The following is a 922,746-nucleotide window of genomic DNA, read 5'->3' on the forward strand; positions in this document are numbered from 1 at the left end:
CGAGGGCCTGGGAGCGGGCGACGCGTTCCTGGTCGAGGGCGCTCGCGCGCTGCTGGTAGGCGAGGCCGCCGGCGGTGACGGCGAGGCCGAGGAGGACGGCGAGGGTTGCGAACAGGGCCTGCCGGAACCGGATCTGACGCCTCGCCAGCTGCGCCCGGGTGTCCTCCTCGGCCTGGCTGGCGCGCAGGAAGGCCTCTTCGCGGGGGCCGAGGCGGCTGCGGCCGTCGAGTTCGTCGGCCCAGGCGCGGACGGTGTCGAGACGGGTGCCCCGGTAGAGGGCGGACGGGTCGCGGTGCTCGCGCTCCCATTCGGCGGCGGCGTGGGCGAGTTGCTGGTGCAGGAGGAGTCCGGCCCGGTCGGCGTGGATCCAGTCCCGCAGCCGGGGCCAGGCGTGCAGCAGGGCTTCGTGGGTGATCTCGACGGTGTCGCGGTCCACGGTGATGAGGCGGGCCCGCACGAACACGTCGAGGGCGGCCGACGCGGCGTCCGCGTCGGCGAGTTGTTCCATCAGGGCGCTGCGGCTGGCCCGGCGCCGGGTCGCCGCGGTCCCCTCGTCGGAGACGTGGACGAGTCGGGACAGGATCCGCCGGATGGTTTTCTGCTCGGCCGGGTAGAGCTGGGCGAACACAGTCTCGGCGGTGCGGGCGATGGCGCCCTGGATGCCTCCGGTGCGTTCGTATCCGGCGACGGTGAGGGTGGTGTCCTCGCGTTGCTGCCAGGTGGCGAGGAGCGCGTGGGAGACGAGGGGCAGGGCCCCGGACGGGGTGGTGTCCGGGGTGGTCGGGTGGGTTGCGGTGCCGGTCTCGTCGCGCAGGCCGGCGTCGCGCAACAGGAGGGGGACGAGGCCGGGTTCGAGGGTGATGCCGGCGAGTTCGGCGGGGCGGGTGATGGATTCGCGCAGTTCCGCGACGGACATGGGGAGCAGGACGAACAGGCCGTCGGTGAACACCGGGGCGAGTTCCGGGAGTTCGAGACAGCGTCCGGAGAAGTCGGCGCGGACGCCGAGGACGACGACGGCGGGGTCCGGGCCGGTGGACAGCGTGCGCAGGACCCGTACGAAGGTCCGTCTCTCGTGCTCGTCGGAGCAGAGGGTGAACAGTTCCTCGAACTGGTCGACCAGCAGCACCGGCCGGACCGGTGGCGGACGGCGGCCGTCGGGGCCGGGCGGCGGCCTGTCCGAGCGGGCGCGGACCGCCTCCAGGAGTACGTCGGGGCTCTCCGCCAACTGCCGTGCGGTGAGGTCGAGATCGCCGCCGAGGGCCTTCGCCGTCCGTTCGAGGAGTTCGTCCAGCGGACGGGCGGTGGGGGTGAGGGCGATCACGGGCCAGCGGTCGGCGCCCGGCATCGGGAAGCCGCCGGGGCGGCGGAGTGCCGGTACGAGGCCGGCGTTGAGCAGGGAGGACTTGCCGGCGCCGGACGGGGCGACCAGCAACAGCGGTCCGCCGCCCAGGCGTTGGAAGACCCGCTCGACCAGCGCAGCCGTGGCCCGCTCCCGGCCGAAGAACCAGCCCGCGTCCTCGGAGGTGAACGCCGCGAGGCCGCGGTAGGGGCAGCTGGGCGCGGTGACATCGTTGCCCCGCTCCCGGCCCGGTTGTTCCACCAGGCGCAGCAACTCGCCCTCGGCGCGCAGGATGTGGTCGCACTGGCGGGCGACGTCGAGGGTCGCGCGCTTGACGCCGGTCTCGATCTTGCTGAGATAGCCCTTGCTGTAGTGCGTCCGGTGCGCGAGGTCGGCAAGGGACAGTCCGCGTTCCCGGCGCAGTCGTCTGAGCTGCGCGGGAAAGGACAGTGTGGCCTGCGCGGGGCTTTCCGGGTGGTCGGTCCGGTCGGCGCCCGCGTGTTCGTGGTGCTGATCCCCCAAGGCGTCCCCCTGGTACTGGCCCGTCCGGATCGTGAGACGGCGGATGCCCAGGTTACTGCGGGGGTCACACAGGGAGACAGGAAATTCACTCGGAGCGGCGAACGCGGAACCGCCGGGACCGGAGTGGACCGGTCCCGGCGGTCGTCCCCCGGAGGGGATCCGCTACGGCCGGTTGAGGGTGATGGAGTTGATGGGGGTGAGGTCGTAGTTGCTGTGGTAGTCCTGCGGAATGGTCAGGACGCAGTTGGTCCCGCCGTAGTTCTTGCAGAGGCTCGCGGAGGCGCCGCCGTACTGGTTGTTGACGACGTAGTGGTAGCCGACCTGGTTGCTCAGGCTGTGGGCGCCGTAGCTGTAGTAGACGTCGGTCGGGTGCGGGTTGGCGGCCGGGTCCACTCCCCGGCCGTAGATGCACACGGCGCCCGACGGGCATCCCCAGATCGGGCTGTTTCCGGCGGGTGCGGCCTGGGCGGCGCCGCCCATCGCCAGGACCGCGGTGGCGGCGGTCGCGAGTGCGGCGGCGGCGCTCATGATCTTGCGCATGTTTCCCCCTGATGGGTCTCCTGCGTGGTCGCAGGGCGTGCTTCGGGCTGACGGGATCAGCCTGTCCCGGGGGATCGCCGGGGTCGACGGGTTGCCCGTCGCCCGTCCGGGGGGAGGACCGGGAAACCCGGTGTGACCTGCGACGTCGTACGAGGTTGGTCAACGCGGCCGGGCCGGTCGCCGGGGGCTGAGCCCGAGCCGTTTCAGTGCGTAGGTGTCGAGCCGGGTCAGGAGGCCGTTCAGGATCAGGGTCATCACCACCAGGACGATGAGGCCGGCGAACTCGGTCGCGGCGTCCAGGTTCATGGCCGAGGTGAAGAGTTCGTGGCCGACGCCCTCGGAGGAGGCGATGAACTCGCCGCCGATGACGCCGAGGATGGCGAGGGGGCCGCCGGTCTTGAGTGCGGCGAAGAAGGGGGCGGCCAGGGTGGGGATGGTGACGTAGCCGAGGACGTGGTGGCGTCGGCCGCCCATCACCTGGACGATCTCGACGAGTTCGCGTTCCCGCAGGCGCAGGCCGAGGTAGACGTTGTAGAAGACGACGAAGGACACGCCCGTCACCGCGATGTTGATCTTCGACCAGGGACCGATGCCGAAGAACAGCAGGAAGAGCGGGGCGAGGGCGATCTTGGGGATGCCGTTGACGGCGGCGACCAGGGGTTCCAGGACCCGCCCGGCGAGCGGGAAGGAGCCGAGGACCAGGCCCATCACCGTGCCGAGGACCACGCCGATGGCGAATCCGGCGGCGATCTCGATCGACGTCACCCTGATGTCGGTCCACCCGGAGGAGGAGCCGAGCAGCTTCCACAGGGCCTGGGACACGTCGGTCGGTTTGCTGACGGCGTACTCCGGGACGACGGGTCCGCTCATCACCTGCCAGAGGACCAGGCAGAGCGCGATCACCGCGAGGCGCAGGGCCACCACGACGACGGTGTCGCGCCGGCGGCCGTCGGTCCTGCGGCGGCGGCCGGCCGCGACCGCGGTCTCGGTGGTGCTCTCGGGGGCTTCGGTGGCAGTCGTCATCGTCTGCTCCTTCCGGTTGCGCGCCGGCCGTGTCATGGCAGGTACTTGTTGGTCCAGTCGCTCGTGGTGACCTTCGCTCCGTCGGGGAGCGCCCCGATCGCGTCGATGAAGGCCGTGGTGGTGTTCCAGGTGGCCGCGTCCATGGCGGCCTTCGCCGGCCAGTCGACCTGTTCCAGGCTGCTTTCGAGAACATTGGCCGGTACGCCGGGCAGCGCCTCCTGCGCCACGGCCAGGACGGTCTTGTCCTGCTTGTCGGCGAGGTGGGTCCGCATGTAGGCGGTGCCCTGCCGGACGGCCGTGACGAACTTCTTCGCGATGTCCGCGTGTCCGGTGGCGTAGCTCTTCTGGGCCACGACGAACTGGCTGTATCCGGAGTGCGTGGCGTCCCATTCGGGCACGGTCAGCGGGGTCGCCACGACGACGCCGTCACCGGAGTCCGCGATCTGCAGGGGCAGCGGTTCGGAGGTGACGAACCAGTCGATCTCGTGGTTGTTGAGCGCGGCCTTGTCCGCGACCGGGCTCGGCAGTGACACCCACTTCAGCTTGGCGGGGTCGACGCCGTGCGACTTGAGGAAGATCCCGGCCTCGGCCTTGGTGTTGGCCGAACTGGCGCCCGCCGTCGAGTCGGCGAGGGCCTTCGCGACGTCGGCGGCCGGGGTCGAGGCGGTCAGACCGTGGTCCTGGGCGAACTTCTTGCTCACGACGAGTCCGAGCGGGTTGCCGAGGCCGTCCGCGCCGAGCGCGATCTCCGGGAGGCCCTTGGAGAGCGCGGTCACGAACCCGGTCGGGCTGTCGTGGAGGAACTGCACCGAGCCCGCCTGGAGGGCGGAGGGTCCGGTCGCGGCGGTCAGCGTCACGTACTTGATCTTGAGCCCCTGCTTGCGGAAGTACCCGTTGGCGTCGGCCACTTTGAGGGGCAGGTCGAAGATGTTGCCACCGGTGCCGACCGTGACGGTGGTGAGTCCGTCGGCGCTCGCCGAGGAGTCGCCGCCGCACGCGGTCAGCAGTGCCGTGCCGAGCGCCATGGTGGCCGCCAGGGCGGTGGCGGTACGGGTGTCCACGGTGCGTAGTCTCATGAGGTCTCCTGTCACCATGCCTGCTGCGTACGGAAGAAGCGCTTCCAGAAGTCGAGCCGCTCCGGCTCCGCGACGGGGACCGGTCCAAAGCCCTCGCCGACCTGCATGACCGTGGCCGAATCCGGGCTGTACGGCGGCCAGTTGGGGAGCCCGGGCCCGTTCGGGTCGCCGGTGGCGACGAAGTTGGCCCAGTAGCCGGACATGATCCCGGCGACGGCGCGGTCCTCGGCACTCCACTCGGCGTCGTCCTGGTCGAGGTTGTCGAGGACGAAGTCGATCTCGGAGCCGTGCGAGGCGCGCCGCGGGTCCTGCCCGCGGGCCGGGGAGCGGTGGGTCCAGAAGTACGTGTGGACCGGCCGGTCCGCGTGTCTCGTCCAGTCGGTGCCCCAGAGGAACGTGGAGACACGGGCGTTGTCGCGTACGGCCGCGTTGTGGGCGCGGCCCGCCTCGTCGTCGGTGGCAGCCGGGTACAGCCGCAGGAACTCGTCGGCCATCTCGCCGTACTTCCTGCGGGCGGCGGCCGTGTAGTCGTGGAGGGTGACGTGAACCGGTGGCATGCCCGGACGCCAGGCCTTCCGGCCGGCGGTGCGATAGCTCGCGAAGGTGCTCTCGGGGACGGCTCCGCTCTCGTCGCGGTTGTTGCCGGCGAGGTAACCGACGTTGTTCTGGAGCCCTTTGGCGTACGTCTCCTCATGACCGGCGGGCAGCACCCACCCGTCGACGACGGGCCGGAACAGCGGCGGCTTCGCCGAACTCCCGGTCTCCACCGGGGAGTCGACGGCCGCGTCCCCGTCGACCAGCTTCTGCCAGGGCAGCGAGCGCAGCCGTGCGAGCGAGGGGCCGCCGCGTTCCTCGGCATAGCGTGCGCCCGCGCTCTCGGCGTCGGCGAGGGTGCGGTACGACGTTGCCAGGTACCGGAGTTCGGGATCGCGGGAGTACCGGGCGTGGCTCTGCGCGACCGCGCGGTGGAACAGGCCCTGCGCCAGCGGGGACATGGCGAGGAAGTTGACCGCTCCGGCACCGGCCGACTGCCCGGCGATCGTGACCCGGTCGGGGTCGCCGCCGAAGTTGGTGATGTTGTCCCGCACCCAGCGCAGGACCGCGACACAGTCGAGGAGGCCGTAGTTGCCGGAGGCGCGGTGTCCGGACTCGGCGCTGAGTTCGGGGGTGGCGAGGAAACCGAAGGCGCCCAGGCGGTAGTTGAAGGTCACGACGACCAGGCCTTTGCGGGCGAGGGCCTCGCCGTCGTAACGGGGGCTCGCGCCGGTGCCGACGCGGAAGCCGCCGCCGTAGATCCAGACCAGGACCGGGCGGCGTTCCTCGGTGGAGGCGGCGCCGGTCCAGATGTTGAGGTGGAGGCAGTCCTCGCTCATCGGGAGGTCGATGCCGGCGACCTCGCTGTTGGGGGCCTGCGGGCACATCGGGCCGAAGGCGTCGGCCGTGCGCACACCCGGCCAGGTCGGCGGGGGCTGCGGCGCGCGCCAGCGCGACTCGCCGACCGGGGGCGCCGCGTACGGGATGCCCCGGTAGACGGTGATCGCGCGGTCGCGGCCCGGTATGCCCTCCACCAGCCCTGCCTCGGTTTCCACTGGGTGGCGCATGAAGACCCTTTCTCGTGTCCGGCGCGTGGCCGGTCAGTCGGGTGTGCGCACGGCGTCGTCGCCGGCCGAGCGCAGCAGGAGTGCCCGTCGGGCGGAGGCCACGTGGTGGCGCATCGCGGCGACGGCCGCCTCGGGGTTGCGGGTGACGACGGCGAGCAGGATCGCCTGGTGCTCCTCCAGCGAACCGGCCCTCGGGTGGGGCGCGGAGAGGTTGCGGTACTGGCGCATGACGAGCGGGTAGAGCAACGTGTCGTAGGCCTTGGCGAGGGTCACCTGGTGGGCGGCCTCTTTGACCTGCTGGTGGAAGAGGCGGTTGCCGCGCGAGTAGGCGGCCTGGTCGCCGCGTGCCTTGCACTCCTCCATCTCCCGGAGGGTGGCGCGCAGTTGGGCGATCTCCTCGTCGGTGGCGCGTTCGGCGGCCTTCCCGGCGAGGGCGGACTCCAGCGTCTCGCGGGCCTCCAGGATGTCCGCGGCCTCCTCGACCGTGAAACTGCGGGTGCGCACACCGCGGTTGACCTCGCTGGTGACGTATCCCTCCTGGGTCAGCCGGACCAGGACCGACCGCATGGTGCTGCGGGAGACGTTGAACATCCGGGTCAGGTCGGCCTCGGTGAGCCGGGTGCCCGGCTCGACGCTGCCCGACAGGAGCAGGGTGCGCAGTCCTTCGTAGGCCTGGCTGTGCCGGGTGGGCGACGTCCGGCCCGGATCCACGACGTCGTCGTAACCGCTGATGTCCACCTTGATCACCTGTATGTCTGGGAGGGGATGTCGACTGCTCCGGGAGTATCTCTGTTCAGCCGCGCGCTTCGGCCAGCCCCGGATACAGCCGCCGGGCCGTGTCCGCGAAGATCGCCCGCCGGGCGTCCTCCGGCAGTACGGCGAGGACGTCCTCGGCCAGGCGCAGCAGCTCGGGCAACGGCTGTTCGGCGGCGGGGCAGTTGGAGCCCCACGCGATCCGCTCGGCACCGAACGCCGCTACGACGGGTTCGAGGAAGTCGGCCGCCGCGTCCCCGGCGTCGGACAGCCGCTCCAGGTTGCGGTGCGTGAGTTTCAGGAACAGGCCCGGATGCTGGGCGAGTTCGGCGACGTCGGCACCGGCGCGGGCGGGCGAGGCCGCGATGTCGGGATAGCCGATGTGGTCGAGGAGGACCCGCACGTCCGGGAACCGCTCCAGGACCTGCCGGAGCTGCTTGGTCGCCGGGCCGAGCCGCATCTGAAGGCAGACGGTGATGTCCGACTCGCCCGCCCGGCGCCAGAATTCATACGTCTCCGGCGCGGCGAACCACTCCCCCTGTGTCGGCACCGTGCTGCCGCTCGTGAACAGCCGCACCCCGGCGAGACCGCCGTCGCCGACCGCGCCCGCCAGGATGCCGGCGGCGTTCTGGCGCAGCGGATCGAAGGTGCCGACGGCGACGAAGCGTCCGGGGCGGTCGCGGCAGCTGTCGACGACGTAGGAGTTGTCGTAGCCGTAGGCCGTGGTGGCCTGGACGAGGACGGCCTGGCCGATGCCCGCCTCGTCCATCCGGGTCACCATTCCGGCGGCGGTCACCGGCCGGGACTCGGCCCACACCGACTGCTTGCCGCCGATCGGCGCGCGCGGATAGCGCGACTCGTCCTGCGAGATGATGTGGCAGTGTGCGTCGACCACGTCCATGGTCCAACTCCCTTGTGCGGTACGTCGTTCCGGTCAGGCGTCCGGGTAGTCGCCGGCGGCGAACAGGGCCCGGAGGCCGGCCGGGAAGCCCGGGTCGACCAGGCCCTGGTCGCGGGAGAACCGCACCAGCGCGGCCAGGCTCGGCGCGTTGACGCCGGTGCCGTAGGGGACCGGGTCGCCGTCGATCTGCCGCGCCTGGCGGGCGAACCGGGGCTGTGCCGACCAGTCGGGATCGGCGGCGAGCTGGTTGCGCTTGCTGTCGGCGAAGGCCGTGTAGAGCCTGCCGGGGAGGGCGGGATCGCGGTCGACGAGTTCGGAGCGGAGCGCCATGAGGGAGTGGAGCGGATAGACACCGGTCCTCAAGTACCAGTCCACGGCGAGCACTTCGGCGTCCGGGAAGAGCGGATAGGGCCCCTCTCCCACCCCGTCGTCCGCCGCCGTCCAACCCGCCCGGGGTGCGCCCGCCCGGCCGGTCCCCGCGTTGCCGGTGAACGCGGCGTCGATGTCACCGGTGCGCAGCAGCTCGCCCAACGACCGTCCGTCACCGACCCGTTCGACGTTCGGCGGGGTGCGGCCCTCGATGTGGTCGTCGTCGTCCACCACCCAGGTGATCTTCCCGACGTCCACGCCGTACTGCTCGGCGAGGATGCCGCGCACCCACACCCCCGTGGTCACCGTGTACGCGCGGACCCCGACCCGGCGCCCCTCCAGGTCCCGTGGCACGCGGATGCCCGAGTCCTCGGCGCACCGCACGTCTCCGTGGTGGAAACGGCGGTTGAGGAAGACCGGGATCGCGGTGAGCGGGACCCCTTCCTGACGAGCCATCAGATAGGAGACGGGGGCGAGTTCGCACACGTCGAACTCCAGGTCGCGGATCATGCGCCGGTAGGCGCCGATGACCGGCCTGACCTCGACCGGCTCGATCCGGTACCCGTCCACCTCGACATCGCCGTCGAGGAGCGCCTGCCCGTGCGGGTACTCCCCGAGGGCCACCGAGAGCTTCTGCATGCCCTGCCTTCCGATCGTCGGGTCTGTTCACTACGGCCGTCCGCGCGGGCCTATCCGCCGAGCCGCGCGGGCTCCACACCGAGGGCCACGCAGGTCCCCTCCACCAGCTCGCCGAAGGCGACGGGTCGGGGCAACACACCCTGCTCCAGGGCGTATTGGGCGGCCTGCGTGACCGGTCCGCGCAGTGCCTCGAAGCCGACCGGGGCGAAGTCCACGGGGCTCGTCGGCGGGATCGCGGCGCGCATCGCGTCGTACGCGGCGCAGAGCGCGGTGGAGTGCTCCCGTGCGGCCGACTCGGTGACGCCGACGACATGGTTGACGGGGGCGAACCCCCGGGCGAGCGCCCACTGTTGAGCCGCGTCGGACGCGTCCGGGACGGCGCTGTGGACGAGGTCTGTGGCCGGGGTCTCGTTGCCCATGATCCCGAAGTCGAGGCGGCCTTCGAGGAAGTCGGCCTGGAGCCGGGCTCCTTCGGGGGCCCGCTTCACCCAGTCCGGGTCCTCATGGCCGTCGACATGGCCGTCCTCGTAGACGACCCAGTCGACGTTCCGCAGGTCGATCCCGTACTGCTCGCCGAGGAATCCGCGTACCCACACCCCGGTGGTCTGGCTCCAGGAGCGGACGCCGACGGTCCTGCCCTCGAGGTCGTCGACGGTCAACTCACCACAGGTGATCAGGGTTTGGTGCTGGTGGCGGCCGAGCGTGGTGACCGGGAGCAGCACGACCGGCTTCCCGTGGGCGACGGCCTGGAGGAGCGTGACGACCGCCACCTCGCAGACCTCGACGTCCGTTTCGTTGACGAAGCCGCGCGAGGCCTTGTGCACGGGGCGTACGTCGAGCCGTTCGAGGTCCGTGCCGGTGGCGCGGACTGCGGCCCGTGCGGCGGCCGCGAGGTCGTCGCGGCCCAGAACCATCTTCATCCCGTGCTCCCCTTCCGGTGGAACCGCTCGTGGTGCCGGCGCAGCAGGTCGGTGCCGTAGTCGTTGCCGTTCGGGGTGCGGACCACGGTGTGGATGTGCTTGCGCGAGGGCATGTCGTTGTCGAACATCACCCCGGCCTGGTGCTCGAACTCGATGAGGATCACCGGGCTGTGGACGCGGTAGTAGAAGACGCCGTTCAGGCCGCCGTCGCCGATCCAGGCGAAGTGGGTGTCGGCGAGGTGGGCGGTGACCTCGTCCATGCGGACCCGGGCGTGACCGGCACCGGCGCGGTTGACGTAGAGGCCGATGAGTTCCGCCGCGACCGCGCGCTGGCCGGACGTCAGCTCGCCCAACGGCACGCCTGCGATGTCGAGTTCGAGGTTGTCGCGGAAGGCGCCGGCGAACAGGTCGGGCGGCAGCTCGTCCGCGATCACCGCCAGCTTCCGCTGACGGCTCGTCAGAGTGGTGAACAGCTCCTGTCCTACGGCCTCTTCGCGCCGGAAGACGGATGTCCCCGCGTATTTCCCGGACGTGGCGGTCACCGGCTCGGCGCCCAGGAAGGTGGGCGTGAGGACCATCTGGTCGCCGACGAAGACGCAGTTGACGTTGACGTGGTGGCCGTCGAGCTGCCAGCCCCAGGGGCCGCCGTGCTCGGGTTCGCCGTACACGCTGAACCAGTACAGCCACTCGTTCAACAGGTCCTCCTCGCCCCGGAGTTCACCGATGGTGAGGTTGAGGTGCATCAGGTCGAGGACCTGGGTGTAGCCGTGGGCGCCGAGGCTGGCGCGGACGACGTCCAGGGCGCGGTGGCGTCTCTCGTCGTCGAGGTCCTCCAGGCAGAGGCCGTGGCGGAGGAAGTATCTTGCCCCGTTGGCCCAGTGACGCCACGTCAGGTCGTCGACGGGGAACCTGCCCGCGGCCCGTCGGGTCGGTGAGAGGGCGGCGAGGTAGTCCTCCGCGGCCCGGCGGACGCCGGTGACGTCCACGCCGGTCTCGTGCAACGGGAAGAGCCCGGGGCGCACGCCCTCGGACGTGGCCACCCCGCGGAAGGGTTCCGCCGCCGCGCGGCGCCGCCAGTCGACCTTGGCCAGAAGGTCCGGCGTCCACTGGTCGGGCCGTCGGGTGGGGGCGCTCGGTCGGTGTCGTAGTCCTGTCATCGCTGCCTCCTCTCAACTGCCCCGGACGAACGCTGTTTCCTTCTCGATCGCGCCCACGTCCACGGGTGCGCGCACGAGTTCCTGCTCCAGGGCGTAGCGCCCGGCGGTCTCAAGGCAGTTGGCGAGGGAGTCGCTCCAGCCGGCCGCCACCGCGCGTCCGGCCGGTGAGTCGTCGCGCTCGTGCGCGGTGGCGGCGATCGCGTCCTCCAGCGCGCGGTAGAGGGCGAGTACCGCGTCCGGTGCGCAGCGCAGGACGTCGTCGCGGACCACGACCACGTGGTTGGCGGGGACGGTGCCGTGCCGGTCGACCCAGGCGAGTCCGGCGGCCTCCGCGTCGGGGATCAGCGGGACCAGGCCCTCGCCCTGGCCGCCGGTCGCACGCGGGCCGAGCACGGCGGCCTCGACGTCCCCGGCCCGCAGCAGATCGGCGACCCGCCCGGCCTTCGAGCGCTCCACGTAGGCCGGTTCGCGGTACTGGGCGACGTGGGCTTCCTCGGTGGTGACCCAGGTGACGTCGGAGGCCTCGACGCCGTACTCCTCGCGCAGGATGCCGCGTACCCACAGGCCGGTGGTCTGGCTGTAGGAGCGCACGCCCACCCGGCGGCCGACGAGGTCGCCCGGGGTGAGAGGCGGTCCGTCCGGGAGCCGGGTCAGGGAGCGGTGGTGGGTGCCGCCTATCATCACGACCGGCAGCAGGGTGAGCGGCACGCCCGCCTCACGCGCCTGGAGGTAGGTGGCGAGGGCCAACTCGCAGACGTCGTACTCCAGTCGGCGGACCATGCGGGCGAAGGCCGGGTACAGCGGGGACGACTCGACGAAGCGGCAGTCGCCGCCCAGTACCGGGCTCTCCTTCAGGCGTCGGGTGTGCGGGTAGTCGCCCAGCAGGACGGTCAGCGGTGACACCGGTGGCCGCCTCATACGTCCTCGCCGTACATGAGCCGCCGGTAGGGGACGCTCAGCACCTCGCGGGTGATGCGGACGTCGATGACGGTGGGCCGGGGTGTGCGGACGAACTCCGCCACGGCGGCGGTGAGTTCGGCCGGGGTGCGGACCGTGGCGCCGGCCCCGCCCAACGCGACGGCGACCGGGCCCAGTTCGGGTGTCGGGATCAGGGCGAGGTTCGGATCGAGGCCCTTGGAGCGGGACTTGTGGTACTCGGCGCCGAGTCCCTCGTCGTTCATGACGACGACCAGGAGCGGGATCCCGTACCGGCAGGCGGTCTCGAACTCGGAGAGGTGCATCAGGAAGCTGGCGTCGCCCTCCACCACGAATCCGGGCCGCCTGCCCTCGGCCACCAGTCGGCCGATCGCGAGAAGGGGGGCCTGCCCGATGGCGCCGAACATGCCGTAGTTGGAGAGGACTTCGCGGGAGCGCTGGAACAGCATGGTGCCGAAGTCGACCTGGTGCCCGCTGCCGAGCACCAGGCCCATGTCACCGGGAAGTTCGTCGTCGAGGATGCGGATGGCCTGGCGGGGGTCGATGCGGCCCGGTTCGGTGACGTACGACTCCGGGGGCCGGAGCGGTTCGGCGAGGCGGCGCAGTACGTCGTCGGTGTGGAAGCCGTCGAGGTGGACGGAGTGTTCGTCCAGGGCGCGGCTCAACTCGGCGACGGCGGTGACCGCGTCGGCCTGGATGTAGCAGTCGGCGGCCCTGCCGTTGCCCATCACGAGGTGCGGGGAGACGTCGATCTGGACGTACTTGGCGTCGGGGAAGAGGTAGCCGTGCTCGATGGTGTAGCTGTTGAGGCTGGCGCCCACCGCGATCACGCAGTCGGCCTCCTGGAGGAGTTCGGTGGCCGCCCTGCTGCCGAAGAGGCCGGCCAGGCCGACGTGGTAACGGGTGCTGTCGCACAGCCAGTTCTTCGCCTGGAGGGTGGTGGCGAGGAGCGCGCCGGTCCGCCGCTGGAGGGCGAGCACCTCCCCGCCGGCGCCCGCGCGGCGCGCCCCGCGTCCCGCGACGATGACCACGCGCTTGCTGGCCCGGACGAGGTCGCGGGCCGCCGCGATCCGGGCCGGGTCGGGCAGCAGCCGGGGGCTGTCGAGGAGCGCGAGCGAGGGGACGTACTCCTCCTCGTCGTCCAACTCCCCCTGCTGGATGTCGATCGGGGCGCTCAGCATCACCGGGCGTGACTCGGTGCGGGCCTGGTAGAAGGCGCGTTGTACGGCGTCCTGGGCCTGGTCGGGGCGGGAGAGGTGGACGAAGCCGCACTCGATCGCGGCGGCGAAGCGGCGCTGGTCGAGATACTGCACGGCGCTCTGATCGCCCCAACTGGTCTCGCCGCAGAAGGCGACCAGCGGGGTGCGGGCGCGGTTCGCGACGATCATCGAGGTGGCCAGCTGTGAGGTGCCGGGGCCGCTGGTGGTCGTAACCACCCCCGGGCGTCCGGTCGTTCGGGCCCAGCCGTCGGCCATGCCGAGGCCGGAGCCCTCGTGCCGTACCTCGTAGAGGCGGACCCCGCGCCGGTCGAGCGCGTTCATCCAGTGCATGTTGGCGTCGCCCATCATGCCGAAGACGTCGCTGGTGCCCTCCTTGACGAACGCCTCGGCGAGGGCTTCGTAGGCCTTCAATTCCCGGCCTCCTTCGGGGTGTTGGATTCGACGTTCTCGAGCACGCCCGCCAGGCGGCCGAACACACGCAGCGCGTTGCCGCCGTACACCGCCCGCCGGTCGGTGTCGGTGAGCGTGTCGAGGGAGTCGAGGAGGTGTTTGGTGTCGTCGAAGCGGTGTCCGGTCTCGGGGTCCACGCCGCGGACGGCGCCGATCATCTCCGAAGCGAACAGGATGTTCTCGGCGGGGATCACATCGACCAGGAGTTGCATGCCGCGCCGGTGGTACACGCAGGTGTCGAAGTAGACGTTGCGCAGCACCGCCTCCTCCAGCGGTGGGCGGCCCTGGTCCTGCATGACGCCCCGGTAGCGGCCCCAGTGGTAGGGGACGGCGCCGCCGCCGTGCGGCAGGATCACCTTCAGGGTGGGGAAGTCGGTGAACAGGTCGGACATGCACAGCTGCATGAACACGGCTGTGTCGCCGTTGAGGTAGTGCGCGCAAGTGCCTTGCAGGGCTGGATTCCTGGACATCGCGACATGGACCATGGCGGGCACGTCGAGTTCGACGAGCTTCTCGTAGAGCGGGTAGTACACGCGGTCCGTGAGGGGTGGTGCCTGCCAGTAGCCGTCCGAGGGGTCGGGGTTGAGCAGACAGCCGACGAAGTCCAACTCCTCGACGCAGCGCTCCAGTTCGGCGACGGAGTTGCGCACCGAGGCGGGCAGGGCGTCCCCCGGCGACTGGGGCAGTTGGCACACGCCGACGAACCTGCCCGGGAAAAGTCCGCACACCCGGGCGATGAGGTCGTTGCTGACCCGGGACCAGTCGAGGCTGGTGTGTTCGTCGCCGTAGTGGTGGGCCATCTTCCCGGCGCCCGGGGAGAAGAGTCCCAGGTCGGTGCCGCGCTCCAGCTGGAGCTTCAACTGGCCTTGTTCCACCGCCGTCTTGATCTCGTCGTCGGTGATGTGCGGTTCGTCGGGCGATACGCGGGTGCCGGATTCCTCGAAGGCGCGGAGCTGCCGTGCCCGCCAACTGCCCAGCTCCGGCGGGGCGGTGGTGAAGTGTCCGTGGCTGTCGATGATCACTGGCGTCCTTCCCTTCCGGGGGTGCGGCCGGTCAGGGCGCGGCCCAGGCCGAGGCCCGGGTGGGTGCGGACGGGCGCCGACATCAGGAAGCGGTAGCCGTCGTCCAGTACTTGCTTGACGTTGTCGGCGGTGACATGGGGATGGCCCACGGCGATGCCGCGCTCGCCGCAGACGTCGAGGACGCGGCGCTTGGCGTCCAGGACGCGCGGATGCCCGTACTGGCGTGGCACGCCCAGTTCCTGGCTGAGGTCGCCCTCGCCGATCAGGATCAGGCCGATGCCTGGCACCTGGTCGAGGATGTCGGGGAGGTTCTCGATGCCGCGCTGGTCCTCGATCATGAGGGCGACGAGGAGTTCGCCGTCCGGGTCGAGCGGCCAGACGTCGCTTCTCGCGTAGTACTGGGCGTTGGTGAGGCCCCAGTAGCGGGCCGCCGCGCCGGGGCTGTCGCCGCGCAGGCCGGCGGGCTCGTGGCGGGGGCTGCCGGGCAGGCTCGGGTAGCGGCAGGCCGCGACCGCGTTGCGGGCCTCGTCCACGGTGGTGATGTGCGGCCAGACGACACCGTAGGCGCCCAGGTCGAGGACCTGTTTGGCGTGCCACTGTGCCTTCTCGCCGCCGTTGGCCGGGATGCGCACGAGCGGGGTGACGGCGGGCGCGAGGCCGTCGGCGGTGTGGATCAGGCGGCGGTTCAGGAGGTACTGGAGGCTGTCGCGCAGGGCGGTGACGTCCCAGGGTTTGTGTTCCGTCTCGAAGACCAGGGCGTCATAGTCGGTGGTGGCGAACTCGACGGCGGACACGGGGTCGGGGGCGGCGAAGGAGGCGAAGACGTGGCGTCCCGACTCCAGTGCGCCGATCACGTTGTTGAGCCTGGGCCGTGTCATCGGCGGCCTCCTGTCGTCGCCGAGTCACCGTCTGCGGAAGGTTTCTGATGCCTGGTCAGGAGCCGGGTCCACCAGGCCCGCAGGCGGCCGAGCGGGCCGAGGGGAGGTGCGACCGCCTCGGCTCCGGCGCACCGCTGGATGAGCTGCGCCGAGAACTCCCGGGTCATCCGCGAGACCAGCGCCCCGGCGCCGGACTCGACCAACGAGGCGAGCCTGCCCTTGAGTTGGACCTCGCCCAGCACACTGACGCGTGACTCGTCCGGTCCTTCGCCCTCGGTCACCCGGAAGTCGGCGCGGGCGGTGAAGCGGGTGCCGCCCTGGCCGTCCTTGCCACGGGCCGCGAGACGGCCCTCGTGTTCGGACTCGGAGAGTTCCAGGGCCACCCGGGCGGCGAACGCCACCTTCATCGCGCCGAACTTGACGACGAGGGTTCCGTCGAAGGAGCCGTCGTCGTGGGCCTCGCCGAGTCCGGCGCCGTTGATGCAGGCGACGACCTCGGAGGGGGACGAGACGATCTCCCAGACGCGTTTCGGTGGGCTCGGAACGGCGATCTCTTCGGCGATCGATATCAACGCTGGGCACCTCGCAGAGCGGCTTGGCGACGGCTGGGGACGGCGGGGGCGCGCTTACGCGCCGGCGTCCGACGTCTGCAGCTGGGACTTGAACAGGCTCCACAGGTCGTTGTAGAGCTCGGAGAACTCACGGGACTCGACGAGGGAGCCGATGCTGCGCGGCCGTTCGAAGGGGACGGGCAGCACCCGGCGGATCGTGCCGGGGCCGTCGGACATCACGACGACCTCGTCGGCGAGGTAGATCGCCTCGTTGAGGTCGTGCGTCACGAAGACGAGCGTGCCGCCCCGCTCTCCCTCCCAGAGGTTGAGCAGGTCCTGCTGGAGCTTGAGCCGGGTGATGGCGTCCAGCGGGCCGAAGGGTTCGTCCATCAGCACGATGGACGGGTTGTAGATCAGGGCCCGGGCGATCGCGCAGCGTTTCTGCATGCCGCCGGAGAGCTCGCGGGGGTAGTGGTCCTCGAATCCGGTGAGGCCGACGACCTTCACCCAGTGGGCGACGCGTTCCTCCCGCTCGGCCCGGGGGACCTTGCGGAACTTCAGGGCCAGTCCGATGTTGGCCCGGACGCTGAGCCAGGGCAGCAGGTTGGCCTGCTGAGTGACGTACGCCGCCTCGGAGTTGACGCCGGTCACCTGCTCGCCGTCGAAGTGGACGCGGCCGAGGGTCGGGGCGAGCAGTCCTGCGGCCAGGTTGAGGATCGTGCTCTTGCCGCAGCCGCTGGGGCCGATCACGGCGACGAACCGGCCCCGGTCGACCTGGAACGACACGTCCTCGATGGCGGGCCGGCGGCTCCCCGGGAACTCCAGGGTGACGTGGTCGAAGCGGAGGGCCTCGGTGTGGGGTGCGCGCTGATTGTTCGACAACTTGGTCTCCTTGCCCGGCCTACACGTAGGGGTTGGGGGGAGGGATGAACCCGCGCTCGCAGCAGATTGTCCGACAAGCGATGCAGTGAACGTAACAGCGCCGACCCATGACGGCAAGAAGTGTGCAGCAAGAACGCGTTTCCTCTTCGCGCTCAACTCCCTTGCCGCCCAGGATTGATGGACAATCCTGCGCGGCCGGATCTCAGCGGGCGAAGACGGCGATGGAGTCGGGGTTGGGCAGGGGCAGGGAGTTCCCGGTGCCGGTCAGCAGCCCGGAGCGGGGGTCGACGGCGAAGACGTCGACGGTGCCGCTCGCCTCGTTGGCGACCAGCAGCCAGCGCCCGCCCGGGTGCACGGTGAAACTCCAGGGCTTCAGGCCTCCGCTGGGGATGCGTTGGAGGAGGGAGAGCAGCCCGGTGCGCCGCTCGGCCTCGTACACGACAAGGGTGTTCTCACCGCGACTCGACGCGTAGACGAAGCGGCCGTCGCGGCTGAGGGCGAGTTCGGCGCCGCTCTTGGTGCCGGCGAAGTCCGGCGAGTCGATCGCGACGCTCTGACGGAGCGTCAGCTCGCCGGATCTCCCGTCCCAGTCGAGGAGTTGGAGTTCCGCGGTGAGTTCGGTCAGCAGGTACGCCTTCCGCCCGTCGGGGTGGAAGACGAGCCGTCTGGGCCCCGCTCCGGCATCGGTGGCGTAGGCGCCGGGACCCGTCCCGCCCGGGGACAGCGCACCCGTCGTACCGTCGAAGCCGTGGACGAAGACGCGGTCGGCGCCGAAGTCGGGGACCAGGGCGTGGCGGCGGCCGGGTGCCACGACCACCTGGTGCGGGTGCGGGCCCAACTGGCGTGGGCTGGGCCCCGATCCGGTGTCCACGACGACCGACACGGGTGCGCCGAGTGTGCCGTCCCGGTGGATCGGGAGTGAAGTGGCGAGGCCCGCCTCGAAGTTGGCGACCAGGAGGGTGTGCGAGGGCCGGTCCACGCCGAGGTACGACAGGCCGCCGCCTGCCGTGGCTCCGCCGTCCGTGCTCACCTGACCGAGCCGGGTCAGCGCGCCGGTCGGGCGGTCGACGGCGAGGACGGTGACGATTCCGCCGTTCAGCTGGCCGCCGACGTAGAGCAGCGGGCGGTCCGGATGCGCCGTCACCCAGCCCGAACTGACCTGCGCCACCGGCCCGTCGGACGTCAGGACTCCTTCAACGGGGTCGAACGTGACCCCGTGGACCTGCCCGCCGTTCCAGCTGCCGACGTAGAGCAGGTCGAGTCTCGCCTGTGGAGTGGCTTCGGCGCTCGGTGCTCCGACGGTCAGCGGCACGGTCGCCGCGGTCGCCGTCGCCGTCATGGCGCCCAATAACGTTCTGCGGGACACAGCCCCTTTGATCTCGACCATGGGAAGCAACAGTTGTCGCGATGCGCGGCAGCGTCCACAGCGCGTACGAAGCTTTGCGTGCGGGCCGCGCAAGCTGAGCTTTCGCGATCCGCACGCTCAACTCGCCTACTGATCGGAGGCGTTGGGGCGGGCGAGGCCGAGATCGTAGGCCAGGATCACGGCCTGGATGCGGTCGCGGGCGCCGACCTTCCCCAGGACGCGGCCGACATGGGTCTTCACCGTGGACTCGGAGACGAAGAGTCGCTCGGCGATCTCGCCGTTGGTCCAGCCCTGGCCGATGGCGAGCAGGATCTCGCGCTCGCGCTCGGTGAGGGAGCGGATACGGGGGTCGTCCGTCGCCGGAGCCGCCGTAGGACCTTCCGGTGAGTGTTTCGGCAGGTGCTGGGCGTAGGCGTCGAGCAGGCGGCGGGTGAGGGCGGGGGCGATGACGGCGTCGCCGGAGGCCACCGCGCGGATACCGGCGAGGAGTTCCTCGGGGTGGGCGTCCTTCAGGAGGAAGCCGCTGGCTCCCGCGCGCAGTGCCTCGTGGGCGTATTCGTCGAGGTCGAAGGTGGTGAGGATGAGGACGCGGGAGCGGTCGCCGGCCGCGACGACCCGGCGGGTGGCCTCGATGCCGTCCATGCCGGGCATCCGTACGTCCATGAGGATCACGTCGGGGCGCAGTTCGGCGGCCATCCGTACCGCCTCGCCGCCGTGCCCGGCCTCGCCGACCACCTCGGTGTCGGGGTTGGCCTCCAACAGCATGCGGAATCCGAGGCGTTGGAGGGGCTGGTCGTCCACGATGAGCACGGTCGTCATGCCGCTCCCCCGATCGCGTCGAGCGGGGTGAGGTCGAGGGTGGCCCGTACCGTCCAGCCGCCGCCGGGGGCGGGGCCGGCGGTGACGGTGCCGTGGTAGAGGGCGGCGCGTTCTCTCATACCGGCGAGTCCGTGTCCTTCGTCGTGGCTCGGTGCGGGTCCGGTGCCGGCCGTGCTGGGGCCGGTGTCGTGGCAGTCGATGTGCACGCGGGTGTCCTCGACGTTCACCGTCAGCTCGACGCGGGTGTCGTGGCCGGCGTGCTTGAGGGCGTTGGTGAGGGCCTCCTGCACGACGCGGTACACGGTGAGCTGGACCCCTCGGTCCAGGGCGGCCGGATCGCCGCCGGTGCGGTACACGACCTGTGGGCCGGCCGCGCGGATCCGGGCGCACAGGGCGTCGAGGTCGGCGACACCCGGCTGGGGGCTGAGTTCGGGGGCGTCCGGGGTGGGGCTCTGCACACGCAACACGCCCAGCATGCGCCGGAGTTCGCCGAGCGCCTGGCGGCCGGTGTCGCCGATGAGGAGCAGGGCCTGCTTGCCGCGTTCGGGGGCGAGGTCGGTGGCGTAGGCGCCGCCGTCGGCGAGGGTGATGATGACGGAGAGGTTGTGGCCGATGATGTCGTGCATCTCCCGTGCCACGCGGGTGCGTTCGGCGGCGGCGGCGAGCTTGCTGCGCTGGTCGCGCTCGATCTCCAGGCGCGCGGCGCGGTCGCGCAGTACGGCGAGCTGGGCGCGTCGGATGCGGACGACGAAGCCGAGCGCGACGGCCGCGGTTATCGTGCTGAACAGGACGAACAGGGCGTCCAGGAACGGGACTTGGGACGGCAGCCGGAGGGCGAACAGTCCCAGGGCGGCGAGGGTCACGGCGCAGGCGACGGGCAGCCGCCGCAGCTGCCCGTGCAGGACCAGACTGTAGAGGGAGATGAGCAGGGCGACGTCGGCGCGCAGCCAGACCCCCAGCCCGGCCTGGACGAAGAACACCGCGGCGATCAGCGCGAAGGCCAGGGTCGGCCTGCGACGCCGCCACAGCAGCGGCAGCACCAGACCAGCCTGCAGGGCGACGGTCGCCGGCCAGGGCAGATGGATGAAACTGTTGTCGAAGCCGCGCCGCCGGCCGTCGTGGTCGTCCACCAGGTCCGGCAGGCAGAACATCAGCGCGACCACGACGATCAGGGCCGTGTCCAGCACCCAGGGATGTCTGCGGTCGCCCTGCTTGATCCGCCGTCCGAACCGGGACAGGCCGCCGGCCACGGGGTGGCTCCACGGGAGGTCCGCCTCACCGAACGGCGCGTGGGCAGGGTCGTCGGGGCTCATCGGTGTCACTGGTCCGGGTTCATGGAGGTCACCTGTCCATTGTGCGGCTCTCCCGCCGGAGCGTCGGCGCGGCACCCGCCCCGTGAACAGGCCGGATGCCGCGCCGTGGCCGCGGGGGGAACCGGTCTCAGGCGTCGGTGCGGACCAGCCGGTACGCGGCGCCGCCCAGCGCGAGCGCCGTCCAGCCGAGGAAGACCAGGAGTCCGGCACCGGGCGAGAGGGTCGTCGAGTCGTGGGTCAGCGAGAACATCGCCTCGCCCGCGTTGCTCGGCAGATAGGGGCTGATGTTGTCCTGCCAGGAGCTGGGCAGCAGCGAGATCAGTCCGGGCACCAGCATCAGCGAGGCGACCAGCACCGAGATGCCACCGGCGACCGAGCGCAGCAGCGCGCCCAGCGCGGCGCCGATCACGCCGACCAGGCCGAGGTAGAGACCGGCGCCGAGCAGGCTGCGGACGACTCCGGAGTGGGAGAACGTGAGGGCCGCGGGGGTGCCGGAGACGATGCCGCTGACGATCGGGAACGCGACGAACACCCCGACGAGGGAGACACCGAGCGCGACGACGCCGAACACGGCGGCCTTGGACCACAGCACCGGCAGGCGGCGCGGTACGGCGGCCAGCGTGGAGCGGATCATGCCGGTCGAGTACTCGCCCGCGGTGACCAGGACGCCCAGCACGCCGAGGGCGAGCTGCGCGAAGTTCGTGCCGAAGAGGGAGATGCCGAGCGCGGTGGCGTTTGCGTCGTCCGGCCGCAGATTGCCCGAGCCGTACTCGGACTTGTAGTGCGCGGCGGAGATCAGGCCGAACGCGATCAGGAACAGCAGGCCGAGGCCCAGGGTGATCCAGGTGGAGCGCAGGGACCACAGCTTGGCCCACTCGGAGCGCAGTACCCGGCGCCCGGTGACCTTGTACGGCGGACGGGCCGGCCGTACGGCTGCGGGTGCGGCGCTGTCGGTCGCGGTGGCGGTGCTCACGCGGCCCTCCCGGGGGTCTCGACGCTGGTGGTGCCGTGGTACTCGACGGCGTCCCGGGTCAGGTCCATGAACGCCTGCTCCAGGGAGACGGTCCGCGCGCTGAGTTCGAAGAGCGGGATGCGGTGCTCGGCGGCCCTGATGCCGATGGCGCGCGCGGTCAGCCCCGTGACGTGCAGTTCCTCGGAGCCGACCTCGCCGGTGATCTCCACGCCGGGACCGGCGAGGACCTCGCGCAGCCGGGCGGGCTGCTCGGAGGCCACGGTGACGGTGTCGCCGCCGGCCGTGCGGACCAGGTCCCGCACGGTGGTGTCGGCCAGCAGCCGCCCCCGTCCGACGATGATCAGGTGGTCGGCGACCAGCGCCATCTCGGTCATCAGGTGCGAGGAGACGAAGACGGTACGGCCGTCCGCGGCGAGCCCGGTCAGCAGGTTGCGGATCCACAACACGCCTTCGGGGTCGAGACCGTTGACCGGTTCGTCGAGCATCACGGTCGCCGGGTCGCCGAGCAGCGCGGCGGCGATGCCGAGCCGCTGCCCCATGCCGAGGGAGAAGGCCCCGGCCCGCTTCTTGGCCACCGACTGGAGGCCGGTCAGTTCGATGACCTCGTCGACGCGGCGGCGCGGGATGCCGTGCGTGTAGGCCTGCGCCATCAGGTGGTCGAACGCGGAGCGGCCCGGGTGGACCGACTTGGCCTCCAGGAGCGCGCCGACCTCCTGGAGGGGCGCGGTGTGCTCGGCGTAGGGCCTGCCGTTGACCGTGACGGTGCCGGCGGTGGGCGCGTCCAGGCCGACGATCATGCGCATCGTGGTGGACTTCCCGGCACCGTTCGGGCCAAGGAACCCGGTGACCGTGCCCGGCTTGACGACGAAGTCCAGCCGGTCGACCGCCGTCTTCTCCCCGTACCGCTTCGTCAGCTGTTGCGCCTCGATCATCGCCATCCCTCACGCTCACGTGCCACTGCCCCGACTGGACACCGGCAACACTAGGAGGGCGGGGCCCAGAACCCGTCGTACCGAGGGGCCGTTGCGGGGGCGGGCGTAGTACCGCAGTACCACCGTGTGCTGCGTGTTGTGTACGTTCCCACTCCATTCGCACGGACGTCACGCCCACCAACTGCGGGAAATACAACCGTCACACATATTTACAGTGCCTGTTACCTCTCTTACTGTGAACGTTCTCAGAACCCAACCCGCATGCGCATGTCAGTCGACCCAAGGAGGTCGGGTACCCCGTGAAAATCCCGGGCCGCATAGTGAAGGCCGCCTTGCTGCTGGCCGCAGTCGCCCTGCCGGCGGCGATGCTCACCCCCACCGACGCCGCCGCCGCGAACTCGCTCACGATGCTCGGCGCCGACGTCTCGTCCGCACAGCGCGCGATCGATCTCGGCGCCAAGTACTACGACTCCAGCGGGACCGCCAAGGACCCCCTCGACATCCTCAAGGGCGCCGGCGTCAACTACGTACGCCTGCGGATCTGGAACAACCCCGCCAGCGGCTACAACAACAAGGCGAAGGTGCTGGCCTACGCGAAGCAGGTCAAGGCCAAGGGCCTCAAGCTGCTGATCGACTTCCACTACTCCGACACCTGGGCCGACCCGGGCAAGCAGTACAAACCGGCGGCCTGGTCGAGCCACGGCATCGGCGCGCTGCAGACCGACGTCTACAACTACACCTACGACGTCTGCAACAGCCTCAAGTCCCAGGGCACCACCCCGGACAGCGTGCAGATCGGCAACGAGATCAACGTCGGCATGCTGTGGGACGACGGCAAGGTCGTCAACAACAGCTTCACCAACCTCGGCCTGCTGCTGAAGTCGGGCTACAACGCGACCAAGGCGTGCAACAGCTCCACCCAGGTGATCATCCACACCGCCGACGCGGACAGCGACTCCAACGCCCGCTGGTTCTACGACGGCATCAAGGCGCAGGGCGTCAACTGGGACATCACCGGGCTGTCGTACTACTGCATGTGGCACGGCACGCTGGCCAACATGGGCAGCGTCGTCTCGGACATGAAGTCCCGCTACGGCAAGGACGTCGTCATCGCGGAGACGGCCTATCCGTTCACCTCGTCCGACGCGGACAGTACGGCGAACTCGGTCACCTCGGGCTGCTCGGGCTATCCGCTCACCTGGGCGGGGCAGGGCGCGGAGTTCACCGCCGTGCAGAACACGGCGCGCAGCGCGGGCGCGATCGGTGTCTTCTACTGGGAGCCGACCTGGTACGCGGTCACTGGCAACGGCTGGGACCCGGCCAACATCGCGACCAGCGGGGACGGTTGGGACAACATGGCGATCTTCAACTGGACCGGCCAGGTCAATCCGAACGTGAAGTGGACGCCGTAGCAGGGTAGTTCGATACGGCCCATGAACGGCATCGCCCGCTTCCCCGGGCGGTGCCGTTCTCCGCGTTCAGGACTGATGATCCGTCAGGGCACGGTATACGGACGCCGGCTTGGGGTTGGCGCGGCAGCGCCACACTCCGTGCGGGCAGTAGTCGCCGATGGTCCGGTGGAGCGGGTGCTGTCCTGCCATCCAGGTGAGCATGGAGCGCACGTAGGCGGGATTGTCGCCGTTGTCGAACAGGCCCCACTCGGGGTAGGCGAGGGGCTTGTGGTGGGTGCGGGCGAAGTCGGCCTGTGCCAACAGGCCGTACGGTTCGGTCAGTTGGCCGGTGAAGAGCAGGCCCCGGGGAGCGTCGTAGGCGTCCATGCCGATGACGTCGACGTAGGCGTCGCCGGGGTAGCGGTCGGTCCAGGGGATCGCGTCGTGGCCGCGGTTCGGGGTGAAGTCGAAGTGGAAACGCCGGCCGGGGACGGACCGCATCGCGGCGACGATGCGCGTCCAGTAGCGCTTCCAGGACGTGGGGTCGGGCGCGCAGCGATGGGTGTGGGTGGTGCCGTTCATCTCCCAGCCGAGGACGATCTCCGTGTCGGGGCGCCGAGTTGGACCAGTCGCCGGGCAAGCGTGCGGAAGTGGTCGTCGTAGCGTCCGCCCGCCCCCTCCCCCGGCTCGGTGCGGACCACGTCGTCGGGCAGGTGGGCCTCGTTGCGGTCCAGCATCGGGACGTTGAGGACCAGCAGGCGGTCCTGGCGGGCCCGGCGCCACTGGGCCCACTGGTCCAGGTCTCCGGCGGCGCCCTCGATGCCGGTCCAGGTGTCGCCGGGCAGATACGCGTGGCCGACGCGGGGTTCGGGCCGGCCGAGCCGGGCGCCGAACTCCGCGACCCGGCGGACGGCTTCGGGGCCGTAGCCGACGTAGGCGCCGTAGGCCGTCGGCGGACCGGACTCGTGCGCGGGGGCCGCCCGCACGGGCCGGGGCGGGGGCTCGCCGCCCGGCACGCAGGCCGGTCCGGCCGGCAGGACGAGTGCGAGGGCGGCGGTGAACAGGGCCGGCAGGCTGCGGCGCGTCCCGCGCGGGGCCACTGGACGCCTCTCCTTCTTCTCCTTCTTCCCGGGTGCGTTGGGCGGCGGACGGCTCCGACGCCCGAGCAACGTACCAGCGCGGGGCAGAGGATGACGTAGCACGCTATTCACGACATGACCGGTGCGCCCGGAGCGAGGTGGTGCGGCGCGACCGCACGCCCACGCGAAAGGACTGCGCGCCGGGGCGAAAGACCATGTCGGTGGGTGCTTGGCAGAGTCGGGTCCAAGCATGCGGAACCGGTGCGGAACGTGGTGGCGAGCGGTCACCGGCACCGGTGTCCGGACCGGCGACAAAGGATGAGCATGACCTCGAACCCCCAGGTGCAGACCGTCCGCGGCCCCGTGGCGGTGGGCGACCTCGGCACCGTCCTGATGCACGAGCACGTCTTCGTCGTCAGTGAGGAACTCCGGCAGAGCCTCCCGGAGACCTGGGACGAGCAGGAGCGCGTCGACGACGCGGTGACCCGGCTGAAGGCCCTCGCCGCGACCGGCGTCACCACACTCGTCGACCCCACCGTCATCGGACTCGGCCGCAACGTGGCGCGCGTCGCCCGGGTCAACGCGCAGGTCGACCTCAACATCGTTGCGGCGACCGGCATTTACACGCTGGCCGACATCCCCGACTTCTACCGCTACCACGGCCCGGGCACGGTCCTCGGCGGCCCCGAGGGCATGACCGAGCTGTTCGTCCGGGAACTCACCGAGGGCATCGCGGACACCGGCGTCCGGGCCGCGTTCCTCAAGTGCGCCATCGAGAACGAGCTCACGCCGGGCGTGGAGCGGGTGATGCGCGCGGTGGCGCAGGCGCAGCTGCGGACCGGTGCCCCGATCACGGTGCACACAAGTGCCGCCGCCCGTACGGGACTTGTCGCGCAGCGGGTACTGCGCGAGGAGGGCGTGGATCTCGGCGCGGTCGTCATCGGGCACAGCGGCGACACCGCCGACCTGGACTATCTGCACGAACTCGTCGACAACGGCTCGTACGTCGGAATGGACCGGTTCGGCCTCGACATCCTGCTGCCCGAGGACGAGCGGGTGGCGACCGTCGCCGCGCTCGCACGGGAGGGCCTCGCCGAGCGGATGGTGCTGTCGCACGACGCGTCCTGCCACATCGACTGGTTCCCGCCGGGCGTACGGGAGCAGATCGCGCCGAACTGGCACCACACCCACCTCCACGACCAGGTGCTCCCGGCGCTGCGCGCCGCCGGCGTCACCGAGGCCCAGCTCACCACCATGCTGGTCGACAATCCGCGCCGGTACTTCACACCGGCCGGCGCCTAGGGCCGCGGCCTACGGCTGTGCGGCGGGGCCCGCGTCCGCGCCGGACAACTCGTGGGCGCCGCGCCTGACTTCGCGCGGGGTGGTGCCGAACTCGGCGCGGAACGCGGTGGCGAAGGAGGCGTGGCTGCCGAAGCCGCTGGCGTGGGCGATCTCGGCGATCGAGTACGTGGTCCAACTCCCGCTCGCCAGCCGGGCGCGGGCGACGTTCAGCCGTTCGCGGCGGATCAGGTCGCGGGAGGTCGTGCCCGCGGCCTGCAGCACCTGCTGGACGTAGCGCGCCGACCAGCCGAGCGCCCGCGCGATGCCGGCGACGTCCAGGTCCCGGTCGCAGGCGTGCTCGCGGACGTGGCGCCGGATCGCGGCCTCCACCGTCGCCCGCTGTCCGGTGGGCGCCGAGTCGGTGCCGCCCTCGGCGGCCAGGCACACCAGGTCGAGGAGCCGGTCGCAGGCGAGGTCGAAACTCGTCTCGGAGAGGTGCTCGCGCTCCTCGTGCAGGGTGGTGGTCAACTCCCGGACGATCCGGCCGAGTCCGCGGGCACCGTCGAGCAGATGCGGTCCTCGGGCCGCGCCCGCGCTGCGGGCGGAGAGGTGCCGGCCGGACACGATCAGGGAAATGCTGCGGAGACCGGCGTCGTGCGCGAATGTCAGCGGCCGGTCGATGTCGCACAGCGCCATGGCGCCGGGGCCGATCTCACCGGACGCGGCGCCCTGCTCCAGCCAGGCCGATCCGGCCAGCGGGACGAGGAGTTCGTGGGTGTCGCGGGGATCGGTGCGGATGTGCCGGTTGTCCCGGTCGACCACTTCCTCTCCGCCGGAGCACAGGGCGAGACCGTAGGTCTTCGACCGCTGCCACTCCAGGTGCCCGGTCCACGGGGCGCGGCGGTCCGGCACTCTGATGCGGCTCGCGCCGTGCAGACCGGTGAAGACCTCGTCCCAGGCGCTCGCGGAGGAGACGGTCAGAGCTTGGCTCCAGGAAGACACACCTCATCCTATCCGGCCAAAAAATGACGATGCCCGAGACAGAGAAGCGCACCGCGCTCCCACCTCTGTGATCCAGTTCACCCGGTCCGGGTCGAACTTTTGGACCGGTCCCCCATCTTGTCCGTGTCACGCCCCGTGTTCCTGTTTCCGCCCTACCCCTACGGGAGGCGTCATGGCATCGGCATTCCCCGCACCTGTGGTCCTCGTCGGACGCTCGGCCGAACTGGCTTTGATCGACCGGCACTTCGACTCCGTCGGGGCGGGCGGCGCCGCGCTGATGCTGACCGGGGAGCCCGGGGTGGGCAAGAGCGCGCTGCTGGACGCCGCGGCGCCCCGCGCGGCCGGGGCCGGCTTCCGGGTGCTGCGGGTGACCGGCTGCTCCTTCCAGCAGGGGGTCGGCTTCTCGGCCCTGAACCAGCTGCTGCAAGCCCTCGCGGACGCGATTCCCGCGCTGCCCGCCCGGCAGGCGGAGACCCTCCAGGCGGTCCGCGGACTGTCCGAGGAACAGCCCACCGAACTCCTCGCCATCGCGAACGCAGTGCACGCCCTCGTGGCACACGTCGCCACCGGGGCCGCTCCGCTCGCACTGATCGTCGACGACGCGGCCTGGGTGGACCGGTCCAGCGCCACGGTCCTGGGCACCCTCGCCCACTCCCCGCACACCGGGCACCTCGCCGTACTGGGCGCCTCCCGGACCGGGGACGCGTCCTTCCTGAGCAACATCGGGATACCCGAGCACGAGGTCCGGCCGCTCGACAACACCTCGGCGGACGAACTGGTCGCCGAGCGGTTCCCCGCCATGGCGGCCCGGGTCCGCCGCCGGCTGATCGCGGAGGCCCGCGGCAACCCCCTGGCCCTGCTGGAACTGCCGGTCCCCCTCAACGACCTCCAGCACACGGCACGTTCCACCCTGCCGGCCGTGCTGCCGCTGACCGAGCGCCTCAAGGGCATCTTCTCCACCCGGGTCGCCGCGCTCCCGGCCCCGACCCGGAAACTGCTGCTGCTCGCCGTGCTCGACGGCTCGGGTGAACTGCACGTCCTGCAGCGGGCCCTGGGCGGTCCGGACCCGCTGGCCGCGCTGTCCCCCGCCGAGCGCGCCGGGCTCGTCCAGGTCGACGCGGTCACGGGCCTGCTGGGATTCCGGCACCCGCTCACCCGCTCCGCGGTCCTGGACCTGTCGACCAGCGGGGAACGCCGGTGGGCACATCAGGCGCTCGCCGCCGAACTCCCCGAAGGATCCGAGCACCGGGCCCGGCACCTCGCCGACGCGGCGATCGGCCCCGACGACCGGGTCGCCGCCCTGCTGCACGACGTGGCCTACGGCACGCTGCGCCGCGGTGACGCCGTCGGCGCCATCAACATCCTGCTGCGCGCCTCGGAGTTGAGCGCCGACGGAACGGCGAAGGCACGCCGGCTGGCGGAGGCGGCCTGTCTGGGCGCCAACATCACCGGTGACCTCCGCAATGTGCGCGCGCTGCTGGACAACGCCGACCACGCCGACCCGTCCGGCACCGACTCGCTGGCCGCCGCCACCGCCGCGGCCAGTCAACTCCTCAACGGCGAGGGCGACGTGGACACGGCCCACCGGCTGCTCGTCGGCGCCATCGACACCCACGTCCGGCCCGGGGACACGGACGAGGACATCCTCCGCGAAGCCCTCAACACCCTTCTGATGGTGTGCTTCTACGGCGGCCGGCCCGAACTGTGGAGCTCCTTCGACACCGTCGTGGCCCGCCGCCGCCCGCCCTCCTCGGGCCGGCTGCTGCCGGTGATCCTGGGCGCCTTCGGCGATCCGGCCCACGGCGCGCCGGCCGTCCTCGACCGCCTCGACGACCTCGTCGCCGGACTGCACCAACAGACCGACCCCGTACGGGTCTTCGGGATCGCGCTCGCCTCCTCCTACGTCGACCGGCTGCCGGGCTGCCGGGGCGCGCTGCGCCGGATCGCCGAGGACGGCCGGGACGGCGGGGCGGTGACGCTGGCGATCCAGGCGCAGTTCCTGCTGGCCAACGACGCCTGGACCGGCGGCCAGTGGGACGACCTGCTGGCGGTCACCGCGGAGAGCCTGCGCTGGTGCGAGACGTACGACTACCGCCTGACGGCCTCGACGGGCCACTTCCTCCAGGGAGTTGTGGCAGCGGCGCGCGGGGACGGCGACACCGCGCGCGGGATCGCGGACCGGCTGGTGTCCTGGGGCAATCCCCGGGGGCTCGGCGCGCTGCGCGTCTACGCCTCGCACATCCGGGCCCTGTCGGCGCTCGGTGACGCGGACTTCGACACTGCCTACCGGCTGCTGCGGGCGCTCGGCACCCCGGGCGAGGTGCCGCGGTTCATGCCGCACGCCCTGTGGCTGCTGCCGGACTTCACCGAGGCCGCGGTCCGCACCGACCGGTACGAGGAGGCGGCGGCGCACGTCGCAGCGGTCCGCAAGACGGACATCCCGTCGATCTCGCCCCGGCTGGCGATGCTGACGGACGCCGCCGAGGCGATGGCCGTCGCGGACTTCGTCGACCACGACCTGTTCGAGGCGGCGATCGCCGCGCCCGGCGCCGAACGCTGGCCGTTCGACTGGGCCCGGATCTGCCTGGCCTACGGCGAGCGGCTGCGCCGCGCCAAGGCGGGCGTCGCGGCCCGCACCCACCTGGAGGCCGCGCTCGCCACGTTCGACCGGCTGGGCGCCGTCCCGTGGAGTGCGCGCGCCGCCGACGAGCTGCGGGCGAGCGGGATCCCCGTCGGACCGGTCGTGTCCGACGGCCGGGACCCGCACGCGCTGCTGACCCCGCAGGAGCGCCGGACGGCCCGGCTGGCCGCCACGGGACTGACGAACAAGCAGATCGCCGCGCGGCTCTTCCTGTCCCCGCGCACGGTGGCCGCCCATCTCCGCAGCGTCTTCAGGAAGTTGAACGTCACCTCCCGGGGCGGCCTGCGCGACGCGCTGACCGGCCCGGTTCCGTGACGTCGTCGGCTCAGTGCCCGGCCGGGCTCTCGCCGGGGTTCAAGTGCCAGCGCCAGTTGGGGCGTTCGTAGGCGATCTCGAAGCCGAGGCGGAACATGTTGTGCAGGGAGGTGTTGTGGGTGCCGGGCTGTTCGGCGCCCGTCTCGGCGACGAGGATCCGGCAGCCGAGCTTCCGTGCCGCGCGGGCCCGGGCGGCGAGCAGGGCGGTCTGGCCGCCGCGACCGCGCGCGTGGGGCAGTACGGCGCCGGCGAACATCTGCGCCGTCTCGCCGCGGACGAGCAGGGTGCCGGTGCCGACCAACTCGCCGTCCAGCCAGGCACCGTAGGGATGCCAGCCCAGCCGGGTCACGGTAGAGGCGGCCATCTCGGCGTAGTGCTCGACCGGTGTGCCGAAGGCCCGCATCATCACCGTGCCCCATTCCAGGGCGTCTTCGGCGGCCGTCGGGGCGACCCGGATGCCGTCGGGCTTGTCCAGGGTGTCGGCGCGGGCGACGGCCTCGTCGGTCGGGCAGACGAGCTTGACCCAGGACGGGTCGCGGACGATGCCCTCCCGCGCGCAGATCTCCGGCCAGTCCTCGGGCAGGAAGGCGGGCGCGATCTGCAGGACGGCCTGCGGGGTGCGCTCGGCGCGGTAGAAGTCGCAGATCTCCGCGACCAGTTGGGCGGTCACGGGGGCGGTGACCCCGAAGCCGAGGGCCTTGCTCCAGAAGTGGGTGCTGTCGTTGCGCATCGACAGCACCACCCCGCCGCCGATCCGGGTGGCGCTCATGCCGAGCGCGGTGCGGACGGGCTCGGGGGTCTCCGTCTGGAATCGGTAGAGGGCTTCCGCCTCGGACTGCTCGGCGACGGACGGCTGGACGACGGTCGTCAAGGTGCTGCTTCTTTCTCGGGTGGTCCCCCGGGAGGGCACGCGGGCAGCCCGCCTGCGGGGAACAGGCGGGCTGTCGGGGGGAGTTGACAGGTGGTCAGCTGGTGTCGGAGGGAATGCCGTGCCAGGCCTCGGCCTCGGTGACCCGGCCCGGGAACGCGGTCAGCCCCGGTCGGCAGCGGCCTGCTTGATCAGTTCCGCGACCGCCTCCGCCTGGGAGACGTAGATGGCGTGGCTGCCGGCGGCCTCGGCCACGGTGGCGCCGGCGCGCTCGGCCATCTGGTGCTGGACCGGCGGCGGGATCATGTGGTCGTCGGTCGCCACGAGGTACCAGCTGGGCTTGGTCCGCCAGGCGGGCTCGGTGATCGTGCCGCCCAGCGCGTCCAGACCCCACGGCACCTGGGCGTCGGCCAGGAACGCGGCGTCCTCGGCCGGCAGGTCGCCCGCGAACGACGCGGCGAACTTGTCCCGGTCCAGGAACAGGAAGCCGTCCTGGGGCGGCAGGATCGGCGGCACGGGCGCGCCGGGCGCCGGGTCGGCGACCAGGGTGCCGACCGACTCGTCCTTGTCCGGCGCGAAGGCCGCGATGTAGGCGAGCGCGGCCACCTTGTCGTGACGGCCGGCCTCGGTGATCACGGCGCCGCCGTAGGAGTGGCCGACGAGCACCGCCGGACCGTCCAGGGCGTCGAGGGCGCGGTGGGTGACCGCGACGTCGCCCTCGAGGGACAGGGTCGGGTTCTGTACGACGCTGACGCGGTATCCGTCCTGGGTGAGCAGGCGGTGCACGGACTGCCATCCGGAACCGTCGACGAATCCGCCGTGCACGAGAACGATGTTCTTGACGGCACTCATGCCGTTGCTCCTTGTTTCTCGGGTAACCCTCCGGACAGCTCCACGCTAGGGCGGGCCGTCCGCCGGGGCTTCGACCAAATGACCTAGTTGCTGGCAGCGGCCTCGACGAACGCCGTCACCGCCTTCGCGAAGGCCTCCGGTTCCTCCAGGTGCCCGAAGTGCCCGCTGTTCTCCAGGACGACCAGCTCCGAACCCGGGATCAGTTCGTGGAGTTCCTCGGCCCAGCGCACCCCGCAGATGACATCGTGGCGGCCGACGAGGACGAGGGTCGGCACGGTGAGCGAGCCGAGCGCGGCACGGTCGTCGACGACGTCCGGAGTGAGGTCCTCGTCCAGGCCGGAGATGTAGGTGCCGGTCACCGCGGCCCGCGCGGGACCGAACTCCGCCTCCCGGCCCCAGAATTCGGCGAAGTACGCGGGGAAGATCCCGCGGGCGACGGCGGTCATCTGCGCGTCGTCGGAGATGGTGGGGATGTTCTGGAACGCCTCCACGACCTCGGGGAGCCCGGGGTTGTCGGAGTGCCGGGCGGCGAACTCCTGCACCAGGCGCACGGCCTCGGCGCCGTGCTCGGGACCGGTCACCGGCGCGCTCTCGTAGAGGATCACGCCGGCGATGCGGTCGGGGTGGTGGAGCGCGTGGTACTGGGCGACGAAACCGCCGTGCGAGTGCCCGAGCAGGTGCACCTCGGGGACGCCGAGGTGGTCGATCAGTCCGGTGAGGAAGCGGCTGTAGCGGGCCCGGGTGTAGCCGTGCGGGTGGGTGGGCAGCCGGCCGGAGGCGCCGGTACCGACGGGCTCCGGGTAGACGACCGTGAGGTGCTCCTCCAGCGCGGGCATGCGCAGGTACTCCCAGAAGATGCCGGGTCCGCCGGAGTGCGCGACGCACACGGGACCGGTCCCGTGGACGTGGTAGCGCTGTGTGACTCCGTCGATCTCGACGGTGTGCGTCCCGGTGGCGAGCGGGTCGGTCGAAGGGGTGGTGCTCATGGGATCTCCTTGTCCGGCATGTGTGGATGACACGGACAGGACGCGGGAGACAGGGCGAAGTTCGAAACGGATCGAGTGATGCCCGTCACACCAGCAGGGAGTGCGGAATCGCCACCGGCCGGGGGTGGACGAGGCGCAGCCGGTGCACCCGTCCGGCGCCGTCCAGGCTCATCAGCCAGGCCACGGCGGGCGGGCAGTGCTCGGGGTCGTCGTCGGGGTTGCTGATGTCCATCTCCCAGACGACGAGCGACCGGCCGGCCACGGCGTGCGCGAGGTGCTGCCGTACGCCGGCCTCCAGGTCGCACTCCATTCCGCGCACCAACAGGCTTCTGCCGCCCACCGGTTGATTCCCGCGGACCAGCGCGGCCTCCGGCGACCAGCGCTCGGTGACCAGCTTGCCGAAGTGTCCGCGCTCGGCGGCCTCCAGGGTCTCCCGCGCTTCGACGCGGCTGGCGCGGGTGCGGCGGCCGGCGTCGCCGTGCGGGGCGTCCGCCGTGGCGGCGAGGGCCAGCGCGAGCCTGGCCCGGCCCTGGCTGAGCCGGCTGCGGACGGTGCCGACGGGGACCCCGCAGGCCTCCGCTATGCGCTCGTACGACGTGACGCCGACGCTGAAGTGCCGCAGCACCAGCGGCAGTCGGAGCGCGGGCGACAGTTGCTCGATGGCCTCCCAGATCCAGTCACGCATCGTGTGGTGCGCCAGCCACCGTTCCGGGCCGGACTCGGTGGCGGGCACGTGGTGGTCGTCGAGCGGCCGGTGGTCGACGGTGCCCCGCAGCAGCGAGCGGGCGGTGTTGCGCACGATCATCCGCAGCCACGGCCCCACGGCCTCCGGGTCGCGCACGTCCCCGACCCGCCGCAGTGCGGTCAGCGCCGCGTCCTGCAGCACGTCGTCGACGTCGGGCCCCGGCCCGAGCACACTCACCGCGACCGCCCGCATCCCGGCCCGGTGCCGCTCCAGCAGCAGCCCCAGGGCGGCGACGTCACCGGCCTGCGCGGCCAGGGTGAGCGCCGCGTCCTCGACGCGCGTGATCTCGCCCGTGTTGCGGCTGCTCATGCTGTTCCTCTTCCGGCGTTCCCGTCGTCCCCACGAACGTAATGGGCGCGCCTCCTGACGTCACATCGCGGGTGGTCCGGCCGGGCCGGTCCGTGGTCAGGCCTCCGTCAGGTCCCGGACGGGCGCCGGGGCGGACGCGGCCACGACGCGGGCGCTGTGCCGCCGGAAGGAGACGAACTTGGTGCCGGCCTGGAGCAGGTTCGCGCAGGCCAGCGCGGTCCACAGGCCCCGCAGGCCGGTGGCGTCGGCGATCGGGACGGCCAGCGCCGCCAGCACGCCGAACCACACCGCCGTGGACACCAGGCTCGGCACGGTGCGCCGCAGCCCGACGACTCCGAAGCCCGCCACGGCCTGCAGGGCGTCGCCGACCACCACCGCCAGGACCAACGGGAGCAGATGTACGACCTGGCCGGCGAGGTCCGGGCTCCTCGTGAACCGGTCGATCACCGGGCCGCGCAGTACGACCAGGACGGCACCGAGGAAGACGACCGCGCTCAGGGCGACCGCGAACCCGGCGTCCACACTGCGCCGTATGCGGGCGAGGTCGCGCTCCTCGGCGTAGCCGGCGATCAGCGGCACCGTGGCTTGGCCGACCGCCACCGCGGCGGTGAAGACGACGTTCACCAGGGACTCGGCGACGCTGTGCACGGCGGCGCTGTCGGTGCCGATGCGGGCGGCGGCGAAGGTCAGCACGCCCAGCACGGAGAACTTCACCAGCACGGTGGCGCCGAGCGGCAGACCGACCCGGGCCAGCCGCAGCACCTGGCGCGGATCGGGCCGCCCGGGCCGGATCGGGCGGCCGGTGAGCACCGTACGGCGGCGCAGCGCGTACTGGTTGAGACCGGCCGCGACCAGGCTGGAGGCGAGCATGGCCAGCCCTGCCCCGGTCAGTCCGAAGCTGGGCAGCGGTCCCGGTCCGCCGACCAGCAGCACCGACAGCGTCACGGACACGGCGGTGCCCACGAGCCCGGACCGCATCACCTGCGCCGACCGCCCGAGCGCGACCAGGACGGACGAGGCCGAGGCGTTCACGGCGATCAGCAGCACGCTGCCCGCCAACATCCAGGGAAACAGGCCCAGTTGGCCGAGGATGCCGTCCGGGACACCGAACGCCCCGCCGAGCAGCGGCACCGCCGCGACCGCCGCCGCGCAGACCCCGCCCACGGCGAACGCCAGCCACATCCCGGCGCGCACCAGCGGCAGCAGTCCCTCCGGGTCGTCCCGGTGCGGTGCGACGAACGGCATCACCCCGCGCAACGCGCCCGCCACGGTGGCGGTGGCCGGGCCGAACACCGCGATCGTCACGGCGAACGCGGCCAGCGACACGGTGGCGTGCCGGCCCAGCAGCGCGGTGTCGACGAGCGAGCCGGCCGAGGAGGCGAGCATGGTCACATACAGCGGTGCGGCGGCCCGGGCGATGGTCATGAATGCGCTGCGCTCGCTCACGGGCCCCCATCCTGCCACCCAACCGCCTTGCTGTGCAGGTCAGTTGCCCGCTGCCACAGCGCGCATGCCGGAATGGCTGCAGACGACGGGGAGTTGGGACACTTCGCACAGGTCGAGGCCGTACGGGCACCGCAGTGCGAGCCGTCCGCCACCATGCCGGCGTCGTTCAACTCCCGTACCAGCGCCCGCCCGTAGCCGGTGAGTCCCTCGTCGACCGCGTCGAGGCAGCCGCCGACGGTCGCGACCAGTCGCAGCCGGTCGTCCGCGGCGATCCGCTCCCGCCGGCTCGCCACGAGGTTGGTGACGTCGTCGGTGCCGTGCGGCGCGTAGCCGACGTTCACCGAGACCAAACCGCCGCCCGCTCCGCGGTAGCGGTCCGGTTCGCCGACGTCGGCTTGGCGCTCCAGCGGCAGACAGCAGTGCCCCTCCCAGAGCATGGGCGGGCGGTCGGGCGGTGGGGTTCCGTTCGGCACCGTGCCGATCATGCCCGCGCCGGGGCTACGGCGTCGAGGGCGGTCCCGTGGTGCCGCGCACCTGGAGGGTCGGCGGGGAGAGCACGGTCTCGCCCGGGCGGGCGGGGTCGGCCATCCGGTCCAGGAGGTGCTGCGCGGCGCGGCGGCCGATGTCGTGACTGGCGTTGTCGACGGTGGTGAGCCACAGGTGTCGCAGCCGCGCCAGGTAGGTGTTGTCGTAGCCGACGAGGGAGAGGTCGCGCGGCACCCGCAGTCCCGACTCCTCGGCCGCCGACAGGGCGCCGACGCAGGCGATGTCGTTGAAGGCGAAGACCGCGGTCGGCGGTTCGGGGGCGTTGAGCAGCCGGACCATGGCGCGGTAGCCGCCCTCCTCGGTGAGGTCGCCCTGTTCGACCGTCGCGAGGTCGGTCAGGCCGTGTTCGCGCACGACCGTCTCGAAGGCGGTGCGGCGCAGTTCGCCGACGACACCCTGTCCGGCGATGTGGGCGATGCGGCGGTGGCCGAGATCGACGAGGTGCTCGGTGGCCAGGCGCGCGCCGTGCGCGTCGTCGCCCGCGACGACGTCGACGTGCGGCAGCACCGGCTCGCGGGCGCCGGCGACCACGGTGGGGATGTGGCCGGCGGCGGCGCGCAGCTCGTCCGTGGCGGGGAGGGTGCCGACCGCGACGAGTCCGTCGACGCGCAGTTCCGTGAAGGTGCGGGAGAGGTCGTCGTCGAGGCGCCGGTTGAGGCGGCCGTCGGCGAGGAGCATGTGCAGGCCGCGTTCGTGGAGGCGGGAGCCCAGGCCGTCGAGGAGTTCCACGAACCAGGGGTTGCGCAGGTCGTTGAGGAGGACGCCGACCGAGCGGGTGCGGCGCTCGCTGAGGCTGCGGGCGGCGGCGTTCGGGCGGTAGCCGAGTTCCTCGACGGCGGCCAGCACGGCCTGCCGTTTCTCGGGCCGGACCTGCTCGGAGCCGCGCAGCACCAGGGAGACCAGGGACTTCGACACACCGGCGTGTTCGGCGACATCACGAATGGTCGGTGCTCTCATGGTTGGACCGTTCCATGCGCTCCGGCCGGCTGTCAAAGGCATCTAAAGGTATTGACATAAGGACGTACGCGTTTCAGGGTGGCGGGAACAGCTTCTGGACCGGTCCAAAGAAGGGCAGTCATGGTGACCTCGCTCGGTGTAGCCGTCGTGGGCTTCGGATGGATGGGGCGGGTGCACACCCAGGCGTACGCCCGCGTCCCGCACCACTTTCCGCAGCTGACAGTGCGGCCGCAGCTCGTGTCGGTCGCCGAGGACGTGCCCGGGCGGGCCGAGCAGGCCGCCGAGCAGTTCGGCTTCGCCTCCACCACCCGCGACTGGCGCGAGGTGGTCGCCGACCCGCGCGTGCAGGCGGTGAGCATCACCGCGCCGAACTTCCTGCACCGCGAGATCGGCGTCGCGATGGCCGAGGCGGGCAAGCACATCTGGATCGAGAAGCCGGTGGGCCTGTCGACGGCGGACGCCTCCGCCGTCTCCGACGCCGTCACCAAGGCGGGCGTCCAGGGCGCGGTCGGCTTCAACTACCGCAACGCGCCCGCCGTGGAGGCCGCCCGCGACCTGATCGCCTCCGGCGAGCTGGGCACGGTCACCCACATCCGCGTCCGCCTCTTCAGCGACTACGCGGCCCACCCGGACGGCGCCCTGACCTGGCGCTACGAGCTGGAGCGCGGCGGCCACGGAGTCCTCGGCGACCTGGCCTCGCACGGCGCCGACCTGGCCCGCCACCTGCTCGGCGACATCACCTCCCTCGCCGCCGACACCGCGATCTTCCTCCCGCAGCGGGCCCGCCCCACCGGCGCGACGGCAGGCCACGCGCTGGCCACCGGCGGCGAGTTGGGGCCCGTGGAGAACGAGGACTACGTCAGCTGCCTGCTGCGCTTCGCCTCCGGCGCCCGGGGTGTCCTGGAGGCCTGCCGGGTCTCGGTCGGCGAGCAGAACAACTACGGCTTCGAGGTGCACGGCACCAAGGGCGCGGTGTTCTGGGACTTCCGCCGGATGAACGAACTGGCGGTCAGCCGCGGCACCACGTACCAGGACCAGCCCGTCACCACGGTGTATGTCGGCCCGGGCGACGGCGAGTTCGGCGCGTTCCAGCCCGGCGCGGCCAACGCCATGGGCTACGACGACCTCAAGGTCATCGAGGCGTACCGCTTCCTGCGCTCCGTCGCCGAGGGCAAGCCCTACGGCGCCACGCTGCCGGACGCGGTGCGCAGCGCGGCGGTACTGGACGCCATGGTGCGCTCCGTCGAGAGCGGCGGCTGGGCGAGCCCGGCATAGAGCGGCACCAGGGTGAGCCCGCGTGAGGGGCGCACACTCGTACGAGCGGTGGCGGGAGGCGGGAGCCCGCATGTCGGGCCGCGAACTCCTGGACGCCGTAAGGGCGGACGCCGACGAGCCGCCCGGTGTGCCCGCGGCCCGCCCCGGCACCGCGGACGGCCGACCGGCCGATCCCCTCACCCGCCGGGAACGCGAGGTCGCCGCGCTCGTGACCCGGGGCCTGTCCAACCGGGAGATCGCCGAACGGCTCGTCATCTCCAAACGCACCGTGGACGCCCACGTGGAGCACATCCTCGCCAAGCTGGGGATCACCTCCCGTACCGAGATCCTGGCCCCGGCACAGACGGAGGGCACCTCGACGGCGTAGGCCAGGGGAACGGGACGTCGCGGGCGCCGGCAGTGTTGGTCAACCCCACGGCTGTCATGGCAAGGCGCCCGTCACCGCACCTCCCCTGGCGGTACTCACCTGGGGCTGCCCCCTGTCGGCGGGGGCAGCCCTCGGACACCGGTGGTCAGCCGCGCCCGGCCCGCTCGTACATCGCCCTGGCGGTGGCGCCCAGGATCTCGCCGTACATCTTGGTCGGCCTGAAGCCGTCCAGCCCGCTGTTGACCGAGACGAGGGTGCCCTTCCCGGTGGCCTCGTCGAACCCGGCCAGCCAGGGTCCGCCGCTGGAGCCGCCGGTCATGTCGCAGGGGATCATCTGCTGGCCGTTCTCCTTCTTCTCCGTACCGACGCAGCGCAGGAGTTCCTCGCCGAGCTGCGGGTGGGTGGCGGGGTAGCCGAAGGACGAGATCTTCCCGCCGACCGCGCGGTTGAAGGCGATCGGCGTTCCACCCACGACGTCCGTGAGCCTACGACCGCTCCTGTCCGCGTCGACGACCATCGCGGCCACGTCGTTCGTGCCCTCCTCGGCGAAGGTCCGCGGCGTCAGGACGGTACGGACCGCGAAGGCGCCGTACGGCTGCCTGCCCTTGCTGTAGGCCGGGACGAACACCATCGACATGTTGGTGTTGACGGGCGAGGCGGCACGCCGGACGCAGTGCCCCGCGGTCATCACGACGGACCGGTTGGCGCTCGTCACGGCGGTGGCCGTGCACCAGGTGTCGGCCCCTGCGGCGTTGACCATGAAGAGCCGCCCCACGGTCTTCAGCTGTGGACCGGTCCATGTCTTGGTCTTGGGCCCGGTCGGCCCGAGGTCCACGGACTTCCCTACGGCCTTGATCCGGGCCGGTGTCCAGTAGGCGAGGGCGTCCTTGCGTTCCTGGGCGGTGAACCCGAAGGAGGACACCGGGTCGGGGGCGGCGGCGCGGGCCGCACCGGGCACGGCCGTCGCCGAGACCGGCACGGCGAGCGCGAGGGCCGCACCGGCGGCGGCGAGCGCCGTGGCCCGGCGGACGGGGCGCCGGTTCCCGGAAAGGGAGCTGTCGAACATGGGGGAATGTCTCCTCGGGTGGTTCAGATGGGTCGGTGGTTCAGATGGTCAGGTGGTTCAGATGGTTCGGGCGGTAGGAGCCGCAGCCGTCTCGCGGAGAAACGTCAGGAACTCGCCCACGGTGCTGTCCCAGAGCCGGCGTTCCACCAACGCGGTGTGCCGGCGCGCCAGTTCGCGGTCCTCGCCGTAGGCGAATCCCGCGACCGGCGGGCCCTGGTGCACGCGGATGTCGATGCCGATCGGCTGTACCTCGTCGGCGGAGTGCAGGCCGACCGCGATGCCGATGATCTCCCAGGCGAGCAGGCCCGCTCTCTTGAACGCGCCGTCGGACGAGGTGCGCCACACCACCTCGAAGTACTCGTGCGCGGGCGCCCCGGGATCGAGCCGCCGAACCACGTCGTTCGCTCTGCTGGACACACCTCGTCCTTTCTGTGCGGTGCGGAACTGTCCGGCGCGGGCTACCAGTTGATGGCGTCCTGGGGGTCGTCCAGCCAGTAGGTGGTGCGCAGCGAGCTGTCGATGTGGACGCCCTTGCGGGGCAGCGGGACGTCGACGCCGGAGCCCACGAAGTCGAGCGCGCGGTTCTGGAGGATCACCGCGAGCGTCTTCGCGGTGTAGCCGCCGGAGCCGCTGCCGTCGGCGCCGGAGAGGTTCACCCCCGCGTAGCCCGACTGTCCGGGGCGGAGCGTGGTGACCGCCTGCGGCTTCGAGTCGTCGACCACCGGGGGCAGGACCTGGGCGTCCTGGAAGCGCAGGGCCGGGTAGCCGTACAGGTAGCAGGACGTGGACCCGGTGTTGGTGATGGTCAGCAGCAGATGGTTCACCGGGCGCGTCACCGTCTGCGCGGTGGTCTTGGTGTTGGTGCCGGTGCAGGTGACGCCGGCCGAGGAATTGCCGCCGCGGCCGGACGTGGCGACCGTCACAGCCGTGTCCGTACCGGTGGCCGCGGCCCCGGTGTCCGTCCCGGACGTCCCGGGCGTCGCGGTGGCGGAGGCGCCGCTGTCGGCGGCGGCCGGGTTGGACCGGTCCTTCGCGGCCTGCTCGGTTCCGCAGGCGGTCAGTGCGAGCGAGGCGGTCGCGGCGAGGCCGGCGGCGAGGAGGGCCGTACGGCGGCGGAAGATCGTGGTGGACATGGTCAGGTTCCCCCTGGTGCGGCGCTGAAGGCGAGCCACCCGGTTCGTGGTGGTCGCGCTGTCGAACAACCGCAGCGTGCGCGGCGATCCGTCCCAGGGGCTACGGCAGCCGGGGGATACGGGAAGCTGGAACGCTCGCACAGGGGCCGACCTGCGGGGACGCTTCGTCCCTGGAACGCGTGGACGGGACGGGGCACCGGCCGGACGTGCGGTCCGGCCGGTGCCCTGCCGCACGTTCAGCAGTACAGGTTGCCGCCCGGGGTGGTCCCCAGGATCGAGGTGAAGCGGTTGTAGGCGTCCACGCGGCTCTGCACCTGGGCGGGGCTCTTGCCGTCGCACTCCACCGAGCCGTTGATGCTGCGGATGGTCTGGCCGAAACCGGCGCCGTTGACCATCGCGTTGTGCGGGGTCATGGAGCCGGGGCCGCTCTGGGTGTTCCAGTACCAGAGCGCGGTCTTCCAGGCCACGGCCGAGTCGTTCTGCACCAGCCAGGGGTTGCCCAGCAGGTCGATGCCCAACGCGTCACCGGCGGCCTTGTAGTTGAAGTTCCAGCTGAGCTGCAGCGGACCGCGCCCGTAGTAGGCGGACTGGCCGGCCGGGCAGCCGTAGGGCTCGTTCCAGTTGCAGTACGTCGGGTAGTTGGCGGTGTTCTGCTCGACGATGTACACCAACCCGCCCGTCTCGTGGCTGACGTTGGCGAGGAAGGCGGCGGCCTCCTGCTTCTTCGTGGTGTCGCTGCCAGTGTTGGCGAAGCCCGGGTAGGCGCTGAGGGCGGCGGTGAGACCGCTGTACGTGTAGAAGGAATTCCGGCTCGGGAACATCTGGTTGAACTGCGCCTCGCTGACGACGAAGGTGCCGACGGGCGTTCCCGAGCCGCCGTCGCAGGCGTACGGCTCCCAGAACCAGGTGCTGATGACCGGGTCGTAGCCCGGGTTGTCGTGCTCGGCGATGTACGCCTTGCCGTCGGTGTAGCGGACGATGTTGCCGGTGACGTACGACTGCCCGGCCACCCAGTTGGGATAGCTGGAACAGGACGCGGCGGACGCGCCGGCGGCGGGAAGGACCACGGGCGTAAGGCTACCGAGGACGAGTGCGGTCAGTACTGCGGCGATGCGGCGTCTCGACACAGGGTTCAACTCCTCTGTGGAGCACGGCCGTACCCCGCCAAGGGCAGGGCGAAGCGGAGCCTTGTGCGCACGGGCCGGTCGGACCGGTCACGACGTGGGGGGCGGCCGTGGTGGGGGATGACGGCACTCACTGAACCGCATTGGTATGTACCAGTCAAGGGTATAGACCAGTCAACCCCACATCCGGGCCGCCGAGTTGCGGCCGGCCCCGCGCAGCTCCGACCCGCTTCACCTGCGCAGAGTCGTCACCTCCAGCCCCGGGGCGGCGGCGATTTCCGCCCCGGTGAAGCGTTCGGTGACCCACTGCTTGCGCGAGAACAGCCGGGTCTGGTCCGAGAAATGGGGTGACGTCGGGTTCGCGGACTCCCCGTAGGTGAGGAGGGTGTGGGCGCGGGGCCCGTCGGGGGTCAGCTCGACGGTCATCAGGAAGCTGCTGCCGAAGGCGCCGGCGGCCGGGGTGCCGGTGCCGGAGTCGGGCCCCGCCTCCACGACGTCGAAACAGCCCACGTCGCAGCCGGGCAGCGGGATCCCGGCCCACTTCTGTACGGCGCCGAGTGCGACGTCGACCGGGAGGTCACGGGCGGCGAACTCCTGGACGGCGTCGGCCAGCGCGCGTCGGACATGGTTGTCGTCGCCGTTGATGCCGCGGGGCGTGGTGAGGGGCTGAGCGGGGTCGTAGGGGACGCGGTGCCAGGTGTCGATCGGACCGTCGTCGAGGAGCGCTTCGTAGAAGGCGCTCCAGAGCACGATGCCCCGGCTGGTGGTGTCGGCGCGGGTGTCCCAGTGCGCGAGGGTCGCGCACGCCTGCCGCACGTCGACCTCCTCGCCGTTGGTGGCCGTCAGGCTCGGGTGGGCGCGGCACATGGCGACCACGTCGTCGCGGCCCGTCTCGGCGGACAGGACACGGTTGCCGAGCATCGACGCGCCGAGGGTGTCCCCGGTGAAGCCCGGTGCGCCCAACCCGTCCGTGCCGTCCCGGCGTTGGGGGATCGTCTCCAGGCCGAGCCGGGCCCGCTCGCCGAGGTGGGTGCCGATGTCGTACACACCGGGGAGGCCGGTGATGGGTGCCTCCGGATTGGCGTACTGGGGGCCGTTGCTGGAGTTGGCGACATAGTCGGTGCGGACCGACTTCGGCTGGTGGGAGGGCCCGTAGAGGCCGGGCACGAGCGCGTCGCGGTCACTGCCCCGGGCGCAGGCCGACGTCGAACCGTCCAGGGCGGTGGGCCCTCCTCCGGCCGCGACGGTGCAGCGCTTCAACTGCTCGTCGGTGAGGTGCGGGACGGCCGAGGAGTCGGTGAAGTAGGTGGCGCCGCTGGTGTCGGCCGCGAGAGTGTAGGTCCAGGGGACGCCCTGGAAGGTGTCCTGGGCGGCGCGGAGTTGACCGAGGGTCCGTGCCTTCCCCATGGCCGGCCAGGTGTTCATGGAGCGCAGGTTGTCGGCGTTGGCGTCGCGGATCGCGTAGGCGGTGGTCGTGGTCCAGCCGGACGACAGGACGGGGCCGAAGCGCGAGGTCTACAGGGTCCGTTCGGCGGTCGACAGGCCACCGTCCGCGCCGCGTGCGGTGACCGGGACCGTACGGCGTTCCATCGGTACGGCCCTGCCGTCGAGCAGATAGCTGGCCGGATCGCCGGGCACCAGCTTGAGGGCGTAGAAGGAGCCGTGCTGGGCGTCGCTCGCGGTGTGCGTCCAGGCGAGGGTGCGGTTGTGGCCGATCTCCACCAGCGGGGTGCCGTAGAGGCCGGCGCCGGACACGTCCAGGGTGCCGGGGATCGTCAACTGCACTTGGTAGAAGCGGAAGTTGCCGTCGGCCCAGGGCAGGTGCGGGTTGGCGAGCACCATCGCGTTGCCGGTGCGGGTGGCGTCCCGGCCGTGCGCCCAGCCGTTGCTGCCGACGTCGGCGGAGGCGAGGCCGAGACCAACGAGGCCGTTCCGGGAGCCGGTTGTCGCGGCAGGGGTGGTCGAGGAGGTGGAGGTCGTGCGTCGCCGATGTCCGGAGCCAACGGCACTGTCCCGGTCACCCTGTTGACGTCGTGGACGACATTCCACAGGTCGAGCGCGGTGATCGGCCGTACCCAGGGTTTGCCCTTGCAGCGCGTGTCCGGCAGCCGGTCGACTCCGGTGTCCCGGAGATAGCGGTTGTATCCGGCGGCGTACCCCTCGACCATCCGCCGCAGCACCGCCGTCGGCCCCAACGGCGCCTTCTCGTCGAGCAGCCGGCGCGCTGTCCCGGCGCGCAGCTGTCCGCCGTAGTAGGTGTCGCTCGCGAGGTTGGCGCCCGTACCGGAGTTCCCGTCGGGCCCGAAGAACCGGGACCGCTCACCCCGCAACGTCACGACCTGGTCGGCGAGTTCGCACACGTTGTCCTGCGCGAACGCGTATCCGTAGCCGTAGCCGAGCCCGTCGAAGTCCTGGGCCAGGATGTGCGGTACGCCGTACTCGGTCCGGCTGATCCGGACCGTGTGCCCGCCGTCGGCCACCGTCGTGGCGGCGGACGCGGGGGCGGGCAGCAGGGCCATGGTGGCCGAGGTGAGACAGAGCGCAGCCCCGAGAGCCGCCAACCTGCCTGACAACAAACGTCTGTGACGCTTCGCCAGTTCTCCGGTTTCACGCATGGCCGCCACCCTTCAGGGCGGACGGCGAGGCGGCATCCCACCCCCGGCGGATCTCCGGGCCGGTCTGTCAGCCTCGGGATGTAGCCCCTGAGGCCCGGCCCGGCATACGACGGCGCCCTGGTCGGGCTGCTGCTCGACCAGGGCACCGGGACTTACCGCTTACGGCGTTCTAGTACTGCTCGGTCTCCACGAACCGCGTGTCCGCGTCGTTGGTGGCGAAGGTGTCGACCGCGGCGGTCGGGTCGAATCCGGGCGGGCTGTCCTTGAGACCCAGACCCAGACCGGCCAGCTTCGCCTTGACCTCGTCGATGGACTTCGCACCGAAGTTGCGGATGTCCATCAGGTCGGCCTCGGAACGAGCCAGCAGTTCGCCCACGGAGTGGACGCCCTCGCGCTTGAGGCAGTTGTAGGAGCGGACGGTGAGTTCCAGCTCCTCGATCGGCAGGGCGAGGTCGGCGGCCAGGGCGGCGTCCGTGGGGGACGGGCCCATGTCGATGCCCTCGGCGTCGATGTTCAGCTCGCGCGCGAGACCGAACAGCTCCACCAGGGTCTTGCCGGCCGACGCCATCGCGTCACGCGGACGCATGGCCTGCTTGGTCTCGACGTCGACGATCAGCTTGTCGAAGTCGGTGCGCTGCTCGACACGCGTCGCCTCGACCTTGTACGTGACCTTCAGCACGGGCGAGTAGATCGAGTCGACCGGGATGCGCCCGATCTCCTGACCGACCTGCTTGTTCTGCACGGCGGAGACGTAGCCGCGGCCGCGCTCGACGGTCAGCTCCATCTCCAGCTTGCCCTTGCCGTTGAGCGTGGCGAGGACGAGGTCGGGGTTGTGCACCTCGACACCGGCCGGGGGCGCGATGTCGGCGGCGGTGACCAGACCCGGGCCCTGCTTGCGCAGGTACATCACCACGGGCTCGTCCTGCTCGCTGCTGACGACGAGCTGCTTGATGTTGAGGATGAGGTCGGTGACGTCCTCCTTGACGCCCGGCACGGTGGTGAACTCGTGCAGGACACCATCGATACGGATGGACGTGACCGCCGCACCCGGGATCGAGGAGAGAAGCGTACGACGGAGGGAGTTGCCGAGGGTGTAGCCGAAGCCCGGCTCCAGCGGCTCGATCACGAACCGGGAACGGAACTCGTCGACGACCTCTTCGGTCAGGGACGGACGCTGAGCAATGAGCACGGGGTGTTGCCTCCATTTTCGGCGCCCACTATTTGACGCCGTAGACCTCAAGAAGGATACGTCGACATCGCTGCAAACCTCGCCGGGCCTGCCGGGTGGGTCAGATGTCATCTGCGGGCCGACCGCACGACGGCCCTGGCAAGCAGAAAACCCCACGTGAAGTGGGGTCTCAGCTGGTGTCCGAGGGGGGACTTGAACCCCCACGCCCGATAAAGGGCACTAGCACCTCAAGCTAGCGCGTCTGCCATTCCGCCACCCGGACGAGGTGTCTGCCGCCCGGCCGGGGGTGTTCCCCGCGGCGACATGGACAACAATACCAAGCTTTCGGAGTGCCTTTCACCTGCATATCCGCCCCTGCTGAACCAGCCGCGCGAGGCCTGCCACCTGCGGGTACTCCGCCACCACGGGTGAACGAACCGCTACGGACACGCGCCGGATTCCGGCTTCCGCCCGGCGAGCACCAGGGTCTGCAGCGCCCGTACGAGCGATGCCGCTCCCGCCTCGTCCAGCGGAGCCAGAAAACGCCGTTCCGCCGCTCGACGGGCCGTCTCCGCCCGACGCAGGCAGTCCTGCCCCTCGGGCGTCAGTTCGACGATGTTCTTGCGGCGGTCCTGCGGGCTGCGCCGCCGCACCACCAGGCCGTGGCCCTCCAGGCCGTCGATCAGCGACACCATCGTGGTGCGGTCGACACCGAGCCGCCCGGCGGCCTCGACCTGCGACAACGGCTCCCCCGCGGCGAGCACCACCAGTACGGCCAGCTCATGACTGTCGACGCCGTGCGGGGCGAGCGCCTCGGCCGACGCCCTGGCCAGCTCCGCCTGCGCGTGCTTGAGGAGATAGCCGAGCCGGGACTCCAGGGGGCTGGGTGACCGATCGTTGGACATTCCCCGACTGTATCCCGACATGAATCCCCCTTCTGATCGTCAGAGCTGCTGATGATTGAGTAGGCTGACGGTCATGGCAGACGAAACCACTGTGCGCTTCGGGATCAAGACCACACCCATGCATGTGCCGTACGAGGACATCCGTCGGGTCTGGCTGGAGGCGGACGCCGTGCCGGAGATCGCGGACGCCTGGCTGTGGGACCACCTGCTGCCTGTCGCCGGGCCTCAGGACGGGCAGATACACGAGGGGTGGACTCTGCTCAGCGCTCTCGCCGCCCAGACCGAGCGGCTGCGGCTCGGTCTCCTCGTGACCAGCAACCGTGTCCGGCCACCGGCCGTGCTCGGCAAGATGGCGTCCACCGTGGACGTGATCTCTGGCGGGCGCCTCGTGCTCGGGCTGGGAGTCGGCGGGACACGGCAGCCGCCCGGCGCCGGGGGAATCCCGGGTGCCAATCCGGCGATCGCGGAGTACGCGGCCTACGGCCTCTCGCTCGTCCCGCCGGGTGAGGGCATCGAGCGGCTCGCGGAGACCGTCGCGATCCTGAAGGGGATGTGGACCCGGGACGTCTTCGACTTCGAGGGCCGCCACTACCGGCTCCGGGGTACACGATGCGAACCCAAGCCCGTCCAGCGGCCGGGTCCCCCGCTGCTGATCGGCGGCTGGGGCACCCGGCTGCTGCGGCTGGTCGCCGAGCACGCCGACATGTGGAACGTTCCAGGGCCGCCGCACAACACCGTCGAGTACGTCACCGAGCGCGCCCGCGTCCTCGACGCGCACTGCGCCGAGCTGGGCCGCGACCCGGCCGGGATCACGCGTTCGGTGCAGATCCTGGTGTCGTACGACGAGCCGGCCACGACCCGGGAGACGGTCGGCCGGCTCGTCGACGCGGGGATGAACCACATCGTGCTGAGCCTGCCGCGCCCGTATCCGCGGGGCGTGGCCCGCCGGCTGGCCGACGAGATCATCGCCGGGCGGTACTAGACGGACGCGAGTGCCGCCCGGCCGCAGATCACCGCGTGAGCCGACGAGGGCCGGTCACGGCATGAGCTGGTATTCCGGGAAGTTGCCCGGCAGCCGCTCCCCCACCGGTCCGTGCGTCACGGCGCGGACGAGGAGTTCGCCGCCGACGAAGGCGCCGCGCCAGGAGGCGCCGAACCCGCCGAACAACTCGCCGCGATCGCCGCGGGAACGCGGTTTGCCGTGCCCGACCTTGAACGCCCTTATCTGCGGGGCCAGTCGGTCGTAGGTCGCCCGGTCGTCGGTGGACAGGGTGGCGACCAGCGCACCGTTGGACGCGTTCATCGCGGCCAGCAGTTCCGCCTCCGTGTCGACCAGGACGATGGTGTCGACCGGGCCGAACGGCTCCGCGTGGTGCAGCGGGGACGACGGTGGCGGGTTGAGCAGCGTGACGGGCCGGACGTACGCCGAAGTGTCCTGCCCGGGAAGGAAGTTGGCCTCGGACAGCTTGCCGCGGTGCAGCGGTACGGCGCCGCGGTCGATCGCCTCGGCCACCTGGTCGTGGAGTTCCTTGGCCTTGGCCGCGTTGATCACCGGGCCGAAGTCCAGCTCGGGGTAGGGGTCTTCGGCGTGCTGGACGGCAAGAGGGTGGCCGACGCGCAGAGTTCGGACCGCGGGGAGGTAGGCGGTGAGGAACTCGTCGAACAGCTCGCGCTGGACGACGAAGCGCGGATACGCGGTGCAGCGCTGCTTGCCGTAGTCGAAGAGCTTGGGAATGACGGCGGTGAGGGTGTCCCAGTCCGTGTGGTTCCAGATGCCCCAGGTGTTGAGTCCCTCCTGCTCCAGTACGTGCCGTTTGCCGAGGTCGGCGACGGCAGTGGCCACCGCGGCTCCGGTGTCGCGCCCGCCGACGAAGGAGACGCAGCCGATCTCGGGCGCCCGGACCAGCGCCTCCGACAGTTCGCCGCCGCTGCCGCTGACGAGAGTGACGGGGATGCCCTCGCGTGCGGCGAGCGCGCAGGCCAGGGTGAGGCAGGCGACGCCGCCGTCGGTCGGGGTCTTGGCGATGACCGCGTTGCCCGCCAGCGCCTGTACCAGCACGGCGTGGACGAGCACGCTCATCGGGTAGTTCCAGCTCGCGATGTTCGACACCGGGCCGTCGAGCGGGGTGCGGCCGGCGAGCATCGGTTCGATGCCGTCGACATACCAGCGCACACCGTCGATGGACCGGTCCACGTCGGCCTGCGCGAGCCGCCAGGGCTTGCCGATCTCCCAGACCAGCAGCAGCGCGAGGAGTTCGCGGTGCTCGGTGAGGGCGTCGAGTGTGGCGGCGACGCGGGCACGCCGTTCGTCGAGCGGGACGTGCCGCCAGGCCCGGTGCTGGTCGAGGGAGGCTCGAACGGCCTGCTGGGCGGTGGACCGGTCCAGTCGGGGCGGTCCGGCGATGGGGCTGCCGTCGACGGGGGTGGTCGCGGGCAGGGCCCGGCCGTCCCGCTGCCAGGCGGCGTTCCAGAGATTGAGGACACGGTCGTCCTGGAACGCCTCTGGCGCTACGGCGAGACAACGCCGTAGCGCGTCATTCCAGGACGTGCCTGTTTTGAGGGTTGATGCCATGCTTCTGCTCCGCTCTCGGTGCACAGTCGGGGCGGGGTGAGGCAGGAACGGTCCAACGCACGAACCGTCGCACAGGTGAAGCTAGTGGCACCCGAAGGAGCCCGACAGTCACGTCACATCAACCATGAGTGACGTCACCTGTCGCCTCCCACGCCGCCTCCAGGTGGTCCAGCACCAGCCGGGCGGTCTCCGTCGGCGTACTCCCGACCCTGACTCCCACGGCCTCCAGCGCCTCCTTCTTCGCCGCCGCCGTACCGGAGGAACCGGACACGATGGCACCGGCGTGGCCCATCGTCCTGCCCTCCGGCGCGGTGAAACCGGCGATGTAGCCGACGACCGGCTTGGTGACGTGGTCGCGGATGTATACGGCCGCCCGCTCCTCCGCGTCGCCGCCGATCTCCCCGATGAGCACGACGAGTTCGGTGTCGGGGTCGTCCTGGAACGCGGCGAGGCAGTCGATGTGGCTCGTGCCGACGACGGGGTCTCCGCCGATGCCGACGCAGGTCGAGAAGCCGATGTCCCGCAGCTCGTACATGAGTTGGTAGGTGAGCGTGCCGGACTTGGACACCAGGCCGATGCGGCCGGGCTTGGTGATGTCGGCGGGGATGATGCCGGCGTTGGCCTGTCCGGGGGTGATCAGGCCGGGGCAGTTGGGGCCGATGATCCGGGTGCCTTTCGCCCTGGCGTAGGCCGTGAAGGCGACCGAGTCGTGGACGGGGATGCCCTCGGTGATGACGACGGCGAGGCCGATGCCCGCGTCGGCGGCCTCGATCACCGCCGCTTTCGCGAAGGCGGGCGGCACGAACACGACGGTGACATCGGCTCCCGTCGACCGCATACCGTCGGCGACCGACCCGAAGACGGGGACGGCCATGGCGGCACCTCCCAGGCCGTTCGGGCACTGGGGGACGTCGAAGTCGACGGTGCGGCCCGCCTTGCGCGGGTTGACTCCGCCGACGATGTTCGTGCCGGCGGCGAGCATCCGGCGGGTGTGCTTCATGCCCTCGCCGCCGGTCATGCCCTGGACGAGGACCTTGCTCTCCTTGGTGAGGTAGATCGCCATGTCCCGGCTCCTTAACGCGCGTTGGCGAGGTCGGCGGCGCGGCGGGCGGCGCCGTCCATGGTGGTGGCCTGCTGGACCAGTGGATGGGCGTGGCCGTCGAGGATCGCCCGGCCGCGGGCCGCGTTGTTTCCGTCGAGCCGGACGACCAGCGGCTTGGTCAACTGGATGGTCCCCAGGGCCCGCACGATGCCGTCGGCCACCGCGTCGCATGCGGTGATCCCGCCGAAGACATTGACGAATACCGACTTCACGGCCGGGTCGGAGAGGATGACGGACAGTCCGTCGGCCATGATCTGGGCGGATGCCCCGCCGCCGATGTCGAGGAAGTCGGCGGGGCGGGCACCGCACCCGGCGACCACGTCGAGCGTCGACATGACCAGGCCGGCACCGTTCCCGATGACGCCGACCTCGCCGTCGAGTTTGACGTAGTTGAGTCCCTTCGCGGCTGCCGCGGCCTCCAGCGGATCGTCGTGCACCGCGGTCTCGGCTCCCCAACGGGTCTGCCGGAAGCGGGCGTTGTCGTCGAGGGTGACCTTGCCGTCGAGTGCGAGGATCTGCCCCTGCCGGGTGCGCACGAGCGGGTTGACCTCGACGAGGACGGCGTCCTCGCGGACCAGCACCTCCCAGAGCCGGACGAGGACGTCGACGGTCTGCGGCGGCAGTCCGGCCGCCTCGGCGATCTCGGCCGCCTTCGCCGAGGTGACGCCCTCGGCCGGGTCGATGCGTATACGGGCGACCGCATCCGGTCGACGGGCGGCGATCTCCTCGATCTCCGTACCGCCCTCCGCGGACGCGATCGCGAGGAAACGGCCGGCCGCCCGGTCGAGGACGTAGGAGACGTAGAACTCGCTCTCGATGTCGACGGGTTGGGCCAGCATCACCGTGCCGACCGTGTGCCCCTTGATGTCCATGCCGAGGATCTGCCGTGCGGTCAGCTCGGCGGCGGCCGGATCCGCGGCGAACTTCACTCCGCCCGCTTTACCCCGCCCACCAGTCTTCACCTGGGCTTTCACCACCACCTGGCCGCCCAGTCGGCGGGCGATCCCGCGTGCCTCCTTGGACGAGGAGGTGACCTCGGCCCGGGGCACCAAGATGCCGTGTTCCTCGAAGAGTTGCCTTGCCTGGTGCTCGTACAGGTCCATCTCGGCTCCCTCTCGGCTCCCACTTAAAAGTGCCGCACGCCCCCTGGACACCACCCACCGGATGCGGGATAACAAGCTTCATACAGTATTCGTCGACTGTATGCAATGTACCGCGAGAGCCTTCCAACCCCCTACGAAGGGACAGGACTTCGCCATGCCCGACGACACCCAGGACGTGATTTCCGGTGGTCATCTCGTCGCCAAAGCCCTGAAGGCCGAGGGGGTCGACCGCATCTACACCCTGTGCGGCGGCCACATCATCGACATCTACGACGGCTGTGTCGACGAGGGCATAGAAGTCGTCGACGTACGCCACGAGCAGGTGGCAGCCCACGCGGCGGACGGCTACGCACGCATCACCGGCAGGCCCGGGTGCGCGGTCGTCACCGCGGGTCCCGGTACGACCGACGCCGTGACCGGTGTCGCCAACGCCTTCCGCGCGGAGTCCCCGATGCTGCTGATCGGCGGCCAAGGGGCCCTCACCCAGCACAAGATGGGGTCTTTGCAGGACCTGCCGCACGTCGACATGATGACGCCGATCACCAAGTTCGCGGCGACCGTCCCGGACACGGCACGCGCCGCCGACATGGTGTCGATGGCGTTCCGCGAGTGCTACCACGGCGCGCCAGGACCCTCCTTCCTGGAGATCCCGCGCGATGTCCTCGACGCCAAGGTGCCGGTGAGCAAGGCGCGGGTGCCCAAGACCGGCGCCTACCGTGCCTCGACGCGCTCGGCCGGTGACCCCGAGGCGATCGAGAAGCTCGCCGACCTGCTGGTGCACGCCGAGAAGCCGGCGATCCTGTTGGGCAGTCAGGTGTGGACAACTCGCGGCACCAAGGCGGCCATTGACCTCGTCCGCACGCTCAACATCCCCGCGTACATGAACGGCGCGGGCCGCGGCACCCTCCCGCCCGGCGACCCGCACCACTTCCAGCTGTCGCGCCGGTACGCGTTCTCCCACGCCGACGTCATCGTCATCGTCGGCACGCCCTTCGACTTCCGCATGGGCTACGGCAAGCGCCTCTCCCCCGACGCGACCGTCGTGCAGATCGACCTCGACTACCGCACCGTCGGCAAGAACCGCGACATCGACCTCGGCATCGTCGGCGACGCGGGACTCGTACTGAAGTCGGTCGCGGACGCCGCCTCGGGACGGCTCAACGGCGGTGCGTCCAGGCGGAAGGAGTGGCTCGACGAGCTGCGCGCCGCCGAACAGGCCGCGATCGAGAAGCGGTTGCCCAGCCTGAAGTCGGACGCCTCACCGATCCACCCGTACCGTCTGGTCAGCGAGATCAACGACTTCCTCACCGAGGACTCGATCTACATAGGCGACGGCGGCGACATCGTCACCTTCTCCGGGCAGGTCGTCCAGCCCAAGTCGCCCGGCCACTGGATGGATCCGGGCCCGCTGGGCACGCTCGGCGTCGGTATCCCGTTCGTCCTCGCGGCGAAGCAGGCACGGCCGGACAAGGAGGTCGTCGCGCTGTTCGGCGACGGCGCGTTCTCCCTCACCGGCTGGGACTTCGAGACCCTCGTCCGCTACGGCCTGCCGTTCGTCGGCATCGTCGGCAACAACTCCTCGATGAACCAGATCCGTTACGGCCAGGCCCAGAAGTACGGCCTGGAGCGCGAGCGGGTCGGCAACACCCTCGGCGACGTGCACTACGACAAGTTCGCCCAGATGCTGGGCGGTTACGGCGAGGAGGTCCGCGACCCCGCCGACATCGCCCCGGCCCTGCGGCGCGCCCGCGAGTCGGGCAGGCCGTCGCTGATCAACGTCTGGGTCGACCCGGACGCGTACGCCCCCGGAACCATGAACCAGACGATGTACAAGTGAGGTGAACGGCCATGACCGCCAGGGCACTTGAGGGCATCCGCGTCCTCGACATGACGCACGTCCAGTCCGGCCCCTCCGCCACCCAGCTGCTCGCCTGGCTCGGCGCCGACGTCGTCAAGCTGGAGGCACCGACCGGTGACATCACGCGCAAGCAGCTGCGCGACCTCCCGGACGTCGACTCCCTCTACTTCACGATGCTCAACTGCAACAAGCGGAGCATCACCCTCAACACCAAGACCGAGCGCGGCAAGGAGATCCTGACCGAGCTGATCCGGCGCTCCGACGTCATGGTCGAGAACTTCGGGCCGGGCGCGGTCGACCGTATGGGGTTCACCTGGGATCGCATACAGGAGATCAATCCCCGCATTGTGTATGCGTCCATCAAGGGCTTCGGAGACGGCCCGTACACCAATTTCAAGGCGTACGAGGTCGTCGCGCAGGCGATGGGCGGGTCGATGTCGACCACCGGCTTCGAGGACGGGCCGCCGCTGGCCACGGGCGCTCAGATCGGCGACTCCGGCACAGGAGTGCATACAGTAGCCGGGATACTGGCGGCACTCTTCCAGCGGGAGAGCACCGGCCGCGGTCAGCGCGTCAACGTGGCCATGCAGCATGCCGTGCTGAACCTGTGCCGGGTGAAGCTGCGCGACCAGCAGCGCCTGGCGCACGGGCCGCTCGCCGAGTATCCGAACGAGGACTTCGGCGACGAGGTGCCCCGCTCGGGCAACGCGTCCGGCGGCGGACAGCCCGGCTGGGCGGTGAAGTGCGCGCCGGGAGGCCCGAACGACTATGTGTACGTCATCGTGCAGCCGGTCGGCTGGAAGCCGCTCACCGAGCTGATGGGCCGGCCCGAGCTGGCCGAGGACCCCGAGTGGGCGACGCCGGAGGCCCGGCTGCCGCAGCTGGCCAAGATGTTCCAGCTGATCGAGGAGTGGTCGTCCACGCTCCCCAAGTGGGAGGTGCTGGAGAAGCTCAACGCCCACAACATCCCGTGCGGGCCGATCCTGTCGACGAGGGAGATCATCGAGGACGCCTCGCTGGTCGCCAACGAGATGCTCGTGACGGTGCCGCACCCCGAGCGCGGTGAGTTCGTCACCGTCGGCAGCCCGCTGAAGCTCTCCGACTCCCCCGTGGACGTGACCAGCTCACCGCTGCTCGGCGAGCACAACGAAGAGGTCTACATCGGCGAACTCGGTCTCGGCGACGAAGAGTTGCGCCTCCTCAAGTCGAACGGGGTGATCTGACGTGATGGCAGAGGACCGGGTCCTGAAGGTGCGGGCCCTGCTCGACTCCGTGCGGGCGGAGGGGCGGTTCGCGCTGACCGCGCCCGAGGGCAAGGTGATCGCCGACGCCTACGGGATCGCCGTACCGGGTGAGGAGTTGGCGACGGACGTCGACGAGGCCGTGGCGTACGCGGCACGGTTCGGCGGGCCCGTGGTGATGAAGATCGTCTCGCCCGACATCCTGCACAAGACCGACGCGGGTGGCGTGATCGTCGGGGTGGAGGGCGCGGCGGACGTACGGGCCGCGTTCCACAGGATCGTCGACAACGCGCGGGCGTACGACGCGCAGGCCCGTATCGAGGGCGTCCAGGTGCAGGAGTTGCTGCCGCGGGGGCAGGAGGTCATCGTCGGCGCGGTGACCGATCCGACGTTCGGGAAGGTGGTCGCGTTCGGGCTCGGCGGGGTGCTGGTCGAGGTGCTCAAGGACGTGACGTTCCGGCTCGCGCCGGTGAGCGCGGACGAGGCGTTGTCGATGCTGGACTCGATCCGGGCTGCGGAGATCCTGCGCGGGGTGCGCGGCGCACCGGCCGTCGACCGGTGGGCGGTCGCGGAGCAGATCCGTCGGGTGTCCCAACTGGTCGCGGACTTCCCGGAGATCGCCGAGGTGGATCTCAATCCGGTGATCGCGACTCCGGAGGGCGCGGTCGCGGCGGACATCCGGGTGATCCTCGCCGAGTCGCAGCCGGTAGCCCGTCGACGGTATACACGCGACGAGATCCTGACGACCATGCGCCGCCTCATGGAGCCGACCTCGGTCGCCGTGATCGGTGCCTCGAACGAGCAGGGCAAGATCGGCAATTCGGTGATGCGCAATCTCGTCGACGGCGGTTTCGCCGGGGAGATCCATCCGGTGAACCCCCGGGCCGATGACATCCTCGGCCGCAAGGCGTACAAGAGTGTCACGGACGTTCCCGGTGAGGTGGATGTGGCTGTCTTCGCCATTCCCGCCAAGTTCGTGGCAGCAGCGCTGGAGGAGGTGGGTCGCAAGAACATCCCCAACGCCGTCCTGATCCCCTCCGGGTTCGCCGAGACCGGTGAGGTCCGACTCCAGGAAGAGATGGTCGAGATCGCCGAGCGCTACGGCGTCCGCCTCCTCGGGCCGAACATCTACGGCTACTACTCGACCTGGCACGATCTGTGCGCCACGTTCTGCACGCCGTACGACGTGAAGGGCGGGGTGGCGCTGACCTCGCAGTCCGGTGGCATCGGGATGGCCATCCTGGGGTTCGCGCGGACCACGAAGACGGGGGTGTCGGCGATCGTCGGGCTCGGCAACAAGTCGGACCTGGACGAGGACGACCTGCTGACCTGGTTCGGCGAGGATCCGCACACGGAGTGCATCGCGATGCACCTGGAGGATCTCAAGGACGGGCGCGCGTTCGTCGAGGCGGCCCGAAAGACCGTACCGCGCAAGCCGGTTGTGGTGCTGAAGGCGGGTCGTACGGCGGCGGGGGCGAAGGCCGCCGGGTCGCACACGGGCGCGCTGGCGGGCGACGACGCCGTGTACACGGATGTCCTGAAGCAGGCCGGTGTCATCCGTGCCCCGGGGCTCAACGACATGCTGGAGTACGCGCGCGGACTGCCGGTGCTGCCAACTCCCAAGGGCGACAACGTCGTTATCATCACGGGCGCGGGCGGCAGCGGTGTGCTGCTCTCGGACGCGGTGACCGACAACGGCCTTTCCCTGATGGAGATTCCACCGGATCTGGACGCGTCCTTCCGGGAGTTCATTCCGCCCTTCGGGGCCGCGGGCAACCCGGTCGACATCACCGGGGGCGAGCCGCCGTCGACGTACGAGGCGACGATCCGGCTGGGACTCGAGGATCCGCGCATCCACGCGCTGGTCCTCGGTTACTGGCACACCATCGTCACTCCCCCGATGGTCTTCGCGGAGCTCACCGCGCGCGTGGTGGCCGAGTTCAGGGAGCGTGGGATCGAGAAGCCGGTGGTGGCGTCGCTCGCGGGTGACGTGGAGGTCGAGGAGGCCTGCCAGTACCTGTACGAGCGCGGGGTGGTGGCGTACCCGTACACGACCGAGAAGCCGGTGGCCGTGCTCGGCGCGAAGTACCAATGGGCGCGTGCGGCAGGGCTGTTGGGCGGTGGTTCATGACGTGATCCGACGCGGGGCCGGCCGACAGTGCGGTCGGCCGGCCCCCGGACCCGTGCGCACACGAAAGGCAATGGACAGGGGGCGCTGGCCAGAACTTTCGACGCAAGGGGCACTGAGCGATGGCAACAACGGACTACTCGACGTCCGTCCCTTTCAGGGAGGTGACGGATCGTCACGGCCGCGTGTACCGCATCGGTGAATCCGATGTCGACATCATGGGCCGGGCGCGCAAGTGGATGGTCGTCCTGCCCTGGGTGGGCATGATGGGCATCAGTTCCGCCGAGTACGCGTTCACGTCGGCGCAGGACACGCTCCACGACGCGCATCTGTGGAGCAGTGGGCACATCTTCTGGCTGATGGGCGTCTGGGTGTTCTTCCAGGCGGCCGTGGCCTTCCCGGCCGGACAATTGCGGGAGAGCGGCCGGCTTCCGGCCCGTACGGCCATGTTGATCGGCGCGCTCGGCACGCTGCTGGGCTATCTGGCGCTGGCGTTCGCACCGAATGTGCTCGTCGCGTACCTGGGATTCGGTATGTGCAGTGGCATCGGCGCCGGTCTTGTGTATGCAACCTGCGTGAACATGGTCGGCAAGTGGTATCCGGAGCGCAAGGGCGGCAAGACGGGCTTCGTCAACGGCGGATTCGCGTACGGGTCCGTGCCGTTCGTGTTCCTGTTCACCTCGGTGCTGGACCTGGGCAACTACAAGGTGCTGCTCAGCCTGGTCGGCGTCGGACTGTGTCTGGTGGTGGCGTCGGCGGGCTGGTTCTTCCGTGATCCGCCGAAGAACTGGTGGCCCGCGCACGTCGATCCGCTGAAGGCGGCCCAAGACCCCAGGATCCGGCGGGCGTTGGAGAAGAACCCGCCGGCGGTCAAGCAGTACACCCCGAAGGAGGCCGCCCGTACCCCCGTGCTCTGGATGATGTGGTTCTGTCTGCTGTGCACGGCCGGCATCAACATCTTCGGCATCGCCTTCCAGGTGCCGTTCGGCAAGGACATGGGCTTCGCGGGCGGGATCGTGGCCACGGCGATGTCCCTGAAGGCGATCGTGAACGGCACCGGGCGCGGGGTTATCGGCTGGATCTCCGACCGTTTCGGCCGCCGCCACACGCTGATCATCGTGTGTCTCGTGCTCGGCACCGCGCAGTTCGGCGTGCTGGTCTCGGGCCAGATGGGCAGCATGCCGTTCTTCCTGTTCTGCTCCATGGTCTCGGGTTTCGGCGGCGGGGCGATCTTCCCGCTGTTCGCGGCCATGACGGCGGACTACTTCGGTGAGAACAACAACGCCAGCAACTACGGGATGGTCTACAGCTCGAAGCTGATCTCGGGGCTCGTCGGCTCCGGTCTGGGCGCGGTCGTCGTCGGTGAGTGGGACTACCACGGCGCGTTCGTCCTGGCCGGTTCCGTGGGCCTGGCCTCCGCGGTGCTGGCGCTCTTCCTCAAGGCTCCGGGCAGGCCCAGCGCCCGGCGCATCGTGCCCAACCCGCACCCGCTCGGCGAGGAGATGGCGTGACATGACCGCAGATCCCATCACCACGAACGAATCCGGCGCCGCGAACCGTCCCTACCGTGAAGTGACCGACGCCAACGGCCGCGTCTACCGCGTCGGCGAGACCGACCGGGACATCCTCGGCCACTCACGCAAGATCATGATCTACCTCCCCTGGATCGCCATGATGGCGATCAGTGTCTTCGAGTACGCGTACGGCTCCGCGGAGGACACGCTGTCCAGCGCGCACGGCTGGACGCAGAGCAACACCTTCTGGATCCTGAGCATTTGGGTCTTCTTCCAGGCCGGTATCGCCTTCCCCGCGGGCTGGCTGCGGGAGAAGGGCATCCTCACGGCCCGCAAGGCGATGTACACCGGCTCCGTCATGTGCGTGATCGGTTTCCTCGCGCTGTCCCACCTGGACAACGTGTGGCTGGCGATCACCGGCTTCGGCGTGATCGGCGGCATCGGCGCCGGTCTGGTCTACGCGACGTGCATCAACATGGTCGGCAAGTGGTTCCCCGAACGGCGGGGCGCCCGCACCGGGTTCGTCAACGGCGGCTTCGCGTACGGTTCGCTGCCGTTCATCTTCATCTTCAACTACGCCTTCGACACCGGGAATTACCACCGGGTCCTGGATCTGATCGGCTGTTACATCCTGATCGTGGTGTTCGGGTGCGCGTTCTTCTTCAAGGACCCGCCGAAGAACTGGTGGCCCGCCGACATCGATCCGCTGACCTGTGGCGGCAACGACAAGAGCGCGACGCGCCTCGCCAAGAATCCCCCTGCTGTACGGCAGTTCACGCCCAAGGAGGCCATCCGTACCGGGATGCTGCCGCTGATGTGGCTGTCGATCGTGCTGACCGCAGGGGTGTCGATCTTCGGGATCTCCTTCCAGGTCGACTTCGCCAAGGACGTCGGCTTCGGCCCGCTGGTGGCGGCCTCCTCGATGGGCGTGATGGCCGTCATCAACGGCATCGGCCGCGCGGTGGTCGGCTGGCTGTCCGACCTGTGGGGCCGCAAACTCACCCTGGTCTTCGTCATCTTGGTCCTGGGTCTCGCCCAGTTCGGCGTGATCTGGGCCGGCCATCTGCGCAGCGAGTGGCTGTTCCTGTTCTTCGCGTTCCTCTCCGGTTTCGGCGGGGGCGCCTTCTACCCGATGTTCGCGGCCCTGACCCCGGACTACTTCGGCGAGAACTTCAACGCCACCAACTACGGCCTGGTGTACAGCGGCAAGCTCATCAGCGGCCTGTTCGGCGGCGGCCTCGGCTCGATGGTGGTCGCGGCCTGGGGCTACAACGGGGCGTACGCGCTGGCCGGCGGCGTCTCGATGGTGGCGGCGGCGATCGCGCTGCTGCTGCGCCAACCCGGGCGCGGGGACCGGGAGTCGGCGCCCGTTCCCCAACCACAGCCCGCGGCCTGACAGTTCGCCCCACGGCACCGGCGCAGGCCTGCCCGGACCCACCCGATGGCCCTCCTCGATGCGGGAGGGCCATCGAGCTTCGAATCTGTTGGAGCGTCAGGAGCCTTGTGGGGCTCAGGACTTCTCGCGCTCGTGGTACGACCGCCGGGTGTGTTCGGTGTGTTCGCGCATCAGCAGACTCGCGCGCAGTTCGTCGCGGGCCGCGATCGCGTCGATCAGGTGACGGTGCTCGATCCAGGACGTCAGGCCGCGCTGCCGGGCCACCGGCGTGTAGTACCAGCGGACCCGGCGGTCGACCTGCGCGGCGAGTTCGGCGAGGACCGCGTTGCCGGCCAGCTCCATGACCTTCGCGTGGAAGCGGGCGTTCATGGCGACGGCGGCGTCCACGTCGTCGGCGTCGACGGCGCGCTCGCCCTCCGCGCACAGCTCCTGAAGGACGGCGATGCCGGCGCTGCCCGCGTCGGCGGCGGCGAGCCGGGCGGCCTCGGCCTCCAACAGGGTGCGTACGGTGAGGAGTTGGTCGGCCTCCTCCTCCGTCGGCTCGTGCACGAACGCGCCCTGGGCGGGCCGCAGATCGACCCAGCCCTCGGTGTTGAGCCGCTGCAGCGCCTCCCGCACGGGCTGCCGGGACACTCCGAGGTGCCCGGCGAGTTCGCTCTCGACGAGATGCTGGCCGGGCTGCAGGGCGCGCGTGGTGATGAGTTCGAGCAGCGCCTCGTAGACACGGTCGCGCAGCGGGCCCGGGCGTTCGAGCTTGGGCACCGCTCCCGGCGGCAGTCCTGCGGACAACATCACGGTCCCCCTCCTGGGCAGCACCAGCATTTTGTACAGAGCGGACAGTAGACAGCAGTCAGTGGCCGTACGACCAAGTATCGATTGTCTTTCGTCTACAGTCTACGGCGCACAGTAGCCAGGAGGTGTGGGAGTCGGCCTCGTCACATCCGACGCCGCGGCCGAGCGTGTGCGCAGGTCACGGGCACCGTACGACCTGACCGGCGTACGACAGATTCCCGCCGAAGCCGAACAGCAGGACGGGGTCGCCGGTGCGGACGGCGCCCTGTTCGACGAGCTTCGAGAACGCGAGGGGGATGCTGGCGGCGGAGGTGTTGCCCGATTGGATGACATCGCGGGCGACGACCGCGTTGACGGCGCCGATCTTCTCGGCGAGGGGCTCGATGATGCGCAGGTTCGCCTGGTGGAGGACGACGCCGGCGAGGTCGGCGGGGGTCAGGCCGGCCTTCTCGCAGGCCTTGCGGGCGATGGGCGGGAGCTGGGTGGTGGCCCAGCGGTAGACGCTCTGGCCCTCCTGCGCGAAGCGCGGGGGTGTGCCCTCGATCCGTACCGCGTGGCCCATCTCGGGCACGGATCCCCACAGGACCGGTCCGATGCCGGGTTCGTCGGCGGCCTCGACGACGGCTGCGCCCGCTCCGTCGCCGACGAGGACGCAGGTCGTGCGGTCGGTCCAGTCGGTGACCTCGGACATCTTGTCGGCGCCGATGACCAGGGCCCGTACGGCCGCTCCCGCGCGGACGGCGTGGTCGGCGGTGGCCAGGGCGTGGGTGAAGCCGGCGCACACGACGTTGACGTCCATGGCGGCGGGCGAGGGGATGCCGAGGCGGGCTGCGACGCGGGCGGCCATGTTCGGGGAGCGGTCGATGGCTGTGGAGGTGGCGACCAGGACGAGGTCGATGTCCCCGGGCGTCAGGCCGGCGGCGGCGAGTGCCTTGGCGGCGGCGTGCGCGGCGAGCTCGTCGACGGGTTCGTCGGGTCCGGCGATGTGCCGGGTCCGGATGCCGACCCGGGAGGTGATCCACTCGTCACTGGTGTCGACCATGCCCGCCAGGTCCTTGTTGGTGAGTACCTTGGCGGGCTGGTAGTGGCCGACGGCGGCGATCCGCGTGCCGTTCATGGGTGGTCCCCCTCGTTGCCTTGGGTAGCGGGATCCACCAGTCTTGCCAGTGACTCGCGGGTACGACGGCAGGTGATGCCACAGGAAACTGCCGTCCGGGTTGTCGGCTTCTGTCATCCGTCCTGCGGTCGACGGTATGCACCGAACATTCAGCCGGTGAACAGCTGCTTCGCCTTGAGGATCAGTTCGTAGAGGCCGTAGACGAGGGGTGCGCCGACCCAGAGCCAGGCGAAGGCGATCAGCGGTCGTCGGTCAGGCGGGCTCTGACTGCTGTCGTTCGACATCGGCGGCCTTCCTCGGGGCGGGGATGTGGTGGCGGGCGTTGACGGGGCGGACGAGTTCGTTGGCGACGAAGCCGATGACGAGCAGCCCGATCATGATGACGAAGGAGGTGTCGTAGAGGGAGGCGCCGTGTTTGCCGGCGTCCTTCTGGTGGTCGGCGATCCAGTTCACGATCAGCGGTCCGAGGACACCGGCCAGGGACCAGGCGGTGAGGAGCCGGCCGTGGATCGCGCCGACCTGGTAGGTCCCGAAGAGGTCCTTCAGGTACGCGGGTACGGTCGCGAAGCCGCCGCCGTAGAAGGAGAGGATCACCAGCGCGCACAGGATGAACAGGGGTTTCGAGGAGTCGCCGAACAGTGCGATGAGCGCGTACATGATCGCGCCGACGCCGAGGTAGACGCGGTAGATGTTCTTGCGGCCGATCAGGTCGGAGGTCGACGACCAGCCGATACGGCCCGCCATGTTGGCCGCGGAGAGCAGTGCGACGAAGCCTGCGGCGGCCGACACGGAGACCGGTGTGGAGGTGTCCGCGAAGAAGTCCGTGATCATCGGGGCGGCCTTCTCCAGGATGCCGATGCCCGCGGTCACGTTCATGCACAGGACGACCCACAGGCACCAGAACTGCGGGGTGCGCACGGCGCTGTTGGCGGAGACCTGTACGCCGGTGAGGGCGGGGGCGCCGGGCTCGTTCGCCGGGTCCTGGGAGTCCTCGGTGCGCGGCACCCTTACGAGCAGCACGCCGAGGGTCATGAAGACTGCATACGAAAGACCGAGTATGAGGAACGTCTGCGCGATGCCGGTGTTGTCGGAGCCGAACGACTTCAGCATCTGGGCGGACCAGGGGGAGGCGATGAGCGCGCCGCCGCCGAAGCCCATGATGGCGATGCCGGTGGCCATGCCGGGCCGGTCCGGGAACCACTTGATCAGGGTCGAGACCGGTGAGATGTAGCCGATGCCGAGGCCGATCCCGCCGACGAAGCCGTAGCCGAGGACGATCAGCCAGAACTGCTTCGTCTCCGCGCCCAGCGCGGAGATCAGGAAGCCGGAGGAGAAGCAGATCAGGGCGACGGTCATTGCCCAGCGCGGTCCGTTGCGTTCGACGAGGGTGCCGCCGAACGCGGCCGAGAGGCCGAGCATGACGATGGCGAGCTGGAAGGGCAGCGCGCTCTGCGTGCCGCTGAGGTTGAGTGAGGATTCGAGCGGCGGCTTGAAGACGCTCCAGGCGTAGGCCTGGCCGATGGAGAGGTGCACCGAGAGGGCGGCGGGGGGAACCAGCCAGCGGCTCCACGCCGGGGGTGCTACTGGGGGACTCATGATCCCGGACGGTAGGGAGTGACAAGGGAGTTGAGAAGGCGGCGCGTCGGCCGTGTGCGATGAGCGGTATGCAGGGTGCGCCGAACGGTCGCCGCCAGAACGGTCGTTGACGCAACGGTCGCTGTCCGAACCCTTGCCGAGCCTCGACTCCATACTGTAGACAATATTTCGTCGACATTGTTCGGCTGCCGTCCGCACTGGCCCGACGGCAGTCACGGCAGCCACCTCCGCGGTACTCCCTCGACCGAACGGAGAGTCCCAGTGAAAGTCGCAGTCCTCGGCGCCGGTGCGATCGGCGCCTATGTCGGCGCCGCGCTCCACCGTGCGGGCGCCGATGTGCATCTCGTCGCCCGTGGACCGCATCTCGCGGCCATGAGGCAGCACGGTGTCCAAGTCCTCAGCCCGCGCGGCGACTTCACCGCCCGTGCCCATGCCACCGACGACCCGGCGGAGATCGGTCCGGTCGACTTCGTCCTCCTCGGTCTGAAGGCCAACTCGTACGCGGCGTGCGGGCCGCTCATCGAGCCCCTGCTGCACGACACCACGGCGGTGGTGGCGGCCCAGAACGGCATCCCGTGGTGGTACTTCCACGCGCACGGCGGCCCCTACGACGGGCAGCGCATCGAGAGTGTGGACCCGGGCGGCGCGGTCAGTGCGGTGCTCGCGCCCGAGCGGGCCGTCGGCTGTGTCGTCTACGCGGCAACGGAGCTCGCGGGCCCGGGAGTCGTGCGCCATCTCGAGGGCACCCGGTTCTCGATCGGGGAGCCCGACCGGAGCGTCTCGGCGCGGTGTCTCGCGCTGAGCGAGGCCATGCGGGCCGGCGGGTTGAAGTGCCCGGTCGAGCCGGAGCTGCGCAACGACATCTGGCTCAAGCTGCTCGGCAACATCTCGTTCAACCCGATCAGCGCGCTGGCCCGCGCCACCATGCGGCAGATGTGTCTGCACGGCGGTACCCGCAGGGTCATCGAGATCATGATGACCGAGACGCTCTCGGTCGCCGAGGCCCTGGGCTGCGAGGTCGGCGTCTCCATCGAGCGGCGGCTCGCGGGCGCGGAGCGCGTCGGCGACCATCGCACCTCGACGCTCCAGGACCTGGAGCGCGGCAAGCCGCTCGAACTCGACGTACTGCTCGCGGCCGTCGTCGAGTTGGCGGAGATCACCGGCGTGGAGGTGCCCACCCTGCGCACCGTGCACGCCATCTCGGACCTGCTCGCGCTGAGGAGCGCGGCATGAGGAGCGCCGGGTGAGGAGTGCGAGCCGGACCGTGGCGGCCCCGGTGTGCGTGTACCGCGGAGCGGGCGCGACCTCGCTCGGCGCGTGCAGGACAATGGGACGGTGAAGGTCATCTCGTCGCACGGCGACCGGGTGGCCCACGGCATTCTCCGTATCAAGGGCCGTTTCGGCCACCAGCACGTACAGAACCGGGGCTGATCAGGACATGGGACGAGTCACGGAACGACGCAAGGTGATCCGGATCCGCGACGGCGCGGTCTCCAGCCGTCCGGACACGCTCGTCGCCGAGGAACCCCTGGAGATCCGCCTCAACGGCAAACCTCTCGCGATCACCATGCGGACACCGGGCGACGACTTCGCGCTCGCGGCCGGGTTCCTGGTCAGCGAAGGCGTACTGGCGACTGCATACGATCTGCGGAACATCGTGTACTGCGCGGGGGCGACGGTCGACGGGACGAACACCTACAACGTCGTCGACGTGCGGACCGCCCCGGACGTGGTGATTCCGGACATCACGCTGGAGCGGAACGTGTATACGACGTCGTCGTGCGGTCTGTGCGGCAAGGCGAGCCTGGACGCGGTCCGGACGACGACCCGCTGGCCGATCGCCGACACTCCCCCGGTCCGTGTCGAGCCCGCGCTGCTGGCGAGCCTCCCCGACCGGCTGCGCGCGGCCCAGCGGGTCTTCGACCGGACCGGGGGTCTGCACGCGGCGGCCCTGTTCAGCGAGGAGGGCGAGCTGCTGGACGTACGGGAGGACGTGGGCCGGCACAACGCGGTCGACAAGCTGGTCGGCCGTGCCCTGCAGAACGGGGACCTGCCGCTGTCCCGGGTGATTCTGCTCGTCTCCGGCCGGGCCTCCTTCGAGCTGGCGCAGAAGGCCGTGATGGCCGGGATCCCGGTGCTGGCGGCGGTGTCGGCGCCCTCGTCGCTGGCTGTGGACCTGGCGGCGGAGACGGGTCTGACCCTGGTGGGCTTTCTGCGGGGCAGCAACATGAACGTGTACGCGGGCGAGGACCGTATCGCCCTGCGGGCCGCGGCCGCCCAGGGCTGACGCCTTCGCCTCGCGGCACGGCGGCGGGGCCCCGGCCGGCGGGGAGCGCCCCCTGCGCCGCAGGGGCCCCGCCTCAGTCCCGACGCTCGACGCCTTGTGCGGCCCGTGCGAACGCCGTGACGAGGGGTGAGCGGCGGGTCGTCTCCCAGGCGAGGATCACCTCGTCGGGTTCGGCGTCGGTGACGGGGACGTAGGTGATGTCGGGGCGGGAGTACTGCTCGGCGACGGAGACGGGGACGAGGGTGATGCCCGCTCCGGAGGCGACGTTCTCGAACTTCTCCTCGATGCTGCGGATCGGTACGTCGTCGGGGTCGGGGTGGGGGTTGAGGTAGCGCAGCCAGGTCTCGCCGTCGAGGTCGGCCAGGACGAGGTCCGGTTTGCCGGCGAGCCGGTGGTCGGCGGGGAGCATGGCCACCCGGGGCTCGGTGAACAGCGGGAGCAGGGTGAGGCCCTGTTCGCGGATGGGGCGGCGCAGGTAGGCGAGGTCGACGGTGCCGTCGAGGATGAGCTGTTCCTGGTCGTCCCATTCGACGCGGCGGGCCTTGACCTCGGTGTCGGGGTGGGCGGCGGCGAAGGCGCGCAGCGTGGGGGTGATCACGACACCGGCGCGGAAGCCGACGACGAGGCGGTGCGGCCCGTGTGTGGCGCGCTGAACCCTGCGGCGGGTGGCGTTCGCTGAGGCGAGCAAGGTCTGTCCGTCGTCGAGGAGTTGGCGTCCGGCGGCCGTCAAGGTCACGCCGTGGCTGTCGCGTTCGAAGAGGGTGGTGTCCAAGTCCTTTTCCAGGGCCCGGATCTGACGGCTCAGCACGGGCTGCGCGATGTGGAGCTGTTCGGCCGCGCGCCCGAAGTGGAGCAGTTCGGCCACCGTCACGAAGTAGCGGACCTTCCGCAGGTCGAGGTCCATGAATGCCACCGCCTCCCTGCCGTTGCCGTTGCGGTTGCCGTCGGCGATGCCTTCAGGGTATCGCCGTCGCCGGAAGAGGTCTTGGACGGCGGGGTGGCGGCGACCGCAGGCTGGACGACGTCACAGCGACACGAGAGGGGCAGGACATGGGACTGCGAGGACAGCGGATCGTCGTCATCGGCGGTACGGCGGGTATCGGGTTCGCGGTCGCGGAGGCGGCCGGGCGGGAGGGTGCCCGGGTGGTGGTCGCCTCGCGCCGGCAGGAGAGTGTCGACGCGGCGCTGAAGCGGCTCCCTCAGGACGCGGAGGGCCGGGTGCTCGACGCGAGCGACGAGGACGCGGTGCGGGACTTCTTCGCGGGGCTCGGCGGCTACGACCACCTGGTGTACACGGCGGGTGAGGCGCTGCTGATGGAGAGCGTGGCGGAGTCCGACCTGGGGCGGGCCCGGGCGTTCCTTGACACCCGGTTGTGGGGTGCGTACACGGCGGTGAAGTACGGTGCCGACTCGATCCGGGAGGGGGGTTCTGTGGTGCTGACCACGGGTACCGCCGGGCGCAGGCCGATGTCCGGTACGTCCGTCGCCGCCGCGCTGTGCGGGGCGATGGAGTCGCTGACCCGGGCGCTGGCCCTGGAGCTGGCGCCGCTGCGGGTCAACGTGGTCGCGCCCGGTGTGGTCCGCACGGAGTTGTGGCGGGAGTTGGGCGAGGAGCACCGGGACGGCCTGTTCGAGTCCGTCGCCGGGTCGCTGCCGGTCGGCCGGATCGGCGAGCCGGCCGATGTCGCCGAGGCGTATCTGTATCTGATGCGCGGCGGCTACAGCACGGGTTCGACGGTGGTCGTGGACGGCGGCACCCTTCTCGTCTGATGGCCGGGCCGCACTTCTCGACCGCCTTGAGCGCGGGGCGTCTCAGCCGCTCGGCGTGAGACTCACCTCCGCCGCCGTCACGACCGACCCCAGCCGTGGGAAGTCGAGTTTGACCGACGCCTGGTGTTCGGCCTCGGTGAGCGCGCTCATGGCGTCCTCGGCGAAGACGAGTCGGTAGCCGAGGTCGCCGGCGGCGCGGGCGGTGGACTCGACGCCGAGGTTGGTGGCGATCCCGCCGAACACCAGGGTGTCGACGCCTCGTTGGCGCAGGCGTTCGTCAAGTCCCGTGCCCTGGAAGCCGCCGAGCGTCTGTTTCACGATCTTCAGGTCGCCGTCCTTGGCCAGTCCGGCGGCGAGTCCGCTGCCGGAGGGCTGTTCGGTGATGCCGGGGCGTTCGACGCGGATCAGTACGACGGGCGCTCCGGCGGAGCGGAAGGCGGCGGCCAACTCCTCGGCCACGGAGAGGACTTCGGTGCCCTTGTACGGTTCGAGCGGCAGCGCGACGATGCGGTCCATCAGGTCGACGAGGACCAGGGCGGTGCGCGCGGGGTCGAGGGCGAGCCGGGTTTCGGGAGTCTGCGGTGGGGTCATGACGGAACGTTAGCTCCCGTCAGCCGTCCGTACCGGAGATCCGGATCAACAGGTCCATGAACCGGTCGCGTTCGGCCGCCGTCAGCGGGGCGAGGAGCCGGTCGTTGGCCTCGCGGGCCGCCTTCTCGCACCGCTTCAGCAGCCGTGCGCCCTCGGCCGTGAGCGACACCGCGTTCTTGCGGCGGTCCTTCGGGTCCGGTTCGCGGACGACCAGGTGTGCGGCCTGGAGGTCGTTGAGGACGCCGACGAGGTCCTTGGGGTCGAGCCCGACACCGCGGCCGAGGTCGGCCTGGGCGACGGGGGCGAGGTCGCGGACGGCGGAGAGGACCACGTGGTGCCACATCTTCAGGCCTTCGGCGGCCAGGGCGTCGGCGACCAGGGCCCGGCCGCGGGCGGCGGCTCGGCCGAGGAGCCAGCTGGGGAGGGAGCGGATCGCGGGGAGGGGCGCTTCGGCCATGGGGGCAGCCTAGCGAAAAGTCGTTGGACTTCCCAATGAAATCGTGAATATCATTGGGCCACCCAACGATTCCCGACGATTCTGGAGGTGTGATGCGTCGCGTCCGGTACGAGTCCACCGGCGGCCCGCTGTTCCTGGAGGAGGCCCCCGTCCCCGAGCCGGGCCCCGGTGAGCTCCTCGTGCGCACCGAGGCGGTCGGGGTCACGCTGCCGGTCGTCCGCAAGGTCACCGAGGCGGCCGATCCGATCCCGCTCGGTGGTGAGATCGCGGGCGAGGTGGCCGCCGCAGGACAGGGCGTGACCCGCTTCGGGGTGGGCGAGCGCGTGACGGGGCTGTGCTTCGGGCACGGATACGCCGGCTTCGCCGTCCTCCACGAGGCCATGGCATCCCCCGTACCCGGCACCGCCTCCGCCGTCGACGCGGTCGCGCTCGTCCGCAGCGGACTGGTGGCCCTCGGCGTGCTGGACGCGGCCCGGCCCGAGCCCGGCGAGGCCGTGCTGATCACGGCCGCGGCGAGCGGAGTCGGCCATCTCGCCGTGCAGTTGGCGAGGGCCCGGGGCGCGGGGCGGGTGGTGGGCGCGGTCTCCGATCCGGCGAAGGGCGACTTCGTGCGCGCCCTGGGTGCCGACGAGGTGATCGCCTACGACGCGTTGGGCTCGGTCGAGCCGGTCGACTGCGTACTCGACGCGGTGGGCGGCGAGTTGCTCACCCCGGCGGTGGCGGCGCTCGTCCCGGGCGGGCGGCTCGTCGCGTACAGCTCGGGCGGCGGGACGATCCAGGCGTACGACCTTCTCGTGGGCGCGAAGTCCGTGATCGGGTTCCAGATGGCGCGGATCGCGCGCGGGAAGCCGGAGTTGTACGAGCGGTGGCGGCGAGAGCTGTGGCGGTTGTTCGCCGAGGGTGCTCTGAAGCCTTTCGTGCACGGGGAGTTCGGGCTGGCGGAGGCGGCCGAGGCGCACCGGGTGATCGAGTCGCGGAGCAACCTCGGCAAGGTCGTCCTGCGCCCCTGGGGCGCCGGGTCCGTCGGACGCCCACTCACTTTCCTTCCGTCACCGTCAACTTCCGTGACGCCGAACGCTGCACGCTTCTTGTGAGGCTTCGGATGCCCCAACTAACGTCTGCGGCGCGCCCGTTGGACATGGGATGTCCGGATGTCACGATGAATGAAGGGCAGGTTGCACCACCATGCCGTCAAGTCTTCGCGCACGTCTGAGATCCACCCTCACCGCCGCACTCACCCTGGCCGCGCTGCTCGTGCTCCCGAGCCCCGCGCACGCCGCCGCTCAAACCACCTCCCCCACACCCGAGTTCGACCAGCAGGTCCTCTTCAAGGCGTCCCGGGATCCGGGCTACGCCTGCTTCCGGATCCCGGCCGTCGTGCGGACGAACGACGGGACGCTGCTCGCGTTCGCCGAGGGCCGGGTCCTCAACTGCGGTGACGCCGCCGACATCGACATCGTCGTCAAACGCTCCACCGACGACGGCGCCACCTGGAGCCCGCTGCAGGTCGTCAACCACGGCGGCGGGGACACGCACGGCAACCCGGCGCCCGTCGTGGACCGCGGGACGGGCCGGATCCTGCTCGCCGAGACGTACAACCCGGGCCGTACGGACAGCGCCAGTTGCTCGGTCCCCTGCGACCGCACCCCGCACATGCAGTACAGCGACGACGACGGCCTGACCTGGTCGCAGCCGCGTGACCTGAGCGAGGAGATCCTGCCTCCGGACTGGAACTCCTGGTACGCCACCGGCCCCGTGCACGGCATCCAGCTCACCCGCGGCAGGCACCGGGGCCGGCTCGTGTTCGGCGTCAACACCGAGACCTGGGACGGGAGTCGGGTCACCGCGAACAACGCGGCGCTGATCGTGAGCGACGACGGCGGCGACCACTGGAGGATCGGCGCGACCGACTCGTACCCGATCGCGGCCGACGGGACCTGGCGGCAGAAACCGTCCGAGCTGACGATGACCGAGCGCACCGACGGTTCGATCCTGGTGAGCGGCCGTGAGCAGGACGGCACCGACCTCGGCCACCGTACCCAGGCGGTCAGCCGGGACGGCGGTGACAGCTTCACCGCGCCCTTCCGCGACCTGCCCGGCCTGTACGCCCCGCAGGTGCAGTGCGCGACGCTCGGCGTCGGCTCCCGGATCCTGCTGTCCTGCGACGCGGATCCCGACCGCCGCCGCACGATGATGATCCGCTCCTCCTACGACGGCGGGCGCACCTGGGACGGCGTGGACCGCGGCACGGTGGTGACGAAGGACTGGTCCGGTTACTCCGACATGGCGCGCATCGACGGTGACACGGTGGGGCTGCTCTTCGAGGGCGGTGCCGTGTCGGCGACCGACGAGATCCGCTTCGCCCGCTTCGACGAGGCCTGGCTGCAACCGCGTCGGGGCCCGGACCCGACGACCGCCGACCTCGCTCCGCACGCCGGGCGGGCGGCCGTGCTCGGCGGCGCGCGGGAGACGGACGGTGTGTCGGGCGGCGCGCTGTCCTTCGACGGTGTCGACGACGCCGTACGTCTGCCGTACAGCGACCGACTGCCCCTGGGGACGAAGGACTTCACGGCTTCCCTCTGGTTCCGCTACACCGCGACGACGGGCGATCAGCCGTTCCTGTGGATGGGCGGGGTCGGCACCAGCCAGCCGCAGGTGTGGCTGCGCGGTGAGCCCGCAGGCAACCACGTGCGGGCGCTGATCACCACCCGGGACGGTGCGACGGCCGTCCACACCACCTCCGTGGTGACCGCCGGCGCCTACGACGACGGGCAGTGGCATCACGCCGTGGTGCGGCGCGGCGGTGGGCAGTTGACGCTGTCCGTGGACGGAACGACGGTGAGCACGGCGGATGTCGTGGGGTCCGTCAGCCGCAACTCGCCGTTCGGCGTGCACCTGGGCCAACGGGTGGACAGCCTGCAGTACTTCACCGGGTCCCTCGACGAAGTCCACGTCTGGGACCGGCTGTTGACGGACGACGAGCTGGCCGCGCAGCGTCCGCCCGCCGCCGGGACCGTGCTGTGGCTGCCCATGGACCAGGTGAGCGGCAGCCACTAACGTCCCGGGCGTGCCCGAGGACCGACGAGCACGACAGCGGACGGGAACCGGGGTCGGCCTGCTGCTGACCCTGGCTCTCGCGGCCGTGCTGCTCACCGCCCTCCCTGAGGACCACGACCGGGAGGGCGGCGGCGCGTGCCCGGCCCGTGCGGTGCGCTCCTGGTCGGCGGACGCACCGCTCACCAACTCCTTTGCCGCGTACGGCGACGACGCGACCCGCACCGACGACTGGACCGGCGGCGACGGCACCCACTCGGTGCGGCTGCCGGACGGGCGGGTGCTGTGGCTGTTCTCCGACACCTATCTCGGCCAGGTGCACGGGCCGCCCAACCCGGTCGGCGAGTCGTACGTCTGGCGGGACACCACGGCGCCGCTGGTGCGCAACTCGGCGGTGGTGATGAGCGACGGGCACCCCCAACTCACGCTCCCGGCCCCGCTGTTCCCCGATCCGGGCCCCAGTGAGTGGCGTTGGCCGGTGGCGGCCCGCGTCGAGCCCCGCTCCCCCGGCTCGGCCGAGTCGGTCGTACGGGTGCTGCTGTGGACGCGGACGGCGGGGGCGTATCCGTGGATCTACGGGGTGCCGACCGCGACCGAGGTGGCCACGCTGTCGCTGCCGGATCTGCGGGTGGAGTCGATCGTGAAGGTCTTCGACCAGCAGCTTGTCCAGGACCCGTCCCGGCGTGTGCAGTTCGGGACGACGCTGGTCGCGGTGGGCGGGTGGACGTATGTCTTCGGGGGGAACGATGCGCAGGCGGCGGCCCGGCCGACGTCCTCGGCGTATGTGGCACGGGTGCCGGAGGGGCGGCTCGGGGAGCCGGGTGCCTGGGAGTACTGGGACGGTTCGGCGTGGACGGCCCGGGCCGGGCCGCGGGCGGTGCTCGGGGACGGTCGGCACATCGGTGTGGGGAGCGCGTTCTCGGTGGTGCGGGACGGGGGGACGTACGTCCTGTTCACGATGGCGGCGGGCAGCCGGGGGCTGACCACCGTGACCTCGTACTGGGCCTGTTCGCCCGTCGGGCCGTGGCACGGGCCGGCCCGGGGATTCAGTCCGCCGCTGCCCCCGGGGCAGGTCGCCGCGTACAACCCGCAGGTGCATCCGGCACTCGGCGGCGACGGGCGGATCGTGCTCAGCTATGACGTCAACTGGCTGGACGCGACGGCCACTTCGGCGGCCTGGAACCTCAGCCGGAACGTGTCGCTGTACCGACCGCGGTTCGTGACCCTGCGGTTGGGGCCGCCCGCCCGGTGACCTCGGGCTGCGGATCGCGGGCCCGGCGCTTGGCGATGACCGCGCACACCATCAGCTGCATCTGGTGGAACAGCATCAGCGGCAGCACGGCGAGGGAGGCGTGGGCGCCGAACAGGACGCTGGCCATGGGCAGTCCGGAGGCGAGGGACTTCTTCGAGCCGGCGAACTGGATGGCGATCCGGTCCTCCCGGTCGAAGCGCAGCGCCTTGCCGCCGTACCAGGTCAGGGTGAGCATCACGGCGAGGATGACCGCTTCGACGGCGAGCAGTCCGGCCAGGCGCAGCGCGCTGGCCTGGTGCCAGATGCCCTGGACCATGCCTTCGCTGAACGCGGTGTAGACGACGAGGAGGATCGAGCCGCGGTCGACGTAGCCGAGGATCTTCTTGTGCCGGGTGATGAAGCCGCCGACCCAGCGCCGCAGCAGCTGCCCGGCGAGGAAGGGCACGAGGAGCTGCAGCACGATCTTGACGACGGAGTCGGCGGAGAAGCCGCCCGCGTTGCCGCCGAGCAGGGCGGCGGCGAGCAGCGGGGTGATGACGATGCCGGCGAGTGAGGAGAAGGAGCCGGCGCAGATCGCGGCGGGCACGTTGCCGCGCGCGATCGAGGTGAACGCGATCGAGGACTGGACGGTCGACGGGACGAGGGTGAGGAACAGCAGCCCCTGGTAGAGGGGGTGGGTCAGGAGCACCGGCACGAGGCCGCGGGCGGCCAGCCCGAGCAGCGGGAAGACGACGAACGTGCAGGCCAGGACGGTGGTGTGCAGTCGCCAGTGCTTGAGGCCGTCGAGTGCTTCACGCGTCGAGAGGCGGGCGCCGTAGAGGAAGAAGAGGAAGGCGATGGCGGCCGTGGAGGCGCCCGAGGCGACGTCGGCGCCGGTGCCCCGGGCGGGGAGGAGTGCGGCGATGCCGACCGTCCCGAGGAGCAGCAGGATGTAGGGGTCGATCGGCATCCGACTGGGCCATCGCAGGCGTTTCACTGTGCTCCACTGTCTCGCTGTGCGTCCGCTGTCCGGCGCGGACTCGTGCGCTCCCCATCGTCCTCCTCCGCCCCTTGATCGGGAATCCGTCATACCGCTCTGACTGCCATCACGTTTCGCGATGACCGGATACCGTGTATGCCATGGTGTATGCCATGTACGACCTCTCTCACCTGCGGACTTTCCTCGCGGTGTCCCAGACGCTGAGTTTCACGCAGGCCGCGCGGCGGCTCGGGCTGCGCCAGTCGACGGTGAGCCAGCATGTGCGGCGGCTGGAGGACGCGACGGGGCGGCAGCTGTTCACGCGGGACACGCACTCCGTGGAGCTGACGGAGGACGGCGAGGCGATGCTCGGTTTCGCGCGCCGGATCCTGGAGGTGCAGGAGCAGGCGTCGGCGTTCTTCACCGGCACCCGGCTGCGCGGCAGGCTGCGCTTCGGCGCGTCCGAGGACTTCGTCCTCACCCGGCTGCCGGAGATCCTGGAGGGCTTCCGGTACGACCATCCCGAGGTCGATCTCAAGCTGACGGTGGAGCTGTCGGGGACGCTGCATGAGCAACTGGCGGCCGGGAAGCTGGACCTGGTGCTGGCGAAGCGGCGGGCCGAGGATCCGCGGGGTGAACTGGTGTGGCACGACAAGCTGGTGTGGATCGGTGCGGAGCGGCTGCGGCTGGACGCGGACCGTCCGGTGCCGCTGATCGTCTATCCGCCGCCGGGGATCACTCGGGCCCTCGCCATGGAGGCACTTGAGCGGCAGGGGCGGGCGTGGCGGATCGCCTGTACGAGCGGCAGTCTGAACGGGCTGATCGCCGCCGCCCGGGCGGGACTCGGGGTGATGGCGCACTCGAAGGGGCTGGTGCCGCCGGGACTTGTGCGGGTGCCGGAGCGGGCGGGACTGCCGGAATTGGGCGAGGTCGATTTCGTGCTGGTGCACGGGCGGCGCCGGGTTTCCGCACAGGGGGCGGCGGACGCGCTGGCGGCGGCGATTCTGGCGGGCGGGGATCGGCTGCATCGGCGCGGTCCGTAATACCGGCAGTATCGGCGTTCCATTGCGGGGCGATGTCGATATCGAATTCCGCGGGGTGGGAAAGAGAGCCGTGCAAGAAATACCGACTGCGGGAATGCGCGGCAGCGGGCGGCGCTGTCGGTCAGGAGCAGCGCCGCCCGTTATGCGGTTCAGGAGAACGAGAACTCTCCTCCGTAGTCGGTGTCGTGGTCGCGGTAGACGCTGCTGTAGCCGAGTTGGCTGGTGTCGACCACGCCGTCCTCGACCGAGAACTCGATCCAGACACCGGGTCCGTCGATGCGTACGTAGTCGCCCGCGGTGTCCAGTGCGGTGGTGCCGGAGTAGGAGATGTAGGTGTCGTCGAGCTCCGACGTGTAGGTGCTCAGGGTGGACTCGGCGGTCGTGTCGTCCGCGGCCTCGACCCAGGGTGTGATGGCGTCGAGGATCAACTGCTGCTGCTCGTCGGTGAGTTCGCCGGCCGCGATGCCTTCCTTGGTGGTGGGGAAGTCGCCGTCGTCGTCCGGGCCGAGCACCACGTCGGTGGTGGTGTCGGAGAGCTTCGCCTCGGTCAGCTCGTCGTCGGTCAGGCCTTCGAGCATCGACACCAGCCCGTCGTGCATCCCGGACAGGGGTGCGTAGGTGGTGCCGTCGTCGGTCCAGCTGACGGGTTCGACGCCGGCGAAGTACGGGGTGGCGCCGGCGACCTCTCCGTCCTTGTAGGTGAGGTTGACGGCCAACTGGTCGCCGCCGAAGTGCAGTTGCCAGGTGCCGGTGGTGCTCGGGGTGCCGAGGAAGGCGAGGTAGTAGTTGCCGCTGCCGTAGCTGCTGTCGGTCTCGCCGAGGACGTCGTCGGCCGCGAGGATCTGGGAGATCTGGTCGTAGCCGGAGTCGCTGCCGGTGCCCGTGGCGGCCTCGACCACCGCCTTGGCCGCGGCGAGCTGGGTGTCGCCGAGCGAGCTGAGTTCGATGCCGACCCGGCAGGTCGCGCCGCACGAGAGGTTCGACCAGGCGACGGCGTTGGCCTGGGTGAAGTCGAGGAGTACGTCGGCCTGTTGGTCGTCGTCCAGGGTGTCGAGGAAGGTGTTGGCGGCGTCGACCACGTCCGAGACGGACGTGCCGGTCCCGGCGGAGTTCGAGGGCACGACGGCGGACGGGCGGGCGGATCCGGGAGTGGACGGGGAGGTGGATCCCGGGGTGGACTGGGACGGGGATCCGGGGTCCGAGGCGGAGGCGCTGCTGGACGGGTCGGACTGGACGGAGGCGGCGTTCGCGTTGGCGTAGAGCCCGCCGCCGAGGAGGGCCGTCGCCGCCGCTAAGGCCCCCACCACCTTCCTGTGCCGTCCCAGGGACCTGCGGTGAGCGTTTTTGGTCTTCAATTGGATATTCCTTTCAGGGGTCTCGCCCTGAGGACTTACGAAGATTTTTTCCGGCGCCGGGAAAGATCTTTGCGGAAATCCCTGCGGCATCGTTTTGGACGAGCCACATTCGATCGCCGAACACTGTGATTCACGCCTCCGAGTGCTTGGTGTTGCGCATGATTTATCTTGAACTTACTTTGAGGGGGCGCGAGTTGAGGGCGAGTTGAGCGGAAGCGTCCGGTACGTCAGCTGTTTCACCCGGCGCAGGAACGGGCTCGCCTCCACGTGCCGCACCCCGTCGAGCTGTCCGAGGGGTCCGCTGAGGTAGTCGTAGAGCCCCGCCGTGTCCTTCACTACGGCCGTCACGACGATGTTGGACGTGCCGGCCGTAGCGGACGCGTAGGCGATCTGGTCGTGGGTGGCCAGTGCCTCGCCGACCGAGTGCAGTGCCGCGGGGGTCGCCGTGATCCACAGCACGGCCGCACGCGCGTATCCGAAGACCTCCGAGTCGTACTCGATGTCGATGTACACCGCTCCGGAGCCGATCAGCGCGGCGAGGCGGCGTTTGACGGCGGACTCGGAGCGGCCGGTGGCGCGCTGGAGTTCGGGGTGGGTGGCGCGTCCGTCGCGTTCGAGGACGGCGATCAGGGCCTCGTCGTCCGGGTCGATGCGGGCGGGGCCCGGTGTCGGCGCCGGTTCGGGGAGCAGGGCGGCGATCTGGTCGTCCGCCAGCACTTTGAAGCGGCGGAGCCAGCCCGTGGGGCCGCCGTAGAAGCGGTGCAGCATCTGGTGGGCGCGGATGTCCAGGACGCTGGGGGTGCGCGGGAGTTTGCCGAGCAGGAGGTCGTCGTAGTCGCCGGGGGTGCGCGGGCGGGTCAGGCAGACGATCTCGGTGCCGCCGGAGGCGAGGCCGATCCAGGCGGTGTCGGGGCGTCTGGCGAGGGCGTCGGCGATGTTGAGGGCGTTGTCGGGGGCGCAGCGCAGGCGCAGCATCCACTGGTCCTGGCCGAGGCGTTCGGCGTCGCGGATGGCGACGACGCGGAGGCCGGCCTCGGCGGTGAGTCTGCGGTAGCGGCGGGCGATGGTCTGGTCGGAGGCGCCGAGGACCGCGCCGAGGCGGCTGAAGGAGGCGCGGCCGTTGATCTCCAGTGCGGTGAGCAGTTGCATGTCGAGCCGGTCGAGGGTGTCGGATTCCATCTCCAGCACGGCTGCTCCTGTCGGATTCCGGCGATGAGGTGCCCTGTTCGGCGGTGATCGTCCGGGAGGGGCTCATCGTACGGAGAACTGCGTATCCGGGACAGGGGAGTTGAGGGCATGCGTACATGGGGGCCGCTGACGGCGGTGTGCCTGGGCACGTTCATGTTGTTGCTGGATGTGACGATCGTGGTGGTCGCGCTGCCGGACATGGCGCGGTCGTTGCAGGCGTCGTTGACTGATCTGCAGTGGGTGGTCGACGGGTATGCGCTGGCGTTGGCGGCGCTGCTGCTGGGGTTCGGGGCCGCCGCCGACATTCTGGGGCGCCGGCGGGTGCATGTGGCGGGTCTGGTGCTGTTCGCGGTGGCGTCGCTGCTGTGCGGGCTCGCGGGCGGGCCGGGCGCGCTGGCGGCGGCCCGGGCCGTGCAGGGTGTGGGGGCGGCGGCGATGCTCGCGACCACGTTGCCGTTGCTCGGCTCGGTGTATCAGGGGCGGCGGCGGTCGGTGGCGCTCGGGGTGTGGGGCGCGGTCAGCGGCGGGGCCGCGGCGGTCGGGCCGGTGCTGGGCGGGGTGCTCACGGAGGGGCCGGGCTGGCGGTGGATCTTCTTCGTGAACCTGCCGGTGAGCGTGGCCGCGGTGTGGCTGACGCTGCGGGTGGTACCGGAGTCGAAGGGGCCTCGCGGGATGCGGATCGACTGGGCGGGGACGGTCGCGTTCGCGGGGTTCGCGGGCGGGGTGACGTACGCGGTGGTGCGGGCCGGGGAGGACGGCTGGGGGGCGACGCCGACGCTCGTGTCCTTCGCGCTCGCGGCCCTGGCGCTGGTCTGCTTCGTGCTGGTGGAGCGGCGGGTGGCGCATCCGCTGCTCGATCTGGCGCTGCTGCGCAAGCCCGCGTTCGTGGGGGTGATGGCGGGCGGGCTGGCCTTCAACGGGGTGGCGTTCGGCGGGATGCCGTATCTGTCGATCTGGCTGCAGACGGTGCTGGGGATGAGCCCGGTGCGCGGCGGGCTGACGCTGTTGCCGCTGACGGGGGCGGCGGTCGTGGTGTCGGTGCTGGCCGGGAAGCTGCTGCACGGGGTGCCGGCCCGGCTGACGATCGGTGGCGGGCTGCTGCTGATCGGCACGGGCTGCTTCTGCCAGGCCGTCCTGGGCGCCGGTTCGGACTGGACGGCGCTGGTGCCGGGGCTCGTCCTGGTGGGTGTCGGTACGGGGCTGGTGGCGCCGGGGATCGCCGGGGCGGCGCTCGCTGCGGTGCCCGCCGAACGGGCGGGCATGGCGGGCGGCGCGGTGAACACCGTACGGCAGCTGGGGTACGCGCTCGGTGTCGCCGTGTCCGGGACCGTACTCACGTCCCGGATGCGGGACACGCTCCCGCACGACGCGGCGCACACGCTCGCGGGCGGCGGGGCGGGGGCGCTGCGCGGGGCGTTCTCCGAGCACGCGCTGCGGGCCGCGTTCGCGTCGGGGCTCGACTCGGCGTTCGTGACGGCCGGGTTCGTCGGGACGGCGGCGGGCGCGCTGGTCCTCGTACTGGTCGGGGCCGGGCGCGCGGAGCGGGGCGGAGTGACGGAATCGGGCGCGCGGACGCTGAGTGAGGAGGAGACGGCGTCGTCCGGGTGACGTCGCACGGGCGGGACAGCGGGCGTAATCGGGGCGTACAGATTCAGTGGAGATTACGGGGCCGAAACCTACGGAACCGTAAGGATTTCTGTCCGACCCTTCCCCTTGTGAGCGCATTTTCCGCCGCTGACCTGTGCGGACATGAGGACTGCTCTGATTCCGACCCCCTCCCGCCCTTCAGCCGGGTGGGGTAGCTTTCACCGCGCTGTGGGGAGCGTCGACGAGAGCGGGGAGCGGGGTTTGCGCGAGTTCACCAACCCTCCGTTGGCGTTGGCGCCGCCGGTGGGCGGTCTGGCCGACGTCGTGTTCGAGCGTGCCCAGGAAGACCCCCTCCACGTGTCCCTCGGCCGCAAGGACGAGCAGGACCGGTGGCGGGACGTGACCGCCGCCGAGTTCCGCGACGAGGTCCTCGCCCTCGCCAAGGGGCTGCTGGCCCGGGGCGTCCGCTTCGGCGACCGGGTCGCGATCATGTCCCGCACCCGCTACGAGTGGACACTCTTCGACTTCGCCCTGTGGACGATCGGCGCCCAGGTGGTGCCGATCTATCCCACCTCGTCGGCCGAGCAGTGCTTCTGGATGCTGCACGACGCACAGGTCTCGGCGGCCATGGTCGAGCACGAGGACCACGCGATGACCATCGCCACCGTCATCGACCGCCTCCCCGCACTGCACCAGCTGTGGCAGCTGGACACGGGCGCCGTGCAGGAGCTGTACGACGCCGGCGCGCACATCGAGGACGAGGTGGTGCACCGGCACCGCCAGGCCGTCACCCCGGACTCGACCGCGACGATCATCTACACCTCGGGCACCACGGGCAGACCCAAGGGCTGTGTCATCTCGCACGGCAACTTCATGTACGAGGCGGACACGGTCATCGACCGCTGGGAGTCCGTCTTCCACTCGAAGAAGGGCGACGAGGCGGCGACCCTGCTGTTCCTGCCGCTGGCGCACGTCTTCGGGCGGATGGTGCAGGTCGCGGCGATCCGCGGCGGGGTGCGTTTCGGCCACCAGCCGCAGCTGAACGCCGCCGCCCTGCTGCCGGACCTGGTCGCGTTCAGACCGACGTTCATCCTGGCCGTGCCGTACATCTTCGAGAAGGTCTTCAACGCGGCCCGCCGCAAGGCCGAGAAGGACGGCAAGGCCGGGCCGTTCGAGAAGGCCGTGGAGATCGCGGTGAAGTACGCGGACGCGGTCGAGGAGAAGGCCTGGGGCATCGGCCCGGGCCCGTCCGCCGGGCTGCGGATGCAGCACCAGCTCTTCGACAAACTCGTCTACTCCAAGGTGCGGGCGGCCATGGGCGGCCGGATCCGCAACGCCATGTCCGGCGGGTCGGCCATGGACCGGCGGCTCGGACTGTTCTTCGCCGGGGCGGGCGTGCAGATCTACGAGGGCTACGGCCTCACCGAGTCGACGGCCGCCGCGACCGCCAACCCGCCCGAACGCACCCGCTACGGCACCGTAGGCCAGGCCGTCCCGGGTGTGACCGTGCACATCGCGGACGACGGCGAGATCTGGCTCAACGGCCCCAACGTCTTCCAGGGCTACCTCAACAACCAGAAGGCGACCGACGAGACCCTGCACGACGGCTGGCTCGCCACGGGCGACCTCGGTTCTCTCGACGAGGACGGCTATCTCACCATCACCGGGCGCAAGAAGGAGATCCTGGTGACCTCGGGTGGCAAGAGCGTCGCGCCCGGGCTTCTGGAGGAGCGGGTGCGGGACCATCCGCTGGTCTCGCAGTGCATCGTCGTCGGCAACGACCGCCCCTACATCGCCGCCCTCGTCACCCTCGACCACGAGGCCGTCGAGCACTGGCTCACCATGCGCGGAAAACACCGGATGACACCGGCGGAGCTGGTGCGGGACGCCGACCTGGAGACCGAGGTGCGGCGCGCGGTGGTCGCCGCCAACACCCTCGTCTCCCAGGCCGAGTCGATCCGCACCTTCCGCATACTGGCCCAGCCCTTCACCGAGGAGCACGGTCTGCTGACCCCGTCCCTGAAGCTGAAGCGCAAGGCCATCGAGAACGCCTACGCCAATGAGGTCGAGGCGCTGTACCGCGCCTGACCGAAGCTCACCCCGCCACGGATTTCGCGGTCAGGAATGCACCACGGCCCGTGATCGTTGACGATGGGTAGTACCCACCCGACGACTGAAGGATCGAGAGCTCGTGAGCAGCAAGGTCCCCCCGATCATCCTCAACAACGGTGTCGAGATGCCCCAGCTGGGCTTCGGCGTCTGGCAGGTGCCGGACGACGAGGCGGAGCGGGCGGTGGCCACGGCACTGGAGACCGGGTACCGCAGCATCGACACGGCTGCGATCTACGGCAACGAAGAGGGCACCGGAAAGGCCATCGCCTCCTCCGGCGTCCCGCGCGAGGAGCTCTTCGTCACCACCAAGCTCTGGAACGCCGACCAGGGGTACGAGGCCACCCTGCGCGCCTTCGACGTGTCGCTGGAGAAGCTCGGCCTGGAGTACCTGGATCTGTATCTGATCCACTGGCCCACCCCGGCCCGGGACAAGTACGTCGACAGCTACAAGGCGTTCGAGAAGCTGCACGCGGACGGCCGGGTGCGCGCCATCGGCGTCTCCAACTTCGAACCCGACCACCTGGAGCGGCTGATCGCGGAGACCTCGGTCATCCCGGCGGTCGACCAGATCGAGCTGCACCCGCAGCTCCAGCAGCGGGCAGCGCGCGAGTACCAGGCGGAGCAGGGCATCGCGACCGAGGCCTGGTCGCCGCTCGGCTCGGGCCGGGGTCTGCTGGAGGTCCCGGCGATCGTCGCCATCGCGCAGAAGCACGGCCGCACCCCGGCCCAGATCGTGCTGCGCTGGCACATCCAGCTCGGCAACGTGGTGATTCCCAAGTCCGTGACCCCGTCGCGGGTCAAGGAGAACATCGAGGTCTTCGACTTCAGCCTGGACACCGAGGACCTCGCGGCGATCAGCGCGCTGAACGAGGACCGGCGACTGGGTCCCGACCCGTCGACGTTCAACATGGGCTGAACCCAGCGGTACGAAGCGCCCCGGAGTTCAACTCCGGGGCGCTTCGCGTTGCTTGGTTCGTACCAGGGTCTTGACGCGAGCACGCCTATGGGGCCACCTTGTTGCGCACCCGGTAAGGAAACTTTCCTAACAGAAGGGTCCCCCACAGTGCGCATCCGAACACTGACCCTCGCCGCGGCCTCAGGCGCCGCCCTGCTCGCCGCCGGAGTGCTCCCCGCGAGCGCCTCCTCCGGCGCCACGCCGAAGTCGGCACAGGAGGGCACGGTCAGCGCGGCCGACCTGCTCTCCAAGGTGACGTCCTGCTCGCAGATATCGAACGGCAAGTACCGCACCGACGACGAGACTTCGGCCACCATTCCGGTCTGCGGCAAGAACGGCGCCGTGTTCTGGAAGGCCGACATGGACATCGACTGCGACGGCCAGCGCACCACGAACTGCAACGAGAACGCCGACCCCTGGTACCAGGACGACACGGCGTTCCACCAGTCCAACGGCCAGCCCCTGAAGGCGGATTCACTGCCCTACATCGTGGTGCCCAGCTCCAGCAGCATCTGGAATTACTCCAGCTACGGCATCAAGGGCGGCGGCGTGGTCGCCGTGATCTACAACAACAAGGTCGAGTACGCCGTCGTCGGCGACACCGGCCCCACCAACATCATCGGCGAGGCCTCCTACGCCACCGCCAAGGCCCTCGGCATCGACCCCGACCCGGCAACCGGCGGCGCCGACTCCGGCGTGACGTACATCCTGTTCAAGAACTCGACGGTCTCCCCCATCGAGAGCCACAGCGCGGCGGTCTCGCTGGGCGACCAGCTGGCGAAACAGTTCCTGCAGAACAACTAGCCTGCGGGAGAGGGCCGTTGTCACGAGGCCCGTTGTCGCGATCGGTCGGTCGCGGCAACGGGCCTCGGTCACAGGCGAGTTGATCCTTGTACGTCAGTTGGGCTGCCCGATCGGCCGTACGACGACGGTGTTGATGTCGACGCCTGCGGGCTGGCGGATCGCCCACAGGATCGTGTCGGCGATGTGGTCGGCGGTGAGCAGACGGCCGGGCGGCGGGCTGCCGTTGCCGTCCCAGAACGGGGTTTCCACCCGGCCCGGCGCGACCAGCGTCACCCCGATGCCGAACTCCGTGACCTCTCGCCGGGTGTTCTCGGCGAGACCCGTCATCGCCCACTTGGTGGCGCCGTAGATGTTGCCGGGCGTGTGCACGAACCCGGCGACACTGCCGATCAGCACGATCCGTCCGTGCGTCTGCTTCAGCGCGTCGACGGACGCCCGGATCAGGAGGGCGGGCCCGAGGACGTTGGTCAGCACCATCTCGGTCCACCCGGCCGGGTCGCCCTCCGCGACCGAATCGTGCGTGGCGACACCGGCGTTGGCGACGACCGCGTCGAGCCGCCCGAACTGTTTCAGCGTCGTCTCGACGGCGGCCTGCACCTGGTCGTACTCGGAGGCGCTGCCGGGAATCGTCAACAGGCCTTCAGGATTTCCCAGTTGACCGGCGAAGGCGTGCAGCCGCTGCTCGCTGCGGCCGGTGACGGCCACCCGGCCGCCGGCACTGAGGAGTTGTCTCGCGACGGCCGCGCCGATCCCGCTGCCGCCGCCGGTTATGAGCGCGACGTGAGAGTTGTCGTTCATGGTGATGTGGTCCCCCCGTGGGTCGGTGAACTCCGCATTTCCGGAAGGGCAGTTCATCACCTTGAGCGCTCTTGAAGTCAAGCCGTCGAGATCACGGGCCGTTCACACCGGCCGCACCGCCGTGTGCACGGTGTGCGCGGCGAGCACGAACACATCGGCCCGCCGGTGCACACCGGCCGGGTCCTGCGGGTCGACCAGCCGGTCGAGGGTGGCCCGGTCCTCGGCGCCCAGGGCGTCGCCGTAGACGTCACGGACCCGGGTCAGCCAGGTCGCGACATAGGCGCGGACGCGGTCCGGGGCCGGGGCGGCCAGGTCGAGGAGGAAGCTGCGGCTGCCGGTGTACTTCAGGCCCGCCGAGGTCAGGAGGGCGGACCAGTCCTCGGTCTCGGTGACGGCGCCGGGGAGGTCGGCGCGCATCTGCGCGAACCACTCGGCCTCGATCGCGTCGATCCGCGCCTCCAGGCCCGGGCGGCCGATGCCGAAGTCGCGCGGCAGGAACCGGGTGGGCAGACCGCCCTCCATGATGGCGAGCGTGCCGCCGGGGGCGAGCCGCTGCGCGAACGCGGCGAGACCGGCGCGCTGGTCGCCGAGGTGATGCAGGCTGCGGCTGGCCCACAGCAGATCGGCCGGGTACTCCAACTCGCCCAGGACATCCGGCAGTTCACCGGTCAGCGTGCCGAAGCGGTCGCCGAAGCCCAGCCGCTCGGCGCGGGCACGGGCCCGCTCCAGGAGCGGTGCGGAACCGTCCACCGCCACGACCCGGGCGCCCGGGAACGTCTCCGCGAACAGACATGCGAGCACACCCGGCCCGCTGCCCGCGTCGACGATCAGCCCCGGGTCGGTCCGCTCCTTCGCCAGCCACGCCATGGCCCGCTCGTACAGCGGCGCGAACAACTCCGCCTGGGTCTCCAGCAGGGGGCCCATGACGGCCCAGTCCATGTCGGTGTGGTCGTGGTGGTGAGCGTGCTTCTCGTTGTGCTCGTGCGCCATGGTGGTCAGCCTCTCGTCCGGGTGCCGTCAGCCTGCGCCGACGCACCGTCCGGCGGCCACTTCCGTTGCCGAAGCGGCAAAAAAGGGCAGTAAAAATGGGGTGCGGCGGGGGCCGTCGGTCGCCGAGCATGCGCGTATGGACGACGTGTTGCTGGAACGCTTCATCGAAGACGGGTTCGTGAAGATCGAGGGCGCCTTCCCGCCGCGCGCCGCCGCCGACTGCGCGCGGCTGCTGTGGCGGGAGACGGGCTACGACCCCGACGACCCCGGCACCTGGAAGGACCCCGTGGTCTGGGTACCGGGCATGGGGCAGGGCCCGTTCGCCGCGGCCGCCAACTCCCCCGCGCTGCACGAGGCGTTCGACCTCCTGGTGGGCGAGGGGCGCTGGGCGACGCGCTACGGCCTGGGCGCCTTCCCGCTGCGCTTCCCGCACGAGGACGAACCCGACGACGCCGGCTGGCACATCGACGGGAGCTACACCCCCGAGGGCGAGACCTGGCCGTACACCAATCTGCGCTCGCGGGACCGCGCGCTGCTGATGCTGTTCCTGTTCACCGAGGTGACCGAGGACAACGCCCCGACCCGCATCCGCGTCGGCTCGCACCTCGACGTGCCGCCGCTCCTGGAACCGTACGGCGAGGCGGGGGTGTCCGGTCTGGAGATCGCCCCGCGACTGGTCGAGGCCACCGCCCACCGCCCGCTCGCGTACGCCACCGGCAGCCCCGGTGACGTGTACCTGTGCCACCCCTTCCTGGTCCACGCGGCCCAGCCGAACCACGGCACCCGGCCGCGTCTCCTGGCGCAGCCACCGCTGGCTCCGGCGGTCCCCTTCGAGCTGGACCGTCCGGACGGCGACTACTCGGCGGTGGAGTTCGCGATCCGCCGGGGGCTGGGTCGGGAGGGATGACCCCCCGCGCCCTTTGGTGAGGGCGCGGGGGGTCGGCGTATGCCATGTGCGATGCGATACACGATTACTGTGTGCGATTCCTGTAGGCGTTCTCTGTGTGCGATCTACAGCGGCGGGTACGCGTTCGCCATCAGCTGCTGGAACTGCGCCGAGAACCAGTGTCCGGACAGCGGGGCGTTCGGCAGTGCGCCCGACATGTTGTTGCCGTTGCGGGCGTTGCCCGTGTACGTCGGGTCGCACATGCGGTCGAAGCCCTTGCCCTCGTCGTTGGCGATGGCGGTACTGGAACCGTCCGACTCACCCGGCGGCTTCATCCACACATAGGCGTCGATCCCGGTCGCGGGGGCGGCCTGCGGACGCTCGCCGAGCCCGGCTCCGGACTGGTTGCACCAGTTCCCGACCTGGATCCGGCGGTCGTAGCGGCCACCGTCGACGTACGTGTCCACACTGGTCGTTGCGCCTGGACCGGTCGGCCTGGCGGAACCGCCCCAGCCGTTCCTGGAGGTGTCGATCAGCATGCCGATACCGGAGTTGAAGCCGACCGACACCAACTGGTTGCGGAACGCCTGGGCGTACGACAGCTCGTCCACGTAGCGGTTCCAGTCGACCCACTTGGACTGGCGCACGGAGACACCGTTCACGCTGTCGTTGATCGTGAAGTTGTTCTCCTTCAGGGCGCTGTAGTTGGCCGTGTTGGTGATGAAGCCGGCCACGTCGTTCACGGTCGCGCCCTCGGCGTTGGCGGCCTGGTAGAAGAGGTTCGCGGAGGGGGCGAAGTTGTCGTCCCAGCCGAGCCAGCCGTGGTGTCCGGCGTCGATGTAGTTGTAGACGTTGGGGATCGCGCCGAGCTTGTTCAGCGCGTAGCCGACGCCCTTCACGTAGTTGCCGTTGGCGAGCATGGTGTCGCACTGCGGGGTGGCGGTGGCCTTGCTGCCGGTGTTGGTCACGAGGTTGGGCAGCGAGTCGATCTCGATCGTGGTGACGATCCGCAGCGAGGCGTACTTGCTGTCGGCGAGGATCGCGGCGATCGGGTCGATGAACTCGCTTTCGTAGCGGCCGATTTCGGTCGGGCCGAGTTCTCCGTTGGAGGCGAGGGCCGCGCAGTCGCGTCCGGGCAGGTCGTAGACGACGAGCTGGACGACCTCTTCGCCGCTGCCCTTCTGGGCGAGCGCCGCGTCGAGGTGGGCGCGCAGGCCCATGCCGCCGTTGACTCCATTGATGGCGGCGATGCGGTCGAGCCAGACGCCGGTGGGCTGGTTGGAGATCCGGCTGCCGCCGGTCTCGGCGGCGGCCTTCGCCGACCACTCAGGGTTCACGTAGACCTTGGCGCCCGCGTACGGGTTGTCGACCCGCGTGCCGGGATCGGTGCCGCCACCGCCACCTCCCCCGCCGCTGCCGTCGTCGACGTTGCAGGTCACGCCGTCGAGGGTGAAGGCGGTCGGGAGCGCGTTGGTGCCGCTGTAGGAGGCGTTGAAGCCGAAGCTGACCGAACTCCCGGTCTGCAGGCTGCCGTTGTAGGTCTCGTTGGCTGCCGTGACGGCGGTCCCGCTCTGGCTGATCTTCGCGTTCCAGCCGCTGGTGACCTTCTGGTTGCCGGCGTACGACCACTTCACGGCCCAACTCGACTTGGCGGCCGAGTTGTTGGTGACCGTGACGGCGGCGGTGAAGCCGGTGTCCCACTGGTTCTGCACCTTGTAGTCGACGCTGCACGGGATCGCGGCGATGCCGACGTCCGAGGAGGGGTTGGCGGCGACCGCCGTCCCCGAGGCCCCGGCGACGAGCACCAAGGCAGCGAGCAACGCTGTTCTGGTACGGCTCATGAGTACGGGTTTCCTTGTCTGGTAAGGAAGTTGGTTGCGGGTGCTGCGGTGTGCGCTGTTCCGTGTGCGGGGGGGCGCCTATCCGTTGAGGGCGCGCAGATGGTCGCGCAGCCCGATGCCGTACGCGGTGGGCGTACCGGCGTAGTCGGAGATCAGCGACGGACCGGCCGAACAGTCCCAGGTGTTCCAGGTCCAGCCGAGATACGAGAGCCCGCGGTCGTCGAACCACTTCATGACCTGGTCGACGAAGGCGTGCGAGCAGGTGTTCTCGCCGATCTCCCCTGCCACCAGCGGCACTTGGGCGGCGGCGGGGGCGAGGGTGGAGTTCCAGCAGCTCTCGCTCGCGCAGGTGTTGAAGTTGTACACGTGGTACGCGGCGACGAGATTGCCCGTCGGATCGGTGGGCTTGTAGGCCAGCCACTGGCTGAGGTCGTTCGAGTACGCGAGCCCGCCGGCCAAGATCACGTTCTTGGCGCCGGTCGACCGTACGGCGTCGACGAGATCCTGCATACCGGCGACTTCGTACCCGATGCCGGGGCAGGTGCCCCCATCCCGCCAGCACTGCCACGCCTGGGTGGTCGTGGAGGTCGCGCGGTCCGGATAGGGCTCGTTGAACAGGTCGAACGCGACGGCCTGGTCGCCCTTGAAGGTGCTGGCGACCGAGGACCAGAACGACGGGGTGTACTGCGCGTCCGGCATCGGCTTCTGGCAGGTGGCGTGCACGTCGGAGCAGCCCGCCGAGTTGCCGGTGTACTGGCCGTAGGTCCAGTGCAGTTCGACGATCGGTGTCATGCCGTGCGCCTCGACCTTCGCCACCAGGTCCTTGACGGCGGCGATGTAGTTGGCGCCCGCGTACTCGGGTTTGATGTTCGAAAGGCCCAGCCAGCACTCCTCGTTGAGGGGAATGCGGACCACGTTCGCCTTCCAGTCGGCGATCGCCGCCACGGCCGCGTCGTCCACCGGGCCGTCCCAGATTCCGTAGCCCTGCACGCACATGAACTCGCCGCCGGACCGGTTGACGCCCAGCAGACGGCGGTTGGTGCCGCCGGCGTCCACGAGCTTGTTCCCAGAGACGTGCAGTGCGGGTGCGGTGCCGCTGGGCGGCGGTGAGGTCGGAGGCGGCGAGGTCGGCGGTGTCGGCTCCGAATCGACGTTGCAGGTAGTGCCGTTGAGCTTGAACGCGGACGGTACGGCGTTGCTCCCCGACCAGTTGGCGAGGAAGCCGGCGCCCACGCTCGCGCCGGTGCCGAGCGAGCCGTTCCAGCTCTCGTTGGTCGCGGTGACCGTCGTGGCGGACTGGGTCCACTTGGCGTTCCAGCCCTGGGTGACCTTCTGGCCGCCGGCGAAGTCGAAGCTCAGGCTCCAACTGCTCACCGGTGCCATGTTGTTGGTGATCTGCACTGCGCCCTGGAATCCGGTGTCCCACTGGCTGGTGACCGAGTACTCCACCGTGCACGCGGGGGTGGCGCCGGACGCCGTGACCACCGGAACGACCATGGCCCCGACAAGGGCGGTCGCGCCGGCGACGGCTAAAAGGATTGAACGCGGGGGGTGTCGCATGAGCGACTCCTTGCAGCTCGGGCGCGTCGCACGGACGCGTCGACTGACGGAATCGCTCCCACTGGTGTCCAGGAAGGTAGCGCCAAGTGACGGTAAAGAACAGGGGAGTCACAGACTTTCGCTGACTTTCCCTCAACCCACGCCCGTCGAATCTTTTCGACTCCGTAAGCACCTTGACGACCCTCACCCCTGTCCCCACGATGGGAGCGCTCCCACTGGTTCAAGGCTTGTTGCTGCTCCGCCCCCACCCCTCCGAGCCGCAAGGAGGAACCAGCACATGCACCCCAGAAGGAGACGCCGCGTGACGCGGCGACTGTGGACCGCTGTCGTGGCGGCCCTCGCGCTTCCCGTCTCGATGCTCGCGACGGGCACAACTCCCGCCCAGGCGGCGACAGTTCAGTGCAGCGTGGACTACAAGACCAATGACTGGGGCTCCGGCTTCACCGCGGATCTGACCCTCACCAACCGGGGTACGGACGCGATCAACGGCTGGACCCTGGCCTACGCCTACACGGGCAACCAGAAGCTCAGCAACGGCTGGAACGGCACCTGGTCCCAGTCCGGCAGCGCGGTCACGGTGACGAACGCGTCGTACAACGGGACGATCGCCGCGGGCGCCGCCGTCTCGACCGGCGCGCAGTTCGGCTACAGCGGCACCAACACCGCGCCCACCTCGTTCGCGATCAACGGCACCACCTGCGTCGGCGCCCATCAGCCGCCGATCACCGTGCTGACCAGCCCGAGCGCAGGTGCGATCTACACGCAGGGGGCCGCGATCCCGCTCGCGGCGACCGCGGCGGCGGCCGACAACGCGACGATCAGCAAGGTCGAGTTCTACGACGACACCACGCTGCTCGGCACGGACACGACCTCGCCGTACTCGCTCTCGGCTTCTGGTTTGACCGTGGGCAGTCATTCGCTGGTGGCGAAGGCGTACGACAGCCTGGGCGCGTCCGGTGCGTCCACGCCGGTCGGCATCACGGTCGCCTCGGGACCCGCGATCGTCGCCTCGCCGACCCAACTGGGCGTCCAGCAGGGCAAGTCGGGCACGTACGCGGTGTCGCTGTCCACGCAGCCGTCGTCGAACGTGAGCGTCACGACGGCCCGCGCGAGCGGCAACACGGGGCTGTCGGTCACCGGCGGCGGGACACTCACCTTCACGCCGTCGAACTGGAACACCGCGCAGACGGTGACCCTCACGGCCGACGCGTCCGGCACCGGTTCGGCGTCCTTCGACTCGACGGCCACGGGCTTCACCAAGGCGACGGTCACCGTGACGGAGCTGGCGGCGGCGAACGCGTACGACGCCCGCTTCCTGGACCTCTACGGGAAGATCACCAACCCGGCGAACGGCTACTTCTCGCCCCAGGGCATCCCCTACCACTCGGTGGAGACCCTGATCGTCGAGGCGCCGGACCAGGGGCACGAGACGACGTCGGAGGCGTACAGCTATCTGCTGTGGCTGCAGGCGATGTACGGCAAGGTGACGGGCGACTGGTCGAAGTTCAACGGCGCCTGGGATCTCATGGAGAAGTACATGATCCCGACCCACGCAGACCAGCCGACGAACTCCTTCTACAACGCCTCGAAACCGGCGACGTACGCGCCCGAGCTGGACACCCCGAACGAGTATCCGGCGAAGCTGGACACCTCGGTGTCGGTGGGATCGGATCCGATCGCCGGTGAACTGAAGACCGCATACGGTACGGACGATGTCTACGGTATGCACTGGCTGGAGGATGTCGACAACACCTACGGCTACGGCGACACGCCGGGCGGTGGGTGCGAGGCGGGGCCGACGGCGAGCGGGCCTTCGTACATCAACACCTTCCAGCGCGGACCGCAGGAGTCCGTGTGGGAGACGGTGTCGCAGCCGACCTGCGACGCCTTCAAGTACGGCGGTACGAACGGCTACTTGGACCTCTTCACCGGTGACTCCTCGTACGCCAAGCAGTGGAAGTACACGGACGCTCCGGATGCTGACGCGCGGGCTGTGCAGGCCGCGTACTGGGCCGACACCTGGGCCAAGGAGCAGGGCAAGGGCGGCGACGTCTCGGCGACCGTCGGCAAGGCGGCCAAGATGGGCGACTATCTGCGGTATGCCATGTACGACAAGTACTTCAAGAAAATCGGCAACTGTGTCGGGCCGTCCACCTGCCCGGCCGGGACCGGCAAGGACGCCTCGGACTATCTGCTGTCCTGGTATTACGCGTGGGGAGGCGCGAACGACAGCAGCGCGGGCTGGGCATGGCGCATCGGGTCCAGCCATGTGCACGGGGGCTATCAAAACCCCCTGGCTGCCTACGCGTTGAGCTCGTACGCGGATCTGAAGCCCAAGTCCGCGACAGGCGCGGCGGATTGGGGTACCTCGCTGACCCGGCAGCTGGAGTTCTACCGCTGGCTGCAGTCGAGCGAGGGCGCCATCGCCGGCGGGGCGACCAACAGTTGGCAGGGGCGGTACGCGAGCCCGCCGGCCGGGACGTCGACGTTCTACGGCATGTACTACGACCAGCAGCCCGTCTACCACGATCCGCCGTCCAACCAGTGGTTCGGCTTCCAGGCGTGGTCGATGGAGCGGGTCGCCGAGTACTACCAGCAGACGGGGAACGCGAGCGCGAAGGCGGTTCTCGACAAGTGGGTGGCGTGGGCGCTGTCCAAGACCACGGTCAACCCGGACGGCACGTATCTGATCCCCTCCACGCTGCAGTGGTCGGGGCAGCCCGACACCTGGAATGCGTCAAGTCCCGGTGCCAATACGGGACTTCATGTCACCGTCGCCGACTACACGAACGACGTGGGTGTCGCGGCCGCGTATGCCAAGACGTTGACGTACTACGCCGCGAAGTCCGGTTCCGCTGCGGCGAAGACGACGGCGAAGGCCCTTCTCGACGGCATGTGGAACAACTACCAGGACAGTCTGGGCATCGCCGTTCCGGAGACCCGCGCGGACTACAACCGGTTCGACGACAGTGTGTACGTGCCGAGCGGGTGGAGCGGGACGATGCCGAACGGGGACGCGGTCAACTCCGCTTCTACGTTCGCCTCGTTGCGGTCCTTCTACAAGAACGATCCGGCGTGGTCGAAGATCCAGAGCTACTTGGCGGGCGGGGCCGCGCCTGTGTTCACGTATCACCGGTTCTGGGCGCAGGCGGATGTCGCGCTGGCCATGGGGGCGTATGCGGAGCTTCTTGAATAGCTCCGCTTGTCAGGTGGTTCTTTGACTGCGGGTCCGTTGTGGCTGGTCGCGCAGTTCCCCGCGCCCCTATAGGGGCGCTACACCGAACGCCCTCTTTCACGGAACCGCCGGGCGGCCCCTACCCGCACTGGGGGTCGCCCGGCACTCGTGCCTTTCCCCCTCCTCAGGAGAGGACCTCACTGTGCGAAGAACCAGAATCCTGATGGCCGTACTGGCGCTCGCGGCAGGCTTGTTGGCGGGCGGGCCGTCCGCACTCGCCGCCGACGCCCCCGGCACGGCGCTCGCGGCCGACACCTACACCTGGCACAACGCCCGCATCGACGGTGGCGGGTTCGTGCCCGGTGAGCTGGAACGGGACGGTGGCCGCGGGTGCGTCGGTGGGGTTCGGGTTCACGGGGAGTTGGTCGGGGGTGAATACGAAGCCGGCGTCGTTCAAGGTAGGTGACCAGTCCTGCACGGTCACCTGAGCGGGCGGAGAGGGCGGCTGCGCGCACGCGGCGCGCAGCCGCCTGTCTCACGGTGTGTAGACAGTCGGCCGGGGTGCCGTCGGCATCCCGTCGCCGATGTAGAAGCTCGGGTGGGGCGGTTGGTTGTATGCGGTGTTCTGCCAGGCCAGGGCGGTGCGGTACTGGGTGTCGTGGAGCAGGGTCGTGATCCTGGTGGTCGTCTCGTACGGCGTGGAGTAGATCCGTAGCGCCGTGTTGTCCGTGGTGGGCCAGACGACCTCTTCCCGCCAGTCGCCGAGGATGTCCCCGGAGAGGGTCGGGGTCGCCTTGGTGCTGTTGTTGGAGTGGACGTCGGAGCCGGTCAGGAGGCGGGTGTCGGCGGTGGTGCCGTACTTGTCGATGTGGGTGGAGTCGAGGAGTTCGCGTACCGGGTCGGCGTCCCACCAGGACAGGAAGTTGGTGCTGGAGGGTTTGCGGGTGGACACGACTGTGCCCTGGGGGTTGCGGATGCCGCTCTCCGATGCCGACCAGGACTCGGCGCCGGGGCTGCCCGCCCAGATGTCCCCGGAGACGCCCCGGCCGTTGTCGCCGTTGGCCGGTGTGGACCAGATGATCGCGCCGGTCTTCGCGTCCGCCATCCAGGAGGACGGTTTCGAGGAGTCCTCGTCGACCTTGAACTCCTCCAGGCCCGGGCGGGCGGGGTCGAGATCGCCGACGTGCAGGGCGTCGCCGTGGCCGTTCTTGGTGGTCCACAGGCCGGAGCCGTTGTCGTCGACGGCCATCGAGCCGTACACGATCTCGTCCTTGCCGTCCCCGTCGACGTCGGCGATCGCCAACTGGTGGTTGCCCTGGGCGTCGTAGCCCTTACCGGTGTTGGTCGAGGAGTTGGTGTCGAAGGTCCAGCGGCGGGTGAAGGCGCCGTTCCGCCAGTCCCAGGCGGCGATCACCGTGCGGGTGTAGTAGCCGCGCGCCATGATCAGGGAGGGGCGGCTGCCGTCCAAGTAGGCGGTACCGGCAAGGAATCGGTCGACGCGGTTGCCGTACGAGTCGCCCCACGAGGAGACCGTGCCGCGGGCCGGGACGTAGTCGACGGTGCCCATCGCCTTGCCGGTCTGGCCGTTGAACATGGTCAGGTACTCGGGTCCGGACAGGACGTAACCGCTCGCATTGCGGTAGTCCGCCGCCGAGTTGCCGATGACGGTTCCCGTTCCGTCGACGGTCGCGTCGGCCGTCTTCATGGCGATCTCGGCCTTGCCGTCGCCGTCGTAGTCGTACACCTGGAACTGCGTGTAGTGCGCGCCGGAGCGGATGTTGCGGCCCAGGTCGATGCGCCACAGGCGGGTGCCGTCGAGTTTCACGCCGTCGAGGATCGTGTTTCCGGTGTAGCCGGACTGGGAGTTGTCCTTGGCGTTCGTGGGCTGCCACTTGAGGACGAAGTCGAGCTGTCCGTCGCCGTCGAGGTCTCCCACGGAGGCGTCGTTGGCCTCGTAGGTGTAGGCGACGCCGTCGGGGGTCGTGCCGCCGGCGGGCGGGGTGATCGGGACGTCCTTGTAGCCGGTGCGGAACTGGATCGCATGGACCGAGTCGGCCTGTTCCACGCCGCCGACGATCGCGCGGACCGTGTAGTCGGCCTGGGCGGGCGCGCCGGCGTGGAAGTAGTTCGTGGAGCCGGTGATCGGGGCGGAGTTGACCTTCGTACCGGCGCGGTAGACGTTGAAGGAGACGGTGTCGGGGTCGGTGCCGAGCCAGCGCCAGCTGACCAGGTTGCCGCTGTCGGTGTGGACGCTGACGACACCGCGGTCGAGGGCCTCGACCTGGCGGGCGGTGGCGGCCTGGGCGGTTGTGCCGGTGGTGAGTCCGGCGAGGACCAGGGCCGCGGCGGCGGTGAGTGCGGAGAGTACGGCCCTTCGTCTGCGGGACCGGTGCGGCGAGCGCGGATGCGGGTGCGGGTAGCTCACGTGACGTACCTCCTGGGAGGACGGACGGGTTCCGTACCGTCAGTCGCCGCTGCCGGTGAGCAAGTTGCCGTATCTTTCGGCCAGTTCGGCGACCGTGCGGGCGATCCGGTCGCGGAGTTCGGGTGGTGAGAGGACTTCGATGTCCGTGCCGAGGCGCAGGAACTCGCCGTGTGCGTTGTCGATGGACTCGATGGGGACCGACATCAGGGTCCAACCGTCCGGTTCCGGCCGTCCGTTGAGGGGGACCGCCCTGGCGAGGGTCGCTTCGGGTGCGAGTCGGACCACTGCCTCGCTGCGGTGGAGGCGGTCGTGGAAGTCGCGTTGGTGGGCGGTCCAGTACGCGGCGAGGTCGAAGTCGTCGGGGCGGGTGAACTCCTCGTCGGGGTCGGAGGTGGTGAGTGCGAGGATCTGGTCGACGCGGAAGGTGCGCGGGCCGGGACCGGCCACGACATACCAGCGGCCCGCCTTCAGTACGAGTCCGTACGGCTCCAGTCGGCGTTCCACGTCGGTCGGCTCGCGCCAGCGACGGTAGATCGCATACAGAACACGGTTGTTCCATACGCCGTCGGCGACTGTATGCAGAAACGGTGTCTTGTCGGCGTCCGCGTACCAGCCCGGCGCGTCCAGATGGAACCGGCCGCTGATCCGGTCGGCGTGCTCGCGTAGTTCGGCCGGCAGGGCCGCGCGCACCTTCAGCTGGGCGGCGGCCAGGACCGGGCCGAGGCCCAGCTCGGCGGCCGGTCCCGGCACCCCGGCGAGGAACAGGGCCTCGGCCTCGTCCGTGGTGAGGCCGGTCAGGCGGGTGCGGTAGCCGTCGAGGAGGCGGTAGCCGCCGGCGTGGCCCGCGTCGCCGTACAGCGGGACACCCGCCGCGCTCAGTGCCTCGACGTCCCGGTAGACCGTGCGGACCGAGACCTCCAAGGCCTCGGCGAGCTGGGCGGCGGTCATCCTCCCGCGGGTCTGGAGCAGGAGCAGGATCGAGAGGAGTCTGCTGGACTTCACTGACATAGGATGTCAGTGAAACGGTCCTAGCGTCCTGTCATGTCTTTCACGGAGAAACTGCTGACCGTGCCACCGCCGATCGAGGTGGCCGGGCGGCACGTCAAGCGCTACCACGTCACCGCCGACCCGGCCGGGATCGCGCCCGAGGTGGAGGAGGCGGCGTACGCGATCCTGCCGGAGCTGCTGCCCGAGCCGGACGGCACTCCCCCGGCCACTTTCGTGGTGCTGCACCGGGGCGGTGACGGCGGCGCCTATCTGAACGCGTACAGCTGGGTGTGGAACAACGTCCTGCACTTCCGGGGCGCGTCGGCGGGCCAGCCGGTGCTCGGCTGCCCCGACCTCGACCCCACCCACTTCGTCACACCCGATCTGCCGTGGATCGGCTGTGCCTGGGAGCTGCCGCCGATCCTGCATGAACGGGACGCCTGGGTACGGCATCTGCTCGCGCCCGAAGTCCCGGACCTCGACGCCTACTTGGCTGACTCCCTGCCCGCCGGAACCACTGGAGACCGTTCATGAGCAGCCCGCGCGACTTCGACTTCCTGCACGGCGAGTGGGAGGTCGTGAACCGTCGTCTCACCGACTTCCTCCGACCCGCCAGCGGCTGGGAGGAGTTCACCGGGGTCAGCCGCTGCTGGCCGCTGTTCGACGGCGCGGCGAACGTCGACGAGATCGACATGCCGTATCTGGGGTCGAAGGGGCTGACCCTGCGGCTCTTCGACCGGGAGACCGAGCAGTGGTCCCTGAACTGGTCGTCGAGCCGCAGCGGAAAGCTGTTCCCGCCGGTGACGGGGCGGTTCGAGAGCGGCCGGGGCGAGTTCTACGGCGACGACACTCACGACGGGAAGGACGTGCGGGTGCGGTTCGTGTGGTCGGGGGTCTCCGCGAGCGGCGCGGGCTGGGAGCAGGCGTTCTCGGTGGACGACGGGGCGAGTTGGGTGACGAACTGGACGATGGACTTCACCCGGCCGGAGGCTTCCTGAACGCCAGGATCGTGAACTCGGGGTCCGCACGCGGCCGTTCCTGGTCCGGCAGCGACTGGAGTCGTTCGGCGAACCGTTCGGTGAGCGGCTGGCCGGGCGGCAGCATGGTGAACCAGCCGCGTCGCAGGTCCGCGGTGGTGCTGCGGGGGCTGCGGCCCTGGCCGTGGCCACGGAAGCGGGCCGTGCCGGCCGGGTGCAGGCCCTGTTCGGCGGCATAGACGCGGACGTGGTCGGGTCGGTCCTGGGCGGGGCGGCGTGGGCGCGGGGCGAGGACGGCGTCGATGTCGCTGCCGACGTCGTGGGCGGCGGCCTTGTCGACCGTGGTGATGTACACCCCGCCCGGTCGCAGTACCCGTGCGCACTCCGCGGTGATCGCCCTGGCGTCTTCGGGGCCGGCCACGAGATGCAGCAGCCAGACGGTGGTGACTGCGTCGAACACCCCGTCGGGGAAGGGGAGTCGGCGGCTGTCGGCGAGGAGTACGGCGCCGGGGAGCCGGGTCGCCGCCGTACGGGCCATGGCGGGTGCGGCGTCCAGGCCGGTGACCCGCAGGCCGGGGCGGGCGGCGGCCAGGCGGCGGGTGACGATGCCGGTGCCGCAGGCGACGTCGAGCAGGGCGCCGGCGCCCTGGGGGACGAGGCCGAGTACGGCTTCGGCAGCGGCGGCGGCACGGGGCTCGCCGCCGCGTGTCGCGTCGTAGGCGTCGGCTTCCTTGTCGTAGTCGAGCACGCGCTGTTGCCCCTCCCTGTCCCGTGCGGTCAGCCCGCGCCGTGGCCCGGGGCCAAGTCCTCGACTCTGCGGGCGAGTTGGAAGTCGAGGTCGGTGATCGCGCCGCCGACGCTGTGGGTGTTCACGGTGAGGGAGACGGTGTTGTAGCCGAGGGTGAGGTCGGAGTGGTGGTCGAGTTCCTCCTGGACCTGGGCGATGTGGACGACCATCGCGGTGGCCGCGAAGTGGGTGCCCAGCCGGTAGGTGCGGGTGAGCCGGTCGGCGTCGGCGGACCAGCCCGGGAGTTCCGCGAGGCGGTCCTCGATCTCCTTCTGCGACAGCGGTGCGACGGGCATGGCCTCGGTCCTTCCTCGGGGTCGGGTTCCTCTTGGGCCACTTCAGCGTGCCACAGGTGGCCTGCTGCGTGCCTGGTCAGACGAGTGCCTCCGGGTGAGTCCGGTGGGCGGCTCCCCCGGACGGGTTCCTCGGTCCGTTCACGGGCGGGCCGCTTCGGCTACGGTCGTGCGTATGACCATCGTCGCGCCCGGTACCGGCACCTCCGCGGGCAAGGGTGTCGGCCCGTTGCTGCGTGCCTGGCGGGAGCGGCGGCGGGTCAGTCAGCTGGAGCTGGCGTTGCGGGCCGATTCCTCGGCCCGGCACATCAGCTTCGTCGAGACGGGGCGGTCGCGGCCGAGCGAGGAGATGGTGCTGCGGCTGGCCGAGCATCTGGAGGTGCCGGTGCGGGAGCGCAACTCCCTGCTGCTGGCGGCCGGTTATGCCCCTCGCTATCCGGAAACCCCGTTGGACGACCCGGCGTTGGGCGCGTTGCGCGAGGGTCTGGAGCGGCTGATCCACGGCTACGAGCCGTATCCGGCGCTGGTGGTCGACGCCGTCTACACCGTGGTCGCGGCGAACCGGGGCATCGCCATGCTGCTGGACGGCGTACCGGAGTCCCTGCTCCAACCGCCGCTGAACGCCATGCGGTTGACGCTGCATCCCGAGGGCCTGGCGCCGCGCATCCGCAATCTGGGTGAGTGGCGCGGGCATCTCCTCGCGCAGATGGAGCGGCAGATCGCCCTGCACCGGTCCGAGCCGCTGCGGGCGCTGTACGAGGAGGTCGCCGCCTATCCGGTGCCCAAGGCGGCCGGCGACGAGGCCGAACCGGCCTCTGCCGTACCGTACTTCGCGCTGCCGATGCGGATCGAGCACGAGGGCCGGGTGCTGTCGTTCGTCTCCTCGATCTCCACGTTCAACACTCCGATGGACGTGACGGTCTCGGAGCTGGCGATCGAGACGTTCCTTCCGGCCGATCCGGCGACGGCCAAGTACCTGCGTGCGCGGGGAGACTGACGGATGATCAACCCCGAACGGCTGAGACAATGGCCGGAACATGGCACACTGCCCCCAGACTTCGGCGCGTATGGGGAGGCGTGGCGTGAGTGAGCGGCGGCCCGCGCCCACCGTGGGCCAAGTAGTGCTGGGCAGAAGGCTCCAGGAGTTGCGCGAGGCGGCCGGCATCAAACGCGAGGAGGCCGCGCAGGTCCTGCGGGTGGCTCCGGCGACCGTACGGCGGATGGAGATGGCCGAGGTCGCGCTGAAAGTGCCGTATGTGCAGGTGCTGTTGAGCACGTACGGGGTGTCCGACGAGGAGGCGGACTCGTTCGTCGCGCTCACCGAGGAGGCGAACCAGCCGGGTTGGTGGCAGCGGTTCCACGATGTGCTGCCGGAGTGGTTCAGCCTGTATGTGAGCCTGGAGGGCGCGGCCGGGCTGATCCGTTCGTACGAACCGCACTTCGTGCCCGGCCTGTTGCAGACCGAGGACTACGCGCGTGCCGTGATGGAGGCCGGGACGATCGGGCAGACCGGTCCGGAGACCATCGAGCGGCATGTGTCCCTGCGGATGGCGCGCCAGGGGCTGTTGGAGCGGGACAATCCGCCGCACCTGTGGGTGATCATGGACGAGACGGTGTTGCGGCGTCCGGTGAGCATGCGCGGCGAGGTGATGCGCGAACAGCTGGACAAACTCCTGGAGTTCGGCGAGCGCGACCGGGTCACGCTCCAGGTCGCGGAGTTCGAGAACGGCCCGCACCCGGGGACGTACGCCCCGTTCTCGCTGTTCCGTTTCGACGAACCGGAGCTGCCCGACATGGTGTTCACCGAGTACCTGACCGGCGCCCTGTATCTGGACTCCCGTACCGAGGTCTCCGCGCATCTGGAGGTCCTCGACCACATGACGGCGCACGCCGCGTCCGCCCAGCGCACCAAGAAGATCCTGCGGGACTACCGCGAGACCTTCTGAGCACGGCCCGTACCCAGCGCGGTTCCCGGCACAGCACACCGACCCGGACTCCAGAGGAGACGACACCGCATGACCGGATCCGAAGCCGCGCCCACCCGTATCGACACCAGCCGGCCGCATCCGGCGCGGGTGTACGACTGGTGGCTCGGCGGCAAGGACAACTACCCGGTGGACGAGGAGCTGGCGCGCCGGATCCTCGCCTCGGACGGTACGGCGGTGCGCGGGGCGCGGGCCAACCGCCGGTTCATGCACCGGGCGACGCGGACCGCCGCCGAGGCCGGGATACGCCAGTTCCTGGACATCGGCACGGGTATCCCCACCGAGCCGAACCTCCACCAGGTGGCGCAGAGTGTCGCCCCGGATGCGAAGGTCGTGTACGCGGACAACGACCCGATCGTGCTGCGGCACGCGGAGGCGCTGCTGCACGGAGCGCCCGAGGGCAGCACCGAGTACGTGCACGCCGACGTCCGCGACCCGGACACGATCCTGCGGCTGGCCGGCGAGACCCTCGACTTCACGCAGCCGGTCGCGCTGTCGCTGGTCGCGCTCACCCACTATCTGGGCGACGACCCCGACGGCGACGACGTGTACGGCCTGCTCAAGGGGTACGTCGACGTCCTCGTCCCGGGCAGCTATGTGGTGTTGTCGCAGGTCACCCCGGATCTCAGCCCCGAGGCCATCGGGAAGGCGGCCGAGCACTTCCGGCGCAGCGGTACCCCGTTCCACCCGCGCTCGCTGGCCGAGTTCTCGCGCTTCTTCGACGGCCTGGAGCTGCTCGGCCCGGGCGTGATCGCCGTCTACGGCTGGCGCCCGGAGCCGGAGGACGTGGCCGCCCAGGCGGAGGGCATCGTCCCGGTCTACGGTGGGGTCGCCGTCAAGCACTGACCCGTACGGCTGCTGTGAACGGGTGCGCTCCCCTGCCCCGCCCTAGGTTCGACACCATGGGCGAGCAAGGGAGCGCAGGTGACGGACACGTGGACACCGCCCGCCGGGCCGGCCAGGCACCGTGGGACACAGGCGAATATCGTATACAGGATCCTGTAGCCGCCTGGGACGAGGCCATCGAACTCGTCGCCGCCGCACACGTCCACGCGATGGAGGCCTGATGCCCTCGGACGCCGTGCTGTACCAGGCGGCCGCGCTCTGCCTGACCTTCCCCGACGACGACTTCCGCGCCCGGCTCCCGCTGCTGCGCGAAGCCGCCCCGCAGCTGCGGGGCTTCGCCGACCACGCGGCCCTCACGCCGCCGCGGGAACTGGCCGCGCACTATGTCGAGGTCTTCGGCCCCGAGAACCGGCACAGCCTGTACCTGAGCCGGTGGCACGGCGGCGACACCCGCGCGCACGGTATGTCCCTGGTCTGCTTCAAGGAGCTTTACCGCGCGCACGGGCTGGAGTTCACCGGCGAGGAGCTGCCCGACTTCCTGCCCGCGGTCCTGGAGTTCACGTCCCGCACCGGCAACCTCGGCCTGCTCACCGAGTACCGCACCGCGCTGGACCGACTCCGCGCCCGGCTGGCCGACTTCGGCACGCCGTACGCGTCCGTCCTGGACGCCGTCTGCGCCACCTTGCCGACCGCGTCCGGCGGGCGGACCGTGAGCTAGGCCGCGCCGCCCTTCGCCTCGCGTTCGTCGTCGACGATCTCCGCGTCGACGACGCCTTCCTCCTCCTGGGGTGAGGTGTGTTCCGTGGGGGTCTCCGTCTGTTCCGTCGGGGACTCTTGGGCGGCCTGGGCGTACATGGCCTGGCCCATGCGCTGGCTGACGGTGGCGAGGTTCTCGACGGCGGCGCGCAACTCGGCGGTGTCGGACTCGCCTTCCAGGAGGGTCTTGACCTGCGTGGCCGCCGCCGCGACCTCGGACCTGGTGTCGGCCGGGATGCGTTCCTCGTTCTCGCGGACGAACTTCTCGGTCTGGTAGACGAGTTGTTCGGCCTGGTTGCGGGTCTCGGCGGCCTCGCGGCGCCTGCGGTCCTCCTCCGCGTACTGTTCGGCCTCGCGCATCATGCGGTCGATGTCGTCCTTGGGGAGCGCGGAGCCGCCGGTGACGGTCATCTTCTGTTCGCGGCCGGTCGCCAGGTCCTTGGCCGAGACGTGCATGATGCCGTTGGCGTCGATGTCGAAGGCGACCTCGATCTGCGGGACGCCGCGCGGGGCGGGCGGCAGGCCGGTGAGGTCGAAGACGCCCAACTTCTTGTTGTACGCGGCGATTTCGCGCTCGCCTTGGTAGACCTGGATGCCGACCGAGGGCTGGTTGTCGGTGGCGGTGGTGAAGATCTCCGAACGCCGGGTCGGGATGGTCGTGTTGCGTTCGATGAGTTTGGTCATGATGCCGCCCTTGGTCTCGATGCCCAGGGACAGCGGGGTGACGTCGAGGAGGAGGACGTCCTTCACGTCGCCGCGGATGACTCCGGCCTGGAGTGCGGCGCCGACCGCCACGACCTCGTCGGGGTTGACGCCCTTGTGCGGGTCCTTGCCGGTGAGTTCCTTGACGAGGTCGGTGACGGCGGGCATCCGGGTCGAGCCGCCGACGAGGATGACGTGGTCGACGGCGGAGAGTTTGACGCCGGCGTCCTTGACGGCCTGGTGGAAGGGGGTCTTGCAGCGGTCGAGGAGATCGGCGGTGAGTTCCTGGAACTGGGCGCGGGTCAGCTTCTCGTCGAGGTGCAGCGGGCCGTCGGCGGAGGCGGTGATGTAGGGCAGGTTGATCGTCGTCTCGGCGGCCGAGGAGAGTTCGATCTTGGCCTTCTCGGCGCCCTCGCGCAGGCGTTGGAGCGCCATCTTGTCCTTGCCGAGGTCGATGCCGTACTGGCCCTGGAACTTCTTGACCAGGTACTCCATGACCCGCTGGTCCCAGTCGTCGCCGCCGAGGTGGGTGTCGCCGTTGGTGGCCTTGACCTCGATGACGCCGTCGCCGATCTCCAGGAGGGAGACGTCGAAGGTGCCGCCGCCGAGGTCGAAGACGAGGACGGTCTGTTCCTCGCCGCGGTCGAGGCCGTAGGCGAGGGCGGCGGCGGTCGGTTCGTTGATGATCCGCAGGACCTTGAGGCCCGCGATCTCGCCGGCCTCCTTGGTGGCCTGGCGCTGGGAGTCGTCGAAGTAGGCGGGGACGGTGATCACCGCGTCGGTGACGTCCTCGCCGAGGTAGGCCTCCGTGTCCCGTTTCAGTTTCTGCAGTACGCGTGCGGACAGCTCCTGGGCGCGGTACCGCGTTCCGTCGATGGCGCCCGTGTCCGGGAAGCGCCAGTCGGCGCTGCCCATGTGGCGTTTCACCGAGCGCGCGGTGCGCTCGATGTTCGTCACGGCCTGCCGTTTGGCGACCTCGCCGACCAATACCTCGCCGTTCTTGGCGAAGGCCACGACCGAGGGTGTGGTCCTCGCTCCCTCGGCGTTGGCGACGACCGTCGCCTCCCCGCCCTCCAGCACCGCGACCACCGAGTTCGTGGTCCCCAGATCGATTCCGACCGCGCGTCCCATAGCCGTCCCCTTCCGCCAGGTGCTGCCCGATCTCCAGCACAAAACTTGAGTGGCGGAAAGTCAATGCCGCACCCGTTTTCCGGGTGCGGCATCGAGGTGGGAGAGGGAGCCGGGGTCAGGCGGATTCCACCGTCAGCGTGATCGTCGTACCCGCGAGCGCCTGGCTGACCGGGCAGTTCTTCTTGGCGTCCTCGGCGGCGGCCGCGAAGCCCTCCGCGTCCAGGCCGGGGACCTCGCCGCGGACGGTGAGGTGGATGCCGGTGATGCCCTCGCCGGGCTGGAAGGTGACATCGGCCTTGGTCTCCAGGCGGGTGGGCGGGGTGCCCGCGCCGGTGAGGCCGTGCGACAGAGCCATGGAGAAGCAGCTGGAGTGGGCGGCTGCGATCAGCTCCTCGGGGCTGGTCCTGCCGTTGGCCTGCTCGGCGCGCGACGCCCACGTCACCGGCTGCACACCGATGCCTGACGAGTCGAACGTGACCTCGCCGCTGCCCTTGATGAGTTCGCCTTCCCAGACGGTGTGTGCGGTGCGCGTGGTTGCCACGATGATTCCTTTCGACGCGGATGTCGTACGGAGCCATCCGATCACATTCCGGTTCAGCGCACCCGGAAGACCGGCCCACGCGGGGTGAACGGCAGGCGAGCGCCTGGTGGAATCAGATAGGCGTGCTCGCGCCGCACCCGCAGCACATCGCACCCGCCGTCGGTGATGACGAGGACGGGCGCCCCCGGCGGGAAGTCGTCGGCGCGGTGCAACAGGTCGATCCCGGGCTGCAGTACGGTGCCGCCGCGCCCGTGCACGCGCACCCGGCCGGCGATGTCGGTGACCGGCACATAGCCCGCGTCGTGCGGGGCCGCGTCGCAGAACACGACCCGGGCCGCCGGTACGTCGCGGGCCTCGGCGTACGAGGCGATCGCGCCCAGTGCTTTGCCGAGGAGGGTGCGGTCCATGGAGCCGGAGGTGTCGAGGACGACGCCGAAGGTGCAGCGTGCGATCTCCTCGGGCGGGAAGTAGTGCCCGGCGCGCGGGATGTCGGGGGTGGAGGACTGGCGGCGCGAGGGGCGGGCGTACGACCGTACGGGCTCGGGGCGGGGCACGAACTCGTCGAACCAGCGGGCGAGTTGGGCGTCCCAGGGCAGGGGTGGATGGCTGAGCGCGCGGATCTCCTCGACCAACCCGCCGGGCAGGAAGCCGCGTTCGTGCTGCTGGTGCAGGTCCAGGCCGCGGGCGAGACCGCGCCGGTAGAACTCGTCGAGGTCGACGTAGTCGCGCGCGCTGCCGAGCGGCCCGCCGAGGATGTCGCCGGTGCCCTTGCCGCGCAGGGTGGCCAGGCGGCGGGTGCGGCGCAGGTCGGCGGTGATCCGGTCGTAGACCTCCTCGGCGGAGAGGTCCTTCAACTCCGGGTCGTACAGCAGGCCTTCGGGCATCGTGCCGATGTCCATCTCGCGCAGCCAGCCGTTGATGACGTAGTCGGCGGCGACGTTGAAGAGGAACGGGTCGCGGGTGCCGCAGCGGTCGCCGTGGCGCAGGGCGGCGTGCAGCATCTCGTGGGCGAGGACGAACCGCCATTCCTCGTCGTCGAATTGACGCAGCGGGTTGATGTAGATCTCGGCGGCCTCGGTGTCGACGGCGGCGACGGAGATGCCGTGGGCGCGGGCGAGTTCGGCGTCGGCGACCAGGGTGATGCCGGCCGCGATGCCGCCGAGCAGCGGGTAGTTGGAGACGAACCAGCTCAGGGCGCGCTCCCAGGGGTGCAGCCGGGTCGGGCCGCCGTACATCGAGTCGCGGCGACCGCCGGCGAGGTCCATGGCGACGGACATGGTCCGGGTGAGGGCGCTCGCGAAGGCGATCTGCCAGTCCACGGGGGTCCCGGGCCAGCCCTGCCACGGTACGAGCCGCTGGTCGGGGGCGCTGCCCGCCGTACCGCAGTGTTCGTAGGCGGCCGGGATGCCGTCGCGTCGCCAGCGGGCCGCGAGTTGTTCCTCGTCGCCCGCGGGGTAGGCGGCGGGCAGGTCTTCGGGGGTGCGGCCCACGGGGAAGGTGAGCAGGAAGCGGTTGACGACGATGCAGCGGGCGGCGAGGTCGAAGCGGTCGGGCTGTTCGCGCTCGCCGTTGGCGCCGGGGACGTGGCCGAAGCCGAGGTGGATGAGCGCGTGCGCGATCGCCCAGGCCCATTCGGCGGGTTCGGCGAGCCGGGTGGGGTGTGCGTGGAGGTACCCGTTGGAGTTGACGAGCACGAGCCCGTCGCGGGGCGCGGCCCGGCAGTCCTCCTCCCGGCACAGCTCGAAGTCGATCGCGGCGAGCGCGGGGTTGGCCCACACGAGCCTCAGCCCCGCCGTGAACGCCTCGGTCGCCGGGTCGGGCTTCTTCTTCTCGGGATCCTTCTTGCGGGTACGGCTCACCGGGGCGCCTCCGTGGAACTCACCGGCGCGCCTCCACCAGCCGGGGCATGTCCCGGGCGGCCTCGACCAGGAACCAGGCCGGGAGGACCGGGTTGCCGTCGTCGTCCGAGGCGATGACGCTCTGCGCCACCTCCACGGAGATCTCGGCGAGTTGGACGAGCAGGGACTTTGCGCGGTAGGCGGTCTGGCGGCCGTTCGCCGACAAGTGGTCCTTGCTGGCCGGGAGTTCCTTGATGAGGCGGCCCCGGAAGGACTCCGCGAGGTAGTAGAGGAGGTCGCGGTCCTCGGTGCGGTTGGGCCAGCGGGCGTCGCCCTTGAGGACGGCCTCGATGCCGAAGCGGCTGCGCACGATCTTGACGTAGCCGCAGAACGCGACCGCGTGGGCGGGCGTCAGCGTGCCGTGCGCGACGACCTTGAGGGTGTCCTCGTCGAGGTCGGGCCCGAAGGAGCCCAGCGCGTCGGAGAGCATGTGCCAGGAGCGGGGCGTGGAGAAGGGCTCCTCCGTCTTCGGCGGCTTGGACCACAGGTGGTCGGGGCGGTCGGTGAGGTGGTCGAGGATCCACGGATGGATGCCGTTGGCGGCGGCCCACTTGAGCCAGTCCTTCGGGGAGGCCTCCAGGTGGACGTGGGTGAGCCGGTTGATCAGCGCGGACGCGATCGGGCGGGCCAGCGCGTTGTCGGTCGCGCGGTTGCCGGCGCCGATCACGATGGAGCCCTTGGGGAGTTCGTAGCTGCCGATGCGCCGGTCCAGGATCAGCGAGTAGAACGCCTTCTGCACATCCGGTGTGGCCGCGTTGAGTTCGTCCAGGAACAGGCAGTACGGCTCGTCGCGCGCGATGGCCTCCGGCGGGCAGAACACCGACCGTCCGTCACGGATCTGCGGTACGCCGATCAGGTCCTCGGGTGCGAGCTGCGTACCGAGCAGGCTGACGCACTCCAGCCCCAGCGACTGGGCGAACTCCCTTACCAGGGACGACTTTCCGATGCCGGGCGCGCCCCAGAGGAAGACGGGGCGGACGGTCGCGAGACCCAGCAGCAGTTCGGGGATCCGGGCGGGCGTGACGGTGACGGCAGCCTGCAAAGCAGCGGCTCCTGAAGGAGGTTCGAGGTGGGGAGACTCGAACAGTGTGTGCGCACGCTCCTCCCACCGCAGCCCATTTTTCAGGCGGCCCGCTCCTCCGGCTCCGCCGTCAGCGGCACCTGCGGGCCGTTCAACTCCCGCAGCCAGCGCCGCAGTACGCGGTGGACGTGCTCGGCGCCGACGAGGTCCTCGCCGTCCTCGACCGGTGTGGAGAGGGCGCGCGGCGACAGCAGGAACGGCTTGCCCTGGCAGCCGCCGAGGCCGCCGTGGGAGCCGATCTGCTCCTCGAAGGCGAGGACTTCGCCCTCGGCGGGGTCGTACCAGGAGTTGACCATGATGTCGGCGGTGCGCGGGAAGGAGTGGGTGCGCCGGACGGCGTCCGCGACGCCGGGGCCGAAGTCCGCCAACGGGCCCTGTTTGTCGTCGAGTTCGGCCACCGGCAGCTCCGCGCCGTGCGCGCCGAGGACGACTCCGCCGTACTCCTCGCTGCGCACCAGGACGAAGCCGACGCCGGGGTGGTTGGCGAGCGTGGTGAGGAGTGCCGGGTGGCGGGCGTCGATCTCCTCCTTGGTCATGCGGTGCGGCACGTCCGGGAAGGAGACCAGGCCGAGGTTGCCGGAGGCCAGCACGATCGGCTCCGAGTGCCGGCCGGCGTGAACCTGCCGCTCGTCGCCGTCCTTGGCGGGCCTGCGCAGCGCCGCGCGGACGGCGGCGCGGGCCTCGGCACCGCTGTGGGTGCGGCGGGCCCGGCGCGGTACGGGCAGACCGCAGCCCGCCCGTACGAGGTCGCCGAGGGTGAGGCCGTAGCGGCCCTGGAAGGTCTCGCCGGGGCTCTGGCCGTGGTCGGAGAGGACGACGATGCGGTACGGCCGCGGGGCGTGCTCGGCGACGTTCTCGATCAGCGCGAGGGAGCGGTCGAGGCGCCCGAGGACCTTGGCGGCGTCGCGGCTGCGCGGTCCCGAGTGGTGGGCGACCTCGTCGTAGGCCACGAGATCGGCGTAGACGGCGGTGCGGCCGGCCAGCATGTCGCCCATGACGGCGGCGACGACGACGTCCCGTTCCACGACGGTCGCGAAGGCGCGGACGAGGGGGTAGAGGCCGCCGCGTTTGACGCGGGGGCGCTGCCTGGTGAGGCGGGAGCGGATCGACTGGCCGATCTCGCGGCCGACCTCGGCGACGAAGGACATCGCGGTGCGGACGGCGTTGGCGGGGTCGGAGAAGTAGGCGAAGTAGCCCGCGCGGGAACGGTTCTCCCGGCCTCGGCGGCGGATGGCGATGGACAGCACGAGGGCCTGTTCGTCGGCGCCGCCGCTGAACAGGTTGCCGCGGCTGGCGCCGTCGAGCGTGAGGAGGCCGCCGTCGCCGGTGAACTCGACGGCGCGGCGCTGGAGTTCGGCGGCACTGGTCGGGCGGTTGCAGACCATCACCTCGCCGGTGTCCTTCTCGTACCAGCGGAACGCGGGGATGTCGTGGTTGGAGCCGTGCAGGATGCCGAGCTGGCTGGCGCCGGTCTGGCTGGACCAGTCGGTGCGCCAGGGGGTGAGGCGGTGGGTGGGGCGGTCGCCGCCGAGGAGTCGCGCGACAGTGGGCATCAGCCCCTTCGCCAGCGCGTCGAGCAGGACGTCGTGGCCGACGCCGTCGAGCTGGAGGAAGACGGTGCCGGGCGAGGACGGGCCGGGCGGGAGGGCCCTGCGGCGGCGGTCGGCGAGGCGGTACAGACGGCGGCGGTAGGCGTCGTCGTCGCGGACGGCGAGGGCACCGCCGGTGGCGGAGGCGACGGCGGACATCACGGCGGCGACGACCACGGCGGTCTCGGGGGCGACCTGGCCGCGCAGCCCGCCGTCCGGATTGATGCGCAGGGCGATCAGCAGCAGCGACCCGTTGAGCACGAAGACGAGAAGACCGAGGACGAGTGCGGGCACCAGCAGCAACAGCCGTACCAGCAGCGGCCAGACCAGGGCCGACAGCACACCGAAGGCACCGGCGCCGAGCGCGGCCGTGACCGCGATCCGGGTGGCGCTGTCGCCGTCCGCCGACTGGAGCTGGAAGTCCGGCAGGATCCCGGCGAGCACCAGCATGGTGACCGTGGAGACGGCCCACACCGCGATGCTGCGCCCGACCTGACTGGCGAGCCGCCGCCAACGCCCTCCGCCCACGCCCCGTACACCTCACGTCCCGGGCCCGTCGACCTGGCGGGCCTGTCCCCAGCCTGTCATACGGGACGCGGGGACCCTGCTGCTAGCGGCCGTCGTAGCCGGCCGTGGGCATCGACAGCCGCCGGTGCACGCGGGCCTTGGCCTGGGCGTCGTACGACGGTTCCGCGCGGCCCACCGTCTCGATCCGCACCCCGCGTCGCGCGCACTCGTCGGTGAACTCCTCCACGGAGGACAGCGCGCTCTCCAGGACCCGGCGGCTGGGGGCGACGAACAGGTCGAGGCCGGGGCGGACGCCGTCCCACAGGGCGCTGTGGTCGGGGCGCAGCCCGCGCACCAGGAGTTCGCGGGCGATCACATAGCCGTGGTCGGCGGCCCACCGGGCGCACATGGCGTGCTGGCTGCGCGAGTCGACCAGGAAGGGGTCCTCGTCCAGCTCCTCCAGCGGTGTCAGGCTGGCGATCGCCGTGACCCTGACCCGCGAGGGCATACCGGAGGCACCGCGTACCTGTCCCATGGCGTCCCCCTCACCTCCGGGTTTCGCCGCCGACCCTACTCCTGCCCGTAGGCTTCGGGGGAGTCGCGCGAAGGAGGCAAAGAAGGTGCCGGTGGAGATCACCTGGTGGGGTCACGCCACCTGCACGATCGAGGACTCGGACATACGTGTCCTCACCGACCCCCTGTTCGCCCGCCGGCTCGCGCATCTCCGACGCCGCCGGGGCGCGGTGCCGCCGCCCGAGGCCCGGCGCGCGGACCTGGCGCTCGTCTCCCATCTGCACGCCGACCACCTGCACCTTCCCTCGCTCGGCACTCTCGCCCCGGGCACGCGCCTGCTCGTGCCCCGGGGCGCACTCCGCGCGGTGCCGGGGTTGCGCCGGCTCCGGCACCTGCGGATCGACGAGGTGTCCCCCGGCGACCAGACGATGGTCGGTGACCTGGTCGTACGGGCCGTGCCCGCGCGGCACGACGGGCGGCGGCTGCCGGTCGGACCGCACCGCTCCCCCGCGCTGGGCTACGTCGTCGAGGGCGAGGCACGCACCTACTTCGCCGGGGACACCGGGCTCTTCGACGACATGGCCAAGGAGGTCGGGCCGGTCGACGTGGCGCTGCTGCCGGTCGGCGGCTGGGGGCCCTATCTCGGCGAGGAGCACCTGGACGCGGGACGCGCGGCCAAGGCGCTGGCCCGGCTCGCGCCGCGCAGCGCGGTGCCGGTGCACTACGGCACGTACTGGCCGATCGGGATGGACGCGGTGCGCCCGCACGAATTCCACACGCCCGGCGACGAGTTCGTGCGCATCGCGGCCCAACTGACGCCCTCGGTGGCGGTGCACCGGCTCGGGCACGGCGAGAGCGTACATCCGGAGGTCGCCCGGTGAGCTGGATCGCGGACGCGCTGTCCGCGACGGCGACGACCTCGCCCGAATCGACTCAACAGGCCATCGGCTACCCGTCGTTGTTCCTGCTGGTGCTGTTCGGGGCGCTGGTGCCGGTGATTCCGACGGGGGCGCTGGTGAGTTCGGCGGCCGTGGTCGCGTTTCACCAGACGGCGCCGTTCGCGCTGGCGCTGGTGTTCGTGACGGCGTCGCTGGCCGCGTTCCTCGGGGACATCGCGCTGTACTGGCTGGGGCGGCGCGGGATGGGGTCGAAGAACGGCTCGCGCTGGCTGGAGGCGATCCGCGCGCGGGCTCCGGAGGACCGGCTGGAGCAGGCCCAGAAGAAGCTGGCCGACCACGGGGTGACGGTGCTGGTGCTGTCCCGGATGGTGCCGGCCGGCCGTATCCCGGTGATGCTGGCCTGTCTGCTGGCCGAGTGGCCGATCCGCCGGTTCGCCCGCGGCAACGCGCCGGCCTGTCTGGCCTGGGCGGTGACGTACCAGCTGATCGGCATCCTCGGCGGTTCGCTGTTCCCCGAGCCGTGGGAGGGCGTGGTGGCGGCGGTCGCGCTGACCGTGGTGATCAGCGCGGCGCCGACCGTGTGGCGCAGGGTGAGGAAGACAACTCCCGCCTGAACTCCCGCCTAGGCAAGCACTCTTGAACCTCCCACCGGTAGGTCCCACAGGTCCTGCCTCGCCAGGCCCGCTTGCTCCCAGGCCGTCCGCACCCGCGTGAGTGGTTCAAGGACCGGCTCCGCCGACAGGACGAACGTGCCCCAGTGCATGGGGGCCATTCGCCGCGCGCCCAAGTCCTGGGCGGCCCGCACCGCTTCCTCCGGGTCGCAGTGGACGTCGCTGAGCCACCAGCGCGGGTCGTAGGCGCCGATGGGGAGCAGGGCGAGGTCGATACCGGGGTAGCGGGCGCCGATGCGGGAGAACCAGTGGCCGTATCCCGTGTCGCCCGCGAAGTAGACGCGCTGTCCGTCCGGTGCCGTCATCACCCAGCCGCCCCACAGGGAGTGGCAGGTGTCGGTGAGGCTGCGCTTGGACCAGTGGTGCGCGGGTACGAAGTCGAGCCGTACGCCGTCGAGTTGGGCCGCCTCCCACCAGTCCAGTTCGGTGACGCGGGTGAATCTGCGGCGCCGGAACCAGCCGCCGAGGCCGGCCGGCGCGAACACCGGGGTGTGGCGCGGGAGTCGGCGCAGGGTGGGGGCGTCGAGGTGGTCGTAGTGGTTGTGGCTGATGACGACGGCGTCGATCGGCGGGAGTGCCTCCCAGGCGACGCCCACGGGGGTGATCCGGGCCGGGGTGCCGAGGATGCGGCGGGACCAGACCGGGTCGGTGAGGATCGTCAGCCCGCCGATGCGCACCACCCAACTGGCGTGCCCCGCCCAGGTGACGGCGACGGTCAGGGAGTCGACCCGGGGCAACGGCTCGGGGGCGAACGGGAGTCGGGGGATGTCGGCGAGCCCCTCGGGGCGGGGCCGTACGGAGCCCTCGCGGGCGAAGCGGGCGATCGCCTTGAGGCCGGGCAGCGGGGCGGTGAGCCGGTCGTGGAAGGTCCGGGGCCATACGCGCCGCTCGCCGAGGGGGCGGGGCTCGGCGAGCGGCGGGGACGAGGGGGTGAAGGGGGACAGGGACGCCGTGCGGCCGGCGTCCGGGGTCGTCGTACTCGTCGTGGTCGACTCGGACTGCTGCGTCATCGAGGAGGCTCCCATCGCTGAGCGTCGTCGCGGAGATCGTCGAAGATCGACCTCAAGGACATCAACGCGCGTTGCACGTGTGGCAGTTCCAACGGCACGGGTGACATGAGGCATTCCGCGCGTTCCTCGTCGGTTCGGCCCAGCAGCGGTCCGGTGGACAGCCGTACCCGCAGCGCGCCCAGGTCGTCGCCGAAGCGGTGGCCGCCCGGCGCGGGCATGCCGAGCCGGGCGGTGAGGAACTCCTCCAGGTCCTGCGCGTCGCCCACCCTCTGCGGGGTGAGCGCGTGGCGCAACGGCCCGAGATCGACGTACAGATGACGTCCCGCCTGCGGCGGCCGGGCGAACGCGCCCGCCCCGGTGACGGCCGCGTGCGCGGCGGCGGCCACGCGCGCGTGCAGGCCTACGGCTCTGTCGCGGCGGGCGACGACGGGCGGGGGTTCGCCGAGGGCGTGGCCGGCCGCGGCGGCGACGGGTGCGGCGACACGGGCGCCGAGCGCGGTGAGGACGTCGAGCACGCGCGCGTGGAGCGCGTTCCCGGCGCGGCCGGCGGGGAAGCGGGCCACTGCGGCGGGCCAGCCGGAGGGGAGGAGCGCGCCGGCGAGGTCGGTGACGACGGTGACCCGGTCGGGCAGCATCTCGGCGGGACTGAGCAGCACGGTGCGCCGGGGCGCGTGCAGGGTGTCGCGCCAGGTCTCGTCGCTGACCAGGTGCAGGCCCTCGCCCGCGGCGGCCTCGACGGTCTCGTGCATGACCTCGGGCGGCGCCACGGTGGCGGTGGGGTCGTCGGCGACCGACAGCACCAGCAGCCGCGGGTCACCGCCCTCGTCCCGGACCCTGCGCACGGTCTCCAGCAGGGCGTACGGGTCGGGCACCCCGCCGCACTCGGCCGGAGTGCCCACATGGAACACGGGTCTGCCCAGCAGCCGGGCGTACGGCGCCCACCAGGCGGCGCAGGGTCTGGGCACCAGGACGTCACCGCCGAGCGCGGCGGTCAGCGCGACCAGCAGCGCGGGGGCGCCCGGGGCGGCGGCCACGCGGGCGGGGCCGCCGGGCAGGCCCCGGCGTTCGAAGTAGCCGCTCGCGGCGTCGAGCAGTGCGGGGGCGCCGCCGACCGGCTGTTCCTCGGTGCGGCTCGCGGCGGCGGCGAGGACGGCGGCCAGTTCCGGCAGTACGGGCAGTCCGTCGTCGGGGAGCACCGGCCCGTAACGGACGGGTCCCTGGCCTATCGCGTCCGCCTGCCGCATGGTGCCTCCGCGCAGTCCCTGGTGCAGTGCCGTGCCGTGTCCTGGTCGTGCCCTCAGTGTCCCGGAGTCCGCCTGCGCAGCCGGTACACGGCACCGCCGAACGCGCCCGCGATCAGCACACCGCCGGCGACCAGCGCCGGCACGGAGTCGGTGAAGGTACCGCCTTCCCCGGCCCGCACCCCGCGCTCGATCACGGCGGCACCGGCACAGGAATCACCCCGGGGTTCCTGACACGGCCGCTGCCCGCCCCCGCCCCCACTCCCGCGTTCCACGCTGAAGGTCGCACTCCACGGCCTGCCCTGACCGCCGGGCGGCGCCGGACAGGTCCCGTCGACGGTCCACGCGGCGTCCCGCCCGACCTGCTCGTCCTGCTCGTCCTCGGAGATCCGCGCGGTTCCGCGATACGCGGCTCCGGCCGCCCGGTCGTCGTTTCCGGGCACCCGCCGTAGTTGGACGGAGCCGTCGTCGAAGGCCTGGGAGGTGGCGTCCAGGGTCTCGGGCGCGGTCCCCCCGATGGCCTCGCAGGAGACGGACACGGTCACGCTCCCGCCGGCCTGGGCGGTACTCGGACTGACCTCCGCGGCGGAATCGACGGCCACAGCCGGGGCGGCGGCACCCCCGACGACGCCGACCAGGGCGACGACGGACAGAGCAAGGGCGGTGCGACGCATGAGCGGGTCTCCTTAGACCGAGGACGGCGGCAACACCATCGAAGCCCGGTCAGGAGAGAGGCGCGCGCGGCGAGGCCCGAGCGAGTGAACACCGGCCGTGTTCCTTTAGGGGCGCGGGGCTGTGTCTATTTGCGGCTCCGCCGCGTGGGCGCGCCCAGCCCTCACCGGCCCGCACTCGACGTGCAACCCCTATGCGACGTCCTCAAGAACTTGCTCCCGAATCCGCCGGCAACACCGACTGATCAACCGGGACACATGCATCTGCGAAATCCCGAACTCCTCCGCGATCCGACTCTGCGTCATGTCCCCGAAGAACCGCAGATACAGAATCTCCCGCTCCCGCTCGGGCAGCGCAGCCAACCGCGGCTTCACAGCCTCCCGGTCCACCACGACGTCCAACGCCGGATCAGCAGACCCGAGTACGTCACCCAACGCCCACCCGTCCGCACCGCCGGAGGCCTCCGCGTCCAACGACAACGCGCTGAAACTCTCCAGCGCCTCCAGCCCGGCCCGCACCTCCTCCTCGGAGAGGCACGCGTGCGCGGCGAGCTCCGCCACGGTCGGCCGCCGCCCCGGCACCGTCTGCGCCAGCTCCTGCCCGGCGACCCGCACCCGGTTGCGCAGATCCTGCACCCGGCGCGGCACGTGCAGCGTCCACATGTGGTCGCGGAAGTGCCGTTTGATCTCGCCGGTGATGGTCGGCACGGCGTAGCTCTCGAACGCGTTGCCGCGCCCGGGGTCGTACCGGTCGACGGCCTTGACCAGGCCGAGGGCGGCGACCTGTCGTAAGTCCTCGGTGCTCTCGCCCCGGTTGCGGAACCGTCCGGCGAGCCGGTCGGCCATGGGCAGCCAGGCCTCCACGATGCGTTCGCGGACGGTGTCGTGCTGCGGGCCGGGCGGCAGCGTGACCAGGGCGCGGAACGCCTCCGCGGTGTCGGGGGTGTCGGGGTGGGAACGTCGCTTCGTGTTCGTGCGGGTGGATCGAGTGGACGTGGTGCTGGGCATGGTGCGTCACAACTCCCTTGAGCATGCTCCGGGTTGGACGGTCACCGGTGGGAACGCGTTTGCGATCCAGCGCTGAAGGTTCGCCTGCCCCCGACCTCGGGGGGCAAACACGCGTCACTCCCGCTCGCGTGCTCCCTGACGGGTGCGGCCTGGGGCCACGAGGCGGCGCGGATGGCGGCGCAGGTACTCGCCCTCCAGCCGGGCCATGCGGTCGTTGTGGGCGCGCAGCGCGTCGTTCGAGCCGTACAGCAGGGTGTCGTGGCGCGTGCGGTGGATGGTCTCCAGCTCCTTCATGAGCTGGGAGTCGTCCAGGCGCGCAGGGTCGACTCCGGTCATGGTGTGCCCCGCTCGTCGAGTCTCACGGTCCTGAGACCACTCTACGAACATTCGGGCCTCGCGGCCTCCGCACTGCACGGACCTACCGCGCGCGCTCCACCCGCCGCTCGTCCCACACGGGCTCGGTGCTCTCGCGGACCCTGCCGTCGCTGCCGAAGACCAGGTAGCGGTCGAAGGAGCGCGCGAACCAGCGGTCGTGCGTGACGGAGAGCACAGTCCCGTCGAACGCCTCAAGGCCCTCCTGGAGGGCTTCCGCGGACTCCAGGTCGAGGTTGTCTGTGGGCTCGTCGAGGAGCAGGGCGGTGACGCCCTGGAGTTCCAGCAGCAGGATCTGGAAGCGGGCCTGCTGGCCGCCGGAGAGGCGGTCGAAGCTCTGCTCGGCCTGGCCGGTCAGCTCGTAGCGGCGCAGCCGGGACATGGCGGGTCCCTGGGCCTGGGCGTGCTCCTTCCACAGAATGTCGAGGAGGGTGCGGCCCTGGAGTTCGGGATGCGCGTGGGTCTGCGCGAAGTGCCCTGCCACGACACGCGCGCCGAGCTTCCACTCCCCCGTGTGCTTGACGTCGTCGCCGGCGAGGAGGCGCAGGAAGTGCGACTTGCCCGAGCCGTTCGAGCCGAGGACGGCGACGCGTTCGCCGTAGAAGACCTCCAGGTCGAAGGGCTTCATCAGGCCGGTGAGTTCAAGTCCCTTGCAGGTGACGGCCCTTACGCCGGTCCGGCCGCCCTTGATGCGCATGGTGATGTCCTGCTCGCGGGGCGGCTCGGGGGGCGGGCCCGCCTCCTCGAACTTGCGCAGGCGGGTCTGGGCGGCCTGGTAGCGGGAGGCCAACTCGTGGGAGATGGAGGCGGCCTGACGGAGGTTCAGGACGAGCTTCTTCAGCTGGGCGTGCTTCTCGTCCCAGCGGCGGCGCAACTCCTCGAAGCGGGCGAAGCGTTCGCGCCGGGCCTCGTGGTAGGTGGCGAAGCCGGCGCCGTGCACCCAGGCGTCGGCGCCGGTCGGCGAGGGCTCGACGGAGACGATCTTCTCGGCGGCGCGGGCGAGGAGTTCGCGGTCGTGCGAGACGAAGAGGATCGTCTTGCGGGTCTCCTTGAGCCGCTCCTCCAGCCAGCGCTTGCCGGGCACGTCGAGGTAGTTGTCGGGCTCGTCGAGGAGCAGCACCTCGTCGCTCCCGCGCAGCAGCGCCTCCAGCACGAGCCGCTTCTGCTCACCGCCGGAGAGGGTGCTGACCTGCCGGAACTGCGCCTTGTCGTACGGCACGCCGAGCGCGGCCATGGTGCACATGTCCCAGAGGGTCTCGAACTCGTAGCCGTGCACCTCGGCCCAGTCGGACAGGGCCTGGGCGTAAGCGAGTTGGGCCGCCTCGTCGTCGACGGTCATGATGCCGTGCTCGGCCTTGTCGACCTCCGCCGCGACCGCGCGGATGCGGGGCGGGGCGACCGACACGAGCAGGTCCCGTACGGTGCTCTCGTCGCGTACGGAGCCCACGAACTGGCGCATCACGCCCAGGCCGCCACTCACGGTGACCGTGCCGCCGTGCGGTTTCAGCTCGCCGGAGATCAGCCGGAGCAGGGTCGTCTTGCCGGCGCCGTTGGGTCCGACGAGGGCGACCACGGCGCCTTCGCCGACCCGGAAGGACACATCGCCGAGGAGCGGCCTCCCGTCGGGGAGGTAGTACTCGAGGTGTGCGGCTTCCAGATGTCCCATGACCACGCATTCTGTGGGGCGGCCTCGCGGCCGGGCAAACCCTTATTGTGCCCGCCAGGGCCTCGCTACGGCTTCTGGTCCTCGTCGAGCGGCTGTCCGGTCGGGCCCGCGTCCGTGTCCGGTCCGGCCGTCTCCACCGCCGCGCCCGCCCAGGACAGCACCTTCCAGCCGTCGGCCGGGAAGCCCTCCAGGACGACGATGCCGGTGTTGTCGAGGGGACGGGCGGCGGCGAAGGACACGTCGACGTTGTCGGCGCGGGCGGCCGTCCACATCCGGATCGCGGCGCCGTGGCTGACCACGGCGGCGGTGCGGGCGCCGCTGTCGGCGGCCTCGGCGACGACGCCGTCGTAGCGGGCGAGGGCCTCCACGCCGTTCTCGCCGCCGGGCATCCGCAACTCCGTGTCACCGGCGGCCCACGCGAACACGATCCGCATGTACTCGTGGCCGGGCTCCCGGTCGCCAGGGAGCATCTCCAGGTCACCGGCGGTCAGCTCGCGGATGCCGTCCCGGACGCGGACGTCGAGACCGCGGGCGGCGGCCAGCGGGGCCGCGGTGTGCTGGGTGCGGATCAGGGTGGAGGCGTAGAGGGCCTCGATGTCCTCGCCGGCCACGGCATCGGGGAGGGCCGCTGCCTGGCGGCGGCCGAGGTCGGTCAGCCCTGCGCCGGGGATCGCCGTATCGAGGAGGAAGTCCACGTTGGCCGTGGTCTGGCCGTGGCGGATGAGGAGCAGGCGCATGCGGGGGTTCCTCCGATGAAACGGTCCGCCGAGGGTCCGCCGGGCAACAAACGGCCATTTCAGGGTACCCGGCACCGCATGAGCCCCGACGTCGACCTCACGGTCCCCCTTCCCGGCCGCCACGCCCTGCGCGCATGGCTGCTCTCCCTGGACTCCCGTCTCTTCGAGGCGGCGGCCGAACGGAACTGGCCCGCCGGTGAGCCCGTGCTGCCCCGGCTGAGCCGGAGTGCCAATCACGGTGTGCTGTGGTTCGCGACGGCCGCCGCGGTGGCCGCGAGCCGTACTCCGCGCGCCCGCCGGGCCGCCGCCCGGGGCATCGCCTCGCTGAGCGTGGCCTCCCTCGCCATCAACACCCTGGGGAAGCGGACCGTGCGCCGCCCCCGGCCCGTCCTGGACCCGGTCCCGCTGGTGCGGCAGCTGAACCGGCAGCCGATCACCACGTCGTTCCCGTCCGGTCACGCGGCGTCGGCGGCGGCCTTCGCGACCGGTGTGGCGCTGGAGTCGCCGGCCTGGGGCGCGGTGGTGGCCCCGATCGCGTTCTCGGTCGCCGTGTCCCGTGTCTACACCGGTGTCCACTTCCCGAGCGACGTGCTCGCCGGGGCCGCGCTGGGCGCGTGCGCGGCGTTCGCGGTGCGCGGGATGGTGCCGACCCGCGGGCAGATCGTACCGCCGGCCCGGCCGCGCGCCGAGGTGCCGGCGCTGGAGGACGGCGCGGGTCTGGTCATGGTGGTCAACTCGGCGTCGGGCACCGCGGACAAGGCGGACGCGCTGAGCGACGTACTGCCCGGCGCGGAGATCGTGGCCTGCCAACCGGCCGACATACGGGCCGAGTTGGAGAAGGCGGCGGCCCGTGCCCGGGTCCTGGGGGTGTGCGGCGGCGACGGCACGGTGAACGCGGCGGCCGAGGTCGCCCTGCGCCACGGCCTGCCCCTCGCGGTCCTCCCCGGCGGCACCCTCAACCACTTCGCGTACGACCTCGGTGTGGAGGGCCCCCGGGCCCTGGGCCGGGCGATCAAGCAGGGCGACGCCGTCCGCGTGGACGTCGGCCGCTTCACCTCCGGTGCCACCCGGGGCATCTTCCTCAACACCCTGAGTCTGGGCGTCTATCCGGAGCTGGTGCGCGAGCGGGAGCGCTGGGCGCCCCGGATCGGCGGCTGGCCGGCGGGCGTGCTGGCGGCGCTGTGGGTGCTGCGCGCGGACCGGCATCCGCTGGAGGCCGAACTCGGCGGCCGTACCCGCCCGTTGTGGCTGTTGTTCGCCGGCAACGGCACCTACCACCGGATGGGCATCGCCTCGGGCCGCCGGGTCGACCTCGCGGACGGACGGCTCGACATCCGCGTAGTGCACGGCGGCCGCAGGCCCGCGCTGCGCCTCCTCGCGGCGGCCCTCGCCGGCCCGTTCACCCCCTCCCCCGCCCACGCGGCGGTCCAGGTCCACCGCCTGCGCCTGACCGGTCTCGCGCCCGGCACGCTCCTCGCCTACGACGGTGAAGTCACGGACGTGGGCGGCGAGTTGATGTTGGAGGAGCTGCCCGAGGGGCTGACGGTGTACCGGCCGCGACCGGAGTCCCTGATCACTCGTCAGTCCACATCGTAAAACGCAGGTCTCATCATTCGACATGCGCGCGTACCGTTCTGCCTACGCCGAAGAAGACGCGAAAGGGTAGGTAGAGCCATGCCGAAGCCACAGGAGACCGCTGTCTACACGCACGGGCACCACGAGTCCGCGCTGCGCTCGCACCGTCAGCGGACCGCCGTGAACTCCGCCGCCTACCTGCTCGGTTCGCTGAAGCCGCACATGAAGATCCTGGACATCGGCTGCGGCCCGGGTACCATCACCGCCGACCTGGCGGCGCTGGTTCCCGACGGCCATGTCACCGGTGTCGACCACGCCGCGGGCGTCCTGGAATCGGCCGAAAAGGTCGCCGCCGAACGTGGCCTGGCCAACGTCGACTTCGCGGTCGCCGATGTCCACGCGCTGGACTATCCGGACGACACGTTCTGTGTGGTCCACGCCCATCAGGTGCTCCAGCACGTGGGCGACCCGGTGCAGGCGCTGCGGGAGATGGTGCGGGTGACCAAGCCGGGCGGGTTCATCGCCGCCCGGGACGCGGACTACGCGGTGATGACCTGGTACCCGCAGGTACCGGGGCTGGACGACTGGCTGGAGCTGTACCGGCGGGTGGCCCGCGCCAACGGGGGCGAGCCGGACGCGGGGCGACGGCTGAAGTCGTGGGCGCTGCGGGCGGGGCTGACGGATGTCACGGCCACGTCGAGCACCTGGACGTTCCAGACTCCGGACGAGCGGGCCTGGTGGAGCGGTGTGTGGGCGGACCGCACCGTCCAGTCGTCGTACGCGCGGATCGCGACGGAGGGCGGACAGGCGACCGCCGGGCAGCTGACGGACATCGCCGACGCCTGGCGGGAGTGGGGGAAGCAGGACGACGGCTGGTTCGCCGTACTGCACGGGGAGATCCTCTGCCGCAAGGACGTCTGATCCACCGATTCGAGGGCACTCGGCGGTCAGGAGGTTACACACTATGGTTCCGATCCTGATCGTCCTTCTGCTGGCGCTGATCCTGTTCGGTGCCGGCTTCGCAGTGAAGATCCTCTGGTGGGTCGCGTTGATCGTGCTCGCCGTGTGGCTGCTCGGCTTCCTGGTGCGTGGCACCTCGGCCGGCGGCGGCAGGGGACGCTGGTACCGCTGGTAGCTGGTACCGCTGGTAGCGGGCCGTCCCCAGAACCACGCAGACGTCGAGCCCGTGTCACGCCGAGAGATCGGCGTGACACGGGCTCCTGGCGTTCGGCCGGCGTTCAGCGCACGACGGCCGTCTCCACCAGCAGCCGCCCGGCCGCCGCGATCGACTCCGCGTCGATGCCGGCGGCGTGCAGCTGCTCGGCGGGGCTCGCCGAGCCGGGCATGGTGCGTACGGCGAGACGCACCAGGCGCGGCACCGGCCGGCCGTCGAGGAAGGCGTCGAGGACCGCGTCGCCGAGGCCGCCCTCGGGGTGGTGGTCCTCGACGGTGAGCAGACAGCCGGTGTCCTCGGCGGCCTGGCGCAGGGTCTCCCGGTCGACGGGCTTGACCGAGTACAGGTCGATCACCCGCACCTGGATGTCCTCGCGGTCAAGGGCGTCGGCGGCGGCCAGCGCCTCATGCACGGTCACGCCCGCCGCCACGACCGTCAGGAGGTCCCGGCTGGAGAATCGCAGCACCTTGCTGCCGCCGACCGGGAACTCCTCGTCCGAGCCGTACACGACCGGGCCGGCGCCGCGCGAGGTCCGCAGATAGCGGACGCCGTCGAGGCCGGCCATGGCGGCGACGAGGCGGGCGGTCTGGTTGGCGTCGCACGGGTACAGCACGGTCGAACCGTGCACCGCGCGCATCATCGCCAGGTCCTCCAACCCCATCTGCGAGGGCCCGTCCTGCCCGATGGACACACCCGCGTGCGAGCCGACCAGGTTGATCCCCGAGCCGCTGACCGCCGCCATCCGCACGAAGTCGTACGCGCGCGTGAGGAACGCCGCGAACGTGGAGGCGTACGGCACCCAGCCGCGCGCCGCGAGCCCGACGGCCGTACCGACCAGTTGCTGCTCGGCGATGTAGCACTCGAAGTAGCGGTCGGGGTGCTCCTTGGCGAAGAACTCGGTGCGCGTGGAGTCCCCGACCTCGCCGTCGAGGGCGACGACGTCCCCGCGGGCGGCGCCGAGCGCTGCGAGGGCCTGGCCGAAGGCGTCGCGGGTGGGGACCTCGTCGCCGCGGTCGTAGCGCGGGAGTGCCAGGCGGTCGGCGCGTACGGAGTGCAGCGCGCGGGCGGCGACGGGTTCCCGCACCTGGACGCGGAGGTCGCGTGGGCCGCCGAGTTCGGTGATCGCCGCGTCCGCGTCGGGCAGCGGTTTGCCGTGCAGGCCCTCGCGGTCCTCGACGGACGCGACGCCCTTGCCCTTGAGGGTGCGGGCGAGGATCACGGTCGGCTGCCCCCGGGTGGACGTGGCCTCGCCGTACGCGCGGTCGATCGCGTCCACGTCGTGTCCGTCGATCTCCGCCGTGTGCCAGCCGAAGGCCCGGAACCGGCGGGCGTACGCGTCCAGGTCGTGGCCGTGGCGGGTCGGGCCGCGCTGCCCGAGCCGGTTGACGTCGACTGTCAGGGTCAGATTGTCGAGGTGTTCGTACGCCGCGTGCTCGGCGGCCTCCCACACCGAGCCCTCGGCCAGCTCGCTGTCCCCGCACAGCACCCACACGCGGTACCCGGTGCGCTCCAGCCGCTTGCCGGACAGGGCGATGCCGACGCCGACCGGCAGTCCCTGGCCGAGCGAGCCGGTGGCGGTCTCGACCCACGGGAGCCGCTGCGGGGTGGGATGCCCTTCGAGGCGGCTGCCGAGGGTACGGAAGGTCAGCAGTTCGGCGTCGTCGATGGCGCCCACGACCTTGTAGGCGGCGTAGAGGAGGGGTGAGGCGTGTCCCTTGGAGAGGACGAAGCGGTCGTTGCCGGGGTGGGCGGGGCGGTCGAAGTCGTAGTGGAGGTGGTGGGCGAGCAGCACGGCCATGAGGTCCGCGGCAGACATGGAGGACGTGGGGTGTCCGGAGCCCGCCGCGTCGGCGGCCCGCACACTGTCAACACGCAGTTGCTGTCCGAGTTCGACGAGTTCACCGGTGTTCATGATGCTCCTTCCAGGGGGTGATCGTGCGAGGTGTTCCGCGTCCCCCCGATCAAGCAGCCCAAACACCCGCCGAACGGTCACCGGGATCGTCCGAAAGGATCACCACGGCCCGGCCGTCCCAACTAGGCTCGTCCGTATGGACATTCTGGGAGCCACGCTGCGTATCTGCGTCGACGACCTGGAGACCGCCGTCCCCTTCTACGAACGCCTCACGGGCGCCTCGGCGCTCCGTTTCGAGCGCGGCGGGGTGTCGGTGGCCGCGGTCGGCTTCTTCCTGCTGATGAGCGGGCCCGAGGCGGAGTTGGAGGTGTTGCGCAAGGTCGCGGCGACGATCGCCGTCAAGGACGTCGACGAGGCGCACACGCTCCTCACCGAACTCGGTGCCCGGGTCGTCGCGGGCCCGCTGGCGACACCGGTGGGCCGCAACCTGATCGCGGTGCATCCGGACGGGACGGTCTACGAGTACGTGGACCGGCGGGGCTGACGGCCGACCGCCGGTCCACGCCTCACCTCACCTCACCTCGCTTCAAGGCGTTTCCGGCCGCATCCGGAAGTCGTAGCGCGTGGGCAGTGGTTCGTCGGTGAGGCGGGCCCAGAGCCGGCCGATCGCCTCGGCGCCCTCGCGCAGGTCGGCGACCTCGAAGCCGTCGGCGAAGACCGCCCACGCGTCGTCGCGCCGCCCTTCCGCGAGCAGCAACTCGCCCTGGAGCAGCAGGAATCGGCCGCGTTCGCGGGTGGTGGGATGAAGCATCTCCCAGACGGCGCGGGCGTCCGCCACCCGCCGCACCCGCAGCAGCGCCTCGACGGCCTCGCGGCCGAGCGCGGCCGTGGCGGCGGTCCAGCTCTCGCCGGCGTCGCGCCGCTCGTGGCACAGGTCGGCGAAGGCCTCGGTGTAGCGGTCGGCGGCCCGCTCGTGGTTGCCCGCCTCCTGGTCCGCCACGGCGAGACAGCGCAGCAACGGCCAGAGGGACGGGGCGAGTTCGAGGGCCCGCTCCCAGCTGCGCACCGCCTGCGCCCGATCTCCGGCGTGCCATTGGGCGACGCCGAGGTGGTACTCGGTGAGCGGGGTGGCGGGCGCCGTCTCCAGCATGTCCCGCCAGTGCGGGGCGACGAGAGTCTCGCCGGGCGGCCGGACCCGGCGCGGCTCGGGCAGCGCACCGCTGCGCAGCAGCGCCGCCCAGGGCGCCTGGGCCTCGCCGAGCGTGGACTCGTCGAAGGGGGTGCCGGGCAACTTCCAGTCGGTGCGCAGGACTTCGAGGGCGCCCCAGCCGGAGCCGGTGGCGAGGATCTCGCCGGGTTCGGTGTCGGCGTACGGCTTCCAGGCGGCGTAGGCGGCGTCCAGGTCGGCGCGGGGCAGGGCGGTTTCGAGCCGGGCCTCGGCACCGTCCACCACGGCGGGCCACTCCCCTTCGGCCTCGGCGTCGAGCGGACCGTAGGCCTCCAGCCAGGACACCTCGCTCTCCGGGTCGAGCCGTATGTGCTCCAACTGGGTGCGGGCCAGGCCCGCTTGGATCTCGCAGTAGCCGCCCGTGCCGGGTTCGGTGAGCCATTCCTGCCAGCGGCGGCCACCGCCGCCCGTGCCCCACACGAACAGCTTGCGGCCCCGCAGCGCGTCGGTGGACGTCTGCACCAGCCCGTGCCCGTCCGCGTCGAGCGCGGCGATCCAGCGGCGCCGCACGTCCGGGATCTCGTAGAAGCAGTCGGCGGCGTGAGGGCTGTTGAGGGGGTAGGTCCGGTCCACTCCGTCGTACGACGGCACCGGCACCCGGCGCAGTCGCCTGTCGTATCCGAAGTGCCAGGCCTCCGACGCGGGTGCGAGGACGCGGCGTTGCTCCGGTACCGCGATGTTGGACCACCAGTAGGTGGGCGCGGGTTTCTCGTGCGGGTTGCGGACGCGGACGCCGACGTGGAGGAAGTCGGAGCCGTCCGGGAGCCACAGGTCGACCTGGAACGGGAGGTCGCGGAGGCGTTCCCACTCCCACAGGCGGAGCATCTCGCCGCCGTCGGGAGCGGGGACGCGGGCGGCGTGCAGGGGTGCGCAGGAGAGGGTGGTGTGGCCGGTGGCGCCGATGTTCCATTCGATGCCGCCGGAGAACCAGGCGCCGTTGAGGGCGAAGTTGGCGGGCTGCAACACCGGGTTGCGGTACAGGAGTTCACGGTCGGCGGGCTTGTGGACGAGGGAGGCGATGCGGCCGCCGAGGGCGGGGAGCACGGTGGCGCGCAGCCGGTCGTTCTCGATCACGAGGGCGTCGAGTTCGCGGGGCGCACGGTCTCTGTCGTAGCCGTCGCGGACGCGGGTGGGGAGCAGGCTGCGCAGGGGTTCGTAGCCGATCTGGCGGGCCATGTCCCGGGGCAGGTCCTCGCGGTCCCGGTCGTCTGTCCGGTGTGCCTCGTCGAGCGGACGCAGTGGGGGCAGCGGGTTGTCCGGACCCAACTCCGCGGTGGGCAGGGTCAGTACCTCACGTCGGATCGTCGTCACGATCACCATGGAACCCGGCAACCGGTGCGGTGGCCAGGGGCGCCGCCGGTCAGGATTCCGCAAAGGCGGGGCGCCGGGAAATTCCGCGTGTGGTGCGGTCACGTCGACGTAGAGTCGGGCGATCGACGGCACGGACCCAGGAGTGGAACGGCGGATGGGCGAGCAGCACACGTACCGGGTGATCGTCCGGGGCACGTGGGACGCGCTGACGGACGAGGCGCGGCAGCGGCTGCTGGGCGAGGCGTCGGAGCACGGGATGCTCAGCATGCGGTTCACCGAGGACGGCTCGCTCAGTTACGAACCGTCGCCGCTCAAGCACTTCTCGTGGCGTACGCCCTTAAGGCAGTGGGGGAGGCTTCCGGGATCTGAGGTCGACGGTCACGGACCTGGACACGATGAAGGTCAACCGGAAGTCCGCATCTCGGCGGTGATCGCCCAGCGCTCGTGGTCGCGCCAGGCGCCGTCGATGTAGATCATCTTCGGCGAGAAGCCTTCGAGCCGGAATCCGCAGCTGCGGGCGAGACCGATCGACCCGGCGTTGCCGGGCTGCGCGTTGATCTCCAGCCGGTGCAGCCGCATCGGCCCGAAGGCGTGCCCCACCACGAGGTTCATCCCCTCGCGCATCAGCCCGCGCCCGGCCGCGTGCGCGAAGGCGCCGTAACCCAGCGCACCGCACTGGAAGCCGCCCTGCACGATGTTGTTGATGTTGATGAACCCGGCGATGCCCCCGCCGTCGAGCTCGCACACGAGAAACCCGGCCTTGGTCGGATCCTGGATCAGCCGTCCCGCATAGGCGCTGTACGCGTCCCCGCTCGCCGGCGGGAACAGCCACGGCTGGTGCAGATCCTTGCTCTCCCGGGCCCGCGCGGTGAACTCGGCGGCGTCCTCATAGGTGAAGTGACGTATCCCCACGCGGGGGCCCTGGGCGAGATAAGGGGAAGCTGAATGCGGCATCCCGTCACCCTAGTCAGGGTCGGCGGCGGCGTCGCATGAAATAGGCCCCGCAGAGGGCGCCGATGATCGCCGTGGCCAGCAGTGCCATCCACAGCGGCATGGTGACCTCGGGGATCAGCAGGCGGATCCTGGTGTCGCGGGTGTTCTCGAAGATGAAGACGAGGGCCAGGACGGCGAGCAGCAGAACAGTGATCCGGGCGGGTGTCAGCAGGCGTTCCCGCTGGCCCGTCCGCCCGCCGCTCTCGGTGGTCTTCGGGCTCATGTCTCCAGGGTGAGCCCGAATCGGCCATCACGCACGGTGAGACTCAGTCCGCGACGACCGTCAGCTCCAGCACCCCGGTGTCCCTCGGCGAGCTGAGGACGGTGACCGGCTTGATCCCCCGGTTCCCGGTGTACGCGTCGTCGCTCGCCGCGATCACGAACCGCAGCCGGTGGCCCTTCGCGAACCGGTGCACGATCCCCGGCAGGGTGACCGTGAAGCTCTTCGTGACGTCCGGGACCCGGACCGGGGCGACCAGCCGGTGGACCAGGGTCCCGGTGCCGTCGGGGGCGAGGTCGTAGAGCTTGGCGAAGAGGACGAGGTTGTCGGCGGCGTCGCCGGAGTTCTGGACGCGCCGCGCGGCCGGCGAGACGACCTTGAGGGTCGCCCTCGGGGCGCCCACGACGTCCGTCGTGCGGGTCAGGGGTGCGCCGGTCCAGCCGAGGCAGGTACCACGGGTGTCGTACGGTGCCGGGTCCGGCAGGCCGGTCATGCCGCTCAGCGAGTTCTCCGAATGGCTCGTGGGGACGGGCCGGTTGACGTAGTCGCGGCCGCCGCGCGCCACCTCCGCCCGGTCGTCCACCAGCTTGCCGTCGCCGGAGAGGTACAACTTCTCGTCCAGAGCGGGGAGTTGGTCGGCCGTGGCGTAGGCGTGGGCCTGGTCCGTGATCCAGTCTCGGTAGTAGGCGAAGGCCGGTCCGGTGTCCACGTTCTTCCGCCCGCGCAGATAGCGGTCGAACCAGGCCGCGATCCGCCGCCCGACATAGCTCGACCCCAAGTCGCCCTGGCCGAGGTCGAGTTCACCGGCGGCCGCCCCGCCACTGTGCCCCCACGACTGCCAGATCATCTTCGCCGTGGTCCCCTGCGCTTTCAGGGTCTTGTACGTCGCCGTCGCCTCGTTGAGGTTGAACAGGCTGTCGGCCTGCCCCTGGACGAGGAGCGTCGGCGCCTTGACCCGGTTGAGATACGACACCGGCGAGACGCTGTGGGCGTACCCGAGCACGTCCGCGGTCACCTTCGCCGGATAGCTCCCGGAGTTCAGCGTGCGGATCAGCGCGCAGGCCTTGCTGACGAAGTGCACGCAGGCGAGGGAGTTGATCCGGGTCGGGTCGAGGCCCGGTACGGTCAGGGGCTGGGTCTCGCCGATGAGGTAGAAGCCGTTGGTCCACTGCCACTTGAAGACTCCGGGCACGCTCCCGCCGCCCACCGCGTTCTCGGGGTCGAGGGAGTACGCCAGGTCGTGCCAGGTGACCATGGGGACGAGCGCGTCCACCCGGTGGTCCACGGCGGCCGTCGCCAACTGGACGGCACCGCCGTACGATCCGCCGATCATCCCGACCCGGGGGTCCCCCTTCGCGTCGAGTGTCACGAAGTCCGCCCTGGTCCCGTCGTCCGCGGCGCGCGTGCCCGCGAGGAAGTCGACCAGTCCCGACGCGGCCGCTGCGTCGATGTCCGGGTCGTCGAGCGAGATGAGGCACCCCGACTTCCCGAAGCCCAGTCCGGAGTAGACGAGTCCGACGTAGCCGCGTCGCGCGAAGGTCCTGCCGATGGCGTCCGTGGACCCGTCGGACTTGCTGCCGCCGAAGCCGTTGGTCGCCAGTACGGCGGGCGCGGGGTGGGCGCGGTCCACGCCCGCGGGCCGGTACAGGTCGGCGTCGACCGCGCAGTCCCGGCCGCCCGCGCGGACGGTGAACTTCAGTGCGGTGACGGTGTATTGGTCCGTCGCGGCGGCACGGCCGGCGAGCGCGAGGGGTGCGGTGAGGGTGAGCGGTGCGGTGAGCGCGAGAGCCAGCGCGGCGCGGATTCCGGGCACACGACGGGACAAAGGGGACCTCCACACTGAGGACAACCCGACGGAGAACAAAGGGAGTCGGCTGGCAGCGGTAGGACAGGCGGGCGGCTATCGCAGCGCGGGCTCGTCCAGCGTCAACGTGCCCGCGTCCGCGTCCAGTTCGGCCGCCACGCCGAGCGGTATCGTGAGCGCCCCTTCGCCGTGTCCGAACCCGAACTCCTCGACGACGGGCACCCCGAGCCCGCCCAGCCGGTCGACGAGGACGGGGCGCAGTTTCTCGTAGGGGCCGCAGCCGGACCAGGAGCCGAGCGCGATGCCCGTGACGCCGTCCAGCCAGCCGCTGCGCAGGAGTTGGGTGAGCATCCGGTCGATGCGGTACGCCTGTTCGCCGACGTCCTCGATGACGAGGAGTCCGCCGCGCGCGCCGGCCGGTGCGTGCGGGGTGCCGAGTTCGGTGGCGAGCAGGGCCAGGCAGCCGCCGAGCGTGACGCCCCGAGCCCGCCCGGGCACCAGCGCACCGCCGCCGCCCGGGACGGCCCGGATGGTCCGCACGGACTCCGGGTCGAACAGGGTCGCCCTCAACTGCTCCTGGGTACGGGCGTTCTTGACGAAGTCGGCACCTGCAGCGGCGGGCCCGTACAGGGTGACCAGGCCGAGCCGGGTGGCGAACGCCTGGTGCAGCACGGTGGGGTCGCTGAAGCCGACGAACACCTTCGGTCCGGCGGCGCGCATCGCCTGCCAGTCGAGGAGGTCGACGATGCGCTGCACGCCGTAGCCGCCTCGGGCGCACAGGACGGCGGCCACGGACGGATCGCACCAGGCGTTCTGCAGATCGGCGGCGCGGTCCGCGTCCGTACCGGCCAGGTAGCCCAACTCGCCGTGCCGGTCGCGGACATGGGGTGCCACCACCGGGTCGAGGTCCCAGCCGCGCAGGATGTCCAGGCCCGCCTCCAGTCGTTCCTCGGACACCGGCCCGCTGGGCGCGACCACGGCCACGCGGGCGCCGGGGGCGAGTCGGGACGGCCGTACGAGTGAGGTCACCGGGTGAGCTCCAGGGTGGGGATGCCGGGCGGGTCGATGCCGAAGACCTGTGCGTACAGGGAGAGTTCGGACTCGAGGGCGCGGATCATGGTGTCGGCGCGGCGGAATCCGTGGCCCTCGCCCTCGAACGCGAGGTAGGCGTGCGGCACTTGGCGTCCGCGCATCCGTTCCAGGAGGCGTTCGCACTGGACGGGCGGGCAGATCACGTCGGCCAGGCCCTGCATCAGCAGGAAGGGCGCGGTGATGCGGTCGGCGTGCTCGACGGGTGAGCGTTCGGTGTACCGGGCGGGCACTTCGGCGAGGGGCCCGACCAGGGTCTCCAGGTACCGGGACTCGAAGTCGTGGGTCTCCCCCGAGGCCCAGTTGGCCAGGTCGAGGACGGGATAGATGATGGTGCCGCAGGCGTAGACGTCGGTCGTCACCAGGGACGCGGCGCTGGTCCAGCCGCCTGCGCTGCCGCCCCGGACGGCGAGCCGGGCGCGGTCGGCGGTGCCTTCGTCGGCGAGGGCCAGCGCGACGGCGGCGCAGTCCTCGACGTCGACGACGCCCCACTGCTCACGCAGCCGGTTGCGGTACTCCCGGCCGTGCCCGGTGGAACCGCCGTAGTTGACCACGGCGACACCGATCCCGCGCGAGGTGAAGTAGGCGATCTCCAGGTCGAGGACGAGCGCCGCCCGGCTGGTGGGTCCGCCGTGCGCCCAGATGACGTACGGCGGCAGTTCGTCGCCCGGCGCTGCCCAGCTCGGGCTGTGGGGCGGGTAGATGTGGGCGTGGATCTCGCGTCCGGCGGGGCCGGTGAAGGTGCGGATCTGCGGTTCGGGGTAGTGGGCGGGGTCCACCGGGTCGTCGTGGGCCGCGCCGATGACCCGGGCCCGGCCGGTGCGGGTGTCCACTTCGACGACCTCGTGGGCGCTGCGCGGGCTGGCGCCGACGCCGACGATCCGGTCGCCGTGCACCGCGAGGGTGGACGTGAACTCGGTCCAGGGGCCGGCCGCGTCGACGACCTCGCCGGTCTCCGGGTCCAGTACGCCGAGCAGGGCGGCGCCCCTGCCGTGCACGACGGCGATCAGGCCGCTCTCCAGCGGTGCGAACCAGCGCTGGCCGAGCTTCCACAGCGGCCCGCCGAACTCCTCCTCGCGCGGGCACAGCGGCTCGTGGTCGCGATAGAGGTTCCACCAGCCGGTGCGGTCGCTCGCGTACAGCAGCGAGCCGTCGAATCCCCAGTCGACCTGCGCGACCGACTCCTCGGGCCCTCCGGCCACGACCCGCGGCTCGCCGAAGGCGCCGTCGTCCGCCACCTCGGCGAGCAGCAGTTCCGTGCCGTCCCACGGCATCCGGGGATGGTCCCAGGCGAGCCAGGCGGCCTTCCGCCCGTCGGGCGAGACACGCGGCCCGGACACGAACCGGTGCCGGTCCTCGGTGAGTTCGCGTACGGCGCCCCGGTCCTCGGCGGCGGAACCGTCCAGCGGTACGGCGGCCAGGACGCGCCGTACGTCACCGGGTCCGTCGCCGGTGAACTCCTCCAGCACACACCACACTTCACCCGACTCCGGGCGCAACTGCGGCTCCGCCCAACGGAGTCCGCCGCCCACCTGCGACACGGGGGTGAGGGGGCGCGGCTCACTCCCGGGGTCGTAGCGGTACAGCCGCTGGTCGGCGAAGTTCACGAAGACAACCAGTGGTTGGCCGTCCCGGACGGCTCCGGCCCAGGGCCGTCCGCCGTACTCGATGACCCTGCTGCGGACGTTCCACGGCGCGGGCAGCACCGACTCCTGGGAGCCGTCAGCGCGGCGGCGCACCAGGGTGCGGCGGCCGGCCTCGGTGGGCCGTGGTTCGGTCCACCAGGCCTCGTCGCCGACGAATCCGACGAACTCGGGATGTCCGTCGTGGGCGGCGGCGAGCGCCGCATCGATGGGCGAGGGCCACGAGCCGTACGCCAACGTCCGCATGTTCTCCCCCACTTGTCAGGCCGTCCGCAGGAAGCGGTCCAGGACACGGACGCCGAAGTGGAGTGCCTCGACGGGGACCCGTTCGTCGACTCCGTGGAACAGCGCCTGGTAGTCGAAGCCCTCGGGGAGCTTCAGTGGTGCGAAGCCGTAGCCGGTGATGCCGAGGCGCGAGAACTGTTTGGCGTCGGTGCCGCCGGACATGCAGTACGGCACCACATGTCCCTCGGGCGCGAACTCCTCGACGGCGGCCCGCATTTGTGCGTATGTCGGTGAGTCGACCGGGGCCTGGAGGGCGACCTCGCGGTGGTGGAACTCCCAGTCGACGTCGGGTCCGGTGAGGCGGTCAAGGGTGGTGCGGAACTCGTCCTCGCCGCCCGGCAGATAGCGGCCGTCGACGTAGGCCACGGCCTCGCCCGGGATCACGTTGACCTTGTAACCGGCGTTCAGCATGGTCGGGTTGGCGCTGTTGCGGACGACGGGCTCGACGAGTTTCGCCGCCGGCCCGAGCTTGGCGAGGAGCAGGTCGATGTCGTCGAGGTCGGGTTCGAGGCCGTACAGGGCGGCGAGTTCGGTGAGGGCCGCGCGGACGGTCGGGGTGAGCCGTAGCGGCCATTCGTGTTCGCCGATGCGGGTGATCGCGGCGGCGAGGCGGGTCACCGCGTTCTCGTGGTTGACCTTGGAGCCGTGGCCGGCCCGGCCGTGCGCGGTCAACTTGAGCCAGCCGGTGCCGCGTTCGCCGGCCGCGATGGGGTAGATCTCCCGGCCGCCGCCGTCGTGGAAGGTGAACGCCCCTGATTCGCTGATGCCTTCGGTGCAGCCCTCGAAGAGCCCGGGGTGCCGGTCGGCCAGGAAGCCGGAGCCGTCCTCGGCGCTCGCCTCCTCGTCGGCGGTGAACGCGATGACGAGATCGCGGCGCGGCCGTACACCCTCTCTGGCCCAGGCCCGGACGACGGCGAGGATCATCGCGTCCATGTTCTTCATGTCGACCGCGCCGCGCCCCCACACGACCCCGTCGCGGATCTCGCCGGAGAACGGGTGCACGGTCCAGTCCTCGGCCTGCGCCGGTACGACGTCCAGGTGACCGTGGACCAGCAGCGCGTCCGCCGACGGGTCGGTGCCCTCGATGCGGGCGACGACATTGGTGCGGCCCTTTGCGCGTTCCAGGAGGGTGGGTTCGAGGCCCGCGTCGGCCAGTCGTTCGGCGGCGTACTCGGCGGCGGGGCGCTCCCGGCAGTCGCCGCCGCCCCGGTTGGTCGTGTCGATGCGGATGAGGTCCGAGGTGAAGGTGACCACCTCGTCCAGGGCCCGCGCGTCGATGTCAGCCATACTGCTCCTCCACCGCGGCCGAGACGATCGTGGTGACCGTCTTGAAGGTTCGGATCCCCTCGTACATGGTGTCGCTGGTGTACGCCACCTTCCGCTCCCCGGCCCGCCCGACACCGGGCACGACGGTGGCCGCCATCGCGAGGTGCTCGGCGTCGAACTCGAGGGCGACGGTGAACGGCCCTCCCCGTACCGGTTCCTGACGGACCGCCAGCTTTGCCGCCTCCTTCGCCGCCGCGCGGATGTCGGCGGCCGTCCTCGCCGGTGTCCGGCACACGGCCGCGTACCGCGACACATGGTCCTTGACGGCGACCTTCAGCGCCCCGGGCGCGTACCCGAGGGCGTCCTCGCAGGCCACGTCGTCACCCGTGACCAGGATCACCGGTACCCCGTACTCGGCGACGACATGCGCGTTGAGCAGTCCCTCGCTCGCGCGGACGTCGTTCAGCCACACCCCGGTGATCGAGTTCGCGAGGTAGGTGTGGGCGAGGACGCCCTCCATGCCGGCGCCCGCGTGGTAGCCGACGAACGCGATGCCGTCGATGTCGCCGTGCTGCACGCCCTCCACCATGGAGAGGGACTTGTGGCGTCCGGTGAGCATCTGCGTCCGCTCGTCGAGCCGCTCAAGGAGCAGGTTGCGCATCGTCCAGTGCGCCTCGTTGACGAGGACCTCGTCGGCGCCGCCGTCGTAGAAGCCGAGGACGGCGGCGTTCACGTCCGAGGTGAACAGCGAACGGCACCGCTCCCACTGCGGTGTTCCCGGCAACACGTCGGCGGGCCAGGTGACGCCGGTGGCACCCTCCATGTCGGCGCTGATCAGGATCTTCATGGTGCGTCACGTTACGCGCCGAGGATGCGGCCCACCAGGAAGCGCCGCACCCCCTGGTGTCCCCACGCCAGGGTTATCCCCGACTCCGCCTCTGGGGCGCGGACCCCGCGCCGTTCCTAGAGTCCGCGTGCAGTGACGGTCGAAGCCGCTCCACCCACGAGCCGCTCGCCGTCCTCGGGGAACGCAAGGGAGATGACCATGGGACCGAACGATGTCGAGCTGGTGCGGGTGTTCACCCGACGGCCGAAGAGCAGCATCGCGGACGTGACGTTCGAGGCTTCCGGGGAGATCGAGATCGTGCTGGAGGCGGAGTGCGGATCGACGCTCCTGGGGGGCGGCGGCAAGTACCAGGCGGAGATCATCGTGCGTGACATCACCGCGAACAACAACATTCCCTTCAAGACGGCGGGCCCCACGAAGGGCTCCTTCATGGACGCCAACTGGCCGCAGGAGGACCAGAAGTTCGTGTACCACGTGGAGCCGTCCGCGCTGAAGGGCCGCGGTGGGCACCTGTGCCAGGTGTACGCCTACCTCCTCGTCGGCCTGCGGAACTTCGACGCCGACTTCGAGACCAGCGAACTGTTCCTGGTCGAGCCGTAGACACGGGGGAATCGTCCTGGGCCGGCCCGGGGACCACCCCGGGCCGGCGGGCCCTCAGGGTGAGGGTGCCAGGGCGACGACGAGGCCCACACGTGAGGTGAGGCCGAGCTTCGCGTAGATGTGCCCGAGGTGGTACTCGATGGTCTTGATGCTGAGGGCCAGCTCACGGGCGATCTGCCGGTTGCTCAGGCCCTGGGCGGCGAGGCTGCCCACGGTGAGTTCCTGCGGGGTGAGCACCGAGTGCGAGGCGGTGCGCGGGCGGGTCGAGGTGCGTCCGCAGGCGGCGAGTTCCGTCCGGCACTGTTCCAGGAAGGGCACGGCGTCCAGCCGGGTGAACGCGGCCCAGGCGACGTCGAGTTCGACGGCGGCGGCGCCGCGTTTGGAGCCGCGGCGCAGGAACGCGCCGTAGGCGAGGTGCAGCAGTGCCCGCTCCCAGCAGGTGGTGTCCTGTCCGCAGTGGCGCAGTCCGGCCCGGAAGGCCCGCTCGGCGGCGTCGGTGTCACCGCGTGCCCCTTCGATCATGCCGCGGCAGCGGGCGGCGGCGGCCATGTCGGGCCAGCGGCCACGGGCCTCGGCCAGCGTCTCGTACGGGACGAGCACCGCCTCGGCCTCGCGTGTGCGGCCGGTGCGGACCAGGCCCTCGACCAGGAGATGGCGCCAGGGGAAGACCCCGGGTTCGTCGATGGCGTCGCGGTAGGCGAGTTCCGGGCCGAGCAGCGGACTCAGCGCCTCGACCACGCCCGCGTGGTCGCTCTCGGCGGCCCGCAGCAGGGCCAGTGCGCTCATCGCGTACGCCAGGTCGTTGACGTCGGCGAGTCTGTTCGCGTACTCGATGGCACACCGGACGTGCTCCCGTGCGGCGGGGAAGTCGCCGCGGCCCGCGAGCGGGTACGCGGCGACCGCGTGGGCCAGGGCCAGCATCGACATGTGGTCGGTGTCCTCGGCCAGGGACACGGCCTGGGTGCTGTGGGCGATGGCCTCGTCCCAGCGTCCGGCGCGGTACTCGGCGTCGGCGAGATAGCCCAGCGAGGGCGCGACCACCGACGGCAGGCCGCCCCTGCGGTGCGCGGCGCAGGACTCGCTCAGGTTGCGGCAGGCGGCGTCGTACTCCCCGTTCCACATGCGCAGCGCGCCCCGGGCGAACAGCCCGTCGAGTTCCTTGGCACCCGAGTAGGGGCCGCGTTCGGGCAGGTCGGCGACGGCTTTGAGCCCTTCCTCGAACCGTCCGGTCAGCGCCAGCGCGAGAGTGAGTTCGTCCCGCAGGAGCGAGGCCCGGTCGCCGGGTCCGGTGTCGAGTCCCCGGCGGGCCCAGCTGACCGCGCCGTGCGCGTCGCTCTGGATGAGACACAGCCAGGCCATCTGTTCGGCGACGCAGCGGACGGTCTCCGGCTCGGTGTCGGCGCTCCGGCTGCGCCAGGCGGCGGTCAGCTCCCGGCGGGCCTCGTCCTGCCGGCCGGACTCCAGGGCGAGGCGTCCGAGCACGTACTGCTGCTGCGCGGTCCGCGGCAACCCCCGTACGGTGTCGGTGAGTTCGACGGCCTGGCCGACGTCTCCCGCGAGCAGCAGGTACTCCACCGCCTGGACCGTGCGTTCCTCGGCGCGGGTGCGGTCGGCGGTCAGCCGGGCGCCCGACATGAGGTAGGCGGCAGCGGCCGACCAGGCGCCTTCGTCGGCCTGCCGGGCGGCGTACGCGGCGAGTTCGTCGGCGAGGCCGGCGTCGGGCTGGACGGCGGCGCGGGCCCGGTGGCGGAGCGCCTCGGCGGGTTCGTCCGCGAGCCGGGCCGCCGCCTCGTGCAGATGCGAGCGTCGGCGGAGGCCCAACCCCTGGTAGACGGCGGCCCGTTGGAGTGGGTGGGCGAAGACGGCCCGGGGCAGGTCGACGGCCGGTTCCTCGGCCAGGAGTCCCGCGGCCACCGCCTCCTCCAGGGCGTCCAGCGGGGTGGCCACTTCCCCGACCCGCGCGGCCTTGTGGAGCGGGCTGGACATGCCGAGCACGCTGGCCGCGGCCACCAGTCGCCGGGTGGGAGCGGTGCATGCGGCGAGTCCGTCGTTGACGAGGCGTGCGTAGCTGCGCGGGGCCGGCAGTGCCGCGTCGCCGGCCGCGAGGACGTCATGGTGGACCTGGTCGAGGAGGGCTCGGGTGTGCAGCGGGTTGCCGTGGGTGTGCTCCTGCAGCCGGGTGGCGGCCCGCCGCGACAGCGGGGCGGTGCCCAACGCGCGGCCGAGTTCGGCCAGTTCGTCGACGCTGAGTCCGTCCAGGGTCAGCCTGAGTGTGCTGTCCTCAGCCAGGACACGGCGCAGTCCGGCGGGCAGTCGCGGGTCGACGGTGTCGCGGGCCGCCAGCAGGGTCAGCACCCGGTCCACGCGCAGCCTCCGCAGGGCGAAGGTGAGCGCGTGCAGCGAGGGTGTGTCGGCCCAGTTCATGTCGTCGATCACCAGGACGACCGGGGACCGGTCCTGGGCCCGGCCGAGGGCGTCGATCAGCGCGGAGCCGACGCCGATCGGATCCGGCAGTGCGGACCCGGCCCGCCCGCAGCCGTTCAAGTCCCGCAGTGGAGCGTCCGGTTCGTCGGCGAGGCCCGCCACCAGCTGGGCCAGCACGCCGTACGGCAGGTCCGCCTCGCCGTCCGAGCCGCTGGCCCACAGCACACGGCACACCGAGCCCGGATCCTTCACGAACCGGCGCACCAGCGAGGTCTTGCCGATCCCTGCGGGGCCGTCCACGACCACGACCTGGGGTTCGCTGTGCCCGGCGCGGCGCAGCCGGGCGGCCATCCTCGCGAGCTCGTCCTCACGGCCCAGAAACACCGTTTCAGGCATGCGGATCCCTCCCCCTTGAGCACCGCGTGAACGGATGAGTTCAGGCCTCGAATTCGCGCTGCCACCAAGGATTCGGACCGCGTCCCCCACTTCACGATGCCGGGGTGGCCGAGCTTCTTCAAGCCACTTCACGGACAGAACGGTGCACGGACGAGCACCTCCGTGCACACCCGAAGCCCCAGCCACCGCAGGCGAACCGGCCAACTACCGTGCGGTCCACCCGCCGTCCACCGTGAGCGTCGTCCCGGTGACGAACCGCGACGCGTCGGAGGCGAGGAAGACGGCGGCACCGCCGAGCTCCTCGACCTCGCCGACGCGGCCCAACGGCGTGCTGTCGACGATGCGTTCGCCCCAGCGGCTGGCCAGCAGGCCGGAGCTGAGGTCGGTGTGGAAGTAGCCGGGCGCGAGGGCGTTGACCCGCACCCCGCGACCGGCCCACTCGACGGCGAGGGCCTTGGTCAGCGCCTCGACCCCGCCCTTGCTGGCCGCGTAGGCGGCGATCCGCTCGAAGCCGGTGCGGGCGTGGACCGAGGAGACGTTGACGATCGAGCCCGAGCGCTGCTCCAGCATCACCTTGCCCGCCTCGCGGCAGCAGTAGAAGGTGCCCTGGAGATTGACGTCGAGGACCTGTTGCCAGTCCTCGTCGGTGACCCGCTCGCTGCGGGTGAAGTGCGGGCTCGTACCGGCGCAGTTGACGACCGCGTCGAGGCGGCCGGTGCCGTCGGTGATGCGCTCGACGATGGTCCGTACGGCGGTGGAGTCGGCGACCGAGCCGGGCAGCACCAGCACCTTGCCGCCGTGCGCGGCGAGTTCGGCCTCCAGACTCTCAAGGTCCGCTGCGGTACGGGCAGTTGCGGCCACGGTGGCACCCGTCTGGGACAGCGCGACGGCGATCGCCCGCCCGAGCCCCTTCCCCGCACCCGTCACCCACACCGTCCGCCCGTCGAGCCGGAGTTGGGCATTCACGTCCTTCACGTCATTCGATTCCGCCATGGCTCAGCCCTCCGCGGGGAGGTCGCGCAGGGTCCGCTTGAGGACCTTGCCGGACGGGGTACGGGGCAGCTCGTCGACGATGTCGAAGCGGGCCGGCACCTTGAACTTGGCGAGCCGGGCCCGGCAGAACTCCCGCAGCTCCTCCGAACCGGCGCCCTCGCCCGGCCTGAACACCACGAAGGCGCGCGGCACTTCACCCCACCGAGGATGGTCGATCCCGACCACGGCGGCCTCCAGCACCGCCGGGTGCTCGTACAGCACACGCTCCACCTCGGGCGTGGCGATGTTCTCGCCGCCCGAGACGATCATGTCCTTCTTCCGGTCGTCGATGTAGAGGAAGCCGTCCTCGTCGACGTGCCCGATGTCGCCCGTGTGGAACCAGCCGTCCCGGAGCGCAGCCGCGGTGGCCTTCTCGTCCCGCCAGTACCCGGCGAAGACCTTCGGTCCGCGCAGGGTGATCTCCCCGAGCTCACCGGCCGGAACCTCGGCGCCCGTGTCGTCGACGATCCGCACGCGCGTGTGCGGCACGGGACGCCCGACCGAGCCCAGCTTGGACAGCGCGTGCTCGCGGTCGAGGAAGGTGTCGCCGGAAACGGTCTCGGTCAGGCCGTAGGCATCGGCGAACCAGGCGTTGGGGAAGGCGGTCATGATGCGCCGCAGCACCGGTTCGGGGGTCTTCTCGCCACCGCCGAGGATGAAGCGCACCGAGCTGGTGTCGTACTCCTCACGATCCGGGACCTCAAGAACCGCGTTGACCATGGCGGGCGCCAGCCACACATTGGTGACCCGGTGCTTCTCGATCGCGTCCAGGGCGCCCTGCGGATCGAACTTCCGCTGAAGTACGACGCTCCCGCCCGCGTGGAGGACCCCGAGGGCCGGCATGTCCAGTCCACCCACGTGGTAGAGCGGCCCGCACACCAGCGTGGTGTCCGCCGCCGTCAGACCGAAGTGGACGATGTGCGCGAGGTTCTTCGCCTCAAGGTTTCCGTAGGTGATGCGGACGCCCTTGGGTCGCGACGTAGTCCCGGAGGTGTACATGAGCCGCTGGAGATCGTCGAGTTGGACGTCCACGGGCTCCACCCGCTCCCCCTTGTGCCGGGCCAGCAACTCCTCGTAGTCGGTCCACGGCTCCTCGGGCGGCTCGCCCCCGCCGATCAGAATCCGGTGCTCCAGATCGGTCAGACACCCGGCGCTGCGCTCCACCGCCCGGACGAACTCCGGCTCGGTGACGATCACCTTGGCCTGGGCGTGCCCCAGAATGTACTGCCACTCCTCTTCCGAGAGGCGGTAGTTGAGCGGCAGGAAGACCGCGCCGAGCCGGTTGGTCGCGTACACCAGCTCCAGGAATTCGGGCTGGTTGTAGAGCAGCAGACCTACGACATCGCCGCGCCCGACGCCCAGCTCGGCCAGGCCCGCCGTCAACTGGTTCACGCGCTCGTGCAGTTGACGGACGGTCAGAGAACGCTCGTCCTGGACGACGGCGACGGCCTCGGGCCGCTGCGCCAGGTGGTAATCGAGGATGCTCGCGAAATTGTGCACGGCTCACTCTCGCTCTGTGGTGTTCGGCGCTGAACACGGCTCGACCACGGCTCATGGGGCAAACCGGATCCCGACCGGTCGGTTGCCCACTCACATAATTTAGTGTACCCCTTGGTCTATAAAACCTATGAGCCGCACTTTACGACGGCGCGTGCGCATCGACAACCATTCGAGCGCACGTGCCGCCGCTTCCGCCGCTTCCGCCGACGAGGAGGGTTCTACGTGCCACGCATCCGACTGGACACCGACGGACCGGTCGTCACGCTCCGCCTCGACAACCCGCCGATGAACGCCTTCGACTCCCTGCAGAGAGAGGAGCTGTCCGCCCGCGTACGCGAGCTGGCGGACTCCCCCGCGGTACGGGCCGTCGTCGTCCACGGCGGCGAACGGCTCTTCGCCGCGGGCGCCGACATCAAGGCCCTGGCCGCGATGGGCCCGGAGGAGATACGCGGCTGGAACCGAGCCCTCCAACGCACCTTCGACGAGGTGTCCCGCCTCCCGATGCCGGTGATCGCGGCGGTCACCGGCTACGCCCTGGGCGGCGGCATGGAACTGGCCCTGGCCGCCGACTACCGGGTGGCAGCACAGGACGCGGTCTTCGCCCAGCCTGAGGTCCAGCTCGGCATCATGCCCGGCTCCGGCGGCACCCAGCGCCTGTCCCGCCTGATCGGCCCGTCCCGCGCGAAGAACCTCCTGATGACCGGTCGCAGGGTGAAGGCGGAGGAGGCGCTACGGCTGGGCCTCGTCGACGAGGTGGTCCCCACGGGCGAGGCCCTGAAGGCCGCCCTGACCTACGCCCGCCGACTGTCCGAGGGCCCACCGGCAGCTCTGGAGGCGATCAAGGAGGCGGTGGACCACGGCACGGACGCGAGCATGGCGGCGGGCCTGGCTCTCGAACGGTCCTTGTTCACAGGCGTGTTCGGCACGGAAGACGCGAGCACGGGCCTCCGCTCGTTTCTGAACAAGGGCAAGAAGAGCGCCCCTTAAGGGGCGCGGGGCTGTATCAAACAGCGGCTCCGCCGCGGGGCGCGACCAGCCCCCACCGGCCGGCAGCCAAAACACGACACGAAAGGGGCGGAAAACATGGAGGCACTCGTCTGGCACGGTGCACGTGACCTACGCCTCGAAGAGGTACCCGAACCACCGGACCCAGCCCCACACGAAGCCGTCGTAGAAGTGTCGTGGTGTGGAGTCTGCGGCACAGACCTGCACGAATACCTAGAAGGCCCCCACATGATCCGAGAGGGCCCCCACCCCCTCACCGGCACCAAGCCACCCCTCGCCCTCGGCCACGAACTCAGCGGCACAGTAGTCGCGTTGGGTACCCCAGTACCCGGCACCGAAATCGGCGACCGCGTCACCGCGGACCCCGTCTGGCGCTGCGGCACCTGCTTCTGGTGCACGCGCGGCGAGTACCACATCTGCCCCAAGAGCGGCTCCGTAGGCCTCGCCTCCCCCGGCGGCTTCGCGGAACGCGTCACCGTCCCGCTGGCCGGCCTGACCCGCCTCCCGGACAACGTCAGCGACGAACTCGCCGCCGTAGCAGAGCCGTTGGCGGTAGGTCTGCACGCCGTGACCCGCGCCGGGGTCAAACCGGGCGACAACGTTCTAGTGGTCGGCGGCGGCCCGATCGGCGTAGCCGTGGTCCTGGCCGCCCAGATCGCGGGCGCCGCAGGCCTGTTCGTGAGCGAACCCCTCGCGGGCCGCCGCGAGATGCTGCTCGGCATCGGCGTCACCGAGGCCTTCGACCCGCGCGAAACGGACGTACGGCGCGAGGTGTTCGTGCGGACCGGCCGGATCGGCCCGGACGTCGTCATCGACGCGACCGGTGTACCCGCGCTCGCAGGCCAGGCCGTGTCGATAGTGCGGCGCGGCGGACGGGTCGTGCTGGCCGGGGTCGGGCACGGCAGCGTCGAGTTCGACATGGGCCAACTCGTGTTCTACGAGCGGTCGGTGGTCGGCACGCTCGGCTACAACTTCGACATCCCGCGCGTGATCGATCTGATGAGCACCGGACGTCTGGATGCCTCCGCCCTGATCACCGGCCGTTTTCCGCTCTCGGGAGGAGCCGGTGTCTTCGAGGACCTGGCCGCCGACCGGGCCAAGCACCTGAAGGTGCTGCTGACCCCGAAGGGACTGTGACATGGACTTCGACCTGCCCGAGGAGACCCTCGCTCTCCAGGACATGGTCCGCGAGTTCGCGGCCAACGAGATCACGCCCCACGCGGCCGAGTGGTCCGAGAACGAGATCTTCCCCACCAAGATCTTCACCAAGCTCGGCGAACTCGGCCTGATGGGCATGCTCGTGCCGGAGGAGTACGGCGGGGCGGGCTCGGACACGGTCACCTATGTCGCGGTGATGGAGGAACTCGGCGCCGCCGACCAGTCGGTGGCCTCCTCGTGGAACGCGCACTCGACCATCGGCACGCTGCCGTTGCTCGCGTACGGCACCGAGGAGCAGAAGCGGCGCTGGCTGACCCCGCTGGCGAAGGGCGAGGCGATCGGCGCGTTCGGGCTGACCGAGCCGGACGCCGGCTCCGACGCGGCCGGGATCGCGACCACCGCCCGCCGGGCGGACGGGGGTTGGGTGATCAACGGCACGAAGATGTTCATCACCAACGCGGGCACCGACATCAGTCAGGGCGTCACCCTGCTGGCGACGACCGGCAAGGGCGCGGACGGGCGGAAGGGGTACGCAACCTTCTACGTGCCGACCGGAACGCCCGGTTACACGGTCGGCGCGAAGCTGAAGAAGCTCGGCTGGCACGCCATGGACACACGGGAGTTGGTGTTCACCGACTGCTGGGTCTCCGACGACCATCTGATCGGCGAGGAGGGCAACGGTCTGCGGCAGTTCCTGTCCGTGCTCGACGGCGGCCGGATCAGCGTGGCCGCGCTGGGCCTCTCGCTCGCGAAGGCGGCACTGGCCCTCGCGGTCAAACACGCCAAGGAACGGCACCAGTTCGGACGTCCGCTCTCCGACTTCCAGGCGATCGCGCACAAGATCGCCGACATGGGTACGGAGTACCAGGCTGCCCGCTGGATGGTGTACCGCGCCGCGTGGCTCGCCGACCAGGGCCGCCCGCACAGCACGGAGGCCGCGATGGCCAAGCTGTACGCCTCCGAGGTCGCCAACCGGGCCGCCTCGCAGGCAGTTCAGATCCACGGCGGCTACGGGTACGTACGCGAGTCGGAGATCTCCCGTTTCTACGCCGACGCCAAGATCCTGGAGATCGGCGAGGGCACCAACGAGATCCAGCGCAATGTCATCGCCAGGGCCCTGGTCAAGGGCGCGTGACGGGGCGGGATCCGCGGTGCGCCACAGCGCACCGCGGGTCCGGTCAGCTCGCCACGGAGACCGCTTCCCACAACGCCTCGGGATCGAGGGGCAGTTCGGGCCGGGCCCGCTTGAACTCGGCGGCCAGCGCCTCCACGTCCGGGAGTTCGCCGACGTTGGCGGCGAAACCCCGGAACAGGGTCGAGCAGTACTCGCCGGACAGGAACACGGCGTCCCAGCTGCCGTCCGGCCGCACCCACTGGTAGGTGTGGTTGTGCAGGTTGAGGAACTGGAGGGTGGCCAGGTGCGGTTCGACCGCGCGGAAGGTCCCCTCCTCGACGGCCTCGGTGAGCAGGCCGGTGATCAGGTGCTCGAAGTCGGAGCGCTGCCGCAGCACGATCTCCAGCTCCTTGCCGCTGAGGCTGCGGTAGTCGTGCTCGTAGACCCAGATGTGGTCGAGCCGGCGGAAGATGATCGTCAGCAGCGACTCCGACAGCAGGCGCAGCCGCAGCAGCGGCACCTCGTCGAGGGCCGCGATCTCCTTGGCGCGGGCCAGCAGCGGGCCGAGCACCCGCGACTGGATCTCGATGAGCAGGTTCTCCTTGGAGCCGATGTAGTAGTACAGGGCACCCTTGGCGAGCCCGACCGCGCGGCCCAGGTCGTTGATGGAGGTCGCCGCGTAGCCCTGTTGCGCGAACAGGGACGCCGCGGTGTCGATGATCTTCTGGCGTCTGACTTCGAAGCCCGGCCCATGACCCGGTGGTCGTGGCATGTCTTCTCTCCCCTGGCTGTGACGACGTGCGTGCTGTCCCGGGCCCGCACAGGCGCCGCGCTGCGGCACGCCTGGGGGAAGCGGCCCCGGGGACGTCGCTCTAGTTTGCTAGACCAAACGGTACATTAAAGCGAGGACCGTATGACTCAGGCATCGCACCACATCGGAACCGGCACCGGCACCGCACGGACGGACCAGCTCCTGGAGATGTACCGGCGGATGCGCCGCATCCGGCGCTTCGAGGAGCGGGCGTCCGACCTGTACAAGGCGACGGAGATCCCGGGCTTCCTGCATCTGTCGATCGGCCAGGAGGCGAGCGCCGTCGGCGCCTGCTGGCCGCTCGGCGCCCGCGACGGCATCACCTCCACCCACCGCGGCCACGGCCACGTCCTGGCCAAGGGCCTGGACTCGGCGTCGATGATGGCCGAACTGATGGGCAAGGACGCTGGCACCTGCCACGGCCGCGGCGGCTCGATGCACATCGCGGACCCCGGGCTCGGGATCTACGGCGCGAACGGCATCGTCGGCGCGGGCCTCCCGATCGCCGCCGGGGTCGCCACCGCCGCGAAACTCCGGGCGGCCGGTGACGTGGTGGTGGCGTTCTTCGGGGACGGGGCGGTGGCCCAGGGCATGTTCCACGAGGCCGTGAACCTCGCCGCCGTATGGGATCTGCCGGTCGTCTTCCTCTGTGAGAACAACCACTACTCCGAGTTCTCCCCCGCGTCCGAGCAGCATCGCGCCCCGCTCTCCGCGCGTGCCGCCGGATACGGCATCGCCTACGAACACGTCGACGGCAACGACGTGTTGGCGGTGGCGCAGACCATGACCGGGGTGGTCGCGCGGCTGCGCGCGGGCGGCGGCCCGGTCCTGGTCGAGGCCGAGACGTACCGCTGGCACGGCCACTACGAGGGCGACCCCGAGCGCTACCGCCCCGCCGAGGAGGTCGCCGCCGCCAAGGAGCGCGACCCGCTGCTGATCGCCCGCCGCCAGCTGGACGCGGCTGCGGCCGACGCCGTGGACGAGGAGATCGACAAGGAGATAGAGGCGGCGATCGACTGGGCCAGGAGCCTGCCGGAACCGGCCCCGGAGACCCTGCACGACTACGTCTCGGCCCCCCGCCTCCCCGTCCCCGAGCCCGCGCCGCTCCCTGCCGACGCCGAGATCTTCCGCTCCATGGACGCCGTACGACTGGCCCTGGAGCACGAACTGACCGCCGATCCAAGCGTGTTCGTCGCCGGCATCGACGTCGGCGCGGGCGGCAACGTCTTCGGGCTCACCCGCGGACTCGCCCAGGCCTTCCCCGGCCGGGTGCGGGACACGCCGATCAGCGAGAGCGCCATCGTCGGTACGGCGGTGGGGGCGGCCATGGCCGGGATGAAGCCCGTGGTCGAGATCATGTACATGGACTTCATCGGCGTCTGTCTCGACATGCTCCTCAACCAGGCCGCCAAACTCCGCTTCATGACCGGCGGCCGGGCCTCCATGCCGCTGGTCGTCCGCACCCAGTTCGGCGCGGGCCGCTCCTCGGGCAGCCAGCACTCGCAGAGCCTGGAGGCCCTGCTCGCGCACATCCCCGGCCTGACGGTCGTGATGCCGTCCAACCCCGCTGACACTTATGGTCTGTTGCGCGCCGCGATCCAAGACCCCAACCCCGTGGTCTTCGTCGAGAATCGCCTCCAGTACGGCCTCAAGGGCCCCAAGCCCCCGGCCGACCACCTGATCCCCCTCGGCAAGGCGAAGGTGATCCGGGAGGGCACCGACCTCACCCTGGTCTCCTGGTCGCGGATGATCCAGGACGCCCTGGCGGCAGCGGAGTTGCTCGCCGGTGAGGGCATCAGCGTCGAGGTGATCGACCTGCGCACGATCTCCCCGCTGGACCGCGAGACCGTCCTCGCCTCCCTCGCCAAGACCAACCGTCTGGTCATCGCGCACGAGGCCGTACGGGACTTCGGCGTCGGCGCCGAACTCTCCGCTATGGCCGTCGACGAGGGCTTCTGGCACCTGGACGCCCCGGTCACCCGCGTGGCACCGCCGTCCGTCCCGGCGCCGTACGCACCCTCGTTGGAGCACGTCTGGCTGCCCTCGCGGGACACGATCGCGGACACGGTGCGCAGGATCGCCGCGGTTTGATCACAGCTGCTGCGACGGGAAGGGCCCCCAGAATCTCTGGGGGCCCTTCCCGTCGCAGCGGCTGTCAGGCGGTCAGACGGTCGCGACCGGTGTCAGCGGACTGCCCTGTGTGCCCGGCAGGTTGAGCGGGGGCGCGGTGAGCAGGAAGCGGCTGCGGTTGTGCTCGCGGAGCCAGGCCGCCAGCTTCTCCAGGTACCACAACTCGCCCAGCGGGACGCCCAGTTTGAAGAGGCAGAGGTTGTGGATCGGGAGCAGCGAGTGCGGGGTGTTGTCCTCGGGGCCCACCCCCACGCCCTCGACCGCGTAGTTGTCCGACACCAGCGCCGAGATCTGCGAGTCGGCGATCCACTCCAGCAGCGCCGGGTCGAACGCGTCGAGGTAGGAGGCCGTGGTGTGGATGCCCACGGGGTCGGGGTCCTTGCCCCAGGCCATCACGGCGGTGTCGAAGCCGGTGTGCAGCAGGAGCATGTCGCCGGGTTCGACGACGATGTCGTCCGCCGCCATGATCTCCTGAAGGGTCTTCAGGTTGACCGGCTGCCAGGTGTTGCCCAGGTGGTGGGCGAGGTCGATCAGGACGCCCCGGCCCTGGACCCCGTGCTCCGCCATGTGCTCGAGGCCCAGGTGGCGGGCGAAGCCGAGGGTGCCGCTGCCGTCGCCCTTGGCGTCCTCCTGCGGTCCGACGATGTCGGTGTCGGCACGGTAGCCGTTGTAGTAGACCGCCTCCTCGACGCCGTCACCGTCGGCGTCGAACTCCTGGCCCTGGTGGGCGAGCGCGTCCCACTGCGTCGAGTACTGGAGCCAGAGGGTCACCACGTCGTCGGACCAGACGTCCCTGAGGTGCGGCGAGAAGTGCTCGCGCGCCTTGATGTTGTAGAAGACGTCCTGCTTGTGTTCCAGGTCCTCGGTGGGCCGCAGGATCGGAGGGTAGCGCCGCTGGTTCAGCTCGCTCCCGCCCGGATAGTCGAGCGGCAGGCTCAGGCTGAAGCTGATGCCGTGCTCGACCTCGCGGACCCCCTGGAGCACCTTCTCGGGAGTGAGCAGGTTGATACGACCCAGTTCGTCGTCCTCGCCCCAATCGCCCCACGTCGAGCCCGGCGGACGCTGCTTCCAACGCTTCGTCATGATCACGCCTCCTTCGGCGACAGTCCCCGTTGACCGGCCGCCCGCATGTTATTTGTGATTGTACCGATCGGTCAACGAATCCTGCGCAGCCCCTCCCTTTATCTTCGACTCATCAATAGACTGAGTGGTCGAAACTCCCTACCTTGGAGCGAAGAATGAGCGAATCCACACAGGCGTGGGTCGTGGCGGGCGTACGGGCCGTGCTCGGCGCGCACACCCAGGCCCAGGACGCCGGCCGCACCGACGACCTCGTCGCGCTGTACACGCCCGACGCCGTCCTGGAGATACCTGGCATGGACCCCGTCGAGGGGCGCGACGCCATCCACGCGGCCTTCAAGGGCTGGGAGCCGGTCCAGCCGCAGCTCCACCTGGTGACCAACACCGTCGTGACGCCCACGGGCGAGGACGAGGCCCGCGCGCTGAGCGACGTGGCCTTCCTCCAGCGCGGCGAGGCGGGCTGGGCGATCGGCGTGGTCGGGCACTACGACGACACCCTGCGCCGCCAGGACGGCACCTGGCTGCTGCACCGCAGGAAGACGACGTACCAGGCGTAACGGCCGCCACCGGCACGCCTGTTGACCTTCACGACTTCGACCTCGACCTCGACCTTGGAGTGAGATGACCACATCGATCGACGCGTCCGTCACGGCGGCCGTCCAGACCGCCATCGCGGCCTACGCCCAGGCCCTGGACGCCGGACGGGCCGACGACATCGCCGACCTGTACACCCCCGACGGCGTCGCCGAGATCGTCGGCATGGCCAAGTTCGAGGGCAGGGAGGCGATACGGCAGGGCTTCGGCGGCTTCGCGCCCCAGGCGCCGCAGTTGCACCTGATCGCCAACACCGTCGTCACCTCCGCCACCGAGGACGAGGCGACCGCCGTCAGCAATCTGGCGTTCTTCGCGCGCGGCGAGGCGGGCTGGAGCGTGCAGCTGGTCGGACGCTACGACGACGTCCTGCGCCGCGAGGACGGCCAGTGGCTGTTCCAGCACCGGGTCACGACCTTCGCGGAGTAGACCGCGGCGGAGGCCCGGACGCCCGTGCCGCCCACGTCCAGGGCGGCACGGGCGTCCGGGCGTTCAGGCGTCCGGGTGCTCGGCCTTGGTGAGGACGAAGGTCGGGAAGTCGTTCTGCTTGACGGTGTTGATCGCCTCCTGGAGCGCCCACCGGCCAGTCGGGTTGAGGAGCTGCTTGACCGGCTTGCCGGGGATGTTGCCGCCGTAGAAGTAACTGCTCTCCAGGAAGGAGGACATCTTGCTGTTGTTCATGGCGTCCGTCCACTCCTCCTCGGCCGCCTCGGTGACCTCGACGATGTCGTAGCCGTGGTCGCGCGCGTGGACGATGGCGTCGGTGATGATCTCCACCTGGTCGCCGGCGTAGCGCGGGTTGTTGCCGGTCGCGCCGTGCGGGCCGCCGGGGAAGAAGAAGTTGGGGAAGCCGGCCGTCGCGACACCGAGGTAGGTGCGCGGGCCGTCCGCCCAGTACTCCTTCAGCGGGAGGCCCTGACGGCCTTGTACGCCAAGCCTGTTGAGGGCGCCGGTGCCGAAGTCGTAGCCGGTGGCCCAGATGATGATGTCGAACTCCTCGACACCGTCGGCGGTTTCGATGCCGTCCTCGGTGATGCGGGTGATCGGCGTCGTGTTGATGTCGACGAGGGAGACGTTCGGCTTGTTGTACGTCTCGTAGTAGCCGGTGCCGAAGGGGGGCCGACGGCCGCCGTAGCCATGCCCCTTGGGGATCAACTTGTCAGCCGTCTCGGGGTCCTTGACGATGCTGCGGATCTTGTCGGCCATGAACGCGCACCACTCCGCGTTGACGGTCTCGTTCGAGAGCATGTCCATGTAGTGCTCGGTGAGTTTGGTGAAGCCCGGGCCGTTCCAGCGCTCCTCGTAGAACGCCTGGCGGTCCTCCGGGCTGTCGTCGAGGCCCGAGCGCATGACGATCTGGTGCAGGAAGCCGCTCGGCGAGGTGTTCAACGTGTCGCGGATGGACTCGTAGTTGGCCTTGAGCTCGGCCTGTTCCTCGGGTGTGATCGGCGCGTTGTTGAGCGGCGTGAGCCAGTCGGCGTCCTTCTGATACACCGTCAACTGTGCTACGTCGTCGGCGATCGCGGAGATGATCTGGACCCCGCTGGAGCCGGTGCCGATCTGGGCCACCCGCTTGCCGGTGAAGTCGACGGGCGTCTTCGGCCAGCGCGCGGTGTGGTGCTGCTCGCCGCGGAAGTCCTCGCGTCCGGGGATGCCGGGGATGAACGGCACCGAGAGGTTGCCGGTGGCCGCGACGACGTAGCGGGCCCTGACCTCGGTGCCGTCGCTGCCCCGGACGGTCCAGGTGCCGGAGGGCTCGTCGAAGACGGCCGAGGTCACCTTGACGCCGGTGCGGATGTCGCGCCGCAGGTCGAAGCGGTCGACGACGTGGTTGAAGTAGCGCTCGATCTCGGGCTGGCCCGCGAACCGCTCCGACCACTCCCACTCCTCCCACAGCTCCTTCGAGAAGAGGTAGCCGTAGGTGTAGCTCTCGGAGTCGAAGCGCGCCTCGGGGTAGCGGTTCCAGTACCAGGTGCCGCCCACGCCGGTGCCCGCTTCCAGGAGCCGCACCGAGAAGCCCGCCTCCCGGGCGGTGTACAGCTGGTAGATGCCGGTGACGCCGGCCCCGATGACGAGGACGTCGACCCGGTCCTGGACCGCAGGCTTAGAAGTTTCGCTCATTTGCGCTCCATGGTGACTGGGGCTGCGGCTCCCACATGAGCCCGGTTTGATAGTTCGACCAGTCGGTCGAATATTCAGACCGAGACTAGATGAGGGGCTTGGCCCGATCAATGGCGATGACGGAGAGAGCTTGGACCAGCCATATCCGCGACAGGCATTGATTGTACCGACCGTTTGATCTAACTTTCGTTTGGGACGAATGCAATCCGCATGCACCGGGAGTCGCGCATGAGCGCCGAAGACGTCAAGGAAACCGCCGATCTGCGCGTCGCGGGGCTGAAAGCCCTTCGTGCCGCGCTGCCCGGGGTGGTTCCCGCGGAGGGTGATCTCGACATGCGGGACGGCAAGCTCGGCGAGGATCTCGTCGAGATCGGCCTGTCCACCGTGTGGGGCGCGCTGTGGGGCCGCGAGGGTCTGGCCCCGCGCGACCGCAGCCTGGTCACCCTCGGCATCCTGATCGCGCTCGGCGCCGAGACCGAGCTGAAGACCCATGTCCGGGTCGCCCTGACCAACGGGGTGACCAGGGACGAGCTGGCCGAGGTCATCTACCACTCCGCCGGGTACACCGGCTTCCCCCGGGCCGTGGCAGCCCGCACCGCGGCCCGCGAGGCCCTGGGCGAATAGCCGTACGAACGACCGGTGTCCGTTCTCCGGCACCGCGCACGAGCGCAAGGGAGCGCACATGTCACTGCAGGGAAAGGTCGCGGTCGTCACCGGCGGCGGCCGGGGCATCGGCCAGGCGATCGCGAAGGTGCTCGCGGCCAGGGGAGCCGCGGTCGCGGTGTGGGACCTCAACACCGAGGGCGCCGAGAAGACCGCGGCGGCCATCCAGGAGGCGGGCGGCACGGCGATCGCCGTCTCCGGCGACGCGGCCGAGGCGGGTGCGGTGGCAGCGGCGGCGGCCCGCACCCGTGAGGACCTCGGCCCGGTCACGATCCTGGTCAACAACGCGGGCATCACCGCCTACGAGCCGTTCACCAGCATCTCCGAGGCGTCCTGGGACCGCATGATCGCGATCAACCTCAAGGGCCCGTTCCTGGTCACCAAGGAGATCGTGCCCGACATGGTCAAGGCGGGCTGGGGCCGGATCATCAACATCTCCTCGTCCTCCGCGCAGACCGGCGCGCCCGCGATGGCCCACTACGCGTCCTCCAAGGGCGGTGTCATCGGCCTCACCCGTGCCCTCGCGATCGAGTACATCGAGAAGGGCATCACGGTCAACCACGTGCCGCCCGGCTTCATCGACACCCCGCTGGTCCGCCAGGGCCCCGTCGACGTGGAGGCGGCAGCCGCCACCATGCCGATGAAGCGCGCCGGGCAGCCGGAGGACGTCGCCTACGCGGTGGCCTACCTCGCCTCCGAGGAAGCGTCCTACGTCACCGGCCAGACCCTCAGCGCCAACGGCGGACGCTACCTCGTGTGAGCACCCGCACAGAACATCGCGACGACGCTGCAACGGAGCAGAACATGAGCATCGAGGACGACACCGGGGCCGTGGCCCACGTGCTGGTGGTGGGCGCCTCCGCGTCCGGGCTGACCACGGTGGAGGCCCTCCGCCGCAAGGGGTACACCGGCCGGATCACGGTGCTCGGCGCCGAGCCGCACGCCCCGTACGACCGTCCGCCGCTGTCCAAGCAGATCCTCTCCGGCGCCTGGGAGCCCGGTCGGGCCGCGCTGCGCACCGAGGAGATGCTGACCGGCCTGGACACCGAGTTCGTGCTCGGCGATCCGGCGGTCGGCCTCGACCCGGCGACCCGGACCGTACGCACCGAGTCCGGGCGCGAGCTGAGCGCCGACGGGGTCGTGATTGCCACCGGGGTACGGCCCCGAGTGCTGCCCGGGCAGGGCGAGTTGACCGGTGTGCATGTGCTGCGCACCCTCGACGACGCGCTCGCCCTGCGCACCGATCTGCTCGCCGGGTCACGTCTGGTGGTCGTGGGCGAAGGGGTCCTCGGCTCCGAAATCGCCGCCACGGCACGGACGTTGGGCCTGGATGTCACCTTGGCCGGCCCGCTGACCGGACCGCTGGCCCTTCAGGTGGGCCCGCTGGTGTCGGGACTGCTGGCGGAGCTGCACACCGAGCGGGGGGTGCGACTCCGCCTCGGGAACGGCGTCGTAGGGCTGACCGGTGCCCAAGGACGCGTCTCCGGCGTCGAGTTGAGGACCGGCGAGGTGCTGCCCGCCGATGTGGTCGTGGTCGCGATCGGGGCGAGTCCGGCGACGGAGTGGCTGGCCGGCAGCGGCCTCGACCTCGACAACGGCGTGGTGTGCGACTCGCGTTGCCGGGCCGCGCCCGGGATCTACGCCGTCGGTGACGTGGCCCGCTGGCACCACGAGCAGCTCGGCCGGCTGATCCGGCTGGAGAACCGGACGAACGCCACCGAGCAGGCCATGGCGGTCGCCGGAGCGATCCTCGGGGAGGACCGGCCCTACGAACCGGTGCCGTACTTCTGGACCGATCAGTTCGACGCCAAGCTCCAGGTGCACGGTCTTCTGCCGACCGATGCCGAAGTGGACGTAGTGGACGGCGGGTTGGCGGCCCGCCGGTTCGTCGCGCGGTACCGCAGCGGGGGCCGGGTCACCGGGATCCTCGGCTGGAACATGCCCAAGCAGGCCAGGCAGCGCCGTCAGGAGATCGTCGACTCGGTCCCCTCCCCCGCCCGTTGAACGATCCCGCCGAACGATCAGGAGAGTTGCCATGAAGGTTGTCGTCGACGAGGACAAGTGCGTCGCCGCCGGGCAGTGCGTCGCCGCCGCGATGGACGTGTTCGACCAGCGTGACGAGGACGGCATCGTCGTCCTGCTGGAAGAGAACCCGCCGGCCGAACTGGCCGACGACGTACGGAACGCGGCGGCCGTGTGCCCGGCGCTTGCGATCCGTATCGAGGAATGACCTGCCCCCCAGCCGCATTCCCCCCACCCCACCCTCATCTGGAGGAACCACCATGTCCGAGGCCGAGACGGAACTCGCCGCCCCTGACGCGGAGCTCTTCGACTACCCGGGCGCGCGGGACCGCAGCTGCCCGTTCGCCCCGCCGGCCGGGCTGCGCGCCCTGAACGAGACGGCGCCCGTGTCCCGGGGCCGGATCTGGGACGGCAGCACCCCGTGGCTGGTGACCGGGCATGCCGCGCAGCGCGTGATCCTGTCCGACCCGCGGGTGAGCTCGAACGACAAGCAGGCCGGGTTCCCGCACCCGAACCAGGCCATGGCGGAGAACTCCCCCCACCACCCGCTGACCATCTTCAACGCCGACGGCGCCGACCACACGCGGATCCGCCGCATGATGACGGCTCCGTTCACGCGCAACCGGATGGAGAAGCTGCGGCCGGAGATCCAGCGGTTCACCGACGAGCTGATCGACACGATGCTCGCGGGCCCGAAACCGGTCGACCTGGTGGAGGCCCTCGCGCTGCCGCTGCCCTCGCTGATGATCTGCGCGCTGCTCGGAGTGCCGTACGAGGACCACGAGTTCTTCCAGGAGCACGCCTCGCTGGCGACCCGCAGCGACAAGACCGCCGAGCAGGACCGGGCGGCCATGGAAGCGCTGGGCGGCTATCTGGCCGGGCTGCTGCAGAAGCGGATGGAGGAGCCGAGCGACGACGTCATCTCGGACTTCGCCGGGCGGATCAAGGCGGGCGAGGTCACCCTGCCCGAGGCCGTCATGCTCTGCATGATCCTGCTGATCGCCGGTCACGAGACCAGCGCCAGCATGATCGCCCTGGGCACCGCCCTGCTCCTGCAGAACCCCGAGCAACTCGCCCTGCTGCGCGAGACGGACGACCCGAAGGCCGTCGCCAACGCGGTCGAGGAGATCCTGCGCTATCTGACGATCCCGGCGCTCGGCCAGCGGCGGATCGCCGCCGAGGACATCGAGATCGAGGGCGTCACCATCAAGGCCGGCGAGGGCATCGTCGTCCCGCTGCCCGCGGGCAACTGGGACCCGGCGGCCTTCCCCGAGCCGGAGAAGTTCGACATCACCCGCGAGGCCCGGCACCACCACGCCTTCGCCTGGGGCATCCACCAGTGCCTCGGCCAGCAGCTCGCCCGCATCGAACTGCAGGTCGTCTACGGCACGTTGTACCGCCGCGTCCCGACGCTGCGCCTCGCGGTCGGCTTCGACGAGCTCAGGTTCCGCCGGGACGACGCGCTCGCCTACGGCATCCACGAGCTGCCGGTCACCTGGTAGCGACCACGCTTTCCCGCACACAACTGGAGTCACCCATGAGCGAGTTCGGCTTCGAAGGACGCGTCGCCGTCGTCACCGGCGCGGGCCGTGGCCTCGGCCGCGCCTACGCCCGTCTGCTGGCGGAGCGCGGGGCGAAGGTCGTCGCCAACGACCTGGGCGGGTCGATGGAGGGCGAGGGCTCCGACGCCGGACCCGCGCAGAAGGTCGTCGACGGGATCATCGCCGCCGGCGGTGAGGCCGTGGCCGACACCCACGACGTGTCCACGGAGGCCGGCGGCGAGGCCATCATCGACACCGCGATCCAGAGCTTCGGGCGGATCGACGTCCTCGTCAACAACGCCGGGATCATCCGGTACGCGAGCCTGCCGGAGATCGAACTCGACAACCTGGAACGGCACTTGGCCGTCCACCTCCTCGGTTCCTTCAACACGATGCGGGCCGCCTGGCCGCACTTCGTGGAGCAGGGCTACGGACGGGTCGTCCTGACCACCTCCAGCGGCATGTTCGGCATGGACAACAACCTGTCCTACGCCGCCGCGAAGGCGGGCACGGTCGGCATGGCGCGCAGCGCGAAGCTGGCGGGCGAGCCGCACAACATCAAGGTCAACCTGATCGCGCCGGCCGCGATGACCCGGATGGGCGGCGGCCCCGACGAAGAGCCCGCCGAGACCGCGGAGGGCATGCCGTACATGCCGTCGTCGGCGGTGGCGCCGATGGTGGCCTACCTCGCGCACGAGAGCGTCCCGGTGAGCGGCGAGATCTACACGGCCGGTGCGGGCCGCTTCGCGCGGGTCTTCCTGGCCTCGACGGAGGGGTACGCGCACGAAGGGGGCGCGGCCTCCGTCGAGGACGTCGCGAAGAACTGGGACGCGATCAACGACGAGAAGGGGTACTACGTGCCCGCGGACCTGATGGCGTGGTCCGGGTCGTTCCTCAAGCACCAGTTCGGCTAGGGCCTGGGGAGGCGGTGAGCCGCCCCGCCTCCCCCTGTCGCCTCAGGTCGCGCGGCCCGCGATGTGCCACTTCGACGGCAGCTCGATGCGGGCGCCATCGGCCCTGAACTCGGTGGTGATCAGGGGGAGTTCACCGCTCGCGAGGATGGTGAGGCCGGCCGCGCGGAGGAGTTCGGGCATCTCGTTGTCGGAGACTTCGCCGGGGGCGATGCCGTGGCGGAGGATCGGCGCGAGCTTCGCGGGCGGCCCCTCCGGGTCCTGGGCCAGGCCGCCGATGATCGGGCGGGCGGCCTCGGCGAGTTCGACGAGGAAGACATGGCCGCGCTCCCCGACGAGCGTGGCGATCCCGTCCACCAGCGGCTGCCGGTCGTCGGGGTCGACCTGGTGCAGCACGCCCCGCATGTAGACGTTTGCGTCGCCGAGTTCGGCGTGCAGCGTCTCGACCTCGGTCTTGTCGGTCGCGTCCAGCAGCCGGTAGGTCGCCTGCCCCGCCGGGTCGGCGCGCCGGGCGTGGTCGATGGCGGCCGCGGACAGGTCGGCTCCCACGACGTGGTTGAACCGGTCGGCGAGGAACCGGGTCTGAGTGCCGTTGCCGCAGCCGAGGTCGATCATCTGGAGGCCGGGGTCCCGCAACTTCGGTTCGAACAGGGCGAGATGGAGTCCGACGGTCTGGGTCGGCGACGCGTCCCAGAAGACGGCCCCCTGTTCCTCGGGCGCCTCGCGCCAGAAACCTTCCCAGGCGTCCCGGTACCGACTGGTCACGCTCATGCCCAACTCCCCAGGATGCAAGGCCGTTCCGCCGTAAGTGACGGGCCAGTACGGTTTATCGCGCCAGGGTCCCGCTCACAAGCACACGGCGCATTCCTTCACCGCTCATTCGACACGTGTACGCCGATATGCGCCTCGCGCGCCCCCTCGGTCACCTGCGCTTCAGCGGCGGGGCAGGGTGAGTTCGAACCAGACGGTCTTGCCTGCGGTGGTACGGCTGGCACCCCACTCGCGGGCGAGTACGCCGACCACGTGCAGTCCGCGGCCGAACTCGGCGTCGGGGCCCGCGCCGAGCAGGGTCGGGAGGGTGGGGTCGTCGTCGTCCACCTCGCACAGCAGGGTGTCGCCGCGCACCAGGCGCAGTTCGATCCGGCGGCCGTGGGAGTGCCGTACGGCGTTGGTGACCAGCTCGTCGGCCAACAGGGCCGCGGTGTCGGCGAGTTTGGCGAGGCCCCACTCGTGGAGTTGTTCGCGGACCACCGCGCGGGCCCGGCCGGCCTCGGCCGGATCGAGGGCGAGCCGCCATTCGGCCACGTCGTCCGGCTCGATGCCGTTCAGGCGGGCCATCAGGAGGGCGACGTCGTCCTTGCGGCCACCGCGGGTGTTGAGGGAGCGGATGATCGTGTCGCAGGCGTCGTCCATGGACGCGGCCGGATGCGCGGCCGACTCGCTCAGCGTCGCGAGTCCTACGCCGATGTCCTCGCCGCGCACCTCGACCAGACCGTCCGTGCACATCACCAGCCGGTCGCCGGGGTCCACGCGCACGCGTACCGCCTCGAAGGGCACCCCGCCGACGCCGATGGGCGCGCCCGTGGGCAGGTCGAGGAGCTCGCTGCGGCCGTCCCGGGCCCGCACGATCACCGGCGGGATGTGGCCCGCGTTGCCGATGTGGAGTTCGCCCGCGATCGGGTCGTAGACGACGTACAGGCAGGTCGCGAGGTAGGTGTCGCCGAGGCGCTGCGCCAAGTCGTCGAGGTTGCGCAGGAGTTGGGCGGGCGGGAGGTCCATGGCGGCCATGGTCTGCACGGCGGTGCGCAACTGGCCCATCATGGCTGCCGAGTTGAGGCCGTGGCCCATGACGTCGCCGACGACGAGCGCGGTGCGGGCGCCGGGCAGTTTCACGGAGTCGAACCAGTCGCCGCCGACCCGCCCGAGCAGGGTGCCCGGCAGATAGCGGGTGGCGATGTCGCAGCCCGCCATGCGTGCCGGGATGTGCGGCAGCATGCTGTCCTGGAGGGTCTCGGCGACACTCTCCTGGTAGGTGTACATGCGGGCGTTGTCGAGCACGAGGCCCGCGCGGGCGGCGAGTTCGGCGCCGGTGACGCGGTCCATGTCGTTGAACTCGACGCGCTCCGGGTGGCGCAGCAGGATCATGAAGCCGAGGACGACGTTACGGGCCTTCAGCGGGACGACCAGCATCGAGCGGCCGGTGATCAGCGGCCGGATGTCGCGCTTCTCGAACTGCGAGGCGATCATGTGCCCCATCTGCTCGCTGATGCGCGGCACGAGGACGGGGTCGCCGGTGGTCATGCACTGGAAGAACGGGGTGTGCGCGGGGAACGGCATGGCCTCGCCGACCGGTACGACGTCGTCCCAGCGGCCGGGTTCGTCGGTGTGCTCCAGGGCGACCCGATGCCACATCGTGGTGGTGTCCGGCACACCGTCCGGGAACCCCTCGCCGGCGACGACCTGTTCGCGCAGATAGGTGCCGGCGACATCCGTGAAGCGGGGCACCACGGCCCGGCTGACTTCGAGGATGGTGGTGGCGAGGTCGAGCGAGGTGCCGATGCGCCCGCTGACCTCGTTGAGGAACTCCAACCGCTCGCGTACGGCGACGTATTCGAGGTCCTCGCGCTCGTCCGCGACCTCCTCGGGCACGGGCAGGCCTTCGGCGACCGCGACGGCGGCCCGCTCACGGCGCGCCTTGCGCTCGGCGCGGCGGGCGACGCCCCAGTCGGGGGTCACGGGCACCCGCGCGTTCTGGCTGAACTCCAGGACGGGATAGCCCAGTTCGAGGACCTGGGCGACGATACGGGCGCTCTCGTCGACGCTCATGCTGGGCAGGATCTCGGGGAGCCTGCGGGCGAGCTCGTCGGCGCCGGGGAAGTCGGTGTGGTGGGCGAAGCCGGGTGCTATGCGCTCGAAGGCGCCGTCCGCCTCGGGGAGGTCCTGGCGCAGGCCGCCCGCGTCGGCGGCGAGCACGAGCAGCCGCTCCCGGCCGGGGCCGACCAGGGGGTACGCCCACCACAGGACGTCCACCCGGTCCCTCTCCCAGCCTTCGGCCGGGGGAACTCCCATCTCGCTTCGCTCGGGCACGGTGAGGCGGGCGCGTCCGGCGGCCGGGTAGGACAGCCGTCCGTCGAGGGAGGACTCCAGGTCCGGGCCGAGACCGTCGTAGGACGAGAACGCGCCGTAGGGACTGGTCTCCTCGTCGTCGGGCAGGGCGCCGGAGACGGGGAGCAGGTCGACCGCCGTCTGGCCGATCGCCTCTTCCTTGGTGGTGCCGAACAGCCGCCGGGCGCCGCGGCTCCAGTGCGAGACGAGTCCGTCGCGGTCGATGAGGATCACAGCCAGCGGGATACGGCCCGCCGCGGTGTGCTCGCTCACCACGTCGTCCCCGGCTCCGCGGCCGGGAGGCGCCTCCCGCTCGGTGCCACGGTCCATGGCCCAGGCCCTCTCTCCCCACGGCTCCGCAAGATCTGTGCCGCCACCCACCACGCTACGGGGACGGCCGGTGGCGATGTGCGGCATTCCTGGAATTGGTTCCATCCAATCCGCACCGGCGTGCGCCTGCGCGCCCCGTGGGGCAGGGGGTCAGTCCTCGTGAGCGAGTTGCAGATCGCGCTCGGTGCGTCCCCCGCCCGCCACCTGGAGCACGGTGGCCACGGGCGGATACCCGGCGGCGATCACCGTGTACTCGCCGGAGGACAGGTCGACGAACCGGAAGGTGCCGTCGGGTCCGGTGGTGAGGGTGTCGACGACGTTGCCCGCCGCGTCCAGGAGCGTCACGCGCGCGTCCTCGACGGGCCTCCCCCACCCTCCGGGCGGGGGGACCCCCATCTCGCTTCGCTCGCCGCTCGCCCTGACGGTGCCGCGCAGCACGGCGCCGCCGGCGAGCTCGACGTCCTGGCGGGTCTCGCGGGACGCCTGCACGCTGACGGGGAGCGCGGCCGGCCGGAACGCGGGCGCGCGGGCCGCGAGGGTGTACTCGCCGGCCACCAACTCGCTGATCACATAGCCGCCTTCGCGCCCACTGCGGGTAGTGGCCACTACCTCGCCGTGCACATTGGTCAGTGTCACGGCGGCCTCCCGCACCGGGATGCCGTCCGCGGTCAGCACACTCCCGGCGAGGCGTCCGGCGCCGCCGAGGACGACGTCGAGTTCGACGGGCCGCTCCCCCACGGTCACCGACACCGCCTGCGGCTGGTGCCCGCCGGCCGCCGCGATCAGGACGTACGACCCGGAACCGGGCGTCGACAGCGCGTACCGCCCGTCCGCGCCACTGGCGCCGCGCCCGACCTGCTGCCCGGAGACGTCGATGAGGGTGAGCGCGGCCCGGGGCACGACGGTCCCGTCGGGGTGCTGCACCGTGCCGCAGACGGGAATTCCGGGGGTGTACGACGAACGGGCCTGCGGGATCGGGGAGTTGAAGGGTGCGGCCTCGGACGTCTCGGCGGGGGCGTTGTGGGACACCAGTGGTTTCTCCTTGAGGAAGAAGGCGACGAGCAGGCCGAGGGCGAGCACCGGCACCAGGTAGAGGAAGATCCGCGGCATCGCGTCGGCGTAGGCCCGGATGTAGCTGTCGCGCAGCGCCGGGGGCAGCGCGTGGACGAGCTGCGGGGTGATGGACTCGGGGTCGGGGAGGCGGGCACCCGCGCGCGTGGGGAGGCGTTCGCGCAGTGCGTCGGTGAGCCTGTCGGCGAACAGGGTGCCGAAGATGGCGGCGCCGACGCTGCCGCCGATCTGCCGGAAGTAGTTGTTGGCGCTGGTGGCGGTGCCCAGGTCGGCGGGCCGTACGGAGTTCTGCACGGCGAGGACGAGGACGGGCATCACCAGGCCGATGCCTGCGCCCAGGACGGCCATCCAGACGCTGTACTGGAGCCGGGACGTGTCGACTTCGAGCCGGGACAGCAGCCACATGCCGAGCGCGGCGAGGGCGCTGCCGAGGATCGGGTAGATCTTGTACCGGCCGGTGTGGCTGATGAGTTGGCCTGAGATGATCGACGCGCCGACGATGCCGCCCATCATGGGCAGCATCAGCAGTCCGGACTCGGTGGCGCTCGCCCCGTCGACCATCTGGAGGAAGGTCGGCAGATAGCTGGCGGCGCCGAACAGCGCGACCCCGATCACCAGGCCCACCAGGGCGGTGACGTTGAAGACGGCGTCCCTGAACAGCCATAGCGGGATGAGGGGTTCGGGCGCGAAGCTCTCGGCGACGAGGAAGAGGACGGCGGCGGCCACGGCTCCCGCGCCGAGACCGAGGATGACGCGCGAGCCCCAGGCGTACTCGGTGCCGCCCCAACTGGTCAGCAGGACAAGGCACGTTGACGCGGCGGCGAGCAGCAGCGCGCCGAGGACGTCGAGGCGGGCCTTGACGGTGGGCTTCGGCAGTTTCAGTACGACGGTCACGACGGCCAGGGTCACCACGCCGAAGGGCACGTTGACGTAGAAGCACCACCTCCAGGAGAGGTGGTCCGTGAAGTAGCCGCCGAGCAACGGGCCCGCGACCGAGGCGAGTCCGAAGGTGGCGCCGATCAGGCCCATGAAACGGCCGCGCTGCCGTGGCGGCACGATGTCCGCGATGATCGCCTGCACGCCGATCATGAGCCCGCCGGCGCCGATGCCCTGGACAGCGCGGCACGCGATGAGCTGGTCCATGGACTGGGCGCGGCCCGCGAGCGCGGAGCCGATCACGAAGACCGCGATCGCGAACTGGAACACGCTCTTGCGGCCGAGGAGGTCGCCGAGTTTGCCGTAGACCGGGAGTCCGACCGTGGAGGTGAGGAGGTAGGCGGTGATCGCCCAGGACATCTTCTCCAGGCCGTGCAGTTCGCCGACGATCTTCGGGAGCGCGGTGGCGACGATCATCTGGTCGAGGGCCGCGAGGAGCAGCGCGAGCATCAGACCGAGGAAGACCAACCGCACGCGGCGCGGGCCGAGTTCGGCCTTCTCGACGGATGCGGGGACCGGGGTCTCCGGAGGCGTCGAGGGCCGTTCGTCCTGCACCAGAGTCGTCCCGCCCACGTACCGCTCCCCTCGTCGCGCCTGCCGCACAATTCCCGCTTTAGGCGACAACTGCGAGCAAGCGTGACGAGTTACGGCGTACGCCCGGCTCGAACCGAGATCCACTCGAACCGGTGAGGGAAGCCGTCAGGGCGTCAACGCGCCCTGGGGACTTGGCCCTTGGGGCCTACTTCTCGACCTCGGTGGCGAGCTTGTCGAGGACCAGGTCGTAGATACGGCCGAGGCCCTTGGGGGCGAAGGTGCGCTCGAAGAAGCCGCCGATGCCGGTGGCGCCGTTCCAGGTGCTGGTCACGACGACGCGGGACTTGCCCTCGCCGGCCGGGGTGACCCGCCAGGTGGTGACCATGGTGGAGTTGCGGTCCTTCTCGACCAGCTCGCCGTCGGTCGGCTCGCCGACCTCCAGGAGGCAGTCGCGGACGCGCTTGCTGGTGGCCTGGAGCTTCCAGTGGACGAGGGTGCCCTCGCCGTCGCCGCCCTCGCGCACCTCGTACTCGCTGAACTGCTCGGGCAGCAGCTTCGCACGCGTGCCGGTGTAGTCGGCGAGGGCGTCGAACACCTTCTCCGCGTCGGCTGCGACGACCCGCTCGGTGGTGGCCTCGACCTGCGCCATTTCGTTCCTCCAGGACTTGCGTTCTCGGGGTCGGGGCAAGCCAACCACCCCCGCACTCGGTCACCCAAATCGGGGTGCCCCAGGGCGTCGGAAGCGATCGGGAGTGTTGAGGAAGTTCACTTGCACAGTAATTCGAACAAGTGTTTCACTCTGGGGGCAGGACTACCGAGGAGGCGTCATGCGCTGGGAAAACCTCACAGTGGAGTCCGACGGCCACAGCCGGACGGCCGACGTCGCGCTGTTCGGCGCGGACGCGGTGACCACCCGAACCTTCGACACGCCCGAGTTCCGCGGGATCACCTTCCACGAGGTGCGGGCCCGCTCGATCATCAACCGGGTGCCCGGGGCGTCCCGTATGCCCTTCGAGTGGACGGTCAACCCGTACCGGGGCTGTTCACACGCGTGCGTGTACTGCTTCGCCCGCAAGACCCACAGCTATCTGGACCTCGACACCGGCCTCGGCTTCGACTCGCAGATCGTGGTCAAGGTGAACGCGCCGGACCTGCTGCGCCGCCAGCTCGGCTCACGGCGCTGGCTCGGCGAGCACATCGCGATGGGCACGAACGTCGACTGCTACCAGCGCGCGGAGGGCCGCTACCGGCTCATGCCGGGCATCCTGAGCGCCCTGCGCGACCACGCGAACCCCTTCTCGATCCTGACGAAGGGCACCCTGATCCTGCGCGACCTGGACCTCCTGGTGCAGGCCTCCGAGGTCACCGACGTCGGCATCTCCGTCTCGGTCGGCTTCACCGACCCCGCGCTGTGGCGCACGGTGGAGCCCGGCACGCCCTCGCCGGAGCGGCGCCTGGACGCCGTGCGGACACTGACCGAGCACGGCATCGACGTCGGCGTCCTGATGGCCCCGGTGATCCCCTTCCTGAGCGACCACCCGGCCCAACTGCGTGCCACCGTAAGGGCGATAGCCGCCTCCGGGGCCACCTCGGTGACTCCCCTGGTGCTGCACCTGCGGCCCGGTGCCCGGGAGTGGTTCATGGCCTGGCTCGGGCAGCACCACCCGCATCTGGTGCGCCGTTACGAGCGGCTGTACGCGGAGGGCGCGTACGCCCCGAAGTGGTACCAGCGCCGGATCACCCGTCAGGTCCACGACCTGGCACAGGAGTACGGCATCGGTCCCGCGCGCGCGGGCATGCCGCGCCGGATTCCCGAGCCGGTGGAGTCGGCCGACGAGCCGGTGAGCGGGCCGACGCAGCTCTCGTTGATCTGAAGGCGCTTCTCCATGAGCTGATCCGAGGGCGTTCGAGCGCATCCGGCGGCCCAATTGGGTCAAGTATCGGCTGAACAGGTTCTTCCACCCCGGCTTTTCGGGACTATGCGGCGAGGACCGGCCGCGAGAACCGCGGTCGGCTGCCTCTCCGTCCTGGGAGGACTCATGAGAAAACGCGCAGCCGTACTGTGCGGTGCCGCCGTCGTCGTGGCCGGGACGGTCACCGCTCTCCCCGCCGACGCGAGCACCACGCATTCCGCGACCACCGTCCAGGTGGCGAAGCTCAGCTGGAAGAGCTGCGCCACCACCAACTACCCGACGCTCCAGTGCGCGAGAATCAAGGTGCCGCTCGACCACGCGAACCCGCACGGCAAGCAGATCGCGCTCGCCCTGTCCCGGGTCCCCCACACCGCGAAGACGTACCAGGGGCCCCTGTTGGTCAACCCCGGCGGCCCCGGCGGCAGCGGACTGACCCTCGCGGGCTTTGTGGCCGCCTCGCTGCCCAAGGCGGTGGCGTCCCAGTACGACGTCATCGGCTTCGACCCGCGCGGCGTCGGCAAGAGCACCCCCGCCCTCGACTGCAAGCCCGGTTACTTCAACCCGGTCCGGCCCGACTCGGTGCCGAGCACCCCCGCGCTGGAGAAGGCCAACCTCACGCGCGCGAAGTCCTTCGCGGCGGCCTGCGGCAAGAAGTACGCGAGCGTGCTGCCGTACATCAACACCGTCAGCGCCGTGCGGGACATGGACTCGATCCGGGCGGCGCTCGGCGCGAAGAAGATCAACTACTTCGGCTACTCGTACGGCACCTACCTGGGCGCCGTGTACGCCAAGCTCTACCCGGAGCGCGTACGCCGCCTGGTCCTGGACTCCATCGTCGACCCCACCGGTGTCTGGTACGACGACAACCTCGGGCAGGACTACGCCTTCAACGACCGCCAGCAGGCGCTGATGGCGTGGATCGCGAAATACGACTCCACGTACAAGCTCGGCACCGACCCGGCCAAGATCGAGGCCAGGTGGTACGCGATGCGGAAGGCGCTGGCCAAGAAGCCGGCCGGCGGGAAGGTGGGCGCCTCCGAGTTGGAGGACACCTTCATTCCCGGCGGCTACTACAACGGCTACTGGCCCTACCTCGCCGAGGCGTTCGCGGCGTACGTGAACGACAAGAACGCCGATCCGCTGATCGAGGCCTACGGCAACTTCGCCGCGATCGACGCCTCCGGGGACAACGGGTACAGCGTCTACACCTCGGTGCAGTGCCGTGACGCGTCCTGGCCGCGCGACTGGAACCAGTGGCGCAAGGACAACTGGGCGGCCTACGACAAGGCTCCGTTCATGGCCTGGAACAACGCCTGGTACAACGCGCCGTGCGCGTTCTGGCCGACGGATTCCGAGCACCCGGTCAACATCGCCAACGGCAAGCTGCCGCCGGTGCTGCTCTTCCAGGCGACGAACGACGCGGCGACCCCGTACGAGGGCGGCGCGACGGTCCACCAGCTCCTGGCCGACTCCAGCTTCGTGGTCGAGCAGGGCGGCGGGAACCACGGCATCACGCTGAGCGGGAACGCCTGCCTGGACAAGTACCTGGCGACCTATCTGAGCAACGGCAAGGTGCCGCGCAGTGGCGGCGAGGTCGACGCGGTGTGCCAGAAGACGCCCGACCCGAAACCGCTGACCACGGCGAAGTCGGCGACGAGCACGGCACACGGTTCGACGCTGCACGGGTTGCTGGGCTTCCGCGGCTGAGCCCGGCCCGACCCGATGGATCGACGGCCGGTCGGGGGCGGGAATCCTCGTTGTCAGACCCATGGTCCACCATGGACGCATGAGTGATCTGACGAGGATTCCCGCCCCCGACGGTGTCGCCCCCGCCGCGGCCTACACGCACGTCGTCATGGGCACCGGCCGCTTCGTCGCGATCTCCGGTCAGCTCGCCCTGGACGAGGACGGCAAGCTCGTGGGCGAGGGCGACGCGGCGGCCCAGGCCCGCCAGGTCTTCGCGAACCTCCGCCACTGCCTCGCCGCCGCGGGCGCCACCTTCGACGACGTGGTCAAACTGACCTTCTTCGTGACGGACATGGCCCACATGCCGGCCATCCGCGCGGCCCGCGCCGCCCACATACCCGACGACCGTCTCCCCGCCGCATCGGCCGTACAGGTCGCCGCGCTGGTGCGACCGGAGTTCCTGATGGAGATCGAGGCGTTCGCGGTGATCGGCGAATAATCGGGGGCCGGCCCGTCAGCCGAGTCCTTAAGGTGCCCGCCATGGACGACGCCGAGCCCCTTCAGATCCGCCCCATGGTCCTCGCCGACTGCGACCGTGTCTCCGAAATCCGGGTCCTCGGGTGGCAGTTCGCGTACCGGGGCCTGATGCCGCAGTCGTTCCTCGACGCCCTCAGCGCGAAGGACGACGCCGAGCGGCGCCGGGCCCACTTCGCGCAGGGCGACGGCAGCGTGGTGAATCTGGTCGCCCAGCGGAGCGAGGAGACCGTCGGCTGGGCCGCGCTCGGCCCCTACCGGGACGGCGAAGTCCGCACCGGGGAAGCCGAGTTGTACGCCATCTACCTCGACCCGCGACACCTGAACACCGGCGCCGGCCGGGCCCTGATGCAGGAGGCGCTACGGCGGTGCGCGGCCCTCGGTCACGACCGCGTGTACCTCTGGGTGGTCCGGGGCAACGCCCGCGCCCGCCGCTTCTACGAGCGGGCGGGCTTCCGGGCGGACGGGGCGGAGGAGCCGTACGAGGTGGACGGGGTGCTGGTGCCCGAGATCCGGTACGTCAGGGAGCTGACGCGTTGAGGGGGTGGTGAGCAGCTCACCGCTGCCGTGGCCGCCACTGGCGAGCTACTCACCGCTGCCGTGGGATCCGCCCCAGCGCGCGCACCGCCGCCTCCGCCAGCGCGGGGTGCGCCAGGGCGTCGTTCAGCACCGGTCTGGCGCGGGGGTCGCCCAGTTCGCCCAGGCCCTGTACGCAGGCGAGGGCCACGCGGCGGTACGGGTCGTGGGGGCGCAGGCGGCGCTCCAGGGTGGTGATGAGGGCGGGGACGGACTCGGGGGCGTGGAGGTCGGCCAGGAGCCGGACGGGGTGCAGGGCGTAGGCGACGCGGAGTTCGTTGGTGGCGAGGGCCGCTGCCGCGCGGGCGGTACGGGGGTCGTCCAGACGGGCCAGGGCGTACGCGGCGGAGGCGCAGCGCGGTGGGTCGCGGTGGTTGAGGAACAGGACGAGGGACTCGAAGGCCCGCCGGTCGCCAGCGAGGCCGAGCCGGAACGCGGCCAACTCCCGGGCCCAGAGCGGATGGCCGGGGGCGGTGAGCACCTCCGCCAGTTCGTCGAGGTCGCCGGTCGAAGCGAGTTGCTCGTACGTCGCCGCCCCTCCCGACTCCTGCCGTAAGCGCTCCGTGAGTGATCGCAACTCTTCGTCCATGAAACCGAGCCTATGGGGGTCGCGGGACAGACGGGACCTACATCACAAACTCCGGGGGCTGGCGCGCTCGTTACCCACCGGTTAAGCTCAGACGAGCGAGTTACCCACTCGCACCCTCCTTACGGCGGCCTGGTGACGCAGCCGCCGTGAGTGCAGTCGGTTCGGCACCTCGTGTGCCGCAGTACGACACGGCCTGGGACAGGGCCGGTCGGAACTCTCTTCTCGCCGGGCGTGTGCGCTCGTTGCCCGGCACCACCCGCACTCCTTCTCGCACGCCGTGCGCCCCTCGGCGTACGGCGCGCGCTCCCAGTCGTCACCCTCATTCCAGGAGTCCCGCGATGGCAACTCCCCTGTCCGACGCTCCCCTGTCCCCGTTCAAGACCATTGCCGTCGTCGGTCTCGGCACGATGGGCACCGGTATCACCGAGGTCCTCGCCCGGGCCGGCCGCGAAGTCGTCGGCATCGACGTCAGCGAGGCCGCGACCGCCCATGCCGTCGCCGCCCTGGAGACCGCGACCGCCCACGCCGTGCGGCGCGGCCGGCTCACCGAGCAGGAGCGCACCGACGCTCTGGCGCGGGTCCGCACCTCCACCGACCTGAGCGCGGCGGCCGACGCCGACCTGGTCATCGAGGTGGCCCCGGAGTCGTACGAGATCAAGCACCAGATCTTCCGTGAGCTGGACGGGATCGTGCGCCCCGAGACGATTCTCGCGACCGGCACGAACGCCCTGTCCGTCACACGGCTCGCCGCCGACTCGGCGCGGCCGGAGCGGGTGCTCGGGCTGCACTTCTTCAACCCGGCGCCCGCGATGAAGCTCGTCGAGGTGGTCTCCTCGGTGCTGACCGCGCCCACCGCCGTCGCCGCCGTCACCGAGCTGGCGATCGAGCTGGGCAAGGAGCCCGTCGCGGTCGGCGACCGGCCCGGATTCGTCGCGGACGGGCTGCTGTTCGGCTACCTCAACCAGGCCGCCGCGATGTACGAGGCGAAGTACGCCTCCCGCGAGGACATCGACGCCGCGATGCGACTCGGCTGCGGTTTCCCCATGGGCCCCCTCGCGCTGCTCGACCTGATCGGCGTCGACACCGCGCGCACGGTCCTGGAGGCCATGTACGCCGAGTCCCACGACCGCCTGCACGCCCCCGCGCCGATCCTGAAGCAGCTCAGCGAGGCGGGCCTGACCGGCCGCAAGACGGGCCGCGGCTTCTACTCCTACGAGGCTCCCGGCAGCGCCACCGTGGTGCGGGACGCGCTGACCCCGCCGGAGGGCGCGCAGCTCGCCCCGGGCCGTACGGTCCGCTCGGTCGGTGTCGCCGGTTCCGGGACCATGGCGTCCGGTATCGCCGAGGTCTTCGCCAAGGCCGGATACGACGTGGTCCTCGCCGCCCGCAGCGAGGAGAAGGCGCAGTTCGCCAAGTCCCGTATCGGCAAGTCGCTTTCGCGCTCCGTCGACCGGGGGCGGATGACCGCCGAGGCCGCCGCGCAGACCCTGGAGCGGATCACTCCGGCGGGGTCGTACGACGCGTTCGCCGACGTCGATCTGGCCGTCGAGGCGGTCGCCGAGGACCTGGAGATCAAGCAGCAGCTCTTCGCGACGCTGGACAAGGTCTGCAAGCCGGGCGCGGTCCTGGCCACCACGACCTCGTCGCTGCCGGTCGTCGCGTGCGCCCGCGCCACCTCGCGTCCGCAGGACGTGATCGGTATGCACTTCTTCAACCCCGCACCGGCGATGAAGCTGGTCGAGGTCGTCCGTACCGTGTTGACGGATGGTGACGTCCACTCAACAGTTCACGAGGTCTGCGTCAAGATCAAGAAGCATGCCGTTGACTGTGGTGACCGAGCCGGATTCATCGTCAATGCACTGCTTTTCCCGTACCTCAACAACGCGATCAAGATGGTGCAGGAGCACTATGCGTCTCTTGACGACATTGATGCCGCGATGAAGCTGGGCGGCGGCTACCCGATGGGCCCCTTCGAGCTGCTGGACGTCGTCGGACTCGACGTCTCCCTGGCGATCGAGAAGGTCCTGCACCGCGAGTTCCGCGACCCGGGCCTCGCGCCGGCGCCGCTCCTGGAGCACCTGGTGGCCGCGGGCTGCCTCGGCCGCAAGACGGGCCGCGGCTTCCGCGAATATGCCCGCCGCTGAGCGTCCCGGCGACCGGTTCGGGGACGACGAGCACGGGGACGGGGACTGGGGCGGGCTGCTCGGTCCCACCGGAGGGCCCCTGCCCATGGCGGCTGGGGGAAACCCCCGACGTGCGCGGCAAGCTGCGCACATGCAGTACGTTCGGGTCATGCCCCAGCCCGCCAAGCCCTCACGTACCGCAGCCGCGCCCGACGCACCGGAGAGTGCCGCGGGCAGTCGCGCCGCCGCCCAGCGCCTCAAGATGCGGCGCGAACTGGCGGCGGCGGCGATGGAGCTGTTCGCGACCAAGGGGTACGAGGCGACCACCGTCGACGAGATCGCCGCCGCGGCCGGGGTCGCCCGCCGGACGTTCTTCCGCCACTTCCGCTCCAAGGAAGAGGCGATCTTCCCGGATCACGACGACACGTTGATCCGGGCCGAGGCGGTCCTCAATGCCGCCCCCGCGCACGAGCACCCGCTCGACACGGTGTGCCGGGGCATCAAGGAAGTCATGCGGATGTACGCGGCGCAGCCGGAGATCTCGGTCGCCCGCTACAAGCTGACGCGCGAGGTGCCCACCCTGCGCGAGGCGGAGATCGCGTCGGTGGCCCGCTACGAGCGGCTGTTCACGCGCTATCTGCTGGGCCACTTCGACGAGCACGCGCACGACGACGACGCCAACGACGACCCGCTGCTCGCCGAGGTCGCCGCCTCGGCCGTGGTCACCGCCCACAACCACGTGCTGCGGCGCTGGCTGCGGGCCGGCGGCCAGGGGGACGTGGAGGCACAGCTCGACCACGCCTTCGGGATCGTACGGAAGACGTTCGGCAGCGGCATCGGCGCCGGCCGCACCACGACCCCCAAGCCGGCCACGGCGATGGTGCACCAGCAGGGCGAGGTCCTGGTGACGGTCGCCCGCACCGACGCCCCGCTGGACGAGGTCATGCGGACCATCGAAGAGGCACTGAGGGACCGCTGAGCCCCATCAGCCCCTGCGATCCCTTGTGATGACGGCCACCCTCCGTGGTGGCCGTTTTGGCATGTCAGAGCCCCTTTTCACGCACCTTTCAGACCCCGTTCGATCGATCATCGCTCATTTGTTACGTAAAGATTTCACCTGAGAGCGGTTCATGGCACTCGGTGCCTTGCGGGGTGACACGCAGTGTCATACCTTGAAGGTGTCCGGGCGGCCGGCGTACAGAGATCTCCCGTACGTCGGCTGTCCCCGCAACCCACCACTGGGCTGCGCGCCCGGACGCCTGCGTCACAGGCACCCTCCCGCGCCACAAAGCGCTGCCGAAGCACCACCCGCCGAACCGACGGCACCTCTCCACCCACCCTCAGCAGCAGCACCGACGTAACCATCGGCGCCCCTCCCTCAGGGCGCACTTCGCCGGAGGCAACACCGTGACCGTGAAGGACATCCTCGCCGCGATCCAGTCGCCGGACTCGACTCCGGCCGATTTCGCCGCCCTGCCGCTCCCCGAGTCGTACCGCGCGATCACCGTGCACAAGGACGAGACGGACATGTTCGCGGGCCTCACCACCCGCGACAAGGACCCCCGCAAGTCGATCCACCTGGACGACGTCCCGGTGCCGGCACTCGGCCCGGGCGAGGCCCTGGTGGCCGTGATGGCCTCCTCGGTCAACTACAACTCCGTGTGGACCTCGATCTTCGAGCCGCTGTCGACGTTCGGTTTCCTGGAGCGCTACGGCAAGCTCAGCGAGCTGACCAAGCGGCACGACCTGCCGTACCACGTGATCGGTTCCGACCTCGCGGGCGTCGTCCTGCGCACCGGCCCCGGCGTCAACGCCTGGAAGCCCGGTGACGAGGTCGTCGCACACTGCCTCAGCGTGGAGCTGGAGTCGAGCGACGGGCACAACGACACGATGCTCGACCCCGAGCAGCGCATCTGGGGCTTCGAGACCAACTTCGGCGGGCTCGCCGAAATCGCCCTCGTCAAGTCCAACCAGCTGATGCCCAAGCCGGACCACCTGTCGTGGGAGGAGGCAGCCGCACCCGGGCTGGTCAACTCCACCGCCTACCGGCAGCTCGTCTCCCGCAACGGTGCCGGCATGAAGCAGGGCGACAACGTCCTGATCTGGGGCGCGAGCGGCGGGCTCGGCTCGTACGCCACGCAGTTCGCGCTCGCGGGCGGCGCCAACCCGATCTGTGTCGTCTCCTCGCCCCAGAAGGCCGACATCTGCCGCGCGATGGGCGCCGAGGCGATCATCGACCGCAACGCCGAGGACTACCGGTTCTGGAAGGACGAGCACAACCAGGACCCGCGTGAGTGGAAGCGGTTCGGCAAGCGGATCCGTGAGCTCACCGGCGGCGAGGACGTGGACATCGTCTTCGAGCACCCTGGGCGCGAGACCTTCGGCGCAAGCGTTTACGTCACCCGCAAGGGCGGCACGATCGTCACCTGCGCCTCGACCTCCGGGTTCAACCACGAGTACGACAACCGCTACCTGTGGATGTCCCTGAAGCGGATCATCGGCTCGCACTTCGCCAACTACCGCGAGGCCTGGGAGGCCAACCGGCTGGTCGCCAAGGGCAAGATCCACCCGACGCTCTCCAGGGTGTACTCCCTGGAGGAGACCGGACAGGCCGCCTACGACGTCCACCGCAACCTCCACCAGGGCAAGGTCGGCGTCCTGTGCCTCGCCCCCGAGGAAGGCCTCGGTGTGCGCAACAAGGAGAAGCGCGCCCAGCACATCGACGCCATCAACCGCTTCCGCAACATCTGAGGACACCTGAGGTCATTGATGACTGAGCGTCAGAAAGACCGGCCGTGGCTCATGCGCACGTACGCCGGTCACTCCACGGCCGAGGCGTCCAACGAGCTGTACCGGCGCAACCTCGCCAAGGGCCAGACCGGCCTGTCGGTCGCGTTCGACCTGCCGACGCAGACCGGCTACGACTCCGACCACATCCTCGCCCGCGGCGAGGTCGGCCGGGTCGGCGTGCCGGTGGCCCACGTCGGTGACATGCGCCGGCTGTTCCAGGACATCCCCCTGGACCAGATGAACACCTCGATGACGATCAACGCCACCGCCATGTGGCTGCTGGCGCTCTATCAGGTCGTCGCCGAGGAGCAGGGCGTCGACATCACCCAGCTCCAGGGGACGACCCAGAACGACATCGTCAAGGAGTACCTGTCGCGGGGCACGCACGTGTTCCCGCCGGTTCCCTCGCTCCGGCTGACGACCGACATGATCTGCTACACGGTCAACCACATCCCCAAGTGGAACCCGATCAACATCTGCAGCTACCACCTCCAGGAGGCCGGGGCCACGCCGGTCCAGGAGATCGCGTACGCGATGTCCACCGCGATCGCCGTCCTGGACGCGGTGTTCGCGTCCGGCCAGATCCCCGAGGACCGCAGGGGCGATGTCGTCGCCCGCATCTCCTTCTTCGTGAACGCGGGCGTCCGCTTCATCGAGGAGATGTGCAAGATGCGCGCCTTCGGCCGTATCTGGGACGAGATCACGCGCGAGCGCTACGGCATCGAGAACCCGAAGCAGCGCCGGTTCCGCTACGGCGTCCAGGTCAACTCGCTCGGCCTGACGGAGGCCCAGCCGGAGAACAACGTCCAGCGGATCGTCCTGGAGATGCTGGCCGTGACGCTGTCGAAGGACGCACGCGCGCGTGCCGTCCAACTCCCGGCCTGGAACGAGGCGTTGGGGCTCCCCCGCCCCTGGGACCAGCAGTGGTCGCTGCGCATCCAGCAGGTGCTGGCGCACGAGAGCGACCTGCTGGAGTACGCGGACATCTTCGACGGATCGCACGTCATCGAGGCGAAGGTGGCCTCCCTGGTCGAGGAGTCCCTCGCCGAGATCGACCGCATCGAGGAGATGGGCGGCGCGATGGCCGCGGTCGAGTCCGGCTACCTCAAGTCGCAGCTCGTGTCCTCGCACGCGGAGCGGCGGGGCCGTATCGAGTCCGGTCAAGAGAAGATCGTCGGCGTCAACATCTTCAATACGACCGAGCCGAATCCACTCACTGCCGACCTCGATACAGCGATCCAGACGGTCGACCCGGCCGTCGAGGCGCGGGTCATCGCGTCGTTGCAGCGCTGGCGCGACACGCGCTACCAGCCGCCGTTCAACCACCCGCGCCCGTGCAAGGCGCTGGAGCGGCTGAAGGAGGCCGCCAAGGGCACCGACAACCTCATGGACGCCACCCTGGAGTGCGCCCGCGCCGGTGTCACGACCGGCGAGTGGGCCGGCGCCCTGCGGGAGGTGTTCGGGGAGTTCCGGGCGCCCACGGGCGTCTCGTCGGCGCCGGTCGCGGTGCCCGCCGAGGAGGGCTCGGCGATGGCCGGGGTACGCCGCAAGGTGGACGTGACTGCGCGCGAGATGGGCGTCGGCAAGCTGCGCTTCCTGGTCGGCAAGCCGGGCCTGGACGGGCACTCCAACGGCGCCGAGCAGATCGCCGTACGCGCGCGTGACGCCGGCTTCGAGGTGGTGTACCAGGGCATCCGGCTGACCCCGGAGCAGATCGTGGACGCGGCCCTCGCGGAGGACGTGCACGCGGTCGGCCTGTCCATCCTGTCCGGCTCGCACGCCCAGCTGGTGCCGGACGTGCTCGAACGGCTCCGTGTGGCCGGTGCCACAGACATACCTGTCATCGCCGGTGGGATCATCCCCAATGGTGACGCCGAACAGCTGCGGGCCGCCGGAGTCGCGGCGGTCTTCACACCGAAGGACTTCGACATCACCGGAATCATCGGCCGCATCGTCGACGAGATCCGGAAAGCGAACAAGCTCGACCCCCTGCTCGACCCCATGGAGGTCCCCGCATGACCACGCCCGCCCCCGTCAACCGGCTTCGCCCGCGACGCTCCTGTCTCGCGGTCCCCGGGAGCAACCCGCGCTTCCTGGAGAAGGCGCAGGGCCTCCCGGCCGACCAGGTCTTCCTGGACCTGGAGGACGCGTGCGCGCCGCTGGCCAAGCCCGACGCGCGGCACACCATCGTCAAGTTCCTCAACGAGGGCGACTGGACGGGCAAGACGCGGGTCGTGCGCGTCAACGACTGGACGACCGAGTGGACGTACCGCGATGTCGTCACGGTCGTCGAGGGCGCGGGCCAGAACCTCGACTGCATCATGCTGCCGAAGGTGCAGGACGCCCAGCAGGTCGTCGCCCTGGACCTGCTGCTGACGCAGATCGAGAAGACGATGGGCTTCGAGGTCGGCAAGATCGGTATTGAGGCCCAGATCGAGAACGCGCAGGGACTCAACAACGTCAATGCGATCGCTCAAGCCAGTCAACGTGTCGAGACGATCATCTTCGGCCCGGCCGACTTCATGGCGTCGATCAACATGAAGTCCCTCGTCGTGGGCGAGCAGCCGCCCGGCTACCCGGCGGACGCCTACCACTACATCCTGATGAAGATCCTGATGGCCGCCCGCGCCAACAACCTCCAGGCGATCGACGGCCCTTACCTCCAGATCCGGAACATCGACGGCTACCGCGCGGTCGCCCAGCGGGCCGCCGCGCTCGGCTTCGACGGCAAGTGGGTGCTGCACCCGGGCCAGGTCGAGGCGTCCAACGAGATCTTCTCGCCGTCCCAGGAGGACTTCGACCACGCCGAGCTGATCCTGGACGCGTACGACTACTACACGTCCGAGGCCGGCGGCAAGAAGGGCTCCGCGATGCTCGGCGACGAGATGATCGACGAGGCCAGCCGCAAGATGGCGCTGGTCATCTCGGGCAAGGGCCGGGCCGCCGGCATGGAGCGCACCAGCAAGTTCGAAGCCTCGGAGGCCTGAGCACCATGCAGTTCGGACGCACCTACGAGGAGTTCGAGGTCGGCGCGGTCTACAAGCACTGGCCCGGGAAGACGGTCACGGAGTACGACGACCACCTCTTCTGTCTCCTGACGATGAACCACCACCCGCTCCACCTGGACGCCAACTACGCCGAGAACACGACGGACTTCGGCAAGAACGTCGTGGTCGGCAACTACATCTACTCGCTGCTGCTGGGCATGTCGGTGCCGGACGTGTCGGGCAAGGCGATCGCGAACCTGGAGGTCGAGTCGCTGAAGCACGTGGCGCCGACGTTCCACGGGGACACGATCTACGGCGAGACGACGGTCCTCGACAAGACGCCCTCGAAGTCGAAGAACGACCGCGGAATCGTGTATGTCGAGACCAAGGGCTACAAGCAGGACGGCACGCTGGTCTGTGTGTTCCGCCGCAAGGTGATGGTGCCGACCGAGACGTACATCAAGGAGCGCGGCGGCGAGCAGCCCGGCCGCCCGGAGCTGAAGCAGACGGAGAAGTAGCCATGGCGCGACTCGCCCAGACCGCCGGTCTCACCGACATCCAGCGGGAAATCCTGTCCACCGTCCGCGACTTCGTGGACAAGGAGATCCTCCCGGTCGCCACCGAGCTGGAACACCGCGACGAGTATCCGCAGCAGATCGTCGACGGGCTCAAGGAGCTGGGCCTGTTCGGCCTGATGATCCCGGAGGAGTACGGCGGTCTGGGCGAGTCGTTGCTGACGTACGCCCTGTGCGTGGAGGAGATCGCGCGCGGGTGGATGTCGGTCTCCGGGATCATCAACACGCACTTCATCGTGGCGTACATGCTCAAGCAGCACGGCACGCAGGAACAGAAGGACCACTTCCTGCCGCGCATGGCGGCGGGTGACATCCGGGGCGCGTTCTCGATGTCGGAGCCGGCGCTCGGCTCGGACGTCTCGGCGATCACGTCGAAGGCGGTCAGGGACGGCGACGAGTACGTCCTGAACGGCCAGAAGATGTGGCTGACGAACGGCGGCACGTCGTCGCTCGTGGCCGTACTCGTGCGCAGTGACGAAGGGCACCCCGAGGGCACCGCGCCCCACAAGTCGATGACGACCTTCCTGATCGAGAAGGAGCCCGGCTTCGGAGAGGTCCGCCCCGGCCTCACCATCCCCGGGAAGATCGACAAGATGGGCTACAAGGGCGTCGACACCACCGAGATGATCATGGATGGCCTGCGCCTTCCGGCCGACCGAGTGCTGGGCGGGGAGACCGGCCGAGGTTTTTACCAAATGATGGACGGAGTCGAGGTCGGCCGCGTGAATGTGGCGGCGCGTGGCTGTGGCGTCGCTCAGCGTGCCTTCGAACTGGGCGTCTCCTACGCGCAGCAGCGTCACACGTTCGGGAAGCCGATCGCCCAGCACCAGGCGATCCAGTTCAAGCTGGCGGAGATGGCCACCAAGGTCGAGGCCGCCCATGCGATGATGGTGAATGCTGCACGCAAAAAGGACTCCGGCGAACGAAACGACCTTGAGGCAGGGATGGCGAAGTACCTCGCCTCCGAGTACTGCAAGGAGGTCGTGGAGGACGCCTTTCGGATCCACGGCGGGTACGGCTTCTCCAAGGAGTACGAGATCGAACGCCTCTACCGCGAGGCGCCGATGCTGTTGATCGGCGAAGGTACCGCCGAAATCCAGAAAATGATCATCGGGCGCAGGTTGCTCGAAGAGTATCGATTCCAGGGCTGATTGTTCGTTTCGGGGTGTTTTATTCGAGAAGAAGATCACACCCCGTCAACGCTCTTCGGCCGCCGACTCGACTTACCGGCTTAGCCAGTTGTGGCCCACGACCGGTACGATCCCGGGAAAGCCGCCGTCCCCCGTTACAGTGCGGCATCATCCGCTACGAAGGTCATCCATGCCCCACAGCCAAACCTCTGCACCACGCGACAGCCTGGCAGGCGTACGCCTCGCGCGCGGAGCATCGCCGTGGCTCCTGCCGACCGTCGCCACCGCAGCCCTCAGCCTGGTACGTGCGCGCAAGTCCGGCGCCGCCAAGGCCGTGGCCGTACCCGCCACCGCGCTCGCGGCGGGCATGCTGTGGTTCTTCCGCGACCCCGAGCGCGAGATCACCCAGGGCCGGGTCATCTCGCCCGCCGACGGTGTGGTGCAGAGCATCATGCCGTGGAAGGACGGTCGCACCCGCGTCGCCATCTTCATGAGCCCGCTGAACGTCCACGTCAACCGCGCGCCGCTCTCCGGCACGGTGACTTCGGTCGAGCACATCCCGGGCGGTTTCGTTCCCGCGTTCAACAAGGAGAGCGAGAACAACGAGCGGGTCGTCTGGCACTTCGACACCGAGCTCGGTGACATCGAGATGATCCAGATCGCCGGCGCCGTCGCCCGCCGCATCGTCCCCTACGTTCCGCAGGGCACGAAGGTCGAGCAGGGCGAGCGCATCGGACTGATCCGCTTCGGTTCGCGCGTCGACATCTACCTCCCCGAGGGTGTCGAGGTGGACCTGGAGGTCGGTCAGAAGACGATGGCTGGGGTGACTCGCATTGACCGTGGTTGATCCGGAGACCCAGGCGGGCTGGGTGCCCGAGGCCGACGAGGTGGACGACGAGGAGGAGATGCCTCTTTCTCTCCGCCTCTCAATAGCGGACACCCTCACTCTCGGCAACGCCACCTGCGGCTTCATGGCGGTGTACTTCACCACCACCGGCATCCTGATCCCGCACCTGACGGGCAACGACGAGTCGACCGGCATGGCCCGCCACAGCGCGGCCACCGCGGTCATCCTGATGCTGTGCGCGGCGGTCTTCGACCTCTTCGACGGCCTCGTCGCCCGCAAGCTGCGCTCCTCCCCCATGGGCGCGGAGCTGGACAACCTGTCGGACCTGATCAGCTTCGGCCTCGCACCGGCGTACTTCGTCCTCGTCTACGGCATGGTCGCGGACGACGCGCACCAGAGAGTGGCCGCGGTCGGCGCGATCGTGGTGCTGCTTGCGGTGGTGCTGAGACTCGCCCGCTTCTCGTGTGTGACCCCGCCGAACGGCATGTTCCAGGGCATGCCCTCCCCGTTCGGTGCACTGACGGTGGTCTCGATCGTGCTCCTCGAGCTGCCCTTCGTGGCGACGCTCATGGCGATCCTGGGCACCGCCTGGCTGATGGTGAGCCGGGTCGAGTACCCGAAGCCGCGCGGTCGCCTCGCGGTGGCGATGCTCGCCTGGATCGTCCTGTCGATGGGCCTGCTGGCGGCCTGGGCGTTCGACGCCCCGAGCGGCCAGCTGCTCCTGCAGACGGGCTGCGCGCTCCAGCTGGTCATGGGCGCGGTGATCCCGCTGTTCGCGACGGCCCGCCGGGTGAACACCTTCCGCGGCAACCGGCGTGAGGCGCGAGCCGCACAGCTGCCGTAGCGGTCGTAGCAGACGAAACGAAGGGCCCGAGCCACTTGGCTCGGGCCCTTCGGCGTTCCTTGAGGGAATCGGGCTCAGACCAGGAAGTCCCGCGCGATGTTCTCCGCCACCCGCTCCAGGATCGGTCCGGCGTCGGCGATGCACTTCACGACGTCCGGTTCGACGGACGTCAGCGGGTAGGCGCGGCGGATGCCCGCATGGCCCAGGGCCTGCGGGGGCAGGGCAAGGCGACCGCAGACGGCGACGACCTCCTTGCCCTCCGCGCGGGCCGCCGCTGCGACACCGGCCGGGGCCTTGCCGTGCAGGGTCTGTTCGTCGAGGGAGCCCTCGCCGGTGATGACGAGGGTGGCGCCCTCCAGGGCGGAGGCGAAGCCGAGGACGTCGAGCATGACCTCGATGCCGGGGCGGAAGCGGGCGCCGAGGAGGAGCGCGCCGTAGCCGATGCCGCCGGCGGCGCCTGCGCCGGGTGCGACGGCGTACTCGGCGGCCCTGGCGCCGGTCGTCTCCTCCAGGATCTTCGCGTAGTGGCCGAGGGCCGCGTCGAGGGCGTCCACGTCGTCCGGTGCGGCGCCCTTCTGGGGGCCGTAGACCGCGGCGGCGCCCGTGGGGCCGGTGAGCGGGTTGTCGACGTCGCTGGCGAGGACGAGGGCGACGGAGGCGAGGCGCGGGTCGAGGCCGGAGAGGTCGGCCGAGGCCAGCTCGCTCAGGCCGCCGCCGCCCGGGGGCACCGGTTCGCCGTCCGCGTCCAGGAAGCGTGCGCCGAGCGCCGAGAGCATGCCCGCGCCACCGTCCGTGGTGGCGCTGCCGCCGACGCCGAACACGATCGTCCGGGCGCCCGCGTCGAGGGCGGCGCGCAGCAGTTCGCCGGAGCCGTACGTCGAGGAGGTGAGCGGGGCGAAGACGCCCTTGGGCAGGCGTTGCAGCCCGCTGGCCTCGGCCATCTCCACGACGGCCGTGTCGCCGCGTACCGCGAAGGCCGCGGTGACCTCGTCGCCGAGGGGTCCGGCGACCCGGATCTCCCGCCGTTCGAACCCGGCCGCGACGGCCGCGTCCACCGTGCCGTCGCCGCCGTCGGCGACCGGCATGGCCGCGACCTCCAGATCGGGTACGACCCGGCGCAGCCCGGCCGTCACCCGCTCGGCGACCTGCACGGCCGTCAGCGACCCCTTGAACTTGTCCGCGGCGATGAGCACCCTGTGGGTGCCCCTCTGTGCAGCGTCCGCCACCTTGCGATCCCCTTGCTCTACGGGCCCCTCAGGGCCAGTCGCGCCGTTGCGACCTTAACCGGAGGACGCCCCCGCCGTCATGCCGGGCCGGACGCTGGAACCGGGCTGAGCGCCCCCTGTGCCACTGCCGGGCCCGGATATCGGGTACACCGGAGGTATGACCCCTGTGGGCACTGAGCCAGCGCTCGCGGACCGCATCCTCGGGGGCTGGCTGGGCCGGATCGCGGGCAACATGCTCGGCAAGCCGGTCGAGCAGGGCGACCTGTGGACGCGCGACCGCATCGACCGCTACCTCCGGCGGGCCGCCGCCCTGCCGCTGACCGACTACCTGCCCGAGCCGGCCGGCGAGCACGACGGCTTCGAGCTGCGCCCCGAGTGGCAGCGGTGCGTGCGCGGCCGCATCCACGGCAGCTGCCGTGACGACGACGTCGACTACGCCATCCTCGGCCTCGACCTACTGGAGACCCACGGCTTCGGCTTCAGCACCGAGCAGGTCGGCGAACTGTGGCTGCTGCGGCTCCCGTACCTCCAGACCTACACGGCCGAGCGCGCCGCCTACCGCAACCTCGCGAACGGATTCAAACCGCCGCTGACGGCCACGCACGACAACCCGTACCAGGAGTGGATCGGCGCCCTGATCCGCGCCGACATCTACGGCTGGACCAGCCCGGGCGCCCCGCGCCGCGCGGCCCAACTGGCGCGCAGGGACGCCGTGTTGTCCCATACAGGGAACGGTGTCTACGGCTCGATGTGGGCCGCCGCGCTGATCTCGGCGGCGTTCGCCGCGCCGACCGTGCGGCACGCGCTGGACACGGCGCTGACCGTGATCCCGCCGGGCTGCCGCCTTGCACGCACCGTGCGCCGGGTGCTCACGCTGCACGAGACCCGGATGACCTGGGAGGACACGCTCACCACCCTGTCCGAGGAGACGGCGGGGCTCGGCTGGATCCACACGATCCCGAACGCGGCGGTCCTGACGGCCGGACTCCTGTACGGCGACGGCGACTTCACCCGCACCATCACGCTCACCGTGCGCGGCGGCCTGGACACCGACTCGAACGGCGCGACCGCCGGTTCGGTCGCCGGGGTACTGACCGGCGCGGACGCGATCCCGGGCCAGTGGAAGGACCCGCTGGAGGACACCGTACGCAGTGCGGTGTTCGGCTTCGACGGGGTGCGGATCAGTGAACTGGCGGAGCGGACGGTGCAGTTGGCGGGGGCCGACGCCTAGACGGCGCCCTGCGCGATCAGGCTCCGGGCGCAGTCGAGGACGGCTTCCCCGGCCAGGCGTGGTTCGTCGACGGGCTCAGGACAGCTCCGTAAGGGCCATGTCGTCGGACGTCTCCGCCGTCACGCCGAACGCCCGCAGCACCAGCCGGTCCCGCATTCCGTCCGGCAGGAACCGCAGCAGGGCGAGGACGCGACCGTCGCGGCCGGTGGTGATGAGGGTGGCGGGGCGGCGAGCGGTCAGGGCGCGTACGACGGCGTCGACGGCCGGGGTGACCGGGCCGAGCGGCTGGCGGGCGGCTGTCGCTCGTACGGCGTCCAGGGCGCGGGCGTAGTGCTGCCGCGTCGCCGGTGAACCGGCCCAGCCCAGCTCCGCGCTCGCCTTGTCCGCCGTCGCGAAGATCGGGGTGTCCATGGCGCCGGGTTCGACGAGGGTGACCTTGACGCCCTGGTGGCGGAGTTCCGCGCGCAGGGAGTGGGTGAGCGCGGCGAGCGCGGCCTTGGAGGCGGCGATCGGGCCGAAGAACGGCGGTGGAACGCGGGCCGAGACGGCGCCGACGTTGACGATCCGGCCGCCGGACGCCCGTAGCGCGGGCAGGAAGGCGCGGATCACGGTCGTCTGACCGATCACGTTGATCTCGAACTGGCGGCGCCACGCCTCGACGGGCGTCAGTTCGACGGGGCCCTGGCCCATGATCGCGGCGCTGTTCACGAGTCCGTCGAGTCGCGGCCCGACCTGCTCGGCCGCGGCGAACACGGAGTCCTCGTCGGTCAGTTCGAGCCGGACGGGGGTGAAGCAGGCGTCCCGCAGCGCGTCCGCGTCCTCGGGGCGGCGGTGGGCGGCGTACACGGTCCAGCCGGCGGTGTGCAGGGCGCGCGCCACGGCGGAGCCGACGCCGCCGGTGGCGCCGGTGACCAGGACGGTGCGAGGAGTGGACAGGGGAAGCTCAGCCACAAGGGCCGCCTTTCACAAGGGAGTTCAGAACACCGTGGAGTCCGGTGTCCCTCTCACCCTGCGCCGGGCCGCCGCCCACTTGAAGAGTGCAGAATTAACTGGTGCCAGCGACACCACCACCAGAATCCGCGGATCACGGCCGCAAGGCCCTCGCAGCCTTCCTGCGGTCCCGCCGTGAGCGTGCCGATCCGGCGGAGACGGGGCTGCCCGCGGGTGGCCGACGCCGCACCCCGGGCCTGCGCCGCGAGGTGGTCTCGCTGCTCTCCGGCGTGAGCCTCACCTGGTACACCTGGCTGGAGCAGGGCCGCGACATCAACGTCTCCCCGCAGATCCTGCTGGCCCTGACCCGCGCGTTGCAGTTGGACGACGTGGAACGCGCGCACCTGTTCCGGCTCGCGGGCCGACCCGCCCCCGAACCCGCCGAGCGGTCTCTCCAAGTACCGGACGCCGTCCGCGCGTTCATGGACACGCTGATGCCGAACCCCGCCTTCGTCATCGACCGCTGCTTCGACGTCCTCGCCTGGAACCGGGCGCAGGAAGCCATCCTCGGTCCCGCCCTCCGCGACCGGCCGCGCCGCGAACTCAACAGCGCCTGGCTGCTGTTCAGGGAACCGGGTATCCGTGCCCTGATGCCCGAGTGGGAGGCGGAGACGGAGTGGATGGCGGGTCTGCTGCGTCAACAGGCTGCGTACGAGCTGGACAATCCGCGGTTCGCCGAGCTGATCGACGAACTGACCACCACCAGCCCGCACTTCGCGCGTCTGTGGGAGGCGCACGACGTGGTGGAGTTCCGCTCGTCCGTGCGCCGCTACCGCCACCCCGTCGCGGGTGACATCGAGGTGTCGTTCGTGCGGCTCGCGGTGCAGGAGGCGCCCTGGCTGAGCCTGATCTGTCACTTCCCGGAGCCGGGCAGCGAGTCGGAGAGACGGCTGCGCGGGCTGGTTACCCTTCCTGAATGACCACCACGCCAGACTTCGCCACGTACCTTGCCGGCCTCCCCCGCATCCTCGCCGGGGCCGCCGCGCTCTTCCGCGACACCGAGGGCAACGTCCTGCTCGTCGAGCCCAACTACCGTGAGGGCTGGGCCCTTCCGGGCGGCACCATCGAGTCGGACGACGGCGAGACACCGCGCCAGGGCGCGCGCCGCGAGACGCTGGAGGAGATCGGCCTCGACGTCGAACTCGGGCAACTGCTCGCCGTCGACTGGATCTACCACGGACCGGAGTACCCGCCGCTGGTGGCCTACCTCTACGACGGCGGAGTCCTCACCGCGAACGACCTCAAGTCGATCCGGCTCCAGGAGGAGGAACTGCTGTCCTGGCGCCTCGTCCCTCGCGCCGAACTCACCGAGTACCTGCCGGGGTCACTGGGGCTCCGGGTCCTGGTCGGGCTCGACGTACTGGCGGAGGGGTCGGGGACGGCGGAGCTGGAGAACGGGCGGCGGGCCGGCTGACTCCGGTCACCCGGGTCAGGGCTCAGCCCTCGACGTCGCGGGGTTTCGCGTCCACCTCGCGCAGCGCGTCGTCGCGTGCCTCGGCCCTGGCCTCCGTACGGTGGCCGCGCTCGATGTAGTCGCGGACGACGAGTTCGACGGCGTCCTGCGGGTTGCCCACGCCCGCAAGCACCATGACTTCCACGACGAGCGCTGCGTCGAGCGAGACGGTCACCTTGGCCATGCGCGGACGGTAGCACCCGGTGTCGGGCCTCGATATCCGCTCGCCGCCCGGACCCCGTCGACCTACCCTCGGCTGCATGAGCAAGCCTCTTGTCGCCATTCTCAGTGGGGCGGGTATCTCCACCGACTCCGGAATTCCTGACTATCGCGGCCCAAACGGGCTGTGGCGGAAGGATCCCGAGGCCGAGAAGCTCGTGACCTACGAGTACTACATGGGCGACCCGGAGATCCGGCGGCGGTCGTGGCAGATGCGGCGCGAGAACCGCACGTTGCGGGCCGAGCCGAACGCCGCGCATCGGGCCGTGGCCGAGCTGGAGCGGTCCGGGGTTCCGGTCAGGGTCATCACGCAGAACGTGGACGGGCTGCACCAGCTCGCCCGGATGCCCGCTCGCAAGGTGCTCGAACTGCACGGCACCGCACGGGAGTTCGTGTGCACCGGCTGCCTTGTGCGAGGGCCGATGGAGGACGCCCTCGCCCGGGTCGAGGCCGGGGAGGACGATCCGCCCTGCCTGGAGTGCGGAGGGATCCTCAAGTCGGCGACCGTGATGTTCGGCGAGCGGCTCGATCCGGTGGTGCTCGGTGAGGCCGTCGCGATCACCAAGGCGTGTCAGGTGTTCGTCGCCGTGGGGAGCAGTCTCCAGGTGCAGCCCGCCGCCGGGCTCGCCGGTGTCGCCGCCGATCATGGCGCGCGGCTCGTCATCGTCAACGCCGAGGCGACGCCGTACGACGAACTGGCCGACGAAGTCATCCGGGAACCCATCGGCACCGCGCTGCCGACGCTGCTGCGCCGACTCGGCATGACGCACCCCTAAGGGCGGATGCCCTCGCACGAGATGGGCAGATGCCTCGGACCGCGCAGCACGGCGTTCTGCCGGTACGGGGGCGGGTCCTCCAGCAGGCGTGGGTTTTCCAGCCTCCGGGCCAGTTCCGACAGGGCGAGCTGGGCCTCCAGCCGGGCGAGTGGTGCGCCGAAGCAGCTGTGGATGCCGCTGCCCAGGCCGAGGTGCTGGATGTCCCGACGGTCCGGGTCGAAGCGGTCCGGGTCCTCGAAGCGCTGGGGGTCGCGGTTGCCGGACGCCAGAACCAGCCAGAGGGAGGCGCCCTTGGGGATGGTGACGCCGTGGACCTCGATGTCGGCGAGGGTGGTGCGCTGTGGCACCAGTTGCACCGGCGGCTCGAAGCGCAGCAGCTCCTCGACGATGGGCACGGCCAGCTGCGGATCCGAGCGCAGCCGTTGCAGGACGTCGGGATGGCGCAGCAGGGTCAGCATTCCGTTGGTGATGAGGTTGACGGTGGTCTCGTGGCCCGCGATCAAGAGCAGTGCCGCGGTGCTGAGCAGCTCCATCGTCGTCATCGCGCCGTCCTCACCCTTGGCCGTCGCCAGCTGGGAGAGCATGTCCTCGCCGGGCTTCTTGCGGCGCTCCTCGATCAGGTCGGCCAGGTACATGCCCAACTGCATACGGGCGTCGTGGGCGCCCTTGCCCCGCTCGGTGGGATCCGCGCCCGGGGAGGGGTCCAGGCTCGCTGCGAGCGTGTCCGCCCAGGTGTGGAAGCGCGCCTCGTCCTCGCGCGGCACCCCGAGCAGCCGGCAGATCACGGTCACCGGGAAGGGGTACGAGAACTGCTCCACCAGGTCGATCCGGCCGCCCGGGTCGCCGATGCCGTCGATGAGGCCGGAGACGATGTCGTGGAGCTCTCCGCGCATACCGTCGACACGGTACGGGGAGTGCGGCGGGCCGAAGGGCCGGTTCGTCATGCGTCGCAACCGGTCGTGTTCCGGCGGGTCGAGCTTCAGGAAACCGGGCGGCAGGGCGCTCTCCTCCTGGGCCGGGTCGGCCAGCGGGTCACGGGCGGTCGAGGCCAGATTGCGGGCGTCGGAGCTGATCCGGGGATCGTGCAGAAGGCTGCGGATCTCGTGGTAGGTGCCGATGACGTACGGCCCGCCGGCTTCGTGGTGTACCGGCGTCTTCCGCAGCTGTTCGTAGAGCGGGTAAGGGTTGGCGCGGTTGGCGTAGTCCAGGATCTGGTGCAGCAAGGATTGCGTCATGGCGAGTCCTCGTGGCCGTACGGGTCAGTGCGCGGGGGTGAACGTCATACGGCGGTCGGTCGGCGAGTATCCGCCGAGGGTCACGGTGGGGCCGTGGGTGGGGACCGAAGGGTCGGGGAAGTCGGCGTCGAGCGGCCGCTGTCCGTCCGAGCGCCGGTCGACCGTGGGGAACGGCGGCGGGAACGGCGCGGTGGTCTCGATCAGCTCCTGGTAGAACGGCAGCCACCGGCCGTGGTCGAAGGTCACCGCGCCGATGACGCGGCCCTGGTACCCGTAGACACCGACGAACCGGTGATCCCTGAGCGATCCCTGCGAGATGAGGATCTCCGTCCCCAGTGACGGCACCCCGACCGACTTGATGTTCACTCCGAACTGCGAGGACCAGAAGGCCGGCACCTCCATGTGGGGGGTGCGGTCGGCGCTCTCGCTGAGCATGTTGTGCGCCGCGATCCGGGCCTGGGTGACGGCGTTGCCCCAGTGCTCCAGGGACAGGAACTGGTAGCCGAACAGGGGGTGCGGGCAGCGTGCGACGTCGCCCGCCGCATAGATGTCGTCGGTGACGATTCCGCGGATGTCGAAGGCACGGCAGCCGGCGTCGCAGGCGATGCCGCGGGGGCCTGCCCCGAGTCCGGATCCGGCGAGCCATTCGGTGTTGCGGGTGGCGCCGAGCGAGACGATCACCACGTCGGTCTCCACGGTGGAGCCGTCGGACAGATGCGCGGCGCGCACCCGTCCCGAGGCATCGCCCTCCAGAGCGGTCACCATGACCCCGCACCGCAGGTCCACACCGTGCTCGCGCTGCATCTCGGCGGCGACCGCGCCGACCACCCCGCCGAGAGCGCCGACCAGGGGCGCCGCGCCGCGCTCGACGACGGTGACGGCAAGGCCGCCTTCGCGGCAGGCGGAGGCGATCTCCGAGCCGGTGAACCCGGCCCCGATGACGAGGACCCGCTCGGGTCCCGCCTCGAGCCGCCGCGCGAGCGCGGCGCTGTCGTCGCGGGTCCGCAGGACGAAGACTCCGTCGAGTTCCGCCTCGGCCTCGCGCGGCCAGGGTCGCGCCCGGACCCCGGTGGCGATCAGCAGCCGGTCGTACGGCACCTCGTCGCCGTCGGCCAGCCGCACCCGCCTTGCGGCCATGTCCAGGCCGGTGGCCGGGACACCCAGCCGCCAGGTCGCATCGACCGATCGGAGCCTGGGCAGCGCGGTGCGGTCCGCGGCCGCCCTGCCCAGCAGCACCTGTTTGGAGAGCGGGGGCCGGTCGTACGGCTCGTGAGGCTCGTCGCCGATCATGGTCAGGGAGCCCGCGAAGCCCTCGGCCCGCAGGGTTTCGGCAGCGCGCAGGCCGGCCAGCGAGGCGCCTACGACGACGATGCGGCCCTCGCGTTTGAGCCGTTCCAGGGATCCGTCACCGAGCACCGGACACCGCCTCGGCCGGTACGTCCACCGCATCGACCAGGATGGCCTGGACCGGGCAGGCCGCGGTGGCCTGGGCCAGCTTCGCGCGCTGTGTCTCGTCGGCCTCCGGGTCGTACAACAGCGCCTCCTCACCGTGCATGGCGAAGATCTCGGGCGCGAGGAACGCGCACTGCGCATACCCCTGGCAGCGGTTCAGGTCGACGGCAATCCTCACCACGGGATCGGTCCTCTCCAACGGCCCGGTCGGCCCCCTGCGACCACCCTCGGTGGCCGGACGGGATACGGCGACCAGAAGGAGGCCGTTCGGGTGAGCGGTGCGGTCGGCTCAGGTCGATGTGGCCGGCCGTGGCCGGGCGGGACGCCGACCCCGCAGGATGTTCAGGCTGAGGAGCAACGCCCAGGCCGGGAAGACCAGTTCGGACCAGGGCACGTTCGCTCCCACCACGAGCAGCGTAAGACCCGCCAGGTAGCCGAGGGCGACGAGCGGGCGCGGGAGGGCTCCGTGTCGGCGGCCGATGGTCGAGGTCGTGATGATGAACACCGCCGCCATCCGCATCGCGTACGTGGTCAGCAGGGCGTAGGCGAAGTGCCGGCCGAAAGGAGGGTGCTGCTGACTCTCGTCGAGCACGGTTCCGGCCGCCGCGGCAGCGCCGAACAGGGTGGCGACGAAGACCAGGCCGCTGCCCAGAAACACGGTGGAGAAGAACTGGTCCTCGCCCTCGCCGGCCTGCTCGCGCAGGGCGCCCATGAACCACAGGAAGGCGATCCCGGCGAACGGGATCAGCGCCAGCGCCGTCCGCACGGCACTCCGCTCTCCGGCCTCGACGGTTGCGTCGTCTCCGCCGGCGCCGTCGGGCAGAGCGATGCGCATCAGGACGATCGCTGCGGCCATCAGTACCGCGAACACCACCCCGGCCACCCCGGCGGCCCCGGGTGTCGCGAGGCGCTCTTGCTTTCGCTCCATGGTCTCCCGCTTTCCGGCTGGTCCTCCTCAGTACAGACACCAGCGATCCAGGGACACGCGCCACCGGGGTCACTCGGGATAATGACGGCGATGCGCCATACGGGCCATTGGCCACTGGTTGGATTCGGACCGCCGCTGACGATGAGCCGGCTGTACCTGTCCGTGCCTCTCGTTCCGCTCCGGTGCTCGAGCGACGTGAGCCGGTGTCACATCCGCCGGTGCCTTGCGACTCCGGAATTCCTGACTGTCGCGGCCCAAACGGGCTGTGGCGGAAGGATCCCGAGGCCGGGGAGGACGGCTCAGCGGGTGACGCGGAGTTTGGACTGGCCGTGCGGGAGTTGTTCCCAGTCCTCCATGAAGTGGGCCTTCAGGCCGTGTCGGGCGGCCAGCGCGACGAGGGTCTCGGTGCGGTAGTAGAAGTCCTCGCGCAGCACGTGGTGTTCCTCGCCCTCCGTACGGTCGAAGGTGAAGTCGAACCAGCCGCCCGGTGCCAGGATGCGGCCGACGTTGGCGAGGCATTCCTCGATGACCGGGAGGGGGGAGTGCGAGAACACGCTGTGCGCGTGGACGACGTCGAAGTGCGCGTCGGGCAGGAAGCGCAGGGTCAGGTCGTGCACGGGGGTGAGGACGGGGAGCCGTTTCTGCAGGCCCATCTCGACGATCGTGTCCTGCGCGGCGGCCAGGATGTCGGGCGAGATGTCGATGCCGTAGTAGTGCCCGGCGTCGAGGTGGCGGATGAAGCGCCAGCCGCCGCGCAGGTTTCCGCAGCCGATCTCCAGCATGCGGTGCTCGGGGCGCAGTCCGTGGCCGAGGAGGTAGTCGAACTGCATCGCGCCCAGGGCCAGCCAGCGTTCGCGGCTGGCGCTGCCGACCGCCGCGTCCGGGTCGGCTTGGGTGTCGGAGCGCATCACGGCGCGGTAGTAGGAGACGTGGTCCGGGTGGCGGTGGCGCAGCCAGGCGTCCCGGGTGGCACGGGCGAGGTGGCGGGGGACGCGGTCGGGGTGGCGCAGGGCGTAGGCGATGCGGTGGCCGAGGGCGGCACGGTTGGCGGTGAGGTTCTTGGTGGGCACGAGGTCGTCGCCGTCCGATCTCCGAGGTGGGTGGCGGGTGTTGATGCCAGCCTCGGTGCGGCGGCGGGGTGTCCGGCTCGGTCAAGGGGCGCTGATCCGGGGGCGGTTCGGGTGATCCGGATGTCAGCCGATCGGTTGATGCGCCGTCCCGTCCGTCGCGTTAGACACGGAGGATGGGACACACGGAACAACGGAGACGAAGGACGGGACACGTCGGTCCGCACGAGCGGCTGTTGCCCGCGGTGGTGCACGCCGCGTTCTTCCTGCTGCTCGGCTCCTCGTTCGTACGCTTCCTGACCCGCGACCAGGGCGGAGCGCGCACCGGCTGGGTCCTGGCGCTCTACGCGGTCTTCTGTCTGCTGTACGTCCTCGGGCAGTTCCTGGCCCCTGCGCCCCGCCCGGGTTCCGGGCCCACCGCGCGTCATCTCGCCTGGCTGGCCTCGGTGTCCGCGGTCTGGACCGTGCTGCTCGCCCTCGCGCCGAGTGCCACCTGGTGCGCGATGCCCCTGCTGTTCGGCGGCCTGTACGCGCTGCCGGCGCGGTTCGCGGTACCGCTGGCGACCGTACTCACCGCGCTCGTCGTCGCCTCCGAGATACGGGTGGCCGACGGCACGCTCAACCCCAACATGGTCGTCGCCCCGCCGGCTCTCGCGGCGGTCGCCACCGCCGTGCTGGTGCAGTTGCAGCGGCAGGCGGCCCGGCAGCGCGTCCTGATCGACGACCTGGTCCGCACCCGCCGCGACCTCGCGGCCACCGAACGGCGGGCCGGCGTCCTGGCGGAACGGCAGCGGCTGGCCACGGAGATCCACGACACCGTCGCGCAGGGCCTCTCCAGCCAGCAGATGCTGCTGCAGGCCGCCGAGCGGATGTGGCGGACGGACCCGGAAGCGGCCCACGGGCACGTGCTCAAGGCCGCCGAGATCACCTCCCGCGCCCTCGCCGAGGCGCGCCGGTTCGTCCACGACCTGGCACCGGCCGACCTCGTCGAGCACTCCCTGCCCGCGGCGCTCGGCGCGCTCGCCGAGCGGGAGAGCGGTCCGGGCCTGACGGTGGAGTTCCGGCTCGACGGCGATCCGGGCCCGCTGCCCGAGCGGACCGCGGCGGTGCTGTTGCGCATCGCCCAGGGCGCGTTGGCCAACGTGCGCGAGCACGCTGCCGCGACCCGGGCCGCATTGACCCTGACCTGCCTCGACGACCAGATCTCCCTTGACGTCGCCGACAACGGCCGCGGTTTCGACGTCGCCTCTCCCCCGGCCTCCGCGCCCGACCGGGCGCGCGGCCACGGACTGCCCGCGATGCGGATCCGGGCCCGGCAGTCGGGCGGCACGCTGAACGTGGAATCAACCCCCGGTGAGGGCACGGTCGTCTCGGTCGCCGTGCCCGTCGTCCGTGATCCCCACGAGGAGCTCGTCCCGTGAACACACCCCTACCCGTACGTCTGCTGCTGTGCGACGACCACGCCGTCGTACGCGCCGGGCTGCGGGCGCTGTTGTCCAGCGCCGACGGCATCGAGGTGGTCGGTGAGGCTGGCAGCGGCGAGGAGGCCCTCGCCCTGGCCGCCCGGGTCCGTCCCGACGTGGTGCTGATGGACCTCCAACTCGGCGACGGCATGGACGGAGTGACGGCCATCGGAAAACTGACCGCCGGTGAGGGCCCTCGTGTTCTCGTCCTCACCATGTTCGACACGGACGCCGACATCACCCGCGCCGTCGAGGCCGGCGCCACGGGGTATCTCCTCAAGGCCGAACGCCCCGAGGAACTGTTCACGGCGATCCACAGCGCCGCATCCGGTCGTACGGCACTCTCGGCGCCGGTGGCCGACCGCCTCATGGCCCGGATGCGCAACCCGCACCCCGCCCTGTCCGAGCGCGAGCGCGAGATCCTCGGCCAGCTGGCCCGCGGCCTGGGCAACCGGGACATCGCCCGGGCCCTCTTCATCAGCGAGGCGACGGTCAAGACCCATCTCGGGCGGATCTACGGCAAGTTGGGCGTGGAGACGCGGGCCGGGGCGGTGGCCGTCGCCAAGGAGCGACGGCTCCTGTCATGACACCGCGGCACTGGAGGCACTAGAAGAGCGCCGCCCCGCTCTCGAAGTCCAGCAGCCGCTGCTTGCGGTCAAGGCCGCCGCCGTAGCCTGTGAGGCTGCCGTTCGCGCCGACGACGCGGTGGCAGGGGACGATGATTCCGATGGGGTTCTTGCCGTTGGCGAGGCCGACCGCGCGGGAGGCGCCCGGGCTGCCGAGGGCGTCGGCGAGGTCGCCGTAGGAGCGGGTCTCGCCGTAGGGGATGCGGCGGAGCTGGTCCCAGACCGTGCGTTGGAACGGGGTTCCGTGCAGGCGCAGTTCGAGGGTGAACTCCTTCAGCTCGCCCGCGAAATAGGCCTGTAGTTGGGCGATCGCCTCGGTGAAGGGTGTGTCGTCCGGGGTGCCGAAGTTCTCCTCCGGGGGACGGTGGCGTTGGTCGGTCATGTAGAGGCCGCACAGGACGCCGTCTTCGTCGGCGACGAGGGTCAGCGGGCCGTAGGGGCTGTCGGTCACGGTGTGCTGTTTCATTCTCTCGGCTTCCTTGAACGGCTTACACGGGAAGGAAGTTGATCGGGTGGCTGTCCGTCGCCCACAGGTACTGGACCGCGTACGCCCGCCACGGCCGCCAGGCCGCAGCGCGGGCGGTGAGCGCGGCCGGGGTCGACGGGAGGCCCAACTCCTGGGCGGCGCGCCGGATTCCGAGGTCGGTGGGGAGGAAGGCGTCGGGGTCACCGAGGGCGCGCATGGCGATGACGTCGACCGTCCAGGGGCCGAAGCCGGGGAGAGCCAGGAGGCGGGCTCGTGTCTCCGTCCAGTCGCTCTCCACGCCCAAGTGGAGTGTTCCGTCGGCCAGTTGGGTGATCAGGGTGGTGAAGGTGGTGCGGCGGGTGTGCGGCATGGCCAAGGACTCCGGGTTCACCGCCGCCAGTGCCTCGGGGGACGGGAAGAGGTGGGTCAGGCCGCCCTCGGGGTCGTCGACCGGTTCGCCGTGGGCGGTGACCAGGCGGGCCGCGTGGGTGCGGGCCGCCGCCGTCGAGACCTGCTGGCCGAGTACGGCCCGTACGGCGAACTCGGCCTCGTCGACCGTGCGCGGGACGCGTCGGCCCGGTGCCTTGTCCACCAGCGGTGCCAGTACCGGGTCGGTTCGCAGCTGGTCGTCCACCGCGACCGGATCGGCGTCCAGGTCGAGCATGCGGCGGCAGCGGCTGATGGCCACGGGCAGGTCACGCAGGTCGCTGAGGGTGAGGCGGCAGGCGATGTGGTCGGACCGGGGAGTGAGGGACGCGATGCCGTGGCCGTAGGGGAGGCGGAGGGTGCGGCGGTACGCGCCGGCCCGCCACTCCTCCACGCCCGGTACGGCGGTCGCCGCCAGGTGGCCGAAGAGGTTGTCGGGGTTGAGCGGGGCGCGGAACGGCAGGCGGAGGGTGAGCGTGCCGGGGGTGAGGACGGTCGTCCTCGGGCGCCTGTTGCGCAACTCGCTCGGGGAGAGGGCGAAGACCTCGCGCACGGTGTCGTTGAAGGTGCGGATCGAGGAGAAGCCGGCGGCGAAGGCGATCTCCGCCATCGGGAGCGCGGTCGTCTCGATCAACAGCCTTGCCGTCTGGGCGCGTTGGGCCCGGGCCAGCGCGAGGGGCCCGGCGCCGAGTTCGGCGAGGAGCTGGCGTTCGATCTGCCGGGTGCTGTAGCCGAGGCGGGCGGCGAGGCCGGGGACGCCCTCGCGGTCCACCGTTCCGTCGGCGATCAGGCGCATCGCGCGGGCGACCAGGTCGGCCCGCTGGTTCCACTCCGGGGAGCCGGGGCTGGTGTCCGGGCGGCAGCGCTTGCAGGCGCGGAACCCCGCCTGCTGGCAGGCCGCGGCGCTCGGGTAGAACGTCATGTTCTCGGGCTTGGGCGGTACGACCGGGCAGCTGGGCCGGCAGTAGATGCGGGTGGTCAGGACGGCCGTGAAGAACCAGCCGTCGAAGCGCGCGTCCTTGGACTGGACCGCGCGCACACAGCGCTCCGTGTCGGTGTGCATCCCGTTCTGCATGTGTCCAGCATCCGATACGGGCTGGGCCGGGGCTGGCGGGAATCCGACATCGACGTCCCGTGGCCTGGCCCCCGCCCGGGTCCCTACCGGTGAAGGCCGCGCTTATCGGTTTGTGGTGTGCCACCCGGCTTTGTAGCGTCGACCTCCGTGACCCCTCCCTCACCCTCGCACAGCGCCGATTCCCTCCCGGCCCGCCTCGACGCGGCCCGGAGCGACTACGAAGCCCTCCTCACGAAGAAGCTGTCGCTCGACCTGACCCGCGGCAAGCCCTCCGCACGGCAGCTCGACCTGTCCGCCGAACTCCTCTCGCTGCCCGGCGGCCGATACACCGCCGCCGACGGCACGGACTGCCGCAACTACGGTGGTGCGGAAGGGCTGTTGGAGCTCCGGGAGATCTTCGCCGGGTTCCTCCAGGTGCCGGCCGGGCAACTGCTCGCCGTGGGCAACTCCAGCCTGGAGCTGATGCACGACTGCCTGGTGCACGCGCTGCTCGGCACGCTTCCCGGGGCGGCGCGCCGCTGGGCGGACGAGGAGCGGATCGCGTTCCTGTGCCCGGTCCCCGGCTACGACCGGCACTTCGCACTGTGCGAGCGTTTCGGCATCGAGATGATCCCGGTGCCGATGACCGCCGAGGGTCCCGACATGGATGTGGTGGAGCGCCTGGTCGCCGGGGACCCGGCGGTCAAGGGCATCTGGTGCGTGCCCAAGTACAGCAATCCGGACGGGACTTGCTACAGCGACGAGGTTGTACGACGCCTTGCCGTGATGCCGACGGCGGCGCCCGACTTCCGGATCTTCTGGGACAACGCCTACGCCGTGCACCACCTCACCGACGAAGAGGTGGAGATCGCCGACCTGTTGGCCGCCTGCGCCGAGCACGGCAGCCCCGACCGGGTCCTCGTCTTCGGGTCCACCTCGAAGATCACGCTGGGCGGTGCGGGCGTGGCGTTCTTCGGCTCGTCCCCGGCCAACGTGGCCTGGCTGCGCGGCTACAGCGCCAAGCGTTCCATCGGCCCCGACAAGGTCAACCAGCTGCGGCACGCGATGTTCCTGCGCGATCCGGCCGGGGTGCGCGCCCATATGCGCAAGCACCGTGAGCTGCTGCGACCGAAGTTCGACACCGTGCTGCGCATCCTCGCCGACCGGCTGGGAGACACCGGTCTCGCCACCTGGTCCACGCCCAGGGGCGGTTACTTCATCACCCTCGACGTCCCCGACGGCTGCGCCCGTGAGGTGGTGCGCCGTGCGGCGGACGCCGGTCTCGCCCTGACGCCGGCGGGTGCCACCCACCCGTACGGCGACGACCCCAGGGACCGTACGATCCGGATCGCCCCCTCCTTCCCGGACGCCTCGGAGATCGAGGAGATCATCGACGGGGTGGCCACCTGTGTACGGCTCGTGGGCTACGAAAAGCTTGTGGCGGACGCGAGTTGACCCGGCGCGGGGGCCGCACACCGGATGCTCCGCAGGTGTGCGGTACCTCACGCGCCGGTTACAAATCGCTCAACCTCTGGTTGCGAAGCGGTGAGCAGTACACGATGGGGCCATGACCCTGGCCGAGCGAGCCATGCAGCGACTGGAAGGCTGGCGCGACCTCAGCGCGGTCCCGGCCAGTTGCGGTACGGGGCGGGCGCTGCGGTCCGCCCACAGCGAGATCGTGCATTTCCACTCCGACCACGATGTGGACCTGCATCTCACCGTCGGGGCCATCCTGCGGTTCCATCACGATCTCAGCGAGTCGACGGCGATCCGGATCATCCCGGGCTCCCGCTGGGTGACCGTCCACCTGGACTGCGAGACGGACGTCGACCTGCTCCTGAGCCTGGTCAGCGTCGCCCTCAAGGCACACGCGGGCGGGCCCCCGACCGGGAACCCGCCCATGACCGGCTGCAACTTCCACCGGGTGACACTGGTGCCGCGCGACGGAGACTAGGACCCGGTCCCGAAGGACCCTGCCCCTAGAACACCGCCGCCGTGTCGTCCTCCCCCGCCTCCAGCAAGGTCGCCGCCGCGCCGACGATGCGTGGGTCGGGGGCGCCGACGACCTCCTCGTCCTTGTCGGCGTAGTCGAAGCGGGCCAGCACGCTGCGCATGGCCTCGACGCGGGCCCGCTTCTTGTCGTTGCTCTTCACCACGGTCCAGGGCGCCTGTTCGGTGTCGGTCTCCCGGAACATGGCGACCTTGGCGGCCGTGTAGTCGTCCCAGCGGTCCAGCGAGGCCAGATCCATCGGGCTGAGCTTCCACTGCCGTACGGGATCCACCTGGCGGATCGTGAAACGGGTGCGCTGTTCACCTTGTGAGACGGAGAACCAGAACTTGATCAGGTCGATGCCGTCGTCCGCGAGCATCCGCTCGAACAGCGGGGCCTGGCGCATGAAGCGGCGGTACTCGTCCTCCGAGCAGAACCCCATCACGCGCTCCACCCCTGCCCGGTTGTACCAGGATCGGTCGAACAGCACGATCTCGCCCGCCGTCGGCAGATGCTGGACGTAGCGCTGGAAGTACCACTGACCGCTCTCGCGCTCGCTCGGCTTCTCCAGGGCGACCACGCGGGCGCCGCGCGGGTTCAGGTGCTCGGTGAACCGTTTGATCGTGCCGCCCTTGCCGGCCGCGTCGCGCCCCTCGCAGACGATGACGAGCCGGCGTCCGGTCTCCTTGATCCAGCGTTGCAGCTTCAGCAGTTCGATCTGCTGGAGCCGCTTGTGCCAGTCGTACTCCTTGCGCTCCATGCGCTGTTCGTACGGGTAGTTCTCCCGCCAGGTGTCCACCGGGCTGCCGTCGGGCCGGATCAGCACCGGGTCGTCCTGGTCCGTGTAGTCGACGCGCAGCCCCGACAACAGCTCAGTCATCCAGGCCTCCTCTCGATGCGTTCAGTGATCGGCGGTATTCAGTGGAACTGCGGCACGATGAGATATATGCCGTAGGCCACGACAGCCGCGCAGGCGAGAAAGCACAACCCCGCCTGGGCGAGCCCGAGGGCGTGGGTGCCGCCGTCGCGTTCACGGGCGGTCTCGACCTGGGCGATGCCCAGCACCCCCAGCGCGAAGACGACGACCACACCGACGGTCACTCCGACACTCACCGCGAAGACCTCGCCGAGGGCGTTCCAGTCCAGGCTCATGGCTCAACTCCCTTGACTCAGGCGGCCGTACGGACGTCGGTGGACGCGCCGCTGCGGAGGGTGACCTCGTGGGTCTCGTTGACGTTGTCGGCGTGCACGGGGTTGCGGCGCGAGGCGATCACGATGAATCCGGCCACGGCGGCGGCGATCAGGGCGATCAGGGCCGTACCGAGGTTGCCGCCGTGCTTGACGACGGTCGCGGACAGGCCGCCGACCGCGGCGGCGGCCGGGAGGGTGACCAGCCAGGCGATGACCATGCGGCCCGCGGTGCCCCAACGCACTTCGGCGAGGCGTCGGCCGAGGCCCGCGCCGAGGATGCCGCCGGAGCAGACCTGGGTGGTGGAGAGCGCGAAGCCGAGGTGGGCGGAGGTGAGGATGACGGTCGTGGAGGCGGCCTCGGCCGCGAAGCCCTGCGGGGACTGGATGTCGGTGAGGCCCTTGCCCATCGTGCGGATGATGCGCCAGCCGCCGATGTAGGTGCCGAGGCCGATCGCGAGTCCCGCCGAGGCGATCACCCACACCGGCGGACCTGCGTCGTGGCCGAGCGCGCCCACGGAGATCAGGGTGAGGGTGATGACGCCCATCGTCTTCTGCGCGTCGTTCGTGCCGTGCGCGAGGGAGACCAGCGAGGCCGAGGCGATCTGGCCGAGCCGGAAGCCCTTGGTGACCGAGTCCTTGCGGGCCCGGGCGGTGATCCTGTAGGCGAGGTAGGTGGCGAGGAGAGCGGCGATTCCGGCCACGAGCGGCGAAGCCACCGCGGGGATCAGGATCTTCTCCACGACCTTGTCGAAGTGGACGCCATTCGAGCCCGCGCCGACCCAGACGGCACCGATCAGGCCACCGAAGAGGGCGTGCGAGGAGCTGGACGGGAGCCCGAGCAGCCAGGTCAGAAGATTCCAGAGGATCGCTCCGACGAGCCCCGCGAAGATCATCCCCGGCGTGACCAGGGTGTCGTCGACGATGCCGCCGGAGATCGTCTTGGCGACTTCCGTGGACAGGAAGGCGCCGACGATATTGAGAGCTCCACTGATCAGGACCGCCGTCCTGGGCTTCAGCGCCCCGGTGGCGATGGACGTCGCCATCGCGTTGGCGGTGTCGTGGAATCCGTTGGTGAAGTCGAAGGCCAAGGCCGTGACGATGACGACCGCCACGAGGAACGTGATGTGGTCCATCGCTCGATGGAAGCAACCGAAGGCGTACATTCGGCCAACCGGAGGCCAAAACCAGGCATGGCCCGGTCAACGTAGGCGTACAAACGGCACCCTCCGGCACCCGTCCGCACCTTCCTCCACTTCATGCGCACACTTCCTTCTTTTTGTGGCATGGCCCGGTCAAATCTGCGAAGCTTCCCCCGCGATCACGCAACAGCTACGCGCGTTCCCGAGGCCGCCCACCGGCACACCCAGTCCGGCCGGGCAGCCACCGAGCAGGCCGGGATCCCGGCCGCCGTATAAGGAGTTCCGTGTGAGACCGACCCCCCACAAGGCCCTCGCAGCCGGCGTCTTCGCCGTCGCCGCGGTGGCCGCCCTCTCGCTGCCCGTCACCCCGGCCGCCGCCGCACACTCCGCGGCCCCCGTGGCCGCCGCCTGCACCCCGGCGCAGGTGGTCACCAACGGCGACTTCGAGAGCGGTACCTCGTCCTGGACCCAGTCCTCGACGACCGTCATCACCAGCCGCACCGGGCAGAGCGCCCACGGCGGCACCAGCTTCGCCTGGCTGGACGGCACCGGCGGCACGCACACCGACACGCTCTCCCAGAGCGTGACGATCCCGTCCGGCTGCGCCGGCGCCACCCTCACCTTCTGGCTGCACATCGACACCGCCGAGACGACCTCGTCCACCGCGTACGACAAGCTCACGGCGAAGATCGGCAGCACGACGCTGGCGACGTACTCGAACCTCAACAAGGCCACGGGCTACGTCCAGAAGTCGTTCGACGTGTCGTCGTTCGCGGGCCAGACCGTGAGTCTCGCCTTCTCCGGCGTCGAGGACTCCAGCCTCCAGACGAGCTTCGTCCTGGACGACATCGCCCTCAACACCTCGGGCGACACGGCCCCGCCGGCCGACTCGACGCGCACGCCGGCCGCCCCGGCGTACACCGTGAGCCTGAGCAGCAACACCGCCGGCACCGTCTGGACCGGCCACGAGAGCACCACCTTCACCAACGCGTCGGCCACCCCGCTGACCGAGGTGTACCTGCGGCTGTGGGACAACTACCACGGCACCTGCTCCGCGCCGCCGATCACGGTCACGAATGTCACCGGCGGCACCGCGGGCGCCCTCTCGGTCGCCTGCACAGCCCTCCAGATCGCGCTGCCGACCCCGCTCGCGCAGGGTCAATCCACCACGATCGGCTTCGACTTGGGGATCACCGTCCCGAGCGGCGCCGACCGGTTCGGCTACGACGGCGCGTTCAGCATGATCGGCAACGCGCTGCCGGTCCTCGCGATCAAGGACGGCTCGGGCTGGCACCTGGACCCGTACACGAACAACGGCGAGTCCTTCTACTCCCTGGCCGCCGACTTCAAGGTGACCCTGGACCACCCGACCACCCTGCTGGTCCCGGCCACCGGCACCTCGGTCGACACCCCCGGCACCAGCGGCCGTACGGTGACCACGGCCACCGCGTCCAAGGTCCGCGACTTCGCCTGGGCGGCGGGTCCGTTCACCAAGATCTCGGGTACGTCGACGGCGGGCACCCCGATCAACATCTACTCGGTGACGGGCATCAGCTCCGCCAACGCCCAGTCGATGCTCACGACCGCCAAGTCCGCAGTTGACGCCCACGCGGGCCGCTTCGGGGCCTACCCGTACGGCGAGCTGGACGCCGTCATCGACAACAACTTCTGGTTCGGCGGCATGGAGTACCCCGGCTTCGTCCTCGACCTGGTCAGCACCACGGCCCTCACCCATGAGATCGGCCACCAGTGGTTCTACGGCATCGTCGGCGACGACGAGTACAACAGCCCCTGGCTGGACGAGGCGTTCACCGACTACGCCACCGACCTGGCCCAGGGCCTGACCGGCACCAACTGCTGGAACAACGTCTCCTGGGCGTCCTCCGCGGAGAACATCACCAACTCGATGGCCTACTGGGACGCCCACTCGTCCCGCTACTCCACCGTCGTCTACGGCTACGGCAAGTGCGCCCTGCACGACCTGCGCCGCACCCTGGGTGACACGGTGATGGCCAAACTCCTGAAGGACTACGCCACTTCACACTGGTACGGCGTCTCGACCACGGCCGAGTTCAAGGCGGCGGCACAGGCCGCGACGACCACGGACCTGACCTCGTTCTGGACGACGCACCGCATCATCGGCTGACGGAAGGGGGTGGCGGTGCGGTCGGCCGACCGCACCGCCACCCCCTTCGTGGTCGGACCAGAGGCTCGCGGCCGGTGCCTTCCCCTCGATTACCCTTCCGCCATGACCAGCAGCGGAAGCCGCCCACGTGATCACTCGGTGCAGTCCGTCGACCGGGCGGTGTCGATCCTCCAGGTGCTGGCCACGCGGGGTCCCAGTGGTGTGACCGAGATCGCCGAGGAACTCGGTATCCACAAGTCGACCGTGTTCCGGCTGCTGGCGACCCTGGAGTCACGGGGCCTGGTCGAGCAGGACACCGAGCGCGGGCGGTACCGCATCGGGTACACGATGGTCGAACTAGCCGCCGGGGCGAGCAAGGTGAACGACCTGTCCCTGCTGAGCCGTCCCGTCTGCCAGGAACTGGCCGCGGCCGTGGGCGACACGGTGAACGTGGCGATCCATGACGGACACGACGTGATCACCATCGACCAGGCGATCGGCGCGGCGGCGATCACGAGCATCGACTGGGTCGGCCGGCGCGCCCCGCTGCACGCCACCGCGGCGGGCAAGCTCTTCCTGGCGCACATGGCCCCCGACCAGGTCGCGGAGATCTTCGCCAGGGGGGCGGAGAAGTACACCCCGCACACGATCGTCGACCCGACGACCCTCGCGGCGGCCCTGGAGACGATCCGCGAGCGGGACTACGCCACCACCAGCGAGGAGCACGAGATCGGACTGGCCGCCATCGCCGCTCCGATCCGCGCCCTGGACGGCAAGGTCATCGCGGCCGTGACCCTGTCCGGACCGACCTTCCGTCTCAACGAGGACACCGTGCCCGGTCTCGCCGAACAACTGCTGGCAGCCGCCGCGAAGATCTCCTGGCGCCGGGGCCACGTGAAACGCGGATGAGCGCTGCGCGCACGGCGAGTTAACACGGCGGGCTATTGACGGCTGGGGATTCCCAGCTCCACCATTTGTCTCGTATGGCGATGCTGTTTTGCATCGCGAAACAGCGCCACAGCATCCTTCGAGGAGCAGCCGTGCCCTCAGCCATCCTGGATCCCCTGCTCCAGCCCTTCCGGCTCAAGCACCTCACCCTGCGCAACCGCGTGGTCAGCACCTCCCACGAACCGGCGTTCGGCGAGGACGGCATGCCCAAGAACCGCTACCGGGCCTACCACGTGGAGAAGGCGCGGGGCGGGGTCGGTCTGACGATGATCGGCGGCTCGGCGGTCGTCTCGCCCGACAGCCCGCCGGCGTTCGGCAACCTGCTCCTGTACCGCGACGACATCGTCCCGTGGCTGCGCCGGCTCGCCGACGACGTGCACGAGGCCGGGGCCGCCGTCATGTGCCAGGTCACCCATCTCGGCCGCCGTACCAGCAACTTCACCGGCGACTGGCTCCCGGTGGTGTCCGCCTCACCGCTGCGCGAACCCGCGCACCGCGCCTTCCCGAAGGCCGCCGAGTCCTGGGACCTGGACCGGATCGTCGCCGACTACGCTTCCGCGGCGGTCCGTTGCCGGGAGGGCGGTCTCGACGGCATCGAACTGGAGGCGTACGGCCATCTGCTGGACAGCTTCCTCTCGCCCGCGACCAACCACCGCGAGGACGAGTGGGGCGGTGGCCCGGAGAACCGCATGGCGTTTCCGCGCCGGGTGATCCGGGCCGTCCGCGAAGCCGTCGGTCCGGACTTCGTCGTCGGGATCCGGATGTCGCTGGACGAAGCACAACCAGGCGGCCTCACTTTTGACGAGGCACTCACCGCCGCCCGGCAATACACCGTCGACGGCATCGACTTCATCAGCACCATCCACGGCTCCATCGAGCGGGACGCGTCCCTGGCGAAGGCCATCCCGTCCATCGGCACCCCGCTCGGTCCGTACCTGGAGTTCACCGGCGAGATCAAGCGACGCCTCACCGTCCCCGTGATGCACGCGGCACGCATCGCCGACGTCGCCACCGCACGGCACGCCCTGCGCGAAGGACTGCTCGACCTGGTCGGCATGACCCGTGCGCAGATCGCCGATCCGCACCTGGTCGCCAAGGTGCAGGCCGGCCGGGAGGACCGCATCCGGCCCTGTGTCGGGGCGAGTTACTGCCTCGACGCGATCTACGACTCCGGCGACACCAAGTGCGTCCACAACCCGTCCGTCGGCCGGGAACTCCACCTGCCTCACATCGTCCCCCTCACAACTGGCCGCCGCAGGAAGGCAGTTGTCGTCGGAGCGGGACCGGCCGGCCTGGAGGCGGCGCGGGTGCTGGGCGAACGCGGGCACGACGTCGTCCTGTTCGAGGCGAGCGACCAGCCCGGCGGGCAGATCAGGCTGGCCGCGTCGAACCCGCGCCGGGCCGACCTGATCCAGATCGTCGACTGGCGCCTCGCCGAGTGCAAACACCTCGGCGTCGGCCTGCGTCTGGGCACGTACGCCGAGGCCGACGACGTCCTCGCCGAACACCCCGACCTCGTGATCGTCGCCACCGGGGGCATGCCCAACCGCGGCTTCCTCACCGCCGGCGAGGGCCTGGTGGCCGACACCTGGGACGTGATGACGGGCTCGGTGCGCCGCCCGCGCGGCGAGATCCTGGTCTACGACGACCACGGCGGCTACCCGGCCATGGACGCCGTGGAGGTCCTCACGGCCTCGCCCGACGTCCGGATCGAGTACGTCACCCCGGAGCGCGCCCTCGCCCCCGACGTCGGCAGCATGAACTCACCTGCCTACCTACGGGCGTTCACCGCGCACGATGTCACCATCACGCTCGCCCGGCGGCTGCGCTCCGTGCGCCGCACCGGGGACGGACGGCTGGCCGCGACCCTCTACAGCGAGTACACCGAGGCCGAGACCGAGCGGATCGTGGACCACGTGATCGTGGAGCACGGGACCCTGCCGGCGGACGAGCTGTACGTCGAACTCCTCCCCGGATCCACCAACTTCGGTGAGGTCGACCACCGCGCCCTGCTGGCGAACGAGCGGCAGTCCGTGGTCCGCAACGAGGCGGGCCGCTACCAGCTCTTCCGCGTCGGCGACGCCGTCGCCTCCCGCAACATCCACGCCGCGATCCACGACGCGCTGCGGTTGTGCCTGCCGGTCTGAGCGCCACCCCCGTCCGCACGTCAACTCCCCAGTCGTACCGGAGAGATGAGATGAAGCAAGCGACCTCCGACGTCGGCGACCTCGTTGCCCGCCGTCCCGCCGGTCAGAGCCTCGAAGCGCCGTTCTACGTCGGCGAGGAGTTCTTCGACCTCGACATCGAGGCCGTCTTCGCCCGGAGTTGGCTGTTCGTGGCCGCCGAGGCGGAGCTTCCCGAGCCCGGCGACTATGTGACGGTCGACCTCGGGTCGTACTCGGTCCTCGTCGTGCGCGACGACGACGAGGACGTCCGGGCCTTCCACAACGTCTGCCGCCACCGCGGGGCGCGCATCCTCAACGAGGAGCGCGGCTCGGTGGGCAACATCGTCTGCGGATACCACCGTTGGACGTACGGCGTGGACGGCAAGCTGCTGTACGCCGAGTCCCAGGCGCCCGGCTTCGACCCGTCCTGCTTCGGCCTGCGGTCCGTGCACGCGCGCACGGTGGCCGGACTGGTCTTCATCTGCCTCGCCCAGGAACCGCCGGAGGACTTCGACGAGGTCGCCGCCCGCATCGCGCCGTACCTCGCACCGCACCGCCTGGCCGAGGCAAAGGTCGCCACGCAGATCGACCTGGTCGAGAACGGCAACTGGAAGCTGGCCATGGAGAACAACCGGGAGTGCTACCACTGCGTGGGCCATCCCGAGCTCCAGGCCTGCTACTTCCCCATCTACGGCTACCAGGAGAAGGACATCCCGCCCGCGCTGCGCCCGGCCTACGGGCGCTTCCTCGTGGCCGACGCCGAGGCCCGCGAGACCTACGACTCCCTGGGCCTGCCCTACGCCGAGATCGAGGAACTGGACACCCGCCCCACCGGTTTCCGCATCCAGCGCGAACCACTCGACCTCGCCGGGGAGTCGTACACCCCGGACGGCACGGCCGCGTGCAAGCGCCTGCTGGCGGACTTCCCCACGGCCCGCCTGGGCCGGCTGTCCATGCACATCCAGCCCAACTCCTGGTTCCACTTCATGGCCGACCACGCGATCACGTTCTCCGTGACCCCGCTCGGCCCGGACCGCACCCTCGTCCGCACCACCTGGCTCGTGCACGCCGACGCCGTAGAGGGGATCGACTACGACCTCGACACCCTCACGAAGGTGTGGCAGGCCACGAACGACCAGGACGCGGTGCTGGTCGCCCGCGCCCACCAGGGCATCAGCAGCCCTGCCTATCTGCCGGGCCCGTACGGTCCGACGGAGGAGCAGGTCGAGGCGTTCGTCAACTGGTACGTGACCAGGCTCAAGGCACACCTGGAGCTCCAGCCATGAGCGAGACCGAAGAGCTGCTGGTCTGCCGTCAGGTGCACCCGCTCACGCACGACGTCTCCACGTTCGTGTTCGAGTACGCCGAACCCCGGCTGTTCCGGCACGACCCGGGCCAGTTCCTGACCCTGACCCTCGACATCGACGGCGGGCCGGTCCAGCGCTGCTACACCATCTCCTCACCACCCACCCGCCCCTTCCTGCTCTCGATCACGGTGAAGCGCGTACCGGGCGGGCTCGTGTCGAACTGGCTGCACGACCACCTCGGGCCGGGCGACACCGTACGGGCACACGGACCGCTCGGCGACTTCTCCACGGCCCGGCATCCGGCGCGGAAATACCTCTTCCTGTCCGGGGGCGTCGGCGTGACGCCGTCGATGTCGATGACCAGGACGCTGTACGACCTCGCGGACCCCGCCGACGTGGTGTTCGTGCACAGCGCGCGCACCCCGGCGGACATCGTCTTCCGCCACGAACTCGACCTCATCGCCGCGACCGCGCCCAACATCCGGATCGTCCACATCTGCGAGGAGGACCGCCCGTACGCCCCCTGGGGCGGACACCGCGGCCGGCTCACGATCGAGACGCTCCGGCAGATCGCGCCGGACTTCCTCGAACGGGAGGTCTTCACCTGCGGCCCCGCCCCCTACATGGCCGCCGTACGGCGCATGCTGTCGGACGCGGGCCTCGACACGGACCACTACCACGAGGAGAGCTTCACCTTCGAGACACCGACCGGGCAGGCCGACACCTCGTCCGCCACCGCTGCGGACGCCGGTTTCAAGATCGAGTTCACCCGCAGCGGACGCACCATCGAGTGCGACGCCGACACCTCGCTCCTCGCCGCCGCGTCCAGAGCCGGCCTGAGCCTCCCGGCCTCGTGCGCGCAGGGCATGTGCGGCACCTGCAGGACGACCCTGCTCTCCGGCTCCGTCGACATGCAGCACAACGGGGGCATCCGGCCACGCGAGATCGCCCAGAACAAGATCCTGCTCTGCTGCTCGAAGCCGCTGGAGGACGTCGTGATCGACGCGTGAGGACCATCCTCCACCAGGCAGAGGGGCTACGACCGTCGGTCAGCGGAGCTGCCGACCGAACGCCTCGTACGCCGCCTCGTCGAAGAGCACGAACGTGACCTCCTTGACCGATGTCTCCGCCGCCCGCACGGTTTCTACGGCGATGCGCGCCGCGTCGTCCATCGGCCAGCCGTAGATCCCGGCGGAGACGGCGGGGAACGCGACGGTACGGGCGCCGAGTTCGTCGGCGATGCGCAGCGACTCGCGGTAGCAGGAGGCGAGTTGGTCCGAGCGGTCCTCCTCGCGGGAGTAGACCGGGCCCACGGTGTGGATCACCCACTGGGCGCACAGTTCGCCCGCCGTCGTCGCGACCGCCTGACCGGTGCGCAGGCCCTTGCCGTAGTGCGAGGCGCGCAGCTTCCGGCAGGCCTCCAGGATCGCGGGGCCGCCCCTGCGGTGGATCGCGCCGTCGACGCCCCCGCCGCCCAGGAGTGAGGAGTTGGCCGCGTTGACGATCGCGTCGGCACTCTGGCGGGTGATGTCGCCCTGGACGAGCTTGATGGTGGTCATGACTGCCTCAGTCTGCGCCAGACGGCCTTCGCCGCGTTGTGTCCCGACATGCCGTGCACACCGGGTCCGGGCGGGGTCGCCGAGGAGCAGATGAAGACGGCCGGGTGCGGGGTGCCGTACGGGGAGAGGGAGAGTTTGGGGCGCAGCAGGATCTGGAGTCCGGAGACCGCGCCGGTGCCGATGTCGCCGCCGACGTAGTTGGCGTTGCGGGCGGCGAGTTGGGGCGGGCCCGCGGTCGCGCGGGCGAGGACGCGGTCGCGGAAACCCGGGGCGAAGCGCTCCAGTTGGCGTTCCAGGGCGTCCGTGAGGTCGCCGGTCCAGCCGCTCGGGACGTGGCCGTAGGCCCAGAAGACGTGCTTGCCGGCGGGGGCCCGGGTGGGGTCGACGACGCTGGGCTGCACGGTGATCATGAACGGCCGGTCGGGGGCGCGGTTCTCGCGGGACGCGGCGCGCAGGGCATTGCCGATCTCCGTGCTGTCGGCGCCGATCTGCACGGTGCCGGCGGTGCGCGCCTCCTTGGCGGTCCAGGGCACGGGGCCGTCCAGGGCGTAGTCGATCTTGAAGACGCCGGGGCCGTAGCGGAAATTCTCGTAGTAGTTGCCGAAGTCCGCGATCTTCGCCAAAGCCGTGGGCGAGGTGTCGAAGACGTAGGCGCGGGCCGGGGGGAGGTCGTCGAGGCGCTTGACCTCGTAGTCCGTGTGGATCTCGCCGCCGAGGTCCTTCAGGTAGGCGGCGAGGGCGTCCGAGACGGACTGGGAGCCGCCGCGCGCCACCGGCCAGCCACGCGCGTGTGCGGCGAGGGCGAAGACCAGGCCGATGGCTCCGGTGGCGAAGCCGTTGAGCGGGGCCATGACATGGCCGACCAGTCCGGCGAACAGGGTCTTGGCGCGCTCGTCCCGGAAGCGGCTGGTCAGCCAGGTCGACGGGGGCAGACCGGCCAGACCGAAGCGGGCGAGGGTGACCGGGTCGCGGGGCAGCGAGGTGAGCGGCAGGGACATGAAGTCGCGGACCAGGGTGTCCCACTTGGGGAGGAAGGGCTCGACCAGCCTGCGGTACGCCCCCGCGTCGCGCGGTCCGAAGGAGGCGGCCGTCTCCGCGACGGACCGGGAGAGCACGGCCGCGCTGCCGTCTGTGAACGGGTGCGCCATGGGCAGCCCGGCGTGCAGCCACTCCAGGCCGTAGCGCTCCAGGGGCAGGGCGCGGAACGCGGGCGAGTTGATCCCGAGCGGGTGCGCCGCCGCGCAGGGGTCGTGCCGGAAGCCGGGGAGGGTGAGCTCCTCGGTGCGGGCGCCGCCGCCGACGGTGTCCCTTGCCTCGAAGATGGCCACGGAGAAGCCGCGCCGGGCCAGCTCCACGGCAGCCGTCAGTCCGTTCGGCCCCGCACCCACTACGACCGCATCGAGCATCGACGGCACCTTCGGACCCCTTCGTCAGCCGATGGCAACTCAGGGTCAGGATATGCCGCGGGACCGACAACCCCGGGGCCAGCCCGTCCAGTGTGCGGAACCCGTGACCCTACGACGCCCTCAGCAGCTCGCGCACCCGCCGGGCCGTCGCCGCGTCCCGGGCCGCTGTGAACGGCAGTGCGTTGCCGCCCGTGATACGGAAGGGCTCTCCGGTGAGTGTGAGGTGGGCGCCGCCCGCCTCCTCGACGAGGAGCAGGCCCGCCGCATGATCCCACGCCGCCTCCCAACTGAAGCCAATGGCATCCAACTCGCCCCGGGCGATGGCGAGATACTCCAGTCCGGCCGAACCGCACGGGCGCGTGCGCACACCGTCCGCCCAGAGGCCGAGCAGGGCGCGCTTCTGGGCGTCGGTCGTGTAGTCGGGGTGGGAGGTGGCCACTTCCAGGTCCCGGGCGGGGTCTGGGGCACCGGGGCGCAGCCGGACGCCGTCGAGGAAGGCGCCGCCGCCCTTCACCGCCGTGGCCAGTTGGTCGCGGGCGGGGGCGTAGGTCCAGGACGCGAGGAGTTCGCCGTGCCGGGCGAGGGCGACCAGGGTGCAGAAGCCGGTCTCGCCGCGCACGAACTGACGGGTCCCGTCGACCGGGTCGACGATCCAGACCGGGGCGTCGCCCTGTATCGCCTCGTAGGTCTCCGGGTCGGCGTGCACCGCTTCCTCGCCGACCACGACCGAGCCGGGCAGGAGGGCGCCGAGCACCTGCGTGAGGTGCCGCTCGGCGTTGCGGTCGGCGTCCGTGACCAGGTCGTGCGGGCCGCTCTTCTGGTCTATCTCGTGCGCGGCGAGCTGCCGGAAGCGGGGCATGATCTCGGCCGCCGCCGCCTTGCGGATCGCGTCCTCGACGTCGGCCGTGTGCTGTACGAGAAACTCGTCGATGGTTTCGGTGTCTTCGATCATGTCTCCATGAGAGCACGGGCCACTGACAATCCTCACCCGCCCGGTGCACTCCGGGTGGAATCACCATGAACACCCGGATTCGCGATCACCGTCCGATGCACCCTCCGCGTCACCGCCCGACGGCATACCCCTGCATGCCCCGCGGGTTCGCCGCCGCCGAGAGGATCCCGGCCGCCGGGTCCCGGGCGACCGCGCACAGCCGTCCCTCCGACCAGGCGTCCCCGACGGTCACGTCGTGGCCGCGCCGGCGCAACTGCTCCACCACCGTCTCGTCCATGCGGGACTCGACGGTCACGCTGCCCGGCCGCATGCCGCGCGGGTAGAAGGAGCCGGGGAAGCTGTCGTTGTGCCAGTTCGGGGCGTCGATCGCGCCCTGGAGGTCGTGGCCGCCGCGTGCCTTCGCGCGCGTGGCGACCGCCAGGAAGAAGTGCAGCTGCCACTGGTCCTGCTGGTCCCCGCCGGGCGTGCCGAACGCCAGGACCGGCACTCCGTCGCGCAGGGCGATCGACGGGGTGAGCGTGGTGCGCGGACGGCGGCCCGGCGCAAGGGAGTTGGGCAGTCCCGGCTCCAGCCAGGCCATCTGCAGCCGGGTGCCGAGGGGGAAACCCAGCCCGGGCACCACCGGGTTGGACTGGAGCCAGCCGCCGCTGGGCGTGGCCGCGATCATGTTGCCCCAGCGGTCGACGACGTCGAGGTGGCAGGTGTCGCCCCGGGTGCCGCCGTCGGCCGTGAGCCGCGCGACGGTCGGCTCCCCCGCCCCCATCGGGTCGAAGCCGGAGTCCGCGGGCGCCACCACGCGCGCGTGCCCGCTCAGCCGCGGCACGCGCCCTCCGGGACTGCCTGGCCGTAGTTCGTGCGACGCCTTCTCACCGATCAGCTCCCGTCGCGCCGCGTTGTAGTCCGCCGACAGCAACTCCTCCAGTGGTACGGCCTCTTCGCCCGCGTCCCCGTACCAGGCCTCCCGGTCTGCCATCGCGAGCTTGCAGCCCTCGATCAGGAGGTGGACGTAGTCGGCGGATCCGTAGGCGGGCAACTCGGGCGGAAGCAGCGCCAGTTGCTGGAGGAAGGCCGGGCCCTGGCTCCAGGGGCCGGCCTTGCAGAGTGTCCAGCCGTTCCAGTCGTACGTCGCGGGGGCCTCGTAGGAGGCGGACCAGGAGGCCAGGTCGGCGGCCGTGAGGGTGCCGGTGTGGCGCTCTCCGCTGGTGTCCATGGTGGGCCGTCCCGACTGCCGGACGAGCGCCTCGGCGATGAACCCGGACCGCCACACCGCCCGTGCCGCCTCGATCTGCGCCTCCCGGTCCCCGGCCCCGTCGACCTCGGCGAGCAGCCGCTTCCAGGTGGCGGCGAGGGCGGGGTTGCGGAACAACTCGCCGGGGCGGGGCGCCTTCCCGCCGGGCAGGTACACCTCCGCCGACGAGGTCCACTCCGTCTCGAAGAGCTGCCGTACGGTCTCGACGGTCGCGCCGACGTTCTCCACGCACGCGTGCCCGTCCTCGGCGTATCCGATGGCGTACTTCAGGACGTCGGCGAGGGACTTCGTGCCGTGGTCGCGGAGCAGCAGCATCCAGGCGTCGAAGGCGCCGGGGACGGCCGCGGCGAGGGGGCCCGTGCCGGGTACGAGATCCAGACCGAGTCCCCTGTAGTGGTCGATCGTGGCTCCGGCGGGGGCGACGCCCTGTCCGCACAGCACCCGCACCTCGCCGCCCGCGGGGGCGAGCAGGATGGGCACCTCGCCGGCCGGGCCGTTGAGGTGCGGCTCGACGACGTGCAGGACGAAGGCCCCGGCGACGGCGGCGTCGTAGGCGTTGCCGCCGCTCTCCAGGACGGCCATCGCCGACTGCGAGGCCAGCCAGTGGGTGGAGGACACCATGCCGAAGGTGCCCTGGAGGGTGGGGCGGGTGGTGAAGGACATGTCTCACCTCGGTGGTCGCGCACGTGGTCGCCCTGATCGGGCAGCAGACTATCGACCGGGGGCGTGCACACGTCATCGCCCTACTTCGCCGGAGCGAACACGCGCTGTGCCGCGACCACCGCCCCGCCGCGCGCCCACTCCTCGAACGGCAGGGGGCGGACCACGAGATCGCAGTCCACCGCGGCACCGAAGGCGTGGTCCACGAAGGCCTGCCGGATGTGGTCGGCGAACAGGTCGTAGGAGGCGACGCCCTCGCCGGAGATGATGATCCGCTCCGGTCCGATGAGGTTGGCGACGCAGGCCAGGGCGAGGCCCACGGCGTGTCCGGCGCGGGCGAAGACGGCCCGGACGGCGGGGTCGCCGGTGTGCGCGAGGCGGATCGCGCCGTCCATGGTCAACTCCGCGTCGCCGGTGGCCTGTCGGGCCTGCTCGACGATCGCGTGGGTGGAGGCGACCGCCTCCACGCACCCGGTGTTGCCGCAGGTGCAGACCCGATCGGTGCCGCTCACGGGCAGATGCCCCACCTCGCCCGCCACGCCGTGCGCTCCGGAGACCACCCGGCCGGCGACACAGAGCCCGGCGCCGATGCCGGCGCCGACGGTGACCAGGGCGAAGATCGACAGCCCGACACCGGCGCCGAACCACTGCTCGGCCACGGTCAGCGCGCGTACGTCGTTCTCGATGACCGTGGGTGTCCCGGTGGCCGTCTCGACCAGTTGGGCGAGCGGGACCCGGCGCCAGTTGAGGAAGGGCGAGTACTGGACCGTGCCCAACTGGCTGTCCACGTCGCCGGAGATGGTGACACCGACACCGTGGAGGTCGGCGGTGCCCTCCAGGTTGGCCGCAGCGCGCAGTTCGTCGACCAGCCGGGCGATGGCCAGCACCACGGTGCCCACGTCGCGTGAGTCGAGGCGGACGCGCCGGGAGGCCAGCGGACGGGCCGTCAGATCGGCCAGTACGCCGATGAGTTCCTCGCCGGTGACCTTCACACCGGCGAACAGGGCGCGTTCGGCCCGTACTTCGACCGGGGTCGCCGGGCGGCCGCTCGTCCGCTCGGTGGCGGGCCTGCCGCCCTCGGTGATCCAGCCGTCGGCCATCAGCGAGGTGGCCACTTTGGTGACGGCTCCCGCGGTCAGTCCGGTCCGCCGGCCGATCTCGGCGCGACTCAGCGGACCGTGCTGGAGCAGGGTCTGCAGGACGAGTGCGGCCGCGGGTGGCTGGTCGGCGAGGGTCATGGGGCGACGTTACCTTTCCTTTGGAAAGTAAGACAAGGGATATACATCGGCCCTATGGGCCTGAAACCGCAGGTCATTCGACAGCAGGTGGCCGAAACCCCCCACCAGGACGCACAAAGGTCGGAGTTTTCTGGCCGTCGACTATGTTGACGCTGGAAGGAAACTAAGCCTAGATTCGCCGCACTCCTCGTCGGGGCGGACGGGACGGTCCTGCGCCGGTGAGGAGTGTGTGGCCCCCACCCACTCGCCCGTTGGTCCCAGCGAACCCCCTCGGTGATGTCCCGGGACGACCACCACCGAGAGGCTCCCCGCACCTCGACACCTCAGGCGGGAACCCGCCTGCAGCCGCGCCCTGACGGAGTACACACATGCCTCGTCCAGCTCGACCCACACGTCTGAGAACTCTCACCTGCCTCACCGCGCTGACGGCGGCGCTCGTCGTGCCCGCCTCCGCACGGGCCGCGACCGCCGCGGACGCCTCGGGGGCCCAGGCATCCGGTGCCACGACCACGCCCATCGTGGCCGCCAAGCCCTACATGGGTTACAGCACCTGGAGCGTCGAATCCACCAACTTCCCCGGCTACGGCGGGGACTGGCTCACCGAGGCGCACGTCCTGCAGCAGGCGGACGTACTGTCCTCGAAGTTGAAGTCGCACGGCTACAACTACGTGAACGTGGACGCCGGTTGGAACGACGCCAAGGGCGACGCCTATGCCCGGCCGACCCCGAACCTGACGAAGTTCCCGCACGGGATGAAGTACCTCGCGGACCAACTCCACCGCAAGGGACTGAAGTTCGGCCTCTATCTGGCCGTCGGCCTCTACCAGCAGGCGTACAACGACGGCAAGACGCCCATCTACAACGCCCCGGGCTGCACCACCAAGGACATCGTCTACCCGGACCTGCGCAAGACCAGCGGCTGGGACGACGTCTCCTACCAGCTGAACTTCTCCAGCCCATGCACCACGAAGTACATCCAGTCCGAGGCCGACCAACTGGCCTCCTTCGGCGTCGACTTCCTCAAGATCGACGGGGTGGGCCCCGGCTCCAACCAGGGCGACGACGCGCACAACAACGTCCCCGACATCCAGGCGTGGCACACCGCTCTGAAGAACACCGGGCGGCCCATCGAGTTCACCCTGTCCTGGTCGCTCAGCCACAACCAGGCCGACGTCTGGAAGGCCAACTCCAACGGCTGGCGCATCGACACGGACGTCGAGTGCTACTGCGACACCCTGGTGACGTGGAACAACTCCGTGAAGGCGCGCTGGAACGACGTCGTACCGTGGATCGACGACGCCGGGCCGGGACACTGGAACAACCTCGACTCGCTCGACGTGGGCTCGGACGTCATGGACGGCGTCAACCAGACCGAGCGGCAGAGCTACATGACGCTGTGGGCCATCGAGGCCGCGCCGCTGTACATCGGTGACGACCTCACCAAGCTCGACAAGTACGGTCTGAAGCTGCTCACCAACGACGAGGTCATCGCGGTCGACCAGGCGGGCAACCCGGCCAGGCCGGTCAGCCAGAAGACCCCGCAGCAGGTCTGGTACTCCCGTAACACGGACGGCAGTTACACCGTGGCCCTGTTCAACCTGGGCAAGGGCTACTCGGACGTGACCGCCGACTTCAGCGACCTCGGCATCAGCGGCAAGGCCAAGGTCCGTGACCTGTGGAGCCACAAGAACCTCGGCTCGGTGAGCGGCAAGTTCACCGACAACCTGGCCCCGCACGGCTCGCGTCTGCTGCGCATCACGCCTCCGAGCACCGGCAGCCACCCGGGTGTGCCGCTGAACGTGCACGGCACCGCGTCGACGGCCGGCAGCGTCTCGCTCGCCTGGAGCGCGGTGAACTCCGGTACGAAGACCACCGGTTACGACGTGTACGCCAACGGCACCAAGACGGCCACGGTCACCGGCACCTCCGCCACCGTCAGCGGTCTGAAGGCCGGCACCGCCTACTCCTTCACCGTGGTCGCCCACGACGCCAAGGGCGGAAAGTCCGCCCCCAGCAAGGCAGTTGACCTCACCACCCCGGCGGCCGGCGGACCGGTGTCCTACGAGGCCGAGGCCTCCGGGAACACCCTCACCGGCAACGCCTCCGCGGGCGACTGCTCCGCGTGCTCGGGCGGCAAGAAGGTCGGCAACCTCGGCGGCACCGGAACCCTGGCGGTCAACCACGTTACCGCTCCCCGCGACGGCACCTACCTGATGAAGCTCGACTACACCGACGGCTCCACCGGCCGCACGATGATCATCGGCACGGGTGACACCTCGTTCCAGCAGTTCCTGCCCGGCAGCAACGACAACAACTGGGGGCAGCCGAGCTCGATCACGGTGCCCGTCCAGCTGAAGGCCGGCGACAACACGATCACCTTCGGCAACGCCTCGGACTACGCCTCCGACGTGGACCGCATCACCCTCTGACCGTCGTCCGTCCGACCCCGGCCAGCCTCCACCCGACCGACATCCGAGGAGAGTTCCGTGGTGGTCACATCACAGGGCGAGCCCAAGACGCCGACCACACCGCCGTCCGCCGCGGTGACCACCACGGCCACCGCCCCCGGCTCAACCCCCCGCGTCCGCAAGACCCGTTCGGCCCGCAGGGCGAGCCGATACGCGCCGACCAGGTCCGCGGCGGCCCGCCGCCGCGACCTGCCGGTCGCACTCCTGCTGATCATCCCGTCCGTCGTCGGATTCGCGGTCTTCTACGCCTATCCGACCCTGCGCGGCATCTACCTCAGCTTCACCGACTTCCATGTCCTCACCCCGCCCAACTGGGTGGGACTGGCCAACTTCCACCAGATGTTCGGCGACGACGTCTTCTGGCACTCCCTGCTCGTCACCGTCTACTTCGTGATCCTGGCCGTCGTCTTCGGCACCCTGGCCTCCCTGGTGACGGCCGTGGTCCTGCACCGGGTGACCAAGTCGTCGGCGCTGCGCGGCGTGATCCTGCTGCCGTTCCTGATCTCCAACGTCATCGCCGCGCTGGTCTGGCAGTGGATGCTCGACCCGTCCCTCGGTGTCGTCAGCCTCGTCCTGCAGCATCTGACGGGCCACTCCATCCTCTTCTTCGGCAGCAGCGCCTGGGCCATCCCGTCCCTCGCCGCGATCAGCATCTGGAAGTGGATGGGCTACTACTCCCTGCTGATCTTCGCCGGACTGCAGACCATCCCGGCCACCATCTACGAGGCCGGCCGGGTCGACGGCGCCAGTGAGGTGCAGATGTTCCGGCGCCTCACGGTGCCCCTGCTGCGGCCGATCCTGGTCATGGTGGTCGTCCTGACGGTGATCAACTCCTTCCAGGTGTTCGACATCGTGCAGGTCACCACCCAGGGCGGCCCGGCCAACGCCTCGAACGTGCTGCAGATGTACATCTACAGCAAGGCGTTCAGGCAGTTCGACTTCGGCTACGCGGCCACCCTCTCGCTCGCCCTGTTCGCCCTGCTCATCACGGTCACCTTCACCCAGCTGCGGCTCGCCCGCGCAGGCGAATCCGACCTGAGCTGAAGGAGCCCGTCATGGCAGTCACCCTCGCCCCCGGCCGGGCGGCCACCGCGCAGCCCCGGCCCCGGAAGAACCGCAGACGCCTCTCCCCCGGCAGGATCGTCGCCTGGACCTATCTGGGCATCGTCGTCCTGATCACCCTCTTCCCCTTCTACTGGATCCTGCGCACCGCGCTGTCCAACAACTACAAGCTGTCGACGCACCCGTCCTCGCCGCTGCCGGTGGGCTTCACCTGGGGCGCCTTCGAACGCGTCCTCGGCATCGCCTCCACCGCCGAGGCACAGGCCCAGGGCGGCTCGGGCGCGGCCATCAACATCGCGCTCTACCTGCGCAATTCACTGATCTACGCGTCCGTGCAGACCGTGCTGATCGTCCTGTTCGCCTCGGCCGGCGCCTACGCGTTCTCCCGGCTGCACTGGCGGGGCCGCAACCTGGTCTTCAACATCCTCATCACCGCGCTGATGGTGCCCAGCGTCTTCACGCTGCTGCCCAACTTCGTCTTCGTCAAAGACCTCGGACTGACCAACACGTTCGCCGGACTGATCCTGCCCGGGGCGCTCTTCCAGGCGTTCACACTGTTCTTCCTGCGGCAGTTCATGCTCGGCCTGAGCACCGAGGTCGAGGAAGCCGCCATCATCGACGGCGCCGGCCCCCTGCGGATCTTCTTCCGGGTCATCCTGCCGATGTCGACCGCACCGATCGCCACCGTCTCGTTGCTGATGTTCGTCAACGCCTGGAACGACTACTTCTGGCCGCTGCTGATCACCAACAGCCAGGACGTGCAGCCGCTGACCCTCGCACTCGGCGTCTTCAAGCAGTCCTCACCCCAAGCCGCCCCCGACTGGGCCGGGTTGATGGCCGCCGCCCTGGTCGCGGCCCTGCCGATGCTGCTGCTGTTCGTCGCCTTCGGCAAGCGCATCGTCAACTCCATCGGCTTCTCCGGCCTCAAGTGACCGGCCCCACCCCGCGATTGGACGACACAGCCATGCACTCCAGCGACCTGGTGCTGAGCTGGCCCGCGCCCGCCGCCATCTGGACGGAGGCCGCCCCGGTCGGCAACGGCAGGATCGGCGCGATGGTCTTCGGCGGCACCGGCCGGGCCCGTATCCAGATCAACGACTCCACCGTCTGGTCCGGCACCCCCGACGGACCGGCCACCGCCCTCGCCGAACTCCGCGCGCAAGGGGCCGGCCCGGAGCGGCTCGAAGAGGTCCGCGCCGCGCTGCGCGCCGGTGACCAGGACCGCGCCGAGTCCCTCCTCATGACCTTCGAGGGGCCCTACACCCAGGAGTATCTGCCGTACGCCGACCTGCACTTGACCGTGCCGGGCGGCGAGCGCGCCGCGTACCGCGGCAGGACGCTCGACCTGGACACCGCGGTCGCCGAGGACGGCTTCGACCTCGACGGGACGACGATACGGCGCCGGGTCTGGGCCGATGCAGTCACCGGCGCGCTGTGCGTGACACTGGACGCGGACGGCGGCACGGTCGACCTGGCCGTCGAACTGTCCACCCCACTGCGGGAGATACTCCGCTCGGCCGCGCCCGACGGCATCACGCTGGGCATCGAGATTCCGGTGGACGGCGCCCCCGCCCACGAACCCGAGGTCGCGGAACCGCTGCGCTACGCGGACGGTCCCGTCGACGGCTACGACCCCTTCGGCGCCCTCGCGCTCGCCGTGCACACCGACGGCACGACGACCGTGGACGACGAGGGAGGTCTGCGCGTCACCGGCGCCTCGCAACTCCTGATCACCCTCGCCAGCTCCACCGCGGCGGACCGCGACTGGAGCGGGGCCCCGGCCGTGGACCGCGCCGCCCATCTGGCCGACGCCGGCGACCTCGCGGCGCGGGCCCTCGCGAAGGGCGCCGACCGTCTCCTCAAGGACCACGAGGCAGACGTACGGGCCCTGTTGGGCGGCACGTCGCTGCGCGTCGGGCCGCGCCGCTCCGGCACCTACGACGTCGCCCGCGACGTCCTCGGCGGCGACGACGAACTCCTCACCGCCACCGTGCTGTTCCAGCTCGGCCGCCACCTCCTGGCCACCGCCTCCCGCCCGCACACCGGCCCCCCGGCCAACCTCCAGGGCATCTGGAACGCCGAGCTGCGCCCCGCCTGGTCGTCCAACTACACGATCAACATCAACACCCAGATGAACTACTGGGGCGCGGAGACGGTCGGGCTCAGCGCCTGTCACGCGCCCCTTTTCGACCTGCTCGACCGCATGGCCGTCCAAGGCGCGCGGGTGGCACGGGAGTTGTACGGTGCGCGCGGCTGGGTGGCGCATCACAACACCGATCCGTGGGGATGGGCGCTGCCGGTCGGCATGGGGCACGGCAACACCTCGTGGGCGCTGTGGATGATGGGCGGCGCCTGGCTGTCCCAACACCTGTGGGACCACTACGAGTTCACCCGCGACCCCGGCTTCCTGCGGGAGCGGGCCTGGCCGTTGCTCAGTGGCTGCGCCGAGTTCCTGCTCGACTGGCTCGTCGACGACGGCACGGGGCATCTGGACACGCTGCCGTCGACCTCCCCGGAGAACCTGTTCCTGGCCGACGGCGTCCCGAGGTCCCTGACCCGCTCCGCAGCCATGGACCTGGCGCTGATCCGCGCCACCTTCCAACGGACCCTGGCGGCAGCCGAGTTGCTGGGCCTGGACACCCCGCTGACCGGCGAGATAAGCGCGGCGCTGCCCCGGCTGCGCCCGCTGCCCCTCTCGCCGGAGGGGCGGCTCCAGGAGTGGGCCGAGGACCTGACGGAGGCCGACCCGCACCACCGTCACCTCTCGCACCTGATCGCCGTACACCCGCTGGGTCTGATCGATCCCGACTCGACCCCCGAACTGGCCGACGCCGCAAGGAAGTCGATGGACCGGCGCGGGCCGGGGGCGATGGGCTGGTCGTGGTCATGGAAGATCGCTCTGCGGGCATGGCTGCGTGACGCCTCGACCGCGCGCTCGCTGTTCCTCGAAGCCGTACGGCCACTTGACGGCGACTCCGGAGTGGACGCCCCTGTGGACGGCTCGCGTTGGGGCGGGCTGCTGCCCAACTTGTTCTCCACGCATCCGCCGTTCCAGATCGACGGCAACTACGGACTGATGGCCGGCGTCGCCGAGATGGTGGTGCAGAGCCACACCGGCATCCTCGATCTGCTGCCCGCGCTGCCCGTTCAGTGGGCCGAAGGTGAGGCCCGGGACCTGCGCTGCCGCGGCGGTCTGGCCGTCGACTTCGCCTGGAACGAGGGCGAGTTGACCGCTGCGACCGTGCGTCGGCTCACCGGTGACTCCGCCGAGACCGTGCGGGTCCGGTGTCTCGGCCGCACGACCGAGCTGCTGCTTCCGGTCGGTCACCAGGTCGAGTTGGACGCTCTGCTGCGGCCCCGAGGGGAGCCGGTGCCGTGCTGAGCGAGCAGGACGTCCCCGAGCTGTTCGCCTACCGCAGCGCCTACCGCGAACCCGCCGACTTCGACACCTTCTGGAAGGGCACCCTCGCCGAGACACGCGCCGGACAGGAGGCCTCGCTCAGACTGACGGAGGTCGCCACCGGTCTGGAGACGGTCGACGTCTTCGACGCCGTACTGCCCGGCTTCGGCGGCCACCCCGTCCGCGCCTGGCTGCGGATGCCCCGGCAGCGGGGCGGCCCGCTGCCCGCCGTGGTCCAGTTCCACGGCTACGGCAGTGGGCGCGGCGCCCCGATCGACGACCTGCTGTGGGCCTCCGCCGGGTACGCGCATCTGCTGGTGGACGCGCGCGGCCAGGGCGGTGCCTGGGCGGGCGGGGGCGCGACCCCCGACCCGGTCGGCAGCGGCCCTGCCCATCCCGGTTTCCTCACCCGGGGCATCGAGGACAAGGACACCTACGTCTACCGGCGGGTGTTCACCGACGCCGTCCGTGCCGTGGACGCGCTGCGCGCCCGCACCGATCTCGTCGATCCGGACCGGGTCGCCGTGGTCGGCCCCAGCCAGGGCGGCGGTATCGCCCTCGCGGTCGCCGGACTGGTGCCCGGCCTGGCGGCGGCGCACTTCCAGTCGCCGTTCCTCTGCGACATCCGGCACGCCACCCGGCTCACCTCCGCCGAGCCCTACGCCGAGATCATCGGCTATCTGGCGGCCCGCCGGGACCGGGTGGAGCAGACCTTCGACACCCTCGACTACTTCGACGGACTCGCCTTCGCCCGCCGCGCGAACGCCCCGGCCTGGTTCTCCGCCGGGCTGCGCGACGAGGTGTGTCCGGCCGTCACCGCGATCGCCGCCTACCACGCCTACGCCGGCCAAAAGGAGCTGCGGCTGTGGGAGTTCAACGGCCACGACGCCGGCGGGCCCGAGGACCTGGCCGTCGCACTGGGCGCGTTCGGCGCCCTCCTCAAGACGTCGTCCCATCCGCTGGTGCAGCCGTCCCCCGCACCGACCGCGTCATCCCGAAAGAAGGAACAATGAGAAGAATCAAGGGAGTTCGAAAGACGGTCGCGCTGGGCGCCACGCTCACGCTGGCCGCGCTGCTCTCCGCGTGCTCCAACGGCTCCTCCTCCGCCGGCGGTTCCAAGACCGTCAACTGGTGGACCTGGGACGACAAGCAGGCCGCCGCGTACAAGGTGTGCGCCACGGACTTCGAGAAGGCCAACCCCGGCACCAAGGTGAAGATCACGCAGTACAACGTGAACGACTACTTCACCAAGCTGACCGCCGGATTCGTGGCCGGCAGCGCGCCCGACGCCTTCCAGAACAGCGTCCAGTTCTTCCAGGCGTACGCCTCCCAGCACCAACTGCTGGCGATGGACGACTACATCAAGAAGGACAACTTCGACCTGTCCCGGTTCTCGGTCGGTGTGGACGCCTGGAAGTACACCGACGGCAAGCAGTACGCCCTGCCGCTGGACTGGGCGGCGGCCGGCCTCTACTTCAACGACGACGCCATCAAGAAGGCCGGGTACACCGAGAAGGACGTCGACTCGCTCAACTGGAACCCCGACAACGGCGGCACGCTGGGCAAGATGATCGCCCACCTGACGATCGACGCCAAGGGGCGCCGCGGCGACGAGAAGGGCTTCGACAAGTCCCACGTCAAGACCTACGGCTACGGGGAGATCGCGGCCAAGGACTTCATCGGCCAGACCACCTGGAGCCCGCTGGTCAGCACCACCGGCTGGCGGCTGGGCGACAAGGCCAGCTGGCCGACGGTGTTCAACTACTCCGACCCGCGGTTCGTGAAGACGATGGACTGGATCCGCTCCCTGACCGACAAGGGGTACGCGCCCAAGATCGGGCAGTTCACCGACAGCGTCAGCGACGTCGACCTGCTCTCCTCCGGCAAGGTCGCCATGGAGACCGGCGGTTCGTGGGAGGCCTCGACCTTCGTGAAGATCCCCGGCCTCAAGGTCGGCATCGCCCCCACCCCCTACGGCCCCGACGGCAAGACCAGGTCCGTGCTGAGCAACTCCAACGGGAACAACATCTGGGCCGGCACCAAGAACCCCGAGCAGACCTGGAAGTGGGTCTCGTACATGGGCAGCGAGGCCTGCCAGTCCAAGGCCTCCCTGACCGGCACCTTCTTCCCGTCGATCCCGGCCTCCATGGACGCCTCGGCCGCGGCGCTGGCCAAGACGGGCGTGGACCTGTCCGTCTTCACGGACATGATCAAGGACAAGGTCCTCTACCCGTCCCCGGTCTACGGCAACGGGGCGGCCCTCCAGGACGCCCTGCAGCCGCTGTTCCAGGCCTACTTCGCCGGCCAGAAGAGCGACTCCGTCTTCACGGACATGCAGAAGCAGAGCAAGCAACTGCTCGCCAAGAAGTGACCCCACCACTCCTCCGCACTCCCTGTCCGGCCACCGGACGGGCCCACTGAGCCGGGCCCGTCCGGTGGAACCCGGCGATCGGAAAGGACTCTGCATGTCGGACACCACGGCGCGGATCCACATCCTGCGCGCGGCGGGCACGGCCCTCGTCGTGGAGCTCACCGAGCCGGTGCCCAGGGTGCTGCACTGGGGGGCCGACCTGGGCGACCTCCCGCAGGACACCCTCGCCGCGCTCGCCCTGACCGGCGAACCCGCCGTGCTCAACAACTCCGTCGACGTCCCACGCCGGTTCACCGTCTGGCCCACCGAGGCCGACGCCTGGTCCGGCACCCCGGCCCAGGAGGGCCATCTCGTCGGCGCGTTCGCCGCGCCCCGGCTGACACTGACCGACAGTTCCTACCAACCATGGTCTACGGGCGGGGAGTTGACCCTTCACCTCACCGACCCCGGCACCGGGCTCGACGTCACCCTCTCCTACCGCCTGGAGCCCTCCGGGGTACTGGGCGTACGGACCACGCTCACCCGCCGGCCGGACGCCGACCCGGCGCCGTACGACCTGTCGAGCGTCACGACGCTGCTGCCGCTGCCGCGCCGGGCGTCCGAGGTCCTCGACTTCACCGGCAAGTGGAGCCGGGAGCGCTCACCGCAGCGGCAGCCGCTGGGCTTCGGCACGCATGCCCGTGAGGTGCGGCGGGGCAAGCCGGGAGTGGACTCGCCGTACGTCATGGCGGTGGGCGTGCCCGGATTCGGCTTCCGCGACGGGGAGATCTGGGCGGTCCATGTGGCCTGGAGCGGCGACCAGCGGTATCTGGCCGAGCAGTTGCCGGAGGGAGCGGGCACCCATGCCGCGGTGCTCGGCGGCGGCGAACTCCTGCGGGCCGGGGAGATCCGGCTCGCGCCCGGCGAGTCGTACACCGCTCCGGTCTGTCACTTCGCCTGGTCCGACCGGGGCCTGGACGGGCTCGCCGACCGCTTCCACACCCTGCTCCGGGCCCGCCCCACGCATCCGCGCGGCCCTCGCCCGGTGATCCTCAACAGCTGGGAGGCGGTGTACTTCGACCACGATCTGGACCGGCTGCTGCGGCTGGCCGACCGGGCCGCCGAGGTCGGTGTCGAGCGGTTCGTGCTCGACGACGGCTGGTTCCGGGGCCGTCGTTCGGACGACGCCGGGCTGGGCGACTGGACCGTCGACCCGGTGGTGTGGCCCGAGGGGCTGACCCCGCTGGTGGACCATGTGCGGTCGCTCGGCATGGAGTTCGGGCTGTGGGTGGAGCCGGAGATGATCAATCTTGACTCCGACCTGGCCCGCGAGCACCCCGACTGGGTGCTGGGCCCCGCCCGTGGGGTCGGTCCCGCGGCCCGCCATCAGCATGTGCTGGACCTGGCCAACCCCGATGCCTGGCAGTACCTGTTGGACGCGCTGGACGCGCTGGTGGAGAAGTACGCCATCGCCTATCTCAAGTGGGATCACAACCGGGAACTCCACGAGGCAGTGCACGGCACCGCCGACCGTCCCGTGGCGCATGCCCAAGTCATGGCCCTCTACCGGCTCATCGACGCCCTCCGGGAACGCCATCCCGCGCTGGAGATCGAGAGCTGCGCCGCCGGTGGCGGACGCGTCGACCTGGGCATCCTGGAGCGGACCGACCGGGTCTGGGCCTCGGACTGCAACGACCCGGTGGAACGCCAGACCATCCAGCGCTGGACCGCGCAGCTACTACCCCCCGAACTGGTCGGCACCCACGTAGGGCCGCGCACCAGCCACACCACCGACCGGGTCAGCTCCGACCAACTCCGCCTGACCACCGCCCTGTTCGGCCACGCAGGCATCGAGCAGGACCTGACCCGCTGCTCCCCGGAGGAACTCGCCCGCCTCACCGCCTGGACCGCCCTCCACCGTGAACTGCGCCCGCTGCTCCACGGCGGCCGCACGGTCCGCGCCGACCTCACCGACGAGTCGACGCTGCTGCACGGAGTCGTGGCTTACGACGGCTCGGCGGCGCTGTACTGCTGGGCGCGGCTCGCCACCTCCCCCGAGGGCCAGTACGGGCGCGTGCCGTTGCCCGGCCTCGACCCGGAAGCCGCCTATCGGGTACGGGTACGGACCGAGTTGGGCCTGCCGTCGTTCCACGAGGTGGCGGAGCCCGCCTGGTTCTCCGCAGCCCTCGACGACGGGCTGTCCCTCCCCGGCTCCGTACTCACCCTTGCCGGCCTCCCCCTGCCGAACCTCAACCCCGAACAGGCCCTGCTCCTCGAACTCACGAGGACGGCCCGCTGACCGTACGCGGCGAGGCGTGCGGTCAGCGGGGCCGTCTGCCCGCGGTGAGCAGATGGCCGCTGGCGCCGAGCAGGGTGGGTTCGCACTCGATGTGGCGGCCGGCCGTCAGGACGGCCTCGCGGCGGCCCGGGTCGTCCAGCCAGTCCTCGATGCCGCCCATCAGCCAGGCGACGCCTTCGAGTCCGTACTGACCGTCGACGGTGAGTGCGGCCTCCTCGAACTCCTCGGGGGCCTCGTGGGGTTGGGCGAAATAGGCGGTCGTGAAGTGGCCGCCGTCCTCGGAGTCGTGGCGTCCCTCTTCCATCTCGCGGTCGATCCGCGCGCGGTGCGGGTCGACGAAGTACAGCTCCTGCCTGAGCATGTCGTGCAGTCCCGCGAACCGGTTGATGGTCGCCGCGACCACCAGGCCGCCCGGCCGCACCACCCGACGCGCCTCGCTCAACGCCCGTACGCGGTCGGCCCGTTCGGGCAGGTGGTAGAGCGGCCCGAGCAGCAGCACCACGTCGTACGCGGTGTCTTCGGCGGGCAGTGCTCTGGCGTCCCCGGGGCGGGCGGTGACCCCCGGCAGCCGGTCCGCCTGCTCCACGTGCAGCGGCACGGGGTCGACGAGTTCGACCTCGTACCCGTCCCGCGCGAGCCACTCGGCGTGGATGCCACTGCCCCCGCCGACGTCCAGCACCCTCGCAGGGGCCGTCTGCAGCAGGCGCCGCAGTACGTCCTGGGTGCGCCAGAACTCCAGCCGGTCGGAGCCCTGTCTGAGGCGGCCGTCCTCGTTGCCCTGGGCGTAGTAGGCGAGGATCTCCTCGCGAACACGGACGGCGGAGTCTTGCGCGCGTGTCGTCTCGGTCATCGCCCCAGGGTGTGATCCGACGTGTCCGGCCCGCAACGGGATTCCGGCGCTCGTGCCGTCACCAGCCCCGCCTCGTAGGCGAACACGACGAGTTGGGCCCGGTCGCGGGCGCCGAGCTTGGTCATGGCCCGGCTGATGTGGGTCTTCGCCGTGAACGGGCTGATGACCATGTGAGCGGCGATCTCCTCGTTGGTGAGGCCGCGCGCGGCCAGGGCGGTGACCTCGCGTTCGCGGCGGGTGAGGTGTTCCAGGCCGGTGGCGGTGGAGCGGTCGGGGGGCCGGGAGACGAACTCGCCGATGAGGGTGCGGGTGATCGACGGGGAGAGCAGGGCCTCGCCGCCGGCGACGATCCCGATCGCCTGGAGCAGGTCCGCCGGATCGGTGTCCTTCAGGAGGAAGCCGCTGGCGCCCGCCCGGAGCGCCTCGAAGACGTACTCGTCCAGGCCGTAGTTGGTGAGGATGACGACCCGGACCGCGGCGAGGGCGGGGTCGGCGGCGATGCGGCGGGTCGCCTCGATGCCCGTCATCACCGGCATCTGTACGTCTATCAGCGCGACGTCGGGCAGCTGCGCGCGGACGAGGGCCACGCCCTGTTCGCCGTTGGCCGCCTCGCCCACCACCTCGATGCCGTCCTCGGCGTCGAGCAGGGCGCGGAAGCCCGCGCGCATCAGCGCCTGGTCGTCCACGACCACGACCCGGATCATCCCGCCTCCCCCAGTGGCAGTTCGGCCCGTACCGCGAAGCCGCCCTCCGCGCGCGGGGCGGTGTGCAGGGTGCCGCCCAACGCCGTGACCCGCTCGCGCATGCCGGTGAGGCCGATGCCCGGCTTCGGCGGACAGCCGGGGTCGGCCGCCCCGTCGTCCTCCACCCGTATCGTCAAGTCCTCGTCGCCGTAGTCGAGTTGGACACTGACCTTGGCCGGGCCCGCGTGCCGGGCCGCGTTGGTCAGGGCCTCCTGGACGATGCGGTACACCGCGCGGTCGACCGTCGCCGCGAGGGGGCGCTCCTCGCCCGTCACCGCGAGTTCGACGGCGAGACCGGCCGCGCAGGCCCGCTCGACGAGCAGCTCGGGGGTGCCGGTGGGCTCCTCGGTGGTACGCAGGATCTCCAGGGTGGCCCGCAGTTCCCGCATCGCCTCGCCGCCCGCCTCCTGGATGGCGAGCAGCGCGGGCGGCACCTCCTCGCCGCGCTTGCGGGCGAGGTGGACCGCGACGCCCGCCTGGAGCTTGACGATCGAGATGCTGTGGGTGAGGGAGTCGTGCAACTCCCGCGCTATGCGCAGGCGTTCCTCACCCGCGCGGCGCAACGCGACCTCCTCGCGGGTGCGTTCGGCCTCCAGGGCGCGCTGTTCCGTCTGGCGCAGATACGCCCGCCAGTTGCGGTCGGCCAGACCGGTGACCACCGCGCACAGGAACCAGCCGGCGATGAGCGCGGTCCGCTCGACCACCTGCTGGGTCGTGGGCCCCGTCGCGAGGTACGCGGCCAGGAACAGCCCGCCCGCCCCGGCCGACCAGCCGCGGTGTCCCACCCGGGCCGCCGTGTGCATGGCGGCCAGGACGGGCAGACCCGCGACCGGCCCCGGGTGGACGTGCAGGACGTAGGCCGTCTCCCCCAGCGTGGCCACGGCGAGCACCGCGCGCGGAGCCGTCTGGTAGAACGCCAGGGCCGCCGAGGCCAGGGCGATCAGCGCGTAGTCGACGGCGGCCGTGTCCGCGTCGAAGGCGGCGACGGTCATGACGAGGGCGCCGATCACGACCGCGAGGGAAGCGTCGGCGAGGCGCCTGCGTGGGGTCACATCGACCGGGTACCCGCTCATGACCGCACAGTAGACCGCCGCGCCGACGCGGGCGTCAGTCCTGTGGACAACTCCTGGACTACTCCCCACGCAGTACTTTCCGGGCCGACGCCACCCGGCCGACGCAGCGTCAACTCCCTCCGGCCGTACGACGACCGGGGGCACCCGGGCGGCGCACGCTGCTGCCATGCCCACACCCTTCCGTCACACCCGGCCCCCGTCGCCGAAGTCCGCCACGGGCCGCACCGCCGAGGTCCTGGAGCAGATCGCCGTCGACTTCGGAATAGAGCGGCCCCCGACCTTCGTGGTCCTGTCCTCCGTGCCCGAACTCCTCGCGCCCGCCTGGGCGTTGATGCGGGAGTCGCTGATCGCGGGCGACGGCAGCCGCACCGGCAAGGAGCTGGCCGCCCTCGGGGTCTCGCTCGCCAACAAGTGCCCGTTCTGCGCGGACGCGCACACCGTCCTGCTGCACGCCACCGGCGACCACGCCCTCGCCGAGCACCTGGCGCGGGGTGGCACACCGGAGAACGAGGAGCACGCGCGCGTGCTCGGCTGGGGCCGCCGCACCCGGGTCCCCGGCGCGGCCCTGGCGCCGTACCCGTTCCCGCCCGAGCAGGCACCCGCCTACCTCGGCACCGCTCTCGCCTTCCACTTCATCAACCGCGTCGTGTCGGCCCTGCTGACCGAACAGCTCCTGCCGGGCAACGCGCAGCGGTTCCGGGCCGTACGGAGCCTCGCCGGCCGCAGCGTGGCCCGCACCGTGCGCCGCAGTGCCGTACCGGGAGCGGCACTCCCCCTGCTGGACGCGCCGGGCCCCGGGCCGGACTGGGCTGCCGGCACCCCGGTGGGCCCGGCCTACGACGCCCTGCGCACGGCGGCGCTCGCGGGCGCGGACCTGCTCGACACGGACGACCGGAAGCTCGTACGGGAGACGCTGTGGGCCTGGGACGGGGGACATCCGCCGGTTGTCCTGCGCGGCTTCCCGAACCGGCGGGAGCGGCCGGCCGCACGACTGGCGGTGCTGGCCGCGCTCGCGCCGTACCGGATAACGGAGGAGGACGTGGCCGCCTGGCGCGGGCCCGGGGGCACCGACGCGAGTCTGGTGCGGCTGATCGCGTACGGGGCGTTCGCCGCCGTCGAACGGATCGAGACGACGATGTGGGTGCCCGCCACTCGCGCCTGACCGGTGGACATAAGAGGACACACCAACGCGTCCACAGTCAGGCGCTGTCACCGCACAGGCACGGAGCGAGTTCATACTTCCGCCTCACAGGGAGTCATGTGACACTGGCGTCCCCGTCCGCAGTGCGGACCCGCTCCGCACCCTTCCCCCACGAGAAGTGCGACTTGCGTTCTCTTCCTCTGCCGCTCGCTCTCACCGCGCGTCTGTCGCCGGTCGTCGTGCTCGCCGCGATGGGCTGGGCCCTGACGTCCGGTCCGTTCGCCGCGACGACGACCGCCGATCACAAGTCGACGCCCGACTCCGGCACCCCGTCCGGGACCTCGGCCCCGTCGACGGCACCCGTGGCCAAGGCGTACTCCACGTCCCCCGCCCCGTGCGGGAGTGTGACGGCGGCGACGCTCAAGTCACTGGTTCCGGGCGCGAAGACGGCCGGCAAGGAGATCCCGTCGACGGACACGAAGGTGCGCCGCACCTGCTCGTGGAACGCGCTCAAGGGGTACGACTACCGCTGGCTGGACGTGTCGTACGAGATCACGGAATCGGACGAAGCGGCGAAAAAGTCGTACACCGAGACGACTACGGAGAAGAGCGGCGGCGGGGTCGTGCCGGGGCTCGGCGACTCTGCCTACTCCATCGTGAACCTCACCACAGAGGACAAGCAGCAGACGCGTGAGGGCACGGTCGTCGTCCGCGCGGGCAACGCGCTGGTGACCATCACGTACAACGGCAGCGACTTCGAGAACAAGAAGGCGCCGAGCACGGACGTCATCAACAAGGGTGCGATCAAGGCCGCGAAGGAAGCGGTGACCGCGCTGGAGGGCGCCAAGGCCAGTTAGCCCCGGCGCCCTCCGACACGACGAGTCCTACGCCTCGACGGGCGTCGGTTCCGTCGACGCCGGCTCCTTTCGGGTCAGCAGTGTCAGCACCACGTAGAGGACCATCGACGTGCCGAGGCCCACCGCCCAGCCGTAGTCGGCGAGCGAGGACAGGGCCGGGATGGGCCGGCCGTCGATCAGCGGGTGGAAGTCGGCGCCGCCGACGGCGAGTACGCCACCCACCAGGAAGGCGACGACGGCCCGCCAGTTCCAGCCGCCGTCGTACCAGTAGCGGCCGCCCGCCTTGTACAGGTCGGTGAGGTCGAGCTTGCCGCGGCGCAGGATCCAGTAGTCGGCGATGAGGATGCCCGCGACCGTGCCGAGCAGACCGCCGACCAGACCGAGCCAGGTGAAGATGTAGCCCTGCGGGTCGGAGTACAGCTTCCACGGGAAGATCAGCACGCCGAGGACGCTGGTGATCAGGGCGCCGGTACGGAAACTGATCTTCCGGGGCGCGATGTTGGAGAAGTCGAAGGCGGGCGAGACCAGGTTGGCCGCGATGTTCACGGACAGGGTCGCCACCAGGACGGTCACCAGCGCGTAGAGCAGACCGACCACGTTGTCCGTCTTGGCGGCCAGCTGCACCGGGTCCCAGATCGCCTTGCCGTAGACGGCCTGCGAACCGGAGGTGACCAGCACCGACAGGAACGCGAACAGGGTCATGGTGGTCGGCAGGCCGAGCGCCTGGCCCCATGTCTGGGCCTTCTGGCTCTTGCCGTAGCGGGTGAAGTCGGGGATGTTCAGCGACAGCGTGGACCAGAAGCCGATCATGCCCATCAGCGAGGGCCAGAACAGCTTCCAGAAGCTGCCGCCCCAGCCCAGCTTGGACGGCTGGTCGAAGAGCGGGCCGAGGCCGCCGGCCTTGCTGCTCATCCACCACAGCATCACGAACGCGCCGACGAGCACGAAGGGCGCCGCCCAGTTCTCGAAGCGGCGGATGGTCTCCATGCCCCGGTAGATGATGGCGACTTGGAGCACCCAGAACAGCGCGAACGACAGCCACATCGTCCAGGCGTACCCGCCGATGTGCGAGGCGTTGGCCCAGCTGTCCCCGATCAGCTTGCCGGCGAGGAAGAAGATCGCCTCACCGCCGATCCAGGTCTGGATGCCGAACCAGCCGCAGGCCACCAACGCTCGCACCACGGCGGGAAGGTTGGCGCCGCGCACACCGAATGAGGCACGCGCGAAGACCGGGAAGGGGATGCCGTACTTCGGTCCCGCGTGCCCGGTGAGCAGCATCGGCACGAGCACGATCAGGTTGGCCAGGGCGATGGTGAACACCGCCTGCTTCCAGTCCATGCCGACGGCGATGAGCCCGGAAGCGAGGGTCCAGGAGGCCGTGTTGTGGGCCATGCCGACCCACAGCGCGGAGAAGTTGTACGTGGTCCAGGTGCGCTTCTCGACGGGAACCGGCAGCAGATCGTCGTTGGCGTACGGCCCGCTGGGCTGCGGGGACCCGGGGGCGATCTCCACCCGCCCGTCGGCGAGGGTGACTTGAGCGGTCGGCGCTATGGCCGTGGGAGCGGTGTCGGTCATGGGCAGGCCAATCAATGAGGTGGGTCCGGAAAGGCCGTGCGGGGCTCCGGCCCCCCTCCCCAGGACGGTGGGGAGGGGGAGAACTGGAGTGGGGGGACGGGGAGTTGAGCGGTGGTGCGTGGGTGCGTCAGGCGTTGACGGCCGGGATGATCGTCGCGCCGTACGCGTCGATCGTGGCCTCCTGCGCGTCGTGCATGTCGTAGACGGCGAACTGGTCGACGCCCAACTCGCGCAGGGCGTTGAGCTTTTCGATCTGCTTCTCGGCCGATCCGATGATGCAGAACCGGTCGACGATCTCGTCGGGCACGAAGGCGGTGTCGGGGTTGTCGGCACGGCCGTGGTGCGAATAGTCGTACCCCTCACGGGCCTTGATGTAGTCCGTGAGTTCGTCGGGTACGGCGGCGGAGTGTTCGCCGTACTTGGAGACGAGGTCGGCGACGTGGTTGCCGACCATGCCGCCGAACCAGCGGCACTGGTCGCGCGCGTGGGCGAGCGCCTCGGGCGAGTCGTCCTCGGTGACGTAGGCGGGCGCGGCGACGCAGATCTTGACCTCGGACGGGTCGCGTCCGGCGGCGACGGCCGCGTCCTTGACCGCCTTCACCATGTATTCGGTGAGGTAGAGGTCCGAGAGCTGGAGGATGAAGCCGTCGGCCTCCTCGCCGGTCATCTTCAGGGCCTTGGGGCCGTACGCGGCCATCCAGACCGGGAGTTGGGCGTCTTCCTTTGCCCAGGGGAACTTGATGACCGTGCCGCCGAGGTCCGCCTCCTGGCCGGAGCCGAGCGCCCTGATGACCTTCATGGCCTCGCTGATCCGGGCCAGGGTGTTCGGGGCGCGGCCCGCGACGCGCATCGCGGAGTCGCCGCGGCCGATGCCGCAGACCGTGCGGTTGCCGAACATGTCGTTGAGGGTGGCGAAGGTGGAGGCGGTGACCTCCCAGGTGCGGGTGCCCGGGTTGGTGACCATCGGGCCGACCGTCAACTTCGTGGTGTTGGCCAGGATCTGACTGTAGATCACGAACGGCTCCTGCCACAGCACGGCGGAGTCGAAGGTCCAGCCGTGGGTGAAGCCGTTGCGCTCGGCGCGCTTCATCAGGCTGATGACCCGCGAGGCCGGCGGGTCGGTCTGCAGGACGAGTCCGAAGTCCATGTGCGCCACTCCTAGTTGAGGTACTGACTGGTGGAGCGCGGGGTGTAGACGCCGTGGCCCGCGTGCCCGGTGTACTCCCGCTCGGTGATGACGAGTTCGCCGCGCGAGAGGACGGTCTCGACGCGGCCGGTGAGGCGCTTGCCCTCGTACGCCGAGTAGTCGACGTTCATGTGGTGGGTCTCGGCGGAGACGGTCTGCTCGGCGTGCGGGTCGTAGATGACGACGTCGGCGTCGGCGCCCGGGGCGATGGTGCCCTTCTTCGGGTAGAGGCCGAACATCCGCGCCGGGGAGGCGCAGGCGATCTCGATCCAGCGGCGGCGGCTGATGTGCCCGTCGACGACACCCTGGTGGAGCAGGTCCATGCGGTTCTCGACGCCCGGCATGCCATTGGGGATCTTCGAGAAGTCGCCCCTGCCGAGCTCCTTCTGGCCCACGAAGCAGAAGGGGCAGTGGTCGGTGGAGACCACCTGGAGGTCGTTGGTGCGCAGGCCCTGCCACAGCTTGGCCTGGTGTTCCTTGGGGCGGAGGGGCGTGCTGCACACGTACTTCGCGCCCTCGAAGTCGGGCTCGGCGAGGTTGTCGGTGGAGAGGAACAGGTACTGCGGACAGGTCTCGCCGAAGACGGGGAGCCCTTCGTCGCGCGCCCTGGCCAGCTCGGCGACCGCCTCCATCGCGGAGACGTGCACGACGTAGAGGGGTGCTCCGGCGACCTGCGCGAGCTTGATCGCGCGGTGGGTGGCCTCGGCTTCGAGGAGGGCCTTGCGGACCTCGCCGTGGTAGCGGGGGTCCCTCTCGCCGCGGGCCAGCGCCTGCTCCACGAGGACGTCGATCGCGATGCCGTTCTCGGCGTGCATCATGATCAACCCGCCGTTGTCGGCGGCGCGTTGCATGGCGCGCAGGATCTGGCCGTCGTCGCTGTAGAAGACGCCCGGGTAGGCCATGAACTGCTTGAAGGAGGTGACGCCCTCCTGTACCAGCAGGTCCATCTCCTTGAGGGTGTCCTCGTTGACGTCGGACACGATCATGTGGAAGCCGTAGTCGATGGCGCAGTTGCCCTCGGCCTTGGCGTGCCAGGCGTCGAGGCCCTCGCGGAGAGCTCCGCCGACGCTCTGGATCGCGAAGTCGACGATGGTCGTCGTACCGCCCCAGGCGGCGGCCCGGGTGCCGGTCTCGAAGGTGTCGGCGGCCTTGGTGCCGCCGAACGGCATCTCCATGTGGGTGTGGGCGTCGACCCCGCCCGGGATGACGTACTTCCCGGTGGCGTCGATGACCCGCTCGGCGGTCCAGCCTTCGGCGACGGTGGTGCCGGAGGTGGCCAGGGCGGCGATTCGGCCGTCCTCGATCAGGACGTCGGCGTGGAGTTCGTCGGACGCGGTGATGACTAGGCCGCCGCGGATGACGGTACGGGTGCTCATTGTTTTGACTCCGCTGGATTGTGATCTGGTGCGGGTCTGTGGGGGCTGGGCGCGCCCCGCGGCGAAGCCGCTAATGGACGCTGCCCCGCGCCCCTAAGAGGGCTTCGCCCTCCGAGGAGCGCGGAAACTGTCCGAGTTACGGTGCGGTCAACGGGCCGTACGCGTCCGGGCGGCGGTCGCGGTAGAACTGCCAGCGGTCGCGGACCTCCCGCAGCTTGGCCAGGTCGAGGTCCCGGACGACCAGTTCGGGCTCCTTGTCGCTGGCCACCTCGCCGACGAACTGGGCCTCCGGGTCGACGAAGTAGGTCGTGCCGTAGAAGTCGTTGTCGCCGAGCTCCTCGACACCGACCCGGTTGATGGCGCCGACGAAGTACTCGTTGGCGGCGGCAGCGGCCGGCTGCTCCAGCTGCCACAGGTAGGCCGACAGACCGCGCGAGGTGGCCGACGGGTTGAAGACGATCTCGGCGCCCGCGAGGCCCAGCGCACGCCAGCCCTCCGGGAAGTGCCGGTCGTAGCAGATGTAGACACCGATCTTGCCGACCTTGGTGTCGAAGATCGGCCAGCCGCTGTTGCCCGGGCGGAAGTAGAACTTCTCCCAGAATCCGGGTACTTGGGGAATGTGGTGCTTGCGGTACTTGCCGAGGTAGGAGCCGTCCGCGTCGATCACGGCGGCCGTGTTGTAGAGGACGCCGGGCTGCTCCTCCTCGTACATCGGCAGGACCAGGACGATGCCGTGTTCCTTGGCGAGCGCCTGGAAGCGCTTGACGATCGGGCCGTCCGGGATCGCCTCGGCGTACTCGTAGAACGCCTTGTCCTGGACCTGGCAGAAGTACGGGCCGTAGAACAGCTCCTGGAAGCACAGGACTTGAGCACCCTGCGCGGCGGCGTCGCGGACCGCCTGCTCGTGGACCTGGATCATGGACTCCTTGTCGCCCGTCCAGGCTGTCTGGAACAGGGCGGCACGAATCACGGTGCTCATCGGGACCTCCGGTCGCTAGGTGTGCGAGGAGCCTAGGAAGTCCTGAAGTCCGGTTTGAGTTGCACGGTGTCACGTCTGCGGACGCTCGGCGTTCCACGGTGTCACCCTGTCGTGGCCGCATGTTTCACCGCCGTTTTCGCAGGTAGTCCCATGTTTCACCCCTGTTGCGCGTCGTGCGCGAGGAGCGCGATGTGCACCGACGCGGCCTGCTCGAAGTCGTCGAGGTCCACCCCGAGCCGGCCCTCTATCGCCTCCAGCCGGCGGTACAGCGCGGGCCGCGACACATGGTGGAGCTGCGCGGTGCGCGACTTGTTGCGGCCGGTGGCCAGATACGTCCGCAGTACGGCGAGCAGGTCCTCGTCGGCCGCGCACAGCAGCCCGTCCAACTCCCGCTCGGCGAAGGACTGCACCTGCGGGTCGTCCCGCAACAGCCGGATCAGGCCGCGCAGATGGACGTCCTTGAGGCGTACGACGGTGGGGAGTTCGAGGGCGTCGCTGGAGTCGGCCACGGCGTCGGCCACGTGCTGTGCCTCGCGCAGCCCGGCGGGCACGTCGTCCCAGACGGTGCGCTGCCCGGCGGCGGCCACGACCGCCTTCAACGCCCCGGACTCGGTGCGCAGCCGGCTCGCGAAGTGCGCGGCGAGGGCGTCCGCGTCCTGGTCGCGGGGCAGGCTGAGCAGCACGGCGGTGACGCCGTCGGCCAGCTCCGCGACGAGTCCGGGCAGCCCCAACAGCCGTAGGACTCGGTCGAGTTGGGCCGTGTCGCCGTCGCGTACGACCATCGGTACGAAGGTGCGCCGGTTGACGGGGAGTCCGGCCGCGCGGGCGCGGGGCAGGAGTTGGCGGGCCGGTACGACGCCGCTCGCCAGGTCGGTCAGCAGGCTCTGCGCGGACTGTTCCTCCCAGGTGTGGGCGGAGCCGCCGAGCATGCGGTGCAGGACGAGCGCCTCGGCGGCGCGGTCGGCGAGGAGTCGTCCGGTGGCGGTGTCGCCGCGGTGGCCGCACAGCATGATCTGACCCCAGCGTTCACCGCGTCCGCCCAGCTCGGCGCGGATCCAGCCGTCGCCCTCGCTGCCGCCGGCCTGCCGGGAGATGCGCTCCCAGTCGCGCAGCACGTCGTCGACGGCGGACCGCTCCCCCGCCGTGGCGAGGACGCGGTGGGCGAGGTTCGTGACGACCACGGGGCAGGCGCTGTGCGCGGCGACCTCGTCGAGCAGGCTCTGCAGCGGGGCGCCGCCGGTGATGAGTGCGGTGAGCGCGGTCCGTACGGCCTCGGAGAGGCTGACGGCGGCGAACTTCCGCCGTACCAGCCGGGATTGAACCTCCTCCGTCAACTCCGCGAAGGGGAAGGGGCGGTGGAGCACCACCATGGGCAGCCCGCACCGCTCGGCCGCGCGGCGCATCACGTCCGGCGGGGCGGGGAAGGCGCGGCCGAGACCGAGTACGACGGCGGAGGCCTCCGCGCGGTGCAGGGACTGGACGTACTCGGTCTGGGCACCCTCGTCACCGGCGAGGAGCACTCCGGTGGTGAGGATCATCTCGCCGCCGCTGAGCATCACGCCGACATCGGCGGCCTCGGCGACATGCACCCACCGCACGGCACGGTCGAGTTGGCTCGCGCCGGCCACCACCTCGGGTTCCCCGGCCAGAACCCGTTCCAGGGCGAGGACCTGACGGACCGACAGGGCGGGTTCCAGGGGGTCGAGGGTGGTGGCCATAGCGCGTTTCCCTTGCTCGTACTGCTACTACTGCGTGCTCGCCAGCGCCCGTTCGAGGATGGCGGCGCCCTCTTCGGCCTCCGCGACGGTGAGGGACAGCGGCGGGGCGATGCGCAGGGCGCTGGTGTCGTGTCCGCCGCCCTTGCCGATCAACAGCCCGCCCTCGCGGGCCGCTTCGAGCACGGCGGAGGCGGCCTGCGGATCGGCCTCGTCGGTGCCCGGTTTCACCAGCTCGACGCCTATCATCAGTCCGCGCCCACGCACTTCCCGTACACCGGGATGCTTCGCCGCGGCGGCCCGCAGCCGCTCGATGAGGAGACCGCCGACGCGGCGGGCGTTGCCCTGGAGGTCGTGCTCCAGCAGATAGGTGAGGTTGGCGAGGCCCGCCGCCATGGTGATCTGGGTGCCGCCGAAGGTCGAAATGCTGTTGGAGTCGAGGCAGTTCATGATGTCGGCGCGGGCGACGACACCACCGATCGAGCTGCCGTTGCCGATGCCCTTGGCGAAGGTGAGGATGTCCGGCGGACCGTTCTGGCCGTGCGCCTGCCAGCCCCAGAAGTGGTCACCGGTGCGGCCCCAGCCGGTCTGCACCTCGTCGGCGATCCACAACACGCCCCGCTCGGCGAGGACTTCGCGGAAGGCGGCGTACAGGCCGTCGGGCGGGGAGGTGAACCCGCCGACGCCCTGGACGGGTTCGGCGATGAGGGCGGCGGGCGGCCGGACGTGCCCGAGCAGGTCCTTCAGGTCGGCCACGCAGGCCGCGATGAACTCGGCGTCGGACAAGTGGGCGTAGGGTCCGCGCGTGCGCACACCCCCGTGGACGTACAGCGTCTGGAGCGGGGACAGCGAGGTCGGGGACCAGCCGCGGTTGCCGGTGATGCCGACCGCGCTGAAGGAGCGGCCGTGGTAACTGTTGCGCATGGCCAGGATCTGGTTGCTGCGCCGGTACGACGTGGCGAGCAGCAGGGCGGTGTCGTTGGCCTCGGTGCCCGAGGTGGTGAAGAAGACACGGGCGTCGGGGATGCCGGACAACTGGGCGACGCGCTCGGCGAGTTCGACCATCGGCCGGTTGAGGTAGAGCGTCGACGAGTGGAGGATCCGCCCGGCCTGCTCACTGACCGCCTTGGTGACCTCGGGGAGCGCGTGCACGGTCATGGTGGTGAGGATGCCGCCGAAGAAGTCGAGGTACTTGTTGCCCTCGGCGTCCCAGACGTGCCGGCCCTCGCCGTGCGTGATTTCGAGCGGGTTGTCGTAGTAGAGGGCGAGCCAGTCCGGGAGCACCGCCTTGTGGCGTCCCAGCAGGTCCTTGGTCACGGCTGCACCAGCCCTTCGTAGGCGTCGGGGCGGCGGTCGCGGTAGAACGCCCACTGTTGCCGCACTTCTTCGATGAGACCGAAGTCGAGGTCGCGGACGAGAAGTTCCTCGGCCTTGTCGCCGGCGACCTCGCCGACGAACTGGCCGCGCGGGTTGACGAAGTACGAGGTGCCGTAGAAGTCGTTGTCCCCGTACTCCTCCTGTCCCACACGGTTGATCGCGGCGATGAAGTACTCGTTGGCCACGGCCGCGGCGGGCTGCTCCAGCTGCCAGAGGTAGGCGGAGAGGCCGCGCGAGGTCGCGGACGGGTTGTAGACCAACTGGGCTCCGTTGAGGCCGAGTTGGCGCCAGCCCTCGGGGAAGTGACGGTCGTAGCAGATGTAGACGCCGACCTTGCCGACGGCGGTGTCGAAGACGGGCCAGCCGGCGTTGCCCGGCTTGAAGTAGTACTTCTCCCAGAAGCCCTTGACCTGGGGGATGTGGTGCTTGCGGTACTTGCCGAGGAAGGTGCCGTCGGCGTCGATCACGGCCGCGGTGTTGTAGTAGAAGCCCTCCTGCTCGACCTCGAAGACCGGGACGACGATCACCATGCCGGTCTCGCGCGCGAGCTGTTGCATACGACGCACGGTCGGCCCGTCGGGCACCGGCTCGGCCCAGCTGTAGTGCTCCGGTTCCTGGACCTGACAGAAGTAGGGGGCGTTGAACACTTCCTGGAACCCGATGATCCTGGCGCCCTGGCGGGCCGCCTCGCGGGCGTGTTCCTCGTGTTTCGCCACCATGGACTCGGTGTCGCCGGTCCAGGTGGCCTGGACCAGAGCGGCGCGTACGACGTTGGCCATGAGCTGCTCCTTCGACGGGACCTCAGAGCCTCTACGCCCGTAGACAAAGGCCGTAGAGGGATGAACGTAAGCCTCCGGAGCAGCCTTGCCAAGACCATCGCCGTTAACCCGCGGAGTCGATCGCGTTTCACACTCCGGTGGGCGAGCCGATGGGCCACTCAGGCAGTGAAGCCCGCCACCCGGAGGGCGTGGACGAGGTCCCAGTGGCGTTCGTCCGAGACGCCCCGGGCCGCCTCCACCAGCAGCGGGACGAGCTGCTGCGGGTCGGCCGCGACGCTGCGGGCCGCCTCCTCGGGGGTGCGGACCCGGACGTAGGCATCGAGCAGGGCGCTGATCTCGCGGCGGCGGCCCTCGGCGGCCAGCGCGAGCACGGCGTCGCCTATCTCCTCGGCCGGGCGGGCCACGCCCTGCCGCAGGATCTGCTCGCCGTCCGCCGTACGGCCCGCAGCGACCAGCGCGTCCGCCGCGCCGACCAGCCGGTCGGCGGGCAGCGAGGCGGCCTCCCACAGCAGCGTCGCCCAGTCCGCGCCGAGCCCGGCGCGCTGCAGCTCGGCCGCGAGCAGCGGGAAGCGGGCGGCGGGCCAGCACGCGGCCTCGGCGAGCAGCGCGTGCGCCTCGCCGCTACGCCCCTCCCGCCGCAGCCCCACGAGCCGCTGCACGGCCTCCACGGTGGCCTGCCGCGCCTCGGCGTCCAACGCCTCCCGCTTCGGCTGCGCCCGCTCGACCGGCCGCGCGGCCCCGGCGAAGCGGGCCCCGCGCGGGGTGCGGGGTGCGGTGGGCACGGGGGTCGGCAGCTCCGGTACGGCGGCCGCGGGGTCCGGGGCCGGGGCGGCGGCAGCGGCGTCGTCCTCGGTCATGCCGGCGAAGCGGGCGCTGCCTCGGCGGCGCTTGCGTTGCTTGGGGGTGGGGGCCGGGTCGGGGTCGGGGTCGGTGGACTGCGTGGGCTCGGGGGCCGTGGGCTGTACGGGGTCGAAGGCGGCGGAGCGCGTGGCCTCGGGCGCGGGCCAGTCGGAGGTGTCCGTCGCGGGCCAGTCGGAGGGCGATGGCGCGGGAGTGGCGGCGGGGCTCGGGAAGTCGTCCCGCAGAGGGGCCGGACTGCCGTAGCCGGGGTTGGCGCGTTCGAAGTCCTCGTAGCCGCGGCGCGCCTCCCGGACGCCCTCGTCGTGGCGCAGGGGATCGGGGCCGCCGTAGCCGCCCTGCGGCCCGGTTCCTGGTGTCTGTTCGGTGTCGCGCTGGCGGGGCAGGCGGTGCGGAGCCGGGCCGTTGCCGTACGAACCGTACGGGTCCTCCCCGCCGGACCGGCCGTCCTGGTCCTGGAAGGTGTCGTCGACCCGGAACACGTTGCCGTGCCGGTCGCGGTGGACCGCCCCGCCGCCCCGGAGGTGGGCTCGGTTGTCCAACTCATCGATGCGGGCGCGGAGTTCGGTGCAGCGGGCGGTGGCGCGCTCGTGGTCGTCGTGGGCCCAGGCCAGGTCGAGGCGGAGGGCGTCGGCGTCCTCCTGCGTGGTGGCGGAGCCGAGCAACCGCCCCAGTTCCGCCTGCCGTTCGGCGGCGTACTTCTGCTCGCGGAGCATCACGTCGAGCCGGTCGCTGAGGGCGTCCCGGCTGCCGGGCCGGGCGTCGAACGCGGCGAGCGCCGCCGCGTGCAGGGCGCGGGCCCGTTCCTTCTCCTGGGCGGCGACACCGGGGCCGTACTCGGCAGCGAGGTCCTGGAGCAGCGCCTCCACCACGTCCCACGGCGGTATCTCACGCCCGCCCAGGCAGGCCTGCATACCATCGGGATCGCGCTGCCAGAACACCCCGCACCAGCCGCCGCCCTGGTCGAGGCGCGCCAGAAGTCGGTCGAGGTAGTTCGCGAACTCCCGCACCTGTCCGGGGAGTTGATCCACAGCCATGCTCCAACTCCCGCCAGACCGGAATGCTCCGGTCCGTAGAAAACACCATTTGTGTTACGACGCGGCTACGGAAGCTTTTCGAGCCGGGCGCAGAGAGTTCGGAGCCTACGCCTCCCCCCTGTGCGCCCGCCGGATTCCGCTGCATCCGCCGTGTCCGCCACCCCGATTCAGGCCGCCAACGGCGCACACCTGACCACGAGTTGATCCATGGACAGCCCGAGCGCGTCGGCGAGGGCGGCGACAGTGAAGAAGGCGGGTGTCGGTGCCCGGCCGGTCTCGATCTTGCGGAGGGTCTCCGCCGAGATGCCCGCGTTCGCCGCCACGTCCGTCATGCTCCGGCCACCACGGGCCTCGCGGAGCAGCCGGCCGAGCCGTTCGCCGCGTTCACGCTCTTCGGGGGTGAGAGGGGTGCGTACCATGCCGTCATTCTAATACCGGTATAGTAATTGGCATGGTGGAACTCAAGACGGACACGTCTATCGATGCGATGTACGAGGCGGGCCAGGTCGTGGCCCGCGCCCTCACGGCCGTGCGGGAGGCCGCCGACGTGGGCGTTTCCCTGCTGGAACTGGACGAGTTGGCGCACGACGTGCTGCGCGCGGCGGGCGCGACCTCGCCCTTCCTCGGCTATCGCCCCTCCTTCGCGCCCACCCCGTTCCCGGCGGTCGTCTGCGCCTCGGTGAACGACGCGATCGTGCACGGCATCCCGGACGGCTACCGCCTGCGCGACGGCGACCTGGTCTCGATCGACTTCGGCGCGAAGCTGGGCGGCTGGGCCGGCGACTCGGCGATCAGCTTCACCGTCGGCACGCCGCGCCCCGCCGACGTACGCCTGATCGACACCGCCGAGCGCGCCCTCGCGGCGGGCATCGCGGCGGCCGTCGTGGGCAACCGCGTCGGCGACATCGCCCACGCGATCGGCACGGTGTGCCGTACGGCGGGCTACGGCATCCCTCAGGGCTTCGGCGGCCACGGCATCGGCCGCCAGATGCACGAGGACCCCGGCGTCCCGAACGAGGGCCGTCCCGGCCGCGGCCTCCCCCTCCGCCACGGCATGGCCCTCGCGATCGAGCCCATGCTGATCGCGAGCGGCAAGGACGGCTACCACGAGGCCCCGGACGGCTGGACCCTACGCACGAACGACGGATCGAGGGCGGCCCACGTGGAACACACGGTGGCGATCACGGAGGACGGCCCCAGGATCCTTACGGCACGCTGAGCGCCCCTATAGGGGCGCGGGGCTGTGTCGATTTGCGGCTCCGCCGCGCGGGCGCGACCAGCCACAACGCACCCGCGCACATAAACGGACCCAAACCCGCACATGCCCCACGCAGTGCCCCGTGCCATGGTGGATTGATGACCAGCGGCTACACATCCCCCGAAAACGACCCCTTCGGAGACTTCCTCGCCAGGCTCTTCGGAGGAGCCGCCCGCCCCGGTCCACGCCACGTGGACATAGGCCGCCTCCTCAGCCAACCGGCCAGGGACCTCGTCCGCGGCGCCGCCCAGTACGCCGCAGAACACGGCAGCCACGACCTCGACACCCAGCACCTGCTACGCGCCGCCCTGTCCGCGGAGCCGACCCGTGGCCTCCTCACCCGCGCCGGCGCGGACCCCGACTCCCTGGCGGCAGAGATCGACGAGCGCTCGGGCCCGGTCCAACCCCCGGAGGGCACGTCCCTCAACCTCACCCCGGCCGTCAAACGCGCCCTCCTGGACGCGCACGACCTGGCGAGGGCGGGCGGCGCCGGCTACATCGGCCCCGAGCACGTCCTGGGCGCGCTCGCCGCGAACCCGGACTCTGCCGCCGGGCACATCCTGAACGCGGCCCGCTACGCCCCCACGGGCCTGCCGCCCGAGGCACCCGACGGCACACTGCCGCGCAGCGACCAGCCCCGCCCCACCGGCACCCCGACCCTCGACAAGTACGGCCGTGATCTCACCGCCCTCGCCCAGCAGGGCCGTGTCGACCCGGTGATCGGACGCGACGAGGAGATCGAGCAGACCATCGAGGTGCTGTCCCGGCGCGGCAAGAACAACCCGGTGCTGATCGGCGACGCGGGTGTCGGCAAGACCGCGATCGTGGAGGGGATCGCCCAGCGCATCACGGACGGCGACGTCCCGGACGTGCTGACCGGGCGGCGGGTGGTCGCCCTGGATCTGACCGGCGTGGTCGCGGGCACCCGTTTCCGGGGCGACTTCGAGGAGCGGCTGACGAACATCGTCGGCGAGATCCGCGCCCACTCGGACGAACTGATCGTGTTCATCGACGAGTTGCACACCGTGGTCGGCGCGGGCGGTGGCGGCGAGAGCGGTTCGATGGACGCCGGGAACATCCTCAAACCGGCACTGGCGCGGGGCGAGTTGCACGTCGTGGGCGCCACGACGCTGGAGGAGTACCGCCGGATCGAGAAGGACGCGGCGCTGGCCCGCAGGTTCCAGCCGATCCTGGTGCCCGAGCCGACCGTCGCGGACGCGATCGAGATCCTGCGCGGACTGCGCGACCGCTACGAGGCACACCACCAAGTCCGGTACACCGACGAGGCGTTGGTGGCGGCCGTGGAGCTGTCCGACCGCTATCTCACCGACCGCCGCCTCCCCGACAAGGCGATCGACCTGATCGACCAGGCGGGCGCGCGGGTACGGCTGCGGGCCCGCACGAAGGGCACGGACGTACGGGCCCTGGAGCGCGAGGTGGAGCAGCTCGCGCGGGACAAGGACCAGGCGGCGGCCGACGAGGACTACGAGAAAGCCACCCAACTCCGGGACCGCATCGCCGAGTTGAAGGTACAGCTGGCGGAGACCGGCGGCGAGGGCACGGGCGACGAGGGCCAGCACCTGGAGGTCACCGGTGAGGCGATCGCCGAGGTGGTGTCACGGCAGACCGGTATCCCGGTGAGCAGTCTCACCGCGGAGGAGAAGGACCGGCTGCTCGGTCTGGAGGAGCATCTGCACCGGCGGGTCGTCGGCCAGGAGGAGGCGGTCCGGGTCGTGTCGGACGCGGTGCTGCGCTCCCGCGCCGGGCTCGCCAGCCCGGACCGGCCGATCGGCAGCTTCCTGTTCCTCGGCCCAACAGGCGTCGGCAAGACCGAACTTGCCCGCGCTCTCGCCGAGGCGCTGTTCGGCAGCGATGACCGCATGGTCCGCCTCGACATGAGCGAGTACCAGGAACGGCACACGGTGAGCCGTCTCGTCGGCGCCCCGCCCGGCTACGTCGGCCACGAGGAGGCCGGTCAGCTCACCGAGGTCGTACGCCGCCACCCGTACTCGCTGCTGCTCCTCGACGAGGTCGAGAAGGCGCACCCGGACGTCTTCAACATCCTGCTCCAGGTCCTGGACGACGGCCGGTTGACCGACGCGCAGGGCCGCACGGTCGACTTCACCAACACGGTGATCGTGATGACCAGCAACCTCGGCTCCGAGGCGATCACCCGGCGCGGGGCCGGGATCGGCTTCGGGCCCGGCGGCGCCGACGCGGACGAGGAGGCGCGGCGCGAGCAGATCCTGCGCCCGCTGCGCGAGCACTTCCGGCCCGAGTTCCTCAACCGGATCGACGAGATCGTGGTCTTCCGCCAGCTCACCGCCGAGCAACTCCGGCTGATCACCGACCTGTTGCTGGAGCGCACCCGCCGTCTCCTGCACGCGCAGGGCATCACGGTCGAGTTCACCGACCCGGCCGTCGACCGGCTGTCCCGGCAGGGCTTCCAGCCCGAGTACGGCGCCCGGCCGCTGCGTCGCACCATCCAGCGCGAGGTCGACAACCAGCTGTCCCGGCTGCTCCTCGACGGCCGCATCGCGAAGGGCGGCCGGGTGACGGTGGACGTCGAGGACGGGCGGCTCGCGTTCCGCGCGGATCCGCCGCCGCCCGCCTCCGACTCACCGTCTACGGCGCCGGATTGACCACCGCGGCGGAGCCGCCACCGCGCCGTACCTTCTCGGCGGCGGCCAACCACTCGCCGTTCGGCAGCCGTTGCACGCCTGTCGCCGCGCCGATCTCCGGATTCAGGGTGAAGGAGTGCCCGATGGCCTGCAGCTGGGTCTTCAAGTCGCTGTTGTAGAGCGCCGGTTCGAGTTCGGTGTTGGCCGCGTTGCGCTGGCTGGCGCGGGGTGCGGCGATCGCGTCCACGAGCGGGAGACCTCGGTCCAGGAACTCGGTGAGCGTCTGCAGCACGGTCGTGATGATGGTCGCGCCACCGGGTGAACCGAGCGCCACCACCGGCTTGTTGTGCTTGTCGAGGACGATCGTCGGCGAGATCGACGAGCGCGGGCGCTTGCCCGGGCCCGGCAGGTTCGGGTCGTGGACGGCCGGGTTGGCCGGGGCGAAGGAGAAGTCGGTCAGCTCGTTGTTGAGCAGGAAGCCGCGGCCGGGCACGGTCATCGCGCTGCCGCCGGTCTGCTCGATGGTGAGCGTGTAGGAGACGACGTTGCCCCACTTGTCGGCGACCGTGAGGTGGGTGGTGTTCTCGCCCTCGTAGGTCGTCGGGGCGGCCGTCCCGGTGGCGGTGCAGGCCGTCGGGTTGCGCGGGTCGGCGGGCGCCAGCGGGCTGGTGAGCACCGCGTCGTCCTTGATGAGGCAGGCGCGCGAGTCGGCGAACTTCTGCGAGAGCAGTTCCTTCGTCGGTACGTCCTCGAAGGCGGGGTCGCCGACCCAGCGCCCGCGGTCCGCGAACGCGATCCGGCTGGCCTCGATGTAGTGGTGCAGGTACTGGACCTCGCCGGCCTTCGAAAGGTCCGTCTTCTCCAGGATGTTGAGGGCCTCGCCGACGGTCGTTCCGCCGGAGGAGGAGGGTGCGATGGAGTAGACGCCGAGTCCGCGGTACGAGGTCTTCGTGGGCGCCTGGAGTTTGGCGCGGTAGGCGGCGAGGTCCTCGGCGGAGAGCTTGCCGGGGCGGGCGTTCCAGCCGGAACTGGCGTCCACCTTCGGGGTGTTCACCGTGGCGAGGATGTCCTTGCCGAGGTCGCCGTGGTAGATCGCGCCGATCCCCTTCTTGCCCAACTCCTTGTAGGTGGCGGCGAGTTCGGGGTTCTTGAAGGTGGAGCCGACGACCGGCAGCGCGCCGCCCGGCAGGAACAGCTTGGCGGTGTCCGGGAAGTAGCGGAAGCGGGTCTCGTTGGCCGCCGTCTGGGTGCGGAAGGTGTCGTCGACCGTGAAGCCGTCGCCGGCGATCCGCTCGGCGGGCTTGAGCACCGTACCGAGCTTCTCGCTCCCCCACTGGTCGAGGGCCGTCTGCCAGGTGGCGGGCGTGCCCGGGGTGCCGACGCCGAGGCCGCTGCTGACGGCGTCGGCGAAGGCGAGCGCCTTGCCGTTCTCCACGAAGAGGTTGGAGTCGGCGGTCAGCGGCGCGGTCTCGCGGCCGTCGATGGTGTGCACCGTACGGGACTTGGCGTCGTAGTAGACGAAGTAGCCGCCTCCGCCGACACCGGAGGAGTAGGGCTCGGTGACACCGAGCGCGGCGGCGGTGGCGACGGCCGCGTCGACCGCGTTGCCGCCCTTCTTCAGGACCTCGATACCGGCCGCGGTGGCGTCCGCGTCGACGCTCGCGACCGCGCCGCCGTAGCCGACGGCGACCGGAACCTTCGTCGGTGTGCTGCTGCTCGTCGCGGCGGGTGGGGCCGCGGCCCCTACCGACACCACGGCGGCCGAGACCGCCAGGACCGACAGTTTCCGTGCCACAGGGCGACGCATCCGTACCTCCAGTCCAGAACCGTCCGCGCAGCGTATCCACCTGGCACGGGCCCCGACAGACCGCTTCCGGCCGCCGCCACACGAACGTCACACGTCGAACACCGGTACGTACCAGCCACATCGGGCCGCTAACATGCGCGCCCATGAATGACGACGTGCGCAACATCGTTCTGGGCGTGGTCGCCGCCGGCCTCAGTGCCGCGCTCGGCTGGCTCGCCCGCACCTACCTGTGGAAGCGCAGACTCCGGCGCAAGCAGGCGTTCTTCGGGCTGCCCGACAACTCCGAGTCGCTGCTCGTGGTGAACCGCGAGGCGGGCGGCCCCGAACTCACGGTGATGCGGCACGACGTGTTCGCGCTCCTCGAACTCGCGGCCCTGATCAAGGACTGCAACGCGCACGCCCAGGTCGTCGCGCACGACGCGGCCCAGCAGGGCTTCGGCGAACGCACCGAGTTCTGTGTGGGCGGCCCGGCCTCCAACCGCCGGATGGCCGCGCATCTGGCGTCCCTGCTGCCCGGCATCCGCGTCAACGTCGACGCCGAGCCGGGGCCGGACCGGGGCGCGTTCCAAATAGGCAGCGAGCGCTACCGACTTGAGCCCGGCAAGGGCGAGTACGTGCTTCTCGCCCGGCTCACCGCCGGTCAACTCGGAGGCGCGCGGCCGGTGTTCCTCTTCTGCGGCCAGCGCGCGATCACCAATCAGGCGGCGACCCGCTATCTCGCCCGCAACCATGAGAAGTTGGCCCGCAAACACGGCGGCAACACCTTCGTCCTGCTGCTGAAGGTGGTCAACTCACAGGCGTACGGCCCCGATGTGGTGGAGCTGGTCGCCGATGTGACGCGGACCGCGGAGACCCCTCTGCCTGCACCGGCACCACGGAGTTCGCACCGCGCCTCCTGAGGTCACACACATTTCAACAATCGTTACTGGCACGTAACTTACTCACGGGTTACCTCAGGTAAAGGGCTGCGGTTACCGTCGGGTCACTTTGCATTGACACGTGTGAGGAGTGACCCGTGCGAAACCGTCGCCAGGCCCTGCGTACGACCGCCGCGGTGGCCGTCTCCGCGACTCTCGTCGCCGGAGGCGTCCTCGGGCTCGCCCCCGCCGCCCAGGCCGCCACGAACGGCGTCCGCTTCGTCGACATCGCGGGCGACGGCGGTACGCAGCTCGCGGCGAACGTCGTCACGCCCGCGGACGCCGACGGCTCGCATCGCTACCCCCTCCTCGTCCTGCCCACGAGCTGGGGATTCCCCCAGGTCCAGTACCTGGCCCAGGCCGAGAAGCTCGCGAACTCCGGCTATGTCGTGGTGAGTTACAACGTCCGCGGCTTCTGGCAGTCCGGCGGCGGGATAGAGGTCGGCGGCCCGGCGGACGTGGCCGACGCGTCCAAGGTGATCGACTGGGCGCTCGCCAACACCCCGTCCGACGCGGCGCACATCGGCATGGCGGGCGTGTCGTACGGCGCCGGCATCAGCCTGCTCGCGGCGGCACACGACAAGCGGATCAAGGCAGTTGCGTCACTCAGCGGCTGGGCGGACCTGATCGACTCGATCTACTCGGGCCGCACCGAACACTCCCAGGCGACCGCCCTGCTGGACGGCGTCGGCCTGGTCACCGGCCGTCCGAGCGCGGAGACGAGCCAGGTCTTCAAGGACTTCTTCGCCGCCGACCTGTCCAAGGAACAGGAGTTGATCGACTGGGGGAACGAACGCTCCCCCGCCACCTGTGTCGATCAGATCAACAGGAACGGCGCGGCGATCATGCTCGCCAACGCCTGGGGCGACACGATCTTCCCGCCGAACCAAATAGCCGACTTCTACGGCGAGTTGACCGGCCCCAAGCGGCTCGAACTCCGCCCCGGCGACCACGCCACCGCCGAGCTGACCGGACTGTTCGGGCTGCCCAACGACGTGTGGACGGACACCGAGCGCTGGTTCGACCACTACCTCAAGGGCGAGGACAACGGGATCGACCGCGAGGACCCCGTGGAGCTCAAGTCCCGTTCCGCAGGCGGCTACGAGGGCTACCCGGACTGGAAGTCGGTCGGTGCGGCGCGGAAGAAGATCGACCTCGCGGGCACGACCACCATCCACACCAATGTCGACTCGGGCGCGGACGGCGGGATCGTCTTCCTGTCCAGCATCCTCGACCAGGTCGCGCAGGCACCTCCGGTGGCCGCCATTCCCCTCCTCCCCCGCCGCTGGGCCGCCGTATGGCAGTCGGCGAAGTACACGAGCACCCAACAGGTGCGCGGCACCGTGAAGTTGCATACAACGGTCACGGACACCAAGGAGAGCGGCACCCTCGTCGCGTACCTCTACGACGTGGGCCCGCTCGGCCTCGGCAAGCTGGTCAGCAACGCGCCGTACACCTGGCACGGGCAGACGCCCGGCAAGCCGTTCGGTGTGGACCTGGAGTTGTTCTCCACGGCCTACGACATCCCGGCAGGGCATCGTCTCGCCCTGGTCGTCGACACGGTCGACCCGCTCTACATCGAGCACAACCCGACCGGCGCGCAGCTGACCTTCTCCTCGCCTGCGAACGACCCGTCGTACGTGTCGATCCCGCTGCGCGAGCAGTGATCTCCGGCTGCTGCCGGGCGGGCAAGTGCCCTGTTACTACTGCACCCGCGGCAGCAGCGTCCCTGGTTCGGCCGGGGCCACGTCCACGGCCTCGGTCTTGGGACTGCGCTGCTCCCGGCGGGACACCCATCCGGCGAACCAGGAGAGCAGCATGCACATCCCGATGTAGATCGGCGAGATCACCATCACCACGGGGATGAACGGCAAATCGTAGTCGAGGTTCGAGGCGATCAGCTTCCCGGCGTGGAGAAACTCCTCATAGGTGATCAGATAGCCCAGTGAGGTGTCCTTCAGGGCGACCACCAGCTGGCTGATGATGGCGGGCAGCATGGCCCGTACTGCCTGCGGTACGAGGACGTACGACATCACCTGGGTCTTGCGCATGCCGAGCGCGAACGCGGCCTCCCGCTGGCCGCGTTCGACGCTGTTGACGCCGGAGCGGAAGACCTCGGCGAGCACCGAGCCGTTGTAGAGGGTGAGTCCTGCGACCAGTGCGGGCAGCGGCTGCACCTTGAGCGCCACGAAGATGAAGAAGATCATCACCAGGACGGGCATGGCGCGGAAGAACTCCACGACGAGCGTGGACAGCCAGCGCACCGGCCGGTGGTCCGACAGCCGTCCTACGGCGAGCAGGGTGCCAAGTGCCAGTGACAGTACGGCCGCGAGCCCGAAGGCCTTGAGCGTGTTGCCGAGGCCGCGCAGCAGCAGTTCCTGAATTCCCTTGTACTCGAAGGGCATCCACTTCGTGTACGTGAACTGGTCGGTGTCGAACAGGAGATAGAGGATCCAGGCGAGGAGGCCGAGGATGACGACGGTGGACGCGATGCCGTAAAGGCGGTGCCGTTTGCGGGTCTTGGGGCCCGGGACGTCGTAGAGGGCGTTGGCGGTGGTCATCGGGCGACTCCCCACTTCCTCTCCAGCGTGTTGAACAGCGCGCTGATGGCGAGGGTGATGATCAGGTAGCCGAGGGCGATCCAGACGAAGGTCCAGACGATGTTGTAGCCGAGCTCGCTCAACGTCCGGTAGGTGCCGAGGAGTTCGGTGACGCTGAAGGCGCCCGCGATCGCCGAGTTCTTGGCGAGCGCGATGAGGGTGGAGCCGACCGGCGGGATCACCGAGCGGAACGCCTGCGGCAGTACGACCAGTCCGAGGCTCTGCCCGAAGGACATCCCGAGGCTGCGGGCCGCCTCCCCCTGCCCCCTGGGCACGGTGTTGATGCCGGAGCGCAGCGCCTCGCAGATGAACGCCGAGGTGTAGCAGCCGAGCGCGAGGACCGCGAACACCTTGAAGGGCAGCACGAGTCCGAAGCGCGGCAGACCGAGCAGCACCGCGAAGAACAGCAGGGTGAGCGGGGTGTTGCGCAGGACGGTCACCCACACCGTGCCGAACACCCGCAGCGAACCGACGGGGGCGACCCGGAAGGAGGCCATGAGGAAGCCGAGGACGAGCGCCAACACCGAGGCGTAGACGGTGAGTTCGACGGTGCCGAGGAAGCCGTCGGCGAAGGTCGAGAAGTTGTCTGTCAGTACGTTCACATCGGCCTCGCTCAGCTCGCCGGGTAGCGGTCGATCGCGGGCGGGGTGGGCGCGGGCACTCCGGACAGGCCGAGCGTCGCCTCGTACGCCTTCTTCCAGTCGCCGTTCTTCTCACGGGCCTCCAACGCGTCGTCGAGGGCGAACCGCAGGGCGTTGTCGCCGTGCGGGACTCCGATGCCGTACGGCTCCTTCGAGAAGGGTTTGCCGACGACCTTGAGCTGGTCGGGGACCTTCGCCGCGTAGCCGATGAGGATCGCGTCGTCGGTGGTGACGGCGGCGACCTGATAGGTGAGCAGGTTGTCGACACAGACCGAGTAGGTGTCGTAGGCGACGAGCTGGGCCTTCGGATAGTCGTCCTTGATGCGCTGGTACGGCGTCGAACCGGCCGCCGAGCAGACGCGTTTGCCGGCGAGGTCCTGCGGGCCGTGGATGTCGTGCTCGTCGCTGCGGACGAGGAGTGACTGGCCGGCCATGTAGTAGGGGCCGGCGAAGGCGACGAGCTTCTTGCGCATGTCGTTGATGGTGTAGGTGCCGACGTAGTAGTCGATCTGGCCGTTCTGCAGGGCGGTTTCGCGGTTGGCCGAGGCGATCGTTTTGAAGTGGACGGTCTTCGGGGCGAAGCCGAGAGAGGCCGACATCATCTTGGCGATCTCGATGTCGAAGCCGGAGTAGGTACCGGCCGCCGGGTCCTTCTCGCCGAGGTAGGGCTGGTCCTCCTTGGCGCCGACGACGAAGTAGCCGCGCTTCTTCGCCCGCTTCCAGGTCTTGGAGCCGGGGAGCTGAAAGCCTTGTGCCACTTGGTAGGTGGGGAGTTTCTCGGCGGCCGGGCCCTTCACGGGCGGGCTGCCCTCCTTGCCGCAGGCGGTCGCGAGCAGTGCGAGGAGCAGCACGAGGAGCACACGGGTCGTACGGAACATGGATCGCACTCCCCCGCTCAGTGCTTGAGGATCTTGGACAGGAAGTCCTTGGCCCGGTCGGTGCGCGGGTTGGTGAAGAACTCCTCGGGGGTGCGGTCCTCGATGACGCGGCCGTCGTCCATGAACACGACGCGGTTGGCGGCGGAGCGGGCGAAGCCCATCTCGTGGGTGACGACGACCATGGTCATGCCGTCGTGGGCCAACTGCCGCATGACTTCGAGGACTTCGTTGATCATCTCCGGGTCGAGGGCCGAGGTCGGCTCGTCGAAGAGCAGCGCCTTGGGCTCCATGGCGAGGGCGCGGGCGATGGCCACGCGCTGCTGCTGGCCGCCGGAGAGCTGCGCGGGGAACTTGGGTGCCTGCGAGGCGAGTCCCACCCGGTCGAGGAGTTCGAGGGAGCGCCGGTCGGCGTCGTCCCGCTTGCGCTTGCGGACCTTGATCTGGGCCAACGAGACGTTCTGCAGCACCGTCTTGTGGGCGAACAGGTTGAAGGACTGGAAGACCATGCCGACTTCGGCGCGGAGCTGCGCGAGGGCTTTGCCCTCCTCGGGCAGCGGCCGGCCGTCGAGCTGGATCGTCCCGGACTCGATGGTCTCCAGCCGGTTGATCGCCCGGCACAGCGTCGACTTTCCCGACCCCGAAGGGCCGATGACCACGACCACCTCACCCTTGCCAACGGTGAGGTTGATGTCCTGCAGGACATGCAGCTCCCCGTAGTACTTGTTGACGTCACGCAGTTCGATCAACGGATCGACGGCCATGCCCAGCCCTACTCACTCTCAGCTGTGTCGTGGTTGCCGCAAACTATCCACACAAGATCGGAGTTAACGCACGACACGCACTTTTCGGGCATTAGCCGTATTTACTCCCCTCCTACTCTTCGGCGACCTCCGCGTACAGCTGCGAGAGCTCGGGCACACCGCTCGCGGCCCACTCATGACCGGAGGCCACGACGTCGAACTCGCGCCCGGAGTCCAGCCGTACGACGGGCTGGCCGTCCGGCCGGATCTCCCAGGCGGCGCCCCCCACCGTGCGCACGATCACGGTGCCCAGATACAGACCGGCGTCGTTGCCGAGCCAGGACACGGTCTCCTCGTCGTCGCGCCAGCGCGGCACCAGTTGGTCCAGGGCCTCCAACGAGCTTGCGGAGTCGTCGAGTTGGATGCCCTCCCGGGCAGCATGCGAGCGGAGCAGCTCGCACTCGGCCAGCAGCTCGGCGATGCCCTCGGCGTCGTGGATACGGTGCTTCTCGGCCCGGTCACCCAGGAAAGGGATGTTCATACATACAGCGTGTCATTCGCATCGCCGTACGCACCACAGGGCGTCGGCGATGGCGTGTCAGCACCCCGGCCGAAGGGGGGAAAGCCCCTCGCCCGAGCGCGGGTTGGCCGGATGGTGGGCGCGATGTCCTGTTCGTACGGTCGCAGTATGAATCGGACAGGCAAGATGATCGTGATGTCGTCGGTTGCCGCAGCCCTGGTGGTGAGCGGTTCGGTGTCCGCGGGGGCCGTGGGGGCGGGGACAGTTCCGGCCGCGTCGGCGCAGGGTGTGCACGATGCGGGGCGGGGGCGGGTGGTGTCGGTGGTACAGCTGCGGACGCTGTCCGCGCGGCAGGTGACCGCCGAGCTGAGGAGCGACGAGGACGGCCCGGCCTGGGACACGGGGGCCGTCCGCCATGGCGTGGACACGTACCGGGTGGTCTACCGCACGGTGGACGCCAAGGGCCGGCCGACCACCGCCAGCGGGCTGCTGGCCTTCCCGCGCGGTGGTGAGCGGCGGCTGCGGACGGTGTCGTTCACGCACGGCACCGAACTCTTCAGGGGCGATGTGGCCTCGGTGTCGACCGAGGTGTGGAGCCAGGCGCCCGCCCTCACCTACGCGTCGGCGGGCTTCGCCGTCGTACTCCCGGACTACCTGGGGCTCGGCCTCGGCTCCGGGCCGCAGGCGTGGATGGACGTGCCGTCCGAGACGACGGCCGCACTGGACCTGTTGCGGGCCGCGGCCTCCTTCGCGCCCACGGTGGGACGGCGGTTGGGGCACGAGGTACTGGCCACCGGCTTCTCCCAGGGGGCGTCGGCGGCGCTCGGGCTGACCCGGGCCCTTCAGGAGGGGGCCGATCCCCGTTTCCGGGTCGCGGCGGTGGCACCGGTGAGCGGCGCGTACGCCTTCCGGGACGTGGCGTTCCCCTCGTTGCTGGACGGGCGAGTGGACCCGAAGGACGGCGTGATCTACACCGCGCTCGCCCTCGTCGCCTTCAACCGGCTCCATCACATCTACGACAGCCCGGGCGAGGTCTTCCGGGCGCCGTACTCCCGCACGATCGAGCGCCTCCTGGACGGCACGCACACCGGCCAGGAGGTCATGGCCAAGACCCCGGCCACGATCGACGCCCTGCTCACCCGGCACGGGCGGGCGCTGATCACGCACCCGACGGGCGGACTGTCCGCCGCGCTGCGGATCAGCGACGGGGTGTGCACGGGCTGGACACCGAAGATGCCCATGCGGCTGTACTACGCCGAGGGCGACGAACAGGCCGTGAACGGCAACAGCGAGCACTGCCAGGCGTCGTTCCGGGCCCGGGGTGTCGACGTACCGCTCGTCGACCTCGGCACTCCGGACTACGGCGGCTCCCGCCATCTGGGCTCCCAGCAGGCGGCGACGGGGGCCGTCGTACGGTGGTTCGCCTCGCTGCGCTGAGCGGCGGCGCCGTTCGGGTCAGACGTCCAGGTCGACGACGACCGGCGCGTGGTCCGAGGCGCCCTTGCCCTTGCGTTCCTCGCGGTCGACGTAGGAGTCGGTGACCGCCTTCGCGAACGGCTCGTTGCCGTAGACCAGGTCGATGCGCATGCCCCGGTTCTTCGGGAAGGCGAGCTGGCGGTAGTCCCAGTACGTGTACGGGTGGTCGTACTTGAGGGGGCGCGGGACCACGTCCGAGAGGCCCGCCTCGCGCAGGGCGGTGAGGGCGGCGCGCTCGGCCGGGGTGACGTGGGTGAGGCCCTCGAAGGCGGCCACGTCGAAGACGTCGTCGTCGGTCGGTGCCACGTTGTAGTCACCGAGCACCGCGAACGGGCGGCTGCCCCGCGCGTCCTCCGCGACGACCGCCTTGAGGGCCTCGAACCACTGGAGCTTGTACGCGTAGTGGGGGTGGTCCACCTCACGGCCGTTGGGCACGTACACCGACCAGACGCGGACCGGGCCGCAGGTCGCCGCGACGGCGCGGGGCTCCTGGACGCCGTCGTAACCGGGGTCCCCGGGGAGGCCCTTGACCACGTGGTCGAGTCCTACGCGGGAGAGCACCGCCACGCCGTTCCACCGGCCGGTCGCGTTGACCGCCGCCTCGTAGCCCGCCGCGCGCAGTTCGTCGAACGGGAACTGCGCCTCGGCGAGCTTGGCCTCCTGGAGGCACAGCACGTCGGTGCCGCTGCTCTCCAGCCAGGCCAGGAGCCTCGGCAGACGGGCGGTGATCGAGTTCACGTTCCAGGTCGCGATGCGCATGTCTCACAACCTACCGGGCGGCACTGACACTCAGACCGACGCGCTGTCCCCCGGCGCCAGGCGCAGGTGCTCCGCGCCGCCGAGCGCGCCGATCTGGTGGTCGTAGATCGGCCGGGCGAGGTCGGTGAGCAGGGCGTCGTGGATGTCGTAGGCGCGCTGCGGCTTGACCTCGCGGACGTAGTCGATGACCTCGGAGATCTTGCTCCAGGGGGCCATGACCGGGAGCATCAGGGTCTCGACGGGGTGGTCCGGGACGGTGAGGGCGTCGCCGGGGTGGAAGACGCGGCCTCCGTCGATGAGATAGCCGACGTTGGTGATGCGCGGGATGTCCGGGTGGATCACGGCGTGCAGTTCGCCGTGCACCTGAACGTCGAAGCCCGCCGCCGTGAAGGTGTCGCCGTGGCCGACGGTGTGCACGCGGCCCGGGAAGGCGGCGGAGAGCTGGTCCGCGACCGACTTCAGGGTCCAGATCTCGGCGGCCGGGTTGGCGTCCAGGCCGGCCCGCAGCCGGTCCTCGTTGAAGTGGTCGAGGTGCTCGTGCGTGACCAGGATCGCGTCCGCGCCGACCGCGGCGTCCTCCTCGGTGAAGGTGCCCGGGTCGATGACGAGCGTCCGGCCGTCCTTCTCCAGTCGGATGCAGGCGTGCGACTTCTTGGTGAGCGTGGTGAGCGTCATGGGTCCATCCTGCCGCTGCCCGGCTCGCGGCGGGCGGCCGAGACTGGTGCTTTCGGTACCGGGCTGAAGATCACTCCGTGGGGGTCGTCTCTTCGCGGATGACCTGCTGGGCGACCTTGAAGGCGCTGTTCGCCGCGGGCACTCCGCAGTACACGGCCGCCTGCAGCAGCACCTCCTTGATCTCGACCGGGGTGAGGCCGTTGCGCAGCGCCGCCCGGGTGTGGAAGGCCAGTTCCTCCAGGTGACCGCCCGCGACCAGCGCGGTGAGGGTGACACAGCTGCGGGAGCGCCGGTCGAGGCCGGGCCGGTCCCAGATCTCGCCCCACGCGTACCGGGTGATGAACTCCTGGAAGTCCCCGGAGAACTCGTCGGCCTGCGCCAGCGCCCGGTCGACATGCGCGTCGCCGAGCACCTCCCGGCGGACCTTGATCCCGGCGTCGTAGGGATCCGGACGGCCCATGACCTGCGGCGGTACGGGGGGCGGCGGCGCGATCTCGGCGATGGGCGCGACCTGTTGCGGCGCGGCGAGGACCGGCCTGACCGGGGGCGCCACGATGGCCATCTGCCCGGTGGACTGGTCGTAGGCCGGCTGCCAGGCGGTGGAGAAGTGCCGGACCAGGAGGTCGGTGACGGCTGCGGGCTGCTCGACCGGGACCAGGTGCGAGGCGCCGGGTACGACCGCGAGACGGGCGTCCGGGATGCCGGCGACCAGGGTGCGGGCCTCGGCGGGGCCGGTGACCTGGTCGTCCGAACCGACGAGGACGAGCGTCGGCACGCCGATACGGGCGAGTTCGGACCGTACGTCGAACGCGGCCAGCGCCTCGCACGCGGCGATGTAGCAGCCGGGGTCGGTGGTGCGCACCATCTGTACGGCCCACTCGGTGATCGCGGGCTGTGTGGCGGCGAAACCGCCGGTGAACCAGCGCTCGGGCGAGGTACGGGCGATGGGGTCGAGCCCGTTGGTGCGCACGATCACCCCGCGCTGGCGGAACTCGTCCGCCGTGCCGAAGCGGGGCGAGGCGGCGATCAGGGCCAGCGAGGCCACCCGCTCCGGGTGGCGCAGGACCAGTTCGAGACCGACCGCGCCGCCGAGCGCGCAGCCCGCGTAGCCGAAGCGCTGCACGCCGAGTGCGTCGAGGGTGGCGAGCAGCCGGTCGGCCAGGTCGGAGACCGAGCCGGCCGGATGCGCGGGCGAGCCGCCGTGGCCCGGCAGATCGAAACGGAAGACCCGCCACTGCTTGGCCAGCTCGGGCACCTGCCGATCGAACATGTGCCACGTCGTCCCGAGCGAGGGGCCCAGGATGAGAACCGGGGCGTCTTCGGGGCCGTCGAAGCGGTACTGGAGGGCGGGGGTCTGCATGTCGCTCACCGCTCCAACGTAACCGCCGTTTCTTACAGCCTGGCTGTGGGGCCCCCTGTCTCCCCACCCGGCTCCCACACTTCGGTGGGGAACCCTCACATCGCCTTCACCGGACGTCGGGCGGGGCGTGGGTGGTGGGTGAGCCGCGGCTCAGAGTTCGCCGGGGGCGCCCAGGCCTGTCAGTGCGCCGACCGGGTCCAGGTCCGGGGTGCCTCTGGGCCACCAGTCCTCGTGGCCCGGTTCCGATTCGTAGGCGTACCACAACCCGTCGCGGCCCAGGCGGAGTTGGACATGGCCGTGGGGGTGGGTGAGGTGGTTGTGCCAGGGGCGGAAGGCCGGGAGATCGGCGGCCAGGAGCAGCGGGCGGGCCCGGTCGAAGCGGCCGGCCGGCGGATCCCAGGGCTCTTCGAGCACCGCGAGCCCCTCGATGCCGCCCTGCCGCCAGGCGGCGACCGCGCGCGCCAGCTCGCCCGGCGTGCGTCCGGTGGCCTTGGCGAGGGAGGCGTAGAGGGAGCGGGTGGTGGCGGTCAGCCCCGAGCCCGGGCGGGCGGCGGCGAGCCGTACCGCGTCCTGCCACAGGCTCAGCTCCCCGACCGGATCCCGGCCGGTGCTGAGCAGCGCGTGTGCGCGGGCGGCGGCGTCGGTCGCCAACTGGTCGAGGGCGAAGGGGTCCGGGCCGCCGGGCGCCGCCGGGTACGCCGGGGGCTGCTCGGGGTGCGGGGGTGTGGGCAACGGGGCTGGGAGCGGCGGGAGTCGGCGTTCCGTCGCGAGGGCGTCCGTGGCCCGCACGCCGGGGAGCGGGGCCGGCTCCTGCTCCTGGGCGGCCCGGGCGGCCCGGGCCGCGTTGCGGCGCGACAACGCGTCGAGCAGCGGGCGTTCGCCCCGGCCGCGCAGCAGGAGCAGGACGAAGGGGTCGGCGTCGAGGAGGCGCGCGGTCTGGTAGCACAGGGCGGCGGCGTGCTTGCAGGGGTGCCCGACGTCGGGGCAGCTGCAGTGCGGGTCCAGATCACCGGGCCCCGGGAGCAACGGAACTCCGCACTCGGCAAGGGACTTGGGCATCTCCTTGTCGAGCAGTGCGGCGATGTGCCCGGGCCGGTCGGCGGCGGCGTCCAGGAACCGGTCCCAGTCGGCGTCGTCGAGCGTCCGCAACCGCACCTGCACGCGGTACGGGCGCGGGCGGCTGCCCTGCACATATGCGAGCACGAGCCCCGGCGTCACGGTGATCGCGTCGACGTGGCCCTTCTCGGCGTATCCCCGCCCCCGCACAAGCCGCTTGGCGTCCAGCGCGCCTTCCTCCAACGCGGTGACCCAGGCGTTGCCCCACCAGGTCTCGGCGAAGTTCGTGCCCTTCGACGGCCTGGGCGGGAACGCGGGGAAGGTACGGCGGAGGTCGCCGTCGCGGGTGGGGGAGGCCATGGAGGTGGGGGGTCGGGGGGTTGTGGGGGCATCCGGGGCGGTCAGGTCCGGGGGCGAGTCCTGGTTCGAGTTCGAGTTCGGCTTCAGGTTCGGATTCGGGTTCGGGTTCGGGCTCGGTGGTTGTACGTCCCGACTCGCCTGACGCGCATGGTCGTTGTCGCCGGGCGGCTCCGCGCCGGAGTCCTCCTCCTGGGGCATCCGGAAGGCGTCGGCGACCAGATCACGCACCGCGCGGGCGCGAGCGGCTTCCACACCACCGGGTTGCTGGTGCCCTCCGTCCGTCCGGGCAGGCCGGCTCTCACGCCGAGCCGCCCGCAATGCCTCGCGCGCGACATCGGCGGGGCGTGCGGGCACCGCTTTGGACGGACCGGCCTCCGTAGCCACCTCACTTGCAACGGGCAGGGCTCGGCGCAACGCCGCGCGGGCGGCATCACCGGGCCGGGGAACGGACGACGAAGGGGCGGTCGGCGAGGGATCGGCGGGCGGAGGTGCTTCGGCCGGTGTCTCCTCAGGACCGGTTCGCGGGGATGCGTTGGGCCCCGCCCCAGACTCCTCCATGTCGTCCGAGTGACCCACATGCTTCTCCTGCGCCCGCTCCCGTCGCTCACGCGCGGCCCGCAGCGCTTGGCGTGCCAGATCGGCCGGGCGCACTGGTCGCTCCTCGGCATGGCAGCCCGTCGCCCCCGTCTCCCCTGCCTGCGGTGTCTCCCCCAAGTCCCCCGCAGCCGGCTCCGTTCCCGTCACGCCGGCCTCCGCAGTGACACCAGGTCCGACAGTTCACGGTCCGTCAGCTCGGTCAGGGACGACTCTCCGGAGCCGAGGATTGCGTCGGCCAACGCCCGCTTGGATTCGAGCATTTCGGCGATGCGGTCCTCGACCGTGCCCTCGGTGATGAGGCGGTGGACCTGGACCGGCTGGGTCTGGCCGATGCGGTACGCGCGATCCGTGGCCTGTTCCTCGACCGCCGGGTTCCACCAGCGGTCGAAGTGGACGACGTGGCCCGCGCGGGTGAGGTTCAGGCCCGTGCCCGCGGCCTTCAGGGACAGGACCAGGACCGGGACCGCGCCGGCCTGGAAGCGGTCCACCATGCGCTCCCGCTCCGGTACCGGTGTGCCGCCGTGGAGCAGTTCCACCGGGACCGCGCGGGCCGACAGGTGGGAGGTGATCAGGCGGGCCATGCCGACGTACTGCGTGAAGACGATCGCGGAACCGTCCTCCGACAGCAGCGTGTCCAACAGCTCGTCCAGCAGGGCGAGTTTGCCGGAGCGGGCGGCGAGGCGGTCGCCGCCCGCCTGTGCCGCCGTGTGCTCCTCCTTCAGGTACAGCGCCGGGTGGTCGCAGATCTGTTTGAGGGAGGTGAGGAGCTTGAGGACCAGGCCCCGGCGCGCGATGCCCTCCGTCGTCTCGATCGCCAGCATCGATTCGCGTACCACCGCCTCGTAGAGCGAGGCCTGTTCGCGGGTGAGCGGGACCGGGTGGTCGGTCTCCGTCTTGGGCGGCAGCTCGGGGACGATGCCGGGGTCGGACTTCTTGCGGCGCAGGAGGAACGGGCGGACCAGACGGGCGAGTCGGGTCACCGCCTCCTCGTCCTCGCCGTTCTCCACCGCGCGCGCGTGCCGGGCGCGGAAGGACTTCAGGGGGCCGAGGAGACCGGGGGTCGTCCAGTCCAGCAGGGCCCAGAGTTCGGAGAGGTTGTTCTCGACCGGGGTGCCGGTCAGGGCCACACGCGCGGGCGACGGAATCGTGCGCAGCGCCTTCGCGGTCGCCGAGTACGGGTTCTTGACGTGCTGTGCCTCGTCCGCGACGACCATGCCCCACGGCTGCTGGGCGAGCGTCGCCGCTGCCGAGCGCATCGTGCCGTACGTCGTGAGGACGAAGCCGCCGGTCAGGTCCTCCAGGGTGCGGTCCGCGCCGTGGAAGCGGCGGACGGGGACTCCGGGGGCGAATCGGGTGATCTCCCGCTGCCAGTTGCCCAGGAGTGAGGCGGGGCAGATCACGAGGGTGGGCTCGCGGTGTGCCCGGCGCAGGTGGAGGGCGATGAGGGTGATGGTCTTGCCGAGGCCCATGTCGTCGGCGAGGCAGCCGCCGAGGCCGAGGGAGGTCATCAGGTCGAGCCAGGCCAGGCCCCGGAGTTGGTAGTCCCGGAGGGTGGCCTGAAGGCCGGCCGGTGGTTCGGCGGGCTGGATGCCTGCCGTCAAGCGGTCGCGGAGGGTGGCCAGCGCGCCGGCCGGCACGGCTTCCACCTGTTCGCCGTCGACCTCCGCCGTGCCCGTGAGCGCGACGGACAGCGCGTCGACCGGGTCGAGCAGGCCCAGTTCGCGTTTGCGGGCCTTGCGGACGAGGGCCGGGTCGACCAGCACCCACTGATCCCGCAGTCGTACGACCGGGCGGTGGGCCTCGGCCAGGGTGTCCATCTCGGCCTCGGTGAGCGGATCGCCACCGAGCGCCAACTGCCAGCGGAACTGGAGGAGTTCCTCGCTCTCGAAGAAGCCCGTACCGTCGGTCGCCGAGCCCGGCGCGGACCGGACCACGGCGGACACCGTCAGGTCCTGCGCCAGGTCCCGGGGCCAGTGGACGGCGACCCCGGCCGCGGCGAGCCGTGTGGCCGCCATGCCGAGCAGATCACCCAACTCCTCCTCGGAGAGGGCGAGTACGTCGGGCAGGTCCTGCTCGGTGAGGCGGTCGAGCGGGGGCCAGACGCGGGCGGCCCGGCGTACGGCCAGCGCGGCGTCCACGCGCGCGCGGGGGCCGAAGGCGGTGTCCGCCTTGCCCGCCCACAGGGCCGCCGCGTCGACCACGAGGGTGGGGTCGGCGAGGCTGTGCACCTGGACGATGGCCGCGCCCGCGCTGCGCACCCGCCCACCGTCGTCGAACAGGTCGGACGCCGAGAGGTCCAGGCGCAGCGAGATCCGCACGCCCGCGTCCATGCCGGCGGCGACCTCGGCGGCCCAGTCCTGGGCGTCGCGCAGACGCTGTGGCGGACGGGCCGCGAAGGGCATCCCGGAGGTGTACGGCGCGGCCGGGGTGCGGGGCAGGGTGTCCGCGACGGCGTCCAGGAAGCACCGCATCAGCGCTTCCGGCTCGGGCAGCCGGAGCGGGCCCGGGCCGGCCAGCGGGACCGCGTGGCCCTCGTACGGGAGAGCCGCCGCGACCGCGCGGACGTGCGCGATGTCCTCGGGCTCCAGTGGGCCCGCCCGCCAGGCGTCGTGGCCGGTCGCGGTGAGGCCGGGGAGCAGCCGGCCGCGGGCCGCGAGGCGCAGTGCGTGCAGGGCGGCGGCGCCCCAGCAGACCGTGGCGGGATGGGCGGCGGCGTTCCGGCGGGCGCGCACGAGCAGGGGCAGCGCCGCTTCGATCGGCAGGGTCAGCGCGGGGGTGGGCCTGCGGCGGACTCCGGCGCCGTGTCGTCGTACGACCGTCAACTCGGTCTGTTCCACGCCCTCTTCGGCTTCGGGGAGTGCGCGCTCGCCGTCGGGGTCCCAGAAGGCGACGCGGCCCTCGCGCGGGACGACGGGGGACGGCAGGAAGACCGCAGCCAGTCGTACGGAGATCTGCTCCATGAGTGCCGTGTCCGTCATACGTCCTGTCACCTCCCGCCCGTCAGTCGTGTCAGCTGTCTTCGACTCTACGGGCGGGGTCTGACAATCGGCCCCGGTGACCGGCCGGGGCCGCCCCGCTAGGGAACCGTGCGGGAGACGACGTAGACCATGGGGAGGGCCGGATCGGACAGGTTCACCACGATGTCCTGGGTGGGAGCCGGGTCCTTCTGTTTGTTGACGACGCCCCACCAGGGGCCGGGGCGGGTGAACTTCCAGCCGGTGATCTTCTGGTCGCGGTCGCTGATGGTGATGTCGTTCTTCTTCAGCGTGTCCCGGTCTACGCCTATGCCGGCGAGGAAGGTGTCCAGGCCGGCCTCGGAGGTCTGGAACTGGACGTAGAGGCGGCTGGTCTTCCAGTTGTTGGTCTCGTAGAAGGCGACCTCTTCCGCCGGGTGCGGGACCGGTACCTGGTAGAGGCGGCGCTGGACCTTCGAGGGCCAGCCCACGGTGAGCCCGGTCGCCGAGTACTTGGCCTCCTTGTCCTTGCCGCTGTTGCGGCTCTGGTTCGCGGAGATCGCCAGATAGACGGCCGGTACGCCGATGAGCAGCACGATGATGAGCAGGGTGAGCGCTCGGCGGCGGGCCTTGTGGCGGGGGTCCTCGGGTGGCCGGGGCGGCTCGTCCCGGGGGGTGGCCTGGCGGGGCAGCGATGCGATCATGCGGTGTCCTGGGTGCCGCGCCGGGACTCGGCGAACCGCTCGTAGCGCTCGTACCGCTCGACACGGCGGCGCTTGGCGCGGCGGAAGCGGCGGGCGACCAGGCGGGCGAGGTCGGCGGCACCGACCATGCCGGCCTCGGGGCCGAGCTGGGCGCGCACTATGCGGGCCTCGGGGCGGTAGCCGCGGCCGGTGAGTTGTCGCTTGAACGCGTCCCGCGCGGGACCGATCAGCAGGTCGTCGGCGGCCGAGACACCGCCGCCGATCACGAAGCAGGAGGGGTCGAGGGCGGCGGCGAGGTTGGCGATGCCGACGCCGAGCCACTGGCCGATGTCCTGGAGCAGCTCGATGCACATCGCGTCGCCCTCGCGGGCCAGCTCGGTGATCATCGGCCCGGTGATCTCGCCGATGTTGCCCTTGACGTGCTCGATGATCCCGTACGCCACCGGGGAGTCCGCCGCGGCCAGCTCCCGCGCCTCCCTGACCAGCGCGTTGCCGGAGCTGTACTGCTCCCAGCAGCCGCGGTTGCCGCACGGGCAGCGGTGGCCGCCGGGCACGACCTGCATATGGCCGAACTCGCCGGCGACGCCGTACTTGCCCCGCTTGACCTGGCCGTCCTCCAGGATCGCGCCGCCGATGCCGGTGCCGAGCGTGATCATGACGAGGTGGTCCTCGCCGCGGCCTGCGCCGAAGCGCCACTCGGCCCAGGCGGCGGTGTTGGCGTCGTTGTCCACCAGGACGGGGACGGAGAGCCGGCTCGTGATGCGGTCCCTGAGGGGCTCGTTCCGCCAGGACAGGTGGGGCGCGAACAGGACGCGGTTGCGCTCGGCGTCGACCCAGCCGGCCGCGCCGATGCCGACCGCGTGCACGTCGTGCCGGTCGGACAGGTCCAGGACCAGTTCGACGATGGTGTCCTCGACGACCTTGGGGCTCTTGGACTTGTCCGGGGTCTCCGTGCGGAGCTTCTCCAGGATGTTGCCGTCGGCGTCCACGACGCCCGCCATGACCTTGGTGCCGCCGATGTCGATGCCGACCGTGGGCACGCGGGGGGCCGTCAGGTGCGACCTCCGCTCGCGGGTGCCGACAGTGCGGAGCGCCGGCGCGCGGCGGGAGCCTATGGGGGCGCTGAAATTGCCGTAGGTGCTCATCAAGGCCCGATTCTGCCTCACGGTGACCGTAGGTGCTGTGCGGGGGCGTACAGGGGGTGTGGATCGTTGCCGGGTGCGGGTGCGTTGTGGCTGGTCGCGCCCCGCGGCGGAGCCGCATATTGACACAGCCCCGCGCCCCTGAAGAAGGGGCGTTGTGGTGGGCGTCAGTCAAACTCGCATTGTCCGGACATTACGACGAACATCGCGGGCGAAGCGGTGCACTCAGGGACGTACCAAGAGCTGGAACTCGAACGAATAGCGGGTCGGCCGATAAGTATGGCTGCCGAATTCGACCGCACGGCCGGTGTCGTCGAACGTGGTGCGCTGCATGGTGAGCAGCGGGGCGCCCTCCGTCTCGGCCAGCCGCTCCGCCTCCTCGGCCGTCGCGCCGCGGGCGCCGATGGACTGGCGGGCGCTGTGCAGGGTGATCCCGGCGCTGCGCATCATCCGGTACAGGCCGGTGGCCTCCAGCTGCGCGGTGTCGAGGTCGAGCAGGCCGAGCGGGAGATGGTTGGAGAGGTACGCCATCGGCTCGCCGTGCGCGAGGCGCAACCGGTCGATGCGGTGTACGTCGCTGCCCTCGGCCACGCCGAGCGCCGCCGCCACCTCGGCGGACGCCGCGACGACGGTGTTGACGAGGACCTTTGTGGCGGGGCGCTGTCCGGCCGCCTCCAGGTCGTCGAAGAGGCTGCTGAGTTCGAGCGGTCGCTTGACCTGGCTGTGCACGACCTGGGTGCCGACGCCCCGGCGGCGCACCAGGAGCCCCTTGTCGACCAGGGACTGGATGGCCTGGCGGACCGTGGGCCGGGACAGGCCGAGCCGGGCGGCGAGTTCGATCTCGTTGCCCAGCAGACTGCCCGGGGTCAGCGAGCCGTGCTCGATCGCGGCCTCCAGCTGTTGGGACAGCTGGAAGTACAGCGGCACCGGGCTGCTCCGGTCCACGCTGAGTTCGAGCGGCACTGTCGGGTCCACATCTGGTTTCGGCACGGGCCGAGCGTAGCTCTGTGAATGGTTGACGGGAAGTGATGTAGTTCGATTGTCCGGACATACGCATTGACAGCGTGCCTGGTCGGCCCTCAGTTTGTTCCCATGCGCATCGGAGTCATCGGTACGGGCCGCATCGGGACCATCCATGCCAGGACGCTCAGCCGTCATCGTGAGGTCGGTTCGCTGATCCTCACCGACGTGGACCCGGCACGGGCCCAGGAGCTGGCGAACCGGCTGGGGGAAACGGCGGCACCGAGTACGGAGGAGATCTTCAAGTGGGGCGTGGACGCCGTGGTGATCACTACGGCGACATCGGCGCACGCCGAATTAATCGGCAGGGCGGCACGCTCTGGGCTCCCGGTGTTCTGCGAGAAGCCCATCGCGCTCGATCTGCCGGGTTCCCTGCAGGCGATCGCCGAGGTCGAGACGGCGGGAACGATCCTTCAGATGGGGTTCCAGCGCCGGTTCGACACGGGCTACACGGGCGCCCGGGAGGCGGTGCGCTCGGGGCGGCTGGGACGGCTGCACACGGTCCGGGCGATGACCTCCGACCAGACCCCGCCCCCGGCCGCCTATCTGCCGATCTCCGGCGGGCTGTACCGGGACACCCTGATCCACGACTTCGACATGCTGCGCTGGGTGACCGGGCGCGAGGTGGTCGACGTGTTCGCGGCCGGGTCGGACGCCGGGCCCGCGATGTTCCGCGAGGCCGGTGACATCGACACGGCCGCCGCCGTCCTCACGCTGGACGACGGCACCCTGGCCACGGTGACGGCCACCCGGCTCAACGGGGCGGGCTACGACGTCCGGATGGAGCTCGCCGGGGAGCTGGACCAGATCGTGGTCGGCCTGGACGACCGCACCCCGATCGCGTCCACCGAGCCGTCCGGGCCGCCGGCCGCGACCAAGCCGTGGACCGGCTTCCTGGAGCGCTTCGGGCCCGCCTACGAGGCCGAGCTGATCGCCTTCGTCGAGGTCGTGGTCGGTCAGCGGACCAATCCGTGCGACGGGCGCGAGGCCCTCCAGGCGCTGCGGATCGCCGAGGCGTGCGAGGTGTCCCGGCGCGAGCGAAGACCAGTCCGGCTCGGTGAGATCGCGGGCGGGTACGCCCTCAGTTGAGCAGCCGTATCGCAGGGGTCGCCGCGTCCGTGGCGGCCCCGGAGTCGCAGTGGGGGCAACGCAGTTCGCGCGGCCGTCCCTGGTTGGTCTGGATGCTGTACGTGGCCGCCTCCTTCGCCTCGGGGCAGTAGGAGCGCAGGTGCAGCCGCACCCAGGGGTGGCTGGTCGGGGCCATGGCAGGCCTGCTGTTCCTGGTGTCCTCGAAGGGCGCCCACCAGAAGTCGACCAGGGCCCGCAGGGCCAGCCGCCCGGGACCCGAAGTCGTGTCGTACGCGGCGATCCGGCCGGCCGTGCGGTGGCGCTGTAGACCGCTGCGGCTGCCGGAGCACAGGGCCTGCTCGGCACCGCACTCGAACACCTGCGTGCGACCGGTCCGCTCGCAGACGAAGCAGTCGACGGTGAACTCCAGCTGTGAACTCCAGTGCAGATGATGCCCGTTGTCCCCGGCGAAGGGGCCGGTCAGTTCGGCGGTGATCTCCGCGGTGCGCAGCATGTACGGCTCCCCTCAGGCCGTACGGACCGGCAGCACCGTGCCCTGGGCGACCGCGCAGAGGGACTCCGTGCCGTCGTCGGCGACCGCGAGGACGTCGCAGCGGACCACGGCCTGGCGGCGGCCGGCCTGTACGACCTCGGCCCGGGCGCGCAGGGTGCGGCCGGTGGCCGGGCGGACGTACTGGATGGTGAGGCCGCCGGTGAGGACCGCGGGGCCCAGGACGGTGCCGCCGGCGAAGGTGAGCGCGTTGTCGGCGGCGTAGGAGAGGACTCCGCCGTGCACGAAGCCGTTCTGCTGGTGGAGGTCCTCCCTGATGCCGATCTCCAGCGTGGCGCCGCCGTCCCCGAAGGCACTCAGCCGCGCGCCGATCAGCCTGCTGAAGGGCTGGCTCTCCAGCGCCTTCCGGGCCATGGCCAGGTCGAACTCCACGAGTGCGGTCACGAGAGCGGGCCTCCCAGGGCTTCCACTACGGCTTTCGTCACACCTTGGGCGGCTGCTACGGCCGTCCCGTGCGGCCGTTCTACCAGCGCACCGGCAGGCTGCGCATCCCGCGCATCAGCATGCCCGGGAGCCAGTCGCCGGGCGGTCCGTCCAGGGCGAGGCCGGGGGCGCGCTCCAGCAGCGTCCGTATCGCCGTGCGTGCTTCGAGGCGGGCCAGCGGGGCGCCCAGGCAGTAGTGGATGCCGTGGCCGAAGGCGAGGTGGCCTCGGCTGTCGCGGCGGATGTCGAAGCGGTCCGGGGCGGGGAAGCGGCCCGCGTCGCGGTCGGCGGCGGTCAGGCCGACCATGACGGTGTCGCCCTTCACGACGTGGGTGCCCGCGATGTCCAGGGATTCCACGGCGAAGCGGAACGTGCCGTTCTCCACCGGGCCCTCGTAGCGCAGCATCTCCTCGATCGCGCCGTCGAGGAGGGTCATGTCGGCGCGCAGGGCGGCGAGTTGGTCCGGGTGCGTGAGCAGGGCGTGGACGCCGCTGGTGAGGAGGTTGACGGTGGTCTCGTGGCCGGCGATGAGCAGGATGAAGGCCATGCCCCGCAGTTCCTGCGGGGAGAGCCGGTCGCCGTCCTCGGCGGTGGTGCGGATCAGGTCGCTGAGCAGGTCGCCGCTCGGGCCCGCGCAGCGCTTGTCCTCGATCAGGTCGCCGAGGTACTCGGCGAGCCGCACGAACGCGTCGTACTCGCTGCCCGAACTGGTGGGTGCGACCGCCTCCGTGGACAGCTTGCGGAACTCCGTGCGGTCCATGTCGGGCACGCCGAGCAGCTCGCAGATCACGGTGATGGGCAGCGGGTAGGAGAGCGACTCGACGAGGTCCGCGCGGCCGACCGGCAGCATCGCGTCGAGGAGTTCGTCGGTGATCTGCTGGACGCGCGGGCGCAGTTCCTCGACGCGGCGCATGGTGAAGGAGCGGGTGATGAGCCCGCGCAGGCGGGTGTGCTGCGGCGGGTCGGCGCTCAGCAGGTACTTGCCGATCAGCTCCTCGTCGAGGAACGTCACCCCGATCTTGCCGCCGTCCTTGGCCAGCCGTGGGTCGGCGAGCGCCGCGCGCGCCTCCTCGTACCCCACGATCAGCCAGGTCACGTAGTGCTCGTCCGGCTCCGGCAGACGCACGAGGTGCACCGGGCCGCGCTCGCGCAGCATGGCGTACACCGGATGCGGGTCCCGTCGGAACTCCTCGCCGAACTCCCCCAGGTCGATCACCTCGGTCATGTGCTGCCCCCTCCGGACGATCCCCCGAGATCTCCCAGTGCAGTGGGAACGCACGGCGGCAGCGGCTAGTGCCCGCCGTCACCGTCCTCTTCGAGGAGGCCCGCGTCGTACGCCAACAGGGCGATCTGCACACGGTTGTTGAGGTCGAGCTTGGCCAGGATGCGGGAGACGTGGGTCTTGACGGTGGCGACGCTCATGAAGAGGTCGGCGGCGATCTCGGCGTTGGCGAGGCCCTGTCCGACGGCGACGGCGACCTCGCGTTCGCGTTCGCCCAGGACGGCGAGGCGGGCACGCGCGCGTGCGCGACGGGTGTCGGTACCGGTGCCCGTGCCGGCCGCGTGCTCCATCAGCTGTCGGGTGACCGCGGGTGACAGGACGGGATCGCCGGCCGCGATCCGGCGTACCGCGTCGAGGATCTCGGCGGGCGGGGTGTCCTTGAGGACGAAGCCGGCGGCGCCCGCGCGGAGGGCCCGCAGCACCTGTTCGTCGGCGTGGAAGGTGGTGAGGACCACGATCTGGGGCGCGTCGCCGCGGGCGCGCAGCCGCTCGGTGGCGGTCAGTCCGTCCACCGAGGGCATACGGATGTCCATCAGGACGACGTCCGGGTGGACGCGGTCGACGAGTTCCTCGACCTCGCTGCCGTCGGCGGCCTCGCCGACGATCTCGATGTCGGCTGCGCCGCCCATCATGAAGGACAGTCCGGCCCGCACCAGCGGGTCGTCGTCGACGAGGAGCAGTCTGATCGCAGTCATGGGGCTACGTAACCACGGCCCCGTGGGCCAAAGTCCGGTCACCCCCAGGGCAGCCACGCCCGGACCCGGAATCCGCCGTCCTTCTCCGGGGCGTGTTCGAGCCGTCCCCCCGCCAGCGTCGCCCGCTCGGTCAGGCCGATCAGGCCCTGGCCCGAGCCGGGGACGTGCGGGACCGGGCCCTCCGGGGACGGGTTGTGCACGGCGACCACCAGGCCGTCGCCCGGGGTGCCGCTGACGGTCACCGTGACCTCGGTGCCGGGGGCGTGTTTGCGGGCGTTGGTGAGGCCTTCCTGGGCGATGCGGTAGGCGGTGCGGCCCACGGAGGCGGGCACCGCCGCGGGGTCGGTGACCCGGTTGACGAGGGTGACCTTCATGCCTGCCTCGCGTGACTCGCCGACCAGTGCGTCCAGGGCGCCGAGCGTGGGCTGCGGGCGGCCCGTGTCGTCGGGCTCGCCCGCGCGCAGGACGCCGATGATCTCGCGCAGGTCCTGCAGCGCCTCGTGGGCGCTCTCCCGGATGACGCCGGCCGCCCGCGCGACCTCCTCGCGGGGCGCGTCCGGCCGGAACTCCAGCGCGCCGGCGTGCACGCTGAGCAGGGTCAGCCGGTGGGCGAGCACGTCGTGCATCTCGCGGGCGATGGCCTCCCGGGCGAGCCGCTGGGCCTGCTCGGCGCGGAGCTCCGCCTCGGTCTCGGCGCGCCGGGCGCGGTCGCGCAGGCTGAGCATGAGCTGCCGCTTGGAGCGTACGAACATGCCCCAGCCGATGACGGTGAGGGTGAACAGTTCGGTGAACGCGACGGCTCCGGCGTACGGCAGGTCGGGGTCGGGGCGCAGCCAGAAGAAGATCGGGGCCAGGGCGAGCTGGATGCCGCCGATCCAGGCCACGTACCGGAAGGGGCGGTGCACGGCGAGGGTGAAGAGGGCGACCAGGCCGGCGCCGCCCGCCGTGGTCGAGACGAGGCCGACGGGGATCATGGCGATCGCCAGCCCGACCGGCCAGCGGCGGCGCAGCCACACCGCGAAGCAGGCGAGGACTCCGATCAGCTGGTCCACGACGGCCAGGGGGTGCGAGGTCGAGGTGTCGTCCCTGAGGCTCTGCGCGGCGATCAGCGCGATGATCACGGCCAGCAGGAAGCAGGACGTGTCGACGACCCAGTCGCGTGCGGTACGGCGGGGCCGTCCCGGCCGTTCGACGTCGGGATCGAGTTCGTCTGCCACGGCGGACGGCAGCAGCCAGCGGCGCCCCGCTAACGCCTGCGGTACCTGCGCGGTCGTGTCACCAGTCACGGTCGACAAATCTACGCAGGGCCCGGACCCGGTCACCCCACCCCGACGGGGATCGTCGACCAAAGTCGCGCCATCACAGACTTTCGGCGGACACGTCGAGGAGGGAGCAGAGACCTCCGGACGGCGCTGCGGGTCGATCGCAGTGGACAAGGGTCCCGGCCCGTGCGCAGACCGCGTGGAGACGGCGCGCGCCAAGTTAACTTCCCGAAAACTCATCGGACTTGACGGGAAAATCTCTGCGGTTGTCATTGACATGCCACTATCTACGCGCGTCATCATGAACGCATGAGATTCCCCCCACGGATCACCGGCATCGGCGCAGCAGCCGCCGTCCTGTCCGCTCTCCTCGTCGGCGGCACCGTCGCCACCGCGACCCCGGCAGCCGCCGCGGTCGGCAGCATCTGCTACAGCGCCCTGCCTTCCCAGGCGTACGACACGCTCGACCTGATCGCGACGAACGGCCCCTTCCCCTACTCGCAGGACGGCGTCGTCTTCCGCAACCAGGAAGGCGTCCTCCCCAGCCAGGCGTCCGGCTACTACCACGAGTACACGGTCAAGACTCCCGGCTCGTCCACGCGCGGAGCGCGCCGGATCGTCACCGGGAAGAAGACGCAGGAGGACTACTACACCTCGGACCACTACGTCACCTTCAACCTGATCAACTTCGGCTGCTGAGCCGGTCGGTCAGGTCCGTTCCGTAGTCACCCGGGCGTCCGGCTCCCACCGGCTGCACCATCGCTCGCCCCTCGCCCCGCGGCTCCCCCCACGTTCATGGGCCGCGGGGCGAGGCACGTCCTGCCGCCGACAGAAGCCGAAGGCCTCCCGTCGCCCCTGCCGGACAGTCCGGTCCGGCGGCGTACCGGAGGGGGACTGTCAGGTCTGCCGCTCGGGTGCGTACGCCTCCGCGTCCAGGCCGAAGGTCCAGGCCACTCCCGCTCTGGCCGTGCGCGTCGACGGGGGGACCCGTAGCCAGTACGTGCGGTGGGTACCGTCGGGCTCCGGTGTGGAGTTGAGTACCTCCACCATGACCACGGGCTCGTCGTCGGCCAGGTCGATCCGCCACAGCGTGCCCGTCTCGTCCCGGTGCAGGGGGTGGGCGCCCGAATCGGTGAGGTACCGGTCGTAGCCGTAGTACTCGAGCATCACGCGGCGCAGCTCGGCGTTCTCCTCGGCCCGGACGCGTTCGGGGGTCAGCGTGGGCAGTTCGGCCAGGAAGGCGGCCGGGACCGGCATACCGCGCCAGGCGTGCAGGGCGAAGCCGTCCGGGTACGCGAGCGCCGGGCCGTCCCCGTGGTCGAGTCGTCCCGCCTCGTCGCGGTGGAGGGCCGAGGGGCGCTCCGACAGCACCGCGACCCGCGCGAACGGCCACCACCAGCCGGCGCTGCGGCACACCGCGGACAGCGCGTCGATCGGGCCGTCGTCGGCGGGGAACGCCGCGAGCCACGATGCGTCGTGCTGCCCGAGCACGGCGTCCAGGAGGAGCAGCCGGATCTCCGCGGCCTCCTTGCCGGTGTCGCCTCCGGCCAGGTCGTCGATCACTCCCGTACGGATCCGGTCCACCAGGGCCTGCGTCGACGGCCACAGCCGTCCGCCTGTCGCCGCCCAGTGCGCCGACCACCCGGCGGGCCCCAACTCGGCGTGCAGCAGCCGCCTCGCCGCCGCCCACGGCGCATTGCGCACCGCGTCCCTTACGCTCGGGCCCCGGTCCGCCGACTCCCGGAGGAAAGCGACTGCCGCGCGGGGTGAACCCACCCACACCACGCGCTCCGGTTCCGCGAGCCCCGCCAGCCGGTAGGCCCGCCGGACGCCCTCCTCGGCGCTCGCCCGGTCCGCGGCGCCGGTCGCCGAGGCCCACGCCCGCCACGACGCGAGGTCACCGGAAGGGCCGGCCGGCACCCGCCCCGCCGCCAAGTCCGGTGTGCCGCCCGCCTTCAGGTCCGTCATCCTGCCCACCCCTGTGTCCGTCCCGCTCACGTGCGCTTCCTCCCGTGCCCCGCCCGGTTCTGTCCTGGCGCCGGTGCGTCCAGATCCCTCAGTCGGCCACGATCCGTACGGACCCGGGTACGTACTCCCGCTGTCTGACGACCCGGAACCACCCCTTGGGCAGCGCGATCGCCGCGTGCTCCTCGTGCACCACCCGCCCGCCCTGGGGCAGATGCAGCAGCAACGGACCGTAGGGACCCGGCTCGCGCACCAACTCCCCGGGCCCGACGACCGCGTGGGCATGCCCCGTCACCTCCCCCAGCGCCAGCACGAGCCGCCCGCGTCCGTCGCGCCGCTCCCGCGGGGCGTGCGCCGCGTGGGCGGGCACCGCGTCCTGCGCGACCGGCACGATCAGCACGTCTCCCTGTCGGTACATGGCTGTCCCCTCACCGCCGGGTGCTTCGCGCACCGGCCTCATGACCACGACGTTAGGCGCCACCACTGACAACGCCCCGGCCGCGCCCCGCCGACGGGCACTGTCAGTGCCGGTTGGTAGAAATGCGCATCACACACCACGCACTCTTCTTCTCAGGAGCGGCCGCATGACCATCGGTGAGCACCTCGACGCGCTGTACCGGCTGCCCTCGTTCACCTTTCCCGGACCGGACGCCCCGGCCGGCCGCCTGCCCGAGCCCGACTCGGTCGCCTGGCGCCTCGGCGGCAGCGTGTACGACACCGACGAGGCGTGGACCGAGACGTTCGCCCGCTTCCTCTCGGCCGTCGACACGACCCGGGTCCGGGCCCTGATCATCGGCGGCTGGGAGGACGCCTACGACACCGCGCCCACGCCGATCGTCGAGGCGCTCATGGAGGCCCGGGACGCCTTCCCCGCACTGCGCGCGCTGTTCCTCGGCGACCTGGTGATGGAGGAGTGCGAGATCTCCTGGATCCACCAGTCCGACGTCACCCCGCTGCTCAACGCCTACCCGGCGCTCGAGGAGTTCGGTGTGCGCGGCGGCACCGGCCTGGAGTTCACCGCGCTGCGGCACGGTGCGCTGCGCCGGCTGGTGGCGGAGACGGGCGGACTGCCCGTCGAGGTGGTGCGCGGCATCGGCGCCAGTGACCTGCCCGCTCTGGAGCACCTGGACCTGTGGCTCGGCACGCCGGACTACGGCGGCGACAGTGAGGCCGCCGACCTGGAGCCGATCCTGTCCGGTGCCCGGCTGCCGCGCCTGCGTCATCTGGCCCTGCGCAACAGCGAGATGCAGGACGCGGTGGCCGCCGCGGTCGCCGCCGCCCCGGTGGTGGAGCGCCTGGAGGTGCTGGACCTGTCGATGGGCGTGCTGACCGACGAGGGCGCGGTCGCGCTGCTGAGCGGGCAGCCGCTGACGCATCTCAAGAAGCTGGACCTGCACCACAACTACCTCAGCGAGGGCGTCGCGGAGCGGATACGGCAGACGCTGGTGGCGGCGGGCGTGGAGGTCGACCTGGACCGTGACGACGCCGACGAGGACACGGAGGACGACGGCACGGTCTGGCGCTATGTCGCCGTCGGGGAGTGACCGTGTCCGCCGCGGCCGGGCCGACCGCCGTCACGTCGTCCGCCCGCACCGGCCTCCGGTTCGCGGTGGTCGGCAACCCCGAGAACCGCAGGGTGTCCCTCTTCACGGAGGCCGTGCGCGCGGCCGGGCTGCCCGCACCCCGCGTCGTCGCCTGGACGGACGTCCTGCGCGCGAGGGGTGCGGACTTCGCCGCCGACGAGTTCGTCCGGGTCGACTCCCCCGGCGAGAACCCCGAGGTCGACCGGCTGCTGCGGGGCGCCACGGACCCCACCCGGGTGGAGGGCTCGGCCCGCTGGTACGCGCGGTTCACCGCCGCGCTGCGCACGCTGCGCGGCGGCATCCCCCTCGCCGACCCGGACGACCTGGCGGTGCTGTTCGACAAGCGGACGTGTCACGCCGTGCTGGACGCGGCCGGTGTGCCCGTCCCGGAGTCCCCCACGTCGGGTCCGCACGGCGCGCGCGTGCAGGGCTGGGACGACGTACGGGCGCTGATGCGCGAGCACCGGATGCCCCGGCTGTTCGTCAAACCCGCGCACGGTTCGTCGGCGTCGGGTGTCCTCGCGGTCGAGACGGCGGGCGGCGGCCGGATCAGGGCGACCACGTCCGTCGAGACCGGTCCGGACGGCGCGCTGCACAACTCCCTCCGGGTGCGGCGGTATCACGACGAGCGGGACGTCGCACGCATCGTGGACGCGCTGGCGCCGGACGGGCTGCATCTCGAACGCTGGGTGCCGAAGGCCTCCCAGGCGGGCCGTGCCGCGGATCTCCGGGTGGTCGTCGTGGCCGGACGGGCCACCCACGCGGTGGTGCGCACCAGTCGCGGACCGCTGACCAATCTGCATCTGGGCGGCAGCCGCGGCGACCTCGACGGTGTCCGGCGGGCCGTCACCGCCGCGGGCGCCCGGTGGTCCGACGTCCTGGACGTGTGCGAGCGCGCCGCGTCCTGTTTCCCGCGCACGCTGTGCGTGGGGGTCGACCTGCTGCCGGCCGTGGGCTGGCGGCGCGCGTTCGTCGGCGAGGTCAACGCCTTCGGCGACCTGCTGCCCCGGCTCACCGGACTGCCCGGCAGCGGCGCGGAGGGTCTGGACACCTACGGCGCGCAGGTGGCGGCCGTCCTGCGGGCACCGGCCGGAAGCGGCCCGCGTCATCCGTACAGAACAGGAACAGCCCATGCCTGAGCCCGACATGAACGCGGTCGTCGGCGACCACGACATCCTGCTGGTCACCCTCGACACGCTGCGGCACGACGTGGCCGCCGAGCTGGCGGCCGAGGGGCGCATCCCGCGTCTCGCCCGCCATCTGCCCGGCGGACGCTGGGAGAAGAGGCACGCCCCGGGCAGTTTCACGTACGCCTCGCACCAGGCGATCTTCGCCGGGTTCCTGCCCACTCCAGCCCAACCCGGCCCGCATCCACGGCTGTTCGCGGCGAGTTTCGCCGGCAGCGAGACGACCGCCGAGGGCACCTTCGTCTACGACACTCCCGACCTGGTGTCCGGGCTCGCGGCGGCCGGCTACCGCACCGTCTGCGTCGGCGGCGTGGGCTTCTTCAACCGGCGCGGTCCGCTCGGCTCCGTACTGCCCGGCCTGTTCCAGGAAGCGCACTGGGAGGAGGAGTTCGGTGTCACCTCGCCGCACTCCTTCGAGAACCAGGTCGACCGCGTGGAACAGGTGGTGGGCCAACTGCCCGCCGAACAGCGCCTGTTCCTGTTCGTGAACGTGTCGGCACTGCACCAGCCCAACTGGTTCCACCTGCCGGGCGCGACCCGCGAGGCGGGAGACACCCGGGAGACGCACGCCGCCGCGCTGGAGTACGTCGACCGGCACATCGGGCGGCTGTTCGCCGCAGCGAGCTCCCGGCGCCCCTGCTTCGTCATCGTCTGCTCCGACCACGGCACCGCCTACGGCGACGACGGCTACACCGGCCACCGCCTGGGCCACGAGTCCGTGTGGACCGTGCCGTACGCCCACTTCTTCCTCGACCCCGCCGAGGCCGTCCGATGACCACCGCGCAGCAGACCAGCCCCTACCAGCACTACGTGTACGCCTATCCGCACAAGACGGCGTACCGCCGCCTCCCCGACCGGCCCGCGCTGCGGGAGTTGTGGGCGGCGCAGGACCGCGGCGCGCTCTCGCTGTATGTGCACATACCGTTCTGCGAGGTCCGGTGCGGGTTCTGCAACCTCTTCACCCGCATCGGTGCCCCGGACGGCCTGACCGGCGCGTATCTGGACGCCCTGGATCGGCAGGCGGACGCCGTCCGGGCGGCGCTCGGTGACGCGGAGCCGGTGCGGTTCGGCACGGCGGCGTTCGGCGGCGGCACCCCGACCTTCCTCACCGCCTCCGAGCTGGAGCGCCTGTGCGACATCGCCGAGCGGCGCATGGGCGCCGATCTGCGCGCGGTCCCGCTCTCCGTGGAGGCCTCGCCCGCCACGGCCACCGCGGACCGGCTCGCCGTCCTCGCGGAACGCGGCGCGACCCGCCTCAGCCTGGGCGTCCAGAGCTTCGTCGACACCGAGGCCAGGGCCGCCGTACGCCCGCAGCGCCGCGCCGACGTGGAGGCAGCGCTCGGCCGGATCCGGGACGCCGGCGTCCCCGTCCTCAACATCGACCTCATCTACGGGATCGACGGCCAGACCGAGCGGACCTGGCGCGACTCCCTGGACGCGGCCCTGGCCTGGCGGCCCGAGGAGCTGTACCTGTACCCGCTCTACGTCCGGCCGTTGACCGGCCTCGGCCGGCACCAGGGGGACGCCGGAGTCGACCCGGCGTGGGACGAGCTGCGGCTGCGGCTGTACCGGGCGGGACGCGACCACCTCCTGGCGCGGGGCTACGTCCAGCAGTCGATGCGGATGTTCCGCCGGGCCGACGCCCCGCCCCAGGGCGCCGACGACTACGCCTGCCAGACGGACGGCATGATCGGGCTCGGCTGCGGCGCCCGCTCGTACACGTCGGCGCTGCACTACTCCTTCGACTACGCGGTCGGCATGCACGAGATCCGCGGCATCATCGACGACTACGTCACGACGACCGACTTCGCACACGCGGAGGTCGGCTACCGCGTGGACGGACACGAGGCGCGTCGCCGCCATCTCCTCCAGTCCCTCCTCCAGGCCGAGGGGCTGTCCGCCGCCGACTACCGCGCCCGCTTCGGGAGTTCACCCGACGACGACTTCGGGGCGGAGCTCGACCGGCTGGCCGGGCGCGGCTGGCTGACGGGTGCGGCGGGCGAGCGGCTGGTACTGACCCCGGAGGGCCTGGCGCACTCCGACGTCGTGGGGCCGGAGCTGTTCTCCCCCGAGGTACGGTCCGCCATGGCCGCCTACGAACGGAAGTGACGGACCGTCATGGATCTCACCGTCCTCTACCGGGGGCCGCTCGCGTCCTGCGACTACGACTGTCCCTACTGCCCGTTCGCCAAGCGGCGCGACTCGACCGGCCAACTCCGCGCGGACCGGGCGGCGTTGGAGCGCTTCGCGCGGTGGGCGGCGGACAGCGAGGACGACCTGTCGCTCCTGTTCACGCCGTGGGGCGAGGGCCTGGTCCGCTCCTGGTACCGGCGCAGCCTCACCGAGCTGTCCCGGCTGCCGCACGTGCGCCGGGTCGCCATCCAGACCAACCTGAGCTGCCGGACCGGCTGGCTCGCCGAGGCGGACCTCGACACGCTCGCGCTGTGGTGCACGTACCACCCGGGCCAGACCCCCTACGACCGTTTCCTCGGCAAGTGCCGCGACCTGGCCGACCGCGGGGTGCGCTTCAGCGTCGGCGTGGTGGGCCTGCCCGCCCATCTGGCGGCGGCCCGCCGGCTCCGCGACGACCTGCCCCCGCACGTCTACCTCTGGATCAACGCCGCCGAGGGGCACACCTACGGCGACACCGAGGCAGACGAATGGACCGCGCTCGACCCCCTGTTCCCGTACAGCCGGCACCCGCACCGCAGCGCCGGACTTCCGTGCCGTACCGGCGAGTCCGTGATCTCGGTCGACGGCACCGGCACGGTCCGCCGCTGCCACTTCGTCCGCGACGAACTGGGGAACCTGTACGACGGCTCCTACCGGGCGGCGCTGCGCCCGCGCACGTGTCCGCTGGCCGTCTGCGACTGCCACATCGGCTATGTCCACCTGGAATCCCTGCCCTTGTACGACGTCTTCGCGGGCGGTGTCCTGGAGCGGGTCCCGTCCGCCCTCCCCTGAGCCGACGGGTTCGTGGACGGGGGGTGTGCGTCGTAATGTCAAGATCGTGTCCTCAGTGATGCCGTCCCTTCTCAGGCGTGTCTCAGGAGTGTCATCGGCTGAGGGATCGCCCCAGGGGCCCCGTGATGGAGGGAGAACGACCGCGGGGCAACCGCGGATCGGCAATCACGGGGAGAACGAGACACATGATGTTCAAGCGATTCGGGACCATCGCCGCGACCGCGATCACCGGCACCCTGCTCCTGACCGCCTGCAACGGCGTGGACGGTGCGGCCGACACCACCGTGTCGCATCCGGCGGCAGGGGCGACGCAGGCGGCGGGTGCCATCGGCCGCTACTCCGAGAACGCGCCGGGGGCGCGCTACTTCACCACGATCCTCACCGGTGACAACGAGGTGCCCGTCAAGGGCAAGCCGGCGGTGGGTGACAAGGACGGCAGCGCGGTGGCCCTCATGCGTATCCAGGGCGCCGAGGTGTCCTTCGCGTTCGCGTGGACGGGCATCGGCATCCCGACCATGGCACATCTCCACCAGGGTGCGCGGGGCACCAACGGTGACGTGAAGATCCCGTTCTTCATGGAGAAGCTCAAGGGCGGTACGCCGTTCGTGTTCGGCACAGTGAAGGTCAAGGACGCCGACCTGCTGCGGAGTATCAAGGCCCACCCCGACCAGTTCTACTTCAACCTGCACACCGCAGAGTTCCCCGGCGGCGCGGTCCGCGGACAGGCCGTCGCACTGCCGGGCGCCGTCTCGCTGCCCGACGCCATCCGGCACTCGGCGCTGGCCGGTGTCGTCAAGGGGGCCCAGATCTACGCCTGCACCGAGCAGGACGACGGCTCCTACGCCTTCACCCAGGACAACGTCGACGCCGCCCTCCAGGGCGGCATCCAGCACAGCTTCGCCAAGCACGGCCCCGCCGGCCCGCCGCAGTGGATCGCTCCCGACGGCTCCTCGGTGACCGGCACCGCCCTCAACAAGTTCGACAACGGCACGGGCAACATCCCCCAACTCCTGCTCCGCGCACAGCAGACCGGCAAGAGTGAGGGACTCCTGTCCAAGACCACCTCGGTCCTGCGGCTCAACACCGCGGGCGGCGTCGCCCCGGCCGGCACCTGCAACCCGGCCACGCGGCCCACCGCCCGCGTCCCCTACACGGCCGACTACCTGTTCCTCGCCACGAAGTAGCACCGACGAGCGGCACCGCCCGAACCGTCGGAGCCGTACACAGCCAGGCGATGCGAGTCCCGCGCGGACTCGCATCGCCGTGTGTTCCCGCTCAGGAGAGGTCGATCTTCACGGATGCCCCGGGCTTGAGGGAGATCTTCCTGCGCACCTTTCCGGCGCGGAGCTCCGTCTCCGTTCCTCCGACGCTCCGGACCGTCACCGTGGTCGCCCTGCCGTCCCGCCAGGAGAAGTCGACCGTGAATCCGCCGCGGGCGCCGATCCCGGTGACGGAACCCTTCGCCGACCAGGCCTTCGGCAGCGCCGGGAGCAGTTCGAGGACTCCCGGCCTCGAGTACAGGATCATCTCCAGCGCGGCGGCGGGGCCGCCGAGGTTGGCGTCGATCTGGAAGATCGTGTAGCTGCCCTGGCTGTACATGTCGAACCAGTTCGCCGAGGTCCCGTTGCCGTTGTTCATCGAAGGGCGCAGCACGGTGAGATAGAGCTGGTAGGCCTTTTCGGCGTCCTTGAGCCGCGACCAGCACAGTGATCGCCAGGCGCAGGCCCAGCCGAAGCTGTCCATTCCCCTGGCGGTGAGGAGTGCGCGTACGCCGTCCACCAGTTCGCGCGGGCTGGTGTCGACGGAGATCCGGTCGCCGGGAAAGAATCCGATGAGCGGTGACAGATGACGGTGTGTCGTCTCACCGAGATTGTCGGGGCTCATCCACTCCTCCAGCCAGCCGGTCTTCGGGCTGACGCGCGGGAGGTAGAGCCGGGCCCGCATCGAATCCAGCTCGGCGGCGAGGTCCTCGTCGCGACGCAGAGTGCGGGCCGCGACGGCGAACTCCCGGAAGAGTTCCCACGCCAGCTCCTGCGCGTAGGTGTTTCCCTTGCCGTCCGGTCCGTGCTCCGGCGACCAGGAGGTGTCGTCCACCAGGACCTCGTGGGACGAGCCGTCCACGTCGGTCACCTCGGTGGTGATCAGCCGCGCCTTCCAGAACTCGGCGGCCCCTTTCAGCACCGGATAGATCGTCTCCAGATACGCGCGGTCCTGGGAGTACTCGTAGTGGCGCCACAGCGTGGCACAGAGCCAGGCGTTGCCCGAGGGGTGCCAGGCCCAGCCGCTGCCGCCGTAGATGTTGGTGGAGAAGGCGATGGCCCAGCCGGCCACGTCGCCCGTGCTGTTGCGGAAACGATTGTCGGGGCTGTTGAAGAGCCGTCTGGTCACATCGGTCCAGACCGGAAGCTGGGACCGGCAGTAGCGGGCGAGCGCGTGCGCGTTGTCGCCCAGTCCGGCGGGGTCGGCCAGCCAGTAGTTCATCTGCACGTTGATGTCGGTGTGGTAATCGGCGTACCAGTCAGGGGTGTTGTTGTGGATCCACAGCCCCTGGAGGTTCAGGGGCAACCAGTCCCTGGACCCGGTGATGGTCAGGTAGCGGCCGTACTGGACGTAGGCGGCCTCCAGCTCCGGGTCCGGGGTGGACGCGTCGGTGTGTCTGACGGCGATGCGCGACCACGAGTCCAGCGACCGCTGCACCGTCGAGGATCTGCCGAGATCGATCGAGAAGCGGTCGTAGAGGCGCCGGTAGTCGACCACATGGGTGGCGAGGAGAGCGGCGCCGGAGACCTTCGCCGCGGCAGCGGTCTTGGTACGGGCCACTGTGAGCGGGACCAGGGACTCGTCCCGGAAGTCCTGGTCGGCATCGGGCGAGTAGTCGGTACCCGCGCAGACCGCGATCAGCAGCTCGCGGCAGCCGGAGAAGGACAGCTTGCCGTCCTCGGCGCTGATGGTTCCGGTGCTGCTCACGGCGGTGACGGAGGCCGCGTACCGCAAGCCGTTCTTCAGGGTCGCGGCGAACGAGAGCTGTTTCCCGTCGGCCGCCGTGGTCTCGCCGTGCGTGCCCTCCAGCGAGATCGCACCGGTGTGGCCGCCTCCGGTGAGCCGGATCACGATCACGTCGTCCGGGTGGCTGGCGTAGATCTCCCGGCGGAAACGAGCTCCGCGGTGCTGATAGGTCGCCGACACGACACCGTTGCTCAGGTCGAGGCTGCGCCGGTAGCCGCTGATCTCCTGTGCGGTGTGGCCCGGCAACGTGACGCGGAGCTTGGCCAGCAGCCCGAAACTGCCGAAGTCATCGGCTCCGTACGGAAGTTGACCGTCGCTGGTGGGGGTGTCGTTGCGCCCGCCCGTCCAGAACGAACCGTCCGTGATGTACAGGAAGTCGTCCGCGGGGTCGCAGCCGACCAGGGCACCCATCCTGCCGTTGCCCACAGGAAGCGCCTCTTGGATGATGCGCGACTCGTCGGCCGGCTGCCGGTACCAGAGAGTGGTGGCCTCGGCCTCCGGAACGATGTCCGCGTGAGCGGGACGCTCGGGGCCGGCATGCGCCACGAACGGGGGCAGTCCACCGAAGGCGGCGAGACCACCACCGGCGACACCGGTCAGACGAAGGAAGTCGCGGCGGGAGGAAGGAGGCACGGCGGATCTCCTCGGGCAGGCGGTCGGGATTAATTCGTAAATTAATGAGATGCCGAGGAACAAGCAATGGTCGTGCAGCCAAAAGATCCGACCTCTAGGGCATCCCTTCGCCACCAAAGAGGCGATTCGCGAACGTACCAGGACTATTTATCGGATGAATGACCGATGTCGTTGACCTTTCCGGGAGTCACCGTGCGGCGCCGCGTCCCCATGCCGTCCCCACCAGGACGAGCACGCCGCCCGCCAGCCCGAACGCGCCGAGCCGTTCCCCGCCGAGCGCGATGCCGGCCGCAGCAGCCCACAGGGGCTCGGTACCGAGCAGCAGGCTGACCCTGGAAGGGGAGGTCCGGCGTACCGCCCACATCTGGACGAAGAAGGCGAACAGGGTGCAGAACACGGACAGGAACAGCAGCCCGGCCCATTCGCGCGGCCCGAAGTTGGCCGCCGTCGCCCACGGTGTGGTGTCGGCGCCGGTCGACAGCAGCGCGAACACCCCTACGGCGGCGCCGAGTTGGACGGTGGTCAGGGGCAGCGCGTCGGCACCCCGGACCGCCTTGCTGCGGGACATGGCCAGCACGTGCAGGGTGCGGGCCAGGGCCGCGAGCAGCATGAGGAGGTCGCCCAGGGAGGGGCGGCTGAAGCCGGCGCCCTGGGTCAGCAGCAGTACGCCGAGCACGGAGAGGGCGGCGGCCCCGAGGAAGGCGCGGGACGGCCTGGTGCGGGTCACGGCGGCCTCGGCGAGCGGGGTGAAGATCATGGTGAGGCTGATGATGAGGCCCGCGTTCGTCGCCGAGGTGTGGACGACGCCGTAGGTCTCCAGGAGGAAGATCCCGGCGAGGATCAGCCCGAGCAGGGCCGCGCCGCGCCACTGGGCGGCCGTCAGGGCGCGCAGCGAGCGGTGGCCGACGACCGCCAGAACGGGCAGGACGAGGGCGAAGCGCAGGACCAGGACGGCGAGGACCGTGCGGGCGGTGGTGATGTCCTTGGCGGCGAGATAGCTGGCGCCCCAGACCACGGCGACCAGCAGGACGGGCAGGTCGGTCGACCAGGTGCGGCGGGGCGCGGCGGCGCGCGGTACGGCGATCGAGGACATGGGGGCGGCTCTCCCGGTCTCCGGCGGGGTGGAGACATCGGCGGCTGCCACACGGAACGATCACGGTACCGGCACGGACCCCGGCTGACTAGGCGTTTTCCAGTTCGGCGTACGAGCCGTAGGCCGGGCGGCCCGCCAGGTCGTACGACTGGATGGAGACCCCGGTGCTGGTGATGGTCCCGCCCGTGCGCTTGAAGGCCTTGGGCGTGGTGCCCTCGGGGAACAGGCGCAGGCCGGTGCCGAGCACGACCGGGAAGGTCACCAGGTGGATGGTGTCGAGGAGGTCGAGCTCCAGGAGGGAGCGGACGAGGGCGCCGCTGCCGTGCACCTGGACCTCGCCCTCGGTGCGCTCCTTGAGGCCGGCGACCTCCTTGGCGAGGTCGCCGCCGAGGACGGTGGTGCCGGCCCAGGAGGGGTCGGTCAGGGTGGCCGAGGCGACGTACTTCGGCAGGGCGTTCAGCTTGGACGCGATCGGGTCGGCGGGGTCGGTCATGTTCGGCCAGTACGAGGCGAAGATGTCGTACGTACGGCGGCCGAGCAGATAGGCACCGGAGCGGTCGAAGACCTCGACCACGAACCGGCCGAAGTCGTCGTCGCCGTACACAAAGCTCCAGCCGCCGTGCTCGAAGCCGCCGCGGGTGTCCTCTTCGGGGCCGCCGGGGGCCTGGTAGACGCCGTCGAGGGTGACGAAGATGGTGGAGACGAGCTTGCCCATGTCGGGTGCCTGCTTCCTGGTGCGGGGTCTGTTGTCATCAGCTCAGACCCCGCCCGCCCCCGCAACTCATCGGTCGGCGGCAGGGCCGGTACGGCGGGTCAGGTCGCAGGAGAGCGACGGTGACTGTCCGGCGCCGGTGAGCGGGGTGTGGTGCGTGCGGCTGCAAGGCGGAGGAGACGTTGACATCAGCGGCTCCGCCGCGGGCGACGCGGTGGGGGCACCTCCCGGCCGAAGGCTGGGGGACGTCGGCGAGTGACGACAACGCGGCTGGGGGTCCCCCCACGCCTTTAGGCCGTGGGGGAGTGCGTGCCACACCCCGCGTCTGCGACAGGATCCGCCGGACAGGCCCTGGGGCACCTCACCCGGCGTGGGTCGAGAACATGCCGCCGGTCGGGCCCTGCTTGTCGCCGCCCTGGGCCTTCTTCAGGGCGTTGGCGAGGCTCTCGATGGTGAGGGACTGGAGGATGACTCGGCCATTGCCCTCCAGGGTGGCCAGGGAGAGGCCCTCACCGCCGAACACGGCGTTCATCAGGCCCTGGCGGTTGAGGCCGCCGATGCGCTGGACGCCGTACTGGATGCCCTCCTCGAAGGCGACGAGGCAGCCGGTGTCGACCTCGATGCGGCCGCCGAAGTCGGCCGGGTTCAGGTCGATGAAGTTGCCCGCGCCGGCGATGATCACCGTGCCGCGCCCGGTGAACTTCTCCAGGACGAAGCCCTCGCCGCCGCTCATGCCGGTACGGCCGCCCTGGAAGGCGATGCCGAACTGGACGCTGGACTCGGCGGCCACGAAGGCGTCCTTCTCCGCGAACCACGCGCGCGTGCCGTCCAGTTCCAGGGCGCGCATCTCACCGGGGAGCACGCCCGCGAAGCCGACGGTGCCCTCGCCGCCCTGGGAGGTGAAGTACTGGAACGCCAGCGACTCGCCCGCGAGCGCGCGCTGGCCGACCTGCATGGCCGTCCCCACGGCCTGCCGGAGCATGCCGCCCATACCGCCGGAGCCGGCGCCGCCCGGCTGCTGTCCGGCGCCGGGCGGGCCGCTCAGACGGGTCTCCATGGTCACGTTCGTCGTCTTGAAGAGGAACTTCCCGGCCTCGCAGTACACGGTCTGGCCGGGGCTCAGGTTGACGACCGCCATCTGCATGGCGTTGCCGACGATTTCTTGCTGAAGGGTCACGACGGGAGAACGCCGGAGGTGGCGGAATCAGTTCCGGCCGCGCGAGGTCGGCGTCCGTTCGCCGCCAGCACGCGGGTGCGCCGACCGCTGGGATGGGCCCATGACAACGACTTGCGGAACCCTGAACGGCAAGGTCGCCCTGGTCACCGGCGGCAGTCGCGGCATCGGTGCGGCGACGGCCCTGCGGCTGGCGCGGGACGGTGCGGACGTGGCCGTCACCTATGTGGAGGGCAAGGAGGCGGCCGAGGACGTCGTAGGGCGGATGGAGGCGCTGGGACGGCGGGCGGTCGCGCTGCGCGCGGACTCCGCGGATGCCGCCGGGGCGGCGGCCGCGGTGGAGCGTACGGCGGAGGCACTGGGCGGGCTCGATGTGCTGGTGAACAACGTGGGGGTGGGTGTGCTCGGTCCGCTGGACGGGCTGTCCCTCGCCGATGTGGACCGGGTCCTGGCGGTGAACGTCCGCGGGGTGTTCCTGACCTCTCAGGCGGCTGCCGCGCGGATGACGTCCGGGGGCCGCATCATCACGATCGGTACGTGCATGACACAGCGGGTGCCCGGCCCGGGCGGGACCCTCTACGCGACCAGCAAGTCGGCGCTGATCGGCCTGACGAAGGCACTCGCCCGTGAGCTGGGCGGACGCGGGATCACCGCGAACATCGTGCACCCGGGGCCCACGGACACCGACATGAACCCGGCGGACGGACCGTACGCGGCCGACCAGGCTGCCACGACGGCGCTGGGGCGCTTCGGGACGGCTGACGAGGTGGCGTCGATGGTCGCGTATCTGGCGGGGGCGGAGTACGTCACGGGGGCGGAGTTCGCGGTGGACGGCGGGCACGCAGCGTAGGCCCCCGGCGGTTGGCCGGGTACGCGCGGGTGCGTTGTGGCTCGCGTCCCTGGGGGCTGCGCCCCCAGACCCCGCTTCGGCCCTGAAGGGGCCTCGTCCTCAAACGCCGGACGGGCTGGATATTGGCGGCCTCCGTTGGCAAGGCGCCGGACGGGCTGGATTGTGCCGGCCTGCGCTGGAGAGGCGCCGGACCGGCTGACCATGCCGGTCCGGCGTTCGAGAGGCCGGCGCCCCGAAGGCCGCAAGCCCGCGTCAGCCGCCCAGTTCCTGGTGCCGTGCCGCCAGCGCCGCCGCTCCCTGCTCCGTCAGGGAACCGAACAACCGCAGCCGTGAGATCCCGCCGTCCGGGTAGATCTCCACGCGCGCGTGCGTCCCGATCGCCGGAGTGGGGAGCACGAAGCGGTGGTTCGTGTCGGGCTGAAGGCGGGTGCGCGGGAGGATCTCGTGCCAGTCGCCGGTGTCGCCGTCGCGTACCGACACCGACGCCCAGCCCGCGCTGTTGCCCTTCAGGTAGGCCGTGTCGAGCTCGACGGCGCGGATCCGGGACTGGGCGGCCAGGGCGTAGCGGATCCAGTCGTTGCCCTGGTCGCGGCGGCGGCGGGTCTCCCAGCCGTCGTCCATCTTGCGGGAGCGGCCGGGCTGGATGGTGTTGGTGGCGGGTGAGTAGAAGAGGTTGGACGCGTCCTCCGCCCGGCCGCCGTTCTCCAGGGCGACCACGTCGAAAGTGCCCAGCGCCGCCAGCCAGTTGGGGTCGGGGACGACCTCGCCGTAGACCCGTAGGCGCGCGATGCCGCCGTCGGGGTGCTGGTTGACGCGGAGGTGGGTGAAGCGCTGCTCGACCGAGATGGAGAAACCATTCGCCGCGTGGCCGCCGACCGGTGTGCGCGGGACCAGGGTCGTCCACTTCACGTCGTCGGAGAGCAGGTCCTCGGGGGACGGGAAGCCCGGCACCGAGGTGGCCTCGACCGACACCGCCTGCGGGTAGTTGCCGCGGAAGTGGGCCGTGTCGACGACGATCCCCCGGATCACGCCGGGCGCGCCGAGCCGGACCAGTGCCCAGTCGTGGTCCCCGGCCGTCGGCCAGGGGTGCTCCGCCGAGGCACCGCGGCGGCGGCGGGTCTCCCAGCCGTCCATGATCTTGCCCTTGTGGCCGAAGTGCTCGGGGTCGAACTCGGCGGGCCCGGGCACCAGGAGGTTCTCGCGCTGGGCGAAGAACTCGTCGTTGGCGGCGATGACTCCGGCCCCGAGCTGCCGGTCGGCGAGGTTGGCGTACTGGGTGAAGGGGAAGTCGGCCGTGCGGTAGTCCGCGTACGGGTCACCGCCTCCGTAGGGGTTCGCGTCGCCGGTGAAGCTCGGAATCGCCGTCACTGAATTTGCCTTTCGGGAGTCGGCCGCTGCGGGTGCGGAGGTTGTGAATCAGGGGGTACGGGTCAGGAGTTGGCCCTTCGGGTCGGTGAACTCGCCGTCCAGCACGATGCGTTCGCCGCGCAGCCAGGTCGACTTCACGACGCCGCTGAGGGTCTTTCCGGCGTACGCCGTGACGCGGTTGCGGTGCTGGAGGGCGGCCGGGTCCACGGTGAACGTCTCGTCGGGCGCGAGGACCGCGAAGTCGGCGTCGCGGCCCGCCCCGATGGCGCCTTTCTGCTCAAGTCCCGCCAGCTGTGCGGTCCTTGAGGACATCCAGCGGACCACTTCCTCAAGTCCGTAGCCCCGCTTGCGCGCCTCCGTCCACACCGCCGCGAGGCTCAACTGGAGGCCGGAGATGCCGCCCCACGCGGTGGCGAAGTCGGCGGTCTTCAGGTCGGCGGTGGAGGGCGAGTGGTCCGTCACCACGCAGTCGATCGTGCCGTCGGCCAGCGCCTGCCACAGCAGGTCCTGGTTGGCGGACTCGCGGATGGGCGGGCAGCACTTGAACTCGCTTGCGCCGTCCGGGACTTCCTCGGCCGTGAGGGTCAGGTAGTGCGGGCACGTCTCCACCGTGATGCGGACACCCTCGGCCTTGGCGGCGGCGATCAGCGGCAGCGCGTCGGAGGAGGAGAGATGCAGGACGTGCACGCGCGCGTCGAGGCGCTTGGCGGCGGCGATCAGCCCGGCGATGGCCGTGTCCTCGGCGTCGCGGGGCCGACTGGCAAGAAAATCGGCGTACTTGGGGCCGCCGTGCTGCGGGGCCGCCTCGAGGTGGTGCGGGTCCTCGGCGTGCACGATGAGCAGGCCGCCGAAACCGGCGATCTCGGCCAGGGAACGGGCCAGTTGGTCCTGGTCCAGGTGCGGGAACTCGTCCACGCCGGACGGGGACAGGAACGCCTTGAAGCCGAAGACGCCGGCGTCGTGCAGCGGGCGCAGGTCCTTGACGTTGTCGGGCAGGGCGCCGCCCCAGAAGCCGACGTCGATGTGGGCCTTCGCCGCCGCGACCTCCTGCTTGGTACGGAGGTTGTCGACCGTCGTGGTCGGCGGGAGGGAGTTGAGCGGCATGTCGATCAGGGTGGTGATGCCGCCGGCCGCCGCCGCGCGCGTGGCGGTCCAGAAGCCCTCCCAGTGGGTGCGGCCGGGGTCGTTCACATGCACATGCGTGTCGACCAGCCCGGGCAGCACGACGTCGTCGCCGAAGTCCTCGAACCGTGCTCCGGACGGGACTTGGGCGTCGTAGGGCAGGACGGCCGTGATCTTCCCGCCGGTGACCGCGACCGCCGCGGCGCGTGTTCCCTCGGGAGTGATGACACGTGTGGAGCGCACCACCAGTTCAGCGTCGGACACCCGGACCCCTCTCTCTGCCGCCGTTGTCACTTCCGTTACATCCGGGAAACGGGATTTACGTCCACGTAACGGAATTCAACGTTCTGTTGAAGGAGTCTTCACTCCCGCCCCCGTACCGTCAAGGGCACACTTCTCCACGATGCACCCACCGCACATACTCTGAACGTTTCCACAAAGCGGAATTAAACTTCCGGCAAGCAGAACGTAACTACGCACAGGCGGGGAGTCAACCGACCCCCGGGTAGGCTTCAGCCCTTCCCGCCCGTGCCGAAAGGAACGCGCCGTGCCGCCGTCCAGCGCCAGCAGCACCGACTCCACCAAGTCCGCCACGGGTGGTGTCCAGTCCCTCGAGCGCGCCTTCGACCTGCTGGAGCGGATGGCCGACGCGGGCGGTGAGGTCGGCCTGAGCGAGCTCTCCGCGAGCAGCGGCCTGCCGCTGCCCACCATCCACCGGCTGATGCGCACGCTGGTGGTCTGCGGTTACGTCCGTCAGCAGACCAACCGGCGGTACGCCCTCGGCCCGCGGCTGATCCGCCTCGGCGAGACCGCGTCCCGGCTGCTCGGCACCTGGGCCCGCCCCTACCTGGCCCGGCTGGTCGAGGAGACCGGCGAGACCGCGAACATGGCACTGCTCGACGGGGACGAGATCGTGTACGTGGCACAGGTGCCGTCCAAGCACTCGATGCGGATGTTCACCGAGGTCGGCCGACGCGTCCTGCCGCACTCCACGGGTGTCGGCAAGGCCCTGCTCGCCAACACCCCGGACCACGAGGTGCGCGCGCTGCTCGCCCGGACCGGCATGCCGGCCGCTACCGAGAAGACGATCACCACGCCCGAGGGTTTTCTCGCGGCCCTGGAGGACGTGCGCCGGCTCGGCTACGCGATCGACGACAACGAGCAGGAGATCGGCGTCCGCTGCCTCGCGGTCTCCGTGCCCAACTCCCCCACCGCCGCCGCGATTTCGATCTCGGGGCCGGCGGGCCGGGTCACCGAGCCGGCGACCGAGAAGATCGTGCCGATCCTCCAGCAGGTGGCCGGCGAACTGTCGGAGGCCCTGGCCAGCCAGAACCCGGCGTGAGCGCCGGGCGGTTCTGGCCGGGCAGGTACACCGACCGGCACGGCGCCGAGGCGGTCGTCTTCGAGTCGGACGGGCGGGAGTCGATCCGTACGACGATCCGGGGTGTCCGCTTCGAGGGCGACAGCATGGACGACCTCGGCGCGCTGGGCGGCGAGCCGCCGGAGGACCCGTTCACCTTCTTCGACGGGGCGTTGTGCTCCTGCCTCCTGGAGTGGGAGGTGCCGATGTCCGTCGCGGTCGAGGGGCAGGGCGTGCGTAAGGCGGTGCTGGACTGCGCGTTGCGGCTCGGGGCGCCGGCCGGACCGGGCAGGGGGCTGGACGCGGAGACCTTGACCACCACCCTGCGCCTGGACGGCCGCCAGTACCGCAACGACGGCGACGACGACTTCGAGGACGCGCTGAACGAGCTCCAGCGGCGACTGCCCGACGGGACGCGGCTGCGGGCCTGCGTCGCGTGCGTGTGGTCCGACTACCACCCGGTGGGGCACGGGCTGATGAGCGGCCTGGCCTGTTTCCGCGGCGCCAAGGACATCTACCGGCTGGTCGAGGGCAAGCGCGGCCCGAACAACATCTTCGATGCCTGGGACGCGCGCACCGAGTTCGTCCAGGAGACCTGGCTCTGCGAGGAGTTCGAGCAGCGGGCCGGGGACGCGGGCTACCGGGGAGCGTTCCCGTTCCGAGCATGGTGGTGAACTAGCCCTGCCCGCCCCTGGGTTGACCGAACAGGTCGACGGCGTTGCGTACGTCCGTCAAACCCCGCGCGAGGGCGCTCACCGAGCCGATCGCGCCGGCGATGAGGAGCAACGAGCGACGCAGGCGCGGGATTTCGGGGATGCCGTCGATGGTCATCGCGGCCAGCGCCGCGAGTTCGTCCTCGGCGATGACGCGGTCGGAAAACTCGGCCGGATGCGCGGCCAGTTCGCGGCGTAACCGGGACACCGCGGTCCGCAGTTCCGCCACCCTCGGATCCTCGTCGCTGCCGGTCACTGGCCTCTGCCCCAAGCTCCGCAACACAGCTCTCCCCCCTCGCACGTCTTCGTGCGCAAGAACTTTGTGATCCCGCCGCGCGCACCCCGCAACACTGGTCGGGCGCCGAGGGACGCGGGCCAGTAAACGCCACCCGGTACGGGCTGCGCCACTCCGCGGACCGAAATTAAGTCGGAGGATTCCGTGCCGTCGCCGCCCGGTCAGGTATGCAGGACGTATGACGCGAAACGAAGACCAGGTGGCCGGGCTGCTGCTCGCCGCCGGGGGCGGCCGGCGGCTCGGCGGGCGGCCCAAGGCGCTGCTGGAACACCGGGGGCGGCCCCTTGTGGAGCACGCGGTCGGGGTGTTGCGCGCGGCCGGGCTCAGCCGCGTCCACGTGGTCCTGGGGGCGCGCGCCGACGCCGTACGGGAGCGGGCGGAGCTGACCGGGTGCGTGGTCGTGGAGAACCCGGAGTGGGAGCGGGGCATGGGGTCCTCGCTGCGGGCCGGGCTCGACTCGCTCGCCGGTACGGGGGCGCGGGCGGTGCTCGTGTCGCTCGTCGACCAGCCCGGGATCGGTGCGGAGGCGGTGACGCGGGTGCTGGCCGGGTTCACGGGCGAGGACTCGCTCGTCTCGGCCGCCTACGACGGGGTACGCGGGCATCCGGTGCTGTTCGGGGCCGCGCACTGGGCCGGGATCGCCGAGAGCGCGACCGGGGACCGGGGGGCGCGGACCTACCTCAAGGCACACGCGGACGCGGTCGTGCTCGTCGAGTGCGGGGATGCGGCCGAGCCGTACGACATCGACACTGAGGCGGATCTCGTCCACCTTGAGTGAACGGGGTGACACTGAGCGCCACTTTGGCTCGATGCGGAGAATCTCGACATCAACAAACCATTGAACTTCCACGATGAGGAAACTAGTATCCACTGTTCAGAAGCGCCCGACGGCCCCTCGGGTGCTCCCCGTTCCTACCCGGGTCATCTGGCACCCAGTGCCACGCTCGCTGAAGGAAGTGACAGTTCATGTCCGCACCAGCGCCGTCCTCGCCGGTCGTCGTCGACGCCGAACCCCTGCCCCGGCAGGAGGAGGTCCTCACCGACGAGGCCCTCGCCTTCGTGGCCGAGCTGCACCGCCGGTTCACGCCCCGCCGGGCCGGACTCCTCGCCCGCCGGGCCGAGCGCCGCGCGGAGATCGCCCGTACCTCCACCCTCGACTTCCTCCCGGAGACCGCCGCGATCCGCGCGGACGACTCCTGGAAGGTGGCCCCCTCCCCCGCCGCGCTGAACGACCGGCGGGTCGAGATCACCGGCCCCACCGACCGCAAGATGACGATCAACGCCCTCAACTCGGGTGCGAAGATCTGGCTGGCGGACTTCGAGGACGCCTCGGCGCCGACGTGGGAGAACGTCGTCACGGGCCAGCTCAACCTGATCGACGCCTACACCCGCGCGATCGACTTCACCGACCCCAACTCCGGTAAGTCGTACGCCCTGAAGGCCGAGGACGAGCTGGCGACCGTCGTCATGCGGCCCCGCGGCTGGCATCTGAACGAGCGTCACCTCCTGGTGGACGGTGAGCAGGTCCCGGGCGCCTTCGTGGACTTCGGGCTGTACTTCTTCCACAACGCGCAGCGGCTGCTGGACCTGGGCAAGGGCCCGTACTTCTACCTCCCGAAGACCGAGTCGCACCTCGAAGCGCGGCTGTGGAACGACGTGTTCGTCTTCGCGCAGGACTACGTCGGCATCCCGCAGGGCACCGTCCGCGCGACCGTGCTGATCGAGACGATCACGGCGGCCTACGAGATGGAGGAGATCCTCTACGAACTCCGCGACCACGCCTCGGGGTTGAACGCGGGCCGCTGGGACTACCTGTTCTCCATCGTGAAGAACTTCCGTGACGGCGGGCCCAGGTTCGTCCTCCCGGACCGCAACGCCGTGACGATGACAGCCCCGTTCATGCGGGCGTACACCGAACTCCTCGTCCGCACCTGCCACAAGCGCGGGGCGCACGCGATCGGCGGCATGGCGGCGTTCATCCCGTCCCGCCGGGACGAGGCGGTCAACAAGGTCGCGTTCGAGAAGGTCAAGGCGGACAAGGACCGTGAGGCGGGCGACGGTTTCGACGGCTCGTGGGTGGCCCACCCGGACCTGGTGCCGATCGCTCTGGCCTCCTTCGACGCGGTGCTCGGCGAGCGGCCGAACCAGAAGGACCGGCTGCGCGAGGACGTCGACGTCAAGGCCGCCGACCTGATCGCCGTCGACTCGCTGCACGCCAGGCCGACGTACCCGGGGCTCGTCAACGCCGTTCAGGTGGGCATCCGTTACATCGAGGCGTGGCTGCGCGGGCTCGGCGCGGTCGCCATCTTCAACCTGATGGAGGACGCGGCCACCGCCGAGATCTCGCGCTCGCAGATCTGGCAGTGGATCAACGCGGACGTCGAGTTCGAGAACGGCGAGAAGGCAACTCCCGAGCTGGCGCGCAGGATCGCCGCCGAGGAGCTGGAGAACATCCGTGCCGAGATCGGCGCGGACGCCTTCGCCGCGGGCCACTGGCAGCAGGCCCACGACCTGCTCCTGGAGGTCGCGCTCGACGCCGACTACGCGGACTTCCTGACCCTGCCGGCGTACGAGCAGCTCAAGGGCTGAATCTCAAAGAAGCGCTCACTTGTCCGAGTGGCCCAGGGACTTGTCCGGGGCCACTCGGTCACGTACGAGCTGCTTCACCGCCGTGGGCTCGGGGAAACCCTGCACACGGCGGTCCCACACGACCTCGTCGTTGACGCGGACGACGAAGACACCGCCGGTGCCGGGCTTCAGGGACAGTTCCGTCAGCTCGGTCTCGAAGGTGGTCAGCAGCTCCTGCGCCAGCCAGGCGGCGCGCGGCAGCCAACGGCACTGGGTGCAGTACTCGATCTGAACTCTTTGGGTCATACCCGTCGTCTTCCCGTCATCCCAGGTGTACCGACCAATCCTGTTCCGCCGCCGGCTTGCCGTGCAGGTCGGGGACCCGCTTGAGCCAACTCGGGCGGCCCTGCTGTGTCTTCGCCGCGCGCCGGGCCTCCTCGGCGGCGAGTTCCTCCCTGCCGGGGAAGTCGGTGGGCAGCCAGGCCGCGGAGGCCCGCACGCGCGCGTGGAGGTAGTCGACGTACGCCTCCCGGACGGTGTCGGGGGTCGCGAGGCCCGGTTCGCCGGCCAGCCAGGCGTCCGGCACCTCGGCCACGATCCGGCGCAGCAGTTCCTCGGTCACCCGGGGGGCGAGTTCCGCGTCGGCGGCCCGGGTGTCGGGCGTGTAGCGGCCGAGGGCGTGGTGGCGGAAGTCGTAGGCCTTGGTGGGGTCGGCGCCGTCCCAGCGGTGGTGGAAGACGAGGGCGGCGCCGTGGTCGATGAGCCACAGGCGCGGGGGCGCGATGCCGAGGGTGGGCCAGATCATCAGGTTCGAACTGTGGACCGTGCGGTCGACGTTGACGGTCAGCGCGTCGAGCCAGACGATCCTCCCGGCCTCCAGCGGGTCGACCGTGCAGCGCGCGGCGACCTCCGGGGTGAAGTCCTGCGCGCCCGGCAGATAGTCCATGCCGAGGTTCAGACCCGCACTCGCGCGGTGCAGGTCCCGGACCTCCTGGTGCGGTTCCCCGTCGGCGATCTCCGGATCGAAGTGCACGAGCACGAGTTCGGGGAAACGCAGTCCCAGGGCGCGGGCGAGTTCCCCTACGACCACTTCGGCGACGAGTGCCTTGCGGCCCTGCGCGGAACCGGTGAACTTCACGACGTAGGTGCCGAGGTCGTCGGCCTCGACGACTCCGGGGACGGAGCCGCCCGACCTCAGCGGGGTCACGTATCGAACAGCGGTCACTTCGCGCAGCACACCGGTCAGGGTATGTCAGGCGCTCACCCTGCCAGCGGGCTGGGCACCGGCAGATAGCGGGCGTCGGCGCCGTCCGCGCCGGTCCAGCGCAGCAGCAGATTGGTCTTGCCGGGCAGGGTGGGTGAGGCGAGGAGCTCGGCGATCTCGGGAAGGTCGTCGCGGCGGGCCAGTTCGGCGCGGACGGCGGGCCAGGGGTCCAGCTCCGGGTGGCGCTCGGCGAGGACCCCGGCCACCTCCACGAGGTGGTTGACGACCAGGCAGTACACCAGCCGCTCCCACCCGGCGGCCCCGTCCACGTCAGGCAGCAGCTTCACGCCCTCCGCGTCCCGGTACAGCGCCCGCACGGGCGTTCCGTCGGCGTCGACGGCGACCACCGTGTTCTGGAGATGCGCTTCGAGTACGACGCCGTGGTCCGCGAAGGCGCCCAGCGCGGGCGGTACGACCTGCCGCAGATACGCCTCCCACCAGGCCGCCGGGTCCGCCGTACCGTCGAGCGGATTGCCGTCGAAGCCCTCCACCAGCGCTGCGGCGAGCAGCGGGGTGGTGCCGGGCGGAACGTGGTCGCGCAGGCCGTCGCGGACCAGGACGGCGAGTTCCTCGAAGGCGAAGGCGGCGGTGCGGTAGCCGCTGTCGCTCAGCCAGCCGGCCGGGCCGCCCATCGCCGCGAAGGCGTCCCGGACGGCCGTGTCGGTGCGCCGGAGTTTCAGCAGGTCGTGGCGCCAGAGCCGGCGCACGTCGTTGGTGATCCGCACGTCCAGGCTGAACTTGAGGAACAGGTCGTCGACGGGGCTGTACACCGTGCGGATCGCGGCCGTCGGCCACACTTCGCCCGCGGTCGTGCCGAGCCGGATCAGCCGGCCGTCCGCGAAGGCGTCCGCGAGTCCGTCGCCGACGAGGTCGAGCTGCCAGGGGTGGGCGGGCAGCAGCCGATAGCCGGGCGGGGCCTCGCCGAGCCCGTCCAGGGCCGAGGTGTCGCCCTCCTCCACGACCACGTCCTCGCGCAGCCCGAGCAGCGCCAGCGGGAAGCGGGCGTACGCCTCCGGGGCGTAGGGCAGCCAGCCCGCGACGGGGCCGCCGCCGCGGGCCTTGGGCGCGGGATGGTAGGGATGGCCGGTGATCAAGGACTGTTCGGAGCGGAGATACGGGTCGTCGGGCGCCGTCGCCTTCTCTCGCGCGGTGAGCAACGCGGCGACGGCGTCACGGCTGTCCGTCATCTCGGCGGGCAGTTCGTGGTTGGACACTCCGGTGTGCCCGCGCAGCTCGTCGGCGACGAGTTTCACGAGTTCGGAGTGGCCGACGCGGTGCCAGTCGCCGTCCGCGTACACCTCGGGTTCGGCGGGCCGTCGCTCGCCGCGCACCCGCAGCAGCCGGCCGCTCGCCGGCAGCTGGTACACCCGTCGCTCCCCGGGGTCCGGTAGTGGCCGGGCCACCTCCCGGAGCAGACAGTTGAGCAGGGGCGCCGCCGCGTACGCGTCGGCGCGCTCAGCCGTGCCGGCGCCCGGAGGTGTGAAGTCGACGCGATCCATTCGTTCCCCAAGTCCGTGTCCTGCGATCGCGATCAGTATGTCTTTCGTCGTCACCGACCCTGACGCCCCGTCCGCACCCGAGGAGTCGACCGTGGACCGTCCCCCGCTTCCCGAGGCCGAGGTCGCCGAGGAACTCGCCGCCGTACGGCCCGACCTCCTGCAACGGTACGCGGCCGAGCTGCCCGGCGCCCGTGCGGCGGTCCTCACCCGATTGTGGCGGGCGCTCGCCCATGAGCCGCTGCCGTGGATCGTCGACCGGACCCCGGGCCTGGTCCTACGGCTCTCCGGCGGCCGGACGCTGCACGGCCCGCCCGCCGATCCGTACGCGACCGACGCGTACGTCACCGTCGTCCACCTCGACGGCGTGGCCTACGACGATCCGGCGCGCCTGATGACCGACCTCACCGTGCCGCACGGGACCGCCTTCGCGGCCGAACTCGGGCACAGCGTCGCCTCGTTGGCGCTGTCCCGGGCCAACCAGCCCGCGCACACGGAGGAGTGGCCGGCGCACGACTGGGAGTGGGAACAGCGGATCGTCGACGGGCATCCCTTCCACCCCAACTGCCGTGCCCGGCCCGGGTTCTCGGTGGCCGAGCAGCTCGCGTACGGGCCCGAGCACCGGCCGGTGGTGGCGCTGGGGTCGCTGCCGGTACGGGTGGAGGAGTGTCTGCTGACCGGCGCGTGGCCGGACGAACTGCGGGACGCGGGACGGCTGTTGATCCCGGTGCACCCGTGGCAGGCGGCCCATGTGCTGAAGCGCGCGGGGGACGCTCCGGTGGACGCCCATCCGCTGATGTCGTTGCGCACGCTGGCCCTGGCGGGCGGAACGCACGTCAAGACCGCGCTGAGCGCCCGGCTGACGTCCTCGGTGCGGGACATCTCGGTCTACTCGATCGGTCTTTCGGCGGCCTTGTCGGCGTTCGGGGAGACCTTGGCGGCGCGCTCGGACGGCCTGTTGCACGTCACCCGCACACTGGGCGCGGCCACCGCCAACTCCCCCGACCTGGCGGCCGTGTTGCGGGAGTCGCCGCAGACGTACGCGGACACGGAAGAGGGCGAGCGAGTGCTGCCGGTGGCCGCCCTCGCGACCACCGGCCTGCCCCGATCGCCCGCCTGGCTGGCCGAGTTCACGCGTCTCGCCCTGGTCGTAGGTCTGCGCCTGCTGGAGTCCGGTGTGGCTCTTGAGGCGCACGGTCAGAACCTGCTGGTGGTCCTGGACCGGACGGGTGCCCCGGTACGCCTGGTCTACCGCGATCTCGCCGACATCCGGGTGAGCCCCGAGCGCCTTGCCCGGCACGGGATTCCGGTGCCGGAGCTGAGCGGACGGATCGTCACCGACGACGAAACGACTCTGCGCCGCAAGCTGTTCGGCTCGCTGGTGGCGGGCGCGCTCGCGGGCACGGCCGGTTCCGGTACGGCGCTCAGGGCGGCGCTGGCGGCCGTCGTACCGAAGCTGGAGCGGACGCCCGACCTCCTCGCGCTTCTCCAACAGCCGCTGCCCACCAAGGCGTTGACGCTGATGCGGCTCTCGCCGGAGCTGCCCGGGGACCAGTGGACGGGGCTGCCCAACCCGCTCGTTTTGGAGCCCGGTCCATCTGATCAATAGGATCCGGCGATGATCACAAGACAACGGCTGGCGGCGGGGATCTGTGCCCTGCTCGCCACCCTCACGGCCGGGGTCGCCTTCCCGGCCGGAGCGGTCGCCGACGAGACGGACTCCGCGGCCTCCCCCAAGGTCGAACTCGTGCTGGACGTCAGCGGATCCATGAGCGCCAAGGACATAGACGGCGGCTCGCGGATGGCAGCGGCGAAGCAGGCGTTCAACGAGGTGCTCGACGCGACACCCGAGGAAGTGCAGCTCGGCATCCGCACCCTGGGCGCCAACTACCACGGCAACGACCGGAAGACGGGCTGCAAGGACACCGCGCAGCTCTACCCGGTGGGCACCCTGAACCGCACCGAGGCCAAGACCGCGGTGGCGACACTCCAGCCCACCGGCTGGACGCCGATCGGGCCCGCGCTGCTCAAGGCGGCGGACGACCTGAACGGCGGTGACGGCACCCGCCGCATCGTCCTGATCAGCGACGGCGAGGACACCTGCCAGCCGCTGGACCCGTGCGAGGTGGCCCGCGAGATCGCGGCCAAGGGCATCGGCCTGACCATCGACACACTGGGTCTGGTGCCGGACGCCAAGACCCGCGACCAGCTCAGCTGCATCGCGGACGCGACCGGCGGCACGTACACGTCCGTGCAGCACAAGGAGGAACTCTCCGACCGCGTGGGCCAGTTGGTGGACCGTGCCGCCGACCCGGTGGTGACCCCGGTCGCCACCGAAGGTACGGCCCAGTGCAGCAGCGCCCCGAACCTCAAGTCCGGTCTGTACACGGACCGCGAGGAGTTCGGCAAGCAGCGCTTCTACCGCGTGGACGTCAACCCCGGTCAGGAGCTGCGCGCTTCGGTCAGCGTCGGCGCCGACCGCGAAGTGAACCCGGACTACGGGGTGTTGCTGCGGGCGGTCACCGTGCACGGCCGCGAGATAGTGCGCGGCGAGGGCACGGGCGACGGACGTACGGACGTCGTCTCCACCGGGCTGCGCTACCCGAAGGCGGAGAGCGACGACGACAACGCCCCCGCCGAGACCGTGTGTCTCCAGGTCACCAACTCCTTCTCGGCGGCCTCCGGGGTGAAGACCACGCCCGGTCTGCCCCTCGAACTGACCGTCGACGTCGTGGACGCGCCCAGCAAGGCGAGCGACGTGGCCTCCTTCGGCCTCGGCCGCGGCTGGTGGCTGCTCGGCGCCCTCGTACTGACCGGCTTCGTCGCGGGTCTGCTCTGGGGCTGGCTGTCACGCTGGCGTCTCGCGGTCTGGAGGACCAACTGATGCGGATCACACGTGTGTTGAGCATGGCCCTGCTGATGGCGGGGCTGGCCGCGGGACCCGCGACGGCGGACTCCTCGCCCTCCGCGAGCCCCTCCTCCGACGACAGCTCGGCCCCCACCCAGGCCGGCACCTCCTTCCGTACGGCCACGGAACTCGACCAGGGTCAGCAGGCCACCGCGAGCGGCTCCACGGGTGACTACCTGTACTGGTCGTTCGCGGCGGACGCCGGTCAACGCCCCACTGTCAAGGCGACGGTGAAGCTCCGGGACACGCACGCGGGCGAGACCTGGCAGCTCGATGTCTACGACGGCCTGCGGCGTCGCCAGGCCTGCCAGTACGGGGCCGCGACACGCACCGCCGCGCAGGGCACCGCCTCGCTGGACCTGGCGTGCACGCTGCGCACGGTCCGCGCCTGGTCGGAGCAGTGGGCCAACGACCCGTTGCCCGGCACGTACTACGTCCGGCTGACGGTCGTGGACCTCCAGTCCTCGGACCTGGGCCAGCCGGTGAGCACCGAACTGCGGGTGGACTCCAAGGACATCGGCGGTTCGGCGGCGGTGGACGGCTCGCTGGCACAGCCGCTGACGCCGGGGATCGCGGTCAAGTCGACGTCGGACGAGGACAGTTCGTCGACCACGTCGGCGGCGCTGTCGAGCATCGAGCCCGACGGCGGCTGGTCGTCGGGCTGGTGGTCCGACCGCTGGGTGTGGACCGGCGTGGGCGGTGTGCTGGCCGCGCTCGCGGGCATCGGCGGGTACGCGCTGACGCGCGGGTCGGGACGGCCTCGGCGCGTACCGCCGCCCGGTATGTGACATCTCATCAGAAGGCCCGCCCCTGGCGGGCCTTCTGTCATATACAGCCCCGCCTCAGGCCTCCCGCAGCACCTTCGCCAGCGTGCCCTCGCCGCTCACCTCCACGCGTCCGGCGCGCACCGCGTCGGGAAGGCTCAACTCCCCCTGGGCGACGGCCGTACAGGTGTCGACACCGAGCACGAGCCGGGCGTCGGGCTTCCGGGGTGCGGGCCCTTCACCGTAGACCGCGCCATCCCCCTCCAGCCCCACATGCACATGGAACTCCCCCTCCTCCAGCCGGACTTCGACGAGTCCCTCGCCCTCCAGCGCCCGCAGCAGCGGCAGCGCGAACCAGTGGGCACGCACCGCGTCCGTGGGCCGCCGCTCCCCCAGTTCGGGCGCTCCCCAGGCGCCGAGGGCCTGCAGCACGGGCAGCAACTCCCGCCCCCGTCCGGTGAGTTCGTAGACGTAGGCGGCACCGGGCGGCGGCAGCCGCCGACGGGTCGTCAGCCCGTCCCTCTCCATGTCCTTCAGCCGTGAGGCGAGTACGTCCGTGCTGACACCCGGCAGATCGGCGTGCAGGTCCGTGTAGCGGCGCGGGCCGGCGAGGAGTTCGCGGACGATCAGCAGGGTCCAGCGGTCGCCGACGAGGTCGAGGGCCCGGGCCGCGGAACAGTACTGGTCGTAGCTTCGGCGAGGTGACATGCGACGCAGTCTAGACATGTTGTTGGACTTTCCAAGCTCGCACTTGGTAAAACCAAGCAACACACGAAGCCGATGGGGCGAGGGCGTAATGGAGTTCCGGCAGTCGAGCAAGCTCAGTGAGGTCTGTTACGAGATCCGCGGTCCGGTGATCGAGCATGCCAACGCACTGGAGGAGGCGGGCCACAGCGTCCTGCGCCTGAACACCGGCAACCCGGCGCTCTTCGGCTTCGAGGCGCCCGAGGAGATCATCCAGGACATGATCCGGATGCTCCCCCAGGCGCACGGTTACACGGACTCCCGGGGCATCCTCTCCGCCCGCCGCGCGGTCGCCCAGCGCTACCAGACCCTGGGTCTCGAAGTCGACGTGGACGACGTGTTCCTGGGCAACGGCGTCTCCGAGCTGGTCTCCATGGCCGTACAGGCACTCCTGGAGGACGGCGACGAAATCCTCATCCCCGCCCCGGACTTCCCGCTCTGGACGGCGGTGACGACCCTCTCCGGCGGCAAGGCGGTCCACTACCTCTGCGACGAACAGGCCGACTGGTACCCGGACCTGGACGACATGGCGGCGAAGATCACCGACCGCACCAAGGCCGTCGTCATCATCAACCCGAACAACCCCACCGGCGCGGTCTACCCCAAGGAGATCGTCGAGGGCATCCTCGACCTCGCGCGCCGGCACGGCCTGATGGTCTTCGCCGACGAGATCTACGACCAGATCCTCTACGACGACGCCGTGCACCACTCGGCCGCCGCGCTCGCCCCCGACCTGGTGGTCCTCACCTTCTGCGGCCTGTCGAAGACGTACCGGGTGGCCGGCTTCCGCTCGGGCTGGCTGGTGGTGACGGGTCCGAAGCAGCACGCGAAGAACTACCTGGAGGGCCTGACGATGCTGGCCTCCATGCGGCTGTGCCCCAACGCGCCCGCGCAGTACGCCATCCAGGCCGCGCTGGGCGGCCGTCAGTCCATCCGCGACCTGACCGTCCCGGGCGGGCGGCTGCACGAACAGCGCAACGTGGTGTGGGAGAAGCTCAACGAGATCCCGGGGGTCTCGTGCGTCAAGCCGAAGGGCGCGCTGTACGCGTTCCCCCGGCTCGACCCCAAGGTGCACAAGATCCACGACGACGAGAAGTTCGTCCTGGACCTGCTGCTCCGGGAGAAGATCCAGGTGGTCCAGGGCACCGGCTTCAACTGGCCCACCCCCGACCACTTCCGCATCCTGACGCTGCCGTACGCGGACGACCTGGAGGCGGCGATCGGCCGGATCGGGCGGTTCCTCGGCGGGTACCGGCAGTAGCAGATACCTTCGCACCGCCCTGGGTAGCTCCTCCGCATGACGGACCGCCCCTTACTCCTCCTCGATGTCGACGGCCCCCTCAACCCGTACGGCGCCCGGTTCCTGCGCCACCGCGGCTATGTCACCCACCGGCTGTGGCCGGCGAACTGGTCGGCCCAGCAGCAGCCGGACTCCCGACGGCTGCGGCGCGGGCTGCAGGTGCGCCTGCACCCGTGGCACGGCGCGCGAATACTGGCCCTGCCGTACGAGCCCGCCTGGGCCACCACCTGGAAGCACCAGGCCAACGAGCTGATCGCGCCGGCGGTCGGGCTCCCCGGCGACCTGCCGGTGATCGAGTTCGTCCAACTGTTCACCAAGGACCCGGACGGCCTCTACTGGAAGACCCGCCAGATCGTGACCTGGGCGGCCGGCCGCCCCTTCGCCTGGGTCGACGACCTGATCACCGACCTGGACGTACGGCATGTCGAGGCACACCATGACGGGTCCGCGCTCCTCCTCAAGGTGGAGCCGCGCAGGGGTCTGCGCGAGACCGATTTCGCGACGTTGGAGCAGTGGGCCCATAGCCTGTGAGGTATGGGTGATCTTTTCCTGGTACGGCATGGAGAGACCGAATGGTCCCGGTCGGGGCGGCACACCGGCTGGACCGATGTCCCGCTGACCGCGAAGGGGCGGGAAGAGGCGCGCGGGCTGGTCCCGCTGATCCGTTCGCACCGGATCGGCGCCGCGTTCGTCAGCCCGTTGCAGCGGGCGCGGGAGACCGCCGAGCTGATCGGTCTGACGGACGTACGGATCGACACGGATCTGCGGGAGTGGGACTACGGCGGGTACGAGGGGATCACGACCGTCGAGATCCAGCGCACCCGGCCGGACTGGTTCCTGTTCACCGACGGCGTCGCGCCCGGGCCGCCCGACCATCCCGGGGAGACCCCGGAGCAGGTGGGGCAGCGCGCCGACCGCGTGCTGGCCAAGGTCGACGCGGCGCTCGCCAACACCGAGGGCGTGGTGGTGCTGGTGGCGCACGGCCATTTCCTGCGGGTCCTCACCGCGCGGCGGCTCGGGCTGCCGCCGCCGAACGGGGCGCTGTTCCAGCTGGCGACCGGGACGCTGTGCCGGCTGGGCACGGAGCACGGGCGGCCGGTCATCGCCGCCTGGAATGTCAGACCCCCGTCGTAGCCTTCGAATGAGCCGCGGACACCTGTCGACGCGGCGGGGAGGAGCACGCCGTGACACGACCGCCGACCGCCGCGCAGCGGCGTGTCATCGACGCCGCCGATCCCGTCACCGGACGGCTGCGGGGTACGGAGGCGCAGCTCGCCGCGCTGGTGAAGCGGGGGCTCGCGTTCCGGCATCCGCGACCGCCGCACGACCACTTTCTGACGCCGGCCGGGCATCGCATACGGGAGTCCGCCCCGGAGGTCGCCGAGCCCGTCGTGGAGGCGCCCGCGACCACCGGGGTCTTCGCCGCCCGGATCGGCGGCGAGGACGCGCCGGACACCGGTCCGGCCCGCACCCGTGAGGTGCACAGCGCCTGGCAGGGACTGCTGGAGCTGCGCCGGATGACGAACGTGGACGGTTCCGTGGACCGGCCGTGCGGCTGGGAGCGTTCGCATCTGGTGCAGGCCGCCGCGCTGGCCCTGGAGGCGGCCGGGCACCGGCCGGCCGGGCAGGACGGCACGGAGGGCTACCGGGTGCGGGCGACCCCGCAGCCCGAGGCCGTCGCCGTGCGCGACCCGGACGGAGCGGCGCTGCGCGCCTGTGCGGGGACGCTGGAGCGGGCGGGCTGGCAGGTGAGCAAGCACAACGAGCCGCGTACGGGGGCGAGTTATCTGCTGGCCTCACCGCGAAGAAGCTGAGGGGCGTGCCAAGATCGGTGGGGCAGATCGTCCGTCAGTGCGAGAAGGGAACGCAGTGAGCGAGCCGTTTTCCGTCCCGGTGACCGTCCGCGGATACGAGACCGACAGCCTGGGGCACCTCAATCAGAGCGTGTATCTGCAGTACGCGGAGCATGCCCGCTGGGCGCTGTTGCAGGCCGCGGGGGTGGGTCAGGCCGAGTTGCTCGCCGAGGGGATCGCGCCGGTCGTGCTGGAGACGACCATCCGCTATCTGCGGGAGCTGCGCGCGGGCGAGGACGTCGAGGTGAGCTGTGTCTTCGAGTGGGGTGAGGGCAAGACGTTCCGGGTCACCCAGACGATCACGAAGGCCGACGGCACGGTCTCCGCGGAGGTCGCGTCGGTCGGCGGGCTGCTGGACCTCAAGGAACGCCGACTGGCCGCACAGCCACGGGAGTACTTCAAGCAGTTGACCACGGACCCGGGTCTGTTCGGGCTCTGAGCCGGAGCGCCGTCACCCTCGCTCCGGACCGTGCTCGGTGTCGTAGGCCGCGCGCGACTCGGCGATGTGGACGCGGTTGCGCTCGGCCCAGTCCGTCAGCCGTTGCAGTGTCTCGTGCAACTCCTGGGCCACCGGGGTGAGTTGGTACTCGACCTTGGGTGGCACGGTCGGGAAGACGGTGCGGATGACGAGTCCGTCGCGCTCCAGGTTGCGCAGCGTCAGGGTCAGCATGCGGCGGCTGATGCCCTCGATGCTGCGCTCCAACTCGGTGAAGCGGATGGGGCCGTGGGCCGCCGCGACCAGGATCTGCACGCTCCATTTGCCCGCGACCCTGTCAAGAACTTCGCGCACCGGGCAGGCGTGCGCGTTCACGACCTGGGCGGTAACACCGGTGTTCCCCTGGGACATCGAAGTGCCTCCTTCTGCCGGCCTCCATGGTTCCTCACGATGTTCCCCGTTACAAGTCGTGCACCTATGGGCGCACCGGAGAACCATGGAGGCCACGAGCCATGTCGACGCTGTCCGAGGCACCGCCGCGAGGGCTGGAACGAACGTACTCCCGCTGGGCGTCCCTCGTCGTCCTGTGCGCGGGGACCCTGATGACGATCCTGGACGGCAACATCGTGACGGTCGCCATGCCGGCGATCCAGCGCGACCTCGGGTTCTCGGGGCCGGGGCTCGCCTGGGTCGTGAACGCCTATCTGATCCCGTTCGGAGGACTGCTGCTCCTCGTCGGCCGGCTGGGCGATCTGGTGGGCCGCAAGCGGATGTTCACGGCGGGGCTCGCCGTGTTCACCGCGGCCTCCGTGCTGTGCGGGCTCGCGACGAGCCAGGGCATGCTGATCGCGGCCCGGGCCGTGCAGGGCGTCGGCGGGGCGATGGCCTCGGCGGTCGTCCTCGGAATGCTCTTCGCGCTCTTCCCCGAGCCGCGTGAACTGGCCCGCGCCATCGCGGTGTTCAGCGCGGTCGGCGCCGGCGGCGGAGCCCTCGGCACCTTCCTCGGCGGGGCACTCACCCAGGCCCTGAACTGGCACTGGATCTTCCTCATCAACCTGCCGATCGGGATCGTGGCCTGGCTCGCGGCCGTCCGCGTCCTGGCCCCGGAGCAGGGCGCCGGACTCGGCCGGGGCGCCGACTACCCGGGCGCCGCGCTGGTCACCGGAGCGCTGATGCTCACGGTGTACGTCATCGTCGGCACCGGCGACCGCTCCCTCACCGCGACCCTGCTGCTGGCCGCTCTCGCCCTGGCCCTGTTCGTGGCGTTCACCGTCCGCCAGGCCAGGGCCGCCCGCCCGCTGCTGCGTCTGCGGCTGTTCCGCTCCCGGCTGCTGACCGGGGCGAACGCCGTGCAGATCCTGATGATCGGCACCATGTTCGGCTTCCAGTTCATCGGCGCGCTGTACGTCCAACGCGTCCTGGGCTTCAGCGAGTTGCTCACCGGCACGGCGTTCCTGCCGGCACCGGTCGTGATCGGCGTACTGATGCTGGGCCTGTCCGCACGGACCATCGGCCGCTTCGGCGCCTACCGGGTGCTGCTGGCCGGGCTGGTCCTGATCGTCGCGGGCATGGGCCTGCTGAGTCGCGCCCCGGCCGACGGCTCGTACGTCACGGACGTCCTGCCGCCGCTGCTCCTGCTGGCCATCGGTTTCGCCGCGGCGATGCCCGCGCTGACCGGGCTCGCGATGTCGGGAGCGCGGGAGGAGGACGCGGGGCTGGCCTCCGGGCTCTTCAACACCACGCAGGTGGTGGGCGGTTCACTGGGCCTCGCGGTGCTGTCGACGCTGGCGGCGGGACGGACCGACGGACTGGTGGCCCGGGGCACGGAGTTGATCCCGGCGACCGCGGCGGGGTACCAACTGGCGTTCCGGGTCGCGGCGTTGATCACGACGGCGGCGCTGGCCCTGGCGGCGGGGGTGCTGCGGGGGCGGGACTGACGCCCCCGCAGCCGCTCGAGTCACCCCTCCCCGAACGCCGACCTGTGGTCCTGGGCCCACTCCCGGTAGGTGCGCGGCGGGCGGCCCAGAACCTCCCGCACCTCCTCGGTGACGACCTCGTTGCCGCCGTTCCGGACGAACTCCCTGCTGATCTCGGAGGCGTCGATGAACGTGTCGCTGTAGCCGAGACCGAGCAGATACTCACGCGCCTCGACCGAGGACAGGTCGCGCACCTCCACGGGGCGCCCGAGGACCTCGGCCAGTACGGCGGCCTGGCCCGGCATGCTCAGCACCTCGGGTCCGGTCAGCGTGTACGTCCGCCCCGAGTGGCCCGCGTCGAGCAGCGCGGCCACCGCCACCTCGGCCACGTCACGCGGATCGACGACCCCCTGGCCGCCGGCGCCGCTCGTGTTCGGCAGCGGACTGCCCGCCCGCACGGATGCCGCCCAGCCGAGTGTGTTCGAGGCGAAGGCGGAGGGGCGCAGGATCGTCCACTCCAACCCGCTGTCCCACACGGCCTGTTCACCGGCAACGTGCCAGCTGCCGACCGGTCCGACGGCGGGGTCGCCGGTGCCGATGCCGGAGAGCTTCACGATCCGGCGCACGCCCGCCGCCCGCGCGGCCTCGACCAGGCCCCGGTCGTGCTCCGCGTCGTCGGGTCCGAACACGCCCACCAGAAAGGCGACTTGGGCGCCGGTCAGCGCCGCGTCCACGGAGGCCCGGTCGGCGGGACCGCCCCGCACCGGCTCCACCCCCGAGGGAATCCGGGCCTTCTCGGGGTCCCGGGTGAGGGCGCGCACCTTCTCGCCGCGCGCCACGAGCTGTCGTAGGACCTCACTGCCGATGGTGCCCGTGGCACCCGTCACTAGGATCATGACCACCACGGTGGGCGGGCAGGGGCCTTGGGTTCTAGGAGATTCCGGCACGTTCGGGGGCCCGGTGCGGGGCGGTGGCGCGCTTACCGTGGAGGAGTGACCAACGCCGACGTGTCCGAACGGGAGTTGCCCCTGCCGGACGAGCTGCGCCCCTGGATCGCGCGCATCGCCGATCTGACCGTGAACCGCCTCCCGGTGGAACCGTTCGTCCATCTCCCGGACGCGGCGACGAAGTTGGTGGTCCGCGTCGAGGGGAACGGCCGCCGCAGCGTCCTCGTCGTCGGGCCGCGCGTCCGGGCCACCTACCACGCGGCCAAACACCTCGTGGCCTGCGCGGAGTTGCGGCTGACGCCGGGCACCACACGGCCGTTGCTGGGCGTTCCGGCGGTCGATCTCGTCGGCCGGGCCATGCCCCTGGGCGAGCTGCCCGGCCGGGTCGCCCGCCAACTGGCCGTCGAGCTGCGCGGGTTGGAGCCAGAGGCGGCCGTGGCGCGACTCACGGAGGTCGTCCCCGCCCGCCTCACCACCGTCGCGGACTCCGCGCGCGCCGAACTCGTCCGGGCCGGCGTCGACGCGATGTCGATCCGTAGCGGTCACCTCCCCGGCCCGGTACCCGCCGTCGCCCGTGAACTGGCCGTCAGCGAGCGGCAGTTGCGCAATCTGTTCACCGAGGGGGTCGGTCTCTCCCCCAAGTACTACGCCCGTATCAACCGGGTGCGCGCCGTGGTGGCCCACGCCACCGAACTGTCCTGGGCCGAACTCGCCGCCGTCACCGGCTATTACGACCAGTCCCACATGACGTCCGACTTCCGTGCCCTGATGGGTGTCCCGCCCCGGTCGTACTTCACGGGCCGGCTCCCCGAGGCCATGCCCTGCCGGGCGGTCCGGCACGGCTGAATTCGGGTGCGGACCACCCCGTCCACCTGCGATGCTCCGGCCCATGGCCGCACGACGCGTCAAGCCCAGCCTGTACATCTCCGTCGACATCGAAGCCGACGGTCCGATCCCGGGGCCGTACTCCATGCTGAGCCTCGGCGCGGCCGTGGCCGGGACGCAGGACGCCGACGGGTTCACCGCGGCGGACCCCGAGAAGCTGACCTTCGACCGTGAACTGCGGCCGATCGGCGAGGAGTTCGTGCCGGAGGCGCTGGCGGTGAGCGGGCTCGACCGGGAGCGCCTCGGGCGCGAGGGGATGGAACCGGGCGTCGCGCTCACCGAGTTCACCGGCTGGGTGCGTGAAGTCGCCGTGGGCGCCCAGCCGGTGATGTGCGGCTACCCGGCGTCGTACGACTGGATGTTCCTGTACTGGTACCTGATCCGCTTCACCGGCGCGAGCCCCTTCGGGCACTCCGGCTGCCTCGACATGAAGACGCTGTACGCGACGAAGGCCCGGCTGCCGCTGCGCGCCGCCGCCAAGGGCACGATGCCGCGCGAACTGCTGTCCCGGCGGCGGCACACCCACCATGCTCTGGACGACGCGATCGAGCAGGCCGAGCTGTTCGCCAACCTCATGGCGTGGCCGGGGAGTTCACAGTGACTCACCGACGCCGTACGAGAACTGCCGACCGGCGCGGGGCGTGGACTGTGTCTTCCGTCGCCGGCCGAGGTGGTTGAAGACCAGGTTCAGGGCCACCGCCGCCACGCAGCCGGTGGAGATGCCCGAGTCGAGGACGATCCTGACGGTCTGCGGGAACGCGTGGTAGAAGTCCGGTGCCGTGATCGGGATGATGCCGACGGCCAGCGAGACCGCCACGACCAGGACGTTGTCGCCCTTCTCCAGGCCCGCCCCGACCAGGGTCTGGATGCCGCTCGCGGCGACCGAGCCGAACAGGACGACGCCCGCGCCGCCGAGCACCGGGCGCGGTACGACGGCGATGAGCGACGCGGCCATCGGGCACAGGCCCATCAGCACCAGGAAGCCGCCGCCGGTGGCGACGACGTACCGGCTGCGGATGCGGGTCATGGCGACCAGGCCGATGTTCTGGGCGAAGGCGCTGCACATGAAGCCGTTGAAGAGGGGGCTGATGGCCGAGCCGAGGGTGTCGGCGCGCAGGCCCGCCGCGATGGTCGCCTCGTCCGCGGGGCGTTCGACGATCTCGCCCAACGCCAGCATGTCCGCGGTGGATTCGGTCATCGAGACCACCATCACCACGCACATCGAGACGATCGCGGCGAGCTGGAACTGCGGTGCGCCGAAGTGGAAGGGGCTCGGGAAGCCGATCACATCGGCGTCCGTGACCGGGCCGAAGTCCGTTGCTCCGAGGGGGATCGCGAGGAGCGTGCCGATCAACAGGCCGAGCAGGACGGCGACTTGCCTGACGAAGCCGCGGGTGAAGCGGCGGAGGACCAGCACGACGACGAGGGTCGCCGCCGCGAGTCCCAGGTTGGTCGTCGAACCGTAGTCGTGCGCCGAGGGGTCGGGTCCCTGCGCCCAGCCGAAGGCGACCGGCAGCAGGGACACGCCTATGAGGGTGATCACGGTGCCGGTGACGACCGGCGGGAAGAAGCGGACCGCCCTGCTGAAGAAGGGGGCGGCGAGGAAGCCGAGCAGGCCGGCGACGATCACCGCGCCGAAGATGACGGGCAGCGCGTCGGACTTGTCCCTGGTGGAGGCCGCGATCGCGGTCATCGGGGCGACCCCGGCGAAGGTGACGCCGTTGACGAAGGGCAGCCGGGCGCCGATCTTCCAGATCCCGAGGGTCTGCAGAAAGGTGGCGAGACCCGCGGTGAAGAGGCAGGCGCCGGTGAGAAAGGTGAGTTCGCTGCCGGAGAGGCCGACGGCCGCCCCGACGATCAGCGGCGGGGCGACGACACCCGCGTACATGGCGGCCACGTGTTGCAGGCCCGTGGTGGCCAGCTTGAGTGCGGGGAGTTTTTCATCGACAGGATGGGTGGTCACAGCGGCTCCTCCGGGTGGGTAACACGTCGGCTCTGACGTGGGTTTCAGGAGGTGGTGCGCGGTCGTGCGGGACCGGGGGGGACGGAACCCAGCAAAAGGGATGGGTAGGGCCGTTCCGGGGCGCGCACGTACCTGCACGCCCCGGCCACGGCCACCGGATGAGGGCCGTCCCCCTCAACCGGAGATCTTGGATCGGCCGAACTGCCGACCTGCCGACCTGCCAACCGCTCAGCCCTGCGCGGCGATCCGCGCCAGCCGCCGGGCCTCTTCCCGCGTGGAGCGGGCGATGGCGTCCTCGTCGACGTGCAACAGGCGTCCCGACTCGACGATCTGACGGCCGTTCACGAACGACGCGGTGACCGGGGCCGCCGCGCCGAAGACCAGGGCGGTCACCGGGTCGGCGATCGAGGCGTGCGCGAGAGTGTCCAGGTTCCACAGCACCAGGTCGGCCAGCTTGCCCGGCTCCAGGGAGCCGATCTCGCTTGCGCGGCCCAGGACTTGGGCGCCGCCGTAGGTTCCGAGGCGCAGCGCCTGGCGGGCGTTGAGGGCGGCCTCGCGGTGGGCGCCGAGGCGGTTGATGAGGAGCGCGTTGCGCAGCTCGGTGTGGAGTTCGCCGGACTCGTTGGAGGCGGTGCCGTCGACGCCGAGGCCGACCGGGACGCCGGCGGCGAGCATGTCGGGGACGCGGGCGATACCGGCCGCGAGCCGGGCGTTGGACGAGGGGCAGTGGGCGACACCGGTCTTCGTGCGGGCGAAGGCGGCGATGTCGGAGTCGTTCATGTGGACGCAGTGCGCCATCCACACATCCTCACCGAGCCAGCCGGTGGACTCGAAGTAGTCGGTCGGGCCCATACCGAACAGCTCCTTGCAGAACTGCTCCTCCTCGACCGTCTCCGAGCCGTGCGTGTGCAGCCGTACACCGAGCATGCGGGCCAACTCGGCGCCCTGCCCGAGCAGTTCGGTCGAGACGGAGAACGGTGAGCAGGGGGCCACGGCGACCTGGGTCATCGCGTCGAAGGAGGCGTCGTGATGCTCTCGTACCGTCGCCTCGGTCGCGGCGAGCGCGCCCTCCAGGGTCTCCACGGCGAAGTCGGGCGGCAGTCCGCCGTCCTTCTCGCTGCGGTCCATCGAGCCGCGGGCCAGCGTGAAGCGGACGCCCATCTCGCGGGCGGCGCCGATGATGGCGCCGGAGAGGTCTCCGGAGCCCTTCGGGAAGACGTAGTGGTGGTCCATCGCGGTGGTCACCCCGCCGCGCGCCATCATCGCGAGCGAGCCCTGCGCGGCGGCGCGGACCATCGGCTCGTCGATGCGCGCCCAGGTCGGGTACAGCGCGACGAGCCAGTTGAAGAGGTTGTGGTCGGTGGCCAGGCCCCGGGTGATCCACTGGTAGAAGTGGTGGTGGGTGTTGACCAGGCCGGGGGTCACCAGGTGACCGCTCGCGTCGATGCGCCGGACCACATCGGCGAGCCCCTCGGGCGCCCTGCCCGCGCCGAGCGACTCGATGCGGTTGCCGGCGATGACGACATACCCGGTCGCGTACTCGGTGTCGGCGGCGTCCACCGTCGCGATCGCACAGTTCTCGATGACGACACGCTGAACCATCGTTACCATCGTTCGTCTCAACTTCCTTGTTTCTGGGCCGAGTTCGCGTCAGAGGTTGGTGAGATCCACCGGGATCCTCGGCTCGCAGCCGTCCCGCAGGACGGTCGCCTCGATCAGGCCGTAGGGCCGGTCGGCGGCGAAGTACACCTCGTTGTCGTTCTTCAGCCCGAACGGCGCCAAGTCCACAAGGAAATGGTGCTTGTTGGGGAGGGAGAAGCGGACCTCGTCTATCTCGTCGCGGTTGTCGATGATCCGCGAACCCATCTGGTACAGGGTCTGCTGCAGCGACAGCGAGTACGTCTCGGCGAAGGCCTGGAGCATGTGCTGCTTGGTCCGCTCGTAGGAGGTCTCCCAGTCGGGCATCTCCTGCGCGTCGTCGCACCAGTTGAAGCGCCAGCGCCCGGACACCTCGGTCGCCAGGATGCGGTCGTAGGCCTCGGGGAGGGTCGTGTACTTGTCCTTGACGTAGCCCCAGAACTCGGAGTCCGTCGAGTTGAGCACCGTCAAGTCCTTGAGCCCGGAGACGACTTCCCAGCTCCTGCCGTCGTACGTGATCTGGGTGAGCCGGGTCTCCTGGCCCTTGCGGACGAAGGAGTGGCCTCCCGTCGTACGCTCCCAGGCGTACTCCTCGATGCGGATGCGCGCGGTCTTGATCGGCTCCTGGCTGGTCACGAAGTGCCGGGCGAGGTGGATGCCGAACTGCTCGGCGGACTCGATGCCGTGCTCCTTGGCGAACGCGTACACCGTGTTCTTGGTGGTGTCGGTCGGCAGCACGTTGGCGTTCGAGCCGGAGTAGTGGACCTCGTCCATGTCGCCGCTCAGCGACACGGACACGTTGAGGTCCTTGATGTGGTGGGTGGCGCCGTCCCGCGTGATCTTGACGACTCGGTTCTCGGCCTTGCCGTACTGGTTCTGTCCCAGGATCACAGGGCGCGTGGGGCGGGAATTGTCTGCCATGTGTCTGCTAGCTCCCTCGGTATACGGAGTAGCCGAACGGGTTGAGCAGCAGCGGTACGTGGTAGTGCTCGCCGGGGTTCACGGCGAAGGTGATCGCCACTTCCGGGAAGAACACTCCGCCCGCACCGCTGTCCCGATTCGCGGGGGCGTCCTGCTGCGCATCGGCTTGCTTGTTGTCCTGCTGCGAGAAGTACGGCTCCACCGCGAAGTCGAGCCGTACGTGTGTGGTGCCCGGCGGCAGTGCCGGGAGGTCCTTGCACCGCCCGTCCGCGTCGGTCGCGGAACCGCCGAGCGCCTGCCAGTCCGCCAACGCGCCGCTGCGGGCGGCGAGTTGGACGGCGACGCCGACGGCGGGGCGGCCGATGCTGGTGTCCAGGATGTGCGTGGACACCGAGGCGGTGGTACTGCTGCTCATGCCGCTTCTTCCTCTACGAGCTTGGCCAGCCTGATGCGGTTGATCTTCCCCAACTCGGTGCGGACGATCTCGCGTTCCCGCTCCGGCGAGTTGCCGATCCGTTCCTTGACCGCGTCGCACATCTGCTCGCCGGTGCGGCCGGTGGCGCAGATCAGGAAGACATGGCCGAACCTCTCCTGGTACGCCAGGTTGAGTTCGAGCATCTCCGCCTTGAGCTCCTCGGAGGCGCCCGCCATGCCGCGCTGTTCGCGGGCGGAGGTGGGGTCGCCGGGCTTGGGGCGACCGATCGGCGGGTGGCCGGCCATCGCCTCGCCGAGGTCCTCGGCGGTGAGGTCCGCCATCGCCGCGTCGCTCTCGGCGTAGAGGTCCTCGGGTCCGGCGTACGGGCGGCCGGCGAGCAGTCGCCGGGTCCACGCCGGGGATGCGCACGCCTCCAGGAGGACGGCGAAGGCCGCGTGCTCCTCCAGGGCGTTGAACCGGGCGAGGCCCGGCGGCGTGGATGTCGACGTCACGGGAGCCTCCGTGGCCTTGTGCTGAACGGGCTGGCAGTAGCTAACGCCCTCGGCAACACCACGTCAACACTTTGTTGAAAATTCCGGGTAACAACCGGAGAGCGGCTCAGCTCTCCTTCTCACGGTTGAGGTAGTTGTACACGGTGAACCGGCTGACCCCGAGGGCGCTCGCGACGGTCTCCACGCCGTGCCGTACCGAGAAGGCGCCGCGCGCCTCCAGTATCCGTACGACCTCCTGCTTGGCCTTGCGGTCCAGGTCCGCGAGGGGCTTGCCCTTCTTGCGTTCCATGGCGGCCAGGATGTGGTCCAGCGAGTCCGCGAGCTGCGGCAGGCGTACGGCGACCACGTCGGCACCCTCCCAGGCGAGCACGACGTCGTCGGGGCCGGCCTCGTCGGGCGGGACCAGCTCGCCGCCCATCGCGTCGACCAGCGGCTTCACCGCCGTGATGAAGGGCTCATCCCCGAGGCCGGTCACCGGTCGCCCTCGCCGATCACGTTGAGCTGGAGCGAGACCCGGGTGGCACCGGCCTCCAGGGCCCTGCGCAGCAGCGCGTCGACGGCGCCGAGCACCGCGTCGGCACCCCCCTCGGCCGTGTTGCCGAACGGCCCGACGTCCACGGCGTCCAGCTCCGCCCCCTCGATGACCTCCCTGGCGACCAGCGCATGCGCGGGGGCCTCGTCGAGATCGAAGGGCTCTGTCGTGAACTCCACTCGCAATCGCACTGTGCCCCCAGAAAGCGCCTCTGACCTGCCATTTACCCGGATCGCCCACGGGGAGGGCGCATCAGGGACAACGGGGATGCATCAGTCGACCGTTTCGCGGCCACGATCCACCCCAGGTCGATCAATTCCACCAGGACGGAGTCGCTTCGTCCGCCACGAGCCGACCCTAGCCGACCAGGCCATCCCTTTGCCTGCACGCGACCAACCGACCGCGCGGCCGCATGCCGTGCATCCGTGCCTGGCTCCTTCACCCAACCGGTGACCTTGAGCAAGGCCACATCCTCGAATCGATTACTCTCCGCTGACACCGCGGCAGAGATCTTCGGCGCCTGCCCAGCACATAGTTCGGCTGAAAATAACAAGTCCGACACAGGCGGCGACCTGATCATGCAGCACCCCTGCGCCCCGCCGGCCCGCGGACATGCACGCAAGTGGCCGAGACTCGATCAATCGAATCCGACGGCTCACAAGAAAGTCGGCAGACGGTACAAATATGCCGCAAACGAAAAGAATCGAGACAGGGCATGGAACTGTCTGTGACATCGCCTACCGGTAAGCCGAGGCCTGCGATCCCTAAACCCCTTCTCGTGGCCTATGAACCTGATATAGGCTCCTGCTGACCGCGAGGCGTGGGGGCACGTGTAATCCGGCGCTCTTGATTCCGGATCTTCCTCGCGGTCACGAGCATCGAGTGCTCAACGGAGGGGGAAGTCATGCGGGTCCACGGCGCCAGAAGGCGAATTCGCCGCCATGTAGCGAATCCAGCGGGTTTTACGAGCCCCTGAATTCTCGAGGGCAACCACGGAGAATTCCAGGGATTTACAGAGCTCCCCTGCGCATGAGGATTCTGCACAATCCAACTGCAACCCGCTGAACTCAAATGCGCGTTCGCGCGCCGCATCGGCCACCCGCTTCCCGTCCTGATGCCTTCCTGCACGACAGAACCCATATCGGCATGACATGAGCATGCCACATCCGAGGAGCGGAATTGAGAACTGTATTGCGCGTGTGCGTTGCCGCCACTGCCATGCTGGGCGCCATGACGGCCGCACCGTATGCGTCGGCGGCCGAGTCGGGCGCCAACACACCAATAGCGACGGTGCAGTTCGCCGGCGGACAGGCCGAGGGCCTGGCCATGGCGGAGACCGCGCCGAAGGGCACCAAGGAGATCCTGGAGTCCAACGCCGTCGCAGCGGCCGCGGCCGCGAACGTGTGCGGCTCGGGCTACACCGTCTCCACCGGCGCCGCCCGCTACGGAACCTACGGCACCGCCTACACCTGGTGGAACAACACCTACAGCGGGACCAACCACCTCTACGATCGTCCGATCTGCGCCGTGTTCTTCAACGACCTCGGCTCCACCCGGTACATGGGCGTCCGGCTGGCGGACAACTACACCGCCACCGCGGACACTCAGGACTTCGGCGCCTATTCCTCGTACGCCGGCCCCGTTTATCAGAAAAAGGGCTACTGCGGCCAGGCGTACTCCTACATGGAAGAGCCGAGCGGCAAGGTCGACGTCGACAACTACCTCAGTGTCGGCACATGCGACTGACAAGCCCGTCAATTGCGACATCGATGTCGGACATCGACGTCGGCATCGGTGATGGTGTCGACCTGGTCGCCTCAGACAAGTCACGCATCGAAGGCCGTTCCGCGGCAACCGCGGATCTGTCTCGACGCGCTGGAAACCTGCTGCCGGCGCGAGCGAGAGCTTTCGTTGAGTCCGGCTCACTGAAAGGTAGTCGCTAATTCATGCACTATCCATCACGGGGGAGAAGGAGGAGACGGTCATCCGCACTGGTTATCGGCGCTGCAACCGCGTTGATCGCGTCCACCTTCACCACGACCGCCGCACAAGCGGCGATACCGAACCCACCGAAGAAGTCGACGCAGCAACAGGCCGTCACAACACAGAAGAATTCCGCGTCGGCGGTCCCGCTGAAGGAACGTGACACCGTTCTCGGGAAGGGCTGGAAGACCTCTGCCGACCGGGCCGTGACGGCGGCAGCCGACAGTGACGGCTTTCATCTCCTGGTCGGCGACAGCAAGAACGGCTATGCCTGGAGGACGGCTGCCGTCCTGAGTGAGCCCCAGCTTCCGGCCGACACCTGGATCGGCAACAGCTGTGTCATGGACGACCATCACGCGGCCGTCGCGTACGCTCCCCGCACCTTCACCAACAAGCCCGACCTGATGATGGGCGGCGCGTTCACCGCGATCGTGAACCTGGACGACGGAAGCGTCACCAAGCTCCCGTTCACCGCGTCGCTGGCCTACTTCGACCCCACCTGCAGCCCGGCCACGCACACCGCCGTCTTCACCGCACTGCGCGACACCAAGACGCGCCTGGTCACGGTGGACACCAAGGGCGCCACGGTCGCCGACACCACCGCCGACGGCGAGATCACCTCGGCCGTGCCCACCAAGGACGGTGTGATCGGTGCCGCCGGAAACCGGCTCGTCCACGTCGACCGCAAGGGCACGACGACCAGGCTCGCCGCGACGAAACACGCCCCGTACGACATCCGCGTGGCCGACGACGGCACGGTCGGCTACATCGACCGCACCGGCGACACCGACGCCAACGTACAGACCTACACGCACGGCAGGAAAACCACCGTCGCGAGCGGCAGGCTCACCGCGATGAACCTGCGCCAGGGCACCGACGGCACCGTCTACCTCACCGGAAAGGCCGACCACGACAAGGGCCTGGCGGCCGGCGGCATCAAGGCGTTGGCCGTCTCACCCGACGCGGACCTCTCCACCCGCGGACGCCTGGCGGTCGACCCGGTCCTCGCACCCGCCGTCCAGGCCGGCGTCGACAACATCGAGAACGCCGGCCGCGGTTTCACCGGCACCGCGACCAAGGAACCGGCGGCCGAGACGACGCCGGGCCACATCAGTCATGCCCTGACCATCACCGCCTCGGTGCCGGGCACGGGCCGGCACACCAGCCAGCAGGCCGCCGAGCCCGGCACCACCGCGGGCGGCAGGCCCTCGCCGACGCTGACCGGTTCCCCGAAACCGCAGCTGTCGACGATGAGCACAGCGACCACGGCCGCCGACGGCACCACGTCCAACGACCCCGTCGACACCGACCGCTGGTGCTCCGTGCCCCGCAACGACGTCGCCACCCAGGCCCTCCAGCCCACCCCCAACCAGGTCGAATGGGCCGTGGACATGGCCGTCCAGGGAAAGCTGCGCTCCAACTACCTCACACAGGGCGGCTGGCGCTCACAGACCGGACTCGCCACGATCGACCCGCAGGGCCTGTTCCCCAAACCCCCACTGACCGGCGGCGGAAACATCCCCGCACAGGTCCAACTGGGCATCCTCGCCCAGGAGTCCAACCTCTGGCAGGCCGAATCCGGGGCCATCTCCGGCCAGATGGGCAGCCCGCTCGCGGCCGTCGACGGCTTCTACGGCCACCACACCGGCGGCACCCTCGCCGACTTCTGGGCCATCCACTGGGACACCTCCGACTGCGGCTACGGCGTCGGCCAGGTCACCGACGGCATGCGCCTGGCCGGACACGAGAAGGAGGGCGAAACCTCTCGCTCCGTGCCCATACAGCGCGCGATCGCCATCGACTACGCCACCAACATCGCCGCCTCGCTCTACATCCTCGCCGACAAGTGGAACGAGGTGCACGAGTCCGGCCAGACGATCGCCGTGAACAACGACGACGCGGCCAAGCCCGAGAACTGGTTCACCGCCGTGTGGAACTACAACCTCGGCTTCAACAAGAAGGCGGACGCGGGCACCAACGGCAACTGGGGCCTCGGCTGGTTCAACAACCCCGCCAACCCCGTCTACCCCGCGTCCCGGCTGTCCTTCATGAACACCGACCTCGACCCGCTGGCCAACAAGGACGCCGCCCAGCCCCAGAAGTGGCCGTACGAGGAGAAGGTGATGGGCTGGGCCGCCTGGTCCCAGGACGCAGGCCACTCCTACGCCACCTCCGGCCGCCAGGACTGGCCGGGCGAGTCCGGCTTCTCCTCCGCCGGCTTCTACCCTGCGACCTGGAACGGCACCACCGGGAGCGTCATCGACCCGTCCAGCGGGAAATACCGCCGGGCGCACGTCTCGCCGCCACTCGACGCGTTCTGCAACACCAAGAACAACTGCGACACCGCCAACCCGCCCGACTGCCCCACCGCGGGCTGCTACACCCAGTACTGGTGGCACGAGTCCAACACCACCTGGAAGTCCGACTGCTCCGCCAGCTGCGGTATCGAACGCATCAAGTACGTGACCGCGATCAATGAGCCCGGCCGCGGCTACCGCCTGCAGTACGGCACCCCCGTCTGCTCCGGCGCACCCGCGGGCGCGCAGGTCGTCGAGTCCGTCCCCGCCGGCACCGACACCTGGAGCGACTGCGGAACGACCGCGACGGACGGCTCGTTCCGGTTCACCTTCTACTCGGACCCGAACGCGACCGGACCGGGACTCGGGCAGTACGACGCAAAGGCCGACCTGCACCAGATCGGCGGCGGCTACGACGGCCACTTCTGGTTCACCCACGCACGCGACGGCGACCACCTGGGCGGCGACGGCGGACCGATGACCATCCTCGGCGACTGGAAGCTGAACTCGGCGATCTCCGGCAGCCAGGCCAAGGTTTTCGTGCACATCCCGGACACCGGCGCGCAGGTCACCAACGCCACCTACAAGGTCATCACCCCCTTCGGCGCGGTCACCAAGACCGTCAACCAGAACACACAGAACAACAGTTGGGTCTCTCTCGGCGCCTACAACTTCAAGAGCCAGCCACCGGAAGTACAGCTGACCAACTCCACATCGGACGGCGCCGCCGACAAGGACGTGGCCTACGACGCCGTCGCCTTCGTGCCCGGCGACTATTCGGGCATTCCCGCCGACCTGACCTTCGGGGACCCGGACGTCAACGCTCCCGATCCTGTTCCGGACGAGACACCGGCGACCATTGCGGGATCGTTCTTCGCCTCGGGTACCCCGCTGCTCAGCAAGACACAGGCAGCGTCGTCCGCGTCCGTGATGACCTCGAAGAGCAGCAAGGTACAGGCGCCGTCGTCCCTGTCCGCCGGCGAAACCGCGGCATGCTCGGTCACCTCGATATCGATGACATACACGCGCACGGACGCGTGCATTCACGACGATCTGACCGTCATCCACTTTGATGACGGCGATCCGGACGGTACGGCGGTCTTCGACTACAGGAACCAGATCGCCACTGACGTGGACAGCGACACGTTCACGCAGAGCACTTCCGTCCGTCTGAATTCCATGAGCGGCGTGATGGTCAAGGTGAACCTCGACCTCGGCTTCCAGTGTCGAGGATATTGCTCCGTGATCAGCTCCACGTGGACCGGATCCAACACATGGACACTCGGGGACACCCACAGCGCGATCATCACCACGAGGATGAAATGGACTCCGTCGGGACAGACGAGCGGCTCGGTCCTCCCCTACTGGACCTTTGGCGGCATCGCGAACGACACCCCCGTCGACAATCCGACCAGTGTCGAGCAGGATGCTCTCAACGTCCGATGCGATGTCGAGGTGAAGACCACTCCCGGATGCGTGTTCAGTTGGTACAAGCCGACGTACACCCTCAACGAGAAGAAGTTCCCGGCAGCCGCGGCACACGCGTGGCTGGTACAGCACATGCTGCCGGGACATTACGGCCTCAAGGGCCAGGGAGATCCACTGAACTTCATATCCGACGACGTTCTCGCACCGGGCAGAAATATTTCGATCCCCGACTACAACCGCGATGTGGTCATTTGCCCGCAGTCGTGGACGCGCAATCCGGACGCCACACTGTCGCCGGAACTCGCAAGCAGCAATAAAGACCAAGTGAGCTGCGACGAGTTCCCGTTCGCGGCCAGCTGGCAGTCCGCCGGAACTCCCACGTCCTGGGGCGGGAAGAACCTCAATCCCGTCTCCTCGGGTGACGAGTGCGCCACCACCTACGCCAAAAGGGACAGTAGCGGCGTGTGGCATCTGCTACCGGATCCGAATTCGCCGCTTCCCACCTGGAACGAATCCTGCGGACGATCCACCATATCCGGAAACCAGAACAGCCAGTCCATGTCCCTCTTCCCCGACTTCAGGAAGAAGAACAGAGTCATCGAGGGAGATCCTTACTGGCTGGAAGCCCGTAAGCCCTGAGGATAAAGACATCTGACCGAAGCGGTTGGGGGCGGAGCATGTGCTCCGCCCCCAACCGCTTGCCGTTTCCTAAAACCATGTGATGCGTCCGTCGACGACGGTGACGGATGTACCGGACAAGGAAAAATCCGAACCTGCCCCCTGGTCAATGGCGTTGGCCATGGCATCCAGGACATGCGCAAGCGACGGCGCGTAGGGGCGCGGATATGAACCTTCGCGGTAAGACAGAACAGGGTAGACATTGCCTTCGCCCTGCATATCGAGGAGAAATCCGTACGGGGCGTCCAGCGTCTCGACGACCGGAATCCATGAAGGCTTCCAGTAGTCTTCGTCGCCAATATCTTCGGCCACGCCGAGATAATCAGCGCGATGCTCGATCATCTCCTGGGAACTGAGAAGGGCCTTTCCGAGCGGAAATATCGCCGAATCCGGGTGACGTATCACCTTGAAACCGCCTGTAATCGGCTCTCTTTGATCCTTGGCCGTGCTCCCGTTGTTCATACGAAGCCACGCGTCGAGCACGTCAGGAACATCACCCCCGAGCGCGCTCCGCAACCGGGACATGTCTTCATCGCCGGCAGGAGGATTGAGCGCCTCTACGCTGGAAGGCGCATTCCTCTCCATCCAGCCCACCACGTTCCCCCACGCCTGCCTCACACGTTCCGCATCGCTTTTCGATATCCCACTCATGGGCGGCCTCCAGACCCGACAGACGCAAGACGAGAGCGAGCCCGCCACGGCGCATGACCGGCCCGGTAGTGACCGGGCCAGGCTACCGGGCCGGGTGAATCGCGACCGCTGCTCGACGGCGGCGCCCGGCGCGTATCGCCCGGGTCGGCCCCCGGTCCGGGGGACGCCAGGTCGCCGAGCCCTCTTGACAAGCTCCGACACCCGACGGCAATCTTCCATTAAGCAGAAACAATATTCCACCATACGGAATCTCGTTACGACCCCCCGACAAGGCATCCCGACACGGAAGGGAGCGCGACCCCGATGGGATTCGCAGACCAGCGCTTCAACGTCAACCTGTCGATCCTCTTCACCGAACTCCCGCTCCTGGAGCGCCCCGCGGCAGCAGCCGCGGCCGGCTTCACCGCGGTCGAGCTGTGGTGGCCCTGGGTCGACTCCCCCACCCCCGCGCAGTCCGAACTCGACGCGCTCAAGCGGGCGTTGGAGGACGCGGGCGTCCAGCTCACCGGGCTGAACTTCTACGCCGGGCAGCTCCCGGGACCGGACCGGGGCGCCCTGTCGATCCCGGGCGAGGAGTCGGAGCGGTTCCGCGCGAACATCGACGTGGCCGCCGACTTCGCGGGCTCGCTCGGTGCCACCGCGCTCAACGCGCTCTACGGCAATCGCGTGGCCGGCGTCGACCCGGCCGAGCAGGACGCGCTCGCGCTGGAGAACCTGGTCCTCGCGGCCCGCGCCGCCGACCGGATCGGCGCGATCCTGCTGATCGAGGCGCTCAACAGGCCCGAGTCGCCGCTGTACCCGCTCGTCAGCGCCCCGGCCGCCGTGGGCACCGTCGACAAGGTGAACGACGCGACCGGCCTCGGCAACGCGCGCTTCCTCATGGACCTCTACCACCTGTCCATGAACGGCGAGGAACTCCCGTCGGTGATCGAGCAGTTCGCGGCGAAGACCGGCCATGTGCAGATCGCGGACAACCCGGGCCGCGGCGCCCCCGGCACCGGCACGCTCCCCCTCGAAGACCTCCTCGACCAGCTGAAGAAGGCCGGTTACGACGGCTGGGTGGGCCTGGAGTACAAGCCCGGCGACCGCCCGAGCGCCGAGGCCTTCGACTGGCTGCCCAACTGACCTTCACCGAAAGGCACTTCCGATGAGCAAGCTCCCCGAGATCGCCTGGATAGGCCTCGGCATCATGGGCTCCCCCATGTCCGAGAACCTGCTCAAGGCCGGTTACGACGTCACCGGATTCACCCTGGAACAGGACAAGTTGGACCGCCTGGCCGCCGCCGGCGGCACCGCTGCCGGCTCCATCGCCGAGGCCGTGCGCGACGCCGACGTGGTGATCACGATGGTGCCCGCGTCCCCCCAGGTCGAGGCCATCGCCTACGGCCCCGACGGCATCCTGGAGAACGCGCGCGCCGGCGCCCTCCTGATCGACATGTCGTCGATCACCCCGCAGACCTCGGTCGACCTGGCAAAGGCGGCTGCGGGCAAGGGAATTCGGGTCCTCGACGCCCCCGTGTCCGGCGGTGAGGCCGGTGCGATCGAGGCCGTACTGTCCATCATGGCCGGCGGCGACCGGGCCGACTTCGACGAGGCGCGGCCGATCTTCGACGCGCTCGGCAGGACCATCGTGCTGTGCGGTCCGCACGGCTCGGGGCAGACCGTGAAGGCCGCCAACCAGCTGATCGTCGCGGTGAACATCCAGGCGTGCGCCGAGGCCGTGGTGTTCCTGGAGAAGTCGGGCGTGGACCTGGCCGCCGCCCTCGACGTCCTGGGCGGCGGGCTCGCGGGCTCGACCGTGCTGGCGCGGAAGAAGGACAACTTCCTCAACCGCGACTTCAAGCCGGGCTTCCGGATCGACCTGCACCACAAGGACATGGGCATCGTCACGGACGCGGCCCGCAACGTCGGCGCGGCCCTGCCGGTCGGCGCGGTGGTGGCCCAACTCGTCGCGTCGCTGCGCGCGCAGGGCGACGGCGGCCTGGACCACTCGGCGCTGCTGCGCGCCGTCGAGCGCCTCTCCGGCGCGCGGCTCTGAGACTTCCGGACGGCGCCGCCGCCGACATCTGTCCTGTCGCGCCCAGGCGGTGGCGCCGCCCGGAATCATGCCGGACCGAGAACCAACAGACGGCCCGTGTGTGCCGGACGACCCGGATGAGGGGTGGTCGCCGGCACGGCGCGGGCGGGGCCAGGACCGCGGCGGAGTGCGAGCCAGTGCGGTGGTGAAGGTCCCGGGGCCTCCTTCTCGACCTGAGAGAAGGAGCCCCCGGTTCCGTCGCGACCGCCGCGGTCCCAGCCGGAACACCGACCCGAAGCACCCCTCCCCATGACCCCGTCCGGCGGCGCGAACGTCCTGTCGCGCCCAGCCTCGCGCCGTCGGACGGCCACCACGAAGAGCGCCGGACACGGCGCTCTTCGGTGTTTCCGGGTGCGGATCCGCCGTAGGCGCAGCAGCCTGAAGGCATGGCACATCCACCGGAACACCCGCACATCGTGGTCCACCCCCCGGCCCTGGACGGTTCCCGTCGGGTCACCACCGGCGACGAGACCCTCGGCATCGCCTCCCACCTTGACGACGTCGTCGAGATCCTGCGGCTGGCCGACCTGGACCGGATCGAGGTCGAGGAGAGCGACCTGATCGAGTGGCAGGGCGGCGGGCCGGAGGACTGGCCGGGGCTGTCGGAACACCACGATCGGTGAGGCAGCGTACGTTTCGCCTGCCGGGCCGGACGGGTTCTGCCGGGCTCTGATCGTTGCGGGGTGCGGGTGGTGCGTGGCTGGTCGCGCCCCGCGGCGGAGCCGCTGATCGATACAGCCCCGCGCCCCTTTTTGTGGCGCTGCGCGCCTACAAAAAGAGAGGGGGCCGTCCCTCAAGGACGGCCCCCCTGTTCCTCCCGCGGTCTCAGACCTTCAACGTCCTGATCGACGTCGGTGCGTGGCCGGGCTCGGTCGCGAGTTCCTCGAACTCCACCACCTCGCCGATGTCGTTCGTCCGGCTCATCGAGATGTTGGTGACGCGTTCGAGGATCGCCTCGACGACGACCGGCACGCGGAACTCCGCGGCGAGCTTCTTCGCCTGCTCGAAGGCGGTGCCGAGTTCGGCGGGGTCGGTGACCCGGATGGCCTTGCAGCCCAGACCCTCGACGACCTTGACGTGGTCGACGCCGTAGACGCCCAGCTCGGGGGAGTTGATGTTCTCAAATTCCAGATTGACCTGGAAGTTGATGTCCAGGCCGAGCTGCGCCTGGCGGATGAGGCCCAAGTAGGCGTTGTTCACCAGGACATGGACGTACGGGATGCGGTGCTGGGCGCCGACCGCCAGTTCCTCGATCATGAACTGGAAGTCGTAGTCGCCGGAGAGGGCGACGACGGACCCCTCGGGGTCGGCCTTGGCGACGCCGAGCGCGGCCGGGATCGTCCAGCCGAGGGGGCCCGCCTGGCCGCAGTTGATCCAGTGGCGGGGGCGGTAGACGTGCAGCATCTGGGCGCCGGCGATCTGCGAGAGGCCGATGGTGGAGACGTACCGGGTCTCCGGGCCGAAGGCCTTGTTCATCTCCTCGTAGACGCGCTGCGGTTTGATCGGGATGTCGTCGAAGTGCGTACGGCGCTGGAGAGTTGACCTCTTCTCCTGTGCCGAGGCCGCCCAGGCGGAGCGGTCGGGGAGGCTGCCCGCGGCCTTCAACTCCCTTGCCACCTGCACGAAAAGCTCCAGCGCGGCCTTCGCGTCGGAGGCGATGCCGTAGTCGGGGGCGAAGATCCGGCCGATCTGGGTGGGCTCGATGTCGACGTGGACGAAGGTCCGTCCGGCGGTGTAGACGTCCAGCTTGCCGGTGTGGCGGTTGGCCCAGCGGTTGCCGATGCCGAGGACGAAGTCGGACTCCAGGAAGGTCGCGTTGCCGTAGCGGTGCGAGGTCTGGAGGCCGACCATGCCGGCGTTCAGCTCGTGGTCGTCGGGCAGGGCGCCCCAGCCCATCAGGGTGGGGACGACCGGGGTGCCGGTCAACTCGGCGAACTCGACGAGGAGTTCGGCCGCGTCGGCGTTGATGACACCGCCGCCGGCGACGATCAGCGGGCGTTCGGAGGCGTTCAGCATCCCGAGCGCCTTCTCGATCTGGGCGCGGGTCGCGGCCGGCTTGTAGACCGGCAGCGGCTCGTACGTCTCCGGGTCGAACTCGATCTCGGTGAGCTGGACGTCGATCGGCAGGTCGACGAGGACCGGGCCGGGGCGTCCCGAGCGCATCAGGTGGAAGGCCTGTTGGAAGACGCCCGGGACCTGGGCCGCCTCCAGGACGGTGACCGCCATCTTCGTCACCGGTCCCGCGATGGAGGCGATGTCGACGGCCTGGAAGTCCTCCTTGTGGATCACGGAGGTCGGGGCCTGGCCGGTGATGCAGAGGATCGGGATGGAGTCGCCGGTCGCGGAGTAGAGGCCGGTGATCATGTCGGTGCCGGCCGGGCCCGAGGTGCCGATGCAGACGCCGATGTTGCCGGGGCGGGTGCGGGTGTAGCCCTCGGCCATGTGCGAGGCGCCCTCGACATGCCGGGCGAGGGTGTGGTGGATACCGCCGGAGGCCTTGAGGGCGGCGTAGAAGGGGTTGATCGCCGCGCCGGGGACGCCGAACGCGTCGCTGACGCCCTCGCGCTTGAGGATCTCGACTGCCGCGCGGGCAGCGGTCATACGAGCCATGGAGTACTCCTGCTTCGGCTGTCGGATTCGCGTCACCGTCGCGCCCCGCGGTGAGTAATTCCGCATTGTGGAAACTAGATTCTACTATCTGGAAGAAATGTAAGTGGAGGCACGAAGGCCGTCAAGACACGGACAAGCAGGGGTTTTCAGGAGGACCATGGGGCTCATGTCCGAGAGCGTGCCGGTGCGCTGTCCGGCCTGCCGACGTGAGCACGTCTATGCCGCGCCGTCCTATCCCTGCGTCTGCGGTGCCCCCGTGGCCCCGCCGCTCGATCCGCGCGGCGCGGCGACGGTCGTGAGCCACCGGGTCTGGGACGAGGACTGGATCGCGGTGCGCTGCGAGGCCTGCGGCCGCCTGGACGAGTGGCCGTATCCGGAGCTGGGCTGCCCGTGCGGGACGCTGCTACGGATTCCCGTCGCCGGGGAGGAGCCGCCGGCGCAGTCGGCCGCGAGCGTCCCCAGGGCCGACATCGGCGCCCGGGACCGGCCTGCGTTCCAGCCCGTCACGATCCGTACCGCGCGGGACGCGGTCACCGCTGCCGCGCTCTATCTGCGCTGGCTCGGCTACCGGGACATCCGCCGCGCCGACCAGCGACCCCCGTCCGGCATCGGCCTGGCCGCCCGCGGCATCCTGGCGCAGGTGGACCCCACCGTGCGCCCCGCCTCACTCCGGGACGTGGAGTGCCTGTGGCTGACCGCGATGACGGAGTCCACGGGCTGCGTCTACTTCTCCCTCGCCGGCTACGCCGACGACGCCCGCGTCCGCGCCGACACCCTCGGCGTCCCCCTCTTCGTCCTCGACCTCACGGGCACCCCCCAGCCGGTGAACGAACTCGCCGACCAACTCGACGCGGCGGGGGGCTAGGGCCTGTCCGGCGGATCATGCCGCAGACGCGGGGTCTGGCACGCCCTCCCCCACTGCCCTAAAGGCGTGGGGGACCCCCAGCGGCGTTGTCGTCGGTTGTCGACGTCCCCCAGCCTTCGGCCGGGAGGTGCCCCCACCGCGTCGACGCCCTCCTCCGCCTTGCAGTTGGACGCACCAGACCCCGCTCACCGGCGCTCATCAGGCACCGCCACTTTCCTGCGACCCGATCCGCCGGACAGGCCCTGCTTCGAGGGCCGCGACGACCACGGCCGATTCGTGGCGACTCGCGGCAGCCGACGGACGGTCCGGCGGACCGGCTGCGGGACGGTCCGAGGTCGGGGCCCAGGGCCGCACGGCCGGGGCAGCGTCACGAGAACCCGCCGCAGACCGCCCGCCCCCGCACCGGAACGTTCTCGGGCACCCCAGCCACTGAGCAACCTCGTCGACCAACTCCACGCGGCGGGCGGTCAGTTCGTGGACTCGGCCCCAGGTCGGCTGTCCCGCACCGCCCGCTCCCGCAGCTCGATCTTCCGTACCTTTCCCGAGACCGTCATCGGGAAGGCGTCCATGACCTGGAGCAGGGTCGGGATCTTGTAGTGGGCCAGCCTGTCCCCGCAGAAGGCGCGGAGTTCCTCCAGGGTCAGGGGGTCGGCCGGGTCGCGCGGGATGACGCAGGCCAACACCTCCTCGCCGTAGCGCTCGTGCGGTACTCCGACCACCTGGACGTCGGCGATCTTCGGGTGGGTGTAGAGGAACTCCTCGATCTCGCGCGGGTAGATGTTCTCGCCGCCCCGGATGATCATGTCCTTGATGCGGCCGACGATCTCGACGTATCCGTCCTCGCGCATCACGGCCAGGTCCCCGGTGTGCATCCAGCGGCCCGCGTCGATCGCCTCGGCGGTCTTCCCGGGCTCGTTCCAGTAGCCGAGCATCACGCTGTAGCCGCGGGTGCACAACTCCCCTGCGGCGCCCCGGGATTGAGTGACGCCGGTGGCCGGGTCGACGACCTTGACCTCCAGGTGCGGCAGGACCCGGCCTACCGTGCCGGTGCGGTGTTCCAGGTCGTCGTCCCGCCGTGTCTGGAGCGAGACCGGGGACGTCTCCGTCATGCCGTAGCAGATGGACACCTCCGCCATGTGCATCTCGGCGACCACCCGTTTCATCACCTCGACCGGGCAGGGCGAGCCCGCCATGATGCCCGTGCGGAGCGAGGAGAGGTCGTAGCTCGCGAAGTCGGGGAGGTTCAACTCCGCGATGAACATGGTCGGTACGCCGTAGAGCGACGTGCACCGCTCCTGCTGTACGGCCTTCAGGGTCGCCGCCGGTTCGAAGGACGGGGCCGGGATCACCATGCAGGCGCCGTGCGAGGTCACCGCCAGGTTGCCCATCACCATGCCGAAGCAGTGGTAGAAGGGCACCGGGATGCAGACCCGGTCCTGCTCGGTGTAGGTGATCAACTCGCCCACGAAATAGCCGTTGTTGAGGATGTTGTGGTGGGAGAGCGTGGCACCCTTGGGGAAGCCGGTCGTGCCCGAGGTGTACTGGATGTTGATGGGGTCGTCGCAGGACAGCTCCGGGTACGGCTCGTCACCCGTGCCACGGCTCAGCAGCGCCTCCCAGCTCGGGTCGCCGATGTACACGACCTCACGCAACTCCGGGCATTTGCCCCGCACTTGGTCGACCATCGCCCGGTAGTCGCTGCTCCTGTGGGCGACCGAGGAGAAGAGGACCGAGATGCCCGCCTGCTGGAGGACGTACTCGACCTCGTGGGTGCGGTAGGCCGGGTTGATGTTCACCATGACCGCGCCGATGCGGGCGGTGGCGTACTGGACGAGCACCCACTCGGGGCAGTTGATCGCCCAGATCCCGACCCGGTCGCCCTTCGCCACACCGCTCGCGAGCAGCGCGCACGCCAACTGATCGACACCGGCGGAGAATTGACCGTAGGTCCAGCGCCGCCCGGACGGTACGTCGACGAGCGCCTCGCGGTCGGGCCAGGCGGCGACCGCCCGGTCGAGGTTGGCGCCGATGGTGTCGCCGAGGAGTGAAGTCCCGCTGGTGCCATGGGTGTACGAGTTCACCGGAAGTCCTCCTCGCGGTACTCGGCGGCCGATCCGGCGGCCGTCGCCTCGCGCAGTTCGATCCGGCGGATCTTGCCGGAGACGGTCTTGGGCAGCTCGGCGAACTCCAGCCGCCGGATGCGCTTGTACGGGGCGAGGACCTGGCGCGAGTGCTCGAACAGCACCTTCGCGGTGTCGGGTCCCGGCTCCCAGCCCGCCGCGAGCACGACGTACGCCTTCGGTACGGCGAGCCGCAGCTCGTCCGGCGCGGGCACCACGGCGGCCTCGGCCACCGCCTCGTGCTCCAGCAGGGCGCTCTCCAGCTCGAACGGGGAGATCTTGTAGTCGGAGGCCTTGAAGACGTCGTCGGACCGGCCGACGTAGGTGATGTAGCCGTCCTCGTCGCGGGAGCCGATGTCGCCGGTGCGGTAGTAGCCGCCGGCCATCGCCTCCGCCGTACGGTCCGGGTCGCCGTGGTAGCCGGTCATCAGGCCGACGGGGCGGTTGGAGAGGTCGAGCGCGATCTCGCCCTCGGCCACGCCCGGCGCGCCCGACACCGGATCGAGCAGCTCCACCCGGTAACCCGGACTCGGCCGCCCCATGGAGCCGGTCTTCAGCGGCTGGCCGGGGCTGTTGGAGACCTGGACGGCGGTCTCGGTCTGCCCGAAGCCGTCCCGGATGGTGACGCCCCAGGCGCGCCGGACCTGTTCGATGACCTCGGGATTCAGGGGCTCCCCCGCGGCCAGGGCCTCGCGGGGCGGGGTGCGCAGCTGGGTCAGGTCGGCCTGGATGAGCATCCGCCACACCGTCGGCGGGGCGCAGAAGGTGGTGACGCCCGCGCGGTCCATCTCGGCCATCAGCCGGACCGGGTCGAAACGCGTGTAGTTGTGGATGAAGACGGTCGCCTCGGCGTTCCAGGGCGCGAACAGGTTCGACCAGGCGTGCTTGGCCCAGCCGGGCGAGGAGATGTTGAGGTGCACGTCGCCGGGCCGGAGGCCGATCCAGTACATGGTGGCCAGATGGCCGATCGGGTACGAGGTGTGGGTGTGCTCGACCAGCTTGGGGTGGGCGGTGGTGCCCGAGGTGAAGTAGAGCATCAGCGGGTCGTCGGCGAGGGTCGGGGCGGGGTCCCGTACGAAGAGGGAGGCGGAGGTGTCGTAGACCTCCTCGAAGTCCAGCCAGCCGGGCCGCTCGCCACCCACCGCGATGCGGGTGTAGTCGCCGGGTACCTCGTCGAACTTGCCGGTGTCCTCGGAGCGCACGATGACGTGCCGGACCCGGCCGCGTTCCACGCGGTCGCGCAGGTCGGCGGGGCCCAGCAGCGGGGTGGCGGGGATGACGACGGCGCCGAGCTTCATCGCGGCCAGGGCGGTGATCCACAGTTCGGCCTGGTTGCCGAGCATGACCAGGATCCGGTCCTCGGCGCGGACACCTCGCGTGCGCAGCCAGTGCGCGGCCTGGTCCGAGCGGACGGACAGCTCACCGAAGGACAGCTTGGTCTCGCGGCCGTCCTCCTCGACGATGTGCAGCGCGGTGCCGGCGTTGCCGTAGGCGATGACGTCGAACCAGTCGAAGGCCCAGTTGAAGTGCTCGGGCCGGGGCCAGGAGAAACCCTCGTAGGCCGTGGCATAGTCCTCGCGATGTGCCAACAGGAAATCCCGCGCACTACGGAACGACTCGCTTGCCGTAGTCATCTGTCCTCCTAGGTACCGGACCATTGCCGGGCGGCTCTCTGACATCGTGTAATCCGTGATGTGGGTCTCACTACCCCCGTACGGGGGTGTGTGCAGCAGAACGGCCGCAACGAAGGGGCAAGCGGGTGGCGACGGACGCGGCGGGGATGGTGGAGATTCAGGCGGCACTGGTACGGCTCCGGCGCGGCACGGGGCTGCCCGTCGCCTTCGGCGGCCTGGTGGAGAGCGGCCGGCAGCAGATGCGCATCAGCGAACTGAGCGGCACGTTGACCCCGTCCCTGCGTGCCCTCGCGGTGAACTCGGGCAACGGTCTCGGCGGCAAGGCGGTCGCCCTCGCCCGCCCGTGCGCCGTCCTGGACTACTCCGCCTCCCGCCAGATCAGCCACGAGTACGACGCCCCGGTGGCCGCCGAGGGCCTGCACGCGATCCTCGCCGTCCCGGTCGTCGTACGGCGCCGGGTGCGCGGTGTCCTCTACGGCGCGCTGCGCACCGCCCAGCCGCTGGGCGACCGGATGCTGAGCGCGGCGATGGCGGCCGCCCGGGACGTCGAACAGGCGCTGGTGGTCCGGGAGGAGGTGCACGAGCTGCTGAGCGCGGCGCGTCCGGCACCGGCCCCCGACCCGGCGGCGAGCGCGGTGTGGGAGCAGGTGCGGGAGGCGCACGCGGCGCTGCGGGCGCTGGCCCCGCGCATCCCGGACCCGGCACTGCGGGCCGAACTCCTGGACGCCTGCGGCCTGTTGACCGCAGACGCGGCCACCGGGGAGGTGGAACTGGCGCCCCGGGAACTGGACGTGCTGGCGTGTGTGGCGGCCGGGGCGACGAACGCGGTGGCGGCGGAGCGGCTCGGGCTGCGGCCGGAGACGGTGAAGGGGTATCTGCGCTCGGCGATGCGGAAGCTCGGCGCGCACACCCGCGGGGAGGCCGTGGTGGCGGCGCGACGGGCGGGGGTGCTGCCATGAGACGGGCGCCGGCGCGGGCCCGGGGACCGGCTCCGGCGACGGCTGTCTATTCATTCATCGGAGCTTTGAATTTCCTCCTGTCACACGGTTGTTATTTCCCTCACCACCCCATCCATCCGAATTTCAAGGACTGATTGCCTAATATTGGCCCGGACACGACACACGAGGGGAGCGGTGACCGTGCGACGGGACTTCAAGGAGCCTGCCAGAACCCGCCCCGACCTGGTCATCGGCCGGGAGGAGATGTTCAACGCCGCCCGTGACCAGCTCGCCGGCGGTGGCAGTGTGCTGCTCCACGGCCCCGCCGGAATAGGAAAGTCGACCGTCCTGCGGGCGCTGAGCGCGGAATACGGCGACTCGGCGCGGACCGTGTTGCGCTGCTCGGCCACGGAGTCCGAATCGCATCTCCCCTTCCTGGCCCTCGCCGACCTCCTCGGTCTGGTCCTCGACGAGGTGTCCGAGCGGCTGCCCGCCGCCCAGCGCACGGCACTGGAATCCGCGCTCACCGGACGCGGCGAGTCCTCCCTCCAGCGCGACGGACTCGCCCTGCGCCTCGCCGTCCTGTCCGCGCTGCGCGCGCTCGCCGCCGACGGCCCGGTCCTCGTCGTGGCGGACGATCTGCAGTGGCTGGACCCGGCCAGCGCGGAGCTCCTCGGCTTCGCCGCCCGCCGCCTCGGCGACACCCAGGTGCAGATGATCTTCGCGGTGCGCACCGAGGGCCAGGAGTACGACCGCTATCTGAACGCCTCGCCGCCGGACACCCTCGCGTTCCGGCTCAGCCCGCTCTCCCGGACGCAGGTCTCCGCACTGCTCGACGACCGCGGCTACACCGGGCTGCCCCGCTCCACGGTCCGCGAGATCCACCGCACCAGCGGCGGCAACCCGCTGTTCGCGCTGGAGCTGGGCCGCGCCCTGGCCGAGAACCCCACCCCGCCGAGACCCGGCGAGCCGCTCCCCGTGCCCACGTCACTACGCGCGTTGGTGCTGAGCCGGCTCGACATGCTGCCCGCCGAGGCCCGCCGCACCCTGCTGGTCGCCAGCGCGGGCGCCCGCCCCACCATCGCCCTGCTCCAGACGGCCGGCCGCGAGAACGCCGAGGCCGAAACCGCCCAGGCCGCCGAACTCGGCCTGCTGGCAACGGAACCCGAGGGACCCGCCGTACGGTTCGCGCACCCGCTGATCTCCGCCGCGCTGTACGCGGAGGCCCCCGCGCAGGAGCGGCGGGCCGCGCACGCGGCGCTGTCGACCGCGGCCTCCGACCCCATCGAGCGCGCCCGGCACCTGGCCCTCGCCACCACCGGCACCGACCCGGAGGTCGCCGCCCGGCTTGCCGAGGCCGCGACCCTGGCCCGGGATCGCGGGGCGCCCTCGGTCGCCGCCTCGCTCGGACTGCTCGCCGCCCGGCACACCCCGGGCGACAGCGTGCCGGGCCCCGACGAGCGGCGGTTGCAGGCCTCCGAGGACGCGATCACCGCGGGTGAACTCGACCTCGCCCGGGACATCGCGCGTGAGGTACTGACCCGGGCCACGGTGCCCGCCGAGCGGGTGCGGGCCTGGATCATCGTGATCGACACGGCAGGCCACGCCATGGCGGACGTCGACGCCGTCTTCCCGCAGGCCCTCGCCGACGCGGGCGACGACCCCCGGCTGCTGGCCCTGGTCCGCTACCAACTGGCCTGGCGCGCCCTGCTCGTGGAGGGCGACTTCGCCGAGGCCCGGGCGGAGACCGCGCGCTCGGCAGAGCTGGCGGCGCTCGCCGGCGACCGGCGCACGGAACTCCTCGCGCTGTCCTTCCAGGCGCAGACCGAGACCCTGATGGGCCATCCGGACGCCCCCCTCACCATCAAGCGCGCGCTGAAGGAGCCCCAGGACCCGAGGGTGGCGTGCCATCACAACGGCGCGGGCTCGGCCCGGTTCCGCTGGCTGGTGATGAGCGATCAGCTGCCGGAGGCCCGCGCCACCATCACCGCGCTGCTGCGCGAGGTGCGGCGGCGCGGCTCTGTGGAGAGCGAGGTGCACTTCCTGCGCGGCTTCGCCGAGACCGAGCTGCGCTCCGGGCACTGCGGCCGCGCTCTCGACCTGGCCCGCGAGGGCCTGCGGCTGGCCCGCGACTCCGGCATCGGCCAGACCGCGTCCGCGATGCTCACCGCGCTCGCCGAGGCCTCCGGCGGTGACGTCGAGGAGGCCCTCGCGCTGGCCCGGGAGGCGGTCGAGCACGCCGAGGAGGACGGCGACCAGATGTATCTGTCCCGGGCCCTCGGCGCCCTGGGATACGCCCAGTTGGTCGCCGGGGACGCCCACGGCACCGTCCGCTCGCTGCGCCGGGTCCGCGAACTGGAGCAGGCCCTCGGGGTGACCGACCCGGCGCGCGGACGCTGGCACGGCGACCTCGCCGAGGCCCTCGTCCGCATCGGCGAGACCGCCGAGGCCCAGGACGTCATCGACGTGACCCGCGAACGCGCCCTGCGGCTCGGCCGCGAGAGCGTCCTCGCCGTACTCGACCGCGCCGAGGCCCTGGTGCGCGCGGCACGCGGCGAACACGACGCGGCCGTGGCACAACTGACGTCCGTTCAGGACCGGCTCGCCAAACTCGGCTACGGCCTGGAGGAGGCCCGCGCCGCCTTCGCACTGGCGTCGCTGCGCACCCGGCAGCCCGGGCCCACGTCCTACGACGAGGCGACCCGGCTGTTCCGGCGCTGCCGTGCCCTGCCCTGGCTGCGGCAGGTGGACGAGGCCACCGTCACCCGCCCGCCGGAGCCGGCGCCCGCGGCCACCCCCGCGCCGCCCGCCCTGGACGGGCTCGACGGACTGGCCTCGATGGAGCGTCAGGTCGCCGCGCTGGTCATGGAGGGCGCCACCAACCGGGAGATCGCCGCCCGGCTGTTCATCAGCGTCAAAACGGTCGAGGCGACCCTGACCCGGGTCTACCGGAAGCTGGGGATCCGCTCGCGGGTGGATATCGTCCGACTGGCGGCGGGGCGCCGTCCGAACTGAGGACCCTACGGGTTTACTGTGCGGCGACCGAGGGTTTTCCCTGCCCAACTCCCCTAGGGGGTTCCCTCATTGGGAGCAGGGTGTGCCTGGTTCTAGCTTATGGGTGTGCCGCTCGCCCGGGCATACGGGGGTCGGTCCCGCGACCCCCGTAGCACACCCCCACACCCGCGCGCCCCCCACCGGCAACCCTAATGAGGAGACTCATGTTCGGGCTCAACCGCGCCAAGAGAACCACCGCAGTCGTCGCAGCAGCCGCCGCTGCCGCAGCGACCGCACTGCTCAGCGCCCCCACCGCTGTGGCAGCCCCCCAGCCCATCGTCGGCGGTACCACGACCACGACGACGTCGTACCCGTTCGTCATGCAGATCACGGACGCCTCGCAGAACCAGTTCTGCGGCGGCACGCTCGTCTCCGCCACCAAGGTGATCACCGCGGCTCACTGTATGGTCGGCGAGACCACCAGCAGCGTGCGCGTGGTCGGCGGCCGTACGTACCTCAACGGTACGAACGGCACCGTCAGCAAGGTCAGCAAGATCTGGATCAACCCCAGCTACACGGACGCCACCAACGGCGACGACGTGGCCGTCCTGACGCTGTCGACGTCGATGCCGTACACGACGGCGTCGTACGTCTCCTCCTCCCAGACCAGCGTGTACGCGGCCGGCACCACCGCCCGCATCCTCGGCTGGGGCACCACCTCGGAGAACGGCAGCTCCTCCAACCAGCTGCGGACGGCGACCGTGCCGATCGTGTCCGACACCAGCTGCAAGAGCTCCTACGGTTCGGACTTCATCGCGTCCGACATGGTTTGCGCCGGATACACATCCGGCGGCGTAGACACCTGCCAGGGCGACAGCGGCGGTCCCCTGCTCATCGGGGGCGTCCTGGCAGGGATCACTTCTTGGGGCGAGGGCTGTGCCGAGGCGGGTTACCCGGGTGTCTACACCCGGCTGACCACGTTCTCCAGCCTGGTGACCACACAGGTCAACTCGTAACCCGGAAGGTCTCCTGAGCACACCTCAGGGAAATACCAGGGTGCGTTGCGGGCTTCCACGAGCAGCCCGCAACGCACCCTATCCATGTGCCCCCTACTTGTCGGCCACGAGCTGCCCCGCCGCTCCCCAGCTGTCGGCGGGCACCTCGTGGATCCACACCTGCACGGTCTCGGCGGGAATCTTGTACGCGTCGACGAAGGCGTCGGTGACCCGCTTGACGAGGTCCCGCTTCAGCTCGACGTCACGCGGTCCCTGCTGAATGGTCACGATGGGCATGCTGAACTCCCTTGAGTTGCGCTCCTGTTCGGTGAGTCCAGTTCATCGCGCCGGCCGCCCCCGACCAAGAAGCAGCCCGCGAACGCGGCGATCAGTTCTCGTGATCGCCGCAGGCCAGCAGCAGGGTGTCGAGATACGGGGGCTGATGCGTGGCATGCACGGCCAAGCCCGTCGACAGCGTGAGGCCGGGCGCCGCGAACGGTACGAAGGCCACGCGCGGGCTGTGCAGCACGCGCGCGTGGGAGGCGTAGACGACCGTCCACAGCGGGCGCGCGCCGATGCTGGCGAGGGTGTCCTGGAGGGACCCGCTCACCGGTCCGGGCAGCGGCTCGAAGCCGGCCCGGTGACAGGCGCCGACGACGAGATCGACCAGCGCCGGGTTGTTCCGGCGCTCGGTGAGCGCGAGCGGCAGCGCGGCCAGTTCGTCGACGCGGATCTCGGGGCGCCGGGCCAGCGGATGCGAGGCGGGGACGGCGGCCACGAGGGGGTCGGGCCACAGGGGCAGCACCCGTACGCCCGACACCGGCTCGACGGCCCGGACGAACGCGGCGTCCAGCTGGCCGCCCGCGACCCGGGCCAGCCGCTCCCCGACAGGCATCGAAAACAGCTCGACCGGCACGTCCGGTGCCCGCTCGGCGAACGCGCCGAGGACCCGGTCCAGATGCGCGCCGAGCCCGGTACTGGTCCCGATCCGCAGCCCCGCCGGCGGCGCGACGGCGGCACGGGCCCGCTCGGCGGCGGTCAGCACCGCCCGCGCCTCGGGCAGCAGCCGCTCCCCCGCCCCCGTGAGCCGCACCCGCCGGGGCGACCTGTCGAACAACTCGGCGCCCAACTCCCGCTCCAACCGCCGGACTTGCTGACTCACCGCCGACTGCACGATGTGCAGCCTCCCCCACTCTCGGCTTCGCTCGAGCGGGGGGACCCCCATGGCGGCCCGCCCGAAGTGCAGCTCCTCGGCGACCGCGACGAAGTAGGTGAGCTGCCGCAGTTCCATGGCCCCGACTCTAGAGGGGGCTCCTGGACTCCTGTTTCAATGAGCCCCCTGATAGGAGTGATAGGCATGGTGTCCACGGACCGTTTCCTCGCCTTCGCGGCGATGTCGCTGCTGGTGATCGTGATCCCCGGCCCGAGCGTCCTGTTCGTCATCGGCCGCGCGCTCGCCCACGGCCGCCGCACGGCGGTGGCGACGGCGATCGGTAACGTCTTCGGCTCGTACCTGCTGGTGACGGCGGTGGCCTTCGGCATCGGCTCACTCGTCGAACGCTCGGTCACGGTCTACCTGACGGTGAAACTCGCGGGCGCCGCCTACCTCGTGTACCTCGGGGTCCAGGCCTTCCGCCACCGCAAGGACCTGAAGGCTTCGGCGATGCGGACCGATTCGTCATCGGAGCCGCGCGGCGACCTGCGCACGGTCCTGGACGGCGCCCTCGTCGGCGTCACCAACCCCAAGGGCGTGGTGTTCTTCGCCGCCGTACTCCCCCAGTTCGTGAACCACTCGGCGGGCAACGTCCCACTCCAGATGCTCCTGCTCGGCCTGATCCCCATCTCCATCGGCCTGGTCACGGACACCCTGTGGGGCCTGACCGCCTCGGCGGCCCGCACCTGGTTCGCCGGCTCCGACCGCCGCCTGTCCCTGATCGGCGGCGCGGGCGGCTTCACGATGATCGGCCTGGGCGTGACGGTTGCGGTGACGGGCCGCGCGGACTGAGCGGGTCTACGACAGCACGGTCCCGAACCGGATGTCGTACGACGTCCCCGGGTGCATGGCGTCGAGCATCCGCGCCCCTTCGGCGGTCACCTCGTCGCGCTGGGCCTTGGTCAGCCTGCCGAAGGGCTCGACAACGAGGTGGCCGTGGCCGTCGTCGAATTTCCAGACCCCGGCGAGGAATCCGTCGACGAGAAGCGTGCGGTGGGCGACGTTGCCCTGCCAGGCGCGGCCCCAGTACTCGGCCGGTACGACCCGGGTGCGGTCGGCGTGGGAGAGGAGCAGATTGTCGAACTCGGGCAGGAAACGCGGCGGGGCCGGGGTGTCGGCGGCGGGGCGGGGCGCGTCCGGCAGGTCGAAGAGTTCGACGCCGTTCGGGTCGTAGAAGGTGACGAGCCGCGGACGCAGCCGTTCGAAGGCCTCGCGCAGCCGGGTCAGGCCGGCCCAGGTCTGCATGTCCTTGACGGAGGCGGGACCGAAGGCGGCGAGATAGCGCAGCACGGTCGCGTCCGGCGCGGGCGCCGGCTCGGCGGGACGCCCCAGCCAGTGCTCGGCGGTGGTGAGCGCGACCTGACCGCTCCTCCCCCACAGCCCGCGCGGGGTGACCTGGACGAGCGGCAGCCGGCAGCGGGCGGCGATCGCGAGGGCCTGCGGGTCGGCGTCCGGCCATTCGACGAGCAGCGCCTCGCGCAACGCCTTCATGGTGCGCGGTTCGGCCTCGACGAGTTCACGGGCGAGTACGGCGAGCCGGTCCAGGTCGACGCCGACGAGCCCCTTGCGGAATCCGCCGAGCTCGCGATCGCGGGCGGCCTGCACCAGAGGGCGCAGGGTGAGGGCGTCGGCTGCCGTGTGGGTGTGGATGGTGGACCGCATGGTGACGATCCGGACGACCTCGCGCTCGGCCATCGGCCCGGACAGTTCCCCGGGCGTGAAGCCGTCGAGGCGGGCGGCGAGCGCGTAGTACGGCGGCTTGACGTTCTGGGCCTGGAGGCCGAGGAGATGCTCGACGGCCGCTCCGGCGGAGAGCGGTGAGCGGCGCAGGAGGAGCTGCCGGTCGAGGGTGGCGCGGTTGAGGGCGCGGAGGTCGAGTACGGGAGCGGTCGGAGTCTTCGCCTTGGTCACACTCCGCACGCTAGCGACGATTGCGGACACGTTCGGTCCGCAACTCTCACCGTTTTCCGGACCCCGTTCCGACGCCGGGCCTGTTTGCCCCGTATATCCTGCTCGTGCTCCGTGATCACGCAGACACAGGCCCGATCGAGAGGCACCGCGATGCCCCAGCGACGCGCCCGCCCCACCTCGAAGAACGGCTGGACCGGCAGAACCGGTGGGACCGGTAGGAAGTCCGGCTGGCGCCGCACGCCCGCCCCACCCCCGACCCCCACACCAGAGCCGCCCCTCTCCGCCGCCGACGCACCCCCCTCCGAACCCTCCGACGCGGGCAGCGTCGTCCAGGCCGCGCTGTACCGGGACGGGGTGCGGGTCTCGGCGCCGGACACCCTCGCCGACACCTTCCGCGAACTGCGCGAACAGCCGTCCGGCATGGCCTGGATCGGCCTCGCCCGCCCCACCGAGGCCGAACTCCTCTCCCTGGCTGCCGAGTTCGACCTCCACCCGTTGGCTGTCGAGGACGCGATGGAGGCCCACCAGCGCCCGAAACTGGAGCGCTACGGCGACACGCTCTTCGTAGTCCTCAGCGCCGCCCGCTACTTGGACACACCGGAGGAGGTCGACTTCGGCGAACTGCACGTCTTCGTCGGCCCGGACTTCGTGATCACGGTCCGGCACGGCGCGGCTCCCGACCTCTCGGCGGTCCGCCAACGCATGGAGGAAACACCGGAGTTGCTGAATCTCGGCCCCGAGGCGGTGCTGTACGCGATCCTCGACGCGGTCGTCGACGGCTACGCGCCGGTGGTCGCCGGCGTCCAGACCGACATCGACGAGATCGAGACGGAGGTCTTCCGCGGCGACCCGGCGGTCTCCCGGCGCATCTACGAACTCTCCCGAGAAATGGTCGAGTTCCAACGCGCCACCCGCCCCCTGGTCGGCATGCTGCACAGCCTGATGGCAGGCTTCGCGAAGTACGGCACGGACGAGGAACTCCAGCGCTACCTCCGCGACGTGGCCGACCACGTCACCCACACCAGCGAACAAGTCGACGGCTTCCGCCAGGCCCTCACCGACATCCTCACGGTGAACGCGACCCTGGTCACGCAGCAACAGAACGCGGAGATGCGGGCGTTGGCGGAGGCGGGGTTCGAGCAGAACGAGGAGATCAAGAAGATTTCTTCTTGGGCGGCTATTTTGTTCGCGCCGACGCTGGTCGGGACGATCTATGGGATGAACTTCGATCGGATGCCGGAGTTGCACTGGGTGCTCGGGTATCCCTTCGCCATTGTCTTGATGGCGGTCGTATGCACCAGTTTGTACGTCATCTTCAAGCGGAAAGACTGGCTCTGAGTGATCGCCCGAGGAGGCGCTTCTACGCGGCAGTGCGGCCCTGATCGCAGGCTCCGACGATGCCTTCCAGGCCGCTGGGGAGAATCTGGGGAGAATGAGCCGCGCTCCGATGTGGGCGGTCTCCTGCGATCGCGGACGTTGACCTGCGGAAGCCTCGCCGTTGAAGCGCAGGCCGGAAGCAAGGATCAGCACGGAGAGTAGCGAACTTCCCTTGTGGAACGCCGAAACGGGTGGGCACAGCAGATCGCTGTGCCCACCCGTTTCGTGGGTCGTGTGGAGCGTACGACTACGCGGCCAGTGCAGGCTGGCCGAGCAGGGCGTCGATGGCCCCGCGCCCCTTGCCGCCGGCCTCCGGCATGAAGTGGGCGTAGTAGTCCAGGGTGATGGTCGGGCTCGAATGGCCGAGCCAGCGGGCCAGGGTGACGACGGACTCGCCCGCTTCGAGGATGATCGAGGCGTACGTGTGCCGGAGCACGTGGAAGCCGTCCTTGCGAGACGCCTTCCACCGCTCGTCCTTCTTCCGCATGGGGATGACGCCGGCGGCTGCCAGGGCCGGCTTCCACACCTCGACGTTGAAGATGTTCGCGCGAAGGGCGTTGCCGTACGTCGTGGTGATGACGAGCGGGAACTTCTTCGTCTCCCGGTCGGGCTCCGGGCCGCCCCACGGTAGCTCCACTTCGACCGCCGGGTACTCCATGAAGTACTGGGCCAGGGCCGCAGCGACCGACGGAGGCATGTCTACGACGCGGGTCTTGCCGCCCTTCGGCAGGGTGAAGTACAGCCGCCCGCCGAGGAGTTGGACCTGCCGGCGGATACGCAGGACTCCACGGGCGAAGTCGACGTCCTCCGGCGACAACCCGAAGACCTCACCCTGGCGCAGCCCGCAGCCCAGCGCGAGCACGACGGCGATGCGGTAGCGCGCGTTGATCGCGTCCCGTACGCGCTGCGCGGTCTCCAGGGGACAGGCTTCCCTCTGATCCTCCGGCGCCTTGGGCCACCGTACGGACTTGGCCCGCATCGGGTTGCGCACCAGGCGCTTGTCGTCGATGGCGGTCTCGAAGATGTTCGAGAGCGTGCCGAGGATCTGCCGGGCGTATCGCGGCGAGAGTTCCTTCTCCAGCGCGGCGATGTATCCGCGCAGTACCGCCGGGCTGATGTCCCGCAGCGCGACGGTGCCCAACTGAGGCTGGATGTGGAGGCGGACTCGTTCGTCGATGCGTTTGACCGTGCCGGGCGCTCCACGAACTCCTGTCTGCCAGAAGCGTGTTACGTAGTCGTCCAGCGTGATGGAGCCGTCCCGGGGATCGACGAACTCGCCGCGTTCGCTGTCGGTGCCGGCCCTGCGCAGCCACGCCTTGGCGTCTTCGAGCACGTCGAACGACTTGTCCCGGACACCGGGGATGCCGGCGACCCGGTACCTGGAGCCCTTGCCGTAGCGGGCGGTGCGTTCCCGCTTGCCGGTGTCGGGGTCCTTCTTCTTCTTGATCCAACGGTCTTCTATGTAGCCGGCCAAATACTTCCCTCGATGGCAGGTTGCGTGCGGTAGGAGTCAGCCCGGGGTCAGGCGCCCGTGGCGTAGTCCGAGCGTTTCTGCGGCGCGGCACCCAATGGGCTCAGGGTTGTATTGGAACGTGAGTCGGCCTGCTCCTGTTCGCGGATCCAGGCGTCGAGCGCTTCTATCCGGTACATGACGCGACCACGCGACCCCATCCGGAAACTGGGCGGGCCGTTTCGGCGATGCCGCCAGACGTAGAGGGTGTGCGGGGACAGGCCGAGGTATTCGGCGGCGTCTTTCACGCTCAGGAATGCCTGGCGCGTTGTGGGGGTGGCATCCGGAACTTGGATAGAACTCGGCTTCGGAGCGGAAGGCAGACGTGCAGGCAAGGTTGGCCTCCGTGGGCGTGGCGTGGGGGTGGGTGTGGTCTGCCAGGCGGCACGACATTGGAAAAGGGCGCTCTCCGCCGAGCGCGGTCGGCGAACACCATCAATGGTGCGGAGGATCCCCGGTTTCGGTAACCGGGGATCTCGTGCTAGATGCCCAGCGAGTACGAGCCGTACGGCCCGGGGCAAGCACTCGCCGACGGTCCCCGGACTGTGAATCCAGCCCCGGGTGCAGGTCAGACGAGCGTGAGGTCTCCGAGGAGCGCTGGGGGTGCGACGTGCAGTGCCTCGGCGAGAGCCACGAGGTCGTCGACGTCGCACCGTCGCTGAGCGCGTTCGATGCGGGACAGCATGGTGTTGGACATGGGACGGCCAAGTGCGGTGACGTGGCGGGCGAGTTGGCGTTGCGACAAGCCGCGTTCGGTGCGGAGGATTTCGATGGTGCGGGCCGCCCGTATTCCTGCGGGACCGATTTCCAATGCGTGTGCTGCCATGTCTCCAGTTGTAGCGTCCATTCGCCGGTTTGGTTAACCGGGGATCGTGGTCTATGTTCCCCCGCGTTGTCCGCATGCGGAGCGGTTCCCCGCGCTGACATGACCCGAGAGCCGCCGCGTCGATCGCCGCTCAGCGACTGCTGCGACATGGGGTGTTGTGTTGTAGCTTGCCCGTCGCCGACACGTCAACGGCTTCCCGATGTGATGCTTCTGGCTCGGAAACCGGCACAACTATTTGGTCAACCGGCGATCGTGCCTTACCGTTTTGCCACCGCCCTCTACCGCCTGCTTTTACGGCTGCCTTTCTGCCGTAAGAGATTGCGCGGGATGGGGCTGGACTTGTGCGACCTGGGTGTGGCTATGTTGACGACACCCCCGGAAAGCGCGAGCGGCCATCAGCGCGCCCCGCGCCGCCAGGCCGGCCAACTCCCCCACCCCGTACGCCCGTACCGCCGATCGACGATGAGCCGTGGGCACCTGCCCACCTGCAACCGAGTGAGGACCCGCCCCTCTTGGCACGAATCCGCACCATCAAGCCCGAAGCCTTCGTCTCCGAATCCCTCGCCGTCGTCTCCCTAACCGCCGAGCGCACCTTCTTCGGCCTGCTCACCCAGGCCGACGACCAGGGACGCCACCGCGACCACGCAGCGATCATCGCCGGACAACTGTGGGTCCTGCGTCCCGAGCACACTCCGTCCGACGTCGAGACGGACCTCGCCCAGCTCGCCGACGCCGGTCTGATCTGCCGCTACACGGGCCCGGACGACAAGCGGTACCTGCACGTCGTCACTTGGCATCAGCACCAGAAGATCAACCGGCCGAGCATGAGCCGTCTGCCCGACTGCCCTCGCCACAACGGCCCGTCCGGCACCCGGCCGATTGCCGCCGCACCAGTGACGGAGGCAAGCGTCACGGAGTCCGCACCCTCACCTCACGGAACCCTCCGTGAGACCTCCCGCGAAGCGCGCGAGCCTGCACTGCATTCGGGATCTGATAGGAAACCGGCAGGTCAGAGCGATTTCACGGAGCCCTCCGTGAGGGAGTCAGGAATCCTCCCCGTATCGGCGGTGACGCCTCACCGTCCGGATCTAGGACCTAGGACCGTGGATCTAGGAAATACCCCTTCGGGGGGCGCAAGCGCCCACGCGCCCGACACCCTCTCGGCCAGGGAGCTCCTTGCCGAGTACGTCAGCGCGTGCAACCACCGCCCACCGGACGACGTCCTGAAGCGTCTCGGCGGACAGGTGCGCAAGCTACTCGACGAGGGCATCGCCACCGACCACCTCCGGGCCGCCCTGAAAATCCATCGGCTCAAGGGCCTGTCCCCGAGCGTCCTGCCGAGTCTCGTCCACGAGGTCATGAACGCCGCGCCCGTACCGGCCACCCACAAGGCATGGACGAACCCCGCCGATGTCGACGCCGCCTACGGAGGTGACCTCTGACCGCCATCCTCACCCGCGAGCCCCACCGGGTCGGCCCGATCGCCGACCGGCTCAACGGCATCCTCGCCACTCGCGGCATCGACCCCGCGGTCACGGCCCAGGAACCACCGGCCGAGCCGGTCACCGCCCTGGAGCTTGCGGACGCCCGCATCCCCGCCCGCTACCGCCGTGCCCTGGCCGACCACCCGCAGATCACCGCCTGGGCCGACCGGATCGCGCATGCCGGACGCCCCGGACCCGGCGGACCGGGTATCGCCGAGGGACCGTCGCTGCTGATCGCCGGCCCCACCGGCACCGGCAAGACCTACCAGGGATACGGCGCCGTCCGTGCCCTCCTCTCGCGAGGGGTACGCCTGCGCTGGGAAGCCACCACCAGCGCCGACCTGCACGCGCGGCTCCGCCCCCGCGCAGGCCACGACGGCGAACGGGAGCTGCAGACGCTGGCCCGCTGCCCGCTGCTGCTCCTGGACGACCTCGGCGCGGCCAAGACCAGCGAGTGGACCGAGGAGTTGACCTACCGGCTCATCAACCACCGCTACGAGCACATGCTCCCCACCCTCATCACCACGAACCTGCCGATCCCCGAGCTGCGCACCGCACTCGGCGACCGCGTCGCCTCCCGCCTCGCTGAGATGACCGAACGCGTCATCCTCACCGGACCCGACCGACGTCGCACCGCGCCCACCGCCTGACGGCAGCCCGCGTCTCCCCCCTCGCCCTCACCTCACCCCGCCGCCCACGCAAGAGGCATGCACTCGCTCGCGTGGACCCTTGGAGAGCCTCTGCATGACCCCTGGCACCACCGCACTCATCAGCGCCAACGGCACCGGCATACCCGCCTGGCCGCACTGGATCCCTGCGCCTGTGCCCGTCGCGGTCCTGGTCGCCGTCGCCCTGTCCGTCGCATGGTCCATACGGCGGCGCCTACAGAATCGGGACCCCGAGCAGCGCCGTAGCACCGCCGCGGTCCGGGTCGCCGCCATCGCCGCGATCGGCTGTACCGCCTACAGCGCGGACACCAGCTGGCGGTTCGCCGCCGACTATCTCGACATGGGCAGCAGCATCGAACGGGCGGCGATGTTCGCCGCCGCCGAACTCGCGCTGTTCTCCACCGCCCTGCTCGCCCGGGCAAACCTCAACGGCCCGAAGCAAGCACCCGGTATGCCCAGCACCCTCACCTGGGTGATCACCGGCGTGCAGATCGTGCCCGCCTACGCCGAGTCCGGGCTGGTCGGCGGAACCGTGCGGGCCTTCGTCGGCCCGGTCCTGGCAGCCCTACTGTGGCACCTGGCCATGGGCATCGAACTGCGCCACCGCACCCCTGACGCCGACTCCCGCAGCCTGACCGCCGTCATCGCCCGACAGGCACGCGAACGCCTTCTGGCACGCCTCGGGATCGCCGACCGGGATGCGGACGCCGCCCGGATCATCCGCGACCGCGCCCTCGACCAAGCCGTCACCCTGATCCTCCGGGCAGAGACAATGACGCCCAATCAGCGCACCAATTGGCGAGGCCGGCGCCTCACCCGCCGCCTGCACCAGGCCCTAGAACAGGCCGATGTCGACCGCGACGAGCGCCAGGACGAGTTGCTGCTGCGCAAGCTCGCCACCCGCCAACAGGCCCTCACCCTGGCCTCCATTCCGCTGCCCCGGCGTTGGCCCGCCCTCGTCACGGGCAGGACGGTCAGCTCTACGACTGCCCGCCCGCGCGCCGTAGCGACGAAGCGGGCCGAGAATCCGGGCCGCCCGTCCGAGAGCGACGCGGGCGATGACACCGCCCACCGGGAGCCCGAAATCCGCCCGCACCAGCCCGCCCGCACCACCACGAGCCGAGAACCAAATCCGGGCAAGGAACCGTCGGATGCCGATCCCGGCAAGGCCACGCGGGCGAAGCCGAACCGCCCGGGCCCCAGACCGCGCGCGACACGGGAAGTCCTCACCTCCTACGCCCACCGAATCCACGGCGAGACCGGACGTCTCTCCCGCGATCTGCTGGAGGACACCGTGCGCGAGGACGGTTACAGCGTCGCCAGCGACACCGCCGGGGAGGTCGTCCGCACCGTCAAGGCCGAGCTGAGGGCCGCTCACGCCGACCATCCCCACTGACCCGCTCCGATCTCAACACCCAAGGAAGAACACTCAATGCACGGCTCGAACCACGAACTGCCCACAGTCCAAAGGGAGATGACCATCTCAGCGCCATCGGGAGCAAGTTGGAGGTTCGGACACTCCCCCGCAGGGGGAGCGCCCGAACCCGACCCCGCCCCAGGGGTGACGGGGTCCGTCCAGCACCAGGGGGCGCCGGACGGGAAGGCTGCGACCGAGGGCGGACCGCAGCCAGGCAGGGCCAGCCGCAAGGGCAGGGCCAGGAAGGGGAAATCCCGCCCGCGCGACAAGAAGCAGCGCCCCGCCCACAGCGTCCGCCTCAACGAACAAGAACTCGCCATCATCCAGTCCGGCGCCGACCACGTCGGCATGAGCGTGGCCGGATTCCTCGCCCATTCCGCCCTGGCCTCCGCCCGCGACCAGTCCCGCACCGCGGCAGCCATCGCCACCGAACGGGACATCCTGACCGCCCTGTTCGGTGTACGCCGTCAGCTCGGCTGGGCCGGCAGCAACGTCAACCAAGCCGCCAAGGCCCTCAACTCCGGTGCCGACGCACCTCACTTCGCCGCGGCCCTCGCAGATCTACAGCGCGCCGCACAGGCCGTCCAGCGGGCGGCCGACAGGATCACCAACGGGCAGGAGGAGCAGGCAGCTTGATCCCCCGGATCCACCAGCAGGGAAGCAAAACCCTCGGACTCCTCAACTACCTCTACGGCAAGGGCACCCACGAGGAACACATCGACCCACACCTGGTCGCTTCCTTCGACGGCATGGCGCCCGACCCCGGCCGCGACCCCTCGGTGACGAAGGAAGACCTCCAGCACCTCCTCGACCAGCCCCTGGCACTCCTCGAACCAGACCAACGTCCCGACGAGCACGTCTGGCACTGCTCCGTGCGCGCCGCTCCCGACGACCCGATCCTCAGCGACGAGCAGTGGGGCGACATCGCCCGCCGCGTGGTCGCCGCCACCGGCATCGACCCCGGCGACGGCGCCGGCTGCCGCTGGGCCGCCGTCCGCCACGCCGACGACCACATCCACATCATCGCCACCCTCGTCCGCGAAGACGGCCGCCGCCCCGACCACCACCGCTCCGGCAAACGCGCCCAGGCCGAATGCCGCCTCATCGAAAAGGAGTTGGGTCTGCACCAGGTCTCGCCCGGTGACGGCACGGCCGCCAAGCGGACCACCAGCGCCGAACGCCACAAGGCCGAACGCGAAGGCAGGCAGCAACCGGCACGCGACGAACTGCGCGAGACCGTACGGCGGGCAGTGGCAGGAGCCACGAGCGAGGGGGAGTTCTTCGACCGGCTGGCTGCCGCCGGCCTGCTGATCCGGAAGCGCGCCGCGCCCTCCGGCGACCTGCTCGGCTACAAGGTCGCCCTCCCGGACAACCGCAACGGTGACAAGGAGCCAGTGTTCTACGCGGGCTCCACGCTCTCCCCCGACCTGTCCCTGCCCCGCATCCGCAAACGGTTCACCGTCGACACCCCGAACCGGGGCACGGACGCACCCTTCGCCGAAGCCCCGAATGGCCCCGCGACCGCGCGGCGTCGGACAGCCACGGCTGCGTGGCAGGCGGTGCTGGTCATCGACAATGGTGAGGACGGCCAGGTGGCCGCGCGCATCTCGGCGGCCGGGGAGATCCTGGACGCGCTCGCCAAGACCTCCGCCGCCCACACCCGCACCGAACTGCGTCAGGCCGCCGCCGTATTCGAGCGGGCCACCCGCTCCCACGTAAGGGCCGAACACGGGCACGACCGTGCCCTGCGCCAGGCCGCCCGCGATCTCATCTACAGCGGCCCCGCGCTTGGCCGCGGGGAAGACGGAGCCACCACCGCGATGGCGATCGACATGCTGTTCTTCCTCGTCACCGCTGCCGCCCACTGGCACGCCAAGAAGGAGCACGCCCAACAGGCAGCCGCAGCCCGCCAGGCCGCAGAACATCTGCGCACCGCCTACCGGGCCGCCGCCGACGTCCCGTTGAGCGTGCTGTACCAGCGAGGCCGGCGCCTGTCTCAGCCCCTGCGACACAAGCAAGCCGCCCATCTCCGAGCGGCGGTACCCGAGTTGGCCGAACAGATCCTGGCCGAGCCTGGCTGGCACGCCCTCGCAGCTACCCTCGCCGACACCGAGAGCGCCGGCCACGACCCGGCCACGCTGCTCACGGAAGCTGCCGGACGACGGGAGTTGGGCACCGCAGACTCGATCAGCGATGTGCTGGTGTGGCGGCTGCGCCGCATGGCCGACCTGCCCGCCGACGCCACCACAATGCCCGACCACACCCCCTATGCCGCCAAGCGCAGCAGGCGCGCTGTCCCGCCCGCCCCAAGCCGGGATAACCGGTCCAGCCAGACACGGTGATTCAGCACATACGCCGGTGCCCTCTGCCAAAAAGACAAAGGGCACCGGCAAGCCGAGTAATCAGAAGGCGACTTGGACCTTGGTAACCGCCTTCTCCAGGTTGGCGTCCACAAGTCCCGGCAAGCCGGAGACGATCACCAACACGTTGCTTACACGTATCGCCGTCTGCTTGACGACGGTGCGTTGCTCGCCGATCGAATAGGTGAGCAGTTGGCTCCACTGCTCGTCACCCAGATCAGGCGCGGCCGTCACCCGGGTGCCCATGTCGATGACGGTGCTGCCCGACATCACCTGGTACGTCCGGCAGGAGACCATCGCATCGAAGATCTGCCCGATGCCCTTCGACAGCTTCGCGGCGCTGTCGCTGTACAACTCCTCGGAAACCGCAGAGTCGCTGCCGCCGGCGTAGGCGAAGGACGCCTTCGCCTTGCGGGAGAAGTCGAGGCCGGCACCGGTCGCCGCGTCAGCGCCGAGCTTCTCCAGCGCCGGGCAGCCGATCACGCTCACGTCGTCGTGCGCAGCGGGGCGCTGCGGCGTGCGGGCGTAGCCCTCGCCCAAGTCGCCTTCCTCCAGGAGCCGCTTGGCCAGCTCTGCCGAAGACAGCGGGGCTGGCACCGACGCGTTCTCGGACGGGGCGGTCGCGGCGGACGCCGGGTCGGTGGAGGAGGTGCTGCCGATCGAGCAGCCCTCCAGGGCCAGGACGGCGAGGACGCTCAGGCTGAGGACGGTCATGGTGTGAAGGCGCAAGTGAACCCCTAAGTGGCCTGCGAAACGGACAGGTTGACCAAGCCGGGCCTCCGGGCACCGGCAGCGAGAAGGGGCGCAAGGGATTCGGGGGTTCAGTGGCCGAGGTGGCGCAGGCCCTCTTCGAGGGTGGGGTGGAACCGGTCGACCGGACCGGAGTTGCGGTTGTACCAGGCCGCATCCAGGCCGGGCTCCTTCGCCTCGTGGCCGGCCCGGCAACGCAGCCATATCGAGTCGTCGCGCATGCAGAAGACGATCCAGTCCCGATACACGCCGCACTCGGGGCACGTACGAACCTCGCCGCCGATGACGAGCGGCTGCTCCCAGCGCATCATCAGCCCAGCCACCTCCTGGCGGGACGGCACCCGCAACTCCGGCGGCGGGAGGTCACTCATCGCCGGTCCCTCCGCTGCCGGTGCTGGAAACAGTTGAGTCGACTCGGCGAAGTCGCCCCACGGTTGTGTGGCCTGCAACTGCAGGAGCAGCGCGTGGCTGGCACGCTGGGCCTCGCGGAATGCGCGGTCCTCGCGAGCGCGTCGAAAGAACAAGCTCTCTTCCTCTCTGTCATCGGGCGAGCGCAGGGAACGTGCCTCATACGTCTGACCTGCTGCTGCGCCGGGAAATCTCCGACGAGCAGCACACCTGCGGTTCCGTCAGTGCGAGGGTCGTCAGCTGCGGTGGACGACTGTGAGTCGTCCCTCGGCGCTCTTGGGCACGCTGTGGCGGGGCACCGGGACCGGTGAGGTAAGCGATGACGTGAACGCGGCGACCAGGTCGTTCGGAACACTGGCGCTGAAGCTGGCACACCACAGGTACGGGGCGCCGAGAACAGGCTCCGCCCACGCCTGCCATCCCGACAGGTCAGGGCGCGGGTCGGCGTCCTGGATGAGCGGTGGCATCAGCTCCAGGGAGACGCAGCCGGAGAGCCCGGGGTCCGTGGCGGTGGTGTGGGGGCGATCAACGTCGCGGAGCCAGCCTTGGGCAGTGAGCGAGTTCAGCACCGTCTCGGCCCCGCCGAAGTCGGTGTCGGGTGCCTCGCGGGCGTCGAGCGCCACGAGGAGATCGGCGAGCGCCTCGTACGGGACGCCGGTGGTGAAGTACGCGTTCCACTCCGTCATCGCAGAAGTGGCGTGCGGACGGGCGCTCAACTGCCAAGCAACAGGCAGTCCGCCCAGCTCGAACGGGTAGGCCGCGAGGATCCACTCGGCGCCACGCAGGTTGTCCGGGCTCACATACAGCAGGGTGTGGCGCGAGGTGGGCCACATGCTCCAGCCAAGACTGACCAAGGCGTCGCCGATCCGCTCGGCGAGCACGCCGTCATCACCCGCCAGGTGACGCGGGGTCACCCAGTACACCGGGTCCGGCAAGTCGGTACGGGAGGAATCACTGGGATGGTGCGGATACAGGGGCGCCTCCGTGCCCTCGGGATGGGTTACTGACCGTCGTTGACCTGGCGTTTCGGACGGTCGTCCACGTTGACATGCCAATCCGCAGAGCACCAGTGGTTTCGGGATCTTCCGTGTCTGCCTCCGGCGAACTGGTGTCCTTTGACATCCAATCGAGGCGTTTGGCAACGAACTAAGCCGTTTCGGCTTTTGTGACAGTGAACCTAGTCGTGTGGGGTGAGGACGCTGGAGGTGTTGTATGGCCGTACGGGCTGGAGAGGACGAGGCGGTGTCGTACGTCGATGTGTCGTGCGGGGATGCCGCGGGCATGCGCCGGCGTCCCCTGCTGAACTGTGCGACGGCCAGGTTCGAGGAGGCGGTTCCGGTACGGCCGTCATCCGACATCACCCTTTCGTTTGCAGTAGCGCTCACCGGTGTGAGGAGCACATCCCCTCGGAGCGGGATTACCGCGTTCGGTGCGCGCAGGGCGGCACTGTGTTGGTGACGGTCGAACTGGAAATGCAGGATCTACGTCACTGGCATGGCGGTTGATAGGGGCGGTCCGGCAGGTACTTCTTCCAGTCCTGCTCGGAGATGGGGTCGCCAACCGCGTTGCAGAGGTCCGTGATGACGTGCTGGGGATCGGCATCCCACAGGTCGACGCCCGCTGAGGCGCGGACCACGGCGAGGATCTTGCTGTCGGGGGTGAAGGCCAGTGAGTAGAAGGCTGATGCGGTCGGCATATAGAACTGCCGGGTGGGTGAGGCCGAGTCGCTCACGTCCCAGACCTCGGGGCGGGACCGGTTGTCCCCGTTGTCCTCGTTGTACGCGATCAGGGCGATGCGGGTCCCGTCGGGGCTGAACGCCAGTGCGCCGCCGAGGCTGCCGATGGACACCTTGACGGGGGAACCGACGAGGCGGTCACGGCGGACGTCCCACAGTCGGAGGGTTCCGGTGTCGTCGTAGAGCGCGAAGAGCTTCCCGTCGGGGCGGAACGCGAAATGAGCGAAGTCGGTGCCTGTGGGCAGGCGTACCGACCACGACGCGGACGGGTGCGCGGGATCGGTGACGTTCCAGCTGCGCACCAGCGGGCCCGCAGTTGGGCGGTCCGCCTTCTTTTTGCCCTGGGGGGACTCGTTCATGACCAGCGATCTGCCGTCCGGGGAGAAGCCGAGTCCGTATCCGGTCGTCTCGATCGTGGAGATGTGCCGCGGATGCCGGGGGTCGGCGATGTTGTAGAGCCGGACGACCTGGGGCTTGGGGTTGCTGGCCACAACGCCGTTGTAGTCGGAGACGGCAAGGAGGGGCTTGGTCGGGCTGAAGGCCAGTGCTCCCACACCGTTGTTCACGTTGATCATGCCCAGCTTCTGTTTCGGGCTGGCGGTGCTGCGCAGAAAGAGATTGGCGTATGTCTGCTTGCCCTGTTTGTAGACCTCGGTGTCGGCGAGGAGCTTGCCGTCCGGGCTGAGGGCGATGTCCTGTCCCGAGAACATGTCGGGAGCGTGCGTCGAGACCAGCGCGGTGGACTGCAGATGCCGGAGATTGAGGTCCCGCAGCCAGTTCGTGCCCACACCCTGGTACGCGAGAAGCAGCTTCTTCCCGGACATCGCGAGGGCGAGCTGACTCCCGGTGCCGGGCGTCGGCGGTATGAATCCCACCGCCCCCGGCTGGGCCCCGTTGGAGAGGTCCCAGACCTGAACGCCGCGGTCGGTGGCCTTGAGCAGTTGTTCGGCGTTGCCGGGGGCGAACAAGGCCACACCGCCGTTCAAGCCGTCGCCGGTGTTCGACGCGCCCGGCAGGACCGCGTCGGTTCCGTAGGTGTAGATCCAGGTCTTCCAGCTGCTGCCGCAGCTCGCGACGATCCGTTTGCTCTTCGAGGCGAACGCCATCGAGGTCACACTGTCGAAGCATCTGCTGGAGCCGGACGACACGCCTTTGTCGGCCGACACGACCTGCCGGGGAGCATGCGGGTCGTCGAGAGTCCACAGGGCCAGGTCGTCACTGGACGCGAAGGTGTCCGTCTTCTTCGGTTCCTCGGCCGGTGCCGCCAGTAGCCCGCCCGAACTGTCGAAGGCGATCCGGTGCAGGGGCCGCATGTGCCCGTCGGGGTAGGACGACGTGTACGGCGCCGCGTGCAGCGTGGCGACGGGTGTGGTGCCGGTCGCCTTCCACAGCTGTACTCGCCCGTCCACGCTCGCGCTCGCGAGCAGACCGCGCTTGGGGGAGACGGCCAGGGAGTCGACCTGCTTGCCGTTGCCCCGGAGTGGGGACAGGGCGTGCGGTGCCGCCGGATCGCCGGTGTCCCAGCGGCGGATCTCGCCCGCCGAGGTACCGGCGAAAAGGGTGTTCCCGTCTGTGCCGAAGACCAGCGCGGTGACGGCGTCCGATATCTTGGGCGCGGCCAGTTTCCGCGGTCGGCCGGGGTCGGAGATGTCCCACAACCGCACGGTCGCCGAGGTGGAGCCGTCGCTGTCGTAGGTGGCCGCGGCGAGCACGGTGCCGTCGGCGGCCACCGCGATCGGGCCAGACAGGATCCCGCCGATCCGCCCGTCGCGGTTCTGGGTGCGCAGCACGATCGAGTCGCCGGTGGAGATGGCGAGCACCCGACCGTTCGCGCTGTAGGAGAGGTCGTAGGCCGGGTCGTCGCCGTTGATCACACCCGGAGTGCGCTGGCTGTTGAGGAGGGCGCTGCGGCCGGCTTTGTGGTCAATCCGGTACGAAAGCAGGCTGAGCTGCTTGGCCAGCCCGGGGTGGAGCTCACGCTGGCCCTCGGCCTCGGCGGCCAGATACCGGGCGAGGTCGCGCTGTTGTGCCTGGTCAGCCCGCCGCCAGTAGATCCCCGCGCCGACCAGACCGGTCGTCGCCAGCAGGGCCAGGACGACGAAAAAGGTGAACGCGGCACGGCGACGGCGGCCCTCCCGAGTGTGCTGGCGCCAGGAGCTCTCCATGAACTCGGCGGACACCGAGCTGAGAGGTGGGGCGCCCGGGGCAGCCGTGCGTTCCCGCATCTCGACGAGCCGGTTCCCTCGGTACAAGAGGGAGGAGTCCCGTTCGGACTGCTCCCAGCCCGCCGCGTCGGAGGCGAGCTGCTGACGGGCGCGCAGCAGGTCGCGATCCTCGTCGACCCACTGCTCCAGTTGGGGCCAGGCGCGCAACAGCGCTTCGTGGCTGATCCGGACCGTGTCCCGGTCGAGGGTGAGCAGGCGAGCGTCGGCGAACCGTTTGATCGCGTCCCGTGCGACCGCGTCGTCGGACACCCCGTGCAGGAGTACGGGCCACTCGACGGGCTGCGCGGTGTCGGCGGCGTCCTCGCCCACCCGGACCAGCCGGGGCAGCATGAGGCGCACGGCCTCCTGGCATTCCGCGTTGAGTCGGCCGTAGACCTTGTCCGCGGTGGTCGCGACGGCCTTCGTGATGCCGCCGGTGGCGAGGTAGCCGGAGACGGTGAGCCGTAGGCCCTCGCGCTCCCTCCATGTCTCCTGCAGCACATGGGACAGGAGGGGCAGCGCCTCTGCGGGGGACCGTCCGCCGGTCGCCCTGCCGAGCTCCTTCAGGATGAGGGGGGCGAGCTCGTCCTCAAGTTCCAACTGCGCGGTGGCCGCCGGTTCCTCGATCGAGGCGTGGAGCTCGCCGTCATTCATCGGATCGACCAGCAACTGACTCTCGCTCAGGACGGTCCGCAATTCGGGATGTGCGACTGCCTGGGCGTAGAAGTCCGCCCGCAGTGCGAAGACCACCAGGGCCCGCGGCTCGTGGCCTTCTCCAGGGTGGGCCAGCGCGGTCACCGTCCTCAGGAACGCCGTCTGTTCCTCCGGGTCCGCGCCGAGGGTGAATAGCTCCTCCAGCTGGTCGACGACCATGACCAGCCGTTGTCCCGGGCGGTCCAGCAGCGGGTCCACGAGTTCGGCCGCGTGGCCGTCCGCGAGCAGCGAGCATGCGGTGTCGGACGACTCGGGCGCGAGCGCGTCGGCGAGATTCCGGAGCGGGTTCCTGCCGGGCGTCAGACGTCGGCTGGGCCAGCGGGTCGACCCGGGCAGGCCGGGTAATCCGTGGGTGCGCAGTCCGGCCAGCAGACCGGCATTGAGCAGGGAGGTCTTTCCGGAGCCTGACGCCCCGACGAGAATCAGGGGGCCGGGTCGGCCGACAGCCGCCGCCGTCGCCTCCACAAGGCGCTCGGTCATCGCTGTCCGCCCGGCGAAGACATCGGCCCGGTCCACCGTGAAGGGGCCGAGCCCCGGGTAGGGGCAGACGCTGTCAGCGGGCGGCTGCCGAACCGGTGTCGCAGCGCGGGTCCGAAAAGCCTGGTTCGGCGCGATGACGAGGTTACCGGAGAGATCTCCGCTCACCCGCCGGGGCACGGGTTGCTGTCTGTCCCGCAGCTTCCTGTCCAAGGCGTAGTAGGCCGCGTCCAGGGTCAGCGACTGCTGCCCCTCGGCGTCGCCGGTCTCCAACAGCTCCAGGAACGCTCCGGTGAACGTGGTGTGTTCGGCGTCCTCCGGAGCGCGGGCCAGTAGCTCCGCCGACCCGAGGAGATACATCCCGTTCCCGGGGGCCGCGTTGAAAGCGGTGACCAAGGAGGTGCCGCCGAGCGACGCGCGCCCGGAAAAACAGCAGTCCAGTACGACGACCTTGGACGCCGCCCGGCTCGCCAGCACCGCCTCCCGCAAGGCGGCGAAGGAGTACGCCTGGTGCTCGGCCATGCCGGGAGCGAGCTCCGCGGTGTTGCCGGCAGCCAGGTACAGATCCCCGCCCGGGGTGAGCAGACCGTGCCCGATGAAGTAAATCAGCAGAACGGTGTCGGCACGCTTCGTCGCTCTGGCCACGGCGAGGGCCATGCTCTGGGCGTCGGCCGGGTCGAGCACCGCCGTCACATGCTCCGGGCGCACCCCGCAACGCTCGATCAGAGCCGTCCGCAGATCTCTGAAGCTGTCGGCGACCGAGGGCACCGAGGGCAGTCCGCCGTCCTGGTGCGTCGCGGTGGCGATCAGCAGAACCTGTACGCCCGCGCCGTCCAGATCGGTCATCGGTCCTCGCGGCGCTCGGGCGGGGCGATCCGCAAGGTCGCGTCTCCTTGCTGGTCCTGCGCGCCGAGCAGGGCCGCGACGTCGGCCACCTGCTGCCGTAGGGCTACCACGTCGAGATCGGCCACGTTCCTGGCGGAGACTTCCAGCGAACGGCGGTCCGGAAGCGTCACCTTGATACGTATCTCACCGCGCCGGGTACGCAGCCAGGCGATCACGGTCGTGGCCAGCGCGGTCGCCGCAGCGCCGGGACCGAGAGCCACCGTCAGCGCCTCAAGCAAAGGTCCGAGCGTGCCTTTCCCTGGTGGACTCTCCTTACACCCGACTCGGCCTCTCAACTCGTCGACATCCGTCAACCAGGCGTGCAGCGAGCGAAGTTCGTCGGCGGCCTCCGGGCCGCTGGTGTTCAGCGTCACTTCTCACAAGCCCCCGTCGCCGCCGCATCCAACCCGTTGCCTTCACGGCTGCAATGAGATTAGCGGCAGCTGCTGGGACTGACCAGGGCCCTTGTTCTCCGCGGGACAAACGTGACTCCACCCCGCAGCGGTGATGCAGGACAAGAACGGGGAAGCCGCATCAGGCGACCCCGTGAGTGCCCACAGCAGACCGAAGCGTCATCAAGGCCACCTGCACGCGCGGCTTCACCGCCATGGCCTCGTGAGCCGCACCCCGCGCGAGGTACGTAGCGCGGTCGGCCGCCCCGGTGAGCGGGGCAACTGCACTTGGAGGGAGCAAGGAGCCATCGGCGGCGCCGTAGCCACTCGAACGGCATCAGCACGAGCAGACTCGTCGACATCCAACCTAGTCGGCCCAGGTCAGTGAGCTGCACACGACTAACTTCGCTGTCGAAGGACAACTGGCGTCCGTCGCCATCCAATCGAGGTGATTGACAGCGAACCTAGCCGTGTGAGGGACCCGAGCTGGGGGCGTAGGTGCGTCAAAGCTGTTCCCCGAGGGAACAGACCGAACGTTCCCCCAGGGAACGGACGGTGCGTTCCCTAAAGGAACGACGTCCGTTGCCAGGGAAGGGCGGACAGCAATCGAATCCGGCCGTCCCTGGGGGTGCTGCGGCCCGTCCGCTCTTCGTTGCCCCGACTCGGCCGCGTAAGGTCAACTTCCATACGCGCCTGGCAAGTTTCGGCAAGTTCCTCGCTTCAAGGCCCAGCCGCGGGCAAGCTCTGGCACAGAGATCGTTACCGGCATCCGAGGAGGACATCATGGCCCTGCGTAAGCTCGGTAAGGACCCGGAGAGTCCCAGTGGCGGCTCCCCCACCATCTACCTCGACGAGGAGAAGGACAGCTACCTCGTGCAGGGGTTGAAGGTGGAGGACATCGAGCGCCTCGGGCAGATGGACATCCCCGGCCATGAGTCGGTGGTGGAGATCCCCCGGCGCATGGTGCAGTTCTTCCTGGAGGTGAAGAAGGTTGACGAGGACCCCGACGTTTGAGGAGCTGTTCCGCGACTGCCAGCGGACGGCCCTCCACCTGGAGATGCGCGACGCCTACATGAAGTCGGACCCGGCCTTCATCGACTGGAAATCCGGCATCACACTCGACCCGGCCGAGCGCTGGGGCGACTGGCACAGCATCGTCACGGAGGCCGCCTCGCGAGGCGTCGAGATCCGCCGGGCCCGCGTCGTCTCGACTCCTGTCAGCGAGTACATCCGCTTCGAATACGACGTGACGGACGGACTCAACATCGCCGCCGGCGAACACGTGCGCTGGCTCTCCCGGCGAAACGCAACGGGCCTCGCCCTTCCCGGCAACGATTTCTGGCTCTTCGACTCCAGCCTCGTTCTCGTCAACCACTTCGACGGCGAAGGCGAGAACATGGAAGTGGAACTCACGGACGACCCCGAGGTGGCAAAGCTCTGCGAGTCGGCCTTCGAGGCCGTGTGGGCGCGGGCAACACCGCACGCAGAGTTCCAGCCGGTCTGACAGCCCGAACAGCAATATCGCAGCGACATGACATCGCCATCTTCGAGCGTTCAGGAAGCCCGCAGGGCTCTTGGTAAACGCCTGAGCGAAATCCGGCTCGAAGCCGGGCTCACCAAACGCGCGTTGGCCAACAGTCTCGGCTGGCACGAGTCGAAGTGTTCGCGCTTCGAGAGCGGCACACGCCCGCCCTCGGAGCGCGACCTACGTGCGTGGGCCGCTGCCTGCGGTGCGGAGAGCACAGCCGAGGATCTCATCTCGACAGCCCGAGGCATCGAGGGGATGTATGTCGAGTGGCGCAGGTTGGAGCGCACCGGCCTGAAGCAGGCCCAGGAGTCCGTCCTCCCCCTGTGGGAACGCACCCAGCGCTTCCGCTTCTACTCCCCGTGGCTCATTCCCGGCCCCGTGCAGACGGCCTCGTACATCACCGCACTGCTCACCTCAATTCGCGACCGCCGCGGCCTCATTGATGACGTACCGGCGGCCGTCAAGGTGCGTGTGCAGAAGCAGCAGATCGTCTACGGCAACCACACGTTCGCGATCCTCCTGGAAGAGGGAGCGCTCCGAAAGCGCATCGGCGGGACGGAGGTGATGGCCGGCCAACTCGGCTATCTCCTCAGCGTTATGGCGCTTCCGTCGGTGAGCATCGGCATCATTCCTGAGGACGCCGACCGTTCCGGCCTCTGGCCGGTCGAGGGCTTCTTCCTGTACGACGACCACACGGTCCACGTCGAACTCGTCTCGGCCCATCTCGCCGTCACACAGAAGCACGAACTTGCCATGTATGCCCAGACGTTCACGGATCTGGCCGAACTCGCCGTCTACGGCTCGGCGGCGCGCGAAATTATCACGGCGGCCATCGAATCCCTGGGGTGAATGCCGGGCAAGTTCCGGCACACTCGTAGAGCCCCTCCCATCGCCCTTCTTAGCGTTACTGGCACGGCCGGAAACGCGCACTGAAGGAGCGAGACGGTGATCACTGTGGCAAGTAGCGGCAAGGCATCGAGAGCAACCGACAGCGCGGGAACCGAAGTTCTCCCAGTCGACGTCGTGGCAATTTCAGAAAGCACCGAGACAGCCCTCTCCATGCAGATGGCCACCTCCACCCGCAAGGACATGGACACCGCCCTGCCGAAGGTCGTCGGACACCTCAACCTTCTACTCGGTGAGGACCTGGGGGCGGACGAGGACGACGACGTACGGGAGCTGTTCCGCAAGGGATACCAGCTCCTCGACCTGCAGAACCGTCCGACCGCAGAGACCCCGTCGTTCGGCGCCTTCATCTACCTCCGGGATGCCGCCGACGTCACGCGAAGGCTCCTGTGGATCTACACACAGCGCCACGGGCTCGGTGCCCCGTGAGTGTCCGGGAGGACCAGATCGTCCGGGAGCTGTCCCACTACATCTACGCGCACCCTGACGAGCAGATGGCGCTGATGCCGGTGTACGACGCCGCCCGCGACCACGCGCAGCACGGGACCTGCACCCACAGCCGGCACTGCCCCCTCGTAACGACGGGCGCAGTCATCGTCGATGAACACAATCGCGTCCTGTCCCTGCGGCACAACCGTGCCTTCGCCCTGGCGGAAGCGGAGCCGGAGGAGCAGGACGACTCGCTCGGAGAGGCGGCCCTGCGTCTGCTGGCCGAGGAGGTCGGCATCCGGGATGTGTGGACGGAACCCGACAGCGATGGCCCCTTCCTGATCGACGTGACCAGAGCGGGGCAACACAGGTACGGCCCCCGCCTCCGGATCGGCTTCAGATACCTCTTCCGGGCCCACTCCGGCGCCATCGCCCCGATGGTGATCGAAGCCGGCGCGGCGGCCTGGACGCCCCTTGAGGAGATCGGTATCCCGTCAGTCCGCGACCGCCTTCACGGCCACCTGGTTGGTGCCCCGTGAGCCCCCGGAACCAACAACTCGCTTACGTGGCAAGCCTCTTGGCACTCGGCGGTTCGATCCTCCTGGCCATCTGGAGAGGCTGAATGTACGAGCGCCGCACCACCGAACCAACCCCTGTGCCTCCTCCCCTCGGCACTATCCCCGGTTACAGGCAACCAAGCGATGTCCACGTAGGCGATTTCGTGTTCCTCGACGGGTTGTACCTGCGGGTCCGCGACATGAGGTCCGCCGGCACCGCGGGGCGCCGGGTTCTGATCTTCGACGGGCACTGCCCATGGGTCATGAACGAGTCGGCGACGACGTATCGGCCCGTCGAACTTCTCTGACCCGAAGCCTCATTCAGCCATCACGAGAACGGTCACCTCACGCCAGCGAGGAGCTTTGCCATGCGCTTCCGCAAGATCCACGGAGCGGGGAACGACTTCGTCCTGTTATCCGACCCCTCACCGAATAGCGAGAAGGACTGGCCAAAGGAGGCCGAGCGCCTCTGCGCCAGGCGAACCGGCATAGGCGCGGACGGCCTTGTCGTCAGCAGCCTGATCAGCATCAGCCCGGTCGTCCTCGAAGTCACCTGCTTCAACGCCGACGGCTCGATCGCCACGATGTGCGGCAACGCTCTGCGGTGTACCGCCTGGGCCGCGCACCACGACCACGGCGTCCGCGAGATGAGTCTGCGCATGGCCGGGGTGATGCACGAGGCGATCGTGAGCGACGACTCCGTGTGGGTCACGGCCGAGGTCGGCGCGGTTCATCCCCGACGCGTGCAGACCGTCCTCAACGGCAAGCCGACCTGGTTCGACAGCGCCCACACCGGCACCGACCACGTCGTCGCCGTCGTAGACGACGTGGATGCCATCGACGCAGTACTCGTCGGACGCCTCATCCGCCACCACGCCGACCTCGCCCCGCTGGGGACGAACGTCAACTTCGTACAGGCCGCCGGCCGCCAGGCGCTGAAGATCCGCACCTACGAGCGCGGCGTCGAGGCGGAAACCCTCTCGTGCGGGAGCGGAGCCGTCGCGACCGTCGTCATCGCCACCCTACGCGGCCTCGTGTCGCCGCGCACCGTCACCGTCCACAACCGCGCCGGGGAGCCGCTCACGGTCCGGCCGCATCCCGACCGGCCGAAGCGAACGCACTGGGTCGGCGGGCCGGTCACCCACACCTTCGAAGGGGTCCTCTCATGACTCAGTTCCTCACTTCCAGCTCTGACCTCGCGGTGCGCGAGGCCGCCCAGAACCTTCGCGACTGGCAGCGCCACCGAGAGGGGCTCGGTGTAGCCCTCGTCTACGGGCCGGTGTCAGCGGAAGACCGGCTGTACCACGCGAAGTGCCCCGTGGACCAGCGTTCCGTGACCGCCCTGTCCGAGGCCCTCGACGACATCGGCGCCCGCTGGAAACTACTGAACCCCTGCGAGCCGGACTTCATCACGGAGTTGGCCGGCTACGACGTAGCCCTCTCCAACCTTCACGGACCGTACGGGGAGGACGGGAGGCTGCAGGGCCTGCTCGACTACCTGCGCGTGCCGTACTGCGGTAGCGGAGTCGCGGCATCCGCGGTCGCCGCCGACAAGATCCTCTGCAAGCGGGTGATGCTGAGCCTTGGCGTCCCCACCCCCGGGTGGTGGGTGTGGTCCGGCGGGCCGATGCACTGGAACGGGCGGGCAGCGATGGTCAAACCGCCGTTCGGCGGCTCCAGCGTGGGCATGAGCCTGGTCCGCGAACAGGCAGATCTTCCCCAGGCGTTGGCGGACGCTGCCGGCGAAGAAGGCGATGCCGTACTGGTCGAGGACTACCTGCCCGGCGTACCGCTGACCGTAGGGCTCCTGGAACTGCCCGGAGGCGCTGTCGTCGTGCTCCCGCCGCTGGCCACCGAAGCCACCGAGGCGGAGTTCTACGACGCCGACACGAAGCTCGACGTGGACTCCAAGGGCGCCGTGGCCGTGCGGGCCGCCGACCTGCCGCCCGAGGTACTGGCCAAGGTCACCGAACACGCCACGACGCTGTGGGACGGACTCGGGCTACGCGGTTCGGCGCGCGTCGACTTCATCCTCACCGAGGACGACCAGCCGTACGTGCTGGAGGTCAACAGCACGCCGGGCATGTCCCGCGACAGCAACTTCGTGGTGGGCGCCGCGATGGTCGGACTCACGCACACGGACGTCGTAGTGTCCATGCTGCACGAGGCGTTGGCCCGCCCGCCCTACGATGTTCCCCTGCCCACTCCCGCGTTCTCCAGCACCACGCTGACCCGGGAGGCTGCCGTCTCACCGTAGGAGCCCGCCCGCTGTGTCGCGCGTCCACGATGTCCCCATGTGCCGACAGCTCATCGCCCCCGCAGAATGGGATCTGCACGGAGGATGGGCGCTCGGGGACAGAGTGGAATGGTCCAACCGGGCGTGCGGCCTGGCGTCTCTGAGGATGATCCTGCTCGCCTACGGGCGCGAGGCACCCGCGGTCACGGAACTGCTGAAACTCGCGGTCAAACACGAGGTTCTGACCCCCCGTGGGGCGCTCCACGCGGGGATCGCGAACCTGGCCACCGACCTCGGCGTACCTGCGACGGCAGAACCCGTGCCGGTCGAAGACCTACTCGGCCGCCTCGATGACGCACCAATCATCGTGTCCGCCACAGAGCAGCTCCCCGACGACGGACGTTCGGGAGGCCACCTCATCATCCTTCGCGGCTACGAGGACGGACCCGACCCCACGATCTTCATTCGGGACCCATCGGCCTGGGGTCAGAGGCACGATCGAGTCCCCCTGAGTCGACTGTCCCCTTCCTACGCCGGCCGCGCGATCACCTTCGCGCCCCTGAACGACGGAGAGTCTTGATGACCGAGGCAGACGGTGACACGACCGAGGCCGCAGGCGGCCGAAGGATCGCCGTACTCGGAGAAATGCTGGAGCTGGGCGACGAAGCCGTGGAAGCTCACCGCGCGGTCGGGCGCATGGCAGCCGAGAACGGCGTCGATCTCGTCGTCGCGGTCGGCGACACACTCGCCAAGCAACTCGCCCTCGCAGCGGGCGCGGCAGGCGTCCCGGACATCGCGATGGTCGGCGACAACAGCACCGCCGCCGCCTACCTGGCCTCCATCCTCCGCCCCAACGACGTCGTCCTCGTGAAGGCGTCCCGCGGCGGACAGCTCTGGCAGATCGCCCAAACACTCACTGGGCAACCCGTCACTGGCCTATGAGCAGCCGCCGGCCTGCTGGCTCGCCAGGGCAGGGCCGGTCGAGAACCGCCGATTTGGTGTCGCCAAGGTTCACGCAGGACGGCGCGAAGGCTCCTCGGCACTGCTGCGGAGCTTGGTGGCCTCGACTAACTGCTCCTCCTCAGACCAAATGCGTCAGGGCGTGATCCGTGCAGGGGGCAGGACAGTTGGCGCAGGGCCGTTGCGATGATGTCGCTGCTGGGGCTGTCGTTGAGCGACCATGCCTTGCGTATGTGGGCGATGAAAGTGCGCGCGCTGTACGGGGAGATGCCTAGTTCGAGGCGGGACTCGGCTAGTCGTTCATGAGCACCGTAGGAGCTTTGCGCAGCGGCGTGTTCGCCGCGCCGGTCGAGCCCTGGGGCGGTGAAGATTTCCAGCAGCGTGAGGGAGAAGTAGCTGTAGGCAGCGGCTTCGTCGATGAGTTGGCGGGCCGCATCGGTGATGTCTCCGTAGGCCGACTGGCTACCCGCGGGTTGGTGGGCGAAATGTTCGAGCGCTTGGAAGAGCGGCCCGTCAGGGCAGGCGCACTGCGAGCTTTTGAGATGGCCGCAGAGCGTGCGGAAGTCGCTGAGGATGCCGCTGGTGTCTTGCGTCCACTGTTGTTTGCTCAGCAGGGTGCGGAATCCGGCCAGGGTCTCGGAGAGTTCTTCGAAGATGAGCTGGCGTGAGATGTGCGCGAGTTCGTGTGCCTCGGTCTTAGCTTGTATCTCTTCGATCTGCAGGCTGTAGCGCAGCAGATCACGGAGGAGGCCGCCGGAGAGGCTGTGGGCCAGAAGCGCGGTGTGTGGCGTGTGGTCCTGTGACCGCTCTTCCAGGATGTCGTTGGCTTCTTTCAGGGTGCATGCGTCGACGTGGATGATGTCGTCTAGTGAGCTATCGGTGACATCCCGGTGGGGCAGGCCGCGGCGGACGAATGCGGCGCCGACATCTTCGGCGACGGAGATCAAGTAGTAGACGTGGCGGACGCCCAGGATCGCCTTGATCTCGGCCAGGAAGGCCAGCGCCTGCGCATCGGAGCCAAGGCGGTCGACTTCGTCGATGGCAATGAGGACACGCTGCCTTCTGAGTGCCAGGACGTTGGCGATGCTGGTCAGGAGATCACGGAACTCTTCCACCAGAGCGGGAAAGTTAGGCGGAATCGTCGAGATGGACGTGGCGTGGGAACCGCCCAACGCCATGATCTGAGCGGTGGCGTTGGACAGGCTGTTGGTCGTCGTCTGAACGGTCTGCAGTCGGTAGAGGTGGTTACGGCAGCGGGTGACGAGATGTGGCTCTGCCGGGGTGGGCCGCCATCCAGCAGCACGGGCGAGCAAGATGCCGGTGACAAGGCCAGCGATCCTGAGAGGGTTTTCGGGGTCTGCAATGAGCGCGTAGGTCTGGGGCGTGCGGATGAGGAAGTAAAGAAGATAGGTGCCGAGGCAGGTGGCGAGGATCTTCCAGACGTCGCTGGCGTACAGCGTCCACCGTCCGACATCCAGGTGTGCCTTCACCCTCTTGCTTGTCGAGAAGGCGAAAAGCCATCCGCCGACCAACATCAAAGCCGGATAGCCAGTGTCAAAGGGCACGTTCCGTGCGAGCTGTTCTATCTGTGGGTCAAACAGGGTGCTGGCCAGGCTACCGAAGGCTATGACTATGCCCAGCTTGGGTCCGAGCCTGCGCCATAGTCGCCCCAGTACTCGGGGAAGCCACGGGTCATGGCGTGAGAGCCACCAGGCGATGCCGACGATGCTGATCGTGACGCTGGTGACGACGGCGTGCCCGCTCCACACGTCATGGACCCAGTCCTGGACGGCGCGTGCCCAGGTGTGGGCGTAGTCGGAGGCTGAGGCTTCGTACCGGGCATACATCGAACGGGCGGCCGAGGAGAGGCCCAGGACGAGCAAGGCCGCCGCCGGCAACGCGAAGGACGACCAGCGGCCCAGCATCCTGATTCTGTGGCGCGCGCTCTTCAACATCCGATGGAACGGCGACAGACGCGCGAAGTCAGGTGCCGGGTAGCCTTCGTGGTCCATGTAGTCCTGGCACAGACGCACCGAGAGCGAGACCAGAAAGTCGTGCGGGGCATAGGTGGCGGGCGCCTGGATCAGGACGCCGAAGTCTGCCTGCTCTGTGGCGTTCTCCAGCAGCGTGGACTTGCCCACTCCTCGTGGACCGCAGACCGCGATGGTGCCCTCATCCAGGTGGTTGAGCTTGCGGTGCATCTGCTCCATGGCTTCGGTCTTCACGACAAATCCCGGTGCGCGCGGGGCGCGCAGGCCCTTCGACGTTCCTTGCGGGACGAAAAGAGAGTCGGGGTCTTCGCCCATGAGGTGACGGATCATTCCGTCCATCACGGGGACGATGCCGCCGTCGAAGAGGACCACACCCCAGATCACGGCGCGGTAGCCGAGCTCCGCTCGTCCAACGGCGCACGGGATTCCGAGCATGGCGGCGAGCAGGCAGTGCCGGAGGTTGAACCACACTGCGGTGCCACACCAGAACAGGATGAAGACCAGCACAGCGGCACTGAAGACGCCTATCAACACAGCCATAAAGCCGCCGAAGATGAGCAGGATCAGGCTGGTTGCGGCCAGAAGGCTGCAGGCAATTTTCCAGTTCCACTCAGGTTCGTCTGCGACGACCTGCTGTTTAGCACGTGCACGTTCCAGATCGACGACGGCCTTGTCGTACGCGGCCCGTTCGGGGCCATCAGCTTGGGTGTAGGCGGCGTTGCGGTACATGGAGCGGTGCATCTCGCGGAAGACGTCGCGCCGTGAGGTTCCTGGCCTCTTCCCTAGCTTCCGTGCACGCGAAGGCTCATCGAGCGCGATGTCAACGCACCGTTCGTAGACCGCGTCCCGGTTCGGTGCTGCAAAGAGCTGAAGGGCCTGCACCACCGGACGCAGCCAGGGCTTGCTCTGTAATGACAGCAGCATCCGTCTCGGCCTCCCCCGTGTTTTCAGTTCGCGGATGTTAGCGCTGCTCGGACCCGGACAGCAGGGGGCCATCCGGACATGGCTGGAACACATCACCGTGTCGCAGGGAGCACCCGACACCACGTCAACTGCCTTGTGTACAAGGGGAGGATGAGGCAATGACCTTCTCCTGGAGAACTCCGCCGTGGAATCGCCCCGAGGACTGCACGTACCTGACTGTGACCCTCACGGATGCCGGCGAAGGCGAGTTCCGTTTCACCACGGAAGCCGTGCGGGGCGACGACGCCGTCGAAGCCCTCGCTGACCTGCTGATGGGCGGCGGCGGTTTTTGGTTGAGAGCCGCGCCGGCGACTGTGCCACTCATAGGCATCGTCGTGCGGCGCGGCATTGATCCTGCCTGGCTGGCGCAGCCTCCCATTCAGGTTGCCCAGGATGAGCGGGGTAGGTGGCAGGTCGCTGTCCGGGATGCCAAGGACATAGACGTCACGGTGTTCTCGCCTACAGAAGTGACCGGTATCGCCAGCCGACTGCGAGCACAGTACGGCGACGGGAGCTGACCCATCGGGGCCACCATCACCAGCCATTCACCTACAGCCAAGGAGCGGAAATGGACAACATGGAAGTCCCTCAGCGTACGTACAACCACCTGCTCACGGGGTTCGTCTGCCACGAGGCCATCGATCTCGCCAAGAGCTACGCCGACGGCGGCGTAGCCCACCCAGGCGACCCCTTCGGCAACGTCTTCGCCTGGCTATGGGAGACGAACCGAAGCAGCGCGGTGACACTCTTCGCGGATCTTCTAGCCGAAGCACGCCGTCACGCTCCCCAGCCTGGCAAGGAGGTGACCTTGAAAGCTCTGATCAGGGACCTTCGGTTCGCCCTCCACAACACCCCGCTGTCCCACTTCAGCGCATACCAAGAGGTCGAGCAGACCCTCAACGCCAAGGTCCCCGGGTACTTCGACGGCCGCACCAATATCTAGGAGGGCAGAGGCTGCGGGGAACAAGAACGCACTCGCGTCCTGCGCCGGGGCAGCCCGCACGCCTTGCGGGCGCCCGGTTCGGAGCAGGGCAGTACCTGGGGCTCGGAGCGACCCGAGCGGGCAGACCCACCTGTACGCAGCTCTGGGTCACTCCCCAAACAGGGCGTACCGGTGGCCGTTCCGGTACGCCCTGTTGTCAGCGTTGCTCCGTGGCGCCTGGGGGTTGAACCGCCTTGTTGACGGTGGGGTTGTCGCTCTTCTTCTCGGTCCCTACCAGAGCGGGGTTGAAGTGTGTGTCGGTGAAGCTCGGCTGCGGTTGCGCCGGCGGTGCAGGTGCTGGTGCTGGTGCCGGAGGTGAAGACGTCTGTCCTGCTCCTGCATCCTGGTCGTCGCTCATAAGTTCAATCGTGCATCACGAGTGCCGCTGTGGACAGAACGAGCCCGACAACAAGCGACCACAGACTGATCCCCCACAACTTGGCCTTCTGCCGTTCCCGTTCCTGGTTCCTCTCAAAGATCACCACACGGGCCGCAGCCAACGCGGCCAACGCCTGCCCTTTGAGCAAACCAGCGTGGGCGTCCAGCAAGGGGCGCGCTTCAAGATCCCTGTGGTCAGCTACCCGAAAGGTCTGCATGCCAGCCGCCAAAGCGAGCGCGTACGCGGCGAAGGCCACGTAGGTCAAGACCGGCTGGTGCTTGTGCGTCGCCAGGAACTGAGCGGCAGTCGCAGCGAACCCGATCAAGAAAATGGCCTTCGTATCGATCTTCGCCAAGGAGTCCGACTGACGGGTCAGCCTCGACGCCAGCTCGCTGTTCAGCAGTTCCAAGGTCGCGTCCTGGCCCTGCGGATCTGCTGGTGTCGTAGTCATGACCAGAGCGTAGGGCGCCCCGCCCTACCAGTGAGTCCGTCGGCCCGTGACTACGCCTTGGGCCTCTTCGTCGCGGCGCGAGCCGAGTTCGCGTTGGCAGCTGCGTTGAGACGGGCTACATGCGCACGTTGCGATACTTCGCCCCCGAAAGATGACCAGCCGAAGAGAGATGCGAGCAGTTCGGCCGCGATACCTGCCACTGCGGTCAATGCAGCCATCGCCCTGGACATTGACGCAGGGGGCCTGGCAACCAACCGACCTCGGCTTTGCGCAGCCGTGATGGCACATTGTTCCGACCAGACCTCGAAGACCTGAGCAAGACGGGCGAAAAAGGCAGCCGCCGCTGCCAAGCAAAGGTAGAAGGCGACGAGCCCTCCGCCGATGCGTGCAGCGATACTCGGAGTCGGGTCATGATCGGTCCAAGGCCAGCCCATGACCGCATAGACGACGGCCAGACCAGCCGAAGCGGCAATCCATGCAGACCCGATCAAAGACTCCAAGCGGTCCTCGTAGTCATCCTCCTCCTCGTCGTCCTGCTCGGGTCGGCGTTTCGTCGACGCCGGTTTGCCGGACGTCTTCTTCCCGTAGGGCGGGAGAAAGATCTGCCAGAGGCCACCGTGGACGTCGCCGCCCACGAACGTGCCGGAGCCGTGGTTGTGCTGTTCCCGGTGCTCAGCGTCCGCCATCTGACGCCCCGCCGTGGTTGAAGGTCATGCCACCGTGGACGTCACCACCGATGAACGTTCCTGTTCCGGTGTTGTGCTGGTTCCAGACCTTCGAGGCCGACGGGGTGGGCACCGCGAGTTCGTCCACCTCGCTCAGGGCGTCGCGGTGCTCGGCAAGGTATCGAGCGATGAGCTGCGCCCAGGCGGTCTCTGCGAGCGCCCGAGTCTCTGGAGCGGGCGAAGTGAGCTGCGCAGCAGTGTCATCCACTGCATCAGTAGCCGCCCTCTGCTGCTCCGGAGTGGCCCGGCGGAAGAAGTGCGCAACCTTCAGGCGCATCTTCTCGACGCCCGACGTGGTTATGGCCGCGACGAGCGTGCTGGCTGCGCCAGTGGCAACAGCCATTAATTCGGCGTCGTACATGATCGAGATGTCTCCCCGTTCGTGGTGACGTGCCCCAGCAGAACCTACCGGGCACCACTGACACTCCGAAGGGAAAATCCGCATACACCGCCTCCGCCACGGCCACGCGGTCAGCCGGGCGATATCGGCTCCTCGATCGGCACGTCGCCTGGGCACGGCCACAGCCCCTGACCATCAGGTCCGTAGCTGGCGTAGAGCCGCGAGCCCGCGTGAGGGAACCATCTGGCTACCGTCGCCCGGTCAGCGACCGGACGTTCTCCAGCAAGGCGTGCAGCAGGAACGGCGGCTCCGTAGCGGCCGTTCGGGTCGTCTCCAGATATGTCGCCGCGTTCTTCCCGTCGATGCCCTCGCCGGCACGAACGAGTTCCTGCCTGCGCTCCTCCCAGGTCGGCCAGTGATGGTCGAGGTGGGTCTCCAGGGTGTCCTCGAACACGGTGTAGCGGCCGGTCGAGTCGTCGGCGGGCTGGGGATTGGGCATCGCACCCAGGTACCGGAGAAGATTCGCGTTCTTGGTCTGGTTGTTCCGTGCCTGGCGCTCGAACTCCTGCTCCTTGTCCTGCCGCTGCTGCGGGATGAGGTGTTGCACCGACGCCCGCTTGCGCTCCTCCATGCCGGCGTCGCCGTCGAACACGACGTAGCAGGGCACGCCCAGGGCGCTGAAGAGTGCGTCAGAGATCATGAGGTTGTCCTTGCCGTGGACCTCGATGACGCTGATGCCCTCCGCGCCCAGGTTGATCCCTGACCGGTCCGCGCAACCGGTGATCACTCCTTCGTCCCCGCGCCCCTCGACAAGCACCACGGCATGGGCGAAGAAGCCCTCCGCCAGCGAGCCGCTCAGCGTGCCCTCGGTCCTGCTATTGATCACCTTCTTGTCGACGAGCCCGTCCAAGGCCCCGCACAGGTCCTCCTCCGTGGCCTGCCACACTTCGGTGACGGGGTGCCCCTCGCCGGCAGCGCGGCCCAGGCGCCGAATCTGGTGATACCCCTTCGGATCGATGAAGACCGGGTTGTGGGTGGCGTACATGACCTGAGTACGCGCCTGCGGCGAGGTGGCGACCAGTTCGCGGAGCACCTTCGCGAAGGTCCGCGCCTGAGGCGGGTGCTGGAAAAGCTCGGGCTCCTCAATGGCCAGGCAAAGCGTCCTCATGCCGTCGGCCGAGCGCCTGCGGTCGGCGAGGTACTTCAGCGCGGCGATGATCAGGGCGCGCTGGAAGCCGTGACCTTGCCGGTGCACCGAGGTATGAGCAGCACCGTCCCGGATGCTTACCTGGAAGGTTGTTCGGGCCGGCCTCGGAGCCTGCACCGTGGGGGTCACGACCACCTCGCGTCCGGTGGTGAATTTGGCGACCTCCGCCGAGAGCGCGGCCGACACCTCGTCCAGCACCGGGCCGTACACCTTGCTGTGCACTTCCTGCCGGGCCAGATGAGCGTTCTCCTCGATCTCGCCGAGCTGCTCGTTCGCCTGTGAGCGGTCAACGGCGTGGTCGAGGATCCGGCCGAGCGCAGTCGCCTTCTGATCGTCGGCCTCCTCGTACGCCCGCAGGTCGGCGGAGACGAACACGAAGTCCATCAGCTGGGCGAGGCGGCTCTGCCCGGCGAAGCCGAAGAAGTGCGTGTCCTCGACCTCGGCCTCGGTGAGACGGTCGCGATTGGCCAACTCCCACGTGCGCATCGCCTCCAGGACCTTGTCCTTGGTGCCGGCGGCCGACAACCCCAGGCTCGTGTCGCTCTCCCTCAACTGGTCGTAGGCACGCCGTAGTTCCATGGCCTTCTCGTTCTTGCGCACCTCCTCGAAAGGCCCGTACGCGAGCGCCTTGCCCGTGATCTTGTCCTCGCCGTTCTGCCAGGTCCGCCAGATACTCACGCTCGCAGCGCCGTCGGGTGCATACCGCCCAAGAGTCTGGCGATCGTGCTCGGTGAGTCCGTCGAACTCCACCTCCACGGAGATACGGCCGTCCTCGGCCGCCGAGTGGATGTCGTCGTCGCTGAGGGCGACGCCCTTCTCACCATTGAAGAACCAGTCGAGCGCACGCAACACGGTGGACTTGCCGACCCCCGTCGGCCCGATGAAGGAGGTGATGTCTTCGAAGGTCACGTCCACCTTGTGCAGACAGCAGAAGTTCTCGATGCGAACGCGCTTGATCTTCACGGTCATCCTGGCGTTTGGGGCGGGCGGGGCATTTGACTCTCCGTGTGACGTTTGTGGACGCTAGCAGCGCCCCTGACACCCAATCAGCCGAATTACCGAGATGAGTGATTCCTCGGATTCGGACGCCGCCATCCATGTGCGTTCGCAATGACCTCGGGCGGCCGACCTACGCCCCGACGGACCTCGGGCAGCAAGAGGGCCACATCAGCGCGACATCCGCCCGTCGCGGAGCGTCGTGCCCACAGCGTGCTCTTAAGGGCGGATAACTACGGTCAACAGCGGCGCCACCAGGCCCTCGCAACCACCACGCTGCGATACATCTGTGCAGGTCAGAAGGCATGGAGCTATGTAAGCGCCGTCGCTTCCCAAGCTGAGGGCTCAGGGACCGTCATTGCAGCACGGCCGCCATGGCTGGCTCTAGTCGACGGCAACGTGGCGAAGGCTGGTGGGATGCCGCGAGTCGCACGCGCGCGTGATCGGTCAGCGTCCGTTCCGAGTCCGTGAGCGTTTTCAGCGTTGCCGCTCCAGGGTGAGGACGGCGGCGGCGATTGACGTCATTCGATTCGGGCTGCACCGGGATCTGCGGAAGATGCGCCATGACTTCAGTCGTGCGATGCCGCGCTCGACCGGTGCCCGGGCTGCGGACAGCGCACGGTTGACGGTCTGTTGGGTGGGTGTGAGGTCACGGCCCGGCGGGCGCCTGAGGGCTGTCGTCACCCATGGGCCGGCGCCCATATAGGCACGGTCGGCGAGGACCGGGATGCCCTGACGCTCACAGATCCGGATGATCCGGTGGGTGCGGGCCGCGGTCAGGTCGTGTGCGCGGCCTGGCAGTGCGGGTGAGATCCACAGCAGTCGTCCGGCTGGGTCGGTCACCACCTGCACGTTCACGCCGTGGCGTCGGTGTTTTTGGGAGAAGTCGGCTCTGCTGTCTCCGACCCGGTCGCACTCCGCCAGAGTGCCGTCGAGCAGGACGTAGTCGGGGTCGGCTTCGCGCAGGGTCCGCAGGAGACCGGGTGCGCGGTCGGCGAGCAGGTCGATGACGGCCGCCGTGTAGGCGTGGGCGGTGCCGACGGAAATACCGAAGCCGGCCGCGAGTTGGGCGAGGGTGTCGTGTCGGCGCAGGTACACCAGGCCGACCAGCGCACGCTGGTGCGGCGGGAGCTTGCAACGGCGGTCACCCTCCCGGGTGACGATCAGCATGGTGACCCACTCGACCAGGGCATGCGGCAGGTCGAGTACGGCAGGATAGGCAACCAACAAGGCTCCTGCGCCAATGAGTTGAGACGTCGAACACCTCCCTCAACGGCGTAGGAGCCTTGTCCGTTGCCGACGCCGACGTCGTCACCTGATCAGTGGCCACTCTGAAACAGCTCCGTAAGTCAGCCGCGCACCCAGCATCAGTCGCAGCCAGAGGCACCCCTTCCCGAAAACGCCGGAAAATCCACTGACTGCAGGTCAGGGCAACGCAACGGCAGGTCGGAGGCGCAACAGGCATGTCCCCGCCAGGCGCCTTCTAAGCGCCTGCTCCATTGCGTGTTCCTTGTGTCGGTTCGCCGGTGCCTTCAATGACCGCTCCCTGGCGAACGGGCCACCGTGTGCAAAATCTGACCCGGATCCCGTCGAGGGGGCCGTACTTCTCAGCCCTGCTGCTGCCGAATCCAGATTGGATTTCAGACTCTGGGAACTCTCTACAGCCCTAGTCTCAATCTTTCGTGATGGTGTCCCGCCGAGTGGTGTAGTCACTGGTCGAGCTGATTCGGTTTCTGCTGTGGTGGAAGCTGGGGATCGTCCTCGGTCGGTTGCGTCGTGAGGAGTTCGGCCATGGAGGCTTCGGAGAGGTAGCGGCGGTCGAAGACCTGCCATTCGTCGTGGAGTTCGGCCAGGACCGCGGCGGCGAGCCGGTCGAGGGCGGCGGGGTTGGGGAAGACCTGGACGACGTCGGCACGCCGTTTGATCTCCCGGTTCAGCCGTTCCAGCGGGTTGGTGGACCAGATCTTCTTCCAGTGCGCGGGCGGGAAGTCGGCGAACGCGGTGATGCCTCCTGCGGCGTCCAACAGCATCGCCTTGACCTGCGGGAACTGTCGTCCGAGCATGTCGGCCACCACGTTCAGCTGGGTGCGGACGGCCTCGCCGGTGGTCTGCGCGAAGACGGTGCGGATGGTCGCGGCGACCATCTCTCCTGAACCCTTCTCGATCACGCTGAAGACGTCTCGCACGAAGTGACTCGGCATCGTTGCCAGGCCGAGCCGAGGAAGACGGTGCGGATCGCGGCCACCAGGCCGCTGTGGCTGTCGGAGATGACCAGCTGGACGTTTTCCAGGCCGCGGGCCCGTAAGGAACGCAGGAACTTCGTCCAGAACGGCTTCGACTCGCTGTCGCCGACCATCAGTCCGAGGATCTCGCGGTGGCCGGTCACGGAGATGCCGGTGCCGATGACCACGGCCTGGGACACGATCCGGTGGTTGACCCGGGCCTTGCAGTAGGTCGCGTCCAGGAAGACGTAAGGGAAGGCGGTGTGGTCCAGCGGCCGTTCCTTGAACGCTTCGAGTTCGGCGTCGAGTTCGCCGCAGATCCGCGACACCTGCGACTTCGAGATGCCGCTGTCCGCCCCGAGTGCTTTGACCAGGTCGTCGACCGAGCGGGTCGAGACGCCGTGCACGTATGCCTCCATCACCACGGCGAACAGGGCCCGGTCGATACGCCGGCGGCGTTCGAGCAGGGAGGGGAAGAACGACCCGGTGCGCACCTTGGGGATCTTCAGGTCCAGGTCGCCGGCCTGCGTGGTCAGCAGCCGGTCACGGTGACCGTTGCGCCAGGTAGTGCGCTCGCTTGAATGCTCGCCCGGGGCGGCACCGATGGTCTCGGTCGCTTCGGCCTCGATGAGTTCCTGCAGGATGCGCTCGCACAGCATCCTGATCGTCTCAACTCCGTCGGCCGTACGTAGTGACTCCAGCAGCCGCATCAGGTCAGACTGGGACAAGGCCATCGTGCACTCCTCCGGTTGAACTGCCCGTTCACCAGGGAGACTTGCGCGATGGCCTGCCCTTGTTCAGGGAGCAGGCAGCAGCAGCGGATGCACGCCCCGGGCAGACACCCGCGCGCTCACGAACCTTGACCGGCTACACCACTTCGCGAGACACCATCCGGAGCCGCTGCACCCGTGGAGACACAGTTCGTTCCGGGTGCCGGGTCGCTACGCAGCAGTGACTGCCGCCATGGCCGAGGTTTCACGCTGACGACCCCTTCCTGCGCTTTCTGGCGCACAGCTGAGACGACCTGCACTGGCGATGCAGGCTCTGGCCTGGGCGTATGCGACGCTCTGCTCGACGTGGCGGCGTCCGGTTGCCTCGATGGCGGGCGTCGAGCCGGTGCGTGATCAGTTTGCGGTGGCGGGAGGGGTAAGAGGCTGACCCTATCGCCGAAGAGGAAACCCGTCTTTGTAACGTGCGAGCGAATGCGGCTTGACTGCATTGCTAACGGCATACGGCAACGCGGCGCAAGGGTCGGCCCGGTTCTGCGTCTTGAGCGACAGGGGGGTGCCCCGGTGCGGCGAAACCCGGCGGGCACGCTCAGCCGGTCCGACCGATCCCGGGGCGGCGCGCGATCCGCGCACCCCGCACAGCTCACTCAGTCACTGAATGCGCGAGGGACCGGCGAATGAGTCCCGAGACGCACCAAAACCTCGCGATCACAAATGAAAAGAAGCACCATCTGATGCAGTGACACCATCACATCTAATTTACCCGTGACGCATACACCGAAATGCCGTTGCGGCTGCCCATGCCGACGGATTTGCCGAAATCTAGGCCGGGGATCGCTTCAAATCTTCATAACTGTTTCGTGATACCAGAACAAAAGATGGCCGTCGCCATTCCGCTAGGCATTGATTCTTGACGCCGCGATGACGGTCGCGTTGGCTTCCAGTCACACCGTCCGCACATTGCGGCCCTTCCTCGGAGGAATTCCGACATGAACGCAACGATGCGTAGATTCGTCATAGGTACCGCCGCGTTTTCGATGGCCCTTTCCGTGGCCGCTTGCGGGAAGGCCGGAGGCGACGACTCCGGCAGTGACAGCGCCAGCTCCTCTGGCGGCAACTCCGTCGGGCTGCTGTTGCCGGACAGCGTCACCACGCGTTACGAGAAGTTCGACAAGCCGTTCTTCGAGGCCAAGGTGAAGGAGCTGTGCGGCGACTGCACCGTCTCCTACAGCAACGCCGGTGCCGACGCCGCCAAGCAGGCTCAGCAGATCAGCACCATGGTCACCAAGGGCGTGAAGGTGCTCGTGGTCGACCCGCAGGACTCCGCCGCGATCAAGTCCTCCATCCAGGCCGCGGTCGACAAGGGGATCAAGGTGATCGCGTACGACCGCCTCGCCCAGGGCCCGGTCTCCGCGTATGTGTCCTTCGACCCGATCAAGGTCGGCGAGCTGCAGGGCCAGGCACTGCTCGACGCCCTCGGCTCCAAGGCCATCACCAAGTCCAAGGTCGTCATGATCAACGGTGATGACGCCGACCCGAACGCCGGGCTGTTCAAGAAGGGCGCGCACCAGGCTCTGGACGGCAAGGTCGACATCGCCTACGAGCAGTCCGGCCTGTGGAAGGACTCGGTCGCCGCGCAGAAGATGTCCGCGGCCATCACTCAGCTCGGCAAGAACAACATCGCGGGTGTGTACTCCGCGAACGACGGCATGGCCGGCGGTATCGCGACCACCCTCAAGGGCGCCGGCATCAGCAGCATTCCGCTGACGGGTCAGGACGCCGAGCTCGCTGCCATCCAGCGGATCCTCGTCGGGACCCAGTCGGCCACCATCTACAAGGCGTTCAAGCCTGAGGCGGAGGCTGCAGCTCAACTGGCCGTCAACCTGCTGCAGGGCAAGGACATCTCCTCCCTGGCCACGCAGACCGAGACCAGCGGCTCCGGCGACAAGGTGCCCTCGCGGCTGCTGACCCCTGTGTCGGTGACGGCCGACAACATCAACGACACGGTCGTCAAGGACGGCCTGTACACGGTCGCCGACATCTGCACCGCCGAGTACGCCGCCGCCTGCAAGAAGGCCGGTCTTCAGTAGGATCCGCTCTCCCCCTCGACGCAACACCCGTTGACCCGGGCGGTCTCATCGGCCCATCGGCCGGACCTCCGCGGAGCGAGACGGTCAAGATCTATCCGGCACAACGGCAAGGCACGGCCTTCACCTCTGGTCGGCCAGCAATGCGGCTGTACTCCTCGACCCGGTCCGAAAGGCACGGCACTGCGGCAGATCCACGCCGCGGCGTCGCCAGGGCTGCCTCTCCAGAACTCGTCCGGCGCCGCCCCGCCTTCACTCCCCGCTGCGGGGCGGCGCCGGACGACACCACAGTGGAGCGCCCCAGGACAACGCTCTGTTCTTTCAATTCTTGTTCTTTTGTCATCCACCGCTCGCGCCCACCTCGGGCATAAGCGGCATCCCCGCCGGTCAGGCGGCGAAGGAGATGGTTCACGTGTCCGCTACGCCCGTGCTGGCGTTGCGCGGAGTCTCCAAGCGATTCGGTGCGGTGCAGGCCCTCACCGACGTAGAGCTGGAGGTCCACGCCGGAGAAGTCGTCGCACTGGTCGGCGACAACGGCGCAGGAAAGTCCACCCTGGTGAAGACCATCGCCGGAGTGCACCCCATCGATGAAGGAGTCATCGAATGGGAGGGCAGCCCGGTCAGCATCAACAAGCCGCACGACGCCCAGGGACTCGGCGTCGCGACGGTCTACCAGGACCTCGCGCTGTGCGACAACCTCGACGTCGTCGGCAACCTCTACCTCGGGCGTGAGCTGCTTCGCCGTGGCGTCATCGACGAGGTCACGATGGAGAAGAACTCCCGCGAACTGCTGAGCACACTCTCCATCCGCATCCCGAGCGTGCGCATCCCGATCGCCAGCCTCTCCGGTGGCCAGCGGCAGGTCGTCGCCATCGCCCGCGCGCTGATCGGTGACCCCAAGGTCGTCATCCTCGACGAGCCCACCGCCGCCCTCGGCGTCGAGCAGACCGCTCAGGTCCTCGACCTGGTCGAGCGGCTGCGCGAGCGCAACCTCGGCGTCATCCTCATCAGCCACAACATGGCCGACGTCAAGGCGGTCGCCGACACCGTCAACGTGCTGCGCCTCGGCAAGAACAACGGCTCCTTCCCGGTGAAGGACACCAGTCAGGAAACGATCATCGCCGCGATCACCGGTGCCACGGACAACGCCGTGACCCGTCGTGCGGTGCGCAGCACGGAGGCGGCAAAGTGAGCGACACATCGAAGACCCTGAGCAACCCCATCACCGGCCCCGCGCCGGGAGAAGAGAATGCTGCTGGCGACCCCACAGCCGCGCCGATCACGGTTGTCGACCCGCGGCTGCTGGTCCGCGAGGAGGGTCTCAAGGGCTACTGGACCGAGTTCACCCGCAAGGTGAAGGGCGGCGAGCTGGGCTCGCTGCCGGTCGTGGTCGGCCTGGTCATCATCTGGACCATCTTCCAGTCGCAGAACAGCCGGTTCCTGAGCGCGGACAACCTGTCCAACATCAGCTACTACCTGTCGGCCACCGGCATGCTCGCCATCGGCCTCGTCTTCGTCCTGCTGCTCGGCGAGATCGACCTGTCCGTCGGCTCGGTCAGCGGACTCGCGTCCACGATCTTCGCGGTGTTCGTGGTCGACCACAGCATGAACCCATGGCTCGGTCTGGCCCTGACCATCGTCACGGGGGCCTTGATCGGCGCCCTGCACGGCTGGTTCTTCGCCAAGATCGGCGTACCGGCCTTCGTTGTCACCCTGGCCGGCTTCCTCGGCTGGAACGGTCTGATGCTGTGGCTGCTGGGCTCCAGCGGCACCATCAACATCCCCTCGGATGCCGGTCCGATCCACCTGCTCGGCCAAAGCTCCTTCTTCATGGACCAAGCCATCGTCGGCGCCTACCTGCTGGCCGGCCTCGGCGTCATCCTCTCCCTCGTCGGCAACTTCGGTGAGCAGCGCCGCCGCAAGGCCGCGGGCGTGCCCTTCCGGCCCACCAGCGAGATCCTGCTCCGGGTCGGCCTGCTCGCCGTGGCGTCCTTCGTCACCGCGGTCGTGCTGAACAACGCCTCCGGTGTTTCCAACGCCCTGGTGATCTTCCTCGCGGCGCTCGCCATCGTCGACTTCGTCCTGCGCCGCACGACCTTCGGCCGCAAGGTCTTCGCGGTCGGCGGGGGCATCGAGGCGGCCCGTCGGGCCGGTATCAACGTCCCGCTGATCCGTATCACCGTGTTCGCCATCGCCGGTGGCTTCGCGGCGGTCGGCGGGATGTTCTTCGCCGGTCAGACCGCCTCCGCGACACTGAACGCCGGTGGCGGCAACACCCTGATGCTCGCCATCGCGGCAGCCGTCATCGGTGGAACGTCGCTGTTCGGCGGCCGTGGCTCCGTCTGGTCCGCCCTCCTGGGCATGCTGGTCATCCAGTCCATCCAGACCGGCCTCGACCTGCTCAACATGAACACGTCGATCCAGTACATGATCACCGGTGGCGTCCTCCTCGGCGCCGTGGTCATCGACTCGGTGTCGCGCCGCAGCCAGAAAGCCGCAGGTCGGGCCTGACACGCTGGCCCCGCATACGTGCCGCCGCCCGAACCTGACGACGGGCGGCGGCACTCGGCATGTCCGCCAAAGAATTCGCTTCCTTTGAGACTTCCTGTTGCCGCAGGTGTGCCGGAGCAGGCGCAGATCAGGCATGCGGCACCTCGAAGACGAGGAATGACGAAGCGCTCGGCCTGTGCACTCATAGCGTTCAGTCTCTCCGGCGACATCCGGTGAGTCAGGCAATCGTGAATGCGACAACCTGTGGTGAGAATCAAGATTTGGGTAAACACAGCTCCACGGCGGGCGGTACACACGACGATGCCCCGTGCCCGAAGCCATCCTCGCGCGTGACCGCGCTGCGGCGGTCTCCTCCATGCAGTCGGGCCGGTTGGCGCAGTCGCTCTTGCAGGTGCGCGCCGGTGGCAGCGAGGCAGACCGGCAGGCCGACGCGGCTCCTTGAGCCAGTCGATGTCCTGTCGGCGGCCGGGTTTTCAGCGGTTGCTGCGTGCGGTGATCTCGCGGGCGATGCGGTTGAACGTCACTACGTCGGTGCTGCGCAGAGCGAAGGCGTAGACGTCGACCGTTGGCGGGGGGTTGATGGCGACCAGGTCGAGCGAGTCGGGCAGGGCCTGTCCGGTCGATACCAAAGTCGCGCCCAGGCCTGCGTCCACGTAGGAGACAGCGGCACTGAGGTTCGCAGCGGACGGATTGTCGGTGCGTGTGTCGCCGATCGACTTGCGCAGTTCGCTCAAGGCATGAGCGTTCGACGGGCAGGTGACCCAGTCCTGCGTACCGAGTTTCCCCGCCGGCACCGGGCCCCCGAGGCTGGGAGAGGCGTTGCGCGAGACGGCCATAGCGAGTTCCAGGGAGCCGACGCGCTGCTTTCGCTCCCGCCACGACGCCGCGTGTACGGGGCCGACACCGACGTCGATACCGCCGGATGTGACAGCTTCGATGAGCGATTCGGTGTCGGAGAAGGTCACGACGCGAGCCGAGAGCTTCGGAGCAGCCGCCCGAAGACTCGCCACCGACTGCGCCAGCCAGAGAGCCGGTGTCATCTCGTTCGCGCCGATGATGATGTCCTTGCGCATAGTGCTCGCTGCCCGGACCGCCACCTCGCGCGCCCGCTCGACCGCCTGCAGCGCCTGCAGCGCCTCGGCCAGGAAAGCCCGGCCCGCCGGCGTCGTGGAGGTACCCGTGGCCGTGCGCTCGAAGAGCATGACGCCCAGGGAGCGCTCCAGGCTGGAGATCTGCTGGGACAACGACGGCTGGGCCACATGCAGTGCTTTCGCAGCGGCGCAGATGGCCCCTGCTTCATCGACAGCAAGGGCGTACTCGATCTGCCGCAAGGTGACTGTCATAGGTCCAGTCTACTGGCGATCCCATAGGCTTGCCCTATAGCCCTTTCCTATTAGGTAAGTGGTAAGTGGTCTTTGTAACCCCTCGCTCAAGCGTGTTTCGCTGCCTGTATGACTTCCCAGATAAACGCCATCAGTGAGGTCAACCGCCTCGCCGACACCCTGCACGGCTTCAACGTCGTCGACCTGAGCCACACCCTCGAACTCGGCATCCCCACTTTCCCGACGCATCCGAAGTACATCATCGCCGACTACACGTCGATGGACGACGTCGCGGAATTCAAGCAGCTCATCATGTGCGACCACTCCGGCACGCACATCGACTCGCCCTCGCACTTCGTCCCCGATCCCGAGGACCCCAGGCGGATTTCGACCGCCGACCTGAGCGTGTCCCAGCTGATCGGCCGCGCCGTGGTGATGACGTTCGGCCCGTTCGAGGCCACCAGCCACCACATCAGCCTGGAGGACGTGCAGACCTGGGAGCAGGCCAACGAACCGGTCCGCGACGGTGACATCGTCATCATCAACACCGGCTGGGCCAAGCGCTGGACGACGATCCCGGAGGGCTTCGACTACCTGCGCGGCTGGCCGGGCCTGAGCGGTGAAGCGTCCGCCTATCTGCGCGGCAAGAACATCAAGGCCGTCGGTATCGACTGCATCAGCATCGACCCCGGTGATGTCTCCGGCGACGACCTGAAGGCGCACTACGAGTTCCTGCCCAACGGCGTCCTGGTCCTGGAGAACCTGACCAACCTCGACGGCCTGCCCCCGGTCGTCCTGTTCGCCGCGCTGCCCCTGAAGATCGCAGGCGGCACCGGCTCGCCGGTCCGCGCGGTCGCTCTCGTCGCCAAGGGAGACTCCCGTGCCTGACCACATCACCCTGCGCCAGGTTGAGCTTCCCCCGCTGTCCCAGCTCGGATCTGAGCCGACCCTGTCACCCGAGGTGTACGCCGGCCGCATCAGCCGCGCCCGTGTCAAGATGCGCGAACTCGGCCTCACCCACCTCATCGCCTACGCCGACCGCGAGCACCCCGGCAACAGCCTCTACCTGACCGGCTTCGACCCCCGCTTCGAAGAAGCACTGGTCGTGCTGGACCTCGACAACGCGCCCTTCATCCTGGCCGGCAACGAATCGGCCGCGATGGTCCCCGGCCTGCCCGTTACCGCCACCACCGTGCTGTGTCAGTCGCTCAGCCTGCCGGGCCAGGACCGCAGTATCCAGCAGCGTGTCTCCACCGCCCTGCGCCAGGCCGGTGTCGATGCCGACTCCCGCGTGGGACTGGTCGGATGGCGGCCCATCACGGCCGACGACTCCCGCCTGTCACAGTTCGCCTACGCCGTGCCGGCCTTCGTGGTCGGTGAGATCCTGGACGTCACCCAGCACCTCACGGACGCCACCACCGTGCTGATGGGCATCGACGGCCTGCGCTCGCGCAATGAGGCCGACCAGATCGCCCTCAACGAGCACCGCTCCACCCGCGCCGCCGGCCACGCCTGGCGGGCCCTGGAAGCCCTCACGCCCGGCCGCTCGGAGCTGGGCACCGCCGCCCACATGGGTCTCAACGGTCTGCCCCTGAGTGCGCACGTGATGCTGACCACCGGCAGCGGCAAGGTCGTCGGCCTGTGCAGCCCCAGTGACCGGGTGATCGGCCACGGCGACCTGCTGTCGACCGCGGTCGGCCTGCAGGGCGGCCTGACCTCCCGTGCTGGCTATGTGCTGCGCGCCGATGAACTCGACCAGCGGCAGCTGGACTTCGCGGCCGGCTACTTCGCCGCAATCGCCGTCTGGTACCAGGGCCTCACCCTGGGAGCATCGACCGCCGATATCGCCGAGCAGACCACCAAGGAACTCGCGAAGTCGCAGATCCGCCCACTGCTCAACCCCGGCCATCTGCAGCACATCGACGAGTGGCTCGACAGCCCGTTCGCCGCCGGATCCGCCGGCACCGTCCACTCGGGCATGTCCTTGCAGGCCGACATCATCCCCGTCGGCGCCACACCGGACCTGGCCGCCAACTGCGAGGACGCGGTAGCGATCGCTGATGCGGACCTGCGCGCAGAACTCGCCGAGCGCTACCCGCATATGTGGCAGCGCGTCACGGCCCGGCGCACCTTCATGACCGAAGTCCTCGGCCTCACACTCGCCGAGGAAGTCCTGCCCCTCTCCGACCGCCAGGCCGTGCTTCCGCCCGCCCTGCTCTCCCTCTCCGCGGTCCTCGTCGCCACCGCCTAGAAGGCTGCGCGGCCCCGAAACACTCATCCGGCACTCACCCGCACTGCCGCCGTATGCCGCCACCTCGGCATACGGCGCACGCAGTTGAGCGTCGCCGGCCAAGCCGGCCTTGCCTTGTACGGGCACACCTGCGGCCCGGACCTGTCTCCCGTGCACTCGCTCGCCCTCGTCCACGGCCCGCCGGCGTCTGCCCGCCGGTGCGAGCGCACCGCCGCAGGACACGGCCTCGCCTCGTTCCTGCCTTGCCCATTCCCAACACCTCACAGCGAAGTGAGCCTCTCAAATGCGCTGGAGCGCCATACGTCTGACCGTCTGTGCCGCCATTTTGTCGCTGGCCGGCTGCGGGACGCTCAACCCCACGTCAAGCAGCGGTGACACCATCCCGGTGAAGGGCGACAACATCACGGTCGGAGTGCTGATGCCGGAGAAGTCCAGCACCCGCTACGACCAGTTCGACGTACCGATCATCAAGAAGAAGGTCGCCTCCCTCACCGACGGCCACGGCAAGGTCGCTTATGCCAACGCCGCCTCCGACGCAGGCAAGCAGACAAGCCAGATGGAAAAGATGATCACCGACGGGGTCGACGTCATCGTCCTGGACGCCGTCGACGCACACGCCATCGCCGGCGCCGTCCGCAACGCCAAGGCCGCAGGCATCCCCGTCATCGCCTACGAGCGCTTGGCCGAAGGGCCGGTAGACGGATACGTCACCTTCGACAACGCCATGGTCGGCGAGGTGCAGGGCCGCTCACTCGTGGAAGCTCTGGGGGCCGGCATCGACCCGTCGGCGAAGGTTGTCATGCTGAACGGTTCCCCGTCGGATCCCAACGCCCGCCAGTTCGAGCAGGGTGCCGTGTCGGAGATGAACGGCAGAGTGACCGTCGTCGCCTCCTACGACATCAAGGACTGGAGCCCGCGGATAGCCCAGACCCGCATGACGCAGGCCCTCGCGCAGTACGGTGCGGCGGACATCGCGGCGGTCTATGCGGCCAACGACGCCATGGCCGCAGGCGCCCTCGCGGCGTACCGGGCCGCAGGAGTCACCGCCATTCCGCCGATCACCGGCCAGGACGCGGAACTCGCCGCCATACAGCGCCTCCTCACCGGGGAGCAGTACATGACGGTCTACAAGCCCTACGCCGACGAGGCGGAGACCGCAGCCGAGGCAGCCGTCACCAAGATCCAGGGCCGCAGCATCGAGTTCGATGCCATTCAGCCCGACACCGTGGACAGTCCCACCGACAAGGGCATCCCCGCAAACTTCGTGTCCGTGGCCCAGGTGACCAAGGAGGACATCAAGAACACCGTCGTCGCTGACGGCATCTATCAGATCTCCGACATCTGCACCGCGAAGTACAAGCCTGCATGCAAGGACGCCGACCTTATCTGACCAGGCAGGAAAGGCACCCGCCAGCACGGATGACCTGACAGCCCGTGCCCGGCGTGCCGCAGCGGCACGGAGCCAGGGTCGGGCAGGCACCAGGGCAGCACCGGATCCCGCGAAAGGCTACGCCGGTGCTGCGGTCGTGCCGCCGATGACCAGCGTGACGGGCGTTTTCTCCATCGCCGGCGGCCGGTCGAGATGGTCGATGCGGTCGATCAGCGCCGTGACGGCCCTGGCAGCCATCACCTCAAGCGGTGTGTGCACGGTGGTCAGCCGCGGCTGGACGTAGGACGCCGCGGGGACGTCATCGAAGCCGACGACAGACAGGTCCGCCGGGATACGGACGCCAAGCGTACGTGCACCGGTCATGAGCCCGATGGCAATGGCGTCACTGGCCGCGAACACCGCGGTGGGGGCCGGGGTGGCGGCTAGCAGATGCGTCAGGCTGCCGGCGCCGAATTCCCCGGTGAACGACCCGCTGAACGCAATCTGTGCCGCCGGGTCGATACCGGCTCGCTCAAGAGCGTCTGCCCAGCCACGACGGCGTTCCTGCACTGACCGCAGCGCGGGCGGGCCGGTGAGAAGGGCGATGCGCTGATGCCCCAGCGCGGTCAGATGGGCTGTGGCCTGGTAAGCCCCGGAGTAGTCGTCGACGAGCACCGCATCCACCGCGGGCGTCGCCGAAAGCGCTTCGTCCAGCAGAACGACGGGCAGACCGTCTTCGATCAGCGCGGAAAGGGCCTTGTTGGAGCCGAAGTTGCCGACGTACACGAGCCCGTCGAGGTTCTTGTCGCGAAGCAGTTCCACATAGTCGTTCTGCTTGCGGGCATGGCTGGACGTCGAGGCAATCAGAGCCTGGTAGCCGTGGCCTTCGGCCGCCGTCACGAACTGCTCCGCGATCCGCGCGAAGTAGGCATTGCCGATCTGCGGCACCACCAGCCCCAGCACACCTCGCGGCCGGGCCGGGCCGCGAGGCGTACTGACAGATCGCGTGTAGCCCACGGCTTCCATCGCGCGCAGTACCCGGGCTTCCGTCTCCGGACTCAACTGCAGCGCCCCGTTGAGGTAGCGGGAGACAGTAGAAACGGCGACCTGAGCGTGCGCGGCCACATCATGCAGACTCACCCGTCTGTCAGAACCGGACATCCGTGCCATCCCGCCCCCCTGTCAGCTCCACTCGCGGCTTGTCTCCGCCCTCGAACAATATAAGCGCACCGTCGCGCAACAGCGTTGCGCGGCCGAGGCCGCCGTCATGACCACCAGAGGGCACTACGCGCAGGCAGCGAGAATGCGCTCCCCGGTGATGGACAGCACGATGTCGGCTGGGAGCGCTCCGTGGCTGTTGTGCCGATGGCGCACCCCGACGGTGAACGCCCCCTTGCGGCCGGCCGCCAGTAGATAGCGGTCAGTGTCGTCGAAGGTGATGACACCCGGAGCCGCCCGCTCCTCCAGCAGAGCTAGCTTGTCCCCGTCCGGAGCACGGTGCACGACTGTCACCATGTCGCTGATGCCCCAGTCGCGCACGGCACGGCCTATGAGGTCCAGGTCGCCGTTGGAGACAATGTCCTGTCGCACACCAGCGCGCGCGAAGGCCGGTACGAGCGAGACGCCGACTTGGCTGAACTTGAGACCGGCGGCGGCAAGGGAAGCGAAGGCCGCCTCCCGCTCTTCCTCCAGCAGGCTGATGTCCTGCGGGTCAGTATCCAGCCCCTTGTCGATCAGGGTCTGCCAGTTCTGCCATGCGGTGTTCCCGATCAACGCTGTGTACCAGTCGCCGACCAGTCGTACTCCGTGCGCGGTGAGTACCTGGGCGTAGCTGGCCTGGTGCAGAGATTCGGTCTCCGACAGTACGCCGTCGAAATCCCAGACGACGGCCTGTGCAGGCCCGTGGCGGTCCAGCAGGTCGATCAGATCAACGTTCATTGCTCAAATTATACGCAACGTTGCGCAATAGCGGAGTTCCGCCGGTGTCGAGGTCGGTCCCAGTGCCGGCGTGCACCGGACCGATCTCGCCGCCTGCCTCCGGGCTGCCCAGTTCTCCCCCTGTGTGCGCCGTGCGGCGGCTGACACGCTCACGCTCCGCACAGCTTCGTCCGCCGCCATCCGGGTCCGATGGGCCGCCTGGAGGCGTGTTCCCCAGGCCAGCAGGTGGGTGCGGGGCCCAAAACTGAGAGGCGGGAAAACGATCACCCGCCCGCACCCCCCGTACTGCCGCCCAGCCGGTACGGGCACCCCGCGTTACCGACCATCAGTTACGTGCCGAGCCAAACTCACGCGGGACGTTGCCGAAGCCTGATCCGGTCATGCCAGCCACCACAACTGGCGAGTGCCATCGAGCCCTCGTCATCGAGGACCGCCTCGCCACCGGAAATGCGGCCAGGCCGGTCGTCTAGCGTGACGGAACCTGTCGCAGTCTCACGCGGGCCTCAGGTCTTCGACGCCGGGTTCGCGAACCACGCCCTCCGAGAATCACGGAACCTGTTGGATTCCGTCGGCGGAGACATGAACTACCTGGGCGCGCAGACACCACCAGGCAACAGTCCGCCCCAGCCACTATCGAAGACGATCCGCCGACAAAACTGTCGAATAGATCACGAAACCGCACTGGAGTACTGGGCGGTTGCCCTTCGGCGTCGCAACGGCGCAGCCATCCGCACTCCTAGGTAATGGGGTTCGAGACTCACCCGCCTCCGCGACGAGAAACCGATCGGTCTCCCTCAGCGTAAACCGATCGGTTTTCACACGCAAGTCCGAGCGAAGGAGAGCCGTTCGGTGCGCCCCGATGTCCGCGTGACCTGGCTGTTCGTGGTTGGTTTGCGGTTGGACAGTCCGGCGACGCCCGGCCGTGCTGCCGCCTCCCCGCCCTGGCCACCTGTCGCAGGGCGCGCCGAGTCTGAACGACCCCAAGGCCGCACCCGCACCTCAGAACGCGGCCGGTGACGACGATTCCCCCGGAGTCTTGGCCTATCTGATCGCCGCGGGCCTCAGCGTGGCGGTGGGATTCGTAGGTTCCGCCGCCATCACGGCCTACGTTGACGAGGCGATGACACCGTGGCTGACCTTCATCGTGGGTGGCGCCGTGCCGTTCATGCTGGAGAGGATCACGCTGTCCGTGCCGTTCCTCGTCGGTGCGACGCGGGAAGGCTTCAGGCAATGCAGGCGCAGGCAGCGGCTCAGGGCCAAGAGCAGTCGGCCTCCGACCCCAGCGGCCAGGCGGGCAGGTGAGCGCGTTGCCGACGGCCTCGCTCTTCCGGCGAGTCCTTGCCGTGTACACCCGCCAGGGTCAACCGACGAACCGCACCCGCGGTGCCTCCGGCACGTCCACCTCGTACGGGACCGTCCACGGGTCGAACCCCTCACGACGGCAGGAGAGGACCAGGCGCATCGGCAGGTTGAGCCACTTGTCCCGCCACCGTTCCTCCCTGTCGTCGCCCTCCCACCAGAGCGGTGAGCGCGTGCGCTCCAGCGCGAACGGCCGCCCCCTGCCCACGGCGAGAGCGAACGGGGCGACCGTATGACCGTTCCGGTCCGCGCCGTCGGAGCCGGGCACGAACCGCAGTGGCCCCCACACCTGGGCAGCCACCTGCTCCTCGGTCGGTCCCCCAGCGAGCCGGGGCGTGTAGTCCATGTCGTCGCTCTGCGCGACCTCGACTCGGATCTCGTCGAGATGGCACAGCGGAAGCGGGCCAACGAGCCGGACGCTGAGCGTCGCTCGGTCGCCCTCACCCATCTCGATCCTGACGCTGAGCTGCGGCAGCAGGTCGGCATGCCAACGGTCCCGCTCGATGCGCGCAACCGTGTCCGCGGTGGCGTTCGCACGGCGCGCCGCCAGCCACGCACCCCCGGTGGCGACCGCGCTGAAGACGGCCGTCGACCCGGCGATAATGGAGGCCCAGGGTGTTCCCATGAGGCGGGAGCGTAGCGGGAGTTGGAGGAACTGTTTGCCGTGACTCCGGCAAGCACTTCGTCTGACGAGCCCAGGAATGCTTCGCAGTGCGCGTCGGTCGGCTACTCGCCGGTGGTGCCGTCGATGGCCTCGCGGAGGAGGCCCGCGTGGCCGATGTGGCGGGCGTACTCCTCGATCACGTGCTCAAGGACGAACCGCACGTCGGTGTCACCGAATTCCGGGTTCGGCACGATGCGCGCGAGGTCGGCGGTCACCCTCGCGAACACCTGCCGCGACTCCTCGCACGCCTTCAGGTAGTCCGCGTAGACGTCCCTGGCCGGCGTGGCGTCCGACTCGTCGTACCACTCCCCGCCGTCAGCGGTGACATAGGTCCGATACGGGAAGAAGTCAGGCGCCGTGCCGGCCAACGTCCGCTGGAACCAAGCCCGTTCGACCCCCTGCAGATGACGCATGAGCCCCAGCAGGGTCAACGCCGACGACCCCACGGGGCGTAGCCGTAGTTGTGCGTCCGAGAGACCCTCGCACTTCCACAGGAAGGTCGCTCGGTGATAGTTGAGATTCGAGGCGATCACCTCCACCCACGGGCCCGACAGCACGCGTTCGGGCCGGACGATCTTCTGGACGACAAGGTCACTCACGCTAGGGTCTCCCTCCTGGGCATCAGTCTCGGCCGAGTTGGTACGTCCCCACGATCCGAGAACCGAGCAGCCTCTCTATCGGCACCTCGGGGGCACGTTCGACCAAGAAGACCTCTCTTCGTATCGGAACTCATCGCTCGACGCCGCACCGAACGTGGCCAGGTGTCGCTGCGAGTCGCAGACGACCCGGACGCAACCCGGTGAACCCATGCGGGCACAGAATTCGGCGACCGCGAAATACACTCGCTGGAGGCCGATGGACGACACGTCAGAGGTAACCCATAGTGACTTCCACCGGCCGCCACGCGAGCACGAGCACACCTGGCGCGGATCCCTTCGGGACACCCTCTCTGGGGAGAATCTGGGGAGTACGGGCGGCACCGGGGAGCGCGTGGGGAGAATCGGCTGCATAGCGCGGCATGATCCGGTCAGACGCTGAAAGATCCATCCGCGCAGGCCAGAGGCCACCAGAGCCGCATCACCGCAGGTCAGCGCCCCCAGGTAGACAACTTCAAGAAGATTTCCTCTTGGGCGGCGATTTTGTTTGCGCCGACGTTGGTGGGGACGATCTACGGGATGAACTTCGATCGCATGCCGGAGTTGCACTGGGTGCTCGGGTATCCGTTCGCGATCCTGCTGATGGCGGTGGTGTGCACCAGCTTGTACGTCATCTTCAAGCGGAAAGACTGGCTCTGAGTAATCGCTGCGGCAGGCGACGCCGTGAGGGGGGTGCAGACCCGGTCGCAGCGCCGACGGAGCGACTGAGGCGCCTTCGATGACTGATCCTCAGTTCGCGGCGATGCGCCCGCCTTTGGCGCCCACGGTGACGACAGCCACGTGCACGTGCCATGAGTCCGGATTTCCCCGCTTCTGGCCGTTCCGGCACACCCCCACGCCAGCCGCGGAGGCGAGCCTGCCGCGTCCTGACGCCGACGGCGTCTCCTCCTCGGGGCCGAGGCGCTCGAAAGGAACATCGGCGGTGTCTCGGTCGAGGGCGACGGCAACCGGGTGGTGGGCGCCGACGCCTACAGCAGCGTCCTCGGCCATGTTCGCGGCGACCTCCACCAGCACATCCATCCACCACAGTTCGCCGGCCGTATCCAACCCGGCGGCCCCGTTCGGCGGCCTCAAGCAGTCCGTTCGGGTGGATCGGGCGGCGGATCCTTGCGCAGGGTGGTGGTGATGGCGTCGCCGACCTCCCTGGTGAGGGTGGGCCGTTCGCCGGTCAGGCCGAGTTCCTGGGCCAGGGTGATGGCGTGCAGGTCGACGGTGGCCTCGACGAGATCGGCGAACACCGCCGTCGCCGCGCGGCCCCGGATCCATGCCGTGGCCGCGACGACCACGGCGGCGGGCAGCGCCGGCCACCACCAGGCGCCCAACAGCAGGTACAGCGCGGCCCATCCGGCGAGCCCGAAGGCGGCGCCGTAGGCCTCGCGGGCGGAGAGGAGTTCGGCCCGGACGGCATCGGGCACTGTCAGCCAGAGCCGGGGCCAGGCGGCGCCGAGGTCCAGGTCGTAGGCGTCGTACACCCGCTGGTCGACCGCGTGGAGGCGGTCGCCGATCCAGGTGGGCCGCCGGGGACGGACGAGGGCGATGGCGTCGCGCCGTTCGATGGCCCTGGCCAGTTCGGCGCGGGTCCCGGCCGCCTCGCACGCCGCGTCGGCCTGCCGCCAGGCGCGGACCCGGCGCCGTACGAGAAGGCGCGCGGGCCACCGGTCGCCCCGACTGGTCCACAGGCGCTCCACAACGGCCGCCGACGCCCTCGCGCACAGTCCGGCCAGCGTGGCCGCCGCCAGCACACCGGCGGCCACGAGGAGGATCGCACCGGCGTTGGAGGCTCCTGGGTGGGCGGCCAACCGGTCGATGGCGGGCTGGAGTTCAGCCAGGTCCAGGGCGTGGGCATGTCCCAGTACGACGGCGGCAGCCACACCGGCGAGGTAGCCCACCCCGGGCAGGACGAGCAGGGCGAGCCACTTCTCGGCGGCCTTGCCGGCGAGGGCGGACAGGAAGGTGGTCAATGCCGGACCCGGGCATAGACGAAGAGACGGCCCGTCATCGCGCACACGGGGGCCTCCGGGTGCAACTCCGCGCTCGACACCCGCTCGCAGGGGTGGGCGGCGGGGCAGGTCCACCGGTGCACCACCGGATGGCCGGGGCTGTTCCCCGGGAGGGTCGGCACGCCCTTCGTCGCCCTGGTCACGATGCCGAAGCCGGCCGCGGCCATCCGGTCGTCCAGGATGTCCAGCCGGCGCTCCAGCACGGAGCGCGCCATGGGTTCGTCTCCACGCAGCGCCGCGAGAACAGCCCCGACGAGTTCCGCCGCGCCCGCCTCACGCGCCGCCTCCTCCAACTCGCCCGAACCCATGAGTGTGCACACGCGACTGAGCCGTTCCGCGAGTTCGTCCACCGAGAGGCCCCCTGCCTTCGCGATCGCCATGTTATTTGCATGATCCCGGAGTTGGGGACTCTACGGGGCCCCAGGATCCGGCGCACCCCGCTACGGTGGTCGGCGGTGTGGCGCCGGTGTGATGCCGGGGCGCCGCGGGGGACCAGAAGGAAGCAACGAGGCAATGAGCAAATGGAAGCGCCGCAGACTGCTCTTCATGGCGGACGTGCATGAGAGGCGGGGCACCGACCCGTCCGACGTGCTGGCCGGGCTGCACGAACTGGCGGCCGAGGATCCGTACGATCTCGAAGTGCTGCTCGCTGCCGCGGAGTTGCTCTCCGACCGCGCCGGCCGCAGAACCGGCACGGCGCGGGAAGCGGACCTCGCGGCCTCGATCGCCCTGCTGCATCGCTGTGTTCCGCTGGTGCCGCCGGGCGACTACGACCGCTGGCGGGTCTTCAACAGTCTGGGGCAGCGGCTGCTCCTGGTCGCACAGGGCACCGACTCCCCCGAGCCCGTGGCCGAGTCGGTGCTCGCCTTCCGCGAGGCCGTGGCGGCGACGCCGCACGGCGACAGAATGCGCCAGGTGAACCAGTTCTTTCTGGCGGTCCAGCTCGGTGAGCACTTCGAGCGGAGCGGGGACCGGGACGCCCCCGTCGAGGCCGTCCAGGTGGCACGCGAGGGCTATGCCACCGTCCCGCCCGGCGACGAGCTCCGCCCCATGTTCCGGACGGTCCTGATCACCTCGCTGCGGCATCTCGCGGGCGCCACCGCACAGGTCGAACCGCTCCAGGAAGCCGTCGGCCTCGCGCGCGAGGCGCTGTCCGAGGCCGACAGCACCTCCGACCGTGCCGGGGCGCAGTTCGATCTCGTACGCGCTCTGCGGGCACTGTACGACGCGACGACCGACGCGCGACTGCTGGTCGAGGCGGTCGACCTGAGCGAACAGTGCCTCGCGGCCACACCGCGGCGCGATCCCGAGTTCAACACGCGTCGGACACGTCTCGCCTCCGCCGTCAGGCTGCTCGCCCAGGACCGCAGGGACCCCGACCTGATGCGTCGGGCCATCGACCTGATGCGGGCGACGATCGAGACGCCGTCGGCCGCCGACGAGCACGCCGACACTCTCATCGACCTCGTTCAGTCACTGGCTTCCCTGCACACCATGACCGACGACCCGCTCGCGCTCAGGGACGCGGAACTGACCGCCCGCACGGCCCTGGCCGCCGCGCCCGACCCCGGCCCCTGGCGCACACAGGCACAACTCACCCTGGCAGAGGCCCTGTTGTACCGCTCCAGCGTGGACGCACGCGGCGCGGACGCCGTAGCACTGCACGAGGCGCTGGGGCTGTTCCAAGACGTGGCGGCTGCCACGCCGCCCGACCACGGGGAACGCGGCGATCGCCTGTGGCTTCTGGGCGTCACCCTGCACGACCTGGCCAGGCACGGCGACGGCGACACGGCCGCGTGGCGGCGCCAGGCACGGCATGTCTTCGCCGAGGCCGCGTCCGCCGCCGGACCGCCCAACGTACGGATCAAGAGCTTCCAGCAGCTGGGCGCCGTGGAGGCCGCCCTCGGCGACCCGCACGCCTCACTCGCCGCCTACGAGGCCGCAGTCGCCCTGCTGCCGCAGCTCACCCCGGACTGGCTGTCCTACCGGGGCAACATCATCGAACTCAGGCAGATCGAGGGACTGCCTGACGGCGCCGCTGCCGCCGCAGTGGAGCTAGGCAGACCGGAACGGGCCCTGGAGCTCCTGGAGTTGTCGCGCGGAATCCTGCACGGCCGGACCCTGGAGGCCCGCGATCTCAGGCTGCTGCGGCACCGGTCACCCGAGCTCCACGCCGAGTTCCTGCGGCTGCGCACCGCCCTCAACTCCGGTGCCCGTGACGGGAACAGCCGGATCGACGGGAACGGCGGGAACGACGAGAACTGGGACGACCTGATGGGCCGGATCCGGAGCCTCGACGGCATGGCAGACTTCCTGCGGGCACCCTCCGTCCAGGCGCTGCGTCGCCACGCCGAGCAGGGTCCCGTAGTGATCGTGAACATCTCCGAGCGCCGCTGCGACGCGCTCATTCTGCGGGCGGACGCCGAACAGCCCGTCCTGACAGTCCCGTTGACCGGCCTGACCCAAGCCGACGTCGTCGCCCACCTCCTGCGCCTGGCCCGTGCCGTCTTCGCCGCCCCGAACGAGCCGTCGCTGCTCACCCGTCGGGGCGCCCAGCGGGACCTGGACGCGATCCTGCGCTGGCTGTGGGACCGAGTCACCTCACCCGTGCTCGACGCGTTGGGCCTCACCGCCCCGTCCTCCGATACGCAACCCCCGCCGCGCATCTGGTGGTGCCCCGTCGGCCTGATGGCGTACTTCCCGCTCCACGCGGCCGGCCATCACGACAGCGGCTCGCAGGCCGGGAAGGCGACGGTGATGGACCGGGCCGTCTCCTCCTACACCACCACCGTGCGCGCCCTGGCCGCCCGGTTCAGTCCCCCGGCGGCCGGTACGGCGCTGCACACGCTGGTCGTGGCGGTGCCCGACGCCGAAAACGTCCCCTCACTGCCGGGCGCGGCGGCAGAGGCCGCGGCGCTCGCGGAACTGCTGCCGAACTCCCTGGTCCTGTCCGGCGCGCAGGCCACGTACGAGAACGTCGTCCGCGCGCTGCCCGCCCACCCCGTCGCCCACCTCTCCTGCCATGGCCTCACGTTCTGGGAGAACCCCGCCGCAGGCATGCTGCTGCTCCACGACCACCTCGCCCGGCCGCTGACCGTGGAACAGCTCTCCGCCATGGAGCTGCCCTATGCGGACCTCGCCTACCTGTCCGCCTGCAGCACCTCCCACACGCACCCGTACAACGCCGACGAGGCACTGCACATCACCGGGGCCTTCCAACTCGCCGGATACCGACGCGTCATCGGCACCCTCTGGCCGGTCAACGACACCACCTCGGTGGAGATCACCCGCGCGACCTACGCCGACCTCACCCACGGCGGCAGCACCTCACCCCGCACCGAGCTGTCGGCCCAGGCCCTGCACCGGGCCGTACGCGCCCTGCGTGACCGGTATCCGGCCAGCCCCTCACTGTGGGCCGGGTATGTCCACGTCGGTCACTGAAGGGGTATGCGTACCCGCAGCTTCACCGCCGGCCGCAGGACGGTCAGGGCCAGGTTTCCATAGGCTCCGGTACAGGCGCCCCAAACCAGAAGACCGGTCCCATGTCAAGGAGTTCCTCGGCATGGACGCCGACGGTCTCTGCCGCCAGGACCGCAGCGGCCGCCTCGGCCAGCAGTTGGACGGCCCGTCCACGTGATGGACGAGGGCGACATCATCGTGTGCGCGCACGGTGGGTCCGCCCTGTTGAACCGCGCGCCCGGCGTCCGAGGTGGTCCACCGAACTCCGCGGCCACGTACGGTTGTTCGCCCTCCGGCCCGGGCGGTGCGGGCTCGGCCACCCGTCCGGTGTCGCGGATCTTGCGCAGCAGGCCCATGAACCCTCCCTGAGACGGTGAGGACTTGTCCGCAGGTGCCCAACAGGCCATCCGCGACCGGAGTCACGTCGCTCGGGGTGAAGCGGCCGCCTCCCGCACCTCGGGGCGCTGGCAACTTCCGGGAGACGGCAGCCGATTGAGGAGCCGCCGCTACGACGGCGGTTTCGCCTGCGTCTGGGCGGCCCGCAGATCGGCGAGGAGTTCGGCCTGCCCGGCGAGCACACCGGACAGGATGGTGCGGGCCACCGTGAGCAGTTCGGCGATGTCCGGGCTGGTCAGCGAGTAGTACACCGTGGAGCCCTCTTTGCGGGTCACCACCAGGTTCGCCCGCCGCAGCACCGCGAGTTGCTGCGACAGATGGGCCGACTCGATCCCCACCTCGGGCAGCATCTCCGCCACCGCGTGCTCGCGCTCGCTCAGCAGCTCCAGCACCCGGATGCGAGCCGGGTGGCCGAGCGTCTTGAAGAACTCGGCCTTCAGTTGGTACAGCGGCGTACTCATCCTGTCGTCGCCTCCCCGGTGCAGCAGCACGGCCGCACCCGACCGTTCCTGGCGCATCGCATCCACCCACTCGTCACACACATGCGGCCCATCCTCGCCTGCGGCACCGACAACGCCGAATCCGCGGACGAGAGCCGATCACCCGAAACCTGTGATACCAACCTAGGCAATTGCTAAGATTAGCAACTCCATAGGTGATGCGAGGGAGGCTTGCGTGAGAATCATTCCGCTGCACGGCGCCCGCGTCGCCTGGTTCAAGTGCCCCGCCTGCCGCCTCAAGTGCCGCCCCACCGCTGTCGGCCCGGACGGTGAGTGCCCACGGTGTGGCGGGGCCCGGATGCTCAAGCTGTCCCTCGGCGGCCGGGCCACCGAGCCCTCGTCGGACGGCGCCGCGGGACACCTCGCCTCAGAGGCGGCCTGCCTGGTCATCGTCGACGCGCAGTCCTCGCCACGACGGTGAGCATCGCCGTCGGAAAGGGCATCCGGGTCCTCCCGTGCCGGCTGCCCGACGGCTCCGACACCACTGCCGAGCAGCCCGTGGCGGAGAAGGCGGCCACCGTCTGCGCACGGCGGTCGGGCGCACGGCCGACAGCCCCTGGTCTCTCTCGTCGGCCCACCTTTGTCGGGCCCCGCTCGTCGCACGTCCGGTGCTGCCGTCCCCGGACAGCGCCGCCATCGCGGCGGCCGCACCGCGGTGCGGGTGGCCGCTGCCTGTCTGCGCGACATCGCCACGGTCGGCGGCCGGCTCACCGCCCACGTCCGCGGCCCTCCCGGGCGTCCGACAGCTGTGGTCGCCGCGGGTGAGCGGTGGCGGGACGGCGGCCTGCGCTTGAGGCCTGCTCGGCACCGGCGCCCTCATGTACGACCTGCAGGCTCATGGCGCGGGACCGCCGCCCGTCGAGACAGCCGCCGCGAAAACGGCCTACGACGGCACAGCCGACATCACCGGCGCGGTCGCCGCCGGCACCTCCGGCCAGGAGCCGGCCTCGACAGACTTCACCGAGGACGTGGCGATCGCCACGGCGAGGGACGTCTGCGCCGTCGTGCCCGTGCGGGACTGCAACGGCGCCTTCGCGCCCGGCCGAGTCGGCAGGATCAGAGCTCAGGCTCCCCGGCCGGCCAGCCAGTCGTACGCCACTCGTGGCGGCCCTCCGGAGGCTCGCCGTGCCGTGCGCTGTGTGCGGCGAGTGCTCCGGCCAGGTCGGCGTGCACAGGGATGGGAGGGTGATCCCCGCCCGGGACGAGGGAGCCGTCGGCCGGGATCGCGGCCAGTTCCAGGCCGCGGTCCGCTGTGGCGAGACGGCGCGCGGCCTCGGTGATCGCCAGCTGGCCCTCGGCCGACCAGCCGCGCAGTCCGGTCAGGTCGACGATGACCGGGCCCGTTCCACGTCCCACCGCCCAGCCCACGGCACCCTCGAAGCGACGAACGGCCTCCGGTCCCAGGTACCCGGAGACGGACAGGACGCCGAGGTCCCGCTCGACGGTGTATCGCCATTCGATGGTCATGATCGTCAACTTCCTTGCGCGGTCGGCCTGTTCGGTCAAAGTGGGAGAGTGATCCAGATGCTCTTGCCCCTCCCGTCGGCGTCGCCCCTGACCACCGCGGTGCCGCCCAGGCCCAGGGTGAGTTCCATGACGGTGGCCAGGCCGCCCGTTCCGGTTCCGGTGACCGCGCCGTAGAGCGCCGGCCGGTAGGGGTGGCGGTCGTGCACGGCGAAGGCCAGACAGTCCTCGCTCGCCGCGTAGATGACGGTGACCTGCGGGGAGAGCTCCGCGGCATGGCGCACGCTGTTGGTGACCAGTTCACTCAGGATCAACAGGGCGGGATCGACGGTGGGGTGGCGCGGGTTCATCCCCCACTCGACCAGGGCCTGCTCGGCGGCCTCCCGGGCCGTCCGGACCGCGGACGGCGTCGTGGGCAGCGTCAGTACATGCCGGTAGGGCAGGGCCTCCAGCCGGGCGCTCATCACGCCCCCGCACGGACGAGGCGGAATCCGCTCACGGTTCTGGGATGCGGGCGCAGCAGGTTGTCGTGCGGTCCGTGGGTCCAGTCGCTGAGGGTGCGCCGGTAGTGGGCGGCCTCGTCCGGGTCGGTGATCACATCGCCCGGTCCGGCGACGGTGACGCTCCAACCCGTGCCGGTCGCCTCGCGTACCTCGTCCACGTGGTACGTCGCGTCGACGGGGATCGCGGCTGCCGGGGCGGGAGTACCGACCATCGCACGGCCGTACTCCCAGGTGTGCCGACCGGGCCGGACGACGGTCAGGTCCCGCTGCGGGTACACCGGCCGTCCCGACGCGCTGCCCTCCAGCAGCCACAGGGCCTCGGTACCGGAGACCTCGATCATGCGCAGGGCTGCGGGGGGACTGCTCATCCGACGGTTTCCTCGGTTTCCTCGCCGATGGGTCCGGGGGCCCGGTCGGGGGGCGGCGGCAGGACACCGGCGCACTCCAGGTAGCCGCGGGCGCCCCGGATCGCCTCGGGTGTGGTGGCGTATTCGCGATCTTCGAGCCGTAGCAGCTTCAGCGTTCCGACGGAATCCAGGACCTGGCGCTGGCCGGGGCGTATCCCGGAGGTCATGACGGCGATGCCCCGCCGCTGGAGCTTGTCCACCGCGTCCTTGAGGACGAGCGCGCCGGTGGCGTCGATGGTGGTCACCCGGGACATGCGCAGGATGACGACGCGCACGTCGGAGACTTCCGCCAGCTCCAGCAGGAAGCGGTGGGCGCCGGCGAAGAACAGCGGGCCGTCGATGCGGTACGCCACGATGTGCTCGGCCAGCAGCGCGTGCTCCTCGGCGCTGTGGTCGCCGCGGTCGAGCGGGACCTGGTCGAGGCGGGCCTGCCCGGCCACCGCCCGCAGGGCCAGAGTGCCCGCGACCACCAAGCCGAGGAGCACGGCGTACACGAGGTCGAGTGCGAGGGTCGCGACAGCGGTCAGGACCAGGATCAGCGCGTCCGAGCGGGTGGCCTTCGCCATCGCGCGCAGCGAGCCGACCTCGACCATGCGGATCGCGGTGGCCAGCAGCACGCCTGCGAGCGCCGCGAGCGGGATCCGGGAGACGAGGGGCGCTGCCGCGAAGACGATCACGGCGAGGACGGCTGCGTGGGCGAGCGCGGCGAGCCGGGAGCCCGCACCGGTACGGACGTTGACCGCCGTACGCGCGATCGCGCCGGTCGCCGGGACGCCGCCGAACAAGGGGGCGGCGATGTTGGCCAAGCCCTGTCCGAACAATTCACGGTCGGGGTCATGCTCCTGACCCACCGTCATGCCGTCGGCAACCGAAGCAGACAGCAGGGACTCCAGGGCGGCCAGTGCCGCGACCGCGACGGCCGGGGCGAGCAGAGAACCCAGCGAGCCGAGGTCGAGGAAGGCCAGGGAAGGCGCGGGCAGTCCGGCAGGCAGGTCACCGATCGGCTTCGCCGCGTCCAGGCCGGCCACCTGGGCAACCACGGTGGCCGCGATCACCGCGAGGATGGAGAAGGGAATCGCGGGCCGCCACCGGGCACCGATGAGCATCACGGCCCCGACCGCCACGGCAAAGGCCACGGCGGTCCAGTTCGGGTTGTCCGCGAATTCCTCCAGGGCGCGCCAGGTCACCACGAGGACGCGGTCGCCATCCGGCTTGGGCACCCCGAGGGCGTTCGGGATCTGCTGGAGACCGATCACACAGGCGATGCCGAGGGTGAAGCCCTCGACGACGGGGGCGGGCACGTACCGCATGTACTTGCCGGCCCTGAGCAGAGCGAGTGCGACGAGCAGCACGCCTGCCATCAGCCCGACGGTGAGCACCCCGGCGGGCCCGTGCTCCGCGACGATCGGCACCAGCACCACCGTCATCGCTCCGGTCGGCCCCGACACCTGCAGATTCGAACCGCCGAACACGGCAGCAAGGGCACCGGCGATGACCGCGGTCGCCAGCCCCGCCTCCGCACCCAGCCCGGAGGAGACGCCGAAGCCGAGCGCGAGGGGGAGCGCGACGACCGCCACCGTGAGGCCGGCCAGAAGATCCCGGCGCGGGTCGCGGCGCATCTCCGCCAGATCGATCCGGCCAGGCAGAAGGTCGGCGATCCGGCCTCTGATCCGGGTGAAGGCGGGCGTCATCGCGCGGCGACCTCGGCTTCCCGCAGCTCGGCGAGCAGTTCGTTCCGCCCGGACAGCATCTCGGTCAGGATTCGGCGCGCGGCTCCCATCAGGTCGGCCACGTCCCCGCCGGCCAGCTCATAGACGACCGCCGCCCCCTCCCGCGTCGAGGTGACGATCCCGGAGCGGCGCAGCACCGCCAACTGCTGGGAGAGGCTGGACGGCTCCACCTCGATCGCGGCCAGCAGGTCCCGCACCGGCATCGGCCCGTCCTGCAGCAGCTCCAGAACCCGTATCCGTACGGGATGTCCCAGCATCCGGAAGAACTCGGCCTTGGCCTGGTACAGCGGAACGGACACGACTCCTCGGCTTCCCCGACAACGCCCCGGCCGGGGCAGGCGAAGGCTGCGCCCGCGACTACCTGCGAACACAGTCAACACAGCATCTAACCAATTGCTAAATTTGGCAATTCATTATCACGCCGATGCCGGGACGTTCCAGTGCGCGAGGGCGGGCGCCCTGACCACGACCACGGAGTCGGGGCAGGGAGGAAGGCTCTCGGTTCATCGGGTTGGGGGCCGGTTCACCCGCCGAGCGTCTCCGCCATGCGGTCCAGGTCGGCGAGAAGAGCCGAGAGGCGTTTCGGCGGCACGGCGTCGGTCATCCGCTGGTCGATGGCGTACACGACGGAGCGCGCCGCGGCCAGGCGGTGGTGGCCCTCCTCGGTGAGGTGGGCGGGCAGGGCGCGGCCGTGGTCCGTGGTGGCCGGGCGGGTGATCAGGCCGGCGTCCTGCAGCCCGCGCAGGACGACGTTCATGGACTGCCGGGTGACGAAGGTGCCGCGGGCCAGTTCGGCGTTGGACAGCCCGGGTTGCTGGTCGAGCAGTTCGAGACAGGCGTACTGCGGCACGGTCAGGCCGTGCTCGCGCAGGGCCTTGTCCATCGCGCCGCGCAGGGCGGCCGCGGCCCGCTTGAGGCGGTAGCCCAGTCGCTCGGTCACGTCGGCAGGCGGAGTCCGGTCGGTGATCCCATTACTCATGTCAGGAGTTTGACATAGGAGAGAGGAGACGCCTACCGTCACCCATGTCAAAGTCCTGACATGAATACCCCTGAGGAGCATCAATGGCCACCACCGTTTCCGTCGCCGGGCCCGACTTCATCGCGCTGCAGGTGCGTGATGTCGACGCGGCCGCCGCCTTCTTCGAGACGCAGCTCGGGCTTCGCCGGACACCCGCCTCGCCCCCCGGCGCCGTCGTGTTCGACACCGCGCCGATCGCGTTCGCCGTCCGCGAGCCCCTGCCGGGTGTGGACCTCGACAGCGTGGAGCGACCCGGCCTCGGAGTCGCCCTGTGGTTCGGGACCAGCGACGCCCAAGCCCTCCACAACCGTCTCCAGGCCGCCGGTACCCCCATCGTCAAGGCGCCGGAAGACGGCCCGTTCGGCAGGATGTTCACCTTCCTCGGCCCCGAGGGCTACGCCATCACCGCCCACGGAAACTGACCGCGCGCACCGTCACCATCTGCCCGCGCGAACCGTCCTCGCTCGCAGCCGGTCTCGGCTTCCTGAAGGGCTTCACCCCTGCCGGATGGTGGCCTCGACGCGAACGGACCGCGGGCGATGCCGGCCCAGGATGCCCTCGCACCCCTGCGGACGCTGCCCGGCATCGGCCCTTTCTCCGCCGAGTCGATCCTCATCCGCAGCGCGCCGGACACCCCGACGTCTTCCCACTCCACGAACCCCGACTGCACGCCGCGACGGCACGCGCCTACGGCCCGGGCGATCCGGGTGCTCCCGACAAAAGCACCGTCTCACCCGCGTCAGCGACCGCTGGGCGCCCTACCGCGGCTGGGTCACCCCCTGCTGCGCACGCACAGCGGGACGCAGTCACCCGCCATCCGGAGCCGCCCGACCTACCGCCTCCCGTCGACAACCCGCACGTCGCCCCGCCCGGAACAGTCACGCCGGTCCGGGCAGAGCCCTCCCGGGACATCTGTCGCCTGCTCGCGGCAAGGAGAGCGGGGAGCAGAGCCGGCGGTTTCGAAGAATCCCCGTCAATCCGGCGCGACGCACGCAAGAGCTTCGCCCGGACCGACTGACGAGACCTGCTCCACCGGGAACGGGCGGACCGATCTGCTCACCGCACACCGGCTGGGCAGGCAGGATCCCTGGCCGGAGATCATCCACGGTCTCCTACGCCCCGACGGCCACCCCTGCCAGGTCGCCGGCGGCGCCGATCCGGAGGGACTGAGGGCCTACCTCGCCCGCTGGTTGCCGTCCGAGTTCGGCTGATGCGTCATGCGTCGTGCGCCTGCAGGCGCACGGTGCGGGCGCCGGGTCGGCCGGGCCGCTCACGCCTCCTGCCGGGTGTCGATCTCGGCGATCAGGGCCTCGATACGGGTCCTGATCTCGTCCCGGATCGGGCGGACGGCCTCGACACCCTTGCCCGCCGGGTCCTCCAGGGCCCAGTCGAGGTACTTCTTGCCGGGGAAGACGGGGCACGCATCGCCGCAGCCCATGGTGATGACGTAGTCGGACGCCTGGACTGCCTCGGTGGTGAGGACCTTCGGCCGCTGGTCGGAGATGTCGACGCCGACCTCCTTCATGGCCTCGATCGCGGAGGGGTTGACCTGGTCGCCCGGGACGGAGCCGGCGGAGCGGACCTCGATCCGGTCGCCCGCGAGGTCGTTGAGGAATCCGGCGGCCATCTGGGACCGCCCGGCGTTGTGGACGCAGACGAACAGCACGGAGGCGAGCGGGCTGGAGGACATGGGTTCTTCCTTCGCGATGTGGATCAAGCAGGTGGTGCGGGATCGGGATGGGAGTCAGGTGCTCGGCAGGGAGTCGAGCAGTTCGGTGATGTGGGCGTCGATCTCGTCGCGGACGCCTCGGACGACGGCGATCGGGGCACCCTCGGGGTCGTTGACGGACCAGTCCACGTAGCGCCGGTCGGGCACGACCGGACATGCGCCCCCACATCCCATGGTGATGACGATGTCGGCGGCCCGCACGACCTGGTCGGTCAGCGGCTCGGGGAACACGTCCGTCAGATCCACCCCGGCCTCGGTCGGGGCCTGGGCGACGACCGGTTCGACTTCGGCGGCGGCCCGTGTACGCGCGGACGAGACGACCGCGTGGCCTCCGGCGCGGTGGGCCAGGAGCGCGGCGGCCAGGTGTTCGGCCACGACGACGAGGTGGGTGCGGACGCGGGCGGGCTCGGCGAGCCGGGCGTAGGGGTCGGTCGGCAGGACGGGGAGCGGGGATGCGGTCATGGGAACCCCTTCGGGGCGTGGCTCCCCACGGTGCGGGGATGCGAATCCCAAAGATCAGCTCAGACTGGTATCAGCCTGGAGTGATGTGACAGTATCAGTCCATGCTGACGTCGGTCGATACTGATCTGTTGCGGGTTCTGGCCGACCCGCTCCGCCTGCGGATCGTCACCCTCCTGGCCGAGGAGACGCTCTGCAGCACCCACCTGATCGAGGAGACGGGGGCCAGACAGACCAACCTCTCCAACCATCTGAAGGTGCTGCGCGAGGCCGGGGTCGTGGACACGGAGCCGTGCGGCCGGTTCACCTACTACCGGCTCAAGCCCGACGTCATCGCCTCACTCGCCGGTCGGTTCGCCGACCTGGCGGAGACTGCGCGCGTCACGGCCGAGAACAACGTCAAGCGGTCCTGCCCCTGATCCCCGCCGCTACGGCGGCCACACCGAGGAGCCCTTGTTGGCCGCCACGCACGAGACCGCCGCAGAATCCGCCATATCCGCTACCGAGCCCCAGCCCGCTCCCGGGGCCACCCCACCCCGCGCACCTCTGGTCGCGCGGGCCGCCGCCGAACTGGTGGGCACCGCCGCCCTGGTGGCGATCGTGGTCGGCTCCGGCATCCAGGCCACCGAACTGACCAACGACGTCGGCCTGCAGTTGCTGGCCAACTCCCTGGCCACCGTCTTCGGCCTCGGAGTCCTCATCACCGTGCTCGGCCCGGTCTCCGGTGCGCACTTCAACCCCGCCGTCACCCTCGCCGAGTGGTGGACCGCCCGCCGCGGCGACCCCGGCGTCACCCTGCGCGAGGCGGCCGTCTACGTCCCCGCCCAGATCGTCGGGGCAATCGCGGGCGCGATCCTGGCGGATGCGATGTTCGGCCGGCCGCTGGTGAAGTGGTCCACCCACGACCGCTCCGCCGGACACCTGCTCCTCGGTGAGATCGTCGCGACGGCCGGGCTGATCCTGCTGATCTTCGGCCTGGCCCGCACCGACCGGCTGCGTTTCGCGCCCGTCGCGGTCGCCTCGTACATCGGTGCGGCGTACTGGTTCACCTCGTCGACGTCCTTCGCCAACCCGGCGGTGACGATCGGCCGCGCCTTCACGGACTCCTTCGCGGGGATCGCGCCCGGCTCGGTCGCGGGGTTCATCGGCATGCAACTCGTCGGGGTCGTGGTCGGACTGGCGCTGGTCGCCCTGATCTTCATGCCGGGACGAACGGCCGACGATCAGCCCGCCGCATGACGCGCGCCCCGCGGGTGACGGTGATCGACGGCACTCGCTCGGCACACGAGATCCGTGCGGCCCCGGGAGCGGGCGGGCGACAACCCCGCGGCCTTCAGGTTCCATCCGTCAGTGGTCCTTGTCGGCCGGAGTGAGCTGTCTTCCCTGTCCTGCGCCGGCCCACCGAAGGCACCCGGTGGGCCAAATCGCCGGACGGTTCACCGACGACTCACCGATGGGACTCACCTACCATCCTCGCCGCGGCTCAGCTCATGGCGCTGCCGAGCATCTGCCCCATCGCGGCGACCACGGACGGCTCGACACGGTAGTAGACCCAGGTACCGCGCCGTTCGGAGCTGAGCAGGCCGGCCTCCTTGAGCTTCTTCAAGTGGTGGGAGACGGTCGGCTGGGAGACACCGACGTCGGAGATGTCGCACACGCACGCCTCGCCGCCCTCGTGCGAGGCGACCAGCGAGAACAGTCGCAGCCGTACCGGATCGCCCAGCGCCTTGAACATCCGCGCCGTCCGCTCGGCCTCCTCCGCGCTCAGCGGTCGCTCCGTGAGCGGAGGGCAGCACGGCGCCACGGCCTCGGGGACCTCGGGTTCCAGTAGCAGCAGCACCCTCGTATTCGACATACATCTATGTTGACATACATCGAAGCAGCGAGCGAGGGGCAGCGGACCCACACCGTCGGCCCGCTCCACCGAACCCAAAGATTCGATAAATGTCTATGTTGACGCCTGTCGAATCAGGTGCCATGCTGGCCGCGCATGGCATCGACAAATGTCGAATCAAAGAGGAGTCCCGTGACCGCGCCCACCACCGACCAGCTGCCCGTAGTCGTCATCGGAGCCGGCCCGATCGGCCTGGCCACCGCCGCCCACCTCATCCAGCGGGGCATCGAACCACTGGTGCTGGAAGCCGGACCAGCGGCCGGCACCGCGGTCCGCGACTGGGCGCATGTGCGCCTGTTCTCCCCCTGGGCCGAGGTCACCGACCCCGCCGCCGAAAAGCTGCTCGCCCCGACCGGCTGGACCCGCCCCGACGGCGCCACCTACCCCACCGGCGGCGACTGGGCCGAGAGGTACCTGCAGCCCCTTGCGGACCTGCTGGGCGACAAGGTCCGCTACGGCGCGACCGTGACCGGCGTGGCCCGGGCCGGGCGCGACCGCGTCGTCGACGCGGGTCGTGACGAGCAGCCCTTCACCGTGCACCTCCAGACCACGGCCGGCCGCGAGGAGCGGATCAGCGCCCGCGCCGTCATCGACGCCTCCGGCACCTGGTCCACCCCCGGCCCGCTGGGCGCGGACGGCCTGCCCGCCCTCGACGAGAAGACGACGGCCGACCGCATCTCCTACCGCGTCCCCGACCTCAACGACCCAGCCGTCCGCGCCCGTTACACGGGCAGGCGCACCGCCGTCGTCGGCTCCGGCGCCTCCGCCTTCACCACCCTGGCCCTCCTCGCCGACCTCGCGAAGGAGGAGAACGGCACGCACGCCGTGTGGATCCTGCGGCGCGGCATCGGTACGAACACGTACGGCGGCGGCGGCGCCGACCAGCTCCCCGCGCGCGGCGCGCTGGGCCTGCGCGCCAAGGCCGCCGTCGAGGCCGGCCACGCGAGCACGGTCACCGGCTTCCGTACGCAGGCTGTGGAACGGGAAGGTGACCAGCTCATCCTCGTCGCCGGGGACGGCCGCCGCCTCGACCCGATCGACGAGGTCATCGTCCTCACCGGCTTCCGCCCGGACCTGTCCTTCCTCTCCGAACTCCGCCTCGGCCTCGACGAACGCCTCCAGGCCCCGACCGCGCTCGCCCCGCTCGTCGACCCGAACGTCCACTCCTGCGGCACGGTCTACCCGCACGGCGTGAACGAGCTCTCCCACCCCGAACAGGGCATCTACCTGGTCGGCATGAAGTCCTACGGCCGCGCCCCGACGTTCCTCGCCATGACCGGCTACGAGCAGGTCCGCTCCATCGCCGCCGCCCTCGCCGGAGACCAAGAGGCCGCCGAGCGCGTCGAGTTGACCCTCCCGGACACGGGTGTGTGCGGCGGCGCGGGCTTGTTCGACGAGCCGGAGAACGCCGAGCAGTCCGGCGGCGGATGCTGCACCGCCCCGTCCACCCTCCAGATCGGCGTCGGCGCCCCTGCCACCACCTCCGGTGGCTGCTGAACTCCCCACCCACTCAAGGAGGTTCACCATGACGTCCCGCGTACAGCTCGCCCTCCGCGTCCCCGACCTCGCCGCGTCCATCGCCTTCTACACGAAGCTCTTCGGTACCGAACCCGCCAAACTCCGCGACGGCTACGCCAACTTCGCCATCGCCGAGCCCCCGCTCAAGCTCGTCCTCATCGAAGGCACCGCAGGTGAGGCGACCCGCATGGACCACCTCGGCGTCGAGGTCGAGACCACCGAAGCGGTCCACGCCGCCACCGCCCGCCTGGGCGAGGCCGGCCTGGCCACCGACGTGGAGAACGACACCACCTGCTGCTACGCCCTCCAGGACAAGGTCTGGGTCCACGGCCCCGGCCAGGAACCCTGGGAGGTGTACGTCGTCAAGGCCGACGCCGGCTCCCTGGCCAAGCAGCGGGGCAGCACTTGCTGCACCGGCCTCGCCGAGGCCGACACCGACTCCAAAGAAGCGGCCATCGCGGGCGGCTGCTGCTGATCCGCCGATGACCAACACTCGCGCCAGCGAGGCCGTGACCGGAACGGGAGACCGGTCACGGCCTCGCGCCGCGCTGCCCGCCCTGTGCGCCACCCAGATCACCAGTTGGGGAATCGTCTACTGCGCCTTCCCCGTCCTCAACCCGCAGATCACGGCAGCCACGGGCTGGTCGGCCACCTCCGCCACCACCGCCTTCCCGGGCGCGCTCCTGGTCTCCGCCGTCACCGGTATACCCGTCGGCCGCATCATCGACCGCCGAGGCCCGCGCGCCGTGATGACCACCGGCTCCGTCCTCGGTGTCGTCGCCGTGCCGGCCATCGCGTTCGCGCCCAACCTGATCGCCTTCACCGCGGCCTGACTGCCGGCAGGCGTGGCCATGGCCGCAACCTTCTACCAGCCCGCCTTCGCCCAGCTGACCGCCACGCTCGCCGAGCACCTGAGCCGGCGCAGCACGTACGCCGTACTCGCGCTGATCCTGGCCCTCGTGACCATCCCCGCTCACGCACTCGCGCTCCGGGCAACGTCATCGCCCTCGTGCCCCTCCTGATCGCACGCGGCGCAGGACAGCCCCTCGGCCGCACCCTGTACGCGACCCTCGCCCGCCGCACCGGCGTCACCACCCGCGCCGTCACCCTGATCACCTCGGTGGGACCACGACCGCCGTGTTCGCGATGGTCTCCGGCCTCTTCCCCCTACTCGTGGGCGTCGCGATCGCAGCCGGCATGGTGCGCGGCAACCTCACCCCCCTCAGCCCCGGCGTCCCTGGTGGCGAAGAAGGGCGACATCAGTCCCCGGGCCCGGGAGCGCGACTACCGCAACTCCGCAGACCTCCGCCTCCAGTTGAGCGCGGCCCGGTCCCCTTTGCGTCGAGAAGTCCGACCGCTCTGTCAGAAGCCTCTGCCAGGGGTGTCACCCGGAGACTCTGATACGAGCCAAGTCCTGGGGAGAATCTGGGCGTCTGGGGTAGTTTGTACGTTATTTTCAAGCGGCGGGACTGGCTCTGAGTCCGGACCGCAGGGCGTGGCGCCCCGGACAAGGTGGTGTCAGGGGCGCCAGGGCCGCGGTGGCCGCTTCTTTACACCGCGGCCATGCCCTCCATACCGGACTCGGCGAAGGAAGGCAGTCCGGTGGTCGTGCCGACCTTGGTCAGGGAGCCGTCGCGGCCGATGCGGAAGCCGTCGACCGTGCCCGACGTCGCGTTCTGCACGTACAGGAACTTCTGGTCCTTGGTCACCGCCAGGTCGATGACGCCCTGGGACTTGGCGGACGGCGGGGTGGCGACGCCGACGTCGTTGGTGAGCGCCAGTTTGCCGTGGCGGTCCGCGCGGTAGCCGGTGACGGTCGAGTTGCCGGTGTTGCCGCCGTAGAAGAAGTCGCCGGCGCGCTCCAGCCAGCACAGCGTGTCCTGGCCGTTGGGCAGGCTCTTCTGGACGGGCTTGAGGGTGCCGTCGGCGCGCACCTTGTACGTGCTGACCGTCGAGTCCTTGGCCTCGGCCACCAGCATCCGGCCGGCCTTGTCGAAGCTGATCGCGAATGGCACGGCACCGGCGGAGTCGTTGACCACGGCCCGTCGCGCCGGCCGTCCGTCGCGTGCCACCGGGAAGACCTCGACCGTGTTGGCGGACTTGGTGGTGACGACAAGCTCACGACCGCCGGGGGTGAACGCGACCTGGCCGGGCGAACTGCTGAACAGCGGCACCTTCTTGTTGTCCAGCCCGAGCGAACGGTGCGCGTCGGACAGGGGTGCCAGGCCCGCGGCCGTGAGGCGGAAGCCCTGGACGCTGCCCGTGCCGCCCGCGTTCATGACGTAGGCGATGCCTCCCGAGACCGTGATCGAGGCGGGGAAGTCCCCGCCCGAGCTCACCACATGACGGTCCGTCAGTTTCTGTCCCGCGACCCGGAACGACGTCACGGTGTTGCTGCCCGCGTTGACCGCGAGGAGGAGCCGGGACCGGTCGTCGTAGACGAGTGAGCCCTGGGAGGCGAGCGAGTCGGTGGGCGCGTCGACCTGGTCGCCTCCCTTGCCGCCGGTCGTGTAACTGCCCGCGGCGCTCAGCGTGCCGTCCTGCGCGCGCTTGAAGACGTGGATCGTGTTGCCGGCGAGTTCGTTGCCCTGCACGAAGACCGCGTGGTCGGCCCCGGCCTTGGCCTTCTCCACGGTGTCGTGCCCGTGCTCGACCTCACCTGCCGAGGCGACGCTCACCGCTGTCACGGCCGCCGCGGCGGCGAGGATTCCCGCTCCGCCGACCGTCAGCTTGATCTGTAACGGTGACCTTCGCCTGGTGTGCCTGCTCATAGGAACGCTCCTCGGGCCTTCGCCACCACCACGGGTCGGTGGAGGCCGCGACCAGAGTTGCCCATGAGGCGAGCGTGGCAGGAGCGGTTCGGCCGCCACGTCAGCCTTTCGTCACAACTCCAACTCCACTCACGCGGGCGGGAGTTGCTGGGCAGCATTGCCGCACTCCCCGATCATTTCACTGTCGCCACCGGCTCCCCGCCCTCGCGTATCTCCTCGGCCGCCCGGGACCTGGCGTCGCGGCGGTCGAGCCAGCTCAGTACCGGAACAGTCATGACCGTGGTGACCAGGGCGACGAGGACGAGCGCGGTGAACAGTTCCTCGCTGACGATGCCGGCCGACAGCCCGATGTTGAGTGCGATCAGCTGCATGAGACCGCGGGCGTTCATCAGGGCGCCGACCCGGACGGCCACCGGGCCGGGTTCGCCGCGCAGCCGGGCGGCGGCCCAGCAGCCGCCGAACTTTCCGACCACCGCCAGGACGACCGCGGCCGCCCCGAACAGCAGCACGGGCGGGTCGGAGAAGACGTCGAAGCGGGTGTTCAGGCCGGAGTAGGTGAAGAACATCGGCACGAACACGACCTGGGTCACGGACTGGGTGGTCCGCACCAGCCGTTCGGACGCCTCGCCGCGCGGCATGGCCATCCCCACGCAGAAGGCCCCGAACACGGAGTACAGGCCGCTGATGTCGGTGAACCAGGCGGCGCAGAACAGCAGGGCGACCGTGAAGAGGAGCCGGGTGTCGTCGCCGAGGCCCGGCCGGTTCACGATCCAGGCCAGCAGGCGGCGCCCCAGCAGGAGCAGTACGGCCACGAACAGCAGGGTGCCGCCGACGGCCTCCAGGATGGGCCTCGCCCTGCCCGAGGCCACGCTCAGCACGCCCGCCAGCATGATCCAGGCGACGGCGTCGTCCGTGGCCCCGGAAGCCAGGGCGAGCGAGCCGAACCGCGATCCGGCCAGCCCGCGTTCGGTGATGATCCGGGCCAGCATCGGGAAGGCGGTGATCGCCAGCGCGACGCCGACGAACGCCGCTGTCACCCACACCGAGACCCCGTCGACGAAGATGCCGACACGGCCGTGGGCCACGAGGGTCAGTCCCACACCCAGCACCAGCGGGATGCCCACCCCGGCCGAGGAGACGGCGACGGCGGTGCCGGCCAGACCGCGCCCCGCATGTGCCCGGAACTCGTAACCGGCACCGAACATCAGGGCCACCAGACCGATCTGGCCGGCCACGTACAGCACCGGCTTCAGCTCGGGCGGGAAGACGTGGGCGGAGAGTCCCGGGGCGACCAGCCCGAAAAGGGAGGGCCCGAGCAGTACCCCGGCGATCATCTCGCCGACCACGGGCGGCTGGCCGAAGCGGCCCGCCAGCAGGACGACCAGACGGCAGGTCAGCAGAATCACGACGACGGCCAGGAAGAAGACGGGAGCGAGCTCCACGGGAGTCATGGTCTCGTTCCTCTCAACGGCCGGTGGGGACGGATGTGGTGGCGCCGCCGGACGAGGCGGCGAAATGGTTCCGGCACAGGCCCTGGCGCCGGGCGTCCCACACCATGTAGCTGCCGAGGACGAGTTGGACGAGACTGCGCCAGACGCCCTCCCACCGGTCGGCGAAGCGCATCACCGCGAGCCGGGTTCGGCTGCGGACCTCGGCCCCGGTGCGCGGGATCAGCAGGCAGGGGCCGCGGCTGGGCAGCGAACGGGTGTGTTCCACCGAGGAGTCGAGTCGGAAGCGGCGCAGGACCTCCTCCGCCGCGACCCGCATGGTGAGGACGGCGAAACCGCGCGCCGGGCAGGGGCGGTTGGCGGTCACGCCGAACGGGATGAAGGCGGACGGCCTGGTGTCGGCGTTCAGCCACCGGTCCGGGTCGAACGGATCGCCTCCGGAACCCTGGTACTCGGGGTAGTTGAACAGCAGGACCGAACCGGCCGGGATCGGGTCGCGCCCGTCCCGGGGGATCTCCCCCGAGGTGATCCGGTGGGCCACTCCGAAGAGCGGGAAGTGCTGCAGCGTCTCGTTGATCACCCGGTCCAGGAGGTCCGGGTCCTCCTCTCCGGCCGCCAGCCGGTCCTGCACCGGCCGGTGGGTGGCGAGGGCAAGCAGCAGATGGGCCATCGCCTCCGACATCTGCACGACCGCGGTGTTGAAGAACGTGCCTTGGAGGTAGTACGCCTGCTCCTGCGGGGTGAGTGCGGCGGGCAGCGGCACGGGCGGCGGATCGTTCGCCAGGCGGACCCGCAGGTACTCCGTGAGCCGGGCCCGCCGGTCCATGTGGCGCAGGCCGGTGCACTTCAGGGCGCTGACCACGTCGTCCGCGTTGCCGGTGATCAGGTTTCGGACGTGGCGCGGACAGGGTGCGCGGAAGACTACCTCGTAGTAGACCTCGGCCCAGACGGGCATCATCAGGTCGCGCAGTCTGACCCGGTGCACGCGCGCGTGGCCGTCGAGTTCGTCGAGCACCCGGCGGGTGCAGCGGCCGACCAGCTCCGTCCACCGCTCGCGGGAGAGCCCGGCGAGGATCTGCCGGGTGGTCCGGGCGACGTCGTCGTAGCGCGGTCCGGGCTCCAGGTGCTCCTGGTGCACCTCCGGGCCGGGCGACAGCCAGTACCAGAACAGGTCGGACAGCGCGGCGCCCCGGCTGCGGCCGTTCGCCGCCGGATGTCCGTACACCCTCTTGAACTCCTCGGCGGGCACCTCCCGGCCGGGTGCCTGGATGCCCTCCTCGCCGCCCACCCGGGCGAAGATGCGCACGCGCAGCGCGATCACCGCTCTGGGCAGCCAGTACGGCAGACCCGCCACAACGATCACGGCCACGCACGCGACGAGCCAACCGGTGGGGCTCACGCGACCACCCCGCCGAATCGTCGGTCCGCCCCCGGCGTCAGGGCGGGACCGGGGACCGGACCCCAGGCGGGCACCCGGACCAGATCGGGCGTCAGGTCGGCGAGTCCGGACGCGCCGCACAGGGCCAGGGTGTCGTCGAGTTCGTCCCGCAGCAGTTCGAGGAGACGTCGTACGCCCTTCTCGCCGCCCTCGGCCAGTGCCCACATCACGGGCCGGCCGATGCCCACCGCGGACGCGCCGAGCGCCAGTGCCTTGACCACGTCGGTGCCGCGCCGTACGCCTCCGTCCAGCACGACCGGGACACGGCCCTCGACGGCGGCGAGGATCTCGGGCAGCAGCTCCAACGTGGCTGGCACGGTGTCGAGTTGACGGCCGCCGTGGTTCGACAGCAGCAGCCCGTCGACGCCGTGCCGGACCGCGAGCCGGGCGTCCTCGGGATGCAGGACGCCCTTGAGCAGGACGGGCAGTGAGGTGATGCCGCGCAGCCAGTCGACGTGTTCCCAGTTCAGCTCCGGGGACATGGCGATCTGGCGTACGTGGCCGCGCTCGCCGTCGCGCAGGTCCACCAGGTTCTCGCAGCGCAGGCCGGGCGGCAGGTCGTGGAAGCCGTTGCGCCGGTTGCGTTCGCCCGCGCCCAGCACCGGGGAGTCCACGGTGACCACGAGCGCGGTGCACCCGGCGTCGGTGGCCCGCCGTACCAGCGCCTCGGTGATCTCCAGGTCGGGCTGGATGTAGAGCTGAAACCACCGGGGTACGTCGTCACCGGCCGCGCGGACCGCGTCGGCGATCTCCCCCACGGCCACCGTGGACGCCATGGAGACGATCATGATGACCCCTGCGGCTGCCGCTGCTCGGGCGGTCGCCAACTCCCCTTCCGGATCGACCAGTTTGTGGAAGGCGGTCGGGGACAGCAGCACCGGCAGGCTCGCCCGCCGGCCGAACAGGCTGATGCCCAGCTCCCGTTCGGCGCTTCCCCGCAGCACCCGGGGCAGCAGCTGCAGTCGCCCGAACGCCGCCTCGTTGGCCCGTACGGTGATCTCGTCGCGTGCCCCGCCGGCGATGAAGTCGGCGTACACGGGGTCCAGTTCGGCGCGCGCCGCGATCTCGAAGTCGTGGACGGTGTACCGCATGCCGCTCACCGCCCGGCGGGGCTCGGTCGGCGGGCCTGCTCGCGGGCGAAGAACTCGGCCAGCGGGGCGTGGTGGACCTCCGGGTGGTCCCAGTGGTTCTCCAGGTTCTCGGCCATGTGGTGGATACCGAGGAGTTCACCGCCGCCGTGGTGGCGGATCACCGGGTGGAGGTACGCCGCGTCGAAGGCGTCGTCGACCGAGTTCTGGGCGGTGCGGCGCACGGTGATGTCGAAGGGGTCGACCTTGTCGTGGTCGGGTCCGTACTCCAACGTGACCGTGAAGTAGTCCCCGTTGTCGGTTAGTTGGCTCTCGTGGGCGTACGCGACCGGCACCTCCTCGTGATAGCGGGCCGGCTCGCCGGGTGCCGTGACGATCACGTCGCCGAGGACGCCGAACTGCTGCCACAGTGCCGAGCTGCGGTTGACCCGGGCCACCACGGCGTCCGCCAGAGCGGCTGGGCTGCTCTCCAACTGCCGGTGCGGCCAAGGCCGTTCGTGATGGCGTTCGTCGAGGATGCGGCTCAGGGCGCGTACGGCGTACCGGAAACCGTGGATGAAACCACCGGTGGATTTCTTGAAGTCGCGCTGTTGCATGAGCGTTCCGGCGAAGTAGAGGCCGGGCACGTTCACCGACTCGTACGCCGGGGAGAGTTCGGCGAAACGGTCGTCGATGACGAGGGCGGGGCGGCACGACGGGTCGAACACCGAGGCGTCGAAGCGGAATCCGGTGCAGACGATCACCCGGTCGTAGCGCAGTTCCTTCACGACCTCGTCGGCCCGGGAGAAGCTGAAGCGGACACGGTGGCCGCCGCCGTCGGGATCCTTCTCGATCGACAGCACCTGACCGTCCAACAGGGCGTTCTGGGACTTGAGTTGATAGGTGTCGAGGAAGTTGTTGTTGACCGCGCGGAGATGGCCGACGTAGTGGCTGTTCCAGGCCATGCGGACGGAGTGCGGGCCGGCGACATGGATGACCGCGGCGGTCTCGACAAGGTTGTCAGCGGTCTCCAGGGCGGAGTTGCCCTTGCCGATGATCAGGACACGGCGATCGGTGAAGTCCTCGGGATCCACCGACACGACCGAGTAGTCCTCGGCGGTCTCGATGCCGGGAATGTCGGGGGTGTTGGGCCGGGTCAGTCCGGTGGCCATGACCAGGCGTCGGGCGTGATGCTCCTGCCCGTGCTGGTCGGTGACGGTGAAGCCGCCGTCATGCCGCTGGATCCGCTCCGCCCGGGTGTCATGGGCGATGTCCAGCTTGTAGGCCTCGGCGAAGTCGGCGAGATAGCGCACCAGATCGTCGGCGTGCGGGAAGTAACGCTTGCTGTAGCGGGTGAACAGCATCCGGTCGTCCGGGGACAGCAGGGAGTTCCAGTCCATCCGGAGGTTCAGCTCGGGATCGTCGGTGCCGTTGTGCACCTTGTTGATGGAGATCAGCTTGCGGTGGCGGGGGAACGTACGGAAGAAGGTGCCCGGTGCTCGGCCGCTCTCCAGGATCCGGTATCCGTGTCCGGCCGCCTGGAGCAACTGCCCGAGTTGGAGGCCGGCGGGGCCGGCGCCGACCACGAGGTAGTCGAGTGGCTCGCTGTCCATGGAGTTCATGTATCTCTCCTTGTGCTCCGGGCGAGGACATGCCTGAAGACTGGGTGGGGGGTGAGAACCGGCGAGGTCCGGTCGAGTGGTGGCTCACAGGGCTGGGGCGCGGTCCTGCACCGGTCGCGTCGCCGGACGCAGGGACCGCGCGAGGGGAGAGGACGGTGGGCACCGAGTGGAGGTGCGCCCGTGACAGGTCCGGCCGTTGCCGTGGTGCGCGACACGGCGAAAGGACCGGCTGAACGGAGCCGAGGGGCGGGAAGTCCGGGGACATCACCCGCGCACAGGCGTCAACACGGGCGAGATCGGCCGGAAGGGCCATGCTCAGCGGCCAGGTGGAGCGATTCGGGAAGCAGTGGCAACCGGGGACGGTGGAGCCTGGTGCTCTGGCAGGGGCATGGCAGACCCTTCCATCGGATTTCCCTGTGAAATCTCCATGAGCACCGTAGTGACGGCCGACGGGCACGGGCAACAGCGGCTGGAGGGATGACAGGGAATCGACAGGCGCCCCGAGCACCCGTCGATCTCGGGAACAGGGGGACGCACATCCCTCGGCAGGCGGAATGTGCCACCGGGACCAGAACCGGGACCACGGGCAGCCGAGTCACCGAACCTCTACTTTTCTGCCTACTCGCCGGTGGTGCCGTCGATGGCCTCGCGGAGGAGATCCGCGTGGCCGATGTGGCGGGCGTACTCCTCGATCACGTGCTCAAGGACGAACCGCACGTCGGTGTCACCGAATTCCGGGTTCGGCACGATGCGCGCGAGGTCGGCGGTCACCCTCGCGAACACCTGCCGCGACTCCTCGCACGCCTTCAGGTAGTCCGCGTAGACGTCCCTGGCCGGCGTGGCGTCCGACTCGTCGTACCACTCGTCGCCGTCAGCGGTGACGTAGGTCCGATAGGGGAAGAAGCTGGGCGTCGTGCCGGCCAACGTCCGCTGGAACCAGGCGCGTTCGACCCCTTGCAGATGGCGCATGAGCCCCAGCAGGGTCAACGCCGAGGATCCCAGGGGGCGTAGCCGTAGTTGTGCGTCCAACAGGCCCTCGCACTTCCACAGGAAGGTCGCCCGGTGGTAGTCGAGATTCGAGGCGATCACCTCCAACCACGGTCCCGATACGGTGCGTTCGGGCCTGACGATCTTCTGGACGACGGGGTCGCTCACTCTGGGGTCTCCTTGCCGGGGTGGGGCGCCGCTGCCGGCACCTCGCGGGTACGTCCGCCCATGAAGACCTCTGTACGGGTCGGTACTCATCGCTCGGTCTGATGCCGGCCGCCTCCCGACCGGACCGCAGGGCAGTCGGTCTCGATGAAACGGTGGATTCCCTGGAGGAGTTGCTCGTCTTCCGGTGTGCCTGCGGGCATCAGCTCGTGCGGGGCCGCTTCGAAGGCGTGGAGGTCCGCCGGGATTCCCGCCGCTCGCAGTGCGCGGTGCATGCGTACCGCGTTGGACAGGAACAGGTCCCGGGTGCCGCTCGCCAGCAGGGTGGGCGGAAAGCCCGGGGAGAAGCCACCGAAGAGTACGGTGCCGACGGGCGCGGCCACGAGGTTCCCACCCGCCGACGCGCCTCCTACGACGATGTCTTGAGGGCTTCGTTCCTTGAGCAGCGCCCGGTAGACGGTCACGCAGTCGTCGAGCGCCGCCGGAAAGGGGTGGTCGGGCAGCATGCGGTAGTCGACCCCCCAGATGCGCATCCGGACCCGCTGGGCGGTGGAGGTTCCCGTCGCGCGGCAGCAGTCGCCGCCTCCGGTGAACAGCGCACCGCCGTGGAGGTCGAGGTAGATGGGCCCCGAAGCGGACGCTTGATCCAGTTCGCTCCGGCCGACCGGGCAAGTCATAGGGCGGCACAGTCAACGAACGACAGGCCCCCACTCACCCACCCTCCCCCGCCCGCGGTCCCTCCACCCGCGAGAGCCACACAGTGAGCAGCCCCTCCAACGCCTCCGCCTCCCCCGGCGCCAGCAGGCCCAGCAGCCGGTGTTCATTGCGGATGTGGTCCGTGAACGCCCGGTCGATCAGTTCGTGTCCGGGGTGGGTGAGCGCGACGATCCGGCCGCGCTGGTCGTCGTCGGAACGGCGGCGGGTGACGAGTCCGGCGCGCTCCAGGCGGTCGATCCGTTTCGTCATCGCGCCTGTGGTGACCATGGTGTGGGCGGCCAGTTCGCCGGGTGCCCGTTCGTAGGGCTCGCCGGCGCGGCGCAGTGCGCACAGCACGTCGAACTCTCCCTCGCTGAGTCCGTAGCGCCCGTAGACGAGGCTCAGCTCCTCGGTCAGTCGGCCGGCCAGGCGGTGCAGCCGGCCGATCACGCCCTGCGGGGTGACGTCGAGGTCGGGCCGCTCGCGGCGCCAGTCGGCCTGGATGCGGGCTACGCGGTCGGGCGGTTGCGGGTCGTCCATGCGCACCATGATAGCTTCCCGGGAAGCTATACTATCTTCCATGGAAGCTAATCTGCGATGGGTGGCACTGACCGCCGTCGCACCGGTGGCCTGGGGCACCAACTACTACGTCACCCACCAGTTCCTGCCGCCCGACAACCCGCTCTACGGCGCGGCCCTACGCGCCCTGCCCGCCGGCCTCGTCCTGCTCGCCCTGTGCCGGCGACGACCGCGCGGCGCGTGGTGGTGGCGGTCCGCCGTGCTCGGACTGCTCAACGTGAGCGTGTTCTTCGTCCTCGTCTACGCCGCCTCCCAACTGCTCCCGACGAGCATCGCCGCGACCGTCATGGCGGTGTCCCCGCCGGCGATGATTCTCATCGCGTGGGCCCTGATGTCCGAGCGGCCCGGCCTCCCGCACCTGGCCGGCGCCGCGATCGGCCTCGGCGGGGTCTGCCTCATGCTGCTCACGGGGACGGGCGGGGTGAGCGTGCCGGGAGTCCTCGCCTCGGCCGCGGCCATGCTCGTGTCGGCCTTCGGCCACATCCTGACCAAACGGTGGAACAGCACCGGTACCGACGTACTCGCCTCGACCGCCTGGCAGCTCACCGCCGGAGGACTGTTCCTCCTGCCGGCCGCCGCGGCCGTGGAAGGCCCGCCGCCCGCGCTCTCCGCATCGGCGCTCCTCGCGTTCGGCTACGTCACCCTCGTCGCCACCGCGCTCGCCTTCGCCGCCTGGTTCACCGGGCTACGGCACCTGCCCTCCGGAACGGTGGGCCTGATCGGACTGCTCAACCCCGTCACCGGCGTACTGCTCGGCACGGCGGTCGCCGGCGAGGTCCTGACGGTCCGTCAACTGTGCGGACTGGCACTGGTCCTGGCCGGCGTCGTCCTGGGCCGCCCCACTCGCGCGAGCCGCCGCGACACCGGCCCGACACCGCCCCACCCCGCACCCGACGAGCGTCCCGCCCCCGCGCACGAGCCCGCCGCCTGCGCCCCCCAGTGACGAATCGACCGCGCGAACCGGACGCGATGCCAGTGTGGATAAGTAAGCTCCTCTACAGACGAGTTGGCCCTGCGGGGGGGCAGATGTCGGCGGAGAATCGCTCACGGCTGGACGACAACCGGATCCGGCATCTGGAGCGGCGCACTGCTCGCCTACGCCGTCGGAAACGGCAAGAGCTCGGTCGCGCTGGTGGGGGCATGCCGCTCGGCGACGGCGTCGAGCCGGTGCCCGTACGACACCACCGTCTCAGGCCCACCACAGACTCCCCGCCGCCGTCACCGCCCCGCCCTGGGTGACCCGGAAGTCCCACCCCTCCCCCACCGGCTCGCACGCGACGTACGCGGGCGGGTCCCAGTCCGTGAACCGGGAGGCCGTCATACGGCAGCCGGTCAGCCGGGCGGAGGTGTCGCCGCCCGTGAGGCATGCGGCCTGCCGGGCGGCCTCCAGGAGGACCATGCCGGGGATGTGGTCGCTGGGGTGGTCGAAGAACAACGGATGGCGAAGGTCGGCCGGTGCCACCCGCAGGGAGCCGGTCCCGTCCCGGGCCACCATCACGCCACCGGCGGCGGAGGCCGAGACGTCGGTGGGCGGGAGTCGCCGGATGTCCTCGCCCGGAGCCGGAAGCGCACCGGCCCGGGTACCTCGCAGCCCCCTGTACTCGTCCTCGGTGAGAATGCGGGCCCGGCCCTCGGCGCGGCCGAACTCGGCGTCGCCCGCGGCCAGTTCGAGCCGGAGGCTGAGCGCGACGGGATGGGCGAGGCCCTCGACGCGACGGACGTCGTAGACCCTGGCGCGCAAGGTCACGTCGGTCGCGCCGTAGCCGACCACGGGCTCCGTGGCGGGGTCGAGCCGGAAGCCGATGGTCCTGATGACGGACCTGCTCGTCGCGGGGACGGCCAGGAAGCGCTGACCGAGGTACAGGCAGCCCTGCCGGAGGGTTTCGGCGATCAGGAGCGGGTCGTGCCGGTCGCCGGATCCGGGCCGGAACGTGGTGTGGGAGCGTGACCACTGCGCGGCGAGCAGATACCGTCCCTCCCCCAGTGCGTGTCCGTCGGTGAGGAGGACCTCCGCGATCGACTTCCGGTGGACGAGATCCCGCGGTACGGAGCGGTCCCAGCTCAGTGTCGGTACCGCGGTATCGGAAGGGGGAGACCAGGCTGATTCCTTCATAAAATAATAGGATGCGTGATCCTTGCGGGTGCGGATAAGAAATGCCGCGCTGTCCGATAGATTCGCCTGAAAAGACGATTCGGCGTGAAGGGCAAGGGTCGTTGAGGGCGATGCAAGAACGCGCGGAAGCCACCCGACGGGCCGTCCTGGCGGCGGCGGCAGCGCTGTTCGAACAGCATGGATACGTCGGGACGAGCATCAGCGACGTGGCGCAGCGGAGCGGCTACACCAGTGGCGCCATCTACTTCCACTTCGGCAGCAAGGAGGGCCTGGCCGCCTCCGTCTTCGAGGCCCATTTCGGTGAATGGCCGAGGTTGGTGGAGACTTGGACCTCGCTCGACGGACCCGTCCTGGACCGGCTGGTGGGCCTCAGCCTCGCGGTGGCGCGCGAGTTCCGCGACAACGTGATCGTGCGGGCGGGCAACAGACTCTCGAACGAGAGCAAATCCATTCCCGCCGAATTGCCGCAGCCGTTCGTGGGCTGGATCGAAACCGTCGCCCAACTCCTGGAATCCGCACGGGAGAACGGCGAACTCGCCCCGGAAACCGATACCGAGCGGGCCGCGCGGGTAATCGTCGCCGGTTTCTTCGGCGCCCACACCGTGTCCGACGCCCTGGACGACCGCAGACATGTCGAGCAGGCGGTGACGGACCTCTGGCTCTTCCTGCTCCCCGCCCTCCAGGCCGTCCCCGACCCGCACGGCTGCCTGGACCGGGCCCGCACCCTGCTCGGTCAGTCCTTGTAGTCCGGGGCGATGCGCTTCACCAGGCGGAGCAGCGCCGACCAGGCGAGGTCGTAGGCCTTGTCGTCCTGGAGGTCCGACTTCTCGTCCTCGCCGGTGAGTTGGCGGGCGGTGAGTTCACAGATGTCGGGGGCGGGGGTGAGCAGCGGGGTGCCCGTGGCGGTCGCGGTGGTCTGGATCTCGCAGGCCTTGTCGAGGTAGTACATGCGCAGGAACGCCTGCGCGGGGGTCTCCCCCACGGTGAGCAGGCCGTGGTTGCGCAGGATCATCGCGGGGTGGCCGCCCAAGTCGGCGACCAGGCGCCGCTGTTCGGCGAGGTTGAGGGCGACGCCCTCGTAGTCGTGGTAGCCGAGCCTGCCGTAGAACTCCATGGAGATCTGGTTGAGCGGGAGCAGGCCGGTCTCCTGGGCGGCGACGGCGCAGCCGGATCTGGTGTGGGTGTGCAGGACGCAGTGGGCGTCGGGGCGGGCGGCGTGGATGGCGCTGTGGATGACGAAACCGGCCGGGTTGACCGGGTGGGGGGACTCCTCGACGGGGTGGCCGGACAGGTCGATCTTGACCAGGTTGGACGCGGTGATCTCCTCGAAGAGGAGGCCGTAGGGGTTGATCAGGAAGTGGTGGTCCGGGCCGGGGAGCCGGGCGGAGATGTGGGTGAAGATCAGGTCGGTCATCCTGAAGTGCGCCACGAGCCGGTAGACGGCGGCGAGTTCGCGACGCAGCCGGAGTTCTTCCGAGGGGGTGGTGGTGGCGGACATCGCGGACATGGGGGCCTTTCGATGAGACACGGCACGTGCGGGTGCGGGTGGGGGGTCCGGTACGGCGGGTCAGGCCACGCTCAACTCCGCTGCGGCGGCGGCCGGTTCGCCTGCCAGGCGGCGGTGCCAGGCCTGGACGACGGACTCTTCGGTCGGCTTGGTGAGGAGGCTGACGGCCAGGTAGGCGACGAGGCCGGCCAACAGGCCGTAGTAGATGGGCTCGTTGGCGAGGAGGCCGTCGGTCGCCATGAAGACGATGACCGTGGTGCCGCCCGCGATCATCGAGGCCATGGCGCCTGGCAGGTTGCCGCGCTTCCAGACGAGGCCGCCGAGGATGGGCACCAACAGGCCGCCGACGAGCAGGTTGTAGGCGACGGTGAGGGCTTCGATGACGTCGCCGAGGGCGCAGGCGATGCCCATGGCGGCGATGCCGAGGACGACGATCGCGAGGCGGTTGGAGCCGATCTCGTCGTCCTTCGAGCCGGTGACCGCGCGCTTGCGCAGCCGGGCCCAGATGTCGTTGTTGGCGACGGTCGCGGAGGCGATCAGGGCGCCGCTCGCGGTGGACATCATCGCGGAGAGGGCGGCGGCCAGCACCAGACCGCGGACGCCGGTGGGCAGGGCGTGCCGGACGATCGTCGCGAACGCGTCGTCGGCGCTGGACAGTTGGGGGTAGAGGGTCTTGGTCGCCATGCCGATGACGGCGCCCGCGAGGGCGTAGACCAGGCAGTAGACGCCGGCCACCGTGCCGCCCCAGGACGCGACTCTGTCGGAGCGGGCGGTGAACACCCGCTGCCAGATGTCCTGTCCGATGAGCATGCCGAAGGTGTAGATCAGCACGAAGGTGAGGATGGTCTGGCCGCCGATGGAGGTCGGGGAGAGGAAGCCGTGCGGCAGTTTGTCGGCCATGGCGGAGAAGCCGCCGGCCTTCACCACCGCGATGGGCAGCAGCAGGACGAGCACACCGAGGCTCTTGACCACGAACTGCACCATGTCGGTGAGGGTGATGGACCACATGCCGCCGAGCGCCGAGTAGCCGACGACGATCGTGCCGCCGATCACCACCGCGACCCAGCGGGGCACGTCGAACAGGACGTCGAAGACGCTGGCGTAGGCGATCGTGGAGGTCACGACCAGCATCAGCGTGTAGATCCACATCACCACGCCGGAGATCACGGCGGCGGTGTCGCCGTAGCGCAGCGAGAGCATCTCGGCGACGGTGTAGACCTTGAGGCGGGCGATGCGGGCGGAGAAGAAGATGCTCAGCGCCAGCAGTCCGAGGCCGATCGCGAAGACCATGGCGGCGCCGGAGATGCCGTAGGTGTAGCCGAGGCGTACGCCACCGATGGTGGAGGCGCCGCCGAGGACGACGGCGGCCATCGTGCCGGTGTACATGAGGGGGCCGAGACGGCGTCCGGCGACCAGGAAGTCGCTCTTGGAGGCGGCGCGTTTCCTGCCCCACCAGCCGACGCCGATGATGCCCAGCAGGTATGCGGCCATGACGAAGTAGTCGACGGTCATCCGAGACCTCCGGGTTTGAGGGGTGGTGCCCTGGGAGTGGGATGACGCTATCGGCGTCCGCACTGGCGTCGAAGTGGCGGTTCTGTCCAATATGGAGTCGCCCATTGGATGATTCCGGCAGGCTTCCGTGGTGCCGCCGGACCGGAAGGACGTCCCCTCATGACCGAGTCCGAGCAGCCGTCCGTGCCGCTGAGCGTGCTGCTCGCCGATCCCGCACTCGACCTGCGGCAGGTCGCGGGGCCCGCCGGGGATCACCTGGTCAGCACGGTCGGCACCACGGAGATCGAGGACCCGTCGCCGTATCTGGTGGGCGGCGAGCTGCTCCTCACGGCGGGTGTGCGGCTGCCGCTGGACGCGGAGGGCGTCGACACGTATGTACGGCGGGTCGTCGCGGCCGGGGTGTGCGCGCTCGGGTTCGGGGTCGCGCCCGTGCACGACGAGGTCCCGGCCGAGCTGGTCGCCGCCTGCGACCGCCACGGCCTTCCCCTGCTACGGCTGCCGCCCGCGACCCCGTTCGTGGCGGTCGGGCAGGCCACGTACGCGGCGATCGCCGAGGCCCGCAACCGTGCGCTGCGCGAGATCTCCCGGGCACAGTCGGCGCTGGCCGCGGCGGCCGCCCGGCCGGACGCGCTGCGGGCCGTGCTCGCCCAGCTCAGCGGGCACACCGGCGCCTGGGCGGTGTTGCACGACGCCCGGGGCAACGAGTTGTTCAGCGCCGGTCCCCGGCCCGCGGCCCCCACACCGGGGCGGGTGCGTGACCTCGCCGTGCGCACCCTCGCCCGGGTCCGCACCGGTTCCGCCGGCCGGTCCGCACCGGCCGCCGCGGCCGACCACGAGGGCGGCATCCATCTGACCGTGCACACCCTCCCCGGCGCCGACGGCACTGCGATGGCGCTCGCCCTCGGCCAGGCCGCCACCACCGCCCCGACCCTGGTGCACCGCCAGATCACCAGCACTGCGGCCGTGCTGCTGGCCCTGCTCACCAGCCCCCGGCACGCCCTGGGCACCGACACGCACAGCGCGGGCGCGCTGGTACGGCTCATGCTGGGCGCGACCCCGGCCGACGTGGCGCCCGCGCTCGCGCCCGCCGGGCACTGGGTCGTGGTCCACGGCCGGTACACACCGGCACCGCCACCTGGAGACGATCCGGCTCAACTCGCCACCCTGGGCACCGCGTTGGGCACCTCGTATCTGTATGTCGACGGCTCCGAGCTGAAGGCGCTGGTGCCCGGTGCGCCGGACGTACGGCCCGAAGTGCCCGCGCAGGCAGCGGACTTGGGCTGGGTGCTCGGGTTCAGTACGCCGGTGCCGGCCTCGGAGCTGGCGCACGCCGATGTCCAGGCCGGACGCGCCCTGCGACGCGCGCTCGCCGCACAGGTGCCGGCCGTCGTCCACACCAGGGATCCGCTCACCGTCCACGGACTCGTTCCGGCCGCCGACGCCCGGGAGTTGGCCCGCACCCGGTTCGCCCCGCTCGGCGAGGCCGGTTCGCCGGGCGCGCCGGTCCTGGTCGAAACCCTGCGAACCTGGCTGACTCTGCACGGCAGTTGGGACCGTACGGCGGCGGCCCTGCAGATCCACCGGAACACCGTGCGGCACCGTCTGGCACGGGTCGCCGAACTGCTCGATGTGGACCTGCAGGACCCCGGAGTAAGGATGGAACTCTGGTTCGCCCTGGACTGGTTGCCGGACGAGGGCCAGGACCGCTCCGGCTAGGGCTTAGCGATAGCCGTCCGAGCGCTTGCGGTGGAGGGTGAAGTTCTCGAACACCGACAGGTCGCCGTTGGGCTTGTTCACGTTGTAGTAGGTCACGTGCATACGGGTGGTGTCGCCGGGGTGCGCGCCGGGGTCGACGGTGAACGCGGCAAAACCGTAGGGGTGTTCGGTGTCCCGGACGCCGATCCAGACCGCCTCCTCCTTGGTGTAGGTGGAGGTGCGCTTGCCGTTGGAGCCGGGGGTCGCCGACACGGACGTGATCACCTTGCCGGTGCCGTCCTTGAAGAAGCTCTGGTTCGTGGTGCCCGAGACGCCACCGCCGCCGAGGATCATGTGGACGGTGCCGAGGCCGGTGTCGATGTCGTCGGTGGCCGTGGAGACCGGGTTGGGGGTCAGCGTCTCGGTGCCGCTGACGACACCGCGAACGGCCAGCGAGCGCTCGTAGTTGTGCTCGTGTCCGCAGAGCACCAGGTCCACGCCGTACCGGTCGAACAGGGGGCCGTACTTCTGGCGCAGGCCCAGGTCGGCGCCGTTCGCGTCCGTGGAGCTGACCATGACCTGGTGCATGGCGACGACGATCCAGTCGGTGTCGCGCGAGGCCCGGGCCGCCTTCAACTCCTTCTCCAGGAAGGCGAGTTGGCGTCCGCCGGAGTAGCCGCTGATGTAGACGTCGCCGCCGTCCTGGAGGCAGTTGTCGTCGTTCTGCAGCACGATGACCCGGACCGAACCGGCCGTGAACGCGTAGTAGAGGCCCGCGAGTTCGGCGTCGGTCTCGGTGGACGGGAGGTCGAAGTAGGTCTGGTAGGCGCCGAGCCCGATCGGGCCGTTGGCCTTCTCGATCTCGTGGTTGCCGGCCGCCGGCATCCAGGGGCGGAAGCGGGCCGAACGGGTGTTGTTGGTGAAGAAGTTGTTCCAGGTGCGGACCCGGTCGACGTCCAGGTTGGCGTAGCAGAGGTCGCCGTTGAGGAGGTGGAAGAGCGGGGCGACCTGCTCGATGCCGGTGACGATGTCCTTCGTCGCGGGCGTGGAGTTCGCGTCGAGCCCGACCGTGCCGTTGGCCGCCCAGGTCACCTGGGGTGCGGACTGGTCGCCGAAGCTGGTGAAGGTGAGCGGCTTCCGGCCGCGCGGGGCGGTGCGGAACGTACCGCTGTCGGGGGTCGCGCCCTGGTGGGTGGCGAGGTAGAGGTAGTCGGTGTCCGGGGTGAGCTTGTTCAGCGCGGCGTGGTGGACGTAGACGGTGCGGCTGGAGGTGCCGTCGACGTAGGTCACCGTGCGGGCCCTGGCGCTGGAGCCGAAGCCGTGCTCCAGGGTGCCGTAGCGCACGACGGGTCTGGTCACCGGTTTGTCGGTGATCCACGAGACCGTCATCTGGGTGCGCGGGTCCGCCCCGAAGGTGAGGTGCAGGCCCTGGACCGGCGAAGCGCCGGAGGAGTCCGCGGTGAGGTGCAGTGCCGGGGCCTCCAGCGGGGCGGCCTGTGCCGTGCCTGCTCCCAGCAGGGGGGTGACGGCGGCGCCCGCGCCGGCCGTACCGAGGAGGCCCAGCGCGTGCCGTCGGCTGACCCCCTCGGACGACTGCCCCGAACCGTCCGGTGTCTCTGTCTGTGCGGTCATGATGCCCTCCCTGGCGAGCACTTGAGCTGACGACGTCCGCACCCTGGCGCTTCCCGGCGGCTCCTGAGTGAACAGTGCGTTGCCAGACGGTCATCGCGTCTCACGGGGCGGTCCGCGGCGCCGATTCTTGCCCCGCGCTTTGCCAGTGGCCGCCACTCCGTTGGCACGGGCGGGCGGCGGAAGGCGAGTTGAGGGATCAATTCCGGCCACTGCCGCCGCCGCGTCACGGGCGCGTCAAGAACCGGCGCTTCGGTGGGCTGCGGAAGTGGGTCGTACGGCGAGGAGCGAACGGCGACGAACAGTGCCGGGCGGCTGCGTGCCGTGGTGGGAGTGAGCGGTTCACCGGGGAGCCTCCCGGCGCTGTACCGGGCCGTGCGGGGGGCCCGCCGGACCGGCGCCGAAGTGCCGGCCGTACTCGCCTGGGAGCCGGCCGGCGGTGAACTCGCCCACGGGCGCTCGCCGTTGGCGCTCCCCCTAGGGCCGACCAACGACTCCTCGCCCCGGAAGGCGAGCCGGCCGCCCCGCACCGGCGCATCGCCCTGCGGCGGGCGGTCGACGCCCGCGAGCTGACGGACGGCGGGCGCTGACCAGCGGTTCCCGCCCTCGTCAGCGAGGCGTTATGAGTGCGGCGCTCACCATCAAGCATCCGTCAGAGACCGCCCCGGACCCCGATCACCCGGGCATGGCTTCGAGTGGGCGTCCAGGCCGAACCGGCCGTTCCGCGCACCTCGCCTTCCCTCAAGGAGCCGCCCGATGTCTCCAGCCGAACCATCCGATTCCCCCGCACCGCCGGCTTCACCTCGGCGGCGAGCCTCGCCGCCGCCCTCGGCCCCGAGCAGGCCGCCATCAGGCTCTCCGAACCCGCGCTGCGCGCCCTTGCCGCGCCGCTGGGCGTCACCCCCCTCACCGTCCCCCTGGCTCTCCGCCCCGGCGGCCGGTGCCTATCACCTGTCCGTGGCGTCCGGTTACAACCTGGTCGGCCTGCCACCGGTCGTCGCGGTGGCCGACGGGGCGTCGGACTGCAAGCGAAATGGTCTAGACCGCCAGGCGAGGCCAAGGTCACAGCCGCGTCCTCTGCTGCTCACCTGCACGTTTGCCCTAGCATCCGAGCATGACGGTCCTGCCTGACGACGGGCTCTCGCTGGCCGCCGAGTTCCCTGACGCGACCCATGAGCAGTGGCAACGCCTGGTGGAAGGCGTACTGCGCAAGTCGGGCAAGGAAGCCTCGGGCACGGCAGCGGAAGACGCCCTGTCCACCCCCCTGGAGGACGGGCTGCGTGCCCGCCCCCTGTACACCGCGGACGACTCCGCGCCCGAGCCCGGCCTTCCCGGTTTCGCCCCCTTCGTGCGGGGCGGCCGGGCCGAGGGCAACACCCTCGGCGGCTGGGACGTACGGCAGCGGCACACGACGGCCGACAACTCCGCGGTCCTCGGCGACCTGGAGAACGGCGTCACCTCGCTGTGGCTGGCCGTGGGCGAGCAGGGCATCCCGGTCGCCTCGCTCGGCCGGGTCCTCGACGGCGTCTATCTCGACCTGGCACCCGTCGTCCTCGACCCGGGGCCCGAAGTCGCTTCCGCCGCGGCCGAGTTGCTACGGCTGTACGAGGAGCGGGGCATCGCGCGGGAGGCCGCCCGGGGCAACCTGGGCGCCGACCCGCTGGGCTTCGTGGCCCGCACCGGGGCCGAGGCCTTCGACTTCGCTCCCGTCGCCGCGCTCGCCCGGCGCTGCGCCGAGGAGTACCCGGGGCTGCGCGCGCTGACCGTGGACGCGCTGCCGTACCACGAGGCCGGCGGTTCGGCGGCGCAGGAGCTGGGCGCCTCGCTGGCCACCGGTGTCGCCTATTTGCGGGAGCTGACCGGGGCGGGGCTGAGCGTCGAACACGCCGTCGCCCAGCTGGAGTTCAGGTACGCGGCGACCGCCGACCAGTTCCTCACGATCGCCAAGCTGCGCGCGGCGCGCAGGCTCTGGGCCCGGGTGGCCGAGGTGTGCGGGGCTCCCGGCGGGCAGGTGCAGCACGCGGTGACCTCGCCGGTGATGATGTCCCGCCGCGACCCGTGGGTGAACATGCTGCGCACGACGGTCGCGACGCTGGCCGCCGGGGTGGGCGGCGCCGAGTCCGTGACCGTGCTGCCGTTCGACCACGCGCTGGGCCTGCCGGACGCGTTCGCGCGCCGGATCGCCCGCAACACCTCGACGATCCTGGTCGAGGAGTCGCATCTGTCCCGGGTGATCGACCCGGCGGGCGGCTCCTGGTACGTGGAGCGGCTCACGGACGAACTCGCCCACGCGGGCTGGGAGTTCTTCCAGCACATCGAGCAAGAGGGCGGCCAGGCCGCCGCGTTGGCCTCCGGCAGCCTCCGCGAGGACCTCGCCGCCACCTGGGCGGCACGCAGCGCGAAGCTCGCCAAGCGCCGCGAACCGATCACCGGCGTGAGCGAGTTCCCCAACCTCGCCGAGCGCCTCCCGGAGCGCGCACCGGCCCCCTCGGAACCCTGCGGCGGACTGCCGCGCGTGCGCCGCGACGAGGCCTACGAAACCCTGCGCACCCGCTCCGACGCCCACCTCGCGGCGACCGGCTCCCGCCCGCGCATCTTCCTGGCCGCGCTCGGCCCCGCCGCCGCGCACACCGCCCGCCTCGCCTTCGCCTCGAACCTGTTCCAGGCGGGCGGCATCGAGCCCGTCACCGAGGGCACCTTCGCGGACAGCGGAGCCACCGAGGCCTGTCTGTGCTCCAGCGACGCGCTGTACGAGGAGCAAGCGGCCTCGGTCGCCGGGGAGTTGAGGTCGGCCGGTGCCGGGCACGTGTTCCTCGCGGGCCGTCCCGGGCAGTACCCCGGTATCGACGCCTATGTCTTCGCGGGCTGTGACGCCGTGGCCGTCCTGTCCGCCACCCTCGACCGCATGGGAGTGTCCTGATGGCAGCGACGGGGCGGATCCCCGACTTCTCCGGGATCGAGCTGGGGGCCCCGGCCGCCGAAGCCGGTACCGACGAGTGGCGCGACGCCGTCAAGAAGGCGGCCGGTGGCGACGACCTGCTCTGGGAGACCCCGGAGGGCATCGCGGTCAAGCCGCTGTACACCGGGCAGGACCTGGAAGGCCTGGACTTCCTCGCCACCTACCCCGGCATCGCGCCGTATCTGCGCGGCCCGTACCCGACGATGTACGTCAACCAGCCCTGGACGATCCGCCAGTACGCGGGCTTCTCCACGGCCGAGGAGTCCAACGCGTTCTACCGGCGCAATCTGGCGGCCGGCCAGAAGGGCCTGTCGGTCGCCTTCGACCTGCCCACGCACCGGGGTTACGACAGCGACCACCCGCGTGTGACCGGTGACGTCGGCATGGCGGGCGTGGCGATCGACTCGATCTACGACATGCGCCAGCTCTTCGACGGCATCCCGCTGGACAGGATGACCGTGTCGATGACGATGAACGGCGCGGTGCTGCCCGTGCTCGCCCTCTACATCGTGGCGGCGGAGGAACAGGGCGTACCGCCCGAGAAGTTGGCCGGGACCATCCAGAACGACATCCTCAAGGAGTTCATGGTCCGCAACACCTACATCTATCCGCCGAAGCCGTCGATGCGGATCATCTCCGACATCTTCGCCTACACCTCGCAGCGGATGCCCCGCTACAACTCGATCTCCATCTCCGGCTACCACATCCAAGAGGCGGGCGCGACGGCCGACTTGGAGCTGGCGTACACCCTCGCGGACGGGGTCGAGTACATCCGGGCGGGCCGGGAGGCGGGGATGGACGTGGACGCGTTCGCGCCCCGGCTGTCCTTCTTCTGGGCGATCGGCATGAACTTCTTCATGGAGATCGCGAAGCTGCGGGCGGCCCGCCTGCTCTGGGCGAGACTGGTGAAGCAGTTCGACCCGCAGAACGCCAAGTCCCTCTCCCTGCGCACCCATTCACAGACCTCGGGCTGGTCGCTGACTGCGCAGGACGTGTTCAACAACGTGACGCGTACGGCCGTGGAGGCCATGGCGGCCACTCAGGGCCACACCCAGTCCCTGCACACCAACGCCCTCGACGAGGCCCTCGCGCTGCCCACCGACTTCTCGGCCCGCATCGCCCGCAACACCCAGTTGCTGATCCAGCAGGAGTCCGGCACCACCCGGGTCATCGACCCGTGGGGCGGCAGCGCGTACGTCGAGAAGCTCACCTACGACCTCGCGCGCCGGGCCTGGCAGCACATCGAGGAGGTCGAGGCGGCCGGGGGCATGGCCAAGGCCATCGACGCGGGCATCCCCAAGCTGCGCATCGAGGAGGCGGCGGCCCGCACCCAGGCGCGTATCGACTCCGGGCGCCAGCCGGTCATCGGCGTCAACAAGTACCGGGTGGAGACCGACGAGCAGATCGACGTCCTCAAGGTCGACAACTCCTCCGTCCGCACCCAACAGATCGAGAAACTGCGGCGGTTGCGCGCCGAGCGCGACGAACAGGCCACCCAGGACGCCCTGCACGCCCTCACCCGGGCGGCCGAAGGCACCGGCAACCTCCTGGAGCTGGCGGTGAACGCGGCCCGCGCGAAGGCCACGGTCGGTGAGATCTCCGACGCGCTGGAGAAGGTGTACGGGCGGCACGCGAGCCAGATCCGTACGATCTCCGGTGTGTACCGCACCGAAGCCGGCGAGTCCCCGTCCGTCGAGCGCACCCGCGCCCTCGTGGCCGAGTTCGAGGAGGCCGAGGGCCGCCGCCCGCGCATTCTGGTCGCCAAGATGGGCCAGGACGGCCACGACCGCGGCCAGAAGGTGATCGCCACCGCCTTCGCCGACCTCGGCTTCGACGTCGACGTCGGCCCCCTCTTCCAGACCCCCGGCGAGGTCGCCCGCCAGGCCGTCGAGGCGGACGTGCACGTCGTCGGGGTGTCCTCGCTGGCCGCCGGACACCTCACCCTCGTACCGGCGTTGAAGGAGTCCCTCGCCGAGGAGGGCCGCGAGGACATCATGATCGTGGTCGGCGGGGTGATCCCGCCGCAGGACGTGCCCACGCTCCTGGAGATGGGTGCGGCGGCCGTGTTCCCGCCCGGGACGGTGATCCCGGACGCGGCCTACGACCTGGTCGAGCGGCTGGCCACCGACCTCGGGCACACCCCGTGATCGATGTCGACACCTATGTGAAGGGCGTACTCGACGGCAAGCGGGCCCTGGTGGCCCGCGCCATCACACTGGTCGAGTCGACGAAGCCTCAACACCGCACCATGGCACAGGAGTTGCTGACCGAACTGCTGCCGCACAGCGGGAAGGCCCGGCGCATCGGGATCAGCGGTGTGCCGGGCGTCGGCAAGTCGACGTTCATCGACGCGTTCGGCACGCTGCTCACCTCGCTCGGTTTCCGGGTCGCGGTGCTGGCCGTGGACCCGTCGTCGACCCGCACGGGCGGCTCGATCCTCGGCGACAAGACCCGCATGGAACGCCTGGCCGTGGACCCGGCGGCTTTCGTCCGCCCCTCCCCCACCGCCGGCACACTCGGCGGCGTCGCGAAGGCGACCCGGGAGTCGATCGTGGTGATGGAGGCGGCGGGCTACGACATCGTCCTCGTCGAGACTGTCGGCGTAGGCCAGTCCGAGACCGCCGTGGCCAACATGGTCGACTCCTTCCTGCTGTTGACCCTGGCCCGCACGGGCGACCAGTTGCAGGGCATCAAGAAGGGCGTCCTGGAGCTGGCGGACGTCATCGCCGTCAACAAGGCGGACGGCCCGCACGAACGCGACGCGAAGAGCGCGGCACGTGAACTGGCGGGCGCCCTACGCCTGATGCATCCGGCCGACGCCGCCTGGACCCCACCGGTCCTGAGCTGCAGCGCCCGCGAGGGGACGGGCCTGGAGACGGTCTGGGAGCGCCTGGAACAACACCGCTCCCTGCTGGACTCAACGGGCCGCCTCGCCGCCAAACGCCGCGAGCAGCAGGTGGACTGGACGTGGACGATGGTCCGCGAGGAGCTTCTGGGCAGGCTGCACGCGGATCCGGCCGTACGCGCACTGGCCCCGGACCTCGAACGGCAGGTAAGGGAGGGCGAGTTGACGGCGACCCTGGCGGCCGAGCACATCCTGAGAGCTTTTGGATCCCGGCCCGGCTGACCCACCTTCTTCAGGGGCGCGGGGCTGTGTCAATATGCGGCTCCGCCGCGTGGGCGCGACCAGCCCCCATCGACCCGAAGCCAAAAATCGACGCGAGGGCCAACCGGATCGACACGGCCGGGTACGAAGAGCGCATCAGGGCGGAGATCGGCGAGGTGATCTCCTTCCAGGAGAAGACCGGCCTCGACGTCCTGGTGCACGGCGAGCCCGAACGCAACGACATGGTCCAGTACTTCGCCGAGCAGCTGACGGGGTATCTCGCCACGCAGCACGGCTGGGTCCAGTCCTACGGCACCCGTTACGTCCGTCCGCCCATCCTGGCCGGCGACATCTCCCGCCCCGAGCCGATGACGGTCCGCTGGACGACGTACGCCCAAACCCTCACCTCGCGGCCGGTCAAGGGCATGCTCACCGGGCCGGTCACCATGCTCGCCTGGTCCTTCGTCCGCGACGACCAGCCGCTCGGCGACACCGCCCGGCAGGTCGCGCTCGCCCTGCGCGACGAGGTCAACGACCTTGAGGGGGCCGGGACTTCGGTCATCCAGGTCGACGAGCCGGCGCTGCGCGAGACGCTTCCGCTGCGGGCGGCGGACCGGGAGGCGTATCTCGCCTGGGCGACGGAGGCGTTCCGGCTCACCACCGCCGGGGTCAGGCCGGACACCCAGATCCACACCCATATGTGCTACGCCGAGTTCGGCGACATCGTGCAGGCCATCGACGATCTCGACGCGGACGTCATCAGTCTGGAGGCGGCCCGTTCGCACATGCAGGTGGCCCGTGAGCTCGCCGGGCACGGTTATCCGCGCGAGGCCGGACCCGGCGTCTACGACATCCACTCGCCGCGCGTCCCGAGCGCGAACGAGGCAGCGGCCCTGCTGCGCAAGGGACTTGAGGCCATTCCGCCGGAACGGCTGTGGGTCAATCCCGACTGCGGGCTGAAGACCCGCGGCTGGCCCGAGACCCGCGCGTCGCTGGAGAACCTGGTCGCGGCGGCCCGTACGGTCCGAGAGGAACTGGCGGGTTCCTGAGCCGGAGGCGGGGGCGGCCGGGCGGGTGTCCGCCCGGCCGCCCCCGCCGTGCGGTGTACGCGAGACGATGTTCCGTACAGCCCGGAGAAACAGGCCGGAGAACTGGAGCGAGCGAGTGACCAGCCGTATCACCTTGATCTCACCGGCGTTGAACCGGTCCCTGCGGGAGGCCCGGTTCGACGACGGCAGTCCGCTCGACCCGAGTGGCAGGGCCCGCGCCGAGTCCGCCGCCGGCTCGCTCGGGGCGGCCGACCGGGTGCTGGTCTCCCCCACCGCACGCTGCCGGGAGACGGCGTCCGCCCTCGGTCTCGCGGCCGTACCGGAGCCGGAGTTGGCGGGGCTCGACATGGGCCGCTGGCGGGGTCTGACTCTCGACGAGGTGATGGCGCGGGAGCCGGACGGGGTGATGGCCTGGCTGACGGACCCGGATGCCGCACCCCATGGCGGTGAGTCGGTGCGGGCGCTGTGCGAGCGGGCCGCCGGGTGGCTGGAGATGGCGGCGACATTCGAGGGCCGGACCCTCGCGGTCGTAGAACAGGAGCTCGTACGGGCCCTGGCGGTCACGATCCTCGGCGCACCCGGGCCCGCGTTCTGGCGGCTCGACGTGCCCCCGCTAACCGCGACCGACCTCAGCGGACAGTCCGGGCGATGGAATCTGCGGCTCGGGCGGGAGCTGGGGGCCGAGGCCCGCTGACGCGGGGACAGGCTCGCCCCCCGAGCACCCCAGACCAACTATACACACCGTATATACTCTGTATGTATAGTCTGGACATGCCATCTCTGAGTTCTCTGAACAAGAAGAGGAAAAGAACCCGGGCCGGGTTGCGTGCCGTCGGCATGTTCGTGGCGGTCGCCTCGCTGGGCCTTGCGTCGAGCGGGTGCACCGAGCTCGACACGACCGCGCCCGCCGCCGCCCGGACGCATGACGTGCCGGCGACCGCGCAGGCCCGTTTCGGAACCGTCGACTGCCGTGATGCGAAGTGCATCGCGCTGACCTTCGACGCCGGGCCGAGCGAGAACTCGGCGCGGCTGCTCGACATCCTGAAGGAGAAGCAGGTCCCGGCGACCTTCTTCCTGCTCGGCAAGCGGCACATCGAGAAGTACCCGGAGCTGGTCGAGCGCATGGCCGCCGAGGGGCACGAGGTGGCCAGCCACACCTGGGACCACAAGATCCTGACCCGGATAACGCCCGCGCAGATACGCGGCGAACTGGAACGCACGGACGACGCGATAGAGCGGATCACCGGGAAGAAGCCGACGCTGATGCGTCCGCCGCAGGGCCGTACCGACGACACCGTGCACAAGATCTGCCGTGAGCTGGGCCTCGCGGAGGTCCTGTGGAGCGTGACCGCCAAGGACTACGCGACCACCGACTCCGCCCTCATCACCAAGCGCGTCCTCGCCCAGGCCACCCGGGACGGGATCATCCTGCTGCACGACCTGTACCGGGGCACCGTGCCCGCCGTCCCCGGGATCATCGACGCGCTGAAGGCACGCGGGTATGTGTTCGTGACCGTGCCGCAGCTGCTGGCGCCCGGGAAGGCGGAGCCGGGGAAGGTCTACCGGCCCTGAGTCACCAGGTCAGGTGCAGGGCGTACGGGGAACGGTGGATCATCGTGGGCCGCATGGTGACCGGACGGTCTTCCGCGAGCCGTAGTCCGGGCAGGCGGCGGGTCAACTCCTCCAGGGTGAGCCTGAGTTGCTCCCGGGCGAGTTGTGAGCCCGGGCAGCCGTGCACGCCGAGGCCGAAGGCGAGGTGGCGGGCCGACGGAGAGCGGGTGATGTCGAAGGTGTCGGCGCGCGGGTGGCGCCGCTCGTCCCGGTTGGCCGCGCCGAAGGCGATGAACAGCGTTGCCCCGGCGGGGAGTTCGGTACCGGCGAGGACGACCGGCCGGGTGGTGATTCTGCGGAAGCCCTGCAGCGCGGTGTCGTAGCGGGCCGCCTCCTCGATCGCCGCGGGGATGCGCTCGGGTTCGGCGCACAGCAGCTCCCACTGGCGCGGGTGGCGGAGCAGATGCAGGACGGTCGTGCCGATGAGCGCCGTGGTGGTGAGATGTCCGGCGATCAGCAAGTTCTGGAGATCGGCGACGAGTTGGTGCCGGTGATCCAGGGCGAGCGGCCCCTCGACGACGGAGGCGACCAGCTCCGAGCAGAGGTCCTCGCGGGGCTGGTCGTAGCGGTCCCGTACGTACCGGTCGAGGGTGTGCTGCATCGTGACGACGTCCTGGGCCGCGGCGACCTGTTCGGCCTCCTCCAGGGGTCGGAACAGCAACTCCTCGGCGCGGTGGCCGCCGTGGACGACTCCGGGCACGTCTGCGGGGTCGAGGCCGACGATCCGGCCGATCACCTCGCCGGGGAGCCTGCGGGCGTACGCCGACATCAGCTCTACGTGCCCGTCCTCGGCGAACGTGTCGACGAGGGCGGCGGCGCGCTCGGCGGCGTAGGGCAGCACGGCCGTGACGCGGGCCGGGGAGAGGCCGCGGACGATGGGCGCGCGCAGTCGCTGGTGCTCCGCGCCGTCCGCGGTGACGACGACCGGCCGCCCGCCGAAGCCGCCGCCGAGGACGGCGAGCGCGGCGGGCGACGGCAGCACGTCGGGCCGCAGCGCGACCGCCGAGGAGAAGTCGTCGGGGCGGCGCAGGACTTCGCGGACGTCGGCGTCCCGGGCGATGAGCCAGGCGTCGAGTTCGGCGACGTGGGTGAGGCCCTCGGCCTGCCGCGCCCGGGTGTAGTACGGGTACGGGTCGCGCTGCAACTCGTCGAGCCTGCCGTGCAGTTCGCGGTCCACGGGACACCCTCCGGCCGGTGGTGCGGTGCGGGTCGGGCTCATGGTGCCGTACGCGCACGCGGTGCGGAAGAGAGGTTCCGGGCAGGGTCAGAACACGACGGTCCAGCCCTCGCGCGCGGCCTGGTCCACCGTGTACGAGACGCCGTGGACCTTGAGTCCCGCCGCGTCGAGGAGGGTGATCTCGCCGCCCTGGTTGCCGAGTTGGACGCCGTCCGTGAGCGGGACGAGGAGCGGGGCGCCGGCGGCGAGGGGGCCGGGGGCGGGTACCGCGCAGGAGTTGCCCAGCCGGTCCCGGACGTGCCAGCCGGTCAGGTCGACGGGGTCGGGCGAGGCGTTGAGGAGCGTGACGCTCTCCGCCTCAGGTGCCGGGCCACGGGCGTTGACCAGGGCCGCCACGACCCGGACGGGCTGCCCGCCGGGCTCGTTGCGGTTGCCGTCGGTGCCCTCCAGGGTGTGGCCGGTGGTGTCGTCGGTGTGCCAGGACTGGCTCTGGAAGGCGAGGAAGACGCCCACCCAGCGCGACTGCGCAGGGAAGTGGATCAGGATGCCGCCGTCCTGCCAGACCCCGTCGTCGCTGCTGAAGCGGCGGCTGTTGCCCTGGTTCATGTGGATGTCGTGGACGCCGTTGCCGGGCAGGAACCCGAACACCTTGTCCTTGACGGTCGGTTCGGGGCCGAAGCGCTCGCCGAAGACGTACAGCCGGGCGTCCGCGTCGTCGACCGCGCGTCGTACGTAGTGGTCGAGGAGGTCGGCGAGGTCGTTGTCGGGGCCGCTCACGTCCGGCGGCAGGGTGCGGAGCTGCGCCGGGTCGAAGAGGTTGCCGCGCACGAAGTCGAGGTTCGGTCCGCCAGGTCCGGGCAGCAGGGTGTTCCAGCCGCTCGGGAGGCCCTCCAGGCGGGCGGTGACCGGGTGTTGGAAGTCCTCGTTGACGAGGTAGAGCAGCTCGGAGGGCTGCTCGGCCGACAGGACGTTGACCGCGGCCCGGAAATGCGTACCCGCATCGTCCGTGAGATGGATCTGGTAGTGCGGTGTACCGGCGGCGCCCTCGCGCCTCGTGTCCACCGCGCGCGTGATCAGTACGCCGTAGGCCTTCAGTGGCATGACGACCGACTCCCCCTGTGGTGTACGTCTGCGTGCCTGTGAACCGCTCGGCCAAGGGTGTGAGCCCCCCGACGAAAGTACCGCCGATCGTGATGCGTTCTCTACGATCCCTGCATGGTCGACTTCCGTCTCGAACGCACGGCACCGCTCCCCCTGGAGGAGGCGTGGCGCCGGTTGACGGAGTGGCCGCGCCACGCCGAGGTGGTCCCGCTGACCCGGGTCACCGTGGTCACTCCGCCGCCGACCGGCGAGGGCACGGTGTTCGTGGCCCGCTCCGGTCTCGGCCCGCTCGCCTTCGACGACCGTATGGAGGTCACCGTGTGGCGACCGCCGGCGGACGACGAACCGGGTCTCGTGCGGCTGGAGAAGCGGGGGCGGGTGGTGCTGGGCTGGGCGGAGATCGAGGTGCGGCCGGGGCCGGGGGGCCGTAGCCGCGTGGTCTGGCAGGAGGAGCTGCGGGTGCGGTTCCTGCCGCGGCTCTTCGACGGGCCGCTGCGGTGGGCGGCGCGGTCGATGTTCGGGCGGGCGGTGAACGGGCTGCTGAGACGGCCGTAGCGGGATCTCGGTGGCGGCGGAGTCAGTCCTTGCGGCCCGTCACCGCCACCGTCACGCCCAGGCCGATCATCGTGAGGCCGCCCGCACCGCCGACCGCGGAGAGGCGGCGCGGGGAGCGGGCGAACCAGTCGCGCGCGGTGGCGGCGACCAGGCCCCACACGCTGTCGGAGAGCACGGCGATGAGGTTGAAGACGAGGCCGAGCAGCAGCATCTGGGCCGTCACATGGCCGTGTTCGCGGTCCACGAACTGGGGCAGTACGGCGGCGAAGAACACGATCGTCTTGGGGTTGGCGACCCCGACGGCGAAGCCCTCCCAGAGGGTGCGCAGGCCGCTGTGCGGGGGCGCCTCCTCGCCGGTGAACGCGGCCCGCAGGGAGCCGCGTTGACGCCAGGCCTTCACTCCGAGGTAGGCGAGGTAGGCGGCGCCGGCGAGCTTGAGGGTCGTGAAGACGAGGACCGAGCGTTCCACCAGCGAGCCGATGCCGAGGGCGACCGCCACGACGAGGAGGTAGGCGCCGAGCGTGTTGCCCAGCACGGTGGTCAGCGCGGCGCGGCGGCCGTGAGCCAGCGCCCGCCCGATCACGAACAGCACGCTGGGGCCGGGGACGATGATCAGCAGGAAGGACAGGGCCGCGAAGGCGAGCAGTCGGTCGGTGGACACCATGGGCCCATGGAAGGCGGGGGCACCCCGGGCTCGCAACCCATTTCCCGCTCCCCCGGCGTCGATGCGGCGCCGGTGCCCGGTGGCCGTCGCGAACGCTCTAGTGTGATGGTCCTGAACGGCCTTTGTGGGCACGGGAATCGGGAAGGGTGACCGGCCGATGTCGCTTCACCGCGGGGATGCGGAGTCCATTGGCGGCTATGCGCTGGGAGACCGGCTCGGCAGCGGCGGGATGGGCGTCGTGTATCTGGGGCAGTCGGCCTCGGGGCGGCAGGTCGCGGTCAAGGTCGTGCACGCGCAGTACGCGCAGGACGAGGAGTTCCGGGCCCGGTTCCGGCAGGAGATCGCCGCCGTCCGCCGGGTGAGCGGTGCCTTCACCGCGCCCGTCGTGGACGCGGACCCCGATGCCGAGGTCCCGTGGATGGCGACGCTGTACGTGCCGGGCCGTACGCTCGCCGAAGTCGTCGAGAAGGACGGCCCGTTGGGCGGCCGGGCCCTGCGCACCCTGGCCCTCGGTCTGGTCGAGGCGCTGCGGGACATCCATCAAGCCGGTGTGGTGCACCGGGACTTGAAGCCGAGCAATGTACTGCTCGCCGAGGACGGTCCCCGGGTCATCGACTTCGGGATCTCGCGCGCCGCCGACAACCAGACCCTCACCCTGACGGGGCGGCTGATCGGCACTCCGCCCTTCATGTCCCCGGAGCAGTTCGCGGCGCCCCGGGACGTCACGGCCGCCTCCGACGTCTTCTCGCTGGGCTCGCTGCTGGTGTACGCGGCCACCGGCAACCGGCCCTTCGACGGTGCCAGCCCGTACTTGACGGGTTATCAAGTCATGCACGAGCAGCCCCGGTTGGACGGAGTGCCGGAGCCGCTGCGGAGCATCGCCGAGCGCTGTCTCGACAAGGAGGCGACAGCCCGTCCCCAACTCGCCGAACTCCACGGCATGTTGCTGACCCTGCCCGAGTCCACCACGGTGGTGGACGTCCCGGGAGCGGCGCGCCCCGGCCCCGGCACCCCCGCGACCGTCCAGGACGGCGGACGGCGCCCGCGTCGAGTACGGCGGCTCGTCATCACGCTCGCCACCGCGGTCGCCGTCGCCGCGCTCGGTCTCACGACCCTGCACCGGATGTCGGACGGCACCACGGGCTCGGGCGCGCCCGCCGCGGCCACGCGCTCCGCGTCCGCCGTGACCCTGCCCGCCGGCTGGCAGCCGTGGCGGGCGAGTCTGCTCACGGCCAGGACGGGCATCCCCCTCGACGAGGGGGAGTCCGGCTGCGTGGCGGGCGGCGGCGCCCTCGTCTACTGCGCCGGTACCGGCTTCACGGTCACCGCGCTCGACGCCGCCTCCGGCCGGGTCGCCTGGCGGTCGGGCACCAGTCCGGAGACCTCGCGCCCCGTCGGCGTCCAGGACGGCCGCGTCTTCACCTACGTGAAGCCGGACTCGACCCAGACCTTCGTCACCCGGCGCCTGGTCGCCCTGGACGCGAAGACCGGCACCCAGCTGTGGGCGCACCCGGTCAGCGAGGACCGGAACGCCGTCATGTTCAGCGGCGGAATCCTGGCGATGGACGAGCACGCGACGAAGTTCGTCGCCTACGACCCGACGGGCCACGAACTGTGGACCGCGCCGGCGAAGTCGTCGGCCGGGGACGCCTGCACCCCCGCCGTGCTGGACGGCACCCCCTACGGCCTGTGCACACCGGCGGACGATCCCACCAAGGGCGGGGTCAGCCTGCTGCACCTGAACCCGGCGGACGGCACGTCCAAGGAGATCGCCCAACTGCCCACGGGCGCCGAGCCGTTGGGTGTCACCGACGAACGGTTGGTGTTCGCGGTGCCGAAGCTGGCGGCGGGCTCCTTCGGCAGCGGCGAGGACCAGCCGTACACCACCCTGGAAGAGGTGGACCCCGCCGACGGGGGCCGGCGGATCCCGCTGCCGGGCGCGGCACGCGGCACACCCACCCTCCTCAAGGGCGTCATCCACTTCGTCCGCCCGAACGGCACGGTCACCGCCGTGCGCGCGAGCGACGGCAAGCAGTTGTGGCAGCGGGCGACGGAGATCGAGAACCTGTCGGATCCGGTGCTCTCGACGAAGTCCAACACCCTTTACTTCGCCAACCGGTTCGGCCGGCTGCTGGCCGTGAACGCGCGCACCGGCACCGTGCGCTGGCGCACTTCGGCGCTCCAGAACCCCGGTGACTCCACGAACGACACCGTCCCGTACGCCCTGCTTGTCAAGGACACCCTGGTGGCGGTGGCGGGCGACACGGCGTTCTCCGTACGAACGGACCGGCCCGTTCTGCCGCGTTGAGAGCCGGAGTTCAGGCCACCGAACCGATCCGCCGGGCGGGCAGCGAGGTCGCGTCGTGGTGGATCGGGGTGTGTGCGCCGGTGAGTGAAATCCCGCTGCCGCCACGCCTGTTGGCGACGATCTCGGAGGCGATCGACAGGGCCGTCTCCTCCGGCGTCCGGGCCCCGAGGTCGAGGCCGATCGGGGACCTCAGGCGCGCCAACTCCAGTTCCGTGACGCCGACTTCGCGCAGCCGCTCGTTGCGGTCGAGGTGGGTGCGGCGGGAGCCCATCGCACCGACGTACGCCACCGGGAGGCGCAGGGCGAGCTGGAGCAGCGGTACGTCGAACTTGGCGTCGTGGGTGAGGACGCACAGGACGGTACGGGTGTCGGTGTCCGTGCGTTCCAGGTACTTGTGCGGCCACTCGACGACGATCTCGTCGGCGTCGGGGAAGCGGGCCCTGGTGGCGAAGACGGGGCGGGCGTCGCACACCGTCACGCGGTAGCCGAGGAACTTGCCGATGCACACCAGTGCGGAGGCGAAGTCGATCGCGCCGAACACGATCATCCGGGGCGGCGGCACCGAGGACTCGACCAGGACGGTGAGCGGGGCCCCGCAGCGGGAGCCCTGCTCGCCGATCTCGACGGTGCCGGTGCGGCCGGCGTCCAGTTGGGCAGCGGCCTCGGCGGCGACCGTGCGGTCCAGTTCGGGGTGGGCGCCGAAGCCGCCCTCGTAGTCGTCGGAGTACGAGTCGTCGGGACGTACGGCGAGGGCGCGGCCGAGGAGTTCGGCCGGGCCGGCGACGATCCGGGCCAGCGCTGTCGCCGTACCGCTCGCGGCGGCGGACAGCGCGGCGGCGATCGTGGGACGGGCCGGGTCTTCGGCCCGTACCGGTGTCACGAGGATGTCGATGACTCCGCCGCAGGTGAGGCCCACGGCGAAGGCGTCCTCGTCGCTGTAGCCGAAGCGCTCCAGGACGGTTTCGCCGTCCGCGAGGGCCTGTTGGCACAGTTCGTAGACCGCGCCTTCCACGCAGCCCCCGGAGACCGAGCCGATCGCCGTGCCGTCGGTGTCCACCGCGAGGGCGGCGCCCGGCCGGCGGGGTGCGCTGCCGCTGACGGCCACCACGGTGGCGACGGCGAAGTCGCGGCCCTGCTCGACCCACCGGTGCAGCTCTTCGGCGATGTCCAGCATCTCGGTCTCCTGACGGGGTTGTGGGGAAGGGGTGTTGGGGCGCCGGGCTAGTGCACGCCGAGCCAGCCTTCGATCGGGTGGAGGGCGAAGTACGTGAGGAAGATGACCGTCAGGCCCCACATGAAGGCGCCGATCTCGCGTGCCTTGCCCTGGGCGGTCTTGATGGCGACGTACGAGATGACGCCCGCGGAGACGCCCGCCGTGATGCTGTAGGTGAAGGGCATGACGACGACGGTCAGGAACACCGGGATCGCGGTGGCGCGGTCGGCCCAGTCCACGTGCCGGGCGTTCATCAGCATCATCGAGCCGATGACGACCAGGGCGGCGGACGCGACTTCCTGGGGGACGATCGCGGTGAGCGGGGTGAAGAACAGGCAGGCGGCGAAGAACAGTCCGGTGACGACCGAGGCGAGGCCCGTGCGGGCGCCCTCGCCGACCCCCGTCGCCGACTCGATGAAGACGGTCTGGCCGGAGCCGCCCGCGACACCGCCGATCGCGCCGCCGGCGCCGTCGATGAACAGCGCCTTGGACAGGCCCGGCATCCGGCCCTTGTCGTCGGCGAGCTTGGCCTCCGTGCCGACGCCGATGATGGTGGCCATCGCGTCGAAGAAGCCGGCCAGGACGAGCGTGAACACGATCATGCCGACCGTCATCGCGCCGACCTTGCCCCAGCCGCCGAACTCCACATGGCCGAAGAGCGAGAAGTCGGGCATGGAGACCGCGCTGCCGTGCAGTTCGGGGGCGGAGCCGCTCGCCCACTGCTTGGGGTCGATGACTGCGGCGGCGTTCAGGATCGCGGCGACGACCGTGCCGGTGATGATGCCGATGAGGATGGCGCCGGGCATGTTGCGGGCCTGGAGCATGAAGATCAGGACAAGCGTGCCGGCGAACAACAGGACGGGCCAGCCCGCGAGTTCGCCCGCCGGGCCCAGGGTGAGCGGGGTCGCCCTGCCCTGGTGCACGAAGCCCGACTTGTAGAAGCCGATGAGCGCGATGAACAGGCCGATGCCCATCGTGATGCCGTGTTTGAGCGCGAGCGGGATCGCGTTCATGATCATCTCGCGCAGGCCGGTGACGACGAGCAGCATGATGACCACGCCGTAGATCACGCACATGCCCATCGCCTGCGGCCAGGTCATCTGCGGGGCGACCTGCGAGGAGAGCACGCCGGAGACGGAGAGCCCGGCGGCGAGGGCCAGCGGCACCTTGCCGACGAAGCCCATCAGGAGCGTGGTGAGGGCCGCCGCGAACGCGGTCGCGGTGATCAGTCCCTGCTGGCCGAGCGTGTCCCCCGCCACGTCCTTGCCCGACAGGATCAGGGGGTTGAGCAGCAGGATGTACGCCATCGCCATGAAGGTGGTGACTCCGCCGCGCACCTCGCGCGCGACGGTCGATCCCCGCCGGGAAATGTGGAAGTAACGGTCGAGCCAGGACCGGCCCGCCGGGACGCGGGTTCCTTCGCCCGCGTCTTCGGCGGCGGTCCTGGGTTCCACTGACTGCTGGGTCATGGGGCCATCTCCCAAGGTTCACAGGGGCACCCGCTCGCCGCCTTCGGCGGCATACGGGATTTGGGATGGACGACCCGGGGGACGGCCCGAGACGAACGATTGGGGACCCGGAGGGTCACGTGCCCGTGAGGTGCTCCGGGCGTACCGGTGTCCTGTTCAGTTCCAGCCCGGTCGCGTTCCGAATCGCCGCGAGTACGGCCGGAGTCGACGACAGGGTGGATGCCTCGCCGATGCCGCGCAGCCCGTACGGGGCGTGCTCGTCGGCGAGTTCGAGCACATCGACCGGAATGGTCGGGGTGTCGAGGATGGTGGGGATCAGGTAGTCCGTGAAGGACGGGTTCCTGACCTTGGCGGTCTTCGGGTCGACGATGATCTCCTCCATGACCGCGACGCCGAGACCCTGGGTCGTACCGCCCTGGATCTGGCCGATCACGGACAGCGGGTTGAGCGCCTTGCCGACGTCCTGCGCGCAGGCCAGCTCGATCACCTTGACCAGGCCGAGTTCGGTGTCGACCTCGACGACGGCGCGGTGCGCGGCGAAGGTGTACTGGACGTGGCCGAAGCCTTGTCCGGTACGGAGGTCGAAGGCCTCGGTGGGGCGGTGCCGCCACTCGGCCTCGATCTCGACGGCCTCGCCTTCGAGGACGTCGACCAGGTCGGCGAGGACCTCGCCGCCGTCGGTGACCACCTTGCCGCCCTCCAGGAGGAGTTCGGCGGTGGCCCAGGCCGGGTGGTAGGTGCCGAGCTTGCGGCGGCCCATCTCCAGGACCTTCTCGCGGACCAGCTCGCAGGAGTTCTTGACGGCGCCGCCGGTGACGTACGTCTGCCGGGACGCGGAGGTCGAACCGGCGCTGCCCACCTGGGTGTCCGCCGGGTTGATGGTCACCTGGGTGACGCCCAGCTCGGTGCGGACGATCTGCGCGTGGACGGTGACGCCGCCCTGGCCGACCTCCGCCATCGCGGTGTGCACGACGGCGACGGGTTCACCGCCGACAACTTCCAGGCGGACCTTGGCCGTTGAGTAGTCGTCGAAGCCCTCGGAGAAGCCGACGTTCTTGATGCCGACCGCGTAGCCGACCCCGCGTACGACGCCTTCGCCGTGCGTGGTGTTGGACAGACCGCCCGGCAACTGCCGTACGTCGGCGGCCTCTCCGGCGGCGAGCCACTGCTGCTCGGGCGGCATGGGCATTGCCTTGACGCGGCGGAGGAGTTCGGCGACGGGGGCCGGGGAGTCGACCGGCTGGCCGGTCGGCATGATCGTCCCCTGTTCCATCGCGTTGAGCTGACGGAACGCGACCCGGTCCATGCCCACCTTGTCGGCGAGCTTGTCCATCTGGGCCTCGTAGGCGAAGCACGCCTGGACCGCGCCGAAGCCGCGCATCGCGCCGCAGGGCGGGTTGTTGGTGTAGAGCGCGATGGCCTCGATGTCGACGTTGTCGATCACGTAGGGGCCGGCGCCGAGCGAGGAGGCGTTGCCGACGACCGCCGGTGAGGCCGACGCGTAGGCGCCGCCGTCCAGGACGATCCGGGCCTTGAGGTGGGTGAGCTTGCCGTCCTTCGTGGCGCCGTGCTCGTAGTGGAGCTTGGCGGGGTGGCGGTGGACGTGTCCGAAGAAGGACTCGAAGCGGTTGTAGACGATCTTCACGGGTTTGCCGGTGCGCAGGGCCAGCAGGCAGGCGTGGATCTGCATCGACAGGTCCTCGCGTCCGCCGAACGCGCCGCCGACACCGGAGAGCGTCATGCGGACCTTGTCCTCGGGCAGGCCGAGGACGGGCGCGATCTGGCGCAGGTCGGAGTGGAGCCACTGGGTGGCGATGTAGAGGTCGACACCGCCGTCCTCGGCGGGTACGGCGAGGCCCGACTCCGGGCCGAGGAACGCCTGGTCCTGCATGCCGAAGGTGTACTCGCCCTCGACGATGAAGTCGGCGCGCTCGCGGGCCGCCTCCACGTCACCTCGGACGATCGGCTGGCGGTGCACGATGTTCGGGTGCGGGACGTGGCCGATGTGGTGGTCGTCGCGGTTCTCGTGGACGAGGACCGCGTCCGGCGCGGTCGCTGACAACTCGTCGGTGATGACCGGGAGTTCGCGGTACTCGACCTTGATCTTCGCGGCCGCGCGGCGCGCGGTCTCCGGGTGGTCGGCGGCGACGATCGCGACCGGCTCGCCGTGGTGGCGGACCTTGCCGTGCGCGAGGACGGGGGTGTCCTGGATCTCCAGGCCGTAGTTCTTCACGTCCGTCGGCAGGTCGTCGTAGGTCATGACGGCGTAGACGCCCGGGGTCTTCAGCGCCTCGACGGTGTCGATGGAGACGATCTCGGCGTGCGCGACGGTGGAGCGCAGGATCTGGCCCCAGAGCATGTCCTCGTGCCACATGTCGGAGGAGTACGCGAACTCGCCGGTGACCTTGAGGGTGCCGTCGGGGCGGAGCGTGGACTCGCCGATACCGCCCTTGGCCTTCGAGCGCTGGGTGAGGTTCGTGGGAGTGCCGGTGGTGCCCATCGTCAGACCGCCTCTCCCTGCCGGGCGGCCGCCAGGCGGACCGCGTCCATGATCTTCTCGTAGCCGGTGCAGCGGCACAGGTTGCCCGAGAGCGCCTCGCGGATGTCCGCGTCGGTCGGGTTCGGGTTGTGCTCCAGCATCTCGTCGGCGGCGACGAGGAGACCGGGGGTGCAGAAGCCGCACTGGACGGCGCCGGCATCGATGAACGCCTGCTGGATGGGGGCGAGTTCGGTGCCCTCGCCGGTCTGGGAGTCGAGCGGCTTCGACTGCCGGCCCTTGGCCTCGTCAACGGACGTACCGCAGGCGCCCGTTCCGCAACTCCCGTGCTCCGCGCGCTGCTTGGCGTAGTCCGCGAGCCCCTCGACGGTGACGACCTCGCGGCCCTCGACCTGCCCGGCGGCGACCAGACACGAACACACCGGAACGCCGTCCAGCCGGACCGTGCAGGAACCGCACTCGCCCTGCTCGCACGCGTTCTTGGAGCCCGGCAGGCCCATCCGCTCCCTCAGCACGTACAGCAGGGACTCGCCCTCCCACACGTCGTCCGCTTCCTGCGGGCGGCCGTTGACCGTGAAATTGACGCGCATCAGGCGACGCTCCCTTTCTCATTGGACCGGCCGTCAGTGCCGCGATAGGACTCCCAGGTCCAGGTCAGGGTGCGGCGGGCCATGATGCCGACCGCGTGGCGGCGGTAGCTCGCGGTGCCCCGGACGTCGTCGATCGGGTTGCAGGCGGCGGCGCACAGGTCCGCGAACTGCTTGGCGACCGACGGGGTGATGATCCTGCCGTTGTCCCAGAAGCCGCCCTCGTCGAGCGCCGCGTTCAGGAATTCCTCCGCCGCTTTCGCCCGGACGGGGGTCGGCGCGGCCGAGCCGATGCCGGTGCGGACCGTGCGGGTGGCGGGGTGCAGGGCCAGACCGAAGGCGCACACGGCGATCACCATGGCGTTCCGCGTACCGACCTTCGAGTACTGCTGCGGGCCGTCCGCCTTCTTGATGTGGACGGCGCGGATCAGCTCGTCGGGCGCCAGCGCGTTGCGCTTCACACCGGTGTAGAACTCGTCGATCGGGATGAGCCGGGTGCCTCGCACCGACTCGGCCTCGACCTCGGCGCCCGCCGCGAGAAGCGCGGGGTGGGCGTCGCCGGCCGGGGAGGCGGTGCCGAGGTTGCCGCCGACGCCGCCGCGGTTGCGGATCTGCGGGGAGGCGACCGTGTGCGAGGCGAGGGAGAGGCCCGGCAGCTCGCCGCGCAGGTGCTCCATGATCCGGGTGTACGGGACCGAGGCCCCGAGCCGCACGCTGTCCGCGCCGACCTCCCACTCGTAGAGATCACCGATGCGGTTCAGGTCGAGCAGGTACTCGGGCCGGCGGTGGTCGAAGTTGATCTCGACCATCACATCGGTGCCGCCCGCGATCGGTACTGCGGTGGGGTGCTCGGCCTTCGCGGCGAGCGCCTCCTCCCAGCTTGCGGGGCGAAGGAAGTCCATGACCGGCTCTCTTCTTCGTCTCGTGGGTCGTACGGATCAAGCCAGTTCGTGTGCGGCGGGCCCGGCTCGTTCATGCGCTGTTAATGCAGCGTGAGGTCAGTACACAGGGCCGTGCTCCTCGGGGTCAGTCACGGAAACCATGAAGGAGTTGGCTGGCCAGCGCGGGCATCTTGTAGATTCGTATGAACGGAGGTCATCAGTAACCCCTCCGATTCCCTGTGGAAACGTGGGAAACAGCCCCGCACCCACAGCACCTCACGGTTCATCGTAGTTTTCTAGACAAAGAACGGCGGCGACGGCGATGCGGCTGCGCGCACTTCTGGACACCGATGCGCTGGGGCTGCGGCTGCTCGGCGGCGCGGACGAGCTGGACCGCACGGTACGCGGGGTGATGACCACCGACCTGCGGGACCCCAGCCGCTATCTGTCGGGCGGCGAACTGGTCCTGACCGGTCTGGCCTGGCGCCGGAGCGCGTCCGACACCGAGCCGTTCGTACGGCTCCTGGTGTCCGCCGGGGTGGCCGCGCTGGCCGCCGGCGAGGCAGAGCTCGGCGACAACGACATCCCGGACGACCTCGTGACCGCCTGCGCCAAGCACCGGCTGCCGCTGTTCGCGGTCAACGAGTCGGTGGCGTTCGCGACGATCACCGAGCACGTCGTACGGCAGGTGTCCGGTGAGCGGGCCGGTGATCTGGCGGCCGTGGTGGACCGGCACCGCCGGATGATGACCTCGGGCCCGGCGGGCGGCGGCCCGGACGTGGTCCTGGACCTGCTGGGCTCCGACCTCGATCTGCGGGCGTGGGTGCTGTCGCCGACCGGGCGGCTGATCGCGGGCTCGAAGGTGGCAGGGGCCGCGCTGCCCGTGGACGTGTGCGCCAAGCTGGCCGCCGAGCACCTGGCCGCCGCACGCACGGGCCGCCGGGGACCCCACCGGCTGGCGCTGGGGGCGGCGACGTACTCCCTGTTCCCGATCCGCAGCGGCGGGCGCTCCCCGCAGGGCTCCCGGGACGTCCGCGAGACGGTGCTCTCGGACTGGCTGCTGGCCGTCGAGGCGGACGCCGGGGACTGGCCCGACGAGCGGCTGGACCTGCTGCAGGGCGTCACCCAGCTGATCGCGGTCGAGCGGGACCGGCGGGACGCGGCGCGCACGGTCCGCAGACGGCTCGCGCAGGAAGTCCTGGAGCTGGTCCAGACGGGTGCCGCGCCGGCCGAGATCGCCGCGCGGCTGCGGGTCGCCGCGCCCGTCCTGCTGCCCGGTCTCGGGGCGGCCCCGCACTGGCAGGTGGTGGTGGCCCGGGTCGAGTGGGAGGGCGGCGACATCGAGGCCGGGCCGGTCGCCCAGTCGCTCCTGGAGGAGATCCTGGTCGACCCGCTGACGACGGGCCCCGAGCCCTCCGACCGGATCGCCGTGGCCCACACGGGCGACGAGGCGATCGCGCTCGTACCGCTGCCCGCGGTCTCGGCGGAGCACGACGGCTCCGAGTCCGGGCTCCACGCGGACGTGCTCCTGGCAGCCGTACGGGATCCACTGTCGGCCGGGCTCGACGACGACGGGCGGGTCACGCTCGGGGTGAGCGCGGCCGTGCACTCGGCGGAGGGGCTGCGCGGGGCGCTGGAGGAGGCGCGGCACGCGCGGCGGGTGGCCGCGGCGCGCGCCGGGCGGGTGTGTGCGGCGGGGCACCAGGAGCTGGCCTCGCACGTGCTGCTGCTGCCGTTCGTGCCGGACGACGTGCGGCGGGCGTTCACCGCGCGGCTCCTCGATCCGCTGCGCGACTACGACCGCAGGCACCGCGCGGAGCTGATCCCGACGCTGGAGGCCTTCCTGGAGTGCGACGGCTCCTGGACGCGCTGTGCGACCCGGCTGCACCTGCACGTCAACACACTGCGCTACCGGGTCGGCAGGATCGAGCAGTTGACGAGTCGGGACCTCTCGCGCCTTGAGGACAAGCTGGATTTCTTCCTGGCACTGCGGATGAGCTGACGCCAAGCGGACTCCGCGATCCCACGACTTTGTGAATTCTTTCACCCACCCCCTTGGCCGGGCCCCGGGATTCGTGCTGAGATGCGGCCACCACTCAACAGCTCAATGGTGTGCTCGGGGAGGGCAACGTGGCGCATTCCGCCATGTCTGGATACGGAACGACCGAAGGTGACGATCCCCTCCAGACCGCGGTGTGGCGGCTGCGCTCGCGGGCCTGCTGGGCCGACGCGGCGGCGCTGCTGCGACCCGACACCGCGGCACCGGCCCTCCAGAGAACCTCGCTGCTCGTGGAGCGGTGTCTCTACACCGAGCAGGGCTGGGAGGAGGCCGAGGACGCGCTGCGCACGGCCGAGGCGCTGGCCCACAGCGACGACGAACGGGGCGCCGCCGCCTGCGAACGCGGGCACCTCGCCTACGCGGCCACGCTGCACGGGGTCCGCGACCGGGCCGACGAGGCGCGGGCCGCGCTCGGGCGGGCGGCGGCGCTGATCCCGCCGGGCGGTTCGGGGCGGGCGCTGCTGGACTTCCGGCGGGGGCTGCTCGCGGAGAACCTGGCGCGTTCGCCGCAGGCCGCGCGGGCCGCGTACCGGCGCGCCCACGCGGGCGCCGCCGATCACGCCGACCCGCTGCTGCTGTCGTTCACCTGGCGCCATCTGGCCGGACTCGCCCTGCGCGACGGGGAGTTGGCGGAGGCCCGGCACGGCTTCGCCGAATCGCTGCGGATCCGGGAGGAGTTGGGCTACCTCGTCGGTACGGCCCCGGCCCTCGCGTCACTCGCGGACGCCGAGGTGGAGCCGGAGGCGTCCCGGCTGCGCGAGGAGGCGCGGCGGCTGTTCCGGCTGCTCGGCGGTGTACCGACGTGGCTGGCACGACAGTTGGCGGTGCCCGCACCGGGGGCGGCCACGGCGTAGGTCAGGAGCCGTCGGCCCGGTTCTGGACGACGTTCACGACGTGGTGGACGAACTGCAGGACGGACGCCCGGAGTTCGGGGTCGCGCGCGACCAGCACCACGACGGCGACCAGCAGCAGGAAGGACAGGAGCCCGCCTCCGCGTCCCGGACGGGCGGGACCACGGCGGGCTCCCAGTTGCGCGGCCCGCATCCCGTCCTGCGCCGCCTGTCGTGCCGACTGCTCGGCGCCTCGCTGCGCGGCTCGCTGTGCGGCCTGCTGGCCGGGATTCGGAAACATCGGCGCTCTCCCCCACGGAACGGACATCCTTTCCGTGGGGCACGTCACCACCGGTCGGGCGGTTTCCCGCCGCGGTCCACGGTCGCCGGACCCGGACCCGCTCGTGACCGGAGTCACATATTCGGATTCACTCGACGCCCGCGAAGTGCTCCCGCACCAGCGACTGCGCCACGTCCCACTCCCCCGCGCCCAACGCCTCCAGGAGCGCGAGGTGTTCGGACGCGTCGGCCACGAGGTCGGCCCGCCCGCGTACGGCGGGGCCGCCGACCAGCGGCCACTGGGCGCGCCGGTGCAGGTCCTCGGCGATCTGGACGAGCTGCTCGTTCCCGGAGAGGGAGAGCAGAGCGCAGTGGAAGGCCCGGTCGGACTCGGCGTAGGTCGCCCGGCACCCGGAGGACGCGGCACGGACGGTCCCCTCGGCCAGCGGGCGCAGGTCGGCCCAGCGGGCGCTGGGCACCGTACGGGCGAGCCGCAGCATCACGGGGACCTCGATCAGGGCGCGGATCTCGGCCAGCTCGGCGAGTTCGCGGGCGCCCCGCTCGACGACGCGGAATCCCCGGTTCGGTACGACCTCGACGGCGCCCTCGGTGGCGAGCTGCTGCATGGCCTCGCGCACGGGCGTGGCGGAGACGCCGAACCGGTCGCCGAGCGCGGGCGCGGAGTAGACCTCGCCGGGGGTCAGTTCGCCGCCGACGAGCGCGGTGCGCAGGGCGTCGAGTATCTGTCCGCGCACGGAGGAACGCTGGACGACCGTGCGGGGGCGCGGGATGGGCGTCTCGCTGTGCGTGTGCTCGCCGCGCACGGCGCCGGCACCGTCCGCGAGGTCCCGGTCCCGGTCCACGTCCACGTCGGCGGCGCGCGACTGCGGCGGCACCCGGGATCCTCGGGTACGCGGGTCCGGTATGCCGGTCCCGGCGGAGCCCTGCGCGCCCTGCGTCACGGGTCCTCCTCCGGACGTGTCGGTACTTGGGGTCATTACGGCTGCTTGTTACTCGTCCGTCAAGCACCTTAGGCGCAGATCGGACCAGTTCAAATCCTGAGGCGGTTGGGTAAGGTAAGCCTTACCTCTAAACCAACGGCGAATCGGTGGTCCCGGCATGCCCCTGCCCTCTTCGGCCACAGCGGACGCGTACGCCCGCCTCACCGAGGTCATCCCCGGGCTCGCGATCACCGAACTCCCCCCGGAACAGCCGCTTCCGACAGGCGGCGGCTGGGCCCCGGCCGCCGCGCTCGCCGAGGGCGGCGCGGGCCTGAAGGCGTTCCTGGCCCGGGACGACGCCCAGGTCCTGCGCGACCACGGCCGGCGGGGCCGCCCGGACGTGATAGCAAGCTTCGGCCTGCACCGCTACGCCTGGCCGGTCTGCCTCCTGTTCACGGTCCCGTGGTTCCTGCACCGCCGGGTCCCCCGCCTCCCCGTGACCCACATCTCCTACGACCGCACCGCCGCCGGCCTCGACATGGGCCACCTGGTGGTCCGCACCGGCCCCTTCGCCTGTCTGCCCGGCGACCCGGCGGCGGAACTGCCCGGCGCCCGGGTGGTCCCCGACGAGGAGGCGCTGCGCACGGAGGTGCGGGCCGCGGTCGCCGAGCACATGGAGCCCGTACTCGCCGGCTTCGGGCCGCTGATGCGGCGGCGGGGCCGCGCCCTGTGGGGCATGGCGACCGACGAGATCGTCGAGAGCCTCTGGTACGTCGCCGACCTCTTCGGCGAACAGCCGCGCGCCGTACGCGAGTTGGAGGCACTGCTGCCGGGCGCGACCAAGCCCTACGTCGGGACGGCCGGGTTCCGTGAACTGACCGGCCCCGACGGGGAGTCGCTGCCCACCCGGGACCGGGTGAGCTGCTGCATGTACTACACGCTGGACGCGTTGGACACCTGCCCGACCTGTCCGCGCACCTGCGAGGCCGAGCGGGTCACCAAACTGTCGGCCGCCGCCGCGAGTTGAGGGACCCTCAGTGCGAGGCCCGATTCCGGGCCCGCTAGGATCGGCCGCGAACAGGACGCCCGCTCGGTTACAGGTGCTTCACAACTTCCTCACTTGTCGCAGGAACTTTCCGTGGAACCACCCGTACGGGTAGTCTTATTCGAACTCAACTCCCGCCCCTCAAGCGGCAGTTCGAGCAGAAAGCCGCCCTGGGCATCCCCTTGCACCTCCTTGGCGGCCTCTTGCCCCGAAAACGCCTGAGGGCCGTTGGGATTGGGCCACTATGGCGGGCGTTACGCCCTATCCCAATGCAAGGGACCCCAGATGAGACTGACCGACATATCGCTTAACTGGCTGCTTCCCGGCGCCGTACTGCTCCTGGGCATGCTGGCGGCGATTGCGGTGCTCGCGCGGAGCAAGCGGTCCGGCGGGGAGCACGCGAAAGACGACTCGTGGGAGCGCACGGAGGAGCGCCGCAGGCGCAAGGAGGCCATATACGGCATCGCCTCCTACGTCCTTCTCTTCTGCTGTGCGGCGGTCGCCGCGGCACTCTCCTTCCACGGACTGGTCGGCTTCGGCCAGGAGAACCTCGGCCTCACCAACGGCTGGGAGTACCTGGTCCCGTTCGGCCTGGACGGCGCGGCCATGTTCTGCTCCGTCCTCGCGGTCCGCGAGGCCAGCCACGGTGACGCGGCCCTCGGCTCCCGGATACTCGTATGGACGTTCGCGGCCGCGGCCGCCTGGTTCAACTGGGTGCACGCGCCCAGGGGTGTCGACCACGCGGGCGCTCCGCAGTTCTTCTCCGGCATGTCACTGTCGGCCGCGGTCCTGTTCGACCGCGCACTGAAGCAGACCCGACGGGCCGCGCTGCGCGAGCAGGGTCTCGTGCCGCGTCCGCTGCCGCAGATCCGAATCGTCCGCTGGCTGCGGGCCCCCCGCGAGACCTACAGCGCCTGGTCGCTGATGCTCCTGGAGAACGTGCGCAGCCTGGACGAGGCGGTCGACGAGGTGCGCGAGGACAAGGCGAAGAAGGAAGAGACCCGACTGCGCCGCCGCGACCAGCAGCGGATCGAGCGGGCCCAGCTCAAGGCCATAAGCCGGGGCCAGCGCGGCCTCATCGGCCGTGGCCGGTCGCCGGAACCGCAGGCCCTGGAGCGCGGCTCCTCGCAGCCCTCCGCGGAGCCTGCTCTACCGACCGGAGAACCGCTGCCGGTTCGCACGCGTCCCTCACTCCAGCCAGTCCGCGGGGCATCTGACCCGATAACCGTCGACCTCACCGCGGAGGACGACACCATGGCCCTGCCGCGGCTCGACTCCCTCGAGCGCAAGCTCAAGGACCTGGAGCAGCAGTTCGGCTGAGATCCGGGACCACGAGGTCCGGGACCGGGCGACAACGGGACGGGGGCGGAGTCCAACTGGACGCCGCCCCCGTCCCGTTGCTCATGCCGCGTCCGAATCGAGCTCGAACCACACGGACTTGCCCACCCCGTGGGGCGACACCCCCCAGGCGTCCGCGAGGGACTGCACCAGGACCAGGCCCCGCCCGTGCGTACCGTCGTCGGCGATCGGTGCGCGCAGTCTGGGCCTGCGGGCCACGAAGTCCCGTACCTCCACACGCAGTCCACGCGGTCCGACCGTCGCCGTCAGAACGGCGTCGTGGTCGGTGTGGATCAGCGCGTTGGTGACGAGTTCACTCGTGAGCAGCTCCGCTATCTCCGATCGTCCCGGCCTCCCCCAGTGCCGTAACAGTTCACGCAACGCCCTACGGGCTTCGGGCACCGCCCGGAGGTCCGCGCGTCCGAGTCTGCGCCTCAGTTGAGGCGGCTGCGCCGGTTCCATGGCGCTGTCGGCCGTTTCCTCCACCGTTTTCGCCGAGGAGGCCCCGACCGCCATGGGACCGCCCCCTCGTGCTCGCCTTTTCATGACCCCCGCCTGCACGCCGGTTTTCCGGTTCCCCTCCTGCTCGAACATGTTCACGAGGATCCATGCCCTCGTCCGGAACGGGCCAGTCATGTCGAGTTGTCAACGACCAGGTGTTCGGCCATGGTTGGGCCGGATCCGGCGGAGCGGAGGAATCGGGGGCACGGGCGTCCGTACGGTCGAACGGCCACCGTACGGAGCATGCGGCCCGGGCGGCCCGGGCGGGACGTTCCCCTCCGCGAAGTCATGGTCTCCGGCGCCGGGACCAGACACCTCGTGCCGTCCTGACCACCGGCGATCGCACCGACTGCCGATGCCGGGCTGCCGATCCGGCCGTAGTCCGCGAAGTCGTGGGGCGGTTGGTCCCCCGACGGCTCACGCTTCACGAATCTGGCCGGAATCAGCCGCTCAGGAACCGCCAACGCCCCCTTGGCGAGGCCTACTTGCCGCCGATTCCCTTCGTCCCGATGTGGAAGATCTTGTGGGTCGTACGGGTCATGTCGACGATCAGTTTGGTGGTGTCGCCGCCGCCCCAGGTCAGGGTGATGGCGGCCTCGGTGTAGTCGGCGGCCGTACCGGGTCTCCGCCCAGGACCCGGAGGTGCTGCTGGTCAAGGCCCGGACACAGACCTGCGACTGCCGCTGGTACCTCGAACTCGGCTGGTCCTCCCAGGGCCGCACCGGCACCCTCCGCATCGACGACCACGGCAGGCCGTTCCGCACCAGCTCGATCAAGGGTCTGGCGCACTACTGGTACTCGGCGAAGGGCTGGGCACCGTACGACGGTTAGGGCCTGTCCGGCGGATCAGGTCGCAGGAGAGCAACAGCGCCTCATAAGCACCGGAGAGCGGGGTGTGGTGCGTGCGGCTGCAAGGCGGAGGAGACGTTGACATCAGCGGCTCCGCCGCGGGCGACGCGGTGGGGGCACCTCCCGGCCGAAGGCTGGGGGACGTCGGCGAGTGACGACAACGCGGCTGGGGGTCCCCCCACGCCTTTAGGCCGTGGGGGAGTGCGTGCCACACCCCGCGTCTGCGACAGGATCCGCCGGACAGGCCCTAGAGCCCGCGCACGTTCCTGATGTTGGAGCGGGCCATCTGCAGCATGCGCCCGACTCCCCCGTCGAGCACGATCTTCGACGCCGAGAGCGCGAAGCCCGTCACCATCTCGGCACTGATCTTCGGCGGGATGGACAGCGCGTTGGGGTCGGTGACGACATCGACGAGGGCCGGGCCCTTGTGCTTGAGGGCCGCCTTCAGCGCGCCCTCCAGATCCTTGGGCTTCTCGACCCGCACACCGTAGGCACCACAGGCGCGCGCCACGGCGGCGAAGTCGGGGTTCTTGTTGGTGGTGCCGTAGGACGGGAGACCGGCGACCAGCATCTCCAACTCGACCATTCCCAGGGAGGAGTTGTTGAACAGGACGACCTTCACCGGCAGGTCGTACTGGACGAGGGTGAGGAAGTCGCCCATCAGCATGGAGAATCCGCCGTCGCCGGACATCGAGATCACCTGCCGCTCGGTGTCGGTGAACTGCGCGCCGATCGCCATGGGGAGCGCGTTCGCCATCGACCCGTGGGAGAACGAACCGATCACGCGGCGACGGCCGTTGGGAGTGATGTAGCGGGCGGCCCACACATTGCACATGCCCGTGTCGACGGTGAACACGGCGTCCTCGTCGGCCAGCTCGTCGAGTACGGAGGCCACGTACTCGGGATGGATCGGGACCTGCTTCTCGACCTTCCGCGTGTACGCCTTGACGACCCCCTCCAGTGCGTCGGCGTGCTTCTTGAGCATCCGGTCGAGGAACTTCCGGTCCCCCTTCGGCTTCACCCGGGGGATGAGACAGCGCAGCGTCTCCCTCGCGTCCCCCCACACCGCGAGGTCCAACTTCGAGCGCCGGCCGAGGTGTTCGGGCCGTACGTCGATCTGTGCGATCTTCACGTCGTCGGGCAGGAACGCGTTGTACGGGAAGTCGGTACCGATGAGGATCAGCAGGTCGCACTCGTGGGTGGCCTCGTAGGCGGCGCCGTAGCCGAGCAGTCCGCTCATGCCGACGTCGTACGGGTTGTCGTACTGGATCCATTCCTTGCCGCGCAGGGCGTGTCCGATCGGGGACTTGATCTTCCCGGCGAACTCCATCACCTCGGCGTGCGCGCCCGCCGTGCCGCTGCCGCAGAAGAGGGTGACCTTGTCCGCCTCGTCGATCATCTCGACGAGCCTCTCGATCTCGGCGTCGCCCGGGCGGACGGAGGGGCGGGAGGTGACGAGGGCGGTCTCGGCGGCCCGCTCCGGGGCGGGCTCGGCGGCGATGTCGCCGGGGAGGGAGACGACGCTGACGCCGGACTGGCCGACCGCGTGCTGGATGGCGGTCTGCAGGAGGCGGGGCATCTGCTTGGGGCTGGAGATCAGTTCGCTGTAGTGACTGCACTCCTGGAAGAGCCGCTCGGGGTGGGTCTCCTGGAAGTAGCCGAGGCCGATCTCGCTGGACGGGATCTGCGAGGCGAGGGCGAGGACCGGGGCCATGGAGCGGTGGGCGTCGTAGAGGCCGTTGATGAGGTGCAGGTTGCCGGGGCCGCAGGAGCCGGCGCAGGCCGCGAGCTTCCCGGTTATCTGGGCTTCCGCGCCGGCGGCGAAGGCGGCGGTCTCCTCGTGCCGTACGTGGATCCAGTCGATGGCGGAGTTGCGGCGGATCGCGTCGACGACCGGGTTGAGGCTGTCGCCGACGACGCCGTAGAGGCGCTTGACTCCGGCGCGGACGAGGATGTCGACGAACTGTTCGGCAACGTTCTGCTTGGCCATGGTTCTCGCGTGCCCTTCGGTTTCCGGTGTGCTGCGGATACCTCTGGGTTCCATGAATTCACAGCCCGGGCGCTCACGCCTCCCAAACGGCGGCGGCCGTGCGGTCGTCGGCATAACCCTTGACCCGCACTTGGGTGTCGGCGAGGAACGCGGCAAGGCCGGGCGGGGTGGCCGCCGACCACCGGCCCGCCAGATGGGCGGACAGCTCGGGCTCGCCGCGCAGCGGTTCGGCGAGGCCTCCGGTGCACATGAGAAGCGTGTCGCCGGGGCGGGCGACGGAGGCACGGAAGCGGAAGGGTTCGCGGGGCGGTTCGGGGGCGGGTTCGTACGGGCTCGGCGGGGTCGGGATGCCGAGGTCCATGGTGAGCCGGTCGCCGTCGGGGGTCTCGGCCGGCTGCGAGCCGAAGCCGACGACGGCCTCGCCGGCCGCCTCACCCGCGATGGGCTCGATGTCCTGCCACTCCCCGTCGCGGAGCCGGAACAGACCGCCGGGGCCGACGCCGAAGAAGACGCGGGTACGGCACTCCGGGTGGGCGGGGAGGAGGAGACAGCGCAGGGTGGCCGCGTACTCGTCGGGGTCGATGCCCTGCTCGGCGGCGCTGGCGCGGAGTTTGCCGAGGCTGCGGTCGGTGAGCCGGTGCAGGCCGGACTTGAGATCACCGCGCCGGGCGGCCCTGATGTCCTCGGCGAGCCGCGCGTGACTGCGTCCGACGGCCCGCCCGATCCAGTGACAGGCCTCGGCGGCGGCGCGATGCGCGCCCGGTGTGGCCCTCGCCCCGGTCGCCATCGCGACCAGCACCAGGGCCTGGTCCCCGACCCCGAACCGCGCGGTCAGCAACGAGTCCCGGCGCGGCTCACCCCGGAACCGCGCGGAGTCCCCGCGCACGGAAGCGGCCCGCAGCGTGCTGCTCCCGTACTGCGCCCCGTCCAGCACGGTGTCCGCGACCAGGTCGTCGAGGTCGTCCGGGTCGGCGGGCGGCAGGGCGGTGGGCTCGGCGTCGTAGGTGGGGGGACCGGAGCCGACGTAGTCGAGGGTGAGGGATGCGGGCGGGGGTGTGGGGGGCGGAGGGGGTGGTGGTGAGAGGACGGGGAGGTTGGGGGGCGGGGGCGGCGGGTAGACGGGCGCGGCGCGAGGGGCTTCCCCGCGGAGGGGCTGCGGGGTTGCCGGTGCGGGGCTGATCGGTGGCGGTGGTGGCGGGAACGGCGCTGCGCCGAAGGGCGGGGCCGTGCCGACGCCCCGCCCGGCGTCCGGAGACGGCGAGCTGTCGTCGCGTGTGGCCGGGGCCGGTCGGTGGCCCGGCGCCTCGGCGTCCGTCGTACCGCCCCGGAGGGAACCGGCGGCACCGGCCGCACCGGCACGCGGTGCCGGAACCCCCGAGCCGGCCACCGGACGCGCACCCTCGTCCACGGGTCCAGGCGCCGGACGCGCGCCCTCGCCCGCAGTCCGTGACACCGGGCTCGCGCCCTCGTCCACGGTTCCGGCCGCCGAGGCGAACCGGTCCTCCAGGGAGTCGGCCGCGGCCGTGGGCCCCGTGTCGTCGGTGGAGTCGTCGTACAGCTGGCCCCACCAGTCGTCCTCGTGACCGGGCGGCTTTCCCCCCTGCTGGCTCATGCCCCCAATTGTCCACCGCGCGGGCCGGATGAAAACGGGGCGTCAGGAAAATCCGGTGCGCGCCCCTTCTCGGACGGCGTGTCGGATGACGTACCGAACCACCCGTGCGCCACAAGGCGATACGCCACGACACAGAGCCGCCGGACGGTTCCACCCCCCACGGGAGAACCGCCCGGCGACAACCGAGTGACCGAATCCCGTCGCGGATCCGGCCCGTCCGGCCCCGATTGTGACGTGCCTTCCTGAAGGCCTCCTGTGATTCGCGCCCGACTCCCCTATGACTGACCGGACGCGAATCCGCAGGCCGAACAAGCCCAATCCAGGCATTGCGGACGGCTGTTGGTGCCTCGGTGACGCAACCTTGGCAGAGTGACGGGTGGTACGGCGATGATGTGCGGAGGCGGGTTCGCGCCGTGGCCGAATTCCGCCACGGCGTGCTCGACGGGTGTTCGGGGAGGGGCGGAACCTGATGCTGGGAGCGATAGGCCTGGACGAGGCGCACGAGTCGGCGTACCGGGCGCTGGTGTCCGTCGGCGCGGCGGACGTGCCCGATCTCGCCCGGCGGCTGGCCATCGGGGAGTACGACACCGAGCGCGCCCTGCGCCGCCTGGAACTGCACGGACTCGCCGCCCAGTCGACGGCCCGCCCCGGCCGCTGGGTCGCCGCCCCGCCCGGGGTGGCCCTGGGCGCCCTGCTCACCCAGCAGCGCCACGAGCTGGACAAGGCCGAACTGACCGCCGCGCTGCTCGCCGAGGAGTACCGGGCAGCCGCCGAGACCGCCGTACACGATCTGGTGGAGGTGGTGACCGGCGCCGCGGCCGTCACCCGGCGCTTCCTCCAGCTCCAGCTCGGCGCGACCGACGAGGTGTGCGCGCTGGTCACCGGGAACCCGGTCGCCGTCACCGGCATGGAGAACGACGCGGAGGAGCAGGCCGCCGGACGCGGGGTCCGTTACCGGGTCGTCCTCGAACGCGCGGTGCTGGACCTGCCGGACGGCCGCACCGAACTGGCCGCCGCGCTCGGCCGCGGCGAGCAGGTGCGGGTGGTGGACAGAGCGCCGACCAAGCTGGTGGTCGCCGACCGGACCCTCGCGCTGGTGCCGCTCACCTCGCACAGCGCCGAACCAGCCGCGCTGGTCGTGCACGCGAGCGGCTTGCTGGAACTGCTCTGCGGGCTCTTCGAGTCGGTCTGGCGGGACGCGCACCCGCTGCGCCTGGGCGCGTCCGGTGCCGCCGAGCAGGAGCCGGACGGCCCCGACGGCACGGACCTGGAGGTGCTGTCCCTGCTGCTGGCCGGGCTGACCGACGCGAGCGTGGCGAAACAGCTCGATCTGGGCCTCAGGACGGTTCAGCGCCGGGTGAAGCGGCTGATGGAGCTGACCGGGGTGACGACCCGGCTGCAACTGGGCTGGCACGCCTACGAACGGGGCTGGGTGACCCGTTGCTGACCTGCGGTTTCCCCCGGGATCCCGCAGGCTGGGCAGATGGGAGTGGCTGAACTCCTGCTGGTCGGCGTCGTCATCCTGCTCGGCCTGTGCGGAGTCCTGGTGCCTGGAGTTCCGGGATCGTGGCTGGTGTGGGCCGCGGTCCTGTGGTGGGCGCTGAAGGATCCGCAGCCGGTCTCCTGGGGTGTCCTCGTCGGCGCCACGGCCGCCCTCCTCCTCTCCCAGGTGGTGCGCTGGGCGCTGCCGCCCCGCCGGCTCCGGGCGAGCGGCGCGACCCCCCGGACGGCCGTGTACGCCGGAACCGGCGCGTTGCTCGGCTTCCTGCTGCTGCCCGTGCTCGGCGCGATCCCCGGCTTCATGGCCGGCGTCTACGTCCACCAACGACTGCGGCTGGGCGGGCACGCCGAGGCCATGGCCTCCCTGCGTACGGCGATGCGCTCGGGCGGCTCCAGCGTGCTGACCGAACTGTTCACCTGCCTGCTGATCGCGGGGGCGTGGCTGGGCGCCACGATCTGGGGCTGACCCCTGAGATCTACGGGGTCCACGGGGTCAACGGGGTCAACGGGGTCAACGGGGCCAGCGTGGTGAGGTCGACCGTGTCGGCGAGTGCGCGCATGCCGGCGTCGTCGAAGTGGAGGTGGTCGCCGGAGTCGTAGGCGGGCCTGATCCGCTGCGGCTGCTCCGGGTCGCGGACGGCGGCGTCGAAGTCGACGACCGCGTCGAAGGGCCCGCCCGTCCCGGCCCGGATGAAGGCGTTGACCGCCTTCCGTACGCCCTCCCGGGCCGCCGTGTACCCGCCGTTGCCGCCGTACGGCGTGAGGGTCGCGCCGATGACGCGGATGCCGTGGGCGCGGGCGCGGGTCCCGAGGCTTCGGTAGGCGCTCTCGAAGGCGGCGGGGTCGGTGGCGTTCGGGGTGCCCTTGATGTCGTTGATGCCCTCCATGACGATCAGCACCCGCACCCCCGACCGCGACAGGGCGTCCGCGTCGAGCCGGGCCAGCGCGCTCGGCCCGGTGTCGTCGCGCAGCAGGCGGTTGCCGGAGATCCCGGCGTTGAGAACGCCGAGGCGACGGTACGGGGGAAGGGCTCTCAGGCGCTCGGCGAGTCGGTCGGGCCAGCGATGGTTGGCGTCGCGGCTGGAGCCGTTGCCGTCGGTGAGGGAGTCGCCGAAGGCGACGACACTGCCGGCCGCCGGGACGTCGAGGACGTCGACGCCGGTGACGTAGTACCAGGAGGTGGTGGTCGTCGTGTAGGCGGCGCCGTCGCTGTCGGCCGCCCAATTGCCGCTCGGAGTACGGTAGTTGGTCTGCCCGGCGGCACGGTGGTAGGTCGCCGGGCCGGAGTCGTCGGGCGTGTGGACCGTGACGAGCAGGTCCGCCGCGTCGGATACGGCGAGCGGGACCGCGTCCGTGACCAGGTCCGCGCCCGCCGGGATCGTGACCGTGCCGGCGCCGTTGAAGGTGGCGGTGCGCATCGAGCCGGGCACGGCGTCCGGACCGGTCCCGCGCAGGGCGACGGTCACCGTGTCGAGGCGGAGGTGGGTGGTGCCGAGCCGGTTGGTGAGCCGGACGCGGACGGCGTCGCCGCCGACGCTGAGATGCACGACGTTGCGGAAGGAGGCGCCGGGATAGGCAGTGGTGGTCCCGGAGGGGGCGGCCTCCCAGCTGCCGGTCCAGGTGCCGGACGCCCCCGGAACCGGAGCCTGGGCTGTCGCCGTGCCCTGACCGACACCCGCTCCCAGCACCAGTACCAGCAGTGCCACGCCGATCCGTCCGGCCCCGACCATGAGCGTCCCGCCTCTCCCCGCCGATCTTGAGGAGGCGACCGTGGCACGCGGAGCGGGGCGGACGGCGGAGCATCACCGGTGGCCGCCGCCGTATCCGCCTGTCCGGAGTAGGACGGAAGTCCTGGTCCCTGAAGCCGATGCGGTGGGCGGGCAGGCGTGTTTGGCTGCGGGCATGACCGAATTCACCGAGGCCGAGCGCGCGTACCTCACATCGCAGCGGCTGGGGCGACTGGCCACCGTCGACCCCCAGGGGCAGCCGCAGGCCAATCCCGTCGGCTTCTTCCCGCAGGACGACGGGACGATCCTGGTCGGCGGCTATGCCATGGGTACGACGAAGAAGTGGCGCAACCTGCGGGCGAACCCGAAGGTCGCGCTGGTCGTGGACGACATCGTCAGCGTCAGCCCGTGGAGGGTACGCGGCATCGACATCCGCGGCGAGGCCGAACTCCTCGTCGGCCCGCACGAGTTGGGGCCGCATATGAGCGAGGAGGTGATCCGTGTCCATCCACGGCGGATCCACAGTTGGGGCCTGGAGACCGACTAGTTGGAGGAGTCCGATGAGCCCGAGGAGCCCAACGTGTCCTCCAGCGTGAGGAGTTGGACCTTCCGGTCGAGGCCGCCCGCATAGCCCGTCAGTGATCCGTCGGCGCCGATCACCCGGTGGCAGGGGCGGACGACCAGCAGCGGGTTGGCACCGATCGCCCCGCCCACGGCCCGCACGGCGGCCCGGGACGCGCCGATCCGGGCGGCGATCTCGCCGTACGTCGTCGTCGCACCGTACGGAACGGAGTCGAGCGCGCCCCACACCCGCTCCCGGAAGTCCGTGCCGGAGGTGTGGAACTCCAGCTGGAATTCCTTGAGTTCACCGGCGAAGTAGGCGGCGAGCTGCTCGCCGGCGGCACGGAAGGGGCCGGGGTCCTGCCGCCACTCGGGCCGGACGGTACGACCGCCCTTCTGGCCCGGGACGGAGAGGGAGGTGAGGGCACCGCTCTCGTCGGCGGTGAGGAGCAGTTGCCCCAAGGGGCTCTCGAAACTCGTCCAGTGGATGGTCATTGGGACTCCAACTCCCCTGCTGTGCGCAGGTGTTGCAGGTGTTGTACGGCGTAGGAACGCCAGGGGCGCCAGGCGTCCGGGATGTCAGCGCCGGGCGATGCCACGTCGGGGTCGCCGAGGGCGCGCGCGCGGATGACGGCGACCGTCGCCACGTCCATACCGGGCAGCGCGAGCAGAGCGGCCTGAGCGTCGTCACGGTCGGCGCCGACGTCGAGCCGTACGGTGCCGTCGGCGAGGGCGGCGACGAGACCGGCCAGGGGACCGCCGGGCAACGCCTCTGCCAGTACGGACGGCTCGGGGAAGAGGTGGGTGAGGGTGCCGGACGGGACGTCCAGCGTCCTGCCGTGGCGCCGCACCAGCCGCTCGGCCTCCGACCGCCCCACCAGCGCCCGTACGGCCAGTTCCTCCGGATCGGCGGCGCCCGGTGAGCGCAGGCCCGGCCGGGCGGCGACGAGTGGGCCGAGCCGGGGGTCGGCACCGAGCCGCTCGTCGACGGCGTACGGGTCGGCGTCGAGGTCGAAGAGGCGTCGTAGCCGCTGTACGGCGGTGGTCAGGTCGCGGTGGTCGGTGAGGTGCAGACGGGCGTCGAGCCAGCCGCCGGTATGGGAACGGGACAAGCCCTTGAGGGTGCCGGGGTGTTCGTCGACAGCGACGATTCCGGTGCCGTAGGGGAGGCGGAGGGTGCGGCGGTAGGTGCGGCGGCCGGGGGTGCCGGTGACGTCCTCGATGCCGGGGACGGCCTCGCGTTGCAGCAGGTCGAACACGGCGGCGGACTGGTACGGGCCCCGGTGCGCGAGCCGCAGCGGGATTCCGGCGGGCGGTTCGGCTGTGGGACCGGTCCCGTCGGCAGGCACGCTCTCCAGCTCTTTTCCCAGTGACTTGGCCGGTGGCTGGGGCGCGTTGGTGCGCAGTTCGCTGGGGGTCGACGCGTACACGGCGCGGATCGTGTCGTTGAACTGGCGCACACTGGCGAAACCGGACGCGAACGCGATCTCCGTGATCGGAAGCTCGGTGGTCTGTACGAGTACCCGTGCGGTGTGCGCCCGTTGGGCCCGGGCGAGGGCGACGGGACCGGCGCCGAGTTCGGCGGTGAGCTGCCGTTGGACCTGCCGTGCGCTGTATCCGAGCCGTACGGCGAGCCCGGCGACGCCCTCGCGGTCCACCACTCCGTCGCCGATCAGCCGCATGGCGCGGCCCACGACATCGGCGCGCGCGTTCCATTCGGCCGACCCCGGCACGGCGTCCGGACGGCACCGCCGGCAGGCCCGGAACCCCGAGCCCTGCGCGGCGGCGGCCGTCGTGAAGAACCGCACGTTGCGTCGCTTCGGCGTCACGGCCGGACAGCTGGGCCGGCAGTAGATTCCGGTGGTCGCGACACCGAAGAAGAACTCACCGTCGAACCGGGCGTCCCGGCTCCGTACGGCCTCGTACCTGCTGTCTTCGTCCATCACGCCGTCCAGTCTCCGCCATTCCCGGGGGTGGGGCTGGCGGAAATCGGACGCGGCGTTGACGTGGTGCCGGACCGGGCCGGGCCGAAGTGGACCGGGCCGCTACGCCCAGCGCCCCCGCTTCGCCTCCATCGCCGCCTTCCCCTCCGCCCCCTTCCGCTTCCAGTCGCGCCGCAGTTCAGTCCTGAGCCGGGCGTCGGTCTTGGCGACGATCCACTGGTTCTCGCGCATGAGCTTGCGGTAGCTGTCGAGCCGGCGCTCGGGCAGCTCGCCCGACTCGACGGCGGCGAGCACCGCGCACCCCGGTTCCGCGATATGGGCGCAGTCCTGGAAACGGCACTGCCCCGCCAGTTCCTCGATCTCGGCGAACACCTGCCCGACCCCGGTCTGCGCGTCCCACAGTCCGACACCGCGCAGCCCCGGCGTGTCGATCAGGACACCGCCGCCGGGCAGTGCGAGCAGGTTGCGCGTGGTGGTCGTATGACGGCCCTTGCCGTCCACGTCACGCGTCGCTCGGACGTCCATCACGTCCTCGCCGAGCAGCGCGTTGGCGAGCGTCGACTTGCCGGCGCCGGACTGCCCGAGCAGCACGGACGTACCGCCGGCGGCGACCGCGGCGAGCACGTCGACCCCCTCCCCGGTCGCGGCACTGACACTCAGCACCGGCACGCCCGGCGCCGTGGTCTCCACGTCCTGGACGAGATACGACAGCGTCACCGCGTCCGGCACGAGGTCGGCCTTGGTGAGCACGACGAGGGGCTGGGCACCGGACTCCCAGGCGAGCGCGAGGAACCGTTCGATACGGCCGAGGTCGAGGTCCCCGGTCAGCGGTACGGCGACGATCACGTGGTCGACGTTGGCCGCGAGGATCTGCCCCTCGGACCGCTTGGAGGAGGTGGAACGTACGAAGGCGGTACGACGCGACAGCAGCGTCCGCACATAGCGCGGGTCACCGCCCGCGGGGTCGACGGCGACCCAGTCCCCCGTGCATACGACCTTCATCGGGTCGCGGGGGACGACGAACTCGGTGTCGGCACGCACGGTGCCGGCAGGGGTGACGACGTCGCAGAGGCCTCGGTCGACCCGTACGACACGGCCGGGCAGGAGACCCTGCTCGGCGAACGGGGCGAACTCGGCCTCCCAGTCCGCATCCCAGCCGTACGGCTGCAACGGATGCACGGAAGAGGGTGACGACGAGAACGAACCCGGGAGAGAGGAGAAAGACAAGGGGTGACCCTTCACAAGGGTGGCCCCGGCACCGCGCTCGCAGACAGACGCGGGAGATGTGGAGAGGAGGTCAGCCGGAGGCCACGGGAGTGGACTTGATGAACTTCCGGATGCGGGCAGCGCCCGTCACAGAGACAGCCATCGGTCACACCTCCCACAGCACAAACCAAGTCACCGGCAGCAAACACGGTTGCCGCTCCAACAGCACCGACCCTAGAAGACGCACGAGCCGCGACGCCAGCGAATTACGGCGCACCCGTGCCACCGAACATCCACGGCGCCGGTACGGTGCCGAGAGGCGGCGATTGCAGCCGCTGAAGCCGACGAAGCCGTGGCTCGCGGCTCAACTCGGTCTGGGCGAGATCGGCGAGCTGGTCACGGTTCCGTACTGAGCAATTCTCCGGACACCGCTGTTCATAGGTGGAGCGTCGGCCACATCGCCCGTCTTCCTCGTCCTTCTCCGCCCGGAGTCCTGCTCCACGCAGACATGACGAAGGACGAGGAACATCAACCCGTGCCCGGCACCACCGTCACAGCGTCGCGGTAGTCCCTTCACCAGAGCCGCTGCCCGCCAGCCACTGGCTCCAGTCCAGGTTGAAGTCGGCGTAGCCGTTGTCCGCCGGGGCCTTGCCTCGGGGGGAGCCGGTGATGGTGATGGGGTCGCCCTGCTTGACCTGGCCGTAGAACCACTTGGCGTCCGAGAGGGAGAGGTGGACGCAGCCGTGCGAACCGCGTGCGCTGCCGCTGCCCGGGTTCGGGTCGCCGGTCGAGTAGTGGACGTAGGTGCCGGACTGGGTGAGGTGGATGTCCCAGGGCAGGGTGAGGTCGTAGTAGTTGGGGCTGCCCTTGTCGCAGCTGATGCCGACGCTGCAGGAGGTCATGTGGACCTTCTTCTGCTTGTCGATGACGGCCATCGTGCCGTCCCACGTCGGGTACTCGGCACTGCCCGCGTTGATCGACAGGGTGCGCACCGCCGCGCCGTTCTTGGTCACCTTCATGGTGTGGTTGGTGACCGAGACATCGGCGCGCACATCGTCGCCGATCTTGAAGGTGTGGGTGTAATTGTGCACGCCGTAGCGGCCGTTGCCGTTGCTGACGCCCGTCATGTCGGCGTCGATCTTCACCGTCGTACCGGAGGGCCAGTACGTCTTCGGGCGCCAGTCGGCGCGCTTGTCGCCCATCCAGTGCCAGGCGCCGACCACCGACTGCGAGGCGCTCACCTTCATGTGCTTCTCGACCGTGGCGTGCGCCTTGGCCGCCACCGGGTTGGTGAAGATCACCGAGATCGGCATGGCCACGCCGACCGTGGTTCCGGTCTGCGGGGTGATCGTGTCCAGCAGCATCGGCGGGCCCGCGGGCTTCGTCGGCGACGGCGAGGCGCTCGCGCTGGGCTTGTCCGACGCCTTCGCGTCGTCCCCGCTCGCCTTGGCGCTGCCGCCCCCGCCGCAGGCACTCGCGCCCACCAGCACCACACCTGTGACGAGTGCGATCCCTATGCTGCCCTTGCGCCGTCCCACGACGTGCCCCACTCTCTCGTTGCTTCGGCCCTGACAGGCCCGACTCCATGTCAGACGGATACCCCGGGGGCCCAGTTGCGGATGCCACGTAAAACGTGTCCCAAGATTCGCTGTGTATGCGGATTCGCCGTACCGGAGTCAGCGTTCGAAGATGCCGGTGAGGCGGGCACGGCCCAGGACGGGGGCGGGGACGGCGGGCAGGAGGGCGCGGGGGCGTACCCGGTCCACCGGTGCGGCTGCGGGCGTGCTGTCCAGGGTGGTCGGGAGGGCGAACAGCTGGAAGACGTAGCGGTGCGGGCCGTGGCCTTTGACGGGTGCGGGGCCGTGGTAGCCCCGTCCGACGGTGGACCGCAGTACCCGCACCCCGGGGCCGGGGTGTCGCGCGGACAGGGCGCCGGGGTCCAGGTGTCCGGCCGTCGGGTCGATCAGGGCGAGGCAGTGCACGGCCGGCTTGGCCAGGGGGACGTCGATGTCCTCTACGACCAGGAGGAGCTGGGCTGTACCGGGTGGGGGCGGGGTCCAGGCCAGGTGGGGGGACTGGTCGGCGCCGCCGATGTGCTTCGCGCAGTTCTGCAGCGGCATGGTGGCGCCGTCGGCGAAGTCCTGGCTGGTGAGGGTCAGGAGCTCGGGGCCCCGCAGGTGGGGCAGGTTCCAGGCGGTGTGGGTCTCGCCCGCTCTGCGCTTGTTGAGGAGTCGGCCGAGCAGGGTCATCGGGTCGCCTCCGGCATCACTACCGCCTCTGCGGCGGTCGTGGGCTCGCCGGGCTTGGGCAGGACGCGCTCGGCGGTGTGCCGGTGGGCGAGTGTGGAGTCGATCGTTGTCAGTGGCACGGGGGTGTCTCTCCTGTCGTGGTCCCGGTCGTCGGGCTGTCCGTCCGGGCGCGCGAGGGCGTGGCGGTGGCGGGTGTTCGCGGTCCCGGGGGCTTGTGGACGGCCGGGTTCGTGCCGCGCAGGAGCGAGGCGATCGCGGCGAGGAGGGCGAGGGTGGCGCCGAAGGCGAACACGATGACCAGGCCGGAGTGGAAGGGCCCGGATATCAGAGTCGGGAAGAACTCGCTTCCGGTGAGGGCGTGTTGCCGCGCGGCGGTGAGGTGGGTCAGGGCGCCGCTGGGCTGGAGCAGGTGCTGGACCGGGTTGACGCCGAGCTGGGCGGCGAACAGGGACGAGACCGGGGGCAGGCCCCCGACCTGGGCGGCGATGTGGGCCGGTACGCCCTGCTGTTCCAGGCCCGCGGTGAGCGTGTGCGGGAGGCTCCTGGCCAGTCCGGCGATCACGAGGGAGAAGAACACGCCGATGGAGACGGCGGTGCCGGAGTTCTGGAAGGTGGCGCGCATTCCGGAGGCGACACCGCGCAGGCTCGCGGGCACACTGCCCATGATCGAGGAGGAGTTGGGGGAGGCGAACATACCGCTGGCGATCCCGTTGACGGTGATCAGCACCGCGAAGATCCAGTATCCGAAGTCGATCGGCAGGCACATCAGGCCCAGGAAACTCGCGCCGAACAGCAGCGCACCGCCGGTGGCCAGGCCCCGTGAGCCGAGCCGGTCGGAGAGGTGGCCGGAGACGGGTCCGGCCACGAGGAAGCCGGCGGTCAGCGGCAGCATGAAGATGCCGGCCCACAGGGGTGTGTCGCCGTAGTCATAGCCGTGCAGCGGGAGCCAGATGCCCTGCAGCCAGATGATCAGCACGAACTGCATCCCGCCCCGGCCGATGGAGATGGCCAGGCCCGCCAAGTTGCCGAAGGTGAAGGCCCGTTGGCGGAACAGGCTCAGCTGGATCATTGGTGCCGGGACGCGCTTCTCGATGACGACGAAGGCCGCCAGCAGGAGCAGTCCTCCGGCGATCAGCGCGTCGGCCAGCGGGTTGGTCCAGCCCATGGTGTGGCCGCCGTAGGGCTGGAGGCCGAAGGTGATCGCGATCAGGGTGGCGCTGAGGCCCACGCCGAAGGTGATGTTGCCCCACCAGTCGATACGGCCGCCGTCGCGCCCGGCGGTCTCGCGGAGGGTGCGGTAGGCCCACACCGTGAAGAACACGCCGACGGGGACGTTCACCCAGAACACCGCGCGCCAGTCCCAGGCCGACAGCAGTCCTCCGGCGACGAGGCCGATGAACATGCCGCCCAGGGCGGCGACTTGGTTGATGCCGAGGGCGAAGCCGCGCTGTTCCTCGGGGAAGGCGTCGGTCAGGATCGCGGCCGAGTTCGCGGTCAGCATCGAGCCGCCGACGGCCTGGAGCACGCGCCAGGCGATCAGCCACATCGCTCCGTGGCCGCCGTCGAAGGGGTCGAAGGAGAGCAGGACCGAGGCGAAGGTGAAGACCGCGAACCCGGAGTTGTAGATCCGGACCCGGCCGTACATGTCGCCCAGGCGGCCGACCGTGACCACCAGGACGGCCTGGACCAGCCGGTAGCCCATGATCATCCACAGCAGATACGCGATGTTGCCGGGCGCGAGCGGGTCCAGGTGGACGCCACGGAAGATGGCCGGCAGGGCGATCAGCACGATGGAGCCGTCGAGCGCGGACATGAAGACCGCGGCGGTGGTGTTCGTCAGCGCCGTCCACTTGTAGCGGTCCTCGCCGGCCGTACGACGCGGGGTGCGCGTCCTGGGAGGTTTCGTCATGCGGTTGCTTCCTCCGGCACCGTCGGCGTCAGACGTTCTGGGCCAGTCGCTCCAACAGCGGTGCGGCTGCGGCGAGTTGCTTCAGCTCCGTCGGGGTGAACGTGCCGCCGGTCAGGGCTCGGCCGAGGAGTTCGGCGCGCGCGTTGCGCTTGTTCCGCAGCGCCTGGCGGCCCTCGTCGGTCACCGTCAGCACCACGCGCCGGCCGTCCTCCGGATCCGGGCGGCGCTCGACCAGGCCCCGGGTCCGCAGCGCGCTCAGCGTCGCCCCCATGGCCTGCGCGGTGATCTGCGCGTCCCGGGCCAGCGCCGAGGAGGTGGTGGGGCCGCTTCGGTCCAGCTGCGCCAGGGCGGCCCGCTCGGGCATCGTCAGCCCACCCCCGACCGGCATGTGGCGCACCCGCCGCACCAGCACGCCGATACTCGCCAGCAGGGCGGAGGCGACCGCGTCGGGGTCCAGATCTTCGTCGCTCATACACTAAGGCTAGTTTATCAACCTGCCTTAGTAAAATGCCGTGCTACGGCAGCCGGCCGCCCGGGTCTCCCCGACTCACCACTGACTCACCGTCAGAGCTAGTCGCAGGCCGCCCCGTTGAGCGTGAAGCCGGACGGTGCGGAGTTCTTGCTGTTGTTCCAGGTGCCGAGGAAGCCGAAGGTGAGGCTGCCGTTCGCGGCGACGTTCTTGTTGTAGTCGGCGGCGGTGGCGGTGACCCGGGAGCCGTCCTGGGCGACGCTCGCGTCCCACATCTGTGTGACCTGCTGGCCGTCGCGGTAGGACCAGGCGACCCGCCAGTTGTCGAGGGCCTTGGTGGTGGTGACGGTGACCGTGGCCTGGAAGCCGTCGTTCCACTGGCCGACGAGGTCGTAGGTGACGTCGCAGCTCGCCGCGGCGGGCGGCTGCGCCGGTGCGCTGGTGGTCGGCGTGTCGCTCGCGGTGGCCGAGGCGGTGCCCTGGGGTTCGGTGTCGGGGTTCTTGTCGCTGGGCGCGGCGGTCGCCTTGTTGTCGCTCGGCGTCGGCCGGCCGGACGCGGAGGGCGTGGTCGACGGATGCGTGCCGACGGAGGCCACGGTGGAGCCGGGGTCGATCACCGGCTGGCTGTCGGCGTCGTCGCTGGCCGTGTTCTCGTGCCCGGAGCCGCCCATCGGCATCATCGACACCCCGAGCGCCACGAACGAGAGGATGACCGCGGCGACGAGCAGTCCGTTGCGGACGAGACGCGCCTTGTTCGCGCCCTCCCTCGGTTCCCCGGCCTCGAGCTCGGCCACGGGGCGCCCGGCGCCGAGCCGTACCTCGGCGGCCCGGCGGCGGCGCTCCAGGTAGGCGAGCCCGCCCCAGCCGATCACGCCGCTCGCGAGGGCCGACGGCAGTCCGCCGCCCTGCAGTCGCAGACATGCGGCGGCCTCCGCGCACTGCACACAGGTGGCGAGGTGGCGCGAGAGGTCCTCGGGGGTGTCGGCGGACGGCGAGCGGGTGACCGCGTCCAGCAGCCGGGCGTAGCTGCGGCACTCGGCGGCCATCGGTGTGTCGAGGTGGCTGCGGTGGCAGCGGTCCCTGAACAGACCGCGCACCTGGGCGAGTTCACCGGAGATGATCGCCGGGTCGAGGCCGAGCCGGCGGGCCACGACGGTCAGCGGGAGCGCCTCGACCTCGGCCAGCCACAGCAGTGCCGCGTCCGGCTCCTGCAGATCCCGCAGCCCGCGCAGGGCGATCGGCCGCTGCAACGGCATGCCGTGGTAGCGGGCCGCCTTCTCCGAGTTGAGCCACAGCCGCAGGTCGGGGTCGAGCCGGTGCCCCCGCCCGGCGAACTCCCACTCCGCAGCCGTGGTCCGTACGGCGGTCAGCAGCAGCGGTATCACCGGCAGGACGCGACGGGTCGGGCCGCGCATCGGGCCGGACCCGGCGGAACGGGCCTCCTGTATGCCGAGTGCGAAGGCCTCGCTCGCCAGCTCGGTGGCCGAGGCGGCGCCGGACGTGCACAGGTCGGCGTAGGACAGCACAGCGTCCCAGCACTCGGTGAACAGCGCGGCCTCAGCGGCGTCCTGAGGAGTCGGCAGGTCGGGCATGGGTCTCCTGCATCCACGAATGACGGCCAACTAGCTCTGACATTAAGCGAGTTGGAGGGGGGCTGCCTCGTGACAGGGCCAGAGCCTTTCACGCATCCCACACAACTGACAAGCCGGGTATTCAATTGCGGTAACCGTCAGTCGCCTCTGTGCAGTTGTACGTGTCCGAGCCCCTCCCGTCTCACCCGTCGCAGGAGTTGGCCACACCGTTACCTTACAAAGGCGCGGGCTCCTCGGCGGGGAGGCTGTCCATGAAGGAGCTGACGGAGAAGACCGCGCGGCCGGGACCGGGTTCGCCGTATCCGGGCGGGGACTTGAGCCCGAAGTCCTCCATCGTGGAGCGGTAGGCCTCCAGCAGCCGGATGTGGTACTCCAGCGGCGCGCCCTGCGGGTTGGCCTTGCCGAGGGGGGTGGTCGGTTCGGGGCACCAGGTGGTGAAGCGGGGCGTGATGCCGTGCGACATGAAGAAGCGCAGGCCCTCGGTCGTGGACGCGATCGCCTCGTCGACGGTCGTGAAGCCGAACGGCTCCGCCATCTCCACGCCGGCCACGAAGTTGGGGATGACATTGCGCGCGCCGAAGATCTCGGCCGAGTCGAGGATGCGCTTGTGCCACTCGGCGCGGCCGACGTACCGCTCCTTGCCCGGGCAGTGCAGCTTGAACAGATACTCGTCCCACACCTCGTAGTTGGGGTGGTAGATCTGCACGCCGTAGTCCTTGAAGCGCTGTACGTCGTCCTTCGGCAGCGCCTGCGCCACGACCTTGCCGATCCAGCGGCCCGGGAAGCGCTCCTCGATGGCCTTGGCGTAGTGGCCGTAGAAGTCGGCCTCGTCGCGCCCGGCGACCGTCTTGGTGATCGCGCCGCCGGTGAGGGTGTATGCGGTCGACACCTTCGCGGTGTCGTAGCGGTCGATGATCTCCAGGGCTTCGAGGACCTCCTCGACGTCCTTGACTCCTGTATACGGTCGACCGGCGGCCTTGTGCTGGCGCCAGTTGTGGTTGATGTCGCAGTACTGGCACTCCTCCTTGGCGCCGAAGTACTGGCAGACCCGGAAGACGGTCAGGTAGATCAGGTAGCCCCACTGGATGGTCGGGGCCACCTCCATGACGGACTTCCCGTTGGCCAGCTTGTGCCGGTAGTACTCCGGCATCGGCGGCACACCGACGTCCGCGATCCGCCTGCCGTCGAGGTAGAGCCCGAGCACGCCGTCCTCGTCGGAGGCCACGCGGTACGGCGAGGCCGGGTTCACCCGCACGGAGACGACGGTCCGCCTCAGGTCGTACGGGCCGCCGGTGAGGATGATCTCCTCCGGCGGGCGGCGCAGCGCGGCCTCGCCCAGCTCCGGCAGGGTGCCGTGGTCGAAGGAGAAGATGAAGTACGACTTCGGCTTGACCTCGCCGTTCTCGTTGTCGCTCAGCGCGGACGGGTCGAAGGCGACACCCCCGCGCAGCAGGTCCTCCTTGAAGACGGCTTCCCGCGGCACATGCGGAAAGCGCTCCATCAGATCCTCGACCAGTGCGGTGCGGCTGCCCATCCCGTATCTCCTCCCGGCGCGTGCGCCCTGCTCAGACGTACGACTCCTCACGGTATGCCCCCGCCCCCGCCTCAGCCGTGCCGGGTCCCCCCGCGGCGCGCGATGTGCTCCGGTACCGGGATGCCCGGCGGCAGCACGGGGTCCGGCTCGGGTGCGCCCCAGGTCGAGGTCAGCGGCAGCGTCCCGGCCCACAGGCCCAGCTCCGCGTCGGGCCCGTCCCCGTCGTCCGGCCCACCGGTGCGGATCTTGACGGAGGCCTCGTCCAGCGAGAGGACGAGCAGCGTGGTGGCGGCGAGTTCCTTGCGGTTCGGCTGCCTGGCGTACGACCACTGCCCCGGCGTCGCGTGTTCGGTGAGGCGGCGCAGGCCGGCCAGTTTCTCGTCCGGGTCGGTGACCTTGCGGGGCACCCCGTGGATCATCGCGCTGCGGTAGTCGACCCCGTGCTCGAAGACGGACCTGGCCAGCACCAGCCCGTCGACATGCGTGACGGTGACGCACACGGGGCCTCCGCCCGCGAGGCTACGACTCGCGACGGAGCCGTGCACATACAGCCGCCGCCCGTCCCTCCCGTACACCGTGGGGACCACGACCGGCCGCCCCTCGATCACGACCCCGAGGTGGCAGACGAAGCCGGCGTCCAGGATCGCGTCCAGGTCGGCGCGGTCGAGGCTGCCCTGTTCACGGAGCCGGCGGTGGCGGGTGAGGTCGGAGTCAGGCAGGCGGTCGCTCATATCGCCGGAGACTACCGATACCGTAGGCATACGGCGATAGATTTGCGCATAAGGCATCTCTCGCCACCCAAAGACAACGAAATCCGCACCAGTTGCCGACAGGTGAGAGGGTCAGGGGGAAACGCACGCTCGCGGAGGGACAGCAGGCATGACGGAGACGGTCACCAACTGGGCCGGCAACATCACCTACGCGGCGAAGGAACTCCACCGCCCGCACACACTCGACGCGCTCAGGACCCTCGTGACCGAGAGCGCGCGGGTACGGGTGCTGGGCAGCGGCCACTCCTTCAACGAGATCGCCGAGCCGGGCCCGGACGGCACCCTGCTGTCGATCGCCGCGCTGCCGCCCGAGTTCGACGTGGACACGGCGGCCCGGACGGTACGGGTCTCGGGCGGCGTCCGCTACGCGGAGCTGGCCCGCCGGGTGGCCGAGCACGGGCTCGCGCTGCCCAACATGGCGTCCCTGCCGCATATTTCGGTGGCCGGTTCGGTGGCGACCGGCACCCATGGCTCGGGGGTCGGCAACGGCTCGCTGGCCGCGGCCGTCCGCGAGGTCGAGATCGTCACGGCGGACGGGTCGACGGTGACGATCGGACGAGGCGACGATCGCTTCGACGGTGCCGTGACCTCGCTGGGCACGCTCGGTGTCGTCACCTCCCTCACCCTCGACCTGGAGCCGGCCTTCGAGGTCGAGCAGCACGTCTTCACCGAACTCCCCCTCGCCGGGCTGGACTTCGAGACGGTGGCGGCCTCGGCGTACAGCGTGAGTCTGTTCACCGACTGGCGGCGGCCGGGCTTCCGCCAGGTGTGGCTGAAGCGGCGTACCGACCAGGCGCCGGTCGACTTCCCGTGGGCCGCGCCCGCGACGGAGGCGCTGCACCCGGTGCCGGGGATGCCCGCGGTCAACACCACCGAGCAGCTCGGGGTGCCGGGGCCGTGGCAGGAGCGACTGCCGCACTTCCGGGCGGAGTTCACCCCGAGCAGCGGGGCGGAGCTGCAGTCGGAGTATCTGCTGCCGCGGTCGACCGCACTCGACGCACTGTATGCGGTCGACGGGATCCGGGAGACGGTCGCCGGCGTACTGCAGATCTGCGAGGTGCGGACGGTCGCCGCCGACGCGCAGTGGCTGAGTCCCTCGTACGGGCGGGACACGGTGGCGCTGCACTTCACCTGGATCGAGGACACGGCGGCGGTGCTGCCGGTGGTGCGGCGGCTGGAGGAGGCGTTGGACGGCTTCGACGCCCGACCGCACTGGGGGAAGGTGTTCACCACCCCGGCGGAGGTGCTGCGCGGACGCTATCCGCGTCTCGGCGACTTCGCGGCGCTGGCGCGGGGCCTCGACCCGGAGAGCAAATTCACCAACGCCTTTGTCCGGGACGTCTTCGGCGACTGACCACGCGACCCACCGGGCGGTGACTTTGTATAGCCCCTTTCCTAACCCCTTGTCGAACGTCACCCGCAGCCCATAGCCTTGCCGCGCGCCGGAGCCGTCGTGCCCCGGCATGACGGCACAAAGGGTGGGGGCACCTCCGGTGAAGCGCACATCACGCGACATCCGTACCGCGAACCGCTACGAGGTGCTGCGTCAGATCATCGCCCAGTCCCCCACCTCCCGGCAGGAGTTGGCCGCCGCGACCGGGCTGAGTCTGGCCACGGTGGCCACGCTCGTCGGTGAGCTGCTGGACCTGCGGATGATCACCGAGGTCGGGTTCGAGGACTCGGCGGGGGGCCGTCCCCGGGGTCTGGTGGCGGTCAACGCGTCGGGGGGCGCGTTGATCGGTGTCGACATCGCGGAGACGTACGTCCATGTCGAGCTGTTCGACCTCGCGTTGAACGTTCTGGCCCGTGCCGACGAGGACATGCGGCCCGGCGAGAGCCGTCCGGAGCAGGTGGTCGGTCATGTCGCCGCCGCCGTCGGGTCGGTGGTCGCGCAGGCCGGTGTCGAGTCGGCCCGCGTCCTCGGCGTCGGGGTGAGCGTGCCGGGCCAGGTGGACCGCAAGACCGGTGTCTCGGAGTACGCGCCCAACTGGGACTGGCACGACGTGCCCCTGCTCGACCTGCTCTCCGAGGTCATCGCCTACCCGCTCTACCTGGACAATCCGCTGCGGGCCGGCGCGGTCGCCGAGATGTGGTTCGGCGCGGCGCGCGGGCGCGGGGACGCGGTGGTGGTCAACCTCGGGACCGGGGTCGGCGCCGGGCTCGCACTGGGCGGCGGGCTGTACCGGGGGGTGAGCAACAGTGCCGGCGAGTGGGGTCACACCACGCTCGTCCTGGACGGGCGACTGTGCCGCTGCGGCAACCACGGCTGCGTCGAGGCCTATGTCGGCGCGCCCGGAATCATGCTGAACCTGCGGGAGTTGAGCCCGCAGAGCCCGCTGCTGCACCCTGAGGACCAGACGGCCACCATCGACGCGCTGGCCCACGGCGTGGCCGCGAACGACCCCGTGGCCCTCAAGGTCGTACGGGAGACGGCCCGTTACGTCGGCGCGGGCATCGCCAACCTGGTGAACCTCCTCAACCCCGAAGTGGTCGTGCTCAGCAGCTGGGTCGCCCGCAAGCTCGGCGATCCGCTGCTGCGCGAAGTGCGCGAGGCCGTCCAACGGCACGCGCTCAGGCGGCCGTTCGCCGCCACCGAGATCGTCCTCTCCCCCATCCCCACCGACCCGGCGTGCCTGGGTGCGGCAACGTTCGCGCTCGAAGGGGCTCTTCAGTCGGTCGGACAGCGGGGCGCGTCGGCGTCGAGGGTACGACCGCGCGGAGGCCCGAAGGGCTGAGCACGGTCGTGCCCTCGACGCCGACTTGGGCGCCCTCGCAGAAAAAGGCACAGCCCGGCAAGAACCGCACCACCCAGGCAAGGAGCCGTACCGCACCACCTTCATGACGACGGAAGGGATGCACGTGACTCAGCCCCACCCCAGGAGATCGATCCTCGCGACAGCGGCAGCCGCGCTCGCCGTCACCGGGGCCCTGATATCCGCGCCGCCCGCGAACGCCGACGGCGTCGCACCGGCGGAAGTCTCCCCCCACGCGGCCCAGACCATCGACAACATCGGCGCGTCCGGCGCCTGGTGGGTCAACGACCTCCAGTACTTCAAGCCCGAGGTCCAGGCCCGGGTGGCCCAACTCCTGTTCTCCGAAAAGGGGTTGGACCTCTCCTCGTACCGCTACAACATCGGCGGCGGTGGCACCGCGGTCACCACCCCGGCCCGCGCCGCCCAGGACTTCCTGAACACGGACGGCACCTACGACTGGAGCAAGGACAAGGGCGGGCAGACGTTCCTCAAGTACGCCGCGAAGTACGGCGTCCAGGACCTGATCGGCTTCGTCAACAGCGCGCCCGCGCAGTGGACGACCAGCGGGCAGAGCTGCGGCGGCCGGCTGAAGGCGGAGAACGAGGGCGACTACGCGAAGTACATCGCCGACGTCACCGCCCACTTCGCGAAGCAGGGCGCGAAATTCGACTACATCAGCCCCTTCAACGAGCCGAACAACAACTTCGGCGACTGCGGCCAGGAGGGCATGCAGGTCACCGTCGACCAACGCGACGACATCGTGCGGGCGTTGGGCGCCGAGCAGCGGGCCCGGAAACAGCAGACGAGCATCATCGCCGACGAGTCGAGCAGCACGGTGAGCTTCAGCACCGAGGTCCCGCAGTGGATGGCGCAGCCGGACACCGCCCAGTACGTGTCCGAGCTGGCGCATCACACGTACAACAACCCGAACGACGGCCAGTTGGGCAACGTCTACGAGACGGCGAAGACGGTCGGCAAGCCCTCCTGGGCCACCGAGATCTGCTGCTTCGGCAAGGGCACCACGGGCTGGAACCAGGAGTACGACCCGACCATCGACAACGCCCTGCTGATGTCCCGCATCGTCTACAAGGACTTCGCGAGCGCACACGACTCGGCGTTCCAGTGGTGGGTGGCCCTCGCCAGCGGCTACGGCACCGACCCGGCTGCGCGCAACGACGTCGGCTGGAACGACGGGCTGATCTACTACGACCCCGACTACGCGACGGACGGCAACCAGACCCTGTACTTCACCAAGCGGTACTACGCGCTCGGCCAGTACAGCAAGTTCGTGCGACCGGGCTCCGTCGCGCACAACGTGACGGGCGCGCCGAGCGGTGTCGAGGTGACCTCGTACGACCGGGACGGCAAGTGGGTCGTCGTGGTCAACAACCAGAACAGCACGGACACTTCGCTCACCCTGCACTTCAACAGCAAGGTGCCGGTGCGGGCGACGCAGGCGGTGCGGACCTCGGCCACGGAGAACTGGGCGAAGGTCGCCAAGCCGGACGTGAGCGGCTCCACGGTGTCCACGAGCCTCGCCGCCCGCTCGATCACGACGTACGTCCTCGACCAGAAACCCCGCAAGGGCCAAGGGAGTTCGACGACCGTCACCGGCGCCCTCCAGGGCACCCAGTCCGGCAAGTGCCTGACGGCGGACGCCTCGGGGGCCTCGATCGGCACCTGCACGGGCGGGGCCGGGCAGACATGGTCGTACGACGCGAAGGGCGGCTTGAAGGGGGCCAACGGGTATCTGACGGTGGGGGGTTCGGGGCTGACGACCACGGCCGACTTCACGGGTGATCCCGGCCAGCGGTGGTTGTTGAACGCCAACGGGCAGATCCTCAGCGAGGCGTCCGGGAAGTGTCTCGACGTGAGTGGTCAGGCGACCGCGGACGGCAGCAGGGTGATCCTCTACACCTGCAACGGCGGAGCCAACGAGGCCTGGTCGAAGGTCTGATGACCACCTGACACCTGGTGCGGGCCGGCTGCGCGGCGGCCCGCACCTTCGTCACGTCCGGTATTCCGAACCTTGCACAACGCTTCGAACAGACTTCGTCCAACCCCTTGCCGAAGCCTTAGGCGAAGGTTAACGTCCCGCACCGCACCTCGATTTCAGCCACGGGCAGCTGAGCCGTGGAGCCGCAGCCGCGCGAGAGACAAGGACGTCACCATGTCGGCAATGAGCAACAGCAACTGGTCCCGCCGATCGATATTCCGGGCGGCAGCGGGGATGGCCGCGGCCGGCACCCTGGCCGCCTGCGGTGGCAACAACGGACGTGGCGGGGGCTCCGGTTCGGGCAAGAACCTCGTCCAGTACTTCCACGCCTACGGCGAGGCGGGCACCGAGCAGGCCATCAAGCGGTACGCGAAGGCGTACTCGAAGGCCAACGTGTCCACCACCTGGATCACCGGCACCAACTTCGAGGCCAAGCTCTTCTCGTCCCTGCTCACCAAGCAGGCACCCGACGTCTTCGAGTTCCACCCGCAGCTGCAGCTGATCAAGAGCGGTCAGGTGGCCGACCTCAGCGACATCATCGACCCGGTGAAGTCCGACTTCAATCCGGCCGACATCAACTCACACACCGTCGACGGCAAGGTCTACGGGATCCGGATGATCGACGACCCGCAGTTCTTCTACTACCGCAAGTCGATGCTGGAGAAGGCCAAGGTCGCGGTGCCGACCACGCTGGACGAGCTGCTGGAGGCCGCCGCCAAGCTCACCACCGGCAAGGTCAAGGGTGTCAATCTCGGCAATGACTTCACGCCGGTCCAGGGCAACGTGATCTGGTCGGCCGGCGCCGACACCCTCGACTCGAAGAACCAGATCGCCTACCACACGGACGCGGTCGTCCAAGGGCTCAAGCAGCTCCGCCAGTTGTTCTCCAGCGGCCATGTGCTCCTCGACGCGCCGACCGACTGGTGGGACCCGTCCTCGCTCAACCAGGGCCTGTGTGCCATCCAGTGGGGCGGCCTGTGGTCCATGCCCGCCATGCAGAAGGCGCTCGGCGACGACCTCGGCATCTTCCCGTTCCCGAAGGTCGGCGACAACGGCAAGCCGTCGGTCACCAACGGCGGTTGGTCGATGTTCGTCAACGCCAAGGGCGAGAACGTCGAGGCGGCCAAGGCCTACGTCAAGTGGCTGTGGATCGACCAGAAGAAGTACCAGGAGGACTGGGCGCTCTCGTACGGCTTCCACATCCCGCCGCGCAGCTCGATAGCCGCGCAGGCCACCAAGCTCAAGTCGGGTCTGCCGGCCGAGGCCGTCAAGCTCTTCACCGACTACGGCCACTTCGACAACATCGCCTGGGACCAGACGATGATCACCGCCCTCAACGACGTGATCGCGTCCTCAGTCCGCAAGGGCGGCAACCCGGAAGCCGCGCTCGACGCCTGCGACAAGAAGGTCGACGTCGAGCTCAAGAAGCTGTTCGGATAGGCCGGCGGACGGAACAGGACATGTCGACCACCACCACGCGCGGGGTCGCCCAGCCCGCCCCGGCCAAGGCCTCCAAGGCCCGGCCGCGGCGGGGCCTGCGGGCCAACGCCACCCTGAACTTCTGGCTCTTCACCGGCCCGTTCCTCATCGGCCTGGTGATCTTCGTCTTCGTCCCCATCGGATGGAGTATCTGGCTCAGCTTCTTCGACGCCCGCTACACCGTCACGCCGAGCAACTTCATCGGCTTCGACAACTACAAGCAGATCCTGACCAACAGCAACTTCCCTGATTCGCTGCTGACGTTCACGGTGTTCGCCGCGTTCATCGTGCCGACCACCTGGGCGCTGTCACTGGGTCTGGCGCTGCTGGTCAACCAACTGCGGTTCATGCGGGCGTTCTTCCGGTCGGTGTTCTTCCTGCCGACCGCCGTCTCGTACGTCGCCGCCGCGCTGATCTGGAAGATGTCCCTCTTCACCGGTGTCCGCTTCGGCCTGGCGAACACCGTCCTCGGCTGGTTCGGCGTCGACAACATCGCCTATCTGTCCAACCCGAGCCCGCCCTGGTACTGGGTGGTCATCGTCAGCCTGCGGCTGTGGATCCAGTCCGGCTTCTACATGATCCTGTTCCTCGCGGCGCTGCAGAACATCCCGGCCGAGCTGTACGAGGCCGCGGAGATCGACGGCGCCAAGCGGGGCTGGCAGACCTTCCGGTACATCACCCTGCCCCAACTGCGGGCCACCTCGACCGCGGTGGTCCTGCTGCTGCTCATCGCCGCGTACCAGGCGTTCGACGAGTTCTTCAACCTCATCACGACCAGGGCGACCTGGGCCCAGACACCGCTGATGGAGCTCTACAAGGCGGCCCTCGGCACCAACCAGGACTACGGCGCCGGCAGCGCGGGCGCGGTCATCCTGTCCCTGCTGATCTGCATCATCACCCTCGCCCAGGGCAGGATCATGGGCTTCGGAAGGGGGGAGGAGGCCAAGTGACCACCACCGCACCGCAGATGGGCAAGAAGCGGAGGAAGCGCGGCGGCATCCTCGGCAACACGGGCTTGTACGCGGCCGTCGGTATCGCCGCCCTGCTCTTCCTGATCCCCTTCTATCTGATCCTCCGCAACGCCCTCTCCACGGACCCGGAGATCACCGGCGAGAACTGGAAGCTGCTCCCCTCCTTCCAGTGGGGCAACATCTCCGAGTTGTTCGACGACCAGACCGTCCAGTTCGGCCGCGCCCTGTGGAACTCGACGGTCGTCGCCGTCCTCATGACCGTGGGCACACTGCTGGTCTGCTCGCTGGCCGGCTACGGCCTGGCCCGCATCCCCTACAAGCACTCCAACAAGGTCTTCTACGTCGTCCTGGCGACCCTGATGGTTCCGACGGCCGTCACCTTCGTGCCGAGCTTCGTCCTCGTCTCGTCCCTCGGCTGGGTCGACACCTACCGGGGTCTCATCATCCCGGGCCTGTTCAGTGGTTTCACCTGCTTCCTCTTCCGGCAGTACTTCCTGGGGTTCCCCAAGGAGCTGGAGGAGGCGGCACGCGTGGACGGACTCGGCTACTGGGGCGCGTACTGGCGGATCGTCGTACCGAATTCGCTGAACTTCTTCGCGGCGATCGCCACGATCACCTTCATCAGCGGCTGGAACGCCTTCCTGTGGCCGCTGGTCATCGGCCAGGACCCGGACTCCTGGACCGTGCAGATCGCGCTGTCGTCGTTCATGACGAACCAGACCGTCAACTTCCATCTCATCTTCATGGCCACCGCAGTTTCCATCCTGCCCCTGGTCTTCGTGTTCCTCTTCCTTCAGCGCTGGCTGGTCCAGGGAATCGCACAGACCGGTATCAAGGGCTGACACCCGCATCTCACGACCTGGAGACCGATGACTTCCAGTACCGCCGCCGACTACATCGAGGACGTCTCACCGGGCAGCGGAGCCCTCCCGCCCCGCGCCCGCTACGCGTCCCCGGACGCGAAGTCACTGTCCCTCAACGGCAGTTGGCGTCTCCGTGTGTCGGCGACGGCCGACGCCGAGGACGACTCGTTCGCCGGGGAGGGCTACGACGCCGGGGACTGGGCCGAGGTCACGGTCCCCGGCCACTGGGTCCTGCAAGGACACGGCTCCCCCATCTACACCAACCACCTCTACCCCTTCCCGGTCGACCCGCCGCACGTCCCGACCGAGAACCCGACCGGCGACCACCTGCGCGTCTTCGACCTGCCGTCCGAGTGGCCCTCGGACGGCGGGGCGGTGCTCCGCCTCGACGGCGTGGAGTCCTGCGCCCGCGTCTGGCTGAACGGCACGGACATCGGCGAGTTCAAGGGCTCGCGGCTGCCGCACGAGTTCGCGGTCGGCCACCTGCTCAAGCCGAGCGGCAACGTGCTGGCCGTCCGCGTCCACCAGTGGTCGGCGGGCTCGTACCTGGAGGACCAGGACCAGTGGTGGCTGCCCGGCATCTTCCGTGACGTCACCCTGCTGCACCGCCCGCCGGGCAGCGCCCTCGACTTCTTCGTGCACGCCTCCTACGACCACGTCGACGGCGCGGGCACCCTGCGCGTCGACTCCGATGTCGACGGCCGGATCACCGTGCCCGCCCTGGACATCGATGTCGCGACCGGCGAGTCCGTCACCGTGGCGGTGCAGCCGTGGACGGCCGAAACCCCGTACCTCTACGACGGGTTGCTGACCACCGAGGGCGAGCGCGTCCCGCTGCGCATCGGCTTCCGGACCGTCGAACTCTCCGACGGCCTGATCAAGGTCAACGGGAAGGCGGTCCTCTTCAAGGGCGTCAACCGCCACGAGTGGCACCCCGAGAAGGGCCGCGCCCTCGACCTGGAGACCATGCGCGAGGACGTGCTGCTGATGAAGCGGCACAACGTCAACGCGGTCCGCACCTCGCACTATCCGCCGCACCCGGCCTTCCTCGACCTGTGCGACGAGTACGGCCTGTGGGTCATCGACGAGTGCGACCTCGAGACCCACGGCTTCACCGAACAGGCCTGGCGCGACAACCCCGTTGACGACGACCGCTGGACCCCCGCGCTGCTGGACCGCGCCGCCCGCATGGTCGAACGGGACAAGAACCACCCGTCGATCGTCATCTGGTCCCTCGGCAACGAGGCCGGCACCGGCCGCGGCCTCACCGCGATGGCCGAGTGGATCCACGGCCGTGACCGCTCACGCCTCGTGCACTACGAGGGCGACATCAACTGCCGTGACACGGACGTCTATTCACGGATGTACGCCTCCCACGCCGAGGTCGAGCACATCGGCCAGGAACTGGACGGCGGCACCCTAAAACGCCGCCAACTCCCCTTCGTCCTCTGCGAGTACGGCCACGCCATGGGCAACGGCCCCGGCGGACTCGCCGACTACCAGCGCCTCTTCGAGTCGTACGACCGGCTCCAGGGCGGTTTCATCTGGGAGTGGATCGACCACGGCATCAAGGACGGGCGCTACGCCTTCGCGTACGGCGGCGACTTCGGCGAGGAGCTGCACGACGGGAACTTCGTCTGCGACGGACTGCTCTTCCCGGACCGCGTCCCCTCCCCCGGCCTGATCGAGTACAAGAAGGTCATCGAGCCGGTCTCCATCGACGGCGCCGACGGCTCCGTACGGGTCACCAACAAGCACGACTTCGCCGACCTGTCCGCATTCGCCTTCCAGTGGTCCTACCAAGTGGACGGCGAGACGGTCGAGTCGGGCCCGTTGACGGTGCCGCCGCTCGCACCCGGCGATTCGGCCGACGTGAAGCTGCCCGCACCGCCCGTGGAGTCCGAGGGCGCCGAATCCCAATGGACCGTAAGGGCGTTGCTGGCCGCCGACACCGCGTGGGCTACAGCAGGCCACGTCATCGGCTGGGGCCAAATCCCGGTCACGGCACGGCCGTTGCCGTATGTCTCCGCCACCGCCGGGCCCGTCCTCGGCGAGCGGCGGATCACTCTCGGCCCGGCCTCCTTCGACGCCCGTACCGGCGAGTTGAAGTCGATCGGCGCTTTGGACGTCACCGGTCTCCGCCTGGACGTATGGCGGGCGACCACCGACAACGACGACGGCGCGTCCTGGCAGACGGACATCCGCTACGGCCTGCTCTGGCGCAAGTTCGGCCTGCACCGGATGCGACACCGCCTGGACGGCGTGGAGTTGAGCGAGGACGCGCTGACCGTACGCACCCGGGTGGCGCCCGCCGCCTGGGAGATCGGGCTCGCCACGGTGTACCGCTGGACCTCGGACGGTTCGCGCTTGCGGCTGACGGTGTCCGTGGCGCCCGAGGGCGACTGGACGGTACCGCTGCCGAGGCTCGGCATCCGCTTCGGGCTCGACGCGGGCGCCGACCGCGTGAAGTGGTTCGGCGGCGGCCCCGGCGAGGGGTATCCGGACACCAAGTCGGCTTCGCAGCTGGGCCGTTGGGAGTCCACCGTCGACGGCCTCCAGACGCCCTACGTCCGTCCGCAGGAGAACGGCGCCCGAGCGGACGTCCGTTGGGCGGAACTGGGCGGGCTGCGGATCGACGGCGACCCGGAGTTCTGGTTCACGGCCCGCCGTTGGACGACGGAGCAGTTGGACGCCGCCGCCCACCGCACGGACCTCACACCTGGCGACACGGTTTGGGTGAACCTCGACCACGGTCAGCAGGGCATCGGCTCACAGTCCTGCGGCCCGGGCCCGCTCCCGCAGTACTTCCTCAACGCCGAACCCACCGAATTCTCCTTCGTGTTCTCGGAAGCCGCGTTCTCGGAAGCCGCGTTCTCCGAAACCCCGGAGACCAGTTGACCGGCATCGTCATGAAATCGGCGGCGGCCGACCGGCTCTTCAGCCGGTCGGCCGCGGTCGCGTCCTGTGTCGGCTTCGTCCTCATCGGCATGCTCCAGTCCCTCTACGGCCCCGCGATACCGGGCCTGCGCCACGAGTTCGGGCTCTCCCCTTCCGCCGCCGGTCTCGGCCTGAGTCTGCACTTCACGGGCGGGGTCGCCGGTGTCCTCGCCTTCAACGCGGTCCACTCCCGGGTCAGCAACAGGGCGCTGCTGGCGTGGGGTTACGGTCTGATGGCGGCGGGCGGCGCGGGTTTCGCGCTCGCGCCGAACTGGCCGCTGGCCCTGGCCGCCGCGTTCCTGTGCGGTGTCGGTTTCGGCGGGATCGACTACGGCCTCAACCAGCTCTTCGCCGTCGGCTTCGGCAACCGTTCCACCGCCATGCTGAACGTGCTCAACGCCCACTACGGCATCGGCGCGGTGCTCGGCCCAGCGGTCATGGCATGGCTCGGCCCGGACGACTACCCGTACGCGTTCGGGGCGTGCGCCGTGCTGGCGGCAGCGCTGGCGTTGGCGGGCCCAAGTGGCGTACGTACACGTGTATCTGACGGTCAACCAGCGGAGACGGGAAGCGGTGGCCTGGGTCTGTCGCGGGTCCTCGTCGGCTTCCTGATCCTCTACATCCTCAACGTGGCGGTCGAGACGAGCGTCGGCGGCTGGGAGCCCACGCATCTGGAGACGGTCGGTTACACGGCGACCGTGGCCGCGTCGGCGACCTCCGTCTACTGGCTGATGATGACGGCGGGCCGCTTCCTCGTCGTACCGGTCACCCTGCGGTACTCCCCCGAGCGCATCCTCACCGTGTGCGCGGCCGGGATGACGGTGTGTCTGCTGTTGACGCTGGTTAAAGGAGTGGCACCGGTCGCGTACGCCGGTGTTGGCTTGTTCATCGCACCGGTCTTCCCGACGGGCTTCGCCTGGCTCACCAGGGCGCTTCCCCAGGCCGAGCGAGCCGGAGCGTGGGTGATCGCGGCCTCGAACGTCGGCGGGGTGGCGGCTCCGCCGCTGCTCGGTGTCGGGATCGAGGCCTCCGGGATCCACGCGGTGCCCTGGCTGTTGACCGCGTTGTCGGGCGCGTCGCTGCTGGCGACGCTCCGGCTGATCCGACTGACGAGGAGGTCCGCATCATGAAGGCCCTGTTCCTGCTCACGCGAAGGCTGACCGAGTGAACGCGAGCAGAACGACAAACCAAATCGAGGTCCGGGGGCTGTCCCGCACCTTTCACACCACCGTGCGCCGCCCCGGTTTCGTCGGCGGTCTGCGTTCTCTCGTCAATCCGGACCGCGTGCCCAAGTACGCCGTCTCCGACGTCTCGTTCGACGTCGCCCCGGGTGAACTCCTCGCCCTGCTGGGCCCGAACGGCGCCGGCAAGTCCACCACCATCAAGATCCTCACCGGCATCCTGACGCCCACCTCCGGGGAGGCCCGGGTCGCCGGCGTGGTGCCGTACCAGGAGCGTGAGCGCAACGCCCGTAACATCGGGGCGGTGTTCGGGCAGCGCACCCAGCTGTGGTGGGACCTGCCGGTGCGCGAGTCGTTCTCGATCCTGCGGGACATCTACGAGGTGCCGAAGGCCCAACACGCGGCTCGGTTGCGGGAGTTCGACGACCTCCTCGAACTGTCCAGCTTCTGGGACACCCGGGTCCGCCATCTCTCCCTCGGCCAGCGCGTCCGCTGCGACCTGGCCGCCGCGCTGCTGCACGACCCGCCGGTCGTCTTCCTGGACGAGCCGACCATCGGCATGGATGTGGTGGTGAAGGAGCAGGTGCGGGAGTTCCTGCGCCATCAGGTGGAGGAGCGCGGCCGTACGGTCCTGCTGACCACGCACGACATGACCGAGGTGGCCCGGCTCGCCGAGCGGGTCGTCCTCATCAACCACGGCCGGCTGGTGCTGGACGGCACCCTCGACGAGATCCGCCGCAAGTTCGGCTCGACCTGGCAGATCCGCGCGACGCTGGCCGACGCGCACGCCGAGGCCGTGTCCCTGCCGGGCATCGCGCTGGTGCGGCGGGACGGAGCCCAGCTCGTCTTCGGGCCGGACGGCACCGGGGGGCCGACTGTCCACCAGGCGCTGAAGCAGGTCATCGAGCGGTACGAGGTGACCGAGATCGCCATGGACGAGGCCGAGTTGGAGGACGTGATGCGGGCCGCGTACGTCCAGGCCGGCCCGCGCGCCGAGGAGACCTGAGATGGCCGCCCTGCACGCCTGGCGCGCCGCCCGTGTCACCCCGCTCGGCGAACTCCTCGCCCCGCCCCGCATGACCGCCGCCCTGCTCCGGCTGACGGTGCAGATCGTGCTGGTGGCGTCCCTGTGGCGCGGCCTGTACTCCCAGACCGGCACCACCGCGGGACTCACCGGCGACCAGGCGGTGACGTACGCCGTACTGGCCGTACTCGCCTCCCGGCTGCGGGAGTTGGACCAGTACGCGGGCCGGGACACGGTCCTGCAGCACATGCACTTCGGCACGATCATCTACTGGTATCTGCGCCCGCTGCCGCCCCAGCGCTACTACGCGCTGCGCGCGTTCGGCGAGCAGCTGTACGGGCTGGCCTGGGCGCTGACGGGATACGTCGTCTGCCTCGCGGCCGGGGTGGTGGAACCGCCCAAATCGCCTGCCGTGGCAGGGGTGTTCGCGCTCAGCATGCTGCTCGGACAGCTCGTCCTGTACTACGTCATGCTCGTCATCGACCAGTTGTGCTTCTGGACGCTCCGCAACGGGGCCGCGATGCTCATCCTGATCTTCGCGCAGAATCTGCTGTCCGGTGTGTACGCGCCGCTGTGGTTCTTCCCGGACTGGTTCATCACGATGAGCCGCTTCCTGCCGTTCCAGGCGACGCTCAGCGTGCCGCTCTCGATCTACGTGGGCCGCATCCCGCTGTCCGACGCGGGCGCCCAACTCGCCCTGCAGGCCGCCTGGGTGGCGGTCCTGTCCCTGTTCACCCGGTTCCTGTGGCGGCGCGCCGCCCGCCGGGTCGTCTCGCAAGGAGGCTGATGCCTATGAAAGCCGTCCGGATCGTGTGGCGCATCACACGACTCAACTTCCGTGCCCAGCTGGAATATCGCACCGAGTTCCTGCTGATGATCGCGATCGGCGCGATCTGGCAGGTGTCGGTGATCGTGTTCGCGACGGTGCTGCTCACCCGGTTCGCCGGAATGGGCGGCTGGGACAGCTCGGACGTGCTGCTGATCCCGGCGACCCGGATGATGGCGCACGGGCTGATGGTGCTGTTCCTGGGCCGTATGCACGGCCTCGGCCGGTACATCCAGGAAGGCCGCATCGACATCTACCTGGTGCGGCCGATGCCGGTCCACCGCCAGGCGCAGCTGGAGTACTTCCCCACCAACGCGATCGGCGACCTCACGGTGGCGGGCGGCCTCATGGTGGGCGCGCTCAGCCGCAGTCATCTGGACTGGACGGCGGGCCGCATCGCGTATCTGATCGCCGCGCTCGTCGGCGGCATGCTCCTGGAAGCGGCCCTCTTCACGACCGTGGCCTCCGCCTCCCTCCGCTTCCCGTCCGCGGACTACTGGAGCCGCTGGGTCGAGGACCTCCTCGGCACCTTCGGCAACTACCCGCTCAACGTCCTGCCCCGCGCCGTGGGCGGCTTCCTCACCTACGGCCTTCCGCTCGCGTTCGTCGCCTTCCTCCCGGCCGCCGTACTGACCGGGCACGGCCACGACATCGGCGTGCCGTACTGGCTGGCGGCGAGCTCACCCCTGGTAGGCGTGCTGACGTATCTCGGGGCGCGGCTGCTGTGGCGGTGGAGCCTCAGCCACTACACGGGGGTGAACGGGTGACCGCGACGGCGGTCCCGTCCGGCTCGGCACCCGGCTACAGCGCGTGACCCAGGTCACGTCATCGCCGTGCAGCAGATCCATGCGCTTTCCCGTCGAGGAGGGGTGACAGGAAGGGAGGAGCGTGTGGATCTGGCAGCCAAGTGGGCAACGGACGCGGGAAGCAACGGAGTTGGGTCGGTGGAGGGGGACTTCCATGGATTCGTCGCCGCCCGGTCGGCCGCGCTGTTCCGGGGCGCGTTCGTGCTGACGGGCAGCCGCGACGCGGCGGAGGACCTGGTACAGGAGACCCTGGAGCGGGCCTGCCGCAAGTGGCGCGTCATCAGTGCCAAGGACGCCCCGGACGCGTACGTACGACGGATCATGGTCAACCTCGCCAACGACCGCTGGCGAAGATTCCGCCGTACGGCTCAGCACCCGGTCGACGGTGATCCCGCCGCGCCGGGCGACGAGTACGGACGGATCGACAGCCGTGACCAGTTGGTGCGCGCTCTGCAGCAACTGCCCATGCGGATGCGGACGGTGGTGGTGCTGCGGTACTTCCACGATCTGTCCGACGCCGAGATAGCGGCGGACCTGAAGATCTCGCAGAGCACCGTCCGTTCCCAACTGGCCCGTGGAATCGGTCAATTGAGAAGCCAGTTCCCCGCACTCTCCGCCCCTTCACCACAGCAGCTCACGGAAGGAACCCGATGAGTTCGTACGACCCGCGGTCCTCCGGCTGCACACCTTTCGAAGAGGAACTGATCAACGCCATGAACGACTTCGCGCACTCCACCGACTCCCCGGCCTTCGACACGGCCGGCATGGTCCACCGCACCCGCCGCAGGCGGGCCACTCTCATCGCCGGTTTCGCCGCGGCCCTGATCGCGGCGGGCGGCGGCACGGCGCTGGCCTCCATCTCCGGCAGCGCCTCGCAGGCGACGCCGGCCGCCACCACGACCGTCGACCACGCGAAGGCCACCTTCCTCCTGGGCGGCCTCACGAAGGAGCCCATCGCGGTCGACCTCACGGGCCAGGACCTGGCCACGGCCAAGGGCCAGTTCGAGAAGGCCCAGCTCAAGCTCGGCACGGTCGTCAAGGTGGTCAGCCCCGGCTGCAAGTCGGCCACGGTCGTCGAACTCACCCCGCACAGCCCGAAGATCGTGGTCAAGGGCGACACGGTGAACGTGAAGCTCTGCGCGGGCTGAACAAGTTGACCGGCTGAGGGCCCGGTCCTGGGCGTGCGCGCGCGAGCCGCTCAGGACCGGCCTGACCGCCGTATCGGCGTCAGCAGTGCGACGACCGCGATCAGTACGCAGCACGCGCCCGCCACGACGGCGACCGGTGCCGTGCCCCGGCTTTCGGCGGCCCAGGTGAGGACGGCCGCGCCGATAGGGGCCGCCGCGTAGTGGAGGGTCCAGAAGGCGGAGGTGACCCGGCCGAGCAGTTGCTCCGGTGTCACCTCCTGCCGCAGCGACATGGAACAGGTACCGGCCATCTGATCGCAGCCCAGGAACGCGGCGCTCACCAGCGCGACGGTCGGCACGTCGTACGCACGGCTCAGCCAGGCGAACGCCGCCCCGCACACCGCCACGGCCCCGATCCAGGTCACCCCGAACCCGAACCGGCGCCGCACCCGGGCCACCAGCAAAGCCCCGGCGATCGTGCCGAGCGCGCCGACCGCCATGACCGTGCCCACCGTGCCGTCGTCGTGCCCGAGGTCGTGCTTGAGGTGGTAGATCACCAGGTCGTTGAGTCCGAGGGTGAGAAAGCTGAAGCAGAAGAGGAGCGCGGTCAGGGCGCGGAGTACCGGATGCCCGCGCAGGAAGGCGACTCCGATGCGCAGGTCCCGCCACAACCCGCCCCGCTCCGCCCGCTGTTCGGGGTCGGGACGGCCACGGAACCGTACGAACACCAGACAGGCGGCCGACACCCCGAAGCTGGCCGCGTCCACAGCGACAGCGGCGGCCGGTCCGCTCCAGGCCGCGACGATTCCGGCGCCGAGCGGCCCGAGGACCCCCGCTGCGGCAGCACTGGCGTTCAACTGCCCGTTCGCCTCCGTGAGTTGCTCGGTGCCGACCAGCCCGCGAACAACCGTCACGTATCCGACGGAAAACAGCGTGCCGACGGCCTCGCACAACGGCAGCACCACGTAGAGCAGCCAGATCCGCGGCCCGAACACCCACACCAGCGGGATGACCCCGTACAACACCATGCGCAAGAGATCGCACCAGATGAGCAGCCTCCGCCGGTCGACCCGGTCCACCACGACCCCCGCGAACACCGCCGCGACGACCGAGGCCGCCCCGCCCACCGCCGTGAGCAGCCCCATCCGCGCGACCGATCCCGTGGCCTGAAGCACCAGTAGGGGAAGGGCGATCAGCGCGAAGGAGTCGCCGAGGACGGAGAGGGTCTGGGCGGTCCAGAAGGTGGCGAAGTCCCGTTGCCGCCAGAGGGGTTGGGCCATTCCGGCAACCCTAGGCAGCCCGGCGGCGAATCAGAAACGATATTCCTCACGCGTGATCTCGGCGTCGGCGTCCGGGCCCTCCCCCAGCACCCGTGTCCCCGGTATCGGCGAGGGCAGCAGCCACAGCACGCACAGCGCCCCGCCGACGGCCGCGATGACGAGGGTCGCCCTGAGGCCGACCAGCGTGGCGAGCCCGCCTCCCGCCAGGGCGCCCAGCGGCCGTATCCCGTAGTTGACCGTGTTGTACGCCCCGGTCACCCGGCTCCGCAAGCCGTCCGGAACGACCGATGTCTGGAGCGAGTTGAGGTTGACGTCGAGGAGCATGACGCCGAAGGCGGAGAGGAACTCGGACGCGCCCAGGATGCCGAGGCGGGCCCAGGTCGGGCCCGTCGCCGCCGCCATGAGGGCGATGGGGGCCGGGTACAGGACCGCCCCGATGACGATGCTGCGGCCCACGCCGATCCGGCGGGTGATCGCGGGAGCCGTCACAGCCCCCAGGAGGGCGCCCGTCGCACCCACTCCGAACGCCAACCCGATGGCCCCAGGCGACAGTTGAAGGACCCGGTCGGCGAACAGCACCAGCAGACCCGTGCTCGCCAGGAACGTGAAGAAGTTGACGGTCGTGGCGCAGAGGAGCCCGGCCCGCATGACGGGCTCGTGGATCACGAAGGCCAGGCCCTCTCTCGCCCGCCGCAGTAGCGAAGGGCCGGCCGCCTGGCTGCTGTTCGCCGGTTCGTCGACGCGGTTGCGTCCGACGAGGATCGCCGACGTGACGAACGACAGCGCGTCGGCGATCACCGCGACCGGTGCCGTCAGCGCCTGCACCAGACCGCCGCCGATCGCGGGGCCCGCGATGTAGGACACCGATCTGCTCGCGCTGAGCTTGCTGTTGGCGTCGACGTACGCCGTCTGCGGCACGAGGTGCGCGAAGTAGGACGAGTAGGCGGTGTTGAACACGACCGCCGCCGTGCCGGTCAGCAGGGCCACCGCGTAGAGCTGGCCGAGCGTCACCGTGTCGAGTGCGTAGGCGACCGGGAGGGTGAGGAGTACCGCGGCGCGGAACAGGTCGGCGAGCAGCATGAGTTGGCGCTTGCCGGGGCGGTGGTCCACCCAGGCGCCCAGGAACAGGCCGAGGAGGTTCGGGGTCCAGACGAGGGCGGTCAGCCAGGCGACCTGGTTCGCGGAGGCGTGCAGGGCGCCGACCGCCAGGAGGGGCAGGGCCAGTTCGGAGATGCGGTCGCCCAGCTGGGAGACGGTCTGGCCGCACCAGAACCGTACGAAACGGCGGTCCCGCCACAGCGAGCCGGGCGCGGGCCGAGGTGTCCATCGGCCCTTCACTCGGGTATGTCCGTCGCGCTGTCCTCGTTCCCGGCGCCCTCCGGCAGGGTGTACATCAGCAGGCGGACGCCCCTGCCGTCGGGTGGCCGGCGATCCCGGTTGCGGGCGACGTACGGCGCGATCAGTTCCTCCATCGCGTCCTTCAGCGCGGCCAGTTCCTCCGCCGTCACCATGATCCGTGTGTCGCCCGCCCCGGCGAGCCGGCTCCACTCCGGTTCCAGGTCGGGCGCCGTACCGGTGAGCCAGCGCAGGGGCACGTCCGCCCTGCGCGCGAACATCTCCCCGGCCAGCTCCTGCGCGGCCGACCGGCCCTCCTCGTCCTGTGCCACCTCGAACCGGAAGCCCCGCGCCACCGCCGCCCAGCGCCGCTCCCGCCGGTCCGTGCCGCCCTCGGCGTCGCGGACCAGGCCGAAGCCGGCGAGATGGCGCAGGTGCCAGCTGGTGACGGACGGGGTGGCGCCCACGTGCGGGGAGAGCCGGGAAGCGGTGGCGGGGCCGTGGCGCTGGAGGCGTTCGAGGATCGCGAGCCGTACGGGGTGCGCCAGTGCGCGCATCGCCTTCGGGTCGGAGATCTCCATGTCGCCGAAGCGATTGCCGGAATCCATGATGTGAGAGTGTTCTCTCAGAAAGTCTGACAGTCAACTCTCCGATCTGGCCACGTAGTTGAGCCTCAGGCCATCGGCTGCGGTGTCAGGCGTTTGTGGCCCTTCCTGTCGTAGTACCGGACCATCGCGAAACCGAAGAGCAGGCCGATGGCCGTGCCGACGCCGATCATGGTCCACGCGCGGGTCAGGCCCGCGTCGCCGCGGGCGTCGAAGTACAGGATCGCCCTTACTCCGTCGCTGAGTTGGCGCATGGGCTCGAAGTGGGAGAGGAAGCGGTAGAAGCCGGGGACGGCCTGGAGGGGGACGGTGGCGCCGGAGGACGGCAGGCCCAGGACGATGAACACGAACATGGAGACCAGCTGGCCGATCCCGCCGAACGCGGCGTTGATGGCCTGCACGCCGAGGCCGACGGCGAGGGCCGCGCAGTAGGAGTAGATCCACAGCAGCGGGATGTGGGTGGCGTCCATGCCGAGGATGCTGACGCAGGCGAGCATGATCAGGGAGACGCTGAGGAGGGTGATGCCGGCCGTCATGACCATCTTCAGGAGGAGGGTCTGAGTGCGGTTGATCGGGACCGTGGGGCGGCGGGTGTGCCAGGGGCCGATCTCGTTGTCGGCGTAGCCGAGGGCCGTGTCGACGCCGTTGCTGATGACGTTGCCGCCCATGAAGCCGGCCAGGACCAGCAGCAGTGTGTAGTAGAAGGCGGTCAGGCCGATGCCGCTGTTGCCGCCGATGGGGTGGCCGACCTGGGTGGCGATCCGCACCGGGTCGGCGAGCAGCAGCTTCTGCGTGGAGTCGGCCTTCGCCACCGCCGTGAGCTGTTTGCCGATGGTCAGGGAGGCTTGCTGGGCCGCGGTCGTCGAGATCTTGCTCGCCAGGGAGGAACCGAGGCTGCCCTTGCCGGGGTTGGTGAGCACGGTGATCGTCGGCCGGGCGGTGGCGTTCGCGGTGGTGAGCGCGGCGACGGAGTCCGTGAAGCCGGCGGGGATGACAAGGGCGCCGTAGACCTTGCCGGAGTCGAGTTCCCGCTGGGCCTGTGCTCTGGTGAGCTGACGCCAGCCGGCCGCGCGGCTGCTGGTGTCGGTGACGATGGAGTGGGCGATCTGGGTGCCCAGGTTCTGTTGCTGCCCGGGGAGCGCTTTGCCCGCGTCGCTGTTCACGAGGGCGATGGGCAGGTCGTGCAGCTCGCGGTTGGGGTCGACGATGCCGCCCATGTAGAGCAGGGAGAGCAGCAGCGCGAGCAGGCCGGTGAGCACGGTGGGGATGAGCCACAGCTTGGGGCGGCCGAGGAGTGCGGTGGCGCGGAGGCCGGTGGGGGCGGGGGTGCCGGAGTCGTCGTCCATGGTGGTCAAGTCTGGTGCCGGAGTCCGGTGGTGGCGGTGTGGAAACACGCGGGGCACCCCTCTTGTTACTGGCTATTGTCCTAGGGTCTCCAGTTACCGCAGGCCAGAGGAGAGGTGGTGCGCCGTGCCACGTGCGGGACTCACCGCCGACCGTGTCGTGGCAGCGGCGGCCGACCTCGCCGACGAGGTCGGCTTCGAGAACGTCAGTCTGTCCGCGCTGGCCCGCGGCTTCGGCGTGAAGGACGCGAGCCTGTACTCGCACGTCAGGAACCTCCAGGATCTGCGCACCCGGGTCGCGTTCCTCGCGGGCGGCGAGCTGATCGACCGGATCGCCGTCGCGGTCGCGGGCCGCTCCGGCCAGGACGCGCTGGCCGCGTTCGCCGACGCCTACCGGGCCTACGCCCTGGAGCACCCGGGCCGGTACGCGGCCACCCAGATCCGCATCGACCAGGCCCTGGTCGCCACCTCCCCCGCCCTGCGCCGCACCGCCGAGATCACCTACGGCCTGCTGCGCGCCTACGGCCTGGAGGAACCCGATCTCACCGACGCCGTACGCCTGTTGCGCAGTACGTTCCACGGCTACTGCGCCCTGGAGTCCACCGGCGGCTTCGGCGCGCCGCGTGATGTTCAGCGGTCGTGGGAGCGGGTGGTCGACGCGTTGCACACGGCTCTGACGCACTGGCCCCGAGAAGCCGCGGACGGCTGACGGAGACGGCGGTTCCGGTCCACGCCCCAGGCGCATCGCTGACCACTTAGACTGGAAGCTTCGCGAATGCCACGTGCCACCCTGGGGGGAGGGAGCGCGACTTGTCTCAACAGCAGCTGGGACGTGGTCCCTTGAGAGCGCCGGGAGCGCCCGGTCCGGTACCGCCGCCGAGCGGGAGTCCGCCGGCCCGGTTCGTGGGCTGGCTGGGCCGGTTCGGGTGTGTGGCCGCCGGATACGCGGTGTTCCAGTTCCTGTTCGAGGTGCTGCCCGACTCGATCGACGGGGCACCGGCCAAGTATCTGATCTCCGGGCTGAGCGGCCTCGCCACGGCCGGGATGACCTGGCTGGCTGCGGCCCTGCTCCGGGCCCGCACGTCCGGCCCCGCACCGCTGACCGCCCCCGCTCCCCCGGCACCGGCCGTCCCCGGCCCGCTGCCACAGGTGTTCGCTTCCGCCTACGACACCCTCGTCGCCCAGGTCGCCGAGGTCGACGACCCGGTGCGCGGCCGTCTCATCGGCTGGCCGCACTCCCTCCAGGAGCTGGACGGCCCGGTCCGGCCGACCTCGCTGGCCACGGCGTACGGCCTGCACATCGTGCTGGACCTGGGCGTGCCGGACGGACGGCTGCACACCGGCGATCTCATCGACACGCTGTGGCGGCTGCGGCTGCAGGGCGGCGGCTGGTCGGCCCGTTCGCAGGGGGCGGTGGCCCGCCCGGAGGTCACCGCGACGGTGCTGGGCGCGCTGGCCCGGGCGGGGGCCTCCCGGGAGCGGCTGGCGGACGAGGTGGCGCGGTGCGAGGCCGGCTTCACACCCGAACTCGACAGTACGGGGCGGGCGTTGACCCATGTGGTCACCACCGTGATGCGGGGGCTGCTGCGCGCGGCGCCGGACGCGCCGACGCTTCCCGTGCTGCGGGACGCCCTGGTCGACGGCGCGTTCCCCGACCCGGAGCGCCGCCACCGCCGCTGCTGGAGCCACCGGCTGTCGGCGCTGCCGTGGCCCGCGCACCCGGACCGGCCCGCCGTCCGGCACCCCGCCCAGCCCTCCGCTCTGCACACCGCGCAGGCCGTGGTCGCCCTGGACCGGGCGGCCCGGGTCCTGGGCGAGGGGCCGGTGGAGCGTGCGGCGCGCGAGGACGGGGTGCGCTGGCTGCTGGCCTGCCCGGCGACCGCGCACGACGCCTGCGCCGATCTGGCGAACCTGCGGGAGGAGGTGCGCCGCCGCCACCCGGACGACTCCTCGCACCACGAGGTGCTGAACGTACGGCACTTCACCGCGTCCTGGATCGTGCGCGCCCTGCTCACCCCGGGCGCCCAGGAGATCGCCCGGCAGGACGGCCTGGAGGAGGCCTGGCAGGAGCGGCTGAACGGGTCGGCGGGCGCGGTGTGGGCGGCGCAGACCGACGGGATCTGGTCCTGGAGCCGGGACGGGTCGATGTTCACGTCGACGGAGGAACTGCGCCAGCCGATCTGGATGACCTATCAGGGGCTTTCGGCGCTGCGCGCACATGCCGTATGGATGTATCAGCCGGATACTCGAACGAGGCTGTTGTGAGGGCGAGTTGGAGAGTGAGTGCATGGGTGGTCGGCAGATCCTGGCGGCGCGACGGCTGCTGACCGAGGCGCTGGACGGCGACCTGTCCGACGACGAGACGGTGACCGCGGCCCGTGCCGTCATCGCCGAACTGGGCTCTCCCGAGCGGATGTTGGAGCTGGTGGCCGAACTCGCCTCCGGCGAGGGGGATCCCGAGCACTGCGCCGGGCTGTCGTACCGTCATGTCCTGGGTTTCGACAAGCTGTTGCTGATCGACGGCGGCCCCCGCCACATGCTGCGCGCACATCTCTGGCATTCCGACGCGGAGGCGATCGGCACGGATGACATCCACAACCACCGTTCCCCGCTTGCCTCCTACGTGGTCCGGGGGCGGCTCGCGATGGAGTTGTACGAGGCCCGGGGCGACGGCGGGATCACGGCGGACCGGTACGAGGAGTCGCTCGCCGAGCGCAGTGCCGACTGGGCTCTGCGGCCCACGGGACCGGCACGGCTGCGGCTGACACATGTGGGGCAGTACGCGGCGGGCAGCGCCTACGCCCTGCCGGCGAACACCCTGCACCGGGCCTGGTGCGACACGGATGTACCGACCGTGACGCTGTTCCTGGAGACGGGTGCCGAACGGCGGCGCCACACCGACGTGTTCACGGCCGCGGGCCCGCATCCGGGCGCGGTGGCGAAGGTGCCGCTCGATGTGAAGGACTATCTGGGCGCGTTGAACGGTCTGACGGAGTCGCTCAGAAGTTCGTGAGGGCCTGTCGTACGACGTCCAGGTTGTACGCGTCGATGTCGAGGCCGGAGCCGGCCAGCTCGGACGGCCGGATCCAGCGGTACGCCTGGTCGGGCTCGGGGAGGGTGATCTGCAGCATCAGTGGCCTGACCAGGAAGTTGTCCTGCCAGTTCTTGGTCTCGCGGCCCTGATACTCGCTGACGAAGGACGACTCGCCGATCTTGCGGACGATCTCGCCGAGGAGCCCGGTCTCTTCCTTGAGCTCGCGCAGCGCACCGTCCTCGGACCGCTCGTCCGGCTCCAGCTTCCCGCAGGGAACGCCCCACACCCGTGGCAGGAATCTCTCGGTCGCGCTGCGGCGCACCAGAAGTACGCGCCCGTCGTCGTCCATCACGACAGCAGCCGCCAGCCGCTTGTCGCCGGGGTCCATGGTCATGGTTCCTCGGTCCCTCGCCGGAGATGAGTCCAAAGGGTCTGATACCCAGGAAAGCATCCAACGTACCAGGATCGGCCCGCCCGGGCTGTGGAGCCGGTCTCACCTCCGGACGGCTCCCGAACATTCCGTCCGGCAGCGTGGCAACCTCCTCCGTTCGGGCGGCGACTTGGGGGCATGACCAACGCAAGACGCACCACTTCTCACCGTCGCCGCGACCCCCGCCGCATCGCCCGCAAGCCGCTCGCGGGCTCGCTCGCCGTCGCGGCCCTGCTGGGCGGCGCGTGGTACGCGACCGCGGCGACGGACAGCGGCGACGGGGACAGCAGTAGCGGGAGCTCGACCGCGGCCGGGGCGAGCACGTCCGCCTCCGAGTCCACGGGCACCACCGCCACGGCGACCACGACCGCCTCCTCCGCGAAGACCACCCCGACGACCACCCCGAAGGCGGTAGTGAAGACCCCGGCCGCCGCCAAGGCCGTGACCGGCACGCTCTCCCCGACCAACACCGCGGTGACGCTCGCCGCCAAGTTCCCTTATCTGACGGCCGGTTACAACAACACCCGCCAGTGGACCCGGACTTCCACGGCCGTGGCCCCCAACGGCACCCTGCGCGTGGCCTGGCCCGCCGCCGACGGCGTCCATGTCACCCCGCTCACCGCCGCCGGGACCCGCTCGGGCGCCGACACGGTCGTCAAGGGCGCCAAGGAGGTCGGCGGTCTGGTCGCGCACAACGACGGTTTCGCGCTGCTCACCCGGGTGGCCGACACCAACAAGTGGAAGGAGACGGCCGCCGCGATCATCCGCTACACGAACGGCAAGCAGACCTTCCGCACCAAGCTCACCGGCACCGCGTCGAACGACACCTCCCCCGGTCTCGACGGCCAGCTCACCTGGAACGGCAGCAAGTACGGCGCGTACTTCGTCGTGCACGGCGCGGGCGGCTTCGCGGACGGCCACTTCGGCGACAAGCTGGCCTACATCAGCGCCAAGGGCGCCAAGCTGAGCGGTGGCTGGAGCTGGGGCTGCAGCCACAACGAGGGCATCGCGCTGCACGCCGAGACCACCGGCGCCTTCACCTCGCTGTGCTTCGACGACTGGCGCTCGGGCCTGTTCGTCTCCACCGGGATCGGCGCCCCGGACGTCGCGCCGGTCGTGCAGCGCGAGCAGTGCTGGGCAGGGTACTGCGGTGGTACCTTCCCCGGCCGCACGGGTGACCTGGTGAAGTCGGCGAGTGGCCGGTACGCCACGGCTTTCGCCTCCCGTGGTGCCGCCTCGGCCAAGAAGAACTCCGCCGACTCCAGCGGGCGCGGCTGGACGGTGACCCCGAAGACGAGCACCCACCAGGTCGCCGTCGCCTTCATGGCCAACCGCAACTCCGGTCCCGGCAAGGCGATTTACCTCACCAGCGCGGCCGGCACCGAGAACGTCAACGTGCACGTCGCGCCGTACGGCAAGGACCGTCTCCTGGTCTCCTGGGAGTCCCTGAAGGGCGCCAAGTGCGCGGCCGGCACCTGCACCGGCACCTTCACGGGCACCCATCTGCGGCTCATCGACTGGAACGGCAAGTTCCAGAGTGCGGACAAGGTGGTGAGCGCCCGGATCACCGGTGACATCGCGGTCCTGAAAAACGGCTCACTGACCTGGGCGTACGCACCGGTCACCCCGACCTACGCGAGCCCGCTCAACGGGGCGTCGCCGACCGCCACGAGGCTCCGGATAGCCCGGCTGACTCCGTGAACCGGTAGTTCGTCCGCCGGCCGCCGACCCACTGAACGGAGACGCCGTGATCCCCGTCGACCTCCACGGACACCAGTTCCGCGAGGGGACGGGGGTCCGGCTCCGCGCTGAGCCGGACGAGGGCGACGAACAGGGTGGGCCCGTCACCGACGACACCCTCACCGTCCAACAGGCTGTGCAGGGAGACGAGTTCGGCGCGCTGCCCGTCCTCCGCCGACCAGCCCGTGACCCGCACCGGCGTCCCGGCCTCCGCGCCCACTACCAGATGCGCCCGCACCTCCACCGCCCCCTCGGCCATCACCACGCTGGTCACCCGGGCACCGGAAGCCGCCGTGTGCCGGGAGGCCACCAGCCCCTCCCCCACGCCCAACGGCACGATGTCCGTACGGCTCGGATCGCCGCCGACGAACACGCTGTTGTCGTACGACGGCGAGGGCGTCGTGGCGCTGGAGTAGGCGAGGCGCGTGTAGTACGGGTCGTAGCGGACGTCCTCGCTGCCGTGGTTGTGGAGGCGGACCAGGCCGTCCGAACTGGTCGACTGGAGAAGCCAGTTGGCGGGCGTGATCGCGGTGACCGCGTCCGTGCGTTCCACCGGGCCCGGTTCCTCGACCGCCGTCCACACTTCGTGGTCGGGCGGGAGCAGCAGGCCGAGGAAACCCTTGCTGGCCCAGTACGGGGAGGCGGGGCCCGAATAACCTTGCAGGACAGCCTCGTCGGGGCCGTGCCAGCCCAGACTCAACAGTCCCCGGTCGTCCACCGCGCCCCGGTCGAGGAAATAGCGGAGCGCCCCGGAGGCCAGCCGTCGGGTCTCACCCGGCGCCAGTGGCGTACGGCCCGTCAGCGCGCCCAGCCACAGCGGAGCCGTGGTCGCGAACCGATACGTGAGGGAGCGGCCCTGGTGCATGGGGGCGCCGTCGCCGCCGAACAGACGGGCGTAGTCGGCGAGATGGCGTTCCAGGCGGGTGCCGTAGAGGTCGAGGAGTCGGGGGTCGTCGGCGAGCCAGGCGTGCAGGACCGGGTAGAGGTGCATGGCCCAGCCGTTGTAGTAGTCGAACTTACGGCCGTCGCCGTCGGTGTACCAGCCGTCGCCGACGTACCACTGCTCGATGCGTTCCAGGCCGTGGTCGATGGCCTTGCGGGAGGCGTCGGGTTCGTGGCCGATCTCCTGGAGGAAGCCGCCGACCGTGACGGGGAACAACTCCCAGTTGCAGGGCCAGGGTTCGGCGGTGAGGGCGTCGGCGAGCCAGGCCGCCGCGCGCTGTCGTACCGGCTCGTCGAGGCGGTCCCAGAGGAGCGGGCGGGTCAGGCGCAGGGCGAGGGCGATCGAGGCCGCCTCGACCAGGGGCTGGCCGCGTTCCTCGATGCGGGGCCAGACGCCCGCGACGCCTGCGGCGAGTCCGTCGGCGTAGCGTTCCAGTGCCGTCTCGTCGCGGCGGAAGGCGGCCAGCAGGAGCGTGCGGGCGTAGCCCTCCAGACCGTCGGAGAGCCTTCCGGACCAGCTGGTGTGCGTGCCCGGGAGGTGGTAGAGCGCGCGGTCCTCGGTGGCGTAGGGCTCCACGGCGGCGAGGAGGGCGTCGGCGGCCGTCTCCCAGTGGGCGCGGGTGTAGCCGGTGCGCGGGCTCAACACGCGGTTGTCTGCGGGCAGTTGCATCGGCTCACTCTCACTGGCGGCGGGTGGAGCCTGGGGCGCCCCGGTTCCGGTCGGAACGCCCCAGGGGTCTTTCGGGTCTCAACCCACCCGTACCCGGTCCTCCGGCAGCAGATGCCGGGCGACGAGTGCGTCGCGGACCAGGCCCGCGTACACCGTGGCACCGTGCACGGAGGTGTGCGTGTTGTCCTTCTTCTCGTTGTAGAGATAGATCGCCTTGGAGCCTTCCACTCCCAGCGATTCCACCAGCGCCTTGGTCTGCGCCGTGAGATCGATCAGTGTTACCCCCTCGGCGGCGGCGACCGAGCGGACGACGCCCGGCAGGTCGACGCCGAGTCCGTTCACCAGCAGTGCTGTGTCGTTGTTCAGTGTGCCGTCGGCATTGAACCAGCGTCGGACGATCGGTGTCACCAGAACCGGACGACCGCCCATGTCCCGGATACCCGCTACGAGGGTTTCCAAATTCGCGCGGTACGTCGCCTCGTCTGTCGTCTTGTCGTTGTGCGCGAGCTGGACCAGGACGAGGTCACCGGGGTTGATCAGCGGCTGAACCGTCCCCCAGAGCAAGGGATTCTCCAAATAGGTGACCGTACTCTCCCCGGAATCGGCGTAGTTGGCGACCGAGACGCCCTTGCGCAGGAACTGCGGGAGCTGTTGGCCCCAGCCGGAATACGGGTCGCCCGGTTGGTCGCAGACCGTGGAATCGCCGATCAGGATGACCTGGTGGGGATGGCGGGCGGGGGTCACACGGATGTCGGCGAGGGCGGGGGCGGTGCCGCTCAGGGTGAGGTCTAGGCCGGGGGTGCCGTCGGGGCCGGTGGGTTCGCCCTCGGGGGTGCGGACGTTCACGGTGAAGCTGCGGGTCACGGTCTGCCCGGCGGCGGTGGCCGTCTCGGGGAGCAGGGAGCGCCGGGTCTCGCCGGTGACGGCGGTGCTCGCGGCCGACTCGCCGCCGAGGCGGACCGTGACGTCGTAGGTGCCGGGCGGGACGTCGAAGTGGCAGGCGGTCGCGGTGCAGTCGGCGATGCCGAGCGGGGGCGTGCGGTCGTGGGCCTGTGCGGGTGCTGCCGACAGGGCGGTGCTCAGGGTCACCGCGGCCAGCAGGGCGATGTTGAAACGTCTCATCCGTGGCTCCTCCGTCCGACGACAAGGCCTGGCGGTGGACCGTACCGCTCCGGACAAGCGCTTTCTAGCCCCATGTCAAATTTCACGTCATCGCCAACTCCCAGGCCGCGAAAGCCCTTTCGCGAAATCGATTCAACTGTCACCCTCCAAAGCACCCGCACCCCCACCTCCCGAAGGAGGCACCCCCATGTCCGGTTCTGTGAACAGACCGGTCCGTCGCCGCACCTTCGTCCTCGGCACGGCGGCCGTGGCCGGTACGGCGGCGCTCGCCGGGCCGTTCGCCGAGACCGCGTCCGCCGCGAGCTTCGGCTACACCGACGACGGTTCGAACTACGTCGTCGACACCGGCGCCAGCCTGGTCTTCAAGGTCAGCAAGACGAACGGCGATCTGACCTCGCTGGTCTACAAAGGCACCGAGTACCAGGGCTACGGCGGTATGAACTCGCATGTGGAGTCCGGCCTCGGCGCGTCCACGGTGACGATCGCGCAGTCCGGTACGACGATCCTGATCTCCGTCACGCACGGCACCCTGAAGCACTACTACGCGGCCCGCAGCGGCGAGAACAACGTCTACCTGTGGACCAACAAGGCCGACACCTCGGTCAGCGCGACCCGCTACATCGTGCGCGTGAAGGCCGGCCTGTTCCTCAACGACGAGCCGGATTCCTACACTTACGCGCCGACCACCATCGAGTCCGCCGACGTCTTCGAGAAGTCCGACGGCCAGACCCGCTCCAAGCACTACTCGAAGAAGCGGGTCATCGACTACGACTACATCGGCTGGACCACCGGCAGCGTCGGCCTCTGGGTCGTGCGCAGCAACCACGAGAAGGCGTCCGGGGGTCCGTTCTACCGCTCCCTGCTGCGCCATCAGAGCGCGGACGGCGGCGGGTTGTACGAGATCCTGTACTACGGCGAGAACCAGACGGAGGCGCAGCGCTTCGGTCTCCAGGGGCCGTACGTCATCGCGTTCACGGACGGCGGCGCGCCCTCCTCCTCGCTCTACCACGCCAACCTCACCACCGCGTGGGCCGATTCGCTCGGCATCTCCGGGTACGTGGCTTCTGGCGGCCGGGGCCGGGTCGCGGGCGTCGGCATCACCGGGCGGGACACGGCGTACGCGTACACGGTCGGGCTCGCCAACTCGGCCGCACAGTACTGGGGTTCGGCGCGGGCGTCGGACGGCTACTTCTCCATCGCCGGAGTCCTGCCGGGGACGTACACGCTGACCGTCTTCAAGGGTGAACTCGCCGTCTACACCGGGTCGGTGGCGGTCACGGCGGGCGGCACGACGACGCTGAACAGCATCGCGATCCCGTCCTCGAACGACCCGTCCAACGCGAGCGCGATCTGGCGGATCGGCAACTGGGACGGCACGCCCGGCGGCTTCAAGAACGCGGACCTGATGACGTACGCGCACCCGTCGGACGTAAGGGCGGCCTCCTGGACCGGGAATGTCGTCATCGGCAGCGGGACGGAGACCTCGGCGTTCCCCTGCTACCTCTGGAAGGACGTCAACAGCGGCCTCATCGTGTACTTCAAACTGACGGCCGCTCAGCTCGCCGCCGCGCACACACTGCGCATCGGGGTGACGACGGCCTACGCGAACGGCCGCCCGCAGGTCGTCGTCAACGACACCTGGACCTCGGCCGTCCCTTCGCCGCCCACCCAGCCGAGCACGCGGTCGCTGACCGTGGGGTCGTACCGGGGCAACAACTACACGTTCACGTACAGCGTTCCGGCATCCGCCTGGCTGACGGACGCGAGCGCGTACAACACGCTGAAGATCTATGTGGCGAGCGGGTCGGGATCGACGTCGTTCCTGAGCGCCGGTACGTCGGTCGACGCCATCGATCTGCTGGCCTAGAGGCGGCAACTCCCGGGCGGGGGGCGGCGACTTGTAGGCATGACTGAGCCGAACACGCACCGCCGCTCCCCCGCCCGGCGTCGAGCCGCCGCCGTGGCGACCGGTACCGCGGCCGCCCTCGGGCTGGTCGCGGTGTCGCTGGTGACCCAGGCGCGGGCCGCCACCGTCATCACCGTCGCCAAGGACGGTTCGGGCCGCTTCACGACCGTGCAGGCCGCCGTGAACGCGGCAGCCGCCGGCGACACGATCTCCGTGGCCAAGGGCACGTACGCCGAGATCGTCAACGTCCCCTCCGGGAAAACGGGGTTGACCATCCATGGCGCCACCGGCAACGCCGAGGACGTCGTCATCAGCTATGACCGGGCCGCCGGTTACACCGATGCCAGTGGCAACAAGTACGGCACGCTGGGCAGTTCGGTGGCGACGTTCTCGGCGAGCGGTCTCACCGTCACCGGGATCACCGTCCAGAACACCTTCGACAAGGCAGCCCACCCCGACATCACGGACACCCAGGCCGTCGCCATCACCGCGCAGGGCGACCGGCAGACCTTCACCAAAGACCGGTTCATCAGCCGCCAGGACACCGTCCTCAACTGGTCGCCCTCGTCGACCGGCCAGTACCGGCAGTACTTCTACTCGTCGTTCATATCGGGTGACGTGGACTTCGTCTTCGGCAACGCCACCGCCGTCTACGACCGCGTCAACATCCAGTTGCGCAACTCGGGCGCGACAGCCGGCGGTCTCAACGGCTTCCTGTCGGCGCCCAACACCAGCTCCGCGAAGACGTACGGCATCCTCGTCACCGGCAGCTCGGTGACCAGCTCCGCGGCGGCCAACACGTACTACCTGGGCCGCCCTTGGCACCCGTCGGCGGACGCGGTCGGCCAACTGGTCGTCCGGCAGACCTCGTTGCCCGCCGCCGTGAAGGTCGCCGGGCCCTGGACGGACATGAGCGGCTACTCCTGGAAGAACGCCCGCTTCTTCGAGTACAAGAACACCGGGGCGGGCGCGACGGTGAACTCCAACCGTCCGCAGCTCACCGACTCCCAGGCCGCGAACTACACGGCCCAGAAGTATCTGGCGGGCACGGACGGCTGGAATCCGGTCCGGTAATGGGGCTGTCAACTACCGCGCGTCCACTGCTGGTTGGTCGCCCCGCTGCACGCGTACGTGATGATCGCGGCGGAGTTGGCGGTGGACGCGCCCGACACGTCCAGGCACTCGCCGCTGGTCCTGGCCTTGACGAGGACGTAGCTGCCGGACGTGGTCAGGCTCCACTGCTGGGCGGTGGCACCCGTGCAGTTCTCCTGGGTGACGTTGGTCGAGTTCTCCTGGAGGCACAACGAGCTGCCCCGGCCCATGAGTTCGTAGTAGCCGGTGCCGAGGTCCTTGAACCACCACTTCTGGTTGGTGCCGCTGTTGCAGGTGTACTGGCTGATCGCGATGCCCTGCCACAGCGACTGGTTGGCCACGTCAGCGCACTTGCTGCTGTTCCTGGCGATGAGCGTGTTGTACGTCGCGCTCGTCCCGGTGATCGTGCCGGCGGCCGTGTCGATCGACACCTCCGGGTACCAGGACGCCATGGACATCGAGGTGGTGGTCGGGAAGGTCAACGGCAGCCAGACGTAACGGGAGTCGTTGACGGTACCGCCGAAGGAGTTGCCCCAGCGGTCGCCCATGTAGAGGTAGGAGGTGCCCGAAGTCCCCGTGACCGGGAGGACGTACGCCGTCTGCGAGTTGTATGCCGTCGAGTCGCCGACGTTGGTGAAGGCCGTCCAGGGGCCGGTGATACTGGTGGCGGTGGCGTACTGCTGCTGGTTGGCGCTCCAGCCGGTGGCGGCCGAAGTCAGCATGAAGTAGACGCCGTTGCGCTTGAAGAGGGCCGGTGCCTCGCGGTGTCCGCCGACCCACGGGTTGGCGACCAGGCTGTCGATGGCGGTGTAGTCGGCGGTGAGTTTGTAGATGTGCAGGTCGTAGTTCTCGTTGGCGGCGGAGACCATGTAGGCGGTGCCGTCGGTGTCGACGAAGGTCGTGATGTCGCGGGACATGTTGTCGCCGAGCGGCTGGAAGCTGCCCTGGTAGGTGTAACTGCCGTCCACGGTCGAGGAGACGGCGACTGCGGCCTTCGCCTCGCTGTAGTCGACGCCGTTCTCCTTGTGCATCCACATCACGAACTTGCCGGTGGACGCGTTGTAGATGACCTTGGGCCGCTCGATGTAGGCCGTGGCCAGCTCGGAGGCGCTGGACTGGGTCAGGACGTGGTTGCGGAACTCCCAGTTCTTCAGGTCGGTGGAGCGGTAGGCGTCCACGTACTTGAAGGTGTTGTCGGCGTTGCGGTCCTCGCCGAACCAGTAGTAGTAGCTGCCGACCTTGATCACCCCGCCGCCGTGCGCGTGCAGGGCGTTGCCCGAAGTGTCCGTGAACTGCGTGCCGTTGGTGATGGTCTGGGCGGCGGCCTGGGCCGGGCCCGCCGTCACCAGGGCGGCGGTGAGGGCGCAGACCAGGGCGAGCAGGATGGCGTACGCACGTCTCATCTCACACACTCTCCTTCACGGTGTCGGCCACGGGGACGCCGAAGTCGGGGGTGCCGTCGCGGTGCCAGCCGAGGAGCTGGATCCGGGTGTGGCGGTTGGGGTCGTTCAGCGGGTCGCCGGTGATCTCCTTGTACTGGCGCGCGTGGTAGACGAGGACGTCGCTGCGGCCGTCCTCGGCGACCGTGAAGCAGTTGTGGCCGGGGCCGTACTGCCCGGTGGTGTCGTTGCTGGTGAAGACGGGGGTAGGCGACTTGGACCAGTTCGCCGGGTCCATCAGGTCGGCGTTCGCGTCGACGCTCAACAGGCCCATGCAGTAGTGCCAGTCGGTGGCACTGGCCGAGTAAGACAGGAACAGACGGCCATGGCGGGCGATGACGGCCGGGCCCTCGTTGACCTTGTAGCCGACGGTCTCCCAGGCGTACTCCGGTGTGGACAGGCGGATTTGAGGACCTGTCAGGGTCCACGGGTTCGCCATCCTCGACAGCCACAGGGCGGTGTTGTTGTCCATGCCGGGCTCGTGCTGGGCCCAGGCGAGATAGCGGGTGCCCCGGTGGGTGAAGGTGGTGGCGTCCAGGGAGAAGGTCTCCCAGGCCGTCCCGAGCTGGCCCTTCTCCTCCCAAGTGCCCTGGAAGGGATCGGCGTTGGCGTTCTCCAGGACCCAGATACGGATGTCCCAGACGCTCTCGGCGGGCGCTGAGGCGAAGTAGACGTACCACTTGCCGCCGATGCGATGGATCTCCGGCGCCCAGATGTGGGCACCCATCACACCGGTCGCGTGCTTGGTCCAGATCACCGACTCGGCGGCGGTGGCAAGGCCGTTGAGGGTGCGGGAGCGGCGCAGAACGATGCGGTCGTACTCGGGGACGGTGGCGGTGAAGTAGTAGTGACCGTCGGTGTGCCGGTGGATGTACGGGTCGGCGCGTTGGCGGACGAGCGGGTTCACGAACGGGGCTGCTTTCGGGGACGCGGTCGCCGGGGTCGGCGCGATGGCCAGGGCGCCCGCGGCCAGAGCGGCTCCCTTCAGCATCAGCCTTCGGCTGGGGGCATGGGGCAGTTCGTCGTTGCGGCTCATACGGCTGCCTCTCGGAAACGTTCGAGGTGGCGAACACCATCTGTCATTACGAACGACTTCGAACGCCGAAAAGGTAAGGGTGTGCCACCACGAGGTCAACGGGTCCGACGAGACATTGAGAGAGCGCTTTCCGTCCGATCTCGAAATTTCTGTTATCCAGGTGCGCCTCGAACCGTCTCCACTCCCGTGCGCAGCCAAACCCACAAGACAGCAGCCGCCGTAGGCGCCCTCGCGATCGTCGCCCTCCTGGCCGGAGCGCCGCCCGCCTCGGCCGCCGGTGCCCGCGACGCCACCGCCGACGTCCTGGCGGACCGCGATGTCACGCTCGCCGGCGACACGGTGGTCACCGTGCCGGCCGGGACGACGACGTACGACGGGGTGTTCCGCGGCCAGGGCACGCTGACCGTGCGCGGCGGCGGGACGCTGATCCTCACCAGGGACAGCGACTTCACGCTCCCGGCGGCCCGGCAGCGGCAGAAGGTGACTACCCAGGGCGGCAACCACCCGTACACGACCGTCAGCAACCCGGACCCGCCCGCGATCACGGTCGAGCGCGGCACAACTCTCCAGTACGGCACGGGTGGTGGCACCGGCCTGATCGGCCACTTCCCGTACAGCACACCGGGCTACCAGCTCAACCAGCTCAACGTCCGGGTCGACGGCACCCTCCGCCTCTCCCTGACCCGCACCTTCAACATCGGCACCATCAGCGGCTCGGGCCTGGTCACCCAGCCCCGCAACATGTGGGGCACCCTCGACCTCGCCGGAACCCACCCCTTTTCAGGGGTGATCGACAACGGCACCGGCATGGCGGTCGGCCGCCCCGAGTACCCGGTCGCGCTGCCCAACGCCCGCGCGATCCTCAACCAGGGCTCCTGGATCATCGACACCCCGCTCTACCAGACGATCACCCTGCGCCAGAACTTCTACCAGCGCGAGTACGGCAGCGACGTCAACGTGCACTCCCGGCCGGGCAGCAAGGTCGTCCTCACGGGCCAGTACAGCTACAGCGACCAGGGCGGCGACACCAACCCGTCGCTCAGCGACTCCGGCCTCAACTGGCGTGCGATCGCCCACCAGTTGAACAAGCGCGGCACCAACATCGAGGGCGCGGACGTCCAGTGGGGCGACGGCACCACCCACCAGATCTTCATGCCGGGCACCAAGGACACCGTGTACATCAACCTCCACGCGGCGAGCGGGGTCCGGTCCAGGCTGACCTTCGACTACGACGGTCCGGTCACCCTCGGTGCGCCGATCGGCGGCGGCAAGTACCACGACACGCTGGCCGCGCCCGGCGCCGGGGACATCGTCGTCGCGGGGACGCGCGGGAACGACGTGACCTTCGCGGCGCCGCAGTACTACGACGGTTCGACGACCGTGCAGAAGGGGGCGGTGCTGCGGCTGGGGTCCGGGAAGCGGGGCGGCGACGGCGGGGTGCTGACCGGCACCGAGGGGCGGCGGATCGTCGACGACGGGACCCTTGTCACGCGGAACGTGTCGCTCCCCGTGAAACTGTCACACCTCTCCGGCAAGGGGTCCCTCGTCCAGTCCGGCACCGCGACGACGACGCTGACGGGCGCGTCGGTCACGTACACGGGGACGACTACGGTCTCGAAGGGCACGCTGGCGCTCCGGTCGGGGGCAACTCTCGTCCACAGCAAGGCGATCCGGCTCACCTCGGCCGGCGCCCGGCTGGACGTGGGGACGTCCGGGCTGCGGGTGGCGACCACGCTCACCGGTCCGGGCACGGTGAAGGGTTCGGTGACGAACGACGGCGTGATCGCGGGCGGCGGCCTCACCGTGACCGGGAACTACACGCAGAGCGCGAAGGGCGAACTGGTCCTGGGCGCCAAGCCGTTGAAGGCGGCGGGCAAGGTCGCCCTGGCCGGCGACCTGGACCTCTCGGCGGCCGGTACGCATGCCGCGCGGACCGTGACGATCCTCGATCACCCGGGCGACGCCCCAACGACCGGCTCCTTCAAGGGACTTCGCGAGGGCAGCAGGCTCATGCTCGCCGACACGACGTACCGGATCAGCTACCGGGGCGGCGACGGCAACGACGTCGTCCTGACCGCCGTCACCGCGAGCAGTTCCTCCTCCCCCACCGCCCACCCCAAGTCGTCGTCCGGAACGACGATCACCGAGGCCCGCACCGAGAACACCGCCCGCGGCGCCGGTTTCGGCTGGTGGCCCTACGCCCTCGGACTCGGTCTCCTGGGCGCCCTGCTGGTCCCGGCGACCAAGCGCACGCGGGGCGGGAGCAGGCGCGGAGGCGGGGGCGGGAGGCACGCGGCATAGACCTGACGGCGGCGGCCTGACGGTTGCCTGTCATTCCGGGACGTCGACGGGAACGGTCATCGTGCGATGGCCGTCGCCGTTGGTCGCGGAGCGGGGACCGTCGAGGGCGTTCAGGGAGGCGGCCAGGTGGCGGGCCGCTTCGATGGTGAAGGCGCCGTCCGGTGTGGCCGTCCCCTCCGGGGGCAGCCGTGTCTCGTTCTCGGCCGGAGGGTTGCTGCCGAAGAAGCGGGCCAGGTCGATGCTGACGATCCAGCACGCCACGCCCACTTCGCCCTGGCCGGGTGCCGTCCGGCGAGCCCTGAGGTGGCCGTACAGGGTGAAGTCGTCCCCTCCGTAGGGGACCGTCATGGAGTGTTCCTGACCGTCCGCCGACAGGCGCAGCAGCTCACGGGCGGCGGGCGCCAACGTGAACCGGGCCATCCCTTCCGCATAGATCACAGAGCCTCCTCAAGGCGTGCACATGCAAGCTTCGCAGGTCGGGGACGCGACCACCAGATCGCCGTATGCCGGAACAGACGTATCGCATGTCGGGCAATCCGATCAGCAGCTGGACACAGTCCGCGCCCACGGCCGTATCGACTAGCGTCGAGACATGACCCGCGACACCGCTCCCCTCCTCGCCGACGCCCTGGCCGCCGGAACGCTCGTTCTCGACGGCGGGCTGTCCAATCAGCTCGGGGCGGCCGGGCACGATCTGAGCGACGAGCTGTGGTCGGCGCGGCTGCTCGCGGACCGGCCCGAGGCGATCGCCGAGGCGCATCTCGCGTACTTCGAGGCGGGCGCCGACGTGGCGATCACCGCCAGCTACCAGGCCACCTTCGAGGGCTTCGCGAAACGCGGGATCAAGCACGAGCGGGCGGCCGAACTCATGGCCGAGAGCGTGGAGTTGGGCGTCGACGCGGCGGTGGAGGCCGGGCAGCGGGGCATCGAGCGGCCCCGCTACGTGGCGGCCTCGGTCGGGCCGTACGGCGCGATGCTCGCGGACGGCTCCGAGTACCGGGGCCGGTACGGACTGAGCGTGGCCGAACTGGAGGCCTTCCACCGGCCCCGCCTGGAGGTGCTGGACTTCGCCGGTCCGGACGTGCTGGCCTTCGAGACGATCCCGGACGCGGTAGAGGCCGAGGCGCTGCTGCGGGCGGTGCGCGGCCTGCGGACGCCCGCCTGGCTGTCGTACTCGATCGCCGGGGACCGGACCCGCGCCGGACAGCCGCTGGAGGAGGCGTTCGCGCTTGCCGCCGGCGCGGACGAGATCATCGCGGTCGGGGTGAACTGCAGTGCCCCCGAGGACGTCGACGGCGCGGTCGAGATCGCGGCCCGGGTCACCGGAAAGCCCGTCGTCGTCTATCCCAACAGCGGCGAGACCTGGGACGCGGAGGCCCGCGCCTGGACGGGCCGGTCCACCTTCACCACCGAGCAGGTCGAGGGCTGGCGGGCCGCCGGCGCGCGGCTGATCGGGGGCTGCTGCCGGGTGGGGCCCGAGACGATCACCTCCATCCGGCGGACGCTCACACCTTCATGATCGAGTTCCGTACGACCACGTGCGTGCCCAGCAGCAGGTGCTCGTCCGGGGACTCCGGTGTGCGGCCCAGCGCGGTGCGCACGGCGAGGCGGCCCAGCTCCTCGTAGGGGACGTGGACGGTGGTCAGGGCGGGGTGCAGGTCGCGGGCGAAGGGGATGTCGTCGTAGCCGGCCAGTGAGACGTCCCCGGGGACGTCGAGGCCCGCCTCGTGCAGCGCGGTCAGGGCGCCCGCCGCGACCATGTCGGTGGCGGCGACCACCGCGGTGAACTCCAGTTTCCGGCTCAGCGCCTGGCGCATCAGCCGGTGGCCCGAGTCGCGGGTGAAGTCGCCGTGGAGCAGGAGCTCAGGGTCGGGTTCGAGACCGCGGGCGCGATGGGCGGCGAGGTAACCGCGTTCGCGGCCCTGCGCGGTCGCGTGGTCGGGCTTGCCGCCGAGGAACAGGACACGCTGGTGGCCCTGGGCCAGGACGTGCGCGACCAGGGCGTAGGCGCCGCCCTCGTTGTCGTACTCGATGACCGTGACCGGTGCGCCCGGGCCGAGCGGCGGGCGTCCGCACAGCACGAGCCGCGAGCCGGCCGCCGCGAGCGAGTCGGCGATACGGCGGGTGCGGGTGCGGTACTCGGGGGTGTCGGCGGTGCCGCCGACGAGGATCACGGCGGCGGTGCGCTGGGCGCGCATCGTCTCGATGAAGTCCAGTTCGCGCTGGACGTCGCCCTCCGTGCTGCACACCAGGCACAGATGCCCGAGCCGGGTCGCCTCGCGCTCCACACCGTGTGCCATCAGCGCGAACGACGGTCCCGTGATGTCCTCCAGGACGAACGCGAGGGTCGGTGTCCCGACGCCCGCCACGGCCTTGGCGCGGGCGTCGGCGACGTAGTCCAGTTCGCGTACGGCCCGCAGCACGCGCGTGCGGGTGGCCGTGCTCACCGGGTACTCGCCGCCGAGCACCCGCGACACCGTGGACGCGGACACTCCGGCGCGGGCCGCCACGTCCCGGATGGTGCTCCCGTTCGCGTCCTGGCTCTTCCTGGTCATGCGCCGCCCGCCCCTCCCCTGCCTGCGGGAACACGTCCGACAACCGGTTCCCTGCGCGGAGGGTAGCAGCGGGCGACGGTCGGGAGGAGGGGCGCGTGTCGGCCAATTCACCTAGGCCAGCACGGCAGTCGTCGGCAAACCGCGCTGGGCAACCGGTTTCCGCCCCGCATCCCCCGCTCACGACGACTTCGGCACATCCCCGGTCCGCCGCAACCGCCGTACGACCGACCGCAGTTCGGCCGCACCGCGTGCGGGTGTGCCCACGACCGGGACCGCCGGCTCGCGCGTCGCCGTGTCGGCCGCCCACAGGGCGAACTCGGGGTCGCGCGGGCCGTTGGCGACGTAGGGCGCGCCCTCGCCGAAGATCTGGACCGGGTGCGAGTCGTCCCAGGCGCGCCAGCCCGGGTCGCCGTCCACGGCGAACCGTACCCAGGACGCGTGCATGGTGTCGGCGAGTTCCTGGGGCGCGCCCTCGCCCGCGAGTCTGGCGGCCTCGGGGATGTCGCCGGTGTCGAAGACGAAGCCGAGTTCGAGGGCGTGGCAGGAGCCGAGGTCGGGGAGGTTGGAGGGCCAGGCGAACTCGTAGAGGTAGGAGTTTCCGGGGCGGGCGTCGGCGAGGCGGTGCAGGGGGTAGCGCAGCAGGTGGTCGGTGACGAGCTGGCCGACGGTCTCGGCGGTGCCGGCTGCGGGGTGCAGGGCGCGGTAGCCGCGCGGGACCTCGACTCCGCAGTGGCAGCGGGCCATCGCACCGGCCAGGGCGACCGCGCCGAGCCGGTCGACGCGCTCGTGCAGCCCGCCGGGGACCAGCCACAGCCGGTACTCGTCGCGGGTCCAGCCCATCAACAGGTCGACGTCCCGGGCCACTTGACCGTCGACGAGGGCCTCCAGCGGGTCGCGGGGCACCAGTTCGCCGTCGATGACGATCCCGAAGCTGGGCCCGCCGAGCACCGGGCTGCTGAGCCTGCCGACGTCGGCCTGGGCGCGCAGCAGCAGTTCGCGGTCGACGGCGGCGAAGGCCTCGGCGGTGGCGGGGACCTTCAGCCGGGTCGCCATCCGGCGCACCATCCGCCGTACCTTGTCGCGGTCGAAGGCCTCCGGGGGTCCGCTCTGCAGGACGGCCCGTCGTACGAGCCCCTGGGCCTGCGGGGCGCCGAGCAGGGCGCCGGCGCTGATCGCGCCGGCGGACTGACCGGCGAGGGTGATCCGGTCGGGGTCGCCGCCGAACGCCGTGATCGACTCGTGCACCCAGCGCAGCGCGGCGAGCTGGTCGCGCAGGCCGGGGTTGGCCGGCGCGTCCGGGAAGAGGCCGTAGCCCTCCACGCCCAGGCGGTAGTTGACCGAGACGAACACGACTCCGTCGCGGGCGAAGGCGTGTCCGTCGTAGACGGGGACGGCCGAGGAGCCCCGGATGAGCGCGCCGCCGTGCAGCCAGACCATGACCGGCAGCCGGGCGCCCGGGCCGGGGTCCGGGGTCCACACGTTGAGGTTGAGGCAATCGTCGCCGGGCACGACGCGGTCGGAGAGCAGTTTGGCGAAGGCGTCCGAGTACGGCGGTTTCGGCGGGGTCGGGCCGAAGGCGAGCGCGTCGCGCACTCCGGTCCAGGGCTCGGGCGGGACGGGCGGGCGGAATCTGCGCGGTCCGAAGGGGGGCGCCGCGTAGGGGATGCCCCGGAAGACCGCGATCCCTTTCTCGTACCGGCCGCGTACCGCCCCGTAGGGGGTTCCCACCACGGGGCCCGTCTGCTCTGCCGTCGCCGCTGCCATACCCGTCATCCGCCCACCAGCTCCTCACCACGCTCGTGAACCACGCTCATCAGAGCATCACATCGCGGCCTGCTATTCCGGCGGACGAGCGCGGCTGGACGGGTTATCGAGACGGGCGTGCGGAGGCCTGTGCGGACGCCTGTGCGGACGCATCGTGCGGGACTGCGCGTCCGCCGACCGATTGACCCCCGCTCCCCGGCAGATCTACGGTAGAAGACGCTTTCAGAAAACGTTTCCGAAGCTGCATCCCACGCCGCACTACTGGAGGGTCATGCCCAGCGCCCAGCCGCCGAGGGCCGTGTTCGCCATGGATCCGGTGCACCTGCCCCTGCTCTTCCCCCCACCCCTGATGGCACGGCTCCGGCAGACGGCCGAGATCGACCCCGGGCTCGTCGTACGCGACTTCGCCGCCCCCGAGTCCGCCGGGGCCCTGGCCGGGGCCGAGGTCCTGATCACCGGCTGGGGCTGCCCGCACCTCGACGCCGACGCCCTCGCGGCGGCACCCCGGGTGCGGGCCGTGCTGCACGCGGCGGGCTCGGTCCGCTCACTGGTCGGCGAGGCCCTGTGGGAACGCGGGGTAACCGTATCCAGCGCGGTCACCGGCAACGCGCTGCCGGTCGCCGAGTACACCCTCGCCATGATCCTGCTCGCCGGGAAGGACACCTTCGCGCAGCGGGAGCGCTTCCGGCACGCGCACACGTACCCGACGCCCGCCGAGACCGCCGCGATCGGCAACCTCGGCCGCCGGATCGGCGTCATCGGCGCCTCCCGGGTGGGCCGCCGACTGCTCGAACTGCTGCGGCCCCACGACTTCGAGGTCCTCCTGCACGACCCCTACGTCGGCGTCACCGAGGCCACCGCGCTGGGTGCCGAACTCCTGCCGCTGGACGACCTGTTGAGCCGTAGCGACATCGTCAGCCTGCACGCCCCCGACATCCCCGAGACACAGCGCATGCTCGACCGCGGGCGGCTCGCCCTGATCCGCGACGGCGGGGTGCTGATCAACACCTCCCGGGGTGCCCTGATCGATCACGACGCCCTCACCGACGAACTGCTCTCCGGCCGGCTGACCGCGATACTGGACGTCACCGAGCCGGAGCCGCTGCCCCCCGCGTCCCCGCTCTACCAGCTGCCGAACGTCTTCCTCACCCCGCACATCGCGGGCTCGCTCGGCAACGAGCTGGCGCGGCTCGGCGGCATCGTCGTCGACGAGCTGGAGCGGCTGGCCGCGGGCCTGCCGCCGGCCCACGAGGTGCGGCACGCGGACCTGGCCCGTGTCGCCTGATCCGGGCCGTCCACAGGGCCTCCTGCCTGGAACAACGATGGGATACGGTTTCCGGACCGGCGCGGGAGCGAACCCTCGCGCGCCCGGCGGGAGAGCCGATACCGCGAAGGAGTCGCCACGGTGAGTCAGCGCAAGACGTCGGGCGACGTCGGCCGGGCCACGATCCGGGACGTGGCGGAGCGCGCCGGGGTCTCGGTGGCGAGCGTCTCGCGCGTGCTGTCCGGCAACTATCCGGTGTCGGAGGAGCTGCGCCGCCGGGTGATGAAGGTCGTCGGCGACCTCGACTACGTCACCAACGCGCACGCCCGTTCCCTGGCCGGCGGCGGCACACCGACCGTGGCGATCCTCATCAACAACATCACCGGCGCGGCATTCGCCCATGTGGCCAAGGGAGTTGAGGGCGCGGCCACACTGCGCGGCTGGCTCTCCCTGGTCGGCACCACCGGCGACGACCCGGAACGCGAACTCGCGCTGGTCAACCTCATGCGCCAACAGGGCGTCGCCGCCGTGGTGTTGCTGGGCGGCGCCTACGACGTCGACGAGTACCAGCTGCGCATGGCCCGCTTCGCCCGCTCCCTCGACGCGGCCGGCTCGCACCTCGTGCTCGTCGGCCGCCCGCCGCTGGAGGGCGACGTCCCGGCCACGACGGTCGACTACGACAACGAGGGCGGCGCCTACGCCATGGCCAGCCACCTCCTCTCGGCCGGCCACCGCCGGGTCCTGCTGCTGCCGGGGCACGCCGAACTCACCACTGCACAGGGCCGGTTGAGGGGGGCGCAACGGGCCTTCGAGGCGTACGGCGTGCCGTTCGACCCGGGGATGGTGCGGCACGGTCCGTACGACTACGAGCACGGGTACGAGGCGGTCGAGGAGAGCCTGAAGAGGGGGGTGGAATTCACGGCGGTGCTCGCGGGCACCGACGTGGTCGCCGCGGGTGCCATGCAGGCGCTGCGCGCGGGGGGCCTGCGCGTGCCCGAGGACGTGTCGATCGTCGGCTACGACGACATCCCGCTGGCTTCCCAGCTCACCCCTCAGCTGACCACCGTGCACGTCCCGTACGAGGAGATGGGCCGGGTCGCGCTGCGCGCGGTGGCGGACCGGCGCGAGGGCGGCGGCACGGGCCGGCGCAGGGGAAGCGACGGCGACCATCTGGTGCTGGGCACGCATGTCGTCGTACGGAACTCGGTGCGACCGCCCGCCCGGCGGGACTAGTTCGGCACACGGAACCAGGGCGTTACGTAACCGGTTTCTCTCCAAATCCCCAGGCCGGACGGGGTCTGTCCAGGGCTGTCGAAACAAGTCGCTGCACACCTCTTGCTCCGAACAGGCCCCGCTGTCTACCTTCCAAGCAACCGGTTTCTACCTCTTCTCTTCCGAAGGAACACGGTCTGATGAACTTCACCAGCCCCCGGAGAAGGTTCGCTCGGGCAGCCGTCGCGGGCCTCGCACTGACAGGTCTGCTCTCCGCCTGCGGCGGATCCGGCTCGGGAGACAAGACGTCCTCCGGCCCGGTCACCCTCCCCTTCTGGGGCTGGGCCAACGGGCAGGACGCGGTCGTGAAGGCGTTCAACGCCGCTCACCAGGACATCAAACTCAAGTACACCAAGGTCACCGACCAGTTGACGATGCAGAAGCAGCTCACCAACGCGGTCAAGGCCGGCAACGCGCCCTGCCTGGTGCAGAACACGGCGGAGTACGTGACCACCTGGGTCTCGCAGGGCGCGCTCGCCGACATCACCAAGTACGTCTCCGCCGACAAGGACAAGTTCAACGCGGGCGCGTGGGCCAGTGCGCAGGTGCAGGGCAAGTCCTATGGCGTGCCGACCAGTTCGGCCCCCGCCTTCACGATCTACCGCACCGACGTCTTCCAGAAGTACGGCCTGAGGGCGCCCACGACCTGGGACGAGTTCCTCGCCGCGGGCAAGGTGCTGAAGAAGCACGGCATCAAGGTCACCAACTACGCCGGTGAGGACCCGAGCACCCTGGAGGTGCTCTCCATGCAGGCCGGGGCGCACTGGTACGCCATCGACGGCAACTCCTGGAAGGTGGATTTCCAGGACGCGGGCAGCCTCAAGGCGGCCAAGGTGATCCAGGACATCGTCGACAACGACCTCGCCTCCAAGCTGTCGTTCGCCGACTACGCGGCCGTACAGCGCAACTACGACAACGGCGGCACCGCGACCCGGCAGATCTCCACCTGGCAGATGGCGGGCATGGTGCAGAACTTCACCAAGTCCGACGGGAAGTGGGCGCTGTCGCCCTGGCCGACGTTCGCGGGCGAGGCCGCCAAGACGCCCGCCGGCACCAACCAGAGCGGTGGCGTCACCCTGGTGACCAAGCAGTGCGCGCACCAACAGCAGGCCGCCGAGGCCGCGTTGTGGATGTCGACCGACACCGGCGCGGTGAAGACGATGGCGAGCCCGACCACCGGCAACGGTGTGATGCCGGCGCTGGCGGACAGCAACGCGTATGTCGCCGAGGCGATCTCCGACAAGCTGCTCGGCACGAACTACGAACCGGCGAAGAAAGTCGTCACCGACAGCCTGAACACGGTCACCTCGGACTGGGTGTTCGGCCCGGACTGGACCGCCATGTTCACCGAACTCCAGACGGGCTGGGCGAAGGTGATGAACAAGGAGGAGAAGGTCACCGATCTGCTGGCCCACATGCAGGAGTGGACGGTCAAGGACCTGAAGTCCCGCGGTATCAGCGTCAAGGGCTGAGGCAGCGCCGATGATTCGCTCCCAGCGCTGGAAGGGTGCCGCGTTCACGGTGCCCTTCCAGCTCGGTTTCGTGTTCCTCTACCTGATACCGATCGGGTATGCCGTCTACGAGTCGCTGTTCGTGGAGCACCAGTCCGGGCTCGGCCTCGGCGGCTCCACCGAGAGGTTCTCCGGCCTCCACAACTACCAACAGGGCCTGACCGACTCGGCGTTCATGAACTCGGTGCTGCGCGTGGTGCTGTTCGCGTGCGTGCAGATCCCGGTGATGCTGCTCGTCAGTCTGCTGCTGGCGCTGTTCCTGGACGCGCTGTCCTCGAAGGTCGCCGGACGTTTCCGGATCCTGCTCCTTGTGCCGTACATGATTCCCGGGGTGGTCGCGGCGATCGTGTGGATCAACCTGTACAGCCCGGACGTCGGCCCGCTGACCCCGTTGGGCGAGGTGTTCGGCCTGTCCTGGAACTTCTTCGCGCCCTCGATGGTGTGGCCGTCCATCGGCAACCTGCTGACCTGGCACGGCATCGGCTACAACATGGTCATCATCTACTCGGCGCTCCAGGGCGTGCCCCGCGACCTCTTCGAGGCGGCCCGGCTCGACGGCGCCTCCGAGTTCCGGGTCGCCCTCAGCATCAAAATCCCTTACGTACGCGGGGCGTTGGTGCTGACCGGGATGCTCTCGATCATCCAGATGCTGCAGATCTTCAACGAGCCGGCACTGTTCCGGAACGTCACTCCGCAGACGGTGAACGACAGCTTCACCCCGATCATGGTCATCTACAACCAGGCGTTCAACGCGGGCAACTACCACTACGCGGCGGCCCTTTCGGTCCTCCTCGCCCTCATCCTCGGCCTTGCCTCCTTCCTCTTCTACCGGCTCACCGCGAAGGAGGCCGACTGATGACTCTCGTCGAAGAGCGCCGGAAGGCACAGCAGATCCGCCGCCTCAACAAGCCCGATCCGGCGGCCCGTTCACGCGGCGGCCAGCGCTTCCTGCTCGTCGGTCTGGTCCTGGCGAGCGCCTACAGTCTGTTCCCGGTGTGGTGGCTGATCGTCGCCGCCACCAAGAACCGCACAGGGCTGTACCAGAGCAACGGCCTGTGGTTCTCCGGCATGCACCTGTGGGCCAACCTGCGTCAGGTCTTCACCTACGAGAACGGCATCTTCCTGCGCTGGACCGCCAACTCGTTCCTGTACGCGGGCGTCGGCTCCCTCGGCGGCACCCTCATCGCGCTCGCCACGGGCTACGGTCTGGCACGCTTCGAATTCCCGGGCCGCAGCGCGGTGTTCGCGTGCGTGGTGGGTTCGTTCCTGATCCCGATCGCGCTGCTCACGCTGCCGCTGTACCTGATGTTCTCGAAGATCGGCCTGGTCGACACCCCCTGGGCGATGCTGATCCCCTGTCTGATCAACCCGTTCAGCGTCTACCTCGCCAAGGTGTACACCGAGGCCACGATCCCCTTCGAACTCCTGGAGGCGGCCCGCCTCGACGGCGCGGGCGAGCTGCGGATCTTCTTCAGCATCGTGCTGCGGATGATGACGACGGGCGGCGCCACGGTGTTCCTGCTCGCCTTCGTGAACACCTGGAACGCCTTCTTCCTCCCCCTCACCGTCCTGCGCGGCGAGAACAACTGGACCCTCAACATCGGCCTCTACAACTGGTCCGGCAAACGCCTGGAGTCGGGCGTCGACCTCACCGGCCTGGTCCTGACCGGCGCGCTGCTGTCGATCGTGCCGATGGCCGTGATGATGGTGGCGATGCGGCGGTACTGGCGCACGGGCGTCACCCTGGGAGCCCTCAAGTGACCTTGCTGCACAACCCCGTTGTCCGAGGTTTCGCCCCCGATCCCTCCATGGTCAGGGTCGGCGACTGGTACTACGTGGCGACCAGCTCCTTCGAGTGGTTCCCGACAATCCCGATCCACCGTTCGCGGGATCTCGCGCGCTGGGAGTACGCGGGCCATGTCCGTGGCGCGGTCCCCGGCGACTCCCTCGCCGGTGTCCCCGACTCGGGCGGCATCTGGGCACCCTCGCTGAGCTGGGACGGCGAGCGCTTCTGGATGACGTACTCGATCGTCCGCTCGGTCGGCACGCCGTACTTCGACGCCGACACCTACCTCACCACGGCCTCGGACACCGGCGGAAAGTGGAGCGCCCCGCAGCGGGTCGTGAGCCACGGCTTCGATCCGGCGCTGTTCCACGACGAGGGCCGGCTGTGGCTGCTCAACCTCCAGAACGACCACCGCCCCGGCGGCCGGCGCTTCGCGGGCATCGTCGCGACCGAGCTGGACCGCGACACGCTCGCCCCGGCCGGCCCGACCCATCTGCTGCTCCAGCACGAACGGCTTGTCGAGGGACCGAAGTTGGTGCGGCGGGGCGACTGGTACTACCTGCTCCTCGCGGAGGGCGGCACCGGGTTCGAGCACGGAGTGCTGGTGGCGCGCGGCCGTACGGTCACCGGTCCGTACGAGGTCGACGACCGTCCCCTGCTGACGTCCCGGGACGATCCGTCGGTGCCGTTGCAGAAGGCGGGACACGGCGAGCTGGTCGAACTGCCGGGTGGTGAGTGGGTATTGAGCCACTTGGCGGCACGTCCGGTCCAGACGCCCGCCGGACCTCGGTGCACTCTTGGCCGCGAGACGGCGGTCCAGGCCGTGACGTGGGACGACGCGGACGGCTGGCCCAGGCTGCGCCACGGGGGTTGGCACCCGGCGGTGGAGGTCGCCGTATCGACACGGCCTGTCGCCGGACCCGAGCAAGTCACCGAGGAAAGCGGCCCGTTGGGGTGGCCGTGGAGCAGTCCGCGCGGGTATCCGGACCCGTCCTGGGCCGACGCCACCACCCGCCCCGGCTGGATCCGGCTGCGCGGGCGGCACGGGCCGGAGTCGCGGTGGGCGCACAGTCTGCTCGCCCAGCGGCTCACGGAGCATCGGGCGGAGGTCGAAGTCACCGTAGAGGCAAGGCCGTTGACGTTCACACAGGCGGCGGGGCTGGTGCTCTGGTACGGCGCCGACGCGTATCTCAGTCTGGACCTGACCTGGGCGGAGCCCGAGGGTGAGGGGCAGCGGGGGCAGCAGTGGCGGGACGGCGGCGGCCGTACGGTGCTGAGGCTGGTGCAGCGGGACGAGGACGTCACGCGTGAAGTGGCCGTCGTCGAGGTCGAGTTCGGGGCGCCGGTGACGATGGGGGCGACGGTCGACGGCGCCGACGCGCGGTTCTGGTACGTCCGTGACGGCGAACGCCTGCCGGTGGGACCGGTGTTGGACTTCAGCCGGCTCTCGGACGACCACGGCTCGCGGCTGCGGTTCACCGGGGCGACGGCCGGGATCCATGCCGTGGATCTCGTCGGGGCGGAGTTCACCGCCGACTTCGGCGGCTTTCGCCTGGAGTGCGCCCCGCCTCGCTGACCTGTTCGGGGTTTCGAAAGATCGGGTTGCCGTCATCACGTGAATTCCCTGGTCTTCCCGCCGTGTTGACGCGCATCTATCGTAGGAAGCGCTTTCTGATCGGTTGGTGGTCGGGCCGTGGAACAGCGCTGGTCGAAACTTTCGATGGCCCTCGGGCGGGCTGGAGAGGTGGTTCCCGATGGTCCGTGCGGGGAGCGCGAGCATGACGGCAGGGCCGACGCTGGCGGTCGTGGCCCGTGAGGCCGGGGTGTCCGTGCCGACGGCGTCCAAGGTGGTCAACGGCCGGGAGGACGTGGCGCCGGAGACCCGGCGGCGGGTGACGGAGGCGCTGGAGCGGCTCGGTTATGTGCGCAGGCCGCGCTTCGACGCGAACAAGGCGCCGGGGCTTGTCGACCTGGTGGTGCACTCGTTGGAGAGTTCCTGGTCGGGGGCGGTGCTGCACGGGGTGGAGGAGGCGGCGTACGAGGCCGGGCTCGAGGTGGTGGTCTCGGCCGGGCTGACCCGGACGCGGGCCGACCGGCCCGAACGGGGCTGGCTGGACAAGCTGGTCGGCAGGGGATCCTCCGGAGTCCTCTTCAATCTGGCGGAGTTGACGCCGTCGCAGTACGCGTGGCTCGACCAGCACCGCATCCCGTTCGTGATGATCGACCCGGTGCAGGAACCGCCGCCGGGTGTGGTGTCGGTCGGTGCGGCCAACTGGCACGGCGGGGTGACGGCGACGGAGCATCTGCTGTCGCTGGGCCACGAACGCATCGCCGTGATCGCCGGTCACCGGCACAAGATGTGCAGCAGCGCCCGCGTCGCCGGCTACCGGTCCGCGCTCGCCTCCGCCGGGGTACCCGCGCGCCCCGAGTACATCCGCCACGGCGGCTTCGACCAGACCATGGCCCGCACCCGGATGCGTGAACTCCTCGACCTTCCCGAACCACCGACAGCGGTCTTCGTCTGCTCCGACCGCATGGCGCTCGGCGTCTACGAGGCCCTGGCGGAGAGGGAGTTGAGCGCCCCGGACGACATCAGCGTGGTCGGCTTCGACGACCTGCCCGAGGCCCGCTGGGTGGCTCCGGCCCTGACCACGGTCCGACAGCCCCTGTCGGAGATGGCCGCCACGGCCCTGCGTCTCCTGGTCCGCATGATGGACGGCGACCGTCCGGAGAGCACCCGGACGGAGCTGTCGACGCGGTTGGTGGAGCGGGCCAGCACCGCGGCGCCGACCAGCCGTGGGTGACAGTGGAGGCGGGGACCGCCGGCCGGTAGCCTGCCGATGGGGCCAGGCTCTGGGAGCCGCAGGAGTTGATCGCGGACGGCTTCGAGCCCGCGTATGTGGACTTGGAGTGGTACGACGGACCGCGAAAGGGACTCGCGCCAGGCGATCTACGTCAGGTACGAGGTCTCCGACGCCGGGCGGGAGGAGCAGCCGGCGATCGGTGGGACCGATGCCCGCTTCGACGAACTGCGTTCGCTCCTCGCGCCGCACCGTCGGATGCCGGACGGTGCTCGACGCCTCGTGGGTGAGGTGCGGTTCGACGACGGCGACGACCGCTACCGGCTCGACGGGGTAGACCACTGGTTCCGGTGGCGCCCGGTCGGGTGAGTGCGACCGCCGTCCCGGCGCAGGTGGCTGCGTGCTCTGTCACCCGCTGCCCCGTCACGATGTCAGAAGGGCCGAGCTGCCCGGCGGTGCGTGGGTCCTAACTCAGCCGCGCGGCCCAGGTGATGCCGCCGTGCAGGTGGGCGCAGAGGTCCGGGTCCTCGTACGCCTCCGCCGCATGACCGAGGGCCGTGTAGAAGACCCGGCCCGCACCCTTCTCGTGGCACCACGCCAGGGGGTGGTCGGCGCCCATTCCCCCGCCCTCGTAGGAGGATTCGTCGGCCGAGAGGAGGACGTGGGTCGAACTCCGGGGGTTGGTGCGGAAGTCGTACCACTCGTCCGTGAACTGCCATACGGCGGGCAGGTGTTGGGTGGCCGGATGGGTGCGGTCCTCGATCATGGCCTTGCCGGGCTGGTAGGCGGGGTGCCGGTCGAAGCGGGCGCCGAGGAGGTCGCCGTAGTACGGCCAGTCGTACTCGGTGCAGGCAGCCGCGTGGACGCCGACGAAGCCGCCGCCCGACTCGACGTAGGCCGCGAGGTGTTCGCGGCCCGCCGGTGTGAGTACCTCGCCGCTGGTCGAGAGGAAGACCACGGCCGCGTAGTCGTCCAGGGGGTGTTCGAAGGCGGCCGGGTCCTCCGTGGCGGTCACCTCGAAGGGGCCGAGGGTGCGCAGCGCGGTCACCGCGGCCGGGATGGAGTCGTGGCGGTAGGCGGTGGTGCGGCTGTAGGCGAGGAGGCGGGGTGCGGCGGCCATACGGGGCAGCCTATTTCACTGCGTTGGCTCAACCGCATTTCCCTGCACGGCGGTCCCGCCGCGTAGCCTCGGTGGGGATGAGTGCCGTTCCCGCACGCCTGGACCATCTCGTCCTCGCGACCGCCGAACTGGCGGCTACGGTCGCCGACTTCACCCTGCGCACGGGTATCGCACCGGTGGCCGGCGGAGCCCATGTCGGGCTCGGTACCCGCAACTACCTGGTGTCTCTTGGCGGTTCGCGCTACCTGGAGATCCTCGGTCCCGATCCGGAGCAGGGCGAGCCGTCGGGGCCACGCCCGTTCGGTGTCGACGGGCTGTCCGTCGCCCGGACCGTGACCTGGGCGATCAGCCCGCCCGATCTGGACGCGGCGGTCGCGGCGGCCCGCGCCCAGGGGTACGACCCCCGGGCCCGTGCGCGCGATGAGCCGCCGCCGGCCCGACGGCACGCTGCTGGCGTGGCGGCTCACGGACGGGAGCACGGCACACCCCTCCGGTCTGGTGCCGATTCTGATCGACTGGAGTTCGTCGCCGCATCCGACGACCGCCTCAGGTCTGCCCGCCGCCCCCCTGCTGGAGCTTGCCGCGACCGCCCCGGCACCGGACGAAATCCGCCCACTGCTGTCCGCCGTGGGCGCCGAGCCGGCGCTGACCGAGGGCCCGGTGGGCCTCTCCTACACGGTGAGCACGCCTCGTGGGACGGTGACGTTCTCATGAAGGGTTCCGGTGCGCCTTTCTCCGTAAGCACTCTCGACGAGGTGGGGCGACTGCCCTGGCGGGCCGGGAATCGCCTGCGCAGGGCACAGAAGCGCGGCAGGACGGGGGTTCTGCTGATCGCCGAGATCAGGGAGCCGGTTCGCGGCTTCACCGACAGGGCGGGTGTCGTGTCCATTCGCGAGAACGGTCTGGAGATCTGCTTCCGGAGCGCCGTGGAGCTGCGGGAGGGCGACGTCCTGGTCGCGTTGTGCGATCCGGTGCAGCCGAACACCTTCTACCGAAAGAGCCGAACTGCGGACTCGTGGTTCGTCGGGATTCTTTCACCGGGCGAGGACGTGTCCGATTCGTTCAAGACCCGCCGGCCGCCCCGGCCTACCGTGGCCCCATGACTCCACGATTCGACGCGATCGGCCTGGTCGTCTCCGACATGGCCGCCTCTGTCGCCTTCTACCGTCGGCTCGGGTTCGGTTTCCCCGAGGGTGCCGAGGACCAGCCGCACGCCGAGGCCCAACTCCCCGGCGGGTTGCGGCTGTTGCTGGACTCGGAGGACACCGTCCGCTCGTTCCACACGGGTTGGCAGCCCCCCACCGGGGGCAGCGGGCGGGCCGCGCTCGCCCTGCTCTGCGACGATCCCGCCGAAGTCGACCGGGTGTATGAGGAGTTGGTCGGCGCCGGGCACCACGGGGAGCTCAAGCCGTGGGACGCGTTCTGGGGGCAGCGGTATGCCGTCGTGCACGATCCCGACGGCAACGGAGTGGATCTCTTCGCGCCGCTGAACCCGGCCTAGCCGGTCCGGCCGAGCAGCTCCCCCAGCGGCATCCCCGCGAACTCCTTGACGTCGCGGGCGAGATGGGCCTGGTCCGCATAGCCGGACCGGGCCGCCGTCTCCGCGAAGGGGACTCCGGCGCGGGCCAGTACGAGGGCGCGTTGGAGGCGCAGCACACGGGCGAGCGTCTTGGGGCCGTAGCCGAAGGCGGCCAGTGAGCGGCGGTGCAACTGGCGGGCGCCGAGGCCGAGTTCGTCGGCGGTGGTGGCGACGGGGCGGCCGGTGTCGAGGGCCGCCACGAGGTGTCGTAGGAGTGGATCGGGTGGGGGTGTCTCGGTGGCGCGGTGCAGTGCCAGGTCCTCCAGTGCGGTCGCCGGGTCGGGGGCCGTGGCGAGGCGGGCGTGCAGACGCCGTACCGTCGCGGCGGGCCAGAGGTCGGTGAGGTCGACGCGGCGGTCGCGGAGTTCGTGTGCGGGGACGCCCAGGTAGGTGGGGGCGGTGCCGGGGGCGAAGCGGAGGCCGGCCCAGTGGGCGGGTTCGGCCCCGGGGACGTACGCGCGGGTGTCGGGGCCGGCGACCAGCAGGCGCCCCTCGTTCCAGAGGAGGTCCATGCAGCCGTCGGGCAGGACGGGGTGGACCGGGGTCGAGACGGGGGTCTCCATGGTGCGGGTCCACACCACCGCGCCCGGCAGTCGCGATGCCCTCTCCGCGTACACGCCGGCCAGGCTACGCCGAGCGCGTCCGATGCTCCTGCGGACTCACCCCGTACACCCGCTTGAACGCGCTGGGCAGGGCGAGCGCGCTGCCGTAGCGCACGTCTCTCGCTATCGCGGCGATCGTGTCGTCCGTGTCGCGGAGGCGGTCCGCGGCGAGGGCGAGGCGCCAGGCCGTGAGGTAGGACATCGCGGGTTCGCCGACCAGGTCGGTGAAGCGGCGGGCCAGGGCCGCGCGGGAGACGGCGGCCTTGGCGGCGAGGGAGGCGACCGTCCAGGGGTGGGCCGGATCGTCCTGGAGGAGGCGCGGGACCCTGCCGACCACCGGGTCGGCCAGAGCGCGGTACCAGGCCGGGGCCTCCGCCTCGGGGCGGCAGAACCAGGCCCTCAGGGCGGCGATGACGAGGAGGTCCAGGAGGCGGTCCAGGACGACTTCCTGGGCGGGTTCGTCGCGGACGATCTCCTCCATGAGGAGGGGCGTGAGCGGGCGCTCCCAGACCTCGGAGGGGAGGGAGAGCAGAGGTGGCAGGGCGACCAGGAGGCGGCCGTTGATCTCGCCGCGCATGAGGTAGGTGCCGATGAGCATCACCGTGGAGCCGTCGAGGCGATCGCCCCAGGTGCGGACGCCGAGGTCCATCGAGCCCTTCAGGGAGGTGCCGTCGGAGTAGCTGCACTCGCCGCCGGGCAGGATCAGCGCCTGCGGGAGTGTGTCCGGGGCGTCGCCGCAGGTGTACGGGGCGGAGCCGCGCGCTATGGCGAGGTCGCCGGCCCGCAGTCGTATCCGCTCGCCCGTCTCCGGGGTGATGCAGGCGTCGCCGCGGACCATGAGCATGACCGTCAGCGGGGCGCGGTCCTCGATGCGCAGGGCCCACGGCGGGTCGAAGCAGGCGCGGATCACGAAGGCGCCACGCGCGCGTGGACCCTCCAGAAGGCCCGACAGGGCTTCCATACGGCCGGCGTAGACGCGCGCTTATGGGAATGAGCCGTTCAGCGATGGTCCGTGCCGGCGCACGGACGTTGGCTGAACGGCATGACAGAGAACGCACGGAACATGACGATGGTGGTGACGGGCGCTTCGGGTCGTACCGGGCGCCGGGTGGCGGAGGCTGCGCGGGCCGCGGGGCTGACCGTGCGGGCGGCCTCGCGGGCGCAGGGCTTCGACTGGGCGGACCGGTCGACGTGGGCGGACACCCTGCGGGGCGCCGATGCCGCGTACCTGGTGTATCCCTCGGACGTCGGGGCGCCGGACGCGCCCGGCGCGGTGGGGATGTTCGCGCCCGAGGCGGTCGGGCTGGGCGTACGGCGGCTGGTGCTGTTGTCCTCGCGGGGCAGGGCCTAGGGAGCGGGCGCGGCCGACCGAGGAGGCGTTGCGCGGGTCGGGGGCGGACTGGACGGTCGTACGGGCGGCGTGGTTCGCACAGAACTTCAGCGAGGGGCCGTCGGGAGCCTTTCATCGACGTGCGGGACATCGCGGACGTGGTGGTGGCCGCGGTGACGGCCGGGGACCGGTATGCGGGGCAGGCGCTCACCGTGTCCGGGCCGCGGCTGCTGACCTTCGGGGAGGCGGTCGCGGAGATCTCCGCGGCGGCGGGGCGGCCGTTGACGTACCGGGCTGTGTAGGCCCGTCAGTACGGCGACGATCTGGCCGGATTCAGGGTGCCGGACGGGGTCCGGCAGGTGCTGGGGCGCGAGCCGCGCGATTTCTCGGAGTTCGCGCGGGAGGCCTCGGCGGCGGGCGTCTGGAAGGTGTGAGCGGGCCTCCGGAAGCAGTAGCGGAGCGTTACTTCACCGGTCCCGGTGTGTCCCCGCCGCTCTTGTGGGTGCTCTTGGCGTGGGTGCGCAGCCGGGAGGTGACGTCCTCGGGGGGCAGGAAGCGGGACCAGCGTTCCGGGAACTCGGAGGGCATGTCGCCGTCCTCGGGGTCGTCGAAGTCCTCGTCGTCCTCGCCGCCGTGGGTGCGGGCGGCGGCCATGCGGGCGACGTACTCGGCGGCCTGCTCCTCGTGCCGGCGCTCGTTGGCGGCGCGGGCGGCGGCCGTCGCGGCGGCCGGCCAGACCCGGTCGATGGCCGCGTTGACGGCGGCCCCGACGAGTACGGCGAACGCGGACACGCCGATCCACAGCAGTACGGCGACGGGCGCGGCGAGGGAGCCGTAGATGGTCGGGCCCTCGACCGTGCCGGTGAGGTAGATGCGCAGCAGGTAGCTGCCGAGGACCCACATGGCGAGGGCGACCAGGGAGCCGGGCACGTCCTCGATCCACGGGGAGCGGACGGGGACGGACACGTGGTACAGCGTCGTGAGGAAGACGACGGACAGGACGAGGACGACCGGCCAGTACAGGACCTGTACGACTGTCGCCGACCAGGGCACCACGTTCACCACGGCGTCCGGTCCGGCGACCATGAGGGGCAGCGCGACCGAGCCGATCAGCAGGGCCGCGATGAACAGCGCGAAGGACACGATCCGGGTCTTGACGATGCCGCGTACGCCGTCGAGGCCGTACATCACGGTGATGGTGTCGATGAAGACGTTGACCGCGCGGGAGCCCGACCAGAGGGCGAACAGGAAGCCGATGGAGATGACGTCGGGCCGGCCGCCCTTCATGACGTCGTGCAGGATCGGCTGGGCGATCTCGTGCACGCCCTTGTCGGTCAGGACGGTGCGGGACGCCTCCAGGATGTTGTTCTCCAGGCCGGCGATGCTGTGGGCGCCGGTCCAGCTGTCGACGTAGCCGAGCAGGCCGATGAGGCTCAGCAGGAGCGGCGGGACGGACAGCAGCGTGAAGAACGCGGCCTCCGCCGCGAGGCCCAGGATGCGGTACTCCATGCAGGAGTTGACGGTGTCCTTGACCAGCAGCCAGGCGGTCCTGCGCTTGGAGACGTTCCGGTAGAGGGCACGCGCCCGGTGGAACCGGCCGGTGGGCCGCTCGGGGGTTTCACTCGCTGACTGCACGCCCTAAAGGTATCCGCCGTGCCGGGATGCACTCATACCCCGGTGGCGTCGGCCGGGACGGGGCGCCTGCTGGACAGCCGTGTCATGCTCGCGCTGGCCGAAACTTTTCGGTCCTTAATTCGAATTGGCATTCGAGATTTTAATGGTTGTTTCGGAGAGCTTCCCGGTGAGGACTTCGGGCGTCAATCCTTATTGACCTTCACCGTACCCCGCGAAGACGAAAAAGCGCCATTGCCCAAAACGACCTTGACCCGTTCCGGAATGTCCAGAAATAATCCGGACTGCATTCGTTGCGCGCGTTGGGACGACGTCAGCGCACACGACTCGGGGGAATCACATTGGGTCCATGACCGGGACCCCGTCCCAGAAATTTACTTTTACCCCACCCGTTTCGCGTGTGCCGTATTCGTCTTTGGCGATTTCGGCAATTCAAAGACAATGATCAGCACCAAGGAGCCACGTGGTGGGAAAACCCGGCACCGGCACCGAGACCGTTCTCGCAGAGGTCCTGGCCGGTGTCGTACGCAAGGAAGCAATACCGCTCGACAGTCACTTCTTCGACGACCTGGGCGCCAACTCGCTGGTGATGGCGCACTTCTGCGCCCGGGTCAGGAAACGCGACGACCTGCCGTCGGTCTCGATGCGGGACGTCTACGGCAATCCGACGATCCGTAGTCTCGCGGCGGCACTCGCCGACACCTCCGAGCCTTCCGCGCCGGCCGTCGCCGAGCCTCCGCCGCCTGGCAGCACGGCCCGCTATCTGTTGTGCGGGCTGCTCCAGTTCCTCGTATTCGCGGTCTACTGCGCACTCGCCGGACTTGTCACCGGGCGCGGCTACGAATGGGTTTCCGGCGGTTCCGGAGTGGCGCAGATTTATCTGCGTTCCGTGATATTCGGCGGCGCGGTGTTCATCGGTGTGTGCACGGTGCCGGTGGTGGCCAAGTGGGTACTCGTCGGCCGCTGGAAGGAGACCGAGTTCCCGGTCTGGAGCCTCGCCTATGTCCGGTTCTGGACGGTCAAGGCGCTGCTGCACGCCAACCCGATGATCCTGTTCGCCGGCAACCCGCTGTACGTCCTCTATCTGCGCGCCCTCGGCGCCCGGATCGGCAAGGGCGTCACGATTCTGTCCCACTCCGTCCCGGTCTGTACCGACCTGCTGACCGTCGGAGACGGAACGGTCATTCGCAAGGACTCCTTCTTCCTCTGCTACCAGGCGCACGCCGGCCGTATCCGCACCGGCCGGGTCACGCTCGGCAGCGGCGTGTACGTCGGCGAGAAGACGGTCCTCGACATCGGCACGACCATGGGCGACGGCGCCCAACTCGGCCACTCCTCCGCCCTGTACGACGACGCGCGGGTCCCGGCGGGCGGGCGTGTGCACGGCTCGCCGGCGCAGGCCACGGACGTCGACCACGTCCGCGTCCCGGCGGCGGACTGCTCCACGGCGCGTCGCTTCGGCTACGGTCTGGCCGCGCTTCTGCAGATGGTGCTGGTCTACGTTCCGCTCGCGGTCGGGGGCACCTACATGGTGCTGACGGTGGTGCCGGCCCTCGACCACCTGCTGGACCCGAACAGGAAGGACCTCGACTCGGCCCGCTTCTACGGCGAGGCACTGGGTCTGTCGCTGGTGGCGTTCGTCGCCTTCGTGGTGCTCGGCTTCGCCTCCGTGTCCCTGCTGCCGAGGCTGCTCAGGCCGCTGCTGCGCCCGGACCGCGTGTATCCGCTCTACGGCTTCCACTACTCGGTGCAGCGCGCGGTGGCCCGCCTGACCAACCTGAAGTTCTTCAAGTGGCTGTGCGGCGACAGCTCGTACATCGTCGGCTATCTGAAGGCCATCGGCTACGACCTCGGCGAGGTGGAGCAGACCGGCTCCAACTTCGGTACGGAGGTGCAGCACGAGACGCCGTATCTGGCCAGTGTGGGAAGCGGCACGATGGTCGCGGACGGTCTGTCGATCGTCAACGCGGACTTCTCCAGTACGTCGTTCCGGCTGTCGCACGCCTCGATCGGGCCGCGCAACTTCCTCGGCAACAACATCGCCTACCCCTCCGGGGGCCGTACCGGCGACAACTGTCTGCTCGCGACGAAGGTGATGGTGCCGCTCGACGGCGAAGTCCGGGAGGGCGTGGGCCTGTTGGGCTCGCCGTGCTTCGAGATCCCGCGCTCGGTGGAGCGGGACAGCCGCTTCGACCATCTGCGCGAGGGCGACGAGCTGAAGCGCCGGCTGACCCTGAAGAACCGCGCCAACCTGCGCTCGATGGGCCTGTATCTGTTCGTGCGCTGGCTGCACTGGTTCGTGCTGACCGTGCTCGGCTGCGCCGCCGTCGACCTGTACGGGGGCGAGGGGATCGGCGGGGGGCTGCTGATCGGCGCGTCCCTGATGCTCGGGCTCGGCTTCACCGCCGGGTACTACGCGCTGGTGGAGCGCCTGGTCGGCGGGTTCCGGCCGCTGGAGCCCAAGTTGTGCTCGATCTACGACCCGTACTTCTGGTGGCACGAGCGGCTGTGGAAGGTCCCGGACCACTACATCCAGGTGTTCAACGGGACGCCGTTCAAGAACCTGATCTGGCGGCTGCTGGGCGTGCGGATGGGCCGGCGGGTCTTCGACGACGGCGCCTACATCACCGAGCGCACGCTCACCGCGATCGGCGACGACTGCACGCTGTCGGCGCACACCAAGGTGCAGTCCCACTCGCAGGAGGACGGCACGTTCAAGTCCGAGCTCATCACCATCGGCAACGGCTGCACCCTCGGGGTGGGTGCGCTCGTGCACTACGGGGTGTCGATGGGCGACGGGGCCGTGCTCGCCGCCGACTCGTTCCTGATGAAGGGCGAGGAGATGCCCGCGCTGTCGCGGTGGGGCGGGAATCCGGCGGTGGCCCAGCGCGGCGCCGTCCGGCATGTGTCTCCCTGACGGCTTGGCCGCAGGGGGAAAGAAACAGGGGGGAAGAGAAAGATGGAGATCATTCCGCGGTGGACGCTCGCTCCGGTGCCAGGTGTGGCGGCGTACGAAGTGTCCTTGCCCGAAGGGCTGTTGATCGAGCCCGCCGCTTTGAAGGCCGCCCATGCGACGGTGCTCGCCGCGCTCTCCGGGGAGAGCGCCGAGGAGGACCCGGCGCTGCAGGTGAGCGTCACGGGCCGCACGCTGCGACTGCGGTACCGCACCGACGTCCTGGACGCCGGGGCCGCCGCCCGCATCGCGGGCTACCACGTCACCGTCCTCACCGATCCGAAGCGGACGAGCCTGCTGTCCGAGGCCGAAGTCCGTTTCCAGCTGGAGGAGTTGGCGGGCCCCCGGCGTGAACTGCCGGACCGGCGGGTGCACGAGCTGTTCGAGGACATGGTGGAGGTGTGCCCGGACGCGGTCGCCGCCGTGCAGGGTGACCGGGAGTGGACCTACCGGGAGCTCAACTCCCGGGCGAACCAACTGAGTCGGGCGCTGCTGGCCCGCGGTCTGACCCGCGAGGGCGTGGTCGCCGTGGTGCTGGAGCGCAACCTCGACTGGATGGCCGCGGTACTCGCCGTGTTCAAGGCGGGCGGGGTCTATCTGCCCGTCGAGCCGCACTTCCCGGCCGACCGCGTGGCGCGGGTGCTCGACCGCGCCGGGTGCGAACTGGTGCTGACCGAGCACGGCAGCGACGGTGCGCTGGACGCGCCGCGCCGCACGCTCTACGTCGACGAGGCCTACGCCGAGGGACATGCGGACGGCGACCTCGGGATCGAGGTCTCGCCGGGTCAACTCGCCTACATCTACTTCACGTCGGGCTCCACGGGTGAGCCCAAGGGCGCGATGTGCGAGCACGCGGGTTTCCTCAACCATGTGTTCGCCAAGCTCGACGACCTGGGGATCGGGGCCGGGCAGGTGGTCGCGCAGACCGCTCCCCAGTGCTTCGACATCTCGCTGTGGCAGTTGGTCTGCGCGCCACTCGTGGGCGGGCGGACGCTGCTGGTGGAGCAGGACGTGATCCTGGACGTGCCGCGGTTCGTCGACACGATCGAGGCGGGGCGGGTCAATGTGCTCCAGGTCGTGCCGTCGTATCTGGAGGCCGTGCTCGCCGAGTTGGAGCGGCAGCCGCGCCGACTCCCGGACCTGCGCTGTGTGTCGGTCACCGGGGAGGCCGTGAAGAAGGAGCTCGTGGAGCGCTGGTTCGCGGCGCGGCCCGGGGTGCGGCTGGTCAACGCCTATGGCCTGACCGAGACTTCGGACGACACCAACCACGAGGTGATGGACCGGGCGCCGGACGGGCCCCGGGTCCCGCTCGGCCGGCCGGTCGGCAATGTGCGGGTGTACGTCGTCGACGAGGACCTGGTGCCGGTGCCGCTGGGGGCGCCCGGCGAGATCGTGTTCTCCGGTGTGTGCGTGGGCCGGGGGTACGTCAACGATCCCGAGCGGACGGCGGCGGCCTTCACCGAGGACCCGTACCGGCCCGGTGAGCGGCTGTACCGCAGCGGCGACCACGGGCGCTGGCGGCCCGACGGCAGGCTGGAGTTCCTGGGGCGCCGGGACAGCCAGGTGAAGATCCGCGGCTTCCGCATCGAGATCGGCGAGATCGAGAACGCGCTGCTGCGGGTGGACGGGGTCAGGGACGGCGCGGTGGTCGTCGTACGCGGGACGCAGTTGGTGGCGTTCTGCACGGGTGCGCGGCCGGTCGAGGCCGACGCGGTGCGGGCGCGGCTCGCCGAGTCGCTGCCCGCGTACATGGTGCCGTCGGTCGTGCACTGGCGGGCGTCGCTGCCGCTGACCGCCAACGGCAAGACCGACCGCCGGACGCTCACCGTGCTCGCCGGTGACCTGGACGCGGTCGGTGAGGGGCCCGGCACGCCGGCCGAGCGCCGGCTGGCGGCGGCCTGGGCGGTAGTGCTGGGCATTCCGGCCGAACGGATCGGCCGCCAGGACCACTTCTTCGACCGGGGCGGCACCTCGCTGGCCGCGGTGAAGCTGGCGGTCGCCCTCGACCGGGCGATCAGCCTCAAGGACGTCACCCGTCACCCGGTCCTCGCGGACCTGGCCGGACTGCTGGACCCGCCGGTCTCCTCCTGAGACCCGCCGCACCCCCGGCCGAACGATCGACAGCACCACCGAAAGGAACACCGAGATGTCGCTCTCATCCGCGACCCTTCTCCACGCCGTCACCTTGAGCCCGGACGGTCCGCCGCTGCTGCACGCCGACGCCGGCGCGGACCCGGTGGGCTGGGCCGACCGGCACCGTACGGCGCTGCGGGCCGTCGTCGCCGCGCACGGCTGCGTCCTGGTCCGCGGCCTCGGCCTCGCCGACCCGGCCGGCGCCGAGACCGTCTTCCGGCGGCTCACCGACTCCCTGATGGCCGACCGGGAGCCGTTCGCGCCGCGCCGCACCTACGCGGAGGGCGTGTACTCCGCCACCAAGTGGCCGACCGACCAGCCCATGTGTCTGCACCACGAGTCGAGCTACGCGCTGGACTTCCCCGGACTGCTGCTCTTCGCCTGCCTCGACGCGCCGACCGAGGGCGGCGCGACCCCGGTCGCCGACGCCGAGGCGGTGCTGACCTCGCTGCCCAGCACGCTGGTGGACCGCTTCGAGCGGGAGGGCTGGCTGCTGACCCGGACCTACCACGAGGAGATCGGGGCGTCGGTCGCCGAGGCCTTCGGCACCGAGGACCGTGGCGTCGTGGAGCGCTACTGCCGGGCCCAGGGCATCGACTTCGCCTGGCAGTCCGACGGTTCGCTGCACACCCGGCAGCACCGCGCCGCCGTGCTCCGCCACCCGGTCACCGGCCGCCGCTGCTGGTTCAACCAGATCGCGTTCCTGAACGAGTGGACGATGGAGCCCGAGGTCCGCGAGTACCTGATCGACGTCTACGGTGCCGACGCGCTGCCCTTCAACACCCGCTTCGGGAACGGCGATCCGGTCGACGCGGACATCGTGTCGGCCATCAACGGGGCCTACGACGCACACGTCCGGCGTACGCCGTGGCGCTCCGGGGATCTGCTGCTGGTGGACAACATCCGTACCGCGCACGGCCGGGACCCGTTCGAGGGCCCGCGCGAGGTGCTCGCCGGGCTGGGCGACCCGGTACGGCTCACGGACCGCGCGCCGACGGGAGGGGTGAGGGCGGCATGAGCGAATTCGACGCACCCTCGTTCGCGGTCATCAGCGGCGAACAGGTCCAACAGGCCCTCACCGGGCGGGAGTCGGAGATCGGCGAGCTGGTGGAGGCCACCTACCGGCTGCACGGCGCGGGTGACTCCGTGAACCCGCCGTCGTACTTCCTGCGCTTCCCGGACCGCCCCTCGTCCCGGATCATCGCGCTGCCCGCGTCGCTGGGCGGCCCGCTGCGGGTGGACGGCCTGAAGTGGATCTCCAGTTTCCCGGGGAACACCGGCTCGGGGCTGCCCAGGGCCTCCGCGGTACTGATCCTCAACGACCCCGACACCGGCTATCCGTACGCCTGCCTGGAGAGTTCGGTGATCAGCGCGACGCGTACGGCGAGTTCGGCGGCGCTCGCGGCCGAGAAGCTCAGCCAGGGGCGGACGCGCCCGCTGCGGGTCGGGTTCGTCGGGACGGGCCTGATCGCCCGCTACATCCACACCCATCTCCGGGCCACCGGCTGGGAGTTCGAGGAGACGGGCGTCTACGACCTGTCCGCGAACAGCGCGGAGGGGTTCCGGGGATATCTGGGGCGGTCGGGCGCGCAGGGCCGGATCACCGTGCACGACAAGGCCGAAGGGCTCGTCCGCGCCAGCGATCTGCTGGTCTTCGCGACGATCGCCGGCGCGCCGCACATCCACGATCCGGCCTGGTTCGACCACCATCCGCTGGTCCTGCACGTGTCGTTGCGGGATCTCGACCCGGCGATCCTGCTCGCGTCCGCGAACTTCGTGGACGACGTCGAGCACTGTCTGAAGGCCGACACCTCACCGCATCTGGCCGAACAGGCCACCGGCGGGCGGGAGTTCATCGACGGCACGCTGGACGACGTGCTGACCGGGCGGGTGGGCGTACCGGCGGACCGCACGGTGGTGTTCTCGCCCTTCGGGCTGGGGGTGCTGGACCTCGCGGTCGGCAGGTTCGTCCACGACGAAGTGGCTCGGCGGGGCGAACTGCGCGTCGTCGACGGGTTCTTCCACGAGCTGCGCCGGTACGGCTGACGGCGATCGTGGCGCACCACTAGGGGGGAAATTCATGGCTGTGATCTCCGATCCCGCGGAGTTCAACGAGGACGAGCTCTACGTCGATCTGCGGGCCTCGCTGGGGCTGCCGCTCTATCTGAAATGTGAGGGGTTCAACTTCGCCGGCTCGATCAAACTGAAGGCCGCCACCGAGATGGTGGACGCCGCCGAGCGGGACGGCGTCCTGCGGCCCGGCTCGGTGCTGGTCGAGTCGTCGTCCGGGAACCTGGGGGTGGCCCTGAGCGTGATCGCGGCGAGCCGCGGCTACGGGTTCCTGTGTGTGACCGACAGACGGTGCAACCTGCCGACGGTGCGGCTGATGGAGACGCTGGGCAGCCGGGTGCACATCATCGACCAGCCGGACCTGCACGGCGGTTTCCTGGGCGCCCGGATCGCGTACGTGCGCGCGCTGTGCGCCTCGGACGAGCGGTATGTGTGGCTCAACCAGTACACCAACCAGGGGAATTGGCGGGCGCACTACCGCACCACGGCACCCGCCATCGCCCGCCGGTTCCCGCAGCTCGACGTGTTGTTCGTGGGAGCCGGCACCACCGGGACCCTGATGGGCTGCGCGCGCTGGTTCTGGCAGTGGCGGCGCCGGGTGCGGATCGTCGCCGTCGACGCCGTCGGCTCCGTCACCTTCGGCGGAGAGGCGGGGCCCCGGATGATCCCGGGGCTCGGCACCAGCGTGGGGTCGCCGTTCCTCGACGAGTCGTACGTCGACGACGTGATCCATGTCGAGGAGACGGACACCGTGCAGACCTGCCGCCGGCTGGCCGCGCGGGGCTTCCTGTTCGGCGGGTCCACCGGCACGGTCGTCAGCGGGGCCGGCCAGTGGCTGGCCCGGAACGGCCGGCCGGACCGACGGCACGGCCCGACCGCCGTGGCGATCGCCCCTGACCTGGGCGAACGCTATCTGGACACCGTGTATCGCACGGGCTGGCTGGAGGAGGAGGCGGCCGGTACCGAAATACTGGCGGCCATGTCGCAGTCGGCCTGACGGCGGCGGCGGTGGCTGTTTCGCAGCGGAAATCCGGACCACCGCCGCCCGCCCGGGTAGGTTCCAGCCATGGCACGCACCACCCACACCGTGACGAACCAGCCTCCCCCACTGGTCGGATACGACGTCTTCGCCGCCGACCGCGTCCTGACCTCGGCGATCGAGCGGCACACGCCGCCCGAACTGCTCACCGAGGTACGGGGCGACCTCTCCGCCCTGGGCCGGGCCGCCGGCTCGGCCCAGGTGCAGGAGTGGGGTGCGCAGGCCAACGACAACCCCCCGGGCCTGCGCACCCACGACCGTTTCGGCAACCGGATCGACGAGGTCGAGTTCCATCCGGCCTGGCACCGGCTGCTCGGCAAGGGCGTGGCGGCGGGACTGACCGCAGCCTGGAACCGCCCGGCCGGGCATGTCAGGCGGGCCGCCGGTTTCCTGGTCTGGACGCAGGCCGAGGCCGGCAACGGCTGCCCGTTGTCGATGACCCACGCGGCGGTGCCCGCCCTGCGCGCCGATCCCGCGCTCGCCGCCGAGTGGGAGCCCCGGCTGACGTCCATGGTCTACGACCGTGAGCTGCGGCCCGCCCACCTGAAGGCCGGGGCGGTCTTCGGGATGGGCATGACGGAGAAGCAGGGCGGCAGCGACGTCCGCGCGAACACGACGGCGGCGCGACCGCTCGCGGAGGACGGGACGTACGAGCTGACCGGCCACAAGTGGTTCTGCTCGGCGCCCATGTCGGACGGTTTCCTCGTGCTGGCGCAGGCGCCCGGCGGACTCACCTGCTTCCTCGTGCCCCGGGTGCTGGCGGACGGCACCCGCAATGTGTTCCTTCTCCAGCGCCTCAAGGACAAGCTGGGCAACCGGTCGAACGCCTCCGCCGAGGTCGAGTTCGACGGGACCTGGGCGCGCCGGGTCGGGGACGAGGGGGACGGGGTGCGCACCATCATCGGGATGGTCGCGGCGACCCGGCTCGACTGTGTGCTCGGCTCGGCCGGTCTGATGCGGCAGGCCGTAGCGCAGGCCGTCCACCACGCCACTCACCGCGAGGCGTTCGGCGGCAGGCTCCTCGACAAGCCGCTGATGCGCAATGTCCTGGCCGACCTCGCCCTGGAGTCGGAGGCCGCCACCACGCTCGGACTGAGACTCGCGGCGGCCTACGACGACGGCGGTGAACAGGAGCTGGCGTTCCTGCGGTTGGCGGTGCCGGCCGCCAAGTACTGGGTGACCAAGCGCTGTTCGCCGGTCGCGGTCGAGGCGGCCGAGTGCCTGGGCGGCAACGGATACGTGGAGGAGTCCGGACTGCCGCGCCTGGTACGGGAGTCACCGCTCAACTCGGTCTGGGAGGGCGCCGGGAACATCCAGGCCCTGGACGTATTGCGGGCGTTGCGGCGCGAGCCGCAGGCGCTGAACTCTTTCCTGGTCGAGGTCGGCCGGGTGCGCGGCGCCGATCACCGGCTGGACAGCGCGATGAAGAACCTGCTCGTCGAACTCGCCGACCTGGACGGCATCGAGGGCCGCGCCCGGCGCCTGGTCGAGCGGATGGTCCTCGTACTCCAGGGGACGCTGCTCGTCCAGCACGCGCCGCCGGAGGTCGCCGACGCGTTCTGCGCGTCCCGGCTGGGCGGCGACTGGGGTGCCACCTTCGGCACCCTGCCGCCGACCCTGGACCTGACGTCGATCGTGGAACGCGCCCGGCCGACGGCCTGAACGGCACCGGCACAATGCGAGGGTGGTGCTGCGCCGACACGGCACCACCCTCGCAGCGTGGGACAAGTTTCAGACACCGTACGACCGTTCACCAGGGTTGCAGGGGGTTGCAACTTGACGGCCACTGTGTCCGGAGTGTCTCCCTCCGTCACCGGGGGGCGGCACTATGAGAACAACAGTCGATACGGGACCGGAGAGAAGGACCCATGGTGAACCCGCCGGCCGCCCCGACACAGCACGCCACCGTCGACGCGGCGCGGACGGCACGGATGCTCAGCGACGCCCGGCACACCACGCTCTCCGGACAGCGCGCCCGCACCGCACCGCGCCCGGTGATCGAGGAGTCCTGGGAGCGCGCGTTACGCGGCGGGACCCACCCCGACCACGATCTGCGCACCGGACTGCTCTCCCGCGAGGAGGTCGAACGGCGGCGCGGCGCAAGCCCGTTGCGGCACGTCCTGCCGGTACTGCGGGAGGGTCTGGTGTCGGTCGCGGACGCCGCCCACCACATCGTGCTGATCGCGGACGACGAGGGCCGGGCGCTGTGGCGCGAGGGCAGTGCGGCCGTGCTGCGCAAGGCCGACGAGGTCGGCATCGAGATCGGCACGGACTGGCGCGAGGACGTCGTCGGTACCAACGGACTGGGCACCCCGGCGGTGGTACGCCGTCCCGTGCAGGTCTTCGCCGCCGAGCATCTCTCGCGGGCGCTGGCCGCGTTCACCTGTGCGGGCGCCCCGATCACCGACCCCAGGGACGGCCGGCTGATCGGTGTCGTCGATGTCAGCGGTCCGCTGGAGACCCTGCATCCGGCGACCCTCGCCTGGGTCGACTCGGTGGCCAAACTCGCCGAGGCACGGCTGCGCGAACTGCACATGACCTCGCTGGAGCGGCTGCGCGCGGTGGCGGCGCCGATCCTGCCCCGGCTCGGCGGCCAGGCCCTGGTGGCGGACCAGGACGGCTGGACGGCGGCGGTCACCGGAATGCCGTACGTGAAGCGGATCGCGTTGCCCAAGTCGCCCTCGGCGGGCCGTCGTTGGCTGCCCTCGCTCGGGCTGTGCTCGCTGGAGCCGCTGGCCGGGGGCTGGTTGGTCCGCGTCGCCGACGAACCGGGGCCGCGCGCCGCCACCCGGATCGTCCTCGATCTCGCGCTGCCGCGCCGCTGGTCGGTGACGGTGTCCGGCTGCGCCGGCTCCTGGACCCATGAACTCAGCCCCCGGCACGCCGAGTTGCTCTACCTCCTGGCCCTGTACCGCACCGGACGCAGCGCGGCGGGCCTGGCCGAGGACATGTTCGGCGACCCGGGCCGCACGGTGACGGTGCGCGCCGAGATGTCCCGGGTACGGCGCTATCTCGGGGCGTTCCTGGAGCACCGGCCGTACCGCTTCTGCGAGGACGCGGAGGTCGAGGTGCTGCTCCCGGACGACCCGCGCGAGTTGCTGCCGTACTCGACGGCACCGGCGGTCGCCAAGGGGCGGAGGCGGGTCCCGACGCCATAGCGGACAGGTGGCGCAAAAGACACGCCGAGCGGCATCTTCCGCATAATTGCAGGGTCTTGCCCATGGGGCGGCCATGACTGCCGTAGCATCCCTCTACGGGCCACCCCACCTGCTCCCTGGTCAACGCACGGATCACCAGGCGCAGTTGGCTCGCCTCGGGAGGACACTTATGGGTGCACGTGGGCGACATCGCCGGCGCAAGCGGGGCAGGGCGCTGCGTGCGGCGCTGGCCGGGGCCGCGCTCGGCCTCACCGCCGCCGCGACGATGATCAGTGCCTCGCAGGCGACGGTGAGTTCCGATCCCGGGGGGCTGAAGCCGCTCACCTCGGCTTCCGAGCTGGGGAAGTTGGAGCTGCGGGAGAATCTTGAGCCGCAGCGTTCGCTGGACCGGCTGACCACCGCGATGGGGCGTCCGGTGGGCGTCGACACCGTGTTGAAGAGCGCCGACCACACCCTGCGCGACGCCGCCGACTGCACGACGGACGAGAAGGCGGCACTGCCCGTCGAACCGGCGGCCACCCGCGCGTACTGCTGGGACAGCGGCGACGCCGCCGACCCGGCGTGGACCCCGCGCTCGGTGACCACCTCGGGCGACGCCGACGAGGACGGCTGGTGGGGCTCGAACCGGGTGATCCTCTCCGGCTGGAGCGCGAACAGCCGCGGCCTGGCCAAGGTCGCCTTCGTGAACGCCGGCGACCCCGCGAATCTCACCTACACCTGGGCCCTCCTCGCCGTACCGACCGACGGCGGGCGTGACTACCGCGGGCTCGTCTCCAAGGTCTCCGGCATGGTCTGGTACCAGGACAAGCTCCTGGTCACCACGAGCAGCGGGAACCGCGACGCCTTGTACGTGTACGACATGAACCGCATCCAGCGCGCCACGGTGACGGCCTCCGCGGTCGGCCGGGTGCGCGAGGGCTGGTCGGCCGCCGGGTACCGGTATGTGCTGCCCGCGGTCGGGTCGTACCGGCTGACCGGTGACAGCTCCGCCACGGGACCCGTCGGCCTCTCGCTGGACCGCAGCACGGTGCCGGACAGTCTGGTCGCCGGCGGCGGGAAGCGTCTGTGGCGCTATCCCTTCAGCCGGGACCCGGCGCGGCCGGGGCTGCTCGCCACCGACTCGGCGGGGCTCGCGGTGCCCGAGGAGGCGTACGCGACGAAGGTCACCGGCGTCGGGGCCGTGCTCGCGAACGGTGCCACCTGGTACCTGGGCGGCGCGGCCGGGGAGCAGAGCGGGCACGGCTCGCTGTGGCGGCAGGACGCGAAGGACGCGCGGGCCACCGAGTGCGGGGCCGACAAGACGCATCAGTGCTGGAGCGCGCAGACCGACTCGCTGTCGTACTGGCAGGAAACGGGCGAGGTCTGGTCGGTGTCCGGCCGGATGCTGTTCGCGCTGCCGCTGACCTCGATCGACAGCTCCCTCCATTGATCCGCTGATCGACAGATCCCCCGGCCGGATGATTCCCTGACGGGCATGACGAACACCCCCGTGACCACCTGGTCCCTGGAGCAGACCGACCCGCGCGACCTCCTCCCGGCCATCACGCCGGACGGAGACGTGCGGATCGTCCGCGCCGAGGCGCCCTCCCCCGAGTTCAGCCGCTTTCTGTACGCGTCCGTGGGCGGGGACATCCTCTGGATCGACCGGCTCGGCTGGACGTTCGCACAGTGGCAGGAGTACCTCGACCGGCCGGGCACGGAGATCTGGGTCGTGTACGACCGGGGCACCCCCGCCGGGTACATAGAACTGGACGCCCATGACGACGGCGTCGTCGAGATCGCCTACTTCGGACTGATCCCCGCCTTCCGCGGCCGACGCCTCGGCGGCCACCTCCTCTCCTACGGCACCGCCCGCGCCTGGGACCTCGCGGACCGCTGGCCGGGACGGGCGCCCACCAAGCGGGTCTGGGTGCATACCTGCAGCCTGGACGGGGTGCACGCGATGGACAACTATCAGCGCAGGGGCTTCAAGCTTTTCGACGCCCAGGTCGAGGAGGTGGCGCTGGTGACCACGCCGGGCCCGTGGCCGGGGGCCTACCCGGTCTGACCTGCGCCGACAAGACCGCGCGCACGTCATGTGACTGATGACACCCTCGTCTCACATACCGAGACCAGGGTGTCCGCATGACGGACGAAGCTGGACTGTGTCCAGATCGCCGTGACACGCTTCCGTCATGTCTGGAACTGGGATTGCCTTGGTGAGTCGGCGGCACGTCGACCTCGGCCGCATGTCCAGCGCCATCTGTCCGGCGGGCTAGCCGAGCCGCAAGCCCCCGGAATTCCCGTATCTGCCCCACCCCGCGCAAAGACGCGCACGTATGCCCGCATGCGCCCGTACGCGCAGGTCAGAGCCGATCACCCGCCTGTCCCGGAGGACGTAGAACCATGGCCGCCACCCCCGAGAACCCTGCATCCGCAGCGCCCCGCCGCAAGGTGAGCCGTCACCGCGGTGAGGGTCAGTGGGCCGCCGGACACTTCACTCCGCTCAACGGCAACGAGCAGTTCAAGAAGGACGACGACGGTCTCAATGTGCGGACACGCATTGAGACGATCTACTCCAAGCGCGGCTTCGACTCCATCGACCCGAACGACCTGCGCGGCCGTATGCGCTGGTGGGGGCTGTACACCCAGCGCAAGCCCGGGATCGACGGCGGCAAGACCGCGATCCTGGAGCCGGAGGAGCTGGACGACAAGTACTTCATGCTGCGCGTCCGCATCGACGGCGGCCGGCTGACCACGGACCAGCTGCGGGTGATCGGCGAGATCTCGCAGGAGTTCGCGCGCGGCACGGCCGACCTCACCGACCGGCAGAACGTGCAGTACCACTGGATCCGCATCGAGGACGTGCCCGAGATCTGGAACCGCCTGGAGGCGGTCGGTCTCTCCACCACCGAGGCCTGCGGCGACACGCCCCGAACCATCCTCGGCTCCCCGGTCGCCGGTATCGCCGAGGACGAGATCATCGACGGCACCTCGGCCATCGACGAGATCCACCGCCTGTACATCGGCAACAAGGAATTCTCCAACCTGCCGCGCAAGTTCAAGACGGCGATCTCCGGCTCCCCGCTCCTCGACGTCGCCCACGAGATCAACGACATCGCGTTCGTCGGCGTCGAGCACCCCGAGCACGGCCCCGGCTTCGACCTGTGGGTCGGCGGCGGCCTGTCCACCAACCCGAAGATCGGCGTCCGGCTCGGCGCCTGGGTCCCGCTGGACGAGGTCCCGGACGTGTGGGCCGGCGTGATCGGCATCTTCCGCGACTACGGCTACCGGCGCCTCCGTACGAGGGCCCGCCTGAAGTTCCTCGTCGCCGACTGGGGCCAGGAGAAGTTCCGCCAGGTCCTGGAGGACGAGTACCTCAAGCGCAAGCTGATCGACGGCCCCGCCCCCGCGCAGCCCGTCCAGCGCTGGCGCGACCACGTCGGCGTCCACCGCCAGAACGACGGCCTGTTCTACGTCGGTTTCGCCCCGCGTGTCGGCCGGGTCGACGGCACCACGCTCACGAAGATCGCCGAGCTGGCGCAGGCGCACGGCTCGGGCCGGCTGCGTACGACCGTCGAGCAGAAGATGATCGTGCTCGACGTCGAGGAGAGCCGGATCGACTCGCTGGTGGAGGGCCTGGAGGCACTGGGCCTCACCGCGAAGCCCTCGCCGTTCCGGCGCGGCACCATGGCCTGCACCGGCATCGAGTACTGCAAGCTCGCGATCGTCGAGACCAAGCAGCGCGGCATCACGCTCATCGACGAACTGGAGCGCCGCATCCCGGAGTTCGACGAGCCGATCACCATCAACATCAACGGCTGCCCGAACGCCTGCGCCCGTATCCAGGTCGCGGACATCGGTCTCAAGGGGCAGTTGGTCCTCAACGACAAGGGCGAGCAGGTCGAGGGCTTCCAGGTGCACCTCGGCGGCGCTCTGGGTCTGGAGGCCGGCTTCGGCCGCAAGGTCCGTGGCCTGAAGGTCACTTCGGAGGAACTGCCCGACTACGTCGAGCGGGTCCTCACCCGGTTCCAGCAGGAGCGCGAGGACGGCGAGCGGTTCGCCACGTGGGCCACGCGCGCCAGCGAGGAGGCCCTCTCGTGAGCGAGCGCGCCGCCCCCTTCTACTGCCCCTACTGCGGCGACGAGGACCTGCGTCCGAACGAGCAGGGCCATGGCGCATGGGAATGCGCGGCATGCAATCGGGCCTTTCAGCTGAAGTTCCTCGGGCTCCTCGCCCGGGGTCTCCAGCAGACCGACGCAGGGGGAGAACAGATATGACGACGACTCAGAAAGCGCGCCCCACCGACGACTTGAAAGCCCTCGCCGAGCAGGCGGGCCGCGACCTGGAGGACGCCTCCGCGCTGGAGATCCTCCAGTGGGCGGTGCAGACCTTCGGCAAGCAGTTCTGTGTGACCTCCTCGATGGAGGACGCGGTGGTCGCCCACCTCGCCTCCCGCGCGATGCCCGGCGTCGACGTGGTGTTCCTCGACACCGGCTACCACTTCCCCGAGACCATCGGCACCCGCGACGCGGTCGAGGCCGTGATGGACGTCAACGTCATCACCCTCACCCCGCGCCAGACGGTCGCCGAGCAGGACGCCGAGTACGGCCCGCAACTGCACGACCGCGACCCGGACCTGTGCTGCAAGCTGCGCAAGGTGCAGCCCCTGGAGCAGGGCCTCACCAAGTACGCGGCCTGGGCGACCGGGCTGCGCCGCGACGAGTCCCCGACCCGGGCGAACACCCCGGTCGTCGGCTGGGACGAGAAGCGGCAGAAGGTCAAGGTCTCCCCCATCGCCCGCTGGACCCAGGACGACGTGGACGCGTATGTGGCCGAACACGGCGTCCTCACCAACCCGTTGCTGATGGACGGCTACGCGTCCGTCGGCTGCGCGCCCTGTACCCGCCGCGTCCTCGCGGGCGAGGACGCGCGCGCCGGCCGCTGGGCGGGGCGCGGGAAGACCGAGTGCGGGCTGCACGAATGACCATCACCGAGAAGGAGTTGCACGTGACGACCGGAGCCACCGTCTGGCTCACGGGTCTGCCGAGTGCCGGCAAGACCACCATCGCGTACGAGCTGGCAGGCCGGCTGCGCGAGGAGGGCCACCTCGTCGAGGTGCTCGACGGCGACGAGATCCGCGAGTTCATCTCGGCGGGCCTCGGCTTCAGCCGCGAGGACCGGCACACCAACGTGCAGCGCATCGGCTTCCTCGCCGAACTGCTCGCCCGCAACGGCGTCAAGGCGCTCGTCCCGGTCATCGCGCCGTACTCCGACAGCCGCGAGGCCGTCCGCAAGCGGCACCAGGAGAGCGGCGCCGCCTATATCGAGGTGCATGTGGCGACCCCGGTCGACGTGTGCTCCGTACGCGATGTGAAGGGTCTCTACGCCAAGCAGGCCGCCGGTGAACTGACCGGGCTCACCGGGGTCGACGACCCGTACGAGGAGCCCGAGTCGCCGGACCTGCGGATCGAGTCGCAGCACCAGACCGTGCAGGAGTCGGCAGCGGCACTCCACGCGCTGCTCACCGAGAGGGGACTGGCATGACGGCGACCGTCGCCAAGACCGACGAGGGTACGGACACGCCGTACGCCCTCTCGCACCTGGACGCTCTGGAGTCCGAGGCGGTGCACATCTTCCGTGAGGTGGCGGGTGAGTTCGAGCGGCCGGTGATCCTCTTCTCCGGCGGCAAGGACTCCATCGTCATGCTGCATCTGGCGCTGAAGGCGTTCGCTCCGGCGCCGGTGCCCTTCTCGCTGCTGCACGTGGACACGGGACACAACTTCCCCGAGGTCCTTGAGTACCGGGACCGGGTGGTCACCGCACATGGGCTGCGCCTCCATGTCGCCTCCGTGCAGGACTACATCGACCGCGGTGTGCTGCGCGAACGTCCGGACGGGACCCGCAACCCGCTCCAGACGCTGCCGCTCACCGAGAAGATCCAGCGCGAGAAGTTCGACGCGGTCTTCGGCGGCGGTCGCAGGGACGAGGAGAAGGCCCGCGCCAAGGAGCGGGTGTTCAGCCTTCGTGACGAGTTCTCGCAGTGGGACCCGCGCCGCCAGCGGCCCGAGCTGTGGAACCTCTACAACGGGCGGCACGCACCCGGCGAGCACGTCCGCGTGTTCCCGCTGTCCAACTGGACCGAGCTGGACGTCTGGCAGTACATCGCCCGCGAGGGCATCGAGTTGCCCGACATCTACTTCGCGCACGAGCGTGAGGTGTTCGCGCGTGGCGGTATGTGGCTGACCGCCGGTGAGTGGGGCGGACCCAAGGCGGACGAGACCGTGGAGAAGCGGCTCATCCGGTACCGGACCGTCGGTGACATGTCGTGCACCGGTGCCGTCGACTCCGACGCGGTGACGCTGGAGCAGGTCATCACCGAGATCGCGGCCTCCCGGCTGACCGAGCGGGGCGCGACGCGTGCCGACGACAAGCTGTCCGAGGCCGCGATGGAAGACCGCAAGCGCGAGGGGTACTTCTAACCATGAGCACCATCACGACCGAGGAACTCTCGGCCACCACGCTGCTGCGGTTCGCCACGGCGGGCTCCGTCGACGACGGCAAGTCCACGCTCGTAGGACGGCTGTTGCACGACTCCAAGTCGGTCCTCACCGACCAACTCGAAGCCGTACAGCGGGTGTCGGCCGACCGCGGCCAGGACGCGCCCGACCTCGCGCTGCTCACCGACGGCCTGCGCGCCGAGCGCGAACAGGGCATCACGATCGACGTGGCGTACCGCTACTTCGCCACGCCCCGCAGGCGGTTCATCCTCGCCGACACTCCCGGTCACGTGCAGTACACCCGCAACATGGTGACGGGTGCCTCCACGGCCGAGCTGACGGTGATCCTCGTCGACGCCCGCAACGGTGTCGTCGAGCAGACCCGGCGGCACGCGGCGATCGCCGCGCTGCTGCGGGTGCCGCACGTGGTGCTCGCGGTCAACAAGATGGACCTCGTCGAGTACAAGGAGTCCGTGTTCGCCGCGATCGCCGAGGAGTTCACGGCGTACGCGAGCGAACTGGGCGTCCCGGAGATCACCGCGATCCCGATCTCGGCGCTCGCCGGGGACAACGTGGTCGACCCGTCCGCGAACATGGACTGGTACGGCGGGCCGACCTTCCTGGAGCACCTGGAGTCGGTGCCGGTCGCCCACGACCTGAGCCACTGCCACGCGCGGCTGCCCGTGCAGTACGTGATCCGGCCGCAGAGCGCCGACCTGCCGGACTACCGGGGGTACGCGGGCCAGATCGCGGCCGGTACGTTCCGGGTCGGCGAGTCCGTGACCGTGCTGCCGTCCGGGCGGGCCACGAAGATCTCCGGGATCGACCTGCTGGGCAAGCCGGTGCGGACCGCCTGGACCACACAGTCGGTGACCCTCCTGCTGGAGGACGACATCGACATCTCGCGCGGCGACCTGATCGTGCCCAGCAAGGACGCCCCGGCGACCACGCAGGACATCGAGGCGACGGTCTGCCATGTCGCCGACCAGCCGCTGACCGTGGGCCACCGGGTCCTCCTCAAGCACGGCACCCGCACGGTCAAGGCGATCGTCAAGGACATCCCGTCCCGTCTCACGCTCGACGACCTGTCCCTGCACCCGCACCCGGGACAGCTCGTCGCCAACGACATCGGCCGCGTGAAGATCCGCACCGCGGAGCCGCTGCCGGTGGACTCGTACGCGGACTCGCGCCGTACGGGCTCGTTCATCCTGATCGACCCGGCGGACGGCACCACGCTCACCGCGGGCATGGTCGGCGAGTCGTTCGCGGCGCCGGAGCCGGTCAAGGACGGTACGGACGACGACGGTTGGGACTTCTGACATGACGTCGAGGGACTTCTACTCCACGTTCGCGAAGGAGGGCGGCCGCGTCGGCAGCGGCGCCCTCGGCAGCGGGCAGGGCGGGGTGGCGCGATGTGCGGGCTGACGTACGCGCACCGCTCGCGCGCCCAGTCCCCCCACCCGCCGTCCCGGACACGACGAAGACGAAGACCTGCCGACCTCCCGGCCACGACCTGAGACCGTGACCGCCGGGCCAACGAGAGGAAACCCTCCCGTGCCTGTCAACCGCTCGACATTCCTGCGCCGCGGCATAGCCGTGGTCGCCGCGCTCCCCCTGCTCACCCTCGCCGCCTGCGGTTACGGGTCGGACTCCAAGAGCACCAACTCCAAGGAGAAGGTCGCCGCCGGGTCCTCCAAGATCGACGGTCTCGCCTCCGTGAAGATCGGCTACTTCGGCAACCTCACTCACGGGACCGCGCTGGTCGGCCGTGAGCAGGGCCTGTTCCAGAAGGAACTGGGCGCCACCAAGGCCGAGTACGCGACCTTCAACGCCGGCCCGTCCGAGATCGAGGCGCTCAACTCGAACTCCATCGACATCGGCTGGATCGGCCCCTCCCCGGCGATCAACGGCTACACCAAGTCCGACGGCAAGAGCCTGAAGATCATCGGCGGTTCGGCGTCGGGCGGTGTGAAGCTGGTCGTCAACCCGAAGAAGATCAAGTCCCTGAAGGACGTCAAGGGCAAGAAGATCGCGACGCCCCAGCTGGGCAACACGCAGGACGTGGCGTTCCTCAACTGGATCGCGGACCAGGGCTGGAAGGTCGACGCGCAGAGCGGCAAGGGTGACGTCACCGTCGTCCGCACCGACAACAAGATCACCCCGGACGCCTACAAGGCCGGTTCCATCGACGGCGCCTGGGTGCCGGAGCCGACCGCGTCGAAGCTGGTGGCCGAGGGCGGCAAGGTGCTGCTCGACGAGTCCACGCTGTGGCCCGACAAGAAGTTCGTGATCACGAACATCATCGTGTCGCAGAAGTTCCTCAAGGCGCACCCGAAGGTCGTCGAGGCCGTGCTGAAGGGTTCGGTCGCGGCCAACAAGTGGATCAACGCCAACCCGACCGAGGCGAAGGCCGCGGCGAACAAGCAGCTGGAGGCCGACTCCGGCAAGGCGCTGCCCGCCAACGTCCTGGACCCGGCGTGGAGTTCGATCCAGTTCACCAACGACCCGCTGGCCTCCACCCTCAGCGCCGAGGCGGCGCACGCGGTGAAGGCGGGTCTGCTGGCGAAGCCCGACCTGAACGGCATCTACGACCTGACGCTCCTCAACAAGGTCCTCAAGGCGGACGGCGAGAGCACCGTCGACGCCGCCGGCCTCGGCACGAGCTGATCGGAGGAGCCCGATGACTTCCCAGGAGGTGACGACCATGGCCACGACCCTCGCCAAGGAGGCCACCGCACAGGTCGAGCACGCGGCACGCCTTGAGCATGTCTCGAAGTCCTTCGCGACGCCGGGCGGGCAGCAGCTCGTCCTGGACGACATCACCATCGATGTCGCGCCCGGCGAGTTCGTCACCCTCCTGGGGGCCTCGGGCTGCGGCAAGTCCACCCTGCTGAACCTGGTGGCGGGCCTCGACAGGCCCACCACCGGGTCCATCATCACGGACGGCCGCCCCGCCCTGATGTTCCAGGAGCACGCCCTGTTCCCCTGGCTCACGGCGGGCAAGAACATCGAACTCGCCCTGAAACTCAGGGGAGTTCCGAAGGAGGAGCGGCGCGGCAGGACCGAGGAGCTGCTCGAACTGGTCCGGCTGCCGGGCGCGTACGGCAAGCGGGTGCACGAACTGTCGGGCGGTATGCGCCAGCGGGTCGCCATGGCCCGCGCGCTCGCCCAGGAGAGCCGCATCCTGCTGATGGACGAGCCGTTCGCGGCCCTGGACGCCATCACGCGGGACGTCCTGCACGACGAACTGACGCGTATCTGGGGCGAGACGGGGCTCTCGGTCCTGTTCGTCACGCACAACGTGCGCGAGGCGGTGCGGCTCGCCCAGCGGGTGATCCTGCTGTCCTCGCGGCCCGGCCGGATCGCCCGCGAGTGGACGGTCGACATTCCGCAGCCGCGCCGCATCGAGGACGCGCCCGTGGCCGAACTGTCCCTTGAGATCACCGATGTACTGCGTGGGGAGATCCGCCGTCATGGCCAGCACTGAGACGACGACGGTCAAGGACGCCGGGAGCGTCGAGGCGGGCCTCGACGCCCTGGAGAGTCCGGTCGCGGGCCGTCCGACCTTCCGGCAGACCTTCGTCAACAAGATCTTCCCGCCGATCGTCGCCCTCGCGGTGGTCATGGTCCTCTGGTTGATCCTGACCCCGATCGTCGACGACCCGAGCAAGCTGCCCTCGCCGGGCGCCGTGGGCACCGAGTTCAAGAACGCCTGGCTGCAGGGCGATCTCCTCGGCTACATCTGGACCAGCGTCTCGCGCGGTCTGCTGGGCTTCTTCTTCGCGCTGCTGATCGGCACCCCGCTGGGGCTGCTGGTGGCGCGGGTTAAGTTCGTGCGCGCGGCGATCGGCCCGATCCTGTCCGGCCTCCAGTCGCTGCCGTCGGTGGCGTGGGTGCCGCCGGCCGTGATCTGGCTGGGTCTGAACAACTCGATGATGTACGCGGTGATCCTGCTCGGCGCGGTCCCCTCGATCGCCAACGGCCTGGTCTCCGGCGTAGACCAGGTGCCGCCGCTGTTCCTGCGGGCGGGCCGCACGATGGGCGCGGCGGGCGTCAAGGGCATCTGGCACGTCACGCTGCCGGCGGCGCTCCCCGGCTATGTGGCGGGCCTGAAGCAGGGCTGGGCGTTCTCCTGGCGCTCGCTGATGGCGGCGGAGATCATCGCCCAGTTCCCCGATCTGGGCGTGGGGCTCGGCCAGTTGCTGGAGAACGGCCGTACCAACAGCGACATGGCGATGGTCTTCGAGGCCATCATCCTGATCCTGTTCGTCGGTATCGCCATCGACCTGCTGATCTTCAGCCCGCTGGAGCGGTGGGTGCTGCGCAGCCGCGGTCTGCTGGTGAAGAGCTGAGCTGATTCCCGTGCACCAGAGGCCGGTCCTCCTCGTCATCGCCCACGGCAGCCGCGATCCGCGGCACGCCGCGACGGTCCACGCCCTCGTGCGGCGGGTACGGTCGCGGCGGCCCGGGCTGCGCGTGGAGGTCGGTTTCCTGGACTTCAACATCCCTTCCGTGCAGGGGGTGTTGGAGTCCCTGTCGGCGGAGGGCGTCCAGGACGTCGTGGCCCTCCCCCTGCTGCTGACCCGCGCGTTCCACGCGAAGGCGGACATCCCCGCGGTCCTCGCGGACGCGCCGCCACGGCTCCGGATCCGGCAGGCGGAGGTACTGGGGCCGTCGCCACTGCTCCTGTCCGCCCTCGAACGACGGCTCTACGAGGCCGGGTTGACGCCCGCCGACAAGTCCTCGACCGGGATCGTGCTGGCCTCGGCGGGGTCGACCGACCCGGAGGCGATCGCGGTGATCGCGGACATCGTGCGGGAGTGGCGGGACACCGGCTGGTGTGCCGTGCGCCCCGCGTTCGCCTCGGCGGCCCTGCCCCGCACCGAGGACGCGGTCCGTGAACTGCGGGCCCTGGGCTGCGAACGTGTCGCGGTCGCGCCCTACGTCCTGGCGCCCGGCTTCCTCCCCGACCGCATCGCGCGGGGCGCGGCGGAAGCGGACGTCCTCGCCGATGTCCTGGGCCCGGCCCCGGAGGTGGCACGACTGCTGCTGAAACGCTACGACGCGGCCCTGGCCCCGCTGCTCGCGGCCGTCGGCGCCTAGCGCTTCCACGGTCCGACCTGCCCGGATTCACGAAAAAGGGTCCCCCTGGGGCCCCGGATCTGCTGGGATGGTTCCTCGCGGAGCTAGCGGGGGAGCAGTACACGTGACGGGTCGGGACTTCGGGCATCACTTGGGGCTGCCCCGGGCGCTGTCCGGGCTGCCGCTGAGTCCGCTCGTCGCGTCCTACGGCGAGCTCGTCGCCGCCCAACACGCGGCGGGCTTACGGCACTTGGGCGAGGCCCTGGTCCCGGCGGGCACCGGCGGACTGGGCGTCCTCGACGGGCTGTACGTGCCCTCCGGCGGGCGCGGTCGCCGTCGGGTGGACGTCCCGTTCCTGGAGGACCTCGCCCGCGCCCCCACTCCCGGCGCCGGACTCGCCCAGCTGCTGGCCGAGGTGCACCGGCGTGATCCGCAGGCGCTGCGCCGGGTCGTGCTGTACCAGCTGATCGGGCTGCTGCAGGACCGGCCCGTGAAGGAACGCCCGTGCGTAGCGGCCCAGTTGGGGGTGCGTGCCGACGAGGTCGCCGGGCTGGTGGCGGCGGCCCGGCTGCGGCCCCACCTCGACAAGCGTGAACGGCAGGCCGCCGAGTCCCTCGCCGGGGCCCGGGACCGGCACCGGCTGCACCGGGTCCGCACCCTGCTGGAACGGCTGCCGACAGGCACCGACGACCCGGCTCTACGGTCGCTGCGCAGCGAGTTGGCCGCGCGGTTCGCCGTGGTCGACGGGGCGCTCCTCGCGGCGCGGCGGGCCGAGGAGGAGCGGGACGCGGAAGCCGCGAGTGCGGAGTATCTGCGGGCGCTGCGTGAAGTCGCCGACGACCGGCGGGCGTTGCGCGGACTGGTGCGGGTGAGTCGGCCCCGGCGTGGTGAGCGGGCGGCGCTGGACGCCGAACTCGGTCTGGATCATGTGCGGTTGACCTGGGACGAGTCGGGTGCGGACGACGGCTGGCGGCTGGTGTGTCTGCACCGCGACGAACAAGGTGCGCCGATCGTGCGCGAGGTCTCCGCGCGCGACGACGCCCTCGTGCTCGGGAGCGCGGTCCGCTACGCCGCTCTCCCGCTGGCCGGCGGACTCGTGGACGGTCCGCCGCTCGTGTCGCACCAGTTGCTGCTCGCCCCGGAGGTGGGCGGACTCACCCTGACGGACGGCCCGGAGCGCATCGAGGGCACCTGGAAGACACCGCCCGGCGCCACCGACGTCACGGTCGAGCACACGGGACCGGACGGCACCGTCGAGCAACTGGGCACCCGCGAGGGCGGGTTCACCGCGAAGGGCCTGTCGGCCGGCGTCCACGCCCTCCGCGTCGTCTGCCACTACCGGACCGCCGGAAGAGCGCCGGTCACCTCCCCCGGGGTCCGCGCCACCCGCACCGTCCACCCCTGGCCCGCCCCCGTCCGCACCCTCACCGCCCAAGCCGAGGGCGACGCCGTACGGTTCGCCTGGACCGGCGCCGCGGACGCGGACGTCCGTCTGGTGGACTGGCCCGGTGAGGCCCCGGCACCCGGCACCGAACTGCGCACCCGGGACCTCCCGGCCGGGCTCGGCTGGCCGGAGCGGGACGGCGCGCTGTGTCCGCCGCCCGGCCGGTATCTCCGCGTCTCCGCCGTCGCCGTACTCGGGGAGCGCGCGCTCGCCGGTCCCACAGTCGAGGTCGAGGTACTCCGTCCGGTGACCGGGCTCGACGCCCGCCGGCTGCCGGGCGGGGAGGCGGACGTCACCGTGGACTGGCCCGACGACACCGGTCATCTCAGGGTGAGTTGGGACACCGGTGAGCGGAGTGTCACCGCGCACGCCTACCGGCGCGGTGGGCTGCGGCTGGCCGTGGGCCCGGGGTCCGTACGGATCCGGGCCGCCGCCGTGCCGCAGGCGCCCGGAGCGGTCGTCGTGGCACCGGACGCGGCCGAGGTACTGCTACCGCCGGACACCGCAGTCGGCTATCAACTGGTGCGCCCGCCCCGCCGGTTGCTCGGCCGCGGCCGCCCCCTGCTGCGCGTCACCCTGTCGGCGCCGGACGACGGTGAGCACCACGGGGCCCCCGAGTTCGTGTGCGTCGCGCGCAGCGGCACGCTCCGACCCCGCAGCGCGGCCGACGGCACGACCCTGGTGCGGATCCCCGGCACCGACCTGCTCCGACTGGGCACGGTGGAGCGGGAGTTGCCCGCCGCGCCCTGCCCGGCGCCGTACACGCTGCGCGGCTTTCTGCTGGGCGAGCACGCGGCCTCGGTACGACTCGAAGAACCGTCCCCCGCGACCCTGGTGGTGCGCTGAGCCATGACGACCGTCATCTGCCCCTACTGCTTCGCCCGCACCTCGGCGGCCAAACTGCCCTACCGGTGCCTGATGACCCCGAACGGGGTGCGCGGGGGCTCACCCTGCGGGCCCGAACGGGACGACGTCTGGGCCGGGTTCGTGGGCCCCGGGGTCAATCCGGCGGCCCTGCTGCGGGGGCCGGTGTTCGCCCCGGCGCGCGGGATGGCCTCGCTGGCGTCCGGGCTGCGGCCCGGCTCCGGCAGCAGTGTGCCCTGCCCGGACTGCGGGGTGACCACCACGGTTCGCGTCTGCGCGTCCTGCCACAGCGACCTGCCCAGCGACTACTGCGACCAGGACAGCCGCATCATCGCGCTGGTCGGTGCGAAGGCCTCCGGGAAGAGCACCTATGTGTCCGTGCTGGTCAACGAGTTGAACCAGCGCGTGGGGCAGGCCTACCACGCCTCGCTCGCGGCGATGGGGCAGTCCACACAGCAGCGGGACCGGGAGATGGCGGAGGACCTGTACGAGCGGCTGCGGCTGCCCGACGCGACCCGCCCGGCGGCGCTCGGCTTCAACGACCCGCTCCTGTACCGGCTCAGCGTGCCCCGCCGCAGCAGACTCGGCAACGGCACCCGGCACACCACGCTGGTCTTCTTCGACGCGGCGGGCGAGGACCTCGCGGGCGCCGAGGCGATGGACCGCTACACCCGCTACCTCAGCGCGGCCGACGGCATCGTCCTGCTGGTGGACCCGCTGCAACTGGGCTCCGTACGGGACCGGTTGCCGCTCCAGGACGGCCCGCCGCTGCCCATGGTGGAGACACCGCCGCAGCAGATCGCCGCCGACCTGGCGGCCCAGCTGCGCGCCCACGGCAAGGGCGGCGCGCGCGGCCGGGTGACCACGCCGATCGCGGTCGCGGTGACGAAGACGGACATGCTCAAGCCGCTCCTCGACCCGCACTCGCCGGTACTGCGCAACGCCCCGCATCCGGAGGGCACGTTCGACGAGGACGACCGGCTCGCCGTGCACGAGGAGATCCGGTCCCTGATGGCGGACTGGGACTCCGGCGCGCTGATGCGCCAACTGGAGCTGGACTTCGCCCAGTTGTCGATGTTCGGGCTCTCGGCGCTGGGTGCGCCACCGCCCGCCGACGCACCCGCCGACGTACCGAAGTCGGGGCCGCAGCCGGTGCGGGTGGAGGATCCGCTGCTGTGGCTGCTGGCGCTGCGCGGGGTGCTGCCGGTCCGTACCACCGCGAAGGGGCGAGTCAAGTGACCCTGGCCCAGCTGCACTACACCTCGGCGCCGCCCGGCCCCGACGGCTCCGGCTTCCGGTTCACCGCGGTGAGCGCGGGAGTTCCGCAGGGGCTGCTGCGGGAGGCCGAGCAGCTCATCGGGTACGAGCCGCCGCGCGACTGCCCGGCCCGGCCCGACGCCGAACAGCTCAAGGGCTTCCCGAAGGCCTTCAGTTTCAGTGAACTCGCCGACGGCGGACGGCTGTTGAGCCGGACCGTGTACATCGGCGCCGACTACAGCGGCCGTTGGGGGAACTTCCACGCGCACGCCGTCCATCTGCCCTCCGGCACCCGGCTGCCGGACGGCGCGCTGCCCATCACCGCGTGGGAGTCGCCGCGTTGGGCGGACGCGACGCCCCCGGACGGCAGACCCGAACCGGTGAACCGTATCGAGCCGTCCGGAGTGCTCCGCAAGGAGGCGCTGGTCGCGTTCGCGCTGTCCCGGGCGGGCTGGCTCGCGCCGTTCTTCGCCGATCTGCGGGCGGTCGCGGCGGACCCGGGTGCCGGGCAGCTCGTGGTGGTGGAGCACGACAGCGCCGACGTGGCGCAGTGGATCGCGCTGGCCTGCGCGGTCCTGCCCCGGGAGCAGGCGCACCGGCTCACCTTCACGACGTACACCCGGCGGCCCCAGCAGGCCCGCCAGCAGATCGTGGGCGCGCTGCCGTCTTCGGAGTCGGTGGCCCACGACCACCGCTACCGGGTGCACGACTGCACCGGGCGGCAGCCGTCCGGTCCGGTCGCGGACACCTGGGCCGAGCTGTGCGCCCGGATCTGGCGCGCGGGCCGCACCGACCTGTTCCACAACGACCCCGAGGATCTCGGTCAGTTGGCGGTGACCGCGCTGACAGCGGGCATCGAGCTGCGCGCCGACGCCCGTGCGACGGCGGCCCGTTGGGCGGCCGAGCGCGCGGGCGCGCTGTCGGACGAGACGCTGACGGCGCTGGTCGCCGGGCTGTGCGGCGGCCCGCTGCCCGCCCCGGGCGCGGTCGCGGACGAGGCCGAACAGGCGGCGCTGGCCGCCCTGTTGGCCCGGTTGGACGGGCAGGTGCCGACCGTGGTTTCGGCGCCGCTGGCCGCGCGGGTGCTGGCGTCGGCGGTGCTCGGCCGGGGACCTGTGCCGGCGCTGCGGGCCGGGTCGCTGACGCCCCGGGCGCATGACGAGCTGGCCCGCGATCTCGCGCCCACGCTGCGGGCAGGGCTCGCGGACCCGCAGGAGCCGCCCGCCGGACGGCCGTTGGCCCTGCTGCGGGTCGCCGATCTGCTCGACATCGACTGCCAGGACCAACTGCCGGACCTCGCCGGGCGGTTGGCCCGGGAGCTGGTGAGCGAACCGGCGGACCCGGCTGCGGCGGACGGCGACGGGAAGCGGTCTCGGGACCTCCGTGCGCCGGGGCAGCCGGGCCCGGACCAACAGCCCCGCACGGGCGGCGATCCCCTGCCCGCACCACCGCCGTACAGCCCCCGTGTGCCCGGCCGGCCGGAGGCCACCGCGCCGCGGCCGGGCGAGGACCGTCCCGTCGTGGGCTGTCCGCCCGCGCTGCTGGACGCGGTGCACGCGCACCCCGGGCTGCGGGTGGCGCTGTTCGGGTCGCTCAACGCGCTCGCCGTGGCCGAACCGGCCGCCGTGGCACAGGCGTTGACTGGTTCCGGACTGCCCGTCGCCATGCACCCCGGCTTCCCGCATCTGCGGATGTGCGTCACGCCCGCCCGGTCGGGCGACCGACTCGCGCGGTTCCACGAGGTGGTCCGCACCGCCGGGGTCTCGCCGCACGCCGACCCGACCGTACTGCGCACCGCCCTGCAACTCACCTGGCCCGGCGAGCTGCCCACCGGCCAGGAGGCGAGCCTGCTGCTGAACGAGCTGGGCTCCGACACCCACCGCGCGGCAGGCACCCGGGACCTGCTGATCGAGGCCGCGCTCGCCGCGCCCCGGGACGACCGTGACGTACCGGCCCTCGCGGTCGACCTGCTGCGCTGCTTCAACACCGAGCTGCGGCCGGGACAGCGGGCGGCGCTGCTCCTCCTGGAGTTCAGCGGACTGCTGGGCACCGAGGGCGAGGGCGAGGAGTGGGTCCGCCGCGTACTGAACCTGCGCGACGGCGCCGCCGAACCGGTGCCGGACCCGGTCGTCGACCGTGCCTTCCGGGCCCTCTCGCGACGGCTGCTCGACGGGGTCGCACCGGAGAACGAGCTGTACGCGCTGGCCCGTTCGGGTGAACCTCGGCTGCTCGCCGCGTACGAGCGGGCGGGCCGCTCGGACCGGGTGGGCGACCGGCTGCGGACGGTGCCGGCGTATGTCGCCGCCCGGTTCTGCGACTGGAGCGCGTTCCCGGGAACCCATCCGGCCTGGGACGAGACCCGGGCGACCCTGCTGACGAAGGTGCTGCGGCCGATCGTGCGGGTGCTGCCCGCCGAGGACCTGACCGAGGTCGAGGCGGCGCTCGGCCGCGCGGGCCGCGGCAAGCTCGACGCGTACCGCGCCTGGAACCGCCCCGGTGCCCTGGGGCGTCTCGCGGGACGGCTGTCCGGTCGCGGACGGCGCCCCGACCAGCCCGGTGTGTGGTCCGGGGACATGGAACCGCCGAGCGGGGGAGGCCGCTGATGACCGCCTTGTCGCCGGTGCTGCTCCTGGCCGTCTGGACCGGGATCATCGCGGCCGGACTCTGTCTGGGCCGGCTGCTGTGGGCGTTCCTGTGGATCGGCGCCCGGGCTGTCTGGCGGGGCCTCGGCCCCTGGCAGCCGGGCCGCGCCGACCAGCGGGTCCCGCGCATCGCACCGGGCGCCGAACCGGCCCATCTCGGCTACTACTGGCGGCAGTTGTGGGTGGATGCCGCATCGGCCGGCGGCTACGGGATACGGGTCGTATGGGCCGCGTTCGCCGATCCGTGGCTGCATCGGAACGTCCGCAACCTGTTCCAGGGACGGCATCCGTCGGGTCTGCGCGGCCGGGCGCCGATCAACCGTTTCGGTTACGCCGTCCTCCTGGCGCCCGGCGTCTTCCTCGGCGCCCTGCTCGGCGCGGCCCTCGCCACCGTCCTGCTCGGTGTGTCGCTGCTGTTCTTCGCGCTGCTGGTCGGCCTGGTGTGGCTGGGCTGCGCGACGGCGGTGCCGGTGCTGCGCGGGGTGGAGTACGGCCGGGCGCTGGCTCTGGGCATCCGCGTCAAGTGCCCCTATCCGGGCTGCTATCTGCCGGTGCCGCTGGCCGTGCACCGCTGCCCCGGCTGCCGCGCGTCGCACGCTTCGCTGCGGCCCGGCCGCTACGGCGTGCTGTGGCACCACTGCGCGTGCGGACAGCGGCTGCCCACGACCCGCCTGGCCGGGCGCGGCGGACTCACGGCCCTGTGCCCGCACTGCGACCGGGTGCTGCCCGAGACCGTCGGCTCCACCCGGGTCGTGCACGCGCCGCTGGTCGGCGGCACCTCCTCGGGCAAGACGATGCTGATGGCGGCCATGGTGGAGGGCCTGCACGCCTGGGCCCGGCACGGCGACCTGCGTATCGAGTACGCCTCCGCCGACGACCGCCGCACCTTCAACGACCTCAACCAGGAGCTGAACAGCACCGGTTGGGCCCATGCGACGACCGGCGGCCAGCCGCGCGCCCTGATGCTGACGGTGACCCGCGGGCGACGGCGCCGGCTGCTCTATCTCTACGACCCGATGGGCGAGTCGGTGAGCGACGCCGAACGGATGCGCGCCCAGCAGTACTTGAAGCACACGGACGGCGTGGTCCTGGTCGCCGACGTACTGGCCGACCCCAAGGTGCGCGGCCGGCTCGGCGCCGAGGACACCGAGCGGGCGGGGGCCGCGCGCCCCTCCCCGCAGGGCCCCTGGGAGACGTACCAGCGACTGACCGGCGAGCTCAACGCGCTGACCGGTCGGCGCAAGCGGCTGTCCGTGGCCACCGTCGTCACCAAGCGGGACGTCCTGGACCAACTGGTCACACTGCCCGTCCCGGGGGCGCGGGTCGACTCCTGGCTGGCGGAGATCGGTCTCGGCGGGCTGGTCCGGGCCCTCGGGCACGACTTCAAGGAGGCCCGCTACTGGGCGGTGAGCGCCCGGGCCGCCACCGGCACCGGACCGCTGGAGAGCGAGCAACGCCGGGCCGCGGAACCGGTGTTGTGGCTGCTGGCGGCCTCGGGCCTGAAGACCGCCCCACTGCGCGCACCCGGCGCCGAACCGGAGAAGAGGTACACCCCGGCATGACGAAGGTGACCCCACCGATCGGACACGGACGGCGGCTGCTGGCGGGCCTGTTCGTCACCTCCCTGGTGCTCACGGCCGCCACCCTGGCCTACTTGGCCTACCTGTTCCTCCCCCACCCGTAGCCCCCACTCGTAGAAAGAAAGGACACGGAGTGAGCGACATTCCCGGCGGGCCGATGGCGAACCGGCCGGTCCACTTCATCTGGCTGCTCGACTGCTCGTACTCGATGCAGGGCGAGAAGATCGCCCGGCTCAACTACGCGATCAGAGAAGCGATTCCGGAGATGCGGTCGGTGGCGCACGACAACCCCGCGGCCCAACTGCTGCTGCGGACCGTCACGTTCTCCACCACCGCCCACTGGCACCATCAGACCCCGGTCCCGGTCGACGACTTCACCTGGCAGGACGTAGAGGTGGACGGCATGACCAACCTCGGCGACGCCCTGCACCTGGTCTCGCGCGAGCTGCAGAGCCCGCCGATGCCGCAGCGCGCACTGAAGCCGGTGCTGGCACTGGCGTCGGACGGGGTCCCCACCGACGACTGGCGGGCGGGCCTGAAGGCGATCGACGCGACACCCTGGGGCCGCAAGGCGGTACGGGTCGCCATCGCGATCGGCGCCGACGCGGACCGCAGTGTGCTGCAGGAGTTCCTGGGCAACCCGGAGCTGCAGCCGCTGGACGCCAACAGCCCCAAACAGCTGGCGGCGGCGATCCGTTGGGCGTCGACGGCAGCGGTGAAGGCGGCCTCGCAGCCGGTCGCGGGCGGCTCCTCGGGGCTGACCCTCACCAAGCAGCCGTACGCGCCGCCGGTCATCGACGACGACGATGACGACGACGTGTGGTGACGCTCGGGGTGCGACGCTGGGAGACGCTGGCCGAGAGCGTGCGGGGCGTCGGCAAGAAACTCAACCAGGACTGGTACGCGTGCGAGGGCACCGGCTCCGGCGACGACCCGCTGCTGCTGGCGGTCGCCGACGGCCACGGCTCGGCCGCCCACGCCCGCAGCGAGATCGGCGCGCGCTTCGCCGTGGACCGCTTCCTGGGCCGGGCCGAACTGTTCGCCCGCGCGGCCCGCGACTGCCATGAACGGGGCCGCCTGACCCGGCTGATGACCTACGCCCGCGACGACTTCCCGCGCGCCCTCGTGCAGGACTGGCGGGAGGAGGCCCTCGGCCACTGGTCCCGGCACCGCCCGGTCGCCGACACCGGCACCCCGGAACCGCGGCAGAGCGAGAAGCTGCTGCTGTACGGCACCACACTGATCGGCGCCGTCCTGACCCCGTGGCTGTTCGTGGCCTGGCAGATCGGCGACGGTGATCTCGCGGTGGTCGGGCACGACGGCACCCTGAGCCGGCCGCTGGCCCCCGCCGAGGAGGATCTCGGCGACGAGACGGAGTCGCTGTGCGGCAAGGAGGCCTGGAGCGCGGTGCGGATGCACTGGGCGCCGGTGTTCGACGAGGCCCGCACCCCGCGCCTGGTGGTGCTGTCGACGGACGGACTGTCGAAGAGCTTCGCCTCGGCCGACGGCTACCGGCAGTTCGTGGCGGGCCTGGACGGCCGGCTGACGACGGAAGGCAGCGAGGGGGTGCGTGCCGTGCTCCCGGAGTGGCTGCGGCAGGCCTCGCAGTACTCGGGCGACGACACCACGCTGGCGGCGGCGCTGCGGCACGCGCCGACGGCACCGGTGGCCCCGCCCATGGACACGGAACCGAAGGCGGAGACATAGATGAGCGGCATGCTCGACAGCGGTACGCGGCTGACCGCGCAGAACGGCGAAGAGATCCAGATCGTCGACATGCTGGGCGCGGGCGGCCAGGGCGAGGTGTACCGGGCCAAGACTCCGGCCGGGGACATGGCCCTGAAGTGGTACTACCCGACCTGTGCGACGCCGGAACAGGACGCGATCGTACGGGAGTTGGTGGACCGCGACTTCGACGACGACCGGTTCCTGTGGCCCGAGGCGTATGTGCCCGAGTACCGGGGCTCGTTCGGGTATCTGATGGGCCTGCGCCCCGACCACTTCAAGGGGCTGCCCGCGCTGTTCCGGCGTCAACTGCGCACCTCACCACGGGCGTTGCTGACGGCGTGCCTGTACACGGTGGAGGCGTACCAGGCGCTGCACTCACGGGGCATCGCCTACCGGGACATCTCCTGGGGCAACATCTTCTTCGACCCGGCCACCGGTGACGTGCTGGTCTGCGACAACGACAACGCGGTGGTCGAGGGCGACGTCAGCGGTATCTCGGGCACGATGGAGTTCATGGCGCCGGAGCTGGTGCGCGCCGAGCCGGGCGCCCGTCCCGGCACCCAGTCCGACCTGCACTCCCTCGCGGTCCTGCTGTTCATGTTCCTGATGAACCACCACCCGCTGAAGGGCAAGCGGGAGTTGGGCATCCACTGCCTCGACGAGGCCGCGGAGCGCAAGCTCTACGGCAGGAGTCCGCTGTTCGTCTTCGACCCGGCCGACGACTCCAACGCGCCGGATCCGACGGAGCACGCGACGGTGCTGGCCACCTGGGACGCGGCGGCCGGGAAACTCCAGGACCTGTTCCGGCGCGGGTTCACGGTCGGGCTGCGCGATCCGGCGGCCCGGGTCCGCGAGTCGGAGTGGCGGGACGCGCTGCGGGCCGTACTGGACTCGGTCGTGGAGTGCGCCGCGTGCGGGCGGGAGAACATGACGGAGCCGGGCGAGAACCCGCCGGCCCGCGCCTGCTGGGGCTGCGGGAGTCAACTCGTCCTCCCGCCGCGGCTGGTGGTGACCACTCCCCCGCCGCGCGCCGAACACCACATCCGGCTGCGCCGGGCGGCCCGGGTGCAGGCCCACCATCTCCAGGCGGAGCCGACCCGGCACGACTGCTCGGACGCGAGCCTGGTCGCGGAACTGGTCGAACACCCCTCGAAGCCGGGCCGGTTCGGCATCGCCAACCGCTCGCAGCGGACCTGGACGGGAACGCGCTCCGACGGCGGCTCACAGCAGATCGAGCCCGGCCAGACGGTCCCCCTGCGCTCGGGGCTCGAACTGGACCTCGGGGGCGGGGCACGGGCGGTGGTCAGGGCCAAGTGAGGCCGAGGGGCGCCGTGTTGGAGCCCGGCGCCCCTGTCCTCTCCGCGTTCCTACGACCTCACGGCCTCACAGGCCGAGCGCGTGCTTCAGCTGCTCGACGAGGGCGAGCCCGCCGCTGCCGGCCCCGACACCGATGGTGATGGTCTCCAGGGCGGCCCGGATACGGCCCCGGTTGGCGGCCCGGCCCTCCTCGCCCGCCTGGACCAACTCGCCCTGGATGACCTGTGCTTGGGAAACGAGCGTGGGGTGTTCGCCGCGCAGCCGGTCCACGAGCTGGGCGGCGAGCCGCACCACATCGGCCGCGTCCGTGCCGTTGTTGATCTCGATACGGCCGTTGTCCCCGAAGTTGGACGGCCCGCTGATGTTGCCGTTGAAGTTGTAGGTGCTCATGTGCCGGCTCCTGTTCCGCGTCCGGTTCAGGGCTGGGGCTGTTGTGCCCCGCCCTGGCCCGGACCCCCGTGTCCCTGCTGCCCGTTGACGTTGATCTGTCCGTGGTTGCCGAAGTTGCTGTTGCCCGTGATGTCACCGGAGATGTTGTAGGTCTGGGTGTTGATGATCTGCTGCGCCTTGTCGAAGGAGCTGGTGTCGACGTGATGGTCCTTCAGGAACCGCTCGGTGGCGATCAACACGCCCTGCTGCAGGCGGAAGAGGAAGTCCTGCGAGTCGATGCGCTCGGCGTAGCCCGCCTCGCTCCAGTCGCCGATCCACTCGCGCAGGCTGTCGTTGGCGCCGTAGTCGACGATCCAGTGCTGCTCGGTGATGTCCCGGCGCAGCTTCGTCAACGCCTTCTCGGCGGTGCGGCGGCGCCTGCTCCGGTCGCGGATCCGGCCGACGGCGCCGCGCAGTTCGGGCCAGGTGCGTGAGGTGGCGTGCCGGAAGAGACTCCGCCATCTCTCGGCGCCGGCCACCGGCAGCCGGTCCACCCGGTAGAAGCGGCCGTGCAGCGGCGGGATGGCGTAGGAGGCGACCTCCCAGGTGAGGCTGGGTCCGCTGAGGATCGCCCGCAGATACATGGAGACGATGATCCGGCCGCCCTCGCCGACACGCTCAAGGCACAGGTGGGTGCGCATGCCCGCGCCGGGGCTCTGCAGCCCGGCCTGGACGAACTGCCGGGGGATCTGCGGGCGCGGCCGGGCGGTGCGGTCGGGCAGCAGTTCGGGGAGCATGTAGGCGTTGCTGCCGAGGACGTAGAGCCGGTTCTTGGCGCGCAGCCCCTCCAGGCCGGAGATGCCCTCCATCTGCTTGGCGATGTAGGTGTGCAGGTCGACGGCGTCGAAGGGCTGGATCGTGAGTTTGCCGCCGTTCGGGGCGTCGGCGGGCTTGCTGACGTCGATGGGCTGCCAGACCACTTCCTTGATCTTGCTGCCGCTGCCCACGAACGGGTTGGTGAGGGCCGCCGCGTCCGCGTACGGCAGGACGTTGGCGCGCTTGAGCGAGTGCTCCTGCAGCCAGCTCTCCGCCTCCGGCTCCACGGGTGCGGCGAGCTTCTCGGCCTTGTCGGGGTTGCGGAACACCTCCTGCGCCGCGTCCCGCGCCTGCGCCTCCACGCGGCGGACCAGCCACCAGGAGGCGCCGAGGATGCCGAGCGGGCCGTAGACGCCGACCAGGGCCACGGACCCGCGGCCTTCGGCGAGGCCCCACACCGCGACGAGCAGGGAGAGGAGCAAGGCGGCGAAGAGCCAGGCGAGTTGGCGGTCGAGTGTCGCGCGCCGCAGCAGGGCGGCGCGGGCGTGCCGGGCCAAGGCGACGAAGTTGATGCCGAGGGTGAGGCCCAGGGCGGTGAGCCGGTCACCCGTGAGGCGGTGGTCGACCTCCCGGGCGAAGGCCTCGTCGAGATGGACCGACGCGCACAGCCGTCGTGTCACCCCGTCCTTGCGGTACTGCGGCAACGACGGTAGGACCCTGCCCGCCACTGTCCCCCGCCCTTCCGTCCGAATACGCGCACTTCACCCTAGGGACAACAAGCCTGGTCTGTCCCGGAGTTAGGTGAGGTGGCGCCCGAACGGTACACGGGAGCCGCCCGGTTCCGGCACTCCCCTGTGATGTCGGACCCGGACGGCCCGTCCGCTCTCTGTACTGCGTTTCTTCCGGCGTTCTTGTCACTCCGTGACGGCAACTGGTCCACACTCCGGACACTCAGTCGAAGGAAAGGCCGCCGGTGCGGGTCCGCTTCAGCTCGAAGAGGTCGGGGTGCGTGGCCAACACCCGGAAGCTGTCGAAGAGTTCGGCCGCCTTCGCACCGCGCGGAATGGCTCGCAGCACCGGGCCGAACCACACCGTCCCGTCGACGTGCAGGGTCGGCGTCCCCACATACCCACCCGACTCCTCCTCGGCGCCCGCCTCGTGACTGCGGCGCACGGCGTCGTCGTACGACGGATCGTGGGCGGTGTCGGCGAGGGCCGCGGGGAGGCCGAGTTCGGCGAGGGATTCGGCGATCACGGCGTCGAAGTCGTCCTGGCGCCGCTCGTGGATGCGGACGCCGAAGGCGGTGTACAGGTCGCGCAGGACCTTGTCGCCGTGCTGTTCGGCGGCGGCCACGGCGACACGCACCGGGCCGATCGACTTGTCGACCAACTCCCGGTACCAGTCGGGGAGTTCGTTGCCGATGTTATGGCGGTAGAGGCTCATCGCGTGGAAACGGAGGTCGAGCGGGCGCTCGCGCTCGACCTCCAGCAGCCAGCGCGAGGTGATCCAGGCGAAGGGGCAGGCGGGGTCGAAGTAGAAGTCGACGCGGACAGCGGTGTCAGTGCTCATACGGAGAACGCTAACCGCCGATTGGGCTGAATCCTCGGCCCAATCAGGCGCCCTCTCAGTGGTCCACTTTGCCCACGGCCTGCTGTCGGGGGTCCCGTCCGCTGGACGCGAGGGCCCGCTCGAACACCGGGGCGTCCGCCGGTACCGGCACCGGGTCGGCGAAGCCGTCGTACTGGCGGTAGAGCGCGCCGTGCTTCTCGACCACGTCGAGGACGAGGCGGGCGGCGCCGTCCGAGACGCGGTACTCCTGGCCGGTGGCCGTGGCGACGTCCCAGCCGTGCACCGCCAGCTCCTTGATGATCATCGCGGCGAGTTCACCGGCCGGCATCTTCGCCATGCCGAGGTCGACCTCGCCCTCCCACACCGCCGGGTCGGCCCAGGCGGCGACGGCCCGGTCCAGCTGGGCGGCGTAGGCCTCCGCCCAGTCCGGGCCGGCGGTGAAGTCGCGGGCGGTGAGTTCCTCGGAGAGCTGCTTGCGCAGGGCGCGGTGCTCCAGGCCGTGCGAGGTGTAGAGGACCCAGTGGTTGACCAGCGTGCGGACGTCCCAGTCGGGGCAGTGCGTGGGGTCGTCGAGCTGTGTCGCACTGACACCGCGCGCGACACGGGCCGCCTCGGCGGCGCATTCGATCATGTACGGGTGCAGGTCGTGGTTGCTCATGCACCCCACGCTAGGCAGCGCGCCGTCAGGACTCTTGAACAAACGCGACAGCCTCGTCGGCGAGGCGGACCAGCTCGTCGAACGGCAGCGAACCGGCCGCCCTGCGCTCGCGCGCGAAGCCGTTGGCCAGCCGTTGCAGCAGGTCGTTGAGTGGTGTCGGTACGCCGTGCAGCCGCCCCAGCAGCGCGATCTCGCCGTTGAGGTAGTCGGCCTCGATGGTGCCGGTGCCCCGGTTCAGCGACTGCCAGGAGGAGCCGCCGCCGCGTGGTGCGCCCTCGATCTCCACGAGCTGGATCTTGTCGCCGCGCGCCTCCTTCTCCTCCTCGGCGCTCGCGTACGCGATACCGGCCGCGTCGAGCACGGCCGCGCCCTCGGCCCGGACCCGGCCGTAGAACGCGAAGCTCTCCTCGCTGCCGAGCGGCCCGGAGACCGCCTCGATCGCGTTGGCGAGGTTGCCGAGCAGCTTGGCGTACTGCCAGCGCGTGACATCGGGCACGACCGGCGCCTCGAACCTCGACTTCTCCAGGTCGGCCGCGATCAGCCGGGCGGTCTCGTCCGTGCCGTGCGGACAGCGGCCAAGGTGCAGGATGCCGGTGAGGGGAGCGCCCTCGGCGGCGACCACGCCCGGTTCGACGAAGGTCGCGGGCAGCCACACGCAGACGCCGTACACCCGCCGGAAGCGGCGCAGCGCCAGCCGCTGGCTCTCCACCCCGTTCTGCGCGCAGACGACGGGCAGCCGTTCGGCGGCCGTACCGCCGCCAGCGACCGGCGCCGGTCCCCAGGCCGCGAGCGCGGCCTCGCTGTCCTGCGTCTTCACGGCGAGCAGGAGCACGTCGTCGGGCCTCAACTCGCCCAGTTCTACCGGTTCTTCGACAACCGGCAGCCGGTACGTCGACTCGCCGTCCGGCACCTTGAGCCGCAACCCGCGCTCGGCCAGGGCCGCCCGCTGCGCACCCCGCGCGACGAGTACGACCTCGCACCCCGCCCCGGCCAGCCGGCCACCGATGGCTCCGCCGACCGCCCCTGCTCCGATGATGATGTAGCGCATGGGGACGAGCCTCGCACAGGGTGGATCTCTCCCTCCACGAGGGATCTCAACTGCCGGTCAGCTCCACCAGTTTGACCACGGTGTTCCAGTTGCGAGTGGTGGCGATCAACCCCTTGTTCAGCCGCGGCCGGGCCAGCTCGACGGCGAGCTTGGAGCGGCCGAGGCCGTCGGGGACGTACAGGTAGAGCGCGCGGTCGCCGAGGCGGAACTCCTCGGGGAGGAAGGCGGGTTGGTCGAGTTCCGCGAAGCGGTCCTCCGTGACCGGCAGCGAGTAGTACGTGACGTGGAGCTGCTTGGCCTCCAACTCGGCGGCCGGGAAAGGGCAGTTGTCGGCGACTGCCTTCAGGTAGGCGTGGTCGCGGACGACGACGTCGACCGTGAAGCCGAACCGCTCCTCGATGGCCCGGGCGAGTTCCGCCGCGTGGGACTCCTCGTCCCCGTGGCCGCTCGTGAACACGGCCTGGCCGCTCTGGAGGTAGGTGCGGACGTCGTCGTGTCCGAGGCCTTCGAGGAGCGTGCGCAGTTCGACCATCGGGAGCTTCTTCTTGCCGCCCACGTTGATCCCGCGCAGCAGCGCCGCATACGTCGTCGTCATCCGCACACCATAGAGCGGCCTTCGTGCCCCGTGGGGGTGGGCACGACGGCCGCTTTCCGTGGTGCGTGGGTGCGCGGAAACTCTCGCGGATGAGGTGGCTCCGGATCAACACCTATGGGCACACCTACAAGCACCTGTGACTTGTTCAACAAGGTTTCTTAATAACAAAGCGGACCCCTGCCGACGCATCGGACACCCTGATCACCACCCCCGAGGCGTCCGGATAGATGTAAGGGGCCGCTGTCCTCCCCAGTGGTGAGGGCCCGGGGTCCGTGCGGAGGAGCGGGGCCGCCGGTACTTCACCGGTCAGCACGAGGGGACGTTCTTATTCCGCGCATACCTTCGATCCATGAGGTGGCGGCAGGGGGCCGGCACCGTGCACAAGGGGGCAAGCCCGTCATGGGGAACGGAGATTCGCGGGTGCGGGGCCTCGCCGCCCGGGCCGGCGGCTGGAGCGCCCGGCACCGGTGGGCCGCGGTCGGCATCTGGGTGCTGTTCGTGGTTCTGGCGATGGGAATCGGTTCGGCGGCGGGCCGGGTGGACGTCGACGAGAGCGACCAGCTGAAGGGCGAGACGCACACCGCCGCCCAGCTCATCGACGACGCCGGGATCAAGGAACCGGCCGGTGAGACGATCCTGATCCAGTCGAAGGACGGGTCGCTCAAGTCCACGGACGCCGAGTTCCGCTCCGCGGTCGGCGCGGTCGTCACGGCGGTGAACGGCACCGGCCGGGTCACGGACGTGACCTCGCCGTACGACACGAAGACGATCTCGAAGGACGGCCGGAGCGCACTCGTCCAGTTCGACATGCGGGGCGACTCGGACACCGCGGGTGACCGGGTGGAGCCGGTGCTGAACGCCGTCGCCGGGGTGCAGAAGGACCACGGCTCGCTGCGGATCGAGGAGATCGGCGGCGCCAGCATGGCGAAGCAGTACAAGGACGCGTTCGGCGACGACTTCAAGAAGGCCGAGTACTCGGCCGTCCCCGTGGCCCTCGGTATCCTCCTCATCGCCTTCGGCGCGCTGGTCGCGGCGCTGCTGCCGGTGGCGCTGGCCCTCACCGCGATCATCGCGACGATGGGTCTGATGGGCATCGTCAGCCACGTCCAGCCGATGAGCGACACCGCCAACTCCGTGATGCTGCTGGTCGGTCTGGCCGTCGGCGTCGACTACTGCCTGTTCTATCTGCGCCGCGAACGCGAGGAGCGCGAGGCCGGCCGGGACGCCGGGGCCGCGCTGCGCATCGCCGCCGCGACCAGTGGCCGCGCCATCATCGTCTCCGGTGTCACGGTGTGCGTGGCGATGGCGGGCATGCTGTTCACCGGGCTCGCCGAGTTCGAGGCGATGGGTCTTGCCTCGCTGATGGTCGTCGCGGTCGCCATGGTCGGCTCGGTGACCGTACTGCCCGCGCTGCTCTCGCTGTTGGGCGAGCGGGTCGAGAAGGGCCGTATCCCGTTCCTGCGCCGGCGCGGCCGCCGGGGCAACGGCGAGAGCCGGTTCTGGACCGCCGTCCTCAAGGGCGTGCTCGCCAAGCCGCTCGTCTCCGTCCTCGTCGCGGCAGGCGCGCTGCTGGCGATCGCCGCTCCCGCGGTCGGCATGAAGACCGAAAACCTCACCCTGGACCAGGAGTTCGGCAACTCCCTCCCGATCGTGGGGACTTACAACCGGGTCAACGACGCCTTCCCCGGCGGCTCCGAACCGGCCGAGGTGGTCGTCAAGGCCAAGGACATCAACGCACCCGAGGTCAAGCAGGCGTTGGCCGACTTCAAGGCGGAGGCGGTCGGTTCGGGCGCCTCGCTCGGCCCGGTCGACATCAAGCTGCACGACGCGCAGAACGTCGCCTTCGTCTACGTCCCGCTCGTCGGCGGCTCCGACCAGGACAAGGCCGCGAAGAGCCTGGAGAAACTGCGCGATGAGGTACGCCCCGCCACGCTCGGCAAGGTCGACGGGGTCCAGGCGCCGATCACCGGACAGGTCGCCGGTTCGCACGACTTCAACGACCAGCTCCTCGGATCGGTCGTACCGGTCTTCGCGTTCGTCGTGGTCTTCGCCTTCCTGCTGATGCTCCTGTCGTTCCGCTCACTGACGGTCGCGATCACCTCGATCGTCCTCAACCTCCTTTCGGTGGGGGCGGCTTACGGCATCCTCGTCGCCGTGTTCCAACACGGCTGGGGCGCCTCGCTGGTGGGCGCGGAGGGCGTCGGCGCCATCGTCACCTGGCTGCCGCTGTTCCTCTTCGTGATCCTGTTCGGCCTGTCGATGGACTACCACGTGTTCGTCGTCTCCCGCATCCGCGAGGCGAGGCTGCGCGGCCGTACGACACGGGACGCGATCCAGCACGGCGTGGTCACCACGGCCGGTGTCGTCACCAGCGCCGCGATCATCATGGTCGCCGTCTTCGCGATCTTCGGCACGCTGTCCATGCAGTCCATGAAGCAGATGGGCGTCGGCCTCGCGGCGGCGGTCCTCATCGACGCCACGGTCATCCGGGGCGTCCTGCTCCCGGCGGTGATGGCCCTCCTCGGCGAACGCAACTGGTACTTCCCGAAGTGGCTCCACCGCCTTCCCGACCTCACCCACGACGAGTCCCCGGAGGAGATCACCTCCACGGTGGCGGGCGAGGGCGAGCGGGTGCGGGTGTAACTCCGTTCGGCTGAGGGCTCGTTCGTGTCCAGGGCCAAGCAGAGGGACGTACGGCCACCGGGCCTGGCCTGCCCAGACCCGGTGGTTCGGCGTCCTGCCCGTCACTTGTTCCGCGGGTGGTAGGCGAGCTGGCGCTCGACGGCCGCTGCGGCGAAGTCGCCCAGGCCGTTCACCACCTCACCGGCCTCCAGCCGGATCCCTCGGGCCAGGCCCGCTCCCTTGAGTACGGCGCCGCGGCGGTCGGGATCGGTGCCGGTGAAGTCATCGCCTCCGGCCAGCCGAACGCTCCGTGCCGAGATGGCCCCGAGGACCTGGGCACCGTCACCGATGACGCTGGCTCCGACGATCTCGGCGCCGTTGAGCAGCCGGGCGCGGTTGCCGACCGACAGCACGGAGCCGGGCTGGTCGGCCTTGATCCGCACACCGCCGGGGCCGAGGGAACACTCGTCCCCGATCTCGATCCGCCCCCCGTTCGCGGCGATCACCAGCGTCGACGGGTGGAAGGTGTTACCGCTGCCGACGGAACACGTCCCGCCGTCGCACTGCACCACGACACCCGGGAAGAAGGTGTTGCCCTCACCGATCACGGCATCGTCGGCGATCAGCGTCGAGAACGGATCGAAGACGGTGTTCGTCTCGGCCAGTGCGGCCATCCCGGCGAACGTCAGGAACCCGTTCCTGCGCCGGTGCTCGTCCATCAGACCGATGATCTTGTCCTGCACTTCCGGTCAGCTCCCCTGGTCGGTCAACTCGTAGGTGTCGATGGGTCGGGCCGGTCCGGGCGGGGCAGAAAGCCGTAGTGGATCATCCGCTTGCGCTCAAGAATGACGGCCAGGCTGACGAGCGCGCCCATGGCCGGCGAGTACAGCACGATCGGGAGATCGATCCGCCCGATCGCCCACGCGGCCACCCCGCCGAAGAACACGGCACCGACGAGGCCGAAGGGCAGAGGATGCCGAACGGCGCGCTTGCGGGCTTCGGACGGGGGCAGATGCCCGGCGAAGGCTCGATCGAGTGCGAAGAATATCCGTTTGATCCGATCCATTACTCTCTCCTGGCGATACATGGCCCCACCCGAGCCCGGAGGCCCCGGCCAGGCCATGAGTCACGCCTGCGCCAGAACCCCGGCATCATACGGAGCGCGGTGGCGCTACGACATCAGCTCCCTGTGCAACCGCAGCCAGTGGTCCGGCGACACCTCGCCGACGAGGACGTGCGGATCGAGGCGTGCCGCGCGGAACGCGGCGTCCACGCGGCGCCTCGGGTGTGCCCGGCGCAGCGAGGCGTGCAGCGAACCGCCCACCCCCGAGAAGCCCAGCTCGACCAGATGCCGCCAGCCGCGCAGTTCGGCGGGTTCGAGCAGTGGGGTCCGGCGCCGCTCGATCCTTACGATCCCGGCGTCGACGCGCGGCACGGGACTGAACCTCCTCCGGTCGACCCGCCCGACCAGCCGCCATTCGTGGCGCGGCCAGCTGCGTACCGTCAGCAGGGTCCAACTCCCGTAGTCCCCCGTGCGTTTGCGGGCGTACTCCAGCTGCGTGAGCAGGGTGGCGTCGGTGAGGGCGGGGGCGCGCAGGCACCAGTCGACGATGTCGGCGGTGCGGGAGAAGGGCACGTTGCCGGCGACGGAGAACGGGGTGCGCGGGGGCCGGGTGTCCATGAAGTCCCCCGGCGATGACGTGCACTTGGGGTGTGGTGGCGAAGCGGGTTCGGAGCTTCGGTACGAGCCGGGGATCGATCTCGTGGGCGTGCAGTTCGTGGCAGTGGGGCGCGAGCTTCGCGGTCAACGCGCCTTTTCCCGCGCCCACTTCGAGGAGGAGGGGGATCCGCCGTCCGTGCGGGACGGCAAGTTGGGTGACGTATTCGGCGGTGGCGCGGTCGGCGAGGAAGTTCTGCGAGAGCGCGCGGGAAACGTGGGTGGGGCGGGCCATGGCCTGCGGTCCTTGTCTTCCGTGAAGGGCATACGGGCAGACGAAGGCCCCGACCGGAAGAACAGGGAGAGGTGTCAGCGGGCGTGGACGCCCGGGCCGGTCAGGGCACCGGGGCCGCGGCGCATGCGGATCGCATACGTGCAGCTCCGGCCGAGACCGGAGTTCGTGATCGCGTTGGCGGCTGACATGCCGCTCACGCTAGGTGGGGTCGGTGGAGTGGGGCAACGGAATTTTCGCTGGGTGAAGCGCGCTCCGGGGAGGGGCGTGCGGTTGTTCGGCGAGTGCAGGTGAGTTGGGGCTGGTCGCGCAGTTCCCCGCGCCCCTGAGGGGCGCGACCCTGAGGGGGGGTTAGTCCTAGGGGGCACTTCAGCGTTGGTATCTCGCCAGTACCAAGTTGCCGTCCCTCTGCAGGCGTTGGCGTAGTTCTGCCAGGCCGATCGCTCCGCTGTAGTACTCCTGGAAGGCCGGGGTGGCCACCTTGTCCTTCCATTCCGGGTAGCCGCGTACCGACTGTGCGGGCGCCGAGACGAGGTCGGCGGCGAGTGCCGCACCGGTGGACCAGTCGTCCTTGGTGGTGTGCAGGGCGGGGTCCTTGAGGGCCTCCGTGCCGGTGGGGAGCATCCAGTCGCCGAGGGCCAGCCTGACCATGTTCTTGGGCTGGAGCAGGAAGTCGATGAACTCGGCGGCCTCCTTCTTGTGCGGGCTGTCCTCGGCGATGGACAGGGTCTGGGGGCTGACGCCCTGGGTGAGCCCGTCGGCGCCGGCCGGGGCGGGCAGCACCTGCCAGTCGAAGCCCTTCGGCGCCTGCTGCACGATCTGCTGGCGGTAGGAGAAGCCGAGCGGGACCATCGCGTACTTGCCGCCGAAGAACCCGGGCAGGGTGTCCGAGCCGCCGCTCCCGAGCGTTGTGGGCGAGGCGCTGTGGTCCACGTCCGCCTGATCGTGGATCGTGCGCGGCACGACCTGGTCGCCCGCGTCGAAGCGGACTGTCACCTTGCCGTCCGCGCCCCGGTGGAACAGTTCGCCGCCCGCCGAGAGAGACAGGTTGAGCGTGGCGGACACCGGTTCCTTGAGCGGCCAGGCCACGCCGTATTTGCCGTCGCCGCTCAGCTGCTGGGTGATGGCCCTGAACTCCGGCCAGGTCCAGGGGTGTTCGGGGGTCGGGATGCGTACGCCCGCCTTCTTCAGCCAGGTCGCGTTGGCGATGATCACCCTTGGCTCCTGGAGGAACGGCACGCCGTAGATTCCGTTCCCGAAGGTCGCCGTCTCCCAACTGCGTTGCGGGATGCCGGACTTGAGCCGGGCGGGCAGCAGGTTCCGGAGGTCGGCGAGGTAGCCGCCGTAGGCGAAGTCCGCGAGGTCGTCGGAGGCGTCGTGGATGATGTCCGGCGCCTCACCGCCCTCGAAGGAGGTGAGCAGCTGGTCGTGGACGCCGTCCCAACTGCCCTGCACGTATTCGACCTTGACGTCCGGATGGGTGGTGTTCCACTCCTTCACCAGTTCCTTGTTGGCGGTGACGGACTCCTCCTGCCAGGCGAGGGACTGGAAGCGGAGGGTGATCCTGCCGTTCGCAGAGTTGTTTCCGCCGCCGCCCGTGCAGCCGGCGAGGAGCAGGCCTACGACCAGAACGAGGATCCATCGGGGGCGCATCAGCTCTTCACCGCCCCGGTGAGCATGCCGCCGGTGATCCGGCGTTGGATCAGGGCGAAGACGAGCAGGGAGGGCAGGGTCGCGAGGAACGCGGCGGCGGCCAGCGGGCCCAGGTCGGCGACGCCCTCCGCGCCGATGAAGTGGGTGAGGACGACCGGGAGGGTCTGGCGCTCCGGGGTCTTGAGCAGGACCAGCGCGAAGAAGAACTCGTTCCACGCGGTGACGAACGCGAACAGGGCCGTCGCCACGATGCCCGGCGCGAGCAGCGGTGCCGTCACCGACACGAGCGTGCGGAGCTTCCCGGCCCCGTCGACCGCCGCCGCCTCCTCCAACTCGGCCGGTACCGCCCGTACATACCCGACGAGCATCCACAGCGCGAACGGCAGCGACCACACCACGTAGACCAGCACCAGGCCGGCCAGGGAGTCGATCAGCCGCAGGTTCTTCAGCACCAGGAACAGCGGGATGATCACCAGCACGAACGGGAACGCCTGGCTGACCACCACCCACCCGGTCGCGGCCCGCGCGAGCAGTGTCCGGCGCCGGGCCATGACCCACGCCATCGGTGTCGCGATCACCACGGCGATCAGCGCGGCCCCGAGCGCGGCGAGCAGGGAGTTCAACGCGGCGTGCAGCAGCGGCTGTTCGTCGAAGGCCTGGCGGAAGTTGGCGAGGGTCGGGTGCCGGGGGATCCAGGTGGGGTGCAGACTGCCCAGCTCGCGCGGAGACTTGAAGGCGGTGGAGATCAGCCAGAGGAAGGGGAAGGCGAGGAAGACGAGATACGCGAGCAGGGCGACGTACTGTCCGGCGCGGGCACCGGTGCTCGTCCTCATGCCTGTGGTGCTGCTGGTCCTGGTCCTCACGAGTCGTCCCCTCCCCGAAGGCGGCCTACCAAGAAGACGGCGAGGAGCACCGAGATCACCGCGACCATCACGCATCCCATCGCCGCCGCGTACCCGAACTGGCCGTAGCGGAAGGCCTCTTCGTAGGCGAAGAGCATGGGCAGCCGAGTGCGGCCGCCGGGTCCGCCGCTGGTCAGGACGTAGACCAGGGCGAACGAGTTGAAGTTCCAGATGAGGTTGAGTGCCATGATCGACAGCGCCACCGGTCTGAGGGCGGGCCAGGTGACCGTGCGGAAGCGGCGCCAGGCTCCGGCGCCGTCGACCGCCGCCGCCTCGTGCAGTTCGCGCGGGGTGTTCTGCAGTCCGGCGAGCAGGGCGACCGTCGTCTGGGGCATGCCCGCCCAGACGCCGACGACGATCACGGCGGGCAGTGCGGTCGACAGGCTGCTGAGCCAGTCGCGGCCGTCCCCGAGGCCGAGGTCGTGCAGGGTCTCGTTGAGGATGCCTGCGTCCGGGTTGTAGACGATCCGCCACATGATGCCGACGACGACCTCGGGCATCGCCCACGGGACGATCGCCAGCGCCCGGGCGAGCCATCTCAGCCGCAGGTCCTGGTTGAGCAGCAGAGCGAGGCCGAGGGCGAGCAGGAACTGCGGCACGGTCACCCCGACCGCCCACACCAGCCCGATCCGGAACGACTCCCAGAACAGCGTGTCGTGCAACAGGTCACGGAAGTTGAGGCCGCCGATCCACCGCGTGGGCGCGGTCCGGCCCGACTGGGAGTCGGTGAAGGCCAGCAGGACGCCGTAGAGGAGGGGGCCGACGCTGAGCACGAGGATCGGGATCAGGGCGGGTAACACGAGGAACCAGGCCGCGCGGTCGGAGCCGCGCCCTTGCCGGCCCCGGCTGGGCGCACGGCCCGGCGGCCTCCTCACCTCCGTCGCCGATACCCCCGTCAGCGATGTCATGGAATCAGCCCCTTTGCACGGCCCGGTCGGGCCCCGTCATGGTCGTGAACGCCGTGTGCCTCGTCAAGACACCTCGCATGCCGTCCCACCTGTGCGAATGCGACACTGACCGTCGGATGGCGGGAACCCGACGCCGTACGCACACGCACAGGGATCACACGGAGGCGGACGATGGACGAGGCACGGGCCCGGGACGTACTGGCCGCGGCGGACGTACTGCCCGGCCCGGCGCGGGATGCGCGGCTCCTCGCCCTCGGCGAGAACGCGGTGTTCGCCGCCGGTGACCTGGTCGTCAAGGTGGGCCGCGACGCCGAACTCCTCGACCGCGCCCGGCGCGAGCTGGACGTCGCGGTGTGGCTGGCCGAGGCGGGCGTGCCGGCGGTGCGGGCCGCCGACCCGAAGCCGGGCCTCGTCGAGGGACACCCGGTGACCGTGTGGCACCGGCTGGCCGATTCCGTGCGCCCGGCCGAACCCCGGGATTTGGCCGAACTGCTACGCCTCGTCCACGCGCTTCCCTCCCCCTCCTTCGAACTCCCGCCCCGCGAGCTGCTGGGCGGTGTGGAGCGCTGGCTGCGGCTCGCGGGCGACGCGATCGACCCGGCGGACGCGGCGTATCTCCGTGAGCGGCGCGACGGCTTCGCGGCTGCCGCCGCCGCGCTCACGCCCCATCTGCCGCCCGGCCCGATCCATGGCGACGCGCTGCCCCGCAATGTGCACGTCGGTCCGGACGGTCCGGTCCTGGTCGACCTGGAGACCTTCTCCGCGGACCTGCGCGAGCACGACCTGGTGGTGATGGCTCTGTCCCGCGACCGCTATGCGTTCCCGGCCCGGGCCTATGACTCGTTCACCGAGGCCTACGGCTGGGACGTGCGGGAGTGGGACGGCTGCGGGGTGCTGCGCGGTGCCCGGGAGACGGCCAGCTGCGCGTGGGTCGCCCAGCATGCGCCGAGCAACCCCGAGGCGCTGGCCGAGTTCGAGCGCCGGGTGGCATCCCTGCGGGACGGGGACGAGACGGTGCGGTGGTATCCGTTCTGAGCGCCTATTGATTGGGGGCGACAGGGATTCGGGCGACTGACGGTCCGATGTGGCTGGTCGCTCCCACGCGGCGGAGCCGCAAATCGGTACAGCCCCGCGCCCCTTACGGGCGCCCCGGGTTCAAACCGTCTCGTCCTCCAGCTCGCGCAGCGGCCACGTGCCGTCGATCACCGCGTCCTGGTCGCCCTTGCGGCGCAGGAAGCTTTGGAAGTCGGCGGCCCATTCGGCGTACCACTCGATCTGGCGGCGGTGCAGTTCGGCCGGGCCGAGGGCGGCGACCTTCGGGTGGCGGTCGGCTATCGCGCCGGCCAGCCGGGCGGCGGCGAGGGCGTCGGCCGAGGCGTCGTGCGCGGAGTCGAGGACCACGCCGTACTCCTGGCAGACCGCCTCGAGGTTGCGCTTGCCGCGGCGGTAGCGGTCGACGGAGCGGTCGATCGTGTACGGGTCGATGACCGGGGCGGGGTCGGTGCCGCCCAGGCGGTCGCGCAGGGACGGGAGTCCGTGCCGGCGGAGCTCGGCGGAGAGCAGGGTGAGGTCGAAGGCCGCGTTGTAGGCGACGACGGGGACGCCCGTCTTCCAGTAGGTCACGAGGACGTCCGCGATCGCGTCGGCGACCTCGTCGGCCGGGCGGCCCTCGGCGGTGGCCCGTTCGTTCGTGATGCCGTGCACGGCGACGGCGTCGGCCGGGATCTCCACGCCGGGATCCGCCAGCCACTCCCGACGGCCCGCCGGCCGTCCGCCCCTGACCTCTATGACCGCGCCGGTGACGATGCGCGCCTCGCGCGGCTCCGTGCCGGTCGTCTCCAGGTCGAAGCCGATGAGCAGCTCCTGGTGCCAGGCCATGACGGCCCCCCTTCTCGGTGGTGCTTTCCCCCAGTGGTCTCCACGATCGCATGAGCCACTGACAATCCGAGGACCGCGTTCCGCTTGGCGCCGGACCGGCCTCGGACAGGTCAGGACACCGGTCGCGAATCCGCCCACATCTGCTCGAACTCATCGCGATAGGTAGGGAAAAGACCGCTGTCGTCCATTTCGTCCGACTTGACGAGACGGCTTCCGTTTCGCAGCACCAGTACCGGCGCCTCCATGCCGCGGCTGCGGCGCAGATAGGACTGCACGACGGCTATGCCGTCCGAGCCGTCGCCGTCGACGAGGTACGCCGTGAAGCGGGGCGTCTCGTCGAAGACCTGGATCTCGAAGGCGCCCGGGTCGCGCAGCCGGGACCGCACCCGCCGCATGTGCAGGATGTTCATCTCGACGGCGCGGCTCAACTCACCCCGTTTTATGCCGAGTTCACGCTCTCGCCGCTTCACCGCGCTGGAGGCCGGGTTGAGGAACAGCAGCCGTACCCGGCAGCCCGACTCGGCGAGGCGGACCAGCCGTCGGCCGGAGAAGTTCTGCACGAGGAGGTTGAGGCCGATGCCGATGGCGTCGACGCGGCGGGCTCCGCCGAAGATGTCCTCGGCGGGGAACTGCCGCATCAGCCGCACCCGGTCGGGGTGGACGGCGACCACATCGGCGAAGCGGTCGCCGATCAGCTCCTCGACCGCGTCGACGGGCAGCCGGCGGGCCGAGGGCACGTCGCTGCCGGCGCCGAGGGTCTCCAGGAGTTTCGCGGAGGCCCGCTCGGCCTGGTTGAGGACGGCCTCGGAGAGGGCCCGGTTGCGGGAGACGACGTTGCGGGTCACCTCCAGTTCGTCCAGGGCGAGTTCGACGTCCCGGCGCTCGTCGAAGTACGGCTCGAAGCACGGCCAGTGCTGCACCATCAGCTCGCGCAGCTGCGGCAGGGTCAGGAAGCTGAGGACGTTGTCGTCGGCCGGGTCGAGCAAGTAGCCCTTGCGGCGGCTGACTTCGCGGACGGCGACCGCGCGCTGCACCCACTCCTGGCCGGCCGGACCGGCCGCGGCGACGACCCATTCGTCGCCGTGGACGGGTTCGTAGATGGGACGCAGGACGGCGGCCACCACGGCGCGCAGCCGCTGCTCGACCAGGTTCAGCCAGATGTAGGCCCGGCCGGCTCGCTGGGCGCGCGTACGCACCTCGCGCCAGGCGTCGGCGTCCCAGTCCAACTCCGGACCGATGGAACCAGCCGCGTCCATCGGACGTGCCAGGGACACCGCGCCGGGCGGGACTTCTGCGGAGTTCCCCTCGTGACTCTCGTCACCAGGGGGCAACTCCAGCCCTCCCGAGCCCACCCGTGCACCGCCTTCCGCTCCCCCGAGCTCTCCCCAGTCTCAACGATCAAGGAAGGGTACTCCGGGACCGGTCGGCGGTGCAGCCGGATGGACAGGGTCGTTTCTCAACTTCCGCCGTTCACGTTGCCGTTCTGGTCGGCGAGTGCGGCCGGAGTGAGCGGATTCATAGCGGTGACGTCGCGCGGGGCGATCGAGAATCCCTGCCAGTGGACCGGCATCGGCTGCTGGTCCTCGTCCCGGGCGATGTGGTGGAAGCCGACGTTCACCCAGACCACGGGCTGTGTGAGGGTCTGGCCGTTGACCCACTTGTCGACCTGCTTCGGGTGCCCCGCACCGCAGTTGGGCAGGTTGTCGCTGGCGAACTGCTCGCACTTGTTGTACTGGGTGAAGTACACGTCGTGCTGGGTGAAGCTGCGGCCCGGGTACTTGGTGCTGGGGCCGGGGACTATCTCGTAGGACCGGGCGTGGTTGTCCTTGTTCTTGCCGGTCGCGCTGACGATGCGCCACCAGCGCATGTTCTTGGCGTCGCCCGCGAGTTCCTTGGTGACCTTGGTCAACGTGGTCTTGTTCGTGGGGGTGTTGGCGCCGTGTGTGGTGACCGCGGAGTCGTACTGCTCGACGCGGCCCTTGGAGGAGCCGTCGAGCGCGAAGTCCAACTTCCAGAAGACGTCGTGCTGGTGGCTCGTCGCGTATGCCGTGGCGCCCTTGCCGAGCGGCCAGCCGCGGCCGTCGCCCGCGTCGTAGTCGTAGGGCGAAAGGCTGCCGGTGGCACCGACGTTCATGTTGATGGTGCCGTCGTCCTGGAAGCGCCACTCGGTGATGTACTCGTACCAGCCGACCTGGTTGACCGTGTAGACGAGGAAGTCCTTGCCCTGGGTCTGGAAGACCTTGTTGGCGCTGTCGCCCTGCATGCGGAAGGCGTGACCGCGCGAACGGGTCGTCGTACAGAGGCCCTTGACGTTCGGGTGGGCCGGGTCGATGGCGTCGGGGACCTTGACGGTCTTGATGGTGCCGCCGGGACACTCGCCGGGCTGCATGTTCATCAGACCGGTGCCGAAGCCGTACTGGGTGAGGTCGCTGTACTCGTTCTTGCCGTCGTCGTACGGGACATGGATCTGGGCGAGCTTGGCGTCGGCGAGCACCTTGATGGGGGCGGCCTCGCCGGGCGGCTGGTAGGAGATGTTCTCCAGGACGAGGCCGGCCTCGCGCTCGTAGTGCCAGCACATCCGCCAGGTGGTGCCGGTGGAGAGCTTCTGCTCGATGGTGTAGGCGGCGCTGCAGCCGGGTGCGGCGGCGCTCGGGGCGGCCTTCGGCTGGGCGACGGCCGGGCCCGCGCCCGCGGTGGCGCCGGCGGCCAGGGCGGCCACCGTGAGGGCCACGGCCCCCCGCCTGCGGGCACGGCTGATTCTGTTGACGTGCATGAAGAAGTGACTCCCTTACAGGAGAAGCAAGTTGGGACAGCGAACGAAGGAGGGGCGCGACCCACCTGGGCCGGCGCGATCGGCTCAGCCGGTGAGCTTGCCGACCTTGCGGGCGCTCAGATCGATGACGAAGTCACGGGCGTCGATCCACGGCCCGTTCTTGACCTTCGGGAACAGCCGCACGCAGCGGTGCTCGCCGCACTGGTCGAGGACGCCGGACTGCCGTCCAGGAGTGGCCTTGTAGACCATGGCGGTCAGCAACAGCTGGTCCGGTGAGGTGAGTTCGTTGCCGGTGGCGTCCTTGTAGTCGGCCTTCAGGCCCGCGCCGAGCGGGTCCGCGAGCAGCAGCTCGGCCGCCTCGACGTCCTCGGCGTGGCTCGCCGGCGGCTGCACTCCGTGCTGGGTGCCGGTCTGCTCGACCTTGCCGGTGTCCAGGTTGACGGTCTTGGTGACGACCGTGTCGTCCTTGTAGTCGTAGAACGTCACGTCCGCGCGGCGCGGCGCGTTCGGGTTGTCCAGCTCGTCGGGGTTCGGGTCGGCGAGTTCGACGTCGAGGCGCTGCGGGCCGCGCTTTCCGTCCACGTTCTCACTGGAGTTGAGGAACTGCTGGTTCACCGCGAGCTGCTGGACGCGCTTGGTCTCGTCGTCGGTGAGCGGGTCGCGGCCCTTGCCCTTCTCGCCCTCGGCCGGGGCCTGTTGCACGACACCGGGTGCCGCGCCCACTCCGTCCGCCGCCTGCTGGGCGGACCCCGCGGCCTTTCCGGTGCCCCCCGACTCGTCGGCCCCCGCCGTGCCCGGCAGGGTGACGGCGACCATCACGGCGGTGCCGGCCACCGCTATGGCCGTACCCGCCACCACTTTGCCCAGGTGGCGGTGCACTGTCCTTCGCACATTTCCCCCTACTCCCCCTGGGTCCATCCCCGGACCTCTGGGAGTGGTGTCTGTCCCACTTGGTTCGGCATACGGCATACGTCGTACGCACTGGTCATTTGGTAAGAGGGATGTAAGTCATAGGTGGTTCCCTCACTTTCGGGGAGACTCAGGGGCAAGGCGCCCCGGTGGCGGGGCCCGGCTGAAAGAGTCGTGACCATGCAGGTCTGGCCTGGAGAGGCGTATCCACTCGGTGCCACGTACGACGGCGCCGGCACCAACTTCGCGGTCTTCACCGAGGCCGCGGACCGAGTAGAGCTGTGTCTGCTGCACGACGACGGCTCGGAGACGGCGGTGGAACTGCGCGAGAGCGACGCGTTCGTGCGGCACGCGTACGTGCCGGGCGTCATGCCCGGACAGCGCTACGGCTTCCGCGCGCACGGCCCGTACGCCCCCGAGCGCGGCCAGCGGTGCAATTCCGCGAAGCTGCTGCTCGACCCGTACGCGAAGGCGGTCAGCGGATCGATCGCCTGGGGCGAGGAGGTGTACGGCTACCACTTCGACGCCCCCGACAAGCGCAACGACCTGGACTCGGCCCCGCACACGATGTCGTCGGTCGTGGTCAACCCGTACTTCGACTGGGGCGACGACCGGCGGCCCCGGCGCGGCTACCACGAGACGGTGCTCTACGAGGCCCACGTCAAGGGTCTGACCATGCTCCACCCGGGGCTGCCGGACGAGCTGCGCGGAACGTACGCGGCGCTCGCGCATCCGGCGGTGATCGAGCACCTGGTGGAGCTCGGGGTGACCGCCCTGGAGCTGATGCCGGTGCACCAGTTCGTGAACGACCACCGGCTGGTCGACATGGGGCTGAACAACTACTGGGGCTACAACACGATCGGTTTCTTCGCCCCGCACAACGCGTACGCCTCCTGGGGCGACCGCGGCCAGCAGGTCCTGGAGTTCAAGTCGGCGGTGCGGGCGCTGCACGAGGCCGGTATCGAGGTCATCCTGGACGTCGTCTACAACCACACGGCCGAGGGCAACCACCTGGGCCCGACGCTGTCCTTCAGGGGCCTCGACAACCCGTCCTACTACCGGCTCGCGGACGATCCGCGCTACTACATGGACACCACGGGGACGGGCAATTCGCTGCTCATGCGGTCCCCGCACGTGCTCCAGCTGATCATGGACTCGCTGCGCTACTGGGTCACCGAGATGCATGTCGACGGCTTCCGCTTCGACCTCGCGGCCACCCTGGCACGGCAGTTCCACGAGGTGGACCGGCTGTCGTCGTTCTTCGACCTCGTCCAGCAGGACCCGGTGGTCTCCCAGGTGAAGCTGATCGCGGAGCCCTGGGACGTCGGCGAGGGCGGCTACCAGGTGGGCAACTTCCCGCCGCTGTGGACCGAGTGGAACGGCAAGTACCGCGACACCGTGCGGGACCTGTGGCGGGGCGAGGGGCGCGCGCTCGCGGAGTTCGCGTCCCGGCTGACCGGCTCGTCCGACCTCTACCAGGACGACGGCCGTCGCCCCCTGGCCTCCATCAACTTCGTGACCTGCCACGACGGGTTCACGCTCAAGGACCTGGTGTCGTACAACGACAAGCGCAACCAGGCCAACGGCGAGGACAACCGCGACGGCGAGAGCCACAACCGGTCCTGGAACTGCGGTGCCGAGGGCGAGACCGACGACCCGGCCGTCCTGGAGCTGCGCGCACGCCAGATGCGCAACTTCGTGGCCACGCTGATGCTGTCCCAGGGTGTGCCGATGGTCAGCCACGGGGATGAGTTCGCGCGCACCCAGCGCGGCAACAACAACGCCTACTGCCAGGACAGCGAGCTGGCCTGGGTGAACTGGCCCGAGGAGGGCGCCGAGCCGTCCCAGTTGCTGGCCTTCACACGCGCGTTGGTGTGGCTGCGCAAGGAGCATCCCGTGTTCCGGCGCCGGCGCTTCTTCCACGGGCGGCCCGTGGAGGGCACCCACGACGAGCTGTCGGACATCGCCTGGTTCACTCCGGAGGGCAAGGAGATGGCCCAGCGGGACTGGGACTCGGCGCAGGCGTCGGCGCTGTCGGTGTTCCTGAACGGCAATGCCATCTCGGAGCCCGGGCAGCGCGGGGAGCGCATCGCCGACGACTCCTTCCTGATGATGTTCAACGCCTCTCCCAAGACGCTGGACTTCGTGGTGCCGGTCAATCACGGCCGCCAGTGGGAGGTGATCGTGGACACGGGCCGCGCGGAGGGCGTGCCGGCGGGCACGGGCGCGAAGGTGAAGGCCGGGGACCGGCTGACCCTGGTGGACCGCAGCATGACGGTGCTGCAGCGGCCCACCTAGGACCACGCGCGGTCGGCCGGTCGGCGGACCGGATGCGGCGGTCGATGACACGAAGGGCGGCCGGGCGGGTACGTAGGTCTGCATGACACCTGAACGACCCGACCCGGCGGTGCCCACGGCCACCTACCGGCTGCAGCTGCAGCCCGAGTTCCCGTTCGCGGCGGCCGCGGCGGCGGTGCCGTACCTGGCGTCGCTCGGCGTCTCGCACCTGCACCTCTCCCCCGTCCTCGAGTCCGTGCCGGGTTCGACGCACGGCTACGACGTCGTGGACCACGCGCGCGTGCGGGACGAACTCGGCGGCGAGGACGGTCTGCGGGCCCTCGCGCGCACCGCGCGGGAGCACGGTCTCGGTCTGGTGATGGACATCGTGCCGAACCACATGGCCATGGCCCCGCGCCACAACCACGCCCTGTGGGAGGTGCTCAGAGAGGGCCCCAAGTCGCCGTACGCGCGCTGGTTCGACATCGACTGGGAGGCCCAGGACGGGCGGTTGCTGCTGCCGGTGCTGGGCGGTCCGGTCGGCTCGGAGATCGATCACCTGGTGGTCGACGGTGACGTGCTGCGCTACTACGACCATGTGTTCCCGCTGCGTGCGGGCACCGGCGAGCTGCCGTTGCCGCGGCTCCTGGACGCGCAGTGGTACCGCCTCGCGTGGTGGCGGCTCGCCCGCACCGAGCTCAACTACCGGCGTTTCTTCAGCATTTCGGAGCTGATCGGGGTGCGCGTGGAGGACCCCGAGGTCTTCGACGCCACGCACGGCAAGATCCTGCAGCTGCTGCGCGAGGGCGTCGTGGACGGGCTGCGCGTCGACCACCCCGACGGCCTCGCCGACCCCGACGACTACCTCCGGCGGCTGCACGAGGCGACCGGGGGCCGCTGGACGGTCGTGGAGAAGATCCTCGCGGACGGGGAGCGGCTGCCCGCGTCCTGGCCCGTCGCGGGCACCACCGGCTACGACGCCCTCAGGCACGTCGACGGGCTGTTCTCGGACCCGGCGGGGGCGGGGGAACTCCTGGGCCAGTACCGGAGGTTCGCGGCCCCGCAGGCGGACCGTGGCGGGCACTGGGAGGCGACGGTGCGGCGGGCCGCGTACAAGGTGCTCACGCACGAGCTGGACGCCGAGATGGACCGGCTGACCCGGCTCGCCGGCCGGCTGTGCGCCGCGTCGCCGGAGCCCGCGCTGCGCGACCGGGCCCCCTGGGCGCTGCGGACCGCGCTGGTGGAGCTCCTGGTGCGCATGGAGGTCTACCGGCCGTACACCTCGGGCGACACGGCGGCCGTCGTCACCGAGGAGGCCGCCGCGGAGGCCCGGCAGGCGTTCGTCGTCGCGGAGGAGGCGGGCGCCGTCGACGTCGTACGGGAGCTGCTGCTGGGGCGGTTCGGGGACGGGCCCGAGGAGGTCGAGTTCCGGGTCCGGTTCGCGCAGACGGCGTCCGCGCTGCGGGCCAAGTCCGTGGAGGACACGGCCTTCTACCGCTATGTGCCGCTGCTGTCGGCGACCGAGGTGGGCGGCAACCCGGGCAGTCCTGCCGTGTCCCCGGAGGACTTCCACGCATATTGCGCGCGCGTGCAGCGCGACTGGCCCGTGGCGGGCACCGTGCTGTCGACCCACGACACCAAGCGCAGTGCCGATGTACGGGCCGCGCTGGCCGTGCTCACCGAGGTGCCGGAGCGCTGGGCGGACGTGCTGACCGAGGTGACCCGTACCGGTGCGGGGGTGCCGGACGTACAGCTGGCGTGGGCGGCCTGGCAGACCGTGTTCGGGCTGGGCCCTGCGGACGCGGAGCGGGTCCAGGGCGCCCTGTTGAAGCATGTGCGGGAGGCGGGTCTGCACACGAGCTGGACGGAGCAGCAGCCGTCGTACGAGGAGGCGGTGGCGGCGTTCGTCGCGGCGGGTCCGTGCGGGCCGCCCGGTGAGCGTGTGGCCGCGTTCCGCGAGGCGCTGGAGCCGCACATCCGGGCGAACGTGCTGGGCGCCGCGCTGCTCCAGCTGACGATGCCGGGCGTGCCGGACCTCTACCAGGGCACCGAGGCCGAGTACCTGGCCCTGGTCGACCCCGACAACCGGCGGCCCGTGCCGTTCCCGCCCCCGGAGCCGGGCGCCAAGGGCGCGGTGACGGCCGCCGCGCTGCGGCTGCGGGCCCGCCGTCCCGAGGCCTTCGGCGACGCGGCTGCGTACGCCCCGCTGGCTGCGGAGGGCCCGGCGGCGGCGCACTGTGTGGCGTTCGCCCGCTCCGGGGCCGCGGTCACGGCCGTGACCCGGCTGTCGTCGCGTCTCGCGGAGGCGGGCGGCTGGCGCGACACGGTGCTTCCGCTGCCGCCGGGCCGGTGGGCCGATGTGCTCGCTCCGGAGCGGCAGTTCACGGGGCACGCACGCGTGGCGGAGCTTTTCGGGCTGTCGCCGGTGGTGCTGCTGGAGATCTCGGATTAGGTCTGCGCCCGGAGGGTCCTGGGTGAGCGGCGGACCAGGTCGTCGGGCACGTGCGGGGCGCCCGGTACGCGGCGCAGGCCCGGCAGGGCGGTCAGGAGGGCCCGTAGGCCGTGTTCGGCCGTGAGACGGGCGAGCAGGGCGTCGGGACCGGTGCCGTGGGCGAGGGGTCCGGGGTCGGTGCGGAAGGCGTCGTAGCGGTCCGGGTCGGTGAAGCGTTCCGGGTCGCGGCCTGCGGCGCCGAGCAGACAGGCGACGGTGGCTCCCGCGCGTATCGCGCCGACGGGTGCGAGGGCCCGGCGCAGCACGATGTGCAGCGGCGGATCGAGGCGCAGGGACTCCGCCCAGGCGCCCGGCGTGAGGTCGGGGCGGACCCGGAGCACGTCCAACTGGCGTGGATGGTCGAGGAGGTTGGCGAGGAACGACGCGAGCGCCCGCGCGGTGCTCTCGCCGGCCGCGTCGAGCAGCGTGCCCACCAGCCCGGTGACGGTGTCGTCCGAGAGCGGACCGCCGTCACTCCGCGCGGTGCACAGCACGGACAGCAGGTCACTGCCCGGGTGGGCGCGGCGCCGGGCCGTCAACGGGCGCAGGAACGCGCCCAGTTCGGGACGGCCGCCCTCGGAGCGGCCGAGCCCGGTGCGGCACCAGTGGTGCACCCGCGCGGTCTCCTCGTACGGCAGCCCGAGCGCGGCCACGGCCGTGGCGGTGGGCAGCCAGTCGCAGAACTCGGCCACCAGGTCGGCGTCCTCGCGGGCGGCGAGGCGGCGGGCGAGGACGTGGGCGCTGCGCTCGACCGCGGCGGTCAGAGCGGCCAGCGCGGGCCCGCGCAAGGCCCGGTCCAGGAGCCGGGCCGCCTCGGGTGCGGCCGGGTGCTCGTCACCGGGCACGGCGACGAGCCGCGGGTCGGCGAGGGCCGCGCGGACGTCGTCGTAACGGCTGAGGAGCCAGGCCCCGAACGGCTCGTCGTACACGAGCGGGTAGTGCGTACGGAGGGTGCGGTAGAGCGGATACGGGTCCCGTACGGACGTCCGCAGGCTCGGCGGTGCCGGTGGACGGGCCGGGGCGCCCGCGGTCCGGGGGACGGTCACGCCCGTGAGACACAGCACCGCCGTCCGCTCCCGTGGTCGCAGCTCCGCCCCGCGCCGTCCAGGAGGCGCGCGGCCGGTCGTCCGCGTCCTGCGCGCACGCGGATGTCCCCAGCCGACCACCGCACCGCGCGGACCGCAGCTCCCGTACGGCCGTTCGAGTGAAGCGGAGGCGCCCTGGCCGCACGGCGTGCGACGGGTCTCCGGCCACCGGCTCGCACCCGCGTACGGACCCGGGGTGCGGGTCGAGCCGCGGGCGTGCGGTGGCGGGCCGGGACGGCGGTGTTCGTGATGCGGCGGCACGTGCGTGTGCAGGGCGAGAATGTCACCGTCGGTCCGCGCGGGCGCCCGCGAAACCCTCTGGAAATCCCCGGCCCCCTGCTGGCACCAATGCGCCTACCGGCTGCCGGTAAATGCCCCTGGGCGCCCCCTGGAGCCTCCCCCACGGTCTTCTTGACAGTTCACAGAGGCCATGAAGTACTGCGGTTGCGAAGCCGGGGCGGAGTAGTCGGGGGTGAGTCTCCTGCCGGAGTTGCGATACCCCAGTGTGGCCGAACTGATCTCGTCCACCCGGGCGTTGGCCGCTCACCGGCCGGCCCTGTGCACCCTGCGCCAAGTAGGTGTCTCCCGCGCGGGCAGACCACTTCATCTGCTGTCCGTGGGGCACGCCCGGCGCGCCGTCCTGGTGGTCGCGGGCGCCCACGCCAACGAACCCACCGGTGGCTCCACTCTCCTCGCGCTCGCCGAACGGGTGGTCCGCGAACGGGAGTTGAGGTCGGACACCTCCTGGCACTTCCTGCTCTGCGCGGACCCGGACGGGGCGAGCCTGCACGTCACCCCGGCACCGCGCAGCCTGTTCGACTACCACCTCGGCTTCTTCCGCCCGGCAGGCCCGGAGCAGCCCGAGTGGTCGCCCTCCGTGCTGCCTCCCGATCAACTGCCGCCCGAGACGCGGGCCCTGACCCGGGTGATCGACGAGCTGCGGCCCTATCTCCAGGTGACCCTGCACGGCACCGATCTGGGCGGCAGCTGGGTGCAGTTGACGAAGGACATACCGGGACTCGCCGAACCGTTCGCCAAGTCGGCTGCGGAGCTGCACATCCCGGTGGAGACGGGCGCCTCGGACGCGGCGGGCTGGCCCGCCTCGGGGCCCGGGGTGCATGTGATGCCGGCGCCCGGTTCGGACGCGGCCTACCCGAGCATGCCCGACGACGCCCGGCACAGCACCTGGTACCACGCGCACCGCTACGGCGGCCTGACCGCGGTCGTGGAGGTCCCGATGTGGGCGAGCGACCTGGTGGACGACCCGGCACCGCATCCCGCCCCGGCGGCGGCGTTACGGCGGCTGGCGCGCCGGCTGGTGCGGGACGGGCGGGAGGTGGAGCGGGTGCTCGCCGAGGCGCTGCCGCGGCTCCAGGGCGTCGACGGGCCGCTGCTGCGGGCCGCCAAGTGGGCGCTGGAGCTGGTGCCCGGCCTGGCCGCGGACTGGACGCACACCTCGCCAGCCGACACCACGATGGCGTACGTAGGCAGTGTGGACGCGTTCGGACGGCGGCTGCCGTTACGGGCGGCGGCGATGCTGCTGCGGGTGCTGCGGGAGACCGACGACCGCGCGGCGCCGCTGCTGGAGCACCTCGTCGCGTCCTGGAGCGACGCCTTCGCGGAGCGCTTCCGCGCCCGCTGGGTGCCGTTGGAGCACCAGGTGGAGCATCAGTCCCGCACGGTCGTGGCGGCGGCGCTGTACGCGCGCGAGCAGGCGGGGGAACTGGGCGAGGCCTCACGCGCGCGTGCCCGACGCTCGGCCTGACCCCGCCCGCGCCGCTCAGCCGTCCAGCGCGAAGACGTCTCCCGTCCGCGCCGCCAGGACGCAGCGGTTCGAGAAGGTCCTCGTGTAGTCGACTTGACGTCCCTTCCACCCCCCGCGCGCGTGGGCGGTCACCGGGGCGTAGATCATCGGGCAGAACTCGCTTCTGGCCGGGATGGCGTCGATGTCACCGCCCACCGCGGACAGTTCGGCACAGGCCTCGGCCGCGTGGGTGTGGCCCTGGGGCGGGTCGCACAGGAGCAGGGTCCCGCGTGTGTCACTGGACCGGCTGTCGCCTCGGGTGACGGTGAGGTAGAGCCAGTCGCCCTGGAGGCCGTGCCGGGGCGCGGCCTGGACAGGTGCCCGGCCGGCGGCGAGGAGCACGGTCACTGCCAGCAGGGCACCCCGGAGGGCGGTCGTTCGGGAGGTGTACGTCATTCCAGATGCATCGGCACCGTCGCCTCCGTACCCCAGCCCGGCTCACCCGTACGGGAGCGCACGGGCGTGTGCCGCCGGGCCAGTTCGAACGCGCTGAGCACCACGCGCGACTGGTACTCGACCTGGCGTGCGACGGAGATCCAGCGCGCCCCGAAGCCGTCCCGGTAGTCGGCGCACCACTCGTCGATCAGCCGGTCCAGCTCCGGCAGCACACCGGCCGGGTCGCTCCCGGAGGCGACGACGAGCTGGTACAGCAGCCCCGCCGTGCGCAGGGCGAGGCGCCGGCCCGCGATGCGCAGGGCCGCGAGATGCGCGGTGTTGAGCGGCGGCAGCGGGCGCGCGGCGCTGGTGTCGACTTCGGGGTCCCACGCGTCGGCGAGGCCCGGGCACACCAGTAAGTAGTCGTCGACCGGTGCCAACAACCGCGCGGCGTCGGGCATGAGAACGGTTCGGGGCAGCAGGCCGGGTGTGGCCGCCTGTGCGGGAGCGGGACGACCGGCGTCGTGCCGGGGGCGGCTGTCGGCCGCGTCCGCCGTCGGCGGTCCCACCACGCCGACTCCCGGCCGGGCGGCCGTCAGCGGCACCGGCCCGCCGGCACGGGAGAGCGTCCCCGGCTCCGTCGCACCCGCCCCCGGGCCGGCCCCGCCCTGCACGAACGGCCGTATGCGCGCGAGGAGTTGTTCCAGGATGCGGGTGTCGTGGCGCAGGGTGTGGCTCACGGTGCGCAGGACCGCGTCCGCGTCGGGGGGCGGGGTGCCGTCCTCGACGCCGGCCACGCCCCACATCGGCGCCTCCACGACCGCGGTGACGGTGCCGTGCCGGTGCGGGTGGAACCAGGTCGACTCGACGGCGGCCTCGGTGATGGCGGCGGCGAGATCGCCCCGGCGCGGCGGCGGGATGCGGTAGACGGCGGGGCCGAGGCTGGGCCAGTACAGGGTGTCGTACGGCCCGAGTTCGCGCGGGATGCCGAGGCGGGCCGCGGTGTGCGCGACGCGCCGGGCGAGGCCCGGGAGGTCGCGGGTCAGCTCGACGAAGCCGCCGCCTACGTCGACGCCGTGCAGGGAGCACTGGAGGAAGGGCCGCAGTTCGTCCTGGACCTCCAACAGGGCGCGGGTTTCCGGGAGTCGGGCCCCGGCCGCGCCGTCCGGCAGCCACTCGGGCTGTTCCAGGAAGCCGGGCCGGAAGAAGTTCCGGAAGTACCGGCCGAGGCGGTAGGGGCCGGGCAGCCAGCCCTCGTTGCGGCGCGAGCCGTCGGGGTCGAGGGACAGCAGCAGGTTCCAGGTGGCGTCGGCGCCCTCGCTCAACCGGGGGTCGGCGAGGACCCGTTCGGCCAGGCGCAGCACCGTCGCGCCGCCCACGGGCTCGTTGGCGTGCGGTCCGGCGACCACGAGGGCCTGGCGGCTGCCGTGGCCCACGGAGAGCAGCCACAGGGGCGTACCGGCGCGGGAGGTCCCGACACGGCGCAGCCGGGCGTCCCGGGGGCGGCGGGCGACGAGCGCGGCGGCCTGGGCCCCCAGCTCGTCCACGGACGGGTAGCGGAGGAGTGGTGGCAGGGCACACCTCCACGAATGTGGTGCCGTCGGTTCACCTGATGTGCATGGTGTACGCACAGTCAGTCACGGCCTGAGGGGTACGTCAACACCGCCGTACGCAAAGGGATTTCACGCACGCCCAAGATCGCCACATCGGGTAAAGCCCAGGCCAGAGGTGAGGTGGAGCTGAGTTCGGGCTCGGTCCGGAGTCGGTCCGGAGTCGGTCCGGAGTCGGTCCGGAGTCGGTCCGCGCTCAGTTCACGGCGAGCCGGAACGCCATCCGTCCGAAGCCGATCTGGTCGCCCTCGCGGACGACGGCCGCGCCGATCACCCGGCGGCCGTTGACCGTGGTGCCGTTGGTCGAACCGAGGTCGCGCAGTACCCACATGCCGCCCTGGCGGCTGAGTTCGGCGTGCACCCGGGACACCGTCTCGTGGGTCAGCCGCAGCCCGTTGGCGGGGTCGCGGCCGATGCGCAGCGGGTGTCCGTTGCCCGGGTGGGGCAGCAGCAGCTTGGGGAGCCGCTCGGCCTGCCAGGCCCTGCGCAGCCGTACCGTGAACCCGGAGACGGCCTCCACGGTGCCGAACAGGACGCGCGAGAGGCGGCTTTCGGTGGGCAGGTCGGCGGTGAGCGCCACGAGCTCCTCGGACCGGCGGGCGGCGAGCGCCAGCTCCATGCGGCGGATGAACGTGTCGTGCGAGAGCCGTCCCATGGCGACGCCGTCATGGAGAACCTTGAGCGCCTTGTCGCGCTCCGCGTCGGACAGCCGCGCGGGGTACGTGTGGAACTCGAAGGACGACGTCACGCTCGTGATTGTCGGGCAGTGAACCCCGGGTGTCCAGAAGACGAGGAAACGGCCCGCACGCGCGCGAAGATGACGACACCTGCGCCAAAGGGGCGGATTCAAAAGCGGATTGATCTCGTTTGAAGCACGATGGACGGGCTACATCCCGGTGAGCAGACGAAGGGGAACCGTCCGTGCAGTTCGAGGTGTGGGCACCAGAGGCAGACCGTGTGACGCTCCATCGCGAGAGCGCCACACGCGCGTTGGAACGCGATCCCGAGCGCGTGGGGTGGTGGAGCGGCGAGGCGGAGGCGAGCGACGGCACCCGGTACGGGTTCGCGGTCGACGACGGCCCGCCGCTGCCCGACCCGCGCTCGCGCCGCCAGCCGGACGGCCCGGACGGCCTGAGCGCCGTCGTCGAGCACGAGCGGTACGCGTGGCGCACCGCCGCGTGGCCGGGGCGCCCGCTGCCGGGCGCGGTGCTCTACGAGCTGCACGTCGGCACGTACACGCCCGAGGGCACCCTGGACGCGGCGGCCGACCGGCTCGGCCATCTCGCCGAACTGGGCGTCACCCACGTCGAGTTGATGCCCCTGTGTCCGTTCCCCGGCCGGCACGGCTGGGGTTACGAGGGCGTCTCCCTGTGGGCCGTGCACGAGCCCTACGGCGGCCCCGAGGGACTGAAGCGGTTCGTCGACCGGGCCCACGAACTCGGTCTGGGCGTCGTGCTGGACGTGGTGCACAACCACCTTGGCCCGTCCGGGAATTACCTGCCCGCGTTCGGCCCCTACTTCACGGACACGCACCAGACGCCCTGGGGCAGCGCCGTCAACCTGGACGCGCCCGGCTCGGACGAGGTGCGCGCCTTCCTCCTGGGCAGCGCGCTGGCGTGGCTGCGGGACTACCGGATCGACGGGCTGCGGCTGGACGCGGTGCACGCGCTGCAGGACACGCGCGCGTGCCACTTCCTGGAGGAACTGTCCGCCGCCGTTGACGAGTTGGCCGCCGAGACGGGCCGGCCGCTCTTCCTGGTCGCCGAGTCCGACCTGAACGACCCGCGGGTGGTCACCCCCCGCGCGGAGGGCGGTCTCGGGCTGCACGCACAGTGGAACGACGACTTCCACCACGCTCTGCACACCGCGCTGACCGGTGAATCGCAGGGCTACTACGCGGACTTCGCGCGGGCCCCGCTCTCGGCGGTCGCCAAGACGCTGACGGGCGGCTTCTTCCACGACGGCACCTATTCGAGCTTCCGCAACCGGCATCACGGCCGCCCCCTGGACCGCACACGCGTGGCCGCGCACCGGCTGCTCGGCTACAGCCAGACCCACGACCAGATCGGCAACCGCGCCCAGGGGGACCGTCTTTCGGCGTCCCTCTCCCCCGGGCTGCTGGCCTGCGCGGCGGCACTGACGCTCACCGGTCCCTTCACGCCGATGCTGTTCATGGGCGAGGAATGGGCGGCCGGCACACCCTGGCAGTTCTTCACAGACCACACCGACCCGGACCTCGCGGACGCCGTACGGCGGGGCAGGCGGCGGGAGTTCGCGGCACACGGCTGGGCCGAGGAGGACGTGCCCGACCCGCAGGACCCGGCGACCCGCGACCGCTCCTGCCTGGACTGGTCGGAACCGGAGCTCGATCCCCATGCGCGCGTGCTGGCCTGGTACAGGCGGCTCATCGCCCTCCGGCACGAGCAGCCCGACCTCACCGACCCCGACCTCAGCGACACCAAGGTGGCCTACGACGAGGACGCCCGCTGGCTCGCCCTCCGACGCGGCGACGTACGCGTCGCCGTGAACCTCGGCAAGGAACCGGCCGCGATCCCCCTGGGCACCCGCCCGGCGGAGATCCTGGCCGCGTGGGACCCCGTGGAGACACCGGGGGCGGACGGGTTGCTGCGGCTGCCCGGGGAGTCGTGCGTGGTGCTGGCGCAGGCGTAAACGCTTGCGCAAGCGTTTACGCAAGCCTTTGCGCGCTACAACTCCCCGTCCCCGCGCCGCAGTTCCGTCACCCGTTCCAGCAGGATCGCCTCCCAGGTGTGGCGCAGTTGGGCCCTGAGGAGCGGGAGGGGGCCGGTGTCGCGGTCCTTGAGGCGGTCGGCGAGGTGGACGACCGTGTCGCAGCGGGCGAGCCACAGGCCGCGCAGGCAGGGACGGGCGCCGTAGCCCGCGAGGGTGGCGGCGCGTACGGCGGCGGGGGCGCCGACGGCCAGCGCGAGCCCGGCGATGTCCTCCGCGGGGTCGCCGAGGGCCGCGTGGGTCCAGTCCAGGACGCCGCGCACCCGGCCGTCGGCGCTCACCACGAGGTGCTCGCCCCTGAGGTCGTGGTGGACGAGGACCGCGGTGGCGGACTGCGCGGCGAGCTGGACCGCGCCGGGCTGGGTGAGCTGGTGGAGGCGCGCGGCGTCGAACTCGTCGGCGGCGGCCAGCCGTCCGGCCGCCTGCTCGGCGGCGCGGCGCAGTGCCTCCAGGGAGCGCGGGGCGGTACGCGGGACACCGAGCGCCTCGGCCTGCCGGACGGGCACCTCGCGCAGCCCGGTGAGCAGTCCGGCCAGGTCGGCCTCACCGACGGCGGAGACGTCCTGGTCCTCGCCGGACCGGCCGGGCACCTTGGTGTCCAGCGTGTAGCCGAGTCCGGGCGCCCACTCGCCGTGCGCCACGCTCGTCGGAACGACGACGGGCAGGTACGGCCGTACGAGGTCGCGCAGGCGCAGTTCGCGGCGCTGTCGCAGGGTGGCCTCGCGGCCCGGGGCGAAGCGCAGTACATGGCGGGTGCCGACCCACCACGTGGAGTGCTCGCCGCCCTCGGCGACGGGCCGGACCTCGGGTCCTGTGCTGTCGGCCGCACCGTCCTTGAGCAGGGAACGGACCAGTTGTCGGACGGTTTCCGCGGTGGGTGTCGGTGCCTGGGTCATGGTCGCGCCGTCGCCGTTCGGGGTGTCGGGGCTCCTGGTCGTCGTCAGTCCACCAGGGCCATCTCGCGGGCCGTGTTGTTGAGCCGTCGACCGCCGTCCTCGGTCACCGTGACGATGTCCTCGATGCGCACCCCGAAGCGGCCGGGCAGATAGATGCCGGGCTCCACGGAGAAGCACATCCCGGGCACGAGGGGCTGTTCCTCGCCCTCGATCATGTACGGCGGCTCGTGCGTGGTGACGCCGATGCCGTGACCGGTGCGGTGGATGAAGTAGGGGCCGTACCCGGCGTCGTCGATGACCGCGCGGGCGGCCCGGTCGACCTCCTGGCAGGCGACTCCGGGGCGCACCGCGCGGAAACCGGCTTCCTGGGCCTCGCGGACGAGGTCGTGGACGCGCTGTTCCTCGTCGTCGGGTTCGCCGACGTGGACCGTGCGCGAGGTGTCGGAGCCGTAGCCGTCCTTGAGGCCGCCGAAGTCGAGGACGATCATGTCGCCCCGCTGGATGACACGGTCGCCGACCTCGTGGTGCGGGTTGGCTCCGTTGGGGCCCGAGGCGACGATGGTGAAGTCGACCTGGGAGTGCCCGAACTGCCGTAGCAGATCGGCCAGATCGGTGCCGACGTCGGACTCGCGGCGGCCGGCGAAGGGAACCTTCCGGATCTCCTCGTACGCTGCGTCGGCAGCCGCTCCGGCGGCTGCCATGAGCCGCAGTTCGGCCGTGTCCTTCACGGCGCGCAGCATCGGCAGCGCGTCGGTGAGGGAGGCGTAGGCGGTGTCGGGCAGTGTCTTCTGGAGTGCCAGCAGATGCATCGCCCAGGCGTTGTCGCTGATGCCGAAGCGGCCCGTCGCGTCAAGCAGCGCGGCGGTGGCCGCGTAGGGGTCCTTGCCGTCGGTCCAGTCGCGCAGGGTGAGGGCGTCGGCGCCGGGTGCCTTGGCCGCGTCGGGGGCCTCCAGGGTGGGGACGACGAGGACCGGGGAGCGTCCGGGGGCCAGGACGAGGACGGTGAGCCGTTCGGTGATCGCGGTGGGCGCGTAGCCGGTGAGCCACACCAGGTCCGGTCCCGGAGCGACCAGCAGCCCCGCGAGACCGGCGTCGGCGGCGGCCCGCGCGGCGCGGTCCATGCGGGCCCGGTAGTCGGCGGCGGTGAAGGGCTCGGGCGGGCTACCGGTCATTCAGGCCTCCGAGAACGGGCGAAAGGTGGCTACGGGCAGCATCCTGCCCGCACCCGGAGGCCCACGCGAGCCGATCGACGGGAACGGAGCGCTTCCGGCTCGTGCGCTCCCCGGCTCACGCGCGCGTCAGACGACGAAGCCGGGAGCCACGGTGAACTGCTGGAAGCCACCGCTGCGGTGGCGCACCGTGACGGTGACCTCCTTCCCCGGGTGGGCGCGGGCGACGGCGCGCGCGAGGTCGGCCGCCGAGTCGATCCGGGCACCGCCGAACGTGAGCAGTACGTCGCCGCGGACCAGGCCCGCCGTGTATCCGGGGCCGGGCACGTGGACGCCGACGATCAGGGCGCCGGCCTGCTCGGCGTCCACGGCCTCCACGCCGAGCGTCGCGGTGGCGGAGGGTGCCGATGTGGGCGAGGGTGTCGGGTTCATGGCGGAAGGACGGTCGGCAGGGGTGGCCGTCCGCGCCGGTTGCCGGGCCGCCTGGCGCTGCATGTCGGCGAGTTTGCTCATGCCGATCACGGTGGCGCCGACCGTGCCGAGTCCGACCCCCGAGAGCACCAGGACGGTCCCGACGAACACGCTGAACAGCAGGGTGATGAGCCGTCGGCCGCGGCGCCGCGCGGCGTGCGGGCGCCGGGTGGTGCCGGGCTTGGTGCCGTCGCCGGGTTCCTGGCCGGGCATCGGCTTGGGACGCAACGCAGTCTGTTCCATGGATCGCCTCCGGCAGATGCTCTACCCGGCGCACCGACGCCCGACGTGCCACGAACGAGTGAGACTGACCGAGGGTCAGGAGAGGGAAGCCGGCCACGTGTGAAGTACGCGCGCGTGGTGCCTCACTCCCGTTGCCGCTCCCGTTCCACCAGCCGTCCCGCCAAGCGTGCCGCCGCCCCTCGGGGCGCACCCCGGTAGACAAGTTCCGTGCGGTGCACGACACGTGGTTCGGTGAGCGGGACGGCGACCGCTCCCGGTACTCCGGTGGCCGCCGAGCGGGGCAGCAGAGTCAGGCCGTGGCCCGCGGCGGCGAGGGCCGTGAGGACGCGGACGTCGGTGCCGTCGTAGCGGAGGGCGGGGCGGAAGGCGCCGCCGCCGTTCGCCGCGCGGAGCCGCGCGAGGGGCACGCCCGCGTCGGGGGCGTCCAGCCAGCGGGCGGCGGCGAGGTCACCGAGGCGCAGGGCGGAGCGGCCGGCCAGGGGATGCGTGTCGGGGAGGAGGACGCACACGGGTTCCTCGGCGACGCCGTGGGTCGTCAGCGGGGCCACGTCGGGCAGCCGTAGCGGGTCGTTGGGGGCCGCGATCCCGTCGACCAGGCCCAGGTCGGCGGTGCCGGTGGCCACGGCGGCCGGGATCTCGTCGCGGGCGAGCACCCGGAGAGTGACTCCCGCGCGCGGGAGGGCGGCGAGGACGCGTGGTGCGAGCGCGGTCGGCGCGGTGGCGACGGTCAGCCCGTGTTCGGGTGCGGCGGCCATCCGTACGACGTCCGCGCGGGCCGCGTCCAGGCGCAGCAGCAACGGGGCAGCGTGTTCGAGGAGCCGTTCACCGGCGGCCGTGGGCGTGACCGGGCGGCGGGTGAGCAGCGGGGCACCGAGATCCTGTTCCAGGGCGGCGATGTGCTGGGACACCGCGGACTGGGTGTAGCCCAGCTCGCGCGCGGCCTCCGAGAAGGAGGCGAGCCGGGCCACGGTGACGTAGGTACGCAGAAGATGCGGGTCCATGCCGGACAGGATGCCCGGGCCGCATCAGCTCCGCTTATCGGGGGTGCACAAATCATCGTTGGACGTGAACCTCGGCGCGCGCCCACGATGAGGGACATGACGAACACCGCAGCTCATACGGACCGGACCGCCCGTATCGCCCTGGTCGGCGACCGCTCCCCCAACGTCGTCTCGCACACCCGCCTCCCCCTGATCCTGGACGCCCTCGCCGAACGCGACCGGCTCGTTCTCGACGCCTACTGGATCCCTTCCGAGGACGCCGAGGCCGAGGATGCGGTACGCGGCTTCGACGCCGTGTGGGTGCTGCCCGGCAGCCCGTACCGCAGCGAGGCCGGCGTCCTGACCGCGATCCGCACCGCGCGCGTGGAAGGCATTCCCTTCCTCGGCACCTGCGGCGGCTTCCAGCACGCGCTCCTGGAGTACGCCCGTGACGTGTGCGGGCTGACCCGGGTCGCGCACGCCGAGAACGACCCCGACGCCGCGGACCTCCTCATCGAACCGCTCGGCTGTTCGCTCGTCGGCCACGAGGCGGTGGTCACGATCGACCCGGGCTCGCTCGCCGAGTCGGTGATCGGCTCCGAGCGCACGGTCGAACGCTACTTCTGCTCCTACGGCCCCTCCCGCCACCTCGACACCCTGCGCACCCACGGCCTGCGCTTCTCCGGACACGACGAGGACGGTCACGTGCGGATCGCCGAGCTCCCCGGCCATCCCTTCTTCCTGGCCACCCTCTTCCAGCCCGAACTGTCCGGCGACGGCACCCGCCCGCACCCGGTGGTCCGCGCCCTGGCCCGGGCGGCGGTCGAACACGCCGCACGAACCGAGCGTCAGCCTGTCTGACCTGGGGTTTCCGAAGCAGCCCGGGCCCGTTGTCAGAGCCGCCTGTTACGTTCTGTGACATGACCGATCACGCCCTGCGGCTGCTCCGACAGCACACCCACCTGGCCGAACTGGCCGCGTTCCCCTTCGACTTCGACCTGGACCGGACGGACCACGTCGAGCAGGTCCGGCTGGCCTCGGGCGCCCCGCTGCGGCCGGTCGCCGGCGACGGCGCGGGCGGTACGTACTTCGTGTGCGCGGACGGTTCCGTGCTGTACGCCGACTCCGAGGGCTCGGCCGGGATCATCGGCTCCAGTGTCGACGAGGCACTGGAGCTCGTGATCGGTCTGCCGGGCTGGCGCGACCATCTGGACCTGTCCCCGTCCGACGGCCCGGAGAAGATCCTGGCGGCGGTCACAGAGACGGAGGACGAATTCCGCGAGGACTACGGCCTCGACGAGGCGCGGCCCCGACTCCGGGCCGCCCTGGGCCTGTCCGAGCGTTCCCCGGTCGAGCTGATCGGCATGCTGCACGCGGCCCTGCTGCGCACGGAGCCCGACTTCCTGCTCCTGAACGCCGAGGAGGGCGGCGCCTACAGCCTCCTCGACCGCCATCCCCGTCCCCCGCTGTGGGAGCCGGTGCTCGCCCAGGGGCGGGCGGATCTGGCGGCGCTGCGCGCGGGCGACCGTACGGCGTGGGACACGGTGGCCGGGGACCCCGTACGGCGTCGACTCGCCCTGCGGGCCGCGCAGTTCGACCGCGCGGACGGCGACCTGGAACTGCTGCGGCACCTGCTGCGACGCGAGACGGAGTCGTCGATGACGGACGAACTGCGGCTCGCCGCCGTGCTGGTGGGGCTGCACGGGCACATCGAGGATCTGCCGCTGCTTCACGAGGTGCGGGAGACGGACTTCGACACCGCGTGCGGGCTGAGTGAGATGCCGAGCCCGGACGCGGACGGACCAGCCCTCCAGGAGTGGGCCCGGGAGCTCGACGAGTCGCTCTTCGGTACGGATCCCTCCGACGAACCCCCGTCCACCTGGACCGAGTTGGCGGCCGACCAGGGGCTCACCGAGTTGGCCCGGGCGGCCCTGATCCGCCGGCTGGACGAGATCGAGATGGACCAGAGCCTGCTACGGCGGCCGGGCACCCCGCAGGCACTGGACCCGTCTCCCCTGCGCTCGCTGGCCTACGAGTTCGAGCAGTTGGGCGACCGCGTCCAGGCGTTGCGCGCCCAGCGCCTCTACGCCGCCCTCCAGCTGACGGCGTGGGACCGAGTCTCGGCCCGGCTGACACAGGCCCGCCTGGAGCGGGAGACGGATCAACTCGCCGCGGCCGGACGGACGTTGGCCGCCCTCCGGGACACGCTGGCCGACCCCGGTGACGACTCGCTGCGGCATTGGCAGGTCGTGAACCTCGGCCGTTTCCTCGCCGAGGAGCACTACGCCCTGACCCGCGCGCTGGCCGACGCGAACCTCCCGGAGGAGGCCCAGGTGACCCTGGCCGCCGCCGACGCGATACTCGGCGAGCTCTCGGGCGCCGCCGCGACGGCCGTACGGGAGCTCGCCGAGGATGTGGCGGAGCGGGTCCGGGACCCCAGGGATCTCGGTTGACGGGTCGTCAGGCGAAGGGCATTGCCGGTACCCGGTCCGGTACGAAGCCGTGCGAACGGCGGGCCAGGTAGGCGGACTTGTAGCGGTCGACCTCGCGATGCCAGTTCAGGATGCCCGCCATCCAGTGCTGCAGGTCCGTCACATAGCCCCGCATGATCTCGCGGGCCTCGTCCGAGAGGTCGAAGTCGTCGTAGACGACGGGCAGTTCGTTCGCGGCGACGTGTTCGAACTGGCGCATGCGCTGGGTCATCAGGTCGTGGACGACGCCGAGCGCGGTCGGGTAGTCGATGCCGAAGAAGTTCTGGACGACAAGGATGGCGTTGTGGACCTCACCCTCGTACTCGATCTCCTTCTGGTAGGAGAAGACGTCGTTGATGAGGCAGCCGTAGTCGATGGCCGCGCTCTCCAGGGCGCGGACCGGGCCGGTGCGGTAGACCTCGGGCGGGACCTTCGGGCCGTGGCCCATGCGGCACATGCTGAGGGTGAGGTCGGAGCCGAAGGTGGCGCGGCGCATCTCCAGGTAGTCGACCGGGTCGGGGATGCGGTGCTGGATCTGGTTGGACAGCTCCCAGACCCAGCTCTCGGTCATCTTGTTGATCGCGTCCTTCAGGGTGTGCCGGTCGTCCACGGGCATCTCGGCGGTGGTGAGGGCCCACAGGTCGATGAGTCCGCGTTCCATCGCGTTGACCGGCACGACGACCGCCGGTCCCTCGACGGGCATGCAGTCGGAGAGGCGGGCCGTGGTGACGCGGGCGGCGACGAGGTCGCCTCGGACGCCGTAGACGAGGGGGTAGTAGTCGTCGCCGTAGGTGCCCCAGGCAAGCCAGCGCGAGCTGAGGTCGAGGGCCTCCTCGGCGGCGTCCGGGTCGATGCCGGCCGAGCAGAGCGGGAGGTCGGCGGCGGCGAGCTTCTCCTCGTCCCAGACGCCCTCCTCCAGCATGCCCACGGAGTGCATCCAGTCGACAAGACGGTGCCGGGCGCCGTCGAGGTGCGGGCTCAGTTCGACCTGGAACGGCATGTAGAAGTCGGGGAGTTGAGAGGGGCCGACCTTCTGGAAGGGGACGTGGGTGTAGGCGCGCAGCCGTTCGGCGCCGGCCGAGGCGAGGAGGGCGCCGATGTCGGCGGCGGAGGTGCCGATACCGGTCGGTCCTTTCAACGGCGAGTTGTCGAGGGCGCCTTCGTTCATGTAGCGGCTGGAGCGCAGATGCCACTCGTGGCCGCCCGACTGCCAGTCCTGCAACCCCTGGGTGTAGGCGGCGACGGCCGCGACCTCGTCCGGGGTGAGGCCGTTCTCCAGGGCCACGGCGGGCACTTCGGTGAACGCGGTGTGCTCGAACTGGTGGAGCCGGGAGGTGAGGACGTCGTTGACGGTGTCGGCGGCCTCCTGGGTGGTGCAGCCGAAGAAGGTCTCCAGGACGAGCACGCCATTGCTCAACTCGCCCTCCTCCTCGACCTCCCGCTGGTAGGAGAAGAGGTCGTTGCGCAGGTGGACGCCGTCGGAGAAGGTCTCCATCAGTACCCGCAGCGGCCTCGATCCGGCGACAGACGCGGGCACTTCGGCGGTCGCGTACTCCACAAGGCCCGCCGACCAGGGCGCGCCGCCCACCTTGCGGCGCATCTCGATGTACTCGACGGGGTTGGCGACCCGTCCCTCGTTGATGTTGGACAGCTCCCACAGGGACTCGTTGAGGAGGTGCTCGGTGGCGACGGCGAAGCGGCGGCGCCAGTCGACGGACATCGACGGCACCGTGCGCGCCCACAGGTCGGCGAGTCCCGCCTCGACCGGATTCTCCGGCTCCGGAACGGGAGTCGCCAGGTCGAGCGGCATGAACAGCGGGAGCCGGTCCAGGTAGGCCTTGCCGCCTTCGCGGTCCTGGCTGCGCTTGAAGGTCTCCAGGAAGTGGTCGTCGAAGAAGAACACCCACACATACCAGTCGGTGATCAGCGACAGCGCGGGCCCGTCGCAGTCGGGGTGGGTGTAGGCGCAGAGCAGGCCGTAGTCGTGCGCGTCGAGGTCGGCCTGCTCCCAGATCCCGGAGCCCTCCAGCATGCCCATCTCGCGCGCCCAGGTGGAGGAGTGGGCGCGGGCCTCGTCCAGATGCGGGTTGAGGCGCGCGGGATACGGCATGTAGAAGTGCGGGAGTTCGAACGGCTGGGTCATGGCCGGGGCCCTACCCGCGCCCCTCAACGGCCATCCCGGGCAAGGGACATGATCACACCATCGCGTGATTCAGGGGTGAACCCATGAGTTTCCCCCGCATCTTGTGGCGTTCACTTCTACGCGCGCAGACTACGGGGGTTCACGCATCCCCTCCCTCACCGGAGTCCCGATGAACCGTTCCAGCTCCTTCTCCCGCCGCACCGCGCTCGCCTCCCTGGCCGGGGCGGCGCTGACCGGCACCGCGGCGTTCCCGGCATCGGCGTCCGGGCGGTACGGGTACGGGCGGACCGTGCGGTTCGCCACGTTCAACGCCTCGCTGAACCGGGCCACGCAGGGCGCGCTGGTCACCGACCTGTCGACGCCCGACAACGCCCAGGCGCGGAACGTCGCCGAGACGATCCAGCGGGTGAACCCGGACATCCTGCTGATCAACGAGTTCGACTACGTCGAGGGCGGCGCGGCGGTCCGTCTGTTCCTCGACAACTACCTGTCCCGGGGCCACAACGGCGCCCGCCCGATCCACTTCCCGTACCACTTCACCGGCCCGGTGAACACGGGCGTCCCCTCGGGTGTCGACCTCGACGGCAAGAACGGCGCGGTGACGACGCCGGGTTCGGACGCGTACGGGCAGGACGCGTTCGGCTACGGCTTCTTCCCGGGCCAGTACGGCATGGTCGTCCTCTCCAAGTTCCCGATCGACATCCGCGCGGTGCGCACCTTCCAGCACTTCCTGTGGAAGGACATGCCGGGCAACGTGATCCCGCCGGGCTACTACAGCGACGCGGCCCGCGCGATCTTCCGGCTCTCCTCCAAGAGCCACTGGGACGTGCCGATCCGGCTCGGCCACGAGACCGTGCACTTCCTGGTCTCGCACCCGACGCCGCCCACTTTCGACGGCCCGGAGGACCGCAATGGCCGCCGCAACCACGACGAGATCCGGCTGTGGGCCGACTACATCGGCGGTCACGCCCGCAGCGCCTATCTCTACGACGACAAGGGCGTCCGGGGCGGGCTGCGGCCCGGCGCGCGGTTCGTGATCGCGGGCGACCAGAACGCCGATCCGTACGACGGGGACAGCTACGACCACGCCGTACGGCAGTTCCTCGACCACCCGGCGATCAACCTGCCCGCGAAGCCGCCCGCCAGCGCGGGCGGGGTCGAGGCGGCGAAGCTCCAGGGCGGCGCGAACGTGGGCCAGATCGGCAACCCGGCCTACGACACGGGCGACTTCGGCGACACGGCACCGGGCAATCTGCGCGTGGACCACGTCCTGCCCTCCAAGGGGCTGGTCCCGGGCCGCAACGGCGTGTTCTGGCCGACCTCCGACGATCCGCTGTACCGCCTGGTCGGCGACGGCAGAACGGTCGTCACGTCGGACCACCGGATGGTGTGGCAGGACGTACGGCTGGGCTAGGCGCGCGCACCGCGCGGCCGACCCGGGTGCGCAGCGCCACGAACTCCGGCAGCCCCCGTGTGCCGAGCTGGTCGCGGGGGCAAGGGAGTTCGACCGGCAGGTCCAGCGCCACCTTCGCGCCGGGGCCCGGGGTCAGGACGACGACGCGGTCACCGACGTAAACGCTTTCGTCGATGTCGTGGGTGACGAAGACGATCGTCGTGCGATCCGTGCGGTGCACCTCCAGGAGGAGGTCCTCCAGGTCCTCGCGGGTCTGGGCGTCGAGGGAGCCGAAGGGTTCGTCCATCAGGAGCAGGGAGGGACGGCAGACCAGGGCGCGGGCGATGGCCACGCGCTGCTGCATGCCGCCGGAGAGCTGCCAGGGGTGGCGGCGGGCGGAGCCGGTCAGGCCGACGCGCTCCAGGATGCGTTCCGCCTCGGCGCGCCGCTCGGCCCGGCGCAGACCCTGGCGGCGCAGGGGCAGGGCGACGTTGTCGCGGACGGTGAGCCAGGGCAGCAGCGAGCGGCCGTAGTCCTGGAAGACGACGGCCAGGCGGTCGGGTACGCCGGTAACGGGTGTGCCGTCGATCGTGATCGTGCCCTCGCACGCGGCCAGCAGCCCGGCGACCGTGCGCAGCAGGGTGGACTTGCCGCAGCCCGACGGGCCCACCACGCACAGGAGTTGGCCGTCCGGCACGGTGAGGCTGATGTCGTGCAGGACGGGCTGGTCGCCGTAGTGCTGGCTCAGGGAGTCGAGGCGGAGCATCGCGGTCGGTCACCTGGCCCAGGGTTCGGTGTAGAGGGCGCCTTTGCCTGCGGCGACCCGGAGGTGCAGCAGGTGCGGGCCGTCCTCGTCGGGCGCGTGCAGGGTGCGGTCGAGGGTCTCGGGGAGTACGGCGGGGTCGTCGACGTAGGTCGCCGGGCAGCCGAAGGACCGGGCCAGGGCGACGAAGTCGACGCCTTCGATGTCGGTGCCGGGCACCGGGGCGATGCCGAGTCGGCGGCCCAGGGCGCGGACGGCCGCGTAGCCGCCGTTGTCGAGGACGACGTAGGTGACCGGTGCCCGGTGGCGGGCCGCGGTCCACAGGGCCTGCACCGAGTAGAGCGCGGAACCGTCGCCGAGCACGCAGACCAGTCGGCGCCGGTCGGCGAGCGCGCGGCCCACCGCGAGCGGCAGGCCCCAGCCGAGGGCCCCGCTGCCCGTGGTGAGGAAGCCGCCCGAGTTGTCGACGGGCACGCGCGCGTGGAGGGCGTCCCGGTGGCTGGGGGCTTCCTCGACGAGGACGCGGTCGCGGGGCAGCCGGGTGCGGAGGTGGTCGAGGACCAGTTCCGCGGTGAGGCCGGTGCCGGGTTCCGGCGGCGCCGGCGCCGGGCGGGGCGGGGGCGGTTCGCGGTCCGACTGCCGTAGCAGCGACGCGAGTTGAGCGACGGCGGGCTTGAGGGTGGTGACGATGCTGGTCCCGGTCGGCAGCCAGGCCGCCTGCGCGGGGTCGCAGTCCAGGTGGTGGAGTTCGGTGCCGGGATGGAGGAGCGGTCCGCCGTCGTCGAAGTGGTAGGTGAACACGGGCGCGCCGAGGGCCACGACAACGTCGTACGGCCGTAGTCGCGCGGCCAGTTGGCCTGCCACCGGTGGCAGGAAGCCCTGGAAGAGGGGGTGGGACTCGGGGAAGCCAGAGCGGCCGGAGAGCGGGCTGATCCAGACGCCCGCGCGGGTGCGTTCGGCCAGGGCGCGGACCTCGGGGAGGGCGTCCTCGTCGTCGACGCCGGGGCCGACGACCAGTGCGGGGCGGGCGCAGACGTCCAGTCGGGCCGCGAGGGCGGCCAGGGCGTGCGGGTCGGCGGTGAAGCCGGCGTGCAGGGTGCGCGGCTGGACGGGGACGGCGGGCTGGTCCCAGTCGTCCTCGGGGACGGAGACGAACACCGGTCCGCGCGGGGGTGTCATCGCGACGCGGTGGGCCTCGGCGAGTACGGCGGGGACGTCGGCGGCGCGTTCCGGCTGGTGGGCGAACTTGACGTAGGGGCGCGGGAATTCGGCCGGCCGGTCGGCGCCGAGGAACGGGCGCAGCTGGAGCAGGGAGCGCGCCTGCTGGCCCGCCAGAATCACCAGCGGGACGCGGTCGCGGTGGGCGTTGAAGACCGCGCCGAGGGCGTGGCCGACACCGCCGGCCGAGTGCAGGCTGACGAACGCGGCGCTGCGGGTGCCCAGCGCGTGGCCCGCGGCCATGGCGACGGCGGTGGACTCCTGGAGGCCGAGGACGTAGGTGAAGTCCTCGGGCCAGTCGCGGAACATGCGCAGTTCGGTGGAGCCCGGGTTGCCGAAGACCGTGGTCATCCCGGTGTCGCGGAGGAACTGGACGACGGCGTCCAGGACGGTTGCCTTCATGTGGTCCTTCCCTTGCGGCTTCCTTCGTGGTTCCGCTTGCCGGTGAGCCGCCTCTCGACCGTCAGCAGGCCGGTGTTGAGCAGGTACCCCAGGGCGCCGAGCAGGACCAGTACCGCCCATACGGTGAGCAGGTCGGAGCGCGACTGGGCGTCGGTGAGCGCGAAGCCGATGCCGTTCGCGGTGCCCGGCAGCAGCTCGGAGAAGACCATGAGAATGAGGCAGAGCGAGAGGCTGAGCCGCAGGCCCGCGAAGATGCGGGGCAGCGCGGAGGGCAGCAGCAGGAACCACAGGCGTTCGACCGCGGTCAGCCGCAGTACGGCGGCGACGTCGAGCCGGAGCGGGTCGGTGTCGCGGGCGCCCTCCGCGGTGTTGATCAGCACCGGCCAGACAGCGCCGAACACGATCGACGCGAGCTGCATCGGCGTACCGAAGTCGAACACGACGACGAACACCGGCACGAGCGTGGGCGGTGGCACGGCCCGCGCGAACTGGAGCACCGGGTCGCAGAGGGCGTAGGCCCGGGGCGAGCGGCCGACCAGGATGCCGAGGCCGATCCCGGCGACGGCGGCGAGCACGAACCCCGCGGACATCCGCCCGAGGCTGGGCAGGATGGTGTCGACGGCGGCCGGGGTGAGGAACGCGTGTCCGACCGGCCCCGAGAACCACAGGTCGTAGGCATGGCGCGCGATATGGGCGGGCGTCGGGAAGTAGACACTGCCGTGCGCGCGGGCGGCCAACTGCCAGGCGGCCAGGGCGAGTACGAGGACCAGCACGCGCGGGAGAGCACCGCGGGCGAGGTGCGCGATGCGCGCCGCCGCGCCACGGTCTGCGGGACGGCGCGACTCGGAGGTCGGTGCAACGCTCACGACGGCACCCCGGCGTCGGCGGCCCCGCCGCCGTGAAGGTCGCGTCGCGCGCCGCCCCGCCCGGACCTCCTCCACGCCCCGCGCGCCGCGCCCGGCGATCCTTGGGCCCCCGCCCTCCAGGGAAACGCCCTCCGCTCCCCCCACACCAGCACTCCGTTGATCACCAGCCCCAGCACCCCCGCCCACACCACTCCAGCCAGCACGTCCCGGGTGCCGTCCGTGGCCAGTTGGGCCTGGGCGATGAAGATGCCGAGGCCCTGGCCGAAGCCGGAGAGGAGTTCGGTGGCTGTCGCGAGGACGAGCGCTGTGGCGGCCGAGATGCGGAGGCCGGCGGCGATGAAGGGGGCCGTGGCGGGGAGTTCGACGCGCAGGAGTATCGACAGGCGGCCGAAGCCGAAGGTGCGCAGGGTGTCCTTGGCGAGGGGGTCGGTCTCGCCCAGGCCGTAGACGGTGTTGAAGAGGATGGGCCAGATCGAGGCGTAGGTGATCAGCGCGACCTCGGTCCCGGTGCCGGAGCCGAGGAGCAGGGAGACGAGGGGGATCAGGGCGACGGACGGGAGCGGACGGAGGAATTCGATGACCGCGCGTACGGCGTCGTCGACCACCGGCAGGCTGCCCAGCAGCAGACCCAGAGGAATCGCGATGGCGCAGGCGAGGCCGAGGCCGAGTGCCCAGGCCCGGAGGGTGACCGCGACGTCGTTGAGGAACGTGCGGTCGCCCGCCAACTCGACTGCGCGGGCCAGGACTTCGGACGCTGGTGGCAGGTAGCTGCGTCGTACGAGGCCTGCTCTGCCGACCACCTCGCAGGTGCCGAGGGCCAGGAGGACGCCGAGGGCGCCCAGGGTGAGTTCCTGGCGGCGGTTCACTTGACGAGGAGCGTGGCCGGGTCGATCGGTTTCTTCAACAGCCCCTGTTTCCGCATGAGTTCGGTGAGCCGGCGCAGTTGGGCGGCATCGGTTGCGGCCGGATAGGCGGGCAGGTTGATGGTCTTGGCCTGGTCCGCGGTCACCTTGGTGTACTTGGGGAGTTCGGCGCGTACGGCCGAGGGGTCCTGGGCCGCGATTTTCGAGGCGGCCTCGATCGCGCGCCGGAACGCCGCCGCGGCCTTGGCATGCTTCTCGGCGAAGGCGCGGGTGGTGACGTAGCCGCTGATCGGCAGGGACCGGACGGGCGCGGACCCGCCGTCGAGCAGCACCCGTGCCTTCAACTCGCCCTGGATCGCGCTGTCGAAGGGCTCGACCGCGTGGACGGCGTCGACCTGGCCCTTCTGCAGGGCGGGACCCATCTGCGGGAAGGCGATCTGGCGGTACACGGGGTGCCCGGCGCCCCGCTGGTCCAGGATCGCGTCGAGGGTGAGCGACTGGATGTTGTTGAGGATGTTGACGGCGACCGTCTTGCCCTTGAGGTCGGCGGGGGTCTTGATGGGCGAGTCCTTCGCGACCAGGACGTCCATCATGTGCGGTGCCGTGCGGACGCCCTCGGCGAGAATGCGGAGGTCGAGGGTGCCCTTCTCGTCGGCCTGGAGGAAGGTGACGTAGTTCGCGCTCGCGATCACGTCGACCTGCCCCTTGGACAGGGCGGGCAGGGCCTGGATGCTCTGCTGGACGGGCTGGATGGTGACGTCCAGCCCCTCCTTCACGAACAGTCCGCGGTCCCGCGCGATGTAGAGCGCCGCCGCGTCGGTCAGCGGCAACGCGGCCACCCGGATCTTCTGGTTCACGTCGCCCGCGGAGCCGGAGTCCCCACCGTCCCCGCAGGAGACGAGCACGAGCGCCAGCGCGATCGCGCCCGCCGCCGACCTTCCTGTTCCCACTTGTAATTGACGCGAAGTCGTCATGCGAGCAAGAAATACCAGCGTTTTGGCATGATCACCACATGCAGGTCGGACAAACCTTCACTGTTTGGAAAAATGCGAAACGAGTTCTCCGCCGACCCACGCGAGCGCGTCCGGCAGCACCTCCGTGGCAACCGGTAGCCAGAGGGACGCGGAGACCAGCCCGGCGTCGGCCAGCTGCCCCAACTCGTCCCGTACGCTCTCGGCGCTCGCGTCGGCTCCGCCCAGCGGGCGCCCTGGCACCTTCACCGCGGCCGTGAAGCCGGGCGGCACGAGGAACAGGCCTGCCGTCAGGGCCAGTTCACCCGGGTCGCGTCCCACCTCGGCGCCGAGCGCGTCGAGCCGCGCCCGTACTCCGGTGAGCCCTTCCGCGTCGACTCCGGAGCCGTGCCAGGCGTCGCCGAACCGCAGGGCCCGGCGCAGTGCCGCGTCGCTCTGGCCGCCGATCCAGACGCCGGGTCCGCCCTCGGTACGGGGCAGCACCCCGAGCCGCGCGGAGCCCTCGCCGCGCCACAACTGCCGTACGACGGCGAGCTGTTCGTCGGTCCGGCGGCCCCTCCCTGCGAACGGGACGCCGACTGCCGCGTACTCCTCGGTGTCCCAGCCGGTGCCGACACCGAGGGTGAAACGGCCGCCGGAGAGGCGGTCGAGGGTGGCGGTCTGGTGGGCCAGGATCAGCGGGTTGTACAGCGGCAGCACCAGCACGCTGGTGACCAGCCCGATCCGCCGCGTCGCCCCGGCCACGGCTGACAGCAGGACCAGCGGGTCCGGGGTCACACCTGTCGCACCGGCCACCACGTGGCCGCTCGCGAAGACGTGGTCGAGTCCCAACTCCTCGGCACTGACGGCGACTTGAAGGACCGCGTCCACCTCTTCGTCCCGGTCGGGCCACAGGCGGTGCGGTGCCACTCCGATACGCATCTCGGTCGTACTCCCCTCGCGCGACAAGAACGTCCGGCAAGAACGTCAGTGACCGATCCAACTGCACGACGGGCACCGGGGATACCCCGTTCACCCCTTCACCTGGATCAGCGCATGGGTGCCGCCCGTGCGCCAGCGCTGCCCCTCCGCCGCGACCAACGCGGTCTCCGTGTCGGCGTCGAGGCCGGTGATCACATCGGACTTGAGGGTGCGCAGGGCGGCGACCGGTCCCGGGAAGTACGCGGTGACGTCGGTGAACGGCGTGGTGGGGGTCCAGCTCCGATCGCCCACCAGGCGGCGGTAGTTGAGGTCGCCCTTCACGATCGTCAGGGTGGCCGCGGCGAACTCGGCGCGGAGGTCGGCGGGCAGGTCGGCGTACGGCAGCGGGGCACAGGAGAAGGCGTGGGCGCGCACGGTGAGACGGCCGTCCGCCATCGCCGACCAGAAGCTACGGCCGTACGTCGCCGCCGCACCCGGTGCCCCGGTCAGCCGGTGAAGCGCGTCGACCACGTCGGCGGTGGTGGCGTCGGAGACGTAGTACGGGTGGGGCTTGATGTGCAGGACCGCCCGTTCGACGCGCCCCTGGTCGAGGAGGTGGGCGATCAGCAGCAGGTCGGGGATGAGTTCGCGGCCCGCGTTGTCGGCGACGAGACAGAGGGTGCCGGAGAGGAGTGACCACAGTCGCTCGCTGTCGTCGGCGACCAGGGCCGGGACGGGGGCCTGCGCGGCCGACTCCGCTCCGGCGGCGGAGAGGCGGAAGCCGAGGTCCGCGCGGTTGCCCCAGAGGGAGCCGTGCAGCAGTGCCTGCCCGCGCTCCTCCGGCGACTTGCCTTCAAGCGCGTCGAGGGCGGCGAGTTCCTCGTCCGTCTCGGGTGCGTCGAGTTCGGCGCGTTTGAAGGGTCGGAACGGGTCGATGCCCTGCCAGGCGTCGGGGCCGAAGTAGCCGACGGCGCCCAGGAGTTGGCGGTAGAAGTAGCTCTCGGACCAGAGCCAGGGGACGTCGTACCAGGAGCGTCCGGTGTACTCGTCGGTGCCCCAGGCGGCCCACTGTCCGTGGTCGGGGGCGTCGGTGGGGAGGGGTTCGATGGCGCCCTCGGTGCAGTTCTTCAGCAGGGCGTCGAGGGCGCGGTGCTGTGCGGGGCCGTAGGGGAAGGCGTCGCGGACCTGGTGGATGATCGCGGGGTGCCGTTCGGCCAGCACGCTGTGGGGGAACGAGCCGGGCTCGTTGCCGAGGATCACGGGCGCGGCGGGGGTGTCGGGCATGCGGCTCACCGTACCGGGCGGGTCAGCCGGCGCCGATCTCCCGCTCCAGTCGCGCGGCGAGGCTGAGATAGCGGGCGCGGCGCGGTACGGGGACCACGCCGCGGATCACCAGGTGCCACATCTCGGCGGTTCTGCGGGGCTGCAGGGCAACCGGTTCCAGGGCGCGCCCGATGACGCGGATGCCGACGAAGAGTCCGACGAGGGTGCGGGCGACGGCGTCCACGTCGATGTCGGGGTGCGCGTCGGCCTCCGCGACCGCGCCGGCGAGTTTGCGGGCGGCGATGTCGAGCCACTCCGTGAAGGGGTGCGGCATCGGGGGCCGTACCTCGATCTCCCCTGCGGCGAGCCGGAGTCCGGCTCGCGGGATGGGACCCTCGACGGCCAGCCGGGTCATGCCGAAAGTGACACGTATCAGTGTCTCCAGTGAGGAGTAGCCCCGGCTGTCCATGTCCTCGGTCATCTGGCGCGAGGCCTTGGCCTGCATCTCCAGGATGGTGTGGGCGAGGTCTTCCTTGGCCGCGAAGTGGAAGTACAGGGCGCCCTTGGTGACTTGGGCGTGGTCGACGATGTCGCTGAGACTGGTGGACTCATAGCCCTGCCGGTCGAACAGCTCGGCGGCGGCCGTGATGATCGTTGTGCGGGTCTGTTCGGCCCGTAGCTGCCTCGCCATCGACTGAAACACTCCCGTGAAGGAAAAAACAACGGCCCATGCCGTTTTTTCTTACCCCCTGTACACAGTAGCTCACCGTCCGACGGCTTTGACCTCGCCCCCGAAGACCACCAAGTCCCCTCACGTTCCCATCACTTGCGTCTCTCTGTCACCCCCACCCCGACTCTTGACCACTTTCGGTATCTGTGGCACGTGTCAGCGACCGTTCTCGGCCAACGAACGACCGGCCACCCCGGGAAGGCACCCATTGGGGGCACGCCTCCACTTACGGGTCGGCCGGTCGGTTTCTGTGGATGACCTGTGAGGTCAGAAGGTGAGCTTCCAGCTGTTGAGTGTTCCGGTGTCCTGGGCGGCCGTGTCCTGCACCCGCAGCTTCCAGGTGCCGTTGGCGGTCTCGCTGGAGGCGTCCACCGTGTAGGTGGCCTTGACGTCGTCGGCGGAGTCCGAGGTGCTGGCGGACTTCAGACGGTACGTCGAACCGTCCGGCGCGACCAGGTCCAGGACGAGGTCACCGCGGTAGGTGTGGGTGATGTCGACAGCGACCTGGAGGGCCGAAGGCGCGTTGCCGCTACGGCCGTTGACGGCGATCGGGGACTCGACGGCCGAGCCCGCGTCGGGGATTGCGACGGCGGTGGTGCTGGAGAAGGTGGTCCCCGTCGTCGTACCGCCGTTGCCGCTGACGGCCTGGACGGTCTTGGCCGCGTCGGCGAGTCCCGCGCCGCAGCCGCCCGAGCAACTGCCGGGCAGGGCACGGGCGTTGGTCTTGATCGCCGACTCGATCCGGGCCGGGGTGAGCGCGGAGTTCGCCGACCTCATGAGCGCGACCAGGCCCGCGATGTGCGGGGTGGCCATGCTGGTGCCCTGGTAGTAGGCGTACGACTCGGTGGACGGCGTCCTGGTGCCGGAGTTCAGCGTGGAGTAGATGCCGTTGGCGGTGCCGGTGCTCGTCTGGCCGCCGGGGGCCGAAATGTCAACGCCAGTACCGTAGTTGGAGTAGGACGCCTTGGCGCCGGCGCGGTTGGTGGCGGCGACCGAGATGACGTTCGCGCAGTTGCCGGGCGAGTGGTTGGCGACGTTGTCGTTGTCGTTGCCCGCCGCCACGACGACCGTGGTGCCGCGGTTCACGGCGGCGGTGATCGCGCTCTGGGTGGCGGAGGTGCAGGCACCGTCGCCGCCCAGGCTCATGTTGATGACCTTGGCGACGTTGCCGTTGGCGGGGACGCCGGAGACGGTGCCGCCGGAGGCCCAGGTGATGGCGTCGATGATGTCGGAGTCGTAGCCGCCGCACTTGCCGAGGACGCGCAGCGGGGAGATCTTCGCGCCGTAGGCGATGCCCGCGATGCCCTTGCCGTTGTTGGTGACGGCGGCGATGGTGCCGGCCACATGGGTGCCGTGCCAGGAGGAGTTGCTCGCCCCGATGCCCGTACCGCACTCGTTGGCGGCGTAGTAGTCGCCGGGGTCGGCCGGGTTGCTGTCGCGGCCGTCGCCGTCGACCGAGACGGCGGTGTCGGTGATGAAGTCGTAGCCGGCGACGATGTTCGCGGCGAGGTCGGAGTGGGTGACGTAGCCGGTGTCGATGACGGCGACGGTGACGCCGCTGCCGGTCGAAGTCGGCCACGCGGCGGGGACGTTCATGCCGGCCGTGGACTCGAACAGGTCCCACTGCTTGCCGTACTCGGTGTCGTTCGGGTCGGCCTGCGGGGTGTTCAGCCGGTCCGGTACGACGTAGGAGACCTGCGGGTCGGACTTGAACTCGGCGATGACGTCGGCGACTTCGGTGGTGCTCTGCGCGTCGCCGAGGCCGACGAGGGCGGCGCCGGTGCCGAGGCGGCGCTGGAAGCCGACGTCCTCGCCGGTCTCCTTGCCCTTGGCGGTGGCGTCGGCTTCGGCGGCCCGGTTCGAACTCGCCTCCGCCGCACCGGACTTGTAGCCGACGATGAGGCGCTGGGCGAGGGTGCCGGGGGCGGCCTCGGTCTGTCCGGGCAGAGCCGGTGCGGCGGCCCGGGTGGGGGGTTCCTGGGCGACGGCGGCCGAGGTGGCCACCGTGGCGAGGAGGGCCGCGGAGACCGCGGCGACGGATATCAGGGTCCGTCCGGTGGGGAATGCCGTGGGAGTGCGCATGGGCTTGCCTTTCGTGGCCGGACTCCGAGCAGCGCGGAGCGGCGGTCGATTCGCTTCGTCGTCGAAGCGGTGGGGGGTCGATCCAGAGAGCGCCGGGCACGGGAGCCGCCTCGACAGGGGTTGCCTGTGGGTCAGCTGTGGCCAAACGATAGGCAAAGAGAAGGTCATATGGATACGGGGGAAACCCTCGGTCGGGCCGGAAACCGCCCTCGACATCGACTGGTTGACCGATCTGCCCCGGTTCACGGCAGTGGGGGCGGACTGAACGCGTGGGGCCCGACGGCCGTATGACACGGACAGACCGTTCCCGCCCCGGCCGAGGAGACGTTCCGGATGTCCCGGATGACCGCACACCGCACCGCCATGGCGGGCGCCGCCATGGCCCCGCTGCTGCTCACCGTCTGGGCGGCGGGTCCGGCGCAGGCGCACGGGGCGCCGACGTATCCGGTCAGCCGGGTGTACGCCTGCTCGCCGCAGGGCGGCAGCGCGGCCGGGACGGCGGCCTGCAAGGCGGCCGTGGCGGCGAACGGGGGGCCCTTCACCTTCTGGGACAACATTCGGGTCCCGGACATCAACGGTCGGGACCGGCAGCTGATCCCCGACGGGAAGCTGTGCAGTGGCGGCCTGTCCGACTACAAGGGGCTCGACCTCGCCCGTACCGACTTTCCGTCGACGCGGCTGACTCCAGGGGCGAAGCTGACGATGACGTACGCGTCGACGATCGCGCACACCGGCACGTTCAAGTTGTATCTGACGAAGGCCGGTTACGACCCGTCGAAGCCGCTCACCTGGTCCGAGCTGCCGACGCAGCCCTTCGCCGAGGTGAAGGACCCGCCGCTGACCGGTGGCGCGTACCGCATCAAGGCGACGCTGCCGACGGGCCGGACGGGGCGCCAGCTGATCTACACCATCTGGCAGAACAGCAGTACCGAGGACACGTACTACTCGTGCTCGGACGTGGTGTTCCCGGGTGGCAGCACCTCGTCCTCCTCCACGGGGGCGGCCGGCTCGAAGGACAAGGCGGCGAGCGCCAGTCCGTCGTCGTCCGCGGTCAAGTCCCCGACGGCCGCGAGCCCTTCGGCGAAGGCCGAGGAATCCGCTACGGCGCAGAAGGCCTCCCCTGCCGAGGAGAGCACCGCGCCGGGCAGCAGTCCGGTGGCGTCCGACATCGACGCCTCTTCGGGCGGCCCTTCGGCGCCCATGCTGGCGGGCGGCGCCGCCGCGGTGCTGGTGCTCACCGGGGGCGCCGCCCTGTTCCTGCGACTGCGCCGACGCTGAACTCGACGCGTACAGGCCCTGCTTGTCCTGCTCCTTAGTTGGTGTAGACCGCCGCGCCGCCATCGGTCACGGGGGCGTACTTCGCGGTGAAGTAGCCCGCGCTGAAGCACAGGGACGAGCCCGAGGTCTTGGTGAAGGCCTGGTTGGTGAAGTTGATGCTGGTGTCGGTGTTGCTCGCCGTGCCGCTCAGGCTGGGCGCCTGGTAGACGCAGGTGATGCTGCCCAGCAGGGTGGTCAGCTTGACCGTGGTCTGGATGGTGGAGCCGCTGGCCGGGGTGACGGTCAGGGTGCCGTCCGAGACGGCCGCGGTGGTGTACGGCAGGTTGTCGACCGTGATGCTGGAGACGCCGAGGACGCCGAGGACGTTGCTGGTGCAGCTGCTGCTGTCGAAGGTCTGCCCGGAGACGGACTCGGTGGCGGTGCCCGGCGCGGTCGGGTTGTCGACGACGGTCGCGGTGAACGTCGACGAGGTGCACTTGATGCCGCTGGTGCCGGTCGCGCTGGAGTACAGGGTGGCGCTGGTGCCGGTGGCCAGGGGTGCGGTCAGCACATCGCCGACGGCGACGGGCGTACCGGCGAGGCTGCCGGTGGTGAGCACCGGGGTGTCGGCCGCGGACGCCGGGACGGTGAAGGGGAGGGTGAGCGCGGCGACGGAGCCGACGAGGGTGAGGACGGTGCGAGTGCGCATGCGGGTGTACCTCTTCTTCCGAAGTGGAACCAGGGGTTCTTTGGGGGGTGGGGGAACTGGGGGGTGTTTCGACGGTGGCTGAACTGGTGCTTGGGGCGCGCGAGTTCGCCGTCGCCGGCCCGTGACGCCTTCTCCGTACGCGACGGGCCGGCAACGGCGGCCGGCCGGTGACCAGCCGGAGGCCCACGGGGGTTGAAGGCTTCCGGCCGGGCCGGGCGGTGGGGCGGACGGCACGGACCAGGGGGGAAGCGGCCGTGCCGGGCCGCGGGGTTCGGACTCTGCGGGCGTGAAGCGCCCTTGTGGAAAGGGAAGTCCGGGAACGCGGCTCCTGCCACGTGCCGGATCCGGCGCCACGGATCCGGCAAACAAGGGAGAGTTGTAGACCTGAGTGTCCGTCAACGTCAAGACGTGCAAGTCAAGTTGGTGCGTTGATCGGTGTGCGGTCACAGGGCCCGCGAGATCGCGGAGAGGCCTTGCCTCACAGGTGGCACATCATCAACACTCTTTTTCCACAACTCCCTTGACCCTCGAATGTAACCCCCGGTAACTTCCTCGACGGCTACTGCTGCGTAACCTGAAAGCCCTTGCACCCGCCGGGAGTTGTGAGGATGGCTGCGCCGCACTCGCTGTCCGCGCCAGGACAACGCGCCACATTGGATACCGACTCGCGTTGACTAGAGCAGCACATGGGAGCAGACATGGCTTCACCCTCGGACGCCAACTCGTCCGCAGGCAACACCCCCGAGAACCCGGAAACCGGTTCCGCACCTGAGACCGCCGAGGTCCCCGAAAGACGCGGTCAGGTCCGACTGCGCCGTGCCGCGGTGATGGCGGTGCCGGCCACCCTGGCCGCCGCCGCCCTCGGGATCCTCACCGCCCAGGGCGCCCTGGGGGTGCAGTTCTCCATCTCGGGCATGCCGTTCACGGTCACCGCCAAGTCGCTCGACGGCACCGGCTTCGAGCAGTTCGGCGACCTCGACAACATGATCCCGAACAGCCCGAACGCGGGTGACACCGGCGGGCAGGTGCTGGTCATGACCTCCGCCATCAAGAGCGCCACGCTCGACAGCCTCTGCCAGAGCGTCGACCTCGGCGGCATCAACCTGCTCATCAAGGCGGGCAGCGGCTCGACGAAGGTGACGGCGAGCAACCTCACCACGGACTCGACGGAACTGTCGGGTGACGCCTCCTTCGGCAACATCGAGATCGGCAACGACGCCAGCACGCTCACCAAGGCCGGTGTGCAGGGCAAGAAGGGCGTCTTCAGCCAGCAGTCCGACACCGTGCACATCGACAACCTGCGGCAGACCAACTACGCCACCACGGCGGGTGTGTTCAAGCTGCCGGGCCTCAAGCTCAGCTTCAGCGACTCGGGTTGCTGATGTCCGACAACCTGTCACGGCAGGGGATGCGGCCCGCCTTGCGACGTTGGCGGGCCGGTCGTCCGTTCTGGGGCGGGCTGCTGCTCGCCCTGGGCGGGGCGGAGATCCTGCTCACGGAGAAGGTGTCGCTGAAGGTCGCGATGCACATCGGGATGCAGGGCATGACCGGCTATCTGCTCCCCGTGCTGATGGTGCTGCTCGGCCTGCTGATCCTCTTCAGCCCGAGTCAGCGGCTCTTCTACTCGATCGTCGGGGTCCTGTGCACGCTGGGCTCCTGGCTGACCTCGAACCTCGGCGGCTTCTTCGTCGGGCTGCTGCTGGGAGTCGTCGGCAGCTGCCTCACGTTCGGCTGGCTGCCGGACCAGGAGCCGCGGTCCGAGCGCCGGCGCCGCAAGCGCGAGGCGAAGTCGGCCACGAAGACGGAACTCCAGCACCAGGCCTGACCTTTGGGGCCCCAAGGGCGTCACACCCCGGCAACCGCCGGGGCTCGACGCATGCCCGCCGTGCCGTCAGTGCGCGGGCGCGGGCGGTTCGGTGTTGGTGGCCGCCAGGGACTCGGTCGAGGTGTGCACGGCGGTCGGATGTACGGGGACCGACTCCGCCACGTTGCCCTCCTCCTTCATCGCCTTCGCCTCGCTCTTGAGGATGCGCATGGACTTGCCCAGCCCGCGCGCGGCCTCGGGGAGCTTCTTCGAGCCGAACAGCAGGATGACCATGATCGCCACGACCAGCAGGTGCCATGGCTCCAGTCCGTTGCGGAGCATGATCTCGCCCTTTCGTCCCTGACAACAGTTGCTATGTTGCGCAACTGTACAACCCACGAGTGGATCGCAGACCCCTCAGGGCCAGGGCGTACAGACCGAGCACAGCCGCGAGCAGCAGGTAGTAGGGAAGCGCGAGCCCCGTCATGCCGAGCGCCGCGCCCAGCGGAGTCGGCGGCAGCAGCAGTCCGACGGCGGCCAGCACGGCCGCGGCCCGCCCGACCGGCCCCGGTCCACCACCCTCCGCGAGGCTCCGGCCGGTCCGCAGGAGCAGCATCACCAGGGCCTGGGTGAGCAGGTTCTCGGTGAACCAGGCCGAGTGGAACAGCACTTCGTCGTCCACGGCGTCGGGGCCGCGCAGCGCGAGCGCGAGCACGGCGAAGGTGGCGAGGTCGGCGACCGCGTTGAGGGCCCCGAACCCGGTGATGAACCGAAGGAACGCCCGGGGCCGCAGCTCGGTCGGCCGGCGCAGCCCGGCGGCCGACGGCCGGTCGTGGGCGAAGGCCAGCTGGGCCGCGTCGAAGCAGAGGTTCTGGGCGAGTACCTGGGCCGGGAGCATCGGCAGGAACGGCAGCAGCAGACCGGCGGCGAGCATCGCGATGACGTTGCCGAGGTTCGAGGAGAACGTGACCCGCAGATACGAGGCGATGTTGGCGCTGCTGTGGCGGCCGGCCGTGACCGCGTGCCGGATCGCGGTGAGGTCCTTCCCGGCGAGCACCACGTCGGCGGCCTCGCGGGCCGTGTCGACGGCGGCCCGCGGTGCGATCCCGACGTCGGCGGCGCGCAGCGCGGGCACATCGTTGAGGCCGTCGCCGAGGAAGCCGACGGTGTGTCCGGCCGCGCGGAGGGCGGCGACCGCGCGGGCCTTGTCCTGAGGGGTGCAGCGGGCGGAGACCCGCACCTGCCCGGGGTCCAGACCCAGTTCCCGGCACACCCGGGCCGCCGTGGCCGGATGGTCGCCGGTGAGGATCCGCACGCCGACACCCAGGCCGGCCAGGGCCCGCAGGGCCTCCGGCGCGGCCGGGTCGATGGCGTCGTGGAAGGTGACCAGCCCCCGGAAGGTCAGGCCCCGTTCGTCGGCGGGGCTGTACGCGCGCGTGCGGGCCGGGAGTTGGGCGGTGGCGACCGCCAGCAGCCGCAGACCGGACTCGGCCTCGCGGGTGGCCAGGGCGAGCAGCCGGTCCCGTTCGCCGGGCTCCAGCACGCACCGCTCCACCACGTCCTCCACCGCGCCCTTGACGATGAGGGTGTGCGTCCCGAGGGCTTCGCCGCGCACCACCGCCGAGGCGAGCCGCCGCAGCGGATCGAAGGGTACGGCCGCGATCCCGTCGTACTCCTCCCCCACCGGCCCCGCCGCGGCCAGCAGTGCTTCGTCGAGGGCGTCGGGGACGGGTGCGTCGGCGAGCTGGAGGGTCCACCAGGCGGCGGCGGCGGCCTGGTTGAGGACGTCCGGGTCGTCGCGGCCGTCGGGGCCGAGGGTGCGTTCCACGACCGGGCGGTCCTGGGTGAGGGTGCCGGTCTTGTCGAGGCAGAGGACGTCCACGGCGCCCAGGTCGTGCAGGGCGGGGAGCCGTCTGACGACGACGCCGTGCGTACGGGCGAGCAGCGCGGCCCCGCGCGCGAGGCAGGTCGTCACGATCACCGGGAGCATCTCGGGGGTCAGTCCGACCGCCACCGCGACGGCGAACGGCAGCGTCTCAAGGCCCCGGCCGCGCAGTGCCGCGTTGGCCATCAGGACCAGCGGGGGCGTCAGCAGCATGAACCGGATCAGCACCCAGGAGACGCCGTGCACGGAGCGGTCGAAGGCGCTCGGCTCGCGCCGCACCGGCCCGTCGTGCGCGGCGGCGAACCGGGTCCGCGCTCCCGTCTCCAGGACGACCGCCGTGGCACTGCCGGAGACGACGCCGCTGCCCTGGAAACACAGGTGCGGCTGGGCGAAGGGGCCCTCGTCGGCCGCGCCGGGCAGTTCTACGGCGGCCTTGGCGACCGGCGCGGACTCGCCGGTCAGCGCGGCCTGGTGCACGGTCAGCCCGCTCGCGCGCAGCAGTCGTAGATCCGCCGGGACGAGGTCGCCGGGGCCGAGCGCGACCACGTCGCCCGGGACCAGTTCGGCGACCAGTATCTCCCGGACCCGCACCGGTGCCCCGGCCTCCGCGCGGCGCAGTACGCAGGCGGTCGAGCCGACCAGCTCGCGCAGCTCGTGCAGGGAGCGGTCGGCCCGGTGCTCGCCGCCGGCGCGCAGCACACAGCTCACGGCGACGAGCGCGAGGATCACGGCGGCGGTGCCCCAGGAGGCGACGAGTGCCGAGACCAGGCCGAGGCAGAGCAGGACGGCGGTGAAGGGGTCGCGCAGACTGCGCAGGAACAGGCGGTGCCAGGGTGTCGTACGGCGTTCCGGGAGGGTGTTCTCGCCGGTCGCCGCGAGCCGGGCGGCGGCCTCCGGTTCGGTCAGTCCGCGCGGGCCGGTGTCGAGGTGACGTAGCGCCTGGAGCGGGGTGTGCCGGTGGGCGGCGGCGTCAGAGGCCACGGAGTCGGGGGGCGGGCACGTCGCGGTCGGCACGGTCGGTGAGGCGGGCGACCGCGAGCCGGACCACGTCGACCACGTCGGGGTCGTCGACGAAGTACACCTGGCGGCGGCCCTCGCGGCGGGAGCGGACCAGGCCGGCGAGTTTCAGTTTGGTCAGGTGCTGGCTGACGGCGGGCAGTGCGCCGCCGACCCGCTCCGCGAGCCCGGTGACATCGCTCTCGCCCTGGGCCAGCGCCCACACGATGTGCAGCCGCGCGGGCGAGGCCAGCAGTCCGAAGGCCGCGGCGGCGTCCGCGAGCACGTCGGCGGACGGGTCGTCGAAGCCGCGGCCGGCTGTCTGCACCGTCTTCGCCTCCCGTCCTGGCCGTTGCTTTCGTACGAACCGCCCCAGTCTAGGGGGCCGGAACTTCTCCCCGGTCCGGGGAGTTTCCACGGTGCTGCAGCCACGAATTTGTATACGCACGACTACTACGCATGGAGTTCGCATGGCCCTGTGGGACCGCTTCAAGGAGTCCGCGTCGACGATGCAGACCCAGCTCGTGGCGAAGAAGAACGATCTGAAGAGCGGGGCGTTCCGCGACGCGAGCATGGCGATGTGCGCGCTCGTGGCGGCTGCCGACGGCACCGTCGACCCCTCGGAGCGGCAGCGCGTCGCCCAGCTCATCGCGAGCAACGAGGTGCTGCAGAACTTCGACGCGATGGATCTCCAGCGCCGTTTCGACGCGAACCTGGACAAGCTGACGGCCGACTTCGCCTTCGGCAAGGTCAGCGTGTTGCAGGAGATCGCCAAGGCGAAGAAGAAGCCCGCCGAGGCGCGTGCCGTGATCCAGATCGGCATCGTGATCGGCGGCGCGGACGGCGACTTCGACAAGACCGAGCAGGCCGTGGTCCGCGAGGCCTGCTTCACCCTGGACCTGCCGCCGCACGAGTTCGACCTCTGACCGGCCTTCGGGGGACATGACCGGGAGCATGCCGGACACCCTGGACCGCGGTCTGATCCACGCCCTGCCCACCGTCCGCACCCTGGAGACCAGCCCGGTCCTGCGCAACCTGAAGGCAGCGAGCCCTTCCCTGACGGGGCGGGCGGGTGAGCGGGGCGGGGGCCGGTGAGGCGTGGCGGGACGTCGACCAGGAACACCGCGCGCCAGGACGAGCCGAACAGGTCGGCGTGGGTGAGGACGCCGCCGAGAACCGGGCCGCAGACCGCGGCGAGGCCCATCACCGGACCGATGCCGCCCAGGGCGCGTGGCATCTCGTCACCGGCGAACATCGCCCTGATGAGGCCGATGGTCTGCGGGATCACCAGGGCCGCCGACGCCCCCTGCGCGGCACGGAACGCGATCAGGAACCCCACGCCCGGTGCGAGCTCGCAGGCGAGGGAGGCAGCGGTGAATCCGGTGACGCCCAGCACGAACAGCCGCCGCCGGCCCGCGATGTCGCCGAGCCGGCCCCCGGTGATCAGCAGTACGGCGAGCGGCAGGGGGTAGGCGGTCGTGAACCACTGGATGTCGGAGGCCGATCCGCCCAGTTCGGCGTGGATCGCCGGCGCGGCCATCTGCACGACCGTCCCGTCCAGCAGGTTCATCGCCTCGGCCAGGAGCAGGGCGACGAGTGCGGACCAGCGCCGGGGGTGGGTCCCCTCGGGGGTGGTCGGCCGTGCCTGGGTGCGGAGTTGTCTCCTGGCCGAAGCGTGGAATCGTGGGGTCGGTCCCTTCCAGCGCGGTCCCCGGGATCGCGGATTTCTTCCATCCGCGGCCCTCACGATGGCGAAGTCCCACACAATGAGGCCGAGTTGCCGACGCAACCGTCCGTCCTCCGAACGTAACCTCCTCAACCTCCTTATGACGTCGAGATGATCACAATGCGGCAGCAACAACTCACTGCGGGTCGCTGCTCACTTGACTACCAGCGGTCACACACGATTGGCTCCGGCCCAGCGGGAGTCACCCGGTCGGCGCACCTCATACGGCTCCGGGCGCACTCTCCCCGTCCCCGAGCTCGGCCGCACAGCGAGGTGCCGCACCCCCCATGACCACTCCACCCTCACCTCACGCCCCCTTCCGTCGCATATCCGGCACGGTGCTGACCGGCGCCGTAGCCGTCTGTCTGCTGCTCGCCGGCTGCTCCGGAACCGGCGGTTCCGGGTCCGGCACGGGCACGGACGCGGCCGGTGCCGCGGGCACCGGCCGGCTCAAGATCGCCATGGTCACCCACGCGAGCAAGGGCGACGCCTTCTGGGTGCTGGTGAAGAAGGGCGCCGAGGCCGCCGCCGCCAAGGACGGCGTCGAGCTGACGTACACGAGCGACCCGGACGCCACCGGGCAGGCCGAGCTCGTGCGGGACGCGATCCGGGACGGGGCCGACGGCATCGCGCTGACGCTCGCCAAACCGGACGCGATGAAGGCGCCGATCGCCCAGGCCAAGTCCTCGGACATCCCCGTGGTCGGCCTCAACTCCGGTATCGACTCCTGGCAGTCGGACGGTGTCCTGGAGTTCTTCGGGCAGGACGAGAGCGTCGCGGGCCGCGCCGTCGGCGAGAAACTGGACGCCCTCAAGGCCAAGCACGCCCTGTGCGTGATCCACGAGCGGGGCAATGTCGCCCTGGAGGCGCGCTGCGCGGGTGTGAAGAAGGCGTTCACCGGCGTGACCGACATGCTCTATGTGGACGGCACCGACATGAACGCCGTGGCCGCGGGTGTCACGGAGCGGCTCAAGCAGGACCCCAGCATCGACGAAGTGGTCATGCTGGGCGCCGATTTCGCACTGTCCGCGGTCAAGTCCGTGAAGGCGGCGGGCAGCAAGGCCAAGGTCGCGACCTTCGACCTCAACCAGGACCTGGTCAAGGCCGTGCAGAGCGGGGACGTACAGTTCGCGGTTGATCAACAACCGTATCTGCAGGGCTATCTGGCCGTGGACTCGTTGTGGCTGTACAAGACCAACGGCAACATCAGTGGCGGCGGGGTGGCTCCCGTGCTCACCGGCCCGGCGTTCGTGACGAAGACGAACGTCGGCGCGGTCGCGAAGTTCGCGGCCAACGGAACGCGCTGACCGGACACTTCGTACGAGGATGGAGCGAGGACGACCACGATGTCTCCACGGACAGGTGCCCGGCGCCGCGTCGGTTCCATACGACTTTCCCTGATCCTGCTCGCCCTGGTCCCCAGCGTCACGCTCGCCGCCATGTGGGGCGTGACGACGACCCAGATGTTCACCGAGGGGCTGCGGCTGCGGTCGCAGACTGAGCTGAGCAGATCGACCGGCGCCATGGGCACCGAGGCCGCGCTCGCGCTCCAGCAGGAACGCAGTCTCTCGGCGGCCTGGCTGGCCTCGCCGCACGGCTCCCGGACCGCGCTGGACGCGCAGCGCGTCAGGACGGACAAGGCGGTGGCCCAGCTCGTGGGCCAGTCCGGCGCCATCAAGAAGGCACCGACCCGCATCAGGGACCGGATGTACTCGGTCGTCGCCTCGGCGGACAGCCTGGAGTACTACCGGAGCCAGGTGGACAAGCCCACCGACATCACGCCCCAGCAGGTTCTGGACCAGTACACCTCGATCATCGACGACCAGATCCAGGCCTTCCAGGAGCTCTCCCAGGTCGACGACGGCGACCTCACCTCGCAGGCGGAGCCGCTCGTCGCGCTGGAGCACGGGGCGGAGCTGGTCTCCCAGGAGGACGCGCAGCTGACCCTGGCCTGGCCCTCCGGGCACGTCGACAACGCGGCGTGGGAGCAGTTCGCCGAGCTGGTGCACGCCCGGCGCTGGCTGGTCGAGGACCAGATCACCACCGGGTTCCAGGGCGCCGCCAAGACGAAGATCGAGCACATTCTGCAGAGCGTCGAGTGGAGCACCCTGGAGTCCACGGAGGACGCGGTGCTCACGGCCGGTACGGCGGGCAAGGCGGTGCCGGACAACGGCTCGGCCGGCCGGATCACTCTGCCGGACGAGCAGAAGCAGTGGACCGCGGCGCTGACCGAAGTCGGCGACGAGTACACGGCGTTGATCAGGCAGCAGACGGCCGGACTCCTCGACCGCAGCTCCGACAAGGCGCACAGCCTGCTCGTCACCGCCGCCTCGCTGAGCGCCGGCGGACTCGCCGCCCTGCTGCTGTGCGTCGGCATGTCCTGGCGGATCACCCGCTCCCTGTCCCGGCGGCTGCGCGGTCTGAAGATGGCCACGCTGAGCCTGGCCGAGGACCGACTGCCCGACGTCGTCGCCCGGTTGAACAGGGGCGAGAAGATCGACGTGGAGTCGGCGACCCCGCCACTGGACTACGGCGGCGACGAACTCGGCCAGGTGGCACAGGCGTTCAACACCGCGCAGCGCACGGCCGTACACACCGCGATCGAACTCGCCGACACCCGGCGGGGTTTCCAGAAGGTCATCCTCGGCATCGCCCGGCAGAGCCAGAACCTGGTCAACCTCCAGCTCACCAAGCTCGACGCGCTGGAACGCCGGCACGACGACCCCGAGGTCCTGCGCGGCCTCTACGAACTGGACTCCACGGCAAGCCAGTTGCGCCGCTACGAGGAGAACCTCGTCGTCATCAGCGGTGAGCAGCCGCGCCGCAGCTGGACCGAGCCGGTCGCGCTGATCGACATCCTGCGCAGTGCCGTCGGTGAGGTCGCGGAGTACCAGCGGGTGGAGGTGCACACCGAGGAGGAGGTGTGCCTGGCGCCGCCCGCGGTCGCCGACGTGATCCATCTGCTGGCCGAGCTGATCGACAACGCGACGGTGTACTCCCCCGCGCCCAGCCCGGTCGGCGTGCGGGCCGCGATGGTCGCCAGGGGTCTGGTGATCGAGGTCGAGGACCGCGGGCTCGGCATGTCGGAGGAGGACTACGCCTCGCTCAACGAACAGCTCGCGGTGGCCCCGCAGTTCGACGTCGTCGCGCTCGCCGACGACCTGCGGCTGGGCATGTTCGTGATCGCCCGGCTCGCCACCCGGCACGGCATCGCGGTGACGCTGCGCTCCTCGCCGTACGGCGGCACGACCGCGATCGTGCTGATCCCGCACGAGATCGTCGTACCCGAGCCGTTGGACGAGCCGGCGCCGGGCGCCGCGAAGGGCTCCGACGGCGACGAGGCCGGCACCGCGGCACAGATCACCGCCGTGGCCGCGCGGGCGGCCGAACTGCCGGCTCCCGCGCCCGGGGCGCTGCCCGCCATTCCCCCGGCCCGGTCCGCCGAGCCCCCGGCCCGGTCCGCCGAGCCCCCGGTCACCGCCGATCTCGGCGGGCTGACCCCGTTGCCACGGCGGGTGCCGCAGACCAGTCTGGCCAGTGAGTTGCGGGAGGAGGCCGGACCGGCCGAGGAGGACGGGGAGCTGGAAGACTTCACCGCGGAACGTGCGGCTTCCTCGCTGGCCGGGTTCCAGCGCGGCACGTTCCAGGCGCGAGACTCCATCGACGACGACGCGCCGTCGCAGTACGACCGGGAGGAAGCCGCCGCCTCCTCGAATCCGCCCGCCGATCGCTCATGAAGGACTCCGCCATGACACGTCCCGTGCCCGCCACGCACACCCAACTCGACCAGTTGCTCACCGGACTCGTGGACCGGGTGGCCGAGGTGAACCAGGCCGTCGTGCTGTCCGAGGACGGCCTCGTCGTCAGCAAGTCCACCGGGTTCCTGCGCGACGACGCCGAGCGGCTCGCGGCCACCGCGTCCGGGCTGATGAGCCTCAGCAAGGGGGTCAGCATGGACTTCCGCGGCGGTCCGGTGCGCCAGGCGCTGATCGAGATGGCGAACAGCTATCTGATCCTCACCTCGGCGGGCCCCGGCGCCCACCTGGTCGTGCTGACCGGTCCGGGCGCGGACGTCGGGGTCGTTGCCTACCAGATGAACATGCTGGTGAAGAAGATAGGCGAGCATCTCAGCGCCGCGCCGAGGGCCAACGTCGGCCCCGCGGCCGGCTCCGGCGAGTGAGGTGAGCGGTGGCGACGCGGCGGGACGGCTGGTACGACCGTTCACGCTGACCGGTGGCAGAACCCGGCCCAGCCGCGCCGATTTCACCCTCATCACCACGGTCACCGCGGTCGACCCGGCGCCCGCGCGGGCGCCCCGGCCGCAGCCGGAACAGTCCCGCATCCTGCGGCTGTGCGCGGAGCCGCTGGCGGTGGCGGAGGTCGCGGCCCTTGTCGACCTTCCGGTGAGCGTGGTAGTGATCATGCTCTGCGACCTGCTGGAGGCGGGCCTGATCACGGCCCGTCCGCCGCACCCGGTCTCCCGTACCAGCCCGGACATGGACCTGCTGCAGAAAGTGAGGGAGGGCCTTGGCCGGCTCTGACACCATCGCTCCGGCACCCGCGCCGCCCGAGACGGTCAAGATCCTGATCGCGGGGGGCTTCGGCGTCGGCAAGACCACCATGGTCGGTTCGGTGAGCGAGATCGCGCCGCTGCGCACCGAGGAACCGCTCACCTCGGCGAGCCTCGCCGTCGACGACCTCGACGGCATCGAGGAGAAACGGGCCACCACCGTGGCCCTGGACTTCGGCCGCATCACCATAGGCCAGGACCTGGTGCTGTACCTGTTCGGCACCCCGGGCCAGCAGCGCTTCTGGTTCATGTGGAACGACCTGGCGCTCGGCGCGCTGGGCGCGGTGGTCCTGATCGACGTGCGCCGCCCGAAGTCCAGCTTCGCGGCCGTCGACTTCTTCGAACGCCGGGGCATCCCGTTCGTGGTGGGCGTGAACGGCTTCTACGGCGAGCATCCGTATCCGGCGGAGGCGGTCCGCGACGCGCTGGCGCTCCCGGAGGACGTCCGGGTGCTGCTGTGCGACGCCCGCGAGCGCGACTCGTGCCGGAACGTACTGATCGCACTGCTGGACCAGTTGATCGAGGCGGCCATCGAGGACGGCGGGGGCGGCAGGCTCACTCGTCCGCCCCGCTGAGCGGTGCGTCCGAGGAGGCGATGATCCGGGCCGTGAGGTCCGGCTCTGCCATGTCCCGGTCGAAGGGGAACATCGGCCGCGGGATGCGGTGATGACCGAGCCGGACCAGGTCCTGGTCGACTCCCCCCGGGGTGAGGGCCATCTTCCAGTCGGCGGCCATGGCGAAGAGCTCGGGTTCGAGATAGCCGATCTTGACAAGCACGAGATCGGCCGCGCGCGGCTCCAACTCCAGGTCGGTGAAGTCGTGTTCGTGGTGGTACGGCTTCCGCAGCCGGGTCAGGATCACATACACGCTGCCGACCCGCAGCACCACTTCGGTCTCGGCGTCCCGGTCGCCGTGGCGGACGGAGTGCACTACACCGGTGAGTGTCAGCGGGGGCGCGTGGCGGTCGTCGACCTCCGCGCCGGCCGTGACGGTTACGGTGGCGCCGACACCGGCGCGCTCCGCTGTGGCTACGGCGGCTGGTCCGGGCAGTGACGCGTAGATGACCGTAGGACCGTCCTGGTCCTTGAACTCCGGGCGTTCCAGGACCTGTTGGAGCCCCCAGGTGACATCGCCCGCGCCGCCCGCGGTCGGGTTGTCGCCGGTGTCGCTGATGAAGTACGGGCGGGCGGTGGAGGCGAGGGCCTCGTCCAGGCACTCGGTCAGGGTGCCGGTCGGGGCGACGAACGCGAAGTCGTCGCGTGCCGCCCAGAAGCCGCGCGCCAACTGCTCGGCGCCTGCCGCGACTTGGGCGGCGGACGGTCCTGTGACGACGACCGCGGCCCGGTTGCGGGGTTCGTCGGCCCATGCGTAGCCGACCCAGATCGCCGCGTCCGTGACACCCTCCTTCGCTTCTACGTCTTCTACGGCCGCGTAGACGCTCTTCGCCGGTTCGATACGGGTGGAGGTCTGCTCGCCCGCGAGGAGTACGGGGACCGGGATCCAGGCCTTGACCGGGCGGGGGGCGCCGCTTGCCAGCAGTTCTACGAGGTTGCGGGCGGCGCGTTCCTTGGTGTCCATGGCGTCCTCGTGCGGGGCCATGCGGTAGCAGGTGATCAGGTCGGCGGCGTGGACCAGTCCGCGGGAGACGTTGCCGTGAAGGTCCATCGAGGTCGATACGAGGGTGTCCGGGCCGATGGTTTCCCGTATGCGGGTGAGGAGTTGGGCCTCGGCGTCGTCCATGCCCTCGACCGTCATCGCGCCGTGGATGTCGTACCAGAGGCCGTCCAGGGGGCCCAACTCCCCCAGTCTGGCGATGAGTTCGTCGGAGAGGGCGGTGAAGGCGGTGGACGTCACCGTGCCGCCGGGGAGTGCCTTGCCTACGAGGGCTCCGCGCCAGTCCGCTGCCTCGCGGAGGGGGGTACCGGGGGCCAGGAAGGGGTAGCGGGTGAGGACTTCGGGGCCGCGTTGGGGGTGGAAGGCGGGGGCCTCCGTGCGGGCCGGGGAAAATGTCGAGGACTCGATGCCGAGGCCTGCGATCGCGATGACAGGACGAGAAGAAGGCATGGGGGCTCCAGGTTGTGTGTCGGGTGCGGGTGCGTGGGGGCTGGTCGCGCCCACGCGGCGGAGCCGCATATTGATACAGCCCCGCGCCCCTAAAAGCACAAGTCACCGCGTCTTGTCTGTGACCGTCTGCAATGCCTGCGCCAACGCCCGTTGCAGCGCGAACTGGCCTGCTCCCACCAAGCCCGCGTCGGCTCCCAAGCTGGCGCGCTCGATCGCCAGGTGTTCCGTCACCAACGGGTGGCAGCCTTCGTAGAGTTGGCTGCGGACTGCCGCGACGAAGGGTTCCAGGGTGGAGAGGATGCCGCCCAGGTACACGGCGTCGGGGTTGAAGAAGTTGACGTTGGCGGCGAGCACCTGGCCCAGGTAGCGGCCGGCCTGGCGGACGGCTCGGGTCGCCTCGGGGTGGGAGTCGGTGGCCAGGCGTACGACGTCCTCGGTAGAAGTCACGTCCAGGCCGTGGCCGCGCAGGATGCGGACCAGGGCGGCGCCCGAGGCGACGGTTTCGAGGCAGCCGGTGTTGCCGCAGGAGCAGGGGATGTCGTGGGCGGCCTCGACGCGGACGTGGGTGATCTCGCCCGCCGCGCCGGTGCCGCCGCGGTAGAGGCGGCCGTCGGCGATGACGCCGGCGCCGATCGCGGTGCCTGTCTTGACCATGATCGACTGACGGCGTTCGGCGGGCTGCACGGTGTGCTCGCCCACGGCCATGCAGTTGGCGTCGTTCTCGATGGCCGCCGGGACGCCGAACCGGTCCTCCAGCCAGGCCCGGACCGGGAACCGGTTCCAGCCGGGCATCCGGGACGGGAGGGTCACGACGCCGCCCGCGACGTCGACCGGGCCCGGCAGCGAGAGCCCGACCCCGCGCAGCAGCTCCGGCCCGCGTCGCTCGGCGAGGCCCTGGAGCGTGTCGGCGAGACCCGGCAGCGCGGCCTCGGGACCGTCCGCCGTCGGGAAGGGAACCGTCGACACGTCGGTGAGCCCGCCGCCGGGCAGGACGACGCCCACGTGTGCGTGCTTGCCGCCGAGTTCGGCCGCGACCGCGAAGCCGTCGCTGCCGCCCAGCCGCAGCACCTTGCGCGGCCGGCCGCCGGTGGAGGAGCGCGTGCCGTGCTCGGCGACCAGGCCCAGGGACACCAGCTGGCTCACCGCGAGGGAGATCGTCGAGGGCGCGGCACCCAGCAGTTCGGCGAGGTCGGTACGGGTCGCGGCCTGTCCGGAGGCGAGGAGTTCGAGGACGTGCTCGGCCAGTGAGGAGACGCCCGAGGTGCTCTTCCGGCGATGGGCACTTTTTTCAGGCATGAAGGAAGTTACTTCCGGATCGGCGATCGGGGCGACGAGCGTAAGTCACCCGCATGCCCTGTTCGCTTTTTCCAGAACGGCAGTAACAGGCTTTTTACAGCGGCACGCCTGTTTCTTCGCCCACAGGGGTCGTTGACTGTCCTCACTCCCGCCTCCGCCCCTCTTTTTCCGAGGAGAACCATGTCCCCTGTCCGCAAGAGACTCCTCGCCGGTGCCTCCCTGACCACGGCCTCGCTGCTGCTCGCGGGCTGTTCCGGGTCGAGCGGTACGTCGTCCTCCGGGGCGCACGACGCGATCAACTACGCGCTGCCCGCGAACTTCACCCCGAACTGGATCCTGCCGATCGGCACCGCGGCCCACCTCAACACCAACAACATCTCGATCGCGAACGCGCTGTGGGAGCCGCTCATCGCCTACGACGGCTCGACCGGGACCATGGGCTGGAACAAGAAGGGCTCGGTGGCGACCGCGGCGGACTTCGCGGCCGACAACAAGAGCGTCACGATCACCCTCGGCGAGCGGCAGTGGAGCGACGGGAAGCCGATCACCTCCGCCGACGTGAAGTTCTGGTTCGACCTCATCAAGGCGAACAAGGCGCAGTGGGCGGGCTACAACCCCGGCAAGGCGCCGGACAACTGGACGTCCTTCAAGACGGTGGACACGCACCACTTCACGATCACCTTCGACAAGGCCTACAACCCGCAGTGGATGCTGGCCAACGAGCTGAGCCAGATCAACCCGCTGCCCCAGCACGTGTGGGACAAGGCCGGGGACGCCAAGAAGGACTGGACGTACCTCAACAGCGCGGCGAAGAACATCAACGGGTACGCCACGAACGCCCTGTGGAAGACGGTCAGCGGCCCGTACACCGTGAAGTCCTTCTCCACGGCAGGCAAGGTCGTCCTGGCCGCCAACTCGAAGTACGACGGCGGCGAGAAGGCCGGTATCCCCACCGTGAACCTCCTCCCGTTCACGACGGCGGACGCGGAGAAGAACGCGCTGCGCTCGGGGAGCGTCGACTACGGCTACATCGAGGCCACCGACCTCGACCAGAAGGACAGCTTCACCGCGCGGGGTTACACGGTGAAGCCGTGGTCGGGCTGGGCGATCACCTACATGCCGTACAACTTCAACAACCCTTCCATGGGTGCCGTGTTCAAGCAGCTCTACGCCCGGCAGGCCGTGCAGCGGTCGATCGACCAGAGCACTCTGGCGAAGGTCATCTTCAACGGGACGGCGGTGCCCGGGTACGGGCCCGTCCCCCAGGCGCAGAGCTCGTCGTTCCTGTCGGCCACGCAGAAGAGCGACCCGTATCCGTTCTCGACCTCGGCCGCCAAGTCCCTTCTCACCAGCCATGGCTGGAGCGAGCAGGGCGGGGTCATGACCTGCACCAGCCCCGGCACCGGCGCCGCCCAGTGCGGTGAAGGGGTCGCCAAGGGGACGAAGTTCCAGATGCAGGTGCTGTCGCAGTCCGGTTCGACGGTGACCGACAACATGATGAGCGCGATCCAGTCCTCGCTCGCGAAGACCGGCATCAAGTTCTCCATCAAGACCGCGCCGGTCAACTCCGTGCTGTCGCAGACCCCGCAGTGCACCGCCTCGCAGTCGATCTGCAAGTGGCAGCTGTCCTACTTCGGTACGGCGGGCAGCTGGTACTTCCCGGCCTTCCCGACGGGTGACTCGCTCTTCCAGACGAAGGGCGGCGCGAACTTCGGCAACTACTCCAACGCCGATGTCGACAAGCTCATCTCCGCGTCCACGACGTCGAGTTCGACGCAGGCGGTCCAGGACTACAGCGCGGCCCTCGCCAAGGATCTGCCGGTGATCTGGCTGCCGGAGCCCGACTACCAGATCTCCGTCGTCAAGAACGGCCTCGGCGGCTTCTCGCAGGACCCGCTCGCCAACTTCCACCCGGCACAGTGGAAGTGGACCAGCTGAGGCATGGACACCCTCCTGTATCTGACCCGGCGGATCGCCCAGGCGCTCGTCGTGATCCTCATCGTGACGGTCGTGGTCTTCGGTCTGCTGCACGCGCTGCCCGGGGGTCCCGCACGCGGGATCCTCGGCCCGCAGGCCACGCCCCAGCAGATCACGCTGTTCAACCACGACCAGGGGCTCGACCGGCCGCTGCCCGTGCAGTACCTGTACTACCTGCGGCAGTTGCTGCACGGGGACCTCGGCACGTCGTACACCCTCAACGAGGCGGTGTCCCAGCTCATCGAGCAACGGCTGCCGAAGACACTGGTGTTGACCGTGCTGTCGGCGGTTGTCGGGCTGTTGCTCGCTCTTCCACTGGGCATGTGGCAGGCGGTGCGGCGGAACAAGCCTGCCGACTACGTCATCACCACGTTGAGCTTTGTGGCGTACTCGACTCCCGTGTACTTCCTGGGACTTGTGCTGGTGATGGTCTTCACGCAGGTCGTGCGGTGGTTTCCGTCGCAGGCGCCGCAGGGGGACACGGTTGCTCAAGTCTTCGCGGATCCGGTGGCGTTGGTGCTGCCGGTGTTGACGGGGGCGGCCTCGATGGTTGCCGTGTTCAGTCGGTACATGCGGGCGGCGACGCTGGAGAACCTGTCCGAGGACTATGTGCGGACGGCTCGGGCGGGGGGTTCGCGGCAGCGGGAGATTCTCTTCAAGCACGTGTTCCGGAACTCGTTGACTCCGGTGATCGCGATGCTCGGGTACTACGTGCCGGTCCTGTTCGGGGGTGCGCTGGTTGTCGAGCAGCTCTTCAACTACCCGGGGATGGGGCTGTTGTTCTGGAGTGCGGCTCAGTCTTCGGACTATCCGGTGCTGTTGGGGTGTGTGTTGGTGATCTCTGTGGCGACTGTGGTGGGGACGCTGCTCGCCGATGTCGTCCAAAGGATCGTGGATCCTCGCGTGAAAGGGGGCACGACGTGAGTGTTCAAAGTGCCGGTCGGTGGGGGCTGGGCGCGCCCCGCGGCGGAGCCGCAAATCGAAACAGCCCCGCGCCCCTGAGAGCGCGCTTCGCGCGCAATAAGCTTGCCGTTGCCGGACTCGTAGTGGTTGCCCTCTTTTTTCTGTTCTGCTTCATCGGGCCGCTTCTCTTCTCCACCGACCAGACCCACACCGACCTCACGCAGGTCAACCTCGGCCCCAGCGGCTCGCATTGGCTCGGTACGGACGCCGTTGGGCATGACGAGCTCGGGCGGCTCATGTACGGCGGGAAGGTCTCGTTGCTCGTCGGGCTTGCCGCCGGGGTGCTCGCCACTGTCATCGGGACGCTCTGGGGGTCGATCGCGGGGTATGCGGGTGGGTGGGTCGACGCCGTCATGATGCGGGTCGTGGATGCCGGGATCGCGATTCCGGCCCTGTTCATTCTGCTGGTCGTGTCCGCCATCACCACGCCGGACACGGGCGGGCTGATCGTCATCCTGGGGCTGGTGTCCTGGCTCGTGCCGTCGCGGCTGGTGCGCGCGGAGACGTTGACGTTGAAGAGCCGCGACTATGTGCTGACCCTGCGCGCCATCGGTGGTTCGCACGGCCGGGCCATCGCCCGGCACATCCTGCCCAACTCGGTGTCGACGATCGTCGTCGCGGCCACCTTCCAGGTCGCCGACGCGATTCTGCTCGTGGCCTATGTGTCCTATCTGGGGCTGGGAGTTCAGCCGCCGGCGACCGACTGGGGCGGCATGCTCTCGGCCGGGCTGACGGCCGCCTACTCGGGACGCTGGTGGCTGATCGTGCCACCGGGTCTCGCGATCATCCTCGTCGTGTGCGCTTTCAACGCGATCGGTGACGGACTGCGGGACGCCTTCGACGTGAGGGGACGCGGATGAACAACATCCTGGAGATGGAGAATCTGGGCGTCACCTTCTCGACGGAGAGCGGTGACGTGCCCGCCGTGCGCGGGGTTTCCTTGCGGGTGGCGCCCGGCGAGACCCTGGCCCTGGTGGGTGAGTCCGGGTCGGGGAAGTCGACCGTGGCGCTCGCCGCCCTCGGGCTGCTGCCGGGCAACGCCCGCGCTTCCGGGGGTGTTTCGGTCGGCGGTACGGATGTGGTCGGCGCCGGTGAGGCCGAACTCGCGCGACTGCGTGGGCGTACGGCCTCGATGGTGTTCCAGGAGCCGGCCACCGCGCTCGATCCGCTGACCCGAATCGGCAGGCAGATAGCGGAAGTTGTACGGAATCATCGGGACGTCTCCCGGCAGGAGGCGGCTGCCGAGGCCGTCGCGCTGCTGCGCAGGGTCGGTATTCCCGACCCGGAGCGGCGGGCTTCCGCGTTTCCGTTCCAGTTGTCCGGTGGGCAGCGGCAGCGGGTCGTCATCGCCATGGCCATCGCCAACTCGCCCGGGTTGCTCGTCGCGGACGAGCCGACCACCGCGCTCGATGTCACCGTGCAGGCCGAAATCCTCGATCTGCTGCGGGCGTTGGCCGTCGGCTCGGGGACGGGCGTGCTGCTGGTCACGCACAACATGGGGGTCGTCGCCGATTTCGCCGACCGGGTCGCCGTGATGCTGGAGGGGGAGATCGTGGAGACCGGGGCGGTGGAGGACGTGTTGTTGCGGCCCGCGCACGAGTACACGCGGCGATTGCTGGAGGCTGTGCCCCGACTTGCGGTGAGCGGGGCCGGGAGTCCCGTGCGCGAAGAGACTCCCGAGGGGGCGCCGGTCGTCGAACTCCGGGGTGTGGGCGTGCGGTTCGGGCGGGGGCCGCGTGCTGTGCGGGCGCTGGACGAGGTGTCGCTGACCGTGCGGGCCGGGGAGACCGTGGGGCTCGTCGGAGAGTCCGGGTCGGGGAAGTCGACCGCGGCACGGGTGGCCCTCGGGCTGGTGGCGCCGGAGTCGGGGAAGGTCTCGCTCTTCGGGGCCGATCTGCGCAAGGCACGGGGGCGGGCGCGGCGGGCCCTGCTGGCCGGGGTCGGTGTGGTGCTGCAGGATCCGGTGGCCTCGCTGGACGCGCGGATGAGTGTCGCGGAGTGTGTGGCCGAGCCACTGCGGGTGCACCGGCGTGGGATGGGGGCCGTCGAGCGGCGGGAGCGGGTCGCCGAGGTGCTCGAACTGGTGCGGCTGCCGAGGGAGTTGGCGCGGCGCGGGCCGCGTGAGCTGTCCGGTGGGCAGCGGCAGCGGGTGAGTCTCGCGCGGGCGCTGGTGCTCGCGCCGCGGTTGCTGGTCGCGGACGAGCCGACGAGCGCGCTGGACGTGAGTGTGCAGCGGACCGTGCTGGAGGTGATCGCCGAGTTGCAGGCGGAGCTCGGGTTCGCGTGTCTCTTCGTGTCGCACGACCTGGCCGTGGTGCAACAGTTCGCGGGCCGCGTTGTCGTGATGCGGGGCGGGCGGGTCGAGGAACAGGGGCCGACCATGAGCACCTTGCTGCACCCGGAGACCGCGTACACGCGCCGGCTCATCGCCGCCGTGCCCGTGCCCGATCCGGTACTCCAACGGGAGCGCAGAGAACGCCGGGTGGCGTCGGGGACGGAGGCCGGCGCGTGAGCGAGGCTCACCAGGTGATCGCCGGTGTCGACATCGGCGGGACCACCACTCAGGTCGTGCTGTGCACGGACCGGCTCGACGTCCTGGACCGGGTGGAGGTGCCGACCCCGGCAAGCGAGGGCGGGGCGGCGATGCTCGAATCCGCACTCTCCGCGCTACGGCTGCTGCTGGACCGTACGCCCGCCCGGTTGCTCGGGGTCGGGGTCGGCGCGGCCGGGCTCGTGGACGTACGGGCCGGGCGGATCCTCGTGGCGAGCGACTCGTTCCGCGACTGGGCCGGGTTCGAGGTGACTGCCGCTGTCGAACGGGCCCTGGATGTACCGGCGTTCCTCGACAACGACGTCAACGCGTTTCTGCGCGGGGAGGTCGCGAAGGGAGCCGTCGTGGGTGAGGAGAACGTGCTCGGGATGACGCTCGGCACCGGGGTGGGTGGCGCACTGTGGCTGAATGGCGCCCTTTACGACGGGCCGCGCGGGGCTGCGGGCGAGATCGGTCATGTGCCGGGGTTCGGCGAGCTGCCGTGCACGTGCGGTGGCCGGGGGCATCTGGAGACGCTGGCGTCGGGGCGGTCGATCGCGGCGCGGTACGGGGAGCGGACCGGTGTGGACCGTACCGGCCGCGCGGTTGCCGAGGCGGCCCGCGGCGGCGACCCGGACGCGCTCGCCGTGTACCGGGACGCGGGCCGGGGTGTGGCCCGTGCGCTGCTGATCACGGCGGGGCTGCTGGATGTCACGACGTGTGTGATCGGCGGGGGTGTCAGCCGCTCGTGGGCGCTGGTCGGGTCGGCCGTGCGGGAGACGCTGGCGCTGGAGCCGCCGGTGAGCGGTCACCCGGTGCGGGTGCTGCCGGCGAGGCTGGGCGGTGACGCGGTGGCGGTCGGGGCGGCGGCCAGGGCGCGGACGGAACTGCTGATCCACACAGGCGGCTCGTAGCGGACGCCTACGTGAACGACGAGAACCGGCCAAGCACGACCGTGTGATTGACGCGCACGCGCCCCATCTCTACCTTCTGATCGACTTACCGAACCCCGTTCGGAATGTCGAACGATATGAATCAATGGGCCGCTCGTATCCCCCTGGAGAACACATGGCCGTCCCCCCTCTCCCCCACCCCTCCCGCCGCCTGTTCCTCGGCATGGCCGCGACCGTCCCCCTCGCGGCCACCGGAGCGCTCACACTCGGCGCCGGCAGCGCGCGGGCGGCGACCAACTCGGCTCATGTCATGTGCTACTTCACCGAGTCGCCGACGTTCCTGGGCGCCAACTACGGCCTGCACCTGGCCGTCAGCCTCGACGGTCTGCAGTGGACCCCGCTGAACCAGAACGCCCCCGTCGCCACCCCGACCGCGGGCTCCCTCGGTCTGCGCGACCCCTTCATCCTGCGCAAGCAGGACGGCACGTTCGTGGTCCTCGCGACGGACCTCAACGGCACCGACTGGTCGTACGTCAGCCAGTACATCCATGTCTGGGACTCCACCGATCTGCGCACCTTCACCGGTTACCGGCGGATGAAGGTGCACGACCTGGACACCCACGCGTGGGCGCCGGAGTCGTACTGGGACGCGGGGCGCGGGCAGTACGGGGTGATCTACTCGGCCGTCAACGACAGCGGCCACAACGTCATCATGGTCAACTACACGAGCGACTTCGTGACCGCCGGCGATCCGCAGGTGTTCTTCGACCCCGGTTACGACGTCATCGACGGTGATCTCGCCGTGGGCGTGAACGGGGTCAACTACCTCTACTTCAAGAAGAATTCGACGCTGGTCGGCGCGAAGTCCACGTCACTGGACCCGGGCAGCTTCACCGAGTTCAGCACCGCGGTCTCGCACAACGGCACCGAGGCCCCGACCTTGGTCAAGTCCCTTGCCTCCAGCTCCACTTGGTACCTCTGGGGCGACACCTGGGACCCCAACGGCGTCTTCTACGCCTGGCAGACCAGCAGTCTCGCCGCCGGCACCTGGACGGCCGTCGACCAGAAGCTCTACACCCAGCCGCTCAACTCCAAGCACTGCGGCATCCAGCCGATCACCGCGGCCGAGTACAACAACCTCGTGGCGAAGTGGGGCACGCCGGCCTGGAACCGGCTCAAGTCCTACAACTATCCGGCGCGTTACGTCCGGCACTCCAACTTCGTCGGCCGGATCGACGAGTACGCCTTCGACCCGTACACCGACTCGCAGTGGACCCTGGTGCCGGGCCTCGCGGACAGCGCGGGAGTGTCCTTCCAGTCGGTCAACTACCCGACGCGGTATCTGCGGCACTACAACTACGCGCTCCAACTCGACGTGAACGACGGCACGTCGACGTTCGCCGGGGACGCCACGTTCTACCGGACGGCCGGCCTGGCGGACTCCACCTGGGCGTCCTTCCGGTCGTACAACAACCCGACCCGCTACATCCGGCACTCCAACTACGTGCTGCGCATCGACCCGATCTCGACGGCCACGGACCAGCAGGACGCGACGTTCTACGTCGGCTACTGAGCCCGCGGGCACGACGGGCACGGCGACGCGGGTGCCTCCCGGAGAACGGAGGCACCAGCGTCGGCGGCGGAACGGGTCAGCTCAGGCCGGCCGTCTTCAGCCAGGCCTTCGCCACGTCCAGCGGGTCCTTGTTCTGCGAACCCACCTGGGTGTCGAGGTCCAGCAGGGTCGCCGTGTCGAGCTTCGCGGAGACCGCGTTGAGGGCGGCCACACCGGCGGCGGAGAGGCCGCTCTTGTAGACCAGGGGCTGCACGTTCTCGAAGCCGAAGAGCCGCTTCGGGTCCTGGAGCGTGACGTGCTTCTCCTTGGTGATGGTCGGGTCCGTGCTGAAGAGGTCGGCCGCCTGCACGGTGTTCTTCTGCAGCGCGGCAGCCGTCAGCGGGCCGCCCGCGTCCAGCGCCTTGAAGGACTTGAACTCCAGGCCGTACACGGACTTCAGGCCCACCAGGCCCTGCTGCCGGGTCTGGAACTCCGGCGAGGCGCCGATGACCAGGTCCTTGGCGATGGACTTGAGGTCCGCGATGCTGGACTCGGCCGTGAGGTTGTACTTCTTCGCGGTCTCCGCGTTGAGCGTGACCGTGTCCTTGTCCTCGGCGGCGGCCGGGTCCAGCAGCGTCAGCTTGGTGTCGAGCTTGGCGTTGATCGCGGCCGTGGTCGCCGCGAGGGTCGCCGGGGCGGCCTTCGGGTCGAGGTAGGCCAGCAGGGCGCCGTTGTATTCGGGCAGCACCGTGATGGAGCCGTTCTTGAGCAGGCCGTACGTCGTCTCGCGGCTGCCGATGTTCGGCTTGTAAGTGACCTTGACGCCCTTGGCCTTGAGGGCCTCGCCGTAGATGTCGGCGATCAGGATGCTCTCGGCGAAGTTGTTCGAGCCGACGACGACCGTGTCGCCACTGGCCTTGCCGCCCGAGAGGGGGTTGTCGGACTTGCTGTCGGAGGACGAACCACATCCCGTGACAAGCGCAGCCGTGGCGGCGAGGGCGATGGCCGCCGCGCCGGGGTACCTAGTGCTGGACCAGCTGTTCTTCGCTTTAGAAGTCACAATTCCCGTTCCGGGGTTGGATGTTGGCACAGGCGTGCAGGCATGGCTGTGGCGTCCACGCGCGGGGCATGAATGCCGCACTCCGCTGATCCAATCCAGCCGGTTCTTGGTCAGTCAAGAGAACTCTGGTCACCGATTGGCCTCAATGAGTGCCCAGTTGTGAAGGCAACGTAAACAGACCGGTCACGAACACAGGCGCTTTGTAATTGATTCTTGACGTAGGGCGACGCACTTGATCGTTCAAAGAGGCGGTAGTCTCCCCGGAGTTGGCGTCGGTCACAGCGGTGTGCGGGGGCCGCTTCGATCAAAAACAGTCACGTGTGTCGCTGCGCGTACCGTGACAACACCCCACGAAGGAGGCCTGGTGTCCATACGGGGCTTCGCAGACCGTTGGCCCTTCAGGCGCAAGCTCAATCTGCTCGTCGGCGTGCCGCTCGCGGTGGTCGCGGTGCTGCTGACGTATCTCATCGCCGATGAGATCGGGCAGTCGACGGACGCGAGCGACGCGGCCCAACTGGTGCGGGACAGCGGCCAGGTCGCCGAGCTGGTGAACCTCGTGGAGGCGGAGCACCAGCAGGCCATCCTGCTCTCCGTCCGCTTCGAGGCCACCAACGACGGCGGCACCCCCTCGCAGAGCGCCTACCGCAAGGCCCAGCAGGCCGTGGACCAGCAGGTCGAGAAGGTGCGCGACACCTTCGGCGACCGGCTGCCGGCCGGCGAGGCGCAGGCGCTCAGGGAGATCAACGGCCTGGAGACACTGCGCAGCACGGTCGAGCAGAGCTATCTGCCCGCCGACAACATCGACCCCGCGTACACCAGCGCCTCCGAGGGCCTGATCGACGGACTCGACCTCGAACACAACGCGAACCTCGCCACCACCTTCACCGGCAACCTCCTGGACTCCGTCCTGCGGGCCGATGCCGCCCACAGCTCGTTCGAGACCAGCGTGTTCTCGGCGACGACCGGTGACAGCAACGCGCTCATCGAGTTCACCAACGCCGTCGGCTCCTACGACCTGTACACCTACCAGGCCTCCCGCTTCGCCCGGTTCGCCACCGAGGAGCAGGCCGACGAGCTGTCCGGCATCGAGCACACCACCCCGCAGCGGGAGATCGCCGAGGCCTACGCCGAGCTGCAGATCGACCCCAGCGGGCTGCAGGCCGAGTCGCCGGGCGCGGTCCGCAAGGCGTTCGCGGACGCCATGAGCGACTATCCCTCATACCCGCGGCAGGCCGAGGCCCGGCTGAAGATCACCAATTCGCTGATCGGCCGGATCGCCACCCGCGCCGACAGCGCGTCCAGCTCCGCCTCCTGGCGTGCCGGAATCCTGCTGAGCCTGTCGGTGCTCGGCTTCATGCTGTGGCTCTTCTTCGTGGTGATCGTGCGCCGCTCGGTGGTCCGCCCGGTGCAGGCCCTGACCGGTGCCGCCAAGCAGGTCGCCGAGGTCGCGGGCCGTGAACTCGCCCGCGTGGCCGACGACGACGCCGAGGACGACGGCCCGCCGATGCTGCGGGACATGCCGGTCACCGCGAAGGACGAGATCGGTGATCTCGCCGAGGCCTTCAACCATGTGCAGACCACGGCCGCCGCGCTGCTGGCCCGGCAGGTCGTCAGCCGCCGCAACGTCGCCGAGATGTTCGGCAACGTCGGCCGCCGCGTCAGCAATCTGACGACCCGTCAACTCGCGCTGATCGACGCGGTGGAGCGCGGCGAGACCGACCCGGCGCTCCTCGAACGCCTCTACTCCATCGACCACATCGCCGTACGCCTGCGCCGCAACGCGGACAGTCTGATGCTGCTCGCCGGCATCCGCGAGACCGTGCTCGACGGCGGACCCACCGAACTCACCAACGTCGTACGGGCCGCGCTCGGCCAGATCGAGGGCTTCCAGCGGGTGAGTCTGCGGGCCGACACCGAGATCATGGTGGAGCCCGACATCATCGGCGACCTCACGCTGATGGTGGCCGAACTCCTGGAGAACGCGGTCTCGTTCTCCCCCGCGGGCAGCCCCGTCGAGGTGGTCGTCCGCACCGACGGCGACGACGCGCTGATCGTCGTGGCCGACCACGGTCTCGGGATGAGCGCCGACCGCATCGCCGAGGAGAACGCCCGGCTGATCCGCCGTGAGCGTCTCGACCTGGTGCCGACGAAGGTGCTCGGCCTGTTCGTGGTCGGTACGCTGGCCCGCCGCTGGGACGTCGACGTCACGCTGGCCCGCACACCGGGCGGCGGTGTGACGGCCGAGGTGACCATCCCGGCGACGCTGCTGCTGCGCATGAGCGCGCTGGCCTCCGGCGGTGCGGCGGAAGGACACGCAGGGCCCGACAAGGCGCTCGCGCCCGCCGGGTCGGGAGCCGTCGACTCCGGGGACGACCAGCGCCGTCCGGCTCCCTCCTGGGCCGCCTCGGACTCCGGGCCGCGCCCGTCGATCACCCTGAGCAGACCCGAGCCGGCCGCGTCCGAGCACATGCGTGCCGAGGACGAGCCCTCCCCGCTCCCCCGCCGGGTCTCCCGTTACGAGACGGCGCCGACGGCCGCCGCGGCTCCCCCGCCCGTCACCCACCACGCCCCGGCGGACGAGTCCGCCGCCTTCGACACCGCCCCCGGAGGCTCCCGCCCCCTGCGCCGGCGGGTCAAGGGCGCCACCCTTCGTACGGGCGTCGACGACGCCGCCCAGCAAGCCGCCAGGCAGGCCCCCCGGCCCGCCGACGCGGACGCCGTCCGTTCGGCCCTCGAAGAGTTCGAGGCAGCCGTGGAGCAGGCCAACCGGGACAGCGACACCCTCTCGGGCCTGCGCCTCACGGACGTGAACCACCCGCACGACCGGAACAATCTCCCGAAAGGAGCGGAGCAGTGAGTACGTCGACAGGTGAAACTCCCAGGGGAGGCACCACGCCGGCCGAACTGCAGGCAGCTGCGGCCGATTTCAACTGGCTGCTCAACCGTTTCGCGACGGAGACCGCGGGTGTCGTCGACGCCATCGCGGTGTCCTCCGACGGTCTGCTGATCGCCGTGGCGGAACTGCGCGAGCACGCCCACTCGGAGCGGCTCGGGGCCATCGTCTCCGGCATTACCAGCCTGGCCGCGGGCGCCTCCGGCAACTACGGTCTCGGCGGCCTGAACAAGGTCATCATCGACCTGGAGGGCGGCCACGTCCTCGTCTCCGCGATCGGCAGCGGCGCGGTCCTCGGCGTCGTCACCGACAAGGAGGCCAAGCTCGGCAACATCGCCTACGAGATGACGCTGTTCGCCAACCGTGCCGGTTCCGCGCTCAACCCGCAGCTGGTGCTCCAGCTGAAGAACAGCGTCGGCGCCGCTTCGGCTCGGTGACCGGTCCCCGACCGGTCGAGAGAGGAACAGCCACTCATGCCCGACGGCCGCACTCCGAGCGGTGCCGGCGCGGACGGGGACACACCCCCGGGTCGCGATCCGGTGCGCGCCCCCTCCGCCGTACGGCCGTTCCTGGTGACCGCCGGCCGGGTGGCGGGCGCCGGCGCGGCCGACTCCGGACGGCCGATCCCCGTCGAGACGCAGGTGGTGGCGACGGCCGCCGGGCTCGACGTGCTCGACCGGCTCTCCTTCGAGCAGCACGACATCGTCGCCGCCTGCCGGCAGCCGCAGTCCCTCGCGGAGATCGCGGCCCGGCTGCGGCTGCACCTGAACGTGGTGCGGGTCCTCGCCGAGGACCTGCGGGCCGCCGGACAGCTGACGGTGCATGTGCCGAACACCGACATCACCCATGACGCAACCGTCCTGCGAAGGGTCATCGATGGCCTCCGCGCCATCCCCAACTCCCGGGGAGTACTCCGTGACACCGACTGAACCGGTCGCCCGCGGTGCGGCTGCGCAGACCGTCGTACGACCGCCGCTGCCGGTGAAGATGGTCGTCGCGGGCGGCTTCGGCGTGGGCAAGACCACCACCGTGGGCGCGATCTCCGAGATCGAGCCGCTGACCACCGAGGCCGCGATCACCGAGGTCGCTGCGGGCGTGGACGACCTGTCCCACACCCCGCGCAAGACCACGACCACGGTGGCGATGGACTTCGGCTGCATCACCATCGACCCGACCCTGAAGCTGTATCTGTTCGGGACGCCCGGGCAGGACCGGTTCGGCTTCATGTGGGACGACATCGTGGAGGGCGCGGTCGGCGGTCTCGTCATCGTCGACACCCGCCGGCTCGACGACTGCTACGCGGCCGTCGACTACTTCGAGCACAAGCAGATCCCGTTCGCGGTCGCCCTCAACGCCTTCGACGGCAAGATCGAGCACTCCCTCGACGAGGTCCGCTGGGCGCTCGACGTCAACGAGCGGGTCCCGGTGATCGCCTTCGACGCGCGGGAGCGCGGCTCGGTGCGGGACGCGCTGCTGGTCGTACTGGAGCTGGCGCTCGCGCGCACCCAGGGCTGACGGCGGCAAAAGTAGGAAAGGGGGGAGGGCTCAAGCCCTCCCCCCTTCTCGGTTCTCAGTTGCTCCTGCGCACCCCCGGCGACACCGCGAGCCGTGCGATGCCCCAGAAGACTCCCAGCGTCACGAGGGCCATCCCGGCGACCAGGGTGGCGCCGCCGACGACCTTCTCGTAGTTCTTCTGGTAGAGGCCGTCGATGATGTAGCGGCCGAGGCCGCCGAGGCTGACGTAGGCCGCGATGGTGGCGGTGGAGACGATCTGGATGGCGGCCGAGCGCAGGCCGCTGAGGATCAGCGGGAGCGCGACCGGCAGTTCCACCTGGAAGAGGATGTTCGTCTCGTTCATGCCCATGCCGCGGGCGGCGTCGACCGGGGACGGGTCGACGGAACGCATCGCCTCGTACGTGGTGACCAGGATCGGCGGTACGGCGAGGACGACCAGCGGGATCATCACCGGCACCAGGCCGAAGCCGATCAGCACGAACATCAGCACCAGCAGGCCGAAGCTGGGCAGTGCGCGGGCGGCGGTGGCGATGAGCGAGAGGGCGTTGCCGCCGCGTCCGGTGTGGCCCGTGAGCAGACCGACGGGGAGGCCGATGGCGGCGGCGATGGCGAGCGCGATCAGCGAGTACTGGACGTGCTCGCGCAGCCGGGTGGGGATGCCGTCGTAGCCGTGCCAGTGGGTGCTGTCGCTGAAGAACAGGTTGATGTAGTGGAGTACGTTCACCGGGCTGCGTCCTCCAGTACGGGTTCGGCCGGTGCGGGCCGGGCCTTGCGGGTGCCGCGTGGCATCCAGGGCGTGAGGAGCAGGCGTACGGCGACCAGGACGGCGTCCACGACGATGGCGAGGACGGCGGTGGTGATCACGGAGAGCCAGATCAGGCGCGGCTGGTGGTAGATCTGGCCGTCGTTGAGCAGGTTGCCCAGCGCGCCCTGGTTGCCGATCAGCATGCCGACGCTGACGAGGGAGATGCTGGACACGGTCGCCACCCGCAGGCCGGCGATGATCGCGGGCACGGCGATCGGCAACTGTACCTGGAGGTACCGGCGTACGGGCCCGAGGCCCATCGCGGTCGCCGCGTCCAGGGTCTCCTGCGGTACCGAGCGGACGCCGTCCACGATCGCCGGGACAAACACCACCAGGCTGTAGACGCCGAGCGGGATCATCACGGTGGTCTCGGTCTGCCCGGTGTAGTCGATGAGGACGACGAAGAAGGCCAGCGAGGGGATCGCGTACAGCACGGTCGTCACCCACAGCACCGGCGGGTACAACCAGCGCAGCCGCACACACAGTTGGGCGATGGGCAGCGCGACCACGAGGCCGACGAGGACCGGGATCACGGCCTCGCGCAGATGCAGCCCGATCAGCCCGAGGTAGCTGTTCTGGAGGTCGCTGGGGATGCGGAACCAGTCGTTCATCCGACGACCTTCGCGTCCGGCCGCACCGCCGCGTGCGCGCTCCGGATCGCCTCGCCCACGGCCTGCTGCGATACGACGCCCACGACCCGGCCTCCGTCGTCCACACCGACCGCCCAGCCGGTGGGCGACAGCACGGAGCCGTCGAGCGCGGCGCGCAGGGAGTCCTTGCCGGCCGCGAACGGGCGGCCGTAGGACAGGAGTCGAGCGGTGTCGACGGCGCCGGCGGTGAGCGCGCCCGGCTCGCTCCAGCCGAGCGGCCTGCCGTCCAGGTCGGTGACGAGGAGGTACGGCACGCCGGGTGTGGTGCGTTCGGCGATCTGCTCGGCGGTGGAGTCGACGGCGACAATGGGGGACGTCTTGAGGTCGAGGCCGGACGAGGAGAAGAAGGACAGCCGCCGGATGCCGCGGTCGGCGCCGAGGAAGTCCTCGACGAAGGCGTCCGCCGGGTCGGAGAGCAGTTCGGCGGGCGGCGCGAACTGGGCCAGCTTGCCGCCGGTGCGCAGCACCGCGACCATCGTGCCGAGCTTGATGGCCTCGTCGATGTCATGAGTGACGAAGACGATCGTCTTGCCCAACTCTTCCTGGAGGCGCAGGAGTTCGTCCTGCAGCCCCTTGCGGACCACCGGGTCGACGGCGGAGAACGGCTCGTCCATCAGCAGCACCGGCGGGTCCGCGGCGAGGGCGCGGGCGACGCCGACGCGCTGCTGCTGGCCACCGGAGAGCTGGTACGGGTAGCGCTTGGCGAGGGAGGCATCCAGGCCAACCCGCTCCATGAGTTCGGTGGCCCGCGCCCTGGCCTTCTCCTTGCCCCAGCCGAGCATGCGGGGCACGGTGGCGATGTTGTCGGCGATCGTGCGGTGCTGGAAGAGTCCGGCGTTCTGGATGACGTAGCCCATGGACCGGCGCAGGGTGTTCACCGGCTGCTTGGTGATGTCGGCGCCGTCGAGGAGGATCTGGCCCTCGCTGAGGTCGATCATCCGGTTGATCATGCGCAGGGTCGTCGTCTTGCCACAGCCCGAGGGGCCGACGAGGACGGTGATCGAGCGGTCCGGTATGTCCAAGGACAACCGGTCGACCGCCACCGTGCCGTCCGGGTACCGCTTGGTGACTGAATCTATCCGTATCAAAGCGCCGAATACCCTTCGGATGTGGCAGAAACTGCCCGTTCCTGGCCGCTGTCTCAGGCCGCTGAGGGGAGAGTCTAGACGGCTTGTGTTGCGGGAACTTGGCGGGCGCCTGAGGGGTTTTGGGTGCCGCTTCCTGGGGGTTCGACGCGGATCGACTGTGCCCTTCCTGTGAGTCCGCTGATTCTCATCGGCCGTTCAGCGAAGGCACAGCAATGCCCCAGACAGGGCCCGGATCGTCACCGTCATGAACGAACAGAACGCGGGAGGCGCCCGGCAGCGGTCGGTCGAGATCGTCGTGCCGGTCTACAACGAGGCGCACGTCCTCGCCGACAGTGTCGGCCGTCTCCACGCATACCTCGAATCGTCCTTCCCGTTCCCGTTCACGATCACCGTGGCGGACAACGCGAGCACCGACGCCACCTGGCAGGCGGCGCTCGACCTCACCCAGCGGCTGCCGCACGTGCACGCCGTGCACCTCGACGCCAAGGGCCGGGGCCGCGCGCTGAAGCACGTGTGGAGCCGGTCGGAGGCGGACGTCGTCGCGTACATGGACGTCGACCTGTCCACCGGCCTCGAAGGCTTCCTGCCCCTGGTCGCTCCGCTCCTGTCCGGCCACAGCGACGTGGCCATCGGCAGCCGCCTGCACCGGCAGTCGGCCGTCCAGCGTGGCGCCAAGCGGGAGTTCATCTCCCGCTCCTACAACCTGCTGTTGAAAGCAGGCCTCGCGGCCCGCTTCTCGGACGCGCAGTGCGGCTTCAAGGCCGTCCGCACCGAGGTGTTCCGGGCGCTCGCCCCGCACATCGAGGACACCGCCTGGTTCTTCGACACCGAACTCCTCGTCCTCGCCCAGCGCAACAGGCTCCGTATCCACGAGGTCCCGGTCGACTGGATCGACGACCCCGACAGCCGCGTCGACATCGTCCGTACCGCCCTCGACGACCTCAAGGGCATGCGCCGCATGTTCAAGCAGAGCATCACCGGCCGCGCCCGCATCGCCGCCGTACCCCACCGCACCCGCACCACCACCCCTGTCCTGCCCGTCGGGGCACCTGCCTCTTCCGCGGAACACCTGGAGTACGCGTCATGACGACCCTCGCCCCGCCCCCCGGCCAGGAAGCCACCCGGCGCTCGCACCGGGCCGGACCGCCCGCCGACGGCGGCCTCAACTCCCGTGCCAGAAGGCTCTTCACGGGCCCGGAGGACGACCCGCGCTGGGCCCGCCCGGCCCTCTGGGCGATCCTCCTGCTGGCCACCGCGCTCTACGCCTGGAACCTGACCTCGATCACCGGCAACACCTTCTACGACGCGGCCGTCTACAGCGGCACCAAGAGCTGGAAGGCGTTCTTCTTCGGCGCGCTCGACTCCGGCAGCTTCATCACGGTCGACAAACCGCCGTTCGCCCTCTGGGTGATGGGCCTCTCCGCCCGCGTATTCGGTTACGGCACCTGGCAGTTGATGCTCCCGATGGTCGCGGCCGGCACCGGCTCGGTGGCCCTGCTGTACCGGAGCGTCAAGCGGGACTTCGGCGCGGTCGCGGGCACCATCTCCGCGCTCGTCCTCACCCTCACCCCGATCACGGTCGCCATCACCCGTGACACCAACCCGGACCCGATCCTCGTCCTGCTGATGATGCTGGGCGCGGTGGCCCTCCTGAAGGCCGTCCGCAACGGCAGGTTGATGCCGCTGGTGTGGTCGGCGGTCGCGATCGGCTTCGCGTTCAACACCAAGATGATGCAGGCGTACGTCGTCCTGCCCGCGTTCTTCCTCGTCTACCTCTGGGCCACCAACATCTCGCTCGGCAAGCGCATCCGCAACCTCGCCGTCGCCACCGTCGCGCTGATCGTCTCCAGCGCCTGGTGGATGGTGATCGTCGACCTGATCCCCGCGTCCTCCCGCCCCTACATCGGCGGCTCCACCGACAACACGGTGTGGGACCTCGTCATCGGCTACAACGGCTTCGGCCGGATCTTCGGCGCCAGTTCCTCGGTCGGCTCGCAGGGCAACGGGGCCTCGTTCGGCGGCAGTTCGGGCCTGTACCGGATGTTCAACGAGATCATGGGCGGCCAGATCTCCTGGCTGATCCCCTTCGCGGCGATCGCGCTGATCGCCGGTCTGGTGCTGCGCGGACGCGCTCCCCGCACCGACGCCAAGCGGGCGGCGCTCATGCTCTGGGGCGGCTGGTTCGTCCTCCACTTCCTGACCTTCTCGCTGGCCGAGGGCACCTTCCACCCGTACTACGTCACCGCCATGGCGCCCGGTATCGCGGCCCTGGCCGGTGCGGGCGGGGTGCTGCTGTACCGCGCCTTCCGTGAGGGCGCCGCCGCCAAGTGGGCCTGGGTGCTGCCGGTCGCCATCGCGGCCAGCTCGGTCTGGGCGGTCGTCCTGCTCCAGCGCGTCTCCGGCTCCGGCACGGTCTACACAGTCGCGGAGATCGTGGTCGCCGTGGCTGGTGCGGCCTCCGTACTCGGCCTGCTGGTCGGCCGGTTCACCCGGCGGCACCGCCTGATGGGCTTCGCGGCCCTGGCGGCGATCGTCGCCCTGCTCGCCGGTCCCGCGGCCTACTCGGTCTCGGCGGCGACCTCCTCGACCAACGGCACCAACCCGACGGCCGGTCCGAGCACCGGTGGCGGTATGGGTGGCGGCGGCGGTATGGGCGGCGCGCCGAGCGGCACCAAGTCCGGTACGAAGCCCAGTGGTTCGGCCCCTTCCGGTACCCGGCCCTCGGGCAGCGGTTCGGCGCCTTCCTCCTCGACGTCCGGTTCCGAATCGGGTTCCGACTCCGGTACCCAGCAGGCCGGTGGCGGCATGGGCGGCGGCACCCAGGTCTCGTCCGAGATGATCGCGTATCTCAAGAAGCACCAGGACGGGGCGACTTGGCTGCTGGCGGTGTCCACCGACCAGACGGCGTCCTCGATCATCCTGGAGTCGGGGCAGCCCGTGATCTCCATGGGCGGCTGGTCCGGCAGCGACAACGCGATGACCCTCGCCAAGCTCAAGTCCCTGGTGAAGTCCGGCAAGTTGCACTACATCATCGTCAGCAGCGACGGCGGCCAGGGCACCAACTCCGCGATCGCGACCTGGGTCAAGGCCCACGGCACGGCCGTCAAGTCCTCGGCGTACAGCACCAGTTCGTCGACCTCGACCTCGACCAGCAGCGGCCTCTACCGCCTGGACACCTCCGACGTCGGCTGAACCACCAGCCACATTTCCCGACAGGACGGGCCGCCGGTAACCCCGGCGGCCCGTCCGCTTGTCCACATCCGCGCGATGAAGGGCGTAGCAGTTGGGCCCGTACAGCCTCACATCCGGGATCTCAGCACGTCGACCTCGCAGCCCGGCGCGAACGGGTCGAAGCCGTGCTCACTCAGCCAGCGAACCACCAGCAGGCTTCGCAACGACCACCACGCGCGGATCACGTCGAGGTCGACGTCGGTGCCGTAGCCGGCGAGGACGTCACCGAGGTGCTCCTCGTGTCCGAGCGTGAAGGTGGCGAGGTCGTAGAGGGCATCACCCGGGCCCGCCTCCGACCAGTCGATGATGCCGGTGACCTCGTCGCCGTCGACGAAGACGTGCGCGATCTGCAGGTCGCCGTGGGTGAACGCCGCAGCCCACGGCCGGAGCGCTGCCTCGGCGACCTGGCGGTTGCGGGTGACCAGGTCGGCGGGCAGGACGCCGTTCGTCACGAGCGACTCGCATTCGGCGTCGAGTTCCGCCGTCAACTCGTCGAAGGCCTTTCCCCGGCCGGGCCAGGGCGGCAGGGGCGCGTCGTGCAATTTCCGGATGGCGGCGCCCGCCGCGGCCCACGCCGCCGGCGACCCTGTCGACGGCCCGCCGAGGCGGCCGAGTGTCGTCCCCGGGAGCGCGGCGATCGCGAGCGCGGGCGGCTTGCGCCACAGGACCTCCGGGGTCGGGACCGGCGCCAGGGCCATCGCCTCCACCTCGGCGTCGATGCGCGCCTGATCCGCGTCCACCTTCAGGAACACGTCACCGACGCGCAGAGTCGCGCGCTCGGAATGGGCGACGACGACTTCGACCTCATCCATGGGCACCCAGTATCCCGGGGACGATCGCCGACGTCGCCGGGATTATCGCGTGCGCCTACGCAGCGACCGTCGCGACCGGGAATCCCGGCGTACGACGGACCCGGCGCTCCGCGTCGACCGCGAACACCTCGCAGCCGGGCCGGGCGGCGGCCCAGTCGACGCCCTCCGGGCCTATCGCGAAGGCCGCGGTGGCCGTGGCGTCGGCCTCGGTGAGGGAGGTGGCGACGACGGAGAGGCTGAGCAGTCCGGTCGCGGGGCGGCCGGTGCGGCCGTCGACGATGTGGTCGCCGCGTTCGTAGCGCGCGGAGGTCGCCACCGCCCCGACGGTCAACTCCAGGACCGTGCACAGCTGGTCGGCGTGCTCGGGGTGCCGTACGCCCACCCGCCACGGACCGCCGGATACGACCACGTCGCCGCCGGCGTTGAGGATGAAGCGCCTGGCCCCGGCGGCGGTGAGCAGTTCGGCCGCCCGCTGTACCGACCAGCCCTTGACGACCGCGCAGGGGTCGAGGGGCCGGCCGGGCAGCCGGACGTCGAAGGCGCCGCCGGTCGCGAGCCGGTACTGCTCGCAGAGGCCGAGGACCTCGGTCAAGTCCGCGCTGAGCTGAGGGAGTTGGAGCTCGCCCCGGTCGTAACGGCACACCTCGCTGTCCGGGCGGAACGGGCTGAAGCGGGCGTCGACCTCGCGCAGCCAGGCGAACAGCGCGTCCGCGGTCTCGTCCCCGATGCCCTCGTCGTCGATCCGCAACGACACCGGGAATCCCATCACATGCTCAACGCGGTTCATTTCAGGCGCCCTTGGCGTCGATGGCGGCCTGGAGCGACTGGACGTAGGCGTCGCTGGTGATCGTGGCGCCGGAGACCGTGTCGATCTTCGAGCTCTGCGCCTTGAGGGTCTCCTCGATCAGCACCGGGACGGCGGCCGTGGTCTGCGGATGGTTGGGCTGCTGGAGCATGCTCACGGCACTGATCTTGTCGCCCTCGAAGGTCACCTGCACCTGCACGGTGCCCTTCTCGGTGTTGACCGCGGTGCCCTGGACGACCTTCTTGGTCGAACCGGACGACGTGGAACCGGACGACGTGGAACCGGCGGCTGACGAGGAAGCCGACGGGGAGGGCGTCGACGCCGCCTCCGTGGTCGCCGTACTCGTCGAACTCGTCGTCGTCCCGATGGACGGCTCGTAGCGCCAGACGGGGATCAGACCCGCGACGGACAGCACCAGGACAGGTATGACTCGCTTCACGATATGTCTCTCATCCCGCCAGGCTGAAGCGTTCGAAGTGGATCTGCTGCTTGGGCACGCCCATGTCCCCGAGGGTGCGCAGCACCGCGTTCATCATCGGCGGGGGTCCGCAGAGGAAGACGTCCCGGTCGGCGATGTCCGGTACCAGGCGGGCGAGTTCGCGCGGGGCCAGCTTGTCGGGGACGGGCGGGCCGGTGAGCAGGTGCAGTTCGGCGCCCTTGGCCCGGGCCAGTTCGGCCAGTTCGCCGTAGAGGACCGCGTCGCGTTCGGCGGAGACGCGGTAGACGACGACCGCGTGGCCCTCCAGGTCCTCCAGCAGGGCGCGGATGGGGGTGACGCCGACGCCGCCCGCGATGAGCAGGGACTCGGTCTTCCTTCGGTGCAGGGTGGTGAAGGCGCCGTAGGGGCCCTCGGCGAACACGCGGGTGCCGACCTCGATGTGGCGCAGGGCGGCCGTGCCGGCGCCGGCCGTCTTGGCGGTGAGGCGGAGGCCGGTGCCGTCGGGGGCGGCCGAGAGGGAGAAGGGGTTGGCCTGCCACCAGCGGTCCTTGGTCAGGAAGCGCCAGAGGAAGAACTGACCGGCCTGGGCCGGGAGCCGGTCGAGGTCGCGGCCGGTGATGTAGATCGACACGACGTTGTCGGACTCGGGGACGACCGCGGAGACCCGGAACTGGTGGCGCAGGTTCCGCCACAGGGGCAGCACCAGGCGGCCGAGGGCGACCGAGCCGAGGGCCACGCCCCAGACGGTGTACCAGTACGTCGTGGCGGCGGAGGACGCGGTGAAGGTCGTACCGACCGCGACCTGGTGGGTGAAGGCGAGGACCACGGCGACGTAGGTGTAGAGGTGGATGAAGTGCCAGGTCTCGTAGGCGAGGCGGCGGCGGGCGTAGCGGGCGGAGGTCGCGCCGATGACGAGGATCAGGGCGAAGGCGACGAGCGCACGCAGGATGCCCTCGGTGGTCTCGGCGAGGTCCACGACCTCGCCGACCGGGCCGGTGTCGGTGCCCTCCGCGTAGCCGAAGGCGATGAAGACGAGGTGCCCGAGCAGCGTCCAGAGCAGAGCGAAGCCCGTCCAGCGGTGCCAGGAGGTCATCCGGTCCATGCCGATCCGGCGGTCGAGCCAGGGCAGGCGGGCCACGAGCAGCAGCTGGAAGGCCATCACGAGCGCGCCGTAGAGGCCGAGGAGGCGGCCGATGACGATGAGCGCGTTGGAGGCGAATCCGGCCTGGGCGAAGAAGACGGTCACCACGGCGACGTTCGCGGCCAGCACGGCGTACAGGCCGGTGCGGGCCACCACCCTGGGGCGTATCGCCGTGGGGGGCGCAGGGGGTGATTGGACGGTCGTCACGGACGGCAGCTCCTTGATCGGGTCCTGGGAGACGAGCTTGACCTCGGGGCGCTGTCGTTTTCCTGTCGAACAACTTTCAAGTACTTATCGATGTGGGTGCGGCGGTGCCGCAGGTCTGGCGCCGGACGGCGGGTGAAGCACTATGAGCGGGTGGACAAAGTTCGACTCCTCGTCGTGGACGACGACCCGCCGATCGCCGACCTCGTCGCGACGGTCGCCCGCTACGAGGGCTGGGAGGCCGCGTGCGCGTACTCCGGTGAGGAGGCGCTGACCGTCGCCGCCGAGTTCCGGCCCGACATCGTGGTGCTCGACCTGATGCTGCCCGGCCTGGACGGCTTCGGCGTGCTGGACCGGCTGCGGCACTCCGGGACGATGGTGCCCGTGGTGTTCCTCACCGCTCGGGACGCGGTCGCCGACCGGGTCGCGGGGCTGACCCGGGGCGGTGACGACTACCTGGTCAAGCCGTTCGCGGTGGAGGAGCTGATGGCCCGGCTGCGGACGGTGCTGCGGCGCAGCGCCGGGCCCGGTTTCCCGCGCTCGGTGCTGCGGGTCGCGGACCTGACGATGGACGAGGACACCCGGGAGGTGCGGCGCGGGGACCAGCTGCTCACGCTCACGCCGACCGAGTACGAGGTGCTGCGCTATCTGCTGCGCAAGTCGCCGACCGTGCTCACCAAGGCGCAGATCCTCGACCATGTGTGGGAGTACGGCTTCGGTGGCCGCTCCAATGTGGTGGAACTGGTGGTCAGCCGGCTGCGCCGGAAGCTCGACGAGGGGCACGATCCGCTGATCCACACCGTGCGCGGCTTCGGCTATGTGATCCGGCAGGCCGCCGAGTGATCGCGCGGCTGCGGCGGACGTACCGGCGGCTGCGACTCGGCACCCGGCTGGCGCTGGGGCTCGGGGCACTGGCCCTGGTGGCGTTCGCCGTCGTCGGCACGGCCCTGACGACGTACATGCGGGACTATCTGTCGGCGCAGCTCGACGACCAGCTCGGGCTGGCCCAGGGCGCCCAGTCCAAGTCGATCGTGGCCAACGGCACCCTCCAGGGCAAGAAGTACTACCGCTGGTACTACGCCGTGTACGACGTCACGGACGGCACTCCGGTGCTCCGCAATCCCGAGGAGAGCTCGGACCTGCCGGCGGACATCGGCGACCTCACCGCCGTGGCCCGGGCCCAGATCGCCAAGGGCACCGAGGTGCTGCGCACCAGCGATCTCAAGGGCGAGGGCGAGTACCGGCTGCGCGGCTGCGCGGTCGAACCCGGTGTGGTGCTGGTCAGCGGCGCGCCGATGGACGCCATCGACGACACGGTACGACAGCTGGTGATCATCCAGGTGGTCGCCTTCGGGCTGGCGCTGCTGGCGCTGGTGGTGCTCGGCCGCAGGCTGCTGCGGCGCGGGCTGCAGCCGCTGAGCGACATGGCGCACACCGCGCACGGCATCGCCTCGCACGATCTGACCGACTCGGCGGCCCGGCTGCCGCTGCGTGCGGAGAACCGCGACGGCGGGCCCGAGGTGGAGGAGCTGCGCACCGCGTTCAACACGATGCTGGAGCACATCGACGACTCGCTCGCGGTGCGCGCGGAGGCGGAGCAGCGGCTGCGCCGGTTCGTCGCGGACGCCTCGCACGAGCTGCGGACGCCGCTGATGTCGGTGCGCGGCTACGCGGACCTGTTCCAGTACGCGGCGGCCAACGTGCCCGAGGAGCGGGACAGGCACCTGGCCCGGCTGCGCGCCGAGGCGGCCCGGATGGGCATCCTGCTCGACGACCTCCTCCTGCTGGCCCGCCTCGACGCGGCGGACGTGGAGACTCCGATACGGCTGCAGGACGCGGAGCTGGTGGAGCTGGTGGCGCAGGCGGCGGACGCGTTCCGTGCCGGGCATCCGGACCGTCCGCTGACGGTGACGGTCCCGCCGGCCCCGGTCCGGCTGCGGGTCGACCCGGTCCGGATCCGGCAGGTGCTGGACAACCTGCTGACCAACGCGGCCGTGCACACCCCGCCCGGCACGCAGGTGTCGGTGACGGTGACGGTCGGCGCCGGTACGGCGTCGGTGCGGGTCGCCGACGCGGGCCCCGGCATCCCCGAGGCCGACCGGGACCAGGTCTTCGACCGTTTCTACCGCGTCGACAAGGCCCGCAGCCGCGACCGGGGCGGCAGCGGTCTCGGCCTCGCGGTGGCGCGCTCGCTGGCGAAGGCGCACGGCGGCACGGTCGAGCTGACGTCGGAGCCCGGGGCGACGGTGTTCACGGTGACGATTCCGCTGGGGGACGGATCGGCCTGGACCTAGGCTCGGCGCACGCCATGTGACTACCATGGGTAACGTGGCGTCACTTGAGGCTCAGGACCATCAACTGGCTCTGTTTTTTCGGCCGTTGCCGCGCCGCGCAGCGGCGAAAACGCCGTCACATACCGCGCCACACATTGTCATAGGCCGCGTCCTCGACGCTCTTCCGCTGCCGGACGGCCTCCAGTTCCGTCACCGCGTCGTGGACGGTGGCGAGGACGGTGTCCAGGGCCTCGTCGGTGACCTTCACGGAGTCCTCGTCCGACACCTCGCGGATGCCGACGGCCGCGGCGAGCTGGGCGAGGACGGGTTCGCCCGTGGCCCAGCGGTCCGCCGCCCGGGTGCGGGCCGGGGAGTCGACCAGGGCCGCCTTGCCGCTGCGGACCGGGATCCAGCGACCGCGCTGCCGGGCCACCAGGCCCTCCTTCTCCAGCGCGGCGAGATAGGCCGAGGACAGACCCCGCCCCCGCCGCCACAACCAGTTCTCGACCGACTCGTACGGCGTCTCCCGTACGAGGGCGCTCGCGGCCTCGTCCAACAGGCCGTCCGGCAGGGCAACTTGGAGGTTCGGCACGATCAGTTCGCCGTCCAGCGCGACGGCCTCGGCGGCGAGGAGGTCGACCACCTCCGCTCCCGCGAGCGCGAGCGAAAGATCACCCGACTCTACGGGGCGGTCGGGGGCGACATCCATGGCGACGATCAGCAGGTCCCGGGGTGTGCTCATGGGTGCCAACCTAGCGCGGCTCATGCGAGGAGGCAGCGACACCCAACGTTTACATAATTCCGTTCCGCAGTCGGTCATGTTTCGGGACCATGAGCCTCGGATGAATACCGGGGGCTTTTGGACCGCTTGCGCCACTGCGGTCCGAATGGCGTGCCCTCTGAAGGAAATTGGCGGGGTTTCCGGTTGTTTGGGGACCCGTTCGGGCTGGCCGGATCATTTCCCTGGGTGTGGCGCTTACCTTTCCGTTGTTGACCGCCGAGTAACAGTGACGCTAGCTTTCAACCAGCCATCTCGCGTCTCTGCGATTCCGTTCGGCGCCTACAGGCCGAAACCCCCCACCGTGCAGTTTCACCGTTTATTCGGAGAATCATGACGTCTGTCGCGCGCGCCGCAGAAATGATCATTGGAATCACGCCGTTCCATGAACCGGATGCCAGACTCGCGGCGGCCGTGAGCCGCGCCGGCGGGCTCGGTGTACTGGACCTGGGAATTGGCGACCGAAGATCCAGAGAGGCTCTGGCGCGAATCCGACGCTGGTCCCCTGGCCCTTTCGGGGTACGGGTCGGCGCCCACTGCCGGATCGCCCCCGCGGAACTCGCCACGGCCGCTGACGGCGGCCCGCAGACCGTCGTGCTCGCCGTGGACGCCCCGTGGCGGGTCGACGAGGTGACCGGCGCGTACCGGGTACTGGTCGAGGTCACCGATCCCGACCAGGCGCTGGCGGCGGTCCGCTCCGGTGCGCACGGTCTCATCGCCCGGGGTGCCGAAAGCGGCGGCCGCATCGGCGAGTTGAGCACGTTCGTGTTACTCCAACGGCTGCTCGCCGAGCCCGGTGTGACCGTGCCGGTCTGGGCCTGCGGCGGCATCGGCCCGCGTACGGCCGCCGCGGCGGTGGCCGGTGGCGCGGCCGGGGTCGTGCTGGACAGCCAGTTGGCGCTGCTCGCCGAGTCGGCGCTGCCGGAGACGGCGGCAGCGGCGCTGCGCTCGATGGACGGCTCCGAGACCACGGTGATCGCCGGTCACCGGGTGCTGCTGCGCCGCGGCCCGGACGCACCCCAGGTGCCTGCCGAGCGGGTCTCCGAACTGCTCGGCGCCCGCGACCCGCGCACCCAGCTGCTGCCGGTCGGCCAGGACGGGTTCCTCGCCGCGCGGTTCGCGGAGCGCTGGGGTGATGCGGGCCGGACTGTGCGTGAACTGACGGCCGCCGTACGGGAGTCGATACGGGACGAAGGACCGGCCGGGGCACTGCGCGACGGCTCGCCGATGAGCCGGCGGCTGGGCACCCGACTTCCCCTCGCCCAAGGCCCGATGACCCGTGTCAGCGACCAGGCGGAGTTCGCCGCGGCCGTCGCCGGGGGCGGTGCCCTGCCGTTCGTCGCGCTGGCGCTGGCGAGCGGTGAGCAGTCGCGGACGGTGCTGGCGGAGACTCGTGCAGCCGTGGGCGAACGGCCCTGGGGTGTCGGGGTGTTGGGCTTCGCGCCCGAGGAACTGCGCAACGCCCAGCTCGACGCCGTACGGGAACTGCGCCCCACGCACGCGATCATCGCGGGCGGCCGGCCCTCGCAGGCCGAGGTGCTGGAGCGGGCCGGGATCTCCACGTTCCTGCACGTTCCCTCGCCGGGGCTGCTGCGGCAGTTCCTGGACGCGGGGGTGCGCAGGTTCGTGTTCGAGGGCTCCGAGTGCGGCGGGCATGTCGGGCCGCGCGGCAGCTTCCCGCTGTGGGAGGCCCAACTCGCCGTCCTGGACGACTTCTTGGCGACCGCCCAGGCGGGTACGGCCGAGCAGGTCGAGGTGTTCTTCGCGGGCGGTGTCCACGACGCCCGCTCGGCGGCGATGGTGGCCGCCCTCGCCGCACCGCTCACCGCACGCGGTGCGGCCGTCGGTGTGCTGATGGGCACCGCCTATCTGTTCACCGAGGAGGCCGTGTCGTGCGGGGCGGTCCAGCCGCTCTTCCAGGAGCAGGTGATCAGCGCCACGCGGACCGCGCTCCTGGAGACCGCGCCCGGCCACGCCACCCGTTGCGTCCCGAGTCCCTTCAGCGACAACTACCTGGACTTCGAGGCCCAGTTGCATGCGGAGGGCGTGCCCGACCGGCAGATCTGGGAGCGGCTGGAGCGGCTCAACGTCGGCCGGCTGCGCATCGCCAGCAAGGGTGTGGAGCGGGACGCCACCGGAGCGCTGGCCGCCGTGGACGAGCAACGGCAGCTCGCCGAGGGGATGTTCATGGCCGGTGAGGTCGCCGTGCTGCGTTCGGCGACCACCACCGTCGACGCCCTGCACCGCTCGGTGACCGAAGAGGCCGCCGACTTCCTGGCCGACAGCGCCCGAACCGCCCGCGCCCGCCTGGGAATTGAGGAGCAGGCCGAGCCGGAGCCGCCCGCCCCGCTGGACATCGCTGTCATCGGTATGGCCTGCATGTTCCCTCAGGCGCCCGACCTGCCCACGTTCTGGGCGAACATCCTCGGCGGACGCGACGCGGTGAGCGAGGTCCCGTCCGACCGGTGGGATCCCGCCGTGCACTACTCGGACGACAAGAGCGGCGCCACCCCGTCGAAGTGGGGCGGCTTCCTGCCCCGCATCCCCTTCGACCCGCTGCGCTACGGCATCCCGCCGACCTCCCTCGGCAGCATCGAACCGGTCCAGCTGCTGGCCCTCGAAGCCGCCCGGCGCTCCCTGGAGGACGCCGGATACGGCGACCGGGGACGGGAGTTCGACCGCGCGCGCACCTCCGTGGTGTTCGGCGCGGAGGCGGGCAGCGACCTCTCCAACGCGACCACGCTGCGCGCCGTACTGCCCTCCTACTACGGGAGGATTCCGCAGGGCATCGAGGAGCAACTCCCCACGCTCACCGAGGACTCCTTCCCCGGCATGCTCTCCAATGTCATCTCGGGTCGCATCGCCAACCGGCTCGACCTCGGCGGGGCCAACTTCACGGTCGACGCGGCCTGCGCGTCCTCGCTGGCCGCCGTCGACGTCGCCTGCAAGGAACTCGTGGGCGGCACCAGCGACATCGTGCTGTGCGGGGGCGCCGACCTCCACAACGGCATCAACGACTACGTCCTCTTCTCCTCCGTGCACGCCCTGTCCCCGACCGGCCGCTCGCGCGCCTTCGACAACTCGGCGGACGGCATCGCGCTCGGTGAGGGGGTCGCCTGCGTGGTCCTCAAGCGGCTCGCGGACGCGGAGCGGGACGGCGACCGGATCTACGGCGTCATCAAGGGAGTCGGCAGTTCCAGCGACGGCCGCTCACTGGGCCTGACAGCACCCCGGCCGGAGGGGCAGCGGGCCGCACTGGAGCGGGCGTACCGCAACGCGGGCGTCTCCCCCGCCTCGGTCGGTCTGGTCGAGGCGCACGGCACCGGCACGGTGGTCGGCGACCGGACCGAACTCTCCATCCTCAGCGAGGTGTTCGCCGAGTCCGGTGCGGAGACGGGGAGTTGTGCGCTCGGCTCGGTCAAGTCGCAGATCGGGCACACGAAGTGCGCCGCCGGACTGGCCGGGCTGATCAAGACCGTGCTGTCGCTGTACACCGGGGTCAAGCCGCCCACCCTGCACATGAAGCAGCCCAACTCGGCCTGGAAGGAGGACAGCAGCCCGTTCGTCTTCCACGCGCGGCCCCGGCCCTGGGCGGCTCCCGCCGAGGAACGTGTCGCGGGACTCAGCGCGTTCGGCTTCGGCGGCACCAACTTCCATACGGTGATCCAGGCCTACGGCGATGCCGTACCGCCCGCGCACGGCCTGGACGCGTGGCCCGCCGAGCTGTTCACCTTCCGGGGAGCGGACCGGGCCGCGGCACGCCGGGGCATCGAGGAGACCCTGAAGCTTGCCGAGTCGGGTTCCTGGAAGCTGCGCGATCTCGCCCTCAGCGCGTCCCGCCGCTCCGACGCCCGGCACGAACCGGTGCAGGTGGCCGTCGTGGCCACGGATGTCGAGGAACTGGCCGGGCAGCTGCGGCGGGCCCTCGATGGCGCGCACGATCCCGCCTCGGGAGTCCACGCGGCCGACCTCCAGGAGAACGCCGGCAAGGTCGCCTTCCTCTTCCCCGGCCAGGGCAGTCAGCGGCCCGGGATGCTCGCCGACGTGTTCATCGCCTTCCCCGAGCTGCAGCACTATCTGCACCTCGGCCGCGACCACGCCGACGCGCTCTACCCGCCGACGGCCTTCGACGACACGGCCCGCGACCGCCAGCAGGCCGGTCTGACCGACACCCGGGTCGCGCAGCCCGCGCTGGGCATCGCCGGACTCGCCGCCCACGCGCTGCTCACCGAGGCGGGCGTACGGCCCGACATGGCGGCCGGGCACAGCTACGGCGAGCTGGTCGCCCTGTGCGCGGCGGGCGCCATCGCCCCGGAGGCGCTGCTGGAGCTGAGCGCCGAGCGCGCGGCGGCGATCCTCGAAGCCACCGGCGCCGACGACCCGGGCACCATGGCCGCGGTCGCGGCCGGCGCCGAGGACGTCCAGCAGGCCCTGAAGACGGCGGCCGCACCGGACTCGGTCGTCGTCGCCAACCACAACTCGCCCCGCCAGACGGTGATTTCAGGTCCCACAGAGGCGGTCGCCGCTGCCGTGCGGCTGCTGCGCGAGGCCGGTCTCGGCGCCAAGAAGATCCCCGTCGCCTGCGCCTTCCACAGCCCGCTGGTGGCGGGGGCGGGCGAACGGTTCGCCCGGGCCCTCACCCAACAGACCGTGCTCACCCCCGAGTTCCCCGTGTGGTCCAACCGCACGGCGGCCCCGTACGGCGAGGGCGCCGACGCGGTCCGCGCCGAACTCGCAGCGCAGATCGGGGCGCCGGTCGGCTTCGTCGCGCAGATCGAGGCGATGTACGAGGCGGGGGCGCGGGTCTTCGTCGAGGCGGGCCCCGGCTCTGTGCTGACCCGGCTGGTCGCCCAGATTCTCGGGGACCGTCCGCACCGCACAGTCGCGTGCGAGCCCCGGCAGGACAGCGGGCTGCGCGGCTGGCTCGACGCGCTGGCCCAACTGGCCGTCGCCGGGCTGCCGGTGCGCACCGGATGGCTCTTCAACGGGCGCGACGCCGTCGACGCGGCCCGGACCCCCGTGCCCAAGCGGCCCGGCTGGACGGTCGACGGACAGCTGGTCCGCACCGCCGCCGGAGAACTCCTCCCCGGTGCCCTCGCACCGGCCCGACGCGTTGTGGAGACGACTGTGACGACGAACCCTCAGGGCGGCGCCCCCGTCGAGGCGAACAGGGACGCGCTCATCTCCGAATTCCTGCGCACCAGCCGGGAGATGGTGGCCGCGCAACGGGACGTACTGCTGACCTACTTCGGCGCGACGCAGGCGACGGTGCCCCAGGGGACCTGGGTTCCGGCACCGGCGCCCGCCGTGGTCGAGGCACTCCCCCAGCTGCCCGCCCTGCCCGCCGCCGTCAAAGCTCCGGTGGCCCAACAGCCCGCCGTACAGCCGGAGTCGGCGCCCGGGGCCGTCACCGAGGACGATGTGCTGCGGGTCGTGCTGGAGATCATCAGCGAACGCACCGGCTATCCCGTCGACATGATCGAGCCCGACCTCGACCTGGAGGCTGACCTCAGCATCGACTCCATCAAACGGGCCGAGATCGCCGGCGAGTTGGCGCAGCGGCTGGGCATCGGCGGCGGCGCGGACATCGCCTCGCTCGACGACGCCGAACTGGAGGACCTGGCGAAGGCCCGTACGGCGGCCTCGGTCACGGGCTGGCTGGCGGCCCGGCTGACGGAGTCCGCTCCGGTGGCCGACGCTGCCCCGGCCGACAGCGCCCCGCAGGAGCAGGACGAGGTCGCCGGTGCGGCACCGAAGCGGCTCCAGCTGCGGCCGGTACCGCTCACGCACCAGGACGCCGACAACCCGGCGGACCCGGCGTCCGTGCTGGGCGGGCGGCGGTTCGTCCTGTACGGCGACGGCGAGGGCGTGGAGGCCGTCGTGGCCCGGCTCTCCTCGTACGGCGCCGAGGCGCTGATCGTCGACCCCGAGCACCAACTCACCGCAGCGGACGGCCAGGTGGACGGCGTCCTGTATCTCACGCCGCTCACCGCGTCGGCGCCGGTGCTGCCCGACGCGTTCCCCGTGTTCCAGGCCGCGCTGCGCCGGGGCCCGCGCCAACTGATCGCCGTGCAAGGGGCGGAGGGCGGATCGGCGGGCCTGCACGGGCTGTTCCGTACGGTGGCGCGCGAGTACCCGGACACCGTCGCCCGGGTCGTCGAGGTGACGGACACGGCACCGGCCGCCGTCGCCGACGCGCTGCTCGCCGAACTGCTGGCGCCCGGCAGCGAGCCGGTCGTGCTGCGAACGGCCGCCGGACGGCACGGACTTGAGCTGGTCGAGACACCGCTCGGCGCGCTCGCGACCAACGGGGCCGGGCCGGCCGGTGACGGGGTCGCCGAGGCCGCCGCCATCGGGCTGGACCGTGACGCGGTGGTGCTGCTGGTGGGCGGCGCGCGGGGCATCACCGCGAAGTTCGCCGTGGCGCTCGCCGCGGCCTCCCGGTGCCGTATCGAACTCCTCGGCAGGACGGCCGCCCCGGCCGGACCCGAGGACCCGGCGACCGCGGGTGCCCGCACCCCGGCCGAACTGCGCGCGGCCCTCGCGGGCCAGGGCGGGCGCACACCTGCCGAGATCAACCGCACCACCGAACTCCTGCTCGCCCAGCGGGAGATCACCGCGACCCTGGACGAACTCGCGGCCCTCGGCAGCCAGGCCCGCTACCACTCCGTGGACTTCCGCGAACCGGACGCGGCACTCCAGGCGGTCAAGGAGATCCACGCCGAGCACGGCCGTCTCGACGGTGTCGTCTACGCGGCCGGGGTCATCGAGGACCGGCTGATCGCCGAGAAATCCACCGAATCCTTCCAGCGGGTCTACGGCACGAAGACGCACGGCGCCGGAACACTGCTGTCGGCACTGGAGGAACTGCCCAACGGCCCTGCTTTCGCCGTCCTGTTCGGCTCCATTTCGGCCGTGCTCGGCAACCGCGGGCAGGTCGACTACGCGGCGGCCAACGACGCCCTGGAAAGCCTCGGCGCGGCCTGGTCGGCGCGCACCGGGCACCGGGCGCTGACCGTGCACTGGGGTCCGTGGGCGCCCACGGGCGGTCACCACGGCATGGTCACCCCGGAGTTGGGACGCGAGTACGCGCGGCGCGGTATCTCGCTGATCGATCCCGAGGAGGGCACCGCGGCCCTGCTGCGCGAGCTCGCCTTCGGCGACGAGTCGGCCGGAGCCGTCGTCTACACCGCTTCGGGCTGGTGACATGACCGACCGTCAAGTGCCGGTCGCCATCGTGGGAATGGCGGTGCTGCTGCCCGGCGCCGCCGACCTCGACGCGTACTGGCGGAATCTGCTCAGCGGCACGGACGCCATCAGTGAGGTGCCGGACGGGCGTTGGGACGCGGACTACTACCGGCCGGACTCCGCGAGCGGTCCGGCCGTCGCCGACCAGGTGTACTGCCGGCGCGGCGGGTTCGTCGACTCACTGGCCGAGGTCGAGGTCACCCGGTTCGGCATCATGCCGAACTCGGTGCCCGGTACCGAACCCGACCAGCTCATCGCCCTCCATGTGGCCGCCGCGGCCCTCGCCGACGCGGGCGGCGAGTCCCGGCTGCCCGACCGGCATCGCGTCGGCGTGGTGCTCGGCCGGGGCGGCTATCTCACCCCCGGCCTGGTCCGCCTCGACCAGCGGGTCCGTACGGCGGGCCAACTCGTCCGCACGCTGGGCGAGTTGCTGCCCGACTTGGACGCCGGCCAACTCGACCGGATCCGCGCGGCGTTCACCGACCGGCTCGGCCCCGACAGTCCCGAGGCGGTCATCGGCCTCGTTCCGAACCTCGCGGCCTCCCGCGTCGCCAACCGCCTCGACCTGCGCGGCCCGGCGTACACGGTGGACGCGGCCTGCGCGTCCTCGCTGATCGCCGTCGACCAGGCGGTGACCGAACTCGCCGCCGGGCGCTGCGACTTGATGCTCGCCGGAGGCGTCCACCACTGCCACGACATCACGCTGTGGAGCGTGTTCTCCCAACTCCGCGCCCTCTCCCCGAGCCAGCGGATCCGCCCCTTCCACCGGGACGCCGACGGCATCCTCATCGGCGAGGGCACGGGGGTCGTCGTCCTCAAACGCCTCGCCGACGCCGAACGCGACGGCGACCGGATCTACGCCGTCATCCGGGGCACCGGCGTGTCCAGCGACGGCCGCGCCGCGAGTCTCGTCAACCCGGACTCGACCGGCCAGACCCACGCCGTACGACAGGCCTGGGAGGCGGCGGGGCTGGATCCGGCGCTGCCCGGTTCGATCGGCCTGCTGGAGGCGCACGGCACGGCGACGCCCGCCGGTGACGGGGCCGAACTGGCCACGCTGGCCGAGGTGTTCGGGCCGGAGGGCAGTGCGGTCATCGGCTCCGTGAAGTCGATGATCGGTCACACGATGCCGGCCGCCGGAGTGGCCGGTCTGGTCAAGGCCGCCCTCGCCGTGCACCACGGGACGCTGCTGCCGACCCTGCACTGCGACGACCCGCATCCGGCGCTCGCGGCCACCCGGTTCCGTCCGCTGGAGAAGGCGGCGCCCTGGGAGACGACGCCCGAACAGCCGGTGCGGCGGGCGGCGGTGAACGCGTTCGGGTTCGGCGGCATCAACGCGCATGTGGTGCTGGAGGAGGCGCCGGGGGCGCGGGCGGCACGGTCGAGGGCAGTGCTCGTCGACGAACCGGAACGCGTGCTGACCTTCGCCGCCGACAGCCCCGAGGCACTCGCCGCGCTGTTGGACGCCGACGACTCCGCCGTACTGGCCACAGCTCACACCCGTCCCACCTCCGGCCGCTCCCGGCTCGGCATCGTCGCCCCCGACGCCAAGCGGCTGGCGCTGGCCCGCCGGGCCGTCGCCAAGGGGCGGGCGTGGCAGGGCCGCAGCGATGTGTGGTTCGCGCCGAGCCCGCTGATCGGGCCCGGCGCGGGCAAGCTGGCGTTCGTCTTCCCTGGCCTGGAGGGCGACTTCACGCCCCGGGTCGAGGACGTCGCCGCGCACTTCGGACTGCGCGAGAATCGCTCCTCAACTCCCGCGCAAGTGGGGGATGTCGGCCGCCACGGCTTCGATGTGGTCGGTGTTGGGCGGCTGTTGGACGCCGCGCTGCGCCGGATGGGCGTCGTGCCCGACGCGGTCGCCGGGCACAGTGTCGGCGAGTGGACGGCGATGACGGCCGCCGGGGTGTACTCGCCGGACGAGGTGAGCGACTTCATGGAGTCGTTCGACCCGGACTCGGTGTCCGTGCCGGGGCTGGCCTTCGGCGCGATCGGGGCCCCTGCCGAGCGCGTGCTGTCGGTGCTCGCCGCCGAGTGGCCGGACTCCGGGATCGTCCTCTCCCACGACAACGCGCCGGGCCAGTCGATGGTGTGCGGGCCGGAGCAGGCGGTGGACGCGTTCGTGCGGTCGTTCCGCGCGCAGGGTGTCCTGAGCCAGGTGCTGCCGTTCCAATCCGGCTTCCACACGCCGATGTTGAGGCCGTACCTCGCACCGATCGAGGAGGCCACGAACCGCTTCCGGCTGCATCCTCCGACGGTCCCCCTGTGGTCGGGGACGACCGCCTCGCCGTTCCCCACGGACGAGACCGCGGTCCGTGAACTCTTCATCCGGCATCTGCTGGAGCCCGTGCGGTTCCGGCAGCTCGTCGAGGCCATGTACGACGCCGGTCATCGCGCGTTCGTCCAGGTCGGCACCGGCCAACTCGGTTCCCTGGTCGACGCGACACTGAGCGGACGCGACCATCTGGTGATCGCCGCCAACTCGCCCCACCGCTCGGGCCTCGCCCAACTCCGGCGCGTGGCAGTGGCGTTGTGGGCGGCGGGCGCGACGGTGGATCCGCTGACACTGGCCCCGCAGAAACCGGCTCGCCGACAGGAGCGGCCTCCGGTACGGCTCGACCTGAACGGCGCACTCGTGTCGCTCGACGCCCCGAGCCTGGTGAAACTGCGGGCGGAACTGCGCACGCCGCTCCCGACGAGCGCCGCCGCGTCCCCCCTGGACGCACTCACCGGCCGCTTCCCGGCAGCCGCCGAACTGCACGCGCTGATGCGCGAAACCGCCGACACGGCCGCCCAACTCCTCAGCGCGGGCAGCCGCCGGGCCGTGGCGACCATCCCCGCTCCACCCCGGCAGCCGCCCGCTCCGCCCCGGGAATGGCAGACCACGGTCCATGTCTCCCCCGAGTCCATGCCCTACCTCATGGACCACTGCTTCTTCCCGCAGCGCCCCAACTGGCCCGACGTGGCGGACCGTTGGCCGGTGGTGCCGGCCACCACGATCGTGCAGCACATCATCGAGGCGGCCGAGCGGACCGCACCCGGCATGCGGGCGGTCGCCGTGCACGAAGCGCGGTTCGACCGGTGGCTGACAGCGACGCCGTCGGTCGACGTACAAGTACGGGTGGTCACCGAGGCCCCCGGCCGACTCGCCGTCTCCTTCGGCCCGCACGCCCGCGGTGTGGTCGAACTGGCCCCCGCCCACGCCCCGTCGCCCCCGCCCCAGCGCCGCCCGGACCCCACCACCGAACGCGTCCCCGACCACACCGCGTCCCATCTCTACGACGAGCGCTGGATGTTCCACGGCCCGGCGTTCCAGGGCGTCACCGAACTCACCGCGATCGGCGACCGCCACGTACGCGGAGTGATCACCACACCGCCCGCACCGGGCTCCCTGCTCGACAACGTGGGCCAGATCCTGGGCTACTGGATCATGTCGACCCGCACCGAACGCACCGTCGTCTTCCCGGTCGGCATGCGCGAGATGCGCTTCTACGGACCCCATCCGCGCCCCGGGACGGAAGTCGAGTGCCTGGTGCGGATCACCTCGCTCACCGACACCGCGCTCGAAGCCGACGTACAGCTCACGGTCGACGGCGCGGTGTGGGCGGAGCTGACCGGCTGGCAGGACCGGCGTTTCGACAACGACCCGCAGACCAGGCCGGTCGAGCGCTTCCCCGAACGCAACACGCTCTCCGAGGCCCGCCCCGGCGGCCGGACCCTGCTGCACGAACGCTGGCCCGACCTCGCCTCCCGCGACCTCATCATGCGCAACTCCCTGAGCAGCGTGGAGCGTTCGCAGTACGCGGAACATCCGCCGCGCGGTCGCCGGCAGTGGCTGCTGGGCCGGATCGCGTTGAAGGACGCGGTACGGCAGTGGCTCTGGGGTCATGGCGAGGGGCCCGTCTTCCCGGCCGAGATCCGGGTCCACAACGACGAGGCGGGCCGCCCGTACGTCACCGGCCTGCACGGCCGCACCCTGCCCCCGCTGGACGTCTCGCTGGCCCACGCCGCCGAGGCCGCCGTCGCGATCGTACGACCGCACTCTCCCGAACCCGGGCCCGGAATCGACATCGAGGAAGTCGTCGAGCGCGACCACGCCACCCTCGCCACCGCTCTCGGCGAGGAGGAACTCGTGCTCCTGCGCGCCCAGTTGACGGCGTCCGGTGAGTCCGAGGCGCTGTGGTTCACCCGCTTCTGGGCGGCGAAGGAGGCGGTCGCCAAGGCGGAGGGCACCGGCTTCGGTGGCCGGCCGCGGGACTTCGCCGTCTTCCAAGTGGTCTCCGGATCACGGCTGTTGGTGTCCGGGCGGCTGGAACGCGCCTACACCGTGCACTGCGAGCCAGCCGGCAATCCCCCCAATCTGCCGGACAGGACCTATGTCGTGGCCTGGACGACGGGACCCGCGCACGAAGAGGAGTACGACCGATGACCCCCACCACCGAGGACACCGTCCTCGCCGACCTCACCGGCATGCTGACCGCGCTGCTGGAGGACGAGTACGGCGTCGACGACGTCGAGATCACCATGACGACGACCTTCAACCGCGACCTGGAGCTGGAGAGCATCGACCTGGTGACCCTGGCCGGGCTGCTCCAGGAGCACTACGGCACGAAGGTCAACTTCGCCGAGTTCCTGGCCGGGATGGAGTTCGACGAGATCATCGAACTCACCGTCGGCCGGCTCGTCGAGTACGTCGTGCAGAGCCTCAAGGCAGCCGAGGCGGGCTGAGCCATGGCGATGGTCGACACCGGTCAACTCCGGCTGCACGTACAGCGAATGATCCCGCCCGACGGTCGCCCGGTGACCGCCACGGCGGTGCTCGTGCACGGTCTGCTCACCGACAGCCTCGCCAGCTACTACTTCACCCTCGCCCCGCCGTTCGCGCTGGCCAGCGTCGACGTCGTCATGTACGACCTGCGCGGTCACGGCCGCAGCGCGCGACCGGCGACCGGCTACACCCTCGACGACAACATCGACGACCTGGAGGCGCTCCTCGACCGGCTGGAGGTGACCGGCCCGGTCCATCTGGTCGGCAACTCCTACGGCGGGACGGTCGCGTTCGGCTACGCGGCCCGCCATCCGGAGCGGGCCGCCAGCGTCTCCCTCATCGAGTCGGAACCGGCGACCCACGCCTGGGCGCCGAAGCTCGGCGGCATCCTGGACCGCGTGCTGCACGAGCTGGCGCACAACGAGGACGACGCGATCGCCTGGATCAGCGCGAACCGCGGCCACAACACCGCCCGCCTCGCGAAGGGCGCCGCCCGGCTGGCCCGGGAGACCTCCCTCTCCCAGGACATCCCGGCCAGCAGGGTGTTGACGGAGGATCAGATCCGGGCGGTGCGCTGCCCGGTGCTCGGCGTCTACGGCGGCGACTCCGACCTCGCCCTGCTCGCCCCCTGGCTGGAGTCCGTGCTACCGGACTGCCGGACCGTCGTCGTCCCCGGCCACGAGCACTCGGTACTGGTGGAGGCGGCGGGCACGGTCGGCGGCCACATCCTCTCCCTGATCCAAGAGGCGAACGCGCCCACGGCGGGCGTCCGGTGAGCCGGTTCCTCTTCGTCGTACCGCCGCTGGTCGGTCACATCAACCCGGCGACCGGGGTGGCCGCCGAACTGGCCGCGCGCGGCCACGAGTTGGCGTGGGCGTGCGCCGATCCCGATCTCGTGCGGCGGCTCGCGGGAGAGTCGGCGCGAGTGTTCCCGTGCACCGGACCGGTGCCGGGCACGGGCGAGGGCGTACGACCGCCCGACATCCGTGGGCCCGAGGCGCTGAAGTTCCTGTGGGAGGCCTTCCTCGCGCCGCTCGCGGAGCAGATGGCGCCCGGAGTCGCCGCCGCTGTCGCGGAGTTCCGGCCCGACGCGGTCGTCGCCGACCAACAGGCCCTGGCCGGAGGCCTGGTGGCGGAGCGCCTCGGGGTGACGTGGGCGACCTCGGCGACCACCTCGGCCGAGTTCACCGACGTGTTCGCGGGCATGCCCAAAGTCGCCCTCTGGCTGGACGAGTTGCTGCTCCGGCTCCGGGCCGACCTCGGCGACCCGTCCGGCACCGGCGACCCCCGCTTCTCGCCGCACCTGGTCCTCGCGTTCAGCACCCCGGAGCTCGTCGGTCCCGAGGCGCGGCAGGGCGAGCAGATCCGCTGGGTCGGCCCGTCGATCGCGCCCCGCCCGGCCGCACCGGACTTCCCCTGGGACTGGCTGGATCCGGCCCGCTCCCTGGTCCTGGTCAGCCTCGGCACCGCCAACACCGATGTGGGCGCCCGCTTCCTCACCGAGTGCGAGACGGCACTGCGAGCGCGAACGGACCGCGTACAGGCGGTGATCGCGGATCCGGGCGGCGCGCTCGGGCCGTACGACGCACAGGACAAGGACCTCCTCGTCCTGCCCTCCATCCCCCAACTCCCCCTCCTCGAAAGGGCGGACGCGGTCGTCTCGCACGCCGGGCACAACACGGTGTGCGAGGCGCTGTGGCACGGCGTCCCCCTCGTCGTGGCGCCGATCCGCGACGACCAGCCGGTGATCGCCGGGCAGGTCACCGGCGCGGGCGCGGGCGTCCGGGTCCGCTTCGGCCGGGTCACCGCACCGAAGCTGGGCGCGGCGATCGACGCCGTACTCCACGAACCCGGCCACCGCGCCGCGGCCGACCGCATCCGCACGGCGTTCCGCGCGGCCGGAGGCAGCCGCGCGGCGGCCACCCATCTGGAACTGCTGGCCACCGGCGCGTCCCCGAAGGAGACCCCGTGAGCACCGAGGACGACCCGAAACCACCGAGTCGCAACGACCAGGTCGCGGCTCTACGGCCCCTCTACCAGGCCGACTTGGCCGATGGCCTGGACCGCTTCTTCGAACCCAGGCGCGAGACCTGCCCCTGGTGCGAGTCGTCGCGGCTGCGGACCCGGCTGCGCACGAAGGACCTGATCCAGCACAAGCCGGGCACCTTCGTCCTGGACCGCTGCGAGGACTGCCGGCACACGTTCCAGAATCCCCGACTGAGCCCGGCGGGGCTGGAGTTCTACTACCGGGACTTCTACGACGGCCTGGGCGAGAAGCAGTTGGGCAACACGTTCGCGGCCCGGACCAAGATGTACGAGCAGCGCGCGGAGTCACTGCTCCCGCACTCGCCGGCTCCCAAGAACTGGCTGGACGTCGGCACCGGTCACGGCCACTTCTGCGAGTCGGCCCGCACCGTGTATCCCGACACCGCCTTCGACGGCCTCGACTTCACGGACGGCGCCGAACTCGCCGAGCAGGCGGGGCGGGTGGAGCGCGGCTACCGCGGCAGTTTCCCTGAGCTGGCGCCGAATCTCGCGGGCCACTACGACGTCGTCAGCATGTTCCACTACCTGGAGCACAGCACGGAGCCCGAACGCGAACTGGCGGCGGCACACCAGGCGGTGCGTCCCGGCGGCCACCTGCTGATCGAGGTACCGGACCCCGACAGCCGTTACGCCGGTCTGCTGGGCCGCTGGTGGCTGCCCTGGCTCCAGCCCCAGCACCTGCACTTCATCCCGGTCGAGAACTTGCGCCGCCGACTCACCGACCTGGGCTTCACGGTCGTGGCGGAACAGCACGCGGAGCCGCACGACCCGGTCGACCTCCTGGCCGGCACCTGGCTGGCCCTGGACACGGCCGCACCCCGCGACAACCTCCCGTGGCTGCCGAAGCCCCCGACCGGCCTGGCCCGTACGCTCCGCGCGGCGGTCCTGATCGCGGGGATCCCGGCACTGGTCCTGGGCACGCTCCTGGACCGGTTCGTGGTGAAGCGGCTGTCGCACCGGCTGAGGGTGTCCAACGCGTACCGGCTGGTGGCACGGCGCGACTGAGCCGTCTCCTGTGCAGTCAGGCTCTCCAGGGCGCGGGCGACCTCGTCCGCCTTCCAGAACGTGTCCCAGTCGGCGAACCTGGACCTGGACCTGGACGACGACCAACTCGCCGTCGGCGGGCAGGTCGTGACGGTATGTCACCTCCGCGAGGTAGTCCGGCCGGGAGAAGTAGCGGCCGAACGGCGCGTCCAGTACGACGGGGCGGCCGCCGGCGAGTTCGAGGAGCGCTTCGGTGAAGCGGGTGCAGGCGGTGTCCTTGTCGATGTACGCGGCACCGCTCAAGGCCGGGCACGCGCCGCCGCACGAGCGGGCGTCACGCGCGGCGCTGGAGATGCCCCGGAAGCAGGCCATCGCCGGGCGGGCCGCGGAACTCGTCGAGGACGGGATGGTCGTCTTTCTCGACGCGGGGACGACCTGTCAGTCGGTCGTGCCGTTCCTGACCGGCCGCAAGGACCTCACCGTGGTCACCAACCACTTCCACGCGGTGCCGGCGCTGCGCACGGCCTGAGTGCCCACCGGCCCCCATTGAATGATGCATTCACCGCGTCTAGCATCACCTGGTGATTCCATCACTTCGTGTATGACTCTCGTCGAGCAGCGCAGGTGACGACGAGCGGTCGCGGCCCGGTTCCGGGGGCTCCGGCCGTTCGTCCTCGCTCCTACGACGATTCAGCTCGCCGTACGGCGGATCCGCCCCTCGTACCGCTTCTCCAGCTCCAGGTTCCCCTCGAAGCCGCCCGGCACATTGGCCGAGACGTATACGGGCGGCCGGTCCCCCGAGGCGAGGAGCTGGGCCGCCGCCTCCGCGACCGTCAGCTGCACGAGCATCGCGCCGGTGAGCGTGGACAGGGCGCAAACAGCACCCCCGCCCGGGAGTTCGAGGAGCGCGTCGCCGCGCGGGGCCGCGTTGTCGAGGACGACGTCCGCGAGGTCGACGAGCTTCTTGCCGCTCGGATGACCGGCGGGTACGGCGTGGGTGTGGGCGAGCGAGGTGATGGCGAGGAGGCGGTGGCCGCGCTCCTTCACCCGTAGGGCCATTTCCACGATCACCTTGTTGACACCGGAGTTGGAGACGATGACGAAAAGGTCCTGGGGGTGGGGCGCGGCCAGGTCGTAGAGGCGGTCGGCGACTCCGGCCTGCCGCTCCAGCAGCGGATCGTCGAGAACGCTCGGGGCGTCGCCGCCGTAGAGGACGAGGTCGGCGATACTCAGGCGGTTGGTGGGCACCAAACCCCCGGCGCGGCCCGCGAGTTCGAGGACCATGGCCTGGGAGTGGCCGGTGCCGAAGGCCTGGATGACGCCGTCGGCGCGGACGCAGTCCGCGATCAGTGCGGCGGCGCGGGACACGGTCTCGCGGCTGGATTCGGTGATGTGCTGGAGAACGGCCAGGCTCTCGCGCGCGAAGATCTCGGCGCTCACGGACTCGGCGGACACGCGACACTCCCCACCGGTGGATCAAACCACCTGTTCTTTCCTGATCAATGAATCAATAAATCACACGCGGTCCTGGTATTCAATCGATGGCCTCTAGGGTGGCTGATACCTTCTCCACATGCCCCCGACAGACGTCACCACCCTCATCCGCACGGAGCTGCCCCGGCTGGCGGGGTCGCTGCGGAAGGTCGGCGAACTGATCCTGGAGGATCCGGCCGCCGTCACCCACTGCTCGGCCGCCGAGCTGGGCCGCCGCACCGGCACCTCGCAGGCGACGGTGACCCGGTTCTGCCGCGCGGTGGGCCTCGACTCGTACCAGCATCTGCTGATCGAACTGGCCCAGGAGCGCGGGCGCGGCGAGGTGTCCGACTGGGGCACCGCCGAGATCGGCCCGGACATCTCCCCGGACGACGATCTCGAGCGGGTCGTGCAGGTCGTGGGCAGCGCCGACCTGCGCGCGGTGCAGCAGACCATCGACCGGATCGACCTCGACGCGGTGGAGCGCGCGGCCACCGCCGCGGCCCGCGCCCGGCGCATCGACGTCTACGGCATCGGCGGCAGCGGGGCGGTCGCCCAGGAGACCGAGACCCGGCTGTTCCGCATCGGCTGCGCGGTGCGCGGCTGGACCGAGGTGCACGCCGCCGCCACCTCCGCGGCCCTGCTCACCCCGGCGGACGTCGCCATCGGCATCTCCCACTCCGGTTCGACGCGCGAGACCATCGAACCGTTCGAGCTGGCCAAGGAACGCGGCGCCACCACCGTCGCCCTCACCTCCGACCCGCGCTCCCCGCTCGCCCGCGCCGCCGACATCAGGCTCATCTCCTCGTCCTCGGCGACCAGTTTTCCCACCGGCATCATCGGCGCCCGCCACTCCGTGCTGGTCCTCATCGACTGCCTCTACGTCCGCATCGCGCAGCTCTCCTACCAGCGCGCGAGCGCCTCGCTGGCACTGACCGACCACATCGCCGGGGAGCACACGGTGAAGGCCCGCAGGGGCCGGTGATCCGAGCCGGGACCCGGCCGTGATCTCGGCCGAGTCTGCATGGATGAACCACCGAAGTTACGCGGGGATGGTTGTTTGAATCATCTTCGCGGTGTCAGGATGGGCGCTCCGCCGAGCCTCTCGTAGGAGACCCATGCGCGTCACCGCTGCTCTGTCGACCGAGCTGTTCGTCGGCACCGCCGAGCATCCGCTCCAGGTGGTGACCGCCGAACTCGCCCATGTCCCCGGCCGGCCGGTGCGCCTCACGGTCCAGGGCCCGGGCCTGCACGGCAGCGCGGAGACGGTCGTGGGCGAGGACGGCACCGCACACGCCGAGATACCCGTGAGCACCGACCTCAGGCCGGGCGAGCGGTGCGCGATCGAGGTGACAGCGGCCGACGGCGACCAACTGGCCACCCTCACAACCGAGTTCACGGCAGCCGAGCCCGGCTGGACCATGTTCATGGTCAGCCACTTCCACTACGACCCCGTCTGGTGGAACACCCAGGGCGCCTACACCGAGACCTGGGACGTCGCCGACGACCCCGCCTCCACCGGCCTCCCCGCCCGCACCTTCGACTCCCGCGGCCAGTCCGGCATGAGCCTCGTCCGCGCCCACTGCGACCTGGCCCGCCGCGACCCGGCGTACACCTTCGTCCTCGCCGAGGTCGACTACCTCAAGCCCTACTGGGACGCCTTCCCGGAGGAACGCGCCTTTCTGCGCGAACTGATCCGCACCGGCCGGGTGGAGATCATGGGCGGCACCTACAACGAGCCGAACACCAACCTCACCGGCGCCGAGGCGACCGTGCGCAACGCCCTTTACGGGGACGGCTTTCAGCGCGGGATCCTGGGCGCCTCGCCCGAAACCGCCTGGCAGCTCGACGCGTTCGGGCACGACCCGCAGTTCCCCGGCCTGATGGCGGACGCGGGAGTGTCCTCCAGTTCGTGGGCGCGCGGACCGTTCCACCAGTGGGGGCCGACGCTCTCGGTCTTCGGCGAGGAGCCGCGCGATCCCCAACGCATGCAGTTCCCGGCCGAGTTCAGCTGGATCGCCCCCTCAGGGCGCGGGCTGCTCACGGCCTACATGGTCAACCACTACGGCGCCGGGTGGGCCATTGACAACGCGCCCACGCTCCCCGAGGCGGAAGCGGCGGCGCTCAAGCTCTTCCGGGGCCTCAAGAAGGTCGCGCTCGCCCGCAATGTGCTGCTCCCGGTAGGCGGCGACTACGCGCCGCCGTGCCGCTGGGTGATGGACATCCACCGTGACTGGAACGCCCGTTACGTCTGGCCGCGCTTCGTCAGCGGAATCCCCCGGGACTTCTTCGCCGCCGTCCGCGCCGAGTTGGACCAGGAGGGCCGCAAAGCCTCCCCCCAGACCCGGGACATGAGGGCGCAGCCGGGGGCGTGCCGGATGCCGGTGCCGGGCGGGGCCAGTCGCCGTAGGCCTTCCAGGACGCTGACACCGGAACGCTGTGGTGCCGTGTAGTCGCCCAACTGGTGTGCGTAGGTCGCCGATTGGGGACCTGTCACCGCGATGCGGGAGACGGTCCGCGGGATGGGCAGGACTCCGCCGTTGTTGTGCAGCAGCGTCACCGCGCCGCGCGCCAGTGCGGTGCTCAGTTCTCTGCCCTGCGCGACCGGGGGCAACTCGCTTGTGCTGTGGGGGCGTTCGAAGAGGCCCAATCGGAACTTCAGGCGGAGTACGCGCGTCACGGCCGCGTCGACGGTGGCCTCGCTGACCAACCCCCGCTCGACCGCCTCCTCCAGATGCGTGAAGCCCTCGTCCCAGAGGCTCAGGTCGACACCGGCGTTGAGCGCGAGGGCGCCTGCCGAGAACGTGTCGCCGGTGATGCGGGCCAGCCGGTCCACGGCGAGGCCGTCGGCCATCACCAGGCCCTCGAAACCCCAGTCCTCGCGCAGGAGTTGGTGGAGCAGGGCGCGATTGCCGGAGCAGGGGAGGCCGTCGACCTCGTTATAGGCGGACATGACGGCTGCCGCCCCGGCGCGGACTCCGGCGCGGGCGGCGGGGAGGTGGATGTCGTGGAGTTCACGGAGGCCGAGTTCGGACTCGGCCGAGTTGCGACCGCCGACCGTGGCGCCCTGGCCGGCGAAGTGCTTGAGGACGACGGGGGCCTTGTCCGGCGCGAACCCTGCGGACGTGTCGCCCTGCATGCCCCTGACGAGCGCCTCCGTGAGGCGGGCGGCGAGGTACGGGTCCTCACCGAAGCACTCCTCCGTGCGGCCCCAGCGGGGGTCGCGGGCGATGTCCAGGGCGGAGACGAGGGCCAGGTGGGCGCCACGGGCGCGCAGTTCGGCGGCGGCGTGGGCGGCGGCACGCTCATACAGGTCGGGGTCCCAGGTGGCGCCGACGGCCAGGTTGACCGGGAGGACCGTGCCGTCCAGGGCCATGTGGCCGTGCGGCACCTCCTCGACGAAGAACGCCGGGATGCCGAGCCGGCTGCTGTCGATCACATGGCGTTGCACCAACTCGGCCAGGGCGGCGCTGTCCTGGGCCCCGGGTCCGTCGGAGTGGTCGACGCCGGACCAGGCGTCGGCGCGGAACAGGCCGTAGAGCGCGCCGAGTCCGGCGAAGCGGGCGGTCTCGGCGTACAGGGCCTCGGTGAGTTCGAAGGAGCCCGAGGGGGTGCGGCGATAGGCGTCCCAGCCGTACATCCGCTGGTTGAGCTGGCCGACCTTCTCTCGCAGGGTCATGCGGGCGAGGAGATCGCGGACCCGGTCGTCGACGGGGGCGGTGGGGTCGCGGTGGAGGGGGATGGTGACGTCGGTCATCGGTCGTCACCGTCGTACGCGAGCCGGGCGAGGGCGACCGCGCCACGGCAGCCGTCCGGTACCCAGTCAAGGGTCAGGCCGAGGGGGTGGAGGCGGGCGGCGAGGGGGGCCGTCAAGGGGCCTTCGGGGCCGAGCAAACCGCCGGTGGCGACGATCCGTTCACCGTGGAGCGGATTCAACGCCCGCACGGTGTCGGTGAGTTGATTCGCCGCCTCGGCGAGGATCCCTTGCGCCACGGTGTCCTTCTCCTCTGCCGCCTCGACCACCAGCGGGGCGAAGCGGGCGAGGCGGACGGGGAGTTCGGCCATGACGGCGGGGAGCACGTGCATGCGGTAGGTCTCGCGGTGGGCGCGGGACCAGTCGGCGGTGCCGGGCAGCGCCTCGGCCGGCACTCCGAGTGCCTGTCCGACGGACCCGGCCAGGACGGTCGTAGGACCGCGTCCGTCCGCCATCCGCAGCGCCGCGCGTACCGCGCTCCGGCCGATCCAGAAGCCGCTGCCGTCGTCGCCGAGGAGCCAGCCGTCGCCGTCCACGGTGGCAGTGGAGCGGCGGTCCGTGATACGCAGGGCGACCGCGCCGGTGCCGGCGACCAGGGCGAGGCCGTCGGCCGGGGTGCCGGGGGCGGAGGCGAAGGCCGCCTCGATGTCGCTGCAGACGCGGACCCGGTCGGCCGGGATGTCCAGGCGCCGCAGCGCTGCCGTGAGGGCGGTGCGGGCGTTGACGTGGCCCGGCTCCTCGGTGGAGGCCGCGGTGGCGCCCGCGAAGCCGCCGCCTACGGCGACCACTCGGGCGCGCGCCGCCTCCGGCACGGCCTGCGCGATCGCCTCTACCAGGTGATCGGTGAGTCGCGGTACCGCGACGGTCAGGGCGTTGCCGGGCCCGGCCGCGCCCTCGCCGAGGGGGCGCCCGTCCTCGACGGCGGCGAGGACGGCGCGGGTGCGGGTGCCGCCGGCATCGAGGCCGACGACGAAATCACCGACGAATTCCTGGTTCAAATCATTGCTCATTACTGACTATGGTGGTTGATACATTCACGGAGGGCAAGACCGGACCCGGGGAGGATCCCATTCCTACGCTTCGCTTCGGCGTCAACTACACGCCGCGCCGCGGCTGGTTCCACTCCTGGCACGACTTCGACCCGGCGCACGCCCGTGAGGACCTGGCCCAGATAGCCGGGCTCGGCCTGGACCACATCCGGATCTTCCACCTCTGGCCGCTGCTCCAGCCCAACCGCACGCTGATCCGCAGGACCGCCGTGGACCAGCTGGTGCACCTGGTCGACCTGGCGGGCGAGGCGGGCCTCGACGTTCTCGTGGACGGCGTCCAGGGCCATCTGTCGAGCTTCGACTTCTACCCGGAGTGGACCCGCAGCTGGCACCACCGCAATGTGTTCACCGACCCGGAGGCGATCACGGCCCAGGCTGAGCTGCTGCGCACCCTGGGCAGCGCCCTCGCCGACCGACCGAATCTGATCGGTCTCCAACTCGGCAACGAGCTCAACAACTTGGTGGAGCACAACCCGGTGACGGCGGACGAGGTGGACCACTATCTCGACACCCTGCTGGCCGCCGCCCGCGAGCAGCTGCCGCCGGACCGGCTGGTCACGCACTCCGCGTACGACGCCGCCTGGTACGGCGACGACCATCCGTTCACCCCTGAGGCCTCGGCCCGCAAGGGCGATCTGACCACCGTGCATCCGTGGGTGTTCTCGGGCGACTGCGCCCGCCGCTACGGACCGCGCTCCCCGGAAGTGCTCCATCTCGCCGAGTACGGCACGGAGTTGGCGAAGGCGTACGCGACCCACCCGGCCCGGCCCGTCTGGGTCCAGGAGACGGGTGCTCCCGAGCCGCACATCCCGGCGGCCGACGCCCCGGAGTTCGCGCGCGCGACCGTGCGCAACGCGGCCGAGTGCGCTGGGCTGTGGGGTGTGACGTGGTGGTGCTCGCACGACGTGGACCGTTCGCTCGCCGACTATCCCGAACTCGAATACACCTTGGGCCTGTTCGACTCGGCGGGCCGCGCCAAGCCGATCGCCGAGGCCTTCGCCGCCGCGATCGCCGAACCGCGCACCGTCCAACTCCGCGACACCGCCCTGGTGTTGGACTGCACCCCGGGCACCCGGTCGGTGTCCGGCCCTGGAGGCGCGTACTTCGAGGAGTGGATGAGGATGCGCGCACAGGGTGCGCGTCCGGCGGTCGTGCTGGCCGAACGGGCTGAGGACCAGGGGTACTTGGCGGCACGCGGTATCAGGGAAGTCGTACGGCTGCCGTGATGGTCAGGCGTCGGCCAGTACTTCCGCGACCGCCCGCAGGTTGACCCGTCCGCGCCCGTAGGAGCAGAGGGTGCCGCCCTCCGGCAGGCCGGTGTCGACGAGTATCGCGCCGGGCCGCCGGGCCACCAGCGTGTCGCGCAGTCGGGCCTGCCAGGGGTGCAGGACGGCGTCGGACGTGGCGAGGACCAGCGGTGCGCTGCGGCCCCCGATCGCGTCGACGAGGGCGGCGGGGTCGGCCGGCTCCTCGTTGAGGGCGATGCCGGTGGCCGTGGGGTCTATCGCGCGGAGTTCGGTGAGGAGGTCCTCGCCGCCCCAGTTCAGGGCGGGGTGCGGGGCCGGGAACAGGTCGACGACCTGGGCGCCGCGCACGGGCGGCGGCAGCGGCCGGGTGCGTATCGCGCGCCGGGCGGCCTCCAGCCCGGCGTCCGCGTCCCAGGCGGCGACCGTCCGACGGGGCGTCGCGTACCGCTCGGCGAGCCGACGCACCCGGCCGGCCGCCTCCCAGACCCGCTCCTCCGCGAGCATGCGGGCGTGCAGTGCGTCGAGGACGGCGTCCCGGCAGGCCAGGGTGACCGCCAAGTCCGGTACGGCGACGATGACTTGGTCCGCTCCGGCGGCGAGCGCGATACGGGCGCCGGCCGCTTCGCCGTACTCGTCGGCGATCGCCTTCATCTCCAGCGCGTCGCTGACGAGGACGCCGTCGAAGCCGAGGTCGAGGCGGAGCAGATCGCCAAGGATGCGGCGGCTGAGGGTGGCGGGGCGGTTGGCGTCCAGGGCCGGGAAGACGACATGGGCGCTCATCAGCATGGGCACGCCCGCGGCGACGGCCGCGCGGAACGGTTCGAGGTCGACGAGGAGTTCGCCGTAGGGCCGCGGGTCGATCGCGACGCCGTGGTGGCTGTCGGTGATGGTGCCGCCGTGGCCGGGGAAGTGCTTGGCGCAGGAGGCGATGCCGCGCACGTCGGTGGCGGTGATCCAGGCGCGCAGATGGCGGGCGGCCAACTCGGGGTCGGCGCCGAAGGAGCGGGTGCGCACGATCGGGTTGCGCGGCTGGTGCTGGAGGTCGGCGACGGGGGCGTACGAGGCGGTGATCCCGAGGGTGGCGAGGTGGGCGGCGAGGGCGTCGGCGCAACGGGCGGTCAGGGCCGGGTCGTCGACGACCCCGAGAGCGTAGGAGCCGGGGACGTCCGGGGCGCCCGCGTTCACCAGATGGCCGATGCCGCCGCCCTCGTTGTCGATGGCCACGAGCAGGTCGGGGCGCAGGGCGCGGAGTTCGTCGGTGAGCCGGCGTACCTGCCCGGCGTCCCGGACATTGCGGGTGAACAGGATGACCCCGCCGAGGCCGCGGTCGATGAGCCCCTTGAGCGTGTCCGGCACGGTCGTCGCGCCGTCGAAGCCTGCGACCAGACAGCGGTGGGCCGCCTCGTCGAGGTCGACGGGGAGGGCGATAGCGGCGGACGAACGCTCGGCGTGGGTCATACTGGAATTCAAATGGCTCGCTCAACCTAAAGTCAACAAACCGATGGATTGTTGATTCAGGCAATGAATTCGACACGGCTTCACTTCATCCGTGCCGTCCGACCCGCTCCTTCCGTGTTGTCCGCTTCGCCCAGCCGCCCGCACCCTTTCCCCTTCCCGACACCACTGCGTCATACCGGATGGGAACGTTTCGCCTCGTGTCCCTGCTTCCGCTCGAAGACATCCCCGGGCCGCTCCCCGCCTCCACCGCCGGCCCCACCACCGCCCCCGTCCCCTTCCGACTCCCCGCCGCCGCGCGCCTCGCCACCAAGGTCCTGACCCTGCTGCCCCTCCTGCTGATCGTGGTGTGGGCGGCGGTCGACTGGCGTGCCATGTACGAGGGCACGGCCCGGCTCGCCTCCGCCGACCCCTGGTGGCTGCTCGCCGCGTTCTTCTTCACCTGCCTCGGCTGGGGCACCGCCGCCCTGGTCCGCCAGGGTGCCGTGCCGGACCGGCTGCCGACCGGTCTGCTGATCGCCTCCCAGTTCGCGGCCGGCGCGGCGAACCACGCCCTGCCGGCCAGCATCGGCGCCCACGCCGTCACGCTGCGTTTCCTCCAGGGCCAGGGCATCCCCCTCCCCCGCGCCACCGCCTCGCTCGCCCTCTACTCACTCGTCCGGCCGATCGCGAAGACACTCGTTCTGCTGGTCTTCCTCATCTCCTTCCCCGAGACGCTGCGCTTCGGCCAACTCGCCCCCAGAGGCTGGTCGTTTCTCCTCGCCGTCGGCGGCCTGGCGACCGCTCTCGCCACGTTCACCGTCCTGCTGTGCGCCGTACGCCGACTGCGCAGCCCGGTTCTCCGCTGCGTCCGCACCGCCCTGACCGACGTACGGCAGCTGCACACCATGCCCAGCCGGATCCTCGCCCTGTGGGGCGGGGCCGCCGCCGCTCCCGTGCTCCAGGCGACCGTGATCTTCGCCGTCGGGGCCTCACTCGGCATGCCGTTGTCCTGGGCGCAGGTGGTGCTCGCGTTCCTCGCCGCCAGTACCGCGGTCGGCGCCGTGCCCGCACCCGGCGGGATCGGTCCCGTGGACGCGGCGACGGTGTTCACGATGGTCGCGTTCGGTGCCCCCATGGATCTGGCCACGGCGAGCGTCATCGGCTACCGCGTCCTGACGGTGTGGGTGCCGTTGCTGCCGGGGGCGTTGATGCTGTCGGCGCTGGTGCACCGGAAGGTGCTGTGACCGAAATCCACTTGTACGACCGCCTGTTCCGCCTCTAACGTCGCTGCTCATCGGCGTGTAGCTCAGTCAGGAGAGCACCGGGCTCTGGACCCGGAGGGCGCGGGGGCGGTACCCGCCACGTCGGCTTATGGATGACGACGCTGAGCAGCAGCACCTCACCGCGGCCCCGGGCTATGCCCTAGGCCAGTTGGCCAAGGCCTTCACGACCGCGCTGACCCACGAGGACGCCGACACCCGCCGTCGCGCGGAGGGCCGCGCGCAGCGCTGGCGTGCCGTGCTCACCGGAATGGCGGGCGGGTGGCTGACGATCGGATCGCGGACCCCGGTGGCCGGGCTTCCGGCCTGGGTCACCCCCGAGGTGGTGCGCGGCGGCTTCGCCACGGGCGCGCCGAGCGCGGGCGGTCCGCTCCAGCCGTACGAGGTCCGGCTCGCGGAGCGGTTCGGTGTGCCCGCGGACCGGCGGGCGCTGTTCGCGCACTGTCTCACCGAGACCGGACTCACCTGGCTGTGGGGGCAGTTGAACAGCGGGCGGTACGAGGTGACCGTGCCGGAGGAGGGCGCGTTGCTCACCATGGCGTGGCTGGTGCGGCACGGGGAGACGGCCGCCGCGCTGGACCTGGTCGCGGAGCTGGAGCCGTTCGCCGGTCAACTCCGGTTCCTGCCACGCCCGTCGACCGGTCGGCCCGCGTCGGACGGCACCGCCGCGCTGCACCGCCGTACCGTCGACGACACCGTGGACAGGCTGGTCCGGCGGCGCCCCAACGCGGCCGTGGAGGCGCAGCGCGAGGCACTCGCCGTATGGCAGCCGTTCGGGGACGAGTTGCTCGCGCACTGGCTGGAGACGGTGGGCGGGGCGGACGGGCGCGTGCTCGAACTCGCCCCCGATGAGGCCTGGTTGGAGCGTGGAGCCGCCCTGCTGAGCCGCTACCGACTGCTGGCCGAGGAGCACACCCGCTGCGGAAAGCACCGTAAGCCGAAGGGGAACCTGGGCATTCTGCGCGGCGCGCTGGAGGAGACCGTCGCCGGGCGGGAGTTGGACGCGCGCCGGCTCGGGCTGCTGCGGCACGCCGTCGCGTCGATGGTGCGGCGGCGCGGTCTGCCGGGATCACCGGCGCACACCGAACTGCGGCGCGCGCAGCGGGTGCAGGCCGCCCTCCCCTCCCACCACGCCCTGGCGCAGGTGACGTTGCGCCGGCTCGCCGTGCTGCCCCAGGAGTCGGGCATCGTCGATCTCACCCCCGTACTGGCCCCCGTGTCCGCACCGGAGGAGCGGGAGACCGGCGTCCCCGCCGGTGCCCAACTCCCGCCTGTGATACACCGGGTGGTCCAGGGCGCGCTGAGCGCACCGGTCGACGTCCTGGTGGAGCGGGGAGTCGTCCCCTCGGCCGAGGTACTGGCCGAACTGGTACCGCAGTTGGTCGCCGTCACCAGCGCCCGGGCCTACGACGACCAAGCTCTGCGGACGCTGATGGCCACGAACTACCGCGCGTTCCGCAACCGCCGCTCGCTGCTCCTGCTCGACCTGGAGCGGCAGGTCCGGATCGAGGAACTGCCCTGGGTGCGGGCGGTCGCCGCGCAGCGGGGCGACGGCTCGGCCGAAGCGGCCCTGGTGCTACGGCAGTTGGGCGAGCTGGCGGTGCGCGGGTTCCCCGGCACCATCCTGCCCAACCCGCTCGTACGCGAACTCGGCGTGCTCGCCCGCCAGTCCGGCCTGGGCGCTCCGCTGGTGGAGGAGCTGGCCGCGGACATCTTCATGAACGCCTTCGGACCGAAGTTCCTGGTGGCGGCCGGGATCGCGGGCGAGCTGCTCGGCGGTTCGCTGTACGAGCGGTACTACGGCATCGACTACGCGGCGATCGGTGAGCTGGCGATCGCCGAGGCGGCGGGCCGCTCGGACAAGACTCGGACCTCTCCGGGGTTCGCGCGGCTGTGCGCGGAGCGGGCCGGGGCGGCGTCCTCGGCACCGGCCGGGCCGAAGTCCGGTGCCTCGCAGGGGTCCTGGGTGGCGGAGAACGGCAAGGTGATCGAGCAGTCGCAGATCCTGACCACGCACAACCTGGCCACGCTGGTCCACCGGGTGGGCATCGCCCCCGAGCAGGGCTGGGCCGACCTGGCGCGGCGCTGCTTCGTGACCGTGTGCCGGCTGACGGGCCGGGTGCACCGCAACCCGCGGCCGTACGCCACGATCAAGGACGCGGCGTACGCCTGGCGGCAGTTGGTGTTCCACCTGTCACTCTGCCCGCCCGCCGAACAACGGCGGGTGCTCGCCGGCCTGGACGAGGAGACGGGCCGTCACCCGTTCCATGTCGCGGCCCGTCTCGCGCCCGCTCTGGCGGGGCTGCGGCTGGTCGTGGACGGCGGCGGCTTCGGCCCGGACGGTACGGCGGACAGCGGCCGGGCCCGTCGGCTGCTCGGCTGGACCACGGACGGCCACTGGCTGGCGAGCGACCCGACTGACCCGACTTCTCAGGGCAGTTGAGTGGTCCCGGGCCGAGTCCTCCTATCCCACCGCCGCCGCGCGCACCGCCGCCTCCGTCAGGGTCTTCGCGGTGCGTACGACGCTGGCGACGGCCTCGTCGGGGGTGAGCCCCAGCTGGTCGGTGAGGGTGAACAGGGCGTCCGCGCCGACGACCACCGCGAGGCTTCGCTTGAGCTGGGTGAACGCGTCCGGGTCCGTCACACCCAGGGTGCCGTCCAGTGGTGCGAGGGCGTGGTCGATGAGGCCGAAACGGATCCCGGGCCGCATGCTCTCCGCGTCGGGGCGGACGATGGTCGCGGCCATCATGGCGCGCACCCCGCCCTGGCGGGCCAGGATGCCGCGCAGCAGGAACTCGCAGGCGTAGGCGACCCGTTCGACGGGATCGCGGGAGTCGGCGACCGGCTGGAGCGCCTCGGCCGGGTCGGGCCAGACACCGGCCAGGGCCTCGCCGATCAGGGACGGAAGGTCGGGGAAGTACCGGTAGGCGGTGGCCTCGGAGACCAGGGCGGCGCGGGCGACCTCGGGCATGGTCACCTCGCTACCCGCGCCGATCAGCACCCGTGCCGCGTCGACGATCGCCGTACGGGTGCGCTTCTTCTGATTGCTGCGGCCCGTGTCCGTCTGTGCTGTCGCCATCGGTGCGTCACATCCCCGTCTTCGCTCGTCGCTGCCGTCCGTCCCTTCCGCACTTTATCACGACTGACTCTCGTCGTGAGAGTGTACTTGCATGACGAGAGTTGCCAGCCCACTGTCCTACAGTCCTGAGGGCGCACAACGCGCGGCGAGCACAAGGGAGTTCGAGATGAACGAGGTTTCCGTGGTCGGTCCGGACGACGGCGAGAGGATCCGTCTGGGCCCGGTCACGATGCGCATCCTGGAGGACGGCAGCACCACCGGCCACCGCCTGGGCATCGGCGAGATCACCCTCGCCCCGCACACCCAGGGTCCGCCGCAGCACCGCCACGGCCGGCACGACGAGGGCTTCTACGTCGTCTCCGGCACCGTGCACTTCACCATCGGCGAGACCGTCCACGTCGCCCCGGCCGGCACCCTCGCGATGATTCCGCCCGGCGCCCCGCACACCTTCGCCAACCCCGGCGACGAACCCGCCGTGATGATCAACACCTTCACGCCCGACCTGTTCGTGCAGTACTTCCGTGACCTGCGGGACATGATCGCCGGCGGCCGGGAGTTCAACGCCGAGTCGACGATCGAGATGATGAGCCACTACGCCACGGTCCCCGCGACCGACTACGCCTGAGACCGCCGCCGTACGTCAGGAACCGCCCGAGTTCGACCCGCGTCGAACGGGCACGCGCACATCCTGCTGGGGCTGCTGGCGACCGGGCAGGAGGCGCGGGCGCTGCGGCTCGCGGACGGTTTCGACCTGCGGTCGGCGCCCGATTCCTGGGAGTTGAACCGTTTCCTGTACGCGCGGGGTGTGCTGCGCGCGGCCTGCGGCGATCCGGCGGGCGCGCTGCACGACTTCCTGGAGTGCGGGCGCCGGCAGTCGGCCGGTGAGGTGGTCAGCCCGGTCGTCACTCCGTGGCGTTCGGCCGCCGCCGAGTGCCGGCTCGCCCTCGGCCGCCCCCGGGAGGCGATCGCACTGGCGGAGGAGGAGCTGCGGCTGACCCGGGTGTGGAACACGCCCCGTACGGTGGGCCGTTCCCTGCGGGTGCCGGCCGCGGCGACCGGTGGACGGCGTGGTCTGGAGTTCGCTCAGGAGGCCGTGGGGCTGTTGCGGGACGCGCCGGAGGGGACGGAGACCGAGCTGGTGCCGGCGCTGATCGCGCAGGGCCGGGCGCTGACCGCGGCCGGTGACCGGCGGCGGACCCGCGGGTGGCTGCGGGAGGCCGCGGAGCGCGCCGAGCGGCTGGGCGCGACCCGGCTACGGGCCCTGACGGAGGGGGCGTTGGGCGAGAGCGGGGCCGGGCGCACGGCCCCGGCCCGCACCGGTTCGGGTTCTCTCACCAACAGTGAGCGCCGGATCGCCGAACTGGCCGCCGAGGGCCGTACGAACACCGAGATCGCCGATCTGCTGCATCTCGCCCGGCGGGCGGTGGAGACCCATCTCACCAGTTCCTACCGGAAGTTGGGCATCCAGCGGCCGGGGCCAACGCCCTTGAGGTGGAGGCTACTTGTGGGTGCGGGCGGTCGGTGTGGGCTCGGTGCCCTCCGCGCGTACGGTGCTGTGACCCTTCTTCGGGGCGACGTGCCGGGGCACGACGTCCTGGGGGAAGGTGAGTTGCTGGTTCATCCACTTCAGGGCGGCGGGCATCTCCCGTACCCAGGTGGGGAAGTTGTGGCTGCCGGACTCGGGCAGGATGGACACGACGCGCATGGGCGCCTTGACGGCCTTGATGAAGGCGAGGGTCTGCGGGTAGCCGCGCTCGCCGTGCTTGCTCTCGGCGACCAGGACGGAGACCTGGGGTGCGGGCAGGTGCTTCAGCCGCCACATCAGGTCGTGTCCGTTGACCCGGTTGACGCGGCCGAGTCCGCTGCCGAAGAGGTTGCCGGTGGTGGGGTCGTCCTTGACCCTGTAGTCGGGCGAGAGCGCGGCGGCCGTGGTGTAGACGTGCGGGTTGCGCATCGTCAGCTGCAAAGCGCAACTGCCGCCGGAGGAGTAGCCCAGGACGCCCCAGGCGCTGGCGTCGTGGCCGATCCGGTAGGCGGACTTGAGGGCCTGCGGGAGGTCCTTGGCGAGGAAGGTCTCGGTCTGCGGTCCGCCGGGGACGTTCACGCACTCGGTGTCGCGCGGCGGGGCGATCGTGGGCCGGATCATCACCATGATGGTCGGCTGCATCTGGCCGTTCTTCTGCAGCTCTCCGGCGGTCTGCGAGACCCGCAGGTACTGGGCGAGGTTGAAGATGCTGCCGGGGTAGCCGCTGAGTGCGACGACGACGGGGAAGCGCTGCCTGGCGTACGCCTTCTGGAAGTACTGCGGGGGCAGGTAGACGAAGGCCGGGTCGACAACGCCGGTGCGGCGGCCGATGACCTTCACGGACTCCACCTTGCCGTTGACCGCGGGGTTGCCGGTGGGCAGTCCGCTGACCCGGTTCAGCTGCTCGTCGGAGGCGGGCTGCACCAGCGCGCCCTTGACGGAGATGCCGGTCGCGCCTCCGTTGTGGTCGGCCGCCTGGGTCACGCCGACGGGCGCGGTGTCGGTGTTGCCGAAGAGCTCGTCCCACGATCCGAAGAACTGGTACGAGGAGTTCAGCCAGCACGCGAATGCGGCGATAATCGTGACCTGTGTCACTCCGATGGCCGTCAGCCGCCCGAGCACCTGCCGCACCGTGGGCTTCGCCAGCCGCGGCCATACCCAGACAAGCAGCGCCACGCAGACGACGGCGACGGCCGCCATCACATAAACGGTAGTCTCGCTGGTCAAACCCATGCCACTCAGTCCCCGGTTCCTTGCCTGTGCTCGTTCCTTCACACAGAAGGAGGGCTACGGACCCCTTCGCGTTCCTCAACGAGTGCGAATAGGACAAAGAAGCGGGTCTCTTACCGTTTCCACGGACGACCCCCTCCCAGGTCCGTAAGACCCACGTAAGGTCCGGCCGTGTCCCGTCGTCCGGCCCGACCCGGTAGGTTTCGCAGCGGCCCGAAGAGGTCGGCTCCGGGGAAAGGAACGCCATGGCGAAGGAGGACTCCGCCGTGCTGGCCGACAGACTGGCGTCCGCCCGATTGCAGTACTTCGTCGGCAGGCAGCGCGAACTGGCCCTGTTCCGCCGCGCGGCGGCCGGCGAACCGGGTGCGCCGACGGTCATCGTGCTGCACGGACCGGGCGGCATGGGCAAGAGCGCCCTGCTGCAGCGGTTCGCCGCGGAGGCACGCGCCATGGGCCGGCCGGTCGTGAGCGTCGACGCCCGTACGATCGACCGCTCCCCGGCGGCCTTCGAGGCGGCGACCGCCGAGGTCTTCGTCCAGGACAACGCTGTCCTGCTGGTCGACGACTTCGAGCGCTACCGGGACATGGAGGAGTGGATACGCGACCGCTTCCTCCCCCGGTTACCGGCCGGCGCCCTGGTCGTCGTCGCCGGCCGGCTCGCCCCCGACCCGCTCTGGAAGGCGGACCTCGGGTGGAGCGAGGTGCTGCAGGTAGTGCCGCTGCGGGAGTTGGGGCCGTCGGACGCCGCGGCCCTGCTCGGTTCGCAGGGAGTCGACCCGTCCTCGCACGCGGCTCTGCTCCGGTTCGCCGCAGGCCATCCCCTCGCCCTGCGACTGGCAGCGGAGGCGGCGACGCACGACAACACGTCGACGGACGAGGTGTTCTGGGCACCGTTGCGCACGGTCGTCGACCGGCTGCTGACGCACCTGGTCGGCAAGCCGCCGTCGTCCGCGCACCGGCGGGCGCTGGAGGTGTGCGGCCATGTCGCGGACACCACCGAGGAGTTGCTGCGGGTGGCGCTCCCCGACGAGGACGCCACCGAACTCTTCGCCTGGCTGAGGCAGTTGTCGTTCATGAAGTCGGGACCCTTCGGGGTGTGCCCGTACGACGTCGTCCGGGACGCCCTCGACAGCGACTTCCGCTGGCGCGATCCGGAGCGCTACAAGGCCATGCACCGCACGGTGCGCCGGTATCTGGTGGAGCGCGTCCGCGAGGCGCCGGAGAAGGAAGCCCTGCGCGCCGCCCGCGAGTTCAACCACATCGTCTCCAGAGCCCAGTGGCTGCGCGAGTTCCAGGGCGACCGCGACGAAGGGGCCGTCCACGAACAGCCGATGCGACCGGAGGACGCCCCGGCGCTGATCGAGCTGACCCGCGAGGTCGAGGGCGAGCACAACGCCCGTGTCGTTGCCCACTGGTTGCAGCGTCAGCCCGAGGCGTTCCACGTGCACCGCCGCTGCGACACGGGCCAACTGCTGGGATTCATGGCCTGGTTGAGGATCGACGAACTCGACGACGAGACCCGGGCGGCCGACCCCGTGACGGCCGAGGCGTGGGACCTGGTGTCCGCGATGACACCCCCGCGCCAGGGCGAACACCTCGGTGTGGCCCGGTTCATGGTGCACGAGGAGAACCATCACCGGCCCTCGCGGTCGTGGGACCTGGTGCGCATGCGGATCGTCTTCGAGCTGCTGCGCGCCAAGCACTGCGCCTGGTCCTGTTTCGTCAGTGCCGAACCCAAGTTCTGGGCGCCGCTGATGACCTACATGGGCATGTTCCAGCCGCCCCGCCAGGCCGTCCACGCCGATCGCGGGTACGGCCTGTTCTGCCACGACTGGCGGGCGGCGCGGGTGGAGGAGTGGGCCGAGGGAATCGACGCCCGCCTGCTCGGCGGGGCACCGGCGGTGGCGGCCGGGAAGCCCAAGTCCCGTCTCACGTCGCTGAGTCGGGAGGAGTCGGACGCCGCGGTCCGCGAGGCACTGCGCGGCTGGCTCGACCCTGGCGGGCTCGCCGACAACCCGCTGCTGCGCAGCCGGCTGGTGGAGGAGCTCAGCGAGGGCGACCCGGTGACCGCGCTGCGCGACCTGATCTGCAAGGCCGTGCAGCGGCTGAACGCCCATCCCCGGACCCGGCATCTGCACGAGGTGCTGACGGCGACGTACCACTCGACGTCGACGCAGGAGGCGGTGGCGCGGAAGCTGAACCTGGCGTTCAGCACCTACCGCAGGCATCTGGCCCGCGCGCTGGACGAGGTGCGCGAGACGGTGTGGGACTGGGAGGTGCACGGCCGGATCAGGGCCGAACAGGAGCCGCCGCAAGGGAGTTGAGGGGCCGACGCGCCCAGGGGCACAGGGGCGCACGGCAATGGCCCCCGGATCGATCGCCCGGAGGCCACTGCTGTCGTACCGCCCGCCGTGTTACTCGGCGGGCTTGTAGAACGCGTAGGTGGCGGTGTACTGGACGCTGACCTGGTCCGTGCCCGTGCAGGCACCGGCCGGGGCGACGCCGCCGTCCGTGCCCAGGCGCTGGATGTAGGAGACGCCGCCGAAGACGCCCGTGCCGCGCGTGGCGGTGGACTTCAGCAGCAGCTCCGGAATGGTGCCGGTCTTGGGCGAGTTGGCGATCGCGGAGCCGTTGACGGCGCTGCCGTCCACGGTGGACACCCACACCGGGCCACGGGAGTGGAGGGCGACAGAGCGGTGCGTGCGGTCGTTCTTGGCCCACAGGGTGGCGGCGGGCTCCAGCAGGGTCCAGGCGCCGTTGGTGCAGGTGTAGGTCTGGACGCCGGCGGCGGAGAAGACGCCGGTGAGCTTGTTGCCGTCGGGGACCTTCAGCGCGTCGGGCACGGTGACACCGAGACGGACGGGCGGCTTCGGGGTGGCGGCCTGGCCGACGGTCGCGCTCGCGAGCGTGGCGCCGGCTACGGCGGTGAGGGCCGCGGTGGTGAGGACGAGACGTTTGGCGATCTTCATCGGTGTGTCTCCAGAGCACTTTCTGAACATGGTCGCGATTCCTGCGACAAGGTCGCGGGTATCCGGACTTCCGGGCCGATCAGATGATCTTCGGCCCCGCTGACGCAATGTACGGCCGCTCCATCGCGACCGGGTTGCCAACTTCTGATCGACTTATGACCAGCACTGCTCACCCACGGCGCACTCGTCCGAAACAGGTATTGCCGTCCTGTTTTCCGTTGTCCGGCACGACGGCCGCCGGTCTCCTCTACGGAAGCTCCGCCGGCCGCATCGCCGCACGGTGGAGATGTGGGTACGGACAGGAGTGTTGAGAGATGCCTCGTAGACAGGCCGCCCTGATCGCCGCCGCGGTCCTCACCTGCCTCGCGGTGGTGACCGGCGTACTGCTGGCCCGCGCGCAGACCGGGCCGTCGTCGGGAGGCCGTACCGTCGCGGACCCGTCGTCTACGCACGCCACGGCGACCGCCGACTCCCCGTCCCTCCCCCGCCCTTCGCCTACGACGACGCCGTCACCGCGGGCCACGTCCTCGCCCTCGCCCACTCCCCACGCACACAAGTCGCCCCACATCGGCGCCTCGCCGTCCGGTACGACCGCCGGACAGGCGAAGGCCGTCGGCAAGCGGACCGTCACGCTGGTCAACCGGCTCGACGAGACGATCTGGCCGGCGATCGCGGCGGACCCCAAACACCCTGTGGCGGCCACGGGTTGGGTGCTGAAGCCCGGGGCCAGTGTCAGCTTCGCCGTCCCCGACCACTGGGACGTCCGGGTGTGGGCGCGCACCGGCTGTTCCTTCGACGCGGCCGGCGACGGCCACTGCACGACCGGGGACTGCGGCCACTTCCAGTGCGGCTCGACGTGGGGTGAATTCCCTTCCACACTGGCCGAGTTCAACCTGAACGCCTGGAACGGCATGGACTTCTACGACGTCAGCCTGGTCGAGGGCAACAACCTGCCGATGTGGATCAACAGTTACGGCGGTTCGTCCCACGACAGGATCGACGCGAACGGCTGCTCCGCCGCAGGATGCACCCGGGACGCCAACGCGACCTGCCCCGCCAAGCTGCAGCGCGTCAGGGGCGGCCGCGTCGTCGCGTGCCTCAGCGCCTGCCTGGTGTTCAAGACGGACCAGACCTGCTGCACCGGCGCCTACGCGGCGCGCCCCCAGTGCGTCCCCTCGACCTGGCCCGTCGACTCGGCGGCCGTGTTCAAGAAGGCCGAGCCCTTCGCCTACTCCTACGTCAACGACGACGCGACCAGCGTCCTCACCTGCTCGGGAGAGTGCGGCTACCGCATCACCTGGGGAGTGAGCCCCTGACCGTGTGCGCGGCCGGGCCGGTCAGTCCGCGGACTGGAAGGCCCGGCCCGCCGCGGTCGTCGTCGTACCGTTCGTGAAGAGCCCGCTGCTCGGCTTCGACGGATCCGCGCCCAGCCCGAACCACGCGTAACGCTGCACGTAGGACAGCCCGTCGAGCGCCTTGGTGGACGCGGTGACGAAGTCCGCCTGCTGCTGCGCGGACGGGAAACGGGTCCCCTGGGAGAAGTCGATCAGCGCGTACTCGGTGAGCCAGACCGGCTTGTGGTAGCGCGCGTACACGGCGGCCAGGTACGACGTCAGCTGCTGCACGGCCTGTGGGGTGCGGAAGTCGCCGCCGTACCAGTGCAGGGTGATGAAGTCGACGCGGTAGCCCTTCGCCTTGGCCCCGGACATGAAGCGGTCCAGCCAGCCGCCCGCCGTGTCCCCGCCGTAGGCGACCGCGGGACTGCCCAGGATCTTGCCCGCCGCCATGAGCTTGGGCCACAGCTGCAGCGCCTGCTCGACCGTCATGTTCGACTGCTGCGCCATGTCCGGTTCGTTGAACCCCAGCAGATACGGGCCGTACGACCGGGCCTGGGCGAGCGAGGAGTCGGTGACGGACTTCGCACCCCAGATCATGGGCACGAAGGAGCCCGACGAGGGTGTCGTGATGCCCGAGTGCTGGGTGGACCAGGTGTAGTACCAGCTCGCCCCACTGGCCGCGAGCGCCTGGCTCACCCCGCCGAACGACCACACCCCTACGCCCTTCTTGGCGCCGGACGCGAGGTGCGCGGGGGCGGCGGGGGTGTGCTTCGAGGGCGAGGGGCTCGGCTTGGCCTTCGGTGAAGGGGACTTGCTGGGCGTCGCCGAGGGCGAGAGCGTGGGACTCGGCGTGACACTGACCACGGGAGTGGGAGAAGGCGATGCCACGGCCGTCGTAGGGGAGGAACCGCCCGTCAGCCGGGGCGCGACCAGCGCGGCGACCACGGCGACGGCGACCGCCGCCGAACCGCCCACGACCTGTTTGCCGCCGATACGGCCGGACCGGGGCCCGCGCCCGTGCCTGCGACTCGTCCCACCGTGCCCTGAGGGAGCGGTGGTTGAGACGGCGTCCAGCACGCGGGACACGTCGAACCGGGCCGGCACCGCGACCAGCGGCAGCCCGCTGAGCAGCCGGTCCATCGGGAGCAGCCCCTCGTCCAGCCCCTGGCACACCCCGCACCCGCGGATGTGCCGGGCAAACCGCTTGCGCCACAGGGCACTTGGCGTGCCGTCCCACGTCGAGGCCGTCTCGTCCAGTTCCACGCAGCGCGGTGCGGCGACCAGCGCCCGCACCACGACCCGGGAGACCTCCATCTGCTTCTTCATACGCTGCACCCGGACGGAGGCGTGCCGGTCGGAGAGCCCCAACGCACCGGCGAGCTCGGCGCGTTCGAGTTCGCCGGTCTCCTCCAGCCACCACAGGGACAGCAGTTCCTGATCGTCCGGATCGAGCCAGCGGGTGGCCTCGACGACCTCACGACGCTGCTCGGTCAGCCCCAGCCGCAGGATGGTGAGTCCGGCGAAGTCGAGAGCGGGGTCGGTGATCGTCTCCGCGTCCTCCAGATGCGCCCTGCGGTCGCGGTCCGTGGCCCGCGTCTGCTCACGGTCCCGTACCTGTCTGATCGTGATGGCCACCAGCCAGGACCGGAACGCGGAGGGATCCCGCAGCTTCGGCAGCCCCCGCACCATGCGCAACAGCGTCTCCTGTACGACGTCATCGACGTCGGCGTGACCGTTCAGGGCCCGGCCGACGATGTTGTAGACCAGCGGCAGGCACTGCGTCAGCAGGTGATCCAGGGCCTGCCGGTCGCCCGCGCACGCGGCCGTCACCACGCCCGCGTCGGGGCCACTCCTGGGCTTCTTGCGCATCTGGGTTCGTTCCTCCGCGTGTGGTCCGGCCGTGGCATCTCTCTGCTTCGGAGACCGCCGACGCGCGCAGGGACTACAGAAAACAGGACAACAAAAGAAATCAGCCGGTCGGGTCCGAATTTATGTTGTCGGGCCGCCGCCGAAAAGGTCACCGATAGGCAGGACCGCATCTGGACCGCATCCGAAGAGCATCAGGAAGGCCCGAGGACGATGGCACGAGGACGCAGAAGACACGGCGCGAGCCCGCAGGGACACGGCCGACGCTGGTGGTACGTCGCGGCAGCCGCCTTCGCTACGGCCGCCACCGTGCTGATCGCCTACAGCGTGTGGACGCCGTCCGGAACGGGCGGCACGCGCACGACAGCCCACCAGGACGCGGCCGCGCGCCCGGCGGTGTCCCGCAGCGCCTCGCCGTCGCCTTCGCCTTCCCCGACTCACAGCGCCTCGGCCTCTCCGTCCCCCAAGGCCTCCGTCTCGAAGAAGAGCACAAACAAACCCACCACCAAGGCAGTCGAACCGACACCTCACACCTCGACGGCACCCGCAGGCAAACGCCTGATCACGGTCGTCAACCGCACCCCGAAGACGGTCTGGGCGATCGTCACCAACACCGCCATCTACCCGAAGGGCCGCCAACTCGCCCCGGGCCAGAGCCTGTCGGTGACCGTGGCGAACAACTGGGGCGGCCGGATCTGGGGGCGGACAGGCTGCACCACGACGGCCGCGGGGCACTGCGCGACCGGCGACTGCACCAGCGTCTGCGAGGGCGCCAACCCGCCCACCACACTGGGTGAGTTCACGTTCGACGCGTACGCAGGAATGGACTTCTACGACGTGAGCATGGTCGACGGTTCGAACCTGCCGATGTGGATCAACATCTCGCACACCACGACCGTCGACCCGGTCAGCGCCGGCGGCTGCTACAAGGGCGTCTGCACCTCGGACGTGAACTGCCCCACCGCGATGCGGGCCACCTCGGGCGGGCAGGTCGTCGGCTGCAAGCCGCCCTGCGCGGCGTTCGGCGGCGACACGTACTGCTGTCGCGGTGCGTGGGCGGGCCGCGAGAACTGCGTCCCGTCGAAGTGGCCGGTCGACTACACCCAGGTCTTCAAGCGGGCGGCCCCCTATGCCTATTCGTACGCCTTCGACGACGGGGCGACGATGCCGTGCAAGGGGGCCTGCTACTACCGGATCACCTTCGGGACGACCGGCTCATAGGGTCAACCGGTGCGCTCGGCGGGTGAGTTCAGTTCGTCGCCCCATAGACGTTGCCGCCCTCCTCGATGGCCCCGGCAAAGGTCCGACGACGGTGAACGTTCCGGGCCTCCGACCTCGTGTGCAGAGCAGACACGAATCCTCACCGCACAGAAACGGGGGCCCGCCGTGGCGTCGGACGTCAACATCCCCGGGAGTGAACTCAAGGAGGCTCAGGACATGTTGGGCTTCGTGCACGACTTCATCGACATCGCACACAACACGTTCGACTTCGACGCGGCCTTCGGGCCCGAGCTCTCCCGTGGCTCCACCCAGAACTTCGAGAACAAGGTGGAAGCTGACCGATGAACACCGCACAGCGTTTTCTGCTGGACATCCCGGACTCCTGGGAACAGGTCGACCCGAGCGGCGAGGAGCTGGCCAGGACCCGTGCGCAGGCCCTGGCCTCGACCGACGACCCCGGCGAGAAGGCCCGGATCAACGACATGTTCCGGCAAGGCCGGGAGGTGACGAGGGCGGCCCGCCGCCACGGGGCGCTGCTGGCCGCGTGCACGGCGACGATGTACACCGAGGGCCTCTTCATGGCGTACGGCATGGTCTTCGCCGTCAACACGCCCAAGGGCGAGGAACTCACCCTCCCCGTGCTGTCCGCGCGGCTCGGTGTCTCCTCGGCGAACGGGGTGGCGCCCAAGGACCGGGTCATCACGTCGGCGAAGGTGCCCCATGTGGGCACGGTGGCCCGGGTCACCGGCACCGAGGTGACCCGGCTGACCGGGGACATCGACGTCAAGCTGCTGACGATGCACACGATGATGCCGGTGCCCGGCAGCACGGAGGACTTCCTCGTGGTGACCCTCGCCAGCCCCAACCTGCCGCTGAAGAACGAGGTGTACGACCTCTTCGACGCCATCGCCTGCACCTTCCGCTTCGTGACGGACGACGGCGTCCAGGTCTCCCCCGACGGTACGGAGGGCGTCGCCGCCTGAGCCCCACGCCGTACGGCAAGCCGAAGGGCGGCCGGACCAGTTCGGTCCGGCCGCCCTTCGTTGTCCCGCCCGGCAGGTCCTGGGCTGCGGGCGGGAAGGAGGCGCGCTCCCTAAGGGGGGACTTCGGGGGCGCGCCTCCCGCTTCTAGAGTTCCGCTTCCAGCAGCGGCACCTGGACCGAGCGGAGCGTGCCGTCGCCCAGGTGCAGCAGGCCCCGGCCCGGCTGCGGGGCCTGGTCGACGACGCCCCGGGTGAGCTTCACGCCGATGACCTCGCCGTCGCTCATGCCCTGCGGGGAGAGCAGCATGCCGGTGCGGTTGCGCTTCACCTGCCCCATCCAGCCGGCCAGGCTCAGCGCCAGGGACTCCGCGTTGCCGGCCGCGAGGACGCCCCAGCCGGTGCCCGCGCCGCCGCGGGCGAGCAGCGCGAGGTCGGAGTCGATCTCGGCGCCCATGAACAGTTCCGCGTCGTCCACGACGATCACGCCGTACTCCTCGGGCACGCTGCCCAGCGTCTGCCGGAACTCGTCGACCGTCACCTCGGCGTCGGTGATGAGGGCGGCCACGCCGGGCCGTCCCAGCAGTCGCCGCAGCGGCGAGCGCCGGGGCGCCAGGACGATGAGGCCGGCGCCGGCGGCGAGCAGTGACTCAGCCGCGCCGAGCAGGGCGGTGCTGCGTCCGGTGCGCGGCGGTCCGGCGACCACGAAGGTCGGTACGTCCGTCAGGTCGGGGCCGAGCGAGGTGAGGACGTCACCGCCCACGGCGACCAGCGGGCGCATCGGGCCGCCCCGGGTGTGCAGGGCGAGCGCCTCCTCGTACGTGACCCGGTCGGGGAGCACGTCGAGGCGGATCGGGCGGCGCTCGGCGGGGACCGCGGCCTCGCGCAGCCGCGGCATGTGGTCGCTGTAGGCCTGGGCGGCGTCGTGATAGGAGGTGACGGTCTTGGTCAGCTTGTCCGGGAGGTCGATCAGGTCGGGGTCGCCGGGCGTCGGGTCCGAGTCCATGCCGACGAGCTGGAAGTCTTCGGGCCTCGAGTGCCGACGTGCCATGGCGTTCCCCCGGTGCGCTGCCTGTGACGTGTGGTCGCCAGGTACACGGGGTCGGTGTCGTGAAAGGTTCAACCGAGTTCGTGTCGCACGTACTCGCCAAGTCCCGAAAGGTTCAAGTGACTTCGCATCGAACGTTCTCGCCGGGCGGTTCCGTGTAGTCGGTGCAACGGAACCTCGGAGGGCATGGGTGGACACGATGAGCAACGGCGCGGGCACGAGACCCGAGCACAGGCCGGCGGAGCTGCGGCAGCATCCCCGGGTCGACGCCCCCGCTCCGGTGGCGCCCGACGCGGGGCGGGGGACGGTGCACGCGGGTGCGGCACACCGACGCCGACGGCCACGTCGACATCCCGGTCCTCGATGTCCGGCTCACCGTTCCGGCGTGAGTCCCTTGCCGGCCTCGGCGCGCAGGATGTTCAGGGCGTAGTGCCGGCGGGACTTGACGGTGCCCGCCGGTATCCCGAGGATGCGCGCCGTCTCCTGCACGGTCCGGCCGCACAGATAGGTGTGCAGCAGGACCTCCCGGTGCTCGTGGGACAGTCGCCGCAGCAGGCCGGTCGCCACCACGGAGGCCAGTACGGCGCCGGTGTGGTCGGGCAGGGGCACGTCCCGGTCCTCGGCGCCGATGGTCTCGTGGCGGGCGACGGCGCTGCGCATCCGGTCGACGACGAGGTTGCGGGTCACGGTGAGGAGCCAGCCGCGTACCGATCCCTCGGTGCTGTAGAGGCGTTCCGCGTGCGGCCAGGCGCGGATGAGGGTCTCCTGCACGATGTCCTCCGCCATGTGACGGTCGTTCAGCAGCTTGTCGGCGTAGGCGAGCAGTGCCTTCGCGTGCTCGGACATCATCGTGCGCAGCAGTTGGTTGCGGTGCACGGCTGTGGGGAGGTCCGCGGAAGTGGTGGGGGTCATGGTCCAGTCCTGAAAGGGAATGCCGTACGCGCTTCCGGCTCCGGGTGGAGCGGAGCGGGGAGCGTAGGCAGGGCCCGCTTTCGGGACGCTGACGTTTTACTGTCGCGGCGGCCGTTCCGGTTCGGCGAGGTCGTTCAGCCGGTGGCGGACCTGCTCGGCGTCCGGGTGGCCGATCTCGTCGAGGATGCCGAGCGCTTCACGCCAGACGAGCGCGGCTTGCGTGTCCTGGTGGGCGGCTCGGCGGGTGTCGCCGATGTGCACCAGGGTGTCGGCCTCCAGGTAGCGGTCACGGATCTCCCGGTACACGCGCAGCGCCTGCTCGTAGCACTCCAGCGCCCGGTCGTGGTCGTGCAGGTGGTGATGGGCGTAGCCGAGGCTGTCCAGGGCGGCGGCCTCGCCGTTGCGGTCGCCCGTCTCCCGGTGGGCGGAGACCGCGCGGCCGCACTCGGTCAGGGCGTCCTCGTACTTGCCCATCAGGATGTACGTCCAGCCGACCTCGTTGGCGATGCCCGCCTCGTCGTTGCGCCGCCCGGCCGCACGGCACAGGGCGCTCGCCTCGGCGTAGTGGTCGAGGGCCGCTTCGTGCCGGCCACGCCCGTTGGCCAGGAAGGCGAGCCTGCGGAGGGTCCTGCTCCTGCCGCCCAGGTCGCCGATCTCGCCGAACAGCTCCAGGGCGCGCGACAGATGTGCGTCGGCCTCGTCCGGCCGGTCGAGGCGACCGCTGACGAAGCCGAGCGCGAGGTGGGCGAAGGCCTGGCCGGGTATGTCGCCCAGGCGTTGGGCCGCCTCGACTGCCGTTGTCTGCGCGTCGAGTTGCTCGGGCCAGCGGCCGTTGCGGTCGAGGTACAGCTCCAGGACCGAGGCCAGTTGCCAGCTGTGTTCGCCGCCGCCGTGCCGGGCGTCCTGCTCGATCGCGGCGAGCACGGCGGAGCGGTTGGTCTCCAGCCAGTCGACCGCCGCCGCCTGGTCGGGCAGCCTCGGAACAGTCACCCCGGGTGTGTGGGGCCGCAGTTGGACGCGGTCCCGGCTGGGCATCAGCAGGCTGTCGGCCGCGTGCGCGGTGTGCAGGTAGTGGTCGAGCATGCGGCGTCTGGCCGTGGCCGGCTCCTGCGCGGTGTCGTGTGTCCGGCCCAGCTCGGCGGCGTAGGCGCGCAGCAGTTCATGACAGCCGTAACGGCCCGGCAGGGGCTCGGAGATCAGATGCGCCCGGGCCAACTCGGCCACGACCGGCCGGACTTGGCCGACCCGCTGCCCGGCGAGGCTCGCGACGGCGGCGAGCGAGCAGTCGGGTCCCGGGTGCAGGGCGAGCAGCCGGAACACCCGGGCGGCGGCGGGACTCAGGAGTTGGTACGACCAGGAGAACGCGCTGCGGGCGTCGGCGGCGGGCGCTTCTCCGGCGAACGCGTCGAGACTGTCCTCGCTCTCCGAGAGCTCGGCGGCGATGGAGGCGAGCGGAAAGGCCGGGTTCACCACCGCGCGGGCGCTGACGACGGCCAGGGCCAGCGGGAGCCGGCCGCACAGGGTGATGATCTCCGCGACGGCGTCGGGTTCGTTGGCGATCCGTTCGGCACCGAGCCGTCGGGACAGGAACTCGCGCGCCTCCGCCTCGGTGAGCACGTCCAGCGTCAGCGAGTGCGCGCCCTCGCCGGCCACCAGGCCGTAGAGCTGGTTGCGGCTGGTGACGACGACCAGGCAGCCGGGAGCGCCGGGCAGCAGGGGGCGAACGTGTTCGGTGTCCCGGGCGTTGTCCAGCACGATGAGGACGCGTCGGTCGGCGAGGAGGCTGCGGTACAGCGCGGCCTGCGCGTCGAGCCCGGCGGGGATGCGCTGTCCGGGGACGCCGAACACGTCGAGGAACGACCGGATGGCCTCGGCCGCGCTCATGATCGAGCCGCTGGGATGGAAGCCGCGCAGATTGACGTAGAGCTGCCCGTCGGGGAACCGGTCGGCGACGCTGTGCGCCCAGTGCACCGCCAGGGTCGTCTTGCCGACGCCCGCCATGCCGCCGATGGCGCTGATCACCACCGTCGGCGTCGATGTGCCGGACCCGGGCAACAGCTCCTGGACATGGGCGAGTTCACTGCGGCGACCGGTGAAGGCGGGCAGATCCACGGGGAGTTGGGCGGGGCGGATCGTGGCGACGGCGTCCAGCTGCGCCGCCCCTTCCACGTCCTCGGCAGGCTCGGTCTGCCTCGCACCTCCACGCACGGCGTGGGTGTGCCCGAGGACCCGCTGCAGAGCGGCCTGCAGTTCGGGGCCCGGCTGCACGCCCAACTCGTCGGCGAGGCGGGTGCGTACGGTCCGGTGGACGTCAAGGGCCTCGGCCTGATGGCCCGTTGCCGCAAGCACCAGGATCAGTCTGGCCTGCAGTCCTTCGTCCAGCGGGTGTTGGGCCGCGGCCTGCCGGAGCGTCACCAACACCCGTGCGCCCAGGCCCGGTCCGGCTTCCAGGGCGAGTTCGGCGGCTTCCTTGACGGCGGCCAGGTGCTCGTCGTCGAGGGCGGTGAAGGCCGGGTGGGACCGCACCTCGGGCGCGATCCCGGAGGCCGCCGGTCCCCGCCACAGGGCCAGCGCCTCGATCAACAGCCCGGTGGCGGTGGGAGGTTGACCATCCTGTGCGGCCCGCTGCCGCAGGGCCCGGAAGCGCAGCAGGTCGAGTCCGTCGGGGTCGACTTCGAGGCGGTAGCCGCCCGAGCCGCGCAGCAGCCACCGTGACTGGCCCCCGGCCGGGAGTTCGGGTTCCAGCAGCCGCCGCAGTGCTCCGACGTGCCGCTGGACGACGTTGACGGCGCTGTCCGGCGGGTCCTGTCCCCACAGGGCGTCGACGATCTCGTGGACGGCGACCGGATGCCCCGCCTCGGTCAGCAGCAGCGCGAGCAGAGCGCGCTGCTTGGGGGGTCCCAGCGCCAGTTCCGTGTCGCCGCGCCAGGCCCTGACCGGTCCGAGAACGGCAAAACGTGTACGCACCGAGTCTCCTGTGCCGACTGTGACAACGTCTGCGGCCGGTCCGCCCCGTCCTCGGGGCGCTCGGCCGCGAACGAGCATAGAGTCCGCGCGAACTTCGCGACGAGGGGTTGACCGGCCACGGAGCGTCGTCGGGCTTCATGGGGTGTCGGGCGGGGCGCCGGCGAGTTGCACGAGCGGATCACCGCCGAACCCCGGCTTCTCCTGCCGGCAGGCGGCTCGTGGCCGGTCGACTGCTTCCGGATCACCACGGACGACCTCGACCTGCTGATCCGCGAAGTCCTCCACGCTGCCGACGCCGAACACTCCGCCCCCTGAACCGACCGGGGTGTTGTGGGCCCGCTGACGTCATGGGCGTCCTGCCTCCCGGACGACCACGGCCGTACGCGATCCGACCGCGCCATGTGACCGGCGACTGTCTTCCCCGCCCCGGACGGCTGGACGGAAGATGGTGTCCTGCCAAGTCGTGCCCCGCGCAACTCACCGCGTGGCCAAGCTCGTTGGAAGCTCGTTGAGCGAAAGGTGACTCCTCATGGCCGACGAGCCGACCGCGTCACAGACTCCGCCCGGCATCGAACCCGACGTGCCCAACGTGGCCCGGATCTACGACTACTTCCTCGGCGGCCACACCCACTACCCCGCCGACCGCGCAGCCGCCCGACGCATCACGGCCGCCAACCCCCAAGCCCCGCTGCTGGCCCGCGCCATGCGCCGCTGGCTCGTACGGGTCGTGGCCGCGATGACCGCCGAGGGCATCACCCAGTTCCTCGACCTGGGCGCCGGCCTGCCCACCCAGGACAACGTGCACGAGGTCGCCGCCCGCCACCACGCCGGCAGCACAGTCGTCTACGTCGACAACGACCCCACCGTCCTCGCCCACGGCAGACCCCTGCTGCAACCCGGACGATCCCTCCTGCTCCTGGGCGACGTACAGGACATGGCATCCGTCCTCGACCACCCCGACCTGCACACCCTGATCGACCTCACCGCCCCGCTCGGCGTCATCATCTCCGGCGTCGTCCACTTCCTGCCCCACATACCCGCCACCACAGCTCAGTTCACCGTGTTGCGGCACCGGCCGGCCCCAGGCAGCGCCCTCGCCCTCAACTCCCTCGTGTCCGACGCCGATCCCACCGGCGCCACCACACTGTTCCGCCTCTACCAGGGAGAGACCGGCCGCGGCCAACTCCGCACAGCCAGCCAACTCGCCCGGTACTTCGGCGACTTCGACCTCCAGCAACCGGGCCTCGTCCCCCTCGACGACTGACGACCCGACCTCCCCGTCCCGCCGCTCGATCTCCCCAAACCGTTGATATGGGGCGGCATGGCACGCAAGCCGTGAGCCCCGCGGCCGGCCGCTCCCCAACTCCTGCGTCACAGCGGCAACACAGGACTTAGCCTGACCGGACCCGGTGTCGACCAACAGGCCAACTCCCCTTGTACGCCTCACTGTTCACTACTCAGGAGCAAATCGGTATGGAAACCACACCGATCGAGCGAGCACCATGACAACCCCCCAGCCCCTCAGCCAGGAGTTCTGCGCCCTCCTCCTCGACAGCCACCACCGCCTGACGGGAGAGGAATTGGGCCCACCGCCCCTCACCTCCGCGGACGCGGCGGCCCAATGGCTCTACGAGGACGCGCCCTTCGGCCTCCTCGCCCACGACACCGCGGACGACCCGACGTTCATCTACGCCAACCGGACCGCCCAGAAATGCTTCGAGTACACCTGGGACGAGTTCGTCGGCCTCCCCTCCCGCCTGTCCGCCGCACCCGACGCCCAGCCGAACCGCGACGCCTTCATACGCTCCGTCACACGCAACGGCTACGCCACCGGATACCGCGGCGTCCGCATCGCCAAGTCCGGCCGCAAATTCTGGATAGCGGACGTCACGATGTGGGACCTGATCGACGCCGAGGGAACCTGCCACGGACAGGCCGCCGTCTTCCCGTCCTGGTCCGACCTCTAGCCGATGCCACCGGTTCCAGGGCCTCGGCCCGGTACGGCTGTGGACGTACCCCTCGCCCGTCGTACGGCGGCTGCCGTACGGCCCAGTGACGGTGCCCGGGGGATGTGCGGGTGGGCCGCGGACGACACCTTTGGCACGTCGGACTCGACGCCATTTCGTGAACCTTCGCCTTTCGCCCTGCCACATCCCATTGCGCGCGAACCGGCCGGAACATTTCGGTGCGGTCCGCGGGAGGACAGACAATGCAACGCCTATTCGTCGGCATCGCCGCCGCCTCACTTCTGCTCGCGGTCACCGCCTGTGGCTCGTCCGGGAATTCCGGCGGCTCCGCGTCGGAAAGCGGCGGTATCACCAAAGTCAAGGTCGGGGTCATTCCGATCGTCGACGTGGCCCCGATCTATCTCGGCCAGAAGCAGGGGATCTACAAGAAGTACGGTCTCGACGTCTCGATGACCACGGCGCAGGGCGGCTCGGCCATTGTCCCGGGCGTGGTGAGCGGCCAGTTCCAGTTCGGTTTCAGCAATACGACGTCGCTCATGATCGCTCAGAGCAACGGCGTACAGGTGAAGGCGGTTTCCAACGGGGTGGCGACCACCGGCGTGGACGGAAAGGACTACGGCGCGCTTGTCGTCAAGAAGGGCAGTTCCCTCAAGTCGGCGAAGGACCTCGAGGGGAAGACGGTCGCCGTCAATACGCTGAAGAACATCCTCGACACCTCGGTCCGCGAGTCCGTGCGCAAGGCCGGTGGGGATCCGGCGAAGGTGAAGTTCGTGGAGCTGGCCTTCGACCAGATGCCCGCCGCCCTGGAGAAGGGCCAGGTGGACGCCGCGATGGCGGTCGAGCCCGCGCTGACCACCATCCTGAACCAGGGGGGCGTGGAGATCGCGTCGCCGTATGTGGACGTGGCCAAGGATCTGACGGTCGCCATGTACTTCACCTCGCAGACGTACGCGGCGAAGAACCCCGACGTGGTGAAGAAATTCCAGCAGGCCACCACCGAGGCGCTGGCCTACGCCGACAGCCACCCCGACGAGGTCCGCGACGTCGTCGCCACCTACACGCAGATCCCGGCCTCCGTCCTGTCGAAGGTGACGCTGCCGAAGTGGCCGCAGGACATCAGCCGGTCCTCGGTGGAGACGCTGGAGAAGCTCGGCGAGCAGGACGGGCTGTTCAAGACCGCCCCCGACCTGGACAAGTTGCTGCCGTGAGGACTCCGAACACCGTGCTCGGCGCGGCGGGGCTCGCCACCTTCCTCGCCCTCGGCGAGGCCGTCCCGCGACTGGGTCTGGTCAGCGCGGACTACTTCCCGCCACCGAGCAGGATCGCGGGCGCGCTCGGCGACGAAATCGGCGACGGCGCCTTCTGGTCGGCGCTCGGCGACACCCTGACCGGCTGGGTGATCGGCCTGGGGATCGCGTCGGGCGCGGGCATCCTCTGCGGCCTGCTCATCACGGTCGTACCGTTCCTGCGCCAAGTGACCTCGTCGACCATCGAGTTCCTCCGCCCCATCCCGTCCGTGGCGCTGATCCCGCTGGCGGTGCTCCTGTACGGCAGCGAACTGCGCTCGGTGCTGCTGCTGGTGGTGTACGCGTCGTTCTGGCAGGTGCTCGTCCAGGTCCTGTACGGCGTCCAGGACGTCGACCCCGTCGCCGACGAGACAGCGCGGTCGTACGGTCTCGGGACCTGGGCGCGCGTCCGGCATGTGATGTGGCCGACCGCCCTGCCGTACGTCATGACCGGGATCCGGCTCGCGGCGGCGGTGGCCCTGGTGCTCGCCATCACGGCCGAACTGGTCATCGGCGCACCGGGACTCGGCTCGCTGATCGCGGTCGCCCAGGCGTCGCAGGCCGTACCGCACCTGTACGCGCTGATCACGGTGACCGGGGTCCTGGGTCTCCTGATCAACCTGGGGGCCCGCGCGGTGGAGCGACGGGCCCTGGCATGGCATCAGTCCGTACGCGGGGAGACCGTACTGTGAAGGCGCTGACACGGCAGGTGCTGTTCGCGGTGGGTCTGCCCGCGGTGCTGCTGGGGCTGTGGTGGGCCGCGTCGGACGGGAGCACCGACCCGTTCTGGCCGCCGCTGCGCACGATCCTCCGTACCTTCCCCTCGGTGTGGACCGGCGAGCGCCTGCGCTCGGACGTGGTGCCCAGCGTGCTGCGCCTGGCCGCGGGCTACGCGCTCGCGGGCCTCGCGGGCGTCGGCCTGGGCACCCTCATCGGTTCATATCGCGGGGTGCGGGCCTTCTGCGAGCCGGTACTGGAGTTCCTGCGGGCCGTGCCACCGCCGGTACTGGTGCCGGTGATCATGCTGTTCGCGGGCATCGGCGACACGATGAAGATCGTGGTGATCGCGAGCGGGTGTGTCTGGCCGGTCCTGCTCAACACGGTGGAGGGCGTGCGCGCGGTCGACTCGGTGATGCTGGAGACGGCGCGTTCGTATCACCTCCGCGGTGTCGGGCGGCTGCGCCACCTGGTGCTGCCCTCGGCGAGTCCGCAGATCGTGGCCGGCCTGCGCCAGGCCCTCTCCATCGGCATCATCCTCATGGTCATCAGCGAGATGTTCGCGGCGAACAACGGCATCGGCTTCACCGTCGTCCAGTTCCAGCGCAGCTTCGCCATCCCCGACATGTGGACCGGAATCCTGCTCCTGGGCCTGCTCGGCTTCCTGCTCTCCGTCGCCTTCCACTTCGCCGAGCGCCGGGTGCTCGGCTGGTACCACGGCCTGCGCGCGTCCACCCGGCGGCCGTGAATGAACATCGCGAAAGGGCGAACCATGCTCGACATACGTGGCCTGCGGAAGACCTACCAGGGGTCGGGCCGGCAGGTGGAGGCGGTCCGCGACCTCACCTTCACGGTGAAGGCCGGTGAACTCGTCTGTCTGGTGGGCCCGTCGGGCTGCGGCAAGACGACCCTGCTGAAGTGCATGGGCGGTCTGCTCAGCCCGACTTCGGGAGAGGTGCTCCTCGACGGCGTACCGGTGACCGGCCCGCCGCCCGGAATGGCGATCGTCTTCCAGGAGTACGGGCGCAGCCTCTTCCCCTGGATGCGGGTCGCCGACAACGTCGAACTCCCCCTGAAGGAGAAGGGGACACCGAAGGCGAAACGCCGGGAGCTCGTCACCGACGCCCTGCGGTCGGTGGGGCTGGCGGACGCCGCCGACGCCTATCCCTGGCAGTTGTCCGGGGGGATGCAGCAGCGCGTGGCGATCGCCCGTGCGCTGGCCTACGAGCCCCAGGTCCTGCTGATGGACGAGCCGTTCGCGGCCGTCGACGCGCAGACCCGCGCCGACCTGGAGGATCTGGTACGGGTCCTGTGGCAGGAGCGCGGGATCACCGTCCTGTTCGTCACCCACGACATCGACGAGGCGGTCTACCTGGGCGAGCGGGTCGTCGTCCTCTCCGCCTCGCCTACGGTCGTACAGGACGAGCTGCACATCGACCTGCCCGACGAACGGGACCAGTTGCACACCCGGGTCTCCCCTCGCTTCACCGAACTGCGGACGCACGTCTACGAGCAGATCCAGGCGGCGAAGCGGGCGGCTCGGGCGGACGTGTCCGCGTTGTCGCCCGCCCCGGACGGCGACGGGCGTCCGGCCGGCTGAGCCGGGCCGACGGCCCTCCGGATCGCGGCCGCCGTAACGGAGACGCAATCTCCGTTTTGCCGTAGGGTGGCGGCATGAAGGACGCCGCGATCCGGGTGGTCATCGCCGACGACCAAGCTCTGCTGCGGGGCGGATTCCGCATTCTGATCGACTCGGCCGACGACCTGGAGGTGGTGGGCGAGGCGGAGACCGGCCGCGAGGCCATCGAGATCGTCCGCCGCACCACACCGGACATCGTGCTGATGGACATCCGTATGCCGGAGCTGGACGGTCTCGCGGCCACGCGGGAGATCGCCTCGGATCCGGATCTGGACGGCGTCCGCATCGTGATCCTCACCACCTACGAGGTGGACGAGTACGTCCTGCAGGCCCTTCGGGCCGGGGCGTGCGGCTTTCTGGGGAAGGGGATGCGTCCCGCGGAGCTGCCGGAGGCCATCCGGGTCGCGGCGCGCGGCGAGGCGCTGCTGTCGCCCAAGGCCACCCAGACCCTGATCACGAGATACCTCTCCCTGCCCGACGGACCGCCGACGGCCCTCTCCGGCGAACTGGCCGAACTCACCGACCGGGAGCGGGAGATCGTGGCTCTGGTGGCCGAGGGAATGTCCAATCAGGTGATCGCCGAGTACCTGGTGATCTCCCGTCAGACCGTCCGCACCCATGTGCACCGGGCCATGGCCAAACTCGGGGCCCGGGACCGGGCGCAGCTCGTGGTGGTCGCCTACCGGACAGGGCTCGTCCGCCCAGCTGCTGCCGGACGCTAGCCGGGACCGGGTCGAAGGGCGCCGCCCAGAACCGGAGTTCAGGTCTTCGCGGGGAGCGCTGGGAGCGCGGGAAGGAATGCGTCCACGCTGAACTCCTCGCGGCCCTCCACGATGTCGAGCCGACCACCGACGGACGCGGCCCGCTCACGCAGACCCAGCAGACCACGTCCTGTGCCCCAGGAGGATTGCCGCCGATCCTCGGTGCGGGTCACCGGGTTGACCACCGAGACCCGGAGCCGGTGCGCGGCGAAGGACAGACGGACCGTCGCGGTCCGGGGTGTGGCGTACTTGAACGCGTTCGTCAGCGACTCCTGGACGATGCGGTAGCCGGCCATGCTGACGGCCGGACTCAGACCGAAGGTCCTGTCGCCGCGCTGCATGTCGACCGCCAGGCCGGCGGCGCGGAAGCCGTCGAGGAGATCGTCGAGGCGGTCCAGGGTGGGCATGGGCTCCGGCAGCGGTGTCTCACCGTCGGGCTGGCGCAGGACGGTCAGCATGGTGCCGAGTTCCGCGAGCGTGCTGCCGCTCGCCGTGATGACGTGCTCGATGGCCGCCTCGGCCGCCTCGGGCTCCCGGCGCAGCAGATGGGCAGCCGCTCCGGCCTGGAAGTTGATCACCGTGATGCTGTGCGCGACGATGTCGTGCAGGTCGCGGGCGAGCCGCAGGCGCTCCTCGACCACCCGCCGTGACGCCTCCGCCTCCCGCGTCCGCTCGGCTCGCAGGGCGCGATCCTTGATGGCCTGGATGTAGGCGCGGCGGTTCCTGGTGGCGTCACCGATGGCGATGGCCGCACCGAGCCACGCGATCAGCATGAGGTTGGCCGGAGCGAAGACGCGCACCCCCGTCACGATCAGAGTGAAGACCTGGATCATGGTTCCGGCGATCGCGCCGGTGATCAGGGCGCGGGTGCGCGGGGCGGACACGGCCTCGGAATACAGGGCCACCAGACAGCACACGATTCCCGGGCCCGGCTCCATCATCCACAGCAGCGCGACGAGGTAGCCGGCGGTCGTCCCCGCGAGCGCGGCCGCCGGCACACTCCGTCTCACCGCCAGCGGCGCCGCCGACAACAGCGTGAACAGAGTGGCAGGCCACGCCGCGACGCCCATCCTGAAGAACGCCGGGACAATGAGGGCGGCCCATACAAGGGCGAGCAAACCGTCGACGAGCAACGGATTGCCGAGCACCCGGCCACGTATTCCGTCCAGCACATTCACCTTCCCGGACTCCGGCGGGTCTTTTCTCGCGACAGGCCACGCGCGCACAGCGCACGGCGTTCACGGTACGCGCCTCAACAAGCCTGGACACCCCACCCGTCGTGCCGCACCGCGAGCGCGCACCGATGGGGAGAAGTCCGGCCGTCAGTTGGCCCTACGCCGACCCACGTATACCGCGAGGCGCGATACGGCAGGCACCGTACGCGCGAGAGACGGTATTCAGGGGACGCGGAACCAGTTTTCAGAAGGCAGTTTGAAGCCATCGCTTTCCCCCCACGCGACGAGGCCGTTGCATCTCCTTCGGCCTCGCCGTCAATAAGGCCATACAAACCCGCACCCCGACAAGGATGTTGATGTGAAGCGCCGAATATTCCTTTCCGGTATGGCAGCCACCGCCGCGGGCGCGACCGCCGTCCTGAACTACGGCGGATCGCAGAGCGCGGCGGCCTCGACCGGAGGAACCCTGACGTTCCCCAAGGACTCGTACACCACCCGGACCAAGACGATCACGACGGCCGACGGTGTCGAGAAGAACGTCACGTACCGGTTCTGGGAGAACATCGTCTATGTCGCCGATCCCGTGGACCCGACCTACCAGTGCCTCAACGTCCAGCAGCCGGTCGAGATCGACGGGCGGGCCGTCGACGCCTCCCACGCACCGGTCTTCTTCTCCATCCCGCTCGGCGGTTTCCTTTCCGGCACGCCCGCCGGCGGCACCAGTCCCGGCGGCACCAGTCCCGGCGGCGGCTTCCCGGGGTCGAGCCCGTCCCCGAGCGACAGTTCCTCGGCCGACCCCAGCGCCACCCCGTCCGCTTCGCCCACGACCAGGCCACCGCTGCCGCCCGGGGCGGGCGACCAGGGCGACAACTCGGCACTGGCCCTCGCGGCCGGCTACGTCGTGGTCACCTCGGGCGCGCGCGGACGGGACAACGTCAAGGACGGCAAGTACTACGGCAAGGCTCCCGCCGCCCTCGTGGACCTGAAAGCGGCCCTGCGGTACGTCCACAAGAACAAGGGGGTACTGCCCGGCGACCCCAACAAGATCATCACCAACGGCGGCAGCGCCGGCGGCAACTTCTCCTCGATGATGGGCGCCTCGGTGGGCAGCCCGGTGTTCGACTCCTACCTCCGGGACCTCGGCGCGGCCGAGGCGAGCGACGCGGTGTTCGCCTCCGCCGTCTTCTGCCCCATCATCGACCTCGGCAATGCCGACAAGGCCTACGAGTGGATGTACGGCTCGGCCGAGCTGAACGGCGAGCTGGTCGACCAGACGGCCTCGAAGCAACTGACCGCACAGTTCGCGGAGTACCAGGCCTCGCTCGGCCTCCACGGCGTGGGCCGCTTCGGCCGGGTGACGGCCGCCAACTACGACCGGTACCTCCTGGACAACTACGTACAGCCGGCCGCGACCAGCCACCTGCGGGCCCTCTCCGAGACCGACCGGACGGCCTACCTGACCGCCAACCCCTTCATCAGGTGGTCCGGTGACACGGCGGCCTTCTCCTGGGACGGATACATCGCGCACATCGCCCGGTCCCGTCCGGTCCCCGCCTTCGACGACAAGGCCTTGTCGGAGCCGGAGCCGGGCTACTTCGGCGACGAGACCCATGTCTCCCGGCACTTCACCGACTTCGGCCTGCGGTACGCGACCGGTGACAAGACCGCCAGGGTCGACCGCGACATCCCGCACAAGGTCAGGCTGACCAACCCGATGACCTACCTGGAGCAGCGCAACCCGCGCCGGGCGAAGCACTGGTGGCTGCGGATCGGCACCAGTGACACGACGCACTCCCTGACCGCGATCACCAACCTCGCCCTGAAGACGCAGAACCTCGGCGACGACGTCAACCTGAAGATGTACTGGGACGGCGGCCACGGCGCCAACGAGGACCCGGGCGACCTGATCAAGTGGATGGGCGAGATCACCGGCTACAGCATCGGATAGCCCCACAGCGAAACCGGGGCGGGGCACCGGAACGGTGCCCCGCCCCTACGAAGCAGTGGCGCTACTTTCCGAATGCGTCGCTGAACTGCCTCCAGGTCTTGTCCGAGACCCAGTTCGCACCGCACGAAGGAATGGACCCGTCCCTTTCGGCAGCCACGATGTAATGCTGGCCGACCGTGAAGGTCAGGTTCTCCGGGAAGTCCGGGTCATTGCTCACCAGGATCGTGCGAGTGCCACCACCGCGCAGCCAATGGTCGACGTGGAAAGAGATCAGCGGCCCCTTTACAGAGGTGACCGTCCCGTAGAAAAGCGTCGGATAACCCGCCAGTTGGTCGGGAACAGGTGCCTGGCACTTTCCCTTTCCGTTGCCGGTGGCGGCGCTGAGACTCAGCCGCTTGACGGCTTCGGTCGCGTGGCCGTTGCCGGAACTCGCCGTGATTCCCGCGGTGACACCACCGCCGAGGAGCAGCGCGGCAGCCGCCGCGAGCCCGAGGAGACGCCGGCGGCCCCTTCCTGCGGTGATCTTCGCGGTGGGAGTCGTGGTGTCGAAGTCGGTGTTTTCCGAACTTGCCACAGAGTCGTTCTTCATTGCAGCCTCCACAAGACGATTGGTGTCCGGCAGCGGAGCTCGTGAGGTCAATGCGGGGTCCGCGTCCCTCAGTAGGGTCAGCAACTCGTTGTCATTCACTGACCGCTCCTTCCTTCACTCATCTTGTGTCCGGCGTGCTCGGCGTTCTTTCGCCCCGACTGGAGTTGTTCGGCGATTTTCCTTTTCGCCCGGTGCAATCGCACGCTCACCGCGTTGGACGTCATTCCGGTCGCCTCAGCGATCTGCCGTGGGGCCAGTTCCTCCCACGCCCACAGCCGGATCACCTCGCGATCCAATTCCCCGAGTGCGTCCAGTGCGGCATGCAGGTCGCCGTGATCGGTGACCACGGGCACCGGTGCCTGCTGGACACTCATCAACCGCTCCACCAGGCGGAGCCTGCGCCCGTCCGCCCGGCGGGCATTGGCCAGGCAGCCCCGCGCCACCCCGTAACACCAAGGGAGCACCTCGTCGCGATCGGGCAGGGACCCGTTTCTGAGCCCGGGTACATGGTCGATGCGACGCCACAGCACCAGCATCGTCTCGGACAGGACGTCCTCGACCATGTCAGGGGTCGTTCGTCGCACCAGATACCGGTGCAGGGGTTCCGTCACCACCTGCGCCAGTCCTTCGAAGCGTGCCCGTCGCAGCCGACGGGTCTCCTGTTCCGTGATGGATTCCACGCCCCGTCCGTGTCCGACACCGGCCGACTCCTTTCAGCAAGGAGGTCTTTATCCGGACCGGCCGCTGACACACATGCCAGTGCCCGCCCACCGTCATCCACGGTGGACGGGCACTGACCTACTCACTCGTGCTCACGGCACGGTCGTGTCCGGAGCGCTCAGCTCTCGTCGGGCGTCAGCCGCAGCGAGATGCTGTTGATGCAGTACCGCTGGTCCGTCGGCGTCGCATACCCCTCACCCTCGAACACATGCCCAAGATGCGACCCGCACCGAGCGCACCGCACCTCGGTGCGCACCATCCCGTGCGAGCGGTCCTGGATCAGTTCGACCGCGTCGGTGTCCTTCGGGTCGTAGAAGGAGGGCCAGCCGCAGTGGGACTCGAACTTCTCGTTGGAGGTGAAGAGTTCGGCGCCGCAGGCGCGACAGGAGTAGACGCCCTTCGCCTTGGTGTCGGTGTACTCACCGACGAAGGCCGGCTCCGTGCCGGCCTGCCGCAGCACCGCGTACTCGGCCGGGTTCAGCTCCGCGCGCCATTCCTCGTCCGGCTTTTCGACGTCGTACGACATGAAGCTCAGCCCCTTACTTCGCGAGACGGTCCAGGATCCGCGGGCCGAGGTCTGTCACATCGCCCGCTCCCATGGTGAGAACCAGATCACCGGGCTTCGCCATTCCCGCGACGGCCTCGGGGACGTCCGCCTTGTCGTGGACCGGGGTCACGTCGGCGCCCGCCACGCGCGCGGCCTCGATGATCAGCTCGCTGGTGACGCCGGGGATCGGGTCCTCGCGGGCCGGGTAGATGTCCAGGACCAGCGAGGCGTCCGCGAGGGCCAGGGACCGGCCCATCTCCTTGCCGAGCTCCTGGGTGCGGGAGAAGAGGTGGGGCTGGAAGACCACCAGCAGCCGCGAGGTGGAGGCCGCCGCGCGCATCGCCTCCAGGTCCGCCGTCATCTCCGTGGGGTGGTGGGCGTAGGAGTCGATCACCTGGACGCCGGCCGCCTCGCCCTTGAGCTGGAGGCGCCGCTTCACGCCCGTGTACGCGGCCAGCGCGGGCGCCAGCTCCGCCGCCGGGATGCCGAGCGCGGCGCCCGCGGCAAGGGCGGCGACCGCGTTGCTCGCGTAGTGGCGGCCGGGGACCGAGACGGTGAAGGTGAGTTCCTCACCGCCCAGGACCACCGTCACCTCGCTCTTCAGACCCTGCGCGACCACGGAGAGGATGCGTACGTCGGCGTCCTCCGCCTCGCCGTACGTCACCGTCTTCACGGAGTCGGCCACCCGGCGCGTCAGCTCGCGCGCGCCCTCGTGGTCCGCCGAGATCACCAGCGTGCCGCCGGGCACGATCCGGTCGGCGAAGGTCTTGAAGGAGTCGTAGATCTCTTCCATGGACGCGTAGTTGGCGTGGTGGTCGAGCTCCACGTTGAGGACGATCGCGACCTCGGGCGCGTACTTGTGGAAGCTGCGGTCGGATTCGTCGGCCTCGGCGACGAAGATCTCGCCGTCGCCGTGCAGCGCGTTCGAACCCGGGGCGTCCAGATCGCCGCCGATCGCGTACGACGGGTCGAGACCCAGCTCGGTCAGGGACACCGCCAGCATCGACGTCGTGGTCGTCTTGCCGTGCGTGCCGGCCACGGCGATCGGGCGCAGGCCGTCCATCAGGCGGGCGAGGGCGTCCGAGCGGTGGACGACCGGGATGTCCCGCTCGGCCGCGCGGGCCAGCTCGGGGTTGTCCTTTCGGATCGCCGACGACACGACCACGCAGGTGGCGTCGTCGGCGAGGTGCTCCGCCGCGTGTCCGACGTGCACCGTGGCACCCAGGGCGCGCAGCGCGTCGGCGGTCGCGGAGTCCTTGGCGTCACTGCCCGCGACCTTCGCCCCGCGCTGCGCCAGGATCTTGGCGATCCCCGACATTCCGGCCCCGCCGATGCCGATGAAGTGCGGTCGGTCCATGGCGGTGGGAAGGCCGGGTGCCATGTGTGTCTCCCTGTGCGTGCTGGTTCCGTACGAATACGGCGGACGTTCGGCGGCCAGCCTATTCGGTGCCACCGACAATCACGGACACCCGCCCGCCGCTCCCCGCCCGCTAGTCCTTGCTGTGCGAGAACAGCTTCAGCACCGGTACGCCGACCTTGTGACGGGCCCGCGAGGCCCAGTCCCGGTGGAAGAACTCCTCCACGTAGTGGGGGTCGGTCAGCACGATGACCTCGTCGGCGCCGATCTCGTCCACCAGGGTCTTGAGGGCGTCCAGCGGGTGGTCCTCGATGAGGCGCCCCTCCGCCGCGCTGCCGGCCGCGTGCAGGGCGTCCAGGGACACCGACAGGGCCTGCGCGCCGAGTTCCGCCGCGTCCTTGCCCTCGGGGGTCTCCCGCTCGTGCGCCGCCTCGTCGAGTTCGCCGAGGGCGACGTCGTCGATGGCGCGCAGCAGGCGGTCCGCCTGGTCGCCGCGGGGCTGGAGCAATACGTGGAAGGAGACGGTCTCGTCACCGTGCAAGGTGGTGACGAACTCCACGTCGGCGGACGTAAGGGCCTTCTCGATCATCAGTACGCTTGTGAACACCAGGCGCCCCTTCTCCTTCGAGGACCCTCGGGTCCTCTCTCCTCCGTGGGCCTGCCAGGCCCTGCGGAAACCATCCTGCCCCGTGATCGCACGGGTACTGCCGGATTTAGTGTGCCCGCCGAAAGCAAAACGGAACGGATCATTCCGCCCGTCTTCAGGTCCGACGGTAGCGACCGAACAAGAACCCGGCCTCTTCCAGCAGGGACACCAGTTCGAAGCGCTGAGGAACCTTAACCGACGGCCCTCCGGCGATCCGCTGCGCCTCCCCCGCCACGAGCAGCGGCGAGAGGGTCAGACACAGCTCGTCGAGCACCCCGGCGGCCACGAACTGCCCCAGCAGCCGCGGCCCGCCCTCGGTCAGCAGCCGGGTGTGCCCCAGGTCTGCGAGCGCCCGTACGGCCCGTGCGGGGTCCACGCCGGCCCCGTCACCGGCGACCACCACCCGGGCGCCCGCCTTCTCGGCCGCCGCGACCCGTTCCGGGGCCGCCGCGGCGCCCGTCAGGATCAGCGTCGGCACCAGGGGCGAGACGAAAAGCGGAAGCGAGAAGTCCAGGTCGAGGCTCGCGGTGACGACGGCGATCGCAGGGGCGGGCCCCTGTCCGGCCGCCGCCCGCGCCACCGCGAACTCCGCACGCGCGCGTGCGGGCCGATAACCCTCCTGGCGCACCGTTTCCGCACCGACGACCACGACATCCGCCAGCGCCCGCAGGGTGCCGAAGATCCGCATGTCGGTGGGCCCGGAGATGGGCTGCGAGCGGCCCTCGTGCTGACCGGCCCCGTCGAGCGTGGACACCATGTTGGCGCGCAGCCAGGGGCCGTCGGAGGCGGGGTAGGCGTACGCCTCCGCGAGTTCCGTAAGCCCCCACTCCTGGTCCGTCCCACGCGCATCAGGGGCCCCGTTCGAGGCCTGGGCTGCTGTTTCGTCGGTCACAGGGAACAGGCGTCGCATGTCGTGCAGTGTGGCACGGCCCTTAGAGTGGTGAACCGTGTCGTCCTCCTCCGCCGCCTCCGGGATCAGCCCGATAGCAGACGCGGCCCCGCTGTCACTGTGCGCCCGTGAGCCGTACGTCCCCGCGGACCGGCTGGTCGCCGAGATGGTGCCGCCGCCGCGCTTCGACTCGGTGCGCTTCGCCACGTACATCCCGGACCCGAACCAGCCCAGCCAGACCGCGGCGGTCGGCGTCCTGGAGACCTTCGCCGCCGGGCTCGGCGGGGCGCACGCCGCCGGCGCGAAGCGCGGCTTCCTCGGCTTCGGCAAGGGCAGGGCGGCCAAGACCCCGGCGGGTCCCCGCGGCGTCTACCTGGACGGCGGCTACGGCGTCGGCAAGACCCACCTGCTGGCCTCTCTCTGGCACGCGACCCCGGCCGAACCCGCGCTCAAGGCCTTCGGCACCTTCGTCGAGCTGACGAACCTGGTCGGCGCGCTCGGCTTCCAGAAGACGGTCCAGACGCTCTCCGGTCACCGGCTGCTGTGCATAGACGAGTTCGAGCTGGACGACCCGGGCGACACCGTCCTGGTGTCGACCCTGCTCGGCAGGCTGGTCGACGCGGGCGTGGCGCTCGCCGCCACCTCCAACACCCTGCCGGGCAAGCTCGGCCAGGGCCGGTTCGCGTCCGTCGACTTCCTGCGCGAGATCCAGGGCCTGTCCGCGCACTTCCGCTCGCTGCGCATCGACGGCGAGGACTACCGCCACCGCGGCCTGCCGGAAGCCCCGGCGCCGTTCACCGACGAGCAGGTCACGGAGGCGGCGTACGCCACCGCCGACGCCTCCCTCGACGACTTCCCGCACCTGCTCGCCCACCTCGCCAAGGTCCACCCCAGCCGCTACGGCGCCCTGACCGACGGCCTCAAGGCGGTCTGCCTCACCGACGTCCAGCCGATACCCGACCAGTCGACCGCGCTACGGCTCGTCGTCCTCGCGGACCGGCTCTACGACCGTGAAGTGCCGGTCCTGGCCTCGGGGTTGCCCTTCGACCGGCTGTTCAGCGAGGAGATGCTGAACGGCGGCTACCGCAAGAAGTACTTCCGCGCGATCTCCCGCCTCACCGCGCTGGCCCGGGACGCCAAGGGGCTCGTCGAAACCGCCTAGTTCACGCCAGCCCAGGCACGCTTTCCACGCTCTCTTTCATCGGAAACGCTCCGTTAACCCTGCAAACTACTTCACCGGGTTACCGTGTCACTTGACCAGCCGTTGACCTGGCCTTGGTCTGTACGAGAAGCACGGACCCAGCTGGAGGGGGGCGTATGTTCCGAGGTAAGACAGCTCGGACCGTCGTGACGCTCCTCACTGCCGTCCTGCTCGCCCTGCCGTTCTTCGCACCCATGGAATCCTTCGCACCCGCGCACACAGCGCGTCATGCGGAGGCCAAGGCACAGCCCGGGCTCAACCTCAGCGGCAAGGCCCTGCGCTCCGAGACCATCACGTTCCGTGACTGCGGCGCCTCCGGGACCCCCACCGTCCCGCTGCGCCTGCGCGACCGATTCCGCACCGTCGACTGCGGGCCCGAGACGCCCGAACGACCCCTGCTGAGGCAGGACCCGGCGGCCATAGACACACACGTGGCGCCCGGCGCGGCGCACCACCGCACAGCGAGATCCTCGACAGCGCACTCTCCGGCGGCACTTCAGGTCTTCCGCTGCTGAGAGCCGAGCAGGCAGTCAGTTCCCCCACGCACACTGTCATGCAAGCCCGACGCGCCCAGAGGGCGCGCCAGGAGGAGTACTCACGCCATGCAGCCCCTCATCGACAACGCCCGTACGTTCGGACAACGCCCTGAGGAGTTCGCCAAACTCGCCGAAGGCCAGTCCCCGCAGGTGCTGTTCATCACCTGCTCCGACTCCAGGGTCGTACCGGCCCTGATCACGGGCGCCCGCCCAGGCCAGCTCTTCGAGCTGCGCACCGCCGGCAACATCGTCCCGCCGTACGCCTCCCAACACCCCACCAGCGAGGCGTGCACCATCGAGTACGCCGTCGAAGTCCTCGGCGTCTCCGACATCGTGGTCTGCGGCCACTCGCACTGCGGCGCGGTCGGCGCCCTGGTGCGCGGCGACGACCTGACCGCCGTACCGGCCGTGCGCGACTGGCTCACGCACGCGACTCCGAAGCCGGAGGGGACGGTCGACGACCCGGCCGTCTCCGAAGGAGTGCAGAGCCATGTCCTGACGCAGCTGCTGCGGCTGCGCTCGTACCCGTACATCGAGAAGAAGCTGAAGGACCGTCAACTCACCCTGCACGCCTGGTTCTACGAGGTCCACACCGGTGCGGTCCTGGTGCACGACCCGGCCGCCGACGCCTTCAAGTCCCTGTGAGCGCGGCGATGTCGACCAAATTCCCCCATCTGCGGGAGGACTTCGCCGCCTCCCTCGTCGTGTTCCTGGTCGCGCTTCCGCTCTGCGTGGGCGTGGCCGTCGCCTCCGGTGTGCCGGCCGAACTCGGCCTGGTCACCGGCATCGTGGGCGGGATCGTCACCGGACTCATGCGGGGCAGCAGCCTCCAGGTGTCCGGGCCCGCCGCCGGTCTGACCGTGCTCGTCTTCGAGGCGGTGCGGGAGTACGGCCTGCCCGCCCTCGGGGTCGTCGTGCTCGCGACCGGTGTGCTCCAGGTCCTCATGGGCGTCCTGAAGTTGGGGCGCTACTTCCGGGCCATCTCGGTCTCGGTCGTCGAGGGCATGCTGGCCGGTATCGGACTGGTGCTGATCGCCGGGCAGTTGTACTCGGTGGCGGGGGCGAAGGCCCCCGCCTCGGGTCTGGACAAGATAGTCGAGCTGCCCGGCGCGCTCGTCGACGCCGTCGGGAACACGAAGGCGCTGGCCTCGCTCGCGCTCGGTGCCGCCACCATCGCCGTACTGGTGCTGTGGAAGCGGCTGCCGGCCAGGGTGCGTACGGTGCCCGGTCCGCTGGCGGCCGTAGGACTGGCGACGCTCGCCGCACTCGCCTTCGGGCTGCCGGTGGCGACCGTCGAGGTGCAGGGGCTGCTCGGGTCGCTCCAGCCGCCGCCGCTGAGCGCGTTCGGTGAGCTGGCGCAGGTCGGGCTGCTGGGCACGGTGGTCGCGTTCACGCTGATCGCGTCCGCGGAGTCGCTGTTCAGCGCGGCGGCGGTGGACCGGCTGCACTCCGGGCCGCGCACCGAGTACGACAAGGAGCTGGTGGCGCAGGGCGCGGGCAACGCGATCTGCGGGCTGCTCGGCGCGCTGCCGATGACCGCGGTGATCGTGCGCAGCGCGGCGAACGTGCAGGCGGGCGCGCGGACGAAGGCGTCCCGGGTGCTGCACGGCGTCTGGCTGCTGCTGTTCGCGGCGCTGCTGCCGGACGTCCTCGCGTACATCCCGGTCCCGGCCCTGGCGGGCATCCTGGTGCACGCCGGCGCCAAGCTGATCCCCGTGCGGGAGATCGCGTCGCTGTGGCGCGAGCACCGGGGCGAGGCGCTGATCCTGGTCGTCACGGCGCTGTCGATCGTCGCGGTCAGCATGTTCGAGGGTGTGCTCATCGGGCTCGCGCTGGCTGTCGCCAAGACCGCGTGGGAGGCCTCGCACATCAAGCTGGAGGTCGTCGACAAGGGCGCCGGGCCCGTCCAGGCGTATCTGACGGGCAACGCGACCTTCCTGCGGCTGCCGAAGATCCTCGACAGCCTGGAGGCGCTCCCCCAGGACCGGCCGGTCGAACTGCACCTCTCCGGCCTGCACCACCTGGACCACGCCTGCCGTACGGCCCTGGAGAACTGGGCCGAGCGGCACAGCGCGGCCGGCACCGAGCCGGTGAAGCTGACGGCGGTGGAGGTCACGGCGGTGAAGTAGCGGCGCCGGTGTCCGCCCCGGGATGATCGTGGCCCCGGGGCGGACACCGGGCATACCCTTGCAGGAGCAGACAAAAGGGCTCTCCGCTAGGGGGTCAGGATGCTCCAGGAACTGCTGGTGGCTGGCGTGGCGGCCGCTTCCGCGTGCGTGGTCTACGTCGCCGCGGCGGCCAGGGTCGTCAAGCAGTACGAGCGCGGGGTGGTCTTCCGCCTCGGGCGGGTGGCCGGCGAGGTGCGGGGGCCCGGCTTCACCACGGTCGTCCCGTTCGTGGACAAGCTCCGCAAGGTCAACATGCAGATCGTCACGATGCCCGTGCCCGCGCAGGAGGGCATCACGCGCGACAACGTCACCGTGCGGGTCGACGCAGTCGTTTACTTCAAGGTCGTCGACGCGGCAGACGCGATCATCAGGGTCGAGGACTACCGGTTCGCCGTCTCGCAGATGGCGCAGACGTCCCTGCGCTCGATCATCGGCAAGAGCGACCTCGACGACCTCCTCTCCAACCGCGAAAAACTCAACCAGGGGCTGGAGTTGATGATCGACAGCCCGTCCATCGGGTGGGGTGTGCAGATCGACCGAGTGGAGATCAAGGACGTCTCCCTGCCCGAGACGATGAAACGCTCGATGGCCCGCCAGGCCGAGGCCGACCGCGAACGCCGGGCCCGGATCATCAACGCGGACGCCGAGTTGCAGGCCTCGAAGAAACTCGCCGAGGCCGCCGGGGTGATGTCCGAACAGCCCGCCGCACTCCAACTCCGCCTGCTGCAAACGGTGGTGGCGGTCGCGGCCGAGAAGAACTCGACACTCGTCCTCCCCTTCCCGGTGGAACTGCTGCGCTTCCTGGAACGGGCGCAGCCGCAGCCACCCCAACCCCCTCCGCCGCCCGCCGTGGAGCAGTAGCGTGGCGGCATGCGCCCGAGGATCGTGATCGTCGCGGTGGCCGCCGTACTGGGGAGCGTCACCGGATGCGGGGGCGACGGGGGCGGCCCGTCCGTACCCACGCCGAGTGCCTCGCAGCGGATCGCGGTCACGAGTACGGCGTTCACCGAGAACGGCACCGTCCCGCGCCGCTACACCTGTGACGGCGCGAACGTGTCCCCGCCCCTGGCCTTCGCCGGCGTCCCGGCCGACGCGGCCGAACTGGTCGTGGTCCTGGAGGACCCGAACGCTCCGCACGGCACGTTCACGCACTGGCTGATGTGGGGAGTGCCCCCGCGGGACACCCGCCTGAGGGCCGGGGAGCCGCCGTGGGGCGCGGTCCAGGGCCGCAACGACTTCAAGAAGACCGGCTACGGCGGCCCGTGCCCGCCCAAGGGAGCCGCGCCCCACCGCTACGTCCTCTCGGTGTACGCCGCCGACAGCAAGCTCGCCCTTCCCACCGGCGCCTCACCGGACGACGTACGACAGGCGCTGACCGGCCACACCCTCGCCTCGGGCACGCTGACCGGCCGTTACGGGCGCTGACTGGCGGGCCCCGCCCCCGCGCCGCAGGATCGAGGGAGCCGACCGGAAGGGGTGCCCCCATGGCCAAGAAGGGCACGAAGCGCGAGAACGGAAAGAAGGCCCTCACGGACCTGCTGCGCGTCCCCGCCGGCCGACCGGTAGACCTCTCCTCCTACGACGCTACGGCCACCCCCGGCGGCCCCGCCGGCAAGGCCGCCGGTCTCAAGGACACCGCCCGGATGGGCGAGGATCTGGCCGACCTGCAGGAACGCCTGTGGGCCGCGAGCACCGCCGGTGACCGGCGGCGCCTGCTCCTGGTCCTCCAGGGCATGGACACCAGCGGCAAGGGCGGCACGGTCAAGCACGTCATCGGCCTGTTCAACCCCTCCGGCTGCCGCATCCGGGCCTTCAAGGCACCCACACCCGAGGAGCGGAAGCACGACTTCCTCTGGCGCATCAAACGGGCCCTCCCCCACCCCGGCGAGATCGCCATCTTCGACCGCTCGCACTACGAGGACATCCTCATCGCCCGCGTCCGCGAACTCGCCCCTCACCGCGAGATCAACGACCGCTACGGCCGCATCAACCGCTTCGAGAAGTCGCTGACCGACGACGGCGTGACCGTCGTCAAGTGCTTCCTCCACATCACCTACGACCAACAGCGCCGCCGCCTGCTCGAACGCCTCGACAACCCGGACAAGCACTGGAAGTTCAGCCCCGGCGACATCGAGGAACGCGCCCTGTGGCCCGCGTACCAGGAGGCGTACGAGACCGCCCTCGCCCGCTGCTCCACCCCGGAGGCCCCCTGGTACCTGATCCCCGCCGACCGCAAGTGGTACCGCAACTGGGCGATCAGCCGCCTGCTCCTGGAACATCTGACGGCGCTGGATCCGCCGTACCCCAAAGCGGACTTCGATGTGAAGGAGTGCCGGGAGCGGCTGCTGAAGGGCTCCTGACGTCAACGGCGGGCGATCGTGCGGGTGATGCCCGCCGCGATGGTGGTCGCGAGGATCCATCCCGCGGCGATCAACGCGGCCGACAGCCACTGCTGCCAGCCGTACGGCTTGAAGGCCCCCTCCTGGCCGAAGCTCACGACCGGCAACAAGAGGTCGAGGGTGTACAGGAACGGGTTGAAGGGCGGTGCCTCGGAGGGCTTCACCGCGGGTGGGTGCCGGGAGGCGAAGGCGACGCTCGCCGCAAGCAGCAGCACCGCGAGCCAGAGCGCCGCTCGCACCGGCCGGTAGCCGTAACCCACGGTCCAGTCCTGGACGTACCCCCAGATCCGCAGCACGGACGGCCCGGCCGCGCGCCGGCGCCGGTGCTTGGCCAGCAGTACCTCGCGCGCCGCGTCGTCGTGTCCGTGCCGGGAGTAGGTGGCGGCAAGCTGCTCGTAGGGCTGGGGCAGGTACCCGCTGACCTCCTTGGCAAGCCAGGCGAGTCGGGCTTCGACAGGCAGCATCGCTTCCATGTGGTCGTACATGAACCCGTCGAGGCGGAGACCGGCCGGCCAGCGGGCGGGAACGTCGTCGAGCACGCCGACCTGGGCGTACCGGAGGTCGACGGGTCCGCTCAGGTGCGTGGCCTCGTCGGTCCGGAGGGAGCCCGCTCTGACGTTCCGCACGGACACGGAACCGTCGACGGCCGTCCCGGCGAGACAGAGCGCGGTCGCGACACGGCTGCCGGTCAGCGACACACGGCCCCGGGCGACGAAGCCATCACACAGGTCGAGCACGCCGGTGGTCAGACCCCAGGCCGTCAGTACCCGGGCCGACGGATTCGTCAGCCGTGCCGCATGGAACTCGATGGCCGCGCCCACATCCGCGTTGTTGAGAACGATCTCCCCCTCCGACACCAAAGCGTTGCAGTGGAGCCGGCCGGCGACGCGGAGCCGTCGAGCCGACAGTGCCTCACCCGCCGGGTTGTCCAGCCGCGCACCGGCGAGGTTCACAGAACCGTCGACGCGTGCGTCCTCCAGGACGACCTGCCCGTGACTCGCGAACCCCGGCGAGGCTTCGAGGTCGCCCGCGACACCGGCGAGCGACGCGTCGAGGGCTCGCCCACCGGGCGCCGCGAACTCCGCGCCCGCGAGCCTCAGCGGACCCTGCACGGTGGAGCCGGTCAGGACGACCGTCCCTTTGGCCGCAAGCCCTCCGTCCAGGGCGACGAGCCCCTCCACCCGCAGGCGTTCCGCGTTGAGGGCGACACCGGTGGGGTTCTCCAGCCGTGCTCCGGTGAATACGCAGCACCGGGAGACGCGGGCGTCCTGCAGCCTCAACTCGCCTTGTGAGAACAGACCCCGTCCGGACGGGGCGAGTCCGCTGCCGCAGAACAGCCCGCCTTCCACCACGAGTCCGTCACCGTTCAGGGTCGCTCCGCCCGGGTGTGCGATGCGCGCGCCCTCCAGGACCAGCGTCCCGCCGATCCTGGCACTCCACATCAGCATCTCACCGTGGATCTCCGCGTCCCGGCAGCTGACGTCACGGTCGACCACGAGGCTGTCCGCGTGCAGCGCCGGAGAGCCCCGGGCGTGCATCCCGGTCAGGTCGAGCGAGCCGGTCACATGGGCGCGCGTAAGCCGTACCGAGTCGCCGAAACGGCAGCCCTTGAGCCGGAGTGGCCCGTCGACCTGTGCGTCCTGCATCAGCAGGGTCGGCAGCAGCGATCCGCTCAGATCGACCAGGCCGGTCGAGGCGGCCTCCAGCCGAACGGCCTCCTGGAACGTGCAGTCCTGCAGGATCATGGCGTACCGCAGTTCGCAGCCGGACAGGTCCAGCGATCCGGTGACGACTGCGTTCCGCAGCCGAAGAGCCGGCACGTACCCGGGCACAGGCTCGCGTTCCCCCAGAAGCAGGCGCCCGATCACCTCCGCCCGCACGACACGGTCACCCCCCTGATCGACCACCCCACCGGTGAGAAACGCCTCCCACAGCGCGCTCTCGGCTTCGGACAGAGCAAGCCCCGACATATGTCCCCCCCCAACACCATGACAAGTAAGCCCCGTCGAAGGCGCCCGGACCACCGCCTGGAACCGATCCACTGCGATATCTCCGACGGGACCTCATCCGAATGCCCTCCGGTGACATGCCGGACATGGCGCCCCACGCGACTCCGGTCCATGGACGCGAGTGGTCCGAGCCGACGTTCGAGTCCGAGCTCGGTGTCTCGACGGGCTGTGACGACAAGGTGCGCGACCTCTATGTCCGGCTCCTCGATCTGCTCGACGTCACGGTCGGCGTCGACATGCTCTCCGGCACGAGCGCCGGAGGAATCAACGGGGCGCTGCTCGGGCTGGCACGGGCGAACTCGCTCGACCTGGGAGACCTGCGCGAGTTCTGGCTGAAGTCCGGCGACTTCGACACTCTGCTGCGCGACCTGAAGGAGACCAGGCCGCCCTCGATGCTGCAGGGCGACGGGGTGCTCTGCTCGGCCGTGGCCATCTGGGTCATGTCCGGAGAGGACACCCTGCTGGGGCTCTCGTCTGCCGTACTCCTGGCCGTGGGATGCCTGCTCTTCGGTCTGGGGGCGTGGGGTGTGAGCCGCCGCCTGTTTCCGACCGTCCTGGCTCTGCTGCTGACCGCGGGAATCGTGGTTGCCACGACGGTCAAACACGACGACCTATTCGGGAGGGCCACGAAGCCCGGCGCCGAGAAGGACGTCGGCTGGGTCGGAGACAACGTGCTCCCCTGGCGGCGGGAGTCCCCGTCGCACCCCCTCATCGTGTTCGGCGGGCTGATCGTGCTGAGCGTGCTGATCAGCGGTGCGGTCGGCAAACTGGCAAGGACCGTCCGCCGGAAGTCCTGCCCGCGATGAGCAAATCGGGCGAACGTGACACCAGGTGACCAATTAATCACCTTTATTCCGCTACGTTCATACGGTGATCATTCGAGTACGACGAGTCGCCGCCGCCTGTGCACTCGGCGCCGCGCTCACCGCCTGCGGGGCCCCTTCCGCGCCCCACGCCATCCGTCCGGCGCCGACCGCGCCCACCGCCGTCCCCTCGCGGCCGCCCACTCTCGCACCCGGCCCCGCCGGACTGACCCCCGTCTTCAAGAACGGTCCGCGGACGGACGGCAAGACCGTCGCGCTGACCTTCGACGCCGATATGACCGCCGATCAGGGGCCGCGCGCGGCGGCGGGCGAGCACTTCGACAATCCGCAGCTCATCGCGACGCTGCGGGCGCTGAAGGTGCCGGCGACCGTGTTCATGACCGGTCGGTGGGCCGACGAGTATCCGGCCGAGGCGCGCGACATCGGGCGGGACCCGCAGTTCGAAATCGCCAACCACTCCTACAGCCACTACGCCTTCACCGGCGACTGCTACGGCCTGCCGACCGTGTCCCGGGACCGGATGAAGGCCGATGTGGAGCGGGCGTACACGGCCTTCAAGAAGGCGGGCGTGCCGAACGCGATGCCGTACTTCCGCTTCCCCGGCGGGTGTTACGACCGGCAGGCGCTGAAGACGCTGAGCGCGGTCGGTGTCACGGCGGTGCAGTGGGACGTGGTGAGCGGGGACGCCTTCGCCACGGACTCCGATGCCGTGGCCCAGCAGGTGCTGGAGGGCGTGCAGCCCGGGTCGGTCGTCGTCATGCACTGCACGCGCAGCGCCGCCCCTGCGACCGAGAAGGCCGTCCGCATGATCGTGCCCGAGCTGCGGAAGAAGGGGTACCGGTTCGTGAAGGTCTCCGAGCTGATCGGGGCGGCGGACCGGCACCGCTGACGGGCGCGCACTCCTCTTGGATCACGCACTCCTCTTACGCTGGTCGCATGAGTGACGAGGAGTCGGCACCGGCGTACGCGGAGTGTGTGCTGTGCCGGGAACCCACCGAGTACCCGGAGTCGTACAAGGGGATCACCCTTTGTCCCGTGTGCATGGGGGTCACCCCGCTCGAGCGAAGCCGAGAGTGGGGGAGGCAGGAGGCGCAGCGGACCGCCTGTTCAGGGTGAGCGGCGGGAGGTGAGGGCGCAGGTCGCGGCGGTCACGGCCGCCGTGACCAGAGCCGCCCCGGCCAGGGGGAGCAGCGGGACCGGGACCGTGCCCGACTGCGAGCCGGTCACCAGGCCGCTGACCGCCGCCTGCGCCGGGGAACCGGTCACCACCACCGACAGCAGTGCCGCCAGCAGCATCGCGGGCACCGCCCGGCCGGGCGAGCGCAGCAGCGGCCAGTTGGTGAGCGCGCCGACCGCCGTGCCGAGCAGGGCGCAGACCAGGACCGCGAGCAGACCGGCCGTGCCGGCGGCGGGGAGCGGTACCCGGGTGCGGTGATCGGCGCTCGCCGGGTCGCTGATCAGCGTGACGACGAGGGTGGCCGCCGTGCCGAACGCCGCCGCGGTGCCCAGCGCGACCAGCAGACAGGCGAGGTGCGCCCGCGCGGGTCCGACCGCCGCCGCGACACAACTCCGCGCCGCGGGCGGCTCGTTGGTCGTGCAGATCCGCACCAGCCAGGCGGCGACCGGCAGCAGCGCCGCGGCCGTGTAGCCGAGCGAGTCGAGCACCGGCTGCCCGCCCTGGACTCCGATGCCCAGGAACGCGGCGTACAGGATGACCGGCGGTAGCCAGCGTTGCGAGCGCAGGAGAAGGGCGGCCTGGTAGCGCAGCAGGGCCGGCATCGCGGTCATCGGGGGCCTTCGTCGTCGAGGGAGAGGTCCGGGTCCGGTGACCGCTTCAGGCTCACTATGTGCCAGGGCGGGCGGGCCGTCAGCAGGGCGCGGAGCAGGACGTCCGAGTGGGAGGCGGGGACGGTGAGGCGGTGGGCGCCGGGGGCGAGTTGCCTCGACCCGGTGAGGAACTGGCTTGCCCCTGCCGGGAGTTGCCCTCCCTGCGGTCCTTGCACGTCCACCGAGACCTGCGGTCCGGACGGTGAACTGGCCTTGTTCGTACGGTGGTTGAGGGATCCATCGGCGACCGTGTACGTCGCGTCGGGTGTCCCCGTGAGGCGGCTCGGGTCGTGGTCCACGAAGACGACCGCTCCGCCGGCCGCCGTGCGTTCCGCCACGGCTCGCTCCAACTCCGCCCCGGCGTCGGCGTCCAGGCCGGTCCACGCCTCGTCGAGGACGAGCAGGTCCGGTTCGGCGAGCAGGGCCTGTGCCACGGCGACCTTCTGGCTGCTGCCCTTCGAGAGGCGGGTCATGGGGGTGTCCGCGTGGGCGGTGGCCCCGAAGCGGTCGAGCCACTCGCCTGCGGCACGTGCCGCCGCCTTACGGGAGAGGCCGTGCACCGTGCCGAGGTGGGTGAGGTAGCCCTCGGCGGTGAAGGGGAGTGCCTGCGGGAAGCGCTCGGGGACGTAGGCGGTGCGGGGGCGGCCGGTGACGCGGCCTTCGGTGGGGGCGTCGATTCCGGCGAGGAGACGGAGCAGGGTGGATTTGCCGGTGCCGTTGGCGCCCTCGACTCGGGTGAGGGTGTGGGGCGCCAACGTGAGGGTCACGCCGCGGAGGATCCAGGAGCCGTGCAATCCGTAGCGGCGGCCGACGTCGTCCAGCTGTAGATCGCTTCGCATCGGGGCATTCTTTCGCAGGAGGGGTGGGGTGGGCCTGTCGTTTGGCGGGTGCGGGTACGTTGTGGCTGGTCGCGCCCACGCGGCGGAGCCGCACAATGTCACAGCCCCGCGCCCCTGAGCGGGTCCACTCAGCGGTGTTTCCAAGGACCAGTCCCTCTCCTGGCAGACTGGAGGGCGTGACCAGTGATTCCTCCGTTTCCGGCGGCGATGTCGACCCCTTCCGTAATGAGCGCACCGTGCGCGACGAGGCTCCGCAGTTTGTGTTGCCCCTGGTTGTGCGGATCGAGCGGGATGCTCCGCCGGCGCGGACGGACGCGTTGGAGACGGCGGCCCGGGCCGTGCTGACGATCCTGAGCGACGAGCGGGCTCTCGGTGACGGGGAGTGGGCGCAGGTCATCCGGGACTGGCAGGACGCGCGTATCCGGAAGGTGGTGCGGCGGGCGCGCGGTGCCGAGTGGCGGCGGGCCGAGGCGCTGCCGGGCATCACGGTGACCGGGAAGTCGGCGGAGGTACGGGTCTTCCCGCCCGTCCCGCTCGACGGCTGGCCCAAGGATCTGGCCCGGCTCCAGGTGTCCGGTACCGACCTCGACGACCCCGAACCGCCGGCCGACGCGGACCCGACGGCGCCGGTGCTCTGGCTGAACCCCGACCTCGACATGTCCGCCGGCAAGACGATGGCCCAGACCGGCCACGGCGCCCAACTCGCCTGGTGGGAGCTGTCGGACGAGGAACGGACCGCCTGGCGTCAGGCCGGCTTCCCGCTCTCCGTGCGCACCGCCGTCCCCGCCCGGTGGGCCGAACTCATCAGCAGCGAGCGGCCGTTGGTCCGGGACGCGGGCTTCACGGAGATCGCCCCCGGGCTGACCGTCGCGGTCGAGGGACACCACCGGGTCGGCGAACTGGGCGACGAGGGACGAGGAACTGTCGGCTGAGGTCGCAGGCCCCCCTCCCCCTCCCTTCCTCCTACCCCTGCCGACTGCTGGCAGCCCCGCGGCCGACCGGAGCAGGTCGGGTCCACGGGATCAGGGCCGGAACGCGGGCGCGGTAGGCCTCGTAGGACGCACCGAACCGGTCGGCCATCATGCCGTCCTCTGTCCGGACCCGGTGCAGCAGCCAGGGGACGGCGACGGCGAGGAACACGATCCAGACGCCGAAGCCGCAGGCCAGCATCCCGCCGAAGACCAGGCCGAGAAGGCCGGTGTAGATGGGGTGCCGCACTATTCGGTACGGGCCCTCGGTGCGCAGTTCGTGGTGTTCGTGGACGAGCGGGATGCTGGCCCACATGACGCCCAGTACCCAACGGGCCCAGAGCAGCAGAGCCGTGGAGGCGACGGCGATCAGGGCGCCCAGGAGGGCGAGCTCGGGCTGCCAGTACCGGAGGTGGTGCCAGAAGGAGTCCGGGGTGTGTCTGATGAGCAGGGAGAACGCGTAGGCGCCCACGATCAGGAGAAGCCGCCGGGGCAGGGTACGGCGCAGGCCGCGTGCCCAGCTGCCGAGGCCTGCCTCGCTCTTCACGCCGAAGTACACCGCGCCCGCGATCCACGCCACGACGAAGATCGCGACGCAGACGCCGGTGAGAGCCACGAGTGCGGAATGTAGTGATCCCATGGCACAAGGCTGCGCCCTGACCTGCGTCGTTCACCACCACCCACGGGCTGATTCAGCGGCTCCACCCTCGGGTGGAGATCCGTCACAGATCCGTCGCTCTCGGTCGAGGTGACGTAGATCACGACGGATCAGGGCATCGGCCGGCGCGTGCCGTGGCGTCCCCTTCCTGAAAGTCCGAATGGGGGAACCGAACGTGCGCCGTGGCTACAAGTGGGTCGACCGTGAACTGGCCCGGATGGACCCGGACACCGACTGGGAGTGCATGATCTCGCTCTACGTCGGCCACCGCGTCCCCGAGTTCGCGCTGGCGATGATGGTCTATCCGGGCACCATGCGCATGATGCAGCCGGGCTTCGGAGCCGCCACCCTGGCCCACACCGCGAAGCTGGAGAAGAGACCCCGGCGGCGTTTCGAGGACGGCAACGAGTTCCTGATGGCGTGGATGGTCGACGGGCTGTCCAGCACCGCGGGCCTCGCCGCCGCCGAGCGGCTCAACCGCATCCACCTGGCGATCGCCCGCGCGACCCCCCGGTTTCCCGGCAACTTCGACGACGTCGACGACTTCGTCTATCCCCTGGTCCTGCTGGCCACGTTCGCCGACAGGCTTCAGACCTCGTTGGGACTGCCCGGTACGAGCGGGAGCATGAAGGTCGCCTGGCATCGCTGGGCGCAGACCCTCTTCCGGCTTCTGGAGCGCGAGTCCGGGCCGCTGGCCGGCGAGGCGTTCCCCGAGAACTGGGACGCGATGACCGAGTTCGCCGTGAAGTTCGAGGCGCGGCCTTACGAGGGGACGGAGTCCGGTCATCGGGTGGCGACCGCGATGATGGAGTTCTTCGCCGAGCGCTGGTTCCCCGTCCCCTTACGGGCGTTCGGCAGAGACCTGACCCGGTATCTCGCAGGCGAGCGGGTCTGCCGACTGCACCGGATCGGCACGCTCGGCACGCGCCGCGAGCGTGCCGTACGCCTGTTCCTGAAGTCCGCGTTCCTCGCCCAACGCCTTCTCCCCGACTACCGCAGACCGCTTCCCGAGCGCTTACGGCAGACCCGGCGCCGCACCGGCCCGACGCTCAGCTCCCCAGCATCTTGAGCGTCCTTCGGTGCCACACCAGCGGACTCCGCTCGTCGTCGGACCTCATGGCCAGCACGCGCAGCACGATGATGTCGTGGTCGCCGGCCGGATAGCTGTGCTCGACGGTGCACTCCAGCCACACTGGCGCGCCGTCGAGGAAGATCGCACCGGATTCCGCCTCCACCGTGCGCAGGTCGGCGAACCGGGCCTCCTTGCTGCGGGAAGCGAGTTGCCGGGCCTTGTCGCTGTGCCCCTCGCCCAGGACCGAGACGCCGATCGTCCGCGCGCGGGACAGTACCGGCCAGGTGGTGGAGGTGTGTTGGGCCGCGAAGGAGACCATGGGCGGGTTGTGGGAGACGCCGACCGCGAACGACGAGACGATCATGACGGTCGGGTCGCCGTGGACGCGCGCGGAGAGGGCCGCGACCCCCGCCGGGAACCCGGAGAACGCCCTCGTCATCTCCCCGGGATCGGAGGTGATGCCCGCCAGATTCCGCAGGCCTTCCATGCCTTCCGTTCCTTCCGACGCCGTCATCGTGAGACCCCCGTCTGCGTCAGGCTTCATCAGGTGACTCCTGTGGGTAGCTGTGGCGCGGCGGGCACGGCAGGGCGCCCGCTCCCGGACGGCTCGGTGCGCAGGAGCGCCGACGCGAGAAGGCACAGCACCCCGACCGCCGCGAGCCCGCCGAGCGTGACCGCGTAACCGTGGCCGGCCAGCAGAACGGCACAGACCGCGCTGCCCAGTACCGCGCCGAGTTGCTTCATCGCGTTGAAGGTTCCGGAGGCCGCCCCGACCTCGTCCGGGCCGACCGAGGTCACCGCCGCGATCGAAAGGGGCGACCAGACAAAGGAGTTGGCGACGCCGTACACCGCGAACGTGGCGGTCAGCCCGGTGATCGGGGCGTCGGTCGCGACGAGCACCGCCGACGTGCCGATGGACAGGACGAGCGCGCCGGAGCCGATGACGGCGACCGCGCGGGAACCGATTCCGTTGTTGAGCCGGGCCGACACCGGCGCGCCCAACAGGCAGACCACGCCCATCGGTACGAGGGTGAGGGCCGCCGCGCCCGCGTCGAGCCCGCGCTCCCGCTGGAGGTACAGCATCAGCGGGATCATGGCCGACCCGGAGCAGAAGGCGGCGGCGGCACCGGCCCAGGCCGCGACGACGAACCCACGGCTGCGCAGCAACCCGACCGGCACGAGGGCGCGTTGACCGTCCCGGCGCTGCAACCACACGACAGCCACTACGACCAGCAGACCCACGCCGGCGAGCAACCACCGTGGCACGCCCAGCACTTCCGCGCTCGCGCCGTCCGTGCCCTGGATACCGATCACCAGCGCACCCACACCGCTCGCGTTCGCGCAGATCGCCCACACCGGGATGCGCGCCAACTGCCGTGGGAGGACCGGCACGAACACCGTTACGGCGGCCATCGCGGCGACACCGACCGGCACGTTGACCCAGAACACCGCGGGCCAACCCCCGGCCGCCACAAGGAAACCTCCCAGCAGCGGCCCGACAGCCACCGCCGCTCCGCCGACCGCGCCCCACACCCCGAGCGCGACGGCGAGACGCGGCGGCCGGAACAGCGCCTTGATGAGGGTCAGGCACTGCGGGGTCATCAACGCGGCCCCGATGCCCTGCGCCACCCGCCAGGCGACAAGTGCCGTGATCGTGGCGGCAGTTGCGCACAGCAGCGACCCGAGCGTGAACGCGGCCAGCCCGACCAGATGGACGCGTCGATGGCCGTAGCGATCGCCGAGCCGTCCCGCGACGACCAACGGCACCGCGTACGCGACGAGGTAACCGCTGTTGACCCACATCCCGGCGGTCTCACTTGCGTGCAACCCACTGATCAGTGACGGCAGCGCGACCGAGGTGATCGTGCTGTCCAGCAGCAGCATGAAGAACCCGGTGCAGAGGCTGCCGAGAGCGAACCAGTCGCGCCGCACACCCTCGCCCCCACTCACTGCGGGCATCTCAAACTGCCAGGTTCTCGCGAAGAGTTGAGCCGGAGTAGGCCGGTGCGAGCGCGCCGCGGCGGCGCAGTTCGGGCAGCAGCAGTTCGCTGATCGCGGCGAAGCCGGCGGGCATGGCCAGCGGGCTGGAGAACATGAAGCCGCCGCGTGCTCCGGTAGCGGCGAAGTTCTCCTCCAACGCGTCCGCCACGGCGGCCGGATCGCCGACGAGGCTGTGGTCCAGGCCCGTCGCCCGCCCCCTGCCGTGCGCGAAGAACTCGCTACGGCTCATGGTGCGGTCCGCGCCGAACTCCGCGACGAGCGAGCCGACGAGCCCCGCCGGACTCGCGTTGACAGCCGCCAACTCGTCGCGTAGTTCGCCGAGTTGGAAGGAGGCCGGGAGCGTCGAGAAGTCGTAGCCGGCGTTGTGCGAGAGGTAGGTGGCGACCGCCTCCTCGTTCCAGAACTCGTGCACCGCCTCGCAGCGCGCCAGCGCCTCGGCCTTCGTGCGGCCGACGATCACCTGGGTGGCCCAGAGGATGCCCACGTGTTCCGGGTCCCGCCCCTCGGCGAGCAACGCCTCGTCGAGCAGCTTGCGATGGCGCTGCTGGCTCGCCAGATGTCCGCCGAAGCCGAAGACGAGGTCGGCGAACCGGGCCGAAGCGGCAATGCCCCGGGGGGAGTTGCCCGCCTGCACGATGAGCGGGTGGTACTGCGGGCCGGGTACGGACGCGAGCGGTCCCTTGACGGTGAAGAAGCGCCCCTCGTGGTCGATGGGGTGGACCTTCGCGGGGTCGGCGAAACGCCCGGTGCTCCGGTCGCGGACGATGGCATCCGGCGCGACGGAGTCCCACAACGCCCGGCAGACGTCGACGAATTCCTCCATCCGCTCGTAGCGCAGGTCGTGGTCCATCAGCTCGGCGAACCCGTAGTTGGCCGCGTCGGCGCCGCGGGTGGAGGCGACCACGTTGAAGGCGATACGGCCGCCGGTCACATGGTCGAGCGAGTTCAACAGCCGGGCGACGTAGAAGGGATGCATGAACGTCGAGGAGTACGTCAGCCCGAAGCCGACCTTCTCCGTCACCGTGGACATCGCGGCGATGACCGGCGCCATGTCGTGGCGCGGCCACTGGATGCCCCACTCGACGGCCGGTCCGATGCTGCCGCGCCAGGTGCTGGGGATGCCGCTGCCGTCGCCGAAGAACAGCAGGCCGACGCCCGCGCGTTCGGCGGTCTGCGCGAGTTCCATGAACATGCGGACGTCGGGGAAGTCCCGCCCGACCCAGGAGCCCTGTCTCGCCCAGGCGCCCTCGGTGTGGGTGAAGGAGAGGTCGTAGCCGATGTGCATTCCGGTCATCGCGCGGCCTTCTTCCACAGCTCGACGACCTCGTCGGCGTCGCTCAACACGGCCACGTTCAGGCCGAGTTGGAACAGGGCGGCGGCGTTGACGTGGTGGTCGTAGGCGGTCGTCGTGTCCTGGGGCACGACGACGGGCCAGTCAAGTTGGACGGCGTCCTGGGCGGTCGCGTACACACAGCACTCGCTCGTCAGGCCGACGACGGTGAGCCAGTCGTAGCCGGCCGCGCGCAGCCGTGCGTCGAGATCGGTGCCGAGGAAGCCGCTGTAGCCGCGTTTGACCACCCGCAACTCCCCTGCCTCGGGCCCCATGTGGAACCACTCGGCGCCGGGCGTCCCGATCCGGCACGGCTCGTCCGGGCTCATGGGCGCGTCGTAGTCGCCCTCGCGCAGCCAGTTGCTCGACCGCCACGGCCGTGCCGGGTCGCTGCCCAACTCGACCCAGACGACGGATACTTCGGCGGCGCGTGCGGCGGCGACGAGTTCGGCGATACGGGTGACCGTCCGGCCCAGTGCCGCCAGCGCCTCGTCCGTCAGGCCGTACGCCCCGAGCCGGTCCGGGTCGGCGAAGTCCCGTTGTACGTCGACCACGACGAGCGCGGGCCTGCTCTCGGGCCGTGCGAGGCGGGCGAGTTGTCTGTCGCGCAGGTCGGACATCAGGCAGCCACCTCGTCGCGGGCGCGCAGCGCGGGCAGCACGGTGTCGCCGAACAGCAGCATGTCCTCGTCGTACTCCGGGAAGATCAGCATGAGTCCGTCGAGGTCGGCCTCCCGCACGATGTACTCGATGTGCTCGGTGACCGTACGGGCGCTGCCGGCGACGTACGGCGTCTGGAAGGCCGCCTCCCCATCGGCGCCGTCGGCCCAGGCGCGGGCCTGGTCCTCGGGCACGCCCCAGGTGTGCCGCATATGGGCGAGGGCCTCGCGGTCGACGCCCGCGCCCCACTCCTTGACCTTCTTGACGGCCAGTTCGTCGGTGTCGTCCTGGACGACGGTGAGCATCGAATAGGTCTTGCAGACACGGCCGTTGGCCTTCGCTCGGGCGTGCACGTCGGCGGAGAGCGACCGCATGTCGTCGAGGCTGTCGGCGGCGAGGAAGGCGCCGTCGGCGTAGCGGGCCTGGAAACGGCGGGCGTCCTCGGAGCGGCCCGCGCTGATGACGGTCGGCCGGGTCGCCGGGTGCGGGCGCGACTCGCAGTCGACGAGGTCGAAGTACGGGGTGCGCATCGTGACCGAGTCCTCGGTCCACAGCCGGGTGACGGCCTCCGTCCAGAGCTCCGTCATCCGGTAGCGGTCCGCGTGGCTCAACTCCGGGTCCCAGTCGCCGAATTGCTCGAACTCCCCGGCGTACGAGCCGTTCACGATGTTCATCCCGGCCCGGCCGCCGGAGATGTCCTGGAGGGTGGTGAGCATCTTCGCCGCGACGGCGGGGTTGTGGATGTTGGCGTGCAAGGTCGCCCAGATCCTGACCCGGCTGGTCGCCTCGGCGAGCGCCGCCATCATCGTCATCGACTCCAGCGAGCGGCCCCAGTGGTCCGTACTCCCGCCGAAACCACGCCACTTGGCCATCGACATCACGAAGTCGAGGCCGATGTTCTCCGCGTGCAGGGCGGCACGCCTGTTGTACGCGTAGGTCGCCTCGGGATGCGGCGCGGTCGTGGACAGCATCCAGCCGCCGTTCCCGATGGGAAGGAAGATTCCGTACTCTTTCGCGGGCACGTTGCGGGCCTTTCTACGGCTCTGCGGTCTCTTGCGTTCTTACGGCGCGGGCCAGACGAGCTTGTCGCCGCTGTAGATGTCCTTGACGAACGAGGTGTCGAACCACGCCTCGGCCCTGGCGGCGGTCACACTGCTCGGCACGATCTTGAACTGGTGCAGCATGGCGACGAGTTGGGTGACGTTGTCGGTGTCGATGCCGCCGAGCGGCTGTCCGGGCGTTGGGTTCTCCTTGACGACCTGTGTCTCGGTCTTCCAGATCGTCGCGTTGAGCTTCTTGTCGTAGGTCGGACCGGACAACTTGGCCGCGTAGCCGACGCATTCGGTGATGTGCGCCTCGCTTGAGGAGCAGTACGCGTACGCGTGCATGGCGGCCCGCAGGATGTCCTCGACGGCGTGCGGATGCGCCTTGGCGAACGCCGGGTTGACCGCCATCGCGCCGATGGAGCTGGGGATCTTGTAGTCGACCGGCTTCCACACCGTGACGTCCTTGCCGGCCGCCTTGAGCTGGTTGGGCTCGTTGGAGATGAACCCGGTGAGCGCTTCGAGGCCGCCCTGCTTCCGGGGCAGTACGGAGGGGTCGTAGCCCTCCTTGACCAGCTTGAGCGAGTCCCACTTGACGCCGGCCTTGACGAGCATCGCCTCGACGGCGGCGGGGACGTACCCCTTGTGGCCAACGACCTTGCCGTCGAGCTGGGTCAGGTCGGTGATGTCCTTGTTGGTCATCAGGATGTCGAGCCCGGCGTTCGAGTACGAGGAAATGCCCTTGATGTCAATGCCATTGGCCTGTGCCTGGATCAGGTCCTGCTCGGAGATCGCGGACACGGTGGCCTGGCCACCCGCGAGCAGTTTGGTGTTCTGCGCGGTGTCACCGCTACCGGGCTTGAGATCGACGGTGAGGCAAAGGTCCTTGAAGTAGCCGAGCTTGGCGGCTGCGATGTATTCGAGGATCGAGACGGAGGACTGGAACTGGTACCCGGAGAGATACGTGATCTTCCCGGCGGCCTTGTTCTCGGCACAACGCTTCGCGGATATCGCGGAACCGGCAGCACCGGCGGAGGCGCTGTCGCCCGAGCCGGAACCGCATCCGGCGACTCCGAGCGTCAGCACGGTGGCGATGAGAGCAGATCTGGTGAGGTGATAACGGGACATGTGTAACTCCAAACTGGCTGTAATGCCGATGAGTTGAGCGCCCCGATAGGGGCGCGGGGAACTGCGCGACCAGCCCCCACCGGGCCCGCAGACAACAACCGTGCTGTCAGGCTCAGTTCACGCTGTCGTGCCAATGCAGCACGCGACGCTCGACAACAGTCACGGCGAGCAGCAACAACACGCCCATCACCGCAAGGACAAGAATCGAGGCGTATACAACAGGGAGTTGGTTCATGGAGGAGGCCACACTGATCGCGGTCCCCAGACCCCCCGTAGATCCAGACGCCGACATCTCGGCGACAACCGCCCCGATGATCGACAGCGGAAAGACGATCCGCAGCGCCGCGAAGAGATACGGCAGCGCGTTGGGCACCCGCACATGCCACAGCAGTTCGACCCGGCTCGCATCCATCGTCCGGTAGACCTGCAACACCTGCTGCGGCACGGAACGAAGCCCCGTAGCCGTGTTGATGAGAATCGGGAAGAAGCAGATCAGCCCGGTGATGATCAGCTTGGGCATCGGCCCGAAGCCGAAGGCCACGACCAGGGCCGGGGCGATCGCCACCAGCGGGGTGACGTTGAGGACAACAGCGACCGGCATCACCGCCCGCCGCACCAGCGGGAGTTCGCTGGTCAGCACGGCGAGGACGAACGCTCCGACGAACCCCATCCCCAGCCCGGCCGTCGCCTCACCGAGCGTGACAAGGGCGTTGTGGACGTAGTAGCCGAAGTTGCCGGAGAGCGAACTGCCGACGTCGGACAACGGCGGTAGCAGATAGGGAAGTTGTTCGGCTCCCCACTGCCAGAGCCCGGCGAGGATCGCCAGCATCACGACGAGGGGCAGCCAGACGGCCGGACGGATCCAGCCGATCCGGGACCTCGGGTGCTTGAGGCTGAAGCGGGAGGGTTCGGTAGGAGGCTGGGTCCCGGCCGGTGCCGGGGCGGTGGTGCGTTCGTCGGCTACGGTCATGTTCTCGCCCCCACTCACGCGGCTTCGCTGTGCCAGGCACGCCGCAGCCGCTCTCTCACCAGGTCCTCGTACTCGTGGAACCGCCGTTCCCCGAAGAGCCGTTCACCGCGCGGCCGGGGCAGGTCGACGTCGATGCTCTCGACGATGCGGCCGGGGTTCGGTGCCATGACGACGACGGTGTCGGAGAGCCGTACGGCCTCGGACACGGAGTGCGTGACGAACAGGACGGTGGTCCGCAACTCCTCCCAGAGGTCGAGGAGTTGGTCCTGAAGGCTTTCGCGGGTGAACTCGTCGAGCGCCGAGAAGGGTTCGTCCATCACGAGCACGTCGGGTTGCAGGCCGAACGCCCGGACGATCGCGGCGCGTTGGCGCATCCCGCCGGAGAGCTGGGCCGGGAGCTTGTGCAGGGCGTCGCCGAGGCCGGCCTTGACGAGGAGTTCCTTCATATCGGGGGCCGTTCGACGCTCGGCGAAGTCGGCGATGCGTTCCCGGCGCCCGGCCGCACCCCGGTTGATCTTCTGGGGCAGCGTGACGTTCCGCAGGACGGACAGCCAGGGCAGCAGCGCGGGGCTCTGCGGTACGAGTCCGATCAGCTTGGCCGCGCATGCCTGTGCCGGTGTCACACCGTGCACCGACACCTCGCCGCCGTCGGGCTGTTCGAGCCCCGCGACGAGCCGCAGCAGCGTCGACTTTCCGCAGCCGCTGGGGCCGATGAGACTGACGAAACGGCCCGACGGCACCGTCAGGTGGACGTCGTCGAGGGCCGTGGTCGCGGCCGACCCGAACCCGTAGACCCTTCGCACCGACCGCAGTTCGAGTGCTGGCGTACCAGTCACCTTCACGCTCCCATCCATGTCGCGGGCACAAGTGCCCGATCCTGGAAGTCGGAGAGCGTGCGTAGCGAGTGCGACTGACTGCCACGCGGAAATCCGCTTAGGTGCCCCCGACCGTAGGAAGATTGTGTTTCGGGACACCGCAGTTGTCTGTTACGGGCGTTTTACGTCTGGCCGCGACGGGAGTTGGAGCGGGACGGCCGCGCTGCCGTCGTAGACGTGGATCTCGATCCCGAGGTCCGCCGCGGCGCGCGCCACCCAGCCGCCGAGGGCCTGCACGATCAGCTCGGTGACCAGGAGGACCGCGCGCTCGGCGGTGGGTACGGACTCGCGCAGCCAGAGCAGTTTGAACATGTCCGCCATGACCTTGTTGCGGTACGCGGGCTTGTACGCACCCTGGTTGCCGACGAGTTGGACGAGGACACGGCAGGCGGGGTCGATACCTTCGACCTCGACACGGCTGCCGTCGGGCAGCATCAGCGGCTTCGGGCGCAACGGGGTGCCGAGCAGGTCGCCGAGCGCGAGCAGCATGCGGCGTTCGACGGAGCCCTCGGCGAAGCGGCTCCACTCGGTGGGGGCGTCAAGGACGGTCAGGTGCACCCGCCGCATCCTAGGAAGTGTCCGTTTCCCCCGTGTTGCTTAGGGTGGACCACCATGAGAGCCGGCGCAGCGACAAGGACACCTGACGAGGGTGCGGGCACGACACGTCTCGACGGCCGGGTCGAGCGGGGCAACCGCACCCGGCGGCTGGTCCTGCGCCGTACCGTCGACATAGCCTCCGTCGAGGGCCTGGAGGCGCTGTCCGTCGGCCGGTTGGCGACCGAGTTGCGACTCAGCAAGAGCGGGGTGTTCGCGCTCTTCGGCTCCAAGCAGGAGCTACAACTGGCCACCGTCCGCGAGGCCGCCCGCATCTACACCGAGAAGGTCATCGGGCCTGCCGCCGAACTCCCCGCCGGGGTCGGCAGGTTGTGGCGGCTGTGCGAGCTGTGGCTGGAGTACTCGCGGGGGCGGGTCTTCCCGGGCGGCTGCTTCTTCTACGAGGTCGTCGCCGAGTTCGACGCCCGGTCCGGGGCAGTGCACGACGCGGTGGTCGGGGCGCAGCGGGACTGGGCGGCCTTCGTGGAGGGGACGATCGCCGGGGCGCGGGACGCGGGCGAGCTGCGGACCGACACCGACATACCCCAACTCGCCTTCGAACTGGTCGCGTTGATGGAGACGGCCAACGTGGTCTCCGTACTGCACGACGAGGAGACCGCCTACCGCCGGGCGCGCGTCGGCATCGCGGCGCGACTGCGGGGAGCGGCCACGGATCCTTCGCGGGTCCCGCAAGTCCCGTAATCCTCACGGCACTTCAGCCCCTGCGTCACTTCGGCCGAAAAATAAGTAGCACGATCGTTCGCACAGTTTTAGGGTCAAGCCCCATGACTGCCACCGGAACGGACATCGTCGAGCTCGACCGGATCGCCGTGTACGAGGCCCTGCGCGTAGTGGAGTTGGCACAGGAGGAGGACTGGGAGCGGGACACCCCCTGCGCGGGGTGGGACCTGCGGCGGCTCGTGGCACACATGGCCGCGCAGCATCACGGATTCGCGGCCGCCGCGCGCGGCGCGGGCCAGGACAGGGCGTACTGGCGGGAGCCGGAGGACATGAGCGAGCCGGCCCGGACTCACCGCGCGGCGGCCACGGCCGTCCTCGCCGCGTTCGCCGAACCCGGCGCCACCGAGCGGGAGTTCGCCCTCCCTGAGCTGGGCATGAGCTTCCCCGGACGGACCGCGATCGGCTTCCACTTCATCGACTACGTCGTCCACGCCTGGGACGTCGCCGCCGCACTCGGCACAGCGCTGGACCTGTCGGACGACGTCCTGGACATCGCGCTGACGGTGGCCCGACTGGTGCCCACCGACCCGGCCGGACGCGGCCCCGGGTTCGCCTTCGCCCCGGCGCTCGACGTACCGCCGGACGCCGGTCCGCTCGACGACGCGCTACGGCTGCTGGGCCGGACGCCGGAGCACTGGCCCGTCAAGAGCCACTGAACTCGCTCCCTTTACCTGCCCTTTGAGCAAAGCTGCCCTCCCTTTGAACAAGGCGACCTGCCCGCGCGTACCTCCAGGCACTGGCCACGCGTCAACTTCTCCAACGACCAGTTGGTTTCCCCGGGAGGCTCCCTTGCGTCGTATCAACGGCACGACCGTGCTCATCGCGGCTATCTTCGCCACCACCGGCGCACTCGTCTTTCCCGTGTGGTCGTACGCCGACCGCGCGGGCACCGGTCAGGCGAACGTGGCGGCGGGCACGGTGAACACGCAGTGGGGGCCGCTGACAGCCGCCGACCGGGATCTGATCGTGCGGGTGCGGCTGGCCGGGCTGTGGGAGCTGCCGGCCGGGCAGCAGGCGGTCCAGCGGGCGCCCAGCCAGGCGATCAAGGAGGCCGGGGACCATCTCATCGTCGGCCACACCGACCTCGACAAGCGGGTGCGGATCATCGCGGCCCAGCTCAATGTGGCGCTGCCCAACGTGCCGAACGAGCAACAGCAGGGCTGGCTGCGGGAGATGAGCGCGGCGACCGGCGCGGAGTACGAGTACAAGTTCGCCAACCTGCTGCGGGCCGCGCACGGCAAGATCTTCCCGGCCATCGGCGCCGTACGGAACACCACCCGCAACACGCTGGTGAGACAGCTGGCCTCGGACGCCAACCAGACCGTGCTCGACCACATCACGGTGCTGGAGAAGACCGGGCGGGTCGACTTCGACGCCATCGCCAACGGGATCGCGAACGCCTCCACCGCCAGCCCGACCGGTCCCGCCGCGCCCGTACCCGGTCAGGTGGCGCCCTCGGCACCGGCCGCAGAGGCCGGCCCGAACATCGGGGCCACCTCACGGCCGTCCCCGGGCGCGCCGGGCACGGTCAACACCGGGCGACCGGATCCGGTCGACTCGAATGGGGTGCTGGGCTAGCCGGCCAGGGCCCCGAACCTCAAATGTTGCTCTGAAGGTGACACGGCCGGGGTTCGGGGCCCGGCCCGGGGGCGATACCTCCGTCACACCGAACAGCGGTCATGTGGAGTGGATGGATTTCAGCGAGGACATCGAGGACGGGGACGGGCGATGGAACGACTGGGGACGGGCATCGGATGGCGGCCGGAGATCGCGGACGCCGTGGAGCACCTGCCGGGCATCGACTGGGTCGAGGCCGTGGCCGAGAACCTCTGCCCCGGCCATCTCCCCGAATCGCTCCTACGGCTGCGCGAGCGCGGCGTGACCGTGATCCCGCACGGCGTCTCCCTGGGCCTCGGCGGCGCCGACCGGCCCGACGCGGACAGGCTGACGGCGCTCGCCGAGCGGGCCGAGGCCCTCGGCTCACCGCTGGTCACCGAGCACATCGCGTTCGTCCGCGCGGGCGGCCCGCTGACCGCCTCCCCGCTTCTCGAAGCCGGCCACCTGCTGCCCGTGCCGCGCACCCGGGACGCCCTCGACGTGCTCTGCGAGAACATCCCCATAGCCCAGGACGCGCTGCCCGTACCGCTCGCGGTCGAGAACATCGCCGCGCTGCTCGCCTGGCCGGGCGAGGAGATGTCCGAGGGCCAGTTCCTGTACGAACTGGCCGACCGCACCGGCGTACGCCTCCTCATCGACGTCGCCAACCTGCACACGAACCACGTCAACCGCGGCGAGGACCCGGCCAAGGCCCTCGCCGAACTCCCAGTCGAGGCCATCGCCTACGTCCATGTCGCGGGCGGCGTCGAACGCGACGGCGTCTGGCACGACAGCCACGCCCACCCCGTGCCCGCCCCGGTCCTCGACATCCTCACCGACCTGGCGTCCCGCGTCTCCCCGCCGGGGGTGCTGCTGGAGCGCGACGACAACTTCCCCGAAGCGGCGGAACTGGAGCGGGAGTTGACGTCGATTCGCGGGGCGCTGGACAAGGGGCGGGGGCGGGCGCATGTCGCGGCTCCGACAACCGCACCGCATGCCTTGGCATCCCAGGCCGCCGCCCCCGCCCGCCAGCGTCTCGCCCTCGCCCAGGCCGCCCTGCTCTCCGCGCTGGTCGCCGGTACTCCGGTGCCCGAAGGGTTCAACCGGGTGCGGCTCGGGGTGCAGGCGCGGGCGCTCGGGGCGAAGCGGGCCGATGTCGTGGCGAAGGTGGCTCCCGAACTGCCGGAGATCCTCGGGGCGGCGTACCGGCCGGCCTTCCTCGCGTACACGCACACGCACCCGATGACTGGCGGCTACCGGCGGGACGCGCTGGACTTCGCCGGTCAGCTGCTGCTCTCGGGCGGCCCGGAGAACGCCGAGGTCAGGCGGGAGTTGCGGGCCTGGTGGCTGGAGCGCTCGGGGCCGGCCCCGCGTTCGACGCGGCCCGCGGTCCGGCTCGCCCGTGCCACCCGGCGGGTGCTGTTGCGACGCTGACGGGTCGCGGTAGGGCCGGGATGGGCCTTGGAAGGTGACAGTGACTCCAGAGTAATATTGCGGTTCCGCACGAGAAGCGCACTCACGTGCGGTGCCGTCACAGGAGGCACCCCATGCGACCGCGACCCCCCGTAAAGGGCCGAGGGATATTCAGTGGTACCGGCGTCATCATCGTGGGTCTGACCGCGACCCTGGCGGCGCTGATCTTCCCGGTCTGGTCCTACGCCGACCGGTCCGGGACGACCGCCAACGCGCTCAGCGACCAGACCGTGGCGACGCGGTACGGGCCGCTTTCCGCGCTGGACAAGGACTTCGTCACGCGGGTGCGGCTCGCCGGGCTGTGGGAGCTGCCGGCCGGGCAGCAGGCCGAGGAGAAGGGCACAACCGCCGCCGTGCGGACGGCTGGGCGGCATCTGATCGACGGCCACACGTTCCTCGACGAGCGGGTGCGCGATGTCGCCGCGCGGCTCGGGCTGCCGCTGCCGAACCAGCCCAACGCCCAGCAACAGCAGTGGCTCGTCACCCTCAACGCGGCACAGGGCGTGGACTTCGACCGCAAGTTCGCCAACATCCTGCGCCTCGCGCACGGCAAGGTGTTCACGGTGGTCGCCCAGGTCCGGGCCACCACCCAGAACTCCCTGGTCCGCGCCCTCGCCGACGACGCCAACACGACCGTCCTGGACCACATCAAGGTCCTGGAGGCCACCGGATACGTCGACTTCGCCGCGCTGGCCCGGGACATGGCCGCGAGCAGCACGCCCGCACCCACCACCTCCCCGGCCGCGTCCGCGCCCTTCGCGGACCCCGGCCAGGTCGTCCCGCTGACCCCGTCGGTCTCGCCGACGTACTCGCTGCCGCCGCCCGCCTCCAGCCCGCCGCCGTCGACGCAGCCGTAGCCGTGTTTCGGCTGTGGTCTGTTTTCGGACAAGCGGAACGTCACAGGCAGACAACGCTCCGTCCGAATTGTGAACAAGGCATGGCGGTCTCCTGGGCCTTTGGCATAGAAACGTGGCATGTTCTGGGTCCTTCTCCTGCTCATGGCCTGGGCCGTCGCCGGCACGGCGTGCACTCGGCTGTGCCTGGCCGCCGTCAGAGCGGCGGCCGTCGACGCGGACGACGCGGGCAAAGGACACGATCTGACGCTCTACGAGGCGGCGTTCCTGTCCGGCGGTCCCGCGCGGGTCGCCGATCTGACGCTGGTCTCCATGGCGCGCCAGCACCGGCTGCTACTCGCCCACACCGGCTGGGCAACCGTCGTGGACCCGCGCGGCCGGGACCCCATCGAGCGGTCGGTGATAGGCGCCATCGGGCCCGAGGGACAGTCCCGGATCGCCCCGGTGCGGGCCACCGCGGCGGCCACGGACGCGGTGCGCGACGTGGCGGACCGGCTCGTCGACGCGGGTCTCGCCGTACCGGACGGGACCCGTACGACGGTCGCCTCCGGGGTCCGGCAGGTGCGGGCCGCCGCGCTCGTCGTGCTGGTGCTGGGCGCTACCGCGCTGCTGACGCCGGGCGCCGAGATGCCGCCCGGGCTGGTCGCGCTCTGGTTCGCGCTGCCGCTCGCCCTGACGCTGAGCTGTCTGGCCATCGCGCGGGTCGAGGTGCACCCGTACTCGCACTGGGCCTCCCCGGCCGGTCAGCAACTGCTCGGCACGCTGGCCCGGCACGCGGGGGGCGGCGCCGACGACCGTACGTATCTCACCTCTGTGGCCGTACGCGGCATCCGCGCGGTCGGCGAACCGGATCTCCGGGCGGCCTTCGCGCACCGCGAGCAGTACCGCGAGCACTTCGACGAGTGGCGGCGCTGACCTCGGCGTGAGAGCGCGCCAAGGGGCGCACAGGGGTCATTGGGGCCGACACCGGCCCGACGGTGCTTGCCTTCGCCAACAAGCGAACGAAACATCCCTTTTGTTGCTGCCGTGCTCCGAAGGGATACGCCACCATGCGAGCCGCCGCCCTGTACTCGGCCGCCGGGTCCTTGCTCCTGACCGGCCTCACCGCCGCCCCGGCCACCGGCGCACCGGGCGCCGTCGAGTCGGCCGGCACCGCGGTCGCCGCCGCACACGCCCGCGCGAAGGGCATCGACTTCGGGAAGTGCCCCGACGCGCAGGACATGCCCGGCACCATGGAGTGCGGCACGGTATCCGTCCCGCTCGACTACGCGCACCCCGACGGCAAGCAGATCAGACTGACCGTCAGCCGGGCCGTCGCCACCCACAAGGACCCGCACAACAGCAAGCGCAGAGTCCCCCGCCAGGGCTCCCTGGTCTACAACCCGGGCGGCCCCGGCGCCTCCGGCCTCTACTTCCCGCTGATCGGCATGCTCCCCGAGTGGAAGCGCATCGCGTCGGCCTACGACCTCGTCGGCTACGCCCCGCGCGGCGTCGACAAGTCGGCACCGCTGTCCTGCGAGGACCCCAAGCACTTCTTCAAGGCGCCCTCGCAGTCGCCGACGTACCCCTCCGAGTCGTACAAGAAGGAGCGCATCGCGGAGGCCAAGGCCTACGCGCGCGGCTGCGCCACGCGCTCCGGCGGCAAGCTGCGGTTCTACAACTCCCTCAACAACGCCCGCGACCTGGACGTCCTGCGCGCCGCCCTCGGCGAGGACAAACTGACGTTCATGGGCGCGTCCTACGGGACCTACTTCGGGGCGCTGTACGCGACGCTGTTCCCCTTGCACGTACGGCGGATGGTGTTCGACTCGGCGGTGAACCCGGACCCCGAGCAGGTCTGGTACCGCAACAACCTCGACCAGTCGGCCGCGTTCGAGAGCCGCTGGGCGGACTTCCGGGAGTGGATGGCCAGGCACGACGACGTGTACGGGCTCGGCGACACGGCCGCGAAGGTGCTGCGCAGCTACCAGAAGGCTTCCGCGCGGCTCGCCGAGAAGCCGGCGGGCGGCAAGGTGGGGCCCGCGCAGTTGCAGGGCGCGATCCTGTCGGCCGGGTACTACGACGACTACTGGCCGCACACCGCGGCGGCGCTGTCGGCCTACCTGAAGGGCAGCCCCAAGCTGCTGGTGCAGCAGGCCGGGCCGACGCCGGGGGCGGCCGTCGAGGCGGAGAACGGCAACGCGGTGTACACGGCCGTCGAGTGCAACGACGCGGCCTGGCCGACGGAGTGGAGCGTCTGGGACCGGGACAACACGCGGCTCGCGCGCGTGGCGCCGTTCGAGACCTGGGACAACGTGTGGATGAACCTGCCGTGCGCGTACTGGCCCGCGCCCCGGCAGCAGCCGCTTGATGTGCGGACCGGGCCCGGGGAGCTGCCGCCGGTGCTGATCATGGCGGCCGAGCGGGATGCGGCCGCTCCGTACGACGGTGCCCTTGAGTTGCAACGGCGGTTGTCCGACTCGGTGTTGGTGACCGAGCGGGATGCCGGGACGCATGGGATCGCGGGTGGGCCCAACAAGTGCGTCAACGGGTATCTGGACGCTTACTTGTTGGAAGGGCGGCTGCCCGAGCGGCACGCGGCTTGTGCGCCGCATGCCGAGCCGAAGGCTGCGCGACCGGGCAGTGTTTAGTCTGCGCCCCTGAAAGATCTACGCCAGGCCTGCTACCAAGTCGCCGATGTCCTTGCGGCGGCCCGTGTAGAAGGGGACCTCTTCTCGGACGTGCATGCGGGCCTCGGACGCGCGCAGGTGGCGCATGAGGTCGACGATTCGGTAGAGCTCGTCGGCCTCGAAGGCCAGGAGCCATTCGTAGTCGCCGAGGGAGAAGGAGGCGACCGTGTTGGCGCGGACGTCCGGGTAGCCGCGGGCCATCTTGCCGTGGTCGGCGAGCATGCGGCGGCGGTCCTCGTCGGGGAGCAGGTACCAGTCGTAGGAGCGCACGAACGGGTACACGCTGACGTAGTTGCGCGGTGTCTCGTCGGCCAGGAAGGCCGGGATGTGCGAGCGGTTGAACTCGGCGGGGCGGTGCAGCGCCATGTTCGACCAGACCGGCTCCAGGGCGCGGCCCAGCTTGGTGCGGCGGAAGAGGTTGTACGCCTCCTGGAGCTGGTCGGCGGTCTCGGCGTGCCACCAGATCATGAGGTCGGCGTCGGCGCGCAGGCCCGACACGTCGTACGTGCCGCGGACCGTCACGTCCTTCGCGGCCAGCTGGTCGAACAGCTCCTGGACCTCGTCGGCGTATCCGGCGCGGTCCTCGGGCAGTACGTCCTTCAGCTTGAAGACGGACCACAGCGTGTAGCGGATGGCCTCGTTGAGGTCCTTGGCCAGCTTGCCCTTGTTCGGGACACGGCCGGACTCGGTGGTGGGGGCGTCGTCGCTCATGGGGCTATTCTCCCGCTCCGCCGGACGCGCCCGGCACCGGGTCGCCGGTCAGCCGCTCGACGGCCGCGTACGCGCTCGCGATGGTCGCCGGGATGCCGACGCCGTCGTAGGCCGCGCCGCACACGGCGAGGCCGGGCAGCTTGGCAACGTGTTCGCGGACGCGGGCCACGCGCGCGTGGTGGCCGACCGGGTACTGGGGCAGGCCGTCGGTCCAGCGGGTGACGCGGGTGTCGAGGGGCGTGGCGCCGAGGCCGGTCGCCTCGCGCAGGTCGTGGCGCGAGACGTCGACCAGGTCGGTGTCGTCTCGGTCCAGGATCGCCGTCTCGCCGTAGCGGCCCACCGAGGTGCGCAGGACCAGTACGTCCGGGTTCTCGTCGGCGATCCAGCCCCACTTCTGGGAGGCGAAGGTGGACGCCTTGATGGTGCGGCCGTCGACGGGGGGCACCAAGAAGCCGCTGCCTTCGGGGAGTTCGACGTCCGCGCGGCGGTAGGCGAGGGTGACCAGGGCCATCGAGGCGTACTCGACGGTGGCCAACTCGGCGGCGGCGCCGGGTACTTCGGCCCGGAGCAGCTGTGCGGCGACCGGTGCGGGTACGGCGACGATCACCCCGTCGGCGTCGAGGACGCGGTCTCCGGCGACGACCCGCCAGCCCGCCGCTCCGCTCCGGCGCAGCTCGGTCACCGGTGTCCCGGTGAGGATCTCGGCGCCCCGCGCGCGGACCGACTCCGCGACGGCGAGCGGAAGTTGGCCCACTCCGCCCTCGATGCCCATGAAGACCGGGCCGGTCTGCTGTGCGGCGGCGGCGCGCTCCTGGATGCCCCGGACGGCCTCGGTGAGGGAGTCGTGGGTCTTCGCGGCCTGAAAGAGCTGGGGGACGGCGGAGCGCATCGAGATGCGGTAGGCGTCGCCCGCGTAGACCCCGCCCAGGAGGGGTTCGACAAGGCGGTCGACGACCTCGCGGCCGAGGCGGGCCGCCACGTACTCCCCGACCGCCACGTCGTCGCCGATCTCCGTGCGCGGCAGGTCGGCGTCGCGCTCGATGCGGTGCAGGCCCTCGTCCGAGAGGACCCCGGAGAGGGCGGAGGCGGTGCCGGGGACGCCCATGACGTGGCCCTTGGGCATCGGGCGCAGGGCACCCCGGGTCCAGAGCGAGGCGGTGGCGGTGGCGGGCGGCTGAAGGCGGTCGGTGAGCCCCACCTCGCGGGCGAGCGCGACGGCCTCGGGGCGGCGGGCCAGCATCGACTCGGCGCCGAGGTCCACGCGGGCGCCCGCGATCTCGCCGGGCAGCAGTTTGCCGCCGACCCGGTCCGACGCCTCGACGACCGTCACCCGCACGCCTCTGTCCAGCAGCCGGTGTGCGGCGGCCAGCCCGCCGATCCCGGCGCCGATGACGACGACATGCCCTGTACCCGTACGAGTCTCCACTTCGCGCATGCCCCCAGCCTCTCAGACCCCACTGACAGTCCGACCCCGGCCCGGTGCCCGGCACGAGTCCCGACCGTGACCTCATCGGAACCGTTTTCGGCCAACGTCCGGCCCGGTCCCGGCGTCGAAGGTGCGTCAGTCGTCACGACGAACCTCGGGGGTACCGACCCATGCGCACACGACACTCCGTCCGGCCCGTCCAGGCCCTGGCCGGGCTCCTGCTGGCCTCGGCCCTCGCGCTGACCGGGTGCAGCAGCAACTCGGACAAGACCAGCGCGAGCGACGCGGGCGCCAAGGCCGCGGTTCCCGGCACGGCCCAGCAGGAGGGCGCCTCGGGCAGCGGCAACGCCCGGAACACCAAGTCCGTGCCGAAGCTCACCGCGAGCAGCATCATCCGTACGGCCTCGCTGTCCGTGCGGGTCAAGGACGTACCGAAGGCCCTCGACGAGGCCCGCACCACGACGGAGAACGCGGGCGGGTTCGTCGGCAACGAGACGACCACCCGCGACGGACAGGGCCACGAACGCACCCGGGTGGTCCTGCGGGTGCCCACCGACAAGTACGACGAGGTCCTCGCCGACCTGGAGGGCGCGGGCAAGCTCCTCGACCGGACCGCGAAGGCGCAGGACGTCACCGACCAGGTCGTGGACGTGGAGAGCCGCATCACCTCGCAGCGGGCCAGCGTGGCACGCGTGCGTGAACTGATGGACCGGGCCACCAAGTTGAGCGACGTGGTGGAGCTGGAGGGCGAGCTGAGCACCCGCGAGTCCGACCTGGAGGCGCTGCTCGCCCAACAGTCCTCCCTGAAGGACCGCACCAGCCTGGCCACCATCACCCTGTCCCTGTCGCAGACCCCGGTGGCGAAGGCCGCCGCCAAGGACGACTCCCCCGGCTTCGTGGACGCGGTGGCGGGCGGCTGGCACGTCTTCGTCACGATGCTGCGCTGGATCGCCCTGGCACTCGGCGCGGTACTGCCGTTCGCGGCGGTGGCGGCGCTGCTGGTCGTCCTGTGGCTGCGTCTCGTACGGCCGCGCCGGGCGGCGGCCGTGCTCGCGGCCACCGCGGTGGGCCCGCTGCCTGCGGCCCCGCCGGTGCGCGAGGAGGAGCAGGGCGGACAGGACTGAAATGATCGGTCCCCGTAGCGTGTTCGCATGGACATGAGCCGTGCGAGGGGTACCCGGGAACGACTGGTCGTCATCGGAGGCGACGCCGCGGGCATGTCCGCGGCGTCGCAGGCACGCCGCCTCAAGGGGCCGGACGAGCTGGAGATCGTGGCCTTCGAGCGGGGCCACTTCACCTCGTACTCGGCGTGCGGCATCCCCTACTGGGTGGGCGGTGACGTGTCCACTCCCGAGCAGTTGATCGCCCGTACCCCGGAGGAGCACCGGGCGCGGGACATCGACCTGCGGATGCGCACCGAGATCGTGGAGCTCGACGTCGCGGGCGGGCGGGTACGCGCGCGTGACGTCGATTCCGGGGAGGAGTCCTGGACGTCGTACGACAAGCTCGTGATCGGGACCGGGGCGCGGCCGATCCGTCCGGACATGCCCGGTGTCGACGCCCCCGGAGTGCATGGGGTGCAGACGCTCGACGACGGGCAGGCGCTGCTGGACTCGCTGGCACGCACGCGTGGGCGTCGCGCGGTGGTGGTCGGGGCCGGGTACATCGGGGTGGAGATGGCGGAGGCGTTCGTCAACCGCGGGTATAACGTCACCGTCGTCAACAGGGGCAAGGAGCCGATGTCGACGCTCGACCCGGACATGGGGCGTCTTGTGCACAAGGCGATGGAGGGCCTGGGCATCACCATGGTCAACGACGCCCATGTCACCGAGCTGCGCACCGGGGACGACGGGCGGGTGCGGGCGGTCGTCACCGAGGACGCGGAGTATCCGGCGGACGTCGTGGTGCTGGGGATCGGGGTGCGGCCCGAGACGGTCCTCGCGAGGGCGGCCGGGCTGCCGCTCGGGCAGCACGGCGGGCTGCTGACCGACATGGCGATGCGGGTGCGCGGGCACGAGAACATCTGGGCCGGGGGCGACTGCGTCGAGGTGCTCGATCTGGTCTCCGGGCAGGAGCGGCACATCGCCCTGGGGACGCACGCCAACAAGCACGGGCAGGTCATCGGCACCAATGTGGGCGGCGGTTACGCGACCTTCCCGGGGGTGGTCGGTACGGCCGTGAGCAAGGTGTGCGATCTGGAGATCGCGCGCACCGGGCTGCGCGAGAAGGACGCCCACCGCGCGGGCCTGCAGTTCGAGGCGGTCACCATCGAGTCGACCAGCCGCGCGGGCTACTACCCCGAGGCCTCCCTCATGACGGTGAAGATGCTGGCCGAACGCCGTACCGGCCGTCTCCTGGGCGTGCAGATCGTCGGCCGGGAGGGGGCCGCGAAGCGTGTCGACATCGCGGCGGTCGCCCTCACGGCCCGTATGACGGTGGAACAGATGACGGCGCTGGACCTGGGTTACGCGCCGCCGTTCTCCCCCGTGTGGGACCCGGTCCTGGTGGCGGCCCGAAAGGCGACCGCCAAGGTCCAGGCCGGTCCTCGTTGAACGTTCCTACATGTTCCGTGTCGAACGTTCCTAAGCCGTCCCGTTGATGCGGTCTATGGCCTGCCGTGCCTGCTCGGCCGGCGGCCTGGCCGGCAGCGAGGACACCGACGCGCTCGGCGGCATCATCGCGGCGGGCTGCGCCGCCGCCGCGGGCTTCGCGTGGGCGCCGAGCGCGTTGGTCCGCAGCCGGTTGCTCACCGCCTCGTCCAGGGTCACCGGCCGCTGCATCTGCGCGGCCAGGCGTCCCGCTTCCTGGCCGAGCCTGGCGACGTCCTCCCAGGGGAGGCGCACCACCAGGGAGATCTCGGCCTCGCCGTCGGGCGTGGCGGTCATCTGAGGGGAAATCCGGTCGTTCATCGCCTTTTCCTCACGTCGTCCCCGCGACACGCCTTCCCCGCACCGCGGGCGGTTGAGGAGTCATACGCACAGGCGGACGGCAGTGTTCACCGGTTCGCCGCGCGTATCGGGGGCACTAATCCCTTGTGGTGATCCCCGTCCATGACGTGAACCCGGTGCGCCGCACCCCTTGGGTGACGTACGCGCTCATCGCCGCGAATGTGCTCGTCTTCCTGGCCACGCCCGGAATGGCGGGTTCCGTGGCGGGTGGCAGCGACCTCTCGCAGCTGTGTCATCTCCAGGCGTTCCTGGACCACTACGCGGCCGTGCCAAGGGAGTTGATCCACCATCAGATGCCGCAGCTGGTCCCGACCGGTGCCGTGCAGAACGGCCCGGGAGGCGCCGGCTGCGCGGTCGCGCCGCCGAGCTACGACAAGTCGGCGCCCCTGAGCGTCTTCACCGCGATGTTCCTGCACGGCAGCTGGATCCACCTGCTGGGCAACATGCTGTTCCTGATGATCTTCGGCAACAACGTCGAGGACCGCATGGGCCACATCCGCTTCACGCTCTTCTACGTGATGTGCGGTTACGCGGCGGGCTACGGCTTCGCGCTCCTCAACGCCGACTCGGGCGACCCGCTGATCGGTGCCTCCGGGGCGATCGCCGGTGTCCTGGGCGCCTATCTGGTGCTGTACACGAAGGCCAGGGTGTGGGTCCTGGTGCCGTTCCTGTTCTTCCTGCCGCTGCGCCTGCCGGCCTGGCTGGTGCTGGGCTTCTGGTTCGTGCTGCAGGCGTTCTACTCGGCCGGCGAGGGCGTCTCGGAGGCCGGCACCGTGGCGTACGCGGCGCATGTCGTGGGCTTCCTGGCGGGCATGCTGCTGGCCTGGCCGCTCAAGGCGGGCACTCCCCCGCCGCCGGAACCGCGCGGCCTGCTGTTCGGCAGGCGGGCACGGCCCCGGCACACGTGGTGAACGTTCCCTAGCGGGTCGTCTCGGCGTGGACGAACTCGGCGAGCCGGGTGAGCGCGTCCGGGTCGGTGGACGGCATCACGCCGTGCCCGAGGTTGAAGATGTGGCCCTCGAGGTCCTTCGCGTCTTCGAGGACCTCGCGGGTCTTCGCCTCGACGGCCTCCGTGGGGGCGAACAGGACGGCCGGGTCGAGGTTGCCCTGGAGCGCCTTGCCGGGGCCGACCCGGCGGGCGGCCTCGTCCAGCGCGACGCGGTAGTCGACGCCGACGACGTCCGCGCCGGCCTCGCCCATGAGCTGCAGCAGCTCGCCGGTGCCGACGCCGAAGTGGATGCGGGGGACGCCGTAGCCCTCGACCGCCTTGAGGACCTTCGCGGAGGCGGGGAGCACCGAGCGGCGGTAGTCGGCGGGCGCGAGGGCGCCGGCCCAGGAGTCGAAGAGCTGGACGGCACTGGCGCCAGCCTCGATCTGGACCTTGAGGAAGGCGGCCGTGATGTCGGCGAGGCGGTCGAGGAGGTCGGCCCACAGCTCGGGGTCGCCGTACATGATCGCCTTGGCGTTCTCGTACGTGCGGGACGGGCCGCCCTCGACGAGGTAGCTCGCGAGAGTGAACGGCGCGCCGGCGAAGCCGATGAGGGGGGTGGAGCCGAGCTCGGCGGTCAGCAGGCCGATGGCCTCCGTGACGTAGGAGACGTCGTCGGGGGTGAGGTCGCGGAGCCGGGCCAGGTCGGCGCGGGTGCGGATCGGCTTCTCGACGACCGGGCCGACGCCGGGCTTGATGTCGAGGTCGATGCCGATGGCCTTGAGCGGGACGACGATGTCACTGAAGTAGACCGCAGCGTCCACGCCGTGCCTGCGCACCGGCTGGAGGGTGATCTCGGCGACCAGCTCGGGACGCGTGCAGGACTCCAGCATGGGGATGCCCTCGCGCACCTTGTGGTACTCCGGCAGCGAACGCCCGGCCTGCCGCATGAACCACACGGGAGTGTGCGGTACGGGCTCGCGCCTGCACGCCTTCATGAAGGCGGAGTCGTAAGTGGCGGTCGGCTGCTGGCCCGTGGGGCTCTGGTTGACACTCACGGGGCAAGTCTCGCACGGCGCCGGAAGGCGATTGCACGGTGTGCTGGACGCAAGAGCGGGTGTCTAGTCCCGCACGATGCCTCCGTTCCCCTTAATCTTCCCGCATGGCTGCGGCTCAGGGACGACTGTCGGACGGCGCTGACGGAATGGACGACTCCAAGGAGGGGGACCGGGATGGGGGCGGTACGGCACCGCCGGCTTTCCAGGCCGCGGTCCAGGCGCTGCGGAACAGTCGGCTGCGACCGCAGATCGAGATCGACCCGACACCGGCGCCACAGCGCCTCGCCCCCTTCGCGTACGCGCTGGAGGCCGCCGTCGTCGACGGCGACCAGGACCTGGCCGACGGCCGCCTGGTGCTGCTGCACGACCCGGCCGGGCACGACGCCTGGCACGGCACGTTCCGGCTGGTGACGCTGGTGCGCGCGGAGCTGGAGCCGGAGATGGCGGCGGACCCGCTGCTGCCCGACGTGTGCTGGTCATGGCTGACCGGCGCACTGCAGGCGCGCGGACTGACGTACGGCGAGCCGAGCGGCACCGTGACGCGGGCCAGTTCCCACTACTTCGGCGGGCTGTCCGAGCGCCCGTCGGCCTCCCAGATCGAGATCCGTGCCTCGTGGACGCCGCGCGAGGGGCTCGGCGGTGTTCCGGACACGGCTGCGCATCTGGCCTCCTGGTGCGATCTGCTGGCCCAGATCGCGGGCCTGCCGCCGGCGGGTCCGGGCGACGCGTCCATCGTCACCCTGCCGCAACGCCGGGGACCGCAGTCACGCTGAGCCTTACCCCTGTCACACCGAGGACTTACCGATCACTTGCAGTGTCTTTGTCGATACGGCCACTTTCAATCACGAGTGACCCCTCGAACGAACCGTTTGGCTCACCGAACGATCGACAGAGCGTCCGAATTGCACTGATTGCTACTCACTAAATCGTGATCTTTCTCTAAAGGACCGCGGGTTTACTGCCGAAGACGACTGTGACCTTGAAAGTCGTCCCACACCCCAGGAGGCCTGGTGTCCGTTCTCCTTGAGCAGCCCGCAAGCCTGGTCGCCTACCGCCCGAACAAGCCGACCGCCATGGTGGTCGTGGCCGACCCGCGCGTCCGCTCCACCGTCACCCGCCATCTGTGGGCGCTCGGTGTGCGCGACGTCATCGAGGCCTCGTCCGTCGCGGAGGCTCGTCCCCGCATCGGCAACCCCCGCGACATCTGTGTGGCAGACGTCCACCTTCCCGACGGCTCCGGACTCACCCTGCTCTCCGAGACCAGAGCCGCAGGCTGGCCCAACGGCCTGGCCCTGTCCGCCGCCGACGACATCGGTGCCGTGCGCAACGCCCTCGCGGGCGGCGTCAAGGGCTACGTCGTCACCGGCACCCGCACCAACGTCGGGCTCCCCACCCGGCCCGGCGCCGCTCCCATCGGCTCCGCCGCCGCCCGTATGCACCGCCGCCCCCCGGGTGCCCCGAGCCACCCGGGCGGCTACCGCGAACTGTCCGGCCGTGAGGTCGAGGTGCTCCGTCTGGTCGCGGAGGGCCAGTCGAACAAGGCGATCGGCGTCTCCATGGGCCTGTCCGCACTGACCGTCAAGAGCCACCTCGCCCGCATCGCCCGCAAGCTCGGCACGGGCGACCGCGCCGGCATGGTCGCGGTGGCCCTGCGCACCGGAATCATCCACTGACCCTGCCCCGGAACCACGTCCTCCACTCCCCCGCCGAGCCGCGAACCGGATCTTTCACTTACCTGACTGGTTTACGACCCCCAGACGCCCGTCGACGGAACGTTCCGTCGACGGGCGTTGTCCATACACGGATACCCTTGACACGTGACCGACGCCCAAGAAACCGCAGCAGACAGTTCACTGCGAACCACCGGAGGCGCCCCTCCGGACGACGTCGAAACGGCGCCGATCCCCTTGCTCGAGCCCCGGGAGGGCATTCCACCCGTGGTCGCCGACGAGGACGCCCTCGCCGAGGCGATCGCTGCCTTCGCCGCCGGCACGGGCCCGCTCGCCGTCGACGCCGAGCGCGCGTCCGGCTACCGCTACGGACAGCGCGCCTATCTGGTGCAGCTGCGCCGCGAGGGCGCGGGCACCGCGCTGATCGACCCCGTCGCCTGCCCCGACCTGTCCGGCCTCGGCGAGGCCGTCTCCGGCGTCGAGTGGGTGCTGCACGCCGCCACCCAGGACCTGCCCTGTCTGCGGGAGATAGGCATGGTGCCGACGCGGCTCTTCGACACCGAGCTGGCGGGTCGGCTCGCCGGATTCCCGCGGGTCGGCCTGGGTGCGATGGTCGAGAACGTCCTCGGTTTCGTCCTGGAGAAGGGGCATTCCGCCGTCGACTGGTCCACCCGCCCGCTGCCCGAACCGTGGCTGCGGTACGCGGCCCTGGACGTGGAACTCCTCGTCGACCTGCGGGACGCCCTGGAGAAGGAGCTGGACCGGCAGGGCAAGCTGGAGTGGGCCCGCCAGGAGTTCGACGCGATCGCCGCGGCGCCGCCCGCCGAGCCCCGCAAGGATCCGTGGCGTCGTACGTCCGGGATGCACAAGGTGCGGCGGCGCCGGCAGCTCGGTGTCGTCCGCGAGCTGTGGCAGACGCGGGACCGGATCGCGCAGCGGCGGGACGTGTCGCCGGGGAAGGTGCTGTCCGACGCGGCGATCGTGGAGGCCGCGCTCTCGCTTCCCGCCGATGTGCAGGCGCTGGCCGCGTTGAACGGGTTCGGGCATCGGATGGGGCGGCGGCAGCTGGAGCAGTGGCAGGTGGCCGTCGATCGGGCCAAGGCCTTGCCCGACTCGGCGTTGCCGCAGCCCGGGCAACCGGTCACCGGGCCGCCGCCGCCTCGCGCCTGGGCCGACAAGGATCCCGAGGCTGCGGCTCGGTTGTCCGCGGCTCGGGCCGCGGTGTCTGCGGTTGCCGAGGGGCTCAACATGCCGCAGGAGAATTTGATTACCCCGGACACGGTTCGGCGGGTTTGCTGGGAGCCGCCGAAGAGTGTGGATGTGGAGTCCGTCGGGGCTGCGTTGGCGGGGTACGGGGCTCGGCCCTGGCAGGTGGAGCAGGTGGCGCCTGTTTTGGCGGAGGCTTTGTCCGCGAAGGCGCCGTAGCGGTTGGCGCTGTGTGGCGAGTGCGGGTGATCTGTGGCTGGTCGCGCCCACGCGGCGGAGCCGCGAACCGATGCAGCCCCGCGCCCCTGAAAACCTGGCGCCGGGGCGTCTGGATCGCGCCAAGATCTTCGGACTCGTCGAACAGGGCGCGCTCGGAGGGATCGGCTGCGAGACTCCCCTCGATGAGCACAACTCGCGTCACCATCAAGGACGTTGCCGCCCGCGCCGGGGTGTCCAAGGGGGCGGTGTCGCTTGCCTTCAATCAGAAGCCGGGGCTGGCGGACGCGACGCGGGAGCGGATCTTCGAGGCCGCGCGGGAGCTGGGGTGGGCGCCCCATCCCACCGCGCGGTCGCTGGCCGGGGCGCGGGTGGATGTCGTAGGGCTGGCTGTGTGCCGGCCGGCGCGCCTGCTCGGGCTCGAGCCGTTCTACATGGAGTTCATGTCCGGGGTGGAGAGCGTGCTGATCGAGCATTCCTGCGCGCTGCTGTTGCGGCTCGTGCGGAGTGCGGAGGAAGAGGTCGGGCTGCAGGAGTCGTGGTGGCGGACTCGGCAGGTCGGCGGGGCGATTCTCGTGGATTTCCGGGCGGACGATCCCCGGGTCGCGGTGGTGCGGCGGCTGGGGCTGCCGGTGGTGGCCGTGGGGCATCCGTCGTTGACCGGGGGGCTGACCTCGGTGTGGACCGACGACGCCGGCGCCGTCACGGAGGTGGTGCGGTATCTGGCCGGGCTCGGGCATCGGCGGATCGCGCGGGTGGGCGGGGCGGCGGCGCTCACCGCGCTGCGGACCGCCGCCTTCGGCGCGGCGGCGCGGGCGCTGGGGCCGGCCGGGGCACGGCAGCTGGCCACCGACTCCTCGGGAGAGGCGGGGGCGCGGGCCACGCGTTCGCTGCTGACGGGTGCGGTGGCGGACCGGCCGACGGCCATCGTGTACGACAACGACATCATGGCGGTGGCGGGGCTCGCGGTCGCCGCCGAACTGGGGCTCGCCGTGCCGGCCGATGTGTCGGTGCTGGCCTGGGACGACTCCGAGTTGTGCCGGATCACGCATCCGACGCTCTCCGCGATGAGCCATGATGTGCACGGATTCGGCGCGGACGCGGCCCGGACGCTGTTCGGGGTGATCACCGGGGAGGGTTCCGGTTCGCATCCCGTGCCCGCTCCGGTGCTGACCCCTCGGGGATCGACGGCACCGCCCGGAGCATGATCGCGAGGGTTCCGGGGTGTGACGTTCGCCGCTTGGAGCCCCGGGACTGGGCAGCCTGGTTACTCACAAGTAGCATGGTTCCTGAGCGCGCGCTCAGCGCATCGCAGCAGTGCAGATCCCGCACCCTGGAGGAGAGCCAATCGTGCCTCGTACCGTCAGGGACGTCGTCTTCGTAGACGGCGTCCGTACCCCGTTCGGCAAGGCGGGCCCGAAGGGCATCTACCACGAGACCCGGGCCGACGACCTCGTCGTGAAGGCGATCCGGGAACTGCTGCGCCGCAACCCCGGTCTGGACCCCGCGAAGATCGACGAGGTCGCGATCGCCGCGACCACGCAGATCGGTGACCAGGGGCTCACGCTCGGCCGTACGGCCGGCATCCTCGCCGGGCTGCCGCAGTCCGTCCCGGGCTACTCCATCGACCGCATGTGCGCGGGCGCGCTGACCGCCGTCACGACCACCGCGGGCTCCATCGCCTTCGGTGCCTACGACGCCGTCATCGCCGGTGGTGTCGAGCACATGGGCCGCCACCCCATGGGCGAGGGCGTGGACCCGAACCCGAGGTTCGTGAGCGAGAAGCTGGTCGACGACTCCGCGCTGTTCATGGGCATGACGGCGGAGAATCTGCACGACCGCTACCCGCACATCACCAAGCTGCGCGCCGACGAGTACGCGGTGCGCTCGCAGGAGAAGGCCGCCAAGGCGTACGCCAACGGCAGGATCCAGCAGGACCTGGTGCCGATCTCGGTGCGCAACACCAACGAGCAGGTGGGCGAGGTGGGTTGGGGTCTCGTGACCGCCGACGAGCCGATGCGTCCTGGGACCACCCTGGAGAACCTGGCCGGGCTCAAGACGCCGTTCCGGGTGCACGGCCGGGTCACCGCGGGCAACGCGGCCGGTCTGAACGACGGTGCCACCGCGTCGATCATCGCGAGCGAGGACTTCGCCCGCGAGAACAACCTGCCGGTGAAGATGCGGCTCGTGTCGTACGCCTTCGCGGGCGTCGAGCCGGAGGTCATGGGCTACGGCCCGATCCCCGCGACCGAGAAGGCGCTCGCCAAGGCGGGCCTCGGCATCGAGGACATCAACCTCTTCGAGGTCAACGAGGCCTTCGCCGTACAGGTGCTGGCCTTCCTCGACCACTACGGCATCGCGGACGACGACGAGCGCGTCAACCAGTACGGCGGCGCGATCGCCTTCGGCCACCCGCTGGCCTCCTCGGGCGTCCGCCTGATGACGCAGCTGGCCCGCCAGTTCGAGGAGCAGCGACACGTCCGCTACGGCCTGACGACGATGTGCGTCGGCTTCGGCATGGGCGCCACGGTCATCTGGGAGAACCCGCACTTCGAGGGGGACAAGTGAGCACCACCACCGAGCTTCTGAAGGGTGCGGCCGAGCTGTTCCCGGACGAGGTCGTGACGTCCGCGCACGTCCGCCACCTCGAACTGCCGTACGGCGCCGGGCGGTTCGCGCTCATCACGCTGGACAACGGCTTCGACCACACCAAGCCGACCACCTTCGGCCCGGCCTCGTTGGCGAACCTGAACACCGCCATCGACCAGGTCGAGAAGGAGGCGGCGGCCGGCGAGATCGTCGGTGTCGGCATCACCGGCAAGCCGTTCGTCTTCGCGGTCGGCGCGGACCTGAAGGGCGTAGAGCTCCTCAAGAACCACGACGACGCGCTCGCCATCGGCAAGGGCGGCCACGAGGTCTTCAAGCGCCTCGCGGACATCGCGGTACCGACCTTCACGTACTACAACGGCGCGGCCATGGGCGGTGGCGTCGAGGTCGGTCTGCACTGCGAGTACCGCACGGTGTCGAAGCACATCGCGGCCTTCTCCCTCCCCGAGGTCTTCCTCGGTCTGGTCCCCGGCTGGGGCGGCTGCACGCTGCTGCCGAACCTGATCGGCGCCGAGAAGGCCGTCTCGGTGATCATCGAGAACAGCCTCAACCAGAACAAGCAGCTCAAGGGCCAGCAGGTCTTCGACCTCGGGATCGCGGACGCGCTCTTCGAGGGCGCCGACTTCCTTGAGCAGTCGCTGATCTGGACGGCGAACGTCCTCAAGGGCGACATCAAGGTCGAGCGTCCGGCGATCGACCGGGGCGAGGCCTGGGACCAGGCCGTCGCCAAGGGCCGTTTCGTCGCGGACTCCAAGGTGCACGGGGCTGCCCCGGCCGCCTACCGCGCCCTCGACATCATCGAGGCCGCGAAGAACGGCGACCTCCAGCAGGGCTACGACGCCGAGGACCTGGCCCTCGCCGACCTGATCATGGGTGGCGAACTGCGCGCCGGCATCTACGCGTTCAACCTCGTGCAGAAGCGCGGCAAGCGTCCGGTGGGTGCGCCCGACAAGTCGCTGGCGCGCCCGGTGACGAAGGTCGGCGTGGTCGGCGCAGGCCTGATGGCCTCGCAGCTCGCCCTGCTGTTCCTGCGCCGCCTCGAAGTACCGGTCGTCCTCACGGACATCGACCAGGAGCGCGTCGACAAGGGTGTGGGCTACGTCCACGCCGAGATCGACAAGCTGCTGTCGAAGGCCCGCATCAACCAGGACAAGGCCAACCGCCTCAAGGCCCTGGTCACCGGTGTCCTGGACAAGGCCGAGGGCTTCTCCGACGCCGACTTCATCATCGAGGCCGTCTTCGAGGAGATCGGCGTCAAGCAGCAGGTGTTCGCGGAGGTCGAGGCGGTCGCCCCGGCGCACGCGATCCTCGCCACCAACACCTCCTCGCTGTCGGTGAGCGAGATGGCGTCGAAGCTGAAGAACCCCGAGCGGGTCGTCGGCTTCCACTTCTTCAACCCCGTTGCGATCCTTCCCCTGTTGGAGATCGTGCGCGGTGAGCAGACGGACGACGCCTCGCTCGCGACCGCGTTCGCGGTGGCCAAGAAGCTGAAGAAGACAGCGGTGTTGGTGAAGGACGCCCCGGCGTTCGTCGTCAACCGCATCCTCACCCGCTTCATGGGCGAGATCCAGAACGTCATCGACGAGGGCACCCCGGTCGCGGTAGCGGAGAAGGCGGTCGAGCCGCTGGGCCTGCCGATGTCCCCGCTGGTCCTCCTCGAACTGGTCGGCCCTGCCATCGGTCTGCACGTCTCGGAGACCCTCAACCGGGCCTTCCCGGACCGCTTCACGGTCTCCCCGAACCTCGCGGCCGTCGTCAAGGCGGGCAAGCGCGGCTTCTACGTCTACGACAGCGGGAAGCCCGAACTCGACCCCGAGGTCGCCGCGTTGCTGCAGCAGGGCGACTCGGTCCTGACCGAGGAGCAGGTCCGCGACCGTGTCCTGGACGCGGTGGCCCAGGAGATCGGCCTGATGCTCGACGAGGGTGTCGTCGCCGAGGCCCAGGACATCGACCTGTGCCTGATCACGGGCGCCGGCTGGCCCTTCCACCTGGGCGGCATCACGCCGTACCTGGACCGCGAGGGCGTCTCGGCGCGGGTGAACGGCAAGCCGTTCCTGGCGCCGGGTGTGGCGAGCGTTCCGGCCTAGTCCCTTCGTACGGTGCCCGGTACATCGGCCGATGTACCGGGCACCGGCATGTCAGGGGGCGTCCTCGACGTGGGCGACGCGCAGTTCGGTGCCGTCCTGGTCGCGCTTGGCCCGGCCGAGCATGCCGACGGCCAAATGCGAGGGGTCGTCGGGCTCGGCCGTCGCGACGAAGGTGACGACGTCCGGGTGGTGGCTGGTCACCAACCAGCCCTCGCCGTTCTTGAGTTCGAGTACGCGGAAGTCGCCCGCCGACGTCGCCACCTGCACGGGTCCGAACTCGCGCAGGATCTCGGTGGCCTGTTCGGCGGGGGCGCCGGTGGGCTCTTCGAGCAGCACGCAGGTGCCATGTTCGAACAGGACCCACGGCTTTTCGGCGCCGTCGAGGATATGTCGCCAAGCGGTGATCAGGATGTCGGTGTCCACGGTGGCCATCATGGCGCACTCACACCTCGCGCCACGCCTCCAGCGCCAGCCCCGGCTCGTCCTTGCGCCGGGCGAGCAGGAGTTGGCCGGTGGACGGGGACAACGTGGCCGCGGCGACCCGGTCGTTCTCGTCCAGGGTGAGCGAAACCTCGGCGTCCGCCGGGAGTTGGGGGCCCGACTCGGTCCACCAGGCGCCCGCCGACTCCTGTTCCGTGGGGTACGCGGCGAAGGCGACCCGGCCGCTGGCCGAGCGCTGGGCGAGCAACGTGCAGTCGTGGCCGTCGAGTTCGCAGCGCACGGCGGAGACCGCACCCGGGCCCGCGGAGGTCAGCAGGGTGAGCGGCTTGCCGCCGGGGCGCCAGGTGCAGAGGTCTCCGGAGTCGTCCGTGTAGTAGAGGGTGGTCGTCTCCGGAGAGGTGGCCACCGCACGGAGCGTGCCGGGTCTGATCCTGGCCTCCATCGCCTCCTCCAGGACCGGCTGCGCGCCCGGCTCCAGCTGGCGCCAGTGCAGGATCGCGCCGGGCACGGCCGCGTACAGCTCGACCGTGCCGGACTCCCCCGTCACCGCGGCCAGGTCCTCATGGACGTCGCTGCCCTTGAGGTCGCGCCACGGATCCCAACCGCCCTTCTCCCGCTGGGCCAGCATGCTCACCCCGCCCGCCGTGTTGCGCACGAAGAGATGGGCCCGCCCCTCCGCGTCGACCGCGACCGCCGGGACGCCGGTGCGGTCGCCCCGCTTGTCCGGGTGGCCGACCGGGGTCCAGTCGAGGGCGGTGAGCCGGGGCCGGAAGTGTGTGGAGTGGACCAGGCCGGATTCGCCGGGCACCGTGGGCCGCCAGGACGCCAGGTGGGCGTAGCCGTCCGCGCCCTGCCCGATGCCGAGCAGCCCCGGGTGCAGCTTCTGGTCGCCGCCCACCGTGCGCGGGGCGCCCCAGAGGCCGTCGGGGCCGCGTTCCGCCCGGCACAGGACGGCGTCGCCCGAGGGCAGATAGACACTGAGCCGGCCGTCACGGCCGCGTATGAGCCAGTCGCCGTTCACCGGTTCACTGTAATTGGGGCGGGTCCTCTACGGCTGGGCGGGTCCTTTCACCGGGCGGACGCCCCCCCCGCCCCCATGGGACCCTGTCCCCATGGACGAGGACACTCCCCTGCTCGTGATCGTCGACGGCGCGAACGTCGTCGGATCGGTGCCCGACGGCTGGTGGCGGGACCGCAAGGGCGCAGCGGAGCGCCTCCGCGACCGCCTCGCGAGCGACGGTGTGCCGGGCCGCACGGACCCCGTGGAGATCGTCCTCGTGGTGGAAGGCGCGGCCCGTGGAGTGGAGTCCGTCCCGGGCGTACGAGTGGACTCGGCCCCCGGCAGCGGCGACGACCGCATGGTCGAACTGGTCGCCGAGGCCGGCGGCCGGCCCTCTCTGGTGGTCACGGCGGACCGTGAACTGCGGCGCAGGGTGTCGGAGTTGGGGGCGGAGGTCACGGGGCCGCGTGCGGTCCTCGGTCCGGGCGCTTCGCGCTAAGTCGCCCTCGCGCCGAGCGGAGGCCGTCATATCCGGGACCCACCGACGGTCGGCGGACGGCGTTTCCGATTCCTGGGGTGACGGCATCCACCTCTTCGCCTACGACCGCCCCGGCTACGGGGGTTCGACCCGCATGCCCGGCCGTAGGGTGGTCGATGCTGCCGCGGACGTGTGGAAGACATCGCCGATTTCCTGAGGTTGGACGAATTCCCCGTCGTCGGACGGTCCGGAGGCGGCCCTCACGCACTCGCCTGTGCCGCGAGGCTGCCTGGGTGCGGTCGGCAAACTCACCCGCGCCTGCCGGCCGCAGACCAACGGCAAGGTCGAACGCTTCAACCGCACCCAGACCGCACTCGGCGGCCAACCACCCATCAGCCGCGTCAACAACCCTGCGGGTCAATACACCTAGTGCGCGGTGCCGCTCGGCGACTGCGGTGCCCCGCCCGCTTCCGCCGCCTGTTGCAGACCCAGCCGGCTGTGGGTGCGGCCGTAGAAGAAGTACACGACGAAGCCGATCGCCATCCAGATGGCGAAGCGGAGCCAGGTCTCGGCGGGGAGGTTGAGCATCAGCCAGAGGGAGGCCAGGACCGAGAGGACGGGGAGGGCCGGGACCAGGGGGGTGCGGAAGGAGCGGGGCAGGTCGGGGCGCTTGTTCCTGAGGATGATCACGCCGATCGCGACCACGATGAACGCGAACAGGGTGCCGATGTTGACCAGTTCGGCGAGTTGGCTGAGGCTCGTGAAGCCCGAGACGATCGCGATGACCACGCCCAGGAGGATGGTCGGGCGGTACGGGGTGCGGAAGCGCGGGTGGACGTGGGAGAAGAAGCGGGGCAGGAGGCCGTCTCGGCTCATGGCGAAGAAGACGCGGGACTGGCCGAGGAGCAGGATCATGCACACCGTGGTGAGGCCGATCGCGGCGCCGAAGCTGATCAGGCCCGCGAACCACGGGTGTCCGGTGGCCTTGAACGCGTCCGCGAGGGGTGCGTCGATCGACAGCGAGCTGTACTTCTGCATACCGGTGACGACGATCGACACGGCGACGTACAGCGTGGTGCAGATGATCAGTGAGCCGAGGATGCCGCGCGGGACGTCGCGCTGCGGGTTGCGGGTCTCCTCGGCGGCGGTGGCGACGACGTCGAAGCCGATGAACGCGAAGAAGACCACGGAGGCTGCGGTGAAGATGCCCATGACGCCGAAGTTGGAGGGCGCCCAGCCGAACATCAGCTCGATGAGCGGGGCCTTGAGGTTGCCGCCCGCCTCCACCGACTGGGCCTTGGGGATGAACGGCTTGTAGTTGTCGCCCTTGATGAAGAAGGCGCCCGCGACGATCACCACGAGAACGACGGCGACCTTGATGGCGACGACGACGGAGGTGACGCGTGCGGAGAGCTTCATGCCGAGGACGAGGATCGCGGTGAGGACGAGGACGAGCGCGGCGGCGAGGATGTCGAAGCCGAAGCCGTGGGCGCCGTCCCGGCCGCTGAGCGCCTCGGGCAGATGCCAGCCCGCGTTGTCCAGCAGCGAGTGGATGTAGCCGGACCAGCCGACCGCCACCACCGCCGTGCCGAGGGCGAGTTCGAGGACCAGGTCCCAGCCGATGGTCCAGGCGGGAAGTTCGCCGAGGGAGGCGTACGAGAAGGTGTAGGCGGAGCCCGCCACCGGGACCGTGGACGCGAACTCGGCGTAGCAGAGCGCCGCGAGGGCACAGACGACGCCGGCCACGACGAAGGACAGGGAGACCGCCGGGCCGGCGTTGTTCTTGGCGGCGGTGCCGGTGAGAACGAAGATGCCGGTGCCGATGACGACACCGACGCCGAAGACGGTCAGGTCCAGGGCGGAGAGGGATTTCCTGAGCGCGTGCTCCGGTTCCTCGGTGTCCTGGATGGACTGTTCGACTCTCTTCGTCCGGAAGAGGGTGCTGCTCACGGGTGTACCTCCCACGCTTGGCGTCCTCGACATGATCGAGAGAGGGTGTACTGCGCATGCCCCGGCGCGAGTGGATTCACGCGGAGGGGCCGCTTTCACCACTGCAAAGAGTGGTGGAAGCGGCCCGTCCGTCGGTGTCGGTCACGCGTCAGTCGCGTGCGGACTCCACCGAGTCGACCTCCGCCGTGGGGCGGTCGAAGCGGCCGTCGAGCTTGGAGACCAGGCCGGTCACCTGTCGGGCGATGTCCGGGGCGGTGAGGCCGATCTCCGTCATCACCTCGGCGCGGGAGGCGTGGTCGAGGAAGCGCGGCGGGATGCCGAAGTCGCGGAGCGGAACATCCACTCCGGCGTCGCGCAGGGCCTGTGCGATCGACGAACCGACGCCGCCGACACGGGAGTTGTCCTCGACGGTGACGACCACCCGGTGCTGCTCCGCGAGCGGGGCCATGGCCTCGTCGACGGGCTTGACCCAGCGCGGGTCGACGACGGTGGTGGTGATGCCCTGCTTGTCGAGGAGGTCGGCGATCTCCAGGCACATCGGTGCCAGCGCGCCGACGGAGACCAGCAGTACGTCCGGGGCGTCGGTGCCGGGCGCGCGCAGCACGTCCATGCCGCCGATCCGGCCCACAGCCGGTACGGCCGGGCCGACCGCGCCCTTGGAGAAGCGGACCACGGTGGGCGCGTCCTTGACCTGGACGGCCTCGCGGAGCTGGGCGCGGACCTGGTCGGCGTCGCGCGGGGCGGCGAGCCTGAGGCCCGGGACGACCTGGAGGATCGACATGTCCCACATGCCGTTGTGGGAGGCGCCGTCGGTGCCGGTGACGCCGGCCCGGTCCAGTACGAAGGTCACACCGCACTTGTGGAGAGCGACATCCATGAGGACCTGGTCGAAGGCACGATTCAGGAATGTGGCGTACACCGCGAACACCGGATGCAGACCGCCCGTGGCGAGGCCCGCCGCGGAGACCGCGCCGTGCTGCTCGGCGATGCCGACGTCGTAGATGCGGTTCGGGAAGGCGTCGGCGAACTTCTTCAGGCCGACCGGCTGGAGCATCGCGGCGGTGATCGCGACGATGTCCTCGCGCTCCTGCCCGAGCGCGACCATCTCGTCGCCGAAGACGGAGGTCCAGTCGGCGCCGGAGGCCTTGATCGGCAGGCCCGTGTCGGGGTGGATGGGGCCGATGCCGTGGAAGCGGTCGGCCTCGTCCTGGAGGGCGGGCTGGTAGCCGCGGCCCTTCTCGGTGAGGACGTGGACGATCACCGGGCCGCCGAACCGCTTGGCGCGGGCGAGCGCGGACTCCATCGCCTCGATGTCGTGACCGTCGATGGGGCCGACGTACTTGAGGCCGAGGTCCTCGAACATGCCCTGCGGGGCGATGAAGTCCTTCAGGCCCTTCTTCGCGCCGTGCAGCGTCTCGTAGAGGGGCTTGCCGACGACCGGGGTGCGCCCCAGGAGGTCCTTGCCGCGGGCCAGGAAGCGCTCGTAGCCGTCGGTGGTCCGCAGGGTCGCCAGGTGGTTCGCGAGGCCGCCGATGGTCGGTGCGTACGACCGCTCGTTGTCGTTGACGACGATGACGAGGGGGCGGTCCTTGGCGTCGGCGATGTTGTTCAGCGCCTCCCAGGCCATACCGCCGGTCAGCGCGCCGTCACCGATCACGGCGACCACGTGGTCGTCGCGTTTCAGCACCTGGTTGGCCTTGGCGAGGCCGTCGGCCCAGCCGAGGACCGTGGAGGCGTGCGAGTTCTCGATGACGTCGTGCTCGGACTCGGCCTGCGAGGGGTAGCCGGACAGGCCGCCCTTCTGCTTCAGCCTGGAGAAGTCCTGGCGGCCGGTGAGCAGCTTGTGGACGTAGGACTGGTGGCCGGTGTCCCACAGCACCCGGTCCTTCGGGGACTCGAAGACGCGGTGCAGGGCGATGGTCAGCTCGACCACACCGAGGTTCGGGCCGAGGTGGCCGCCGGTCTTGGAGACGGCGTCGACGAGGAAGGTCCGGATCTCCTCGGCCAGCTGGTCCAGCTGCTCCAGGCTGAGCCGGTCCAGATCGCGCGGTCCCCTGATGCGGGTCAGCAGCGGCACCCGTGCCTCCTTGCGAGTAGAGCTGATCGAGCTGTTGCCGGGCTTGTCGAGTCTAATGTTCCGCCTTTGCGGACGACGCCCGGGCCGTGCGTCATACGTCACGCGATCGGCTGTACCCAAGAACGGCCTTTCCTACGGCCTTTCCTACGACATGACTGTGCCCGGTACCGCGATCGGCACCGGGCACTGGTCCGAAAGGACGCAGGTCAGCCGCGACCTGCCGCCTTCTGGCTCTTGCGGGAGACCGAGTCGATGACGACCGCGCCGAGCAGAACGCCACCCGTGATCATGTACTGGATCGACGTGTTCATGTTGAGCAGGTCGAGACCGGTCTGGATCGACTGGATGACGAGCATGCCCAGGAGGGCGGACCAGACGGTGCCGCGGCCACCGAAGAGGCTCGTACCGCCGATGACCGCCGCCGCGATGGCCAGCATCAGGGTGTTGCCACCACCGGCGTTCAGCGTGGCGCTCTGGGTCTGGCCGGCGAAGAACATACCGCCGACCGCCGCGAAGCCGCCGGAGATGGCGAACACGGTGATCCGGATCATGGACACGTTGATACCGGCACGGCGAGCGGCCTCGATGCCGCCGCCGACCGCGAAGACCTTGCGGCCGTACGGGGTACGGCGGAGCACGAAGTCCACGATCACCAGGGAGGCGAGGAAGATCACCAGCGAGTTGGAGACACCGGCCGACGAGTTCAGCACCGCCGCGGTGACGAACGCGGCCACGGCGAGCAGACCGACCCGCAGCGCGATCTCGCTGGTGGGCCGGAAGGGCACCCCGGCGGCCTTGCGGCGGCGCTGGTCGATCAGCGAGCCGAAGAGCAGGGAGGCGGTGCCAAGGGCGGCCAGGATGTAGGCGCCCGCGATCGACTGGTCCATGAAGAACGAGCTCTGGCCGAGCAGGTGCACCGGACCGCTGTCCGGAATGTTGATGGTGCCGCTCGAACCGAGCAGCCACAGCATCAGACCGTTCCAGCCCAGGAAGCCCGCCAGTGTCACGACGAAGGCCGGTACACCGATCCTCGCGAAGAAGAAGCCCTGCAGTGCGCCGATGCCGATACCGGTCACGATGGTCAGGACCAGCGCCAGCCAGCCGTTCATCCCGTGGTTGACCACGAAGACGGCGAACAGCGTGGACGCCAGACCGCTGACCGAGCCGACGGACAGGTCGATCTCGCCGAGCAGCAGCACGAAGACCAGGCCGACGGCGAGCATGCCGGTGGCCGACAGGTAGTAGCTGATGTTGGACAGGTTGTCCGCGCTCAGGAACCGGCTGTTCTGCAGCTGGAAGATGACGCCGATGACGATCAGACCGGCGACGACCGGCAGCGAGCCGAGCTCACCGCCCTTGACCTTGCGCTTGAACTCGGTGATGTAGCCCTTGAAGCCCTCTTCGCGGATCAGCAGACGCGGGTCGACGACCGAGACGGCCGCGGCCGTGGGGTCGTCGGCGGGAGCGACGGTGGTCTGCGACTCCGCCGATTCCTTCTTCACGGTGTTGGACGTGTCGCTCACTTTGCCGCCTCCGTGCTGCGCACCGCACGACGGGTCACGGCGTTGTCCGTGGCACCGGTGATCGCGGCGATGATCGTTTCCTGACTGGTGTCCTTCACCGGGAAGGAGCCGTTGTTCTTGCCCAGGCGCAGCACGTTGACGGTGTCGGCGACCGCCTTGACGTCGGCCATGTTGTGGCTGATGAGGATGACGCCGAGGTTGCGCTCGCGCAGCCGCTCGACCAGGTCGAGGACCTGAGCGGTCTGCTCGACGCCGAGGGCGGCGGTGGGCTCGTCGAGGATGACGACCTTGGGGTCACCGATCAGCGCGCGGGCGATGGCGACGACCTGCCGCTGGCCACCGGAGAGGCTGGCGATCGGGATCCGCACGCTCGGGATGCGGATGGAGAGAGTGCTCAGCAGTTCGCGGGAGTTCTTCTCCATCGTGACCTCGTCGATGACGCCACGGCGAAGCAGCTCACGCCCGAGGTACAGGTTGCCGACGACGTCGAGGTTGTCGCACAGCGCGAGGTCCTGGTAGACCGTCGCGACGCCGAGTCCCTGGGCGTCGTGCGGCTTGTTGATGCTGACCGGGCTGCCCTCCCATTCGATGACTCCTTCATCGATGGGGTGCACTCCGGCGATCGTCTTCACCAGGGTGGACTTTCCTGCGCCGTTGTCGCCGACCAGTGCGACCACTTCTCCGGCGTGAACCTCCAGCTCTACGTCGGTGAGGGCCTGCACCGCACCGAATCGCTTGGAGACTCCGCGCAACGCCAGCACGGGCGTAGCGGACACGTGAACCATCTCCTTCGCCGCCTGACCGGCGGGGATGCCGCGCTTGTCAAAAGCCGCGGAGGGTTGTGCCTAGGCACAGATTTACAAGATGAACATGCGCGCGGCCGGTGCCAGTTGGCAACGGCTGCGTTCGCACGGGTTCCGATCGGCGCCCGCCCCACAGCGGGGTTTGAAGGTGGGGCGGACGCCGAAGGGGCTTTGTCACCGCTGGGCGGTGGTTACTGCAGACCGGCCGTCTTGCACGCCGCGGCGTACTCCGAGGTGCAGATCTGCGCGACGGTGTAGAGACCGTCCTTGATGACCGTGTCCTTGATGTTGGCCTTGGTGACCGACACCGGGGTCAGCAGCTGCGAGGGCACCTTGTTGCCGGAGCCGCTGGTCTGGGTCGTGGTGGCGAGCGAGGAGATGCTCTTGCCCTGCGCCAGGTCGACGGCGAGGGTGGCGGCCGCCTCGGCCTCCGGCTTGAAGGCCTTGTAGACGGTGCTGGACTGGGTACCGGCGACGATGCGCTGGATACCGGCGAGCTCCGCGTCCTGGCCCGTCAGCGGGATGCCGCTGATCTTGGCGCCCTTGAGGACGGTGGCGATGCCACCGGCCATGCCGTCGTTGGCGGAGTAGACGCCCGCGATCTTGCTGGCACCGAGCTGCGTGATGGCCGCGGACATCTTCTGCCCGGCGACGGTGTCCTTCCACAGGCCGGACTGCTCGTAGGCGATCTTGACCTTGCCGTCGAGGGCCTCGTGGGCGCCCTTCTTGAACTGCGCGGCGTTCGGGTCGGCGTCGTCACCGTTGATCATGACGACGTTCGCCGACGGGGTGGCCTTCGAGCCGAGCGCGGCGAGGAGGGCCTCACCCTGGAGCTTGCCGACCTGGACGTTGTCGAAGGAGACGTAGGCCGAGACCGGGCCCTGGGCCAGACGGTCGTACGCGACGACCTTGATGCCCTTGTCGACCGCCTGCTGGATCGAGGACTTGATCGCGGCGGAGTCCTGGGCGCTGATCACGATGACCTTGACGCCCTTGGTGATCATGCTGCTGACCTGCTGGGCCTGGGTGGCCGCGCTGGCGTTGGCGTTGTTGTACTCGACGGTGCAGCCGGAGCAGAGCTCCTTGACCTTGGCCTCGAAGTACGGCTTGTCGAACTTCTCGTACCGCGTGGTGACACTGTCGGGCAGGAGCAGACCGATCTTGGCGCTGGTACCGCCCGAGGAGCTGGAGGAGCTGCTGTCGGACTTCTTGTCGCCGGCCTTGCCACAGGCGGCCAGCGAGACGGCCATCGTGGTGGCGATGACAGCAACGGCGGCACGACGCATACGCGTGTTCACTTCAGAAACCTCCCTGACGAGGCCGCGTCGTTGCGGCCGAGGTGGCTGGAAGTCAACTCGGCCACGCGTGCGACGTCAAGAAGTAAATACTTAACGAGATGGCAACGGCGTCGTGCGTTCTCTAAGTGAAGGCAGGTGTGGCCGCAGTCAGCGACCCATCCAAAAGGGTCGAATCGCCCATCTCGCTTAGCGCGAGAGCGAGCGCTCCGAGCACCTCCGCACGGCCTCCAAGTGCCCCCGGGAGAACGGACAGTTGACGCGCCGCACTAGGGATCGCATAGCGGCCGACAGACTCCCTGATCGGCCCGAGCACCAGCTCACCGGCCTCGGCGAGATCGCCACCGAGGACCACTCGGCTCGGGTTCAGCAAATTGCAGAGATTGGCGACTCCACTGCCGATGTGTCGGCCGACGTCGGCGATCACCCGACGACAGCCCGGGTCTCCGTCCCGCGCCAGTCGTACGACTCCCTCCATGGTCAGGTCGGTGCCGTGACTGCCCTGGAGGAGCGGCAGCACATAGCGCGCGGCCGTGAAGGTCTCCAGGCAGCCCCGGTTTCCGCAACGGCAGACAGGGCCGGACTCATCAAGGGTAATATGTCCGATTTCTCCCGCTGTGCCACCCGGGCCCCGGTAGATCTTGCCGTTGATGACCAGTCCCGCACCGACCCCGCTCGCGACCTTGATGTAGGCCAGGTCCCTGACCCCCCGGCCGCTGCCCCAGACCAGCTCACCGAGGGCGCCGAGGTTGGCGTCGTTGTCCACGTGCACCGGTACACCCAGACGGCTGCCGAGCTCCTCGGCGGGTCTGGTGCCGGTCCAGCCCGGGAGGATGGCGGTGGAGCCCAGGGTGCCCGATTCCACGTCGATCGGCCCGGGCACGCCGAGGCCCACCCCGGCGATCTTGGAACGGTCCACTCCGGTCGCCGCGATCAGCCGGTTGACCAGCTCTTCCGCCCGGTCGAAGCCCTGCGTGGAGGAGGCGTCCACGTCGACGGGTTCGGACTCCTCGGCCAGCACCTGATGGGCGAGATTTCCGACCGCGACGCGCAAATGCGTGTGCCCGAAGTCGACGCCGATGACGATGCCGGCGTCCCCGCTCAGCGACACGCTGCGGGCCCGGCGACCGCCCGCCGAAGTCGGCGTGACCTCGACCGTTCCGCCGTCCTTGAGCTCGCGCACGATGTTGGAGACCGTCGCAGCGGACAGACCCGTCGTCCTCGCGATCTCCGCCTGGGTGAGCGACCCGGCCAGCCGCACCGCTCGCACGACCCGCTCTAGATTCGCTCGGTGCAGCGACGACTGCGACCCCGGAGTCTCCACGACGACCTCCTGCGCGCGGGACCGCATCGATGAGGCCCCGTCTATGTCCAACTAGTGAACTCTAAGCTGAGCCGTTAGGGTCGCCTCCCGTCAAGAGGTTGAACCGCATCCGGGTTCCCGGACACATACGTGACCACCGCTCCCGGCCTGCCGGAAGCGGTGGCGGAACGATCTCTTCCTGTCGCGTCGTCCCAGCGGGCTACTTGAGCGTCGCCGAAGTCAGACCGGACTGCACCTGGCGCTGGAACGACAGGTAGACGACCAGCATCGGGATCATGGCGATCGTGACACCCGCGAAGAGAACGGGCAGGTCGGAGGCGTAGCCCTGTTGCTGCTGGAGTTGGATGAGCCCCTGCGTGAGGACATAGCGCTCCGGGTCCGAGCCGCTCTGCGGCTGCATCAGGACCGTCGGCAGGATGAACTGGTTCCACTGGCCGAGGGTGTTGAAGATGCCGACGCTGATCAACCCGGCCTTGGCCATCGGCAACATCACTTGGAAGAACGTCCGGGTGTGCGAGGCGCCGTCGAGGATCGCCGCCTCGAAGACCGCCGTGGGCAGCGTCCGGAAGAACGCGTGCATGAAGAACACCGTGAACGGCATCGAGTAGGCGATGTAGACCAGGATCAGCCCCTGGTACGTGTTCAGCATGTCGAGGCGCTTGACCATGAAGAACAGCGGCACCAGCGCGAGGAACACCGGGAACATCGCGCCGGCGACGAAGAAGTAGTACAGCAGCCGGTTGCCCCAGAACTGGTAGCGGGCCAGCACGTACGCGGCCATCGAGCCGAACAGCATCGTCAGCGGCACCGAGAACACCAGCACGATCAAGGTGTTCAGAAAGTAGTCGCCGATGCCCTTGTCCCAGGCCCGCCGGAACACGTCGAACGACCAGTTGTGCGGCCAGCCGAAGGCCGAGTTGCCGATCTGCACGTCGGTCTTGAACGAGCTGAGCACCAGCCACAGCAGCGGCAGCACGATCAGCAGGGCCCACAGGGCCAGGAAGCCGTGCGAGAACACGTTCAGTACGGTGCCCTCGCCGCGCGGCTCACCGGCCCGGGCGCTGGGCTTCCCCACCGACGGCTGCGGCGGGACGGTGCCGCCCGTGGGGGCGGTCTCCTTCAGGGGTGCGCTCATCGTCGTATGTCTCCCGCTCAGAACTCGATGCGCTCACGGCGGGTGGCGCGCAGCGTGACCACGGACAGGACCAGGGTGAGCAGCAGCATGACGACGCCCATCGCGCAGGCGTAGCCGCTCTTCCCGAAGTAGAGGAAGTTGCGCATCATCACGGTCGACATGACGTCGCTGCCATGGTCGGGACCGCCTCCGTAGGCGCCCATGTTCGAGGTCATGGAGGAGACCAGGACGAACATGTCCATCGCGATGATGCCGAGATACACCCAGGCCGTCTGAACGGTCTCCCAGAGCAGCGGCAGGGTGATCCGGAAGAAGGACTGGGAGCGGTTCGCGCCGTCGATCAGGGCCGCCTCGTAGATGTCCCGCGGAATGGACTGCATGGCCGCGGAGAACAGCACCAGATAGAAACCGACGCCGTGCCACACCACGACCGCCATCAGCGCCCACAGCACCATGTTGGGCTCGTTGAGCCACTCCACCGGATTGTTTGCGTCCACCAGGTGGAGTTTGATCAGGAAACCGTTGAGCAGACCGCCGCCGTCACTGCGGTACACCGCGTTGAACAGCACCGCGAGAATCGCCAGCGACAGCACCTGCGGGAAGAAGTAGACGATTTTGTAGAACCCGGAACCGGCGACTCCCTGCACGCCGCCGGCCTTGCTGCGTCCTCCCGCGTTGACCATGAAGGCGAAGAAGAGGGCGAGCAGAATGGTGATCACGGGGATGAACACCAGGAACAGGAGGTTGTGCCAGATGGCCTCCTTGAAGACGTCGTCGTGGAGCAGCGCTCGATAGTTGTCCAGTCCGACGAACTTGAAGGTCTGTGACTCGCCCTTCCAGTCGGTCAGCGAATAGCCGAACGTCTGGATGTACGGCCAGATCACGAAGATCAGATAGAGCGCCACGGGAACGAAGAGAAATCCCGCGACGAACCTGTACTGCCCTTTGCGCATTGGCGTTTCCTGCCCCTGGTGTCCCGAGCGTGATCAGGTGGTGCGATCAGGCGTTGTGATCAGGAGTGCACGTTCTTCTTGGACGCCGGGTCCTTCGCCTGCTTGTCGACTGCGGCCTGGCAGCGCTTCAGCCACTCCTTGGGCTGGATGCGCTTGGCCATCAGCTCGTTGGACGCGTTCTGGATGGAGGTGTCCATCTCGCTGTACCAGTCGGGGTAGAGGTAGCGGAAGGTGTTGGCACCGGCCGCCTTGGACGCGTCGACCGTGGACTGGGTGCCCGGGCGCAGGGTGACGCTGGAGTCGACACCGTCCTTGAGGATGGTGAGCGAGTTGGCCTCCTTGGCGAAGAGCGTCGACCACTCCTTGGAGAGCATGTGGCGCATGAACTCCTTGGCGCCGGGGAGGTTCTTGGCCTTCGCCGGGATGATGAAGGGTTCGCCGGAGCCGGCCCGGATCGCCTCGAACGGCATCTTGCTGTCGGCCAGCAGCGGCATCGGCAGGAACTTCATGTCGAAGTCCGTGGGCGTCAGCTTGAGCTGCTCGTTCTCCAGCCAGGAACCGCAGGTGATGAAGGCGGCCTTGTACTGGTTCCAGCGCGTCTGCGACTCGGTGTGGGTCAGGCCGTTGGTGCCGGGCATCAACAGGCCCTTCTCCACGACCTCGTAGATCGCCTCGATCCCGGCCTGCGCGGCGGCCGAGCCGACGAACGCCTTCGGGTCGAGGTTGTCGATCGCCTTGACGGCGTCGATCCCGCCCTTCTTGGCGATGAGGTCCATGATGGCCACGTTGATGTAGTACGGGTACTTGCCCTGGTGCGCGAGACCGCCGATACCGGCCGCCTTCGCCTTCTGACACACGGCGATGAACTCGTCCCAGGTCTTCGGCGGGGTCCAGCCCTTCTCCTTGAAGAGCTTGCCGGAGTACCACAGCCCCCACACCGTGTAGATGTAGTTGAGGGCGACGACCTTGCCCTCCTGCACACCCGGGTCGAGGGTGCCGGGGATCAGCAGATCGCGGACCTTCTTGGTCGGGTCGTCGATCGCGGGCGCGTCCAGTACCGGTGAAAGGTCGAGCAGCTGACCGTTCTTGTACAGGACGTCGATCTTGATCTGCTGGGCGCCGGAGTCGTCGACGATGTCCGGCGGGTTGCCCGCGTTGAAGCGGGGCTGCAGCTTGCCGGTGATCTCCTGCGTTCCGGTGTGGGTGGAACTGACGCCGATCTTCGTCTTGAAGTTGGCTTCCCACGCCTTCGCGTAGTCGTCGCCGTAACCGCCCTTGAAGACGACGACGTCGAGCGTGCTGCCCTTCTTCACACCGAAGGGATTCGACTTCGACGTGGTGCCCTTGGTGCTGTCGTCACTGCTGCTGCCGTTCCCGCCACCGCTGGCACACGCGGACAGGAAACTCATCGTGGGTACGGAGATCAGACCGAGTGCGGCCGACCTCTTGATCAGATCACGGCGGCCGACGCCATTGGAACCGTTGTTCTCGGCTGAAGTGGATCCCATGCTCAAGTCCTCGCCTTCAACAGGACTCAGGCGGTGAACCGGATCCTCCCCGGCACCGCGGTCAGGTCGAGCTTGGTCGTGCAGAGGTACTTCGTGCGTGCTGCTGCGAGAGCGGTGTCGAACGCGACAGGTATAGTCCACTTCCGGTCGACAGAGCAAGATCGAATGCAGGGTAGGTTGTCGGTCTTTTCCGAAGTGAGACCTCGCGGAAATATGAAGGCCCTGTGCGTTCGATGCCGGAGAAATCCCCGCTATTGCGCGCGAATGCCGCACTCAACACCCTTGACATCCCTGGCCACTTGACTCCCTACTGTTGCCTGCGCGTCGAAATTGACAACGTTGTCCCACGTGCAGGGAGGATGCCCTCGTATGCATCACAGATGGTGGGGTTCGGCGGCCGTCTCGGTGGCCGCCGTCGCTCTGGTGGCGGGTTCACAGGGGGCGGCCGTCGCGCTGCCCGTCAAGGCCCCCGCTCCGGCCGGGGAGTTCGCCTCCTCCTTCGAGGCGGGTGATCCGGCACCGGACTGGCTCAACACCGTGGACACCGCGCCGGACGGCTCCAAGCGGGCTTCCGGCGTCGACGGGGGATACACCAGCGGTATCCCCGGCAATGTGGACGACCATGTCACGGACCTGCGGGCGAGCGGCGAGAACACCGGTGCGGGCGAGGTGAAGGAGAACCTCGCCGACGGCGAGTCCGGCACCAAGTGGCTCACCTTCGCACCCACGGGCTGGGTCGAGTTCGATCTCGACAAGCCACTCAAAATAGTGACGTACGCGCTCACTTCGGCCAATGACCACGACGAGCGCGACCCGCAGGACTGGACCCTCCAGGGGTCCACCGACGGCAAGGACTGGAAGACCGTCGACACCCGCTCCGGCGAGTCGTTCTCGGCACGGTTCCAGACCAAGTCGTACGACCTCGCCGAGCCGGCCGAGTACCAGCACTTCCGGCTGGACGTGAGCAAGAACAACGGCGGCGACATCCTGCAGATCGCCGATGTCCAGTTCTCGACCGGCGGCACCACCGCCCCGGTCCCCGAGGACATGCTCTCGCTGGTCGACCACGGCCCCAGCGGCTCCCCCACCGCCAAGGCGGCCGCCGGCTTCACCGGGACGCGCGCACTGCGCTACGCGGGCCGTCATACGGCGACGGGGCGGGCGTACTCGTACAACAAGGTCTTCGACGTGGACGTGGCCGTCGGCCGGGACACCGCGCTGTCGTACAAGATCTTCCCGCAGATGGCCGACGGCGATCTCGACTACGACGCCACGAACGTCTCCGTGGACCTCGCCTTCACCGACGGCACCTATCTCAGCGGCCTCGGCGCGACGGACTCGCACGGCTTCGCGCTCACCCCGCAGGGGCAGGGCGCGGCCAAGATCCTCTACGTCAACCAGTGGAACAACGTCCTCTCGCGGATCGGTTCGGTCGCGGCCGGGAAGACCGTCGACCGGATCCTGCTGGCCTACGACTCCCCCGGCGGGCCGGCGAGGTTCCGCGGCTGGCTGGACGACGTGAGCGTCAAGTCGGTCGCGCCCGAGAAGCCGAAGGCGCATCTGTCCGACTACGCGCTGACCACCCGGGGCACCAACTCCAGCGGCAGCTTCTCGCGCGGCAACAACTTCCCCGCCACCGCGCTGCCGCACGGCTTCAACTTCTGGACGCCGGTGACGAATTCGTCGTCCCTGAGCTGGCTCTACGACTACGCGCGGGCGAACAACGACGCCAACCTGCCGACGCTCCAGGCGCTCAGCCTGAGCCATGAGCCGAGCCCCTGGATGGGCGACCGGCAGACCTTCCAGGTGATGCCCTCGGCGGCCTCGGGCACCCCCAACACCGACCCGAACGCACGGGAGTTGGCGTTCAAGCACGAGAACGAGACCGCGCGCCCGTACTACTACGGCGTCACATTCGAGAACCGTCTCAAGGCCGAGATGGCCCCGACCGACCACGCGGCCTCGCTGCGCTTCACCTACCCCGGCGACGACGCGAGCGTCATCTTCGACAACGTCACCGAGCAGGCGGGCCTGACCCTCGACAAGACCAACGGGACCGTCACCGGCTACTCGGACGTCAAGTCCGGTCTGTCCACGGGCGCGACCCGGCTCTTCGTGTACGGCGTGTTCGACGCGCCGGTCACGGACGGCTCCTCCAGCGGGGTCAAGGGCTATCTGCGGTTCAAGGCGGGCGCCGACCACACGGTCACCCTGCGGCTGGCCACGTCGCTGATCAGCGTCGACCAGGCGAAGGCCAACCTGAGCCAGGAGATCCCGGACGGCACCTCCTTCGACACGGTCAAGGACCAGGCCCAGAAGGTGTGGGACAAGCTGCTCGGCAAGGTCGAGGTGGAAGGGGCGACACCCGATCAGCTGACCACGCTCTACTCCAGCATGTACCGGCTGTACCTGTACCCCAACTCCGGCTTCGAGAAGGTCGGTTCGACCTACCAGTACGCCTCGCCGTTCTCCCCGATGCCGAGCCAGGACACCCCGACGCACACCGGCGCGAAGATCGTCGACGGCAAGGTGTACGTCAACAACGGCTTCTGGGACACCTATCGGACCACCTGGCCCGCCTACTCACTGCTGACACCCAGTCAGGCGGGCGAGATGGTCGACGGGTTCGTGCAGCAGTACAAGGACGGCGGCTGGACCTCGCGCTGGTCCTCCCCCGGCTACGCGGACCTGATGACCGGCACCTCCTCGGACGTCGCGTTCGCGGACGCGTACGTCAAGGGCGTGCAGTTCGACGCCAAGTCGGCCTACGACGCGGCCGTGAAGAACGCCACCGTCGTCCCGCCCTCCTCGGGCGTCGGCCGCAAGGGCATGACCACCTCGCCCTTCCTCGGCTACACGAGCACCGACACCAACGAGGGCTTCTCCTGGGCCATGGAGGGCTACAACAACGACTACGGCATCGCCCAGATGGGCCTGGCCCTCTACAAGAAGACCGGCGAGAAGCACTACAAGGAGGAGTCGGAGTACTTCCTCAACCGGGCCCAGGACTACGTGAACCTCTTCGACAAGCAGGCCGGGTTCTTCCAGGGCAAGGACGCCAAGGGCAACTGGCGGGTGGACTCGGCGAGTTACGACCCGAAGATCTGGGGCTACGACTACACGGAGACCGACGGCTGGGGCTACGCCTTCACCGCCCCGCAGGACAGCCGCGGCCTCGCCAACCTCTACGGCGGCCAGAAGGCCCTCGGCGACAAGCTCGACGAGTACTTCGCCACCCCGGAGAAGGCCTCGTCCGCCACCGTCGGCTCCTACGGCGGCGTCATCCACGAGATGACAGAGGCGCGGGACGTCCGCATGGGCCAGTACGGGCACTCCAACCAGGTCGCCCACCACGTCACTTACATGTACGACGCGGCAGGCGAGCCCTGGAAGGCACAGAAGGACGTGCGTGAGGTGCTGTCACGGCTCTACACCGGCAGCGAGATCGGGCAGGGCTACCACGGCGACGAGGACAACGGCGAGCAGTCGGCCTGGTACCTCTTCTCCGCGCTCGGCTTCTACCCGCTGGTGATGGGCAGCGGTGAATACACCATCGGCTCCCCGCTGTTCACCAAGGCGACCGTCCACCTGGAGAACGGCAAGGACCTGGTCGTCAAGGCGCCGAAGAACAGCACGAAGAACGTCTACGTCCAGAGCCTGAAGGTCAACGGCAAGGCCTGGACGTCGACTTCGCTCCCGCACTCGCTGCTGGAGAAGGGCGGAGTGCTGGACTTCTCCATGGGCTCCAAGCCCTCGGCGTGGGGCAGCGGCAAGAACGCGGCGCCGGTGTCGATCACCAAGAACGACCAGGTGCCGACGCCCCGCAGCGACCAACTCACCGGTGACGACGCCCTGTTCGACAACACGTCGGCCACGGCCGCGACGGTGACGTCGGTGGACCTGCCGGTCGCCAAGGCCACCAAGGGCATCCAGTACACGCTGACGTCGTCGGCCGACCACACCAAGGCACCGACCGGCTGGACCCTTCAGGGCTCGACCGACGGCACCAAGTGGAAGACGCTCGACAAACGCTCCGGCGAGTCCTTCACCTGGGACAAGCAGACGCGCGCGTTCTCGGTCAAGTCACCTGGCTCGTACGCCCATTACCGCCTGGTCCTGGACGGCTCCTCGACGCTCGCGGAGGTGGAGCTGCTGGCCTGAGGGCACGGTCACGGCACGGGGAGGCGGGGCAGCAGCCTGCGCAACGCCTCCGCGTGCTGGTGGACCCGTCTGAGCACGCCTCTTCTGGTCGACGCGAAGACGGGGACGTCCTGGGCCGGGCCGCACGCGGCGGCCTTGTACAGGTCGTCCAGCCAAGCCCCGTTCCCCCTGGTGCCGTCCGGCGCCAGGGGGATCAGTCGTGTCAGGACCTCCGATTCGGCGCCGCCCAGGAACCAGACGCGCACCATCAGGTCGGCGCGCAGATAGCGCAGGCCGCCGTCTATGTCCTCCGGCGGCGCGAAGCCCTCGCCCTCGACCAGGAAAGCGAAGGCCGAACGGGCTTCGGCCCTGAACTCCTCGGGCAGCTGCGGCCGTTTAACCATCTGCGGATGCTCGCACGCGACGGTGTGCCCCCGCCACCGGAACGGACGAGGGCACACATTGTGGACGTCAGTTCACCGCAAGGGTGAACACATGGAGATCCGGGTCGTCCGGAAGTGTCACGCTCTTGATGGTCTTGCCCGTGGGTGCCGCGAAGGGCTTGGTGGCGAACACATAGGTGACGACCGGGTCCTTGTCCGCACCGGCGACATTGCGGTACGCGGTCCTGGCGACGACCTCGTTGCCGTACTGCACGGTGCCGCCGCCCCCGCCGACCGTCCAGTCCGTGAAGGACAGGTCGATGACGTCGGCGCTGCCGTCGGTGTAGGTGACGGTCGCCTTGGTCTGCTGGTTGCCGTTGACCGCGCTGCCGACGAAGGACAAGTTGGCGGCGGGCTGGGCGAGTTGAACGGTCTGACCGGCCGCCGAGACGTTGTCCGGGCGCCCGTTCGGCGAGTTCGGCCAGGTGAAGCCGAGCCCGTCCACCGTGCCGGTGCCGCCCGGGGTGACCCCGGCTGCGGCCAGGGCCTGGAGGGAGTAGCTCCAGCCGCCCCCGTCGTAGTCCGCCTCGTCGTGCTCACCGGTGTCGTCCGAGACACCCGTGTTGTTGTAGGCGGCGAGCAGGGTGCCGGGCGCGGCGACGGTGAGGGACACCGGCTGCTCGTACGACGTGTCGCCGGAGGTGACGGTGACCTTCACGTCGTAGAAGCCCTGCTTGACGTCGTCGGCGGCCGTGAGGGTGATGTCCTGGGAGCCGTCGACCACCGTTCCCTGGGCGGGAGTTGCCGTGACTCCTGCGGGCGTCTCGACGCTGTAGCGGACCTCGGGTCCGGTGCCGCCGCTCAGGGACAGGGCCTTGATGTTGACCTTCGTGGTGGCGCCGGGCGCGAGGGTCGCGGCGGTCGGGCCGACGCCGATCTGGTACGGCTGTTCGCCGGTGCGGAAGGACGGCGGGGCGTCGGCGGGGTCGCTGCCCCAGGTGCGGTTCGGGGTGGTGGAGAGGGTGTAGTCGAGGGTGCCGCCGTTCCTGACGATCGAGGAGGAGAGCCAAGGGCGCTCGCTGGCAGTGCCGTTGACCTTCAGGGACTGGATGTACGGGGCGTCGGCCGCCGCGCCCTGCGCGTGGATGGAGATGTCGTTGCCGTGCGGGCGCTTGATCTCGATGCGCTCGAACAGCGGTGAGGCGAGGGTGAGTTCGGCGCGGGAGGGGACCTGGGGGTACATGCCGAGCGCGGAGAAGACGTACCAGGAGGACATCTCGCCGAGGTCGTCGTTGCCGGGGATGCCGGCGGGGTCGGTCGTCCAGAGCTGTTTCATGGCCGCCCTGACCGTCTCCTGGGTCTTGTAGGGCGCGCCCGCGTAGTCGTAGAGGTAGGGGACGTTGACGGACGGCTCGTTGTCCAGCTCGGACTTGTCGCCGCCGCTGCCCGTGAAGGCCCAACTCCCGTCCGCCTCATGGAAGAAGGAGTCGAGGCGGGCCAGCGCCTTGTCCGTGCCGCCCATCGCCGCGAAGAGGCCCGCCGGGTTGTGCTGGACCATCCAGGTGTACTGGGCGGCCGTGCCCTCCACGAAGCCGTTGCCGGTGCCCGGGGTGAAGCCGGTGACCCAACTGCCGTCCGCCTTGCGGTTGGCGATGTAGCCGCCGGTGGGGTCGGCGGCGATGTTGAAGTTGTTCTGCCACCACTGGGCGCGCTTGGCGAAGTCCGCCGCCGTGTTCTTCCTCCCTGCCGCCGTGGCGAGTTGGGAGAGCGCGAAGTCCGCCGTGGACATCTCCAGCGTCTCGGCGGCGCCGCCCCAGGCGTTGGAGACGGACGGCATGTAGTGCAGGTTCAAGTACTTGTCCAGGGACGGCCGTTGACCCACCGAGAGCACCGGCTTGCCCGAGGAGGACAGGTCCTGGGCGGTCGGTACGGTCGCCGCCTGAACGAGGGAGGCGAGGGCCCCCTTGAGGTCGAAGTCGGTGCCGCCGAAGGCGCGGATACCGGCCAGGGCGGTGGGCGAGGGGTCGCCGTTCATGACGTGCGTACCGCTCGCGCCGTGCAGCCAGCGGTCCCAGATCCCGCCGTTCTGCTGGGCGAGTTCGTAGAGGGACTGCGCGATGTCAGAGCCGGTGCGCGGGTTGAGGAGGGTGAGCAGCTGGACCTGCGACCGGTAGATGTCCCAACCGGAGAAGGTGCCGTACTGCGCGTCGTGACCCCGCCCGACCTTGTGCACCTTGCCGTCGCTGCCCGTATATCTGCGGTCGGCGTCGCTGATGACGTTCGGGTGCAGGAGGGAGTGGTAGAGCGCGGTGTAGAAGGTGGTGCGTTCGGTGTCGGTGCCGCCGCCGACCTTGATGGCGCCGAGTTGTTCGCGCCAGGCGCGGTGCGCCGCGTCCTCGACCGCGCCGAAGGAGCGCTTCGGCGGGTTCTCCGCCGCGAGGTTGGCCTCGGCGCCAGCCCGACTGACGTACGAGATACCGACCTTGACGCCGACCGGGCCGGTGCCGGGCTCGAACTCGACGTAGCCGCCCGCGCCCTTGCCCGCGACGGGACGGCCGCCGTTGGTGAAGCCGCCCGTGCCGCCGGACGCGGACGTCGACCCCGGGGTCAGCTTGTCGTCCTGCCAGGTGCCGGTGGTCTTGAAGGCGCGGTCGAAGGTGGCGGTGAAGTACAGGGTGTAGTAGGCGCGTTGGCCCTCGGGGTCGAGGTAGCCGCAGAAGTTGCCGGAGGTGACCGAGCCGGAGACCGTGCGGGTCGCCGGGTCGATGGTGACCGACGAATCGGTGGAGCCCACCTCGGAGTTGGCGGTGCGGATCAGGAGGGAGGCCGGCTTGTCGGCGGGGTACGTGAAGCGGCCGGAACCGGTGCGGGCCGTCGCGGTGAGGTCGGCGGTGACACCGGACGCGAGGCCGACCTTGTAGTGGCCGGGCTCGGCGGTCTCGGCGGTGTGGCTGAAGTCGGAGGCGTAGACGGCGTCCTTGGTGTCGCTCGCGGGTGAGGAGGTGACCTCGCCGGTGTACGGGAAGAACGGGATGTCGCCGCTGCCGCCCGCGCAGCCCGTGCCGGACATGTGGGTGAGGCTGAAGCCGCGGATGCGGGTGGCGTCGTACTGGTAGCCGCCTGGTGCGGCCGTGCTCGTCGCGCTGCCTCTGGTGTTCTCCGGGCTCCAGGAGAGCATGCCGAAGGGCACGACGGCGCCCGGGAAGACATTGCCGCCGTTCTTGGTACCGATCAGCGGATCGACGTAGGCGCTGGGGTCCTTGACGAGTTGCGGTGGGGCGGCCGTGGCCGCCAGGGCGGGGGTGGCACCGCCGACCGCGAGCGCGGCGGCCAGTGCCGCGGCAGGCAATGTTCGCCCAACGCGGAGCGGCGTTCGGTGCGTGCTCTCGGCGTGCCGGCCGGAAGCCCTCGTACTGGACGTACTTGGGCTTTCGGCCGGTGCGGCGAGAGTGCGTGCCGGGCGTCGCGACGGGGCGGACATTGCCTGTCGCGGCACTGGCAGCAGGGACATGGGACGGAAACGCATGACGCGGCCCCTCCTCCTTCGGACGGGTCGCGCACCACAGGTCACACAAGCCGCAGGGACAGTAACGTGCGCCACCCGTACCACGGAAGAGCGCGTGGGCCGGCGGGGGCGCGCTGGGCATCCACTCGGACGGCGTCCGCAGGCCAACTGGCTTGACATCGTTGTCCGTTGGCGCGGTAGAGTCGTATGCAGACCACTTGACAACGTTGTCGCATCGCAGTGTCGTCCCAAGCCACGCACCACCCGGGTGGGCTCACCCCCATCGCCCATCCGGCTCGCGGACCCGGTGGCCCCCGTCCACCGGGTCCGCCCCGAGCAAGGGCTCAACCGACCTGGCAGGGCAGGGTAGTTGCCGTGTCCCCGCCGTCGCCGTTCACGACGTAGCCGAAGGTGGTGCTCCGCCCCGGACTCAGTGAGCCGTTCCAGTCGGCGTTGTGGACCATCACGTCCTGGCCGGTGTAGGTCGCGTTGCCGCTCCAGAGGCTCGCGACCGACTGGCCGCCGGGAAGCGTCCAGTTGACCATCCAGCCGAGCATCGGGACGTCGCCGGAGTTGGTGACGGTCACCTCGGACTGGTAGCCGCCGGGCCAACTGCCCGTCGTACGGCGGGTGGCCGAACAGACCCCGGGTACCGGGTCGGTGCGCAACTCGCCGTAAGGCACGTACCCGCGGATCCAGTCGGTGTTGTCGAAGCACAGCAGCACAGCACCGACCAGCGTGACTGGGCCGACAACGCGCGGGGGCGGATACGCGGGGTGGGGCACCCCAACCGCACCCGGCGGGTTCCGGACCGTCGGGCGAATGGGAGCGCTCCCACCCCACGTCCTGTGAAGCTAGCGCGGACAGGGGCAGCTGTAAACGCCGCGGTACGCCTGGACCGTTTCGGGGCGACACCGGTGTCCGCCGGTGGCCCGGCCGCGGTGGCCGTCCCAGCGGCATCCCAGCGGCATCGCGACGACGCAGGTCAAGGCGGCACCGCCGTCCCGTCCTCCCAAGCCGCCCGGAGCGCCTTGGCGCCAACCCGGCTGCGGCGACAGCCTGTTGCCGCCGGGCCGCCGGCGAGTGACCACGCCGGCGGCCCGTACCCGACCAACGCTCAGCACCACATCGCGGCGGGAGAAGACACCTCGCCCCGAACACACGGGAGGAATCATGAAGAAGCGCGGTATCACCGCCCTCGTTGCCGGCCTCGCGGTCGCGGCCCTGGGGTTCACAGCCGGCACGGCCAACGCCTCGGACAACCAACCACTCAGCGCGAGCACCACGGGTGCCTCCGTCTCGCTCACCGTCGACTGGACCGGTTCGGAATCCTTCACCCTGCGCAATGTGAAGCTCAGTGACACCTCCTGCGACGCCCACCCGGTGTTCTTCTACGTCACCGTGCCGGGCTTCCAGTTCCCGAACCACTGGAACACCAGCGGGTGCGGCACCACCACCACATGGAGCGCCTTGCCAGGCAGCTTGGACGGCGGCATCCACAGCCTCTGGGTGACGGTCTGCCGCGACACGACCTTCGACAACTGCAGCACGTCCGGCACGTCACTCAACCCCTACGACTGATCACCCGACGGCAGGCGCCGTCGACGGCCTGCGCCGGCGACCCGGACCGCTTCCGGGCCGCCGGTTCCCGGTGAATGACGGCCGGCGGGCGGCGGCCCACTCGGGCCGGTCCGGCCGGCCCAGAGGTGGACCGCCGATGTCACGACCGGCGAGTTCCGCGGCGTCGAACTCCCTCGAAGCGCGCCCGCCGGTGCGAGAGGTCCGCCTCGGTCATCGGGAAGGTACGTTCGGGAGCCGAGGCCTGGCGGCGAGCGATCCGACGACTCCCCGAACAGCGGGACCCTTCACGGAGTCCACCCGGAGGACAACTGCTTTCGGCCCGGCCCTGTTCGACGGTACGCCCCTACGATCAGTGGATGATCGCAGTCGCCGTCACGGTCGCCCTGGCCTTCGCCGGGTTCGCCGCCACCTATCTCAACGGTCTGCGGTTGGCGCAGCGGCAGGAGCGGCTCGCCCGGGTCAACCGGCAACTCGGCGAATTCTACGGGCCGTTGTTCGCGCTGACGGAGGCCAACGCCCGTACGTTCGCCGCGTTCATGGCGCGGCACGCCCGGCCCGGGGGCGTCTCGCCCTTCGGTGACGAAGCGGCTCCGCCGACCGACGAGGAACTGGCCGATTGGCGGCTGTGGGTGACGACCGTGTTCCTGCCCGTCCTGCGGGAGATGCGGGATCTCGTCGTCGGGCGGGCGGATCTGCTGCGGGAGCCGGAGATGCCGTCGCTGCTGCTGGAACTGTGTGCGCACGCGGCGGGCTACGAGATCACCGTGGCGCGCTGGGCGCGGGGTGACGTCTCGGAACATCTGTCGCTGGTCGCGTTCCCGAGCGCGGAGTTGGCCGCGTACGCGCGGCGGGGCTTCGGCGAACTGAAGCGGGAACAGGCGCGGTTGCTGGGTGGCGGTGCGGCGGTGAGCAGTTGAGCGCCATGGCCGATCCCCCTGACATACCCAGCGGGGCAAGTAGGACCTTCCTCCCCATCTCGCCACAGTGACCCCACAGACTTGACCCAGTTTTGGCCAAGCGCGCTATGTGGTGACTGGCGTTCGGTCATGTTCACTTGTCGCGTTCACGGGGTTGGTTCTTGACGTTTTCTGAGTCATGTGGGCGTTGCGATGGAGGAACAGCTCATGAGAAGACAGATCCGCGGTGCGCTGGCCGCGTTGACCGGAGCGCTGCTGCTCACCATGGGAGTCACCGCGACGGGCGGGCAGTCCGCGCGGGCCGATGACAACGCTGTCGGGGTCAAACCCGCGCTGGGATGGAGCAGTTGGAGCTTCGTCCGCCGCAATCCGACCGCTCAGACCATCGAGGCGCAGGCGAAGGCGCTCAAGACCAGCGGCCTGGCGAAAAACGGGTTCGTCTACGCCAACGTCGACGACTTCTGGTACCAGTGCCCGGGCAGCCAGGGTCCGGACGTCGACCAGTACGGCCGCTGGGTGACCGACCCCGTCAAGTTCCCGCCCCGGGGCACTGAGAACGGCATCCAGGTGGTGGCCGACTATGTCCACTCCCTGGGGCTGAAGTTCGGGCTGTACGTGACTCCCGGTATCTCCCAGCAGGCGGTCGCCAAGAACACGGCGATCGAGGGAACGCCGTACCACGCACGGGACATCGCGACCACGACGACGGAGAGCAACTACAACTGCGGCGGCATGGTGGGCATCGACTACACCAAGCCCGGCGCGCAGACGTATCTCGACTCCTGGGCCGGGCAGTTCGCCGGTTGGGGCATCGACTATCTCAAGATCGACGGCGTCGGCACCTGGGACCAACAGGACGTCCAGGCCTGGTCGGACGCCCTGCACCACACCGGCCGGCCCATCCACCTGGAGCTGTCGAACAACCTCGACATCAACAACGCGGCCACCTGGAAGAAACTCTCCAACGGCTGGCGCACCGGTGGCGACATCGAGTGCTACTGCGGTCCGGACGGCAGCAGTTACCCCCTGACCACCTGGGCCTCGGTCGCCTCGCGGTTCGACCAGGTCGCCGCCTGGGCGCCGTACGGCGGACCCGGCGGGTACAACGACTACGACTCCCTGGAGATCGGGAACGGCGCGAACAACGGCCTCACCCCCGACGAGCGCCGGACGCAGATGAGTCTGTGGTCGCTCGCCGCCTCGCCGCTCTTCCTCGGCACCGATCTCACGCATCTCGACGCCGGCGATCTCGCGCTGCTGAAGAACACCGACGTCCTCGCGGTCGACCAGGACGGCATCGACGCCAAGCGGATCTCCTCGGACGCGAATTCGCAGGTGTTCGCCAAGACCGAGGCCGACGGGGATGTCGTGGTGGGCCTGTTCAACACCGGGTCGGCTTCCCGGGAGGTGGCCACGACCGCGTCCGCGCTGGGGCTGGCCAAGGCGCGTGACTACGCCCTGCGGGATCTCTGGAGCCATCAACTCACCGAGTCGGCGGGCCGGATCGCCGCCAATGTGCCCGCGCACGGCGTTGTCCTGTACCGGGTGCACGGCAGTCGGCACGTGGTGAGCGGCGCGGCTCCGGACGTGTCGTTCGGGCTCAACTGGGCGCCCGCGTCGAGTGACAGCACCACGCGTACCGTCACCGCGGTCCTGTCCGACAACGGGTCACGGCCCGTCACCGACGCCGCCCTGACCCTCACCGGGCCGGCCGGCACGAAGATCACCACGCATTCGGCGACGCGGGCCAAGACCGTCCGGGGCGGGCACGCGCTGAAAGTCACCTACTCCGTCTCCATCCCGCCCTCGGCGAAGCTCTTCGACTCCAGCGACTTCAAGGGGAGCGCCACTTATCGCTTCGGGTCGGCGGGGCAGACCCGGCTGGCCGCCGGTGACACGATCACCGTCAACCACCAAGTGACCGCCCCCTACAAGACGTTCGCCTCCACCACGGCGAGCTTCAGCCAGTCCGGGACGCAACTCGGCATCCGGGCCCAGGGCGCGGACCTGTACAACGGCACCAACGAGTACGGCACGGTCTATCTGCCGGGTGCCGAGCACGACGGTTCGGTGACGACCGTGAAGCTCAACTCGCAGTCGGACACGGATGTCTGGGCCAAGGCCGGGATCATGGTCCGCAACGACATCACGCAGCCCGACACCTCCCCCGGCTATCTGGCCCTCGTCGCGACCCCGGGCAACGGCTATCTGCTCGACTGGGACAGCGACGGCGACGGCAAGCTGGACTCGCAGGACTCCACCGGCACCGCCGTCTATCCGTCGTGGCTGAAGCTGGTCCGTAGCGGCACCACTTACAGCGGCTACTACTCCACCGACGACGTCACCTGGAACCTGGTCGGCACCATCGACGTCCCGACCGCCGCGGCCACCCAGGACGTCGGCCTGACCCAGACCTCGCACGCCTCGGGCACCACGGGCGAGGCCGACTTCGACTCGTTCACGACCACTCCCTAGCAGGCAGTCGCGGATACGCGCCCGTACAGCGGCTAGACCGGCGCCGTACGGGCGCGTATCTGGGTTTCGGCGGGCGGGAGTTCGGCCGCCGGGAGTTCGATGGTGAACTCCGTGCGGCCGGGGACGCTGGTCACGTCGATACGGCCGCCGTGGGCTCCGGTGATCGCCGTCGCGATGGCCAGGCCGAGGCCGGAGCCGCCCTCCTTGCCGCCGGCCCGGGCGCGGGAGGCGTCGGCCCGGGTGAAGCGTTCGAAGACCGTGGGCAGCAGGGCCGGGGGGATGCCGGGGCCGTCGTCGCGCACCCGGATGACTACGGTGTGGGCAGCCGTGGCCTCGACGCCCGCCGTGACCGTCGTGCCAACAGGTGTGTGCATACGCGCGTTGGCCAACAAGTTGGCCAACACCTGGTGCAGCCGGGCCTCGTCGCCGATCACCAGGGCCGGGGCGTCCAGGGACAGCTGGAGCTGCCACTCGTGGCCGGTGCCGGCGGCGCGCGCGTCCCACACCGCCTCGGCGAGCACGGCCGCGAGATCCACCTCGCCGGACTGCAGCGGCCGGCCCTCGTCGAGCCGGGCGAGCAGCAGCAGATCCTCCACCAGACCCGTCATCCGCGCCGACTCGGCGGTGACCCGACGCCAGGCGAGCCCCGGTTCGATGCGGTCGGTGCCGCGGTTCATCAGCTCGGCGTAGCCCGCGATCGAGGCCAGCGGGGTGCGGAGTTCATGGCTGGCGTCGGCGAGGAAGCGGCGCATGCGTTCCTCGCTGCGCCTCATCTGCTCCTCGCTGCGCTGGCGTTCGGCGAGCGATGACTCGACGTGGTCGATCATGCGGTTGAGCGCGGCGCCGACCTGGCCGGCCTCGCTGCCAGGGTCGGTGTCCCGCTCGGGCACCCGGGTCAGCGCGGTGACCTCGCCGTGGCCGAGCGGTGAGCGGGAGACCTCGACCGCGGTGGCGGCGACCCGGCCGAGCGGCCGCAGCTGCCGTCGTATGACCACCGCGCACAGGAAGCCCGCCACGGTCAGTCCGGTGAGGGCGACGGCCGCCTCGACCACCACCAGGCCGCTGATCATGTCCTGTACGTCGTCCATCGGGAGGCCGGCGAGGACCCGGACGCCGTTGTCGTCGTCGAGCACGGTGATCCGGTAGGTGCCGAGGCCGGGCACCGTGCGGGTGTGCTTCGCGCCGTCGGCCGTGATGCCCTTGAGGGCCGTGCGCTGGGCGGTGGTGAGGTTCTGGGGCGGAGCGTCCTGGCTGACGACGGCCGCGGCGATGATCGCGCCCTTGCCGTCCAGCCGCGCGGCGAGTGTCCCGGCCGCGTGACCGTTCTCCGAGAGGAACCCGAGGTCGTCGTCGAAGCCCGGACGCAGTTCGGCCCCGCCCAGGCTTCGCTGAGCGGCGTCGACGACCCGGTCGTCCAAGTTGCCCAGCAGATAGGAGCGCTGGACGAAGACGGTGGTGAGGGACATCGCGACGCAGACAGCCACCAGGGTGGCGCTGATGAAGAGCAGCAGGCGGGTGCGGAGTGAACGGCCGTGCAGGCGGCCTCGGTTGCGGGTCAGGAGGTTCATCTGCCGTCCTCCACGGGCCGTATGGCGTATCCCATCCCCCGCACGGTGTGGATCATCGGCGCGCGGCCCCGGTCTATCTTCCGGCGGAGGCTGGAGATGTAGACCTCGACGAGGTTGCCGCCGCCGTCGAAGGAGGTGCTCCACACGTGGTCGAGGATCTGCGCCTTGCTCAGCACCTGGCGGGGATGGTCGAGGAGCAGGGTGAGCAGGTCGAACTCCTTGGCGGTGAGCTGGATCGGCTCACCGGCGCGGCGCAGTTCGCGGGTCTCGCCGGACAGCACGAGATCGCCGAGGACCCGTACCGAGTCGTCGGTCGGGAGCCGTTCGCTGCCCGCCCGGCGGAGCAGTCCGCGCAGCCGCAGTACGACCTCCTCCAGGGAGAAGGGCTTGGTGACGTAGTCGTCGGCGCCCGCTTCCAGGCCGTCGAGGCGGTGCTCGATCGCGTCGCGCGCGGTGAGCATGAGGACGGGCAGCCTCGGGTTCTCGTAGCGCAGCCGGCGCAGCACCTGTACGCCGTCCAGGTCGGGCAGCATGCCGTCGAGGAGGACGGCGTGCGGGGCGCAGCCGCGGGCGATCCGCAGCGCGCTGTGCCCGTCCGGCGCGGGGTAGGGCCGCCAGCCGGCCTCGGTGACCGCGACGGAGAGCAGCTCGGTGAGCGCGGGCTCGTCGTCGACGATGAGCACGCGTACACGGCTGCTGCGGGACCCCGTGGTGCCAGTCATGTCCGGATTCTGTCCCGGTCCGCTGAGGGAATCCTGTGTTCCACCTGAGCCCTGGCGATGACCTGCGGGGTCGTGCGGCGGGGAGACGCGGAGGGCCGCACCCCCGTCGCCGGGGATGCGGCCCTCAACTGCCTTACCGGGTCCGCTAGTTGCGGATCAGGTTGCGCAGCACGTACTGCAGGATGCCGCCGTTGCGGTAGTAGTCGGCCTCGCCGGGGGTGTCGATGCGGACGACCGCGTCGAACTCCACACCGGTGTCGGTGGTGACCTTGACCGTGGCGGGGGTGGTGCCGTCGTTCAGCTCGGTGATGCCGGCGACGGAGAAGGACTCCTCGCCGGTCAGTCCGAGGGACTCGGCGGACTGGCCCGCCGGGTACTGGAGCGGGATGACGCCCATGCCGATGAGGTTCGAGCGGTGGATGCGCTCGTAGGACTCTGCGATGACGGCCTTGACGCCGAGGAGCGCGGTGCCCTTGGCGGCCCAGTCGCGGGACGAGCCGGAGCCGTACTCCTTGCCGGCCAGGATGACCAGCGGGATGCCCTGCTCGATGTAGTTGCGCGAGGCGTCGTAGATGAAGGAGACGGGGGCGTCCGCCTGCGTGAAGTCGCGGGTGAAGCCGCCCTCGGTGCCCGGCGCGACCTGGTTGCGGAGGCGGATGTTGGCGAAGGTGCCGCGGATCATGACCTCGTGGTTGCCTCGGCGCGAGCCGTAGGAGTTGAAGTCACGCCGCTCGATGCCGTGTTCGGTGAGGTACTTGCCGGCCGGGGTGTCGGCCTTGATGGCACCGGCGGGCGAGATGTGGTCCGTCGTCACCGAGTCGCCGAGCTTGGCGAGGACGCGGGCGCCGGCGATGTCGGAGACCGGGGTGGTCTCCATCGTCATGCCCTCGAAGTACGGGGGCTTGCGCACGTAGGTCGACTGCGCGTCCCACTCGAAGGTGTTGCCCTCCGGGATCGGCAGCGCCTGCCACTGGGCGTCGCCCGCGAAGACGTCGGCGTAGGACTTGTTGAACATGTCCTCGCCGATGGCGTTCGCCACGACGTCGTTGACCTCGGCCTCGGAGGGCCAGATGTCCTCCAGGTAGACCGGCTTGCCGTCCTGGTCGGTGCCGAGGGCGGCGGTGGTGATGTCGACCTTCATGGAGCCGGCGAGGGCGTAGGCGACGACCAGCGGCGGGGACGCCAGGTAGTTCATCTTGACGTCCGGGTTGATCCGGCCCTCGAAGTTGCGGTTGCCGGAGAGCACCGAAGTCACGGCCAGGTCATGGTCGTTGACGGCCTTGGAGACCTCCTCCGGCAGCGGGCCGGAGTTGCCGATGCAGGTGGTGCAGCCGTAGCCGACGAGGTTGAAGCCGACCTTGTCGAGGTAGGGGGTGAGCCCCGCCTTGTCGAAGTAGTCGGTGACGACCTTGGAGCCCGGGGCGAGGGTGGTCTTGACCCACGGCTTGCGGGTGAGACCCTTCTCGACCGCCTTCTTGGCCACCAGCGCGGCGGCGACCATGACGTACGGGTTCGAGGTGTTGGTGCAGGAGGTGATGGCCGCGACCGTCACCGCGCCGTGGTCGATCTCGTAGGTCGAGCCGTCGGGGGCGGTCACCGTGACCGGGTTCGACGGGACGCCGTTGCTGGCGGCCGGGGAGTCGGAGGCCGGGAAGGACTCCTTGCCCGCCTCGTCGTCGTCGGCGACGTAGTTGCGCACGTCGCTCTTGAACTGCTCGGCGGCGTTCGCGAGGACGATGCGGTCCTGCGGGCGCTTCGGACCGGCGATCGAGGGGACGACCGTGGCGAGGTCGAGCTCCAGCTTCTCGGAGAAGTCGGGCTCGGCGGCCGGGTCGAGCCAGAGGCCCTGCTCCTTGGCGTACGCCTCGACGAGCGCGACCTGCTGGTTGCTGCGGCCGGTCAGGCGCAGGTACTTCAGGGTCTCGTCGTCGATCGGGAAGATCGCGGCGGTGGAACCGAACTCCGGCGACATGTTGCCGATGGTGGCGCGGTTGGCGAGCGAAGTGGCCGCCACACCCTCGCCGTAGAACTCGACGAACTTGCCGACGACGCCGTGCTTGCGGAGCATCTCGGTGATGGTCAGCACGAGGTCCGTGGCGGTGGTGCCCGGGGTCAGCTCACCGGTCAGCTTGAAGCCGACGACGCGCGGGATGAGCATCGAGACCGGCTGGCCGAGCATCGCGGCCTCGGCCTCGATGCCGCCGACGCCCCAGCCCAGCACGCCGAGGCCGTTGACCATCGTGGTGTGCGAGTCGGTGCCGACGAGGGTGTCGGGGTACGCCTGGCCGTTGCGCACCATGACCGTACGCGCCAGGTGCTCGATGTTGACCTGGTGGACGATGCCGGTGCCCGGCGGGACGACCTTGAACTCGTCGAACGCGGTCTGGCCCCAGCGCAGGAACTGGTAGCGCTCGCGGTTGCGGCCGTACTCCAGCTCGACGTTCTGCGCGAAGGCCTCGTGCGTGCCGAACTTGTCGGCGATGACGGAGTGGTCGATGACCAGTTCGGCCGGGGCCAGGGGGTTGATCTTCGCCGGGTCGCCGCCCAGCTCCTTCACGGCCTCACGCATGGTCGCGAGGTCCACCACGCAGGGCACGCCGGTGAAGTCCTGCATGATCACACGGGCCGGCGTGAACTGGATCTCCTGCGACGGCTGGGCCTGCGAGTCCCAGGTGCCGAGGGCGCGGATGTGGTCGGCGGTGATGTTCGCGCCGTCCTCGGTGCGGAGCAGATTCTCCAGCAGGACCTTAAGGCTGTAGGGGAGCCGGGCCGAGCCCTCCACCTTGTCCAGGCGGAAGATCTCGTACGACTCGTCGCCCACCTGCAGCGTGCTGCGGGCGTCGAAGCTGTTCGCCGACACGACAGTCTCCTTCATTGATGTGCGCGTTCCCACCGCATCCTGCGCCACAACGTCTTGGCCGATCCGCTAAGGTAAGGCTAAGTTAGGCAAGCCTTACTACTGGATCGGCGGAGTGTGCGACTGCGGTGCACCTCGGCAGATATCTCGATGTCGAGATAACTCTAGTACATGGGGGTGGATTGGTCATGCCCGGACCTCTCTCAGCCTTCCGCGGGCGCCGCGAGCGGTTGTGACCACGCGGCTGTGACCAGGCGACTCAGGACGGGAAGCACGGCTCGCAGGTCGCCGTCGTCCACCGTGGCGGTCGCCGCCGCCCGCGCTCCCGGCGAGGCGTTGAACGCCACGCTCAACCCGACGGACGCGAACAGCGGCAGGTCGGAGCGGCTGTCACCGACGGCTCCGCACGAGCGGAGGGCCAGCCCCAGATCTCGGGCCTGCGCGAGGGCGAAATCTCGTTTGCCGTACTCATCGAAGTGCCGGGCGACCCGGCCCGTGAAGCGGCCGTCCGCGGTCTCCAGCCGAGGTCCGCTGAACGCGTGGAAGCCGAATCGGTCGGTCAGGTAGCTGCCGACCGGCGACCAGGCGAGGGTCGCCAGCACGGGCACCAATGCGTTCCGCCGGCACCAGGCCACGGTCTCCGTGATGCCCGAGACCAAGGGAAGCCCGTCGAGCCAGTCCGGGACCTGCTCTTCGGCCACGCCCGCCCAACCCGCGGCGTCCAGCTCGGAAACCCGCCGATTGTCCAGGGCGCCGGAGGCATAGGCGTCCTCGGCCTCCGCCAACTCGTCGCGATGGCCGAGGTGGCCGGCCAGGAAGACCGACGAACTCGTACCGGGGACGAGGGTGCCGTCGACGTCGAAGAACACGGCGCCCACAGGGTCGGAGGAGGACACCGGCCAAGGATGCCAGCAGCGTTCGTTGTTCGCTGCTGCCCGGCCTCAGCCGCCGTCCTTGCGGTGATGCTGGAACAGCGCCAGGGCCGCCACCGACGGAGCGTCCTTGAATCGGCCTTCGGCGATCAGTTGCCACACTTCCGCCTCGGAGAACCAGCGGCTGACCAAGCCGGCTTCCTCGTCGTCCAGGTGGGGTTCGCCATGGGTGAGATCCGTGGCGAGGATGACGTGGAACCCCTGGTCACAGTATCCGTAGGCCTCGAAGAGGTGCCCCAGGGGTGTCATCGTCAAAGCGGCCAGGCCCGTCTCCTCCGCGAGTTCACCGCACGCCAGGTCCAGTGGGTCCGCGTCCGGTCGGTCCTCCCACGCGCCCTGGGGGAACTCCCAATAGCGGGCCCTCACCGGATACCGGTACTGCTCAACGAGGTGGAAGCCCCCGTCCTCGTACGGGACGATCAACGCGAAGTCGGGTTTGTGCACCACGCCGTACAAGCCCTCCGCACCGTCGTGGCGCACCGTCCTGTCCTCGCGAACGGTCATCCAGCGGTTCTGGTAGACCACGGTCGAACTGGCGGCCGTGAGCTCGTGCTCGGGTAACGACGCGTCGGAGATCATGCGGCGACGCTAACCCGCCCTCTCCCGCCGCCATACCCGCGCGTCTGCGGGGTACCCGGTGCGGGACGAAAGGGGGCGGGATGCCGCTCACGTTCCGCAAGAGTTTCCGGATTCTTCCCTGGCTCCGGCTGAACATCAACAAGGGGTCCATGTCGTTCACCACGGGTGGCAAGCGCGGCCCGCGGTACACCCGCAGCACCACGGGACGTCGTACGACATCGATGGATTTGCCCGGACCTTTCGGGTGGCGCAAGACGCGTACCAAGAAGGACGACTGATCGGCCGTCACCCGAACGGCCCCCTCAAGAGGCGCCATCTCATATCTGAGATAACCTCGGCCTCATGGCAGACGACTACCTCGTACGTATCGGCAAGCTCATCCGTGACGCCCGCCAGCACCGGGGCTGGACACAGACGCAGCTTGCCGAGGCACTCGGCACCAGTCAGAGCGCCGTCAACCGCATCGAGCGCGGCAACCAAAACATCAGCCTTGAGATGATCGCTCGAATCGGTGAAGCGCTGGACAGCGAAATCGTCTCACTGGGCTATGCCGGCCCGATGCATCTGCGGGTCGTCGGCGGTCGCCGGCTCTCCGGTGCCATCGACGTGAAGACCAGCAAGAACGCGTGCGTGGCACTGCTGTGCGCCTCGCTCCTCAACAAGGGGCGCACAGTGCTGCGCCGGGTCGCGCGGATCGAGGAGGTGTACCGCCTTCTGGAGGTACTCGGCTCGATCGGCGTCCGCACCCGCTGGATCAACGACGGCGTCGACCTGGAGATCGTGCCGCCGGCCGAGCTGGAGATGGCGTCGATCGACGCGGAGGCGGCCCGCCGCACCCGCTCGATCATCATGTTCCTCGGCCCGCTGCTGCACCGCATGGACAGCTTCAAGCTGCCGTACGCGGGCGGCTGCGACCTCGGTACGCGCACCATCGAGCCGCACATGATCGCGCTGCGGCGGTTCGGCCTGGACATCGCCGCGACCGAGGGGCTGTACCACGCGCGGGTCGACCGGGCCGTCTCCCCCGACCGGCCGATCGTGCTGACCGAGCGCGGCGACACCGTCACCGAGAACGCGCTGCTCGCCGCCGCCCGCCACGAGGGCGTCACGGTCATCCGCAACGCGTCCTCCAACTACATGGTCCAGGACCTCTGCTTCTTCCTGGAGGCGCTCGGCGTACGGGTCGAGGGCATCGGCACGACCACCCTCACCGTGCACGGCGTGCCGACCATCGACGTCGACGTCGACTACTCCCCCTCCGAGGACCCGGTCGAGGCGATGAGCCTGCTGGCCGCCGCCGTCGTCACCGAGTCGGAGCTGACGGTCCGCCGGGTGCCCATCGAGTTCCTGGAGATCGAGCTCGCGGTCCTGGAGGAGATGGGCCTCGACCACGATCGCACGCCCGAGTACGTCGCCGACAACGGCCGTACGCGCCTGGTGGACCTCACGGTCCGGCCCTCCAAGCTGGAGGCGCCGATCGACAAGATCCACCCGATGCCGTTCCCCGGCCTGAACATCGACAACGTCCCGTTCTTCGCGGCGATCGCGGCGGTCGCGCAGGGCCAGACCCTCATCCACGACTGGGTCTACGACAACCGCGCGATCTACCTCACCGACCTCAACCGCCTCGGCGGACGCCTCCAACTCCTCGACCCGCACCGCGTGTTGGTCGAGGGCCCGACCCGCTGGCGCGCCGCCGAGATGATGTGCCCGCCGGCCTTGCGGCCGGCCGTGGTCGTCCTGCTGGCGATGATGGCGGCGGAGGGCACGTCCGTGCTGCGGAACGTGTACGTCATCAACCGGGGTTACGAGGACCTGGCGGAGCGGCTCAACTCCATCGGGGCGCAGATCGAGATCTTCCGGGACATCTGATCGGCGGGGGTGTCGTGCCCCTGGGAGATGAGGGGCACGACACTCCTAAATGCCTTCTGACCTGCCGTTACACACTTGCAGGACCCTCTATTGATCATCGCTGTTTTTCATCACCTTGTGCAACGTGCGTGCAAGATGATCTTAAATTAATGACGATGCATCAGAGATATCTGAGCATCCGTCAGCCTTCACGGAGAGTGCTCGCCAAAGAGGCCTCGCCATGTCCGCACCGACGGCGCCACTGGCGTTCCTGAGATTCGGAGTTCAGTCCTCGCCGCGCACGCACATCAAGCGCACTACACCGCTACGGCCAGTTCCAGCCCGGACCTCCACGCGCACCGGCGCTCCTTCAATCATCCGGCTGCCCCCACGTCCGGGTCGGCGACCTGCTGACCGAGGCGCCCGCCGACAGCATCCGCGACGACCCTGCCCGGGAGCGCGTCGAGACGAGCAGTGAAATGCGTGCTGCCGTCGTCGGGCCTGCCAACGGGATGGGAGGGCGGACGCGTACGTCGAGGCCGGCAAGGTCATCAAGACCATGAAGGACACCTGCGCGGACATGTCCGTGAAGTACAAGGAGACCGCGCGGAGGCCTCGCGGTGAACATCATCGAATGCTGACGATACACGATATAGGCCCTGACCAGCGTGTTCTTATCTTTCAACGCTGTCAGGGCCTTCCCTCTTTACACGGCGGAAAGTCCCTCAAAATTCCCTGGGACAGGCGTGAAAGTCCCTGCGAAGTCCCTGGGATGTCCATGGCCTGGGACCGGTTCCGAGGCTGGTAGAGAGTGCATCCGGCCAGGGAGCGCGCTTCCGTGAGCAGGCGCACCGCCCGGTTGCGGGGACCATCCCCGCGGGCGCGGGATTGGTCCCGACCCCCGCCAGGTCGCCGCGTTCGACGTCCGCTGCTCCCCGCACCTGCGGGGATGATCCCACGAGATCCTGGGCGGGCTCGACCAGTTTCTTGTGCTCCCCGCGCCCGAGGGGTTGATCCCTCCTGCCACTACGACCTGCTCCCCACACCCGCGGGGTTGATCCCGCGACCGACGTCGCCCAGAACCACACGGCCGGCTGCTCCCCGCGCCCGCAGGGTTGCGGCCCCCTAGGTCACGGGTGCGGCAGCCCAGAGAGCCGGGCAGCCAGTCGGTTCGGCTGCCCGTATGCGGAATACCTATCTACCGTGACCTCCTAGTCCGCGCGCACCTGCAACTCGGCGCCCCGATCGTCGTCGTCTGGGACAACTTGAACACCCATCGTGCCGCCGGAATGAGGAAGTACGCGGCCGACCATGAATGGCTCACCATCATCCAACTTCCCTCCTGCAGCCCGGACTTGAAGCCCGTGGAGGCCATCTGGTCTCTGCTGCGGCGCGGGCCGATGGCCAACACCGCGTTCACCGACCCCGACCACCTCACCCGCACCCTCCGCCGAGGGCTCGCCCGCATCCAGCGCCATCCAGAACTCATCGACGGCTGCCGCACCGAAACCGGACTGACCCTCGCTTCAGACCCCCCGAAGCCAATCCGAAAAGGTCAGTAACCGGGGGCGAGTCGTCGTGAGACACCGGGCGGCCAGCTGAGGCAAACCATCGAGTGCAACCGCCTGAAAGCCGTACCTGGTGTCTCTGTGCTTCTGGACCTTACGACGACCCGTCCAACCCACAAACAACGTAGGACCGCCTGAGCTTGTAGGCCCGCGGTGACTCACGGACCGCTTCGCTTGGCTGCGCTCACGGCCAGGGACACTGCGGCGAGAGCCACGCCCAGTGACACTCGGACCCGCGTCCCGTGCCGCACGCGTACACAGGGGTTGCACTATCCGCGGGCACCTGCAAGTATTTCTTAGCACGAGCAAGGAGCTGGTATGCGGAGGATGAATGGCGACCACATGCTGCGGGCTGCGTCGGCGCTCGCCAATCCGCACCGTATGCGTGTCGTCGCGGCACTCTCAGGCAAGCGCAGCTATGTGAGCGAGTTGGCTCGGGAGCTGGGTATCAGCCGCGCCCTGCTGCAGGTGCACCTCCGCAAACTGGAGGCGGCCGAGCTGGTCACGGCTGAACTTCAGCTCTCGGAGGACGGGAAAGCAATGAAGTACTACGAGGTGACCCCCTTCACGGTCCTCCTCACCCCGGAAACCATCGCGGACGCCGCGCAGACCCTCACACTGCCTCCTCGTGATGGATCACAGACCGGACGAAAGGAGTCATCCGATGGATGACGAGTACCAGTGGCAGGCCGTAGCCGCAATCTTCGGAGTCTTCATCCTGGTCACGTCCGTGATCGTGGTCCTCATCTGGAAACGCGCCACCACCACCCGGGCCAAGGCGCTGCTGTCCCGCGAGTCGGACTACCGGGACCTGTCCGAGGAGAGCGCAAAGACACAGCAGACGCTGTTGCGCCAACTGGAGACGGTCAACTTACGGCTCGAGGACATGCAGAACCGGCTGGACGGCGTGGAACGGATCCTCAAGGAGACCGAGTAGCACGGGACGGGCAACGAACAGGCGCCGATTGGGCACCGAATAAAAAATCAAGCAGCGATCTCGACGCGGCACCACAGAACGGCCCCGGGCCGACGAGCAGCAACTCGTCAGCCCGGGTATGGAAGAGCGCTCCATCTCGCCGTAGGCGAGTTCTCGCAGGTACACACTCCCTGAGGAAGGACTACACGTCATGCCGGGCATTGGCAAGCCGAGTCCCGACGAGGCGGTCGGCGGCCCCCGCGGCACCTTCGTCGAACGCGTCACCGCGTGGTCGGTACTACACCGCAAGACCGCGATCGGGGGCTGGTTCGCACTGGTCCTCGTCGCATTACTGGCCAGCATCCTGGTGACGGGCAGCGAAGCACTGACGACCGACCCCGGGGAATCGGGACGGGCACAGGATGTGCTGCGTTCGCAGCAGACCGACGAGCCCGTCCACGAGAACGTACTGATCCAGCCGCGTGAGGCCGACAGCCGGGCCCGGTTCTCCTCGACGGAGATCCAGGCGGCGGTCACCGACATGGTGCAGACGCTGAAGCGCGAGTCCGAGTCGGTCACCGGCATCCGCTCACCTCTGGACAAGGGCAACGAGAGCCTCCTCTCCAAAGACGGCCGCTCCGGGCTCGTGACCTTCGAAGTCACCGGTCCCGACGAGGAGTTGGGCCTGCACTCCGAGACGGCGTGGAAATCGATCAACGCCGTCCAGGACCGCCACGAGAACGTCTGGGTAGGCCAAGCCGGCGACATGAGTACGCGAGCCGCGGTGGACAACGCCTACGACGACGACTTCCAGCGTTCCGAAGTCATTTCGTTGCCGCTGACCCTGATCATCCTGCTCGTCGTGTTCGGCGCGCTGATCGCGGCGAGCGTCCCGCTGCTGCTCTCGATCACCGCCGTGCTCTCCGCCCTCGGTTTCCTCCAGGCACTGGGCCATGTGATCCCGATCAACAGCACTGTCTCCTCCGTGGTGCTCCTGATCGGCATGGCCGTCGGCGTCGACTACTCGCTCTTCTACCTGCGCCGCGAGCGTGAGGAAAGGCATCGGGGCCGCGACTTCAAGGAAGCCCTCCAGGTGACCGCCCGTACCTCCGGGCACGCCGTCGTGCTCTCCGGTGTCACCGTGATGCTCTGCCTCTCCGGCCTGTACCTGACCGGAATGGACGTCTTCCGCGGCCTCGCCGTCGGCACCAGCATCGTCGTCGGGCTGACGGTGATTGGCTCCATGACCGTACTGCCGGCCCTCCTGTCCGTGCTGGGCCACCGCGTCGACAAGGGCCGGATCCCCTGGCTGGGCCGCCGACGCACCGCCGCGGGAGAGTCACGGGTGTGGGCCGCGGTGGCCCGGGCCGTGGTCCGTCGTCCGCTGGCGTGGGGCGGTGTCGCGCTGCTCGCGCTGCTGGCGGTCGCGCTCCCCGCGCTGGACATGCGTCTGCAGGATCCGTCCGTCACGGACAGCATGCCGCACACCAACCCCGCCGTCGAAACAGTGGCCCGCATGGACAAAGCCTTCCCCGGTGATCCGTCTCCGGCACGGCTCGTGGTCTGGGGCGACAAGGTGGGCGACCCGGCGGTGCGCCAAGCGGTCGACTCCCTGCGCGAGCGGGCGGCCGACACCAACGGACAGATCGGCACCTCGATCACCAGCACCACGGTCGGCGACGCTCTCGTGGTCAAAGTACCGCTGGCCGGGTCCGGGACCGACAAGACATCGAACGCCGCTCTGGAAACCCTCCGCGAGGACCTCCTGCCCCCGACTCTGGGCAAGGTCGACGGCATCGAGTACGCGGTGAACGGTCAGACGGCCCAGCCGTACGACTTCACCAAGACGCTGAAGGACACCACACCCGTCGTCCTGGCGTTCGTGCTCGCCGTGGCCTTCATCCTCCTGCTCGTCTCCTTCCGGTCGCTGGCCGTCCCGGTCATCTCGATCGTCCTCAACCTGCTGTCGATCACTGCCGCCTACGGTGCCGTCACCTGGGTCTTCCAGGACGGTCACCTCAGTTCGCTCCTGGACTTCACACCTTACGGCGGAGTGACCAGCTGGCTGCCGCTGTTCATGTTCGTACTGCTCTTCGGCCTGAGCATGGATTACCACATCTTCATCCTGAGCCGGATCCGTGAACGACGGCTGGCCGGCGAGGAACCGAAGACCGCCGTCGTCAGCGGTATCGCCACGAGTGCCGGCGTGGTGACCAGCGCGGCCGTCATCATGGTCGCCGTCTTCAGCATCTTCGTCACGCTGTCGGCCATCGAGTACAAGATGCTCGGTGTCGGGATGTCACTGGCGATCCTCATCGACGCGACCCTCGTGCGGGGTGTGCTGCTTCCCGCGGTGATGTCCCTGCTGGGCGAGAACACCTGGGCCCTCCCCCGTTGGATGCAGTGGCTGCCGGGGCGCAGGACGGAAGCGGCGGCCTCGGAGCCGTTCCCCGCTCCCGGACACACGGAGCCCTCGGTCCTGGTGCAGAGCGGCGAGGACGAGTCCCTGAGTGCGCCCCGGTCCCAGGGTTGAACCGGCGAAGGCGTGAGCCTCGAGGGTATGAGCCTCGAAGGAGTGAACCCACCGCTCGTCCGGAACGCCCAGCCCGTCCGGATAACCCAGCTCGTTCGGATCGCCTAGTCAGGAGCGTCGTATGAGCCCGGTTCCGTCCTTTTCGGTGATCTCGGGCGCCCAGGTCGACGGCGTGCTCAGCGGGCAGGAGAAGGAAGTCCTCCGTCTCGTCGAGAACGCCTACCGACTGCACGGCGAGGGCGCCACGATCAACCCCGACTCCTACTTCCTGCGGTTCCCCGACCGGCCCTCATCGCGCATCATCGCGCTGCCGGCCTCCGTCGGAGGTGACGTCGACGTGCACGGCATCAAGTGGATCTCCAGCTTTCCGGAGAACGTGGAACAAGGCATACCCCGGGCCTCCGCCGTGCTGATCCTCAACGACGCGGACACCGGCTATCCCTTCGCTTGCCTGGAGAGCTCGATCATCAGCGCCTCGCGCACCGCGGCCTCGGCCGCGGTGGCCGCCGCGGCGCTGAGCGAGCGCCGGCCCGGCCGCCAGCGGCCCCGGCGGGTCGGCTTCGTCGGGTTGGGGCTCATCGCGCGATACATCCACAAGTACCTGGAGAAGTCCGGGTTCGAGTTCGAACAGATCGGCCTGCACGACCTGTCGGCGAACAGTGCGGCAGGCTTCCGCGGGCACCTCGAACGAGTGGCCGCCGACCCCTCGGTGTCGGCGGCTCCGCCGGAGATCGTCGTCCACGAGGACGTCGAGGAACTGATCCGGTCGTCGGACCTGGTGGTCCTCGCGACCACCGCCGGGGAGCCGTACCTGACCGGCACCGACGCGTTCGAACACGGCCCGATCGTGCTGAACGTCTCCCTGCGCGACCTGTCACCGGATGTGATCACCAGGTCGTACAACATCGTCGACGACATCGATCACGTTCTCAAGGCCAACACCTCGGTGCATCTGACCGAACAGTGCGAGGGCAACCGCGAGTTCATCGACGGCACCCTGTACGACCTGCTGACCGGAGCCACCACACCGCCCGCCGACGGCCCTGTTGTCTTCTCGCCGTTCGGCCTGGGCGTACTGGACCTGGTGTTGGCGAAGTTCGTCCACGACCAGGTCGCGCTGCGGCAGGAACTGACGCCCGTTCCGGGATTCTTCTACGATCTCAGCCGCCACGGCTGAGTAGCGGGGAGGCATCGATGGGCTTCTCCGTCGCGACCCTGTACGACCACCTGGCCGGACAACCCGTGGCCCTTCTGGCACTGCTGCTGTGTGCCGTCATGGTCGGGGAGACACTGATCTTCGTAGGGCTGATGTTGCCGGGCGACTCTCTCACCGTGCTGTCCGGAACGGTCTCGACGGATCCGGGCCGCTATCTGAGCTTCGTGGCCGCGGCCACGATCGGGTCGGTCATCGGCGAAGTGGTGGGTTACGGAGTCGGGCACCGGCTCGGCCGTCGCCTGTCGCAGTCCCTCTGCGGCCGGATGTCACAACCGCGGCACTGGCAGCGGGCCAGGGAATTCGTCAGCGAGGGGCAGCGGTGGCACACACTGGTGTGGCTTCGCTTCGTCCCGGTGGCACACACGCTGGCACCCCTGGCGGCCGGCGCCTCGAACAGGTCGTTCCGATGGTTTCTCAGGTGGTCGGCGATCAGCTCGCTGCTCTGGTCGGCCCTCTATGTCGGACTGGGTGCCGTAGCCCGGGCATCCTCCGAGCGCGCGGCACCCTGGATACCGCTCGTCACGCTCCTGGTTCCCCTGGTGGGAATCAGCGGTGTCGCCGTCCACCGGATCGTACGGCGGCGCCGCGAGCAGCACGACGTGCGCGGGGTGACCACTGTGCCCCGGCCCACCGGAGCCGTCAGGACACAGATGGCGCAGGCATCAGGAGATCGACATTGCCTCTGAGCACAGCGAGGTATGTGTTGTTGAGGGTGTCGCCCGGGGCCACCCCCAGTTCGTCCGCGAGATACCGGCGCGCCGCGTGAAACATGTCGATCGCCTCGCTCTGCCGGTCACACCGATAGAGGGCAATCATGAGTTGGGAACGGAGCTTCTCCCGGGTCGGGTACTCCGAGACGAGGGCGGTGAGTTCGGGAATGAGGCTCCGATGCCGGCCCAGGCCAAGATCAGCCTCGATCCTGCTTTCGTGTGCCGCGTTCCTGAGTTCGTCCAGCCTTGGTCTCTCGGCGTCCTCGAGGTAACTCGTCACATTGGTGAGCGCCGGCCCTCGCCACAGTCCGAGGGCGCGCCGCAGGGACTCGGCGGACGAAGCGTAATCCCCTCGGGCCAGTTCGGCCTGGCCCGTCCGGCACAGCTCCTCGAACTCCACGACATCCAACCGGGACCCGTTCATTCTGAGGAGGTATCCCGATCCCTTACGTTCCACTTGGACATCATGGCCGAGCGCTTTGCGCAGCCTCGAAATATACGTGTAGATCTGAGCGCTTCGAGTGGCTGGAGGCTGCGCACCCCATAATAAATAGCTCATGCGATCGCTTCCGACAAGCCTCTCCCTGGCGAGGAGAAGCGACGCGATGACAGTGGATATCTTCGACCCAGAAATGATCACTTCGCAGTCATGACTGCCCGCCTGCACTGGACCGAGGAGCTTGAATTCCACATTCCCTCCCTGAGATCAACGGCGCGCCTCGGGGCTCGACGTGGGTCGCAGGCATGGAGGACTCAGGCGTCGGCATGATCATGACTCGCCCACCCGACCCGGTCCGGCATCATGACGCCGGCCAGCGTAATCGACGTGGCTTTAAAGCACACGACCAAAGGAGCATGGAAAAGCCCCCTCCGGCAGCGTGCACGAATCCCCCGTGCTTCCGGCTTCGCCAAAAACCTACGAGACGTTCGACGATACCCGCTCAAACTCTCGCCTAAATCGAACACTGATCTTCCAAAGTGTAACGACCTGCAGTCACACCGTCAACATAAAACCATTGCACCCCACGCTAACCACGCGACCCCTATTGCACCTTTCCGATCACCACGCAAGAGATCGTGACGCGGCTGTCGAGCGCCCGCCTCTCGGAATATCCGGACATAGGGAACGTATAGGTCTCCATCGGAATAATTCCATTTGAAGAGACAAACTTAAAGAAGTCCTCCGGGGTGCTCCACAGGTAGATGTGATCAGGTGCCGGGCTATTCACGGGAACATTGATGAAAATCTCAGCTCCCGGTCTCATGACGCCGGCCAGCGAGCGCAGCACCCCTCCCGGGTTTTCCACGTGTTCCAACAATTCGCTTGCCACGACACGGTCGAACCCGTCGTTGCCCAGCACCCCGTCCTGAATGTCGTGCAGAGCGAGGTCGACGCCGCTCACACCCATTTCGGCGAGATTCCTCCGCGTGTACTGGAGGCTCTCGGGGCTGATGTCCCATCCGGTAAGCGCCCGGGTGGCGTGCCGGGCGGCCAGCGCGAGGAACAGACCGTGCCCCGGGCCGACCTCCAGGAGCCGGCTTTCCGAATCACACCGGGACAGGAAATCGCGCACATACACCTGGGAGATACTGGCGTGATTGCGCCACAGGACCTGGGACAGCAGGAGTCCCCGGTGATAGTGATGGACGTCCTCGGAATCATAGAAACCCGACTCCTCCACTTCACGGACCGAGGCGTAGCGATAGCGACCGTGTCTGCGAAAGTACAGCTCCTCGTCAAGGAGCCTTCGGCACACCCAACGATAGCTGGTCACTACGGCGTCGATCTCGGGTTCGACCAGTCTCCATACCAGACTCGCGAGCTCCTCCGAGTTTCCGAGAGAACGCGCATCAATCCCTGCGAGACTGCTGGTCAAAAATTTCTCGTGCTCCGGCCACAATTCAACAACGTGCGACATGATCCTGGCCAGAGCCGGTGCATCCTTCGCGACAACGGATTCGACGGTCGGCATCTCACACGGCCCCTATGCTGTCCGACGCCGTGTCCGACAGCTGCAATTGCAGCACGAAGTCGGTGAGGGCATCGATGGTCGGATAGTCCCAGGGCACGTTGGCGTCCAGCTCGCGCCCGACCCGTTCCTCGATCTGAACGAGCAGGGAGGTGGCACCGATGGAGTCCAGGCCGTACGACGACATCGGCTCGGCGGGCTTGATCTCCGCGGGGGCCATTTCCACATGGGCGGCGACACACTCGGTCAGCCAGGTGGCCAGGGTCTCTCGCTCCGGGCTGTCGGCAGGGGTGGTCATTTCGTCTCCTCAAGAGGTTGTCGGGTGGATCGGTGGAGCTGCCGCTCGGCTCGGGAACTCAGCCCTGCCAGACCGGGGCGAGTTCACCGGCCAGGTAGAGGCGGCGCATCTCGCCGCGGCGGACCTTGCCGCTCGTGGTGCGCAGGACCGAGCCGGGTCTGAGCAGGGCGACGGTGCTCTCCGTGCCGAACTCGCGGGCGACGGTCAGTTTCATCGCCTTCCCCAGCGCCGCGAGCCGGTCGGCGTCGTTCCCCCGCACCTCGTGCGTCACCACGACACGCTCCTCGGTCGGCTCGGCCTCCGTCGAGGACACTCCGAAGGCCGCGCCGACCTGGCCGAGTTCGGGATGCTGGAGGCGCAGTTCGTTCTCGATGTCGTGGGGGTAGAGGTTGCGGCCGCGCACGATGAGCAGGTCTTTGATGCGCCCGCTCACAAAGATCTCCCCGTCGATGACGATCCCGAGATCGCCGGTGCGCAGCCACCCGCCGTCGCCGTCCGCCAGTTGGGCATCGAACGTCTCCCGCGACGACTCCTTCCTGCGCCAGTACCCCTGCGAGACGCTGGGGCCCCGCAACCAGATCTCGCCGAGTCCGTCCGGAGGCATCGTCCGTCTCGTGACCGGATCGACGACACTCACGTCGTAGGCATCCTCCACCGGACCGCACCCGACCAGATGGCGCGCCTGCCGTCCCAGCCGGGCCGGCGCAAACTCGCCCTGTTCGAGCAGTTCCGCGTCGACGCTGCGGACGACGGGCCGGCGGCCGGAGGCGCCGCTGACATAGACGACGGTCTCGGCCATACCGTAGCTCGGGCCGAGGGCCGTCTCGCGGAAGCCATGGTCGGCGAAGCGCTTCGCGAAGGCCGTGAGGACCGAGGCCTGCACCGGCTCCGAGCCGTTGCCCGCGTACTCCCAGCGGGACAGGTCCAGGCCCGCCACCTGCTCGTCCTTGATCTTGCGCTGGCACAACTCGTAGGCGAAGTTGGGCGCGTGGGACACCTGGATGCCGAAGGTGTCGATCATGCGCAGCCAGAGATGGGGGCGCCGCACGAACGTCATCGGCTGCATCAGGTGGCAGCTGCCGCCGGCCATGAGGGCGGGCAGCAGCTGCGCGCTCAGTCCCATGTCGTGGTACAGCGGGAGCCAGCCGCCGGAGCGGTAGCCGGGCTGCTGCCCCATGCCCCGCAGGTAGGCCGCGCCGTTGTGCAGCATGTTGCCGTTGGTGATCATGACGCCCTTGGCGTCGCCGGTGGACCCCGAGGTGTACTGGAGGAGCACGACCGTGCCGTGGTCCGTCTCCACGGCGTCACCGGCGTCGCCCTCGTCCAGGATGCCGGAGTCCTGGTCCGGGATGTCCGTCGCGATCACCTGGAGGTGGTCGAGGCGGTCCTCGGCGCGCCAGGTCAGCACCGCCTCGTGGGCCGACGCGTCGGTCAGCACGGTCCGTACGTCGGCGTCCGTCGCGATGGCTCTGAGGCGGCGCCGCTGCTGGCTGTACTGTCCGGGCTCCGGTGCGGGCACCGCGATGACGCCCGCGTACAGGCAGCCGATGAAGGCGGCCACGAACGGCAGCCCCACCGGATACAGCAACAGGACCCGGTCGCCCGGGCTGTTCCGGTGCCGCAGCCGGGCGGCCACGGCACGGGCCTCCTCGTCCAGCCTGCCGTACGTCCACGAGGTGACGCCGTCGGGACCGTCGAAGTGTGCGACATGGGCGACCGCCTGATCGTCGCGCTTCTCGCGGACTCGCCACCGCAGAAGTGCCGCGACGCTCGTCGCCAGGGTCAGCTCGTCCACGTATCCACTCCTCATTCTGTTTCCGCCGGTCGGATGCCGTCGTAGGCCACTTCGAGCCGGTCGGGGCCGCGCAGGCTGAGGTTGGGCTTGTACGACAGGCCCTGAGCCGCCAGCCGCGGGCCGACCATGCGCGAGGCGAAGAGTTCGAAGGCGATGCGCACCTCAAGCCGTGCGAGCCCCGCTCCGAGGCAGAAGTGCGGGCCGGCCGAGAACGACAGGTGCGGTGCGCCGGGCGAGCGCGTGATGTCGAACCGGTCCGGGTCCGGGAAGACGTCGGGGTCCCGGTTCGCCGCGCCCAGGAGCAGCACCAGGAAGTCGCCCTCCTCGGCGTGTACACCGGGGAGATCGACCGTTTCGCGCGCCACGCGTGACGTCACGTGCACGGGCGCGTCGTAGCGGAGCACCTCCTCCACCGCGTCCCCGGACAACTCGGGTCGGCTGCGCAGGAGTTCCAGCTGGTCGGGGTGGCGCAGCAGGGCCAGGACGCCGTTGCTGATCAGATTGACCGTCGTCTCGTGGCCGGCGTTGATGAGGAGGATGCAGGTGGCGAGCAGCTCGTGCTCGTCCAGCCGGTCACCGGACTCCTCGACCTGTACCAGGTGGGAGACGAGGTCGTCACGCGGGTCGGTGCGGCGTCGGGCGATGAGTTCGCGGAAGTACTGGATGAACTCGGCGCGCGCCTGGGCCGCCTGGGTCGTGGCGCGCGGGGCGACCAGCCCGGGCAGTGGCGGCTCAAGGGCCTCGGACAGCTTGCCCGACCAGTCCTGGATCAGGTCCCGGTCCGCGAAAGGCACCCCGAGCAGTTCGCACATGATCCGCAGGGGCAGTGGATAGGCGAGGTCGGAGACGACCTCGAACCGCCCTTTCGCCGCCGCCTCGGTGAAGAGCGCCTCGGTCGCCTCCCGGATACGGGGTTCCAGCGCGGCGACCACACGCGGGGTGAACGCCTTGGCGACCAGCCGCCGGAGCCTGGTGTGGTCCGGTGGATCCAGGTGCAGGAAGTTGCGGGTTCGGGGCCCCTTCGCGTTCGGGGAGAGGCGCGCGCGTTCGCGTTCGCTGCTCATCGCCGGGTGGCGCAGTACGGCGGAGCAGTCCGCGTGGCGGCCGATGAGCAGGAGTCCTTCGGCGGGCCGGGACGGTGACGCGAGCGCCAGTTCCCGCAGGACGGGGTAGGGATCGGCCCGGTTCAGCGGGTCGGTGAGCCGGGTGAGATCGACGGTGTCGGTGCTCATGCTCCGTAGCCACCCCATTCGGCGAGTATTCGGCCCTGTTCCGCCTCGTTCGGTGCTCCGGCGTCGGCCACCGGCTGTTCCGGGTCGTCGGCCAGGGAGTTCAGGAGGTCCAGGCACCGGTCGAGCAGATCGGCGGCCGCATCCGGGGTGACGACGTCGGGCCGGTGGTTCAGGGCCAGTTCGAGGGACTCGCCGCGGACCGTCGCCAATCGCAGGGGATAGGGTGTGCCCTCGACGAGCGTGTGTGTGGACGCCCGCAGGCCGCCCGCCGTGATGTCGAGCTCCTTGGCGTTCATCGAGGCGTCGAGGAAGACCGTGGTGGTGTCGAACAGTGCCCCGAATCCGGTGAGTTGCTGGATGCGGGAGAGGCCCAGGTACTGATGGTCCATGAGTTCCGCCTGCTCGTTCTGTAGTCGGATCAGCAGGTCGCGCACCCTCTCTCCCGGCCGCAGCGTGACCCGCACGGGGAGGGTGTTGGTGAACAGGCCCACCATGCGCTCCATCCCGGGCACCTCCGGCGGCCTGCCGGAGACGGACGTGCCGAACACGACGTCGTCCGAGCCGGTCCACCGGGACAGCTGCAGAGCCCAGACACCTTGCACCGCGGTGTTGAGCGTGACGCGGTGCCGACGGCACCAGGCGTCCAGGCGGGCCGTGTCCGAGGGTGACAACCGTGCGGACAGGGTGTGCTGTTCGAGACGCGAGGACTCGGCGGCACCGGGCGCCACCAGGGTGGGCTCGGCGAGACCGGCCAGAGCGGCGGTCCAGGCGCGATCGGCCGCGGCGCCGTCCTGGGCGGCGAGCCAGGCCAGGTAGGCGCGGTAGGGCGTCGGCGCGGGCAGCGGGCCGGTCCGCTCGGGCCCCGTGTAGAGGGCGAACAGCTCGTGCAGCAGGATCGGCGTCGACCAGGCGTCCACCAGGATGTGATGTCCCGTGACCACCAGGCGGTGCCGCCCCGGCGCGAGAGTGAGCAGCCGGAACCGCAGGAGCGGCGGCCGGTCGAGGTCGAACGGCAGGGCTCGGTCCTCGGCGGCCAGCCGCGTCGCCCGTTCCTCCCTCCGTTCGGGAGTCAGGCCGGACAGGTCGGCTGTGTCCCAGGGCACGGGGACGGAGGCGTGGATCGCCTGGACCGCCCGGTCGCCGATGTCGTGCACGAAGGAGGCACGCAGGTTCCCGTGCCGGTCGAGTACCCGCTGGGCCGCCCCGTGCAGCGCCGTCACGTCGAGTTCGCCGTGGAGGTCCAGCTGGAGCTGGGCCGCGTAGACGTCGGCGGCTCCTTCGTGGAGCAGCTCGTGGAAGAGGAAGCCCTCCTGCAGCGGGGACAACGGCAGTACCTCGCTGACGTCGGGGCGGGTCCGCCGCAGCCGGGCGAGCAATTCGTCCTCGTCAGGCAGCAGAGGGCCCGGGTCCGCGAAGTCGCCGGCCGGGTTGTCGGGACCGGCCGCGGCGACGAGGGCCTCGACCGTGCGGTGCCGGAAGATGTCGCGGACGGTGATCGCCACGCCGGAGCGGCACGCCGACGACGCCAGGCGGGTGGCGATGATGCTGTCGCCGCCGAGGTCGAAGAACGAGTCGTCCGTGCCCACGCGTTCCAGGCCGAGGATCTCCGCCATCAGCTCGCACAGCACCTTTTCGCGCTGGGTGGCCGGCTCGCGGCCCGAGACGAGCGCGGAGAAGTCGGGTAGGGGCAGCCGGCCGGTGTCCACTTTGCCGTTGGGGGTCAGTGGCCACTCCCCCGCGTCGAGTACGACCACCGCGGCCGGCACCATGAAGTCCGGCAGCCGGGTGCGGGCCCAGACGCGGAGGTCGGCGGCGCGCGGACGTGTGCCGGCAGGGGGAATGACGTAACCGACGAGTCGGCGTACGCCCTGCTCGTCCTCCCGGACCAGTACCTCCGCGGAGGCCACCTCGTTGTGGTCGGTGAGGACGGCCTGCACCTCGCCCGGTTCGATCCGGTAGCCGCGGATCTTCACCTGTCCGTCGGTGCGTCCGATGTAGTCGAGCGCGCCGTCGGCCCGGCGGCGCACCAGGTCGCCGGTGCGGTACATGCGGGCGCCGGGCGGTCCGAACGGGCAGGGCATGAACTGTTCGGCGGTCCCGGCGGGCCGCCGCCAGTAGCCGCGGGCCAGTCCGGCGCCGGACAGGAACAGTTCGCCTGTGGTGCCCGGCGGGACGGGACGCAGGTCGTCGTCGAGGACGAAGAGGCGGGTGTTGGGCAGGGCACTGCCGATCGGGGCGTGCTGCTCGCCGTCGAGCGGGGCGCTGGCGGTGGCGGCGACCGTGTTCTCGGTCGGACCGTACACATTGCGCACCCGGCACCGCGCCGACCAGCGTGCGATGAGGCCCGGACTGGGAGCGGCGCCGCCGACCATGAGGTGTACGAGGTCCGGGAGCTCCTCGTCGGGAACGCTCTCCGCTATGGACGGGGTCCACCCGGCGTGGGTGATCCTCTGTTCGCGCATGAACCGGGTCAGTTCCGGGCCCGGCAGGGCCGCGTGCGGCGGCGTCAGAACCACCTGGGCCCCCGCGTTCCAGACCGGCCAGTAGTCCGCGCCGGACGCGTCGAAGCTCAGCGAGAGGAACTGCAGCACCCGGTGGTGGGATTCGACACCGAGCACTCGGGCGTAGACGCCCGCGAAACCCACGACGCTGCCCTGGCTGATCACCACGCCCTTGGGCAGGCCTGTCGAACCGGATGTGTAGATCATGTAGGCGGCGTTCGCCGGGCTCAGTCGTCCGGCACGCTCCTCCTGCGTCACATCGTGTTCGTCACCCTCGTACTCGCCGGGCGCGTCGACGGTCAGGCGCGGTACTCCGCGTGGCGCGACGAGTCCGGAGTCCTCGGTGGTCACCACGCAGACCGGTGCGCAGTCGGCCAGCATGCGCGAGACCCGCTCGGCCGGGTAGCTGACGTCGATCGGCACGTAGGCCGCGCCCGACTTGACCACGGCGAGCAGGGCGACGAAGAAGTCCGTGGAGCGGGGCAGCCCTAGGGCGACGAAGCGCTCGGGCCCGGCGCCGTGTGCGATGAGTGTGCGCGCGAACCTGTTCGCGCGGGCGTTGAGCTGCGCGTACGTCAGGGTCTCGTCCGCGGTGACCAGGGCCGCCGCGTCCGGGGTCCGGCGCACCTGGTCCTCGAACAGCTCCGGAAGGATCCTGTCCGCAACACGGGTGCGCAGATCGTCGGCGCCCTCCGTGAGTTCCTGTTCCTCCGCCTCGCTCAGTAACGGCAGGTCACCGACCGGGCTGTCCGGCCGGCCGGCCGCCGCGTCCAGAAAACGCAGGAAGCGCGCTCGGTGCCCGTCGAGTGTCGTCGCGTCGCACATCGCGGGGTTGGCGTCGAACACGAGCTGCGTAGCGTGTCCGTCGCGACGGTCGAAGACGTGGAGTGCCAGGTCGCCGGTCGTCGCGGGCAGCAGGCTGCGGACCCCGGCCGCAATGCCGTCGAAGTCGAGCCGGAGGTCGAAGGACATCACGTTGATCATTACGCCGAGCAGGCCCGGACCGTCCGCCGTCAGGTCCAGCTCGCGGCGGAGTTCCTCGTGCAGGTAGCGCTGGTGCTTGAGCACGACCCGGATCTCCCGCGTCACGACCGGCAGCAGACTTGTGAGCGAGTCGTCGTCGTTCACCGGCACCCGCAGAGGCATCGCGTTGGCCGTCAGAAACGGTGCCCGCAGCGCGGTGGGGGTCATTCTGGCCGTGAGCGGCACTGTCAGTACGACTTCCCGCTGCCTCGTGGTCCGGGCGGTGTAGGCGGCCATCGCGGCGATGAGCATCGTCGGCCATTCGGCGCCGTTCGCACGGGCGATCTCCCTGAGTCGCCGCTCGGTCCCCTCGCTCAGGGAGCCGGCCCGGTTGAGGGTCGTCCCCTCGCTGCCGTCGCTCCGTGCCGTCCGGGTGAGGTCCACCAACCGGGTGGGTTCCGGCCGGTCCGAGAAGCGGTCGACCCAGTACGAGCGGTCGCGGGCGAAGGCCTGCGAGGCGTGATAGGCGGCTTCCTCCGCCGTCAGCTCGTCCAGTGTCGTGAACCGCGCGTCGGGGGCGGGCCGGTCGGTGACCAGAGCCTTGTAGAGCTGCGCGAGCCGGTGCAGCAGCAGGGACTCACCGTAGGCGTCGATGAGGATGTGGTGGAAGCAGTGGTAGTAGTGGAACCGGTCCTCGGCGAGCCGCAGCAACGCGTAGGCCGAGGGCGCCTTGGTCAGGTCGATGGGGCGCAGCGACTGTGCGCGCATCCACTCCAGGGCGGCCGCCTCCGGATCGGGCTCCCCGGTGAGGTCGAGCAGCGGCAGGTCGGCGTCGGCGCCGCCGACGACCTGGAACAGCCCGTCGTCCTCGACGACGGCGCTGATCCGCATGACCTCGCTCTCCTGCCGCAGCCGGCGCCAGGCCTCGGCCAGCAGCGTCGGGTCGAGGTGCCCGCGGAAGTCCACGTACTGGCTGACGTTGTACTGGTGGCCAGAGGAGTCGGCCTGGTGGCCGTACCAGACGCCCGTCTGAACGGCGGTCAGGGGGAAGCGCCGTTCCGGTGTTTCAGGCATGCGCGGCCTCCGCCGACAGCAGGCCCTCCACGAGCAGGCCCATGACGTCGCGTGGCGACTTCTCGAAGTAGAAGTGGCCACCGTCCAGTTCGCGTACGCGGCAGGCGGCCATGGTGCAGGCGGACCAGCGTTCGGCGTCGGCCCGGGTGACGGACGAGTCGTCCTTGCCGACGATCACGGTGATCGGGCAGGTCAACGGAGCGCCGGGGACATGCCGGTAGCTCTCCACCATGCGCAGGTCGTGGCGCAGGACCGGCAGGACGAGGCGGGACAGCTCCTCGTTCTCCAGCAGGGCCGCTCCCTCGCCGCCCAGTCGCCGTACGAGTTCCTTGACCTCGTCGTCGTCCAGGCGCAGCCCGTTGGGGCGGCAGTCGGCAGGGGCTTTGCGCGCCGAGGCGAAGAGGCGCACCAGCGGGGTGGGGAACCGGGGTTGGAGCAGCCGGGCCGCCTCGAAGGCCACGGTGGCGCCCATGCTGTGGCCGAAGAACGCCGTGGGCCGGTCCAGTCGTTCCCCGACGGCGGCCGCGGTGCGCTCGGCGAGTTCGGCGACGCTCTGCGGCAGGGGGTCGCCGAAGCGGTCCTGCCGGCCTGGGTACTGCACGACGGCGACCTCGATCGCCGCGGGCAGCAGGGCTCCCCAGTCGCGGAAGGCACTCGCGGCGCCTCCCGCGTGCGGGAAGCAGACGAGCCGGATGCGGGCGCGGGGGCGTGGTGTGTGGACCCGCAGCCAGGTGTTCCAGGCAGTGGCCACCGTGTCACCGCACCCACGCGGCCGCGTGGGCCGTGAGGTCCGGGGCGGCCGGCGGAGTGAACGCCTCGGCCATGGCCACCGCGATGCGCCGGCTGCCGGTGAACGGCTCGCGTCCGTGCGAGGCGAGCATGTTGTCCACCACCAGCAGGTCGTCCTGTTGCCAGTCGAACCGCGTGGAGCACGCGCGGTAGCAGTCCCTGAGGTGCGCGACCACATCGTCGGGGATGGGAGCGCCGTCGCCGTAGTAGGTGTTGCTCGGCAGGCCCTCGTCGCCGAACAGGCTCAGGAGGCCTTCGCTCACCTCCGCGGGGAGGGTCGTGTGGTGGAAGAAGGTGATGTGGTTGAACCACACCGGCTCGGCGGTCTCCGGGTGGAGGTGGATCGCACGGCGCACGGCCCGGGTACGCAGGTCGTCCTCACCCGTCCATTTGAAGGCGACATCCCTCGTACGGCAGTACCGCTCGACCTCGTCGCGGTCGTCGGTGTTGAAGATGTAACGCCACGACGCGCCGAACTGCTCGTGGAAGTTGCGGACGACCATCCAGCCGCGGCGGTCGAATTCCTCGCGGACCGCGGGGTCGATCGCCGCGTACAGGCGCCGGGTGTCGGCGAGCGGGGTGGCGCCGCGGGTCTCGGGCGGCCGGTCGCAGTAGAAGAACAGCAGGCGGGGCCAGGACGCCTGGTAGGAGTTCTCGTTGTGGAGGAAGATCTCCTCGTCCGGCGGGTAGTCCGTCGACGTGTAGACGTTGCCCTTGATGGAGCTTCGCGGTGAGGAGCGTTCGGCGTAGGCGAGCGGCTCCCCCGACATCGTGCGCACGGCCTCTTCGAAGCCGGGTACGCCTGCGACGCGGAACCCCCGCAACAGCACGGCGCCGTGCTCCGACAGTCTCAGGCGCAGGTCGGCCCGGTTGTCGCGGAGGAAGCCGCTGATGTCCGGGGCGTCCCGGTCGCCTTCTACGGTGAGGGGCAGCAGCTTCTCCTGGCCCCCGTGCGCGGTCATGGGTACATGCCTCCGAGCGGTGTGAACGGACGGATCGTGAAGCAGCGGTCGGGCGGCCGCTCAGTCGGACATGGCGACGAGCGCGACGGGGCCCTTCGAAGGGGCGGCGACCGTGTCCCACGAGAACGTTGTCAGTGAGCGGGAGGTCGCCGGCCCGCCGGTGGACATCGCCGGCGGACGACGGTCCGCGCTCCTGGATCTGCGAGATGTACTCGGCAGGAACCGGGGTGCCGTTCTCGACAGTGACCGACTGAGAGTGCGGGGGGCCGTCGACGGGTAGCCGTTCCGGCCAACCCCGGTCCGTGGCGAGCCGCCGTGTACGTGGGCGAGCCGGTGCGGGCACGGGCCACTTCCGGGGTGGTATCGAACGGCGCCCGCGTCTGGTCGCTGTGCACCTTGTTCCTCCCTTCGTCGCCCGCGTCCCATCCTCTGCGGCGAACCTATATTTCTTAGCTAACGGGACTACTCGCCCTACCGCTGAAGGCGGAGTGCAGCAGGCGCTCGACGATCGGCGGGGCCCTCAACCCACCGCGGCGGGTCGGGCAGATGAGGTAGACGAGCCGCCTCTCCGGAACCCCTCCGAACGCGATGCCGGCGAGATATCCGTGCACGATTCCCGCCATTCCCCACACCGTCACATCGCCGGGCAGCGTCACGCTGTCCAGCCCCGCTCCGCAGAACGCGCGACCGCCCTTCGCGTACGGCACGTCGGGAACGCGGTACATCTCCCGCGCGATGCCGGGCGGCAGCAGCTCGCCCGTGGTCAGGGCGTGCAGGAAGCGGTCGAGGTCGGCCACCGTGGAGACCATCTCGCCGGCCGCCCCGTGCAGCGAGGGGCTGTGCCGGGTCACGTCCACGCCCTCGTCGTAGCCGCGGACGAAGGGGGCGGGCAGCGCGGGGTCGGCCCCCGGGAGCCAGGTGTGGTCCAGGCCCAGGGGGCGCAGCACCCGGTCCCGGGTGGCCTCCGCGTAGGAGCGCCCCTCGACGTGTTCGACGAGCATGCCGATCGCGACGTAGTTGGCCCGGGTGATCTGCTGCCGGGTTCCTGTCGGGAAGGCGAGTGGGCGGCTCCTGGCGCGGGCGAGCAGTTGGTCCGGGGTGAAGGTGTCGAAGCGGTGACGCAGGAACCAGGCGGTGTCGTTGTAGCGGACGTCGCTCTCGTCCACGAGGCCGCTGGTGTGGTCCAGCAGGCTGCGTACGGTGACGGACCCGGGCAGCAGGCCGGGAAGTCGGCGTACCACCGGTTCGTCGAGGTGGAGCCGTCCCTCGACGACGAGGCTCAGCAGGGTCACGGCGAGGAAGGTCTTGGTAACCCCGCCGATGCGAAAGTGCTGGCCGGCGTGGAGGGGGGCGCCGGTGTCGGGGTCCGCGGTTCCCGAGCCGATCGTGCTGGTGCCGTCCGGGCCGGTCAGTCTGACCAGAACGGCGCTCGCCTCCGCGTCCGGGCGGTGCCCGATCACGTGGCGCACGGCGTCACTCGTCATCGTCCGCCACCACTTCGGCCCGGCCCGGGCCTTCGACGGGTCGGTCCTCGGCGTCCGCCCAGCCATCGCCGGCCCTGCCGGTGCCCAGACCGGCCCTCGGAGCCCTGATCCGGTCGGCGACGAAGGTCTGGATGTGCTTGCCGGACTCGCCGTTGGTGAGGATGACGAGGCCGTCACCAGTGCCGAGCTGGGTGAAGGTCCCGTTGCGGTAGCCGACGGTCCGGCCGCCGTGGCCGAACTCGTGGTCGCCGCCGGTGTCGTCGATCACGGAGCCCAGTCCGTAATAGCTGCCGGGGTGCCAGATCGTCACCATCTGACGGGCCAGGGGGCGGGTCAGCAGCACGCCTTCGTCGTCGTTGTGGGCCCGCCGTATTTCGAGAGCCACCTTCGCGAGATCCCGGGCACTGGCCCACAGGCCGCCCGCGGCCACCTCGTTGCGCACCCGCCACCGGCCCGCGACAGGGGCGCCGAACGCGTCGTGGCCGATGGCCACCGGCTCGGGCGAGCTGTGCGGGAAGGCCTGGTCGAAGCTGCTGTCCGTCATCTTCAGCGGGTCCAGGACCAGGCGTTGCATCAGGGTGCCGAAGGGTTCGCCGACGGTGTCCTCAAGGAGCTGCTGGAGCACGGAGTAATTGATGTTGGTCTTCTTGAACACCTGCCCCGCGCGGTGCTCCGCGCGGACGGGCGGGTTGGTCGCGGGCGGGGTTCCGCGCAGGACCTCCAGGACGGTCGGCATGGCGGCGTCGGGCAGGAAGTTGGTGGGTGGCACATGGCTCAGGCCTGCCTGGTGACTGAGCAGCTCCCGCAGGGTGAGGCCGCTGCTCCCCGGGACCTGCCAGGACGACAGGTAGTGGTTGACGTCCTCGTCGAGGTTGAGGACCTTGTCGGCCACCAGCCGCAGGACGCCGAGCACGGTGACGTGTTTACTGATCGACGCGACCTGGAAGGGCGTCCTCGCGGTGACGGGTGTGGGACGGTCCGTCGCGGTGACGCCGTATCCGCTGAGGGCGGTCACCTCGCCGCCGCGCAGCAGGGCGAGGGCCACGCCCGGTACGGCGTGCCGTTCCATGACGGCACGCATGGCGTCCTCGGGTATCGAGGGAGCGGCGTCAGGGCGTGAGCGTACCGGGGGCGGGAGGGTGGTCGTGTCGGTGGGAGCGGTGGGGTCGGAAGCCATGGTCGTGTCTCGCCCTTCCACGAGGGAGTCGATCACTGCGGCCAGATCGCTGAGGACATCGTGCTCGTAGAGCATTCGCAGAGTCAGGGGCATGCCCTGCCGGTGGGCCGCGGCGATCACTCGCGTGATCCGCAGGGAGTCACCGCCGTTCTCGAAGAACCGGTCGTGCGCGCCGACCCGTTCGAGGCCGAGGACCCCGGACCAGATGTCGGCGAGCGCCCGTTCGGTCGCCGTCCGGGGCTCGACGTGGGCGTGTTCCGGACCTGCCTGTGGGGCGGGCAGGGCTCGGCGGTCGAGCTTGCCGGACGCGGTGAGCGGAATGCGCTCGACGCCCACGAAGACAGCCGGCACCAGGGCCGGTGGCAGTGACTCGGTGAGGGCGCGGCGCAGAGCGGCCCCGTCCGGGGCGTCGGGGCCGGCCGGCACGGTGTACGCGACGAGTCGCCGGCCGGCTTCGTCGTCCCGCAGCACCACCGCGGCGTCGGCGACCTCGGGCAGCCGGCGCAGCGCGGCGGCCACTTCGCCGGGTTCCACGCGGACGCCGTTGACCTTGACCTGGTCGTCGGCGCGGCCGACGAACTCCACGGTCCCGTCGAACCCGACCCGGACCAGATCACCCGTGCGGTACAGACGCGCACCGGATTCCCCGAAGGGATCGGGGACGAACCGCCCGGCGGTCAGCTCCGGCCGGCCCAGATAACCACGGGCCACACCCACACCGCCCACATACAACTCCCCCACCACACCGACCGGCACCGGACGCAGACCCACGTCCACCACATGCAGGGCGACACCGGGCAACGGACGGCCGATGGGCACCGGGCCCGTCGTCTGCCGGGGGTCGTAGCGGTGCGCGGTGGCGTCGATGGTGCACTCGGTGGGGCCGTACGTGTTCCACAGGGCGAGTGGTCGTCCGCCCACCACGCGTCCGCCCACGACGCGTCGGGCCAGGTCGGCGTCGAGCGGCTCGCCGGCGGAGAAGACGAGCCGCAGGGCCGCGTGGTCCGCCCACGCCGGGGACTCCACGAGCGCCCGCAGCACGGTCGGGACCGCCTGGAACACGGTCACGCGTTCCTCGGCCAGCGCACGGTTCATCGTCTCGGGGTCGCGTTCGGCGCCGGGCGGGGCGAGGGCCAGGGTCGCGCCGCTCACCAGGGGGGCGAATATCTCCCATACGGCGGCGTCGAAGCCCGGTGAAGTCTTGTGCAGCACACGGTCGTCGGCGTGGAGTCCGATCGTTTCGACGGCCCAGCGGACCCGGTGGGCGAGGCCGCGGTGGGTGATCTGGACGCCCTTGGGCCGTCCCGTCGATCCCGAGGTGTGGATCACGTAGGCCAGTTGGTCCGGGTCGACGGGTACAGGTACAGGTTTCGGTTCCGTCCCGGGCGCCCCCGCGATCCGGGCCGTGTCCTCGCCGTCGAGCACGAGAACGCGACCCGTGAAGTCGGCACCCACGCTTGTGCCGTGTTGTTCCGACGTGACGAGCACTGAGGCTCCCGCGTCCGTCAGCGTGTCCCGCAGCCGTGCCGGGGGGCTGCCCGGGTCGACGGGTACGTAGGCGCCGCCGGCCTTCCACACCGCCCACAACGCCACGACCAGGTCGACACTCCGCTCCAGGCACACACCCACCAACGACTCGGCCCCCACACCCGCATCCCGCAGCACATGCGCCAGCCGGTTCGCCCGCTCGTCCACCTCCCCGTACGACAACTCCACACCGCCGGAGGACACCGCAACCGCCTCCGGCGTCATACGCACCCGATCCGCCAGCAATCCCGGCACGAACACCTCGGGCCCGCTCAACTCCGCAGCCCGCAGACCCTCCACCAACCGCCGCTCCCCCGACGCCAGGAACACCTCTCCCGCATCACCCTCACCATCAGCCGCCATCGCCTCCAGCACCGCCCGGAACATCCCCGCCACCCGCACCGCGTTCGCACGACTCAACACCCCTGTATGCGTGCTGAGTCCGATGTGGCCGGCCTGTGCGGTCACGGCCAGGTCGAACTCCGTCGCCCCGGCGCTGAGCGTGGGGTCCACGTCGATGCGGCCGGTGTCGATGCGGCTGAAGTCCAGGTAGTTGAACGACACGTCGACGAGTCGGCCGTCGCCCGCCAGGCGCTGGATCTCCGGCATCGGGAAACGCCGGTGCGGCCACAGCTCCACCTCCCGGTCGAAGACCTGCCGCACAAGCTCCCGCCACGTACCACCCGCACGGTCGAAGGCGAACGGCACGGTGTTGAGGTACATGCCGTAAACACGGTCGGCGCCGAGGGCTTCCGGGCGGGCGTCACAGACGAGACCGGTGAAGAAGGTCTCCTCCTCGGTGATCGAGCCGAGCACCTTCAGATGGGCGGCGAGCAGCACGCTCTTGAGCGAGACGCCCGACCGGCTCGCGAAGGCACGCAGCCGGTCCGCGAGGTCGTCGAGGGGAACGCGGAGCCGGAAGCGTTCCCGCGGGGCTCCGGCGGCGCCCCACTGGGCGGGCAGTGCGAACCGTGGATACCGCTCGGTCACCCCGCCCCAGTAGGAGCGGTCGTCGGGCGAGGCGAGAGCCCTCAGTTCACCGGCGACGAAGTCCGCGTAACGCACCGTTGGGGGCGGGGGGCCCTGGAGGGCCGCTCCGTCCCTGATGTCCTCGTAGCAGGCGAGCAGTTCGACCAGCAGGTTGTAGTGGCTCCATCCCTCGGAGATCGCGTGGCAGCGGACGACGGTCAGCCACCAGGCTCCGTCACCCTCCTGGTGCGCGCACAGGCGCAGCAGCGGCGGCGAGGCCAGGTCGAAGGGGCGGTCCCGCTCCTGGGCCTGGTAGTGGTCGAGGGAGTTCTTGACCTGCTCGGCGCTCAGGTCCCCGAGATCGCGCAGGTGTACCGGCACCTCGGCGGCGGGATGCACCAGCTGCATCGGTACGGAGTAGGTGTACAGGTCGAAGGAGGTGCGCAGCGCCTCGTGCCGGTCCACCACGGTCCGCGCCGCGCGGCGCAGGGCTTCCAGGGAGACAGGGTGTTCGTCACGTATCCGGAAGGAGGAGACGCTGTGGTACGGGTGCAGGGAGTCGTCGGTGAGCATCTCGACGACCATGCCGATCTGCGTCTGGGCCATCGGGTAGGCGTCCACCAGACTGCCGTCCGGTACCAGTTCACGGTCCCGCGCACCCAGCAGCGCGAACGGCGCGACCGACTCCTGCGACTGAACCGTCGGCCGGTCCGCCATCACCTCGCACAGGCCCGCCACCGTCCGCCGGTCGAACACGTCCCGCACCGACACGGACAGCCCCTGCGCCCGCAACGCCCCCACCACCGCCACCGCGCGGATCGAGTCCCCACCCAGATCGAAGAACCCGTCGAACACCCCCACCCGCTCCAGACCCAGCACCTCCGCCCACACACCCGCCACCCGCTCCTCAAGGGCCGAACGCGGCGCCACGTAAGCGGTGTTCAGGCGTTCGCCGTCGGGAGCGGGCAGGGCGGAGCGGTCGAGCTTGCCGTTGGCGTTCAGCGGCAACGCCGCCAGCCGTACGAAGGCCGCGGGCACGAGGTGGGCGGGCAGGGTCCTTTCGAGGGCGGTCCGCAGCTCAGTGGCGTCGGGGGTGATGTCCGCAGCGTCTTTGGCGGGGACCACATAAGCGACGAGGGCGGGTGCGCGGCCTGCGGTGGAGACCACGACGCAGGCTTCCGCGATCCCCGGCAGAGCTACGAGGGCGGCCTCGGCCTCGCCGGGCTCGACCCGGTGGCCGCGGATCTTCACCTGGTCGTCGACGCGGCCGACGAACTCCACGGTCCCGTCGAATCCGACCCGGGCCAGATCGCCCGTACGGTACAGCCGGGTACCGGACGCCCCGAAGGGATCGGGCACGAACTTCTCGGCGGTCAGCTCGGGCCGGCCCAGATAACCACGGGCCACGCCCACACCGCCCACGTACAACTCCCCCACCACACCGACCGGCACCGGTCGCAGGCCGTGATCGACGACGTGCAGGGTGACGCCCGGCAGTGGACGTCCGATGGGGATCCGATCGGGCGCGGGGGAGATGTTCACCGGCATGACGGTCGCGCCGACGGTTGTCTCGGTCGGTCCGTACTCGTTGATGAGCCGTCCCGGGCCCAGCCACGCCAGCCAGCGGTCGGCCGCGGCTCCCGTCAGGGTCTCCCCCGCCGACAGCACGGTCCCGGCCAGCGCCCTGGCGCGCTCTCTGTCCAACTGACCTGCCAGCACCTCCAGGTGACTGGGGGTCAGTTTGAGGAAGCTGAAGGGGCCGGCTGCGCACAAGTCGTCCCCCAGCTCCGCCAGGTCTCCGTTCTCCGGCCATATCCACACACGCCGGCCGCTGACGAGCGGTGCCCAGAGGTTGGGTACGACGAGGTCGAAGGCCACGGAGGAGAACAGCGCCGAGCCGCCTTCGCCGTGGGCGGTCAGGGCGTGAGCGGCCCAGCGCACATGATGGGCGAGGCCGCGGTGGGTGACCTGGACGCCCTTGGGCCGTCCCGTCGATCCCGAGGTGTGGATCACGTAGGCCAGTTGGTCCGGGTCGATTCGTACGTCCAGCGGTTTCGAGGTGCTCGTCCGCGTGTCCGGCGCGCCCGCTGCGTCTGCCGCGTCCACGCGAACGCAGGTCACCGGCGCGAGCCCGTCCTCCACGGCCAGGGCGTCGGCTCCGCCGGTCAGCACGACGCGGATTCCGGCGTCCGTCACCACCGAGCGGAGCCGGGGTAAGGGGAAGTCGGGGTCCATGGGTACGTAGGCGCCGCCGGCCTTCCACACCGCCCACAACGCCACGACCAGGTCGACACTCCGCTCCAGGCACACACCCACCAACGACTCGGCCCCCACACCCGCATCCCGCAGCACATGCGCCAGCCGGTTCGCCCGCTCGTCCACCTCCCCGTACGACAACTCCACACCGCCGGAGGACACCGCAACCGCCTCCGGCGTCATACGCACCCGATCCGCCAGCAATCCCGGCACGAACACCTCGGGCCCGCTCAACTCCGCAGCCCGCAGACCCTCCACCAACCGCCGCTCCCCCGACGCCAGGAACACCTCTCCCGCATCACCCTCACCATCAGCCGCCATCGCCTCCAGCACCGCCCGGAACATCCCCGCCACCCGCACCGCGTTCGCACGACTCAACACCCGTGTATGGCTCTTGAGGCTGATGCGTCGGGAGAGCGTGGTGACGGCGAGATCGAACTCGGTCGTGCCGGGCGCCATGGCGGTGCCGAGATCGGCTACTCCGTCGTCGAGGCGGTCGAAGTCCACATGGTTGATCAGGACGTTGACGAGCCGTCCCTCGCCCGCCAGGCGCTGGATCTCCGGCATCGGGAAACGCCGGTGCGGCCACAGCTCCACCTCCCGGTCGAAGACCTGCCGCACAAGCTCCCGCCACGTACCACCCGCACGGTCGAAGGCGAACGGCACGGTGTTGAGGTGCATGCCGTAGATGTGGTCGGCGCCGAGGGCCTCCGGCCTGGTGTGGACGACGACGCCCGCGGTGAACCGCGGCTGATCGGTCAGCGAGCCGAGGACCTTGCCGTAGGCGGCCACCAGCACGCTCTTCAGGGAGGCCTTCGCCGACGCGGCCAGGGCCCGCAGCCCGTCCTCCAGGTCGTCATAGGGCACCGACTCCCAGTAGGTGCGGGCCGGTTCCAGCGGGTCTCCCCAGTCCGCCGGGAGCCTGAATGCGGGGTGGGTCCCGACGATCCCCATCCAGTGGTCACGGTCCTCGGGCGAGGCGAGGGCCTGTAGTTCACCGGCGATCGAGTCGGCGTAGCGGAGCGCGGCGGGCGGTCGTGGGGCAGGGGTCCCGCCGTCCCTGATCCGCAGGTAGCAGTCGATCAGTTCACGCATCAGGGAGTGGTAGCTCCACCCTTCCACGATGGCGTGGAACTCCGTGATCGACAACCACCATCCGTCATCGCTCACATGGGCGGTCAGCCGCATCATGGGCGGTTCGGACAGGTCGAAGAAGCGGGCTCGTTCCTCGTCGTGAAACGCGTCGAAGTCGGCGCGCAGCGCCTCCGCGTCCAGGCCCCGGCGGTCGCGCACCACGACGGGCACGGTCGCGGTCGGATGCACCAGCTGCATCGGGGCGGAGAAGGTGTGCAGATCGAAGGAGGTACGCAGCACCTCGTGCCGCTCGACGACCACGCCGGCCGCGTCGCGCAGCGCTCGCGCGGAGAACTCCCGGTCGTCGCGCATCCGGGTCGTGGCGACGTTGTGGTAGTTGCTGAACCGGTCACGGGTCAGCATGTCCACCACCATGCCGATCTGCGCCGATGCCATCGGGTAGGCGTCAACCATCCCGTCCGGCACCAGTTCGCGGTCCTGCGAGCCCAACAGCGCGAATGGCGCGACCGACTCCTGCACCTCCACCGCCGGCCGGTCCGCGATCACCTCGCACAGCCCCGCCACCGTCCGCCGCTCGAACACGTCACGCACCGACACCGACAGGCCCCGCGCCCGTAACGCCCCCACCAACGCCACCGCACGGATCGAGTCCCCACCCAGATCGAAGAACCCGTCGAACACCCCCACCCGCTCCAGACCCAGCACCTCCGCCCACACACCCGCCACCCGCTCTTCCAACGCCGACCGCGGCCCCACGTAGACGGCCTCGGGGAGGAGTGTGGAGCGGTCGGGCAGGGGCAGCTGACCGCGGTCGAGCTTGCCGTTGGCGTTCAGCGGCAACGCCGCCAGCGGTACGAAGGCCACAGGAACCATGTACGAGGGCAACTGTGCCTCGCAGTGGGCCGCCAGCCCCTCGACCCTGCCGCCCCCGCCTGCCGCGGGCACCACATAGCCGATCAGGCGGTGCTCGCCGGTGGCCGTGCCGTCGACGACCACGGCCGCCTCGCCGACGGCCGGATGCTCCCGCAGGACGGCCGCGATCTCACCGGGTTCGACCCGGTAGCCGCGCACCTTGACCTGGTCGTCGGTCCGGCCGAGGAACTGGAGCCCGCCGTCGGGTCCCCGGCGGGCGACGTCGCCGCTGCGGTACAGGCGGGCACCGGGCGGCCCGAAGGGATCGGGCACGAACCGCTCGGCGGTCAGTTCCGGCCGGCCCGGATAACCACGGGCAACACCGGGACCACCGACATGGATCTCCCCGCGTCCGCCGAACGGTACGGGGCGGCCGTGGACGTCGAGGAGGTGCACGGTGAGGTCGTCCAGGGGCAGCCCGACGGCATTGGCGGCGAGGGGGTCGAGGTCGGCGCGGGTGATCCGGTGGAACGTGGTGTGCACGGTCGTCTCGGTGATCCCGTACATGTTGACCAAGACCGGCGCGTCCAGGCCGAGCCGGTCGGCCCAGGGGCGCAGGCCGGGGATGTCGAGCCGCTCGCCCGCGAAGATCACCGTCCGCAGGGCGAGCCGACCGAGCCGGGGATCCGCCGCCTCGGCGGCGGCCACCAGGCCGCGGAACGCCGACGGGGTCTGGCTGAGCACGGTGACGCCTTCCGCGCCGAGCAGGTCGATCAGCTCGTGCGGCATACGGCTGACTTCGTGCGGTACGACGACGAGCCTGCCGCCGTACAGGAGGGCGCCCCACATCTCGAAGACGGCGACGTCAAAGGCGTAGGAGTGGGTCATCGACCATACGTCGCCCGCCCCGAAGGCTAGGTGCCTGCGTGCGTTGGTCAGCAGTCGGTGGACGTTGGCGTGGGTGAGGGCGACACCCTTGGGACGGCCGGTGGATCCGGAGGTGTAGATCGTGTAGACGAGATTGTCGGGGACGCAGCCCGTCACGGGGGCATGGGCCGGGGATGCCCCCACCGGGTCCTGGTCGTCGTCGAGCACGACGACTTCGGCGCGGGTGCCGGTCAGCAGGCCGGCGGTGGCCGACTGGGCGAGCACCACCTCAGCGCCGGCGTCACGCAGCGCGAACCGCAGCCGCTCGCCCGGGTGAGAGGGGTCCAGCGGCAGGTAGGCCGCGCCGGCCTTGAGTACGCCGAGCAGGGCGGGTACGAGTCCGGCGTCCCGGTCGAGGCATACGCCCACCAGGTTTTCGGGCCCGACTCCCAGACCGCGCAGCCGGTGCGCCACGCGGTTGGCACGCGCGTCCAGTTCACCGTAGGTCAAGGTGGTGCCCGCGGCCACGACCGCGACGGCGTCGGGCGTCCGTGCCGCCTGCTCCTCGAAGAGGGAATGCAGACAGCGGGGAGCGTCCTGAGCTGCCGGGGCGGGTGCGAGTGCGACGGCGCTGTCGCCCTCGTCGCTGACATCGAGGTGTGAGAGCAGGGTGCCGGGCTCGTCGACCGCCTGTCGCAGCAGCCGGTGGTACTGGCGGAGGATCCGCTCCGCGGTGGCCGGAGCGAACAGCGCGGTCGCGTACTCGAGCCGGGAGGTCAGGGTGCCGTCGGAGCCCTCCTCGACCGTCAGGGCCAGATCGAAGCGGGCGCGGGGCGCGAACACATTCAGCACTTCGATGTGCACGCCCGGGAACCCGTAGTCCTCGGTCGCCGCTTCGCGCATCATGAACATGCTCTGGTACAGGGGCGTACGGGACATGTCCCGCTCCGGGGCCAGCTCGCGCGTCAGGGCGGGAAAGGGCGCCTCCTGATGATCGAAGGCGTCTAGCACCGTCTGCCGGGCCTGCCCCAGCAGCGCGTCGAAGGACGGGTCGCCGTGCCAACGGGAGCGCAGGACAAGGCTGTTGATGCCGTACCCGATCAGATCCTGGAGTTCGGGCCGGGTGCGTCCGGACACGACGGTGCCCACGGCCAGATCCGTACTTCCGGTGTGGCGGGCGAGCAGTGCCTGGAAGGCGGTGAGCAGGACGACGAAGCGCGTGGTGCCGTGCTCTCCGGCCAGCGCCCCCACCGCGTCCGCGAGTGCCGTCGGCAGTCCGGCCCTGACTGCGTCGGCGGAGTGGTCTCGGCGGGCGGGGCGCTGCCGGTCGGTGGGCAGGTCCAGCACGGGCAGACCGCCGAGCCGCGCCCGCCAGTAGGCCAGGTGGCGCTGTCCGACGGGGCCGGAGACGTACTCCTGCTCCCAGGCCGCGTAGTCCGCGTACTGGATCTCCAGGGCCGGGACCTCGGGCGGGGCACCGGTCACGGCGGCCCGGTAGAACGCGCCCATCTCCTGGGCGAACAGCCGTGTCGACCAGGCGTCGCAGGCGATGTGGTGCGCGACCAGTACGAGCACGTGGTCGTCGGGCGCGCAGCGGATCAGCCTGCCGCGTACCGGCCAGTCGCGTGCGAGGTTCAACGGCGCCGAGGACTCCTCGGTGAGGATCCGCAGAACCTCCGCCTCCCGGGACTCGTCCGGCAGCGTGGACACATCGACCCTCGGGAGGTCGCGCGGCCCGTCCCCGTGGACGGTCTGGACGGGGCCGTCGTCGCCCAGGGCGTAGCGGGTGCGCAGGATCTCGTGCCGGTCGAGCACCTGCGTCCAGGCACGCAGCAGCGCCTCGCTGTCGAGCGGCCCCGTGAACCGCAGAGCCATCGGTACGAGGTACTCGGGGCTGTCGGGATCCAGCTGGTTCAGGAACCACATCTGCTGTTGCCCCGAGGAGAGCGCCAGCGGGGCCGAGCGGTCCGCGCGGGGCATGCCGGTCCGGCGGCCGTGTCTCCTGCCTTCCAGTCTGCGTCTGAGGTACTCGGCTCGGGCGTCGTCGTGCGAGGTGGTCATGCCGGTCCCTCTCATCGTCATCCCTCTCTCGATACCTCGCCCGTTCGCTGTGCCGGTGTCTCACTACCCTGCCCCTTGGGCAGCAGGGGGCCGCCGCCGGCGTTCCGGACGGCCGGGCTGACCGCGGCCGACACGGCGAGGAGGAACATCCCCGCAGCCACCGCGGTGATCGTCCAGGCGGTACTGACGGCACTCAGCAGCAGGCCGCCGGCGATCGAGCCCACGGAGTTGGATCCGGAGGACACCAGCATGGCGACGCTGGTGACACGGCCCTGGAGGGCGTCCGGGGTCAGCTGCACCTGATAGACGCCCGCGGAGACGTTCATCGACGCTCCGACGAAGCTGACGAGCGCCATCAGCCCGCCGATCACGTACCAGTCGGTGGTGAGGGCCAGGCACGGGGTGACGGCCGCCCACGCGGAGAACGCGCCCACCAGGATGGTCCGGGGCGCCAGTTGCTTGAGGAGCCGGGAGGCGAACAGGGACCCGAGGACGCCCCCGCAGCCTGACACCGCTCCGATGGCTCCGATCGCGGCCGGTGAGCCGCCGTTCTCCCTGACCACCAGGATGATGGCCAGGCCCGAGATCTGGAACAGCAGATTGCTTCCGGCGACCAGGACGACGGCCGCGCGCAGGAGCGGCTGGCCGCGCAACCAGGTGACGGCTTCCAGAAGTTCGCCGCGCAGCCTGCTGGTTCTCACGCGTCGCTCGGCCTGGAACTCCTTCTTGATCAACAGGAGTCCCACCAGGGAGAGCACATGTCCGGCGGCCGTGCTGAGGAACGGGGTCCAGCGTGCGAGAACGAACAGAGAGCTTCCGGCGGGCTGGCCGATCAGCCCGGCGGCCTGCGCGCGGGCCTCGTTCTGCGACAGTGCGGCGGGCAGGTGCTGCGGGTGGACCACGTTGCGTACGGCGGCCCGCTCCGCGAGCCGGTAGACGATCGCCACGCTGCTCTCGACGAAGGCCACCGCCATGAGGTGCCCCAGCCAGAGGTGGCCCGCGAGAAGTGAACCCACGAGGCTGGTCATCGCAGCGAACCCGACGATGTCGCACACGATCATCACGCGGCGCCGGTCGTACCGGTCGACCAGCACCCCGGCCGGCAGTTGCACGAGCAGCATGGGCAGCAGGGAGGCAAAGCCGATCAGGCCCGCGCCCACCGTCGAGTCCAGGTACCAGAGCGCCAGCAAGGGGTAGGCGACGGTGCTCATCCGGTAGCCGAGCATGGCCAGGCCCGCCCCGCTCCACAGGAGCAGGAAGTCCCGGTTGCGGCGCAGCGGACCGGTGGGAGGATCCTGCTGCGCCGCGGTGTCCTGGGACAGGGTCATTCAGTGGGCCCGGCGTCGAGGCGGCCGCCCTGCCTGCACCACTCAAGGACGGCCATGGCGCTGTGCATCTTGTTCTCCGCCTGGTCGAAGGCGATACTCGCCGGGCCGTCGAGCACCTGCGCCGTGACCTCCTCGCCCCGGTGGGCGGGCAGGTCGTGCATGAAGACCGCGGACGGGCTGTGCTCCCACAGCGCCTGCGTCACCTGGAAGGGCGCGAAGATCCGCGGCCAGTCGTCGTCGGCCTTGCTGGTTCCCGTGGTGCGCCAGCGCGTGGTGTAGATGACGTCGTACGTTCCTAGCGGGCCGTCCATGTCGTGACGCTCGGTCAGGCGGGCACCGCTGCGGGCTGCGTGGGCCCGGGCGGAGCGGAGGATGTCGTCGGTCAGGCCGTATCCCGGTGGGGTGCGCAGGTCGAACTCGACCTCCGGGTAGCGGGACAGGGCCAGGGCAAGCGCGGCGGCCGTGTTGTTGCCCTCACCGAGGTACAGGATCCGCAGGCCCTTGATCCGCCCGAAGTGCCTGTGCAGGGTGGTCAGGTCGGTGAGCGCCTGGGTGGGATGCTCTTCGGCACTCATCGCGTTGACCACGGACATCCGGTCCTGAGCGGCCCACGCCCGCAGCTCCGCCGACGGGCCGCCGGTCCTCGCCACCAGGACGTCGAGCATCCGCGAGAAGACACGGCCCGTGTCCTCGCTGCTCTCGCCCGTGTTGGTCTGGAGATCGTCCGGACCGTAGGTGATCAGCCGTCCGCCCAAGCGCAGGGCGCCCGAGGAGAACGCGGTACGGGTACGGGTGGAGGTCATACGGAAGTAGATCCCGGCGACCTGGCCGTCCAGGGGCGCAGGGTGTTCGGCCTGACCGGTGCTGTATGCGACTCCACGGCCGACGAGAGCGCGCAGTTCACTGTCCGTCAGGTCGTCGACCGATATCAGACTGCGCACGGGGGTGTCCATGAGTCACTTCCTCTGGTCTGTGATGTCCAAGGCTCTGATCAGGTGGTCGCCGCCCGGACCGTTGGTCAGGACGACCCAGCCGGTTCCGGAGTGCAGGCCGCACAGTGTCAGGCCGCGGTATCCGACAGGTTCGCCGCCATGGCCGAAGTGCACCTCGGTGCCCGTGGTGTCGATCACCGTGCCGAGCCCGTAGGAGCTGGTCGGATGGGGTGTCAGCATCTCCTCGGCGCGGTGCGCGGAGAGGGGGGCGAGCGGCCTGCCGAGCCGTGAGCGGCGCACGGCGAGGGCCAGTTGGGCCATGTCGGCGACGGTGCTCCACAGGCCGGCGGCCGCCATGTCGGGACGCACGAGCCAGCCGTCCGCGAGCGGTGTCCCGTCCTCGGTGTGCCCGACGGCCACGGGCCGTCCGGCGGTCTCCGGGAAGCGCTGGTCGAAGCTGCTGTCGCGCATGCCCAGCGGGTCGAGGACGAGCGTCCGCATGAGTTCGGCGAACGGTTCCCGGGTGATGTCGGTGAGCACCTGCTGCACCACGGAGAAGTGCACGTTCGCCTTGCGGAAGGTACTGCCCAGCGGCAGTTCCCGGAACACCGGCGGGTTCGGGGCCGGCGGCCGCCCGTACAGCAGATCGAGCAGTGCGGGGGTGGGTTCCTGGCCCCGCGGGAAGCCCTTGCTCTGGGGAAGGCTCAGCCCGGACAGGTGTCCCAGCAGATGCCGCAGGGTCACAGGTGGTTCGCCCGTGCCGTCGGGGATCCGCCAGCCGGAGAGGTACTCGTTGACGTCCGCGTCGAGGTCCAGGGCACCTTCGTCCGCCAGGCGCAGCACGGCGAACGCGGTGACGTGCTTGCTCATGGACCCGACCTGGAAGAGCGTGTCCGGGGTGACGGCATCCGAACGGTTCGCGGCCACCTCGCCGAAGGTCTCCACGGCCACGAGTTCCCCGCCACGCAGCACGGCCACCGCGGCGCCGGGCACGTTGCCGCGTGCCAGCGCCTGAGCCGCCCCCGGTACCAGCTCGGCCGTCGGTTCCACGACGGGCCGGGGCGCGGGCTGTGCGGCCGCGGCGTCCAGCGCCGCCGCCAGTTCGCCCAGGGTCGGGTGCTGGTAGAGGAGGAACAGCGAGAGCGGCAGCCCGGCCCGGTGGGCCATGGCGACGGCGTGGATGACCAGGATCGAGTGGCCGCCCAGCTCGAAGAAGTTGTCGTCGAGGGCGATGCGCTCCCGGCCCAGCACCGTGGACCAGATGTCGGCCAGGGCCCGTTCGGTGGGTTCCACGGGGGCGAGGTACTCGCGCCCGAGGTCCTGAAGCTGTTGGTCCGGGTCCGGCAGGGCACTCCGGTCGATCTTGCCGTTGGGGTTGAGTGGCAGCCGTTCGAGCGTGACGAATACCGAGGGCACCATGTAGTCGGGCAGCTTCGCGGCGCAATGTGCGCCCAGCTCGGTCTCGGAAGGAGCTCCGGCCTCGTCCGGCCGCTCCGGTACGACATAAGCCACCAGGCGGCGTTCGCCGAGCGCGGGTTCGTCCACGAGGACGAACGCCTCACGTACTGCCTCGTGCGCGGAGAGCGCGGCCCGGACCTCCGCCGGTTCGACGCGGTAGCCGCGGATCTTGACCTGGTCGTCGATGCGCCCGAGGAAGTCGATGGCACCGTCGGCCAGCATGCGCACCCGGTCGCCTGTGCGGTACATACGGCTCCCGGGCTCGCCGAACGGATCGGGCAGGAACTGCCGAGCCGTCAGTGCGGGGCGGTGCACATAGCCTCGGGCGACGCCTGCACCGCCGACGCAGAGCTCTCCCGGTACGCCCACCGGCACGCGCTCGCCCCATTCGTTCAGGACGTACATGCGCACATCTGGGAGGGCATGGCCGATGGGCACCACCTCCGCCGGCGAGGAGTCGCCCAGGGTGAGAGTGCAGGCTCCGACGGTCGTCTCCGTCGGCCCGTACTCGTTGACCAGCGTCACGTGCGGCGCGAGTTTCCGCCAGGAGTCGACCACTCGGCGGGTCAGTGCCTCACCGGCCACCACCACAACCGAGGCGAGCGTGTTCGCCTGTTCCGCTGTCAACTGGGCGGTGAGCAGCTCCAGATGGGAGGGGGTGAGCTTCACGAAGCTGAAGGGCGCCGCCTCGGCGAGGTGGCGCCCCAGTTCGTCCAGGGGCAGTGTGCCGGGGAACACCGTCACCGGCTGGCCGGCCACCAGCGGGGCCCACAGGTTGGGAACGACCAGGTCGAAGGCGACCGACGAGAACAGCGGCGCGCCTCCGGTGCCGCGGGTCGCCAGCTCGTCCACGGCCCAGCGGACGTGGTTGAGCAGGCCGCGATGGGTGACCTGCACGCCCTTGGGCCGGCCCGTCGAGCCGGATGTGTAGATCACGTAGGCCGTATGGTCCAGGTCTCGGGTGCGGTCCACCACGGCGGCCGGGGCGGCTGCCGACTCCGGGACCTCGGTGCCCGTGATGCCCGCGATGACGACGCCGTCACCGAGGTCGTCGGGTAGCCGCTCACGCAGGGCTGAATCCGTTACGACGACCGAGACGCCCGCGTCGCGCAGCGTGTCGCTGACGCGCGGCCGGGGGGACGAGGGGTCGAGCGGCAGGTAGGCGGCGCCGGCCTTCCACACCGCGAGCAGGGAGACGACGAGTTCCGCGCCACGGTCGAGGAGGACTCCGACAACCGCTTCCTCCGCCGGGCGCTCCGCCACGCCCAGGGCCCGCAGCCGGCGGGCCAACGCCTCGGCGGCGCTGTCGAGTTCGGCGTACGACAGGGCGCGGGCCCCGTCGATCACCGCCGTCGCCTCCGGGGTGCGCGCGGCCTGTTCCTCGATCAGGGAGCACAGGTCCCGGGGCGGCAGCGGTTCGTCCCGGAGCCGGTGTGCGGCGTCGGCCAGGGCGCGGTCCGCCTCCGGCAGCGCGGTCGCGCGGGCGTCCCCGTCGGGGAACTCGGCCATCGAGACGAGGACGGCGCGGAAGACCTCGGCCATGCGCGCCACGTTCTCGCGGCTGACCGCCCGGGTGTTGGTCCGCAGACTGAGGAAGCCGTCGCCGGTGGCGACCGAGAATGGAAACTCGTTCGTGCTGAACCCGAAGCTCTCCGTCTGGTCGGTCAGACCGCCGTCGACCTGGTCGAAGTCCTGATAGCTGAAGTAGACGTCGATGAGCCGCCGTCCGTCCGTCAGCTCACGCTGGATGGCCGGCATCGGGAAGTGCCGGTGCTGCCACGCCTCCGTCTCCCGCGTGAAGACCTGCCGGACCAGGTCGCGCCAGGTCGGCGCGGTCGAGTCGGCCGGGAACGGCAGGGTGTTGAGGTGCATGCCGTGGACGCGGTCGGCGCCGGCCGCTTCCAGACGGACATGACTGGTGAGACCGACGAAGAACGACGACTCGCCGCTGAAGGTGCCCATGGCCTTCAGGAACGCGGCCAGCATCACGCTCTTCAGGGGCACGTCGGCGCTCGCCGCGAAGGCGCGCAGCCGCGGCTGAAGGTCACGCAGGGGAACGCGGACGCTGTACGGCTCGTAGGGCACGTCGTCCGCGCTTCCCCACCCTGCCGGGAGTTCGTACTTCGCGCGGCCGGTGACCACTTCGCGCCAGAACGCACGGTCGTCCTCCGACTCCAGGGCGCGCAGCTCGGCGGCCACGACGTCCGCGAATCGCACGGACGGCCGCTCGTACGGCTCGGGTGCCGTGCCGTCCCGGTGGGACCGGTAGAGCGCCAGCAGCTCGGCCAGCAGCACGTGGAAGCTCCAGCCCTCCAGGATGACGTGCGACTGGCTGATCGTGAACTGCCAGCTGCCGTCACCGCAGAGGTGGACGCCGATCCGCATCATCGGCGCGCTGTCGTGCGGGCAGGGCGTCGCGCTCTCCGTCCGTACGAACTCCCGCAGGACCCGGTCCTCCTCCCGCGCGTCCAGCGGGCGCAGATCAACCACGTTGACGGGCAGGTCGGCCGCCGCGTGGACCCGCTGGATCGGGACGGTGTGGTTCTCCAGGTCGACGGAGGTACGGAGCGCCTCGTGCCGCTCGACCAGGGTGTCGACGGCCCGTTGCAGCGCGTCCACCGAGAAGGGCTGGTTGTCCCGGATACGGACCGAGTTGAGGAGGTGGTAGTTGTTGCGGTTCCCGCCGGCGAGCGACTCGACCAGCATGCCCGCCTGGTTCTGGGTGAGGGGGTAGGCGTCGACGACGTCGTCGGGCAGCAGGGCCCGGATCTCCTCGTCGATCAGCTCGAAGGGCGCCACGGGACGGTGTGCGCGGTCGTCAAGAGGGGCGCGCTGGGCAGCCAGTTCGGTGAGGCCCGCCACGGTGCGTGCGGCGAGGACATCGCGTACGGCGACGTCGACACCCTGCGCGCGTAGGGCGCCGACGAGGGAGACGGCACGGATGGAGTCGCCGCCCAGGTCGAAGAACGAGTCGAGGACGCTGACCCGCTCCACCCCGAGCACCTCCCGCCAGGCTGCGGCGATGCGGTCCTCCAGCGGGGTACGCGGGGCCACGAACACCGCCCGTGTGAAGGCGTCCTCGTCCGGCGCCGGCAACGCCCGCTTGTCCAGCTTGCCGTTCGCCGTCAACGGCAGCACGTCCAGCACCACCACCGCCGACGGAACCATGTACTCCGGCAGCACCAGCCCCAGCCCGGCCCGCAGCGCCGCCACATCCACTGCGACGTCCGGCTCCGGCACCACATAACCCACCAGGCTCCGGTCCCCGGAAACAGCCTCGCGGGCGAGTACGACCGCCTCACGCACCCCGTCCTGACCGGCCAGCGCAACCTCGATCTCACCCAGCTCGATCCGGAACCCCCGGATCTTCACCTGGTCGTCGATCCGGCCCAGGAACTCCAGACCCCCGTCCCCACGCCGCACCGCCAGATCCCCACTGCGATACAACCGGGCACCGGGCCCACCGAACGGATCCGGCACGAACCGCTCCGCCGTCAGCTCCGGCCGGTTCAGGTACCCCCGCGCCACACCAGGACCAGCCACATACATCTCACCCGGCACACCCACCGGAACCAACCGGCCCCGCCCATCGAGCAGATACACCCGCAGATCGCTGAGCGGCCGTCCGATCGGATTATGCCCGTTGGACTCCAGGTCGCTCTCGACAACGCGGTGGTAGGTGGTGTGGACGGTCGTCTCGGTGATGCCGTACATGTTCACCAGCAGCGGCCGGTCCAGACCCAACCGCGCCACCCACGGCGCCAGTTCGGGCATCTCCAGCTTCTCCCCGGCGAACACCACAGCCCGCAAGGACAGTCGGCCGATCCGCTCGTCTCCCGAACCCGCCGCCGCCACCAGGGACCGGAACGCCGACGGTGTCTGGCTCAACACCGTCACACCACGTTCCACCAGCAGATCCAGCAAATCCTCCGGCGAACGCGCCACCTCACCCCCGACCACGACCACGGAACCACCGAACAGCAACGCCCCCCACAACTCGAACACCGAGACGTCGAACGCGAACGAATGCAACAACGAGAAGACGTCCGACCCGTCGAAAGTGAAGCGCTCATGCGCCGTCTCCAGCAGCCGCACCACATTCGAATGCGGAACCACCACACCCTTCGGCCGCCCCGTCGACCCTGACGTATAGATCACGTACGCCGCGTTCGACCCCGACGACACCGGCAGCAGATCCCCAGCCGGCGCCTGCGCGACGACCTCCGCGTCCACACCGTCCAGCACGATCACCCGGCCCGCGAACCCCTCGCCCACCGCCCCGGCAAGCTCCGCAGAGGCCACCAACGCCGACACGCCCGCATCCGCCAGCACGAACCGCAACCGCTCCACCGGATTCACCGGATCCAACGGCACATAACCAGCACCGGACTTGAGCACGCCCAGCAAGGACGGCACCAGATCCGGCCCACGCTCCAGGCACACCCCCACCAGCGACTCCGCGCCCACACCCGCATCCCGCAGCACATGCGCCAGCCGATTCGCCCGCTCATTCACCTCGGCATATGAGAGTTCCACCCCACCAGCAACCACAGCCACCGCCCCCGGCGACACCCGCACCCGCTCCTCGAACAACTCATGCAGAGACCGACCAGACACATCCGCCAGCGGGGCCGGACCTCCACCGAGCACGACCTCCAACTCACCCTCAGGCAGGTAGGTGTCCTGTGGGTTGCCGTCGGGGTCGGTGGCCATGGCCTCCAGGACCGCGCTGTACATCGCCGCCAGACGTTCGGTGTTGGCCCGGCTGATTACTCCTGTGTTCGTGGTGAGCGCCAACCCTTGTGAGCCCAGGGCGTGTACGGACAGGCCGAATTCGGTGGGGGCGCTGTTGGCCGCCTGGGTGACGACTCCCGAGTCGACCTGGTGGAAGTCGATGTAGTTGAACAGGACGTCGATCAGCCGCTCGCCGTCACGGCCGGCGTCCCGCTGGATCTGCGGCATCGGATAGTGCCGGTGCGGCCACGCCTCCACCTCCCGCGCGAACGCCTGACGCACCAGCTCACGCCACGTCCGCGCCGAACGGTCCACCGGGAACGGCATCGTGTTCAGGAACATCCCGTACACCCGCTCCGCACCCACCACCTCGGGCCGGCAATGCCCCACCAACCCGGTGAAGAACTCCTCCTCCTGCGACAACTGCGCCAGCACCTTCACATGCGCCGCCAACAGCACACTCTTGACCGGCACATCCTCAGCCGCCGCCAACCCCAGCAACCGCTCCCGCACACCCTCCAAATCCACCCGCACACGCACCGACTCGACAAGACCCGCCCCACCGAAGTGAACCGGCACCACGAACCGCCCACGCCCAGCCACCACACCCGACCAGAACTCCCGGTCCTCCACCGACCCCAGAGCCCGCAACTCCAACGCCACCGCATCCGCGAAACGGACTGCGGGAGCCTCATGGCCCCCTAGCCCTTCACCGTCCCGCAGAAGCCGGTAGCACTCCACGATCTCCATCAGGAGTGCGTGGTAACTCCAGCCCTCCAGGATCGCGTGGTGCTGCGTCAGGGTGCAGATCCAGCCGTCCGAAGCGCCGGCGTGCACGAACACCCGCAGCAGCGATCCGGCATCCGTCAGATCGAAGACGTTGCCCCGCTCACCGTCGACGAACGACAAGACCTCCGCCCGCAGGTCCTCATCACTGAGCCCACTGACATCACGCCACCCGCACGGCACCACCACGTCCTCGCGCACCAGCTGAAGCGGCACCGCGAAGTCCGTCAGACTCACCGCCGAACGCAACACCTCATGCCGCGCCACCACCACACGAACAGCCTCTGCAAAGACACCGAAGTCAAAAGGCCGCTCATCACGCACGTGGAAGGCCATCACGTTGTGGTAGCTGCCGAGCCCGTCGCCCGCCAACGACTCGACCAGCATCCCCACCTGGTTACGGGTCAGGGGATAGGCGTCCACGACGTCGTCGGGCAGTTGGGCGCGGAGCTCCTCGTCGATCAGCTCGAACGGCGGCACGGAACGGTGGGTGCGGTCGGCGAGGGGGGCACGGTCTTCGGCGCGCCCGGCGAGGCCCGCCACCGTGCGTTCGGCGAGGACATCACCCACGGCCACGTCGATGCCCTGCGCGCGCAGGGCGCCGACCAGCGTGACCGCGCGGATCGAGTCGCCGCCGAGGTCGAAGAACGAGTCCTGTACACCGACCCGCTCCAGGCCCAGCACCTCACGCCACACCCCGGCGATCCGCTCCTCCAGCGGAGTGCGCGGGGCGATGAACACGGCCCGCGCGAAGGCCTCGTCGTCCGGCGCCGGCAATGCCCGCTTGTCGAGCTTGCCGTTCGGGGTCAACGGCAGGGCGTCCAGCACCACCAGCGCCGACGGGACCATGTAGTCCGGCAGCGCACGCGCCACCCCGGCCCGTACCGCCGGCACATCCACCGTGGCACCGGCCCGCGGCACGACGTACCCCACCAGGTTCTGGTTCTCGCGGGCGATGACGACGGCCTCGCGCACACCCTCCTGGCCGGCCAGCGCGACCTCGATCTCGCCCAGCTCGACCCGGAAGCCGCGGATCTTCACCTGGTCGTCGATCCGGCCCAGGAACTCCACGCTCCCGTCCGGACGCCGCACCGCCAGGTCACCGGTGCGGTACAGCCGGGCACCGGGAGCCCCGTACGGGTCCGGCACGAACCGTTCCGCCGTCAGCTCCGGCCGGTTCAGATACCCCCGCGCCACACCGGGCCCCGCGACGTGCATCTCGCCCGGCACACCCACCGGAACCAGATTTCCGAACGGGTCCAGCAGGTGAATACGGAGATCGTTGAGCGGCCGTCCGATCGGGTTGCCCGAACCGGGCTCCAGGTCGCGCCTGACTATGCGGTGGTAGGTGACGTAGACCGTGGTCTCCGTCGGCCCGTACATGTTCACCAGAGCCGTACGTCCCAGCCCCAGCCGGTCCACCCACGGCGCCAGTTCGGGTATCTCCAGCTTCTCGCCGGCGAACACCACGGCCCGCAAGGACAGTTGCTTCATCCGCCTGTCCCCCGCGCCCGCGGCCGCTGTCAGGGACCGGAACGCGGACGGTGTCTGGCACATCACCGACACCTCGCGCTCCACCAGCAGGTCCAGGAAGTCGTCCGGGGAACGCGTCACGTCCCGTTCGACCACGACCACTCGACCGCCGAAGCCCAGCGCTCCCCACATCTCGAACACCGAGACGTCGAACGCGAACGAGTGGAACAGCGTGAAGACGTCCGCCTCGTCGAAGGCGAAGTGCTCGTGTGTCGTCTCCAGCAACCGCAGCACGTTCGCGTGCGGAACGATCACGCCCTTGGGACGCCCGGTCGACCCCGATGTGTAGATCACGTACGCCGTGTTCGAGCTCTCCGACACCGGCAGCGGATTCTGAGCCGGCGCCTGCGCGACGACATCCGCGTCCGCGCCGTCCAGCACGATCACGCGGCCCGTGAACCCCTCGCCCACCGCCTCCGCGAACTCGGCGGAGGTCACCAGCGCCGATGTTCCGGCGTCCGCCAACATGAACCGAAGCCGCTCCACGGGGTTCGCCGGGTCCAACGGCACATAGCCGCCGCCGGACTTCAGTACGCCCAGCAAGGACGGCACGAGGTCCGCCCCGCGTTCCAGGCACACACCCACCAGCGACTCCGCGCCCACACCCGCATCCCGCAGCACGTGCGCCAGCCGGTTCGCGCGCTCGTTCACCTCGCCGTACGACAGCTCCACTTCACCGGCGACCACAGCCACCGCATCCGGCGAGACCCGTACCCGCTCCTCGAACAACTCGTGCACACGACCCGACACCGTGGAATCCACGACGCTCTCTCCCATGACGGCTTCGCGCTCCCCAGCAGGTAGATGGACGCTGCGTGCGTCGCCGTCGGGGTCGGTGGCCATGGCCTCCAGGACCGCGCCGTACATCGCCGCCAGACGTTCCGCGTTGCTCCGGGACATGACACGGGTGTTCGTGCTGAGCGACAGGTGATCGGAACCGCGGGCGTGCACGGCCAGGCCGAACTCGTTGGGCCCCTCGCTGACGACGGTGCTCACGGCTCCGGACTCGCCCTGGTGGAAGTCGATGTAGTTGAACAGGACGTCGATCAGCCGCTCGCCGTCACGGCCGGCGTCCCGCTGGATCTGCGGCATCGGATAGTGCCGGTGCGGCCACGCCTCCACCTCCCGCGCGAACGCCTGACGCACCAGCTCACGCCACGTCCGCGCCGAACGGTCCACCGGGAACGGCATCGTGTTCAGGAACATCCCGTACACCCGCTCCGCACCCACCACCTCGGGCCGGCAATGCCCCACCAACCCGGTGAAGAACTCCTCCTCCTGCGACAACTGCGCCAGCACCTTCACATGCGCCGCCAACAGCACACTCTTGACCGGCACATCCTCAGCCGCCGCCAACCCCAGCAACCGCTCCCGCACACCCTCCAAATCCACCCGCACACGCACCGACTCGACAAGACCCGCCCCACCGAAGTGAACCGGCACCACGAACCGCCCACGCCCAGCCACCACACCCGACCAGAACTCCCGGTCCTCCACCGACCCCAGAGCCCGCAACTCCAACGCCACCGCATCCGCGAAACGCACGGGCGGGGCGTCGTACACCCCCGGACCCTCGCCATCCCGCAGAAGCCGGTAGCACTCCGCGATCTCCATGGACAGGGCGTAGAAGCTCCACCCTTCCAAGATCGCGTGGTGCTGCGTCAGGGTGCAGATCCAGCCGTCCGAAGCGCCGGCGTGCACGAACACCCGCAGCAGCGATCCGGCATCCGTCAGATCGAAGACGTTGCCCCGCTCACCGTCGACGAACGACAAGACCTCCGCCCGCAGGTCCTCATCACTGAGCCCACTGACATCACGCCACCCGCACGGCACCACCACGTCCTCGCGCACCAGCTGAAGCGGCACCGCGAAGTCCGTCAGACTCACCGCCGAACGCAACACCTCATGCCGCGCCACCACCACACGAACAGCCTCTGCAAAGACACCGAAGTCAAAAGGCCGCTCATCACGGACATGGAAAGCCTCCACGTTGTGGTAGCTGCCGAGCCCGTCGCCCGCCAACGACTCGACCAGCATCCCCACCTGGTTCTGAGTGAGCGGGTAGGCGTCCACGACGTCGTCCGGCAACTGCGCCCGGATCTCGTTGTCGATCAGCTCGAACGGCGCGACGGAACGCTGTGTGGCAGAGTCCAACTCGGCGCGCCCATAGACGAGTTCGGCGAGCGCCGCCACCGTGCGGTGCTGGAAGATCTCCTGCACGCCTATGTCGGTGCCTTGGGCGCGTAGGGCGCCGACGAGGGAGACCGCGCGGATGGAGTCGCCGCCCAGGTCGAAGAACGAGTCCAGTACACCGACCCGCTCGACCCCCAGAACGTCACGCCACACCGCGGCGATGCGCTCCTCCGCGACCGTGCGCGGCGCCACGAACTCCGCCCGCGCGAACGCGTCCTCGTCCGGCGCCGGCAACGCCCGCTTGTCCGGCTTGCCGTTCGCCGTCAACGGCATCGACTCCAGCACCACCACCGCCGACGGGACCATGTACTCCGGCAGCACCAGCCCAAGCCCGGCCCGCAACTCAGCCACATCCACCGAGACACCGGTCTCCGGCACGACGTAACCCACCAGGTTCTGGTTCTCGCGGGCGACCACGACCGCCTCGCGGATCCCTTCCTGACCGGCCAGCGCGACCTCGATGTCACCCAGCTCCACCCGGAAGCCCCGGATCTTCACCTGGTCATCGATCCGCCCCCGGAACTCCAGATTGCCGTCCGGCAGCACCCGCGCCAGGTCACCAGTGCGATACAACCGCGCACCCGGAACCCCGTACGGATCCGGCACAAACCGCTCCGCCGTCAGGTCGGGGCGCCCCGCATAACCGCGCGCCAGGCACTCCCCACCGACACACACCTCACCGGTCACCCCGACCGGCACCAGCCGCATCTCGGCATCCAGCACATACATACTCGTCCCGGGAATCGGCCGCCCGATCGGCAGAATCTCCCCCTCGAACGGCTCCGACGCCGGGAAGTAGCTGTTACCGACCGTGATCTCCGTGGGACCGTACTCATTGATCACACGAGCCCCGCCGAACAACGCACTCCACCGCGCGGCACTCTCCCGAGACAACGCGTCACCACCAGGAATCAACGTCCGGGCCAACGGAACCGAATCCGCCTCAGCCTCCGCCAACTGCGGCAGCAGCACATCCAGATGGCTCGGCGTCAGCTTGATGAAGTCGTACGGGCCCTGCGCCCGCAGCAACTCACCCAACCGCGCCAGATCAGCATCCGCCGGAAGGATGTGCAACGGCCGCCCCGCGATCAGCGGCGCATACAGCGTCGTCACCACGACATCGAAAGCGACGGACGAGAAGAGGGGTGCCCCGCCACTGCCTTCCGACAGATACCCGGTCACGGACCAGTCGAGGTAGTTGGCCAGACCCCGATGCGTCGTCTGCACACCCTTGGGACGGCCCGTAGAACCCGACGTATAGATCACATACGCGAGCTGGTCGAGATCGCCGGCGCGAGACGGAGCGGTGGCCGGAAGAGTGTCGATGCTCTCCGACTCCCGGTCCAGAAGCAGGCACGGCACATCAACAGCATCAGAGGCCAAGTCCACATGTGCGGTGTCGGTGACCAGCGCACTCACCGCAGCATCACTCAGCGCAAACCGAGTACGCTCCCCCGGCGCCTGCGGATCCACCGGAACGTACGCACCCCCGGCCTTCCACACCCCCAGCAACACCGCCGGCAAGTCAGTGCACCGGTCGAGCAGCACACCGACAGCCGACTCCGCACCCACACCCAACTCACGCAGCCGACGCGCAATACGGTTGGCCCGCGCGTCAAGCCCGGCATACGAGACCACGTCTGCGCCATGGACGACAGCCACAGCATCCGGAGTCAGACGAACCTGCTCGTCAAAACGCTCCAACACCGACCGCAGCGGCGCCTCAAGAACATCACCCAGTCCGGCGTCCAATAGCCAGGACTGCTCACCCGACGGCAGGAAGACAGCCCGCGCCTCCCCGTCCGGATCGGCGGCCATCGCCTCCAACACACCCCGATACATCCCCACCAGACGCTCCCCGTTGGCGGGACTGAGGACGCGCGTCGTGGTCTTCAGGCTGATGCCGTGGACCATGGCGATGACGTTGAGGCCGAACTCGGTGGCTCCGCCGCCGGCGCTCATGTCGACGTCGATCAACGATCGGTCGACAACGTGGTAGTTCTGGTAGTTGAACACCACGTTGACCAGGCGTTGGCCCTGTCCCACCGTGCGGGTGATCTCCGGCAGGGGGAACCGGCGGTGCGCCGAGAGGTCGACTTCCTGCTCGTGGACGTGTTCGACCAGTTCACGCCAGGTACGGCCGGACAGCCGGTCGGCGGGGAAGGGCACGGTGTTGAGGAACATCCCGTAGACGCGGTCCGCGCCCAGGGCCTCGGGCCGCACATCGCACACCAGGCCGGTGTGGAACTGCCCTGATTCGGTGAGTTGGCTCAGCACCTTGAGGTGTGCCGCGAGAAGCACGGCCTTGACGGAGGCCTTCGCCTGCGAGGCCAGTGCACGCAGCGGCTTCTCCAGGTCGTCGAGCCGGACGCGGAGAGCGAGGTCCCGCTCGGGTTCGTCGGCCGTTCCCCATCCGCTGGGCAGGGTGAACGGCGTCCGGTCCTGGACGACCGCGGTCCAGTAGGCCCGGTCTTCGGGCGAGGCCAGGGAGGCGAGTTCACCGGCGACGGTGTCGGCGAAGCGTACGACCGGAGCTTCATGGGGGGCGGGCGCCGTCCCGTCGAGCTTCTGCCGGTAGATGTTGAGGAGTTCCATCAGGAAGACGTGGTGTCCCCAGCCCTCGGTGATGGCGTGGAACTGGGTGAAGGCGATACGCCAGCCGTTCTCCTCCAGCAGGACGGTCACGCGGAGCAGAGGGGCGACGGTCAGATCGAAGACGTCAGAGCGTTCCTTGTCCACGAAGTCGCGCAGGGCCTGCCGGTGCTCCTCGGCGTCCAGCCCACGCAGGTCACGTACCGCGAGCGGGATCCGCACATCGGCATGGACCAGCTGCATCGGGACGGAGTACGAGGTCAGATCGATGGAGGTGCGCAGCACGTCCTGGCGGCCCGCGACAATGTCGAGTGCTTCGCGCAGGGCCGCCTCGGAGAAGGGCCGGTCGTCGGGGACCCGGTGCAAGGCGCAACTGTGGTACGGGTTGCGGTCCTTGTCGGTGAGCATCTCGACGACCATGCCGGTCTGGATCTGGGTGAGGGGGTAAGCGTCGACGACGTCTTCGGGCAGCAATGCCCGGATCTCCTCGCCGATCAGCTCGAACGGCGTGACGGCACGCTGCGCGGCAGCGTCCAACTCTCCGCGTCGAGCGACCAGTTCGGCCAGGGCCGCGACAGTGCGGTGCGCGAACACATCACGTACCGCTACATCGGTGCCTTGGGCGCGTAGGGCGCCGACGAGGGAGACCGCGCGGATGGAGTCGCCGCCCAGGTCGAAGAACGAGTCCAGTACACCGACCCGCTCGACCCCCAGAACGTCACGCCACACCGCGGCGATGCGCTCCTCCGCGACCGTGCGCGGCGCCACGAACTCCGCCCGCGCGAACGCGTCCTCGTCCGGCGCCGGCAACGCCCGCTTGTCCGGCTTGCCGTTCGCCGTCAACGGCATCGACTCCAGCACCACCACCGCCGACGGGACCATGTACTCCGGCAGCACCAGCCCAAGCCCGGCCCGCAACTCAGCCACATCCACCGAGACACCGGTCTCCGGCACGACGTAACCCACCAGGTTCTGGTTCTCGCGGGCGACCACGACCGCCTCGCGGATCCCTTCCTGACCGGCCAGCGCGACCTCGATGTCACCCAGCTCCACCCGGAAGCCCCGGATCTTCACCTGGTCATCGATCCGCCCCCGGAACTCCAGATTGCCGTCCGGCAGCACCCGCGCCAGGTCACCAGTGCGATACAACCGCGCACCCGGAACCCCGTACGGATCCGGCACAAACCGCTCCGCCGTCAGGTCGGGGCGCCCCGCATAACCGCGCGCCAGGCACTCCCCACCGACACACACCTCACCGGTCACCCCGACCGGCACCAGCCGCATCTCGGCATCCAGCACATACATACTCGTCCCGGGAATCGGCCGCCCGATCGGCAGAATCTCCCCCTCGAACGGCTCCGACGCCGGGAAGTAGCTGTTACCGACCGTGATCTCCGTGGGACCGTACTCATTGATCACACGAGCCCCGCCGAACAACGCACTCCACCGCGCGGCACTCTCCCGAGACAACGCGTCACCACCAGGAATCAACGTCCGGGCCAACGGAACCGAATCCGCCTCAGCCTCCGCCAACTGCGGCAGCAGCACATCCAGATGGCTCGGCGTCAGCTTGATGAAGTCGTACGGGCCCTGCGCCCGCAGCAACTCACCCAACCGCGCCAGATCAGCATCCGCCGGAAGGATGTGCAACGGCCGCCCCGCGATCAGCGGCGCATACAGCGTCGTCACCACGACATCGAAAGCGACGGACGAGAAGAGGGGTGCCCCGCCACTGCCTTCCGACAGATACCCGGTCACGGACCAGTCGAGGTAGTTGGCCAGACCCCGATGCGTCGTCTGCACACCCTTGGGACGGCCCGTAGAACCCGACGTATAGATCACATACGCGAGCTGGTCGAGATCGCCGGCGCGAGACGGAGCGGTGGCCGGAAGAGTGTCGATGCTCTCCGACTCCCGGTCCAGAAGCAGGCACGGCACATCAACAGCATCAGAGGCCAAGTCCACATGTGCGGTGTCGGTGACCAGCGCACTCACCGCAGCATCACTCAGCGCAAACCGAGTACGCTCCCCCGGCGCCTGCGGATCCACCGGAACGTACGCACCCCCGGCCTTCCACACCCCCAGCAACACCGCCGGCAAGTCAGTGCACCGGTCGAGCAGCACACCGACAGCCGACTCCGCACCCACACCCAACTCACGCAGCCGACGCGCAATACGGTTGGCCCGCGCGTCAAGCCCGGCATACGAGACCACGTCTGCGCCATGGACGACAGCCACAGCATCCGGAGTCAGACGAACCTGCTCGTCAAAACGCTCCAACACCGACCGCAGCGGCGCCTCAAGAACATCACCCAGTCCGGCGTCCAATAGCCAGGACTGCTCACCCGACGGCAGGAAGACAGCCCGCGCCTCCCCGTCCGGATCGGCGGCCATCGCCTCCAACACACCCCGATACATCCCCACCAGACGCTCCCCGTTGGCGGGACTGAGGACGTGGGTGTTGCTGCGCAGGGTGATGAGTCCGCCCATGGCGCTGGCGCTGAGGCCGAACTCGGTGGGGCTGTCGTTGAGTCCCGCGCCCTCCTCGGCGGCGACGCTGTCGAGCCGGTGGAAGTCGAGGTAGCTGAAGAAGATGTCCACCAGTCGCCCGGAGCCCGGCTCCCTGGGGATGGCGGGCATGGGGAAGTGGCGGTGCGGCCAGGTCTCGATCTCCCGGTCGGAGACCTGGCGCAGCAGTTCCCGCCAGGTACGGGCGGAGCGGTCGGCGGGGAACGGCAGTGTGTTGAGGAAGGTGCCGAGTATCTGGTCGGCCCCGGCTGCCTCGGGACGGCTGTGGGTGACCAGGCCGGTGTGGAAGGCCGGCTCGTCGGTGAGCTGGCTCATCACCTTCAAGTGCGCGGCGACTAGCACGCTCTTGAGGGAGACCCTGGCGGCTCCGGCGGTCGCGCGCAGCGCGCCCTCCAGGTCCCGGTAGTCCACCACGGCGTGGACGACCTCGGCGGGCGCGGACAGGTCGCCGTGCCAGCCGGCCGGTACGGAGACCTTGGCGTGGTCCGCGACGAGGTCACGCCAGTAGGCGCGGTCCTCCTCGGCGTCAAGGGCCGCGCGTTCGGCGGCCACGGAGTCGGCGAGCCTGACGAGCGGCATGGCGCGCGGGGCGGTGTCCGCGCCGTCCCGCAGGGCCCGATAGGTCTCCACGATGTCCTTGAGGAGAAGCTGGTTGCTCCAGCCGTCCAGGACCGCGTGGCTCTGGGTGAACGCGCAGTACCAGGTGTCGTCGTCCACCTCATGTGCGGCGATCCGCAGCAGAGGGAAGGCGACGGAGAGGTCGAAGGGGTCCATGCGTTCGGCGGTCACGTACGCCGTCAGGGCGTCGTCCCGCGCCTGCTCGTCCAGGCCCCTGAGGTCTCTGCTGACGCAGGTCACCTCGGCCTCGGCGTGCACGAGCTGCATCGGCTCCGCGTAGCCGTTCAGGTGGACGGAGGTACGCAGCACGTCGTGGCGGGCGGTGACGGTCTGGACCGCCTGCCGGAACACGGACAAGGCGAAGGGCCGGTCGTCGTGCACCCGGTAGACGTTGACGTTGTGGTAGTTGTTGTGGCCGCCGTCGACCAGGGTCTCGACGAGCATGCCGGTCTGGTTCTGTGACAGCGGATAGGCGTCGACGACCCCCTCCGGCAGGTTCGCCCGGTCCTCGTCGGAGATCATCGCGAAGGGGGCCACGGTGCCGGTCCGGCCGGCTTCCAGCTCTCCGCGTCCGCTGATGAGTTCGCAGACCCCTGCGATGGTGCGCCGGTCGAAGACGTCCCGTACGGCGATGTCGAAGCCCTCTGCACGGAGTTTGCCGACCAGGGCCACGGCACGGATCGAGTCACCGCCGGCCTCGAAGAAGTCGTCCTCGACTCCGGCGGCGGCGGACGGCAGGGCGTCCTGCCACACGGCGGCCACCCGTTCTTCCAGGGGGGTGCGCGGGGCGATGTGGCGCGCCTGCGCGAAAGCATTCGCCCCGGGCGCGGGCAGGGCCGGGACGTCGAGCTTTCCGTTGGCGTTGAGCGGCATGGTGTCCACGGACACGAAGGCGTACGGGACCATGTAGTCGGGGAGTGTGCGGGCCAGGGCCGCACGGAGCGCGGCGGGCTCGGGGATGCCGTCACCGACGGGCACCAGATAGGCGACCAGTTGCCGTTCCCCCGGGGTGTCCTCGCGCAGCAGGACGCGGGCCTCGTCGATCTCCGGGAGCTGGGCGAGGGTGGCCTCGATCTCGCCGAGTTCGACCCGGTAGCCGCGGATCTTCACCTGTCCGTCGGTGCGCCCGATGAAGTCGACGACGCCGCCCGGCAGTACCCGTACCTTGTCGCCGGTCCGGTAGAGCCTGGCGCCGGGCTCCCCGAAGGGGTCCGGCACGAACTTCTCGGCGGTCAGCTCGGGCCGGCCCGCGTAGCCGCGGGCGACGCCGGTGCCTCCGACGTACAGCTCGCCCGGGACACCGACCGGGACGGGCTCGCCGTGCGGGTCGAGTACGTGCATCCGCATGTTCGGCAGCGGACTGCCGATCGGGATCACGTCGGTGTTCAGGGGGCCTTCGACCGGGTGGACGCAGGTGCCGACGGAGGCTTCCGTCGGCCCGTACTCGTTGATCAGGGGCGTGTCGGGGGCCAGGTCGCGCCAGCTCTGGACCACGCGTCGAGTGAGGGCTTCGCCTGCGACGACAAGGACGGAGGTGAGGGAGGCGGCCTGCTCGGCGGTGAGCTGCTGGGTCAGGATGTCGAGGTGTGCCGGGGTGAGCTTGATGAAGCTGTAGGGGCCGGCCTCGGCGACGTACCCGCCGAGTTCTCCCAGGTCCAGGTCGTGCGGGAGCAGGTGCACGGTCTGGCCGACGACGAGCGGCACCCAGAGGTTGGGGACGACCAGGTCGAAGGCGATCGACGAGAACAGTGGCGCGCCGCCGCTGCCGCGGCCGGCGAGCTCGCGCACGGCCCACTCGACGTGGTTCGCCAGGCCGCCCTGGGTCACCAGGACGCCCTTGGACAGACCGGTGGAACCGGATGTGTAGATCATGTAGGCGAGCGTGTCGAGGGCGTCCGGCCCGGCCGGTGCCGCCGGCCGCCCCGTCGGACTCGCCTCGACGAGGTGCCGGTCGCGGTCCACCAGCAGGGTCGGCCGGTCGGACACCGCGGCGACACGGTCGGCGTGCGCCTCCTGGGTGACGGTCACCACGGCCCCCGCGTCGGCGAGCATGTGCCCGATCCGCTCGTCCGGGAAGACCGGGTCGAGGGGGAGGTAGGCGCCGCCGGCCTTCCAGACACCCAGCAGTACGGCGAGGAGTTCGGGCCCTCGGTCGAGCAGCACGGCGACGATGGACTCGGGGCCGACGCCCAGGGAACGCAGGTGGTGCGCGTACTGGTTGGCGCGCGCGTCGAGTTCCGCGTAGCCGATGGTGGTGCCGTCCACGGACACGGCTGTGGCGTCGGGGGTCGCCTCGGCCTGCGTCTCGAACGCCTCACGGACGGTACGCCGCGGCAGCGGGCCCGGGTTGGCCGCCCACGTACGAGTCAGCGCGTGGCGCTCGCCGTCGGGCAGGTAGGTCGGGCGGGCGTCGCCGTCGGCGTCGTGGGCCATGGCCGCGAGGACGGCTCGGTACATGCCCGCGATGCGTTCCGCGTTGGCCCGGCTGAGCGTCCACGAGTCGGCGGTCAGGTACACATGCTGATTGCGCGAGGAGATGGTCAGCGGGAACTCGGTGGGGCTGTCGTCGAAGCCGACGGTGCCGTCGACCAGGTCGGCGTCGACCTGGCGGAAGTCCTGGTAGTTGAAGAAGACGTCTATGAGGCGCTGTGTGCCGCCGAGATCACGCTGGATGGCGGGCAGCGGGTAGCGGCGGTGCGACCACGTCTCCACCTCGCGGGCGAACACCTGGCGGACCAGGTCGAACCAGGTGCCGGCCGTGCGGTCGGCCGGGAACGGCAGGGTGTTGAGGTACATGCCGTGGACACGGTCCGCGCCGAGGACCTCGGGGCGGACGTCGTAGACCAGGCCCGTGTGGAAGGTCTCCGCGTCGGTCAGCTGGCTCATGACCTTCACGTGCGCCGACATCATCACGCTCTTCAGGGACGCCCCGGCGCGGGTCGCGAGCGCGCGCAGGCCGTCTTCGAGGTCGCCCCAGGCGATGCCCACCTGGTGCTTCGCGCGGGGCTCGGTCGGCTCGTCGCCCCAGCCGGCCGGCAGTGACACCTTCTCGCCGCTCCCCACCACGTCCAGCCAGTAGGCGCGGTCCTCGTCGGAGGCCAGGGAGGCGAGTTCGGCGGCGACGGAGTCCGCGAAGCGGACGTCGGGGAGGTCGTAGGGCTCGGGTTCCGTGCCGTCGGCGTACTGCCGATAGCAGGTCAGGACCTCCATCAGGAGCGAGTGGTGGCTCCAGCCCTCCAGGATCGGGTGGCATTCGGTGACGGACAGCCACCACCCGCCGTCGCCAGTCAGGTGGACGCCGAAGCGCATCAGTGAGGGGGTCGAGAGGTCGAAGGGCCGTGCCCGTTCCTCGGCGATGTGGGCGCGGAGGGCGGCCTCCCTGTCCTCCGGCGCCAGATCGGTCACATCGTCCATGCTGACCGGGAGTTCGGCGTGTGCGTGGACCATCTGGAGCGGCACGGCAAAGTCGGTGAGGTGGAGGGAGATGCGCAGCACCTCATGCCGGGCGACCACGGTCTCGACCGCCGCGCGGAAGGCCTCCGGGACGAAGGTCCCGGCGTCCCGGATCCGGAAGGAGCTGACGTTGTGGTAGTTGTTCTGGTCCGTGTCGGCCAGCATCTCGACGACCATGCCGGTCTGGATCTGGGTGAGGGGGTAGGCGTCGACGACGCCTTCGGGCAGCAGGGCCCGGATCTCCTCGTCGATCAGCTGGAACGGCTCGACGAAACGCTGTGCGGCGAGGTCCAGCTCAGCTCGGTCGCCCACGAGTTCGGCCAGAGCTGCCACCGTGCGCTGCGCGAAGACGTCCCGCACCGCGACGTCGACGCCCTGGGCGCGCAGAGCGCCGACGAGGGAGACGGCGCGGATGGAATCGCCGCCCAGGTCGAAGAACGAGTCCAGCACACCGACCCGCTCCACCCCGAGCACCTCCCGCCAGGCTGCGGCGATCCGTTCCTCCAGCGAGGTGCGCGGCGCCACGAACACCGCCCGCGCGAAGGCGTCCTCGTCCGGTGCCGGCAACGCCCGCTTGTCCAGCTTGCCGTTCGCCGTCAACGGCAGTGCGTCCAGCACCACCACCGCCGACGGAACCATGTACTCCGGCAGCACCAACCCCAGCCCGGCCCGCAGCGCCGCCACATCCACTGCGACGTCCGGCTCCGGCACCACATAACCCACCAGGCTCCGGTCCCCGGAAACGGTCTCGCGGGCGAGTACGACCGCCTCACGCACCCCGTCCTGGCCGGCCAGCGCGACCTCGATCTCACCCAACTCGACCCGGAACCCCCGGATCTTCACCTGGTCGTCGATCCGGCCCAGGAACTCCAGACTCCCGTCCGCACGCCGCACCGCCAGATCGCCACTGCGATACAGCCGGGCACCGGGCCCACCGAACGGATCCGGCACGAACCGCTCAGCGGTCAGCTCCGGCCGGTTCAGGTACTCCCGGGCCACACCAGGACCGGCCACATACATCTCACCCGGCACACCCACCGGAACCAACCGGCCCGACCGGTTCAGCAAGTAGACGCGTAGATCACTCAACGGCCGCCCCACCGGGTTAACCCCGCCGGGCTCCAGGTCAGCTTCCGCCACCCGATAGAACGTCGTGTGGACGGTCGTCTCGGTAATTCCGTACATGTTCACCAGAGCCGGCCGGTCCAGGCCCAACCGCGCCACCCACGGCGCGAGTTCGGGCATCTCCAGCTTTTCTCCGGCGAACACCACAGCCCGCAACGACAACTGGTCGATCCGCTCGTCTCCCGAACCCGCGGCCGCCACCAGGGACCGGAACGCCGACGGTGTCTGGCTCAACACCGTCACACCACACTCCACCAACAGATCCAGGAAATCCTCCGGCGAACGCGTCACCTCACTCCCGACCACCACCACACGGCCGCCGAACAGCAACGCCCCCCACAACTCGAACACCGAGACGTCGAACGCGAAGGAATGGAACAGCGAGAAGACGTCCGACCCGTCGAAGGCGAAGTGCTCATGCGCCGTCTCCAGCAACCGCACCACATTCGAATGCGGAACCACCACACCCTTCGGCCGCCCCGTCGACCCCGACGTAAAGATCACATACGCCGCGTTCGACCCCGACGACACCGGCAGCAGATCCTCAGCCGGCGCCCGCGCGACAACCCCCGCGTCCACGCCGTCCAGCACGACCACCCGGCCCTCGAACCCCTCGCCCACCGCCCCGGCAAGCTCGGCAGAGGCCACCAACGCCGACACGCCCGCATCCGCCAGCACGAACCGCAACCGCTCCACCGGATTCACCGGATCCAACGGCACATAACCAGCACCCGACTTGAGAACACCCAGCAGCGTCGGCACCAGATCCGGCCCACGCTCCAAACACACCCCCACCAACGACTCGGCCCCCACACCCGCATCCCGCAGCACATGCGCCAGCCGATTCGCCCGCTCGTTCACCTCGCCGTACGACAACTCCACCGCACCGGCGACCACCGCCACCACCCCCGGCGACACCCGCACCCGCTCCTCGAACAACTCATGCAAAGACCGACCCGACACATCCACCAGCGGAGCCGGACCCTCCCCAAGGACAACCTCCAACTCACCCTCAGGGATGAGGTCGTACTCGGCGACGGCGGTGTCGGGTGTGCGGGTCGCCTGGTCAAGAAGGCGTACGAAGTGGGTGGCCATGCGCCGCACGGTGGCCTCGTCGAAGAGGGCGGTGGCGTAGGTGAGCCTGGTCTCGTACGAGCCGTCGGAGTTCTCGCCGACGCGCAGTTCGAGGTCGCACTTGGCGACGGTGCCGAGCACCTCGTAGGGCGTGACGTCCGTCCCGGGCAGGGTGAGGCCCTCGCCGCCGGCCTCGTGGAGGGTGAAGGCGACCTGGTACAGGGAGGTGCGGGACAGGTCGCGCTCCGGCTGCAGATCGTCCACGAGCTGGGCGAAGGGCACCGCCTGGTGGTCGTAGGCGTCGATCAGGGACTGTCTGCCCTTGTCGACGAGTTCGCCGAACGTGGTGGAGTCGTCCCAGGTGGCGCGCATGACCAGGGTGTTGATGCAATAGCCGAAGACGTTCTGGAGTTCGGGCCGGGTGCGGCCGCTGGCGACGGTGCCCACGGCGACGTCGTTGTCATCGACGTAGTACGAGACGAGTGCCTGGAGAGCCGTGAGGAACACCACGAAGGGGGTGGTGTCATGCTTGACGGCCAGGTCACGGACGCGCTGCGCGACCTCGCGCGGCAAGGGGAACGCGACCTCGGCGCCCGCGTGTTCGCGCACGGCGGGCCGCGGCCGGTCGGCGGGCAGCTCGATGGGCCGCAGACCCGCGAGCTGGTCCCGCCAGTAGCTCAGCTGCCCTTCCAGGGTTGTGCCCGACAGCACCTGGCGCTGCCATTGCGCGTAGTCGGCGTACTGCACGTCGAGCGGGGGCAGCGTGGCGTCGGAGCCTTCGGCGAAGGCGGCGTAGAGGGTGCTCAGTTCGGAGGCGAACAGGCGGGTGGACCACGCGTCGCACGCGATGTGGTGGAAGACGACGGTCAGTACATGGTCGTCGGAGGCGAGGCGGAGGAGCCGGGCGCGTACCGGCCAGTCGTGCTCCAGGTCGAAGGGTTCGTCCAGGTGCTGTGCGACGAGGGCGTCGGTGCGCGAATCCCGCTCGTCGGCGAGCAGGCTCGTGAGGTCCTGCGGTACCAGGGGTACGTCCACCGGCTCGTCGACGACCTGTACGGGCCGGCCGTCGAGCATGGCATAGCGGGTGCGGAGGATCTCGTGGCGGGCGAGGATGGCCGACCAGGCCCGCTGGAGGGCTTCGGCGTCCAGTCGGCCGCGCAGCCGGAAGGCGAGGGGCACCAGGTATTCGGTGCTGTCCGGGTCGAGGCGGTTGAGGAACCACATCTGCTGTTGGCCGTGGGAAAGCACCAGAGGCTGATCGCGCTCGGCGCGCCCGATCGCGGATCGCTGGTTGCCGCCGCGTCCGCTGAGCCGCCTGCGGAGAACCTCGTCACGGACGACGTCTGCGTTGTGCTGCGTGAAGTCCTCGGTACCCATGTGTTCTACTCCCCGAACCGCAGTGTTTGAGCGATGAGTTCGTCGTCCGTCAGTGCCTCGACCTCGGCCCGGATCAATTCCTCGATGGCCGTGGCGAGTTCGGCGACGGTCGGACCCTCGAAGACGGCCCTCATCGGCAGCTCGATCTCGAATGCGTCCTGAAGGCTCGCGACCAGACGGATCGCGAGGATGGAATTGCCGCCCGTGTGGAAGAAGTTGCCGTACACGCCCACGTCCCGGCCCAGGAGGTCGATCCAGATCTCGGCGACGCGCTCCTCCACGACGGTGCGCGGTGCCACGACGTCCAGTTCGGTCCGGGGCTCAAGTGCGCTGAGAGCGGCCCGGTCCACCTTGCCGTTGGCGTTGAGCGGGAGTGCCGGCAGTGCCATGAAGGCCGACGGCACCATGTAGGGGGGCAGGTGGTCCGTGCAGTGGGTGACGAGCTCGTCGTGGCTGGGGGGTGTGTCGCCCGCGGCCACGTAGTGGGCGACGAGGCTGCGGTCCCCCGGCCGGGTCTCCCGGACGGTGACGACCGCCTCGCGCACCCGCGGGTGGTCGGCGAGAACCACCTGGATCTCCGTGGTCTCGATACGGTGACCGCGGATCTTGACCTGGTGGTCGATCCGTCCGAGGAAGTCGACCTCGCCGCCGGGCAGCAGCCGGACCAGGTCACCGGTGCGGTACATCCGGTCGCCGGGCGCGCCGTAGGGGTCCGGGAGGAAGGCGGCGCCGGTCTGCGCTGGCCGGCCGGCGTAGCCGCGGGCCACACCCGCGCCGCCGACGTACAGCTCTCCCGTCACGCCCACGGGCACCGGCCGGAGCCGGTGGTCGAGCACCCGCATCGTCATGTTCGGCAGGGGGCGTCCGATGGGCACGATCTCCCGGTTGCCGTCGTCCGGTGCCGGGAAGACGCAGGTGCCGACGGACGCCTCGGTCGGGCCGTACTCGTTGATCACCGGTGCGGCCCAGCCGTCGACGAGCCGGCCGGGCAGGGCTTCGCCGGCCACCACGTACACACTCGCCAGGGCGCGTACCTGCTCGGGGGTCAGCTGGTCGGAGAGGATCTCCAGGTGTGCCGGGGTCATCTTGACGAAGGCGAACGGCCCGGCCTCCGCCAGGAGTTGTCCCAGGGTGCCGAGGTCGAGGTCCTGCGGAAGCAGGGTGACGGTCCGGCCGGCCATGAGGGGGGCCCACAGGTTGGGTACGACCAGGTCGAAGGCGACGGACGAGAAGACCGGCGCGCCTACGTCGGCCCTCCCGGCGAGTTCCGCCACAGCCCAGTCGAGGTGGTTGGCCAGTCCGGCGTGGGTGATCTGCACGCCTTTGGGGCGGCCGGTGGAGCCGGAGGTGTAGATGACGTAGGCGAGGCGGTCCAGGTCGGGGGTGCGGTCGGGCGCGGTGGTCACGGTGGGCTCGGTGACCGCGTCGGTGAGCAGCAGGCGCGTGCCGGGCGGCCGCCCGATCCGGTCGCGGCCGGCCGAGTCGACCACCAGGACGCGGGCGCCGGCGTCGGACAGCACGGTCTTGACGCGTCCCGCGGGGTGCGAGGGGTCGAGCGGCAGATAGGCGCCGCCGGCCTTCCAGACGGCGAGGAGTGCCGCGAGCAGGTCCGGGCCGCGGTCGAGGAGCACACCTACGACGTCCTCGGGGCCCACTCCGAGGGCCCGCAGCCTGTGCGCGAGGACGTTCGCCCGCTCGTCGAGTCCGCGGTACGTAAGGTCGGTGCCGCCGCTCGTCACGGCGATCGCGTCCGGTGTCTCGGCGGCCCACCGTTCGAACGTCTCGTAGGGGGACTCCGTCGGCAGCGGGCCCGGGTTGCGGCTCCATTCGGAGAGTCGGTCGAGTTCGGCCGAGGAAAGGAGGGACAGTTCCCCCAGGGGCAGACCGGGGTCGGCGGTGACGGCTTCCACGACGCGGACGAAGTGGCGGGCGAGGCGTTCGACGGTCGTTCGGTCGAACAGCGCGGTGGCGTACTCCAGTCCGCCGATCATGCGTCCGTCGGCTGCCCGCCGCATGAAGAGGCTGAGGTCGGTCTTGGCCACGCTCCAGGCGTCTTCCAGGGAGTGGAAGTCGTCGAGTGCGGCCGATCCGGTGAGTTCCTCGTCGTGGAGGTCGAAGGCGACCTGGTAGAGCGGTGTGCGGGCGAGGTCGCCCTCGGCGTCGAGTGCCGCGACGAGCCGTTCGAAGGGCAGAGTCTGATGGGCGAGCGCTTCGCGGAAGACGCCCAGTACGTGGTCCAGGGCCCGGTCGAAGCCGAGTTCGGCGTGCGGGCGGCAGCGGATGACCAGGCTGTTCAGGAAGAACCCGACGATGTCCTCGGTCTCCTCGCGGTCCCGGCCGGCGACCGGGGTTCCGATGGGTGTGTCCCATTGGCCGGTGTAGCGGGCCAGCAGCGTGGCGAAGGCGGTCAGCAGGGTCTCGTACAGGGTGGTGCCGTGGTGTCGGCCCAGTTCTTCGAACGCCTCGGTGAGGGAGGCGGGCAGGGTGAAGGCGACGATGCCGCCCCGTCCGTCGCGCACCGGCGGGCGCGGCCGGTCGGTGGGCAGCGGCAGCGGTTCGAGGCCGTCGAGGACGGATGCCCAGTGCTGGATCTCACGTTCGGTCGACGCGGCGTCCTCGGCTGTCCGCTGCCAGGCGGCGTAGTCGGCGTACTGGAGCCGTGGCGGTGCCGGCCGGGACGGGCTGCCGTTCATCTCGGCGGCCAGGAGCTCGTGGAACTCGCGGTCGAGGATCGCCGACGACCAGCCGTCGCAGGCGATGTGGTGGATCGCCAGGGAGAGAACGGCCTCCCCCTGCTCGGAGGGCACCCTGGCCAGCAGGGCCCGAAGCACGGGCCCTGTCTGCAGGTCGAAGCCGCGTTCGGCGGCCGCTGCGAGGACCTGATGGAGGTGGTCCCGGTCCGTCTCGACCACCGTCAGTTCATGGGGGCCGGGCGGCATCACGAACTGTGTCGGCTCGCCGTCCACCAGGCCGAACCGGGTGCGCAGGGCCTCGTGACGGGCCACCAGGGCGTCCAGGGCCCGGCGGACCGTGTCGTCGCTCGCGTCGGCGGGGACCCGCAGCGGCAGGACGGACACCCATTCCGGGCTGCCGGGGTTCATCCGGTCGAGGAACCACAGCCGGCGCTGTCCGTAGGAGACCTGGAGGCCGCCCTGCTCGCCCGAACCATTGGTGGGACGCGGGATCTTGGGGATCACACCGGCGTCCTCGGCGTATCCCTCGATGAGCCGGGCCTGGGCTTCGACGGTCGTCGCGGTGAGCAGTTCCCGGAGCCTGACCTCTCTGCCGGACGCCGAGCGCAGTCGGTTGGCGAGACGTGTCAGCTGGAGCGAGGTGCCGCCCAGCCGGAAGAAGTCGGAGTTCACCCCGACGTCCTCGCCGCCGAGGAGTCCCTGCCAGACGTCCGCCACAAGACGCTCGGCGTCGGTGCGCGGGGCCACGACGTCCTGGTCGGCCTCGGGAGCCGGTTCGGCCAGGGCGAGGCGGTCCACCTTGCCGTTGGGGGTGAGCGGGAACGCGTCGAGCTCGACGACGACGGTGGGCACATGGCTGCCGGGCAGCCTGGTACGCAGGAAGCCCCTCAGGTCGGAGTCGGCCTGTCGCCCTTCCCGGGCGTCCCCGCGGAGCACGTAGCCCACCAGGCGGGTGGTGCCGTCACGGGTGAACGCCCTGACGACGGCTCCCCGCACCTGCGGATGTGCCACCAGGGCGGCCTCCACCTCGCCGGGTTCGACCCGTACTCCGTTGACCTTGACCTGGTCGTCGGCGCGGCCCAGGTATTCGAGGGTTCCGTCGGCGCTCCAGCGCACCAGGTCACCCGTGCGGTAGAGACGGGATCCGTCGGTCGCGTAGGGGTCGGGTACGAAGCTCTCGGCCGTGCGCTCCGGCTGCCCCAGATATCCACGGGCGACCCCGGCACCGCCCGCGTACAGCTCGCCTCGGGTGCCGACGGAGACGGGGCGTCCCTCGGCGTCGGCGACGAGTACGCGCATGCCCGTGATGGGCCTGCCGATCGGTACCGGTCCGTGCTGTTGCGCGGGGTCGAACCGGTGGGCCGTGATGTCGATCGAGCATTCCGTCGGGCCGTAGGTGTTCCAGACCTCGATGTCGCGCCGGGCCAGGACGCGCTGGACCAGTTCCGCGTGCAGGGGTTCCCCGGCGCAGAACAGGAGCCGCAGTGCGGCGCAGTCCGCCCAGCCGGGCTCGTCCGCCAGGGTGCGCAGCATGGACGGCACGACCTGGAGCACGGTCACCTCGTGGTCAGCGACCGCGCGCAGCAACGTGGTGGGGTCGGCCTCCGTGCCCCGGGGTGCGAGGACGACCGTTCCGCCGGACACCAGCGGGGCGAACACCTCCCAGCAGGCCGCGTCGAAAGTGACGGTCGTCTTCTGCAGCACCCGGTCCGCCGGGCCGAGCCCGTGCCGGCGCACCACCCAGGAGACCCTGTTGGCGATTCCGGCGTGGCTGACGACCACGCCCTTGGGGCGGCCCGTGGAGCCCGAGGTGTAGAGGACGTACGCGGCCTGTTCGCCGTGGGTGTCCGGCGTCCGCTCGCCGGGGACGTCCGACGCGGGCCCGGCGGGGGAGTCCGGGCCCGCTGCACAGGTGGGCGCCAATGGTCGCGCTCCGGTGTCCGACACCCGGGCGGCCAGGGCGTCGTCCACGACGACGAGATCCGCCCCGGTGTCCTTGAGCACCCACGCGGAGCGCTCCCACGGGTGCTCGGGGTCGAGAGGGACATAGGCCGCGCCGGACTTCCAGACGGCGAGCAGGGACACGACCAGCTCGATGCCTCGCGGCAGGCAGACCCCGATCGCCGTCTCCGGCGCGGCTCCCAGTTGCCGGAGGTGGTGGGCCAACAGCCCCGCGCGGGTTACGAGTTCCGCGTAGGTGCATGTCTCGGCCCCGTCGACCACGGCCACGGCCGACGGTGTCAGCGCGGCCTGGCGTTCGACTCGTACGTGCAGGGGGACGTATACGTCGGCTGTGTCGGTCGATCGGGCCTCAGCGCCCATATCTGCTCCCCGTTCGGAATGGCTCAGCAACTAAGGCGGTGCCTGCTAATTCGCGGCTTCCTGCTCCATGCGCCGCCGCAGACTGAGCGGTCGCATGTCGGTCCAGATCTCTCCGATGTGCGCCAGGCATTCCTCTCGGGATCCCTTGGTGCCGTCCGTGCGCCAGCCGGCCGGCAGCTCGCGGTCGGCCCACCAGATCGAGTACTGCTCTTCGTCGTTCAGGACCACGCAGTAAACAGGGCCGGCATCGGTCTGCTGTTCAGACATCGGATACTCCTTCTTCAGCCACAGAATCAGTCACGCTTTATCGCGCACATACTTCATTGCACTCACACTTTGTTGCGCACATCATTTTGAGCTATTTCCACATGTGCGCCACTTCGCCGAACTTCGCCGTGACCCAGTCGTCCGAATAGACGGTGTCGAGATATCGGTCGCCGCCGTCCGGGAATATCAGCACGCAATTGGACCCGGGCTCGATGGTGTCGGCCATTTTGTGCAGTGCCGCGACCACGGCGCCGGAGGACCCCCCGACAAGAACCGCCTCCCTGCCGACAAGCCGACGGCAGGCCGCCACGGATTCCAGGTCGGTGATGTGGACCACCTCGTCCACCAGTGCGAGGTCGAGGAGTTCCGGACGCACCGAAGCACCGTGACCGGGTATGAGCCGCGGCGCGGGAGGCCCGCCGAAAATGACACTGCCGACGGCGTCCACGCCCACGATGGTCGTTCCCAGACCGCGCTCGTGAACGTATTCGGCGCAGCCGCGGAGAGTGCCGAACGTCCCGACGGCACAGAAAAGGTAGTCGACCTTCCCGTCGAGGGCCGTGTCGATCTCCCGCATGGTCTGCTGGTGCGCGCCCGGATTTCGCAGGTTGCCGTACTGGTTGGGCCAGTAGGCGTGCGGGATGGTCGCGAGCAGTTCACGGACGCGCGCCAGCCGGGCCGGCAGGAACTCGCCCGTGACCGGGTCGGGCTGCTCGACGATCTCGACCTCGCACTGCAGGGCGCGCAGCACCGCGATGTTGCGGCCCGTGGTGCGGCCGTCGACGACGCAGATGAAACGCAGTCCGTAGTACCGGCAGATCTGGGCCAGTCCCACACCCAGATTTCCCGAGCTGGATTCCACGACCACCGACCGCGTGGGGTCGAGCTCTCCCTCACGAATCTTACCCAGCAGCATGTTCAGCGCAGTTCTGTCCTTGATGCTGCCACCGGGGTTGAAGCTCTCCATCTTCGCAAGGACCCGAAAGGGCGCGTCGGTGAAGATTCGCTCGAATTCCAGGAGTGGGGTATCTCCGATCGTGTCAAGAATCCCCGTGTGAACCTTCCCTTTCACAGGCTCCCTCTCGCCGCGTCCAGCCTGGTGTCCCATTGGATCGGACTGCTGGATTGTTCAGACAGATTCAATATTTCATCTATATCTGAACTACTCAGGAACACCACGACCGCTGGTGAACGCCTTCCGAGGGGCTACGGCACCGCTCTCGCCGGGCAGGGGGCCGCCAGACGCTGTCCAGCAGTAATAGGTCGGCTATAGACCGGCTTCCCACAGTGCCTTAACACTCGCTTCCGAGGTGGGACTTGGGGAATGTCGCCTATGCATCAGATCGAGATGCCTGAATTTGTCGCACCGGACACGAACGCTGCCGTGGACCCGGTGGTCGTTCATGACGTCACCGCGGAGGAACGGACAGAGATCGTCACACTGGCCGGGACGCTCACCGGCCCCGACCATCCGCTCGTCGACACCCCGCAGTGGCTGTCCGCGGCGCTCAACGCCTCCTCGCTGCTCCCCCGTACGCTGCTGCGCGCCCTGCGGGCGTTCCGACACGACCCGGGCCCCCAGGGCACCCTGATGCTCCGCGGTCTGCCGATGGTGGCCGGCGAGCAGCTGCCGCCGACCCCGGGGGTCCCGAACTCGGTGGAGCCCGTGCCCACGACCGCCGCCGCCGTCATCGCCACGGTGATGCTGCAGCTGGGCGAGGTCATCGCGTTCCGGAACGAGAAGCACGGCCATCTCGTACAGAACGTGGTGCCGGTTCCGGGCCACGAGGTGTCACAGAGCAACGCCGGCTCCGTGCTCCTCGAACTGCACATCGAGAACGCCTTTCACACCAACCGCCCCGATTACGTGGGCCTGTTGTCCATCCGGGAGGACCCGACCGGAGACGCGAAGCTGTGCACCTCGTCGATCCGCCGGGCGCTTCCGCTGCTCGACGCCGATGTGCTGCAGGTGCTCGCCGAGCCGCGGTTCCGGACCGACGCCCCGCCGTCCTTCGGCGCTCAGGACGGCAACGGGGACGGCGCCCGCTCGGTGCACCCGATCCTTCAGGGCGACCTGGCCGACCCCAACGTCGTGGTCGACTTCGCCGCCACGCATCCGCAGGACGACATGGCCAAGATCGCGATGGCCACGCTGCGCGACGCATTCGTCACTACGATGTCGGCGCACCGCCTTCAGGTGGGTGACCTGGCGGTGGTGGACAACCGGGTGACGGTGCACGGACGCACCTCGTTCGTCCCGCGGTACGACGGGAGTGATCGCTGGATGCAGCGTGTCTACGCGCACCTGGACAACCGGCGCAGCCGGGTGGACCGGCCGGGTGGCGGCCCTGTGCTCGGCTGACCGCATGTCCGACCGCCACGGACGGAGACCGTGGCGCACCTTTGTGGACCGAAGGAGAAGCACACCATGCGCGATCCATGGTTTGCCCAGGAAGAGCCGCGGGACCGGCCGGCTGTCCGGCCCCTGTGTCCCCCGTATACGGACAACGGGACGGCGGGACACAGGGCCGCCCGGCACCGACCAGCCCTCGGACAGACGCAGATGTCCGAGGTGCCCGGCCAGGACGTGACCCGCTGACCGCGGTCGGTCCGGGCCCCCGGATTCCGTCGGGCACCCGGATTCTGTCGATCGCCCACTACCAGCCGAGCCGGGTGCTCACCAACGACGACCTCGCCACCATGGTCGACACCTCGGACGAATGGGTCAGATCCCGCGTCGGCATCGCGACCCGCCACATCGCCGCCGCGGACGAGAGCGTCACCGACATGGCGGCCGACGCCGCGGCCAAGGCGGTTGCCGGGGCCTGTGTGGATGCCGCCGACATCGGCCTGGTGATCGTCGCGACCTGCACCGCCGTCGACCGTATGCCCAGCATCGCCGCCCGTGTCGCCCAGCGGCTGGAGATACCCGACGCCGCCGTCTTCGACCTCAACGCCGCCTGCGCCGGCTTCAGCTACGCGCTCGCGACCGCCGCCCTGGCGATACAGGGTGGCAGCAGCCGTGTCGCGCTGGTCGTGGGCGTGGACAAGATGAGCGACTTCCTCGACTGGCAGGACCGTTCCACCTGCGTCATCTTCGGCGACGGCGCGGGCGCGGCGGTGATCGCGGCCGCCGAGGGGAACGAGCCCGACGGCGTCGGTCCCGTGGTGTGGGGCTCACGCCCGCAGGACGGCTCGGCCATCACCCTGGGGACCACCGGTCCGTCCGGTCCGCCCGCGCTCTTCCGGCAGGAGGGACGCACTGTCTACCGCTGGGCGCTGACCTCCCTCGCACCGGTTGCCCGCCAGGCCTGCGAGCGTGCCGAGGTCGCCGTCCCGGACCTGGCCGCCGTGGTCACCCACCAGGCCAACCTGCGGATCATCGAGGCCGTGACCAGGCAACTCGGCGCCACCGGAGCGATCATCGCGCGCGACGTCGTCGGCTCCGGCAACACCTCCGCGGCAAGCATCCCTCTCGCCCTGTCGAAGCTCGTGGAGCGCGGGGAGGTTCCCGGCGGAGCTCCTGTGCTCCTCCTCGGCTTCGGCGCGGGCCTGTCGTTCGCGGCCCAGGTCGTCGCCTGTCCCCCGGCCTCGCCGTCGCGGAGCACGTTCCGAGAGGGTGCGGGTCGCGTCGAACGGAACCCATGACAGGTCGACTGTGCCCGTCGGGTCCGGTCGGGTCCGGTCAGGTCTTCGCGGATCCGGTCGGGTCCGGTACGAGTCGGCTCCGCCACGCATCGGACCCACGGCCCGGATCCGCAGCATCGTCCTGCCCCCCACTGCCTCCCGCCAGAAGGCCACCCCAAGGAGAAGCACATCGTGACTGCCCCGGGCGACACCACCGCCACCACGTCCGCCAGCTTCGCTTCGCTCGTCGACAGTGCCCACCTGACCGGCATCGAGGCCGAGTCGCAGGCCGCGCACCGCCTCTACGAGCACCTGATCGCCCTGTGGGCACCCGGCGTCATCGAGGCCGCGCACGACCTCGGTGCCTTCTCCGCGCTGACCGTTGCCCCGGCCACCGCCGTGCAGCTCGCCGAGATCCTCGACACCGACCTGCGCGCCACCCGGGTGCTTCTGGACGGGCTGTCCGCCTACGACGTGGTCCGGCGCAGCCCCGGCGCCGACGGGCAGGCCGTCTACACCCTGCCGGCGGAGCTGCAGGAGGTGTTCTCGCCGAACGGTCTCTACAGCCTCGCCGGGAAGATCAGCCATGACCGCAACGTGGCCTGGAACGCCTGGCGCAATCTCGCCGAGAACGTACGCAGCGGCGCCCGCGACGCCACCGGTGGGGAGCGGGTGAACCAGATTTCGGAGGAGGACTACACCTCGCTGGTGCGCGGCATCAACTTCTGGGCGCCGCCGATCGTCCGCACGCTCGCGGACGCGCTGCGTGAACTCGGCTGGTCCACCGGGGAGTCGGCGCAGGTGCTGGACGTGGGCTGCGGCACCGGCATCTACAGCCAGCTGCTGCTGCGCGAGTTCCCGGCGCTGACGGCGAACGGCCTGGACACCGGGCAGATCACCGCGATAGCGGCGCGGCAGGCACAAGAGCTGGGCGTGGCCGACCGGTTCAGGGTGGTCGTCAAGGACTTCTGGAACGACGACTGGGGCACCGACGTCGATCTGGCCCTCTTCGTGAACATCTTCCATCTGCAGACCCCGGAGTCGGCCAGGGAGCTGCTGCTGAAGTCCACGAAGAGCCTCTCCCAGAACGGCCTCATCGCCATCGCCGACCACATCGTCGACGACGACGGCGGCTCCGGCTCCGTCCAGAACAAGTTCTTCCGGCTGTTCGCCGCCTCGATGCTCGCCACCGGTGGCGGCGACGCGTACACCCTGCACGACTACGACCAGTGGCTGGCGGACTCCGAACTGCGCCGCGTCGCCCTGCTCGACACCCCCATGCACCGCGTGCTGCTCGCCCACCGGGCCTGATCCGCGGCTCACGGCGGACCGCGCGGCCGACGGCACACCGGCGGTATAGGCCCGTGATAGGGGCTCACCGCAGGATCGCGCCGGAGGCGACCGTCGTGCGCATCGCGCCTGCCGACGCCGTTCCCGGCGCCGCCCGCGCGCCCAGGGCCCGGTGTGGAAGCCGAGCGCTTCCTGCCATGACCCGACACGTCATGGCCTTACGCAACCCCACCGGAAACGACATGGGAGCACACATGACCAAGAGCACCTCCTTATGGGGCACGTGGAGCACACGGAGCACCTCCTTATGGCGGCGCACCGCCACGGTCCTCGCCACGGCCGCGGGCGTCGGCGTCGGACTGGTCGCGTCGCCCGCGAGCGCCGCGACGTCCTGGGAGACGCTGACCGTGCCGATCACCACCCAGAAGGTCTTTATCCTGCCGGTCGGCAGCCAGGGCCTCTTCGCCAGGAGCGAGAGCATCTGTTTCGACGCCAGTGAGTGCACACCCACCGTGCGGGTGTGGCAGAGGTCGGGCACGGCGTGGAAGCAGCTGACCCCGCCCGCCGACGCCGCGGCCGACACCCTGGCCGGCACGGCCGACGACGACCTGTGGGTCATCGGGTCCAGGTGGTCTGCCGACGTCGACTTCCGGATCCACCACTACGACGGCAGTACCTGGTCGGCGAACCTCAACCCCGAGCCCAAGAGCCTGGAGATCAACGACGCCGAGGCGGCCGGCCGGAACAGCGTGTGGGGCGCGGGCAGCGTCCGGGGCGAGGACCCCGACGGCTCGACCACCTGGCATCCGGCGGTCGGCCACTGGGACGGTGGCAGCTGGAAGACCACCAGGTTCACCGACGTCGACGGCACCTTCGACGCCGTCGACGTGCGCAACGAGAACGACGTCTGGGCCGTCGGGAGCCGCGGCACCCAACCGCTGGCCATGCACTACGACGGCACCGGCTGGCGTGAGGTGCCCCTCACCGGGACCGCCGGCAGCATGGGCACGCTCCGCGAGGTGTTCGGCAACGGGCCGAACGATGTGTGGGTCAACTCCGGCGCCAAGACGAGCCACTGGGACGGCACGTCCTGGACGCGCCACGACTTCTCCGCCGACTCCCAGGCCGTGGTCTCGTTCAGCTCCTACAACGGCCAGGTCCTCGCCGGGGTCAACACACCCAGCAGCCAGTACCCGAAGCTGATCCGCTGGACCGGCACCGCCTGGCAGGCAGACACCTCACTGACCCGCGGTGTCAGGGTCAACCAGCTGGCCACCGGCGGCGACGGCTCGCTGTACGCCGTCTCCAGCCAGGGTGACGGAGTCCTGTTCTCCTACACCTCCTACCTGTCGCGACTCGCCGCGCCGACCAGCTGACCCGCCCGCCCACACACCAGAGGAATCGACCATGACCGACCGCAACGGCTGGGCGCCGTTCGAGGTGACGCCGGGTGACATCGGCGCCGAGGCCACTCCGGAAGCGCTCGCCGCGTACCTGGACTCCGCCGGCCTGGACACACTGCTGGTCCGGGAGAAGGCCGTGGTCTTCCGCGGGTTCAAGGTGCCCGACGACGGCCTGGACCCGGTGCTCGACCGTCTCCTGCCACGCCGTCTCGCCTATGTGCACGGCAACTCACCGCGCACCAAGGTGGGTTCGAACGTCTACACCTCGACCGAGTACCCGCAGGATTACACCATCTCGATGCACAACGAGATGTCGTACGCCCACGCGTGGCCGACCCGCCTCGCCTTCTACTGTGCGGTCGCGCCCGCGACCGGCGGCGCCACCCCGATCGTCGACGCTGCGCTGTGGCTGGAGTCGCTGGACGACGAGGTGCGCGAGGCCTTCGCGGGCGGTGTGCGCTACACACAGAACCTGCACGGCGGCCGGGGGCTCGGCAAGAGCTGGCAGGACACCTTCGAGACGGACGACCGGAACGAGGTCGACACCTTCCTCAAAGGGGCCCAGGCCGAGTGGAGTTGGGGTCCTGGCGACAGCCTGAGGACCAGCCAGGTGCGCCACTCCACGGTCCGCCACCCGCACACCGGGGCCGAGGTCTGGTTCAACCAGTCCGACCAGTGGCACCCGGCCTCACTCGGTGACGAGACGGCCAAGGCCCTGGCGCAGATCATGCCTGCGGACGAGCTGCCGCAGTACGTGACCTTTGCGGACGGCAGCCCGATCCCGGACGCGTACGTGCTCCAGGTGCGCGACCGGGGCCTGGAGCACGCGGTGGACGTGGACTGGCACGAGGGCGATCTGCTGGTCATCGACAACGTGCTGGTCGGGCACGGCCGCCGCCCGTTCACCGGGCCGCGGCGGGTCCTGGTCGCCATGTCGGACTGACCTGACCCCGGTTCCGCCCAGGCCCGATTGCCCGTCAGGCGCTACGGCACCGCTGTCGTCCGTGGTCACCGCTGTCGTCTGACGTCCGGTGTCGTCCGGCAGCCCGTGTCGTCCGGCAGCCGGAACAGCGCGGGGGCCGGCCTTCACGGCCGGCCCCCGCGCGGTCAGCGGCGGTACGGATCAGCCACAGGCCCAGACCGCGGGGAACCGCGGGTAGGTGGCGCCCGGACAGGCCTTCGCGCCCGCCAGCGATCCGTCGTCGACGAGCACGTTCAGCACACCGTCGCTCGGGGCGGCACCCACACTCGTGGTCGTCTGCCACAGACTGGCGACCAGCCTCTTGTTGGTGCCGAGGATCAGCCCCTGGCTGTTGATGGCGCTGGTGCCCTGGCCGTTGGGCAGGGCCGCCGCCTTGCCCTCCTTGTCCCACATGACGGCCGACCGGGCGAAACTGGAGGTCAGAGCGTCACCGATGACCTTGCTGTTCGAGATCCCGGTGATCTGGGCGTGGGCCGCGCCGGCCAGTATCAGCAGCTGCTTCGCCGTGCCGTTCTTCCACAGATACGGCCGCCAGGTGCCCGCGGGGTCGTCCTCCGCGGTGACCGCCACCGTGCCGTCGGTGTCGACGCCCTCAACCCTGCTGCCCTTGGGGAAGCCGGACAGCTTGACCACGGTGCCGGGCTGGGCCGCCGGCCACATGTAGACCTCACGGTAGTTCGGGTCGGCTCCGTAACCGCCGCCGTAGATGTCCCCGTTCTCCGTGACCACGCTCGTCTGGACGTCGTACGAGCCGGCGGGCACCGGCAGCTGCTCCAGTTTCCCGTCACGGGAGCGGACCGGGAACCACCTCCAGGTCGGGAAGCCCTCCACCGAGCCGGTGATCCTCGCGCCGTGCCCCACCACGGTGCCCGCGCTGTTCACGTCGTTGATCGCCAGGCCGAAGTCGGCACCGGCCGCGGGTCCCAGGTCACTTCGCGCCGCGCGGCACTGTCCGGCGACGCCGGAGACCTGGTGTTCGCTGCCTGGACACCACCATCCGCAAACGCCGGGTCGTCGGAATGATGACCGTGCCGAAGGTAGAACGGCCAGCCTCGGTGACCTCCGCATGCACGCCACCGCCACCGCGCCTGACTGTCAGGAGCCCGCGGTCGCGCAGAGCATAAGCCGAGCGCCATTCACCCGGTGACCAGGCTCCGGGTTCCTCACCAGCCACGAGCCGCTCGAGAAGCGCGCGTTGCCGTTCGTTCAGGGCAGACACCGATGCACGAGTACCACCCCACACCGCACCCCCACGCTCTGCATAGAACCGAAAGGTGGCTGCGGGCAGTGGGAGCGCTCTGGGACTTTTCTGGGACTTCCGGCCGCGTCAACGGGCATTAGCGTGAAACAGCCGAAAGGTCATTCGCCCAGGTCAGGAGCGCACAACCATCCATCGCAGCAGCTCACGGGGCCGCCTGGTCTCTTCCGGGACATTTGATATGCGGATGCCGCCGCCCCCCGTCTGACCTGCCATCTAGCGGGTCAGGGAGGGGTACGGCGGCATCTCTGGGACTTCTCTGGGACTTTGGGCCTGCGGCAAGCTACGAGCCACGCTCCACAGGATCTGCGGACCGGCCGCAGTTACGCGAAGATCGCGTCGATGGCGGCACTGCCCCGTGCGCCGGCGCGGGGCAGGAAGTGGGAGTACTTCCGCAGCGTGAATCCGGGATCGGAGTGGCCCAGCCAGCGTGCCAGGGAGACGATCGATTCGCCAGCCTCCAGTTCCTCGGAGGCGAAGAAGTGGCGCAGGGCGTGGAAACCGTGCTCCCTGGACGGCTCCCACACGCGAGCACCGTCGGTGTCGCCTTCCTCCAACGGTGCGATCACGCCCGCCGCGGCCAGCGCGGGCTTCCATACGTAGGAGTTGAGGTAGTTCCGGTTGACGGCCTTCCGCTCGCGTCCTGTCACCAGAAGGTTGTAGGTCCTCGGCCGCCGGTGTTTGGCCTCTACCGGCGTCTTGGCTGGAGTCGGGTCGTCCCAGGGCAGCGTGACCGGCACCGGCGCGAATTGCTCCATGTGCTGCCGGATGGCCCTGGCCACGCTGGCCGGCAGCGGCACGTCCCGGACCTTGCGGCCCTTGGGAAGTGCGAAACACAGCTTCGCCCGCACCATCTTGACCTGCCGGCGGACGTGCACGACTTCCTTCTCGAAGTCGATGTCGTCCGCTGAAAGCCCGAGCGCCTCCCCTTGGCGGAGCCCGAGACCTGCTCCGACCACGAGAAGAAGCCGGTAGCGGTCCGGCAGGGCCTCCCGTACCGCCAGGACTCGTTCGGGCGCCCGCGCCTCGACCCTTCCGGGTACGGCGGCCGGAGGGCCGACCGTGCTGGACCGGCAGGGGTTACGTCCCAGACGACGGTCCTCGACCGCAGCCTGGAGGACGCTGGAGAGCGTCGCCCAGACCAGACGGATGGAGGACGGACCGAGGTCATTCTCCAGCCGCTTCTTCCAGTGCCGCAGGACTTCCGTCCCGATGGCGTTGAGCGGCTGAGCACCCAGGTGAGGAACGATGTGCCGCCGCACCCTCTGCTCGATCCGCTCAATCGTGGACGGGTCACCGCTCTGCGTGGGCCACCAGTGCGTTGCGATGTAGTCCTTGAGGGAGATGGCCCCATCACGGGGATCGACGAACTCGCCCCGGCGTGCGTCGGTCTGGGCCTGGGCGAGCCATGTCTTGGCATCCTGGAGGGCGTCGAAGGAACGGTCCTTGACACCGGGGATGCCCTTGACGCGGTAGCGGGTGCACTTGCCGTACATGGCCGTGCGGTCGCGCTTGCCGGTCCTCAGGTTCGGGCGCTTCTTCAGCCATCGGTCTTCTATGTAGCCAGCCAGGTGGAACTCCTTTGTGATGGGGGCGACAGCGGCGTTCTACGGCACAGGAGGCCGTGTCAGGCAGCGGCAAAGCGGGCGGAACGCTCCTGAGGTCGGACGCTGAGCGAGTTGAGGGCGGGGTTGGAGCGGGAGTCGGCCTGCTCCTGTTCACGGACCCAGGCGTCGAGGGCTTCCACCCGGCACATGACGCGACCGCGGGGGCCCATACGGAAGCTCGGCGGTCCCTGACGGCGGTGGCGCCAGACGTAGAGGGTGTGGGGTGATAGGCCGAGGTAATCGGCGGCGTCCTTCACTGTCAGAAAGGCCGTGCGTACGGCTGCGGAGGAAGCAATGGGGGACGGCAAGGGTCGTGCAGGCATCGAAGGTTCTCTGTGAGGTACGGGAGAGAGGGGCCCGGCTGGGCGGAAACCGGTGCTCCGCCCAGCCGTTGCCTGTCGTGAGGCAGGGAAGAATCGCGGAGAAGCCGCGACCCGGAGTACCGCTACGGACGCCGTGCGGTCGAAGTCGGCTGACCCGGAAGGTCGGGAAGGGCCAAGGCAGCTTCGAGTCGGTCCCAAGGGATTTCGTCCCGTGTCGGCTTGCGAAGGCAGTACGCGAAGCGCTCGGCGAGGCGAGGAGCGCTCATTCCGGCGCATTGGGCCACCGCAAGGATGTGCCCCGCCGTCTGGTCGCCGCTCTTCAGCCACGACGCGATGCATGCGTCACGGAGTGCCGAGAGATGCCTGCCGAGCGGCGAGTCGATTTCATGCGCTTGCAGAACTTCCGCCCGCGCTTGCCGCCAGACCGTCCGATAGACCTCGGCGTTCAGCGGCCGTCCATCGTCGAGAACGAATATTGCGTCATCAGGGCGGAGATCGCGCCGGATGGTCTCCTCCTTCAGGATCGCCGCCAACTCACGGCAGACGGGAACACGCCGTACGGCGCCCGCGCGGTCCGCATACTTCTCACGGTGTTCTTGTGCCTGAGGGTGGACCAAGAGCCAACTGGCGCCGTCGTCTGCGACTTTCACGTCTCGAACGCGCAGTGCTAGGGCTTCCTCCGGGCGCAGGGCCGCGAGAGCGATGGAGGCCAGGAAGGCCCGTAGAACGAGGCCGCTCTGCGGCTGTTCGGCGGCCCAGTCCAGGATCGCGAAGCACTGCCGATCGGTTAGATGAATCGTTTCTTCACTAACAACTGCAGCCACGGGATAGCTCCTTGGGGTGAGTCGTGGGAATAGACACGGCTGTCCGGCCATCGCTGCGAATCGCACGGCGACCGGACTCCTCCACTACTCCGGAGAATCGCCGGTTTGGGTAACCGGCGATCCCGTGCTAGGTTGCCCCGCTCACGCACACACTCTTCCGCGAGCTGATCTAGGTTCGCTTGCTTCGCCGCACGATTCCAGTCCCTTCCGGGATCAAAATGTCTGCCGTCGGCGAACCACCGCGCTGGCGCCGGAATCACCAGGATCCACGCATCGGGCACTCGGCCCTGAACGAGCGAAAGCGCCGGATCAGAGCAGGCGCCTTCTAAGCACCTGCTCCCACCGCGATCACCCGCGCGCTGGCAGCACGCTCGATCAGCGTGTCGAGCCGACAATCCGCCAGGCTGCCCGCGTACACGCCGTCCGCGAGCGCGATCTCGCCCCAGCCCTGCTTGCCGCAGGCATCGACTCCCAGCACCTCCATACCGCCCCACCCTCGCGCAAGGAGCGCAGCCTACCGTGATCGCGCCGGCCGCCCCGGTCAGCCGTTCGCACCGAGGACGTCACCGAACGCGTCCGCATGGGCCTTCAGCGCTTCTCGGGCGAACGTGACGCCCAGGTCCACGACCTGCCCGATCGTCAGATCGGGTACCGGGATGCTGCGGTAGACGAAGTCGGGGGCGAATCCGCTGAAGGACAGCGGCTGATGCGGGGCGACGCCGGGACGTTCGGGTCCTGTGTCACCGAGCAGGTCCCGCGCCCGGTCGAAGCGGAAGTAGTCGCCGAAGGCACGCGCCCGGCCTTCGCGGACCGCCCGCCGCTCCTCGCCCTTGCCGTGCCCGGGGCCCGCGCCGGTCAGATACACGAGACGGAACTGGCCCTCCTGGATCTGCCAGCCGAAACCGGGCCCCGGGCAGGCGGTGAACATCTCGACGATGCCCTGGCCCCGGCTCATCGCGGTACGTACCACGATTGCCTCCCGCTCGATCTCTCCCGCCAGCTCCGCCCGGATGCGGTTCGTGGCGTGCAGGCAGCGCATCTTCTGCACCGTCGCGTCCAGGCGAGCGGGCCTGAGAATCGCGGCAGCCTCCTCGGGAAGCAGCAACGGCTCCGAGTCGGCGGGCGTACCGACCTCGGCGCTCAGGCTCACGAGTGTTCCGATCAGGCCGAGCCAGCGCTCGAACACGTCGGCGCCGAAGCGGTCCGCCCCGCGCAGCTCCGGAAGGCAGGGACGCAGCGCGGCACACATCTCGTCGTAGCCGTGCCAGTGCCACGCCGTCCCGGCCGGTGTCGTCCACGTCCGTCCCGGCCATCCGGGATCGAGCAGGCTCAGCAGCACCAGGACGGGACGGTCGAGCCCGTGCAGCTTTCCGTCGGCGTAGGCGTCCAACTGGTCGGTGTCCGGGAGCGAGAACACCTTTTGGCGGAGCCGTTGGCCCTCCGGACCCCAGAGACGATCTTTTCCAAGGGGAGGGCATCGTCGTGTGCGTCGTCGACGATCACCAACAGACTGCCCGTGCTCGGCAGTTCCCTGAACGAGCCCGGACCGATGGCGGAGTCGGGGCCAAGCACTCGTACTTCGACAGCGGGATCTGCCTCGCGCAGCGCTTCGCACAGGGCCGTCACGATCTTCGTCTTCCCGACTCCGGCCCTGCCGATGAGGAGCGCGACGCCTCCTTGCTCGTTCCTGGCAAACGGTAAGAGGCCATCCATCGTCTGCGCACGCCCGACGAGTCGCCAACGATGCGAGTAGACCGCACCCTTGTTCACATGGCGAAGGTAGTCGTCGGATTTCATCCAAGGATCCGGCTCCGCAGGCCCGTTCTGCTGGATCACGACCTGCGTGCCAACCACATCGCCCAGAAAGACCCCACCCCGGAAGTCGATGTGATCCCCTCGATACCAGCTCTCCGCGCTGCCCGGCGTATGCCGCTGCATAGCATCCGCGACCGCTTGCGCGATGTGCGGATCGGCGACGAACAAGTCTGCCAACCGGTCGGCCCAGGATCGCACCGCCTCCTGCCGGGCGGGCTGGGCAGCCGCCTCGGCAAGCACTTGCGCGGAAGGGCTCGGGTCCTGTGCCAGCGCCCGCGCCAGTTCCTCCACCAGCCGGCGCCCGGCCTCCCCTCCGGCACCTTCGGCCAACGCCGCCAGCAACGCCGTCGGCAACACCTCGTCCATCTGACCCTTCCCCCCGTTCTACACAACCGGCCCACCCGGAGTCGCAAGTCAACGGTAGAGGTTCAGGACGCACCGCGTGCCGGCCTGGCTCACGACAGACCTGCACGGCGAGGCCAACCACCGCCAGCACCTCCAGCAGCGACAGGGCGACGAGCAGCCCACCACCCGGTCCGCCGACGCTCGCACCCCCAAGACTGACGAATAGGCACAGATCCTCTGCTCGGGCCAGGACAGCGCAGGCCCCCAAGCCGCAACTACAGCGAGCAGGACCGTATTACGCACCGCAACACCGACGTACCAGGGGATCCGCCGAGGGAAGACAACACCCTGAAGCCCTACAAGCACCGGACTCCGCAGACGTTCCGTCAGCACCACCACGCTGACACGTCAGCACAGAAGATCCCTCCGATAGCACTTCAGCAGGTCGGAGGATGCGCGCAGCGGAGCCCAGGGGAGTCGAACCCCCGACGCATTGCACTCATTTGGACTGCACCGCTCAAGACTTCACATGCGATGCACCACAAGCAAACGAAGACCCCTGGGGGCCTACGCCGGGGTTCACGCAAATGCTCGGCATCACGAGATCCTCAGCGAACACGCTCGGCCGGACCACGTGTCAGCCTGCCTGACCAGCAGCGCAGCACGACTGACACCCCATCAGAATGAGCGTCAAATGAGCGTCGCGAGCGTCATTTCAGCGTCAAGATATCGCCCGTAACGCCCACACCGCACATAATGCGCACCCACAAAACCGCAGGTCAGGACACCTTGGCCACCGGTTCAAGGATGGCAACGCACTCCACATGATGGGGCATCGGAAAGGTGTCGGCCTGGACGAGTCATAAAAAAAGACCAGGTCAGAGGCGGTTTATCTGCCCGTAGTCCCGCGTGCGGAAGCTCGGAGCGTCAAACGAGCGTCACGACCCTCAATCCATCCTCGCGCTTCGCGGCAGATGAGGCCGCCGCGACCAGCCCTTCTGCACGAGTTCGCTGCCGATCACTCCGGACGCGGCATCATGCCCCGCGCCACTTCCGCGATGGCCACAATGAGGGCATGGCAGCCAGCCCACAACACCCCACCTCCACGCAGAGCGAACAGTCGGGCGAGGTCGCTGTCGACCTCGCGCTGTACCGGGAGAAGTACCGGCGTCGGCTGCCGGAATCTCTGGACGAGCTGCACGGTCCGGACCAAGGTGTCGTGGACCTACCGCGGCACCTGACCTGGTCCGGGATGACCTCATACAACCTCGGCAAGCCCCGCAGTCGCCCCGCCGAACGCCTCACTTGGGGAGCGGGCGGTCCCGTGTCCGCGGGGGCTCTCCACGACCGCATCGCGGAAAACCCCCGCGGTGTCGCCACTGTGGGCAGCGGGTCAGCGCAGGCGGTCCTTGGCCTTGTAGTAGGCGCCGCCGAAGGGCAGGAACCACGGGGTGCCGTTGTAGAAGGGGACCGGGACCTTGGGGAAGCCGAGGCCGCGCAGCGGGTTGGCCTCCGGCTTGCCGTCCATCATCTCGGCGACCGCGCGGCCCATGTAGGTGGCCATCTGGACGCCGTGACCGCAGTACCCCATGGAGTAGTACAGGCCCTTGGCCCCCTCGGCCTCGTCGGCATGCGGGAGGCGGTCCCAGGAGAAGCCGACCATGCCGCCCCACACGTAGTCGACGCGCACGTTCGCCAGTTGCGGGAAGATCTCGGTCATCTCCCGCTTCAGGATGTCGCCGCTCTTGACGTCGGAGGCGGGGTTGGAGGGGGCGAACCGGGCCCGGCCGCCGAAGGCGAGACGGTTGTCCGGGGTGAGGCGGAGGTAGTGGCCGATGTTCTTGGAGTCGACCACCAGGCGACCGTTGGGGATCAGTTCGCGGGCCCGCGCCTCACCGAGAGGTTCGGTGACGATGATGAAGCTGCCCACGTTGATCAGCCGCTTGCGGAACCACGGCAGCGCCTTGTCGGTATAGGCGTCGGTGGCGGCCATGACCTGCTTGGCGCGGATCGTGCCGTGCAGGGTCTCCACGTCGAACCCGCCGCCCGGCAGGCGGGTGAGGCCGGTGGCGGCGTTGCGTTCGTGGATCTCGGCGCCGGCGCGTTCGGCGGCCTCCGCCAGGCCGTGGACGTACTTGCCCACGTGCAGGGCGGCGCTGAGCGGGTCGAGCAGGGCGCCGTGGTAGTAGTCCGAACCCAGTTCCGACTTCAGCTCACTGCGGCTCAGGAGCTGGGTCTCGTGGTCGAAGTTGTCGGCCAGGTCGCGCTGGGTGGCCTTCATCGCCTCGAAGTGCTGCGGCTTGTACGCCACGCCGAGGCGGCCCGCACGGTGGAAGTCGCAGTCGATCTTCTCGGTGTGAGTGAGCTCCTCGACGACGTCGACCGCCTCGCGGAACGCGCCGTACAGCTCACGGGCGCGCTCCTGGCCGAAGCGCTTGCGGGCCTCGCCCGTGCCGATGGTGATGCCCTGGGTGCACATGCTGCCGTTGCGCCCCGAGGCGCCCGAGCCGACCTTGTCCTTCTCGACGAGGACGACCCGGGCGCCCTTGCGGGCGGCGTGGTAGGCGGTGGACAGACCGGTGAGGCCGCCGCCGATGACCACTACGTCCGCCTCGTCGGGCAGCGCCTTGCCGGAACGGTCGGGCAGGGCTGGAGCGGTGTCGAGCCAGTAGGGGATCTGCTTCATGACGTGCGTCCTCTGTGTTCTGTCTCTGTGTGCTTGAGGTCCCGGCCGGTCAGCAGCCGAGCAGCTTCGGCAGGCCCGACAGGTCGGTCAGCTCGTCGTAGGGCTGGTAGTCGGCGCTGCCCTTGCGGCCGTAGCGGTTGATCCACACCCGCCGCTTCAGGCCGAGGTCACGGGTCGGGATGTGGTCGTACTCCCAGCCCTGGGCCGTGTGAATCACCTGCGACGGCTCGACGCCCATGGTGTTGAAGGCGTGCTCGAAGGTCTGGCGGTCGGGCTTGTAGGCGCCGGCCTGCTGGGCGGTGATGACGTAGTCGAACTCGACGCCGATGTTCTCGACGTTCCGCGCGATCAGGTTGTCGTCCGTGTTGGAGATGATCGCGATCTCGTAGCGCGACTTCAGCGCGCGCAGGGCGTCCGGGACCTCGGGGAAGGGGCCGAAGCTGGGGACGGCCTCGACGAGGGCGTCGCCGTCGGACGTGCGGTACTCCAGGCCGTGCAGACGCATGGCGTTGCGCAGGCTGGAGTGCAGGACCTCGTGGTAAGGGCGGTATGCCTCCAGGACGGCCTGGAAGCGCATGACGCGGAAGTCGTCGAGGAACTCGTCGACGTCCAGGTTGTCCAGGTCCATCCGGTCTTCCAGGACCTTCAGGGTGGTGGGGCCGAGCTGGAAGTTGATGAGGGTGGCGTAGGCGTCGAAGGTGACGATCTCTCGCATGGGGTTCAACCTCGTTTCAAGAGAGAGACTCTCGCTGCGTGGGATGCGGGTCGCGAGTTGTGGCGTGCAGGCTTCGGGGGGGTCAGACGATGCGTTCGCCGGGGGTGACGATCGCGTCCAGGCCGGCCAGGTCGGCCGCGTCGGGGATCCAGCCGGCCGCCGCCGCGTTGGCGGTGACCTGTTCGGGGGTCATGGCGCCGCAGATCACGGAGCCGACGGCGGAGAGGGCGGCCAGGCCACCGACGGCGACCTGGAGCAGGGTCAGCCCGCGTTCGGCGCCGTACTCCGTCAGCGCCTCCACGCGGTCGAGGGCTTCGTCGGTGAGCCAGCCCTGGCGCCAGGACAGGCGGCTGCCGGCGGGTGGCTGCTCGCCGCGCCGGTACTTGCCGCTGAGCAGGCCGTTCGCGAGCGGGTAGTAGGGGAGAAGACCGATGCCGTGCCGAAGACAGGCGGGGATCAGGTCGGCCTCCACGCCGCGGTCCAGCAGGTGGTAGCGGGCCTGGGTGCTGACGAACGCCTCGGACAGGTCCTCGGGCGGGAGGTTGGAGCAGCCGAAGTAGCCGATCTTCCCCTCGTCGACCAGTTCCCGCAGAGCGGAGATCGTCTCGTCGAGCGGGGTGACGCCGTCCGGCTCGTGGTACTGGAACAGGTCGATCCGGTCGGTGCCCAGGCGGCGCAGCGACGCCTCCACGGCGTACCTGATGTAGGCGCGTGCACCGCGCCGGCCGTACTGGTCGGCCTCCGGCCCCATCTCCATGCCGAACTTGGTGGCCAGCACGACCTGGTCGCGGTGGCCCTTGAGGGCGGCACCGAGGAGCCGTTCGCCGTCGCCGCGGGTCCCGCCCTGTTCGCCGAAGCCGCCGTACATGTCGGCCGTGTCGAACAGGGTGATCCCGGCGTCGAGGGCGGCGTGCACGACGGCCTTCGTGCCCTCCTCGTCGAGGCGGGAGCCGAAGTTGTTGCCGCCGACGCCGACCACGGAGACGGTCGGTCCGCGCTCACCGAGGGTGCGGTATCTCATGACCGGTCCCCGAATCCGATGCATACGTTCTTGGTCTGCGTGTAGCTGGCCAGGGCTTCCAGGCCCTTCTCCCGGCCCCAGCCGCTGTGCTTGTAGCCGCCGAAGGGGAGTTCGATACCGGTCCCTGCGCTGGTGACGTTGACGTAGACCTGGCCGGCCCGGATGCCGTCGGCCAAGGTCATGGCCTTGTCGATGTCGCGGGTCCAGACGTAGGAGGCGAGGCCGTACGGGCTGTCGTTGGCGATCTGGAGGGCCTCATCGGCGCCGTCGAACTCGATGACGGTGACGACGGGGCCGAAGATCTCCTCGCGGGCGCAACGGGCCTGGTTCGTCAGGCCGGTGAGGACGGTCGGCTCGATGTAGTAGCCGTCGGCCAGCTCCGGGGCGGAGGGAGCGCCGCCACCGACTCGCGCGACGGCGCCCTCCTGCCGGGCCAGGTCCAGGTAGCCCAGCACCCGGTCGCGTTGCCGGGCGGCGACCAGCGGGCCGATGTCCGGGTCCGTCAGGCCGGGTCCGATGCGCAGGGTGGCGATCTTCTCCACCAGCCGGTCCAGGAATTCCTCGGCTCCGCGCTGGAGCAACAGCCTCGTGCCGGCCGAGCACATCTGGCCGGCGTTGCTGAACGACCAGCCGAGGACGGCGTCCAGCGCCAGGTCGAAGTCGGCGTCGGCGAAGACGATGAACGGCGACTTGCCGCCCAATTCCGTGACGGAGGGCACCACGTTGGCGGCGGCCGCCTGGGCGACCTTGATGCCGGTCGGCACCGAACCGGTGAACGTGACCTGGTCGATGTCCGGGTGACCGGCCAGGGCCGCACCCGTCTCCGCGTCACCGGGGACGACGTTCAGCACACCCGGCGGCAAACCGCACTCGAGGGCGATCCTGGCGATCTCCAGCGGGGTCAGCGGAGCCTCGGGCGACGGCTTCAGCACCACCGTGCAGCCCGCGGCCAGCGCGGGGGCTGAGCCCCTCGCGGTGTTCTGGAGCGGGTAGTTGAACGGGATGATCTGACCGGAGACGCCGATCGGCTCACGGACGGTGTAGTCGACCAGACCGGGCCCGAGGGGGATCGTGGTGCCGCCGAGCTTGTCGGCGATGCCGGCGTAGAACTCGAAGTAGCGGGCGGCACTCTCGACATCGGCCTTGGCCTGGCGGAGCGGCTTGCCGACGTCCTGGCTCTCCAGGCGGGCCAGGCGTTCGCCCTGGTAGCGGATCGCCTCAGCGATCCGGTACAGGATCCTGCCCCGGTCGGCGGCCCGCATTCGGGCCCACTCGGGCGAGGTGAAGGCCGCTCGAGCGGCGGCCACCGCTTGGTCCACGTCCGCCGCACCGGCCAGCGCGACCTGGGCGATGGCCGTGCCGTCCGCCGGGTCGACGACGGTGAAGGTACGCCCATCGGCGGCGGGGACCTGCTTGCCGTCGACGAGGAGCAGCTGGAGGTCGGCGGTCATGGCTGGATCTCCCCCAGCACCTCGCCGAAGATGACGACCTCGTCGCCCGGCCGCACGGTGCGGATCCGGCGGACCCAGAGCACGGTGCCATCCTGCGGGGCGCGGACCTCCTCCAGCGTGTTGCCGTAGTGGTCGACGATGTGGGCGATCAGGTCGCCTTCCTTGCAGGTCTCGCCCGGCTCGGCGTGGCCGAGGAAGAAGCCGCCGGCCGCGGAGCGGGCGAAGGTGCCGGAGACCGTCGTGTAGCTGTCGCGCAGTTCCACGTTGCCGTCGATCATGCCGAGCTTGCGCATGATGTTGTGGATCGAGTGGATGTGCAGCTCGACATTGGACTCGCGGTAGGTGCCACCGCCGGCCTCGATGGTGATCGCGGGCTTGCCCGCCGCGAGGGTGGGGTGGCGGACCGTGCCGCCCCACTTGCCGCCCTTCCAGACCAGCTCGTGACCGGCGGCCAGCGCCAGATCCGTGGCCAGCTCCTCGTAGCCGCCCTGGAGGATGACGAGCGGCGCGATCTCGCCGAAGGTGCCGCCGGTGTGCAGGTCGACCAGGGCGTCGATGGCGGGCACGACCTGCTCGACGAAGGTGGCGGCCAGGCGCAGGGAGTACGAGCCGTCCGCGTCGCCGGGGAAGATCCGGTTGAGGTTGAGGTAGTCCAGGCCGCTGGTGCGGGCCGCTGCCTCGAAGGCCGGGGTGTTCATGCAGGGGATGCCGACCAGTGTGCCGCGCAGAGTGGCAGGGTCGATCTCGGCGAGGACACGGCGGATGGCCTCCTGCCCGTCGTACTCGTCACCGTGCACACCCGCGTCCACGCACAGCACCGGACCGTCCTCGGCACCGTTCACGACGATCAGCGGTATGCCGAGCTCAACGCCGTAGCTGCTGGTGCCGACCGGGATCAGGCCCTGGGCTCGCTCGCCGGGGGCGACAGTCAGCGGACCGATGGAATACATCAGAGGGTTCCTTTCGAAAGCGGGTTCACGGACGTGGATCAGAGGCGGTGGGACGCCTCGTCGAGGGTCTCGGCGAGGATGTCGGCGATACGGTCGAGCAGGTGACGGTCGCTGATCAGCGGGGGCGCGATCTGCACCAGGGGGGCGGCGCGGTTGTAGACGCGGGCGAGGAGGCCGGCCTCGCGCAGCCGGCACGGGATCAGATCGGCGATCAGGTCAGCCCGGATGGTGTCGCTGAATCCGCCGCCGTCGAGGTCGCCGACGAGTTCGCAGGCGTAGAAGAATCCGGCGCCGCGGACGTCCCCGACGATCGGCAGGTCCGCGAGCGAGGCCATGCGCCGGGCAAGGTGGTCCTGGTGACCGCGGACGTTCTCCAGGATCCGGTCCCGCTCCATGATCTCCAGGCTGCGCAGGGCGATCGCGGCACTGAGCGGGTGTCCGGCGAAGGTGTAGCCGTGGTTGAGGACCGTGCCGGGCCGGTTGATGACCTCGGTGACCTGGTTGCTGACCAGGGTGGCGCCCATGGGGGCGTAGCCGGCGGTGATGCCCTTGGCGACGGTGACCATGTCGGGGCGGGAGCCGTACAGGTCGCCTCCGAACCACTCCCCCAGCCGCCCGAACGCGGTGATCACCTCGTCCGCGACAAGGAGGAAACCATAACGGTCGGCCAGCGCCCGCAACCCGGGCCAGTAGCCCTGGGGCGGAGTGATGCAGCCGCCGCGGTTCTGCACCGGCTCGGCGATCAGCATGGCGATCGTCTCCGGGCCCTCGGCCAGGATCGCGGCCTCCAGCTCGGCTAGCAGGTGGGTCGCGTACACGTCGTCGTCGGCGAACTCCGGCGCGAGGCCGAAGCGGTTGGTGTTGGACACGAAATGGGTGTCGATGGCGCCGGGGCCGTAGGGTTCCCGCAGCCCGGGGTCGTCGGTGAGGGAGAGGGCACCGATGGTCAGGCCGTGGTAGGCGCCACGGCGGGAGATCGCCTTGACGCGGCCCGGTTCCCCGCGCAGGGCGTGGTAGCGCCGAGCGATCTTCCAAGCGGTCTCGACGGCTTCCGCTCCGCCGCCGGAGAAGAAGGTGTGCTCGACGTCGACGGGCGCGATCCGCGAGAGCCGCTCGGCGAGTTCGATCGCCGTGGGGTGCGCGGACCCGGACCACAGCGGACTGAAGCACAGTTCGCGCAGCTGCTTGTCGGCGGCCTCGGCGAACTCGGGGGCGTAGGAGTAGCCGATCTGGCAGCAGTAGAGGCCGGACAGGCCGTCGATGTAGCGCTTGCCGTCCGCGTCGTCGATGTACGGGCCCTCCCCGCGCTGGACGACGAAGAGGTTCTCGCCGTCCGACCCGAGCGAACCGTTGGGGGTCATGTTGAGCAGGAGGTGTCTGGCCGCGGTGGCGGACAGTTCACCGACGGGCTTGCTGGTGCTGGTGCTGGTGCTGGTGCTGGTGGTCATGATGCGGTCTCACTTCCGGCGGGGAGCCCCACTCCGGGTTCTGTGGGCAGCAGGCCGTCCTGCTTGCCGGAGCCGCTGAGCTTGCGCACCACTCCGACGAGGGCGAGGGCCACTACGGCGACCGCGATGAGGATCGCGCTGACGGCGGTCACCGACGGGTCGACGTTGTACTGGAGGACGTTGAACACCTGGACCGGAAGGGTCGTGGTGTCCACGGAGGACAGGAACTGCGAGATGAAGAACTCGTCGAAGCTGGTGATGAAGGCGAAGATCCCGGCGGCGACCAGGCCGGGCATGGCCAGCGGGAGGGTGATGCGGCAGGCGATGGTCAGACGGCCCGCACCCATGCTGGCCGCCGCGTCCTCCAGGCGTTCGTCGATGCCCTTGAGCGTGGCCATGAGGATCATCACGGCGATCGGTGAGGCCAGCACGGTGTGCCCGAGGGCGATGGCGACCGGGCTGCCGAGCATCGAGGCCGGCTCGAAGAGCAGGAACAGACCAAGGGCGACGACCACCTGGGGGATCACCAGCGGGGCCAGGACCAGTCCGTAGACCGCCGAGCGCAGCGGCAGTTCGCTGCGGACCAGGGCCGTGGCCGCCGTCATGCCAAGGACCAGCGAGAAGACCGTGGTCATCGCCGCCACCAGCGCACTGAGCGACAGCGCGGCGGGCCACTTGCTGCCGGCGGCGAACAGCTGCTTGTACCAGCCGAGCGTCCAGGACTCCGGCGGGAAGGAACCGAAGGCGTCCTTGCCGAAGGAGGTCACGACGATGACGACGATCGGCATGGCCAGGAACAGCAGGATCAGCGTGGAGAACACGGCCAGCGTGATGCGCCCGGCCAGGGTGGAGCGGAGCTCGATCATGACGCCGTACCCCGATTCCGAAGGGCCTCGCCGGCCGACTTCAGCAGTCTGAGCAGCAGCAGTCCGGCGAAGGTGAGCAGCAGCAGGATGATGCCGAGCGCCGAGGCGCCGTTCCACTGGTTCTGCTTCATGACCTGTTCGTCGATGAGGGAGGCGACCATGGTCTGCTTCTCGCCGCCCATGAGGGCGGGGGTGAGGTAGTAGCCCAGGCAGAGGATGAAGGACAACACGCCGGCGTTGACCAGGCCGGGGGCCACCAGGGGGACGTAGACCCGGCGGAAGATAGTGATCCGGCCGGCGCCCATGCTGGCCGCGGCGGCGAGCAGCCGCCGGTCGATGCCCTTCATCACGGCGTACAGCAGCAGCACGGTGTACGGCAGCATCACGGCGGTGGTGCCGATGACGACGCCGATCTCGTTGTAGAGCAACTGGAAGGGTGCGCCCGGGAAGTGGATGTCCGTCAGGACGTTGTTCACCACGCCGTTGTCACCGAGCAGGATGATCCAGCCGTAGGTGCGCACCAGAGCGCTGATGAAGTGGGGGACGACCACCACGATCATCGCCAGGCCCGCCCACAGGGGCTTGAGCCGGGAGATCGCAGAGGCCAGCAGGAAGCCGATGACCAGGGCGAGCAGGGAAGTCTCGGCGGAGATCCGCAGGGTGGTGAGCAGGATCTCCAGGTTGGCGCCCTGGAACGCGTCCGCGTACCAGTGGAGGGTGAGGCCGCCGTTGTCGCCCTTCAGGCTCAGCATCAGGGTGCTGAAGATGGGATAGACGAAGAGGATCAGCAGATAGACGACCACGGGCGTGGCGTTGAGTAGTCCGAAGCGGGTGCGGCGGTCGGACAGAGCGTGGCCCAGTCGTTTCTTGCGGGGCACCGGAGCGGCGGAGCCGGATACGGGGGCGAGCACGGCCATGGTCAGCCCCCGTGTTCCGCGTCGGGAAAGACGCTGACATTGGCGGGGTCCGCGGCCATGTCGACCCGCTCGCCGAGGGCGGGGGCGCGGCCGGCGGGCAGTTCCAGTCGTATGAGTTCGGTGTCCGTACCGCCGAGGGGGCGCACGGTGACCCGGACCAGGGTGCCGACGTAGGTGACCGTCTCGACGGTCCCGGTACAGAAACCGTCGCCGGCGGGACACAGTGCCAGCCGGCCGGGCTGGACTGCCGCGCGGACGCGAGCCCCCTCGGATCCCGCCTGCGGACGCGCCTTCAGCGCACCGCCGCTGTCGAGCCGGACGAGGGTGTGGCCGGAGGTCTGCTGCTCCACGCGGCCCGGGAGGAAGTTGGCGGCGCCGAGGAAGTCGGCGACGAACGGAGTGCGGGGCCGCTCGAACAGTTCCTGCGGGGTGTCGAACTGGTCGATCCGCCCGTCCCGCATCACCGCGATCCGGTCGGAGAGGACCAGCGCCTCTTCCTGGTCGTGCGTCACATAGATAACGGTCAGGCCGAGTTCCTGCTGGATGCGCTTGATCTCGGTCTGGAGCTGGTCGCGCAGCTTCTTGTCGAGGGCGCCGAGCGGCTCGTCCATGAGGATGACGGGCGGGCGGTAGACCAGGGCCCGGCACAGCGCGACGCGCTGCTGCTGGCCGCCGGACAGCTCACGCGGCCGGCGCCGGGCCATTGCGGACAGACCGGCCATCTCCAGGGTCTCGCCGACCCGGCGGCGCAGCTCCGCCTTCGGCACGCCGCGCAGTTGCAGGGGGAAGGCCACGTTCTCCCACACCGTCATGTGCGGGAACAGCAGGTACTGCTGGAAGACGAAGCCCAGTCCGCGCTTCTGCGGGGCCAGGCGGCTCACGTCCCGGCCGCCGACGACGATGCTGCCGGAGTCGGGCTCGCAGAACCCGGCGATCATCATCAGGGTGGTGGTCTTGCCGGAGCCGGAGGACCCCAGGAAGGTGACGAACTCGCCCGCAGCGATCTCCATGGAGACCTCGTCGACGGCGGTGACGCCGCCATAGGTCTTTCGAAGTCGCGTCACGGACAAGGGTTTTCCACTGCCGGCCAGGGTCTCCGGCCGAGTGAGCGAGGGCATCACGTCGATCTCAGGCATGCGTCCACTCCTGCCAGCGCTTGGACACGGCGTCCTGGTTCTTGATCCACCAATCGACGTCCAGGTCGAAGCCGGTCTCCAGGTGCTTGGGCGAGCTGCCCAGGTTCGCGGCGGTGGTGGCGGAGAACTTCTTGTAGGCGCCGGGCACCGACGGGGCCATCGGGTAGATCTCGGCGTAGGCGGCCTGCACCTCGGGGCGCAGCGCGAAGTCGATGAGCTGGTAGGCGGCGTCGAGGTTTGCGGCGCCCTTGGGGATGCCGAGGGCGTTGCTCTGCCGACGGGCGCCGTTCCACTGGTAGGCGAGCGGTGCGCCGCCCTTGATCAGGGCGTCCAGGCGGCCGTGCCAGACGCTGGAGGCGTCGACCTCCTTGCGGCCCAGCAGCACGCCGGGCAGGGCGCCGGTGTCCCAGAACTTGCGGACGTGGGGCTTGATCTCGCTCAGGACCTTGAAGGCGCGGTCCACGTCGAGGGGGTAGAGCTTGTCCAGGGCCACGCCGTCGGCGAGGAGGGCGAACTCCAGCTCGGGCAGGTCGGCGTCCAGGGCCTGGAGGGCTCGGTTGCCGGGGAACGCCTTGGTGTCCCAGAAGTCGGCCCAGGAGGAAGGTTTCTGCTTGCCGAAGGAGTCGGTGCGGTAGGCCATCACGCTGGCCCAGTAGTTCTTGCCGACCGCGTTGGAGGTGACCAGGGTCTTGGCTATGCCCGCGTTCTTGAAGTTCTTCAGCCGGTCGTAGTCCAGGTCCTCGGTCGCGCCCTGCTGCTTGAAGAGGACGAAGTCGGCCATCGAGTCGTCGATGACGTCGAACTGCGGGCGGCCCTGCTTGATCTGGGCGAGCATCTGGGCGTACTCGATGTTCACCACCTTGACCTGGATGCCGGTCTCCTTGGTGAACGGCTCGTAGATCGCCTGCTGGTTGGCGTCGCCGTAGGAGCCGCCGCTGTTGCGCACGACGAGCGTCTTGGAGCTCTTGCCGCCGCTGCCGACGGACCGGCTGGTGCCGGTGCCGCAGGCGCTGAGCGATGTGGCGGCGGCGATGCCTGCGGCAACGCCGCCTGCGCCGCGCAGAAACACTCTGCGGTCGATCCGAAAGTCCTTCACCGGGTGCCTCCTGGTGGTGCGGTACGAGGGGAGAGGATGCGGGTGGGGTGCGGGCTGGTGCGGTTGCTCGTTCTGGTCGTGCGGGGAGGGGTTTTGCAGGGGGTGGGGTCAGTGGTCGCCGGAGTCCCGGGGGGCTGGGGCGGCGATGGCTGCCAGTTCGGCGCCGGGGGCGACGGTGAGACCGCGCATCCCGTAGAAGATCCGTCCGGTGGCGAGGGTGTGGACCTTGTGCTCCTGGCCGTCGGCCGGGTCGATGACGTGGCCGATGACCTGGCCGGCCGTCACGTCGTCCCCGGCGGTGAACTCCGGGTACCAGAGGCCGCTGTTCTCGGCGGTGACGCCCGCGGCCCAGACCCACTCGCGGACCGGCGACGCGGGGTCCTGGGGCCGTGTGTCGAGGACTTCGAGTCGGCTCAGCACCCCGTACAGGCCGCCGACCAGGCGCCGGGCGGCCTCCGGGTCGCGTTCGCCCAGCTGCCCGGTCTCGACGAGGATCGCCGGGATGCCTTGTCGGGCGGCGGCCGCGTGGCTGTTGCCGCCATCGGCATTCATGCCGAAGATGACATCTTCGATGCCGAGGGCGCCTGCCATGTCGGCCGTCTTACCGTCGAGTTCGGAGTCTCCGGTAAGGCGGTAGCCCACGAAGTCCTTGAGGACCTCGTCGATGCCGCCGGAGTGCAGGTCGACGTAGGCGTCGGCGCCTTCGACGAGGTGGGCGAAGAGCCAGGCGGCCAGCCGCTCGGTGGGGCCGCCGTCGGGGTCGCCGGGGAAGACGCGGTTGATGTTGACGCCGTCGACCGGGGAGACGCCGAGCCGTCCCTGGTACACCGCCGACGGGTTGGCAACCGGGCAGACGACGACCTGGCCGTGCACCTCGCCGGGTTCCAGCAGGGCCGCGAGCCGGGTGGCCGCGTCGATGCCGGTGAACTCGCCGCCGTGCACGCCTGCCGTGACGAGGACGCGGGGGCCGGGGTGGGCGCCGTTGACCAGGGTCAGCGGGATGTCGACGGTGAGGGTGCCCAGGTCGGCGGGGACGGTGCCGCGGACCTTGCTGCCGGGATCGGCGCTCAGGGCGCCGACGGACAGGGAGCTCTTCGTCGAGGTCATGGCGTCACGCCTCCGTTCGGTCGAGGGTGGACAGGAAGTCGATGGGCTGCGGCGAGTTGCCTTCCAGCGCCAGGTCGGCGGCGATGTCGCCGAAGGCGGGCGAGAGCTTGAAGCCGTGGCCGGAGAAACCGGCGAGCAGGACGACGTTCTCGGCGCCGGGCAGCGGACCGACCAGCGGGCGGCTGCTCTCGGTGTAGCCCTCCATATAGACGGAGAGGCGGGTCGGATCGGGGTTCAGGTCCGGCATGTGACGCCTGATCAGCTCGGTGAAGATTTCCAGTTCCTCGGGCTCGACGGTCCGGTCCAGCTGGTTCGGGTCACCGGCGGGGCGGTGCAGGGCGCGGGAGAGGCCGAGCTTGACGGAGACGCCGTCCGGGGAGGGCAGGCCGTAGCAGTGCGTGGGCGCGGTACGGATGAAGGCGGGGCGCTCCTCGCCGAACCAGGCGTCGGTGGTGGGCACGTACCAGGCGCTGATCAGCCGGCGGATGTCCACCTCCCAGGGCAGATCGGGCAGCAGGTCGTTGACCCAGGGGCCGGGGGTGACGACGGCCGTGTCGAAGTGCTCGCTGCCGGCGTCGGTGCGGATCTCGACGCCGTTCGCGAGGGGGACGATCTCGCGGACCGCGGTGTAGCGGTGGATGCGCGCGCCCAGCTCCTCGGCGCGGCGGGCGGCGGTCTGGATCGACAGCTCGGGGCGGATGAAGCCGGCCCTGCGGTCGAGTACGGCCGCGTCACCGTCCTCGATACGGAACTGCGGGAAGCGCTTGGCGAGCGAGTCGGCGTCGAGCACCTCGTGGTCAAGGCCGTGCTCGGCGATGGACTGAAGGACCGTGGCCATCTGCTGGTGACCGGTGGGCCCCATCAGCAGGCATCCGGTGAGGCTGCGCAGTTCGCGGCCGGTCTCCTGCTGGAGTCGCTCCCACAGGGCGTCGGCGTGCTGGAGCAGCGGTACGTACCGGGAGTCCTCGAAGTGGGCGCTGCGGAAGATCCGGGTTTCGCCGCCGGCGGCGCTGCGGTCGTGGCCCGGGGCGAAGCGGTCGTAGCCGACCACCTCGGCGCCACGGGCCGCCAGGCGCCAGGCGGCCTGGCTGCCCATCGTTCCGACGCCGACGACGGCGACGCGCTTCCTGGCAGCTGACACGGGGCTTTCCTTTCGTTTCGCCGGGGCGCATGCTGGCCCCCGACGTGAGGCTGATCGATTCGAGGCGGTCTGGGCGGGGCTGGGGGCTTCTCTGCGGCCCAACAGCTCGGTGCCGCCCGCATCTCGGGGTCCGGCTCACTTCGGCGGGGCCCCCCGGAAGCCGTGCCACATTGTGGAACGCCGTGCTAGAATCTGGCACGAGAATGGCAGGGCGACGAAAGGGAGTCAAGAGGGTGTCCATAGAGAACTCCGAGGATTAACGGGGGGAAATCGGATGGAAATGAAGAGCGTCACCAGATCACTGCGCATCCTGGAGGCGGTCGCCCAGCACCAGCCGGTGACCGTCGGGGAGCTGACGAAGCTCTTCGGCCTCCCGAAGTCCACCGTGCAGCGCACCCTGGTCACGCTGGCCGAGGCGGGGTGGCTGCGAGCCAACCGCAGGGACACCACCCGCTGGGAGATCGGCGCACGGGTGCTCGCCGTACGCCCCGCCGCCCTGCAGGGATCCAGCCTGTTCGCCGCCGCCCGCGAACCGATGGTGCGGCTGCGGGACAAGGTGAACGAGACCATCCACCTGTCGGTGCCGGACGCCCTGCAGTGCATGGTCGTGGTGGACCGCGTCGACTGCGACCACGCCGTGCGGACCTTCCACACCATCGGCGACACCTCACCCCTGCACGCCACGGCCACCGGGCGCGCCGTCCTCGCCCATCTGCCGAAGCAGGACGTCGAGGAGTTCATCGCCCAGGGGCTGGAGCGCTACAGCGAGACGACACCGGTGGACGCCGAGGATCTCCGTGCCGAGCTGCGCCGGATCAGCGCCGACGGCTACGCGGTCAACCGCAACCAGTACCGGCCCGACGTCTGCGCCATCGCCGCGCCCGTCCTCGACGAGGACGGCACGCCGCTGGCCACCGTCGCCATCTCCATGCCCGACTCCCGGTACGACGAGGACCAGCTGCCCGAATGGGGCCGCCTCGTCGCCGACACGGCCGCGGAGATCACCGGGCGCCGCCTGGGCGCCTGAGCAGGAAGCGGGGATCAGCCCCGCAGGAACGAGGGCCCGCTCCCACGCCCGGGAGCCGGCCCTCGGCACGTTTCGCGCCAGGCCCAGCCCTGTACCCGGCCAGGGAGAGGCCCGGGCGCAGGCGCCGGATCCGCATTCCGCCTCTGCGCCGGTCCGATCTCCGGACAGGACTGCGTGCCGCATTGTGGGACGCCATGCTAGATTCCGGCACGAGCATGCCTTCGGCTCCGGGAGCGAGTCAGGAGGTGAGTCCGACGACGTCTGCAGAACCCCCGGGGGCCCGGCAATGGAAATGAAGAGTGTGACCAGATCACTGCGCATCCTGGAGGCGGTCGCCCAGCACCAGCCGGTGACCGTCGGGGAGCTGACGAAGCTCTTCGGCCTCCCGAAGTCGACCGTGCAGCGCACCCTGGTCACCCTCAACGAGGCGGGCTGGCTGCGGGCCAACCGGACAGACACCACCCGCTGGGAGATCGGCGCACGGGTGCTCGCCGTACGCCCCGCCGCCCTCCAGGGATCCAGCCTGTACGCCGCCGCCCGCGAACCGATGATGCGGCTCCGCGACGCGCTGAACGAGACCATCCACCTGACCGTTCCGGACGCCCTGCACTGCATGGTCGTGGTGGACCGCGTCGACTGCGACCACGCCGTACGCACCTTCCACGCCATCGGCGACACCTCACCCCTGCACGCCACGGCCACCGGGCGCGCCGTCCTCGCCCATCTGCCGAAGTCCGAGGTCGACGAGCTCACCGCGGGCACGCTGGAGGGCTACGGCGAGGAGACCATCACCGACCCGGTAGCTCTACGCGCGGAGATACGCCGTGTAAGAGAGCGCGGATACGCCGTCAACCACAACCAGTACATCCAAGGTGTCTGCGCCATCGCGGCACCCGTCCTGGACGGTGACGGTGTGCCGCTGGCCGCTGTGGCCATCTCCATGCCCGACTCCCGCTTCGATCCCGACCGGCTCGCCGAGCTGGGGCGGCGGGTGACGGACACCGCGGCAGAAATCACCGCCCGCCACCTGGGCTGAGGACAGCGCCGAGCACGTCCCACCACCGGGGAACGACAGCGTGCCCCCCAGCCCGGACCACAGCCGGCTCGGGCCCTACGACACCTCGCGCTCCGCCTCGTCCGAGCCGCGTCCGGGGCATGCGGGCCTCTTTCTGCGTGGCAGCGCATGGTGTCGGCTTCGGCCGGCCCGCTGGCCGCCTGGGCCGGTGAGGCGGGCGCAGGGCCGGTGAGGCGGGGCAGGGGCACAACGCCACGCAGGTGCCCCGGACCTCGCCCACGTCGCTCGCCCACAGGAGCAGACGGACGTCCGGCTGGGTGAAGGCAGGACGACGCCCCGTGCCCGGCCAGGGGGAGAAGTCGGCCGGGCACGGGGCGGCCCGCGCGGTGCTCGATGGGGCGTGTGTCAGGGCATGACCGCCGTCATCGCACGGGCACCGCGAGGTACTGGTACTCCAGGAACTCCTCGATCCCGACCCGTCCGCCCTCGCGGCCGAGACCGGACTGCTTGACGCCGCCGAAGGGGGCGGCCGGGTTGGAGACCAGGCCGGTGTTGAGGCCGACCATGCCCACCTCCAGGCGTTCGCTGACGCGCAGGGCACGCTCGAGCCCCTCGGTGAAGACGTAGCCGACCAGGCCCCAAGGAGTGTCGTTGGCGCGGCGGACGACCTCGTCCTCGTCGTCGAAGGTGAGGATCGGGGCGACCGGACCGAAGATCTCCGTGTCCATCAGTCGGCTTTCGGGGTCGACGCCCGCGAGCACGGTCGGCGGATAGAAGGAGCCAGGCCCTTCCGGGGTACGGCCGCCGACGAGCACCTCCGCGCCGCGCTCCACCGCGTCGGCGACCAGTTCCTCGACCTTGGCACGACCGGTCCTGTCGATCAGCGGGCCGACGTCGACGCCGTCCCGGGTGCCGGGGCCGACCACGAGGGCGCCCATGCGTTCGGCCAGGCGCCGCCCGAACTCGTCGGCCACCGAGCTGTGGGCGAAGAAGCGGTTCGCGGCGGTGCACGCCTCGCCCATGTTGCGCATCTTGGCGAGCATCGCGCCGTCCACAGCCACGTCGAGATCGGCGTCGTCGAAGACGATGAACGGCGCGTTGCCGCCCAGCTCCATCGAGGTCCGTACGACCGCGTCCGCGCTCTGGGCCAGGAGGATCCGTCCGACCTGCGTGGAGCCGGTGAAGGACAGTTTGCGAATCCGCCCGCCGCGCAGGAGCGGTTCGCACACCTCCCCCGCACGGGAGGTGGTGACGACGTTCAGTACGCCGTCGGGCAGCCCGGCCTCCTTGAGGATCGCGGCGAGGGCCAGGCTGGAGAGCGGGGTCTGGGGGGCCGGCTTGAGGATCATCGTGCAGCCCGCGGCGATGGCGGGGCCGATCTTGCGGGTGCCCATGGCGAGCGGGAAGTTCCACGGGGTGATCAGCAGGCAGGGGCCGACCGGGCGGCGGGAGAGCAGCATGCGGTTGCGGCCGTCTGGCAGGATGCCTCCGCCGCCGTCGATCCGGACGGCCTCCTCGGAGAACCAGCGGAAGAACTCCGCCGCGTACGCGACCTCGCCCCTCGCCTCGGCCAGCGGCTTGCCCATCTCGGAAGTCATGAGGTGGGCGAGCTCGTCGACGCGGTCGAGGATGATCTCGTAGGCGCGGCGCAGGATCTCGCTGCGTGCTCGGGGCGCGGTACGGGCCCATTCCTGCTGCGCCTGGACGGCCGCGTCCTCGGCGAGCCGGGCGTCCTTCGGTCCGGCGTCGGCGACGTGGCAGAGGATCTCGCCGGTGGCAGGGTCGTCGACGGGCATGGTGGCGCCGTCCGCGGCGTCCACCCAGGCCCCGCCGATGAACAACTGCGTGGGTGTGTCGGTCATGGGGTCACTCCTGGTCGGTCGACAGTTCGGTCGGCGGCGGGGTCGAGCAGTTCGGCCAGGTGCAGGGCTCGGATGTCCCGGTCACCGGCGAGGTGGTCGATCTGGGTGGCGCAGCTGAAGCCGTCGGCCACGACGACGGCCGGTGCAGCCTGGTCGATGGCGTCGAGGCGGGGCTTCAGGGCCAGGTCGGCGACGGCCATCGAGGTGTCGTAGTGCTGCTCCTCGAAGCCGAAGTTCCCGGCCAGTCCGCAGCAGCCCTCGGCCTCGTCGACCTTGTCCGCGCCGAGCCGGCGCAGCAGGTCGGCGGGGCGTCGGCCCTTGAAGGTGGCGTACTCGTGGCAGTGGGTCTGCAGGACGACGCTCGTCGGCACGGGGGGCGGGGTCCAGTCGGGGTCGGCGAGGTCGGTCAGGGCGCCGGTGAAGGTGTGGACCCGGTCCGCGACGCGCTGGGCGGCGTCGGTGCCGAGGAGTTCGGGCACGTCCCGCTTCAGTGCGGCGGCGCAGCTGGGCTCGGCCACGATGATCGGCCGTTCGTCGCCGTTGTCGAGGTGGGCGACCGTACGGGTCATGATGCGGCGCGCGACCGACAGCTGGCCGGTGCTCACCCAGGTCAGACCGCAGCACACGCCGTCTTCAGTCGTGCAGGGGATCCCGGCGTCGGCGAGGACCCGGCTCGCGGCGCCCGCGACCTCGGGGCGGAAGGCGCGGGTGAAGCTGTCGACGAACAGCAGGGCCTTCGCCGGTTCGCCGTTCTTCGCCTGGCGCAGGACCTCGCGGAAGGTGCGCCGGGAGGCGAAGGCCGGGATCCTGCGTTTCGTGGTGACGCCGCCGAGGCGGGCGAGCAGGGTGCCGACCGGTCCGCGCAGGAGGGCGTTGAACGGCCGGGCTGCCCATCCGGCGAGCGACGAGGTGAGGGGAAGCCAGCCGAGCGAGTAGTGCGAACGGGGTCGCACTCGGCCCTTGTAGTGCTGGTGCAGGAACTCCGCCTTGTACGTGGCCATGTCGACGCCGACCGGGCAGTCGCTGGAACACGCCTTGCAGGACAGGCACAGATCGAGGGCGTCGCGCACCTCCGTCGAGCGCCAGCCGTCCTTCACCGTCTCGCCACGCACCATCTCCTGGAGCATGCGGGCCCGGCCCCTTGTGGAGCCGTTCTCCTCCCCCGTCGCCCGGTAGCTGGGACACATCACCCCGCCCGCGTCGCTGCGACATCGGCCGACGCCGACACAGCGGCGGGCCGCGCCTGCGAAACCGTCCTCGTCGTGCGGGAAGGTGAACTCGGTTGCCAGGGGCTGGATCTGATGCAGTGCGAGGTCGGCGTCGAGCGGAGCCGGGGCCACGATGACGCCCGGATTCAGCAGCCCCTCGGGGTCGAAGACCTTCTTGAAGGCAGCGAACGCCCCGATCATCCGGTGGCTGTACATGACCTCCAGCAGCTCACCGCGCGCCCGCCCGTCACCGTGCTCGCCGGACAGCGTCCCGCCGTGCTCGACGACCAGGGCGGCGGCTTCCTGGAGGAAGCGGCGGGCGGCGACGCGGCCGGGGTCCGAGGCGAGGTCGAAGTCGATGCGTACGTGGACGCAGCCCGCGCCGAAGTGCCCGTACAGCACGCCGGTGAGCCCGTGGGAGGCGAGCAGCTTGCGGAAGTCCCGCAGGTAGCCGGCCAGATCCTCGGGGGCGACCGCCGAGTCCTCCCAGCCGGGCCAGGACTCCCCGCCGTCGACGAGGCGGGCGGCCAGGCCGGCCCCGTCCTCACGGACCCGCCACAGCGAGCGCCGCTCGGCCGCGCTCGCCACGACCCGCCCGCCGGTCATCCGGCCCTGCGCCGTGAGCACGTCGAGGAGGTCGGCCGCGCGGGCGTTCACCGTGGCCTCGTCGTCGCCGTCGAGCTCGACGTACAGCCAGGCACGGCCCACCGGCAGCCCGGTGACGGAGTCCGGGCCGCGCCGGGCGCGCATGGTGGCGACGATCGCCTCGTCCATGCCCTCCACCGCGGTGGGGTTCCAGCGCAGGATCTCCGGCACGTCCTCGGCGGCGTCGACGACGTCGTCGTAGCCGAGGGTGAGCAGCGCCGAAGCCGGTGCGGTCGCCACCAGGCGGACCGTCGCGGCGGTGACGACGGCGCAGGAGCCCTCGGTGCCGACCAGGGCGCGGGCCATGTCGAACCCGTTCTCCGGCAGCAGGTGGTGCAGCTGGTAGCCGGAGACCTGGCGGGGAATGCGGCCCAGCTCGGTGCGGATCGGTGCCAGGCTGTCGCCGATCAGACTCCGTACGTCCGCTTCGAGGCGGGCGACGCGCTCCGCCTCCGTGGGGTCGACCGGGTGCAGCCCGGCGCGGTCTGCGACGGCCCGCACGCCGTCCGCCGTGACGATCTCCAGCGCCTCGATGTGGCTGCTGGTCCGCCCGTGCCGCACCGACCGGTTCCCGCACGCGTCGTTGCCGATCATCCCGCCGAGGGTGCAGCGGCTGTGCGAGGACGGGTCGGGCCCGAAGGCCAGCCCGTGCAGGGCGGTCGCGCTCTGCAGCGCGTCGAGGACCACACCGGCCTGGACCCGAGCCGTTCCGGCGGCCGGGTCGATGTCCAGGATGCGGTTCATGTACCGGGAGAAGTCCAGGACGACACCCGGCCCGACGGCGTTGCCCGCCATACTGGTGCCGCCGCCACGCGCGGTGACCGCAACGCCCGTCTCCCGGCAGGCCCGCAGCACCGCGACCACGTCGTCGGCACCGCGGGGGAAGGCCACGGCCTGCGGCGGAACGCGGTAGTTGGAGGCGTCATAGGCGTAAGGGCCGGTGCCGGGCCCGGTCTCCACCCGCAGGCCGGGAGCGGTCTCGGCGAGCCGGGAGGTCAGCCGCACGAGGACATCGCTCATCGTGCCGTCGCTCCCGACGTCCCGGCCTCCACCGCGGTCGCCCACGCCTGGAGTCCCTCGTCCACGGCCGTCTCCTCGATCACCAGCGCCGGGATCATGCGCACGACCTGGTTCCAGGCGCCGCACAGCAACAGCAGGAGGCCCTCGTCGACCGCAGCACGCTGCACGCGAGCGGCGGTCTCCGGGTCGGGGCTGCCGTCCTCGGTGACGAACTCGGCGGCCAGCATCAGTCCAAGGCCGCGTACGTCCCCGATGGCCGGCGTCCGGTCGGCGACCGCCTCCAGACCCTGCCGCAGCCGGGCGCCCATCGCCTCGGCGTTCTCGACGAGCTTCTCCTCGCGTACGACGTCCAAAGTGGCGCAGGCCGCCGCGCACGCCACCGCGTTGGCGCCGTACGTACCGCCCTGCGAGCCCGGCCACGCCTTCGCCATCAGCTCCTCGGAGGCCGCGATGCCGGAGATCGGGAAGCCGCTGGCCAGACCCTTCGCGGTGACGAGGATGTCCGGCGTGACACCGAAGTGGTCGTGGCCCCAGAAGCGGCCGGTGCGGCCCACGCCGGTCTGCACCTCGTCCAGGATCAGCAGGAAGCCGTGCCGGTCCGCCCGCTCACGCAGACCTTCGAGGAAGGCACGGGTCGCGGGCACGTAGCCGCCCTCGCCCAGCACCGGCTCGACGATGACCGCGGCCGTGTCGGCGGGCGAGGAGATCGTCTGGAGTGTGTAGTCCAGCTCCTTCAGGGCGAAACGGGTCGCGGTCTCCTCGTCCCACCCGTACCGGTAGGCCGACGGGAAGGGGGTGACGACCACCCCGCTCATCAGCGGGGAGAAACCGGACCGGAATCGGGTACCGGAGGTGGTCATGGCAGCGGCTGCGACGGTCCGGCCGTGGAAACCGCCGTGGCAGACCAGGATGTTCGGGCGGCCGGTGGCCTGCCGGGCCAGCCGCAACGCCGCCTCCACGGCCTCGCTGCCGGAGTTGGTGAAGAACAGGCTGTCCAGGCCGGTCGGCAGCACCTCGCCGAGCTTGTCGACGAGCTGCCGCAGGGGCTGGTGCATGACCGTCGTGTACTGGCCGTGGATGAGGGTGCCGACCTGCTCCTGGGCTGCCGCAACGACCTTGGGGTGGCAGTGTCCGGTGCTGGTGACGCCGATGCCGGCGGTGAAGTCGAGGTAGCGGCGGCCGTCCTCGCCATAGAGGTGGACGCCCTCGCCCCGCACCGCAGTCACGGGCGTGGCCTGGCGAAGGTGCGGCGACAGTGCGGTCATGTTCGTCTCCCGGCATGGGTCGTCGGACGGTTGCGGTCCCCCGAGCATCTCCGCCGCTCCCCAAGGAGCCAACGTGCGATCTGTCCAGCCGGGACGCGGTATCCGGACGTTGTGTCAACCGCTCCGTTCTCCTACCCGGCCTGTGATCCCGATGACCGTCGGCCCACTCCCCTTGCGCAGGTCAGCGCCGCTTGTCAGAGTGACTGGGCGGGCAGGGAGGCACCGTGAGCGAGAACCACCACGCGGCTCCAGGTCCCGGCACCGACGGCCCTGACGCCTCTCTGCCGGGGCGGGACATGGACACGGTCGGCAGGCCACTCACCGTGGCCGACGTACTGGCGCTTCCCGTCCTCACCGCCGGACAGCCCCAGGTCGTCGCCGGCGTGACCGGGCTCGACCGCCCCGTCCGCTGGGTCCACATCACCGAGCTGACCGACCCCGCCTCCTTCCTCAAGGGCGGGGAACTCGTCCTCACCACCGGAATGCCCCTGCCCGAGGACGCGGTCGGCGTACGCCGCTACGTGGACGAACTCGCCGACGTCGACGCGGCAGCCCTGGTCATCGAGCTGGTCCGCCGATACCACCGCCCGCCAGACGCGCTCGTCCACGCCTGCCAGGCCCGTGGCCTCCCCCTCGTGACCTTGGCCAAGGACGTCAACTTCCTGGAGGTCACCCAGGTCGTCCACGCACTCATCCTCGGCAACCAGGCCGATGCGATGCGCCGGACCCAGCACATCCACGAAGCGTTCACCGCCCTCACGCTGCGCGGGGCCGGCCCCGAGGACGTCGTACGTGCCGCGGCGGACATGAGCGGCCACCCGGTCGTGCTGGAGAACCTGGTCCACCAGGCACTGATCTGCGAGCCCTCCGGCAGCACCATGGAAGCCGCACTGGCCGACTGGGAACGGCGCTCCCGGGCCACTCCCCCCGCCGATCACACAATTGTGTCCGGCCCCGAGGACTGGCTCGTGGCACCCGTGGAATACCAGGGCGCACGCTGGGGCCGCGTGGCCATGCTCCCCTCCACACCCGACACATCGCCTCCGAGCCCCTTGGGCCCCGAAGACGTCACGGTCCTCGAACGGACCGCGATGGCCATCACCATCGCCCGCCTCATCCACCCCACACCCTGGGAACGCACCGCCCACCGCAACACCTTGCGCGATCTCGTCGAACAGCGCCACCGCTCTCCCACGGACGCTCGCGCCCTTGTCGCCGCACTGGGCCTGCCCACCGAGAACACCTCATTCATCGCCGTACTCGCGGACATCCCCACGGAGGACAACACCGCGAGAACCGAAAGCCGCCTCTCCGAAGAGCTGAGGACGACAGGAATCCAGGCACTCGTCGGCCACCTCACCCCCACTCGCCTCGGCATCCTGCTGGCGCTGCGCCCCTCCCAACCCTGGCGCCCCACGGTCGAGCACCTGAGCCGCACCTCGCTGGACCTGGCCCCCACAGCGACCGTGAGTGTCGGCTCCGAGGCCACGGACCTCGCTCACGTCGCCCGCTCCTTCCGCGAGGCAGCCCGGGTCGCCGAGGCCACCCGGCCCGGCCAGCCCCTCCCCGCGGGCCGCTCCTTTCACGAACGGTCCGATATTGGTCTGGCCCGTCTGCTGTTCGCCCTCCGTGACGACACCCGCATCCAGGACTACGCCGAACGACAGCTCGGCCGCCTCGTCGACCACGACACCCGCCACGGCACCGACCTCCTGACCACCTTGCGCCACTACCTGGACGCGGCCGGCAACAAGACGGTCGCCGCCCGCTCCAGCGGTCTGTCCCGGGAGACCGTCTACCAACGCCTGCGCACCATCGAGCGAATGCTCGACTGCGACCTGGAATCCGGCGAACAGCGCACCGGACTCCACGTGGCGCTTACGTCACTTGACGTTCTGCGGATCCACTGAATACGGCCCGTCGACGAGGGGCCGACCGAGATGCCCGTGGAGGCTACGCAGCACCACTGACAACTGAGGCGCTGCTCATTCCCGCCGCTGCAAGCGAGCCGACCAACATCCCAACACGCCTGACACCCCATCAGAACGACGCCAACGCCATAATAAAGCACACACGCAAACCGCAGGTCAGAAGCCCTTCACGGCTGGTTCAAGCATCGCGACACACTCCACATGATGCGTCATCGGGATCAGGTCGCAGAATCACCGCAGTCCCCCTGATCCTACAAACGTTCCGAAACCACGAGGGTGGGGACAGTGGCGAGTACGACGAGACGAGGCCGTGTCAGAGTCCGGAGAGCGCTCCCACCCCCACTACCGCTCAGCCCGTCGCAACGGCCCGCAACGGGTTCACCCGTCCAGATGCGGCTTGAGCTCCTCCGGCGTCGGCTCACGTGTATCCGGCATCCTCGGCAGCCGGTTCAAAGGGTCCGTCGTCCGTACATAGTCGCGCGCCCATGCCAACCAGCGTCGGGCGGAATCCAGAGCCGATTCGTCCGCGCCACCGCCCAGTTCACCAAGGCGACGTTCCATAGCGTCGCAGTACTCGCTAAGTACAGCGGCCTCCCGCCATCGTCCTGCTTCCTCCCGAAGCACCTCGGCCAGTTGTCCCTGCACTGCTTGCTTCCCGGCCTCCTCCATGGCTGCCTGCCAACGGATCTGGCGTTCCGCCTTGGCTCGCTCCTCGCCTGCCCGACGCTGGGCGTCGTGCACCGCCGGCACCTCGATCTCCCCGAGGATCACGCCCAGGGACTCCTCCAACGTCCCGCTCTTCCGATCGCGCCAGCGTCCGGGACGACTGGTACGGCCGTGATCAAGCTCTACGACGAGGCGTACGGCACGCTCCGGGTTGGTGGACTGCGGGAACTCCTGCTTGACGGTGACTATGCAGGCGAAGCCGTCGACGAACACGCTCACATCGCCCTCTCTCGGCGAGTAGTAGGCCCGGCCTTCCTGTACGCCGTACCCTCGCCGCACCGCCTCGGCTGCCAGCGCCTGCAGGAGCAGAAGTGCCCGGCGCCGAAGCGCAGGAGGCATCACGAGCCGCTCCTCCGCGTCTCTGAGCGCGGCCACGACCAGATGAAGAGAAGTCAGCCGCCCGGGAACCGGAACCACCGAGGCTGCGCCCACTGGCTTCCGGCTTCGTGAGTTGGGGTGTGGCCCCTCTCCGAGGTGCAGCTCCCACCCACCTGCCCCGAGGCGGCCCTTCTCGATACGTTTGCCGGGAGGTTCCAGTCCGTGCCGCTTCGCATAGTCGATGACCTTCCGCCACTCATCGACCTGGTCTTCCTCAGCGACACGGACACACCCCTCGGTGAGCAGCCGCTCGACCAACTCGGTCGCCTTGGCCCGTCGTGCACGAGCGACGGGCCGTTCGGCGTAGGACACGGAGCTACGCCTGCGCCCAGTAGGTCTGGTGAATGCCGCCTGGTCGCCTCCTTCAATCGACGTCGGCTCCTCAGGGCGATCACCGTGTCGAAGGTAGTAGCGGCCATCCTCGGTGACCTCCACGAGCGCTTCCCCGCCGTCCCGACTGATCCTCAGCAACCCTCGATCACGCAATGCATAAGCCGACCGCCAATTCCCCGGCGCCCAGGCTGCGGGATGCTCCTTACCGGCCGCGAGCCGTTCGAGCAGTGCGCGTTGCCGTTCATTCGGGTCTGACCGTCGATCCACGATCACCAGCTCATAGCGCACCCGTATGCCCTGTACAGAGCCGAAAGAGTGGCTCCGGCCCGTGGGAGTTCTCTGGGACTTTCCTGGGACTTCCGACCGCATCAGCCAGCACGAGCGTGAAACAACCGAAAGGGAATTCATGCAGGTCAACGACCTGAGACAGCAAGACCCCGCAGGTCACGGCGTTGGCTGGTCTCTTCCGGGACATCTGAGAAGCAGCCCAGAGGCGCCGCCGTGCCTTCATGGGTGCGGCGGCATCGCCGGTCGCCGTCAGCGCGTACTCCACTTCTGGTTGTCCTGGCCGTTGCAGTCCCAGAGTTGGAGTCGGGTGCCGTTGCCGGTCTTCTGGTCCTTGACGTCGACGCACTTGTTGGCCTGTGGATTGACCAGGTCGTTGCTGGAGTTGAGGCGGAACTGCTGGGCCGGGTTGCCGCTGCAGACCGCCAGCTGGATCACCGCTCCGTTCGCCGACGAGCCCCAGGCGACGTCCATGCACAGGCCCATCGAGCGGACCGTGCCGTCCGAACGGAAGTCCCACTTCTGCCAGTTGCCGCTGCTGCAGCTCCAGATCTCCAGCGGTGAGCCGTCAGCACCCTTGTGCCCGACCATCTCGATGCACTTGTTGGAGGCGTGGCTGTAGATCGTGGTGCCGGGCGCGGTGGTCACCGTCTTGCTGGCCGTGACCTTCGTGGTGGACTTCTTCGAACTCCCGCCGGAGGACGCATTCTTGGGGGCCTCGGCAGAACTGCCCGCGATCACTCCCGCACCGGAACCGGCACCGGCTGCCACGGCGCCCGCGCCCTTCTTCACCGTGTTGTTCTTGCCGCCGCCCACCGTGTTCGAGGCGGTCGGCTTCGGCGAGGCCGGGTCCGGGCTGGCCGAACCGTAGGCGCCGGCACCGATGTTCGCCGTCGCGCTGTTCAACACGGTTCCGGCGTCGGCCACTTGCTCCGACGGCTTCCCGTCCGAACTCGACTTGCCGAGCATCCCGGACACCAGGAACGGCACGCCGATCAGCAGCGCGCCGGCTATCGCGGCGCCCGCGAGGAGTCCTCGGGAGGGGCGGCCGAAGGCGGGGGCCGCGGCGGCGGTGTCCTCGCCGGTTCCGGAGCCGGTTCCGGATTCCGATGAGGCTCCGGTGGCGGTGGCCGTGGCGGTGGCGGCCTCGGGGTCGGGGTCCGGGTCGGACGCGGAGGCTGAAGTGGAGGTGGGGTCGGCGTGGGTGTCGGGGTCCGCTGCCGGAAGTGCGGCTTCGTCGGTGCCGACGGCGGCCTCCGGAGTCACTCCCCCACCGGTGGACGGGAGTTGAGCCGGGGCCGTGAGTGCCGCCTCCACCCGCGCCGCGGTCACCGAAGCGCCGGCCGTCGTCTCACCGCTCGTCGGCGGGAGCGCCGTCGCGGTCTCGGGGGCGCCGCCCGTGGTGGTGTCCGGGGCCGGGGCGGGCTCCGTCCCGCCCGTCGCTGCCTGGTGCTGCGGGCTGTTCTTGCCGGACATGGTGTTCCTTCCAGGAAAATGGTGGGGGGACGGCCGGTCAGTCGTCGCCCGGGGCGGGCGGGGTGACCGAGAACCGGTTGCCGTCGAAGTACAGGGTCAGCGGGGTGCCGTCAGCCGGGCCGAACCGGTCGGTACGACCGTCGGGGCCGAGCACCTGGACCGGTCGGCCGGTGTTCCGTGCGACCAGGGCCGCCAGGGTGGACGTGTAGGCGAGGGTGTCGTCGGGACGGGCCAGCACCAGGGCGAGGCGCGCGGGGTCGTCCAGTCCGGCCTCCGCCACGGTCACCGTGCCGTTCTGCATGATCGACTGGACGCGCAGTTCCTCGGTGAGGGCACCGATCTCCGCCAGCGCGTCGGTCGGCAGCGAGGTGTCAGGGGCCGGGAGTGCCGCGTCGTCGGGGGCACCGTGAGCCGCTACGTCCGCCTGGGCCCAGGTGAGGAGGGCGGCGTGCGGGTCGCGGGTGCGCGGCCAGGTGGGGGCGGTACCGGAAGCGGTGGTGCCGGGGGCGGAGACCGCGAGCAACTGAGCCAGTGAACGGGCGAACGTCTCGGGGCCCTGCGCCCGGGATACGGCGGGGCGATGACGGCCCTCCTCGGGTTCCTCGTCGGCCTCGGTCCCGGCTCCGCCCGGCCGGAACTCCGGTTCCTGGCGCGCTACTTCAGGCTCTGCCTCGGGCGTTGCCTCGGGCTCGACCTCCGGTTCGTTCTCCGGCTCCTCCGTCAGTCGGGCCGTCGGGCCGGCGCCGATGCGGGCCGGTGTCGGGCGGGGGGTGCGGCGGGGCCAGGCAGCCGGGGTGGCGGACAGGGAACCGGTCGGCAGGGGGGCCGTGCCGTCGCCCGCCGCCGCTCGCTGTGCCTCCAGGACGGCCACTACATCGCCGAGGTCCCGTTCCGCGTGGCGCTGCCGTGCCGCCTGCCGGGCCTGCTCGGCGAGCGCGTCGGTGATCTCCAGGCCGAGGGCGTCCAACTCCTCCTGGGCCGCGTCCCGCGCGGCGACCGTCTGGTCGTGGTGTGCGGTGGCCGCGGCGAGCGCCTGCCGGGCCGTGCGGTCCGTCTCGGCCGCCGTCGCGGCGAAGTTACGGGCCCGGGTCAGGACGTCTGCGGCGGTGCGGGAGGCGTCCTGGGCCAGGCCGAGCCGGCCCCTGGTGTCGTCGGCGGCGTGCCGGGCGGTCTCCACGGCGCGGTCGGCCGCCGCGGCTGCCGTCCGCGCCCGGTCCAGTGCGCGCTGCGCCCGGTCCCGGCGCGACTCACTCCGGGCGAGGGAACCGGGGCCGTCCGAGCCGGAGTTGCCCTCATCGCGAGCCGAATTCCCGCCCTGGTTCGACGAGTTGGCAGCCCGTTCCGCTGCCTCTCGTACGGCCTCCCGCGCCGCCGCCAGTTCTCCCTGCGCCGTCCGGACCGCCTCGTGGAACTCCCCCGCCGCCCGGGACGCGGCCGTCACCCGCTCGGTCCGGTCCTGGAGATCGGCGGTCAACTCCCTGACGCGGGCGCGCCGTTCGTGATCGACATCGGCGGCGTCCGTGGCAGCCCGTTCGGAGAGGACGAGTTCGTCGGCCGCGGTGTCCGCGGCGGCGCGGGCGTCGGTGACGTCCCGTTCCGCCTGGGCCACCGGACGTAGCGCCTCCTCCAGCGCGCGCCGGGCCTCCGGCATCCCCTCCTGGAGCTGGGCCTCCCGCGCCCGCGCGTCGTCCTCCGCCTGCCCGGCCGCCTCCAAGGTCCGTATCTGATCGCGTACGGCCCTCCATCCGGCGTCGTGCACGGCGTCGTCCTGAGCCTCGCCGTCCCGGGGCCGGCCACCCTGCCGCGCACCACCTCGACCCGCGCTGCTCGGACCCGCGCCGCTCGGCCCCCCGCCGTCCCGCTCCTCCTCACCGTGCTCCTCCGCGCCCGGCGTCCCCTCCGGATCCCCGTTCACGTCGAACCGCCGGAAGCGCACGCCCTCCCCGTCACGCAGCGCGAGTTCGACGGGGCGCCGTAGAAGCGCGGCCGTACCCGAAGCGGCGGACAGGGCGCGAGCCGTCCGGGACGGGCTGCCGTCCGTGGCCAGCCAGAGCTGGAGCATGGGGGCGGTGTCGGGCGCCAGGGCCTGGGCCGTCTCGATGCCGCGGGCCAGCAGGGTCGGAAGGTCGCGGAGCGGCACCGTGCGCCAGTCGCGCAGGACGTCGGCGGCGCGGCCGTCCGGGTCCTGGGCGTCGGCCGCCGCGCGGGTCAAGGACGCGCCGTCGTACACGCCCGGGTCGGTGCGCGGGGCGGTGACGCCGTGGCCTAGGAGGTCGCGCTCCAGGGGGCGCAGCCGGACCGTGCCGGACACGTACCGGGTGCCGTTCGGGCCGTGGACGGTGAGCAGGGCGTCGGCGAGGGTCTCGTGGCTGCGGGTGCCGCGCGCACCCTCCGGGGTGGTGGTGTTGCCGTGTTTGAACCACTCGCGGCGGGTGCCGGCGACGGTGGCGCCCGTGCCCGGGTCCTGCGCCTGGCGGGCCAGTACCGGCACGGTGAAGCCGAGCAGTTGGCGGTTGGAGTCGTCGGCGCTGAAGCCGCCCTGCGCCGAGAGGCCGCCGGTGAGGCCCGCGTGCGAGGAGGAGCCCGCGCTGACCGTGATGAGCCGCACCCGGTCCACCGTCACATCGCCGGTGTCGGTCACCGGGCGCGGCCGGTACAGCTCCAGGGTGAGCCGGGGCGGGGTGCCGGGAGGGCTCTGGAACGGGTAGGCGCCCGGCATCGAGGTGGTGAGGCCGGCGGGGCCGCGCGGGTGGTCCAGCGAGACCGTGCCCGCCTGGAGGAGTTCGCCGAGCCGTACGGCGGTGGTGTCCGCGGAGTCGGAGGCGGCGAGCGAGCGCCAGGAACGGGTCAGGGCAGGGGCCACCTCGCCGAGCGCGGCGGCGAGTTGGGTGCCCGCGTCGAAGCCGAAGACCGGTGCGGGGCCGCCCGGTGTGAAGCGGTGACCGGGTGCCGTCGGCCGGCGGTCGGACCGGCCCGCCGTCAACTGCCGCTCCAGCGCGGCGGGTTCGTCGGTCTCGCTGCCGGTGAAGCGCAGCGCGGCGGTGGCGTGCACGGTCGCGGTGCGCGCCGGGCGGCCGAGGAAGAGGTGGGCGATGCGGTCGGCGAGCGGGGTGTTCGCGTCGGTCAGGCTGAGCACGCCGTGCTGGATCACGCTGCCCGGCAGGTCCACCAGCCAGTCGGCGGTCGCCGTGGACCGTACGGTGGCGGTGATCCGGTACGGGACGCTGTCGAAGTCGGCGACGTTGTCGGTGCGCAGCCAGTGCCGGTCCTCGGCGGCGCGGGTGACCCGGGCCGAGTTGCCGCGCACCGTTTCGGCGCTGAGCAGGGCGCCCGCGCGGTCGGTGCGGGGGCCGCCGGTGGGCCTCGGCAGCCGGGTCTGGAGCTGGGCGAACCCGGAGTGCCGGGTGCTGTCGGCGGTCCGGTCGGTCACCGAGGACGGGGTGTGGCCGTGGTACTGCTCGATACCGGAGCCCGCTGCCGCCGGGTGGCCGCGCAGCAGTCGTAGCGCGTGCTCGTCGGCGTCCGGCCGCGCCGTGAGCGTGACCTCGACGAGGCGGGCGCCGCCGTAGCCGACGTGCCGGAAGCGGAAGCGCTGGACGCGGGCGGGGCCGCGGCCGGGCAGGGTGCGCAGGCCCGCCGTGGAGGTGAGGTCGGCGATGCGGGTGGCCACGCCCGGGAGGTACGACGCGTGCCCGGGCCGGGTGGTGCCGTAGGCCTCGTCCTCGATCAGGGTGAGGAGTTCCTGGCGCAGGGCGTCGCGGCGCGGCACCGTCCGTGTGGCGTCGGTGAACTGGTCCATCCCGTTGACGCTGCCGAGGCCCACTTCGCCGGAGGCGGCGAACCGGCGCGGCAGCGGCACGGAGCCCGTTGTCGCCTCGGGCACCGTGAGACCGGCCACCGGTGTGAACCATGCGGCGTGGCGCCGGAGTTGTGCCGGGGTGGCCAGGAACCGTACGGCGTCCGGCAGTTCGACCGCCACCGTCACGGTACGGCCCTCGCCCTGCCCGAACGCGTTGCCTACGACGTTGCGGCGGCCCCGTCGGAACGTCACCAGCAGGAGTGCGTCGGCCGTGATGCGGTGCTGGGCGCCGGCCTCGGTGGCCGTACGGTTCACGACCGTCGAGGAGGCCAGCGCCCGTGCCTGGTCGCCTCGGGTGGTACGGGTGTACCGGGCCGAGGGGTTGAGGCTCGGATGCCGGGGCGCGGTACTCGTCGTGGCGGCGCCCTGTTGCTGCTCCGGTTCGTCGGCGCGGGTGTGCAGCGTGCCGCCGCCGTCCATGCCGCCGATGTCTCCGTCGTTGCCCGCGGCCTGGTCGGAGCCCGGCGTCTGCACCGACGAACTGTTGCGGACGGCGGTGAAGCCGGCCGCCCACTGGGCGCCGTGGGACACCCCGCGCTGCTGCCCGGCCCCGTCGCCCGCGGCCAGCCCGGACTCGAAGTACTGCGTGAGCTCGCCCGACGCCCGCGGCCGGCGCAGGGCGCCCTGGATCTCCACCGACAGCACCTCGTCCGCGGCGAGCCCCGGCAGGGTGAGTCCCTCGACCACGTAGGCGCCCTTGAACACCTGGTGGCCGCGGGCCAGCAGGGCCGCGGGGCTGCGGGCGGCGGTCAGCATCTCCGCCGCCACCGTGGTCGGGTCGGTGGCGGCGGCGCCGGCCAGCGACTCGCCCACGGCCCGGCCGACGCGCGCCACCGGCGCGGGCGTGCGGTCCGCCACCGCGTCCCGGACCCCGTCCAGCAGGCCGCGCGCCGGGTGCCCCGCGTATGTGTTGCCGAGCACCGCGCGGAACGCCTCGTCCAGCGCGGCCGATGCCTGGAACACCTCCACCATCGAGTCGTCCGGCAGCGGTATCGAGTCGGGCCGCGGGGTGCCGTGCTCGTCGGTCAGTTCGAGCAGGGCGCGGTCGGCGTCGGCGGCGGCCCGCACGGTGTGCGCGGCGGGCTCCGCCGGGGCGGGCTCGTCGGCGGGCAGCGTACGGAGCGTCGGCACCGAAAGCCGCAGCGTCCCTGGCACCCGGTCCGGCGGCGGGTTCTGCGGGTCGGCGGCCGGTGCGCCGTGCGGTTCGTACGGCTGCACCACCGTCTCGTGGGCGAACCGCACCTGCGGCTCCTCCCCCGGCCCCTCGTACAGGTCGAGCGCCAGCTCGGCCGGGACCTCGAACACCTCGCTGCGCTGTCCCGCGCCGCTGCCGATGAACTGCTGGTCGTGTCCGAGGGACAACTGCGCACTGTTGTCGTGCTGCACCTGCTGGGAGCGCACATGGTCGCCGGTCCCGCCGAGGGTCCACGCGCCGCCGCGCACCGGCAGCCCGAAGGAACCGCCGGCGCCGTACGACGCCCCGTACTGCGAGCCGTTCGAGTCGCCGGCGACCGTCGACAGCGAGGCCAGGCCGATGCCCTGCACATCGGGCAGCACCGTGGTGTGCGTGCTCTCGCCCTCGCCGCGCACCGAGCTGAGCACGAGCCTCACCCGCCGGGTGCCGCCCGCGGTCGGGATCTCCAGGAACAGCGGGTGGCCGCCGTCCACCATGGCGTCCGTCGCCGCCCGGAGTCCGATCTGCGACCGGGTCTGCTCGAACCGGCGCAGATTGTTCAACTGGGCCTGCACCAGCGCCTCGTCGGGCAGCACCCGGTTGCGGGCGTTGGTGTCGCCGGGCAGGAAGCCCTCGCGGCGCAGCCAGTTGTAGGCGTGCACGAAGAGAGGTTCGGTGCCCGTCACGGCGAGCGGTGTCGCGTTGGTGCCGATCGACCGCAGATGCTCCAACTCGGCGGGAAGGCGCCGCAGTTCGTCATCGGCCGGGGCATGGCCCCGGGCGTCCTCGGCGGTCAGCAGCCGCAGATGCATCCCGCGCGGCCAGTCGCCGGGCTCGAAGCGCTCCTGCCCGCCGCCCGGCCGATGCAGCACCAGGGTGTGCCGTACCGTCGCCGGCGCCAGCAGATGGCCGCGGTTGGTGCGCACGGCGTGCATCAGTGCCGCGCCGGCGCTCTGGGTCAGCGCGTCGTTCGTCCCCGCCTGGACGGCGACCCGCCCCAGCACACCGCCGCCGACCCGCCGCGCAGCGTCCGGGTGGCCCTCGCTGTGGTCACCGGTGAGTGCCGGGCCGACGCTCCCGGACAGGGACACACCGCTGCTGAACCTCGACTGGGCCTCGATCTTCACCACCTGCGTCAGGTGGCTCTCCAGATTGATCTTCCCGGGGACGCTCTGCCGCAGCGGCTCCCCCACCTCCACCTCGGTCAGCAGCTGGAACATGCCGACCGCGCGCCCCGACTCGTCGAGCAGCACCGGCGAGAAGACCCCGCCTTCCCGCTGCATCGGCAGGGTGCCCCGCAGCAACGGCTCCGACAGGAACGTCTCCAGTTCCGCGAGGGAGTCCTCGTGCAGCGTCCGCAGCCGCGCGTCGAAGCGAGTCAGCGTCTCCGCGAGCAGCCGCCCCGGCTCCGCCACCGTGTCCACGCCCCACACCGGAAGGTCGCCCAGACCCGCCGCCGCGGGCAACTCCCCTTCCTCGTCCCGCGCCAGATGCTGCGGGAACCAGAAGGTCACCGGCCCGTGCGACTGCGACACCCCCCAGGTGACGGGCGCGGCCAGCGCCGGAGTGTCCAGCCGTACGTCCCACAGGGCGGTGAAGTCGTACGGCTCCGAGGGCTCGTTGCTGCGCTGGGCCGTCGTCGACTGCACCACCGTGGTCACCGACGCGGAGGACGAGAGCTGGTTCAAGGTCAGCGCGAGCGTCAGCGCCACGTCGACCCCGCGCACCGGGATCGCCCGGGTCACCGGGAACAGCGCGGTCCAGGGCAGCAGCAGGGTACGGATGTTGCCGGACGCCTCCGTCGACACCGACTCCTGGCTGCCGATGCCGCGCCGCTCCACCCTTACGTCCCGCTCGGCGCCCTCGGCCTGCCCGTACCGGGCCGAAGCGACCGGGTTCGCGAGCCGCATCCGCAGGTCCACGTCCCGGTCCCGGCCGTCCACGCGCAACGTGATCCGGAAGCCCAGACTGCCGCGCAGATACGGCAGGTTGATCACCAGCGTCTCGGCGCTCGCCACGGTCCGCAACTGCTCCCGCACCGGATGCGTGTCCGCCGCGCGCGCAAGACCGAGCGCCGTCATCACCTGCTGGTGCAGCCCGTTCACCACGGCCGCCGACAGGGGTTCGAGGTGCACCAGGCCCACGTTGCCGTCCAGTTGGGAGCCGTAGGCGAGGACGAACGTCGAGGAGGGCGGCGCGACGGGGGCGTTGGAGGTGGGCCAGGTGAGGGTGGTGTCTGCGGGGATGGGGGTGGTGTCGGGGTCCTGGGTGGGGCCGTTCGCCAACTGGCCTGTGTGGTCGTGGAGTTGAGGTCCGGTCGCCGTGACGTTCTCGATGGTGCGGAGGTAGCGGTGAGGGATGTGGACCGGGCCCTGAGCGGTGGTGGCCATGAGGCCGGTGGTGTGGACGGTCGTGCTGTTGGGGTGGTTGCGCAGCAGGAAGTCGTTGTCGCGCTGTTCGTCGGGCAGGCCCAGGTAGTGCAGGGCCTCGTGGAGGAGGTCCGCATCCGAGTGGCCCAGGTCGAGGTGGAGTTGGTCGGCGCGGGCCGGGTCGGTGGAGTCGGTGAGGGTGATCGCCTCGGGGTGATCACGGTCGCTGATCAGGTTGAGGGTGACGTGGAGCTGGTCACCCGAACCGGGCAGCTCCAGACCGGAGTTGAGATGCGTGTCCAGAAGACCGGTGATGCGGTCCTTGAACTGCCGGGTGAGAGCAGGGTCGTTGGTGGTGACCGGGAGGTTGAGTGTGTAGTCGCGGACCCACTGGCCGTTGGGCGCCTGGATACGACGGATGCTCGTACGGACAAGAGTCGTCGCACCGCTGAGAACACCGGGCCGGGGCGGGCTGGACTGGTCCGCGTGCGGATCGAACCGCTCCGTGCTGTGCACGGCCGGACGGGCATACGCACGCAGGCCGAACCAGGAACCCTTCGGCGCCGGATCCGCGACACGCGACGCAGGCCGGTCGTCACCGGCGTCACGGATGGGCGCGGGACGGTAACGGCCGTCCGGCAGAAGGCTGTTGGCGTCCTCCGGACCCCGGGGCGCCTTCGACGAAGTGATGGCCGGCGTGCGCGCGTCGCTGGCGCTGTAGTGGTTCAGCCCCGTGTAGTGGACCTCCAGCGCGGGCGTGTTGGTGGTGGTCGGGCCGTAGCGCAGCACGATGCCCCGCGGGCCGCCGGTCGCGGTGGTGCCGGCGAGGGCGGCGGGCATCGGCTGGAAGACGTGGATGGGAGCGCCGAGGGTGTCGGCGAGCAGCGGCAGGAAGGTGTCGCCGACCGGGTGCGCCCAGGCGGCCGACCAGTTGCGCACCGCGCGATCGAGCACGGCCTCCTCGTCGGCGCTGAGCGGGGCGGTGCTCCGGTGGTACCCGGCGATCAGCAGCGAGCGCCGCTCGTCCGGTGTCATCGTGGCGAGCGTCGGCAGCGCGTCCACCGCGCGGAGGTAGGCGAACATCCGCCGGTTGCTCGGCGCGGCGCCGGCCGGCGGGGTCGGGGCACCCGGCGCCGATACTGCCTGCAGATAGCGGGTCTGGAGGTCGACCGGGTCCAGGTCCTCGGCCTGGGTCACGCCCTGAATGCCGTACTGGACCAGCTCGTTGTCGATCTGGGCGGCGGGCATGCCCTGCACCGCCGTGGTGAAGTTGCCGACGAGGGCGCTCCGGAGCTGGCCGAGCACCTGGGGCGGGAGCGGCCTGCTGCCGTCGCGGGCCGCCGCCAGCCGGGTGAGCACCAGGTTCTGCAACTCCCGCTGGGCGGCACGCAGATGGCCTGATCCCCGGTTCGTCGTCTGCGGGTGGGCCGTCACCGTGGTGAGGGTCTGCCGTACGTCGTCGGGCCGGGCGAGCCAGGCGGCGGTGCCCGGGGCGAAGGCCGGATCGGCCTGCCGCAGGTGGGTGCGGACCAGGTGCGGTGCGCTGCCGATGACGGCGTAGAGGAGGCAGTTGCCGTCGCCGGGGGTCGGGACGGCGTTGCCGGTGGGGGCGACGTACGGGGACGGCGGGGTGGCCGGGGTTGTGGTGGTCGCGGCCGTGGCCGTTTTCTTGCCGGGGGCCGACTTCTTGTCGGCCTTGTCGGTCTTGCTCGTCTTGCTCGTCTTATCCGTTTTCGCGCTGCTCGTACCGGACTTGACCGGTCCGCTCTTCTTCGGCCGCTGTTTCGCCGGGGTCGGTGTGGGCGTGGATGTGGATGCGGCCGTGGTGGTGGCGGGCGCCGGCGTGTGGGTCTGGCCGGCGGCCGGGAGGGGGGCGGGCCGGCCGTCGGGGGTGGGCCAGCGGGGCGGGGTGGTGGCGAAGGTGGTACGCAGCGACTGTTCGGGGGTCGGCGCGCTGTCCTGGACTGCGGTGGACAGGCCCGGCAGCGCGGCAGTGGCCGAGGTCTGGTCGGCGGCGGCCTGCAACTGTGCGGTGACGGCGGCGACGACCTGCCCGTTGCGCCGGGCGACCTCGTTCTCGGCCTCGGTCACCTCACCCTGGGCGTCGGCCTCCTCCTGCCTGGCGTCCCGCAGGTTGCCGGCCTGGCGGACCACGTCCGCCGCGTCCTGCTCCGCCTCCTCCACGGCCTCCTCGTGGTTCTCCTCCGCCTCGGCGATACGGTCCGGGCCGAGCTCGACGATGCGCTGCGCCCTCGTCAACGCCTGGCGCTCGGTGGCGAGTTGGGTCGCGGCCTGCTGGATCGCGTTGTCGGCGGCGACGATCGCCGGGACCACGGCCCGCACCCGGGGGTCGGCGGCTACGTCGGGCGCGGGGTCGTGGGAGCGCGGGGCGCCGGGCGCGACGGGGGTGGGCGCAGCCGGTACGGGGGCGGCGCTCGACTGCCCGTTCCGCGCGGCCTGTTCGGCTGCGGCGGCGCGTTCGGTGCGTACGGCGTTCTCGGTCCGCGTCAGCCGGGCCAGGGCCGTCTGGAGGTCGTGGCGGCCCTTGGCCTCGTCCCGCACATGCTGCTGGATCACCGACGGCAGGGTGGCGACGGTCCGCTGGGCTTCCGCGTAGTCCCGCTTCAGCCGCGCCACCAGCGCCTCGGCCTCGCGCGCGGCCTGGTCGGACGCGGCGGACTTCTGCGTCGCCCGCCGGTGCACGTCGATCGCGTCCGTGACCGTGCGCTGCGCCTCCTGATGGTCCGCTACGGCGGTGGTGTGCGCCCGGTTGGCCAGCTGAAGGGCGACGGTGAGGCGGTTGAGGAGCTGCGGGGTGTCGGTGAGGGTGTCGGTGGCGGTGTGCAGGAGTTCGGCCTGGGCATGGAAGGCCGTCCACGCGGTGACGAGGTCCGGGTCGGCGGTGACGAGGGCGCCGTCGGGAGTGAACTCCCAACGGCGGACGCCCTGTTGGTCCCGGGTCATCAGTTCCAGCGGGCGGTTGCCGAGGACGGCGGTGCGGGAGGCCCCGTAGAGCGCCTGGCCGAGATGGGTGCCCTGCGGGTCGGCGCCGAGGGCCGCCCAGAACTGGACGCCGTGACTGCCTACGGGGATCGCGGCGTGCAGGCGTTCGGGCAGGGTGTGCGGCTGGGCGGTGGTCCAGTCGGGGACGAGTGCGGGCAGGTCGTGGACGTTCGGCGGGGTCTCGGCCGGGGTGAGCAGACCGTGGCCGAGGAGGTCGCGTTCCTCGACGCGGAGGGTGACGGTGCCGGTGACGTGGCGGGTGCCCTCCGGTCCCTCGACGAGCAGATGGGCGTCTACGTCGACGACGTAACTGCGCGTGCCCCGGGCCCCGTTGGCGGGTGCGGAGGTGCTGCCGGACTTCAGCCAGTCGCGACGGGAACCGGTGGTGGTGCCGCCGAAGGTGGAGGGCTGGGTCTGCCGCTGGGCGAGCGGCACGCTGATCCCGGCGATCTCGTGGTTGTCGTCGTCGCCGCTGAGGAGGTGCGTGTACGAGGTGGCGAGGGAGTGGTCGGCGCCTGCGGCGGTGCTGACCGTGTCGGTGGTGTTGTGCAGCTGGTCGAGGGTGACGTCGTCGGCGTGCGTGGAGCGGCGCGGGTTGTAGAGCGTCACCGCGATCGTCGGGGGCTGCTCGGGTGCTCCTTCGAAGGGGGCGGTGCCGGGCATCTTGCGGGTGAGGTCGGCGGCGAGCCGCGGGCGGTCGAGGGCGACCCGCCCGGCCTGGATCAACTGGCCGAGCCTGACGGCCTGTCCCTCCACCGAGACCGAGGTGATCTGAGCGTGCCAGCCGCGTCCGCCGCGTGGCGCCACGTCGTTGAGGGCCGTCTCCAGATGCGCCCAGCCGTCGAAGTGGAACGCCGGGGTGGGGCCCACCGGGTGGAACATCTGCGCGGGCACGAGATACGGGCCTGCGGCGGGGCCCGCCGGCCGCACGGTGTCGCGCGGGTCGGCACCGGAGACGGCGGACGGGGGGTTCGCCCGGGCCGGGCCACCGGGCGGGGTGGTCTCGGTGCCGGTGAAGCGCAGCGTCAGCCGGGCCGGCACGGTGCTGGTGCGCGGGTTGCCCCGGGCCAGCAGTTGCTGCGTCCACTGGCGTACGTCGCCGTCCGCGTCGGCCCAGGCGATGACGCCGTTCTGGATGAGACCGCCGATGACGTTGGGCGGCCAGTCGGTGACCAGCGCGGAGCGGACGGACAGCTCGTAGTCGTACTCCAGGCCGTCGAAGTCGGCGCCGTTGTCGGTGCGCAGCCAGAAGCGGTTGTCGGCGGTGGTCGCCCGCCGGGTGGAGACGCTGGTGGCGGACTGCGGGGTGAACACGGGCGCCGCGCGGTCCGTCTTGCTGGGGTCGGGGCCCTGGTTCGGGCGGAGGTAGCGGGTGGTCAGGGTGACCGGGAGCTGCGTCTGCCGGACCGAGGCGCGGGTGGTGGTGCGGCCGGCGGCGGTGTGCGACTGCCACTGTTCGAGGCCCGAGCCGGGCGTCGAGGAACCCCGGACGGCGGCCAGGTTCTGGGTGCGCCGGGGCACCGCCGTGACCGTGACCTCGACCAGCCGCTCGCCGCCGAAGCCGTGGTGGCGGAAGTGGAAGCGGGTGGTGGCCCGGCGCGGGGTGCCGTCCGGACCGCGGCCGGGCAGCGAGCGCAGTCCGGCGGGCGAGGTGAGCTGCGCGACCCGTCCGTGCACACCCTGCTGGTAGCCGGAGTGCCCGGGGGTGACCGCTCCGGGCGCCTCGGCCTCCACCAGGGCCAGCAGTTCGCGCCTGATCTGGCCGCGCCGCTCCCTCGGGTTGACCGGCCCCAGCGGGATCTGCCCGGCGGCGGGCCCGGTCGTGGGGACGGGGGCGGCGACGGGACGGTCGTACTCGATGACCGAGAGGACTCCGCCGAGGCCCAGTTCGCGGTTGCGGCTGTACGGCGCCGGGAGGGGCGCCGTCAGGGCCGGGGCGGGCGCCGGGGTGAGTCCCTGCACCGAGCCCATCCACCGTGCGTCGCGGGCCAGTTGACCCTGTGTCATGAGGAACTGGAGGCCGTCCGGGACGTCCACCGCGAAGGTGACGGGGTCGACCGTGCCGGTCTCGCCGACGCCGTTGAGCAGGGTGCGGGAGCCGGCCCGGACCGTGACCACATAGGTGACGTCGGCGACCACCCGGTGCAGGGCGCCGCTCTCCGTGGGGGTGCGGTTGACGCCGGTACTGGCGGCGAGCGTGTCGGCGGTGTCGGTGCGGGAGACGTGGCCGAGCCGGGCCGACGGGTTGAAGAGGCCCTTGTACGACTTGCCGCTGGTCTGGCTGGTGGAGACCGAACCGTCCGACTCCGGGCCGGTGTTGCCCTGCCCGGCCGCGTTCGCCGGACCCGCGGGCCGCGACGGCGGGTTCTGGGTCAGCACCCCGCTCCCGCCGAACTGGTGCGACTTTCCCAGGGACTTGAGCTGCTGGGCACTGTCGGTGGCGGAGACACCGGTCTCCAGGTACTGCCGGGTGGTGTCCAGCAACCGGGGCCGGTGCGCGACGGCCTGGATCTCCAGCGAGTACTGCCCGTCCGCGAGCGTCCCCGGCAGACTCAGACCCTCAACCACATAGGAATTCTTGAACAGTTCGTGGCCGTGGGCGACCAGACTGCCCGGTGTGATCGCGGCGTGCCGGGTCTCGGCGGCGCGTGTCGTGCTGTCCGTCAACCCGCGCCCGGCGAGCGGGGAGACACCGTCGCGCGCGGGCGGGGCGGGGGCGGGAGCCGGGGCCGTACCGGTGGTCGCCGGGGCGGTGACCGGGAGGATCGGGCCGGTGCCCGTGGTGGCGGGGGGCGTCGGCTGTGCCCGGCGGCGGATGTCGGCGGCGGCCCGCTGGAAGACCGACTCGATGGCGGCGGCACCGCGCACGGTGTCGATCAGCGCGTCGTCCGGTATCCGCACCAGCTCCGGGCGCGGGACGCCGTTGGCGTCGGTGCCGTCGAGCCGGGCCCTGTCCACCGGGTTGGTCCGGCGCGGCGGACCGTCGGCACGTGCGGGGCGCGTCGCGGCGGTCGTCGCAGGGGCCGTTGCGGGAACCGCCGAGGGCGCGTGGGTACGGCCGTCCGGCACCGCGAGCCGCAGCGAGCCGGCGACCGTCGGCGCGTGGACGACCGGAGGGGCGGGGACGGCGGGAACCGTACCGGTGACGGGAGGCGCGCCGGTGACAGCGGGCGCCGGGGCGACGGCCGGGGCGGCCGGGGTGACGACCGGGGCCGGGGCCGCCTGCCGGTTCACGTTCTGCCCGAACCGCTCGCTCGGCCGGTCGCCGCCGTCCGCGTACAGGTCCAGCGCCAACTGCACCGGCACCGCGAACTCGTGGCTGTCCTGACCGGTGGCGATGAAGAACTGGTCGTGCCCGGTGGCGCCGCCCACGGTGTCGCCGTGGGTGACCTGCCGGCCGTACTGATAGTCGGCGCCGAATCCGATGGACCCCCAGGGGCCGGTCGGTCCGCTGACGCTGCCCATCGGTCCGAGCGCGCCGCCGTAGGACTCGCCGCGCTGCTCGGCGTCGCTGCCCGCCATCTGGGCCAGGCCCATGACCTGGATGCCCGGCAGGACCAGGTTGTGGGTGCTGGCCTGGGCGGTGTCCCGGGTGGCGGTGAGGAGCAGCCGGACCCGGCGGACGCCGGTGTCGGTGCTGTTCGGCACCTCGAAGTGCAGGGCGTGGCCACCGTCGACCATCGCGTCCGTGGTGGCGCGCAACCCGGTACGGGAGCGGGCCTCGCGCAGCCTGCGCAGATTGTTGAGCTGGGCGTGCAGCCGGATCTGATGCTCGGGCTCGTGGTCGCGTACCGCCTGCTGCAACCGCCCGCCGATCCCCGTGGGGCGCGCGGCCGTGGGGGCGGGCGGCAGGAAGCCCTCGCGGCGCAGCCAGGTCTCGGCCTCGTCGAACAGGCCGTCCGTGCCGGTGACGTCGAGCGGCGCCGCGCTCAGCCCGATGCCGTCCAACCGCTCAAGCGAGTCCGGGAGTTCACGCGTCTCGGCGGGGGTCGGCGCATGTCCCGTGGCGTCCGTCTTGCTCAGGACCCGCAGGTCCATGCCGTGCGCCTGGGTGAGCGCCGGAGCCGCCGTCTCGGTGCCGTCCGGGCGGATCAGGGTGACGTGGTAGGTGACGGCGGAGGGGGTGAGCAGATGGCCCCGGTTGGTGCGGATGGCGTGCATCGTGCCGGCCGAACTGCTCGCGCTGTACGTGTTGGTGACGGTCGCCTGGGTCTGCCCGCGCAGGCCCAGGCTGCCGCCGATGGTGCTCGACGCGTCCGGGTGCCCCTGACTGTGGTCGCCGGTGAGGGCGGCGGCACCGCTGCCGCTGACCCCGATACCGCTGGTGTACCGCGACGAGAGGTCGACCCTCGCCGTGTTGACCAGGTGGCTCTCCAGGTTGATCTGGCCCGGTGTGCTCTGCCGCAGCGGGGTACCAACAGTGGGCGCGGTGACCAGGTGCAGCATGCCGACCGCGTTGCCGCCGGCGTCGGTGATCACGGGCGAGTAGATCCCGCCGTCGACCTGCATGGGCAACGTGCCGCGCAGCACCTGCTCGGAGAGGAAGTCCGAGACCTGCCCGGCGGCCGTGTCGTCGAGATCGGGGCGGAAGGTCTGGCGGACGTGTTCGTACAGGGCCCTGGGGTCGATGACCGAGTCGACGCCGTAGAGCGGGAGATCGGCCGTCGCGGCCGGCGCGGGCAGCGAACCGGGCGCCGGGTCGGCGGTGGTGAGGTGCCGGGGGAACCAGATCGTGGTGGCACCGTGCGACACCGGCGCGCTCCACCCGCCCGTCGTCGCCGGGACGGTGGCAGGCGCGGTGACCGCGGGGCCGTCGACACGTACCCGCCAGTGGGTGGTGAACTCCACTGGATCGGAAGGCTCGTTGGATCGCTGAGCGGAGGTCGTCTGGACGGCCTGGGTGACGGTGGTCGCGTCGCTGGCCTGGTTGTGGGTGATGGCCGCCGTCAGCGATCCGTCGATCGCCCGCACCGCGGTCGGGGCCGTGATCGGCCAGGATCCGGTCCACGGCACCTGGAAGGTCCGGTACGTCCCCGACGGCTGACTGGAGAAGTTCTCCCGCGTCCCGAACCCGCGCCGCTCGACGTGCTTGTCAGGATCCCGCGTGTCGAAACGCCCCTGCCGCAACGAGGTCCGGGCCTCGGAAAGCGTCAGTTGTACGTCGACGGTGTGATCGTGCCCGTTGACCCCGACGGTGACACGGAGACCGCCGTTCGAGCGCAGATACGGCAGTTGAAGCGCGAGACTCTCCCGGCTCAGGGCATCCCGCACCTGCGCGCGCACCGACTCGGGCGGGTTGTCCGCGTCCAGCCCGAGCGCCGCGTAGACCTGACCGTGCAGCCCCTCGATCACCTCGTCGGCGAACGGCTCCGCGTACACCAGCCCGACCGTCCCGTCCGGGACCGCGCCGTAGGAATTCACGTAGGAGGACGGGAGTTGGGTGCGCGCGGGCGGTGGAGCCGTCGGGGCCTGGGAAGCGGGCCAGGCGGGGGAAGTGTCTGCGGGGATGGGAGTGGAGTCGGGGTTCTCGATGGGGCCGTTTGCCAACTGACCTGTGTGGTCGTGGAGTTGAGGTCCGGTCGCCGTGACGTTCTCGATGGTGCGGAGGTAGCGGTGAGGGATGTGGACCGGGCCCTGAGCGGTGGTGGCCATGAGGCCGGTGGTGCGGACCGTGGTGCTGTTGGGGTGGTTGCGCAGCAGGAAGTCGTTGTCGCGCTGTTCGTCGGGCAGGCCCAGGTAGTGCAGGGCCTCGTGGAGGAGGTCCGCGTCCGAGTGGCCCAGGTCGAGGTGGAGTTGGTCGGCGCGGGCCGGGTCGGTGGAGTCGGTGAGGGTGATCGCCTCGGGGTGATCACGGTCGCTGATCAGGTTGAGGGTGACGTGGAGCTGGTCACCCGAACCGGGCAGCTCCAGACCGGAGTTGAGATGCGTGTCCAGAAGACCGGTGATGCGGTCCTTGAACTGCCGGGTGAGAGCAGGGTCGTTGGTGGTGACCGGGAGGTTGAGTGTGTAGTCGCGGACCCACTGGCCGTTGGGCGCCTGGATACGACGGATGCTCGTACGGACAAGAGTCGTCGCACCGCTGAGAACACCGGGCCGGGGCGGGCTGGACTGGTCCGCGTGCGGATCGAACCGCTCCGTGCTGTGCACGGCCGGACGGGCATACGCACGCAGGCCGAACCAGGAACCCTTCGGCGCCGGATCCGCGACACGCGACGCAGGCCGGTCGTCACCGGCGTCACGGGTGGGCGCGGGACGGTAACGGCCGTCCGGCAGAAGGCTGTTGGCGTCCTCCGGACCCCGGGGCGCGCTCGACGGGGTGATGGTCGTCGGGTCGACGACGAGGGGAGCCGCGTCGGTCGCGCTGTAGTGGATCAGGCCTGAGTAGTGGACCTCGATGACCCGGGTGGCGGTGGCCGGTCCGATGAGGGAGACGGTGTTGGTGGTGGGCGACTCGCCCTGCCGCAGTACCTCCACGGCCAGATCCAGGGTGTCCGCCAGCAGCGGGAGGAACAACTCACCCTGGTTGCTCTCATATGCCTGTGCCCAGTTCCCGACGGCGTGGACCGCGTGGGCCAGTTCGGCGTCGGTGAACTGCACGGTGCTCTCGGTGTAGCCGTGCCCGAGCAGCGTGCGGAGCTGTGCGTCGGAGAGTTCGTCCGGTGTGGGCAGCCGGCCGGTGTCGCGCAGATACGCGAACATCTCCCGGACGCCGGGCGCCGCCGGGCCGATCGTGTCGTCCGCGGTCAGCGCCTCGATGTAGCGCGTGTCGAGATCGTCCAGCTGCTCCGGCTCCGTCACGCCTTCGATGCCGTACTCGCGGAGGGTGGTGAGGAGTTCGGGCCGGCCCATGGTCGCCGTGCGCGCCTCGAACCACCTCACGAGCGTCTGCCGTACCTGGCCCACCACCTCGTGCGGCAGCGGGCGCTCGCCGCCGGCGAGGAACAGCCGGTCATCGGCGAGGTTGCGCAGCCGGTCCGCCGCGACCATCAGATGGTGGCCGGCCTGGGGCATCGGGGAGGTCCCCTCCTCCCAGTGGGTGAACTCGGCCAGTCCGGCGCGGACTTGGCTCGGCCGGCTGAGCCAGTCGTAGGTGTCCGGGGCCTGGTCGCGCAGTCCGGGCAGCGCGTCGCGGACCCGCTCCGGGTCGGTGCCGATGAACGTGTAGAGGATGCACCGGCCGTCGCCGCGGGTGTCGACCGGAACGCCTCGGGCCGGCCGCACCTGGAAGGCCGGGGGCAGGGATGCGATGCGGTTGGGTCCGGGCGACGTGTGGTCGGTGTGGTCCTGCGCCGGCTCGGTGGAGTCGCCACCGGAATGTTCCTGCGCGGGCGCCTTGCCCTTGCCCTTGGCTTCGCTCTTGCCCTTGGCTTCGCTCTCGCCCTTGGCTTCGCTCTTGGCCTTGGCTTCGTCCAGGGTGAGGGGGGCGGTGTGCCGCGCGCCGGGGGGCGGTGTGTTGCCGGTGGAGGGACCCGCCGTGCGGGGGCGGCCCGAGCCCGGCCAGCGCGGGGCGGCGGAGGCCAGCGTCGAGTGCGAGGTGGGCAGTGTCGAGGGGCCCGCGGCCAGCACCGGGCCGGCCGCCAGGGTCAGAGCCGTCTGCGCGTTCGTCCGGCCGAGCGCGGCGGCGTCACGGCTGCGGAGGGCGTTGTCGATCCGGGTGTCGATCTCGTGGAGCGTCCGCTCCGCCTGCTCATGGATCTCACGGGTGTCCTCGTGGACCCGGGCGGCGTCCTGTGCGCGTCCGCGAGCTGTGCCGGCGTCGGCGCGCAGGGTGCCGGCCGTGGCCTTGACGCCCGGGAGTTGCGTGCGTGCCTCCCCCAGGGCCTCCTGGTCGCGCTTCAGCCCGGCCTCGGCGTCCCGGAGCGCGCCCTGGTCCCGCTCGAGTCCGGCCCGCACCCCGGCGAGATCGGCGTCCAACTTGCCGACCTGGGCTGTGACTTCGTCGATCTGCTGCGCGAGACGGGTGTCTACGGCGGGGGCGGGGGCGGTGTCGTCTCCGACCGGCGGTGCTACGGCCGTCTCCGGCCCGGGTCCGGCGTTCTCCGGGTCGGCCGAGCCGGAGGTGCCCGGTGTCGGGGGTGCGGCGGCGCGGTCGGTGAGTTCGGTCAGGTTGCGCCGGGCGGTCCCGAGCTGGGCGCGGAGACGTAGTTCCTCGCGCTCGCCCTCGGAGACCGCGTCGCGGAGCGGGCCGATCGTGCGGTGGGTCGCGGAGATCCCGCCGGCCAGGGTGTCGATGCGGGTGGTGAGGTCGTGGAGGTTCTGCTCGGCGCGGTCCGCCTCCTGCTCGGCGGTGGTCGCGGCCGTATGGGTCCGGTCGGCCTCGGCCGCCGCGTCCGTGAGCGCGGCGGCCGCCTCGTTCAGGGCCTCCTCCGCGCCGGGTCGCAGCGCCCGCTGCCCGGCTTCGTCGCGGAGCGCCGCGGCGTGCCGGCCCTCGGCCTCGTCGAACGCGGCGGCGGCTGCTTCGAACCTCGTCCACGCCTGGTCCAGGGCTACGACACCGGTGGTGGAACCCGGCGCGGTGTCACCCGTCGCCGTCCGCGCCGTGGGCGGGCGGGTGAGTGTGCCGTCCGGGTCGAGGGACCAGATGCGCAGGCCCTCGGGGCCCCGGGTGACCAGTTCCACCGGACGGCCGTTGGCCCGGGCCACCCGTGAGGCGCCGTAGAGGGACAGGGCCAGGCGGGAGCCGTCCGGGTCGGGGCCGGTGGCCACCCAGAGCTGGTATCCGTCGTCCGTGGGGTCGACGCCGTCGGACAGGGCGGGCCGCACATCCCGCAGCGGTGTCGTCGCCCAGTCCTCCGGCGCGGTGTCGGTGCCGGCGGTGAGCAGGGCGGGGAGGTCGTAGACGCTGGGCACCGGACGGGGGTCGGTGATGCCGTGGCCGAGGGCGTCGCGCTCCTCGACGCGGATCGTGGCCGTACCGGTGACATGGCGTACGCCGTCGGGGCCGGAGACCTCGATGTGCACGTCGGCGCGGACCTCGTAGCTGCGGGTGCCGCGGCCGTCGGCGGGGAGGCTGGTGCTGCCGGTCTTGAGCCAGTCGCGGCGCCCGCCGGAGACCGTGCTGCCGAAGTCGCTGGCGTCCACCGGGCGTTGGAGCAGCGGCGGGGTCGCGCCGAAGAGGTTGCGGTCGGGGTCGTCGGCGCTCCCGACGAACGGCAGGGACAGTCCGGTGGTGGTGTCGCCGCCGGAGACCGTGCTGCTGTTCTCCGAGCTGATCCGGAGCCGGTCGATGGTCACGTCGCCGCCGTCGGAGACCACCCTCGGCCGGTACAACGAGACGGTGAGCGTGGGCCGTTGGTCCGGCGCGTTGCCGAGCGGGTACGCGCCCGGCATCGTCGGCAGCATGCCGCCGACCTGGCGGGGTGTGTCCAGCGAGAGGGTGCCGGCCTGGATGAGTTCGCCGAGCCGTATCGACGCGTTCTCGTCGGAGGTCGAGGCCGGCAGGGAGCGCCAGCCGCGGCCGGTGCCCGGGGCCACCTGGTCGAGGGCGGTGTACAGCTGGCTCCAGGCGTCGAAGCCGTAGACCGGGACGTTGCCGGTCGGCTGGAAGAGGTCCGCCTCCCGCAACGCTGTTGTGCCGGCGGTCAGTTGGCGGGGGTCGACCCGGGACAGCGAGGGCGGCGTGGGATCCGGCAGCGGCCGGCTGTCCGTCTCACTGCCGGTGAAGCGCAGGCTCACCCGGGCCGGTACCCGGACCTGGCCGCCGAATTCGCCGGCGAGGGTGCGGCGCAGCCAGGAGCGGGTCGGCGCGTCGGCGTCGTCCCACGCGATGACCCCGCGCTGCACCAGCGCGCCCAGTACGTTGGGCGGCCAGTCGACGACCAGCGTGGAGCGGACCGTGGCGACCAACTCGTAGTCCAGGTCGTCGAAGTCGGCCGCGCTGTCGGTGCGCAGCCAGTACCGGTCCTCGGCGGTGCGCCCCTGCTTGGCGACCTTGTTGGAGGAGGTGACCAGATGCGCGGAGGGGCCGAGCCGGTCCGTGCGGTCGTCGGTGTCGGGGCGGGTGAAGCGGGCCGTCGGATTGAAGGTGAAGCGGTGCTGGCGGCCCACCGGGGCGGAGAGCGAACGGCCGTCCGCGGTGTGCGAACCCCACTGTTCTATACCGGACTTGTCACCCGGCACCGCCGTGCCCCGCAGTGCGCCGCGCTGCACGGCGGTGGTCGTGGGGCGGGCCGAGAAGGTCACCTCGACGAGGGCCGAACCGCCGAACCGGTGGTGCCGGAAACTGTATGTGGCCTGTCCGTTGCCGCGCCCGATCAGCGCCCGTTTCCCGGCGACCCCGGTGTTGTCGGCGATCAGCGCGGCGACGCCGGGCAGGTAGGAGGCGTGGCCGGGGGTCATCACGCCGGGGGCGTACCGGTCCACCAACTCCCGTACGTCGTGCTGGAGTCGGGAGCGCTGCTCGGTCTGCGGGGTCGCCGTCGGGCCCGTTCCCGGGTCGGAGAGTTCGGTGACCGAGTTGACCGTGGCCAGGCCGAGGGTGGCGTCTCGGACGTAGCGCTCGGGCAGTGACGGGCTCGCCTGCCCGGTCGTCGACGGGGCGGGCGGCTGGGGCGTGACGGCCCCCATCCACCGTGCGTCGCGCCGGAGTTGACTCTCCGTCATCAGGAACTGGAGCCCGCGCGGCACGTCCACGGCGAGCTTGACGGTCTCCGCGGGCCCGAACCCGAGGGAGTTGGCGAGCACGTTGCGGTGTCCGGACCGTACGGTGATCACGTAGGTGACGTCGGCCGTGACCCGGTGCTGGAGGCCCGACTGGGTGGGCGTCCGGTTGGTGGCGGTGGTGCTGGTGAGGGTGTCGGGCCGGTCGGTCTTGCGGTCGTACTGGTAGCGGCCGGACGGGTTGAAGCGGGACGGTGTGCGGGCCGGGGCTGCGGGTTGCCCGGGCACGGGGGTGGGAGCCGGCGGGTTGTTCTGGGTCGCCGAACCGCCGAGGCCGAACTGGTGCGTCTTGCTGAGGCCCTTGAGCTGCTGCGCCGTGTCGGCGGCGGAGATGCCGGTCTCCAGGTACTGGTTGACGCTCTGCGTCAGCCGGGGCGTGTGGGCGACGGCCTCGATCTCGATCGCGAGCTGGCCGTCGGCACCGAGCCCGGGCAGCGTCAGCCCCTCCACCACATAGGTGCCGCTGAAGATCTGGTGTCCCCGGCCGACCAGCGCGCCGGGCGAGAGCGCGGTGGTCCGGGACTCGGCGCTCACCGTGGTGGTGTCGGCGAACGGGCTGCCGACCAGCGAGCTGCTCAGGAACCCGGTGACCCCACCGACCAGCCGGGAGACCCGCCCGGGCGGACCGGCGGGCTCGGCGCCGTTGCCGTTGCCGTCACCCGCGTTGGCGCCGGTGACGATCCGGCGGAACGCGTCCTGCAGCGCCGCCGAACCGCGCACCACGTCGATCAGCGCGTCGTCCGGCACGCGCACCACGTCCGGGTGGGGATGCGGCTGCCCATCGTCGCCCGTGACCGTCATGGCCAGCCGCTGGGTGTCCTGCGCCCTGACGGTCCGTACGGTGTACGGCTCACCGGCCGGCGCGGGCTCCGCGGCGTCCACGGTCCGCGCGTGCGGTACGGCCAGCCGGACCGTACCCGCGACACCCGGCACGCCGCCGGCCTCCACATCGCCCGCGGGGCGTGGCCCGGGCATCGCCTCGCCGAACCGGGTCACCGGTTCCTGACCCGGGCCCTCGTACAGGTCGAGCGTGATGCGGGCCGGTATCGCGAACTCGTGGGAGTCCTGCCCGGTGGCGATGAAGAACTGGTCGTGGCCGAGCGTGGTTCCGGTGGTGTTGCCGAGCGAGGCCTGGCCGACGTACTGGTAGTCGCTCGTACCGCTCAGGGTCCATGTGCCCCCCTTCGGGGTGGGCCCGGTGATCCCGGCGCCGGCGCCGAGGCCCCCGCCGTAGGTGTTGCCGAGCCGTGCGGTGCCGCCGCCCCCGCCCTGGGCCAGGCCCATGACCTGGATGTCGGGCAGCACCGTGCGGTGCTGCGGGTCGCCGCCCGCGATGTGCCGCGCGCCCAGTTCCAGCCGTACGCGGCGGCGGCCCGTGATCGCGGGGATCTCCAGGAACAGCGAGTGGCCGCCGTCCACCATGGAGTCCGTCGCCGCGCGCAGCCCGAGCGGGGAACTCAGCTCGCGCAGCCGCCGCAGATTGTTCAACTGGGCCTGCACGAGCTTCTCGTCGGGCAGCCGGCTCCGCTGCGGTGCGGTCCCCGTCGGCGGTGGCGCCGGTGGCAGGAAGCCGTTGTCCCGCAGCCAGGTCTCCGCGTCCGCGAACAGCGTCTCCGTACCGTCCACGCCGAGCGGCGCGGTGGACTGCCCGATCGACTCCAGTGTCGCCAGCTCGTGCGGCAGCGCGCGGACCTCGTCCGCAGCCGGTGGGTGGCCGCCCGCGTCGTCGGCGCTGAGCACCCGCAGATCGAGCGCGTGGGTCCAACTCCCGGGCGTGTAGGCGGACATGGTGCCGTCGGGCCGGATCAGGGTGAGGGTGTACTCGACGTCCGCCTCGGTCAGCAGATGGCTGCGGTTGGTGCGCACCGCGTGCATGGTGCCCGCGAGGGAGCTGGTGCCGAACATGTTCTGCGCCGCGAGGGAGGCGGTGCCCTTGCCGTTGACGGTGCCGCCGATGCCGTGGGAGGCGTCCGGGTGCCCCGCGCGATGGTCGCTCGTGAAGGTCGGTCCGACACTGCCGCTGAGGGTCAACCCGCTGTTGAACGTCGTGTTCTGGTCGTTCTTGACCACGTTGACGACATGGCTCTCGAGGTTGATCTTCTTGTCGAGGCTCTTGGCCACCGGGGTGTTCCCGGTGACCCGTGCGTCCAGCCGCATGATGCCGACCGCACGCCCGTGCGCGTCGGTGAGCACCGGCGAGTACAGCCCGCCCTCGACCTGCATCGGCAGCGTGCCCCGCAGGATCGGTTCGCTCAGGAAATCCGCGAGTTGGGCCGACGACGACTCGTCCAGATCGTCCCGGAAGTTCGCCGCCGCACCCTCGTACAGCCGCCGCGGGTTCAGCACCGAGTCCACGCCGTAGACGGGCAGTCGCCCGAGCTCGGCGGGCGCGGGCAGCGCCTGGCCGTGATCCCGGTCGGCGTCCACGAGGTGCTGCGGGAACCAGACGGTCACCGCCCCGTGCTGCTCGGCCGGACTCCAGTCGTGCGCGGGATCGGGGTGCGCGACGACAACCGCCGTATGGGCTGGGGCTGTTGCGTCCGTGACCGGGGGCGGCGCGTCCACGCGCACCTGCCAGTTGTCGGTGAAGTCGTAGGCGCGCGAGGGCTCGTTGCTGCGCTGGGCGCTGGTGGTCTGCACGACCTGGGTGACGGTGGAGGAGCCGTCCGCCTGGTTGTGGGTGATGGTCGCGGCCAGCGCGATGTCCACCCCGCGGACCGGGCCCGCCGCCCCGACCGGTACCGACAGGGTCCACGGCACCGGAAGCGTCGAGAACGTGCCGGACGGCTGCGCGGAGACGATCTCCCGGGTGCCCTGCCCGCGCCGCTCCACGTGCTTGTCGGGATCGCTGGTGTCGAGCGTGCCCTGCCGTGCCGACGGCCGCCGGTCGCCGAGCGTCAGCCGTACGTCCACCTCCCGCTCGACGCCGTCCACGTCCAGGACGATCCGGTGACCGCCGAGACTGCGCAGATACGGCATGTTCTGCGTCAGCTGCTGCTCCGAGAGCACGTCCCGCAGCTGCGCGTGGACGGGGTCGTCCGGGCCCGGGGCCGGCCGGCCGAGCGCGGTGAGCACCTGGCGGTGCAGCCCGTCGACCAGGTCCGGCGAGAACGGCTCCATCATGACCAGACCCATCTGGCCGTCGTGCCGCTGCCCGTACCCACCGAGGTAGGAGGTACGGCGCCCACCGCCGGCCACCACCTCGGTCGGCGTGGTGGCGTCGCCCTCCGGGGTGGTCAGGGTGATCTCCGGGACCGGCGGGAGCACGGGAACGGTCTCGGTCTCGGTCTCCGTCGGATCCGTCCCCGTCGGATCGGTGTGCGTCGGGAGCGTGGACGTGGTGGACGTGGTGGCCACCGGAGTCGGTGCGGTGCCGGTGGTGTCGGTGGTGGGCTTGGCCGGGGCGGGCGGGTCCGCGCCCGGCTCGCCCTTGACCGGTCCCCGTCGGCCGGTGCCGCGGGGGTCGTCGGCGGGGTCGCCGACCAGGGTGCCGATCAGGGCGAGGTGACGGGGCCTCAGCCCACCCGATGTGTACGCCGGGTCCGACGCGGGCGTGAACAGCGTCGGGTCGCCCATGAGGCTGGCCGTACCGCCGCGGTGCGGGGCGGCCGAGTCGAAGCCGCTCTCGTCGCGCAGACCGAGCTGGTGCCCGACCTCGTGGGCCAGGTCGGAGTCGGAGATGTCGGCCGGCCAGGAGTGATGAGTGGCCGGGGTCCCGTCCGCCGGGTCGGTGAGCGTGACGTCGAGGTGCGCCGTCTCACCGGGAGCGGCCGGCACGACGGTGACGCGCAGCAGGCTCCCGTCCCCCAGCCGGTGGCCCGGGGTGTTGAACACCCGCTGCACACCGTCCGTCAGCCGCTGCTGGACACCGTCGACCTGTGGCCCCAGGCCCGGGTTGCCGGTGAGCCGGTAGCTGACGGTGAGATCGGTGACGGGCTCACCGCCGTGCTCGAAACGCCGTACGGCGAAACCCGCCCGCACGACGTACTGGGTCCGCGTACCGTCCGCCCCGACCGGCCGGGAGACCGGGTCGACCCAGGTGTGACTCCGCTCCGAGGGCGTCGCCCCGGCCCGCGCGTCCTCGTAACTGCCGGGTGCCGGGGTGGTGTTGGGCGCCACGGAGGGGGTGAGGACGACGGGTTCGGGTGTGGGGGTGGGGGTGGGCGTGTTGTCCGGCACCGGGTCGGACGAGACGTCCGAGGAGGTGTGCACGGGCGCCGGCGTACCGGACGGGACTGTCTCCGGCTCGGGATCACTGTCCGGTGCCGAACTGGTCGTGGGGGGCGCGCTGTTGCTGGTGGTGGTGACGGGCGTGGGGAGGTCGGTGCCGGTGTGGGTGTTGCCCGGGAGGGGGGCGGGGTCGGCGCTGGTGGTCGTGTCGGTGCCGGAGTTGGTGTGCGTGCCGGTGTTCGTCTCCGTGCCGGTGTTGCTGTCGACGCCGGAATCGGAGCTCGGGGAGGCGTCGGTGCCGTGCGTGGTGTCCGTGGTGACGGTGTTGTCGTCGGACGTCGTGTTCTCCGGGCGTCCCGTTGTCGTCGTACGAGGACTGCCACCGGAGTTCGAGGACGTACCGGAACCGGCCGCCGGGCTACCGGAGTTCGTACCGCTCTGAGTGGGGACACCGGACCCGGTCGTGTTCGTACTGGTGCCGGCGCTCGACGGCACGACACTCGTGCTGGGCCCACTCGCAACCGGAACGTCCGTCGAAGACACCGGAGTTGAGGTGTCCGAGGTGTCGCCCTGCTGACCGCTCCCCTGCGCGGGATCCTCCGTGTCCTGACCCGACGGCGTGTTCTGCGGATCACCGGTGCTGTGCGGCTGCTGAACTGTCTGTACGGGAGCGGGAGTTCCCGTGTTTGTGGTGTGCGGGCTGCCGCTGGAGCTCGAGGGTGAGCCGGATCCGGTAGTGCTCGTGCTCGGCGCCACGACGCCGGTGCCGGGCCCACTCGCGACCGGAACGTCCGACGAAGGCTCCGGAGTCGCTGTATCCGAGGTGGCGCCCTGCTCAACTGTCCGTACGGGCGTCGGAGTTCCCGAGTCGGTGGTGTGCGGGGTACCGCCTCCACCGGACGTACTCGTAGTCCCGTGCGGGATGTTGCTCTGCAGGTCTCCCCCGTCGACCTTCACCTCATCGAAGTGGGTGTCGAGGGCGGGGAGATCCGTGTCGAGGTCGGTGGACCGGGGCGGCGGGGTGCTCGTGGAGGTGCGTTGCGGGGTGTTGACCGTCGACGAACTGCCGTTGTTCGAGGTCGTGTTGATGGGGCCGGGACCCGATGTCGTCGTCGAGTTGTCGTCGGTGGTGGACGAGTTCGACGACGAGTTGTTCTTCGAGGGGCCGGCGTCCGTGTGGGAGTCGGTGGTGGACTCGTTCGGGATGTTCGCCGTGCCCAGGGTGTTCACCGGCATGGGGGTGTTGAAGTTGAACTTGTTGCCCAACGCGCCCGCGCCCTGGCCGAGATGGCGTTCGCTCATCGAGCTGAGGCCGCTGCCCAGGAAGGTGTCCAGGGAGTCGACGGGGAAGCCGAAGATGGACGCCATGGCGAGTTCGGCGAGGGTCTCCGCGCCGCCCTCGGTGAGGAAGTGCTCGGCGTCCTCGCCGAGTTCGTGCTTCAGCTTGTCGCCGAAGGTCTTCGGCTTCGGTGTGGGCGTCGGAGTCGGCGTGGGCGTGAGGTGCGGGTTAGGCGTCGGGGTGGGCGTGGTCTTCGGGTTCGGCGTGGGGGTCGGCTTCGGGTTCGGCTTGGTGTTGACGTCGGGGTTGTCGAACTTCTGGTTGAACTTCTTCCCGTTGCCGGTGACGTCCTTGAACGGGTTGTGGCTGCCGAAGATGTTCTTGAGGTTGTTCTTCAGCCCCTTGCCGAGGTCGGTGAGAAGGCCGTGGAACAGGCCGGCGAAGGCGCCGAACGCACCGTCCTGGAGGATCTGCGTCCAGTCGAAGCCGTTGGGGCGGCGGCCCTTGGGCGCGCCGAGCATCATGGCCAGCCGTACCGCGAAGGTGGTGAACGCCTCCTCGATCGCCTCGGTGATGCTGGGCATCAGATGCGTCTTCTTCATCAGCCATTCGAGCAGCGTGAGAATGGCGACCCGGCTGCGGGCCTTCGCCACCGCGGCCTGGCTGGAGGCGGAACCGCCGGTGAAGGCGGACAGCACCGCGATGACCATCAACTCGATGAGCAGCCGCACTAGTTCGGCGATGATCTGCCACTTCGACTCCATGATGTCCATGGAGGACTTGGTGCGGGACTGCCCGATGCCGTCGAGCTGGTCGGCGAAGTCCCTGAGGTAGTTGACACCGCCGCTGTCGAGGAACATGTGCATCGCCCGCACATAGTTGTTCCCGACCTGCGGCGGCAGCGCGCGCCCGACCCCACCGGCGGTCTGCTCGATCAGGTCCGAGAGGTCACGCATACGCCGGCCCAGCCGCTCGTACGGCTTGCCGTTGGCGTAGGCCATGTCCTCGTCGGCCTGGAGCATTTTCTCGCCGATGAGCACGAACAACAGGTTGTTCAGCTGGGGCGACGCGTGGATGGTCATCAGGGGCGGTCCGCCGCGTCAGTGCTTTCCGTTGTGCGAACCACTGTTGGTGTCGCCCGTGTTGATGCTGGAGTCGTGGATGGCGTCCAGGACGCCGTTCTGGGTGCCGAGCACGCTCTTGAGGTTGGTGAGGGTGCCGTCGCCGATGCTGACGATCGCCTCGGAGAGGGACGAGCCGGTCTTGACGGAGCCCTCCCGCTGTTCCTTCTCCTGCGGCAGCATCTGCTTCGCGTAGCTGTCGTCGTGTCCGGGCCAGCCGGAGGTGGACGACACATCGGTGATGAACTCGCTGATCATCTCGTTGGCCAGTCGGCTGATCTGCTCGATCTGCCGGGTGCCGGCGATGAGCGCCGGCGGGCTGGCGGAGTAGGCGTTCTCCGACATCGTCTTCTCAGTCCTCCGGGTCTTCGCTGATCTCGTCGCGGAGCCGGCCGGCTCCGCGCCGTCGGCCGCCCTTGGGGCCCTCCAGCACTCCGGGCCCGAAGATCTTGTTCCAGTCCACGTCGAAGCCGGTGATCTCGGGTGCCTCGGGGCTGGCCTTGGTGAAGGGTTCGAAGGTGGCCATGACGTGCCGGGCCATCCGGGCCCGGGCCTCCTGCACCGCCTCCAGCACGCTCGCGGCGAGCTGACCGGCGGGCATCGTGCGGTACTTGTCGTCCAGGAAGGTCAGCGCGCGCAGGTCGCCCTGTGCGCCGACGGTCACCTCGACGGCGCGGTCCGCGGAACGCACCGTGCTCTCGGCGTGGGCGAGTTCGCCCTCGGCGCGGGCCACCGCAGCCTCGGTGGCCTCCAGTTCGGCCATCGCCTTGGCCAGCCGCTGCTCGATCGACTCACTGCTCATCGCGCACCTCGCACGCGGTCCCGAACAGAACGTCCCGTGTTCATCGTCCGATCACCGCCGGTGAACCGCCCTCGTCGGTGCCCCAGACGTCCTCGTCCTCGGTGAGCCAGGCATCCCGGGCCCGGTCGCCGCTCTCCGTGGAACGGCCGTTCTGGCCCGCGCCGTTGCTGCCGGGTCCGCCCACCGGGTAGGGGGCGCTGGACGTGGTGGGCCGGGTGAACACGACGTCCTCGTCCTCGTCCACGGAGGTCGCCCGGTTGGCCCGACCGCGCCTGGTGGCACCGTTGGACGGGTCGGTGAGGACGGCCCGGGTGCGCTCGGTGTTGCCGCCCTGTCCGCCGCCTCCGCCTCCGCCTCCCATGCCGCCGCCCATGCCTCCCATGCCGCCCATCCCCATCGGGTTGAGCGGGGTGCCGCCCGACGCGCTCTGCTCACCGGTGGAGGCGGCGGCGAGGGTGCTGGTGTCGAGGGCGTCGGAGCGCAGCGCGCCGCCGGTGTAGGGGGTGCTGTCGTAGTCGTCGTAGCCGCTGTCGAGGCCCGAATCCACGCCGCCGGACGTGTTGAGGCTGCCGCCGCTGAGTCCGCCGCTGTTGAGCCCGGTCGTGTTCAGGCCGCTGGTGTCGAGGCCGCTGCCGTTGTTCAGCCCGCTCGTGTCGATGCCGCTCGTGTCGATGCCGTTGCCGTTGAGGCCGCTGGTGTCGATCGAGGACGAGGGGAGGCCGCTGCCGTCGATGTCGGTGGTGGTCGTGTGGCCCGACGGGTCGGTGGTGGTGAGCCGGCCGGTGTCCGGGTTGAGGGTCTGGACGGAGCCGTCCGGGAACTTGGTGGTGAGCGTGCCGTCGTTGTTGAGCGTGGTGGTGGAGCCGTCCGGGTTGGCGAAGGAGTCGCCCGGGTTGAGGTGCGTGGTGGTGACGTTGCCGGAGGGGTCGGTGACGGAGATCTGCCCGGTGTCCGGGTTGAGGGTCTCGGTGGAGCCGTCCGGGAAGTGGGTGGTCACCGAGCCGTCGGCGTTGAGCTGGGCCGTCGAGCCGTCCGGGGTCGTGAAGGAGCCCTCGGTCGGGCTGAGCTGCGACAGCGAGGTGGTGCCGTCCGGGTTGAGGGTGCTGACCTGGCCGGTGGTCGGGTCGAGGGTCTGGCTCGTGCCGTCCGGGAACTTGGTGGTGAGGGTGCCGTCGTCGTTCAGGGTGGTGGTCGAGCCGTCCGGGTTGGTGATGGTGCTGCCCGGGTTGAGCTGGGAGACCGAGGTCGTGCCGTCCGGGTTGGTGGTGGTGACCAGGCCGGTCGACGGGTCGATGGTCTGGGTGGAACCGTCCGGGAACGTGGTGGTGAGGCTGCCGTCGCCGTTGAGCTGGGTGGTGCCCCCGGTCGGGGAGTTGAGCGTGGTCGAGCCGTCCTTGGTGGTGTCGCTGCCGTTGTTCAGGAGCGAGGGACCGAGGGTGTTCAGCGCTGCGTTGGCGAGGTCGGTCGGGTTGTTGCCGTTCGAGCCGTCGTTGTTCAACAGGCTGTCGGTGTTGAGGTTATTGAGGTCGTCGAGCCCGCTGCCGACGTTGTTCAGGCTGTTGCCGAGATCGTCGTTCAGGTTGTTGAGGCTCGAATTCAGGCCGTCGCCGATGTTGTTGAGGCTGTCGTTCAGGTTGGTGTTGAGGTTCGTGCCGAGGTTGTTGAGGCCGTCGCCGAGATTGTTGAGGTTGTCGTTCAGGCCGTCGTTGAGGTTGTTGAGGTTGTCCCCCAGGTTGTTGAGGTTGTCGTTCACGTTGTCGTTGAGGTTGTTCAGGTTGTCGCCGAGGTTGTTGAGGTTGTCCCCGAGGTTGTTCAGGTTGTCGTTGAGCTTGTCGTTGTTCTCCTTCGCCTCCTTCTCGGCGATCTCGTTCTCCTCCTTCTGGAGGACCTCGGAGAGCGTCTCGGAGTTCTTGTTCTTGACCTCTTGGGCGAAGGCGTCCTGCACATCGGCCCAGGCGTTCTTCACGGCGCTCAGCGCGTCGATGGACGGCTGCTTGAGCTTCGCGTCCGCGTGGTCCGACCAGCTCTTGACGGCGGCGTCGGCGACCTTCTGCCAGGTGGTGTGCTGGGTGAGGTCGCCGTACTCGGGGACGGACTGCTTGAACCCGGCGTCGGTGGAGTAGGTGGTGGAGGTGGAGGTTCCGTACTGGCTGCTGGTGGTGGTCGACTTCTTCTGCACGTGGTTGATGTTGTTGTTGATGACCCACTGACTGATCTCGTCGAGGATCTTCTTCACGTGGTAGTGCGGGTCGTGCTGGCCGTCCGAGGCCCAGTCGGTCCACGCGGTCTGGATGGCGGTGACCGCGTCCTTCAGCGCCTTCTGCGCGGCCGCGAGCGCGTCGCTCAGCTTCGACTGCGGGACGGTGCCGCCGAGGGTGGTGTTGGTCGGTGTGAAGTCCCGGCCGCCCAACTGCGAGACGTAGCCGTCGTAGTTGGTCTTCAGCTCGTTCAGCAGATGCCAGAAGAGGCTGGCCGCCTTGCCCTTCCAGGCCGCCTGGTCCTCGCCGAGCGAGGTCATCCACTGGTTGACGATGTCGGAGTGGTCCTTGAAGAACTGCACCACGCGGTCGAAGGACTGTCCGGTGCGCTCGAAGGAGAGCATGTCGACGGCGTTGTCGTCGGTGACCGACAGTCCGCTGTAGGAGAAGCCCTGCGTCGAGTACGGCGACGACAGCAGATGGTCGAGGACCAGCTTGCTGCCCGAGATGTACTGCGCCATCGGCCCCGAGTCCCACTGGACGTGCGAGTACGAGCCCTCGAACGCGCCGCCGCCGGTGACCTCGCCGCCGCTCCAGAGCGTGGCGCGGCCGTTCCCGTCGACGGTGACGCCGATCATCACGATCCGGGCCTTCTTCATGCTCACGCTGTTGTGCGCGCCGTCGCCGCCGGCGTCGTAGAACGCCAGGTCGTAGTCCTCGCCCTTGTTGACCTGCCAGCCGCCGATCGCCGAGTAGTCGGCCGCGGTCACCGACCTCATACTGATGCCCTGGATGTCCATCCGGAACAGCTTGAGGTCGCCGAAGTCGTCGTTTGCCGAGCTGCTCAGCTTGTTGAACAGCGTGGACCGGGGCGGGATCGTGTAACCGGTGAAGTCGGTGACGGCCTGGGCGAAGTAGTCGTCCGGGTCGTAGCCGGCGGTCCCGGTGGTGCTGTCGGCCATGGGGCGGAACTCCGCTGCGGAGGAGGGGTGGGGACAGGGACGGGGTGGGGGGTCCGAGGTGCGGGGCCCGGGCTCGGCAGGAGCCGGTGGGCCGCTCGACCGGCCTCAGCTCTTGGAGCCGGAGCCGCCCATGTCGCCGTCGACGGTGTCGAAGATGTCCAGCAGCTTCTCGCCGTCGATCGCGTCGAGGCTGTCGCCCTGGTTCTTCAGCAGGGTGGTGATCGTCTCGTCCAGCGCGTCGTCGATGTCGTCGAAGAGCGTCTTGTGATCGGTGAGGATCTTGTCGAGCGCGGTCGCCTGTGTCTTGAGCGCCTCCACCAGCGTGGAGCCGCCGACCGGGTCCTTGCTGTCGCCGCCGTTCATCAGGCCGATGCGCAGGATCTTGGCGAGGCCCGCGGCGGAGCCGGCACCGGTCTCGGCGAGCAGGTTCTTCAGGGACCGGACGCCTGCCGGGTTGTCCTTGCGGATGTCCAGCAGATCGCTGATGAAGTCGGCGACGTCGGTGTTCTTGAAGTTCTTCAGCGCGGTCGAGTCGAGGTGGGTCAGATCAGCCATGGGTGCCTCCGCGGGCGGAACGCGCCGACCCTGGCGTACGGCGCGGCGACGGAACGGGAAGGAGCCTGGACCGCACCGACCGCGAGGAGACCGGCCGGTGCGGTGGAGCCGAGCGGCTCAGCGGCCGATGGTGACCTCGGACCACATCTGACTGAGGGAGTTCTCGCTGTACTTGTAGCTGTTGGAGATCTCGT

Annotated in this window: 739 protein-coding genes, 2 tRNA genes and 21 pseudogenes (2 of these 762 cut by a window edge); 354 read left to right on the plus strand and 408 right to left on the minus strand. The window is 70.4% G+C overall.

Features of this window, described 5'->3' with window-relative positions:
* The 21 genes from OH768_RS09955 to OH768_RS10055 all read right to left on the minus strand — a co-directional run.
* Window positions 1-1,861: the 5' portion of a helix-turn-helix domain-containing protein gene (locus OH768_RS09955; protein ID WP_406452151.1), read on the minus strand. Its footprint begins 1,988 nt before the window's first position; the window shows 1,861 of its 3,849 coding nt (coding positions 1-1,861); the start codon lies at window positions 1,859-1,861; the stop codon falls past the left edge of the window.
* 162 nt (window positions 1,862-2,023) lie between these two features.
* Window positions 2,024-2,401 (minus strand): hypothetical protein, encoded by a 378-nt coding sequence (locus tag OH768_RS09960; RefSeq protein WP_406452153.1) that lies wholly within the window; start codon window positions 2,399-2,401, stop codon window positions 2,024-2,026.
* A 159-nt stretch (window positions 2,402-2,560) separates the two neighbouring features.
* Entirely contained in the window at window positions 2,561-3,424 is an 864-nt protein-coding gene (locus OH768_RS09965) for an ABC transporter permease (protein ID WP_406452155.1), read from the minus strand.
* A 32-nt stretch (window positions 3,425-3,456) separates the two neighbouring features.
* Window positions 3,457-4,500 (minus strand): ABC transporter substrate-binding protein, encoded by a 1,044-nt coding sequence (locus OH768_RS09970; protein WP_406452157.1) that lies wholly within the window; start codon window positions 4,498-4,500, stop codon window positions 3,457-3,459.
* Between the two features lie 11 nt (window positions 4,501-4,511).
* Entirely contained in the window at window positions 4,512-6,101 is a 1,590-nt protein-coding gene (locus tag OH768_RS09975; protein ID WP_406452159.1) for a carboxylesterase/lipase family protein, read from the minus strand.
* Window positions 6,102-6,134: 33 nt separating this feature from the next.
* Window positions 6,135-6,839, minus strand: coding sequence for a GntR family transcriptional regulator (locus OH768_RS09980; protein ID WP_406452161.1), 705 nt, complete (start codon window positions 6,837-6,839; stop codon window positions 6,135-6,137).
* Between the two features lie 55 nt (window positions 6,840-6,894).
* Complete coding sequence (locus tag OH768_RS09985; protein ID WP_406452163.1) at window positions 6,895-7,755, minus strand: amidohydrolase family protein; 861 nt, start codon at window positions 7,753-7,755, stop codon at window positions 6,895-6,897.
* Between the two features lie 33 nt (window positions 7,756-7,788).
* A complete protein-coding gene (locus tag OH768_RS09990) occupies window positions 7,789-8,763 on the minus strand; it encodes an ABC transporter substrate-binding protein (protein ID WP_406452165.1) in 975 nt (324 codons plus the stop codon).
* A 50-nt stretch (window positions 8,764-8,813) separates the two neighbouring features.
* Window positions 8,814-9,683 (minus strand): hypothetical protein, encoded by an 870-nt coding sequence (locus OH768_RS09995; protein ID WP_406452167.1) that lies wholly within the window; start codon window positions 9,681-9,683, stop codon window positions 8,814-8,816.
* Window positions 9,680-10,840: a DUF3500 domain-containing protein gene (locus tag OH768_RS10000; protein WP_406452169.1), complete on the minus strand. Its 1,161-nt coding sequence runs from the start codon at window positions 10,838-10,840 to the stop codon at window positions 9,680-9,682. Before OH768_RS10000 ends, OH768_RS09995 begins: the two co-directional genes overlap by 4 nt.
* A 12-nt stretch (window positions 10,841-10,852) precedes the next feature.
* The gene (locus OH768_RS10005; protein WP_406452171.1) at window positions 10,853-11,758 is read right to left on the minus strand and encodes a hypothetical protein; all 906 of its coding nucleotides are present in this window, start codon (window positions 11,756-11,758) and stop codon (window positions 10,853-10,855) included.
* A complete protein-coding gene (locus tag OH768_RS10010; RefSeq protein ID WP_406452173.1) occupies window positions 11,755-13,407 on the minus strand; it encodes a thiamine pyrophosphate-binding protein in 1,653 nt (550 codons plus the stop codon). The genes OH768_RS10005 and OH768_RS10010 overlap by 4 nt, the downstream gene beginning before the upstream one ends.
* Window positions 13,404-14,468 carry an amidohydrolase family protein gene (locus tag OH768_RS10015; RefSeq protein WP_406452175.1) on the minus strand — a complete coding sequence of 355 codons (1,065 nt, stop codon included), beginning with the start codon at window positions 14,466-14,468 and terminating at the stop codon, window positions 13,404-13,406. Before OH768_RS10015 ends, OH768_RS10010 begins: the two co-directional genes overlap by 4 nt.
* Window positions 14,465-15,346, minus strand: coding sequence for an HpcH/HpaI aldolase/citrate lyase family protein (locus OH768_RS10020; RefSeq protein WP_406452177.1), 882 nt, complete (start codon window positions 15,344-15,346; stop codon window positions 14,465-14,467). Before OH768_RS10020 ends, OH768_RS10015 begins: the two co-directional genes overlap by 4 nt.
* A complete protein-coding gene (locus OH768_RS10025) occupies window positions 15,343-15,918 on the minus strand; it encodes an SRPBCC domain-containing protein (RefSeq protein WP_406452179.1) in 576 nt (191 codons plus the stop codon). Before OH768_RS10025 ends, OH768_RS10020 begins: the two co-directional genes overlap by 4 nt.
* Before the next feature lie 54 nt (window positions 15,919-15,972).
* Complete coding sequence (locus OH768_RS10030; protein WP_406452181.1) at window positions 15,973-16,779, minus strand: ABC transporter ATP-binding protein; 807 nt, start codon at window positions 16,777-16,779, stop codon at window positions 15,973-15,975.
* Window positions 16,780-16,981: 202 nt separating this feature from the next.
* Entirely contained in the window at window positions 16,982-18,118 is a 1,137-nt protein-coding gene (locus tag OH768_RS10035; RefSeq protein ID WP_406452183.1) for a lactonase family protein, read from the minus strand.
* Window positions 18,119-18,271: 153 nt separating this feature from the next.
* Window positions 18,272-18,964: a response regulator gene (locus OH768_RS10040; protein WP_406452185.1), complete on the minus strand. Its 693-nt coding sequence runs from the start codon at window positions 18,962-18,964 to the stop codon at window positions 18,272-18,274.
* Window positions 18,961-20,277, minus strand: a complete 1,317-nt coding sequence (locus OH768_RS10045) for a sensor histidine kinase (protein WP_406452187.1) — start codon at window positions 20,275-20,277, stop codon at window positions 18,961-18,963. Before OH768_RS10045 ends, OH768_RS10040 begins: the two co-directional genes overlap by 4 nt.
* A 127-nt stretch (window positions 20,278-20,404) precedes the next feature.
* Window positions 20,405-21,250 carry an ABC transporter permease gene (locus OH768_RS10050; RefSeq protein ID WP_406452189.1) on the minus strand — a complete coding sequence of 282 codons (846 nt, stop codon included), beginning with the start codon at window positions 21,248-21,250 and terminating at the stop codon, window positions 20,405-20,407.
* Window positions 21,247-22,182, minus strand: a complete 936-nt coding sequence (locus tag OH768_RS10055) for an ABC transporter ATP-binding protein (protein ID WP_406452191.1) — start codon at window positions 22,180-22,182, stop codon at window positions 21,247-21,249. The genes OH768_RS10050 and OH768_RS10055 overlap by 4 nt, the downstream gene beginning before the upstream one ends.
* Window positions 22,183-22,481: 299 nt before the next feature.
* Between OH768_RS10055 and OH768_RS10060 the strand changes: the two genes are divergently transcribed.
* Window positions 22,482-23,594, plus strand: coding sequence for an arabinogalactan endo-beta-1,4-galactanase (locus OH768_RS10060; RefSeq protein WP_406452193.1), 1,113 nt, complete (start codon window positions 22,482-22,484; stop codon window positions 23,592-23,594).
* A gap of 66 nt (window positions 23,595-23,660) precedes the next feature.
* On the opposite strand, the gene OH768_RS10065 is transcribed toward OH768_RS10060, so the two are convergent.
* Complete coding sequence (locus tag OH768_RS10065; RefSeq protein WP_406452195.1) at window positions 23,661-24,155, minus strand: glycosyl hydrolase; 495 nt, start codon at window positions 24,153-24,155, stop codon at window positions 23,661-23,663.
* A complete protein-coding gene (locus OH768_RS10070) occupies window positions 24,152-24,673 on the minus strand; it encodes a hypothetical protein (RefSeq protein WP_406452197.1) in 522 nt (173 codons plus the stop codon). The genes OH768_RS10065 and OH768_RS10070 overlap by 4 nt, the downstream gene beginning before the upstream one ends.
* A 303-nt stretch (window positions 24,674-24,976) precedes the next feature.
* On the opposite strand from OH768_RS10070, the gene OH768_RS10075 reads away from it, so the two are divergent.
* Window positions 24,977-25,954, plus strand: coding sequence for a phosphotriesterase (locus OH768_RS10075; RefSeq protein ID WP_406452199.1), 978 nt, complete (start codon window positions 24,977-24,979; stop codon window positions 25,952-25,954).
* Window positions 25,955-25,963: 9 nt separating this feature from the next.
* Here the strand turns inward: OH768_RS10075 and OH768_RS10080 are convergent, their stop codons facing one another.
* The gene (locus OH768_RS10080) at window positions 25,964-26,935 is read right to left on the minus strand and encodes an AraC family transcriptional regulator (protein ID WP_406452201.1); all 972 of its coding nucleotides are present in this window, start codon (window positions 26,933-26,935) and stop codon (window positions 25,964-25,966) included.
* 172 nt (window positions 26,936-27,107) lie between these two features.
* Here OH768_RS10080 and OH768_RS10085 point away from each other — a divergent pair, with 172 nt between their 5' ends.
* The gene (locus tag OH768_RS10085; protein ID WP_406452203.1) at window positions 27,108-29,891 is read left to right on the plus strand and encodes an AAA family ATPase; all 2,784 of its coding nucleotides are present in this window, start codon (window positions 27,108-27,110) and stop codon (window positions 29,889-29,891) included.
* A gap of 10 nt (window positions 29,892-29,901) precedes the next feature.
* Here OH768_RS10085 and OH768_RS10090 read toward each other — a convergent pair whose 3' ends face one another.
* The 7 genes from OH768_RS10090 to OH768_RS10120 all read right to left on the minus strand — a co-directional run bounded on the left by OH768_RS10090 (window position 29,902) and on the right by OH768_RS10120 (window position 36,600).
* Window positions 29,902-30,762: a GNAT family N-acetyltransferase gene (locus OH768_RS10090; RefSeq protein ID WP_406452205.1), complete on the minus strand. Its 861-nt coding sequence runs from the start codon at window positions 30,760-30,762 to the stop codon at window positions 29,902-29,904.
* Window positions 30,763-30,921: 159 nt separating this feature from the next.
* Complete coding sequence (locus tag OH768_RS10095; protein WP_406452207.1) at window positions 30,922-31,611, minus strand: alpha/beta fold hydrolase; 690 nt, start codon at window positions 31,609-31,611, stop codon at window positions 30,922-30,924.
* An 83-nt stretch (window positions 31,612-31,694) separates the two neighbouring features.
* A complete protein-coding gene (locus OH768_RS10100) occupies window positions 31,695-32,597 on the minus strand; it encodes an alpha/beta fold hydrolase (RefSeq protein ID WP_406452209.1) in 903 nt (300 codons plus the stop codon).
* Window positions 32,598-32,682: 85 nt separating this feature from the next.
* Window positions 32,683-33,651 (minus strand): RNA polymerase sigma factor, encoded by a 969-nt coding sequence (locus tag OH768_RS10105; RefSeq protein ID WP_406452211.1) that lies wholly within the window; start codon window positions 33,649-33,651, stop codon window positions 32,683-32,685.
* 96 nt (window positions 33,652-33,747) lie between these two features.
* Window positions 33,748-35,097 (minus strand): MATE family efflux transporter, encoded by a 1,350-nt coding sequence (locus tag OH768_RS10110; protein WP_406452213.1) that lies wholly within the window; start codon window positions 35,095-35,097, stop codon window positions 33,748-33,750.
* A complete protein-coding gene (locus tag OH768_RS10115) occupies window positions 35,094-35,570 on the minus strand; it encodes a membrane dipeptidase (RefSeq protein ID WP_406452215.1) in 477 nt (158 codons plus the stop codon). The genes OH768_RS10110 and OH768_RS10115 overlap by 4 nt, the downstream gene beginning before the upstream one ends.
* Before the next feature lie 25 nt (window positions 35,571-35,595).
* Window positions 35,596-36,600: a LacI family DNA-binding transcriptional regulator gene (locus OH768_RS10120; RefSeq protein WP_406452217.1), complete on the minus strand. Its 1,005-nt coding sequence runs from the start codon at window positions 36,598-36,600 to the stop codon at window positions 35,596-35,598.
* A 120-nt stretch (window positions 36,601-36,720) separates the two neighbouring features.
* Between OH768_RS10120 and OH768_RS10125 the strand changes: the two genes are divergently transcribed.
* The gene (locus OH768_RS10125) at window positions 36,721-37,875 is read left to right on the plus strand and encodes a Gfo/Idh/MocA family protein (RefSeq protein ID WP_406452219.1); all 1,155 of its coding nucleotides are present in this window, start codon (window positions 36,721-36,723) and stop codon (window positions 37,873-37,875) included.
* A 28-nt stretch (window positions 37,876-37,903) separates the two neighbouring features.
* Window positions 37,904-38,242 (plus strand): annotated as a pseudogene (locus OH768_RS10130) (response regulator transcription factor); the annotation flags it as partial.
* A 145-nt stretch (window positions 38,243-38,387) separates the two neighbouring features.
* Here the strand turns inward: OH768_RS10130 and OH768_RS10135 are convergent.
* The 8 genes and pseudogenes from OH768_RS10135 to OH768_RS10170 all read right to left on the minus strand — a co-directional run bounded on the left by OH768_RS10135 (window position 38,388) and on the right by OH768_RS10170 (window position 46,253).
* Window positions 38,388-39,308, minus strand: a complete 921-nt coding sequence (locus tag OH768_RS10135; protein WP_406452221.1) for a trypsin-like serine peptidase — start codon at window positions 39,306-39,308, stop codon at window positions 38,388-38,390.
* A 57-nt stretch (window positions 39,309-39,365) separates the two neighbouring features.
* A complete protein-coding gene (locus tag OH768_RS10140; protein WP_406452223.1) occupies window positions 39,366-39,725 on the minus strand; it encodes a hypothetical protein in 360 nt (119 codons plus the stop codon).
* A 41-nt stretch (window positions 39,726-39,766) separates the two neighbouring features.
* Window positions 39,767-40,441, minus strand: coding sequence for a DUF4232 domain-containing protein (locus OH768_RS10145; RefSeq protein WP_406452225.1), 675 nt, complete (start codon window positions 40,439-40,441; stop codon window positions 39,767-39,769).
* A gap of 236 nt (window positions 40,442-40,677) precedes the next feature.
* Window positions 40,678-41,568: a glycoside hydrolase family 19 protein gene (locus OH768_RS10150; RefSeq protein WP_406452227.1), complete on the minus strand. Its 891-nt coding sequence runs from the start codon at window positions 41,566-41,568 to the stop codon at window positions 40,678-40,680.
* A 228-nt stretch (window positions 41,569-41,796) separates the two neighbouring features.
* Window positions 41,797-44,180, minus strand: a pseudogene (locus OH768_RS10155) (penicillin acylase family protein).
* 169 nt (window positions 44,181-44,349) lie between these two features.
* On the minus strand, window positions 44,350-45,369 hold the full coding sequence (locus OH768_RS10160; RefSeq protein WP_019073061.1) for a DNA-directed RNA polymerase subunit alpha: 1,020 nt from the start codon (window positions 45,367-45,369) through the stop codon (window positions 44,350-44,352).
* Window positions 45,370-45,543: 174 nt separating this feature from the next.
* Window positions 45,544-45,631, minus strand: a tRNA-Leu gene (locus OH768_RS10165).
* A gap of 157 nt (window positions 45,632-45,788) precedes the next feature.
* The gene (locus OH768_RS10170) at window positions 45,789-46,253 is read right to left on the minus strand and encodes a MarR family winged helix-turn-helix transcriptional regulator (protein ID WP_406452229.1); all 465 of its coding nucleotides are present in this window, start codon (window positions 46,251-46,253) and stop codon (window positions 45,789-45,791) included.
* 73 nt (window positions 46,254-46,326) lie between these two features.
* On the opposite strand from OH768_RS10170, the gene OH768_RS10175 reads away from it, so the two are divergent.
* Window positions 46,327-47,235 (plus strand): LLM class flavin-dependent oxidoreductase, encoded by a 909-nt coding sequence (locus tag OH768_RS10175; protein ID WP_406452231.1) that lies wholly within the window; start codon window positions 46,327-46,329, stop codon window positions 47,233-47,235.
* Window positions 47,236-47,289: 54 nt separating this feature from the next.
* On the opposite strand, the gene OH768_RS10180 is transcribed toward OH768_RS10175, so the two are convergent.
* The 3 genes from OH768_RS10180 to sucC form a co-directional block, all read right to left on the minus strand.
* Window positions 47,290-48,825 carry an aldehyde dehydrogenase family protein gene (locus OH768_RS10180; RefSeq protein WP_406452233.1) on the minus strand — a complete coding sequence of 512 codons (1,536 nt, stop codon included), beginning with the start codon at window positions 48,823-48,825 and terminating at the stop codon, window positions 47,290-47,292.
* A gap of 118 nt (window positions 48,826-48,943) precedes the next feature.
* The gene (gene sucD, locus OH768_RS10185; protein WP_406452235.1) at window positions 48,944-49,888 is read right to left on the minus strand and encodes a succinate--CoA ligase subunit alpha; all 945 of its coding nucleotides are present in this window, start codon (window positions 49,886-49,888) and stop codon (window positions 48,944-48,946) included.
* Window positions 49,889-49,899: 11 nt separating this feature from the next.
* Window positions 49,900-51,030, minus strand: a complete 1,131-nt coding sequence (sucC, locus tag OH768_RS10190; protein WP_406452237.1) for an ADP-forming succinate--CoA ligase subunit beta — start codon at window positions 51,028-51,030, stop codon at window positions 49,900-49,902.
* 154 nt (window positions 51,031-51,184) lie between these two features.
* Between sucC and OH768_RS10195 the strand changes: the two genes are divergently transcribed.
* From OH768_RS10195 to OH768_RS10215, 5 genes are all read left to right on the plus strand, one after another.
* The gene (locus tag OH768_RS10195; RefSeq protein ID WP_406452239.1) at window positions 51,185-52,867 is read left to right on the plus strand and encodes a thiamine pyrophosphate-binding protein; all 1,683 of its coding nucleotides are present in this window, start codon (window positions 51,185-51,187) and stop codon (window positions 52,865-52,867) included.
* Between the two features lie 11 nt (window positions 52,868-52,878).
* On the plus strand, window positions 52,879-54,111 hold the full coding sequence (gene frc, locus OH768_RS10200) for a formyl-CoA transferase (protein WP_406452241.1): 1,233 nt from the start codon (window positions 52,879-52,881) through the stop codon (window positions 54,109-54,111).
* Window positions 54,112-54,115: 4 nt separating this feature from the next.
* Window positions 54,116-56,260: an acetate--CoA ligase family protein gene (locus tag OH768_RS10205; protein WP_406452243.1), complete on the plus strand. Its 2,145-nt coding sequence runs from the start codon at window positions 54,116-54,118 to the stop codon at window positions 56,258-56,260.
* 119 nt (window positions 56,261-56,379) lie between these two features.
* Window positions 56,380-57,768 carry an OFA family MFS transporter gene (locus OH768_RS10210; RefSeq protein ID WP_406452245.1) on the plus strand — a complete coding sequence of 463 codons (1,389 nt, stop codon included), beginning with the start codon at window positions 56,380-56,382 and terminating at the stop codon, window positions 57,766-57,768.
* A gap of 1 nt (window position 57,769) precedes the next feature.
* Complete coding sequence (locus tag OH768_RS10215; protein ID WP_406452247.1) at window positions 57,770-59,167, plus strand: OFA family MFS transporter; 1,398 nt, start codon at window positions 57,770-57,772, stop codon at window positions 59,165-59,167.
* A gap of 114 nt (window positions 59,168-59,281) precedes the next feature.
* Here the strand turns inward: OH768_RS10215 and OH768_RS10220 are convergent, their stop codons facing one another.
* The 4 genes from OH768_RS10220 to OH768_RS10235 all read right to left on the minus strand — a co-directional run bounded on the left by OH768_RS10220 (window position 59,282) and on the right by OH768_RS10235 (window position 62,672).
* Window positions 59,282-59,959 (minus strand): GntR family transcriptional regulator, encoded by a 678-nt coding sequence (locus OH768_RS10220; RefSeq protein ID WP_406465207.1) that lies wholly within the window; start codon window positions 59,957-59,959, stop codon window positions 59,282-59,284.
* A 178-nt stretch (window positions 59,960-60,137) separates the two neighbouring features.
* Window positions 60,138-61,076, minus strand: a complete 939-nt coding sequence (locus OH768_RS10225) for a beta-ketoacyl-ACP synthase III (RefSeq protein WP_406452249.1) — start codon at window positions 61,074-61,076, stop codon at window positions 60,138-60,140.
* Window positions 61,077-61,225: 149 nt separating this feature from the next.
* Complete coding sequence (locus tag OH768_RS10230) at window positions 61,226-61,360, minus strand: hypothetical protein (protein WP_019073074.1); 135 nt, start codon at window positions 61,358-61,360, stop codon at window positions 61,226-61,228.
* A complete protein-coding gene (locus OH768_RS10235) occupies window positions 61,329-62,672 on the minus strand; it encodes an OFA family MFS transporter (RefSeq protein ID WP_406452252.1) in 1,344 nt (447 codons plus the stop codon). Before OH768_RS10235 ends, OH768_RS10230 begins: the two co-directional genes overlap by 32 nt.
* Before the next feature lie 261 nt (window positions 62,673-62,933).
* Here OH768_RS10235 and OH768_RS10240 point away from each other — a divergent pair, with 261 nt between their 5' ends.
* Complete coding sequence (locus OH768_RS10240; protein WP_406452254.1) at window positions 62,934-63,905, plus strand: 2-dehydropantoate 2-reductase; 972 nt, start codon at window positions 62,934-62,936, stop codon at window positions 63,903-63,905.
* Window positions 63,906-64,110: 205 nt separating this feature from the next.
* On the plus strand, window positions 64,111-64,959 hold the full coding sequence (fdhD, locus tag OH768_RS10245) for a formate dehydrogenase accessory sulfurtransferase FdhD (protein WP_388107965.1): 849 nt from the start codon (window positions 64,111-64,113) through the stop codon (window positions 64,957-64,959).
* A gap of 73 nt (window positions 64,960-65,032) precedes the next feature.
* On the opposite strand, the gene OH768_RS10250 is transcribed toward fdhD, so the two are convergent.
* Window positions 65,033-65,863 carry a LysR family transcriptional regulator gene (locus OH768_RS10250; protein WP_406465208.1) on the minus strand — a complete coding sequence of 277 codons (831 nt, stop codon included), beginning with the start codon at window positions 65,861-65,863 and terminating at the stop codon, window positions 65,033-65,035.
* 146 nt (window positions 65,864-66,009) lie between these two features.
* On the opposite strand from OH768_RS10250, the gene OH768_RS10255 reads away from it, so the two are divergent.
* Window positions 66,010-66,729 carry an SDR family oxidoreductase gene (locus tag OH768_RS10255; protein ID WP_406452256.1) on the plus strand — a complete coding sequence of 240 codons (720 nt, stop codon included), beginning with the start codon at window positions 66,010-66,012 and terminating at the stop codon, window positions 66,727-66,729.
* Window positions 66,730-66,771: 42 nt separating this feature from the next.
* On the opposite strand, the gene OH768_RS10260 is transcribed toward OH768_RS10255, so the two are convergent.
* Both OH768_RS10260 and OH768_RS10265 read right to left on the minus strand, forming a co-directional pair.
* Window positions 66,772-67,320, minus strand: coding sequence for an isochorismatase family protein (locus OH768_RS10260; RefSeq protein ID WP_406452258.1), 549 nt, complete (start codon window positions 67,318-67,320; stop codon window positions 66,772-66,774).
* Window positions 67,321-67,339: 19 nt separating this feature from the next.
* Entirely contained in the window at window positions 67,340-67,777 is a 438-nt protein-coding gene (locus OH768_RS10265) for a MarR family winged helix-turn-helix transcriptional regulator (RefSeq protein WP_406452260.1), read from the minus strand.
* A gap of 92 nt (window positions 67,778-67,869) precedes the next feature.
* Here OH768_RS10265 and OH768_RS10270 point away from each other — a divergent pair, with 92 nt between their 5' ends.
* From OH768_RS10270 to OH768_RS10280, 3 genes are all read left to right on the plus strand, one after another.
* Window positions 67,870-68,871: a zinc-binding alcohol dehydrogenase family protein gene (locus OH768_RS10270; protein WP_406452262.1), complete on the plus strand. Its 1,002-nt coding sequence runs from the start codon at window positions 67,870-67,872 to the stop codon at window positions 68,869-68,871.
* Window positions 68,872-68,962: 91 nt separating this feature from the next.
* The gene (locus OH768_RS10275; RefSeq protein WP_406452264.1) at window positions 68,963-70,834 is read left to right on the plus strand and encodes an exo-alpha-sialidase; all 1,872 of its coding nucleotides are present in this window, start codon (window positions 68,963-68,965) and stop codon (window positions 70,832-70,834) included.
* Window positions 70,835-70,844: 10 nt separating this feature from the next.
* Window positions 70,845-72,083, plus strand: coding sequence for a DUF4185 domain-containing protein (locus OH768_RS10280; RefSeq protein ID WP_406452266.1), 1,239 nt, complete (start codon window positions 70,845-70,847; stop codon window positions 72,081-72,083).
* Here the strand turns inward: OH768_RS10280 and OH768_RS10285 are convergent.
* Window positions 72,016-73,032, minus strand: a complete 1,017-nt coding sequence (locus tag OH768_RS10285) for a bile acid:sodium symporter family protein (protein WP_406452268.1) — start codon at window positions 73,030-73,032, stop codon at window positions 72,016-72,018. The two genes, OH768_RS10280 and OH768_RS10285, sit on opposite strands and share 68 nt — an antisense overlap.
* 182 nt (window positions 73,033-73,214) lie before the next feature.
* On the opposite strand from OH768_RS10285, the gene OH768_RS10290 reads away from it, so the two are divergent.
* Window positions 73,215-74,084: a LysR substrate-binding domain-containing protein gene (locus OH768_RS10290; RefSeq protein WP_406465210.1), complete on the plus strand. Its 870-nt coding sequence runs from the start codon at window positions 73,215-73,217 to the stop codon at window positions 74,082-74,084.
* A gap of 149 nt (window positions 74,085-74,233) precedes the next feature.
* Here OH768_RS10290 and OH768_RS10295 read toward each other — a convergent pair whose 3' ends face one another.
* On the minus strand, window positions 74,234-75,388 hold the full coding sequence (locus tag OH768_RS10295) for a DUF3500 domain-containing protein (protein WP_406452270.1): 1,155 nt from the start codon (window positions 75,386-75,388) through the stop codon (window positions 74,234-74,236).
* Between the two features lie 225 nt (window positions 75,389-75,613).
* Window positions 75,614-76,618 (minus strand): Lrp/AsnC family transcriptional regulator, encoded by a 1,005-nt coding sequence (locus tag OH768_RS10300; RefSeq protein ID WP_406465212.1) that lies wholly within the window; start codon window positions 76,616-76,618, stop codon window positions 75,614-75,616.
* Window positions 76,619-76,735: 117 nt separating this feature from the next.
* Here OH768_RS10300 and OH768_RS10305 point away from each other — a divergent pair, with 117 nt between their 5' ends.
* From OH768_RS10305 to OH768_RS10320, 4 genes are all read left to right on the plus strand, one after another.
* Window positions 76,736-78,235 carry an MFS transporter gene (locus OH768_RS10305; protein WP_406452272.1) on the plus strand — a complete coding sequence of 500 codons (1,500 nt, stop codon included), beginning with the start codon at window positions 76,736-76,738 and terminating at the stop codon, window positions 78,233-78,235.
* Between the two features lie 240 nt (window positions 78,236-78,475).
* Entirely contained in the window at window positions 78,476-80,302 is a 1,827-nt protein-coding gene (locus OH768_RS10310) for an AMP-dependent synthetase/ligase (RefSeq protein WP_406452274.1), read from the plus strand.
* Between the two features lie 103 nt (window positions 80,303-80,405).
* A complete protein-coding gene (locus OH768_RS10315) occupies window positions 80,406-81,242 on the plus strand; it encodes an aldo/keto reductase (protein ID WP_406452276.1) in 837 nt (278 codons plus the stop codon).
* 147 nt (window positions 81,243-81,389) lie between these two features.
* Entirely contained in the window at window positions 81,390-82,085 is a 696-nt protein-coding gene (locus OH768_RS10320) for a glycoside hydrolase family 75 protein (RefSeq protein ID WP_406452278.1), read from the plus strand.
* Window positions 82,086-82,178: 93 nt separating this feature from the next.
* Here the strand turns inward: OH768_RS10320 and OH768_RS10325 are convergent, their stop codons facing one another.
* Window positions 82,179-82,883: an SDR family oxidoreductase gene (locus OH768_RS10325; protein WP_406452280.1), complete on the minus strand. Its 705-nt coding sequence runs from the start codon at window positions 82,881-82,883 to the stop codon at window positions 82,179-82,181.
* 102 nt (window positions 82,884-82,985) lie between these two features.
* Window positions 82,986-83,873 carry a class I SAM-dependent methyltransferase gene (locus tag OH768_RS10330; RefSeq protein WP_406452282.1) on the minus strand — a complete coding sequence of 296 codons (888 nt, stop codon included), beginning with the start codon at window positions 83,871-83,873 and terminating at the stop codon, window positions 82,986-82,988.
* A gap of 136 nt (window positions 83,874-84,009) precedes the next feature.
* Between OH768_RS10330 and OH768_RS10335 the strand changes: the two genes are divergently transcribed.
* Complete coding sequence (locus tag OH768_RS10335; protein ID WP_406452284.1) at window positions 84,010-84,780, plus strand: phytanoyl-CoA dioxygenase family protein; 771 nt, start codon at window positions 84,010-84,012, stop codon at window positions 84,778-84,780.
* Between the two features lie 104 nt (window positions 84,781-84,884).
* Here OH768_RS10335 and OH768_RS10340 read toward each other — a convergent pair whose 3' ends face one another.
* Window positions 84,885-86,600 (minus strand): glycoside hydrolase family 6 protein, encoded by a 1,716-nt coding sequence (locus tag OH768_RS10340; protein ID WP_406452286.1) that lies wholly within the window; start codon window positions 86,598-86,600, stop codon window positions 84,885-84,887.
* A 78-nt stretch (window positions 86,601-86,678) separates the two neighbouring features.
* Window positions 86,679-88,160: a cellulase family glycosylhydrolase gene (locus OH768_RS10345; RefSeq protein ID WP_406452287.1), complete on the minus strand. Its 1,482-nt coding sequence runs from the start codon at window positions 88,158-88,160 to the stop codon at window positions 86,679-86,681.
* A gap of 277 nt (window positions 88,161-88,437) precedes the next feature.
* Here OH768_RS10345 and OH768_RS10350 point away from each other — a divergent pair, with 277 nt between their 5' ends.
* Together OH768_RS10350 and OH768_RS10355 are read left to right on the plus strand one after the other, a co-directional pair.
* The gene (locus tag OH768_RS10350) at window positions 88,438-91,356 is read left to right on the plus strand and encodes a glycoside hydrolase family 48 protein (protein ID WP_406452289.1); all 2,919 of its coding nucleotides are present in this window, start codon (window positions 88,438-88,440) and stop codon (window positions 91,354-91,356) included.
* A gap of 377 nt (window positions 91,357-91,733) precedes the next feature.
* The gene (locus OH768_RS10355) at window positions 91,734-91,823 is read left to right on the plus strand and encodes a hypothetical protein (RefSeq protein ID WP_406452291.1); all 90 of its coding nucleotides are present in this window, start codon (window positions 91,734-91,736) and stop codon (window positions 91,821-91,823) included.
* 47 nt (window positions 91,824-91,870) lie between these two features.
* Here OH768_RS10355 and OH768_RS10360 read toward each other — a convergent pair whose 3' ends face one another.
* Together OH768_RS10360 and OH768_RS10365 are read right to left on the minus strand one after the other, a co-directional pair.
* A complete protein-coding gene (locus OH768_RS10360; protein WP_406452293.1) occupies window positions 91,871-93,760 on the minus strand; it encodes a rhamnogalacturonan lyase in 1,890 nt (629 codons plus the stop codon).
* A 39-nt stretch (window positions 93,761-93,799) separates the two neighbouring features.
* A complete protein-coding gene (locus OH768_RS10365; protein ID WP_406452295.1) occupies window positions 93,800-94,762 on the minus strand; it encodes a helix-turn-helix transcriptional regulator in 963 nt (320 codons plus the stop codon).
* A 39-nt stretch (window positions 94,763-94,801) separates the two neighbouring features.
* On the opposite strand from OH768_RS10365, the gene OH768_RS10370 reads away from it, so the two are divergent.
* Both OH768_RS10370 and OH768_RS10375 read left to right on the plus strand, forming a co-directional pair.
* Entirely contained in the window at window positions 94,802-95,281 is a 480-nt protein-coding gene (locus OH768_RS10370) for a hypothetical protein (protein ID WP_406452297.1), read from the plus strand.
* A complete protein-coding gene (locus OH768_RS10375; protein WP_406452299.1) occupies window positions 95,278-95,745 on the plus strand; it encodes a hypothetical protein in 468 nt (155 codons plus the stop codon). The genes OH768_RS10370 and OH768_RS10375 overlap by 4 nt, the downstream gene beginning before the upstream one ends.
* On the opposite strand, the gene OH768_RS10380 is transcribed toward OH768_RS10375, so the two are convergent.
* Window positions 95,723-96,472: a class I SAM-dependent methyltransferase gene (locus tag OH768_RS10380; protein ID WP_406452301.1), complete on the minus strand. Its 750-nt coding sequence runs from the start codon at window positions 96,470-96,472 to the stop codon at window positions 95,723-95,725. The two genes, OH768_RS10375 and OH768_RS10380, sit on opposite strands and share 23 nt — an antisense overlap.
* A 29-nt stretch (window positions 96,473-96,501) precedes the next feature.
* The gene (locus OH768_RS10385) at window positions 96,502-96,807 is read right to left on the minus strand and encodes a 4a-hydroxytetrahydrobiopterin dehydratase (protein ID WP_406452303.1); all 306 of its coding nucleotides are present in this window, start codon (window positions 96,805-96,807) and stop codon (window positions 96,502-96,504) included.
* A gap of 172 nt (window positions 96,808-96,979) precedes the next feature.
* Between OH768_RS10385 and OH768_RS10390 the strand changes: the two genes are divergently transcribed.
* From OH768_RS10390 to narJ, 4 genes are all read left to right on the plus strand, one after another.
* The gene (locus tag OH768_RS10390) at window positions 96,980-97,801 is read left to right on the plus strand and encodes a helix-turn-helix domain-containing protein (protein WP_406452305.1); all 822 of its coding nucleotides are present in this window, start codon (window positions 96,980-96,982) and stop codon (window positions 97,799-97,801) included.
* Between the two features lie 85 nt (window positions 97,802-97,886).
* Window positions 97,887-98,750, plus strand: a complete 864-nt coding sequence (locus tag OH768_RS10395) for a helix-turn-helix domain-containing protein (RefSeq protein ID WP_406452307.1) — start codon at window positions 97,887-97,889, stop codon at window positions 98,748-98,750.
* 69 nt (window positions 98,751-98,819) lie between these two features.
* Complete coding sequence (locus OH768_RS10400; protein ID WP_406452309.1) at window positions 98,820-99,635, plus strand: SAM-dependent methyltransferase; 816 nt, start codon at window positions 98,820-98,822, stop codon at window positions 99,633-99,635.
* 220 nt (window positions 99,636-99,855) lie between these two features.
* Window positions 99,856-100,353 (plus strand): nitrate reductase molybdenum cofactor assembly chaperone, encoded by a 498-nt coding sequence (gene narJ / locus OH768_RS10405; RefSeq protein ID WP_406452311.1) that lies wholly within the window; start codon window positions 99,856-99,858, stop codon window positions 100,351-100,353.
* On the opposite strand, the gene dnaK is transcribed toward narJ, so the two are convergent.
* The 6 genes from dnaK to OH768_RS10435 form a co-directional block, all read right to left on the minus strand.
* The gene (gene dnaK, locus OH768_RS10410; RefSeq protein ID WP_406452313.1) at window positions 100,350-102,224 is read right to left on the minus strand and encodes a molecular chaperone DnaK; all 1,875 of its coding nucleotides are present in this window, start codon (window positions 102,222-102,224) and stop codon (window positions 100,350-100,352) included. The genes narJ and dnaK overlap by 4 nt on opposite strands.
* A 115-nt stretch (window positions 102,225-102,339) precedes the next feature.
* Window positions 102,340-102,765: an OsmC family protein gene (locus OH768_RS10415; RefSeq protein WP_406452315.1), complete on the minus strand. Its 426-nt coding sequence runs from the start codon at window positions 102,763-102,765 to the stop codon at window positions 102,340-102,342.
* Window positions 102,766-102,818: 53 nt separating this feature from the next.
* Window positions 102,819-104,624 (minus strand): DUF2201 family putative metallopeptidase, encoded by a 1,806-nt coding sequence (locus OH768_RS10420; RefSeq protein WP_406452317.1) that lies wholly within the window; start codon window positions 104,622-104,624, stop codon window positions 102,819-102,821.
* Window positions 104,625-104,643: 19 nt separating this feature from the next.
* Window positions 104,644-105,705, minus strand: a complete 1,062-nt coding sequence (locus OH768_RS10425; RefSeq protein WP_406452319.1) for an ATP-binding protein — start codon at window positions 105,703-105,705, stop codon at window positions 104,644-104,646.
* An 80-nt stretch (window positions 105,706-105,785) separates the two neighbouring features.
* Window positions 105,786-107,861, minus strand: coding sequence for a phage holin family protein (locus OH768_RS10430; RefSeq protein ID WP_406452321.1), 2,076 nt, complete (start codon window positions 107,859-107,861; stop codon window positions 105,786-105,788).
* Window positions 107,862-107,943: 82 nt separating this feature from the next.
* The gene (locus OH768_RS10435; protein WP_262056661.1) at window positions 107,944-108,375 is read right to left on the minus strand and encodes a hypothetical protein; all 432 of its coding nucleotides are present in this window, start codon (window positions 108,373-108,375) and stop codon (window positions 107,944-107,946) included.
* An 85-nt stretch (window positions 108,376-108,460) separates the two neighbouring features.
* Here OH768_RS10435 and OH768_RS10440 point away from each other — a divergent pair, with 85 nt between their 5' ends.
* Together OH768_RS10440 and OH768_RS10445 are read left to right on the plus strand one after the other, a co-directional pair.
* The gene (locus OH768_RS10440; protein ID WP_406452323.1) at window positions 108,461-109,234 is read left to right on the plus strand and encodes an MBL fold metallo-hydrolase; all 774 of its coding nucleotides are present in this window, start codon (window positions 108,461-108,463) and stop codon (window positions 109,232-109,234) included.
* Window positions 109,231-109,866 (plus strand): VTT domain-containing protein, encoded by a 636-nt coding sequence (locus OH768_RS10445; protein WP_359609569.1) that lies wholly within the window; start codon window positions 109,231-109,233, stop codon window positions 109,864-109,866. Before OH768_RS10440 ends, OH768_RS10445 begins: the two co-directional genes overlap by 4 nt.
* 8 nt (window positions 109,867-109,874) lie before the next feature.
* On the opposite strand, the gene OH768_RS10450 is transcribed toward OH768_RS10445, so the two are convergent.
* The 7 genes from OH768_RS10450 to OH768_RS10480 form a co-directional block, all read right to left on the minus strand.
* Complete coding sequence (locus OH768_RS10450) at window positions 109,875-110,933, minus strand: MBL fold metallo-hydrolase (RefSeq protein WP_406452326.1); 1,059 nt, start codon at window positions 110,931-110,933, stop codon at window positions 109,875-109,877.
* Window positions 110,930-112,177, minus strand: a complete 1,248-nt coding sequence (locus tag OH768_RS10455; protein WP_406452328.1) for an aminotransferase class I/II-fold pyridoxal phosphate-dependent enzyme — start codon at window positions 112,175-112,177, stop codon at window positions 110,930-110,932. Before OH768_RS10455 ends, OH768_RS10450 begins: the two co-directional genes overlap by 4 nt.
* Window positions 112,178-112,230: 53 nt before the next feature.
* The gene (locus tag OH768_RS10460) at window positions 112,231-112,848 is read right to left on the minus strand and encodes a hypothetical protein (protein WP_406452330.1); all 618 of its coding nucleotides are present in this window, start codon (window positions 112,846-112,848) and stop codon (window positions 112,231-112,233) included.
* A gap of 189 nt (window positions 112,849-113,037) precedes the next feature.
* Window positions 113,038-113,853: an RNA polymerase sigma factor SigF gene (locus OH768_RS10465; RefSeq protein ID WP_406452332.1), complete on the minus strand. Its 816-nt coding sequence runs from the start codon at window positions 113,851-113,853 to the stop codon at window positions 113,038-113,040.
* A 114-nt stretch (window positions 113,854-113,967) separates the two neighbouring features.
* Window positions 113,968-114,240 carry a DUF6158 family protein gene (locus OH768_RS10470; protein ID WP_406452334.1) on the minus strand — a complete coding sequence of 91 codons (273 nt, stop codon included), beginning with the start codon at window positions 114,238-114,240 and terminating at the stop codon, window positions 113,968-113,970.
* Between the two features lie 31 nt (window positions 114,241-114,271).
* A complete protein-coding gene (locus tag OH768_RS10475) occupies window positions 114,272-115,891 on the minus strand; it encodes an ABC-F family ATP-binding cassette domain-containing protein (protein WP_406452336.1) in 1,620 nt (539 codons plus the stop codon).
* Between the two features lie 65 nt (window positions 115,892-115,956).
* On the minus strand, window positions 115,957-116,628 hold the full coding sequence (locus tag OH768_RS10480; protein WP_406452338.1) for a histidine phosphatase family protein: 672 nt from the start codon (window positions 116,626-116,628) through the stop codon (window positions 115,957-115,959).
* Between the two features lie 78 nt (window positions 116,629-116,706).
* Between OH768_RS10480 and OH768_RS10485 the strand changes: the two genes are divergently transcribed.
* The 3 genes from OH768_RS10485 (at window position 116,707) to OH768_RS10495 (ending at window position 119,338) form a co-directional block, all read left to right on the plus strand.
* Complete coding sequence (locus OH768_RS10485) at window positions 116,707-118,224, plus strand: bifunctional phosphatase PAP2/diacylglycerol kinase family protein (protein WP_406452340.1); 1,518 nt, start codon at window positions 116,707-116,709, stop codon at window positions 118,222-118,224.
* Window positions 118,225-118,302: 78 nt separating this feature from the next.
* The gene (locus OH768_RS10490) at window positions 118,303-119,124 is read left to right on the plus strand and encodes a class I SAM-dependent methyltransferase (protein ID WP_406452342.1); all 822 of its coding nucleotides are present in this window, start codon (window positions 118,303-118,305) and stop codon (window positions 119,122-119,124) included.
* A gap of 43 nt (window positions 119,125-119,167) precedes the next feature.
* Complete coding sequence (locus OH768_RS10495; protein WP_352177549.1) at window positions 119,168-119,338, plus strand: hydrophobic protein; 171 nt, start codon at window positions 119,168-119,170, stop codon at window positions 119,336-119,338.
* A 103-nt stretch (window positions 119,339-119,441) separates the two neighbouring features.
* On the opposite strand, the gene OH768_RS10500 is transcribed toward OH768_RS10495, so the two are convergent.
* Window positions 119,442-121,289: a transketolase gene (locus tag OH768_RS10500; protein ID WP_406452344.1), complete on the minus strand. Its 1,848-nt coding sequence runs from the start codon at window positions 121,287-121,289 to the stop codon at window positions 119,442-119,444.
* Between the two features lie 136 nt (window positions 121,290-121,425).
* Between OH768_RS10500 and OH768_RS10505 the strand changes: the two genes are divergently transcribed.
* Window positions 121,426-121,773, plus strand: coding sequence for a VOC family protein (locus OH768_RS10505; protein ID WP_406452346.1), 348 nt, complete (start codon window positions 121,426-121,428; stop codon window positions 121,771-121,773).
* Window positions 121,774-121,815: 42 nt separating this feature from the next.
* Here the strand turns inward: OH768_RS10505 and OH768_RS10510 are convergent, their stop codons facing one another.
* Window positions 121,816-123,777: a DUF5107 domain-containing protein gene (locus tag OH768_RS10510; RefSeq protein ID WP_406452348.1), complete on the minus strand. Its 1,962-nt coding sequence runs from the start codon at window positions 123,775-123,777 to the stop codon at window positions 121,816-121,818.
* A 145-nt stretch (window positions 123,778-123,922) separates the two neighbouring features.
* Here OH768_RS10510 and OH768_RS10515 point away from each other — a divergent pair.
* A pseudogene (locus OH768_RS10515) lies at window positions 123,923-124,199 on the plus strand (DUF6204 family protein).
* Here the strand turns inward: OH768_RS10515 and OH768_RS10520 are convergent.
* The 7 genes from OH768_RS10520 to OH768_RS10550 form a co-directional block, all read right to left on the minus strand.
* Window positions 124,171-124,722: a GNAT family N-acetyltransferase gene (locus tag OH768_RS10520; RefSeq protein ID WP_406452350.1), complete on the minus strand. Its 552-nt coding sequence runs from the start codon at window positions 124,720-124,722 to the stop codon at window positions 124,171-124,173. The pseudogene OH768_RS10515 and the gene OH768_RS10520 overlap by 29 nt on opposite strands.
* A 13-nt stretch (window positions 124,723-124,735) precedes the next feature.
* Window positions 124,736-124,984, minus strand: coding sequence for a LapA family protein (locus OH768_RS10525; RefSeq protein ID WP_359609549.1), 249 nt, complete (start codon window positions 124,982-124,984; stop codon window positions 124,736-124,738).
* A gap of 43 nt (window positions 124,985-125,027) precedes the next feature.
* Window positions 125,028-126,806 (minus strand): CocE/NonD family hydrolase, encoded by a 1,779-nt coding sequence (locus OH768_RS10530; RefSeq protein ID WP_406452353.1) that lies wholly within the window; start codon window positions 126,804-126,806, stop codon window positions 125,028-125,030.
* A gap of 75 nt (window positions 126,807-126,881) precedes the next feature.
* The gene (locus OH768_RS10535; RefSeq protein WP_406452355.1) at window positions 126,882-127,814 is read right to left on the minus strand and encodes an LD-carboxypeptidase; all 933 of its coding nucleotides are present in this window, start codon (window positions 127,812-127,814) and stop codon (window positions 126,882-126,884) included.
* Window positions 127,811-129,763 carry a prolyl oligopeptidase family serine peptidase gene (locus OH768_RS10540; protein WP_406452357.1) on the minus strand — a complete coding sequence of 651 codons (1,953 nt, stop codon included), beginning with the start codon at window positions 129,761-129,763 and terminating at the stop codon, window positions 127,811-127,813. Before OH768_RS10540 ends, OH768_RS10535 begins: the two co-directional genes overlap by 4 nt.
* A gap of 15 nt (window positions 129,764-129,778) precedes the next feature.
* Window positions 129,779-131,089: a M20/M25/M40 family metallo-hydrolase gene (locus OH768_RS10545; RefSeq protein WP_406452359.1), complete on the minus strand. Its 1,311-nt coding sequence runs from the start codon at window positions 131,087-131,089 to the stop codon at window positions 129,779-129,781.
* Window positions 131,082-131,915, minus strand: a complete 834-nt coding sequence (locus OH768_RS10550; RefSeq protein ID WP_406452361.1) for a M55 family metallopeptidase — start codon at window positions 131,913-131,915, stop codon at window positions 131,082-131,084. Before OH768_RS10550 ends, OH768_RS10545 begins: the two co-directional genes overlap by 8 nt.
* 198 nt (window positions 131,916-132,113) lie before the next feature.
* Here OH768_RS10550 and OH768_RS10555 point away from each other — a divergent pair, with 198 nt between their 5' ends.
* Window positions 132,114-132,515, plus strand: coding sequence for a hypothetical protein (locus tag OH768_RS10555; RefSeq protein WP_406452363.1), 402 nt, complete (start codon window positions 132,114-132,116; stop codon window positions 132,513-132,515).
* Between the two features lie 54 nt (window positions 132,516-132,569).
* Here the strand turns inward: OH768_RS10555 and OH768_RS10560 are convergent, their stop codons facing one another.
* The 3 genes from OH768_RS10560 to OH768_RS10570 form a co-directional block, all read right to left on the minus strand.
* Window positions 132,570-135,335, minus strand: a complete 2,766-nt coding sequence (locus tag OH768_RS10560; RefSeq protein WP_406452365.1) for an ATP-binding protein — start codon at window positions 135,333-135,335, stop codon at window positions 132,570-132,572.
* Window positions 135,336-135,539: 204 nt separating this feature from the next.
* Window positions 135,540-136,328: an SDR family NAD(P)-dependent oxidoreductase gene (locus tag OH768_RS10565; RefSeq protein WP_406452367.1), complete on the minus strand. Its 789-nt coding sequence runs from the start codon at window positions 136,326-136,328 to the stop codon at window positions 135,540-135,542.
* Window positions 136,329-136,331: 3 nt separating this feature from the next.
* On the minus strand, window positions 136,332-137,867 hold the full coding sequence (locus tag OH768_RS10570) for an acyl-CoA synthetase (protein ID WP_406452369.1): 1,536 nt from the start codon (window positions 137,865-137,867) through the stop codon (window positions 136,332-136,334).
* 222 nt (window positions 137,868-138,089) lie between these two features.
* On the opposite strand from OH768_RS10570, the gene OH768_RS10575 reads away from it, so the two are divergent.
* The 3 genes from OH768_RS10575 to OH768_RS10585 all read left to right on the plus strand — a co-directional run bounded on the left by OH768_RS10575 (window position 138,090) and on the right by OH768_RS10585 (window position 141,165).
* On the plus strand, window positions 138,090-138,854 hold the full coding sequence (locus tag OH768_RS10575) for an enoyl-CoA hydratase/isomerase family protein (RefSeq protein WP_406452371.1): 765 nt from the start codon (window positions 138,090-138,092) through the stop codon (window positions 138,852-138,854).
* A 96-nt stretch (window positions 138,855-138,950) separates the two neighbouring features.
* On the plus strand, window positions 138,951-140,009 hold the full coding sequence (locus tag OH768_RS10580; protein WP_406452373.1) for a 2,3-butanediol dehydrogenase: 1,059 nt from the start codon (window positions 138,951-138,953) through the stop codon (window positions 140,007-140,009).
* Between the two features lies 1 nt (window position 140,010).
* On the plus strand, window positions 140,011-141,165 hold the full coding sequence (locus OH768_RS10585) for an acyl-CoA dehydrogenase family protein (RefSeq protein WP_406452375.1): 1,155 nt from the start codon (window positions 140,011-140,013) through the stop codon (window positions 141,163-141,165).
* Between the two features lie 43 nt (window positions 141,166-141,208).
* Here OH768_RS10585 and OH768_RS10590 read toward each other — a convergent pair whose 3' ends face one another.
* The gene (locus OH768_RS10590) at window positions 141,209-141,916 is read right to left on the minus strand and encodes a TetR/AcrR family transcriptional regulator (protein ID WP_406452377.1); all 708 of its coding nucleotides are present in this window, start codon (window positions 141,914-141,916) and stop codon (window positions 141,209-141,211) included.
* A 141-nt stretch (window positions 141,917-142,057) separates the two neighbouring features.
* On the opposite strand from OH768_RS10590, the gene OH768_RS10595 reads away from it, so the two are divergent.
* Window positions 142,058-144,046 carry a pyruvate dehydrogenase complex E1 component subunit beta gene (locus tag OH768_RS10595; RefSeq protein ID WP_406452379.1) on the plus strand — a complete coding sequence of 663 codons (1,989 nt, stop codon included), beginning with the start codon at window positions 142,058-142,060 and terminating at the stop codon, window positions 144,044-144,046.
* A 72-nt stretch (window positions 144,047-144,118) separates the two neighbouring features.
* On the opposite strand, the gene OH768_RS10600 is transcribed toward OH768_RS10595, so the two are convergent.
* Complete coding sequence (locus tag OH768_RS10600; RefSeq protein ID WP_406452381.1) at window positions 144,119-145,168, minus strand: cyclase family protein; 1,050 nt, start codon at window positions 145,166-145,168, stop codon at window positions 144,119-144,121.
* Window positions 145,169-145,323: 155 nt separating this feature from the next.
* Between OH768_RS10600 and OH768_RS10605 the strand changes: the two genes are divergently transcribed.
* Both OH768_RS10605 and OH768_RS10610 read left to right on the plus strand, forming a co-directional pair.
* Window positions 145,324-145,722 carry a nuclear transport factor 2 family protein gene (locus tag OH768_RS10605; protein ID WP_359609522.1) on the plus strand — a complete coding sequence of 133 codons (399 nt, stop codon included), beginning with the start codon at window positions 145,324-145,326 and terminating at the stop codon, window positions 145,720-145,722.
* Between the two features lie 64 nt (window positions 145,723-145,786).
* On the plus strand, window positions 145,787-146,185 hold the full coding sequence (locus OH768_RS10610; protein WP_406452383.1) for a nuclear transport factor 2 family protein: 399 nt from the start codon (window positions 145,787-145,789) through the stop codon (window positions 146,183-146,185).
* A 63-nt stretch (window positions 146,186-146,248) separates the two neighbouring features.
* Here OH768_RS10610 and OH768_RS10615 read toward each other — a convergent pair whose 3' ends face one another.
* Window positions 146,249-147,877, minus strand: a complete 1,629-nt coding sequence (locus OH768_RS10615; protein WP_406452385.1) for a flavin-containing monooxygenase — start codon at window positions 147,875-147,877, stop codon at window positions 146,249-146,251.
* A gap of 228 nt (window positions 147,878-148,105) precedes the next feature.
* On the opposite strand from OH768_RS10615, the gene OH768_RS10620 reads away from it, so the two are divergent.
* From OH768_RS10620 to OH768_RS10645, 6 genes are read left to right on the plus strand one after another with little or no spacing between them, the layout of a single operon-like run.
* The gene (locus tag OH768_RS10620; protein ID WP_406452387.1) at window positions 148,106-148,501 is read left to right on the plus strand and encodes a carboxymuconolactone decarboxylase family protein; all 396 of its coding nucleotides are present in this window, start codon (window positions 148,106-148,108) and stop codon (window positions 148,499-148,501) included.
* A 58-nt stretch (window positions 148,502-148,559) separates the two neighbouring features.
* On the plus strand, window positions 148,560-149,300 hold the full coding sequence (locus OH768_RS10625) for an SDR family NAD(P)-dependent oxidoreductase (protein WP_406452389.1): 741 nt from the start codon (window positions 148,560-148,562) through the stop codon (window positions 149,298-149,300).
* Between the two features lie 44 nt (window positions 149,301-149,344).
* The gene (locus OH768_RS10630) at window positions 149,345-150,544 is read left to right on the plus strand and encodes an NAD(P)/FAD-dependent oxidoreductase (protein WP_406452391.1); all 1,200 of its coding nucleotides are present in this window, start codon (window positions 149,345-149,347) and stop codon (window positions 150,542-150,544) included.
* Window positions 150,545-150,575: 31 nt separating this feature from the next.
* A complete protein-coding gene (locus OH768_RS10635) occupies window positions 150,576-150,770 on the plus strand; it encodes a ferredoxin (RefSeq protein ID WP_406452393.1) in 195 nt (64 codons plus the stop codon).
* Between the two features lie 52 nt (window positions 150,771-150,822).
* Window positions 150,823-152,064, plus strand: a complete 1,242-nt coding sequence (locus tag OH768_RS10640) for a cytochrome P450 (protein WP_406452395.1) — start codon at window positions 150,823-150,825, stop codon at window positions 152,062-152,064.
* A gap of 35 nt (window positions 152,065-152,099) precedes the next feature.
* Entirely contained in the window at window positions 152,100-153,017 is a 918-nt protein-coding gene (locus OH768_RS10645) for an SDR family NAD(P)-dependent oxidoreductase (protein WP_406452397.1), read from the plus strand.
* 42 nt (window positions 153,018-153,059) lie between these two features.
* Here the strand turns inward: OH768_RS10645 and OH768_RS10650 are convergent, their stop codons facing one another.
* The 4 genes from OH768_RS10650 to OH768_RS10665 all read right to left on the minus strand — a co-directional run bounded on the left by OH768_RS10650 (window position 153,060) and on the right by OH768_RS10665 (window position 159,639).
* Window positions 153,060-153,785 carry a class I SAM-dependent methyltransferase gene (locus OH768_RS10650; protein WP_406452399.1) on the minus strand — a complete coding sequence of 242 codons (726 nt, stop codon included), beginning with the start codon at window positions 153,783-153,785 and terminating at the stop codon, window positions 153,060-153,062.
* A 162-nt stretch (window positions 153,786-153,947) separates the two neighbouring features.
* Entirely contained in the window at window positions 153,948-156,449 is a 2,502-nt protein-coding gene (locus tag OH768_RS10655) for a SpoIIE family protein phosphatase (RefSeq protein WP_406452401.1), read from the minus strand.
* A gap of 150 nt (window positions 156,450-156,599) precedes the next feature.
* The gene (locus tag OH768_RS10660) at window positions 156,600-159,029 is read right to left on the minus strand and encodes an MFS transporter (protein ID WP_406452403.1); all 2,430 of its coding nucleotides are present in this window, start codon (window positions 159,027-159,029) and stop codon (window positions 156,600-156,602) included.
* A gap of 166 nt (window positions 159,030-159,195) precedes the next feature.
* Window positions 159,196-159,639 (minus strand): SRPBCC family protein, encoded by a 444-nt coding sequence (locus OH768_RS10665; protein WP_406452405.1) that lies wholly within the window; start codon window positions 159,637-159,639, stop codon window positions 159,196-159,198.
* A 178-nt stretch (window positions 159,640-159,817) separates the two neighbouring features.
* Here OH768_RS10665 and OH768_RS10670 point away from each other — a divergent pair, with 178 nt between their 5' ends.
* The 4 genes from OH768_RS10670 (at window position 159,818) to OH768_RS10685 (ending at window position 163,663) form a co-directional block, all read left to right on the plus strand.
* Entirely contained in the window at window positions 159,818-160,864 is a 1,047-nt protein-coding gene (locus OH768_RS10670; protein ID WP_406452407.1) for an Rv2578c family radical SAM protein, read from the plus strand.
* A gap of 165 nt (window positions 160,865-161,029) precedes the next feature.
* Window positions 161,030-162,610, plus strand: coding sequence for an alpha/beta hydrolase (locus OH768_RS10675; RefSeq protein WP_406452409.1), 1,581 nt, complete (start codon window positions 161,030-161,032; stop codon window positions 162,608-162,610).
* Between the two features lie 79 nt (window positions 162,611-162,689).
* Window positions 162,690-163,088, plus strand: a complete 399-nt coding sequence (locus tag OH768_RS10680) for a RidA family protein (RefSeq protein ID WP_406452411.1) — start codon at window positions 162,690-162,692, stop codon at window positions 163,086-163,088.
* Between the two features lie 41 nt (window positions 163,089-163,129).
* Complete coding sequence (locus OH768_RS10685; protein ID WP_406452413.1) at window positions 163,130-163,663, plus strand: GNAT family N-acetyltransferase; 534 nt, start codon at window positions 163,130-163,132, stop codon at window positions 163,661-163,663.
* Window positions 163,664-163,712: 49 nt separating this feature from the next.
* Here the strand turns inward: OH768_RS10685 and OH768_RS10690 are convergent, their stop codons facing one another.
* Window positions 163,713-164,288 carry an adenylosuccinate lyase gene (locus OH768_RS10690; RefSeq protein ID WP_406452415.1) on the minus strand — a complete coding sequence of 192 codons (576 nt, stop codon included), beginning with the start codon at window positions 164,286-164,288 and terminating at the stop codon, window positions 163,713-163,715.
* 338 nt (window positions 164,289-164,626) lie between these two features.
* Between OH768_RS10690 and OH768_RS10695 the strand changes: the two genes are divergently transcribed.
* The 9 genes from OH768_RS10695 to pssA all read left to right on the plus strand — a co-directional run bounded on the left by OH768_RS10695 (window position 164,627) and on the right by pssA (window position 175,584).
* Complete coding sequence (locus OH768_RS10695; protein WP_406452417.1) at window positions 164,627-166,432, plus strand: 3-hydroxyacyl-CoA dehydrogenase family protein; 1,806 nt, start codon at window positions 164,627-164,629, stop codon at window positions 166,430-166,432.
* Between the two features lie 148 nt (window positions 166,433-166,580).
* Window positions 166,581-167,390: a TetR family transcriptional regulator gene (locus OH768_RS10700; protein ID WP_200711542.1), complete on the plus strand. Its 810-nt coding sequence runs from the start codon at window positions 166,581-166,583 to the stop codon at window positions 167,388-167,390.
* 434 nt (window positions 167,391-167,824) lie between these two features.
* On the plus strand, window positions 167,825-169,162 hold the full coding sequence (gene ccrA, locus OH768_RS10705; protein ID WP_406465214.1) for a crotonyl-CoA carboxylase/reductase: 1,338 nt from the start codon (window positions 167,825-167,827) through the stop codon (window positions 169,160-169,162).
* Window positions 169,163-169,180: 18 nt separating this feature from the next.
* Window positions 169,181-171,220: a protein meaA gene (locus OH768_RS10710; RefSeq protein WP_406452420.1), complete on the plus strand. Its 2,040-nt coding sequence runs from the start codon at window positions 169,181-169,183 to the stop codon at window positions 171,218-171,220.
* Window positions 171,217-172,188: an HpcH/HpaI aldolase/citrate lyase family protein gene (locus OH768_RS10715; RefSeq protein WP_406452422.1), complete on the plus strand. Its 972-nt coding sequence runs from the start codon at window positions 171,217-171,219 to the stop codon at window positions 172,186-172,188. The genes OH768_RS10710 and OH768_RS10715 overlap by 4 nt, the downstream gene beginning before the upstream one ends.
* Before the next feature lie 5 nt (window positions 172,189-172,193).
* Entirely contained in the window at window positions 172,194-172,706 is a 513-nt protein-coding gene (locus tag OH768_RS10720; RefSeq protein WP_406452424.1) for a MaoC family dehydratase, read from the plus strand.
* Window positions 172,707-172,708: 2 nt separating this feature from the next.
* Complete coding sequence (locus OH768_RS10725) at window positions 172,709-173,914, plus strand: acyl-CoA dehydrogenase family protein (protein ID WP_406452426.1); 1,206 nt, start codon at window positions 172,709-172,711, stop codon at window positions 173,912-173,914.
* Window positions 173,915-174,083: 169 nt separating this feature from the next.
* A complete protein-coding gene (locus OH768_RS10730; protein ID WP_406452428.1) occupies window positions 174,084-174,740 on the plus strand; it encodes a phosphatidylserine decarboxylase in 657 nt (218 codons plus the stop codon).
* Window positions 174,741-174,762: 22 nt separating this feature from the next.
* The gene (pssA, locus tag OH768_RS10735) at window positions 174,763-175,584 is read left to right on the plus strand and encodes a CDP-diacylglycerol--serine O-phosphatidyltransferase (RefSeq protein WP_399117812.1); all 822 of its coding nucleotides are present in this window, start codon (window positions 174,763-174,765) and stop codon (window positions 175,582-175,584) included.
* A gap of 74 nt (window positions 175,585-175,658) precedes the next feature.
* On the opposite strand, the gene OH768_RS10740 is transcribed toward pssA, so the two are convergent.
* Window positions 175,659-176,777 carry a glycerate kinase gene (locus tag OH768_RS10740; RefSeq protein WP_406465216.1) on the minus strand — a complete coding sequence of 373 codons (1,119 nt, stop codon included), beginning with the start codon at window positions 176,775-176,777 and terminating at the stop codon, window positions 175,659-175,661.
* A 190-nt stretch (window positions 176,778-176,967) separates the two neighbouring features.
* Between OH768_RS10740 and OH768_RS10745 the strand changes: the two genes are divergently transcribed.
* Window positions 176,968-178,041, plus strand: coding sequence for an ADP-ribosylglycohydrolase family protein (locus OH768_RS10745; RefSeq protein ID WP_406452430.1), 1,074 nt, complete (start codon window positions 176,968-176,970; stop codon window positions 178,039-178,041).
* Window positions 178,042-178,116: 75 nt separating this feature from the next.
* On the opposite strand, the gene OH768_RS10750 is transcribed toward OH768_RS10745, so the two are convergent.
* Window positions 178,117-178,992: an SDR family NAD(P)-dependent oxidoreductase gene (locus OH768_RS10750; RefSeq protein WP_406452432.1), complete on the minus strand. Its 876-nt coding sequence runs from the start codon at window positions 178,990-178,992 to the stop codon at window positions 178,117-178,119.
* Window positions 178,993-179,093: 101 nt separating this feature from the next.
* Between OH768_RS10750 and OH768_RS10755 the strand changes: the two genes are divergently transcribed.
* Entirely contained in the window at window positions 179,094-179,951 is an 858-nt protein-coding gene (locus tag OH768_RS10755) for a helix-turn-helix transcriptional regulator (RefSeq protein ID WP_406452434.1), read from the plus strand.
* Entirely contained in the window at window positions 179,948-180,445 is a 498-nt protein-coding gene (locus tag OH768_RS10760; RefSeq protein WP_406452436.1) for an NUDIX domain-containing protein, read from the plus strand. Before OH768_RS10755 ends, OH768_RS10760 begins: the two co-directional genes overlap by 4 nt.
* Window positions 180,446-180,467: 22 nt before the next feature.
* Here OH768_RS10760 and OH768_RS10765 read toward each other — a convergent pair whose 3' ends face one another.
* The gene (locus OH768_RS10765; RefSeq protein WP_406452438.1) at window positions 180,468-180,668 is read right to left on the minus strand and encodes a DUF2191 domain-containing protein; all 201 of its coding nucleotides are present in this window, start codon (window positions 180,666-180,668) and stop codon (window positions 180,468-180,470) included.
* 76 nt (window positions 180,669-180,744) lie between these two features.
* Between OH768_RS10765 and OH768_RS10770 the strand changes: the two genes are divergently transcribed.
* Window positions 180,745-181,479, plus strand: coding sequence for an SIR2 family NAD-dependent protein deacylase (locus tag OH768_RS10770; RefSeq protein ID WP_406452440.1), 735 nt, complete (start codon window positions 180,745-180,747; stop codon window positions 181,477-181,479).
* Here OH768_RS10770 and OH768_RS10775 read toward each other — a convergent pair.
* The 5 genes from OH768_RS10775 to OH768_RS10795 form a co-directional block, all read right to left on the minus strand.
* Window positions 181,476-182,714, minus strand: coding sequence for a cytochrome P450 (locus OH768_RS10775; protein ID WP_406452442.1), 1,239 nt, complete (start codon window positions 182,712-182,714; stop codon window positions 181,476-181,478). The two genes, OH768_RS10770 and OH768_RS10775, sit on opposite strands and share 4 nt — an antisense overlap.
* Window positions 182,715-182,738: 24 nt before the next feature.
* On the minus strand, window positions 182,739-184,163 hold the full coding sequence (locus tag OH768_RS10780; RefSeq protein ID WP_406452444.1) for an NAD(P)/FAD-dependent oxidoreductase: 1,425 nt from the start codon (window positions 184,161-184,163) through the stop codon (window positions 182,739-182,741).
* A complete protein-coding gene (locus OH768_RS10785; protein ID WP_406465218.1) occupies window positions 184,120-184,344 on the minus strand; it encodes a ferredoxin in 225 nt (74 codons plus the stop codon). The genes OH768_RS10780 and OH768_RS10785 overlap by 44 nt, the downstream gene beginning before the upstream one ends.
* Window positions 184,345-184,455: 111 nt before the next feature.
* Window positions 184,456-185,094 (minus strand): hypothetical protein, encoded by a 639-nt coding sequence (locus OH768_RS10790; protein ID WP_406452446.1) that lies wholly within the window; start codon window positions 185,092-185,094, stop codon window positions 184,456-184,458.
* Window positions 185,095-185,393: 299 nt separating this feature from the next.
* Window positions 185,394-186,164 carry a class I SAM-dependent DNA methyltransferase gene (locus OH768_RS10795; RefSeq protein WP_406452448.1) on the minus strand — a complete coding sequence of 257 codons (771 nt, stop codon included), beginning with the start codon at window positions 186,162-186,164 and terminating at the stop codon, window positions 185,394-185,396.
* 173 nt (window positions 186,165-186,337) lie between these two features.
* Between OH768_RS10795 and OH768_RS10800 the strand changes: the two genes are divergently transcribed.
* Both OH768_RS10800 and OH768_RS10805 read left to right on the plus strand, forming a co-directional pair.
* A complete protein-coding gene (locus tag OH768_RS10800) occupies window positions 186,338-187,582 on the plus strand; it encodes a sensor histidine kinase (protein WP_406452450.1) in 1,245 nt (414 codons plus the stop codon).
* Complete coding sequence (locus OH768_RS10805; RefSeq protein WP_406452452.1) at window positions 187,579-188,211, plus strand: response regulator; 633 nt, start codon at window positions 187,579-187,581, stop codon at window positions 188,209-188,211. Before OH768_RS10800 ends, OH768_RS10805 begins: the two co-directional genes overlap by 4 nt.
* Before the next feature lie 19 nt (window positions 188,212-188,230).
* On the opposite strand, the gene OH768_RS10810 is transcribed toward OH768_RS10805, so the two are convergent.
* Complete coding sequence (locus OH768_RS10810; protein ID WP_406452454.1) at window positions 188,231-188,716, minus strand: methylated-DNA--[protein]-cysteine S-methyltransferase; 486 nt, start codon at window positions 188,714-188,716, stop codon at window positions 188,231-188,233.
* A 22-nt stretch (window positions 188,717-188,738) separates the two neighbouring features.
* Entirely contained in the window at window positions 188,739-190,205 is a 1,467-nt protein-coding gene (locus OH768_RS10815) for an AlkA N-terminal domain-containing protein (protein WP_406465219.1), read from the minus strand.
* A gap of 159 nt (window positions 190,206-190,364) precedes the next feature.
* Between OH768_RS10815 and OH768_RS10820 the strand changes: the two genes are divergently transcribed.
* Together OH768_RS10820 and OH768_RS10825 are read left to right on the plus strand one after the other, a co-directional pair.
* Complete coding sequence (locus OH768_RS10820; protein ID WP_406452456.1) at window positions 190,365-191,651, plus strand: aminotransferase class I/II-fold pyridoxal phosphate-dependent enzyme; 1,287 nt, start codon at window positions 190,365-190,367, stop codon at window positions 191,649-191,651.
* Window positions 191,652-191,763: 112 nt separating this feature from the next.
* Window positions 191,764-192,150 carry a luciferase family protein gene (locus OH768_RS10825; protein WP_406452458.1) on the plus strand — a complete coding sequence of 129 codons (387 nt, stop codon included), beginning with the start codon at window positions 191,764-191,766 and terminating at the stop codon, window positions 192,148-192,150.
* A 25-nt stretch (window positions 192,151-192,175) separates the two neighbouring features.
* Here the strand turns inward: OH768_RS10825 and ppk2 are convergent, their stop codons facing one another.
* Genes ppk2 through OH768_RS10840 form a run of 3 tightly spaced genes read right to left on the minus strand, consistent with a single transcriptional unit; the run spans window position 192,176 to window position 194,510 of the window.
* Entirely contained in the window at window positions 192,176-193,066 is an 891-nt protein-coding gene (gene ppk2, locus OH768_RS10830) for a polyphosphate kinase 2 (RefSeq protein ID WP_406452460.1), read from the minus strand.
* Window positions 193,067-193,104: 38 nt separating this feature from the next.
* Complete coding sequence (locus OH768_RS10835) at window positions 193,105-193,338, minus strand: hypothetical protein (RefSeq protein ID WP_399117522.1); 234 nt, start codon at window positions 193,336-193,338, stop codon at window positions 193,105-193,107.
* 17 nt (window positions 193,339-193,355) lie between these two features.
* Window positions 193,356-194,510 (minus strand): anion permease, encoded by a 1,155-nt coding sequence (locus OH768_RS10840; protein ID WP_406452463.1) that lies wholly within the window; start codon window positions 194,508-194,510, stop codon window positions 193,356-193,358.
* Between the two features lie 292 nt (window positions 194,511-194,802).
* Here OH768_RS10840 and OH768_RS10845 point away from each other — a divergent pair, with 292 nt between their 5' ends.
* The 5 genes from OH768_RS10845 (at window position 194,803) to OH768_RS10865 (ending at window position 202,071) form a co-directional block, all read left to right on the plus strand.
* Window positions 194,803-196,662: a M1 family aminopeptidase gene (locus OH768_RS10845; protein ID WP_406452465.1), complete on the plus strand. Its 1,860-nt coding sequence runs from the start codon at window positions 194,803-194,805 to the stop codon at window positions 196,660-196,662.
* Between the two features lie 102 nt (window positions 196,663-196,764).
* A complete protein-coding gene (locus OH768_RS10850) occupies window positions 196,765-197,550 on the plus strand; it encodes an IclR family transcriptional regulator (RefSeq protein ID WP_406452467.1) in 786 nt (261 codons plus the stop codon).
* A 131-nt stretch (window positions 197,551-197,681) separates the two neighbouring features.
* Window positions 197,682-199,736: an FAD-dependent oxidoreductase gene (locus OH768_RS10855; protein ID WP_406452469.1), complete on the plus strand. Its 2,055-nt coding sequence runs from the start codon at window positions 197,682-197,684 to the stop codon at window positions 199,734-199,736.
* Between the two features lie 50 nt (window positions 199,737-199,786).
* Window positions 199,787-201,040 (plus strand): aromatic ring-hydroxylating dioxygenase subunit alpha, encoded by a 1,254-nt coding sequence (locus OH768_RS10860; protein ID WP_406452471.1) that lies wholly within the window; start codon window positions 199,787-199,789, stop codon window positions 201,038-201,040.
* A complete protein-coding gene (locus OH768_RS10865) occupies window positions 201,037-202,071 on the plus strand; it encodes a 2Fe-2S iron-sulfur cluster-binding protein (RefSeq protein WP_406452473.1) in 1,035 nt (344 codons plus the stop codon). Before OH768_RS10860 ends, OH768_RS10865 begins: the two co-directional genes overlap by 4 nt.
* Window positions 202,072-202,110: 39 nt before the next feature.
* Here the strand turns inward: OH768_RS10865 and OH768_RS10870 are convergent, their stop codons facing one another.
* The 5 genes from OH768_RS10870 to OH768_RS10890 all read right to left on the minus strand — a co-directional run bounded on the left by OH768_RS10870 (window position 202,111) and on the right by OH768_RS10890 (window position 208,125).
* On the minus strand, window positions 202,111-202,620 hold the full coding sequence (locus tag OH768_RS10870) for an O-acetyl-ADP-ribose deacetylase (RefSeq protein WP_406452475.1): 510 nt from the start codon (window positions 202,618-202,620) through the stop codon (window positions 202,111-202,113).
* Window positions 202,617-204,026: a phytoene desaturase family protein gene (locus tag OH768_RS10875; protein ID WP_406452477.1), complete on the minus strand. Its 1,410-nt coding sequence runs from the start codon at window positions 204,024-204,026 to the stop codon at window positions 202,617-202,619. The genes OH768_RS10870 and OH768_RS10875 overlap by 4 nt, the downstream gene beginning before the upstream one ends.
* A 109-nt stretch (window positions 204,027-204,135) precedes the next feature.
* Entirely contained in the window at window positions 204,136-204,978 is an 843-nt protein-coding gene (locus tag OH768_RS10880; RefSeq protein WP_406452479.1) for an inositol monophosphatase family protein, read from the minus strand.
* A gap of 109 nt (window positions 204,979-205,087) precedes the next feature.
* Window positions 205,088-206,890, minus strand: coding sequence for a gamma-glutamyltransferase family protein (locus tag OH768_RS10885; RefSeq protein ID WP_406452481.1), 1,803 nt, complete (start codon window positions 206,888-206,890; stop codon window positions 205,088-205,090).
* An 80-nt stretch (window positions 206,891-206,970) separates the two neighbouring features.
* Window positions 206,971-208,125, minus strand: coding sequence for an ROK family protein (locus tag OH768_RS10890; protein ID WP_406452483.1), 1,155 nt, complete (start codon window positions 208,123-208,125; stop codon window positions 206,971-206,973).
* 368 nt (window positions 208,126-208,493) lie between these two features.
* Here OH768_RS10890 and OH768_RS10895 point away from each other — a divergent pair, with 368 nt between their 5' ends.
* The 7 genes from OH768_RS10895 to OH768_RS10925 all read left to right on the plus strand — a co-directional run bounded on the left by OH768_RS10895 (window position 208,494) and on the right by OH768_RS10925 (window position 219,704).
* Complete coding sequence (locus OH768_RS10895; RefSeq protein ID WP_406452485.1) at window positions 208,494-210,554, plus strand: fibronectin type III domain-containing protein; 2,061 nt, start codon at window positions 208,494-208,496, stop codon at window positions 210,552-210,554.
* A 57-nt stretch (window positions 210,555-210,611) separates the two neighbouring features.
* On the plus strand, window positions 210,612-211,637 hold the full coding sequence (locus tag OH768_RS10900; RefSeq protein WP_406452487.1) for a carbohydrate ABC transporter permease: 1,026 nt from the start codon (window positions 210,612-210,614) through the stop codon (window positions 211,635-211,637).
* Window positions 211,638-211,648: 11 nt separating this feature from the next.
* The gene (locus OH768_RS10905; RefSeq protein ID WP_406452489.1) at window positions 211,649-212,587 is read left to right on the plus strand and encodes a carbohydrate ABC transporter permease; all 939 of its coding nucleotides are present in this window, start codon (window positions 211,649-211,651) and stop codon (window positions 212,585-212,587) included.
* Window positions 212,588-212,619: 32 nt separating this feature from the next.
* The gene (locus OH768_RS10910; RefSeq protein ID WP_406452491.1) at window positions 212,620-215,037 is read left to right on the plus strand and encodes a glycosyl hydrolase family 95 catalytic domain-containing protein; all 2,418 of its coding nucleotides are present in this window, start codon (window positions 212,620-212,622) and stop codon (window positions 215,035-215,037) included.
* Window positions 215,031-216,068 (plus strand): acetylxylan esterase, encoded by a 1,038-nt coding sequence (locus OH768_RS10915; protein WP_406452493.1) that lies wholly within the window; start codon window positions 215,031-215,033, stop codon window positions 216,066-216,068. The genes OH768_RS10910 and OH768_RS10915 overlap by 7 nt, the downstream gene beginning before the upstream one ends.
* The gene (locus OH768_RS10920) at window positions 216,065-217,426 is read left to right on the plus strand and encodes an ABC transporter substrate-binding protein (RefSeq protein ID WP_406452495.1); all 1,362 of its coding nucleotides are present in this window, start codon (window positions 216,065-216,067) and stop codon (window positions 217,424-217,426) included. The genes OH768_RS10915 and OH768_RS10920 overlap by 4 nt, the downstream gene beginning before the upstream one ends.
* Before the next feature lie 94 nt (window positions 217,427-217,520).
* Window positions 217,521-219,704 carry an alpha-galactosidase gene (locus OH768_RS10925; RefSeq protein WP_406452497.1) on the plus strand — a complete coding sequence of 728 codons (2,184 nt, stop codon included), beginning with the start codon at window positions 217,521-217,523 and terminating at the stop codon, window positions 219,702-219,704.
* 22 nt (window positions 219,705-219,726) lie between these two features.
* On the opposite strand, the gene OH768_RS10930 is transcribed toward OH768_RS10925, so the two are convergent.
* Genes OH768_RS10930 through OH768_RS10940 form a run of 3 tightly spaced genes read right to left on the minus strand, consistent with a single transcriptional unit; the run spans window position 219,727 to window position 222,370 of the window.
* On the minus strand, window positions 219,727-220,554 hold the full coding sequence (locus OH768_RS10930; protein WP_406452499.1) for a class I SAM-dependent methyltransferase: 828 nt from the start codon (window positions 220,552-220,554) through the stop codon (window positions 219,727-219,729).
* Window positions 220,551-221,258 (minus strand): response regulator, encoded by a 708-nt coding sequence (locus OH768_RS10935; RefSeq protein WP_406452501.1) that lies wholly within the window; start codon window positions 221,256-221,258, stop codon window positions 220,551-220,553. Before OH768_RS10935 ends, OH768_RS10930 begins: the two co-directional genes overlap by 4 nt.
* Window positions 221,255-222,370 (minus strand): sensor histidine kinase, encoded by a 1,116-nt coding sequence (locus OH768_RS10940; RefSeq protein ID WP_406452503.1) that lies wholly within the window; start codon window positions 222,368-222,370, stop codon window positions 221,255-221,257. Before OH768_RS10940 ends, OH768_RS10935 begins: the two co-directional genes overlap by 4 nt.
* Window positions 222,371-222,536: 166 nt before the next feature.
* On the opposite strand from OH768_RS10940, the gene OH768_RS10945 reads away from it, so the two are divergent.
* Both OH768_RS10945 and OH768_RS10950 read left to right on the plus strand, forming a co-directional pair.
* The gene (locus OH768_RS10945; RefSeq protein ID WP_406452505.1) at window positions 222,537-223,532 is read left to right on the plus strand and encodes a carboxymuconolactone decarboxylase family protein; all 996 of its coding nucleotides are present in this window, start codon (window positions 222,537-222,539) and stop codon (window positions 223,530-223,532) included.
* A 164-nt stretch (window positions 223,533-223,696) separates the two neighbouring features.
* Window positions 223,697-224,368 carry a hypothetical protein gene (locus OH768_RS10950; RefSeq protein WP_359613364.1) on the plus strand — a complete coding sequence of 224 codons (672 nt, stop codon included), beginning with the start codon at window positions 223,697-223,699 and terminating at the stop codon, window positions 224,366-224,368.
* Window positions 224,369-224,395: 27 nt separating this feature from the next.
* On the opposite strand, the gene OH768_RS10955 is transcribed toward OH768_RS10950, so the two are convergent.
* The 9 genes from OH768_RS10955 to OH768_RS10995 form a co-directional block, all read right to left on the minus strand.
* The gene (locus OH768_RS10955; RefSeq protein ID WP_406452507.1) at window positions 224,396-225,943 is read right to left on the minus strand and encodes an NCS1 family nucleobase:cation symporter-1; all 1,548 of its coding nucleotides are present in this window, start codon (window positions 225,941-225,943) and stop codon (window positions 224,396-224,398) included.
* Window positions 225,944-226,070: 127 nt separating this feature from the next.
* Window positions 226,071-227,090, minus strand: a complete 1,020-nt coding sequence (locus OH768_RS10960) for a TIGR03842 family LLM class F420-dependent oxidoreductase (RefSeq protein WP_406452509.1) — start codon at window positions 227,088-227,090, stop codon at window positions 226,071-226,073.
* 11 nt (window positions 227,091-227,101) lie between these two features.
* Window positions 227,102-228,505: a dihydropyrimidinase gene (gene hydA / locus OH768_RS10965; RefSeq protein ID WP_406452511.1), complete on the minus strand. Its 1,404-nt coding sequence runs from the start codon at window positions 228,503-228,505 to the stop codon at window positions 227,102-227,104.
* Between the two features lie 136 nt (window positions 228,506-228,641).
* A complete protein-coding gene (locus tag OH768_RS10970; RefSeq protein ID WP_019071248.1) occupies window positions 228,642-229,484 on the minus strand; it encodes a nitrilase-related carbon-nitrogen hydrolase in 843 nt (280 codons plus the stop codon).
* A 155-nt stretch (window positions 229,485-229,639) separates the two neighbouring features.
* Window positions 229,640-231,202, minus strand: a complete 1,563-nt coding sequence (locus OH768_RS10975; RefSeq protein ID WP_406452514.1) for a PucR family transcriptional regulator — start codon at window positions 231,200-231,202, stop codon at window positions 229,640-229,642.
* Window positions 231,203-231,229: 27 nt separating this feature from the next.
* A complete protein-coding gene (locus OH768_RS10980; protein WP_406452516.1) occupies window positions 231,230-232,516 on the minus strand; it encodes an aspartate aminotransferase family protein in 1,287 nt (428 codons plus the stop codon).
* Window positions 232,513-233,355: a nitrilase-related carbon-nitrogen hydrolase gene (locus tag OH768_RS10985; RefSeq protein WP_406452518.1), complete on the minus strand. Its 843-nt coding sequence runs from the start codon at window positions 233,353-233,355 to the stop codon at window positions 232,513-232,515. Before OH768_RS10985 ends, OH768_RS10980 begins: the two co-directional genes overlap by 4 nt.
* Before the next feature lie 158 nt (window positions 233,356-233,513).
* A complete protein-coding gene (locus OH768_RS10990) occupies window positions 233,514-235,250 on the minus strand; it encodes a hypothetical protein (protein ID WP_406452520.1) in 1,737 nt (578 codons plus the stop codon).
* A 167-nt stretch (window positions 235,251-235,417) separates the two neighbouring features.
* Complete coding sequence (locus OH768_RS10995; RefSeq protein ID WP_362981660.1) at window positions 235,418-235,669, minus strand: helix-turn-helix transcriptional regulator; 252 nt, start codon at window positions 235,667-235,669, stop codon at window positions 235,418-235,420.
* A gap of 32 nt (window positions 235,670-235,701) precedes the next feature.
* On the opposite strand from OH768_RS10995, the gene map reads away from it, so the two are divergent.
* On the plus strand, window positions 235,702-236,469 hold the full coding sequence (gene map / locus OH768_RS11000) for a type I methionyl aminopeptidase (protein WP_406452522.1): 768 nt from the start codon (window positions 235,702-235,704) through the stop codon (window positions 236,467-236,469).
* A 137-nt stretch (window positions 236,470-236,606) separates the two neighbouring features.
* Window positions 236,607-239,150 carry an ATP-dependent Clp protease ATP-binding subunit gene (locus tag OH768_RS11005; protein WP_406452524.1) on the plus strand — a complete coding sequence of 848 codons (2,544 nt, stop codon included), beginning with the start codon at window positions 236,607-236,609 and terminating at the stop codon, window positions 239,148-239,150.
* On the opposite strand, the gene ggt is transcribed toward OH768_RS11005, so the two are convergent.
* Window positions 239,134-240,936, minus strand: a complete 1,803-nt coding sequence (gene ggt / locus OH768_RS11010; protein WP_406452526.1) for a gamma-glutamyltransferase — start codon at window positions 240,934-240,936, stop codon at window positions 239,134-239,136. The genes OH768_RS11005 and ggt overlap by 17 nt on opposite strands.
* Before the next feature lie 143 nt (window positions 240,937-241,079).
* Here ggt and OH768_RS11015 point away from each other — a divergent pair, with 143 nt between their 5' ends.
* Window positions 241,080-241,835 (plus strand): hypothetical protein, encoded by a 756-nt coding sequence (locus tag OH768_RS11015; protein ID WP_406452528.1) that lies wholly within the window; start codon window positions 241,080-241,082, stop codon window positions 241,833-241,835.
* A gap of 116 nt (window positions 241,836-241,951) precedes the next feature.
* Window positions 241,952-243,520, plus strand: a complete 1,569-nt coding sequence (locus OH768_RS11020; RefSeq protein WP_406452530.1) for an alpha/beta fold hydrolase — start codon at window positions 241,952-241,954, stop codon at window positions 243,518-243,520.
* Between the two features lie 36 nt (window positions 243,521-243,556).
* On the opposite strand, the gene OH768_RS11025 is transcribed toward OH768_RS11020, so the two are convergent.
* From OH768_RS11025 to OH768_RS11045, 5 genes are all read right to left on the minus strand, one after another.
* On the minus strand, window positions 243,557-244,414 hold the full coding sequence (locus OH768_RS11025) for an amino acid ABC transporter permease (protein WP_359613345.1): 858 nt from the start codon (window positions 244,412-244,414) through the stop codon (window positions 243,557-243,559).
* Window positions 244,411-245,055, minus strand: a complete 645-nt coding sequence (locus tag OH768_RS11030) for an amino acid ABC transporter permease (protein WP_406452533.1) — start codon at window positions 245,053-245,055, stop codon at window positions 244,411-244,413. The genes OH768_RS11025 and OH768_RS11030 overlap by 4 nt, the downstream gene beginning before the upstream one ends.
* An 11-nt stretch (window positions 245,056-245,066) precedes the next feature.
* Window positions 245,067-245,972 (minus strand): glutamate ABC transporter substrate-binding protein, encoded by a 906-nt coding sequence (locus OH768_RS11035; RefSeq protein WP_406452535.1) that lies wholly within the window; start codon window positions 245,970-245,972, stop codon window positions 245,067-245,069.
* 17 nt (window positions 245,973-245,989) lie between these two features.
* Window positions 245,990-246,733, minus strand: a complete 744-nt coding sequence (locus OH768_RS11040; RefSeq protein ID WP_406452537.1) for an amino acid ABC transporter ATP-binding protein — start codon at window positions 246,731-246,733, stop codon at window positions 245,990-245,992.
* 112 nt (window positions 246,734-246,845) lie between these two features.
* Window positions 246,846-247,253 carry a DUF6278 family protein gene (locus tag OH768_RS11045; RefSeq protein ID WP_406452539.1) on the minus strand — a complete coding sequence of 136 codons (408 nt, stop codon included), beginning with the start codon at window positions 247,251-247,253 and terminating at the stop codon, window positions 246,846-246,848.
* 147 nt (window positions 247,254-247,400) lie between these two features.
* Here OH768_RS11045 and OH768_RS11050 point away from each other — a divergent pair, with 147 nt between their 5' ends.
* Window positions 247,401-248,669: a lipase gene (locus OH768_RS11050; protein WP_406452541.1), complete on the plus strand. Its 1,269-nt coding sequence runs from the start codon at window positions 247,401-247,403 to the stop codon at window positions 248,667-248,669.
* A gap of 18 nt (window positions 248,670-248,687) precedes the next feature.
* Here the strand turns inward: OH768_RS11050 and OH768_RS11055 are convergent, their stop codons facing one another.
* The 8 genes from OH768_RS11055 to OH768_RS11090 all read right to left on the minus strand — a co-directional run bounded on the left by OH768_RS11055 (window position 248,688) and on the right by OH768_RS11090 (window position 259,278).
* Complete coding sequence (locus tag OH768_RS11055; RefSeq protein ID WP_406452543.1) at window positions 248,688-249,467, minus strand: exodeoxyribonuclease III; 780 nt, start codon at window positions 249,465-249,467, stop codon at window positions 248,688-248,690.
* Window positions 249,468-249,497: 30 nt separating this feature from the next.
* Window positions 249,498-250,142: an MBL fold metallo-hydrolase gene (locus OH768_RS11060; RefSeq protein ID WP_406452545.1), complete on the minus strand. Its 645-nt coding sequence runs from the start codon at window positions 250,140-250,142 to the stop codon at window positions 249,498-249,500.
* A 70-nt stretch (window positions 250,143-250,212) separates the two neighbouring features.
* Entirely contained in the window at window positions 250,213-251,502 is a 1,290-nt protein-coding gene (gene pcaC / locus OH768_RS11065; RefSeq protein WP_406465221.1) for a 4-carboxymuconolactone decarboxylase, read from the minus strand.
* Between the two features lie 150 nt (window positions 251,503-251,652).
* A complete protein-coding gene (locus tag OH768_RS11070; protein WP_406465223.1) occupies window positions 251,653-253,476 on the minus strand; it encodes an SWIM zinc finger family protein in 1,824 nt (607 codons plus the stop codon).
* A 182-nt stretch (window positions 253,477-253,658) separates the two neighbouring features.
* Window positions 253,659-256,493, minus strand: a complete 2,835-nt coding sequence (locus OH768_RS11075; RefSeq protein ID WP_406452547.1) for a DEAD/DEAH box helicase — start codon at window positions 256,491-256,493, stop codon at window positions 253,659-253,661.
* A 98-nt stretch (window positions 256,494-256,591) separates the two neighbouring features.
* Window positions 256,592-257,173 (minus strand): sugar kinase, encoded by a 582-nt coding sequence (locus OH768_RS11080; RefSeq protein ID WP_406452549.1) that lies wholly within the window; start codon window positions 257,171-257,173, stop codon window positions 256,592-256,594.
* Window positions 257,170-258,318, minus strand: a complete 1,149-nt coding sequence (locus OH768_RS11085) for an ROK family glucokinase (protein ID WP_093630033.1) — start codon at window positions 258,316-258,318, stop codon at window positions 257,170-257,172. Before OH768_RS11085 ends, OH768_RS11080 begins: the two co-directional genes overlap by 4 nt.
* Window positions 258,319-258,540: 222 nt before the next feature.
* The gene (locus OH768_RS11090) at window positions 258,541-259,278 is read right to left on the minus strand and encodes a GntR family transcriptional regulator (RefSeq protein WP_406465226.1); all 738 of its coding nucleotides are present in this window, start codon (window positions 259,276-259,278) and stop codon (window positions 258,541-258,543) included.
* Between the two features lie 129 nt (window positions 259,279-259,407).
* Between OH768_RS11090 and OH768_RS11095 the strand changes: the two genes are divergently transcribed.
* A complete protein-coding gene (locus tag OH768_RS11095; protein WP_406452551.1) occupies window positions 259,408-260,424 on the plus strand; it encodes a Gfo/Idh/MocA family oxidoreductase in 1,017 nt (338 codons plus the stop codon).
* Here OH768_RS11095 and OH768_RS11100 read toward each other — a convergent pair.
* From OH768_RS11100 to OH768_RS11120, 5 genes are all read right to left on the minus strand, one after another.
* Window positions 260,417-260,917 (minus strand): hypothetical protein, encoded by a 501-nt coding sequence (locus tag OH768_RS11100; RefSeq protein ID WP_406452553.1) that lies wholly within the window; start codon window positions 260,915-260,917, stop codon window positions 260,417-260,419. The two genes, OH768_RS11095 and OH768_RS11100, sit on opposite strands and share 8 nt — an antisense overlap.
* 12 nt (window positions 260,918-260,929) lie before the next feature.
* On the minus strand, window positions 260,930-261,328 hold the full coding sequence (locus tag OH768_RS11105) for a PaaI family thioesterase (RefSeq protein ID WP_406465228.1): 399 nt from the start codon (window positions 261,326-261,328) through the stop codon (window positions 260,930-260,932).
* Between the two features lie 109 nt (window positions 261,329-261,437).
* Window positions 261,438-262,622, minus strand: a complete 1,185-nt coding sequence (locus tag OH768_RS11110) for a cytochrome P450 (protein WP_406452555.1) — start codon at window positions 262,620-262,622, stop codon at window positions 261,438-261,440.
* Window positions 262,623-262,687: 65 nt separating this feature from the next.
* A complete protein-coding gene (locus OH768_RS11115) occupies window positions 262,688-263,374 on the minus strand; it encodes a response regulator (protein WP_406452557.1) in 687 nt (228 codons plus the stop codon).
* A 38-nt stretch (window positions 263,375-263,412) separates the two neighbouring features.
* Window positions 263,413-264,669: a histidine kinase gene (locus tag OH768_RS11120; RefSeq protein WP_406452559.1), complete on the minus strand. Its 1,257-nt coding sequence runs from the start codon at window positions 264,667-264,669 to the stop codon at window positions 263,413-263,415.
* A 276-nt stretch (window positions 264,670-264,945) separates the two neighbouring features.
* Between OH768_RS11120 and OH768_RS11125 the strand changes: the two genes are divergently transcribed.
* The gene (locus OH768_RS11125) at window positions 264,946-265,335 is read left to right on the plus strand and encodes a ribonuclease domain-containing protein (protein ID WP_406452561.1); all 390 of its coding nucleotides are present in this window, start codon (window positions 264,946-264,948) and stop codon (window positions 265,333-265,335) included.
* A 198-nt stretch (window positions 265,336-265,533) separates the two neighbouring features.
* Here OH768_RS11125 and OH768_RS11130 read toward each other — a convergent pair whose 3' ends face one another.
* On the minus strand, window positions 265,534-266,604 hold the full coding sequence (locus tag OH768_RS11130) for a DUF6745 domain-containing protein (RefSeq protein ID WP_406452563.1): 1,071 nt from the start codon (window positions 266,602-266,604) through the stop codon (window positions 265,534-265,536).
* 88 nt (window positions 266,605-266,692) lie between these two features.
* Window positions 266,693-267,019 carry a hypothetical protein gene (locus OH768_RS11135; RefSeq protein ID WP_328931989.1) on the minus strand — a complete coding sequence of 109 codons (327 nt, stop codon included), beginning with the start codon at window positions 267,017-267,019 and terminating at the stop codon, window positions 266,693-266,695.
* A 166-nt stretch (window positions 267,020-267,185) separates the two neighbouring features.
* On the opposite strand from OH768_RS11135, the gene OH768_RS11140 reads away from it, so the two are divergent.
* The 6 genes from OH768_RS11140 to OH768_RS11165 all read left to right on the plus strand — a co-directional run bounded on the left by OH768_RS11140 (window position 267,186) and on the right by OH768_RS11165 (window position 273,519).
* Window positions 267,186-268,145, plus strand: a complete 960-nt coding sequence (locus OH768_RS11140) for an STM4015 family protein (RefSeq protein ID WP_406452565.1) — start codon at window positions 267,186-267,188, stop codon at window positions 268,143-268,145.
* Window positions 268,142-269,323 carry an STM4014 family protein gene (locus OH768_RS11145; RefSeq protein WP_406452566.1) on the plus strand — a complete coding sequence of 394 codons (1,182 nt, stop codon included), beginning with the start codon at window positions 268,142-268,144 and terminating at the stop codon, window positions 269,321-269,323. Before OH768_RS11140 ends, OH768_RS11145 begins: the two co-directional genes overlap by 4 nt.
* A 7-nt stretch (window positions 269,324-269,330) precedes the next feature.
* Window positions 269,331-270,146 (plus strand): STM4013/SEN3800 family hydrolase, encoded by an 816-nt coding sequence (locus OH768_RS11150; RefSeq protein WP_406465230.1) that lies wholly within the window; start codon window positions 269,331-269,333, stop codon window positions 270,144-270,146.
* Complete coding sequence (locus tag OH768_RS11155) at window positions 270,143-271,480, plus strand: STM4012 family radical SAM protein (protein ID WP_406452567.1); 1,338 nt, start codon at window positions 270,143-270,145, stop codon at window positions 271,478-271,480. The genes OH768_RS11150 and OH768_RS11155 overlap by 4 nt, the downstream gene beginning before the upstream one ends.
* 9 nt (window positions 271,481-271,489) lie before the next feature.
* Window positions 271,490-272,335, plus strand: a complete 846-nt coding sequence (locus tag OH768_RS11160) for an STM4011 family radical SAM protein (RefSeq protein ID WP_406452569.1) — start codon at window positions 271,490-271,492, stop codon at window positions 272,333-272,335.
* A gap of 185 nt (window positions 272,336-272,520) precedes the next feature.
* Window positions 272,521-273,519 (plus strand): CHRD domain-containing protein, encoded by a 999-nt coding sequence (locus OH768_RS11165; RefSeq protein WP_406452571.1) that lies wholly within the window; start codon window positions 272,521-272,523, stop codon window positions 273,517-273,519.
* A 91-nt stretch (window positions 273,520-273,610) separates the two neighbouring features.
* Here OH768_RS11165 and OH768_RS11170 read toward each other — a convergent pair whose 3' ends face one another.
* The 4 genes from OH768_RS11170 to OH768_RS11185 form a co-directional block, all read right to left on the minus strand.
* Window positions 273,611-275,974, minus strand: coding sequence for a glycosyl hydrolase family 95 catalytic domain-containing protein (locus tag OH768_RS11170; protein ID WP_406452573.1), 2,364 nt, complete (start codon window positions 275,972-275,974; stop codon window positions 273,611-273,613).
* Between the two features lie 187 nt (window positions 275,975-276,161).
* Window positions 276,162-277,067 carry a DMT family transporter gene (locus OH768_RS11175; RefSeq protein WP_406465231.1) on the minus strand — a complete coding sequence of 302 codons (906 nt, stop codon included), beginning with the start codon at window positions 277,065-277,067 and terminating at the stop codon, window positions 276,162-276,164.
* A gap of 88 nt (window positions 277,068-277,155) precedes the next feature.
* Window positions 277,156-277,782: a dihydrofolate reductase family protein gene (locus tag OH768_RS11180; protein ID WP_406452575.1), complete on the minus strand. Its 627-nt coding sequence runs from the start codon at window positions 277,780-277,782 to the stop codon at window positions 277,156-277,158.
* A gap of 358 nt (window positions 277,783-278,140) precedes the next feature.
* Window positions 278,141-278,956, minus strand: a complete 816-nt coding sequence (locus OH768_RS11185) for an AIM24 family protein (RefSeq protein ID WP_406452577.1) — start codon at window positions 278,954-278,956, stop codon at window positions 278,141-278,143.
* A 100-nt stretch (window positions 278,957-279,056) separates the two neighbouring features.
* Between OH768_RS11185 and OH768_RS11190 the strand changes: the two genes are divergently transcribed.
* Window positions 279,057-279,803 carry an SDR family oxidoreductase gene (locus OH768_RS11190; RefSeq protein ID WP_406452579.1) on the plus strand — a complete coding sequence of 249 codons (747 nt, stop codon included), beginning with the start codon at window positions 279,057-279,059 and terminating at the stop codon, window positions 279,801-279,803.
* Between the two features lie 252 nt (window positions 279,804-280,055).
* Here OH768_RS11190 and alc read toward each other — a convergent pair whose 3' ends face one another.
* Window positions 280,056-281,171, minus strand: coding sequence for an allantoicase (gene alc, locus OH768_RS11195; RefSeq protein WP_406452581.1), 1,116 nt, complete (start codon window positions 281,169-281,171; stop codon window positions 280,056-280,058).
* A gap of 48 nt (window positions 281,172-281,219) precedes the next feature.
* Window positions 281,220-282,557, minus strand: coding sequence for an allantoinase AllB (gene allB / locus OH768_RS11200; protein ID WP_406452583.1), 1,338 nt, complete (start codon window positions 282,555-282,557; stop codon window positions 281,220-281,222).
* A 283-nt stretch (window positions 282,558-282,840) separates the two neighbouring features.
* Here allB and OH768_RS11205 point away from each other — a divergent pair, with 283 nt between their 5' ends.
* Window positions 282,841-283,635, plus strand: coding sequence for an IclR family transcriptional regulator (locus OH768_RS11205; protein WP_406452585.1), 795 nt, complete (start codon window positions 282,841-282,843; stop codon window positions 283,633-283,635).
* A complete protein-coding gene (locus OH768_RS11210) occupies window positions 283,632-284,327 on the plus strand; it encodes a DUF6304 family protein (protein WP_406452587.1) in 696 nt (231 codons plus the stop codon). Before OH768_RS11205 ends, OH768_RS11210 begins: the two co-directional genes overlap by 4 nt.
* Window position 284,328: 1 nt before the next feature.
* Here the strand turns inward: OH768_RS11210 and OH768_RS11215 are convergent, their stop codons facing one another.
* Window positions 284,329-284,649, minus strand: coding sequence for a DUF5955 family protein (locus OH768_RS11215; protein WP_406452589.1), 321 nt, complete (start codon window positions 284,647-284,649; stop codon window positions 284,329-284,331).
* A gap of 190 nt (window positions 284,650-284,839) precedes the next feature.
* Between OH768_RS11215 and OH768_RS11220 the strand changes: the two genes are divergently transcribed.
* Together OH768_RS11220 and aceB are read left to right on the plus strand one after the other, a co-directional pair.
* A complete protein-coding gene (locus OH768_RS11220; RefSeq protein ID WP_406452591.1) occupies window positions 284,840-285,439 on the plus strand; it encodes an NTP transferase domain-containing protein in 600 nt (199 codons plus the stop codon).
* A gap of 188 nt (window positions 285,440-285,627) precedes the next feature.
* The gene (gene aceB, locus OH768_RS11225) at window positions 285,628-287,250 is read left to right on the plus strand and encodes a malate synthase A (RefSeq protein WP_406452593.1); all 1,623 of its coding nucleotides are present in this window, start codon (window positions 285,628-285,630) and stop codon (window positions 287,248-287,250) included.
* Between the two features lie 15 nt (window positions 287,251-287,265).
* On the opposite strand, the gene OH768_RS11230 is transcribed toward aceB, so the two are convergent.
* Genes OH768_RS11230 through OH768_RS11240 form a run of 3 tightly spaced genes read right to left on the minus strand, consistent with a single transcriptional unit; the run spans window position 287,266 to window position 289,992 of the window.
* On the minus strand, window positions 287,266-287,535 hold the full coding sequence (locus OH768_RS11230) for a SelT/SelW/SelH family protein (protein WP_317774292.1): 270 nt from the start codon (window positions 287,533-287,535) through the stop codon (window positions 287,266-287,268).
* 16 nt (window positions 287,536-287,551) lie between these two features.
* Window positions 287,552-288,466 (minus strand): HipA family kinase, encoded by a 915-nt coding sequence (locus OH768_RS11235; RefSeq protein ID WP_406452596.1) that lies wholly within the window; start codon window positions 288,464-288,466, stop codon window positions 287,552-287,554.
* A gap of 23 nt (window positions 288,467-288,489) precedes the next feature.
* Window positions 288,490-289,992, minus strand: a complete 1,503-nt coding sequence (locus OH768_RS11240; RefSeq protein WP_406452598.1) for an IucA/IucC family protein — start codon at window positions 289,990-289,992, stop codon at window positions 288,490-288,492.
* 91 nt (window positions 289,993-290,083) lie between these two features.
* Here OH768_RS11240 and OH768_RS11245 point away from each other — a divergent pair, with 91 nt between their 5' ends.
* Genes OH768_RS11245 through OH768_RS11255 form a run of 3 tightly spaced genes read left to right on the plus strand, consistent with a single transcriptional unit; the run spans window position 290,084 to window position 293,685 of the window.
* On the plus strand, window positions 290,084-291,598 hold the full coding sequence (locus tag OH768_RS11245) for an IucA/IucC family protein (RefSeq protein ID WP_406452600.1): 1,515 nt from the start codon (window positions 290,084-290,086) through the stop codon (window positions 291,596-291,598).
* Between the two features lie 9 nt (window positions 291,599-291,607).
* Entirely contained in the window at window positions 291,608-292,873 is a 1,266-nt protein-coding gene (locus OH768_RS11250; RefSeq protein WP_406452602.1) for a VWA domain-containing protein, read from the plus strand.
* The gene (locus OH768_RS11255) at window positions 292,873-293,685 is read left to right on the plus strand and encodes a hypothetical protein (RefSeq protein WP_406452603.1); all 813 of its coding nucleotides are present in this window, start codon (window positions 292,873-292,875) and stop codon (window positions 293,683-293,685) included. The genes OH768_RS11250 and OH768_RS11255 overlap by 1 nt, the downstream gene beginning before the upstream one ends.
* 54 nt (window positions 293,686-293,739) lie before the next feature.
* Here the strand turns inward: OH768_RS11255 and OH768_RS11260 are convergent, their stop codons facing one another.
* Window positions 293,740-294,369, minus strand: coding sequence for a winged helix-turn-helix transcriptional regulator (locus OH768_RS11260; RefSeq protein WP_406452605.1), 630 nt, complete (start codon window positions 294,367-294,369; stop codon window positions 293,740-293,742).
* Window positions 294,370-294,457: 88 nt separating this feature from the next.
* Between OH768_RS11260 and OH768_RS11265 the strand changes: the two genes are divergently transcribed.
* Genes OH768_RS11265 through OH768_RS11285 form a run of 5 tightly spaced genes read left to right on the plus strand, consistent with a single transcriptional unit; the run spans window position 294,458 to window position 297,997 of the window.
* Entirely contained in the window at window positions 294,458-295,666 is a 1,209-nt protein-coding gene (locus OH768_RS11265; RefSeq protein ID WP_317887857.1) for a pyridoxal phosphate-dependent aminotransferase, read from the plus strand.
* 36 nt (window positions 295,667-295,702) lie between these two features.
* Window positions 295,703-296,236 carry a hypothetical protein gene (locus tag OH768_RS11270; RefSeq protein WP_406452608.1) on the plus strand — a complete coding sequence of 178 codons (534 nt, stop codon included), beginning with the start codon at window positions 295,703-295,705 and terminating at the stop codon, window positions 296,234-296,236.
* 3 nt (window positions 296,237-296,239) lie between these two features.
* Entirely contained in the window at window positions 296,240-296,839 is a 600-nt protein-coding gene (locus tag OH768_RS11275; protein ID WP_406452610.1) for a histidine phosphatase family protein, read from the plus strand.
* 50 nt (window positions 296,840-296,889) lie between these two features.
* Complete coding sequence (locus OH768_RS11280; protein ID WP_406452612.1) at window positions 296,890-297,519, plus strand: hypothetical protein; 630 nt, start codon at window positions 296,890-296,892, stop codon at window positions 297,517-297,519.
* A gap of 55 nt (window positions 297,520-297,574) precedes the next feature.
* The gene (locus OH768_RS11285; RefSeq protein WP_406452614.1) at window positions 297,575-297,997 is read left to right on the plus strand and encodes an acyl-CoA thioesterase; all 423 of its coding nucleotides are present in this window, start codon (window positions 297,575-297,577) and stop codon (window positions 297,995-297,997) included.
* Window positions 297,998-298,009: 12 nt separating this feature from the next.
* Here the strand turns inward: OH768_RS11285 and OH768_RS11290 are convergent, their stop codons facing one another.
* Entirely contained in the window at window positions 298,010-298,405 is a 396-nt protein-coding gene (locus OH768_RS11290; RefSeq protein ID WP_406452616.1) for a winged helix-turn-helix transcriptional regulator, read from the minus strand.
* Between the two features lie 101 nt (window positions 298,406-298,506).
* Between OH768_RS11290 and OH768_RS11295 the strand changes: the two genes are divergently transcribed.
* A complete protein-coding gene (locus OH768_RS11295) occupies window positions 298,507-299,931 on the plus strand; it encodes an MFS transporter (RefSeq protein ID WP_406452618.1) in 1,425 nt (474 codons plus the stop codon).
* A 20-nt stretch (window positions 299,932-299,951) separates the two neighbouring features.
* Here OH768_RS11295 and OH768_RS11300 read toward each other — a convergent pair whose 3' ends face one another.
* On the minus strand, window positions 299,952-300,806 hold the full coding sequence (locus OH768_RS11300) for an NAD(P)H-binding protein (protein ID WP_406452620.1): 855 nt from the start codon (window positions 300,804-300,806) through the stop codon (window positions 299,952-299,954).
* A 96-nt stretch (window positions 300,807-300,902) separates the two neighbouring features.
* Between OH768_RS11300 and OH768_RS11305 the strand changes: the two genes are divergently transcribed.
* Window positions 300,903-301,703, plus strand: a complete 801-nt coding sequence (locus OH768_RS11305) for a helix-turn-helix domain-containing protein (protein WP_406452622.1) — start codon at window positions 300,903-300,905, stop codon at window positions 301,701-301,703.
* A 43-nt stretch (window positions 301,704-301,746) separates the two neighbouring features.
* Entirely contained in the window at window positions 301,747-302,343 is a 597-nt protein-coding gene (locus tag OH768_RS11310; protein ID WP_406452624.1) for an exonuclease, read from the plus strand.
* Here the strand turns inward: OH768_RS11310 and OH768_RS11315 are convergent.
* The 7 genes from OH768_RS11315 to OH768_RS11345 form a co-directional block, all read right to left on the minus strand.
* Window positions 302,335-303,705 (minus strand): nucleobase:cation symporter-2 family protein, encoded by a 1,371-nt coding sequence (locus OH768_RS11315; protein ID WP_406452626.1) that lies wholly within the window; start codon window positions 303,703-303,705, stop codon window positions 302,335-302,337. The two genes, OH768_RS11310 and OH768_RS11315, sit on opposite strands and share 9 nt — an antisense overlap.
* Window positions 303,706-303,933: 228 nt before the next feature.
* On the minus strand, window positions 303,934-305,307 hold the full coding sequence (locus OH768_RS11320) for an 8-oxoguanine deaminase (RefSeq protein ID WP_406452628.1): 1,374 nt from the start codon (window positions 305,305-305,307) through the stop codon (window positions 303,934-303,936).
* A gap of 48 nt (window positions 305,308-305,355) precedes the next feature.
* Window positions 305,356-306,264 (minus strand): factor-independent urate hydroxylase, encoded by a 909-nt coding sequence (gene pucL, locus OH768_RS11325; protein ID WP_406452630.1) that lies wholly within the window; start codon window positions 306,262-306,264, stop codon window positions 305,356-305,358.
* 7 nt (window positions 306,265-306,271) lie between these two features.
* Window positions 306,272-306,679 carry a hydroxyisourate hydrolase gene (gene uraH, locus OH768_RS11330; RefSeq protein ID WP_406452632.1) on the minus strand — a complete coding sequence of 136 codons (408 nt, stop codon included), beginning with the start codon at window positions 306,677-306,679 and terminating at the stop codon, window positions 306,272-306,274.
* The gene (gene uraD / locus OH768_RS11335) at window positions 306,676-307,191 is read right to left on the minus strand and encodes a 2-oxo-4-hydroxy-4-carboxy-5-ureidoimidazoline decarboxylase (RefSeq protein ID WP_406452634.1); all 516 of its coding nucleotides are present in this window, start codon (window positions 307,189-307,191) and stop codon (window positions 306,676-306,678) included. The genes uraH and uraD overlap by 4 nt, the downstream gene beginning before the upstream one ends.
* Window positions 307,192-307,297: 106 nt before the next feature.
* Window positions 307,298-307,666, minus strand: coding sequence for a helix-turn-helix domain-containing protein (locus OH768_RS11340; protein ID WP_093629992.1), 369 nt, complete (start codon window positions 307,664-307,666; stop codon window positions 307,298-307,300).
* Window positions 307,663-307,914, minus strand: a complete 252-nt coding sequence (locus OH768_RS11345; protein WP_406452637.1) for a hypothetical protein — start codon at window positions 307,912-307,914, stop codon at window positions 307,663-307,665. The genes OH768_RS11340 and OH768_RS11345 overlap by 4 nt, the downstream gene beginning before the upstream one ends.
* 1,039 nt (window positions 307,915-308,953) lie before the next feature.
* Between OH768_RS11345 and OH768_RS11350 the strand changes: the two genes are divergently transcribed.
* Both OH768_RS11350 and OH768_RS11355 read left to right on the plus strand, forming a co-directional pair.
* Window positions 308,954-309,469, plus strand: coding sequence for a hypothetical protein (locus tag OH768_RS11350; RefSeq protein WP_406452639.1), 516 nt, complete (start codon window positions 308,954-308,956; stop codon window positions 309,467-309,469).
* Between the two features lie 269 nt (window positions 309,470-309,738).
* Window positions 309,739-314,070: a Tat pathway signal protein gene (locus OH768_RS11355; protein ID WP_406452641.1), complete on the plus strand. Its 4,332-nt coding sequence runs from the start codon at window positions 309,739-309,741 to the stop codon at window positions 314,068-314,070.
* 69 nt (window positions 314,071-314,139) lie between these two features.
* On the opposite strand, the gene OH768_RS11360 is transcribed toward OH768_RS11355, so the two are convergent.
* Entirely contained in the window at window positions 314,140-314,760 is a 621-nt protein-coding gene (locus OH768_RS11360) for an SMI1/KNR4 family protein (RefSeq protein WP_406452643.1), read from the minus strand.
* 303 nt (window positions 314,761-315,063) lie between these two features.
* On the opposite strand from OH768_RS11360, the gene OH768_RS11365 reads away from it, so the two are divergent.
* From OH768_RS11365 to OH768_RS11375, 3 genes are all read left to right on the plus strand, one after another.
* On the plus strand, window positions 315,064-315,885 hold the full coding sequence (locus OH768_RS11365) for a TIM barrel protein (protein ID WP_406452645.1): 822 nt from the start codon (window positions 315,064-315,066) through the stop codon (window positions 315,883-315,885).
* Between the two features lie 22 nt (window positions 315,886-315,907).
* Complete coding sequence (locus OH768_RS11370) at window positions 315,908-316,798, plus strand: 2-hydroxy-3-oxopropionate reductase (protein WP_406452647.1); 891 nt, start codon at window positions 315,908-315,910, stop codon at window positions 316,796-316,798.
* A gap of 425 nt (window positions 316,799-317,223) precedes the next feature.
* Window positions 317,224-317,460, plus strand: coding sequence for a hypothetical protein (locus tag OH768_RS11375; RefSeq protein WP_406452649.1), 237 nt, complete (start codon window positions 317,224-317,226; stop codon window positions 317,458-317,460).
* Between the two features lie 202 nt (window positions 317,461-317,662).
* Here the strand turns inward: OH768_RS11375 and gcl are convergent, their stop codons facing one another.
* Window positions 317,663-319,447, minus strand: a complete 1,785-nt coding sequence (gene gcl, locus OH768_RS11380) for a glyoxylate carboligase (RefSeq protein WP_406452651.1) — start codon at window positions 319,445-319,447, stop codon at window positions 317,663-317,665.
* A gap of 157 nt (window positions 319,448-319,604) precedes the next feature.
* On the opposite strand from gcl, the gene OH768_RS11385 reads away from it, so the two are divergent.
* Entirely contained in the window at window positions 319,605-320,312 is a 708-nt protein-coding gene (locus tag OH768_RS11385) for a hypothetical protein (RefSeq protein WP_406452653.1), read from the plus strand.
* A 467-nt stretch (window positions 320,313-320,779) separates the two neighbouring features.
* On the opposite strand, the gene OH768_RS11390 is transcribed toward OH768_RS11385, so the two are convergent.
* Together OH768_RS11390 and OH768_RS11395 are read right to left on the minus strand one after the other, a co-directional pair.
* Entirely contained in the window at window positions 320,780-322,393 is a 1,614-nt protein-coding gene (locus OH768_RS11390; protein ID WP_406452655.1) for an AMP-binding protein, read from the minus strand.
* Window positions 322,390-324,066: an AMP-binding protein gene (locus tag OH768_RS11395; protein ID WP_406452657.1), complete on the minus strand. Its 1,677-nt coding sequence runs from the start codon at window positions 324,064-324,066 to the stop codon at window positions 322,390-322,392. The genes OH768_RS11390 and OH768_RS11395 overlap by 4 nt, the downstream gene beginning before the upstream one ends.
* A gap of 125 nt (window positions 324,067-324,191) precedes the next feature.
* Between OH768_RS11395 and OH768_RS11400 the strand changes: the two genes are divergently transcribed.
* From OH768_RS11400 to OH768_RS11410, 3 genes are all read left to right on the plus strand, one after another.
* A complete protein-coding gene (locus tag OH768_RS11400; protein ID WP_406452659.1) occupies window positions 324,192-325,025 on the plus strand; it encodes a response regulator transcription factor in 834 nt (277 codons plus the stop codon).
* A gap of 174 nt (window positions 325,026-325,199) precedes the next feature.
* Window positions 325,200-328,019 (plus strand): ATP-binding protein, encoded by a 2,820-nt coding sequence (locus OH768_RS11405; RefSeq protein ID WP_406452661.1) that lies wholly within the window; start codon window positions 325,200-325,202, stop codon window positions 328,017-328,019.
* A 203-nt stretch (window positions 328,020-328,222) separates the two neighbouring features.
* Window positions 328,223-329,014, plus strand: a complete 792-nt coding sequence (locus OH768_RS11410) for a serine protease (protein WP_362985558.1) — start codon at window positions 328,223-328,225, stop codon at window positions 329,012-329,014.
* Between the two features lie 93 nt (window positions 329,015-329,107).
* Here the strand turns inward: OH768_RS11410 and dmpI are convergent, their stop codons facing one another.
* Together dmpI and OH768_RS11420 are read right to left on the minus strand one after the other, a co-directional pair.
* Entirely contained in the window at window positions 329,108-329,290 is a 183-nt protein-coding gene (gene dmpI, locus OH768_RS11415) for a 4-oxalocrotonate tautomerase DmpI (RefSeq protein WP_406452663.1), read from the minus strand.
* Between the two features lie 91 nt (window positions 329,291-329,381).
* Window positions 329,382-330,284 (minus strand): LysR family transcriptional regulator, encoded by a 903-nt coding sequence (locus OH768_RS11420; protein ID WP_406452665.1) that lies wholly within the window; start codon window positions 330,282-330,284, stop codon window positions 329,382-329,384.
* Between the two features lie 66 nt (window positions 330,285-330,350).
* Here OH768_RS11420 and OH768_RS11425 point away from each other — a divergent pair, with 66 nt between their 5' ends.
* A complete protein-coding gene (locus OH768_RS11425) occupies window positions 330,351-330,998 on the plus strand; it encodes a LysE family translocator (RefSeq protein WP_406452667.1) in 648 nt (215 codons plus the stop codon).
* A gap of 6 nt (window positions 330,999-331,004) precedes the next feature.
* On the opposite strand, the gene OH768_RS11430 is transcribed toward OH768_RS11425, so the two are convergent.
* Complete coding sequence (locus OH768_RS11430; protein ID WP_406452669.1) at window positions 331,005-332,117, minus strand: winged helix DNA-binding domain-containing protein; 1,113 nt, start codon at window positions 332,115-332,117, stop codon at window positions 331,005-331,007.
* A 150-nt stretch (window positions 332,118-332,267) separates the two neighbouring features.
* Between OH768_RS11430 and OH768_RS11435 the strand changes: the two genes are divergently transcribed.
* Window positions 332,268-333,455 carry a magnesium and cobalt transport protein CorA gene (locus tag OH768_RS11435; RefSeq protein ID WP_406452671.1) on the plus strand — a complete coding sequence of 396 codons (1,188 nt, stop codon included), beginning with the start codon at window positions 332,268-332,270 and terminating at the stop codon, window positions 333,453-333,455.
* Window positions 333,456-333,741: 286 nt separating this feature from the next.
* On the opposite strand, the gene OH768_RS11440 is transcribed toward OH768_RS11435, so the two are convergent.
* The 3 genes from OH768_RS11440 to OH768_RS11450 form a co-directional block, all read right to left on the minus strand.
* Complete coding sequence (locus tag OH768_RS11440; RefSeq protein ID WP_406452673.1) at window positions 333,742-334,968, minus strand: tyrosine-type recombinase/integrase; 1,227 nt, start codon at window positions 334,966-334,968, stop codon at window positions 333,742-333,744.
* Window positions 334,969-335,015: 47 nt separating this feature from the next.
* Window positions 335,016-335,339 (minus strand): helix-turn-helix transcriptional regulator, encoded by a 324-nt coding sequence (locus OH768_RS11445; RefSeq protein WP_406452675.1) that lies wholly within the window; start codon window positions 335,337-335,339, stop codon window positions 335,016-335,018.
* Window positions 335,340-335,572: 233 nt separating this feature from the next.
* Window positions 335,573-335,830, minus strand: coding sequence for a helix-turn-helix domain-containing protein (locus tag OH768_RS11450; protein ID WP_406452677.1), 258 nt, complete (start codon window positions 335,828-335,830; stop codon window positions 335,573-335,575).
* 512 nt (window positions 335,831-336,342) lie between these two features.
* On the opposite strand from OH768_RS11450, the gene OH768_RS11455 reads away from it, so the two are divergent.
* From OH768_RS11455 to OH768_RS11475, 5 genes are all read left to right on the plus strand, one after another.
* Window positions 336,343-337,272, plus strand: a complete 930-nt coding sequence (locus OH768_RS11455) for a hypothetical protein (protein WP_406452679.1) — start codon at window positions 336,343-336,345, stop codon at window positions 337,270-337,272.
* Window positions 337,269-337,964, plus strand: coding sequence for an ATP-binding protein (locus tag OH768_RS11460; RefSeq protein ID WP_406465233.1), 696 nt, complete (start codon window positions 337,269-337,271; stop codon window positions 337,962-337,964). Before OH768_RS11455 ends, OH768_RS11460 begins: the two co-directional genes overlap by 4 nt.
* A gap of 94 nt (window positions 337,965-338,058) precedes the next feature.
* Window positions 338,059-339,378 carry a hypothetical protein gene (locus OH768_RS11465; RefSeq protein ID WP_406452681.1) on the plus strand — a complete coding sequence of 440 codons (1,320 nt, stop codon included), beginning with the start codon at window positions 338,059-338,061 and terminating at the stop codon, window positions 339,376-339,378.
* A gap of 165 nt (window positions 339,379-339,543) precedes the next feature.
* Complete coding sequence (locus tag OH768_RS11470) at window positions 339,544-340,035, plus strand: mobilization protein (RefSeq protein ID WP_365609768.1); 492 nt, start codon at window positions 339,544-339,546, stop codon at window positions 340,033-340,035.
* Window positions 340,032-341,741, plus strand: coding sequence for a relaxase/mobilization nuclease domain-containing protein (locus OH768_RS11475; protein ID WP_329552149.1), 1,710 nt, complete (start codon window positions 340,032-340,034; stop codon window positions 341,739-341,741). Before OH768_RS11470 ends, OH768_RS11475 begins: the two co-directional genes overlap by 4 nt.
* 60 nt (window positions 341,742-341,801) lie before the next feature.
* Here the strand turns inward: OH768_RS11475 and OH768_RS11480 are convergent, their stop codons facing one another.
* The 5 genes from OH768_RS11480 to OH768_RS11500 form a co-directional block, all read right to left on the minus strand.
* Entirely contained in the window at window positions 341,802-342,473 is a 672-nt protein-coding gene (locus tag OH768_RS11480) for a hypothetical protein (protein ID WP_406452683.1), read from the minus strand.
* Between the two features lie 107 nt (window positions 342,474-342,580).
* Window positions 342,581-342,880 carry a hypothetical protein gene (locus OH768_RS11485; protein WP_405974757.1) on the minus strand — a complete coding sequence of 100 codons (300 nt, stop codon included), beginning with the start codon at window positions 342,878-342,880 and terminating at the stop codon, window positions 342,581-342,583.
* A gap of 273 nt (window positions 342,881-343,153) precedes the next feature.
* Entirely contained in the window at window positions 343,154-343,840 is a 687-nt protein-coding gene (locus OH768_RS11490; protein ID WP_406465235.1) for a DUF317 domain-containing protein, read from the minus strand.
* A 563-nt stretch (window positions 343,841-344,403) separates the two neighbouring features.
* On the minus strand, window positions 344,404-348,894 hold the full coding sequence (locus OH768_RS11495) for a hypothetical protein (RefSeq protein WP_406452686.1): 4,491 nt from the start codon (window positions 348,892-348,894) through the stop codon (window positions 344,404-344,406).
* Window positions 348,891-349,307, minus strand: a complete 417-nt coding sequence (locus OH768_RS11500) for a hypothetical protein (protein WP_406452688.1) — start codon at window positions 349,305-349,307, stop codon at window positions 348,891-348,893. Before OH768_RS11500 ends, OH768_RS11495 begins: the two co-directional genes overlap by 4 nt.
* Window positions 349,308-350,108: 801 nt before the next feature.
* Between OH768_RS11500 and OH768_RS11505 the strand changes: the two genes are divergently transcribed.
* From OH768_RS11505 to OH768_RS11545, 9 genes are all read left to right on the plus strand, one after another.
* Window positions 350,109-350,339 (plus strand): hypothetical protein, encoded by a 231-nt coding sequence (locus tag OH768_RS11505; protein ID WP_067022411.1) that lies wholly within the window; start codon window positions 350,109-350,111, stop codon window positions 350,337-350,339.
* Window positions 350,317-350,829 (plus strand): DUF6879 family protein, encoded by a 513-nt coding sequence (locus tag OH768_RS11510; protein WP_406452690.1) that lies wholly within the window; start codon window positions 350,317-350,319, stop codon window positions 350,827-350,829. The genes OH768_RS11505 and OH768_RS11510 overlap by 23 nt, the downstream gene beginning before the upstream one ends.
* Before the next feature lie 27 nt (window positions 350,830-350,856).
* Entirely contained in the window at window positions 350,857-351,702 is an 846-nt protein-coding gene (locus OH768_RS11515; protein WP_406452692.1) for a helix-turn-helix domain-containing protein, read from the plus strand.
* Window positions 351,703-351,876: 174 nt separating this feature from the next.
* Window positions 351,877-352,188, plus strand: a complete 312-nt coding sequence (locus OH768_RS11520) for a hypothetical protein (protein WP_406452694.1) — start codon at window positions 351,877-351,879, stop codon at window positions 352,186-352,188.
* Entirely contained in the window at window positions 352,185-352,727 is a 543-nt protein-coding gene (locus tag OH768_RS11525) for an NUDIX domain-containing protein (protein ID WP_406452696.1), read from the plus strand. Before OH768_RS11520 ends, OH768_RS11525 begins: the two co-directional genes overlap by 4 nt.
* 386 nt (window positions 352,728-353,113) lie before the next feature.
* Window positions 353,114-353,914, plus strand: a complete 801-nt coding sequence (gene dapF, locus OH768_RS11530; protein ID WP_406452698.1) for a diaminopimelate epimerase — start codon at window positions 353,114-353,116, stop codon at window positions 353,912-353,914.
* On the plus strand, window positions 353,911-355,002 hold the full coding sequence (locus OH768_RS11535; protein WP_406452700.1) for an ATP-grasp domain-containing protein: 1,092 nt from the start codon (window positions 353,911-353,913) through the stop codon (window positions 355,000-355,002). Before dapF ends, OH768_RS11535 begins: the two co-directional genes overlap by 4 nt.
* A gap of 37 nt (window positions 355,003-355,039) precedes the next feature.
* A complete protein-coding gene (locus OH768_RS11540; protein ID WP_406452702.1) occupies window positions 355,040-355,561 on the plus strand; it encodes a C39 family peptidase in 522 nt (173 codons plus the stop codon).
* On the plus strand, window positions 355,561-355,923 hold the full coding sequence (locus tag OH768_RS11545; protein ID WP_406452704.1) for a glutamate ligase domain-containing protein: 363 nt from the start codon (window positions 355,561-355,563) through the stop codon (window positions 355,921-355,923). The genes OH768_RS11540 and OH768_RS11545 overlap by 1 nt, the downstream gene beginning before the upstream one ends.
* 125 nt (window positions 355,924-356,048) lie before the next feature.
* Here the strand turns inward: OH768_RS11545 and OH768_RS11550 are convergent, their stop codons facing one another.
* Complete coding sequence (locus OH768_RS11550; protein ID WP_406452706.1) at window positions 356,049-358,856, minus strand: hypothetical protein; 2,808 nt, start codon at window positions 358,854-358,856, stop codon at window positions 356,049-356,051.
* Window positions 358,857-359,014: 158 nt separating this feature from the next.
* On the opposite strand from OH768_RS11550, the gene OH768_RS11555 reads away from it, so the two are divergent.
* Both OH768_RS11555 and OH768_RS11560 read left to right on the plus strand, forming a co-directional pair.
* Window positions 359,015-359,413 carry a hypothetical protein gene (locus OH768_RS11555; RefSeq protein WP_406452708.1) on the plus strand — a complete coding sequence of 133 codons (399 nt, stop codon included), beginning with the start codon at window positions 359,015-359,017 and terminating at the stop codon, window positions 359,411-359,413.
* 50 nt (window positions 359,414-359,463) lie between these two features.
* Window positions 359,464-359,838 carry a hypothetical protein gene (locus OH768_RS11560; protein ID WP_406452710.1) on the plus strand — a complete coding sequence of 125 codons (375 nt, stop codon included), beginning with the start codon at window positions 359,464-359,466 and terminating at the stop codon, window positions 359,836-359,838.
* Window positions 359,839-360,239: 401 nt separating this feature from the next.
* Here OH768_RS11560 and OH768_RS11565 read toward each other — a convergent pair whose 3' ends face one another.
* From OH768_RS11565 to OH768_RS11590, 6 genes and pseudogenes are all read right to left on the minus strand, one after another.
* Entirely contained in the window at window positions 360,240-360,707 is a 468-nt protein-coding gene (locus OH768_RS11565; RefSeq protein WP_406452712.1) for a hypothetical protein, read from the minus strand.
* 50 nt (window positions 360,708-360,757) lie between these two features.
* Window positions 360,758-361,393 carry a hypothetical protein gene (locus OH768_RS11570; protein WP_406452714.1) on the minus strand — a complete coding sequence of 212 codons (636 nt, stop codon included), beginning with the start codon at window positions 361,391-361,393 and terminating at the stop codon, window positions 360,758-360,760.
* Window positions 361,380-361,793 (minus strand): hypothetical protein, encoded by a 414-nt coding sequence (locus OH768_RS11575; RefSeq protein ID WP_406452716.1) that lies wholly within the window; start codon window positions 361,791-361,793, stop codon window positions 361,380-361,382. The genes OH768_RS11570 and OH768_RS11575 overlap by 14 nt, the downstream gene beginning before the upstream one ends.
* Before the next feature lie 226 nt (window positions 361,794-362,019).
* Window positions 362,020-363,948 carry an ATP-dependent nuclease gene (locus OH768_RS11580; protein WP_406452718.1) on the minus strand — a complete coding sequence of 643 codons (1,929 nt, stop codon included), beginning with the start codon at window positions 363,946-363,948 and terminating at the stop codon, window positions 362,020-362,022.
* Window positions 363,949-364,452: 504 nt separating this feature from the next.
* A complete protein-coding gene (locus OH768_RS11585; protein WP_406452720.1) occupies window positions 364,453-365,202 on the minus strand; it encodes a transposase family protein in 750 nt (249 codons plus the stop codon).
* A gap of 482 nt (window positions 365,203-365,684) precedes the next feature.
* Window positions 365,685-366,931, minus strand: a pseudogene (locus OH768_RS11590) (IS256 family transposase).
* A gap of 995 nt (window positions 366,932-367,926) precedes the next feature.
* Here OH768_RS11590 and OH768_RS11595 point away from each other — a divergent pair.
* The 3 genes from OH768_RS11595 (at window position 367,927) to OH768_RS11605 (ending at window position 371,523) form a co-directional block, all read left to right on the plus strand.
* Window positions 367,927-369,015 carry a sugar ABC transporter substrate-binding protein gene (locus tag OH768_RS11595; protein ID WP_406452722.1) on the plus strand — a complete coding sequence of 363 codons (1,089 nt, stop codon included), beginning with the start codon at window positions 367,927-367,929 and terminating at the stop codon, window positions 369,013-369,015.
* A gap of 400 nt (window positions 369,016-369,415) precedes the next feature.
* Window positions 369,416-370,204, plus strand: coding sequence for an ATP-binding cassette domain-containing protein (locus OH768_RS11600; RefSeq protein ID WP_381241841.1), 789 nt, complete (start codon window positions 369,416-369,418; stop codon window positions 370,202-370,204).
* Window positions 370,201-371,523, plus strand: coding sequence for a sugar ABC transporter permease (locus tag OH768_RS11605; RefSeq protein WP_406452724.1), 1,323 nt, complete (start codon window positions 370,201-370,203; stop codon window positions 371,521-371,523). Before OH768_RS11600 ends, OH768_RS11605 begins: the two co-directional genes overlap by 4 nt.
* 473 nt (window positions 371,524-371,996) lie before the next feature.
* Here OH768_RS11605 and OH768_RS11610 read toward each other — a convergent pair whose 3' ends face one another.
* The gene (locus tag OH768_RS11610) at window positions 371,997-372,866 is read right to left on the minus strand and encodes a LysR family transcriptional regulator (protein ID WP_406452726.1); all 870 of its coding nucleotides are present in this window, start codon (window positions 372,864-372,866) and stop codon (window positions 371,997-371,999) included.
* 108 nt (window positions 372,867-372,974) lie between these two features.
* Here OH768_RS11610 and OH768_RS11615 point away from each other — a divergent pair, with 108 nt between their 5' ends.
* From OH768_RS11615 to OH768_RS11625, 3 genes are all read left to right on the plus strand, one after another.
* Window positions 372,975-373,733, plus strand: a complete 759-nt coding sequence (locus OH768_RS11615) for a cyclase family protein (protein WP_406452728.1) — start codon at window positions 372,975-372,977, stop codon at window positions 373,731-373,733.
* On the plus strand, window positions 373,726-375,096 hold the full coding sequence (locus tag OH768_RS11620) for a hypothetical protein (protein WP_406452730.1): 1,371 nt from the start codon (window positions 373,726-373,728) through the stop codon (window positions 375,094-375,096). The genes OH768_RS11615 and OH768_RS11620 overlap by 8 nt, the downstream gene beginning before the upstream one ends.
* Window positions 375,097-375,379: 283 nt before the next feature.
* Complete coding sequence (locus tag OH768_RS11625) at window positions 375,380-376,486, plus strand: substrate-binding domain-containing protein (RefSeq protein ID WP_406452732.1); 1,107 nt, start codon at window positions 375,380-375,382, stop codon at window positions 376,484-376,486.
* 117 nt (window positions 376,487-376,603) lie between these two features.
* Here OH768_RS11625 and OH768_RS11630 read toward each other — a convergent pair whose 3' ends face one another.
* The 4 genes from OH768_RS11630 to OH768_RS11645 form a co-directional block, all read right to left on the minus strand.
* Window positions 376,604-377,635 (minus strand): LacI family DNA-binding transcriptional regulator, encoded by a 1,032-nt coding sequence (locus OH768_RS11630; RefSeq protein ID WP_406452734.1) that lies wholly within the window; start codon window positions 377,633-377,635, stop codon window positions 376,604-376,606.
* A 114-nt stretch (window positions 377,636-377,749) separates the two neighbouring features.
* Window positions 377,750-378,403, minus strand: coding sequence for a hypothetical protein (locus OH768_RS11635; protein ID WP_406452736.1), 654 nt, complete (start codon window positions 378,401-378,403; stop codon window positions 377,750-377,752).
* Between the two features lie 1,360 nt (window positions 378,404-379,763).
* Entirely contained in the window at window positions 379,764-380,387 is a 624-nt protein-coding gene (locus OH768_RS11640) for a hypothetical protein (RefSeq protein ID WP_406452738.1), read from the minus strand.
* A 101-nt stretch (window positions 380,388-380,488) separates the two neighbouring features.
* On the minus strand, window positions 380,489-381,025 hold the full coding sequence (locus OH768_RS11645; protein WP_406452740.1) for a DinB family protein: 537 nt from the start codon (window positions 381,023-381,025) through the stop codon (window positions 380,489-380,491).
* Window positions 381,026-381,523: 498 nt separating this feature from the next.
* Between OH768_RS11645 and OH768_RS11650 the strand changes: the two are divergent.
* Window positions 381,524-381,721, plus strand: a pseudogene (locus tag OH768_RS11650) (CorA family divalent cation transporter); the annotation flags it as partial.
* A gap of 90 nt (window positions 381,722-381,811) precedes the next feature.
* Here the strand turns inward: OH768_RS11650 and OH768_RS11655 are convergent.
* The 3 genes from OH768_RS11655 to OH768_RS11665 are packed head-to-tail and all read right to left on the minus strand — an operon-like array spanning window position 381,812 to window position 383,462.
* A complete protein-coding gene (locus tag OH768_RS11655; RefSeq protein WP_406452742.1) occupies window positions 381,812-382,102 on the minus strand; it encodes a hypothetical protein in 291 nt (96 codons plus the stop codon).
* 50 nt (window positions 382,103-382,152) lie between these two features.
* Window positions 382,153-383,043 (minus strand): hypothetical protein, encoded by an 891-nt coding sequence (locus OH768_RS11660; RefSeq protein WP_406452744.1) that lies wholly within the window; start codon window positions 383,041-383,043, stop codon window positions 382,153-382,155.
* Window positions 383,040-383,462 (minus strand): hypothetical protein, encoded by a 423-nt coding sequence (locus OH768_RS11665; RefSeq protein WP_406452746.1) that lies wholly within the window; start codon window positions 383,460-383,462, stop codon window positions 383,040-383,042. The genes OH768_RS11660 and OH768_RS11665 overlap by 4 nt, the downstream gene beginning before the upstream one ends.
* 133 nt (window positions 383,463-383,595) lie before the next feature.
* Between OH768_RS11665 and OH768_RS11670 the strand changes: the two genes are divergently transcribed.
* A complete protein-coding gene (locus OH768_RS11670) occupies window positions 383,596-386,523 on the plus strand; it encodes a CHAT domain-containing protein (RefSeq protein ID WP_406452748.1) in 2,928 nt (975 codons plus the stop codon).
* 524 nt (window positions 386,524-387,047) lie between these two features.
* Here the strand turns inward: OH768_RS11670 and OH768_RS11675 are convergent.
* Window positions 387,048-387,398, minus strand: a complete 351-nt coding sequence (locus tag OH768_RS11675; RefSeq protein ID WP_406452750.1) for an ArsR/SmtB family transcription factor — start codon at window positions 387,396-387,398, stop codon at window positions 387,048-387,050.
* Between the two features lie 214 nt (window positions 387,399-387,612).
* On the opposite strand from OH768_RS11675, the gene OH768_RS11680 reads away from it, so the two are divergent.
* Window positions 387,613-387,858, plus strand: coding sequence for a hypothetical protein (locus OH768_RS11680; RefSeq protein WP_406452752.1), 246 nt, complete (start codon window positions 387,613-387,615; stop codon window positions 387,856-387,858).
* 462 nt (window positions 387,859-388,320) lie between these two features.
* Here OH768_RS11680 and OH768_RS11685 read toward each other — a convergent pair whose 3' ends face one another.
* The 7 genes from OH768_RS11685 to OH768_RS11715 all read right to left on the minus strand — a co-directional run bounded on the left by OH768_RS11685 (window position 388,321) and on the right by OH768_RS11715 (window position 392,520).
* Window positions 388,321-388,461 (minus strand): hypothetical protein, encoded by a 141-nt coding sequence (locus OH768_RS11685; RefSeq protein ID WP_406452754.1) that lies wholly within the window; start codon window positions 388,459-388,461, stop codon window positions 388,321-388,323.
* Between the two features lie 32 nt (window positions 388,462-388,493).
* The gene (locus OH768_RS11690) at window positions 388,494-388,904 is read right to left on the minus strand and encodes an anti-sigma factor antagonist (protein WP_406452756.1); all 411 of its coding nucleotides are present in this window, start codon (window positions 388,902-388,904) and stop codon (window positions 388,494-388,496) included.
* Window positions 388,905-388,939: 35 nt separating this feature from the next.
* A complete protein-coding gene (locus OH768_RS11695) occupies window positions 388,940-389,365 on the minus strand; it encodes an ATP-binding protein (RefSeq protein ID WP_406452758.1) in 426 nt (141 codons plus the stop codon).
* Complete coding sequence (locus OH768_RS11700; RefSeq protein ID WP_406452760.1) at window positions 389,365-389,772, minus strand: pyridoxamine 5'-phosphate oxidase family protein; 408 nt, start codon at window positions 389,770-389,772, stop codon at window positions 389,365-389,367. The genes OH768_RS11695 and OH768_RS11700 overlap by 1 nt, the downstream gene beginning before the upstream one ends.
* Window positions 389,769-391,502, minus strand: a complete 1,734-nt coding sequence (locus OH768_RS11705; protein WP_406452762.1) for a SulP family inorganic anion transporter — start codon at window positions 391,500-391,502, stop codon at window positions 389,769-389,771. The genes OH768_RS11700 and OH768_RS11705 overlap by 4 nt, the downstream gene beginning before the upstream one ends.
* The gene (locus OH768_RS11710) at window positions 391,499-391,840 is read right to left on the minus strand and encodes an ArsR/SmtB family transcription factor (RefSeq protein ID WP_406452764.1); all 342 of its coding nucleotides are present in this window, start codon (window positions 391,838-391,840) and stop codon (window positions 391,499-391,501) included. Before OH768_RS11710 ends, OH768_RS11705 begins: the two co-directional genes overlap by 4 nt.
* 224 nt (window positions 391,841-392,064) lie before the next feature.
* Window positions 392,065-392,520 (minus strand): MarR family winged helix-turn-helix transcriptional regulator, encoded by a 456-nt coding sequence (locus tag OH768_RS11715; protein ID WP_406452766.1) that lies wholly within the window; start codon window positions 392,518-392,520, stop codon window positions 392,065-392,067.
* 83 nt (window positions 392,521-392,603) lie between these two features.
* Here OH768_RS11715 and OH768_RS11720 point away from each other — a divergent pair, with 83 nt between their 5' ends.
* On the plus strand, window positions 392,604-392,981 hold the full coding sequence (locus OH768_RS11720) for a VOC family protein (protein WP_406452768.1): 378 nt from the start codon (window positions 392,604-392,606) through the stop codon (window positions 392,979-392,981).
* 848 nt (window positions 392,982-393,829) lie between these two features.
* On the opposite strand, the gene OH768_RS11725 is transcribed toward OH768_RS11720, so the two are convergent.
* Window positions 393,830-394,249 carry an arsenate reductase ArsC gene (locus OH768_RS11725; protein WP_406452770.1) on the minus strand — a complete coding sequence of 140 codons (420 nt, stop codon included), beginning with the start codon at window positions 394,247-394,249 and terminating at the stop codon, window positions 393,830-393,832.
* 54 nt (window positions 394,250-394,303) lie between these two features.
* Entirely contained in the window at window positions 394,304-394,750 is a 447-nt protein-coding gene (locus tag OH768_RS11730) for a low molecular weight phosphatase family protein (RefSeq protein WP_406452772.1), read from the minus strand.
* A 101-nt stretch (window positions 394,751-394,851) separates the two neighbouring features.
* Here OH768_RS11730 and OH768_RS11735 point away from each other — a divergent pair, with 101 nt between their 5' ends.
* Window positions 394,852-395,166: an ArsR/SmtB family transcription factor gene (locus OH768_RS11735; protein WP_406452774.1), complete on the plus strand. Its 315-nt coding sequence runs from the start codon at window positions 394,852-394,854 to the stop codon at window positions 395,164-395,166.
* A gap of 37 nt (window positions 395,167-395,203) precedes the next feature.
* Window positions 395,204-395,986, plus strand: coding sequence for an aquaporin (locus tag OH768_RS11740; protein WP_406452776.1), 783 nt, complete (start codon window positions 395,204-395,206; stop codon window positions 395,984-395,986).
* A gap of 244 nt (window positions 395,987-396,230) precedes the next feature.
* On the opposite strand, the gene OH768_RS11745 is transcribed toward OH768_RS11740, so the two are convergent.
* Entirely contained in the window at window positions 396,231-396,602 is a 372-nt protein-coding gene (locus OH768_RS11745; RefSeq protein WP_406452778.1) for an ArsR/SmtB family transcription factor, read from the minus strand.
* 171 nt (window positions 396,603-396,773) lie between these two features.
* Here OH768_RS11745 and OH768_RS11750 point away from each other — a divergent pair, with 171 nt between their 5' ends.
* The 3 genes and pseudogenes from OH768_RS11750 to OH768_RS11760 form a co-directional block, all read left to right on the plus strand.
* Window positions 396,774-398,138: an FAD-dependent oxidoreductase gene (locus tag OH768_RS11750; RefSeq protein WP_406452780.1), complete on the plus strand. Its 1,365-nt coding sequence runs from the start codon at window positions 396,774-396,776 to the stop codon at window positions 398,136-398,138.
* A gap of 28 nt (window positions 398,139-398,166) precedes the next feature.
* Window positions 398,167-398,634, plus strand: a complete 468-nt coding sequence (locus OH768_RS11755) for an ArsI/CadI family heavy metal resistance metalloenzyme (RefSeq protein WP_406452782.1) — start codon at window positions 398,167-398,169, stop codon at window positions 398,632-398,634.
* Between the two features lie 7 nt (window positions 398,635-398,641).
* Window positions 398,642-399,383: pseudogene (locus OH768_RS11760) on the plus strand (MFS transporter); the annotation flags it as partial.
* A 326-nt stretch (window positions 399,384-399,709) separates the two neighbouring features.
* Here the strand turns inward: OH768_RS11760 and OH768_RS11765 are convergent.
* The 8 genes from OH768_RS11765 to OH768_RS11800 all read right to left on the minus strand — a co-directional run bounded on the left by OH768_RS11765 (window position 399,710) and on the right by OH768_RS11800 (window position 408,902).
* The gene (locus OH768_RS11765; RefSeq protein ID WP_406452784.1) at window positions 399,710-400,930 is read right to left on the minus strand and encodes a lactonase family protein; all 1,221 of its coding nucleotides are present in this window, start codon (window positions 400,928-400,930) and stop codon (window positions 399,710-399,712) included.
* Window positions 400,931-401,103: 173 nt separating this feature from the next.
* A complete protein-coding gene (locus OH768_RS11770; RefSeq protein WP_406452786.1) occupies window positions 401,104-402,381 on the minus strand; it encodes a cation:proton antiporter in 1,278 nt (425 codons plus the stop codon).
* Window positions 402,382-402,394: 13 nt separating this feature from the next.
* Window positions 402,395-403,777, minus strand: coding sequence for a cytochrome P450 (locus tag OH768_RS11775; protein ID WP_406452788.1), 1,383 nt, complete (start codon window positions 403,775-403,777; stop codon window positions 402,395-402,397).
* The gene (locus OH768_RS11780) at window positions 403,774-404,907 is read right to left on the minus strand and encodes an alpha-hydroxy acid oxidase (RefSeq protein WP_406452790.1); all 1,134 of its coding nucleotides are present in this window, start codon (window positions 404,905-404,907) and stop codon (window positions 403,774-403,776) included. Before OH768_RS11780 ends, OH768_RS11775 begins: the two co-directional genes overlap by 4 nt.
* 5 nt (window positions 404,908-404,912) lie before the next feature.
* Window positions 404,913-406,505 carry an NAD(P)-binding domain-containing protein gene (locus tag OH768_RS11785; protein WP_406452792.1) on the minus strand — a complete coding sequence of 531 codons (1,593 nt, stop codon included), beginning with the start codon at window positions 406,503-406,505 and terminating at the stop codon, window positions 404,913-404,915.
* A 618-nt stretch (window positions 406,506-407,123) separates the two neighbouring features.
* A complete protein-coding gene (locus OH768_RS11790; RefSeq protein ID WP_406452794.1) occupies window positions 407,124-407,660 on the minus strand; it encodes a DinB family protein in 537 nt (178 codons plus the stop codon).
* An 86-nt stretch (window positions 407,661-407,746) separates the two neighbouring features.
* Entirely contained in the window at window positions 407,747-408,334 is a 588-nt protein-coding gene (locus tag OH768_RS11795) for an alpha/beta hydrolase (protein ID WP_406452796.1), read from the minus strand.
* A 34-nt stretch (window positions 408,335-408,368) separates the two neighbouring features.
* On the minus strand, window positions 408,369-408,902 hold the full coding sequence (locus tag OH768_RS11800) for a MarR family winged helix-turn-helix transcriptional regulator (RefSeq protein WP_406452798.1): 534 nt from the start codon (window positions 408,900-408,902) through the stop codon (window positions 408,369-408,371).
* Between the two features lie 31 nt (window positions 408,903-408,933).
* On the opposite strand from OH768_RS11800, the gene OH768_RS11805 reads away from it, so the two are divergent.
* Complete coding sequence (locus tag OH768_RS11805; RefSeq protein ID WP_406452800.1) at window positions 408,934-409,875, plus strand: EamA family transporter; 942 nt, start codon at window positions 408,934-408,936, stop codon at window positions 409,873-409,875.
* A gap of 246 nt (window positions 409,876-410,121) precedes the next feature.
* On the opposite strand, the gene OH768_RS11810 is transcribed toward OH768_RS11805, so the two are convergent.
* Window positions 410,122-411,045 carry a ScbA/BarX family gamma-butyrolactone biosynthesis protein gene (locus OH768_RS11810; protein WP_406452802.1) on the minus strand — a complete coding sequence of 308 codons (924 nt, stop codon included), beginning with the start codon at window positions 411,043-411,045 and terminating at the stop codon, window positions 410,122-410,124.
* A gap of 110 nt (window positions 411,046-411,155) precedes the next feature.
* Between OH768_RS11810 and OH768_RS11815 the strand changes: the two genes are divergently transcribed.
* Window positions 411,156-411,791 (plus strand): ScbR family autoregulator-binding transcription factor, encoded by a 636-nt coding sequence (locus tag OH768_RS11815; RefSeq protein ID WP_406452804.1) that lies wholly within the window; start codon window positions 411,156-411,158, stop codon window positions 411,789-411,791.
* Here the strand turns inward: OH768_RS11815 and OH768_RS11820 are convergent.
* Complete coding sequence (locus OH768_RS11820; RefSeq protein WP_406465236.1) at window positions 411,779-412,543, minus strand: class II aldolase/adducin family protein; 765 nt, start codon at window positions 412,541-412,543, stop codon at window positions 411,779-411,781. The two genes, OH768_RS11815 and OH768_RS11820, sit on opposite strands and share 13 nt — an antisense overlap.
* A 69-nt stretch (window positions 412,544-412,612) precedes the next feature.
* Window positions 412,613-414,064 (minus strand): sodium:solute symporter, encoded by a 1,452-nt coding sequence (locus OH768_RS11825; RefSeq protein ID WP_406452806.1) that lies wholly within the window; start codon window positions 414,062-414,064, stop codon window positions 412,613-412,615.
* A 159-nt stretch (window positions 414,065-414,223) separates the two neighbouring features.
* On the opposite strand from OH768_RS11825, the gene OH768_RS11830 reads away from it, so the two are divergent.
* A complete protein-coding gene (locus tag OH768_RS11830) occupies window positions 414,224-415,780 on the plus strand; it encodes a PucR family transcriptional regulator (RefSeq protein WP_406452808.1) in 1,557 nt (518 codons plus the stop codon).
* Window positions 415,781-415,783: 3 nt separating this feature from the next.
* Here OH768_RS11830 and OH768_RS11835 read toward each other — a convergent pair whose 3' ends face one another.
* Window positions 415,784-417,391 (minus strand): purple acid phosphatase family protein, encoded by a 1,608-nt coding sequence (locus OH768_RS11835; RefSeq protein ID WP_406452810.1) that lies wholly within the window; start codon window positions 417,389-417,391, stop codon window positions 415,784-415,786.
* 330 nt (window positions 417,392-417,721) lie between these two features.
* Here OH768_RS11835 and OH768_RS11840 point away from each other — a divergent pair, with 330 nt between their 5' ends.
* The 9 genes and pseudogenes from OH768_RS11840 to OH768_RS11880 all read left to right on the plus strand — a co-directional run bounded on the left by OH768_RS11840 (window position 417,722) and on the right by OH768_RS11880 (window position 426,074).
* A complete protein-coding gene (locus tag OH768_RS11840; RefSeq protein ID WP_406452812.1) occupies window positions 417,722-417,961 on the plus strand; it encodes a hypothetical protein in 240 nt (79 codons plus the stop codon).
* A gap of 122 nt (window positions 417,962-418,083) precedes the next feature.
* Window positions 418,084-418,245: pseudogene (locus tag OH768_RS11845) on the plus strand (hypothetical protein); the annotation flags it as partial.
* Between the two features lie 64 nt (window positions 418,246-418,309).
* A pseudogene (locus OH768_RS11850) lies at window positions 418,310-418,519 on the plus strand (hypothetical protein); the annotation flags it as partial.
* Window positions 418,503-420,308 carry a methylmalonyl-CoA mutase family protein gene (locus OH768_RS11855; RefSeq protein WP_406452814.1) on the plus strand — a complete coding sequence of 602 codons (1,806 nt, stop codon included), beginning with the start codon at window positions 418,503-418,505 and terminating at the stop codon, window positions 420,306-420,308. The pseudogene OH768_RS11850 and the gene OH768_RS11855, both read left to right, overlap by 17 nt.
* Window positions 420,308-422,494, plus strand: a complete 2,187-nt coding sequence (gene scpA, locus OH768_RS11860; protein ID WP_406452816.1) for a methylmalonyl-CoA mutase — start codon at window positions 420,308-420,310, stop codon at window positions 422,492-422,494. The genes OH768_RS11855 and scpA overlap by 1 nt, the downstream gene beginning before the upstream one ends.
* A complete protein-coding gene (gene meaB, locus OH768_RS11865; protein ID WP_406452818.1) occupies window positions 422,491-423,474 on the plus strand; it encodes a methylmalonyl Co-A mutase-associated GTPase MeaB in 984 nt (327 codons plus the stop codon). The genes scpA and meaB overlap by 4 nt, the downstream gene beginning before the upstream one ends.
* A gap of 95 nt (window positions 423,475-423,569) precedes the next feature.
* A pseudogene (metE, locus tag OH768_RS11870) lies at window positions 423,570-424,502 on the plus strand (5-methyltetrahydropteroyltriglutamate--homocysteine S-methyltransferase); the annotation flags it as partial.
* Window positions 424,503-424,617: 115 nt separating this feature from the next.
* Entirely contained in the window at window positions 424,618-425,196 is a 579-nt protein-coding gene (locus tag OH768_RS11875; protein ID WP_406452820.1) for a histidine phosphatase family protein, read from the plus strand.
* 143 nt (window positions 425,197-425,339) lie between these two features.
* On the plus strand, window positions 425,340-426,074 hold the full coding sequence (locus OH768_RS11880) for a polysaccharide deacetylase family protein (RefSeq protein WP_406465237.1): 735 nt from the start codon (window positions 425,340-425,342) through the stop codon (window positions 426,072-426,074).
* Window position 426,075: 1 nt separating this feature from the next.
* Here the strand turns inward: OH768_RS11880 and OH768_RS11885 are convergent, their stop codons facing one another.
* Entirely contained in the window at window positions 426,076-427,290 is a 1,215-nt protein-coding gene (locus tag OH768_RS11885; RefSeq protein WP_406452822.1) for a cytochrome P450, read from the minus strand.
* A gap of 87 nt (window positions 427,291-427,377) precedes the next feature.
* Window positions 427,378-428,391, minus strand: coding sequence for a DUF2278 family protein (locus tag OH768_RS11890; RefSeq protein ID WP_406452824.1), 1,014 nt, complete (start codon window positions 428,389-428,391; stop codon window positions 427,378-427,380).
* A gap of 114 nt (window positions 428,392-428,505) precedes the next feature.
* On the opposite strand from OH768_RS11890, the gene OH768_RS11895 reads away from it, so the two are divergent.
* Window positions 428,506-428,946, plus strand: coding sequence for an SRPBCC family protein (locus tag OH768_RS11895; RefSeq protein ID WP_406452825.1), 441 nt, complete (start codon window positions 428,506-428,508; stop codon window positions 428,944-428,946).
* 22 nt (window positions 428,947-428,968) lie between these two features.
* Here the strand turns inward: OH768_RS11895 and OH768_RS11900 are convergent, their stop codons facing one another.
* Window positions 428,969-429,610: a LysE family translocator gene (locus OH768_RS11900; protein WP_406452826.1), complete on the minus strand. Its 642-nt coding sequence runs from the start codon at window positions 429,608-429,610 to the stop codon at window positions 428,969-428,971.
* 157 nt (window positions 429,611-429,767) lie between these two features.
* On the opposite strand from OH768_RS11900, the gene OH768_RS11905 reads away from it, so the two are divergent.
* On the plus strand, window positions 429,768-431,918 hold the full coding sequence (locus OH768_RS11905; RefSeq protein ID WP_406452828.1) for a protein kinase domain-containing protein: 2,151 nt from the start codon (window positions 429,768-429,770) through the stop codon (window positions 431,916-431,918).
* 10 nt (window positions 431,919-431,928) lie between these two features.
* Here OH768_RS11905 and OH768_RS11910 read toward each other — a convergent pair whose 3' ends face one another.
* The 5 genes from OH768_RS11910 to OH768_RS11930 all read right to left on the minus strand — a co-directional run bounded on the left by OH768_RS11910 (window position 431,929) and on the right by OH768_RS11930 (window position 438,586).
* The gene (locus OH768_RS11910; protein ID WP_406452830.1) at window positions 431,929-433,092 is read right to left on the minus strand and encodes an XdhC family protein; all 1,164 of its coding nucleotides are present in this window, start codon (window positions 433,090-433,092) and stop codon (window positions 431,929-431,931) included.
* A 47-nt stretch (window positions 433,093-433,139) separates the two neighbouring features.
* Window positions 433,140-434,600 carry an NCS2 family permease gene (locus tag OH768_RS11915; RefSeq protein WP_406452832.1) on the minus strand — a complete coding sequence of 487 codons (1,461 nt, stop codon included), beginning with the start codon at window positions 434,598-434,600 and terminating at the stop codon, window positions 433,140-433,142.
* Window positions 434,601-434,715: 115 nt separating this feature from the next.
* Window positions 434,716-437,100 (minus strand): xanthine dehydrogenase family protein molybdopterin-binding subunit, encoded by a 2,385-nt coding sequence (locus tag OH768_RS11920; protein WP_406452834.1) that lies wholly within the window; start codon window positions 437,098-437,100, stop codon window positions 434,716-434,718.
* 2 nt (window positions 437,101-437,102) lie between these two features.
* Complete coding sequence (locus OH768_RS11925) at window positions 437,103-437,687, minus strand: (2Fe-2S)-binding protein (protein ID WP_406452836.1); 585 nt, start codon at window positions 437,685-437,687, stop codon at window positions 437,103-437,105.
* Window positions 437,687-438,586, minus strand: coding sequence for an FAD binding domain-containing protein (locus OH768_RS11930; RefSeq protein WP_406452838.1), 900 nt, complete (start codon window positions 438,584-438,586; stop codon window positions 437,687-437,689). The genes OH768_RS11925 and OH768_RS11930 overlap by 1 nt, the downstream gene beginning before the upstream one ends.
* A 301-nt stretch (window positions 438,587-438,887) precedes the next feature.
* Between OH768_RS11930 and OH768_RS11935 the strand changes: the two genes are divergently transcribed.
* A complete protein-coding gene (locus OH768_RS11935; protein WP_406452840.1) occupies window positions 438,888-440,567 on the plus strand; it encodes a PucR family transcriptional regulator in 1,680 nt (559 codons plus the stop codon).
* Between the two features lie 128 nt (window positions 440,568-440,695).
* A complete protein-coding gene (locus tag OH768_RS11940) occupies window positions 440,696-441,478 on the plus strand; it encodes a hypothetical protein (RefSeq protein WP_406452842.1) in 783 nt (260 codons plus the stop codon).
* A 1-nt stretch (window position 441,479) separates the two neighbouring features.
* On the opposite strand, the gene OH768_RS11945 is transcribed toward OH768_RS11940, so the two are convergent.
* Window positions 441,480-441,755 carry a hypothetical protein gene (locus OH768_RS11945; protein WP_406452844.1) on the minus strand — a complete coding sequence of 92 codons (276 nt, stop codon included), beginning with the start codon at window positions 441,753-441,755 and terminating at the stop codon, window positions 441,480-441,482.
* 127 nt (window positions 441,756-441,882) lie between these two features.
* The gene (locus OH768_RS11950; protein WP_406452846.1) at window positions 441,883-442,695 is read right to left on the minus strand and encodes a GntR family transcriptional regulator; all 813 of its coding nucleotides are present in this window, start codon (window positions 442,693-442,695) and stop codon (window positions 441,883-441,885) included.
* Between the two features lie 157 nt (window positions 442,696-442,852).
* Here OH768_RS11950 and OH768_RS11955 point away from each other — a divergent pair, with 157 nt between their 5' ends.
* Together OH768_RS11955 and OH768_RS11960 are read left to right on the plus strand one after the other, a co-directional pair.
* Window positions 442,853-443,701, plus strand: coding sequence for a (2Fe-2S)-binding protein (locus tag OH768_RS11955; RefSeq protein WP_406452848.1), 849 nt, complete (start codon window positions 442,853-442,855; stop codon window positions 443,699-443,701).
* 303 nt (window positions 443,702-444,004) lie between these two features.
* Window positions 444,005-445,039 (plus strand): DUF2637 domain-containing protein, encoded by a 1,035-nt coding sequence (locus OH768_RS11960; RefSeq protein ID WP_406452850.1) that lies wholly within the window; start codon window positions 444,005-444,007, stop codon window positions 445,037-445,039.
* An 81-nt stretch (window positions 445,040-445,120) separates the two neighbouring features.
* On the opposite strand, the gene OH768_RS11965 is transcribed toward OH768_RS11960, so the two are convergent.
* Window positions 445,121-445,573, minus strand: coding sequence for an ATP-binding protein (locus OH768_RS11965; protein WP_406452852.1), 453 nt, complete (start codon window positions 445,571-445,573; stop codon window positions 445,121-445,123).
* A gap of 591 nt (window positions 445,574-446,164) precedes the next feature.
* On the opposite strand from OH768_RS11965, the pseudogene OH768_RS11970 reads away from it, so the two are divergent.
* A pseudogene (locus tag OH768_RS11970) lies at window positions 446,165-446,389 on the plus strand (transcriptional regulator); the annotation flags it as partial.
* A gap of 265 nt (window positions 446,390-446,654) precedes the next feature.
* On the opposite strand, the gene OH768_RS11975 reads toward OH768_RS11970, so the two are convergent.
* A complete protein-coding gene (locus OH768_RS11975; protein WP_406452854.1) occupies window positions 446,655-448,397 on the minus strand; it encodes a pyruvate dehydrogenase in 1,743 nt (580 codons plus the stop codon).
* A 73-nt stretch (window positions 448,398-448,470) separates the two neighbouring features.
* Window positions 448,471-450,009: a protein phosphatase 2C domain-containing protein gene (locus tag OH768_RS11980; RefSeq protein ID WP_406452856.1), complete on the minus strand. Its 1,539-nt coding sequence runs from the start codon at window positions 450,007-450,009 to the stop codon at window positions 448,471-448,473.
* A gap of 469 nt (window positions 450,010-450,478) precedes the next feature.
* Between OH768_RS11980 and OH768_RS11985 the strand changes: the two genes are divergently transcribed.
* Together OH768_RS11985 and OH768_RS11990 are read left to right on the plus strand one after the other, a co-directional pair.
* The gene (locus OH768_RS11985; RefSeq protein WP_406452857.1) at window positions 450,479-451,456 is read left to right on the plus strand and encodes a helix-turn-helix transcriptional regulator; all 978 of its coding nucleotides are present in this window, start codon (window positions 450,479-450,481) and stop codon (window positions 451,454-451,456) included.
* A gap of 36 nt (window positions 451,457-451,492) precedes the next feature.
* Complete coding sequence (locus OH768_RS11990; protein WP_406452859.1) at window positions 451,493-451,975, plus strand: DUF456 domain-containing protein; 483 nt, start codon at window positions 451,493-451,495, stop codon at window positions 451,973-451,975.
* Between the two features lie 10 nt (window positions 451,976-451,985).
* Here OH768_RS11990 and OH768_RS11995 read toward each other — a convergent pair whose 3' ends face one another.
* The gene (locus OH768_RS11995; RefSeq protein WP_406452861.1) at window positions 451,986-453,239 is read right to left on the minus strand and encodes an SGNH/GDSL hydrolase family protein; all 1,254 of its coding nucleotides are present in this window, start codon (window positions 453,237-453,239) and stop codon (window positions 451,986-451,988) included.
* Window positions 453,240-453,411: 172 nt separating this feature from the next.
* Between OH768_RS11995 and OH768_RS12000 the strand changes: the two genes are divergently transcribed.
* A complete protein-coding gene (locus OH768_RS12000) occupies window positions 453,412-453,783 on the plus strand; it encodes a PPOX class F420-dependent oxidoreductase (RefSeq protein ID WP_406452863.1) in 372 nt (123 codons plus the stop codon).
* Here the strand turns inward: OH768_RS12000 and OH768_RS12005 are convergent.
* The 11 genes from OH768_RS12005 to OH768_RS12055 form a co-directional block, all read right to left on the minus strand.
* Complete coding sequence (locus tag OH768_RS12005) at window positions 453,780-454,292, minus strand: methylated-DNA--[protein]-cysteine S-methyltransferase (RefSeq protein ID WP_406452865.1); 513 nt, start codon at window positions 454,290-454,292, stop codon at window positions 453,780-453,782. The two genes, OH768_RS12000 and OH768_RS12005, sit on opposite strands and share 4 nt — an antisense overlap.
* Window positions 454,289-455,740 carry a DNA-3-methyladenine glycosylase 2 family protein gene (locus tag OH768_RS12010; RefSeq protein WP_406465238.1) on the minus strand — a complete coding sequence of 484 codons (1,452 nt, stop codon included), beginning with the start codon at window positions 455,738-455,740 and terminating at the stop codon, window positions 454,289-454,291. Before OH768_RS12010 ends, OH768_RS12005 begins: the two co-directional genes overlap by 4 nt.
* A gap of 102 nt (window positions 455,741-455,842) precedes the next feature.
* Window positions 455,843-456,910, minus strand: coding sequence for a ribosome small subunit-dependent GTPase A (gene rsgA / locus OH768_RS12015; protein ID WP_406465240.1), 1,068 nt, complete (start codon window positions 456,908-456,910; stop codon window positions 455,843-455,845).
* Between the two features lie 587 nt (window positions 456,911-457,497).
* Window positions 457,498-458,484, minus strand: a complete 987-nt coding sequence (locus OH768_RS12020; RefSeq protein WP_406452867.1) for an Ig-like domain-containing protein — start codon at window positions 458,482-458,484, stop codon at window positions 457,498-457,500.
* A gap of 138 nt (window positions 458,485-458,622) precedes the next feature.
* Window positions 458,623-459,195, minus strand: a complete 573-nt coding sequence (locus OH768_RS12025; RefSeq protein ID WP_406452869.1) for a YbhB/YbcL family Raf kinase inhibitor-like protein — start codon at window positions 459,193-459,195, stop codon at window positions 458,623-458,625.
* Window positions 459,192-459,314: a hypothetical protein gene (locus OH768_RS12030; RefSeq protein WP_406452871.1), complete on the minus strand. Its 123-nt coding sequence runs from the start codon at window positions 459,312-459,314 to the stop codon at window positions 459,192-459,194. Before OH768_RS12030 ends, OH768_RS12025 begins: the two co-directional genes overlap by 4 nt.
* A complete protein-coding gene (locus OH768_RS12035) occupies window positions 459,305-461,104 on the minus strand; it encodes an MFS transporter (protein WP_406452873.1) in 1,800 nt (599 codons plus the stop codon). Before OH768_RS12035 ends, OH768_RS12030 begins: the two co-directional genes overlap by 10 nt.
* Before the next feature lie 28 nt (window positions 461,105-461,132).
* Complete coding sequence (locus OH768_RS12040; RefSeq protein ID WP_406452875.1) at window positions 461,133-461,576, minus strand: MarR family winged helix-turn-helix transcriptional regulator; 444 nt, start codon at window positions 461,574-461,576, stop codon at window positions 461,133-461,135.
* Window positions 461,577-461,674: 98 nt separating this feature from the next.
* Window positions 461,675-463,165: a cellulose-binding domain-containing protein gene (locus OH768_RS12045; protein WP_406452877.1), complete on the minus strand. Its 1,491-nt coding sequence runs from the start codon at window positions 463,163-463,165 to the stop codon at window positions 461,675-461,677.
* A 214-nt stretch (window positions 463,166-463,379) separates the two neighbouring features.
* Window positions 463,380-464,699 (minus strand): radical SAM protein, encoded by a 1,320-nt coding sequence (locus OH768_RS12050; protein ID WP_406452879.1) that lies wholly within the window; start codon window positions 464,697-464,699, stop codon window positions 463,380-463,382.
* Window positions 464,700-464,770: 71 nt separating this feature from the next.
* On the minus strand, window positions 464,771-465,430 hold the full coding sequence (locus tag OH768_RS12055) for a pyridoxamine 5'-phosphate oxidase family protein (RefSeq protein ID WP_406452881.1): 660 nt from the start codon (window positions 465,428-465,430) through the stop codon (window positions 464,771-464,773).
* Window positions 465,431-465,578: 148 nt separating this feature from the next.
* Here OH768_RS12055 and OH768_RS12060 point away from each other — a divergent pair, with 148 nt between their 5' ends.
* From OH768_RS12060 to OH768_RS12120, 13 genes are all read left to right on the plus strand, one after another.
* The gene (locus tag OH768_RS12060; protein WP_406452883.1) at window positions 465,579-466,823 is read left to right on the plus strand and encodes an FAD-binding protein; all 1,245 of its coding nucleotides are present in this window, start codon (window positions 465,579-465,581) and stop codon (window positions 466,821-466,823) included.
* A 109-nt stretch (window positions 466,824-466,932) separates the two neighbouring features.
* A complete protein-coding gene (locus tag OH768_RS12065) occupies window positions 466,933-468,204 on the plus strand; it encodes an ROK family transcriptional regulator (protein WP_406452885.1) in 1,272 nt (423 codons plus the stop codon).
* 118 nt (window positions 468,205-468,322) lie between these two features.
* Window positions 468,323-470,179 carry a glycoside hydrolase gene (locus OH768_RS12070; RefSeq protein ID WP_406452887.1) on the plus strand — a complete coding sequence of 619 codons (1,857 nt, stop codon included), beginning with the start codon at window positions 468,323-468,325 and terminating at the stop codon, window positions 470,177-470,179.
* A 213-nt stretch (window positions 470,180-470,392) separates the two neighbouring features.
* Window positions 470,393-471,658 carry an ABC transporter substrate-binding protein gene (locus OH768_RS12075; RefSeq protein ID WP_406452889.1) on the plus strand — a complete coding sequence of 422 codons (1,266 nt, stop codon included), beginning with the start codon at window positions 470,393-470,395 and terminating at the stop codon, window positions 471,656-471,658.
* 20 nt (window positions 471,659-471,678) lie between these two features.
* A complete protein-coding gene (locus OH768_RS12080; RefSeq protein WP_406452891.1) occupies window positions 471,679-472,647 on the plus strand; it encodes a carbohydrate ABC transporter permease in 969 nt (322 codons plus the stop codon).
* The gene (locus tag OH768_RS12085; RefSeq protein ID WP_406452893.1) at window positions 472,644-473,510 is read left to right on the plus strand and encodes a carbohydrate ABC transporter permease; all 867 of its coding nucleotides are present in this window, start codon (window positions 472,644-472,646) and stop codon (window positions 473,508-473,510) included. The genes OH768_RS12080 and OH768_RS12085 overlap by 4 nt, the downstream gene beginning before the upstream one ends.
* Window positions 473,511-473,537: 27 nt before the next feature.
* Entirely contained in the window at window positions 473,538-476,429 is a 2,892-nt protein-coding gene (locus OH768_RS12090; protein ID WP_406452895.1) for a glycoside hydrolase family 2 TIM barrel-domain containing protein, read from the plus strand.
* Between the two features lie 11 nt (window positions 476,430-476,440).
* Window positions 476,441-477,598 carry an MFS transporter gene (locus tag OH768_RS12095; RefSeq protein ID WP_406465241.1) on the plus strand — a complete coding sequence of 386 codons (1,158 nt, stop codon included), beginning with the start codon at window positions 476,441-476,443 and terminating at the stop codon, window positions 477,596-477,598.
* Window positions 477,599-477,632: 34 nt separating this feature from the next.
* Window positions 477,633-478,655 (plus strand): ATP-binding cassette domain-containing protein, encoded by a 1,023-nt coding sequence (locus OH768_RS12100; protein WP_406452897.1) that lies wholly within the window; start codon window positions 477,633-477,635, stop codon window positions 478,653-478,655.
* Between the two features lies 1 nt (window position 478,656).
* On the plus strand, window positions 478,657-479,460 hold the full coding sequence (locus OH768_RS12105) for an ABC transporter permease (protein ID WP_406452899.1): 804 nt from the start codon (window positions 478,657-478,659) through the stop codon (window positions 479,458-479,460).
* A gap of 5 nt (window positions 479,461-479,465) precedes the next feature.
* Window positions 479,466-480,266 (plus strand): ABC transporter permease, encoded by an 801-nt coding sequence (locus OH768_RS12110; RefSeq protein ID WP_406465242.1) that lies wholly within the window; start codon window positions 479,466-479,468, stop codon window positions 480,264-480,266.
* 123 nt (window positions 480,267-480,389) lie between these two features.
* A complete protein-coding gene (locus OH768_RS12115) occupies window positions 480,390-480,959 on the plus strand; it encodes a SigE family RNA polymerase sigma factor (protein WP_406452900.1) in 570 nt (189 codons plus the stop codon).
* Window positions 480,956-481,453, plus strand: coding sequence for a hypothetical protein (locus OH768_RS12120; protein ID WP_406452902.1), 498 nt, complete (start codon window positions 480,956-480,958; stop codon window positions 481,451-481,453). Before OH768_RS12115 ends, OH768_RS12120 begins: the two co-directional genes overlap by 4 nt.
* Before the next feature lie 50 nt (window positions 481,454-481,503).
* Here the strand turns inward: OH768_RS12120 and OH768_RS12125 are convergent, their stop codons facing one another.
* From OH768_RS12125 to OH768_RS12140, 4 genes are all read right to left on the minus strand, one after another.
* Window positions 481,504-482,712 (minus strand): MFS transporter, encoded by a 1,209-nt coding sequence (locus tag OH768_RS12125; protein WP_406452904.1) that lies wholly within the window; start codon window positions 482,710-482,712, stop codon window positions 481,504-481,506.
* 30 nt (window positions 482,713-482,742) lie between these two features.
* On the minus strand, window positions 482,743-484,050 hold the full coding sequence (locus OH768_RS12130) for an MFS transporter (RefSeq protein ID WP_406452906.1): 1,308 nt from the start codon (window positions 484,048-484,050) through the stop codon (window positions 482,743-482,745).
* On the minus strand, window positions 484,047-484,655 hold the full coding sequence (locus OH768_RS12135) for an ArsR/SmtB family transcription factor (protein WP_406452908.1): 609 nt from the start codon (window positions 484,653-484,655) through the stop codon (window positions 484,047-484,049). Before OH768_RS12135 ends, OH768_RS12130 begins: the two co-directional genes overlap by 4 nt.
* A 65-nt stretch (window positions 484,656-484,720) precedes the next feature.
* Window positions 484,721-485,998 (minus strand): YhgE/Pip domain-containing protein, encoded by a 1,278-nt coding sequence (locus tag OH768_RS12140; protein WP_406452910.1) that lies wholly within the window; start codon window positions 485,996-485,998, stop codon window positions 484,721-484,723.
* Window positions 485,999-486,122: 124 nt separating this feature from the next.
* On the opposite strand from OH768_RS12140, the gene OH768_RS12145 reads away from it, so the two are divergent.
* The 3 genes from OH768_RS12145 to OH768_RS12155 all read left to right on the plus strand — a co-directional run bounded on the left by OH768_RS12145 (window position 486,123) and on the right by OH768_RS12155 (window position 489,008).
* Window positions 486,123-486,704 (plus strand): TetR-like C-terminal domain-containing protein, encoded by a 582-nt coding sequence (locus tag OH768_RS12145; RefSeq protein WP_406452912.1) that lies wholly within the window; start codon window positions 486,123-486,125, stop codon window positions 486,702-486,704.
* Window positions 486,705-486,805: 101 nt separating this feature from the next.
* Window positions 486,806-488,260 carry a hypothetical protein gene (locus tag OH768_RS12150; RefSeq protein ID WP_406452914.1) on the plus strand — a complete coding sequence of 485 codons (1,455 nt, stop codon included), beginning with the start codon at window positions 486,806-486,808 and terminating at the stop codon, window positions 488,258-488,260.
* A 22-nt stretch (window positions 488,261-488,282) separates the two neighbouring features.
* Entirely contained in the window at window positions 488,283-489,008 is a 726-nt protein-coding gene (locus tag OH768_RS12155) for a hypothetical protein (protein ID WP_406452916.1), read from the plus strand.
* Here the strand turns inward: OH768_RS12155 and OH768_RS12160 are convergent.
* The gene (locus OH768_RS12160; RefSeq protein WP_406465243.1) at window positions 488,995-489,417 is read right to left on the minus strand and encodes an NUDIX hydrolase; all 423 of its coding nucleotides are present in this window, start codon (window positions 489,415-489,417) and stop codon (window positions 488,995-488,997) included. The genes OH768_RS12155 and OH768_RS12160 overlap by 14 nt on opposite strands.
* Before the next feature lie 180 nt (window positions 489,418-489,597).
* Between OH768_RS12160 and OH768_RS12165 the strand changes: the two genes are divergently transcribed.
* Window positions 489,598-491,160: a hypothetical protein gene (locus tag OH768_RS12165; protein ID WP_406452918.1), complete on the plus strand. Its 1,563-nt coding sequence runs from the start codon at window positions 489,598-489,600 to the stop codon at window positions 491,158-491,160.
* Here OH768_RS12165 and OH768_RS12170 read toward each other — a convergent pair.
* Together OH768_RS12170 and OH768_RS12175 are read right to left on the minus strand one after the other, a co-directional pair.
* On the minus strand, window positions 491,105-492,811 hold the full coding sequence (locus OH768_RS12170) for a DUF2264 domain-containing protein (RefSeq protein ID WP_406452920.1): 1,707 nt from the start codon (window positions 492,809-492,811) through the stop codon (window positions 491,105-491,107). The genes OH768_RS12165 and OH768_RS12170 overlap by 56 nt on opposite strands.
* Before the next feature lie 78 nt (window positions 492,812-492,889).
* Complete coding sequence (locus OH768_RS12175; RefSeq protein ID WP_406452922.1) at window positions 492,890-493,933, minus strand: rhamnogalacturonan acetylesterase; 1,044 nt, start codon at window positions 493,931-493,933, stop codon at window positions 492,890-492,892.
* Between the two features lie 187 nt (window positions 493,934-494,120).
* On the opposite strand from OH768_RS12175, the gene OH768_RS12180 reads away from it, so the two are divergent.
* A complete protein-coding gene (locus OH768_RS12180; protein WP_406452924.1) occupies window positions 494,121-495,800 on the plus strand; it encodes a rhamnogalacturonan lyase B N-terminal domain-containing protein in 1,680 nt (559 codons plus the stop codon).
* 39 nt (window positions 495,801-495,839) lie between these two features.
* The gene (locus tag OH768_RS12185; protein WP_406452926.1) at window positions 495,840-496,913 is read left to right on the plus strand and encodes a pectinesterase family protein; all 1,074 of its coding nucleotides are present in this window, start codon (window positions 495,840-495,842) and stop codon (window positions 496,911-496,913) included.
* 8 nt (window positions 496,914-496,921) lie between these two features.
* Here the strand turns inward: OH768_RS12185 and OH768_RS12190 are convergent, their stop codons facing one another.
* On the minus strand, window positions 496,922-498,334 hold the full coding sequence (locus OH768_RS12190) for an RICIN domain-containing protein (protein ID WP_406452928.1): 1,413 nt from the start codon (window positions 498,332-498,334) through the stop codon (window positions 496,922-496,924).
* A gap of 1 nt (window position 498,335) precedes the next feature.
* Window positions 498,336-499,406: a family 43 glycosylhydrolase gene (locus OH768_RS12195; protein ID WP_406452930.1), complete on the minus strand. Its 1,071-nt coding sequence runs from the start codon at window positions 499,404-499,406 to the stop codon at window positions 498,336-498,338.
* Window positions 499,407-499,592: 186 nt separating this feature from the next.
* Between OH768_RS12195 and OH768_RS12200 the strand changes: the two genes are divergently transcribed.
* A complete protein-coding gene (locus OH768_RS12200) occupies window positions 499,593-501,707 on the plus strand; it encodes an autotransporter (protein WP_406452932.1) in 2,115 nt (704 codons plus the stop codon).
* A gap of 30 nt (window positions 501,708-501,737) precedes the next feature.
* Here the strand turns inward: OH768_RS12200 and OH768_RS12205 are convergent, their stop codons facing one another.
* Window positions 501,738-502,145: a hypothetical protein gene (locus tag OH768_RS12205; RefSeq protein ID WP_406452934.1), complete on the minus strand. Its 408-nt coding sequence runs from the start codon at window positions 502,143-502,145 to the stop codon at window positions 501,738-501,740.
* Between the two features lie 154 nt (window positions 502,146-502,299).
* Here OH768_RS12205 and mmuM point away from each other — a divergent pair, with 154 nt between their 5' ends.
* A complete protein-coding gene (gene mmuM / locus OH768_RS12210; RefSeq protein ID WP_406452936.1) occupies window positions 502,300-503,226 on the plus strand; it encodes a homocysteine S-methyltransferase in 927 nt (308 codons plus the stop codon).
* On the opposite strand, the gene OH768_RS12215 is transcribed toward mmuM, so the two are convergent.
* Together OH768_RS12215 and OH768_RS12220 are read right to left on the minus strand one after the other, a co-directional pair.
* Entirely contained in the window at window positions 503,213-504,262 is a 1,050-nt protein-coding gene (locus tag OH768_RS12215; protein ID WP_406452938.1) for a LacI family DNA-binding transcriptional regulator, read from the minus strand. The two genes, mmuM and OH768_RS12215, sit on opposite strands and share 14 nt — an antisense overlap.
* Window positions 504,263-504,439: 177 nt before the next feature.
* Window positions 504,440-506,035 carry a carboxylesterase/lipase family protein gene (locus tag OH768_RS12220; protein ID WP_406452940.1) on the minus strand — a complete coding sequence of 532 codons (1,596 nt, stop codon included), beginning with the start codon at window positions 506,033-506,035 and terminating at the stop codon, window positions 504,440-504,442.
* Between the two features lie 262 nt (window positions 506,036-506,297).
* Here OH768_RS12220 and OH768_RS12225 point away from each other — a divergent pair, with 262 nt between their 5' ends.
* The 8 genes from OH768_RS12225 (at window position 506,298) to OH768_RS12260 (ending at window position 515,029) form a co-directional block, all read left to right on the plus strand.
* On the plus strand, window positions 506,298-507,311 hold the full coding sequence (locus tag OH768_RS12225) for a hydroxyacid dehydrogenase (RefSeq protein ID WP_406452942.1): 1,014 nt from the start codon (window positions 506,298-506,300) through the stop codon (window positions 507,309-507,311).
* A gap of 120 nt (window positions 507,312-507,431) precedes the next feature.
* Window positions 507,432-508,523 carry a LacI family DNA-binding transcriptional regulator gene (locus OH768_RS12230; protein ID WP_406452944.1) on the plus strand — a complete coding sequence of 364 codons (1,092 nt, stop codon included), beginning with the start codon at window positions 507,432-507,434 and terminating at the stop codon, window positions 508,521-508,523.
* Window positions 508,524-508,702: 179 nt separating this feature from the next.
* Window positions 508,703-510,034 carry an ABC transporter substrate-binding protein gene (locus OH768_RS12235; protein ID WP_406452946.1) on the plus strand — a complete coding sequence of 444 codons (1,332 nt, stop codon included), beginning with the start codon at window positions 508,703-508,705 and terminating at the stop codon, window positions 510,032-510,034.
* Between the two features lie 10 nt (window positions 510,035-510,044).
* The gene (locus OH768_RS12240; protein ID WP_406452948.1) at window positions 510,045-510,929 is read left to right on the plus strand and encodes a carbohydrate ABC transporter permease; all 885 of its coding nucleotides are present in this window, start codon (window positions 510,045-510,047) and stop codon (window positions 510,927-510,929) included.
* On the plus strand, window positions 510,929-511,834 hold the full coding sequence (locus OH768_RS12245; protein WP_406452950.1) for a carbohydrate ABC transporter permease: 906 nt from the start codon (window positions 510,929-510,931) through the stop codon (window positions 511,832-511,834). Before OH768_RS12240 ends, OH768_RS12245 begins: the two co-directional genes overlap by 1 nt.
* The gene (locus OH768_RS12250; protein ID WP_406452952.1) at window positions 511,831-513,435 is read left to right on the plus strand and encodes a family 43 glycosylhydrolase; all 1,605 of its coding nucleotides are present in this window, start codon (window positions 511,831-511,833) and stop codon (window positions 513,433-513,435) included. The genes OH768_RS12245 and OH768_RS12250 overlap by 4 nt, the downstream gene beginning before the upstream one ends.
* 178 nt (window positions 513,436-513,613) lie before the next feature.
* Entirely contained in the window at window positions 513,614-514,663 is a 1,050-nt protein-coding gene (locus tag OH768_RS12255; protein WP_406452954.1) for a LacI family DNA-binding transcriptional regulator, read from the plus strand.
* A 93-nt stretch (window positions 514,664-514,756) separates the two neighbouring features.
* Complete coding sequence (locus tag OH768_RS12260; protein ID WP_406452956.1) at window positions 514,757-515,029, plus strand: hypothetical protein; 273 nt, start codon at window positions 514,757-514,759, stop codon at window positions 515,027-515,029.
* Between the two features lie 97 nt (window positions 515,030-515,126).
* Here the strand turns inward: OH768_RS12260 and OH768_RS12265 are convergent, their stop codons facing one another.
* Window positions 515,127-515,780 (minus strand): ThuA domain-containing protein, encoded by a 654-nt coding sequence (locus OH768_RS12265; protein WP_406452958.1) that lies wholly within the window; start codon window positions 515,778-515,780, stop codon window positions 515,127-515,129.
* A 77-nt stretch (window positions 515,781-515,857) separates the two neighbouring features.
* Here OH768_RS12265 and OH768_RS12270 point away from each other — a divergent pair.
* The 3 genes and pseudogenes from OH768_RS12270 (at window position 515,858) to OH768_RS12280 (ending at window position 517,281) form a co-directional block, all read left to right on the plus strand.
* Window positions 515,858-516,494 (plus strand): annotated as a pseudogene (locus OH768_RS12270) (VOC family protein).
* A complete protein-coding gene (locus OH768_RS12275) occupies window positions 516,491-516,883 on the plus strand; it encodes a hypothetical protein (RefSeq protein WP_406452960.1) in 393 nt (130 codons plus the stop codon). Before OH768_RS12270 ends, OH768_RS12275 begins: the two are co-directional and overlap by 4 nt.
* On the plus strand, window positions 516,880-517,281 hold the full coding sequence (locus tag OH768_RS12280) for a VOC family protein (RefSeq protein WP_406452962.1): 402 nt from the start codon (window positions 516,880-516,882) through the stop codon (window positions 517,279-517,281). Before OH768_RS12275 ends, OH768_RS12280 begins: the two co-directional genes overlap by 4 nt.
* On the opposite strand, the gene OH768_RS12285 is transcribed toward OH768_RS12280, so the two are convergent.
* Window positions 517,278-517,976 (minus strand): helix-turn-helix domain-containing protein, encoded by a 699-nt coding sequence (locus OH768_RS12285; RefSeq protein WP_406452964.1) that lies wholly within the window; start codon window positions 517,974-517,976, stop codon window positions 517,278-517,280. The two genes, OH768_RS12280 and OH768_RS12285, sit on opposite strands and share 4 nt — an antisense overlap.
* A gap of 10 nt (window positions 517,977-517,986) precedes the next feature.
* Window positions 517,987-518,922: an AraC family transcriptional regulator gene (locus OH768_RS12290; protein ID WP_406452966.1), complete on the minus strand. Its 936-nt coding sequence runs from the start codon at window positions 518,920-518,922 to the stop codon at window positions 517,987-517,989.
* 81 nt (window positions 518,923-519,003) lie between these two features.
* On the opposite strand from OH768_RS12290, the pseudogene OH768_RS12295 reads away from it, so the two are divergent.
* A pseudogene (locus OH768_RS12295) lies at window positions 519,004-519,725 on the plus strand (NmrA family transcriptional regulator).
* 28 nt (window positions 519,726-519,753) lie between these two features.
* On the opposite strand, the gene OH768_RS12300 reads toward OH768_RS12295, so the two are convergent.
* Window positions 519,754-520,926, minus strand: coding sequence for a YihY/virulence factor BrkB family protein (locus tag OH768_RS12300; protein WP_406452968.1), 1,173 nt, complete (start codon window positions 520,924-520,926; stop codon window positions 519,754-519,756).
* A 463-nt stretch (window positions 520,927-521,389) separates the two neighbouring features.
* On the opposite strand from OH768_RS12300, the gene OH768_RS12305 reads away from it, so the two are divergent.
* The 28 genes from OH768_RS12305 to OH768_RS12440 all read left to right on the plus strand — a co-directional run bounded on the left by OH768_RS12305 (window position 521,390) and on the right by OH768_RS12440 (window position 554,669).
* The gene (locus tag OH768_RS12305; RefSeq protein ID WP_406452970.1) at window positions 521,390-523,840 is read left to right on the plus strand and encodes a Pls/PosA family non-ribosomal peptide synthetase; all 2,451 of its coding nucleotides are present in this window, start codon (window positions 521,390-521,392) and stop codon (window positions 523,838-523,840) included.
* 42 nt (window positions 523,841-523,882) lie between these two features.
* The gene (locus OH768_RS12310; RefSeq protein ID WP_406452972.1) at window positions 523,883-525,967 is read left to right on the plus strand and encodes a non-ribosomal peptide synthetase; all 2,085 of its coding nucleotides are present in this window, start codon (window positions 523,883-523,885) and stop codon (window positions 525,965-525,967) included.
* A 55-nt stretch (window positions 525,968-526,022) separates the two neighbouring features.
* Window positions 526,023-527,027: a TauD/TfdA family dioxygenase gene (locus OH768_RS12315; RefSeq protein WP_406452974.1), complete on the plus strand. Its 1,005-nt coding sequence runs from the start codon at window positions 526,023-526,025 to the stop codon at window positions 527,025-527,027.
* Window positions 527,024-528,055, plus strand: coding sequence for a 2,3-diaminopropionate biosynthesis protein SbnB (sbnB, locus tag OH768_RS12320; protein ID WP_406452976.1), 1,032 nt, complete (start codon window positions 527,024-527,026; stop codon window positions 528,053-528,055). The genes OH768_RS12315 and sbnB (OH768_RS12320) overlap by 4 nt, the downstream gene beginning before the upstream one ends.
* Before the next feature lie 34 nt (window positions 528,056-528,089).
* Window positions 528,090-529,076: a 2,3-diaminopropionate biosynthesis protein SbnA gene (sbnA, locus tag OH768_RS12325; RefSeq protein ID WP_406452978.1), complete on the plus strand. Its 987-nt coding sequence runs from the start codon at window positions 528,090-528,092 to the stop codon at window positions 529,074-529,076.
* Between the two features lie 69 nt (window positions 529,077-529,145).
* Complete coding sequence (locus tag OH768_RS12330) at window positions 529,146-530,780, plus strand: acyl-CoA dehydrogenase family protein (RefSeq protein ID WP_406452980.1); 1,635 nt, start codon at window positions 529,146-529,148, stop codon at window positions 530,778-530,780.
* A gap of 206 nt (window positions 530,781-530,986) precedes the next feature.
* Complete coding sequence (locus tag OH768_RS12335; RefSeq protein WP_406452982.1) at window positions 530,987-532,276, plus strand: GAF domain-containing protein; 1,290 nt, start codon at window positions 530,987-530,989, stop codon at window positions 532,274-532,276.
* A gap of 169 nt (window positions 532,277-532,445) precedes the next feature.
* The gene (locus OH768_RS12340; RefSeq protein WP_406452984.1) at window positions 532,446-533,705 is read left to right on the plus strand and encodes a hypothetical protein; all 1,260 of its coding nucleotides are present in this window, start codon (window positions 532,446-532,448) and stop codon (window positions 533,703-533,705) included.
* Between the two features lie 45 nt (window positions 533,706-533,750).
* The gene (locus OH768_RS12345; protein ID WP_406452986.1) at window positions 533,751-534,323 is read left to right on the plus strand and encodes a GNAT family N-acetyltransferase; all 573 of its coding nucleotides are present in this window, start codon (window positions 533,751-533,753) and stop codon (window positions 534,321-534,323) included.
* 127 nt (window positions 534,324-534,450) lie between these two features.
* Entirely contained in the window at window positions 534,451-534,534 is an 84-nt protein-coding gene (locus tag OH768_RS12350; RefSeq protein WP_309500612.1) for a putative leader peptide, read from the plus strand.
* A gap of 127 nt (window positions 534,535-534,661) precedes the next feature.
* Window positions 534,662-536,359 carry a nitrite/sulfite reductase gene (locus tag OH768_RS12355; RefSeq protein WP_406452988.1) on the plus strand — a complete coding sequence of 566 codons (1,698 nt, stop codon included), beginning with the start codon at window positions 534,662-534,664 and terminating at the stop codon, window positions 536,357-536,359.
* The gene (locus OH768_RS12360) at window positions 536,356-536,535 is read left to right on the plus strand and encodes a hypothetical protein (RefSeq protein ID WP_200680024.1); all 180 of its coding nucleotides are present in this window, start codon (window positions 536,356-536,358) and stop codon (window positions 536,533-536,535) included. The genes OH768_RS12355 and OH768_RS12360 overlap by 4 nt, the downstream gene beginning before the upstream one ends.
* The gene (locus OH768_RS12365; protein ID WP_406452991.1) at window positions 536,532-537,242 is read left to right on the plus strand and encodes a phosphoadenylyl-sulfate reductase; all 711 of its coding nucleotides are present in this window, start codon (window positions 536,532-536,534) and stop codon (window positions 537,240-537,242) included. Before OH768_RS12360 ends, OH768_RS12365 begins: the two co-directional genes overlap by 4 nt.
* A complete protein-coding gene (cysC, locus tag OH768_RS12370) occupies window positions 537,239-537,802 on the plus strand; it encodes an adenylyl-sulfate kinase (protein WP_406452993.1) in 564 nt (187 codons plus the stop codon). The genes OH768_RS12365 and cysC overlap by 4 nt, the downstream gene beginning before the upstream one ends.
* Window positions 537,799-538,737 (plus strand): sulfate adenylyltransferase subunit CysD, encoded by a 939-nt coding sequence (gene cysD / locus OH768_RS12375; protein ID WP_406452995.1) that lies wholly within the window; start codon window positions 537,799-537,801, stop codon window positions 538,735-538,737. The genes cysC and cysD overlap by 4 nt, the downstream gene beginning before the upstream one ends.
* 2 nt (window positions 538,738-538,739) lie before the next feature.
* Entirely contained in the window at window positions 538,740-540,074 is a 1,335-nt protein-coding gene (locus OH768_RS12380; RefSeq protein WP_406452996.1) for a sulfate adenylyltransferase subunit 1, read from the plus strand.
* Between the two features lie 235 nt (window positions 540,075-540,309).
* On the plus strand, window positions 540,310-541,422 hold the full coding sequence (locus tag OH768_RS12385) for an aliphatic sulfonate ABC transporter substrate-binding protein (RefSeq protein ID WP_406452998.1): 1,113 nt from the start codon (window positions 540,310-540,312) through the stop codon (window positions 541,420-541,422).
* Window positions 541,423-541,459: 37 nt separating this feature from the next.
* A complete protein-coding gene (locus tag OH768_RS12390; RefSeq protein WP_406465245.1) occupies window positions 541,460-542,242 on the plus strand; it encodes an ABC transporter ATP-binding protein in 783 nt (260 codons plus the stop codon).
* Entirely contained in the window at window positions 542,229-543,107 is an 879-nt protein-coding gene (locus tag OH768_RS12395) for an ABC transporter permease (protein ID WP_406453000.1), read from the plus strand. The genes OH768_RS12390 and OH768_RS12395 overlap by 14 nt, the downstream gene beginning before the upstream one ends.
* Window positions 543,108-543,117: 10 nt before the next feature.
* On the plus strand, window positions 543,118-543,858 hold the full coding sequence (locus OH768_RS12400) for a sirohydrochlorin chelatase (protein ID WP_406453002.1): 741 nt from the start codon (window positions 543,118-543,120) through the stop codon (window positions 543,856-543,858).
* Between the two features lie 103 nt (window positions 543,859-543,961).
* Complete coding sequence (locus OH768_RS12405; protein ID WP_406453004.1) at window positions 543,962-546,127, plus strand: hypothetical protein; 2,166 nt, start codon at window positions 543,962-543,964, stop codon at window positions 546,125-546,127.
* A gap of 3 nt (window positions 546,128-546,130) precedes the next feature.
* Window positions 546,131-547,384, plus strand: coding sequence for a hypothetical protein (locus OH768_RS12410; protein WP_406453006.1), 1,254 nt, complete (start codon window positions 546,131-546,133; stop codon window positions 547,382-547,384).
* The gene (locus OH768_RS12415; protein WP_406453008.1) at window positions 547,381-550,005 is read left to right on the plus strand and encodes a GTPase-associated protein 1-related protein; all 2,625 of its coding nucleotides are present in this window, start codon (window positions 547,381-547,383) and stop codon (window positions 550,003-550,005) included. The genes OH768_RS12410 and OH768_RS12415 overlap by 4 nt, the downstream gene beginning before the upstream one ends.
* The gene (locus OH768_RS12420; RefSeq protein ID WP_406453010.1) at window positions 550,005-551,606 is read left to right on the plus strand and encodes a hypothetical protein; all 1,602 of its coding nucleotides are present in this window, start codon (window positions 550,005-550,007) and stop codon (window positions 551,604-551,606) included. The genes OH768_RS12415 and OH768_RS12420 overlap by 1 nt, the downstream gene beginning before the upstream one ends.
* Window positions 551,603-551,728, plus strand: a complete 126-nt coding sequence (locus OH768_RS12425) for a hypothetical protein (RefSeq protein ID WP_019071483.1) — start codon at window positions 551,603-551,605, stop codon at window positions 551,726-551,728. Before OH768_RS12420 ends, OH768_RS12425 begins: the two co-directional genes overlap by 4 nt.
* A 53-nt stretch (window positions 551,729-551,781) precedes the next feature.
* Window positions 551,782-552,450: a vWA domain-containing protein gene (locus tag OH768_RS12430; protein WP_406465247.1), complete on the plus strand. Its 669-nt coding sequence runs from the start codon at window positions 551,782-551,784 to the stop codon at window positions 552,448-552,450.
* Window positions 552,444-553,331, plus strand: a complete 888-nt coding sequence (locus tag OH768_RS12435; protein ID WP_406453012.1) for a PP2C family serine/threonine-protein phosphatase — start codon at window positions 552,444-552,446, stop codon at window positions 553,329-553,331. The genes OH768_RS12430 and OH768_RS12435 overlap by 7 nt, the downstream gene beginning before the upstream one ends.
* On the plus strand, window positions 553,332-554,669 hold the full coding sequence (locus OH768_RS12440; RefSeq protein ID WP_406453014.1) for a protein kinase domain-containing protein: 1,338 nt from the start codon (window positions 553,332-553,334) through the stop codon (window positions 554,667-554,669). It begins immediately after the preceding gene.
* 66 nt (window positions 554,670-554,735) lie between these two features.
* On the opposite strand, the gene OH768_RS12445 is transcribed toward OH768_RS12440, so the two are convergent.
* The 6 genes from OH768_RS12445 to OH768_RS12470 all read right to left on the minus strand — a co-directional run bounded on the left by OH768_RS12445 (window position 554,736) and on the right by OH768_RS12470 (window position 559,724).
* The gene (locus OH768_RS12445) at window positions 554,736-555,059 is read right to left on the minus strand and encodes a hypothetical protein (RefSeq protein ID WP_406453016.1); all 324 of its coding nucleotides are present in this window, start codon (window positions 555,057-555,059) and stop codon (window positions 554,736-554,738) included.
* A 26-nt stretch (window positions 555,060-555,085) separates the two neighbouring features.
* A complete protein-coding gene (locus OH768_RS12450) occupies window positions 555,086-556,534 on the minus strand; it encodes a hypothetical protein (protein WP_406453018.1) in 1,449 nt (482 codons plus the stop codon).
* 271 nt (window positions 556,535-556,805) lie between these two features.
* Window positions 556,806-557,423, minus strand: a complete 618-nt coding sequence (locus OH768_RS12455; RefSeq protein WP_406453020.1) for a DsbA family protein — start codon at window positions 557,421-557,423, stop codon at window positions 556,806-556,808.
* 55 nt (window positions 557,424-557,478) lie between these two features.
* Entirely contained in the window at window positions 557,479-558,081 is a 603-nt protein-coding gene (locus tag OH768_RS12460) for a TIGR03086 family metal-binding protein (protein WP_406453021.1), read from the minus strand.
* A 25-nt stretch (window positions 558,082-558,106) separates the two neighbouring features.
* A complete protein-coding gene (locus tag OH768_RS12465) occupies window positions 558,107-559,129 on the minus strand; it encodes a ketopantoate reductase family protein (RefSeq protein WP_406453022.1) in 1,023 nt (340 codons plus the stop codon).
* Window positions 559,130-559,175: 46 nt separating this feature from the next.
* Entirely contained in the window at window positions 559,176-559,724 is a 549-nt protein-coding gene (locus OH768_RS12470; RefSeq protein WP_406453023.1) for a DUF1697 domain-containing protein, read from the minus strand.
* 399 nt (window positions 559,725-560,123) lie between these two features.
* On the opposite strand from OH768_RS12470, the gene OH768_RS12475 reads away from it, so the two are divergent.
* Window positions 560,124-562,367 (plus strand): MMPL family transporter, encoded by a 2,244-nt coding sequence (locus OH768_RS12475; RefSeq protein WP_406453025.1) that lies wholly within the window; start codon window positions 560,124-560,126, stop codon window positions 562,365-562,367.
* A gap of 101 nt (window positions 562,368-562,468) precedes the next feature.
* On the opposite strand, the gene OH768_RS12480 is transcribed toward OH768_RS12475, so the two are convergent.
* From OH768_RS12480 to OH768_RS12505, 6 genes and pseudogenes are all read right to left on the minus strand, one after another.
* Window positions 562,469-563,089, minus strand: a complete 621-nt coding sequence (locus OH768_RS12480; protein ID WP_406453027.1) for a hypothetical protein — start codon at window positions 563,087-563,089, stop codon at window positions 562,469-562,471.
* 23 nt (window positions 563,090-563,112) lie between these two features.
* Window positions 563,113-563,412, minus strand: coding sequence for a hypothetical protein (locus OH768_RS12485; RefSeq protein ID WP_406453029.1), 300 nt, complete (start codon window positions 563,410-563,412; stop codon window positions 563,113-563,115).
* Between the two features lie 105 nt (window positions 563,413-563,517).
* A pseudogene (erm, locus tag OH768_RS12490) lies at window positions 563,518-564,298 on the minus strand (ErmE/ErmH/ErmO/ErmR family 23S rRNA (adenine(2058)-N(6))-methyltransferase).
* A gap of 366 nt (window positions 564,299-564,664) precedes the next feature.
* Window positions 564,665-565,948, minus strand: a complete 1,284-nt coding sequence (locus tag OH768_RS12495; RefSeq protein WP_406453031.1) for an ABC transporter substrate-binding protein — start codon at window positions 565,946-565,948, stop codon at window positions 564,665-564,667.
* The gene (locus OH768_RS12500) at window positions 565,948-566,781 is read right to left on the minus strand and encodes a carbohydrate ABC transporter permease (protein ID WP_406453033.1); all 834 of its coding nucleotides are present in this window, start codon (window positions 566,779-566,781) and stop codon (window positions 565,948-565,950) included. Before OH768_RS12500 ends, OH768_RS12495 begins: the two co-directional genes overlap by 1 nt.
* Window positions 566,782-566,807: 26 nt before the next feature.
* The gene (locus OH768_RS12505; RefSeq protein ID WP_406453035.1) at window positions 566,808-567,758 is read right to left on the minus strand and encodes a carbohydrate ABC transporter permease; all 951 of its coding nucleotides are present in this window, start codon (window positions 567,756-567,758) and stop codon (window positions 566,808-566,810) included.
* Between the two features lie 171 nt (window positions 567,759-567,929).
* Here OH768_RS12505 and OH768_RS12510 point away from each other — a divergent pair, with 171 nt between their 5' ends.
* Complete coding sequence (locus OH768_RS12510; RefSeq protein WP_406453037.1) at window positions 567,930-568,793, plus strand: phosphotransferase enzyme family protein; 864 nt, start codon at window positions 567,930-567,932, stop codon at window positions 568,791-568,793.
* 120 nt (window positions 568,794-568,913) lie between these two features.
* Here OH768_RS12510 and OH768_RS12515 read toward each other — a convergent pair whose 3' ends face one another.
* From OH768_RS12515 to OH768_RS12530, 4 genes are all read right to left on the minus strand, one after another.
* The gene (locus OH768_RS12515) at window positions 568,914-569,636 is read right to left on the minus strand and encodes a 3'-5' exonuclease (RefSeq protein ID WP_406453039.1); all 723 of its coding nucleotides are present in this window, start codon (window positions 569,634-569,636) and stop codon (window positions 568,914-568,916) included.
* Window positions 569,637-569,746: 110 nt separating this feature from the next.
* Entirely contained in the window at window positions 569,747-570,988 is a 1,242-nt protein-coding gene (locus OH768_RS12520) for an SAV2148 family HEPN domain-containing protein (RefSeq protein WP_317887981.1), read from the minus strand.
* Window positions 570,989-571,092: 104 nt separating this feature from the next.
* The gene (locus tag OH768_RS12525; protein ID WP_406453041.1) at window positions 571,093-572,409 is read right to left on the minus strand and encodes a copper amine oxidase; all 1,317 of its coding nucleotides are present in this window, start codon (window positions 572,407-572,409) and stop codon (window positions 571,093-571,095) included.
* Between the two features lie 84 nt (window positions 572,410-572,493).
* A complete protein-coding gene (locus OH768_RS12530; protein WP_406453043.1) occupies window positions 572,494-573,300 on the minus strand; it encodes a Tat pathway signal sequence domain protein in 807 nt (268 codons plus the stop codon).
* 198 nt (window positions 573,301-573,498) lie between these two features.
* Between OH768_RS12530 and glgX the strand changes: the two genes are divergently transcribed.
* Both glgX and treY read left to right on the plus strand, forming a co-directional pair.
* Window positions 573,499-575,616, plus strand: a complete 2,118-nt coding sequence (gene glgX, locus OH768_RS12535) for a glycogen debranching protein GlgX (protein ID WP_406453045.1) — start codon at window positions 573,499-573,501, stop codon at window positions 575,614-575,616.
* Window positions 575,617-575,698: 82 nt separating this feature from the next.
* Window positions 575,699-578,047, plus strand: a complete 2,349-nt coding sequence (treY, locus tag OH768_RS12540; protein WP_406453047.1) for a malto-oligosyltrehalose synthase — start codon at window positions 575,699-575,701, stop codon at window positions 578,045-578,047.
* On the opposite strand, the gene OH768_RS12545 is transcribed toward treY, so the two are convergent.
* Window positions 578,044-579,132 (minus strand): cytochrome P450, encoded by a 1,089-nt coding sequence (locus OH768_RS12545; RefSeq protein ID WP_406453049.1) that lies wholly within the window; start codon window positions 579,130-579,132, stop codon window positions 578,044-578,046. The two genes, treY and OH768_RS12545, sit on opposite strands and share 4 nt — an antisense overlap.
* Before the next feature lie 511 nt (window positions 579,133-579,643).
* Here OH768_RS12545 and OH768_RS12550 point away from each other — a divergent pair.
* Window positions 579,644-580,936, plus strand: coding sequence for a M14 family zinc carboxypeptidase (locus OH768_RS12550; RefSeq protein WP_406453051.1), 1,293 nt, complete (start codon window positions 579,644-579,646; stop codon window positions 580,934-580,936).
* A 15-nt stretch (window positions 580,937-580,951) separates the two neighbouring features.
* On the opposite strand, the gene OH768_RS12555 is transcribed toward OH768_RS12550, so the two are convergent.
* The 3 genes from OH768_RS12555 to OH768_RS12565 form a co-directional block, all read right to left on the minus strand.
* Window positions 580,952-581,371: an SSI family serine proteinase inhibitor gene (locus tag OH768_RS12555; RefSeq protein WP_406453053.1), complete on the minus strand. Its 420-nt coding sequence runs from the start codon at window positions 581,369-581,371 to the stop codon at window positions 580,952-580,954.
* A complete protein-coding gene (locus OH768_RS12560) occupies window positions 581,368-582,897 on the minus strand; it encodes a M14 family zinc carboxypeptidase (RefSeq protein WP_406453055.1) in 1,530 nt (509 codons plus the stop codon). Before OH768_RS12560 ends, OH768_RS12555 begins: the two co-directional genes overlap by 4 nt.
* Before the next feature lie 259 nt (window positions 582,898-583,156).
* A complete protein-coding gene (locus tag OH768_RS12565) occupies window positions 583,157-583,708 on the minus strand; it encodes an FHA domain-containing protein (RefSeq protein WP_388111554.1) in 552 nt (183 codons plus the stop codon).
* Window positions 583,709-583,881: 173 nt separating this feature from the next.
* On the opposite strand from OH768_RS12565, the gene treZ reads away from it, so the two are divergent.
* On the plus strand, window positions 583,882-585,630 hold the full coding sequence (gene treZ / locus OH768_RS12570) for a malto-oligosyltrehalose trehalohydrolase (RefSeq protein WP_406453057.1): 1,749 nt from the start codon (window positions 583,882-583,884) through the stop codon (window positions 585,628-585,630).
* A 35-nt stretch (window positions 585,631-585,665) separates the two neighbouring features.
* On the opposite strand, the gene OH768_RS12575 is transcribed toward treZ, so the two are convergent.
* The 4 genes from OH768_RS12575 to OH768_RS12590 form a co-directional block, all read right to left on the minus strand.
* Window positions 585,666-586,604 (minus strand): phosphotransferase family protein, encoded by a 939-nt coding sequence (locus OH768_RS12575; protein ID WP_406453059.1) that lies wholly within the window; start codon window positions 586,602-586,604, stop codon window positions 585,666-585,668.
* A 44-nt stretch (window positions 586,605-586,648) separates the two neighbouring features.
* Complete coding sequence (locus tag OH768_RS12580; RefSeq protein WP_406453061.1) at window positions 586,649-587,776, minus strand: M24 family metallopeptidase; 1,128 nt, start codon at window positions 587,774-587,776, stop codon at window positions 586,649-586,651.
* A gap of 126 nt (window positions 587,777-587,902) precedes the next feature.
* On the minus strand, window positions 587,903-588,487 hold the full coding sequence (locus OH768_RS12585; RefSeq protein WP_406453063.1) for a PDZ domain-containing protein: 585 nt from the start codon (window positions 588,485-588,487) through the stop codon (window positions 587,903-587,905).
* 122 nt (window positions 588,488-588,609) lie between these two features.
* Entirely contained in the window at window positions 588,610-589,488 is an 879-nt protein-coding gene (locus OH768_RS12590; protein WP_406453065.1) for a LysR family transcriptional regulator, read from the minus strand.
* A gap of 96 nt (window positions 589,489-589,584) precedes the next feature.
* Here OH768_RS12590 and OH768_RS12595 point away from each other — a divergent pair, with 96 nt between their 5' ends.
* Together OH768_RS12595 and OH768_RS12600 are read left to right on the plus strand one after the other, a co-directional pair.
* Window positions 589,585-590,328, plus strand: a complete 744-nt coding sequence (locus OH768_RS12595) for a glutamine amidotransferase-related protein (protein ID WP_406453067.1) — start codon at window positions 589,585-589,587, stop codon at window positions 590,326-590,328.
* 59 nt (window positions 590,329-590,387) lie between these two features.
* Window positions 590,388-591,920 carry a hypothetical protein gene (locus tag OH768_RS12600; protein WP_406453069.1) on the plus strand — a complete coding sequence of 511 codons (1,533 nt, stop codon included), beginning with the start codon at window positions 590,388-590,390 and terminating at the stop codon, window positions 591,918-591,920.
* A 7-nt stretch (window positions 591,921-591,927) separates the two neighbouring features.
* Here OH768_RS12600 and cyc2 read toward each other — a convergent pair whose 3' ends face one another.
* On the minus strand, window positions 591,928-594,081 hold the full coding sequence (gene cyc2, locus OH768_RS12605) for a germacradienol/geosmin synthase Cyc2 (RefSeq protein WP_406453071.1): 2,154 nt from the start codon (window positions 594,079-594,081) through the stop codon (window positions 591,928-591,930).
* A 169-nt stretch (window positions 594,082-594,250) separates the two neighbouring features.
* On the opposite strand from cyc2, the gene OH768_RS12610 reads away from it, so the two are divergent.
* A complete protein-coding gene (locus OH768_RS12610) occupies window positions 594,251-595,495 on the plus strand; it encodes an endonuclease/exonuclease/phosphatase family protein (RefSeq protein WP_406453073.1) in 1,245 nt (414 codons plus the stop codon).
* Here the strand turns inward: OH768_RS12610 and OH768_RS12615 are convergent.
* The 9 genes from OH768_RS12615 to OH768_RS12655 form a co-directional block, all read right to left on the minus strand.
* Window positions 595,449-596,240: an ABC transporter ATP-binding protein gene (locus tag OH768_RS12615; RefSeq protein ID WP_406453075.1), complete on the minus strand. Its 792-nt coding sequence runs from the start codon at window positions 596,238-596,240 to the stop codon at window positions 595,449-595,451. The genes OH768_RS12610 and OH768_RS12615 overlap by 47 nt on opposite strands.
* Window positions 596,241-596,249: 9 nt before the next feature.
* On the minus strand, window positions 596,250-597,857 hold the full coding sequence (gene mdlC / locus OH768_RS12620; protein ID WP_406453077.1) for a benzoylformate decarboxylase: 1,608 nt from the start codon (window positions 597,855-597,857) through the stop codon (window positions 596,250-596,252).
* Window positions 597,854-598,723: an ABC transporter permease gene (locus OH768_RS12625; protein WP_406453079.1), complete on the minus strand. Its 870-nt coding sequence runs from the start codon at window positions 598,721-598,723 to the stop codon at window positions 597,854-597,856. The genes mdlC and OH768_RS12625 overlap by 4 nt, the downstream gene beginning before the upstream one ends.
* Entirely contained in the window at window positions 598,720-599,589 is an 870-nt protein-coding gene (locus OH768_RS12630) for an ABC transporter permease (RefSeq protein ID WP_406453081.1), read from the minus strand. Before OH768_RS12630 ends, OH768_RS12625 begins: the two co-directional genes overlap by 4 nt.
* Window positions 599,586-600,536, minus strand: a complete 951-nt coding sequence (locus tag OH768_RS12635; protein ID WP_406453083.1) for an ABC transporter substrate-binding protein — start codon at window positions 600,534-600,536, stop codon at window positions 599,586-599,588. Before OH768_RS12635 ends, OH768_RS12630 begins: the two co-directional genes overlap by 4 nt.
* 81 nt (window positions 600,537-600,617) lie before the next feature.
* Entirely contained in the window at window positions 600,618-601,478 is an 861-nt protein-coding gene (locus OH768_RS12640) for a TIGR03619 family F420-dependent LLM class oxidoreductase (RefSeq protein ID WP_406453085.1), read from the minus strand.
* Between the two features lie 90 nt (window positions 601,479-601,568).
* Window positions 601,569-602,741 (minus strand): damage-control phosphatase ARMT1 family protein, encoded by a 1,173-nt coding sequence (locus OH768_RS12645; RefSeq protein ID WP_406453086.1) that lies wholly within the window; start codon window positions 602,739-602,741, stop codon window positions 601,569-601,571.
* Window positions 602,742-602,763: 22 nt separating this feature from the next.
* Window positions 602,764-603,411 carry a ScbR family autoregulator-binding transcription factor gene (locus OH768_RS12650; RefSeq protein ID WP_406453088.1) on the minus strand — a complete coding sequence of 216 codons (648 nt, stop codon included), beginning with the start codon at window positions 603,409-603,411 and terminating at the stop codon, window positions 602,764-602,766.
* Window positions 603,412-603,717: 306 nt separating this feature from the next.
* Entirely contained in the window at window positions 603,718-605,532 is a 1,815-nt protein-coding gene (locus tag OH768_RS12655; RefSeq protein ID WP_406453090.1) for a S8 family peptidase, read from the minus strand.
* Between the two features lie 333 nt (window positions 605,533-605,865).
* On the opposite strand from OH768_RS12655, the gene OH768_RS12660 reads away from it, so the two are divergent.
* Window positions 605,866-606,810 carry a lytic polysaccharide monooxygenase gene (locus OH768_RS12660; protein WP_406453092.1) on the plus strand — a complete coding sequence of 315 codons (945 nt, stop codon included), beginning with the start codon at window positions 605,866-605,868 and terminating at the stop codon, window positions 606,808-606,810.
* A 34-nt stretch (window positions 606,811-606,844) separates the two neighbouring features.
* On the opposite strand, the gene OH768_RS12665 is transcribed toward OH768_RS12660, so the two are convergent.
* Window positions 606,845-607,498 carry a Tat pathway signal sequence domain protein gene (locus OH768_RS12665; RefSeq protein WP_406453094.1) on the minus strand — a complete coding sequence of 218 codons (654 nt, stop codon included), beginning with the start codon at window positions 607,496-607,498 and terminating at the stop codon, window positions 606,845-606,847.
* 698 nt (window positions 607,499-608,196) lie between these two features.
* Here OH768_RS12665 and OH768_RS12670 point away from each other — a divergent pair.
* Both OH768_RS12670 and OH768_RS12675 read left to right on the plus strand, forming a co-directional pair.
* The gene (locus OH768_RS12670) at window positions 608,197-608,880 is read left to right on the plus strand and encodes a DUF6230 family protein (protein ID WP_406453096.1); all 684 of its coding nucleotides are present in this window, start codon (window positions 608,197-608,199) and stop codon (window positions 608,878-608,880) included.
* The gene (locus tag OH768_RS12675) at window positions 608,880-609,323 is read left to right on the plus strand and encodes a DUF6114 domain-containing protein (RefSeq protein WP_406453098.1); all 444 of its coding nucleotides are present in this window, start codon (window positions 608,880-608,882) and stop codon (window positions 609,321-609,323) included. The genes OH768_RS12670 and OH768_RS12675 overlap by 1 nt, the downstream gene beginning before the upstream one ends.
* Before the next feature lie 66 nt (window positions 609,324-609,389).
* On the opposite strand, the gene tatA is transcribed toward OH768_RS12675, so the two are convergent.
* Genes tatA through OH768_RS12690 form a run of 3 tightly spaced genes read right to left on the minus strand, consistent with a single transcriptional unit; the run spans window position 609,390 to window position 612,511 of the window.
* A complete protein-coding gene (tatA, locus tag OH768_RS12680) occupies window positions 609,390-609,644 on the minus strand; it encodes a Sec-independent protein translocase subunit TatA (RefSeq protein WP_406453100.1) in 255 nt (84 codons plus the stop codon).
* A gap of 31 nt (window positions 609,645-609,675) precedes the next feature.
* The gene (mgtA, locus tag OH768_RS12685) at window positions 609,676-612,168 is read right to left on the minus strand and encodes a magnesium-translocating P-type ATPase (RefSeq protein WP_406453102.1); all 2,493 of its coding nucleotides are present in this window, start codon (window positions 612,166-612,168) and stop codon (window positions 609,676-609,678) included.
* Entirely contained in the window at window positions 612,158-612,511 is a 354-nt protein-coding gene (locus OH768_RS12690; protein ID WP_406465248.1) for an ArsR/SmtB family transcription factor, read from the minus strand. Before OH768_RS12690 ends, mgtA begins: the two co-directional genes overlap by 11 nt.
* A gap of 142 nt (window positions 612,512-612,653) precedes the next feature.
* Between OH768_RS12690 and OH768_RS12695 the strand changes: the two genes are divergently transcribed.
* Complete coding sequence (locus OH768_RS12695) at window positions 612,654-613,109, plus strand: tellurite resistance TerB family protein (RefSeq protein ID WP_019071429.1); 456 nt, start codon at window positions 612,654-612,656, stop codon at window positions 613,107-613,109.
* A 28-nt stretch (window positions 613,110-613,137) separates the two neighbouring features.
* Window positions 613,138-613,278 carry a hypothetical protein gene (locus tag OH768_RS12700; protein ID WP_406453104.1) on the plus strand — a complete coding sequence of 47 codons (141 nt, stop codon included), beginning with the start codon at window positions 613,138-613,140 and terminating at the stop codon, window positions 613,276-613,278.
* 55 nt (window positions 613,279-613,333) lie between these two features.
* On the opposite strand, the pseudogene OH768_RS12705 reads toward OH768_RS12700, so the two are convergent.
* Window positions 613,334-613,753, minus strand: a pseudogene (locus OH768_RS12705) (MFS transporter); the annotation flags it as partial.
* A gap of 443 nt (window positions 613,754-614,196) precedes the next feature.
* Between OH768_RS12705 and OH768_RS12710 the strand changes: the two are divergent.
* From OH768_RS12710 to OH768_RS12730, 5 genes are read left to right on the plus strand one after another with little or no spacing between them, the layout of a single operon-like run.
* Window positions 614,197-615,216 carry a substrate-binding domain-containing protein gene (locus OH768_RS12710; RefSeq protein ID WP_406453106.1) on the plus strand — a complete coding sequence of 340 codons (1,020 nt, stop codon included), beginning with the start codon at window positions 614,197-614,199 and terminating at the stop codon, window positions 615,214-615,216.
* A 39-nt stretch (window positions 615,217-615,255) separates the two neighbouring features.
* The gene (locus tag OH768_RS12715; protein WP_406453108.1) at window positions 615,256-617,646 is read left to right on the plus strand and encodes a nitrate- and nitrite sensing domain-containing protein; all 2,391 of its coding nucleotides are present in this window, start codon (window positions 615,256-615,258) and stop codon (window positions 617,644-617,646) included.
* A gap of 11 nt (window positions 617,647-617,657) precedes the next feature.
* Window positions 617,658-618,089 carry a roadblock/LC7 domain-containing protein gene (locus OH768_RS12720; RefSeq protein WP_019071426.1) on the plus strand — a complete coding sequence of 144 codons (432 nt, stop codon included), beginning with the start codon at window positions 617,658-617,660 and terminating at the stop codon, window positions 618,087-618,089.
* A 1-nt stretch (window position 618,090) separates the two neighbouring features.
* The gene (locus tag OH768_RS12725) at window positions 618,091-618,450 is read left to right on the plus strand and encodes a DUF742 domain-containing protein (RefSeq protein WP_019071425.1); all 360 of its coding nucleotides are present in this window, start codon (window positions 618,091-618,093) and stop codon (window positions 618,448-618,450) included.
* A complete protein-coding gene (locus OH768_RS12730; protein WP_359606042.1) occupies window positions 618,437-619,054 on the plus strand; it encodes an ATP/GTP-binding protein in 618 nt (205 codons plus the stop codon). The genes OH768_RS12725 and OH768_RS12730 overlap by 14 nt, the downstream gene beginning before the upstream one ends.
* On the opposite strand, the gene OH768_RS12735 is transcribed toward OH768_RS12730, so the two are convergent.
* Together OH768_RS12735 and OH768_RS12740 are read right to left on the minus strand one after the other, a co-directional pair.
* Window positions 619,035-620,543, minus strand: coding sequence for a M81 family metallopeptidase (locus OH768_RS12735; protein ID WP_406453111.1), 1,509 nt, complete (start codon window positions 620,541-620,543; stop codon window positions 619,035-619,037). The genes OH768_RS12730 and OH768_RS12735 overlap by 20 nt on opposite strands.
* 102 nt (window positions 620,544-620,645) lie before the next feature.
* The gene (locus OH768_RS12740) at window positions 620,646-621,839 is read right to left on the minus strand and encodes an ROK family protein (protein ID WP_406453113.1); all 1,194 of its coding nucleotides are present in this window, start codon (window positions 621,837-621,839) and stop codon (window positions 620,646-620,648) included.
* A gap of 180 nt (window positions 621,840-622,019) precedes the next feature.
* On the opposite strand from OH768_RS12740, the gene OH768_RS12745 reads away from it, so the two are divergent.
* The 6 genes from OH768_RS12745 (at window position 622,020) to OH768_RS12770 (ending at window position 629,775) form a co-directional block, all read left to right on the plus strand.
* Window positions 622,020-623,777 carry a peptide ABC transporter substrate-binding protein gene (locus OH768_RS12745; protein WP_406453114.1) on the plus strand — a complete coding sequence of 586 codons (1,758 nt, stop codon included), beginning with the start codon at window positions 622,020-622,022 and terminating at the stop codon, window positions 623,775-623,777.
* Window positions 623,778-623,780: 3 nt separating this feature from the next.
* Window positions 623,781-624,740: an ABC transporter permease gene (locus tag OH768_RS12750; protein ID WP_406453116.1), complete on the plus strand. Its 960-nt coding sequence runs from the start codon at window positions 623,781-623,783 to the stop codon at window positions 624,738-624,740.
* A gap of 26 nt (window positions 624,741-624,766) precedes the next feature.
* Window positions 624,767-625,639: an ABC transporter permease gene (locus tag OH768_RS12755; RefSeq protein WP_406465250.1), complete on the plus strand. Its 873-nt coding sequence runs from the start codon at window positions 624,767-624,769 to the stop codon at window positions 625,637-625,639.
* Complete coding sequence (locus OH768_RS12760) at window positions 625,636-627,291, plus strand: dipeptide ABC transporter ATP-binding protein (RefSeq protein WP_406453118.1); 1,656 nt, start codon at window positions 625,636-625,638, stop codon at window positions 627,289-627,291. Before OH768_RS12755 ends, OH768_RS12760 begins: the two co-directional genes overlap by 4 nt.
* Complete coding sequence (locus OH768_RS12765; RefSeq protein WP_406453120.1) at window positions 627,288-628,223, plus strand: ROK family protein; 936 nt, start codon at window positions 627,288-627,290, stop codon at window positions 628,221-628,223. The genes OH768_RS12760 and OH768_RS12765 overlap by 4 nt, the downstream gene beginning before the upstream one ends.
* Window positions 628,224-628,377: 154 nt before the next feature.
* Complete coding sequence (locus tag OH768_RS12770; RefSeq protein WP_406453122.1) at window positions 628,378-629,775, plus strand: glycoside hydrolase family 43 protein; 1,398 nt, start codon at window positions 628,378-628,380, stop codon at window positions 629,773-629,775.
* Between the two features lie 76 nt (window positions 629,776-629,851).
* Here the strand turns inward: OH768_RS12770 and OH768_RS12775 are convergent, their stop codons facing one another.
* Window positions 629,852-630,814, minus strand: a complete 963-nt coding sequence (locus OH768_RS12775) for an ABC transporter substrate-binding protein (protein ID WP_406453124.1) — start codon at window positions 630,812-630,814, stop codon at window positions 629,852-629,854.
* 364 nt (window positions 630,815-631,178) lie between these two features.
* Here OH768_RS12775 and OH768_RS12780 point away from each other — a divergent pair, with 364 nt between their 5' ends.
* From OH768_RS12780 to OH768_RS12795, 4 genes are read left to right on the plus strand one after another with little or no spacing between them, the layout of a single operon-like run.
* Window positions 631,179-633,671: an ATP-binding protein gene (locus OH768_RS12780; protein ID WP_406453126.1), complete on the plus strand. Its 2,493-nt coding sequence runs from the start codon at window positions 631,179-631,181 to the stop codon at window positions 633,669-633,671.
* On the plus strand, window positions 633,668-634,144 hold the full coding sequence (locus OH768_RS12785; RefSeq protein WP_019071413.1) for a roadblock/LC7 domain-containing protein: 477 nt from the start codon (window positions 633,668-633,670) through the stop codon (window positions 634,142-634,144). The genes OH768_RS12780 and OH768_RS12785 overlap by 4 nt, the downstream gene beginning before the upstream one ends.
* 36 nt (window positions 634,145-634,180) lie before the next feature.
* Window positions 634,181-634,636 (plus strand): DUF742 domain-containing protein, encoded by a 456-nt coding sequence (locus tag OH768_RS12790; protein ID WP_019071412.1) that lies wholly within the window; start codon window positions 634,181-634,183, stop codon window positions 634,634-634,636.
* Entirely contained in the window at window positions 634,623-635,222 is a 600-nt protein-coding gene (locus tag OH768_RS12795) for an ATP/GTP-binding protein (RefSeq protein ID WP_362974339.1), read from the plus strand. Before OH768_RS12790 ends, OH768_RS12795 begins: the two co-directional genes overlap by 14 nt.
* A gap of 55 nt (window positions 635,223-635,277) precedes the next feature.
* Here OH768_RS12795 and OH768_RS12800 read toward each other — a convergent pair whose 3' ends face one another.
* The 3 genes from OH768_RS12800 to OH768_RS12810 are packed head-to-tail and all read right to left on the minus strand — an operon-like array spanning window position 635,278 to window position 637,765.
* Window positions 635,278-635,946, minus strand: a complete 669-nt coding sequence (locus tag OH768_RS12800) for an ABC transporter permease (RefSeq protein ID WP_399121798.1) — start codon at window positions 635,944-635,946, stop codon at window positions 635,278-635,280.
* Window positions 635,943-636,638, minus strand: a complete 696-nt coding sequence (locus OH768_RS12805; protein WP_200715198.1) for an ABC transporter permease — start codon at window positions 636,636-636,638, stop codon at window positions 635,943-635,945. Before OH768_RS12805 ends, OH768_RS12800 begins: the two co-directional genes overlap by 4 nt.
* A complete protein-coding gene (locus OH768_RS12810; RefSeq protein ID WP_406453130.1) occupies window positions 636,635-637,765 on the minus strand; it encodes an ABC transporter ATP-binding protein in 1,131 nt (376 codons plus the stop codon). Before OH768_RS12810 ends, OH768_RS12805 begins: the two co-directional genes overlap by 4 nt.
* A gap of 244 nt (window positions 637,766-638,009) precedes the next feature.
* Here OH768_RS12810 and OH768_RS12815 point away from each other — a divergent pair, with 244 nt between their 5' ends.
* Window positions 638,010-638,852 carry a dolichyl-phosphate beta-glucosyltransferase gene (locus OH768_RS12815; RefSeq protein ID WP_406453132.1) on the plus strand — a complete coding sequence of 281 codons (843 nt, stop codon included), beginning with the start codon at window positions 638,010-638,012 and terminating at the stop codon, window positions 638,850-638,852.
* A complete protein-coding gene (locus OH768_RS12820; protein ID WP_406453134.1) occupies window positions 638,849-640,957 on the plus strand; it encodes an ArnT family glycosyltransferase in 2,109 nt (702 codons plus the stop codon). Before OH768_RS12815 ends, OH768_RS12820 begins: the two co-directional genes overlap by 4 nt.
* 107 nt (window positions 640,958-641,064) lie before the next feature.
* Here OH768_RS12820 and OH768_RS12825 read toward each other — a convergent pair whose 3' ends face one another.
* Genes OH768_RS12825 through OH768_RS12840 form a run of 4 tightly spaced genes read right to left on the minus strand, consistent with a single transcriptional unit; the run spans window position 641,065 to window position 644,400 of the window.
* On the minus strand, window positions 641,065-641,808 hold the full coding sequence (locus tag OH768_RS12825; RefSeq protein ID WP_406453136.1) for a phosphotransferase family protein: 744 nt from the start codon (window positions 641,806-641,808) through the stop codon (window positions 641,065-641,067).
* A gap of 55 nt (window positions 641,809-641,863) precedes the next feature.
* On the minus strand, window positions 641,864-642,595 hold the full coding sequence (locus OH768_RS12830) for an FAD:protein FMN transferase (RefSeq protein ID WP_406453138.1): 732 nt from the start codon (window positions 642,593-642,595) through the stop codon (window positions 641,864-641,866).
* Between the two features lies 1 nt (window position 642,596).
* Entirely contained in the window at window positions 642,597-643,052 is a 456-nt protein-coding gene (locus OH768_RS12835) for an FMN-binding protein (RefSeq protein ID WP_406453140.1), read from the minus strand.
* A gap of 10 nt (window positions 643,053-643,062) precedes the next feature.
* Entirely contained in the window at window positions 643,063-644,400 is a 1,338-nt protein-coding gene (locus OH768_RS12840) for a ferric reductase-like transmembrane domain-containing protein (protein ID WP_406453142.1), read from the minus strand.
* A 150-nt stretch (window positions 644,401-644,550) separates the two neighbouring features.
* On the opposite strand from OH768_RS12840, the gene OH768_RS12845 reads away from it, so the two are divergent.
* Both OH768_RS12845 and OH768_RS12850 read left to right on the plus strand, forming a co-directional pair.
* Complete coding sequence (locus tag OH768_RS12845) at window positions 644,551-645,240, plus strand: response regulator transcription factor (protein WP_406453144.1); 690 nt, start codon at window positions 644,551-644,553, stop codon at window positions 645,238-645,240.
* Window positions 645,237-646,691 (plus strand): sensor histidine kinase, encoded by a 1,455-nt coding sequence (locus OH768_RS12850; RefSeq protein ID WP_406453146.1) that lies wholly within the window; start codon window positions 645,237-645,239, stop codon window positions 646,689-646,691. Before OH768_RS12845 ends, OH768_RS12850 begins: the two co-directional genes overlap by 4 nt.
* Window positions 646,692-646,806: 115 nt before the next feature.
* Here OH768_RS12850 and OH768_RS12855 read toward each other — a convergent pair whose 3' ends face one another.
* Window positions 646,807-647,412 carry a GPP34 family phosphoprotein gene (locus OH768_RS12855; RefSeq protein WP_406453148.1) on the minus strand — a complete coding sequence of 202 codons (606 nt, stop codon included), beginning with the start codon at window positions 647,410-647,412 and terminating at the stop codon, window positions 646,807-646,809.
* A 369-nt stretch (window positions 647,413-647,781) separates the two neighbouring features.
* Here OH768_RS12855 and OH768_RS12860 point away from each other — a divergent pair, with 369 nt between their 5' ends.
* The 7 genes from OH768_RS12860 (at window position 647,782) to OH768_RS12890 (ending at window position 663,020) form a co-directional block, all read left to right on the plus strand.
* Window positions 647,782-654,654: an SDR family oxidoreductase gene (locus OH768_RS12860; RefSeq protein WP_406453150.1), complete on the plus strand. Its 6,873-nt coding sequence runs from the start codon at window positions 647,782-647,784 to the stop codon at window positions 654,652-654,654.
* Window position 654,655: 1 nt separating this feature from the next.
* Window positions 654,656-659,122: a beta-ketoacyl synthase N-terminal-like domain-containing protein gene (locus tag OH768_RS12865; RefSeq protein ID WP_406453152.1), complete on the plus strand. Its 4,467-nt coding sequence runs from the start codon at window positions 654,656-654,658 to the stop codon at window positions 659,120-659,122.
* Window positions 659,119-659,421: an acyl carrier protein gene (locus OH768_RS12870; RefSeq protein ID WP_019071397.1), complete on the plus strand. Its 303-nt coding sequence runs from the start codon at window positions 659,119-659,121 to the stop codon at window positions 659,419-659,421. The genes OH768_RS12865 and OH768_RS12870 overlap by 4 nt, the downstream gene beginning before the upstream one ends.
* 3 nt (window positions 659,422-659,424) lie before the next feature.
* A complete protein-coding gene (locus OH768_RS12875; RefSeq protein ID WP_406453154.1) occupies window positions 659,425-660,237 on the plus strand; it encodes an alpha/beta fold hydrolase in 813 nt (270 codons plus the stop codon).
* The gene (locus OH768_RS12880; RefSeq protein WP_406453156.1) at window positions 660,234-661,433 is read left to right on the plus strand and encodes a glycosyltransferase; all 1,200 of its coding nucleotides are present in this window, start codon (window positions 660,234-660,236) and stop codon (window positions 661,431-661,433) included. The genes OH768_RS12875 and OH768_RS12880 overlap by 4 nt, the downstream gene beginning before the upstream one ends.
* Entirely contained in the window at window positions 661,430-662,512 is a 1,083-nt protein-coding gene (locus tag OH768_RS12885) for a class I SAM-dependent methyltransferase (RefSeq protein WP_406453158.1), read from the plus strand. The genes OH768_RS12880 and OH768_RS12885 overlap by 4 nt, the downstream gene beginning before the upstream one ends.
* 232 nt (window positions 662,513-662,744) lie before the next feature.
* Window positions 662,745-663,020 (plus strand): hypothetical protein, encoded by a 276-nt coding sequence (locus tag OH768_RS12890; RefSeq protein ID WP_406453160.1) that lies wholly within the window; start codon window positions 662,745-662,747, stop codon window positions 663,018-663,020.
* 161 nt (window positions 663,021-663,181) lie between these two features.
* Here OH768_RS12890 and OH768_RS12895 read toward each other — a convergent pair whose 3' ends face one another.
* Window positions 663,182-663,946, minus strand: coding sequence for a sugar isomerase domain-containing protein (locus tag OH768_RS12895; protein WP_406453162.1), 765 nt, complete (start codon window positions 663,944-663,946; stop codon window positions 663,182-663,184).
* A gap of 118 nt (window positions 663,947-664,064) precedes the next feature.
* On the opposite strand from OH768_RS12895, the gene OH768_RS12900 reads away from it, so the two are divergent.
* Both OH768_RS12900 and OH768_RS12905 read left to right on the plus strand, forming a co-directional pair.
* Window positions 664,065-664,949, plus strand: a complete 885-nt coding sequence (locus OH768_RS12900; protein ID WP_019071388.1) for a MurR/RpiR family transcriptional regulator — start codon at window positions 664,065-664,067, stop codon at window positions 664,947-664,949.
* A 133-nt stretch (window positions 664,950-665,082) separates the two neighbouring features.
* Window positions 665,083-666,318 (plus strand): annotated as a pseudogene (locus OH768_RS12905) (glycoside hydrolase); the annotation flags it as partial.
* Here OH768_RS12905 and OH768_RS12910 read toward each other — a convergent pair.
* Window positions 666,318-667,721: pseudogene (locus OH768_RS12910) on the minus strand (glycoside hydrolase family 3 protein); the annotation flags it as partial. The pseudogenes OH768_RS12905 and OH768_RS12910 sit on opposite strands and share 1 nt — an antisense overlap.
* The gene (locus OH768_RS12915; protein ID WP_406453165.1) at window positions 667,718-668,728 is read right to left on the minus strand and encodes an N-acetylglucosamine kinase; all 1,011 of its coding nucleotides are present in this window, start codon (window positions 668,726-668,728) and stop codon (window positions 667,718-667,720) included. The gene OH768_RS12915 and the pseudogene OH768_RS12910, both read right to left, overlap by 4 nt.
* Before the next feature lie 8 nt (window positions 668,729-668,736).
* Here OH768_RS12915 and OH768_RS12920 point away from each other — a divergent pair, with 8 nt between their 5' ends.
* Window positions 668,737-669,993 (plus strand): glycosyl hydrolase, encoded by a 1,257-nt coding sequence (locus OH768_RS12920; protein WP_406453167.1) that lies wholly within the window; start codon window positions 668,737-668,739, stop codon window positions 669,991-669,993.
* A 3-nt stretch (window positions 669,994-669,996) separates the two neighbouring features.
* On the opposite strand, the gene OH768_RS12925 is transcribed toward OH768_RS12920, so the two are convergent.
* The gene (locus tag OH768_RS12925) at window positions 669,997-671,472 is read right to left on the minus strand and encodes a glycoside hydrolase family 3 N-terminal domain-containing protein (protein WP_406453169.1); all 1,476 of its coding nucleotides are present in this window, start codon (window positions 671,470-671,472) and stop codon (window positions 669,997-669,999) included.
* 197 nt (window positions 671,473-671,669) lie between these two features.
* Here OH768_RS12925 and OH768_RS12930 point away from each other — a divergent pair, with 197 nt between their 5' ends.
* The 3 genes from OH768_RS12930 to OH768_RS12940 all read left to right on the plus strand — a co-directional run bounded on the left by OH768_RS12930 (window position 671,670) and on the right by OH768_RS12940 (window position 675,174).
* Complete coding sequence (locus OH768_RS12930; RefSeq protein ID WP_406453171.1) at window positions 671,670-672,695, plus strand: YbhN family protein; 1,026 nt, start codon at window positions 671,670-671,672, stop codon at window positions 672,693-672,695.
* A gap of 51 nt (window positions 672,696-672,746) precedes the next feature.
* Window positions 672,747-672,819 (plus strand) — tRNA-Gln (locus OH768_RS12935).
* Between the two features lie 3 nt (window positions 672,820-672,822).
* Window positions 672,823-675,174, plus strand: coding sequence for a hypothetical protein (locus OH768_RS12940; protein ID WP_406453173.1), 2,352 nt, complete (start codon window positions 672,823-672,825; stop codon window positions 675,172-675,174).
* A 21-nt stretch (window positions 675,175-675,195) separates the two neighbouring features.
* Here OH768_RS12940 and OH768_RS12945 read toward each other — a convergent pair whose 3' ends face one another.
* Complete coding sequence (locus OH768_RS12945; protein WP_406453175.1) at window positions 675,196-675,810, minus strand: TetR/AcrR family transcriptional regulator; 615 nt, start codon at window positions 675,808-675,810, stop codon at window positions 675,196-675,198.
* 166 nt (window positions 675,811-675,976) lie between these two features.
* Here OH768_RS12945 and OH768_RS12950 point away from each other — a divergent pair, with 166 nt between their 5' ends.
* Together OH768_RS12950 and OH768_RS12955 are read left to right on the plus strand one after the other, a co-directional pair.
* A complete protein-coding gene (locus OH768_RS12950; RefSeq protein ID WP_406453177.1) occupies window positions 675,977-676,435 on the plus strand; it encodes a cupin domain-containing protein in 459 nt (152 codons plus the stop codon).
* Window positions 676,436-676,477: 42 nt separating this feature from the next.
* Window positions 676,478-677,296: pseudogene (locus OH768_RS12955) on the plus strand (LuxR C-terminal-related transcriptional regulator); the annotation flags it as partial.
* A gap of 12 nt (window positions 677,297-677,308) precedes the next feature.
* Here the strand turns inward: OH768_RS12955 and OH768_RS12960 are convergent.
* Window positions 677,309-678,568, minus strand: coding sequence for an alpha/beta hydrolase (locus tag OH768_RS12960; RefSeq protein ID WP_406453179.1), 1,260 nt, complete (start codon window positions 678,566-678,568; stop codon window positions 677,309-677,311).
* 242 nt (window positions 678,569-678,810) lie between these two features.
* Here OH768_RS12960 and OH768_RS12965 point away from each other — a divergent pair, with 242 nt between their 5' ends.
* On the plus strand, window positions 678,811-680,889 hold the full coding sequence (locus OH768_RS12965; protein WP_406453181.1) for an ATP-binding protein: 2,079 nt from the start codon (window positions 678,811-678,813) through the stop codon (window positions 680,887-680,889).
* Window positions 680,890-680,979: 90 nt separating this feature from the next.
* Here the strand turns inward: OH768_RS12965 and OH768_RS12970 are convergent, their stop codons facing one another.
* Window positions 680,980-681,534 (minus strand): DUF3455 domain-containing protein, encoded by a 555-nt coding sequence (locus OH768_RS12970; RefSeq protein WP_388111403.1) that lies wholly within the window; start codon window positions 681,532-681,534, stop codon window positions 680,980-680,982.
* A gap of 314 nt (window positions 681,535-681,848) precedes the next feature.
* Between OH768_RS12970 and OH768_RS12975 the strand changes: the two genes are divergently transcribed.
* Window positions 681,849-682,850 (plus strand): thaumatin family protein, encoded by a 1,002-nt coding sequence (locus OH768_RS12975; protein WP_406453183.1) that lies wholly within the window; start codon window positions 681,849-681,851, stop codon window positions 682,848-682,850.
* 21 nt (window positions 682,851-682,871) lie between these two features.
* Here the strand turns inward: OH768_RS12975 and OH768_RS12980 are convergent, their stop codons facing one another.
* Window positions 682,872-684,740 (minus strand): sigma-70 family RNA polymerase sigma factor, encoded by a 1,869-nt coding sequence (locus tag OH768_RS12980; protein ID WP_406453185.1) that lies wholly within the window; start codon window positions 684,738-684,740, stop codon window positions 682,872-682,874.
* Window positions 684,741-684,950: 210 nt separating this feature from the next.
* Between OH768_RS12980 and OH768_RS12985 the strand changes: the two genes are divergently transcribed.
* The 3 genes from OH768_RS12985 (at window position 684,951) to OH768_RS12995 (ending at window position 686,941) form a co-directional block, all read left to right on the plus strand.
* A complete protein-coding gene (locus OH768_RS12985) occupies window positions 684,951-685,958 on the plus strand; it encodes a thaumatin family protein (protein ID WP_406453187.1) in 1,008 nt (335 codons plus the stop codon).
* Window positions 685,959-686,123: 165 nt separating this feature from the next.
* Entirely contained in the window at window positions 686,124-686,303 is a 180-nt protein-coding gene (locus OH768_RS12990; RefSeq protein WP_406453189.1) for a hypothetical protein, read from the plus strand.
* On the plus strand, window positions 686,300-686,941 hold the full coding sequence (locus tag OH768_RS12995) for a hypothetical protein (protein WP_406453191.1): 642 nt from the start codon (window positions 686,300-686,302) through the stop codon (window positions 686,939-686,941). The genes OH768_RS12990 and OH768_RS12995 overlap by 4 nt, the downstream gene beginning before the upstream one ends.
* Window positions 686,942-687,085: 144 nt before the next feature.
* Here OH768_RS12995 and OH768_RS13000 read toward each other — a convergent pair whose 3' ends face one another.
* From OH768_RS13000 to OH768_RS13010, 3 genes are all read right to left on the minus strand, one after another.
* Window positions 687,086-687,988, minus strand: a complete 903-nt coding sequence (locus tag OH768_RS13000; RefSeq protein WP_406453193.1) for a hypothetical protein — start codon at window positions 687,986-687,988, stop codon at window positions 687,086-687,088.
* A gap of 369 nt (window positions 687,989-688,357) precedes the next feature.
* The gene (locus OH768_RS13005; RefSeq protein WP_406453195.1) at window positions 688,358-688,897 is read right to left on the minus strand and encodes a sigma-70 family RNA polymerase sigma factor; all 540 of its coding nucleotides are present in this window, start codon (window positions 688,895-688,897) and stop codon (window positions 688,358-688,360) included.
* A gap of 96 nt (window positions 688,898-688,993) precedes the next feature.
* Entirely contained in the window at window positions 688,994-691,864 is a 2,871-nt protein-coding gene (locus OH768_RS13010; RefSeq protein ID WP_406453197.1) for an AfsR/SARP family transcriptional regulator, read from the minus strand.
* A gap of 165 nt (window positions 691,865-692,029) precedes the next feature.
* Here OH768_RS13010 and OH768_RS13015 point away from each other — a divergent pair, with 165 nt between their 5' ends.
* From OH768_RS13015 to OH768_RS13050, 8 genes are all read left to right on the plus strand, one after another.
* Complete coding sequence (locus OH768_RS13015; RefSeq protein ID WP_406453199.1) at window positions 692,030-692,179, plus strand: hypothetical protein; 150 nt, start codon at window positions 692,030-692,032, stop codon at window positions 692,177-692,179.
* Window positions 692,180-692,393: 214 nt separating this feature from the next.
* Window positions 692,394-693,128, plus strand: coding sequence for an SAM-dependent methyltransferase (locus OH768_RS13020; RefSeq protein ID WP_406453201.1), 735 nt, complete (start codon window positions 692,394-692,396; stop codon window positions 693,126-693,128).
* A 238-nt stretch (window positions 693,129-693,366) separates the two neighbouring features.
* Window positions 693,367-693,831: an MEKHLA domain-containing protein gene (locus OH768_RS13025; protein WP_406453203.1), complete on the plus strand. Its 465-nt coding sequence runs from the start codon at window positions 693,367-693,369 to the stop codon at window positions 693,829-693,831.
* A gap of 242 nt (window positions 693,832-694,073) precedes the next feature.
* Window positions 694,074-695,039, plus strand: a complete 966-nt coding sequence (locus OH768_RS13030) for an ABC transporter substrate-binding protein (RefSeq protein ID WP_406453205.1) — start codon at window positions 694,074-694,076, stop codon at window positions 695,037-695,039.
* Window positions 695,036-695,809: an ABC transporter permease gene (locus OH768_RS13035; RefSeq protein ID WP_406453207.1), complete on the plus strand. Its 774-nt coding sequence runs from the start codon at window positions 695,036-695,038 to the stop codon at window positions 695,807-695,809. Before OH768_RS13030 ends, OH768_RS13035 begins: the two co-directional genes overlap by 4 nt.
* The gene (locus OH768_RS13040; protein ID WP_406453209.1) at window positions 695,806-696,582 is read left to right on the plus strand and encodes an ABC transporter permease; all 777 of its coding nucleotides are present in this window, start codon (window positions 695,806-695,808) and stop codon (window positions 696,580-696,582) included. The genes OH768_RS13035 and OH768_RS13040 overlap by 4 nt, the downstream gene beginning before the upstream one ends.
* Window positions 696,583-696,606: 24 nt before the next feature.
* Window positions 696,607-697,434: an ABC transporter ATP-binding protein gene (locus OH768_RS13045; RefSeq protein WP_406453211.1), complete on the plus strand. Its 828-nt coding sequence runs from the start codon at window positions 696,607-696,609 to the stop codon at window positions 697,432-697,434.
* A gap of 74 nt (window positions 697,435-697,508) precedes the next feature.
* A complete protein-coding gene (locus OH768_RS13050) occupies window positions 697,509-698,195 on the plus strand; it encodes a response regulator (protein WP_406453213.1) in 687 nt (228 codons plus the stop codon).
* Between the two features lie 38 nt (window positions 698,196-698,233).
* On the opposite strand, the gene OH768_RS13055 is transcribed toward OH768_RS13050, so the two are convergent.
* The gene (locus OH768_RS13055) at window positions 698,234-699,406 is read right to left on the minus strand and encodes a sensor histidine kinase (RefSeq protein WP_406453215.1); all 1,173 of its coding nucleotides are present in this window, start codon (window positions 699,404-699,406) and stop codon (window positions 698,234-698,236) included.
* 388 nt (window positions 699,407-699,794) lie between these two features.
* On the opposite strand from OH768_RS13055, the gene OH768_RS13060 reads away from it, so the two are divergent.
* Complete coding sequence (locus tag OH768_RS13060; RefSeq protein WP_406453217.1) at window positions 699,795-701,357, plus strand: subtype B tannase; 1,563 nt, start codon at window positions 699,795-699,797, stop codon at window positions 701,355-701,357.
* Between the two features lie 61 nt (window positions 701,358-701,418).
* On the opposite strand, the gene OH768_RS13065 is transcribed toward OH768_RS13060, so the two are convergent.
* The 6 genes from OH768_RS13065 to OH768_RS13090 all read right to left on the minus strand — a co-directional run bounded on the left by OH768_RS13065 (window position 701,419) and on the right by OH768_RS13090 (window position 706,126).
* Window positions 701,419-702,045 carry a hypothetical protein gene (locus tag OH768_RS13065; protein WP_406453219.1) on the minus strand — a complete coding sequence of 209 codons (627 nt, stop codon included), beginning with the start codon at window positions 702,043-702,045 and terminating at the stop codon, window positions 701,419-701,421.
* Window positions 702,042-702,626 carry an RNA polymerase sigma factor gene (locus OH768_RS13070; RefSeq protein WP_406453221.1) on the minus strand — a complete coding sequence of 195 codons (585 nt, stop codon included), beginning with the start codon at window positions 702,624-702,626 and terminating at the stop codon, window positions 702,042-702,044. Before OH768_RS13070 ends, OH768_RS13065 begins: the two co-directional genes overlap by 4 nt.
* A 158-nt stretch (window positions 702,627-702,784) precedes the next feature.
* The gene (gene msrB / locus OH768_RS13075) at window positions 702,785-703,192 is read right to left on the minus strand and encodes a peptide-methionine (R)-S-oxide reductase MsrB (RefSeq protein WP_406453223.1); all 408 of its coding nucleotides are present in this window, start codon (window positions 703,190-703,192) and stop codon (window positions 702,785-702,787) included.
* A gap of 13 nt (window positions 703,193-703,205) precedes the next feature.
* The gene (gene murC, locus OH768_RS13080) at window positions 703,206-704,594 is read right to left on the minus strand and encodes a UDP-N-acetylmuramate--L-alanine ligase (protein ID WP_406453225.1); all 1,389 of its coding nucleotides are present in this window, start codon (window positions 704,592-704,594) and stop codon (window positions 703,206-703,208) included.
* Between the two features lie 109 nt (window positions 704,595-704,703).
* Window positions 704,704-705,177: an indole-3-glycerol phosphate synthase gene (locus OH768_RS13085; protein WP_406453227.1), complete on the minus strand. Its 474-nt coding sequence runs from the start codon at window positions 705,175-705,177 to the stop codon at window positions 704,704-704,706.
* Window positions 705,178-705,331: 154 nt separating this feature from the next.
* Window positions 705,332-706,126 (minus strand): pyrimidine reductase family protein, encoded by a 795-nt coding sequence (locus OH768_RS13090; protein WP_406453229.1) that lies wholly within the window; start codon window positions 706,124-706,126, stop codon window positions 705,332-705,334.
* Between the two features lie 37 nt (window positions 706,127-706,163).
* On the opposite strand from OH768_RS13090, the gene zapE reads away from it, so the two are divergent.
* From zapE to OH768_RS13125, 7 genes are all read left to right on the plus strand, one after another.
* Window positions 706,164-707,267 (plus strand): cell division protein ZapE, encoded by a 1,104-nt coding sequence (zapE, locus tag OH768_RS13095; RefSeq protein WP_406453231.1) that lies wholly within the window; start codon window positions 706,164-706,166, stop codon window positions 707,265-707,267.
* A gap of 155 nt (window positions 707,268-707,422) precedes the next feature.
* Complete coding sequence (locus tag OH768_RS13100) at window positions 707,423-707,821, plus strand: hypothetical protein (RefSeq protein ID WP_406453233.1); 399 nt, start codon at window positions 707,423-707,425, stop codon at window positions 707,819-707,821.
* An 87-nt stretch (window positions 707,822-707,908) separates the two neighbouring features.
* On the plus strand, window positions 707,909-708,487 hold the full coding sequence (locus tag OH768_RS13105; RefSeq protein ID WP_381241765.1) for a carbonic anhydrase: 579 nt from the start codon (window positions 707,909-707,911) through the stop codon (window positions 708,485-708,487).
* 8 nt (window positions 708,488-708,495) lie between these two features.
* Window positions 708,496-709,971: a SulP family inorganic anion transporter gene (locus tag OH768_RS13110; RefSeq protein ID WP_406453235.1), complete on the plus strand. Its 1,476-nt coding sequence runs from the start codon at window positions 708,496-708,498 to the stop codon at window positions 709,969-709,971.
* 99 nt (window positions 709,972-710,070) lie between these two features.
* On the plus strand, window positions 710,071-710,871 hold the full coding sequence (locus OH768_RS13115; RefSeq protein ID WP_406453237.1) for a slipin family protein: 801 nt from the start codon (window positions 710,071-710,073) through the stop codon (window positions 710,869-710,871).
* Between the two features lie 9 nt (window positions 710,872-710,880).
* Window positions 710,881-711,435, plus strand: coding sequence for a YbhB/YbcL family Raf kinase inhibitor-like protein (locus OH768_RS13120; RefSeq protein ID WP_406453239.1), 555 nt, complete (start codon window positions 710,881-710,883; stop codon window positions 711,433-711,435).
* 59 nt (window positions 711,436-711,494) lie between these two features.
* A complete protein-coding gene (locus tag OH768_RS13125) occupies window positions 711,495-712,370 on the plus strand; it encodes a PPK2 family polyphosphate kinase (RefSeq protein WP_406453241.1) in 876 nt (291 codons plus the stop codon).
* Between the two features lie 2 nt (window positions 712,371-712,372).
* On the opposite strand, the gene OH768_RS13130 is transcribed toward OH768_RS13125, so the two are convergent.
* The gene (locus OH768_RS13130; protein WP_406453243.1) at window positions 712,373-714,379 is read right to left on the minus strand and encodes an oxidoreductase; all 2,007 of its coding nucleotides are present in this window, start codon (window positions 714,377-714,379) and stop codon (window positions 712,373-712,375) included.
* 125 nt (window positions 714,380-714,504) lie between these two features.
* Between OH768_RS13130 and OH768_RS13135 the strand changes: the two genes are divergently transcribed.
* The 3 genes from OH768_RS13135 to OH768_RS13145 all read left to right on the plus strand — a co-directional run bounded on the left by OH768_RS13135 (window position 714,505) and on the right by OH768_RS13145 (window position 716,358).
* Entirely contained in the window at window positions 714,505-715,224 is a 720-nt protein-coding gene (locus OH768_RS13135) for a hypothetical protein (RefSeq protein ID WP_406453245.1), read from the plus strand.
* A gap of 64 nt (window positions 715,225-715,288) precedes the next feature.
* Window positions 715,289-716,131 (plus strand): polysaccharide deacetylase family protein, encoded by an 843-nt coding sequence (locus tag OH768_RS13140; protein WP_406453247.1) that lies wholly within the window; start codon window positions 715,289-715,291, stop codon window positions 716,129-716,131.
* Window positions 716,132-716,178: 47 nt separating this feature from the next.
* Complete coding sequence (locus OH768_RS13145) at window positions 716,179-716,358, plus strand: hypothetical protein (RefSeq protein ID WP_406453249.1); 180 nt, start codon at window positions 716,179-716,181, stop codon at window positions 716,356-716,358.
* Here the strand turns inward: OH768_RS13145 and OH768_RS13150 are convergent.
* Together OH768_RS13150 and OH768_RS13155 are read right to left on the minus strand one after the other, a co-directional pair.
* Window positions 716,350-717,021 carry an ABC transporter gene (locus OH768_RS13150; RefSeq protein WP_406465252.1) on the minus strand — a complete coding sequence of 224 codons (672 nt, stop codon included), beginning with the start codon at window positions 717,019-717,021 and terminating at the stop codon, window positions 716,350-716,352. The genes OH768_RS13145 and OH768_RS13150 overlap by 9 nt on opposite strands.
* A gap of 5 nt (window positions 717,022-717,026) precedes the next feature.
* Window positions 717,027-717,908 carry an ATP-binding cassette domain-containing protein gene (locus OH768_RS13155; protein ID WP_406453251.1) on the minus strand — a complete coding sequence of 294 codons (882 nt, stop codon included), beginning with the start codon at window positions 717,906-717,908 and terminating at the stop codon, window positions 717,027-717,029.
* 176 nt (window positions 717,909-718,084) lie between these two features.
* Between OH768_RS13155 and OH768_RS13160 the strand changes: the two genes are divergently transcribed.
* The gene (locus OH768_RS13160; protein ID WP_406453253.1) at window positions 718,085-718,840 is read left to right on the plus strand and encodes a peptidyl-tRNA hydrolase; all 756 of its coding nucleotides are present in this window, start codon (window positions 718,085-718,087) and stop codon (window positions 718,838-718,840) included.
* Between the two features lie 31 nt (window positions 718,841-718,871).
* On the opposite strand, the gene OH768_RS13165 is transcribed toward OH768_RS13160, so the two are convergent.
* Window positions 718,872-719,492 carry a methyltransferase family protein gene (locus OH768_RS13165; RefSeq protein WP_406453255.1) on the minus strand — a complete coding sequence of 207 codons (621 nt, stop codon included), beginning with the start codon at window positions 719,490-719,492 and terminating at the stop codon, window positions 718,872-718,874.
* 217 nt (window positions 719,493-719,709) lie between these two features.
* Here OH768_RS13165 and OH768_RS13170 point away from each other — a divergent pair, with 217 nt between their 5' ends.
* Window positions 719,710-720,603, plus strand: a complete 894-nt coding sequence (locus OH768_RS13170; protein WP_406453257.1) for a DUF2236 domain-containing protein — start codon at window positions 719,710-719,712, stop codon at window positions 720,601-720,603.
* Here OH768_RS13170 and OH768_RS13175 read toward each other — a convergent pair.
* The 9 genes from OH768_RS13175 to OH768_RS13215 form a co-directional block, all read right to left on the minus strand.
* Window positions 720,584-721,150, minus strand: a complete 567-nt coding sequence (locus tag OH768_RS13175; protein ID WP_406453259.1) for a flavin reductase family protein — start codon at window positions 721,148-721,150, stop codon at window positions 720,584-720,586. The two genes, OH768_RS13170 and OH768_RS13175, sit on opposite strands and share 20 nt — an antisense overlap.
* A complete protein-coding gene (locus OH768_RS13180; protein WP_406453261.1) occupies window positions 721,150-722,556 on the minus strand; it encodes an MFS transporter in 1,407 nt (468 codons plus the stop codon). Before OH768_RS13180 ends, OH768_RS13175 begins: the two co-directional genes overlap by 1 nt.
* Before the next feature lie 10 nt (window positions 722,557-722,566).
* Window positions 722,567-723,901: an NtaA/DmoA family FMN-dependent monooxygenase gene (locus OH768_RS13185; RefSeq protein WP_406453263.1), complete on the minus strand. Its 1,335-nt coding sequence runs from the start codon at window positions 723,899-723,901 to the stop codon at window positions 722,567-722,569.
* Complete coding sequence (locus tag OH768_RS13190) at window positions 723,898-724,557, minus strand: cysteine hydrolase family protein (protein ID WP_406453265.1); 660 nt, start codon at window positions 724,555-724,557, stop codon at window positions 723,898-723,900. The genes OH768_RS13185 and OH768_RS13190 overlap by 4 nt, the downstream gene beginning before the upstream one ends.
* A complete protein-coding gene (locus tag OH768_RS13195) occupies window positions 724,557-725,618 on the minus strand; it encodes an LLM class flavin-dependent oxidoreductase (RefSeq protein WP_406453267.1) in 1,062 nt (353 codons plus the stop codon). The genes OH768_RS13190 and OH768_RS13195 overlap by 1 nt, the downstream gene beginning before the upstream one ends.
* Window positions 725,619-725,657: 39 nt before the next feature.
* Complete coding sequence (locus tag OH768_RS13200; RefSeq protein WP_406453269.1) at window positions 725,658-726,767, minus strand: ABC transporter substrate-binding protein; 1,110 nt, start codon at window positions 726,765-726,767, stop codon at window positions 725,658-725,660.
* Window positions 726,768-726,879: 112 nt separating this feature from the next.
* A complete protein-coding gene (locus OH768_RS13205) occupies window positions 726,880-727,737 on the minus strand; it encodes an ABC transporter permease (RefSeq protein WP_406453271.1) in 858 nt (285 codons plus the stop codon).
* Between the two features lie 14 nt (window positions 727,738-727,751).
* On the minus strand, window positions 727,752-728,573 hold the full coding sequence (locus tag OH768_RS13210) for an ABC transporter ATP-binding protein (protein WP_406453273.1): 822 nt from the start codon (window positions 728,571-728,573) through the stop codon (window positions 727,752-727,754).
* Between the two features lie 150 nt (window positions 728,574-728,723).
* Window positions 728,724-729,179, minus strand: a complete 456-nt coding sequence (locus OH768_RS13215; protein WP_406453275.1) for a hypothetical protein — start codon at window positions 729,177-729,179, stop codon at window positions 728,724-728,726.
* A gap of 45 nt (window positions 729,180-729,224) precedes the next feature.
* Here OH768_RS13215 and OH768_RS13220 point away from each other — a divergent pair, with 45 nt between their 5' ends.
* The 7 genes from OH768_RS13220 to OH768_RS13250 all read left to right on the plus strand — a co-directional run bounded on the left by OH768_RS13220 (window position 729,225) and on the right by OH768_RS13250 (window position 736,500).
* A complete protein-coding gene (locus tag OH768_RS13220) occupies window positions 729,225-729,908 on the plus strand; it encodes a TetR/AcrR family transcriptional regulator (RefSeq protein ID WP_406453277.1) in 684 nt (227 codons plus the stop codon).
* Between the two features lie 83 nt (window positions 729,909-729,991).
* Window positions 729,992-730,603, plus strand: coding sequence for a TIGR03086 family metal-binding protein (locus OH768_RS13225; RefSeq protein ID WP_406453279.1), 612 nt, complete (start codon window positions 729,992-729,994; stop codon window positions 730,601-730,603).
* Between the two features lie 133 nt (window positions 730,604-730,736).
* Entirely contained in the window at window positions 730,737-731,525 is a 789-nt protein-coding gene (locus OH768_RS13230; protein WP_406453281.1) for a DUF4142 domain-containing protein, read from the plus strand.
* 150 nt (window positions 731,526-731,675) lie between these two features.
* Window positions 731,676-732,977, plus strand: coding sequence for a DUF692 domain-containing protein (locus OH768_RS13235; protein ID WP_406453283.1), 1,302 nt, complete (start codon window positions 731,676-731,678; stop codon window positions 732,975-732,977).
* Between the two features lie 113 nt (window positions 732,978-733,090).
* Window positions 733,091-733,873 (plus strand): DUF4142 domain-containing protein, encoded by a 783-nt coding sequence (locus OH768_RS13240; RefSeq protein ID WP_406453285.1) that lies wholly within the window; start codon window positions 733,091-733,093, stop codon window positions 733,871-733,873.
* Between the two features lie 117 nt (window positions 733,874-733,990).
* Window positions 733,991-734,785, plus strand: coding sequence for a TIGR04222 domain-containing membrane protein (locus tag OH768_RS13245; protein ID WP_406453287.1), 795 nt, complete (start codon window positions 733,991-733,993; stop codon window positions 734,783-734,785).
* Window positions 734,786-734,919: 134 nt separating this feature from the next.
* Window positions 734,920-736,500 carry an alpha/beta hydrolase gene (locus OH768_RS13250; protein WP_406453289.1) on the plus strand — a complete coding sequence of 527 codons (1,581 nt, stop codon included), beginning with the start codon at window positions 734,920-734,922 and terminating at the stop codon, window positions 736,498-736,500.
* A gap of 18 nt (window positions 736,501-736,518) precedes the next feature.
* Here the strand turns inward: OH768_RS13250 and hemQ are convergent, their stop codons facing one another.
* Together hemQ and hemG are read right to left on the minus strand one after the other, a co-directional pair.
* Entirely contained in the window at window positions 736,519-737,250 is a 732-nt protein-coding gene (gene hemQ, locus OH768_RS13255) for a hydrogen peroxide-dependent heme synthase (protein WP_406453291.1), read from the minus strand.
* Window positions 737,251-737,254: 4 nt separating this feature from the next.
* A complete protein-coding gene (hemG, locus tag OH768_RS13260) occupies window positions 737,255-738,685 on the minus strand; it encodes a protoporphyrinogen oxidase (RefSeq protein ID WP_406453293.1) in 1,431 nt (476 codons plus the stop codon).
* A 161-nt stretch (window positions 738,686-738,846) separates the two neighbouring features.
* Between hemG and OH768_RS13265 the strand changes: the two genes are divergently transcribed.
* Together OH768_RS13265 and OH768_RS13270 are read left to right on the plus strand one after the other, a co-directional pair.
* Complete coding sequence (locus OH768_RS13265; protein WP_406453295.1) at window positions 738,847-739,800, plus strand: DUF4349 domain-containing protein; 954 nt, start codon at window positions 738,847-738,849, stop codon at window positions 739,798-739,800.
* A gap of 27 nt (window positions 739,801-739,827) precedes the next feature.
* Window positions 739,828-741,228 carry an FAD-dependent oxidoreductase gene (locus OH768_RS13270; RefSeq protein WP_406453297.1) on the plus strand — a complete coding sequence of 467 codons (1,401 nt, stop codon included), beginning with the start codon at window positions 739,828-739,830 and terminating at the stop codon, window positions 741,226-741,228.
* A gap of 30 nt (window positions 741,229-741,258) precedes the next feature.
* Here the strand turns inward: OH768_RS13270 and OH768_RS13275 are convergent, their stop codons facing one another.
* The gene (locus tag OH768_RS13275; RefSeq protein ID WP_019073947.1) at window positions 741,259-741,585 is read right to left on the minus strand and encodes a hypothetical protein; all 327 of its coding nucleotides are present in this window, start codon (window positions 741,583-741,585) and stop codon (window positions 741,259-741,261) included.
* Between the two features lie 125 nt (window positions 741,586-741,710).
* On the opposite strand from OH768_RS13275, the gene OH768_RS13280 reads away from it, so the two are divergent.
* A complete protein-coding gene (locus OH768_RS13280; RefSeq protein WP_406453299.1) occupies window positions 741,711-742,535 on the plus strand; it encodes a rhomboid family intramembrane serine protease in 825 nt (274 codons plus the stop codon).
* 7 nt (window positions 742,536-742,542) lie between these two features.
* Here the strand turns inward: OH768_RS13280 and hemE are convergent, their stop codons facing one another.
* Entirely contained in the window at window positions 742,543-743,610 is a 1,068-nt protein-coding gene (hemE, locus tag OH768_RS13285) for a uroporphyrinogen decarboxylase (RefSeq protein ID WP_406453301.1), read from the minus strand.
* A 104-nt stretch (window positions 743,611-743,714) separates the two neighbouring features.
* Between hemE and OH768_RS13290 the strand changes: the two genes are divergently transcribed.
* From OH768_RS13290 to OH768_RS13315, 6 genes are all read left to right on the plus strand, one after another.
* A complete protein-coding gene (locus OH768_RS13290; RefSeq protein ID WP_406453303.1) occupies window positions 743,715-744,383 on the plus strand; it encodes a DUF3000 domain-containing protein in 669 nt (222 codons plus the stop codon).
* A 237-nt stretch (window positions 744,384-744,620) separates the two neighbouring features.
* Window positions 744,621-745,283, plus strand: a complete 663-nt coding sequence (locus OH768_RS13295) for a response regulator transcription factor (RefSeq protein ID WP_019073943.1) — start codon at window positions 744,621-744,623, stop codon at window positions 745,281-745,283.
* Between the two features lie 144 nt (window positions 745,284-745,427).
* The gene (locus tag OH768_RS13300; protein WP_406453305.1) at window positions 745,428-746,705 is read left to right on the plus strand and encodes an HRDC domain-containing protein; all 1,278 of its coding nucleotides are present in this window, start codon (window positions 745,428-745,430) and stop codon (window positions 746,703-746,705) included.
* 182 nt (window positions 746,706-746,887) lie between these two features.
* Window positions 746,888-747,910 (plus strand): LacI family DNA-binding transcriptional regulator, encoded by a 1,023-nt coding sequence (locus OH768_RS13305; protein ID WP_406453307.1) that lies wholly within the window; start codon window positions 746,888-746,890, stop codon window positions 747,908-747,910.
* Window positions 747,911-748,052: 142 nt separating this feature from the next.
* On the plus strand, window positions 748,053-749,270 hold the full coding sequence (locus OH768_RS13310) for a thiolase family protein (protein ID WP_406453309.1): 1,218 nt from the start codon (window positions 748,053-748,055) through the stop codon (window positions 749,268-749,270).
* Window positions 749,267-751,396: a 3-hydroxyacyl-CoA dehydrogenase NAD-binding domain-containing protein gene (locus tag OH768_RS13315; RefSeq protein WP_406453311.1), complete on the plus strand. Its 2,130-nt coding sequence runs from the start codon at window positions 749,267-749,269 to the stop codon at window positions 751,394-751,396. The genes OH768_RS13310 and OH768_RS13315 overlap by 4 nt, the downstream gene beginning before the upstream one ends.
* Window positions 751,397-751,447: 51 nt before the next feature.
* Here the strand turns inward: OH768_RS13315 and OH768_RS13320 are convergent, their stop codons facing one another.
* Both OH768_RS13320 and OH768_RS13325 read right to left on the minus strand, forming a co-directional pair.
* Window positions 751,448-751,831, minus strand: coding sequence for a hypothetical protein (locus tag OH768_RS13320; RefSeq protein ID WP_406453313.1), 384 nt, complete (start codon window positions 751,829-751,831; stop codon window positions 751,448-751,450).
* Window positions 751,832-751,838: 7 nt separating this feature from the next.
* A complete protein-coding gene (locus OH768_RS13325) occupies window positions 751,839-752,858 on the minus strand; it encodes a hypothetical protein (protein ID WP_406453315.1) in 1,020 nt (339 codons plus the stop codon).
* Between the two features lie 91 nt (window positions 752,859-752,949).
* Here OH768_RS13325 and OH768_RS13330 point away from each other — a divergent pair, with 91 nt between their 5' ends.
* The 3 genes and pseudogenes from OH768_RS13330 to OH768_RS13340 form a co-directional block, all read left to right on the plus strand.
* Window positions 752,950-753,336: an NTP pyrophosphohydrolase gene (locus OH768_RS13330; protein WP_406453317.1), complete on the plus strand. Its 387-nt coding sequence runs from the start codon at window positions 752,950-752,952 to the stop codon at window positions 753,334-753,336.
* An 82-nt stretch (window positions 753,337-753,418) separates the two neighbouring features.
* Window positions 753,419-753,606: pseudogene (locus OH768_RS13335) on the plus strand (alpha/beta fold hydrolase); the annotation flags it as partial.
* A gap of 1 nt (window position 753,607) precedes the next feature.
* Window positions 753,608-753,745: pseudogene (locus OH768_RS13340) on the plus strand (IS481 family transposase); the annotation flags it as partial.
* On the opposite strand, the gene OH768_RS13345 reads toward OH768_RS13340, so the two are convergent.
* The 9 genes from OH768_RS13345 to ngcE form a co-directional block, all read right to left on the minus strand.
* Window positions 753,742-755,265: an amino acid permease gene (locus OH768_RS13345; RefSeq protein WP_406453319.1), complete on the minus strand. Its 1,524-nt coding sequence runs from the start codon at window positions 755,263-755,265 to the stop codon at window positions 753,742-753,744. The pseudogene OH768_RS13340 and the gene OH768_RS13345 sit on opposite strands and share 4 nt — an antisense overlap.
* 148 nt (window positions 755,266-755,413) lie before the next feature.
* Window positions 755,414-757,342, minus strand: a complete 1,929-nt coding sequence (gene dxs, locus OH768_RS13350; protein ID WP_406453321.1) for a 1-deoxy-D-xylulose-5-phosphate synthase — start codon at window positions 757,340-757,342, stop codon at window positions 755,414-755,416.
* A 206-nt stretch (window positions 757,343-757,548) separates the two neighbouring features.
* Complete coding sequence (locus OH768_RS13355; protein ID WP_406453323.1) at window positions 757,549-758,865, minus strand: sugar ABC transporter permease; 1,317 nt, start codon at window positions 758,863-758,865, stop codon at window positions 757,549-757,551.
* On the minus strand, window positions 758,862-759,650 hold the full coding sequence (locus OH768_RS13360; protein WP_381241841.1) for an ATP-binding cassette domain-containing protein: 789 nt from the start codon (window positions 759,648-759,650) through the stop codon (window positions 758,862-758,864). The genes OH768_RS13355 and OH768_RS13360 overlap by 4 nt, the downstream gene beginning before the upstream one ends.
* Window positions 759,651-759,859: 209 nt before the next feature.
* A complete protein-coding gene (locus OH768_RS13365) occupies window positions 759,860-760,966 on the minus strand; it encodes a sugar ABC transporter substrate-binding protein (RefSeq protein WP_406453325.1) in 1,107 nt (368 codons plus the stop codon).
* Window positions 760,967-761,087: 121 nt separating this feature from the next.
* A complete protein-coding gene (locus OH768_RS13370) occupies window positions 761,088-762,287 on the minus strand; it encodes an ROK family transcriptional regulator (protein ID WP_262062514.1) in 1,200 nt (399 codons plus the stop codon).
* 199 nt (window positions 762,288-762,486) lie between these two features.
* Window positions 762,487-763,422, minus strand: a complete 936-nt coding sequence (locus OH768_RS13375) for a carbohydrate ABC transporter permease (RefSeq protein ID WP_406453327.1) — start codon at window positions 763,420-763,422, stop codon at window positions 762,487-762,489.
* A 17-nt stretch (window positions 763,423-763,439) separates the two neighbouring features.
* Window positions 763,440-764,375, minus strand: a complete 936-nt coding sequence (locus tag OH768_RS13380; RefSeq protein WP_388111284.1) for a carbohydrate ABC transporter permease — start codon at window positions 764,373-764,375, stop codon at window positions 763,440-763,442.
* A gap of 59 nt (window positions 764,376-764,434) precedes the next feature.
* Window positions 764,435-765,883, minus strand: a complete 1,449-nt coding sequence (ngcE, locus tag OH768_RS13385) for an N-acetylglucosamine/diacetylchitobiose ABC transporter substrate-binding protein (protein WP_406453329.1) — start codon at window positions 765,881-765,883, stop codon at window positions 764,435-764,437.
* A gap of 369 nt (window positions 765,884-766,252) precedes the next feature.
* Here ngcE and OH768_RS13390 point away from each other — a divergent pair, with 369 nt between their 5' ends.
* Entirely contained in the window at window positions 766,253-770,044 is a 3,792-nt protein-coding gene (locus OH768_RS13390) for a GH92 family glycosyl hydrolase (RefSeq protein ID WP_406453331.1), read from the plus strand.
* A gap of 8 nt (window positions 770,045-770,052) precedes the next feature.
* Here the strand turns inward: OH768_RS13390 and OH768_RS13395 are convergent, their stop codons facing one another.
* The 3 genes and pseudogenes from OH768_RS13395 to OH768_RS13405 form a co-directional block, all read right to left on the minus strand.
* Entirely contained in the window at window positions 770,053-770,427 is a 375-nt protein-coding gene (locus OH768_RS13395; protein ID WP_406453333.1) for a hypothetical protein, read from the minus strand.
* 67 nt (window positions 770,428-770,494) lie between these two features.
* Window positions 770,495-773,755 carry a GH92 family glycosyl hydrolase gene (locus OH768_RS13400; protein WP_406453335.1) on the minus strand — a complete coding sequence of 1,087 codons (3,261 nt, stop codon included), beginning with the start codon at window positions 773,753-773,755 and terminating at the stop codon, window positions 770,495-770,497.
* 500 nt (window positions 773,756-774,255) lie between these two features.
* A pseudogene (locus OH768_RS13405) lies at window positions 774,256-774,573 on the minus strand (cellulose binding domain-containing protein); the annotation flags it as partial.
* Between the two features lie 511 nt (window positions 774,574-775,084).
* On the opposite strand from OH768_RS13405, the gene OH768_RS13410 reads away from it, so the two are divergent.
* From OH768_RS13410 to OH768_RS13420, 3 genes are all read left to right on the plus strand, one after another.
* Window positions 775,085-775,492: a hypothetical protein gene (locus tag OH768_RS13410; protein WP_406453337.1), complete on the plus strand. Its 408-nt coding sequence runs from the start codon at window positions 775,085-775,087 to the stop codon at window positions 775,490-775,492.
* A gap of 356 nt (window positions 775,493-775,848) precedes the next feature.
* A complete protein-coding gene (locus tag OH768_RS13415; RefSeq protein WP_406453339.1) occupies window positions 775,849-776,409 on the plus strand; it encodes a hypothetical protein in 561 nt (186 codons plus the stop codon).
* Window positions 776,410-776,616: 207 nt separating this feature from the next.
* The gene (locus OH768_RS13420; RefSeq protein WP_406453341.1) at window positions 776,617-778,884 is read left to right on the plus strand and encodes an NEW3 domain-containing protein; all 2,268 of its coding nucleotides are present in this window, start codon (window positions 776,617-776,619) and stop codon (window positions 778,882-778,884) included.
* 32 nt (window positions 778,885-778,916) lie between these two features.
* Here the strand turns inward: OH768_RS13420 and OH768_RS13425 are convergent, their stop codons facing one another.
* The 5 genes from OH768_RS13425 to OH768_RS13445 form a co-directional block, all read right to left on the minus strand.
* The gene (locus OH768_RS13425) at window positions 778,917-780,452 is read right to left on the minus strand and encodes a sensor histidine kinase (RefSeq protein WP_406453343.1); all 1,536 of its coding nucleotides are present in this window, start codon (window positions 780,450-780,452) and stop codon (window positions 778,917-778,919) included.
* Entirely contained in the window at window positions 780,449-781,174 is a 726-nt protein-coding gene (locus OH768_RS13430) for a response regulator transcription factor (protein ID WP_406453345.1), read from the minus strand. Before OH768_RS13430 ends, OH768_RS13425 begins: the two co-directional genes overlap by 4 nt.
* Window positions 781,175-781,319: 145 nt before the next feature.
* Window positions 781,320-784,034: an aconitate hydratase AcnA gene (acnA, locus tag OH768_RS13435; RefSeq protein WP_406453347.1), complete on the minus strand. Its 2,715-nt coding sequence runs from the start codon at window positions 784,032-784,034 to the stop codon at window positions 781,320-781,322.
* 200 nt (window positions 784,035-784,234) lie between these two features.
* A complete protein-coding gene (locus OH768_RS13440) occupies window positions 784,235-784,900 on the minus strand; it encodes an HAD family hydrolase (protein WP_406465254.1) in 666 nt (221 codons plus the stop codon).
* 72 nt (window positions 784,901-784,972) lie between these two features.
* Complete coding sequence (locus OH768_RS13445; protein WP_406453349.1) at window positions 784,973-785,542, minus strand: NUDIX domain-containing protein; 570 nt, start codon at window positions 785,540-785,542, stop codon at window positions 784,973-784,975.
* Window positions 785,543-785,622: 80 nt separating this feature from the next.
* On the opposite strand from OH768_RS13445, the gene OH768_RS13450 reads away from it, so the two are divergent.
* From OH768_RS13450 to OH768_RS13485, 8 genes and pseudogenes are all read left to right on the plus strand, one after another.
* Window positions 785,623-785,820 (plus strand): DUF4236 domain-containing protein, encoded by a 198-nt coding sequence (locus OH768_RS13450; protein ID WP_329259438.1) that lies wholly within the window; start codon window positions 785,623-785,625, stop codon window positions 785,818-785,820.
* 64 nt (window positions 785,821-785,884) lie between these two features.
* Window positions 785,885-787,414 carry a UDP-N-acetylglucosamine 1-carboxyvinyltransferase gene (locus tag OH768_RS13455; protein WP_359605754.1) on the plus strand — a complete coding sequence of 510 codons (1,530 nt, stop codon included), beginning with the start codon at window positions 785,885-785,887 and terminating at the stop codon, window positions 787,412-787,414.
* A 1,178-nt stretch (window positions 787,415-788,592) separates the two neighbouring features.
* Window positions 788,593-788,955, plus strand: a pseudogene (locus OH768_RS13460) (transposase); the annotation flags it as partial.
* Between the two features lie 333 nt (window positions 788,956-789,288).
* Window positions 789,289-789,633 (plus strand): ArsR/SmtB family transcription factor, encoded by a 345-nt coding sequence (locus OH768_RS13465; protein WP_406453352.1) that lies wholly within the window; start codon window positions 789,289-789,291, stop codon window positions 789,631-789,633.
* A complete protein-coding gene (locus tag OH768_RS13470; RefSeq protein ID WP_406453354.1) occupies window positions 789,626-789,898 on the plus strand; it encodes a hypothetical protein in 273 nt (90 codons plus the stop codon). The genes OH768_RS13465 and OH768_RS13470 overlap by 8 nt, the downstream gene beginning before the upstream one ends.
* A gap of 190 nt (window positions 789,899-790,088) precedes the next feature.
* Window positions 790,089-792,410: an MMPL family transporter gene (locus tag OH768_RS13475; protein WP_406453356.1), complete on the plus strand. Its 2,322-nt coding sequence runs from the start codon at window positions 790,089-790,091 to the stop codon at window positions 792,408-792,410.
* A 121-nt stretch (window positions 792,411-792,531) separates the two neighbouring features.
* A complete protein-coding gene (sbnB, locus tag OH768_RS13480) occupies window positions 792,532-793,587 on the plus strand; it encodes a 2,3-diaminopropionate biosynthesis protein SbnB (protein ID WP_406453358.1) in 1,056 nt (351 codons plus the stop codon).
* Window positions 793,588-793,604: 17 nt separating this feature from the next.
* A complete protein-coding gene (locus tag OH768_RS13485) occupies window positions 793,605-794,312 on the plus strand; it encodes a DedA family protein (RefSeq protein WP_406453360.1) in 708 nt (235 codons plus the stop codon).
* Here OH768_RS13485 and OH768_RS13490 read toward each other — a convergent pair.
* From OH768_RS13490 to sbnA (OH768_RS13565), 16 genes are all read right to left on the minus strand, one after another.
* Window positions 794,266-795,027 carry a BTAD domain-containing putative transcriptional regulator gene (locus OH768_RS13490; protein ID WP_406453362.1) on the minus strand — a complete coding sequence of 254 codons (762 nt, stop codon included), beginning with the start codon at window positions 795,025-795,027 and terminating at the stop codon, window positions 794,266-794,268. The genes OH768_RS13485 and OH768_RS13490 overlap by 47 nt on opposite strands.
* A 352-nt stretch (window positions 795,028-795,379) precedes the next feature.
* A complete protein-coding gene (locus OH768_RS13495; protein ID WP_406453364.1) occupies window positions 795,380-796,309 on the minus strand; it encodes a class I SAM-dependent methyltransferase in 930 nt (309 codons plus the stop codon).
* Between the two features lies 1 nt (window position 796,310).
* The gene (locus OH768_RS13500) at window positions 796,311-796,604 is read right to left on the minus strand and encodes an acyl carrier protein (RefSeq protein ID WP_406453366.1); all 294 of its coding nucleotides are present in this window, start codon (window positions 796,602-796,604) and stop codon (window positions 796,311-796,313) included.
* A 58-nt stretch (window positions 796,605-796,662) separates the two neighbouring features.
* Window positions 796,663-798,399, minus strand: a complete 1,737-nt coding sequence (locus OH768_RS13505) for a fatty acyl-AMP ligase (RefSeq protein WP_406453368.1) — start codon at window positions 798,397-798,399, stop codon at window positions 796,663-796,665.
* Window positions 798,400-798,410: 11 nt separating this feature from the next.
* Window positions 798,411-799,631 carry a cytochrome P450 gene (locus OH768_RS13510; protein ID WP_406453370.1) on the minus strand — a complete coding sequence of 407 codons (1,221 nt, stop codon included), beginning with the start codon at window positions 799,629-799,631 and terminating at the stop codon, window positions 798,411-798,413.
* Window positions 799,628-804,169, minus strand: a complete 4,542-nt coding sequence (locus OH768_RS13515) for a non-ribosomal peptide synthetase (protein WP_406453372.1) — start codon at window positions 804,167-804,169, stop codon at window positions 799,628-799,630. Before OH768_RS13515 ends, OH768_RS13510 begins: the two co-directional genes overlap by 4 nt.
* Window positions 804,162-804,920 (minus strand): thioesterase II family protein, encoded by a 759-nt coding sequence (locus OH768_RS13520; RefSeq protein WP_406453374.1) that lies wholly within the window; start codon window positions 804,918-804,920, stop codon window positions 804,162-804,164. The genes OH768_RS13515 and OH768_RS13520 overlap by 8 nt, the downstream gene beginning before the upstream one ends.
* A gap of 4 nt (window positions 804,921-804,924) precedes the next feature.
* Complete coding sequence (locus OH768_RS13525; protein WP_406453376.1) at window positions 804,925-805,920, minus strand: TauD/TfdA family dioxygenase; 996 nt, start codon at window positions 805,918-805,920, stop codon at window positions 804,925-804,927.
* Between the two features lie 449 nt (window positions 805,921-806,369).
* Entirely contained in the window at window positions 806,370-807,404 is a 1,035-nt protein-coding gene (locus tag OH768_RS13530; protein ID WP_406453378.1) for a serine hydrolase domain-containing protein, read from the minus strand.
* Window positions 807,394-818,208: an amino acid adenylation domain-containing protein gene (locus OH768_RS13535; RefSeq protein ID WP_406453380.1), complete on the minus strand. Its 10,815-nt coding sequence runs from the start codon at window positions 818,206-818,208 to the stop codon at window positions 807,394-807,396. Before OH768_RS13535 ends, OH768_RS13530 begins: the two co-directional genes overlap by 11 nt.
* A gap of 17 nt (window positions 818,209-818,225) precedes the next feature.
* Window positions 818,226-819,536: an MFS transporter gene (locus OH768_RS13540; RefSeq protein ID WP_406453382.1), complete on the minus strand. Its 1,311-nt coding sequence runs from the start codon at window positions 819,534-819,536 to the stop codon at window positions 818,226-818,228.
* Complete coding sequence (locus OH768_RS13545) at window positions 819,533-820,489, minus strand: ornithine carbamoyltransferase (protein ID WP_406453384.1); 957 nt, start codon at window positions 820,487-820,489, stop codon at window positions 819,533-819,535. Before OH768_RS13545 ends, OH768_RS13540 begins: the two co-directional genes overlap by 4 nt.
* 3 nt (window positions 820,490-820,492) lie before the next feature.
* Window positions 820,493-843,940, minus strand: a complete 23,448-nt coding sequence (locus OH768_RS13550; protein WP_406453386.1) for a non-ribosomal peptide synthase/polyketide synthase — start codon at window positions 843,938-843,940, stop codon at window positions 820,493-820,495.
* 5 nt (window positions 843,941-843,945) lie between these two features.
* Window positions 843,946-848,955, minus strand: coding sequence for an amino acid adenylation domain-containing protein (locus OH768_RS13555; protein WP_406453388.1), 5,010 nt, complete (start codon window positions 848,953-848,955; stop codon window positions 843,946-843,948).
* Between the two features lie 45 nt (window positions 848,956-849,000).
* Complete coding sequence (locus OH768_RS13560) at window positions 849,001-849,222, minus strand: MbtH family NRPS accessory protein (protein WP_359846047.1); 222 nt, start codon at window positions 849,220-849,222, stop codon at window positions 849,001-849,003.
* Between the two features lie 91 nt (window positions 849,223-849,313).
* On the minus strand, window positions 849,314-850,330 hold the full coding sequence (gene sbnA, locus OH768_RS13565; RefSeq protein ID WP_406453390.1) for a 2,3-diaminopropionate biosynthesis protein SbnA: 1,017 nt from the start codon (window positions 850,328-850,330) through the stop codon (window positions 849,314-849,316).
* Window positions 850,331-850,570: 240 nt separating this feature from the next.
* Here sbnA (OH768_RS13565) and OH768_RS13570 point away from each other — a divergent pair, with 240 nt between their 5' ends.
* From OH768_RS13570 to OH768_RS13590, 5 genes are all read left to right on the plus strand, one after another.
* A complete protein-coding gene (locus OH768_RS13570) occupies window positions 850,571-851,584 on the plus strand; it encodes a TauD/TfdA family dioxygenase (protein ID WP_406453392.1) in 1,014 nt (337 codons plus the stop codon).
* Between the two features lie 260 nt (window positions 851,585-851,844).
* Window positions 851,845-852,870 (plus strand): beta-ketoacyl-ACP synthase 3, encoded by a 1,026-nt coding sequence (locus OH768_RS13575; protein ID WP_406465255.1) that lies wholly within the window; start codon window positions 851,845-851,847, stop codon window positions 852,868-852,870.
* A 171-nt stretch (window positions 852,871-853,041) separates the two neighbouring features.
* Window positions 853,042-854,160 (plus strand): methyltransferase, encoded by a 1,119-nt coding sequence (locus OH768_RS13580; protein WP_406453394.1) that lies wholly within the window; start codon window positions 853,042-853,044, stop codon window positions 854,158-854,160.
* Window positions 854,161-854,393: 233 nt separating this feature from the next.
* A complete protein-coding gene (locus OH768_RS13585; RefSeq protein ID WP_406453396.1) occupies window positions 854,394-855,515 on the plus strand; it encodes a hypothetical protein in 1,122 nt (373 codons plus the stop codon).
* 31 nt (window positions 855,516-855,546) lie between these two features.
* The gene (locus OH768_RS13590) at window positions 855,547-856,485 is read left to right on the plus strand and encodes a TauD/TfdA family dioxygenase (RefSeq protein WP_406453398.1); all 939 of its coding nucleotides are present in this window, start codon (window positions 855,547-855,549) and stop codon (window positions 856,483-856,485) included.
* Window positions 856,486-856,665: 180 nt separating this feature from the next.
* On the opposite strand, the gene OH768_RS13595 is transcribed toward OH768_RS13590, so the two are convergent.
* The 7 genes from OH768_RS13595 to OH768_RS13625 all read right to left on the minus strand — a co-directional run bounded on the left by OH768_RS13595 (window position 856,666) and on the right by OH768_RS13625 (window position 862,717).
* A complete protein-coding gene (locus OH768_RS13595; RefSeq protein WP_406453400.1) occupies window positions 856,666-857,406 on the minus strand; it encodes a hypothetical protein in 741 nt (246 codons plus the stop codon).
* A gap of 699 nt (window positions 857,407-858,105) precedes the next feature.
* Window positions 858,106-859,278: a tyrosine-type recombinase/integrase gene (locus OH768_RS13600; protein ID WP_406453402.1), complete on the minus strand. Its 1,173-nt coding sequence runs from the start codon at window positions 859,276-859,278 to the stop codon at window positions 858,106-858,108.
* 131 nt (window positions 859,279-859,409) lie between these two features.
* Window positions 859,410-859,712, minus strand: a complete 303-nt coding sequence (locus OH768_RS13605) for a helix-turn-helix transcriptional regulator (protein WP_406453404.1) — start codon at window positions 859,710-859,712, stop codon at window positions 859,410-859,412.
* Between the two features lie 122 nt (window positions 859,713-859,834).
* A complete protein-coding gene (locus OH768_RS13610) occupies window positions 859,835-860,536 on the minus strand; it encodes a hypothetical protein (protein WP_406453406.1) in 702 nt (233 codons plus the stop codon).
* Between the two features lie 325 nt (window positions 860,537-860,861).
* Entirely contained in the window at window positions 860,862-861,020 is a 159-nt protein-coding gene (locus OH768_RS13615; RefSeq protein WP_406453408.1) for a hypothetical protein, read from the minus strand.
* 57 nt (window positions 861,021-861,077) lie between these two features.
* Window positions 861,078-861,953 carry a hypothetical protein gene (locus OH768_RS13620; RefSeq protein ID WP_406453410.1) on the minus strand — a complete coding sequence of 292 codons (876 nt, stop codon included), beginning with the start codon at window positions 861,951-861,953 and terminating at the stop codon, window positions 861,078-861,080.
* On the minus strand, window positions 861,866-862,717 hold the full coding sequence (locus tag OH768_RS13625; protein ID WP_406453412.1) for a hypothetical protein: 852 nt from the start codon (window positions 862,715-862,717) through the stop codon (window positions 861,866-861,868). The genes OH768_RS13620 and OH768_RS13625 overlap by 88 nt, the downstream gene beginning before the upstream one ends.
* Window positions 862,718-862,793: 76 nt before the next feature.
* On the opposite strand from OH768_RS13625, the gene OH768_RS13630 reads away from it, so the two are divergent.
* Window positions 862,794-862,922 (plus strand): hypothetical protein, encoded by a 129-nt coding sequence (locus OH768_RS13630; RefSeq protein ID WP_406453414.1) that lies wholly within the window; start codon window positions 862,794-862,796, stop codon window positions 862,920-862,922.
* A gap of 1,167 nt (window positions 862,923-864,089) precedes the next feature.
* On the opposite strand, the gene OH768_RS13635 is transcribed toward OH768_RS13630, so the two are convergent.
* The 12 genes from OH768_RS13635 to solA all read right to left on the minus strand — a co-directional run bounded on the left by OH768_RS13635 (window position 864,090) and on the right by solA (window position 877,230).
* Window positions 864,090-865,382 carry an NAD(P)/FAD-dependent oxidoreductase gene (locus tag OH768_RS13635; RefSeq protein WP_406453415.1) on the minus strand — a complete coding sequence of 431 codons (1,293 nt, stop codon included), beginning with the start codon at window positions 865,380-865,382 and terminating at the stop codon, window positions 864,090-864,092.
* A 49-nt stretch (window positions 865,383-865,431) separates the two neighbouring features.
* The gene (locus tag OH768_RS13640; RefSeq protein ID WP_406453417.1) at window positions 865,432-866,097 is read right to left on the minus strand and encodes a haloacid dehalogenase type II; all 666 of its coding nucleotides are present in this window, start codon (window positions 866,095-866,097) and stop codon (window positions 865,432-865,434) included.
* A gap of 82 nt (window positions 866,098-866,179) precedes the next feature.
* Window positions 866,180-867,118, minus strand: a complete 939-nt coding sequence (locus OH768_RS13645) for an aldo/keto reductase (RefSeq protein WP_406453419.1) — start codon at window positions 867,116-867,118, stop codon at window positions 866,180-866,182.
* Window positions 867,115-868,569, minus strand: a complete 1,455-nt coding sequence (locus tag OH768_RS13650) for an aldehyde dehydrogenase family protein (protein ID WP_406453421.1) — start codon at window positions 868,567-868,569, stop codon at window positions 867,115-867,117. The genes OH768_RS13645 and OH768_RS13650 overlap by 4 nt, the downstream gene beginning before the upstream one ends.
* Entirely contained in the window at window positions 868,566-869,519 is a 954-nt protein-coding gene (locus OH768_RS13655; protein WP_406453423.1) for a succinylglutamate desuccinylase/aspartoacylase family protein, read from the minus strand. The genes OH768_RS13650 and OH768_RS13655 overlap by 4 nt, the downstream gene beginning before the upstream one ends.
* 38 nt (window positions 869,520-869,557) lie before the next feature.
* A complete protein-coding gene (locus OH768_RS13660; RefSeq protein ID WP_406453425.1) occupies window positions 869,558-870,967 on the minus strand; it encodes an aminotransferase class III-fold pyridoxal phosphate-dependent enzyme in 1,410 nt (469 codons plus the stop codon).
* A complete protein-coding gene (locus OH768_RS13665; protein ID WP_406453427.1) occupies window positions 870,964-871,833 on the minus strand; it encodes an ABC transporter permease in 870 nt (289 codons plus the stop codon). The genes OH768_RS13660 and OH768_RS13665 overlap by 4 nt, the downstream gene beginning before the upstream one ends.
* On the minus strand, window positions 871,830-872,750 hold the full coding sequence (locus tag OH768_RS13670; RefSeq protein ID WP_406453429.1) for an ABC transporter permease: 921 nt from the start codon (window positions 872,748-872,750) through the stop codon (window positions 871,830-871,832). The genes OH768_RS13665 and OH768_RS13670 overlap by 4 nt, the downstream gene beginning before the upstream one ends.
* A 2-nt stretch (window positions 872,751-872,752) precedes the next feature.
* Entirely contained in the window at window positions 872,753-873,886 is a 1,134-nt protein-coding gene (locus OH768_RS13675; protein ID WP_406453431.1) for an ABC transporter ATP-binding protein, read from the minus strand.
* The gene (locus OH768_RS13680; protein ID WP_406453433.1) at window positions 873,879-874,982 is read right to left on the minus strand and encodes an ABC transporter substrate-binding protein; all 1,104 of its coding nucleotides are present in this window, start codon (window positions 874,980-874,982) and stop codon (window positions 873,879-873,881) included. Before OH768_RS13680 ends, OH768_RS13675 begins: the two co-directional genes overlap by 8 nt.
* Before the next feature lie 108 nt (window positions 874,983-875,090).
* On the minus strand, window positions 875,091-876,089 hold the full coding sequence (locus tag OH768_RS13685) for a succinylglutamate desuccinylase/aspartoacylase family protein (protein ID WP_406453435.1): 999 nt from the start codon (window positions 876,087-876,089) through the stop codon (window positions 875,091-875,093).
* A gap of 4 nt (window positions 876,090-876,093) precedes the next feature.
* Window positions 876,094-877,230, minus strand: a complete 1,137-nt coding sequence (gene solA / locus OH768_RS13690; protein WP_406453437.1) for an N-methyl-L-tryptophan oxidase — start codon at window positions 877,228-877,230, stop codon at window positions 876,094-876,096.
* 280 nt (window positions 877,231-877,510) lie between these two features.
* On the opposite strand from solA, the gene OH768_RS13695 reads away from it, so the two are divergent.
* Window positions 877,511-878,257, plus strand: a complete 747-nt coding sequence (locus OH768_RS13695; RefSeq protein ID WP_406465257.1) for an IclR family transcriptional regulator — start codon at window positions 877,511-877,513, stop codon at window positions 878,255-878,257.
* A 292-nt stretch (window positions 878,258-878,549) separates the two neighbouring features.
* A complete protein-coding gene (locus OH768_RS13700) occupies window positions 878,550-879,293 on the plus strand; it encodes an IclR family transcriptional regulator (protein WP_406453439.1) in 744 nt (247 codons plus the stop codon).
* A gap of 401 nt (window positions 879,294-879,694) precedes the next feature.
* Here the strand turns inward: OH768_RS13700 and OH768_RS13705 are convergent, their stop codons facing one another.
* From OH768_RS13705 to OH768_RS13715, 3 genes are read right to left on the minus strand one after another with little or no spacing between them, the layout of a single operon-like run.
* On the minus strand, window positions 879,695-881,134 hold the full coding sequence (locus OH768_RS13705; protein WP_406453441.1) for an NAD-dependent succinate-semialdehyde dehydrogenase: 1,440 nt from the start codon (window positions 881,132-881,134) through the stop codon (window positions 879,695-879,697).
* Entirely contained in the window at window positions 881,131-884,007 is a 2,877-nt protein-coding gene (locus OH768_RS13710; RefSeq protein WP_406453443.1) for an FAD-binding and (Fe-S)-binding domain-containing protein, read from the minus strand. The genes OH768_RS13705 and OH768_RS13710 overlap by 4 nt, the downstream gene beginning before the upstream one ends.
* A complete protein-coding gene (locus tag OH768_RS13715; protein ID WP_406453445.1) occupies window positions 884,004-885,272 on the minus strand; it encodes an aspartate aminotransferase family protein in 1,269 nt (422 codons plus the stop codon). The genes OH768_RS13710 and OH768_RS13715 overlap by 4 nt, the downstream gene beginning before the upstream one ends.
* A gap of 224 nt (window positions 885,273-885,496) precedes the next feature.
* Between OH768_RS13715 and OH768_RS13720 the strand changes: the two genes are divergently transcribed.
* The gene (locus tag OH768_RS13720) at window positions 885,497-887,182 is read left to right on the plus strand and encodes a PucR family transcriptional regulator (RefSeq protein WP_406453447.1); all 1,686 of its coding nucleotides are present in this window, start codon (window positions 885,497-885,499) and stop codon (window positions 887,180-887,182) included.
* Between the two features lie 399 nt (window positions 887,183-887,581).
* Here the strand turns inward: OH768_RS13720 and OH768_RS13725 are convergent, their stop codons facing one another.
* From OH768_RS13725 to OH768_RS13760, 8 genes are all read right to left on the minus strand, one after another.
* The gene (locus OH768_RS13725; RefSeq protein ID WP_406453449.1) at window positions 887,582-888,928 is read right to left on the minus strand and encodes a hypothetical protein; all 1,347 of its coding nucleotides are present in this window, start codon (window positions 888,926-888,928) and stop codon (window positions 887,582-887,584) included.
* A gap of 249 nt (window positions 888,929-889,177) precedes the next feature.
* Window positions 889,178-890,401, minus strand: coding sequence for a ricin-type beta-trefoil lectin domain protein (locus OH768_RS13730; protein ID WP_406453451.1), 1,224 nt, complete (start codon window positions 890,399-890,401; stop codon window positions 889,178-889,180).
* Window positions 890,402-890,438: 37 nt separating this feature from the next.
* Window positions 890,439-917,996 carry a hypothetical protein gene (locus OH768_RS13735; protein WP_406453453.1) on the minus strand — a complete coding sequence of 9,186 codons (27,558 nt, stop codon included), beginning with the start codon at window positions 917,994-917,996 and terminating at the stop codon, window positions 890,439-890,441.
* Window positions 917,997-918,014: 18 nt separating this feature from the next.
* Window positions 918,015-918,380, minus strand: coding sequence for a hypothetical protein (locus OH768_RS13740; RefSeq protein WP_406453455.1), 366 nt, complete (start codon window positions 918,378-918,380; stop codon window positions 918,015-918,017).
* 7 nt (window positions 918,381-918,387) lie between these two features.
* Window positions 918,388-918,837: a YbaB/EbfC family nucleoid-associated protein gene (locus OH768_RS13745; protein ID WP_362979489.1), complete on the minus strand. Its 450-nt coding sequence runs from the start codon at window positions 918,835-918,837 to the stop codon at window positions 918,388-918,390.
* Between the two features lie 40 nt (window positions 918,838-918,877).
* The gene (locus tag OH768_RS13750) at window positions 918,878-921,997 is read right to left on the minus strand and encodes an AAWKG family protein (protein WP_406453457.1); all 3,120 of its coding nucleotides are present in this window, start codon (window positions 921,995-921,997) and stop codon (window positions 918,878-918,880) included.
* A gap of 105 nt (window positions 921,998-922,102) precedes the next feature.
* The gene (locus tag OH768_RS13755) at window positions 922,103-922,552 is read right to left on the minus strand and encodes a type VII secretion system-associated protein (protein WP_406453459.1); all 450 of its coding nucleotides are present in this window, start codon (window positions 922,550-922,552) and stop codon (window positions 922,103-922,105) included.
* A gap of 117 nt (window positions 922,553-922,669) precedes the next feature.
* Window positions 922,670-922,746, minus strand: partial view of a WXG100 family type VII secretion target gene (locus OH768_RS13760; RefSeq protein ID WP_043678268.1) — the final stretch only. It continues 247 nt past the right edge of the window; the window shows 77 of its 324 coding nt (coding positions 248-324); its start codon lies off the right edge, out of view; the stop codon is at window positions 922,670-922,672.

Origin of the sequence: Streptomyces sp. NBC_01622 (assembly GCF_045209635.1) — a bacterium.
In the GTDB taxonomy this organism is placed as follows: domain Bacteria; phylum Actinomycetota; class Actinomycetes; order Streptomycetales; family Streptomycetaceae; genus Streptomyces.

Coding starts and splice junctions, on each gene's coding strand:
- OH768_RS09960 (WP_406452153.1), bottom strand. CDS start 2,401: ATGCGCAAGATCATGAGCGCCGCCGCCGCACTCGCGACCGCCGCCACC.
- OH768_RS09965 (WP_406452155.1), bottom strand. CDS start 3,424: ATGACGACTGCCACCGAAGCCCCCGAGAGCACCACCGAGACCGCGGTC.
- OH768_RS09970 (WP_406452157.1), bottom strand. CDS start 4,500: ATGAGACTACGCACCGTGGACACCCGTACCGCCACCGCCCTGGCGGCC.
- OH768_RS09975 (WP_406452159.1), bottom strand. CDS start 6,101: ATGCGCCACCCAGTGGAAACCGAGGCAGGGCTGGTGGAGGGCATACCG.
- OH768_RS09985 (WP_406452163.1), bottom strand. CDS start 7,755: ATGGACGTGGTCGACGCACACTGCCACATCATCTCGCAGGACGAGTCG.
- OH768_RS09990 (WP_406452165.1), bottom strand. CDS start 8,763: ATGCAGAAGCTCTCGGTGGCCCTCGGGGAGTACCCGCACGGGCAGGCG.
- OH768_RS09995 (WP_406452167.1), bottom strand. CDS start 9,683: ATGAAGATGGTTCTGGGCCGCGACGACCTCGCGGCCGCCGCACGGGCC.
- OH768_RS10000 (WP_406452169.1), bottom strand. CDS start 10,840: ATGACAGGACTACGACACCGACCGAGCGCCCCCACCCGACGGCCCGAC.
- OH768_RS10005 (WP_406452171.1), bottom strand. CDS start 11,758: ATGAGGCGGCCACCGGTGTCACCGCTGACCGTCCTGCTGGGCGACTAC.
- OH768_RS10020 (WP_406452177.1), bottom strand. CDS start 15,346: ATGACACGGCCCAGGCTCAACAACGTGATCGGCGCACTGGAGTCGGGA.
- OH768_RS10035 (WP_406452183.1), bottom strand. CDS start 18,118: ATGACGGCGACGGCGACCGCGGCGACCGTGCCGCTGACCGTCGGAGCA.
- OH768_RS10040 (WP_406452185.1), bottom strand. CDS start 18,964: ATGACGACCGTGCTCATCGTGGACGACCAGCCCCTCCAACGCCTCGGA.
- OH768_RS10045 (WP_406452187.1), bottom strand. CDS start 20,277: ATGAGCCCCGACGACCCTGCCCACGCGCCGTTCGGTGAGGCGGACCTC.
- OH768_RS10055 (WP_406452191.1), bottom strand. CDS start 22,182: ATGATCGAGGCGCAACAGCTGACGAAGCGGTACGGGGAGAAGACGGCG.
- OH768_RS10065 (WP_406452195.1), bottom strand. CDS start 24,155: ATGAACGGCACCACCCACACCCATCGCTGCGCGCCCGACCCCACGTCC.
- OH768_RS10075 (WP_406452199.1), top strand. CDS start 24,977: ATGACCTCGAACCCCCAGGTGCAGACCGTCCGCGGCCCCGTGGCGGTG.
- OH768_RS10085 (WP_406452203.1), top strand. CDS start 27,108: ATGGCATCGGCATTCCCCGCACCTGTGGTCCTCGTCGGACGCTCGGCC.
- OH768_RS10095 (WP_406452207.1), bottom strand. CDS start 31,611: ATGAGTGCCGTCAAGAACATCGTTCTCGTGCACGGCGGATTCGTCGAC.
- OH768_RS10100 (WP_406452209.1), bottom strand. CDS start 32,597: ATGAGCACCACCCCTTCGACCGACCCGCTCGCCACCGGGACGCACACC.
- OH768_RS10105 (WP_406452211.1), bottom strand. CDS start 33,651: ATGAGCAGCCGCAACACGGGCGAGATCACGCGCGTCGAGGACGCGGCG.
- OH768_RS10120 (WP_406452217.1), bottom strand. CDS start 36,600: ATGAGAGCACCGACCATTCGTGATGTCGCCGAACACGCCGGTGTGTCG.
- OH768_RS10125 (WP_406452219.1), top strand. CDS start 36,721: ATGGTGACCTCGCTCGGTGTAGCCGTCGTGGGCTTCGGATGGATGGGG.
- OH768_RS10135 (WP_406452221.1), bottom strand. CDS start 39,308: ATGTTCGACAGCTCCCTTTCCGGGAACCGGCGCCCCGTCCGCCGGGCC.
- OH768_RS10145 (WP_406452225.1), bottom strand. CDS start 40,441: ATGTCCACCACGATCTTCCGCCGCCGTACGGCCCTCCTCGCCGCCGGC.
- OH768_RS10170 (WP_406452229.1), bottom strand. CDS start 46,253: ATGTCCAACGATCGGTCACCCAGCCCCCTGGAGTCCCGGCTCGGCTAT.
- OH768_RS10175 (WP_406452231.1), top strand. CDS start 46,327: ATGGCAGACGAAACCACTGTGCGCTTCGGGATCAAGACCACACCCATG.
- OH768_RS10180 (WP_406452233.1), bottom strand. CDS start 48,825: ATGGCATCAACCCTCAAAACAGGCACGTCCTGGAATGACGCGCTACGG.
- sucD (WP_406452235.1), bottom strand. CDS start 49,888: ATGGCGATCTACCTCACCAAGGAGAGCAAGGTCCTCGTCCAGGGCATG.
- sucC (WP_406452237.1), bottom strand. CDS start 51,030: ATGGACCTGTACGAGCACCAGGCAAGGCAACTCTTCGAGGAACACGGC.
- OH768_RS10195 (WP_406452239.1), top strand. CDS start 51,185: ATGCCCGACGACACCCAGGACGTGATTTCCGGTGGTCATCTCGTCGCC.
- frc (WP_406452241.1), top strand. CDS start 52,879: ATGACCGCCAGGGCACTTGAGGGCATCCGCGTCCTCGACATGACGCAC.
- OH768_RS10205 (WP_406452243.1), top strand. CDS start 54,116: ATGGCAGAGGACCGGGTCCTGAAGGTGCGGGCCCTGCTCGACTCCGTG.
- OH768_RS10210 (WP_406452245.1), top strand. CDS start 56,380: ATGGCAACAACGGACTACTCGACGTCCGTCCCTTTCAGGGAGGTGACG.
- OH768_RS10215 (WP_406452247.1), top strand. CDS start 57,770: ATGACCGCAGATCCCATCACCACGAACGAATCCGGCGCCGCGAACCGT.
- OH768_RS10220 (WP_406465207.1), bottom strand. CDS start 59,959: ATGTTGTCCGCAGGACTGCCGCCGGGAGCGGTGCCCAAGCTCGAACGC.
- OH768_RS10225 (WP_406452249.1), bottom strand. CDS start 61,076: ATGAACGGCACGCGGATCGCCGCCGTCGGCCACTACCAGCCCGCCAAG.
- OH768_RS10230 (WP_019073074.1), bottom strand. CDS start 61,360: ATGTCGAACGACAGCAGTCAGAGCCCGCCTGACCGACGACCGCTGATC.
- OH768_RS10235 (WP_406452252.1), bottom strand. CDS start 62,672: ATGAGTCCCCCAGTAGCACCCCCGGCGTGGAGCCGCTGGCTGGTTCCC.
- fdhD (WP_388107965.1), top strand. CDS start 64,111: ATGGGACGAGTCACGGAACGACGCAAGGTGATCCGGATCCGCGACGGC.
- OH768_RS10250 (WP_406465208.1), bottom strand. CDS start 65,863: ATGGACCTCGACCTGCGGAAGGTCCGCTACTTCGTGACGGTGGCCGAA.
- OH768_RS10255 (WP_406452256.1), top strand. CDS start 66,010: ATGGGACTGCGAGGACAGCGGATCGTCGTCATCGGCGGTACGGCGGGT.
- OH768_RS10260 (WP_406452258.1), bottom strand. CDS start 67,320: ATGACCCCACCGCAGACTCCCGAAACCCGGCTCGCCCTCGACCCCGCG.
- OH768_RS10265 (WP_406452260.1), bottom strand. CDS start 67,777: ATGGCCGAAGCGCCCCTCCCCGCGATCCGCTCCCTCCCCAGCTGGCTC.
- OH768_RS10270 (WP_406452262.1), top strand. CDS start 67,870: ATGCGTCGCGTCCGGTACGAGTCCACCGGCGGCCCGCTGTTCCTGGAG.
- OH768_RS10275 (WP_406452264.1), top strand. CDS start 68,963: ATGCCGTCAAGTCTTCGCGCACGTCTGAGATCCACCCTCACCGCCGCA.
- OH768_RS10285 (WP_406452268.1), bottom strand. CDS start 73,032: ATGCCGATCGACCCCTACATCCTGCTGCTCCTCGGGACGGTCGGCATC.
- OH768_RS10290 (WP_406465210.1), top strand. CDS start 73,215: ATGTACGACCTCTCTCACCTGCGGACTTTCCTCGCGGTGTCCCAGACG.
- OH768_RS10300 (WP_406465212.1), bottom strand. CDS start 76,618: ATGGAATCCGACACCCTCGACCGGCTCGACATGCAACTGCTCACCGCA.
- OH768_RS10305 (WP_406452272.1), top strand. CDS start 76,736: ATGCGTACATGGGGGCCGCTGACGGCGGTGTGCCTGGGCACGTTCATG.
- OH768_RS10325 (WP_406452280.1), bottom strand. CDS start 82,883: ATGAACGACAACTCTCACGTCGCGCTCATAACCGGCGGCGGCAGCGGG.
- OH768_RS10330 (WP_406452282.1), bottom strand. CDS start 83,873: ATGGCGCACGAGCACAACGAGAAGCACGCTCACCACCACGACCACACC.
- OH768_RS10335 (WP_406452284.1), top strand. CDS start 84,010: ATGGACGACGTGTTGCTGGAACGCTTCATCGAAGACGGGTTCGTGAAG.
- OH768_RS10340 (WP_406452286.1), bottom strand. CDS start 86,600: ATGAGCCGTACCAGAACAGCGTTGCTCGCTGCCTTGGTGCTCGTCGCC.
- OH768_RS10345 (WP_406452287.1), bottom strand. CDS start 88,160: ATGCGACACCCCCCGCGTTCAATCCTTTTAGCCGTCGCCGGCGCGACC.
- OH768_RS10350 (WP_406452289.1), top strand. CDS start 88,438: ATGCACCCCAGAAGGAGACGCCGCGTGACGCGGCGACTGTGGACCGCT.
- OH768_RS10370 (WP_406452297.1), top strand. CDS start 94,802: ATGTCTTTCACGGAGAAACTGCTGACCGTGCCACCGCCGATCGAGGTG.
- OH768_RS10375 (WP_406452299.1), top strand. CDS start 95,278: ATGAGCAGCCCGCGCGACTTCGACTTCCTGCACGGCGAGTGGGAGGTC.
- OH768_RS10385 (WP_406452303.1), bottom strand. CDS start 96,807: ATGCCCGTCGCACCGCTGTCGCAGAAGGAGATCGAGGACCGCCTCGCG.
- OH768_RS10390 (WP_406452305.1), top strand. CDS start 96,980: ATGACCATCGTCGCGCCCGGTACCGGCACCTCCGCGGGCAAGGGTGTC.
- OH768_RS10400 (WP_406452309.1), top strand. CDS start 98,820: ATGACCGGATCCGAAGCCGCGCCCACCCGTATCGACACCAGCCGGCCG.
- narJ (WP_406452311.1), top strand. CDS start 99,856: ATGCCCTCGGACGCCGTGCTGTACCAGGCGGCCGCGCTCTGCCTGACC.
- dnaK (WP_406452313.1), bottom strand. CDS start 102,224: ATGGGACGCGCGGTCGGAATCGATCTGGGGACCACGAACTCGGTGGTC.
- OH768_RS10435 (WP_262056661.1), bottom strand. CDS start 108,375: ATGGGACAGGTACGCGGTGCCTCCGGTATGCCCTCGCGGGTCAGGGTC.
- OH768_RS10450 (WP_406452326.1), bottom strand. CDS start 110,933: ATGACGCAGCAGTCCGAGTCGACCACGACGAGTACGACGACCCCGGAC.
- OH768_RS10455 (WP_406452328.1), bottom strand. CDS start 112,177: ATGCGGCAGGCGGACGCGATAGGCCAGGGACCCGTCCGTTACGGGCCG.
- OH768_RS10460 (WP_406452330.1), bottom strand. CDS start 112,848: ATGCGTCGCACCGCCCTTGCTCTGTCCGTCGTCGCCCTGGTCGGCGTC.
- OH768_RS10465 (WP_406452332.1), bottom strand. CDS start 113,853: ATGCCCAGCACCACGTCCACTCGATCCACCCGCACGAACACGAAGCGA.
- OH768_RS10470 (WP_406452334.1), bottom strand. CDS start 114,240: ATGTTCGTAGAGTGGTCTCAGGACCGTGAGACTCGACGAGCGGGGCAC.
- OH768_RS10475 (WP_406452336.1), bottom strand. CDS start 115,891: ATGGGACATCTGGAAGCCGCACACCTCGAGTACTACCTCCCCGACGGG.
- OH768_RS10480 (WP_406452338.1), bottom strand. CDS start 116,628: ATGCGCCTGCTCCTCATCCGCCACGGCCAGACCACGGCCAACGTGGAC.
- OH768_RS10485 (WP_406452340.1), top strand. CDS start 116,707: ATGAGCCCCGACGTCGACCTCACGGTCCCCCTTCCCGGCCGCCACGCC.
- OH768_RS10490 (WP_406452342.1), top strand. CDS start 118,303: ATGCCGAAGCCACAGGAGACCGCTGTCTACACGCACGGGCACCACGAG.
- OH768_RS10495 (WP_352177549.1), top strand. CDS start 119,168: ATGGTTCCGATCCTGATCGTCCTTCTGCTGGCGCTGATCCTGTTCGGT.
- OH768_RS10500 (WP_406452344.1), bottom strand. CDS start 121,289: ATGAACACCGGTGAACTCGTCGAACTCGGACAGCAACTGCGTGTTGAC.
- OH768_RS10505 (WP_406452346.1), top strand. CDS start 121,426: ATGGACATTCTGGGAGCCACGCTGCGTATCTGCGTCGACGACCTGGAG.
- OH768_RS10510 (WP_406452348.1), bottom strand. CDS start 123,777: ATGGTGATCGTGACGACGATCCGACGTGAGGTACTGACCCTGCCCACC.
- OH768_RS10520 (WP_406452350.1), bottom strand. CDS start 124,722: ATGCCGCATTCAGCTTCCCCTTATCTCGCCCAGGGCCCCCGCGTGGGG.
- OH768_RS10525 (WP_359609549.1), bottom strand. CDS start 124,984: ATGAGCCCGAAGACCACCGAGAGCGGCGGGCGGACGGGCCAGCGGGAA.
- OH768_RS10540 (WP_406452357.1), bottom strand. CDS start 129,763: ATGCGGACGTTGGCGTACGGCTCGTGGCCCTCGCCCATCGATGCGGCG.
- OH768_RS10545 (WP_406452359.1), bottom strand. CDS start 131,089: ATGGCTGACATCGACGCGCGGGCCCTGGACGAGGTGGTCACCTTCACC.
- OH768_RS10550 (WP_406452361.1), bottom strand. CDS start 131,915: ATGAAGATCCTGATCAGCGCCGACATGGAGGGTGCCACCGGCGTCACC.
- OH768_RS10555 (WP_406452363.1), top strand. CDS start 132,114: ATGGGACCGAACGATGTCGAGCTGGTGCGGGTGTTCACCCGACGGCCG.
- OH768_RS10560 (WP_406452365.1), bottom strand. CDS start 135,335: ATGCCTGAAACGGTGTTTCTGGGCCGTGAGGACGAGCTCGCGAGGATG.
- OH768_RS10565 (WP_406452367.1), bottom strand. CDS start 136,328: ATGGCGGAATCGAATGACGTGAAGGACGTGAATGCCCAACTCCGGCTC.
- OH768_RS10580 (WP_406452373.1), top strand. CDS start 138,951: ATGGAGGCACTCGTCTGGCACGGTGCACGTGACCTACGCCTCGAAGAG.
- OH768_RS10585 (WP_406452375.1), top strand. CDS start 140,011: ATGGACTTCGACCTGCCCGAGGAGACCCTCGCTCTCCAGGACATGGTC.
- OH768_RS10590 (WP_406452377.1), bottom strand. CDS start 141,916: ATGCCACGACCACCGGGTCATGGGCCGGGCTTCGAAGTCAGACGCCAG.
- OH768_RS10595 (WP_406452379.1), top strand. CDS start 142,058: ATGACTCAGGCATCGCACCACATCGGAACCGGCACCGGCACCGCACGG.
- OH768_RS10600 (WP_406452381.1), bottom strand. CDS start 145,168: ATGACGAAGCGTTGGAAGCAGCGTCCGCCGGGCTCGACGTGGGGCGAT.
- OH768_RS10605 (WP_359609522.1), top strand. CDS start 145,324: ATGAGCGAATCCACACAGGCGTGGGTCGTGGCGGGCGTACGGGCCGTG.
- OH768_RS10610 (WP_406452383.1), top strand. CDS start 145,787: ATGACCACATCGATCGACGCGTCCGTCACGGCGGCCGTCCAGACCGCC.
- OH768_RS10615 (WP_406452385.1), bottom strand. CDS start 147,877: ATGAGCGAAACTTCTAAGCCTGCGGTCCAGGACCGGGTCGACGTCCTC.
- OH768_RS10620 (WP_406452387.1), top strand. CDS start 148,106: ATGAGCGCCGAAGACGTCAAGGAAACCGCCGATCTGCGCGTCGCGGGG.
- OH768_RS10625 (WP_406452389.1), top strand. CDS start 148,560: ATGTCACTGCAGGGAAAGGTCGCGGTCGTCACCGGCGGCGGCCGGGGC.
- OH768_RS10630 (WP_406452391.1), top strand. CDS start 149,345: ATGAGCATCGAGGACGACACCGGGGCCGTGGCCCACGTGCTGGTGGTG.
- OH768_RS10635 (WP_406452393.1), top strand. CDS start 150,576: ATGAAGGTTGTCGTCGACGAGGACAAGTGCGTCGCCGCCGGGCAGTGC.
- OH768_RS10640 (WP_406452395.1), top strand. CDS start 150,823: ATGTCCGAGGCCGAGACGGAACTCGCCGCCCCTGACGCGGAGCTCTTC.
- OH768_RS10645 (WP_406452397.1), top strand. CDS start 152,100: ATGAGCGAGTTCGGCTTCGAAGGACGCGTCGCCGTCGTCACCGGCGCG.
- OH768_RS10650 (WP_406452399.1), bottom strand. CDS start 153,785: ATGAGCGTGACCAGTCGGTACCGGGACGCCTGGGAAGGTTTCTGGCGC.
- OH768_RS10655 (WP_406452401.1), bottom strand. CDS start 156,449: ATGGACCGTGGCACCGAGCGGGAGGCGCCTCCCGGCCGCGGAGCCGGG.
- OH768_RS10665 (WP_406452405.1), bottom strand. CDS start 159,639: ATGGCGCAGGTCGAGGCCACCACCGAGCGGGTCGTCGCAGCCGACGCG.
- OH768_RS10670 (WP_406452407.1), top strand. CDS start 159,818: ATGCGCTGGGAAAACCTCACAGTGGAGTCCGACGGCCACAGCCGGACG.
- OH768_RS10675 (WP_406452409.1), top strand. CDS start 161,030: ATGAGAAAACGCGCAGCCGTACTGTGCGGTGCCGCCGTCGTCGTGGCC.
- OH768_RS10680 (WP_406452411.1), top strand. CDS start 162,690: ATGAGTGATCTGACGAGGATTCCCGCCCCCGACGGTGTCGCCCCCGCC.
- OH768_RS10685 (WP_406452413.1), top strand. CDS start 163,130: ATGGACGACGCCGAGCCCCTTCAGATCCGCCCCATGGTCCTCGCCGAC.
- OH768_RS10690 (WP_406452415.1), bottom strand. CDS start 164,288: ATGGACGAAGAGTTGCGATCACTCACGGAGCGCTTACGGCAGGAGTCG.
- OH768_RS10695 (WP_406452417.1), top strand. CDS start 164,627: ATGGCAACTCCCCTGTCCGACGCTCCCCTGTCCCCGTTCAAGACCATT.
- OH768_RS10700 (WP_200711542.1), top strand. CDS start 166,581: ATGCCCCAGCCCGCCAAGCCCTCACGTACCGCAGCCGCGCCCGACGCA.
- OH768_RS10710 (WP_406452420.1), top strand. CDS start 169,181: ATGACTGAGCGTCAGAAAGACCGGCCGTGGCTCATGCGCACGTACGCC.
- OH768_RS10715 (WP_406452422.1), top strand. CDS start 171,217: ATGACCACGCCCGCCCCCGTCAACCGGCTTCGCCCGCGACGCTCCTGT.
- OH768_RS10720 (WP_406452424.1), top strand. CDS start 172,194: ATGCAGTTCGGACGCACCTACGAGGAGTTCGAGGTCGGCGCGGTCTAC.
- OH768_RS10725 (WP_406452426.1), top strand. CDS start 172,709: ATGGCGCGACTCGCCCAGACCGCCGGTCTCACCGACATCCAGCGGGAA.
- OH768_RS10730 (WP_406452428.1), top strand. CDS start 174,084: ATGCCCCACAGCCAAACCTCTGCACCACGCGACAGCCTGGCAGGCGTA.
- OH768_RS10745 (WP_406452430.1), top strand. CDS start 176,968: ATGACCCCTGTGGGCACTGAGCCAGCGCTCGCGGACCGCATCCTCGGG.
- OH768_RS10760 (WP_406452436.1), top strand. CDS start 179,948: ATGACCACCACGCCAGACTTCGCCACGTACCTTGCCGGCCTCCCCCGC.
- OH768_RS10765 (WP_406452438.1), bottom strand. CDS start 180,668: ATGGCCAAGGTGACCGTCTCGCTCGACGCAGCGCTCGTCGTGGAAGTC.
- OH768_RS10770 (WP_406452440.1), top strand. CDS start 180,745: ATGAGCAAGCCTCTTGTCGCCATTCTCAGTGGGGCGGGTATCTCCACC.
- OH768_RS10775 (WP_406452442.1), bottom strand. CDS start 182,714: ATGACGCAATCCTTGCTGCACCAGATCCTGGACTACGCCAACCGCGCC.
- OH768_RS10780 (WP_406452444.1), bottom strand. CDS start 184,163: ATGCGGTGGACGTACCGGCCGAGGCGGTGTCCGGTGCTCGGTGACGGA.
- OH768_RS10790 (WP_406452446.1), bottom strand. CDS start 185,094: ATGGAGCGAAAGCAAGAGCGCCTCGCGACACCCGGGGCCGCCGGGGTG.
- OH768_RS10800 (WP_406452450.1), top strand. CDS start 186,338: ATGGGACACACGGAACAACGGAGACGAAGGACGGGACACGTCGGTCCG.
- OH768_RS10810 (WP_406452454.1), bottom strand. CDS start 188,716: ATGAAACAGCACACCGTGACCGACAGCCCCTACGGCCCGCTGACCCTC.
- OH768_RS10815 (WP_406465219.1), bottom strand. CDS start 190,205: ATGCACACCGACACGGAGCGCTGTGTGCGCGCGGTCCAGTCCAAGGAC.
- OH768_RS10825 (WP_406452458.1), top strand. CDS start 191,764: ATGACCCTGGCCGAGCGAGCCATGCAGCGACTGGAAGGCTGGCGCGAC.
- ppk2 (WP_406452460.1), bottom strand. CDS start 193,066: ATGACTGAGCTGTTGTCGGGGCTGCGCGTCGACTACACGGACCAGGAC.
- OH768_RS10835 (WP_399117522.1), bottom strand. CDS start 193,338: ATGAGCCTGGACTGGAACGCCCTCGGCGAGGTCTTCGCGGTGAGTGTC.
- OH768_RS10840 (WP_406452463.1), bottom strand. CDS start 194,510: ATGGACCACATCACGTTCCTCGTGGCGGTCGTCATCGTCACGGCCTTG.
- OH768_RS10850 (WP_406452467.1), top strand. CDS start 196,765: ATGACCAGCAGCGGAAGCCGCCCACGTGATCACTCGGTGCAGTCCGTC.
- OH768_RS10860 (WP_406452471.1), top strand. CDS start 199,787: ATGAAGCAAGCGACCTCCGACGTCGGCGACCTCGTTGCCCGCCGTCCC.
- OH768_RS10865 (WP_406452473.1), top strand. CDS start 201,037: ATGAGCGAGACCGAAGAGCTGCTGGTCTGCCGTCAGGTGCACCCGCTC.
- OH768_RS10870 (WP_406452475.1), bottom strand. CDS start 202,620: ATGACCACCATCAAGCTCGTCCAGGGCGACATCACCCGCCAGAGTGCC.
- OH768_RS10875 (WP_406452477.1), bottom strand. CDS start 204,026: ATGCTCGATGCGGTCGTAGTGGGTGCGGGGCCGAACGGACTGACGGCT.
- OH768_RS10880 (WP_406452479.1), bottom strand. CDS start 204,978: ATGATCGAAGACACCGAAACCATCGACGAGTTTCTCGTACAGCACACG.
- OH768_RS10885 (WP_406452481.1), bottom strand. CDS start 206,890: ATGTCCTTCACCACCCGCCCCACCCTCCAGGGCACCTTCGGCATGGTG.
- OH768_RS10890 (WP_406452483.1), bottom strand. CDS start 208,125: ATGACCCTCGCCGACCAGCCACCCGCGGCCGCACTCGTCCTGCAGACC.
- OH768_RS10895 (WP_406452485.1), top strand. CDS start 208,494: ATGCCTCGTCCAGCTCGACCCACACGTCTGAGAACTCTCACCTGCCTC.
- OH768_RS10905 (WP_406452489.1), top strand. CDS start 211,649: ATGGCAGTCACCCTCGCCCCCGGCCGGGCGGCCACCGCGCAGCCCCGG.
- OH768_RS10910 (WP_406452491.1), top strand. CDS start 212,620: ATGCACTCCAGCGACCTGGTGCTGAGCTGGCCCGCGCCCGCCGCCATC.
- OH768_RS10920 (WP_406452495.1), top strand. CDS start 216,065: ATGAGAAGAATCAAGGGAGTTCGAAAGACGGTCGCGCTGGGCGCCACG.
- OH768_RS10925 (WP_406452497.1), top strand. CDS start 217,521: ATGTCGGACACCACGGCGCGGATCCACATCCTGCGCGCGGCGGGCACG.
- OH768_RS10930 (WP_406452499.1), bottom strand. CDS start 220,554: ATGACCGAGACGACACGCGCGCAAGACTCCGCCGTCCGTGTTCGCGAG.
- OH768_RS10935 (WP_406452501.1), bottom strand. CDS start 221,258: ATGATCCGGGTCGTGGTCGTGGACGACCAGGCGCTGATGCGCGCGGGC.
- OH768_RS10940 (WP_406452503.1), bottom strand. CDS start 222,370: ATGAGCGGGTACCCGGTCGATGTGACCCCACGCAGGCGCCTCGCCGAC.
- OH768_RS10945 (WP_406452505.1), top strand. CDS start 222,537: ATGCCCACACCCTTCCGTCACACCCGGCCCCCGTCGCCGAAGTCCGCC.
- OH768_RS10955 (WP_406452507.1), bottom strand. CDS start 225,943: ATGACCGACACCGCTCCCACGGCCATAGCGCCGACCGCTCAAGTCACC.
- OH768_RS10960 (WP_406452509.1), bottom strand. CDS start 227,090: ATGGACTTCGGACTCGTCCTGCAGACCGACCCGCCGGCCTCGCGGGTC.
- hydA (WP_406452511.1), bottom strand. CDS start 228,505: ATGAGCACCCGTACCGTCATCCGCGGCGGCCTAGTCATCACCGCGTCC.
- OH768_RS10970 (WP_019071248.1), bottom strand. CDS start 229,484: ATGAGCACCGTGATTCGTGCCGCCCTGTTCCAGACAGCCTGGACGGGC.
- OH768_RS10975 (WP_406452514.1), bottom strand. CDS start 231,202: ATGGCCACCACCCTCGACCCCCTGGAACCCGCCCTGTCGGTCCGTCAG.
- OH768_RS10985 (WP_406452518.1), bottom strand. CDS start 233,355: ATGGCCAACGTCGTACGCGCCGCTCTGGTCCAGGCCACCTGGACCGGC.
- OH768_RS10990 (WP_406452520.1), bottom strand. CDS start 235,250: ATGGCTGTGGATCAACTCCCCGGACAGGTGCGGGAGTTCGCGAACTAC.
- OH768_RS10995 (WP_362981660.1), bottom strand. CDS start 235,669: ATGGTACGCACCCCTCTCACCCCCGAAGAGCGTGAACGCGGCGAACGG.
- map (WP_406452522.1), top strand. CDS start 235,702: ATGGTGGAACTCAAGACGGACACGTCTATCGATGCGATGTACGAGGCG.
- OH768_RS11005 (WP_406452524.1), top strand. CDS start 236,607: ATGACCAGCGGCTACACATCCCCCGAAAACGACCCCTTCGGAGACTTC.
- ggt (WP_406452526.1), bottom strand. CDS start 240,936: ATGCGTCGCCCTGTGGCACGGAAACTGTCGGTCCTGGCGGTCTCGGCC.
- OH768_RS11015 (WP_406452528.1), top strand. CDS start 241,080: ATGAATGACGACGTGCGCAACATCGTTCTGGGCGTGGTCGCCGCCGGC.
- OH768_RS11025 (WP_359613345.1), bottom strand. CDS start 244,414: ATGACCACCGCCAACGCCCTCTACGACGTCCCGGGCCCCAAGACCCGC.
- OH768_RS11035 (WP_406452535.1), bottom strand. CDS start 245,972: ATGTTCCGTACGACCCGTGTGCTCCTCGTGCTGCTCCTCGCACTGCTC.
- OH768_RS11040 (WP_406452537.1), bottom strand. CDS start 246,733: ATGGCCGTCGATCCGTTGATCGAACTGCGTGACGTCAACAAGTACTAC.
- OH768_RS11045 (WP_406452539.1), bottom strand. CDS start 247,253: ATGAACATCCCTTTCCTGGGTGACCGGGCCGAGAAGCACCGTATCCAC.
- OH768_RS11050 (WP_406452541.1), top strand. CDS start 247,401: ATGAATCGGACAGGCAAGATGATCGTGATGTCGTCGGTTGCCGCAGCC.
- OH768_RS11055 (WP_406452543.1), bottom strand. CDS start 249,467: ATGCGCATCGCGACCTGGAACGTGAACTCGATCACCGCCCGTCTGCCG.
- OH768_RS11060 (WP_406452545.1), bottom strand. CDS start 250,142: ATGACGCTCACCACGCTCACCAAGAAGTCGCACGCCTGCATCCGACTG.
- pcaC (WP_406465221.1), bottom strand. CDS start 251,502: ATGCAGACCCCCGCCCTCCAGTACCGCTTCGACGGCCCCGAAGACGCC.
- OH768_RS11070 (WP_406465223.1), bottom strand. CDS start 253,476: ATGGAGGAGTCTGGGGCGGGGCCCAACGCATCCCCGCGAACCGGTCCT.
- OH768_RS11075 (WP_406452547.1), bottom strand. CDS start 256,493: ATGACGGACACGGCACTCATGGAGCAGATCTCCGTACGACTGGCTGCG.
- OH768_RS11080 (WP_406452549.1), bottom strand. CDS start 257,173: ATGATCGCATCGCTGCCCCGCCAGGCCACCCCCCGGGACGAGCCGCCC.
- OH768_RS11085 (WP_093630033.1), bottom strand. CDS start 258,318: ATGAGCACCTACGGCAATTTCAGCGCCCCCATAGGCTCCCGCCGCGCG.
- OH768_RS11095 (WP_406452551.1), top strand. CDS start 259,408: ATGCGCATCGGAGTCATCGGTACGGGCCGCATCGGGACCATCCATGCC.
- OH768_RS11100 (WP_406452553.1), bottom strand. CDS start 260,917: ATGCTGCGCACCGCGGAGATCACCGCCGAACTGACCGGCCCCTTCGCC.
- OH768_RS11105 (WP_406465228.1), bottom strand. CDS start 261,328: ATGGCCCGGAAGGCGCTGGAGAGCCAGCCCTTCAGCAGGCTGATCGGC.
- OH768_RS11110 (WP_406452555.1), bottom strand. CDS start 262,622: ATGACCGAGGTGATCGACCTGGGGGAGTTCGGCGAGGAGTTCCGACGG.
- OH768_RS11115 (WP_406452557.1), bottom strand. CDS start 263,374: ATGACTGCGATCAGACTGCTCCTCGTCGACGACGACCCGCTGGTGCGG.
- OH768_RS11125 (WP_406452561.1), top strand. CDS start 264,946: ATGAGATTCCCCCCACGGATCACCGGCATCGGCGCAGCAGCCGCCGTC.
- OH768_RS11130 (WP_406452563.1), bottom strand. CDS start 266,604: ATGACGGACCTGAAGGCGGGCGGCACACCGGACTTGGCGGCGGGGCGG.
- OH768_RS11135 (WP_328931989.1), bottom strand. CDS start 267,019: ATGTACCGACAGGGAGACGTGCTGATCGTGCCGGTCGCGCAGGACGCG.
- OH768_RS11140 (WP_406452565.1), top strand. CDS start 267,186: ATGACCATCGGTGAGCACCTCGACGCGCTGTACCGGCTGCCCTCGTTC.
- OH768_RS11150 (WP_406465230.1), top strand. CDS start 269,331: ATGAACGCGGTCGTCGGCGACCACGACATCCTGCTGGTCACCCTCGAC.
- OH768_RS11155 (WP_406452567.1), top strand. CDS start 270,143: ATGACCACCGCGCAGCAGACCAGCCCCTACCAGCACTACGTGTACGCC.
- OH768_RS11160 (WP_406452569.1), top strand. CDS start 271,490: ATGGATCTCACCGTCCTCTACCGGGGGCCGCTCGCGTCCTGCGACTAC.
- OH768_RS11165 (WP_406452571.1), top strand. CDS start 272,521: ATGATGTTCAAGCGATTCGGGACCATCGCCGCGACCGCGATCACCGGC.
- OH768_RS11175 (WP_406465231.1), bottom strand. CDS start 277,067: ATGTCCTCGATCGCCGTACCGCGCGCCGCCGCGCCCCGCCGCACCTGG.
- OH768_RS11180 (WP_406452575.1), bottom strand. CDS start 277,782: ATGGGCAAGCTCGTCTCCACCATCTTCGTCACCCTCGACGGCGTCTAC.
- OH768_RS11190 (WP_406452579.1), top strand. CDS start 279,057: ATGACAACGACTTGCGGAACCCTGAACGGCAAGGTCGCCCTGGTCACC.
- OH768_RS11220 (WP_406452591.1), top strand. CDS start 284,840: ATGACGCGAAACGAAGACCAGGTGGCCGGGCTGCTGCTCGCCGCCGGG.
- aceB (WP_406452593.1), top strand. CDS start 285,628: ATGTCCGCACCAGCGCCGTCCTCGCCGGTCGTCGTCGACGCCGAACCC.
- OH768_RS11230 (WP_317774292.1), bottom strand. CDS start 287,535: ATGACCCAAAGAGTTCAGATCGAGTACTGCACCCAGTGCCGTTGGCTG.
- OH768_RS11240 (WP_406452598.1), bottom strand. CDS start 289,992: ATGGATCGCGTCGACTTCACACCTCCGGGCGCCGGCACGGCTGAGCGC.
- OH768_RS11250 (WP_406452602.1), top strand. CDS start 291,608: ATGATCACAAGACAACGGCTGGCGGCGGGGATCTGTGCCCTGCTCGCC.
- OH768_RS11255 (WP_406452603.1), top strand. CDS start 292,873: ATGCGGATCACACGTGTGTTGAGCATGGCCCTGCTGATGGCGGGGCTG.
- OH768_RS11260 (WP_406452605.1), bottom strand. CDS start 294,369: ATGTCACCTCGCCGAAGCTACGACCAGTACTGTTCCGCGGCCCGGGCC.
- OH768_RS11265 (WP_317887857.1), top strand. CDS start 294,458: ATGGAGTTCCGGCAGTCGAGCAAGCTCAGTGAGGTCTGTTACGAGATC.
- OH768_RS11270 (WP_406452608.1), top strand. CDS start 295,703: ATGACGGACCGCCCCTTACTCCTCCTCGATGTCGACGGCCCCCTCAAC.
- OH768_RS11275 (WP_406452610.1), top strand. CDS start 296,240: ATGGGTGATCTTTTCCTGGTACGGCATGGAGAGACCGAATGGTCCCGG.
- OH768_RS11290 (WP_406452616.1), bottom strand. CDS start 298,405: ATGTCCCAGGGGAACACCGGTGTTACCGCCCAGGTCGTGAACGCGCAC.
- OH768_RS11295 (WP_406452618.1), top strand. CDS start 298,507: ATGTCGACGCTGTCCGAGGCACCGCCGCGAGGGCTGGAACGAACGTAC.
- OH768_RS11300 (WP_406452620.1), bottom strand. CDS start 300,806: ATGATCCTAGTGACGGGTGCCACGGGCACCATCGGCAGTGAGGTCCTA.
- OH768_RS11310 (WP_406452624.1), top strand. CDS start 301,747: ATGGCCGCACGACGCGTCAAGCCCAGCCTGTACATCTCCGTCGACATC.
- OH768_RS11320 (WP_406452628.1), bottom strand. CDS start 305,307: ATGGTTCAGCGTGTCGTCATCGAGAACTGTGCGATCGCGACGGTGGAC.
- pucL (WP_406452630.1), bottom strand. CDS start 306,264: ATGGCAGACAATTCCCGCCCCACGCGCCCTGTGATCCTGGGACAGAAC.
- uraH (WP_406452632.1), bottom strand. CDS start 306,679: ATGAGCAGCAGTACCACCGCCTCGGTGTCCACGCACATCCTGGACACC.
- OH768_RS11350 (WP_406452639.1), top strand. CDS start 308,954: ATGACGGCCGCACCGTATGCGTCGGCGGCCGAGTCGGGCGCCAACACA.
- OH768_RS11360 (WP_406452643.1), bottom strand. CDS start 314,760: ATGAGTGGGATATCGAAAAGCGATGCGGAACGTGTGAGGCAGGCGTGG.
- OH768_RS11365 (WP_406452645.1), top strand. CDS start 315,064: ATGGGATTCGCAGACCAGCGCTTCAACGTCAACCTGTCGATCCTCTTC.
- OH768_RS11370 (WP_406452647.1), top strand. CDS start 315,908: ATGAGCAAGCTCCCCGAGATCGCCTGGATAGGCCTCGGCATCATGGGC.
- OH768_RS11375 (WP_406452649.1), top strand. CDS start 317,224: ATGGCACATCCACCGGAACACCCGCACATCGTGGTCCACCCCCCGGCC.
- gcl (WP_406452651.1), bottom strand. CDS start 319,447: ATGGCTCGTATGACCGCTGCCCGCGCGGCAGTCGAGATCCTCAAGCGC.
- OH768_RS11385 (WP_406452653.1), top strand. CDS start 319,605: ATGGGGCTCATGTCCGAGAGCGTGCCGGTGCGCTGTCCGGCCTGCCGA.
- OH768_RS11395 (WP_406452657.1), bottom strand. CDS start 324,066: ATGACTACGGCAAGCGAGTCGTTCCGTAGTGCGCGGGATTTCCTGTTG.
- OH768_RS11410 (WP_362985558.1), top strand. CDS start 328,223: ATGTTCGGGCTCAACCGCGCCAAGAGAACCACCGCAGTCGTCGCAGCA.
- dmpI (WP_406452663.1), bottom strand. CDS start 329,290: ATGCCCATCGTGACCATTCAGCAGGGACCGCGTGACGTCGAGCTGAAG.
- OH768_RS11420 (WP_406452665.1), bottom strand. CDS start 330,284: ATGGAACTGCGGCAGCTCACCTACTTCGTCGCGGTCGCCGAGGAGCTG.
- OH768_RS11425 (WP_406452667.1), top strand. CDS start 330,351: ATGGTGTCCACGGACCGTTTCCTCGCCTTCGCGGCGATGTCGCTGCTG.
- OH768_RS11435 (WP_406452671.1), top strand. CDS start 332,268: ATGCCCCAGCGACGCGCCCGCCCCACCTCGAAGAACGGCTGGACCGGC.
- OH768_RS11450 (WP_406452677.1), bottom strand. CDS start 335,830: ATGGCAGCACACGCATTGGAAATCGGTCCCGCAGGAATACGGGCGGCC.
- OH768_RS11465 (WP_406452681.1), top strand. CDS start 338,059: ATGACCCCTGGCACCACCGCACTCATCAGCGCCAACGGCACCGGCATA.
- OH768_RS11480 (WP_406452683.1), bottom strand. CDS start 342,473: ATGACCGTCCTCAGCCTGAGCGTCCTCGCCGTCCTGGCCCTGGAGGGC.
- OH768_RS11485 (WP_405974757.1), bottom strand. CDS start 342,880: ATGAGTGACCTCCCGCCGCCGGAGTTGCGGGTGCCGTCCCGCCAGGAG.
- OH768_RS11495 (WP_406452686.1), bottom strand. CDS start 348,894: ATGACCGATCTGGACGGCGCGGGCGTACAGGTTCTGCTGATCGCCACC.
- OH768_RS11505 (WP_067022411.1), top strand. CDS start 350,109: ATGGCCCTGCGTAAGCTCGGTAAGGACCCGGAGAGTCCCAGTGGCGGC.
- OH768_RS11515 (WP_406452692.1), top strand. CDS start 350,857: ATGACATCGCCATCTTCGAGCGTTCAGGAAGCCCGCAGGGCTCTTGGT.
- dapF (WP_406452698.1), top strand. CDS start 353,114: ATGCGCTTCCGCAAGATCCACGGAGCGGGGAACGACTTCGTCCTGTTA.
- OH768_RS11535 (WP_406452700.1), top strand. CDS start 353,911: ATGACTCAGTTCCTCACTTCCAGCTCTGACCTCGCGGTGCGCGAGGCC.
- OH768_RS11540 (WP_406452702.1), top strand. CDS start 355,040: ATGTGCCGACAGCTCATCGCCCCCGCAGAATGGGATCTGCACGGAGGA.
- OH768_RS11545 (WP_406452704.1), top strand. CDS start 355,561: ATGACCGAGGCAGACGGTGACACGACCGAGGCCGCAGGCGGCCGAAGG.
- OH768_RS11550 (WP_406452706.1), bottom strand. CDS start 358,856: ATGCTGCTGTCATTACAGAGCAAGCCCTGGCTGCGTCCGGTGGTGCAG.
- OH768_RS11555 (WP_406452708.1), top strand. CDS start 359,015: ATGACCTTCTCCTGGAGAACTCCGCCGTGGAATCGCCCCGAGGACTGC.
- OH768_RS11560 (WP_406452710.1), top strand. CDS start 359,464: ATGGACAACATGGAAGTCCCTCAGCGTACGTACAACCACCTGCTCACG.
- OH768_RS11565 (WP_406452712.1), bottom strand. CDS start 360,707: ATGACTACGACACCAGCAGATCCGCAGGGCCAGGACGCGACCTTGGAA.
- OH768_RS11570 (WP_406452714.1), bottom strand. CDS start 361,393: ATGGCGGACGCTGAGCACCGGGAACAGCACAACCACGGCTCCGGCACG.
- OH768_RS11575 (WP_406452716.1), bottom strand. CDS start 361,793: ATGTACGACGCCGAATTAATGGCTGTTGCCACTGGCGCAGCCAGCACG.
- OH768_RS11580 (WP_406452718.1), bottom strand. CDS start 363,948: ATGACCGTGAAGATCAAGCGCGTTCGCATCGAGAACTTCTGCTGTCTG.
- OH768_RS11595 (WP_406452722.1), top strand. CDS start 367,927: ATGCGTAGATTCGTCATAGGTACCGCCGCGTTTTCGATGGCCCTTTCC.
- OH768_RS11600 (WP_381241841.1), top strand. CDS start 369,416: ATGGTTCACGTGTCCGCTACGCCCGTGCTGGCGTTGCGCGGAGTCTCC.
- OH768_RS11610 (WP_406452726.1), bottom strand. CDS start 372,866: ATGACAGTCACCTTGCGGCAGATCGAGTACGCCCTTGCTGTCGATGAA.
- OH768_RS11615 (WP_406452728.1), top strand. CDS start 372,975: ATGACTTCCCAGATAAACGCCATCAGTGAGGTCAACCGCCTCGCCGAC.
- OH768_RS11625 (WP_406452732.1), top strand. CDS start 375,380: ATGCGCTGGAGCGCCATACGTCTGACCGTCTGTGCCGCCATTTTGTCG.
- OH768_RS11630 (WP_406452734.1), bottom strand. CDS start 377,635: ATGGCACGGATGTCCGGTTCTGACAGACGGGTGAGTCTGCATGATGTG.
- OH768_RS11635 (WP_406452736.1), bottom strand. CDS start 378,403: ATGAACGTTGATCTGATCGACCTGCTGGACCGCCACGGGCCTGCACAG.
- OH768_RS11640 (WP_406452738.1), bottom strand. CDS start 380,387: ATGGGAACACCCTGGGCCTCCATTATCGCCGGGTCGACGGCCGTCTTC.
- OH768_RS11655 (WP_406452742.1), bottom strand. CDS start 382,102: ATGGATGTGCTGGTGGAGGTCGCCGCGAACATGGCCGAGGACGCTGCT.
- OH768_RS11665 (WP_406452746.1), bottom strand. CDS start 383,462: ATGGCGATCGCGAAGGCAGGGGGCCTCTCGGTGGACGAACTCGCGGAA.
- OH768_RS11670 (WP_406452748.1), top strand. CDS start 383,596: ATGAGCAAATGGAAGCGCCGCAGACTGCTCTTCATGGCGGACGTGCAT.
- OH768_RS11675 (WP_406452750.1), bottom strand. CDS start 387,398: ATGAGTACGCCGCTGTACCAACTGAAGGCCGAGTTCTTCAAGACGCTC.
- OH768_RS11690 (WP_406452756.1), bottom strand. CDS start 388,904: ATGACCATCGAATGGCGATACACCGTCGAGCGGGACCTCGGCGTCCTG.
- OH768_RS11695 (WP_406452758.1), bottom strand. CDS start 389,365: ATGAGCGCCCGGCTGGAGGCCCTGCCCTACCGGCATGTACTGACGCTG.
- OH768_RS11700 (WP_406452760.1), bottom strand. CDS start 389,772: ATGAGCAGTCCCCCCGCAGCCCTGCGCATGATCGAGGTCTCCGGTACC.
- OH768_RS11705 (WP_406452762.1), bottom strand. CDS start 391,502: ATGACGCCCGCCTTCACCCGGATCAGAGGCCGGATCGCCGACCTTCTG.
- OH768_RS11715 (WP_406452766.1), bottom strand. CDS start 392,520: ATGAGTAATGGGATCACCGACCGGACTCCGCCTGCCGACGTGACCGAG.
- OH768_RS11720 (WP_406452768.1), top strand. CDS start 392,604: ATGGCCACCACCGTTTCCGTCGCCGGGCCCGACTTCATCGCGCTGCAG.
- OH768_RS11725 (WP_406452770.1), bottom strand. CDS start 394,249: ATGTCCTCCAGCCCGCTCGCCTCCGTGCTGTTCGTCTGCGTCCACAAC.
- OH768_RS11730 (WP_406452772.1), bottom strand. CDS start 394,750: ATGACCGCATCCCCGCTCCCCGTCCTGCCGACCGACCCCTACGCCCGG.
- OH768_RS11735 (WP_406452774.1), top strand. CDS start 394,852: ATGCTGACGTCGGTCGATACTGATCTGTTGCGGGTTCTGGCCGACCCG.
- OH768_RS11745 (WP_406452778.1), bottom strand. CDS start 396,602: ATGTCGAATACGAGGGTGCTGCTGCTACTGGAACCCGAGGTCCCCGAG.
- OH768_RS11755 (WP_406452782.1), top strand. CDS start 398,167: ATGACGTCCCGCGTACAGCTCGCCCTCCGCGTCCCCGACCTCGCCGCG.
- OH768_RS11765 (WP_406452784.1), bottom strand. CDS start 400,930: ATGAGCAGGCACACCAGGCGAAGGTCACCGTTACAGATCAAGCTGACG.
- OH768_RS11770 (WP_406452786.1), bottom strand. CDS start 402,381: ATGACTCCCGTGGAGCTCGCTCCCGTCTTCTTCCTGGCCGTCGTCGTG.
- OH768_RS11780 (WP_406452790.1), bottom strand. CDS start 404,907: ATGCGGTACACCGTCCACGACTTCGAGATCGCGGCGCGCGCCGAACTG.
- OH768_RS11785 (WP_406452792.1), bottom strand. CDS start 406,505: ATGAACTCCATGGACAGCGAGCCACTCGACTACCTCGTGGTCGGCGCC.
- OH768_RS11795 (WP_406452796.1), bottom strand. CDS start 408,334: ATGACTTGCCCGGTCGGCCGGAGCGAACTGGATCAAGCGTCCGCTTCG.
- OH768_RS11800 (WP_406452798.1), bottom strand. CDS start 408,902: ATGGTGCGCATGGACGACCCGCAACCGCCCGACCGCGTAGCCCGCATC.
- OH768_RS11805 (WP_406452800.1), top strand. CDS start 408,934: ATGGAAGCTAATCTGCGATGGGTGGCACTGACCGCCGTCGCACCGGTG.
- OH768_RS11810 (WP_406452802.1), bottom strand. CDS start 411,045: ATGAAGGAATCAGCCTGGTCTCCCCCTTCCGATACCGCGGTACCGACA.
- OH768_RS11815 (WP_406452804.1), top strand. CDS start 411,156: ATGCAAGAACGCGCGGAAGCCACCCGACGGGCCGTCCTGGCGGCGGCG.
- OH768_RS11820 (WP_406465236.1), bottom strand. CDS start 412,543: ATGTCCGCCACCACCACCCCCTCGGAAGAACTCCGGCTGCGTCGCGAA.
- OH768_RS11825 (WP_406452806.1), bottom strand. CDS start 414,064: ATGACCGTCGACTACTTCGTCATGGCCGCATACCTGCTGGGCATCATC.
- OH768_RS11830 (WP_406452808.1), top strand. CDS start 414,224: ATGACCGAGTCCGAGCAGCCGTCCGTGCCGCTGAGCGTGCTGCTCGCC.
- OH768_RS11835 (WP_406452810.1), bottom strand. CDS start 417,391: ATGACCGCACAGACAGAGACACCGGACGGTTCGGGGCAGTCGTCCGAG.
- OH768_RS11855 (WP_406452814.1), top strand. CDS start 418,503: ATGACGGTCCTGCCTGACGACGGGCTCTCGCTGGCCGCCGAGTTCCCT.
- scpA (WP_406452816.1), top strand. CDS start 420,308: ATGGCAGCGACGGGGCGGATCCCCGACTTCTCCGGGATCGAGCTGGGG.
- OH768_RS11880 (WP_406465237.1), top strand. CDS start 425,340: ATGTTCGTGGCGGTCGCCTCGCTGGGCCTTGCGTCGAGCGGGTGCACC.
- OH768_RS11890 (WP_406452824.1), bottom strand. CDS start 428,391: ATGCCACTGAAGGCCTACGGCGTACTGATCACGCGCGCGGTGGACACG.
- OH768_RS11895 (WP_406452825.1), top strand. CDS start 428,506: ATGGTCGACTTCCGTCTCGAACGCACGGCACCGCTCCCCCTGGAGGAG.
- OH768_RS11900 (WP_406452826.1), bottom strand. CDS start 429,610: ATGGTGTCCACCGACCGACTGCTCGCCTTCGCGGCCCTGTCCTTCCTG.
- OH768_RS11905 (WP_406452828.1), top strand. CDS start 429,768: ATGTCGCTTCACCGCGGGGATGCGGAGTCCATTGGCGGCTATGCGCTG.
- OH768_RS11910 (WP_406452830.1), bottom strand. CDS start 433,092: ATGCTGGACATCGCCGAAGAGCTGCACCGGTGGGTCGAGCAGGGCCGC.
- OH768_RS11915 (WP_406452832.1), bottom strand. CDS start 434,600: ATGACCCAGCAGTCAGTGGAACCCAGGACCGCCGCCGAAGACGCGGGC.
- OH768_RS11920 (WP_406452834.1), bottom strand. CDS start 437,100: ATGGGCACCACCGGCACTCCCACGAACCTCACCCAGCGCTCGAAGGCC.
- OH768_RS11925 (WP_406452836.1), bottom strand. CDS start 437,687: ATGCGCGTCAATTTCACGGTCAACGGCCGCCCGCAGGAAGCGGACGAC.
- OH768_RS11930 (WP_406452838.1), bottom strand. CDS start 438,586: ATGGACTTCCTTCGCCCCGCAAGCTGGGAGGAGGCGCTCGCCGCGAAG.
- OH768_RS11935 (WP_406452840.1), top strand. CDS start 438,888: ATGCGGCTGCGCGCACTTCTGGACACCGATGCGCTGGGGCTGCGGCTG.
- OH768_RS11945 (WP_406452844.1), bottom strand. CDS start 441,755: ATGTTTCCGAATCCCGGCCAGCAGGCCGCACAGCGAGCCGCGCAGCGA.
- OH768_RS11955 (WP_406452848.1), top strand. CDS start 442,853: ATGCCCCTGCCCTCTTCGGCCACAGCGGACGCGTACGCCCGCCTCACC.
- OH768_RS11960 (WP_406452850.1), top strand. CDS start 444,005: ATGAGACTGACCGACATATCGCTTAACTGGCTGCTTCCCGGCGCCGTA.
- OH768_RS11965 (WP_406452852.1), bottom strand. CDS start 445,573: ATGGCGGTCGGGGCCTCCTCGGCGAAAACGGTGGAGGAAACGGCCGAC.
- OH768_RS11975 (WP_406452854.1), bottom strand. CDS start 448,397: ATGGCCAAGCAGAACGTTGCCGAACAGTTCGTCGACATCCTCGTCCGC.
- OH768_RS11980 (WP_406452856.1), bottom strand. CDS start 450,009: ATGAGCCAGCAGGGGGGAAAGCCGCCCGGTCACGAGGACGACTGGTGG.
- OH768_RS11985 (WP_406452857.1), top strand. CDS start 450,479: ATGCTGGGAGCGATAGGCCTGGACGAGGCGCACGAGTCGGCGTACCGG.
- OH768_RS11990 (WP_406452859.1), top strand. CDS start 451,493: ATGGGAGTGGCTGAACTCCTGCTGGTCGGCGTCGTCATCCTGCTCGGC.
- OH768_RS11995 (WP_406452861.1), bottom strand. CDS start 453,239: ATGGTCGGGGCCGGACGGATCGGCGTGGCACTGCTGGTACTGGTGCTG.
- OH768_RS12000 (WP_406452863.1), top strand. CDS start 453,412: ATGACCGAATTCACCGAGGCCGAGCGCGCGTACCTCACATCGCAGCGG.
- OH768_RS12005 (WP_406452865.1), bottom strand. CDS start 454,292: ATGACCATCCACTGGACGAGTTTCGAGAGCCCCTTGGGGCAACTGCTC.
- OH768_RS12010 (WP_406465238.1), bottom strand. CDS start 455,740: ATGGACGAAGACAGCAGGTACGAGGCCGTACGGAGCCGGGACGCCCGG.
- OH768_RS12025 (WP_406452869.1), bottom strand. CDS start 459,195: ATGACCCTGCTCGGCCGACTCCTCAACAAGCGCAGAGCGGGCGAGACC.
- OH768_RS12035 (WP_406452873.1), bottom strand. CDS start 461,104: ATGACGAAACCTCCCAGGACGCGCACCCCGCGTCGTACGGCCGGCGAG.
- OH768_RS12040 (WP_406452875.1), bottom strand. CDS start 461,576: ATGAGCGACGAAGATCTGGACCCCGACGCGGTCGCCTCCGCCCTGCTG.
- OH768_RS12045 (WP_406452877.1), bottom strand. CDS start 463,165: ATGCCCGACCTGCCGACTCCTCAGGACGCCGCTGAGGCCGCGCTGTTC.
- OH768_RS12050 (WP_406452879.1), bottom strand. CDS start 464,699: ATGGGCAGCCGCACCGCACTGGTCGAGGATCTGATGGAGCGCTTTCCG.
- OH768_RS12055 (WP_406452881.1), bottom strand. CDS start 465,430: ATGAGCGACCGCCTGCCTGACTCCGACCTCACCCGCCACCGCCGGCTC.
- OH768_RS12060 (WP_406452883.1), top strand. CDS start 465,579: ATGACGGAGACGGTCACCAACTGGGCCGGCAACATCACCTACGCGGCG.
- OH768_RS12065 (WP_406452885.1), top strand. CDS start 466,933: ATGACGGCACAAAGGGTGGGGGCACCTCCGGTGAAGCGCACATCACGC.
- OH768_RS12070 (WP_406452887.1), top strand. CDS start 468,323: ATGCACGTGACTCAGCCCCACCCCAGGAGATCGATCCTCGCGACAGCG.
- OH768_RS12075 (WP_406452889.1), top strand. CDS start 470,393: ATGTCGGCAATGAGCAACAGCAACTGGTCCCGCCGATCGATATTCCGG.
- OH768_RS12080 (WP_406452891.1), top strand. CDS start 471,679: ATGTCGACCACCACCACGCGCGGGGTCGCCCAGCCCGCCCCGGCCAAG.
- OH768_RS12090 (WP_406452895.1), top strand. CDS start 473,538: ATGACTTCCAGTACCGCCGCCGACTACATCGAGGACGTCTCACCGGGC.
- OH768_RS12095 (WP_406465241.1), top strand. CDS start 476,441: ATGAAATCGGCGGCGGCCGACCGGCTCTTCAGCCGGTCGGCCGCGGTC.
- OH768_RS12105 (WP_406452899.1), top strand. CDS start 478,657: ATGGCCGCCCTGCACGCCTGGCGCGCCGCCCGTGTCACCCCGCTCGGC.
- OH768_RS12110 (WP_406465242.1), top strand. CDS start 479,466: ATGAAAGCCGTCCGGATCGTGTGGCGCATCACACGACTCAACTTCCGT.
- OH768_RS12120 (WP_406452902.1), top strand. CDS start 480,956: ATGAGTTCGTACGACCCGCGGTCCTCCGGCTGCACACCTTTCGAAGAG.
- OH768_RS12125 (WP_406452904.1), bottom strand. CDS start 482,712: ATGGCCCAACCCCTCTGGCGGCAACGGGACTTCGCCACCTTCTGGACC.
- OH768_RS12135 (WP_406452908.1), bottom strand. CDS start 484,655: ATGGATTCCGGCAATCGCTTCGGCGACATGGAGATCTCCGACCCGAAG.
- OH768_RS12140 (WP_406452910.1), bottom strand. CDS start 485,998: ATGGACGACGACTCCGGCACCCCCGCCCCCACCGGCCTCCGCGCCACC.
- OH768_RS12155 (WP_406452916.1), top strand. CDS start 488,283: ATGGGTGGTCGGCAGATCCTGGCGGCGCGACGGCTGCTGACCGAGGCG.
- OH768_RS12160 (WP_406465243.1), bottom strand. CDS start 489,417: ATGGACCCCGGCGACAAGCGGCTGGCGGCTGCTGTCGTGATGGACGAC.
- OH768_RS12165 (WP_406452918.1), top strand. CDS start 489,598: ATGACCAACGCAAGACGCACCACTTCTCACCGTCGCCGCGACCCCCGC.
- OH768_RS12170 (WP_406452920.1), bottom strand. CDS start 492,811: ATGCAACTGCCCGCAGACAACCGCGTGTTGAGCCCGCGCACCGGCTAC.
- OH768_RS12175 (WP_406452922.1), bottom strand. CDS start 493,933: ATGAGACGTTTCAACATCGCCCTGCTGGCCGCGGTGACCCTGAGCACC.
- OH768_RS12180 (WP_406452924.1), top strand. CDS start 494,121: ATGTCCGGTTCTGTGAACAGACCGGTCCGTCGCCGCACCTTCGTCCTC.
- OH768_RS12185 (WP_406452926.1), top strand. CDS start 495,840: ATGACTGAGCCGAACACGCACCGCCGCTCCCCCGCCCGGCGTCGAGCC.
- OH768_RS12190 (WP_406452928.1), bottom strand. CDS start 498,334: ATGAGACGTGCGTACGCCATCCTGCTCGCCCTGGTCTGCGCCCTCACC.
- OH768_RS12195 (WP_406452930.1), bottom strand. CDS start 499,406: ATGAGCCGCAACGACGAACTGCCCCATGCCCCCAGCCGAAGGCTGATG.
- mmuM (WP_406452936.1), top strand. CDS start 502,300: ATGACCCGCGACACCGCTCCCCTCCTCGCCGACGCCCTGGCCGCCGGA.
- OH768_RS12215 (WP_406452938.1), bottom strand. CDS start 504,262: ATGACCAGGAAGAGCCAGGACGCGAACGGGAGCACCATCCGGGACGTG.
- OH768_RS12220 (WP_406452940.1), bottom strand. CDS start 506,035: ATGACGGGTATGGCAGCGGCGACGGCAGAGCAGACGGGCCCCGTGGTG.
- OH768_RS12225 (WP_406452942.1), top strand. CDS start 506,298: ATGCCCAGCGCCCAGCCGCCGAGGGCCGTGTTCGCCATGGATCCGGTG.
- OH768_RS12235 (WP_406452946.1), top strand. CDS start 508,703: ATGAACTTCACCAGCCCCCGGAGAAGGTTCGCTCGGGCAGCCGTCGCG.
- OH768_RS12240 (WP_406452948.1), top strand. CDS start 510,045: ATGATTCGCTCCCAGCGCTGGAAGGGTGCCGCGTTCACGGTGCCCTTC.
- OH768_RS12245 (WP_406452950.1), top strand. CDS start 510,929: ATGACTCTCGTCGAAGAGCGCCGGAAGGCACAGCAGATCCGCCGCCTC.
- OH768_RS12255 (WP_406452954.1), top strand. CDS start 513,614: ATGGTCCGTGCGGGGAGCGCGAGCATGACGGCAGGGCCGACGCTGGCG.
- OH768_RS12260 (WP_406452956.1), top strand. CDS start 514,757: ATGTGGACTTGGAGTGGTACGACGGACCGCGAAAGGGACTCGCGCCAG.
- OH768_RS12265 (WP_406452958.1), bottom strand. CDS start 515,780: ATGGCCGCCGCACCCCGCCTCCTCGCCTACAGCCGCACCACCGCCTAC.
- OH768_RS12275 (WP_406452960.1), top strand. CDS start 516,491: ATGAAGGGTTCCGGTGCGCCTTTCTCCGTAAGCACTCTCGACGAGGTG.
- OH768_RS12280 (WP_406452962.1), top strand. CDS start 516,880: ATGACTCCACGATTCGACGCGATCGGCCTGGTCGTCTCCGACATGGCC.
- OH768_RS12290 (WP_406452966.1), bottom strand. CDS start 518,922: ATGGAAGCCCTGTCGGGCCTTCTGGAGGGTCCACGCGCGCGTGGCGCC.
- OH768_RS12310 (WP_406452972.1), top strand. CDS start 523,883: ATGGAGATCATTCCGCGGTGGACGCTCGCTCCGGTGCCAGGTGTGGCG.
- OH768_RS12315 (WP_406452974.1), top strand. CDS start 526,023: ATGTCGCTCTCATCCGCGACCCTTCTCCACGCCGTCACCTTGAGCCCG.
- sbnB (WP_406452976.1), top strand. CDS start 527,024: ATGAGCGAATTCGACGCACCCTCGTTCGCGGTCATCAGCGGCGAACAG.
- sbnA (WP_406452978.1), top strand. CDS start 528,090: ATGGCTGTGATCTCCGATCCCGCGGAGTTCAACGAGGACGAGCTCTAC.
- OH768_RS12330 (WP_406452980.1), top strand. CDS start 529,146: ATGGCACGCACCACCCACACCGTGACGAACCAGCCTCCCCCACTGGTC.
- OH768_RS12335 (WP_406452982.1), top strand. CDS start 530,987: ATGGTGAACCCGCCGGCCGCCCCGACACAGCACGCCACCGTCGACGCG.
- OH768_RS12340 (WP_406452984.1), top strand. CDS start 532,446: ATGGGTGCACGTGGGCGACATCGCCGGCGCAAGCGGGGCAGGGCGCTG.
- OH768_RS12345 (WP_406452986.1), top strand. CDS start 533,751: ATGACGAACACCCCCGTGACCACCTGGTCCCTGGAGCAGACCGACCCG.
- OH768_RS12350 (WP_309500612.1), top strand. CDS start 534,451: ATGTCTGGAACTGGGATTGCCTTGGTGAGTCGGCGGCACGTCGACCTC.
- OH768_RS12355 (WP_406452988.1), top strand. CDS start 534,662: ATGGCCGCCACCCCCGAGAACCCTGCATCCGCAGCGCCCCGCCGCAAG.
- OH768_RS12365 (WP_406452991.1), top strand. CDS start 536,532: ATGACGACGACTCAGAAAGCGCGCCCCACCGACGACTTGAAAGCCCTC.
- cysC (WP_406452993.1), top strand. CDS start 537,239: ATGACCATCACCGAGAAGGAGTTGCACGTGACGACCGGAGCCACCGTC.
- cysD (WP_406452995.1), top strand. CDS start 537,799: ATGACGGCGACCGTCGCCAAGACCGACGAGGGTACGGACACGCCGTAC.
- OH768_RS12380 (WP_406452996.1), top strand. CDS start 538,740: ATGAGCACCATCACGACCGAGGAACTCTCGGCCACCACGCTGCTGCGG.
- OH768_RS12390 (WP_406465245.1), top strand. CDS start 541,460: ATGGCCACGACCCTCGCCAAGGAGGCCACCGCACAGGTCGAGCACGCG.
- OH768_RS12395 (WP_406453000.1), top strand. CDS start 542,229: ATGGCCAGCACTGAGACGACGACGGTCAAGGACGCCGGGAGCGTCGAG.
- OH768_RS12410 (WP_406453006.1), top strand. CDS start 546,131: ATGACGACCGTCATCTGCCCCTACTGCTTCGCCCGCACCTCGGCGGCC.
- OH768_RS12420 (WP_406453010.1), top strand. CDS start 550,005: ATGACCGCCTTGTCGCCGGTGCTGCTCCTGGCCGTCTGGACCGGGATC.
- OH768_RS12425 (WP_019071483.1), top strand. CDS start 551,603: ATGACGAAGGTGACCCCACCGATCGGACACGGACGGCGGCTGCTGGCG.
- OH768_RS12430 (WP_406465247.1), top strand. CDS start 551,782: ATGGCGAACCGGCCGGTCCACTTCATCTGGCTGCTCGACTGCTCGTAC.
- OH768_RS12440 (WP_406453014.1), top strand. CDS start 553,332: ATGAGCGGCATGCTCGACAGCGGTACGCGGCTGACCGCGCAGAACGGC.
- OH768_RS12445 (WP_406453016.1), bottom strand. CDS start 555,059: ATGAGCACCTACAACTTCAACGGCAACATCAGCGGGCCGTCCAACTTC.
- OH768_RS12455 (WP_406453020.1), bottom strand. CDS start 557,423: ATGAGCACTGACACCGCTGTCCGCGTCGACTTCTACTTCGACCCCGCC.
- OH768_RS12460 (WP_406453021.1), bottom strand. CDS start 558,081: ATGAGCAACCACGACCTGCACCCGTACATGATCGAATGCGCCGCCGAG.
- OH768_RS12465 (WP_406453022.1), bottom strand. CDS start 559,129: ATGCGCTACATCATCATCGGAGCAGGGGCGGTCGGCGGAGCCATCGGT.
- OH768_RS12470 (WP_406453023.1), bottom strand. CDS start 559,724: ATGACGACGACGTATGCGGCGCTGCTGCGCGGGATCAACGTGGGCGGC.
- OH768_RS12475 (WP_406453025.1), top strand. CDS start 560,124: ATGGGGAACGGAGATTCGCGGGTGCGGGGCCTCGCCGCCCGGGCCGGC.
- OH768_RS12485 (WP_406453029.1), bottom strand. CDS start 563,412: ATGGATCGGATCAAACGGATATTCTTCGCACTCGATCGAGCCTTCGCC.
- OH768_RS12495 (WP_406453031.1), bottom strand. CDS start 565,948: ATGCGCCCCCGATGGATCCTCGTTCTGGTCGTAGGCCTGCTCCTCGCC.
- OH768_RS12500 (WP_406453033.1), bottom strand. CDS start 566,781: ATGAGGACGAGCACCGGTGCCCGCGCCGGACAGTACGTCGCCCTGCTC.
- OH768_RS12505 (WP_406453035.1), bottom strand. CDS start 567,758: ATGACATCGCTGACGGGGGTATCGGCGACGGAGGTGAGGAGGCCGCCG.
- OH768_RS12510 (WP_406453037.1), top strand. CDS start 567,930: ATGGACGAGGCACGGGCCCGGGACGTACTGGCCGCGGCGGACGTACTG.
- OH768_RS12515 (WP_406453039.1), bottom strand. CDS start 569,636: ATGGCCTGGCACCAGGAGCTGCTCATCGGCTTCGACCTGGAGACGACC.
- OH768_RS12525 (WP_406453041.1), bottom strand. CDS start 572,409: ATGCACGTCAACAGAATCAGCCGTGCCCGCAGGCGGGGGGCCGTGGCC.
- glgX (WP_406453045.1), top strand. CDS start 573,499: ATGCAGGTCTGGCCTGGAGAGGCGTATCCACTCGGTGCCACGTACGAC.
- treY (WP_406453047.1), top strand. CDS start 575,699: ATGACACCTGAACGACCCGACCCGGCGGTGCCCACGGCCACCTACCGG.
- OH768_RS12555 (WP_406453053.1), bottom strand. CDS start 581,371: ATGACGTACACCTCCCGAACGACCGCCCTCCGGGGTGCCCTGCTGGCA.
- OH768_RS12575 (WP_406453059.1), bottom strand. CDS start 586,604: ATGACCCAGGCACCGACACCCACCGCGGAAACCGTCCGACAACTGGTC.
- OH768_RS12580 (WP_406453061.1), bottom strand. CDS start 587,776: ATGACCGGTAGCCCGCCCGAGCCCTTCACCGCCGCCGACTACCGGGCC.
- OH768_RS12585 (WP_406453063.1), bottom strand. CDS start 588,487: ATGGAACAGACTGCGTTGCGTCCCAAGCCGATGCCCGGCCAGGAACCC.
- OH768_RS12590 (WP_406453065.1), bottom strand. CDS start 589,488: ATGGACCCGCATCTTCTGCGTACCTACGTCACCGTGGCCCGGCTCGCC.
- OH768_RS12595 (WP_406453067.1), top strand. CDS start 589,585: ATGACGAACACCGCAGCTCATACGGACCGGACCGCCCGTATCGCCCTG.
- OH768_RS12600 (WP_406453069.1), top strand. CDS start 590,388: ATGACCGATCACGCCCTGCGGCTGCTCCGACAGCACACCCACCTGGCC.
- cyc2 (WP_406453071.1), bottom strand. CDS start 594,081: ATGACCCAGCCGTTCGAACTCCCGCACTTCTACATGCCGTATCCCGCG.
- OH768_RS12610 (WP_406453073.1), top strand. CDS start 594,251: ATGAACCGTTCCAGCTCCTTCTCCCGCCGCACCGCGCTCGCCTCCCTG.
- OH768_RS12615 (WP_406453075.1), bottom strand. CDS start 596,240: ATGCTCCGCCTCGACTCCCTGAGCCAGCACTACGGCGACCAGCCCGTC.
- mdlC (WP_406453077.1), bottom strand. CDS start 597,857: ATGAAGGCAACCGTCCTGGACGCCGTCGTCCAGTTCCTCCGCGACACC.
- OH768_RS12640 (WP_406453085.1), bottom strand. CDS start 601,478: ATGCGTATCGGAGTGGCACCGCACCGCCTGTGGCCCGACCGGGACGAA.
- OH768_RS12645 (WP_406453086.1), bottom strand. CDS start 602,741: ATGCCCGACACCCCCGCCGCGCCCGTGATCCTCGGCAACGAGCCCGGC.
- OH768_RS12650 (WP_406453088.1), bottom strand. CDS start 603,411: ATGGCGAGGCAGCTACGGGCCGAACAGACCCGCACAACGATCATCACG.
- OH768_RS12655 (WP_406453090.1), bottom strand. CDS start 605,532: ATGCGCACTCCCACGGCATTCCCCACCGGACGGACCCTGATATCCGTC.
- OH768_RS12660 (WP_406453092.1), top strand. CDS start 605,866: ATGTCCCGGATGACCGCACACCGCACCGCCATGGCGGGCGCCGCCATG.
- OH768_RS12665 (WP_406453094.1), bottom strand. CDS start 607,498: ATGCGCACTCGCACCGTCCTCACCCTCGTCGGCTCCGTCGCCGCGCTC.
- OH768_RS12670 (WP_406453096.1), top strand. CDS start 608,197: ATGGCTTCACCCTCGGACGCCAACTCGTCCGCAGGCAACACCCCCGAG.
- OH768_RS12675 (WP_406453098.1), top strand. CDS start 608,880: ATGTCCGACAACCTGTCACGGCAGGGGATGCGGCCCGCCTTGCGACGT.
- tatA (WP_406453100.1), bottom strand. CDS start 609,644: ATGCTCCGCAACGGACTGGAGCCATGGCACCTGCTGGTCGTGGCGATC.
- OH768_RS12695 (WP_019071429.1), top strand. CDS start 612,654: ATGGCCCTGTGGGACCGCTTCAAGGAGTCCGCGTCGACGATGCAGACC.
- OH768_RS12700 (WP_406453104.1), top strand. CDS start 613,138: ATGCCGGACACCCTGGACCGCGGTCTGATCCACGCCCTGCCCACCGTC.
- OH768_RS12710 (WP_406453106.1), top strand. CDS start 614,197: ATGACCACTCCACCCTCACCTCACGCCCCCTTCCGTCGCATATCCGGC.
- OH768_RS12715 (WP_406453108.1), top strand. CDS start 615,256: ATGTCTCCACGGACAGGTGCCCGGCGCCGCGTCGGTTCCATACGACTT.
- OH768_RS12720 (WP_019071426.1), top strand. CDS start 617,658: ATGACACGTCCCGTGCCCGCCACGCACACCCAACTCGACCAGTTGCTC.
- OH768_RS12735 (WP_406453111.1), bottom strand. CDS start 620,543: ATGCCTTCTTCTCGTCCTGTCATCGCGATCGCAGGCCTCGGCATCGAG.
- OH768_RS12740 (WP_406453113.1), bottom strand. CDS start 621,839: ATGCCTGAAAAAAGTGCCCATCGCCGGAAGAGCACCTCGGGCGTCTCC.
- OH768_RS12745 (WP_406453114.1), top strand. CDS start 622,020: ATGTCCCCTGTCCGCAAGAGACTCCTCGCCGGTGCCTCCCTGACCACG.
- OH768_RS12750 (WP_406453116.1), top strand. CDS start 623,781: ATGGACACCCTCCTGTATCTGACCCGGCGGATCGCCCAGGCGCTCGTC.
- OH768_RS12760 (WP_406453118.1), top strand. CDS start 625,636: ATGAACAACATCCTGGAGATGGAGAATCTGGGCGTCACCTTCTCGACG.
- OH768_RS12770 (WP_406453122.1), top strand. CDS start 628,378: ATGGCCGTCCCCCCTCTCCCCCACCCCTCCCGCCGCCTGTTCCTCGGC.
- OH768_RS12790 (WP_019071412.1), top strand. CDS start 634,181: ATGCCCGACGGCCGCACTCCGAGCGGTGCCGGCGCGGACGGGGACACA.
- OH768_RS12805 (WP_200715198.1), bottom strand. CDS start 636,638: ATGAACGACTGGTTCCGCATCCCCAGCGACCTCCAGAACAGCTACCTC.
- OH768_RS12815 (WP_406453132.1), top strand. CDS start 638,010: ATGAACGAACAGAACGCGGGAGGCGCCCGGCAGCGGTCGGTCGAGATC.
- OH768_RS12820 (WP_406453134.1), top strand. CDS start 638,849: ATGACGACCCTCGCCCCGCCCCCCGGCCAGGAAGCCACCCGGCGCTCG.
- OH768_RS12825 (WP_406453136.1), bottom strand. CDS start 641,808: ATGGATGAGGTCGAAGTCGTCGTCGCCCATTCCGAGCGCGCGACTCTG.
- OH768_RS12830 (WP_406453138.1), bottom strand. CDS start 642,595: ATGAACCGCGTTGAGCATGTGATGGGATTCCCGGTGTCGTTGCGGATC.
- OH768_RS12855 (WP_406453148.1), bottom strand. CDS start 647,412: ATGAGCACACCCCGGGACCTGCTGATCGTCGCCATGGATGTCGCCCCC.
- OH768_RS12860 (WP_406453150.1), top strand. CDS start 647,782: ATGACGTCTGTCGCGCGCGCCGCAGAAATGATCATTGGAATCACGCCG.
- OH768_RS12865 (WP_406453152.1), top strand. CDS start 654,656: ATGACCGACCGTCAAGTGCCGGTCGCCATCGTGGGAATGGCGGTGCTG.
- OH768_RS12870 (WP_019071397.1), top strand. CDS start 659,119: ATGACCCCCACCACCGAGGACACCGTCCTCGCCGACCTCACCGGCATG.
- OH768_RS12875 (WP_406453154.1), top strand. CDS start 659,425: ATGGCGATGGTCGACACCGGTCAACTCCGGCTGCACGTACAGCGAATG.
- OH768_RS12900 (WP_019071388.1), top strand. CDS start 664,065: ATGCCCCCGACAGACGTCACCACCCTCATCCGCACGGAGCTGCCCCGG.
- OH768_RS12915 (WP_406453165.1), bottom strand. CDS start 668,728: ATGAGCAATGATTTGAACCAGGAATTCGTCGGTGATTTCGTCGTCGGC.
- OH768_RS12920 (WP_406453167.1), top strand. CDS start 668,737: ATGGTGGTTGATACATTCACGGAGGGCAAGACCGGACCCGGGGAGGAT.
- OH768_RS12925 (WP_406453169.1), bottom strand. CDS start 671,472: ATGACCCACGCCGAGCGTTCGTCCGCCGCTATCGCCCTCCCCGTCGAC.
- OH768_RS12940 (WP_406453173.1), top strand. CDS start 672,823: ATGGATGACGACGCTGAGCAGCAGCACCTCACCGCGGCCCCGGGCTAT.
- OH768_RS12945 (WP_406453175.1), bottom strand. CDS start 675,810: ATGGCGACAGCACAGACGGACACGGGCCGCAGCAATCAGAAGAAGCGC.
- OH768_RS12950 (WP_406453177.1), top strand. CDS start 675,977: ATGAACGAGGTTTCCGTGGTCGGTCCGGACGACGGCGAGAGGATCCGT.
- OH768_RS12960 (WP_406453179.1), bottom strand. CDS start 678,568: ATGGGTTTGACCAGCGAGACTACCGTTTATGTGATGGCGGCCGTCGCC.
- OH768_RS12965 (WP_406453181.1), top strand. CDS start 678,811: ATGGCGAAGGAGGACTCCGCCGTGCTGGCCGACAGACTGGCGTCCGCC.
- OH768_RS12970 (WP_388111403.1), bottom strand. CDS start 681,534: ATGAAGATCGCCAAACGTCTCGTCCTCACCACCGCGGCCCTCACCGCC.
- OH768_RS12975 (WP_406453183.1), top strand. CDS start 681,849: ATGCCTCGTAGACAGGCCGCCCTGATCGCCGCCGCGGTCCTCACCTGC.
- OH768_RS12980 (WP_406453185.1), bottom strand. CDS start 684,740: ATGCGCAAGAAGCCCAGGAGTGGCCCCGACGCGGGCGTGGTGACGGCC.
- OH768_RS12985 (WP_406453187.1), top strand. CDS start 684,951: ATGGCACGAGGACGCAGAAGACACGGCGCGAGCCCGCAGGGACACGGC.
- OH768_RS12995 (WP_406453191.1), top strand. CDS start 686,300: ATGAACACCGCACAGCGTTTTCTGCTGGACATCCCGGACTCCTGGGAA.
- OH768_RS13000 (WP_406453193.1), bottom strand. CDS start 687,988: ATGGCACGTCGGCACTCGAGGCCCGAAGACTTCCAGCTCGTCGGCATG.
- OH768_RS13005 (WP_406453195.1), bottom strand. CDS start 688,897: ATGACCCCCACCACTTCCGCGGACCTCCCCACAGCCGTGCACCGCAAC.
- OH768_RS13020 (WP_406453201.1), top strand. CDS start 692,394: ATGGCCGACGAGCCGACCGCGTCACAGACTCCGCCCGGCATCGAACCC.
- OH768_RS13025 (WP_406453203.1), top strand. CDS start 693,367: ATGACAACCCCCCAGCCCCTCAGCCAGGAGTTCTGCGCCCTCCTCCTC.
- OH768_RS13030 (WP_406453205.1), top strand. CDS start 694,074: ATGCAACGCCTATTCGTCGGCATCGCCGCCGCCTCACTTCTGCTCGCG.
- OH768_RS13045 (WP_406453211.1), top strand. CDS start 696,607: ATGCTCGACATACGTGGCCTGCGGAAGACCTACCAGGGGTCGGGCCGG.
- OH768_RS13050 (WP_406453213.1), top strand. CDS start 697,509: ATGAAGGACGCCGCGATCCGGGTGGTCATCGCCGACGACCAAGCTCTG.
- OH768_RS13060 (WP_406453217.1), top strand. CDS start 699,795: ATGGCAGCCACCGCCGCGGGCGCGACCGCCGTCCTGAACTACGGCGGA.
- msrB (WP_406453223.1), bottom strand. CDS start 703,192: ATGTCGTACGACGTCGAAAAGCCGGACGAGGAATGGCGCGCGGAGCTG.
- murC (WP_406453225.1), bottom strand. CDS start 704,594: ATGGCACCCGGCCTTCCCACCGCCATGGACCGACCGCACTTCATCGGC.
- OH768_RS13090 (WP_406453229.1), bottom strand. CDS start 706,126: ATGCGACGCCTGTTCCCTGTGACCGACGAAACAGCAGCCCAGGCCTCG.
- OH768_RS13100 (WP_406453233.1), top strand. CDS start 707,423: ATGTTCCGAGGTAAGACAGCTCGGACCGTCGTGACGCTCCTCACTGCC.
- OH768_RS13105 (WP_381241765.1), top strand. CDS start 707,909: ATGCAGCCCCTCATCGACAACGCCCGTACGTTCGGACAACGCCCTGAG.
- OH768_RS13110 (WP_406453235.1), top strand. CDS start 708,496: ATGTCGACCAAATTCCCCCATCTGCGGGAGGACTTCGCCGCCTCCCTC.
- OH768_RS13115 (WP_406453237.1), top strand. CDS start 710,071: ATGCTCCAGGAACTGCTGGTGGCTGGCGTGGCGGCCGCTTCCGCGTGC.
- OH768_RS13120 (WP_406453239.1), top strand. CDS start 710,881: ATGCGCCCGAGGATCGTGATCGTCGCGGTGGCCGCCGTACTGGGGAGC.
- OH768_RS13125 (WP_406453241.1), top strand. CDS start 711,495: ATGGCCAAGAAGGGCACGAAGCGCGAGAACGGAAAGAAGGCCCTCACG.
- OH768_RS13130 (WP_406453243.1), bottom strand. CDS start 714,379: ATGTCGGGGCTTGCTCTGTCCGAAGCCGAGAGCGCGCTGTGGGAGGCG.
- OH768_RS13135 (WP_406453245.1), top strand. CDS start 714,505: ATGGCGCCCCACGCGACTCCGGTCCATGGACGCGAGTGGTCCGAGCCG.
- OH768_RS13145 (WP_406453249.1), top strand. CDS start 716,179: ATGAGTGACGAGGAGTCGGCACCGGCGTACGCGGAGTGTGTGCTGTGC.
- OH768_RS13150 (WP_406465252.1), bottom strand. CDS start 717,021: ATGCCGGCCCTGCTGCGCTACCAGGCCGCCCTTCTCCTGCGCTCGCAA.
- OH768_RS13155 (WP_406453251.1), bottom strand. CDS start 717,908: ATGCGAAGCGATCTACAGCTGGACGACGTCGGCCGCCGCTACGGATTG.
- OH768_RS13175 (WP_406453259.1), bottom strand. CDS start 721,150: ATGAAGCCTGACGCAGACGGGGGTCTCACGATGACGGCGTCGGAAGGA.
- OH768_RS13185 (WP_406453263.1), bottom strand. CDS start 723,901: ATGACCGGAATGCACATCGGCTACGACCTCTCCTTCACCCACACCGAG.
- OH768_RS13190 (WP_406453265.1), bottom strand. CDS start 724,557: ATGTCCGACCTGCGCGACAGACAACTCGCCCGCCTCGCACGGCCCGAG.
- OH768_RS13200 (WP_406453269.1), bottom strand. CDS start 726,767: ATGTCCCGTTATCACCTCACCAGATCTGCTCTCATCGCCACCGTGCTG.
- OH768_RS13205 (WP_406453271.1), bottom strand. CDS start 727,737: ATGACCGTAGCCGACGAACGCACCACCGCCCCGGCACCGGCCGGGACC.
- OH768_RS13215 (WP_406453275.1), bottom strand. CDS start 729,179: ATGCGGCGGGTGCACCTGACCGTCCTTGACGCCCCCACCGAGTGGAGC.
- OH768_RS13220 (WP_406453277.1), top strand. CDS start 729,225: ATGAGAGCCGGCGCAGCGACAAGGACACCTGACGAGGGTGCGGGCACG.
- OH768_RS13225 (WP_406453279.1), top strand. CDS start 729,992: ATGACTGCCACCGGAACGGACATCGTCGAGCTCGACCGGATCGCCGTG.
- OH768_RS13235 (WP_406453283.1), top strand. CDS start 731,676: ATGGAACGACTGGGGACGGGCATCGGATGGCGGCCGGAGATCGCGGAC.
- OH768_RS13240 (WP_406453285.1), top strand. CDS start 733,091: ATGCGACCGCGACCCCCCGTAAAGGGCCGAGGGATATTCAGTGGTACC.
- OH768_RS13245 (WP_406453287.1), top strand. CDS start 733,991: ATGTTCTGGGTCCTTCTCCTGCTCATGGCCTGGGCCGTCGCCGGCACG.
- OH768_RS13250 (WP_406453289.1), top strand. CDS start 734,920: ATGCGAGCCGCCGCCCTGTACTCGGCCGCCGGGTCCTTGCTCCTGACC.
- hemQ (WP_406453291.1), bottom strand. CDS start 737,250: ATGAGCGACGACGCCCCCACCACCGAGTCCGGCCGTGTCCCGAACAAG.
- hemG (WP_406453293.1), bottom strand. CDS start 738,685: ATGCGCGAAGTGGAGACTCGTACGGGTACAGGGCATGTCGTCGTCATC.
- OH768_RS13265 (WP_406453295.1), top strand. CDS start 738,847: ATGCGCACACGACACTCCGTCCGGCCCGTCCAGGCCCTGGCCGGGCTC.
- OH768_RS13270 (WP_406453297.1), top strand. CDS start 739,828: ATGGACATGAGCCGTGCGAGGGGTACCCGGGAACGACTGGTCGTCATC.
- OH768_RS13275 (WP_019073947.1), bottom strand. CDS start 741,585: ATGAACGACCGGATTTCCCCTCAGATGACCGCCACGCCCGACGGCGAG.
- OH768_RS13290 (WP_406453303.1), top strand. CDS start 743,715: ATGGCTGCGGCTCAGGGACGACTGTCGGACGGCGCTGACGGAATGGAC.
- OH768_RS13305 (WP_406453307.1), top strand. CDS start 746,888: ATGAGCACAACTCGCGTCACCATCAAGGACGTTGCCGCCCGCGCCGGG.
- OH768_RS13320 (WP_406453313.1), bottom strand. CDS start 751,831: ATGATGGCCACCGTGGACACCGACATCCTGATCACCGCTTGGCGACAT.
- OH768_RS13330 (WP_406453317.1), top strand. CDS start 752,950: ATGGACGAGGACACTCCCCTGCTCGTGATCGTCGACGGCGCGAACGTC.
- OH768_RS13360 (WP_381241841.1), bottom strand. CDS start 759,650: ATGGTTCACGTGTCCGCTACGCCCGTGCTGGCGTTGCGCGGAGTCTCC.
- OH768_RS13375 (WP_406453327.1), bottom strand. CDS start 763,422: ATGAGCGCACCCCTGAAGGAGACCGCCCCCACGGGCGGCACCGTCCCG.
- OH768_RS13380 (WP_388111284.1), bottom strand. CDS start 764,375: ATGCGCAAAGGGCAGTACAGGTTCGTCGCGGGATTTCTCTTCGTTCCC.
- ngcE (WP_406453329.1), bottom strand. CDS start 765,883: ATGGGATCCACTTCAGCCGAGAACAACGGTTCCAATGGCGTCGGCCGC.
- OH768_RS13390 (WP_406453331.1), top strand. CDS start 766,253: ATGCATCACAGATGGTGGGGTTCGGCGGCCGTCTCGGTGGCCGCCGTC.
- OH768_RS13395 (WP_406453333.1), bottom strand. CDS start 770,427: ATGGTTAAACGGCCGCAGCTGCCCGAGGAGTTCAGGGCCGAAGCCCGT.
- OH768_RS13410 (WP_406453337.1), top strand. CDS start 775,085: ATGAAGAAGCGCGGTATCACCGCCCTCGTTGCCGGCCTCGCGGTCGCG.
- OH768_RS13415 (WP_406453339.1), top strand. CDS start 775,849: ATGATCGCAGTCGCCGTCACGGTCGCCCTGGCCTTCGCCGGGTTCGCC.
- OH768_RS13420 (WP_406453341.1), top strand. CDS start 776,617: ATGAGAAGACAGATCCGCGGTGCGCTGGCCGCGTTGACCGGAGCGCTG.
- OH768_RS13425 (WP_406453343.1), bottom strand. CDS start 780,452: ATGAACCTCCTGACCCGCAACCGAGGCCGCCTGCACGGCCGTTCACTC.
- OH768_RS13430 (WP_406453345.1), bottom strand. CDS start 781,174: ATGACTGGCACCACGGGGTCCCGCAGCAGCCGTGTACGCGTGCTCATC.
- OH768_RS13445 (WP_406453349.1), bottom strand. CDS start 785,542: ATGATCTCCGACGCGTCGTTACCCGAGCACGAGCTCACGGCCGCCAGT.
- OH768_RS13450 (WP_329259438.1), top strand. CDS start 785,623: ATGCCGCTCACGTTCCGCAAGAGTTTCCGGATTCTTCCCTGGCTCCGG.
- OH768_RS13455 (WP_359605754.1), top strand. CDS start 785,885: ATGGCAGACGACTACCTCGTACGTATCGGCAAGCTCATCCGTGACGCC.
- OH768_RS13465 (WP_406453352.1), top strand. CDS start 789,289: ATGAATGGCGACCACATGCTGCGGGCTGCGTCGGCGCTCGCCAATCCG.
- OH768_RS13470 (WP_406453354.1), top strand. CDS start 789,626: ATGGATGACGAGTACCAGTGGCAGGCCGTAGCCGCAATCTTCGGAGTC.
- OH768_RS13475 (WP_406453356.1), top strand. CDS start 790,089: ATGCCGGGCATTGGCAAGCCGAGTCCCGACGAGGCGGTCGGCGGCCCC.
- sbnB (WP_406453358.1), top strand. CDS start 792,532: ATGAGCCCGGTTCCGTCCTTTTCGGTGATCTCGGGCGCCCAGGTCGAC.
- OH768_RS13485 (WP_406453360.1), top strand. CDS start 793,605: ATGGGCTTCTCCGTCGCGACCCTGTACGACCACCTGGCCGGACAACCC.
- OH768_RS13495 (WP_406453364.1), bottom strand. CDS start 796,309: ATGCCGACCGTCGAATCCGTTGTCGCGAAGGATGCACCGGCTCTGGCC.
- OH768_RS13500 (WP_406453366.1), bottom strand. CDS start 796,604: ATGACCACCCCTGCCGACAGCCCGGAGCGAGAGACCCTGGCCACCTGG.
- OH768_RS13510 (WP_406453370.1), bottom strand. CDS start 799,631: ATGAGCACCGACACCGTCGATCTCACCCGGCTCACCGACCCGCTGAAC.
- OH768_RS13515 (WP_406453372.1), bottom strand. CDS start 804,169: ATGCCTGAAACACCGGAACGGCGCTTCCCCCTGACCGCCGTTCAGACG.
- OH768_RS13525 (WP_406453376.1), bottom strand. CDS start 805,920: ATGACCGCGCACGGGGGCCAGGAGAAGCTGCTGCCCCTCACCGTAGAA.
- OH768_RS13530 (WP_406453378.1), bottom strand. CDS start 807,404: ATGACGAGTGACGCCGTGCGCCACGTGATCGGGCACCGCCCGGACGCG.
- OH768_RS13535 (WP_406453380.1), bottom strand. CDS start 818,208: ATGACCACCTCGCACGACGACGCCCGAGCCGAGTACCTCAGACGCAGA.
- OH768_RS13540 (WP_406453382.1), bottom strand. CDS start 819,536: ATGACCCTGTCCCAGGACACCGCGGCGCAGCAGGATCCTCCCACCGGT.
- OH768_RS13545 (WP_406453384.1), bottom strand. CDS start 820,489: ATGGACACCCCCGTGCGCAGTCTGATATCGGTCGACGACCTGACGGAC.
- OH768_RS13550 (WP_406453386.1), bottom strand. CDS start 843,940: ATGGGTACCGAGGACTTCACGCAGCACAACGCAGACGTCGTCCGTGAC.
- OH768_RS13555 (WP_406453388.1), bottom strand. CDS start 848,955: ATGGGCGCTGAGGCCCGATCGACCGACACAGCCGACGTATACGTCCCC.
- OH768_RS13560 (WP_359846047.1), bottom strand. CDS start 849,222: ATGTCTGAACAGCAGACCGATGCCGGCCCTGTTTACTGCGTGGTCCTG.
- sbnA (WP_406453390.1), bottom strand. CDS start 850,330: ATGGGACACCAGGCTGGACGCGGCGAGAGGGAGCCTGTGAAAGGGAAG.
- OH768_RS13570 (WP_406453392.1), top strand. CDS start 850,571: ATGCCTGAATTTGTCGCACCGGACACGAACGCTGCCGTGGACCCGGTG.
- OH768_RS13585 (WP_406453396.1), top strand. CDS start 854,394: ATGACCAAGAGCACCTCCTTATGGGGCACGTGGAGCACACGGAGCACC.
- OH768_RS13590 (WP_406453398.1), top strand. CDS start 855,547: ATGACCGACCGCAACGGCTGGGCGCCGTTCGAGGTGACGCCGGGTGAC.
- OH768_RS13600 (WP_406453402.1), bottom strand. CDS start 859,278: ATGTACGGCAAGTGCACCCGCTACCGCGTCAAGGGCATCCCCGGTGTC.
- OH768_RS13605 (WP_406453404.1), bottom strand. CDS start 859,712: ATGCCTGCACGACCCTTGCCGTCCCCCATTGCTTCCTCCGCAGCCGTA.
- OH768_RS13615 (WP_406453408.1), bottom strand. CDS start 861,020: ATGGAGGTGCTGGGAGTCGATGCCTGCGGCAAGCAGGGCTGGGGCGAG.
- OH768_RS13625 (WP_406453412.1), bottom strand. CDS start 862,717: ATGGACGAGGTGTTGCCGACGGCGTTGCTGGCGGCGTTGGCCGAAGGT.
- OH768_RS13635 (WP_406453415.1), bottom strand. CDS start 865,382: ATGAAGCAGATCCCCTACTGGCTCGACACCGCTCCAGCCCTGCCCGAC.
- OH768_RS13640 (WP_406453417.1), bottom strand. CDS start 866,097: ATGCGAGAGATCGTCACCTTCGACGCCTACGCCACCCTCATCAACTTC.
- OH768_RS13645 (WP_406453419.1), bottom strand. CDS start 867,118: ATGAGATACCGCACCCTCGGTGAGCGCGGACCGACCGTCTCCGTGGTC.
- OH768_RS13650 (WP_406453421.1), bottom strand. CDS start 868,569: ATGACCGCCGACCTCCAGCTGCTCCTCGTCGACGGCAAGCAGGTCCCC.
- OH768_RS13655 (WP_406453423.1), bottom strand. CDS start 869,519: ATGTATTCCATCGGTCCGCTGACTGTCGCCCCCGGCGAGCGAGCCCAG.
- OH768_RS13660 (WP_406453425.1), bottom strand. CDS start 870,967: ATGACCACCAGCACCAGCACCAGCACCAGCACCAGCAAGCCCGTCGGT.
- OH768_RS13665 (WP_406453427.1), bottom strand. CDS start 871,833: ATGATCGAGCTCCGCTCCACCCTGGCCGGGCGCATCACGCTGGCCGTG.
- OH768_RS13670 (WP_406453429.1), bottom strand. CDS start 872,750: ATGGCCGTGCTCGCCCCCGTATCCGGCTCCGCCGCTCCGGTGCCCCGC.
- OH768_RS13675 (WP_406453431.1), bottom strand. CDS start 873,886: ATGCCTGAGATCGACGTGATGCCCTCGCTCACTCGGCCGGAGACCCTG.
- OH768_RS13685 (WP_406453435.1), bottom strand. CDS start 876,089: ATGACCTCGACGAAGAGCTCCCTGTCCGTCGGCGCCCTGAGCGCCGAT.
- OH768_RS13695 (WP_406465257.1), top strand. CDS start 877,511: ATGAAGAGCGTCACCAGATCACTGCGCATCCTGGAGGCGGTCGCCCAG.
- OH768_RS13700 (WP_406453439.1), top strand. CDS start 878,550: ATGAAGAGTGTGACCAGATCACTGCGCATCCTGGAGGCGGTCGCCCAG.
- OH768_RS13705 (WP_406453441.1), bottom strand. CDS start 881,134: ATGACCGACACACCCACGCAGTTGTTCATCGGCGGGGCCTGGGTGGAC.
- OH768_RS13710 (WP_406453443.1), bottom strand. CDS start 884,007: ATGAGCGATGTCCTCGTGCGGCTGACCTCCCGGCTCGCCGAGACCGCT.
- OH768_RS13715 (WP_406453445.1), bottom strand. CDS start 885,272: ATGACCGCACTGTCGCCGCACCTTCGCCAGGCCACGCCCGTGACTGCG.
- OH768_RS13730 (WP_406453451.1), bottom strand. CDS start 890,401: ATGTCCGGCAAGAACAGCCCGCAGCACCAGGCAGCGACGGGCGGGACG.
- OH768_RS13735 (WP_406453453.1), bottom strand. CDS start 917,996: ATGACCATCCACGCGTCGCCCCAGCTGAACAACCTGTTGTTCGTGCTC.
- OH768_RS13740 (WP_406453455.1), bottom strand. CDS start 918,380: ATGTCGGAGAACGCCTACTCCGCCAGCCCGCCGGCGCTCATCGCCGGC.
- OH768_RS13745 (WP_362979489.1), bottom strand. CDS start 918,837: ATGAGCAGTGAGTCGATCGAGCAGCGGCTGGCCAAGGCGATGGCCGAA.
- OH768_RS13750 (WP_406453457.1), bottom strand. CDS start 921,997: ATGGCCGACAGCACCACCGGGACCGCCGGCTACGACCCGGACGACTAC.
- OH768_RS13755 (WP_406453459.1), bottom strand. CDS start 922,552: ATGGCTGATCTGACCCACCTCGACTCGACCGCGCTGAAGAACTTCAAG.